At 69.9% G+C, this 922746-nt stretch carries 760 protein-coding genes, 6 tRNA genes and 6 pseudogenes (1 of these 772 running past the window's edge); 415 read left to right on the top strand and 357 right to left on the bottom strand.

Features of this window, described 5'->3' with window-relative positions; genetic code table 11:
* The 3 genes from IPK71_27730 to IPK71_27720 form a co-directional block, all read left to right on the top strand.
* Positions 1–860: the 3' portion of a helix-turn-helix domain-containing protein gene (locus tag IPK71_27730; protein ID MBK8217536.1), read on the top strand. The gene continues 124 nt to the left of window position 1, outside the view; 860 of the gene's 984 nt are visible here — the last part of the coding sequence; its start codon lies beyond the left edge, outside the window; its stop codon occupies positions 858–860.
* Between the two features lie 108 nt (positions 861–968).
* On the top strand, positions 969–2834 hold the full coding sequence (locus tag IPK71_27725) for a serine/threonine protein kinase (protein ID MBK8217535.1): 1866 nt from the start codon (positions 969–971) through the stop codon (positions 2832–2834).
* A complete protein-coding gene (locus tag IPK71_27720; protein MBK8217534.1) occupies positions 2779–3486 on the top strand; it encodes an FHA domain-containing protein in 708 nt (235 codons plus the stop codon). The genes IPK71_27725 and IPK71_27720 overlap by 56 nt, the downstream gene beginning before the upstream one ends.
* A 112-nt stretch (positions 3487–3598) precedes the next feature.
* On the opposite strand, the gene IPK71_27715 is transcribed toward IPK71_27720, so the two are convergent.
* The 3 genes from IPK71_27715 to IPK71_27705 form a co-directional block, all read right to left on the bottom strand.
* The gene (locus IPK71_27715) at positions 3599–3898 is read right to left on the bottom strand and encodes a hypothetical protein (GenBank protein ID MBK8217533.1); all 300 of its coding nucleotides are present in this window, start codon (positions 3896–3898) and stop codon (positions 3599–3601) included.
* A 145-nt stretch (positions 3899–4043) separates the two neighbouring features.
* The gene (locus IPK71_27710; GenBank protein MBK8217532.1) at positions 4044–4778 is read right to left on the bottom strand and encodes a DUF1851 domain-containing protein; all 735 of its coding nucleotides are present in this window, start codon (positions 4776–4778) and stop codon (positions 4044–4046) included.
* A 144-nt stretch (positions 4779–4922) separates the two neighbouring features.
* The gene (locus IPK71_27705; GenBank protein ID MBK8217531.1) at positions 4923–6233 is read right to left on the bottom strand and encodes a hypothetical protein; all 1311 of its coding nucleotides are present in this window, start codon (positions 6231–6233) and stop codon (positions 4923–4925) included.
* A 274-nt stretch (positions 6234–6507) separates the two neighbouring features.
* Here IPK71_27705 and IPK71_27700 point away from each other — a divergent pair, with 274 nt between their 5' ends.
* Positions 6508–7794 carry a CxxxxCH/CxxCH domain-containing protein gene (locus IPK71_27700; protein ID MBK8217530.1) on the top strand — a complete coding sequence of 429 codons (1287 nt, stop codon included), beginning with the start codon at positions 6508–6510 and terminating at the stop codon, positions 7792–7794.
* 44 nt (positions 7795–7838) lie between these two features.
* Positions 7839–8432 (top strand): hypothetical protein, encoded by a 594-nt coding sequence (locus IPK71_27695; GenBank protein ID MBK8217529.1) that lies wholly within the window; start codon positions 7839–7841, stop codon positions 8430–8432.
* Positions 8433–8439: 7 nt separating this feature from the next.
* Here IPK71_27695 and IPK71_27690 read toward each other — a convergent pair whose 3' ends face one another.
* Genes IPK71_27690 through IPK71_27680 form a run of 3 tightly spaced genes read right to left on the bottom strand, consistent with a single transcriptional unit; the run spans position 8440 to position 12529 of the window.
* Positions 8440–10254, bottom strand: coding sequence for a hypothetical protein (locus tag IPK71_27690; protein ID MBK8217528.1), 1815 nt, complete (start codon positions 10252–10254; stop codon positions 8440–8442).
* Entirely contained in the window at positions 10251–11315 is a 1065-nt protein-coding gene (locus IPK71_27685; GenBank protein MBK8217527.1) for a hypothetical protein, read from the bottom strand. Before IPK71_27685 ends, IPK71_27690 begins: the two co-directional genes overlap by 4 nt.
* Positions 11312–12529, bottom strand: a complete 1218-nt coding sequence (locus IPK71_27680; protein ID MBK8217526.1) for a hypothetical protein — start codon at positions 12527–12529, stop codon at positions 11312–11314. Before IPK71_27680 ends, IPK71_27685 begins: the two co-directional genes overlap by 4 nt.
* 129 nt (positions 12530–12658) lie before the next feature.
* On the opposite strand from IPK71_27680, the gene IPK71_27675 reads away from it, so the two are divergent.
* From IPK71_27675 to IPK71_27640, 8 genes are all read left to right on the top strand, one after another.
* The gene (locus IPK71_27675) at positions 12659–13234 is read left to right on the top strand and encodes a NapC/NirT family cytochrome c (protein MBK8217525.1); all 576 of its coding nucleotides are present in this window, start codon (positions 12659–12661) and stop codon (positions 13232–13234) included.
* Complete coding sequence (locus tag IPK71_27670) at positions 13231–13461, top strand: hypothetical protein (GenBank protein ID MBK8217524.1); 231 nt, start codon at positions 13231–13233, stop codon at positions 13459–13461. The genes IPK71_27675 and IPK71_27670 overlap by 4 nt, the downstream gene beginning before the upstream one ends.
* An 809-nt stretch (positions 13462–14270) precedes the next feature.
* A complete protein-coding gene (locus IPK71_27665) occupies positions 14271–15086 on the top strand; it encodes a hypothetical protein (GenBank protein ID MBK8217523.1) in 816 nt (271 codons plus the stop codon).
* A 535-nt stretch (positions 15087–15621) separates the two neighbouring features.
* The gene (locus IPK71_27660; protein MBK8217522.1) at positions 15622–17868 is read left to right on the top strand and encodes a hypothetical protein; all 2247 of its coding nucleotides are present in this window, start codon (positions 15622–15624) and stop codon (positions 17866–17868) included.
* A 44-nt stretch (positions 17869–17912) separates the two neighbouring features.
* On the top strand, positions 17913–18839 hold the full coding sequence (locus IPK71_27655) for a hypothetical protein (protein MBK8217521.1): 927 nt from the start codon (positions 17913–17915) through the stop codon (positions 18837–18839).
* A gap of 26 nt (positions 18840–18865) precedes the next feature.
* Positions 18866–19192: a hypothetical protein gene (locus IPK71_27650; GenBank protein ID MBK8217520.1), complete on the top strand. Its 327-nt coding sequence runs from the start codon at positions 18866–18868 to the stop codon at positions 19190–19192.
* The gene (locus tag IPK71_27645) at positions 19189–20556 is read left to right on the top strand and encodes a hypothetical protein (GenBank protein ID MBK8217519.1); all 1368 of its coding nucleotides are present in this window, start codon (positions 19189–19191) and stop codon (positions 20554–20556) included. Before IPK71_27650 ends, IPK71_27645 begins: the two co-directional genes overlap by 4 nt.
* On the top strand, positions 20553–21917 hold the full coding sequence (locus IPK71_27640) for a hypothetical protein (protein ID MBK8217518.1): 1365 nt from the start codon (positions 20553–20555) through the stop codon (positions 21915–21917). Before IPK71_27645 ends, IPK71_27640 begins: the two co-directional genes overlap by 4 nt.
* Before the next feature lie 349 nt (positions 21918–22266).
* Here IPK71_27640 and IPK71_27635 read toward each other — a convergent pair whose 3' ends face one another.
* From IPK71_27635 to IPK71_27625, 3 genes are all read right to left on the bottom strand, one after another.
* On the bottom strand, positions 22267–23928 hold the full coding sequence (locus tag IPK71_27635) for a hypothetical protein (protein MBK8217517.1): 1662 nt from the start codon (positions 23926–23928) through the stop codon (positions 22267–22269).
* Positions 23925–25556 carry a M4 family metallopeptidase gene (locus IPK71_27630; GenBank protein MBK8217516.1) on the bottom strand — a complete coding sequence of 544 codons (1632 nt, stop codon included), beginning with the start codon at positions 25554–25556 and terminating at the stop codon, positions 23925–23927. The genes IPK71_27635 and IPK71_27630 overlap by 4 nt, the downstream gene beginning before the upstream one ends.
* A 712-nt stretch (positions 25557–26268) precedes the next feature.
* Positions 26269–26793, bottom strand: coding sequence for a hypothetical protein (locus tag IPK71_27625; protein ID MBK8217515.1), 525 nt, complete (start codon positions 26791–26793; stop codon positions 26269–26271).
* A gap of 181 nt (positions 26794–26974) precedes the next feature.
* On the opposite strand from IPK71_27625, the gene IPK71_27620 reads away from it, so the two are divergent.
* Genes IPK71_27620 through IPK71_27595 form a run of 6 tightly spaced genes read left to right on the top strand, consistent with a single transcriptional unit; the run spans position 26975 to position 32824 of the window.
* A complete protein-coding gene (locus IPK71_27620; GenBank protein MBK8217514.1) occupies positions 26975–27673 on the top strand; it encodes an HTH domain-containing protein in 699 nt (232 codons plus the stop codon).
* Between the two features lie 60 nt (positions 27674–27733).
* Positions 27734–28423 (top strand): hypothetical protein, encoded by a 690-nt coding sequence (locus IPK71_27615; GenBank protein MBK8217513.1) that lies wholly within the window; start codon positions 27734–27736, stop codon positions 28421–28423.
* Complete coding sequence (locus IPK71_27610; GenBank protein ID MBK8217512.1) at positions 28424–29530, top strand: hypothetical protein; 1107 nt, start codon at positions 28424–28426, stop codon at positions 29528–29530.
* Positions 29527–30786 (top strand): glutathionylspermidine synthase family protein, encoded by a 1260-nt coding sequence (locus tag IPK71_27605; protein ID MBK8217511.1) that lies wholly within the window; start codon positions 29527–29529, stop codon positions 30784–30786. Before IPK71_27610 ends, IPK71_27605 begins: the two co-directional genes overlap by 4 nt.
* Positions 30783–31793, top strand: coding sequence for a hypothetical protein (locus tag IPK71_27600; protein MBK8217510.1), 1011 nt, complete (start codon positions 30783–30785; stop codon positions 31791–31793). The genes IPK71_27605 and IPK71_27600 overlap by 4 nt, the downstream gene beginning before the upstream one ends.
* A complete protein-coding gene (locus IPK71_27595) occupies positions 31790–32824 on the top strand; it encodes a hypothetical protein (protein ID MBK8217509.1) in 1035 nt (344 codons plus the stop codon). The genes IPK71_27600 and IPK71_27595 overlap by 4 nt, the downstream gene beginning before the upstream one ends.
* Here the strand turns inward: IPK71_27595 and IPK71_27590 are convergent.
* Positions 32724–34259: a proline--tRNA ligase gene (locus IPK71_27590; GenBank protein ID MBK8217508.1), complete on the bottom strand. Its 1536-nt coding sequence runs from the start codon at positions 34257–34259 to the stop codon at positions 32724–32726. The two genes, IPK71_27595 and IPK71_27590, sit on opposite strands and share 101 nt — an antisense overlap.
* 108 nt (positions 34260–34367) lie before the next feature.
* Between IPK71_27590 and IPK71_27585 the strand changes: the two genes are divergently transcribed.
* From IPK71_27585 to IPK71_27570, 4 genes are all read left to right on the top strand, one after another.
* Positions 34368–36134: a mechanosensitive ion channel gene (locus tag IPK71_27585; GenBank protein MBK8217507.1), complete on the top strand. Its 1767-nt coding sequence runs from the start codon at positions 34368–34370 to the stop codon at positions 36132–36134.
* 25 nt (positions 36135–36159) lie between these two features.
* A complete protein-coding gene (locus tag IPK71_27580; GenBank protein ID MBK8217506.1) occupies positions 36160–37353 on the top strand; it encodes a hypothetical protein in 1194 nt (397 codons plus the stop codon).
* Positions 37350–38711: a cation:proton antiporter gene (locus IPK71_27575; GenBank protein MBK8217505.1), complete on the top strand. Its 1362-nt coding sequence runs from the start codon at positions 37350–37352 to the stop codon at positions 38709–38711. The genes IPK71_27580 and IPK71_27575 overlap by 4 nt, the downstream gene beginning before the upstream one ends.
* 243 nt (positions 38712–38954) lie before the next feature.
* On the top strand, positions 38955–39323 hold the full coding sequence (locus IPK71_27570; protein ID MBK8217504.1) for an RNA-binding protein: 369 nt from the start codon (positions 38955–38957) through the stop codon (positions 39321–39323).
* A gap of 86 nt (positions 39324–39409) precedes the next feature.
* Here the strand turns inward: IPK71_27570 and IPK71_27565 are convergent, their stop codons facing one another.
* Together IPK71_27565 and IPK71_27560 are read right to left on the bottom strand one after the other, a co-directional pair.
* Positions 39410–39706 carry a hypothetical protein gene (locus tag IPK71_27565; GenBank protein ID MBK8217503.1) on the bottom strand — a complete coding sequence of 99 codons (297 nt, stop codon included), beginning with the start codon at positions 39704–39706 and terminating at the stop codon, positions 39410–39412.
* Positions 39703–40911: a hypothetical protein gene (locus IPK71_27560; GenBank protein ID MBK8217502.1), complete on the bottom strand. Its 1209-nt coding sequence runs from the start codon at positions 40909–40911 to the stop codon at positions 39703–39705. The genes IPK71_27565 and IPK71_27560 overlap by 4 nt, the downstream gene beginning before the upstream one ends.
* Positions 40912–41061: 150 nt before the next feature.
* Between IPK71_27560 and IPK71_27555 the strand changes: the two genes are divergently transcribed.
* From IPK71_27555 to IPK71_27535, 5 genes are all read left to right on the top strand, one after another.
* Positions 41062–42111, top strand: a complete 1050-nt coding sequence (locus IPK71_27555; GenBank protein ID MBK8217501.1) for an agmatinase family protein — start codon at positions 41062–41064, stop codon at positions 42109–42111.
* A 505-nt stretch (positions 42112–42616) separates the two neighbouring features.
* Positions 42617–44680 (top strand): M3 family metallopeptidase, encoded by a 2064-nt coding sequence (locus IPK71_27550; protein MBK8217500.1) that lies wholly within the window; start codon positions 42617–42619, stop codon positions 44678–44680.
* 135 nt (positions 44681–44815) lie between these two features.
* Positions 44816–45367 carry a hypothetical protein gene (locus tag IPK71_27545; GenBank protein MBK8217499.1) on the top strand — a complete coding sequence of 184 codons (552 nt, stop codon included), beginning with the start codon at positions 44816–44818 and terminating at the stop codon, positions 45365–45367.
* Between the two features lie 344 nt (positions 45368–45711).
* Positions 45712–46953 (top strand): right-handed parallel beta-helix repeat-containing protein, encoded by a 1242-nt coding sequence (locus IPK71_27540; GenBank protein ID MBK8217498.1) that lies wholly within the window; start codon positions 45712–45714, stop codon positions 46951–46953.
* A 418-nt stretch (positions 46954–47371) separates the two neighbouring features.
* Positions 47372–47848: a hypothetical protein gene (locus IPK71_27535; protein MBK8217497.1), complete on the top strand. Its 477-nt coding sequence runs from the start codon at positions 47372–47374 to the stop codon at positions 47846–47848.
* 92 nt (positions 47849–47940) lie between these two features.
* Here the strand turns inward: IPK71_27535 and IPK71_27530 are convergent, their stop codons facing one another.
* The gene (locus tag IPK71_27530; protein ID MBK8217496.1) at positions 47941–48150 is read right to left on the bottom strand and encodes a hypothetical protein; all 210 of its coding nucleotides are present in this window, start codon (positions 48148–48150) and stop codon (positions 47941–47943) included.
* 85 nt (positions 48151–48235) lie between these two features.
* Entirely contained in the window at positions 48236–48976 is a 741-nt protein-coding gene (locus tag IPK71_27525) for an AAA family ATPase (protein ID MBK8217495.1), read from the bottom strand.
* Positions 48977–49182: 206 nt separating this feature from the next.
* Between IPK71_27525 and IPK71_27520 the strand changes: the two genes are divergently transcribed.
* A complete protein-coding gene (locus IPK71_27520) occupies positions 49183–50211 on the top strand; it encodes a formamidopyrimidine-DNA glycosylase (protein MBK8217494.1) in 1029 nt (342 codons plus the stop codon).
* Here the strand turns inward: IPK71_27520 and IPK71_27515 are convergent.
* Both IPK71_27515 and IPK71_27510 read right to left on the bottom strand, forming a co-directional pair.
* On the bottom strand, positions 50147–50485 hold the full coding sequence (locus IPK71_27515; protein MBK8217493.1) for a hypothetical protein: 339 nt from the start codon (positions 50483–50485) through the stop codon (positions 50147–50149). The genes IPK71_27520 and IPK71_27515 overlap by 65 nt on opposite strands.
* Positions 50486–50507: 22 nt before the next feature.
* Positions 50508–51455, bottom strand: a complete 948-nt coding sequence (locus tag IPK71_27510; GenBank protein MBK8217492.1) for a hypothetical protein — start codon at positions 51453–51455, stop codon at positions 50508–50510.
* Positions 51456–51530: 75 nt separating this feature from the next.
* On the opposite strand from IPK71_27510, the gene IPK71_27505 reads away from it, so the two are divergent.
* From IPK71_27505 to IPK71_27450, 12 genes are all read left to right on the top strand, one after another.
* Positions 51531–52286 carry an EI24 domain-containing protein gene (locus IPK71_27505; protein ID MBK8217491.1) on the top strand — a complete coding sequence of 252 codons (756 nt, stop codon included), beginning with the start codon at positions 51531–51533 and terminating at the stop codon, positions 52284–52286.
* Positions 52286–52714 (top strand): aminoacyl-tRNA hydrolase, encoded by a 429-nt coding sequence (gene arfB / locus IPK71_27500; GenBank protein MBK8217490.1) that lies wholly within the window; start codon positions 52286–52288, stop codon positions 52712–52714. The genes IPK71_27505 and arfB overlap by 1 nt, the downstream gene beginning before the upstream one ends.
* Before the next feature lie 88 nt (positions 52715–52802).
* Positions 52803–53948: a trypsin-like peptidase domain-containing protein gene (locus tag IPK71_27495; protein ID MBK8217489.1), complete on the top strand. Its 1146-nt coding sequence runs from the start codon at positions 52803–52805 to the stop codon at positions 53946–53948.
* Complete coding sequence (locus tag IPK71_27490; GenBank protein ID MBK8217488.1) at positions 53945–54598, top strand: hypothetical protein; 654 nt, start codon at positions 53945–53947, stop codon at positions 54596–54598. Before IPK71_27495 ends, IPK71_27490 begins: the two co-directional genes overlap by 4 nt.
* A gap of 123 nt (positions 54599–54721) precedes the next feature.
* A complete protein-coding gene (locus IPK71_27485) occupies positions 54722–56758 on the top strand; it encodes a PD40 domain-containing protein (protein MBK8217487.1) in 2037 nt (678 codons plus the stop codon).
* Positions 56755–58404 carry a DUF885 family protein gene (locus IPK71_27480; protein MBK8217486.1) on the top strand — a complete coding sequence of 550 codons (1650 nt, stop codon included), beginning with the start codon at positions 56755–56757 and terminating at the stop codon, positions 58402–58404. Before IPK71_27485 ends, IPK71_27480 begins: the two co-directional genes overlap by 4 nt.
* Before the next feature lie 217 nt (positions 58405–58621).
* On the top strand, positions 58622–59830 hold the full coding sequence (sucC, locus tag IPK71_27475; GenBank protein ID MBK8217485.1) for an ADP-forming succinate--CoA ligase subunit beta: 1209 nt from the start codon (positions 58622–58624) through the stop codon (positions 59828–59830).
* On the top strand, positions 59827–60708 hold the full coding sequence (gene sucD / locus IPK71_27470) for a succinate--CoA ligase subunit alpha (GenBank protein ID MBK8217484.1): 882 nt from the start codon (positions 59827–59829) through the stop codon (positions 60706–60708). Before sucC ends, sucD begins: the two co-directional genes overlap by 4 nt.
* A 265-nt stretch (positions 60709–60973) precedes the next feature.
* Positions 60974–61321 carry a PilZ domain-containing protein gene (locus IPK71_27465; GenBank protein ID MBK8217483.1) on the top strand — a complete coding sequence of 116 codons (348 nt, stop codon included), beginning with the start codon at positions 60974–60976 and terminating at the stop codon, positions 61319–61321.
* A gap of 44 nt (positions 61322–61365) precedes the next feature.
* On the top strand, positions 61366–62241 hold the full coding sequence (locus IPK71_27460) for a hypothetical protein (protein ID MBK8217482.1): 876 nt from the start codon (positions 61366–61368) through the stop codon (positions 62239–62241).
* Positions 62238–62798, top strand: coding sequence for a helix-turn-helix domain-containing protein (locus IPK71_27455; protein MBK8217481.1), 561 nt, complete (start codon positions 62238–62240; stop codon positions 62796–62798). Before IPK71_27460 ends, IPK71_27455 begins: the two co-directional genes overlap by 4 nt.
* A gap of 144 nt (positions 62799–62942) precedes the next feature.
* Positions 62943–63797: a mechanosensitive ion channel family protein gene (locus tag IPK71_27450; GenBank protein MBK8217480.1), complete on the top strand. Its 855-nt coding sequence runs from the start codon at positions 62943–62945 to the stop codon at positions 63795–63797.
* 38 nt (positions 63798–63835) lie between these two features.
* On the opposite strand, the gene IPK71_27445 is transcribed toward IPK71_27450, so the two are convergent.
* The 5 genes from IPK71_27445 to IPK71_27425 all read right to left on the bottom strand — a co-directional run bounded on the left by IPK71_27445 (position 63836) and on the right by IPK71_27425 (position 67386).
* Positions 63836–64336 (bottom strand): hypothetical protein, encoded by a 501-nt coding sequence (locus IPK71_27445; protein MBK8217479.1) that lies wholly within the window; start codon positions 64334–64336, stop codon positions 63836–63838.
* 24 nt (positions 64337–64360) lie between these two features.
* Complete coding sequence (nusB, locus tag IPK71_27440; GenBank protein MBK8217478.1) at positions 64361–64789, bottom strand: transcription antitermination factor NusB; 429 nt, start codon at positions 64787–64789, stop codon at positions 64361–64363.
* A gap of 2 nt (positions 64790–64791) precedes the next feature.
* Positions 64792–65280: a 6,7-dimethyl-8-ribityllumazine synthase gene (locus tag IPK71_27435; GenBank protein MBK8217477.1), complete on the bottom strand. Its 489-nt coding sequence runs from the start codon at positions 65278–65280 to the stop codon at positions 64792–64794.
* Between the two features lie 38 nt (positions 65281–65318).
* Positions 65319–66482, bottom strand: a complete 1164-nt coding sequence (gene ribB, locus IPK71_27430) for a 3,4-dihydroxy-2-butanone-4-phosphate synthase (GenBank protein MBK8217476.1) — start codon at positions 66480–66482, stop codon at positions 65319–65321.
* Between the two features lie 250 nt (positions 66483–66732).
* Positions 66733–67386: a riboflavin synthase gene (locus IPK71_27425; GenBank protein MBK8217475.1), complete on the bottom strand. Its 654-nt coding sequence runs from the start codon at positions 67384–67386 to the stop codon at positions 66733–66735.
* An 88-nt stretch (positions 67387–67474) separates the two neighbouring features.
* Here IPK71_27425 and IPK71_27420 point away from each other — a divergent pair, with 88 nt between their 5' ends.
* Positions 67475–68764, top strand: coding sequence for a tetratricopeptide repeat protein (locus IPK71_27420; protein ID MBK8217474.1), 1290 nt, complete (start codon positions 67475–67477; stop codon positions 68762–68764).
* Positions 68765–68838: 74 nt separating this feature from the next.
* On the opposite strand, the gene IPK71_27415 is transcribed toward IPK71_27420, so the two are convergent.
* Together IPK71_27415 and hemB are read right to left on the bottom strand one after the other, a co-directional pair.
* On the bottom strand, positions 68839–70206 hold the full coding sequence (locus tag IPK71_27415; protein MBK8217473.1) for a pyridoxal-phosphate dependent enzyme: 1368 nt from the start codon (positions 70204–70206) through the stop codon (positions 68839–68841).
* Positions 70207–70248: 42 nt separating this feature from the next.
* Positions 70249–71238 (bottom strand): porphobilinogen synthase, encoded by a 990-nt coding sequence (gene hemB / locus IPK71_27410; GenBank protein MBK8217472.1) that lies wholly within the window; start codon positions 71236–71238, stop codon positions 70249–70251.
* Between the two features lie 112 nt (positions 71239–71350).
* Here hemB and IPK71_27405 point away from each other — a divergent pair, with 112 nt between their 5' ends.
* From IPK71_27405 to IPK71_27380, 6 genes are all read left to right on the top strand, one after another.
* Positions 71351–72349, top strand: coding sequence for a hypothetical protein (locus IPK71_27405; GenBank protein ID MBK8217471.1), 999 nt, complete (start codon positions 71351–71353; stop codon positions 72347–72349).
* Between the two features lie 96 nt (positions 72350–72445).
* Positions 72446–73432 (top strand): hypothetical protein, encoded by a 987-nt coding sequence (locus tag IPK71_27400; GenBank protein ID MBK8217470.1) that lies wholly within the window; start codon positions 72446–72448, stop codon positions 73430–73432.
* Complete coding sequence (locus tag IPK71_27395; GenBank protein ID MBK8217469.1) at positions 73429–74589, top strand: uroporphyrinogen-III synthase; 1161 nt, start codon at positions 73429–73431, stop codon at positions 74587–74589. Before IPK71_27400 ends, IPK71_27395 begins: the two co-directional genes overlap by 4 nt.
* Positions 74590–74768: 179 nt before the next feature.
* A complete protein-coding gene (locus tag IPK71_27390) occupies positions 74769–77774 on the top strand; it encodes a hypothetical protein (protein ID MBK8217468.1) in 3006 nt (1001 codons plus the stop codon).
* Positions 77775–77818: 44 nt separating this feature from the next.
* Positions 77819–79207, top strand: a complete 1389-nt coding sequence (locus IPK71_27385; protein ID MBK8217467.1) for a LamG domain-containing protein — start codon at positions 77819–77821, stop codon at positions 79205–79207.
* A 250-nt stretch (positions 79208–79457) separates the two neighbouring features.
* Positions 79458–80132 carry a hypothetical protein gene (locus tag IPK71_27380; GenBank protein MBK8217466.1) on the top strand — a complete coding sequence of 225 codons (675 nt, stop codon included), beginning with the start codon at positions 79458–79460 and terminating at the stop codon, positions 80130–80132.
* A 2-nt stretch (positions 80133–80134) separates the two neighbouring features.
* Here the strand turns inward: IPK71_27380 and IPK71_27375 are convergent, their stop codons facing one another.
* A complete protein-coding gene (locus IPK71_27375; GenBank protein ID MBK8217465.1) occupies positions 80135–81205 on the bottom strand; it encodes a hypothetical protein in 1071 nt (356 codons plus the stop codon).
* Positions 81206–81292: 87 nt separating this feature from the next.
* Here IPK71_27375 and IPK71_27370 point away from each other — a divergent pair, with 87 nt between their 5' ends.
* The 7 genes from IPK71_27370 to IPK71_27340 all read left to right on the top strand — a co-directional run bounded on the left by IPK71_27370 (position 81293) and on the right by IPK71_27340 (position 87589).
* Positions 81293–81595, top strand: coding sequence for a DUF333 domain-containing protein (locus IPK71_27370; protein ID MBK8217464.1), 303 nt, complete (start codon positions 81293–81295; stop codon positions 81593–81595).
* A 118-nt stretch (positions 81596–81713) separates the two neighbouring features.
* Positions 81714–83165, top strand: coding sequence for a DNA-3-methyladenine glycosylase 2 family protein (locus tag IPK71_27365; protein MBK8217463.1), 1452 nt, complete (start codon positions 81714–81716; stop codon positions 83163–83165).
* Between the two features lie 98 nt (positions 83166–83263).
* Positions 83264–83701 carry a methylated-DNA--[protein]-cysteine S-methyltransferase gene (locus IPK71_27360; protein ID MBK8217462.1) on the top strand — a complete coding sequence of 146 codons (438 nt, stop codon included), beginning with the start codon at positions 83264–83266 and terminating at the stop codon, positions 83699–83701.
* A gap of 140 nt (positions 83702–83841) precedes the next feature.
* A complete protein-coding gene (locus tag IPK71_27355; protein ID MBK8217461.1) occupies positions 83842–84801 on the top strand; it encodes a ChaN family lipoprotein in 960 nt (319 codons plus the stop codon).
* The gene (locus IPK71_27350; protein ID MBK8217460.1) at positions 84798–85826 is read left to right on the top strand and encodes an SMP-30/gluconolactonase/LRE family protein; all 1029 of its coding nucleotides are present in this window, start codon (positions 84798–84800) and stop codon (positions 85824–85826) included. The genes IPK71_27355 and IPK71_27350 overlap by 4 nt, the downstream gene beginning before the upstream one ends.
* A 268-nt stretch (positions 85827–86094) precedes the next feature.
* Positions 86095–87162 (top strand): branched-chain amino acid aminotransferase, encoded by a 1068-nt coding sequence (locus IPK71_27345; protein MBK8217459.1) that lies wholly within the window; start codon positions 86095–86097, stop codon positions 87160–87162.
* A 151-nt stretch (positions 87163–87313) separates the two neighbouring features.
* The gene (locus tag IPK71_27340; protein MBK8217458.1) at positions 87314–87589 is read left to right on the top strand and encodes a hypothetical protein; all 276 of its coding nucleotides are present in this window, start codon (positions 87314–87316) and stop codon (positions 87587–87589) included.
* A 13-nt stretch (positions 87590–87602) separates the two neighbouring features.
* Here IPK71_27340 and IPK71_27335 read toward each other — a convergent pair whose 3' ends face one another.
* From IPK71_27335 to IPK71_27325, 3 genes are read right to left on the bottom strand one after another with little or no spacing between them, the layout of a single operon-like run.
* Entirely contained in the window at positions 87603–88349 is a 747-nt protein-coding gene (locus IPK71_27335) for a GNAT family N-acetyltransferase (GenBank protein ID MBK8217457.1), read from the bottom strand.
* A 41-nt stretch (positions 88350–88390) separates the two neighbouring features.
* A complete protein-coding gene (locus IPK71_27330; protein ID MBK8217456.1) occupies positions 88391–88780 on the bottom strand; it encodes a DoxX family protein in 390 nt (129 codons plus the stop codon).
* The gene (locus tag IPK71_27325; protein ID MBK8217455.1) at positions 88777–89529 is read right to left on the bottom strand and encodes an SDR family NAD(P)-dependent oxidoreductase; all 753 of its coding nucleotides are present in this window, start codon (positions 89527–89529) and stop codon (positions 88777–88779) included. The genes IPK71_27330 and IPK71_27325 overlap by 4 nt, the downstream gene beginning before the upstream one ends.
* Before the next feature lie 191 nt (positions 89530–89720).
* Here IPK71_27325 and IPK71_27320 point away from each other — a divergent pair, with 191 nt between their 5' ends.
* The gene (locus IPK71_27320; protein ID MBK8217454.1) at positions 89721–90161 is read left to right on the top strand and encodes an RNA-binding protein; all 441 of its coding nucleotides are present in this window, start codon (positions 89721–89723) and stop codon (positions 90159–90161) included.
* A 75-nt stretch (positions 90162–90236) separates the two neighbouring features.
* Here IPK71_27320 and acs read toward each other — a convergent pair whose 3' ends face one another.
* Positions 90237–92216: an acetate--CoA ligase gene (gene acs / locus IPK71_27315; protein MBK8217453.1), complete on the bottom strand. Its 1980-nt coding sequence runs from the start codon at positions 92214–92216 to the stop codon at positions 90237–90239.
* 179 nt (positions 92217–92395) lie between these two features.
* On the opposite strand from acs, the gene IPK71_27310 reads away from it, so the two are divergent.
* Complete coding sequence (locus IPK71_27310; protein ID MBK8217452.1) at positions 92396–93370, top strand: LysR family transcriptional regulator; 975 nt, start codon at positions 92396–92398, stop codon at positions 93368–93370.
* A gap of 119 nt (positions 93371–93489) precedes the next feature.
* Positions 93490–94107, top strand: a complete 618-nt coding sequence (locus tag IPK71_27305) for an NADPH-dependent F420 reductase (GenBank protein ID MBK8217451.1) — start codon at positions 93490–93492, stop codon at positions 94105–94107.
* A 28-nt stretch (positions 94108–94135) separates the two neighbouring features.
* Here IPK71_27305 and IPK71_27300 read toward each other — a convergent pair whose 3' ends face one another.
* A complete protein-coding gene (locus IPK71_27300) occupies positions 94136–94624 on the bottom strand; it encodes a GNAT family N-acetyltransferase (GenBank protein ID MBK8217450.1) in 489 nt (162 codons plus the stop codon).
* Between the two features lie 10 nt (positions 94625–94634).
* Positions 94635–95537 (bottom strand): Ku protein, encoded by a 903-nt coding sequence (locus IPK71_27295; protein MBK8217449.1) that lies wholly within the window; start codon positions 95535–95537, stop codon positions 94635–94637.
* Positions 95538–95686: 149 nt separating this feature from the next.
* Here IPK71_27295 and IPK71_27290 point away from each other — a divergent pair, with 149 nt between their 5' ends.
* Positions 95687–97687, top strand: coding sequence for an FAD-dependent oxidoreductase (locus IPK71_27290; protein ID MBK8217448.1), 2001 nt, complete (start codon positions 95687–95689; stop codon positions 97685–97687).
* A gap of 41 nt (positions 97688–97728) precedes the next feature.
* On the opposite strand, the gene IPK71_27285 is transcribed toward IPK71_27290, so the two are convergent.
* The 5 genes from IPK71_27285 to IPK71_27265 form a co-directional block, all read right to left on the bottom strand.
* Positions 97729–99612, bottom strand: coding sequence for a serine/threonine protein kinase (locus IPK71_27285; GenBank protein MBK8217447.1), 1884 nt, complete (start codon positions 99610–99612; stop codon positions 97729–97731).
* A 41-nt stretch (positions 99613–99653) separates the two neighbouring features.
* A complete protein-coding gene (locus tag IPK71_27280) occupies positions 99654–100664 on the bottom strand; it encodes an amidohydrolase family protein (protein MBK8217446.1) in 1011 nt (336 codons plus the stop codon).
* An 8-nt stretch (positions 100665–100672) separates the two neighbouring features.
* The gene (locus IPK71_27275) at positions 100673–101770 is read right to left on the bottom strand and encodes a hypothetical protein (GenBank protein ID MBK8217445.1); all 1098 of its coding nucleotides are present in this window, start codon (positions 101768–101770) and stop codon (positions 100673–100675) included.
* A 15-nt stretch (positions 101771–101785) separates the two neighbouring features.
* Positions 101786–103450, bottom strand: a complete 1665-nt coding sequence (locus tag IPK71_27270; GenBank protein ID MBK8217444.1) for an alginate export family protein — start codon at positions 103448–103450, stop codon at positions 101786–101788.
* Between the two features lie 71 nt (positions 103451–103521).
* Positions 103522–103947, bottom strand: a complete 426-nt coding sequence (locus IPK71_27265; GenBank protein MBK8217443.1) for a (deoxy)nucleoside triphosphate pyrophosphohydrolase — start codon at positions 103945–103947, stop codon at positions 103522–103524.
* A 133-nt stretch (positions 103948–104080) separates the two neighbouring features.
* Between IPK71_27265 and IPK71_27260 the strand changes: the two genes are divergently transcribed.
* Entirely contained in the window at positions 104081–106738 is a 2658-nt protein-coding gene (locus IPK71_27260) for a HEAT repeat domain-containing protein (GenBank protein MBK8217442.1), read from the top strand.
* Positions 106739–106770: 32 nt separating this feature from the next.
* The gene (locus IPK71_27255; GenBank protein MBK8217441.1) at positions 106771–107373 is read left to right on the top strand and encodes a hypothetical protein; all 603 of its coding nucleotides are present in this window, start codon (positions 106771–106773) and stop codon (positions 107371–107373) included.
* Positions 107374–107674: 301 nt separating this feature from the next.
* Here the strand turns inward: IPK71_27255 and IPK71_27250 are convergent, their stop codons facing one another.
* From IPK71_27250 to IPK71_27240, 3 genes are all read right to left on the bottom strand, one after another.
* Positions 107675–109123, bottom strand: a complete 1449-nt coding sequence (locus IPK71_27250; protein ID MBK8217440.1) for a hypothetical protein — start codon at positions 109121–109123, stop codon at positions 107675–107677.
* A gap of 2 nt (positions 109124–109125) precedes the next feature.
* The gene (locus tag IPK71_27245; protein ID MBK8217439.1) at positions 109126–109995 is read right to left on the bottom strand and encodes a hypothetical protein; all 870 of its coding nucleotides are present in this window, start codon (positions 109993–109995) and stop codon (positions 109126–109128) included.
* 105 nt (positions 109996–110100) lie between these two features.
* Positions 110101–110955, bottom strand: coding sequence for a hypothetical protein (locus tag IPK71_27240; protein MBK8217438.1), 855 nt, complete (start codon positions 110953–110955; stop codon positions 110101–110103).
* A 188-nt stretch (positions 110956–111143) separates the two neighbouring features.
* On the opposite strand from IPK71_27240, the gene IPK71_27235 reads away from it, so the two are divergent.
* The 12 genes from IPK71_27235 (at position 111144) to IPK71_27180 (ending at position 123502) form a co-directional block, all read left to right on the top strand.
* Positions 111144–113438 (top strand): (Fe-S)-binding protein, encoded by a 2295-nt coding sequence (locus IPK71_27235; GenBank protein MBK8217437.1) that lies wholly within the window; start codon positions 111144–111146, stop codon positions 113436–113438.
* Positions 113439–113583: 145 nt separating this feature from the next.
* Positions 113584–114756, top strand: a complete 1173-nt coding sequence (locus IPK71_27230; protein MBK8217436.1) for a hypothetical protein — start codon at positions 113584–113586, stop codon at positions 114754–114756.
* Positions 114757–114847: 91 nt separating this feature from the next.
* Entirely contained in the window at positions 114848–115033 is a 186-nt protein-coding gene (gene yacG, locus IPK71_27225) for a DNA gyrase inhibitor YacG (GenBank protein MBK8217435.1), read from the top strand.
* On the top strand, positions 115030–115665 hold the full coding sequence (locus IPK71_27220; protein MBK8217434.1) for a hypothetical protein: 636 nt from the start codon (positions 115030–115032) through the stop codon (positions 115663–115665). The genes yacG and IPK71_27220 overlap by 4 nt, the downstream gene beginning before the upstream one ends.
* 102 nt (positions 115666–115767) lie before the next feature.
* Positions 115768–116676 carry a hypothetical protein gene (locus tag IPK71_27215; GenBank protein MBK8217433.1) on the top strand — a complete coding sequence of 303 codons (909 nt, stop codon included), beginning with the start codon at positions 115768–115770 and terminating at the stop codon, positions 116674–116676.
* Positions 116677–116741: 65 nt separating this feature from the next.
* Positions 116742–117932: a PrsW family intramembrane metalloprotease gene (locus IPK71_27210; protein ID MBK8217432.1), complete on the top strand. Its 1191-nt coding sequence runs from the start codon at positions 116742–116744 to the stop codon at positions 117930–117932.
* Between the two features lie 107 nt (positions 117933–118039).
* Positions 118040–118732: a TetR/AcrR family transcriptional regulator gene (locus IPK71_27205; protein MBK8217431.1), complete on the top strand. Its 693-nt coding sequence runs from the start codon at positions 118040–118042 to the stop codon at positions 118730–118732.
* Complete coding sequence (locus tag IPK71_27200; protein ID MBK8217430.1) at positions 118725–120011, top strand: TolC family protein; 1287 nt, start codon at positions 118725–118727, stop codon at positions 120009–120011. Before IPK71_27205 ends, IPK71_27200 begins: the two co-directional genes overlap by 8 nt.
* The gene (locus IPK71_27195) at positions 120008–121195 is read left to right on the top strand and encodes an FtsX-like permease family protein (protein ID MBK8217429.1); all 1188 of its coding nucleotides are present in this window, start codon (positions 120008–120010) and stop codon (positions 121193–121195) included. Before IPK71_27200 ends, IPK71_27195 begins: the two co-directional genes overlap by 4 nt.
* The gene (locus IPK71_27190) at positions 121192–121872 is read left to right on the top strand and encodes an ABC transporter ATP-binding protein (protein MBK8217428.1); all 681 of its coding nucleotides are present in this window, start codon (positions 121192–121194) and stop codon (positions 121870–121872) included. Before IPK71_27195 ends, IPK71_27190 begins: the two co-directional genes overlap by 4 nt.
* Entirely contained in the window at positions 121869–122960 is a 1092-nt protein-coding gene (locus tag IPK71_27185; protein MBK8217427.1) for an efflux RND transporter periplasmic adaptor subunit, read from the top strand. Before IPK71_27190 ends, IPK71_27185 begins: the two co-directional genes overlap by 4 nt.
* Positions 122957–123502: a hypothetical protein gene (locus IPK71_27180; GenBank protein ID MBK8217426.1), complete on the top strand. Its 546-nt coding sequence runs from the start codon at positions 122957–122959 to the stop codon at positions 123500–123502. Before IPK71_27185 ends, IPK71_27180 begins: the two co-directional genes overlap by 4 nt.
* A 9-nt stretch (positions 123503–123511) precedes the next feature.
* Here IPK71_27180 and IPK71_27175 read toward each other — a convergent pair whose 3' ends face one another.
* Positions 123512–125170 (bottom strand): L,D-transpeptidase, encoded by a 1659-nt coding sequence (locus IPK71_27175; GenBank protein MBK8217425.1) that lies wholly within the window; start codon positions 125168–125170, stop codon positions 123512–123514.
* Between the two features lie 135 nt (positions 125171–125305).
* Here IPK71_27175 and IPK71_27170 point away from each other — a divergent pair, with 135 nt between their 5' ends.
* A complete protein-coding gene (locus tag IPK71_27170) occupies positions 125306–125878 on the top strand; it encodes a hypothetical protein (GenBank protein MBK8217424.1) in 573 nt (190 codons plus the stop codon).
* A 71-nt stretch (positions 125879–125949) separates the two neighbouring features.
* Here the strand turns inward: IPK71_27170 and IPK71_27165 are convergent.
* Positions 125950–126026 (bottom strand) — tRNA-Glu (locus IPK71_27165).
* A gap of 81 nt (positions 126027–126107) precedes the next feature.
* Positions 126108–126377, bottom strand: a complete 270-nt coding sequence (rpsT, locus tag IPK71_27160; GenBank protein ID MBK8217423.1) for a 30S ribosomal protein S20 — start codon at positions 126375–126377, stop codon at positions 126108–126110.
* Positions 126378–126603: 226 nt separating this feature from the next.
* Between rpsT and ruvB the strand changes: the two genes are divergently transcribed.
* The 3 genes from ruvB (at position 126604) to IPK71_27145 (ending at position 131057) form a co-directional block, all read left to right on the top strand.
* Positions 126604–127692 carry a Holliday junction branch migration DNA helicase RuvB gene (gene ruvB, locus IPK71_27155; protein ID MBK8217422.1) on the top strand — a complete coding sequence of 363 codons (1089 nt, stop codon included), beginning with the start codon at positions 126604–126606 and terminating at the stop codon, positions 127690–127692.
* A gap of 81 nt (positions 127693–127773) precedes the next feature.
* Positions 127774–129765, top strand: coding sequence for a PAS domain S-box protein (locus IPK71_27150; protein ID MBK8217421.1), 1992 nt, complete (start codon positions 127774–127776; stop codon positions 129763–129765).
* Positions 129762–131057, top strand: a complete 1296-nt coding sequence (locus tag IPK71_27145) for a HAMP domain-containing histidine kinase (protein ID MBK8217420.1) — start codon at positions 129762–129764, stop codon at positions 131055–131057. The genes IPK71_27150 and IPK71_27145 overlap by 4 nt, the downstream gene beginning before the upstream one ends.
* Positions 131058–131099: 42 nt before the next feature.
* Here the strand turns inward: IPK71_27145 and IPK71_27140 are convergent, their stop codons facing one another.
* Positions 131100–133049 carry a hypothetical protein gene (locus tag IPK71_27140; GenBank protein MBK8217419.1) on the bottom strand — a complete coding sequence of 650 codons (1950 nt, stop codon included), beginning with the start codon at positions 133047–133049 and terminating at the stop codon, positions 131100–131102.
* Between the two features lie 144 nt (positions 133050–133193).
* On the opposite strand from IPK71_27140, the gene IPK71_27135 reads away from it, so the two are divergent.
* From IPK71_27135 to IPK71_27125, 3 genes are read left to right on the top strand one after another with little or no spacing between them, the layout of a single operon-like run.
* Positions 133194–133913, top strand: a complete 720-nt coding sequence (locus IPK71_27135) for a hypothetical protein (protein ID MBK8217418.1) — start codon at positions 133194–133196, stop codon at positions 133911–133913.
* 6 nt (positions 133914–133919) lie between these two features.
* The gene (locus IPK71_27130) at positions 133920–135740 is read left to right on the top strand and encodes a hypothetical protein (protein ID MBK8217417.1); all 1821 of its coding nucleotides are present in this window, start codon (positions 133920–133922) and stop codon (positions 135738–135740) included.
* Positions 135737–137374 carry an outer membrane protein transport protein gene (locus IPK71_27125; protein ID MBK8217416.1) on the top strand — a complete coding sequence of 546 codons (1638 nt, stop codon included), beginning with the start codon at positions 135737–135739 and terminating at the stop codon, positions 137372–137374. Before IPK71_27130 ends, IPK71_27125 begins: the two co-directional genes overlap by 4 nt.
* Before the next feature lie 82 nt (positions 137375–137456).
* On the opposite strand, the gene IPK71_27120 is transcribed toward IPK71_27125, so the two are convergent.
* Positions 137457–138065 (bottom strand): TetR/AcrR family transcriptional regulator, encoded by a 609-nt coding sequence (locus IPK71_27120; protein MBK8217415.1) that lies wholly within the window; start codon positions 138063–138065, stop codon positions 137457–137459.
* Between the two features lie 144 nt (positions 138066–138209).
* Between IPK71_27120 and IPK71_27115 the strand changes: the two genes are divergently transcribed.
* Entirely contained in the window at positions 138210–138983 is a 774-nt protein-coding gene (locus tag IPK71_27115; GenBank protein MBK8217414.1) for an MBL fold metallo-hydrolase, read from the top strand.
* Between the two features lie 94 nt (positions 138984–139077).
* Here the strand turns inward: IPK71_27115 and trxB are convergent, their stop codons facing one another.
* On the bottom strand, positions 139078–140034 hold the full coding sequence (trxB, locus tag IPK71_27110) for a thioredoxin-disulfide reductase (GenBank protein MBK8217413.1): 957 nt from the start codon (positions 140032–140034) through the stop codon (positions 139078–139080).
* A 213-nt stretch (positions 140035–140247) separates the two neighbouring features.
* Here trxB and IPK71_27105 point away from each other — a divergent pair, with 213 nt between their 5' ends.
* Both IPK71_27105 and IPK71_27100 read left to right on the top strand, forming a co-directional pair.
* Positions 140248–140730, top strand: coding sequence for a cyclic nucleotide-binding domain-containing protein (locus IPK71_27105; GenBank protein MBK8217412.1), 483 nt, complete (start codon positions 140248–140250; stop codon positions 140728–140730).
* Positions 140731–140774: 44 nt separating this feature from the next.
* On the top strand, positions 140775–141443 hold the full coding sequence (locus IPK71_27100) for a hypothetical protein (GenBank protein MBK8217411.1): 669 nt from the start codon (positions 140775–140777) through the stop codon (positions 141441–141443).
* Positions 141444–141525: 82 nt separating this feature from the next.
* Here the strand turns inward: IPK71_27100 and IPK71_27095 are convergent, their stop codons facing one another.
* The 5 genes from IPK71_27095 to IPK71_27075 all read right to left on the bottom strand — a co-directional run bounded on the left by IPK71_27095 (position 141526) and on the right by IPK71_27075 (position 146838).
* Positions 141526–143571 (bottom strand): hypothetical protein, encoded by a 2046-nt coding sequence (locus tag IPK71_27095; GenBank protein ID MBK8217410.1) that lies wholly within the window; start codon positions 143569–143571, stop codon positions 141526–141528.
* A gap of 87 nt (positions 143572–143658) precedes the next feature.
* A complete protein-coding gene (locus IPK71_27090) occupies positions 143659–144282 on the bottom strand; it encodes a sterol desaturase family protein (protein ID MBK8217409.1) in 624 nt (207 codons plus the stop codon).
* Positions 144283–144350: 68 nt separating this feature from the next.
* Positions 144351–144674 (bottom strand): hypothetical protein, encoded by a 324-nt coding sequence (locus tag IPK71_27085; GenBank protein ID MBK8217408.1) that lies wholly within the window; start codon positions 144672–144674, stop codon positions 144351–144353.
* On the bottom strand, positions 144671–145744 hold the full coding sequence (locus tag IPK71_27080) for a hypothetical protein (protein ID MBK8217407.1): 1074 nt from the start codon (positions 145742–145744) through the stop codon (positions 144671–144673). Before IPK71_27080 ends, IPK71_27085 begins: the two co-directional genes overlap by 4 nt.
* A 164-nt stretch (positions 145745–145908) precedes the next feature.
* Positions 145909–146838 (bottom strand): rhomboid family intramembrane serine protease, encoded by a 930-nt coding sequence (locus tag IPK71_27075; protein ID MBK8217406.1) that lies wholly within the window; start codon positions 146836–146838, stop codon positions 145909–145911.
* 126 nt (positions 146839–146964) lie between these two features.
* Here IPK71_27075 and IPK71_27070 point away from each other — a divergent pair, with 126 nt between their 5' ends.
* Positions 146965–149196 (top strand): sensor domain-containing diguanylate cyclase, encoded by a 2232-nt coding sequence (locus IPK71_27070; protein ID MBK8217405.1) that lies wholly within the window; start codon positions 146965–146967, stop codon positions 149194–149196.
* A 25-nt stretch (positions 149197–149221) separates the two neighbouring features.
* Here IPK71_27070 and IPK71_27065 read toward each other — a convergent pair whose 3' ends face one another.
* Positions 149222–149695, bottom strand: a complete 474-nt coding sequence (locus IPK71_27065; GenBank protein MBK8217404.1) for a hypothetical protein — start codon at positions 149693–149695, stop codon at positions 149222–149224.
* Positions 149696–149770: 75 nt separating this feature from the next.
* Here IPK71_27065 and IPK71_27060 point away from each other — a divergent pair, with 75 nt between their 5' ends.
* The gene (locus IPK71_27060) at positions 149771–150430 is read left to right on the top strand and encodes a hypothetical protein (GenBank protein ID MBK8217403.1); all 660 of its coding nucleotides are present in this window, start codon (positions 149771–149773) and stop codon (positions 150428–150430) included.
* A gap of 40 nt (positions 150431–150470) precedes the next feature.
* Here the strand turns inward: IPK71_27060 and IPK71_27055 are convergent, their stop codons facing one another.
* Positions 150471–151112, bottom strand: a complete 642-nt coding sequence (locus tag IPK71_27055; protein ID MBK8217402.1) for a DUF3105 domain-containing protein — start codon at positions 151110–151112, stop codon at positions 150471–150473.
* A gap of 116 nt (positions 151113–151228) precedes the next feature.
* Between IPK71_27055 and IPK71_27050 the strand changes: the two genes are divergently transcribed.
* Both IPK71_27050 and IPK71_27045 read left to right on the top strand, forming a co-directional pair.
* Positions 151229–152215: a YihY/virulence factor BrkB family protein gene (locus IPK71_27050; GenBank protein ID MBK8217401.1), complete on the top strand. Its 987-nt coding sequence runs from the start codon at positions 151229–151231 to the stop codon at positions 152213–152215.
* 236 nt (positions 152216–152451) lie between these two features.
* The gene (locus IPK71_27045) at positions 152452–153363 is read left to right on the top strand and encodes a trypsin-like serine protease (GenBank protein ID MBK8217400.1); all 912 of its coding nucleotides are present in this window, start codon (positions 152452–152454) and stop codon (positions 153361–153363) included.
* Between the two features lie 122 nt (positions 153364–153485).
* Here IPK71_27045 and IPK71_27040 read toward each other — a convergent pair whose 3' ends face one another.
* The 4 genes from IPK71_27040 to IPK71_27025 form a co-directional block, all read right to left on the bottom strand.
* Entirely contained in the window at positions 153486–154322 is an 837-nt protein-coding gene (locus IPK71_27040; protein MBK8217399.1) for a hypothetical protein, read from the bottom strand.
* Positions 154323–154339: 17 nt separating this feature from the next.
* The gene (locus IPK71_27035; protein ID MBK8217398.1) at positions 154340–155038 is read right to left on the bottom strand and encodes an outer membrane beta-barrel domain-containing protein; all 699 of its coding nucleotides are present in this window, start codon (positions 155036–155038) and stop codon (positions 154340–154342) included.
* Positions 155039–155566: 528 nt separating this feature from the next.
* Entirely contained in the window at positions 155567–156862 is a 1296-nt protein-coding gene (ftsY, locus tag IPK71_27030; GenBank protein MBK8217397.1) for a signal recognition particle-docking protein FtsY, read from the bottom strand.
* A 62-nt stretch (positions 156863–156924) separates the two neighbouring features.
* Positions 156925–158718 (bottom strand): hypothetical protein, encoded by a 1794-nt coding sequence (locus tag IPK71_27025; GenBank protein MBK8217396.1) that lies wholly within the window; start codon positions 158716–158718, stop codon positions 156925–156927.
* 251 nt (positions 158719–158969) lie between these two features.
* Between IPK71_27025 and IPK71_27020 the strand changes: the two genes are divergently transcribed.
* The 3 genes from IPK71_27020 to IPK71_27010 all read left to right on the top strand — a co-directional run bounded on the left by IPK71_27020 (position 158970) and on the right by IPK71_27010 (position 161097).
* On the top strand, positions 158970–159860 hold the full coding sequence (locus tag IPK71_27020; protein MBK8217395.1) for a HEAT repeat domain-containing protein: 891 nt from the start codon (positions 158970–158972) through the stop codon (positions 159858–159860).
* A gap of 74 nt (positions 159861–159934) precedes the next feature.
* The gene (locus tag IPK71_27015; protein MBK8217394.1) at positions 159935–160516 is read left to right on the top strand and encodes a hypothetical protein; all 582 of its coding nucleotides are present in this window, start codon (positions 159935–159937) and stop codon (positions 160514–160516) included.
* Positions 160517–160524: 8 nt separating this feature from the next.
* A complete protein-coding gene (locus tag IPK71_27010; GenBank protein MBK8217393.1) occupies positions 160525–161097 on the top strand; it encodes a metallophosphoesterase family protein in 573 nt (190 codons plus the stop codon).
* Positions 161098–161159: 62 nt separating this feature from the next.
* Here the strand turns inward: IPK71_27010 and IPK71_27005 are convergent, their stop codons facing one another.
* Entirely contained in the window at positions 161160–162476 is a 1317-nt protein-coding gene (locus IPK71_27005) for a hypothetical protein (GenBank protein ID MBK8217392.1), read from the bottom strand.
* Between the two features lie 114 nt (positions 162477–162590).
* Positions 162591–162899: a hypothetical protein gene (locus IPK71_27000; protein ID MBK8217391.1), complete on the bottom strand. Its 309-nt coding sequence runs from the start codon at positions 162897–162899 to the stop codon at positions 162591–162593.
* A 168-nt stretch (positions 162900–163067) separates the two neighbouring features.
* Here IPK71_27000 and IPK71_26995 point away from each other — a divergent pair, with 168 nt between their 5' ends.
* A complete protein-coding gene (locus tag IPK71_26995) occupies positions 163068–163775 on the top strand; it encodes a hypothetical protein (protein ID MBK8217390.1) in 708 nt (235 codons plus the stop codon).
* 8 nt (positions 163776–163783) lie between these two features.
* On the opposite strand, the gene IPK71_26990 is transcribed toward IPK71_26995, so the two are convergent.
* Positions 163784–164167 (bottom strand): YraN family protein, encoded by a 384-nt coding sequence (locus IPK71_26990; GenBank protein MBK8217389.1) that lies wholly within the window; start codon positions 164165–164167, stop codon positions 163784–163786.
* Positions 164164–164814, bottom strand: coding sequence for a hypothetical protein (locus IPK71_26985; protein MBK8217388.1), 651 nt, complete (start codon positions 164812–164814; stop codon positions 164164–164166). The genes IPK71_26990 and IPK71_26985 overlap by 4 nt, the downstream gene beginning before the upstream one ends.
* 534 nt (positions 164815–165348) lie before the next feature.
* Here IPK71_26985 and IPK71_26980 point away from each other — a divergent pair.
* The 9 genes and pseudogenes from IPK71_26980 to IPK71_26940 all read left to right on the top strand — a co-directional run bounded on the left by IPK71_26980 (position 165349) and on the right by IPK71_26940 (position 191243).
* A complete protein-coding gene (locus IPK71_26980) occupies positions 165349–167115 on the top strand; it encodes a hypothetical protein (GenBank protein ID MBK8217387.1) in 1767 nt (588 codons plus the stop codon).
* A gap of 5 nt (positions 167116–167120) precedes the next feature.
* On the top strand, positions 167121–170927 hold the full coding sequence (locus tag IPK71_26975; GenBank protein MBK8217386.1) for a tetratricopeptide repeat protein: 3807 nt from the start codon (positions 167121–167123) through the stop codon (positions 170925–170927).
* A gap of 14 nt (positions 170928–170941) precedes the next feature.
* Positions 170942–172414, top strand: coding sequence for a hypothetical protein (locus IPK71_26970; protein MBK8217385.1), 1473 nt, complete (start codon positions 170942–170944; stop codon positions 172412–172414).
* Positions 172415–172709: 295 nt separating this feature from the next.
* A complete protein-coding gene (locus tag IPK71_26965; GenBank protein MBK8217384.1) occupies positions 172710–173003 on the top strand; it encodes a hypothetical protein in 294 nt (97 codons plus the stop codon).
* A 99-nt stretch (positions 173004–173102) separates the two neighbouring features.
* Positions 173103–175153 (top strand): annotated as a pseudogene (locus IPK71_26960) (FHA domain-containing protein).
* 231 nt (positions 175154–175384) lie between these two features.
* On the top strand, positions 175385–176287 hold the full coding sequence (locus tag IPK71_26955; GenBank protein MBK8217383.1) for a tetratricopeptide repeat protein: 903 nt from the start codon (positions 175385–175387) through the stop codon (positions 176285–176287).
* A gap of 408 nt (positions 176288–176695) precedes the next feature.
* A complete protein-coding gene (locus IPK71_26950) occupies positions 176696–188254 on the top strand; it encodes a tetratricopeptide repeat protein (protein MBK8217382.1) in 11559 nt (3852 codons plus the stop codon).
* A 280-nt stretch (positions 188255–188534) separates the two neighbouring features.
* A complete protein-coding gene (locus IPK71_26945; protein ID MBK8217381.1) occupies positions 188535–189836 on the top strand; it encodes a sigma-54-dependent Fis family transcriptional regulator in 1302 nt (433 codons plus the stop codon).
* A gap of 60 nt (positions 189837–189896) precedes the next feature.
* Entirely contained in the window at positions 189897–191243 is a 1347-nt protein-coding gene (locus tag IPK71_26940) for a hypothetical protein (protein MBK8217380.1), read from the top strand.
* 75 nt (positions 191244–191318) lie between these two features.
* Here IPK71_26940 and IPK71_26935 read toward each other — a convergent pair whose 3' ends face one another.
* From IPK71_26935 to IPK71_26925, 3 genes are all read right to left on the bottom strand, one after another.
* On the bottom strand, positions 191319–192533 hold the full coding sequence (locus tag IPK71_26935; GenBank protein ID MBK8217379.1) for a hypothetical protein: 1215 nt from the start codon (positions 192531–192533) through the stop codon (positions 191319–191321).
* Positions 192534–192551: 18 nt separating this feature from the next.
* Positions 192552–193346 (bottom strand): hypothetical protein, encoded by a 795-nt coding sequence (locus tag IPK71_26930; protein MBK8217378.1) that lies wholly within the window; start codon positions 193344–193346, stop codon positions 192552–192554.
* 172 nt (positions 193347–193518) lie between these two features.
* Positions 193519–193911 (bottom strand): YbjN domain-containing protein, encoded by a 393-nt coding sequence (locus IPK71_26925; GenBank protein ID MBK8217377.1) that lies wholly within the window; start codon positions 193909–193911, stop codon positions 193519–193521.
* A gap of 279 nt (positions 193912–194190) precedes the next feature.
* Here IPK71_26925 and IPK71_26920 point away from each other — a divergent pair, with 279 nt between their 5' ends.
* The 7 genes from IPK71_26920 to IPK71_26890 all read left to right on the top strand — a co-directional run bounded on the left by IPK71_26920 (position 194191) and on the right by IPK71_26890 (position 199929).
* Positions 194191–195711: an N-acetylmuramoyl-L-alanine amidase gene (locus tag IPK71_26920; GenBank protein ID MBK8217376.1), complete on the top strand. Its 1521-nt coding sequence runs from the start codon at positions 194191–194193 to the stop codon at positions 195709–195711.
* Positions 195712–195918: 207 nt separating this feature from the next.
* Positions 195919–196071 (top strand): hypothetical protein, encoded by a 153-nt coding sequence (locus IPK71_26915; protein ID MBK8217375.1) that lies wholly within the window; start codon positions 195919–195921, stop codon positions 196069–196071.
* 136 nt (positions 196072–196207) lie between these two features.
* Positions 196208–196486 (top strand): hypothetical protein, encoded by a 279-nt coding sequence (locus IPK71_26910; GenBank protein MBK8217374.1) that lies wholly within the window; start codon positions 196208–196210, stop codon positions 196484–196486.
* Between the two features lie 186 nt (positions 196487–196672).
* On the top strand, positions 196673–197104 hold the full coding sequence (ndk, locus tag IPK71_26905) for a nucleoside-diphosphate kinase (protein ID MBK8217373.1): 432 nt from the start codon (positions 196673–196675) through the stop codon (positions 197102–197104).
* Positions 197105–197189: 85 nt separating this feature from the next.
* Positions 197190–197957, top strand: a complete 768-nt coding sequence (locus IPK71_26900; protein ID MBK8217372.1) for a hypothetical protein — start codon at positions 197190–197192, stop codon at positions 197955–197957.
* Positions 197958–197992: 35 nt separating this feature from the next.
* Positions 197993–198847, top strand: coding sequence for a 2,3,4,5-tetrahydropyridine-2,6-dicarboxylate N-succinyltransferase (locus IPK71_26895; GenBank protein MBK8217371.1), 855 nt, complete (start codon positions 197993–197995; stop codon positions 198845–198847).
* Entirely contained in the window at positions 198844–199929 is a 1086-nt protein-coding gene (locus IPK71_26890) for a succinyl-diaminopimelate desuccinylase (protein MBK8217370.1), read from the top strand. The genes IPK71_26895 and IPK71_26890 overlap by 4 nt, the downstream gene beginning before the upstream one ends.
* Before the next feature lie 66 nt (positions 199930–199995).
* Here IPK71_26890 and IPK71_26885 read toward each other — a convergent pair whose 3' ends face one another.
* From IPK71_26885 to IPK71_26865, 5 genes are read right to left on the bottom strand one after another with little or no spacing between them, the layout of a single operon-like run.
* On the bottom strand, positions 199996–201792 hold the full coding sequence (locus IPK71_26885; GenBank protein MBK8217369.1) for a transglutaminase domain-containing protein: 1797 nt from the start codon (positions 201790–201792) through the stop codon (positions 199996–199998).
* Complete coding sequence (locus IPK71_26880; GenBank protein ID MBK8217368.1) at positions 201789–203054, bottom strand: DUF58 domain-containing protein; 1266 nt, start codon at positions 203052–203054, stop codon at positions 201789–201791. The genes IPK71_26885 and IPK71_26880 overlap by 4 nt, the downstream gene beginning before the upstream one ends.
* On the bottom strand, positions 203051–203995 hold the full coding sequence (locus IPK71_26875; GenBank protein MBK8217367.1) for a MoxR family ATPase: 945 nt from the start codon (positions 203993–203995) through the stop codon (positions 203051–203053). Before IPK71_26875 ends, IPK71_26880 begins: the two co-directional genes overlap by 4 nt.
* A 56-nt stretch (positions 203996–204051) precedes the next feature.
* Positions 204052–204927 carry an endonuclease/exonuclease/phosphatase family protein gene (locus tag IPK71_26870; protein ID MBK8217366.1) on the bottom strand — a complete coding sequence of 292 codons (876 nt, stop codon included), beginning with the start codon at positions 204925–204927 and terminating at the stop codon, positions 204052–204054.
* Positions 204924–206093: an FHA domain-containing protein gene (locus IPK71_26865; protein MBK8217365.1), complete on the bottom strand. Its 1170-nt coding sequence runs from the start codon at positions 206091–206093 to the stop codon at positions 204924–204926. The genes IPK71_26870 and IPK71_26865 overlap by 4 nt, the downstream gene beginning before the upstream one ends.
* 163 nt (positions 206094–206256) lie before the next feature.
* Between IPK71_26865 and pilB the strand changes: the two genes are divergently transcribed.
* Positions 206257–207966: a type IV-A pilus assembly ATPase PilB gene (pilB, locus tag IPK71_26860; protein ID MBK8217364.1), complete on the top strand. Its 1710-nt coding sequence runs from the start codon at positions 206257–206259 to the stop codon at positions 207964–207966.
* 61 nt (positions 207967–208027) lie between these two features.
* A complete protein-coding gene (locus IPK71_26855) occupies positions 208028–209149 on the top strand; it encodes a type IV pilus twitching motility protein PilT (protein ID MBK8217363.1) in 1122 nt (373 codons plus the stop codon).
* A gap of 94 nt (positions 209150–209243) precedes the next feature.
* Here IPK71_26855 and IPK71_26850 read toward each other — a convergent pair whose 3' ends face one another.
* On the bottom strand, positions 209244–212072 hold the full coding sequence (locus IPK71_26850; protein ID MBK8217362.1) for a hypothetical protein: 2829 nt from the start codon (positions 212070–212072) through the stop codon (positions 209244–209246).
* Positions 212073–212254: 182 nt separating this feature from the next.
* Here IPK71_26850 and IPK71_26845 point away from each other — a divergent pair, with 182 nt between their 5' ends.
* Positions 212255–213754, top strand: a complete 1500-nt coding sequence (locus IPK71_26845; GenBank protein MBK8217361.1) for a hypothetical protein — start codon at positions 212255–212257, stop codon at positions 213752–213754.
* A gap of 66 nt (positions 213755–213820) precedes the next feature.
* Here IPK71_26845 and IPK71_26840 read toward each other — a convergent pair whose 3' ends face one another.
* The 12 genes from IPK71_26840 to IPK71_26785 all read right to left on the bottom strand — a co-directional run bounded on the left by IPK71_26840 (position 213821) and on the right by IPK71_26785 (position 225445).
* A complete protein-coding gene (locus IPK71_26840; protein ID MBK8217360.1) occupies positions 213821–214642 on the bottom strand; it encodes a hypothetical protein in 822 nt (273 codons plus the stop codon).
* Positions 214639–216570 carry a BatD family protein gene (locus IPK71_26835; protein MBK8217359.1) on the bottom strand — a complete coding sequence of 644 codons (1932 nt, stop codon included), beginning with the start codon at positions 216568–216570 and terminating at the stop codon, positions 214639–214641. Before IPK71_26835 ends, IPK71_26840 begins: the two co-directional genes overlap by 4 nt.
* Positions 216567–217577 (bottom strand): hypothetical protein, encoded by a 1011-nt coding sequence (locus IPK71_26830; GenBank protein MBK8217358.1) that lies wholly within the window; start codon positions 217575–217577, stop codon positions 216567–216569. Before IPK71_26830 ends, IPK71_26835 begins: the two co-directional genes overlap by 4 nt.
* Positions 217574–218686, bottom strand: coding sequence for a VWA domain-containing protein (locus tag IPK71_26825; protein MBK8217357.1), 1113 nt, complete (start codon positions 218684–218686; stop codon positions 217574–217576). The genes IPK71_26830 and IPK71_26825 overlap by 4 nt, the downstream gene beginning before the upstream one ends.
* 29 nt (positions 218687–218715) lie before the next feature.
* Complete coding sequence (locus IPK71_26820) at positions 218716–219867, bottom strand: VWA domain-containing protein (GenBank protein ID MBK8217356.1); 1152 nt, start codon at positions 219865–219867, stop codon at positions 218716–218718.
* The gene (locus IPK71_26815) at positions 219864–221177 is read right to left on the bottom strand and encodes a hypothetical protein (protein ID MBK8217355.1); all 1314 of its coding nucleotides are present in this window, start codon (positions 221175–221177) and stop codon (positions 219864–219866) included. Before IPK71_26815 ends, IPK71_26820 begins: the two co-directional genes overlap by 4 nt.
* Positions 221174–222112 carry a DUF58 domain-containing protein gene (locus IPK71_26810; GenBank protein MBK8217354.1) on the bottom strand — a complete coding sequence of 313 codons (939 nt, stop codon included), beginning with the start codon at positions 222110–222112 and terminating at the stop codon, positions 221174–221176. Before IPK71_26810 ends, IPK71_26815 begins: the two co-directional genes overlap by 4 nt.
* 22 nt (positions 222113–222134) lie before the next feature.
* Positions 222135–223118: a MoxR family ATPase gene (locus IPK71_26805; protein ID MBK8217353.1), complete on the bottom strand. Its 984-nt coding sequence runs from the start codon at positions 223116–223118 to the stop codon at positions 222135–222137.
* Between the two features lie 152 nt (positions 223119–223270).
* Positions 223271–223450, bottom strand: a complete 180-nt coding sequence (locus IPK71_26800; protein ID MBK8217352.1) for a hypothetical protein — start codon at positions 223448–223450, stop codon at positions 223271–223273.
* Position 223451: 1 nt separating this feature from the next.
* Positions 223452–223616 carry a hypothetical protein gene (locus IPK71_26795; protein MBK8217351.1) on the bottom strand — a complete coding sequence of 55 codons (165 nt, stop codon included), beginning with the start codon at positions 223614–223616 and terminating at the stop codon, positions 223452–223454.
* A 130-nt stretch (positions 223617–223746) separates the two neighbouring features.
* The gene (locus IPK71_26790) at positions 223747–224781 is read right to left on the bottom strand and encodes a zinc-binding dehydrogenase (protein MBK8217350.1); all 1035 of its coding nucleotides are present in this window, start codon (positions 224779–224781) and stop codon (positions 223747–223749) included.
* A gap of 55 nt (positions 224782–224836) precedes the next feature.
* Entirely contained in the window at positions 224837–225445 is a 609-nt protein-coding gene (locus IPK71_26785) for a hypothetical protein (protein MBK8217349.1), read from the bottom strand.
* A 98-nt stretch (positions 225446–225543) separates the two neighbouring features.
* Here IPK71_26785 and IPK71_26780 point away from each other — a divergent pair, with 98 nt between their 5' ends.
* On the top strand, positions 225544–227013 hold the full coding sequence (locus IPK71_26780) for an SUMF1/EgtB/PvdO family nonheme iron enzyme (GenBank protein ID MBK8217348.1): 1470 nt from the start codon (positions 225544–225546) through the stop codon (positions 227011–227013).
* Positions 227010–228332: a formylglycine-generating enzyme family protein gene (locus tag IPK71_26775; GenBank protein ID MBK8217347.1), complete on the top strand. Its 1323-nt coding sequence runs from the start codon at positions 227010–227012 to the stop codon at positions 228330–228332. The genes IPK71_26780 and IPK71_26775 overlap by 4 nt, the downstream gene beginning before the upstream one ends.
* A gap of 3 nt (positions 228333–228335) precedes the next feature.
* Here IPK71_26775 and IPK71_26770 read toward each other — a convergent pair whose 3' ends face one another.
* A complete protein-coding gene (locus IPK71_26770; GenBank protein ID MBK8217346.1) occupies positions 228336–229037 on the bottom strand; it encodes a hypothetical protein in 702 nt (233 codons plus the stop codon).
* Positions 229038–229071: 34 nt separating this feature from the next.
* Positions 229072–229647 carry a hypothetical protein gene (locus IPK71_26765; GenBank protein ID MBK8217345.1) on the bottom strand — a complete coding sequence of 192 codons (576 nt, stop codon included), beginning with the start codon at positions 229645–229647 and terminating at the stop codon, positions 229072–229074.
* Positions 229648–229892: 245 nt separating this feature from the next.
* Here IPK71_26765 and IPK71_26760 point away from each other — a divergent pair, with 245 nt between their 5' ends.
* Both IPK71_26760 and IPK71_26755 read left to right on the top strand, forming a co-directional pair.
* Positions 229893–230549, top strand: a complete 657-nt coding sequence (locus IPK71_26760) for a hypothetical protein (protein MBK8217344.1) — start codon at positions 229893–229895, stop codon at positions 230547–230549.
* Positions 230550–230586: 37 nt separating this feature from the next.
* Positions 230587–230922: a hypothetical protein gene (locus IPK71_26755; GenBank protein MBK8217343.1), complete on the top strand. Its 336-nt coding sequence runs from the start codon at positions 230587–230589 to the stop codon at positions 230920–230922.
* 10 nt (positions 230923–230932) lie between these two features.
* Here the strand turns inward: IPK71_26755 and IPK71_26750 are convergent, their stop codons facing one another.
* From IPK71_26750 to IPK71_26740, 3 genes are read right to left on the bottom strand one after another with little or no spacing between them, the layout of a single operon-like run.
* Positions 230933–231280 (bottom strand): hypothetical protein, encoded by a 348-nt coding sequence (locus IPK71_26750; protein ID MBK8217342.1) that lies wholly within the window; start codon positions 231278–231280, stop codon positions 230933–230935.
* A complete protein-coding gene (locus IPK71_26745) occupies positions 231277–231678 on the bottom strand; it encodes a hypothetical protein (GenBank protein MBK8217341.1) in 402 nt (133 codons plus the stop codon). Before IPK71_26745 ends, IPK71_26750 begins: the two co-directional genes overlap by 4 nt.
* The gene (locus IPK71_26740) at positions 231675–232631 is read right to left on the bottom strand and encodes a CAP domain-containing protein (protein ID MBK8217340.1); all 957 of its coding nucleotides are present in this window, start codon (positions 232629–232631) and stop codon (positions 231675–231677) included. The genes IPK71_26745 and IPK71_26740 overlap by 4 nt, the downstream gene beginning before the upstream one ends.
* Positions 232632–232792: 161 nt before the next feature.
* Between IPK71_26740 and IPK71_26735 the strand changes: the two genes are divergently transcribed.
* Positions 232793–233596 carry a hypothetical protein gene (locus IPK71_26735; GenBank protein MBK8217339.1) on the top strand — a complete coding sequence of 268 codons (804 nt, stop codon included), beginning with the start codon at positions 232793–232795 and terminating at the stop codon, positions 233594–233596.
* Positions 233597–234001: 405 nt separating this feature from the next.
* The gene (locus IPK71_26730) at positions 234002–236077 is read left to right on the top strand and encodes a hypothetical protein (protein MBK8217338.1); all 2076 of its coding nucleotides are present in this window, start codon (positions 234002–234004) and stop codon (positions 236075–236077) included.
* A gap of 9 nt (positions 236078–236086) precedes the next feature.
* On the opposite strand, the gene IPK71_26725 is transcribed toward IPK71_26730, so the two are convergent.
* Positions 236087–239947 (bottom strand): hypothetical protein, encoded by a 3861-nt coding sequence (locus tag IPK71_26725; GenBank protein ID MBK8217337.1) that lies wholly within the window; start codon positions 239945–239947, stop codon positions 236087–236089.
* 232 nt (positions 239948–240179) lie between these two features.
* Here IPK71_26725 and IPK71_26720 point away from each other — a divergent pair, with 232 nt between their 5' ends.
* Positions 240180–241868 (top strand): hypothetical protein, encoded by a 1689-nt coding sequence (locus IPK71_26720; GenBank protein MBK8217336.1) that lies wholly within the window; start codon positions 240180–240182, stop codon positions 241866–241868.
* 1266 nt (positions 241869–243134) lie between these two features.
* Here IPK71_26720 and IPK71_26715 read toward each other — a convergent pair.
* The 6 genes from IPK71_26715 to IPK71_26690 form a co-directional block, all read right to left on the bottom strand.
* Positions 243135–244592, bottom strand: coding sequence for a hypothetical protein (locus tag IPK71_26715; protein MBK8217335.1), 1458 nt, complete (start codon positions 244590–244592; stop codon positions 243135–243137).
* Positions 244593–244835: 243 nt separating this feature from the next.
* Positions 244836–245708 carry an SUMF1/EgtB/PvdO family nonheme iron enzyme gene (locus IPK71_26710; protein ID MBK8217334.1) on the bottom strand — a complete coding sequence of 291 codons (873 nt, stop codon included), beginning with the start codon at positions 245706–245708 and terminating at the stop codon, positions 244836–244838.
* 102 nt (positions 245709–245810) lie between these two features.
* A complete protein-coding gene (locus IPK71_26705; GenBank protein MBK8217333.1) occupies positions 245811–246479 on the bottom strand; it encodes a siderophore-interacting protein in 669 nt (222 codons plus the stop codon).
* A gap of 160 nt (positions 246480–246639) precedes the next feature.
* Positions 246640–247245 carry an SUMF1/EgtB/PvdO family nonheme iron enzyme gene (locus IPK71_26700; protein ID MBK8217332.1) on the bottom strand — a complete coding sequence of 202 codons (606 nt, stop codon included), beginning with the start codon at positions 247243–247245 and terminating at the stop codon, positions 246640–246642.
* A gap of 254 nt (positions 247246–247499) precedes the next feature.
* Entirely contained in the window at positions 247500–248066 is a 567-nt protein-coding gene (locus tag IPK71_26695) for a hypothetical protein (protein ID MBK8217331.1), read from the bottom strand.
* A complete protein-coding gene (locus IPK71_26690; GenBank protein MBK8217330.1) occupies positions 248063–252667 on the bottom strand; it encodes a DEAD/DEAH box helicase in 4605 nt (1534 codons plus the stop codon). The genes IPK71_26695 and IPK71_26690 overlap by 4 nt, the downstream gene beginning before the upstream one ends.
* 47 nt (positions 252668–252714) lie before the next feature.
* On the opposite strand from IPK71_26690, the gene IPK71_26685 reads away from it, so the two are divergent.
* Positions 252715–253428: a hypothetical protein gene (locus tag IPK71_26685; protein MBK8217329.1), complete on the top strand. Its 714-nt coding sequence runs from the start codon at positions 252715–252717 to the stop codon at positions 253426–253428.
* Positions 253429–253500: 72 nt separating this feature from the next.
* On the opposite strand, the gene IPK71_26680 is transcribed toward IPK71_26685, so the two are convergent.
* The 4 genes from IPK71_26680 to IPK71_26665 form a co-directional block, all read right to left on the bottom strand.
* The gene (locus tag IPK71_26680; protein ID MBK8217328.1) at positions 253501–255069 is read right to left on the bottom strand and encodes a hypothetical protein; all 1569 of its coding nucleotides are present in this window, start codon (positions 255067–255069) and stop codon (positions 253501–253503) included.
* A gap of 140 nt (positions 255070–255209) precedes the next feature.
* The gene (locus tag IPK71_26675) at positions 255210–257195 is read right to left on the bottom strand and encodes a hypothetical protein (protein MBK8217327.1); all 1986 of its coding nucleotides are present in this window, start codon (positions 257193–257195) and stop codon (positions 255210–255212) included.
* Between the two features lie 114 nt (positions 257196–257309).
* Entirely contained in the window at positions 257310–258059 is a 750-nt protein-coding gene (locus tag IPK71_26670; protein MBK8217326.1) for a murein L,D-transpeptidase catalytic domain family protein, read from the bottom strand.
* Between the two features lie 240 nt (positions 258060–258299).
* The gene (locus IPK71_26665) at positions 258300–258689 is read right to left on the bottom strand and encodes a hypothetical protein (protein MBK8217325.1); all 390 of its coding nucleotides are present in this window, start codon (positions 258687–258689) and stop codon (positions 258300–258302) included.
* A gap of 249 nt (positions 258690–258938) precedes the next feature.
* Between IPK71_26665 and IPK71_26660 the strand changes: the two genes are divergently transcribed.
* The gene (locus IPK71_26660; protein ID MBK8217324.1) at positions 258939–259580 is read left to right on the top strand and encodes a hypothetical protein; all 642 of its coding nucleotides are present in this window, start codon (positions 258939–258941) and stop codon (positions 259578–259580) included.
* On the opposite strand, the gene IPK71_26655 is transcribed toward IPK71_26660, so the two are convergent.
* The gene (locus tag IPK71_26655) at positions 259561–260067 is read right to left on the bottom strand and encodes a cupin domain-containing protein (protein ID MBK8217323.1); all 507 of its coding nucleotides are present in this window, start codon (positions 260065–260067) and stop codon (positions 259561–259563) included. The two genes, IPK71_26660 and IPK71_26655, sit on opposite strands and share 20 nt — an antisense overlap.
* Positions 260068–260173: 106 nt before the next feature.
* Between IPK71_26655 and IPK71_26650 the strand changes: the two genes are divergently transcribed.
* Complete coding sequence (locus IPK71_26650; protein ID MBK8217322.1) at positions 260174–261430, top strand: hypothetical protein; 1257 nt, start codon at positions 260174–260176, stop codon at positions 261428–261430.
* Between the two features lie 278 nt (positions 261431–261708).
* Positions 261709–262065: a hypothetical protein gene (locus IPK71_26645; GenBank protein ID MBK8217321.1), complete on the top strand. Its 357-nt coding sequence runs from the start codon at positions 261709–261711 to the stop codon at positions 262063–262065.
* A 5-nt stretch (positions 262066–262070) separates the two neighbouring features.
* Here the strand turns inward: IPK71_26645 and IPK71_26640 are convergent, their stop codons facing one another.
* The 3 genes from IPK71_26640 to IPK71_26630 all read right to left on the bottom strand — a co-directional run bounded on the left by IPK71_26640 (position 262071) and on the right by IPK71_26630 (position 266120).
* Positions 262071–263528 carry an MFS transporter gene (locus IPK71_26640; GenBank protein MBK8217320.1) on the bottom strand — a complete coding sequence of 486 codons (1458 nt, stop codon included), beginning with the start codon at positions 263526–263528 and terminating at the stop codon, positions 262071–262073.
* Positions 263529–263625: 97 nt separating this feature from the next.
* Complete coding sequence (locus tag IPK71_26635) at positions 263626–264579, bottom strand: hypothetical protein (GenBank protein ID MBK8217319.1); 954 nt, start codon at positions 264577–264579, stop codon at positions 263626–263628.
* Positions 264580–264602: 23 nt separating this feature from the next.
* On the bottom strand, positions 264603–266120 hold the full coding sequence (locus IPK71_26630; GenBank protein ID MBK8217318.1) for a peptide MFS transporter: 1518 nt from the start codon (positions 266118–266120) through the stop codon (positions 264603–264605).
* Positions 266121–266244: 124 nt separating this feature from the next.
* Here IPK71_26630 and IPK71_26625 point away from each other — a divergent pair, with 124 nt between their 5' ends.
* The 3 genes from IPK71_26625 to IPK71_26615 all read left to right on the top strand — a co-directional run bounded on the left by IPK71_26625 (position 266245) and on the right by IPK71_26615 (position 270055).
* Complete coding sequence (locus tag IPK71_26625; GenBank protein MBK8217317.1) at positions 266245–267351, top strand: radical SAM protein; 1107 nt, start codon at positions 266245–266247, stop codon at positions 267349–267351.
* Positions 267348–269582 carry a radical SAM protein gene (locus tag IPK71_26620; GenBank protein ID MBK8217316.1) on the top strand — a complete coding sequence of 745 codons (2235 nt, stop codon included), beginning with the start codon at positions 267348–267350 and terminating at the stop codon, positions 269580–269582. Before IPK71_26625 ends, IPK71_26620 begins: the two co-directional genes overlap by 4 nt.
* 71 nt (positions 269583–269653) lie before the next feature.
* Entirely contained in the window at positions 269654–270055 is a 402-nt protein-coding gene (locus tag IPK71_26615) for a hypothetical protein (GenBank protein ID MBK8217315.1), read from the top strand.
* Positions 270056–270074: 19 nt separating this feature from the next.
* On the opposite strand, the gene IPK71_26610 is transcribed toward IPK71_26615, so the two are convergent.
* From IPK71_26610 to IPK71_26585, 6 genes are all read right to left on the bottom strand, one after another.
* Positions 270075–270941: a hypothetical protein gene (locus IPK71_26610; protein MBK8217314.1), complete on the bottom strand. Its 867-nt coding sequence runs from the start codon at positions 270939–270941 to the stop codon at positions 270075–270077.
* The gene (locus tag IPK71_26605; protein ID MBK8217313.1) at positions 270938–271204 is read right to left on the bottom strand and encodes a hypothetical protein; all 267 of its coding nucleotides are present in this window, start codon (positions 271202–271204) and stop codon (positions 270938–270940) included. The genes IPK71_26610 and IPK71_26605 overlap by 4 nt, the downstream gene beginning before the upstream one ends.
* On the bottom strand, positions 271201–271560 hold the full coding sequence (locus tag IPK71_26600; protein MBK8217312.1) for a hypothetical protein: 360 nt from the start codon (positions 271558–271560) through the stop codon (positions 271201–271203). Before IPK71_26600 ends, IPK71_26605 begins: the two co-directional genes overlap by 4 nt.
* Position 271561: 1 nt before the next feature.
* Complete coding sequence (locus tag IPK71_26595; GenBank protein ID MBK8217311.1) at positions 271562–271909, bottom strand: hypothetical protein; 348 nt, start codon at positions 271907–271909, stop codon at positions 271562–271564.
* A 1-nt stretch (position 271910) separates the two neighbouring features.
* Positions 271911–272237, bottom strand: coding sequence for a hypothetical protein (locus IPK71_26590; protein MBK8217310.1), 327 nt, complete (start codon positions 272235–272237; stop codon positions 271911–271913).
* A gap of 70 nt (positions 272238–272307) precedes the next feature.
* Positions 272308–273105: an extensin family protein gene (locus tag IPK71_26585; GenBank protein ID MBK8217309.1), complete on the bottom strand. Its 798-nt coding sequence runs from the start codon at positions 273103–273105 to the stop codon at positions 272308–272310.
* 84 nt (positions 273106–273189) lie between these two features.
* Between IPK71_26585 and hrcA the strand changes: the two genes are divergently transcribed.
* Positions 273190–274266 (top strand): heat-inducible transcription repressor HrcA, encoded by a 1077-nt coding sequence (gene hrcA, locus IPK71_26580; GenBank protein MBK8217308.1) that lies wholly within the window; start codon positions 273190–273192, stop codon positions 274264–274266.
* Positions 274267–274320: 54 nt separating this feature from the next.
* On the top strand, positions 274321–275685 hold the full coding sequence (locus tag IPK71_26575) for a cyclic nucleotide-binding domain-containing protein (protein ID MBK8217307.1): 1365 nt from the start codon (positions 274321–274323) through the stop codon (positions 275683–275685).
* Here the strand turns inward: IPK71_26575 and IPK71_26570 are convergent.
* Complete coding sequence (locus tag IPK71_26570; protein ID MBK8217306.1) at positions 275595–276029, bottom strand: hypothetical protein; 435 nt, start codon at positions 276027–276029, stop codon at positions 275595–275597. The genes IPK71_26575 and IPK71_26570 overlap by 91 nt on opposite strands.
* 96 nt (positions 276030–276125) lie before the next feature.
* On the opposite strand from IPK71_26570, the gene IPK71_26565 reads away from it, so the two are divergent.
* Positions 276126–277058: a cation transporter gene (locus tag IPK71_26565; GenBank protein MBK8217305.1), complete on the top strand. Its 933-nt coding sequence runs from the start codon at positions 276126–276128 to the stop codon at positions 277056–277058.
* Between the two features lie 325 nt (positions 277059–277383).
* Here IPK71_26565 and IPK71_26560 read toward each other — a convergent pair whose 3' ends face one another.
* Positions 277384–278388, bottom strand: coding sequence for a hypothetical protein (locus tag IPK71_26560; GenBank protein MBK8217304.1), 1005 nt, complete (start codon positions 278386–278388; stop codon positions 277384–277386).
* 315 nt (positions 278389–278703) lie between these two features.
* Here IPK71_26560 and IPK71_26555 point away from each other — a divergent pair, with 315 nt between their 5' ends.
* The 4 genes from IPK71_26555 to lpxA are packed head-to-tail and all read left to right on the top strand — an operon-like array spanning position 278704 to position 281439.
* A complete protein-coding gene (locus IPK71_26555) occupies positions 278704–279282 on the top strand; it encodes an OmpH family outer membrane protein (protein ID MBK8217303.1) in 579 nt (192 codons plus the stop codon).
* Positions 279283–279293: 11 nt separating this feature from the next.
* Positions 279294–280181 (top strand): hypothetical protein, encoded by an 888-nt coding sequence (locus tag IPK71_26550; GenBank protein ID MBK8217302.1) that lies wholly within the window; start codon positions 279294–279296, stop codon positions 280179–280181.
* Positions 280178–280633: a 3-hydroxyacyl-ACP dehydratase FabZ gene (gene fabZ, locus IPK71_26545; protein MBK8217301.1), complete on the top strand. Its 456-nt coding sequence runs from the start codon at positions 280178–280180 to the stop codon at positions 280631–280633. The genes IPK71_26550 and fabZ overlap by 4 nt, the downstream gene beginning before the upstream one ends.
* Entirely contained in the window at positions 280630–281439 is an 810-nt protein-coding gene (gene lpxA / locus IPK71_26540; GenBank protein MBK8217300.1) for an acyl-ACP--UDP-N-acetylglucosamine O-acyltransferase, read from the top strand. Before fabZ ends, lpxA begins: the two co-directional genes overlap by 4 nt.
* A 31-nt stretch (positions 281440–281470) precedes the next feature.
* Here lpxA and IPK71_26535 read toward each other — a convergent pair whose 3' ends face one another.
* Both IPK71_26535 and IPK71_26530 read right to left on the bottom strand, forming a co-directional pair.
* Positions 281471–284053: a tetratricopeptide repeat protein gene (locus IPK71_26535; protein MBK8217299.1), complete on the bottom strand. Its 2583-nt coding sequence runs from the start codon at positions 284051–284053 to the stop codon at positions 281471–281473.
* A 75-nt stretch (positions 284054–284128) separates the two neighbouring features.
* On the bottom strand, positions 284129–284566 hold the full coding sequence (locus tag IPK71_26530; protein ID MBK8217298.1) for a CopD family protein: 438 nt from the start codon (positions 284564–284566) through the stop codon (positions 284129–284131).
* A gap of 151 nt (positions 284567–284717) precedes the next feature.
* Between IPK71_26530 and tldD the strand changes: the two genes are divergently transcribed.
* From tldD to IPK71_26515, 3 genes are all read left to right on the top strand, one after another.
* A complete protein-coding gene (gene tldD, locus IPK71_26525; GenBank protein MBK8217297.1) occupies positions 284718–286163 on the top strand; it encodes a metalloprotease TldD in 1446 nt (481 codons plus the stop codon).
* Between the two features lie 110 nt (positions 286164–286273).
* Positions 286274–287008: a response regulator transcription factor gene (locus IPK71_26520; GenBank protein ID MBK8217296.1), complete on the top strand. Its 735-nt coding sequence runs from the start codon at positions 286274–286276 to the stop codon at positions 287006–287008.
* Positions 287005–288051, top strand: coding sequence for a 4-hydroxythreonine-4-phosphate dehydrogenase PdxA (locus tag IPK71_26515; protein MBK8217295.1), 1047 nt, complete (start codon positions 287005–287007; stop codon positions 288049–288051). The genes IPK71_26520 and IPK71_26515 overlap by 4 nt, the downstream gene beginning before the upstream one ends.
* Before the next feature lie 48 nt (positions 288052–288099).
* Here IPK71_26515 and IPK71_26510 read toward each other — a convergent pair whose 3' ends face one another.
* The 3 genes from IPK71_26510 to IPK71_26500 all read right to left on the bottom strand — a co-directional run bounded on the left by IPK71_26510 (position 288100) and on the right by IPK71_26500 (position 289435).
* Entirely contained in the window at positions 288100–288321 is a 222-nt protein-coding gene (locus IPK71_26510) for a hypothetical protein (protein ID MBK8217294.1), read from the bottom strand.
* A 251-nt stretch (positions 288322–288572) separates the two neighbouring features.
* Positions 288573–289022, bottom strand: coding sequence for a D-tyrosyl-tRNA(Tyr) deacylase (locus tag IPK71_26505; protein ID MBK8217293.1), 450 nt, complete (start codon positions 289020–289022; stop codon positions 288573–288575).
* Positions 289019–289435 carry a hypothetical protein gene (locus IPK71_26500; protein MBK8217292.1) on the bottom strand — a complete coding sequence of 139 codons (417 nt, stop codon included), beginning with the start codon at positions 289433–289435 and terminating at the stop codon, positions 289019–289021. Before IPK71_26500 ends, IPK71_26505 begins: the two co-directional genes overlap by 4 nt.
* 148 nt (positions 289436–289583) lie before the next feature.
* Between IPK71_26500 and IPK71_26495 the strand changes: the two genes are divergently transcribed.
* A complete protein-coding gene (locus IPK71_26495) occupies positions 289584–290876 on the top strand; it encodes a DUF882 domain-containing protein (GenBank protein ID MBK8217291.1) in 1293 nt (430 codons plus the stop codon).
* 142 nt (positions 290877–291018) lie between these two features.
* Here IPK71_26495 and IPK71_26490 read toward each other — a convergent pair whose 3' ends face one another.
* Positions 291019–292083 (bottom strand): ThiF family adenylyltransferase, encoded by a 1065-nt coding sequence (locus IPK71_26490; GenBank protein MBK8217290.1) that lies wholly within the window; start codon positions 292081–292083, stop codon positions 291019–291021.
* Positions 292076–293317, bottom strand: a complete 1242-nt coding sequence (locus IPK71_26485) for a serine/threonine protein kinase (protein MBK8217289.1) — start codon at positions 293315–293317, stop codon at positions 292076–292078. Before IPK71_26485 ends, IPK71_26490 begins: the two co-directional genes overlap by 8 nt.
* A gap of 159 nt (positions 293318–293476) precedes the next feature.
* On the opposite strand from IPK71_26485, the gene IPK71_26480 reads away from it, so the two are divergent.
* From IPK71_26480 to IPK71_26470, 3 genes are all read left to right on the top strand, one after another.
* Positions 293477–294424: a hypothetical protein gene (locus IPK71_26480; protein ID MBK8217288.1), complete on the top strand. Its 948-nt coding sequence runs from the start codon at positions 293477–293479 to the stop codon at positions 294422–294424.
* A gap of 20 nt (positions 294425–294444) precedes the next feature.
* Positions 294445–295836, top strand: a complete 1392-nt coding sequence (gene radA / locus IPK71_26475) for a DNA repair protein RadA (GenBank protein ID MBK8217287.1) — start codon at positions 294445–294447, stop codon at positions 295834–295836.
* Positions 295837–295928: 92 nt separating this feature from the next.
* A complete protein-coding gene (locus tag IPK71_26470) occupies positions 295929–296480 on the top strand; it encodes a TlpA family protein disulfide reductase (GenBank protein MBK8217286.1) in 552 nt (183 codons plus the stop codon).
* 112 nt (positions 296481–296592) lie between these two features.
* Here IPK71_26470 and IPK71_26465 read toward each other — a convergent pair whose 3' ends face one another.
* Positions 296593–297381: an ATP-sensitive inward rectifier potassium channel 10 gene (locus IPK71_26465; GenBank protein MBK8217285.1), complete on the bottom strand. Its 789-nt coding sequence runs from the start codon at positions 297379–297381 to the stop codon at positions 296593–296595.
* Between the two features lie 315 nt (positions 297382–297696).
* Here IPK71_26465 and IPK71_26460 point away from each other — a divergent pair, with 315 nt between their 5' ends.
* Both IPK71_26460 and IPK71_26455 read left to right on the top strand, forming a co-directional pair.
* Positions 297697–298236: a histidine phosphatase family protein gene (locus tag IPK71_26460; protein MBK8217284.1), complete on the top strand. Its 540-nt coding sequence runs from the start codon at positions 297697–297699 to the stop codon at positions 298234–298236.
* A 167-nt stretch (positions 298237–298403) separates the two neighbouring features.
* Positions 298404–301130 (top strand): hypothetical protein, encoded by a 2727-nt coding sequence (locus IPK71_26455; GenBank protein ID MBK8217283.1) that lies wholly within the window; start codon positions 298404–298406, stop codon positions 301128–301130.
* 21 nt (positions 301131–301151) lie between these two features.
* Here IPK71_26455 and IPK71_26450 read toward each other — a convergent pair whose 3' ends face one another.
* Both IPK71_26450 and ade read right to left on the bottom strand, forming a co-directional pair.
* A complete protein-coding gene (locus tag IPK71_26450) occupies positions 301152–301547 on the bottom strand; it encodes a hypothetical protein (protein ID MBK8217282.1) in 396 nt (131 codons plus the stop codon).
* 135 nt (positions 301548–301682) lie between these two features.
* The gene (gene ade, locus IPK71_26445; GenBank protein ID MBK8217281.1) at positions 301683–303380 is read right to left on the bottom strand and encodes an adenine deaminase; all 1698 of its coding nucleotides are present in this window, start codon (positions 303378–303380) and stop codon (positions 301683–301685) included.
* 182 nt (positions 303381–303562) lie between these two features.
* Here ade and IPK71_26440 point away from each other — a divergent pair, with 182 nt between their 5' ends.
* Both IPK71_26440 and IPK71_26435 read left to right on the top strand, forming a co-directional pair.
* The gene (locus tag IPK71_26440; GenBank protein MBK8217280.1) at positions 303563–305017 is read left to right on the top strand and encodes a S1 family peptidase; all 1455 of its coding nucleotides are present in this window, start codon (positions 303563–303565) and stop codon (positions 305015–305017) included.
* Positions 305018–305080: 63 nt separating this feature from the next.
* The gene (locus IPK71_26435; protein ID MBK8217279.1) at positions 305081–306310 is read left to right on the top strand and encodes a 2-hydroxychromene-2-carboxylate isomerase; all 1230 of its coding nucleotides are present in this window, start codon (positions 305081–305083) and stop codon (positions 306308–306310) included.
* Between the two features lie 28 nt (positions 306311–306338).
* On the opposite strand, the gene IPK71_26430 is transcribed toward IPK71_26435, so the two are convergent.
* The 3 genes from IPK71_26430 to IPK71_26420 form a co-directional block, all read right to left on the bottom strand.
* A complete protein-coding gene (locus IPK71_26430) occupies positions 306339–306728 on the bottom strand; it encodes a PilZ domain-containing protein (GenBank protein MBK8217278.1) in 390 nt (129 codons plus the stop codon).
* 69 nt (positions 306729–306797) lie between these two features.
* Entirely contained in the window at positions 306798–309341 is a 2544-nt protein-coding gene (locus IPK71_26425) for a DUF3516 domain-containing protein (protein ID MBK8217277.1), read from the bottom strand.
* The gene (locus IPK71_26420; GenBank protein ID MBK8217276.1) at positions 309338–309733 is read right to left on the bottom strand and encodes a YkgJ family cysteine cluster protein; all 396 of its coding nucleotides are present in this window, start codon (positions 309731–309733) and stop codon (positions 309338–309340) included. Before IPK71_26420 ends, IPK71_26425 begins: the two co-directional genes overlap by 4 nt.
* A 159-nt stretch (positions 309734–309892) precedes the next feature.
* On the opposite strand from IPK71_26420, the gene IPK71_26415 reads away from it, so the two are divergent.
* From IPK71_26415 to IPK71_26400, 4 genes are all read left to right on the top strand, one after another.
* The gene (locus tag IPK71_26415; protein ID MBK8217275.1) at positions 309893–311413 is read left to right on the top strand and encodes a hypothetical protein; all 1521 of its coding nucleotides are present in this window, start codon (positions 309893–309895) and stop codon (positions 311411–311413) included.
* Between the two features lie 31 nt (positions 311414–311444).
* Entirely contained in the window at positions 311445–312734 is a 1290-nt protein-coding gene (locus IPK71_26410; protein ID MBK8217274.1) for an imelysin family protein, read from the top strand.
* Positions 312735–312810: 76 nt separating this feature from the next.
* Positions 312811–314193: an HTTM domain-containing protein gene (locus IPK71_26405; GenBank protein ID MBK8217273.1), complete on the top strand. Its 1383-nt coding sequence runs from the start codon at positions 312811–312813 to the stop codon at positions 314191–314193.
* Positions 314194–314569: 376 nt separating this feature from the next.
* Positions 314570–316600 (top strand): TonB-dependent receptor, encoded by a 2031-nt coding sequence (locus IPK71_26400; GenBank protein MBK8217272.1) that lies wholly within the window; start codon positions 314570–314572, stop codon positions 316598–316600.
* Positions 316601–316624: 24 nt separating this feature from the next.
* Here the strand turns inward: IPK71_26400 and IPK71_26395 are convergent, their stop codons facing one another.
* From IPK71_26395 to IPK71_26360, 8 genes are all read right to left on the bottom strand, one after another.
* The gene (locus IPK71_26395) at positions 316625–318445 is read right to left on the bottom strand and encodes a protein kinase (GenBank protein MBK8217271.1); all 1821 of its coding nucleotides are present in this window, start codon (positions 318443–318445) and stop codon (positions 316625–316627) included.
* A 166-nt stretch (positions 318446–318611) separates the two neighbouring features.
* Positions 318612–320114: a GMC family oxidoreductase N-terminal domain-containing protein gene (locus tag IPK71_26390; protein ID MBK8217270.1), complete on the bottom strand. Its 1503-nt coding sequence runs from the start codon at positions 320112–320114 to the stop codon at positions 318612–318614.
* Positions 320115–320142: 28 nt separating this feature from the next.
* Positions 320143–320796, bottom strand: a complete 654-nt coding sequence (gene msrA / locus IPK71_26385; GenBank protein MBK8217269.1) for a peptide-methionine (S)-S-oxide reductase MsrA — start codon at positions 320794–320796, stop codon at positions 320143–320145.
* A gap of 48 nt (positions 320797–320844) precedes the next feature.
* On the bottom strand, positions 320845–321483 hold the full coding sequence (locus tag IPK71_26380; GenBank protein ID MBK8217268.1) for a YdcF family protein: 639 nt from the start codon (positions 321481–321483) through the stop codon (positions 320845–320847).
* Between the two features lie 52 nt (positions 321484–321535).
* Entirely contained in the window at positions 321536–323656 is a 2121-nt protein-coding gene (locus tag IPK71_26375) for a FecR domain-containing protein (protein MBK8217267.1), read from the bottom strand.
* 14 nt (positions 323657–323670) lie between these two features.
* Positions 323671–325119: a protein kinase gene (locus IPK71_26370; protein ID MBK8217266.1), complete on the bottom strand. Its 1449-nt coding sequence runs from the start codon at positions 325117–325119 to the stop codon at positions 323671–323673.
* A gap of 13 nt (positions 325120–325132) precedes the next feature.
* Positions 325133–326941 carry a HAMP domain-containing protein gene (locus IPK71_26365; GenBank protein MBK8217265.1) on the bottom strand — a complete coding sequence of 603 codons (1809 nt, stop codon included), beginning with the start codon at positions 326939–326941 and terminating at the stop codon, positions 325133–325135.
* Positions 326942–326984: 43 nt separating this feature from the next.
* Positions 326985–328358 (bottom strand): sigma 54-dependent Fis family transcriptional regulator, encoded by a 1374-nt coding sequence (locus IPK71_26360; GenBank protein ID MBK8217264.1) that lies wholly within the window; start codon positions 328356–328358, stop codon positions 326985–326987.
* A gap of 379 nt (positions 328359–328737) precedes the next feature.
* Here IPK71_26360 and IPK71_26355 point away from each other — a divergent pair, with 379 nt between their 5' ends.
* Positions 328738–330714, top strand: a complete 1977-nt coding sequence (locus tag IPK71_26355) for an OmpA family protein (GenBank protein ID MBK8217263.1) — start codon at positions 328738–328740, stop codon at positions 330712–330714.
* 135 nt (positions 330715–330849) lie between these two features.
* Here the strand turns inward: IPK71_26355 and IPK71_26350 are convergent, their stop codons facing one another.
* Positions 330850–331668 (bottom strand): carotenoid biosynthesis protein, encoded by an 819-nt coding sequence (locus IPK71_26350; protein ID MBK8217262.1) that lies wholly within the window; start codon positions 331666–331668, stop codon positions 330850–330852.
* A gap of 106 nt (positions 331669–331774) precedes the next feature.
* Between IPK71_26350 and IPK71_26345 the strand changes: the two genes are divergently transcribed.
* Entirely contained in the window at positions 331775–332683 is a 909-nt protein-coding gene (locus IPK71_26345; protein MBK8217261.1) for a UbiA family prenyltransferase, read from the top strand.
* 19 nt (positions 332684–332702) lie between these two features.
* Here IPK71_26345 and IPK71_26340 read toward each other — a convergent pair whose 3' ends face one another.
* On the bottom strand, positions 332703–333776 hold the full coding sequence (locus IPK71_26340; GenBank protein ID MBK8217260.1) for an alpha/beta fold hydrolase: 1074 nt from the start codon (positions 333774–333776) through the stop codon (positions 332703–332705).
* Between the two features lie 203 nt (positions 333777–333979).
* On the opposite strand from IPK71_26340, the gene IPK71_26335 reads away from it, so the two are divergent.
* Positions 333980–334810 carry an RNA methyltransferase gene (locus IPK71_26335; protein ID MBK8217259.1) on the top strand — a complete coding sequence of 277 codons (831 nt, stop codon included), beginning with the start codon at positions 333980–333982 and terminating at the stop codon, positions 334808–334810.
* Here IPK71_26335 and IPK71_26330 read toward each other — a convergent pair.
* Both IPK71_26330 and IPK71_26325 read right to left on the bottom strand, forming a co-directional pair.
* A complete protein-coding gene (locus tag IPK71_26330) occupies positions 334807–335481 on the bottom strand; it encodes a hypothetical protein (GenBank protein MBK8217258.1) in 675 nt (224 codons plus the stop codon). The genes IPK71_26335 and IPK71_26330 overlap by 4 nt on opposite strands.
* 166 nt (positions 335482–335647) lie before the next feature.
* Complete coding sequence (locus tag IPK71_26325) at positions 335648–336952, bottom strand: VWA domain-containing protein (protein MBK8217257.1); 1305 nt, start codon at positions 336950–336952, stop codon at positions 335648–335650.
* Positions 336953–337108: 156 nt separating this feature from the next.
* On the opposite strand from IPK71_26325, the gene IPK71_26320 reads away from it, so the two are divergent.
* The 7 genes from IPK71_26320 (at position 337109) to IPK71_26290 (ending at position 343984) form a co-directional block, all read left to right on the top strand.
* Positions 337109–337807, top strand: a complete 699-nt coding sequence (locus tag IPK71_26320) for a dienelactone hydrolase family protein (protein MBK8217256.1) — start codon at positions 337109–337111, stop codon at positions 337805–337807.
* 70 nt (positions 337808–337877) lie between these two features.
* On the top strand, positions 337878–338765 hold the full coding sequence (locus IPK71_26315) for a YkgJ family cysteine cluster protein (protein ID MBK8217255.1): 888 nt from the start codon (positions 337878–337880) through the stop codon (positions 338763–338765).
* A gap of 6 nt (positions 338766–338771) precedes the next feature.
* The gene (locus IPK71_26310) at positions 338772–339470 is read left to right on the top strand and encodes a hypothetical protein (GenBank protein MBK8217254.1); all 699 of its coding nucleotides are present in this window, start codon (positions 338772–338774) and stop codon (positions 339468–339470) included.
* Positions 339467–340300, top strand: a complete 834-nt coding sequence (locus IPK71_26305) for an SDR family oxidoreductase (protein MBK8217253.1) — start codon at positions 339467–339469, stop codon at positions 340298–340300. Before IPK71_26310 ends, IPK71_26305 begins: the two co-directional genes overlap by 4 nt.
* Before the next feature lie 136 nt (positions 340301–340436).
* A complete protein-coding gene (locus IPK71_26300) occupies positions 340437–341402 on the top strand; it encodes a M50 family metallopeptidase (protein MBK8217252.1) in 966 nt (321 codons plus the stop codon).
* A gap of 144 nt (positions 341403–341546) precedes the next feature.
* Positions 341547–342155: a hypothetical protein gene (locus IPK71_26295; protein MBK8217251.1), complete on the top strand. Its 609-nt coding sequence runs from the start codon at positions 341547–341549 to the stop codon at positions 342153–342155.
* Between the two features lie 50 nt (positions 342156–342205).
* Positions 342206–343984 carry an AMP-binding protein gene (locus IPK71_26290; protein ID MBK8217250.1) on the top strand — a complete coding sequence of 593 codons (1779 nt, stop codon included), beginning with the start codon at positions 342206–342208 and terminating at the stop codon, positions 343982–343984.
* Positions 343985–344115: 131 nt separating this feature from the next.
* Here IPK71_26290 and IPK71_26285 read toward each other — a convergent pair whose 3' ends face one another.
* Complete coding sequence (locus IPK71_26285) at positions 344116–345123, bottom strand: hypothetical protein (GenBank protein MBK8217249.1); 1008 nt, start codon at positions 345121–345123, stop codon at positions 344116–344118.
* Positions 345124–345276: 153 nt separating this feature from the next.
* Positions 345277–345879 carry a TetR/AcrR family transcriptional regulator gene (locus IPK71_26280; protein MBK8217248.1) on the bottom strand — a complete coding sequence of 201 codons (603 nt, stop codon included), beginning with the start codon at positions 345877–345879 and terminating at the stop codon, positions 345277–345279.
* Positions 345880–346025: 146 nt separating this feature from the next.
* Here IPK71_26280 and IPK71_26275 point away from each other — a divergent pair, with 146 nt between their 5' ends.
* The 11 genes from IPK71_26275 (at position 346026) to IPK71_26225 (ending at position 366712) form a co-directional block, all read left to right on the top strand.
* Positions 346026–347486 (top strand): alkaline phosphatase family protein, encoded by a 1461-nt coding sequence (locus IPK71_26275; protein ID MBK8217247.1) that lies wholly within the window; start codon positions 346026–346028, stop codon positions 347484–347486.
* Positions 347487–347586: 100 nt separating this feature from the next.
* Positions 347587–348219, top strand: a complete 633-nt coding sequence (locus IPK71_26270) for a 1-acyl-sn-glycerol-3-phosphate acyltransferase (GenBank protein ID MBK8217246.1) — start codon at positions 347587–347589, stop codon at positions 348217–348219.
* A gap of 338 nt (positions 348220–348557) precedes the next feature.
* Entirely contained in the window at positions 348558–352232 is a 3675-nt protein-coding gene (locus IPK71_26265; protein ID MBK8217245.1) for a CoA activase, read from the top strand.
* Positions 352229–354184: a 2-hydroxyglutaryl-CoA dehydratase gene (locus IPK71_26260; GenBank protein ID MBK8217244.1), complete on the top strand. Its 1956-nt coding sequence runs from the start codon at positions 352229–352231 to the stop codon at positions 354182–354184. The genes IPK71_26265 and IPK71_26260 overlap by 4 nt, the downstream gene beginning before the upstream one ends.
* A gap of 168 nt (positions 354185–354352) precedes the next feature.
* Positions 354353–357151 carry a hypothetical protein gene (locus IPK71_26255; protein MBK8217243.1) on the top strand — a complete coding sequence of 933 codons (2799 nt, stop codon included), beginning with the start codon at positions 354353–354355 and terminating at the stop codon, positions 357149–357151.
* Positions 357152–357191: 40 nt separating this feature from the next.
* On the top strand, positions 357192–358892 hold the full coding sequence (locus IPK71_26250; protein MBK8217242.1) for a hypothetical protein: 1701 nt from the start codon (positions 357192–357194) through the stop codon (positions 358890–358892).
* Positions 358893–358923: 31 nt separating this feature from the next.
* The gene (uvrA, locus tag IPK71_26245) at positions 358924–361818 is read left to right on the top strand and encodes an excinuclease ABC subunit UvrA (protein ID MBK8217241.1); all 2895 of its coding nucleotides are present in this window, start codon (positions 358924–358926) and stop codon (positions 361816–361818) included.
* 59 nt (positions 361819–361877) lie between these two features.
* Positions 361878–362732 carry an Hsp33 family molecular chaperone HslO gene (locus IPK71_26240; GenBank protein ID MBK8217240.1) on the top strand — a complete coding sequence of 285 codons (855 nt, stop codon included), beginning with the start codon at positions 361878–361880 and terminating at the stop codon, positions 362730–362732.
* A gap of 58 nt (positions 362733–362790) precedes the next feature.
* Entirely contained in the window at positions 362791–363933 is a 1143-nt protein-coding gene (locus tag IPK71_26235) for an acyl-CoA dehydrogenase family protein (protein MBK8217239.1), read from the top strand.
* Positions 363930–365306: an HD domain-containing protein gene (locus IPK71_26230; protein MBK8217238.1), complete on the top strand. Its 1377-nt coding sequence runs from the start codon at positions 363930–363932 to the stop codon at positions 365304–365306. The genes IPK71_26235 and IPK71_26230 overlap by 4 nt, the downstream gene beginning before the upstream one ends.
* Positions 365306–366712, top strand: coding sequence for an alginate export family protein (locus IPK71_26225; GenBank protein ID MBK8217237.1), 1407 nt, complete (start codon positions 365306–365308; stop codon positions 366710–366712). The genes IPK71_26230 and IPK71_26225 overlap by 1 nt, the downstream gene beginning before the upstream one ends.
* A 57-nt stretch (positions 366713–366769) precedes the next feature.
* Here IPK71_26225 and IPK71_26220 read toward each other — a convergent pair whose 3' ends face one another.
* On the bottom strand, positions 366770–367414 hold the full coding sequence (locus IPK71_26220; protein ID MBK8217236.1) for a DUF882 domain-containing protein: 645 nt from the start codon (positions 367412–367414) through the stop codon (positions 366770–366772).
* Positions 367415–367498: 84 nt separating this feature from the next.
* On the opposite strand from IPK71_26220, the gene IPK71_26215 reads away from it, so the two are divergent.
* Both IPK71_26215 and IPK71_26210 read left to right on the top strand, forming a co-directional pair.
* Positions 367499–368080: a sigma-70 family RNA polymerase sigma factor gene (locus IPK71_26215; protein ID MBK8217235.1), complete on the top strand. Its 582-nt coding sequence runs from the start codon at positions 367499–367501 to the stop codon at positions 368078–368080.
* Between the two features lie 50 nt (positions 368081–368130).
* Positions 368131–369048 (top strand): alpha/beta hydrolase, encoded by a 918-nt coding sequence (locus IPK71_26210; protein ID MBK8217234.1) that lies wholly within the window; start codon positions 368131–368133, stop codon positions 369046–369048.
* A gap of 87 nt (positions 369049–369135) precedes the next feature.
* Here IPK71_26210 and IPK71_26205 read toward each other — a convergent pair whose 3' ends face one another.
* From IPK71_26205 to IPK71_26165, 9 genes are all read right to left on the bottom strand, one after another.
* Positions 369136–369876, bottom strand: a complete 741-nt coding sequence (locus tag IPK71_26205; GenBank protein ID MBK8217233.1) for a hypothetical protein — start codon at positions 369874–369876, stop codon at positions 369136–369138.
* Between the two features lie 148 nt (positions 369877–370024).
* A complete protein-coding gene (locus IPK71_26200) occupies positions 370025–370330 on the bottom strand; it encodes a (2Fe-2S)-binding protein (GenBank protein ID MBK8217232.1) in 306 nt (101 codons plus the stop codon).
* Between the two features lie 9 nt (positions 370331–370339).
* A complete protein-coding gene (locus tag IPK71_26195) occupies positions 370340–371650 on the bottom strand; it encodes a hypothetical protein (GenBank protein MBK8217231.1) in 1311 nt (436 codons plus the stop codon).
* Positions 371647–372327 carry a hypothetical protein gene (locus IPK71_26190; GenBank protein ID MBK8217230.1) on the bottom strand — a complete coding sequence of 227 codons (681 nt, stop codon included), beginning with the start codon at positions 372325–372327 and terminating at the stop codon, positions 371647–371649. The genes IPK71_26195 and IPK71_26190 overlap by 4 nt, the downstream gene beginning before the upstream one ends.
* A gap of 111 nt (positions 372328–372438) precedes the next feature.
* Complete coding sequence (locus tag IPK71_26185) at positions 372439–373143, bottom strand: outer membrane lipoprotein carrier protein LolA (protein MBK8217229.1); 705 nt, start codon at positions 373141–373143, stop codon at positions 372439–372441.
* Positions 373144–373276: 133 nt separating this feature from the next.
* A complete protein-coding gene (gene ruvC, locus IPK71_26180; GenBank protein ID MBK8217228.1) occupies positions 373277–373840 on the bottom strand; it encodes a crossover junction endodeoxyribonuclease RuvC in 564 nt (187 codons plus the stop codon).
* Positions 373837–374583, bottom strand: a complete 747-nt coding sequence (locus IPK71_26175; protein ID MBK8217227.1) for a YebC/PmpR family DNA-binding transcriptional regulator — start codon at positions 374581–374583, stop codon at positions 373837–373839. Before IPK71_26175 ends, ruvC begins: the two co-directional genes overlap by 4 nt.
* A 105-nt stretch (positions 374584–374688) precedes the next feature.
* On the bottom strand, positions 374689–378474 hold the full coding sequence (locus IPK71_26170; protein MBK8217226.1) for a hypothetical protein: 3786 nt from the start codon (positions 378472–378474) through the stop codon (positions 374689–374691).
* Positions 378471–382271, bottom strand: coding sequence for a hypothetical protein (locus IPK71_26165; GenBank protein MBK8217225.1), 3801 nt, complete (start codon positions 382269–382271; stop codon positions 378471–378473). Before IPK71_26165 ends, IPK71_26170 begins: the two co-directional genes overlap by 4 nt.
* Positions 382272–382535: 264 nt before the next feature.
* On the opposite strand from IPK71_26165, the gene IPK71_26160 reads away from it, so the two are divergent.
* Positions 382536–383903, top strand: a complete 1368-nt coding sequence (locus IPK71_26160) for a hypothetical protein (protein MBK8217224.1) — start codon at positions 382536–382538, stop codon at positions 383901–383903.
* A 76-nt stretch (positions 383904–383979) separates the two neighbouring features.
* Here the strand turns inward: IPK71_26160 and IPK71_26155 are convergent, their stop codons facing one another.
* Together IPK71_26155 and IPK71_26150 are read right to left on the bottom strand one after the other, a co-directional pair.
* Positions 383980–384960: a hypothetical protein gene (locus tag IPK71_26155; GenBank protein MBK8217223.1), complete on the bottom strand. Its 981-nt coding sequence runs from the start codon at positions 384958–384960 to the stop codon at positions 383980–383982.
* Positions 384957–386024 (bottom strand): hypothetical protein, encoded by a 1068-nt coding sequence (locus tag IPK71_26150; GenBank protein ID MBK8217222.1) that lies wholly within the window; start codon positions 386022–386024, stop codon positions 384957–384959. The genes IPK71_26155 and IPK71_26150 overlap by 4 nt, the downstream gene beginning before the upstream one ends.
* Positions 386025–386229: 205 nt before the next feature.
* On the opposite strand from IPK71_26150, the gene IPK71_26145 reads away from it, so the two are divergent.
* Entirely contained in the window at positions 386230–387609 is a 1380-nt protein-coding gene (locus tag IPK71_26145; protein MBK8217221.1) for a protein kinase, read from the top strand.
* Positions 387610–387723: 114 nt separating this feature from the next.
* Positions 387724–389007: an NADP-dependent isocitrate dehydrogenase gene (icd, locus tag IPK71_26140; GenBank protein ID MBK8217220.1), complete on the top strand. Its 1284-nt coding sequence runs from the start codon at positions 387724–387726 to the stop codon at positions 389005–389007.
* Positions 389008–389072: 65 nt separating this feature from the next.
* Here the strand turns inward: icd and IPK71_26135 are convergent, their stop codons facing one another.
* Together IPK71_26135 and IPK71_26130 are read right to left on the bottom strand one after the other, a co-directional pair.
* On the bottom strand, positions 389073–390020 hold the full coding sequence (locus tag IPK71_26135) for a beta-lactamase family protein (protein ID MBK8217219.1): 948 nt from the start codon (positions 390018–390020) through the stop codon (positions 389073–389075).
* Positions 390021–390435: 415 nt separating this feature from the next.
* Complete coding sequence (locus tag IPK71_26130) at positions 390436–391284, bottom strand: lamin tail domain-containing protein (protein ID MBK8217218.1); 849 nt, start codon at positions 391282–391284, stop codon at positions 390436–390438.
* Between the two features lie 184 nt (positions 391285–391468).
* Between IPK71_26130 and folB the strand changes: the two genes are divergently transcribed.
* A complete protein-coding gene (gene folB, locus IPK71_26125; GenBank protein ID MBK8217217.1) occupies positions 391469–391846 on the top strand; it encodes a dihydroneopterin aldolase in 378 nt (125 codons plus the stop codon).
* Between the two features lie 22 nt (positions 391847–391868).
* Here folB and IPK71_26120 read toward each other — a convergent pair whose 3' ends face one another.
* Entirely contained in the window at positions 391869–392363 is a 495-nt protein-coding gene (locus tag IPK71_26120; GenBank protein MBK8217216.1) for a hypothetical protein, read from the bottom strand.
* A 147-nt stretch (positions 392364–392510) separates the two neighbouring features.
* Here IPK71_26120 and IPK71_26115 point away from each other — a divergent pair, with 147 nt between their 5' ends.
* Positions 392511–394139 carry a long-chain fatty acid--CoA ligase gene (locus IPK71_26115; protein ID MBK8217215.1) on the top strand — a complete coding sequence of 543 codons (1629 nt, stop codon included), beginning with the start codon at positions 392511–392513 and terminating at the stop codon, positions 394137–394139.
* 11 nt (positions 394140–394150) lie between these two features.
* On the opposite strand, the gene IPK71_26110 is transcribed toward IPK71_26115, so the two are convergent.
* From IPK71_26110 to IPK71_26090, 5 genes are read right to left on the bottom strand one after another with little or no spacing between them, the layout of a single operon-like run.
* Entirely contained in the window at positions 394151–394696 is a 546-nt protein-coding gene (locus IPK71_26110) for a hypothetical protein (protein MBK8217214.1), read from the bottom strand.
* Positions 394693–395283: a hypothetical protein gene (locus IPK71_26105; protein MBK8217213.1), complete on the bottom strand. Its 591-nt coding sequence runs from the start codon at positions 395281–395283 to the stop codon at positions 394693–394695. The genes IPK71_26110 and IPK71_26105 overlap by 4 nt, the downstream gene beginning before the upstream one ends.
* On the bottom strand, positions 395283–396452 hold the full coding sequence (locus IPK71_26100) for a DUF3570 domain-containing protein (GenBank protein ID MBK8217212.1): 1170 nt from the start codon (positions 396450–396452) through the stop codon (positions 395283–395285). The genes IPK71_26105 and IPK71_26100 overlap by 1 nt, the downstream gene beginning before the upstream one ends.
* The gene (locus IPK71_26095) at positions 396443–396667 is read right to left on the bottom strand and encodes a DUF4266 domain-containing protein (GenBank protein ID MBK8217211.1); all 225 of its coding nucleotides are present in this window, start codon (positions 396665–396667) and stop codon (positions 396443–396445) included. Before IPK71_26095 ends, IPK71_26100 begins: the two co-directional genes overlap by 10 nt.
* Positions 396668–396699: 32 nt before the next feature.
* Positions 396700–397617 (bottom strand): hypothetical protein, encoded by a 918-nt coding sequence (locus tag IPK71_26090; protein MBK8217210.1) that lies wholly within the window; start codon positions 397615–397617, stop codon positions 396700–396702.
* A gap of 120 nt (positions 397618–397737) precedes the next feature.
* On the opposite strand from IPK71_26090, the gene IPK71_26085 reads away from it, so the two are divergent.
* The 4 genes from IPK71_26085 (at position 397738) to IPK71_26070 (ending at position 401143) form a co-directional block, all read left to right on the top strand.
* Positions 397738–398661 carry a hypothetical protein gene (locus IPK71_26085; protein ID MBK8217209.1) on the top strand — a complete coding sequence of 308 codons (924 nt, stop codon included), beginning with the start codon at positions 397738–397740 and terminating at the stop codon, positions 398659–398661.
* A 183-nt stretch (positions 398662–398844) separates the two neighbouring features.
* Positions 398845–399396 carry a sigma-70 family RNA polymerase sigma factor gene (locus IPK71_26080; protein ID MBK8217208.1) on the top strand — a complete coding sequence of 184 codons (552 nt, stop codon included), beginning with the start codon at positions 398845–398847 and terminating at the stop codon, positions 399394–399396.
* Positions 399393–400517, top strand: coding sequence for a FecR domain-containing protein (locus IPK71_26075; protein ID MBK8217207.1), 1125 nt, complete (start codon positions 399393–399395; stop codon positions 400515–400517). Before IPK71_26080 ends, IPK71_26075 begins: the two co-directional genes overlap by 4 nt.
* Positions 400514–401143 (top strand): hypothetical protein, encoded by a 630-nt coding sequence (locus IPK71_26070; GenBank protein MBK8217206.1) that lies wholly within the window; start codon positions 400514–400516, stop codon positions 401141–401143. The genes IPK71_26075 and IPK71_26070 overlap by 4 nt, the downstream gene beginning before the upstream one ends.
* A gap of 54 nt (positions 401144–401197) precedes the next feature.
* Here the strand turns inward: IPK71_26070 and IPK71_26065 are convergent, their stop codons facing one another.
* From IPK71_26065 to IPK71_26035, 7 genes are all read right to left on the bottom strand, one after another.
* Positions 401198–401869, bottom strand: a complete 672-nt coding sequence (locus tag IPK71_26065; GenBank protein MBK8217205.1) for a hypothetical protein — start codon at positions 401867–401869, stop codon at positions 401198–401200.
* A gap of 136 nt (positions 401870–402005) precedes the next feature.
* Positions 402006–402911: a hypothetical protein gene (locus IPK71_26060; protein MBK8217204.1), complete on the bottom strand. Its 906-nt coding sequence runs from the start codon at positions 402909–402911 to the stop codon at positions 402006–402008.
* 86 nt (positions 402912–402997) lie between these two features.
* A complete protein-coding gene (locus tag IPK71_26055; GenBank protein MBK8217203.1) occupies positions 402998–404803 on the bottom strand; it encodes an acyl-CoA dehydrogenase in 1806 nt (601 codons plus the stop codon).
* A 440-nt stretch (positions 404804–405243) separates the two neighbouring features.
* A complete protein-coding gene (locus tag IPK71_26050; protein MBK8217202.1) occupies positions 405244–408609 on the bottom strand; it encodes a glycosyltransferase family 39 protein in 3366 nt (1121 codons plus the stop codon).
* A 175-nt stretch (positions 408610–408784) separates the two neighbouring features.
* Entirely contained in the window at positions 408785–411592 is a 2808-nt protein-coding gene (locus IPK71_26045) for a valine--tRNA ligase (protein MBK8217201.1), read from the bottom strand.
* 64 nt (positions 411593–411656) lie between these two features.
* Complete coding sequence (locus IPK71_26040; GenBank protein MBK8217200.1) at positions 411657–412292, bottom strand: hypothetical protein; 636 nt, start codon at positions 412290–412292, stop codon at positions 411657–411659.
* Between the two features lie 5 nt (positions 412293–412297).
* Positions 412298–413215 carry a response regulator gene (locus tag IPK71_26035; GenBank protein ID MBK8217199.1) on the bottom strand — a complete coding sequence of 306 codons (918 nt, stop codon included), beginning with the start codon at positions 413213–413215 and terminating at the stop codon, positions 412298–412300.
* Positions 413216–413557: 342 nt separating this feature from the next.
* On the opposite strand from IPK71_26035, the gene IPK71_26030 reads away from it, so the two are divergent.
* Entirely contained in the window at positions 413558–414538 is a 981-nt protein-coding gene (locus tag IPK71_26030; GenBank protein ID MBK8217198.1) for an RluA family pseudouridine synthase, read from the top strand.
* 51 nt (positions 414539–414589) lie between these two features.
* Here the strand turns inward: IPK71_26030 and IPK71_26025 are convergent, their stop codons facing one another.
* The gene (locus tag IPK71_26025; protein ID MBK8217197.1) at positions 414590–415357 is read right to left on the bottom strand and encodes a hypothetical protein; all 768 of its coding nucleotides are present in this window, start codon (positions 415355–415357) and stop codon (positions 414590–414592) included.
* 75 nt (positions 415358–415432) lie between these two features.
* On the opposite strand from IPK71_26025, the gene IPK71_26020 reads away from it, so the two are divergent.
* Positions 415433–417178: a DEAD/DEAH box helicase gene (locus IPK71_26020; GenBank protein ID MBK8217196.1), complete on the top strand. Its 1746-nt coding sequence runs from the start codon at positions 415433–415435 to the stop codon at positions 417176–417178.
* A gap of 19 nt (positions 417179–417197) precedes the next feature.
* Here the strand turns inward: IPK71_26020 and ybaK are convergent, their stop codons facing one another.
* A complete protein-coding gene (ybaK, locus tag IPK71_26015; protein ID MBK8217195.1) occupies positions 417198–417695 on the bottom strand; it encodes a Cys-tRNA(Pro) deacylase in 498 nt (165 codons plus the stop codon).
* Positions 417696–417765: 70 nt separating this feature from the next.
* On the opposite strand from ybaK, the gene IPK71_26010 reads away from it, so the two are divergent.
* From IPK71_26010 to IPK71_26000, 3 genes are all read left to right on the top strand, one after another.
* Positions 417766–418572, top strand: a complete 807-nt coding sequence (locus IPK71_26010; GenBank protein MBK8217194.1) for a phenylalanine 4-monooxygenase — start codon at positions 417766–417768, stop codon at positions 418570–418572.
* 1130 nt (positions 418573–419702) lie between these two features.
* A complete protein-coding gene (locus IPK71_26005) occupies positions 419703–420881 on the top strand; it encodes a hypothetical protein (protein ID MBK8217193.1) in 1179 nt (392 codons plus the stop codon).
* A 172-nt stretch (positions 420882–421053) separates the two neighbouring features.
* Positions 421054–423120, top strand: coding sequence for a hypothetical protein (locus IPK71_26000; GenBank protein MBK8217192.1), 2067 nt, complete (start codon positions 421054–421056; stop codon positions 423118–423120).
* A gap of 49 nt (positions 423121–423169) precedes the next feature.
* Here IPK71_26000 and IPK71_25995 read toward each other — a convergent pair whose 3' ends face one another.
* Complete coding sequence (locus tag IPK71_25995; protein MBK8217191.1) at positions 423170–423547, bottom strand: RidA family protein; 378 nt, start codon at positions 423545–423547, stop codon at positions 423170–423172.
* Between the two features lie 107 nt (positions 423548–423654).
* Between IPK71_25995 and IPK71_25990 the strand changes: the two genes are divergently transcribed.
* From IPK71_25990 to IPK71_25980, 3 genes are all read left to right on the top strand, one after another.
* On the top strand, positions 423655–424014 hold the full coding sequence (locus tag IPK71_25990) for a DUF1304 domain-containing protein (GenBank protein MBK8217190.1): 360 nt from the start codon (positions 423655–423657) through the stop codon (positions 424012–424014).
* Positions 424015–424137: 123 nt separating this feature from the next.
* A tRNA-Gly gene (locus IPK71_25985) sits at positions 424138–424209 on the top strand.
* Between the two features lie 64 nt (positions 424210–424273).
* Positions 424274–425446: a metallophosphoesterase gene (locus tag IPK71_25980; protein MBK8217189.1), complete on the top strand. Its 1173-nt coding sequence runs from the start codon at positions 424274–424276 to the stop codon at positions 425444–425446.
* A gap of 20 nt (positions 425447–425466) precedes the next feature.
* Here IPK71_25980 and IPK71_25975 read toward each other — a convergent pair whose 3' ends face one another.
* The 6 genes from IPK71_25975 to IPK71_25950 form a co-directional block, all read right to left on the bottom strand.
* Complete coding sequence (locus tag IPK71_25975; GenBank protein ID MBK8217188.1) at positions 425467–426018, bottom strand: hypothetical protein; 552 nt, start codon at positions 426016–426018, stop codon at positions 425467–425469.
* A gap of 8 nt (positions 426019–426026) precedes the next feature.
* Positions 426027–427169, bottom strand: coding sequence for an acyl-CoA dehydrogenase family protein (locus IPK71_25970; GenBank protein MBK8217187.1), 1143 nt, complete (start codon positions 427167–427169; stop codon positions 426027–426029).
* 99 nt (positions 427170–427268) lie between these two features.
* Complete coding sequence (locus IPK71_25965; protein MBK8217186.1) at positions 427269–427409, bottom strand: hypothetical protein; 141 nt, start codon at positions 427407–427409, stop codon at positions 427269–427271.
* A 3-nt stretch (positions 427410–427412) separates the two neighbouring features.
* Positions 427413–427760, bottom strand: coding sequence for a CcmD family protein (locus tag IPK71_25960; protein MBK8217185.1), 348 nt, complete (start codon positions 427758–427760; stop codon positions 427413–427415).
* A gap of 1 nt (position 427761) precedes the next feature.
* Positions 427762–428514 (bottom strand): cytochrome c biogenesis protein CcsA, encoded by a 753-nt coding sequence (ccsA, locus tag IPK71_25955; GenBank protein MBK8217184.1) that lies wholly within the window; start codon positions 428512–428514, stop codon positions 427762–427764.
* Positions 428515–428563: 49 nt separating this feature from the next.
* Positions 428564–429235 (bottom strand): CPBP family intramembrane metalloprotease, encoded by a 672-nt coding sequence (locus tag IPK71_25950; GenBank protein ID MBK8217183.1) that lies wholly within the window; start codon positions 429233–429235, stop codon positions 428564–428566.
* A 250-nt stretch (positions 429236–429485) separates the two neighbouring features.
* Here IPK71_25950 and IPK71_25945 point away from each other — a divergent pair, with 250 nt between their 5' ends.
* From IPK71_25945 to IPK71_25930, 4 genes are all read left to right on the top strand, one after another.
* On the top strand, positions 429486–430979 hold the full coding sequence (locus IPK71_25945) for a response regulator (protein MBK8217182.1): 1494 nt from the start codon (positions 429486–429488) through the stop codon (positions 430977–430979).
* A gap of 42 nt (positions 430980–431021) precedes the next feature.
* Complete coding sequence (locus tag IPK71_25940; GenBank protein ID MBK8217181.1) at positions 431022–431324, top strand: hypothetical protein; 303 nt, start codon at positions 431022–431024, stop codon at positions 431322–431324.
* Between the two features lie 154 nt (positions 431325–431478).
* The gene (locus IPK71_25935) at positions 431479–432606 is read left to right on the top strand and encodes an IMP dehydrogenase (protein ID MBK8217180.1); all 1128 of its coding nucleotides are present in this window, start codon (positions 431479–431481) and stop codon (positions 432604–432606) included.
* A 124-nt stretch (positions 432607–432730) separates the two neighbouring features.
* Positions 432731–434251: a PQQ-binding-like beta-propeller repeat protein gene (locus IPK71_25930; GenBank protein ID MBK8217179.1), complete on the top strand. Its 1521-nt coding sequence runs from the start codon at positions 432731–432733 to the stop codon at positions 434249–434251.
* A 27-nt stretch (positions 434252–434278) separates the two neighbouring features.
* Here the strand turns inward: IPK71_25930 and lipB are convergent, their stop codons facing one another.
* Together lipB and IPK71_25920 are read right to left on the bottom strand one after the other, a co-directional pair.
* Positions 434279–435079, bottom strand: coding sequence for a lipoyl(octanoyl) transferase LipB (lipB, locus tag IPK71_25925; protein MBK8217178.1), 801 nt, complete (start codon positions 435077–435079; stop codon positions 434279–434281).
* An 87-nt stretch (positions 435080–435166) separates the two neighbouring features.
* A tRNA-Arg gene (locus tag IPK71_25920) sits at positions 435167–435239 on the bottom strand.
* 159 nt (positions 435240–435398) lie between these two features.
* Here IPK71_25920 and maiA point away from each other — a divergent pair.
* The 4 genes from maiA to IPK71_25900 all read left to right on the top strand — a co-directional run bounded on the left by maiA (position 435399) and on the right by IPK71_25900 (position 441546).
* Positions 435399–436052, top strand: coding sequence for a maleylacetoacetate isomerase (maiA, locus tag IPK71_25915; GenBank protein ID MBK8217177.1), 654 nt, complete (start codon positions 435399–435401; stop codon positions 436050–436052).
* A 9-nt stretch (positions 436053–436061) separates the two neighbouring features.
* On the top strand, positions 436062–438059 hold the full coding sequence (gene uvrC / locus IPK71_25910; GenBank protein ID MBK8217176.1) for an excinuclease ABC subunit UvrC: 1998 nt from the start codon (positions 436062–436064) through the stop codon (positions 438057–438059).
* A 256-nt stretch (positions 438060–438315) separates the two neighbouring features.
* Positions 438316–440661 carry a hypothetical protein gene (locus IPK71_25905; protein ID MBK8217175.1) on the top strand — a complete coding sequence of 782 codons (2346 nt, stop codon included), beginning with the start codon at positions 438316–438318 and terminating at the stop codon, positions 440659–440661.
* A gap of 213 nt (positions 440662–440874) precedes the next feature.
* Positions 440875–441546, top strand: a complete 672-nt coding sequence (locus IPK71_25900) for a response regulator transcription factor (protein MBK8217174.1) — start codon at positions 440875–440877, stop codon at positions 441544–441546.
* 22 nt (positions 441547–441568) lie between these two features.
* On the opposite strand, the gene IPK71_25895 is transcribed toward IPK71_25900, so the two are convergent.
* Entirely contained in the window at positions 441569–442702 is a 1134-nt protein-coding gene (locus IPK71_25895; protein ID MBK8217173.1) for a hypothetical protein, read from the bottom strand.
* Positions 442699–443316 (bottom strand): hypothetical protein, encoded by a 618-nt coding sequence (locus tag IPK71_25890; protein ID MBK8217172.1) that lies wholly within the window; start codon positions 443314–443316, stop codon positions 442699–442701. Before IPK71_25890 ends, IPK71_25895 begins: the two co-directional genes overlap by 4 nt.
* Positions 443317–443493: 177 nt before the next feature.
* Here IPK71_25890 and IPK71_25885 point away from each other — a divergent pair, with 177 nt between their 5' ends.
* The 9 genes from IPK71_25885 to IPK71_25845 all read left to right on the top strand — a co-directional run bounded on the left by IPK71_25885 (position 443494) and on the right by IPK71_25845 (position 456429).
* On the top strand, positions 443494–444813 hold the full coding sequence (locus IPK71_25885) for a serine/threonine protein kinase (protein MBK8217171.1): 1320 nt from the start codon (positions 443494–443496) through the stop codon (positions 444811–444813).
* 82 nt (positions 444814–444895) lie between these two features.
* Positions 444896–445342, top strand: coding sequence for a dCMP deaminase family protein (locus tag IPK71_25880; protein MBK8217170.1), 447 nt, complete (start codon positions 444896–444898; stop codon positions 445340–445342).
* On the top strand, positions 445339–446388 hold the full coding sequence (locus IPK71_25875) for a D-alanine--D-alanine ligase (GenBank protein ID MBK8217169.1): 1050 nt from the start codon (positions 445339–445341) through the stop codon (positions 446386–446388). Before IPK71_25880 ends, IPK71_25875 begins: the two co-directional genes overlap by 4 nt.
* 118 nt (positions 446389–446506) lie before the next feature.
* Positions 446507–447625, top strand: a complete 1119-nt coding sequence (locus IPK71_25870) for a hypothetical protein (GenBank protein MBK8217168.1) — start codon at positions 446507–446509, stop codon at positions 447623–447625.
* 58 nt (positions 447626–447683) lie between these two features.
* Positions 447684–449258, top strand: coding sequence for a protein kinase (locus tag IPK71_25865; protein MBK8217167.1), 1575 nt, complete (start codon positions 447684–447686; stop codon positions 449256–449258).
* Between the two features lie 41 nt (positions 449259–449299).
* A complete protein-coding gene (locus IPK71_25860) occupies positions 449300–452152 on the top strand; it encodes a DUF4175 domain-containing protein (GenBank protein MBK8217166.1) in 2853 nt (950 codons plus the stop codon).
* Positions 452149–453705 (top strand): hypothetical protein, encoded by a 1557-nt coding sequence (locus IPK71_25855; protein ID MBK8217165.1) that lies wholly within the window; start codon positions 452149–452151, stop codon positions 453703–453705. Before IPK71_25860 ends, IPK71_25855 begins: the two co-directional genes overlap by 4 nt.
* A gap of 106 nt (positions 453706–453811) precedes the next feature.
* Entirely contained in the window at positions 453812–454636 is an 825-nt protein-coding gene (gene psd / locus IPK71_25850; GenBank protein ID MBK8217164.1) for a phosphatidylserine decarboxylase, read from the top strand.
* Positions 454633–456429 (top strand): methyltransferase domain-containing protein, encoded by a 1797-nt coding sequence (locus IPK71_25845; protein ID MBK8217163.1) that lies wholly within the window; start codon positions 454633–454635, stop codon positions 456427–456429. The genes psd and IPK71_25845 overlap by 4 nt, the downstream gene beginning before the upstream one ends.
* A gap of 34 nt (positions 456430–456463) precedes the next feature.
* On the opposite strand, the gene IPK71_25840 is transcribed toward IPK71_25845, so the two are convergent.
* Positions 456464–457693 (bottom strand): hypothetical protein, encoded by a 1230-nt coding sequence (locus IPK71_25840; GenBank protein ID MBK8217162.1) that lies wholly within the window; start codon positions 457691–457693, stop codon positions 456464–456466.
* Here IPK71_25840 and IPK71_25835 point away from each other — a divergent pair.
* Positions 457677–458999 carry an exo-alpha-sialidase gene (locus tag IPK71_25835; protein ID MBK8217161.1) on the top strand — a complete coding sequence of 441 codons (1323 nt, stop codon included), beginning with the start codon at positions 457677–457679 and terminating at the stop codon, positions 458997–458999. The two genes, IPK71_25840 and IPK71_25835, sit on opposite strands and share 17 nt — an antisense overlap.
* Positions 459000–459173: 174 nt before the next feature.
* A complete protein-coding gene (locus tag IPK71_25830) occupies positions 459174–460052 on the top strand; it encodes a hypothetical protein (protein ID MBK8217160.1) in 879 nt (292 codons plus the stop codon).
* Positions 460053–460143: 91 nt separating this feature from the next.
* On the opposite strand, the gene IPK71_25825 is transcribed toward IPK71_25830, so the two are convergent.
* Both IPK71_25825 and IPK71_25820 read right to left on the bottom strand, forming a co-directional pair.
* Positions 460144–460506, bottom strand: coding sequence for a hypothetical protein (locus IPK71_25825; GenBank protein MBK8217159.1), 363 nt, complete (start codon positions 460504–460506; stop codon positions 460144–460146).
* A gap of 64 nt (positions 460507–460570) precedes the next feature.
* Positions 460571–462976 carry a hypothetical protein gene (locus IPK71_25820; GenBank protein ID MBK8217158.1) on the bottom strand — a complete coding sequence of 802 codons (2406 nt, stop codon included), beginning with the start codon at positions 462974–462976 and terminating at the stop codon, positions 460571–460573.
* A 171-nt stretch (positions 462977–463147) separates the two neighbouring features.
* Here IPK71_25820 and IPK71_25815 point away from each other — a divergent pair, with 171 nt between their 5' ends.
* Positions 463148–463672: a group 1 truncated hemoglobin gene (locus IPK71_25815; protein MBK8217157.1), complete on the top strand. Its 525-nt coding sequence runs from the start codon at positions 463148–463150 to the stop codon at positions 463670–463672.
* Positions 463673–463813: 141 nt separating this feature from the next.
* On the opposite strand, the gene IPK71_25810 is transcribed toward IPK71_25815, so the two are convergent.
* Complete coding sequence (locus IPK71_25810) at positions 463814–465133, bottom strand: adenosylhomocysteinase (GenBank protein ID MBK8217156.1); 1320 nt, start codon at positions 465131–465133, stop codon at positions 463814–463816.
* Positions 465130–466209: a metalloregulator ArsR/SmtB family transcription factor gene (locus tag IPK71_25805; GenBank protein MBK8217155.1), complete on the bottom strand. Its 1080-nt coding sequence runs from the start codon at positions 466207–466209 to the stop codon at positions 465130–465132. Before IPK71_25805 ends, IPK71_25810 begins: the two co-directional genes overlap by 4 nt.
* A gap of 143 nt (positions 466210–466352) precedes the next feature.
* On the opposite strand from IPK71_25805, the gene IPK71_25800 reads away from it, so the two are divergent.
* The 10 genes from IPK71_25800 (at position 466353) to IPK71_25755 (ending at position 482447) form a co-directional block, all read left to right on the top strand.
* Positions 466353–468311, top strand: a complete 1959-nt coding sequence (locus IPK71_25800) for a sulfatase-like hydrolase/transferase (protein ID MBK8217154.1) — start codon at positions 466353–466355, stop codon at positions 468309–468311.
* An 88-nt stretch (positions 468312–468399) separates the two neighbouring features.
* The gene (locus tag IPK71_25795; GenBank protein MBK8217153.1) at positions 468400–474561 is read left to right on the top strand and encodes a tetratricopeptide repeat protein; all 6162 of its coding nucleotides are present in this window, start codon (positions 468400–468402) and stop codon (positions 474559–474561) included.
* Positions 474562–474654: 93 nt separating this feature from the next.
* Complete coding sequence (locus IPK71_25790; GenBank protein ID MBK8217152.1) at positions 474655–474963, top strand: winged helix-turn-helix transcriptional regulator; 309 nt, start codon at positions 474655–474657, stop codon at positions 474961–474963.
* Entirely contained in the window at positions 474960–475610 is a 651-nt protein-coding gene (locus tag IPK71_25785) for an SdpI family protein (GenBank protein MBK8217151.1), read from the top strand. The genes IPK71_25790 and IPK71_25785 overlap by 4 nt, the downstream gene beginning before the upstream one ends.
* Before the next feature lie 132 nt (positions 475611–475742).
* On the top strand, positions 475743–478352 hold the full coding sequence (locus tag IPK71_25780) for a protein kinase (protein ID MBK8217150.1): 2610 nt from the start codon (positions 475743–475745) through the stop codon (positions 478350–478352).
* A gap of 114 nt (positions 478353–478466) precedes the next feature.
* A complete protein-coding gene (locus tag IPK71_25775) occupies positions 478467–478679 on the top strand; it encodes a hypothetical protein (GenBank protein MBK8217149.1) in 213 nt (70 codons plus the stop codon).
* 168 nt (positions 478680–478847) lie between these two features.
* Complete coding sequence (locus IPK71_25770; GenBank protein MBK8217148.1) at positions 478848–479465, top strand: RNA polymerase sigma factor; 618 nt, start codon at positions 478848–478850, stop codon at positions 479463–479465.
* Positions 479462–480625: a zf-HC2 domain-containing protein gene (locus IPK71_25765; GenBank protein MBK8217147.1), complete on the top strand. Its 1164-nt coding sequence runs from the start codon at positions 479462–479464 to the stop codon at positions 480623–480625. Before IPK71_25770 ends, IPK71_25765 begins: the two co-directional genes overlap by 4 nt.
* A 119-nt stretch (positions 480626–480744) precedes the next feature.
* Positions 480745–481839, top strand: coding sequence for a hypothetical protein (locus tag IPK71_25760; GenBank protein MBK8217146.1), 1095 nt, complete (start codon positions 480745–480747; stop codon positions 481837–481839).
* On the top strand, positions 481836–482447 hold the full coding sequence (locus IPK71_25755) for a hypothetical protein (protein MBK8217145.1): 612 nt from the start codon (positions 481836–481838) through the stop codon (positions 482445–482447). The genes IPK71_25760 and IPK71_25755 overlap by 4 nt, the downstream gene beginning before the upstream one ends.
* Positions 482448–482593: 146 nt before the next feature.
* Here the strand turns inward: IPK71_25755 and IPK71_25750 are convergent, their stop codons facing one another.
* The 4 genes from IPK71_25750 to ettA form a co-directional block, all read right to left on the bottom strand.
* Complete coding sequence (locus IPK71_25750; GenBank protein ID MBK8217144.1) at positions 482594–483409, bottom strand: hypothetical protein; 816 nt, start codon at positions 483407–483409, stop codon at positions 482594–482596.
* A gap of 158 nt (positions 483410–483567) precedes the next feature.
* A complete protein-coding gene (locus tag IPK71_25745) occupies positions 483568–485481 on the bottom strand; it encodes a hypothetical protein (protein MBK8217143.1) in 1914 nt (637 codons plus the stop codon).
* Positions 485478–486596, bottom strand: a complete 1119-nt coding sequence (serC, locus tag IPK71_25740) for a 3-phosphoserine/phosphohydroxythreonine transaminase (protein ID MBK8217142.1) — start codon at positions 486594–486596, stop codon at positions 485478–485480. The genes IPK71_25745 and serC overlap by 4 nt, the downstream gene beginning before the upstream one ends.
* Before the next feature lie 87 nt (positions 486597–486683).
* Positions 486684–488357, bottom strand: a complete 1674-nt coding sequence (gene ettA, locus IPK71_25735; GenBank protein ID MBK8217141.1) for an energy-dependent translational throttle protein EttA — start codon at positions 488355–488357, stop codon at positions 486684–486686.
* 287 nt (positions 488358–488644) lie between these two features.
* Between ettA and IPK71_25730 the strand changes: the two genes are divergently transcribed.
* Positions 488645–489790 (top strand): hypothetical protein, encoded by a 1146-nt coding sequence (locus IPK71_25730; GenBank protein MBK8217140.1) that lies wholly within the window; start codon positions 488645–488647, stop codon positions 489788–489790.
* Between the two features lie 124 nt (positions 489791–489914).
* A complete protein-coding gene (locus IPK71_25725) occupies positions 489915–490592 on the top strand; it encodes a dienelactone hydrolase family protein (GenBank protein MBK8217139.1) in 678 nt (225 codons plus the stop codon).
* 112 nt (positions 490593–490704) lie between these two features.
* Here IPK71_25725 and IPK71_25720 read toward each other — a convergent pair whose 3' ends face one another.
* From IPK71_25720 to IPK71_25685, 8 genes are all read right to left on the bottom strand, one after another.
* Entirely contained in the window at positions 490705–492105 is a 1401-nt protein-coding gene (locus IPK71_25720; protein ID MBK8217138.1) for a phosphoglucosamine mutase, read from the bottom strand.
* 115 nt (positions 492106–492220) lie between these two features.
* Positions 492221–492706: a YajQ family cyclic di-GMP-binding protein gene (locus IPK71_25715; protein ID MBK8217137.1), complete on the bottom strand. Its 486-nt coding sequence runs from the start codon at positions 492704–492706 to the stop codon at positions 492221–492223.
* A 56-nt stretch (positions 492707–492762) separates the two neighbouring features.
* Positions 492763–494001 carry a bifunctional folylpolyglutamate synthase/dihydrofolate synthase gene (locus IPK71_25710; protein MBK8217136.1) on the bottom strand — a complete coding sequence of 413 codons (1239 nt, stop codon included), beginning with the start codon at positions 493999–494001 and terminating at the stop codon, positions 492763–492765.
* A complete protein-coding gene (gene accD, locus IPK71_25705; GenBank protein ID MBK8217135.1) occupies positions 493985–494899 on the bottom strand; it encodes an acetyl-CoA carboxylase, carboxyltransferase subunit beta in 915 nt (304 codons plus the stop codon). Before accD ends, IPK71_25710 begins: the two co-directional genes overlap by 17 nt.
* Positions 494900–495082: 183 nt before the next feature.
* Complete coding sequence (locus IPK71_25700) at positions 495083–495574, bottom strand: GNAT family N-acetyltransferase (GenBank protein ID MBK8217134.1); 492 nt, start codon at positions 495572–495574, stop codon at positions 495083–495085.
* 68 nt (positions 495575–495642) lie between these two features.
* Positions 495643–496560 carry a VWA domain-containing protein gene (locus IPK71_25695; protein ID MBK8217133.1) on the bottom strand — a complete coding sequence of 306 codons (918 nt, stop codon included), beginning with the start codon at positions 496558–496560 and terminating at the stop codon, positions 495643–495645.
* Between the two features lie 201 nt (positions 496561–496761).
* Positions 496762–497427 carry a CoA transferase subunit B gene (locus tag IPK71_25690; protein ID MBK8217132.1) on the bottom strand — a complete coding sequence of 222 codons (666 nt, stop codon included), beginning with the start codon at positions 497425–497427 and terminating at the stop codon, positions 496762–496764.
* Complete coding sequence (locus IPK71_25685; protein ID MBK8217131.1) at positions 497424–498182, bottom strand: CoA transferase subunit A; 759 nt, start codon at positions 498180–498182, stop codon at positions 497424–497426. The genes IPK71_25690 and IPK71_25685 overlap by 4 nt, the downstream gene beginning before the upstream one ends.
* Positions 498183–498682: 500 nt before the next feature.
* Between IPK71_25685 and IPK71_25680 the strand changes: the two genes are divergently transcribed.
* On the top strand, positions 498683–499426 hold the full coding sequence (locus tag IPK71_25680; protein ID MBK8217130.1) for a penicillin-insensitive murein endopeptidase: 744 nt from the start codon (positions 498683–498685) through the stop codon (positions 499424–499426).
* A 74-nt stretch (positions 499427–499500) separates the two neighbouring features.
* Here the strand turns inward: IPK71_25680 and IPK71_25675 are convergent, their stop codons facing one another.
* Positions 499501–500094 carry a hypothetical protein gene (locus IPK71_25675; GenBank protein ID MBK8217129.1) on the bottom strand — a complete coding sequence of 198 codons (594 nt, stop codon included), beginning with the start codon at positions 500092–500094 and terminating at the stop codon, positions 499501–499503.
* A 74-nt stretch (positions 500095–500168) separates the two neighbouring features.
* Between IPK71_25675 and IPK71_25670 the strand changes: the two genes are divergently transcribed.
* Entirely contained in the window at positions 500169–502847 is a 2679-nt protein-coding gene (locus IPK71_25670) for a tetratricopeptide repeat protein (protein MBK8217128.1), read from the top strand.
* 69 nt (positions 502848–502916) lie between these two features.
* Here IPK71_25670 and IPK71_25665 read toward each other — a convergent pair whose 3' ends face one another.
* The gene (locus tag IPK71_25665) at positions 502917–506819 is read right to left on the bottom strand and encodes a protein kinase (GenBank protein MBK8217127.1); all 3903 of its coding nucleotides are present in this window, start codon (positions 506817–506819) and stop codon (positions 502917–502919) included.
* Positions 506820–506927: 108 nt separating this feature from the next.
* A complete protein-coding gene (locus IPK71_25660) occupies positions 506928–507446 on the bottom strand; it encodes a hypothetical protein (protein ID MBK8217126.1) in 519 nt (172 codons plus the stop codon).
* A gap of 122 nt (positions 507447–507568) precedes the next feature.
* On the opposite strand from IPK71_25660, the gene ggt reads away from it, so the two are divergent.
* Positions 507569–509338, top strand: coding sequence for a gamma-glutamyltransferase (gene ggt / locus IPK71_25655; protein ID MBK8217125.1), 1770 nt, complete (start codon positions 507569–507571; stop codon positions 509336–509338).
* Positions 509339–509372: 34 nt separating this feature from the next.
* Here ggt and pepQ read toward each other — a convergent pair whose 3' ends face one another.
* Positions 509373–510758: a Xaa-Pro dipeptidase gene (gene pepQ / locus IPK71_25650; protein MBK8217124.1), complete on the bottom strand. Its 1386-nt coding sequence runs from the start codon at positions 510756–510758 to the stop codon at positions 509373–509375.
* Between the two features lie 23 nt (positions 510759–510781).
* On the opposite strand from pepQ, the gene IPK71_25645 reads away from it, so the two are divergent.
* Positions 510782–511468: a hypothetical protein gene (locus tag IPK71_25645; protein ID MBK8217123.1), complete on the top strand. Its 687-nt coding sequence runs from the start codon at positions 510782–510784 to the stop codon at positions 511466–511468.
* A 13-nt stretch (positions 511469–511481) separates the two neighbouring features.
* On the opposite strand, the gene IPK71_25640 is transcribed toward IPK71_25645, so the two are convergent.
* Positions 511482–513110 carry a peptide chain release factor 3 gene (locus IPK71_25640; GenBank protein MBK8217122.1) on the bottom strand — a complete coding sequence of 543 codons (1629 nt, stop codon included), beginning with the start codon at positions 513108–513110 and terminating at the stop codon, positions 511482–511484.
* A gap of 257 nt (positions 513111–513367) precedes the next feature.
* Between IPK71_25640 and IPK71_25635 the strand changes: the two genes are divergently transcribed.
* Entirely contained in the window at positions 513368–514780 is a 1413-nt protein-coding gene (locus IPK71_25635; protein ID MBK8217121.1) for an ABC transporter substrate-binding protein, read from the top strand.
* Positions 514781–514895: 115 nt separating this feature from the next.
* Complete coding sequence (locus IPK71_25630) at positions 514896–515816, top strand: hypothetical protein (protein MBK8217120.1); 921 nt, start codon at positions 514896–514898, stop codon at positions 515814–515816.
* A 108-nt stretch (positions 515817–515924) separates the two neighbouring features.
* Here the strand turns inward: IPK71_25630 and IPK71_25625 are convergent, their stop codons facing one another.
* Entirely contained in the window at positions 515925–516455 is a 531-nt protein-coding gene (locus IPK71_25625; protein MBK8217119.1) for a hypothetical protein, read from the bottom strand.
* Positions 516456–516499: 44 nt separating this feature from the next.
* Positions 516500–518455, bottom strand: a complete 1956-nt coding sequence (locus IPK71_25620; GenBank protein ID MBK8217118.1) for a protein kinase — start codon at positions 518453–518455, stop codon at positions 516500–516502.
* A gap of 319 nt (positions 518456–518774) precedes the next feature.
* Between IPK71_25620 and IPK71_25615 the strand changes: the two genes are divergently transcribed.
* Entirely contained in the window at positions 518775–520334 is a 1560-nt protein-coding gene (locus IPK71_25615) for an aldehyde dehydrogenase family protein (protein MBK8217117.1), read from the top strand.
* Between the two features lie 38 nt (positions 520335–520372).
* Here IPK71_25615 and surE read toward each other — a convergent pair whose 3' ends face one another.
* Positions 520373–521134, bottom strand: coding sequence for a 5'/3'-nucleotidase SurE (gene surE, locus IPK71_25610; protein MBK8217116.1), 762 nt, complete (start codon positions 521132–521134; stop codon positions 520373–520375).
* Positions 521135–521265: 131 nt separating this feature from the next.
* Between surE and IPK71_25605 the strand changes: the two genes are divergently transcribed.
* The 3 genes from IPK71_25605 to IPK71_25595 all read left to right on the top strand — a co-directional run bounded on the left by IPK71_25605 (position 521266) and on the right by IPK71_25595 (position 525880).
* Positions 521266–523464: a S9 family peptidase gene (locus IPK71_25605; protein ID MBK8217115.1), complete on the top strand. Its 2199-nt coding sequence runs from the start codon at positions 521266–521268 to the stop codon at positions 523462–523464.
* Between the two features lie 150 nt (positions 523465–523614).
* Complete coding sequence (locus IPK71_25600) at positions 523615–523899, top strand: hypothetical protein (protein MBK8217114.1); 285 nt, start codon at positions 523615–523617, stop codon at positions 523897–523899.
* A gap of 124 nt (positions 523900–524023) precedes the next feature.
* The gene (locus IPK71_25595; protein MBK8217113.1) at positions 524024–525880 is read left to right on the top strand and encodes a DNA mismatch repair protein MutS; all 1857 of its coding nucleotides are present in this window, start codon (positions 524024–524026) and stop codon (positions 525878–525880) included.
* 15 nt (positions 525881–525895) lie between these two features.
* On the opposite strand, the gene IPK71_25590 is transcribed toward IPK71_25595, so the two are convergent.
* The 19 genes and pseudogenes from IPK71_25590 to IPK71_25500 form a co-directional block, all read right to left on the bottom strand.
* A complete protein-coding gene (locus IPK71_25590) occupies positions 525896–526894 on the bottom strand; it encodes a radical SAM protein (GenBank protein MBK8217112.1) in 999 nt (332 codons plus the stop codon).
* Positions 526895–526896: 2 nt separating this feature from the next.
* Entirely contained in the window at positions 526897–527145 is a 249-nt protein-coding gene (moaD, locus tag IPK71_25585; GenBank protein ID MBK8217111.1) for a molybdopterin converting factor subunit 1, read from the bottom strand.
* Positions 527142–527618: a molybdenum cofactor biosynthesis protein MoaB gene (locus tag IPK71_25580; protein ID MBK8217110.1), complete on the bottom strand. Its 477-nt coding sequence runs from the start codon at positions 527616–527618 to the stop codon at positions 527142–527144. Before IPK71_25580 ends, moaD begins: the two co-directional genes overlap by 4 nt.
* 90 nt (positions 527619–527708) lie before the next feature.
* A pseudogene (locus IPK71_25575) lies at positions 527709–528146 on the bottom strand (molybdenum cofactor biosynthesis protein MoaE).
* A complete protein-coding gene (gene moaC, locus IPK71_25570; GenBank protein MBK8217109.1) occupies positions 528143–528652 on the bottom strand; it encodes a cyclic pyranopterin monophosphate synthase MoaC in 510 nt (169 codons plus the stop codon). Before moaC ends, IPK71_25575 begins: the two are co-directional and overlap by 4 nt.
* A complete protein-coding gene (locus IPK71_25565) occupies positions 528649–529866 on the bottom strand; it encodes a molybdopterin molybdotransferase MoeA (protein MBK8217108.1) in 1218 nt (405 codons plus the stop codon). The genes moaC and IPK71_25565 overlap by 4 nt, the downstream gene beginning before the upstream one ends.
* Before the next feature lie 93 nt (positions 529867–529959).
* Positions 529960–530901 carry an EF-P lysine aminoacylase GenX gene (gene genX, locus IPK71_25560; protein ID MBK8217107.1) on the bottom strand — a complete coding sequence of 314 codons (942 nt, stop codon included), beginning with the start codon at positions 530899–530901 and terminating at the stop codon, positions 529960–529962.
* Positions 530898–531581, bottom strand: a complete 684-nt coding sequence (locus IPK71_25555; GenBank protein ID MBK8217106.1) for a TetR/AcrR family transcriptional regulator — start codon at positions 531579–531581, stop codon at positions 530898–530900. Before IPK71_25555 ends, genX begins: the two co-directional genes overlap by 4 nt.
* Positions 531582–531674: 93 nt before the next feature.
* The gene (locus tag IPK71_25550) at positions 531675–531938 is read right to left on the bottom strand and encodes a flagellar biosynthetic protein FliQ (protein ID MBK8217105.1); all 264 of its coding nucleotides are present in this window, start codon (positions 531936–531938) and stop codon (positions 531675–531677) included.
* Between the two features lie 4 nt (positions 531939–531942).
* Positions 531943–532389, bottom strand: a complete 447-nt coding sequence (locus tag IPK71_25545; protein ID MBK8217104.1) for a hypothetical protein — start codon at positions 532387–532389, stop codon at positions 531943–531945.
* A gap of 64 nt (positions 532390–532453) precedes the next feature.
* Positions 532454–533197 (bottom strand): CDP-diacylglycerol--glycerol-3-phosphate 3-phosphatidyltransferase, encoded by a 744-nt coding sequence (gene pgsA, locus IPK71_25540; protein MBK8217103.1) that lies wholly within the window; start codon positions 533195–533197, stop codon positions 532454–532456.
* Between the two features lie 159 nt (positions 533198–533356).
* Positions 533357–534967 (bottom strand): tetratricopeptide repeat protein, encoded by a 1611-nt coding sequence (locus IPK71_25535; GenBank protein MBK8217102.1) that lies wholly within the window; start codon positions 534965–534967, stop codon positions 533357–533359.
* Between the two features lie 65 nt (positions 534968–535032).
* Positions 535033–535839, bottom strand: coding sequence for a hypothetical protein (locus tag IPK71_25530; GenBank protein ID MBK8217101.1), 807 nt, complete (start codon positions 535837–535839; stop codon positions 535033–535035).
* A 4-nt stretch (positions 535840–535843) separates the two neighbouring features.
* The gene (locus tag IPK71_25525) at positions 535844–536035 is read right to left on the bottom strand and encodes a biotin/lipoyl-binding protein (GenBank protein ID MBK8217100.1); all 192 of its coding nucleotides are present in this window, start codon (positions 536033–536035) and stop codon (positions 535844–535846) included.
* 364 nt (positions 536036–536399) lie between these two features.
* Positions 536400–537224, bottom strand: coding sequence for a hypothetical protein (locus IPK71_25520; GenBank protein ID MBK8217099.1), 825 nt, complete (start codon positions 537222–537224; stop codon positions 536400–536402).
* Positions 537197–540661 (bottom strand): hypothetical protein, encoded by a 3465-nt coding sequence (locus IPK71_25515; protein ID MBK8217098.1) that lies wholly within the window; start codon positions 540659–540661, stop codon positions 537197–537199. Before IPK71_25515 ends, IPK71_25520 begins: the two co-directional genes overlap by 28 nt.
* Before the next feature lie 80 nt (positions 540662–540741).
* On the bottom strand, positions 540742–541164 hold the full coding sequence (locus IPK71_25510) for a hypothetical protein (GenBank protein MBK8217097.1): 423 nt from the start codon (positions 541162–541164) through the stop codon (positions 540742–540744).
* 11 nt (positions 541165–541175) lie between these two features.
* Positions 541176–542264 carry a peptide chain release factor 1 gene (gene prfA, locus IPK71_25505; GenBank protein ID MBK8217096.1) on the bottom strand — a complete coding sequence of 363 codons (1089 nt, stop codon included), beginning with the start codon at positions 542262–542264 and terminating at the stop codon, positions 541176–541178.
* A 33-nt stretch (positions 542265–542297) separates the two neighbouring features.
* The gene (locus IPK71_25500) at positions 542298–543491 is read right to left on the bottom strand and encodes a DUF1385 domain-containing protein (GenBank protein ID MBK8217095.1); all 1194 of its coding nucleotides are present in this window, start codon (positions 543489–543491) and stop codon (positions 542298–542300) included.
* Between the two features lie 208 nt (positions 543492–543699).
* Between IPK71_25500 and IPK71_25495 the strand changes: the two genes are divergently transcribed.
* The 8 genes from IPK71_25495 to lpdA all read left to right on the top strand — a co-directional run bounded on the left by IPK71_25495 (position 543700) and on the right by lpdA (position 551590).
* Positions 543700–544800: a HEAT repeat domain-containing protein gene (locus IPK71_25495; GenBank protein ID MBK8217094.1), complete on the top strand. Its 1101-nt coding sequence runs from the start codon at positions 543700–543702 to the stop codon at positions 544798–544800.
* A gap of 2 nt (positions 544801–544802) precedes the next feature.
* Positions 544803–545390: a DUF4149 domain-containing protein gene (locus IPK71_25490; protein MBK8217093.1), complete on the top strand. Its 588-nt coding sequence runs from the start codon at positions 544803–544805 to the stop codon at positions 545388–545390.
* A 445-nt stretch (positions 545391–545835) separates the two neighbouring features.
* Complete coding sequence (locus tag IPK71_25485; GenBank protein MBK8217092.1) at positions 545836–546573, top strand: hypothetical protein; 738 nt, start codon at positions 545836–545838, stop codon at positions 546571–546573.
* 159 nt (positions 546574–546732) lie between these two features.
* A complete protein-coding gene (locus IPK71_25480; GenBank protein ID MBK8217091.1) occupies positions 546733–546948 on the top strand; it encodes a hypothetical protein in 216 nt (71 codons plus the stop codon).
* 145 nt (positions 546949–547093) lie between these two features.
* Complete coding sequence (locus tag IPK71_25475; GenBank protein ID MBK8217090.1) at positions 547094–547825, top strand: hypothetical protein; 732 nt, start codon at positions 547094–547096, stop codon at positions 547823–547825.
* A 220-nt stretch (positions 547826–548045) separates the two neighbouring features.
* Positions 548046–548783: a hypothetical protein gene (locus IPK71_25470; GenBank protein MBK8217089.1), complete on the top strand. Its 738-nt coding sequence runs from the start codon at positions 548046–548048 to the stop codon at positions 548781–548783.
* 185 nt (positions 548784–548968) lie between these two features.
* Entirely contained in the window at positions 548969–550081 is a 1113-nt protein-coding gene (locus tag IPK71_25465; GenBank protein MBK8217088.1) for a thiamine pyrophosphate-dependent dehydrogenase E1 component subunit alpha, read from the top strand.
* A gap of 102 nt (positions 550082–550183) precedes the next feature.
* Positions 550184–551590, top strand: a complete 1407-nt coding sequence (gene lpdA, locus IPK71_25460; GenBank protein ID MBK8217087.1) for a dihydrolipoyl dehydrogenase — start codon at positions 550184–550186, stop codon at positions 551588–551590.
* A 91-nt stretch (positions 551591–551681) separates the two neighbouring features.
* On the opposite strand, the gene IPK71_25455 is transcribed toward lpdA, so the two are convergent.
* Positions 551682–551858, bottom strand: coding sequence for a hypothetical protein (locus tag IPK71_25455; GenBank protein ID MBK8217086.1), 177 nt, complete (start codon positions 551856–551858; stop codon positions 551682–551684).
* Between the two features lie 2 nt (positions 551859–551860).
* On the bottom strand, positions 551861–552328 hold the full coding sequence (locus IPK71_25450; GenBank protein ID MBK8217085.1) for a hypothetical protein: 468 nt from the start codon (positions 552326–552328) through the stop codon (positions 551861–551863).
* 206 nt (positions 552329–552534) lie between these two features.
* On the opposite strand from IPK71_25450, the gene IPK71_25445 reads away from it, so the two are divergent.
* Positions 552535–553236 carry a PspA/IM30 family protein gene (locus IPK71_25445; protein MBK8217084.1) on the top strand — a complete coding sequence of 234 codons (702 nt, stop codon included), beginning with the start codon at positions 552535–552537 and terminating at the stop codon, positions 553234–553236.
* Positions 553237–553310: 74 nt separating this feature from the next.
* Entirely contained in the window at positions 553311–555854 is a 2544-nt protein-coding gene (locus tag IPK71_25440) for a hypothetical protein (GenBank protein ID MBK8217083.1), read from the top strand.
* Here the strand turns inward: IPK71_25440 and IPK71_25435 are convergent.
* Positions 555838–556854 (bottom strand): EscU/YscU/HrcU family type III secretion system export apparatus switch protein, encoded by a 1017-nt coding sequence (locus IPK71_25435; GenBank protein ID MBK8217082.1) that lies wholly within the window; start codon positions 556852–556854, stop codon positions 555838–555840. The genes IPK71_25440 and IPK71_25435 overlap by 17 nt on opposite strands.
* The gene (gene obgE, locus IPK71_25430; GenBank protein MBK8217081.1) at positions 556851–557885 is read right to left on the bottom strand and encodes a GTPase ObgE; all 1035 of its coding nucleotides are present in this window, start codon (positions 557883–557885) and stop codon (positions 556851–556853) included. Before obgE ends, IPK71_25435 begins: the two co-directional genes overlap by 4 nt.
* Positions 557886–557999: 114 nt before the next feature.
* Between obgE and nikR the strand changes: the two genes are divergently transcribed.
* Both nikR and IPK71_25420 read left to right on the top strand, forming a co-directional pair.
* On the top strand, positions 558000–558668 hold the full coding sequence (gene nikR / locus IPK71_25425; GenBank protein MBK8217080.1) for a nickel-responsive transcriptional regulator NikR: 669 nt from the start codon (positions 558000–558002) through the stop codon (positions 558666–558668).
* Positions 558665–559492 carry an MBL fold metallo-hydrolase gene (locus IPK71_25420; protein ID MBK8217079.1) on the top strand — a complete coding sequence of 276 codons (828 nt, stop codon included), beginning with the start codon at positions 558665–558667 and terminating at the stop codon, positions 559490–559492. The genes nikR and IPK71_25420 overlap by 4 nt, the downstream gene beginning before the upstream one ends.
* A gap of 21 nt (positions 559493–559513) precedes the next feature.
* Here IPK71_25420 and IPK71_25415 read toward each other — a convergent pair whose 3' ends face one another.
* From IPK71_25415 to IPK71_25395, 5 genes are all read right to left on the bottom strand, one after another.
* Positions 559514–560464: a ribose-phosphate pyrophosphokinase gene (locus tag IPK71_25415; GenBank protein MBK8217078.1), complete on the bottom strand. Its 951-nt coding sequence runs from the start codon at positions 560462–560464 to the stop codon at positions 559514–559516.
* 88 nt (positions 560465–560552) lie between these two features.
* The gene (gene hemG / locus IPK71_25410) at positions 560553–562067 is read right to left on the bottom strand and encodes a protoporphyrinogen oxidase (GenBank protein MBK8217077.1); all 1515 of its coding nucleotides are present in this window, start codon (positions 562065–562067) and stop codon (positions 560553–560555) included.
* Complete coding sequence (gene hemH, locus IPK71_25405; GenBank protein ID MBK8217076.1) at positions 562064–563017, bottom strand: ferrochelatase; 954 nt, start codon at positions 563015–563017, stop codon at positions 562064–562066. Before hemH ends, hemG begins: the two co-directional genes overlap by 4 nt.
* 19 nt (positions 563018–563036) lie before the next feature.
* Entirely contained in the window at positions 563037–564059 is a 1023-nt protein-coding gene (hemE, locus tag IPK71_25400) for a uroporphyrinogen decarboxylase (GenBank protein ID MBK8217075.1), read from the bottom strand.
* Between the two features lie 67 nt (positions 564060–564126).
* Positions 564127–565731 carry a histone H1-like repetitive region-containing protein gene (locus IPK71_25395; GenBank protein MBK8217074.1) on the bottom strand — a complete coding sequence of 535 codons (1605 nt, stop codon included), beginning with the start codon at positions 565729–565731 and terminating at the stop codon, positions 564127–564129.
* Positions 565732–566057: 326 nt separating this feature from the next.
* On the opposite strand from IPK71_25395, the gene IPK71_25390 reads away from it, so the two are divergent.
* The 5 genes from IPK71_25390 to IPK71_25370 all read left to right on the top strand — a co-directional run bounded on the left by IPK71_25390 (position 566058) and on the right by IPK71_25370 (position 570426).
* Complete coding sequence (locus tag IPK71_25390; protein MBK8217073.1) at positions 566058–567035, top strand: matrixin family metalloprotease; 978 nt, start codon at positions 566058–566060, stop codon at positions 567033–567035.
* A 518-nt stretch (positions 567036–567553) separates the two neighbouring features.
* Positions 567554–568273 (top strand): hypothetical protein, encoded by a 720-nt coding sequence (locus tag IPK71_25385; protein ID MBK8217072.1) that lies wholly within the window; start codon positions 567554–567556, stop codon positions 568271–568273.
* Between the two features lie 5 nt (positions 568274–568278).
* Positions 568279–569082: a hypothetical protein gene (locus tag IPK71_25380; protein ID MBK8217071.1), complete on the top strand. Its 804-nt coding sequence runs from the start codon at positions 568279–568281 to the stop codon at positions 569080–569082.
* On the top strand, positions 569079–569930 hold the full coding sequence (locus IPK71_25375) for a hypothetical protein (protein ID MBK8217070.1): 852 nt from the start codon (positions 569079–569081) through the stop codon (positions 569928–569930). Before IPK71_25380 ends, IPK71_25375 begins: the two co-directional genes overlap by 4 nt.
* Positions 569931–569940: 10 nt before the next feature.
* A complete protein-coding gene (locus IPK71_25370) occupies positions 569941–570426 on the top strand; it encodes a FixH family protein (GenBank protein ID MBK8217069.1) in 486 nt (161 codons plus the stop codon).
* A gap of 22 nt (positions 570427–570448) precedes the next feature.
* Here IPK71_25370 and IPK71_25365 read toward each other — a convergent pair whose 3' ends face one another.
* Positions 570449–571852: a hypothetical protein gene (locus IPK71_25365; GenBank protein MBK8217068.1), complete on the bottom strand. Its 1404-nt coding sequence runs from the start codon at positions 571850–571852 to the stop codon at positions 570449–570451.
* A gap of 209 nt (positions 571853–572061) precedes the next feature.
* Here IPK71_25365 and IPK71_25360 point away from each other — a divergent pair, with 209 nt between their 5' ends.
* Positions 572062–572556: a periplasmic heavy metal sensor gene (locus tag IPK71_25360; protein MBK8217067.1), complete on the top strand. Its 495-nt coding sequence runs from the start codon at positions 572062–572064 to the stop codon at positions 572554–572556.
* A 204-nt stretch (positions 572557–572760) separates the two neighbouring features.
* The gene (locus IPK71_25355) at positions 572761–573501 is read left to right on the top strand and encodes an SH3 domain-containing protein (protein ID MBK8217066.1); all 741 of its coding nucleotides are present in this window, start codon (positions 572761–572763) and stop codon (positions 573499–573501) included.
* A gap of 781 nt (positions 573502–574282) precedes the next feature.
* Here IPK71_25355 and IPK71_25350 read toward each other — a convergent pair.
* Together IPK71_25350 and IPK71_25345 are read right to left on the bottom strand one after the other, a co-directional pair.
* Positions 574283–575488 (bottom strand): hypothetical protein, encoded by a 1206-nt coding sequence (locus IPK71_25350; GenBank protein ID MBK8217065.1) that lies wholly within the window; start codon positions 575486–575488, stop codon positions 574283–574285.
* Between the two features lie 73 nt (positions 575489–575561).
* The gene (locus IPK71_25345; protein MBK8217064.1) at positions 575562–576860 is read right to left on the bottom strand and encodes a 2-oxo acid dehydrogenase subunit E2; all 1299 of its coding nucleotides are present in this window, start codon (positions 576858–576860) and stop codon (positions 575562–575564) included.
* Between the two features lie 234 nt (positions 576861–577094).
* Here IPK71_25345 and IPK71_25340 point away from each other — a divergent pair, with 234 nt between their 5' ends.
* A complete protein-coding gene (locus tag IPK71_25340; GenBank protein MBK8217063.1) occupies positions 577095–578888 on the top strand; it encodes a hypothetical protein in 1794 nt (597 codons plus the stop codon).
* 17 nt (positions 578889–578905) lie between these two features.
* On the opposite strand, the gene IPK71_25335 is transcribed toward IPK71_25340, so the two are convergent.
* The 3 genes from IPK71_25335 to IPK71_25325 all read right to left on the bottom strand — a co-directional run bounded on the left by IPK71_25335 (position 578906) and on the right by IPK71_25325 (position 580863).
* Entirely contained in the window at positions 578906–579229 is a 324-nt protein-coding gene (locus tag IPK71_25335) for a hypothetical protein (GenBank protein ID MBK8217062.1), read from the bottom strand.
* 7 nt (positions 579230–579236) lie between these two features.
* Positions 579237–580430 carry a hypothetical protein gene (locus tag IPK71_25330; GenBank protein MBK8217061.1) on the bottom strand — a complete coding sequence of 398 codons (1194 nt, stop codon included), beginning with the start codon at positions 580428–580430 and terminating at the stop codon, positions 579237–579239.
* A gap of 88 nt (positions 580431–580518) precedes the next feature.
* Positions 580519–580863 carry a hypothetical protein gene (locus tag IPK71_25325; GenBank protein ID MBK8217060.1) on the bottom strand — a complete coding sequence of 115 codons (345 nt, stop codon included), beginning with the start codon at positions 580861–580863 and terminating at the stop codon, positions 580519–580521.
* 189 nt (positions 580864–581052) lie between these two features.
* Here IPK71_25325 and IPK71_25320 point away from each other — a divergent pair, with 189 nt between their 5' ends.
* Both IPK71_25320 and IPK71_25315 read left to right on the top strand, forming a co-directional pair.
* The gene (locus IPK71_25320; GenBank protein MBK8217059.1) at positions 581053–581610 is read left to right on the top strand and encodes an RNA polymerase sigma factor; all 558 of its coding nucleotides are present in this window, start codon (positions 581053–581055) and stop codon (positions 581608–581610) included.
* Positions 581607–581849, top strand: coding sequence for a hypothetical protein (locus IPK71_25315; GenBank protein ID MBK8217058.1), 243 nt, complete (start codon positions 581607–581609; stop codon positions 581847–581849). Before IPK71_25320 ends, IPK71_25315 begins: the two co-directional genes overlap by 4 nt.
* A gap of 4 nt (positions 581850–581853) precedes the next feature.
* Here the strand turns inward: IPK71_25315 and IPK71_25310 are convergent, their stop codons facing one another.
* The 5 genes from IPK71_25310 to IPK71_25290 form a co-directional block, all read right to left on the bottom strand.
* The gene (locus IPK71_25310; protein MBK8217057.1) at positions 581854–583116 is read right to left on the bottom strand and encodes a serine/threonine protein kinase; all 1263 of its coding nucleotides are present in this window, start codon (positions 583114–583116) and stop codon (positions 581854–581856) included.
* A 74-nt stretch (positions 583117–583190) separates the two neighbouring features.
* Positions 583191–584165, bottom strand: coding sequence for an NADPH:quinone oxidoreductase family protein (locus IPK71_25305; GenBank protein ID MBK8217056.1), 975 nt, complete (start codon positions 584163–584165; stop codon positions 583191–583193).
* A gap of 27 nt (positions 584166–584192) precedes the next feature.
* A complete protein-coding gene (locus IPK71_25300; protein ID MBK8217055.1) occupies positions 584193–585197 on the bottom strand; it encodes a hypothetical protein in 1005 nt (334 codons plus the stop codon).
* 6 nt (positions 585198–585203) lie between these two features.
* The gene (locus tag IPK71_25295; GenBank protein ID MBK8217054.1) at positions 585204–586133 is read right to left on the bottom strand and encodes an alpha/beta hydrolase; all 930 of its coding nucleotides are present in this window, start codon (positions 586131–586133) and stop codon (positions 585204–585206) included.
* A 2-nt stretch (positions 586134–586135) separates the two neighbouring features.
* On the bottom strand, positions 586136–586414 hold the full coding sequence (locus tag IPK71_25290) for a TIGR04563 family protein (protein MBK8217053.1): 279 nt from the start codon (positions 586412–586414) through the stop codon (positions 586136–586138).
* Between the two features lie 210 nt (positions 586415–586624).
* On the opposite strand from IPK71_25290, the gene IPK71_25285 reads away from it, so the two are divergent.
* Positions 586625–587998: a S41 family peptidase gene (locus tag IPK71_25285; protein MBK8217052.1), complete on the top strand. Its 1374-nt coding sequence runs from the start codon at positions 586625–586627 to the stop codon at positions 587996–587998.
* Positions 587999–588150: 152 nt separating this feature from the next.
* On the opposite strand, the gene IPK71_25280 is transcribed toward IPK71_25285, so the two are convergent.
* From IPK71_25280 to IPK71_25270, 3 genes are all read right to left on the bottom strand, one after another.
* Positions 588151–588555: a hypothetical protein gene (locus IPK71_25280; GenBank protein MBK8217051.1), complete on the bottom strand. Its 405-nt coding sequence runs from the start codon at positions 588553–588555 to the stop codon at positions 588151–588153.
* Between the two features lie 135 nt (positions 588556–588690).
* Complete coding sequence (locus IPK71_25275) at positions 588691–589038, bottom strand: hypothetical protein (GenBank protein ID MBK8217050.1); 348 nt, start codon at positions 589036–589038, stop codon at positions 588691–588693.
* 72 nt (positions 589039–589110) lie between these two features.
* Entirely contained in the window at positions 589111–589827 is a 717-nt protein-coding gene (locus tag IPK71_25270; protein MBK8217049.1) for a glycosyltransferase, read from the bottom strand.
* 111 nt (positions 589828–589938) lie between these two features.
* On the opposite strand from IPK71_25270, the gene IPK71_25265 reads away from it, so the two are divergent.
* The 3 genes from IPK71_25265 (at position 589939) to IPK71_25255 (ending at position 592316) form a co-directional block, all read left to right on the top strand.
* Positions 589939–591021 (top strand): hypothetical protein, encoded by a 1083-nt coding sequence (locus IPK71_25265; protein MBK8217048.1) that lies wholly within the window; start codon positions 589939–589941, stop codon positions 591019–591021.
* A gap of 98 nt (positions 591022–591119) precedes the next feature.
* A complete protein-coding gene (locus IPK71_25260) occupies positions 591120–591680 on the top strand; it encodes a hypothetical protein (protein MBK8217047.1) in 561 nt (186 codons plus the stop codon).
* 75 nt (positions 591681–591755) lie between these two features.
* Positions 591756–592316: a single-stranded DNA-binding protein gene (locus IPK71_25255; protein MBK8217046.1), complete on the top strand. Its 561-nt coding sequence runs from the start codon at positions 591756–591758 to the stop codon at positions 592314–592316.
* Positions 592317–592400: 84 nt separating this feature from the next.
* On the opposite strand, the gene IPK71_25250 is transcribed toward IPK71_25255, so the two are convergent.
* Positions 592401–593735: an aminotransferase class III-fold pyridoxal phosphate-dependent enzyme gene (locus tag IPK71_25250; protein ID MBK8217045.1), complete on the bottom strand. Its 1335-nt coding sequence runs from the start codon at positions 593733–593735 to the stop codon at positions 592401–592403.
* A gap of 131 nt (positions 593736–593866) precedes the next feature.
* Here IPK71_25250 and rpmE point away from each other — a divergent pair, with 131 nt between their 5' ends.
* Positions 593867–594079 (top strand): 50S ribosomal protein L31, encoded by a 213-nt coding sequence (rpmE, locus tag IPK71_25245; GenBank protein ID MBK8217044.1) that lies wholly within the window; start codon positions 593867–593869, stop codon positions 594077–594079.
* A gap of 85 nt (positions 594080–594164) precedes the next feature.
* Here the strand turns inward: rpmE and IPK71_25240 are convergent, their stop codons facing one another.
* From IPK71_25240 to IPK71_25230, 3 genes are all read right to left on the bottom strand, one after another.
* A complete protein-coding gene (locus IPK71_25240) occupies positions 594165–594866 on the bottom strand; it encodes a hypothetical protein (protein ID MBK8217043.1) in 702 nt (233 codons plus the stop codon).
* Position 594867: 1 nt separating this feature from the next.
* Positions 594868–596091 carry a D-3-phosphoglycerate dehydrogenase gene (locus tag IPK71_25235; protein MBK8217042.1) on the bottom strand — a complete coding sequence of 408 codons (1224 nt, stop codon included), beginning with the start codon at positions 596089–596091 and terminating at the stop codon, positions 594868–594870.
* 62 nt (positions 596092–596153) lie between these two features.
* Positions 596154–596651: a hypothetical protein gene (locus IPK71_25230; protein ID MBK8217041.1), complete on the bottom strand. Its 498-nt coding sequence runs from the start codon at positions 596649–596651 to the stop codon at positions 596154–596156.
* A gap of 190 nt (positions 596652–596841) precedes the next feature.
* Between IPK71_25230 and IPK71_25225 the strand changes: the two genes are divergently transcribed.
* From IPK71_25225 to IPK71_25150, 16 genes are all read left to right on the top strand, one after another.
* Entirely contained in the window at positions 596842–597570 is a 729-nt protein-coding gene (locus IPK71_25225) for a ubiquinone/menaquinone biosynthesis methyltransferase (GenBank protein ID MBK8217040.1), read from the top strand.
* Positions 597567–598154, top strand: coding sequence for a UbiX family flavin prenyltransferase (locus tag IPK71_25220; protein ID MBK8217039.1), 588 nt, complete (start codon positions 597567–597569; stop codon positions 598152–598154). Before IPK71_25225 ends, IPK71_25220 begins: the two co-directional genes overlap by 4 nt.
* Positions 598151–598735, top strand: coding sequence for a hypothetical protein (locus tag IPK71_25215; protein ID MBK8217038.1), 585 nt, complete (start codon positions 598151–598153; stop codon positions 598733–598735). The genes IPK71_25220 and IPK71_25215 overlap by 4 nt, the downstream gene beginning before the upstream one ends.
* Positions 598728–599876: an aminofutalosine synthase MqnE gene (mqnE, locus tag IPK71_25210; protein MBK8217037.1), complete on the top strand. Its 1149-nt coding sequence runs from the start codon at positions 598728–598730 to the stop codon at positions 599874–599876. The genes IPK71_25215 and mqnE overlap by 8 nt, the downstream gene beginning before the upstream one ends.
* Entirely contained in the window at positions 599873–601756 is a 1884-nt protein-coding gene (mqnC, locus tag IPK71_25205; protein ID MBK8217036.1) for a dehypoxanthine futalosine cyclase, read from the top strand. The genes mqnE and mqnC overlap by 4 nt, the downstream gene beginning before the upstream one ends.
* Positions 601753–602988 carry an amidohydrolase family protein gene (locus IPK71_25200; GenBank protein ID MBK8217035.1) on the top strand — a complete coding sequence of 412 codons (1236 nt, stop codon included), beginning with the start codon at positions 601753–601755 and terminating at the stop codon, positions 602986–602988. The genes mqnC and IPK71_25200 overlap by 4 nt, the downstream gene beginning before the upstream one ends.
* The gene (locus tag IPK71_25195; GenBank protein ID MBK8217034.1) at positions 602985–603875 is read left to right on the top strand and encodes a UbiA family prenyltransferase; all 891 of its coding nucleotides are present in this window, start codon (positions 602985–602987) and stop codon (positions 603873–603875) included. The genes IPK71_25200 and IPK71_25195 overlap by 4 nt, the downstream gene beginning before the upstream one ends.
* Before the next feature lie 62 nt (positions 603876–603937).
* The gene (locus tag IPK71_25190) at positions 603938–604447 is read left to right on the top strand and encodes a hypothetical protein (protein ID MBK8217033.1); all 510 of its coding nucleotides are present in this window, start codon (positions 603938–603940) and stop codon (positions 604445–604447) included.
* The gene (locus tag IPK71_25185; GenBank protein MBK8217032.1) at positions 604444–605715 is read left to right on the top strand and encodes a hypothetical protein; all 1272 of its coding nucleotides are present in this window, start codon (positions 604444–604446) and stop codon (positions 605713–605715) included. The genes IPK71_25190 and IPK71_25185 overlap by 4 nt, the downstream gene beginning before the upstream one ends.
* Before the next feature lie 52 nt (positions 605716–605767).
* The gene (locus tag IPK71_25180) at positions 605768–606499 is read left to right on the top strand and encodes a class I SAM-dependent methyltransferase (protein MBK8217031.1); all 732 of its coding nucleotides are present in this window, start codon (positions 605768–605770) and stop codon (positions 606497–606499) included.
* A gap of 95 nt (positions 606500–606594) precedes the next feature.
* A complete protein-coding gene (locus IPK71_25175) occupies positions 606595–609726 on the top strand; it encodes a PDZ domain-containing protein (protein ID MBK8217030.1) in 3132 nt (1043 codons plus the stop codon).
* An 85-nt stretch (positions 609727–609811) separates the two neighbouring features.
* Positions 609812–610591, top strand: a complete 780-nt coding sequence (locus tag IPK71_25170) for a pyridoxine 5'-phosphate synthase (protein ID MBK8217029.1) — start codon at positions 609812–609814, stop codon at positions 610589–610591.
* Positions 610592–610689: 98 nt separating this feature from the next.
* A complete protein-coding gene (locus IPK71_25165; protein MBK8217028.1) occupies positions 610690–611073 on the top strand; it encodes a holo-ACP synthase in 384 nt (127 codons plus the stop codon).
* A gap of 49 nt (positions 611074–611122) precedes the next feature.
* A complete protein-coding gene (locus IPK71_25160) occupies positions 611123–612664 on the top strand; it encodes an NAD(P)H-hydrate dehydratase (GenBank protein ID MBK8217027.1) in 1542 nt (513 codons plus the stop codon).
* A gap of 71 nt (positions 612665–612735) precedes the next feature.
* Positions 612736–613665, top strand: a complete 930-nt coding sequence (locus tag IPK71_25155) for a serine/threonine protein kinase (GenBank protein ID MBK8217026.1) — start codon at positions 612736–612738, stop codon at positions 613663–613665.
* A gap of 151 nt (positions 613666–613816) precedes the next feature.
* Entirely contained in the window at positions 613817–614371 is a 555-nt protein-coding gene (locus tag IPK71_25150; GenBank protein ID MBK8217025.1) for an RNA polymerase sigma factor, read from the top strand.
* Between the two features lies 1 nt (position 614372).
* Here the strand turns inward: IPK71_25150 and IPK71_25145 are convergent, their stop codons facing one another.
* The 7 genes from IPK71_25145 to IPK71_25115 form a co-directional block, all read right to left on the bottom strand.
* Complete coding sequence (locus IPK71_25145; GenBank protein MBK8217024.1) at positions 614373–614915, bottom strand: cob(I)yrinic acid a,c-diamide adenosyltransferase; 543 nt, start codon at positions 614913–614915, stop codon at positions 614373–614375.
* Complete coding sequence (locus IPK71_25140) at positions 614912–615463, bottom strand: CarD family transcriptional regulator (protein MBK8217023.1); 552 nt, start codon at positions 615461–615463, stop codon at positions 614912–614914. Before IPK71_25140 ends, IPK71_25145 begins: the two co-directional genes overlap by 4 nt.
* A 703-nt stretch (positions 615464–616166) precedes the next feature.
* Positions 616167–617219, bottom strand: a complete 1053-nt coding sequence (locus IPK71_25135) for a hypothetical protein (protein MBK8217022.1) — start codon at positions 617217–617219, stop codon at positions 616167–616169.
* Entirely contained in the window at positions 617201–618454 is a 1254-nt protein-coding gene (locus IPK71_25130; GenBank protein ID MBK8217021.1) for a tyrosine--tRNA ligase, read from the bottom strand. Before IPK71_25130 ends, IPK71_25135 begins: the two co-directional genes overlap by 19 nt.
* A gap of 152 nt (positions 618455–618606) precedes the next feature.
* The gene (locus tag IPK71_25125; GenBank protein ID MBK8217020.1) at positions 618607–618927 is read right to left on the bottom strand and encodes an integration host factor subunit beta; all 321 of its coding nucleotides are present in this window, start codon (positions 618925–618927) and stop codon (positions 618607–618609) included.
* A gap of 48 nt (positions 618928–618975) precedes the next feature.
* Complete coding sequence (locus tag IPK71_25120) at positions 618976–621045, bottom strand: hypothetical protein (protein MBK8217019.1); 2070 nt, start codon at positions 621043–621045, stop codon at positions 618976–618978.
* Position 621046: 1 nt separating this feature from the next.
* Positions 621047–621811, bottom strand: coding sequence for a TPM domain-containing protein (locus IPK71_25115; GenBank protein ID MBK8217018.1), 765 nt, complete (start codon positions 621809–621811; stop codon positions 621047–621049).
* 129 nt (positions 621812–621940) lie between these two features.
* On the opposite strand from IPK71_25115, the pseudogene uvrA (IPK71_25110) reads away from it, so the two are divergent.
* A pseudogene (gene uvrA, locus IPK71_25110) lies at positions 621941–627314 on the top strand (excinuclease ABC subunit UvrA).
* 8 nt (positions 627315–627322) lie between these two features.
* Here uvrA (IPK71_25110) and IPK71_25105 read toward each other — a convergent pair.
* The 3 genes from IPK71_25105 to IPK71_25095 all read right to left on the bottom strand — a co-directional run bounded on the left by IPK71_25105 (position 627323) and on the right by IPK71_25095 (position 629617).
* Positions 627323–628039, bottom strand: a complete 717-nt coding sequence (locus IPK71_25105) for a hypothetical protein (GenBank protein MBK8217017.1) — start codon at positions 628037–628039, stop codon at positions 627323–627325.
* 97 nt (positions 628040–628136) lie between these two features.
* The gene (locus tag IPK71_25100; GenBank protein ID MBK8217016.1) at positions 628137–628991 is read right to left on the bottom strand and encodes a hypothetical protein; all 855 of its coding nucleotides are present in this window, start codon (positions 628989–628991) and stop codon (positions 628137–628139) included.
* Positions 628988–629617, bottom strand: a complete 630-nt coding sequence (locus IPK71_25095; GenBank protein MBK8217015.1) for a sigma-70 family RNA polymerase sigma factor — start codon at positions 629615–629617, stop codon at positions 628988–628990. Before IPK71_25095 ends, IPK71_25100 begins: the two co-directional genes overlap by 4 nt.
* Before the next feature lie 117 nt (positions 629618–629734).
* Between IPK71_25095 and IPK71_25090 the strand changes: the two genes are divergently transcribed.
* Positions 629735–631129 (top strand): aldehyde dehydrogenase family protein, encoded by a 1395-nt coding sequence (locus tag IPK71_25090; protein ID MBK8217014.1) that lies wholly within the window; start codon positions 629735–629737, stop codon positions 631127–631129.
* Between the two features lie 108 nt (positions 631130–631237).
* On the top strand, positions 631238–632305 hold the full coding sequence (locus tag IPK71_25085) for a hypothetical protein (protein ID MBK8217013.1): 1068 nt from the start codon (positions 631238–631240) through the stop codon (positions 632303–632305).
* A gap of 16 nt (positions 632306–632321) precedes the next feature.
* Here the strand turns inward: IPK71_25085 and IPK71_25080 are convergent, their stop codons facing one another.
* Positions 632322–632975, bottom strand: a complete 654-nt coding sequence (locus tag IPK71_25080; GenBank protein MBK8217012.1) for a HAMP domain-containing histidine kinase — start codon at positions 632973–632975, stop codon at positions 632322–632324.
* Between the two features lie 148 nt (positions 632976–633123).
* On the opposite strand from IPK71_25080, the gene IPK71_25075 reads away from it, so the two are divergent.
* The 9 genes from IPK71_25075 to IPK71_25035 all read left to right on the top strand — a co-directional run bounded on the left by IPK71_25075 (position 633124) and on the right by IPK71_25035 (position 644052).
* Positions 633124–635709, top strand: a complete 2586-nt coding sequence (locus IPK71_25075) for a serine/threonine protein kinase (protein ID MBK8217011.1) — start codon at positions 633124–633126, stop codon at positions 635707–635709.
* A 263-nt stretch (positions 635710–635972) separates the two neighbouring features.
* Positions 635973–636449, top strand: a complete 477-nt coding sequence (locus IPK71_25070; GenBank protein ID MBK8217010.1) for a CPBP family intramembrane metalloprotease — start codon at positions 635973–635975, stop codon at positions 636447–636449.
* A 6-nt stretch (positions 636450–636455) separates the two neighbouring features.
* On the top strand, positions 636456–638648 hold the full coding sequence (locus tag IPK71_25065; GenBank protein MBK8217009.1) for a helicase: 2193 nt from the start codon (positions 636456–636458) through the stop codon (positions 638646–638648).
* A gap of 6 nt (positions 638649–638654) precedes the next feature.
* Positions 638655–639308: an HAD-IB family hydrolase gene (locus IPK71_25060; GenBank protein ID MBK8217008.1), complete on the top strand. Its 654-nt coding sequence runs from the start codon at positions 638655–638657 to the stop codon at positions 639306–639308.
* A 53-nt stretch (positions 639309–639361) separates the two neighbouring features.
* Entirely contained in the window at positions 639362–640219 is an 858-nt protein-coding gene (nadC, locus tag IPK71_25055) for a carboxylating nicotinate-nucleotide diphosphorylase (GenBank protein ID MBK8217007.1), read from the top strand.
* A complete protein-coding gene (locus IPK71_25050) occupies positions 640216–641031 on the top strand; it encodes a biotin--[acetyl-CoA-carboxylase] ligase (GenBank protein MBK8217006.1) in 816 nt (271 codons plus the stop codon). Before nadC ends, IPK71_25050 begins: the two co-directional genes overlap by 4 nt.
* A 569-nt stretch (positions 641032–641600) precedes the next feature.
* The gene (locus tag IPK71_25045) at positions 641601–642743 is read left to right on the top strand and encodes an arginase family protein (GenBank protein ID MBK8217005.1); all 1143 of its coding nucleotides are present in this window, start codon (positions 641601–641603) and stop codon (positions 642741–642743) included.
* Positions 642740–643252, top strand: a complete 513-nt coding sequence (locus IPK71_25040) for a hypothetical protein (protein ID MBK8217004.1) — start codon at positions 642740–642742, stop codon at positions 643250–643252. The genes IPK71_25045 and IPK71_25040 overlap by 4 nt, the downstream gene beginning before the upstream one ends.
* Complete coding sequence (locus tag IPK71_25035; protein ID MBK8217003.1) at positions 643249–644052, top strand: alpha/beta hydrolase; 804 nt, start codon at positions 643249–643251, stop codon at positions 644050–644052. Before IPK71_25040 ends, IPK71_25035 begins: the two co-directional genes overlap by 4 nt.
* Positions 644053–644064: 12 nt before the next feature.
* Here the strand turns inward: IPK71_25035 and IPK71_25030 are convergent, their stop codons facing one another.
* Positions 644065–644853 carry a fatty acid desaturase family protein gene (locus tag IPK71_25030; protein ID MBK8217002.1) on the bottom strand — a complete coding sequence of 263 codons (789 nt, stop codon included), beginning with the start codon at positions 644851–644853 and terminating at the stop codon, positions 644065–644067.
* Positions 644854–645103: 250 nt separating this feature from the next.
* On the opposite strand from IPK71_25030, the gene IPK71_25025 reads away from it, so the two are divergent.
* Positions 645104–646903, top strand: a complete 1800-nt coding sequence (locus IPK71_25025; GenBank protein ID MBK8217001.1) for a DUF885 domain-containing protein — start codon at positions 645104–645106, stop codon at positions 646901–646903.
* A 5-nt stretch (positions 646904–646908) separates the two neighbouring features.
* On the top strand, positions 646909–648534 hold the full coding sequence (locus IPK71_25020) for a hypothetical protein (GenBank protein MBK8217000.1): 1626 nt from the start codon (positions 646909–646911) through the stop codon (positions 648532–648534).
* Here the strand turns inward: IPK71_25020 and IPK71_25015 are convergent.
* A complete protein-coding gene (locus tag IPK71_25015; protein MBK8216999.1) occupies positions 648505–650565 on the bottom strand; it encodes a UvrD-helicase domain-containing protein in 2061 nt (686 codons plus the stop codon). The two genes, IPK71_25020 and IPK71_25015, sit on opposite strands and share 30 nt — an antisense overlap.
* A 64-nt stretch (positions 650566–650629) precedes the next feature.
* On the opposite strand from IPK71_25015, the gene IPK71_25010 reads away from it, so the two are divergent.
* The 7 genes and pseudogenes from IPK71_25010 (at position 650630) to IPK71_24980 (ending at position 661705) form a co-directional block, all read left to right on the top strand.
* Positions 650630–652663 carry a hypothetical protein gene (locus tag IPK71_25010; protein ID MBK8216998.1) on the top strand — a complete coding sequence of 678 codons (2034 nt, stop codon included), beginning with the start codon at positions 650630–650632 and terminating at the stop codon, positions 652661–652663.
* A 66-nt stretch (positions 652664–652729) separates the two neighbouring features.
* Positions 652730–654562, top strand: coding sequence for a hypothetical protein (locus IPK71_25005; protein ID MBK8216997.1), 1833 nt, complete (start codon positions 652730–652732; stop codon positions 654560–654562).
* A gap of 129 nt (positions 654563–654691) precedes the next feature.
* Positions 654692–656458: a hypothetical protein gene (locus IPK71_25000; GenBank protein ID MBK8216996.1), complete on the top strand. Its 1767-nt coding sequence runs from the start codon at positions 654692–654694 to the stop codon at positions 656456–656458.
* Positions 656459–656597: 139 nt separating this feature from the next.
* Positions 656598–657701 carry a molecular chaperone DnaJ gene (dnaJ, locus tag IPK71_24995; protein ID MBK8216995.1) on the top strand — a complete coding sequence of 368 codons (1104 nt, stop codon included), beginning with the start codon at positions 656598–656600 and terminating at the stop codon, positions 657699–657701.
* 10 nt (positions 657702–657711) lie between these two features.
* Positions 657712–659007 carry a FliI/YscN family ATPase gene (locus tag IPK71_24990; protein MBK8216994.1) on the top strand — a complete coding sequence of 432 codons (1296 nt, stop codon included), beginning with the start codon at positions 657712–657714 and terminating at the stop codon, positions 659005–659007.
* Between the two features lie 52 nt (positions 659008–659059).
* Positions 659060–661010 (top strand): annotated as a pseudogene (locus tag IPK71_24985) (ABC-F family ATP-binding cassette domain-containing protein).
* A 245-nt stretch (positions 661011–661255) separates the two neighbouring features.
* The gene (locus IPK71_24980) at positions 661256–661705 is read left to right on the top strand and encodes an NrdH-redoxin (protein ID MBK8216993.1); all 450 of its coding nucleotides are present in this window, start codon (positions 661256–661258) and stop codon (positions 661703–661705) included.
* A gap of 37 nt (positions 661706–661742) precedes the next feature.
* Here the strand turns inward: IPK71_24980 and IPK71_24975 are convergent, their stop codons facing one another.
* The 4 genes from IPK71_24975 to IPK71_24960 form a co-directional block, all read right to left on the bottom strand.
* A complete protein-coding gene (locus tag IPK71_24975) occupies positions 661743–663068 on the bottom strand; it encodes a CapA family protein (protein MBK8216992.1) in 1326 nt (441 codons plus the stop codon).
* A gap of 82 nt (positions 663069–663150) precedes the next feature.
* Complete coding sequence (locus tag IPK71_24970; protein ID MBK8216991.1) at positions 663151–663579, bottom strand: hypothetical protein; 429 nt, start codon at positions 663577–663579, stop codon at positions 663151–663153.
* 84 nt (positions 663580–663663) lie between these two features.
* Entirely contained in the window at positions 663664–664521 is an 858-nt protein-coding gene (rsmI, locus tag IPK71_24965; GenBank protein MBK8216990.1) for a 16S rRNA (cytidine(1402)-2'-O)-methyltransferase, read from the bottom strand.
* Positions 664521–665765, bottom strand: a complete 1245-nt coding sequence (locus tag IPK71_24960; GenBank protein MBK8216989.1) for an RNA polymerase factor sigma-32 — start codon at positions 665763–665765, stop codon at positions 664521–664523. The genes rsmI and IPK71_24960 overlap by 1 nt, the downstream gene beginning before the upstream one ends.
* A 238-nt stretch (positions 665766–666003) precedes the next feature.
* On the opposite strand from IPK71_24960, the gene IPK71_24955 reads away from it, so the two are divergent.
* The 5 genes from IPK71_24955 to IPK71_24935 all read left to right on the top strand — a co-directional run bounded on the left by IPK71_24955 (position 666004) and on the right by IPK71_24935 (position 673296).
* Positions 666004–667404 carry an acyl--CoA ligase gene (locus tag IPK71_24955; GenBank protein MBK8216988.1) on the top strand — a complete coding sequence of 467 codons (1401 nt, stop codon included), beginning with the start codon at positions 666004–666006 and terminating at the stop codon, positions 667402–667404.
* 31 nt (positions 667405–667435) lie between these two features.
* Positions 667436–668269, top strand: coding sequence for a sterol desaturase family protein (locus IPK71_24950; GenBank protein ID MBK8216987.1), 834 nt, complete (start codon positions 667436–667438; stop codon positions 668267–668269).
* Positions 668270–668335: 66 nt separating this feature from the next.
* Entirely contained in the window at positions 668336–669520 is a 1185-nt protein-coding gene (locus IPK71_24945) for a hypothetical protein (protein MBK8216986.1), read from the top strand.
* Between the two features lie 84 nt (positions 669521–669604).
* Positions 669605–671419: an ABC transporter ATP-binding protein gene (locus IPK71_24940; protein ID MBK8216985.1), complete on the top strand. Its 1815-nt coding sequence runs from the start codon at positions 669605–669607 to the stop codon at positions 671417–671419.
* Between the two features lie 107 nt (positions 671420–671526).
* Entirely contained in the window at positions 671527–673296 is a 1770-nt protein-coding gene (locus IPK71_24935) for an ABC transporter ATP-binding protein (protein ID MBK8216984.1), read from the top strand.
* 58 nt (positions 673297–673354) lie between these two features.
* Here IPK71_24935 and IPK71_24930 read toward each other — a convergent pair whose 3' ends face one another.
* Entirely contained in the window at positions 673355–674173 is an 819-nt protein-coding gene (locus IPK71_24930) for an ABC transporter permease (GenBank protein MBK8216983.1), read from the bottom strand.
* A gap of 74 nt (positions 674174–674247) precedes the next feature.
* Here IPK71_24930 and IPK71_24925 point away from each other — a divergent pair, with 74 nt between their 5' ends.
* The gene (locus IPK71_24925; GenBank protein ID MBK8216982.1) at positions 674248–675108 is read left to right on the top strand and encodes a hypothetical protein; all 861 of its coding nucleotides are present in this window, start codon (positions 674248–674250) and stop codon (positions 675106–675108) included.
* A gap of 15 nt (positions 675109–675123) precedes the next feature.
* Here the strand turns inward: IPK71_24925 and alr are convergent, their stop codons facing one another.
* A complete protein-coding gene (gene alr / locus IPK71_24920; GenBank protein ID MBK8216981.1) occupies positions 675124–676353 on the bottom strand; it encodes an alanine racemase in 1230 nt (409 codons plus the stop codon).
* 253 nt (positions 676354–676606) lie between these two features.
* On the opposite strand from alr, the gene nadA reads away from it, so the two are divergent.
* Positions 676607–677581 carry a quinolinate synthase NadA gene (gene nadA / locus IPK71_24915; protein ID MBK8216980.1) on the top strand — a complete coding sequence of 325 codons (975 nt, stop codon included), beginning with the start codon at positions 676607–676609 and terminating at the stop codon, positions 677579–677581.
* A gap of 18 nt (positions 677582–677599) precedes the next feature.
* On the opposite strand, the gene IPK71_24910 is transcribed toward nadA, so the two are convergent.
* Positions 677600–678052 carry a TIGR02266 family protein gene (locus tag IPK71_24910; GenBank protein ID MBK8216979.1) on the bottom strand — a complete coding sequence of 151 codons (453 nt, stop codon included), beginning with the start codon at positions 678050–678052 and terminating at the stop codon, positions 677600–677602.
* 85 nt (positions 678053–678137) lie between these two features.
* Between IPK71_24910 and IPK71_24905 the strand changes: the two genes are divergently transcribed.
* Entirely contained in the window at positions 678138–679817 is a 1680-nt protein-coding gene (locus tag IPK71_24905; GenBank protein MBK8216978.1) for an AMP-binding protein, read from the top strand.
* A 53-nt stretch (positions 679818–679870) separates the two neighbouring features.
* Here the strand turns inward: IPK71_24905 and pyk are convergent, their stop codons facing one another.
* Entirely contained in the window at positions 679871–681280 is a 1410-nt protein-coding gene (gene pyk / locus IPK71_24900; protein ID MBK8216977.1) for a pyruvate kinase, read from the bottom strand.
* 67 nt (positions 681281–681347) lie between these two features.
* Here pyk and lysA point away from each other — a divergent pair, with 67 nt between their 5' ends.
* On the top strand, positions 681348–682655 hold the full coding sequence (lysA, locus tag IPK71_24895; GenBank protein MBK8216976.1) for a diaminopimelate decarboxylase: 1308 nt from the start codon (positions 681348–681350) through the stop codon (positions 682653–682655).
* Between the two features lie 7 nt (positions 682656–682662).
* Here the strand turns inward: lysA and IPK71_24890 are convergent, their stop codons facing one another.
* Together IPK71_24890 and IPK71_24885 are read right to left on the bottom strand one after the other, a co-directional pair.
* Entirely contained in the window at positions 682663–684309 is a 1647-nt protein-coding gene (locus IPK71_24890) for an IgGFc-binding protein (protein MBK8216975.1), read from the bottom strand.
* A 160-nt stretch (positions 684310–684469) separates the two neighbouring features.
* Positions 684470–686584 (bottom strand): hypothetical protein, encoded by a 2115-nt coding sequence (locus IPK71_24885; protein MBK8216974.1) that lies wholly within the window; start codon positions 686582–686584, stop codon positions 684470–684472.
* Between the two features lie 113 nt (positions 686585–686697).
* Between IPK71_24885 and IPK71_24880 the strand changes: the two genes are divergently transcribed.
* Genes IPK71_24880 through IPK71_24865 form a run of 4 tightly spaced genes read left to right on the top strand, consistent with a single transcriptional unit; the run spans position 686698 to position 691221 of the window.
* On the top strand, positions 686698–688125 hold the full coding sequence (locus tag IPK71_24880) for a site-specific DNA-methyltransferase (GenBank protein MBK8216973.1): 1428 nt from the start codon (positions 686698–686700) through the stop codon (positions 688123–688125).
* Positions 688122–689432, top strand: a complete 1311-nt coding sequence (locus tag IPK71_24875; GenBank protein ID MBK8216972.1) for an HD domain-containing protein — start codon at positions 688122–688124, stop codon at positions 689430–689432. The genes IPK71_24880 and IPK71_24875 overlap by 4 nt, the downstream gene beginning before the upstream one ends.
* Positions 689429–690040 (top strand): hypothetical protein, encoded by a 612-nt coding sequence (locus IPK71_24870; GenBank protein ID MBK8216971.1) that lies wholly within the window; start codon positions 689429–689431, stop codon positions 690038–690040. The genes IPK71_24875 and IPK71_24870 overlap by 4 nt, the downstream gene beginning before the upstream one ends.
* Complete coding sequence (locus IPK71_24865; GenBank protein MBK8216970.1) at positions 690037–691221, top strand: glycerate kinase; 1185 nt, start codon at positions 690037–690039, stop codon at positions 691219–691221. Before IPK71_24870 ends, IPK71_24865 begins: the two co-directional genes overlap by 4 nt.
* On the opposite strand, the gene IPK71_24860 is transcribed toward IPK71_24865, so the two are convergent.
* From IPK71_24860 to IPK71_24835, 6 genes are all read right to left on the bottom strand, one after another.
* Positions 691190–691696: a two pore domain potassium channel family protein gene (locus tag IPK71_24860; protein ID MBK8216969.1), complete on the bottom strand. Its 507-nt coding sequence runs from the start codon at positions 691694–691696 to the stop codon at positions 691190–691192. The genes IPK71_24865 and IPK71_24860 overlap by 32 nt on opposite strands.
* A gap of 60 nt (positions 691697–691756) precedes the next feature.
* A complete protein-coding gene (locus IPK71_24855; GenBank protein MBK8216968.1) occupies positions 691757–693670 on the bottom strand; it encodes a hypothetical protein in 1914 nt (637 codons plus the stop codon).
* Positions 693671–693774: 104 nt separating this feature from the next.
* Positions 693775–694497 (bottom strand): DUF1449 family protein, encoded by a 723-nt coding sequence (locus tag IPK71_24850; GenBank protein ID MBK8216967.1) that lies wholly within the window; start codon positions 694495–694497, stop codon positions 693775–693777.
* A gap of 251 nt (positions 694498–694748) precedes the next feature.
* A complete protein-coding gene (locus tag IPK71_24845) occupies positions 694749–695357 on the bottom strand; it encodes a biopolymer transporter ExbD (GenBank protein MBK8216966.1) in 609 nt (202 codons plus the stop codon).
* Between the two features lie 12 nt (positions 695358–695369).
* On the bottom strand, positions 695370–695948 hold the full coding sequence (locus tag IPK71_24840; GenBank protein ID MBK8216965.1) for a biopolymer transporter ExbD: 579 nt from the start codon (positions 695946–695948) through the stop codon (positions 695370–695372).
* Positions 695949–695968: 20 nt separating this feature from the next.
* Positions 695969–696601 (bottom strand): MotA/TolQ/ExbB proton channel family protein, encoded by a 633-nt coding sequence (locus IPK71_24835; protein MBK8216964.1) that lies wholly within the window; start codon positions 696599–696601, stop codon positions 695969–695971.
* 860 nt (positions 696602–697461) lie between these two features.
* On the opposite strand from IPK71_24835, the gene IPK71_24830 reads away from it, so the two are divergent.
* The 4 genes from IPK71_24830 to IPK71_24815 all read left to right on the top strand — a co-directional run bounded on the left by IPK71_24830 (position 697462) and on the right by IPK71_24815 (position 700443).
* The gene (locus IPK71_24830; protein ID MBK8216963.1) at positions 697462–698106 is read left to right on the top strand and encodes a MotA/TolQ/ExbB proton channel family protein; all 645 of its coding nucleotides are present in this window, start codon (positions 697462–697464) and stop codon (positions 698104–698106) included.
* A gap of 123 nt (positions 698107–698229) precedes the next feature.
* Positions 698230–698799 (top strand): biopolymer transporter ExbD, encoded by a 570-nt coding sequence (locus IPK71_24825; protein MBK8216962.1) that lies wholly within the window; start codon positions 698230–698232, stop codon positions 698797–698799.
* A gap of 40 nt (positions 698800–698839) precedes the next feature.
* Positions 698840–699349, top strand: a complete 510-nt coding sequence (locus IPK71_24820; protein MBK8216961.1) for a biopolymer transporter ExbD — start codon at positions 698840–698842, stop codon at positions 699347–699349.
* A 146-nt stretch (positions 699350–699495) separates the two neighbouring features.
* On the top strand, positions 699496–700443 hold the full coding sequence (locus tag IPK71_24815; protein ID MBK8216960.1) for a hypothetical protein: 948 nt from the start codon (positions 699496–699498) through the stop codon (positions 700441–700443).
* A 111-nt stretch (positions 700444–700554) separates the two neighbouring features.
* Here IPK71_24815 and rodA read toward each other — a convergent pair whose 3' ends face one another.
* From rodA to IPK71_24765, 10 genes and pseudogenes are all read right to left on the bottom strand, one after another.
* Complete coding sequence (gene rodA, locus IPK71_24810) at positions 700555–701694, bottom strand: rod shape-determining protein RodA (GenBank protein ID MBK8216959.1); 1140 nt, start codon at positions 701692–701694, stop codon at positions 700555–700557.
* Entirely contained in the window at positions 701694–703865 is a 2172-nt protein-coding gene (mrdA, locus tag IPK71_24805; GenBank protein MBK8216958.1) for a penicillin-binding protein 2, read from the bottom strand. The genes rodA and mrdA overlap by 1 nt, the downstream gene beginning before the upstream one ends.
* On the bottom strand, positions 703862–704446 hold the full coding sequence (locus IPK71_24800) for a hypothetical protein (GenBank protein MBK8216957.1): 585 nt from the start codon (positions 704444–704446) through the stop codon (positions 703862–703864). The genes mrdA and IPK71_24800 overlap by 4 nt, the downstream gene beginning before the upstream one ends.
* A pseudogene (mreC, locus tag IPK71_24795) lies at positions 704443–705244 on the bottom strand (rod shape-determining protein MreC). Before mreC ends, IPK71_24800 begins: the two are co-directional and overlap by 4 nt.
* A 118-nt stretch (positions 705245–705362) precedes the next feature.
* Complete coding sequence (locus tag IPK71_24790) at positions 705363–706397, bottom strand: rod shape-determining protein (GenBank protein MBK8216956.1); 1035 nt, start codon at positions 706395–706397, stop codon at positions 705363–705365.
* A gap of 158 nt (positions 706398–706555) precedes the next feature.
* A complete protein-coding gene (gene rpmG / locus IPK71_24785; protein ID MBK8216955.1) occupies positions 706556–706717 on the bottom strand; it encodes a 50S ribosomal protein L33 in 162 nt (53 codons plus the stop codon).
* A gap of 274 nt (positions 706718–706991) precedes the next feature.
* Positions 706992–707858, bottom strand: a complete 867-nt coding sequence (locus tag IPK71_24780) for a hypothetical protein (protein MBK8216954.1) — start codon at positions 707856–707858, stop codon at positions 706992–706994.
* A 220-nt stretch (positions 707859–708078) separates the two neighbouring features.
* Positions 708079–709716 carry a HAMP domain-containing histidine kinase gene (locus IPK71_24775; protein MBK8216953.1) on the bottom strand — a complete coding sequence of 546 codons (1638 nt, stop codon included), beginning with the start codon at positions 709714–709716 and terminating at the stop codon, positions 708079–708081.
* A gap of 1 nt (position 709717) precedes the next feature.
* Positions 709718–711865 (bottom strand): hypothetical protein, encoded by a 2148-nt coding sequence (locus tag IPK71_24770; GenBank protein MBK8216952.1) that lies wholly within the window; start codon positions 711863–711865, stop codon positions 709718–709720.
* Positions 711866–712020: 155 nt separating this feature from the next.
* Positions 712021–713574, bottom strand: a complete 1554-nt coding sequence (locus IPK71_24765) for an ABC transporter permease (GenBank protein ID MBK8216951.1) — start codon at positions 713572–713574, stop codon at positions 712021–712023.
* A gap of 116 nt (positions 713575–713690) precedes the next feature.
* Here IPK71_24765 and IPK71_24760 point away from each other — a divergent pair, with 116 nt between their 5' ends.
* Positions 713691–715271, top strand: coding sequence for a serine/threonine protein kinase (locus IPK71_24760; GenBank protein MBK8216950.1), 1581 nt, complete (start codon positions 713691–713693; stop codon positions 715269–715271).
* Between the two features lie 22 nt (positions 715272–715293).
* Here IPK71_24760 and IPK71_24755 read toward each other — a convergent pair whose 3' ends face one another.
* Positions 715294–716301: a serine/threonine protein kinase gene (locus IPK71_24755; protein ID MBK8216949.1), complete on the bottom strand. Its 1008-nt coding sequence runs from the start codon at positions 716299–716301 to the stop codon at positions 715294–715296.
* Positions 716302–716523: 222 nt separating this feature from the next.
* On the opposite strand from IPK71_24755, the gene IPK71_24750 reads away from it, so the two are divergent.
* From IPK71_24750 to IPK71_24720, 7 genes are all read left to right on the top strand, one after another.
* Positions 716524–716928 (top strand): CesT family type III secretion system chaperone, encoded by a 405-nt coding sequence (locus IPK71_24750; GenBank protein ID MBK8216948.1) that lies wholly within the window; start codon positions 716524–716526, stop codon positions 716926–716928.
* A 107-nt stretch (positions 716929–717035) separates the two neighbouring features.
* The gene (locus IPK71_24745; GenBank protein ID MBK8216947.1) at positions 717036–717869 is read left to right on the top strand and encodes a PspA/IM30 family protein; all 834 of its coding nucleotides are present in this window, start codon (positions 717036–717038) and stop codon (positions 717867–717869) included.
* A 141-nt stretch (positions 717870–718010) separates the two neighbouring features.
* Positions 718011–718226, top strand: a complete 216-nt coding sequence (locus IPK71_24740) for a hypothetical protein (GenBank protein MBK8216946.1) — start codon at positions 718011–718013, stop codon at positions 718224–718226.
* Position 718227: 1 nt separating this feature from the next.
* Positions 718228–718770 (top strand): sigma-70 family RNA polymerase sigma factor, encoded by a 543-nt coding sequence (locus IPK71_24735; protein MBK8216945.1) that lies wholly within the window; start codon positions 718228–718230, stop codon positions 718768–718770.
* Positions 718760–719335 carry a hypothetical protein gene (locus IPK71_24730; GenBank protein MBK8216944.1) on the top strand — a complete coding sequence of 192 codons (576 nt, stop codon included), beginning with the start codon at positions 718760–718762 and terminating at the stop codon, positions 719333–719335. Before IPK71_24735 ends, IPK71_24730 begins: the two co-directional genes overlap by 11 nt.
* A 64-nt stretch (positions 719336–719399) precedes the next feature.
* Positions 719400–722198 carry a cation-transporting P-type ATPase gene (locus tag IPK71_24725; GenBank protein ID MBK8216943.1) on the top strand — a complete coding sequence of 933 codons (2799 nt, stop codon included), beginning with the start codon at positions 719400–719402 and terminating at the stop codon, positions 722196–722198.
* Positions 722199–722310: 112 nt separating this feature from the next.
* On the top strand, positions 722311–724353 hold the full coding sequence (locus IPK71_24720) for a hypothetical protein (GenBank protein MBK8216942.1): 2043 nt from the start codon (positions 722311–722313) through the stop codon (positions 724351–724353).
* Between the two features lie 52 nt (positions 724354–724405).
* On the opposite strand, the gene IPK71_24715 is transcribed toward IPK71_24720, so the two are convergent.
* Positions 724406–725116 carry a hypothetical protein gene (locus tag IPK71_24715; GenBank protein MBK8216941.1) on the bottom strand — a complete coding sequence of 237 codons (711 nt, stop codon included), beginning with the start codon at positions 725114–725116 and terminating at the stop codon, positions 724406–724408.
* Between the two features lie 248 nt (positions 725117–725364).
* Between IPK71_24715 and IPK71_24710 the strand changes: the two genes are divergently transcribed.
* The 3 genes from IPK71_24710 (at position 725365) to IPK71_24700 (ending at position 729654) form a co-directional block, all read left to right on the top strand.
* On the top strand, positions 725365–726684 hold the full coding sequence (locus tag IPK71_24710; GenBank protein MBK8216940.1) for a sigma 54-interacting transcriptional regulator: 1320 nt from the start codon (positions 725365–725367) through the stop codon (positions 726682–726684).
* Between the two features lie 106 nt (positions 726685–726790).
* Positions 726791–728623, top strand: a complete 1833-nt coding sequence (locus tag IPK71_24705; protein MBK8216939.1) for a serine/threonine protein kinase — start codon at positions 726791–726793, stop codon at positions 728621–728623.
* A gap of 143 nt (positions 728624–728766) precedes the next feature.
* Positions 728767–729654, top strand: a complete 888-nt coding sequence (locus IPK71_24700; GenBank protein ID MBK8216938.1) for a hypothetical protein — start codon at positions 728767–728769, stop codon at positions 729652–729654.
* Positions 729655–729694: 40 nt separating this feature from the next.
* Here IPK71_24700 and IPK71_24695 read toward each other — a convergent pair whose 3' ends face one another.
* Positions 729695–730843 (bottom strand): hypothetical protein, encoded by a 1149-nt coding sequence (locus IPK71_24695; GenBank protein MBK8216937.1) that lies wholly within the window; start codon positions 730841–730843, stop codon positions 729695–729697.
* Positions 730844–730932: 89 nt separating this feature from the next.
* Positions 730933–731862 (bottom strand): ABC transporter ATP-binding protein, encoded by a 930-nt coding sequence (locus tag IPK71_24690; GenBank protein MBK8216936.1) that lies wholly within the window; start codon positions 731860–731862, stop codon positions 730933–730935.
* A gap of 139 nt (positions 731863–732001) precedes the next feature.
* On the opposite strand from IPK71_24690, the gene IPK71_24685 reads away from it, so the two are divergent.
* The 8 genes from IPK71_24685 (at position 732002) to rbfA (ending at position 742843) form a co-directional block, all read left to right on the top strand.
* The gene (locus IPK71_24685) at positions 732002–733375 is read left to right on the top strand and encodes a sigma-54-dependent Fis family transcriptional regulator (GenBank protein ID MBK8216935.1); all 1374 of its coding nucleotides are present in this window, start codon (positions 732002–732004) and stop codon (positions 733373–733375) included.
* Between the two features lie 214 nt (positions 733376–733589).
* Positions 733590–735791 carry a carboxypeptidase regulatory-like domain-containing protein gene (locus IPK71_24680; GenBank protein ID MBK8216934.1) on the top strand — a complete coding sequence of 734 codons (2202 nt, stop codon included), beginning with the start codon at positions 733590–733592 and terminating at the stop codon, positions 735789–735791.
* A 309-nt stretch (positions 735792–736100) separates the two neighbouring features.
* On the top strand, positions 736101–736679 hold the full coding sequence (locus tag IPK71_24675; GenBank protein MBK8216933.1) for a ribosome maturation factor RimP: 579 nt from the start codon (positions 736101–736103) through the stop codon (positions 736677–736679).
* Between the two features lie 45 nt (positions 736680–736724).
* Positions 736725–738362, top strand: a complete 1638-nt coding sequence (gene nusA, locus IPK71_24670) for a transcription termination/antitermination protein NusA (GenBank protein ID MBK8216932.1) — start codon at positions 736725–736727, stop codon at positions 738360–738362.
* A gap of 31 nt (positions 738363–738393) precedes the next feature.
* Positions 738394–739038, top strand: coding sequence for a DUF448 domain-containing protein (locus IPK71_24665; protein MBK8216931.1), 645 nt, complete (start codon positions 738394–738396; stop codon positions 739036–739038).
* Complete coding sequence (gene infB / locus IPK71_24660) at positions 739035–741941, top strand: translation initiation factor IF-2 (GenBank protein MBK8216930.1); 2907 nt, start codon at positions 739035–739037, stop codon at positions 741939–741941. The genes IPK71_24665 and infB overlap by 4 nt, the downstream gene beginning before the upstream one ends.
* Positions 741942–742103: 162 nt before the next feature.
* Positions 742104–742427, top strand: a complete 324-nt coding sequence (locus tag IPK71_24655; GenBank protein MBK8216929.1) for a DUF503 domain-containing protein — start codon at positions 742104–742106, stop codon at positions 742425–742427.
* 44 nt (positions 742428–742471) lie between these two features.
* Positions 742472–742843, top strand: coding sequence for a 30S ribosome-binding factor RbfA (rbfA, locus tag IPK71_24650; protein MBK8216928.1), 372 nt, complete (start codon positions 742472–742474; stop codon positions 742841–742843).
* Positions 742844–742852: 9 nt separating this feature from the next.
* Here rbfA and IPK71_24645 read toward each other — a convergent pair whose 3' ends face one another.
* A complete protein-coding gene (locus IPK71_24645; protein ID MBK8216927.1) occupies positions 742853–743797 on the bottom strand; it encodes a methionyl-tRNA formyltransferase in 945 nt (314 codons plus the stop codon).
* A 72-nt stretch (positions 743798–743869) separates the two neighbouring features.
* Here IPK71_24645 and IPK71_24640 point away from each other — a divergent pair, with 72 nt between their 5' ends.
* The 3 genes from IPK71_24640 to IPK71_24630 are packed head-to-tail and all read left to right on the top strand — an operon-like array spanning position 743870 to position 745826.
* Entirely contained in the window at positions 743870–744487 is a 618-nt protein-coding gene (locus IPK71_24640; GenBank protein ID MBK8216926.1) for a TetR/AcrR family transcriptional regulator, read from the top strand.
* Complete coding sequence (locus IPK71_24635) at positions 744484–745437, top strand: alpha/beta fold hydrolase (protein ID MBK8216925.1); 954 nt, start codon at positions 744484–744486, stop codon at positions 745435–745437. Before IPK71_24640 ends, IPK71_24635 begins: the two co-directional genes overlap by 4 nt.
* Positions 745438–745490: 53 nt before the next feature.
* Entirely contained in the window at positions 745491–745826 is a 336-nt protein-coding gene (locus tag IPK71_24630) for a hypothetical protein (GenBank protein ID MBK8216924.1), read from the top strand.
* Between the two features lie 83 nt (positions 745827–745909).
* On the opposite strand, the gene def is transcribed toward IPK71_24630, so the two are convergent.
* The 16 genes and pseudogenes from def to IPK71_24550 all read right to left on the bottom strand — a co-directional run bounded on the left by def (position 745910) and on the right by IPK71_24550 (position 758691).
* Positions 745910–746410: a peptide deformylase gene (gene def, locus IPK71_24625; GenBank protein ID MBK8216923.1), complete on the bottom strand. Its 501-nt coding sequence runs from the start codon at positions 746408–746410 to the stop codon at positions 745910–745912.
* Positions 746411–746532: 122 nt separating this feature from the next.
* On the bottom strand, positions 746533–747615 hold the full coding sequence (gene ribD, locus IPK71_24620; protein MBK8216922.1) for a bifunctional diaminohydroxyphosphoribosylaminopyrimidine deaminase/5-amino-6-(5-phosphoribosylamino)uracil reductase RibD: 1083 nt from the start codon (positions 747613–747615) through the stop codon (positions 746533–746535).
* Between the two features lie 23 nt (positions 747616–747638).
* Positions 747639–748145 (bottom strand): transcriptional repressor NrdR, encoded by a 507-nt coding sequence (gene nrdR, locus IPK71_24615; GenBank protein MBK8216921.1) that lies wholly within the window; start codon positions 748143–748145, stop codon positions 747639–747641.
* 121 nt (positions 748146–748266) lie between these two features.
* The gene (rpiB, locus tag IPK71_24610; protein MBK8216920.1) at positions 748267–748722 is read right to left on the bottom strand and encodes a ribose 5-phosphate isomerase B; all 456 of its coding nucleotides are present in this window, start codon (positions 748720–748722) and stop codon (positions 748267–748269) included.
* Between the two features lie 3 nt (positions 748723–748725).
* On the bottom strand, positions 748726–749982 hold the full coding sequence (gene fabF, locus IPK71_24605) for a beta-ketoacyl-ACP synthase II (GenBank protein MBK8216919.1): 1257 nt from the start codon (positions 749980–749982) through the stop codon (positions 748726–748728).
* A 210-nt stretch (positions 749983–750192) separates the two neighbouring features.
* On the bottom strand, positions 750193–750435 hold the full coding sequence (gene acpP, locus IPK71_24600) for an acyl carrier protein (protein MBK8216918.1): 243 nt from the start codon (positions 750433–750435) through the stop codon (positions 750193–750195).
* Between the two features lie 345 nt (positions 750436–750780).
* Positions 750781–751527: a 3-oxoacyl-ACP reductase FabG gene (locus IPK71_24595; protein ID MBK8216917.1), complete on the bottom strand. Its 747-nt coding sequence runs from the start codon at positions 751525–751527 to the stop codon at positions 750781–750783.
* A gap of 27 nt (positions 751528–751554) precedes the next feature.
* Complete coding sequence (gene fabD / locus IPK71_24590; GenBank protein MBK8216916.1) at positions 751555–752496, bottom strand: ACP S-malonyltransferase; 942 nt, start codon at positions 752494–752496, stop codon at positions 751555–751557.
* A gap of 131 nt (positions 752497–752627) precedes the next feature.
* Positions 752628–752867, bottom strand: a complete 240-nt coding sequence (locus IPK71_24585; GenBank protein MBK8216915.1) for a hypothetical protein — start codon at positions 752865–752867, stop codon at positions 752628–752630.
* Positions 752864–753511, bottom strand: coding sequence for a hypothetical protein (locus tag IPK71_24580; GenBank protein MBK8216914.1), 648 nt, complete (start codon positions 753509–753511; stop codon positions 752864–752866). The genes IPK71_24585 and IPK71_24580 overlap by 4 nt, the downstream gene beginning before the upstream one ends.
* Before the next feature lie 82 nt (positions 753512–753593).
* Positions 753594–754601, bottom strand: coding sequence for a ketoacyl-ACP synthase III (locus IPK71_24575; GenBank protein ID MBK8216913.1), 1008 nt, complete (start codon positions 754599–754601; stop codon positions 753594–753596).
* A 188-nt stretch (positions 754602–754789) separates the two neighbouring features.
* On the bottom strand, positions 754790–754978 hold the full coding sequence (gene rpmF, locus IPK71_24570; GenBank protein MBK8216912.1) for a 50S ribosomal protein L32: 189 nt from the start codon (positions 754976–754978) through the stop codon (positions 754790–754792).
* A gap of 24 nt (positions 754979–755002) precedes the next feature.
* Positions 755003–755548: a DUF177 domain-containing protein gene (locus IPK71_24565; protein ID MBK8216911.1), complete on the bottom strand. Its 546-nt coding sequence runs from the start codon at positions 755546–755548 to the stop codon at positions 755003–755005.
* Positions 755549–755632: 84 nt separating this feature from the next.
* Entirely contained in the window at positions 755633–757084 is a 1452-nt protein-coding gene (locus IPK71_24560; protein ID MBK8216910.1) for a Crp/Fnr family transcriptional regulator, read from the bottom strand.
* Positions 757085–757197: 113 nt separating this feature from the next.
* Complete coding sequence (locus IPK71_24555; GenBank protein MBK8216909.1) at positions 757198–758097, bottom strand: M15 family metallopeptidase; 900 nt, start codon at positions 758095–758097, stop codon at positions 757198–757200.
* A gap of 58 nt (positions 758098–758155) precedes the next feature.
* Positions 758156–758691 (bottom strand): annotated as a pseudogene (locus IPK71_24550) (GNAT family N-acetyltransferase).
* Positions 758692–758955: 264 nt separating this feature from the next.
* Here IPK71_24550 and IPK71_24545 point away from each other — a divergent pair.
* Genes IPK71_24545 through IPK71_24530 form a run of 4 tightly spaced genes read left to right on the top strand, consistent with a single transcriptional unit; the run spans position 758956 to position 761505 of the window.
* Positions 758956–759474, top strand: a complete 519-nt coding sequence (locus IPK71_24545) for a MarR family transcriptional regulator (GenBank protein ID MBK8216908.1) — start codon at positions 758956–758958, stop codon at positions 759472–759474.
* Complete coding sequence (locus tag IPK71_24540; protein ID MBK8216907.1) at positions 759471–760388, top strand: 3-keto-5-aminohexanoate cleavage protein; 918 nt, start codon at positions 759471–759473, stop codon at positions 760386–760388. Before IPK71_24545 ends, IPK71_24540 begins: the two co-directional genes overlap by 4 nt.
* Positions 760385–761173 (top strand): enoyl-CoA hydratase/isomerase family protein, encoded by a 789-nt coding sequence (locus IPK71_24535; protein ID MBK8216906.1) that lies wholly within the window; start codon positions 760385–760387, stop codon positions 761171–761173. Before IPK71_24540 ends, IPK71_24535 begins: the two co-directional genes overlap by 4 nt.
* Positions 761174–761184: 11 nt before the next feature.
* Entirely contained in the window at positions 761185–761505 is a 321-nt protein-coding gene (locus tag IPK71_24530; GenBank protein ID MBK8216905.1) for a GIY-YIG nuclease family protein, read from the top strand.
* Here IPK71_24530 and IPK71_24525 read toward each other — a convergent pair.
* The 6 genes from IPK71_24525 to IPK71_24500 form a co-directional block, all read right to left on the bottom strand.
* Positions 761495–762637 carry a hypothetical protein gene (locus IPK71_24525; protein MBK8216904.1) on the bottom strand — a complete coding sequence of 381 codons (1143 nt, stop codon included), beginning with the start codon at positions 762635–762637 and terminating at the stop codon, positions 761495–761497. The genes IPK71_24530 and IPK71_24525 overlap by 11 nt on opposite strands.
* 131 nt (positions 762638–762768) lie before the next feature.
* A complete protein-coding gene (locus IPK71_24520) occupies positions 762769–764724 on the bottom strand; it encodes an IgGFc-binding protein (GenBank protein ID MBK8216903.1) in 1956 nt (651 codons plus the stop codon).
* A complete protein-coding gene (locus IPK71_24515; protein ID MBK8216902.1) occupies positions 764725–766842 on the bottom strand; it encodes an IPT/TIG domain-containing protein in 2118 nt (705 codons plus the stop codon).
* Between the two features lie 115 nt (positions 766843–766957).
* Positions 766958–768520 (bottom strand): restriction endonuclease, encoded by a 1563-nt coding sequence (locus IPK71_24510; GenBank protein MBK8216901.1) that lies wholly within the window; start codon positions 768518–768520, stop codon positions 766958–766960.
* Positions 768521–768816: 296 nt separating this feature from the next.
* The gene (locus IPK71_24505) at positions 768817–769971 is read right to left on the bottom strand and encodes a prohibitin family protein (GenBank protein MBK8216900.1); all 1155 of its coding nucleotides are present in this window, start codon (positions 769969–769971) and stop codon (positions 768817–768819) included.
* A gap of 115 nt (positions 769972–770086) precedes the next feature.
* Positions 770087–770773 carry a CPBP family intramembrane metalloprotease gene (locus IPK71_24500; GenBank protein MBK8216899.1) on the bottom strand — a complete coding sequence of 229 codons (687 nt, stop codon included), beginning with the start codon at positions 770771–770773 and terminating at the stop codon, positions 770087–770089.
* A gap of 161 nt (positions 770774–770934) precedes the next feature.
* Between IPK71_24500 and IPK71_24495 the strand changes: the two genes are divergently transcribed.
* The 6 genes from IPK71_24495 (at position 770935) to IPK71_24470 (ending at position 781093) form a co-directional block, all read left to right on the top strand.
* Positions 770935–773910, top strand: coding sequence for a bifunctional [glutamate--ammonia ligase]-adenylyl-L-tyrosine phosphorylase/[glutamate--ammonia-ligase] adenylyltransferase (locus tag IPK71_24495; protein MBK8216898.1), 2976 nt, complete (start codon positions 770935–770937; stop codon positions 773908–773910).
* A complete protein-coding gene (locus IPK71_24490; protein MBK8216897.1) occupies positions 773907–776855 on the top strand; it encodes a hypothetical protein in 2949 nt (982 codons plus the stop codon). The genes IPK71_24495 and IPK71_24490 overlap by 4 nt, the downstream gene beginning before the upstream one ends.
* 128 nt (positions 776856–776983) lie before the next feature.
* A complete protein-coding gene (locus tag IPK71_24485) occupies positions 776984–777673 on the top strand; it encodes an SDR family NAD(P)-dependent oxidoreductase (protein ID MBK8216896.1) in 690 nt (229 codons plus the stop codon).
* Between the two features lie 133 nt (positions 777674–777806).
* Positions 777807–780266, top strand: coding sequence for a VWA domain-containing protein (locus tag IPK71_24480; protein MBK8216895.1), 2460 nt, complete (start codon positions 777807–777809; stop codon positions 780264–780266).
* 18 nt (positions 780267–780284) lie between these two features.
* Complete coding sequence (locus IPK71_24475) at positions 780285–780860, top strand: sigma-70 family RNA polymerase sigma factor (GenBank protein ID MBK8216894.1); 576 nt, start codon at positions 780285–780287, stop codon at positions 780858–780860.
* Positions 780857–781093 carry a hypothetical protein gene (locus IPK71_24470; protein ID MBK8216893.1) on the top strand — a complete coding sequence of 79 codons (237 nt, stop codon included), beginning with the start codon at positions 780857–780859 and terminating at the stop codon, positions 781091–781093. Before IPK71_24475 ends, IPK71_24470 begins: the two co-directional genes overlap by 4 nt.
* Positions 781094–781228: 135 nt before the next feature.
* Here the strand turns inward: IPK71_24470 and IPK71_24465 are convergent, their stop codons facing one another.
* Positions 781229–781810, bottom strand: a complete 582-nt coding sequence (locus IPK71_24465) for a CD225/dispanin family protein (GenBank protein ID MBK8216892.1) — start codon at positions 781808–781810, stop codon at positions 781229–781231.
* Between the two features lie 88 nt (positions 781811–781898).
* Between IPK71_24465 and IPK71_24460 the strand changes: the two genes are divergently transcribed.
* Positions 781899–782333, top strand: a complete 435-nt coding sequence (locus IPK71_24460; protein MBK8216891.1) for a DUF2752 domain-containing protein — start codon at positions 781899–781901, stop codon at positions 782331–782333.
* A 199-nt stretch (positions 782334–782532) separates the two neighbouring features.
* Positions 782533–784293, top strand: coding sequence for a protein kinase (locus IPK71_24455; GenBank protein ID MBK8216890.1), 1761 nt, complete (start codon positions 782533–782535; stop codon positions 784291–784293).
* Between the two features lie 27 nt (positions 784294–784320).
* Here IPK71_24455 and IPK71_24450 read toward each other — a convergent pair whose 3' ends face one another.
* Both IPK71_24450 and IPK71_24445 read right to left on the bottom strand, forming a co-directional pair.
* On the bottom strand, positions 784321–784881 hold the full coding sequence (locus IPK71_24450) for a DnaJ domain-containing protein (protein MBK8216889.1): 561 nt from the start codon (positions 784879–784881) through the stop codon (positions 784321–784323).
* An 8-nt stretch (positions 784882–784889) separates the two neighbouring features.
* The gene (locus IPK71_24445; protein ID MBK8216888.1) at positions 784890–788105 is read right to left on the bottom strand and encodes an Hsp70 family protein; all 3216 of its coding nucleotides are present in this window, start codon (positions 788103–788105) and stop codon (positions 784890–784892) included.
* A gap of 340 nt (positions 788106–788445) precedes the next feature.
* Between IPK71_24445 and IPK71_24440 the strand changes: the two genes are divergently transcribed.
* Complete coding sequence (locus IPK71_24440; GenBank protein ID MBK8216887.1) at positions 788446–790176, top strand: hypothetical protein; 1731 nt, start codon at positions 788446–788448, stop codon at positions 790174–790176.
* 12 nt (positions 790177–790188) lie between these two features.
* Here IPK71_24440 and IPK71_24435 read toward each other — a convergent pair whose 3' ends face one another.
* From IPK71_24435 to IPK71_24415, 5 genes are read right to left on the bottom strand one after another with little or no spacing between them, the layout of a single operon-like run.
* A complete protein-coding gene (locus tag IPK71_24435; GenBank protein ID MBK8216886.1) occupies positions 790189–791262 on the bottom strand; it encodes a DUF2330 domain-containing protein in 1074 nt (357 codons plus the stop codon).
* Positions 791259–793445: a Zn-dependent oligopeptidase gene (locus tag IPK71_24430; protein ID MBK8216885.1), complete on the bottom strand. Its 2187-nt coding sequence runs from the start codon at positions 793443–793445 to the stop codon at positions 791259–791261. The genes IPK71_24435 and IPK71_24430 overlap by 4 nt, the downstream gene beginning before the upstream one ends.
* Positions 793446–793496: 51 nt before the next feature.
* A complete protein-coding gene (locus IPK71_24425) occupies positions 793497–793943 on the bottom strand; it encodes a hypothetical protein (protein ID MBK8216884.1) in 447 nt (148 codons plus the stop codon).
* A gap of 43 nt (positions 793944–793986) precedes the next feature.
* Complete coding sequence (locus IPK71_24420; protein MBK8216883.1) at positions 793987–797463, bottom strand: UvrD-helicase domain-containing protein; 3477 nt, start codon at positions 797461–797463, stop codon at positions 793987–793989.
* The gene (locus IPK71_24415; protein MBK8216882.1) at positions 797460–800744 is read right to left on the bottom strand and encodes a PD-(D/E)XK nuclease family protein; all 3285 of its coding nucleotides are present in this window, start codon (positions 800742–800744) and stop codon (positions 797460–797462) included. The genes IPK71_24420 and IPK71_24415 overlap by 4 nt, the downstream gene beginning before the upstream one ends.
* Before the next feature lie 364 nt (positions 800745–801108).
* On the opposite strand from IPK71_24415, the gene IPK71_24410 reads away from it, so the two are divergent.
* Positions 801109–801810 (top strand): class I SAM-dependent methyltransferase, encoded by a 702-nt coding sequence (locus IPK71_24410; protein ID MBK8216881.1) that lies wholly within the window; start codon positions 801109–801111, stop codon positions 801808–801810.
* A gap of 80 nt (positions 801811–801890) precedes the next feature.
* The gene (locus IPK71_24405) at positions 801891–803573 is read left to right on the top strand and encodes a protein kinase (GenBank protein ID MBK8216880.1); all 1683 of its coding nucleotides are present in this window, start codon (positions 801891–801893) and stop codon (positions 803571–803573) included.
* Positions 803574–803596: 23 nt separating this feature from the next.
* Here IPK71_24405 and IPK71_24400 read toward each other — a convergent pair whose 3' ends face one another.
* Positions 803597–804571: an aldo/keto reductase gene (locus tag IPK71_24400; protein MBK8216879.1), complete on the bottom strand. Its 975-nt coding sequence runs from the start codon at positions 804569–804571 to the stop codon at positions 803597–803599.
* Positions 804572–804651: 80 nt separating this feature from the next.
* Between IPK71_24400 and hrpA the strand changes: the two genes are divergently transcribed.
* The 3 genes from hrpA (at position 804652) to IPK71_24385 (ending at position 810323) form a co-directional block, all read left to right on the top strand.
* The gene (gene hrpA, locus IPK71_24395; GenBank protein ID MBK8216878.1) at positions 804652–808383 is read left to right on the top strand and encodes an ATP-dependent RNA helicase HrpA; all 3732 of its coding nucleotides are present in this window, start codon (positions 804652–804654) and stop codon (positions 808381–808383) included.
* 120 nt (positions 808384–808503) lie between these two features.
* Positions 808504–809571 carry a hypothetical protein gene (locus IPK71_24390; GenBank protein MBK8216877.1) on the top strand — a complete coding sequence of 356 codons (1068 nt, stop codon included), beginning with the start codon at positions 808504–808506 and terminating at the stop codon, positions 809569–809571.
* 581 nt (positions 809572–810152) lie between these two features.
* On the top strand, positions 810153–810323 hold the full coding sequence (locus tag IPK71_24385; protein ID MBK8216876.1) for a hypothetical protein: 171 nt from the start codon (positions 810153–810155) through the stop codon (positions 810321–810323).
* A 51-nt stretch (positions 810324–810374) separates the two neighbouring features.
* Here IPK71_24385 and IPK71_24380 read toward each other — a convergent pair whose 3' ends face one another.
* A complete protein-coding gene (locus IPK71_24380; GenBank protein ID MBK8216875.1) occupies positions 810375–811721 on the bottom strand; it encodes a hypothetical protein in 1347 nt (448 codons plus the stop codon).
* Between the two features lie 182 nt (positions 811722–811903).
* On the bottom strand, positions 811904–813580 hold the full coding sequence (locus IPK71_24375) for an AMP-binding protein (GenBank protein MBK8216874.1): 1677 nt from the start codon (positions 813578–813580) through the stop codon (positions 811904–811906).
* 247 nt (positions 813581–813827) lie between these two features.
* On the opposite strand from IPK71_24375, the gene IPK71_24370 reads away from it, so the two are divergent.
* A complete protein-coding gene (locus tag IPK71_24370; GenBank protein ID MBK8216873.1) occupies positions 813828–814757 on the top strand; it encodes an L-lactate dehydrogenase in 930 nt (309 codons plus the stop codon).
* Between the two features lie 19 nt (positions 814758–814776).
* Here IPK71_24370 and IPK71_24365 read toward each other — a convergent pair whose 3' ends face one another.
* The 4 genes from IPK71_24365 to IPK71_24350 all read right to left on the bottom strand — a co-directional run bounded on the left by IPK71_24365 (position 814777) and on the right by IPK71_24350 (position 819965).
* Positions 814777–815304, bottom strand: coding sequence for an adenylyl-sulfate kinase (locus IPK71_24365; GenBank protein MBK8216872.1), 528 nt, complete (start codon positions 815302–815304; stop codon positions 814777–814779).
* Positions 815301–816377 (bottom strand): aminoglycoside phosphotransferase family protein, encoded by a 1077-nt coding sequence (locus tag IPK71_24360; GenBank protein ID MBK8216871.1) that lies wholly within the window; start codon positions 816375–816377, stop codon positions 815301–815303. Before IPK71_24360 ends, IPK71_24365 begins: the two co-directional genes overlap by 4 nt.
* Positions 816367–816801 carry a CBS domain-containing protein gene (locus IPK71_24355; protein ID MBK8216870.1) on the bottom strand — a complete coding sequence of 145 codons (435 nt, stop codon included), beginning with the start codon at positions 816799–816801 and terminating at the stop codon, positions 816367–816369. Before IPK71_24355 ends, IPK71_24360 begins: the two co-directional genes overlap by 11 nt.
* Positions 816802–816974: 173 nt before the next feature.
* Positions 816975–819965, bottom strand: coding sequence for a radical SAM protein (locus IPK71_24350; protein ID MBK8216869.1), 2991 nt, complete (start codon positions 819963–819965; stop codon positions 816975–816977).
* A gap of 170 nt (positions 819966–820135) precedes the next feature.
* Here IPK71_24350 and IPK71_24345 point away from each other — a divergent pair, with 170 nt between their 5' ends.
* Together IPK71_24345 and IPK71_24340 are read left to right on the top strand one after the other, a co-directional pair.
* Entirely contained in the window at positions 820136–821221 is a 1086-nt protein-coding gene (locus IPK71_24345) for a hypothetical protein (protein MBK8216868.1), read from the top strand.
* 15 nt (positions 821222–821236) lie between these two features.
* On the top strand, positions 821237–822118 hold the full coding sequence (locus IPK71_24340; GenBank protein ID MBK8216867.1) for a PHP domain-containing protein: 882 nt from the start codon (positions 821237–821239) through the stop codon (positions 822116–822118).
* Here IPK71_24340 and IPK71_24335 read toward each other — a convergent pair whose 3' ends face one another.
* Positions 822119–822982 carry an NAD(P)-dependent oxidoreductase gene (locus tag IPK71_24335; GenBank protein MBK8216866.1) on the bottom strand — a complete coding sequence of 288 codons (864 nt, stop codon included), beginning with the start codon at positions 822980–822982 and terminating at the stop codon, positions 822119–822121.
* An 82-nt stretch (positions 822983–823064) separates the two neighbouring features.
* Here IPK71_24335 and IPK71_24330 point away from each other — a divergent pair, with 82 nt between their 5' ends.
* Complete coding sequence (locus IPK71_24330; protein MBK8216865.1) at positions 823065–823736, top strand: HAD hydrolase-like protein; 672 nt, start codon at positions 823065–823067, stop codon at positions 823734–823736.
* Between the two features lie 21 nt (positions 823737–823757).
* Here the strand turns inward: IPK71_24330 and IPK71_24325 are convergent, their stop codons facing one another.
* Positions 823758–824507, bottom strand: coding sequence for a hypothetical protein (locus IPK71_24325; protein ID MBK8216864.1), 750 nt, complete (start codon positions 824505–824507; stop codon positions 823758–823760).
* Between the two features lie 214 nt (positions 824508–824721).
* Here IPK71_24325 and IPK71_24320 point away from each other — a divergent pair, with 214 nt between their 5' ends.
* A complete protein-coding gene (locus IPK71_24320; protein ID MBK8216863.1) occupies positions 824722–825708 on the top strand; it encodes a hydroxyneurosporene methyltransferase in 987 nt (328 codons plus the stop codon).
* The gene (locus IPK71_24315; GenBank protein MBK8216862.1) at positions 825705–826586 is read left to right on the top strand and encodes a DUF2817 domain-containing protein; all 882 of its coding nucleotides are present in this window, start codon (positions 825705–825707) and stop codon (positions 826584–826586) included. Before IPK71_24320 ends, IPK71_24315 begins: the two co-directional genes overlap by 4 nt.
* A gap of 42 nt (positions 826587–826628) precedes the next feature.
* Here the strand turns inward: IPK71_24315 and IPK71_24310 are convergent, their stop codons facing one another.
* Positions 826629–827939 carry a zinc-ribbon domain-containing protein gene (locus tag IPK71_24310; protein ID MBK8216861.1) on the bottom strand — a complete coding sequence of 437 codons (1311 nt, stop codon included), beginning with the start codon at positions 827937–827939 and terminating at the stop codon, positions 826629–826631.
* 215 nt (positions 827940–828154) lie between these two features.
* Positions 828155–829216: a serine/threonine protein kinase gene (locus tag IPK71_24305; GenBank protein ID MBK8216860.1), complete on the bottom strand. Its 1062-nt coding sequence runs from the start codon at positions 829214–829216 to the stop codon at positions 828155–828157.
* A 133-nt stretch (positions 829217–829349) separates the two neighbouring features.
* On the opposite strand from IPK71_24305, the gene IPK71_24300 reads away from it, so the two are divergent.
* Entirely contained in the window at positions 829350–829592 is a 243-nt protein-coding gene (locus tag IPK71_24300; protein ID MBK8216859.1) for a peptidoglycan-binding protein, read from the top strand.
* Positions 829593–829636: 44 nt separating this feature from the next.
* On the opposite strand, the gene IPK71_24295 is transcribed toward IPK71_24300, so the two are convergent.
* Both IPK71_24295 and IPK71_24290 read right to left on the bottom strand, forming a co-directional pair.
* On the bottom strand, positions 829637–830455 hold the full coding sequence (locus tag IPK71_24295) for a nucleotidyltransferase family protein (protein ID MBK8216858.1): 819 nt from the start codon (positions 830453–830455) through the stop codon (positions 829637–829639).
* Positions 830452–832959 carry an O-antigen ligase family protein gene (locus tag IPK71_24290; protein MBK8216857.1) on the bottom strand — a complete coding sequence of 836 codons (2508 nt, stop codon included), beginning with the start codon at positions 832957–832959 and terminating at the stop codon, positions 830452–830454. The genes IPK71_24295 and IPK71_24290 overlap by 4 nt, the downstream gene beginning before the upstream one ends.
* A 278-nt stretch (positions 832960–833237) precedes the next feature.
* On the opposite strand from IPK71_24290, the gene IPK71_24285 reads away from it, so the two are divergent.
* The 10 genes from IPK71_24285 to IPK71_24240 all read left to right on the top strand — a co-directional run bounded on the left by IPK71_24285 (position 833238) and on the right by IPK71_24240 (position 850303).
* Positions 833238–835484 carry a polysaccharide biosynthesis tyrosine autokinase gene (locus tag IPK71_24285; protein ID MBK8216856.1) on the top strand — a complete coding sequence of 749 codons (2247 nt, stop codon included), beginning with the start codon at positions 833238–833240 and terminating at the stop codon, positions 835482–835484.
* A 226-nt stretch (positions 835485–835710) separates the two neighbouring features.
* Positions 835711–836676, top strand: a complete 966-nt coding sequence (locus IPK71_24280) for a GDP-mannose 4,6-dehydratase (GenBank protein MBK8216855.1) — start codon at positions 835711–835713, stop codon at positions 836674–836676.
* A 46-nt stretch (positions 836677–836722) separates the two neighbouring features.
* Entirely contained in the window at positions 836723–838510 is a 1788-nt protein-coding gene (locus IPK71_24275; GenBank protein MBK8216854.1) for a hypothetical protein, read from the top strand.
* Positions 838511–838636: 126 nt separating this feature from the next.
* A complete protein-coding gene (locus tag IPK71_24270; protein ID MBK8216853.1) occupies positions 838637–839731 on the top strand; it encodes a hypothetical protein in 1095 nt (364 codons plus the stop codon).
* Between the two features lie 250 nt (positions 839732–839981).
* Positions 839982–842027: a hypothetical protein gene (locus IPK71_24265; protein ID MBK8216852.1), complete on the top strand. Its 2046-nt coding sequence runs from the start codon at positions 839982–839984 to the stop codon at positions 842025–842027.
* A 64-nt stretch (positions 842028–842091) separates the two neighbouring features.
* Positions 842092–843141, top strand: coding sequence for a MoxR family ATPase (locus IPK71_24260; protein ID MBK8216851.1), 1050 nt, complete (start codon positions 842092–842094; stop codon positions 843139–843141).
* A gap of 127 nt (positions 843142–843268) precedes the next feature.
* Positions 843269–844066: a DUF58 domain-containing protein gene (locus IPK71_24255; GenBank protein MBK8216850.1), complete on the top strand. Its 798-nt coding sequence runs from the start codon at positions 843269–843271 to the stop codon at positions 844064–844066.
* Entirely contained in the window at positions 844063–845988 is a 1926-nt protein-coding gene (locus IPK71_24250; GenBank protein ID MBK8216849.1) for a VWA domain-containing protein, read from the top strand. The genes IPK71_24255 and IPK71_24250 overlap by 4 nt, the downstream gene beginning before the upstream one ends.
* Positions 845985–848804, top strand: a complete 2820-nt coding sequence (locus IPK71_24245; GenBank protein ID MBK8216848.1) for a VWA domain-containing protein — start codon at positions 845985–845987, stop codon at positions 848802–848804. The genes IPK71_24250 and IPK71_24245 overlap by 4 nt, the downstream gene beginning before the upstream one ends.
* A 158-nt stretch (positions 848805–848962) precedes the next feature.
* Positions 848963–850303 (top strand): glutamate--cysteine ligase, encoded by a 1341-nt coding sequence (locus IPK71_24240; protein ID MBK8216847.1) that lies wholly within the window; start codon positions 848963–848965, stop codon positions 850301–850303.
* A gap of 33 nt (positions 850304–850336) precedes the next feature.
* Here the strand turns inward: IPK71_24240 and IPK71_24235 are convergent, their stop codons facing one another.
* From IPK71_24235 to IPK71_24225, 3 genes are all read right to left on the bottom strand, one after another.
* Positions 850337–850951 (bottom strand): phosphoribosylanthranilate isomerase, encoded by a 615-nt coding sequence (locus tag IPK71_24235; protein MBK8216846.1) that lies wholly within the window; start codon positions 850949–850951, stop codon positions 850337–850339.
* The gene (locus IPK71_24230) at positions 850948–851352 is read right to left on the bottom strand and encodes a response regulator (protein MBK8216845.1); all 405 of its coding nucleotides are present in this window, start codon (positions 851350–851352) and stop codon (positions 850948–850950) included. Before IPK71_24230 ends, IPK71_24235 begins: the two co-directional genes overlap by 4 nt.
* A gap of 85 nt (positions 851353–851437) precedes the next feature.
* Positions 851438–852502 carry a type 2 isopentenyl-diphosphate Delta-isomerase gene (locus tag IPK71_24225; GenBank protein ID MBK8216844.1) on the bottom strand — a complete coding sequence of 355 codons (1065 nt, stop codon included), beginning with the start codon at positions 852500–852502 and terminating at the stop codon, positions 851438–851440.
* A gap of 372 nt (positions 852503–852874) precedes the next feature.
* Here IPK71_24225 and IPK71_24220 point away from each other — a divergent pair, with 372 nt between their 5' ends.
* The 12 genes from IPK71_24220 to recO all read left to right on the top strand — a co-directional run bounded on the left by IPK71_24220 (position 852875) and on the right by recO (position 863630).
* Positions 852875–853960, top strand: coding sequence for a polyprenyl synthetase family protein (locus tag IPK71_24220; GenBank protein MBK8216843.1), 1086 nt, complete (start codon positions 852875–852877; stop codon positions 853958–853960).
* Complete coding sequence (mvk, locus tag IPK71_24215) at positions 853957–854946, top strand: mevalonate kinase (GenBank protein MBK8216842.1); 990 nt, start codon at positions 853957–853959, stop codon at positions 854944–854946. The genes IPK71_24220 and mvk overlap by 4 nt, the downstream gene beginning before the upstream one ends.
* Positions 854943–855905 (top strand): diphosphomevalonate decarboxylase, encoded by a 963-nt coding sequence (gene mvaD, locus IPK71_24210; protein ID MBK8216841.1) that lies wholly within the window; start codon positions 854943–854945, stop codon positions 855903–855905. Before mvk ends, mvaD begins: the two co-directional genes overlap by 4 nt.
* The gene (locus IPK71_24205; protein ID MBK8216840.1) at positions 855902–856873 is read left to right on the top strand and encodes a hypothetical protein; all 972 of its coding nucleotides are present in this window, start codon (positions 855902–855904) and stop codon (positions 856871–856873) included. Before mvaD ends, IPK71_24205 begins: the two co-directional genes overlap by 4 nt.
* Complete coding sequence (locus IPK71_24200) at positions 856870–858180, top strand: hydroxymethylglutaryl-CoA reductase, degradative (protein ID MBK8216839.1); 1311 nt, start codon at positions 856870–856872, stop codon at positions 858178–858180. Before IPK71_24205 ends, IPK71_24200 begins: the two co-directional genes overlap by 4 nt.
* 55 nt (positions 858181–858235) lie before the next feature.
* Positions 858236–859315: a hybrid sensor histidine kinase/response regulator gene (locus tag IPK71_24195; protein MBK8216838.1), complete on the top strand. Its 1080-nt coding sequence runs from the start codon at positions 858236–858238 to the stop codon at positions 859313–859315.
* Between the two features lie 91 nt (positions 859316–859406).
* Positions 859407–859488, top strand: a tRNA-Leu gene (locus IPK71_24190).
* Positions 859489–859695: 207 nt separating this feature from the next.
* Positions 859696–860403 carry a class I SAM-dependent methyltransferase gene (locus tag IPK71_24185; protein ID MBK8216837.1) on the top strand — a complete coding sequence of 236 codons (708 nt, stop codon included), beginning with the start codon at positions 859696–859698 and terminating at the stop codon, positions 860401–860403.
* Positions 860404–860672: 269 nt separating this feature from the next.
* Positions 860673–861350: a Crp/Fnr family transcriptional regulator gene (locus IPK71_24180; protein MBK8216836.1), complete on the top strand. Its 678-nt coding sequence runs from the start codon at positions 860673–860675 to the stop codon at positions 861348–861350.
* Positions 861351–861575: 225 nt separating this feature from the next.
* Positions 861576–862415 carry a tetratricopeptide repeat protein gene (locus IPK71_24175; GenBank protein MBK8216835.1) on the top strand — a complete coding sequence of 280 codons (840 nt, stop codon included), beginning with the start codon at positions 861576–861578 and terminating at the stop codon, positions 862413–862415.
* Positions 862416–862417: 2 nt separating this feature from the next.
* Positions 862418–862873 carry a helix-turn-helix domain-containing protein gene (locus tag IPK71_24170; protein ID MBK8216834.1) on the top strand — a complete coding sequence of 152 codons (456 nt, stop codon included), beginning with the start codon at positions 862418–862420 and terminating at the stop codon, positions 862871–862873.
* Between the two features lie 7 nt (positions 862874–862880).
* Entirely contained in the window at positions 862881–863630 is a 750-nt protein-coding gene (gene recO / locus IPK71_24165; protein MBK8216833.1) for a DNA repair protein RecO, read from the top strand.
* 12 nt (positions 863631–863642) lie between these two features.
* Here the strand turns inward: recO and IPK71_24160 are convergent, their stop codons facing one another.
* Positions 863643–864221, bottom strand: coding sequence for a hypothetical protein (locus tag IPK71_24160; GenBank protein MBK8216832.1), 579 nt, complete (start codon positions 864219–864221; stop codon positions 863643–863645).
* 175 nt (positions 864222–864396) lie between these two features.
* Here IPK71_24160 and IPK71_24155 point away from each other — a divergent pair, with 175 nt between their 5' ends.
* From IPK71_24155 to IPK71_24110, 10 genes are all read left to right on the top strand, one after another.
* Complete coding sequence (locus IPK71_24155; GenBank protein ID MBK8216831.1) at positions 864397–865413, top strand: carbohydrate kinase; 1017 nt, start codon at positions 864397–864399, stop codon at positions 865411–865413.
* Positions 865410–865766: a DUF971 domain-containing protein gene (locus IPK71_24150; GenBank protein ID MBK8216830.1), complete on the top strand. Its 357-nt coding sequence runs from the start codon at positions 865410–865412 to the stop codon at positions 865764–865766. The genes IPK71_24155 and IPK71_24150 overlap by 4 nt, the downstream gene beginning before the upstream one ends.
* Positions 865763–867631: a murein biosynthesis integral membrane protein MurJ gene (gene murJ / locus IPK71_24145; GenBank protein MBK8216829.1), complete on the top strand. Its 1869-nt coding sequence runs from the start codon at positions 865763–865765 to the stop codon at positions 867629–867631. The genes IPK71_24150 and murJ overlap by 4 nt, the downstream gene beginning before the upstream one ends.
* A gap of 57 nt (positions 867632–867688) precedes the next feature.
* A complete protein-coding gene (gene ysxC, locus IPK71_24140; protein MBK8216828.1) occupies positions 867689–868324 on the top strand; it encodes a ribosome biogenesis GTP-binding protein YsxC in 636 nt (211 codons plus the stop codon).
* Positions 868321–869163, top strand: a complete 843-nt coding sequence (locus IPK71_24135) for a hypothetical protein (GenBank protein ID MBK8216827.1) — start codon at positions 868321–868323, stop codon at positions 869161–869163. The genes ysxC and IPK71_24135 overlap by 4 nt, the downstream gene beginning before the upstream one ends.
* A 252-nt stretch (positions 869164–869415) precedes the next feature.
* The gene (locus IPK71_24130; GenBank protein MBK8216826.1) at positions 869416–870849 is read left to right on the top strand and encodes an AgmX/PglI C-terminal domain-containing protein; all 1434 of its coding nucleotides are present in this window, start codon (positions 869416–869418) and stop codon (positions 870847–870849) included.
* A 332-nt stretch (positions 870850–871181) separates the two neighbouring features.
* Positions 871182–871763, top strand: coding sequence for a hypothetical protein (locus tag IPK71_24125; protein MBK8216825.1), 582 nt, complete (start codon positions 871182–871184; stop codon positions 871761–871763).
* 176 nt (positions 871764–871939) lie between these two features.
* Entirely contained in the window at positions 871940–873412 is a 1473-nt protein-coding gene (locus IPK71_24120; GenBank protein ID MBK8216824.1) for a hypothetical protein, read from the top strand.
* A 51-nt stretch (positions 873413–873463) separates the two neighbouring features.
* Positions 873464–874063: a polysaccharide export protein gene (locus tag IPK71_24115; GenBank protein ID MBK8216823.1), complete on the top strand. Its 600-nt coding sequence runs from the start codon at positions 873464–873466 to the stop codon at positions 874061–874063.
* 64 nt (positions 874064–874127) lie between these two features.
* Entirely contained in the window at positions 874128–875132 is a 1005-nt protein-coding gene (locus IPK71_24110; protein MBK8216822.1) for an asparaginase, read from the top strand.
* Positions 875133–875166: 34 nt separating this feature from the next.
* Here the strand turns inward: IPK71_24110 and IPK71_24105 are convergent, their stop codons facing one another.
* Positions 875167–876054 (bottom strand): hypothetical protein, encoded by an 888-nt coding sequence (locus IPK71_24105; protein MBK8216821.1) that lies wholly within the window; start codon positions 876052–876054, stop codon positions 875167–875169.
* Positions 876055–876376: 322 nt separating this feature from the next.
* On the bottom strand, positions 876377–876769 hold the full coding sequence (locus IPK71_24100; GenBank protein ID MBK8216820.1) for an NUDIX domain-containing protein: 393 nt from the start codon (positions 876767–876769) through the stop codon (positions 876377–876379).
* A gap of 47 nt (positions 876770–876816) precedes the next feature.
* Here IPK71_24100 and IPK71_24095 point away from each other — a divergent pair, with 47 nt between their 5' ends.
* Genes IPK71_24095 through IPK71_24085 form a run of 3 tightly spaced genes read left to right on the top strand, consistent with a single transcriptional unit; the run spans position 876817 to position 879322 of the window.
* Positions 876817–877983, top strand: a complete 1167-nt coding sequence (locus IPK71_24095) for a hypothetical protein (GenBank protein MBK8216819.1) — start codon at positions 876817–876819, stop codon at positions 877981–877983.
* Entirely contained in the window at positions 877980–878627 is a 648-nt protein-coding gene (thiE, locus tag IPK71_24090; protein ID MBK8216818.1) for a thiamine phosphate synthase, read from the top strand. The genes IPK71_24095 and thiE overlap by 4 nt, the downstream gene beginning before the upstream one ends.
* Positions 878624–879322, top strand: a complete 699-nt coding sequence (locus tag IPK71_24085) for a hypothetical protein (GenBank protein MBK8216817.1) — start codon at positions 878624–878626, stop codon at positions 879320–879322. The genes thiE and IPK71_24085 overlap by 4 nt, the downstream gene beginning before the upstream one ends.
* Positions 879323–879347: 25 nt before the next feature.
* Here the strand turns inward: IPK71_24085 and IPK71_24080 are convergent, their stop codons facing one another.
* The 3 genes from IPK71_24080 to IPK71_24070 form a co-directional block, all read right to left on the bottom strand.
* Positions 879348–880352: a DNA polymerase III subunit delta' gene (locus IPK71_24080; GenBank protein MBK8216816.1), complete on the bottom strand. Its 1005-nt coding sequence runs from the start codon at positions 880350–880352 to the stop codon at positions 879348–879350.
* 61 nt (positions 880353–880413) lie between these two features.
* On the bottom strand, positions 880414–881193 hold the full coding sequence (locus IPK71_24075; GenBank protein ID MBK8216815.1) for an enoyl-CoA hydratase/isomerase family protein: 780 nt from the start codon (positions 881191–881193) through the stop codon (positions 880414–880416).
* A gap of 12 nt (positions 881194–881205) precedes the next feature.
* Positions 881206–882087, bottom strand: coding sequence for a 3-hydroxybutyryl-CoA dehydrogenase (locus IPK71_24070; protein ID MBK8216814.1), 882 nt, complete (start codon positions 882085–882087; stop codon positions 881206–881208).
* A gap of 101 nt (positions 882088–882188) precedes the next feature.
* Here IPK71_24070 and IPK71_24065 point away from each other — a divergent pair, with 101 nt between their 5' ends.
* The 11 genes from IPK71_24065 (at position 882189) to IPK71_24015 (ending at position 893259) form a co-directional block, all read left to right on the top strand.
* A complete protein-coding gene (locus IPK71_24065) occupies positions 882189–883028 on the top strand; it encodes a tetratricopeptide repeat protein (protein MBK8216813.1) in 840 nt (279 codons plus the stop codon).
* Between the two features lie 59 nt (positions 883029–883087).
* Positions 883088–883330, top strand: a complete 243-nt coding sequence (locus tag IPK71_24060; protein MBK8216812.1) for a hypothetical protein — start codon at positions 883088–883090, stop codon at positions 883328–883330.
* Positions 883327–884409: an S-methyl-5-thioribose-1-phosphate isomerase gene (gene mtnA / locus IPK71_24055; GenBank protein ID MBK8216811.1), complete on the top strand. Its 1083-nt coding sequence runs from the start codon at positions 883327–883329 to the stop codon at positions 884407–884409. Before IPK71_24060 ends, mtnA begins: the two co-directional genes overlap by 4 nt.
* A gap of 72 nt (positions 884410–884481) precedes the next feature.
* Positions 884482–885390 (top strand): hypothetical protein, encoded by a 909-nt coding sequence (locus IPK71_24050; GenBank protein ID MBK8216810.1) that lies wholly within the window; start codon positions 884482–884484, stop codon positions 885388–885390.
* Between the two features lie 42 nt (positions 885391–885432).
* Positions 885433–886473, top strand: a complete 1041-nt coding sequence (gene lipA, locus IPK71_24045) for a lipoyl synthase (GenBank protein ID MBK8216809.1) — start codon at positions 885433–885435, stop codon at positions 886471–886473.
* 177 nt (positions 886474–886650) lie between these two features.
* The gene (locus IPK71_24040) at positions 886651–888381 is read left to right on the top strand and encodes a peptidase S8 (protein ID MBK8216808.1); all 1731 of its coding nucleotides are present in this window, start codon (positions 886651–886653) and stop codon (positions 888379–888381) included.
* A gap of 156 nt (positions 888382–888537) precedes the next feature.
* Positions 888538–889653 carry a DUF444 family protein gene (locus tag IPK71_24035; GenBank protein ID MBK8216807.1) on the top strand — a complete coding sequence of 372 codons (1116 nt, stop codon included), beginning with the start codon at positions 888538–888540 and terminating at the stop codon, positions 889651–889653.
* Positions 889654–889698: 45 nt separating this feature from the next.
* Complete coding sequence (locus IPK71_24030) at positions 889699–891264, top strand: SpoVR family protein (protein ID MBK8216806.1); 1566 nt, start codon at positions 889699–889701, stop codon at positions 891262–891264.
* A complete protein-coding gene (locus IPK71_24025; protein MBK8216805.1) occupies positions 891261–891698 on the top strand; it encodes a hypothetical protein in 438 nt (145 codons plus the stop codon). Before IPK71_24030 ends, IPK71_24025 begins: the two co-directional genes overlap by 4 nt.
* Complete coding sequence (locus IPK71_24020; protein ID MBK8216804.1) at positions 891695–892864, top strand: tetratricopeptide repeat protein; 1170 nt, start codon at positions 891695–891697, stop codon at positions 892862–892864. The genes IPK71_24025 and IPK71_24020 overlap by 4 nt, the downstream gene beginning before the upstream one ends.
* A 161-nt stretch (positions 892865–893025) precedes the next feature.
* Positions 893026–893259, top strand: a complete 234-nt coding sequence (locus tag IPK71_24015) for a cold shock domain-containing protein (protein ID MBK8216803.1) — start codon at positions 893026–893028, stop codon at positions 893257–893259.
* 76 nt (positions 893260–893335) lie between these two features.
* Here IPK71_24015 and IPK71_24010 read toward each other — a convergent pair whose 3' ends face one another.
* From IPK71_24010 to IPK71_23975, 8 genes are all read right to left on the bottom strand, one after another.
* Positions 893336–894250 (bottom strand): metallophosphoesterase, encoded by a 915-nt coding sequence (locus tag IPK71_24010; protein MBK8216802.1) that lies wholly within the window; start codon positions 894248–894250, stop codon positions 893336–893338.
* Between the two features lie 49 nt (positions 894251–894299).
* Entirely contained in the window at positions 894300–895241 is a 942-nt protein-coding gene (locus IPK71_24005; GenBank protein MBK8216801.1) for an SUMF1/EgtB/PvdO family nonheme iron enzyme, read from the bottom strand.
* 56 nt (positions 895242–895297) lie between these two features.
* On the bottom strand, positions 895298–896656 hold the full coding sequence (locus IPK71_24000) for a 2-oxo acid dehydrogenase subunit E2 (protein MBK8216800.1): 1359 nt from the start codon (positions 896654–896656) through the stop codon (positions 895298–895300).
* Between the two features lie 4 nt (positions 896657–896660).
* Positions 896661–897647 carry a pyruvate dehydrogenase complex E1 component subunit beta gene (locus tag IPK71_23995; GenBank protein ID MBK8216799.1) on the bottom strand — a complete coding sequence of 329 codons (987 nt, stop codon included), beginning with the start codon at positions 897645–897647 and terminating at the stop codon, positions 896661–896663.
* Between the two features lie 13 nt (positions 897648–897660).
* Complete coding sequence (pdhA, locus tag IPK71_23990) at positions 897661–898671, bottom strand: pyruvate dehydrogenase (acetyl-transferring) E1 component subunit alpha (GenBank protein MBK8216798.1); 1011 nt, start codon at positions 898669–898671, stop codon at positions 897661–897663.
* A 277-nt stretch (positions 898672–898948) separates the two neighbouring features.
* The gene (locus IPK71_23985; GenBank protein ID MBK8216797.1) at positions 898949–900088 is read right to left on the bottom strand and encodes a serine/threonine protein kinase; all 1140 of its coding nucleotides are present in this window, start codon (positions 900086–900088) and stop codon (positions 898949–898951) included.
* 4 nt (positions 900089–900092) lie between these two features.
* Positions 900093–901124 carry a dipeptide ABC transporter ATP-binding protein gene (locus IPK71_23980; protein MBK8216796.1) on the bottom strand — a complete coding sequence of 344 codons (1032 nt, stop codon included), beginning with the start codon at positions 901122–901124 and terminating at the stop codon, positions 900093–900095.
* Positions 901121–902179 carry an ABC transporter ATP-binding protein gene (locus IPK71_23975; protein MBK8216795.1) on the bottom strand — a complete coding sequence of 353 codons (1059 nt, stop codon included), beginning with the start codon at positions 902177–902179 and terminating at the stop codon, positions 901121–901123. Before IPK71_23975 ends, IPK71_23980 begins: the two co-directional genes overlap by 4 nt.
* 82 nt (positions 902180–902261) lie before the next feature.
* Between IPK71_23975 and IPK71_23970 the strand changes: the two genes are divergently transcribed.
* The 4 genes from IPK71_23970 to IPK71_23955 all read left to right on the top strand — a co-directional run bounded on the left by IPK71_23970 (position 902262) and on the right by IPK71_23955 (position 907533).
* Complete coding sequence (locus IPK71_23970; protein MBK8216794.1) at positions 902262–903008, top strand: hypothetical protein; 747 nt, start codon at positions 902262–902264, stop codon at positions 903006–903008.
* 364 nt (positions 903009–903372) lie between these two features.
* Positions 903373–903690 (top strand): hypothetical protein, encoded by a 318-nt coding sequence (locus IPK71_23965; GenBank protein ID MBK8216793.1) that lies wholly within the window; start codon positions 903373–903375, stop codon positions 903688–903690.
* Between the two features lie 96 nt (positions 903691–903786).
* Positions 903787–906075, top strand: coding sequence for a serine protein kinase PrkA (locus IPK71_23960; GenBank protein MBK8216792.1), 2289 nt, complete (start codon positions 903787–903789; stop codon positions 906073–906075).
* Positions 906076–906090: 15 nt separating this feature from the next.
* Positions 906091–907533 carry an MATE family efflux transporter gene (locus tag IPK71_23955; protein MBK8216791.1) on the top strand — a complete coding sequence of 481 codons (1443 nt, stop codon included), beginning with the start codon at positions 906091–906093 and terminating at the stop codon, positions 907531–907533.
* Here IPK71_23955 and IPK71_23950 read toward each other — a convergent pair.
* Positions 907435–907971: a hypothetical protein gene (locus IPK71_23950; GenBank protein MBK8216790.1), complete on the bottom strand. Its 537-nt coding sequence runs from the start codon at positions 907969–907971 to the stop codon at positions 907435–907437. The genes IPK71_23955 and IPK71_23950 overlap by 99 nt on opposite strands.
* A gap of 78 nt (positions 907972–908049) precedes the next feature.
* Here IPK71_23950 and IPK71_23945 point away from each other — a divergent pair, with 78 nt between their 5' ends.
* Together IPK71_23945 and IPK71_23940 are read left to right on the top strand one after the other, a co-directional pair.
* A complete protein-coding gene (locus IPK71_23945; GenBank protein ID MBK8216789.1) occupies positions 908050–908847 on the top strand; it encodes a TatD family hydrolase in 798 nt (265 codons plus the stop codon).
* Between the two features lie 33 nt (positions 908848–908880).
* On the top strand, positions 908881–910179 hold the full coding sequence (locus tag IPK71_23940; protein MBK8216788.1) for a TonB family protein: 1299 nt from the start codon (positions 908881–908883) through the stop codon (positions 910177–910179).
* Between the two features lie 44 nt (positions 910180–910223).
* On the opposite strand, the gene IPK71_23935 is transcribed toward IPK71_23940, so the two are convergent.
* From IPK71_23935 to IPK71_23925, 3 genes are all read right to left on the bottom strand, one after another.
* Positions 910224–910297 (bottom strand) — tRNA-Met (locus IPK71_23935).
* Between the two features lie 51 nt (positions 910298–910348).
* Positions 910349–914065, bottom strand: a complete 3717-nt coding sequence (locus IPK71_23930) for a S8 family serine peptidase (protein MBK8216787.1) — start codon at positions 914063–914065, stop codon at positions 910349–910351.
* 131 nt (positions 914066–914196) lie between these two features.
* The gene (locus IPK71_23925; GenBank protein ID MBK8216786.1) at positions 914197–914805 is read right to left on the bottom strand and encodes a response regulator; all 609 of its coding nucleotides are present in this window, start codon (positions 914803–914805) and stop codon (positions 914197–914199) included.
* Positions 914806–914904: 99 nt separating this feature from the next.
* On the opposite strand from IPK71_23925, the gene IPK71_23920 reads away from it, so the two are divergent.
* Both IPK71_23920 and IPK71_23915 read left to right on the top strand, forming a co-directional pair.
* Positions 914905–914981: transfer RNA gene (locus IPK71_23920), tRNA-Pro, on the top strand.
* 124 nt (positions 914982–915105) lie between these two features.
* The gene (locus tag IPK71_23915; protein ID MBK8216785.1) at positions 915106–915459 is read left to right on the top strand and encodes a cupredoxin domain-containing protein; all 354 of its coding nucleotides are present in this window, start codon (positions 915106–915108) and stop codon (positions 915457–915459) included.
* Between the two features lie 5 nt (positions 915460–915464).
* Here IPK71_23915 and bioA read toward each other — a convergent pair whose 3' ends face one another.
* From bioA to IPK71_23900, 3 genes are all read right to left on the bottom strand, one after another.
* Positions 915465–916787, bottom strand: coding sequence for an adenosylmethionine--8-amino-7-oxononanoate transaminase (gene bioA / locus IPK71_23910; GenBank protein ID MBK8216784.1), 1323 nt, complete (start codon positions 916785–916787; stop codon positions 915465–915467).
* Positions 916784–917728 carry a hypothetical protein gene (locus IPK71_23905; protein ID MBK8216783.1) on the bottom strand — a complete coding sequence of 315 codons (945 nt, stop codon included), beginning with the start codon at positions 917726–917728 and terminating at the stop codon, positions 916784–916786. The genes bioA and IPK71_23905 overlap by 4 nt, the downstream gene beginning before the upstream one ends.
* A gap of 64 nt (positions 917729–917792) precedes the next feature.
* Positions 917793–918830 carry a hypothetical protein gene (locus IPK71_23900; protein ID MBK8216782.1) on the bottom strand — a complete coding sequence of 346 codons (1038 nt, stop codon included), beginning with the start codon at positions 918828–918830 and terminating at the stop codon, positions 917793–917795.
* Between the two features lie 140 nt (positions 918831–918970).
* On the opposite strand from IPK71_23900, the gene IPK71_23895 reads away from it, so the two are divergent.
* The 5 genes from IPK71_23895 (at position 918971) to IPK71_23875 (ending at position 922746) form a co-directional block, all read left to right on the top strand.
* Positions 918971–919291, top strand: a complete 321-nt coding sequence (locus IPK71_23895) for a (2Fe-2S) ferredoxin domain-containing protein (protein ID MBK8216781.1) — start codon at positions 918971–918973, stop codon at positions 919289–919291.
* Positions 919288–919818: a hypothetical protein gene (locus tag IPK71_23890; protein MBK8216780.1), complete on the top strand. Its 531-nt coding sequence runs from the start codon at positions 919288–919290 to the stop codon at positions 919816–919818. The genes IPK71_23895 and IPK71_23890 overlap by 4 nt, the downstream gene beginning before the upstream one ends.
* Before the next feature lie 82 nt (positions 919819–919900).
* Entirely contained in the window at positions 919901–921298 is a 1398-nt protein-coding gene (locus IPK71_23885) for a sigma-54-dependent Fis family transcriptional regulator (protein ID MBK8216779.1), read from the top strand.
* Positions 921299–921532: 234 nt separating this feature from the next.
* Positions 921533–922492 (top strand): general secretion pathway protein GspC, encoded by a 960-nt coding sequence (locus IPK71_23880; GenBank protein ID MBK8216778.1) that lies wholly within the window; start codon positions 921533–921535, stop codon positions 922490–922492.
* A 14-nt stretch (positions 922493–922506) separates the two neighbouring features.
* Positions 922507–922746 (top strand): hypothetical protein, encoded by a 240-nt coding sequence (locus tag IPK71_23875; GenBank protein ID MBK8216777.1) that lies wholly within the window; start codon positions 922507–922509, stop codon positions 922744–922746.

The raw sequence follows: 922746 nt of genomic DNA, 5'->3' as shown, positions 1-922746 counted from the left end.
CGCTCACGCAGCGGGTCGTATCGATGGACGGCGCGAAGGTCGTCTCCGGGGCAGGCCGTCCCATCCCGGTCGACGGCGCCCTTCGTCTACGAGCGCTCGTTCGCGGGGACGTGCTGCTGGTTCCCGGGCTCTCCGCGGTGACGGAGGACGCCGTCCGGGCGCTCCTCGTGCGACCCGACGTGGCGCAGCTCGCCGCGGCGATCGCGCGGGCAAGAGAGAAGGGCGTGACGATCGCCGGCTCGTGCTCGGCCACCTTCGTGCTCGCGGCCTCGGGGGTGCTCGCGGGCCACGAGGCGACGACGACCTGGTGGCTTGCGCCCGTCTTTCGCCGGACCTTTCCGGACGTCGAGCTCACCAGCGATCGCATGGTCGTCGAGCGCGACGGGGTCTTCTCTGCGGGCTCGGCCTTCGCTCACGCGGACCTCGTGCTCGCCGTGCTCGGCAAGGTCGCGGGGCCGACGCTCGCGCACCTCGTGGCGAAGTACCTCGTGCTCGACGAGCGACCGTCGCAGGCCAAGTACATGATCGCCTCCCACCTTCGCACCGACGACCCGTCCGTGCGGGCGGTGGAGCGCTTCGTCGCCCAGAACCTCGCCCGGCGGATCTCCCTCGACGAGCTCGCCCGCGTCGCGAGGACGTCACCTCGGACGTTGGCGCGGAGGCTCCGGGAGGCCCTCGGGGCGACGCCGACCGAGCTCGTGCACCGCATGCGGGTCGCGAGAGCGAGGCACCTGCTCGAGACGACGCGTTGCTCCGTCGAGGAGGTGGCCGCGCAGGTCGGCTACGTCGAGCCGGCCGCATTTCGCCGCATCTACCGCCGCTACGTCGGGGAGACGCCGACGGCTTCGCGCGGCCCCTGACCTCCGTCCTCCCCTAGGGGATCGCGGCAGCCGCTCGCGCCCAGATTCGATCGCCGACGACGATGGTCATGAGCCTCTTTCCTCCCCGAGGCGGTATGCTGCGCGGCGATGCGGGCGACGGGGAGCGAGATCGGTCGGTACCGCGTCGAGGAGCTGCTCGGCCGAGGAGGCATGGGCGAGGTGTACCGCGCGTTCGACACGGTGCTGCGGCGCGACGTAGCCCTCAAGGTCTTGCGCGCCGACCTCCCCGACGCCGCCGCGAGGCTCCTCCGCGAAGCGCGCGCCGCGGCCGCCGCGAGCCATCCCGGCGCCGTGTCCATCTTCGACGTCGGCGAGGCGGAGGGCACGTCGTACATCGCGATGGAGCTCGTCGTCGGGCGCCCGCTGCGCGCTTACGTCGGAAAGGACGTCCCCCTCGAAAAGAAGCTCCGCTGGCTCGCCGACGTCGCGCGGGTGCTCGCGGCGGCGCACGAAAAAGGATTCGTCCACCGCGACGTGAAACCGGACAACGTCATGATCGGCCCCAACGACGCCGTGAAGGTGCTCGACTTCGGGATCGCCAAGCGCACCGGGCACCGGGAGGCGCCGAACGCCGGAGGCGACGACGCGGCGCCGCTCTCCTACCAGACCCAAGAGGGCAAGGTTACCGGCACCCCTCGCTACATGGCCCCCGAGCAGCTCCGAGGCGAGGCCCCGGACGGGCGCACCGATCAGTACGCGTGGGGCGCGATGGCCTACGAGCTCGTCGCGGGGGTGCACCCGCACGCGGGCTCGGGCCCTCCCGAGATGCTCAATCACCTCGACCCCGCGGTGCCGTTCGAGGTCGCGGCGGCCGTCGCTCGGGCCCTCGCGCCCGTGCCCGAGCTCCGCTTCCCCACGATGTCCGAGGCCGCGGTCGTCCTCGAGCGGGCCACGCAGCCGGACCGGTCGGAGGAGAGCCCCCGCCCTTCGCCGCGCACCTCCACCACGAAGGCCCTCGTCGACGGCACGACGACACGCGTGCTCGCCCGCCTCCGTGATCCGCTCGGGCCTTCGTGGTTTCGCAGCCAGCTCCCCGCGCTCCTGCTCGTCGCCGTCGTCGTAGGAGGTGCGATCATGATGTTCGGGACGATGGCGCTCGAGAGGTCGTGGCGGCCGCTCGCCTATGCCGGGTTCCTCACGTTCGTCGTGGCGCTCGTGGCGGTCTACCTGCGCCCGCTCGTGTCGCTCGGCCGCCGGGAGCTTGCGGCGGAGGTCACGTGCGAGCCCGGTCGGCTCACGGTGAGGCACGCGTCTCGCCTGAACCAAACCTTGCGGGGTGTCGTCGGGGCCTCCCTCGTCGAAGAAGAGCAGGGTACGAGCCTCCTCCTCACCCGGCGGCCAGGCGAGCCCTCCGTCGTGCTCAGGGTGCGCGACGCGTCGGAGGCGCGCGCGATGATGGCGGCGCTCGGCCTCGAAGGCAGCCTCACGGGCGAAGTGCGCTTTTCTCTGGGGCGGGGGCCCGTGCAGGTGCTCGGCATCGTGCTGGGGCTCATGTGGCGCGTCGTGTGGTTCTGCGTGCTCTTCTTCCCGAGGAGCTTCGGCGTCTCGCCGTCGGTGCTCGTGCTGGTCGGGGCGACGATATCGCTCGCCGCGATCGTCGTGCACTTCGTCGTGCCGAGCTCGGGCCCCTACCTCGCGGCGACCGCGGAGGGGGTGACGCTTCGAGGGCTCCGCGGACCGCCGACGTTCGTCGCGCGGGACGACATCGTGAGCATCGCGGCTGAGGGCTCGACGCTCCGCCTGCACGTTCGAGGCAGGCCCGAGCTGACCGTGGACGCGAGCCCGGGGCTCCTCTCGACGTCCGGTCTCTCCGCAGCCGAGGCCGCGACGCTCGCGCGCCACGTGGGGGCGCTCGCTTCGGTGACGCGAACGGACGCGGGAGCTATAGTGGCCACCGATGTCGTCGAAGTCGGAGACCGCACCGTGCGCGACGGAGACCCACGGACCGTCTAGCCACGTGCTCGTCGCGTTCGTCGACGGCGCGATGGTCCCCTACGTGCTCCCGAGCGCGGGCACGATCGTCGTCGGGAGGAGCTCGGCGTGTGAGCTCCCGATCGATCACCCGTCCGTGTCGCGCGAGCACTCCCGGATCACCATCGGGGATCGCATCAGCATCGAAGACCTCGGGAGCCGCAACGGCACCCGTGTCCGCGGCGTTCCGCTCGCGACCGGACGGCCCGTGACGCTCCACACGGGCGACGTGGTCGAGTGCGGAGACGCCACGCTGCTCCTCCGAAGGGGGACTCGCATCGCCGTCCCGAGCACCTCCGACGTGCCGCCTCCCGCGGCCTTCGTGATAGGTCCCGAGGGGCGGTCGCTCCGTGCGCCCGGGGCCGAGCCGGTCAACCTCGGTCGGCGTGGCGCTCTCCGCCGCGTCCTGCTCGCGCTCGCCGAGACGAAGCTCTCGTCCCCTGGCGCCGCGCTCTCGGTCGACACGCTGCTCGAGGCCGGATGGCCCGGCGAGAAGATGGGCTACGAGGCGGGAGTGGCCCGCGTGTACACGACCATCCAGCGCCTGCGCGGGCTCGGTCTCCAGCCGATCCTGCTCACACGCGACGACGGGTACCTCCTCGACGCCTCGGTCGACGTTCGCATCGAGGCCTGAGCCGGCCTCGAACGACACGGCCTTCCGTGCGCGAGGGGCACGACGAGCACGAGCCGAGACGCGCCCTCACGGACACACCTCGGCTCGATTGGCTAGGCGTTGCGCGCGACGCTCAGCGGCAGGCCGTCGTCTGGCTCATCAGAGGGCCGTCACCAACGCGGTACTTCCACGTCTTCGTGCCCTTGCCCCTCTCGCACATGAGCTTCTTCACGTCCGTTCGAAGCGCCGGACCGCACGTCGTGTAGTTGAACGAAGACCGGCTGCGCGGACACGCCTTCACGAGCACGACGGTGGTGCCATCGTTCTCGTAGGCCGTCACGGTCCCCTTCGTGCCAGGGGTCGGCGCCGAGTCGGCCGCGGCGGACACGGAGAAGAGCACGAGCGTGGCAAAGATCGAGGTGGCGAGCTTCATCGAGGGTTCCTCCAAGCGCGGGGGCTTCATCGTCCCGCGGAGGTGAGGATGGGGCTCGGGCGGGGAGGTCGCTACCAACGGTTCCTGACAGATGCTGACAGGAGAGGCCGTGGCCGCGTGGGCTCGCGCAGCATCGTCGCTCCGTTCAGGAGCCCTTCTCGGACGACCCCGAGGGCCCGTCCACTTCACGGAGGTCGACCATCGGGAGCGGCGCGCCGGCGGAGGCCTGGCGCTGCGCTTGTTCGATGACTTGGAGCGTGAAGGACACGTGCACGGCCATGGGCTGGATCGCGACGTTCTCCAGGGTGTCCGGGCCTCCCAAGATGACCGGCACGTTGGACGAGAAGCACTGCCACGGCGCGGGGGGGCCCAGGCTCTCGGCCGCCCAGTCGTGCTCGGGCATGCGCAGAAAGAAGCTCGCGATGGAGGGGTCGCCGGCGAGGCGGGCGAAGAAGTCGGGCCACGGTATCTTCGCCTCCTGGTACGTGTACCGCTCCACCCAGAGCACGCCGACACGGTCGAAGAGGACCGCGCCTTCGGTGTCCACGGGGACGCCGAACAGGTCGCCGAACGCGTTCGAGGCGAAGTAGAACGTGCCGTTGACCTTGCGCGGCTCGAAGCGCTGCCAATCGTTCCGGTCGTTCCACCCGGCGACGTCGGGGAGGCCGTGCTCCGGATCCCCATGAAGGGGGTGCAGCCGCAGCCTGCCGCCGAAGAAGGTCGCGCCGTCGGCCGTCGCATAGAGCGGGGCCAAGAGCTCGACGAGCGTCGGATGAACGCCGAGCGCCGCGAGGTCCCGTCGCACCTCGGTTTCGTGGGATTTCGGAGGCGCTGCGTCGAGCAGTGCCGTGATCTCGTCGAGCAGCCACGCGGAGCTCATGCCGTACTCCTCGCCTCTCCGTGCCACGCCGAACGCGAAACCGCCACGACCTGCATCGTAGCAGCTCGCGACGGTTCGAGGATGCGCGGAGAGGACGGCCCAGGGAGCCTTACGCGTCGAGGCGAGGCTCCCTGGTTCGGGCCGTCACATCGGGCGGCTGGGGAGCGACGTCGGGTTCGTGCCCTTGATCTGCCGGATCGAGTCCCACAGGAGCTGCTTCGTGTAGGTCGGGTTGTGGACGCCGAGGTCCTTGCTCCGCGCCACGATGAAGTAGTTGTAGAGTGCACCGGCCGTGGGCGCGTCGAGCACGAGGTTCGCGCCGCCCGGGCCGCTCTTCGGCCGCGCGAGGTCGAGGTGGAACTGCCCGTCGGCCTTCTCGTCGTCCTCGAGGGGCGCGTACGGGGAGACCTCGGTGCGGGTGAGGAGGCCCGCCGCGTCGAGCGCGGCCTGGAGCTCGAAGAGCGCGTTGCGCACGATCGTGCGGCCGCCCTGGATGTTGAAGTCGGTGCCGGTGTACTGCGTGTGGCACGTCTTGCAGAAGGTCACCGTGGGCTTCATCGTGTGGTCGGGCACGTTGGCGTTCTTCTCGACGGGCCGCATGTGGCACGAGACGCACGCGTTCGTGAGCGTGGCGTGGGCCGAGCTCGCGTACGTCTGCCCGGCGAAGTGGTAGCCACCCTTGCCCGAGAAGAGGTCGGTCTGCGTGGCCGCGTGCGGGCCCCAGCGGTAGCTCGAGAGCGCGTTCGACGCCGTGATGTAGGTCGCGATGTCCTTCCGCGATTTGTGGCAGAACACGCACGTGTTGCCGACGCGGTAGGAGAGCGCCGTGCCCACGGGGGCGCCGCCGTCCTCGGTCTTCTCGAGGTAGGCCGTGTCGTTCACGCCGCTCGGGACGCGCAGCGGCGCCTGCCCGGCCGTGTACTTGCCGGTGACGTGCGGGTCGGTGGCCGGGTTGAAGTCGTGGCACGTCGAGCAGTGGATGCGCCCGATGGCCGAGGCGCCGCCGTAGCCGATCTCGGTGACCGCGCCGCCCGCGCCGACGTAGTTGATGTGCCCCTTCGCGACGTTCGTCGCCGGGCCCGCGTCCGCCGCGCGGGTGTACTGGTCGGCGACGCGCTTCTCGAGGCCGTCGATCGCGTGGCAGTTGCCGCAGGAGCCGCCGCCGATCTCGTTGTTCTGCGGGTGCGAGTGGTTCGAGAAGCGCCACTGATCGACCACGCCGTTGAACGTGTGGCAGGGCGTCGTGCAGGCGCCCGAGAGGCCGCCCGTGCCCGCGTCGGGCAGGGGGCCAGGGATTCCTTGCTGTCCTTGCGGACCTTGGGCACCCTGCGGGCCCGAGGGCCCCGTGGCCCCCGGTTCGCCCGAGGCACCATCCTTGCCCGTGCACGCAACGAAGGCAGAGGCGATGAGCAAGGTGACAGCGGCGATCGCGAGAGTCGGACGAGCAACGATCATAAAGATTCCTCCGAGGGGTCGACGGGCCCTCTGCACGTCTGGGGCCAGCCTCGGGCTCCTCTTGGCGACCGCAGGAATCGCGGCCTCGGGCTGCGAAGAGACGCGCGACGATGCACCTTACGCACCCGTATATCGGGGCGCCGTCGAAGACCTCCTCCGTGCACGCTGTGCGCGCTGCCACGCAGGTTCTGCACCGGCCGCCGGCTACCGGGTCGATTCGTACGCGGGGGTGGTCGCATGTACGCAAGCGGGGGTCCCAGCCGCTTCGTCGGGGGTGACCTCTCCGCTCCTCGCGGTGCTCTCGCGCGAGAGCCACCGCGGGCTCCTCTCCCCCGAAGAAGAGGCCACCCTGCGCGACTGGCTCGCCTCGGGCGCCAAGAGCGTGCGCTCCGGGGTCCACGGCGACGCGTTCGTCGATCCCCGCTCGCCCGAGAGCCACGCCGTCTTCCTTCGCCAACGTGCCTACCGCCCCATGGTCGACACGCAAGACCCCGACGCGTGCGGCCGCTGCCACGAGGGCGCCCCCGCGAGGCCCACCGGGATCGCGTTCGCCGCGCCGGGCGCCACGCCGTGCAGCACCTGCCACGCGGGGCCCAACGGGCCGCTCGGGTGCGGCACGTGCCATGGAAGGGGCGAGCGCGCGTACCCCCCGCGCGACCCCTGCTTCTCGAAGGGCGGCGCCACGAACGACGTGCACCGCGCCCACGTCGAGCCCGGAGCGTCGTCGTCGAAGGGGATCGCGTGCGCGGCCTGCCACCCCACGCCCGTCCTCGGTGGCCCCGGCGGCGCGCACGTGAACCGCTTCGTCGACGTGGTGCTGCTCGAGGAGCTCTCGGGCCCCGGCGCGCGCTTCGACGTGGCCTCCAAGCGTTGCGCGGTCGCGTGTCACGCGCGCGGCGGCGCCCGGCCCGAGGTCGCGTGGACGTCGGCAGAGACGAAGCTCGGGTGCGGCGATTGCCACGGCGCTCCCCCCGTCAACCACTACCGCGGGCGGTGCACGGCGTGCCACGCCGAGGCCGACGCCACCGGCACGGCGATCACCAAGCCCACCCTCCACGTGAACGGTCGCGTCGACCTCGGCGACGGCAGCGGCGCGTGCGGCGCGTGTCACGGCAAGGGCGCGGATCCGTGGCCCACGACGGGCGCGCATGCTGCCCACGCTCGCCCCGGCTCGTCGCGCGCGGTCGCCTGCGAGACGTGCCACGAGGTGCCCGCCCAAGGCGCGAAGCACCCCGAGGCCGCGCTCGGCGCCGCGGTGCGCTTCTCGGGCCTCGCCACACGAGGCGGCCGGCGCCCCACCTATGACGCCGCGACCAAGACGTGCGTGGGCACCTATTGCCACGAAGGCGCCGGGGCGCGCGTGCCCGCGCCGACCTGGGCGATGGGCACGGCCGCGGCGTCGTGCGGCGGCTGCCATGGCGCACCGCCTCCCTTTCCTCACACGACGAGCACGGCCTGCGGAGCCTCGGGCTGCCACGCCGAGCTCGTGACTCCGACCGGAGAGCTCACCCCTTCCGGGCGCGCGGTCCACGGCGACGGAGCCCTCCAGACCTCTCCCTGACCTCTTGGCTTGACGCGCGCCGAGGCATCGCGAAAAGTTGAGTCATGCGTGCTGCTTATGGCTTCGGGTTGCTCGGCGCGGCCATCGTCGTCCCTTACCTCGCGTGCACCTCGTTCGGCGCGGACAGCGCGGACGGCGACGACGCGGCAGGCCCCGCCGCCTCCTCTACGTCGAGCGTCGTGCCCACGGCGACGGGCCTCGCTCCCTCCGCGACCGGCACGGGCTCGGTGCCACCGGGGCTGTCCGCCTCCACAACGCCTCCGACGCGTGATCCGTGCCTCGATCGCGACGCGGGGCCAGGCATTCCGCAGTGCAGCGACGCGGGCGCGCCGAGCTCGGTCGCGTGCGGGGCGCAGATCTGTCGCGACCTGACGCGTGTGTGTTGCGTCACGGGACCGGCGTCCCGAGACTGCCAAGATGGCTGCACGGGCGCGGAGACCATCGCGATGACGTGCGACGACCGCGACGACTGCCCCAGAGGCATGGTGTGCTGCGCCGATCCCCCCGCGGGGGCAGGCATCGTCGGGGCGTCGTCCTGCCAGGCCTTCTGCGACTCGGCGAGCCTCACCCTCTGCACGGACGCGAGCCAGTGCCGCAGTGGAATCTGCGAAGGCGTCGGCTACAAACGCTGCAAGTGAGGCCCGCCTACTTCCGGAACAGGTGACAGCCCTTGCACACCGAGGCGTCGGGCTGATGCCCTCGGCGGTTCTCGTGGCAGGTCGTCGTGCACGTGGCGCGGTCGGAGCGTGGGGCCTCGTGGGCCTTGTGGCACGCGCCGCACGAGACCGCGTGCTTCGGTGAGGCGTGGAGGCCGGGGAGGGCCTTCGGGTCGTGGCACGTCGTGCACGCTGGTGGCTTCTCGACGCCGTTCGGCCCGTGCGCTCTGTGGCAGCTCGCGCAGCCCTTGCCTCCACCGAGGCTCGCGGCCCCGTGAGGCGCGCTGGCCTTCCCGGCGTGGCACGTCGCGCAGCTCGCGGCGGGGCCCTTCGCCGCCTGCGCCGGCGTGACCTTCTCGAGCCCGCCCGAGTGGGCGTCGTGGCACGACGTGCACCCCGTGTGGCCGCGTGTGGTCGTGTTCGCCTCAGGGGTGTGGCAGCTCGTGCACGCGGGCTTCGGCGCCGGCGTGTGGGCGGGGCCGTGGCACGTGGCGCAGGCGTCGTGGCCCTTCCGCGCCTTGCCGGCCTCGGGGGCGTGGCACGTCGCGCAGGGCGCCTTCGCCGTCGTGAAGCCGTGCGGCGTGTGGCACTCGGCGCAGGTGGGCGCACCCGTGGGGAGCTTGTGGATCGTGGCGGCGTGGAAGGCCTTCTCGCTCGGCGCGCGCGTGTGGCAGCTCGAGCACGCCGCGGCCTTCTGGGCGACGTCCTTCGGGTGAGGCGCGTGGCAGCCGAGGCAGTCGGTGGCCTTGCCGGAGCGGTCTTTCCCCGGGGGATGGGCGGGGTGCACGCCGGCGTGGCATTTGGTGCAGACTGCATCTTTTTGCGCCGGCGCCGGGCCCTTGCGGTGGGGCTCGTGGCAGCTCGCGCAGTCGGCGTGGGCCTTCACGGTGGTGGACGCGAGCGCGCCGTGCCCCTCGTGGCAGCCGGCGCACGTGACCTTCTGGCCCTTGGCGGCGTGGGGGGCGTGGCACGTCGTGCACGAGGCGTGGCCCTGGCTCGGCGCGTGCCCCTTGTGGCAGCTCTCGCACGAGGGCGTCGCGGCGCGCGTGGCCGCGTGGGGGGCGTGGCACGTGGTGCAGCCTTCGTGGTTTCCGGCGGCCTTCTGCGCGTGGCACGCCGCGCACGACGCGAGCGCCGCGGCCTTCTGCGCGTGGGGACCGTGGCACGTCGCGCACATCGCGCCGTCGGGGCTCGGCACGACCGGTCGTGTCGCCGCGACGACGAGGCCCGCATCTCCCCCGTCTCCCGCATCGGCGCCTGCGCCCGCGTCGCTCGCGACGACGAGCTTCGAGCCGTGTTTGGCCGAGATCGCGTGGCACGAAGGGCACCCCGTCGGCGCCTTGGAGGGCTCGGGCCCGTGCAGCGCGTGGCAGCTCCGGCACTCGGTCGTGGCGGCCGCGTGCGTGACGAGGTGCGTGCCCTTCGGGCTCGTCGTACCCTTGCCGTGGCACGAGGTGCAGGCCTTGGCCGTCGACGTGGCCGCGAACGAGTGGCACGACGCGCACTCCACGCGTTCGCTGTGCCCGCCGTGCGACCGCGCGATCGTGGCCTCTTTGTGGCAGGTCGTGCACACGCTCGCTTCGGGCTTTTGGGTGAAGCCGGCCGTGTGGCACGTGTCGCATGCGACCTTGCCGCGGTCGATGTGCGCCGCGTGCATCGGCGAGCTGCGCGCCGCGTTCCACGGGGTGGGCACGAAGGCCGACGGCGCCGTCGGGGCGACCCGCGGGTTCTTGGAGAGGTACGCCACGATCCCGGCCACCACGATGGCGACGAGCAACACGGCGAGGGCGCGGTTCTTCGTCATCGCGCGTGGCAGCTCCGGCAAGGCATGTCCCTCTGAGGATCGAGCGCGCTCACGAACCCACGACCGTGAGGGTTCCCCCCCGGTCCGCCCACGCGGTGGCACCCGACGCACAGCGCCTCACCCGCGCCGCCGTGGCAGCTCGCGCACGAGCCCGGATCGAGCCTCGCCGCGCGCCCGTGCTCGCCGCCCTGGGAGCGCACCCAACCCGCCGGGTGAGGCGAGCGGAGCTGACCCGGCGCGCCCCCCGCGAGGCGCTTGTCGGTGTGGCAGTCGGCGCAGAAGCGCTCTTCGGCGTGGCAGCTCGTGCAGAGCCCCGGGTTCGCGCGTGCCTCGTCGGCGTGACGTTGCGCGAACCCCGCGCGATGCAGGCCGGTCATCGCGGGCTTGTCGAACCCGAAGCGCCACGGCAGCGCCGCGACCGACACGCCATGGCACGACGCGCAGAAGGGCTCCCCGTGGCAGGTCGCGCACAGATCCCGGGACGACGCCGCCCGCACGCCGTGCTCCCGCACGAAGTCGCCCTCGTGCACCACGTGGGACGAAGGCCGCACCGACTCGGCGGGCAAATCGTGGTGGCACCCGTCGCAGTCGCGCGCCTTCCACTGGTCCTCGTGCGCGTGGCACGTAAAACACTGGGCCATCTTCGGGCGGAGCTCGGGCTGCGTGCGGTCGCCGGCGCTCGCGTGGCACGGCACGCACTGCCCTCGCACCTTCGGCACGTGCGCCGCGTGCGAAAAGCGCAGGTGCTCCCGCGCGAGCGCGGCCGACTGCTTCGTGTGGTCTTGCCCGTGGCACGTCCCGCACGGCCGCTCGTCGTGCACGGTTTTGTGGCAGGACCGGCACGTCGCCGTGGTGGGCACGTGGAGGGGCCCGAGGTCGCCCGCTTTCTCGACGCCCGCGTGGCACGTGAGGCAGTCGACGCCGCGTTTGCCGTGCGCCCTGTGCTCGAAGGCGTGCTGAGGGCTCTTCGGGCGAATGCCGAGGATGCCCGCGCACGAGGCCGCGAGGAGCGAGATCGGGAGCGCCGCGAGGACGACGGCCCGGGAGAGGCGTGGGCTCATCTTCGCGCCTCCCCGCCGGCGAACGCGTACGAGAGGCGGGCCAACGCGGCCGTACGCGCGCGGTACTCGGGCCCGCTCGAGGTCTCGACGCCGAGACCCACGTCCCACCCGGGGCTTGGCCGGTAGCCTACGGCGAAGAGCACCCAGGGCCAAAGCTCGCCGCGCCCCTTCGGATCGTCCGGTCGCACGAGCTCCACCTCCGTGGCGACACGAAGCCGCGGCGACATGGGCACCGCGGCGAGCGCGCGCGCCCCCGTCCATCGTGCGTCGCCGAGCACGACGCGCCTCACCTCGAGCCCGATGGTGCCGGCGAAGTCGTCGTCGAGGGCGAGCGTCACGCGGCCCGTGCCTTGGCCTCCCACGTCGTCTCCTCGGACCTGCACCGTGCCCTGGCCGAGCACCTCGAGCCGCGGGAACATGCGGTACCGCACCGTGCTGCCCGAGCTCGTCGCCGCGAAATCCCCGAGGACCGAGAAGAGGGACGTGGCCGGCAAGAGCCGCCCCGGCGATCTGTGCGTCGTGAAGAGCTCGACCCGCAGGTCCGTGCGCTGCACGCTCGCCGACACGAGCACGTCGCTCGGACCGCGCCCGATCAGGTCGAACGCGCCGCGCGCCTGCGCCGTCAGCCAAGGGGAGGGCGTGAGCGCGAGGTCGGCCCCGAGCTCCTCGTCCGAGAGCGCCCCGTCGGTCGTGCGTCGGAGGTACGAGGCTCCCACGATCGTCGTGTCGCCGAAGGCCTGCCCGATGCGACCACCGGTCGCGAAGCCGACCTCGCGGTAGTCGAAGCCCCGCTGCACGGGCACCCCAGCGAAGGCCTCGATCGTCGTGCCGCCGAGCACCCGCGCGAGCCCGCGCGCCCCGTCGAGGTGGACAGGTCGCACCGCGCCCATCGTGACCACCATGCGCCCCACACGCGCCTCGGAGCCGGTCCGCTCGTGCCGCGCGCGCACCGAGACAGTCAGCACGTCTCCCGTGGGCGACAGCGCGTCGGCGCCGGCCGGGCCCCCCGAGATGCCGAGCCACGTCACGGCCTCGGCGTCGAGCCAGGGGCGCACCTTGTCGGACCCGGTGAGCTGGACGAGGCCCACGGGAGAGCGCGTCTGGGCGAGCGCGTCTGCGCGGAGGCGCAAGGCTTGCGCCCGCGCGCAGGGCGACAAGGCGACAAGCGCGCACACGATCCCGCTGGCCAAGACCTTGCTAGGGTAGCGGCTCAACGTGAATCCCTGCGAAAAACGGCTCGAAAGATGAGTGGTCACGACACGGGCGCGCTCGGGTGGGTAGCCGTCGGCTTCGCCGGGCTATCGGCGGCGATCCTCCTAGTGCATCTCGCGCGCCGAGGTCGCGTGGCCGACCCTGACGCCCCCATCGCACCTACCACGAAGCTCTGGCTCTTGCTCGGGCTCGGCGTGTTCCCCATCGCTTCCGCGGGCTCCGCCAACGTCGCAGGCTTCCAGGCCACGCAGAGCCGCGCCTTCTGCGGGTCGTGCCACGTCATGGAGCCGCACGCGAACGACTCGAACGATCCGAAGGGCACGTCGCTCTCGTCGCTCCACGCGAAGAACCCCTACTTCGGCGGCGACAACTGTTACACGTGCCACAAGGACTACGGCATGTACGGCTACGTGCTCACCAAGATGGGCGGCATGCGGCACGTGTACTTGTACCTCACCGAGTACCGCTCGATGCCCCTCGAGAAGGCCAAGCACGACATCCGCATCGTCTCGCCCGTCTCGAACCAGACCTGCGCGACGTGCCACACCATGCAGGCCCCCGCGTGGGCCAAGGTGCCCGATCACGCCTCCGCGCTCTCCAAGGTGAAAGACGGCACCATGGCGTGCACGAGCCCCGGCTGCCACGGCTTCGCGCACCCGGGCACCAAGCTCGGCAAAGAGCTCTTGCTCGACGGGGGTACGCCGTGAAGCTCCCCTCGAACCACGCGCTCCTCCGCGCGGCCTGCGTGCTCGGCCTCGTCGCGCTCCCGCTCATGGTCTGGTCGATCTTCGATCCCACGGTGTGGCCCGTGCTGATCGCGCTCTCCGTGGGGCAGGCGATAGGCACGCTGTCGTTCGTGTTGTTCCTCGTGGTGGTGGCGAGGGATTTGGCTCTTGCGAAGAAGCTGGGGAAAGAGGGCGAGGGCGGGAAGTAGAGCGCCGCCGGCACTTCACGAACGAGAGGGGAGAAGGAGCAGGGGTGCCCCCACCGCCCGAGAAGGAGAGAAGGTGCCCCCACCGCCGGGTGCTCGGCCTAACGGCCTGCGCGCCCGACACCTCCCCCAAACCTCGTTCTCGGCTTCGCGCTCCCGCGTCACGGCGCGCACACCCACCTGCGCGAAGCCTGCGAGCGAGGAGGGGGAGGTGAAGAGCCCGCGGAAAGACCGCAGGCGCGCAGGCCGGTAGGCCGAGCACCTGCGAGTGGGGGCACCTTTGCTCGATCTCGATCTCGCCCTCTCGAGCCCTTTGCAATCGGGGCCCGAGCCCCCAGGGAGGGCGACGAAGCCCTTTCGAAAGGGCACATCGACGCTCGGGAGGGTCGCGAAGCCCTTTGCAATCGGGGCTCGAGCCCTCAGGGAGGGCGACGAAGCCCTTTCGAAAGGGCACTTCGACGCTCGGGAGGGTCGCGAAGCCCTTTTCAATCGGGGCTCGAGACCCCAGGTAGGGCGACGAAGCCCTTTCGAAAGGGCTCGGGCACCCTCGGGAGGGTCGAAGTGCCCTTTCGAAAGGGCCTCGAGGCCCGACGCCGCGTCGCCAACCCGTCGCGATGTCTCCTCGTGCGCCACTCGGCGGGCGAGGAGCGCTTTGGCGAGGACCCGTTCGGTCCTCGGAGCACCACGTACGCCAATCGATCAAAAATTCGGAACTGCCGCTTGAGATCGCGGAGGGCGTGCATACGGTGGATGGGCTGTCGGGGGGCCGGCGCGGAGAGGCCGCGTTCTCGTCACCCCTGAAGGAGAGGGCAATGAACGAGAAGGCACCGTGGCTCGACATCATTCACCTGCCGCGTTTCACGGCGATGGCGCTCGTGACGAGCGTGCAGCGCATCGCGACCGCGGCGAAGTCGGTTGGCGAGCTGCCCAAGCCGATCGCACTTCGCCTCAAGATCCTTCGTGACGGCACGACCGAGGTCGAGCACGTGCTCGCCGAGCGCCGCCAGGTCGGCGAGGCCACCGGCGCAGAGCGCACCGAGGCCGACGTGAACGTCGACGAGGCGATTCGCGGGCTCGAGTCGTGGCTCTCCGCCATGAAGCGCATCCCCGGGAAAGCGGCCAAAGCGAGCGCGGCCTACGCGGCCTACTTCGGTGAGGGACTTACCTTCATTACGGTCGACTACGACACCGAATGGGCCGAGATCGCCACCCGCCTCAAGCACTCCGACGAATCCGGGCACTCGGCAGCGATCGAGGAGATGGGCGGCAAAGAGGTCTTGGACCACGTCCGCAAGATGCACAAGGAGTACGGCAAGGTCCTCGGCATCACCACGGTGCAGGCCGCGCCCGTCAAGAACCCGCTCACCGTGCCGCTCGCCAACGCGTTCGACGCGCTCCGCCGGTTCGTCGCGGTGGTCCTCGCCCACGGCGCCAACTCCGATATCGACCCGAGCGTCATCCCCGTCGTCACCGCGCTGCTCGAGCCGCTCGAGGCCCAGCGAGCGAAGAACGCCGGCAAACGCGGCCGCGACGAGGCCCCGGTCGAGGGAGAAGTCACTCCTGCCGATGGCGAGGAACCTACGGGCGACGAGGGCAAGAAGAAGCCCGGCCCGGGCGGCAGCGATTAGGCACGAGTGAACTGGGCATATCCGCGGGGCGGCGTCGTGAGACGCACGCCCCGCGTGGTTTTTGTGGGGTGGGACTACGCGGGGAAGAGAGGCACAGCGACGACTACGCCGCGCCGTGCGCGTGCCGTCTGTCGCGGACGTTTGAGCGGTTCTACGCCAAGGCAGCGATCTCCGATCGAGTCGTATGGATCCCGTCGCTCCGTCGATGTACCTTCGCTCGTGACGCGTTGGGAGCCGACCAGAGCTCGATGGGTGGCGGACACCCTCGAGAGCAGCACGGGCGCCACGCGTGTCGAGACCGACGCTGGCCCCGCGTACATGAAGTTGATGGGCAACCCCGAAGGACCGCAGGCCCTGTTCTGCGAGTATCTCGGAACGCGAGCCGGACGGGGATGACCTCAGGCCGGTAGGCCGAGCACCTGCGCGTCGGGGCACTTTTCCTGAGGTATCGCACCCGTCCCCGCCTGCATCGACCAGGTCGAGAAAATCGTCAACCGGTACGCAACGAACGCGGACGACCTGCCGACGAAGGCGCATGAACGTTCCACGCCTTCGCTGTTCGCGCCTCGCCCTCCTCCTCCCGCTCGTGCTCCTCGGCTGTTCGGGCGCGTCGGACCCGGCTCCCTTCCCGGAGTCGAGCGACCTGGAGCAACGCCTCGCCGCCGACCTCGGCTCGCCGGTCTTCCTCGATCTCGACGGTGAGCGCTCCTTCGTCGCGCCCAAGGCGCCGACGCGCGTCGTGGCCTCGCCTGACGAGAGCACCGTCGGGGACACCATCCGCGACTGGGTCCAGCTCTATTCTTCCTCCCTCGGAATCGCGGCGGATGCGATCTCCGTGGCCGGGCAAGTGCGCGTCCCCGGGGGTGGGTTCCACGTCGTGCTCGCGACCAACCTCCCCTCGAATGTGGCGTCCTCCGGCTACGGTGTCGACGTCATGCTCGACGCCGAAGGTCGCCTCGTCGGCTTGACCTCCTACGCGAACGCTTCGGCGAACCTCGTCCCGAAGGTGACTCCGGAAGCGGCGATTGCGACCGCCCTTCGCGCTGTCCCGCCGGCAGAGCCGTCCGACGTCACGGGTGACGAGGGGGTCGCTGTCACGAGCGGGGCTCCGGAGGCCCGGTTAGTCTACAGCGCAGACGGACCGGACGACGCGCGCCGCCTCCTGTACTCGGTGATCGTCGGGGACGATATCGTATGGGTCGACGCGCTGTCGGGAGAGGTCGTCGACGTTTTGCCGGCTCGCTCGCACCTCCAAGCCGAGTCGAACAGTTGGCGCTTCTACTCGCCCTTCCCCTACCCGGACGCGACGAAGTCCCGGCGGATCGACTACGAACAGACCGCGAGTGGGCCTTTGGTGCTCCATCGTGCCGCACAGGCCGCGACCTTCTGGTCGCCCGAAAAGTCCCGCATCGAGGTCGGCTACATGACGGGCTTCGTGCCACAGAAGACCAAGAGCACGACCGTCACGTACAAGCCTCTTGTCGCGGGGAAGCCCTCCGGCTTCGATCTCAAGACACAACCGTATGTCAGGGGAGGGAAGAGCCCTCTGATCCACGGAATCGGTGTCGACGCCATGGTCGAGGTGAGCCGGGCCGACGAGTTCTTCCAGCACCTCCTCCTCGCTAGCCCGGCGCGGCGGATGAAGGTCGTCAACGGGCTTCCTGTCATCACCAACGAGCCCATCCGGGTCGTGGTCCATGCAAACTACAAGGACTCGGACGACGAGACAGGCATCTTTTTCGACAACGCCTACCACCTGCCCGGGAGCACCTCCCTCTTCTTCGGTGACGGGAACGCAACGGTGAGCAACAATCCGAACGACGTCCGGCCCACCGTACTTTCGCTCGACGTCGTGGGTCATGAGATGACCCACATGTGGCTCGACACGCGGCGCTTCGACGTCGAAGCGAGCGCGATCGAAGAGGGTCTCGGCGACGTGGTCGGCCAGCTGCTCGAACACTCCGTCTTCCAGCCGCTCGGCGAGCCGACTCGGCCCGACCGCTTCGGTGAGAGCTCGTGGGTGGGGACCCATGGCGTGCGCAACCTCGCTCAACCGGAGGTCGGGCAGGCGAACCGTGTCAAGGGCGACGAGTCGCTTCAGGCCAACCACTGGACCCACCGATGGTGCATGCTCACCGATCGGCAAGGCAACGCCGTGCTCGACCGGCGAGGCCAACCCCAGTTCGACCCCGCGAAGGTCACAGTGAAGGTCGAGAAGGACCGGGCGAGGCGGGAGCGCTGCTTCTACGAGGCGGCGTCGGTCGTGGGGCACGCCTTCTATCTCATGACGTTCGGCGGCCAGAACGCGACCTCCAAGCTCGTTGTCCGAAACCCGATCGGGTGGGAGAAGGCGCAACCCTTGTGGCTGGCGATGCTCGTGAGGGCACCGATGGCGGGCGAGCTCCGCGCGCTCGTGCCCCCCACGTTCCTCGACCTCGCCGAGCGTCAGCTCGCGATGGCTCGCGCGGTCTCCCCCGACACGGCGAACGCCGTCGGCTGCGCGTGGGAGGCCGTCGGGGTGCTCCGCCCGGGCACGACCCAAGGCTTGACGGGCAAGGCCTGCACGCCGGCCGCTCCGATCTCGTGCGCGGGCCGGCGGGATGGCGTGTACTGCGACGAGCTTCTGCCGTTCGCTGCGGTAGAGTGCAAGGGCGGCGCGATTGCCGGGGCTCCTCCGCCGTGCCCCACGGGCAAGGTATGCCGCCCCCAGGGCGGATTCATCCACAACCCGGCGACCATGACCTCCGAGAAGGTGCTCACATGCTTTTCCCCAGCCGAATGAGCGGAGCGGACGGCGCCCCCGTCGTGGCGCGAAGGGGGGCGTTCGTGGGGCGTTTTCGCTCAGCGATCGCCGTGGCGCTCGTCGGCGCGTCCCTCGCGATATCGACAGTCGCGCACGGAGAGCCCGCCGACGAGGCGCCCAGGGCGCCGGTCGTGAAGGCGCGGTCGGTGCCGTCGTGCCCCGGCTACGGCATGGCCCATCTCCCTGCGCGGGAGCTCTTCGAACGAGCGGAGGGGCCCCGCCAGGCCGAGGCGATCGAGGCGGGCATCATGTTCCGGGAGCAAAGGCTCTTCATCGAACGCGAGAAGGCAGCGACGGAGCCTCCCCGGCCGGTGGGGCGGAACGCCGCCTTCGAGCGAGCGCTCCCGGGATTCTCGGTGGAGCTCGGGCCGTTGTCGCATGGGACGAAGGTCGGAGCCGGAGGCCGGGAGCCTGCGCGTATCGTCTCCGCGAGCGCGTCGCTGGCGGTCCCGCTGCCGTGGGGGCGCGACTTTCGGCTATTCGTCGACCGACATCGCGAGCTGTTCGGCATTCGGGCCGACCCGCGGGTGCGCGTGGTGGAGGCCGAGAACGGACGCATTCGGCTGAAGTACCCGAACGGCGCCATGTCGGACGGGAGGGTCGTGGCCTTCGACGAAGGGTATCTCGAAGGCTGCCATCTTCACGAAGAGCCCACGTTTTATTCCATACGGAACGACCTGCACGAGGACGAGCCGTACCTCTCGGCCGCCCCCGCGTTCTCTGCCGAAGAGGCCGTGCGCCGCTTTCAGGATATCGCCCCGTACGTCACGATCGATACGGAAGAGCCCGTTCGTCTCGTCATCGTCACCGGCCGCACGGGGGTCGCTCGGCTGGTGTGGCGTGTGGCCTACCACTACGACTGCTTGTGGTGGTACGCCGACGTGGTCGCCGGCGTGAAGACCTTTGCTTCCCACGCGGAGCTCGACGCGTTCTCGGGCTCGTTGCTGTGACCTCGCGGCCGGCCCGAAGCCAATCGATGACCCAAGAGACCGAATCCATGGGCGACTTTGCTTGGAACGCGGCCTCCGTACCCAGGCTCTTCCTGAGCCTCGACACGAGCGGCCACGTCCTCCTCACGACGAGCCGCGCGGGCACAAGCCGGGTGACTCGGCTTGAGGTAGTGGGCGGCGCGGTCGCGGCAACCGGGCACGCCACCCTCGAGCTCGAGGCGCACGAGGCTCCGGCCTCGGGCTTCGGCGAGATCGCGTTCGTGAAACGCAGCGCCGACGGCATGGTTCACGGGGTCCGTCGCCTCACGGCGCTGTCGGGCGGCACCGTGAGCCTCGGGAGCATGTTCCAATGAGGGGCCGCCGCGGGGGTGTGCTCCTCACCGCGACGGTGGTGACCGCCCTCGCGGCGCGAGGGTTCTGGGGGTGCGCGAGCGAAGCGCCCCCCGGGCCCGGGATCGCGACGGAAGGGGGCACGATCACGCCTGTCGACGCAGGGCGAGACACGTCGAAGCCCGTAGTGGAGGCCGCGCCACCCGAGCCCCAACCGCCCGAGGGCTGGGTGCCGTGGAACGACTTTTCGCCGACGTGCAGCCTGTACGTGCCGCCGAGGCGCGAGCTACTGCCTCCGCCGCTCGAGTGGGAGCCGTGCCTCGACTCTCCGGTCACGCAGAAGCTCGCCTGCCGGCGAATCAAAAAGAAATGGGAGGGCGGCTCGGGGCCAACTCAGGGCGAGTTCTTGAGCCCCGTGACGTCGGCGATGATTCGAGAGGACGGGAGCGTGCTCATCTCCACGACGCAGTACTGGGGGATGAGGCGCATGAACGTCTTCGCCGAGCTCGACGGGGCCGTCAAGGTGGCTGTCTACGAGCATCGCATCGACAACTGCCTGCTCTTTGCCGGCGCCGGCAGCGGTTCGCACTACATTTATCACGTGTTCGAGCCCGGTTCGGACGGGCGGATGAAAGGCGGGGTGTCCGCGATCGGCGGCAACATCGATGAGCTCCGACCTCGGGCACTCATTCGTACGCCTCCCGACGACGACTTTACGTCCCACCAGATCGTGGCCGGAAACGCAGGCTTCTTCGACTATCGCGGAGGTGTCACCCTCTACCGATGGGACGCGCCAACGAAGCCGGTTCCGATCGCGCCGGGCGGCGACAACTACCTCGTCCGTCCCTGGGGAGACATGGCGCACTGGTCCGTGGGCGAGTCGGTCGCCGACATGATCTGGACGCCGGAGGGCGGCGCCCAACCGTTCGTGACGTTCCCTGACCGAACGAAGGGCGCGGGGAGCCTCGGCACCGACGGGGTCCACTGGGTGTGGGTCGAAGGCGAGGGGCGCACCACGGTCACGTATCCCCGCGTCTCCCTGATGGTGGCGCCGTTCACGCGAAATCCCTCTGCACTGCAGAAGCGGAAGCTCCGCGGCGATCTGGATTCGCTTCCCTTCGGAACGGCGAAGTTCGTCGTGGGTCACGGGTTCGCGGCTCGCGGGATGGCCCGCAACGACGACGCCGGGGTCTACAAGATGGGGATCCTGGTCGCGCGCCTCTCCGACGGGGTGGCGTACTACCTTCCGTCCGACAGGGTAGAGCTCGGGTACGCCCTCGCCATGACGAAAGACGAGGTCATCGTGCGCGGTCGCGACAAAGACGGGACGAACGTCTTCCGCATCCGCCTCGACTCCCTCGGCGCCTTCGAGCTCCCCCCACCATGAGGCACCCCCGCTCGCGCCCCTTGCTCCTCACCGCGACGGTGGTGACCGCCCTCGCGGCGCGAGGGTTCTGGGGGTGCGCGAGCGAAGCGCCCCCCGGGCCCGGGATCGAGACGGAAGGGGGCACGATCACGCCTGTCGACGCAGGGCGAGACACGTCGAAGCCCGTGGTGGAGGCCGCGCCACCGGAGCCAGAACCGCCCGAGGGCTGGGTGCCGTGGAACGACTTTTCCCCGACGTGCAGCCTGTACGTGCCACCGAGGCGCGAGCTACTGCCTCCGCCGCTCGAGTGGGAGCCGTGCCTCGACTCGCCGGTTACGCAGAAGCTCGCCTGCCGGCGAATCAAGAAGAAGTGGGAGGGCGGCTCGGGGCCAACTCAGGGCGAGTTCTTGAGCCCCGTGACGTCGGCGATGATCCGTGAGAACGGGAGCGTGCTCATCTCCACGACCCAATATTGGGGGCGAAAACGAATGAACATCTTCGCCGAGCTCGACGGGGCCGTCAAGGTGGCTGTCTACGAGCATCGTACGGACAACTGCCTGCTCTTTGCCGGCGCGGGGAGCGGTTCGCACTACATCTACCAGGTCAGTGAACCGGGCCCGGACGGCAGACTGACGGGAGGGGTCTCGGCGATTGGAGGGAACATCGATGAGCTCCGGCCCAGATTCTTGATTCGCACGCCGCCCGACGAGCGCGTCCACACTCTGGAAGCTGGCAACGCCGGCTTCTTCGATGAAGGAGCGGGCGTCACCCTCTACCGATGGGACGCGCCAACGAAGCCGGTTCCGATCGCGCCGGGAGGTGACTACTACCTGGTCCAGCCCTGGGGAGACATGGCGCACTGGTCCGTGGGCGAGTCGGTCGCCGACATGATCTGGACGCCGGAGGGCGGCGCCCAACCGTTCGTGACGTTCCCTGACCGAACGAAGGGCGCGGGGAGCCTCGGGACGGACGGGGTCCACTGGGTGTGGGTCGAAGGCGAGGGGCGCACCACGGTCACGTATCCCCGCGTCTCCCTGATGGTGGCGCCGTTCACGCGAAATCCCTCTGCGCTGCAGAAGCGGAAGCTCCGCGGCGATCTGGATTCGCTTCCCTTCGGAACGGCGAAGTTCGTCGTGGGTCACGGGTTCGCGGCTCGCGGGATGGCCCGCAACGACGACGCCGGGGTCTACAAGATGGGGATCCTGGTCGCGCGCCTCTCCGACGGCGTGGCGTACTACCTGCCCTCCGAGCGCGTGAGCTTCGCCTATGCCCTCGCCATGACGAAAGACGAGGTCATCGTGCGCGGTCGCGACAAAGACGGGACGAACGTCTTCCGCATCCGCCTCGACTCCCTCGGAGCCTTCGAGCTCCCCCCACCATGAGGCACCCCCGCTCGCGCCCCTTGCTCCTCACCGCGACGGTGGTGACCGCCCTCGCGGCGCGAGGGTTCTGGGGGTGCGCGAGCGAAGCGCCCCCCGGGCCCGGGATCGAGACGGAAGGGGGCACGATCACGCCTGTCGACGCAGGGCGAGACACGTCGAAGCCGGTCGCGGAGGCCGCGCCACCCGAGCCCCAACCGCCCGAGGGCTGGGTGCCGCCCTCCCACTTCTTCTTCTTGATTCTTCGGCAGGCAGCTTTTGCGTTACCGGAGAGTCGAGGCACGGCTCCCACTCGAGCGGCGGGGGCAAGAGCTCGCGCCTCGGCGGAACGTACAGGCTGCACGCCCGCTCCTCACTTGGAGTCTCTGTCACTCCCCCGATCGCGTTCCGCGAACATCCCGTCCGCGACGTGAAGAAGCATCGCGAGGTCCGCATCGGTCTCGAACGAGAACCCGCCTCTCGCCGAGGCAAGAATGCGGTCCCTCGCGGCCTCGGTGCGCCGAACGGTGAGCTCATCGCCGACGGCCAGGCCCATCCGCCGTCGCTCCCCGAGGCGACGAAGAAGCGTGTGGATCCCACATGCCGCGCAGTCGAGCGGGGAGTCGTACGCGACGAACGGGACGAGGGCCTCGCGACGAACGGGGAGCGATCGGCCGACGACGTCGACGATCCCCACGCCGGAGAGCTTCTGTGCCCGTAGCGCCTCGGCGAGCCGCGCGCCGTCACCGGAGGCGACCGCATCCTCGAGCTCTCCTCGAACGCCGCGAAGGCGGCGAGCCGCGTCCGGCGAGAACGTCGCGCGGAGATCGATCGTACCGAGGTCGAACCCGCCGTCGAAAGGTCCCATGTCCAGCAGGGCTTGCCGCGCCTCGCCGTCGTGGAGCTCCCGGGCGTGGATGCGAGCTCGCTCGAGCTCGAACCCGATCCGCTGCCACCTCCCATTTTGCGGGTCGTTGGCGGCCGGGCCGAGTGCCGTCAGGCCTTGTTCGATCTCGCGGAGCGCTCCTTCATGGAGGCCAATGCTGGACAACCAACGCGCCCGGCTCCGATGCCCCCCTACTCTAATCCCGAAAGACGCGAGCACCGGGGCTCGCCATCCCTCGTCGTCGATGTCTTCGTCGATGGCGAAGAAGGGGTTGAACGGCGCCGGCCGATACGGGACGCCGTCCCCGCCCCATGCACGCCCCGATGTGCCGTGGGTATCCGTCGGGATCCCGTCGGAACGAGCCAACTGTTCTCGTAGCGCGGTGACCAACGGCGCCGTGGCGCGGCTCGGCGAGAGCCACTCCACGAGCAGATTGCACCGACCGTCGGTCGGGTTCCTCCGGAGCGTCGCGCCCGGGACACCCTCACGGACGTCGAGGGCGCTCGCGACGCAAGCGAAGCTCTCGTTGGAGGGATAGGCTTCTCGTCGCGCGGCTTCGCGAAGCAGGCGCGCGGCCTCCCCCGGCGCCCCGTACGCGATAGACGCCGTGAGCTCGGAGAGCGTGAGCCGTCCGTCAGGTCGGCTCTGGCGCTCCTCGCGAAACGACGCGAGCGCTCTCTCGAGAAAGCCTTCCTCGTAGAGAGCGCGGGCGGCGAGGGCGTGCGTGCCGCAGCGAAGTGCGATGCGCGCCGCGACCTCGGGCAGGTGGAGCCGAAGGGCATCGGTCGCGGACCGCTGGCAGTCGCCATAGAGATCGTCGAGCGCGACGACGAGCTCGGCGCGCTTCGGCGTGAGATCACTCAGGAGCTCGGCGCGCAGCTTGTTCGTCGCGCGGTCGCGGCTCGTTGGCTGGACCAACGCGAGCCCCATCGCCACCGAGTGCGAAGCGCGGAGGCGAGAAGCCCCTTCCCCCAGAAGCGACAAGGCCATGAAGGCCACCGCGGGGCTCACGACGGCTCGCTGCACGCGCTTCCCCAAGGAGCCGCGTCGCACGCTCGCGACGATGATCCCCACGAGCACCGCCACGAGCAGATACCCGAGGTAGAGGGACGGTGCATGGCGGATGAACGGCTCGGAGAGCATGGTCATCGGTCCTGAGGCTCGCTGAAGCACTTCACTTTGCTGCCCTCCATCACAGCCGGTGAGCTCGGGCTATCCGAGGTGCGGTGGCAGAAAGTTCCCGAGACGCACTGGGTGCCGTACGAGAGGGCGCCGTTCTTGCAGTGATAGGCATCGTAGGGCGCGTTGAGATCGGGGTTGCAGTAGGCGCCATCGGCCTTCCCTTTGCAAGTCTTGGTGACGGTGGTCGACGTCGGACAGGTCCACCCGATACCGTGCCATGCAACCTCGGTGTCGGGGATGACTCCCACGGCGTTCCAAGCGCAGACCACGGCTCTCTTCACCCACATCGGCTCGAGGTCGGTCGCGTAGGGGTGTTCGGCCCACTTTTTGATCTGTGTGGAGATCATTTTGTCAGCGAAGGCCTTCATCTCGACGTTCGACATCGTACCTGGCAACGTTTCCCAGAAGAGCCGAGTCGCTTTCGAGAGACCCACCTCGGCGAGCACACCCACGCCGCTATGCTCGTTGAACCCCCCCGTCACGAGCAGCGACCACGCGTTGCTCACGATGGTCGAGTTGTAGTGCACGTTCCCGCAGTCGTTCTTGCGACAAGTCCTCTTGTCACCCACCTGCAGCCACTCCGGCACGGTCGGCTTCCTCTGGGAGTAGTGGGCCGCGCCGCCGACATCTGCCCCGCGCGAAGGGTGGCGGAAGTCACGGAGCGGCCGACCATCGCCCCGGACGTCGTCCGCGAACTTGAAGAGGCTGTCGCCGTGTCCGAGCGTGAGGGCCTCGGCGTGCGCAGCGAAGATGTCCGACAGCGCCTCGTTGATCGCTCCGGCCTCGCCCTCGAAGGCAAGCGGCGTAACGGAGTGAACCACGCCGTGCGCGTATTCATGGGCCACGAAGTCGAGGCTCGTGCTCACCGGGTACCATGCGTAAGTCTTCTTGCCGGCGTATGCCTTGGGATCGAGCTGCTCGTACGTCTTCCCGATTCCTAGGAAAAGCTGGTCTTGTTTGACCTCGTTGTCTCCGACCCGAAAGAAGCCGTCGCCAGCCATCTGCCGATCGCCCAAGGTCGTCACGTTGACGGAGACCCGAACGACGTTCTCCGACCATCGGCGGTGGCCGAGCTGAGCTGCGAAATATTTGGATGCGGCGAGAATGTTGAATTGAGCGTCCACGGCGGCCCCTTTAGCGCCTCCGAGCGGTACTCCGGTATCGCACTCCATGGGCGTCGCATCGTCGGCGCTTGGGGTGCAATCGACGACCTTGCCGGTTGGTCCCGTGATCACGATATTGCCAGTAGGGCCGCTCGTCTCCATCGTGAGTGACGGAGTGACGTAGACGGTCTTGGCACCGGCCCGCTCGTATCGAAGATCGTCCTGGTCGTAGTAGTGGGCGGCGGAGAACGCCTTCGCCCCCGTCACGAGAGAGCGCACACGGAGAGTGGTCCCATCGTTCGCATCCACGTCGATCTGGACGGAATCGTCGGCGCTGGTGAGCCGGACGCGATAGGCGAGGCGCGGCTGGTCGAGCTTTCCAGGCATGACGACCCCCAAGACTGGCTCACCGGTAACACGGAAGCCTCCCGGCATCGCGCTCGTTGCCCGCTCTTTCACCTCGGCTCCCGAGAGCGCCGGTGTGGTCTTCATCCGCTCGAGGCCACGCGCGTGCGTCGTCGAGACGTACGCGAGCTTGCCGTCGAGGGTGACCGCCACGGAGAGGTCGCCGTCGAGCACCGGAATCTCCGTGCCCGGGACATGCTGAGCGAAGCGGTAGATCCCCACGGACTCATCGGAAGGTGGCGCGAGCACCTCGCCATCGCCAAACTCGCGCGAGAGGTCGGGGCCGACGCCGAGGTGCTGGTAGAACGGAGCGAGCAGAGCCAACGCTTCGTTCGGCGAACGTTCCAGGTGGGGGAGGACGGCCGTCCCTTCACCGGCGGAAAAGTAGAGGACGTCGGAACCAGCCTCGGCTCGGTCCGCCTTCCACCGTGCGCCGGTGAGCTGCTCGAGCGCTTGCCCGAACGTGGAGCCCTCCGTCGGCAGGGGCAGCGGTTCGTCCGCACCCCCCGAGCACGCGAGCACTAGAACCGAAGCACCGACCAACCCCAGGGCGACAGCAGAACGTTTCATCTCACAACCTCCGCCCCGTGTTCGGCGGGGGAAGGCGGTTTGTTGCGGACGATGACGAACTTTTTTCGATGGGACGGTTTTCGCGGTGTTTCTTGGGTGGGGTAGGCACTCTCGCGCACGACCGGCACATCGACGACGGTCGAGGACGGGCCGGAGATCCCCACGTTCGCCGCGCGCGTCCCACCCTCACGGGCGGGGCACCTGGCTCTGCCCACGACCCAGCCTACCCTCAAAACACCGAAGTGAACGAGTCGCGCCTCTGGCTCGGCGGCCAGGTCAAGGCGCGTACGGCCTTGTCGGCGCAGACGGCGAGCTTCGGCGCGAGCTTGGCCTCGGCACGAAGCGTCGCGGGAGGCACGCGCGTCGTCTTCGGGTGCTCGAAGGCGACGGTCACGGTCACCCCGATCGCACGCCCGTTCTGCACGGCCGTCTTGATGGTGACCTTGGCGTTCGAGGGCACGCGGCACCGGGCGAGGACGCCGTTCATCGGGCCCGTGAGCTGAGCGTCGGTGAGCTGGGTGCGCTCGTCGCGCGCGCCCGTCGGCTCGGGCTCACGGAGGGCCTCCTCGTAGCTCGCGGTCGAAGGGGGCGCGGGCGCTGCGGCCGGCGTGATAGGCACCTTCGACCAGTCCGTGGGAGGCGGCTCGACGTGGGGCGGGGGTGGGGGCGGCGCCTCGGGGGGCGGAGCAGGCGGCGCCCCACACGCCGCGCCGAGCGCGACGACGAGTCCTCCGAGGTGGCGCACATGCCGCACCCTGAGAACGTACACCGGGCGTTCGACGCCCTGCGAGGGCGAAGACGGCGTCCGTGCCACCTCGTGTTCGCGACGTCGCCGAGCACCCTCTGGCCACCTGTCGCGTTCTGCGCTTTTCTCCCCACGTGATGCCCCACATCTGCGACCGCGATCTGCCCGCTCTCCGGGAGCGCGAGGCCTCGTGAAGCGCACGGAGCGCCTCATCGCCCTCGGCGAGTACTTGCGGGGGCGGCGGACCGGCGTGACGGCCGAGGCCATGGCCGCGCACTTCGGCGTCACCGTGCGCACGATGTACCGCGATCTCGACGCGCTGCGGGCCGCCCACGTGCCCCTCCGCGCCGAGAGCGGGGTCGGGGGAGGGTACGCGCTCGAACGCGGGTACGTGATGCCGCCGCTCAATTTCTCGGTCGAGGAGGCCCTCGTGCTCGTCACGCTCGTCGACTGGGTGCGCGAGAGCCAAGCGCTCCCGTTCGGGGAGACGCTCGCTGGCGCGGCCCAGCGGGTGCGCGCGGCCCTCCCGCCCGCGACGCAGCGCTCCCTCCTCGCCCGGCAATCCATGCTGTCGTTCGTCGGCGCCCCAGCGCGAAGGGCCTCTCCCGCCGTCCGCCGCGCCGTCGAGTCGGCGTGGGTCGGAGAACGTGTGCTCTGCATCGATTACGACGGACGGAACGGCCGCTCGTCCCGCCGCATCGCGCTCCGAGGCGTCGTGTCCGATGGCCGCGAGGTGCGCCTCAACGCGACCGACCTCGACCTCGGCGAAGAGCGCCAGTTCCTCCTTCACCACATCGTGTCCGCGCACCTCGAAGAGGCCCCGCCGCCCGAGGTCACGCGGACGCCGAAGCCGCGCCCACGCCCCGCGCCGCGCCGCGGATCTCGCTGAGAGCCGGAGCGCCAGCCCTGCGCTTGCTCCCTCTCTCCAAGTATCTTACACGTTTGTAGGATGGGTTCGGGCACGTCACGATCGTTCGCTCTCGGCGCCCTCGTCGCCGGAGCGGTCGTGACGCTCTCGGCGAAGGCCGAGGCCGCCTCCAATTCGGGCGGCACCGGGGCCGAGATCCGCTTCGGGACCACGTTCTCCGTCACGCGCGCGACGCCGTCGCTCTCCCTCGTCGACCCCGTCGACCTCTCGTCGCGCACGATCGCGCGCGGCGACCTCGCCACCGCCGGTGGTTTTCGCTCGGTCGGCGCCTTCTCCGACTTCGCCTTCGTCGTGTGGCCGCGCCTCTCCATCCCGGTCATCGGCCTCGGGATCTCGCTCCCCGTCGGCGAGCACGCGCCCATCCGCTCGTCGGTCGACGGCTCCATCGCCGAGGTGCAGCCGTTCCGTATGTTCGCGGTCGACGTGCTCGGCCCGGGCATCGGCGTCCGCTCGATCGTACGGCGCTACTTCTTCGAGGCGCTCGTGCGCACGAGCCTCCTCTACATGGGCGGAAAGGCCCAGATCGCCGCGGGCTCCGAGCTCGTCGACGTGCCCGTGCACGGGGTCGCCCTCGGAGTGCGGGCGGAGCTTTCGGCCTGCCGAAGGCTCGATCCCGAGTCGCGCGTGTGCCTCACGCTCGCGCCGCGCCTCTTCGAGGTGGTCCCGGCGTCGGGCCTCTCCGTCGGTCTCTCTTGGACGTGGGGTAGATAGATGCAAACTGCACAATGGACCTCCGAACGACGTGCGGCGCGCCTCCTCTCGGGCGTCGCCATCGTGCTCGCGTCGCTCGCGCCGGGCTGCATGGAGCGAGGCGAAGAGCCCATCGACGCCGTCGGCCTCGCGTCCGGCACGCCGCTGCCGCGCCGCGAGGGCACCGTGCTCGTCGACGGCTGCTCCCTCGACCCGTGGCAAGACACGACCCTCGCGCTCCCCGCGACCCGCGTCGTGGTGAGCGAGGTGCTCTTTTTGTGCCTCGTCCCCCGCGACGACGGCACCCTCGGCCCGGCCGACGCCTTCGCCCGTGAGCGCCTCGCGTTCGCCGTGGGAGAGGTCAAGAAGCGCGGCTACCGGGCGTCGCTCGGCGTCGCCTTCACGGACGAGACCGGCACCCGGTACGACGGCGCGCGCATCGCCCGCCTCGTGTCGAGCCCCACGTTCCGCGAGGGCATGATCGCCTCCCTCGAAGAGGTCGCGAAGGGCGCCGACGCCGTCGATCTCGATCTCCAGAACGCGCCGACCTCGTCGCGCGCCGACGTGACCACCCTCGTGGCCGCCGTCTCGAAGAAGCTCCGCCCGTCGGGCAAAAAGCTCGGTGTCATGCTCCCTCCGTCCGTGTCCGACCCGAGCGATCTCCCCGGCGGCGAGGCCTTCGATCGCCGCGCGCTCGCTCCGTACGTCGACAGGTTCCGCGTGATGACGCTCGACTACTCCGAGTCGGGCGGGCCCACGATCGACACGGGCTGGGCGGTCGACGCCGTGCGCCTCGCGCGAACTTCCGGAGCCCCGTGTTTCGTGTCCGTGCCCCTCTACGGGGTCGACTTCGGGCCTCGCGGCGCACGTGGCATAAGCGTGCTCGAGGCGCGTGGGCTCGCGAGCACGTACGGGGCCTCGCCTCGGCGCTCCGCCACCACCACGCTCACGTTCTCCTACGTGTCGCAGGGCGAGGCGCACGAGGTCTGGTTCGACGACGCCGAGTCCACCGGGGCCATGCTCGGCGCGTTCGCCGGCGCGCTCCCGCCCGAGGTCGGCGTCCTCTACTACGGCTTCGGGGCCGAGGATCCGCGGCTCTTCGAGACCATCGCCGAGCGCACACGATGATCGCCGTCCGCGCGCTCCCCCTCTCCGATCCGCTCACGTCCCCGGAGCTTTGGCACGCGCTCCGGCACGAGCACTTCGTGTGGGACGCCTACGTCGCCGGCGAGCGCCGCGTCGATGTCCACCCGCTCGTGCTCTCGCCCGAAGCCCACGCCGACGCCCTCGCCGCCGTGCGCACGACCCTCTGCGCCCTCGCCCACACGAAGGCCCTCGCGTTCGGCTCCGACAGCGAGCTCGGCACCTACGGCCTCGCCCCGACGGCCGCGCGCCTCGCCCGCGCCTCCTACGCCGCCAACGACGCGACCTCGCTCTCTCGCATCGACCTCCTCCTCGGCGAGGACGGCCGCTTTCGACCCTGCGAAATCAACGCCGACTGCCCGGGGGGCCTCAACGAAGCCGACGGGCTCCCCGCGCTCCTCGGCCGCGCCGGCTTCCCCGGGTCCACGTTCGTCTCCCGCGTGGTCGACGCCCTCGCCGACAAGCTCGTCGCGCTCTCCGGCGGACGAGGCTCTCCGCGCGGCATGATCGCCCTCGCGCTCGCCACCGCGTACTCCGAAGACCTCCAGATCGCGGCCCTCGTCGAGCGCACCGTGCGCCAGAAGGGTGGCGTGTGCGAGCGTGTGTCGCCCACGCAGCTCGGCGTCCGAGAGGGCACGTGCTTCGTCGGGCAGCACCCGGTGAGCGTGCTCTACCGCTACTTCCCCACGGAGCACTTCGCCGAGCTCCCGGTGGCCGAGGCGCTCGCCTCGGTCGTTGCGCGAGGCGCCCTCCGCACGGTGTCGTCGTTCGCCGACATGGTCGCGCAGTCCAAGGTGTCGTTCGCGCGCATCCACGCTCACCTGAACGCGCTGCCTCCCGAGCTCGCGAAGGCCGTCGCCTCACGCATCCCGGAGACTCGCCTCGCGTCGCGCGCTCCCCACGTGGCGCACGAACGCTCCGGGTGGGTGGTGAAGCGCGCGCTCGGCCGCGTGGGCGACGAGGTCTTCGTAGGCCCGCTCGAGACCGACGAAGACTGGACCCGCCTCTGCCTCGGCGCGTCCGACGCCTCGGCCTCGGGCGATCCGTGGATCGTGCAACGGTTCGTCCCCCAACGGGCCATCCAGACCCCGTGGGGGCCCAGGTACTTGACGCTCGGCGCGTACACCATGGACAACGAAATGTTGGGTTATTTCGCGCGATTGTCTCCCATCGTGCACACCTCGCACGACGCCCTCGTGGTGCCCGTGGTCGTCCGCTCCGAGCGCGCGGGGCTCTCGTGAAGGCGCGCCTCACCCGTGGCCTCGTGCCCCTCGTCGCGCTCGCCACCGCGTGCCACCTCCGCCCGTTCACGCCGTCGGTCTCGGTGGCCTTCACGGCCCAAGAGGTCCCCCTCGCGAAGCGGATCCAGGTCCCCACGACGCGCGAGGTCGCGGCGCGCTGGGAGCTGTCCCCGCAAGATCCGTGGGTGCGCTACGAGAAGAGCACGTTGATCTCGTCCCTCGACGCCATGGGCGGCTCCGCCGAGCTCCCCGACGTGACCGAGCTCGACGTGGTCTACGACGCGACGCGCGCCGCGCAGCGCCTCGGTCAGGTGGGCCTGCCCTCGAACACGCTCTGGATCGTCGACATGCGCGGCGCCGCGTCGGTCGCCTTCGGCTCGGCTCTCCCGAGGTACACGAAGGCGCCCATCGCGCCCGTGCTCACGTTCGGCAATTGGCCCGCCGAGACCGGCCTCGTTCCCGCCGAAGAGACGCTCGCGGCCCTCGTCCTGTTCGGTCCCCCGAGCCCCCCTCGCGACACGCCCGGCGGTCATCCCGTCTTCCTGCTCGACTCGTGGCGCCTCGCCTACCGCGACGACGATCCGGGAGACGCCTACGACAACCGCTACATGATCCAGCCCCACGAGATGCCCAGCGCCGAGGTGCTGCGCGAGCGTGGCATCACCCGCGTCGTCTACTTGGTCGAGAGCTTCGACGACACCGAGGGCGAAGAAGACGATCTCCACCCCATCCTCCGCGCGTGGCAGGCGTCCGGCGTGGGCATCCACTTCGTCGATCTCCCCTGGCTCCTCGACCTCTCGCCGGACACCGATTGGGCGACGACACTGGTCTCGCTCCGTCACGTCGTCGAGTCGCGGGTGGTCCTCCAAGACGACCCGCACTTCTACGCCCGCGCGCGCGGCGGCTTCGGCTTCGCGTATGGGCACCCGATCTTGTTCCCCGGGGGCTTCTCGCGGGGCAGGGGAGGGTACGGCGGCTCGGGCCCCTCGGGAGGCTCGGGCGGGTGAGCCGCGCGTTCGCGTTCGCCCTCGGCGTCGCAGGCGCGCTCGTCGTGAGCCTCGCCTCGCGCGAAGCTCGTGCCGACAAGCCCTGGGCCCCGTGCAAAGGGTGCCTCGTCGTCGAGCCATCGTCCGACGCGGGCCCGGCGCCGCTGCTCGTCACGCTCCACGGCGACATCGATCACGCCGACACCACCGCCGCGCCTTGGATCCCTGCCATCCGCGCGCGCGGGTGGGCGCTCCTCGGCATCGAGTGCCCGGTCGCGGAGGGGTGCGACAAAGGCAGCTTCTGGCGTTGGAACGGCCCGGTCGACTGGCTCGTGCGTCAGATCGCAGCGGTGCGCGCGCGCTTCCCCGTCGATGGCGCGAGGGTCTACGTCTCCGGCTGGTCCGGCGGCGCCTCGTACCTCGGATGGCACGCCAAAGAGATCTCGCAGCACGTCGCCGGCATCGTCATCCATGGCGGCGGCGTGGCCCCTCCCCAGGGCACGTGCGCTCCCGTGACGCCGCCCGTCTACTTCCTCGTCGGCGACCAGAACCCGCTGCACGGCATGGCCAAGAGCCTCCGCACGTACTTCGAGGGCTGTGGCCACCTTGTCACGTGGGATCTCCTCCCACGCGCCGGGCATCTCCAAGAGCTCGCGGCCCTCGATCGTGCCCGCGCCGATCGCATCCTCGACGCCCTCGATCGCCGCGCCCCGCAGGCCCTCGAGGTCCCCGTCGACGCCGGCCGAACGTCGACCGAATCCGCCGTGGATGCGGGCACTTACGCCCCGGTGCCTTCGGTCGTGCGCGAGCCCTCGCCGGCCGTTCGCCCACCCGAGCCCAAGGTCGCGCCCTCGTCGCGCGGCTGCGCCACGAACGGCGAAGGCCACGAGACACCGTGGTCTCTCGTGGCCTTCTCGTGCGCGCTCGTCGCCGTGAGCCGTGGAAAGCGGCTCAGTAGCTCTTCGCCCACACCACGCGCTTCGCGCTCGGCTTCCCCGAGAACGGGCACGTGCCGGGCTCGCCGCCGTCGAGCGGGATGCAGCGCACTGTGACGCCGAGATCGTCCTTGATCTGCTTCTCGATGGCGACGTCGCCCGAGAAGTGCGTCATGGCGAACCCGCCGTGGATGGGCGTCGGGTCGTTCGGATCTTTCGTCTTCGGGGCGGCGAAGTACGCGTAAAACTCCTCTTTCGTGTCGATCTCGCGGGTGTGCTCGGCGCGGAACGCCTTGGCCCGCGCGAGCAGCGCGTCGTGGATCTCGTCGAGCAGGGCGCCCACGTTCGCCACCATCTCGCCGCGCCCGAGCGACACCTTGTCCTTCGTGCCTTTGTCGCGGCGCGCGAGGAAGACCGAGTCCTTCTCCATGTCCCGCGGCCCTACCTCGAGGCGCAAGGGCACGCCCTTCTTGACCCACTGCCACACCTTGTCGCCGCCGCGGAGATCGCGGTCGTCGAGCTCGACGCGCACGGGAGCCCCCATGTACGTCTGCGCGCGCAGCTCCTTCGCGAGGCTCTCGCAGTACGCGAGCACACGCTCGCGGTCCTCGGCCTTGTGCGTGACCGGCAAGATGACGACGTGCGAGGGCGCGAGCCTCGGCGGGCACACCATGCCGTCGTCGTCCGAGTGGGTCATGATCATGGCGCCGACGAGCCGCGTCGACACACCCCAGCTCGTGGTCCACGCGAGCTGCTGCGTGCCCTGCGCGTCCAAGAACTGGATGTTCGAGGCCTTGGCGAAGTTCTGACCGAGGAAGTGCGAGGTGCCCGCCTGGAGCGCCTTGCGGTCTTGCATCATGGCCTCGATGCAGAACGTCTGGAGCGCGCCGGGGAAGCGCTCGCCCGCCGTCTTCTCGCCGCGGATCACCGGGAGCGCCATGTAACGCTCGGCGAAATCGGCATACACATCGAGCATTTGCATCGTCTCGCGCACGGCGTCCTCGGACGTGGCGTGCGCCGTGTGCCCCTCTTGCCAGAGGAACTCGGCGGTCCGAAGGAAGAGGCGCGTGCGCATCTCCCACCGCACCACGTTCGCCCACTGGTTGATGAGCAGCGGGAGATCCCGGTAGCTCTGCACCCAGCGTGAGAACGTCTCTCCGATGATAGTCTCGGACGTGGGGCGAACGACGAGCGGCTCCTCGAGCTCACCCGCCGGCACGAGCTTCCCGTCCTTCGCCTCGAGCCTGTGGTGCGTCACGACGGCGCACTCTTTAGCGAAGCCCTCGACGTGCTCGGCCTCTTTCTCGAGGAACGAGAGCGGGATGAAGAGCGGGAAGTACGCGTTCTTGTGGCCGGTCTCTTTGAAGCGCCCGTCGAGCACGCGCTGGATGTTCTCCCAGAGCGCGTAGCCCCACGGCTTGATGACCATGCACCCACGGACGGGTGACGTCTCGGCGAGATCGGCGGCCTTCACCACCTGCAGGTACCACTCGGGGTAGTTCTCGGCGCGCGTGGGGGAAATGGCGGTCTTCGGCTGCTTGTCGTTCGACATTCTGGCTCGGTGCTACTCGAGTCGCCCGGCCTCGCCAAGTGCGAAAGCCCGGGCTCGGGCGCCGACGGGGTAGGGCGCGGGGCGGACGTCGTGTACCCTACGGGGGCCATGCGAACGCCTTGCGCACGGTGGGTTCGGGGCGTCCTCGCGGTCGCCGCGGTGGTCCTCTCGCTCTTCGTCCCGTTCTGGGCCGCCCTCGCGGCGCCCGGCGCGGCCGACGCAGGCCACGTCGCGGCCCCGTCGATCGACGCGCGCGCCGACGTCGAAGCCGCCGCTCCCTCCCACGACGCGGCGCCTGATGCGGCGACCGACACGCCCCTCGACGCCACCGCGGCCGAGGTCCCCGTGCCTACCGTCGAGGTGCGTCCGCCGCCCCCGCCCCCGCCCCCGCCGCCTCCGGTCGACGCCGAAGCGCCTCGTGACGCCCCCGCGGCCGCTTCGCCCTCGTCTACCGCCCCCGCCACCGCCACCGCCGAGAACCCCCCGGCCCAGGGCGCGTACGTGCGCCTGCGGGACAAAAAGCTCTTCGCCGTGCGCACGGGCCGCGGCGGAATCACGGCCGAGGATCGCGCGCGGAAGGCCAGCGCGGCCCTCGACGCGGCGTTCGAGAAGAACCTCGGAGGGGAGGTCACGGTCGACGAGAGCGAGCCTGGCGTCGCGGCCATCGTGCTCGACGGGACCCCCGTCATCCAGCTCACCCTCGACGACGCGCTCGCGGCGTCCGACACGTCGCTCTCCCTCCACGCCGCCTCCGTGGCGGAGACGGTGCGAACGGGCGTGCGCTCCGAGCGAACCCGGCACGACGTCGCCACCACGGTCTTCCATTGGTCGCTCGTGGTGCTGACGGGGCTCGTGGGCTTCTTGGTCCAACGCAGGCTGCGGCGGCTCCTGCGCGCCGGTCGGATCTGGCTCCGGCGTCACCCCGAGAAGGTGCGCGCGTTCCGGATCGGGCGCATCGACCTCGTGCGACCCACCGCGATCTTGGGCATCCTCCAGCTCTCGGCCGCGGCCCTCGATCGCGCCGTGCAGGCCACGGTGTTCTCCGTGTGGGTCGTGTTCTCGCTCTCCCTCTTCGAGCGTACGAAGCAGGCGAGCGCGACGCTCACGGGCTTCGTGGTGCTCCCACTGAAGGCGTTCGCGTCGCGGGTGGCCACGTCTCTCCCGAGCCTGGTCGCGGTGATCCTCGCGCTCGTCGCCACGTTCGTGGTGGTGCGGTTCGTGTCGCACGTCGAGCGCTCGGTCGAGCGAGGCGAGGCCGAATTGCCCGGTCTTTCCAAGGACTTGACCCGCCCGGTCCTCGTGCTCGTGCGGCTCTCGGTGGTGCTCTTCTCGCTCCTCGTGGGGGCGCCGGTCGTGCTCGGCTCCGACGACAGCGTGCTCTCTCGGTTGGGCCTCGCGCTCGTCGCGTCGCTCGCGCTCGCGTCGGCCCCGGTGCTCGCGTCGGCGGTGCTCGGGGTCGTCGCGCTCTTCGCGGGCAAGTACCACCCGGGCGAGTACGTCTCGTTCGACGGTCGCCAAGGCCGCGTCGTGCACGTTGGCTTGCTCGACCTCCGCCTGCGCGATGGGGAGGGCGCCGAGGTCCGCATCCCGCACCTCGTCGCGGCCGTCCGTGACGTGCGGGTGCTCGGTCCGTACAGGCTCGCCACGTTCGAGCTCGTGGTCGATCCGTCCTCGGATCTCGAGGAGGTGCGCCGCATCGTCGCCACGGCCGCCGAGAGCCGTCACGGCGCGCCGCGGGTGCGTCTCCTCGGGGTGCACGCGCGCGGCGCCCGGTTCGAGGTGGTGGCCCGCCGCGGCGACGACGAGAACGACGCGGCCACGGCGTGCGCCAAGGCCCTCCGCGACGCGGGCATCGCCCTCGGGCACGTCGCGTGATGCCCTGCCGAAGGAGCCGCGCGCGATGAGCGCCATCTCGGTCGTCATGGGGCTCTTGCTCCTCGCGTACCTCGAGAGCTTCGTGTTCGGTGGCAAGGGCGCGCTCGCCACGTCGTCGAACGTCGGGTGGATGGCGCTCGGCTTCGTGCTCGGGCCGTTCGCGCTCAACGTGGTGGGGGAGTCCCTCGTGGTCGCCGTGACGCCCATCACCACCATCGCGGCCGGATGGGTCGCGTTCGCCATCGGCGCGCGTGTCTTCGGCGCGAGCGGGCCTCGCGTCGGCTTCGCCGGTCACGCGGAGGTTCGTGGCCTCGGCTCCTCGGTCGTGGTCGCAGTCCTCGCCTTCGCCCTCGCGTGGGCCGTGTTCCCGTACCTCGCCGTGGGGCGCGTCCCCGAAGACCGCCACGTGCTCGCGCTCCTCGTCGCCGCGATCGCCTCCGGGGCCGACCGCGAGAGCGCCGCCGCCGGAAAGTCCCCACGGAGCTTCGTGACGCTCTCCCGCGTCGCGCGGGGCTCGGTCCTCGTGCCGGTCGCGCTCGCGTTCGCCGCGAGCGTCGCTCAAGGTGGCTCCCCACTCCGTTCGCTGCCCGTCCCGCTGGCGCTCGCGTTCGGCGGCGCGCTGGTCCTCGGCCCGCTCCTCGGAGGGCTCGGCGCGGTGCTCCTCGGCGAGGCGCCCGGTCCACGCGAGCTCTGGGGAACCCTCCTAGGGATCTCTGCGCTCGCCGTCGGGCTCTCGGATCGCTTCGGCGTGTCGGTCGTGGCGGTGCTCTTCGCGCTCGGGGCCACCCTCGCGACGGTCACGCGCCACCGCGAAGAGCTCGTGCGCGCCGTCGCCCCCACCGAGCGCGCCATGCTCCTCCCGCTCCTCGTCGTCATCGGGGTGCGCATCGACGTCTCCGAGGGCCTCGTGCTGGTCGGTCTCGCGGCCGGGCTCGGCGCCCTCCGGGTGGCCGCGCACGCCGGCCTCCTGTCGGGCCTCTGGGGGGCGAAAATGCGTTATGTTTCGGGGATTTCGTCCCTCTCGACCACCCCGCTCGTGGTGCTGATCGCGGCCGCCGCCGCCCCGGTCGCGACCGACGGACCTCGTAACGTCTTGCTGCCGTGTGCGTTCGTGCTCGCCGTGCTCGGAGAGGTCGCGTCGCCGCTCGCGCTCCGGGCCGTGCACAAGCTCGAGCCGGGCCTCGCCGCGCCCGTGCCCGACGAGGAGGTGCCGTCGTGAGCGCCCCTCGTCCCAAGGTCTCTCCGCGCCTCAGGTTCGCGCGCGCGGCGGGCCTCGTCCTCCTCTTCGGGCTCGCCTTCGTCGCCTCGCGCGCCGAGGGGGCAGGGAAGGGCGGCGAGGTGCTGCTCGCGCTCGGGCTCTTCGTGCTCGGGGGAACGCTCGCCGCCGAGCTGCTCGAGCCCTTGAAGGTCCCGCACCTCACGGGCTACCTCGCCGTCGGCGTGCTCGCGGGGCCGCACGTCCTTCGCCTCGTCGACCACGACACGGTCGAGGCGATGACCAAGCTGAACGCCCTCGCCCTGGCGCTCATCGCCTTCGCCGGCGGCGTCGAGCTGAAGCTCGATCTGCTGAAAAAAGGCCTGCGATCGCTCACCATCGTCACGCTCCTCCAGACGGGCATCGTCCTCTTCGGGATGGCCGGGGTCTTCGTGCTCGCGCGGCCGCTCATCCCCTTCGCGGCCGACATGCCCCCTGCGGCGCTGCTCGCCGTGGCGCTCCTTTGGGGCGTGCTCGCCATCACGCGGAGCCCCTCGGCTACCCTCGGTATCCTCTCGCAGACACGGGCCAAGGGGCCGCTCACGAGCTACACGCTCGCGTTCGTCATGACATCGGACGTGGTCGTCGTCGTCCTCTCGGCCCTCGTCATGACCCTCGCCAAATCGCTCACGTCCGAGGGCTCGGAGCTCACGCTCGCGGGGCTCCATCACCTCGGCTACGAGCTGCTCGGGTCGGTCGCGCTGGGAACGACCCTCGGCCTCGTCATGGTCCTATACCTCCGGTTCGTCGGCCAGAAGCTGCTCGTTGTGCTCGTGGCGCTCGGCTTCGGCTTCACCGAGATTCTCTCGTACCTCCGCCTCGAGCCGCTGCTCACCTTCTTGGTCGCCGGTTTCCTCGTGCAGAACCTCTCGTCGTACGGAGAGAAGCTCCTCCACGCGATCGAAGACATGGCGAGCGTGGTGTACGTGGTCTTCTTCGCGACCGCGGGCGCCCAGCTCGATCTGCCGCTCCTCCATCGCTACTGGGCCGTCGCGCTCCTGCTCTTCGGCTCTCGCTTCTTCCTCACCTGGGTGGCTTCCCGCCTCGCGAGCCGCCTCGCCGGTGATCCGCCAGCGGTTCGCACCTGGGGCTTCTCGGGGTTCTTGGCCCAGGCCGGGGTCACGTTCGCGGTGGCCGCAACGATCGAGCGAACCTTCCCCACGTTCGGCTCGGCCATGAGCTCTCTCGCCATCGCGACGGTCGCGATCGCGCAGGTCGCCGGCCCCGTGCTCTTCAAGATGGCCCTCGACGCCACGAAAGAGAGCGAGGCCTTCCGGACCGACCCGGGCCCGGCGTCGGCGTCAAGCCCGAAGTCTTCGTAAGGGGCGCACCCGTTGCGTGAAATTTCGCGGTTGGCGTGTGGTTTCGTTCCGAAAATCCGCTTGCACGGGCGCCTCGTAAGGTTAGACTAGCCAGCGTCACGGTCACGGTCGACGGCTCGCCTCTCGTCTTTCTCGGGTTGCGCGGATTCTCTTCGATACGGCGCGACACTCGGCCTCCGGTTCTCGGGGCCGAGGACTGAAACCCGCCCCCCAGGGGCAAGTAGAAAGAATCGAGACATCGCTATGGGCAACCGTCTTTACGTGGGGAACCTCTCCTTCAACTCCACGGCCGACAGCGTCCGCGCTGCTTTCTCCTCGTTCGGTGAGGTCACCGACGCCCACGTCGTGTCCGACCGCGAGACCGGCCGTTCGCGCGGCTTCGGCTTCGTGACGATGAGCACGCAGGCCGAGGCCCAGAAGGCCATTGCCGAGATGAACGGCGCCCTCCTCGATGGCCGCCCCCTCCGCGTCAACGAGGCCGAGGAGCGCCGCGGTGGTGGCGGCGGCGGTGGTGGTGGTGGCTTCGGCGGCGGTGGTGGCGGCGGTGGCCGTCGTGGCGGTGGCGGCGGTGGCCGTGACCGTGGCGGCGACCGCGGCGGCGATCGCTGGTGAGCCGACCGCTCCCCTAGGATTCCCCAAACCTACGACAGGCCCTGCTTCGTTCGCGAAGCGGGGCCTTCGTGCGTCTCGGCCCGCGTTCAGGGGTTTCGCGCGGGTGCCGAGCCCCCTCGAGCACGTCGCGCGCGCAGATCGTCCACCCACGCGAGCGCCGCGAGGCCGAGCCGCGCCGCGACCACGCCGGGTACGACGACGACCACGAGCACACGGAGCACCACCAGCGCGACGAGCCCGAGCAGCAACCCGAGGGGCACGTGATCGCCGGCGGCGAGCAGCGCATGCCCCACGCGCTCGTGGGCCGCGATGTGCGCCGCGCCCACGTAGGCCGTGACGAGGCCGAGCACCGAGAAGAGCTCCACGCGTCGGCTCGTCTTCATCGCGCACCTCCTTCGTCCGCGCTCGCGACCGTCGAGCCCCCGAAGCGGGCCGCCGTGAGCTCGGGAGCCACGGACTCGGGCGGTGGGGCCGTCAGCATCGCGAGCAGGATGGCGTCGCCGATCGGGCCTCCGGTCGTGTAGGTGCGTGTCCCGCTCGAGTCGACCGGCAACCCGAAGAGGTGCACGAGCGACACGAGCCCGCGGAACGTCTCGCGGTCCCCGTGCGCGCGCGCGGGCCCCACCGCGAAGCCGCTCGACGACACCCCGAGCCCGAAGAGCACGGGACCCGCGTCGATGTCGGGCGAGCCCGGGTGAGCCGCGGCGTGCTCCCGCATCGTGCCGAAGCCGGCGTATTCCTTGTAGAGTGCATTCTTCCCGGCCGTGTAGAGCGAGGCCGAGAGCTCGCGGTCCGCGAACGAGGTGAAGTACGCCGCGAGGAACGTCCCCGAGCCGCGGCCCACGTCGCGCGGGGCGCCGCTCGTGTCCACGATCTGAACGAGGAGGCCGTCGTCTTGGCGAACGAGGCGGTTCGTACGCTCACGGAACGCGAGGATCGTGGCTGCGTGCGGCGCGCCGGTCGCCCTCTGGTGAAGGCCCAGCGACCCGATCGCGCTCGCGTTGTCGACGGGGAACGTCGCGCTCGGGATAGTCTCGACGAAGCCTGGGGTCGCGCGGAAGCGCCGCTCGAGGGCCTCGCTCACCCGGTCGTTCAGGGCGGCGTAGCGGTTCCTCGGATCGAGCCGGCGCCTTAACCCCAAGACGAGGTTCAGATACCCGAGGTACGCCACGTGCCCGCGCGTGCCCGCGAGCGTCGCGTCGGCCAAAGGGTCCTCTCCCCAGGTGGTCGTGTCGTAGTCCTTCGCCTTCGCGCCCATCATCCCCTCGATGCAGCGATCCATGTCGGCCACGAGCTCGGGCTCCCGCTCGGGGTGGGCGAGGGCGAGCTGGCCGAACCCCATCCCGGCCATCATGTAGGTCCCGAAGAGCCACTCCGAGTCGAAGTGCGCCGAGCCCGTGCGGAACGGATGCGCGACGAGATCCTCCCCGGTCGTGTCCCGGAGGCCTCGCGCGAGCCGGTCCTGCACGGCGGTGTCTCCCTCGAAGTGTGCGTCGGCCTCCCACCCGGCGAGGCGGTGCGGAACGGTCATGACGGTCCCGGCGAAGAGGGGCAGGGCGACGAGGAGCTTTCGGAGGAACGGACCCATGAGAGGATCGTGCGCTTTTTCTCGGGGCTCGGCTCGCCCGCCACGGCCTCCGGCGGACCGCTCGCCCTCGGGGTGCGACCGCTCGTCTCGGGGGGCCCCGGATGACGTCTTCTCTTGTTCGCGCGGCACGTCCTTGCCACTGTGCGCGCCATGTCCTTCGACCCGAACGCGCCCGCGGCTCGTGACTCCGGCCTCTTCGGCCTCCCGTACACGCCCGCCGAGGCCAAGCTCTGGATCCTGCCCGTTCCTTGGGAGGCGACGACCTCGTACGGAGGCGGCACGTCCAAAGGCCCGGCCGCCATCCTCGAGGCGTCGAAGCAGGTCGACCTCTACGACCTCGACGTAGACCGCCCGTACCTCCCGGGCATCGTCATGCTCGAAGCCCCGACCGAGATCGCCATCTGGAACGAAGAGGGCAAAGCCTGCGCGAAGGCGATCATCGACAACGGCGGCGACGCGGGGGACGATCCCGAGCTCCTCGCTGCCCTCGCGCGTGTGAACGAGCTGTCGGTCAAGGTGAACCACGCCGTCTACGAGGCCTCGGCGAAGGTGCTCGCGGAGGGAAAAATCCTGGGTCTCGTCGGAGGTGACCACTCCGTCCCGCTCGGGGCCATCAAGGCCCTCGCCAAGGCCGGGCCGTCCTTCGGCGTGCTCCACGTCGACGCCCACTCCGACACCCGCGACGCGTACGAGGGGTTCGCCTACTCCCACGCCTCGATCATGCGGAACGTGCTCGAAGAGGTGCCCGAGGTCGAGAAGCTCGTGCAGATCGGCATCCGCGACATGTGCGAAGAAGAGGCCTTCTACTGCGAAACGAAGGGCGAACGAGTCCGCACCTTCACCGACCGCGCCGTGCAGCGCCGCAAGCTCCGCGGCGAGGCCTTCGCGCGCATCGCCGACGACGTGGTCGCTGCGCTCCCTTCGCGCGTCTGGATCTCGTTCGACGTGGACGGCCTCGATCCTCGCTACTGCCCTCACACGGGCACGCCCGTGCCCGGCGGCCTCGACCTCGCCGAGGTCGTCTACCTCATGGCCGAGGTCGTGCGTTCAGGCCGCACCATCGTCGGCTTCGATCTGAACGAGGTCGCTCCTGGGCCCGACGGCGACGAGTGGGACGCGAACGTGGGCGCGCGCCTCCTCTACAAGCTCGCGGGCTTCACGTTCGCGAGCCAGGGCCTCGCGAAGCTCTGCGAGGGGTAGAGGGCACCGGGGTGATGCGTCTGCCGTGCCCGTGCCGTGCCCTGCCCACGCCCAGGGTGCGGGGTCCGGATCGGACACCGGGCACCGGCCGAGAGGCGAGGGGAGAATCGGGGACGGCGTGCCGTGCTGCTGGCGTGGTGTCCGTTCGGACCTCCGGGCCACTGGGCCCGGACGCCGGGCACGGGCGAGAGGAGAGAGGAGAGGCGGGGACGAGCGGAGGCGGGAGGGACGCCGGGACGGAGCAGGGGGGCGAGAGGCGAGAGGAGAAACGGGGGACGGCGTTGTTGCGGCGGGTCCGTCGGACGCCGGGCACGGGCACGGGCACGGGCACGGGCACGGGCACGGGCGAGAGAAGAGGCGAGAGGAGAAACGGGGGACGGCGTTGTTGCGGTGGAGCCGTGGGACGCCGGGCACGGGCGAGAGAAGAGGCGAGAATCGGGAGATGGCCTTCTTGCGGGTCACGACGGCGCGGCGCCCCAAGCCATTTCTCGGGTATCGTGGGGCGATGACCCCGGCGAACCCGCTCCTCGCGATCTCGAAAAACCTCCCCTTCGACGCCGTGCGGCCCGAGCACGTCGGCCCCGCCGTCCAAGAGCTCATTCGAGGCTCGGCCGGGGCCCTCGACGCCATCGCCAAGGCCCACGCCGAGGGGCGGCTCTCCTACGAGACCACGATGGGCGCCCTCGACATGGCGACGAACGGCCTCGACTACGCCCTCGGGCTCGCGGGCCACCTCGAGGCCACGGTCGGTACGAAGGAGCTCCGTGAGGCCTACGCGGCCGTGCAAGGCGAGGTGAGCGAGCACTACAGCGGCATCGTCCTCTCCGAGCCGCTCTACGCCGCGCTCTCGGCCTACGCGGCCACGCCCGACGCCAAGGCGCTCACAGGGGGCCGCAAGCGCCTCCTCGAGAAGACCCTCGTCGATTTCGTGAAGAACGGCGTGAAGCTCGACGAGGCCGGAAAAAAGCGCCTCTCGCAGATCGATGTCCTCCTCGCCCAGAAGACGCTCACGTTCTCCCAAAATGTGGTCGACGCGACCACCTCGTTCACCCACCACGTCGAAGACGTCGCAGAGCTCGCGGGTGTGCCGGAGGGCGTCGTCGCGCACATGGCCGAAGCCGCGCGCGAGAAGGGCCTCACGGGCTACCTCGTCACGCTCCACGCCCCGGTCTACGTCCCCATCCTCACGTACGGCGAGAACCGCGCCCTCCGCGAGCGCCTCTACCGCGCGAACGTCACCCGCGCGCCCGAGAACCTCGAGCTTTGCCTCGAGATTTTGGCGCTCCGCCGCGAGAAGGCCACCCTGCTCGGCTTCCCCGATTTCGCCGAGCTCGTGCTCTCGGATCGCATGGCCAAGACGGGCGCGAAGGCCCAAGGCTTCGTCGACGATCTCCGCGCGCACCTCCTGCCCGCGTTCGCGCGCGAGAACGAGGAGCTCGAGGCCTTCGTCCGCGAGACGTTCGGCGAAGGCGCTCTCCCGCTCGCCCCGTGGGACGTCGCCTTCTATGCGGAGCGCCTCCGCAAGAAGCGCTACGACTTCGACGACGAGGCTCTCCGCCCGTACTTCCCGCTCGACCGCGTCATGGCGGGGCTCTTCGGGATCGTGACGGCGCTCTACGGCGTCACCATCGCCCCATGGACGAACGACGAGCCCGGCGGTGGGCCGCGCCCGTGGCACGCCGACGTGCTCTCGTACGTCGTCCGTGACGCCGACGGCACCCGCATCGGCGCGTTCTACGTGGACCTCTTCCCGCGCGCCGAGAAGCGCGACGGCGCGTGGATGGGAGGCATGCTCGACAGGCTCCCGGGCACGCCGCACGAGGGAGAGAACGTGGCCGTCATCGTCGGCAACATGACCCCACCCGGCCCCGGCAAGAAGGTGGCGCTCCTCACGCACCGCGAAGTGCAGACGGTCTTCCACGAGATGGGGCACCTCCTCCACCACGTGCTCTCCACCGTGAAGGAGCGTGGCCTCGCGGGCACGCGCGTGCTCGCCGACTTCGTCGAGCTCCCGAGCATGATCACCGAGAACTTCGCCTGGGAGAACGAGGGCCTCGCGCTCTTCGCGAAGCACGTCGACACCGGCGAGCGCATCCCCCAAGAGACGCTCGAGCGCATGCGCGCGGCCCGCACCTTCCGCGCCGCCAACATGCTCATGCGCCAGCTCGGCTTCTCCACGGTCGATCTCCGCATGCACCGCGAGGCGCTCCCCGCGACGCCCGAAGAGCTCCGTGTCTTCGCGCGGGCTGCGTTCGCGCCCTTCTCGCCCGTCGAGCTCCCCGCGGACTACGCCATGATCGCCTCGTTCTCGCACCTCTTCGGGAGCCCCTACGGGTACGCCGCGGGCTACTACTCGTACCAGTGGGCCGAGGTGCTCGACGCCGACGCGTTCTCGCGGTTCAAGGCGGCGGGCGTGCTCTCGCCCGAGGTGGGGCGCGCGTTCCGTGAGACCGTGCTCTCGCGCGGCGACGAGGCCCCCCCGGAGGAGCTCTACCGCGCGTTCCTCGGGCGCGAGCCGAAGGTCGACGCGCTGCTCGCGCGCATGGGCCTCCTCACCTCGACGACGTGAGCCAAGCTCCCGTAGGAACATAACTTTCCCGCGTCATTCGAAGAACGCACGCGCCGGAACTTCTCGGCGCGTCGGGCCACTCTCGGCCCGTGGGTCGACGCGCGTTGGGCGCGCACCCACGACGAGGAGGTCGCCATGGGAATGATCGATACGGGGTCGCGCGGGAAGCGTCGCAGCGTCGACTCGGAGCTCAACTTGGTGCCGATGATCGACCTCTTGGTCGTGACCATCGCGTTCCTGCTCCTCACGCAGACCCTCTCGAGCCTCGGTCGGCTCGACGCCACCTCGTCGACGTCCGGGCCCGTCGGCTGCGGCGAGCCCAGCACGGGTCGCAAGCTCGTCGTCGACGCGCGCCGCGAAGGGTCGTTCGTGCTCACGTGGAAAGAGGGCGAGAACGTGGTCCGCTCGCTCGAGGTGCCCAAACACCCCAAAGTGGCGCGGGACGGCGCGGGCACGAAGGTCGCCTACCCCGAGCTCGAGAAGGCCCTCGCCGACGAGCACAAAACGTTCGGCCTCCACAGAGACGCGCACGACCTCAAGACCGACCCGCTCGTCCTCCGCACCCCGAACGATCTGCCCTTCGCCTCCCTCGTCGGCATGCTCGACGCTTCGGCTTCCGTTCGCCGCGAGGGCACGAAGCTCGCCGCCGCACCGGCCGCGTTCAACGTCACGTTCGCGGTGGACTGAGCGCCCACGGATCGCGCGACGCACTCTCGTGGCATGACATCCGTGTCTCGTTGGCGTGCGGTGTGCCGCACACGCCGTGCGGGTACCACTGTGAATAACCAAGCGATATCGGATATTTGGCGAGCCGGTGGGGCATGGCACGGGCCCTGCTCAAGAGAGGAGGCGACCGTCCTCGCGGCGGTCTCTTCCTTCCTTCTCGCTAGCTTACCGTCGCTTGGCTTGGTCTCGTCGAAGCCGCCGCCCGCGCGCCCCGGAGCTCGTCCTCCACGGTCGCGCGGGCGCGTCTTTTTCCGGTCCGTCGATGCACGAGGGAAGAAAGGGGGCACGCGCTCGTACGAACGGGCATGCGACTTCCTCGGCTTCCTCGCAGCTCCTTCGCCGCCCTCGCGCTCGTCACGTCCCTCGGGGCGATCGGCGTCGCGTGCGCCACCTCGCCCACCGATCGTCCGGCCGTGGACGACACGCTCCCCGACGGCGCCCCCGCGACGCTGCCCGACGGCGCCCCCGCGACGTTGCCCGACGGCGCCCCCGCGACGCTCCCTGACGGCGCCCCCGCGACGCTCCCCGACGGCGCCCCCGTCCCGCTGCCCGACGCCTCGACCGACGGCGCGGTCCTCGCCGACGGCGCCGTGGTCCCGACGAACCGCGTCTCGTGCGGCGGCACGTTCTGCCGCGGCGACCAAGCGTGTGTCTCGGGTCGCTGCGAGTTTTCGTGCACCGGCACGCAGGTCCCTGGCGACTACGCGACCCTCGCCAACGCCGTGAGCGCGCTGAACCCTACGGGCGGCACGATCTGCCTCAAGGCCGGCACCTTCTCGGAGAGCGTGTCGATCTCGGGCACGGCGGGCAAGACGCTCACGATCGTCGGCCTCAACTCCGCCACGACGAAGGTAAACACGATCACGGTCGGCACGGGCTACGACAGCGTCACCATCCGTGGCATCGACACGAGCCTCCGCGCGAGTGGTCGGTCCAAGCTCGACGCTACCGCGATCGCCGGAGAAGTGTACGCGCAGTCGAACGGCCCGCAGGAGATCCGCATCGATGGCGCGAACCTCGGCGGCACCGCGGCTAGCCCCAAGAGCTACGGGCTCTACGTGTACCCCGGCTCGGGTGGAGGCGCGCCCAAGGTGACGCTGACCAACTCCTACATCCACGACACGAGCAACGGCGTCTACATCTACAACAACTATGGAAGCTCCGAGGTGAGCGTCGTCAACACGACCTTCGCCTCGAACGACATCGGGCTCAACTACGTGAGCGGCAGCTACCCGCTCACGCTCACCTACTCGAACAACATCTTCCTGAACCAGCGCACCTACGCCGTGAGCCTCGTGTCGACGGTGCAGAACCTCGTCCACGAGAACAACCTCCTCTTCGGCAACCAGAACAACTACTCGGGCACGGCCGCCGACGGCGCCGACTACCTCAAGGTCGACCCCATGCTCGACACCGGCGCGCCCCCCGAGCCGAGGCAGGGCTCCCCCGCCCGTCGCAGCTCGCTCGCGAGCCGAGCCCCCGCGGTCGACTTCTACGGCATCGCCCGTGGCGCCACGTCGGATCGCGGCTGCGTGCAGTCTCCCTGAGGGAGAGAGAGGGGTGCCCCCACCGCCGGGTGCTCGGCTCTTCACGAACGAGAGCGGAGAAAGGGGTGCCCCCACCGCCGGGTGCTCGGCCCTTCACGAACGAGAGCGGAGAAAGGGGTGCCCCCACCGCCGGGTGCTCGGCCTAACGGCCTGCGCGCCCGGCACCTCCCCCAAAATCCGTTCTCGGCTTTGCTTTCCTGCGCCCCGTCGCGTTCACTCGCTTGCGCAAAGCCTGCGAGCGGATAGGGGGAGGTGAAGAAGCCGCGGCGCGGCGTGGAGCCCCTCGCAAAAAAGCTTGCGGCGCGGCGCGTTCGAGCGAGGTCCGACAGGGCGCTACGGCGGACGAATGCTCGCCTCGCTCGGTCTCGCATTCGCTAGAGAACGCCGGTATGTTGGGGAGTGAAGGTCTCGGTCACCCGTGGACGCTATTATCTTCCTGGACATTGACGGTGTGCTGAACCGGTTGACGGACGCCCCCGCTCCAACCGCATCCTCGGAACTGTGGACACCGGAAGACATCGATCCCGTGGCCGTGCAGTCGTTGAATGGGCTTATCAGGCGCACTACGGCTCGCATCGTCATCTCGTCGTCGTGGCGGCTGCATCACTCCGTGCCCGAGCTCGTCTCTCTGCTCGATGGGCGAGGCCTTTCCGGCGAGATCGTAGGCGTGACTCCCAGAATGTCCGGCGAGCCTCGGGGCGTTGAAATCCGAACTTGGTTAGCGGCCAACGCACGCTCCGAAGCGGCCTTTGTGGTCCTCGACGATGAGGCGCCCTCTGCTGGTTTGCACAGCCACTGGGTCCGGACGGATCCCGCGGTCGGCCTTTCGGAAGACGACATCGACACGGCCGTCACGATCCTCTCCCTACCGAGCTCGCACCGAGCTGACCGCTGATCGCGCGCAGCCGAGCTCCGACAGGCGCTCCTTGGCCCGGGCTCCCCATTCTCCCCATACGAGGGGACCTTTTCGGCGGAGCGAAGCCAGGCTCAGTGCTGCGACTGGCATACGAAGCAGTCGCCCGTGGCGCACGGTTCCTTCGTGACGCAGGTGCCGAGCTTTCCGGGCGAGACCTCGCACGTCGCGCCGAACTTGGTGCACACCGCGCTCGGCGCGGGCTCGCTCCTCTTGTCCTTTTCCGCGGGCGGGCAGCCGAGAAGGAGCGACACCGCGGCGAGCGAGAGGAGGGAGCGTGCCATGTGCCGACCGTAGTCGAAATCGACGCGTCGTGTAGGGACGGGGCGACGGAACATGGTATTCGGCGCGCCCCCCGTTGCGATCCGTTCATTCGCCGTGGGAAAAGAGCCGCTCCAGGTACCGTTCCCGGTCTGCCAGGAAGGTCCGCGTGAGCGCCACATTTTCGACGTGGTCGTACGGCACCTCGGAGATGCCGCCTTCGTCCAAGCCGTAGATGATCGCGCCCGGGTACGAGAGCACGATCGGCGCGTGGGTCGCGATGATGAACTGCGAGCCCTCACGGAGGAGATCGCGCATGCGCACGAGCAGCGCGAGCTGGCGCGAGGCGGAGAGGGCGGCCTCCGGCTCGTCCAAGATGTAGAGCCCTTTGGGCCCGAAGCGGTGTTGGATCAACGCGAGGAACGACTCTCCGTGCGACTGCTCGTGGAGCGGAACGTCTCCGTACCCCTGCACCCCGAGCTCTTCGACCTGAGTCGCCACGTTGAAGAAGCTCTCTGCTCGGAGGAAGAACCCCACCTTCGGCTTCGCGATACGTGCGAGGCGAAGGCAGCGGTGAAGGGGAGACTCGCTCCGCCGCGTGGCAAATTGGAAGTTTGCCGTGCCGCCCTCCGCGTTGAACCCCGCCGCGACGGCGATCGCCTCGAGGATCGTCGATTTGCCCGAGCCGTTCTCGCCCACGAAGAACGTGACCGCCCCGAGCGCGAGCCCGTCGAGCGCCTTCACCGCCGGGATCGTGAAGGGGTATTCGTCCGGCCTCTCGATGCGCTCGCGCACGACGAGGACGTTCTTGATGAAGGGCGCTGGTCTGCGCGCAGGCAAGCTCGCCATCGGCCGAGCGTACGCGACCTCGAGCCCTCCGCACACGTGGAGACACGGACACGGGAGAGCGTCGCGCCGCGCTTGTGCGCGAGGTGCGCGCCGCTACGGGGACAACGCCGGCCAGGTTCGTCGCCCGGGCCCACGAGGCCTGCTGAGCCCGCGGCGTCACCCGCCCCAGCGGCCCGGCCCCACGCCATCCCCTATACTGCCCCCGCATGCCCGAGCTCCCCGACATCGAGCAATACCGCGAAGGCCTCGCGCGCCGCTTCACAGGCACCCCGCTCGAGGCCCTACGCCTCGCGAGCCCGTTCGTCCTCCGCACCTACTCCCCCAAGCCCGAAGCCCTCGTCGGCAAGAAGCTCCTCGGCGTCGAACGGCTCGGAAAGCGCCTCGTGCTCGCCTTCGAAGACGACCTCTTCCTCGTCGTCCACCTCATGATCGCCGGGCGCCTCCGGCTCCGCGAACATGGCGCCAAAGTTCCCGGAAAGATTGGTCTTTTGGCGATCGATTTCCCCTCTTCGACCCTCGTGCTCACCGAGGCGAGCACCCAGAAGCGCGCGAGTGTGCACGTGCTCTCGGGCCGTGAGGCGGTGCGCGTCATGGACCCCGGCGGGCTCGAGCCGCTCGTCATCGACCGCGACACGTTCGCGGCGAGGCTCGTCGAGGGCAACCACACGCTGAAGCGCGCGCTCACCGATCCGCGGCACTTCTCCGGCATCGGGAACGCGTACTCGGACGAGATCCTGTTCGAGGCGCGCCTCTCGCCCGTGAAGCTCGTCTCGCGCCTCACGCCGGACGAGATCACACGGCTCTACGAGGCCACCCAGAAGACGCTCTCCTCGTGGACCGAGCGCCTCGCGGCCGAGGCCGACGGCGCCTTCCCCGAGACGGTCACCGCCTTTCACCCCGGCATGGCCGTGCACGGAAAATACGGGCAGCCGTGCCCTCGCTGCCAAGGGCCCGTGCAGCGCATTCGGTACGCCAACAACGAGGCGAACTACTGCCCCGCCTGCCAAAACGAAGGGAAGCTCCTCGCCGATCGCGCCCTGTCGCGCCTGCTCGGTAAAGAGTGGCCGAAGACCCTCGAAGAGCTCGAGACCTACAAAGAAGCCCGGCGCGACGCCCCGAAGGAGGCCCCGAGCCCTGCGGCCCAAGTGGATGCTCCGGTTCCGCCCAAGGTCACGGGGGGCTCGCCGTCACGACGTCCGAGATCGTCTTCTTCTCGTCCGAAATCCGGATCTTGAGCGTGCCCACGGTGACGTCGGCGCCGTCGTTCCGGCACGCCATGTCCCGAACGACGCCCGGGTCCGCCTGGCAGGGTTTGCCGACCTCCGTGAGCGAAGCGCACGCCGGGCCCTTCTGCGTGAGCGCGTAGAGCCTGCGCGCGTGCCGCTTCTCCACGTCGGCGAGGGCGGGGCGCTTGCCGAGCACGTGGGCCGCGTACGCAAGGCCTGGGGTGCGCCCGGGGTGCCCGTCCGTGGCGACGTCGGCGGGGGCGCGCCCAAGCTCCTCCTTCACGGCCTTCTCGAGGGCCGCAGCGTCACAGAGAGGCTCTTTTTGCTCGGTGGTCTCGTTCGGGAGCACCGGGCCGCTCGGGCCGCAGCGCAGCGTCGACGCGCACGGATCCTCGCGCACGAGGGCATCGACCTTGGCGCAGTCGACGCCCCTCGCGGGCGATCGCGAGCAGCATGGCGTCGAGCAGAAGGCGCTTCTCCGGGTCGGGCTCGTCGAGCTTCCATGGCCGCGCGTCGAGGCCTTTGCACGCGAGCTTGCCCGCGCCCGCGTCCTTGCCGGCGAGGAACCTGAGGATGACGCTCGCCCCGTGGCTCCCCTCGGGCTCCTTCGCCCCGACGACCGGCGCGATCCGCTCGAAGAGGCGATCGGCAGGAACCCCCGCGAGATCGACCACCGCGATGGCGCGTGTCAGCACCTTCGGCGCGGTCTTTTTGGCGAGCAACGCGCCCTCGAGGCCCTTCCCGAGCTCGACGCGCTCGTCCGGCGAGAGGGTCGCGAGGCGTTTTTCCCAGGTCGGTCCCTCGTCCGAGGCGGCCCGCACGAGCACCTTGGCGAGCCCCGTCCGTCCCTTCGACGCACGCAGCGAGGCGAGGAGCGCGTCGCTCTCGGGCCCCTCGGCCACGAGCTTCCCGACGAGGCCCTCGAAGTCGAGCGCGGTCGCGAGCGCCGGGCCCTTGTGCACCTTGGGGCCGAGCCACACGAACGTGACCCACTTGCCGTCCACGGTCTTGAACGCGACCGAATCCGCGCCGTCCGTGTGCGAAAGCTCGATGCTCGTGCGCCCGGCCACCTCCTCCGGGGCGAGCCACGTGTCGGGCCACCCCGGGACCACGAGCTGCGCGCCGCCGTCCGCGCGGGGCACGAGCCGGGCCTCTCCGGCGCGCCCGAGCTCGGACTTTTGGCAACCCACGAGGGCCAACAACGTGCATGCTGCAAGGAACGGGGCGGTCGCTTCGGCGGGCTTTCGCGGCATGCGACGAGCCTACCCAAGGCCCGGCGTGCGAGAAGCCCTTTCGGACGCGCCGCCGTGTGGTTAACGTCGACCCGCATGGCGAGCGTGGCCATGAAAAAGCGTGGGCTCGGGGCCGCCTTCGGCGCCGGGGCGGTCTTCCGGGGCATCGGCTTCATCGCCGCTCGGCCGAGCCTGTGGGGCTACGCCATGGTCCCCATCGTGGTCTGCGCCGTGCTCGCCACCGCCCTCGGAGGGCTCGGCATCTGGGCGACCGGCGCCATGCTCGAGGGCCGCGGCTCGGGCGAGGGGCTCGAGGCGGTGGGGCTCGTCGTCGCCCGCGTGGTGCTCGGGCTCGTGGCGGTGCTCGTCGCGTTCGTCGTCGCGGCGGCCCTCGCGCAGCCCCTCTCCGGCCCCGCGCTCGACGCCCTCTCCCGCCGCCAAGAAAAAGAGCTCGGGGGCGAGCCTCGGGAGGGCCCCCCGTTCTTCGCGGGCCTCGCAGCGTCGCTCAAGGTCACGCTCTTCGGGCTCATGGTCGGCCTCCCCGCGCTCTTCTCGCTCGCGGCCCTCGGGTTCTTCGTCCCGCCGCTCGTCGTCGTCACCGTGCCGCTCAAGCTCGTCGTGGTCGGCCTGCTCGCGGCGTGGGATTTCCTCGACTATCCGCTCTCGCTCCGAGGCATGCGGACGCGCGCGCGTGTCGCCTTCTTCGTCGACCATTTCGGCGCCGTCCTCGGCTTCGGTCTCGCCGCGGCCCTCCTCCTGCTCGTCCCGGGGCTCGGGCTCGTGCTGCTCCCGGCCGGCGTCGTCGGCGGAACGAGGCTCGTCCTCGCCGCCGAGAGAGGCGAGGTGTCGTAGTGGCCAAAGACGATCTCCCCGTCTCGCCCACGCTCACCGCCTCGGGCGCCTGCATCACGTGGGCGTCCGCGCGCGCGTCGGGGCCGGGCGGCCAGAACGTGAACAAGGTCGAGACCAAGATCGACCTCCGGTACGCGTTCGAGTCCGATCCCGCCCTCGACGAAGAGGCCCGCGCCCGCCTCCGCGAGCGGCTCGCCACCAAAATCGACGCCGAAGGCCGCATCGCCGTCACGAGCCAAAAGACGCGTGATCGCGCCAAAAACCTCGCCGACGCCCGCGAAAAGCTCAGGCTCTGGCTCGCCGCGGCGCTCGCCCGCGAGGTCCCCCGGAAGCCCACGAAGCCCTCGCGCGGGGCCGTGCGGCGCCGCCTGTCCGACAAGGCCGCCGCGAGCCGCAAGAAGGCCACCCGCAGGAGCCCCGTCGAATGACACGGCGCTCGTCGCCCCAGGAATAGCCACCCCTCCCACCGGGTTCGCCCCCTGAAACGGCCCGTTTCTTGGTAAGAGGACACATACGATGAACCGCTCTTCGTTCGGTGCGCTCGTGGGCGCGCAGGCTCTCGCACTCGGCCTCTCTCTCGTGCTCGGCGCGTGTCGTGGCGGGCCGACGCCCACCCCCGACGCCGCGAAGACCCCCGTCGTCCAGCCCGCTCAGAGCGCGAGCGCCCAGCCGGTCACCCCCCTCTCTCCCGGGGCCCGCATCGAAGACGAACGCAACACCATCGCCGTCTTCAAGGACGCCTCCCCGTCGACCGTCTTCGTCACGCAAACCCGTACCGTGACTGATTTTTTGGGTGGCGAACAAGAGGTGCCGGCCGGCTCGGGCTCGGGCTTCGTGTGGGACGATCAGGGCCACGTCGTCACGAACTTCCACGTCGTCCAAGGGGCCGAGTCGCTCACCGTCACCTTCCAAGGCCAAGAGCGCTTCGACGCGAAGGTCGTCGGCGTCGAGCCCAAGAAAGACATCGCCGTCCTCAAGGTCCAAGCGCCCGCGAACCTGCTCCGCCCCGTGAAGGTGCAGGCCCACGCCGACCTCGAGGTGGGCCAAAAGACGATCGCCATCGGCAACCCGTTCGGGCTCGATCACACCCTCACCACCGGCATCGTGAGCGCCCTCGGCCGCCAGGTCCAAGGCATCGGCGGCGTCACCATCCGCGACATGATCCAGACGGACGCGGCCATCAACCCCGGCAACTCCGGCGGCCCCCTCCTCGACTCGCAGGGCCAGCTCATCGGCATGAACACGATGATCTTCTCGAAGTCGGGCTCCTCGGCCGGCATCGGGTTCGCCGTCCCGGTCCGCACCATCGCGCGCGTCGTGCCGCAGATCATCAAGAGCGGCAAGGCCGAGCAGCTCGGGCTCGGCATCGGCATCGACCCGGCGCAGCGCCTCGAGCGCCGCTTCGGCATCCACGGCGTGGTCGTCGTGAACGTGCCCGCGGGCTCGTCGGCCGAAAAAGCCGGCTTCCGGGGCCTCACGCGCACCGCCCGTGGCCTCGCCCTGGGCGACGTGATCGTGTCGGTCGGCGGCCAGAAGGTCGAGTCGTTCGACGATCTCTACAACGCCCTCGACACGAAGAAGGCGGGCGACAAAGTCGAGGTGGGCATCCTTCGGGACGAGAAGCCCATGTCCCTCAAGGCCGACGTGATCGTGCTCCCGTGAGGGCTCGCCACACCGCGCTCGCCGCTCTCTTCGGTCTCGGGCTCGCGGCCTGCGCGCGGGCCTGCGACGGCCCCGTCGAGCCGCCTCCTTCGGTCGACGCGTCGGGCGGCCCGAGCGCGCCTCTCCCCGCCCTCGAGAAGGACCCGCTCGACGCATCGAGCGAGGCCTCCGACAAAGCGCAGACCTCGTTCGACGACAGCCTGAAGAGCCTCTCTCTCCGCCGAGGCATCCGCCGCGACTGCGTCGAGCTCCGCCCCGCGCGCCCCGGCGACGACCCGAAAGACCCGAAGTTTCGCGCACCTAGCCAAATGTCGGAGAGCGTGGGGGTCGCGTCGATCACCCTGTTCCATCCGGCCTTCACGAAGGTGCATCCGGGCTTCGACCTCACGTCGCCGCGCCTGCTCTCCCCGAAGGAGCTCGAGGGCCTCGCGCACGAGCTCACCGAGATGGCCATGTCGCTCCTGTCGGCCACCGATCTCGCCGTGGCCAAAGCGCGGTGGGGGAAGCACTCGGCCTTCGTGCGCGAGCTCGAGAGCGACGGCGACTGGGCGAAGGCGCGGCCCATCCTCGCCGAGACCGCGCGCGCGCTCGGGGCCAAGGCGAAGGCCCACGCCGACGCCAAAGAAGGCCTCTGGGTGCTCGCGTTCTGAATCGGAGCGCGAGGGGCGTGACGCACGGTGGCGCGCAGCGCGCTTCGCGGTGAGCCTTCCGCGCGGTCTTGCCGTGGCGGCGGCTCGAGAGCGCGGACCGAGAAATGGGTTACGATCGAGCCCATGAACGCACTTCGCTTGCGCACGCTCTTCCTCCTCGCGGGCATCTCGACGGCGGCGATCTTGGGCTCGTCGGAGCTCGTCGCGTGCGGCTCGTCCGAGCCTCGTTCGGACTTCGACGCCGCGCCCGAGCCGAAGCCCACGGGAACGACGCCGCAAGACGCGACCCCGCCCGGGTTCTTCGACGCGGAGGTCCCCGGCGAGGTCAAGCTGAAGGAGCTCACGATCGTCCCGCAAGACGCCACCCTCGGCGTCGACGTCGGCCAGACGAACCCGACGCTCCCGTTCAAGGCGCAAGGGGTCACGGTCGACGGGAAGGTCGTCGACAAGGTCACGGGGGTGTGGTCGTTCTCTCGGTTCGACGTGGCAAGCTTCGTCGACGACGTGCTCACGCCCACGGGCTTCGTGGGCGGCACGGGCGAGGTCGTGGTGAAGGCCTTCGGTCTCACCGCGAAGACCAAGGCGACCGTGAGGCTCCGCATGAACGCCGGCGAGGTTCCCTCGGCCGTGCAGTCCGCCGCGTTCGCGACCGCGACCGACACGGACCCTTCGCTCACCGTGGTGTACCCGTACGCGGGCACGGTCTTCCCGCGCGGGCTCCCGGGCCCGCTCTTCCAGTGGACCGGCGGCGGCGCGAACGGCTTCTTCAAGATCCAGGCGAAGAGCGCCACGTTCGAGTACACGGCGTACGCCACCGTCGCGAGCGCGAACGGCGAGTACGCCTTCCCGAAGCTCCCGGTCGACGCGTGGGCCAAGCTCACCGACTCGACCGAGGGCGTGGTCGACGTCTCCGTGCAGCGCTTCGACGGCGGCAAGGCCTACCTCCCTCGCACGTTCCAGGTGCGCGTCGCCGGCGCGAACCTCAAGGGCACCGTGTATTATACACGTCTCGTCGATCAGGCCGGGGGCACCTTCCTCCGCCGCATCGAGCCCGGCGGCACTCCCTCGAACGCCACGCAGGTCGCCGGCGAGCAGTGCATCGCCTGTCACTCGGTGTCGAAAGACGGGAGCCGCATCGTCGGCAGCATCAACGGCGGCGCGAGCCCGTGGGCCGTCTGGGACGCACGCACCGGCGCGAAGCTCTACCAGAGCACGGCCGCGTCGGGCTTCCAGGCCATCTCTCCCGACGGCGCGTACGTGATCTGGCGCCACTGGAACAGCGACACGTTCGGCACCGACAGCCCCTCCGAGCTCCGCCTCTCGACGGCCACGAGCGACGCCGTGCTGGCCACGCTGAGCCTCCCGATCAACACGCCCGGAGGCCTGAGCCACCCGGTGTGGAGCCCTGACGGCACCACCATCGCGTACGGCGTGCGCACGGCCGGAAACGGGCTCTCCTACACCGCGGCGACGCTCTGGACGAGCAAGGTCTCGCTCGGGGCGACGCCCGGCTTCCGCGACACGAAGAAGATCATCGACGCGAACGCCACCTACCCGGTCGCGACCTACCCGACCTTCACCCCCGACTCGAAGTACCTCGCGTTCATGCGGGCCAACAAATCCCGCGGGTCCGACGCCGACTCGCGCGGCGAGCTCTGGATCGCGGGCGCCGACGGGGCAGGGCAGGTGCGGCTCGATCGCGCGAATGGCGCGGGCGCGCTCGCGACGACGGATCGCAACTGGGGCCCGAGCTTCCACCCCGTGGCCGCGGGCGGCTACTACTGGCTCGCGTTCTACGCCGAGCGCCCCTACGGCCACAAGTACACGGGCTCGAACCGCCAGATGTGGATCACCGCGGTCGATCTGAACCCCACGGCCTCGACCGACCCGAGCCACCCGGCGTTCTACATCGCCGGCCAAGAGACCGACGCGACCAACGAGCGCCCGCAGTTCTCGGTGCCTCCGTGCAAGCCGCTCGGCGACACGTGCGAGAACGGGTACGACTGCTGCGACGGGTTCTGCCGCGCCGGGGACGCAGGCGGCCTCGTCTGCCAGAAGCCCGCCGGGTGCGCGCGCACGGGCGAGCGCTGCGGGAGCAAAGCCGACTGCTGCGACCAAGCCGAGTGTGTCGGAGGGTTCTGCACCAACGTCCCGAAATGACGGAAGAATTCGGCGTCGAAGCGGTGCGTGAGCGGCTCTTTCGCGGGCACGTCGCGCACCACCCGGACGACGCGGCGTGGCTCGGCCTCGAGGTCTCTGCGTTCGCGGACGAGACCGAGCACGGCCTCGGCGACAGGCTCGCGTTCCATAGGGGCGTGGTCGAGTCCCTCGGTGGGTGCTCCGTCGGCACCCGCGACGACGACGACGCGCTCGACGTCTCGGCGATGCGCAGGCTCTCACGCTCGCTCGTGCGTGATCTCGAGGACGGCACGTACGCCGGGTCCCTCGAGCCGAGCGCCGGGCCTCACGCGCTCGTCGCCCATCTTCATCGGCACGCCGAGTCGCCCGACGACGTGGGTGCCCTCGAGCAGGTGCTCGCCAAAGTCCCCGACGCGTACGCGGCGCGCCTCTCGCGGCTCCGAGAGCGGGGCCGCGTCGGCCATGTGCAAGATGCACGGATCGTCGCCACCTTCTGCGACGAGGTGCTCCCGGGCGCGGCGCGCTATTTCGAGGCCCTCCGTGAGGAGGCGGGCGGGCCCCTCGCGAAGAGCGCCTCCGCCGTGGAGCTTGCCAAGCGCGCCTCCGAGGCGGCTCGGGAGCACGAGGCCTCTCTCCGGGCGCTTCGGGCCGAAGAGGGGCGCGGGCGCCTCGAGCGCGAGGCCTACGAGCGCCGCGTGCACGACCAGTGGGAGCGTGATCCCAAGTGGCTCGCGGACCTCGAGCGCGACGCGGGCGAAGAGCTCTCGGCGCTCGCGGATCGTTTCGTCTCTGCCGCCGCGCGGGTGTCGGCCGACGAAGGGGAGGGGGCCCCGCGCACGCTCGCCGAGGCCACGAAGGTCGCGCTCTCGTCGTGGTCCATGAAGCCCCGCGCGGCGAACGAGATCCTCCCGCTCTACGAACGCGCCACGGAGCGCGCGCGGGACCTCTGCCGCACGCGCCGCATCGTGCGTGAGCCCGAGGGATACGCGCTCTCCTTCCGCGAGCTCTTCCCCGGCCTCCTCCCGGGCGCGGGCATCACGAACCTGCCGGCGCCTCTCTTGCGGCGGGGCGCGAAGGGGCACGTGCTCGTGTCGCTCGATCCGGGGGCGCATTCGATCCCTGGCGCCGCGAACCTCGCCGTGCACGAGGGCTACCCCGGCCACTACCTCCAGAGCCTCGCCTGGCAGGAGGCCTTCGCCGACACTCGCGCGCCGCTCCGCTTTTTCCACACGTCCGACGACGTCGCCATGAAGAGCCGGTACTTCGGCGCCATGCTCGCGATCGAAGGGTTCGCCGTGCACGCGGAGGAGCGCATGCTCGACGAAGGGCTCTATACCCCGCGGGAGGCCCTGCTCGCGGTCGTCTCGAAGCTCATCCGCGCCGCTCGTGTGCTCGTGGATCTCCGTGTGCACGGCTCGCGCGCGAGCCTCGGCGCGATCGCGGCGGACTACGCGACGTGGACGGGCATGCCGCTCGGGTGGTGCGAGGGCCAGGTGCTCCGCTCGCTCCGCATCCCGCTCCAGGTCGTGAGCTACTTCGCGGGGGCGCGCGAGGTCGAGGCCCTGCGCCGCGAGACCATGGCCCGCGAGGGCGCCGCGTTCTCCAGCGAGGCCTTCTACGACCGCCTCTTCCGCCTCGGCCCGGTGAGCCCGCTGCCGCCCCGCTGACGTACCTCCGACCACAAGGTGAGGTCCCGTACCTACGACGCGAGTGACGCGTCGGGGTGCGCCTCTCGAACGGCTCGCGCGCGTCGAAAATGGCCGACACCGCCGCGCGGTCAGGGTATGACTTCGCCCCGAAGAACGCCCCGGACGACAGGTGGCCAGGCCGCCGGGAGTGAGGTGCCGTCCGCGTCGTGGACCGGCCTCTTCGAGGAGAGCAAAAGTGAAAATTCACGAGTACCAAGGCAAGCAGATCTTCGCGAAGTACGGCGTGCCGGTCCCGAAGGGGTACCCCGCCTTCACCGTCGACGAGGCCGAGGCCGCGGCGAAGAAGCTCATCGCCGAGACCGGCAACCAAGTCACGGTCGTCAAGGCCCAGATCCACGCGGGTGGCCGCGGCAAGGGCGGCGGCGTGAAGGTCGCGAAGGGCGGCGAGGCCGACGCGCGCAAGCTCGCCGAGCAGATCCTCGGCATGCAGCTCGTCACCATCCAGACGGGCCCCGAAGGCCAGAAGGTCCGCCGGCTCTACATCGAGCAGGGCCTCGACATCGCCAAGGAGTACTACCTCGGCGCCGTGCTCGACCGCGACAAGCGCCGCATCGCCTTCATGGCCTCCACGGAGGGCGGCGTCGAGATCGAGAAGGTCGCCCACGAGACGCCCGAGAAGATCCTCACGGTGCACGCCGATCCGGTCACCGGGCTCATGCCGTTCCAGGCGCGCCAAATCGCGTTCGGCCTCGGCCTCCAGAGCTACGGCAAAGAGACGATCGCCAAGTTCACCAAGGTGATGCTCGCCCTCTACGACATGTTCGTGAAGGAAGACTGCTCGCTCCTCGAGATCAACCCCCTCATCGTCACGAAGTCGGGCGACGTGGTCGCGCTCGACGCGAAGCTGAACTTCGACGATAACGGCGAGTTCCGGCACAAAAACTGGGCCGAGCTCCAAGACAAGGACGAAGAGGATCCGGTCGAGCTCGAGGCCAAAGAAGCGGGCCTCAACTACGTCGCGCTGGACGGCAACGTCGGCTGCCTCGTCAACGGCGCCGGCCTCGCCATGTCGACGATGGACATCATCAAAGTCTTCGGCGAGAAGCACGGCGTCGCCCCCGCGAACTTCCTCGACGTGGGCGGCGGCGCCAACCAAGAGCAGGTCACCAAGGCCTTCTCGATGATCCTGAAGAGCCCCAAGGTGAAGGCGATCTTCGTCAACATCTTCGGCGGCATCATGAAGTGCGACGTGATCGCGAACGGCGTCGTCGCGGCGGTGAAGGAAGTCGGCCTCAAGGTGCCGCTCGTCGTGCGCCTCGAGGGCACGAACGTCGAGCTCGGTCGCAAAATTTTGAGTGAGAGCGGGCTCGCCATCACGGCGGCCACCACCATGGCGGATGGCGCCGAGAAGGTCGTCGCTGCGGTGACGGGAGGTTCGAAATGAGCATTCTGGTCGGAAAAGACACGCGCCTTCTGGTGCAGGGCATCACCGGCGGCGCCGGCTCGTTCCACGCGAAGCAGTGCCTCGACTACGGCACCAACGTCGTCGCGGGCGTCACCCCCACGCGCGGCGGAGAGACGTTCGAGGGCAAGGTCCCCGTGTTCGACACGGTGGCCGAGGCCGTCGCGAAGACGAAGGCGAACGCCAGCGTCATCTTCGTGCCGCCCCCCGGCGCGGCCGACGCGATCCTCGAGGCGTTCGACGCGGGCCTCGAGCTCGTCGTCTGCATCACCGAGGGCATCCCGGCGATCGACATGCTCAAGGTCCGCCGCGTGCTCGAGGGCCTCACCGGCAAGACGCGTCTCATCGGGCCGAACTGCCCCGGCATCATCACCCCCGGCGCCTGCAAGATCGGCATCATGCCCGGCCACATCCACAAGGCCGGCAACATCGGCGTCGTGTCCAAGTCGGGCACGCTCACCTACGAAGCGGTCGGCCAGCTCACGGCCATGGGCGTCGGCCAGTCGACGTGCGTCGGCATCGGCGGCGACCCGGTCGCGGGCATGGACTTCATCGACGTCCTCGAGCTCTTCCAGAAAGACCCCGACACGCACGGCATCATCATGATTGGCGAGATCGGCGGCGGCGCGGAAGAGGCGGCGGCCGAGTACATCAAGAAGAACGTGACGAAGCCCGTCGCGGGCTTCATCGCCGGCACCACGGCCCCGCCCGGAAAGCGCATGGGTCACGCCGGCGCCATCATCTCGGGTGGCAAGGGCACGGCCGCGGCCAAGATCGCCGCCCTCGAGGACGCCGGCTGCAAGGTCGCGCCGAACCCGAGCGAGATGGCCTCGACGCTCATGGCGATGATGAAGAAGTAGCCTCGGGGGCGACATCCGGCACCTCTCGGCGCGCGGGCCACGTGGCTCGCGCGCCGTTCCTTTGTGGGGACGAAACGCGCGAGGGTGACCTCACGAGGGCACCCACCGTGACCTCTTTGCGTAGCGAGCTAACCCTATGAAAATGCGTTATTAACGCGCCTCGAACCTGTTCTTGCGCATGATGTGCGACAACATCGATGCGGAGTGGTGGTCGTACGATCCATCGAGAAATCCCGGTGGCCGCAGTCTTGCTTTACGGCCGCGTATGAACGCCGCCACCGTGCCCATGACACTCCCCGCGAACCGCCGCGCTCAGGTTCGCGCACCGCTCTCGGGCACGGTGACGCTCACGGCGCGTGGACGCATCGTGGACGCCGCCGCGCTCGATGTCTCCGCCGGCGGGCTCCGTGTGATCGCGCACCTCGGCCTCAAGCCGGGCGAGCGGGTCTCGAGCGTCTTCTTCGTCGACGGGGAGATCGTGTCGGCCGAGGGCCGCGTGCGATGGGCGGGGAGGACGAAGCTTGGGTTCGCCACCTTCGGGCTCCACTTCGACACGATCGATCACGAGGGGCACATGGCCCTCACCGAGTACTGCCGCCGCGCGATTTCCTGAGCCGGCGTTGAAGGTGCGGGGGGCGCGCTGGTAGGGTCCGAGCGATGCTCGACCTCAAGCTCGATCGCGCGCCCACCGAGCCACGCCCGGCCGCCACGCTGCTCCTCCTCCGCGACGGCGACGAAGGGCTCGAGATCTTCTGCGTGGTCAGGAACGCCGCGTCCAGGTTCCTGGGCGGCGCCGTGGTCTTCCCGGGGGGCAAGGTCGACGCAGGCGACGCGAGCCCCGAGCTCGTCTCGCACGCGCGCGGGTTGCCAGCGTCGCGCGACGGGTTCTCGACGAACGACGACGAGCTCCGCGCGTTCGCCGTGGCCGCCCTCCGCGAGAGCCTCGAGGAGGCCGCGCTGCTCCCGCTCTCCGAGGGAGCCCTCTCCGACGCCGAGCTCGGCGCCCTCCGCGAGCGGCTCGCCGCCGGAGCGTCGTTCGCGAGCCTCCTCGGCGAACGAGGGCTCGTCGTCGATCTGTCGTCCCTCCATCCGTTCGCGCGGTGGGTCACGCCCGAGGCCGAAGCCCGCCGCTACGACACGCGTTTTTTCCTCTGCCGCGCGCCCGAGGGGCAGACCGGCGCCCACGACGACGGGGAGACGACCGCGTCGTTCTGGGCCACTCCGGCCGCCGTGCTCGCGCGCTTCGATCGCGGCGAGATCGCGCTCGCTCCGCCGACCCACAGGTGCCTCGAGCTGCTCGCTCCCGTGGCGAACGTCGACGCCGCGCTCGCCGTCGCGGCCACCGTGGGCCTCCTCCCGATCTGCCCGCGCCTCGTCGAGGTCCCCCACGAAGGCGGGACGACCCTCGCGCTCGTGCTCCCGGGAGACGCCGAGCACACCGTGCCCGAGGCGCGTGTGCCGGGCGCCTCGCGGTACGTGCTCCGCGACGGTAAGTTCGTTCCCGAGGACGGCCCGAAGCCGAGCGCGACGTGAAACACGGCCGGCTCTACGCCGCGCCCGACGTCGCTCGCTTCTGCGGGGTCGATCTCACCACGGTGCACGCGTGGGTGAAGCGCGGCGCGATCGCCCACGAGCGCAGCCCAGGGGGCCAGCTCCGCTTTCGTCGCGTGTGCCTCGTCGCGTTCCTCGTGGAACGTAACTTCCCGATACCCAAGGCGATTTCGCGCGAGCTCCCGCTCGTCGGGGTCGTCGGTGCGCTGCCGTCCTCGGTCGTCGGCGCGCTCGCTCAGGTGGCCGACGTGTGGCACGAGCCTTCCCCGGTGCGCGCCCTCGTCGAGCTTCGTGAGCGCTCCCCCGACGTGCTCGTGCTCGGCACCACCCTCGGCTTCTCGCGTGTCGTGCTCGTGCGCGAGGTCTCGAGCGTCGACCCTCACCTCGTCGTCGCGTGCCTCGCCTCGTCGCCCGCCGAGGGGCTCGCCTTCCGTGACGCGGGCGCCAAGGTCGTCGGCCTCTCGGGCCTCGACGACACCTTCGTCGCGGCGATCGCGCAGGTGCTCGGCCGAGAGCTCGTGGCGCCGCCGAAGCGCTAGAGACGCGCCGAGACGGCGAGCTCGTGTGCCGGCACGGCACGAAGGCCGCGCCGCTTGCCCGGAGCCCACGTGATGCTCGTTCGACGGAGCGGCGCGCAGGATACCGTCGCGCCTGCGGGGTGGGCCCGCCAGGAGGATACTTACATGTCTTTTCACCTCGAACCGTCCGCGACGGAAGCGGCCACGAGCTTCATCGAGCTCGCGAAGACGAGCGCCTACGCCATCGGCATCAAGCTCGTCGGAGCCCTCGCCATGTGGGTCTTCGGCAGCTGGGCCGTAGGCTTGGTCGACAAGCTCCTCGGCCGGTCCATGAAGGCCCGCAAGATCGAGGAGACCATCATCCGCTACGTCACGGCCGCCGTGAGCGCCATGCTCAAGATCGCCCTCGCGGTCGGCGTGCTCGGCTACCTCGGGGTGCAGACGACGACGTTCGCCGCCCTGCTCGGCGCCGCGGGCGTGGCGATCGGCATGGCGTGGTCGGGCCTGCTCGCGCACTTCGCGGCGGGTGCGTTCCTCGTCGTGCTCCGGCCCTTCAAGGTCGGTGACTTCGTCGAGGCCGGGGGCGTCACGGGCACGATCGAAGAGGTTGGCCTCTTCGTCACCAAGATCAACACGCCCGACAACGTGCTCACCATGATCGGCAACTCGAAGGTGTTCTCGGACACCATCAAGAACTACTCGTCGAACCGGTTCCGTCGCGTCGATCTCACGGCGCAGCTCGACCACGGCGCCGACGTGCCTGCGGCCGTCGAGCTCTTGAAGGCCGCGATGGCCAAGATCCCGAACGTCGTCACCGACCCGAAACCCGACGTCGAGATCGTCACGTTCACGCTCGCGGGCCCCGTGCTCGCCGTGCGCCCGTACTGCCACACGGACCACTACTGGCAGGTCTACTTCGAGACGAACGCCGCCATCCGGAACGAGCTCGGCAAGGCCGGCTTCTCGGTCCCGAAGCAGCACCTCGCCGTCCTTGGGCCCGAGGGCAAGAAGGCCGCGTAACGAGACCCTTCACCTCGATTCGAGCGCGCGTGCCCAGGTCACATGACCCGGCGCGCGCGCTTCTTTTCTTCGTCGATCCGCGAGAGGAAGAGCCGCTTTCCCGGGTCGTCCTCGACGACGAGGAACGTGCAGCCGAGCCCCGCGTCGGCGACCTCGGCGAAAAAAAGGCGGGCCGCGGTGTCGGCGTCGACGAGCCCGCGCGCGCGCCCGGGCAGCTCGAGGAGCGCCCTCTTCGCGCCGAGGCCCGCGAGCGTCGTCACCATGCGGCGCACCGCGCGTGTCGTCGCGGCCTCGTCCATCTCACTTACGTTTCCCCACCCGAACACCACGAGCTTCTCGGCCATGAGCCGCGGCCGCGGCGGGAAGAGGAACGCCTCGTCCGCGCTGCCCACGAGCTCGCCTCGCCGCACGAAGCCCGAGAGGCGCCCGGCGAGCCGATAGTCGAGCACCGCCGCGAGCCCGCGCATGGGGCGATCGTCGACGAAGAGCCCGCACGCGACGACGTCGGCCTGGCTCTCGTCGATGGACGGGAGGCTCAACGAGGAGAAGGCGAGGTCCACCTCCTAGCGGCTCCGGTCCTCGTCTCTCCGGCCGACGTCGTCGGCGACGCGGTTCAAGACGCCGTTCACGAACGCGGGGGACTCCTCGGTGCCGTAGGCCTTCGCGAGCTCCACGGCCTCGTCGAGGATGACGGCGCGGGGCACGTCTTTCCGGGCGACGAGCTCCCACGCGCCGAGACGGAGGAGGTTCCGATCGACCCGCGACATGCGCTCGAGGCGCCAGTGCGTGGAGGCCTTTCGGAGCCTGTCGTCGATGGCGGAGAGGTCGTCGGTGACGCCGCGCACGATCGCGTCGGCGTACGAGCGTCCCTCGGGATCGCCCTCGAACTGGCGCCAAAAGAGGGTGATCGCCGTCTCGGCCGTGGCGTTCCCGACCTCGACCTGGAAGAGCATTTGGAGCGCGGCCTCGCGGCCCGTATGGCGTGCGCCCACGGTCAGAGACCGGCCTTGTCGAGGCTCTTGCCGAGCGCGACCATCTCGATCGCGCTCACCGCGGCCTCCCAGCCCTTGTTGCCGGCCTTGGTGCCCGCGCGCTCGACGGCCTGCTCGATGCTGTCGGTCGTGAGCACACCGAACGCCACGGGCACGCCCGTGTCCATGGCGACGTGCGCGACGCCCTTCGAGACCTCGGCGGCGACGTAGTCGAAGTGGGGCGTCGACCCGCGAATCACGGCGCCGAGCGCGACGATGGCGTCGACCTTCTTGCCGTTCGCGAGGCGGCGCACGGCGACGGGGATCTCCCACGCGCCAGGCACCTTCACGATGGTGATCTTGCTCGCGTCGCCCCCATGGCGGACGAACGCGTCGACCGCGCCGTCGACGAGGCGATCGACGATGAAATGATTGAAGCGGCTCGCCACGATGGCCACGGAGGACCCGGGCGGGACGACGAGGCCACCTTCGACGATGTTGGGCTGCGACATGGGAAAATCTCGGTGGTTTTGGGTTCGGTCAGGGAGGCTCAGGACCCGAGCGGGACGCTCTCTACGACCTCGAGGCCGTACCCGGCAAGGCCGGCGATCTTGCGGGGGTTGTTCGTGAGCAGGCGGAGCTTGGTCACGCCGAGGTCCGAGAGCACTTGAGCGCCGAGGCCGAACTCGCGGAGGGGGTTGTCTTGCGGGCCCTTCGGCGCCACGGGGCCGAGCTCGCGTGCCACCTCGCTCGCCGCGTGGGCCGCGAGCTCCGAGGCGAAATCGCCCCGCGGGGGCAGGTACACGACCACACCCGAGCCGGCCTCTTCGATCCGCGCGAGCGCCTGGCGGAGGTGCTTGCCGCCCTCGCGCGTCGACGACGAGAACACGTCGCCCACGGTGGAGCCCGCGTGCATGCGGCAGAGCACCGGCTCGCCGGCCTTGGGCTCGCCCTTCTTCAGCGCGAAGAACTGCCGGCCGTCGATGCGTGTGGAATACACATAGGCGTGCCAGTCGGTCCCGGTGGCGTCGAGCGTGATGCGGCGCTCGGCCACGCGCTCGACGAGGCGCTCGGTCTGCAGGCGGTACTGGATGAGGTCGGCCACCGTCACGATGCGGATGCCGTGCTTCTTGCCGAAGACCTCGAGGTCCGGCATGCGCGCCATCTCGCCGTCGTCCCTCATGATTTCGCAGATCACGCCGGCCGGCGTGAGCCCCGCGAGGCGGGCCAGATCGACCGAGCCCTCGGTCTGGCCGGTGCGGACGAGCACACCGCCGTTCCGCGCGCGGAGCGGGAAGACGTGGCCGGGCGTGACGAGATCCTCGGGGCGGCAGTCGGGGCTCGCGGCGAGGCGCGTCGTGTGGGCGCGGTCGGCGGCCGAGATGCCGGTGGTCACGCCGCGGCGCGCCTCGATGCTCACCGTGAACGCCGTGCCGAGGGTGGGCCCGCTGCGGTTCGGGGCCTTCATTTGCGGGAGCTGGAGCCTGTCGACCTGCTCCTCGGTGAGCGACACGCAGATGAGGCCGCGACCGTGCGTCGCCATGAAGTTGATGGCCTCGGGCGTGCAGAACTGGGCGGCCATCGTGAGATCGCCTTCGTTCTCGCGATCTTCGTCGTCGACCAGGATGACCATCTTGCCCGCGCGGACGTCCTCGATGGCGCCTTGGATGCGCGAGAGGAGGTCGGGGCTCATGCTGACGAGGGGTGGGCTCATGGGGATCTCGGGTGGAGGGGCGGGAGGGGGCTCCGCGCGCGAGCCTTCCCTACCACGACTGGAGCCCCGATCAGGTTGAAGGACCGAGGATTTCGTGGAGTTAGCAAGGTTCGCTAGGCGTGACGACGACGGACAGTCTTCTATCCCAGGAGGAGCACCGCCGCGGACCGCCGCTAAATTCGTGAAAGCCGACGGGATTCAACCTGTTCGGTGCTCCGGGGCCGTGTGCGCGGAAAGGCTCACGGCCGCCTCACATGTAGCCGGACCCGCGGAGCTTCTCGAGGAACGACGCGTCCGATGCCGCGGGCTTGGCCTCGGAGCCGCGATCGACGTCCAGAATGCGCGCCACGTAGCGGGCGAGCACGTCGACCTCGAGGTTCACGCGCTCGCCCTGGCGGAGCTCCCACGCGGTCGACTCGCGGGTGTGGGGGACGAGCATCACGTGGAACGTGCCGTCGTCGACGCCGTTGACGGTGAGGCTCACGCCGTTCACGCAGATGGAGCCCTTCTCGGCGATGTAGCGTCGGAGCTCGCTCGGGTACGCGAAGACCACCTTCGTCGCGTCTCCGTCGGGCGTCTGCGACACCACGTGCCCGACGCCGTCCACGTGGCCGCCGACGATGTGCCCGCCGAGCCGGCCTCCGAGCGGGAGCGCGCGCTCGAGGTTCACCCGCGCGCCCACGGCTTTGTCACCCAATGTGGTCTTCTGTAGGGTCTCCGACGAGGCCGACGCGACGAACGCCCCGCCCTCGAACGACTCGACCGTGAGGCAGACCCCGTCGGTCGCGATGGACTCGCCCACGACGTACGAGGCGAAGGGCGCGCGCACGACGAGGCGCGCCCCGCGGGCGACCTTGGTCCGAGAGACGAGCGTGCCTTCGGCCTCGACGAGCCCGGTGAACATCGCGCTGCATGTAGACCCGCCTGCCGCCCGCGTAAAGGGGGGCCGCGCGGGGCTTGCAGACGTGGGCGCTTCCGGGGAAAAGGAGGCCGTGAGCACGACCCTCCGAAACGCCCTCCCCATGGTCCTCGTCCTCGCCACCGTCGGGTGCGTGAAGACCAAGCCCGAGCCCACGGAGGACGCGGCGGCGGCGAAGCCCTCCGTCATCGAGGCGCCCAAGGCCACGACGCGCGACGCCTCGCCCGAAGGCGCGCTCTCCCTCGGCGGTCGCGACGCGGCGCTCCCCCCGCTCTCCACGAAGAGCAAGGTCGACATCTTGGCCGACCTCAAGGCCGGCCGCACCCTCGCACAAGCCGGCAAATGGGCCGAGGCGAAGGCCGCCTACGAGAAGGCGCTCGCGATCGATCCGGGCAACGCCACGGTGCTGAGCGAGCTGTCGTGGGCGTACGTGAACCTGTCGGAGTGGGACCGCGCCATCGAGACCGGCGAGCTCGCCCTCCGCGGCGCGTACGACGCGAAGACACGCGCCGCGATCCTCTACAACATCGGGCGCGGCTTCGAGGGCAAGGGCTCCCCCATGGAGGCGGCCGTCCGGTACCGCCAGTCGCTCGAGCGCCGCCCGAACGCGATCGTCCAGAAGCGCCTCGACGACATCTCGAAGAAGGTCAAAGACGACCTCGTGGTGAAAGCCGAGGCCAAGAACGCGCCGCCCGAGCCGCCGTGCAAGCGGCGCTTCACCGACGAGCTCGCCTTCTTCCAGTGCCTCGAGGGCGTGAGCGACGAGGCCTTCCTGAAGACGCCCCTCGTCCCCGGGAAGGAGCCGTCGAGCGGCCTCGTTCCCCCGTTCTCGATCGTCCGGTACGGCAACGAGGGGCCGGGCCTCTCGGTGTTCTTGCTCGTGCGCACCACGTCCGAGGGGGCGATGGAACCGGCCGCCGAGCTCGGGCGGGCGTGGAACCCCGGCGCGTTCGGAGTACATGAAGAATACACGTACACGAGCTCGAAGGAGACCGCGTACGGCAAGCGCAAGGTGGTCGAGGTGTACGGGCGCCACGCCCACGCGGACGCCGACTACGGGGGGCTCTCCCTCGCGACCGTCACCACCGAGACCGTGGTCGTGTGCGCCTACGAGGGCGACGAGCGCGCGAGGTGCACGCAGCCCCTCGTCGTCGGGGTGACCGAGACGCAGACCTACCCGCTCGACCCGAAGGGCCTATCGCCCGAGGACACGGCGCTCCTCAACGTGCTCCGGAAGGACAAACCTCCCGGGACCGTGTCGGCGCGCGCCGAGCTCTCGATCACGGCCGACCAGGCGACGATCTCCCGTACGACGGGCCCCGCCGAGCTCTTGACCAGCCTCGGGAAGTTCTCGCTCCGCTGACGTTCCTCGCGTTCGAAACGACGAGGGCCCCGACCGGCGCGCGGCGAGGCCCTCGGAGCACGGCGATGTGAGGCTCAGATCGCCGCGAGCACGTCGTAGCCCGTGAGGATGTACGTCTTGTCGGCCGGGAAGTCGCGCACGAGCACGGCCGGGCTCTCGGGGTGGATCATGCCGGCGAGCAGCTTGATCGGCGTCTCGATGTCGACGTAGCGGAAGGCCTTCTGCATGATCTTCCGCACCGGCTGGTGCCGGATGTCCGCGTCCGACACCATGCTCCCGTAGAGGTGCGCCTCGGACAGCGAGCCCACGATGCGCCCCGAGCGGAGCACGGGGATCTGCGAAAAGTCGTTCTTTCGCATCTGCTCGGCCGCGTGCTCCACGGTGTCGTTCTCTTCGACGCCCACGAGCTCGGTCACGGTCTTGTTCTTCACGAGCTCGCGCGCCGTCGGGCCGCCCACGTCGGCGTAGCCCATCTGGGCCATCCAGTCGGGGTTGAACATCTTGCCCACGTACCGCGTGCCGTGATCGTGGAAGACGACGACGACGGTCTCGCCCTTCTTGAACTGGTGCTTGAGCTGCTTCAGCCCGGCGATCGCCGAGCCGGCCGAGTTCCCCACCCAGATGCCCTCTTGTCGCACGATCTCGGCGGTCCAAATCGCCGCGTCGCGATCGGTCACCTTCTCGAACGCGTCGATGAGCGAGAAGTCGACGTTCCGGGGGAGGAAGTCTTCGCCGATGCCCTCTGTAACGTATGGATAAATTTCGTGTTTATCGAACACCCCGGTCTCTTTGTACTTCTTGAAGACCGAGCCGTACGTGTCGATGCCCCACACCTTCACGGAGGGCTTCTTCTCTTTCAAGAAGCGCGCGGTGCCGCACAGGGTGCCGCCCGTGCCCACGCCGACGACGAGGTGGTCGATCTTGCCCTCGGTCTGCTCCCAGAGCTCCGGCCCCGTGGTCTCGTAGTGGGCTTGGGCGTTCGAGGGGTTGTCGTACTGGTTCGCCTTCCAGGAGCGCGGCGTCTCTTTCTCGAGGCGCGAGCTCACCGAGTAGTACGACCGCGGATCCTCGGGATCGACGTCCGTGGGGCACACGATGACCTCGGCCCCGAACGCGCGGAGGGCGTCGACCTTCTCCTTGGACTGTTTGTCGGTCGTCGTGAAGATGCACTTGTAGCCCTTCACGATGGCCGCGAGCGCAAGTCCCATGCCCGTGTTGCCGCTCGTGCCCTCGATGATCGTGCCGCCCGGGAGCAGCAGTCCCGCCTTCTCGGCGTCCTCGACCATCTTGAGGGCCATGCGGTCCTTGATGCTGTTGCCGGGGTTGAAGGTCTCGACCTTCGCCCACACGGTCGCCTCGATGTCGGAGACGACGCGGTTCAGCCGGACGAGGGGCGTCTGTCCGATGGTCCCGAGGATGCTGTCGTGCACGTTTTTGGGCATGATGGCGCTACCTTATACGTTACGTTCGCGCGAGGCCGCGCGTCATTTCCCTTGGAGGATCTCGGCCGCGCGGAGGGCGTGGTACGTGAGGATGAAGTCGGCGCCGGCGCGCCGGATCGAGGTGAGCACCTCCATCGTGGCCCGGTCGAGGTCGATCATGCCGCGATCCGCCGCGGCGTGCAGCATCGAGTACTCGCCCGACACGTTGTACGCGGCGATGGGCAAGCTCGTGGACTTTCGCACGTCGCGGAGGACGTCGAGGTAGGGCAGGGCGGGCTTCACCATGAGCATGTCGGCGCCCTCTTCTTCGTCGAACGCGGCCTCCCGAAGGGCCTCGCGCGCGTTGCCGGGGTCCATCTGGTAGCCGGCCCTGTCGCCGAACTTCGGGGCGCAATCGGCCGCGTCTCGGAACGGTCCGTAGAACGCGCTCGCGTACTTCACCGAGTACGAGAGGATCGACACGCCCGAGAGCCCCTCGCCGTCGAGCGCCGCGCGAATCGCACCCACGCGGCCGTCCATCATGTCGCTCGGGGCCACCACGTCGGCCCCCGCTTTGGCGTGGATCACGGCCATTTTTGCCAGGATCTCGACGGTGGCGTCGTTGTCGACCTCTTTGCCGCGCACACCATCGCACAAGACGCCGCAGTGCCCGTGGTCGGTGTACTCGTCGACGCACACGTCGGTCATGACGACGAGCTCGGGGCACGCGTCTTTCATCTCGCGCACGGTGCGAGGCACGGGCCCGTCGGGGTCGAGGCCGGTGTGCCCTTTTGCGTCCTTCTTCTCGGGAAGCCCGAACAAAATGACCCCGGGAATGCCGCGCGCCACGAGGTCCTTCGCCCACGTCTTCGCGTGCGAGATCGGCAGCTGCGACACGCCCGGCATCGACGGGATGGGGCGCGGCTCCGTGAGGCCCGCGTGGAAGAACATCGGGTAGACGAGGTCGCCGGGGCTGAGGGTGGTCTCGCGCACGAGGGCGCGGAGCTCGGGGGTTCGGCGGAGCCTGCGGGGGCGGTGGACGGGGAAGGCCATGCCCGGAGACTTACCACCAGGGCACGATGACCGGAACGCCGACCGAACCGAGCCGATCGACCCGCTCGCGAAGGCCTTGTGAGCCAACGCGCGAAGGAGGACACTCTCGCCCATGAAGTCTCGCCGCGCGGTGACGGTCTCGGTCCTCTTGCTCGTGGCCGCGTGCGGCAGCCGAACGGGCCTCTTCGGAGACGAGAGCCAAGACCCGTCCCTCACGGACGCGTCCTCGCCGAGGCCCGACGGCCCGGTGCTCGTCGACGGGCAGATCCCCGATACGTCGCCGACCGTCGACCTCGACGCGCTCCCTCCGATCGACGCCACGCCGCCCGAGGACGTGAACCGCACCGATTGCCCCGACGCCGACGGGACCCTCGTCTACGTCGTCACCTCCGAGAACGAGCTCTACGCGTTCTACCCTCCCGACCTCGGCTTCCGTCGCATCGGCGCGCTCGCGTGCCCCGCCCCGGCGGGGACGAGCCCGTTCTCGATGGCGGTCGATCGGCAAGGCGCGGCATATGTACTCTACACGGATGGCGCGCTCTACCGCGTGAGCACCCTCACCGCCGCGTGTGTGCCCACCACCTACCGGCCGGGCCAGTCGAGCTTCACCACGTTCGGCATGGGCTTCGCGGCCGACTCGACCTCGCCCACGAACGACAGGCTCTTCGTCGCCGAGAGCGGCAGCTCGGGCTTCGGCGTGCCCCAGCCCTCCCGCGGCCTCGCCCGCATCGACACGACGACGTTCGGGCTCACCGTGATCGGGGCCTTCAACCCGAGCCTCCCTCGCGCCGAGCTCACCGGCACGGCCGACGGGCGACTCTTCGCCTATTGGCCTCGGGGTAGCTCGGCGAGCCCGGCCGGCTCGATCGCCGAGATCGACATCCGCACCGCGCAGGTGCGCGCCCGCACCGACGTGCCCGTCGGCACCGACTCGGACGCCTTCGCCTTCGCGTTCTACGGCGGCGATTTCTGGATGTTCAACTCGGGTCCTGGAGACCCTTCCACGGCGGTCTCTCGCTACCGCCTCGCCGACGGCACCACCACGACGCCCACATCCTTCGGCGGGCGCATCGTGGGGGCGGGGGTCTCGACCTGCGCCCCGGCGTTCTGACGGGCGCTCGAAGGAGCCGCGCTCCGTCAACTTTTGCACGGCAAAACAAGGCAGTTTCTGCTTGCTCTCGGCGGGCTTCGGGCGAACAGTGTCGCCATGCGAGCTCGCACGCACTCCCTTCGCTTCGGCGCGATCGTCGCCGCCCTCTTCGGCACGTTCGCGGGCCTCGCGGCGTGCGGTAGCCGCACGGGTCTCTTCGCCGACGAGTACGCCGACACCACGTCCGACGGGTCCACGCGCGATGGGTCCACGACCGACGCGCCCACCGACCGCGCCACCCAACCCGACGTCATCCCCCCGATCGACGCGCGCCCCACGCCGGACGTCGACCGCAACGACTGCCCCGACGCCGCCGCTACGCTCGTCTACGTCATCACGACCGACAACGAGCTCTTCTCGTTCTACCCACCCGACGCGAGCTTCCGGCTCATCGGGCGCATCGCGTGCCCCGCCCCGCAGGGGACGACGCCGTTCTCCATGGCGGTCGATCGCACGGGCGTCGCCCAGGTGCTCTTCAACGACGGGAACCTCTACCGCGTCTCCACGTTGACGGCGGCCTGCACGCAGACGACGTTCCGCCCGAATCAGCAAGGGTTCTCGACGTTTGGCATGGGGTACGCCACGAAGGAGCTCGGCCCCGACGAGACCCTCTTCGTCGCCGCCGACAACCGCTCGGCCATCACGCGCGGCCTCGCCTCGATCGACACCGTCGGCAACTACGCGCTCACGCCCATCGCGAACTTCAACCCGCCGATCGACCGCGCCGAGCTCACCGGCACGGGCGACGGTCGCCTCTACGGCTTCTACACGAAGGAGAACGCGGTCGGCTCCTTCATCGGCGAGATCGACAAGCAGTCGGCCCGCGTCGTCGGCGAGACGCAGCTCCGCGACGTCGACCAAGGCAGCGGCTGGGCCTTCGCGTACTGGGGCGGCGACTTCTACCTCTTCACCGACCCGGACGGGTCCCAGGCGTCGCGCGTCACGCGCTACCGACCGAGCGACAACTCCACCGCCGTCGTGGCGAACCTCGGCACGCTCGTCGTCGGCGCCGGCGTCTCCACCTGCGCTCCCAACGTCCCGTGACCGTGCGGCTCGTGGGGCTCGTGCCCGGCGCGAGCGATCTCGCCACGGGCCGCGCGTCGCGGGTGCTCGGGGCCGCCACGTCCGTCTTCGGGCCACGCGCCGCGCTCGACGCGGCACGGGCACACACGTCCGGTTCGCACCTCGTCGAGTCTCCGCCCACGCTCGACGTGGAGATCGACGCGCTCGTCTCGGCCTCTTCCACGCAGGCGAGGGTGTGCCGGGTCGTGCTCGGGGATCCCGTGTCCGACGCCGCCGACCTCGTGCGCGCGCTCGAGGTGCGTCGTGTCCCGATCGTCGTCGTCCCGGCGGTCTCGCTCGACGCGGCCACGAGAGCCGAAGCCACGAGCCGCGAGGCCCTCCCGCTCGCCGGGGTCCGGGTGCTCGTCACGCGCGCGGCGTCGCAGGGCGACAAGCTCGGCGATCTACTAAGGGACGCCGGGGCCTGTCCGGTCTCGTCGCCGCTCATCGCGATCGGCCCGAGCGACGATCCCGAGGGCCTCCGCGAGGCGGCGCGCTCGCTCGCACGCGGCGCCTACGCGGCCGTCCTCTACTCCAGTCAGAACGCGGTCCACGCCTTCCACGAGGCCCTCGCCCGGGAGAAGCTCGACGCCCGAGCGTACGGCGGCGCGAGGGTGATCGCCATCGGTCCGAGCACCGCAAAGAGTCTGCAAACGCATGGAATCGTTGCGGATTGTGTCGCGCGAGAGCACGTGGGAGAGGGGCTCGCGGCCGAGGCGCTGGCGGCGCTCGGTGAGGCTTCGGGCGCCCGCGCCGTCCTCTTTCCGCGGGCCAAGGTGGCGCGCGAGGTCGTGCCCGAGGCCCTCCGCGCGGCGGGCTACGAGGTGCACGTCGTCACGGCCTACGTCACCGAGAGGCCACACACCGACGACGTCGTAGGGCTCGTCGCCCGGCTCCGGCAGGGGGATTTCTACGCGGTGACCTTCACCTCGCCAAGCACGGTCGAGGCGCTCGTCGCGCTCTTCGGCGGGGCCGCGCCCGCCCTCCCGAGGCGCACGGCGGTGGTATGCATCGGAGACGTGACACGCGCGGCGTGCGAGACCGCGGGTCTTCGGGTCGACGCGACCGCGCGGCCCTCCACCGCCGAGGGCCTCGTCGAGGCGCTCACGCAGCTCTTCTCCGCGCGCGGCGCCTCGTGACGATTCGCAGGCGTTCGGGCCACGGAGTCGCGCCGCCGCGGCCTCGGGCCTTCGCGTGCCCGCTCGCGAAGGCCCGCTAGCATTTGACAATATGCGCCCCGCAAAGCGATGATCCGAACGAGGTTTACGCCATCTCCCGCCGGCGGTCCCCGTCGAGCCGGCTTCGTGGCCCCCGGCCCATGTCCCTGAGCTCTCTTCTCGTCCAGCGCGAGCTAGCCACCATCCGAGACGTCGAAGAGGCCCTCGCCCGCCAGGTGCTCTACGGTGGCGATCTCGCGACGAACTTGCTCGAGGTCGCGCGCCTCGACGAGCGCCCGCTCGGCGCCCTCCTGGCCGAGTCGTTCGGGTTGCCGGCCGCGGCGCCCTTCGAGCTCGCGGCCTCGTCGCCCGAGGCGCGCGCGTTCGTGCCGATCGACCTCGCGAACGAGCACGGCATCTTCCCTCTGGGGATCGAGGCCGGGGCGCTCGTCGTCGCCGCGAGCGCGCCTCTCGGTCCCGAGGTCGAACAAGACCTCGCGTTCGCCTCGTCGCGGCCCGTGGTCGTCCGGATCGCGCCCATCTTCCGCATCTACCAGGCGATCTCGCGCGACTACGGCACGCCGCTCCTTCGCCGTTACACGCGCCTCCTCGCGCGTCTCGGTGCGAGCGCCGACGCGTCGGGGGCCGTCCCGCGGGCCGCAGCGTCGGACCCGCTGCTCTCCGAACGTTCGCCTTCGATTCCGCCGTCGCCGGCCACGGTCGTCGAGCCCGCGGTGCTCCGCGCGTACGAACGGGCCTCGTCCGCGAGCCTCGAGCCGTCTCCGAGCCCCGCGCCCCCCGAGCCCTCCGACGACGCGGTCGACTCGGCGCCGCCCACGCGCCGCACGTCGTACGAAATGCCCGCCGCGCCCGAGGTCGAACCGAGCCCGGCGGCGCGTCAGGTCGAAGAGAGCCCGGCGGTGTCTCCACGCGAGGCCGAGGCCCCTCGGGTCGAAGCGGTCACCGTGGCCCCTCGGCAGCCGGAGCCCGTCCGCGAGCCTGCGCCCGTCCGCGAGCCTGCGCCCGTCCGCGAGCCTGCGCCCGTCCGCGAGCCTGCGCCCGAAAGAGCGCCCGAAGAGCTGCCCACGCTGGCCCCGTACGCGGACGCGTCCACGGCGACGTTCATCGAGCCGGGAGCCCGCGCCCACAAACGCCCAGGGCGCCGCCGCAAGGGGCCGCTCACCTTCGAGATCGCCAAGCGCGAGATGGACGAGGCGAGCGAGCGCGACACGATCCTCGATCTCTTCTTCGAATTCTCGCGCCAATTCTTCGAGTACGCGGCGTTCTTCATCGTCCACGGCGACGCGGCCGAGGGGCGCGACGCGGCCGGTCACGGCGCGCTCCGCGACGTCGTCGCGGGCATGAACGTCCCGCTCGACGGGCCTTCGGTGCTCGCGAGCGCCAAGGCCGCGCAGGTGCCGCTCTTCCTTCGACCCGACCCGTCCACGCTCGACGCCGTGCTCTTCCGCGATCTCGAGCGGCAGGGCCGTTCCACCGTCGGTCTCTTGCCGGTCGTCGTGCGTCGTCGTGTGGTCGCCGTGCTCGTCGGTGACGACGGCGACGCGGCGGTCGAGGCGGCGGCCGTGAAAGACGTCACGTCGTTCGCGGCGCTCGCTGGTGCGGCCTTCGAGCGCCTCATCGTCCGAAAGAAGCAGAGCGAGCGCGGCGAAAAAGCAGCTCCTGCCCAACGCCCCTCCGTTCGCCCGGACGCCTCGGCGCTCGGACGTGTGCTCGGTCTCGGTGCCGCGCCCACCGAAGCGCTCGCTCCGGTCGCGGCCGAGGCGGCCCCGGTCGCGGCCGAGGCGGCCCCGGTCGCGGCCGAGGCGGCCCCGGTCGCGGCCGAGGCGGCTCCGGTCGCGGCCGAGGCGGCTCCGGTCGCGGCCGAGGTGGCCCCGGTCGCGGCCGAGGCGGCCCCGGTCGCGGCCGAGGAGGCCCCGGTCGCGGCAGGGGCGGCCCCGGTCGCGGAGGAAACGCCCGAAGCCCCGGCCGGGTTCTCCCTCTCCGAACCTGCGGCCCCACCGCCCGGCGGCGAGCTCGTGGAACCGTTCGTTCCCACGCCGGCGCGTGTCCCCGAGGTCGAGTCCTTCGCCGGCCTGGTCGGCTCGGACCCGCACGACGACGAGCCGCCGCCGAGCTCGAAGCGTGTCGTCGAGGTGCCTCACCACGCCGCGCCGACGCCCACCCACGAGCTCGAGCCCGAGGCGTTGATCGATGCGATCGAGCCGCCGCAGAGCCTCTCGGTCCCCGCTCATCTCCCCCCGTCGCGGAGCGATCGCCCCAAGGTGCTCCCGAGCGTCATCGTCGACGTGGGCAACGAGTACATGGAGCTCGTCGACCGGGTGATTCGCTCGTCCGACGAGGCCTCCGAGACGCGCCTGCTCCATGCCGGGCAGCACGCGATGCCCGCGGTCCTCGCGCGCTTTCCGGGGCCCGTGCGCCTCGACGTGTCGGCGCTCCCCGAGGGGGCCCTTCCGCGCGCGGGCGAGTGTGGCCCGGTGCTCCGCCTCATCGCGCGGCAACGGCGCGTGGCCCTCCCGTTCGTCCTGACCCTCGTCGACGATCCCCACCCCGATCGGCGCTTCTGGGCCACGTACCTGCTGTCGGAGCTCCCCTACGTCGAGGCGATCGAGCCGGCCGTGCGCGCCCTCTTCGACGGCGAAGCCCGGGTGCGGCTCGCGGCCCGTACGGCCGTCCGTGTGCTCGGCGAGCTCTACCCGACCTACATGGTCGACGTGCTCGCCAAGGTCCTCCTCGAGCCACAGCAGGTGCTCGTTCGCCGGGTCATCGCGCTCCAGATGCTCGGCGAGGTCCGGGACGCCGCCGCCGTTCCGCACCTCTTGCCGCGCCTCGTCGACCCGCAGCCCGAGGTGTCCGCTGCGGCCCGCGCGAGCCTCGTCGTCGTGTCACGCCAAGACTTCGGCCTCCACCTCTCCCACTGGTCCGACTGGTTCGAGCAGAACAAGGGCAAACAACGCATCGAGTGGCTCATCGACGCCCTCGCCCACCCCGCCTCGGGCCTCCGCCTCGCCGCGCTCGAAGAGCTCGTGAAGCTCACACGCAACGCGTTCGGCTACCAAGACGACATGCCGAAGCGCGAGCGTGAGCGCGTGATGCAAAAGTTCCGCGACTGGTGGACGGTCGAAGGTCGGGCCCGTTACGGGCGCTGACGTCGAGGTTGCAAAGCGGACGAGGCCCTTGCACGCTGAAGAGCGTGAGGATCTCCCGGAGCGGTGCGGTGGCGGCGTGGCTCGGCCTCTCGGGCCTCGTCGCGTGCTCCGGCGCGTTCACGGGAGCGAGCGGGAACGACGCGGGAGGGACCGTGACCGAGCCCTCCGCCACGGCCGGGCCCGACGGCAGCGTGGGACCCGATGGTGCAAGCGGGCGCCTTCGGTTGGTGGACGACACCGCCGAGCACTTCCGTGGCGGAACGTTCGTCGACGCCGCGTACCTGGAGGGGCGCGTGCGCCTCGTCGATCGGACCCGCGGGCGCTTCGTCTCGCGCGTGCACGACGCGGGTCGCATCGTGCGCTTCGTGAGCCTCGGATTCGTCCCGGGGGCCGCGTACCGCAAGCACCTCCCGCGGGACGGCGGCCGAGAGACCGGGTACCCGAGGTTCGCTGCCGACATGACCGGCGCGGAGGTGGTGCTCGATTTCGACGGCGCCGTAGGCCAGTCCATCGCGGCGGGCGCGCGCCTCGCCGACGGCTCCGGGAAGGCTCACGTCGGCACCGCGAAGGGCTCGGGGGCCTCGTATGCGGCGGGGCCTTGGGGCAGCGCTCTCCGTGACGGCGGCTCGGCGTACGTGTCCGTGGCTGCGGGCTCGGGGGCGGCCTTGGATCTCGCCTCGGACGACGTGACCTGGGCGCTCTGGGTGAAGACCCAGCAGGCGTGCCCGGCGACGAACCCGCCCTCCGGAAACCGCGTCTACCTCGGCCTGGAAGAGGGGGGCGCCGATCGCACCCACCTGTGGTTGGGGTGCTCGGTCACCACGACGGCGACGTGCGCCGGGCCCGCGGGACGCCTCGGAGGCTCGTGGTGCGGAAAGCGCGAGGGGAACGACGACTGCGCGAACTACTGCGGGGCGGCCGCGATCAACGACGGGGCGTGGCATCACCTCGCGGTCGTCAAGCGCGGGCACGGGCAGGCTCGTCTCCGCACGTTCGTCGACGGCGTGCTCGACGGCCCCGAGGTCTCGGCGGCGTTCGTGGCGCCGTTCAGCGTGGCGGCTGGCTCGGAGCTCGCGGTGGGGGCCCTCTCGGGTGGCTCGTTCCAATCCGAGGGCGATTTCGACGAGGTCCTCGCGTTCCGTCGCGCCCTCGGCGACGACGAGATCCGCGGGATCTACACCCGCAGCGCGGTCGGCCTGTCTCTCCGCGTGCGCACCTGCGCCGACGCCGCGTGCTCCGGGGACCCGCCGTTCGTCGGTCCCGGGGGAGGGGCAGGCGCGTTCGTCGATCCCGACGGGGCCGCGGGGCCGCCGTCGTCGCTCGCCCTCACGCTGCCTCCCGCTCGGTACGTGCAGTACGAGGTCACGCTCGACGCCCTCACGACCCGCGTGAGCCCCGAGCTCTTCTCCGTCGTCATCGAGGCCGAGCCCTGAGGGCGGAAGACCTTAGGGCGGAAGAGAGGTGTGACCTCGGCGTCACGCTCGGTGTGCGCTCGTCGCGCCGCGGCCGAGGCGCGGGCGAGTGCGTCGAGCCTTATGCACCCGTTGGAAACCTTGACTTTTCTCGGTCGAAGCGAAAACTTCGAGGGTCCTCGCTTCGTACGATGCACCTCGGCGGCAGCTGGTACGGGGCCTGCAAAGTGAACTTCGTCTCGCTCCCACGAACCTCCGAGGTACCCCCCCGATGACGAGCTCGAAGCCAGGTCGTGTGCTGCTCCTCGCGCTCTCCCTCGCCGCCGTCTCCCTCCCGGCCGCGGCCCGCGCCGACGGCGCCTCCGAGGTCGCTCGGTTCGCGAGCGTCCGCACGATCAAGTCGAACGTCGTCCCTCCGGGGAAGGCCGAGCGCTACGGCCGCGCCGAGGTGCTCGTGGCCGCGCCCATCGAGGCGGTGCGGCACGAGGTGACCTCGTACAAGGGCTACGCCGAGCTCGCCCCGGACAAGTTCAATCGCTCCAAGATCATCGCGAAAGAGAACGGCGAGACCGACGTCTACATGCAGGTCCCCGTGCTCGGAGGCCTCGTCGTGCTCTGGCAGGTCATGCGCTTTTCTCCCGTGCAAGGTGTCGGCACGGGCGTCGAGCACCACGAGGGCCGCTACGTCCGCGGCAACCTGAAGAACGCGAGCGTGCTCTACACGCTCACGAAGGTGGACGACAAACGCACCATTTTGCGCATGGATTTGCTCGTGCTCCCGAACATGGCGGTGCCGCAAGCCGTGCTCGACGAAGAGCTCCGTGACGCCGCCGCGGTGGCGGCCGAGGGCATGCGCGACCGGGCCGAGCGCAAGTCACGCCCGTCGCCCGCCGAGATCGCTTCGGCCCAGCCCCAGGCCCCAGCCACCCCCTCCGCGCGCCCCTGACCTTACGGTACGGCGGCCTGCAGGCGGGCCCGCCAGTCGCTCGGGAGGTCGAGGAAGCCGTCGTTGTAGAGGCTGTCGTAGACGGCGTCGCAGATGACCTCGCACACGTCGCTGAAGATGAGCGGGTCGGCCACGAAGCGGATCGTCTCCGCGCGGAAGCTCCCCTTCGACTCGCGCACGCGCTTCAGCATCTCGTCCTCGGCGAAGGGGACGAGCCGCTGCAAGAAGCGCTTCTCGAAGGAGTGGCGAAACTTCGGGAACGACTCCGCTGGGATTTTGTAGCCCTCCCGCGGGCCCGTGTCGGCGAGCCGCGCCTCTTTGACGACCTCCCACGCGAGCTCGCCCACGACGGGCGGGAGCTCCTTCGTGAAGAACGTCGACAGCACCTCGTTCAAGAACCGAACGAGGATGTTGAGCTCGGGTGTCGTGCGCGCCAAAAAGCCGTTTCGGAGCTCGGTCACGTGCTCGAGCAGCTCGTCGCGAGCGCGTTTTTCGATGTCCTTCGAAGCATACTCGAACGCCGCGAGCTGCTTGAGCAGGCTCTCCTCGTTCTTCACGAAGAGCTGGTAGAGCGCCTGTTCCGCGAAGCGCATCGTCTTGGACTCACCCGAAGAGCCGCGGATCTTGTCATGGAGCTCGCTCTCGAAGAAGACGCGCGCGAACCGCTTCGCCACCTCGGCGAGCTTGCGCTCGAAGAGCGTCGCGAGCTTCTCGGGGCGAAAGAGGCGACCGAGCATCTCTTTCAGCGACTGAATGAGCTCGATCTCGAGCTGCGCGCGATCGGAGGGCCTCGCCTCGGACGCCGGGGCGCGCTGCGCCTTGAGCGACTGGAGCTCGCGGACCACCTGCGCCGTGATCGCGTCGAGCTCGGGGCTCGTCGCGAGATCGGCCTTGTAGTGCACGACCTTGGCCTCGAGCTGCTCGTCTCGAAGGGCGAGGGCGATGTCCGCGAGAGACATCTTCGCCTGGGTCGACATGAAGCCGTCCTCGGTGGGCACGGGCGCCGCGACCTGCGATTTTCGAGGCGCCGGCACGCCTTCGCCCATGGGACCGCCCTCCTTCGGATCCGTCATGCCCACATCATCGCTCATCCCCCCTGATCTGTCCACGAGGGCCCTGCGCCCTCGCGTGTCGCGCGGTCCATGGCGTAGGATCGGCGCATGAACCATCGTCACGCGCTTCGCTTCGCGCTCGCGGCCGCCACCCTCGTCGCCGCCTGCGGAGGGAGCACCACACCGCCCCCTCCGCCCCCCCAGGGTGGGCCCGGCCCGGCCGGTCCGGGTGGCCCGATGCCGAACATGGCGAACCCTGCGTCGAAGAACTGCGTGGCGAAGGGCGGGCGCCTCGAGATCCGCTCCGACGCCCAAGGCAACGAGAGCGGCGTGTGCGTCTTCCCCGACGGCTCGAGCTGCGACGAGTGGGCGTTCATGGACGGCAAGTGCCAGCCCGGAATGAGGCGTTGACGCGGGCGCGAGCGCCGCGGGCACCGGCCGCGCCCCCCACCTCGTGAGGTCGTCGAAGATGCCGGCGTGGCCGAAAACGGCGAGCGCCGCGCCACCGCGTGGGGCACTTCTCCCGGGTATGGGAACCAACGCATCGATGTACCGCGCCATCGTCGCGCGCGACCCGCGCTACGACGGGCTCTTCTTCTTCGGCGTGCGCACGACGGGGATCTACTGCCGCCCCGTGTGCTCTGCGCGGACGCCGAAGGAGAGCTCGTGCGAGCTCTTCGCGTCCGCGTCGTCGGCCGAGGACGCAGGGTACCGCGCCTGTTTCGTATGTCGTCCCGAGCTCGCTCCGCACGCGCGCCTCGGCGGAGCCGGGAGGGTCGTCGAAGAGGCCCTCGAGGCCATCGAGCGTGGGTCGCTCGACGAGGGCACGGTGGGCGCGCTCGCCGCACGCCTCGACGTGAGCGAGCGTACGCTTCGGCGGGCGTTCCTCTCGGAGCTCGGAGCGAGCCCGCACTCGGTCGCGGCGTCACGTCGCCTCGCGACGGCGAAGCGCCTCCTCCACGACACGGACCTGTCGATCGTGGAGATCGCGCTCGCCAGCGGCTACCGCAGCCTACGCCGCTTCAACGCTGCGTTCGTCGCTCGGTTCGCCAAGAGCCCGTCGGCGGTGCGCGCATCGCTCCGGTCACCGCGGCGACGTGCGCCGAGCGGGCCTTCGGCAGAGATCGAGGCCAAGCTCTTCGCGCGCCCGCCGTACCGGGGGCACGATCTCTTCCGCTACCTCGCCGCACGCGCGATCCCTTCCGTCGAACGTGGCGACGAGGCCTCGTACGCGAGGGCCGTGCGCTTCGGTGGCGCCGAAGGGGCGCTGCGGGCGAGGCTCGAGGGGGAGACGCGGATCGTGCTCTCGCTCGACGCGACGCTCGCGACGGCGCTCCCGGCTGTCGTGCGCGTGGCGCGGAGGGTGTTCGACACGGACGCGCGGCCCGACGTGATCGACGAGGTGCTCTCGACCGATCGGGCCTTCGAGGGGCTCGTCGCGGCCCGCCCAGGTCTCCGCGTGCCCGGGATTTTCGACCCGTTCGAGGCCGTGGTGCGCGCGATCGTCGGCCAACGGATCTCGGTGACCGCCGCGCGCACGTGCCTCACCCGCTTCGCCGAGGCCTTGGGAGCGCCGCTCGAGGCTCCCTCCCACGGCGTCGAGCGTCACTTCCCCGGAGCCGCCGACGTCGTCCGAGCAGGGCCCGAGGTCGTCGCTCGCGCAGGGCTCGGGCCGCAGAAGGCCTCGGCCATCGTCGAGGTCGCTCGACTCGCGGCGGAGGGGCTCTTCTCCTCGCCGCGCGACCGGGTGACGTCCGCCCTCGCCGACGTGCGTGGGATCGGCGGGTTCACGGTGGGGTACGCCGCCATGCGAGGTCTCTTCGATCCCGACGGCTTCCCTTCTGGGGACCTCGTGATCGCGCGGGTGCTCGGGGTCTCTCCCGCGCGGGCCGAAGCTCGCGTCGAGGCGCTCCGCCCGTACCGTGCGTACGCCGCGCTCCACGCGTACACGGCCTCGGCCGGTGGAAGGAGCCTCTCGTGAAGGAGCCGACCTCACCCCCGATCGCGATCGCCCGGATCGTGTCGCCGGTCGGCCCCCTCGAGGTGGCCGTACGCGTCGCGCGAGTCGTGTCTATCCGTATGGAAGAACAGGTTTTTTTGTCATCTTTGCCGCGCTCGGAGGGGGCCCTCTCGGGGGCCGACGGCGAGGTGCTCGGCGAGACCGTCCGTCAGCTCGAGGCCTACTTCGCGGGTCGGCTCACGCGGTTCGATCTGCCCCTCGCGCTGTCGGGGACGCCCCTCCAGGAGCGTGTGTGGCGCGCGCTCCTCACGATCCCCTACGGCGAGACGGTTGCGTACTCCGACGTGGCGCGGGACGTCTCGGCCGAACGCGCGGTCCGCGCGGTCGGTGGGGCCATCGGGAAGAACCCGGTCGGCATCGTGGTGCCGTGCCACAGGGTGGTCGGCAAGTCGGGCGCGATCACGGGGTACGCCGGTGGCGTCGCGAACAAGGTGTGGCTCCTCGCGCACGAGGCACGAACCCGGGGCGAAGGGCCGCTCTTCGCCCGGAGATCCTGACGCTTCGCGCCCTCGGCGCGCGCCCACGCGGCCTCGTCGGAGCGAGCTCGAGCGGAAGGACCCTTTTCGTGTGCGTCCCCATTCGCTAAACCGCGACACATGTTCACCGAGGCGCCCTCTCCCTCGCGCGGTCCTCAGGCATGACGTTGCGCCGCCGAAGCTTCGCCGCGGTCCTTGCCACTCTCGCGCTCACCTCGGGCTGTGCGCGGCCCGAGGCTCCCCCGAAGGAGGCCCCGCGCCCGCAGCCTGGTCACCCCCTCGAAGGGGCCATCTACGCGCGCGAGGGCCGAGAGAAGCTCGACGAGGCTCGCCTCTTCACGAGCCTCGCGAAGCACCCCTACGTGCTCGTCGGCGAGAAGCACGACAGCGCGGCGCATCACGCCTTCCAAGCTCGTGTCGTCGACGCGCTCGGGCGGAGCGCGCCTCGGCCCATCGTGATGGAGCATTTTCGGGCGAGCGCGCAGCCGAAGCTCGATGGCTTCTTCGGCGTCGGCCATCGCACGGCCGGGGAGCTCCCCACGGAGGTGGGGTGGGACACGGGCTGGGGGCCCTTCACGATGTACGCCCCGATCTTCGAGCGCGCGCTCGCGCGGACCATGCCCGTCGTGGCCGGGAGCTTCGACAAGATCGACGTGCGCGCGCTCATGGCCCACCCCGAGCTCGTGATCCCCGAGGAGGTGCGGCGCGAGCTCGGCACGGTCACCTTCGACGACGCCTCCGAGAAGGCGCTCTCGGACGAGCTCTTCGCCTCGCACTGCGGGCACCTCCCGAGCGAATACCTCGCCCCGATGGCGCGCATCCAGCACGCACGGGACGCGCTCTTCGCGGTGGCCATGAAGCGCGCGCCGTCCGCCGTGCTGCTCGCCGGGAAGGGGCACACGCGCGGCGACCGCGGTGTCCCTCGGTTCCTGCCGCCCGGCGGGTTCGTCTCGGTCGCGCTCGTCGAGGTCGAGCCGGGCCGCGTACGCCCCGCCGACTACGACGACCTCACCACCCACGACTACGTCGTGTTCACGCCGGCCGCACCCGCCGAAGAAGATCCGTGCGCGGCCTTCCGCTCTCCGAAACCCACACCTCCCGCATCGAAAGGCTCCCCATGACGTCGCGTGCTCTCTCCCTCGCCCTCGTGCTCTCCGCGGTGCCCACCGCGCTCGTTGCGTGCGCGGAGCCTCCGCCGCCCCCCGCGACGCCGCCGGTCGTCGAGACCCCGAAGCCCACGGAGCCGCCGCCTGCGCCGTCCGCGTCCGTCGCCCCGGACGCCTCGGCCTCGGCCGCCCCGGAGCCGAAGAAGCCGGAGGGCCCGCAGCCCGCGCCGGTATTGACCTACACCGGCGCCTTCGCCACCCCCGAGAGCGTCTACTGGGACGAGCCCAACGACCGCTATCTGGTCTCGAACATCCACGGCAAGCCGCTCGACGTCGACAACAACGGGTTCATCACCGAGCTCTCGCCGGACGGCACCGTCAAGACCGCGAAGCTCGTCGCCGGGGGCGCCAACAAGGTCACGCTCAACGCCCCGAAGGGCATGGCCATCGCGGGCGGGGTGCTCTACGTCGCCGACATCTCGGTCGTGCGCACGTTCGACGCGAAGACCCTCGCCCCGAAGGCCGACGTCGTGATCCCCGGCGCGACCTTCCTGAACGACGTCGCCGCCGGTCCCGACGGGAAAGTCTACGTCTCGGACTCGGGCCTCAAGCAGGGCGAGAAGGACTTCGAGCCCACCGGCACGGACGCCGTCTACGTGATCGAGAAGGGCAAGGCGAAGCCCGTCGCGAAGTCGACCGACCTCGGCAAGCCGAACGGTCTCCTCGTCGACGGCAAGACGCTCTACGTCGCCACGTTCGGCTCCGGCGAGCTCTACACGCTCGACGCGAAAGGGAAGAAGACCGACGCCGCGAAGCTCGGCAAAGGCGCGCTCGATGGCATCGTCCTCCTCGGCGACGGGAGCCTGCTCGTCTCGTCGTGGGGCGGCTCCGAGGTCCTTCGGGGCAAGGCGAAGGCGCCGTTCGCCTCGGTCGTCACGGGGGTCAAGGCGCCCGCGGACATCGGCTACGACAAGAAGCGCGGCCGCCTGCTCGTGCCCCGCTTCCTCGAGGACAAGGTCGAGGTCTTCGAGGTCAAGTAGCGCACCTGTCTCGTCGTCGAGGCGCGCCTCCTCGAAGGGGTGCGCCTCGGCCTTTTTTGCAGTGCAAAAGAGCGCGAAGTCTCGAGCGATTTCGCCTCGGAGAAACGTGGCCTCGTGCGCTGGCGCAGGGCGGCAAAAAAACGTTTCACGATCGACGCATTGCACGATTGCCTTCCGCGCCGTTCTGTCCAAGAAAGGGGGAGCCGTACCCACCCCATGTGCCCGCGCCGTGCGCGCGGAGCGCCCCGACGCCGCGAGAGTCCCCATGATGCACGAGCCCGCCCAGAAGACCTCCGCACCGCCCGTCGCGACCTCCACGCCCACGCAGCCGCTCGGCTTCGGGCGCGTGTTCGCCGACACCATGCTCTACGGCCGGTACCACGAAGGGCGTGGCTGGTACGAGCTCGGCTGCACCCCTCGTCAGAACCTCTCGCTCGATCCGGCGGCCGCCGTCCTCCACTACGGGCAGGCCCTCTTCGAGGGCTTGAAGGCGTTCCACGGGGCCGATGGCAAGGTCCGCATTTTCCGCCTCGACGCGCACCTCGCGCGCATGCAGGGCGGCGTCGATCGGCTCGCCATGCCGAAGCTCGATCTCCCGCGTGTCCGTGAGGGCATCCTCGAGCTCGTCACCAAGACGCGCTCGGCCATCCCGCGCGGCAAGAACGAGGCGATGTACATTCGCCCGCTCATCATCGCCGACGAAGGGTTCCTCGGCGTGCGCCCGGCCAAAGACTACATCTTCCTCGTGCTGCTCTCGCCCGTGGGCGACTACTACGAGGGCGGCATGCGGCCGCTCCGCATTTGGGTCGAGAAGGAGCACGTGCGCGCGGCCCCCGGAGGCCTCGGCGCCGTCAAGACGGCCGCGAACTACGCGGCGAGCCTCGCCGCCGCCCACCGCGCGAAGGAGAACGGGTACGACCAGGTCCTCTGGCTCGACGCGATCGAGCGCCGCTACCTCGAAGAGGTCGGCACCATGAACCTCTTCCTCCGCATCGGCGACGAGGTCGTCACCCCGCCGCTCGACGGCGGCACCATCCTCGCGGGCATCACGCGGCAGTCGTCGCTCACGCTCCTTCGCGAGTGGGGCGTGCGTGTCTCCGAGCGCCGCATCACGATGGACGAGGTCGCGTCGGCGGCCAAGCAGGGCGAGCTCAAGGAGGTCTTCGGCACGGGCACGGCCGCGGTCGTGTCCCCCGTGGGCGAGCTCATGTGGGGCTCCGATCGCATCGAGGTCGGCAAGGAGACCACCATCTCCGATCGCCTCCGCGCGGCCATCACCGGCGTGCAGTACGGCACCGGGCCCGACACCCACGGCTGGGCCACCGTCGTCGGCTGAGCCGCCCACGTCCTCGTCGAGCGCTCGCCCGGGAGACCGCGCGGGCGCTCCGCCTTTTTTTGCCAAGTATCCGATCTGACTGTAGATTTCGCGCTCGAGTGGAATCTGCATAGGGTGCCCAAGGCGTACCCCGCGTGGGTGTTCTTCCGGCATGCCCTACCGCTCGAAGCCCGTGCCGTACCTCGACCCGAAGGCCATCGAGGACGCGCGCGACATCGCCGAGGTGGCGCGCGCGGCCGACGAACGGCGAAGCGGCGCGGCCCTCGTGTCCCTCGGGGTCACGGGGCTCGCGATGGCCTTCGTCCTGGGTCTCGGCTCGCTCGCCAAACCCTACCCACGCATCGTCTGTCACCAGGTCGAGATCCGCTGGGAGAACGCGCCCGAGCTGCCCCCGAACCGCAGCACGTCGTGCCGCGAGGTCCCCTGAGCGCCGGCACCTCTCAGGTCGCGAGCGGTCCCCTGTAGTGCTCGATGCGGAGGTGAGGCGTGAGGCCCTCGCTCTCGAGCCACGCCTCGATCTGCGGCGCGTCCTCGACGACGAGGCCCATCTCGTCCGACGCCGTGACGGCCCGGCAGGCCTCGACGAGCGCGGCGGCGGTCTCGGCCGTGTCGGCTCGAAACGGGAAACACCCTGGAAATCCTCGGTCGAAACAGGCGACGCCCGCGGGCGCTCCGTCGCGCGTGGCGCCGAGCACGACGCGGTTCGGGAGGCCTCGTGCCATCGCGAGCTGACCTCCCGGCAACCCGAAGCGCGCCTCGAGCGCCGCGTCGAGCTCGGGGGCGAGCGGACAGGTCACGGTGCCTCGCGCGCTCGAGACGGGGAACGTCGAGAAGTGGAGTCGGAACGCGGCGGACGCGTAGGCTCTCGCGAGGCCTTCGCTCTCGTAGAGGCGGATCGCGCTCGTGTTGTCGGGTTTGACGTTGAGGCAGATCTCACGCGCGCCGGCCGCTCGCCCGAGCTCTTTCGTGTCACGAAAGAGCGCCCTCGCGGCTCCTTCGCGGCGCCGCTCCTTGGCCGTCGCCACGTGCCGCACGTAGAGCGTCTCGCCGATGAGCTGGTAGAAGAGGTATGCCGACACGCGGCCGTCGTGCTCGGCCACGCGCGTGGTCGCCATCATCTCGCCCACGAAGCGCGCCTCGGAGGGGGCGGGCTCGTTCGTCTCGAGCGCGAGGAAGAGCTCCGCCACGGCGGGATGGTCGCCTTCGCGAGCCGGGCGCGTGGGTGGGCTCATCGGGCGTGCTCCGGCCGGGTGTAGCGGTACGCCCAAGCCAAAAAGAGGAGCTGAAACGGGAGCCTGGCGTACGCCGCCCACGCGGGGACGTGGAAGTGCGCGGGGTCGAGCGCCATGCGCACGTTCGCGGGGAACACTGCGACGTAGAGCGCCATCAGCCCGAAGGCCGAGAGCCTCCGCGTCCGCTCGGGGAAGAGCCCGAGACCTCCGAGGATCTCGAACACGCCCGAGAGCCACACGAGCGGGACGTGGAGGCCCTCGGGGATGGCGCGAGGCATGAGCTCGACGAAGAACGCGGGGCTCGCGAAGTGGAGGACGCCCACCCCCACCATCAGACCCGACAGCAGGAAACGGAGGCCAGGCTCGAAGCGACGCGCGTCGCTCATCCGCGCTTCACCACGAAGGGGCCGAAGCCTTGGGCCACGGGCATCACCTCGAGCGCGTTCACGTTCACGTGCGCCGGGCGTGTCACGGCGAAGAGCACGAGGTCGGCGATGTCGGTGGCGGAGAGGGGCGTCATGCCCTCGTACACCTTGGCCGCCCGCGTGTCGTCGCCCGAGAAGCGCACCTTCGAGAACTCCGTCTCCACCATGCCGGGCTCGATCGACGTGACACGCACCCCGGTCCCGACGAGGTCGGCCTTCATGCCGAGCGTGAGCTGGTGGACGAACGCCTTCGTTGCAGCATACACATGCCCCGACGGGTAGGGGTACGTACCTGCGACGGAGCCTATGTGCACGACGTGCCCCGCGCCGCGCGCCACCATGCCCGGCAAGAACCTCCGCGCCACGTGCACGAGGCCCACGCAGTTCGTCTCGATCATGGTGGTCATGTCGTCGAGGCTGGCCTCGTGGAACGGCTCGAGCCCGAGGGCGAGCCCGGCCGACGACACGAGGACGTCGACGTGCGCGAGCCCCGCGGGGAGGGGGACCCCCGCGACGTCGGCGCGGTTCGTCACGTCGAGCACCATCGGGTGCGCGCGGTCACCGAGCGCCGCCGCGAGCGACCGGAGCCTGTCCTCCCGCCGGCCCGCGAGCACCACCGTCGCGCCCTCCGCGTGGAGGGCCCGTGCGCACGCCTCGCCGATGCCCGACGTGGCCCCCGTGACGAGCGCGACCTTGCCTTCTAGCTTCATGCCCCGGAGATACCGCGGCGCCCCCGTCGGAAACAGCCCCCATTCGACCCGACGTCGTCCGAATTGACGCACCGGGCCAGCGCCACTTCCTGCGGAAAGCTCGGCCGGTTCCTTGCGTGGGGTGTCTGCGCGCGCTAGCCCCAACGTCTGGCGCGCCGTCGTGGCGTGACCCCTCTCGGAGAGAACGCGGCATGAGCAACCGACTTTACGTGGGCAATCTTTCGTTTCACACGACCGGAGACGTGCTCCGGTCCGCGTTCGCCGAAGTGGGCGAGGTCACGGACGTGCATGTCGTGATGGACCGCGCGACGGGTCAATCCCGCGGGTTCGGGTTCGTCACCATGGCCGACGCGACCCTCGCGCAGGCCGCCATCCAGAAGCTGAACGGCGCCGTCCTCGAGGGTCGCCCCCTCCGCGTCAACGAGGCCGAGGAGCGCCAGGCTCGCGGCGGCGGCGGCGGCGGTCGTAGCTTCGGCGGCGGCGGTGGCGGCGGTGGGTACGGCGGCGGTGGTGGTGGTGGCTACGGCGGCGGTGGCGGCGGTGGTCGCGGCGGCTACGGCGGCGGTGGTGGTGGCGGCCGTGACCGTGGTGAGCGCGGCGGCGATCGCGGTGGCCGAGGCGGCCGCTACTGAGACCAGGGCATCTCTAAATGCGCGAAAAGGCCCCGAAATTCGGGGCCTTTCCTTTGTCCGTCGTAAGGTGAAGGATCAGGCTTCGTCGTTCGCGCGGAGCTTCGCGAGGACCGAGAGATCTTCGAGCGTCGACGTGTCGCCCTTCGTCTCGAGCGCACCCGAGGCGATCTCCTTGAGGAGCCGGCGCATGATCTTCCCGCTGCGTGTCTTCGGGAGAGCGTCGGCGAAGCGGACCTCGTCGGGGCGGGCGAACTTGCCGATCTCCTTGTCGATGTGCTCGGCGAGCTTGCCCTTCATGGCCTTGTCGGCCACCTGCCCGGTCTTGAGCGTCACGAACACGACGAGCGCTTGGCCCTTGAGCTCGTCGGGGCGGCCCACGGCGGCGGCCTCGGCGACCGCGGGGTGGCTCACGAGCGCGCTCTCGATCTCGGCGGTCCCGATGCGATGCCCGGCGACGTTGAGCACGTCGTCGACCCGGCCCGTGACCCAGAAATAACCGTCCCCGTCGCAGCGCGCGCCGTCGCCCGTGAAGTAGACACCGGGCATCTGCGACCAGTAGCTCTCCTTGAAGCGCGCGTCGTCGCCGTAGAGGGTGCGCGCCATCGACGGCCACGGCCTTCGCACGACGAGCTTCCCGCTCTCTCCGGCCGCGCACGGCTTTCCGTCGTCGTGCACGACCTGGATGTCGACCCCGAACATGGGCAGCCCTGTGGAGCCAGGCTTCGAGTAACACGCGCCCGGAAGCGTCGTGAGCATGATGCTGCCGGTCTCGGTCTGCCACCACGTGTCGACGATCGGGCAGCGACCTCCGCCGATCACGCGGTGGTACCACGTCCACGCCTCGGGGTTGATGGGCTCGCCCACCGAGCCGAGGAGCCGCAAGCTCGAGAGATCGTGCTTCTGCGGGTGCTCGTCGCCCCAGCGGATGAACGCGCGGATGGCCGTGGGCGCCGTGTAGAGGATGGTGACGCCGTGCTTCTCGATGATCCCCCAGAAGCGCGCCGGATCGGGGAAGTTCGGGGCGCCCTCGTACATGAGGCACGAGGCCCCGTTCGAGAGCGGCCCGTACACGATGTAGCTGTGCCCCGTGACCCAGCCCACGTCGGCCGTGCACCAGTAAAGGTCGGAGTCTTTCAGGTCGAAGACGTACTTGGCCGAGACGTGCGCGCCCGCGAGGTACCCGGCGCTCGTGTGGAGCACGCCCTTGGGTTTCCCCGTGGAGCCCGAGGTGTAGAGAACGAAGAGCGGGTGCTCGGCGTCGAAGGCGTCGGGCTTCTTGGCCTTCGCGAGGGCCTCGGGGCTCGGCGCGCGCGCGAGCAGCATGTCCCACTGGTGGTCGCGCCCGGGCTCGAGCGTGTAGGGCGCGAGCCGCTGGCCGATGCGCTCGTACACGATGACGTGCTCGACGCTCTTGGCCTCGGTGAGGGCCTTGTCGGCCATCTGCTTCAGGGGCACCACGTTGCCCCGGCGCCAGGCCCCGTCCTGGGTGACGAGCACCTTGGCCCCGAGATCGTTGATGCGGTCGCGGAGGGCCTCGGCCGAGAACCCGCCGAACACGACGCTGTGCGGAGCGCCGATCCGTGCGCACGCGAGCATGGCGATCGCGGCCTCGGGCACCATGCCCATGTAGATGGCGACGCGGTCCCCGGCCTTCACGCCGAGGTCGACGAGCGCCGCGGCGAAGCGCACGACCTCGCGGTGGAGCTCGAAGTAGGTGAGGGTGCGCGTGTCGCCCGGCTCCCCCTCGAACACGATCGCCGCGCGCTGCCGGGCCGCCGTCCCGAGGTGACGATCGAGGCAGCTCTCGCTCACGTTGAGCTTCGCGCCGACGAAGAACCTGGCGTTCGGGAGGTCCCACTCCGAGAAGGCCTTCCAGGTCTCGCGGAACACGAGATCTTGTGTCTCCTCGGCCCAGAACCGCGCCGGATCCTCGAGCGAGAGCGCGTGCTTCGAGACGTACTCGGCGTGGGACCCGACGCGCGCGCGCGCGACGAAGTCGTTCGATGGGACGAAGCGGCGGTCTTCTTTCGGTTGCGGCTCGGGCGTGTCGGACATGGGCTCTCCGTTCTCTTCCGTAGGGGCCCTAATGTACGGCGCGCGGGGCGCCCTTGGCCACGCCGAAACCGGGCCGTCGGTGCGCGCGCTCGCGCCCTCGTGCCGCACGGCGTCACCGGCGACGACCTCGAACGAAAGGTCACTCCCGTGAAACGATGGGTTCGCTATCCTTTCACGTCATGAAATCGTTCGACCTCGCGCTCCTGCCCGCGCTCGACGCGCTCCTCCAGGAGGCCAGCGTCACACGAGCGGCCCGCCGGTTGGGCCTCTCGACACCCGCCATGAGCCACACGCTCGCCCGTGTCCGGGACGAGCTCTCGGACCCGCTGCTCGTACGCTCGGGCCGCGGGATGGTGCTCACGCCCCGCGCCGAGGCGCTCCGTCCCGAGGTCCGCGCGCTGGTCGAGGCCGCGCGTCGCACCCTCGATGCCCCAAGATCGTTCGATCCCGCGACCGTCGATCGGGCGTTCGTCGTGGCCGCGTCCGACTACGTGCTCACCGTGCTCGGGCACGCCGTGGACCGCGAGCTCGGTCGTGTCGCACCTCGCCTCGTGCTCCGCTTCGTGCCCAACACCCGAGACGACGGCGCCCTCCTTCGGCTCGGGGACGCCGATCTCGCCGTCGGCATCTACGAGGATCTCCCGCCGGAGATGCGGAGCCGCGTCCTCTTGACCGACCGGTTCGTGTGTGTGGTCCGAGACGGGCACCCCAAGGTCCCGAAGCGCCTCACGTTGGACACCTACCTCGCCATCGACCAGGTCCAAGTCGCGCCGCGAGGGCGACCCGGGGGCCACGTCGACGACGTGCTCGCCGAGCGCGGGCTTACGCGTCGTGTCGTCCGCGCGGTCCCGTACTTCCACGCCGCCTTGGCGCTCGTCTCGGCGACGGACTATCTGCTGACCGTGCCCGAGCGCATGGCCACCGCCGCGGCTCCCGCGCTCGGGCTCCGTGTGCTCGAGCTCCCGATCCCGACGAAGCCCTACGCGCTCTCTCTCGTGTGGCACCCGAGGTACGACGCCGACCTCGCGCACAGGCTCGTCCGCGACGCCCTCGTCCGAGCGGCGGGCGAGCACGCCAAAGGTAGGCACGAGGAGGCCGAGACCCGCCTCCGTCCCCGGGGGCCCACTGGACCGCGCCCGCGCCGTCGATCGTAAGTATTTCGTTCTACGAAATAGGAAGTTTCAATGATTCGACTGGATGAAAGGTCTATCCTGCTCGATCCTCGTTCGACACGAACGCCCCGTGACGGGGCGCGGACGAAAGGACACGACCGATGCGACTCACGTTTCTCGGGGCAGGCAACGTCGGCGGTGCGCTCGCGCGGCGGCTCGCGGCCTTAGGGCACGAGGTCACCGTGGCGGAGAGCGCGCGACAGGATGGCAAGGGGGCGCGCTCGGGGCTCACGATGAAGCCGAAGCGCGAGGCCGTGAGGGACGCCGACGTGGTGTTCTTGGCGGTGCCCTTCCAGGCCGTCTCCGAGGTCCTCTCCGACGTGGCGGACGAGCTCGCGGGCAAGGTCCTCGTCGACTGCACGAACCCGGTGGGCCCGGGGCTCTCACACGGGCTTTCGAGCGCGCGCTCGGGCACGTCGGTCGTAGCCGAGCTCGTGCCGCGCGCCCACATCGTGAAGGCCTTCACCATCTACGGCTTCGAGAACCTCGAGGACCCGGTGTTCCCCGGAGGGGCGCGTCCGGCGATGTTCGTCGCGGGCGACGACGCGGGCGCGAAGTCCACGGTGGGCGGCCTCTGCGACGCGCTCGGGTTCGACCCGCTCGACGTCGGCGGCGCGGTGCAGGCCCTCCACCTCGAGCACATGACGCTCCTCTGGGTTCGCATGGTGAGGGCCGGGGGGCACTCTCCCCACCTCGCGTGGGCGGCCCTTCGCAAGTAGGCGGGCGGGCCTCGCTCGCGGGCCCTCGTCAGGCTCCGCGAGCGCTCGGCACGACGAGCCTGTAGGCGAGCTCTCCTCCGAAGGCGCCCGTCGTGTCGTGCACCCGCACGAAGCCATACGCTTCGTAGAGCCGGATCGCGCGCGTGAACACGGGGCGGGTCGTGAGCCAGAGCTCCCGCATGTCGAGCTCCCGCGCCACGTCGCACGTCGCCGCGAGGAGCGCGCGCCCCACGCCCCTCCCGCGCGCCTCCGGCCTCACGAAGAGGCTCGACACGAAGCCCTTGTCGTCCCACGGCTCGAGGGCCGAGACGCCCACGATCCGAGAAGGGTCCTCGAGCGCCTCGGCCACGAGATCTCGGAAGCGCCCGGGTCTCTCGCCGAAGCCGAAAATGCCGCGATCGCGCCCCTCGGGCTCGGGTGGGATGCCATGCTCGCGGAGGGCGGCGAACACGATCTCACGGCAGGCCTCTCCGTCACCCCTGCGGGCTTCGCGAACCCGGGGCGGGGGCGGCGTCAAGGTCCAGGCCTCAGCCCGCCGACTGTTTCTTCGACTTCGCGGTCTCGCCGTCCTCGCGCGGCGCGGCCTTCTTGGGGCCACCGCGCTGGGACTCGGGCACGTCGTCCTTCGCGAGCAGGCCCTCCGGAGGGGGCGCGGTCGACATGGTCGCAGCCACGCTACGCTTCAGCGCCTCGAGGAGATCGATGATCTGCGCCTTCGGGGCCTCTTCGGCCACGGTGACCTCGTTGCCCGCGATCTTCTGCTCCACGGCGGCGAGCACGCGCGCCGCGTACTCGTCGCGGAACCGGCTCGGCTCGAACCTGTCCTGCGCGAGCTGCTCGATGAGCTTGTCGGCGAGCTCGAGCTCGATGGGCTTGAAGTCGAACGAGCCCCCCGTCTCGACCTCGTCGAACGCGCGTACCTCGTCGGCGTAGTAGACCTCGTGCAGGACGAGCCCTTTTTTGTAGGGTCTCACGAGCACGAGGTTCTCTTTCCCGCGCTGCGAGAGCTTCCCGACCGCCATGCGCCCGGCCCGCTCGAGCGACTGGGAGAGGAGGGCGTACGCGCGATCGCCGCCCTTGTCGGGCCCGAGGTAGTAGGTCTTCTCGATCGACACGAAGTCCACCGTGTCGGAGGGGACGAACTCGAGCAGCTCGAGCTGGTTCGAGCGCTCGGCCTCGAGGGCCTTGATCTCCTCTTCGGTGAAGCGCACGTAGCTGTCCTTCGTGTGCTCGTAGCCCTTCACCATGTCTTTGCGATCGACGACCTCGTCGTCGATCGGGCAGAGGTACTGCTGCTTCATGCGGCTGCCGCATTTCGCGTGCAGCATGTTGAAGCTCACGCCCTTGGGCGACGCGGCCGTGTAGAGCTTGATGGGGATCGACACGAGGCCGAACGAGATGGTACCCGAGGCGATTGCGCGCGCTGCCATGACCCGATCGTAGTGAGCCCACGCCGCGCGTGTGAAATCCTCGGCGAAACCCTGTACGCGCGAGCACCCTCCCCGGAGGCTCGATCCCTTGCCCGCCCCGCGCTTCCGCGGTACCGAGCGGCATGCTCGACGCGCGTGGAACGCGGCCCATGCTCTGCCAGCTCGCGGGCGGAAAACGCGGTGACACGCGGGCCCGCCTCGACGATCCCGCGATGCTCTACGAGCTCAAGCTCGACGGGGTCCGCATCGTCGCCCACAAGGCCGGAGGAAAGGTAAAGCTCGTTTACCGGTCGTCTCGGGACGCGTCGAAGGTGTACCCCGAGATCGCCTCGGCCATCTCCGCGCTCCCTCACGACGACCTCGTGCTCGACGGTGAGATCGTGGCGCTCGGCCCCGATGGCCTCCCGAGCTTCGAGCTGCTCCAGCGGCGCATCGCCGCCGAGACGGGAGACGTGGCGCGCGCGATGCGCTCGTTGCCCGTGGCCTACCTCGTGTTCGACGCCCTCGCCGTGCACGGGCGAGACGTGCGCGGAGAAGCGCTCGAGCGGCGCAAGGCGTTCGTCACGGAGCTCTTGCCGTCGCGCGCGGTCGTCGCGCCCCACGACGGGTACGTGGGCCGAGGGGCCGAGCTCTACGCCATGTGCGAGGCGAAGGGGCTCGAGGGGGTCGTCGGCAAGCGGCTCGGGTCGCGCTACCGCCCGGGAGAACGCACGTCCGATTGGGTGAAGTGGAAGACCTACCTCGAGGACGACTTCGTCGTGGTCGGCTTCACCGAAGGCGAGGGGAGCCGCAAGGCGCTCGGAGCGCTCGACCTCGCGACCTACGAGGGCGGGCGGCTCGTCGTGCGCGGCAAGGTGGGCTCGGGGCTCGGAGACCGCGTGCTCACGGTGCTGTCGGCCGTCCTGCCGACGCTCTCCGTGGCCGAGCCCGCCGCGGAGGGGCCCGTGGGAAAAGGAGCCTCGGCGTTACGTCGCGCCTCACCTCGTCGTGAAGGTGCGCTACTTCGGGTACTCGAGCGACGGTCACCTCCGGGGGCCCGTCTTCTTGGGCATCCGCGACGACGTGGCGCCCACGTCGTGCGTCTCCGGACCTACGAGAGAGAGACCATGAAGATCATCGTCATCGGCGGGGGAATCATCGGCACGGCGGCGGCCCTTCGGCTCCGTGATCGAGGGGCGAACGTCACGGTGCTCGAGCGCGCGGTCATCGGAGCCGAGGCCTCCACGGTCGCGGCGGGCATCTTGGGCGGGCAGGTCGAGGCGCACGACGAGGCCCAGCTCCGCACGTTCGTCCGCGCGCGGGACGGCTACGCGTCCTTCGTGGCCGACCTCGAGCAGCGCACGGGCATCGCCGTGGGGCACAAGGTGTGCGGCATCGTGAAGCTCGTCGAGAACGAGGCGCGCGCCCGAAAAGACTGCGATCTGCACGCATCTCTCGGGCTCCGCGCCGAGCTCCTGCAGGGGCCCGAGGTGCGCGAGGTCGAGCCCTCCGTGGCCGAGGATCGTCGCCTCGCGCTCTATTTCCCGGACGACGCCCAGGTCGAGCCGGAGCGGCTCCTCCGCGCCCTGACCGTCGCCGCGCACGCCGCGGGCGTCACCCTCCGGACGGGGGCGCACGTGACGGGCCTCGTGGTCTCGGGCGGCGTGTGTCGCGGGGTCTCGGTGGGATCGGAGACCATCGGGGCCGACGCGGTGGTGCTCGCGGCCGGGAGCTGGGCCTCCCTCGTCCCCGGCGTTCCCTCGGAGACTCCGCGTGTCACGCCCGCGCGGGGTCAGATCGTCGCGCTCGAGCAGCGGCCCGCGCGCACGAAGCGGATCGTGTTCCACGAGGGCGGGTACGTGGTGCCGCGGGGCGACGGTCGTGTGCTCTGCGGCTCCACCGTGGAGCACGTCGGCTACGAGAAGGCCGTAACGGCGAAGGGCCTCGTCGACATCCTCTCGACGGCCTGCTCCGCGGTGCCTTCGCTCGCGTCCGCCACGCTCTCGGGCACGGCGTCGAACTTCCGTCCCCTCGTCCGTGACGCCGACGGGCCGCTCGTCGGCGCGTCGAACCTCGCGGGCCTCCACCTCGCCACGGGCCACTACCGCAACGGGATCCTCCTCGCGAACGAGACCGCGAGCGCGGTGGTCACGGCCGTGCTCGGGCACTGAAGCGGGGGAGCCTCTGGCCCTTCGATGCGCTCTCCGCCGCGTCAGTCGCCCTTCGTGCGGGCGTCGATCTCGGCGATCGCTTCGGGGAGCTTCTTGTCGCGGCGCAAGCAGCGGAAGCAGTCGCTCCCCTTGAAGAAGCCGCAGCCGCTCGTGTACGAGAGCGTGCGTAGCTGTGGGAGGATTCGGGCGTCTCCGTCGGTCTTCACACGATCGAGCAGGGCATACTTCGCCTGGCAGGTCTGCGCCTCGCGGAGCTCGAGCCACACACGCACCGCGGGAGAGGCTCCGTCCCGAGCGGGGGCACGCGAGAGGGCCTCGAGGCACTTGGCCTTGGCCTTCGAGGGCTTCGTGACGCAGGTGAGCAGGGCGTCCGCGCCGCCGGCTCCGGCTCCCTCGCAGACGGAGACGGCCTTCGCCACGTGCGCGGCGTCGCTGTCGAACGCCTCGGAGAGGAGCTCTCTCACGGTCGCATCGTCGAACGCCGCCCCGTCCGCCTTCGCGAGCTCTCCGGCCGTATCGAGTGCATCCTGCACGTTTCCGGCGACGCGGTGCGCGCGGATCTTCGCCTTGAGGAGGCGCGGGTCGTTCGGGAGATTCTGCAGCAGGGCGTCGAGCGCCTTCGGCCCCTCGGCCTCGGCCTGGGCGATGCGTTCGGGGGTCACCGCGTTCGCTCGGGCAGGGGTCCCGCCGTCGGCCTCGAGCTCCTCGCTCGACAGCGGGAGCGTGCCTCGATGCGGCCGCGTCGCCGCCACGACGAGGGCGACGAGCAAGATCCCCGTGACGAGCGGTGCCCCCACGAGGATGGAGAGCTTGGCCTCGCGGGGGAGGGCGCGTGCCCCGGGCGGTAGCCGCGCGTCGAGCGCGAGCAGGGTGGCCTTCGTGCGCTCGAGGAGCGCGCGGGGATCGAGCGCGCGCGTCGCCCCGCCGTGGGGCGCCTCGAGGGAGCCCGGGGCGATCGTCTTCGCGGACACGTCGTCGGGGTGAAACGCTTGGCTCGACATGGGAGCCACCACGGCCACGCTCGGTGGGGGCGTCGCTCCGCGTGCCGCCTGCTCGAGCGCCACGACCGCGTCGCGGACACTCGGGTACCGGTCCTCGGGCACCTTGGCGAGCATGCGGGCCACCACGGCCTCGACCTCCGGGGGCACGGCCACGTTCGGCGCGATGTCGGCCATCGCGGGCACGGGCGTGTTGAGGTGCGCGGCGAGGTACCCCATCACGGTCTCCGAATCGAACGGGCGCTTCCCGGTGAGGAGCTCGAAGAGGATGATGCCGAACGCGTAGAGATCGGCCCGTGCGTCGACGGGCTGGCCGAGCGCCTGTTCGGGCGACATGTACTCGGGCGTCCCGAAGATGGCGCCCGCGGCCGTGAGCGCGGCGCCCTCCGCTCCGCGCGTCGGGACCTTGGCGATGCCGAAATCCAGCACCTTCACGAGCTCGGGCTCCCCCTCGCGCGGCACGAGCATCACGTTCTCGGGCTTGAGGTCGCGGTGCACGATCCCCATGCCGTGGGCCTTCGTGAGCGCGGCCCCCATCTGGGTGGCGATCGCGACCACACGATCCAACGGGAGCGGGCCGGCCTCGACCACGTCGCGCAGGGCCTCCCCCTTGACGAGCTCGAGCACCAAGAAGAAGAGCCCGTCCTCGGTGGTGCCGAAGTCGCTCGCGGAGACCACGTTCGGGTGGTCGATGTGCGCCGCGGCGATGGCCTCGCGCTCGAAGCGGGCCACGATCTCCTTATTTTCTCGGGCCTCCGAGAGCAGCACCTTGAGCGCGACCTGCTTGCGCATGTGCACGTGCTCGGCCAGGTACACGGCCCCCATGGCGCCCTCGCCGAGGGGGCGCTCGATGCGGTAGCGCCCGCCGACGACCGAGCCCGGGGTGAGCGTGGTCAGGGTCGGGGGTTCGGCCGAAGGCTCGCTCACGGGCCATCATCGTACACGCCGACCGGCGCGAGCACACCCGTTCAGGCGATCCCGAGCAGCCTGGCCGCGTTGTCCCAGAAGATCTTGCGGCGGAGCTCGCGCCGCTCTTCCGTCACGATGAGCACCCGCGCGATCGGGAGCGCCGCCGAGTAGAACGGAAAGTCGGAGCCGAGGAGGATTTTGTCGGGGTTCCCGCGCTCGAGCAGCGTGCGAACACCCGCGAGCCCTTGGGAAGATATCTCCATGTAAACATTGGGATATTTTCGACAGAGCTCCATCGCCGCCTCGAGCTGCAGGGCGCCCGCGTGGCCGAGGATGAACGTCGTGTGCGGGTTCTCCGCGATGGGCTTCTCGTAGTGGCGCACCTGGGTGAGGTAGCGGCCCAAGACGGGCTCGATGCCCACGGGCCCGCAGTGCCACAGCACCGGGATCTTCGCGTCGGCGCAGAGCCTGTAGAGCTTCATGGCGCGAGGGTCGTCGGGGCGCACCATCTGGACGGCGGGGTGCACCTTCACGCCGCGGGCGCCGCGTCGCACTTGCTCGGCGAGCTTTCCTTCGACGTCGTGCGAGTAGGGGTGCACCGAGCCGAACGACAGCAGCGCGCCGCGGGTCTTGTCTTGGGCGTCGAGCGCGTAGGTCGCGTTGTGGCTCAGCACCGGGAAGTCGATGGGCAGGAGCACCGAATGGCTTATCCCGAGCTCCTCCATCTCACGCATCAGGTTCGGGATCGTGTGGGTGCGGCGCATGCCGGTCGGCCCGATCGAGCGCGCGGCGAGGTCGGTCTTGAGCTCGCGGAGGTGGTCCTTCGTGAAGTTCCGGTTCGAGTACGGCACGAGATCGACCGGGCAGCACGAGGGCAGGTAGTGCTCGGTGCGATCCCAGTGTTTGTCGAGGTCGACCTGCATCGGCCGCACGTACGCGAGGGCGATGTGCGTGTGCACGTCGAGGATCGGCCCGAGCCCCTTGTCCTTCAGGACGACGCGGTCCTCGAACGACGAAAACCACGGCAAACGCCCGAGATCGGCGAGGTTTCGAAAGTACGTCGGGTGCATCGGTGCCGTCACTGGTCGCGGGAGGGAGCGGCCGCCGGGGGCGGGGGGATGTCCTTCGGGGCCTCGCTCTCGGGCACGAGGCGAATGGAGGCCGTGCCCTTGCCCGACGCGAGGCGCGCGATGCCGAACACGATCTCCGAGCCCGTGACCGTGCCGGTCGAGCGCACGATGCCCTGCGCGTCTTTCTTGAACGAGGCCGTCAGGATGAGGCCATTGACCTGCACCTCGGGCTTCTGCACGACGAGGTTCGCGGGCGCGGTGACGAGGGCCGCGGTGTCCGCGTCTTGGTCCTCGATGCAGCCGTTGATGGTCACGGTGTAACCCGTGGGCGGCGTCACGTTCGGCACGAAATCCGAGTACTCCTCGACGTTCCCGGCCTTGAGCGAAGGCACGACGCAGTCCGGCGCGGGCTTCAGGCGGCACGCCTTCTCGGCCGCGCATTCGGTCGGGCACTTGAGGGCGGGGTTGCGGTCGGCGTTCGTGAACTGAGCCCGCACGTTGCCGTTCGTGGCGTCGATCTCCATGCGGCCCCAGAGCTGAATTTGCACCGGGACCGGCTGCTCGATGTCCAGCAGGGCGAAGTACGAGCCGTTCGGAACGACCTTGGTGCCCGAGGTGCCCGAGCACTTGAAGTCGTAGGAAAAGAGGATGCGCTTGCGGACCGTGGTGGCCACACCGTCCTTCGTGGCGAGGCCCGGCTCGACCACGATCGCGAGCTTCTGACCGACGGGGAACGGGGCCTTGGGGCGGATGACGAGCCGCGTGTCCTCGGGGTCGACGTCGGACTCGCCGCCGAGCGTCTCGAGCTCGGTGTACGAGAAGAGGGGCTTCAGCTCTTCGCTGGCCTCGCCTCGTTCGTCAGGGAGATTGCCCTCGAGATCGAGGTCGAGCGGGACGATCTTCACGTCGAGGGTGGCGCGGTTCACGGGCTTCGTGAACGAGAGCACGAGGGGGGCCTTCACGTCGGTGAGGACCCCGTCCTTCGCGCCGACGACGACCACCTCCGGGGGCGCGACGTACCGCTCGCACGCCGTGGATCCGGCGACAACGGCGACCACGGCGAAGGGGGCGGCGTACGCGAAGGCTCGAGGAAAGAGAATGCTCATGGGACGCTCGCTCGCTCAGAAGAAGAAGGTGGTTCGGCCCTGGAGCAGCACGCTGCGCGCCGCGAAGCCGTCGGCGTTCTTGAAGGCGTCGCCCGGGAAGAGCACGGCGCCCTCGAGGTCGAACGCGAAGTGATCGTACATGCGGTACTGCACGCGCGCGTCGAGCTCGGTGCCGTAGAACGTGCCGGGCTTGCCGCCGGCGAAGTTCTGGAGGTCGTCCGAGATGTCGACGCCGTCTCGCCGCTGCTGGGAAAAAATTGGGTCGATGACCTTCGCGGGGGCCCACGCCATGAGCACGCCGCCGCGGATCAGGAGGTTCTCGACGGGGCGTACGTCGACCTGGGGGAAGATGGCGAACGCGTTCGTGAACGCACCCTGGGTCGCGACCGACTCGACGGGGATCGTCGGCGCCTTGAGGCTCTTCAGGAGCTCGGTCGCGGCGGCCGCCACGCGGCCCGTCTGGTAGGCGAGCGCGTGTTTGAACATGAGCAGACCCACGTTCGAGTCCTGCGCGAACGTGAACTGCGTGAGCGGCGTGCCGACCTGCGGGTCCGAGTCGCCCGAGGCGTAGTCGCCCTCGAAATACAGGCTGAATTTCGGGCGATCGTAGCGCACGACGCCGCGGAACCCGAGCTGTCGGACGGCCTGGCTCTGCGCCGGATCGTTCGTGATGACACGCAGGGCCTCGGAGACCTCGCGCGTCTTGCCGACGATGGCCGTCGCGTCGAAGCCCGCGTAGAGATCGCGGTACCGCGCCGTGGCGCGCGCGCCGAACGCGTTGATGTGCGTGTCGTTGCGGATGTCCCACCGGTACGCGTGGAAGCCGCGGAGCTCCACGTCCTTGACCGAGCGGTTCACCTCGGGCGCGAGGTAGCGCACCGCCGTCACCCACTGGTGCACGTCGTCGTTCAGGATCTGCGGGGCGTCGCCTACGACGCGGTCGTACGCGAGGATGAGGAAGCCGCCGTTGGTCTCCGATTTGTCACGCTGGTCCTTCGGCTTGAACGCCTCGAGCGGCTTCGTCGCGAAGAGGATGCGGTCGACCGAGTTGCCCCGGTTCGCGAAGCCGAAGCGGTTGTGGCGGCCGTCGCCGTCGTTCAGCGCCACGGCCGCGCCCGCGGTCGTCGCCTGGCGGCCGATGCGGAAGAGGCCGATGGGCGTGACGACGTCGCCGTAGAGGCGGCGCAAGAAGAGCGTGTCGGCGGGGCACGTCGAGAAGGTGTAACTATTCGGATCGAAAGGGTTTCCGTTCCGTGTATTGCCCATGCAAAGGCGGGCCGCGTTCACGTTCTTCGAGTTGATGTTGGCGCCGCTCGACGACTCGGGGGCCCGGCCGAGATCGCCGTTGTCGCCCCAGAGCACGCCGTCGAGCGCGTCCATCGAGGTCGTGATCTTCACCTTGTCGAGGTAGTCGACCGTGCCGTCCAAGCGGAGGCGATGCTCGACCCACGAGGCGTACCTCGCGGTCTCGTCGGCGAGGGCGAGGGGCTGCACCGTGAGCAAGTTCGCGCGGTACTCGGCGCCGCCTCGGAACCCGAGATCGCCGAGCGCCATGCGCGTCTTGGGGCCGCTCGGGTCGGCGTCGGACCAGGGCTCGGGAGGGTTGGCGTAGGCGAGGGAGCTCCCGAGGAGAGAGGCCGCTCCGAGGGCGATGGACGAGAAGAAAGGGACGATCCGCACAGTTCGAGGTTTTCACGGATCTCGCGCGGTCGGGCGTCTCTTTTCCGTGTCCGAGCCTTTGCCTCCGTGCGTCAACCGCGAGCGGCGCGCGCGAGGCGGGCGCGGACCTTCACGAGCACGTCGAGGTCGGCGGGCGGGAACGCCCTCGGGTCGAGCTCGTCCGAGGTAGCCCAGCGAACGGCGGCCACGTCTTTCGCGGTGGGCTCGGGCGAATCGGGGGTGAGCCTCGCCTCGTAGAAGAGCAGGAGCACGGTGCGCGCCGCCTCGGCGTACGTGTGGAAGGTCACCTCGACGATGTCCCCGATCTCGGCGCGGACCCCCAGCTCCTCGTCGAGCTCGCGCACGAGCGCGGCCTTCGGATCTTCGCCGGGCTCGACCTTTCCCCCTGGAAATTCCCACGCGTCGGCCAGGTGGCTGCCCTTCTTGCGTTGGGACAAGAGGACGCGCCCGTCGCGGATCACGACGGCGGCGGACACGATCACGGGGGAGGCGGACACGGCCCGAGCGTACCCGCGCCGACGCGTCGCGCAATCCGCTCCGGGCACAAAAGGGCGACCTCGGCCGATCGCCCGTGGGACCTACGTTTTGTCCTGCGGGCCGCGCCGCATTCGGTCTACCCTTCGCCCCGCCATGAACCCCCACACGACGCCCGAGCCGCATCTCCCGCCCAAAGCGCCCCCGCCGCCCGTTCTCCGCGCGGCGAAGTGGCCGCCGGACGACGACGCGCTCCCCCCGGGCGCGCCTGGAGGCGGCTTCGGCGGCGGTGGCATGGGAGGCGGCGACGAGGGCGACTTCAAGAAGGGCGCCACGAAGCCGATCGCGATCGCCGTCGGTGCGCTGCTCGTGGTCGGCGCCGGCGCGGCGCTCTTCTTCGGCCTCCGCAGCGACGCGAACAAGGTCTCCGCCAAGGAGATCGCCGAGGACAAGAAGGCCATCGCGCTCCTCAGCAAGGAGGAGCAGCTCCCCAAGTGGCGCGCCTGGGCGGCCCGCGAAGACTCGGGGAAGATGCAAGAAGAGGCCTTCGCGCAGCTCGCGTGGGCCAAAGACACGGAGGGCCTCAAGCTCATCGTGAAGGGGCTCTCGTCGAACGATCACCGCGTCCGCGGCACGGCGGCCACGGCGCTGCTCGAGTACGGCTCGCCCGCGGCCGACATGGCCAAACCCGAGCTCCTGAAGGCGCTGAAGCAGGCCGACGCGAGCGACAAACCCCAGATTTGCTGGGCCCTCGCCACCCTGAAGGAGCCTTCGGCGTTCGACGAGGTGCTCGCCGAGTACCGCCTCGGTCACCTCGCCAAGGTCCAGAAGCTCGACCAAAACCCTGCGTTCGACCCCGAGGTGCTCTCCTCGATGGTGTCGCTCGACAAGCTCGCGGCCCTCTCGAAGGACCCGAGCGACAGCGTGCGCCAGCTCGTGGCCACGGTGCTCTCCCGCACGGGCGACCCCAAGTGGCAGTCCCAGCTCACCGAGCTCGTCGTCGACAAGAGCGTCGACGTGGCGCGCGAGGCGGCCGTCGGCCTCGGCAAGATCGCGAACGAGGCCTCGATGGGGCCGCTCCTCACCGCGCTCAAGAACGCCGACAAGGACTCGCGCCAGAAGTTCCTCGAGGCGCTGCGTGACGGCGTCGGCACGAAGGGCCTCGTGCTCGCGCTGAAGAGCGTCCAGAAGGACGAGGTCTTGGTCAAGGGCCAGGCCGACCGCGAGAAATTCCAGACGAAGCAGCTCTTCGACCTCATGCGCGAGCTCCAAGATCCGCGCGGCGGCGACGCGCTCGCCGAGTACCTGAAGAGCGAGCCGAAGCCTCACTGGAAGACCGAGGCGGCCCTCCGCATGGCCGAGATCGGCGACCTCCGCGCGGTGCCCACGCTCGCGTGGCGCATGAAACAAGACCCGCTGAAGCTCTACGACAAGGACAAGGACCCCGAGTACCGGATGGACGACAACGAGCGCGTCGTCACGGCCCGCATGCTCGCCGACCTCGCCGTCCTCTACCCCGAGAAGCGCGAAGAGATCCGCAAAGAGGCCTACGAGTCGGTCATGTTCTGGCTGACCGACAAGCCGCAGCCGCACGCGAACGGCCTCCGTTTCCTCGCCGCGGCGGACGCCAAAGAGGCGCTCCCCCAGATGCGCAAGTGGTCCGACCCGACGGTGCCGCTCCCGAAAGAGGGGCAGCAGCAGATGCCCGAGTCGTGGGCCACGGCGCAGAGCGCGCTCCGCTACTCCGGTTGGATGAAGGCCGACTGGGGCCTCCTCGAGAAGCAGTTCACGCGCCGCCCGAACAACACCGACGTCACGATGGAGGGGCTCCAGCAGGGTGGCCTCGCCGTCCTCGGCATGACGCTCCGCGCGCTCGGCGTGGGCGCGTCGCACGGCATGGCCCACTGGGGCGACCCGAAGGCGTACCCCATCCTCGTGAAGTACATCGAGGACAAGCAGAACAACGAGCAGGCGCGCATCGAGGCGTGTTTCTCGCTCGGCTGGACCTCGACCGACGAGCAGATGAAAGAGATCGTCGGAAAAGTGAAGCAGTTTAACGGGAACGACCCGAAAACTGCAGTGATTCGGGCATGTTACCTCGAGTCGCTCATCCGCCGCCCGGTGCCTTCGGCCACGGCGGGGCTCATGGATCTCATGAAGGGCGACGTCGACCTCGAGGTGCGCCACCAGGCCGCCCGCGCGATCGGCATGGGCGGCCTCACGCCGGCGATCACGCAGCAGCTCTTCGAGAAGCTCAAGGACCCGAACGTGCGCTCCGACGCCACGCTCGCCCTCATGCTCGGCGCCGACGCCGACACCGTGAAGCGCGCGATCGCGACCTACGACAGCGCGGATCCGGCGGCCATGGAGGAGCTCAAGGTCACCTACAACCAGACCTTCGGCTACTGGTCCGACCGCAACTACGACACCGGCGACGTGGCCCGCTGGATCGAGAACGCCAACGCCTGCGCCCGCGTGAAGGTGCGCGACGCCCTGCAAGACTGGCCGCGCCTCATCCTCGCGCGCGCCCTCCAGGGCATCGACTACGACTCGGGCCCCCACTCGCTCACGCGCGTCCAGCTCCGTGTGCGCCTCCTCAAAGACGCTCGCGGCGCCGACGAGAAGAAGCGCCTCGAGGCGATCGAGATCCTCAAGTTCATGAAGGAGAAGGGCGTGCTCATGGCGCTCAAGGGCGAGACCGGGCCGCACGCCGAGCTCGCGCGCAAGGCCTTCTTCGAGGTCATGAACCCCAAGATCGTCACCGACGCTCTCCCCGACGCCCGCAAGCCCGCGGGTGGTCACCTCGTCCCGTAGTGCGCGCTCCGTCCCGTACCCTGCACCGTGCCGTGGGCGCGTCCGTCGCGTGGGCCCTCGGCGCGGTCGTGTGGCTCTCGGCGTGTGGGCCCGCCGTCGCCCCCGTCGAGGCGCCTCCCACGGGCCCCAAGGTCGTCGCCATCTCGATGCTGTCGAAAGAGGGGATCCCCCTCGAGTCGGCGTGTGTGCCGGCGGGGCCCGAGCGCTGCTTCGACGCCATCGACGACAACTGCAACGGCGTCATCGACGAGGGCTGCGGCATCGGCACAGGGCTCTTGCAGTTCACCTTGGCCTGGGGCGACAGCCCCGCCGACGTCGACCTCGTGCTCGTCGAGCCCAAGGGGTCGAAGGTGTTCGAGGGCAACCGCTCGTCGCGCACGGGCTTTCGCCTCGACCGGGACTGCCCCGGCGAGGACGGGTGCCACGGCCAGAACATCGAGAACATCTTCTTCGAGGGCGGAGAGCCACCGAAGGGGAAATACTCGCTCGAGGTGAAGCTCTCGGAGCTCCGCGGCGCCGAGACCCCGGTCAAGGTGCGCCTCGGCGCGCGTGTCGGGAGCCAGGTCTTCGGCGCCCAAATCGAGCTGCTTCCCGGCTCGACGACCGAGAAGCGCACCTTCACGTTCGAGATCTGAGCGGCGAGGTCTCCGCGGCCCGTCGCGAAGCGCCGTCGAGGTCCGCCGTGCGTCTACTCGGCGTCACGATCGAGCGTCGGGGCGTGGGACGCGTCGTTCGTGCGTTCAGGGTGCGGGTGTTCTCTCCACCAAACGACGGCGCGCGGATCGATCGAGAACAAATGGGATCGCGTGCCGAGCGGGCCGCGAGGGGAAGCGAAGGGCGCTGAACGAGCCTGGAAACGGCCGTTTTCTCCGAGAACAACGGCGCCTCGGCGCGCTCGGGGACCGTGTGGGCCCTCGCGCGGGGCTGGACGTACGCTCAGAACCCGAGGCCCGCGTAGATGGAGCCTTCGAGCCGAGGGAAGGCCTGGAGCGATTCGCCCTGGGGCGCGAAGGGGAACACGGCCGCGAGCTCGGCGCCGAGGAACGACGTCCCCCCGATGGTGGTCCGGCCGTGCACGAAGAGCTCCGGTCCGGCGGTGGCTGCGCGGTAGCGCTCCTCGAGCGGGTAGCCCGTCTGAGCGAGGGCCGCGCCGTCTCTGCGTCGCACGGTCTGGAGGGTGAGCTCCACGGCGAGGCCCCCTCCGAACCCGATCGTCGGAGCGCCGAGGGCGACCCTCCTCTCGACGCGGCCCCTCACCCCGAAGAGAGTGAAGAGGTTCTCGTTCTCGGCGTTCGTGTTGCCGGCGAGGTGGGCCGTGCCCATGAACCCCGCCGCCCAGTCGGCGTGCGCGTAGGCGTACCGGAGAGAGGCGCCGTGCGCGAAGGACGCGTACCCGCCGAGGGCCCCGGAGTACGCGACCGCGACCTCGTGGTAGGGCTTGGCGAGCGAGCCCGCGTAGGCCTCGAGGTCCTCGGGGGGGATCGTGCGCCCCTCGGTCAGCGCGAGGTGGTGAAGCTCGGCGCCCGAGACGCGAAGGTCGACGCCGCGCGAACGGGCCGCTTCGCGTACATGTACGATGATGCGCCCCTTGGGCACACGGACACGTACCTCACGGTCGGACCGAGAAAAGGCGGTCGCGAAGGGCGCGCGCTCTCCGAAGCGAAAGAACCTGTACCGCCACGCCGGGCCCGCCTCCCGAGGCAGAGAGATCTCGGCGGAGTCGGGGTAGGAGGCGTCGTGACCGAGCACCACGCCGAGGAGGGGCGAGCTCCCGGCGCGGCTCGTGGCCTTGGGGGGCGTGCCTCGCGCGGCCAGCTCCGAGGTGAGGTAGGCGACGGTCTCGGCGGCGGTGACGTGGCGATCGTCGTCGACGTCGCCTGCTCCGCCCATCGCTTGGAGGAAGAGCGAGGCCGCGGAGCCTTCGCCGCAGGGCCCCTCGGCACGCACGGTGAGGTCGGCCCCCTCGGCGTCGACGGAGAGCTCCGGGGCCGACGCTCCGCACCGATCGACGAACGCGACGCGTGCGATCGCGGGGATGTCCGCGGGCGGTGAGGGAGCGCGCGTAGAAGTTTCGTGGGCCAGCACGACGGCGATGACGGTGAGCTCACGTGGGGGGATCCGCGTGACCGTCTCGCGGGCGCGGGCGAGGGCAGCCTCGTGCTCGTCGAGGTGGGCGAGCACGGCGCGCCCCTCGGGGATCCACCCGTGATCGACGAAGGCGTCGCGCACGGCGCGGGCCTCCGCGTCGCGGTCGGGGGCGGACAGGACCACGAGCACACGCTCTCGGCCTCGCGCGGGCGAGGGCGCCTCGGCGCGCGCGGAGGCTGGGGTCGACGCGAGGGCGGCGAAGAGGAGCGCGGCTTTGATGGCGGATCGGCGGCGCATCGTCAGGTGTCGCAGGGCCACGCGGTGGGGACAGGCTCGGTCGGAGAGAGGCGACGCTCGAGCGTCACGCAGACGTCGGTCGCCGCGGCGCAGAGCCCTTCGGCGAGGCACGTTCGAAAGGCGACGCTCCGGCCCCGGTCGGAGCAGGCGAGCCCCGGGGTCCCCTTCGGGGGGAAGATCCGCGCGAGATCGAACGGGACAGGCGCGGTCTCGGGCTCGGGGCTCTCCACGTGGGCCGTGCAGAGCCGCGACGGGAGGGCCGTGGGGGCTTCGACGACGAAGGCGTCGCTCGCGCCGAGCCAGGCGTCGCCGTCGCGCGTGAGCCTCACGAGGTTGAGGCCGGACCTGGGAGAGTGTCCGGCGCGATCGACGAGGATTCGAGCCTCGGCGCTGCTCGGGGTGCGCTCGAGCCACACGACCCCGAGCGTGGCGCTCGCGCCGACGATGCGGTCCCCTTGGGATCCCTCGAGGACGCCCGGGCGGAGGTCGAGCGCGCCGTTGTCGTTCCCATCTGTGTAAAGTACAACGAACCCGCGCGCGAACCGCAAGGGGGTCCCTTCGCTCGGGACGAGCACCGGAGCTGCGAAGGCTTGGTCGGGGGGCGGGCGGCGAACGTCGAACGTGAGGTCCTCGCCGAGATCGCCCATGGGGCTGTCCCCCGTCGGCGCGAAGGCCGCGGCGTCCCGTGTGCGCCACACGAGCGCCGCGCGCGGGCTCTTGGGCGGAGAGGCGGCGAGCGCCCGCGCGTCCACGCGGAACGAGACGAGGCGGGTGGGGGCGTCCACGTTGGCCGACATCTCGCCGCACGCGGCGACGAGAAGCCCGAGGGCGAGGCCCATCGGTCGATGGCGGGAGTGCGCGCGCCCGTTCACGAGCCCTTGATATCCGAAGGGCCGCCTTCCGCGCAGCGAAATACGATCCGAACGCGACCCTCGTGGTGGCGTCAGCGGTCTTGATCGAGGACGATGACCGGTGACTTAGCGCGACGCACACGCCCGCTTCGCACGCTCGACGGTGGCCGGATCGGGCTTCTGCACGACGTCGCCGGGGAGCACCTCGGTCACCGTGAACGTGCCGAGCTCGACGTCGTACACGGCCCGAGGCGCACCCTCGGGCGACTCGTCGAACAGCACCACCGTCGCGCGAGGCCTCTCCGGAGGCATGCTCACGACGGCCCCCGCGAGGCGTGGTGGTCGCGCGCCGACGATGGCCTTGGCGTCGTCGGTCGAGGTCGCCACGTCGAGGATGGCCTCGGGGCACGACCCGGGTCGCGCCGAGAGCGCCCGCGCGCGTGCGAAGGTCTCTCCGTAGGCGGACGAGTCCTCCGTGACGACGACGCACCGCGGAAGATCGTGGGCCTCGCACGGAACGCCGTCGCAGTCGCGCGCGCCTCGAAGGTCGCACGAGAGGCCCAAGGTCGTCGTCTCGGTGGTGATGCGGTTCATGGCGCGCTTGGTCGTCGCGAAGTGGGCCACCACGAGGCCGCGCTGCCGAAGGTCGAGCGTCGTGCCGGAGACCTCGCGACGCATCGAAGGCGAGCGCGTGGACTCGGCCTCGGCGAAGCGGAGCACCACCTCGCGGGTCAGGTCGAACCCTTGGAAGCGGACGCGCGAGGCGTAGAGGGCTTCTAGGCGCTTTTTGTCGCGCTCGTCGTGGGCCTCGCGCCACTCGGCCACGGCGGCCTTGGCGGCGTTCTCGAGCGCGCCGTCGGGCGGGGGAGGGGGAGCTGGGGCGTGGGGCAGGGGAGCCACACGCTGGGGGGGCAGGTCCTCGCAGCCCGAGAGCAGCACCGCTGCGGTGAGGCACGAAAAGAGGCGACCCGAGGCACCCATCGACCCACCTCTACCAGGGCTCCCGCGCCCGCGCGACCTCGACCTTTGCCGCAAAAAATCGCCGTCTCGGGCCCGGTCCGTGTTTGACGCGTTGGGCTACGTCCCTATATGGAAGAACGCGCCATGAACATGCAAGTGAGCCGCAGGCGAACGGCGTGCCGATTCCAACCGACCGATGGGAGGGCGCAATGAACCCCCCCGTCATGATCGCGCTCATCGCTCTCGCCCACGCCGTCTTCGCGTGGTCGGCGATCCGGCGCTGGCAGCTCCTCCAGATTGGCAAGGGCGAGAACCGCTTCGACAAGATCGAAGACCGCATTCTGGCCGTCTGGAACTACGCGTTCAAACAAGAGAAGATGGACTACTACCAGCCTGCGGGCTGGGCCCATAAGCTCATCTTCGCGGGGTTCATCACCCTCACGCTCCGCACCCTGGTGCTCTGGGGCCGAGGCATCTACCCGAGCTGGAACCTCTTCATCCTCGGGCCCTCGCAGCCCGTGGGCAAGGTCTACGAGTTCGCGAAGGACCTCGTCGCCATCCTCGTCGTGGTGGGTGTGTCGGTGTTCTTCTACTTCCGCGTCGTGCGGCCGCAGAAGCGCATGACCCTCAACAAGGAGGCGATCCTCATCTTGGTCATCATCTTCACGATGATGATCACCGACATGATGTACGACGGCGCCTCGATGGTGCTCGCGTACCGTCAGGCCGAGCTCTGCGCGCCCGACTCGGTGCTCGCCACGGTCGAGCAGTGCAAGAAGATCGCCACGATCACCGCGCCGTATCCCATGGGCACGGAGGCGCACGCGAGCTTCTCGTTCTTCCCGTCGCCCGCGGGCTCGGCGTTCGCCACGGCGTTCAAGGGCCTCCCGGCCGGCGCCCTCATTTTGCTCGCGCAGGTAGGCTTCTGGACGCACTCGTCGCTCGTCCTCATCTTCCTCAACCTGCTCCCGCACTCGAAGCACTTCCACGTCATCACGGCGATCCCGAACGTCTTCCTGAAGAGCATGGACCCGCCCGGTCGCTTGAAGCCCATGGCCGAGAGCACCGAGAAGCTCATGGAGAAGCTCGAGGCCGCCGCCGGCATGGACGACCCGCTCGCCGGCGAGATCGGCGTCGCGCGGATCGACCAGTTCTCCTGGAAGGCCGTGCTCGACTTCTACACCTGCACCGAATGTGGGCGTTGCTCCGACAACTGCCCGGCGCACCGAACGGGCAAGGTCCTCTCGCCGAAGCACCTCACGCTCGCGCTCCGCGATCACCTCTACGACAACGAGGCGATGTGGGCCGACAAGGAGATGCGCTGGGGAGGCGCCGATCCGAACCTCGCCGAGCTCGGCATCGAGGGCGACAAGAGCCCCGAGCAGCGCATGGAAGAGGTCGAGGGCTCGAAGCTCCCGAAGGCCTTCACCATCACCGACCTCGTGCCCAACATCGTCCACCCGGACGTGCTTTGGGCCTGCACGACCTGCCGCGCCTGCGAGGAGCAGTGCCCGGTCATGATCTCGTACGTCGACAAGATCGTCGACATGCGCCGAAACCTCGTGATGGTGAAGAACGAGTTCCCCCACGAGCTCGCGAAGCCCTTCCAGGCCATGGAGGTGAACGGCAACCCGTGGAACCTCTCGCGCATGGACCGCAGCGCGTGGTCCGACGGGCTCGACATCCCCATGATGAGCGACAAACCCGACGCCGAGGTCCTCTACTGGGTGGGCTGCGCGGCCAGCTACGACGACCGCGCGAAGAAGATCGCGCGCTCCACGGCGAAGCTGCTCAAGGCCGCTGGCGTCGACTTCGCCATCTTGGGCCAAGAAGAGACCTGCACGGGCGACCCCGCGCGCCGCGCCGGCAACGAGCTCCTCTTCGCGACGCTCGCCGAGACGAACGCCGCGGTGCTCAACACCTACAAAGAGCAGGGCGGCGCCAAGACCGTCATCACGGCGTGCCCGCACTGCTTCAACACGATCAAGAACGAGTACCCCGACTTCGGCGCGAAGGTCGACGTCGTCCACCACACCGACTTCCTCATGGGCCTCCTCGCCATGGGGAAGCTCAAGCCCACGAAGCCCGTGACCGGCAAGGTCGTCTTCCACGACAGCTGCTACCTCGGTCGCTACAACGGCGTGTACGAGTCGCCCCGCGAGATCCTCCGCAGCATCCCAGGGGTCGAGCTCGTCGAGCCGGAGTACTGGACCAAACAGCGCGGCCTCTGCTGCGGCGCTGGCGGCGCGCAGATGTGGATGGAGGAGCAGAACAAGACGCGCGTGAACGTGAAGCGCACGCTCCAGCTCGTCGACACCGGCGCGAAGACGATCGCGACGGGCTGCCCGTTCTGCATGACCATGCTGACCGACGGCCTCAAGAGCCAGAGCCTCGAGGAGAAGATCCAGCAGCTCGACGTGGCCGAGCTCCTCGAGCGCTCGTGCATCTCCGAGGAGCTCCCGAGCCCCGCCCCCGAGGAAGAGGCCGCGGCCGCCGAAGAGTAGGCGCAAGGGTCCTGGCTCGCAGGTAGGCGCACATCGCCCTCGGATGTGCGCCTTGCCTATTTTGTCGCCGATTCGTATGCGTCGTTGCCGAGTGCCCGCCGAGATGAAACGCTACCCGAAGATGTCGGTTTCGCCCGGAGGCGCCATGAATCACCGTCGCGTTCGCAGGATCGGTCTCACGTCCCTCTTCGTGGTCGCGCCTCTCGTGGCGTGCATGGCGGCCTGTGGGAGCAGCGACCCCGGCTCCGAGCCGTTCCCCACGGGCCCCGACCCTAGCGCGACGAACGGCAACGGGAACGGCAACGGAAACGGCAACGGCTCGTTCGGCAACAGCACGCTCGACGGCGGAAGCGACGGTCAAGGCGCGTGCGCCGCGTCGGTCGCCGAGGTCGCCAAGGCCAAGGTCGACATCGTCTTCGTCATCGACAACTCCGGGTCGATGGGCGAGGAGATGACCCAGATCAAGACGAACGTGAACTCGTTCGCGCAGAAGATCGGGCAGACGGGCCTCGACTACCGCGTCATCTTCATCGTGCGAAAGGCGTCGAGCCCCACCCAGACGGGCCTCGTCATCTGCGTGCCGCCGCCCCTTGGCGGGGCGAACTGCGCCGACAACCCGCCCCTCTTCTGGCACATCAACCAGGACGTCCAGAGCACGAACTCGCTCTCGCTGATCCTGTCCACGTACGACAGCACCAACGCGGCGCTCGCGTGGAACAAGCACCTACGCGCCGACTCGTACAAGGTGTTCGTCGAGGTGACCGACGACCAGTCGCAGATGACCTCGCAGGCCTTCGATCAGGCCCTCTTGGCGAAAGCGCCGGCGGGGATGTTCGGCACCGCGGCGGACCGGCGCTACATCTTCCACACCATCGCGGGGTGGACGCCAGGCACGGCCTTCGTGACGGGCGCGCGGTGCTCGACGTCCGAGAACAACGGCTCACGCTACCAAGAGCTCAGCCAGCTCACGAAGGGCATCATCGACTCGGTCTGCAAGACCGACTACTCGGGCGTGCTCGACAACATCGCCAAGGGCACGGCCGACCGCCTCGCGTGCGAGCTCACCGTACCGACGCAAGCCTCCGCCGATCCGACGAAGGTCGCCGTGCAGGTCACGTTCCCGAACACCCCGCCGGCCGCCCTCGTGCGCGTGACGGACGCCTCCAAGTGCGCGCAGAACCCCGACGCCTGGTACTACGACGACAACGCGGCCCCGAAGCGCATCCTCCTCTGCGCCGACTTCTGCACGCGGGTGAACGCGCAGCAGGGCACGAAGATCCAAGCCCTCGTGGGCTGCAAGGCCGACGATCCGCGCTGAGCGGATCGGCCGCCGCGAGCGCGTCGGGAAGGATGGACCTGCGCCATCACACGGCACCCACCTGGGCTATCCGCGTGGTACGCTCCGGCACGTGAGCACTTGCCCCATCTGCCACGAAAAGGCGGCCCCGCGCGCAGAGAACCGTTCGTTTCCGTTCTGCGGGGCGAGGTGCCAAGCGGTCGATCTCGGCCGCTGGCTCTCCGAAGACTACCGGATCCCCACCTCCGAGCTCCCCGACGACGAGCTCGCGGCGGCCGCGAAGGAGAGGCTCTCGTGAAGCGCGCCGTCGCCCTCGGCCTTTTGGGTGCACTATGCACGCTCGCGGGCTCGGCCTCCGCGCAGCTCGTCCCTCCGCCGCCGTTCGGAGCTCCGAGCGCGGCGCCGCCTGGATACCCGCAGGGCCCGCCCGGCGCTCCCGGCGGAGGACCGCAGAGCGGCACGGTCGCGCAGCTGAACCAAGCCGAAAACGAGGACAGCGGCCGTCGCCTCGAGCTCGTGTACGCCGCGGCCGACGTGGGCGGCGGATTCTTCGCGGGCGGTGGCTCCGGGACGGGGCTCTTCGGGTTCGGCGGGGCGGTCGGCGTGCGCCTCGTCAGCTTCACGCTCGGGGCGCGTGTGCGCGATCTTGTCGGGGCGACGAACTCGCTGCTCCTGAACGCCGAAGGTGCCTACCACCTCGTGCTCGGCTCGGCCGATCTCGTGCTCGGCGCGCACGGCGGCTACTTCACGGTCACGAACGCGGGGGGCGGTTCGGGGGGCAACGTCGGTCTCGACGTCGGTGTCGACTACTACCTCTCGTCGCTCTTCTCCGTGGGCGCCACGGCCTCGCCGGGCCTCTATTTCGGCGGGGGCGATCCTGTCTTCGGCCTCTTCGTAGGTCCGCGCGCGGGGCTTCATTTCGGCCTCTGACGGCGATCACGGTCGTTCGCATGTAGGGTGCCGTGTGTGTGCAGTATGCAGCCTTCGGACACTTGCATGAATGCGGGCCGCGAGGCGTGTATCGTAAAGACCATGACCTCCTTTGCTCTCGGGCGTCCTGCGCTCGTCGCGGCGGCCGTAGCTCTCGCCCTCGTCTCTTCGTCCGAGGTCGCCCGCGCGCAAAATGAGCCTGCGCCGCCCGCCGCTCCGGAGCCGACGCCTCCCGCGGCCCCTGCGTCCACGGCCCCTCTGTCCACGGCTCCTGCCCCCGCTGCCCCCGCGCCGTCGGCGGCGCCCGCTCTCCCGGACGAGCTCCGCCCGAAAGGCGACGGGGCCACACCGGGAGCACCTCCAGCCGAGGCCAAGGGCGAAGAAGAGGGCTCGCGCCTCACCGAGCTCCTCTGGCTGAACGGCGAGCTCGGCGGGAGCTACGCCAACATGACATCGTTCTCGGTCGAGAACCTCGGCATCACGAAGGACTCGGGCGGCGGTTTCATGGCCGGCATCGGCGCGGGCATCCGCATCGTGGTCGTGAGCCTCGGCGTCAAGCTGCGCTGGCACAAGCTCTCCACCTTCAACCTCGTGCAGGCGAACGGCGAGCTCCTCTTCAAGCTCCCCATCTCCAAGGTGGACGTCCTCATCGGAGGCCACGGCGGCTACTCGGGCGTCGGTTCGCTCAACGACCTCTTCGCGAGCAACGCGGCCCAGAACGCCACCACCGCCGCCGACCTCACGAGCAACGTGAGCGTCCGGGGCTGGAACGCGGGCATCGACCTCGGGTTCGACTACTTCATCACGAACTACTTTTCCCTCGGGCTCGGCCTCACCGGGGACTTCCTCTATCTCCAAAGGCCGAAGTCGGCTCCGCCGGAGGGCTTCTCGGATCTGCCCCCCGAGGTGCAGGCCGAGTACCTGAACAGCGACGTGGCCAAATACGACGGAAAATCCGCGGGTTTCGGGTTCGCGGGCGCGCTGCGCATCGGCCTCCACCTCGGCCCGTGACCGCGTGGGCGTGCTCCTTGCGTCCCGCATCGACCGCGCCGAGCTCGCTTTGCTAAGGTAGCGGCGTGGCGCACGTTTTGTGGTGGCTCTTGCCGGCGGTGATCCCGGCCCTGCTCTTGCTGGGCGTGGTGCACTTCTCCGACACGCGCCGCGAGCCCGTGCCGCTCGTGCTCACGACGTTCTTCCTCGGCGGGGCGTTCGGTGGGGTCGCGTTCTACCTGCAGCACCTCGCCACGAAGTGGACCGGCCTCGACGTGAACGCGCACGTCTCGGGAGACGCTGGCGCGCTCGTCTTCATCTTCGCGTTCGTGGCGCCGATCCGCGAGGCTGCCAAGACGGCGGCCATGTGGCCCGCGTTCCGCTCGAAGCACTTCGACGAGCCCTACGACGGCGTGGTGTACGCCGCGGCCTCCGCGCTCGGGTTCGCCGTGACCGAGAACGCGCGCATGCTGATGACCCACCCGCACGCTGCGGTATGGCTCGCCCGCGCCGCGCTCGCGCTCCCGGCGAACGTCTTCTTCGCGACGACCTGGGGCTACGCGCTCGGCCGCGCGAAACGTCGGCGCGATCCCGGGCCCATTTTCCCGGCCGCGTGGACGCTCGCCACCCTCGTGCACGGCCTCTACGCGCACCTCGTGTGGGGGCGCGGCCCGGGAGCGCTCGTCGGCACTCTGCCCCTCCTCCTCGCGATGGGCACGCTCGCCTTCTTCGCCGCGCGTGACCTCCGGATCCGAGGAGACGCGCAAGCCGCCTCGGCCGACGGCAACCGGCTCGAGCCCGTGTCGATCGAGCCGGCGAGCGGGCCTCCGACCCTCGGGCGTGTGCGAGACGCACTCCGGCGCGAGGGGCGGCCGATCATGGTGCGCTGGATCGTGGTCGGCGCGCTCGTCACCGTGGGCGCGATGATGCTCGGTCTCGCTGCGTCGATCGCCTTCGGGCACTGGGCCAAGGTCGACTTTTCCCTGGTCGACGAGCACGACGTCGCCACCACCGCGCCCGTGGCCCTCCTCGGGGCGGGCGTGCTCTCGGCGTTCCCCTTGAGCGGGTACCTCATCGCCAAGGCGTCGCAGCTCCCCACGCTGCTCGAGCCCGCCCTCGCGACGGCGCTCGCGATCGGGCTCGTCCTCGCGGTCCTCGGGTTCGCGGCGCCCATCTCGCTCCTCTTCGCGTTCGCCTTCTCGCCCATCGCGTGGGTGCTCGCGTGCGCGGGGGCGTGGGTCGGTCGGCCTCCCGAGCCGTCGCACGGACACGGCTGAGGTCGAAGGGCTCCTCGCCGAAGCACCGCACACGTGACCGTCGTGGGCCTCCGGCATCCCCACTTGACTCCATCGCGCGATGACCGTAAGTGAGTACTCACTCAATAATGGGTCGCCCAGCCACCATCAAAGACGAGGCCCTCCTCGACGCGGCCCGCGAGGTCTTCCTCGAGCGAGGCCTCGCCGCGACGACGAGCGAGGTCGCTCACCGCGCCGGGGTGTCCGAGGGAACGCTCTTCAAGAGATTCGGGACGAAGACCCGCCTCTTCGAGTGCGCGATGAGCGCCGAGACCGACACCTCGGGCCTCGTCGAGGGGGTGGCATACGGCGCTCGCGGGAAGCCCGTCGAGGTGCTCTTCGAGGAGCTCGGCCTCGCGCTCCTCGCGAAGTTCCAACGCATCGTCCCGGCCGTGCTCACCCACCTCGTCGGCACGCTCGCCAAGGGAAATCCAGAGCTCCCGAGCTTCGTGACCGACGTCCCCCCACCGCTCCGCATGCTCGTCGCGGTCGAGGGGTTGCTCACCGCCCTCCGGGACGACGGCCGCATCGCCGAGGTCGACGTCCAGGTCTTGGCGCGCATGATCGTCGGCTCGATCTGGCAGTTCGTCTTCCTCGATTTCGCCATGAAGCGCTTCTTCGGCGGACGCGGGGCTCACCCGATGACCCCGGAGGACTACGTCCGGGGCCACGTCCGCATCATGCTGGCCGGCGTTCGCCGCCGGCCGGGCCGGGCTGCCCCGGCTCGAAAGGGCGCCACGAAGGGCACCCCCAAGAAGGCAAAGCGAGGAATGAATGAGTGACCGATCACCATCACGTATGCCCATGGCCGCCCTGCTCGGGGCCGTCGCCCTGCTCGCGCCCCGGGTCGCGCTCGCGCTCGAGCCGCTCGAGCCGTTCGTCGCCTCGGCCGAGACGCACGCCTTCGATGCCCGTGAGGCCCGGGCCGTGCTCGCCCAGCGCGAGACCGAGGCCGACTCGGCCACGGTCAGGCTCGCGCCGACGTTGGGCGTGACGGGCGTCTACACACGGAACCAGTTCGAGGCGCGGGTGGGGGACAAGCTCATCGTCCCCGAAAATCAGCTCGATCTCTACCTCACGGCCAACATGACGCTCGTCGACGTGGGGCAGTGGGAGCGTATGGGGGCGACCAAACGCACGCGTGAGGCCGCCGAGTCGCGCGCGAAGGCCACGCGGCTCGAGGTCACGCGGCTCGTCGTGCGGGACTACTACCAGGTCGTGGCGGCCGAGGCGGTGCTGTCCGCGGCGAGGCGCACGCTGGCGACGGCCGAGAAGAACCTCGCCTTCGTGACCACCCGAAAGGACGCAGGCTTCGCCCAGGAGCTCGACCAGAAGCGCGCCGAGGCCGAGGTCGCCAAGGGGCGCCAGCTCGTCGCCGACGCGACCTACCAAGTGGCGGCGTCGCGCCGTGCCCTCGAGACCGACTCCGGCAAGAAGCCCGCCGAGGGCGCCCCGGCGCTCGACGCCGACCTCACGCCCGAGGCCCCGCTCGCCGACTGGGAGGCGCGGTCGGGCTCGTCTCATCCGAGCGTGCGGGCCGCACAAGACGAGGCACGCGCCGCCGAGCGGCAGGCGAGCGCCACGCGGGCCGCTCTCTTGCCCACCCTGTCGGTCGGCGCCCAGAACCGCTTCACGAACGCGACGGGCTTCCAAGATCGGTCGAGCGTGTACGCGCTTACGGCCACGGTTGCCCTCAAGTTCGACGCCACTCAGATCGTGAACGGCAACGCGCTCGGGGATGCCGCCGTCGCCGCGCGGATCCGTGAAGAGAAGGCCACCGCGCAGGCGCGCGATCGGGTCTTCCTCGCGTGGCACGCCGTCCGAGCCCAGATCGACAAGGCCCAGGCCGCTCGCGCGGGGCTCGCTGCGAACCAGCTCGCGGCGCGCATCGCCCGGCAACGCTACGAGGCCGGCACGGCCACCTTCCTCGACGTCGTCACGGCCGAACGCGACGCCTTCGCCGGCGAGGTGACCCGCATCCAGGCGGACGGCGATCTCCTCTTGGGGCGCGCAGAGCTGCGCATCGCCGCGGGCAGCTTCGGAAAGGCGGACCGACCGTGAGCGAAGGGCGAAAGATCGCGCGGCCCATCCGCGGACGCGCGGGCATCGTCACCCGCGTTCGCACCATGGCCCTCGCCGGGGTGCGCATGATGTTTCACGATCGCTTGAAAATGGCGGGCACCATGCTCGGTGTCGTCTTCGCGGTCGTGCTCTCGAACCAGCAGCTCGGGACGTTCTTGGGCCTGCTCTACAAGAACGTCATGCTCGTCCGGAACACCCCGGCCGACATCTGGATCCTGCCTCCGGGCGCCGAGACGACCCAAGGCGGAAAGGTCGTCCCCTACGCCGACATCCTGGCCGCCCGCACGGCGAAGGGCGTGGCCGCGGCCGAGCCGCTCGTGCTCCAGACCGTGCAAATTTCCCTGCCCGGTGGCGGTCAAGAGCCGCTCAACCTCGTCGGGGTGGCGGCGCCCTCGTACCTCGGCGGGCCCTGGAACATGGTGCAGGGGGACCCCAAGGTCCTCACGCGCCCCGACACGATGATCTTCGAGGACTCGGAGCGCGAGGTGTTAGGGGGCCTCAACGTCGGGAGCGTGCGTGAGGTGAATGGCAGGAAGGTCACAGTGGGCGGCTTCAGCTGGGGCCTCATCCCGTTCGGGCCGAGCTACTGCTTCGCCGACTACGAGCTCGCCCGTGAGCTCACGAAGCTCCCTCGCGATCGCGTGAATTTCGGGCTCGTCAAGCTCGAGCCCGGCGCCGATCCGAACGCCGTGAAGGCCGAGCTCAAGTCGCGCCTCCACGACTCGGACCTCATGACGCGGCCCGAGTTCGAGCGGGCCATCGTGAAGAACGTGCTCACGAAGACCCCCATCGGCATCACCTTCGGCACGAGCACCGTCTTCGGGCTCATCGTCGGCTTCGTGATCGTGTCGCTGTCGATGTTCAGCGCCGTCGTCGACAACATCCGCGAGTTCGGGACGCTCAAGGCCATCGGCGCCAAGATGACAGACCTCGCGATCTTGCTGTTCGTCCAGTCGCTCATCTACGGCGTGCTCGGCTCGATCATCGGGCTCTTCGCCGTCTCTCGCATCGCGGTCGGGGTGCGTTCGGCGAAGCTCGCGCTGAACCTCCCTCCGCAGCTCACGTTGGGCACGATCGTGGTCATGGTGCTCATGTGCGTGATGGCCTCGAGCCTCGCCCTCCTTCGGCTCCGCAAGGTGGAGCCCGCCATGGTGTTCCGATGACGTACGCGATCGAGTGCCGCAACGTGCAGAAGACGTACGGCTCGGGGCCTACGGCGTACCAGGCGCTGAAGGGCGTCGACTTCGTGGCCGAGCCCGGCGAGTTCGTCATGCTGTCCGGCCCGTCGGGTAGCGGGAAGACCACGCTGCTCTCCATCCTCGGCTGCGTGCTCACGGCGTCGAGCGGCACGGTGAAGCTCCTCGACGACGACATCTCGAAGACGAAGGAGAGCGCGCTGCCCGAGCTGCGGCTCTCGTACGTCGGGTTCGTGTTCCAATCCCACAACCTGCTCGCGTCTCTCACAGCTACCGAGAACGTGGTCATGTTGCTCCAGCTCCGCGGCTACTCGCACAGGGCCGCCGTGGCCGAGGCCCACAAGCTGCTCGGCGAGGTCGGCCTCGGCGAGAAGGTCGACTCGAAGCCGGGCGATCTCTCGGGCGGCCAACGCCAACGCGTGGCCATCGCCCGGGCCCTCGCGGGCTCGCCCCCCATCCTCCTCGCCGACGAGCCCACCGCGGCCCTCGACGCGCAGAACGGCCTCGCCATCACACAGACCTTGAAGGCGCTCGCGAAGGATCACGGCCACACCGTCGTGGTCGTCACGCACGACAACCGCATTTTTCATCTCGCCGATCGCATCGTTCACATCGAAGACGGCCTCATCGTGGAGAAGTCATGAAGCACCGTGTTTCCCCAGGTTCCGTCGTGTTCACGCTGTTTCTCCTCTTCGCCGCGGGCATGGTGACGAAGTCGGTGCTCGCCGGGCCTCAGACCGTGCCCGGCGAGAAAGAGCTCAAGAAGACCGAGCGCGAGGCGAAGCCCAAGGCGGGCACGGACGAGCGCACCCAGATCCCCGAGGGCAAGCTCGTCGCCGGCAACGGCATCATCGAGCCGGCCGACCGCGAGACCAAGCTCGCGAGCCACATCCCCGGCCGCATCAAGTCCGTGCTCGTCAAAGAAGGGGACGAGGTCGCCCCGGGCGCGCCCATCGCCGAGCTCGAGAACGACGCCGAGAAGGCCGCCCTCGACGCGTCCGAGGCCGACCTCGCCGTGCGCCGAGCCGAGCTCATGAGGACGACACGCGGGCTCCGAAAAGAAGATCGCGACGCCATCGTGGCCGACACCGACAGCGCGAAGGCGCGCGCGGAGCTCTCGCAAGGGGCGCTCCAGCGCGTCGAGGTCGCATCGAAGGGCGGCGCCGCCACCGCCGACGAGCTCGACCGCGCCCGCCGCCAAGCCGAGGCCGACAAGGGGCTCCTCGAGGCCGCCGAAGCCCGGCGCCGCGCGGCCCTCGCAGGGGCGCGCGCCGAGGACGTGTACGTCGCTCAATCGAACGTCCAGGCCGCCGTCGCGAGGAGGGATCAGGCCAGGTCGACCCTCGATCGCCTCACGATTCGTTCGCCCATCGCGGGCCGCGTGCTCCAGGTCAAGCTCCGCGCCGGCGAGTACTACAACCCCCAAGGCGGTGATCCGATCGCGATCGTGGGCGACACGAGCAAGCTCCGCGTCCGCATGGACCTCGACGAGCGGGATCTTGCCAAGGTGAAGGTCGGCGCGAAGGGGTTCGTCACGCTGAACGCCTATCCGGGCCGAAAATTCGCGGCGCGTGTCGTCGAGCTCGGGCGACGCATGGGCCGCAAGAACGTGCGCACGGACGACCCGACCGAGCGCATCGACACCAAGATCCTCGAGGTCCTGCTCGAGCTGGACGATCGCGACGGGCTCGTGCCCGGTCTCCGCGTCGTGAGCTACGTGGAAGAGGGATGAGCCGCCTCGGCGTCGCGGTCATCGTCGGCGTCCTCGTCTCGTGCACCTCGCCCCGTCCGGGAAGTGGAGGGCCCGCCCCGATCGGCTCGGCGGCTCCCGTGGCGAAGGCCGCGCCCGACGCCTCTCGAGGGCGCGATGCCTCCCGCAACTCGAACGGCACCCTCCGGGACTTCGGTCCCCTCCCGAAGGGTGTCCCGGGCAGGGTGGTCGTGTTTCGGTACGAGGACTTCGGGCCGGAATCGCTCGCCGCGCCGCTGCTCGGGGCCGAGTGTTATCCCTTCGGGGCCTGCTGCTGCTCCGAGCCCGACGATCGCTTCGACGTCCGCGTCGTCGTCTACACGGGGCCCGAGGGTGATCTCCGGGAAAGGTACCCCTCGGGGCCTACCCTGGGGGACTACCGATTCGTACCGCGGACCGCCGCGCTCGCGCACGTCGACGCCGCGCTGAAGGACCTCGAGGGTGCCGGCGCCGACGATGGGCTCACGGGGCTCGTGGCTCGCCTCCGCGCCACGCGGAAAACCCTCGTCGAGGGGCTTCGCTGACTGCCGCTTTCAGTTGTGGATCCACACCACGCTGCCCGTGAGCGCGACGGACGCCCCGTGCCACCCCTCGGGGACCTCGGGCTTGGTGAACCCGAAGAGCTTCGCCGCGTCCTTCGGGGCGAGGTTGATGCACCCGTGCGAGCGCGGAGTGCCGAACTGGTCGTGCCAGTAGGCCGCGTGGAGCGCGTATCCGTCTTTGAAGTATTGAATATAAGGCACGTCCCGGAGCTCGAACTCGGCCTCGGGTTGGCGGCTGTCCATCGTCGAGGCGACGTGCTTCGTATGCACTCGGAAAATGCCCTTCGGGGTCACGAAAGGGTTCTTCTCTTTGTCGTCGGACATGCCACCTGCGCCGGTCGACACGAGCGTGGCGTAGACGGGGGTGTCCCCTTCGACGGCGAGGAGCGTCTGTTTGGCGAGGTTGATCTCGATCCAGCGCTCGCCCTCTTTTCCCCATTTCGGCATCTTGCGAATGGGGTCGAGGCGGGCCGACTCTTTGGCATTCACGAGCGTCCCGTCTTTGAGCACGTGAAAGTGCTCTCCATTGACGATTCGCTGCTTTTTCTCGACCTCGAGGGCCTGGCGCCACGGGATCTCGGCGCCCGGCGCGAGGTGTTTTCCCTCGAGTGACCAGCGCTTCGCGCCCGGCTTGGTCACGAACACGATGGGGAGCTGGAGGGCGCCCTCACCCTTGCCGAGCTCGACCCCGTGGAACGCCGTGCCGCGCACGATCCGGACACGGTCGGCAGGCATCAGCAAGAGATCCGGCGTGAGGAGGTATCGGCGTTTGTCGTTCCGGAGGCTCGCGACGAACGAAATGCCCAGCCGACGCATCGGTCGCGCGGCGTCGAGGGGAATGCAGGTCGGTTGACCGGCCGGGCACGACGAGCCCGCGTCGGCGTCGGGTTTGTGCGAAAAGACGAGCCCCGACAGGTTCGGGACGTACTTCCCGTCCGAGAGAAAGTCGGGAGTCGGATCGTCCTTTCCGTCGGTGGCCCAGGCCGCGAGCACCCCGGGGGAGGGCTCGATGGGGAGCTTCTGGTCGGGGAGGGACGCGAGCTGCGGATACCCGCCCTCTTTGGCCTCGTCGGCCTCGGCCGCTTCGAGCGTGCGGAAGTGTTTGTCCCAGTCGGACTCGAGCGACTTCGCTTCGGCCTCGGTGGGGAAACGTGTGTAGAAGGGCGCGTGCGAGGTGCGCACCACGGCGTACCCGTACGGGAGGCCCGCGGTGAGCTCGGGCCTCCGTGACGAGGCCTTCACGATGGCGTCGTCGAGGTTGCCCGTCGCCTCGCGGCCGACGCACACGAAGCCGCGTGGCGTGATCGGGATCCATCCGCCCGCGCAGCCCTCCTTCGACGCGACCCCGCCGCGCGTGCCGACGATCGCGCCCGCGCGCAGGTACCCTATCTTCTTCGCGTTGGGGCTCGGGCTCTCGAAGACCCACGTCTCCATGGCGCGCGCGGCGATCTTGCCGCCCTCGGCCTTCGGCACCGTGGCCGGCTCGGACGGGCCCGCCGAAGGGTCGGTCGCGGCGGTCTCGAGCGCGAGGGGAGAGGCGTCGGCGCTGCTCGGCTTCGACCCGCACGCCGCGAGGAACGCGGACGCGGCGAGCACGGCGGTCGCGAGGAGAGGCGAGGCGAGGAGGGCGCGGGAGCGGATCGGGACCACGCCTCTTCGCTACCAAGAAGCGCCCGAAATCCAAAAAAACGCGCGTCTCCGCGTCCGTTCGAGTCGCGTGGGCGCCCGCGCTCGGGAGGGAGGGCCCGAGCCCGGCAGTTTACGGTGCGCGTGCTACGGTGCGGCGTGCGTCTCGTGCTCGAAGGCCTCACGGGGACCGGCAAATCGTCGACGATCGCCGCGCTCGGTCGGATCGGCCTCGCGCCCGCGTGTGTGGTGTCCGAGGAGGAGACGCTCGGAGACGCGATGGACGAGCTCCCGCCGGACGAGCGCGTCGGCCCCGCCTTTACCCGGAGGCTCGAGGCCGTGATCGCGCGCCTCGAGCGAGAGCGTCCTTCCACGTTCCTGCTCGAACGCGGGCACCTGTCGTACATGGCGCTCGTCCCGCGGTGGGAGCTCGTAGACGCCTTCGACGCGCGCCTTGGGGACCTCGGGGCGCGCCTCGCGTTGCTCGTGGTCCCCGTCGAGGCGCTCTCCGCGCGCTCGCTCCTCCGCGAGGAGTACGGGGGCGCGGACTTCCAGGCGTTCGCGGAGCGGTTCGGCTCGGTCACGGCGGCCTTGGAGGCGCTTCGTGTCTCGCAGGCCCGGCGCGTCGACGCCCTCACCCGGACGCGCCTCCCGCATCGGACGTTCGACACGTCGAGCAAGGACTGGGACCGCGTCGCCCGAGACGTCGCCGCGTGGGCCGCCTCGCCGTGAGGCCCGAGCTCTTGCGCACAAAGACGTACACGCCGCCCGCGCTCGAGAGAGCACGACCGGCGTGGTTTGGGTGGCGTCCCCAAGGGGATTCGAACCCCTGTCGGCGGCGTGAAAAGCCGCTGTCCTGGGCCAACTAGACGATGGGGACGGAGAGGCGCCTCACGACGCCTCTCGGGAGCCCACGAGACGAGCTCGCGCGCACCCTAAGCTTTTGGCAGCGCGAAGACGCTCAGGCCTTCGTGAGCGCGTGGACCTGCGCCGAGAGGCGCGAGATCGTACGCGAGGCAGCCTTGACGTGGACGGCGCCCTTCGAGGCGGCCTTGTCGAGCTGCACGATGGCGACCTTGAGCGCGGTCGACGCCTCACCGGCGTTCTTCTCTTCGATGGCGACGCGGACGCGCTTCACGAAGGTACGAACGGCGGACGACACGGCGCGGTTGCGCGCGGTGCGGGTGATGCGCTGGCGGTTGCGCTTCTCGGCGGACGGATGATTGGCCACGGGAATCCTCTTCGTTTGCCCGAATCTACCGGTTTTCTCGGCTCGGGGCGGCGCACTCTATGAAAACTGGCCCCGATGTCAAGGCCCACGCGAAAGGTTGGAGCCGGGGCGCCGCCGGCATCGCGTGGAGCGCTCTATAGCGACGTCGCTCGACGTTGTCACGCGCGCCCGAGAGCACGCTGCCCCAGGCTTACGCCGGCCGGCCCGGGCTGGTAGGGTCCGCGCGATGGCGGCGAAAAAGAAGCCTCGAGAGGCGGAGCCCGAAGAGCGCGAGTCCCGCGCCCTCGACGGGGGGCTCCAGGGCGACGACGTGCGCTACGACCGCGCGCTCCGCCCGAAGTCGTTCGCGGACTACGTCGGCCAAGAGAAGCACAAGGAGAACCTCCGGGTGTTCGTCGAGGCCGCGAAGCGCCGCGGGGAGCCGCTCGACCACCTCCTCCTCTCCGGGCCGCCCGGCCTCGGGAAGACCACGCTCGCGCAGATCCTGGCCGCCGAGATGGGCGTCACGCTGCACATGACGAACGGCCCGGTGGTGGAGCACAAAGGCGCGCTCGCGGGCCTCCTCACGAAGCTCGGTCCACGCGACATCCTCTTCATCGACGAGATCCACCGCCTGAACCCGGTGGTCGAAGAGAGCCTCTACCCCGCCCTCGAAGACTTCCAGATCGACGTGGTCACGGGGGAGGGCGCGTTTTCGTCGTCGATCCAGATCCCGGTCCATCCGTTCACGCTCGTCGGCGCGACGACCCGCACGGGCCTCCTCACCGGGCCGCTGCTCTCGCGCTTCGGCCACTCCGTTCGCCTCGATTTTTACCCTCCGGAGGACCTCGCGCGCATCGTGACGCGGAGCGCGGAGCTGCTCTCCGTACCGATCACGAAGGGGGCCGCGTACGCCGTCGCCGTGCGGTCGCGCGGGACGCCTCGTGTCGCGAACCGGCTCCTCCGCCGCGTGCGGGACTTCGCCGAGGTGCTCGGCACGGGCGTCGTCGACGAGCGCTCCGTGTCCGAGGCCTGCGCGCGGCTCGACGTCGACGACAAGGGCTTCGACGAGATGGACCGGCGCCTCCTCAAGGTGATCCTCGACGACTACGACGGCGGCCCCGTCGGCGTGGAGACCCTCGCCGCCGCCCTCGGCGAGCCCCGCGACACGATCGAGGACGTGTACGAGCCCTACCTCCTCCAACAGGGGTACCTCGGCCGAACCCCGCGAGGGCGCATCGCGACGAAGCGCGCCTACGAGCACTTCGGCCTCACGAAGCCGCAGGCGGCCGTCGCGCTCCAGGCCGGGCTCTTCACGGAGCGTGACGACGACTGAACGCCCACGCAGGGCGCGGGCTTTCGCTTTGCGGCGAAACCCTCGTCGTGTCTATACTTTGTGAATATGGCCTCCGGCCCCGTGCTCGTGGTCGACGACGACAACGTCAGCCGCCATGTCTTGGTTCAGGCGCTCACGCAGGCGGGCATCGCTGCGGTGGCGGTCGCGTCCGGCACCGAGGCGCTCCGGGAGATCGACCGGCACAAACCCGACGTGGTCTTGCTCGACCTCGTCATGCCCCCGCCCGACGGCTACCAGATCCTCCGCATCTTGCGCGCCCGCCAAGACACGAAGGACGTCCCGATCGTGGTGCTCACCGCCCTCGACGCGGACGACGAGATCGCGCGCGCCTTCGAGGCCGGCGCCGACGACTTCTTGCGCAAGCCCTTCAAGCCCGTCGAGCTCGTCTCGCGTGTTCGGGGGCAGGTGCGCCTCCGAGCCGCGAAGGACGAGCTGGCGCGCCGCGAAAAAGACGCCCTCGTCGTGACCGAGCTCACGCAGGCGCTCGCCTCGAACCTCGACTTCCGCGGCATCCTGTTCACGGTCGTGCAGCGCATCGCCGAGGTCGCCGAGGTCGACCGCGTCTCCATCGTGCTCGTGCGCGAGGGAAACGTGGGCTACGTCGTCGCCGCGTCGGACGACGAGCAGCTCCGCGATCTCCCCATCGATCTGGCTAAATATCCAGAAATACAAGAGGTTTTGACGTCGGGGGCCACGCTCGTCATCTCCGACTCGGCGACCCACCCTGTGCTCGAGATCTTTCGCAGCGAGGGGCACAAGCTCGCCTTCTCCTCGATCGCGATCTTGCCCATCCTCTACGAAGGTCGCGCGATGGGCGTGCTCTCGCTCAGGTCGAGGGAGCGCGACGCCTTCGGTGACCGGGCGCTCTCGCTCTGCCGCACGGTTTCGAGCGCCATGGCCATCGCCCTCCGCAACGCGCGCGTCCTCCAGACGCTCCGCGACCAGACGCAGCAGGTCACCGTCGCGCGTTTCGAGGCCGAGCGGCGCATGCGCACCCTCCAGAGGTACGCCGACTTCTTCGAGAGCTCGGGCGACGGCATCGTCGTGATCGATCTCGACGGCCACCTCCAGTTCTCGAACCCGCGCGCCCGCGACATCACGGGCTACGAGGAGGACGCGCTCCGCGGTCGGCGCCTCCAGGACCTCTTCGAGTGCCCCAGGATCGCGAACGAGCTCGGGAGCGGCTTCGCGAAGGGCGTGTTCCCGAAGGGCGTCGACGTGAGGGTGCGGCGCGCCGACGGCAAGATCGTCGTCCTCAACGTGAACTTCAGCTCGGTGCTCCGCGAGGACGGCATCGTGCTCTGCTCGTTCCGGGACGTGACCCGCGAGCGCGAGGTCGCCGCCGAGCTCGTCAAGACGAAGGACTTTCTCCAGCGTGTCATCGACTCGTCGGTCGACGGCATCATCACCGCGGATCTCCGCGGCAAGGTGATCCTCTTCAACAGCGCCGCCGAGCGCATCTACGGGCGCGGGGCCGCCGAGGTCGTCGGGGGCCGCGTGCACACGCTCTACCCGCAGGGCGGCGCGGCGCGCATCATGAAGATGATCCGCGCGGGGGGGGGCCGTGTGCAAGGCGTCCGCACCGAGATCGTCGACGGAGCCGGCGCGGTCATCCCGGTGCTCTTCTCCGGCGCGCTCATCTACGAGGGCGACACCCCGGTGGGCAGCGTGGGCATCTTCACCGACCTCCGCGAGAAGATGCAGATGGAGGCCCGCCTCCAAAAGGCCCAGGAGCAGATCCTCGCGCAAGAGCGCCAGGCCATCGTCGCCGAGCTCGCCGGCGCCGCGGCCCACGAGCTCAACCAACCGCTCACCGCGGTGCTGAACTACGCGCTCCTCCTTCGCCGCGTGCTCGAGCCCGGCACACCGGGAGGCCGAGCCGCCGAGGTCATCGCCTCGGAGACCGAGCGTATGGCCGAAATCGTTAGGAAAATCGGGAAGATAACCAAGTACGAGACCAAGAGCTACGTCGGCAAGCAGAACATCTTGGACCTCGATCGCGCGAGCGACAGCACCGCCCCCGCGCCTGCACCCGAGGGGAGCCGCTCGTGAGCGCCGGTCCGAAGCCCGTCGCCTCGGTGCCGCCGATGTCGCTCGTGCCCGAGTCGACCGAGGTGCGCGTGCCGCCGGGCGAGCCGCCGAGGTACCCGTCGTACCGCGTGGTGCTCCACGAGCCGGGCTCCGGCATGCAGCTCCGCGTGGCCGACGTGCCCGCGCGGTGGCTCGACAAGCTCTTCGTCGCCTCGTGCTCCATCCCGACGAACGACGGTGAGCACGCCGTGGTCGAGTGGGCGGTGCGCACCCTCGCAGAGATCTTCCCGGATCACGGCGTCGGGGCGTACGTCGTTCGGCCCGGTGAGGCCGCGCGCATCGTGCGGTACGTGCCCGCGGCGTGCACCTCTCTCCCGCTCGGCGATGGTCCGCCTCGCCTCTTCGCCGGGTTCTCCGCCGAGATCGTGGTCGAGGCCGGTGAAGGGATCTCGCTCCACCTGGGGCTCGCCGAGGGGGCGTTCGGTGGGGAGGCCTCGCCCGAGCACGACATGATGCGCCGCGCGGCCCTCGCCGTGGAGCGAGGTATCGAAAGCGCGCGCGCGCACGAACGCGAGAAGCTCGCCGCGCGCGAGGTGAGCGCCCTGTCGGCGCACCTCGTGCAGACCGAGAAGCTCGCGTCGCTCGGTCAGCTCGCCGCCGGCATCGTGCACGAGCTCAACAACCCCCTCACCTCGATCGTCGCCTACACCGACGTGCTCTTGCGTAAGCAGCTCGTCGTGGGCGGTGAGCCCGAGGACGTCGAGCGGCTCCGGCGTATCGGCGAGAGCGCGGCGCGTATGCTCCGGTTCACGCGCGATCTCATGGCGTACGCGCGCCCCGCCCGAGAGACCCACGTCGCCGTGTCTCTCCACGGTGTCGTCGATCAGGCCCTCGCGTTCTGCGAGCACGTCCTCGACGACTCGCACGGCCGCGTCGAGCGCCTCTTCGCGCCCGAGGGCATCTTCGTCCGAGGCCTGCCCGAGCAGCTCACGCAGGTCTTCGTGAACCTCGTCACGAACGCGTGCCACGCGCTTCCCTCCTCGAACGGCGTCTTGTGGGTCCGCACGCGCCGCATGAAGGACGACGGCGCGGCCGAGGTCATCGTCGAGGACAACGGCGCCGGGATCCCGGCCGAGCACGTCGCCCAAGTCTTCGCGCCGTTCTTCACCACCAAGGCCCCCGGCCGCGGCACGGGGCTCGGCCTGTCGATCGTGAAGAACATCCTCGAGAACCACGACGCTCACATTCGTGTCGAGCCGCGGCCGGGCGGGGGGACGCGGTTCGTGCTCCAGTTTCCGCTCGTCGACATGTGAGAGCCGGGCGCCCGGAATCGCGGCCGCTTCGGGCTCCCGGCTTCAGCGCTCTTCCGTGCTCGTCGAGGTGCCTCGGGTCGGGCTCCAGGTGAAGGTGTCGACGAGCTTGGGCGGCCCTTCGACGAGGGTGTCGTCTTTGCCGATGACGAACCCCTCGATGCGCCCGTCCGGGTGCACGCAGAGGCGCACGAAGTGTTTGAACCCCGGATGCCCGAGCACCGTGAAGGCCTGCTGGTGCTCGAGGCCGAGCAGGGCGAGCAGCATGAGGAACACGCCGAAGAGCAGCGTCCCGAGGGCGGCCGTGCCCAACGTGACGGCCGTTCCGACGGCCATGCCCGCCCCGAGCACGCGTGGCAAGAACGCTCGCAGCACGAAGGGGAGGAGGCCGATGGCCGCGCCGAACGGTGCGGAGAGCGCCGCGATCGGCCTTCGATGGAGCCCCGCGTGGGCGACGAAGTAGAGCCCGGTCGCCGCGCCCGCCGCCATGAGCCCCTGCGCCGCGAGGAGCGCGTCTCCCTGGTAGGTGCGCGCGACCCAGAGCCCGAGCGACCCCACGACCGCCATCGCGAGATGCACGCCCCACCCGCTCCTCCCGAGGAGGAGCTTCACCGGTGTCCCGAGCGCGAGCTCACGGCTGGTCCTCGCGTCGGGGTAGGCGGCGTCGGGGTCCCCCGAGGGGGCGCGGTTGATACGTGTACCATGCAAGAACGCCCCGCCGCCCCCGGCCACGATGTGGCAGGAGGGGCCCACGGTGCGCCGCTCGTAGTGGTGGAAGTCTCCGGAAATGAAAAAGATTTTGTCCTTCTTGAGGTCGAGTCTCACGGCCTCGAGGGCGGCGGCGCCGGGCTCGTTGCGCTCTCCGTAGGCGAGGGCCGGGTCGGCCGACAGCACGAGCACGGCGCGCTCGGGGTGCTCCTTGCGGTGGCGCTTGAAGAAGGCACGCTGGCGGAAGTCGAGCCGCGAGAGCTGGCGGTCGATGCCGAAGAGGTCGAGTCCCCGGGCGAGCGGGAGCGCGAAGTAGCTCGCCTCTTGGAGCGGCACGTAGCCGCGCAGCGCGAGGTGGCGGCGCTTCTTCGCCGTGCGCCCCGTGAAGACACGCCGAAACGTCTCGAGCGCGCCGAGGAAGAGCTGCATCAGCCCCGAGACCTCGTCGAGGTGGAGCTGGCGGGCGACGAGCCCGACCTTTCGCCCCCGAACCTTCCGCAGGCGCCTGTCGAGCCTGCTCCCTCGCGCCCGATCGTCGGCGATGAAGCGCTCGTTCACGCGCTTGCGGAAGAGCCGCCCGAAGCCGTCGAGGCCGTCGTACCAGTCGTGGTTGCCCGGGACCCCGAGGAGCAGACGCGCGCGCTGCGTGTCTCGTGCGGCGCGGAGGGCCTCGTTCCAAGGCAAGACGAGGCGCTCGTGGATCTCGTCGGCCGTGGCGACGGGGTAGGCGATGTCGCCTCCCATCATGAGGATCTCGCCGCGAGGCAAGACGCGCTCTCCTTCGCTCGCAGGCGCCGAGGGGCCCTCGTCGTTCGGCAGGAGGTACTCGCGCGCGAGCATGCGCCCCACGGCGCGGCTCACGTCGCGGTCGTCGCCCGTGTCGGCGGCGAAGTCGATCCAAAGCGGGCGCCCGAGGCACTCGACCAGGCTGCCCGCGCCTCGTGAGGCACGAGGAGCCCCGAGCTCCGACACGGCGGCCCGGAGGAGCTCCGCGGGCGGGTCGGGGCGCATCCAGTCGCGCGAGTCGACGCTCTCGGCCGCGATGAAGCGCGACACGAACCCGCGAAGGTGCCCGAAGAGGGACGTGACGCCGTACCAGCGAATCCCGAACGGGGGATGTGCTCCCTGTTTGAACGCGAGCGGCGCGATCCCTTCGCCGCGCCCCTCGAGGCGTGTCGGCGGGGTGGCAGGTCGAGGTGCCGGAGGGAGGCTCGGCGCGCCGCTCTCCGGCGAGCCTTCCCGAGGGAGGCCGTCGTCGTCCGGGGAATTCGGCGCGTCGAGGGGCACCCGAGAAGTTTACCGTGCGGCGAGAACCCGGGCCGTGTTCTTCGCTCGTTTTCCGAGGGGGCCGTACGGAAATCGTCGAACACCTTTTCCGCCGATCGGGTTACCCTCGTCGGGCCCGCGAGCCTTCGCTCGTCTGCACGATCCATGCGCCCTAGGAAACTCTCGCTCCTCCTCGCCGGTCTCGCCGTAGCCCTCGGGCTCTCCGGGATCGCGCATGCCGTGAACCCCAACATTCGAGGTCGCGTCTCGGGTCAGGACAAGCTCCTGCCCGACGTGTACGCCGAAGCCGCGAAGCCCAAAGCCAACCGGTGGACTTGGCGCGAGCCGTCGCCCGCGGTCGAGGCGCAGTTCCGCACGCTCTCGGCGAACCTCTCGCGCGACGTGTGCATCGCGGCCACGTCCGCCTCGACGGCCGGACCTCAAGAGCCGGTCCTCATGAAGATCACGGGTGGCCGCATCGTGCCCACCACGCTGGCGGTGTCCCCCAAGACGAAGCTCGTCTTGAAGAACCTCGATCCCTTCCCACACAAGGCCTATATCGTCGGAAATAAAGGCTTTTCTGCCGAGGTGATCCAGCCCAACGGCACCCGCGAGTGGACGGCCCCCGACGGCAACGGTCGCTACGAGCTCCGCGACGAGCTCTACCCGAGCGTGCGCACCTGGGTCGTCGTCGACCCTCAAGTTCTCCAGGTGGCCTACCCCGGCCGCGACGGCGCCTTCGCCTTCGCCCTGCCCGCGGGGGACTACGTCTTGAAGGCGTACTTCGGTGGCAAGCGCGTCGGCAAGTCGACGTCGGTCGTCGCGAAGGATCGCGGAACGTTCGAGCTCAAGGAGCCCCTGAACCTCGCCGAGGGAGGGGACTAGTCGGTCATGATGATTCTGTCGCGCATCTGGGTCCTCATTCTCTCGCTGCTCGTCGGCGCGTCGATCTACATCGTGTCGCTCGCGGTCGGTCAGTACAACCGCGCCAACACCAAGGGCATGGACGACGCCCTCCTCGGCGACGGTCAGGTCGTCAACTGGGCGCTCCAGATCGACTCGCGCCGCAGGCTCGACACGCTCATCTTGCTCAGCACCGACGCGGGCGTCGTGAAGTCTCTCAAGGCCTCGAACGGCAAGGAGATCACGCCGGCCTCGAAGGACGAGGCGAAGAAGGCGCTCTCCTCGTACAACGAGAAGCTCCCGCCCGAGTACAAGAACGACGTGCTCTTCGCCGTCGATCGCGACGGTCGCGTCGTCGCGCAGCTCGGGTACGATGCCATCGCGGCCTTCCCGGAGTTCGAGCTCGGCGGATACCCAGCCGTGTTCGACGCGCTCCACGGCTTCTTGCGTGACGACAACTGGGTGCTCGGGGGCAAGCTCGCCCGCGTGGTGACCCGCCCCGTCGAGGCCGAGCTCGGTCAGCCGCCCCTCGGCGCCGTCGTCGGCCTCCGCTGGGTCGACTCGGGCTTCGCCAAGGAGATGGCGTCCCGCACGCGCACGAACGTCGCGTTCTTCGTCGCCGGCTCCAAGGTGGCGCAGGCCGCCCAAGAGGGCTTCGAGGACACCATCTTCGAGCGCCTCACGGCCGACGATCTCAAGGTCGAGGCCCAAGACAAGGTCTTCAGCGAGGTGCACGCCCTCGGAGACGGCAAGAGCGGCCTCATCGTGGGGCGCATCCCGGGAGACGCCTGGGAGCTCGGCGGCACGTTCGCCGTCGTGCGCTCGCGCACCTCGATCGCCGGTCCCATGAGCTTCATCTCGGGCGCCGACGACAAGGACAAGGCCAACGTGAAGACCTGGCTCGTCGTGCTCACGATCGTCGTGGGCGCGGGGCTCGGGTTCCTCTTCTCGTTCCTCGAGCACTCGATGCCCCTCAAGGAGGTGCGCGCGCAGGCCGCTCGCCTCAAGAAGGGCGAGATCGATTACTTGCAGCTTCCACGCTTCCGCGGCGAGTACCGCGCGTTCGCGCAGGACATCAACTCGGGCATCGAGCGGGTGGTCGAGAAGGGTGGCGGAGCTGCCCGTAAGCCCGCGGATCTCGAGTCGATTTTGGGTCCCGTTCCGGCCCAGCCCAACATGAGCGCCTTCTCGTTCCCGCTCTCGGGACCGACCGTCGCTCCGGGGACGCAAGCGCCCGTCATCCCGCCGGCCGCCCCGAGCGCGCCCAAGCCGTTCGTGCCGCCGGCCTCGGCACCTCAGGTCGCGGCTCCTCCGGCCCCGGTGGCTCCTCCGGCCCCGCTCTCCGCGCCGAAGCCCCTCGCGGCTCCGGCACCCCCGAGCGCCCCGAAGCCGCTCGGCGCCCCGGCCCCGCTCGCTCCCCCGCCAGCCCCCGCCGCCCCGCCGCCGCCCCGTGCGTCGACGGGCAGCGTGCCGGGCCTCGGCGCCTCGGGGGCGTTCGGCGCCATCGCGAGCATCGAAGACGACGAGCCCGAGGACGAGCGCACCATGATCGCCAAGCCGAGCGAGGACGCGATCGCCGCGACCGCGTCCGACGAGGCCTCCGACTGGCTCGGCGTCTACGAGGACTACGTCAAGACCAAGAAGCAGTGCGGAGAGTCGGTCGACGGCCTCACCTTCGAGAAATTCCAGGTGACGCTGAAGAAGAACCGCGACGCCCTCATGTCGCGCCACGGCGTGAAGCGCGTGAAGTTCTCGGTGTACGTCAAAGAAGGCAAGGCCTCGCTCAAGGCCACCCCGGTGCGCGAGTGAGCTTCGGCCGGCTCGCGAGGGCCTCGCGCCCGACCGGGCACCTCGTCGGCCTCGTGGTCATGGGCGCCCTCGTCGCCTCGCGCGAGGCACGGGCGTCGAACGTGACCGAGTTTCCGGACAACGGCTCCGAGCAGCTCGGTCGCGGGGGCGCGTGGATCGCGCGCGCGAGCGATCCTCTGGCCACCTTCTTCAACCCGGCGGGCCTCGCCGGCCAAGACTCGCGCGTGACGGTTCAGGCGAACCTGAGCGTGCACCATACATGCTTTACGCGCGTGAAGGCCGCGGGAGACACGTCGACCGAGCCTCTGGCCGACGCGTCGGGCCATTTCCCCCGCGTCTGCAACGACGTCGAGCTCACCCCGAACCCGCAGATCGCCGGCACGCTTCGCATCACGGAGCGCCTCGGCCTCGGTCTCGCGCTCCTCGGCCCGAGCGCGTCGGCGTCGTCGACGTGGCCCGATTTCGTGAACGGCCAAGCCTCGCCGAACCGCTTCCTCTTGGCCCGCCGGCACGGCGCCCTCGTCTTCCCGAGCCTCGGCGTGGGCTTCGAGGTCGTCCCGGGCCTCCGGATCGGCGCGGCCTTCCAGTGGGGCATCGCCGATCTCAAGCTCGCGAGCGCCACCGTCGCGCTCAACGCCGACGGAGGAAACCCGACGGGCGACGTGCGGGCGAACCTCCAAGTGAAAGACTACTTCGTGCCCGGCTTCACCGCGGGCGCGATCTACTCGGCGCACGAGCGGCTCGACGTCGCCGTGTGGGGCCGCGTGAGCGACGCCGTGCGCGCCCGCGGCGACGTGGGCACGGCCGCGAACTACTACACGCCCGCGAACGCCAAGGGCGACGCGAGCCGTGTCATCTACGGCGACACCATCTTCGAGGACTGCGGCACCGGCCAACCCATCACCGACTGCAAGTCGGGAGGGAACGCGACCTTCAAGCTCGCGATCCCCGCCGAGGCCAAGCTCGGTGTGCGCTACCACGTGCCGCGCCCCGGAGGGCCTGCGAGGCCCGGTCACCGCGATCCCATCGCCGACGACGTGTTCGACGTGGAGGCGAACCTCACCTGGGCGAACAACAGCGCCATCGACTCGATCGAGGTGCGCTTCCCGGGCGATGGTCAGGGCAACGGCATCTTGCCGGTGTCGGGCATCCCGGGCGGCACCCTGCCCGAGAACGCCGATCAGCGGCGCGCCTACAAGGACGTGGTCGGTCTCCGAATCGGCGGTGATTTCAACGTCTTGCGCGACAGGCTCGCCCTCCGCGGGGGTGGCTTCTTCGAGTCGAGCGCGGCGAGCCCGCAGTTCCAGAACATCGACTTCGCCTCGGGGAGCCGCGTCGGCCTCGCGCTCGGGGCGACGGTGCGCATCCGCACCGGCAAAGAGCCGAGCTCGGGCGCGCTCGATCTGATGGTGGGCTTCATGCATGCCTTCGTGGCCGATCTGTCGAACGCCGATCCGAAGGCCGCGGGGCTCCCGGCGCTCGCGGGCACGCAGTGCAACCCGTCGTCGAACAACCAGCTCGGGGCGACGTGCGCCGACGGGGCGCCCAAGTACCGCACGAACTACCCCGTGAACCTCGGCACGATCACGAACGCGATCAACGCGCTCAACGTGGGCGTCGCGTACCGCTTCTAGACGGTCACCGTCCGAGCCAGGTCGCGCGCCCGTCTCGAGCATCGAAGGTGAGGCGGGCCCTCGCCCGGGCTTCGCGGGCCGCTCAGCGAGGCTTTCGAGGGAGGACACCCTCGAGGATCCCTCGCGCGACGATCGGCATGCCGTCCGCGGCGGAGGTGAGGTCGAAGGGCCCTTCGAGCTGCCGCTCGAGCGCGAGCGCCGTGTACCCGTGGATCGTGGACCACGCGACGAGCGCGGCGCGCTGCCGTTCGGCGGCTCCGCCAAGGCCGTCGAACGTGCCGAGGAGCACGTCGAGGGAGCGCCTCGCGGCCTCGTCGAGCCCGGGGTGGGCGTCGAACGGCTTGAGGTCGTGGCTCCACATCAACCGGAACATGCCGGGCTCGTCGAAGGCGAAGGCGAGGTAGGCGCGGCCCATCGCCACGAGGCGCTCCTCGGCGCCCGTGGCCGTGGTCGTGGCAGCGGCGAGACGCTCTGCGAAGGACTCGAAGCCGAGCCGCGCGACCTCGGCCAGCAGGGCGACCTTGTTCGGAAAGTGGCGATACGCGGCGGCGTGCGACACCCCGACGCGGGCCGACAGCTCGCGCAGCGTCGGCATGTCGCCCTCGCGCAAGGACTCGCACGCGCGCCGGACGAGCTCCGCGCGGAGATCGCCGTGGTGGTACGGCGGACGCGCCTTCGGGGGCCTGGCCATGCCGCTCGTATACCTCGAGCGCGGCCCGCTCGGCCCTGGATTTCCCGAGGCTCCCCTCGGACGCACCGTCACCTGGGGCCCATGCGGCGCAGCTTTACCGGGGCGATGTTGCCACTGGTTACTTCAAATGTTACCGTTGGTCACATGAGCGACCTACGCGCCTCGTCCTTCGCCCCATTCGTCCTCTCGGCCCTCCTCCTCGCGGGGTGCGCGACCTCCCGTACGACGACCCGCGTCGGGGGAGTGGAGGTCGTGACGTTCCGCCGCGCCTACACGAACGCGCACGTCGTGCGGGCCGACGGGGCGGCCTTCTTGGTCGACACCGGGCTCGCCGAAGAGGCGGCCTCGCTCGACGCCGATCTCCGCGACGCGGGCGTCGACCCTCGCGCGCTCGGGGCCATCGTCCTCACGCACGGGCACGCCGATCACGCGGGCGGCGCACCCTACTTTCGCGCGCGCTACGGCACCCCGATCGTGGCCGGCGAGGGGGATCGCGCGCTGCTCTCCGAAGGAAAGAACGACGCCCTCTGCCCGACGAGCGGCGGCGCTCGCGACGACCTCGCGAAACATCAGGCTGCCCGCTACGCGCCCTTCGCGGCCGACGTGTGGATCACGGCGCCGCGCCCGCTCGAGGGCCTCACCGGCGTTCATGGAGAGGTTCGGCCGCTCTCGCGTCACACCGCAGGCTCGCTCGTCGTCGTCGTGGGAGATGCCGTGCTCGTCGGCGATCTCTTCCGGGGCTCGGTGCTCGGTTCGTCCGCCGAGACCCACTACTACCAGTGCGATCCTGCCGGGGCGGCGCGTGACGCCGTCGCTCTCGCACGGGGCGCACACGAAGGCGCGACCTTCTTCGTCGGCCATTTCGGCCCCGTGCCTCGCGCGAGCGTGCTCGAGCGCCTCGCCCTCGGCCGTCCGTGAGCGCTCGCAAAACACGAAGGCCCCACGACGTCGTCGTGAGGCCCTCGTCGGCTGCGCCCTTCGGCCCGACCGCGATCGGGACGAGCGCGTCTCGTCAGTGGGTGCCGTTGATGGCGAGCCAGCGCTCCGCCTCGAGCGCGGCCATGCAGCCCGAGCCCGCGGCCGTGACGGCCTGGCGGTAGACGAAGTCCTGCACGTCGCCCGCGGCGAACACGCCGGGCACGTTGGTCTGCGCGGTGCCCGGCTTGGTCTTCAGGTAGCCGTTGTCGTGGAGCTCGAGGAAGTCCTTGAAGAGATCGGTGTTCGGCGTGTGACCGATGGCGACGAAGTACCCCGTGACGTCGAGGGTCTTCTTGTCGCCCGTCTTCGAGTTGCGGAGGCGGATGCCCGTGACCTCGCCCTTGGACACGTCGAGGATCTCGTCGACCTCGCTGTTGTAGTGGATGACGATCTTCGGGTTCTTGAGCACGCGGTCCTGCATCGCCTTGCTCGCGCGGAACTCCTCGCGGCGGTGGATGAGGTGCACCGTCTTGCAGATGCCCGAGAGGTACATGGCCTCTTCCATCGCCGTGTCGCCGCCGCCGACCACGGCGACGTCCTGGTTGCGGAAGAAGGCGCCGTCGCACACGGCGCACGCGGACACGCCGCGCCCCTTGAGCGCGTGCTCGCTCTCGATGCCGAGCCATTTGGCCTGGGCGCCGGTCGCGATGATGATCGTCTCGGCCGAGTACTCGACGTTGTCGTCGCCCGCCCACACTCGGAACGGGCGCTTCGAGAAGTCGACCTTGTTGACGTCTTCCGTGCGGATCTCGGCGCCCTGGTGGACCGACTGATCGCGGAACGCCTTCATGAGGTCGGGCCCGGTGATCTTCTCGGGGAAGCCCGGGTAGTTCTCGACGTCGTTCGTGATCATGAGCTGGCCGCCGGGGATGCCGCCGCGGACGAGGCCCTCGAACATGAGCGGCTTCAGGTTGGCGCGTGACGCGTAGATGGCCGCCGTGTGGCCCGCAGGGCCCGAACCGATGATGATGACTTTCCGGGTTTCGCTCATGGGCGAGAACTCTACGCCGACTCCCTCGGGCACGCGCGCCGAATCGTGCGACGCCAAAGCGGCCGTTCCTACCTCTCACGACACCCGCCCCGAAGGCCGTGAAGGCCACGAAGACCGCGGAGGCCCGCGCCGCCCCCGAATGTTCCCGAGGTCCATCGGCCCGGGCTTCGGAATGTGGACTCTCGGCCTAGAAAAACGCTACCGTGCGAGGCCGTGAGCGAAAAGACCTCCACGGCCCTCCGCGAAGAGCAGCTCGCGCGTGTCCCGTTCTTCGACGGGCTCACCGGCGAGGCCCTCGCGCTCATCGCCGAGGTCACCCGAGAAGAGGCTCACCCGCTCGGCGCGCGCATCTTCCAGTACGGCGATCCGGGCGACCGCCTCTACATCATCCTCGACGGCAAGGTGCGCATCTCGCGCAACGTGGCCGGCATGGGCGAAGAGGCGCTCGCCGTGCTCGGGCCGGGTGAGGTCTTCGGCGAGATGGCCTTGCTCGACGAGTCCACCCGCTCGGCCGACGCGCTCGCTCACGAGCGGTGCCGCTTGCTCGTCATCTCGAAGGACGACTTCGACGACCTCCTCTTCCTCCACAAGGACCTCGCCTACGAGGTGCTGTGGAGCTCGGTGCGCATGCTCACGAGCCGCCTCCGCGAGACGAACGACAAGCTCACGTTCCTCTCTACCTCGGGCAAATTTTAGAGCAAACTCAAGCCCTTACACTCTTGTCGAAAGCTCCACGTCTCATGAAATCTCGCACCATGTCCGCGCTGTTCGTGCTCTCGCTCGCCGCGTCGTTCGTGGCCGCCGCGTGCGACGGCAACGTCCCGCCCCCGGCCACGCCGCCCGTGCCTTCGGCCTCCGCCGTGCCCTCCGCGTCGGCCGTCCCGGCCCCGTCGGCCTCGGCCTCCGCAGCCCCCTCGGCCTCCGCGTCGGCCGCGCCCGCGAAGGCGCCCGTCGTGATGAAGCCCACCATGGCCACCCAAATGACGGCCGACCTCGCGGCCATCGGCCTCGATCCGAAGAAGCTCCCGCCCATCGAGAAGCTCGAGCCCGAGAAGCTCCGCAAGGTCATGAAGACCTTCAACAAGGCCCTCGGCGTGCAGTGCAACGGCTGCCACAACGCCGACGATTTCAAGGCGCCCACGCCCCACAAGAAGATCGCCGCGCGCATGTGGAACGAGTTCACGCGCGGCCTCGCCATGGCCGACGGCGCGCCCATCTACTGCGACTCGTGCCACCAAGGCCGCATGGAGACGCTCGACAAGAGCGACAAGAAGGCGCTCGCGGGCTGGATGCAGAAGGAGCTCGTCGACAAGGTGAAGCGCACCGACAAGAAGGAGCACGGCTGCGAGACGTGCCACGGCGATCCCTTCGAGGGCGCGTTCCTCGACAAGGTGTGGGCGAAGAAGTAACGCGCGCCGCACCCGATGCACGAAGGCCTCGGAACCCACGAAGGGCTCCGAGGCCTCCTTCATTTCGGGGCTACGCCCCGGCTCAAGGGGGAGAGACCTTGCCCCTCGGGTCGTCTGCCAAGTTGCGGAGAAACTTGACGATTTGGCTCTTCGCCTCGGGCACGTCGTACGCCACGAAGTGGCCGTCGGAGCCCGGCTTCGGCGCGTACTGCGCGAGCACGCCCGAGGCCTTGCCGCCCGCGAGGTTCCCCACGAGGCCATCGGCGGGCACGGTGACGTCGCCGAGGCCGGCGAACTTCGCCTCACGGATCGGCCAGAGGCCCGGCGCCTGCCGCGGGAGCCCGAGCGCCACGGCGCCGACCTCGATGCCGTGCGGTGGAGCGTAGCTGTCGCCCACGCCGTCGGCCCCGATGCCCTCGGTCTCGAAGATGCTCTTCGGTGCGAAGCCCTCGCGCGGCCGCTGGATGATGCGCCCCATGTAGTGGATGGGATCGGTCGTATCGACCATGGCCTGCGCCAGGTTGACGACGGGGTGGAAGAGATCGAGCTCCTTGCCCTCTTCGGGATCGGTGAGCGAGAGCAGCACACGCAGCGCGCCGGCCACGCTCGGCTTGGGCTCGGTCTTCTCGAGGAGCGCGATCGTGATGAGGCTGCCCGTGCCCGAGAGCACACCCCCGCGCGACGACGGGTCGGCCGCGAGGTAGAGCGGCCCGTTGAGCCCGCCCTGCGAGTGCCCGTAGAACGTCACGCGTTTTCCGTCGAGCTTCACGTCTTTGCCGGAGCGCGCGACCGCCGCGGGGACGACGAGCCCGGTCTCGGTGAAGAGCCGCGCCTCTTGGGCCACGTCGACCGCCGACTGGCGCCCGTTCGTGCGGGCCGCGGTGGGGTTATTCAAGTTGAAGAAGAGGAGCTGCGTGTTCCCCTCCTTGTTCGGATCGCTGTCGGGAGGCGCGCCGGGGCGCGTCCCGTGGAAGATCTGATCCGTGCCCACCGTCGCGAGGCACGCCTCGGCGAGCGCGGGCCCCACGCTCTTCGACATGATGCTGCGGTAGTCGCCGCCGGTGCCGTGGGCGTAGATCACGACCGGGTAGCCTGCCTCGGGCTCGGGGCATTTTTGGGCGTTCGGGATCACGATCGCGAAGCGCACGTCGAACGTGCCTTGGAGCACGGGCACGCCCTTGTCGTCGAACGTGAAGGCCCCGCCTTGCTGCGCGAAGGGCACCGTGCCCGCCTGGTAGCTCGGCGTGGGTCCGTACATGCCCTCGTACACGTCGTACGAGGCGGCCTGATCCTTCGCGACGATGTCGCGCGCTACGGGGGCCTTCACCTGGGATTTCATGGCGTCGACGACGCGAAAGAGCTCGTCGGTCGGATCGTTCGTGGTGAAAACCGTGAGGTGGGCGACGTCTCCTTTGGGGATGCCCGCGGCCGCGAGCTCGGTCACCGCATCGCCGTAGGCCGCGCGCACCTTCTCGGTCTTCGAGGTGGGCGGCGTCTCTCCGAGCACCTCGGCGAGATCGGACGAGGGCTCGAACGCGCGCCCGTCGGTGCTCCTGAGGGCGCGAGTCACGACGAGGGCGTAGCGTGTGCTCGGGAGGAGCGGCGCGCCGGGCATGGGCAGCACCGCGAGCGTATCTTTCGGGATGTACACGCCCTTCGCCGCGCGGAACGACGTCTCGATCGGGCGCCGTTTGCCGCGCTCGGGCGATTTCGGGTCGATGTCGACGAGCTGCACCGAGGACGATGGGCTCTTCGCCGCGCCGGGATCGGCCGGGAGCGACGCGGGATCGACGTCGGCCGAGAAGCGCAGGTGGATCGCCGCGGCGGGCGAGAACCCACGAAGGAGCCCCTTCGTCGCCTTCACGTAGTCGGCGATGAGGCGCGACTCGAACGGGGAGTAGAAGCCCTCGTAGACGGCGTGCCCGGTCTCGTCGCGCCGCAGATCGCTCGGGAACGGGTGATCGAAGTAGGCCTCACCCGAGAGCTCGGAGAGCGCCGCCGGCGCGACGAAGATGCTGGCTGGCGGGGGGCTCGAGGCCTCCGCGGACGACGAGCACGCCGCCGAGAGCCCCGACGCGAGGGCCGCACCGGCGAAAAGGAAGAGGGGAACCGTGAACCTGCGAGGCATGCGCGAAGGATACACGGTGCGTGGCCGAAGTCCCGCGCCCCCCCGACGTCTCGACGCCGCCCGAGCCGGGCGGGCACGAGAGAAGGCTCAGGCGGCGCCGACGGTCGGCTGGGCTCTCGTCGTGACCTTCGGACCGACGAGGGTGTAGTCGTCCGCGTACGCAGGGAGGATCTCCCCATCGGCCCCGGTCATCCAGGCGGGGGCGGCGCCGCGCGGCATGCGCAGCACGTCGACCTTGGAGTACGTGCCGAAGACCGCGTCCCACACCGGGGTGGTGACGCCGTGGTTCTCCTTGGGTGTCTTGTGGTGGTGGAGGAGGTGGTGCTTGCGGACGAACGCCGCGTACGCGCTCTTCGGGGCGTGGGTGTGGATGCGCCGGTGCACGATCTCGTAGCCGAGGTACGTCGACGCGAGGCCCGTCGCGAAGGCGAGCGCCCTCCGCGGCCCGAAGATGGGCGTGAGGCAGACGAAGCCCGCGCCCACGGTGAGCGCCGCGGCCGCCGCCTTCTGGGAGCTCGGCGCGAAGTAGCTCGGGTCGGCGTGGTGCGCGAGGTGCTCCGAGTTGAACGCGTACGCGAGCCCCTCGAGCGAGAGCATGCCCCGCCACGTGCTGGGCTTCTTCCTCCGCGGACCGTGCCCCACGAACCTGTGAATGGCGTACTCACTTGCCGACCAGGCCAGCGCACCCAATGAGAAAAATGCGAGCGACATAGGAACCTCCGCAGCTCCAGGCTGTGAAGGTAATGTGAATGACGTTCACTCTTTCGTCAAGGCCGCGGTCACCGAATGATCTCGACCGCGGGTTTGGGCTCGTTCGGAGGGCCGGAGGGGCCGTCGTGGGTGATCCAGTACGCCGTGAGGGAGGCGAGGAGGAGCGCCGCGAAGACGAAGAGCGGCACGGTGGCCGAGTCGGGGCGTGTGCGGGAGGCGAGGTCTCGGGCGGCGTCCCGGAGGACCGGATCCGGCGACTCCGCGAGGGCGCGGGCCCCGTCGTTCACCCGCGCGTAGTCCCCCGCTTCGAACGCCGCGACGAGCCGGAGGAGCTCGGGGTCGTCAGGGTAGCCCTCGGCGAAGGGCGGACGCTCGGGGTGGCTCGCGCTCACGAGGCGCTCCTCGGGCGGCGCACGATCGTGCCCGACGAGAGGCCCCCGAACGTGACCGTGGGCGTGAGGAACGGGGCCGTGACGTGCGCCGTGACCTCGCTCGACGAGAGCATCTGGACGAAGCCGGGGGCGCGCGCGACACGAGACGCGATCGTCTTCTCGAGCATCATCGACGTGTACTGCCGCGCATAGAGCTCGGGGGTGTTCGTGTTCATGACGACGTCGAGCTCTTGGGCCTTCGCCGTCGCCGCGATGCCGGGAATCCGGCTCTCGAGCGGTGACCAGCTGTCGGCCGCGGTGCCGTTCTCGCTCGAGCCCCACACGCCCGACTCCGTGCAGACGAAGAGCGTTTGGTTCCCCACGGTGTGGCCCGGCGTCCGGAGGAGCATGACCCCGTCGCCGAGGGCGAGATCGTTCTCGGTGAGGCACACGTTGCCCATGCGCACGTTCGCGCGCCCTTCGGCCACGAACCACGCGCGTTGCACGGGGTGGAGATCGTCCCACGTGTCCCACTCGGCCTTCGGGGCGAGGAGCACCGCGTTCGGGAAGCGAGGCTCACGGCCGCCGTTCGTGCCGAGGAGGCCACGCAGATCTTGGGTGTGGAAGTGGTCGAAGGCGACGTAGTCGACGTCCTCGGGGTGGAGGCCCAGGCCCGCGAGCTGGGTCTCGAGCGAATCGTAGGCGCGCGCCATGAGCGAGGCGACCTTCGGCCCCACCTCGGCCGTGAGCCGCGCGAAGAAGGGCGTCGCGCGGGCCGCCTCGATGTCGGACGGGTTGAAGAGGAGCGTCTTCGGGGTCCCGCCCTGGAGAAACTGCACGACGAGGCACCTGTGCGTAAGCGTCACGAACGGCGCGGGCGAGATGGCGGCGGCGTTGAAGGCGTACCGCGTGGGGTAGGGGAGCGTCGTCAGCGGGAGCGATCGCACCGCGAGCGCCCGAGGCCCCTTGGCGAACCGCTCGGCGAGCTTCGCGCCTGCCTCGACGGTCTTTCGGAGCTGCGCGGCCGCCACGGGCTCGTCGTAGGCCTCGTCGAGCACGTGCAGAATGCATTCTTCGGGGAGCGTCGCCATGCGGTCTACCCTAGCAGCCTGTCGGTGTTTCGGACCGACGACGCTTTGGAGCTCTTGGCGAGGGACGGGAGAAAATCAACGGGCTTCCCATACGGAACCTCGCTTCGTCGATCCCGAACTGTCTCCTCGCCCGCCGACGGCGTGTACCGCCCGGGCTTCGCGCCTCATTCGGCGCCACATCGGCGGCGGATGCGGGTCGCCACGTCGACCGCCACGGGGTCGCGCCGCCCGAGCCGTAGGGCACGATCGGCGGCCTCGACGGCCACGTCGCAGCGGTTCGTCGCGAGCGCTTGTTCGGCGACGCGCAAGCGCTCGTCGATGCCGAGGAAGAGGTACCGGTCCGTGAGATCGCGGTAGGCCACCGCCCCGGCCGTCCCGACGAGCGCGAGCACGCAGGCGCCTACGACGAGGCTCACGCGTTTTTCGTCGTGCGTGACACCGCGCCGCCACGACGCGGCGAGCAAGGCGCCGGCGACCGCGCCCCCGCCATGGGCCCAGTTGTCGAACCGCGCCACGAAGCCGAGCAGCATCGTGGCCGCGAGCCACTTCGCCATGGCGGTCGTGACGGGCCCTTTGGGGCCCTGCGTGCGGTACCCGAGGACGGCCGCGGCGCCGATGATGCCGCAGATGGCCCCCGAGGCGCCCGCGCTGAGGCGCTCGGTCGCGGTCCACCCGACGAGCGCGCTCGTGGCGCTCGCGACGATGCCCGAGCCCAAGACGAGGGGAAAGTAGCGAGCCTTCCCGACGCTGCGCTCGACGAAGGGTCCGACCGAGCGGAGGGCGATCATGTTGAAGGTGAGGTGGATCACGTCGAAGTGGAGGAACACCGACGCGAGCAGCGACTCGAGGCGCCGGTCGCCCACCGTGAGCGAGGCGAGGTTCGCCCCGAAGAGCAGCATCGTGTCCTGCGGGATCTGGAGGATCGCGCGCGGCGAGAACGAAAAGAGCACACACGCGGCGTAGACCCCGACCGAGAGCAGCACGAGCCCCCGCGTGACGGTCGCCTCCTCGAGGTCCTTCGGGCCGAGGAGCACCTCGCGCAAACGTTCGGCGAACGTCTCGCGCTGGTCTTCCGGATCGCTCGCCTCGGTCACGGGCGCAATCTAAATCAGGGAGCGAAAAGCTCGATCGAAATCGGCGGCCCATGTCCCCTTGCGCAAGATCGGCATCGCCGGAAATTGGGCCACCTCTCGCGGGCTCTGATACCGACGACGAGCCCCATGGAACCGCTGGTCCTGGCCGTCCTCGCCCTTCGCCGCATCGCAAGAAAGGGGATCGCCTTGGGCGCCATAGGTGGGCTCTCCGCCTACCTCTGCACCCCTCCCACCACGCGCAGCACCGTCAGCGACGCCGTGGTCGCCCTCGTGTTCGCCCTCTTCGTGGCGCGCGCAGCGAGGGCGCGTGTGCGCGTGACCGGAGAGGCGCCGTTCGCGGTCGACTTCGAGCTCGGAGCGCTGTCGTCGGCGTTCGTGCTGGCCGCGGTCGTGCGGCTCGACGGCTCGCTCGACGGCCGCCTGTCGCCGGCCATCTACGTGCTCGTGGCGTTCGTCGCGGCGCTCGCGCGGCCGGGTGCGGCCGGGTGCACTCTGCTCTTCGCGCTCCTCTTCGAGGCGTTCGTGCGCCGCGTCGTGCTCGACGCTCCGCTCGCCCCGCTCGGCGCGCGCGCCGCGTTCGGGGCCGCGTTCACCGCGCTCAACGTCGCGTTCCTCCGTGCCGAGGTGGCCCGGGTGAGGGCGCTCTCCCGCGCCAGGCTCGACGACGAGCTCGTGAAGCTCAAGGAAGACGCGCGGAGCTACCGCTTGCTCGGGGCCGGCGAAGGCCAAGAGAAACACTCGGAGGACCGGCTCGCCCGCTCGAGCGTCGAAGAGATCCACCAGTCGGTCCACTACGCCCTCGAGCTCCTCCGTCGCACCCTCGATCTCCACACGGCGGTGCTCCTTTGGAAGAACGACGCCGGCACGCACCTCCGGATCAGCGAGCTCTCGTCCGCCTCCGACGACGTGCACGACGCGCCCTTCTCGGTCGGTGACGGCGTGCTCGGCGCCGCGGTGGCGAAGCGCGAGCGGGTCACGCTCGAGAATCTGCGCCCCACGTTCAAGGTGCCCTACTACGCGGGGCCCTGCCCGGTGCGTGTTTTGTGCGCGCTCCCCGTGATCGAGGAGGCCGCCATCGACGAGGGGCGGGCCCAGGGGAAGCGGCCCGCCGCGAAGGAGCCGCTCCGTGACGCGCAGTCGCAGCTTCGAGGGCTGCTCGTCATCGACCGCAAGGACAACAAGCCCTTCTCGCCCCAAGAGCAGGAGCTCGCCGCGCAGGCCGCCCGCTATTGCCTCCGCGCCATCCAGAACGAGCGCGTCTTCCTGCAGCTCGAGCGTGCCAAGGTGGAGCAGGGCAAGCTCTATCGCGCGGCCCAGGCGCTCGGCGCGGCGCTCAGCGAGAAGGACGTCGTCAACGCCGGGGTGCGCGCGGCGCGCGAGATCGCGAGCTTCGATTTGGCCGCCGTCACCGTCTGGGACGAGGGCGCGCGAACGCACGAAATCGTCGCGGCCGAGTGCGACGACGGCTCCATCGACGGCTTCGTCGGGTCGCGTTTTTCGCACAACACCGGGCTCGTCTCGATGGTCGTGCAGAACAAGTTCCCCTTGCCGTACAAGGGCGAGTACGACCCGCAGCACCAGGTCGTGCTCGGCAAGCGTTTCTCGTGGCCCAAGCTCCCGAGCCTGCTCGTCCTGCCGCTCGTCCTCCACGATCGCCCGCTCGGCACGCTCATCCTCGGCGCGCGCCGAAAACACGCCTTCGGAGACTCGGTGCGACCCACGCTCGAGGTGCTCGCGAGCCACCTCGCCGTGTCGCTCTCGAACGCGCGCATGGTCGCGAAGCTCGAGACCATGGCGACGACCGACGGCTTGACCGGGCTCCTCAACAAACGCGCCATGCTCGAGGCCGCCGAGTCCAAGATCGCGGCGGCGGCGCGGTTCGGCCGCAAGCTCTCCGTGCTCGTGACCGACATCGACTTCTTCAAGAAGGTCAACGACACCTACGGCCACGACGTCGGCGACGTCGTCATCAAGGGGCTCGGCGAGATCCTGAAGCGGCAGAAGCGATCGACCGACGTGGTGGCGCGCTTCGGCGGCGAAGAGTTCGTGGTCCTCTGCGAGCAGACCGACGAGGCGGGCGCGATGTTGCTCGGCGAGCGCATCCGCGAGGAGCTCGAGAAGACCACGTTCCAAAGCGAAAATGGCCCGCTCAAGGTCACCTGCTCGATCGGCATGGCCACGTTCCCCGAGGGCGGAAGCAGCTGGGAGACGCTCTTCAAGGCCGCCGACGAGGCCCTCTACGTCTCGAAGCGGAGCGGTCGGAACCGGTGCACGGCGTCGGCGCCTCGCCCGAGCGAAGTGCGCATGCTGAGGCCGGCCGAAGAGCCCGCGAAGCCGAAGGTGCGCGCGCGCCGGTGAGCTCGCGGCCGTCGCGCGCGGCGGCTCAGGAGCCCTTGTCTTTTCGAGGGTAGAGCGCGCAGCGCCCCTCGAGGCACCCGCAGGTGTTCGCGTCGACCGTCTCGCACTTCAGGATGGCGGTGCACGACACGCCCGGGGGCAGCGCCTGGGCCTTCGATCGGGCCACGCACGCCTCCGCGTGGCAGGGCGTCGCGGGGGCGCAGTCGGCGTCGGTCGTGCACGCGTCCTCGGAGATCACGGGCTTGCAGAGCGAGCACCCGCAGAGCGGCGCCGGGACGCGCGTGAGCTTCGGTGGCGGGGACTTTCCCGTCGGATCGTCGGGAGGCCCCGCGTCTCCGAGGGCGGCGCCGACGTTCGCCGAGCTCCCCTCCGACGGGGTGGGGGCGGCGACGTGGGACGGACCGCCGCAGGCCGAGGCCGCCGTGCCGACACATGCCAAAAAAGACAGTGTAATCAGGTATTTGTGGCGGTGTGTGCGGCGCGTGGGCGTGAGGGCCATCCCCCAACCCTTACCGAGAACGTGGGGCTTGGCCATGCGCTTTACATGGCGAACGGGCACACCCATCATGGGGGCATGAGCGACGGGAAGAAGAAGGACATGCTCTCCGAGGTGACCGAGGGGCTCGGGTCGCTCTTGAAGCGCGCGAAGGCCGCGGCCGATGCGGTCCCCACGCAGAAGATCGAGGAGGTCGTGCTCTCGTCGGCGCACAAGGTGTCCGAGGCCGCGAAGCACGCGTCCGAGAAGGTGCCCCTCGCGGCCATCGAGAGCGCGGTCGTGACGTCGGCGAAGGCCGTCGGCTCGGCGGCCAAGTCGGCCGCGGCGATGGTGCCGACCGAGAAAATCGAGGGGGTCGTAGCGTCGGGCGCGCGCGAGGTGGGCCGCGCCTTCGAGAACGTCGCCACGACCCTCCAGCGCGAGGTGCTCGGCTCCACTCCGGACATCACCAACGAAGAGCTCCGCGCCGACGCGCCGCCCGCCGAAGCGAAGACGAGCGAGGCCCCTCCGCCGGCCGAAGCGAAGGCGAGCGAAGCCCCTCCGCCGGCCGAGGCGAAGGCGAGCGAAGCCCCTCCACCCGCCGAGGCGAAGGCGAGCGAGGCCGTCGCGGCGCAGACGTCGGCATCGGCCGCGCCCGCGCCCTCCGTGCCCACGCCCGAGGCACCTTCGGAGACCGGCGTGAGGGTCGACGTGTCGGCGAGCACGCCCGGGCCCGACAACCCTCACGAGGGGCTCTGACGCTCGGTGTGGCCGCTCGCGCTCCGAGCCTCGGCGCGGCTCAGAGCATCGGCTGGCCGCTCGCGCAGGTCGACTCCGGGCCGAGCCCGTAGTTGTCGCGGAGGAACGCGCCGAGCGACTTCGGGTCGAGGCACTCGGCGCGGTACGTGAAGCCCCAGCCCGCGGCGGCGATGGGGACGTCGAGCAACGGATCGGGCGTGAGCACGGCTCGAACACGCGTGCCCTGGCCGTCGCAGAGGGGATCGTTCGGGAGCGTGGCGATGGCTGCGCGCAGCCCCGCGAGGATCGCCGCGCAGTCGCCCGCGCCCTTCGCCTGGCAGTTGTAGGACACCACCACGGCGCCGTGCTCGAGGTCGTGCACCGTGTAGCGCCGGTCGACGGGCTTCTCGAACTCTTGGAAGGCCGCCCAAATGGGGTAGTGCGGCCCGCTCGCGGGCGGGTTCGAGTTGTAGGTGACAGGGGTGTCGATCGCGACGTGAGGGCTGTCGAGGAGCGGCGGCGAGTCGATCACGATCGGGCACGCCGCCTCGACGATGATCGGCTTCGCGAGGCGGGGGCGCCCGGCCGCGGCGTCTCCCGAGCCTTGGGCAGGATCGTCGCTCATGCCGTCCGAGCAGGCCGACGAGGCCAACGCCGACATGGGCAAGAGAGCGCAGAAAAACAGGGCGAGGGGCTTCATCACGCCGAGAGAGTGACACAAATTCGTGCCCCTCGGGAGCCGCCCGGTGCGGCCCGAGCCTGGGCCCCGGTGAGGTCGCGCTTGCTGCGCCCGCACGCTCGGGGTAGCCGTGCGGGCGAATGGGCGCGTCGGCGGAAGGCGAAGGGGCGAAGGTCGCGGCGAGGGAGCCCGGCTCGGAGGCTCCGCTCATGGTGACCAAGCTGTCGCCGCCGCTCGACGCTACGGCCCCGCTGTGGGCGCGCCTCGCGCGTGTGCTGCGGCGCCTCGTCGAGGGGCTCTACCACCACGACGGGCTCTCGGCGGCTCCGGCGATGGCGTTCCACTTCTTCCTGAGCCTCTTCCCTCTGCTCGTCGTGGTGGGCTGGATCGTGGGGAAAATCGCGCGCTCGCGAGGCGTCGAGGTGCTCGTCGACGCGGCCTTCGCGGCGGCCCCGCAGGCCTTCGCCACGATCGGCAAGAGGGAGCTCGAGCGCCTCGCCGCCACGGATCTCTCCGCGGCGCCCCTCGCGCTCGTCGGGTTCATGTGGCTCGCGTCGTCGGGCGTGCACGGCATGATGGACGCGTTCGAGCGCGCGCTCGCCGTGCCGAAGCGCCGCCCCTACTGGAAAAAGCGGGCGATCGCGATCACGTTCGTGCTCGCGGGCCTCGTGGCCTTGGCCTTCGTCGCGTTCGCGTCGGTGGGGCTCGAGTCGGTCGCGGCGGCCATTCCGCCGAGCGCTCCGCTCGTGTCCCAAGGGCCTGCGGGCTCGTCGTTGGTCGAGGCCGCGCGTGACGTCGGCGAGCGCGTTCGCCTCTCGTTCGACCACGTGCTCGCGCTCTCGTGTTTCTTCGGGCTCGCCGTGTCGGGCGTCGCGGTCTTCTATCGGTTCGCCGTCGAGACGAGCAGCGTGCGTCGTAGGGTGTGGCCCGGCGCGACGCTCGCCATCGTGCTCTGGCTCGTGATCTCGTGGGCCTTCGGGGCGTACGTGAGCTCCCTCGGGCAGTACACGCTCTACTACGGCAGCCTCGCGGCCGTCGCGGTCGTGCTCGTGTGGCTATGGCTCACGAGCCTCGCGCTGCTCGTCGGCGCCGAGCTCAACGCGCAGCTCGAAGGCACCCGCATCTGACCGCGTGCGGGCTCGAAGTGTAGCACCGCGCGGTCGCGCGCGCCCGGCTCCGACGAGTGCATGATGCATGCTTTTGCGGAGTGGCGCGCGGCCCAATAGCGCACGCAAAAAACCGGGCAAGCGAAAGCATCTCGTATGCATCTTTCGCGTGAATGACCCTTCCCAAGAGGCCGAACGCACGTATTGCTTAAGAATGGCCCTCCCTCTCGGGATGGCTCGGAAAGTCGAGAGAACCCATGTCGATGAAGTTCGGGTCGGCACGGTCGGGTCCTTCCGGGGGAACGGGGCTCAGGCTCGTTTCGGTGGTGGTCGCGGGAATGTCGGTGGTCTCCGCAGGGTGTGGTCGAGCGAGCGCCAAGGAGCCCGCGCCGGCGTACGTCCTCACCGATGCGCAGCGTGGCGTCGTCGCCGTGGCCACCGCGGCCGACGACACGGGCGAGCACGTCACGCTCTGCTCCGGGGCGCTCGTCGCTCCGAACCTCGTGCTGACGGCGCGTCACTGCGTCTCGCGCGCGCTCACGGCCACCCCTTCGTGCGACGCGGACGGGCGATCGCACAACGGCGTGCATCTCTCGGCCGACGTCGATCCGAGCCGCATCTCGGTCTACGTCGGCTCGCAAGTTCGGCCCGAGTCGGACGCGCCGGTGGCCCGCGCCGAGCGCACCCTTCATCCGAAGGGGCAGGTCCTCTGCGACGCCGACGTCGCGTTCCTCGTGCTCGACAGGCCCGTGCCCGCGAAGATCCTCCCGATGCGCCTGCATAGCCCCGTCGAGCCCGGAGACCGTGTGGTCCCCGTGGGCTTCGGCGGTGGCCCCGCGAACATCGTGGGCCTCAAGGTCGCTCGGAACGACAGCACGGTGCTCACCATCGGCCCCGCGGCGAACTCGCGAACGGGTGCCGTCCTCGGGCCTCGTGAGTTCGAGGTCGACCAAGCCACCTGCCGCGGCGACTCGGGAGGCCCCGCGATCGACGCGGCCACGGGCGAGGTCGTCGGCGTCGTGTCCCGGGGCGGGAGCTGCTCCGCCTCGGGGAACCATGTCTACACGCGGGTCGATGCCTACGCGCGCCTCGCCGCGCAGGCGTTCGTGACCGCCCAGCGAGTCGCCTCCGAGAACCTCGCTCGACGGGACGTGGACGAGGAGCGCTAGCCGCGGCAGCGCTCGCGTGTAGCTCCGGGTAAGGCCCCGGAACCTTTGAGAAATCGCTGAGAAACACGAAGGCCCGCGACCCTCGAAGGGGCGCGGGCCTCGTGAGACACCGAAGGCGTCGACTACTCGCTGAGCTTGGGCTTGGCGGGGAGGCCGAAGCCCACGGACAGCGACATCATCTGGTTGAACTTGAACGTCTGGTCTTCGGCGTTCACGTTCTGGTCCGGGAACTTGCCGTCGTTGCCGCCGCCGCGCTGATCGAGACCGGCGCGGTTCCACGAGAACGGGAACGCGCGGTACTCGAGGCCGAAGTTCACGAGGCTGCTCGTGTAGAACTTGAAGCCGAGGCCGAAGTTCGGTGAGATCGCCACGCGCGAGGCCATGGCCTTGTCGGCGGTCGTGCACGCGCCGCCGGTGCAGTCGGCGCGCTCGTCGAGGCCGTGGAAGCCGAGGCCGAGGTGGAGGTAGAGGTCCGTGTCGACGAAGAGCTTGCCGAGGATGGCGAGCTTGCCGCGGAACGGCGCGACCTGAACCTGCGGGACCACCATCCAGGTGAGCTTCGACACCTGGGCGCCGAAGTCACGACCGACGTTGACCGCCGTGCGCGTGTTGCGCGGCGAGGCCTCGTTGACCTGGTCGCTGAGGGAGGTGAGGGGAGCGATGGCGCCGAACCCACCCCACACGCCGACGCCGAGCCAGTCGAGCGGGTTGTAGGTGGCGGAGCCGCCGATCACCATCGTGCGCCGGTACTCGTCGAGCAGGGTGAACGAGAACGACGGAGCGATCTCGAAGCGACCCTCGCGCTGGAGGCGGAGCTTGCGGACGGGCGGTGCTCCTGCGAGCGGGCCCGTGATCTGGATTTCTTCGGCCTGGGCCGAGCGAGACGCGCCGAGGAGGCCGAGGGCCAGCACACCGGCGACGACGAGACGACCCGCGCTACGGAAGTTATGCCGCTTCATGACAGTCTTCTCCGCGCTCATCGGGGCAACCGGTACTCGAAGCCGAAGGGCAAGAACACGCTCACCCCGAGCTGGGCCTGGATGTGGTTCGTGAGCGGCTTGTCACCGAGCCAGTTCGCTTCGTTCGTCTGCTCGGCCTGGGTGCGGGGAACGTTGATGTTCTCGAGCTGCTCGATGTAGATGTGATCGCGGAGCTCGAGGGTCGCGGCGAACCACTTGTTGAACGCGATTCGCAGACCGAGGCCGACGTTGAAGTCGATCTTGGGCGAGAAGCTGAACTTGCGGTTGTCCGGGTCGATGACGGGGATCGGGCGGGTCGACAACGCGCCGACGCCGCCGAGGGCGTAGACGTCGTAGTTGAAGATGAACGCGTTGAAGCCCGAGAACTTGCCGTAGATCGGCACGTACGTGAACTGGGCCGCCGCGCTCCACTGGTACTCGGTGAGAGGCACGGCGACGCGGGTCGCGCGACGGTTCTGGAAGTTGAAGTCCGAGTCGACGTTCAGGCCGGCGAAGAGGTTGCCGTTGATGCCGATCGCGAGCACGTTCGTGAGCCAGTAGTTCACCGTGAGGCCGAACGCCGGGTGGCTGACGAACTGATCGTTGAGGGTGAACGCACCGTACGGGTTGAGCTCGAAGCGGCCCTTCTTGAGGGCGAACTCCTGCTCGACCGCGTACACCTCGGCGTTCACCTTCTTCTCGGAGAGCGACTTGATGTCGGACTGCTTGGGGCAGGCCGACGGGTCGATCTCACAGATGCCGCCGCCGCCCGCCGCCGGGTCCGTTCCAGCCGGAGCCGCGGGCTCGGCCGGTTTCGGCTCCTTGGGGGCGTTCGGGTCGTCGACCTCGATGGTGTCCGTTCCGGCCGGAGCGGCCGGAGCGGCCGCGCCCGCAGCTGCGCCGGCAGCTGGAGGTGCGGGTGGCTTCTTGCCTTTTTGGGCATTCGCCACGAGTGGAGTGGCAAAGAGCGCCACCGCGAGAAGGCAACCCGCCACGCGGCGATTGCGTTTCATCTGCCCTCGACCACCCCGGTGGCTAGCACCGCCGGAAGTCGGCAGGGAAATCCCAGCCTGCTTCATCGCAACCCCTTCTGCCGCTTTACCCTTCACGGTGCGTAACTAGTTAGAACAATTGGGGATTCAGGCGTACAGCGAAAGTGCGCGGGACTATACCATGCGCTATTTCGCCCAATCAACGAATAATCCATCAAGCTTCGAGAAGACCCATTTCGGGGCTGGTTTTCATCACGCGTCGGCCTCGGCTTCTTGCCCGAAGAGCGCCTCGACGAAGTCGCCGGCGTGGAACTCGCGGAGGTCCTCGGCGCGCTCTCCGAGGCCCACGTACCGGACCGGCACCTTGAGCTCGTCGCAGATGCCGAGCACGATGCCACCCTTCGCCGTGCCATCGAGCTTGGTGAGCACGATGCCGGTGAGATCGACGGCCTCTTTGAAGAGCTGCGCCTGGGTGAGGGCGTTCTGGCCGGTGGTCGCGTCGAGGACCAGGAACGTCTCGTGGGGGGCCCCGTCCATGGCCTTCGCGATGGTCTTTCGGACCTTCTTGATCTCGTCCATGAGCGGCGCCTTCGTGTGGAGGCGTCCCGCCGTGTCGACGAGGAGCACGTCGACCCCGGCCTCCTTGGCCTTGGTGGTCGCGTCGAACGCGACCGCGCCCGGGTCGGCGCCCTCTTTGCCGCGGATGACGTCCGCGCCGACGCGCTTGCCCCAGACCTCGAGCTGCTGGACGGCCGCGGCGCGGAACGTGTCGCCCGCCGCGAGCATCACCTTGCGCCCGTCGGCGTTCCACTTGGTCGCGAGCTTGCCGATCGTGGTCGTCTTGCCGACCCCGTTCACGCCGACCATGAGGAGGACGAGCGGGCGGCCTGCCGGCGGTTTCTCCGCGGGCGCGGAGAGAATACGGAGGGCCTCGGCGCGGAGCGCTCCCCACACGGCGCTGGCGTCGTCGAGCTCTTTTCGCTCGAGCTTCTCGCGGAGCCGCTCGAGGATCGCTTGCGTGGTCTTCACGCCGACGTCGCTCGAGATCATGACCTCTTCCATCTGTTCGAGGATGGCGGGATCGATCTCTTTTTTGCCGGTGAAGAGGGCCGTGAGGCGGGCGATGAAGCCCTTGCGTGATGCGGTGAGGCCTTTTCGAAGGCCTTCGACGTCGCGCTTGGACGTGGGCGGGGCGACCGCCTTGGCCTCTTCGGCCGGCGCCTCGTCGATGGCGATGTCCTCGTCGCGGGCCTTGGCCTTCGCCTGCGGGGCCTCCAGTGCGGTCTGGGCGAGCTCGCGCTTTCCCTCGGGGGCCTTGGGCGGCTCGGCCTTCGCGGGCTCGGGCTTGGGCTCGGCCTTTTTGGGCGTGGGCTCGGGCTCGGCCTTCTTCGCGGCGGGCTCGGCCTTCTTGGGCTCGGGCTTCTTGGGCTCGGGCTTCTCGTCCTCGGGCGCGGGAAGCTCGGGCGCCTTCTTCTTGTTGAGCGCGAAAAATGCGGCGATCGCGACGACGATCAGGACGATGACGGCGATTACGACAGGATTATCCATCGCGCTCCTTGGGCTTCACGACGAAGCCGGGCACCCCTTATAGAAACCCCGCACCTTGTACGTCAACCGAGCTTCGGGGCCCGCGGCGCTTCTCCTCGCCGATCGGGGTTTTGTGGGCCCCCGGCGAGGGGTCTAGCCCCCTCGTGCTCCGGCGCGAGGGCGTCCACCTCGAGCTCGACCCGCTCGTCGACGTCTCCCCCGCCGAACGCGGCCCGCTCGACGGCGGCGGCCCAGCCCGCCACTTGGCCGTCCTTCGCGGCCCTCCGGACGTGGCCCGGCGTGGGCTCGGGTCGCGCGTCGTAGGGGGAGCCCATGCGGCGAGCCCACGCGACGAGGCGCTCGAGGAGCTTCCGTTTCCGAGTGACGAGCGCGACGCGGAGCTCACCCGCTGCGGGCAGGCGCGTGGTGAGGCGGGCGTGGAAGGGCCCCTCGGCGGAGAGCGTGTCCTCCGAGGCTCGCTCGCGGAGCTCGAAGGTGAACCTCCCGGCGTCGTCGGTGACGACGCTGATGCGCGTCTCTTCGGCTTGGAACGAGCGGCGGGAGACCCACACACGAACGTTCGGGAGGCCGACGCCGTCGTGAGCGTCCTCGACGCGCCCTTCGTACGTCGTCCGGCTCTCCGAGGACGCCGCGCGCACGACCTCGACCGACGGCCGTTCGGTCGGCACGCCAGTCGACTCTTTTGCCGCGCGATTCTCGCGCGCCGGGGCCGCGCGACGTCGCCCGAGCACGAGCCACGCGACCACGGCCGCACCCGCGAGGAGGAACGGCGCGCGCGACAGGGGGCTCGGTCCACGGAGCGGGATCTCGACGAGCGTCTCGGGGGAGGGCTCGAAGTAGGGCGAGCGTGGCAGGTAGCGCAGCCGAAGCTCGGCGCGCTTGCCCCCTCCGCCGAACGTCGCGAGGAGGTGCGCGTGACCGGCCTCGACGTTCGCCGCGCCTACGACCCGGTCCCCGACCCGCGCTTCGACCGCGCCCTCCGGCACGGGTCCCGCGACCGTGTCGACCTCGACGTCGAGCGGGATGCCCTCCTCCGGATCGAAGCTGCCGTCCCCGTCGAAGCCTCGTGTGGCGAGCCTCACCCTCGCGTGCACCTCGATCGGGAAGGACTGCCGTGCGGGGCTCGTGTCGCTGTCGCCTCCGAAGGCGAGCACGAGCTCCGAGGCGCGAGGTGCCCCGAAGCGCTTCGTGTCGACGTCGAACGTCGCGCGTCCCCTCGCGTCCGTCGTCGCCGTGGCGAGCGCCGTCTTCTCGTCTCCCGCCAGAAGGAGCGACACGCCGATCCCCGACGCGGCCTGGGTGGTGCCGTTCTCTTGGTTCTCCGCGAGCATCGAGAAGCGCGCCGGCGTGCGATCGAGGGAGACGACGCGAGGCTTCGGCTCGAGCGCGAGGTAGAGGGGTCGCCGCCCGAGATCGAACGGAAGCGAGAGCTCGGCGGCGTCCAAGAACCCGGCGCCCTTCCACGCGAGCTTGGCGACGAAGCGCTCCTTCGGCAGCGTGACACGGACGCAGAACCTTCCGCCCGGATCGGTCTGCACGGTGAGGCCACGTCCGCTCACCGTGAGCGCTCCGAGGCCACAGCTCTTCGCGTCGGCGAGCGAGAGGTCGACGTCGGCGGCGCCGGTCGTGGCTCCGGTCTCGATGCGAAGAGAGATCGCCTCGCGTCCGAGCGCGTCGCCGACGTCGTCGCGGAGGGCCCCCTGGAGGACGAGCGCGCCCTCGTCGCGGGTAGCACGCGCCTCGAAGCCGCCCTGCCCACGCACCGACAGTGGCTCGCCGAACGCGGTCGAGGGCGTGGCGAGGGCGAAGGCGAGGGTTACAAGCGCCGACCATGGCGCCGCGCGCCCTACACTCACGCCTAGAAATGCCGAGGGTTCACGGACACTTCGCGCGCCGACTGAACAAGGTGCTCCGTCGGCCGTCCAATCGAGCTGCGCATGATGCACGCGTCGCCCCCCCCGAGCCTTGCCACCGACGTCGCCTGCGGCGGCCGGGTGAGCGCGGGGACGCGCCGGGATCTTCGGAGGAACGCGCATGGTGACCCTACGATCTTTGCCGCTCTGGCCCCTGTCCAGGGGAAAGCGTTCGGTGTAGCGTGAAACCATCCATGGTGAGCGGGGCTTGGCAGCGTAGTTCGCGCACGACGCGATGGTCCTCCGTCGTCGCAGGCGCGGCGCTCTTCGCGGTCGTCCTCTCGGGCGCTCCGGCGATGGCACAGACCGCACCCCGGGTCGGAGACCTTCTCCCCAAGCTCGCCGCCGCGTCCGACTCGCGCGTCCGTGCGGCCACCGTCCTCCAGCTCGGCGCCACGAACGACGATGCCGCGGTCGACCCGCTCTGCAAAGAGCTCTCCGATGGGGCCGAGGTCGTTCGAATCGCGGCGGCCTCGGCGCTCCGGCGCCTCGGGCGCGCCTCGGCGGTCGGTTGCCTCAAGTCGCGCCTCGGGGTCGAGTCCTCCGATGCGGCGAAGCTCCAAATGTCACGCGCCGTCCAGGCGCTCGAAGCAGCCCCGTCGGCTCCCGCGTCGGGTGGCGGATCGAGCGGCGGGGGAGGGTCGTACGAGCCGCCCCAGCACGCCAACGCCAAGTACTACGTCGCGTTGTCGTCGGTCTCGAGCGCGGGCGACCGCCCGCAGGCCGAGGTCGAGGCGGTGGTCCTCAAGGCCGTTCGTGCCAAGCTCGAGGCCAACTCCGACATCCAGCTCGCCCCGATGAAGGAGAGCTCGGACGCCGCGAAGAAGGCCATCTCCCAGCGAAAAGCGAAGGGGTTCTACCTCTCGATCTCGGTCGAGAAGCCCGACTACTCCGGCGGAAACCTCCGGGTGAAGGTGAACATCGCCATCTCGTCGTACCCGGCGAAGTCGCTCATCGCCCCGAGCTCCAAGTCGGCCACCATGGCCGGCGTCGCGCCCGGCAGCCGCTCCTCCGAGGACCAGCTCCTCGAAGCGGTGGCCTCGGCCGCAGCCAAGCAGTTCGCCGACAACGCGCACGCCATGTGAGCCGCGGCGTCGGCCGCACCTCGTCGGAACGGAAGGGGCTTCCGCCCGGGGCGATCTCCGGGCGACGATGGCCCATGCGCCCTACGTCCGCCTCCCCCATCGCCGCGCTCGCCGCGTCGGCGTGCCTCCTCATGGCCTGCTCGGCGCCCGCCCCGCGCCCGAGCACCGTGACCCTCGGCCCACCACCCCCACAAGGGCAGGGGCCGTACGGGGCGCCACCGCCGGGCGGCGTGGCGTCTCCCCCGGGGCAAGCGGTCGATCCTACGGCCGTCGACCCGTCGGCCACGCGGCTCCTCGACGCGTTCCTGTCGGCTCTCCAGGGCCAACGCGACGAAGAGGCCGCGGCCCGCGCCGTGCTGCCGTTCGTGCACAAGAGCATGCTCGGGCCGAGCGGTGGCCTCAGCGACGACGTACGCCGCTTCTCCTTCAAGAAGGCCTTCGGCGCCGCGCCTCTCTACGCCGTCCCGGTCGTCGTCACGCGCGTGCGCCCGTCGAGCACGACGGCGATCGGCTTCGGCCCGACCGGAGAGCGCGGTCGGAGCGTCGACTATTTCGTCGCGAAGCGACCCGGGCAGGTGGGCATGCCCGCGCCGGTGACCGTTTTTTTCCCCGAATCGGGCGCCCCTCCCTCGATCGCTTACGTAGGCAGCCTTTGAAGCGGTTCGTGCGTCACACGGTGGCGCTCCCCGAGGACCGTCCGCTCACCGTCGCCGTCGTGGCGGACACCCACTCGCGACCACATCCTTCCCTCGGCGAGCGCCTCGCGGCCCTCGCGCCCGATCTCGTGCTCCACGCCGGCGACATCGGCGACCTCGAGGTGCTCACGGCGCTCGAGCGTCAGGCCCCGCGTGTCGTGGCGGTGCGTGGCAACATCGACACCGGCGCCGCGTACCTCCCCGACGTCGCCGTCGTCACGTTCGCGGGGGCCCAGGGCAAGCTCGTCGTGCTCATGACACACGTCGCCGTCTACGGGCCCAAGCTGCGCGCCGACGTGAAGCGGCTCGCGGCGCGCGAGGACGCCGATCTCGTCGTGTGCGGTCACTCGCACGTGCCCTTCGTCGCGCGGGAAGGGGCGCTCACCGTGCTGAACCCGGGCTCGGTCGGTCCGAGGCGGTTTCGCCTACCGATCGTGATGGCGGTCGTCGTCGTCGGCCGAGAAGGCGTCCGCGTGAGCCACCTCGACGTGGAGACGGGAGAGCCCTTCGCGCCCCCGCCCGCGGTTTCGCGCGCGATCTGAGCGCTCGGGGCTCCCGCGAGCGCCTGGGATAGGAGAGAGGCCGACGACGACTCGTGATCGGCTCAGGGGCGCGAGGCCACGGCCGCCACCTTGTTGGTCGCGCCCGTGGTGCCGACGGCCTCCTCGTTCCCCCACGTGGTGCCACGGAGGTGGACGAGCCGAACCTGCCCTGCCGTGGTCACGAAGACCGCCGCGGCGTCGTCCCCGCATACGCCCGAGGTGACACGTGGCACGGACGCGAGCGCCGACGCCGAGAGCTGCGTCGGGGCCGCGAACGTGGGTGGGCTCTGCGAGAGGTCGACGAGGCTCGCGTACCCGAGCCCGTTTTGACCTCGGAAGACGAGCACGGCGCGGTTCGCTCCGGCCTTCGCGAGGAACACCTCGTCGTCGCTCGTCGTGCCGGCGGCGACGGGCCCGTTCGCCGTCGTGACCTTGGTCGTCGCGTTCCGGGTCGACTGGGTGAGGAGGCGTGTCGTGCGATCGATGTGCACCGCGAGGAGATCGTTCGTCGCGCCCCCCGTGGCGAGGAGAGCCGGAGCCCCTCCGCACCGCGAGACTCCACCGCCGCCCGCCGTCGCGCACACGTTCGTCCCCGCGACGGCAGCGGCCGCGCCCCACGTGGCGCCCGTGCGCGATTGCACGTAGAGGGCGCCCTGCGAGTCGCCGCCGAACGCCACGACCAGGTCGGCGCCGACGAGGGCCGCCGACAGAGGCTCGGGCCCGAAGCTCGTGGGGGTGCCGACCGCGGCGGCCGCGCCGAACGCCGCGCCACTCCATGCAGTATGCATGTACTGGTACGCGGTGTCTTGGAAGACGAGGTGCATGTCCGCGCCGCTCGCGGCGAGCGTCGGGGTTCCGCGGGTGCTCGACGTCCCGAGGCGGCTCGCCGCCCCGAAGGTCGCGCCTTGCGCCGTCACGATCTTGAGCGCGTCTCCCGTGCTGCGGAAGGCGGCCGTGAAGCCCGCTCCGAAGGGCACGATCGCGGGACCGGAGAGCACGGCGTCTCCCGCAAGGTTCTGCGTGGCCCACGACGCACCGGTCTTGAGAGAGCCCTTCGCGGACGTGTCGTCGCCCGAGAGGACCGCGTACACGCCGGTGCACGTGGCGCCGTCGGGGAGCGACGTGTCGGGCGCTTCCGAGTCGACGGGCGGCACGCTCGAATCGCCGGGGCTCGCGCCGTCGAGCTCGGGCGCGGCGCCGTCCTCGGGGGTGATCGTCCCGCTGTCCTTGCGCCCCGAGTCGGAGAAGTCTTCGCCGAAGTCCTTCTTCTCGACTCCCTCGGCGCACGCCGCAGCGAAGGACGCACCTGCGGCGAGCGTGACGACGAGCGAGGCCAGAGGACGAAGGCGGAGCGAGGGCGGGAGAGGCGCGTTCGACACGCCCCCATTGTTACCAAAAGCCGTCCGCGATGCCGCTCGGATGTCGCATGACGCGACCTGCGCGGTAGCAAATGAGGATGACGCGATGCGTGAGTGCGCCCAGCAGGGCGGCGGTCAATGCGATTCGACGACCGACCAGACGTCGTCGAGGCCGAGCTCGCCGCGCGCGTGCGCCGTCAGCTTGAGATCGGCGATGGTCGCCGCTTTCCCGTTGACCGTGACGCGTGTCTTCTTCGGGTCGAGCTTGCCGTTCACCGCCGACTGCATCGACGCGATGGTCATCTGACCCTTGTCGACCGTGGTGATGATGCCGTGGACGTGACGCGAGGTCGACGAGGGCTCCTCGGCGTGGAGCGAGCGCTCGCCCGGCGCCGCGAACGCGAGGGCCGTGACGACGAGCGAGAACGTCAATAGGTGCTTCATGATGCGTCCTCTTCGAGTGGCGCGCCCGAGCGAAGGGCGTGTCGGCCGCGCGATACCCTCGCCCTCGCCCGGCGTCCAGGACAAAACACACGCTCCCCGAGAGCCGGCAGCGCCTGCCACCTCGGGAAAACTGGCCAAGGTCGGTCAGGCCGGGCACCATACGCTCCTATGAGCAACGCCGAGGCCGCCGCCGCACCGCGCCCCAAGTACAAGCGCAGCGTCAAGAACTACATCGTCGACTCGCGTTTCCAGCTCAAATACACGAGCTTCATCGTGATCGTCGCCGTCGCCATCGCGGCGCCGCTCGGCGTCTTCTTGTTCCGGACGAGCGAGAAGGTCGTGGCCGAGAGCCAGAAGGTCGTCGAAGAGAGCAAGAAGGTGAGCGAGGTCGTGTCGCTCCAAATCTCGAAGGACCCGGTCTACGGCTCGGATCCGGAGCTCGCCAAGGCCTTCGGGGCGGAGTCTTCGTCGGCCGCCGACAAGGTGAAGGCCCAGCAAGAGGCCCTCGTCGCCGAGCAGAGGACCATGATGCGCGCCCTCGTCGGCGCGCTCGGGCTCATGGTGGTGCTCATCGGCCTCCTCGGTATCTACTTCACGCACAAGGTCGCCGGGCCGATCTACAAGATGAAGATGCTGCTCCGCCAAGTGGGCGAGGGGAAGCTCACTTTCTATGGGAAGCTCCGCAAAGGCGACGAACTGCAAGACTTCTTCGAGACCTTCGCGACGATGGTCGAGCGGATCAAGGAGCGCCAGAAGCGCGAGGTCGACGAGCTCGAGTCGGCGATCGAAGCCGCTCGTGCGTCGGGCGCGAGCGAAGAGGCCATCGCCAAGATCGGTCACGTCCGCGACGAGATGAAGCGCGCCCTCGAAGCCTGACCCGATTTTCAGGGCTCGGGGTCGTCCGTGATGGCCCCGCGAAAGTGCTCGACGGCGGTGCTCGCGCCGTCGACGTGCACGACGACGACGTCGATGCGGACGCGGGTGATGCCCTCGAGCGAAAACGGCGCCTCGACGAGCAGCCTGCGCGCTGCGGACAGGAGGCGCGCTCGTTTGGTGGGGCCGACGCTGGCGAGCGCCCCGACGAGCGCCCCCTTCTTTCGCGAACGAACTTCGACGATCGCGAGCGTGCCTGTGCCGTCCCGCGCAACGATGTCGAGCTCGAGTGGCCCGAGCCGAAGGTTGCGCGCCAAAATGGAGAAGCCGCGGGCGACGAGGTAGTCGCACGCGGCTTCTTCGGCGACCCGCCCGAGGGCAGGCCTTCGCCTCACTTGGAGGCGGCGGGCGCGGCGGCTTTGGCAGGCTCGCCCGCGCAGGTCGTGCGGCTGCCGCCGGCCTTGTCGCAGTCGCCCTGGCAGTCGACGCCCGGATCGTACTTGGTGTTCTGCTTGATGCAGTAGCCGCCCGTGAGGCCCTCGTTGCCTTGGCCGGTCGGGTCGACGAGCTGCTCGCAGGCGAACCCGTCGGGGCAGGTGCAGTAGTTGGCGCCGTCGTCCGTCTGGCCTTGCGAGTTCGCGCAGCGGCACGAGCAGTACACGGTCGCGTCGGCTTTGCGGTTCAAGCACTGCGGCTCGACGGCTGCGCCTTCGGGGGCGCCGGGCACGCCGGTCACCTTGCCGTCGACCGTGCCGGGGAGCACGCAGGGGTCCGAAGAGCGACCACCGCCGGCGGCCGTCTGCCCGTAGGGACAGGAGACGCGACCGCGGAAGTGATTCACCAGGCAGACGCGCGTCTGGCACTGGAAGCTCTTGGACTCGACGTTCACTTCCTTCTGGCTGAAGCCGAGGAACTGCTCGTTGTACTCCTGCTCCGGGATGCAGGGATCACCGACGCCCGAAGCCGAGCAACCCGTGCCCGCGAAGAAAACGGAACCCGTACCAACGAGCAAGACCGTGAGGAGGAGGCGGGAGCGAGTCATGCGGAGGGCTCTCCAAATTCGAGAATCGTGGGCGATTTCCGGGGATCTTGGCCCCTTTCGGGGCCTAGGGCGAACGCGCGACGACATGCGTATGCCCAGAGGCCGGCGACCGTACCTCCCTCGCCCAAAATTCGTCAAGGACGATCGAGCCCTTTCGCCAGGGACCGACAGGGAGTACCCGAGGCTTGGGGACGGCGCGCAGGGCCCATTCGAAAAACGTGAGGCACACGGCCGCGCGTCCTCGGCCGGCGCGACCCAAGCCGAGGACCACGAGGGGCGTCCGAGGGCTCCGGGGCCGTTGCCCCTTGACAAGCGCGAGAGAGCCTTTCTACCATGCCGCCCTCGGAGAGAGTATCCACTTAAATTCGTTCAGCTTTTTGGCGCGGGGCACCTCGAGGCTCGGATGAGCACGCGGGCCAACGCTTCGACTCTCCTCAGGAAGTTCGTCGTCGACCTCACCCATGACCACTTCCGCCTGCTTGCCAAGCCCCATTTCGTGACACCGGCCCCCGGACCCCGCGAGGAACCCCTCTCATGCGTATATCCCTGGCGCGCAAACTCCTTCTGACCGCCGTCCCCGTGCTTTCGCTGGCTCTCGTCTCGCCGCACGCCTCGTACGCGCAGAAGGGCGGCGGCAAGAAGCCCGCGGCCACCGCGAAGCCGAAGGGCGGAGCCGCCAAGCCCGGAGCCGGCGCGGCCGCCGGGGCCGACATCGAGCTCGACGAGCCGGCGCAACCCGCGGCGAAGCCGGCCGACAACAGCCCCCCTCCCACGGCCGGCCAGATGACCGAGCCCGCGGCGCAGGCGAAGCGCCTGTTCGACAGCGAGAAGTGGCTCGACGCGTCGCTCGGGCTCTACCGCGTCTACAAGGGCGAGACCCAGGACGACGAGGGCAACAAGCAGCTCGCGCAGTACCACCTCGCGATCGCGCTCTACCGCCTGAAGTTCTACCAGGCCGCGTACGGCATCTTCTCCGAGATCGCCGACAAGCCGAACCACCTCAAGTTCAACGAGACGCTCCTCTGGCTCTCGAAGCTCGCGACCGACCTGCCCGAGCCGGCCGACATCGTCGAGCGCGTGGGCAAGTACAACGACGCGCAGATCGAGAAGTTCAACAACAACAACCAGCGCGACCTGTACTGGCAGCTCAACTACCTGCTCGGCCGGTACAAGTACCGCAACCGTCAGTACGAAGATGCGCTCCGCCTCTTCACGAAGGTCTCGCGCGAGTCGAAGTACTACGTCCGCGCGCAGTTCTTCAGCGGCATCTCGAACGTGCAGCTCCGCAAGTCGGTGCCCGCGGTCCAGTCGTTCCAGCGCATCGTCGGCGCGATCGACGAGGGCGTCGAGGGCGTGGACGACGACGCCCGTATGCGCGACCTCGCGTACCTCTCGATGGCGCGCACGTACTACTCGGCCTCGGTCCGCCTCGACGAGCAGGGCTCGCCGACGATCGACTCGACCAAGCTGTCGGCCGCCGTCAAGTACTGGAACAAGGTCGACGTCGGCTCCGAGTACTGGCTCGACTCGCTCTTCGAGGAGTCGTGGGCCTACTTCATGGCCGGTGACTACGCGCACGCCCTCGGGAACATCCACACGCTGCAGGCGCCCTACTTCCCGAACTCGTACTACCCCGAGGCCGAGGTCTTGCGCTCGGTCATCTACTTCGCGAACTGCCAGTACGACGACGCCGAGGTCATCGTCGCGAAGCTCCAGACGAAGTACCAGCCCCTCTACGACGAGCTCGCCAAAGTTCTCGCTCGATTCAAGGGCGACGGCCAAGAAGAAGCCTTCTACAAGTTTCTCAAGGACGTGCGCGACGGCAAGGCCGACCTCCCGCCGCGCATCAAGACCGTCGTGGAGAACGCTCTCTCCGACCGTCAGCTCCTCCGTCACCTCCAGTACGTCCAGCTCCTCGACGACGAGGCGAACCGCTTCAAGAAGGCCCCCGGGAGCTTCCGCGACTCGCCCCTCGGCAACGACACGAAAGACGCCCTCCAGCTCGCGCGCGACATCGCCGTGCGCAACGCGGGCACCCTCGCGAAGGAGCGCTACCAGCGCAACCTCGACGAGCTCAACGAGCACCTCCGCGACAGCGCGAAGATCCTCATCGACATCACGTCGGCGAAACGAAACCAGCTCGACCAAGCCATCGCGGGCAGCCAGGTCACCGCGAAGGAGTCGGAGCGAAACATCGTGAAGGCGGACGACGAGCACGTCATTTGGCCGTTCGACGGCGAGTACTGGCGTGACGAGCTCGGCTTCTACCGACAGACCATCACCTCGAAGTGCGGCAGGTAAACCCAATGATTCGCAAGTCCATCATTCCCGCGTTCGGGCTCGTGCTGTCGGCGACGGCGCTCTCGTCGGTCGCTGCGGCCGATGGGGCCGCGTCGTCCTCGGCGAGCGGCGGCGTCTGCATCGAAGAGAAGGCGAAGAAAGAGCTCAACGCCTGCGCCGTCGCGGGGCCGAAAGAGTTCGCGGCCCACGGCAAGCAGACGCAAGCCAACTTCCGCGGCGTCGCCCCGATCGGCGACCCGAAGAAGAAGGACAACAAGCCCCCGTCCCCGGTCGTCAACGACGCCCCCCGTGACGAGCGCAAGAGCAAGCTCCAAGCGCGCCAGCGCGCCCTCCTCTTCACCGAGATCCAGGGCATCGAGCGGCTCTTCCAGAACACGCCGCGCAACGCCGCCGACCGCGTGACCCTCGCGCGTCGCCTCGCCGAGGCGTACGTGGAGCTCGAGGCCGCCGCGTTCCGCGACAAGACCAACGCGGAGATGGAGCGCGACAACCTGAAGAAGGCGAACCCGCAAGGGGCCGGCCAGAAGCAGGCGCTCGCGAACCAGGCCGATCAGGTCATGAAGTCGGCGCGAAACCAGGCGATCCGTTACTACACGCTCGTCAAGACCGACTACCCCGACTACGCGCAGCTCGACGAGGTCCTCTACTACCTCGCGTACGAGCACGAACAGGCGAACGACTACAAAACCGCCCGCACGGTCTACCTCGAGCTGAAGGACAAGCGCCCGAACTCGAAGTACATCCCGAACGTGTACCTCGCCTTCGGCGAGCTCTTCTTCAACGAGGCGCAGGGCGACCCGTCGAAGTGGGACCTCGCGGGCCAGGCGTACGAGAGCGTCATCAAGTACCCGGCGCCGGGCAACAAGGTGTTCGGCTACGCCTGGTACAAGCTCGGCTACGTCGCGTGGAACAAGGGCGAGTTCGAGAAGGCGCTGAACGCCTTCAAGAAGACCATCGACTTCGGGAAGAACTTCTCGCAGCTCCCGGGCGCGAGCAAGCTCGCCGACAGCGCCCGCAAGGACATCATCCCCGTCTACGCGCTCAAGGGCGACCCGACGCAGGCGTACAACTTCTTCCACAACATCTCGGGTGACACCGACGGTAACGAGAAGACGTTCAAGATGATGGACGATCTGGGTAACAACTACCTGGACACCGGCCACTATCCCGAGGGTATCGCGCTCTACAAGGACCTCATGAACCGCGACAAGAGCGGTGACAAGTCCTGCGTGTACCAGTCGCACATCACCGAAGCGACCATGGCGATGAAGTCCTCCAACAAGGAGGCCATCAAGAACGAGGTCGACCAGCAGGTGAAGCTCTACAAAGACTTCGCCTCCGGTGGGCACAGCGCCGAGGCGAAGCAGGAGTGCGCGAACCACACCGCGCAGATCGTCGCCGAGACGGCGATGGCCTGGCACCTCGAGGCGGCGGGCTCCGGCGGGCAGCGCGGCACGAACGACCCGAAGACCTTGTCGCTCGCGGCGTACCTCTACAAGCGCGTCGTCGACACCTTCGACGCGAAGCAGTTCTCGACGTTCACCTTCCCCCGCATCGTGAAGGACGACTGGCCCACGTTGTACAAGATCAAGTACAACATGGCGGATCTCCTCTACTATCAGGAGAAGTGGGCCGAGTGCGGCCCGGCGTTCGACTCGGTCGTCGCCGAGGACCCGACGGGCAAAGACGCCCCCGAGGCCGCGTACGCTTCGGTGCTCTGCTACCAGAAGATGTACGACGCGTCGCACCCCAAGGCGGAGGCGCGCAAGGGCATCGGCCAGCTCCCGGGCAAGAACAAGTCCGAGGAGGAGAAGCGCAAGAAGGAAGAAGAAGCCGCCGCCCTCAAGCCGAAGGAGTTCACCGAGCAGCAGAAGGGCATGGTGCAGGCGTTCAACCGCTACATCTGCTACATCAAGCCGCCGGCGACCGACAACGCGGGCCAGGAGCAGCTCGTCGAGGTCAAGTACGCCCGCGCGCGTACCTACTTCGAGGCGAAGCACTGGGAAGAGGCCGCGACGGCGTTCCGCGACATCGCGATGAACAACGCGGATCGTGACGTGGGCATCTACGCCGCGCAGCTCTACCTCGAGAGCGTCAACGTGCTCGGCACGCAGTCGTCCCGCCCGTCCTGCTACGACGACATGGCGGTCGACGTGCCGAAGTTCCTCGAGCTCTACTGCACCGGCGACAAGGCCGCGAAGAACGCCGAGCAGTGCACGAACCTCAACAAGGTTCAGGTCGACATCCTCCGCCTCAAGGCGCAGAAGCTCGTCGAGATCGCCGACAAGAACGGCGGCGCCGGCGCGCTCCAGCAGTACGAGACCGCGGGCAACACGTACTTCGAGATGTTCCGCAAGTACTGCCAGGAGCCCGTCCAGGCCGGGCAGCAGCCCCAGGCGGATCGCTGCGACGAGATCGCGTACAACGCGGCTCGTTCGTTCCAGGCGGCACGCCTGATCGCCAAGGCGATCGCGGCGCGTCAGTCGCTCCTCGCGTTCGACGCGAAGACCAACGGCAAGTCGCCCCTGGCCAAGAAGGCCACGTACGAGATCGGCGGCAACTACCAGGCGATCGCGGTGTACGAGCTCGCGGCCGACTGGTTCGAGAAGTTCGTCGACGCGGACCCGCGCGCGGAGAAGGCCGACACGGCCCTCGCCGACGCGGTGCTCCTCCGCCTCGGTCTCGGCCAAGAGGACAAGGCCATCGAGGACGCCCGCAAGTTCCAGAAGAACTACGGCGCCTCCAAGCCCGCGCAGACCGCGGCCATCGCGTTCGCGATCGGCGCTCACTACGTCGAGAAGGCCGAAGGCCTGCGCCCCGGCGCCAAGGCCGGCGAGTGCATCAACGCCGAAGAGTGCATGGCCTGGGAGAAGGCTCGCGCCTCGCTCCAGGGGTCCATGGGCGTCATCGACAAGGCCGCTCCGGACATCCAGGTCCAGGCGCACGGCGCGCTCGCGCGCACCTATGCGCACCTCAAGAACGGCGGCAAGCTCTCGAAGACCGAGTACGGCAAGGTCCGCTCGCTCTGGTCGAACCCCGCCGACGCCGAAGCCAAGATCCGCGCCGCCTACGGCAGCGAGGACGCGGCCCAGCAGGACAAGCGCCTGGCCAAGGCGCTCAACGCCGTCGGTGAGGCCTTCTTCATGGCCGCCGAGGACGAGCGCATCGCGGTCGTCGAGCCCGTCCGGTTCCCCGAGTACAAGGGCTCCGGCACGAAGGAAGACGTCGTCAAGCACATCCAGACCAAGGTCAAGGAGTGGTACACGAAGAAGAAGGAGTCGATCACCAAGGTCGAGCCGGCTTACGTCAAGATCCTCGACCTCAAGCCCGTGCCGCCGCCGAAGTGGGTCATCGCCGCCGGTTCGCGCTCGGGTCTCATGTGGGGCAACTTCGTCGACGACTTCCGTCGTGCGCCGATCCCCAAGGCCTGGAAGACGGATCCCGAGATCCGCGGCACGTACTACGACGCCCTCGACGCGGCGAGCGAGCCCTTCAAGGTGGGCAACGCGAAGCCGGCGCTCAAGAAGTGCCTCGATCTCTCGGTGAAGTACCAGTACTTCGACAACTACTCGCGTGACTGCGAGGTCTGGCTCGCGAAGAACTACAAGGCCGAGTACCACGTCGTCGACGAGCTCCGTGGCGCGCCCACGCTCTCGAACAGCGGCCTCGACGAGAAGAACCCGCCCATCCTCGTGGGTGGCCAGGCTTGGCGCCCGCCGAGCGCGGCCCCGACGGAGAAGGCCGGCGCCGAGCAGCCCGCTGCGAAGCCCGGAGACACCAAGAAGCCCGCCCCCGCCGGCAAGAAGAAGTGAGAAGGAGCGTCGTGATGAAATCCAAGATTGGCATTCTCTCGGCGGGCCTCATGATGCTCTCCCTCGCGTGCGGCGGGGGAGGGGTCGAGGTCAACACGGGCGGGAAGAAGGAGCCCAAGGTTCCGGGCAAGCCCACCACTTCGACGGGTGAGACCGTCAGCGACACGGCGCAGGCGAAGTTCAACGCCGCCGTCGAGTCGATGGTCGCGCACGACAAGGCGGCCGACTGGAACGACGCGGCCTGCAAAGAGGTCGCTCAGCGCTTCGAGGAGGCCGCGGCCGAGCAGAAGAGCAAGAAGTTCCCCGAGGCCACCTACAACGCGGGGCTCGCCCTGCAGCGGTGCGGCAACGACAAGGAGGCGCGCGCTCGCTTCACGAAGGCGCTCGCCGACGACGCGAACTTCCACTACGCGAAGGTCCAGCTCGCCCTCTACGACTACAAGGGCAACAGCAACGAGGACGCGGCGATCTCGACGTTGCAGCAAGCCGTTCTCGACGCGAAGTTCCAGAACGTCCCCGCGCTCGTCAACCTGGCCATGTTCCAGATGCAGCGCGACTCCGCCACCGGCGGACAGGGCTGCGCCGACGACATGGACTGCGCCAAGAAGAACCTGCAGCGCGCGCTCGCCATCGACGACGCGTACATGCCGGCCTTCAATCAGCTCGCGCTCTACTACTTCCAGCAGGCGAAGAAGCGCGCGGGTGCGATCAAGTCGTCCCAGAAGGGCTCGAAGGGGCGCCAGATGGCGACGAACGCCGCGATCGCCAAGCGCGCCGACGTGCAGCAGCTCGAGCTCGCGGCCCTCGTGTGCTCGCAAGCCATCCGCAAGAACGCGGCCTACGCGCCGATTCACAACACGGCTGGCCTCATCCAGAACGAGCTCGGCCAGGTGAACGGCGCGGTGGCGGCGTTCTCGACGGCCGCGAAGCTCGACCCGAAGTTCTTCGAGGCGCAGATGAACTACGCGGCGGTCAACCTCTCGTTCCGCGGGTTCGAGCAGGCGGCCGGCGCGTACAAGAAGGCCCTCGAGATGCGCCCGAACGACTACGACGCGCACCTCGGCCTCGCGCTCGCGCTCCGCGGCCCGATCCAGGCCACCGACGCGAACTACGAGCAGGAGGTCGCGGCCGTCCAAGCCGAGCTCGACGCGTGCAAGAAGCTCGACCCGAACCGACCGGACGCCTTCTACAACGAGGGCATCCTCGTGCAGGAGTTCAAGGCCAAGGCGGGCGCCGGGAAAGACGCCACGAAGGCCGCGCTGAACCAGGCGAAGGGCATCTTCCAGACCTTCATCGACAAGGCCCAGGGGAAGAACGAGTACGACGGTGCCGTGAAGCGCTCGAAGGAGCGCATGCAGGACATCGCGGACACCATCCAATTCCTCGACCTCGACGCGAACGAGCAGAAGGCCCAGGGCGCGCCCGGCGGGCCGGCTCCCTCGTCCGATGCCCCCGCCGAGGGCGAGAAACCGGCCGAAAAGAAGTGAGCGTCGGCCTCCTTGGGCTCCACGAGAGAAAAAAACGCTCTCGTGGGAACCTTGGGGGAGGGGGGCTGTCTAGAGCCCCGAGACGCTCGCTGCGTGCCCTGGAGGGCCCGGAAACGGGCCCCTCGGGGCACAATCATCATACGGTAGTGAATGGCCCGGCAGGTTGCGGGTAGGCTGGAATTTTACCAAGCCTTCGAAAAGCCAAGGAAAATCGTCCCTCGGACGTATATTTCCCGGGCGGAAGCTCCGAAGGATTGGTAAACGGTGCGACGGAAGAGTCGGAAGGAGAACGATCATGGCGAAGCGTCTCTTCGTGGGGATTTTGGGTCTGGGTATCCTGCTCGTCAGCTCGACGGCGCTCGCGCAGCAGCCGGCGGCTGGTGCGGCTCCTGCGGCTGGTGGTGCGCCGGCAGCCAAAGGCGGCGGTGACGGGTACGGGTACGAGTTCTCCGACGACCCGCTGAGCGCGGGTGGCTTCGGTCCGAACGACGCGACGATTCGCGTTCGTCCCGGCCCGGTGCGTACCACGCTCATCCGCCCGCGAACGTCGTTCGTGCCCGAGATGTTGAAGTCCGTCGAGAACCTCTGACGGACGAAAATTCGCCATAGTCGTTTCCCTCGCTCGCCGAGGGTTTGAAGCTGCGACAGCGTCGCAGCGGCCGTCGACAAAGACGGCGAAAGGTCCGAGATGGAAGGCAAGGGCAAGGTCGCGCTCACGTTCGCGCTCTACCAAGGGGATCAACTCCTTCGTCGAGACACGATCGCTCAAGACATCGTGAAGGTCGGCAAGGATCCGCGGAGCCACCTCCGCGTCGACGACGAGCTCGCCTCGCGCATGCACGCCGTCATCGAGGTCGCCTCCGAAGGCGACATCACCCTCATCGATCTCGGCAACGAGCCGGGCACGATGGTGAACGGCCAGCGCGTCAACAAGTGCAAGGTTCGTCCGGGCGACCAGATCCAGGTCGGCTCCACGACGATCGTGCTCGAGAGCGCCGAGCCCGCGTCGGCCTCGGCCCCCGTGTCCGCGCCTCCTCCCGCGGCTTCCGCTCCGACCGCGGCGGAGATCTCGGTCCCCGCCCCGGCGGCGAACCCCTTCGCCGTCCCCGCCGCCAACCCGTTCGCTGCCGCGGCTCCCGCGAATCCGTTCGCCGCCGCGGCTGCGGTGAACCCCTTCGTCGCGTCGGCCACCGACCAGCTCGCGGCTTCGGCTCCGGCCGAGCTCGACCCGAACGCCCCGACCACCTACAAGCTCGTGAAGAGCGGCCCCGACGTGAACCCGGACGAGGTCGAGGTGCCCCACCTCGCGGCCGTCGAGGTCATGGTCATGTGGGACACCAACGTGCTCCACGTCTCGCATCTCTCGCCTCCGCGCTCCTTCTTCGTGGGCGAAGAGACGCAGAACAAGATGGGCTGCGACTTCTTCGTCCCGAGCGAGGCGCTCGGCACGACCCGCGCCCCGGTGGTTGTCTCGCGCGGTGGTGGCACGTCGCTCGTGATCTTCCCCCGAGCGACCGGCGCCCTCGAGGTTCCCGGTCAGGGCAAGACGTCCTTCTCGGACCTCATCGCCAGCGGTCGCGCTCGTCCGTCGAGTGAGCTCTCTGGCGCTCACGAGATCGACATCCCCGCGAACGGCAAGGCCCGCATGGAGCTCGAGGGTGGCCTCGTGTTCCAGGTGGCCGCGGTCAACGCGGGCAAGCGGCCCGTCGGCGGTGTCTTCTCGAACGCCGACCCCGCTGCCTTCCTCTTCGTCGGTCTCTCGTCGCTCCTCCACATCGGCATCGTCGCGTCGCTCGCGTTCTTCATGCCGAAGATGAACCTCGACGACAGCGAGGCGATCGACCGCGACCAGATCCTCCTGATGCAGAAGATGCTCAACGCGGCCGCGGAGCGTGAGCAAGAGGAGAAGCCCACCGAGCAGGTGGCCGAGAACAGCGCCGACAACAAAGAGGGCGGCACCGGCACTCGCGCCAAGGGCGAAGAGGGCTCGATGGGCAACCCAAACACCAAAGAGACGGGCCACCGTTTCGGCGTGCAGGGGCCGGCCGACAACGCCGATCCGCACATCGCTCGCCAAGCCGCGATGAAAGAGGCCGCCGAGTTCGGCATGATCGGCCTCCTCAACGTCGGCGCGGGCGGCGACCCGAACGCTCCCACGGCGCCCTGGGGCCGTGAGGAATCGAGCGGCAACGACCCCATGAGCGCCCGCGGCAACATGTGGGGCGACGCATCGGCGACTCGTTCGGCGCGGGCGGCCTCGGCCTCTCCGGCGTCGGCGAAGGTGGCGGCGGTCGCGGCGAGGGCATCGGCCTCGGCAACATCGGCACCATCGGTCACGGCGCCGGTACGGGCAACGGCCAAGGCTTCGGCAACGGCCACGGTCGTCTCGGTGGCGCGCACGCGACCAAGTCGCCGCAGCTTCGCCAAGGCGCCACGACCGTCAACGGTCGCCTCCCGCCCGAGGTCATCCAGCGTATCGTCCGCCAGAACTTCGGTCGCTTCCGCCTCTGCTACGAGAACGGCCTCCGAACGAACCCGACGCTCTCGGGACGTGTCTCGGTCAAGTTCGTCATCGACCGCTCCGGCTCGGTGTCGACTGCCCAGGACGGCGGCTCGGATCTCCCGGACAAGGGCGTCGTCTCTTGCGTGGTTCGCGGGTTCGGCAACCTGTCGTTCCCGCAGCCCGAGGGCGGCATCGTCACGGTCGTCTACCCGATCTCGTTCAGCCCCGGCGACTGACCTTCGCCGTCCCCACGAAACGCTCGGCGCCCTCGGCTCCGGGCGTTTCGTCTTTTGTGCTCCGGTGACACGAGCGGGGAAGCGCAGCTCGGGTCGTGAGCGCCTCGTAGCGGCCCGACGGACGGCCGTGAGGAGCGACGTTCTCCTTGGCGCGAAGGGTGACGTATTTCGCTTAGCACGCGAGCCGTTCTCGCTTATGCTCCCGCGCCCATGAAGATGCTCGCGAAGGTCGTGGTCCTCTCCTTGTCGGCTTCGGCGCTCCTCGGCGGTTTGGGCTGCAGCCGCAACAACATCGAGGCCGTGAACCTCGCCAACGAAGGCGACAAGTCGAAGTCGGTCAACGTCGACGAGGCGATCTCGAAGTACGAGCAAGCCGTCAACCTCGACCCGACCAACCACCGCATCCTCTGGAAGCTCGCGCTCGCGTACACCAAGAAGGAAGAGTGGGCGAAGGTCGCTTCGACCTGCAAGAAGGCCCAGGCCGTGGCGCCGACCTTCGCGAACTACTTCTTCCAGAACGGGCTCGCGAACGCCCGTATGGCCGTCAAAGGCCCCGCGAGCTGGGCGGAGGCGAAGGAGCCGCTCGAGCAGGCCATCGCCAAGGATCCGAACCTCGCCGACGCGCACTTCGAGCTCGCCGAGGTCCTCTTGCACCTCGACGACGAGCAGGGCGCGCTCCGCTCGTACACGAAGGCGATCGAGACGAAGCCCGACGAGCTCTCGTTCTATGTCCCGCTCGCGGATCTCTACATCCGCCTTGGCTACCTCGATCAGGCCGAGCAGGTCGTGAAAGAGGGCCTCTCCTTCGCGAAGGACGGCGACAAGTTCCTCTTCGGGCTGCACAGCCTCGCGGGCCAAATCAAAGAGACCAAGGGCGACATCGCCGGGTCGGTCACCGAGTACGAGGCCGCCAAGAAGGCGTGCGGTCAGTGCAACCAGGCGGGCGAGCAGATCGCGTTCTTCAACCTCGGTGCGGCCTACGCGAGCGTGAACCCGCCGCGAAAGAGCGAGGCGATCCAGCAGCTCCAGTCGTTCAACAAAATCGTCTGCAAGGGCGCAGCCGCTCAGCGCTACGCCGACCAGTGCGCGCAGAGCCAGCAGCTCGCGACGAAGCTCGGCGGCCAGCTCCAGTAGGCCAGCGACACGCTCGCGACGAACGAGGCGCCTCACCTCCGGGTGGTGGCGCCTCTGCCTTTTCTAGAGGCCTTGAGAGCCTCGCAGGGGCGCGCGAGGCCGGGCTCGCGGGCCCGCGATTAGGCCACGGCTCACGCCGCATGAGAAGTGAGAATGCGTGCTCGATCACCGGTGCGTGTGTGCGCAGGTGCGCACGCAAGGGGAGGTCACTCGAGCGGCCATCACCCGCGAAAAAAAACCAAGCCCGGCGCGAGTATGCCCACCCGACGGAACGCAGCCTCTGGTAGCGTGGGAACGCAAATTTCACCTGCCCGGTGATGGGAGTGAGCAGCGCGGGCACTCCCGCCTTCATTCGGGCGTCGACGAGCACATGAGTGCTTGTCCGGAATCGTGGGACCGAGGGAGTCAATGGACCTTCAGGAGCGTCTTTCGCATCTCGAGAACGTTCGGGACTGGCAAGGGCTCGTCGAGGAGCTCGAGAAGAGCGCGGCGGCCGGCACGAACGAGGAAAAGGCTCGCATTCACCTGCGGCTGGGGCAGATCCTCGAGGGCAAGTTCCTCGCGGGCGTGAAGGCGCTCAAGCACTTCCAGGACGCGTACAAGCTGAATCCCGCTGCCGGTGAGAGCTTGGCGCGTGCCCGTTCCATCTACTGGGACCTCGGCAAGCTCAACATGGTCCAGAAGCTCCTGGAGCTGGAGCTGAAGTCGCAGAAAGAGGGCCCCGTGGCCGCGGCGCTGCTCCTCGAGCTCGGCGACGTGCTGTGCGACGTCGGCGACTACGATCGCGCGACCTCGACGTACGCGAAGGCCGTTCAACTCGGCGATTCGACGGGGCAGGGCAGCGCCTGTCTCGAGGACGTGCAGGTCGAGAGCGGATCGTGGCAAGCGCACGTCGCGCAGCTCGTTCGCGGCTCTCTCGAAGCGCAGGGCGCGGCGCGTGGTCGCTTGCTCCTCCGCGCCGCGCGCATCGCGAAGCGCTTCGCTCCCGAAGAGGTCGAAGGGCTCCTTCAGCGGGCCTACGCCGCGGACCCCGAGTCGAAGCAGATCGCCGCGCTCTTCGAGGGTGCGCTCGTCGACGCCGGACGCCTCGAGGATCTCGATCGCGTGCAGCACACGGTGGTCGCGCAGCACCCGGACCGCAGCGCGAAGGGCGCCGCGGCGCTCGCGTTCGGCATCCGCTGGGTGTCGCGCCACCAGAACCTCGAGCTCGGCGCGCCGTGGCTCGAAGAGGCCGTCAAGCTCGACGCGCGCCACGAAGGGGCGTTCCAGTTTCTGCGTGATCTGCACGGGAAGAAGTCGGGCGAGTGGGAGCGTGTCCTCGGCCTCGCCGAAGAGGCGTCCACGCAGCCCGTCGATGCCGACACGATCGCGTTCTTGCTCGCGCAGGCGGGCACGATCGCGTGGCGGAGCCTCGGCAACCTCATTCGGGCGAAGGTGAGCTTCGAGCGGCTCAAGTCGATCGTGCCCGACCACCCGACCCTGCTCGCGTTCGAGGCTCAGATCGGCGAGGCCGTCAACGCGAGCGTTCCGCCGCCCGCGGTCGAGCCCGTGGCCGTGGTCGCTCCGTCGGTTCGACCCGCCGCGGTCGAAGCCGAGACGCCTGTCTCGGTGCAGTCGGGCACCGCGACGGCTCCGCCGCCCGCCCCCGAGCCGACCCCGTCGGTTCCGCCGGTCGTGGAAGCCGCGCCCGTGGTCGAGGCCGAGCCGGTGGTGGAAGCCGCGCCCGTCGTCGTCCCGGTGGCGGAGGCCGCGCCCGTCGTGGAGGCCGCGCCCGTCGTGGAGGCCGCGCCTGTCGTGGAGGCCGCGCCTGTCGTGGCGGCCGCGCCTGTCGTGGAGGCCGCGCCCGCGCCCGTGGCTGCGCCCGCTGCCCCCGTGGCTGCGGCTGCGGCTGCGGCTCCCGCGCAGGACGGTCCCGCCGACGAGGCGAAGATCGCCGAGCTCCGCGCGACCGCGGAGAAACAAGAAGCGGCCAAGCGGTACAACGAGTACGTCCGCACGCTTCTCCTGCTCGCCGCGGCGGTGCCCGACACCTTCGAGAAGGTCGAGCTCTACATGAAGGCGGCCGAGCTCTACACGGGCAAGTTCGCCAACCAGGCCGAGGCCGTGAAGGCGTACGAGGCCGTGATCGCCATCGACCCGGAGAACCCGACGGCGACCGACTACCTCAAGCAGATGTACGAGAAGCGGCGTGACTGGGAGAAGCTCCTGGTCCTGCAGCGCCGCGACGCCGAGCGTACCTACGGCCCGGAGCGCGCGGCTCGCTTCCTCGAGATCGCGAAGCTCGCGACCGAGCGCGTGAAGAAGCCCGAGGTCTGCATCGACCTTTGGAACGAGGTGCTCGCGAGCGACGAGTCGAACGCCGAAGCGCTCGGCGCCTTGGCGGGCCTCTACGAGCGCGCGAAGGACTACGACAAGCTCGTGACCGTGCTCGAGCGCCAGGCCGAGGTCACGTACGACAACGCTGCGCGCATCCAGATCCTGACGAAGCTCGGCACGTTCTACGGCGATCGCCTGAACAACGACGAGGGCGCCGTCAACGCCTGGCGCCAGCTCCTCACCCTCGACCCGAACGATCGCAAGGCTCAAGAGGCACTGAAGAAGAAGTACCTCGCCCTCGGCCGTTGGGACGACCTCGAGGTCTTCTACGCCGAGAGCGGGAAGTGGGACGAGTTCATCCGCGTGCTCGAGCAGCAAGAGGCGAAGGAGACGGTCCCCGAAGCCAAGACGGGGCTGCTCTTCAAGATCGCGGAGCTCTGGGCCGACAAGAAGCAGAAGAACGATCGCGCTGCGAAGGCCTACGAGAAGGTCCTCGAGCTCGATGCCACGAACCTGCGCGCCGCCGAGGCGCTCATCCCGATCTACTCGGCCGCGAACAACTCGAAGAGCCTCGCGAACGCCATCGAGGTGAAGCTCTCGCACGAAGAGGACGACCTCGAGAAGGTGCGTCTCCTTCGCGAGGTCGCGGCCCTCTACGAGTCGAAGGTGAAGGATCCGCAGCGCGCCTTCGAGCGCTACCTCGCGGCCTTCGAGATCGTCCCCCACGAGGAGCAGGCCACGGCCGACGTCGAGCGCTCGGCGAAGGCGACGAACGGCTGGGAGAAGGTCATCGCCGCGTACGGCGCGGCCGTGCAGAAGGCCGATGACTCGGCCGATCGCGACCTCGCGATCGCCCTCCGGCTGAAGCTCGGACGGGTGCACGTCGAAGAGCGCAAGGACGTCGAGCCCGCGCTCGCGGCCTACCGCGCGGTGCACGAGGCCGACAGCGAGAACCAGGACGCCCTGGCGGCGCTCGAACGCCTCTACCGCGACACGTCCAAATTCTCGGAATTGCTCGGTATTTACGAGAAGAAGCGTGAGCTCGCGGCCTCCTCCGACGAGAAGAAGGCGATAAGCTACGAGATCGCGAAGCTCTACGAGACCGAGCTGCGCGACGTCGACCGCGCGATCGACACGTACGACGCGGTCCTCGAGGACGAGCCTACCGACGCGCGTGCGCTGGCGGCGCTCGACGTTCTCTACGGGCAGCTCGAACGTTGGGCTCCGTACGCGGACGTGCTCCGTCGCCGTATCGAGCTCGACTTGCCCGAGAGCGAGCTCGTCGACCTCAAGTACCGCCTCGGACAAGCGCTCGAGCTCCATCTCGGCGACGCCGTGGCGGCGCTCGAGAACTACCGCGAGATCTTGTTCCTGCAGCCGACCCACGACGGCGCGCGGCTCGCGCTCGAGAATCTGCTCAAGAACGAGAGCCTCCGCGGGGAGGCCGCCGCGATCCTCGAGGCGATCTACGAGGAGCGCTCGGACTGGCCGAAGCTCATCTTCGCGCTCGAGATCTTGAGCGAAGCCGACGCCGACTCCGACAAGAAGGTGCAGCTCTATCGCAAGATCGCGCGCATCTCCTCGGAGTCTCTCGGGGACGCGACCCGCGCGTTCGACGCCCTCGCGCTCGCGGTGAAAGAGCAGCCCCACCAGCCCGAGACCCGCACGGAGCTCGAGGCGATCGTGGCGACGTCCAATGCGTGGAAGCGCCTCACCGATCTCTACGGTGAGGTGGCCGACTCGCTCACGGACGCTCTGCTCGCGCGCGAGTTCTGGATGCGTCAGGCGAAGGTGTTCGACGAGCAGCTCAAGGAGGTCGACGCTTCGGCGGCCGCCTACGGCAAGGTGCTCGCGGCCGATCCGGCCGACGGCGAGGCGCTCTCCGAGCTCGAGCAGCTCTTCGTGCGCACGTCGCGTTGGACCGACCTCATCGGTGTGATCGAACGTCGCATCGAGCAGACCACCGACTCGGAGCTCCGCGAGACGCTCTACGGGCAGATGGCCGCGACCTTCGACGAGAAGCTCGGTCGTCCGGAGGACGCCGTCGCCTCGTGGCGAAAGGTGCTCGAGATCGACTCGGCGAGCACGGCGGCGCTCGGCGCGCTCGACGCGCTGTTCACACGTCAAAAGATGTGGAGCGAGCTCGCCGACAACCTCGAGGCGCAGCTCGTGCTCGCGCAGGACGACGCGCAGCAGATCTCGCTCATGTTGCGACTAGCGTCGCTCCGCGAGCGTGAGATGGCGCAGATCGACGTCGCGATCGAAGGGTATCGCGCCGTGCTCGAGCGCGAGATCGGAAACCAAGAGGCCCTCACGGCGCTCGAGCGCCTCGGCAAGGATCCGGCGTACGAGCTCACCATCGCCGACCTCTTGGAGCCGCTCTACCGCCAGACCGGCGACCACGCGAAGCTCATCGGCGCGCACGAGGTCCAGGTTCGTCGGAGCGACGACTCCTCTCGTCGGGTCGAGCTCTTGCACCAAATCGCCCAGCTCTTCGAGGACGCCGCCGGCGATCTCGACTCGGCGTTCAACACCCTCGCCCGGGCCCTCGGCGAGGATCCCGCGAACGAACGCACCCAGCAGCAGATCGATCGCGTCGCTCGCACCACCGCGCGCTTCGCCGACCTCGCGAACGTCTACGAGCACCAGTCGTCCGAGACGGACGATCCGGCGCTGTCGAGCGCGCTCCTCACCATGAGCGCCCGCGTTCACGAGCAAGACCTCGGCGCCGTCGACACCGCGATCGCGCACTACCGTCGCGTGCTCACGATCGACGTCCTGAACCTGAACGCGGTCGAGTCGCTCGAGCGCCTCTTCCGGCAGACGGAGCGCTACTCCGAGCTCTCGAAGACCCTCCAGCGTAAGGCCGACATCGTCGAAGAGCCGCAGGACAAGAAGGACGCGCTCTACCAGGCCGCGGCCATCGAGGAGGACGTCCTCGAGAAGCCCGAAGAGGCCATTGCAGTCTACAACAAGGTGCTCGAGCTCGACGGCGACGATCTCCGCGCGCTCGACGCCCTCATCAAGCGGTACCTCGGCCTCTCGCGCTGGGTCGACCTCTTGGCCGTCTACGCACGCAAGGCCGACCTCATCGTCGACCCCGACGAGAAGAAGCGGATCTTCTACCAGGTCGGGGCGGTCTACGAGCGCGAGCTCGGCGACGTGCCGCGCGCGATCGACACGTACCAGAAGATCCTCGAGCTCGATCCCGACGATCTCCAGGCGCTCTCGCGGCTCGACGTGCTCTACGAGCAGGCGCAGAACTGGCCCGAGCTCTTGAGCGTGCTCACGCGCGAGAGCGAGATGTGCACGGATCCCGCCGAGTCGGTCGGGTTCCAGTACCGGATCGCGGAGCTCTACGAGAAGCGGCTCGAGGACGTGTCGCGGGCGATCGAGCTCTACCGCGACATCCTCGGGCAGCAGCCCGATCACGAGCCGACCCTCGCGGCCCTCGAAGGCCTCAAGGGCGGTGACAAGGATCCGCTCGGTGCCGCCGCCGTGCTCGAGCCCGTCTACGAGGCAGGGAGCCAGTGGCGCGCGCTCGTGTCGGTCCACGAGGTGCAAGTCGCCCACGGGACCGATCCGTTCCTCAAGGTCGACCTCCTCCACCGGATCGCGCGCCTCTACGAGGACGCGCTCGAAGAGCCGAAGAACGCGTTCGACACGTTCGCGCGTGCGCTCGCGTTCGACAACGGCAACGAGCAGACCCTCCAGAACCTCGAGCGCCTCGCGATGGCGCTCGGCCTCTACGCGAACGTCGCGGCCCTCTACGACGCCGAGCTCGACAAGCTCGACGAGAACCCGGACCGGTTCGTCGAGCTCGGACTCCGGACCGCCCAGATCTTCGAGCTGTCCCTGGAGGACACGACGAGCGCCATCGTGCGCTACCGTCGCGTGCTCGACGTTCAGCCCGACAACCAGGTCGCGCTCCAATCCCTCGACCGCCTCTTCGTCCAAACCGAGCGCTGGAGCGACCTCGCGGCCATCCTGGCCCGTGAGGCCGACATCGCGGCTTCGGCGGACGAGATCCTCGACTTCAAGTACCGCTTGGGCCAGGTCTACGAGCACAAGCTCGCCAACCTGGATCTCGCGATCGCTTCGTACCGCGAGGTGATCACCTCCTCGCCCGAGCACGCGCCGACGCTCGCCGCCCTCGAGGGGCTGTTCGCGCAGAACATGAAGCAGGCGGAAGTGGCCGAGATCCTCGAGCCGCTCTACCGCAACGCGAGCGAGTGGGAGAAGCTCGTCGCGGTGCACGAGGCCCAGCTCACCCACATCCCCGCGGACCCGGTCGACGGCCGCGCGGGTGGCCAGGAGGAGCGGCTCGCCGCGTACTACCGCATCGCCGAGCTCTACGAGGAGAAGCTCCTCGATCCCGTCCAGACGATGTCCGTCTACGTGCGGGCCCTCAAGGAATACCCGCTCGACGAGCGCGCGGGCGAAGAGGCCCCGCGTGTCGCGTCCGGGATCGACGGCGGCTGGGAGCAACTCGCCAACGCGTACGCCGACGTGCTCGGCCTCCACGCCGAGGACAAGGAAGTCCAGCGCGTGCTCGGCAAGCGGCTCGCCAAGACCTTCGAAGAGGAGCTCGGCGACGTGCAGAAGGCCGAAGAGACGTACAAGTACGTCCGCACGGTCGACCCGCTCGAGGCCGAGACGCTCGCGAACCTCGATCGCATCTACCTCTCGCTCCAGCAGTGGGCCGAGCTGGCCGAGGTGCTCGAGGCGAGGGTGCAGGTCCCCGCGGAGGCCCCCGAGCTCGTCGAGCTGTGGGCACGTCTCGGCGAGGCCTACGAGGTCGAGCTCCAGGATTTGCCAAATGCTACGCGGGCTTACCGTATGATCTTCGACGGTCTCGACCGCACCCACGAAGGTGCGATCGCGGCCCTCGGCCGGATCTACGAGTCCCAAGGCGCGTGGAAGGAGCTCAACACGGTCTACGAGCGTGAGCTCGAGAACGCCGCGGGCGACGCCGCCGAGGCCGACATCCGCGCGAAGCTCGCTCACCTCGCGGCCGAGCGCTTGAACGACCCGATCCGCGCGATCGACACGTGGAAGCTCGTGCTCGATCTCCGCGGCGAGGACCCCGAGGCGCTGGCGGCCTTGGCCCAGCTCTACGAGGGTCAGCAGGCGTGGCGCGAGCTCGTCGACGTGCTCGAGCGTCAGCACGACATCGCCCAGGCCGACGACGACCGCGTGAACATCCTCACGCGCCGCGCGCGCGTCTTCACCGAGCGTCTGTCGCGTGACGACCTCGCGCTCACCGATTGGAACCGCGTCCTCGACACGGACTACGCGAACCTCGCGGCCCTCCGCGCGATCGCCGACATCCGTCGCCGTCAGGACGACCCGCAAGAGCTCGTCACCGCGCTTCATCAGCAGGTCGATCGCGCGGCCTCGATGCTCGACGAGAACGAGCTCAAGGAGCTGTTCCGCGAGCTCGGGCGCACGTACGGCGACCGTCTCCAGCAGCCGTACGACGCGGCCGACGCCTGGCGAAAGCTGCTCGACGTCGCCCCCGACCTCGAGGCGCTCGACGCGCTCGAGGCCATCTACCGGAGCCAAGAGCAGCCCGTCGACGTCATCGACGTCAAGATGCGCCGCGCCGACGCCCTCACGGACACGGCCGCGCGCATCGAGGAGCTCCGTGGTGTGGCGGCCCTCTGGCGCGACACCGTCGAGGAGCCCGACAAGGCGACTCTCGCGTGGCAGAAGGTGCTGGAGCTCGACGCGGCCCACGACGAGGCCTTCTTCGAGCTCGAGAAGCTGCACACGGCCGCGGCTCGCTGGGAGGCGCTCATCGAGCTCTACCTCGCGCGCCGCGAGACCCGCGAGGACATCCCCGAGCGCTCGGACCTCCTCCGCCGCGTGGCGAAGGTGTGCGAAGAGAAGGTCGAGGACAAGAGCGCCGCGCTCGACGCGCTCGTCACGGCGTTCGAGGAAGACTTCCACGACCGTGACACGTCGAAGTACCTCGAGCGAATGGCCCAGGCGACGGGCCGTTGGGGCGAGGTGATCCAGCGCGCGAACGAGCTGCTCCAGCAGCAGACCGAGGCCGCGCAGAAGGTCCGCCTCTGCCTCCACCTCGCGAAATGGTACGGCGACGACCTCGGCCACCCCGAGTACGCGCAGCCTTACTACGCGCAGATCGTCCAGCTCGACCCGAACAACGTCGGCGCGCTCCGCCAGATGGCGCAGCTCTACCGAAAGAACGCGAACTGGCAGCAGCTCGGCGCGACGCTCACGCGCGCGCTCGACGTCGCCGTGAGCGACACCGACCGCAAGGAGATCCTCACCGAGCTCGGTGAGCTCCTCGACGTGCAGATGGGGCAGACCGACCAGGCGGTCGGGTACTTCACCCGCGCGCTCGACGTGGACGGCCACTTCGTCCCGGCGATCGAGAACCTCGAGCGCATCTACGCCTCGCGAGCGCAGAACCGCGAGCTCGTCGAGGTCCTCCATCGCAAGGTGGGAGCGCTCACGGCGCCCGAGGGCATCGCGCAGACCAAGCTCCGCATCGGCGCGCTCTACGAGGCGATGCCGAACGAGCTCCCTCGCGCGGCGCAGACCTACCGAGAGGTGCTCGACATCGATCCCGTCAGCCTCCCGGCGATGCGGGGTCTCGAGCGCGTCTACGAGGCCCTGGAGCAGTGGGCCGAGCTCGTGAAGATCCTCGAGGCCGCGCTCGACGTGGTCGCGACGGAGCGCGAGCGCATCGACCTCTTGCTCAAGATCGCGCGTCTCCAGGAGGACCAGTTCCTCAAGGCCGACGTCGCCGCGACCCGCCTCGAGCAGGCCGTCGAGATCGACCCGAACCAGGAAGAAGCGTACGTCGGCCTCGCCCGGTGCTACCGCAAGCTCCGGCTCTGGAACGAGCTCATCACCACCTACGATCGCCACATCGCGGCGACCATCGATCGTCGTACCAAGGTCGACCTGTACGGCGCTATCGCACAGGTCTACGCGGACGAAATCCAGGACTCGGAGCGCGCGATCGACGCGTACCGCAACATCGTCGACATCGAGGAGACGAACGTCCCGGCGCTCGAGGCGCTCTCGAAGCTCTACGAGAAGACCGGCGACATCAACTCCGCGATCGACTCGATGACCCGAGTCGCCGAGCTCACGCCGGACGCGAAGCAGCGGGTCGAGGCGTTCTTCCGCATCGGCAAGGCGCTCGACGAGAAGGTCGGCGATCGCATCGGGGCCCAAGACCGGTACGAGATGGCGCTCGACCTCGACCCGTCGCACATCCCGTCGCTCCAGGCGCTCCGCCAGATCGCGATGGACAACGCCGACTACGACAAGGCGGCGAGGTACATCGACCAAGAACAGAGCTACACCGCGGTGCCGCGTCAGCGCGCGCGCATCCTCGTCGAGCTCGGTCGTCTCCGCGAGGAGATGCTCGGGGACCACGAGTCGGCGGTGCTCGCGTGGGAGTCGGCGAACGAAGCCGATCCCGACAACGAAGAAGCGGCGCTCCCGCTCGCGCACGAGTACGTAGCGCGCGAGAACTGGCCCAAGGCGGAGCCGCTCCTCGAGATGCTCACGCGCAAGGCTGGCAAGCGTGATCGCTCCGAGCAGCACGATCTCTGGAACAAGCTCGGTCAGACCCAAGCCGCGCTCGGCAAGGACGATCGCGCGTTCAAGGCCTACTCGGCCGCGCAGCAGCTCGATCTCACCGACCAGGTGACGATCCGCGGCCTCGCGGAGGTCTGCTTCCGGTTGAAGGATTGGGCCGGCGCGCTCAACAACTTCCAGAAGGTCCTCACCTCGCTCGGCGAGGACGAGACCGAGGCGCGCGCCGACGTCTACTTCAAGCTCGGGCGAATCAAGCGCGAGCAGGGGCAGGCGAAGCAGGCCATCAACAACTTCGAGAAGGCGCTCGGGGTCGATCCGGGGCACCGCCCCACGCTCGACGCGCTCATCGAGGTGTACGCCGAGATCAAGGACTGGAAGCAGGTCGTCCTCTACCGGCGCCAGATCCTCGACAACGTGATGGACGGCGACGAGCGCTTCAAGATGCTGCTCGAGATCGCGGACATCTGGAACGACAACGACAAGGCCCCGCTGAAGGCCATCGAGGCCCTCGAAGAGGCGAAGGACATCAAGCCGGAGGACAGGCCGCTCCTCCACAAGATGCTCGCGCTCTACGAGCAGACCGGGAACTGGGCGCGCATGATCGACACCGTGCAGGCGATCGCCGACATGGAAAAAGATCCCATGCGCAAGTCGAAGTTCATGTTCACGATGGCGCAGCTTTACCGCGACAAAGAGGGCGACCTCGAGCGCGCGGTGGAGCTCTTCAACGAGGCCTTGGACCTCAACCCGAAGGACCTCCAGGCCTTCGACCGCATCAACAAAATCCTCACCGGTCAGCAGGACTGGAAGGGCCTCGAGCGGGCGTTCCGCAAGATGCTCCGCCGCCTCTCGACCGCGAACATCTCGGATCCCGATCTCGAGTACACGCTCTGGCACTCGCTCGGTCTCATCTACCGCGACCGCCAGCGGGAGTGGGCGAACGCGATCGAGGCCTTCAAGATGGCCACGCGGTTCAAGCCCGACGAGGCCCTCGAGCGCCAGATCTTGGCCGAGCTCTACGAGAACACCGACAACATCGAGGCGGCGATCGGCGAGCACTTGCTCGTGCTCCAGAAGGAGCCGCTCCGCGTCGACCCGTACCGGAGCCTCTACAAGCTCTCGCTCAAGATGCACGACTACGATCGCGCGTGGTGCATGTGCGCGGCCCTGTCGTTCCTCCACAAGGCCGACGAAGAAGAGCAGCGATTCTTCGAGGACTACCGCCCGCGCGGCATGATCCAAGTGAAGAGCCGGCTCGACAACGAGCAGTGGGTGAAGAACCTCTTCCACAAGGACGACAACATCTTCATCGGGAAGATCTTCGAGTTCGTCACGCCCGCGGCCATCCTCGCGAAGACCACCGCGCTCGCTCAGGCGAAGCAGGCTCCGCAGCTTCCGAAGCAGTTCAAACAAGACCCTGCCACCTCGACCGTCACCTTCGCGAAGACGTTCGGCTGGGCGGCTCAGGTCCTCGGTATTCCGCTGCCCGAGCTCTACCTCCGCAACGACGTGCCCGGCGCTCTCGTGACCGTGCCTTCGCGCCCGGTGGCGAGCGTCGCGGGGAACACGGTGCTCACGGGGTTCACGCCCCAGGAGCTCACGTTCATCGTCGGCAAGCACCTCGCGTACTACCGGTCGGAGCACTACATCAAGACGCTCTTCCCGACGCTCGACGAGCTCAAGGTCATCTTGTTCTCGGCGATCAAGATGGTGATGCCCGACTTCGCCGTCCCCGACAACATGGCCCAGGCCGTGAACACGACGGCGACGACGTTCATGAAGTACATGCAGCCCGTCGAGCGCGACTCGCTTCGCCTCGTCGTCAACCGCTTCGTCGAGGACGGCGCTCGCGCCGATCTGAAGCGCTGGATGCAGGCGACCGAGATCACGGCCGCGCGCGCAGGCCTCCTCTTGTGCGCCGATCTCGACATCGCGAAGAAGATCATCAGCGCGGAGCAGCAGCTCCCGGGTGACCTTCCCCCTCAGGAGAAGATGAAGGAGCTCCTCGTCTTCTCGGTGAGCGAGCAGTACCTCGCCCTCAGGAAGACGCTCGGCATCGCCGTCGGCTGAGCCGGTCCTTCCCACTCGCGCGGGCCTGGTGCGGTTCTTCCGCCCCGGGCCCGAGCCTTTTCGAGGCTCGGAATCGTTCCGGAATTCCGTCCGGAGCTGCGCCCACGCGCAGGGATGGACGTGTGCCTCGGATGGAAGATTGTTCAGTTGTTCCGAATAGATACGGGCGAAAGAATCGTCCTGCCTCCCGCCGTTTTTCGGAAACACGGCCACCGTGCCTGCCGATGGACGCGCACGAGCCGGGGCCTCATGAACCTCCCCGCGCTCCACGGAGGACGTCATGGATCGAACGGAACGGAACGCCGAGAGCGAGCGCACGAGCGACGCGACCATCGAGATACCCCTCATGCCGGGCGCGCGGACCTTCACCCTCGAGGTGTTCGAAGGCGACACGAGCCGACTGCACACGATCGACGAGGTGCCGAAGGTGTTCGGCAGCTCCCGCTCGGCGGAGGTGAGGCTCTCGGACAGGACGGTGAGCGGTACGCACTGCGCCCTCTCGGTGGACGGTGACAGGCTGCTGGTCCGTGACTTGGGCTCGACGAACGGCACGTTCGTCGGGTGTGCACGCGTCGAGCAGGCGTGGGCTTCGGCAGGCGCCACCATCACGATCGGCGAGACTCAGATCGTGGTGCACGCCTACGCCGAGGAGCACCAGCGCGCGAGCATGTGGGCGAAGGAAGCGCCCCTCGAGGGGATCGCGGGTGGCTCGCTCGCGATGCGGAAGCTCGCGGCGCGTGTGCGTCGGCTCTCGAACATGGCCGCACCGGTGCTCATCTTGGGGGAGACCGGGACGGGCAAGGAGCTCGTGGCCCGCGCGCTCCACGACGCGGGGAGGCGAGCGGAGGGCCCGTTCGTCCCGGTGAACGTCGCCGCGCTCCCTCGCGATCTCGTCGAGAGCTTGCTCTTCGGCCACGAGCGGGGGGCCTTCACCGGTGCCGTGCACAAGCAATACGGAGCCTTCGGCGACGCCGAGCAAGGGACGCTCTTTCTCGACGAGATAGGAGAGCTCCCCCTGGACGCGCAGCCCAAGCTGCTCCGCGCCCTCGACGGGTACGCGATCAAGCGCGTGGGTGAGCGAGGCGCGGGCGAGCGCGCCGACGTCCGGGTCATCGCGGCCACGCACAAGTCGCTCGCGAGCGACGTTGCGGAGTCACGCTTTCGTCGAGACCTCTACCACCGCCTCGAGGCGTTCGTGATCGAGATCCCACCGCTCCGGGAGAGGCCCGGTGACATCGCGGCGATCGCTCGCCGTCTGCTCTTCTTGCACGCGGACGAGCTCGGGGAACGCAGCCTCACGCCAGGGGCTCTCGCGCGCCTCTCGGCCCACGACTGGCCGGGAAACGTGAGAGAGCTGCGCAACGTGCTCCTCCGTACGACGGAGGTCGCGGAGGACCCGAGGCTCATCACCGAGGCGTGCATCTCGAGCGTCCTCCGCACGAAGACGCCATCGGGGCCGCCGCCCGAGATCACGAAGGACTATGCGGGTTCGCTCCTGAAGAAGGCGCGGGGAAACGTCGCGGCCGCGGCGCGCGCAGCAGGGCTGCCGAGGACGTCGTTTCGGAAGCTCGTGGGCCGTTGAGGGGCGCGTCCGTTCGTCGGGGAGGTGACGGCGCCTCGTGGGCCGCGGTAGGGTGGGCGCGTGACGACGCTCGACCTTCCCCGCACCTCCCCGCGGTCTACCGCGTGGAGGGCCCTTCCGGCCCTCGCCTTCGGGATGCTTGCGTCTTGCACGTGCTCGCGCGGGGCGCCCTCGTCCCTCGACGCCGCGGCGCCCGTCGCGGTCGACGCGGGGGACGGCGCTGTGTCCGCGCTCGAGATGCCGAAGCTCTCGATGCCGATCGGCGCGACCCTCGTGCCAGGAGGTGGAGTGGTCGTGGCGGGGCTCTCCGTTCCGGAGAAGGTCGTCCGTGTGGCTCGTGTGTCGCGGAGCGGAGTGGTCGAGCGTCGCGCCGACGTCCTCGCCGGTGCGGAGTGGGCGCACGACGCCGAGGTCTCGCCGCACGCCGTCGGGAGCGCCGTCGCGCTCGTCTACCGCGGAAAGCTCGAGGGGCAGCTCCAGCGCGTCGTGGTGCGCCTCGACGACACCCTCTCGGCCGGGCCGCGTCGCGCGTTCGGGACGACGACCTGCGCGACGCGGGACGCTGTCTACTGGCTCGAGAAGAAGGGCGTGAAGGCGGAGCTCGCGGCCGGACCGAGAGACCTCGAGCTCCCCGGGATGGAGGGCGATCTCGGCCTCTTCTGCGACGAATCGCGCGCCTTCGTGACCGGCGACGCCGAGGGCGTGCTGTCGGCCGTCGCGCTGTCGGCCGAGGGCGCGAAGACGGTCTTGCCGATCGTCGGCGACAAGGACTTCGCCGACGAAGAGCGCGAACACGCCTTCTTCGCGACGGCGTCGGGGCTGGCTGTCCTTCGGATTGGAGCCGAGGGCGCGCTCGCGACCAAGTCGCCCCTCGAACCGAAGCGCGAGGCCGGGCTCAAGCTCGACGACGAAGAGGATCTCGTCCTGGCAGACGCCGACGACACGACCCTCTACCTTGCCACCACGCGCGAGCACGAAGGCTGCGCCGCGGGGGAGGACGCCTCCGCGCTCCCGACGCTCCGCGCGTCTCGCTTCTCGACGAGCGTTCACCTGGTGCGCCTCGACCTCGCCACGGGGAAGGCTACACGTGAAGACCTCGGGCTCGCGGCGTGCGGTCACCAAGTCAGCACGTTCTTCTTCGGGAAGAGCGGCGAGCGCAGGGTGCTCTCGTGGACCGAGCGAGCTCCCGGGTCGGGGAAGACGAAGGCGCCGATCGACGCGCTCGCGGTGCGTGTGCTCGGGAAGGGCTTGGCGACCGTGTCTCAGAAGATCCCGCTCCACGCCGACGGGCTCGTGGATGCCGGATGCGACGCCGACGGGTGCGTGGCCGTGTGGCTCGAGCGCCCCGAGGCGCAAGACGATCGCCAGCCCGAGCTGCCACGGATTCTCCGATTTCCTCAGCCGTGACGGGAGTTTACGTGTGAAGGCGGGGAGCGCTTTCGAGCGACCCCGCCGCGTGACCGTGGAAAGAAGGGCGCGCCTTCAGAACGGCTGCGTGAGCACGAGGCCGCCACCCTGAGGCGTGACCATGGGGACGAGCTGGGCGTCGTTGCGGAGGCGGAAGACGTTGCCCGCGGTGGGCGCCGCATCGCGCTTCGGGCTGAACAGGTACCACGCGCCCGCGCCCACGAACCCGACCACCATGACGACGACGGAGACGTTGGCGAGCGTCGCGTTCGTGTCGACGGCGTCGTTGTTCTCGGTGAGGGCCGAGCAGGCCTTCTTGAAGTCGGCCGGTGGATTCGTGCAGATCCCCTGCGTCGACACGCCGCGCTTCGCCGCCGCGTCGCGGATCTCGGCGGTGACTTGGTCGGCGGAGCTCTGCGCGGAGCCCTTCGCGGCCGCGAAGACGATCGTGCCGGCGAGGCCGAGCACACCCACGCCGGCGCCGACGAACACGGGCACCATCGTCTTCGGGGGCGAGAACAGCCCCGGCTTCTTGTCGTGGGGCGGCTCGACCGGTGGCGGCTCGGCCGGCGGCTCGGCCTTCGGAGGCTCGGCGGGGCTCTCGGCTTTCGGAGGGTCGGTCTTGGGAGGGACGGGCGCGGGGACCGGCACGGGCGTAGGAGCCGCCGAGGCCTGGGGCCCGAGCTTCACCGAGGTCTTCTGGCCGGCGGCGACGGTGACGGTCACGGTCTCCATGGTGCCGTCGGGTGCGCGCCCCTTCAGCGTCGTCGTCCCGGCGTCGACGTCGAGCGGCTCGGCGAGCGGGGTCGTCCCGAGGCGCACGTCGCCGCTCGGCCCCGCCACGAGGATCTCCGTGCCGCTCGGAGCGGTGACCTCGACGCGTCCACCTTTCGCCCGCGCCTCGGCGAGGCCCTTCTCGGCGTCCGCGCGCTGCGCCGGCGTCGCCTGAGTGGCTTCGCGAAGGAACTGGGAGAAATACCGCGCAGCCTCACCCGGATGGCCCGCACGCACGCAGCTCTGCGCGAGGTTCAGCAGCACCGCCGGGTGCTTCTTGAGGGCGTAGGCCTCCATGAAAGAGAGCCGGGCGTTTTCCCACTGACCCTTGTCGAAGGCCTCGACGCCCTCTTGAAAGCGCGCGCGCGCCCTCTTCGTGAGCGCGTCGTCTTGTGCGGTGCCTTGCGCGAACGCCGGCGCTCCGACCAGCGTGGGCGCGAGCGACACGAGGACGGCCAAGGAGACGGCGCGGACGAAGGGGGACCGGGGCTTCCCGGAGGTGGGCTCTTTGCTCATCGAGCCCCGAGGATACTCTCAGAACGGCGCGTCGCGCACGATTCCTCCAGGCTTTCCGGCGGGCTTCGGCGCGGGGGCGGGGGCCGCGGGGGGCGGAGGCTTGGGAGCGGCGACCGCGCCCTTCGGGGCCTCGGGCTTCGGCGCGGCGGTGGGGGCCTTCGGGCTCTCGGGCTTCGCCGCGGCCGTCTCGGTGGGTTTCGCGGCGGCCTTCGCCGGGGGCTCGCTCGGAGCTTCGTTCGCCGGCGGAGGCGGAGGAATGTCGGCCGTGGGCACCTTGGGGGGGGCGGCGCTCGCGCTCGGCGCGGTCTTCACGGGCTCGGAAGAGCTCATGGCGAAGCCAACGCCCGCGAGGATCGCCACGACGGCAGCCACTCCGATACCCACGAAGAGGGTCGTGTTCTTCTTCGGCGCGGGGAGGTCGTCCTCCGGGAGGACGATGTCGGCCGCGTTCACCGGCTTGTAGACGGCGGTCTTGGCGACGTCGGACTCGGAGACCGGGGCCGGAGGGAGCTTCGGCGCCGACACGGGCAGATCGAAGGCCGGGAGCGGCGCCGACGAGGCGGGCTTGGCCGGCGCATCGGCCATGACGACCGTCTGCGCGAGGGCGGGCTTCGTCTCGGCTTCGGACTTCGTCTCGGCCTTGGGCGCCTCGTTCACGGCGACCGCGGCCGCACCGAGCGGGAGCGTCTGGGCGAGGGCCGGCGACGACACGGAAGGCTCGTCGAGCTCCCACGATGGGCGGAATGCCGCGGCGAAACGCTCGGCGTCTTCGGGGGAGAGCTCGGTCGTCGAAGGGTTCGTCTGCGTCATCATCGAGCCGTCGGACCTTTCCTGCGTGCGCGCACTCGGTGCGCGCCACTACGAGCCTTGAGCCTAGCACGGCGTGATTCGCGCCCAAAGGCAGGGCGTTTTGCCGTGAAACCTACATGCGGCCAGGTTGTGCGCCGGCGTAGTCTTGGATGCGGAAGCGCGGAAGCTCGGAAGGTCAGCCGCCGAACTCTTTGCGGAGCAAGTCGTCCCAGTCGTCGGCGACCTTGCCCACCGTCTCGAGCAGGTCCTCGAACTCTTCGTAGTCGAGGCCCGAGATGCGCCGTACCGCGCGGAGGTAGACCTCGTCCTTCTGGGCGTCGATCGCGAAGGCCGCGTCGCTCGTGGCGAGGAACGAGAGCTCGAGCAGGCGCCGATAGAAAGCCTCGCGCCCCTGCGAAACTACCGGTATCACGGGGGCGAGGAAGAGAAGCACGCCGTGGTCGTCGAGAACGTTCACCCCGACGCTTGCCGAGCCTCGACGGAGCTGGGTGTACCCGGTCTCGTCGAGCGGGGCGAGCGTGATGCCCTCGTGCTTCTCGACGAAGCGATCGATGTAGGCGTTGACCATCGTGCGGCCGTCGCGGAAGGTTTGGCCCGTGAGGCGGTCGGCGTAGGTAGGCGCGCGGCTCGGCGGGGCGTCGTCGGCAGGTTTCACCATGTCCTCCAAGACGCTATCAGACCTCGTCTCCGGCGAGCCGGGAAGGGCGTAACGCTCCGCCTCGCACGTTTTTTCGAGCGCGGGGCCCTGGTCGTCTCCGTCCTGCTCCTCCTCGTCATCGCAGCGTGCGGGGGGAGCTCGGTGCCCGACGCCTCCGTGGCCGACTCCGAGGGCGCGCGGGCCGAGGCGATGCTCGCGCGCGACGTGCTTCCCGAGCGCGCGGAGGTCCTCTCCGTCGCGCAGGGCGTCGAGGCCGCCGCGCTCCGCGAAGGGGCGGGTGCGAGGGCCGTCGCGCTGCACGTGCTGGCGGCGAGCTTGTTCGAGCGGCTCTACCGCATCGACAAACGCTCCGAGGACGGGAACGAGGGGGTGTCCGCGCTCAAGGCGGCGAGCCGCGACATGGCGATCGAGGGGGCCTGCGCGGCGGCCGTGCGAGGGGCGAGGCTCGCCGGGGACATCGCGCACGACGCCGCCGTCACGTACGCCGAGCTCTATCGGGCCTCGAGGAGGGCCCCCGGGGTCGACGGAGGCGCCGCGGCCTCGCCGTGCATGGCCTCGATCGACGCGGCGATGCGCGCGGTCGCGGCGTTTCGTCCTCCCGCCGAGGTGCTCGAAGCGATCGATCAGGGGCTCCTCGGCGAAGGGGCCCTCGCGAGCGCGCTCGCCGACGCGGGGGGCCTCACGCGAGTGCGCGTCGCTCCCCGAGTGCAGCGCATCGAGCAGTGGGCGTCCGACGAGGGCGCGCGGGTCGTCGTGCACCTCGACAAACCGGCTCGATTTCGCGTCGGAGACGAGGCCGTCCCTGGCAAAGGCGCGCGCACGTTCGTCGAGCTCGACGGCGTGGAGCTCCCCTTCGGTGCGCGCGACGTGAAGCTCGGCGGCATCGCGACGATGCTCCACGCCGAGCCTTCGGTCACGGGATCCCGCGTTTTGCTCGATCTCGCCGGGCCGTGTTACCGAAAGGTGTTCCACCTCGTCGAGCCGTACCGCGTCGTCATCGACATCGCCAAACACCCGCCGGGCACCGATCCGAGGAGCTCGCGCAAGGTCTCGCGGATCGTGCTCGACCCGGGCCATGGGGGCAACGATCCCGGTGCCTCCGGGCCGAACGGCACGAAAGAGAAGGACGTGACGCTCGACATCGCGCACAAGGTCGCGCCCGTGCTCGCCAAGCAGGGGCTCGCCGTCATGCTCACCCGCGACGACGATCGCTACGTCACCCTCGAAGAGCGCACGGCCCGCGCGAACGCGTTCGGGGCCGATCTCTTCGTCTCGATCCACTGCAACGCGGCCGAGAACCGCGCCCGCCGCGGCATCGAGACCTACGTGCTCGACACGGACGCGTCCGAGATGGCGAGCCGGCTCGCGGCCCGCGAGAACGCGACGAGCCAAGCGGCCACCGCCGAGCTCGGCGCGATCCTCGCGAACATGCGCCTCGCCGATCAGGCCACGCGCTCGAAGCACTTCGCGGCCTTGCTCCAGCGCGCGGCGTTCGCGTCATTGCGTGGAAAGTACACGGATCTGGTGGACGGCGGGGTGCACGTGGCGGGCTTCTACGTGCTCGTGGGGGCGCGTATGCCCGGGGTGCTCTTCGAGACGAGCTACGTGTCGAACCCGACCGAAGAGGCGCGGCTCGCGACGGACGACTACCGCGCGCGGCTCGCCGACGCCATCGTGAACGCCGTGACGGCCTACCGCGAAGGCCGCTGAAGAGCTGTCCACGAAACGAAGCTCCGCCTACGCGTGGCGGAGCCGCGAGCTCTCGGACGGCGCCCACCGAAAAAGAGAGACCCCCGCAAGAAACCAGGCAACACCGCGCCCCCCTCGGCCGACGTCGGGTCACGGAGGCGAACGATGCGTGGGTCCAAGCTCAAATGGCGGCGAAGGGTGGTCTTGGTGTGGCGGCGCGGGCTGGGCATGGCCCTCCTCGCCGTGCCTCTCGCGCTCCCCTTCGCCGCGCGGTCTGCGGCGGTCGGCCGGATTCCTGCCCTCGAGCCGCTCGGGGTCGAGGCAGGGCGCTCGGCGGGGGCGGCCGTCGCCGCGGTCTTCCGGCGTCGCGCCGAGCCTTGAGGAAATCGACACGGGCGCTTCGGGCCTCTGACGATTCCTCGCACGTGGCGACAAGCCTCGGGTGGGACCGACTCGCCCAGGGGCACGCGTGCCTCCGAGCGAGACCGCAAATGAAGCTTAGAAAAGGACGATTCTCATGAAGCTCACCGTGTGGACTGGCGTCGTTTTCGTGGTGGTCGCTTGCCTCTCGGGCTGCTCGAGCGACTCGAGCGACAAGGGAACGGGAGGCAGCACCTCCGGAGGGACGACCTCGGGCGGCGACTCTTCGGGCGGCGGTTCGTCGTCGACGTCGACGCAGGTTTGCTGCATCAATAAGCGCTTTTACAAGTGCGCGACCGCGGCCGACTGCGAGAAGAACCTCGAGGCCGACGTCTGCCCGGCAGATTCGAGCCAGGATTCGAAGTGCGCCAACTGACCGCGCCCCTCGAGCGCGGCTGACGCACGTCGGGTCGGCCGAGGCTCGCGCTCTCTCCTCCGGCGCACCTCGGTCGGCCCGGTCGGGCCCCGATGCTTGCACTTTCCCTACGGCTCTCCTATAGGGGCCGCGACCACATTTTCGCGGCGAAAATCAACAGTTGCCGCCACTTTCAGGAGAGCAGTCATGGCCGTCGAACGCACCCTTTGCATCATCAAGCCGGACGCCGTCGAGAAGAAGAAGGCGGGCGCCATCCTCGCCCACCTCGAGGACAAGGGCTTCACCCTCCTCGCCATCAAGAAGACGCACCTCTCGCGCGCCGCGGCCGAGGGCTTCTACGCCGTCCACAAGGCCCGCCCGTTCTTCGGCGAGCTGTGCGACTTCATGACCCGCTCGTCGGTCGTGATCGCCGTCCTCGAGAAGGACAACGCCGTCGCCGACTACCGCGCGACCATGGGCGCGACCGACCCGGCCAAGGCCGAGGCGGGCACGATCCGCAAGCTCTACGCCGCGAGCATCGGCGAGAACGCGGTCCACGGCTCGGACTCGCTCGACAACGCCAAGATCGAGATCGCCTACTTCTTCCCCGCCTCCGAGGTCGCGCCGGTCGCCGGCTGACCTACGTCGCCCTACGAATCTGCGAGAGGCCGTGTCGCGTGGGCTCCACGAGGCGCGGCCTCCGTGCTTTCATGTCGAGCACGGCATGAGCGAACGGGAGTCGGACGTCTACGGCACCATCGGGCCGAGCTCCGCGCGGGATGCGCTCGTCGCGCTGCGCAACATCGAGCACTTGGTCCGCAGCCCTCGGGTCGATCATCGTGTCGTCGAGGAGCTCTTGCCCGAGCTGCTCTCCGGCCTCGACGCGCTCGACACGTTCTTCCAGTGCGGCGGTGGGGAGTGCCCTGGGGAGCAGGTCGGGGCGCTCGCGTCGGCCTCGGTGGGGGCCACGCGGGTCGCCATTTTGGGCTTTTCGGGCCCGAAGAGGGTGAACGCGCGCCTCGCCCTCGAGCGCGCTTTGCGCCAAGAGGTGCGTGTCCTGGAGGGATGTGTGGAGGTGTGCGACTTGTGTCGGCGCGCCTCGGAGGGGCAGAGCACCGAGCTCACCCTCCGCGACGTGCTCGGCCTCGTGCTCCGGCCGGGGCGAGGCGAGGGGCACCTCTTCGTCGCGATCCAAGACGACCCTCTCCCGTTCGTATGCGACACGACGGTCGCGGCCTGGCTCGTTCGGGTGCTGCTCCAACGCGCGCCGCCCGGGTCGCAGGTCGTGGCCGCGCTCGGCGACCGAGGCCCGGAGCTCGTCGTGAGCCGCGCGGACGACCCGCCCCGAGGAGAGTCGATGGTGCCGAGGGTACCGGGCCCCCACGTGGCGCTCGCGGTCGCGGCGCGCCTGGCCGAGCGGATGGGCTGCGAGCTCCGTGACGGAGAGCGCTCGTCCCTGCGTTTCCCGAGCTCGGACGGGCCTCGAATCTGATCCCGCGGGGCGCGCGTGCGGCTATGGTCTCGCGCATGGAACCCGCTCACGACTACGCCGGTCGCGCCGAGACACTCCGAGGCCTCGTCGAGGCCGCCTTCGACGATCGCTCGCTCCTCTCCGACCCGACGCACGTGTCGGCCGTCAACGAAGCCGTGGCCGGGCTCGACGCCGGCGCCTACCGCGTGGCCGAGCCGGGCCCCGTCGACGGGGGCGACTGGGTGGTGAACGCCTGGTTGAAGAAGGCCATCTTGCTCTTCTTCGCCGTTCGAAAGATGGAGCGGCTCGAGGTGGGGCCCTTCGAGTTCCACGACAAAATCCCCCTCAAGAGGCACCTCGATCGCGCGAACGTGCGCGTCGTGCCGCCGGGCGTCGTGCGGTACGGCGCGTTCTGCGAGCCGGGCACCATCGTCATGCCGGGCTACGTGAACATCGGGGCGCGTGTGGGCGCGGGCACCATGGTCGACACGTGGGCCACGGTCGGCTCCTGCGCGCAGATCGGGCGCGACGTGCACCTCTCGGGAGGCGTGGGCATCGGCGGTGTGCTCGAGCCCCCGGGGGCCACTCCCGTCGTCGTCGAGGACGGTGCCTTCATCGGCTCGCGCGTCGTCGTGGTCGAAGGGGTGCGCGTCGGCAAAGAGGCGGTCATCGGCACGGGCGTCGTGCTCACCTCGTCGACCGTCATCGTCGACGTGTCGGGGAGCGAGCCCAAAGAGTACCGAGGGGTCGTCCCTGCGCGCGCGGTGGTCATTCCGGGCGTGCGCACGAAGCGTTTTCCCGCGGGAGAGTATGGGGTGCCGTGCGCGCTCGTCATCGGTCACCGCAAGGAGAGCACCGACAAGAAGACGAGCCTGAACCAGGCGCTGCGCGACTTCGCGGTGCCCGTATGAGCGCCGAGGTCCCGCTCGAGCAGGCGCTCGACGACGCGCTCTTTTGGCTCGTCTCGCACGACTCGCCCATCGGCGAGGAGAAGGCCCTCTGCGACGCGCTCGTCGCGAGGCTCGAGAAGCTCCCGCTCGCGGGGCCCATTCGCCGCGTCCGAGACTCGATCGTCGTCCCGCTCGTGGCGAAGGGCTCGCGGCCCCACGTCGCGCTGTGTGGGCACACCGACACCGTGCGCACGGAGAACGGCCCCGCGCGCCGCGAGCCGGGGCGGATCTTCGGCGCCGGCGTGAGCGACATGAAGAGCGGGCTCGCCGTGATGCTCGTGCTCGCCGAGCGCGCCCTCTCGCGCCTCGATGTCGACGTCACCCTCGTCTTCTACGCGCGTGAAGAGGGGCCGTACGCGGAGAACGAGCTCGGGCCCGTGCTCGAGGCCGACGCCGTGCTCCGAGGGGTCGATCTCGCCGTGTGCCTCGAGCCGTCGGACAACCGGATGCAGCTCGGGTGCAACGGGTCCATTCACGCCACGGTCACCTTCGAGGGGAAGACCGGCCACTCGTCGCGTCCGTGGGAGGGCGAGAGCGCGATCTCGAAGGCCGCCCCGTTCCTGATGGAGCTCGCCGCGCTCGCCCCCCGCGAGTCGCACATCGACGGCCTCGTCTACCGCACGGTGACGACGGTGACCCAAGCGCGGGACGGCGGGCGCGGGCGCAACGTCGTGCCCGACAAGCTCGTCTTGAACGTGAACCACAGGTTCTCGCCGGAGCACTCGCCCGAGCAGGGCAAGCAGCACGTCCTCGATCTCGTGAAGGGGCGCGCGAACGTCGAATGGCTCGACGTGAGCCCCGGAGCGCTGCCGAGCGCGTCGCACCCGCTCGTCAAGAAGCTCGTCGCGTGCGGCGTGCGCACCGTCGAGCCGAAGCAGGCCTGGACCGACGTGGCGCGGTTCTCGGCGCTCGGCATCCCCGCGATCAACTTCGGACCCGGCGAGAACGCCCAAGCGCACCAGAAGAACGAGTCGTGCGCGACCTCCCTCGTGCACGAGGGGTACCGCATCTTCGAGCGTTGGCTCTGCTCTTCGGTCGAGTGAGAGCGCTGGCCTTTTGTGGCTTGAAAAACGAATAAGTTTCAAGAGGTTAGGTGGGCCGCGCTTCGCTCAGGCGGGGCCGAGCTTCTTTCGCTCGGCGATGACGCGGTCCACGCTCTCCGCGAGGGCCTCGGCGGTGCCTTCGTGCCCGTAGAGGAAGTGAGCGGCCGACCGCACGGCGCGGGCCGCGGCGATCTCGCCACGGTCTTCGAGGCTCGAAGCGAACACGAAGAGCCCCTCGTGGGGTGGGCGCACGAAACCCGCCTCGGCCAGGTGTGCTTCGAGCCGCGAGAGCTCGGGGCTCGCCTCGTGCGTCGCGACGCGTGAGCGCGCCTCGGCGCGGCGTTGAAGGAGCGCGCGGACGAACACGAAGGCCGCACCGAGCGCCGTCACGAGCACGATGACGACGAGGGTCCTCGGATCGGAGATGGCGTCGAGCGCGCGCTCCCACAGAGGCGCTTTGCGGCTGAAGGCCGAGGCGGGAGTCGGGTCCCATACGTGCCATGCACCACCGTGGTACGCCTCGACCCAGGCGTGGGCGTGGCGCTCGCGCACGACGTACGTGTTCCCTTCGGGGCCGGGCTCGACCACGCGGTACCCTCCGACGACACGCGCCGGAATCCCGACCGAACGGGCGAGCAGCGCGAACGCCGTCGCGAAGAGCTCGCAGTGGCCGGCTTTGTGGACGAAGAGGAAGTCCATGAGCGCGGAGCCGTCGAAGGGCTCCCGCGTGAGGCTGTATTTGTAGTCGCGGAGGAGGTGCTCCTCCAGGGCGAGGAGCTTGTCGTTGTCCGTGGGGGCGCCGGCGGTCCAGGCGAGGGCGAGGGCGCGCACGCGCTCGGGAGAAGCTCGGTCCGTGCGAAGGTCGCGGGCTTGCGGGGGCGCCACGGTGGCCTTCTCGGGCACCATCTCCCACGTGGTGCGGAGCGGCCCCTTCGCGATGCTTCCGTCCCGCGTGGTCGCGTTGACCACGGCGTAGTCGAGCGGCGCGAAATAGACGTGGCTCGGGTGCACGGCCTCGACGGTCACCTTCGCACCTCGCTCGCTCGCGCCTCCTCGTGGCGCGTCGATCGACGTCATGCCGTGCCAGCGACGCCCGTCGAAGAGGTCGTAGACCTTGCCCCTCAGATGGTCGACGCTCGTGCCCGACACTTTGAGCACGACGCGCTCGGACTCCAAGATCGACCTCGCGCTCGCGTCGCCGTCCTCGAGCACCATGTCCTCCTCGAACGACGAGCGCGGCCTTTCCCAGACGAGCTTGGCGAGGCGGGTCGCGTAGCGGTACGTAAAGATGGGCAGGGCGCGGCCCATGGCGAGGCCTCCGGCGCTCGCGAGGACGAGAAAGAGCGCCGCCATGCGGAGCGAGCGCATACGGGCCGCGGTGTGGGCCTCCGTGGCCTTCGGCGCCGCCTCGCCGCGCTCGCGGAAGTACGTCGCGAGGACCAAGAGCGCGGTCGCCAGGGGTCCGTAGGGCAAGAACCGCTGCGGAGGTGCCCCTGTCGCCGTGGCGGCGACCAGCACGAGGCCGAGGTCGGCGGCCGTACGCGCGAAGGAGGGCACGAAGAGGGAGCGGGCCGCGACGAACACGGCCGAGATGCCCGCGATGGTGGTCGCGAAGCCGCCGCGTGGCTCGGGGCCGAACCGAAGCGTGGCCACGACGACGGCGGCGAGCGCCGCGTAGATCCCGAGCTCGATCGCGCGCGCGACGCTCCTCTTCTCGACGACGAGGTGGAGGGCGACGAGAGGGACGAGCGACACGAGGGCCCGCGGATCTCCGAACGCGACGAACCCGATGGCCGCGATGGCGGGGCCGAGCCGCGCCATGTCGAGCCGACTCAGCGCTCGGGTCGGCGCTCGGGCGATCACAGCGCGAGCCCTCCCGAGGCGACCTCGCTCGGTCGCACGAAGCGGACGTACGCGGGCAGCGTCGCGGGGCGCCGATCGCCGACGAGGGCGACGCGAGGTACGGCGCCGTGGACCGAAAATTTGCGCATGAGGGCGGCGCGGTCCTCGTCCCACTTGGTGGTCACGAGTACTACCCCCGACACCCCTCGCAGGTGGGGCATCACGCGGGCTTCGAGCCGCGCACGATCGAAGACCTTCGAGGGCTCGGCCACGGCGAGGGCGTCGAGCACCGTGAAGCGCCCCTCTCGTCCGCGGCCGATGTCGAACGGGTGGACGGCGTCGCCCACGACGACGAGGCGGAGCGCGAGCCCCGACGCGAGGCACGTCTCGGAGACCCCCGCCGCGACGGACATGGCGGCCTCGAAGGCGTCACCTTCCTCACCGTGGGTGTCGACCACGACGACGGCCCGTGCCTCTTCCGGATCGTCGTACTCGCGAACGTGGGGGATCCCCGTGCGTGCCCACGCGCGAGCGCACAGGTCGCGCACGCGGTCGCCCTCGCGGTACTCCCGCACGCCGGCGAGATCGCGGCTGCCCCCACGGCGAAAGCCCGCCTCGCGCGCGGTGCCGTCGGCGATCCCGGGGAGGTCGAGGCTCGTCAACCGCGCGGGTTTGGGCACGATGGTGACCCGGAAGGCCTCGGTCTCGAGGGACGGCCCGGTCACGAGGTCGAATGGCATCCGCTTCGCGACGGCGAACGCGCCGAGGTGGAGATCGGCGCGCCGGGAGAAGCGGACGACCGTGTCGGACACGACCCCTTTCTCGGTGCGATCCTCGCGGAGAGCCTCGGGTTTGTTCTCGTAGCGCGCGAACCAGGGGAGGAAGGGCCCGCGGACCGTGAGGGTGTCGGGAGGCTCTTCCGTGTCGACGACGACGCGCACGGTGAGGGCCTCTCCGACCGTCGCACGGGAGGGCGACACCAACGACACGCGCGACGGCCGTGAGCCGCGATCGAGGCGGAAGCGACGACGCATCCCGACCGAGACCGAGAAGAGCGAGATCGTGAGCCCGAAGAAGAACGGCACACGCGACGCGGGGAGCGCGATCGCGATGGCGCCCACGAGGCTCGCGATCACGAGCACGACCTGCCCCTTCGGCGTCAGCGAGAACGCGAGGTCGACGAGGCGCCGCACGCTCTCGGACGTGGGCTTCCGGTTTCGCCTCCGTGCGGCCGTCGGGACCGGGATGAGGACGTGGTTCAGCCGCTCCCAGTCGAGCTTCATACGGGGACGGGCTCGTCCCGGACGATGGACCTCACCACGGCGTCGCCGCGCCGACCCGCGTATTTGGCCTCGGGGCCGAGCACGAGCCTGTGAGCGAGCACCGGCACGGCGAGGGCGGCGACGTCGTCCGGCGCGACGAAGCTCCGACCGTCGACGAGGGCCTTCGCCTGGCTCGCGCGAAAGAGCCCGAGCGCGCCACGCGGGCTCACGCCGAGCTCGACGTCCGGGTGCGAGCGGGTCTTCTGGACGAGCGTCACGAGGTAGTCGAGCACACGATCGTCGAAGCGTACGTCTCGCGCGCGTTCTTGCAGCGCCACGAGCTCTCCCTCGGCGAAGAGCGGCGAGAGCGCGTCGAGGGGATCGTCGTTCTTGCGGGCCACGAGGAGCGCTCGTGTCTCTTCGGCGCTCGGGTAGCCGATGGAGAGTCGCATGAGGAAACGGTCGAGCTGGGCCTCCGGCAAGGGGTAGGTGCCGTGGTGGTCGCTCGGGTTCTGCGTGGCGAGCACGAGGAACGGAGGTGGGAGCGGGTGGGTCTCTCCGTCGACCGTGACGTGCCCCTCGCTCATCGCCTCGAGCAGCGCGGACTGCGTGCGAGGAGAGGCACGGTTGATCTCGTCGGCGAGCAGGACGTGCGTGAAGATGGGGCCCTTCCGAAACGCGAACGTGCCGCGCTCCGGGTCGAGCACGAGCGAGCCCAAGATGTCCTGGGGGAGGAGATCGGGTGTAAACTGCACGCGTGCGAACCCGACCCCGAGGGTGCGCGCGAACGCTTTGGCGAGCGTCGTCTTGCCGACGCCCGGGACGTCCTCGAGGAGCACGTGGCCCCCGGCGAGCGCGGCGACGAGCACGTGATCGACCACGTCCCCTTTTCCGCGCAAGACGCCTGCGATGCGCTTTCGGAGCTCGGCGATAGCTTCGTGGGATCCGTTCACGTCGCTCATCTTCTCACGTGGGGTTGGAACGTGCGTCGCTCATCGGTATTCCGCGGGTGCGACGCTCATCGCTCGCGGAGCTCGACCCGAAGCGCGTAGTGGTCCGAAGCGTGGATCGCCCCGTGTGCTCCGCGGGCGGGCAAGACGTCGTCGAGGAACCTCTCGCGCTCGAGCACGTCCAGCGTGCGCCCGCGGTCGCGGATCAAGACGTAGTCGATGCGCTGGTCGGCCGCGTCGGGCTCGTACTTTCCGGCGAGGCCGTTGCCCGTCGGGTGGAAGGTGATGGGGTCGTCGTCGCGGAAGACGTCGGTGAAACCCGAGAAGACGTCTTCGAGGGTGCGGTACTCGCGATCACGGACCGTGACCCTCCCGTCGACGTTGAAGTCTCCTGCCACCACGAGGGGGCGATCGTCGGAGCCGACCTCGTCGGCGAAGGCGCGGAGCTCGCCGAGGTGCCTCGCGCGGACGGCGGCGGCGAGGTCGGTGTACCCCGACTGCATGTGGGTCGTCACGACGTCGAGCTCGCTTCCGGAGGGGAGCGCGATCCGGGCGTACGCCATGCCCTTTCGTGCGAAGCGCTCCGACCCGGCGTGCGGCCGCGAGAACGACGCGAAGCGGGACGCGACCACGCGGTATCGGGACGCGATCCCGAGCCCGCTGCCCGCGATCGTGAGAGGGAGGAACGTCCACCGGTTCTCGGCCAAGAGGCGGTTCGGCAAGTGAGCGGGCTTGTGGAACGCGTGCACGGCGTCCTCGAGCCAGAGCTCTTGGGCGCACAAAATGTCGACGCGCGTGAGCTCTTCGTGGAGATCGGGGTGCTCGAAGCGGTGTGCCGCCGCCGCCCCACGCCCTCTCAGCACCGACACGAGGCCCTGCGCCGCGCCGAAGCAGTTCCACGTGCAGAGAGAGAACCTCTCCGGCGGCCGAGCGCCTTCGGTCATCCGAGCACCTTGAGCACGGGGGAGCCTCCGCGCTCGGTCGTGACGACGTCTCCGACGAGGAGCGTCGTGCCATCGCCGAGGGCGACGTCTCCGAGGTAGGCTGCGGGCGATCTCCCTCGGAGCTCGATCATGCCGTCGGCCGCTTCGGCGAGCGCCCAGTCCCCGATGCCGAGCGGGAACGGGCCGAAGGCCGTCGTGACACGCTGCCCTCCGACCTCGATCTCGAGCACCCCGGGGAGCGTGTGGCTCGGGGCGAGCACGAGCGGGACCTCTTTGCCGATGGTGAGCTCGAGGCCCTCCCCCACGGGGAGCTCCCCTCGGACGGGCAACCCACGGAGCTGCGTGCCGTTTCGGCTCCCGAGATCGCGCACCGTCGCCACGCCTCCGACGCGCGCGATGCCCACGTGGCGCCGGCTCACGGCGTTCGAGGGCACGAGCAGCGTTCCCTCGCTCCGACCTATGACTACCTCGTGGGAGAAGGTGATCGCGAGGCGAGAGCCCTTCAGCGCGACGGGGACGACGGGGCCCTTGGCCAGGCGGGCGCGCAGGCTGGCGATGCGTTCGCGCGACGCCGGATCGTCCGGGGCCTCCTGCGCGAGGGTGGCGAGGAGCTCGAGGGCCTCCCGTCGCCGCCCGCTCGTCAGCAAGAGATCGACCTCGGCCTGGCGATCCCGCCGTTTTCGCTCGCCGCGCTCCTTGTGTTGCTCGGACGCGAGCAGGTACTCGAGGCGGTCGACGTCACCTGCGGCGGTGAGCGCGCGGGCCTCTCCGTCGAGATCCCCGAGCTTCCGGTAGGCGTCGGCCGCGGCCTCGTTCTCCCCGATCGCCTCGAGCTCGAGCGCGGCGTCGGTCGTGTCGCGGCGGTGCACCGCGGAGAGGGCGACGTCGCCCGACAGGGCGAGCACGAGGAGCGCGCGCTTCTTTCGGGCAAGTTTGTTCTCTTCCGTGCCTTCGGGAGCCGTGCGCGCGGCCAGGGTGTAGTGCTGGAGCCGGGCGCGGTGGTCGGGCTCGGCGTCCCCCCGGAGGACCATGACGCGGGCCGCCTCGGCCGGCCTATCGGCCTCGACGAAGAGCTCGACGGCCCGCGCGAGCTCGCCGCGAAGCTCCGCCTTCCGCGCTCTCTCGGCGTCGCGACCCTTTCCGAACAGGCGATCGAAGACTCCCACCGGCAAGAGAGCGTACCAAAGGTTCGCTGCGATTTGGTCGTGTCGGTTTCGATTTGCTCGGTATCATCGAAGGACATCGGGCGAACGCCGGCATTCGTGGAGCTCCGGGCACGGCACCCGGGCCCACGGTCCCGCGCGAGCGCCGAGATCCTCGAGAGGACGCATGGCGAACCAGAACCGACTCGGCGAGCTGCTCGTACGCGAGAAGCTCATCTCTCTCTCTCAGCTCCGTCAGGCCCAGGAGGAGCAATCGCGCACCGGGCAGAACCTGAACGCGGCCCTCGCCAAGCTCGGGTTCGTCAGCGACCAGGACATCACGAACTTCCTGTCGCAGCAGTACCGCGTCCCGACGATCCAGCTCGACGAGTACGAGATCGACGCGGACATCTTGAAGCTCGTGCAGCGCGAGCAGTGCGAGCGCCACAAGGTGATCCCCGTCTCGCGCGCGGGAAGCTCGCTCATCGTCGCGATGGCCGATCCGACGAACCTGCACGCCATCGACGATCTCAAGTTCCTGACGGGCTACAACATCGAGCCGGTCATCGCGTCCGAGAACGCGATCCTCGCGGCCATCGAGCGCAACTACAGCGTCGGCCCCTCGTACGACGAGGTCATGGCCGGCTTCGACGAGTCGGAGATCGAGTTCACGGGCGAAGAAGAGGAGATGAACGTCCTCGAGCTCGAGAAGGCGAGCGCCGACGCGCCGGTCATCCGGCTCGTGAACATGATCCTCTTGAACGCCATCAAGAAGGGCGCGAGCGACATCCACATCGAGCCCTACGAGAAGTCGTTGCGCGTCCGGTACCGTGTCGACGGGGTGCTCGTCGAAGAGATGAACCCGCCGGTGAAGCTCAAGAACGCGATCTCGAGCCGCGTGAAGATCATGAGCCAGCTCGACATCGCCGAGCGGCGCCTCCCGCAGGACGGCCGCATCAAGCTCAAGCTCGGCAAGGGCCGCGAGATGGACTTCCGCGTGAGCGTGCTCCCCACGCTCTGGGGCGAGAAGACCGTCATGCGTCTCCTCGACAAGGGAAACCTCCAGCTCGACATGACGAAGCTCGGCTTCGAGCAGAAGGCCCTCGACGACTTCCTCTGGGCCATCCATCAGCCGTGGGGCATGGTGCTCGTCACGGGGCCCACGGGCTCCGGCAAGACCACGACGCTCTATTCGGCGCTCTCCGACCTCAACAAGGTCGGCACCAACATCAGCACCGCCGAGGACCCGGTCGAGTACAACCTGCACGGCATCAACCAGGTGCAGATGCACGACGAGATCGGCCTGAACTTCGCGATGGCCCTCCGCGCATTCCTCCGCCAGGACCCGGACGTCCTCATGGTCGGCGAGATCCGTGACTTCGAGACCGCCGAAATCGCGGTCAAGGCGGCGCTCACGGGCCACATGGTGCTCTCGACGCTCCACACGAACGACGCGCCCGCCACCATCTCGCGCCTCCTCAACATGGGCGTCGAGCCGTTCCTCATCACGGCGTCGGTCAACCTCGTGCTCGCCCAGCGCCTCGCCCGCAAGATCTGTGTGGACTGCAAGCAACAGATCATGGTCGACGACGCCGTGCTGCGGGACATCGGCTTCAACGCCGAGCAGATCGCGCGCTGCCAGGGCCGCCTCTGGAAGGGCGCGGGTTGCCGCACGTGCAACGGCTCGGGGTACAAGGGGCGCGTCGCGCTCTACGAGGTCATGCGCTTCACCGAGAACCTAAAGGAGATGGTCCTCCAGGGCTCGTCGACCGCCGAGCTCAAGATGGGCGCGATCAAGGGGGGCATGACCACGCTGCGCATGTCGGGCATCAACAAGGCCCTCGACGGGGTCACGACCACGGAGGAGATCCTCCGCGTGACCATGTCCGACGGCTGATCTCCAGTCCCGCTCTCCCGTCTCCTTCCACGCTCCCCATGCACGATCGAGGTTTCACCCGATGACGCAACCAAACCCGGCCGACCTCAAGGTCAACCTCCACCAGCTCCTCAAGGCGATGGTGGAGAAGGGCGCGAGCGACATGCACATCACCGTCGGTACGGCGCCGCTGCTCCGTATCGACGGCGAGGTCATCCCGCTGAAGCTCCCGCCGCTCACCGCTCCCGAGACGAAGACCCTCTGCTACTCGGTCATGAACGAAGAGCAGAAGATCCATTTCGAGAAGGAGAACGAGCTCGATCTCAGCTTCACGGTGAAGGGACTGTCGCGGTTTCGCGCGAACTTCTTCGTGCAGCGGGGGGCCGTGGCCGGGGCTATCCGAACGATTCCATTCAAGATTTTGAGCTTCGAAGAGCTCGGCTTGCCGCCGATCATCGGCGAGCTCACGAAGCGCCCGAACGGCCTCATCCTGGTGACGGGGCCCACGGGCTCGGGCAAGACGACCACGCTCGCGTCGATCATCGACAAGATCAACTCCGAGCAACGGCTCCACATCCTCACCATCGAGGATCCCATCGAGTACCTGCACGGGCACAAGCTCTCGGTCGTGAACCAGCGCGAGGTCGGTCAAGACACCGCGAGCTTCTCGGGGGCGCTCAGGTACGTGCTCCGCCAAGATCCGGACGTCGTGCTCCTCGGCGAGCTCCGCGACCTCGAGACGATCGAGGCGGCGCTCACGATCAGCGAGACGGGTCACCTCGTCTTCGCCACCCTCCACACGAACAGCGCCATCTCGACGATCAACCGCATCATCGACGTCTTCCCGCCGCACCAGCAGGACCAGGTGCGCTCGAAGCTCTCGTTCGTGCTCCAGGCGGTCGTCTCGCAGCAGCTCTTGCCTCGCGCGGGTGCGCCCGGGCGATGCATGGCCCTCGAGGTGCTCGTCCCCAACCCGGCGATCCGGAACCTCATTCGAGAGTCCAAGATCCAGCAGATTTACGGCCAGATGCAGCTCGGCCAAGACAAGTTCGGCATGCAGACGCTGAACCAGTCGCTCTTCAACCTGCTCGTGCGGAGATACATTTCGCTCGAGGAGGCCATGAGCCGCTCGCTCGAGCCCGACGAGCTCCGGATGATGATCGAGCAGCGCCAGGCGAGGCCACAGCAGCCTCCGCAGCGCTAAGGAAACGCTCCGCCTCGGGCGCTGGGGTTTCTTCCGAAGGAACCCCGGGCCCGAGGTGGCCTCGACACCGTCGATCGCCCGCTGCGCGCGAAGCTCAGGGGCTCCGCGTCTTGATGGGCGGGAGGCCGACGTTCTCGGAGGCGTTCGCGACATCGGGGTTCGTGAAGCCGGCCTTCGCGAGCGCCTTGATGTACTTGAACCCCGCGTTGTGGTCCTTGAGCTTGCCGTAGGTGGCCCCGGCCAAGAGGCGCATCGGCAGGGGGGCCAGATCGGGCGGGGGATCTTCGGTCGCGAGCTTCGCGCGGGCCGCCTCGACTCGCCCCGAGGAGGCGAGGGCGTACGCGCTCGCCCATTTCGTCTGTTTGCCGAGGACGGACGAGTACTGCGCGAGCATGGGCTCGACCGCTTTGTAGTCCTTCTTTTCGACGAGCAGAAAGACGCGTTCGATCACGCTGCGCGCCGTGATGGAGCCTGTCAGCGCGAGCTTGCTCCACTTCTCGGCTTCGTCGAGCTTGCCGCGATACCGCGCGTGCCGCGCGAGGCGGATGGCGTGGTGCGGGCGGTTGTCGTTCTCTCCCCAAGCTGCGGCGATCTTGTCGGAGACCGCGAGGTCGCCCACGTCGAGGGCCGAGTCCATGGCGAGCACGTCGGCCCAGGGGGCGTCGACCACGAACATCTGGGAGAGCTTGTCGGCCGAGGGCTGCTCGGTGCCGAGGAGGAGCGCTGGGGCCGAGAGGATGGGGCGCGTGAAGGGGAGCTGCTTGGCCTCGGGCGTGAGGCCCTCGAGGGCCCGGCCGAGCCCGTCCGCGTCGAGCCGCTCGTAAGCGACGGCCGCCCGCACGAGCGCGACGTCGGCCGAACGCGGGTCGAGCTCGTCGGTGGCTTTTTGGGCCTCGTCGAGGCGGTATCCGAGCAATGCGACCCGCGCCGCCAATGTGCGCGCGGGTGGGTAAACAGCGGAGAACGACACGGCGAGCAGAGCGGCTTTGCGCGCGGCGGCCTCGTCGCCCGTCTCGAGAGCGATCGCCCCGAGCCACGACGCGACCCCGGGCCCATCGGCCACTTGCAGACCGCGCGAGAGCTCCGCTTTGGCTTTGTCGGGCGTGTGGTTCGACAGCGCCTCGAGCGCGTTCAGCGCGAAGGGCACGAACTTGAGACCGAGGGGGAGCTCGGCTGCACGGTCGTGGGTCTCCTTGACCTCTTTGGGGACAGCCGGATCCCGGAGCGGGTTTCGCGCCCACGCGAGGGCGACGAGCGCGCTCGCCTCGACGCGCTGCGGGTACTTCGATTGAAAGAGCTTCGCGAGCTCCATCGCCTTCGACGGATCGCCGTCGATAGCGACGTACCGAGCCAGCAAGACCTCGGCGAGGACGAGGCTCGGGTCGAGGCGGGTGGCCGCGATGTACCGCTCGATGGCGCGGCCGTCTCCGGCGCGCTCGAGGGCGGCTCCGGACAGGAGCTGGTAGTGGGCGTCTTTCCCGGCGACGGCGTCCCACTTGGGCATGACCGCCGCGGCGCCGACCGTGTCGGACTGGAAGAGGAACGAGGCCACGTAGGCGAAGGCGATGTCGCTCTCGGGGACGCCGACCTCTTTGGCGCGCGCGATGGGCCCCTCGAACGCGATGTTCTCACCGCCTCGGAGGAGCCCGACCATCGCGCGCTCGCGGAGCCAGGTGAGCGCCGCGTGGGGCGAGCGCGACTCGAGCTCGAAGACCTCGCCGATGGTCTTCTCGGAGGGCTCGAGCACCCGCGGGTCGGACGAACGAAGGTCGGCGTCCACCTTGGCCAGCATGGCCTCGGCGCGGGCGTGGTCCTTCGCGCGGCGGTCGCGGACGTAGAAGAAGACACCGGAGCCCGCGCCCACGAGCAGGACGATGAGCGTGACGACGAACGCGTAGCTCTTCTTGCGCGGCGGCGCCGCGTTCGCCCTCGCCCAGTCGAGCGGCGACCTTTGCGCAGCTTCGGGCTCGAAGACCCCGGCGATCGCGAGCGCGTCGAGCACGTCCCGCGCCTCGGGGATGCGCCCAGGCTGCGAGCCGCGGTAGGCCGCGTCGCCGAGGGGCTGCGCGGGCATCGGAGGCGGCGGGCGCTGGGGAACGGGCGGAGGTGGTCCCGGCGGACGCGACGACGCGGGAGGTGGCGCGGGCGGGCGCGCGCTCGGCTTCGGTGCGACCGGGAACGCGAGCGGCACGGTGCCCGGAATCTCCGGGAAGGGCCGGGACGCCGGAGAAACCGCGTGCGCGGGCACCGGGTTCGTCCCCGGCCCGATCTCGCGGGTGGCGGCGTCGGGGAAGTCGTTCGAGCTCCGCGGGCGCGCGGCGGCGGTCACGTCCGGGAGGGACGCGCTCCTCGCCACCATGGCCTCGATCGCCGGGCGAATGTCGTCCTTGGCGCTCTTGACGTGCGTGTCGATGTCTTCGTCGACCGCCGGGGCCCCGCGCCGATCGTCGCGTTTCGCCTCTTGGACCGGGAACTTGGCGTTGACGTCGTCGGCGACCACACGCGCGCCCTCGTGCACCTGCACGGTGCGGTATTCGCGCGCGCGGTCGAGCCATCGCCGCATCTCGGGGTCGGCGTCGACCCGCGCGCCCCGCTCGAAGACCTTCTCGGCGCGCTCGGCGTCGCCTCGGCGGAGGAGGACCTCACCGAGCAAGCGGTAGACGAGGCCGCTCTTCGGCGCGAGCTTTCCTGCCGTCACGAGGAGCTGCTGCGCGTCGGGGAAGAGGCCGTGCGCGACACACATGCGGGCCGCCGCGGTGAGCACGCTCACGTCGCCCGCGAGGTTCTTTTGGACGTGGTCGGAGACCGCGCGCACCATCTCGGGCCGACCCGACGAACGCAGGGCGTCGGACAGCGCGAGGGTGTTCGCCGCGTCGGGGCGGGCTCGCCAGCGGGCGATGAGCGGGTCAGGGGACTGCGCCATCCGAGGACTCGGAGGGTATGGGATTTCGGCGTGAGGCGAAAGGTTTCTCGCTCCGCCCCGCGCGAGCCGGCGTTCGCGAACCCCCGCCGAGAGAGCCCTTGAGCCTTGGCCGACACCTCTGCGATGCTCTCGCCTCGCGCACCGGCCACCTAGGTCAGGGCGGCGCGAACGAGGGAGAGTCCATGTCGGAAGCCAACGTCACGTTCGAGCACCAGGCCGGGTTCGAGGCGGGGGAAGTGTCTGGAAACGTGCGCCTCGGGAAGCTCGAGGCCATGTACGAAGAGCTCTTCGCCGAGGTCATCGAGGACGGGGTCATCACCGTCGAGGAGCGCAAGCAGCTCGACAAGATGGCCGACAGCCTCGGCCTCGATCGCATGCGCCTTCGAAAGCTCGAGACCGCCCTCCAGGCCGCCTACGAGTCGCGTAACCGTGTCGTCATTCAGGACATGTCCGACGGGGAGCCGGGGCCGCAGAGCATCCAGCCCCTCGTCCCCGCGACCGACCCTCGCACCCAGGCCCTCGAGCGCCGGATCAAGGCCCTCGAGGCCCGCATCAAGGATCTCGAGGTCGAGCTCGAGGACGCCCGCTCCCATATCGCGGTCGACATCGACCTCTCCGACGTCGCGCCCCCGGCGGCCGCTCGCCCCGACCTTCCCGAAGAGGACCCGGCCGACCTCGCGCGTCGCGTGAGGCACGACCCTCGCGACGAGGACAGCCTTCACGCGCTCTACCGCCTCTACGACAAGCGCGGCGAGAGAGACTCGCGGTATCTCGTCGCGCAGGTGCTCACCTACCTCGGCTCCGCGAACGAGGCTCAGCGGGCCGTCTACGAAGAGCACAAGACCGTCGGACTCATTCGCCCGAAGGCCGCGCTCACGCGTGAGGCGTGGACCCGCCTCCTCTTCCACCCCGAAGAAGAGGCGCTCGTCGGCGAGATCTTCTCGGTGGTCGTGTCGGCGGTGCTCGTCGGGCGCATCTCGGCGCTCCGCCGGGACAAGCAGCTCGTGAAGCTCGAGGCGGACAAAAAGCAGGATCCCGAGTCGTCGACCATCCAGGCCGTCCGGTGCTTCCACTGGGCCGCGGCCATCTTGGGCATGCGCGCGCCGGGGCTCTACCTCGCGCCCGACTACGCCGGCGCCGTCGAGATGGTGCCGAACGTCCCGCCGGCCTCGCGCCTCGGAAAGCTCGCGCTCTCGGGCCGGTCCGCGGCCGAGCTCGCGTTCCTCGCGGGGCGTCACCTCGGGCACTACCGCGAAGAGCACTTCGTGAAGCTGCTCGTGCCCGACGCGCGTGGCCTCGAGGAGATCTTCCTCGCTGCGCTCTCGATCGGCAACCCGGGCCTCCCGCTGTCGGGGCACGTGAAGGAGCTCGTCGTACCGATCGCGAAGGCCATCGAGCCCATCCTCGAGCCGCCGCAGATCGACCACCTGAGAGGGCAGTTCTTGCGGTTCGTCGAGGAGGGGGGCCGGGTGAACCTGTCGCGCTGGGCCACGAGCGTCGACCGTACCTGCGCGCGCGCGGGCCTCTTGCTCTCGGGCGATCTCGTGGCGGCCGAGAACGTGCTCGCCCTCGAGACGAAAGACCGCGCTCAGATTGACGAAAAAATGAACGATCTCCTGAGCTTCTTGCTCTCGGAGCGCGCGACCAAGCTGCGCAAACAGCTCGGCATCGCCCTCGCCTGAGGAGAGGGGGCGCGGCGCACGAGGCGGTCCCTTCGCGGCCGCCCGAGTGGCGCGCCCTCGTCAGCGTCAGCGTCGACGGACGATCTCGCCCACCGCGTCCTTCGGGAGGGTGCCCTGCGTCGCTCCGCGCCGAAACACGACGAAGCCCTCGGCGTCACCAAGGATGCGGAGCTTGGCGCCCTCCGGCAAGGTCTCGGCTCCGCTTCGTACGATGTGCGACTCGTCGAAGGGGCGCACGCCCGCGCGGACCACGATGCCCTCGCGCAGCTCGCGTCGTTCGGCGCGCGCCGCGAGGCCGAGCGTCGTCGCCGAGAGGCACACGGGGAGGGCCGCGAAGCCGAGCGCGATCGAGAGCTGGCTCGACTCCCCTCGAGCCTTCGCGCGCCGCCCCACCACGAGCCCGATCGAAAACGCCACCGAGGCCGCGAGCGCGAGCACGAGCCACGCCGACTCGGGCAAGAGGTGCACGACGCTGCGACCGAGCGACATGCCCTCTTCGACGTCCGGGGGCTCGCCTCCGCGCGAACGACGTTTGGCCGACTCGGAGCGGAGGGCCGTGATGGCCGCGTCGCAGGCGGTGCGCACGTCGTCGCGGGTGCTGAGGCCCTTCGCCTCCTCGAAGCCGAGGACGGCCCGCCCGAGGTCCCCGTCGGTCGCCGGCCCCTTCTTGACGCGCAGCGCGTAGGCGAGGCCACGATCGAACGAGATCGCCGCGTCGAGGTGCCCCAGGTCGGCGAGCGACTCGAGCTCCGCGATGGCCTCGGTCGCACGCTCCGCGCGGAGGTGCTCTTCGGCCCTCGCGAGCCCGTCTTCGGGCTCTCCGGCACGCGCGGGTCCGGCCGCGAGAGTGAGCGCGAGCGCGAGCCCCATCACGACCGCGCGCTTCACGAGGCCTCCTTCGGCGCGGTCTTCTTCCGTCGTGCCTTCGCAACGAGCGCGACGCATCGCTCGAGCTCCGCCGTCGCGTCGGCCTCGGTCGGGGGCTCGGGTGCGTACCTTCGCTCCTCGGCGCGGGCGAACGCCTCGAGCCACGCGTCCACCTCGGATCGGTCGAGCCCGGCCTCGAGGAGCCGCTCGCGTCTCTCGGCGGCCGTCACGCCGCGAAGTCCGACACCGAGCTTCACGAGCGCGCCTTGCTCGAGCACCGTGAGGGCGAATCGAATGGCGTCGTTCGTCTTCCCCTCGCGAAGCGCGCTCTTCGCGGCCTCGATGCGCCTCGAGAGCTCGGTCTCGGGGGACGCAGCGCGCGCCGCGCGGGCCTCGGTGAAGCGCTCCTTGGCTCGACCCGCGAGCGTCGTCACGACGAAGCCGAGCGGACCGAGGAACACGAGGAGCCAAGCCTCCCGTCGATCCGAGAACGGCCGCGCCGACGCCGCCGAGCCCTCGAGCGCACCTCGCGGCGGTGGGAGGTTCGGGAGGATCTCTTCCGCGACCTCCTTCGGCTCGGCCTTCCCATCCGGAGTGACCGTCACGAAGCCGAGGTCCGCGCGCGCCGAGCCGTATTTTCCGAGGCGCGCCGAATAGTAAGGAAAACTAACGGTTCCAAGCGAGAAGGCCCCGGGTTCCTTCACGCGGACGACGTACCGGAACGAGCGGTATCCGCCGTACCGGTCGTCGCTGCTCGGGCCGAGCTTGTCGTGCACCTCGGGCTCGAGCCACTCGACGCCCTTCACCGTCGGCAGGGGGAGCTTGTTCGGGAAGTTGCCGTGCCCCTCGAGCGTGAGCGTCACGGCCACGGCTCCCCCACGCACGACCTCGCGCGGCGCGACCTCGGCGCGGAGAGAGAAGTCGCCCACGTCGCCGAGCGCCGTCCCCGCGATCGCCCCGCTTCGCGGCGGCTCGGTCACGTCGACCTGGAGATCCTCCGACTCTCGCACCGAGTCGGGGCTCGTGCGCTGACCTGCGCTGCGGAAGAGGCGCATGCTCATCACGCCGATGGGTAGCTTGCCCGCCTTCAGAGGGAAGAGCGCGACCTTGCGGACGAGCTTCACCTCGAAGAGCTGATCACCGACCTTCGCGAGGCCTACGTGGCGGGCTTCGTTGTCGGACTCGAGCAGCGACTTCTTGAGGAAGGCCGCGGCGGGCGCCTCGTGGACGTCCCCTATCTGCGGCTCGCGTGTGCTCGCTTCGACGTAGAGGTACACCGTGTGGGTCACCTGCTCGCCCACGACGGCCCGGGTCTTGTCGACCGTGGCGTGGAGAAAACCGAGCCTGCCGCGCGCCTTGGGCAGCGCGAGCTTCGGGTCGACGGAGGGCTCGGGCTCGGCGCTCGGCTCGTTCAGGAAATCGAAGGGGTTCGTGTGCGCGCCGTTCGGCCCGAAGAGCCCTCCGAACGGGTCCTGTGGTGCGGCTTGTTTCGGCCCTTGCCCACGGGGGACGACCCGCACGTCGACCCTCGCCGAGCGTACCTGCCGCCCTCCGAACGTCACCGTGCACGGCCCGAGCGTCGTCGTGCCCGTCTTCTCGGCGAGCAGCGTGAAGGTGGCCGAGAGGCCCGTTTTGTCCGTCCGCACGCCGTTCACGATCGAGACCATGCGCGTCGGCATCACGCTGCGGCCGATGATGCGGAACCCCGGCGTCGGCCCGGGATCCACGTTGCCCACGTCGCCCGACGTGGTGCTCCCCTCGAGCCGGAGCGAGACGGTCTGTCCCACCTCGACGACGTTCGTGTCGACCCTCGCGTGGAGCTCGTCCGCGTGCGCCCGACGGGCCGAGAGGAGCGTCAACGCGAGCGCCACGATCGCCCCTACGACATGGAAGAGACCCCGGGGCGGCGCGACGTGAGCCCAGCGCGCGACGACGAGACCGAACGTCACTTGTCCTCCGAGCCGCGCACCGTCCCCCGGTGTTTCTGCCGCTTGGCGGCCTCGCGCTGGACGGTCGGGGCGTTCTCGAGCTGGTCGAGCAAGCGCTCGTCTTGGCTGCGCTCGGAAGGGGGAGGAGGTGCGCCTCCGTCGTCTTGGGGCTTCGGCGGAGGGGGAGGCGATTCCGCGTCCTTGCCCGCGTCCTTGCCGTCGCCCGAGTCTTTTCCGGCGTCGTTCGAGTCGTTTTTTCCCGAGTCGCCGCCGCCATCGCCGCCGCCGTCGTTTTTTCCCGAGTCGCCGCCGCCGTCGCCGCCTCCGTCGCCGCCCGAGTCGCTGCCGGAGTCGTCGCCCGCGTCCTTCTTGTCCTCGATGCGGCGGAGCGCGACCGCGCGGTTCCAGGCCGCGTCGAGCCCGACGGGATCTCCGTACCTCACGCCTGCCTTGCCATCGATGCCCGCCTCCGGGATGCCGGGCCCGAGCACGAGGGCCTTGTCGTAGGCGGCGACGGCCTCCTTGTACTTGGCGTCCAAGAAGAGCAGGTTCCCCTCGAGGTACCGCGCGCGCGCACGGAGCTCGACGGCCTGGGTCGGGTCGTCGGCCACGGCCCTCGCGATCCGGAGCGCGCACTCGATGTGGCTCGCCCGTTGCCCGTCATTTCCGGGCGCCTGCGTCTCGGGCTTCTTCTGCTCCTCGTCCCCGAAGCGCGCGCCGTAGGCCTCGCCGACACGAAAGAGCGCGATGCCGAGGTCGAAGGCGGCGACGGGCTTCTCTCCGAGCGACTTCGGCGTGCCGATGTTGCTCTCGGCGCACGCCCCGGTCGACAAGTAGCCTTCGAGGAGGTCCGCGGCCGGCTGCGCGCCCGCTTCGGCGTCGAGCTCGGCGAGCGCCCGGTTCACGACGGGCGACTCGCGCTCGAACGGACGCGACGGGTCCCAGCCGCACGCCGCCTGGGCACCGAAGGTCACGGCAGCGATCCAAAAACCGAGCAGTATTCGGGTCTTACGCGGCCCTGAGCTCACGCGGGCCTCCTCTCACGGTCATCGTCCGCGGCGGCGCGCGCGCGCTTTCGCCCTCGGGGTTTGTGCGCGACCGCGCGAACGGGGAGCGGGACGAGCGGCACCTTCGCGGGCGCGTCGGGGAGCAGGGCCTCGATCGCGAGCAGCACGAGGGCGAGCCCGAGTGGCCACGCGTACTCCTCCGCGAACACGGTCTCGACGCGCTCCGAGAGCTCTTGGCTCATGAGGCGGCGGAGATCTCTCGCCTCGTCCTCGATGCCCGTCTCCCCCTTGCCGGGCGTCACCAGGCGGCCCTTGGTGATCTCGGCGATCTTCGAGAGCTGGGTCTCGGCCTCGGGCGTGAGCTGGGTCAAGAGTGGCTTGCCGTCGTCGCCTTGCCGGATCCCCACGACCCGGCCGTCGGGGCCCACCTCGGGGATGGGCTCGGGGGCACGAGAGCCGATCTGGATCACGTCGACGCGGGTGCCCTCTTGCGCCATCGCCTCGGCCACGCGCGTCGGATCCCCCTCGGTGTCCTCGCCGTCGGTGACGAGCACCACGATGCGCACGTGCTCTTTCGACTTCGGATCGCGGGCGAGCAGATCCCTCGCACGCTCGAGGGCGCGGGCCGTGGCGGTGCCGCCGACGGGCATGTCGTTCGGCTCGAGCCCCTGGAAAAATTGGGCGATCGCCGCGCCGTCGCTCGTCATCGGGAAGCTCATGGGCTCGCCCGCGAAGGCCACGGCGCCGAAGCGTGCTCCGCGGAGGTCGCGGACGAGCCGGGCGACCTCGGCCTTCGCGCGCGCCGTGCGGCTCGGGACCACGTCCCGCGCGTACATGCTCTTCGAGTAGTCGAGCACGACGACCACGTCGAGGTTCGTGGCCGGGACGTGCTTCACCCCGCGCCCGAAGCGAGGGCGGGCGAGCGCAAAGAGCGCCGACACGATCCCGAGGACGAGCAGCACGCCCTTCACGGTCCTTCGGGAGTCGGCGTCGAACGAGCGGAGCTTGCGCACGAGCGAGGGCTCTCCGAACCGAGCGACGTCCTTGTGGCGCAGCACCGTGGCGCGCACGAGCGCGACGGTGAGGCTCGCGACGAGCAGCACACCGAGCGCCGCGAACAGGGTGTAGATGCTCGGGCCGAAGAAGTCGTAGGCGAACTTCACGGGAACCTCCGCACGAGCCAGATTCGGAGCAGGGCCTCGAGCACGACGAGCAGCACGGCCGGCAGGAGCACGAGCGGGAAGAGGTCCTCCATGGTGGCCGCGGCCGCCTCGAAGCGCGTCTTCTCGAGGGTGTCGAGGATCGTGTGCATGCTCACCGCGAGGCTCTTCTTGTCGGTCGCGACGTACGACTCGCCGCCCGTGTCCTTCGCGATCTTGCGGAGCAGCGCGGGGTTCACGGGGAAGTGAGTCCGGACGAAATGCGGCTGTCCGAAGAGGTCGACGCCGTCTTGCACGTCGACCTCGTCCCCGTCGCCGATCTGCACCGTGTACACCTTCACGCCCTGCGATTGCGCGAGGTGCGCCGCGTACTCGGGCGCGACGGAGCCGGCGTTCGAGTCGCCGTCGGTGAGGAGGATGATGGCCTTCGAGCGCGCCGTCGATCGGCGGAGCCGCGCGACCGCCGTGCCCACCGCGTCCCCGATGGCGGTGCCGTTGCCGTCGATGAGATCGAGCTCCATCTTCGACACGAGGCCCGCGAGCAGCGTCTTGTCGAGCGTGGGCGGGGAGAGAATGTACGCGCTCCTCCCGAACACGACGACGCCGATGCGGTCGGTCTTACGGCGCGAGACGAAGTCCAAGATGACGTCCTTCGCCGTCTCGAGGCGGGTCTGCCGCTTGGGGACGGGGCGGTCGGTCGTCGTGTCGGGGACGTTGTTCGCCTCGCCCTGATCCATGAGCGCCCGCATCGAGCCGGAGAGGTCGAGCACGAGCACGATGTCGATGCCGCTCTCTTCGGCGTTCTCGCCGCGGAGCACGTTCTGCGGACGCATGAGCGCGACGATGCCGAGGAGGAGCGCCGCGCCCCGCACGATGCCAGGCAGATCGCGGAACGCCGCGCGGCGGCCCCGAGGTCCGGTCGCGAGCGCGGCGACGGTGGGCACGTGGAGCCGCGGCGTGCGTGCGTCGGCGCCCACCGTCGTCATGTAGACGACGAACGGCACCCCCAAGGCGAGGAGCCCGAGCCACGGGTGCTCCCACACCACGGACAGCCACGCGCGGCCTCGCATCGCGAGGGGAGCCGCGAGGGCGAGCCCCGTGACGAGCAGCGTGGCGACCATCACGAGGGCCGTGCGACGTAGGCGGCTCATCGCGGGGGCTCCTCGTCGGGGGGCGTGGCGCTGGGCTCGTCCGTGGTCGCGGCGCGTGGCTCGTCGGAGGTCGCGCTCGCACGAGGGGCGTCAGCGGGCTCTTCTCCCACGGCATCGCGGGGCGGGTCGTCGGCCTCGGCGCCGCCAGCGAGAGCCGCTCTTTCGGGTCTCGAGCCTGGTCTCGGCATCGTGCGCTTCACGTGCGCTTCGGCCGTGTCGAGGAAGCCGAGGCACGTCGGGCCGTCGGGCACGAACTTGGCGAACTTCACCAGGTCACACTCTCGCAACACCCCGAGAACCTTTGCTTTTTCGGCGTCCGGCAGGCCGCTGCGGCCGAGCTCTCGGGCGATCTCGTCGGTCGTACGCTCGAGACCGTCGAAGCCGAGGGTCTTGCCCACGTACTCGCGTAGCGCGTCGCTCACGCGGTCGCAGTGCTCGTCGGCGCGGCCCTCGTCGAGGTACCCGGCTCTCCGAACGGCACCGAGCTTCTCGAGCGCGACCTCCCATGCCGGGCGCGGTGGCGGTGGCGGCGGCACCGGCTTCGGGCGTTTCCTCCAGACGTGGAGCGCCCAACCGAAGATCGCCCCCAGCACGGCAGCGAGCGCGAGCACGATCGCGGCGATCTTCGCCTCGCGCCACTCTTCGCGTTGGGGCCGCGGCGGAGGGTTCGGTCGAGGCTCGGGGTCGGGGACCTCCGAGATGGGATCGTCGACCGTGATGGTGTGGAGGTGCGTGCAGACGGTCGACACCTCGCCGTTCGCGCGCGCGACCGCGACGGGGAGGGGAGGGAGCGTGAGCACGCTCCGACCGGGTTTCTCCGGCAAGAGCAGCACGGGCATCTCGAGCGCGGTCGTCACGATCTCCGGGTGGTCCTTGTCCTCCGGGAGCACGGTGACGGTGGTCGCGCCGGTGCCGCCGTCTTGCTCCGGGAACGCGAAGCCAGCCTTCTGGAGCTCCTTCTCGGCGTCGCTCCCGCGCTGGATCGCCATGCCCGTGGGGAGCACGTGCTCGCCCTTCCCATGACGGATCGTGAGGGTGAGCGTCGCGACCCACCCGGAGACGCCGTGGCGGGGAAAGTCCTCGGAGACGACGGGCCGTGCCGCCCCCTTCGCGAGGCTCGGGACACACCCGTGGATGCTCTCGGGCACACCGGCGTCGGCGGCCTGCGCGAGCGTCGAGGGGACCGCGGCGTCGACGAGCGCGCCGGCGTCGGTCGGGCCCGCGTCCGCCGCGAGGGACGTCAGAGAAAAGAACGAGGCGGCCCCCGCGACCGCGACCGCCACCACCACCGAAGAGCCTACGCGCCTCATCGGCTCATCCTCCGCGCCCTTCGCGCGAAGAGGTCGCGCAGGGGGCGCACGAACGAGCCGCCCGTGTCGATCTCGACCGCGTCGAGGCCGAGCTTGCGGAAGAGCGCCGTGCGCGAGGCGCGGAGGGCCTGGCCGGCTTTCTTGTAGTACGCACGCACCTCGGGAGCGCTCGTGTCGACGAGCACGGACTCTCCCGTCTCGAGGTCTTGGAAGGTCGCGAGCCCCACGTCCGGGAGCTCCTCGTCGCGTGCGTCTCGGAGCACGACGGGGACCACGTCGTGTTTGGCGGCGGCGAGGGCGAGCGCGCGCTCGTACCCTTCGGCCAAGAAATCGCTCACCACGAACGCGATGCTGCGCCTGCGGGACACGAGCGTGAGCCCCTCGAGGAGGCCCTTGAGGTCGGTGGCGGCGCCGAGCTCGGGCTTCTTCTTCTTCCCCTTCGTCTCGTCGCGCTTCGCGGGCTCGCGGAGGGTGGGGGAGAACCCCAAGATCTCGCGGACGACGCGCATGACGTGTTTTTCGCCCTTCTTCGGGGGCACGACGCGCTCGAGCCGGTTCGTCCCGAGGACGAGGCCGACGCGGTCGTTGTTCCGGATCGCGCTGAACGCGAGCAGCGCCGCGACCTCGGAGGCCACATGGGATTTCTCCGCCCGCCGCGTGCCGAAGCGCTGGCTCTCCGAGAGGTCGACCGCGATCATGACGGTCATCTCGCGCTCTTCGACGAAGACCTTCACGAAGGCCTCGTTCATGCGCGCCGACACGTTCCAGTCGATCGTGCGGACGTCGTCCCCCGCTTGGTAGGGGCGCACCTCGCGGAAGGCGAGGCCCTGTCCTTTGAAGCTCGAGGCGTAGGTGCCCGAGAGCTGCTCGTTGGCGAGTCGCGCCGTCTGGATCTCGATGGTGCGTAGCGCGGCGAGCAGCTCTTTCGGGATCATGGGGACGTGCTCGTTCGGGAGCTCACGGGACCTCGACGGCCTCGAACACGCGGCGCACGACCTGCTCGGACGTGACCTCTTCGGCGTCGGCCTCGTACGTCAGGACGACGCGGTGCCGGAGCACGTCGGGCCCGACGGCCTTCACGTCCTCGGGGGTCACGTAGCCGCGGTGACGGAGGAACGCGTGCGCGCGAGCCGCCATGTTGAGCGCGATCGAGGCGCGTGGCGAGGCGCCGTAGTCGATGAGGGGCGCGAGGTCCTTCAGGCCGTACTTCTTGGGCTCGCGCGTCGCGAAGACCACGTCCACGATGTAGTCTTTGACCTTCTCGTCGACGTAGACTTGGCGCACCACGTTGCGCGCGTCGAGGAGCTCGTCCGTGGTGACCACGGGCTCGGCCTTGGGCGGCTCGCTGAGCGTCATGCGGTCCATGATCTTGCGCTCGTCGTCCCTCGAGGGGTAGCCGACCTTCACCATGAGCATGAAGCGGTCGACCTGCGCCTCGGGCAGCGGGTAGGTGCCCTCTTGCTCGATGGGGTTCTGCGTCGCCATGACGATGAACGGCTTCGGGAGCGGGTAGCTCGTGTCGCCGATGGTGACCTGCCGCTCCTGCATGGCCTCGAGCAAGGCGCTCTGCACCTTCGCGGGCGCGCGGTTGATCTCGTCGGCGAGGACGAGGTTCGCGAAGATCGGCCCGAGCTTGCTCGAGAAGTCGCCCTTCTGCTGGTTGTAGACCACGGTGCCGATCACGTCGGCCGGGAGGAGGTCGGGCGTGAACTGGATGCGGGCGAACTTCGCCGAGATGACGTCGCAGAGCGTGCGCACCGTGAGCGTCTTGGCGAGCCCCGGCACACCCTCGAGCAGCACGTGCCCCCCGGTGAGCAGGCCGATGAGGATCCTCTCGACCATGTAGCTCTGGCCGACGATGACCTTGCCGACCTCGGCGTTCAGCTTTTCGACGAAGGCGCTCTCTTTGGCGACGAGCTCGTTCAGTACACGGACATCCATTGGTTTTTGCCCACTATCACACGCGTGCGCGCCCGCGTAGACCGAGGACGGAACCGGACCATTCCCGGGCTCGAGCACATTTCGTCACGGACCCTTTCGAAACGAACGAGCCCTCGCGGCGGAGGGCTCGACGGGGACAGGAAGGTGAGCGGTCAGCCCTCGGGTGGGGGCGTGGGGGCGGCCTTGAGCATCGTGTAGACGCCCCGGCCGATGTAGTACACGCCCACGACCATGGCGCCGTACCAGACGGTGCGCTCGGAGGCCATCGTGATGCCGATGCCCGCGGCGAGCAGCGCGACGCCGACCAGGATATGCCCGACCCCCGGCTTCACGTCAGCCCCGGGCCCGCTGCGAGATCGAGATCCCGCCGTGCGAGCCGATGGCGGCTCCGAGGGCGATGAGCGCCCAGAACACGTTCCGGTCGGTGAGCTTGAGGGCGAGCACGCCCGCCAAGATCGAGAAGATTCCCAGGAAGAGGAAGACGGTTCCGCGCTGCATGGCCCTATGGCTCGTAGCAGAATCCCGGCCTGGCTCACAAGGACCGGGCGCGTTTTTCGACACGCCGAGCCTCGAGCTCGGCCGGGCAGCCCGTGGGCGTAAGTACCCGAAAGGAATGCCGGATCGCCGACTAGTCGACCGAGAGCACCACCTTGCCGAAGGCTTTTCGCTCTTCGAGCACACGGTGCGCCTCGGGGGCGTCCCAGAGGGGCATCACCCGGTCGACCACCGGGCGGAGGCGCCCCTGACCGACGAGCTCGAGCACGTCGAAGAGGTCTTTGCGCCGCCCCATGGTGGAGCCGAGCAGCTCGACCTGGCGAAAGAAGATCTGGCGGAGGTCGATCTTGGGGAAGAAGCCCGCGGTCGCGCCGCAGGTGACGACTTTGCCGCCCCAGGCCGTGACGAGCACGCTCTTCTCGAGCACCTCGCCGCCCACGTGCTCGATGACCACGTCGACCCCGCGACGTTTCGTGAGCTCGCGGACGCGGAGCACCATGTCCTCCTTGGAGGTGTCGATGACCACGTCGGCGCCGAGGGCCTTCGCGCGATCGACCTTCTCGGGGGACGAGGTGACCGCGATGACCGTGGCGCCCATCACCTTCGCGATCTGGATGGCCGCCGACGAGACGCCGCTGCCGGCGGCCTGCACGAGGACCGTGTGCCCCGGGCGCACGTCCCCTTTGCGCGTGACCATCTGCCACGCCGTGAGAAAACAGAGCGGGATGGCGGCCGCGTCCTCCCACGTGAGCGGCTCGGGGAAGGGGAGGAGGTTGCGATCGGGCACGACCACGTGGCGCGAGTAGGCGCCCTGCGTGCTCTCCCCGAGGATTTTGTACTCGCGGCAGAGGTTGTCGTCGCCGTCGGCGCACTTCGCGCACACGCCGCACGAGATGCCCGGCGCGAGCACGACCTTCTGGCCCACGCGGCCCTTCGCCCCGGGCCCGAGCTCGACCACCTCCCCGGACACGTCGGCGCCGAGGCGGTGCGGGAACTGGTATTTCAGGTGCGGGAGGCCCTTGCGGGTCCACACGTCGAGGTGGTTCAGCGCCACGGCGCGCACCCGCACGAGCACCTCACCCGGGCCCGGGGGGCCAAGCTCGATCTCGCGCCTCACGATCACCTCGGGCAGCCCCACGGCCTCGATCACCATCGCCTCGGTCTTCATTCGGAGCGACGGTACAAGGACGGCAAGGCGCCCGCAACGCGCGCGGGCCCTCGTGTCAGGCGAGGAGCTCTTCGGGGCGCAGAGCGCCGTCGGGGGCGATGACGGCGTGCGAGAGGGCGAGCGTCTCGAGGAGGACGGCGCGGTAGACGAGGTGCACGTCGTCCACGTCGACCTCGCCGCCTTCGAGGCCCGAGACCCCGTTCGCGCCGAGGCCCGCGTCGAGCGCGGCGTCGACGTGCTCGTGCAAAAACGCCAAGATCGCGGGCTGCTCGATGGCCATCACGTCGTCGAGCTCGAGCGGCTCCTCCGTGTGCGTGGACCGGAGCTCTTCTTCGAGGGCGAGGGCGGCCTCGGCGGCCTTCAGGGCGTCCTCGGTGACGGGGGCGAGCTTGCCGCGGAAGGCGCGATCGAACGCGAGCCAGACACCGACCGACAGGAAATACCCGAGGGCGAGGGCCGTCTCGTCGAGCGGGCGCGAGAGCACCTTGTGGATGTGCGCGGCGACCGCCGGCTGCGTCTCTTCGAACTTCTCGAACCACGTCTCGATCTCGTGGTCGGCCTCGTCTCCCTCGGCGCCGAGCGCGTTCTCGACGGCGTCGAGCACGGCGCGGCTCACCACCGCGTACGGCGGCACGGGACGGATGGCGGCACCTCGCACCCACATACGAAAAGCCTACCATAGCGCCCTCGGGACGAAACCTCGGTGTCACACGGCTCGCCGCGCCTCTTCGTTGGGGCCTCCTCATGGTATTCCACGCAGGCATGCGGACGCGGACTCGCCGGCTCGGCCGTCATGCCCGGGTGGGGGGCGCGCTCCCGCTCCTCGGGCTCGTGGTCTCGCTCGCGTGCGGTCCTCGCACCCTCCCGCCGCTCGGGGAGGCGCTCGTCGTGGTCGACACCGACGGGGCCGTGCCCCGGGTGGTCTCGCGCCTCCGGATCGACACGTACGCGGCCGACGGGGCGTGGCTCGACGCGCGGGAGACAGCCCTCCCCGACGTCCGCGACTGGCCGGCCAGCTTCTCGGTCCAGGCGAAGGACGACACCCGCGTCCGCGAGGTGCTCGTGCGCGTCCGCGGGTTCGGCGAGCGCACCCGGACCTACCGCGGGGCGGCGCGGCTCGTCCTCGGCGGGGTCGACACGACGCCACCTCAGGAGCCCGAGCCGTCGCTCGCGATCGATCGTCTCGTGCGGCTGCGTCTCGTGCCGGGGGAGCGCGGGCGCGCGGTCGTCGTGCTGCGTTCGGCCTGCGCGGGTGTGCCCTCGGAGCTCGGCGAGGGTGGGGCGAAAGGGCGCACGTGCGTCGTCCCGAGCGGCTCCGAGGACGGGCGCATGGAGGACGTCGGAGCCCTCGCCCTCGAGCCCACGATGGACGTCCCCCGGGAGAGCCTCGTGGGCACGGCGGCGCGCACCCCCTGCCCGGCTCCGTCCGACGCGTCCCGCGTGTGCCTCGAGGGGTCGTCGTTCGTGCTCGGGCGCGACGAGGTGGCCGTGGTCCCCGATCCGCGCCTCCCGCTCTCGCCCGAGCGTGTCGTGCGTGTCACGAGCTTCGTCATGGACCGCGACGAGGTCACCGTCGCGCGCTACCGGGAGGCCCTCGCCCGTGGCTTCGTCGCCCCCGAGCCCGTCGGCGCCACGGAGGGCCCGCTCGGGGACACGGCGGCCACGACGTGCTCGTTCTCCACGGCGCCCCTCGGGCGCGAGTCGTTCGGGTTGAGCTGCGTGCCCTGGGCCACCGCGCGCGCGTTTTGCCGTGACGCGGGCGGGGATCTGCCGACCGAAGCCGAGTGGGAGTACGCGGCCACGTCCGCGAATCGCCCAGGAAAAGTCGAGTTTCCGTGGGGCGACGACACGCCCACCTGCGCCGACGCGATCTACGGGAGGCTGCCCCTCGCCGGCTTCCCCGGGGCCTGCGAGGCGACCTCGGGGCGCGGCCCACGGCCCGTCGACGATGGCGGTGCGGGCTCGAGAGATCTCACCCCGGGAGGCGTGCGCGGCCTCGCCGGAGGCCTCGGCGAGTGGACCCGGGACGCCCCGTCTCGGTACGACGGGCCGTGCTGGTCCGGGGCGCGTGCGGCCGATCCGTCGTGCGAAGGCGACGCGACCTCGCCGCACGTGGTGCGCGGCGGGGCGTGGGCCGGGACGCCGATCTCGCTCCGCGGAACGGGGCGCCTCGAGGGCACGCAGCCGAGCGCGTTCGTCGGGTTTCGGTGCGTCTACCGGGGCCCACGATGACGGCGCGCGCGTCCCTCGTGCCGCTCCTCGTGGGCGCGCTGCTCGGCCTCTCGGTGCCCGCGTGCGACCGCGTCGCCGAGCCTACGGGGCAGGTGCTGCTCTACGTCACGACCGACGCCCCCATGGGCCCTCCCGACGGCCTCTTCGATCGCCTGATCGTCGAGGTGATCCCGCCCGGAGAACGGGCCCCGTGCGAAGGCTGCACGCGGAGCTTCGCGGTCGACGATGCACGCATGTCCGAAGGGCGCGCGTCGTTCGGGGTGGCCGTGCGGCCGGGGGCCTCGGGCTACCGCGCGCGTGTGCGTCTCTACCGGGGCGGCGGCAGCGCGAGCCTCACGCCCCGCGTCGCGTCCACGCTCGAGGCGACCGTTTCGCTCCCGTCGGTCGGCGCGACGGGCATCGTCGAGGCCACGTGCCTGCTCGGCCTCGCGACCCTGGGGAAGCCGCAAGGCTCCGTCGATGCCCCGGTCGCCTCGCAGCCCGGCGCGCCGGCCCCCGGTGTCGTGGGCTCGGTGCTCCGCGGGAGGCCCACGGCCTGCGCCGGTGAGCCCGGGGAAGGTGAGGTGTGTGTGCCCGGAGGCGCCTCGTGGATGGGCAGCCCACGGCTCGACGTGCTCGACGCGCGCGAGGCCGACGGACGGGACGAGCGTGTCGTGCTCGTGAGCCCCTTCTTCATGGATCGCGCCGAGGTCACCGTCGCCGAGCTCCGCGCCGCGAAGGTGGCCCGCGTGCTCGACGATCCCTTCGAGGGGGACCAAGGTCGGCCCGAGTGCCTCTACCGCGCCGCGCCCTCGGAGAACGACGGCCTCCCGGTGAACTGCCTCTCGTGGCAGCGCGCCGACGCCTACTGCAAGAAGGTCGGCAAGCGGCTCCCCACCGAGGCCGAGTACGAGCGCGTCGCGGGCGCCCTCGTGAGCCGAGCGTACGTGTGGGGCGACGGTCTCCCCGCGTGCGACGAGGCCGTGCACGCGGCCGCCGCCCCGTGCCTCGCGCCTCGTGGCCCGAGGGCCGCGGGCTCGGGCTCACGCGACCGCCTCGTGCTCTCCGGGCGCACGATCGTCGACCTCGCGGGCAACCTCCGCGAGTTCACCCAAGACGAGTTCCAGAGGGGAAACGAAGCGTGCTGGGGCCCCGGGCTCTTCGTCGACCCGGTGTGCGAGGCGGGCCCCACCGAGGAGCTCGTCCCCCGCACCGTGCGCGGCGGCTCGTACCGCGACGAGGCCACGCTGCTCCGCTCGGCCCAGCGGTCGTTCGTCGAGAACGAGCGGTTCGCCGTGAGCGAGCTCATCGGCTTCCGCTGCGCCCGCTCGGCGAAGTAGCGGTCAATCCCCGCCGGCGTCGCTCGCGGGTCTCCCGCAGAAGAGCCTCACCGTGGCGACGAACGACTGGCACGTGCCCGTCGAGGTGAAGGCCTCGCTCATGAGCGCCGCGGGGCACGAGGCGCGCATCGTCTTCAGGTAGCCGGCGCACGCCCCGTCGACCGCGGTGAGCGCGTCGGCGCAGACGTCTTGGGATTTGCGGGTGGTGCAGCCCGCGCAGCCGACGATGAGGCACGTCGACAGCTCGTCGGTCGCGCGGCCGCACGTCTCGTTCGCGCCGAGCCGCACGACGCAGCCGCCCACGTTGCCGACGTAGCCCGCGTGCCCGGGTAGGATCGCGCGCCACGCGGGATCGTCGAGCGCGCCGATGGCGCAGGCCGCGCACGTCGGCCCGAGCGCGCTGGCCATGTCGGCCGGAGTGAGCCCCTTCTTCGCCGCGACGGCCGCGGCGAGGGCCGCGAGATCGCCCTCGGAGCACGCGGAGGGGTCGGCCGCGACGGGGGGCTTCCAAGGGTAGCTCGCGGGCGTGGGCCCCGGGCAGAGAGAGCCCGCCTCGGCGGCGTCGACCGGCTCGGGGAGGGGGGCGTCGACCGTCGCCGCGTCGCCTTCGGGAGGTGCGGCGACACCGGTCGTGGAGCACGCGTTGGCGGCGCCGAGGAGCACGACGGCCGCGAGCCCCACCGTGACGAGACGAGCACCCTTCATGCGCCCAGCGTAGCGCGCGGGCGCGTCGCACGTCTCAGTCTTCTCCGGGGACACCCGGCACGTTCGGCACGTTCGGCGTGCTCCCGCTCGGCGAGGGCGTGGCCGGCGTGGTCGGGGTCGTGCTCGCGCCGGCGCCGTCGACCGAGCAGCCTCCGTTGAGCGGCGTGCAGCTCGACTCGCACGTGGGCGCGCCGTTGCACGTGGTCTGGCAGCCCGTCGTGCAGCCCGTGGTCTTGCACGACTGCGCGCCGCTGCACGTGTGTTGGCACTTGTTGCCCGAGCACGCGACCGAGCTCTGCCCCGTGCCGCTCGAGCTGAGCGAGCAGCCGCCGCCCGGGCAGTCGAGGGTCACCGACGTGGCGTTCGTCGACGACACCGAGCAGCCGCCACCCGGACACGAGAACGAGCAGTTTCCTCCGGTGCACGCGAACGAGCACTGCTTGCCGTCGCCCCCGCAGGTCTTCGCGCAGTCGGCGCACGAGCAGGCGGCCCCGGCCACGCACTCGGTGTCGACGGTGGAGGAGCACGCGAACGCGAGGGCCGAGGCGAGGCCCACTCCGAGGACCACGGCGGCGCGCGAGGCGTGGCGGGAGATCGTGGCGAAGGACATGGCGAGAGACATAGGGAAGTTCCTTTCGAGGCCGCGTGAGGCGGCGACCGAAGGGAAGAGCACCGTCGATGCCAGCGTGCCCTCGCTGCGCCGCGCGAGAAATTCCAGGGCTCCCGAGGGCCGAGGTGCGTCGCCGTCGTCGCGGGGCGTGTGCCCTCGCCGTCGAGCGTGCGTCGAGCGTGTCGCACCCCCGACCGGTCCCACACGATCCACCCTTTGGAACACCCGTTGCTTAGCCGCACGGCATGAACGACACGGAACGAGAGGGCGCCGAAAACGCGGAAGCTGCGGCCTTCGCCTCGGGGCACGAGGACACGAACGGTCCTCGTGGGACGGAACCGATCCTGCGCGAGCGATCCATCGAAGCCTTGTGGGTGCCCGAGGTCGACACGACCGAACCGGCCTTCGCCGAGACCTGGCCGGCGACGCCGGTCGCCATCGCCGCGCGCCCACCGCAGGACGACGAACCTGCGGGGCACGAGGGCGCGGACGGGGAAGAGCCGCTCCCGCTCGTGCACCCGCGCGCCACCGTCGCAGGGGCGAGGTTCGTCCGCTCGCGCACGCGGGCCTACGCGCGCACGTTGCCGTTCTTGGCGCCCGTCTCGAACCCGAGGACCCCCGCGCCCGCGCACGTGGCCCCGGAGCCCGACACGATCGACCTCGAGCCGCGCCGCACGCCCTCGGGGAGGCCGGTCCCCATGCCGGCCGAAGCGCTCGCGGAGAGCCTCTACGTGCCCGAGAGCGCGCCCCCGCCGCCCATGCCGGAAGGTGAAGGGATGGCTCTCCACTCGCGCTCCCGCCCGAAACGGATCCTGCCCGCCGGGGTCGACTACCGCGTCGTCGCGGTGCTCTTCTTCGTCGCGTCGCTCGCGGCGGTCGCGCTCGCGCGTTGGCTCGACTGAGATCGCTCACGACGGGCGGTTCGCGTACGCTCCACGTATGACCCCGCCCGCCGCCGTGCCCTTGCCGTTCGTCGCGCCCGTCCCTCGAGGGAACGCGGTCACCCTCGTCGGCTTTCGTCGCACCCCCGACGGCGAGGGCGAGGCGCTCGTGGTCGTCGATCGAAGCTTCGGGATCGTGTACGCCGACGCGAGCCTCTCGGGGGCGCTCGGCGCGAGCGCGACGGCCATCGACGACCCCATCGGGGCGGTGACGCGCTTCTCGTGGGCCGTCACGAGGCAGGTCACGGGCGTCTCGGCCGGCGCGCTCGTGACGTACATGCCCGCCCGCACGGTGCTCTTCATGAGCGCCGACGCGTCTCCCTACCGGGGCTGACGCGCGCGGCTCAGATCGAGCTGTCGAACGGCATGCAGGTCCCCATGTCGACCGTCTGGAGGAAGCCCTCGCTGCACCCCGCGGCGTGCTTCGCCTTGCAGCCCGCGCGGCACGCCTGGTTCTTCTCGTAGGGGTCCGTGGGGCACTTCTCCATGCACGCGACCGTGCGCTTGCAGATGCCGAGCGCCGAGTCCTTGGCCTTGCAGCCGTAGTTCCGGGCGACCTCGGCCTCGTAGGCGGCGAGCTCCTTCACGCACACCCCGGTGCACGCGTCGCGCGCGCCGAGGCACGCCGAGAGGCACGTGCCCGCCGTCGTCGCGCACGCCCGCGCGCACGCCTCCCCCGAGCACGCCTTCACGCACCCGCCGAGCGGCGCCCGGCACGCCGCGGCGCACGTGTCGCAGCCGCGCGAGCGCGGCACCCCCAGTCGAACGAGGCGGACCCCGGCACACAGGACTGCTGGGGCAGCTCGAAGCTGCACGAGCGGGGGTCCTTCGTGTCCTCCGGCAGCGCCGCGTTCTTCAGGAGCGCCTCGACCGCCGCGGGCTCCTGCCACGACGCGACGACCTTGCTCACGCCGCCGTCGGCCACCGGGGTAGCGCTCCTCGCGGCCGGGGCGGGCTCCTTCGTGACCGGACCACCTCGCGGCGCCTCGGTGCACGCGCCCGCCCCGAGGACGACGAGCGCGAACGCGGACGCGACGAGGCCGCGGCCATGGCGCCGGCGTGGGAGGTGTCGACGGGGGTCAGGGCTCAAGGCGTCGGGTCCACGTCTTTGGCGAACCACACCGCCGCGTGGCTGTCGATGATGCCGGCGCCCATGGCCTTCCACGTGGTCGACTGCCACGTGTTGCGGTTCAAGATGACGTCGTGGTGGAGGCTGCTCGACTTCCACAGGTCGAGGGCCTTCTTCGCGTCGAGCACGAACCCCGAGACGACCCCCGGCTCGCCGATGGCGATCTCGAACCCGGCCGACGTGTAGTGCGAAAGCTCCGCCGGCTTCTTCCACATGCACGAGGCCTGCGCGTGGTCGGGCGTGTAGCAGCAGCCCGTCCAGCTCCCCGCGTTCGTCCAGCTATGGGCGTTGCAGCCGCTCCGCTTCGGCGAGCCCGCGAGGTCCCGCACGTGCACCTCGGCCACGTACGTGAGCGCGCGTGTCACCGGCACCGGCGGCAGGCCGTTCTGCTGACGGTAGGCGTTGATCGTGTTCGCGAGCTCCATCGCGCGCGCCCCGATCGACGGCAGGCTCGACCCGGGCGCGGGCGGCGTGCTCGGCGCGGGAGGTGTGCTCGGCGCCGACCCCGGGAGCCCCGGCCACCCCGGCGGGAGCTGCCACCCGGGCGGGAGCTGGAGCGGAGGAGCCCCGGGCGACAGCAGCCCCCCGAGCAGCGTCGTCAGCGGATCCGAGGGCGCGGTGGTCGCCGTGGGCGCGGGCTGAGGCGCCGTGGGCTGGGCCGTCGGCTGCGGCCCGGGCTGCTGGGGATAGGGCTGTTGGGGATATCCCTGTTGAGGATACGGCTGCTGCGGATATCCCTGTTGGGGATAGGGCTGTTGGGGATACCCCTGCGGGGGATACGGCTGCTGGGGATACGGCTGCGGCTGGGGCTGCTGCGTCCTCGGGGGGAGGCACGCGACGACTGTGAGGCCGAGGGCGAGCGCGGCGAGACCTACGGACAGCACGCGCCGGCGCGAGGAGAGGGAGGGGGCCATGGGAGACGAGGATAGTCGACCTCGGCCGAAGTCACACCCGCTTGCCGCACACGCACCCTCGCCGAGCACCGTTCGCGTCCGCTCCGAGTGGGCTCTTGCTCCCCGCGCGGCTCTCCTCGTACGCTCCCGGCTCCACCGCGACATTCCGCGAGGAGGGGAAGATGGCAGCGAAGAAGAAGCCCGCGACCGCGGCGCCGAAGAAGGCGTCCGTGAAGAAGAAGACGACCTCTGGCAAGGCCTCGACGAGGAGGCCCGCGACCTCCGGGCACGTGCTCTCGGCGAGCGACGTGAGCGTGCTCGAGGCGCTCCCGTCCGCGTACGACGCCGGGCCCACCGAGCGCCTCGCCGACGTGCTCCAGAACGCCCGCAACGCCCACGCGGCCTTCACGGCCTACGCGAAGCCGCTCGTCGCGGGCTCCAAGCTCACGGCGTCCACCGGGAAGGACCTCGCCGCGGCCATGGCGCGCTTCGAGGCCGCCGAGCGCGCGTGGAACGGCGTGCGTTCGTCGGCCCCGTCCGTGGTCGAGGCGCGCAAGGAGGGGGAAGAGCTCAAGGCGAAGATGCTCTCGGCGCTCCGCTACTTCCTCGGCGACGACAAGGCCGTGATGTCCCGGTGCGACAAGATCGTCGAGGGCACGGGCGACGTCGACCTCGCCGACGACCTCGTGAAGCTCGTCGATCTGTGCGCCGAGCACGCCTCGACCCTGGCGAAGGCCAAGATCCCGAAGGGCGCCGCGGACCGCGCGGCCACGATCGCCGACGCCCTCACGGGCGGGGCGACGAAGCGCCGTGGCACCCCGGAGGAGATCGCCGCCCAGCGCCTACGCAACCGCGCCTGCAACGCGATGTCGGCCCACGTCGACGCCATCTTCGAGGCGGGCCGCTACGTGTTCCAGAACGACCCCAAGGTGCTCAAGCTGTTCCGCCGTGTCACGCGCCCTGCCCGGCGCCGGCGCGGCCTCTGACGGCACCACGCGATCTCGGGTGCGGCCCACGAGGTCGCGCCCGGCCGCCGCGCCCACGCCTCGTCTCGCGAATTATCCCTTCCGGGAGAACAAAGTGGCGTTCGTACATGGGAGTATCCCTTCCGGGAGAACAAAGTGGCGTTCGTACATGGGAGTATCCCTTCCGGGAGAACAAAGTGGCGTTCGTACATGGGAGTATCCCTTCCGGGAGAACAATAGGCCGCTCGTGCCCGTACGAACGGCCCACGAAGCCTCCCGGGCGGTGACGCTCTCGGTACGAGCGCGTCCCCTCGACGCACGAGCGGTCGTGTCGGTCGCGAGGAGGCTCCACCGGAGACGATGAGCGCGGCGCGTGACGCACGAGAAGGCGTCGCGCGCGCGCCGCATGCGACTACCATCGCCGCCATGGGGTCCTTCTTCGGCAACGTGCAGGTGCGGGGCAACACGTGGCTCATGACCGCGGTCGTGAACGCCATCCGAAAGGGCGCGGAGGGCGCCGACGAGGTCACCGATCCGGCGCTCGCGGATCGCACCGTGCTCGTCTTGCCCCCGGACGCGGGCGGGTTCATCACGGTCTACGACGAGGCGGGCGAAGGCGCGGGCGGGCTCGACGACCTCGCGGCGAAGGTCTCGCGCGCCGCGCGGGGTCACGCGTTCTCGGTGCTCGTGCACGACAGCGACGTGCTCCGGCTCGGCCTCTTCCGCTCGGGCGAGCGGCGCGACACGTTCGACTCGTACCCCGACTACTTCGGCGACGGCGAGACCACGAAGAAGAAGCCCAAGCCCGGCGCGCCTCGAAAGGACGCGGGGGATCCGCGCGCGTGGGAGCCCCTGCTCGCGCCCGGCCACACCCAGGACGACCTCCGGGCCGCCTTCGCCGCGGAGGATCTCTTCGCCGAGTCGACGCTCCGGAAGATCGCCGAGCAGCTCGGGTGCGATCCGGCGCGCGTGAGCACGGGCTATCGCTACGTGACGACGGGCGGCGCCGCGCTCCCCGAGGGCACGGTGACGCTGCGGTTCCGCGCGAAGGAGCGCCCGGCCTACGAGGCCACGAGCGAGGGCCCCCCGAAGCTCGAGGTGCACATGCCCTACGGAGAGGCGCGGCAGGCGCTCGCCGTGGGGGACGAGCTCCGCCTCCCGTTCGCGGCGAAGAACGTCGGCGGGGCCTCGCGCGGGCTCACTGTCACGGTGTGGGGCGATGGGCTCACGAAGGAGCTCGTCGCTGTCGAGCGCTTCGAGGTGCTGCTCGGCAACGTGCTCGCGGGGGCCAAACATACGACGCACGTGCCCGAGGCGCGTGTCTCGGAGGCGGGCGAGCGCCTGCTGGTGGTCGACCTCCCCGACGCCGAGCTCACGGCCGGCACCGCGATGCCCGTCTTCTCGCCGGGGGTCGACGTGCGCCGCGCGATGGACGCGTGGCAGCGCGCGATGGTGCACGTGAACGTGGTGGGCAAGGTCGTGGCGCCGGGCGAGGGCTCGCTCCTCTGCGCGCTCGTCCCCCGCGAGAACCGCGACGAGGGCGCCTGGGCGGGCACGTACATGCTCGCGCTCGACCCGCCCTTCGCGAAGCCTCTCCGCGCGGCGCTCGAGGCGGACATGCCCGGCGGCATCTCGCACCTCCTCCGGCCCCTCGCGGGCACACGCTACCTCACGGCGCTCGTCGCGATCGACGCGCCGCGCGCCGAGGCCGCCTCGTTCGCGCGCGAGGCCCTCACGCTCCTCCGTGACACGCTCGGCGATGGAGGCGGTGAGGTCTCGACCGCGATCTATCGGAAGGATCCGGGCGCGCGGCCGAAGAGCGGGAAGGGCAAGGCCAAGTCTCTCCTCTTCGGGAAGCGGCTCGAGGGCCTCGTCGACGCGATGGTGAACGAGTCCCAGGTCGACGTCACGGTGTACGACGGGCCCGCGTTCGATCCGGAGACCGGGCCGCGCCCCGCGGTCTTCGGGCTCACGTTCGGCACCACGGTGCTCCCCGATCGCGAGGAGGCGCGGGTGCCGACGCTCTCTCTCTGGTTCGACACGGAGGCCGCGTCGGTGCCGCGCGCGCATCGGGAGAAGGTCGTCGAGGAGCTCCGCGCCGGGCTCGTCGCGATCGTCGATCGGGCCATGGCCCAGAAGGGGGTGCAGGCGTCCGTCTTTCGTGTGGGCGCGCCCTCGTCGATGGGGGCGACCGCGTACGAGACCGCGTGCCGTCAGCCGCACGCCGTGGGGACGCAGCGCGCCTTCGTCACGCGGTACCTGCGCGTCCCCGGGGACGACACCACGTGGCTCGGGCCGACGCTCGTGGCCGCCCTCGGCGAAGCGGGGAGAGGGGCGCTCGCGCGCCTCGGAGACGTCGGGCCCTGCGGGGGCGGGCTGCGTGTCACGCTGCGCGATCGGGCGCGCTTCGCGGAGCTCGAGCAGGCGCTCGCGCCGCTCTTGCCGACGTACGAAGAGGCCCACGCCCTCGCGCGCACCCTCCTCCGCGGAGAGAGCGCGTAGCTCCTGCGGTCACGCCGAGATCGAGAGGAACCGCGGGCGCGTCGCCGAGGGCCTCGAGGCCTCGTGTGCCCCGAGCCCGAGGGCGCGCCGGAGCTCGCCGTGCTCGCGCGACACGGCGAAGAGGAAGAGGGCCGCGCGGCGCTCGTGGGGAGGGGCGTCCCCCGGGCGCTGCGCGAGGCCCCCGAGCGCCTTGTGGGCGAGCCTCACGTCCTGCACGAGCAGGAGCCCGGCGCGGTCGCACGTGCGGGTGGCCGCGCGCACGAACCCGCGGAGATCGAGGGTGCCGCCGGCGCGCTGGGTGGCCTCGGCGGCCTCGCGGAGGGCGCGGCGCTCGGCGTCGGTCGGCGTGAGGTGCGACGGGTGGCCGAGGCCGATGCGGAGCCCCTCGGCGACGAGCGCGCGGAGATCGGCCTCGGGGAAGCGCGTGGCCTCCGCGAGCCGCGGCCTCGCCCCCGCGACGAGGCCTCCCAGCAAGAACGGGAGCTCGGCCCGTACGAAGCGCGCCGCGGTGGCGTCGACCACGAGCGCGCCCGCGCGGTCCCACGTGAACGGCGCGCCTCGCCCCTTGGCGAAGGTGAGCTCGGGGGCGGGAGAGGCGAGGATCTCGGACGCGTCGGCGAGGGCGCTCGCGAGCTCGTGGTCGCCTAGGCTCGGCGCGCGCGTGTGCCCACGCTTCGCGGAGCCCCGCGCGACGACCGCGCTCATGGTGCGGAGGAGGACGACGAGCGAAGGCTCGAGCGCGCCTTCGCCGAGGTGCGAGGCCCACGCGGCGTCCGACAGCGCGCCCGGGATCTCCTCGAGGGGGACGGGGGCCGACGTCGCGAGGAGCGCCGCCTCGGCTGCCGTGAGCGCGCGCAGGCACGCCGTGATCTGGGTCGCCGTCCGGGCCTCGTCGAGCCGGCCTTGGCGCTCGCGCACGGCGGCGAGGCGCGTCGAGGTCGCGGGGTCGAGCGGATCCCGCGCGAGATCCTCGATCAAGAGGTCCGCGGCGCGATCGAGCTCGTCGCGCTGGACGAGGAGCAGCACGCCGCGCTTCTGGAGGCCGGCCTCGTCGGGGGAGAGGCGCCGCGCGGCGTCGAGGGCCCGCTTCGCGCGGTCCACGTCCCCGAGGCGGCTCGCGTAGACGTGGGAGAGGCGCTCGAAGAGGTGGGCCGTGAGCGTGGCGTCGCCGCCGTCCTTCACGCGGGCGATCATGCGGAGGTAGGCGCGCTCGAGGCCGCGAAAATCTCCCGACGTGTCGTGGACGCGGGTGAGGGCGGCGAAGTCGTCGAGGCGCGTCGGGTCCGCGTCGAGGGCGGCCTCGTACGCGGCGGCCGCGGCGCGTGGGTCGTCGAGGTGCTTCGCGAGGATGCCTGCGCGCACGGAGAGGTAACGGGCCTTCGCCTCGGGACGAGGGGTGCGCGTGGCGATGGCCTCGAGCACCGCGGCGAGGCGCCCGTGGTCGCCCGTCTCGCCGTGGAGCCGCATGGCCACGTGCCACTGCGCGACGTCGTCGGGCTCGAGGGCGCACGCGGCGTCGGCGAGCCGCGCGGCCGTGGCTTTGTCCCCGAGGCCCTCCTCGGCGAGGCGCACGGCGGCGACGAGCACCTGGAAACGCGCCTTGGTGCACGAGGTCGCCGAGGCGAGCGCCACTCGGGCCTCGAGGGCGCGACGCAGGTTCCCTTGGGCCTCGTACGCGTCGCCTGCGAGGGCGAGGGCCGCGCGCCTTCGGGGGGCGAGCGCGTCTCCGCCTTCGGGGCCCGTGAGGCCCGAGACCACGCGGAGCACGGCGTCGGGCTCGCCGCGGCGGGCGAGGGACTCGGCGAGGCGGACGCGGTCGTCGGAGGAGAGCTCGGCGCACCGGGCGACGAGCCCGAAGGCGAGCGGGAACGAGCGGGGCTCGGCGTCGAGGGCGGGCGCGCCGACGAGGGAGACGAGCGCGGCGAGCGGGGCGTGCGGCTCGCGGGCCTCGGAGGTGACCAAGGCGGCGAGGGCGAGGGCACGTTTGGGCTCTCCCACGGCGAGGGCCGCGGCCACGGCCACACGAACGAGCTCGCCGGCCACGGCGAAGCGCGCCTCGCGGAGGGCGAGGGGAGCGAGCCTCTCGCAGGCCTCGAGGGTGTCGGAGCTGCGCCCTTCGGCGACGAGGTGCCGGAGGGCCGCGGCCGCCGCGCGTTCGTTCGAGGGATCGGCGTCGTACGCCTCGAGCACCGCGGCGCGCGCGCCGGCCTCGTCGCCCTCCGCGTCGAGCGCCTTCCCGAGAGCGAGGGCGAGCCGCGCGCGTGTGCGAGGCGCGAGGTCCCGAGGGGCCGCGTCGAGGGCGCGGCGTAGGGTGACCTTCGACGCGAGCACGGCACGGAACGCGGGATCGGAGGCGAGCTCGGACCGGCCGAGCGTGTACGATGGCGAGGCCACGAGGGCCGACGCCAGGTGCGCAGCGCGCTTCTCGCCCGGGGGCGTCGACGCGGCGAGGGCGAGCCACTCGCGCGCCTTCGCGTCGGCGTCGCCGTGGAGCGGGATGAGCCTCGCGCGGTGCTCGCGTGCCCGACGTGTGTCCCCCGCGCGCTCCGCGGCGCGCACGGCCCGCGCGCAGAGCTCCGCGCTCTCGGGGGTGGCCGCGAGGGCGTGCTCCAAGAGGTCGACGGCGCGCGCCGGCTCTCCCTCGGCCTCGAGCACGTCGGCGGCGCGCGCGAGCACCCGGGCGCGCTCCGCGGGGGAGGCGAGCCCGCGCGCGTAGGTGCAGGAGACCGCGACGAACCGCGCCGGATCGCGGAGCTTCGTGTGGCAGAAGAGGAGCCCCTCGAACGCCGCGGCCGACCTCGGGGCGAGCTCGAGCGCCTCGCGGTAGAGCGCGACGGCGTCGGCGTAGCGCCCCTCGCTCCGGGCGAGCACGTCGGCGTGCCTCGTCTTCGCGCGGGCGCGCTCGTCGCCCGAGGTGAGCGCCGCGAGGGTCTCGAGCGCCCGCTTCTGCTCTTCGAACCGACCGAGCGCCCGCGCGGCGGCCTCGAACGACCAGAGGAGCGAGGTGTCCTCGGGGGTGAGGGCGAGGGCCGCCTCGAAGCGGGCGAAGGCCTCGTCGGCGCTCGCGGCCGCGTCGCCGAGCCGAGCTAGGACGTGGGCGCGCAAGGTTCGGGACGTCGCGCGCTCCAAGGCACGCACGAGCCACACGACGTGCGCCCGCGGCTCGGCCCCGGGGAGCCGCATCGCGGCGTCGGCCTCTCCGAGCAACACCACTGGGTGCGACGCGTCGAGCTTCGCGAGCTCGAGGCGGTAGGTCGCGGCGAGATCCGGCGCGCCGAGGAGCCCCTCGAGCCAGGTCGCGGCGTGCGCGAGCAGGGCGATCCGCTTCGCGACCGGGGCCGAGGCGAGCGCCGCGACCACGGCGCGGACGAGCTCCTCGGCGCGCCCTAGCTTCCGCGCGAGGCGCTCGGCCTGCTCGGCCACGTCGGAGTCCTCCGGCGCGCCCGCGAGCGCCTCGAGCAGGCCGTCGAGCGCCTGCCCCGGGTCGTCGAGCTCGTCCTCGAGGACGCCCGCCACACGCAGGAGGAGCCGCGCCCGGAGGGGCGGAGACGTGGTCGCGTCGAGGGCCTCGAGCAGGCACGCCAGGGCACCTTCGGGATCCCCGGCGTCGAGCCTCTCCCGCTCCTCGGGGCTCGCGTCGGCGCGCCACGCCGCGGCTCGGGGCTCCGGCACGGCCCTCGGCGCCGCGAGGCTGGGGCCGGCGAACGAAAGATCCATGGTCGCGTAGCTCGGGCGCTCGATCGCCGCGAGGCGGAGCTTCCGGAGCACGCTCGGATCGATTTCGCTCGTGGGGCTCGGGTCGTCGAGGACACACTCGATCTCGAGCGAGACGACCTCGACCTCTTCTTCACCGGCGTGGCTCGGGCACATGCCGTCCTCTCAGCAAGCTCCGGGCCCACGCCTCGCGGCGCAGGCGCCTCGGCCACGGTGCCCCTCGCGTCGGAGCACGGCGAGGCCCCGTCGGGTCCTCGGTCGCGCCGCCGCGATCCACCCGCCCACGGAGCGGGCTCGGTCGCGCTCGAAAATGTGCATGGTGCCTGCAATCGTCGCGTGGGAGCGGAAGGCACGCTCGTTGCTGCGGGGACGACGAACGGAGGCCGCCGTGCTCGAACGCCACGACTTCTTCTCTCTCGAGCGACCCATCCAAGACCGGCTCGTCGCCGTGCTTCGTCGTGAAGCGCGCCCGGCGTTGCTCGCGAAAGAGGCGCTCCCGGAGCGCGGTCCGCTCGTGCTCGCGGTCCTCGCGGCGCTCACGGTGGCCGTGTGCGCGGTGGGCCTCGCAGGCCTCGGGGATCCGTCGTCGCCGCTCTTTCGTCACTCTCCCGCCGCGCTCGTTCTCTATGCGGCGTGGCTCACGGGCGTCGGGGCGTCGGTCGTCGTCCTCGGCAGGAGCGCGCGCCGGAGGAAGGCCATGCCGCTCCCGGTGGGGCGTTACCTGCTCGCGTCGGGGGTGCTCGAGGTGCGCGCCTCCGGGCTCACGTGGGCGCGGCTCGTGTCGGCCGAGGTGGTGGGCGACACGGTGGTGGGCCGCGCCGGGGATCGTGGCTTCACGTTCCGTCTCGCCGCGAGCGAGCGCGACGCGGTCGCTCGGGAGCTCGCCGAGGTCGCCTCGGGTGGGCCCTCGTCGGCCGAGGCGAGCCCGTTCGAGCTGCCGAGGTTCGGCTGTCCGGTCGCCCCGCTCGCCCCGCGCAGGTTCGAGCTCTCGCCGTTCGAACGGTTCCCCGTCCCGCTCACGCTCGTGTGGGCGCTCCCGCTCGCGGGGCTCCTCTTCGTAGGGCGCGAGGTCGCGACCGACGCGCGTGCCTTCCACGCGGCGCGCACCCGCGACGACGTCGGCACGTACGAGGCCTACCTCCGCCGCGGAAAGAGCCACGTCGCCGAGGTCCGCGACACGCACCTGCCGCGCGCCGCCCTCCGCGACGCGAAGGCCGAGGGCACCGTCGAGGCGATCACCCGCTTTCGGAAGGCCTACCCCGTGACGAACATCGAGCCCGAGGTCGCGGCGGCGCGCCGCGCGGCCGTCCTCGAGGAGCTCGCGCGGGCCGTGAAGAAGGGAGACCTTGCGTCGCTCCGCGCCCACGCCGCGGCGTACCCGACCGAAGCGAAGGCCGAGCGCGACGAGGCCATCGCGAAGCACGTCGCGGCCGAGCGCGAGCGCGCCCTCCATAGGCTCGGCGGGCGCGATCCGCTCGGCCTCCGCGCGGCCATCGCGGGCCTCCACGCCCCGTCGGCCGAGCCCACGGTCGTGGTGCTCGAGGCCGTGTCGGAGGTGGGCCCGGGCCTCGCGCAGGCCGAGCGCGCCGTCCAGCGGACCATCACCTTCAACGGCAAGCGCACGCTCCCGAGCGCCCTCCTCACCCAGGCAGACCTCACCGCGCGCGCCACGGCCTCGTCCCTCGCCGTCCGCGCCGCGCTCGCCCCGCTCCTCGAGACCGACGCCGTGGTCGTCGCCGACGCGCGCCCCTCCGGCGCGAAGGAGAAGGTCGCGCGCCTCGTGGTGGTGCGGCGGGTCGACTGGTCGGGGCGCGTGTTCACGAGCTTGAAGCCGCGGGTGTCGGTGGCCGGCCTCAACGTCGCGTACGACGTGTCCCTCGTGCTCCCCTCGGGCGCGCGCCCCGTCGTGTGGCGGACGCACGTCTCGACCGGCGTGCACGCCGCCCAGATCAAGCGCGATCCCACGGGCGCCCTCGAGGAGCGCCTCACCCGCGAAATGGAGGACGAGGCCGACCGCGTGCTCGTCGAGCGCCTCGAGCGTGCCCTCGCCAAGAAGGTGGTGCAGGCGTCGCGCTGACACGGCCGCCCCGAGCGTGTGTGCCAGCGCGTGGCACACGCAGTCGACCCCGGGGCCCTGGCGTGCGCAAGTGCTGGATAGGATTCCCGGATTCGACGGCGATAGCCCCGGGCATGGCTTCTGCAAAAGCCTGCCTCATGGCTTCTCGACTTCCTCTCCTCCGCTCGGCGCATCTCTTCCTCTTCCCCATGGCCGTGGCCGCGGCCGCGGTCACGAGCCTCGCTTCGGAGGCCCGCGCCGACGCCGAGGTCGCGCCGTACGAGCCCGCGTCGTCGGAGCCGGTCGTGGCGCTCAGCGTCCACCCGACCCGCAGCGGCGAGTTCGCCGTGTTCATGCGGGGCGCGAGGGGCACGGCGTTCGTCGCGGTGCGCGGGGGCGTCGGCGTCGAGCTCCAGCCTACGGCCATCGGCTCGTCGACGGTCGGCCTCGCCACGGCGCCCACGCGGGATCGCGGGGACGCGCACGTCGCGCTCCTTGGCAACGGAGGGGAGCTCCGGTCGTTCGTGGCCGACCTCTCGGGCGGCGCGTTCCGCGAGGCCGAGGGCACCTCCCGCACCGCGGGCTACGCGACGGCCCAGCGCCTCTCGATGGGCTTCACGGACCGCCCCGTCATCGGCGTCTCCACGTCGACGAGCCTCCAGCTCGGGGACGTGTTCGGCCCGGCCGTGACCGTGGAGCCTCCCGGGGTCGCGGGGCCGCCCGTGGTCGCTTCGGCGGCTGGCGAGGCCTTCGTCCTCACGCCGGTCGCCGCCGGAATGACCATCCAACACGTCGCGGCCGACGGGCGGAGCGTCGAAGCGGCGACGCGCGCCTCCTCTTCGGGGGGCGTGCCTTCGGAGGTCGGCCTCGTCCCGCTCGGGAAGGGGGCGCTCGCCGTCATGTGGCCGGCGAGCCGAACCACCGCGACGACCACGGTCGTCCCGCTCACGCTCTCGGCGTCGGTCACGCTCGTCCCTGGCACGGCCTCGCGGTCGCTCTCGGGCGTGGTGGGCCTCGTCGCCGATCCCGAGGCCCCGCTCGGCGCCGACGCGAAGATCCTCCGGATCGAGGGCGGGCGGCTCACCGAGTCTTCCTGGAACGCCGAGGCCAAGGCCTCGGGGCCCGAGGCGACGAACACGGTGGCCTCGTCCACCGACACCGTCAGCGCGGTCGAGGGCGCGTGCGACGCGAAGGGGTGCCTCTACGCGTTCGCCGACGGGCTCGGTGTACGCACGATCTACTCGCCCCGCGCCGGCGCATCGAACGAGGCGCGCATCTCGCTCCCCGTCACCGGCGGGAGGACGAGCGGCACCTCGACCATGTACGACTCCGGGTGCTCCCAGGCGCCCGGCAGCCCGGCGGGCTCGAAGCTCGCGGCGCTCGCTGTGCTCGGGCTCGCGCTCGGAGTGGCGCGTCGTCGTCGCCCCGCCGCGGGGTGATCTCCGAGGTCGCGCGCGCGCGTGTCACCAGACGATCGCCTCGAGGAGCCGCTGGAGCTTCTCGGCGTGGCGAGGGCACGCCGCCCGCACCCACGAGACGCGGCCCTCGAGGTGCGCGCGGAAGTCGGGGTGACCGTCGCGGTTCTGGGACGTGGGCCCCTTCGTCACGCAGTTCGTGAGGATCGCCTCGAGGCGCTCGCGCTCGGCTCGTGGCACCGCGGCCTGCGTGTTCACCACGAGCCCGCAGACGACCTGGCGATCTCCGCGTCGGCGGACGGACGACTTCGCGACGTTCGGCTCGAAGCCCTCGTCCCGGACGATGTCCAGCATCGCGCGGAGGGCGAGGGCGCGCGCCCGATCGAGGTCGCGACCGCCCGAGAGCACGAGGTCGTCGGCGTACCGCCCGTAGACACCGCCGAGCGAGCGCGCGAGGGCGCTCAGGCGTACGTCGAGCCCGTACGCGACGAGGTTCGCGAGCGAAGGCGACGTCGGGGCGCCTTGCGCGAGGTGAGGCACGCGGAGCACGACCCGTCGCCCCCCACGGGAGCCCCACGAGGTGCGCCTCGGGCGTCGCCACCGTGGTGAGCGCGGTGAGCGTGCGCCGCACCTCGTCGGGGTAGCCCATGGCGCGGAACACACCTCCGACGCGCGCCGCGGTCACGTGGCTGAAGAAGTCCCGGAGATCGGCGCGGATGACCACGGCCTTGCCGACGTGGGACAGCGCGTGGTCCAAGGCCGACATGCGCCTCACGAACCCGTGGGCCGCGGGGTGCGCCGGCACGTCGACGAGGATCCGATCGAGCACCCGCCGTTGAAGCTCCCGTAGCCGCGGCTTCGGGATCTCGAGCACCCGCAAGGTCCCGTCGCGCTTCGGGATACATCGCACGTGGTGATGGCGGAGGTGCTCCTCCCGCGCCACGCGCGCGAGCCCACGGCGATCCGCGAGCGCGTCGAGCGTGTCCGGGGTCGTGCCCAGGAGGTCGGCGAGCGCCCCCACGGTCGTCGCCTCGGGTACACGCACGTGGGAGGGGCCCATGGCGGGCTCGTCCACGACGAGCGCACGGAGCCTCGCTTGCGGGAACCGTCGCCACACCGGGTGACGCACGAGCACGTCGGCGAGCGCGTCCCTCGCGTGCCGTGGGGCGCGCACGAACGCGTCACGCGCCACCCTCGCGATGGCCCTGTGGCGGCCCTCGACCCGAGGGTGACCGAGCATGTGCGCGACGCGGGCGGCCATGGCGTGAGGCTCCCACTCTCCCCCGAGGAGGGCGCTCGCGACGAGGCGCGCCATCGGAGGAGGCCTCATGGTTCGGCGTCCTGCGAGGAGCGTGCGGCGGCGAGGCCCGACGAATCCCGTCGTACCGCGGGAAACCTCGACGTAGGTCGAGCGCACCCGCGGCGACGCCACGCACGATCCCGAGTCGTACCCCGGGGTAACCCCGGAGAGGTGAGGGGTCTCACCGGCTCGAGCCTTCGCCGCCGCACGCCTTCAAGGTACGGCGTAGCCTTCGTACCCGTCGACGGAAAAATGAGCGCGACTATCCCGTGGTCATGGCGGGGGCCCTACCTCGCGGCAGCAGCGGGTGCCGGTCTCTTGGCCCCCGTACTCGGGCCCGTGACCGACCTGGAACTGGCGGCAAGCGTGCCGGCTCGGGATCCAATACGAGCCCTTCAGCACCTGCTTCCACCCGTACTTCCCCGCCCCGTCGGCGCGGACCCACTCCTCCACGTTGCCCGCCATGTCGACGACCCCGAACGGGCTCGTGCACGCGGGGCTCGCGCCGACGGCCTTCCGGTGGTCGGCGAGCTTCCCCTGTTTGTCGCGGAGGCCCTCGAACGTGTCGACGTTGCACGCCTTCGAGTCGCGCTCGTACCCGTACGGGTAGGGGAGCATGGCCTCGCCCTCGCATGCGAACTGCCACTCGCTCTCGGTGCACACGCGGGCGCCCGCCTTCGCGCAGAGCCCCCTCGCGGCGTCGAACGAGACGAAGTGCGCCGGGAGCTCCGAGCTCGCCTCTCTCCGCTCGGTGCGATCGATGCAGTAGCGCATGGCGACACGCGCTCCTTTGCACACGGACGGCCCGTACTTCTTGCACCGGAAGTGCGCGTACTTCGTGCCCGGAGGATCCATCCACTGCTCGCACGGCTGCTCGACCTCGGGGCAGTAACTGCCCGACACGAGCACCATCCCGTCGGGGCATGCGTCTGTCGCGGGAGAGGATCCTGTCTCGGGCAGCGGCTTCGCGGCGACGGGGGAGGCGGCCTCTGCGAGGTCATGCGCCTCCCGGCTGGCGTGCGTGAGCTCGGTCCGCCCAAGAGACGCGGGCGTGTCTCGCGCCGAGCAAGCCACGCCGAGCGTGGCCACGACGAAGAGGGGCACGAGCGGGCGGAGCTGCGCGAGTTGGCGCCGAGAGGCCGACATGCGGACGGCTCAAAGCACGGATTTCTTCGGGCGGAAACCCACGCGGCCGTTCCGTCGGTGCCTTCGCTACGCTCCCTTTCGGGTGCGCGGCTCCGCCTCACGTCAGTCGAGGCCCTGTCGGCCGGGGACCCAGTACGTCTTGGTCCGCACGTCGGCGAGGCCTCTCTCTTTCAGCGCGGCGCGCAGACGGAGGATGAGCTCGGAGCCGCCCGTAAGCGCGATCGCCGCCGAAGGTGCCTCCTCGCGCGCTCGGACGATGGCGTCGACGAGGCCGGCCGTGTCGCCTCGCGCGAGGACCGAGGCCGACCCGAGGCCGACCCGCGCCGCCGCCGCACGCACGTCGGTGACCTCGCTCGCCTCGAGCACGGCGGTGACTCGTCCCGCGCGCGCGGCCTCGAAGCTCGCGGCCACGGCGACGCTCGTCTCGTCGCCGACGACGATCGCGCGCCCTTCGGGAAGCACGAGGGAGCGTTGCGGCCCCACGAAGCGGAGCTCGTCGCCCTCTTTCACGCTCGCGGCCCAGCGCCCGCCGGGGCCAGGGGCGTGCCTCCACCCGAGCAGCACGATTCCCTCGGATGTGGCGATTGGCGTGTAGGTGCGCATGTCGTCGCCCGGGAGGAGGAGCTGGAGCTTCGTGCCCGGCTCGGCCCGCTCGACCTCGCCGCGCAGCACGACGCGGGAGAATCCTCCCACCTCCTCGACCCCGACGACCTGCGCGCGCCGTAAAAAAGCGCCACCGAGGAGGCGCACGAGCGTGCCTTTCGCGGACATCAACGGCACCGAGCGAAGAACGTTTTGGCCATGCAGGTCATTGGCAAAACCCTAGTTCCGCGGTCGAGGCGTGTCCATCACGCGGCGAGGTCGTCGCCCGTAAAGATAGCTAGGGACGACGAATCGAAATAGGGAATCTGGCCCTCGTCGGCGCTCACGGTCAGGGGCGGCGCGGACCGCAGCAGCGATACCCCACTTGCGAGCCCGAGTACTCGGGGCCATGCTCGGCGGTCGTCGCGCGGCACCGGTTGCGCCCTGGCAGCCACCATCCCCCATGGAGGACCGAGCGCTGCGGCCCCTTCGTGCGGTGCACCCACTCGTCCACGTTCCCCGTCATGTGATGCACACCGAAGGGGCTCGTGCAGCGCGGAAACTCGGTCACCTTGGCGCGGAGGTCGCGGAGCTTTCCGTCCTTCCCGCCGAGGTTCCGCTGATCGATGTTGCAGGCCGAGCTGTCTCGCGAGAGGCCATACGGGTAGGGCAGCATGGCCTCTCCCTCGCACGCGAACACCCACTCGGGCTCGGTGCACAGCGAGAGCCCGCGCGCCTCGCAAGCCTTCGTCGCGGCGACGAACGACACGTTCACGACGGGAAGCAAGGTGTCCGCGTCGTGGGCCTCTTCGCGGTCGATGCAGAAGTCGAGAGGCCTGCGTGTCCCCTTGCATCGGGTCGGCGCGAACTCGGCGCACCGGAGGTTCTGGTAGGGCGGCGGATCGAGCCACCGCTTGCACGACTCTTCCACCTCGTCGCACGCGTCGCCGCGCACGTGAACCATCCCGTCCGGGCACGGAGGTGGTCCTCTCGGCGGCCCCGCGTCTTCCGTCGAGGCCGGAGCTCCCGGCGCAGCCGAAGGGGGCGTGCTCGGGCTCGGGGCGGTGAGAGGAACGATCGATGCGACGACGAGACCCAGAAGTGCGCGAGGCTTGTGGAGGACCACGACTGCTCCCTCCTTGGGGCACGGATGCGCCCACCCTCACAGCGTGAGTCGCATCCGCGCCCGCGACAAGGCGGCGCGCGCGTTCAAGGGTCGGGCCTGGACGCCTCGGCGGAGAGCGACCTGTCGACCCGCTCCATCGCCCTCGAGAACCACGCCTCGAGGCTCCCACGGAACGGCCACATGAAGCCGTAGTCCGGACCCGTAAATCGCTGAAATATATGTTCTTTTAGCCCGAGAGCGGCGTCCCGTCCGTACACCTCGGCGGTGGCGAGCAGGGTCTCTTCGTAGGCCTCTTGTTCGATGCGCGCGCGCCCGTAGGCGAGCCCGAGCGGAAAGTACGGCACGAGGTAGACGAACGCCATCCAGAGGTCGCCCATGCGGCGCCGCTGCCGGAGGTGCACCCGCTCGTGACGCAGGAGCACGTACCTGTCGAGGTCCGGCATGGCGTTCCACGTGTCGGGCACCCAGAGCGTGCCGAAGAGGACCGTGTGGTACCGCGTGAGGTACGTCCTCATGCCGCCGAGGGTGACGACACGCAAGAACACGTCGATCGCCTTCTGGAGGCCGCTCGTCCTCTTGGAGAGGATGCGGAACGTCGGGAACTCCTCGAGGATCTCCTTCACGAGCGCGTCGCTTCGAGGGTGTGTCACGGTCGCACCTCGGGCATGTCGGCGCGCCCGCGCCCGTCGTGGGCGAGCACGAGCGCGTCGCCGCGTCTCTGGAAGCCGTGCTGCTCGAAGGTGGACCGCTCGGGGTGGGACGTGGCGTCGAGCCCGTCGATCGTCCGGAGAGAGAACGCGCGCATCCCTCGGCCCGAGAGCGCGGCGAGCACGCGGGAGAGGGCGCGCGCGGCCAGATCGGCGGCGAGGCGACCGTCTCCTCCGTGGGCGCCCGGAAACGTGACGAGCCCGTCCCCGCCGCGAGAGACCCACGCCGCGAGCACTCCGTCGACGAGCGCGGCGTGCGCCCCCGCCGAGCGTGTGGGGTGCGCGGACGGGCGCGTCTCCGGGAAGGGGAGGGCGGCTCCATAAGCGAACGCCGGATCGACGGCCGAGACCCAGTGGAGCGCGTCACCGTCGCTCTCACGGGCCGCGCGCAGGCGGTCGTCCGCGCCCGGGAGCGCGAACTGCGTGGTCCCCCGGCCTTCGACGAAATAGCCTCTCCGGCACATCCCTCGGTCCTCGAGGGCCGAGAGGACGTCGTAGAGGGCCGAAAATCCCCCGGCGACGCCCTCGTACCCGAGCGCCTCGCGGAGCAGCACGCCGTGACGCTCGAGCAGGCGCTTCGTCAGGGCCGTCCTCCGCTCGGTGGGGGTCGCCGCGAGCTCGCGTGGGCGCACCGAGAAGCGGCCCTCCGTGCCCGGGAGCACGGCCCGCCGAGCCGTCCGCGCGAGGGGCCTCGAAGGCCGTGTCTTCCGGCGATCGGAGTGGGTGGCGGCGAACGCGCTCCGCAGCGGCTCGAGGGTGTCGTTCGTGAGGTGACCGGCCCACACGAGCTCGTGGAGAGCGGCGGCGAGGTCGTTCGGGAAGCCTCCCATCGCGCGCGAGACGTCGTGAAAGAAGAGCGCCCCTCGGGCCTCGAAGAGGGCGAGGACCTTCTCCGCGAGCTCGGAGAGGGGCACGTCGGTCGGCCGCCTGCCCAGCGTATCGGCGTTCTCGCCGAGGGTGAGCGCGATCCTCCCGTCGTTCGTGCCGAGCGCCTCGATGCCCTCCCATCGCACCTCCCCCGAGGCGAGGAGCGCGTCGAGATCCCACGGCCGGTAGCCGGGCACACGCGCGGGGAGCACGTCGGCTTCGAGGACCGACAGGGGCAGCGGGCACGCCTCGAGCCTCTCGATGGCCTCGAGCAGGCGGTCCGGATCGGCCGAGCTTCGCTCTCGCTCCTTCGGCGCCTCGTGCACCGTGGCGACGCCATGCCACGCCAGGGAGAAGCGCGCGAACACGGCGGCCTCCACGGGCGCGACCTCGTGCCTCAGCGCGAAGAGCGTCCGCCTCCGCAGCGCCTTCAAGATCTCGCGGTCGGCGTACTCGGGGGAGCCATCTCCCTCGGGCAAAAAGGCTCCCCGAGCGACCCGACCGTCGCGCACGAGCGGCTCGAACGCTTGGACCACCGCGTCGATCGAGAGGCCGTACCGCGCTCCGATGGTGCGCGCCGAGAAGGGCGCGTGGGTGCGGGCGTACCGCGCGAAGAGGCTCACCCGCGGATCGCTCGACTTCTCGAGGAAGACGAGCGGGATCCCGTGAGGGAGGACGACCCCGAGCCCGTCGCGGTAGCGTGACGCGTCCTCGACCGCGACGAGGCGGAGCTCCTCGGCGATACGCACCTCGGTGGCTCGTTTGTCGCGCAAGAGCTCGGCGATGGCCTCTTCGGCGCCTTCACGGGTCGTGAACCGCGCGCGCACCTCGTGCCGGGACAGGTCGCCGACGTAGAGCAACAGATCGTGGAGCGCGTCGGCCGATCCGAGGGGGAAGGCCCGCCGCTGGAGCTCGTCCTCGAGCGCGTCGGAGAGCTTCGGATCGAGGAGCTTGCGCATCTCCCCTTCACCGAGCAGCGCTCGGAGCTCGTCGGGATCGACCAGCAGGGCTTGCGCGCGCCTCTCGGCCAAGGGCGCGTCTCCGTCGTAGAGGAAGTTTCCCACGAACGAGAAGAGCAGGCTCTTCGCGAACGTCGACGGGACCTTCGTGTCCACCACGCGCACGGCGATCTTGCGCGCCTTGATGGCCTCGAGGACGGACACGAGGCCGGGCATGTCGAACGCGTCGGCGAGGCACTCGCGGTGCACCTCGAGCATGAGCGGGAACTCGGGGAAGCGTGACGCTACCGCCATGAGATCACTGGCTTTTTTGCGCAGGGCCCATAGCGGGGTGCGTTTGCCCGGGGTGCGCTTCGGCAAGAGCAGCGCGCGCCCGGCGGCCTCACGGAACCGCGCCGCGAAGAGCGCCGTGTGCCCCACCTCCCGAGTCACGAGGTCGACGACCGCGACAGGATCGTGGAGGAGCGTGTCGAGCGCGGGAGGAGCGTCGCCCTCGGGGACCCGGAGCGTGATCCCGTCGTCCGTGTAGACGGCCTCGACGTCCCCATCGCGCACGGCGGAGATGGCCGCGCGGATGGCGATCGACCAAGGCGCGTGCACGCGGGCCCCGAACGGCGACAGGATGCAGATGCGGTGATCTCCGAGCTCGTCCTGGAAACGCTCGACGACGATGGTCTTGTCCGTGGGGACGTGGCCCGCCTCGCGTAGACCCTGGTGCACGTACTCGGCGAGCACGCGCGCTCCTTCGGGCTCGATGCCGAGCGTCGTTTCCAAGAAGGCGCGCGCGTCGTCCTCGTCGCGGGAGGCGAGCTCCCGGGTGAGCCCGCCGATCCGTGTGCCGAAGGTCATCGCGCGCCCGAGCTTGTCGCCGTGCCAGAACGGGGGTCGACCCTCGGTGCCCGGCGCGGGCACCACGAGCACGCGGTCCTTCGAGATGTCGGTCACCTTCCACGACGAGGCGCCGAGGAAGAACGTGTCTCCCTCGCGCAGCTCGAACACCATCTCTTCGTCGAGCTCGCCGACCCGGCGGCTCTTCGGGCCCGCGCCCTCTTCCCCCCCTCGGTCGAGGAACACCCCGTAGAGGCCCCGCTCGGGGATCGTCCCAGCGTTGAGCACGGCGAGCTTCTTCGCGAAGGGCCGGGGCCGGAGGAGCCCCGTGCGCCTGTCCCAGGTGAGCCTCGGGCGGAGCTCCGAGAAGTCGGCCGAGGGATACCTGCCGGACAGCATGTCGAGCACGCCGTCGAAGGCGGTCCGCGGCAACTCCCCGAAGGCTGCCGCGCGGCGCACGAGCGAAAACAGCGTGTCGACGTGGACGGGCTCGGGCGCCTCGATGTCGGCGATCGACAGGCCGGTCGCGACGATGGCGACGATCTGCTGCGCGAGCACGTCGAGCGGGTTCTTCGGCGCGCGTGTGGGCTCGATATCCCCCTCTTCGATCGCCCGTTTGGCGGCGACCGCGGCCAAGAGGTCCGCCTTGTGCTTCGGCAAGAGCAGGCCCTCGGAGACCGCGCCGACCGAGTGCCCCGCGCGCCCGATGCGCTGGATGCCCGACGCTACCGAAGGCGGGGACTCGATCTGCACGACCTGATCCACGGCGCCCATGTCGATGCCGAGCTCCAGCGACGACGTGGCGACGATCGCCCGCAGCTCTCCCCGTTTGAGCTTGTCCTCGATCTCCTCGCGGGCGTCGTGGGCGAGAGAGCCGTGATGCGCGAGCGCGAGCGGGGGCCTCACCTCTCCCTCTGCGAGCGGTCTCGTCTCGGCGTCGAGGTCGTTCAGGGCCGACGCGAGGCGCTCCGCGAGGCGCCGGCTGTTCACGAAGATCATGGTCGACCGCTTCGCCATCAGCGTCTCGTAGAGGCGCGCGTGGAGCTTCGGCCACGCCGACATCGCGCGTCGCTCGTCCGGGTCGAGCGCACCTTCACCTACGAAGGCGCCTTCGGGCACGCCCACGACCACGCGGTATCGTTTGTCGCTCGGGGCGGCCTCGATGGCGACCTCGCGGGGGGCGTCTCCGTGCCGCCCGCCGAGCACCTCCGCGACGAGCTCGAGCGGCTTCTGCGTGGCCGAGAGGCCGATGCGGAGGAGCTTCGGGCACATGGGGCGCGCCGCCTCGCGCAAGGCCTCGAGCCGTTCGAGCGACAGGAAGAAGTGGGCCCCGCGTTTCTCGCCGGCGAGCTGGTGGATCTCGTCCACGATGACGGTGTCGATCGAGGCGAGCACCTTCCGCGCGCGCCCGGAGAGCATCAAGTAGAGCGACTCGGGCGTCGTCACCAAGATGTCCGGCGGGCTCTTGATGTGGGCCGCGCGCTCCTTCGTCGAGGTGTCGCCGGTGCGCACGCCCACCGTGACGGGTCGTACGCGCTCTCCGTCGTGCGAGGCGAGCGCGTCGATGCCGGCGAGAGGCGCCCTCAGGTTTCTCTCCACGTCGACGGCCAGCGCCTTGAGCGGCGACACGTAGAGGACCCGGAGCGCCTCGCTCGGCGAGCTCGGGGCGGGACCGAACGACAGGCGATCGATCGCATAGAGAAAGGCCGCGAGCGTCTTGCCCGAGCCCGTAGGGGCCGAGAGGAGCACGGAGCGTCCGTGGGCGATGTGGTCCCACGCGAGGGCTTGCGCGCGCGTCGGCTCGCCGAGCGAGCCACGGAACCATCGCCGAGTCGCCCCCGAGAAGGGCGCGAGCGGATCGGTGACCGCCTGAGTTTTTCCCTTCGGCACGCCGAGAGGATGGCGGAGGTCGGCGCACCCTGCTAGCGAAACCCGCCATGAAGCTCGTGCGTCGAGGGGTCGCGGTCGTTTGGCTCGGGCTCGTGTGGGCGTGTGGCACGGCGAGTCCCTCGGCGCCTCCTTCGGGTTCTCCGGAGGTCGACGCCTCGCCGGTCGACGACGCGAGCCCTCCGCTCGACGCGAGCCCTCCGCTCGACGCGAGCGACGCCTCGATCGACAAGGGCGCCCGTTGCGCGAGCGCCTTCGGGAACGCGCTGCCGAGAGGTTTCGTTCGGGTCGACGGTACGGTGCTCGCCATCGTCGAGCCCCGGCACACCACGTGCGCGCTCCCGAACGACGATCACGTGGTCCTCCAGGTGCGCATGCAGGGGGCCGTGTACCGTATGGTCGTCAACGTCCAGTCCGACCGCGCCGGGCAGGATCCGCGGGTCTTCTTCCTCACGAAGAACGTCTCGCTCCCAGGGCCGCCGTGGCAAGAGGGCGCCCACGCGGGGCTCACGCTCGACTACACGAAGGACCTCGGCGTCCAGGCCAAAGACTTCACCCCGTACACGATGAACGAGCTCTCGGCGAAGGTGTCCGACCTCATCCCGCTCGACGGCAAGGTGAGTGTCTTCGCCGACGGCTCGGGCGGAGCGTCCACGCACCTCGTGCACCGCAACGACGGCACGAAAGACGGCGCGATCGTGATCGACGCCGACGGCCCGCGCCCCACGGCGCTCCTCTTCCGGTTTTCGAACCAAGACTTCTGACGGGCCCACCGTCGCCCGGGCGGGCGAAACGGCGGGACAAAATCTGTATTGAATTCAAAGGCTTAGAACGAGCTACAGGAGCTCGCCGCATGCCGTGTCGGGCACCTTCGGCTCGCGGACGAACGTGGTCGCGCGGGCGGCCTGCCGGTTCGGGCGAACGGTCGACGTGCGCGTCGTGCCGGCGCTCTCGAGCACGAGGCGGTACGTCTCGCCGGCTCGCGACGCTTCGACCAACACGTCTCCCTCGCGCGCGCCACCCATGAAGGCTGCCCCACCGGGCTCGAGGCCCACGAGGCGCCGATCGGGTGCATCCAGCGTGGCGTCGAGATCGAACCCGAGCCGCTCGCGAAAGACCGCGCCGGCGGACTTGCGGAAGCAGGGGCCGAGGGCGTCGTCCGGCACGGGAGGCTCCTTCCCGAGCGCGACGACGTCGAAGCGCGTCTCTCGGCCGAGGGCTCGTCCGAGGAGCGCCTGCCACTCGGTCTCGGTGACGAAGCGCGCCTTTTTTCCATCGATCGCCGCGGTCACGAGGGGTCGAAGCTCGTCGTCGAAGGTCTTCCCCGGGTGCGCGCGGCGGTAGGCGCCGTAGACCGCGAACGCATGGAGGGCTCCTCGGGTCGCGAGCTCGGCGCGGGCATCGGGGGAGCTCGCCCTCGCGGCGAGGAGCTCCGTGTGGCGACGGTCCTTGAGGGGGGAGAGCGCGTGCGCGGCGTAGAGACCACCGAGCCACGTCGCGACGTCGCGTGGTGCCACGAGGCCGAGGCGCGAGAGCAGCCGGACCGCCGTGAAGCGCGCGAGCCCTTCGTCGAACCACGTGCCATCGGCGCCGTCGTCGCTCCGCACGGCGAGCCGACCTCCGAGCCACGGGCGCTGGAGGGCGAGCGCGATTCGCGTGCGAAGGGCGAACCCCCACGGCTCGCTCGGGCCGAGGTGGACGAGCGTCGCCCCCGGGAGCTCGAGGAGCGCGACGTGGCCCTCGGGCCTCGCGCTCGAGACGAAGGCGAGCGCGTGCCCCTCGGCACCCCCGCCCTTCCAGGTCTCGCGGAGCGCGGTTCGAACCTGGGCGATCTCGGCGGCCGCAGGGCGCGGGTCGAACGCCGTGTACCCGAGCCACGCCACCTCGTCGCGATCGCCGGCGTCCCGGAACGTAGCGGTCCCGAGCGACCCCGCGACGAACATGCCGTAGGCGAGGGCCTCGAAGGTCGTGGTCCGCGTCCTCGTGCGGCCCACCCCCAAGGTCGTGAGGGCTCCCTCTGCGGCGATGCGTGACCCGTCGACCACGAGGGAAATCTCTCGCGGGGTGTCGTGAGGCCGCGACGGCACGGGCGTGCACGACCGGAGGAGCCCCCTCGCGCGATCCTCCGCGACCACGAGCTCGGCGAGAGGACCTCGTGGGTCGGACGACGCGCGCACGCGGAACGAGAGCTCGAGCCGCCCACGCGCGGGCCGGCCGAGCCGAACGGTGGAGGTCTGATTCGCGGTCTCCGGCGAGACCGAGGCGGCGAGAGGCCCGCCATCGTCCCGAGCCGAGAGGCCGTCGATGTCCCGGTGGGCGCGCGCGATCGAGAAGGTCTGCGCGCCGTCGAGGGCACATGCGAGGCGGACCGACAGGTGGGCGTCCGGCTCGGGAACGAGGGCCAACGTGCAGGACGTGTCCTGCGTTCGAGGCTCTGGCGCGGGCCGTGTGCACGGCGGGACCTCGCGCGCGACGGGGGCCGGAGGGGCGCACGCGCTCGATGCGCAAATGGTCGAAACAATTGCGAAAAGTGTAGTTCTTTGGATCATGGCCTGGAGATCCACACGTGGTACGTCCTCCCCTCGCGCCGAGCGGCGAGGGTGACGCGGTCTCCCTCGTGCACTTCGACGGAGCACGCCGCGTACGTGAACCCCACGGCAGGCTCGGCGGTCGCTCGGCACTCCCCGCGCCCCACGCGCACGTCGACGTCGAGCCCGCCCTCGTCGCCGCGCAACGTGACCCGCGCAGGCCCGGACACCCCACGTGGCACGAAAGACACTTCGCGCCCACCCTGGACGATCCTCCCGCCGTCGAAGGTGCGTCGCCCTCCGACATCGAAGACACGCGCGGTCGTGTACCCGCCGTTCGGGACAGGGAGGACCGTGTCGTGCGCACGCTCGCTCTCGACGTCCGCGAGGTCGAGGGAGTCCATGACGTTCACGACGTCGCTCGGGGGAACGCCGAGGTCGCGCGCCTCTCCGCCTCCGAGCGCGGAGAAGTCGGCCTCGTAGAGCACCTTGGTGGGGCCGCCGCAGATCACGTTGTCCTCGATCGTGATCTCACGCACCTTGCGGCCGAAGGTTCCCGTGATCGTGGGAAACCAGTTCGGATAGAGGGCGAAGTGCGTGGGCCGCTCACCCTCGGGGATGCGCTCCAAGAGCTCGAGGGTCGCGGCCTCGCCGTGCACCGCGGCCTGCACGAACGGGTAGCGGCGGTAGCCTCCGAGGCCGAGCGCGTCCACACACGTGCGCTTCGAGAAGAACGGGATCGCGCCTGCGTCTCCGACGAGCACGATGGCGTCCCGCGGGAGGATGGCCGAGACGAGCCTGCCCATCGTGACCTGCTGCTCGTGCACGTTCTTCGACGCGCGGCGAAAGTACGAGCGTGCCTCGTCGGTCCGGGCGAAGACGAGGGCGAAGAGACCCGCGAACGAAACGAGGGCGATCGTGCTTCTCCTCGGGGACGAACGCCCCGCGAGGCCGAGGCACGCCCCCAAGACGAGGAGCGCGACCGCCGGTGCGTAGTACCGAAAGCCTTGGTACCGCGCCGCTCCGTTCGTCGACACGAGCAGCGCGAAGGCACACGCGCCCGTGAGGCACGCGAGGACGGGGTGCCTCGTGCGTTCTCGCGTGAGCCCGAGGCCGGTGAGCGCTGCGAGCCCGAGGAGGGCGGGCCCACCCATGTCCTTCGCGAGCACGCGCCACACGAAGCCGAAGAGGTTCAAGACGAGCTCCTTCGCTCGCGCCACGTCGTCGAGGAAGGGGTTCGAGCCGAGGAGCTTCAGCCGCGCGCCCGCGGAGGCGAAATCTCCCGTGAACGCATAGTTCAGGCCGAGCACGAGCCCGGTCGCGAGGGCGCCAGGGAGTGCCGCTCGGGCGAGCATAGGGAGCCACGGGCGGGAGCGTGCGCCCCGGGCCGCGACGAGCGCGAAGGGCGCGACCACCACCACGGCCTCCGGGCGGAGCAGCACCATCGCCGCACCCCAGAGGCCCGCGCGCATCGCGGCCCGCTTCCTCCCCCGAGGTCGTGCCCGCGCGCGCTCCACCCACACGAGCGCGCTCGTCGAGGCTGCGAAGAACGCCGCGGCCTCCATCCCCGAGAAGAACGTGAAGGCCACCGTCCCGACCGCCGACGCGAGGGCGACGATCAACGTCCCGGCGACGACCGAGTAGGCCTCGCGCGGGCTCCCGAAGAGCTCGGCGACCCGTCGCGCGGAGAGCCCGAGCGCGCCGATCGCCACGGCGAACGCGAACGCCACCACGCTCTCGTCGTCGAGCCCGAGGAAGAACGCCGGCGCGAGCAACACCGGGTAGAGCGGCGCGGTCTCCCCGGAGCTGTACCCTTGCCCCCCGACCCACGAGAACGGATGGCCGTGCGCGAGCGCCCGCGCGAAGCTCGCATGGATGTAGACGTCGTCGAGAGGGGCGGGGAAGGCGCCGCACGCGATCCATGCAGGATGCACGAACCAAAGCCCGAGGGCACCGAGCACGACGAACGGAAGCGCGGCGAGCGCCCACGAACGGAGCTTCACGTGCCGACCTCGAGGCGCGACGAGGCCCCCGTACCGCGTACGCGGCAGGAGGCCTCGGGGCATGTCTCGTCGTCGCGCACGCCCTCCGTCTACCAGAGGTCGGGCCCGTTTTCGTCAGCGGTTCGGGAGATCCGCGTAGAGGAGGCTCCCGCCCTTCACCTGGTTGATGATCGCGGTCCGCTCGTTCATCGGGATCGCCGGGCACCCCCACGAGCGCCCCTGGAGCGACTTGCCGTCGACGACGTAGCTCGCGCCGTGCATGACCACGGCCCGCTTGCGGACCTGGGAGTTCGTGGCCGAGAGGCCGTCGAGGCGGAGGGAGTAGCCCCACTTCCCCTCGTAGGTCTCCGCCGTCACGTAGTACCCGAGCGAAGATTGGAGCGACCCTTCCACGTTCGAGAAGCGCCGCGGGGTGCCGTCGTTCTCGGGATCGCTGCCCGAGCCGTGCGCGACCACGTGGCGTTCGACGCGCCCGGTCTCCATGTCGACGATGTACATGCGCCGCTTCGACGAGTGCTGAGAGAAGTCGATGATGGTGATGACGTCTTTGACCTTCAGGCGCGACTTGTTGAAGTCGTAGTACTGGAGGGCGTTCTCGAGCAGCACCCGCGGCACCTCGCGGTTCGGGTCGATGCTGCCGTAGCGCGCGAGCACCGCCGCCTTCTCGGCCGCAGAGAACTGAGGCTCCTTGAAGCCCTGGCGGTTCGCGTCGCCGAGGCGAAGCGCCTCTTCGCTCACCTGCTCGCCACCTTCGCCGTCGGCCTCTTCGGCCGCGTCGTCTTCGGGGCCGACTTCGGCGCTGCACGCGGTGGCGGCGAGGGCGAGGGCGAGGGCGAGGGCACGGAGGGGAGCGCGAAGGAGCATGCCCCACCTTTTGCAGCCCGTGTGCCAAGGCACTTCGGGGCAGACGGCGCACCGCGCCATGGGCGATGCCTCGTGAAATGTGCGGGATGTACGCCAGGATCTCTGGGTTCCTCGGGATCCAGCGACACTGGATCACCCGGGCTCGGATCGGTCAACCGGCGCGCCGAAACGGCAAAATGACGAAGCCCCCCGCGGGGTTCCGCGAGGGGCTCGAGGCCAGGGTCGGTGGGCCGATGAGCTTCAGCCCACGTAGCTCTTCACCTGCGCGTCGGTGAGGACGCGCAGCGACTTGAAGTTCATGTGGACCGAGGCCGCCGCGTAGACGAGGCCGAAGAGGAGCTTGAACGACCAGGCGTTGATGAAGGCGCGGCCGATGCCATAGGCGCCGTACGACCAGGCGACGAGCCCGAGCGCGGACACGACGATGAGGAAGAGCCTCGTGATGCTCCCCTTCGCGAGCAGGCGCCGGCCGAAGAAGTACGTCAAGAAGAGCGAGAGCAGGGTGGAGCCCATCGCGCCCAACGCCGAGAAGAGCCCGAAGCCCCCTTGAAGGAACGAGAACAGCCCGCCGAAGAGGGCGAAGCCGTACCAACTGTTCGTGAGGTTCTCGATCTTCTCGCGTGCGCTCATAGTCGGCTCCTTCGGGGTTCTTCGCTGGTCATACGCGGAGGGCGCGCAAAAGTTTCCCCCTCCCGAACCGCGATGTCGAGCGGGCAGACGGTGCGCCCCGAGCGATATTCAGGGTGGGTCATTAAGTCTATGAAATGATATGCGTATTCGTTTTCTTCGGGGGAGAGCTCGCCTCGGGCGGCGCGCCGCGCTCGGGTGACGTCCGTCATGGGGGTGCACCCGCGGCCCGAGGTTTGGCATCGTTCCGTCGTGGGTCTCGAGGTCTTGGCTCTGCTCGTGATGACGATCGCGCTCCCGTTCGTGGCCGTGGGGTTCGCCGTACACTACCGGGCCCGGGGTCTCGAGAAGGCGCGATTCGAGTCGGTGTGGGAGAGCTTCTCGCGCGCGCGCGGCTACAGGTTCGTGCCGGCGTCGGGCGAGTGGCCGAACGTCACCTCGGCGCGGGTCGAGTGGGAGGAGCCCTCGGGGGCGAAGATGCGCCTCGAGGCCGTGCTTCGTGAGGGCGCTCTGTCGACGCGGCTCACGGCGCGACCTTCGGCGCTCCTCCTCGGGCGGGCGCTCGTCTCCACACGCGAGGGGCGGCGGGCCATGCCAAGGTGCACGACGGGCGACGCCGCGTTCGACGCCGTCTTCGTGACGAGCGAGCGCCCCGCGGGGTTCGTGAGCCGTGTGCTCTCGGCCGACGTGAGGCGCGCGCTCCTCGCCTTTCGCATGGGGAAATACCTAGCGCTTCGTTACCGGCGCGGTGACCTGTCGCTCGTGTGGGACGACGGCGAAGAGAACCCCGCGCGGCTCGACGAGGCGCGCGCGCTGCTCTCGACGTGCACGGCCGCGGTCGAAGAGGCGTTCGTCGTGCCTTCGGTCCGGCACCTCAAGGCGAGCTCCGAGTGAGCCGCGTGACGACGGCCTCGTGCTCCGGGTACAGCGCGAGCAGCTCGTGTCGGCTCGGCATGCGGAAGTCGGCGAAATCGAACCCCGGGGCCACCGTGCAGCCCACGAGCGCGTGAGGGACCCCGGGCTCCACGTGCGAGCCGAAGACACGCCCTCGTGGCACCCACGCGAAGGGCCGCTCCCCGCGGGCGTAGTCCTTCCCGAGCACGAAGTCCTCGCGCGCTCCGTGCTCGTCCAGGGTGACGATCCGGAGGGCTCCTCCGTCGTAGTGGTGCCAGAGCTCGTCGCTCTCGATCGTGTGGAGCGCCGAGAACGTGCCCTCGGTGAGCAAGAAGTAGATCGACGTGCCGAAGACCCGATCCCCGGCGAAACGGCCCGGCAATGCTCCGCGCGCGAGGGTCTCTTCGGAGCGGTAGGTCTCTCGGAAGTAGCCGCCCTCGGGGTGGGGCGCGAGGTCGAGGAGGTGGGCGAGCTCGATGGCGTTCATGGGCCCGAGTCTACCGTCGCACGAGAGGGCAGGGCATCTCTTGCCTCTTTACTCGGGGCGCGTGGGCTCGGACACTTGGGGCGTGGAACCCGCGAATACGCCTCGGATGGGCACCCCTCGTCGCGCCGGTACGGGCGCACCGTTTCTCGTCGAGCTCGTCGATCGGCAGTTCTCGTTCCTCTCGACGCGTGACGCCGACCGTTACCTGATGACCGTGTCGCGGGTGCTCACGCTCCTTCGGCGAGAGCCCATGCTCGCGGCGATCCTGGACGACTTCGACGCCGAGGTGCGCGCCGCGGTGGCCGACTACCACGCCCACGAGCGTCACATGATGGACGAGCTCCTCGCGCTCTTCCGCGCCGTGCGTCCGGCACTGCTCGAGGCCGCCTCGGCAGGGATCGAAGGCTTCGATCCCGCGCAGCTCGCGGCCTACGAAGGCACCCTCGTCCCGGTCGAGCACCTCGACTACCCCCCGAACGAAGAGCCGAAGTGGGATAGAGCCGCCTCGCGCCATCGTGTCTCGAAGGTCCGCTTCTGGGTGAGCTCGGCCCGCGACCGGATCGCCGAGCCGGGGCGCGTCGCGCTCCTCGCGGCCGAGCAGCGGCTCGACGCGCTCCGCGAGCTCCACGAAGAGGCGTTCCGCACGTACCGCACCCTCGGGGTGACGCTCCCGGGTGTGGCGCTCGGCAGGCTCGACTGGGCCGTCTCGTGCCTCGCGCCGTCGCGCTCCTCCGATGGCGCGGAGCGAGGCCTCGCGCGCGAACGCGAGGACATCGCCGAGATGCTCCACGAGCCCACGAAGCGACGCATGCTGACCCACGCCCCCGGCTCCGAGACGTTGGTGCAGGCCCGCCGCGACGCCGAGCTCCTCCACGAAGAGATCGTGCTCGCCCTCGAGCGGGGCCTCTGGCTCCACGGGGCGCTCCGCCGATTCGTCGATAAAGCAAAGCGATTTCATGGGGATACGATCGATGCTCTCGCGGCCCCTCGCGGCGCCAAGCGGGCCCTCGTCGCGTTCGCGTCGGCCCTCGCCGAGCACCTCTTCGACACCGGCATCCCCACGGTGCACCTCGCGGCGCGGGCCGCGCCCGGCGACACCTTGGTCCAGGTCGTCTACCTCGCCAAGCCCACCGAGAGGTCCGTCGCCACCGAGATCGCTCGCGGGCTCGCGGCGTTGGCTGCGCTCGGCGGCCTCGGTGTCACCCAAGGGGTGCTGCTCGTCGTGCACGGTGGCACGCGTGCGCTCGAGCTCCCACGCGAGGCACGTGGGGGTGGCGCGGTCCTCGCGCTCGGCGCGGTCGGGGCACGTGTGCGCGCGGAGGCTCCGAAGATCGTCGTGTCGTTCGAGGGAGGTGTCGCGTGAGGGCGTGGTCACGGGCGTTGGTCGCCGCGCTCGGTGCGGTCGCGGTCGTCTCGTGCGCGCCTGCTGCTCCGCCGCGGAGCGCCGAGGTCTCGAAGCCCGAGGCCAACGCGCACGTGCCGCACGCGGACGCGTCCCGTCATCATCATGGGCACGGGCACCCCGGCCACGGTCACGAGAGCGCCCCGGGCCAAGGGGCATCGCAGGGCGACGACGAGATCCTCCGGGCGGTGGCCCAGGCCCACGGCGGCGCAGGTCCGTGGGCGGTGCTCGGTTACCGAATGGGCGCCTTCGCCCTGAAAAAACTAGGCCTCGAGCGTGGCTCGTTCGACCTCGAGGTGCGTCACGAGAGCCCGGCCGAGGTCCAGTTCACCTGCGTGGCCGACGGGACCCAGGCCTCCACGGGAGCGAGCCTCGGGCGCCTCACGCTCACCCACGTGGCCGTGCCTCGGGATCGCATGCGCACCTCGTACCGAAAGAAGAGCACGGGCGAGACGGTCGCCCTCCGGCCCTCTCCCGGGTTCGTCGCGCGGTTCGAGAACGTCCCGCGCGAGCGGCTCGGAGAGGCGGGGCGCGAAGTGCTCGGGCTCTCGGACGACGAGCTCTTCGAGGTCGTCCCCGCGGGGCCAGCGAGGTAGCGGTCTCAGCCGGCGCCGTGATCGAGCTCGGGGGGCGTGTCGCCGTCGCGCTTCGCCCGTGGCACCACGCTCGGGAAGAGTAGGCCTGCCGCGAGGGCGACCGCGCCGAGCACGAGCACGATCACGAAGGCCCGGACCGTGCCGTGGAAGAGGTCGGTCGCGAGCGTCGCGAGCACGTCGGGCGCGAGACCCTTGCCGTGCTCGGGGCCGAGCAGCACGTCGAGCAGCTCGGGGGAGGCGTGCTCCGCGACCGCCGAAGCGACGACCGCGCCCATCGCGCCGACCGTGAGGGCTCCGCCCACCGACCGGAAGAACATGTTGCTCGCGGTGGCCACGCCGCGCTCGTTCCACTCGGCGCTCTCCTGCACGGCGATGATCGTCGCGACGCTCGAGAGGCCGCTGCCCGCGCCCAGCAGTCCCATGCACGCGCCGCACACCACGATGCCCGAGCGCGCGCGGAGCGCGAAGAAGAGCCCCACACACGCCACCATCACGAGCCCGAGGCCTCCCCGCACGAACGGGCGGTACCCGTGTTTCGGCAGGGCGCGCCCCGCGAGCGTCGAGGCGACGGGCCAGGCGACGAGCAGCGGCGCGAGCAGGAGCCCGGCGCGTGTCGGGGTCTCTCCGAGCACCGCCTGGGCATAGAGGGGGAGGTAGGTGATCGTGCCACCCATCAGGGCTCCGATCGTCGCCGACGAGAGGCTCGAGACCACGATCACGCGTCGTCGGAAGAGGCTCGGCGGGAGCACGGGGTCGGCCGCGCGTGTCTCCACGTAGACGAACGCCGCGAGGAGAAGCACGCCCACGGGGAGGGTCACCTCCGGGCGTGTGTGGCTCGCGCCGGCGAGCAGGCTCGTGACGGCGGCGGCCAAGAGCAGGCTCCCGAGCGCGTCGAAGCGCACCTTCTTTCGAGCCACGTCCTCTCGGAACGCGACCGCGAGCAGCCCGAACGAAAAGAGCGCGAAGGGGACGTTCACGAAGAAGACCCACCTCCACGAGAGCGCGTGCACGAGGAACCCTCCGAGGAGCGGGCCCGACGTGCCGGCGAACGCCCAGATCGCGCCGAAGAGGCCCTGCACCTTCGCGCGCTCCTCGGGCCTGTAGAGGTCTCCGACGATGGTGAGCGCGACGGGCTGGATGCCGCCTGCCCCCACGCCCTGCACCGCTCGGAAGACGACGAGCGCGAGCATCGAGCGCGCGAGGCCGCTCGCGACGCTCCCGACGAGGAACACGAAGAGCGCCGAGAGGAGCACCGGTTTTCTGCCGTAGAGATCGGCCACCTTGCCGTAGAGCGGCATGGTGAGCGTCGAGGCGAGCATGTAGATCGCACCGACCCACCCGTAGAGCGAGAGCCCGTGGAGCTCGGCGACGATGCTCGGCATCGCGGTCGCGACCACGGTGGCCTCCATGGCCGCGAGGAACATCGAGAGCAAGATCGCGGTCAGGGTGAGGCTTCGGCTCATCGTCGGGCCGTGACCCAGTAGCACGCAGAGGCCGTCGACCGGGAGCACGACGCCGACGCGTGAGGTCGCCTACGTTCGTTTCGAGCTCATGCGCGGCTCACGAGCGCTTGAAGAACGTCCACGACGCCTCGGCCGCGCGATCCCACACCCAGTGCCCGAGGCCGTCGACCTTGCAGAAGACGACCGGCTTCTCCTTGGGGCAGCTGCGGTAGGCGTGGCACTCGGCGTAGGCGGTGGTCTCCATCGCGCTCGTGTCGCAACCGTTCACGTACGCCCAGTACTGCGCCGAGAACACGCCGCTCTCGAGGCCTACGCCGAAGTCGTGCGTGCCGTGGAGGGCCATGGTCGCGACGGGCACCTGCCCCTCGCACTTGGTGAACCCGTTCGCGTGTTTCTCGGCGCGTCCGTGCGGCGCGCCCCCCGCGCTCGACGCGATCGCGCGGAAAAAGCCGGGCACCTCGCAGGCCACGAGGTTGATGAAGAAGCCCCCGCTCGAGTACCCGCTGCCGAAGACGCGCGTCGTGTCGATCGGCATCTTCTTGGCGAGGTCCGCGACGATGGCCTCGACGAAATGGATGTCGGTGTTGTCCCGTCGGCCCTCGTGGAGCTCCCAGCTCGCGTCACGCCCGTTCGGGTAAGCCACGATGGCCCCGTCACCGCTCGCCGTCTCGAACGGGAAGCCGTCGTGGAACGAGCGGTCGGAGCCCCCGTCGCCGTGGAAGACGAGCACGAGCGGGAGCGGCCCGGGCTTCGGCGTGTGCGGCACGAGCAGCACGTACCGGCGCGAGAGGCCGTCGACCGTGAGCTCCTCGTGGGTCTCGCGCACCGTGCCCGGCAGGTGAGTGTAGGTGACCGTCGGCAGCACCGGCTCGCCCTCGTGCGGCACGACGACCGGGTCCTTGTGCCGCAAGGAGTAGAGCAGCGTCGGGCCGAGCCTCCGCGCCGCGAGCCCGGCCACGCCCACGAGCGCGAGCAGCAAGAGCCCGAGGCGCGCCCTCGAAGGTTTGTCGTCGTCGTCGGTCGGCGGTTCGGTCGGCGGTTCGGTCGCCATGGCGTCGTCTCGACTGGCCTAGCTCACGCGTTCGTGCCCAGGATCTTGCGGAGCGGTTTGTTGAACGCCCACATGGCCAAGGCCGTGTTCACGCCGATGGCCACCATGATCCAGAAGAAGCGCTCGTGGTGGCCGTCCTTGTAGAATACGCCGAGCACGCCGGACGCAAAACCGCCGAGGAAGCTCGAGACGAACCACACGCCCATCATGAGCGACACGAGGCGCTTCGGCGACGCCTTGGTCACGAGGGACAGGCCGATGGGGGACAGGTAGAGCTCGCCCACCGTGATGACGAGCGTGGCGAAGAACGGCCAGAAGAGGGAGCCCTTGCCGTTCTCCCCGATCACCCTCACGCCCACCGCCATGACCACGAACGACAGGCCCAAGATGAGCGAGCCGATGGCCATCTTCGACACGGTGCTCGGCTCTTTCCCGCGCTTCTGCTGGTAGGTCCAGAGGCCGTTCACCGCCGGCGTGAGCACCATGATCATGAACGGGTTGAACGACTGGAACCACGCGGTCGGGATCTGGAAGCCGGCGATCGTCGGCCAGATGGTGTTCTTGTCCGCCCACGTCTGCATCGTGTTGCCCTGCTGCTCGTACACGGCCCAGAAGGGCACGTTCAGCGCGCAGAGGCCGACGAGCGCCGCGATGACGAGCTTCTCGTCGCGGGTGAGGCCCTTCTTCGCCGGCGTGGCGGCGGCCTCCTTGGGGCCCTCTTCGGCGGCCGCGCCCTTCGTGAGCATCATGTTGTCTTTGGCGAGGTACTTCTGGCCGGCGACGTACCCCACGAGGCCGAGCAAGAGGCCGACCCCCGCCGCCCAGAAGCCGTACTTCCACCCGTAGACCGCCGCGAGCGTGCCGCACACGAGGTTGCAGATGAACGAGCCCACGTTGATGCCCACGTAGAAGATCGAGTAGGCGCGGTCGCGGCGCGGGTCGCCCTCGCGGTAGAGGTTGCCGACCTGGGTCGAGATGTTCGGCTTGAAGGCCCCGTTGCCGACGATGAGCACGAGCAGCGCCACGAAGAAGAGGTGCGTCGAGCCCATCAAGAACTCGCCGAGCGCCATGAGCAGCGCCCCCACCATGACGATCTTGCGTTGCCCGAAGTACTTGTCGGCCAGGTAGCCGCCGAAGACGGGTGTAAGATACACAAGCCCGTTGTAGAGGCCGTACACGAGCGACGCCTGCCCCTGGAGGGCCATGTGCGGGTCGATCGCGAGGAAGATCTTCTGCAGCGTGGGCCACCCCAGGACGGCCGACGGATCGCCGTGCACGACGGGGCTCGCTGCGCCCTCGGGGGCGTCCTCGGCGATGTAGAGGATCTGCCTCGACTCGACGAAGAGGAAGTAGAGCATGTAGCCCTTGAGGAGCCCGCGCATGCCGTAGAACGAGAACCGCTCCCACATCTCGGTGAAGAAGAGGACGAAGAGCCCCGGCGGGTGCCCGAAGAGCTTCTCGAACCGGGTCACGGGGACGGGCGGCTCGCCCTCGGTTCCGGGCGTGTTCTCGCCTAGGGGCTCGCTCTCGGGCGTCGTCATCGCGCGAGGCCTAACACGACTCGGTCGTCGGCGGCACGCCGGAACGGGACGTTTCGACGCTCTCGGGCATGACGCGCGGCCCTTCCTTGACCGAGCGCATGGGGTGGGAAATGCTTCGAGCACCATGCGGCCCAAGCGGCACTCCCTCGCCATCGAGCTCACCGGCTACTGCAACCAGAAGTGCGGCTACTGCTACAACGACTGGAGGGGCGACAAAAAGGAGGCCCAGGCCCTCTCGACCGAGCGCCTCCTCGAGCTCGTCGACCGCGCCGCGACCGAGGTCGAGTGGGATCACGTGACCCTCACGGGCGGTGAGCCCTTCGCGCGGGCCGACCTCTTCCAGGTGCTCGAACGCCTCGAGAGCCACGGCCTCCGGGCCATCCTCATCTCGAACGGCGGGATCGTCACCGAGGCCCACGCGGAGCGCCTCGCCCCCTTCAAGCCTCATTTTGTGCAGATTACACTGAACGGGCCGGACGCCGCGCTCCACGAAGCGCACGTGGGGCCGGGCCACTTCGAGCCCACCCTCGCGGGGATCCGTGCCCTCGTCGGCAAGGGCGTCAAGGTCTCCGGGTGCGTGGTGGTGACACGCAAAAATGCGAACAAGATCAAAGAGATCCTCGAGCTTTTTGCCAGCCTCGGGGTGCGTGACATCGCGCTCTCGCGGTACTCGCCGGCGGGCTACGCCTCCGAGCAGATCGCCGAGCTCTTGCCCTCGCGGAGCGACGTGCTCACGGCCCTCGCGCAGGCAGAGCCCTTCGCGCGCGATCGCGGCATGACGGTGCAGGTGACCATGCCGGTGCCGCCGTGCGTGGTCGACACGAAAGACTTCCCTCACGTGCGCTTCTCGTCGTGCCCGATCGGCACCGAGGCCCAGGAGTTCGCGCTCGGCACCGACGGGAAGCTCCGAAACTGCACCCTCCACACCGACGTGGTCGGCCACACCGACAGGGGCGAGAGCTTCGCCGCCTCGGTCACCTCGGAGATCGTGGCCCGCTACCGCGACGTCGTGCCCGAGTTCTGCGCCCCGTGCCCCATGAAGGCGAGCTGCATCGGCGGCTGCGGCGCCGCGTCGGAGAGCGTCTTCACGGCGCGCGGTCTCGACCCGTTCGTCGCGCAGCACGTGGACGACGCCTTCTCCGCCGAGCTCAAGGCGGCGCGAGCCAAGAGCGAGCCCTTCGTGCCTCTCGGCCGGCTCGTCCGTCGCAAGACGGCGAACGCGCCCGCATGAGCACATGCCCGAAGGTCCTCCTCGTGTGGCCGGGGTCGGAGGGCGCGGCCGCGGGCAACTTCGGTGTGCCGCAGCTCGTGGGCCTCGCCGGTTACCTCCGCGCGCGCGCTGGGGCCGACGTCACCGTGTGCGATCTCGCGTGCGAGCGAGCGTTCGGCAAGGTCGACCTGGCGAAGCTCTTCGCGGGGCCCGACGGCCGCGGCTACGACGTCATCGGCTTCTCGGTCTATTCGTCGTTCGACTACCTCCTCGTGTCGGCCCTCGCCGAGATCGCCCGCGCGGCGCACCCTCGTGCGCTCCTCGTGGGCGGCGGGTACCACGTGAGCGCGCGCCCACGCGACATCGTCTACGACGGGTCCCCCTTCGACGTGGCCGTGGTGGGCGAGGGCGAAAAGCCCATGGCCAAGGTGGTCGACTCGGTCCGCGGCGGCGCGCCGATCCGCGGGGAAATCCTGGGCCCCGACCCTATCACCCGCCTCGACGACCTCCCCGAGACCGACTACGGCTTCCTCTCCCGCTACCGCCCGATCGCGCGCAAGGTCGCGAGCCAGGTCGAGGTGTACCTCTCGCGCGGGTGCCCGTTCGACTGTGCATTCTGCATGGAAAAAGCCAAGCGCGAGGTGAGCTGGCGCGGCTACTCGGTCGATCGTGCGATCGACGAGCTAAAGAAGCTGCATGCCTTCCTCGGCCTCTCGGGCTGGACGGTGTACTTCGCCGACGCGCTCTTCGGCATGCCCAAGGCGTGGCGGAGGGAGTTTCTCTCGAGGCTCTCCGAGCTCGGGCTCCCGTCCGACAAAAACTGGCTCCTCATCCGCGTCGACATGGTCGACGACGAGGACCTCCGCCTCTTTCGGTCCGCGAACTGCGCGCCGGGCTTCGGGCTCGAGTCGGGGGATCCCGAGATGCTCGCCACCATTCGTAAGGCCGGCCGCCTCCACGACTACCTCGATCGCATGCTCGAGGTCGGGCGCCGCGCCCACGAGCTCGGGGTCCCGTGGGGCGCCAACGTGATCGTCGGCCACCCCGGCGAGACCGAGGCCTCGATGCGCGCCTCGGCGGCCTACATGAAGCGGCTCTTCCTCGAGCCCGAGGCCACGACGGGCTTCCTCTCGATCGACCCGTTCCGGTTCTACCCGGGCTCTCCGATCGACGACGAGCTCGACGAGTACGGGCGCCGCTTCGGCACGAAGGTGCACAGGCCCGAGTGGTGGAAGGACGGCGATCAGGCGTTCCTCTCCGAGTGGGTCGACCCGTCGCGCGAGCTCACGTACTCCCGCCGCGACGCCCTCATGAAGGAGCTCTTCGAGCCCATTTTGCGGGAGCTCCCGTCGCGTTTCGCGTACGCGGGGCCTTCCCGCCCGTACTTCTTGCGCGCGCTCGAGGGCCAGCTCGAGCAGCTCTCGGATCGCTCGCGGCTCTACTTTCGCGAGCGGTACTACGCGTGGTCCAAGTACACCGGGAAGACCACGCGCGCGCGCGACGAGCTCGCGAAAGACGCCGAGGTCGCGTCCCTCCTCGCCGCCCTCCGGGCTCGGAACGTCGCGGCGATGGCGCGTACCTCCGGTGACCTCGCGCCTTCGCTCCTCGAGGCCCTCGTCGAGGTCCCGCGGGAGCGTTTCGTCCCGCCCGACGAGCTCCTCGCGAGCACCAAAGACGTGGCCGTGCGCCTCGATCGCGAAGGCCTCTCGAGCGTGAGCGCGTTCCACGCCTACGCGACGACCTTCACGGCCGCGGGCATTCGTGAAGGCATGCGGGTCCTCGACCTTGGCGCAGGCACGGGCTACGGCACCGCGCTCCTCGCGCGCCTCGTCGGGGATAGGGGCTTCGTGCGCGGCGTCGAGCTCGATCCGGCGCTCGTCGCGGTCGGCCAACGCCTTTTGCAAACCTATGAAAATGCGGAGCTTTTGGCCGCGAGTGCGTTCTCCCCCGAGGTCTGGGAGGGCCCCCCTTGGGATGCGGTCGTCGTCGGTTTTGCCGTAGGCGAGATCCCGAAGCTCTTCCTCGAGCGGCTCGGTCACGCGGTGCTCGTCCTGCCCATCACGCGCGCGGGCGGAGACGGCGCCCAGGTGCTCGAGCGGGTCCGGCTGGACGAAGACGGCGCCATCGTGCGGGAGGCCGTAGCCGACGTGCTCTACGTGCCGGCGCGCACCCACGTGGTCGCCGCGGAGCCCGCGCGCCGGGCCCCGGTCGAGGCGGCCCCGCGGGGCAAGGTGCGGCTCAAGGTCGTGTGAGGCCGCGTGTGAATGATCGGCGTGTCGGCGCGTCTTACGCTCCCGTGAGGTTCGCCCCCTTCGCCTTCGTCGTGGTCTTCGTGTCCGCCCTCGCCTCCGCCGCGCTCGCCGAGCCGATCGAGAGCGCGAGCCGGTCGACGCTCGGGTACGTGACGTCGGAGGGGCGTGTGGAGAGCGCGAGCCGATCGACGCTCGGGTACGTGACGTCCGAGGGCCGCGTCGAGAACGCGAGCCGATCGACGCTCGGGTACGTGACGTCGGAGGGGCGTGTGGAGAGCGCGAGCCGATCGACGCTCGGGTACATCCTGCCGGACGGCCGGGTCGAGAACGCGAGCCGATCGACGTTGGGCTACATCCTGCCGGACGGCCGGGTCGAGAGCGCGAGCCGGTCGACGATCGGGTACGCGCGCGGGGTCCGTCGCGAGTGGGTCGCCATCGTCTACTTCTTCGGCTTCTTCGGGCTCGTGCGCTGACGAGCGCACAGGTTTGGCCTCACGGCGCGCGCGTCAGCTCCTCGACCACGGCGCGCTCGATCTCGTCCACGGTGCCTCGTGGGACGAGCGCGCGGAGATCGAGCCGCCTTATCCGTCGCGCGAAGACGGGCTCGAAGCGCGTGCCCTGGACGAGGTGCCCGATGGCGTCGATCGCGGCGCGCTCGGCCTCGGCGTACGGCGCGTTCGCGGCGAGCACGGCCACCTCGTGGAGCGCGAGGAGCGCCGCCTCGTCGGGGTCAGGAAAAGTCTGCGAAAATCCAACGAATACGATGGTTTGCGAAAGCCGAAAGACGCGCCCCGAGGGCCCGAGGAGCGCCGTCGCGACCACGCTCGCGCGTCCGAGCCCGGGGAACGTCGCCTCGAGCTCGGCGAGGGTGCTCGCGAGCCGCGACAGCGACGGGGCGTCGGCCTGCACCGTCGGCAAGAGGTCGGTCACGAAGGTGTCGTGGGCGAGCGCCATGTCGCAGAGCAAGAGCTCGGAGAGCCTCGTGTCGGCCCGGCGCATGCGACCGTGCACCACCGCGTCCGTGCCGGAGACCTCGCCGAGCGCGTCGAACGGCCGTTTGGCCGCCTCGACGAGCCACGGGCGGGCGGACTCGGGTGCGGCGAGCACGGGGAGCCACTGCGCGTTGAGGAGCCCCGTCGACGACAGCGCGAGCAAGGCGTCGCGGTCGTCCTCGAAAGGGGCACGGGCCGAGGAGCCTCGGCCGATCCCGACGTGCGCGAGGCTCGCCGCCCGCGTCTCGGTGCTCGATCCATGGGCTATCGGCACGGCGCCGAGCGCGAAGAACGTGAGCTCCTCACGCACCGTCGCGGACCTGAGCCCGCACGCGCGTCGCCATTCGGTGCTCTCCGCCTCGGTCATCGGGGGCGCCGAAAGGCGATGTACCCGGCGGCACCGGCGAGCACGAAGAGCAGGCTCAAGGAGACGGCGGTCCAGAGGCCGCGCCGAACGGGCCGCGGCTCGAGCGGGGGCGCGACGGACAGGCAGGGGAGGGGCGAGGGCTCGCCTTTTCCGCCTCGCAGGAGCACGGGGCGGCTCGCCGTCGCGTCGCGCAGCGCGGTCTCCACGAGCTCCGAGCGCCGTTCGGCGACGGCGCGGTCATCAGGGGCGTCGTCGTCGATCACTCGTCGCGGCCGGAGTCGGGCAGCGGAGGCACGAGGCACGGCTGCGGCGTCGCGTCGCTCTTGGCGTCGAGCGTGGCGTCGCCCTCGGGCTCGGCGTCACGTGCGATGCTGAGGCACGCCTGGGGGCGGGCGTCGGTCGCGTCACTCCCCCCGTCGCTGATCGTCGCCGCGTCACGCACGTCGGGGTCGGAGGGCGACAGGCACGCTGCGCAGTTGACGAACGCCGCACCCGTGAGGCTCACGACGGCGGCGGCCACGAAGCGGCTTCGTCGCGCGAGGATGGCCTGCCGATCGTCGTCCACGGGCACGCCGTCGGGCGTGGGCGCGCGACCTTCGGGGGTGTCGTCTTTGGTCATGTCACCCTCCATCGCCCGCGTCGGGGGCGATCTTCAAGCACGGCATGGGCTCGGCGTCGCTCGCGTCGCCCGCGTCGCCCGCGTCGTCGATCGGCTTGATCGACAAACATGGCACCGGGGGTGCGTCGGCGGTCGCGTCGGCCGGCCGATCCCCGTCGGTCGCCGCGTCTTGTTCGGGCGCGATCATCGAGAGGCACGCCTCGGCGGACGCGCAGGCCGCCGCGAGCGCTGCGCCCGTGAGCCCCGTGAGGGCCGCGGCGACGAAGCGCCCTCGTCGCGCCACGATCGCGCGGGTGTCCTCGTCGGACTCGGGCTCGTGCGGCGATTTCGGGGCCTTCGGTTCGCTCATGTCAGTCTCGACCGGCGTCGGGGGGGAGGGGGCTCAGGCAGGGTTGAGGCGTCGCGTCGGAGCCCGTGTCGGATCCCGTGTCGCGTCCGGCATCTTCCGGGGGGACGACCGGGCTCAAACACGGTTGGGGCGTCGCGTCGGCGGCCGCGTCGGCCGTCCCGGCGTCTCCCTTGGGGGTATCGATCGCGTCGGAGCACGCGACCGCGGCCGCGCCCGCGAGGCCAAGGAGCGCCGCGCCGATGAACCGCTTGCGTCGCGCCAGGATCGCCTGGCGATCGAGCTCGTCCTCCGTCGGGCCCTCGGGGGAGCGCCCCTTCTCGTCCGTCATGGGGCGTAGAATGGCAGAGCCAGCGCCTCCGCGCAAACGGCCGTTCGGCCCTCGGGCCCGCGCGCGATGGTCAGTGGACGATGTACCACTTCACACCCGAGGTGACCTCGAGGTGGAAGTGGTTCCGGTGCGGCCAGTTGTAGTTGGGGGTGAGTATGACGTTGAAGAGGTGCCCCTGGGCGGAATCGCACGCGAGGCTGCGGAGCGACAGCGCCTCGGGGGTCTGTGGGCTCGGGCCGGTGCCCGGGCCGCAGGTGCGGGCCCCGATCCACTCGTGAAAGCCCTTCTCGACGTCGAGGACGGTGCCGTCCTTCTTGATGAACTTTCCTGCGTCGAGAGCCAGGGCCCCGCCATGGCGCGAGCCAATCTTTCCAGGGACCCAGCTCTTCGCCGAGGGCGGCCGGTAGGCCGAGTAGTGAACCACCTCGACGATGTCCTGTTTCGCGAGGAGCTTCGCGAAGTCGTCGAGCGCGAGCACGAGGCGACAATCGAAGATCTCGTAGGGCGACGTCGCCCGCTGCCGCTCCGGCACTTGAGAACGAAAGGTGACTCCCGACACCGGGCCCTTGAGGCGCACGGGCGCGAGCACCCCTCGGGCCTCGACCCGCACGAACGGGACGTGGCGCCGGCGGAGCTCGGCCTCGCACGCGACTTGGCCCAGCGAAGCGTACCTCACGGCGGGGGTGGACTGCGCGTTCGGGGGGATCTCCGGAGGATCCGAGCCTTGAGGTTGCGGTGCCTCGTGCTCGTCGGCGCTCGGGGGCTCCTCTCCGGGCAGGCTCGCCTGGGCAGGAGGCGAGAGGAGCGCGGCCGCCGACGCGAGGGCGGCCACGGCGAGGGCGCTCTTCGTGGGACGCTGGGCTCGCATGACGCCCGAACCATAGCCCTCCATGGGGGCGCGCGCCACCCGGGGCAAATCCCGTGGATTTTGCTATTCTCCGAGCTGTCCCCCATGTCCGAGCTTAGCCTTCGAGCGCGCCAAATCCTCTACGCCGCCGTGACCGAGTTCGTCGCCACGGGCGAGCCCGTCGGTTCCCGCACGCTCTCGAAGCGGGGCATCGAGCTGTCGCCGGCGAGCATCCGCAACGTGCTCTCCGACCTCGAGGAGGCCGGGTTCCTGCACCAGCCGCACACGAGCGCCGGGCGCGTCCCGACCGACAAGGCCTTCCGCTTCTTCATCGACGCGCTGATGGAGGTGCAGAAGCTCTCCAAAGACGAGGACCACCGGATCCGCTCGCGCCTGCTCGAGCTCGCCCCGAACCAGAGCGTGCTCCGCGAGACCGGCAAGCTCCTCTCGGAGCTCACGGGCACCGCCGCGGTCGTCGTCGCCCCACGCTCCGAGACGCTCACGTTGAAGCACCTCCGGTTCATCCGCACGCTTCCCGGCGAGCTGCTCGCGGTCCTCGTCATGTCGAACGGCGAGGTGCAAAACCGCTTCCTCAAGGCCACCGTCGACGAAGACACCCTCATCAAAATCCACAATCTTCTCGATGATGTAGGCGAGGGGCGTACCCTCGGGGAGCTGTCCGAGCTCTTCGCGCGGCGCCTCGCGACCGAGCGCGTTCAGCACGACGCCATCCGAAAACAAGCGTTCGAGCTCGGTGGCGCCGCCGTGGCCAACGTCGGGAGCGAGCGCGAGGTGGAGGTCGTGATCGAAGGGCGGGCGAAGCTGCTCGAGCACATCGACTTCTCCGACGCGTCGGGCATGAAGGGAGTGGTGTCGGCCCTCGACGAGACCGAGCGCCTCGTTCACCTCCTCGACGCGACGCAGGCGGCCGAAGGCGCCACCGTGGTGGTCGGGCGAGAGGCCGGAGAGCTCGGTGGCGGCCAGCTCGCCATCGTGCGCGCGGCGTACTCGAGCGGGAACAAAAGCGCAGGGAGCGTGGCGGTCATCGGCCCGACGCGCATGGACTATCCCAAGGTTTTGCCGCTGGTCGAAGCGACGGCGAGCGCCATGACGGCGTTCATGGGGCGGAGCGGTCCTGTGCCGCACCCGGCCGGGGGCTCCGACGACGACGACGACGGCTGACGCCCCGGCAACTTGCACCGGGCTTTGCCGGTTCGTGTAGGATGACGCCCCACCATGCGAACCTCTCCCCCGGACCTTCCCGGCGCCGCCAACAGCGACTCGCCGCTGGATCGTGCCTTGGCGCTGCTCCTCGCGGGGGAGCGCGAAGCGGCCCTCAGGTGGAGCGCGGCGGTCGTCAAACAAGACGCGTCGGTGCCGAGCGCCCTTATCCTCACGTGCCGCCTCTTGGCGGACTCGGGCCGCACCGAGGCGGCGATCGAGGGCTTCGAGCTCGCCATCAAGCGCGCGATCGACTCGGGCAACCTCCCGCTCGCCGTGGCCGCCGTCGGAGATCTCCGCACGCTCGGCGCCGACGTGACCAAGATGCTCGACGAGATCGCGGCTGCGTTCTGCTTCGGCTCGCCGCGCCTCGCGGACTCGGCCGCGCCTCCGCCGCCGCCGCTCCCCAGCAACACCGAGTTCCAGCCGCTGAGCTCGTTCCTCACGGGCCCCGCGCTGCTGTCGAAGGTGACCGAGATCGTTCACGACGCGAGCACGGAGTACGAGTCGCTCGCCGACTCGGAGCCGCCGCTGCTCTCGCCGCTCCCGCTCTTCAGCTCGCTCGAAAAGGAGGGCCTCCGGGCGCTCATCGAGTGCTTCGAGATGTTCACCGTGCCCGCGGGCAAGGAGGTCATCCGCGAAGGCGAAGAGGGCGCCGAGGCTTACATCGTCGCACGTGGCGAGCTCGAGGTCCGTCGCCACGGCACGGTCGACGAGGGGGACGACGTGACCCTCGCTCGGCTCACGAACGGCGCGCTCTTCGGAGAAATGGCCCTTTTGTCGCGTGCGCCACGCGCGGCCAGCGTGGTCGCGTGCCGCCCGTCGATCTTGCTCATGGCCCGCCGCGACGCGCTCGAGGCCGTCGCCGAGAAGCGCGCGGAGGTCGGCATCGAGCTCGCCGCGCACTGCCGCCGCCGCATGGTCGCGAACCTCGTACGCACCTCCCAGGTGCTCCTCGCGGTCGACCCTGCCGACAGGCCGTCGCTCGTCGAGCGCTTCGAGACGCGGGTCTTCGAGAAGGGCGACAAGCTCATCGAGGAGGGGAAACCCACGAGCGGGCTCCACCTCATCGCCTCCGGAGAGGTCGCCGTCATCGGGCACGAAGAGGGCGGCGAGCCGTTCGTCATCAAGACTCTCGGCGCCGGAGACGTGGTCGGGGAGGTCGCGCTGGTCTTCCGGCGGGACGCGAACGCCGACGTCGTCGCCGTGCACCCGACGGTCACCCTCCACCTGCCGCGCGAAGAGTTCGTGAGCCTCATCCGCGAGCACCCCGCCATCCTGCACGGGCTCTACATCCTCGCCGTCGAACGCGACGACGAGACGTCCAGCGTGCTCGCCACCTCGACCCTCAGCGTCTCGGACGAAGACTTCCTGCTCTGAGCTTCCGAGGAGGGCCTCGCGTCCGATTCGTCGGTCGCGCCACGCGTCACCCTTTGCAACCTCGTCGCAAAAAGGGTAGGTGGCGTCCCGTGGCGGACAGCACGAGCACGAAGTCCTCGCATGGCGAGCCCTCGCACGGCCCGGGCTGCGACCACGGCCACGCGGGTCATGACCACGGCCACGCGGGTCATGATCACGGCCACGCGGGTCATGACCACGGCCACGCGGGTCATGACCACGGCCACGCGGGTCATGACCACGGCCACGCGGGTCATGACCACGGCCACGCGGGTCATGACCACGGCCACGCGAATCATGACCACGGCCACGCGGGTCACGATCACGGCCCGACCCACCTCGAGCACGGGCCCCTGCCGACCGACGGCCACACCCACGAGCCGGTCGACGCCCGCGGTTATTCGGCCGCCGAGGCGAAGCAGGTGCGGCGCCTCAAGTGGGTGCTCGGCACCGTCTCGACCTTCTTCGTGTGGGAGCTCGTCGGGGCCCGCCTCGCGAAGAGCGCGGTCCTCGAGGCGGACGCCCTCCACCTCCTGATGGACGTCTTCGCGCTCGGCATGAGCCTCTTCGCCATGCGCCTCGCGACGCGCCCGCCTACCTCGCGGTTCACCTTCGGTCTCCGGCGTGCCGAGCCCCTCGCGGCGCTGCTCAACGCGGGGCTCATCCTGCTCGCCACGGTCGAGATCGTGCACGAGAGCATCGGGCACCTTCGCGGAGAGGAGGACCCGAAGGGCAGCATCATGCTCGTCGTGGCGGTCATGGCGCTCTTCGTGAACGGGGTGAGCGCGTGGCTCCTACACGGCGCCATGGGGCACGCGCACCACGGTCACGATCATGGTCACGACCACGATCACCACGACCACGACCACGGCCACGACCACGGGAAAGGCAAACGCGCGCGCGCCGCCCACGCGAAGGGGCACCAGCTCAACCTGCGCGGGGCCTGGCTCCACCTCATGGGAGACATCCTCGGCTCCGTGGCAGCGCTCTTCGCGGCGCTCGTCGTGAAGCTCGGCGGTCCGTCCTGGGTCGACCCCCTCGCGAGCTTCCTCGTCGTCCTCATTTTGGTGGTCGGGGCGGTCCGCCTGATTCGCGATGCGCTCTTCGTGCTGCTCGAGTCCGTGCCGAAGCACCTGCCGGTGGACGAGCTCCGCGCGGCCCTACTCGAAGTCGAAAATGTGAAGAGTGTCGAAGACTTGCACGTGTGGACACTCGGCGCCGGGCAAGACGCCGTGATGGCCCGCGTGATCACCCACGAGGCCGACGCGCACGCCGGCAAGCGGGCGTCCGACCACCTCCGCGACACCTTCGATCTCGCGTGGGTCGCGGTGCAAGCCGACCCGCCGCGCGCCTGACGGGGGCCGTGCCCGCGGGGTGGTTGGCGTGTCCCGTCTTGCCGCGTGCCCGACGTCTGCGGGGTGGTTGGCGTGTCCCGTCTTGCCGCGTGCCCGTGCCCGTGCCCGTGCCCGTGCCCGACGTCTGCGGGACGACGCGGGATGCGTGGCGCTCCGCGGGGTAGATCACGAGCGACGAGGATGAACTAGCCGCCCTATGTCGGGCACGGGCACGGGCACGTGTACGGGCGAGACGAGAGGGGAGCCCAGCGTGAGGTGCACGTCAGGAGCGACGAGGGTGACCCTTTTCGGGCACGGGCACGTGTACGGGCGAGAACGCCCCGCGTCAGCGGCACTGGTTGTCGACGCAGATCTTGCCCTGGCCGCACTGGGCGCTGTCGCGGCACTCGGGGTTCGCCTCTTGCTGCGTGCGGCACACCTTGTCGGCGGCGCAGTACCCGATGCGCGAGTCGATCGTGCGGCAGGTCTGGTCGTCTTGGCAGGTGTACTTGCAGAAGCCATCGCGGCACACACGCGGGTTCGCGCCGCCCTGGCATTGCGCGTCGCTCGTGCAGTTCGGCTTGGGGCGGGTGTCGACCGCGCAAGCGCCCTGGTTGCAGTACTTTCCGTCGCCGCACTGGGCGTCTTGGGTGCACTGCGGGGCGCACGCGCCACCGACGCAGAGCGAGCCTTGGGGGCAGGGCACCTCGGCCGAGCACGCGGGGCCGCCCGTGCCCGAGGGCCGGCACGCGCCGCGATCGCAGGTGAACCCGGCGCCGCACGCGCGCTGGGCGTCGCACTCGGCGAGGCACTGGCCGTCGGCGCACACTTGGTTCGCGCCGCACTCGCTCGAGAACGTGCAGGTGGCCGACTTTGGCGTGCAGGAGCCCGCGATGCAGACCTCGCTGCCGGAGCAGTCGGTCGCCGTCGCGCAAGGGCAGGGGCCGTTCGTGCCGCCGCAGGCCTTGCAGAGGCCGGACACGCACGCGGCGGTGCCGGCGCAGTCGGTCTTGTCGAGACACTCTTGCGTCTTCGGGGGAGTCTGGGTGGTGGGGGCGACGCACACACCGGTCTTGCACACCTCACCGCGGGGGCAGGCGGCGTCGGTCGTGCACTTTTGGGCGCACCCCACGGTGGTGCAGACGGCGTCGGGGCCGCAGGCGGTGGCGTTTCGACACGCCGGCTTCGACGGGGTGGGCACGGTGGCGCAGCCGAAGCCGTCGCACGTGTAGCAGCCGTTTTGGTCGCAGTAGTAGCTCGTCCCCGTGTCGGTCCCGCAGCCGCTGGAGAACACGACGGCCCCGCCGAGACCGAAGAGGGAGAGGAACGCAAGCTTGCCGAACGACGTCATGTGGAGCCTCCGAAAGGCACAACGAGGCGTGCTCGCCCCGGGAAACGGTACGTCCATGTACAACTCTCGTGCCAGCCCAAAGGAGCGCGCGGACGCCTCGGATCCTGACGGATCTCCGGTCGATTTGCACGTCCCGCCCCTGCACCTCGCGCCGCAGTGAACGGCGGTTAACGCCGGCGAGGCCATTCGATCCGGTCCGGGAAGGCTCCGTCTTGGGCTGGGGTTCACCCGAGTGAGGGCGAGCCCCTCGACTTGACCTTACCGAGCGGGCGGAGTAGTCCCGGTCGCGTTTTCCTCAGGAAAAGGACGTTGTTCATGGCCACCTCTCCCCGGTTCCGTTTCTTCGTGCGTGGCCTCTCCGCGCTCGCCGTCTCGTTCGCCCTCGCGTCGTCGCCCAAGGTGGCGCACGCCGAGGGGTCGTCGTCGCGCATCGGCGTGGTCGACGTCCAACGCGCGGTCGCGCAGACCGAGGACGGGCTCCGCGCGCAAGCCACGCTGAAGAAGCTCTTCGAGTCGCGCCAGCAGCAGCTCGACGCGAAGCAGAAGGACCTCCAGCGCCAAAAAGAAGAGATCGACAAGCAGTCGCGCGTGCTCTCGAAAGAGGCCCTGCAGAAGCGGGTCGACGAGTGGCAAAAGCAGATGATCGACCTTCAGCAGATCTTCCTCGAGTACAATAAAGAGCTCGAAAAGAAGCAGAAGGAGCTCACCGAGCCCGTGATCGAGAAGGTCATGGCCATCATCAAGCGCCTCGCCACCTCCGAGAACATCGACATCGTGATCGACAAGAACACGACCGCCTACGTCCGCTCGGATCTCGACCTCACCGACCGCGCCATCCAGGCCTACAACAGCGGTGGTGGCGGCGCGGGCCCGGCGGCTCCGCCCAAGAAGTAGCCCCGCGGCGGATGCCCTCCCGCATCCACATCGAAGAAGCGCCCCTCGTAGGTCTCTCTGGCCAACACGGGGGGCGTCTCGTTTTCGGCGCCGAGGCTCGCCACGTGCGGGGGCTCTCGTCGATCCACGAGCCGCGCGAGGGCACGCTCGTCCCGGTGACCCGCGCGGAGTACGTGCCGCGTGTCGACGACGTGCTGTCCTCGGGAGCTTCGGTGATCGTGTCGGAGGCGCTCGCGGCTCGGCTCGAGGGTCGGCCTGTCTGGGTGCATCCGGAGCCTCTGGCCGTCGTCGCGAGGTTGCTCGCGGCGGCCACTTCCGAGGACGTGTCGGGGCCGAGAGGCGAAGGGTGTGTCGTCGACCCCACCGCGATCGTGCACCCGCGGGTGCGGCTCGGGAAGCGGGTGCGGATCGGCGCGTACGCCGTGCTCGGAGCCCCAGGGTTCGGGTTCGTCGCCGGAGAACGCGGCCTCGAGCACCTGCCCCAGCTCGGCGGGGTGGTCGTGGAGGACGACGTGTGGATCGCGTCCCACGTGACGATCGACGCCGGCACGCTCGGGCCCACGCACGTCGGCGCGGGCACCAAGATCGACGCGCACGTTCACGTGGGGCACAACGTGCGCATCGGTCGATCGTGTGTGCTCTGCGCTCAGGTGGGGCTCGCCGGCTCGGTCGAGCTCGGGGACGGGGTCGTGCTCGGAGGCCAGGTCGGCGTGGCCGATCACGTGCGCATCGGGGCCATGGCCAAGGTCGCGGCGAAGAGCGGGGTCACCTCCCATGTACCCGCGGGGGCCGTCGTGGCAGGATACCCGGCCGTCCCGCGCGTGACGTGGCTCCGAGGTCTCGCGGCATCGTACCGTTCGGCCACGGGCCACACGTCGCGGTCGAGGAGCCGCACGTGACTTCGCCAGCCCCCAAGGATCTCAGCCACCTCTTGCGTGTCCTGCCACACAAGTGGCCGTTTTTGCTCGTGGATCGGGTGACCGAAGTCGTCCCGGGGGAGGTCGTGCGGGGCCACAAGTGCGTCGCCATGAACGAGCCTTGGTTCCTCGGTCACTTCCCGGAAAATCCCATCATGCCGGGCGTCTTGGTCATCGAGTCGTTCGCCCAGATAGGCGGGGTGCTCGCGTTCGCGACCGAGCCGTTCGATCTCTCGACGAAGCTCATGGTGTTCCTCGGCGTCGACCGCGCGAAGTTCCGCAAGCCGATCGTGCCCGGCGATCGGGTCGACCTCGAGGTTCGGGTCCTCTTCCGCCGCGAAGGCGTCTGGAAGATGAAGGGGCTCGCCACCGTCGACGGGGTGCCCGTGGCCGAGGCCGAGATCATGACCGGCATCGTCGAAAGGGCAGGATGAAGAAGAGCAGGCCGCGCCTCCGCGAGCTGTCCTCGGGCGAAGCGACCGTCCACGCGACGGCCGTCGTCGATCCGCGGGCTCACCTCGAGGCGGGGGTCGAGATCGGCCCCTATTGCGTGGTGGGCCCCGAGGTGCACGTCGGGGCGGGCACCGTGCTCGTGTCGCACGTGGTCGTCCACGGCAAGACGCGCCTCGGTCGTGGCGTGTCCGTGCACCCGTTCGCGAGCGTCGGTGGGCCTCCTCAGGTGCGTCCGCGCGGCGGCGGGGAAGGCGAGCTCGCCGAGGGCACGCTCGTCGTCGGCGACGGGGTCGTCGTGAGGGAGAACGTGACCCTCCACGTCGGGACGGGCGGCGGCGAGACGCACGTCGGGGAGGGCTCGCTCCTCATGGCCTCTTCGCACGTCGGTCACGACGCGCGTGTCGGGAGGCACGTGGTCGTCGCGAACGGCGTGCAGCTCGCAGGCCACGTCACGATCGAGGATCACGTCACCTTTGGTGGCCTCGCGGGGGTCGCGCAGCACGTGCGTGTCGGGGAGAGCGCGTTCGTGGCGGCCGGCGCGATGTGCGAGGTTGACGTGCCGCCGTTCGTCATCGTCCAGGGCGACAGGGCTCGCGTGCGCGCGCTCAACAAGGTGGGTTTGCGGAGGCGAGGCGTCTCGGACACGAGCCTCGAGGCCCTCGAGCGTGTCTTCCGTGCGCTCTTCGTCCGCGCCGACGGAACCCGCAAGGCGCGGCTCGAGGCGTTGGCGCCCGAGGCCGACCCGCTCGCGCGTGCCCTCGTGGCGTGGGTCACAGCGCGAACGTGACGTTGCGTAAGTGCCCGACAACGCTGGTGATTTAGCTGGCGCGGCCGGGCGCTTTTTGCGAGAGGCGCGCGACCCGCTCGCCCACGTCGCGGAAGCGCGGATCCTTGCGGACGACCTTCTGGAAGTACGCGAGCGCCTCACGAGGCATCTTCTTGGCCTCGTACGCGTTCCCGAGCTCGTAGAGGAGCGTGAGCTCTTGGGCGGGCTCTTTGACCGGAGCGTTCAGGCCGCGCAGGAAGGCTTCGATCGCCTCGCCGACGTTGCCCCGTTCGAGCTCCAGCGTGCCGATCATGCTCTGGCACACGCACTCCATCTCTTGGTCGCGCGCGGCCACGTCGAACTCGCGGATCGCGTCGTCGATGAGGCCCATCTCCTTATAGGCGATGGCGAGGTCGTAGTGGGTGTGCGAGTCGTCCTGCGAGATCTCCTTCTCGACGCCCTCTTTGAACTTCTGGAAGACCTCTTCGACGTCGACCTGCTCGTCGCCGCTGGAGAAGCCTCCGGCCGCCGTGACAGGGGCCTCGTGGTAGAGGTCGAGGGACTCGGCGATGTCGAACGAGCGGTCGTCGGTCGGGCGTTCGCGGGCGCCGCTCGCCGATTGCTGCGAGTACTCGAGCTCGGCGAGGCGCTCGCGGAGGAGCGGGTGGTTCGGGTAACGATCGAGCTGCCCGACGAGGATGTTGTACGCGTCGTCGAAGAGCCCGCGCGACGCGAAGAACTCGGACTCCTCGAGCGCGTCCTCGAGCTCCATGCCGCGCGGCGCTTCGGACCCTCCCGCACGTTTGGCGTAGGCTTCGCCTTGGGCCTCGTGGTTGTCGAGGGAGAACGACGGGAGCGGCGCGGCCTCGCCTCGAACGACGACCTGGTTGCCGTCGCCGTACTGGCTGGACACGTCCTCGGGGCCCATCTCCTCGAGATCGTACGAGGGGAGCCGGTTCGCGTCGTCGTAGGCTTCGGCGCCCGTCGCCTCGTCTTGGGGAAGCTCGGTGTTCTCGTCGACCACCTCGTAGCCGAGCTCGCGGAGAAGCTCGATCGCCCGGGGATTTTGCGGGTCGTAGGCGAGCACGTCTTGGAGCGTGCGCGCGGCCGAGTCGCCGTCGAGCGCGTCGACGAAGAGGCTCGCGAGCGAGAGCATGGCCGCCACGGCCTCCTCGATGCGGCCTTCTTCGAGGAAGATGTCGCGCATGGCCTCGTAGGCCTCGCCCGAGCGCGGATCGAGCTCGAGCGCGCGTTCGATGGCCCCGAGCGCCTTGTCGTAGAGACGGACACGGCGGAACGCCGCGGCGTTCTCGAGCAGCGTAGGGACGTCTTCGGTGGGGCCCGTCTCGGCCTCGGGGGCGTTCGCCGCCTCGGGCTCGGCCTCCGCCATGCCGTCGGCGTCTTCGTAGAGCTCGTCGGCGTCCTCGTAGAGCTCCTCGTTGGCCTCGGTCTCTTGCGGCGGGGGAGGAGGGGGCGGTGGAGGAGGCGGCGCCTCGGGACCACGCATCGGCCACGATTGACCCGAGGCCATCGCCGTCTGCGCGAAGGGGGAGCCCGCCGCCGTCTGCGGTCGCATCGGGGGAGGCGCAGGAGGAGCCGGGGGAGCCACCGGCGCGCCATAACCCTGCGGAGGGCCTTGAGGGACGTACCCCGGCCCCGTCTGCGGTTGGGGGGGAGGTGGGGTGGGGTAGGCGGCCATGCGCTCGGGCATGGCTTGGCCCGCGAGCCGCTGGACCACCTCGTCGTGGGGGGCGATCTGAAGGAGGCGCGTCGCGTACTCGCGGAAGAGATCCGTGCGCCCCGTGTCGCGGGCGACCCTCGCCATCTCTTTTTGGACCTCGACCGACTTGGCGGCCTGGCCGATCACCGTGAACGCGCGAGACAAAAGCCCGAGCGTGTCGAGGTCGCGCGGGTCGGCCTGGAAACACACCTGGAGCTTCGCGAGCGCGAGCATGCCGTCCTGCGGCTGCCCTCGTTGGAGGTAGAGCTCCGCGCACTGCCGCGCCTGCTCGAGGTCCCCGCGGTGGTGCAGGAGCCGCTCGAGCACCTTGATGGCGTCGTCCCGCCGGCCGATCTGAACGAGCAGCGAGGCCGCCGTGCGGAAGGAGCCCACCGCGCCGTCGACGTCCCTCGTGCGGGAGAAGGCCTCGGCCAAGCGGAGGTGAGGCAGGGGGTTCGTCGGGTCGAGCTGGACGATCTTTTGGCAGACCGCGATGGCTTCGTCGTCGCGCTGTTGGCGTTGGAACCGGGTCGCGACCTCGTCCAAGGCGGCGAGGGCGTCGCTCACGAGGCCGAGCTGCTCGTAGAGCTCCGCGAGCTTCGGGGTGATGTGCCCGTACCGCTCGTCGAGGGTCGGCGCGTGCTTCGCGATGAGCTCGCGGATCTGCTTGTAGACTGCAATCGCCTTGAGGGCGAAGCCCTGCTGCGCATAGAGGCGCCCGACGCCCTCGTACGTGGAGATGGCGTCCGGGTACGTCCCCATTTTGGTCTGGAGATCGCCGATCTTCAGCAGGGTCCGAGCGTCGTTCGGATCCGCTTGGACGAGCTTTTGATACTCGAGGACCGCCTTGTCGTACTTCTTCTTCTCGACGTACTTCTGGGCAGCTTGGAGCACCTTCTCGCGGTCAATGGCCACGGGGGGACGTTCTCCTTGGGGGCGAAGGCACGAGGGCGGCTCGGGGGGGGCAGGGGGCCGTGAGGCGGGGTAGGGTCAAGGTACGAGGCTCGACTTCATCACGGCGAAGACCACGGTCAGGAACGTGGCAGCGAGAAGGGCACCCGTGAGAATAGCGCTGCTTTCGAGGCCTTGACTACTCCCACCGTCGGCCTTTTTTGCCTTGGCGCCCACCACGTGGTGCAGGCCGATGACCACGAGGGCGAAGAACAGCTTTCCGTGGAACCAATGCTGGGAAAAATAGCCCTTCGGGGACTCGAGGAGGCGCGCGACCCCCAGGAGGAAGCTCGCCGCGAAGGCCGGCGCCGCCGCCCGTTGGTACAGGAGCCGATACGCGGCCTGGCCCAAAGTCTTCCTTTCGGTCTCCCCGAGGGACGGGTCCGCGGCGCGCCTCACGAGCCACCCGACCGAGGCGATGGCCCCGATCCAGACGACGTTCGCCATCACGTGTGTCGCGACGAGGAGGCCCCACATGCGGAAGGGCACTCTAGTGCGCCCCCCCCCGATCGCGAACAATATTCGTCGGTTCTTTGGGCAACGCCTGGGTCCCGCGAGAGCGGGCGAACGGTGCCGTCCTGCGATTCGATGGCTTCCTAACGCGTCCGGGACCGCCTACCGTGTCGTCATGGCGACCGAATCCACCCTGTACAAAGCGCCCTTCTTCGCCGGCGGTCCGAACGCCGTCGACGCCACCATCGCCGAGAAGCTCCTCGCCGTCGCGCTCGCCAAAGGCGCCGACTACGCCGACCTCTTCTTCGAGTACCGGGCTGCCGGTGGCCTCGTGTACGACGAGGGCATCTTGAAGAGCGCCTCGCGTGGGGTCTCCATGGGCCTCGGCGTGCGCGCGCAGAAGGGCGACGCGACGGGCTACGCCTACGTCGAGAAGCTCGACTGGGACTCGATGAAACGCGCGGCCGAGACCGCCGCCCAGATCGCCACCGAGGGTGGGGCCAAAGTGCCCGTAAAGGCTTCGGAAATTGCGCTCCCACACAGGTACGAGCTCGCGCAGGTCACCCTCGACGTGGCCGGCACCGAGAAGCGCGCGCTGCTCGAGCGGGCTGCCGCGCGGGCCCACGCGTTCGACTCCAAGATCGTCAAGGTCGAAGCGAGCTTCGCCGAGGAGCTCCGCGAGATCCTCGTGGTCACCTCCGATGGCCGCATGGCACGCGACACGCAGCCGCTCATGCGGTTCGGCATTCGTGTGATCGCCGAGCGCGACGGCAAGCGCCAGGAGGGCTCGTCCGGCGGCGGTGGGCGCACGACGCTCGGCTACTTCGACGGCAAATCGCCCGAGTGGCACGCCGAGGAGGCCGCGCGGCTCGCCCTGCGCATGCTCGACGCCGAAGAGGCCCCGGCCGGCCAGTTCGAGGTCGTGCTCGCCCCGGGCGACAGCGGCATCTTGCTCCACGAGGCCGTGGGGCACGGGCTCGAGGCCGACTTCAACCGCAAGGGCACGAGCAACTACTCAGGTCAGATCGGCAACATGGTCGCGAGCGAGCTCTGCACCGTGATCGACGACGCGACGCTCCTCCAGTCGCGCGGGTCGATCAACGTCGACGACGAAGGCTACGAGCCGACCTCTTCGGTGCTCATCGAGAACGGCAAGCTCGTCGGCTACATGCACGATCGCCACTCGGCGGCCCATTTCGGCCGCGCGCCCAGCGGGAACGGACGTCGCGAGAGCTTCGCCAGCGTCCCCTTGCCGCGCATGACGAACACGATCCTCACGGCAGGCCCCCACGACCCCGAAGAGATCCTCCGATCGGTCAAGAAGGGCATCTACGCGAAGCGCTTCGGCGGCGGACAGGTCGACATCGCGAACGGCGACTTCGTGTTCTCGCTCACGGAGAGCTACCTCGTCGAAGACGGGAAAATCACCGCGCCGCTCAAGGGCGTGAACCTCATCGGCAACGGGCCCGAGGCGATGCGCAAGGTCACCATGCTCGGCAGCGACGTGCAGATCTCCGACGGCATCTGGACGTGCGGAAAAGACGGCCAGAGCGTGCCCGTCGGCGTCGGTTGCCCCACCATGAAGATCGCGTCGATCACGGTCGGTGGCACGAAGGTCTGACGGCCGTTGCGCAGCCTCCCTCCGCTCTTCTTCGGGGCCATCGCGCCCGTCGCTCGTTTCCGTGACGCCCGGACGGGCGCCTCGGGACCCGCGCTCGAACGGAGCGCGCCATGACGGGAGAGCGTCGCCCTCAGGGCACGCCCATCGTCGTCGTGGTCGGCGACAAACCGCGCCTCTGGGACGAGGGCAACGCGGCACCGGTGCTTCATCAGCTCGGCGCCGAGGTGCGTGTGCTCGACTTCTGGGACGAGCCCTCGCAGGTGCTCGCGGGGGAGGCCGAGGGCGTCAAGCTCACGGTGCGGGCCCTCGTCGTCGAAGGGGGCGGTCGGCCCGATCTCGCGGTCGCCGCGCTGCGCTCGTTCCGCAAAGATCCCCTCTTCGCCGCCGCGCCGTCCCTCCTCGCCGTCCCCGAGCGGCAGGTCACGTCGGTGCCGCTCCAATCGGGGTTCGACGACTTTATCGTGCTGCCCTATTTCCCGGCGGAGCTCTACGCGCGTATTCGCCGCCTCGAGTGGCAAAAGAGCGAATTTCTCACCGAGGAGCGCGTCAAGGTCGGGGGCATCGTGCTCGACCGCGCGGCGCGGGAGGTCTCGGTCGACGGCCAGCGCGTCTCTCTCACCGCCAAGGAATTTTCGCTGCTCGCCTTCCTGGCGCAACACCGCGGGCGTGTGTTCGCGCGGCAGGCCCTGCTCTCGCGCGTGTGGGGGCCGCGCTACGAGGGGGGGGCGCGCACGGTCGACATCCACGTGCGGAGGCTCCGCGCGAAGCTCGGGGATGCGCTCCCCCTCGAGACCCGCCGAGGCTCGGGGTACGTGCTCCGTGGGCCCGGGGACGAGCGCACATGACGATCGACCTCGTGGTCAGCACGGGCTCCCCCGCGGGCGTCGGGCCCGAGGTGTCTCTCGTCGCAGCGACCAAGGTCCCGCGCGGCGTGAGGCTCCTCCTCCTCGGAGACATCGACGTGCTCCGCGAGCGCGCCGTGGCCGTGGGCCTCGACGCGCGCGCCATCGCGTCCGTGCGGTCGGCGGAGGAGGCCTTCGGTCGAACCCGCGAGCCCGGCCGCGTTGCGGTGCTCTCTCCGCACGGGAAGCTGCGTAAGTCTTCGAGACGACCTGGGTTTCCGTCGCCCGAAGGGGGGGCTGCGGCGCTCGGTTTCATCGACGAGGGGCTCGATCTCGTCGTCGCGGGGCGTGCCGCGGCGCTCGTGACGGGCCCGGTCTCGAAGGCCGAGATCGTGTCGTCGGGTGTGCCGGGCTCCGCCCTCTTCCTCGGGCACACCGAGCACCTCATGCGGAGGCTCGGGCGCCCGAGCGTGACGATGGCCTTCTGGTCGCGCACGTTCACGACGTCGCTCGTCACGACGCACCTCGCGCTCTCCGACGTGCCCGCCGCGATCACCAAACCCGCGGTCGTGCGCGCCATCGTCGACACCGCGGAGTTCCTCGCGAGCGTGCGCCCCCGTGGCGCGCGGCCCGTGCGTTTGGTCGTGTCCGGGGTGAACCCCCACGCTGGCGAAGACGGCCTCCTCGGCACCGAAGAGCTCCGCGTCGTCGGTCCTGCGATCGCGACGGCGCGCGCGCGGCTCGCTCGTGCGGGGGTCCCGGTCGACGTCTCGGGCCCGGTCCCCGCCGAGTCGGCGCTCCGGCTGGCGAGCGAAGGCCACTACGACGGGGTCGTCGCCATGTTCCACGACCAGGCTACGATCGCCATGAAGCTCACGGGGTTCGGCGAAGCCGTGAACGTGTCGCTCGGGCTCCCCGTCGTGCGCACGAGCGTCGACCACGGCACCGCCTTCGACCGCGCAGGCAGGGGGACGGCCGACGCACGCGGCATGCTGGAGGCCGTTCGGCTCGCGGCGCGGATGGTTCGTGGCCGCACGCCTCGCTGATTCGCGCACCCGCCCTCGACGGATCGAGGGCGCACCGTCGCTCTCGGCTCAGGGGCGCACGATTTTGAACGCGAGCCACACGAGCACGACGACACACACGATGGCGACGCTCGCGGTGAGCTGCCACGGCGCTTTCTTCGGCGGCTCGCTCTTCGTGGCCATGAGCATGTGGGTGGCCGCGATCACGATGCCGTCGAGCTTCTTTTTGGCGCGCTCCTCACGACCCGCCACGTCTTTCTGGGAACGGTAGCGGCCCGCGAGCTCGGGCAAGAGCTCCGAGCGAATGGCATGCTCGAGGATCGCGACGTGGGGTTTGGTCGTCGTCCCACGCTTCGTCGACCCTGCGCCAGAGGGCCTCGAAGAGAGCGTCCGGCGTCGCTTCGCCCGCGGCGTTCGCGGAGGCAGCATCGGCCGACGGGGAGGGGTCCTTCGCCACGGCGGGCTCGGCCGCGGTCGCCTCGCTCGTCTCGTCGGCCGGTGCCTCGGTGTCGTTCGTCTCGGAGGGAGCGTCGCTCACGGCGTCATTCTCCACGTTTCGGGCTCTCGAGCCAAATCGTGACGGGCCCCTCGTTCGCCTGCGTGATCGACATCTCGGCCTGGAACCTGCCGGTGCCCACGGTCACCCGGGCGCGGGCCTTCTCGCAGAAGGTCTCGTAGAGGGTCTTCGCCTCCACCGGGCCCATCGCCGACTCGAAGCTCGGCCGTCGCCCCTTGCGGACGTCGCCGAACAAGGTGAACTGGCTCACGACGAGCAGCGCCCCGCCCACGTCGAGCACCGAGAGGTCCATTTTCCCGGCGTCGTTCTCGAAGATGCGGAGGTTCAGGATCTTCTCGAGCATCCAGTCGGCGTCCACGTCCGTGTCGCCTTTGCCGCACCCGAGGTACACGACGAGCCCGCGCCCGATCTCTCCCGTGGTCTCTCCGGCGACGGTCACCTTGCCCGAAGACACCCTCTGGACGACCGCCCTCACTTCCGCCCCAGCGCCTTCTCGAGCTCCTTCACCTTCGCGAAGTACGTCGAGCGATCGTAGGGCTCGTTCAAGATGTGGAAGTCCTTCCGCGTGAGGCCCACGCAGCCATAGCAGTAGGTGCACGACGAGCAGTCGAACGACCGCACGAGGTACGCGGACGCGCGGCACCGCTCGCTGCCGTGGCAGTGGGTGCATCCGTGGAGATCGCGGCTCGTCGTGCAGTGCGAGCACTCGGTGCACCCGTGACAGTCGTCGCAGTAGTTCGAGCGCACCGTCTTCGTGCAGCGTGTACAGAAGGTGCAGTCGACGCAGCCCTCGCAGCTCTCGCAGCCGATGCAGCCGGCGTTTCGCGTGGTCTTGTGGTGGGCGGAGAGGAGCTCTCGGAGGCGCGCGTCGAAGGTGGTCTTGTCCATCGGTGAGGCTCCGTTCTTCGCCCCTCTCGCGCGGCGGGAGAAGGCCTTTCGAAAATCGACGCGGCTATTTTGGGTCGAGGTGAGGGGATGTGGGACAACTCACGACACGCGCACCATTCGATGTGCGCCTCCCCACTGGAGGGTGATCATGAAGCGTCTCGCCTCACTCGTAGCGCTCGCGCTCCTCGTCCCGCTGTCGGCGAGCGCCGCGGAGCAGAGCGGCAAAAAGCCCGCGAACAAGACGGAAAAGCCCGCCGCTGCCGCTCCCGCGCAGAAGCACGCGAAGGGCCCCGGCAAGAAGAACGACAAGAAGGTCCTGAAGGCCGACAAGGGCCACGAGCACGACGCGCACGCGAAGGGCTCGGCGAAGCACGACGACTTCTCCCACCACGAGCCCCAAGTCACGCACGGCGTGCTCGTGTCGAAGGTCTCGGCGCGCCACCAGGAGCACGCCGGTCGGGGAAAGAAGGAGCTCCCGCTCCTCCCCGCTTCGATGATCGAGAAGGCCGAGAAGCCCTCCGAGAAGGCGGAGCCCGAGGCGTCGAAGAAGGCCACCCACGACGCCCCCAAGAAGGCCGAGCACAAAGCCGAGAAGGCCGAGCACAAGGCCGACAAGGTCGAGCACAAGGCCGACAAACACGACGCGGCCCCGAAGAAGAAGGGCCACGGCGACAAGGTCGAGCCGAAGGCCGACAAGAAGGACGGCCGCCGCGCCGAGGCCCCGAAGGCTCCTTGTTTCCACGACGCCGTCGAGCTCGTTCGCGGCGCCGAGGTCGACAAATTCGCGCTCCAACGCTGCGAAGGGGGCCTCGCCCCTTTTGCCTTGGAGCGGCTCAGCGTGGTCTTGCGGCCCTCTCAGGTCGCCCGACCCCTGCTTGACCTGACGTCGAGCAAAAACGCCGAGTCGCTCTCCAAAGCGAAGACCCAGAAGCCCAACGAGAAGAAGGACGACGTCCTCCCGTCGACCGTCAAGCGCGTCGATCCCGGCCTCGTCGAGCGCCTCGATCTCATCGCGACCCACTTCAAGAAGGCCGGGCGCACGGTGCGCGTGAACGTCGTGTCGGGGTACCGCCCCAACTCGACGGGCAGCCTCCACTCGCACGGCCGCGCGATGGACGTCCGCCTCGAGGGCGTCGACAACGAGGAGCTCGTCGCCTTCTGCAAGAGCATCCCCGACACGGGCTGCGGCTACTACCCGAACTCGTCGTTCGTCCACGTGGACGTGCGCGATCCCGGGGCCGGCCACGTCTCGTGGATCGACGCGAGCGGCCCGGGCGAGGCGCCCAAGTACGTGACCGAGTGGCCGCCCCGCGCGGCGAAGGCGGACGCGCCGTCGTTCGCGGCGCCCGACGCCGAGCCGTCCGAGCCCGAGGCCAACGCCGAGCACGGCCCGACCGCGCCGACGAAGCCGCAAGAGATGATCGACGGCGTCAAGGACTGAGCGCGAGCGGCTGCCGCGAGCGCCCTGGGTAGGAAGAGGCGGACGACGATCCGTCGGTCGCCTCTGACGCCCCGCCACTGCTTCCTTACTCTTTGAAAATACGAGATTCGTGAAGAAGGCGAGGACGGGTTCCTCGCCTTTTTCATGCCCTGGCACAAGCCGGGCACGACGTGTCGCGCTCGAGGCGCAAGGTCAGAAACCGCGCCGAGCGCGCGTCGAAGGTGAGCAGCCGCCCTGCGAGAGGCTCCCCGATCCCGAGCAGCACCTTGAGGACCTCGCTCGCTTGGAGCAATCCGACGATGCCCGGCACCACCCCGAGCACCCCCTCTTCGGAGCACGAACGCGAGAGCCCCGGCGCCGGGGGCTCCGGGTGGAGACACGCGTAGCAGGGGGTCCCCGGGAGGTGCGTCATGACCTGACCCTCGAACCGGGACACGGCGCCGAGCACGGCGGGGATCCGATGCGCGAGCGCGGCGCGATTCACGGCCGAACGAGCGCCGAAGGAGTCGGTCGCGTCGACGACGACGTCGTGGCCTGCGAGGAGGTGGGCCGTGTCGTCTCCGAAGCGGGCGACGTGACCTGCGACGTGGACGTGAGGATGGAGCCGCGCGAGCGCCGCGCCCGCCGCCGAGACCTTCGGTGTGCCGACGTCGCCGGGGCCGTAGAGGATCTGGCGGTGGAGGTTCTCGATCGCCACCGTGTCGAAGTCGATGACCGTGAGGTGCCCGACGCCGGCGGCTGCGAGGTAAAGGAGCACGGGGCAGCCGAGCCCGCCGGCGCCGACGACGGCCACACGCGCACGCGCGAGCTTCGCTTGTCCGTGGGGGCCGACCTCGGGGAGACGCATCTGGCGGTCGAAGGCGCGCGCGTCGAGCCCGTCGAGCGCCGCGTCGCGCGCCACGGGGTGCCCCTCCGCCTCCCACGTCGCCATGCCGCCGCGGAGGACCCTGATGGAGGCGTAAAGCGACGAATCTATTGTTGATTGTGCCCTCTTGGCCCGCTCCCCCCGCGCGCACACGAGCACGACGTGCGCGCCGTCCGGGAGGCGACGCACGAGGTCGTCGAGGCCGGCCGAGAGCGGCGAGACCCACGCGCTCGCGATCGTCCCCGTCGCGACCTCGTGCGGCTCTCGGACGTCGACGACGATCGGTCGGTCGCCCTCGCCGCCGAGCCAGGCCGCGAGCTCCTCTGCCGTGATCTCAGACACGGAGCTCGACGCGAAGACGTGTGTAGAGTGCACGTGCGTCGGCGGGACGCTCCCGATCGGGGCCCGTGCACACCGACGCGAGGGGTCGGAACGCGCTCGTCTCGGGTGACGGACCGAGCGCCTCGAGCACGTCCTCGAGCATGCGGCCGAGGCCGTACACGTCGTCGCGTGGGTCGCTCGCGCGGCCGGCGAGGCGCTCCGGAGAGACGTACCCGAGGCTGCCCGCTGGGCTCGGCTCGCCCACGCGTCGAGCGATGCCGAAGTCCGTGAGGAGCGGGGTGGCCTCGTCGTGCAAGAGGACGTTCGCCGGCTTGACGTCGTGATGCACCCAGCCGGCGGCGTGGACCCTCGCGAGGGTGGCCGTGAGAGGGAAGAGCCACCGCGCGACGGGGGCGAGGACTCGCGCGTCACGCGCGCGGACGTGCTCGCGGAACGAGCCGAGCCGCGCCCACGAGAGGGCGAGCCACCCGTGCTCCGGGTCGACGTCGTAGACACGCACGATGCCCGGCCCGGCGAGCGCGACGGCCACGCGGGCCTCGTGACGGAGCTGCGGCTCGTCGCGCTCGGGGTGGTGGTAGACCTTGAGCGCGACACGTCGCTCGAGCTCGCGATCGACTGCCTCGTAGACGGCTCCGGCACCTCCACGGGCGAGCTCGCGAAGGAGCTCGAAGGGCGCGTCCGACTCGCGCGCGACCATCGTCGCCCCGGCGCTCACGGGCCTCTGCGGGCCCGAGAGGCCGAGCAGCGCGCGGAAGCGGGCGTGACGCTCCTTCGCGCCGGGATGGTCGAGGTCCTTCAGGAGCACACGTTCGACGCACGCGAGCGCGGTCGGTACGTCGCCCGCCTCGGCGGACAGATCCGCGCGAAGGAGGAGCCCCGATGGGTGGAGCACGGGCCCGAGGACTCCGAGTGCGAGGGCACGTTCGCCGCGGTCGACGAGCATCGCGGCAGCCGTGAGCGCCACGGTGTCGGGTAAGGTGCGACCTCGCGCCGACGCAAAGAGGACGTCGAGCGCGCGCCCTTCGAGGGGCGACGATCGAAGGCTCCCGAGCAGCGCGAGCACCTCGTTCTCCGACGGGCCACCCTCGAGACCGACCTTGGAGAGGCGCGCGAGCTCGGGGGGGAGCGCCTCGGGGGCCGTGTCGGTGAAGCGTGGCGCGGCTTCGCGGGCCGAGGTGTCGGGTGTGGCCCGTGGCGGCTCGGGAACGCGGCGGAATCGGTCGAAGAGCCCCACTCCCTCATGGTGCCCGTTCCCCCACGCGACGACAAGCGCCGACGGCTCGATCCGACAATGGGTTCGCGGGGTTCCGCGCCGCCCTTCCCACGCCTTCGTAAGCTCGGCCGAATCGCCCGAGACAGCCCGGGGGAAACATGAGAAAAGCGTCGTTGCCGCATGAAACGCCCCTTCGCCCTCCTCGCGCTGATCTCCCTCTCTCTCGTCTCGGTCGTCCACTGCAAGAAGAAGCAGCCGGTCGAAGATGCCGGGTCCGAGCCCACGGCGGAGCCTTCGTCCACCGAAGCGCCCCCGAGCGAGCCGCCGCCCTCCAAGCCCGCGCCGCTCGCGTCGAACGCCGACGACATCGCCCGCTTCGGCGAAGAGACGAAGCTCGCCGACGTGCAGGCGACGGTGACCGCCGTGTCGCTCGTGGCGCGCGAATCGCCCCCGAACGGGCCGCAGGTCGCGGTGCTCCCCAAGGGCACGGTGGTGACACAAATCGCGCAGCGTGAGCACTACGTCCTCGCGACGTTCGCGAACCCCAAGAACGCGAGCGAGACGCTCATGGGCTGGATGTTCGCGCCCTCCCTCGGTGGCGCGGCGGTCCCCACGACCGTCGTCAAGACGGACGGCGGCGTGGTCGTCAAGGCCGACGCGGGCGCCCCCAAGCCCCCGACGTCGTGCGCCGCGGGTCTCACGCTCGTCATGGTCGACGAGCCCACGTGCGCCAAGATCTGCGCCGAGGACAAGGAGTGCCCGACCGGCCAGGCCTGCAAAGGCTCGGCGAACAAAATCGTGAACGGCAAGGCGGGTGACGGGGTCACCACGTGCGTGCCCTTCCACCCGCACCCCGCCGACGCCGGTGCCCCCACGACCACCAAAGACGCGTCCGCGCCTCCCGCCATCGTCGACGCCGGCGCGGCGCCGATCCCCACCCTCCCCGAGGTGCCCGCCATCGGCGGAAAGTGCGCCCCCACGTACGTCTTCGTCGCCAAGAGCGGGCGCTGCCACAAAGACTGCAGCAGCGGTCCTGGTGCGTGCACGGGGAGCGCGCGCTGCACGAAGCACTGCGGCACGCCGGGCCCGGTGTGCACCCTCGCCGCCACGACCTGCCCGCCTCCCTGATCGAGCGCGCGAGCTCAGGTTTGGCCAAGGTCACGACCCAGTACGTCTGCCAGGCGTGTGGCGCCACGAGCCCGAGGTGGCTCGGGCGCTGCACGACCTGCCAGGAGTGGAACTCGCTCGTCGAGGAGCGGTCCCACGCGTCCTCGTCGCGGGCGTCCGCCACCAAGCCCTCGGGGGCGAGCCGGGCCGTCCCGATAGGTCACGTCGCGGCCGACGCGCACGAGCGTGTCGAGACGGGCATCGGCGAGCTCGATCGTGTGCTCGGAGGTGGGCTCGTCCGCGGCAGCGTCGTGCTGCTCGGTGGCGATCCTGGCGTCGGAAAATCGACGCTCCTCCTGCAGGCGCTCGCGGGTCTGTCCGCCCGCGGGGTCAAGACGCTCTACGTCTCGGGAGAGGAGAGCGCGGGGCAGACGGCGTCACGCGCGAAGCGCCTCGGCGCGGGAGGCGAGACGCTCTTCGTCCTCGCCGAGAACGAGCTCGAGGCCGTGCTCGCGGCGACGAGCGACGTTCGCCCGGAGGCCATGGTGGTCGACAGCGTCCAGACCATCCGCTCGAGCGCGCTCGAGAGCGCCGCGGGCACCGTGAGCCAGCTCCGCGAGGTCGCGAGCCGCGTCGTCGAGGTGTGCAAGCGCGAGAACGTGGCGTGTTTCCTCGTGGGCCACGTCACGAAAGATGGCTCCATCGCAGGGCCGAAGGTGCTCGAGCACCTCGTCGACACGGTGCTCGAGTTCGAAGGTGAGCGCGGTCACGCGTTCCGCTCCCTGCGCGCACGGAAGAACCGCTTCGGCAGCGCCACCGAGGTCGGCGTCTTCGAGATGACCGCGGAGGGCATGGCGTGCGTCGAGAACCCGAGCGCGCTCTTCTTGGCCGAACGGCAGGCCCACGCCTCCGGGAGCGTCATCTGCGCGACGTGCGAAGGCTCGCGCCCGATGCTCGTCGAGATCCAGGCGCTCGTGTCTCCCTTCTCGCACGGGGCCCCGCGTCGCACGGTCGTCGGCGTCGACGGCGCGCGCCTCGCGATGATCCTCGCAGTGCTCGAGCGAAAGGCGGGGCTCGCGCTCTCGGGGTGCGACGTGTTCGTGAGCGTCGCGGGGGGAGCTCGCATCGACGAACCGGCGGCAGACCTGGCCGTCGCCTTGGCGCTCGCGTCGAGCCTCCGCGACAGGCCGCTCCCCGAGAACCTCGTGGCCTTCGGTGAGCTCGGGCTCTCGGGCGAGGTGAGGAGCGTGCCGCGCGCGGCCGAGCGGATCGCCGAGGCCGAAGGCATGGGGTTCCTGCGCGCGGTGGTCCCGAACGCCCAAGCCAAGGGCGCGGGCAAGGACCCGAAAGACTCTCGAAAACGTAAGGCCCAGCCGAGCGCCGTGACGATCGGCGTGCGCACGATCGACGAGGCTCTCGCCGTGCTCTCGTGACTCGGAGCGTTCCCTACATTTGGCTACCACGCGGCGTCGCGTGCCACGATCGGCAGATCCCAAAAACGCCCCGTGTGGTAAATCTCGGAGCCATGACATTCACGGGCTCCAAGTTTCTCTCGACCAAGTTTCTGACGACCGGCATTCTCGCCGCCGGCCTCGCTCTCGGTGCGTGCGGCGAGGGCTCCGGTGCGGCGACCCCCGAGGGCGGTGGCAAGCACCCGCTCGTCGGCAACCCCGCTCCCTCGTTCGAGGTCGACTCGCTCAACGGCCAAGGGAAGGTGTCGTTCGACAAGTGGAAGGGCAAGGTCGTCTACGTCGACTTCTGGGCCACCTGGTGCGAGCCCTGCAAGAAGTCCTTCCCCAAGATCCAAGAGCTCTACACGAAGTACAAGGGCCAGGTCGAAGTGGTCGGCATCTCGGAAGACGACGAGAGCTCCGGCATCAAGGAGTTCGGCGAGCAGTTCGGCGCCAAGTTCCCCCTCGGGTGGGACAAGGGCAAAGAGATCGCCGGCAAGTGGCAGCCGAAGAGCATGCCCGCCTCGTTCGTCGTCGACAAGCAGGGCGTCGTTCGCTTCGTGCACCTCGGCTACCACGACGGCGAAGAGGCCGAGATCGAGAAGGAGATCAAGAGCCTCCTCTGAGGAACGGCTCCGAGTCTCTCGAAGGGCACGCCGGCAACCACCGGGGTGCCCTTCGTGCGTCCGGGCCTCGCGCTTCGATTCGACCGCGCCGCGCGGCGCAACGCGGCGATCGTCACGCGTCCCGAGGCGGTTCCTCCGCGCTCACGACCTCGTGGAAGTGGGTGTAGTCGAGCACGCGCGTGCCGTCGGCCTCGGTCGTGATCACGTCGGCGAACTTCTTCGCGACGACCACGTCGGCGATCGAGTACCTGTATCGTGCATGTATCGTCTGGCCGATCGTGTCGTCGAGGCCGCTCATGCCGAGGAGGATCTCGGCCTCGCGCTCCTTGAGGTCATCGAGGGCTCGTTGGCCGAAGAAGGGGCTCTTCTCGTCGATGCGGTGCATCGCCGTCCACGAGAGCGAGAAGAGGCCCGTCTGTGGCCTCACGAGCGGGACGTCGATCTGGCGCCGCATGAACTCGCCCTCGGCCGTGCGCTCGTTCACGAGCAGCGTGACGCGGAGCTGGGCCTCGACGACGGTGTTGTGGCGAGAGTTCGCGAGCCGGAACATGACGTGGGGTACGCCGTCCCGCTGGGCGATCACGACCTTCTCGGAGAAGATGACCTTGGCGGTCGGCCGCGCGAACTTGGCGAACGTGAGGCCGGTGACCATGGCGGTCGCGAAGATCCCGACGATGGCCTCGAACGTGACGAGCACGTGGCCGTAGCGCGTGGCTGGCGCGAAGGTCCCGTAGCCGATCGTGGCCATCGTCTGGACGCTGAAATAGAACGCGGCCTCGAAGTCGTGCACCCCCGAGATGCACTGCGGATCGACGCGATACGCCGCTGCGAAGACGAGGTTCACGGCCACGTAGAGCACGAACACGAGCCCGAAGAACGCCGTCCAAGGGACGGTGAGCACGAAGTGGTAGATGTCCTTGTGGGGGGCGAAGGGGCGTCCCCGTACCCGCAGCGAGAAGACGCGCTGCTGGGCGTTCTCTACGAGCTTGATCGTTCGGTCGGCCATCGGCGGATCGAGAGCCTAAATCAGCGGGCGTGAGCCTCGATCAAAATCGGCGAGCCGAGCTCGGCCTCGGGAGGAGGCCCCCGGCGATCCTCACGGCGGGCGAGGCGGCTCGGGGCGCGAGGTGGTCGTCTGGCCGTCACCCGGGGCGAGCCCGTCGCGCGGCTCGCAAAAAGCACTTGCGCGAGGGGCCGGTTGAGCGAGCATGTCGCCATGGGAACGCGCTCCGTCGTCCTCGTTCGGCACGGCGAGTACCGAATGGACGATGGCGCCGACCCCAGGCTCACGCGCCGCGGGCGCCGGCAAGCCCAACTGTCGGGCGCGGCGCTCGCGCACGAGGGCTTCGACCGCGTAGTCACGAGCCCGCTCGTCCGCGCCCGCGAGACGTGCGCCACCATGCTCGAAGGGTGGAAGCGGGAAGCGGAGGTGTCGGACCTCTTGGCCGAAGGTGTCCCCACGCCCGTCGCCTCGCTCGGCGTATCGGGGCCCAAGGCGGCGATCGATCGCGCTCGCTTCGACGAGGCGTTCGACGTGTTCTTCGGGCCCGCACGAGGCGACGAGCGAGACCTGCTCGTCTGCCACGGCAATCTCATCCGCTACCTCGTGACGCGCGCGCTCGGGGTCTCCCCACGGACGTGGACCCGCCTCAACTCGAACCACTGCGGAATCACGCGAGTTCTCGTCCGTGACGCACGCATTCGTGTCGTCTCGTACAACGAGACGGGCCACCTCGCGCCCGACTGCATCACCTGAGATGCCGCCGAGGCATACGTGCATATGTACCTACATTCGCCACGGGTCGCGCACAAAAGTGACGCGCCTCGTTGACCGGCGCCGAGCTTTTCACGACCATCCTTGGTGCGACGCGGGCGGGGGCCAGCGGTTCGTCGCACGGCTCGGCCTACGGATCTGCGACGACGATGGGTGCACTCTCAACCGATCGACCCGAAGCTCACTCGCTCGAAGCGCGCCTCGCCTTCGCGGGGAAGGCGCTCGCCGCGCGCGTGGTCTCCGAGAGCCCCCACACGTTCCTCGAGCGGTTCGTGCGCGAGCCGTCGCCGCACGCGGTTCGGTTCGTGTCCGACTTCGGCCGCGCGTACGGGTTCGGTCCGCCACGTGATCTGGTCGGGTTCTCTTCGCTCGCGGCGCTCCGGCCCGTCGTCGGAGACTTCGAGCTTTCGCGCAGCAACGTGGCTCTCGGCGAGGACTCGTTCGTCTCGATCGTTCGTGAAGGGGGCGCCTCGGCGTTGCTCGGTCTCCTCATCGGCGCGCTCCCGATCGCCCGGACCGACACGGGCGACACGTACTACGTCACGCTCTACGAGGGGCTCGACGAGCCTCGCCCCACGACCCCGAGGCGCGTGAGCCGCGACGCGGTCTTCGCGTACTCGTGGGTGAAACGCGCGCTCGTCGGGCCGCTCACTCGGGATCTTTCGTCGTTCGCGTTCGCTGCGGCGCTCGCCGACGCTCGAAAGACGGGCGAGCTCGACGACACGCGCTTCCTCGCGTCGGCGGAGCTCGTTCGGCCCCACGTCGCGAGGCGGTCGCCCTTCTTGGACATCGAGAAGGTGACGCGCAAAGGCCTGTCTCCGTACGTTCCTCCGCGCGCGTCCGCCCACCAGTGGTTCTCGCGCGCGCTCTGGATTTTCGGCCTCTTCGCCGACGATGGCACCTTCGATCTCGACGACGTTCGTCGCGCGTTCACGCCCAGGCTCAACCCTCCGCTCACGAAGGCCGTGTGGGAGCGCTACCTGCGGGCGATGCCCACCTGCGTGCCGACCGCCCTCTACGTTCTGTTTCGGACCTACCTCCTCGACGACGAGGCCCGCCTCTCCGAGGCCATCGCGCTCGCGAAGTCGAGCCCGGCGCGCATCGTCGTCGACGCCGCATCGTTCTTCGACGACGCCGCGCGCGGAAAGCGCGACTCGCTCGGAGTCGGGAGGAGCGTCGTCCGCGCCAAGGCCGACGTCGCCGCGCTCGGACTCTCCGCGCCACCCTCGTCACGGTTGGGTCGGAGCCGGGTCCAACCCCCGGCTTCCGATCGCGAGGTCCCGAGCTCGTCGCCCTCGTCGCTCCGCTCGACATACAAGCTGCGCACGCTCGAGGACCTCGAGGCCCTCGCGTGGGAGAAGCTCGACGACACGGCCACCCACGACGCGATCCGCTCCACCCTCTCCGAGCGGCCCGAGGTCGAGTGTGCCCTCCGCATCGTCGAGTACGTCGACACCGACGGCCACATGCACGATAACCTCGTGCTCCAGAGCGAGAAGGACGAGGCGCTCCTCGCGCTCCGCCAACACGGGCACCCGATCCTCGTTCCGCTCCTCGTCGGCCGCGCTCTGCGCGAGGATCTTCGGGCGATCGAGATGCTCGGGGCCCTCGGCTCCACACGCGCCACGCGGCACCTCGTGGGTCTGCTCGATCGCCCGCCCCAGCGCTACCGCCACCTCGAGACGAGCGTGGTCGGCGCTCTGCGCGCCCTCGGGGCCCGCGAGGTCGCCCCTCGCCTCGTCGAGCTGCTCGCTGCGAACCCGCTCCGCGACTGGAAAGAGGGGCTCGAGCGTGGCCCGCTCGTGCGTGAGCTCGTGCAAACGCTCGGAGCGCTCGAGGCCCCGTGCGCCGGGCCGGCCCTCCACGAGCTCGTCTCCTCTCGCAGCCTCGAGGTGCGGCCCTTGGTCCCCGCGTGCGCCGAGGCCTTGGGCCGCCTCGAGTACGCGCCCGCGGCGGAGCGCCTGCGCGAGCTCACGCGCCTCTCTGCGACCCTCCGCGACGGGGTGCCGACCGAGCTCGTCTGGGCGCTCGGTCAGCTCGGTTTCCGTTCGGCCGAAGAGCGTCGCGCCTCGCTCGATCTCTGCGGTGGCATCGAGCTCGTCGATCGCGCCGCCGAGGTCGTCCGGCTCGCTGCCCGCCGAAAGCTCGGCGACGACATCGAAGGCTTCGAGGACGCTCTCGAGCGCGCGCTCTGGGAGCCGGGATTCAAGCGTGACGAGACGTCGCGCCGCCGCACATGGGCGTTCCGCTCGTTCACCGAGGTCGGCGGGGTCGAGTTCGACCGGGACGCTGTCCGATACTTCACTACACTCGACGACCACGCCGTCCGCGAGGCCGCGACGTCCGCGTTCCGAGCTCAAGGTCACCGGGTGCCTCGCGTGCGCGCGTATTACCGCTTCGTGCTCCCCGACATCGAGCGACGTGGCCTCGACGCCTTGCACCAAGCCCTCCACGATCCGAAGGGGGTGTTCCGCTACAACGTCGCGCTGCGCCTCTCCGCGATAGGTCACCCGTCGTCGGTCGAGCCGCTCGTCCGTAGCTTGCGCCGCATCTTCGACGAGCCCCTCTCGTCCACGTTCGAGTACGACGACGCCCCGCACAACCTCGTCTGGACGTGCAAGGCGCTGAAACGCATGCAGAGTGCACGGGGAAACCTCGCCCTCATCGAGGGGCTCCGCTCGACCGACCCTCACGTCCGCGCGGTCATCGCCGACGATCCCCCGGAGGACGCGCGGGTCGTGCCGGAGCTCGTGAGGCTCCTCTCCGATCCGCGTTCGTTCGTGCGCACGCGCGCCGAGAGGGCGCTCCGAGCCTACCGCGATCACCCGGAGCTCGGGCGGCTCGTGCCGGCACCGTCGGCGCTCGCGCACGACTGACGCGCCTCGCGCCCGCGCGGCTCAGGTCGCCGGCGGAGGGGGCGGCGTCACGGTGGGGCGCTCGTCGGGGCCCTTCGTGCCGGGAATGCGCGCGCCGTCGACGTCGATGAGGCCCACGGCGCGAAGCAACGCGCACGCCTGCTTGACGTCCCCGACACCGAGGCCGGAGAGCTCGGCGATCGCGTCCAGGCTCGCTCGGCCATCGATGTGGAAGAAGATGAACGCCTCGCGCACCCCGATCGCGGCGTCCTTCGGGTGCCGCTCGATCGGCCGGGGAACGGCGTCTCCGGGCAACACGAGGAGGTCGTCGGGGCCGACCGTGGGGCGCGACGTGGGCCGGCTCGACGGGGGCCGCGAGATCGCGCGCTCCTCGCCCTCCGTCGCCTCCGAGGCGGCTTCCACGTCAAGGTCGTTCACGCCTTTCACGCCCTCCGTCGGCACGACATACCGCGTCGAGCACGGAAGGCCAATGCCGAACGTCCGTCGGTCGACGTTGGTTGTAAGTCGGACGTTTGTGAGGTTGAGCGATCGGTGTGCGTCGGGCTGCGCCGATCACGCCGCGCGGACGGGGATGAGCTGGAAGGCGTCGACGTCCATGAGCCCGTGGTCGGTGAGCTTGAGCGAAGGGATGACGGGGAGGCTCAAGAAGGCGAGCTGGAGGAAGGGCTCGGGGAGCGCGCACCCTACCGAGCGGCTCGCGGCATGGAGGTCGACGAGCGCGGCCTCGAGCTCCTTCGGCGACTTGGTCGACATGAGCCCACCCTCCGGGAGCGCGAGCATCGCCCGCACCTCTCCGCCCTTGACCACGACGAACCCACCCCCGGCCGCGGCGAGCGCCGCGAGCGCGACCTTCATGTCCTGGGTGTCGGTCCCGACCACGACGAGGTTGTGGCTGTCGTGCCCGACGCTCGACGCGATCGCGCCGGAGAAGTGGTCTCCGAACCCGCGCACGTACCCGTTGGAAGGCTTCCTGCCGTGGCCGTGGCGTTCGAGCACGGAGAGCCGGGCCACGCCCAAGGCGTCGGAGCTCTCGACGCTGCGGTCCGTGAGAATGCGCCCCTCGCGGACGCCGATGACGTGGACACGGCCCGAGGGACCTTCGAGGTCGATCGCCTCGGGGATCGTGCAGCGGACCGTGTTGCCGGTGGCCTCGCGAGAGGCGGCCACCGTGCTCGCCACGATCTCCTCCGCCGGCCGGCCAGCCTTGTACACGCGAGAGATCGCGCACGAGGCCACGTCGCCGAGGACGACGAGGTCGGCCACGTACCCTGGCGCGATGGCGCCGATGCGGTGGAGCCCGTGCGACGCGAGCCCGTAGTGCATCGCCACCCCGTAGCTCGCGGCTCGAAAGACGACCTCGGGCGGTACGCCGCGCCGGATCGCCGTACGCACCAGGTGGTCGACGTGGCCCTCGCGCGCGATGTCGAGGGGGTTTCGGTCGTCGGTGCAGAAGCCCACGCTCGTCGACGAGGCCATGTCCAAGATGGGCAAGAGCGCGTCGAGGTCCTTCGCGACGCTGCCTTCGCGGATCCACACGGCGATGCCCTTCGAGAGCTTCTCGCGTGCCTCGGCGAGCTCCGAGCTCTCGTGGCAGCTCGTGATGCCGGCCGCGGCGTACGCGGAGAGCCCCTGACCTCGGAGGAGCGGGCAGTGCCCGTCGATGGGGCGACCTTCGAAGGCCTCGAGCTTCTCCATCATGTCGGGGAGGCCGAGCAGCACCCCGGGGACGTTCATGACCTCGGCGAGCCCGAGCGCGTTCGGGTGCGAGGCGAGGGACGACAGATCGGTCGCGCCGAGCGCGCCTCCGCCGTTCGTCTCGAAGGTGGTCGCGGGCACGCACGAGCTCAGCATGACCTTGAGCGACAGCCCGAGCGTCTCGCTCGCCTCGAGGAAATAGCGGATGCCCCGCGTCCCGAGCACGTTGGCGAGCTCGTGCGGATCGCACACGGCCGTGGTCGTGCCGCGTGGGAGCACACACGCCTGGAAGTTCTCGGGGGTCATGAGCGAGCTCTCGAGGTGGACGTGGGCGTCCACGAACCCGGGCACCACGGCCTGGCCCGCGAGGTCGACACGTTCCTTGGCAGGCAGCGCCGCGTCGGGCCCCGTCCCCACGACGACGCCTCCAAGCACGGCGACGTTACCCTCTCGGAATTGGCCCGTGAACACGTCGAGCCAGCGGGCGTTCTCGAGGACGAGGTCGCAAGGGATCTTCCCTTGGGCGGCGAGGATGCGATCTCTGCGGGGTGGCATAGGCTCGATTATGTCCCCACCCGACCGCGCCGGCGGACATTTGGCGCGCCCGAGCGCCTCCGCTTGGGTCGAAAATGTCCTTTCTGCCTGAAAAATACGAAATTTCTGCCGACGTCAGAAGATCCGAGCCCGAACCTCCGTACAATGAAGGCGCAATCCCGCGCCTTCCCGTGAGGTTCCCCTTGGCTCTTCGCTCGCTCGTGTCCGCCTCCTCCATCGTGACGGCTTCGCTCTTCGGCCTCGGCCTCGCCTCCGTGGGTTGCTCGGGCTCGCCGCTCGACCCTCCGGTGGGCACCGCGGAGGGCGCGGTGATCGGTGGGGCTGCCGACACGACCCACGAGGCCGTGGTGGCGATCATCTCCCAGCGCGGCAACGAGGCGGGGGCGTGCTCGGGCACGATCGTGAAGAAGCAGGGGAGGGTGGCGTGGGTGCTCACGGCGGCCCACTGCGTCGACATTCCGCCGACCATCGTCTTCATGGGGCCGAACTACGACAGCCCCGACGCGAAGCGCTTCGAGGTCCTCGATTACACGGCGCACCCTAGCTACAACGGCCAAACGGGGAACCCGGCCGACGTGGCCGTCGTGCGTGTCCTCGGGGCGAACGATCGCACCCCCGTCATCCCCATCACGGACAGCCCCGACGGGCTCGCCGTCGGCAACCGCCTCACGAGCGTCGGGTACGGCCGAACGACCCCGTCCGGAGCCTCCGGGGGCGACAACACGATCCGCAAGGTCATCCAGATGTCGGTCACGGAGCTGTCGACCACGCACGTCGGCTACCGGTACACGAACGGGAACATCTGCCAGGGCGACAGCGGCGGACCTGCGCTCCGGGGCACGGGGTCGGCCGAGCGTGTCGTCGCGGTGCACTCCTACGTCGTGGGTGACTGTCGGTTCGAGGCGTACAGCGCGCGCCTCACCAACGCGTCGAACTACCAGTACGTCCAGCGCGAGCTCGCCAAGGCCGTCCCCGCGGACACGTGCGACATCTGCACGCGCGCCGAGAACTCGGGCGACAACACCTGCGCGGCGAAACAGTCGGCGTGCTTCGCCGACAAGGACTGCGCGGCGCTCGCCGAGTGCCGAAACAAGTGCGGCACCACGGCGTGTACACAAGCCTGCGACGACAAGAACCCGCGAGGCCTCTCCAAGCTCAACGCGGCGATTTACTGCTCGTGCGACGAGTCGACCTGTGGCGCGCTCTGCACCGGCGAGTGCCGGCTCGCTCCCAAGTGCGGCATCGCGCTCGGCGCCGAGGCCTGCGCCAAGTGCACGACGGGGAGCTGCTGCGACGCGGTCTCGGCCTGCGCGGCCGACGCCGACTGCTTCGTGTGCCTCCGCGCGGGGGCGAACGCCGACGCGAGCTGCGCGACGAACAAGCTCCGAAAGGCCGTGGCCGACTGCGCCGCGACGAAATGCAAAGCGGAGTGCGCGTCCGACCCGATCGGTCAGGGCGGAGAGCCCGCGCCCACCCCGGGTGAGCCGGGAGCTCCGGGCGGGGCCAGCACCGTGACGACCACCACGACGGGCTGCAGCACCTCGGCCGCGCCGGGCGGTGGGGTCGGCGGGCTCGGCCTCGCGTTCGGCGCCGTCGCCATGGGGCTCGCCGCGCGCCGTCGTCGTCGCCTCGGCTGAAATCGCGCTTCGTGCGCGACGGGTGGGCTCGGCCGTCGTTCGTCGGTCTATGCTCACCCGCGCATGACGCCCATCGAGAAAACCCGAACGCTGCCCGCGAAGAGCCTCGAGCTCTTCTTCGACTACTCCTGCCCGTACGCGTACATCGCGACCCACACGGCGAAGCCGGTCGCGGAGCGTATGGGGGTCCCGCTCGATCTCCGCCCCTTCTTGCTCGGTGGGGTGTTCCAGGCGCGCGGGGTCCCGCAGAACCTCATGGGCGCGCTCGGCCCTGCCAAGGCGGCGCACAACCTCGAGGACATGGCCCGTTGGGCCGCCCACCACGGCCTCCCGCTCACCGTGCCGGCCGAGCACCCTCGAAAGACCGTGGCCGCGCTGCGGGCGACGCTCGCTTGCGGCACCGATCCGAAGGTCGTCGCGGGGTTCTTCCGCGCGTACTGGGTCGAGAACGTCGATCCGAGCGCGCGTGACACCATCGCCCGCGTCGTCCGCGAGGCGGGCCACGACGCCGACGCGGTGCTCGCGCGGATCGAGTCCCAAGAGATCAAAGACGCCCTCCGCGTCGCCACCGACGATGCCGTGTCGCGCGGCGTCTTCGGGGCGCCGACGTTCTTCGTCGACGGTACGCACCTCTACTGGGGACAAGATCGCCTGCACTTCGTCGAGGGCGTGGCGCGCGCCGAGCGGCCTACGACCGACCTCGGCAAGGGCCGCGTGGTCGAGGCGTATTGGGACTACTCGTCGCCCTTCGCGTACCTTGGCATGGCCGAGGTCGAGCGTGTCGCCGCGCGCACGGGGGCCACCGTGGTGAGCCGACCGATGCTCCTTGGTGGTGTGTTCAAGGCCGTCGGGCAAGCGAACGTTCCGCTCGCGACGTTCTCCCCCGAGCGGCAGGCGCACACCATGGCCGATCTCGAGCGCTGGGCCGCGTACCTCGGCGTGCCGTACCGCTTCCCGACGCGCTTCCCCATGAGCACGGTCAAGGCCCTCCGCGCCACGTCGCTCGTGCCCGAGGAACGTCGTCGTGCCTTCCGCGAGGCGGTCTTCCGTGCCTACTGGGCCGACGACCGGGACATCTCCGACGACGCGGTGCTCGCCGATCTCCTCGGCCCCGACAGCGGCGTGCTCGCCGAGGTGTCGCAGCCCGAGGTGAAGGCCGCGCTCGTGGCGGCCACGGAAGAGGCCGTCTCTCGGGGCGTCTTCGGGGCGCCCACGTTCATCGTCGACGGCGAGCTCTTCTGGGGCCAAGACAGGCTCGAGCTCGTCGAGGAGCGCCTCGTTCGAGCTCGGTAGAGTGTCATAGCCGTATGAAAATAAAGGGCTATCCGGCGCGCCGCAGCGGGGGCAAGCGGCGCGTCTCCGGGCTCGCCATGCTCACGTAGAGCGCGCGCAGCGTCTCGGGATCCACGTCGTGGAACGAGAGCCCGAGGCAGAGCCCGTCGGAGTCGGCGCGCCTCCGCCCGTGCACGACGCGGGTCACCGTGGCCAGCACGTCGGCCCAGTGCTCTCGGTTCGACGGCCGGAGCGACAAGATCACCTCTTCGCCCGTGAGCACCGGCCTGTCCGCGCGCACCATGGCGCCGAACGGCGAGAGGTCGAGCGTCAGGGACGAGACGACCCGAAAGTCGCGCTCGCGGACCACCTCGCCGTAGGGGATGTGGACGCGGCGGCGGTATCCACGGCGGCGCGGGGGATGCACGATCTTGGTCATCGTCGGCTCCTTTCGAGTTCGCGACGAAGCTTAAGAAGGCGCGGCGCGCGCGGGCAAATTGCCGGCTCTTCAGGCGGACGAGATCGTGTCGACCCGTAGCACCACGTGCCCCTCGGCGCGGGAGCCCTCGAGGTCGACCTTGCCTCGCACGACGTACCCGGTCGGCCCCTCGTCGCCGACGAGCCCCTGCTCGAAGTCCCAGGTGTCCTCGCGCTTGTGCAAGACGAGGTGCTTCGGGCTGCGCGCCTCCGCGTCCTCTCGGATGGTGCCGAAGAGCTCGCGCACCTCGGCGACCGTCCGGTCGAGCGTGGGCTCGTCGAGGTCGGCGTTCCGCGCGAGGTCCTTCGCGGTCGCGAGGTCGTACCTCGCGAGGGCGCGCACGATCGCGAACGTCGCGTTGCGCACGAGGGCCGTGAACCCCGCGACGTCGCGCGTGATGTCGACGGGCCCCTCGTGGGCGCGTGAGGCGGCCTCGAGGGCGTTCTCGTCGCGGCGGGCGAGCGCCTCGAAGTATGCGGGATCACGCATCTTTTCCCACTCGTCGATCAGGCTCGAGTCGGCCTGGCGCACCATGCCGCCCACGTAGGCGATGGCGTCGAGAATGGCCTCCGTCTTCAGGTTCTCGGGCACGGACTGGACGAGCGTCTTGTACACCTCGGAGAGGTACCGAAGCAGGAGCCCCTCGGCGCGCTCGAGCCCGTACTCCTTCACGTACTCGTTGAACGAGAGCACCTGCTCGATCATGTCGCGCGCGATCGATTTGGGCTTCACGTTGAGGCCCTCGACCCACGGATGCAGGGCGCGGAACGCGTTGAAGGTCGCGTAAGAGACCTCACGCAGGGGCACCTCGAGCTCGACCTTCTCGAGCTCCTCGATGCGCTCCTCGAACGGGACGCCCGCCATCTTCATCTCGGCCATCTTCTTCTCTTTGGCCTTGTCGAGCTGCCGCATGACGATGAGGTCCGGCGTCTCGCAGATGGACTCGACGAGCGTGACCACGTCGAGCGCGTACGTCGGGCTGTCCTCGGGGAGACGAGGCAGCGTCTCGAGGAGGTAGAGCGCGAGCGGTTGGTTCAGGGCGAAGTCGAGCTGGAGATCCTCGGCGAGCCTCGGCACGCTCCCGCCGCCCGGGAGCGGCTCCCGCACGAGCACTTGGGCGTCGAGCAGCGACGTGTAGAGCGCGGCGGCGTGGCGGCCGATGCGCCGCTTCTCGGGGAGGCGCTCGTGCGACCTTCGGACGAGCCGGGCCATGGCCATGCACCCGCCGCCCTCGCGGGTGAGCACGTCGAGGAGCATGCCGTGGCTCACGGCGAAGCGAGACACGAGGGGCTCCGGGGTGCCAGCGACGAGCCTCTCGAACGTATTCTTGTCCCAGTGGACGAAGCCCTTCTCGGGCGGCTTTCGGCGCACGAGCTTCCGGAGCTTCTTCGGATCACCCGCGGCCTTCGCCTCCATGCGAAGGTTCTCGATGACGTGCTCGGGCGCCTGCGCCACGACGAGCCCCTCGGTGTCGAACCCGCGCCGCCCGGCGCGCCCGGCGATTTGTTTGAAGTCGCGCACCGTCAAAATGGCCGTCTTTTCGCCGTCGAACTTGCAGAGCTTCGTGAAGACCACGGTGCGAATGGGCACGTTCACGCCGACGCCGAGCGTGTCCGTTCCCGAGATGATCTTGAGCAGGCCGCGCTGGGCGAGCTTCTCGACGAGCAGGCGGTACTTCGGGAGGAGCCCCGCATGGTGGAGGCCCACGCCGTGGCGGACGAACCGCTGCACGTCTTTCCCGAAGGGGCTGTCGAAGCGCGTCCCGAGCGAGGCCTCGGCGATCTTCTTTTTCTCTTCTTTCGTGCAGAAATCGACGCTCATCAGGTTCTGCGCCTCTTCCGCCGCGCCTCGCTGCGTGAAGCTCACGAGGTAGATGGGCGCTTTGTCGGCGTCGACGAGCTTCTGGAGCGTCTCGTGGAGGGGCGTGTCGCGGTACTCGAAGTGGAGCGGCACGGGGCGCTCGTCGGAGCGCACGGTCACGCATTTTTCGCCCGTGCGGTACTCGAGGTCCTTCTCGAAGAAGCTCGTGTCGCCGAGCGTGGCCGACATGAGCAAAAACCGCACGTGCCGGAGCTCGAGCAGCGGGACCTGCCACGCGACGCCGCGCTCCTTGTCGGAGTAGTAGTGGAACTCGTCCATCACGACGTGGCCGAGGTCGGCGTTCTCGCCCTCGCGGAGGGCCATGCTCGCCAGGATCTCGGCGGTCGCGCAGAGGATCGGCGCGTCCGGGTTGATCGTCGCGTCGCCGGTGAGGAGCCCCACGTTGTCTTTCCCGAAGTCGCGGGAGAGGGCGAAGAACTTCTCGTTCGCGAGGGCCTTGATCGGCGCCGTGTAGATCGACCGCTCGCCGCGCGCGAGCGACAAAAAGTGGGCGAAGAGCGCCACGAGGCTCTTGCCCGAGCCTGTCGGTGTCGCGAGGATCACGTGCCGGTCCGAGAGCAGCTCCAAGATGGCCTCTTCTTGGGCCGGATAGAGCGTGAGCCCCGTCGACGCGACGTACCCGACGAACGCGTCGAGCACGTCGTCGGTGGTCTTTCCGGCCGCGAGGTCCGGGACGAGATCGAAGAGGGTCATACGGAGGCGTCCTTTCGGTTCATTCGGAGCGAGACGAGCCGCGCGGCGGCCTCGCGGGGGCGGGCGCCCTTGGTCGCGAGCTCGCCCTCGCACGCGGGGGAGCCACGGAGAAGCTCTCGGCACGTCGCGGGGCGTACGTCGTAGACCGAGCACACGAAGCGCGGTCCTTCACGGTCCACCTCGACGCGAAGCGCGGCGCAGTGGCCGTCCTCGATGCGGAGGTAGGCACGCACGCCATCGAACGTGACGAGCGTGTCGGCGTGGTCGCCGAGGCGCGCGTGGTCCGCGCCCGTCACGGGGACGTACGTCGGGAGGGTCGAGAAGCAGCACGCCCCGCACCTGAGGCAAGGCTCGCCACCGTCCTCGATCGGGACAGGCGGGGTCGAATCCACGCGACGTGCTCTATCACCTTCTCTCGATGGCGGGCCTCGTCCTTGAAAACGCAAGTAATCTCAATGGTTTGACGAAATTGATGAAAACGACTTTCACTTAGCCTTTCGATAGGCTACATCCCATGAAGCTCGCTCGACCCACCCCTGCTTCGAGGCTTCATGCGCAAGGTCACTCTTCTCTTCGGCTCCGCCCTCGTCCTCGTCACGTTCGCCGCCGGCGCCCTCTCGGCGTGTGGCAGCGACGACCCTGCCGCCACCCCGGACGGCGGCACCACGCCCTCGTCCACGACGACCACGACCACCCAGCCGACTGGCACGACACCCGCACCCGACGCCGCCACGCCCGACGCCGCCACTCCCGACGCGGCCGACGCGAGCGCTCCGTCGGCGCCCATCGTGGCCGAGTCCGCCCAGCGCCTCCCGGGCGCGCTGAACCCGTACGGGCTCGCGTTCGGCTCCGACGGGCACCTCTACGTCTCGGGTGCGACCCTTGTCGGCGGGGATCGCCAGCTCGCCGTGTGGCGCCTCGACAAGGCGACGAACAAGCTCGACACGACCTTCGGCACGAACGGCGTCGTCACCGTCCCGATCAACGGCGACGAGACCTCGTACGGCCTCGTCGAGCTCAAGGACGGGAGCTTCGTCGTGCACGCCGTGTCGAACAACAAAGTGTGGCTCGCGAAGCTCGTGAAGACGGGCGCGGCGTTCGCCTTCGACACGCCGAAGGCCCTCGTGTTCGGCTGGCAAGACGCCGAATTTCCCGAGTGGCCCGTCGCCGGCGCGACGCCCGCGTACACCTCATGGGGCCTCGCGCTCGACAAATCGCAGGCCAACATCGAGAAGATCGTCGTCTTCGCCGCTGGCGCGCCGCCCAAGGTCGCCGCCGGCAACACGCAACGCACGGAGGCCGACCGGTGGATCGCCCGTGTGCTCGCGACCGACTTCACGAACGACCCTGGGTTCAACACCGGGAAGCCCTTCTGGGCCGACGGTGACGGAAAGAACCTCGCCGACGACGCGCGTCGAGGGCTCGTCGAGGCGGACGGCTCCATCGTGAGCGCGGGCTACGCGAACTTCACGACGGCCGGCGGCGTCAGCGTCGTGCTGCTCCGCCTCAAGCCCGACGGTACGCCCGACACGACCTTTGGCTTCGGCAGCACCTCGCCCGGGCAGACCAAGTTCAACCCCTTCGCGAGCGTGCAAGGCGCCTCCGAGGCGTACGCCGTCGTGAAGCAGTCGAACGGCCGCTACGTGACGACCGGCTACGGAAAGTCGGCGTTCGACACGGCCACCGTGGCCAACGACCTGCTCACGTTCGGCGTCAAACCCGACGGCCTCGATCCGACGTACGGCCGCCTCGGCGCGTGGGCCGTCCAGAGCGAGACGAGCGGCGCCGCTGGCCTCGGCGCGCAGCCCTACCGCGACAACGGCCGCGATCTGGCCGTCCTCCCGGACGACCGCACGGTCCAGGTGGGCTGCTATGACGATCAGGCCGCCGTCGTCGTGTTCGACAAGAACGGCAAGCTCGACAAGTCCTTTGCCGGGACCGGGATTCTTCAGTATCCCCACGCCGCCCCGTTCTTCAAAGTGGCGGTCTCCCCCGACGGCAAGCGCGTCGCGGCGAGCTCGCAGAGCGTCACGGATGCGTCGCTCGTCGTCACGCTCAAGGTAGGCAACTGACTCACATGGGCGCCGCGGGGCAGGAAAGACCATGAAGCTTCAGAGGTTTTCTCGCTCGTTCCTCGCCCTCGGCGGCGCCGTGCTCCCCGCGGTCCTCGCGTTCGCGTGCCACACCACGGAGGAGCCGCGCCCCGGCGTCGCCAAGAAGGGCACGGCGTCCACGGCGGACCCTTTGCCCCCACCGTTCGACGCGGGGGTCGTGCCCGACGCGGCGGGCCTGCCCGAGGGGCCCTACGCGTGCGGCGCGCCGCCCGTCTCCACGGCACCCTTCACCAAGGCGGCGCTGCTCGGCGCGACGGCCGACTGCGCGGCGTACCACCTGTGCCGCTTCGCGAACGCGGCGCACGTCCTCCGCACGACGGTCGACGCCGAGGCCAAAGACGGCACGAAGGAGTCGCGTGCGCTCGCGCAGCTCGCGTGGCAACGCGCGATGGACGAGTGGTCTCACTCTGCGCTCTTCCAGTTCGGCCCCGTGGCCGACAAGGCGACCGACAAGTACCACGGCCGAAGCCTCCGAACGCTCGTGCACGCGTGGCCGGACACGAGCCGGTGCCAGGTCGAGACCCAGGTCGTGCTGAAGGGCTACCAAGGCGGTTTCGACCTTGTTTTCCCGAGCTCGCGTGGGCTCTTCGCGCTCGAGTACCTGCTCTATTACCCCGGCACCGACACGGCGTGCTCGGCCTCGTCGCAGGCTGGCGGCGCGTGGGCTTCGCTCGTCGGCGACGCGCAGACCAAGGCGAAGCGCGACTACGCCGTGGCGGCCGCCGGGGACCTCGTCGCCCAGGCCGACACCCTCCGCAAAGTGTGGGCCCCCGACGGCGAGAACTTCAAGGCGAAGCTCCTCGCGTTCGACGGGTACGGAAACGAACAAGAGGCGCTCAACGTCGTCGCGTGGTCGATGTTCTACGTCGAGCAAGAGGTGAAGGACCTCAAGCTCGGGAGCTACGCCGGTTTCCAGACGGCCCCGCCCAACCCCGAGACGGCCTTCGCACGCGTCGACATCGAGAACATTCGCACGAACCTCCGCGCGTTCCGCGAGCTTTACGCCGGTTGCGGCGCCGCGGGGGAGGGCCTCGGCTTCGACGATTGGCTCGTCGCGAGCGGCAACGGCGCGCTCGCCAAAGAGCTCCTCGATCTCTACACGCAGGCGCAGGCGGCGGCCGACGCGTTCCCGCCGTTCTACCAAGCGAGCCCGCAGCAGTTCGCGGACCTCTACCTCAAGATCCGACCGCTCGCGAACCTCCTCAAAACCCAGCTCTTCGGCTCGGGCAGCCCCCTCAACCTCAAGCTCCCAGCGAGCGCCGCCAGTGACACCGATTGACGTCTCCTCGGCCGAGCTCCCCTCGAGGTCTCCGGCGATCGGCCCGACCGCGTGGCTCGCTCGGTTCGAGCGCCTCATGCTCGCGCCCGTCGACGGCGCGTGGCTCGCGGTCTACCGCATCGCGTTCGGTCTCGCGCTCGGCGTGTCGATGCAGCGCTTCCTCGCGTACGGCTGGGTCGACACGCTGCTCGTGTCCCCGCGGTACAAGTTCCACTACTGGGGATTTTCGTGGGTCCCGTGCCTCGCGCGCGGCGAGATGCACGCCCTCTTCTGGGCGCTGTTCGCCCTCGGCCTGTGCGTTGCTGCCGGCTTCCTCTTTCGTGTGACGGCGCCGCTCTTCGCGCTCGGCCTCACGTACATCCAGCTCGTCGACGTCTCGACGTACCTGAACCACTACTACCTCGCCGGTCTGCTCGCGTGGCTCTTCGCCCTGTCGCCCGCCGCGCGCGTGTGGTCGGTCGACGCGTGGCTCGCGCGTAAAGTGCCGTTTCTACGTAGGTTTTCGCCCGAGGGGCCGCACGTCGCGTTTGCGTGGCACGCGCTCTTCCGTTGCCAGATCGGCCTCGTGTACGTGTTCGCGTCGCTCGCCAAGGCGCAGAGCGACTGGCTCGTTCACGGACAGCCGCTCGGCATGTGGCTCGGCGCGAGCACGAGCCTCCCCGTCGTCGGCAAGCTCTTCACGCTCCCTCACGTGCCGCTCGTCATGAGCTGGTGTGGCTTCCTCTTCGACGCCACCATCGTGCTCTGGCTGTCCATGGCGCGGACGCGCAAGCTCGCCTACCTCGTGGTCATCGGGTTCCACGTGATGACCCGCGCCCTCTTCGACATCGGCATGTTCCCGATCATCATGACGTGCTCGGCCCTCGTGTTCTTCCCGGCGAGCTGGCCTCGTGACGTGGCCGATCGCGTGCGCACGTGGCTCGGGAGGGTGGCGCCGCTTCGCCCGGAGGTCCCGTCCGGCGCGCCTCGAACGAGCACCTTCCGGCGCATCGCGCTCGGCCTCGGCGTGCTCTACGTCGTCTTCCAGGTGACCATGCCGCTCCGCACCTTCCTCTACGGAGGCAACGTGCTCTGGCACGAGCAGGGCATGCGCTATTCATGGCGCGTGATGGTCCGCGCGAAGGGCGGCGCGACCACCTTCTTCGTGAAGGAGAAGGCCACGGGGAAGGTGTGGCTCGTGAGCCCTCGCCAGTACCTCACCGCCTACCAAGAGAACGAGATGTCCGGTCAGCCCGATCTGATCCTAGAGCTCGCGCACACGATCGGCGAAGACTACGCCGCGCGCTTCGGACCGGTCGAGGTCCGCGCCGAGTCTACGGTGTCGCTCAACGGGCGTCGTGGCGCGCCCCTCGTCGATCCCGACGTCGATCTCCTCACCGTGCACGACGGCATCGCGCCCGCCTCGTGGATCCTCCCGAGCCCCGGCGGGGCCCCACCTCCGACACGTCCGGTCCTCTGAGCCGCCCCTGATGAGAACTCTGCTCTCCCGCCGTACCGGCCTTCGCCCCGCGCTCGTCGCCACCTTCGTCGTCGCAGGCCTCGTTCGAGGCGCCGACGCACACGCCCAGGGCGCAGGCGAGCCACCCCCGAGCGACGCGCCGCCCGCCGCGCCCCCCGCGTCGACCGACGCCAACCCTCCCGCGCCGCCCCCTCCGAGCGACACGAGCGCACCCGCTGCGCCCGCGGAGGCCCCGCAGCAGTCCCCCGCGCCCGCGCCCGCGGAGGCGCCTCCCGCCGCTCCGGCGCCCGCCGAGCCGAAGCCCAAGCGCCCCGCCATCGAGGACGTGGTCATCTCCGGGAACCCGCTCGCGAGGAGCGCCGGCTCCGTCCAGGTGATGCGCAAGCAGCAGCTCGAGCGCTTCTCGTACGACGATCCCACGAGCGTCTTGATGCAGGTGCCCGGCGTCTACATGCGCGGCGAGGACGGCGTCGGCCTCCGGCCCAACATCGGCATCCGCGGAGGCAACCCGGACCGAAGCAAGAAGCTCACGCTCATGGAGGACGGCGTCCTCTTCGGGCCCGCGCCGTACTCTGCGCCAGCGGCGTACTATTTTCCCCTCATGGCGCGCATGACGCAAGTCCGCGTCGTCAAAGGGCCTTCGGCGATCGCGTACGGCCCGCAGACCGTCGGCGGGGCCATCGATCTGCTCACGCGCCAAATCCCGCTCAAGACCTCGGCGATGGTCGATCTCGCGCTCGGCGAGTACGGCTACGGCAAGGCCCACGCGTTCGTCGGCACGACGATGGGCCAGTGGGGCTTCCTCGTCGAGGGCGTGCGTCTCCAGAACACGGGCTTCGCGAACCTCCCGAGCGGCGCGGACACGGGCTCCACGCGCAACGACTGGATGGTGAAGGCGAGCTACGTCGTCGATCCGAACGCCGCGACGAAGCACCGCTTCCTCATGAAGCTCTCGTACGGCGACGAGACCTCGAACGAGACGTACCTCGGCCAGAGCGACGCCGACTTCCGCGTGGACCCGTACCGCAGGTACGCGGCGAGCCAGCTCGACCAGATGAAGAACCACAGGACCGGCGTCGTGCTCACGCACACGATGGAAGGTCCCGAGACGGCGTACACCCTCAAGACCACGCTCTACCGGTTCGACTACACGCGCACCTGGAACAAGCTCAATCGGCTCGGGCGCGCCTCCGCGTCGGACGTGCTCGCGTCGCCGAACGACCCGGCGAACGCAGGGTATTTCGCGGTGCTCCGGGGGGACATCGACTCGAGCGGCACCGGCGCCGACACGCTCTACGTCGGGCCGAACAAACGTTGGTTCGTGAGCCAGGGCATCCAGAGCGTGCTCACGACGGAGGCCAAGACCGGCCCCATCGCGCACGCCATCGAAGCGGGAGCGCGCCTCCACTACGACGACATCCACCGCGTGCACACGGAGCAGGGTTACCTGATGCAAAGTGGCGTGCTCGTGCCGGCGGGGGAGGCCGAGCTCACGACCACACGGAACTTCGCGCAGACGCACGCGCTCGCGCTCCACGTGTCGGACGCCATGACCTACCGTGGGCTCACGGTCACGCCCGGGCTCCGCGCCGAGTTCATCGCGTCGCGCGCCGAGGACTACCTCTCGAACGTGTCGCAGAACGGCTTCACGGGCGCGTTCTTGCCGGGCGTCGGGGCCTACTACGCGCTCACGAAGGAGCTCGGCGTGCTCGGCGGCGCGTACCGAGGCTTCAGCCCGCCGCCGCCGGGCAGCTCGCGCGAGGTGCGCCCCGAGTACAGCGTCAACTACGAGGCCGGGGCCCGCTACACGCGCGGCCGAGCGCGCGCCGAGGTCGTCGGATTCTTTAACGATTACCAGAATTTGACCAACATCTGCACCCAGTCCGGGGGCTGCGTCGACGCGAACCTCGACCGCCAGTTCGACGCGGGCACCGCGCGCGTCTACGGGCTCGAGACGTCGGCCGGCGTCGAGCTCCCCGCGGGGCCGGTGAAGGTCCCGGCGACCACCGCGTACACGCTCACGTACGGCGAGTTCCAGAGCGACTTCACCTCGCAAGATCCCATTTACGGGACGGTGCGCGCGGGCGACAAGATCCCCTACATCCCGCGGCATCAGTTCAACCTCGCGCTCGGCATCGAGCACAGGCTCGCCGGCGTCAACACGTCGGTGAACTACGTCGCCAAGATGCGCGAGGTCGCCGGGAGCGCCCCCATCGACGAGACCATCGCGACCGACGAGCAAGTCTGGATGGACGTGGGCGGCTACTTCCAGCCGCTCAAGTGGCTCAAAATCTACGCGAACGTGAGGAACCTCACGGGCGCGGAGAACATCGTCGGAAGGCGCCCCTACGGCGCTCGCGTGAACGCGCCGCGCTGGGTGCAGGTGGGCGTGAAGGCCACGTTCTAAGGTCCGCTGCCGCGTGCGCGAGCCTCAGCCCGGCATGGCCGCGAGGGCCGCGCGCAGCTCCTGACGGAAGACCCGCGCGTCGGCTTGGCGATCGTTGCGCTCGCGCGCGAGCCCCTTCATGATCACGGCCTCGAGCGCCGCGTCGATCGAAGGCAGGTGCTTCCGGATCGGGACGGGCACGTCCATGAGCTTCTTCGCGAAGAGCTGCGTGAGGCCCACGGCGTCGTGCGGGAGCTCGCCCGAGAGCGCCTCGTAGAGCATCGTCGCCAGCGCGTAGAGATCGGAGCGCGCGTCGAGCTTCTCGCCGACGATCTGCTCGGGCGACATGTACGCCGGCGAGCCGCAGAGCGTGCCGCCCATCGTGATGTCGGTGTTCTCGGGGTCCGGGTCCCGCAGCTTGGCGAGCCCGAAGTCGCATACCTTCACGAGATCACAAGGTTTTCCGTCTTCGTCGCGGTGGGGGACGAGCACCACGTTCTCGGGCTTCACGTCTCTGTGGATGACGCCCTCGTCGTGCGCGAACGCGAGCGCGCTGCACGTCTGGATGCCGATCTCGATGACCTTCTTCGGCGCGAGCTTCTGGCCGTTCTCGCCGAGGAGCACCTCGAGGCTCTTGCCGACGAGCAGCTCCATGACGAGGTAGAGGAGGCCGTCGGGCTCTTGCCCGAAGTCGATGACGCGCGCGATGTTCTGGTGCTCGAGCTTGCTCAGCGTGTGCGCCTCGGCCTTGAACCGCTTCACGAACTGGATGAAGCCGGCGTTCTCTTGGTGGAGGACCTTCACGGCGACGGGGCGCTTGAGGCTCGAGTGCTGCGCCCGGAAGACCTCGGCCGTGGCACCTCGCCCGATCGAGCTCTCGATCTTGTATTTGCCTGCGATCGTGCGCCCGAGCACACGATGACCGCCGTGGCTCGTGGCGGGCTGCGGGCTCGCCTTCGGGGGCTCGTTCGGCGCCGCGGGCTCGGGGCGAAGGGCGGCGCTTCCCCCTCGCGACGGGCCGGTCTTCGCGGGCTCGGGGGCCTTCGCCTCGGGCCGAGGGTCGCGCCGGAGCTTTTCGGTCGGAGGCTCGGCGGTCCTGCGCGCGTCGGGGGGCTCCTCGCGCGGGATGGGGACGAGACGTGGGCGCTGCGGCGCGGGCTCCGGCGCCCTCGGCGGGGACACGCGCGCCGGAGCGGGCGCAGGCATGGGGACCATGATGGTCCGCTCGACCGTGGAGCTCGGCGGCATCATCGTGTCCGCGAGAGAGTCCGTCTCGGGGCCGACGGCCAGCACGAGGAGCGGCGAGTACGTCGGCTCCTTCGGGGGTGCGGCGGCGGGAGCCGGTGCCTTCGCCGCGGGCGCCGCAGGGGCTTGCATGAGGGTCGGCGCGTCGTCCTCGTCGTACGCGTCGGCGTCCGCGTCGTCGACCTCGACCTCGACCTCGACCTCGATGCCCGCGCTCGAAGGCGGCGTGGACTTCTCGCTCTCGACGGGCAAAGGCTCGGCCCGGGTCTGCGCGTCCTCGATGAACGGGATGCGTGACTCGAGCGTCGAGCCCTGCGGGGGTTTTCGAGGCGGGCGCGCGTGCTCGAGCTGCTCCACGAGCGCGAGGAGAGACGCCATCTGCCCGCGGTCGGCGACCGCGAGCGTGAGCGGTTGCCCCTCCGGTGCTGCGGGGCCGGCCGTCTCGGCGAAGAGCCGCACGCTTCGCCCGTCGCCGAGCTTCACGTCGAGCCAGTGCGGTCCCGGTCGCCCTGCCGCCTGCGTGAGCTGGACGAAGGCCCTCTCTTGGCGGAGCGCGAGCGCGATGAGGCGCGCGGCTTCGCCGTCGTCGGAGACCTTCGCGACGAGCACGGGGTAGCTCACGAGCACGCTCCTCGTGGGTGCGCGACCACAGCGAGGCCCGTCGCCCACGTTGCTCGGTTCGGTCGAAAGCCGACTGCCGTTCGGATCGGTGCCATGAGAGAGCCCAGCTTCGTTAGACTACACGCTTCGGTCCGGCCGAGAACCCCGCCATCGCTCCGTTCGGCATTCAGTGGCCCAAGGCGCCTTGGGCCGCCCATTCGCCGAAACGTTCGCCGATCATCAATGTGGGGAGATTGGTGTTCACGGAGGGAATCGTCGGCATGATGCTGGCGTCGGCCACCGTGAGGCCCGAAATGCCCGAAAATCGCCCCCGCGAGTCGACGGCCGCGTCGGGGCTGCCCTCCGGGCCCATCGGCACGGTCCCGGACGGGTGGTACCCCGAGTCGTTGAGTCGCTCGACGTAGCGGTCGAGCTCGGCGTCGCTCGCGAGCACCTTGGGGCGCGGCCAGAGCGGCGTCGCAAGCTTCCGCATGGCCGGCGTCGCGGCGAGGTCTCGCAGGAGCTTCGCGCACTGCACCGCCTTCTTCCGATCTCCGGGATGCTGGAGCAGGTTCGAGGTGATGACCGGCGCTACCTCGGGCCGCGCGCTCGTGAACCGAATCGTCCCGTGGCCCTCGGGCTTCCCGATGTGAGCCATGAGGGTGACGACGGGCACGTGCACGAAGGGCGTCGGCATGCCCGAGCCCCCTTGGAGCTGGAGGTCGCCGGGCCGGAGGCTCCCCTCGCTCGTCACCCTCAGCATCACCTGGATGATGGGATCGTCCTTGCTCACGAAGCGCGACGTGGGCCAGAAAAAAAGAGCGATTCCGGGATGATCCAAGAGGCGCCGGGCCACGGCGGGGACGTGCGCGAGGGGCTCGACACCGATCGCGCGGACGTCGTCCTCGTGGCCGATGCCCGAGCGGAGCAAGATGCCGGGGGTGCTCACCGCGCCTCCCGAGAGGACCACGTGATCGGCGTGGAGGTCGTGCACGCGCCCGTGCGTCGACACCTCGACCCCGCGCGCGCGCTTCCCGTCGAAGAGCACGCGGCGCACCGTGGTGCTCGGCACGATGCGCAGGTTCGAGCGCGCGCGGACCTCGGGGGTGAGGTAGGCCTCGGCCACGCTGATCCGCCGCCCCTCGATTTTGTTCATGGGCTGCGGCCCCACGCCGAGCGGCTCCGGGGCGTTGTGATCGTCGCACCGGGCGTGGCCGAGGTGGGTGGCGGCCTCGATGAGGGCCACGTTCCAAGGCAAGAGCTCGCGCTCGGGGTGGCGGCGGATGGGCAGGGGCCCCGAGCTTCCGTGGTAGGGCCGAGCGCCGAAGTCGAGGTCGTTCTCCATGCGCAAGAACGCCGGGAGGCACGCCTCGTACGACCAGTCGCGGAGGCCGAGCTCGGCCCACTCGTCGTACTCCCAGGCCTGCCCGCGCAGCGCGATGCACGTGTTCACCGCGGAGCTCCCGCCGACGACCTTTCCTCGCGGGTAGAGGAAGGGGAGGGAATGCGGGTTCGGTTTGTGGCGGAAGCCCCAGTCGTGCTTGCGCATCGAGTTGGTCTTGCCGTTGGCGAGATCGTCGGGGAGCCCACCGACGTAGTCGGGCCCGGCCTCGACGAGCACCACCTCGAGCTTCGGATTTTCGCTCGCGCGCGCCGCGATCACCGCGCCCGACGTGCCCGCCCCGACCACGAGGAGCCTCACGGGCGAACCTCGTGGATCACGCCGAGACGCCCGTTCCGATGGGGCAAGAGACGCCCGTCCCGCCGAGCCCGCAGTACCCGCCCGGGTTCTTGGCGAGGTACTGCTGGTGGTAGTCTTCGGCGTAGTAAAACGGTGGAGCGTCGACGATCTCGGTCGTGATGGGGCCGAGGCCGGCTCGGGTGAGGGCCTCCTGGTAGGCGTCGCGCGAGACCTCGGCCTCGCGGCGCTGCCCTTCGGAGACCACGTAGATCCCCGAGCGGTATTGGGTCCCGACGTCGTTCCCTTGGCGCATGCCCTGGGTCGGGTCGTGGCCCTCCCAGAACGCCGCGAGCAGGGCCGAATACGGGATCGACTTCGGGTCGAACACGACCTTCACGACCTCGTTGTGGCCGGTGAGACCGCTGCACACCTCGCGGTACGTCGGGTTCTTGGTGAAGCCTCCCGCGTACCCGACCATGGTCGCGTAGACGCCGTCGAGCTTCCAAAAGAGCTTCTCGGCGCCCCAGAAACAGCCGAGCCCGAAGACGGCCTCCTCGAGGCCCGCCGGGAAGGGCGGCACGATGCGGTTTCCCGAGACGAAGTGGAGCTCGGGCACGGGCATCGGCGTGTCGGTCCCGACGATGGCCTCTTCGCGCGTGGGCATGCGCGGCGCACGACCGAAAAATCCCATGCCGAGACTATCGGACACACGCCGCGTTCGGGCAAGCGCGACCGTGGCTCACGGGCCCTCGGGCACCTGCCTCGCGCGCTTCACGTCGACGAACGCGCGCACCCTCGAGGCGACCTCGCGCACCTCGTAGTAGGCGCCCTTCCTGTACCTTCGAGCGTCGGCGACGACCCCCTGCGACTCGAGCCCCAAGGCGTGGGCCAAGTAGAGCGCTCGCGGCAGGTGAAAGGCCTGGGTCACCACGACCACGCGGTTCATGCGGTAGGTGCCCTTGGCCCGCGCCATCGAGCTGTACGTGTCGAGCCCGCGCCCGTCTTGGACGAGCGCGTCCTTCGGCACTCCGTGCAAAACGAGCCACGCGGCCATCGCCCCGGGCTCGTCGTACCCGGGCTCCGCGTGATCGCCCGTGAGGAGCACGGTCCGCGCGACGCCGCGGCGGTAGAGCCGGAGGGCCGCCTCGAGTCGATCGCGGAGCACGTCGCTCGGGCGGCCGTCGGGGAAGACCTTGGCGCCGAGCACGAGGATCGCGTCGGCGTGACGGACGTCGTCCTCGGGCGTGATGCGCGTGACCCCGTCGCGGTAGACGAACGCGCTCGGCACGGCCGTCCCGAGGGTGAGCGTGGTGAGGAGCGCTCCGATCGCGAGCCGGATCCGCTTCGATCTCGAGAGGTTCGCGAGGCGTGCCACCACGGTCCACATGGTATCGCGTGGTGGGGCGAGGTGCGAGCGAGGGGGAGCCCTCTCAGAAGGCGAGGCGGTACCCCAGATCGAACGACGCCCCGGTGAGGGGCTCGGACGACGTGTCCGAGGCCACGGCGGCCATGCCGCGGAGCGAGCCCTCGAGGTACGCGAAGCCGGGGCCGGCCGCGGCTTGGCCGCCCAGGGTGAGCCGGCCTCCGAGGGCGGTCCCGGTCGCCGTCGTTCGGAGGAGCCCCTTCGCGAACGACGCTCGTTGGAGAGCAAGCTCGGGCGCGGCCGCGACGTAGGGGGAGAGCGTGCGGCTCGGGAAGAGGCGCAGCGCCACCGGGAAACCGAGGACGACGTTGGTGTGCGACGAGACGTCCCCCGGGGGCGCGCCGTCGAAGCTCGGCGCGTCGATCGGGGCCGCGTCGAAGCGCGCGATCGTCACGCTCGGACCGAGCGCCACTCCGAACGTCCGGGAGAGGGGCGTGCGGTAGGCCGTCGCGAGCGTGAGCTGTCGGCCTCCGTGGCCCGAGAAGAGCTCCCCGAGGCCGAAGCCCGCGCCGATCTCGAAGCCCCGGGGGCGGATGCCGTCGTCGTCGCGGCGTGGGGCGCGGGGCACCGCTTCGGCCTCGCGGGTCGGGGAGGCGTGGAGCACCGGCGACTCGGTGACCCTCGTGCCCTTCTGCACGCGGAGCACGAACGGGCGCGCGGTGCTCGGGTACGCGAGGTGCACGACGAGGCGCGTGCCTTCGCGATCGACCCGCGTGACGGTCACGCCGTTCGTCGCGGTCACCTCGACCCCTTCGGCAGAGGCAGGTGCACCCGACGGCTCGGCGAGGTCGATCGTGACGCGCCCTTCCCCGTCGCGCCCGCCTCGTTCGGCCGCGCCCACGCGGCGCGCGAGGGGCTTCGTCACGGCGGGGAGCGTGAGCGTCCCCGGGGACTTCGCGACCTCGGCGCCGCGCGCCTTCGGGTCGCGCGCGTCGAGCTGGCACACGACGCCGTGAGGGCGCGTCCCGTCGACCTCGGTCGTGCCGGCGGAGCCGTCGATCGTGCAGACCACGTCGGAGGGGGTGACCGCGAGCCGCGCGAGCCCGGGGGTCGTCTCCGAGAGCGCGACGCTCGCGACCACCACCTTGGCGATGGGCCCCACGGGGCTCTCGAACTTGTCGTCGTCGATCGACGATACCCTAAGAAAATAGGCTCCGACGGGCAGGTTCTGCGCGTCGAGCTCGGTCACCTTGGAGGGGACCACCGTGTCGCTCACGAGGTCGTCCATGGACGGATCTCGCGCGACGCGGACGCGGAACGAGGCGGCCTTGGGCTTGCCCGCGAGCCCCGAGTCCGCGTACCGCGCGACGACGCGCGCCTTGCCCGCCGCGTCGGCGAAGACGACCTCGGGGGGCGCCGAGGCCCACACCGGAGCGGCGGGGAGGGGGCGCGGGGGCGTGGGTGGCTTGCCGCTCTCGGCCTTCGAGCCGAACCCCTTCGCCACGGTGACCGTCGACAAGGCCGCCGCGAACGCCGCGCTCCCACCGTGGACGGCGAGGCGCGTGGTCTTCTGCGCGTCGACGCCCACCACGGCGTCTCCGCTCGACATCGTGACCTTCGCCCCACCGCCGGTCTCGACCGTGAGGGGGCGTTTGCCCGAGAGCTCGCCGAGGCGTGCCTGGAGCGCACCCGAGACCAGCGTCGCGTCGGCCGGTTGTTTCTTCGCGGCGCCCTGCACGTCTCCCAAGATGATGACGAGGCTCTCCTCGCCGATGCGAATCTGGGTCTCGTCGCGGAACGTGACGTTCGCGGACGACGCGTTCGCCGTGCTCACGCGGTTCGTCCGAAAGAGAGGATCGTTGAGCTCGGCCGACTTGGTCGCCGCGGCCTGAACGGTCACCTTGTTGCGCACGAAGGTGACGCGTGCGTCGGGCGAGGTGCCGAGCTGGCTCTTCGGCGGCAGGTGGAGCACGGTGCCGGGCTTGAGCACGTGGGGGACCGGGCCCATCCACGGGTTCGCCTCGTGAATGAGCTCGACGGCGCGCCGGTCCCCGTAGGCCTTCATGGCGACGCTCACGCAGTCGTCGCCGGCTTTCGTGGTGTAGTCGCTGTTCGCCGACTGCGCGAAGGCGCTCGACGGGGCCAGAGCGACGAGGGCAAGGAGGAGGGCGGAGTTAAGGATTCTCATGTGTTTCTCATGGGTTAGCGGCCTCGCCGGACGAGCCGCCTGACCTTCTTCACGATCTCGTCGTCCGTCGCCGAAGAGAGCGCGACGTCGCTCGCCCCCGCGCGGACCAGGGTCGCCGTTTCGGCGGCGCTCGCCGCGTCGACGGCGAGCACGGGCACGCGCGCGAACGCGCCTCCACGGGTCGAGGCGATCTTGGACTCGGCCGAGGCGTCGTGGCTGCTCGCCACGACGAGGGCCTTCGCGGACGCGGCGGAGCCGTCGGCGGGGGCGCCCTCCGACGCGTGGATCTCGGCACGGAGGCCGTGCACCGCGAGCGCCGTGCGCAGCGCGGACGCCCGGGCCGCGTCGGCCCAGACGACCACGGTCTCGGAGGAGGTCGCGGTCACGCCGTCGCCCGAGGACTCCGCGGCACGCGTGACGCCGGTGATGGCGCGATCGCTGCGCGAGAGCGCCGCGTTCCGTGTTCGCTCTTCGGCGGCGCGGTCCTCGAACGAGGCGACGTCGGTGCCCTTGGCGATCGCGGCGAGCTCTTCTCGAAAGGCGCGCGCCGAGGGGCGATCTTCGGGGCGCTTGGCCAACGTTCGCCGCACGAGCGCCTCGAGGCCGCGCGAGACGTCGGGCTTCGTCCCGGTCTCTCTCATCGACGGAGCCTCGACGAACATGTGCTGCACCATGAGCCCCGTCACCTCGACGGCGTCGAACGGCAGGCTGCCCGTGAGCGCCTCGAACAGCATGACCCCGGCCGAGTACACGTCCGAAGGCGCGGAGACCTCGGCGCCCTTGCACTGCTCCGGAGACATGTACTGGGGCGTGCCGCGGATCGTGCCGGTCTCGGTCAACCGCTGCCCGGCGCTGCCTCCGTCGTCGAGGTAGGCGATCCCGAAATCGAGAACCTTGACGCGGTCTTGGCGGTCCTTCCCGGTCACGAGCATCACGTTCTCGGGCTTGAGATCGCGGTGCACGATGCCCTCGTCGTGGGCGGCCTCGAGCACGGCGAGCAGCTCGTCGAACACTCCGAACGTGCGGAGGCGCCCGAGCACCTGACCCTTCTCGCCGACGAGGTCGGAGAGGGGCGTGCCGTTCACGAGCTCCATGACCATGAAGAGGTCGCCGGAGTCCTCGCCGAAATCGAGGACGCTGACGATGCCGGGGTGACGGAGCTTCGCGAGGATGACGGCCTCGCGGCGGAACCGGGCGCGAAACTCGGGCTTCGCGGTCCACTCGGCCTTCAAGAACTTCACGGCGACGGCCTCACCGAGCGTGGTGTGCGTGCCCCGGTAGACGACGCCCATGCCACCCTCGCCGAGCACGGCGTCGAGGCGGTACCTCCCGGCCACGACGTGCCCTAGGCGAGGGTCGGGGAGCTCGTGCCCGCAGATCGCGCACTTGCGCGGGTCTTCGAGCGGCGTGCCGCAGGAGGGGCAGGGCGGGCCTTCGTGGCCCATCGACGACGGGAAGCTCAACGCGGACCTCGGTTCAGGTGAGGAGCTCGAACAGCTCGACGGGCTCGCGTTTTCCGCGGAGCGGGTGGGGGCCGAGGGCGCGCAGCTCGTAGGTGTCGCCCGCGGCCTTGGCGACGTCGCCGGTGACGAGCGTCTGGCCTGCCTGCGCGACGCTCTCGAGCCTGGCGGCCGTGTTCACGGTGTCGCCGATCGCCGTGAACTCCATGCGGGTCTCGCTGCCGAGGTTCCCCACGAGCGCCTCGCCCGACGACACCCCGATGCCGAGCTTCACGTCGAACTCGAAGCGCTTCTTCCACTCGGCGGCCTGGGTCTCGACGAACCTGTGCATGTCCTCGGCCGCGGCGAGGGCACGTGCGGCGTGGGTCGCGCGGGCGGGGTCGCCCTCGGCCTCGGTCGCGCCGAATACGGCCATGATGCAGTCGCCCATGAACTTGTCGACCATGCCGCCGTGCCGGAACACGACCTCGGTCAAGATCGAGAACACCTCGTTCAGGAAGCCCACCACGGCCTCGGGCGAAGAGCGCTCCGCGAACGACGTGAACGACGCGATGTCGGCGAAGAGCACGGTGACGGGGCGCCGCTCCCCTCCGAGGCCGAGCGTGCGCGTGCCCTCGGCGATCGAGCGCGCGATCTCGGACGGGAGGTACCGCGAGAGCTGCGCCTCGGTCTCTCGCTTCTTGGCGAGCTCCCTCTCTCCGTCCTCGATCGAGGTCGCCATCTCTCCGAGCGCGCCCGCGAGCTCCTCGAGCTCGTCGCCCGTGTGTACGTCGGCCCGCGCCGAAAACTCCCTCTGCCCGTAGCGGCGCGCGAGCCTCACGAGCGCCTCGATGGGCCGCGTCGAGCGCGCCGCGAGCCATCCACCCGCGAGCACGGCGACGATGGCCACCGCGAGCACGGCGAGCACGAAGGCGCGCTGGGTGGCGCGGAGCGCGGCCAGGACCTCGCTCTCCGGGCGCTGCACGACGACGAGCCACCGGTGCCGACCGAGGGTCGAGTACGCCCCGCGCATCGCGTCCCCGTTCGGTGCGGCGTACGCTCCCGTGACTCCCTGGAAGGGGACGTCCCACGGGATGGTCGTCGGGTCGAGGTGCGAGAACATGTACTTTCCCCGCAAATCGTCGCCCACCTTGACCCACGCGTTCTCCGGAGCGGCGATCACCGTGAGCTTCTCGTCGAGGAGAAACACGGCGTTGGGGCTTCCGAGCCGCTCGCTCGAGACGGTCCCCACGAGCTCGGAGAGCGCCCCACGAGAGACGAACGCGCGCACGAAGCCGGTATGCTGACCGCCCGGGGCGACGAGGGGCACCGTGTACGAGAGCTCGTCCTTTCCGTCCCGCGGCCGCTCCACGGTCCACACCCCGCCCGCCCGGGTGGCGCTCTCGGCCAGCGCGTCGGTGAGCTTGTCGCGGGGCACGTCGGGCGTGGCTCCGCCCTTCGGCGTTCGCACGATCGCGTCGATGTAGGCGCCTGTCTTGTCGTACACGACGATGTACGCCAGGTGTTCGGTCGCGATGGCCTCGCTCCGCGCGAGCGCGACGAGGTTGTCTCCCGCTTCGCGATCGCGCTCCGACTGGAGCGACGCACCGACGAGGAGGTGGCCCGTGCGCGTCGCGGCGTCCGCCACGTGGCTCACCGTGACCGCGACGGACTTGGTCACCTGGGTGGCCACCGCGCCCTGCAGGGCGTTCTCCGACTCCATGAGGCCGTCGCGTTGGAGGCGCAGCGTGACCGGGCCGAGGGCCACGAGCGGAGCCAGCGCCACGCCCAAGAGGACGAGCGACCACTTCGTTCGAAGCGATAGCCCCCGCGCCGGTTTCGTCATGGCCTGCCCCAAAGCAGATATCGTGCCGACACGGCGCCTCGCTTCAATCTCGTAGGCCGCGGCTCTCGCGCAGGCCGTACCGCTGCACGAGGCGGTGGAGGTTCATTCGGTCCATTTTTGCCTTCCTTGCCGCGCGGCTCACGTTCCCCTGGGCCCAGTCGAGCAGGGCGGTGAGGTACGCGACCTCGAACTCGGCGAGCACCCGCTCCTTCGCGTCCCGGAACGACAAGCTGAGGTCGGGATGCCGCATGTCGGAACGAGAAGTCTCGGAGGGCTCCTCGCCGGACGCGCGCGCCGCGACCGGCACCTCGGTGCTCTGGAGTACGATGGTGCGCTCGACGTAGTTGCGCAGCTCGCGCACGTTGCCGGGCCACGGGTGGGCCGAGAGGTTCTCCAAGAGATCCCTCGTGAAAAGATGCGAGTGCTTCGTCGCGTCGAGGGCGTCGAGGAAGACGTTTACGAGCAGCTCGATGTCCTCGGGCCGCTCGCGCAGCGGAGGGATGCGCAGGGTGACCACCGAGAGGCGGAAGAAGAGGTCCTCGCGGAAGCGCCCTTGGTTCACCTCACGCTCGAGCTGTCGGTTCGTCGCCGCGACGACGCGGACGTCGATCTTCCGCGTCTGGGTCTCGCCGAGCCGCCGCACCTCGCGAGCCTCGAGCGCCCGGAGGAGCTTCGGCTGCATCTCGAGGGGGAGCTCGCCGATCTCGTCCAGGAACACCGTGCCGCCCTGCGCGGCCTCGAACGCGCCCATGCGGTCGCGGTCGGCGCCGGTGAAGGCGCCGCGTACGTGACCGAAGAGCTCCGACTCGATGAGGTTCGGCGAAATCGCGCCGCAGTCGACGACGACGAACGGCTTCCTCGCGCGGCTCGAGCGCTTCACGATCTCGGTCGCCACGAGCTCTTTGCCGGTGCCGCTCTCCCCCTCGATGAGCACGTTCGTGTCGTGGGCAGCTACGCGCTCGAGCATCGCGAAGAGCTTCTGCATCGCAAGCGAGCGCCCGTAGAGCTCACCGAACGTCGGCTGATCGAGCACCTCGACCTGAGCGAGGCTCGCCACCTCGGTCACGCGCACGCGGGAGTCGCCCAGGTCGAACACGGCTTCGGGGGAGGGGAGCTCGGCGTCGTGGAAGCGCACCCCTTGGATGGAGGTCCCGTTGGTCGAGCCGGTGTCGCGGACGCGCCACGCGTTCTTCTCTTTCAGGAGATGAAAGTGGAAGCGTGACACCGAAGGATCGGCGAGCACGAGGTCGTTGCTGGGGTGCGACCCGATCCTCACGCGCTCGCCGTCGACCGTCACGGAGCGCGCCTCGGGGCGGCCTGCCTCACGCTCGACCGTGAGCCGGAGACGCGGAGCGGCGACCGACTTCGCGAACTTGAGCTCGGTGGCGATCTCGGTGGCGAGCTTCGGGGCGGACATGCCGAAATAGAGTAGTCCAGTGTATTCCGTTGCGTGTCGGAATCCGCGGATGGGCGCGACAATATTGCGCGAACGGCATGTGCGACGGGGTGCGCGAGGTCGCGACACCTCAATGCGATGCGCAACGCATGCGTCGATCGCGCAGGTGAGGTCCGCGCGCCTCGGACGATCGGCGGTCCCTCCGTCGCGGAGAATTTGCGGGGCGCGGCGAGCCGTAGCGTCGCGCCCGTGCCCGATCGGCATTCGTACCGAGGGAGGGCGCCGCGCGGCACGGAAGCGGCATGGACTTCGCCCGGATCGCCAACGTAATCTGACCTTCGCCGTGCGCGGCCCCTCCTTGGGCTGCCCGGCTCCTTCGTTCGCCAGGAGCATCCGTTCAATGAGAGCCCGCAGTCTGCTCACAGCTTCCCTTGCCACCCTCGCCCTCACGACCCTCGCCGAGCACGCTCGGGCGCAAGCGGCGGCCCCGCAGGGCTTCGCCGTCAGCCGGTTCGAGCCCTCGGAGCGCGGCAGCGAGTGGTTCGCGCAAGACTCGATGGACTACCGCGGCAAGGTGCGGCCCTCGATCGGGCTCGTCGGCGAGTACGTGTATAGGCCACTCGTCATCTATCGCGAGGACGGCTCCATCCAGAACTCGGTCGTCCGTAACCAGCTGCTCGCGCACCTCGGCGCCAGCGTCGTGCTCTTCGAGCGGCTTCGCCTCGGCGTGAACCTCCCCATCGCCCTCTACAACGACGGCCGCAACGGCCCGTACAAGGGCGTGGGCTACGTGGCCCCGCAGAACGAGCAGGGCATCGGCGACCTGCGTTTCGCCCTGGATTTGCGCCTCTTCGGCGAGTCCGACGGGGCCATCCGCCTCGGCATCGGCTCGCGCTTCTGGCTCCCGACTGGCAGCCAGTCCGACTACCTCGGGGACGGCTCGGCTCGTATCGCGCCCCACATCAACGTGGCAGGTGACATCGGCTCGGCGTCGAGCGCGTTTGCGTACTCGGCCCGTCTCGGCACCAACATCCGCCTCCGCGATCAGCCCTTCGCCGACGCCGCGGTCGGCAGCGAGATGTTCCTCGGTCTCGCCGCCGGCGCCCACGTGCTCGACCGCAAGCTCATGATCGGCCCCGAGCTCAACATGTGGACGACGCTCGGCTCGAACCCCGACGGCACCGCCTCGGCGTTCGGGCGCAAGAGCACGCCCGTCGAGATCCTCGGCGGGGTCCACTACACGGCCGGCCCCGTGCGCTTCGGTGGAGGCATCGGCACGGGCCTCACCCGCGGCTTCGGCTCGCCTCAGGCGCGTGTCCTCCTGAACGTGGAGTACCAGCCCGAGGTCCAGGTCAACGGCGACCGCGACGGCGACGGCATCCTCGACAAGGACGACGCGTGCCCCGACGTGAAGGGCGTGCGCAGCGACGATCCCTCGCAGAACGGCTGCCCCCCGGCGGCTCCCAAAGACACGGACGGCGACGGCATCCTCGATCAAGACGACGCGTGCGTCGACGTGCCCGGCATCAAGACCGACGACCCGAAGACGAACGGCTGCCCGTCGGACAAGGACAAGGACGGCATCTGGGACAAGGACGACGCCTGCATCGACGTGCCCGGCGTCCGTCAGCAGGATCCGGCCAAGAACGGCTGCCCGGCCGACAGCGACGGGGACGGCATCGTCGACGCCGACGACGCGTGCCCCGACAAGCCCGGCATCAAGACGGGCGACGCGGCGACGAACGGCTGCCCGGATCCGGATCGCGACAAGGACGGGGTCAAGAACGACGTCGACGCGTGCCCGGACGAGCCCGGCAAGGCCGACCCCGACCCGAAGAAGAACGGCTGCCCCAAGGCGTTCGTCCAGGCGGGCGTCATCAAGATCCTCGACCAGGTCAAGTTCAAGACGGCGAGCGCCCAAATCCTGCCCGGCAAGGACAGCGAAGAGGTCCTCCAGGCCGTGCTCAAGGTGCTGAACGACCACGCGGACATCAAGCACATCAACGTCGAAGGTCACACCGACAACAAGGGCGTGCCGGCGGCGAACAAGAAGCTCAGCGCCGACCGCGCGGCGTCGGTCGTGAAGTGGCTCGTCGCGCACGGCATCGACAAGGCGCGCCTCTCGAGCGCCGGCTACGGCCAGGAGAAGCCGGTCGACTCGAACGAGACCGAGCAGGGGCGCCAAAACAACCGACGCGTGGAATTCCACATCACGGACGAGAAGCCCGCGGACTCGAAGCCCGAGCCCGCGAAGCCTGCCGCGAGCGCGCCCGCGAAGCCCGCGGCTCCCGCGAAGCCTGCGGTGCCTGCGAAGCCCGCGGCTCCTGCGAAGCCCGCGGCTCCCGCGAAGCCCGCGACCCCCGCGCCCAAGAAGTAGGCGCCAAGGTCCCGCGGTCCTGATCGTCGATCGGGACCGTGGGGGCATGTGTGTGCGGAGACGGGGTGCCCGGCTGGGGGTACCCCGTTTCGGTTTTGTGCGCCGCTTCCTCGAAATGCCTTGAGTATCCGCTATTTACGCGCCGAGGCCCCGGGGCCCCGCGCGCAGCGTGCGCAGGCTCTGGGCGACCAGGACGAGGTGCGGGAGCGTGAAGGCGGAGGCGTAGAGCACGAGCGGGAGGCTCGGGCTCCGCGCGAGCAACACGACGAAGAGGGAGGTCGCGAGGGCGCGGGCCACGAGGTCGCCAGGGCCGAGCGTCGCCCGGGTGCGCACGACGACCTGGGCGTACGCGAGCGCCGCCGGGACGACGAGGCCGAGGCTCACGTGGAAGGCGAGCTCGAAGCGAAGGACGTAGCGGAGGAGGCCCCAGTGCGCGGCGAGCAGCAGCGCGTGGGTGGCGAGGGCAGCGAGCGGTGGCGCGAGCAGACGGCGTGCGCCTCGGAGCGACTCGAGCGCGACGACGATCGCGCCCGCGTAGAAGCCCCAGCCCAGGATCCCGATGACCGGGACATGGAAGATGCCGGAGTGTGACCAGTGCCAGAGCCCCGCGTGCACGGCGATGGGCTCGATGAGCGCCGCGTCGAACACCACGATCCCCATGACCATGGCGCCGAGCCTGAGGGCCGACGCTCGCGGCGCGATGGCCTTCGCGATCTTGGTCGCCGAGAGCACGACCGCGGGCCAAATGAGGAGCACGACGAGCGGCACACGATCGAGGAAGACGTGCCAGCCCGGAGAATAGGCGTAGTACTCGTAGAGGCGGATGCACGAGTCCTCGCCGAGGAACGCGCCCAACGCGACGAGGCCCGCGTCCCTCAAGGTCGCGCGGCGATCCCCGTCCACGGCGACGAACACCGCGAGCACGACGAGTGAAAAGAGCTCGACGAAGAGCATCGTGCCAGCCATATCGCGGACGGCCGTGCGGGTCGAGGCAACGCGAGCGTCTCGAAAGGGGAGGGCCCGTGCCGCCCCGCGGGCGTCGTGGTAGACGCCGCCTCGCATGAACGAGGCCCTCTCCGCCCTGCGGTTCCACATCGTCGCCATCGCGGCCGCGGCGGCGCTCGTGTTCGGCGCGCTCTTCCGCGAGCACCTCTTCGTCGGCGTTTCGCTCGTTTGCGCCCTCGACTGGTGCCTCGTGAACCTCCTGAACCGTGCGACGGACGTCGAGGAGGACAGGCTCAATGGCATCGTGGCGACCGAGCTCGTGGCCAAGCACGCCACCTTCATCGTCCGCGCGAGCCTCGTCGTGCTCGTCGCGTCGCTCGTGCTCGGGTTCGTCGTCACGACACCCGCGCTCGCCGCTCTCCGGGTGCTCTTCCACGCGCTCGGGCTCGGGTACAGCTTTCGGTACGTGCCGGCGTTCGGCCGCATGCGGGGCCGCGTGGGGGGCCGATTCGTCCGCTTCAAGGACCTCTACGCCCTGAAAAATGGCGTCTCCGCGTTCATGTTCGTGCTCTCGGTCGGGTTCTATCCTCTCCTCGCCGAGGGGCCTCCGCGGGTCATGAGCGGCGCGGCCATCGCCGTGCTCATGGTCTTCTTCTTTCTCTTCGAGCAGAGCTTCGAGGTCCTCTACGATCTACGCGACGTCGAGGGCGACACCGCGGTCTCCGTGCCTACCTACCCCGTCGTACATGGGGTCGACGCGGCCGGTCGCATCGTCGTCGCGTTGTGTCTCGTGCCGATCGTGATCCTCGTGGCCGGGAAAATCACGCGCGTCCTCACGTTCCGCGAGCTGCTCATGGCGGCGGCCCCGATCGCGATGCTCGTCTTCGTGCGCGCGCGTGGCCCATCGAAGGTGAGCCGCGCCGACTGCATCGGTGTCACCTACGCGGGCGCAGCGCTGCTCGTCATCTACCTCGTCGGCACGACGCTCTGGGCTCGCGCCGGTCTCCCGCGCGACCTCTTCTGAGGCCTCGAGGCTTTCGCGCTCAGAAGCCGCGCTGACGGATGCGCCGGACGACCTGGCGATAGAACGCCTTGTGGTCGAACGTCTGCAGGTTCTGGCCGTCGATGTTGAGCTGCCCCACCTCTTTCAGGTGATCGGCGGGGATGCACTGCATGAACGTGCCCCACTTCGCGCTCTCGACCGTGACGAGCCCGTCGTTCACCTTGACCGGGATCCCCTGCTCCAAGATCACGGCGCTCGGCAAGAGGAACGCCTGCGCCGAGTCGAGCTTGGTCGGCTCGTTGGGGTAGATGCCTCCGTCGCACACGCCGAGCCCGGTGCGCAGGTTCGATCGCCCCGCGTAGCTCTCGTAGACGACGCCGGCGTCGTCGCGGTACTTCGGGTTGAAGGTCTCGCGCATGTACTTCTCGCTGATGCCGACGAGCTGCGCGCGGAGGTTCGGGTCGTTCTGGAGATCGTAGGCCGTGCGCTGGAGCACCCTGAGGATCGTGCGCGTCGCGTTGTCGAACGTCTCGGGAGAGACGCTGGCGATGCGGAGCACGATGTCGGCGATGAAGCTCCCGCGATGCGGGGTCGAGATGGTCGTGACCGACGCGATTTTGTCGCCGTAGCCGAGGCCCTCGGGGCTCGCCAGGACCCGCGCGTCGAGGCCCCCTTGGCTGTGCCCCACGAGCGCCACCTTCGCCTTGCCCGTGCGGGCCAAGATGGCGTCGATCTGCGATGCGGCCTCGCGCGCGCGCACCTCGCTCGTCTGGTAGGGCGACACCTCGGTGACGTACACCTCGGTCTCGCCCATCTTGGCGAGGTCGTCCTTGATGCCTGCCCAGTACTCGACGCCGATGGGGCCGACGTTGAGCTCCTGGAAGCCAGCCATGCCGTGCATGAGCACGATCGGGTAGGGGGCTCCGAGCTTGGGTTGCGACGACGTGGGCCCGGAGGGATCGGGCGAATCGACGGAGGGGGGCGCGGGCGCGGGTCGTACCGTCGCGGAGGCCTGGGGCGGCACGGCGTCGGGCGTACCCTCGGGCGGCGTCTCCGAGCCGCAGCCGACGAGCACACAAAGACCAAGGATTTTTCCGAGCCCCGAGAGTCGCATCGCGCAGAGGTCCCCTTCGTGCGGCTTCGGTATACGAGCGCACCTCCGGGACGGTCAACGCGACGCGCAGCGATAGGTACGACCTGGTAGGTGGCATGCGACATGAGGCGACATCCGCTCACGCTGCATCACCGCCCAAGACCGCTGGGTTTTGCCTGACTCCTTGATTCCACGCGCTCGGCGTGACCAAAACCGAGGCCCTCATGCCCACGTTCGCCACCCTCACGTCCGCGTCCGACCCCCGGTTCGAGCCCTTTCGAGACCTCCGCGACCGTGACGCGCGGGGGCGCGACGGTGAGTTCATCGTCGAGGGCGAGGTCGTCTTGCGCGCCGCGCTCGCGGCGAGGCCCGAGCTCGTGAGGGTGGTGCTCTTGCTCGACAAGCGACGCGAGAAGCTCGCCGACGCCCTCGCGCTCCTCCCCGAGACGACGCCGGTCTTGCTCGCCGACGAGGCCACCATGAGCGAGGTCGTGGGTTTCCCGATCCACCGCGGCATCCTCGCGCTCGCCCGGCGCCCGGCGCCCGTGACGGCCCGGGATCTGCTCGGGAGCGTGGGGCCTCGCGCGGTCGTCGTGGGGATCTCCGGGGTGACGAACCACGACAACGTCGGGGGCATCTTTCGAAGCGCCGCGGCGTTCGGCGCGAGCGCCGTCGTGCTCGACCGGGCGTCGTGCGATCCCCTCTACCGCAAGGCGCTGCGGGTCTCGGTGGGCGCGTCCTGCCGCGTGCCGTTCGCGTTCGTGGACAGCGAAGCCGAGCTCGTCGACGCCCTCGTCGACGCAGGCTTCACGCCGTACGCGCTCTCGCCGCGTGGCGCCGAAGACCTCCGGGACGTACGCATCGACGCGCTCCCGGAGCGGGTTGCCCTCGTGTGCGGAGCCGAAGGCCCCGGCCTCTCCGACGTCACGCTCGAGAGGGTGCGTGGCCTTCGCATGACCATGGCCGAAGGCTGGGATTCGCTCAACGTGTCCGTGGCCGCGGGCATCGCCCTCCACGCGATGTCGCGCGCGCCCCTCCGCTCACGAACGACCTAGAAATTGTAGGTCATCGTGTAGCGCTGGCACACGTTCTGGGTCGGCTTCACGCGGAAGTACACGTCGGACGCCTCGTCGATCGTGCCCGTGCAGTTCCAGTCGACCTTGATCTCGCTGGGGGTGCCCGCGCAGCAGCCGTGGAGGCCGATGTCCGAGTCTTTCTTGACGCCCCCGCCGCACGACTTCACGTCGGTCGTGGATCCGTTCGATTTGCACTGGATGAAGACGCAGAACTCGAGCGCCTGGCCGTCGAGCTTGAAGACCCCGTCCTGGCGGCAGAGCGTCTTGTCGGCGAGGGTGACGCGGTACATGTCGGTGTCGGCGATGCCTCGCACGACGCCGTTCACCGTGGCCTTGTTCTTGTCGCAGTCGTCGGTGTTGGCGAGCGCGCGCGCGGTCGGCTCGGTCCCGCCGGGGTCGTTCGCGTCGATGCAGCCCGAGAGGTCGTTGCCTCCGTCGGGTTGGGGACCGACACCCGAGTCCTCGTCGAGCCCTCCCTCGAACGCAGGAGGCAGGGGCGTGGCCGAGTCGCGCGTGGTGCTCGCGTCGCGCCCGGTCTCGGTCACGTCGCCCGCGTCGGGTGTATCGCCGTTGCTCGTGCCACATGCCGAGAGCGAGACCGCGACGGCCACGAACGCACACGCCACGCACCCGAAGGACAGTCGTTTCATGAGGCCTCTTGTTCTCTCGGGCGTAGCCCAACTGGCAAGGAAGACGTTCAGCGATTCAGTTTTTACGAAAAGCTCCGGCCCCGCAACGCGAAAGCCCATGACGGAGAGCGTCAACCACCACGTGGGCGAACGTGAGTGACGCGCTGCTCCTCGGCGAGCGCCTCGCCTACTTGGTCACGATCGTCTTGCAGCCGATGACGACGCGGATCTTGCTGTCGGGGTCGGCTTTCATGTCGGCGCACGCTTGCCCGTTCAGGATGACCTTCGTCGGGTTTTGCGGGTCGTCGTACGACCAGCCGTTCTGCGGGTTCTGCGGGATGGGCGCCTCTTTGCCCTGGCCGTTCGTGTAGAGCACGTTGACCTTGGTCGGGTCGATGGCGCCCGCGCCCTGGGGCTTCTCGAGGGTGAACTCGCACGAGGCGACCTTCTCGCGGATCTGGTTGATCGCCGCGAGGAAGTCGTCGCGGATCTGCGCGGCCGTCTTGGCTCCGGGCGTGACCTGGAAGTGGCAGGGCTTGCCGGTGGTGTTCGTGTCCGACCAGGCGGGGTTGCATCCTGGCTCCGGGGCCCCGCCGGCCTGGGCGGCCTGACCGAGGAAGACCTCGTCGTACTGGTCGACGCGCGCCGTGGGGTTGCCCACGCCGACGACGAACACCGTCGCTCCCGGGGTGCCGTTCTTGGCCTCGTTGATCGCCGCGATCACGTCGGCGTTCGCCTGGGGCTGCGTGAGGTTCGCGGCGTTGGGCACGCCGTCCGTCATCATCACCATCACGTACTTCCCGCCCGGGAGCACGGGCGCTTGCGGCACGTACGACGTCAAGATGGGGCGCTGGCCACGCACGGCCGCCGCGAGCGGGGTGCCCTGCGCCGGATACACGGGCGGGCTGAGGCGGCCCTTCAGCGCCGTCGCCTGCGTCGCGTCGACGAAGCCGATGGCCACGTCGGTCTGGGCGCTCGGCTTCGCGGTGTTGCTCGAGAAGAGATACATGCCGACCGCGAGGCTCGGATCGGGGCGCGCCGCGAGACCGTCGAAGAAGGCCTTGAGCGCGCCGCGCACCGCGATCCACTTCTTTCCCGAGGACTGCGTCGCTTGGTTTGTCAGGTCTTGCCGGGGCGTCGTGGTCTCGGGATCGATCTCCCGCTCTCCGGCGACGTACGCGGTGCCGTCGAAGCCGTCCATGCTGCCCGAGCCGTCGATGACGAGCATCATGTAGACAGGGGTGCGCTTCGCTTCGGCGGTGGCGTTCGCGCAGCCGCCGTCGAGGTCGAACGGGTTCGTTCCGCCGTCGCCTCCGGTGCCCGAGTCGCCGAAGTCGCCCGGGGGCGGGAAGGTGACCGTGCCCGCGTCGAAGCCCGCGTCGAACGCGCTGAGCGGCTCGGACGAGCCACACGCGGGAGCGAGGAACGCCGTGAAGGCGGTGAAAGAAAGAGCGAGGGAAAGGGCAGCCGTCGGCCGAGGACGAATCGCCATGATGGAGAGTTTCGTACCACGCGCGTTCGTGCCGTACCCCTGGAAAAATATGCTGGATCCGCCATGGACCACGCCACGGCGCGAGCGACCAAGCACGCGGCGAGCGCGAGTCTCGACGAGGTCTCGCCGGGGCTTCGAGTGTGGCATCGTCGCGCCATGGCCACCCTCGACGCACGCGACGTGCGCACCCCCTCGGGACCCATCCCCACGAGGGTCTACCTCTCGGACCACGGCGGCGGAGCCACGCTCGTGCTCGCTCCCGGCGCCGGCGCGTCCCAGGCCCATCCGTTCCTCGTCGCGGTGAGCTCGGCCGTGGCCGACGCCGGCGTGCACGTGGTCACCTTCGACTTCGCATACATGGCTGCGGGCAAGAAGCTCCCCGATCGCATGCCCGCGCTCCTCACCACGTACACGGCCGTGCTCGAGGACGTGCGCGAGCGCATGGGCGGCGCGGTCTCGGTCGGTGGAAAGTCGATGGGCGCGCGTGTCGCGGCGCTCGTGCGGGCCGCCGAGCCGGAGCTCGTCGCGTACGTGGCGCTCGGGTACCCGCTCTGTCCGCCCGGGCGCCCTGCCGAGCGCGCTCCCCGCGAGGCCGTGCTCGCGAAGGTGCCGGGGCCAGCGCTCGTCGTCCAGGGCGAGCGCGACGCGTTCGGGGGCAGCGACGTCATCGCCGAGGTGCTCCGCGGGCTCGATCCCGAAGGCTCGCGGTGGTCGCTCGAGGCCGTGCCCGGCGCGGATCATGGGTTCGCGACACCGAAACGCGGGCGGGCCGCGGACGCCGAGCCGGTCGAGCTTCGGATCGGGCGCCATGTGGCGGCGTTCGTTCGCCGGGTGTCCGGCGTGGATGGTGTCTAGAAGTGTATGAAATGAAAGCCTTTTGTGCGCTCTTGCCCGCCTCTTTCACGTTCCCACGTAGGATTCGACCATGACCGAGCGCCAGGTGTCCTTCGACACCCAAGACCCTTTCGTTCGACCGCTCGTCGAGGGCTCGGCTCGTGCCGCGCTCGAGCTGTTCGACGAGCACCCCGGCCCCGCCGGTGTCACCCAGGTCGTGTCCGAGCTCCACGCGTTCGCGGGAGAGATGGCCCGCACGCTCACGTCGCAGGTCGAGGCCGTCCGGAGGCTCCCCATCGCGTGCACGAGCGGCTGCTCGTATTGCTGCCGGGGCACTCCGGTGCTCGTGTCCGCGCCCGAGGCGATCCACCTCGCCGAGCACCTCCGTGCCACACGCACGCCCGACGAGCTCGCCGAGGTCGTCGCCCGCGTCGAGGCCACCTTCGCCCGCGTGAAGGACCTCGACATCGACGCGCGCGCCGAAGAAAAGGTGCCGTGCCCTCTCCTCGACGAGGCCACCGGCGCGTGCACCGTCTACGAAGCCCGCCCCGTGGCGTGCCGCGCCTACAACTCGTGCGACGCGGCCCGCTGCGCCGAGGCGCACGACGCGGGCCTCGCGAGCCCCGTGCTCCCCTCGAACCCTATCCTGTTCCAAGCCACGCACGCCGCCGGCTTCGGGCTCATGCTCGCCTCGCGCCTGCGGGACCGCGAGACCGGGCCGTACGAGCTCGTGAATGCGCTGCGGACCGCCCTCGCCGAACCCGGGGCCGCGGCGGCGTGGCTCGAGGGCCGCCCGGTCTTCTCCCACACGCGCCTCAGCGACGAGGGCGCCATCGCGTACGGCGACTTGATCGATCGCCTCGCCGACGACTTCCGCGGGGGCCGCATGCGCGACACCGAGAAGGCCGCGATCCGTGTCGATCCCGACGCCAAGCGCCGCGACCGCAACCGCCGCAAGGCCCTCTCCAAGAAGCGCTGAGGCCACGTGCGCCCCGTCGACCGCTCACGGTTCCTCGAGCTCACGCGCGCCCTCGTCGCGAAGAGCCGCGTTACGGCCACGGCCACGGCCGCGACCGTCGTCGTCGCCGCGTGCGGCCCCGGTGGTGCCGTCGATGGCGCGCCCGTCGCGATCCCGAAGCAGCCTCTCGCCCCGTCGCGCGCGGTGCCCAAGGTCGCGAGGGCCGCGTCGTCGGGCCTTCCCCGCGGTGAGGTTCCTCCCGCGCCCACCGACGAGGGCGACGACGAGCCCGACGACGACATGCCCGACACGTGCGGCGAGGTCGACACCCGCAACGTCGCTCGGCCGCAGGGCGCCTGCAACGACGCGACCCCCGTCGCGGTCGTGTGCAGCGGATGCGCCAAGGTAGGGTTCGGTGCGACCAAGTGCGCCTCGCTCTCCAAGGCCCTCAAGCCCAAAGTCGCCAAGGCTGCCGCCGACTGCATCGCCCGGCTGCCCCCGTCGTGCGATCCGTGCGCCATCTACGCCTGTGGAGACCGAGCCATGAAAGCCTCGTGCCCCGACCCTTCGGCCGACGCCGAGTGCCGCGCGCTCCAACGCTCGTGCCCTTCGCTCTCCCTCGACGTGTGCTCGAGGTACGTCTCGGCGCTCGTGCCCGCAGCACGCGCGCGCTTCAAGACGTGCATGACGGGTTGCAGCCTCTACTCCTGCGCGGAGGGCCTATGAGCCGCCCCCCGATCGACGGCGCCACCGTTCTCCTCACGGGTGCGTCGTCGGGCATCGGCCTCGAGCTCGCGAAGCTCTTCGCCGCGCGCGCCAAGGTGCTCGTCCTCGTGGCGCGCCGGAAGGACCGCCTCGCCGCGCTGAAGGCCGAGCTCGAAGGCGCGCACCCCTCGCTCGTCGTCCGCGTGGAGCCGTGTGATCTCGGTGTGCCCGACGAGGCGACCGCGCTGGTCGCGCGCCTCGAGCAGGACGGCGTCCACACCGACGTGCTCGTGAACAACGCCGGGATCGGCGTGATGGGCATGTTCGACAAAGCGGACCTCGGGCGGCTCCGCGCGATGATCGATCTCAACGTGACGAGCCTGGTCGCGCTGACCCACGCGTGCGTGCGTGGCATGGTCGAGCGCGGTCGTGGGGGCATCCTCAACGTGAGCTCGGGGGCGGGCCTCACCTTGATGCCGGGCTTCGCGGCCTACGTCGGCTCGAAACATTTCGTCACGGGTTTCTCCGAGGCCCTGCGGTGCGATCTCTCGGGCACCGGTGTGACCGTGACGCAGGTGTGCCCAGGCCCGGTCGCCACCGAGTTCGAAGAGACCGCAGGCAATTTCACGGGCATGAAGGTGCCGGGCTTCATCGAGATCTCGGCGGCCCACTGCGCGCGGTCCGCGTTCTCGGGCTTCGCGCGCGGTCGGGCCATCGTGCTGCCCGGCTTCGTCATGAGCGTGCTCCTCTCGCTCTCGGCGTGGACGCCGCGCTGGCTCGTGCGCGCGTACACGGCGTTCGGCGCGCGCCTCCTCCGGGAGAAAGAGGTCGCGAAGCGCGCTTCGCCCTGAGCGCGAGCGGAAGCCGCGACGCCCTGGGAGGGAGAGAGCCTGGGACGGGGCGTCGGGCTCCGAGGGAGGCTCGTTTCTTTCGCGTTCGTCAGGCCCGTGCCTTTACTTCTCGCCCCCGCACGCCCACATTGGCACCGTGCTCACGTTCCGCTTCGGCAAAATCCCCGTCCAGGTGCACGGCTCGTTCTTCTTGACGATGCTGCTCTTCAGCGCCGGAAACCTGCGAAATCCCGGCCTCGTCGTCGGTTGGATCGTCGCGGCGTTCGTCGGTGTGCTGATGCACGAGCTCGGCCACGCGTACGCAGGGCGCCTCTTCGGCCTCTCTCCGGCGATCCAGCTCCACGGCATGGGCGGGTTGACGACGTGGATCGCCGGCAAACGGATCTCTCCGGCCAAACAAATCGTGGTGAGCCTCGCGGGCCCCCTCGTGGGCATCGCGGTCGGCCTCCCGCTCCTTCTCCTCGCTCCCAAGCTCTCCCTCAGCCCCATGCAGGCCGCCCTGCTCGACGGGGTCATCTTCGTGAACCTCGGGTGGGGCATCTTGAACCTCCTCCCGATCCTCCCGCTCGACGGCGGCAACATCATGGCGTCGCTCTTCGTCATCGTGTCGCCCAAGAGAGGCGAGGCGGCGGCGCGCTTCGTCTCGATCGGCGTCGGTGTCGCCGTGGGCGCGTTCGCGCTCTACTCCGGGGTCCTCTTCGGAGGGATCCTCGCCCTCCTCTACGCCGTCCGCAATTTCCAGGCGCTCCGGGCCGGCCGAAAGGCCGAGGTCGACGAGGTCCCGCTCGCGGCCGCCATGGCCGAGGCCTACGCGGCGCTCGAGCGCCAAGACGGCGCGACCGCCATCCGCATCGCGGAGCCGATCCTCCTCCAGACCTCGTCGGACGAGCTCAAGGTCACGGCCATCCGCGTCCTCGCCTACGCCCGTATGCTCGAGGGGCAGTGGGGCCACGTCATGGCGATCCTCGAGCGGTTCTCGCCCGTCATCGGGGCCGAGGACCTCGGCAAGTTCGAACGCACGGCCGAAGAGCTCGGCCGAGCCGAGGACGCCCGCCGCATCCGGCAGCTCCGTTTGGTCGAAGAGGGCGGAGTGCCGGCCTGAGCGCTCGCGGGCGGCGCAGCGGTCGTTCCGTTAGTACTGGAATTTCGCAACCCCGCGAAGGAAAAGGGGAAGCAAGGCGTGCACGCCCGAAGGATTGAGGAAGAATCTTAGGGCGACCCCGTATACGTCCGAGGAACGCGCCTCATGACCTCCCGCACCTCACGCCCCGAAGATCTCCTCGTGCCGAGCGCGGCCTCGTCGCGTGAGCTCGGCGAGGAGGAGTCGGGTGTTCGTGCGAGGAGCGCCGAGAGCCGCGCCGCCGAGAGCCGTGCGCTCGCCGCGCAGCTCGAACGCGAGACCCGCGCGCTCGTGCAGGGGCTCGAAGGGGTGCGGTTCGCGTTCAACGGGCGCTCGGGTGCCGCCGTGCGTGCCCTGAAGGGCCGCGCGCAAGCTCTCGCGCACGTCCGCGACGGCCTCCTCCAAGTCCTCGGCGCGTCGGCGTCGGCTCCTCGGCTCTTCCGGGACGGGAGCGCGTTCGTCGACTACCTGCGAGGGGTCGTAGCCTGGGCGCACGCCACGCTCGAGGCCATCGGCGAGAACGCGCGCGCGCTCGGTCCCGGGGTCACCCACGAGCTCCCGAAGGACCTCACGCTGCGCGTGGAGCTGGCGAAGGGCCTCCACTTCGACGACCTCGTCGCCGAGGTCGAGGACGAGCTTCGCCGCGCCGGCCAGTACGATCCCGAGATTGACGCGGTGCGTTCGGCCATGGCGCGCCTCGTCGCGGTCGCGCGTGCGCTCGAAGCGTACACCTGAGGCCGGCATTTCGGCTTGTCGTGCCGAGCCGCTCCCATAGGCTGTCGGGCATGGTCAAAAAGCGTGTGTTCGAGGTGCTCGCCGAGACGGTCAAGCGGCATGGGGCGCGTACCGCCCTCAAGGTCAAACGTGGCGGCGCGTGGCGCGCGACGAGCTGGGAAGGGTACCTCGCGAACGTGCGACGCGCGGCGCGTGCGCTCATGGCCCTCGGCCTCGAGAAGGGCGAGTCGGTCGTGCTCATCGGCTTCAACTCACCCGAGTGGGTCACGGCGAACGTCGGCGCCATCTTCGCCGGGGGCGTGCCCGCGGGCATCTACACGACGAACAGCCCGGCTCAGTGCCGGTACATCGCGGCCCACTCCGGGGCGCGGGTCGCCTTCACCGAGAACGACGCGCAGTCGAAGAAGTTCCTCGAGGTGCGCTCCGAGCTGCCGAAGCTCGTGGCCATCGTGCAGATGAACGAGCCGCCCACCTCCGAGGGCGTGCTCTCGTGGGACGAGTTCCTCGCCAAGGGCGACACGGTGACCGACGCCGCGCTCTCCGCTCGCATGGAGGAGCAGTCTCCCGACGACGTCTGCACGCTCATCTACACCTCGGGCACCACGGGCGACCCGAAGGCCGTCATGCTGTCGCACGACAACTGCACGTGGACCGCGAACACCCTCGTCGAGACGCTTCGGTTCGGCTCGGACGACGTGAGCCTCAGCTACCTCCCGCTGAGCCACGTGGCCGAGCAGATGCTGACGGTGCACGGGCCGATGCGCATGGGCTCGACCGTGTACTTCGGCGAGAGCCTCGAGGCCCTCGGCGAGAACCTGAAGGAGGTCCGCCCCACGTTCTTCCTCGGGGTGCCCCGGGTCTGGGAGAAGATGCAAGCCAAGATGGTCGCCGCCGGCGCGAACGCCCCGCCCGCGCGGAAGAAGCTCGCCGCGTGGGCGCGCGGGATCGGTCTCGCGTCCGGGTACGCCGATCAACGCGGCGAGAAGCGCCCCTTCTGGTACCCGGTCGCGAAGAAGCTCGTGTTCGACACGGTGCGGGAGCGCCTCGGCATGGACCGACTCCGCGTGGCCGTCACGGGGGCCGCGCCGATCTCGAAGGACACGCTCGAGTTCTTCTTGAGCCTCGGCATCCCTCTGCTCGAGGTGTACGGCATGAGCGAGTGCACGGGGCCCGCGTCGTTCTCGGCGCCCGACGCGTACCGCACCGGCAAGGCGGGCCGCGTGGTGCCCGGCACCGAGCTCAAGATCGCCGCCGACGGCGAGATTTGTTACCGGGGTCGGCACGTGTTCAAGGGCTACCTCCACGACGCGGAGGCGACCGCGAACGCCATCGACGCCGACGGGTGGCTCCACTCGGGGGACATCGGCACGGTCGACCGCGAGGGGTACGTGCAGATCACGGACCGCAAGAAGGATCTGCTCATCACCGCGGGCGGAGAGAACATCGCCCCGCAGGTCATCGAGGGGGCGCTCAAGGCGCTCCCCGTCGTGGGTCAGGCCGTGGTGATCGGCGACCGCCAGAAGTTCCTCGCGGCGCTCGTCACGCTCGATCCCGAGCGCATCGCGCGCGAGTGCGAAGAGTGCGGGAGCTCCGCGCGCGACGTGCCCACGGCGGCCAAGGACCCGGTGTTCTTCGCGCACCTCGAGCGCCAGATCGCGACGGTGAACGCTTCCCTCGCGCGCGTCCAAACCATCAAGAAATTCGCCATCTTACCGCACGACTTCTCGATCGAGGGCGGCGAGCTCACGCCCACGATGAAGATCAAACGCAAGGTCGTGAACGAGAAGTACAAAGGCGAGATCGAGGCGCTCTACGCCGGCGCCGACTGAGCGCGAGCGCCTCGGGTAGGAAGAGGTCCGGCGACCTTTGGTCTTTGGGCCTCGCGCGTGTTTCGCTTCGAAAACGGTGCGCCCCACGGAGGTCTCCTCCGCGGGGCGTCGTCGTTCGTAGGAGGTGGCTCTCAGCGCGCGCAGGGCTCGGTGTAGCGGCCCACCCACACGCCCTTCGCGTCGGTCTTGTCGTAGCCGTCGCTGTAGAAGCCCCGGAGGCCGCCGCCCTCGTTGGTCTGGCGATTTCCCCACGCGCCCTGGAGCGCGCCGTCCCCGTAGGTGCCCCCGAAGAGGCCGCGGTGGGCGCCCTCGTTGGCGATGAACTTACCGAAGAAGACATTCTTGTCCTTGGCCTTCGCGTAGCCCCAGATGCCCTTCGCGCGCCCGATGCGCTGGCCCGAGTCGTCGAGGACGGAGGCCTTCAGCTTGCCTACGCCGGGCGCGAGCTTCGACCAGTGGCCGAGCACGAAGCCGTTCGTACACCCGGGCGCGTCCGGGTAGCCGATCCACGCGAGCCCGTTGCGCCCGTCGCCGAGCGGCGCCACACCGCCAGCGTCCCGCGCGAGCGTCGAGAGATCGATGTCCGTCGTGAGCGCGTTCGTGCGCACGTGCAGCGTCATGGCGTTCTGCGGCACGGCGATGCGGAGCAAGAGCCCATCGACCGCGGGGTACGTGCGCGACGTGAAGGACACGACCTTCGGATCGGTGCGGGTCGCGACCGCGTCTTTGTCGTCGAACTTGAGCGTCCGCGAGACACCGACGACGCCGGCGTCCACCGACACCGTGCCCGACCAATCGATCTTCTGCGGGATGGTCTGCGCCTCGGCCGCGTCTTGGGCCTTCGGGAGGTGCCCCCAGACGAGCATGAGCCGGAACGTGCGCGCGGCCGCAGGAGGCGCCGGGAGCGCACCCGCGGGGTCGGCGAAGCGCTCTTCGAAGTCCGCGAGGCCCGACACGTCGGGATCGGCGAAATCGGGGGCCTCGTCGCCCGTGCCGAGGCCACCGTCCCGCGCGAGGGCCGCTTGGATCTCGGCGACCTCGTCCTGATCGGGCTCCGGGGGCGTCGTCTCGGAGGTGCAGCCGGCGAGACCGGTAGCCGAGACGGTGACGAGCGCAGCGACGATGGCGAGACGGTTCATGAGGGCTCCTTCCGAGGGGACGAGGCGGGAAGTGCGAGCGCCGTGCCATCCAAAAAGAGGCAAAAGAACGGCAAATATCGTCCTCGACGCGCCCGCGGAGGGCCCGGGTGCGCGTCCACCCGAACCTCGCCACGTCCACCCCTTCGAGGGCGGTCACCCGTCGACGCGAAGGACCCCGCGGCACAAAAACGCGTACATCTCGTCGACGATGCGGGCCTCGGGGAAGTCGAGCCCTCGCATGACCACCTGGTAAAAGAGCTCTTTCATGGCGCCGAGCGTGAGCACCGCGTAGATGCGCACGTCGCCCGGCGCGACGACGCCGAGGGCCTGCCCGTCGCGGTAGGCCTCTTCGAGGATGGTCGCGAGGGCCTCGTAGAAGCGGAGGAGCTTCTTGTCGAGGTCGGGGTCGAGGCCGACCGCGTCCGAGAGCAGGATCTTGGTCGTCGCGCGGTCCTCGAGCAGGGTCGCGACGATGCCGCGGATGTTCTCCGTGACCTGGAAGGCGACGCTGTTCTGGGCGTGGTCCGGGTCGACGCGGACGAACGCGCGCCCGAGCCTCGCGAAGGCCCCGTCCACGATCTCCTCGAAGACGGCGCGCTTGTCCTCGAAGTAGAGGTAGAACGTGCCGCGCGCGATGCCCGCCGCCGCGACGATGTCGTCGATCTTGGCCGCGTGGTAGCCGCGCTTCGCGAACACGTCGCGCGCGTGCGTCAGGATTTGAGCCCTGCGCTCGGCCTTGTCCATCGGATGAGCCACGCGGCCCTCATACCTGGTCCGAGCGCGGTTGTCTCTCGTCGATGCGGGCCTTGGCGCCAAGGTACGACCTCGTGGGATAGGTCGGCGAGGCGCATCGCGTGCCCTATCGTGCTTGCGCGGCCGGCAAAGCAGTGGATAGTGGCCCCATGCGCGCTCTCTCCCGCCGTCGTGTGCTCCTCGGAATGGGTGGTCTCCTCGCCGCGGCCTGCGGCTCTGCACCCGAGACCGTGCCCGAGCCCACGCCGCCGGCACCCACGCCGACGCCCACGACGACGACGCCCCCGCAGCCCGCCGACGCCGGCCCGGCCGACGCGTCCAAGCCCGACGCGAAGGAGCCGCAGATCTCGCCCGAGGAGCTGCTCTCGACGGTCGACGCGATCGTCGTGCTCATGATGGAGAACCGGAGCTTCGATCACTTCCTCGGTGCCCTCAAGAGCGACGCCACCTACGTGAACAAGGCGACGGTCGAGGGCCTCTCGGGGACCGAGTCGAACGCGACGGCGAGCGGCGTGAACGTGCCCGTCTTCAAGATGGACAACTTCACCCCCGAGGATCCGCCCCACAGCTTCGAGGCGGTCCACGCGCAGTGGAACAACGGCAAAAACGACGGCTTCGTGAAGGAGCACGCGGGACGGAGCGAGCGTGAGGTCATGGGCTTCCACGACCGCTCCCAGATCCCGTTCTACTACTGGCTCGCCGACAACTTCACCGTCTGCGACAACTGGTTCGCCTCGGTGCTCGGCCCCACCTGGCCGAACCGCTACTACCTCCACGCGGCGACGAGCGACGGCAAGAAGGGCAACACGCCCTTCGTCACCGGCGGCCCCGACACGATCTGGGAGAAGCTCCGCTCCGCCGGGAAGTCGTACAAGAACTACACGGCGAGCGTCGTCGCTTGGTACACGGGCGGCTTCGTCGGGAAGCTTTTGTCGCTGAATCCCGTGAAGCAAATGTCGGAGTTTTTCGCCGACTGCCGCAACGGGACCTTGCCGAACTTCAGCATCATCGACCCCGACTTCACCTCGAACGACGATCACCCGTCGCACGACATTCGGCAGGGGCAGGCGTTCGTCGCCAGCGTGTACAAGGCGCTCGCCGAGAGCCCGCAGTGGAAGCGCGTCCTCTTCGTCATCACGTACGACGAGCATGGCGGCTTCTTCGATCACGTCCCGCCGCCGAAGACGGTCGACCAGCTCGCCGAGTTCCAGCAGCTCGGCATTCGTGTGCCCGCGTTCGTCATCGGCCCCACGGTGCGCCGCGGCCACGTCGAGAAGGGCGTGCTCGAGCACGTGTCGGTGCTCTCCACCGTGAAGACGCGCTTCGGGGTGACGCCGCTGAACCAGCGCATGGCCCAGACGCGCGACCTCTCGTCGTGCATCGACCCGGCGTTCTACAAGAACCCGCAGCCGCCGCCCCCGAACCCGCCCAAGGTGACCGTCGGGCGCGTGCCGACGGGCATCGGGGTGTCGAGCCAGCCGGACCTCGAGCGCATGGTGGCCGACGGGACCATCCCGGACTGGGCCATCGTGGATCGCCGCTCCGCGAAGGTGCGCTACCAGGCCTTCCTCGACGAGGCGGTCCGCGTCGGCGCGGTGCGCGTCGAGTAGTCGCGAAGCCGAGGCGGATCGCTCCGAGCGGCGCACGGGCGCGTCGCGTATGACCGAGGCATGACAGTCCCGGCGACGTGTGCGGCTCAGAATGCACCGTATGACGGTGCGTCGTGGAGTGGGGTATTGGCTCGGTCGTGCGTGGCTCGCGGCGTTCGGATGGAAGGTCGAAGGCGGCCCTCCCGCGGTGAAGAAGGCCGTGGTCGTGGCCGCCCCGCACACCTCCGCGTGGGACTTTCCGTTCACCCTGGCGACGGGCGCCGTGCTCGGCCTCGAGATGTCGTGGCTCGGCAAAGAGAGCCTCTTCCGCGGGCGGCTGCGCGGCGCGGTGATGCGCTGGCTCGGAGGCATTCCGGTCGATCGCGCGAAGCGGTCCGACGTGGTCGGGCACGTGGTCGACCTCATGAACGAGCGTGAGTCGCTCCACCTCGTCTTGGCGCCCGAGGGCACCCGCGGCAAAGCCGATCGCTGGAAGACCGGTTTTTACCACATGGCCCAAGGCGCCGACGTGCCCATCGTGCTCGGCTACCTCGACTACGCGCGGAAGCGCGCCGGCCTCGGGGAGCTCTTCTTCCCCACGGGCGACATCCACAGCGACATGCGCAAGATCCGTGCATTCTACAAGAACGTGACGCCCAAGCACCCCGAGCTCGTGGGCGACGTGTCCCTCGGCACCGAGCCCACGTTGGGCCCTGGCCTCTTCGGTCAGAGCCCGCGGTGGGGCACCGCGTAGGCGGCGTCACGTCCACTCTCTCGAAGCGCGGTCCGGCTCGGGTCGGTGCCGCGCTTCGTCGTTTTTGCGCCTTCCGGCCACCGTGGTCCGCCTGCGCCACGCACGGGTGGCGCGCTCCCGCCCGAGCCGAACGCACGGGCTGCGTGTCACATCACGCGTCATTCGACGCCGGTCGACCTTACGTGCCCTCAAGAAACCTTTTCCCCTCGAGATTTCCAGGCTATCCCTTGGGCGACTGACACGTCAGTCTAGTGGCGTCGGCCACGAACTGACACGTCAGTCTAGTGCTTGGAAGAACCGCACGGCCTCGTCGGTCGTAGCGCGTGGAGGAAGAACGCATGGGCACGAGCACCGGGAAAACTCTCGCGATCGGCATGGACGTGGGCTCGACGACGGTGAAGGCCGTGGTCGTCAACCCGGCGAACCGCGAGATCCTCTGGAGCGACTACCAGCGGCACCACACGAAGCAGCCCGAGTACGTGCTCTCGATGCTCGAAGAGATCCTCCGCGCGTTCCCGAACCACCCCATCGACGGGTGGAAGATGTTCCTGACGGGGTCGGGCGCGGCGCCGCTGTGCGAGCCCACGGGCGGCAAGTTCGTCCAAGAGGTGAACGCGGTCACTCTCGCCGTGGAGCACCTCCACCCGGACGTGGGCTCCGTGATCGAGCTCGGCGGCCAAGACGCCAAGATCATCATGTTCAAGACCGACGAGTCGACCGGCGAGAAGACGGCGACGGCGTCGATGAACGACAAGTGTGCGTCCGGTACGGGCGCGACGATCGACAAGTGTTTCATCAAGGTGAACGCGCCGCCCGAGCTCGTCACGACGCTCCGCTTCGACGACTCGAAGCTCCATCATGTGGCGGCCAAGTGCGGCGTCTTCGCCGAGACCGACATCGTCAACCTGATCAAGAGCGGCATCCCCTCGACCGAGGTCCTCTGCTCGCTCGCCGACGCGATCGTCATGCAGAACCTCTCGGTGCTCACGCGCGGCGGCACCCTGAAGCCTCGCGTCCTGCTCCTGGGTGGTCCGAACACCTACCTCCCGTTCCTCCAAGACTGCTGGCGCCTCCGCATCCCGCAGGTGTGGGACGAGCGCGGGTTCGAGTACCCGAAGGACGTGCCCGTCGAGGAGCTCATCTTCGTGCCTCAGAACGCGCAGTACTACGCGGCGTTCGGCGCGGTGATGTACGGCCTGCACGAGGCCGATCACGTGGGTGTGCTGCGCGGGCTCGAGGGCCTCTCGCAGTACATCACCACGGGCCGAAAGGCGCGCCTCGGCGAGAGCGCCGGCCCCCCGCTCTCCAAGACCGAGGCCGAGCTCCGCGAGTTCCGTGAGCTCTACAAGATCCCGAAGTTCGAGGGCGCGACGTTCTCGCCCGGTCAGACGGTGGAGGCCGTGATCGGCCTCGATGGCGGCTCGACCTCGTCGAAGGCCGTCCTCGTCGACTACGAGTCGGGCAAGATCTTGGCGAAGGGGTACCAGCTCTCGAAGGGCAACCCCATCCAAGACACGAAGGAGCTGCTCGCTCAGCTCAAGAAGTACGTGACCGACCAGGGCGCGACGCTCTCGGTGAAGGGCTTCGGCGCGACCGGCTACGCGGCCGACGTGCTCGAGGAGTGCGTGAAGAGCGACGTGAACGTGGTCGAGACCGTCGCCCACATGATGAGCGCCGTGCACTTCTTCGGCGACGTGGACGTCATCTGCGACATCGGCGGACAGGACATCAAAGTCCTCTTCATGAAGAACGGGGACATCTCGAACTTCCGCCTGTCGAACAGCTGCTCGGCCGGCAATGGCATGTTGCTCCAGGCGACCGCAGACTCCTTCGGCGTCAAGGTGACCGAGTTCGCCGACGTGGCCTTCCAGGCCGAGCTCGCGCCGAAGTTCAGCTACGGCTGCGCCGTCTTCCTCGACACCGATCGCGTGAACTTCCAAAAAGAGGGCTTCTCCAAAGAAGAGATGCTCGCGGGGCTCGCTCAGGTCCTCCCGAAGAACGTCTGGCAGTACGTCGTCCAGATCCCGCGCCTCGCCGCGCTCGGGACGAAATACGTGCTCCAGGGTGGCACGCAGTACAACCTCGCGGCGGTCAAGGCCCAGGTCGACTACATCAAAGAGCGTGTGCCCAGCGCCGAGGTGTTCGTGCACCCGCACACGGGCGAGGCCGGCGCGATCGGCGCCGCGATGGAGACCTTGCGTGTCGTGAAACGTAAGGGGAAAAGCTCGTTCATCGGTTTGGACGAGGCCATCGAGCTCGACTACACGACCAAGAACGACGAAGAGACCGTCTGCCACTTCTGCCCGAACGAGTGCAAACGAACCTTCATCGACACGAAGACGCCGGACGGGCGCACGAGCCGCTACATCGCCGGGTTCTCGTGCGAGAAGGGCACCGTCGAGTCCAAAGAAGCGATGCTCTCGCTCGTGGCCGAGCGCAAGAAGATCGCCCAAGAGTTCCCGAACCTCGTCGACTACGAGGCGAAGCGGGCCTTCATGCACTTCTACAACCCGGCGCCGATGCCGGAAGAGGGCTCGCCCATCAAGGACATCGAGGTCCGCAATGGCCTCTTGGGTCAGCGCCGCGTCGAGGTGACCCGCCCGTTCCGGCGCTCGAGCAAAGAGGCGTGGGCCGCGCGCCGAAAGATCCGAATCGGTATTCCGCGCGTTCTCAACGTGTACTCGGTCGCGCCGTTCTTGCGCACGTACTTCGAGGCGCTCGGCATCCCGAAGCAGAACGTCGTCTTCTCGGACGAGACCACCGAGGAGCTCTGGGTCGAGGGCGGCAAGTACGGCAGCATCGACCCCTGTTACCCCTCCAAGGTGTCGCAGGCGCACATCCACAACCTGCTCTTCCACCACCACACCGAGAAGAAGAAGCTCTCCTACGTCTTTTTCCCGATCCTCACGCACGTGTCGAACTTCGTCGCCGACACGATGGACAACGCGTGCTGTCCGATCGTGGCCGGCGCGCCCGACGTGATGAAGGCCGCCTTCACGAAGGAGGTCGACTTCTTCGCGACACGCGGCATCGAGTACCTCGATCCGGCGCTGTCGTTCGAGGAGCCGAACCTCATGGCGCGCCGCCTCTTCGAGACGTTCGAGAAGCGGCTCGGCATCACCGAGGACGAGAGTGACCACGCCGCGCGCGAGGCGTGGAAGGCGCTCACCATCTTCGAGAACGACGTGCAGGACAAGGGGCGCGCCATCCTCGAGACCGTCGAGGCCGAGGACCGCGTCGCGATCCTCATGATCGGCCGCCCGTACCACTCGGACCCCGGGCTGAACCACGGCATCCCCGACGAGTTCCAGGTGCTCGGTTACCCGGTCCTGTCCATTCGCTCGATTCCTAAGACACGTGAGTATCTCGACCGGTTCTACGCGGAGGACCTCGCGGCGGGCACGATCTCGACGCCGCTCGAGCTGAACCACGTGTGGCCCGAGAACTACTCGGTGAACAGCGCTCAGAAGGTGTGGGCCGCGAGCTTCGCCGCCCACCACCCGAACGTCGTCGTGCTCGACCTCTCGAGCTTCAAGTGCGGCCACGACGCGCCCACCTACGCGCTCATCGACGACATCATCGGCACGAGCAAGACGCCCTACGCGGCCCTGCACGACATCGACGCGAACAAACCGAGCGGCAGCATCAAGATCCGCGTGAAGACCTACGCGCACGCCCTGAAGCTCCACGAGGAGCGCCTCCAGGACGCGGGGAATCGGCGGCGCGAGCTCGAGCACCGGCTCGACGAGAAGCGGCTCGAGCTCTTGGAGCTCAAGGCGAAGCAGCTCGCGGACCGACAGATCAAGGACGAGGCCTTCCTCGCTCAGCTCGAGAGCATCCGCGAGCGCGTGCGCGCCTACGAGGCCCCGAAGCGCGCCCCCGAGCCCGAGGAGGGTGTCATCCGCCTCGGAAAGAAGACGAAGGACGGCATCGTCCGGGTCGGCGGCCCCAAGGCCGAGAAGGTGGAGAAGCGGCCGAAACCGCACGAGGCGACGGCCGACGCCGAAGAGTGATTTCCAAGGTCGGCGCCACGGGCGGCGCCGAGCCCGAGCTTTACCCGACGAACGGGATCTCTTGCGACGACAACGGGAGAATCGACATGGGTCAACACGTGACGGACACGGCAGCGACGAAGAAGCGGCTCAAGGTGGCGGGACAGGACCTCGACATCGAGGCCGAGCTCGCGCGCTTCGAGGCCGAAGAGCGCAAGCGCCTCGGCTTGGACGAGTCGGTGCAGCACTGGGTCGAGGACATGGCGAACCTCACGTTCACCAAGTCGGAGAAGGCGGAGATCACCCTCCTCATCGGCGGGCTCACCCTCGCGCACGACTACCTCGTCGAGGGGGCCTTCAAGGGCATCGGCTACAACGTCCAGATGTTGAACGTGCCCGACCAGTCGGCCTTCCAAATGGGGAAAGAGTTCGGCAATCGTGGCCAGTGCAACCCCACGTACTTCACCGTCGGTAACCTCGTTCAACACCTGGTTACGCTGCGTGACAAACACGGCCTGACCTCCGAGGAAATCGTCAAGAAGTTCGTGTTCCTCACGGCCGGCGCATGCGGCCCGTGCCGCTTCGGGATGTACGTCACCGAGTACCGCAAGGCGCTCCGTGACGCCGGCTTCGACGGCTTCCGCGTGGTGCTCTTCCAGCAGACCGGCGGCCTCAAGCAGGCGACGGGCGAGGCCTCGGGCCTCGAGCTGACTCCGAAGTTCTTCTGGGCCCTCGTGAAGGCCCTCTTCACGGGCGACGTGGTGAACGCCATCGGCTACCGCCTCCGCCCGTACGAGGTGAACGCGGGCGACACGGACCGCGCGCTCGAAGAGTGCAAGAAGATCCTCTACGAAGCCCTCGAGCACAGGACGCCCATTTTGACGGCCGTGTGGCGGTGCAAGCCGATCCTCGCCGCCGTGAAGGTGAAGCGCACCATGCCGAAGCCGAAGGTGTCGATCATCGGCGAGTTCTGGGCCATGACCACCGAGGGTGACGGCAACTACCAGCTCCAGCGCTTCCTCGAGCAAGAGGGGGCCGAGGCCGACATCCAGCTCGTCGCCGCGTGGATCCTTTATACGATCTGGGAAGCTCGTCACGACACCGCGGACCGCAAGGATCTCCGCGGCATGGACCACTCGAAGTACGGCCTCGGCGGTCTCGACGGGTTCGGCATCGGGCAGAAGCTCCTCCTGCTCAGCGTGGCCGACAAGGCCGTCCGCGTGCTCTTCCAGACCTTCGCGCACACGATGGGCCTCTACGGGTACAAGCTGCCCGACATGGACCTCATCGCCGACGTGGCGCACGAGCACTACAACAACGATCTCCGCGGCGGCGAGGGCCACATGGAGGTCGGCAAGCTCATCTTGAACGTCACGCAGAAGAAGGCCCACATGACCCTCAGCGTGAAGCCCTTCGGCTGCATGCCGAGCGCCGGCGTGTCCGACGGCGTGCAGTCGGCCATCACGGAGCGCTACCCCGGGAGCATCTACTGCCCGGTCGAGACGTCTGGCGACGGGCGCGTGAACTTCTACTCGCGCGTGCAGATGTACCTCTTCAAGGCGAAGCAGGCCGCCCAGGCCGAGTACGAGCGCGCGCTCGAAGAGAACGGCGTGTCTCTCGAAGAGGTCGAGGCGTTCCTCGAGGCGAACCCGCGCTTCGCGAACGCGCTCCACAAGGCCCCCCACGTGTACGCCGGCAACGCCGCCGATCTCGTCGCCGAGGTGGCCCCGTACATCACGAAGACCCGCGCCGAGCGCCTCCGGGCGCGTGCCTCCTCGTTCGCGTCGGCCACGGTCTCGTTCGCCCGGACTGCGCCCGGTGCCTTGGCGAAGATGATTCGCTCGGCCGTCGCCGAGGCGCCCGAGACGGCCCGCAAGCTCAAAGAGGACGTGGTGCTGCTCTCCGAGATCCGCGCCGCGAAGAAGGCCAAACGAGCCCCCGAGCCCACGCTCGACGCCGCCGCCGAAGAGTGACGAACGGGGCCCGTGCCCCTGCGGCAACCCCCATGTAGGCGAAACGCACCTTGGTCGTCCAAGGTGCGTTTTTCTTTGGTGCCGCACGGGCAACACCCGTCGCCCGTCGTTCCAGCGCGAGGCCCCGATGGCTTATCGTTCGTTCATCGCCGCTTCAGGAGGATCTTCATGTCGACCGTTCGCTCCGTCTTCGTCCATCGTCGTGCTGCCCGCGGCTCGGCGCTCGTGCTCGCACTCCTCGCCGCCGCCTCGCTCTCCGGGGTCGCCTGCTCGCGCTCCCCGGGGGCGACCGGGCAGGCCACGAAGACCGAGCCGAAGACCGCCGCCGAGGCCCCTCGTCCGTTCGGAGGTCTCCCCGTCGCCTTCGAGCGCAACGTCGGCCAAACCGATCCCGACGTCGCGTTCTTGTCGCGCGGGGGAAGCTCCACGGTCTTCCTCACGAACGACGCGAGCGCCGTGTTCGTGATGACCGAGGCCCCGAAGCGCGCCTCGTCGTCGAGCGCCAAGGCCAAGGCCAAGACCAAGGTCGAGTCCTCCCCGAAGCGCGCGGCGGATTCGGTGGTCCGCATGAAGCTCCTCGGCGCGTCTCCGGCGGTGTCCGTCGTCGGGGACGACGAGCTCCCGGGCCGCGCGAACTACCTCGTGGGCGCCGCGCCCTCCCACAAAAAAGACGTACCCCGGTACCAGCGTGTTCGTGCGGCAGACGCCTACCCGGGCATCGACGCCGTCTACTACGGCGGAAAGGACCACGCGCTCGAGTACGACTTCGTCGTTCGCCCCGGAGCGGACCCGAAGGTCGTCACCCTCGGCTTCGAAGGCGCGACCCGTGTCGTGCGTCGCGCGGGTGGTGATCTCGAGGTCGGCGTGGGCGGGGAGAGCCTCGTGCTGAAGGCCCCCGTGGCGTACCAAGTCGTCGACGGGGCCCGCCGTGAGGTCGCCGCGTCGTACGTGGTCTCGGGGTCGACGGTTCGGTTCTCGCTCGGCGACTACGACGCGACCAAGACGCTCGTGATCGACCCGCTCGTCCAGTTCTCGTCGTACCTCGGTGGGGCAGGAGCCGAGCGCATCACGTGCCTCGCGCGGGACTCCGCAGGGAACTTCTATCTCTCGGGATCCACCACGTCGGCGAACTTCCCGAAGAACGGGAACCTTCCGGGGCAAGACACGCTCCGCGGTGGGCGCGACGCGTTCGTCACGAAGCTGAACCCGACGGCCTCGCAGGTCCTCTACTCGACCTACCTCGGCGGCTCGGGCGACGAGCTCATGACCGACGCGTTCCTCGGCTTCGAGACGGGCTCCATGCGCACGTGCGCGGTCGATGCGCAGGGTCGGGCCTACGTCTCCACGACCACGACCTCCGCCGACTTTCCGACCACCGCAGGGGCCTTCGACACGACCCTCGGCGGCGCCCTCGACTCGACGCTCAGCCGCCTCAACGCGGCGGGCAACGCCCTCGAGTACTCGACCTTCGTCGGAGGCTCGTCGAGCGAGTACTGGGCGATGATCGCCATCGAGCCCACGGGGCACGCGTGGATCGTGGGTCACACGGCGTCGGCCGATTTCCCGGTGAAGAGCGCCATTCAAGCCACGAAGGCGAACCCGGGGAACCCCGACGACGCGGATCTGTTCATCGCGCGAATCGTGCCCGACGGGTCGAACACGACCTTCGGCACCTACCTCGGCGGCAGCTCCGGCGAGTACCCGTTCGATCTCGCGCTCGACGCGAACCAGAACCCGGTCATCACTGGCGCGACCTCGTCGACGAACTTCCCCACCACGGCCGGGGTCCTCCAGCCCGCCTACGGTGGCGGCGCCACGGCGGGGCTCCCCCACGGCGACGCGTTCGTCACCAAGCTGAACGCACAAGGCGGGACGGCCACCCTCGGCTTCTCGACGTACGTCGGTGGGAGCGAGAACGACATGGGCCAGTCGGTCGCGGTCGGCGCCGATGGGAGCATCTACGTGGGCGGTGTCACGACCTCCACGAACTTCCCCGGGCAGGTGAGCCGACCGGGCACGACGCCTGCGTTCGACGGGTTCGTGATCAAGCTCAACGCGACGGGCACGCAGCGTGTGTTCTCGCGGCTCTTCGGCGAGGACGGCCTCGACGGCGTCTACGACGTCGCGGTGAACGCCGCGGGCAACATGTTCGTCGCGGGAACGGGCACGCTCGGGTCGACGACGGTGAACGGCTGCGGCCGCCCCGGCGACAAGGGCCTGCTCGGGATGCTCAAGACCGACGGGAGCGGCTGGGAGTACTTGACGCCCTTCGGCGAGGTAAATTCTCAGATCCTCGTCGACGCGAACGACACGGCATACGTCGCCGGTTGGGGTGCGTCGGGCTCGATCCCGCAGATCGGCACCGTGGCCCAGCCCACGTATGGCGGCGGCACGAGCGACGCCTACCTCATGAAGCTCGACAAGCTCCCGAACTCCACGGCGACGGGCTGCGGACCGTGCACCGGCGACTTCGGCGGGGCGGGGCCACGTGCGTGTCCGCAGACGTCTCCGAAGTGCCTGGCTTCGGGCGAGTGCGTCGCGACGGGCGCGTGCAACACCGACACGGACTGCGGTGGTACGACGAGTGGTCGTGTGTGCGACGCCAAGGTCTGCAAAGACGGATGCCGCGGCACGGGCGGCAACGGGTGCCCGTCGGGCAAGGTGTGCAGCTCCACGTCGAACGCCGTGGGCACGTGCCAGAACCCCCCTCCGGACGCGGGCCCCGACGCGGCGCCCGACGCGGCCGTTCCTCCGGTCGACGCGGCCGTTCCTCCGGTCGACGCGGCCGTTCCTCCGGTCGACGCGGCTGCTCCCGTGGATCTCCGCAACGACAATGGTTCGCTCGAAGGCGGTGGTGTGAGCTGCTCGGCGAGCCAGGCCGGTGGCGAGGGCGCGTCGGGGGCCTTCGCGGCGCTCGGTCTCGTGGGCCTCGCGCTCGTCGCCCGCGTTCGCCGCCGCGCGAAGTAGCCATGGTAGGCGCGGGGCGGGTGTTTGCTACGCTCGTCCCGTGTACCGCTCCTTAGGGAAGCTCGGCTCGTTCGGGGTGCCATCCGGTCCGTACACCGGGGCACCCCGTCGTTTCATTTGGAGGAAGCTCCCGGTCGAGGTGCAGAAGCGGCTCGCGCGCTCGCTCGATGGCCGCGGTCGCCCAGCGCCCATCGCGATCGACGTGCGGCGCCCTTCGCGGCTCTACCGCGCGCTCGTGCTCGGCTCCGTCGCGGGGACGCTGGGCCTCGCGGCGCTCGTCGTGGGCTCGTGGTCGCACGTTCAACCTCGCGAGACCATGTTCCTCTACGCGCTCGTCGCGCTCCCGCTCGCGCTCCTGGCGGCCGCGGTCGGTCATCGGTGGCTCGTGCGTGGCGGTGCTCCCCTCGATCCCGGGAAGGTGCTGCTTCCGCTCGATCTCCTCGTGTTCGACGGGCGCGTGCTCACGCTCACGCCGCTCGGCTCCGTCCGTGACGTGGGCGTCGTCGGCGACGGGCCGTCGCTTCGGCTCGTCCTCTCCTTCGAGGCGGGCGACGAGGTCGCGTTCCCGATGCCCAGCACGACGCACGCCGAGCGCACGTACGACGCGCTCGTCGAGGCCCAGAGGACCCTCGAAGAGCTCTCGTACGGGGACGACCTCGCGCGTGCTCTCGATCGTGATCCGTTCTTCTCGGCGCGCAGCACGGAAGCGCTCTCGCGTGCCGAGGTGGCGGCCGAGCCGGCGAAGGTCCCCGGGGTGGGCTGGGCCTTCGCGCTCGCGGCGCTCCTCGCGCTCTTGTTCGGTCGCGGCGCCCACTCGGCGACGAACGAGCTCTCGGATCGTATCCGGTTCAAGCACGCGCTCGTCGCGGACACGGACGAGGCGATGCGTGCGTATTTGGCGGCAGGGGGCCTCCGGCGGCGGGAGGCCGAGCTCTATCTCGGTGGCCGGGCGATGGAACGCCGAAAGTCCGCGGTCCTCGACGCGACGAAGGAGCGCATCGCGCGAAATGAGGCGCTGCTCGTCGCCACGGTGGGCGCGCCCATCCACGACCCTCCGGGGTTCGTGAAGCCCCGCGACGCCGCCGAGTGGAACGCGGCGCACGCCGAGTGCCTCCGCGCCATCACGGCACGTGCGCCCACGTCCAGGAAGGCGCTCCCGTTGCTCACGGCGCTGGTCGACGAGGCGAGGCGTGGTGTCGGCGGTCCCGCCCATCTGGGCGTCCATTTCGAGCGCGCGACGACGGGCATGGCCGTATCGCCGGCGCTGCGAGGGAGCCTCGAGGCGCGCGAACGCGAGACGGCGCGGGCGCTCGCCGTGATCTTCTCCGAGGTGTGCCCGCGGTCGGTGCTCGACGTCCGGCACGTGGCCGAGAAGCTCGCCGACGGGAGCCCCGGGATCCGCGTTCGGTACGCGCTCGACAAGCCGGCCACGCGGACGGCCTCGGGGCAGGTCGTGACGCTCGCGGAGATCCGCTTCGACGTGACCCTCGAGGTGTGGCCGAAAAAACCTACGGGCTTCTCGCTCACCATGCCCGCGCCCGTCGAGGCCCGCACCGCCACCCGGACACCATCGGTCTTTCGCATCGACGATCGCGCGCCGCTCGACGTTCGCCTCCTCGACGCGTTCACCGCGCGCGCCTTCGACCGCCTCTACGACGAGCTCTACGGCCTCTTTTTCGAGGGGAACGTGAAGGTGCCGCTCCCGGGGTTCGCCGAGGTCGAGCGCATTTTCATGCGGTGACGGCCTCGCGCCGACGTGCTACCACCTGCACATGCGTTCATCTCGCGCCTCGGCGCCCGATCTCGACGTCCTCGTCGTCGAGGGGGCACGTCAGCACAACCTCGACGTCCCCCGTCTCGTCATCCCGAAGCGCGCGCTCGTGGTGTTCTCCGGGCCGAGCGGCTCCGGCAAGTCGAGCCTCGCGTTCGACACGATCTACGCCGAGGGCCAGCGCCGCTACGTGGAGACGTTGTCGCCGTACGCGCGGCAGTTCCTTGGCCAAATGGACCGCCCCGACGTGGACCGCATCCGCGGGCTATCGCCGACGATCGCCATCGAGCAGAAGAGCGGAAGCCACAACCCGAGGTCGACCGTCGGCACCATCACCGAGGTGTACGACTACCTTCGTTTGCTCTACGCCCGCGCGGGCACGCAGCGCTGCACGACGTGTGGCAAGGAGGTGCGCGCGCGCTCGGCCGACGAGGTCACGCGCGAGGCCTCGAGCACGCTCGAGGGCAGAAAGGTCACCGTGCGCGCGAGGCTCGTCGAGCACAGAAAGGGCGAGCACAAGGACGTCTTCGAGGATCTCCAGAAGCGCGGTTTTCTCCGTGTGATCGTCGGGGGTGAGCCGAAACGGTTGGACGGGCCGCACCCGGTCCTCAAGAAGAACGAGAAGCACACGATCGATCTCGTCGTGGATCGTGTCACGGTCGACGCGTCGAACCGCGCGCGGCTCGCGGAGGCGCTCGAGGTCGGCCTTCGGGAGGGCAAGGGGGAGGTGCTCGTCGCGGTCGACGGAGAGCCCGAGCCTCGGCGCTTCTCGGCGCACAGGGCGTGCTGCGGCACGAGCTACCCGGAGCTTTCCCCGCAGGCGTTTTCGTTCAACGGGCCCCTCGGCATGTGCCCGGCGTGCGCGGGGCTCGGCGTGCGCCTCGAGGTCGATCCGGGCCTCGTCGTCCCGAACGCGGAGCTCTCCCTCGCCGGCGGCGCGATCGTCCCGTGGGCCTCCGCCATGAGCCGCAAGGACGGGTGGGTGTATCGCATCATCGAAGCCGCCACGAAGGCGGCCAAGGTGTCCCACGACACGCCGTGGAAGAAGATCTCCGCCGCCCAGAAGCGCATCCTGCTCTACGGGATCGACGGCCAGAAGCTCGCCGTCACGTGGGGCAAAGAAGGGAGCGGCAGCCACGGGACCTTCGGCGTGCGCTTCGAGGGCGTGGTGCGTCACCTCGAGCGGCTCTTCCACGAGACGAAGAGCGAGTCGCAGCGGGAGCACTACCGCAAGTTCTTTCGCGAGCGCGCCTGCCAAGCGTGCGAGGGAAAACGACTCCGGCCCGAGAGCCTCGCCGTCGAGCTCGGAGGCACGTCGATCGCCGATCTGTGCCGCATGCCCGTCCGCGACGCCGCGACCTTCGTGTCGGAGCTCGTGCTCGACGCACGCAAGAAGAAGGTCGCCGAGGCCGCGCTCGTGGAGGTGCGGAGCCGGCTCGGGTTCCTGTTGGACGTGGGGCTCGACTACGTCTCCCTCGAGCGAAAGGGGCCCACGCTCTCGGGCGGAGAGGCGCAGCGCATTCGGCTCGCGAGCCAGCTCGGGAGCGAGCTCTCGGGGGTCATGTACGTGCTCGACGAGCCCAGCATCGGCCTCCACCCGCGCGACAACGAGCGCCTCGTGAAGACGCTCCATAGGTTGCGCGATCTCGGAAACAGCGTGCTCGTCGTCGAGCACGACGAGGACACCGTGCGCGCGGCCGATCACGTGGTCGACTTCGGCCCGGGTGCGGGGCACCTCGGGGGCCGTGTCGTCGCCGAGGGGACGGCCGCCGAGCTCGAGAAGAACCCCGAGAGCCTCACCGGCGCGTATCTCTCGGGCCGCAAGCGCATCCCGTTGCCCGAAGCGCGCAGGTCGTGGGAGGCCGCCCTCGTCGTGCGGGGCGCGCGCGAAAACAACCTGAAGGACGTCACGGTGCGTTTTCCGCTCGGCGTGCTCACGTGCGTCACCGGCGTGAGCGGCGCGGGCAAGAGCTCGCTCGTGGGGCAAATCCTACTCCCGGCGCTCTCGCGCGCCCTCCATGGCTCCGACGTTTCGGTCGGGGACCACGACGGCATCGACGGGCTCGAGCACGTCGAGCGGGTCGTCGCGATCGACCAGCAGCCCATCGGGCGCACGCCGCGGTCGAACCCGAGCACCTACACCAAGGCGTTCGATCATATCCGCGAGATCTTCGCTCAGCTCCCGGACGCCCGCGCCCGAGGGTACGACGCGGGGAGGTTCTCGTTCAACGTCAAAGGGGGGCGCTGCGAGGCGTGCCAAGGCGACGGCGCCGTGAAGGTCGAGATGCACTTCCTCTCGGACGTGTACGTGCCGTGCGAGGTCTGCCGAGGGCTCCGCTACTCCGAGGCCACACTCGATGTAAAGTACAGGGGGAAGAGCATCGCCGACGTCCTCCGCACCTCGGTCGACGACGCCATCGAGCTCTTCTCTGCGTTCCCGGCCCTCGTCCGCGTGCTTCGGACGCTCTCCGAGGTGGGCCTCGGGTACATGCTCCTCGGCCAGCCCGCCCCTACGCTCTCGGGCGGCGAGGCCCAGCGCGTCAAGCTCTCGCGCGAGCTCGGAAAGTCGCAGGCCCAGCGGAGCCTCTACGTCCTCGACGAGCCCACGACGGGCCTCCACCCGGACGACGTCCGCAAGCTCCTCGCCGTGCTCCTCCGCCTCGTCGAGCGCGGCGCCACCGTGATCGTCATCGAGCACAACCTCGACGTCGTGAAGTGCGCCGACTGGGTCGTCGACCTCGGGCCCGAAGGGGGCGCCGGGGGCGGTCAGCTCCTCGCCGAAGGGACGCCCGAGGCCATCGCGGCCGTCGCGGGGTCGTCGACCGGGCGCTTCTTGAAGGGTACGCTCGCGAAGGCAGCGGTGTCTCCTAAAGCAACGAAACTAAAGAAAAATTGACGGTCGGCTCTCAGCTCGATCTGTTGGGTCGCCGCCTTGGCTGCTAGGCTCGAACGTCCATGGACTCCTCCGACACCGTGCTCCGGGCCATCACAGACGACGGGAGCTTCCGCGTCATCGCGCTCGAGACGACGAGCACCGTCCGCGACGCGCTCGCGGCCCAGAAGCCAGCGTCCGCGCTCCGGCGAACGTTCGCCGATTTTCTCACGGGCGCCATCCTGGTGCGCGAGAGCATGTCCCCCGAGCTGCGTGTACAATGCATCCTCCAGGGCGACGACGGCCGCTCCCGCCTCGTCGCGGACGCCCACCCCGACGGCACGACGCGCGGGCTCGTGCAGCTCGCGCAGGGAGCCCAGGGGTTCTCGGTGAACGAGAAGGGCGTGATGCAGGTGGCGCGGACCCTCAACAACGGCGCGCTCCATCAAGGGGTCGTCAGCGTGGCGGGCCACGGCGGGATCGCCGGCGCGTTCATGGCCTACATGCAGGACTCGGAGCAGATCACGACCATGATCGCCGTGGGCACGCACATGGTCGACGGCGAGGTCGCCGCGGCGGGCGGGTACCTCGTGCAAATCCTCCCCGATTTCGCCGAAGGGCCGCTCATGGTCATGACCGAGCGCCTCAAAGACTTCCAGGACATCGTGCCGCTGCTCGCGCGTGGCGCCGCGTCGCCGGAGGCGCTGCTCTCGGAGACGCTCTACGGCATGGCGTACACGCGCGTGGGCGAGCGCAGGATCGCGTTCGGGTGCAACTGCAGCTCCACGCGCCTCGCGGCGAGCCTCGCGACTTTGCCGAAGTCGGACATCGAGTCGCTGCTCGCGGACAGGCGCATGCTCGAGATCGAGTGCGAGTTCTGCCGAAAGGAGTACTCGTTCGCGCCCGAGCAGCTCCGCGGGCTCCTCGACTCGAACTGACGCTCGCGCCCGCGAATTTGGCGCGCGAGGGCCGAGATCTTCCGTACGATGTCGGCACATGTACCTCTTCGAGAACGACGAGCATCGAGAGCTCCGGAAGAACGTGCGCCGCTTCGCGGAGACCCACGTTCGCCCCCATGCCACGGCGTGGGAGGAGGCGGAGGAGTTCCCCAAGGAGCTCTACGGCGAGGCCGCACGCGCCGGGGTGCTCGGGATCGGCTACGGCGAGGACGTCGGCGGCACCGGCGGCGACGTGACCCACACGCTCGTGGCCCAAGAGGAGCTCGTGCTCGGTGGCCACTCGGTCGGAACGGTGGTCGGGCTCGGCAGCCACGGCATCGCGCTCCCGCCCATCGTGAAGCTCGGGACCGCCGCGCAGCGCGAAAAATTCGTGAGGCCCGTGCTCGCCGGAGCGAAGATCTCGGCGCTCGGAATCACGGAGCCCGGCGGCGGAAGCGACGTCGCGAGCCTCCGCACGACGGCCGTCCGCAAGGGGGACCACTACGTCGTGAACGGCTCGAAGACGTTCATCACCTCGGGCTGCCGGGCCGACTTCGTCACCACGGCCGTGCGCACCGGCGGCCCGGGCCACGGCGGCGTCTCGCTCCTGGTCATCGAGCGCGGCACACAAGGCTTCACCGTGGGGAAGAAGCTCAAGAAGACGGGGTGGTGGGCGTCCGACACCGCCGAGCTCGCCTTCGAGGATTGTCTCGTTCCGGTGGAGAACCTCGTCGGCGAAGAGAACATGGGCTTTTACGCCATCATGATGAACTTCGCGAGCGAGCGTATTTTCCTCGCCGGGCAGTGCGTCGCCATCGCCGAGCTCGCCTACCGCGAGTCGATCGCCTACGCCCGAGACCGAAAGGCCTTCGGCAAAGCGATCATGGGGTTCCAGGTCACGCGCCACAAGCTCGCCGACATGGCGAGCCGCATCGCGGCCGCGCGCGCGCTCACCGCCGAGGTGACGATGCGCTACGCCCGCGGCGAGGACGTGACCTCCCTCGCCGCGAAGGCCAAGAACGTCGCCACCGACACGTGCAGCTTCGTGTGCGATCACGCAGTGCAAATCCACGGCGGCGCAGGGTACGTCCGCGAGGTGCTCGTCGAGCGCCTCTATCGGGACGCGAGGCTCTACCCCATCGGCGGCGGGACGCGCGAAATCATGAATGAAATCATATCGAAAACCGAAGGCTACGGATGAGCGAAGAGCTGCTCTCCAAGGTTCCCCCGCACGTCTTCCGCATCCGTGACGTGCTCGCGCGCGCGGGGAAGCGGGCGTGGGTCGTGGGTGGGTGCGTGCGCGATCTGCTCCGAGGCAAGACCCCGTCGGATTGGGACGTGTGCACGGACGCCCTGCCCGACGAGCTCATGAAGCTCTTCCCGCGGGCCATCCCGACCGGGATCGCGCACGGGACCGTCACGGTGGTGCTCGACCGCCAGCACTACGAGGTGACCACGCTCCGCGGCGAAGGCGCCTACACCGACGGCCGCCGGCCCGACTCCGTGCACTTCGTGAGCGACATCGAGCACGATCTCGCGCGCCGTGATTTCACGGTCAACGCGGTCGCCATCGCGTCCGACACGGGCGCCGTCATCGATCCGTTCGGTGGCCAGAACGACCTCGCGCGGCGCGTGATTCGCGCCGTCGGAAAGGCCGAAGAGCGCTTCTCGGAGGATGGCCTGCGGGTCCTCCGCGCCGCACGCTTCTGCGCGACGCTCGGCTTCGAGCTCGATCCGGCGACGCGGGCCGCGATCGCCCCTACGTTGGACACCTACAAAAAGGTGAGCCCCGAGCGCATCCGCGACGAGTGGATGAAGACGATGAAGGCGGAGAAGCCCAGCGTCGCCTTCGAGGTGATGCGCGACACGGGCATTTTGGCCGTGACGTGCCCCGAGCTGCTCGAGGGCGTCGGCATGAGCCAGAACAAGTACCACGGGTACGACGTGTGGCAGCACTCGCTCGCCTGCATGGACGCGTGCCCGGGCGACGCCATCTTGCGCCTCTCGGGGCTCTTCCACGACGTGGGCAAGCCGAAGACGCGCGCCTTCAGCGAGAAGACGAACGACTACACGTTCTACGATCACGATCGGATCGGCGCGGAGATCGTCGCGCCCATCTGCACGCGCCTTCGGTTCTCGAACGACGAGCGCGAGCGCATCACGCACCTCGTTCGCCACCACCTCTTCCACTACGACGGCTGGTCCGACTCCGCGGTGCGGCGCTGGGTTCGGCGCGTCGGCAAGGATCGCATCGAGGATCTCTTCGCGTTGAACGAGGCCGACACCCGCGCGAAGGGACTCGGAACGGAGCCGACGTTCGAGGCGCTCTTCGCCCTCAGGGCCCACGTGGCGAAGATCTTGGCCGAGGGGGCGGCGCTCAGCACGAAGGACCTCGCGGTCGACGGGCACGCCCTCATGAACGAAGCGGGCATCGCGCGTGGGCCAGGGCTCGGGAAGGTGCTCGCCGCCTTGCTCGAGGACGTCACGAACGACCCTTCGCTCAACACGAGGGAGCGGCTCCTCGCGCGCGCCAAAGAGCTCGTCGCGTCCGGGGCGATCCCGGAGAAGGCGTGATGTCGCCGCGTCTTTCGTTCGTCGCGGCGGTCGTCACGCTGCTCGCGGTCGGCCACGAAGCGCGCGCCGAGGGGCCCGAGCCGCCCGCGAGCCTCCGCGTGGGCGACGCCCTGGTCGTGCCCGAGATCGACGTGCGGGTGCGCGGGGAGCTCCGCGCCTTCCGCCCCGATTTCGAGATGGTGCCGCCCCCGGACGTGCACTGGACGCTGCTCCCGCGCGTGCGCCTCGGCGTGGCGGTCGAGCGCGACGCGCTGCGGGCCAAGGTGACCGTGCAAGATGCACGTATCTTCGGCAATGGCCTCGCGTCTCCCACGGCGGGCGAGCCGGCGCCGTTCGGCCCGTACGAGGCGTTCCTCGAGGCGCGCACGTCCTCGGCGAGGCCGTCTTTCGTGCGCCTCGGTCGGCAGGCGGTCGAGTGGGGCGAGGGGCGGCTGCTCGGGGTGGCCGATTTCTCGCCTCGCGGGCGCTCCCTCGACGCCCTCCGCGCGCGGCTCACGCTGGGGGATCTCGAGCTCGAGGCCCTCGCCGCCCTGCTCGTCGTGCCCGAGACAGTACGGATGGACGCGGTCGACGTCTCGTACGCGGGCTCGCAGCTCGCGGGAGTGCGTGCGGGATACATGTTTCATCGGCTCCTCGGTGTGGAGCTCTTCGGTTTTGCGCGGTTCTCCGATCTCCGTCGCCGGGATGTGTACGGTTTGCCCACGAGCCTCGCGGAACGCGCCCGGGCCGACAGCGGGCTTTGGACCTCGTCCCTCCGTGTCGCGGGCCACGACGATGCCTGGTCGTACGGTTTCGAGGGGGCCGTGCAAGGTGGGAAGAGCGCCGGCTCGAACCTGCTCGCCGAGGCCGTCGTGGGCCACGTCGAGCGAAAGATCCGGCAGATCGTGTGGGCGCCATCGCTCGGGATCTCGGCGGCCTACGCCTCGGGGGGGCGAAACGAAGACGGGACCCAGCGCACCTTCGATCCGCTCCTCCCGGACACGCAGCGCTGGCACGGGAGGTTCGACCTGTTCGGCCTCTCGAACATCATCGACTTCGGTGGGAGCCTCGAGCTCACACCGGCCACGGACTTCAAGGCGCAGCTCGGATACCGTTACGCGCGCCTCGCTGCGGCACCGTCGGAGTGGATCGACGCCTACGGCGAGCCGGTCAGGGCGGTGACGCGACGCGGGCTCGTCCCCCTCGGCCACGAGGCTTCCGTCGGGCTGTCGTACGAGCCGCTGCCTGGCCTCACGTTCTCGGCGGCCTACGCCGCGCTCTTCGTCCTCTCCGCCGCGCGGGGGAGCTTCCGACCGCGGTCCTTCTACTCCGATTCCGACGTCAGGGCAGTCGCGACGGATACGCCGCCGGACCCCTGGGAACTGTCGCACTACGCGTTCGTCGAGACTCGGCTGAAGCTCCCCTGAGCGAGCGCGACGAGGGTGGCCACGTCCGACGGCCGGGGCGTGTCCGCACTCCGTTCCTCATCCGCTCCATCGGCGGTTCGCGCCGACGTCGGCGTGCACGAACCAGTCGCTCCCGAGCGTGTACACACCGACGCCCCCCTCCCAGCCGCTGCCGCGGATCTCGTGCTCGAGCGCGCGAGGGTCGATGCCCTTCGTCTCTCCTCGTGGAACGACACGAAAGTCGATCGCTTGTCCTAGCGTGTGTTGGCTGTGCGACGCCACGTGACGTCCTTTTTTTCTTCGCGATTCGTTGAGCTTCTCGCTCCTGTACCCGCTCACGAGCTCGAAGCGCGCGTGCGGGTGAGCCGCCGCGAGGGTGCGGAGGAGCCCGAGGAGACGCGGATCGAGCGCGTGAGAAGAGCCGGTCACGTTGTCGGTCAAAAACGCCGAGAAGCGCGCGTCGTCGGGCAGGCGAGTCCCGAGGGGAAGGTGCTCGTTCGTGTGGGTGTGGACGAGCGTCCCGAGGAGCGTGTCGGGGAGCAGTCCGTCGTTCGCCGTCGGCGGATCCTCGAGCCCCTTGGCCTTCGTGAGGGCCCCGGAGGCCGCTCGGGGACCGCCGGGATCGCTCGTGGTCGGCGACGCGACGGAGAGCGAAGCTGTCGCAGCCGCCACCACCACGGAAGCGCGAACGAGCCATCTCGGGGCTGAGCCGTCGTGCGCCATCGAGGGCACGATAGCTCGACCGAGCGTCGATCACGGACGTCTTTTCTTGACGCCGGCCTCGCGGGTTGGAAGCCTTCGTGCGGTATGCGTGAGGACGACGACGCGGAGCTCGTGGAGCGGATCGGTGGGGGAGATCCTGGCGCCGTCGCCACCCTCTACGACCGTCATGCCGCGGTTCTCTTCCCTATCGCGCTCCGCATCCTCCGCGATCGAGCCGAGGCCGAGGACGTGCTCCACGACGCCTTCGTGACCCTCCACGAGCGCTCGGGGCAATACCAGCGCGACAAGGGCTCGGTCATCGCGTGGCTCGTCACCCTCGTGCGAAACGCGTCGATCGATCGTGCGCGTCGCCGCGAGCGGAGGAGCGCGATCACCCACGAGGTCGTCGCGTTCGAGCCCCCCGTACCCACCACGACGCCCGAGGAGCAGGTCTCGGCCCAGTCCGATCGTCAGAGGGTGCTGCGCGCGCTCGCTCGGCTCCCACAGGCCCAGCTCGACACGCTCACGCTCGCGTTCTACACGGGCCTCAGCTACCCCGAGATCGCGGAGCGCGAGGGGGTGCCGCTCGGGACCATCAAGTCGCGCGCGGCCCGCGCCCTCGCCGCGTTGCGCGCCGAGCTCGAGCGAGAAGGCCTCGACATGAGCGCGTTCGACCGGGCAAAATAGCCCCGCCGCGGTGCTCACGGGCCGGTACGAGCCGGACGTGCCCACGGAGCGTGACCTCTCGGCCCGGCGCGGGCCCGGAGCGCACGCCGTCCGCCCGCCTCACGGCGGAGATAGAGAAGGCGATGGGAGCTCAGTCGTTCGAGGAGGGAATGGTCAAGGGGCGTGAGGGCGGGAGGCCGTCGCTCTACTTTCGCGCGCGCATCCCCGAGGGAAAAAAGGCCGTGCTCGGCCTCCTTCACGGGTACGCCGATCACGCCACGCGCTACGACCACGTCGTGAACGAGCTCTACGACGCGGGCATCGGGGTCGTCGCCCTCGACCTGCGCGGTCACGGAAAATCCGAGGGAGAGCGCGGATACTGCGACGTCTTCGACGACTTCCTCGACGACTCCGCCGAGCTCACGAAGCTCGTCGACGCGCGCGCCGGTGGCAAAAAGACGTTCCTCTTCGGCCACTCGTTCGGAGGGCTCGTGGCGACCGCGACCATGCTCCGCGCGCCAGGGACGTACGCAGGTCTCCTCCTCTCCGGCCCGTTCTTCGGCCTCGCCCTCCAGGTGCCGGCGGTGAAGGTCTTTGCGGGCAGGATCGCCTCGCGCGTCTTGCCGAAGCTCGGCCTCCCGAGCGGCCTCGTGGGCCGGGATCTCACCCACGACGAGGCGCGCGCGGCCGCGTACGACGCCGACCCGCTCGTGTTCAAGCAGGCGAAGGCCCGTTGGTTCACCGAAGCGCAAAAAGCCCAAGAGGACGTGCTCGCCCGCGCCGGCACGCTCTCGGTCCCGCTCTACGAGATGTTCGGCATGAGCGACAAGGTCGCGAGCCCGGCCGCGGGCAAACGGTTCTTCGACGCCGCCGGCCACGAGGACAAAACCTGGGCGCCCCAAGAGGGGCTCTTCCACGAGATCCTGAACGAGCCCTCGTACCGGGATCTGTGCGCCGGGATGGCCGCGTGGATCTCCGCGCGTACCTGAGCCCAAAATGGCGGAAGGCCTCGAATTCCTGAATGATTTTCAGGGCTTCGAGGCCTGCCTTCGTGCGCGGCGACTAGCGCCGACCGGTCACTTGCAGTAGCCGAGGTCGCGGCTGTTCGTGGTGAACGCCGTGCACTTCTTGCCACCGGTGCAGTCCGCGTCCTTCGTGCAGACCTGGAGCTCGCCGCTCGCGCAGTCGGTCCGGCAGACGGTGCCGCCGATGTAGAAGCCGCGCTGGAACTCCGGCGGGCAGAGCTTGCCGTTGACCTTCTCGGTGTCGACGGCGGGCGGGCCGGCGTCCGTGCCGGGGATGCAGCACTTCTGGCCGCCACCGCACGTATCGGGCGAGCCGCACTCCCAACGGACAGGCGGCGTCATGGTGCCGCCGCCGCAGGTGTCCGCCTTGGCGGCCGTGCAGAACGAGGGGTCGAAGCTGCCTCCGCCCTTGGACTGACCGGAGCAGCAGGTCTGCTGGCCACCGCAATAGCGCTTGTCGGTCGCGCTGCCGGTGCCGCCGTCGGCGAAGGGGCAGAAGAAGTTCGGCGACGCGTCGGCGCCCGCGTCGGGCGGGAGGGGCGAACGGAGCCGGGGCGCGAAGCCGCAGTCGGGGGCCGCGCCGCCGTCCGGGTCGGGGGTGCTCCCGTCGGTCGGGGTGCTGCCCGTCGTCGTCGGGTTGGGCTTCGTGTCGGTCCGGCCCGCCTCGGGGCTCGGCGGGGCGACGTCGTCGTCTCCGTTCGACGTGCTGCATGCGACCGCCACGAGCGACGTCACGCCGATGAGACTCACGCCCCCGAGAACCCACGCGAGCTTACGAACCTTCAAATCCATGATGCGCTCCTCCTAAGGAATGACTCTTCACTACTAGCACGGCCTTCGCCCGTAGCACGGCCTTCCGAACGGCCTTCCGAACCGCGCTTCCGAACGCGCAGGGCCTTGCCGATACGGATGGCCGCGCCGCCCGGGGCGGTGAGCGGGCTCACTCGTCGACGGCTTGAACCCGCACCGTGCCCCCGCCGGACTTCAGCTTGGCGCAGCAGGCGAGGCGGTGCTTCGGCGGCGCCTGACCGAACGCGTCGAGCACGTCGAGCTCCTCGTCCTCGGGCGTGTCGAGGTTCTCGCCCCCTTCGAGGATCTCCACACGGCAGGTGCCACAGCACGCGCTGCGGCACGAGAAGGGAACCGGCGCGGCGTGGTCGTCGCACATGTCCTGGATCGAGCCACCCTCGGGGGCCGATACGGTAAGGACGGGCTTGCCTTTTTTCTCGAAGACGACGGTGGGCATGGGGCGGCCTTATAGCGTCGCCTTGGCACCCTTGGAAGCCCCGCGAGGCCGGAAGGCACGACGCACGAGCAAGAGGGCGTGCTCGCGCCTTGGCTCGTCGCGGAACGCGCCCTGGGTCGGCCCGTGAAAATGGGGGCGGACCTGCGACGCACGCGCGTGGGGCACGAGCCTGCCCTCCGCCTCGCAGGCGTCGGCGACGAGCTCGTCGGCCCGGAGCGCGACCCGGCCGATGGCCGAGTCGGCCATGAGGAGCACGACGTTTCCACCGGGGCGTACGACCCTCGCCATGGCGTCGAGCATGGCCGTGAGCTCGGCGAGCCACGCGCGGCGCGCTTCTTCGGGAGAGCGCTCCGCGTAGGCGCGCCGCGAGCCGAGCTCGTCGCGGAAGAACCTCGGGCTCGACAGGCCGAGCCAACGCGCGCGCACCTCGTGGTGCTCCGCGTAGTCGTACGTCGCGACGTAGGGCGGCGAGGTCACGACACCGTCGATCGAGGCGTCGGCGATGGTCTCGAGCCGGGTGGCGTCGTCGAGGACGATCCGGGAGCGAGGCCTCCGTTCGGGGCATCGGGCCGCGAACGCGTCGAGGCGGGCGAGCAGCTCCTCCGTCTTCCGGACGAACAGCTTGGCGGTGTAACCTGCCGCAAGCCTTCGTGTTTCCGTCATTCGTGAGGTGTCGCCCCGCTGTCGGCTGACCTTCACGAGCAGGCTCGAGAGCACGAGCTCGAGCAGGCCCCTCGCGGCGGGGTCGGCGTCGGCGATGCCGGAGCGGAGCGAGTCGAGCTCGAGGAGCACGTGCGGATCGAAGAGGTCCGTGTCCTCGCGGGGGTACCTTCGTGTGGCTCCTGCTTTCGCCTTGCGTCGTGTGTCGGCGAGCGCCCGGATCTTCTGGGCCTCGCCGTGGATCCGCTGGGCGTCCTCGGGCGAGACGCGCATGAGCTTCGCCTTGGCGAGCTTCACGGCGAGGGGGTTCAGGTCGGTGCCCGTGGCCTGACGGCCCGAAGCGACGGCCTCGACCGGCACGGTGCCGGAGCCGCAGAACGGGTCGAGGACATGGCCTCCCTCGGGGACGAACGCCCGCACGAGGCGCGACGCCGTCGTGGGGTGCATACGTGCAGGATACACGTGAAAGCCGTGAACGTCGGCGCGCTCGGGCTCGTCGTCGGTCTCTCCCGCGGGGGCCACGTCGAGCGCTTCGGCGAGCGCCTCCGAGGAGGCCACGTGCCCTCCGCGCGTGACCTCTCCGCCGACGTGCGTGAGCGAGCGTCGCGCGCGTGCCGCCTCGGTCTCGGGTGGCGGAGCGTTGGGGGGCGCGCCGCTCACGGGAGGGCCTTCTTCTTCTTTTCGGCAGCCGCGAGGCGCTCGTCGAAGTCCTCGAGATCGCTCTTGGGCTCTTCGCCGACGCGGTAGCGGACGTCGCCCTGGTCGTCGACCTCGATGCGCGTCGGGTTCTCGGCCGCGAGCAGCGTGAGCTCACCTTCGGCCTGCGCCTCGTCGACGCCGAGCATGGTCGCGATCTCCTTGGCCGAGGCCGCCCCTCCGCGGGCGTAGTCTTGGACGGCGAGCGAGTAGGCGAGATCGAGCGACGCGTTCGACTTCGTGGCGCGGCGAGAGCGTTCGCGTAGGAGCAGCCCGAACACGGCCCACGCGAGCACGAGCGTGAGCGCCTTCGCGAGCGTGACAGCCGACATGAGCGCGAGCACCGTCGACAGCGCGAAGAGCACACCCGCTACGGGCACGAACGACGAGCGCGGCAGCGGTTTGGCCTCGCGGAGCGCGACCCGCGAGGCTTCGAGCTTCTGCGGGTCTTGGATCGGCACGGGCAGCTTCGGCCCCTTGCATGCGGCGCATACCCAGCGGAGCGTCGGGTGCGGCTCGACGCGCGTGAGCCCGCGGCAATGGGGGCACACGTGCCCTTCTCCTTGAACGGCGCCACACCCGGGGCACGAGCCGGGGATCGTTCGGGCAGCGCCGCAAGCGGGGCAGGGGGGGACCTTCACACCGCCTTCATAGCGTTACGGCGCCCTTCGGGCTACGGGCGAAACGCGAAGAGCGTGACGCGGGAGCCGGAAGGGCGCGGGGGAGTGCCTGGAGATTCGGGGGTGCGCCGCTCAGGGGCGGACGACGGTGGTGCCGGCCGGCGGCTCGAAGACGAACGTGCTCGCGGGCACCGTCGTGTTGACCTGGACCTGCGAGAACACGAAGCTGTTGCGGTTTCCTTGCGCGTCGAGGATGAGCACGCGCCGAATCTGGGCGGTCTGCGTGTCGACGTAGAAGAGGACCTTGGTGTACGCCGGGGTCGGCGTCTTGGGGGTGCCCACGAGGACGTGCCCACCCTCGAACTTCATCTGCGAGCCCTCGAAGGCCTCGAAGTTGAAGGCGTTGCCGAGCTTGCCCGTGCCGAGCAAAAACGAGAGGGCCGCCGGGTACTGTGCGCCGCTCTGGGCGCCGTTCACCTGCTGCTCGAACATCTGTTTGTTGGCGGCCTCGTAGACGCGCACCGTGGAGCCGTTCGAGACGACGCGGTTGTCGGCGGGGGTCGTGTAGACCCAGGCCATCTTGCCGGGCTTCTGGAAGTAGACCGTCCCGTTCGACTGGCGCTTCGTGTTGTACGCCTTCACCGTGAACTCTTGGTCGAAGCGCGCGGTGAACGTGGCCGACTTGTCGTAGAAGGCCTGCACTCGCGTCACGAGGTCGTTCGTGGCGTTGGCCGCGAGGGGGGTCGGCTCCGCGGCTTCGGCCACGGACGAGTGCGCGGCGGCGAAGGGGAGGGCGAGCGCGGCGGTGAGGACGAGTGCGGCGAGGCGTCGGGTCATCGTGATCTCCGAAGGACGTACCAAAGAACGGTAGGGACGAAACGGAAGAGGCGAAGGGAGCTTACGGAGGGCCTTTTCGCTTTTCGGAACCTTGCAAGCTCGTAGCATTGGACGGCCCGATCCCGGAAACGCTTCATGCCTTTGGTGTAAATGCCCGTAAAGGCGAAGCTTTTTTGATGGCGGCGGGGGCCTTGGGCGCCGCCCACGGTGCCCTCTGGAGGTGCGTGATGGCGATGGCGAGGGCGTCCGCGGCGTCGGCCTGGGGGACCTCGCCGAGGCCCAGGAGGACCTTCACCATTTGCGCGACCTGGTTCTTGTCGGCGCGGCCTCCGCCCGCCACGGTGCGCTTCACCCGCGCCGGAGGGTACTCGGCGGCGTCGAGGCCCGCCCTCGAGACGACGAGCAGGCCCACCCCTCGTGCGTGACCGAGCTTGGCGGCGGCGGACGCGTCCTTCGCAAAGAAGAGCGACTCGATGCTCGCCATGCCCGGCGCGTGCTCCTCGACCACGGCCACGAGACCCGCCTCGATGAGGACGAGGCGCTCTCCGAGCGGGAGGCTCTCTTTCGGGGAGACGATGCCGTGCGCGACGTGCACGAGGCGCGCGCCCACCCGCTCGACGATCCCCCAGCCGAAATGGCGCGTGCCCGGATCGAGTCCGAGCACGCGGGTCGTACGGGGAGCGCCGTTCGCGCTCACGAGAGCTTCTGGAGCTCCTCTTCGGACACGTCGAAGTCGGCGAACACGTTCTGCACGTCGTCGTGGTCGTCGAGCGCGTCGACCAGGTTGAGCGCGACCTCCGCGTCGCGTCCCGCGAGCGGCTTCTTCGCCTTGGGGAGGTACGCCATCGACGACGACTTGGCCTTGATGCCGCCCGCCTCGAGGGCCTCGCCCACGACGTGCAGCACGTCGGTCGCCATCGTGAGGTGCCACTCCTCGCCCTCGTCGGAGTAGTCGTCGGCGCCGGCACCGACGGCGACTTCCATGAGCTTGTCCTCCGTTGCGGCGCCCTTCTCGAGCGTGATGACGCCCTTGCGATCGAACGCCCACGCCGCGGCCCCGGCGCCGCCGAGCACGCCGTTGTTCTTCTCGAAGATCTTGCGGAGCTCCGCGACCGTGCGGTTGCGGTTGTCGGTCATGCCCTCGACGAGGAAGAGCGTGCCGCCCGGGCCGGTGCCCTCGTAGAGCACCTCTTCGTAGGCCGCGCCCTCGATCTCACCCGTGCCGCGCTTCACGGCGCGTGTGATCGTGTCGTTCGGCATCGACTGGCCCTTCGCGTCGGCGATGGCCTTGCGGAGGCGCGGGTTCCCGGACGGATCCCCGCCGCCCATGCGCGCGGCGACCGTGAGCTCTTTGATGAGCTTCGTGAAGAGCTTGCCTCGCTTGGCGTCCGCGGCGCCTTTGCGGTGCTTGATGGTGGCCCATTTCGAATGGCCGCTCATGCGAATCCTCGTTCTGCCGGGGTGGGGAGTGCCGAAGGGGCTCCTGAAGGGAGGCCCCGATCGTTCGGTCTGATACTCCAAAGGCCCGGGCACGTCACGCGCCGACTACTTCTTGTCGGGGGCCTTCCTCGGATCGACGCGGAGGCTCGCGAGGAAGCCGTCGTCGGTCTTGCGCGCGTCCTGGGCGAAGGTGGCGTAGCGCTCCTTCGACAGGGTGCCCGTCGGCAGGTTGAGGGTGAAATCCTCTTCGATCACCGCGCCGTCGACGCGCATGAGACGCTGCGCGTCGAGCTCGGGGGAGCGGATCTCGAAGGGTCCCGGCTGGCGGACGATCTTGGCACCCTTCGGGAGCTCGACCCTACGCCTCACGTGGAATTGCACGGCGCGATCGACCGCGAACGCGCCCTGCCGGCCGCTCTGCGACGTGTAGAGGTTCCCGAGCGTGGCGACGTAGGGCCTCGGGTAGACGATGTGGACCGGCTCGAGCCCGGGCAAGACCCACGTCCCCTGGGCCTCCGTCTGCGCGTAGCTGCCCACGCTGATCTCGGCCCGAACGGCGACCTCCCAGCTCCCCTCGCGGGACGACAGCTCCACCTTGTCGACGCTCGCGAACGGCACCCACGCGAGGGCGATGCCTTGGAGGGCCCGTTGACGATCGGCGCCGACCACCCGCACGAAGGCCTCGGCGAGCTGCTGCGCGGACCGCCCGCGAACCAAGACCGTGAGGCTCCCCTTGGCGTTGCCGCTCTCGTCGATGGTGAGGCGAAGGTCGACCTCGTCGCGCTCGGCGCCCGCTTCCTGCTTCGGGAGAGGGACGATCGCGCCGGAGGGCAAGAGCGCGCTCCTCCCGCGGAGCTCGGGCGACACCTTCCCAGCGGGGAGGGGAGGACCTTGCACGTCGGCGTCGACGATTACGTCCTCTTTCTGGGTGCTCCCGTTCGGGTTCTTCGTGGTGAGGTGCACCCACGCGAGCGGGTGGGTGAAGCGACCGAGATGGGGCGGGTACGCCGGATCGGACGAGAATGGGAAGTCCTCGGCGACGATGATCTCCGCGGGGATCCCGAGCTCGCGTAGCGCCCGCACCACGAGCCACGTTCGGCTCCCTTCATGGCGCGTGAGCATGGTCCGCGCCGTCTGTGACGCGAACGACTCGGTGCGGCCGAGCTCGTAGTCGCTCAACGTGGGCGCCGAGGCGACCTTGAGCGCCTGCCCGGACGCGGCGACGAGCGCATCGACGAGCGCGCGGCCCTCGAGCCGTTTTCCGTCCTTCGTCGAGGCCTCGGCGATCCACGCGGAGACCTCGGGCGAGCCGCGGTCGTCGAGCGAGGCCACCGTCTCCGCGAGGCTCTCCCCGAGGTCGGACCAACGCGCCGAGGACAAGCTGAAGTTGCACGAGCGGTCCATCTTGGGCGTCCCGTCCTCGAAGCGGCGGCCAAGGTGATTCGTAAGTGAATACGAGAGGATACGGGTGCCGCTCTCGGTCCGCTCGGTGGCCTTTCCGAGGAGCGGATGGGCGAAGGTCGCGAAGGGCTTCCCTGTCGGCAAGCGGATTTCGAGCGTCGCCTTGGCCACGCCCGTGCGCTCGGGGAGGAGGTCGGTCGTGTCGAACGCGACGTCGCCGCGGTCGTTGGGGAGGGCGACGCCCGTGTAGATCGCCTCGACGTAGTCTCCCGCCTCGAGCTGCGAGAGATCGGCGTGGGCTTGGGAGGCGCGCGGTGTCTGGTCGGGCGTGAGGATGCGCCCGTCCTTCTTGAAGATGCGCCGGCGCAAGGTGCGGGTCGTCGCGCGCCCTCCGAGCGACGGTGCCGCGGCTTGCGCGTGGGACTCGACGTCGGCCGTCCCCGTGAGCCTGCGCACGTCGAAGAGGACGTAGGTCGTGACACCCTCGGCCGAGACGGAGTAGCGCTCCTCGTGGACGAGCACGGCCGTGCCCGCCGTGGGGAGGGCCTGCTCCTTGCGGTCGGCCTCCGTGACCTTCTCGGCGATCCCGTCGAACGCGGAGAGGGCGCTCGCCCCTTTCGCGGACAAGACTCCTGGCAACGAAGCGGGAGCGTCGCTCGCGCGGAGCGCCCGCGCCCAGACATCGGCGAGGCTCGCGTCGGGGCTCGTGGCGTGCAGGAACGCGACCGTTTTTTCGCCTTCGGGGAGCGCGTCGTAGAGGCGCTTCGCCATGGCCTTGTCGCCGCGGTACATCGCGTCGCGGAGCGAGCCGCTCAAGAAGTACCGCGGGGCGCCGAAGAGCCCGCGGAGGCGTGTGAGCTCCGCTTCGGCCCCTTGGGTGTCGGCGGCGAGGCGCTTCTCGACGTAGCAGCGGAGGCTCGTGGCGTCGCGGTTTGGACCACGCTGGCATTCGAACGCGAGCGATTCGGGCCCCCGTCGCTGCGTCGTCTCGCGGTCGATGCTCTCGAAGAGCACCGAGCCTCCGAGCTTCGTTCGGAGCGCTTCGCGTGCCTTTTTCGCGCGATCGTGGAGGTCGGCGTTGCCCGCCTCGAGGGCCTCGAACGCAAGGACCATGTCGCCCGCGCCGCCCTTCACGCCGGCGGCTCGTTTCTCGATCTCCTTGAGGGCCACGATGCGAGCCTCACCCTCGGCGCGGCGTTGGCCCGCGAGCGAGGCGAGCTCGACGACGGCCTCCCACGCGCCCGGTGCTTTCTCGAGGGCGCGCTCGTAGGCGACCCTCGCGCGCTCGGACACGTGGACGGGCTCGAGGTCGGTCATGTTGCGCACGGCTCGCGCATAGGCGAGCGCGAGGGCCGGATCTCCCGGGGCACGCGCCGAAGCCGCCGCGAGCCGGGTCTCCGCGTCGCGGTCGAGTCGCGCCGCGAGCTCCGCGAGACCGAGCACGAGGTCCTCTCCGTCCCGGGTCTTCGACGCGGCGCCCTTGGTCGGCCACGTCACGCGCGCGACTTGGACGGCGTTGGAGGTCGCGAAATCACCGGCCTTCGGGGCCGTCGTGACGAGCGGCGCGCCCGTCGGAGAGAACGCGTGGATGGCGAGTGCGTCCTGCGAGCCGCTCTGCCCGACGCGCGCCACGACCCGCAGCTTGCCCTTCGGCGCGGCGATCTCGGCGAAGTGGAGGGACTCTCCGCCGCCCGTCGCGAGGGGGCGTGTGAGCACGGGGACCCCACCGGCGCGCAGGTGCATCGGGCTCCGCGTCGCCACCATGAGCGCGACGCGCCCCTGAGCGGGCACCTCCACGTCGACCACGACCTCGCGTGTGCCCGGCTGCGCCGAGACCGCGCCGAGCTCGATACGGCACCCGCTCGCCGCGACGATCTCGGGGGCGGTGGGTCGCCCGAAGGGCCCCGGCGCCGTCGTCTGGGGCGGGACGAGGGCGTCGAAGCGCTCGAGCGCCGTGGGCTTCTCGAGCTCGGAGAGGCGCGTCGCGCGGATGGGCCCGAGCACGGTAGCCGCCGTGGCACACCCGCTGTCGCGGCGGACCACCGCAGCACCTTCCGCGTTCCCGCGCACCTCCGCGAGCGTCGTACGAGCGCGCGCGACGAGGCCGGGGACGAACGTACCCTTCGCCTTCTTCGCGATCGCGCCGAGGCGCGCGTCGGTCTTGGGCGCGCCGACGCGGAACGCGAGCGCGCTACGCGCCCCGGAGTACGCGGAGACGTTCCGATAGACGAGGGCGTCGAGCGCGGCGAGGGCCACGGGCAGCTGGAAGGGATCCCCGTCGGCTTCGGCGACACGCTCGAGGGCGTCCAGCCAGGCCGCCTCGGCCTGAGCAGGATCTTCCGTGATTTCAACGCGATACGCTCGTTCGGCGGCCGCGTAGAGCGTCGGGTCGGTCGTGGGGGTCGTGGGTTTGGGATCTCCGCACGCGACGAGCCCGAGGGGCGCGGCGAGGGCGAGCACGAGGGAGAGGCGTGGGCGTCGCGCGTTCACTTCTCACCTCGCTCGATGCGCACCGACTTGTGCATGAGCGCGTCCACCCGTTGGATGAACGCTCGGAACGCCGGGTACTTCTCCGTCGGGATGACGTGCTGGTCGAGGACGACGTTGCGCTTCACCAGGAGCACCCGAGGGTTCTTCGGATCCTTCGTGAACGAGAGCTCGGCGTGCCCGAGCTCTCCGCCGGTCTCTTTGCCGCCCGGCGGGGGCTCGGCGAAATGCATGTTCGGGGGGGCGATGAGCTTCACGACGCGGGTCTGGTGGTTCGGAGCCATGTGCGGCGGGAGGACCATGGGGAGGGTTCGAGTGACGAGCGGCGCGAGCTGCGCGGCGAGCGGGATGCTCTGAGACAGCGGGATGACGAGGTCGGCCTGCTCGCGCCGCGCGAACGCGAGCGATTTGGCCTTGTACGAGACCTTGGCCTCGCCGTTCGGGAGGTCGCCCTTGAAGTCGATGTTCTTGTCGACCTCGACCTGCGCGACCCACGGGCCCACGAGGTTGTCTTCCACGTACTGGGCGCGTGCGTCTTTTTGGGTGAGGTTCGTGCGGAGCCAGAAACCACCGTCGCCCCGGTGGCGCTCGGCGCCCTCGAGCTCGGCGCTCCCGTCGGCGCCGATCGTGATCGTCCATTCGACCTCGGAGCCGTGATCGTCGGGAGAGCTCGACGGAAGCACCACGGGGCCCGTTCCCGCGTCCAGCCGGAGCGCCGTCGCGCGGGCGTCCATCGAAGGAAGAGGCCCCATCCTCGACTCGGGGCTCGTAGCGTCGAGGTAGGTGCCGCCGTTCGGGCCGGGCATGAAGGCGATGCCGTGGTCGAACATCGGGACCGCCGCGTTCTTCGCCGAGAGCACCGAGGGCATGCCCGTGAGGCGCGTCTGTACGAGCACCTCTTGCGCCTCGACGCCGATCACCCGAAGGAGCGTGATGAGCAAGATGGCCTTGTCGTCGCAGTCGCCCTCGCGGCGGGCGAGGAGCTGCTGCGGGCGGTTCGGGAGCCACCACTCACCGCTCACGTAGTTCACGTAGCGGATGTCGTCGGCGACGAAGTCGAAGAGCGCCCGGATCTTCTCGTCCTTGGTCTTCTTGTTCTTCGTGAGCTCGAGCGCGAGGCGTTTGACCTCTTCGTCGGGCTCGGTGAACCCTCGGACGGCCTCCTTGTACCACTTACGGAAGTCGTCCCAGGTGCGGAAGGTCGAGCCCACGATGAGCGGGAGCACCTCGCTCATGGCGGGCGAGAGCGGCTCGTCGGCCACGATCATGGGCTTTTGCCACACGAGCCGCACGACGTGGCGGTTGCCCTCGTCGCGCTCTTCGCGTTGCATGTCACCGGGCCGCAGGACGTCGAGGTGGATGGGCGTGTCCTTCGGCGAGTCGACGACGACCTCGTTGTAGAGGAGCGGATGCGTCGAGGGCGCGCCTGCGTAGTCGAGGAAGTAGTATGGCGCGTCGCCGCGGCCGCCTACGGGGCCGGACGTCCACGTGCGCACGGCCACTTCGACCGTGTCGCCGGGGTAGAGATCGGGCCAGCGGATGCGCGGGCGCGCCCCCTCGTTGTGCTCCTCGGCTGGGAGCGACACGCTGCCGTCCTTGCGGTGCACGCGCGCGCGCAATATCTCGACGAGGTCCCCCTCTTGCGGAATGTCTTCGAAGAGCTCGTCCTGCGTGCGCGGTGCTACCACGATCTCGCGCGCGTAGTGGATGAGCTGAGAGACGCGGCGGTCTTGGTGCATCACGACGGCGCGTAGCCAGTGGAGCTCGCGGTCGGCCACGTCGGGCGTGACGCCCTTCCTGCGGGCGAGGAAGACCGCGTCCTTCACGAGGTGCTTCTCGTCCTCGCGGCCCTTTTGCGCCTCGGCCTTGGCGCGCAGCTCGAGCTCGGCGCGCAGCCGCGCTTCGCCGGGAGAGAGGGCGCGCGCGCGGGCGAGGAGCTTCGCCATGTCGGCGTCGTTCCCTTTCCCTGTGAGGGCGAGGGCCTGCGCGAGGCCGAGGTACACCTCGGAGCGGTTCGGGGCGTACTCGAGGCACTCTTTGTAGGCGGCGAGGGCCTCGTCTCCGTAGCCCGCGCGGAGGAGCTCGGCCGCCACCTCGATCACCTGGTCGTCGTCGGTGGCGCCGCCTTCGATGGCGGCCCGAGCGGCCCGCAATAGCTCGGGTTTTCCCTTGTGGATGGCGACGTGGACCGTGTCGCTGCCGCGGTCGCCGCGGCGCTCGAGCTCGGCACGTGCTTGCATGTAGAGTGCACGGTTCGACGAGAGCGAGAGCTCGGTGAGGCGCCTCAAGAGCAGGTCGGGCACGCCCTTCGGGTTCTTCTGGAACCTGTCGGCCATGGCGCGGAGGGCTTCGGCCGCGAGGGCCTCGGTGCCGAGCGCGCGCCTCGCCTCGGCGCGGAGCAGGAGGGCCTCGTCGTCCGGGTCGGCGTCGAGCTTCATCCCCTTGACCAGCGCGTTGGCCCAGTCGGCGTGGCCGTTCTTGATGCGCTCGGCGAGCAGCCGTCGCTCGACGAAGCCGAGAGTCTCTTCGTCGTTCGCGGAGACGGCCTTGCGCCGGGCGTCCTCGAGCCAGCCGCTGCGGTTGGCGCCGAACGGCGAGACCCAGGCCGCGAGGCCGAGCGCATCGGGGGAGACGGCGCGCCGCACGAAGGTGTCGAGCAACCCCGGGACCCGCGGGCTCTTCTTGTCGTCGGCGCCGCCGAGGGTCCCGAGCACCACGGCGGAGAGGATCGCGTCGTCGGCCGACTTCGCCGTGACCTTCATCGCCCGCGTGAGCGCGGTCTCCTCGCGGCGGAGCACGAGCTTCTTCGCCGCCTCGGGCACGCCGGACAGATCTTGGCTGTGCGGGAGGGCGACCGGCTCGCCAGCCTCGTCGGTCAGGCGAAGCCGCACGCGGCCGTCGTCGTCGAGGGCGCCGGAGCACACCTTCGCGGCGACGAGGTGCGGGCCCTTCGTGGCGTCGACGCGCGCGGCGACACGATCGAAGAGCGCGGTCTCGTGCACGTCGTCGGCGCGGGCCACGTCCTGACCGTCGAAGGTGACGCGCACCTGACCGGTCGAGGCCGCGCGCACGACGAGCGGGCGATCCTTGTCGACGAAGACCTTCGTCGCGACGTAGGAGCAGCTCTCTCTCCGCGGGCTCACGTAGAGGTCGAGCGGCACACCCCGGGCGTCGGCGTGTGTCCGGCGGACGGGGCGCAGGGAGACGTCGTAGACGCCCCAGGAGTAGCTGCCCTTCGGATAGCCGAAATCCTTATCCTTTTCGGGGCCTTCCTTGGTGTCGAGCCCGCCGCCGGTGTCGCGGAAGGGGCCGACCACGACGACGTCGGTCAAGAGGCCGAGCGCGTGGGCTTTGGGGTACGCGGCGTCGGTCCCTTCTTCGGCCGAGAGGCGTCGCGCCGCGAGCGCGGCTTCGTACTTCACCTCGACGTTCGACGATCCCCTGTAGACCTCGGCGAGCGCCCGCTCCGACGTTCCGCTCGTGCTCGTCTCGGAGAGGTGCTCGAGGGTCGCCAAGGCGGCGAGCGCTTCGGCTTCGTTGCCCGCGAGGGCGCGCGCCTTTTGCCCGGCGACCATCGCGTCGGGGGCGCGCGCCGTCAGGCGGACCCCCGAGGTGGCCGCGAGGCTTGGTTTGGTGGGCGCTGCCGTGATGACCTTCGGTGGCTTCGCGGCGGCGGGGCCCGCGCCGATGGGCGGCTTCGGCTTCGCGGTCTGACCGGGGGCAGGCTTCTGCGCGTGGGTCGGCGAGATGGCGGCGAAGAGGCCCAGGCTGAGGGTGAGCGCGAAGAGCTGTCGGCGCATGTCGTTCCGGGATTCGGGTGGGGGTCGTGCCGCGGCACGGCAAGGGCGTGCGGGCGCACGCGGCCTCGACTCTATCTGCAAAACTCGCGCGGCACATACCGAAGCGCGCCGGCCGGCGGTCGGGAGGCGGAGGGCGCGGCAGGCCAGGGAGGAAGGCCAGGGAGGACGGCGGGGGAAGGCCGGGGAGGGACGAGAGGGGGGCGCGCACGTGGCTCCGGCGTGCGAGCGGCGTGGAAATTCGTGCTATCCTGGCCCTCTCCGCCGATGCTCCGAAAGCCGAACAGCCAGGCGCCGTTGCCCGCCTTCCCGACGGAAGACGACGACGGCGCGAGCACGGGCGAGTACCGGGCCGTCGTGCACGGACCCGCGCCGTCCGGGCTGCCGCGGTTCCCGAGCCTCCCGGACGTGCCCGCGGGAGCGTCGGGCCTGCCGCGGTTCCCGAGCCTCCCGGACGATGGCCGCGCCAAGCTGCCGCGCTTCACGAGCCTCCCCGACGACGTCGCCAAGACCCTCGAAAAACAGCCCGTCACCGCCCAGTCGGCGCATCGCATCTTGTCGCAGCTCGATCGCTCGAAGGTGCGCCCCGACGCGACCGGTGAGGTCGACATCTCGGACGTGCTCGAAGAGGTCTACGCCGAGCCTCCGCCACGCTCGACACGGGCGCCCGCATCGTCCGAGCCTCCGCCCCGTCCCGCCCCACCGCCACCTCCATCGTTCACGGGCACGGATTTCCCGGCGCCCGCGCCGCGCGCGTCCGCGCAGGCTCCCTCGAGCCCACCGCCCGTCGCGCTCGCCGCGCCAGCTCCGCCGCCATCGCCCGTGGGCCCCTCACCCGAGGCGATGCCGGTGTACGCCGTCGCGCCCTACGCGGCCCATCCGGCCTACGCGGCGACGGTCCCTGCAGGGTACGTGCTCGTGCCGCAATCGGCCGTGATGGGGCACGCTTTCCCCGGCGTGGCCGCGCCTCCGCACGCGCAGGCACCCCACGCGCTCGGGCCCATCGATCCGAGCGCTCCCCTGTCGAGCGACGCGGCGCTCGTGCAGCCGCTCGCCGTCGCGCCGCCGCCGTCCCCGAGTCTGCTCCCGAAGGTGCTCGCCGGTGCCGTGATCCTCGGGGTCTCGGCGCTCGCGGGAGGTGCGGCCTCGTACTACCTCGCGCCGGATCGGCCCGCCGAGACCACTCCCGCGGCCCAGGTGCCCGTCGCCGTCGCTCCGGCTTCTGTCTCGGTCGCGGCCCCGGTGTCCGCCGCTCCCGTCCAGGCTCCTTCGGCGTCCGTCGCTCCGAGCGTGAGTGTCATGGTCCCTCTCGGCACCGGCTGGCCCCTCGCCCCCGCGACCGTGCCGCCCGGTGCAGCGTCGGCCGCACCTCTTGGCTCGGCGTCCGTCGTCGTTCCCGTGCCCGCCCCCCCGCCTTCGGCTTCGAGCGATCCGACCCTGGCCGCCGGCATGGGACGCCTCGCGTTCGCTCCGGCCCGCCAGTGGCACCGCGTGTGGGTCGACGGCGTCGTGCTCGGCGAGTCGTCCCCGACGCCTCTTGTCGTGAAATGTGGGAAACGCAACGTCCGAGTTGGCTCCCAAGGCATGGGGCAAACGGTGGACGTCCCTTGCGGCGGCGAGGCGCTCGTTCGCTGACGGCGCGCGCACGTTGCGCTGCAGGGAGCCTGACGCACGATTCGTCGTCGGCCTCTCCTCGCCTCGCGCGCGCCCGTTACTGGTTCGCCTTGTAGATGGCGTAAAGGAAGGCGCGCGCGATCTTGGTCGCCGCGGTCTGAAGGCACAAGTGGCCTTGACCGTCGCCGTCGCGCCCGGGGTTCTGGTTGCTCGTGCAGCCCTGGGCGTTGTTGACCCGGTACACCTCGCACACCCGCCACACGCCGCCGACCTGGCATCGCGAGCCATCGGGCGCCGTGCTCTCGAGATCCTCGAGATCGAAGATGACGTCGTTCGGGAACGTCTGGAGCATCCACTCGCGCATCTGGAGCTTCGGCCCGTTCTCGCTCACGTCGTGCACGAGCGGGGGCGTGGCGTGGAGCACCTTGATGCCCGCCGCCTTCAGCTCGTTCACAGCGGCGAGGTACACGTTCTTGAGGTTCGGGAGCGCCGCGGTGTTGATGTCGGCGTAACCGAACTCGAGGTTCGTGACCTTGAGGGTAGTGCGGTTGGCGAGCGAGGCCGCGCGCCAGTCGGCGACCTTGCCGGGGCCGTTCCCGTTGGGGCTCGACGTGAGGCCGCCGTTGAGGCCGGGGCCCGTGATGGTGCCGCTCCCTTGGTAGTACTCGAACTTGAAGACCTCGCTCCCGGCCGCGCCCCCTGCCGCGTACGGGGCGTTTGCGCCGTCCTCGAGGTCACCGCCGACCGACTGGTGCAAGAAGACCGACTTGAAGCCCTTCACCTGGTTTCGCTGGGCCGTCGTGAGCGCGAGCCACGCGGCGATGCCGCCCTGACCCACGGTGTTGGGCGTGCCGGGAGAGCCGCCGTCGGTGGGGGGGCTGCTCCCGTCGTCTGGCGGGACGGCGCCGTCGGGGAGCGTCGTGCCGGTGGGGAGCGGGGCGCCGTCGGGCGCCGTGGACGTCGTCGTGGTTCCGGTGGGCGTCGTGCCGCCCGTGCCCGGGTCCGAGCTGCACGCGAGGGCGAGCGCCGGCGACACGGCGAGGGCGGCGAGCGGGACGAGGCGGCGAAGGTTCGTCATTTTCCGGCCTGGTAGATCGCGTAGAGGAAGCCCTTCGAGATGCGGCGCGCCTGCGTCGTGCAGAGGTGCCCTTGGCCCGAGGCCGCGTCGACGCCCTGCGAGACGCTCGGGCAGCCCGAGGTGGAGCGCACCGAGTTGCAGATCTCCCACGAGCCGCCGCGCGTGCAGCGCGACCCGTTGTTCGGGTCGATGCTCTCGACGTCCGTCAGGTCGAAGATGACGTCGTTCGGGAAGGTCGCGAGCATCCACGTGCGCATTTGCTCCTTGGGAGCGTTGTCGCCGGGGAGGTTGTAGACGAGGGGCGGCGTGACGTGGAGCACGCGGATGCCAGCGGCCTTGATGGCCGTGACCGCCTGCTGGTAGCTCGTCTGCACGGCGGTGAGGTTCCCGAGGATGTCGGCGTAGCCGAACTTCATGATGGCGACCTTGAGCCGCGTCGAGCCGTTCCGGGTCGAGAAGTTTCGCCACTCGGTGACCTTGCCGGGGCCGTTCCCGTTGCCCGTCGAGAAGAGCCCGCCGTGGATGCCCGACTTCGTGAGGGTGGACCCCGAGGTCATGAACTCGACCGACACCCCGTTGCCCTCGATGCCGTCCTCCATGTCTTGGCCGACGGACTGGTGGAGGAACGCACTGGCGAACTGGTTCACGCGCGCCTTCTCGGCGGCTGGGAGGGCGTCCCAGGCCGCGATGCCGCCGAGGGAGACCACGCCCGGCGTCCCGGGGTTGCCGGCGTCGACCGGGGGAGGCGTGGCCGAGTCGCGGCCGGCGTCGACCGGGGGAGGCGTGGCCGAGTCGCGGCCGGCGTCGACCGGGGGAGGCTGCGCGTCGAAGCCCGGGAGCACGGCCCCATCGGGCATCGTCGCATCGAAGACCGGGTTCGGCGCGCCGTCGGCGAGGGTGGGAGGCACCTTGGACGGATCGAAGCTCGGGTTCGGCGCGCCGTCGGGGAGCGTCGGCTCGGTCGTGTTTTCGGGCTCGATCGTGCCGACGGTGGCGGCGTTCCCGCACGCCACCGCGAACGCTACCCCTAGGGCCAAGCCAAACACGGCGCGGTGCTTCGTCATCTTGGGCTCTTCCATCGAAAAAAGGCAGTATGCAGGGATTGCCCCCGGCGGCAACCCACGTCTGCCAAAGGCGTACGTTGGCGGTGGGTGTGCGCTTCCCTTGGACGGATCGCTTCGAGATTCGTTCCACGAAGCCCAAAGACCCTCGGAGCTTGCCGTTTCGGTTGGCGGGCGCGGCGACTCTTCGGATAAAACCGAGTCCTCCGTGCCCCTCGCAGAAGGCCAGACGTTCGCTCGTTACCTGGTCGACCGGGAGCTCGGTCACGGCGGGATGGGGCGCGTGTACCTCGCGACCGATACGGTGCTCGGCCGCAAGGTCGCGCTGAAGGCCCTCCTCCCGGAGCGTATGGACGGCGAGGGGCCGGCGCGCTTCGCTCGGGAGGCGAGCCTCGGCGCCATGGTGAGCCACCCGAACGTGGTCGCCGTCTACGACTACGGCGAGGCCGAGGGGCGCGCGTACATCGCGATGGAGTACGTCGAGGGCGACACGCTCTCCGCGTACCTCGGGAGCCCGAGCGTCCCGCTCGGGAAGCGCCTGGCCTGGCTGCTCGACGTCGGCCGCGCGCTCGCCGAGGCACACGATCACGGCCTCGTCCACCGCGACATCAAGCCCTCGAACGTGATGGTGACCCGCGCAGGGCTCGTGAAGGTGCTCGACTTCGGCCTCGCGAAGCGCACACGCACCGAGGCTCCCGGCGCGTTCCGCACGCTCGAGGGGCAGGCGCTCGGCACCCCGCGTTACATGGCGCCCGAGCAGATCGCCGGGCTCGCCGTCACCCCTCGCACCGATCAGTACGCGCTCGGCGTCATGGCGTTCGAGCTCCTCACGGGGCAGCACCCCTCGGGCCCCACGGGTCGCGACGACCCTCCGAAGCTCCTCACCGAGATCGATCGCTCTCTCCCGTTCCGGCTCGCCGTGTTGGTCTCGCGCATGCTCGCGAAGCGCGCCGAAGACCGCTATCCGTCGATGCACGACGTGAACGCCGAGCTCGAGCGTGTCCTCGCCGAGGTGTCACCGGAGAGCCTCGCGACCGAGACGAAGCCCCCGGCCGACGAAGCCACGCTGGGGCTTGGGGCCGCCGCGGATCGCGCTACCCTGCCCGAGCCCCCCGAGACCGCGCGTGCCGGAGCGGAAGCCCCCGGCCCTGGTGCCACGTTCCCTCTCGTCCCGTCCGACGTCGCGACCGCTCGAGCCCCCATGCACGCCCCCCCACCCGACGACCCGAGAGGCCGCGTTCCGGCCGGGAAGACCCTCCCCTCCGCGGGGTCCGATCCTCCCCCCGCCGAGGCGCGCCCTGCCGACGGGACGTTGCGGTCCGCCGACGATCCTTCGGGCCGTCCCCTCGGGCTCGTCGTGGCCGAGGCCGCGAGCCGCGCCGAGGCGGCCGCGCGTGTGCCGAAGCCCCCTCCTTCGCAGGCCGTGGTCCTCGTCGAGCCCGCGCGCGTCTCGGGGTGGTCGAAGTCGATGTGGATCACGGTGATCGTGGTCGGGCTCGTGGGGGTCGTCGCGGGGGCGCTGCTCACGGGGTGGCTCTTGTCGACCTCTGCGGCCACGACCGTCCCCACCACGACGCCACCGGACTGACTCCCGACCGCACGAAAAACGCACCCGATGACGCTTCGCGCAAGGTCGTGACCCTTGGCGAGGGCGAGCGGGCGTGGTAGCCGGTGTACCCTCAATTTCCTGGAGGATTTCGACATGACCGCCACGAACGGACAGCCCATCACGATGGGCGCTGGCATGAAGCTCAACGTCCCCGACAACCCCATCGTTCCGTTCATCGAGGGCGACGGCACGGGCCGTGACATCTGGCGCGCGAGCGTCCGCGTCTTCGACGCCGCCGTCGAGAAGGCGTACGGCGGCAAGAAGAAGATCGCCTGGCACGAGGTGTACGCCGGCGAGAAGGCGTTCCAGAAGTTCCAGAACTGGCTCCCGGACCAGACGATCGAGGACTTCAAGAAGTACCTCGTCGGCATCAAGGGCCCGCTCACCACGCCCATCGGCGGCGGCATCCGCTCGCTCAACGTGGCCCTCCGCCAGCTCCTCGACCTCTACGTGTGCCTCCGGCCCGTGCGCTGGTTCGAAGGCGTGCCGAGCCCCGTGAAGAAGCCGGGCGACGTCGACATGGTGATCTTCCGCGAGAACTGCGAGGACATCTACGCGGGCATCGAGTTCGAGGCGAAGAGCCCCGAGGTGCAGAAGGTCCTCGGCTTCATCGAGAAAGAATTCCCCAAGGAGTTCAAGAAGATCCGCTTCCCCGGCTCGTCGGGTATCGGCCTCAAGCCGGTCTCGACCGAGGGCACCGAGCGCCTCGTCCGCGCCGCGATCCAGTACGCGGTCGATGCGAAGCGCAAGAGCGTCACCTTCGTCCACAAGGGCAACATCATGAAGTTCACCGAAGGTGCCTTCATGAAGTGGGGCTACGCCCTCGCCGAGAAGGAGTTCGGCGACAAGGTCTACACCTGGGCCACCTGGGAGAAGACCAAGGAGGAGAAGGGCGAGGAGGCCGCGAACGCCGAGCAGAAGGCCGCGCTCGCCGCCGGCAAGATCCTCATCAAGGACGCGATCGCCGACATCACCCTTCAGCAGGTCCTCACCCGCGCGAAGGAGTTCGACGTCATCGCCACGTTGAACCTCAACGGCGACTACCTCTCGGACGCCCTCGCCGCGCAGGTCGGTGGCATCGGCATCGCGCCCGGCGGCAACATCAACTACGTCACCGGTCACGCGATCTTCGAGGCGACGCACGGCACGGCGCCCAAGTACGCCGACCTCGACAAGGTGAACCCGGGCTCGGTCGTCCTCTCGGGCGAGATGATGCTCCGCCACATGGGCTGGATCGAGGCCGCCGACCTCATCATCAAGGGCATGGACGGCGCGATCGGGTCGAAGAAGGTCACGTACGACTTCGCCCGCATGATGGACGGCGCGACGGAGCTCAAGTGCTCCGAGTTCGCCGACAACATCATCGCGCACATGTGAGCGCTCGGGCCTCGAAGGCCCGCGGCTCGCGACGAGGCCCTCTCGGTTCGCCGAGGGGGCTTCGGCTATTTGGGAGGCTCGGGCTCCTTCGCGGTGGCTGCGCGCGCGGCGGCGAGCACGAGGCCCTCGGGGTCCGCGCCGTCTTGGTTCACCACGGCGACCACGGTGACGTCGGCCTCGACGAAGTGCACGGCCTGGAGGTGCGTGCCGGCGACGTCCCCCGCGTGGCTGCGCGCCTCGCCGAGGCCGCCCGAAGCCTCGCCGCGCGACACGAACACGCCGAGCCCGTACGCGACGTCGGGCTCGGTGGGCACCGTCGCGAGCCACTCCTTCGTGAGCGCGCTCGGGACGACGGCGCCCTTGCCGTACTTGCGTGTCCACGCGACGAGGTCGGGCATCGTGGTGACGAGGTGCCCGGCCGCGTAGAGCCAGCTCGGGTGATGGGCGTGCCCACGCGGCTCTCCTCGCGCGTCGAAGCCAGGAAAGAAGCCAGGCGAATGAGGCTCGTCGGGCCGCTCGGCGTGCGTCTCGTGGAGACCCTCGGGGCCGAGCAGCTCGCGCGCGACGAGGGTGTCGAGGGGCTCCTTTCGTACGGCCTCGAGCACCTGACCGAGCGCGACGTAGTTCGTGTTCGCGTACCGGAACGGCGCGCCCATGCGGGCGTCGGGCGTGTGAACGAGCGCCCTCGCGAGGAGGGCCGCGGGGGCCTTGGGCTCCGGTGTGCGGCGCTGCCACGCGCGAAACTCGGGATCCTCTTCGTACGGAAAGAGCCCGCTCGTGTGGCGCAAGAGGTCACGCACGGTGGTGTGGCGGAGGTAGCCCAGGTTCGGCACCTTCTCGCCGAGGGGGCCATCGAGCGTGAGGGAGCCGCGCTCGACCTCGCGAAGCACGAGCGTCGCGACGAACGTCTTCGTGACGCTCGCCATGCGGAACGGGCGGCGTGGATCGCCCGAGCCGTGGGCGCCCGAGAGCGCGAAATAGGCTGGCGGGCACGACGCCGTCGCGACGCCCACGAGAGCCTCGGGGCTGCCTCGTGGCACGGCGCGAAGGGCCGCCTCGATGCGCGACGCCCGGGCAGCGCACGCGACCGTGGCGGGGGCAGGGTCGCCACCCGCCGGGCCACGTGTCTCGCGCGAGCACCCGACGAGGAGGGCGAGCGCGAGAGCTGCGAAGCCGAGCGCCGAGCGCCGAGCCGGATGTGCAAATCGCGCGCGTGGTCGCCGCAAATGACGCAAAACGGTGAGGGCCCGGATCGCACCGAATGGCGAAAAAAAAGGCCGATCGTGAGGGCTCGGTGCTCCGACTTCAGGCGCCTGAAGTTGCAACTTCAGGCGCCTGAAGTCCATGTCGAGGGGGGGCGATCGGCCTTCGGACACTCCCTCAACGTACGCGTCCGATCCCCCTCACGCCACACGGGCGGGCGGAGGTTCAGAGGCAGCTCGAGGCGCGGCCCGGGGTGGCGAGCAGGGCGCCGAGCTGCCCCGTCGACGCGCAGAAGTGAGCCGACTGCGCGACGGACGGCGCCATCCCGGGCCGGAGCTCGAGCGACTGCCCCTCGGTGGTCGAGATCGAGAACGTCCCGTACGGCACCTTGACGAGCTCGGTCGTTCCACGGGCGATCGCGATGGCTCCCGTCGCGCCGTTCGCGAGGATGACGCCCGCCCCCGACGCCTGACCCGCTCCGTACTCGTACACGATCACGGCGTCGGTGATGCCCTGCGCGCGGGCCGAAGCGCGGCTCCTCGCGAGCACCACGTACGCCCCAGGGGCGACGACCACGTCGTCCGTGATGGTGTGGGTGCGGCCCGCGCCGTCGCGGAGCGTGAGCCCACGGAGCGATCGCGGTCCCGGGGCGACGCACGTCACCTCGATCCACTCGTCGTTCGGCTCGGAGCCCGCGGGATCGAACATGACCTCGGTGACGAGGACCTCTCCGGGCCCGGCCTGGGTCGTGGCGCCGCCGGTCGACGTGTCGGGCGAGGTCGATGCATCTTGCACCGTTCCGGCGTCGGGCGCGATCGGGCCCGCGTCGGGGGCAGCGGGCTTCGGAGGCGTCGCGGCGTCGCTCGCCGCGCTCGCGTCGCGGGGGGCGCCTGCCTCGGGGGTGGTCTGCGGGGCGGAAGGGGACGCGCTCGGGGCCTCGGGCAGGGCGCGGCTCGAGGCGAGGCTCGGGGGATCGTCGTCGTCGACGGCGACGCCGGTCGCGCATGCCGTGACGAGGGCCAGAGAGACGAGGGCCAAGGGGGCGAAGAAGCTCGAGGGGAGGGCGACGCGCATGGGCGCCCTTCTTCGTCCTCGGGTGCGTCACCGAGGATGAGGTCGCGTGACGATTGCGCGACACCGAGCGGATCGGCGACGCGAAAAAAGGTATGGTGCGCCGGCCATGGCGGCTCGAACGAAGAAGCCCACGAAGAAGCCCGCGGCCCCCCGGGCCGAGAAGCTCGCCCCCCCGCGCCCTCACGTGAGCCACGCGGTCACCGAGTACCGCCTCCGCCTCGACGGGATCCGGTTTCGAGGGCACCACGGCGTGTCCGACTCGGAGCAGGCCCTCCCGCAAGATTTCTTGGTCTCGCTCGAGGCGCACCTCCCGCTCGGGGTGCTCCCCACGGGGGACGCGATCGCCGACGTCTTCAACTACGACAGGCTCGCCTCGCTCGTCGTCGAAGAGGGCACGAGCCGCAGGTGCCGGCTCCTCGAGACGCTCGCGCAGAGGGTCATCTCGCGCGTGCTCACCGACACGCCGGCCACGCGCGTGTCGGTCGCGGTGACCAAGTCGCGCCCGCCCACCCGGAGCAGTGTCGACACCGTGACCGTCGAGCTCCGCGCCACGCGAGGGTGACCCTCGGGCCCGTGCGCCCGGCTCAGCCCCCCACGACGAGGTCGGGGTGCGCCTCGGCGTAGGCGCGGAAGGCGTCGATCGGCATGGTCGCGATCGCGTTCGGCAGCGCCGCCTTCGGGAGGAGCAGCCCGCCCACGTAGCGGAGCGTGCCATCCTCCCAGGCGAAGCGCGAGAGCTCCGCGAACCCACGGTCTTTGCCCTTCTCGAACACCTTGGCGACGAAGAGCGCCTCCGTGTCGGTCGAGGCGAGCACGTCGACGCCCATGTACTTGAGGCCCTTGCCCGCCGTCGAAAGCTCGCGGACCCGCCGAGGCACGTCGTCGCCGTCGGCGTGGTCCTCGTGGTCCGACGAGAGCGTCGCGTGGAGGAACTCCCCGAGGCCCAGCGCGAAGGCGGAGTAGCGCGCCCGCACGAGCTCGCGAGGGGCGGCGGGGGGCTTCGTCCCGTCGTGGGCGGGGAGGCAACAGTCCGCGTACGAGGCCGAGGAGCGGCACGGGCAGGGGTCTTTGGGGCGCACGCCCCTCAGCGTATCCGAGATCGCCGCCGTGACGCACGACGCCATACGAATCGGGCGAGGTTCGGGGTTGAAACCGATGGGCTTCGTTCGGCACTCTTCCTCCCGCGCAGCGCTCGCGTCGGGCGAGGCCGCGATCCGAGGTACGCCATGCTCAGCACGATGATGGACACGCCCCTCTCGCTCGCCACGCTGTTCCGCCACGCCGAGCGTGTGCACGGAGGGGCGACGATCACGACGGCCACCGAGAAGGGCGTTCGCAAGGCCACGCTCCGTGAGTGCGCCAAGCGCGCCATGCGCCTCGCCCACGCCCTCCGCGGCCTCGGCATCACGGGTGACCAGCGCGTCGGCACGTTCATGTGGAACAACCAAGAGCACTTCGAGGCCTACATGGCCGTGCCCGCGATGGGGGCCGTGCTCCACACGCTCAACATCCGACTCCCGCCGGCCGAGGTCGTGTTCATCGCCAACGCCGCCGAGGACCGCATCGTGCTCGTCGACGCGTCGCTCGTGCCTCTCTTCGCGACCATTCTCCCCGGCTGCACCACGATCGAGCACGTCGTGGTCGTGGGCGAGGCCGACGTGACCGCCCTCGCCGCCACCGGCCGCAAGGTGCACGACTACGAGGCCCTCCTCGCCGCCGCGAGCGATTCCCCCTTCGATTTCCCGGTCGTCGACGAGCGCCTCGCGGCCGCGATCGCCTTCACGAGCGGGACCACGGGTTCTCCGAAAGGTGTAGTCTACAGTCATCGTTCGGCGATGCTCCACTCGATGCAGCTATGCCTGGGCGACTCGACCGGCGTGTCGTCGGGCGATCGGGTGCTCGCGGTGGTGCCGATGTTCCACGTGTGCGCGTGGGGCCTGCCGTGGGCGTGCATGCTCGTCGGGGCGGACTTGATCCTCACCGATCGTTTCCTCCAGCCCGACGCGGTGGCGAGGCTCATTGCGAGCGAGCGGCCCACCTTCGGCGGCGCGGTGCCCACGATTTGGACGGGCCTCCTCCAGTACGTCGACAAGGTGCCGACCGACCTCTCCTCGTTCCGCATGGTGCTCGTCGGCGGCTCGGCGTGCCCGCCCGCGCTCATGAAGGCCTTCGAGGAGCGCCACAAGATGCGCATCGTGCACGCGTGGGGCATGACCGAGACGAGCCCGCTCGGCTCCGTCGCCGTCGTGAAAGATGGCCTCGACGAGGAGACCGCCTGGAAGCTGCGCATCACGCAGGGCAGGCTCTCGCCGTTCGTCGAGGCGAAGCTCCTCGGTCCCGACGGAAACGAGGTCCCCTGGGACGGCGCGACCTCCGGCGAGCTCTGCGTGCGCGGCCCGTGGGTGACGGGCTCGTACTACCCCGAGAACGACCCCGAGAAGTTCGTGGACGGATGGCTGCGCACCGGCGACGTGGGCACCCTCACCCCCGACGGGTACCTCACCCTGACCGACCGCGCGAAGGATGTCATCAAGTCGGGAGGGGAGTGGATCTCCTCGGTGTTGCTCGAGAATCTCCTCATGGCGCACCCCACCGTCCTCGAGGCGTGCGTGGTCGGTGTGCCCGACGACAAATGGGGCGAGCGCCCGCTCGCGTGTGTCGTGCCGAAGCCCGACCAGCAGGTCTCGTTCGCCCAGCTCCGCGCGTTCCTCGGCGAGAAGGTCGCCAAGTGGCAGCTCCCCGAGCGCTGGTCGCAGATCGCGAGCGTGCCGAAGACGAGCGTCGGCAAGTTCGACAAGAAGGTGCTGCGCGCGGACTACGCCGCGAACAAGCTCGAGGTGACGATCGTCGACTGATGCGTGGCTCTTCAGTCGCGGCCGGCGTCTGTCGTTGGCGAGGCCGTTGGCTCGGAGGCCAGAGCGTCCGTGCAGGCCGCCGTATCGGTCGCACCCGAGGTCCACGACAGCAAACACCGGTCGGCCGCGTCGCCCGGGGCGATGCGACGGTCCCCTTTGTGCGCCTCCTCGCCGCGTGCCTTGCGCACCAACGTGAGCCTCTCGGCCCCGGCGCCTCTGGCCGCCGCCACCTCGCGCATCGTCTCGGGCTCGACGCCGATCGTGCTGCCGTAGTTCGCGGCGACCTCGGCGTCGGTGGCCTCTGTGTCTTCGGGCGTAGCCGTGGGCTCGAGCCGCCCGGCGCCGGGGCCGACGAGCCGGTAGTTTCGGTACCTCGAGCCGTGGCAGTCGAGCGAGCCGCAGCGCACGACGAGCATGTTGCTCACGGGTCGGAAGGTGGCGAGGTCGAGGGTCGTGGCGTTCGTACGGCCTTGCTCGGGCGTGCTGCACGCGACGAGCACACCGAGGGCACCGAGCGCGAGCGCCACGACTGCGGAGGTGCGTCGATGTCGTTTCATGGTGTCCCGCCTTCCGTCGCGGACCCGTCCGTCTCCGCTCCGGCATCGGTCGCGGGGGGCGTGGGCTTCGCGGACTCTCCGATGTAGACCGCGGGAACGAGGTTCTTCGTGCCGACTTGTCCGCGGTGGCAGTCGGCGCAGCTCCCGCGTCGCCCGATGCGGGTCTTCATCGTCTCCTTCCCGGCGCCTCGTGTCAGGGTGACGTACACGGGGTAGACCGGCGTGTAGCGCCCCTCCTGAACGTAGAAGTTGCCGACGGAGTTCGTCTCGGTCGTGTAGGTCGCGCCCTTCGCGTCGACGAGCGAAACCGTGACGCCCGAAGCGCCCCGCGAGGTGTCGGGGACCCCTTGGCCTTTCGTCTCGTACACCGTGCCGGCGAGCTCGAAATCGGGCTCTCCGGGGCCGTCGCCGCCGTGGCAGGTGAGGCAGGGTTGACCGGGCCTGTGCGTCGGGCCGCGACGCACGCCGGGCGCCTCGTCACCGAGGGCCGTGACGGCGTCCGAGTGGACCGGGTTCATGCAGGATGCAAGGGCCGCCAGCGGCAAGGCCGCGGCGAGGAGCGAGGTTCGGAGCGTGTGTCGGAGCATCAAAACACGGCCTCCAGTCCGAGGGCCGAGAACACCGTGAGGCGGTTCGTCACGTAGATCGCGTCGAAGAAGGACGTCGTGTACCCGTCGACGTTGAAGGTGAGGGCGAGCTTGTTCGCGTCGGCCACGGGTCCCAGGTGGAGGCGCATGCCGAGGCCCCCGCCGGCCGTGAGGAGCGCGCCGAGCTCGCGATCTCCGGTGCGGAGGGCCGGAATGTCGCCCGGGCCGCTCGCCGTGTAGGCCCGCTCCCAGAACGAGACGGCCTTCTGCACGTGGAAGCGCCCGTGAGGCCCGATCTCGAGGCGTGAGCCCACGTCGAAAAAGACGCGCACGTCCGTGGTGCTCGCGAGGAGGGCCCACGAGTCGGCGTAGAGGCGCTCTTCGGCGCGGAGCGTGCCGAACCCGCCGTGCGTGGCGATGCGCCCGGTGAGCGCGTACCTCTCGCGGGCGAGCGGGAGCTGCTCGAGCGGTCGCGCCGCGATGCGCGCGTTCGCGACGAAATCGGGCGACGCCCCGGCGGGCACGGTGGCGGCGACGCCGGGCGCGAACATGGGCACGTAGCGGTAGGGCTTCGACTGGTCACCGCGCTCGAGGATGACGTCCGCCGAGAGGCTCGCGAGGGTCGACTTGGTGACGATCCGCGTGAGGCCGAACGAGAGGCTGTGCGTGTCGAGCGTCCGCGAAAAGACCGAGAACGGCGTGCCCGTGCGCCCGATGACGTCGTGCCCGAGGTAGTACCCGGCGACGAGGGTCATGTGCTTCTCGTCGACGTCGAGCGTGACTCGCCCGCCTCCCGTGAGCGACAGGTAGTCGTCCGTGTGCGAGACGTTGAACGAGCCCTGCGCGCCGAAGTCTCCGGGTTTGTACCCGGCCGAGAGGCCTCCGGCTTTCCGGACCTCCATCCAACGCGGAGAGGCGGTGGACACGATGTCTGGCGAGGCGGCCGACACGACGTCGACGAGCGCGTTGCCGGCCACGTTCCACCCCGAGGTGGGGCTCTCCACCGAGGCCGACACGGCGGGCGTGAGCACGCTCACCGCGACGCTGTCCTGGTAGGCCGAGACCTCCGACTTGATCCTCGTCGTGGTGGTCCCTTCGGCGCGCGCGTTCGTCGTGATCGTGAGGAGAGCCGCCGAGACGAGCCCGAGCGCGACGTGCTTCAGTTGCATCCGCATCCGCCGCCGCCCGCCGTCCCGCCGCCGGTCGCGCCCTCGTGCACGTCGTAGACGTGCTCTTCTCCGGGCCCCGAGAGGCTCCCGGGGCTCATGGTCGGGCGCGCGAGGACACCCCGCTCGTACGGCGCGACCCTGGTGCAACCTGCTGAAAATACGAAGAAAAGTGCCGCGGCGGCGAAGAGGCCGCGGGCCCGGACGGAAGACGGCATGACGTTCCTGTGGGCGTCGAGGGAAAAACGGATCACTGCGGGAGGACGATTCGCCCCGGTGCGCTCGCCGAGCCCTCGGCGGACGCTCCGTTCTGCGTGTGGCACGTGTTGCAGTCGCCCCCCGCGAGCGCCGAGGTCAATGCGCCCTTCATGGCCCGCTCTTTCCCGTTCTGCACGACCTTCACGAAGAACGAGCCGGTCAGCCTGGCCTTGTAGCTGAAGTTGCCGGCGGCGTTCACCGGCACGTCCGCGAGCACCTTGCCCGCCGCGTCGGTCGCGACCACGCGGGCCCCGGCCGTCGTGCCGTCCACGCCGTTGCAGCGATCGGGCTCGTGGGGTGTCGGATAGACCGTGCCCGCGAACGCGAAGATGTCTCCCTCTCCCTCTTTTCGATGGCATGCGTTGCAGCTCTCGCCCGGGTACATGAGCGGCCTCTGCAGCTTCGAGGTGCGGTCGGTCACGTTCGACATGCCGCCCGTGCAGGTCGGAGGTTGATCCCAGAAGGGATCGGGCTTCGCCTCGATGGCGCCGCAGGACCCCGCGGGCATGCCCTTCTTCACCCAGCTCTCGACCGTGGCGACCGTGTCGGCCGTGAGGAGGCCCGACTCCGGCATGGGCTTCACCGTGTCCTTCATGCGCAACACCACGAGGTCGCCGACCTTCTGCGCGGGATTTTGCGGGTCGGGCTTCGTGAAGTCCTCCAGGGTGACGAGCGGGAGCTTCGCGCCGCGTTTGGGCGACGCCCCGTGGCAGCTCGTGCACGAGGCGGCCATGATCTCGGCTACGCCGCAGGGCAGGTTGCTTGGCCCGGAGGGTGCGGCCGCAGGTCCGGTTCCGTTCCCGCTGCCCCCGGGATCGTAGGCGAGCGAGGGGTTCGACGAGCACGCCGCAGCGACGAGGGCCGTGCCGACGACGAACGTGAGCGAAAAGAGCGAGAGGTGCGCGCGCATGAGTGGCCTATCTGAAGGAATCGTGAGGACCGGACGAATCGCCTTGGATGACGCGGCGTCCGATGCTGAAGTGCCCGGTCGGAAAGGCGACCAGGCAGAGAATCGTCACCGCCCGCACGAATGGAACCCGCCGCCGTCGTCGTCGTCTCTCCCGCGGATGCGTCGCGTCCCGAGACGCTCGCGCTCGTGCGCGCGGCCGAAGAGTCGACGCGCCCCCGCACGATCGAGCTGCGTGTCACCTCGTCGGCCGACTTCGGCGAAGCCGCGCGCCCGGTCTTCGTCGTGCGTTGGTCGGACGACACACGGCGGGCCCACCTTCGTGTCCACGTCGCGCCGAAGTCCCCCTGGGTCGAGCGCGACCTCGGCTTCGACGAGCGCGACGCCCCCGAGGAGCGTGGTCGTGCCGTGGGGCTCGCCGTCGCGGCGATGCTCCCGGACGCCGACGACGCGCCTCCCGCCGCGCCGCCCGTGGTCCCTCGCGAGGAGGTGCGCCCCGTCGCTCCGCCTGCGCCCGCGCCTGCGCCTGCGCCCGCGTCTCGCCATTTCGATCTCGCGCTGCGCGGTCACGCCGCGTTCGGGGTCGGCGGAGAAGGAGGAGGGGTCGGTGGGCGCCTCGAGGGGCATGTCCTCGTGGGCCCGCGCCTCGGGATTTTCGGCGCCTTCGGGGCTCGGGTCGGCGACGCGACGTACGCCGAGGGCCGCGCGAGCCACCTCGTCGCGACCGCCGGTCTGTCGTTTCGTGCGCCGCTCGGCCGCCGCGTCGAGCTTGGAGGCTCGCTGGGCGCTGGCCTCGTGAGAGACGAGGTCCGGCATTTCTCGGCCGACGGGGACGATCCTCAGCCCGTCTCCGAGTCTCGCGTGCTGCCGGCAGGCTCCCTCGGTGCGAGGGGGTCGTACTTCATCTCCGAGACCGCGGCCCTCGAGGTCGGCCTCGGCGCCGACGTGGCGTTCGGGACCACCGACGTGGTCGTGGAAGGCACCGTGCGGGGCACGCTCGTCCCGGTGCGCCTCTCGGTGGAGCCAGGGGTCCGTGTTCGATTTTGACCTCTTCGTTGCCTGGTCCCTGGCGCCCCTCGGTACTCTCGAGGGAGGAGCCGAGCTTTGACCTCTCCCCTTCGACGTCCCGGGAGGGCGAGCAACCTGAGGCTCGTCGAGCCGGACCGTGACGCCCACCATGCCTCGCCAAGACGCACACCTCTGCTCGACGACAGCGAGATCCTCTCGGCGATGCGCCGTGGCGACACGAGCGCTGCGGCCGCGCTCCACGACCGAGTTCGCCCGACGGTCGATCGCACGGTACGAAGGCTCCTCGGCGCCCACGACCCCGACCGCGACGACGTCGCCCAGCTCGCCATGATCGAGCTCGTCACCACGATCGACCGCTACCGCGGGGAGTGCTCCCTCGACTCGTGGACGTCCACGATCACCGCGCGCCTCGTGTTCAAGGCGATCCGCCGTCGGCGCGTCGAGCGGAAGTACTTCGCGTTCGACGACGACCCCGGGGAAGAGGCCCCTTCGCCCTCGCGGCCGGCCCACGATCTCGGCGCGAGGGATCTCCTCCGTCGTGTCGCGGAGCTCCTCTCCCCGGTCGAGGACGTGAAGGTGTGGACGTTCCTCCTGCACGACGCGTGGGGGTACGATCTCCGCGAGGTCGCGCAGATCACCGACGTCACCGTCGCCGCCGCGCAGTCGCGGCTCGTGCGAGGGCGCGCCGAGGTGAACGCGCGCATCGCCGCCTCTCCCGAGCTCTCCTCGGCCCTCGCGAAGGTGCTCTCATGAGCGATAACTACGCGAAAAATCTCGCAGATCTCGTGGCGTCACGCGTCGCCCGGGTCGACGCGGCGGCCGCCTCGGGGCCCTCCGACGCCGAGCGCGGTGCCGCCATCGACGCCCTCTCCGTGGCCCTCGCTGGCCGCCGTCGGGCGCGTCTCCGTGGTCGGGTCGCGCGAGGGCTCGGGGTCTTCGCCGCGGCCGCCGTCCTCGTCCTCGTGGGCTCGGCGCTCGTCTCCCGTCCGCACGCCTCGACGCTCGTCCTCCGGGGGCACCCGACCGAGGGCACGCAGGCGACCCTGTCCGACGGGACGAAGGTCCCGCTCGTCGATGGCGTCCCTGTCTTGGAGGGCTCGCGCATCGACGCCACGTACGGCCGCGTCGACCTCTCGTTCGCGACCGGCACCGAGCTCTCCCTCGAGAGCCACGGCGAGGTCTCGGTGGTCGGCGCAGGGAAGACGCAGGCCTTTCGCCTCGATCGCGGGCGCTTGTCCGCGCACGTCGCCAAGCTCGGTGAGGGCGAGCGCTTCGTCGTGCGCACCGGCGACACCGAGGTCGAGGTCCGCGGCACGCGCTTCGTCGTCGAGCTCGGACCCAAGCTCGCCTGCGCAGGCGGGACCGAGACGCGCGTCACCGTCTCGGAGGGCGTGGTCGTCGTGAGGTCGCAGGGCACGGAGGCTCGTGTCCAGGCGGGTGAGTCGTGGCCCGCGTGCACCGACCCCGCGCCCCCGGCGCCCCCGCCCGTCGTGCGCTCCGCGAGCGCTGCGCCGTCGTCGTCGCCGTCGTCCTCACCGTCGTCGTCTCCTCACGCGCCGGAGGCGAAGGTCGTGGCCTCGGCCGCCAGAGAGCCCGCGGAGGCTCCGCCGAGCTCGCTCGCCGAAGAGAACGCGCTCTTCCAGGCGGGCCTCGCCCAGAAGCGCGCGGGCGACGCCCCGTCGGCGATCGCGACCTTCGAGACCCTCGTCCGAAAGCACCCGAAGAGCCCGCTCGCCGAGAGCGCGCACGTCGAGCGCATGCGCCTGCTCGCGAACCACCGCGATCCCCGCGCGCGCGCCGCCGCCAAGGAGTACCTCGCCCGGTACCCCAAGGGCTACGCGCGCGGCGAGGCGATGGATCTCGTCGGCCCATGAGGCGCTTCGGCGCGAGCCTCGCCGTGGTCGTGGTCGGCATCGGGGCCTGCCGCGGCGAGCTCCGCTTCGACGATCACGTGCTCGACGCGGGCGCCGCTGGCGACGCGTTGGCGGAGAGCGCGGTCCCCTCGGGACCGTGCACCAAAGACGGCGACTGCGGGCTCGCGACGCTCCACTGCGACGTCGACGAGGGGCGCTGCGTCGCGTGCACGAGCCACACGCACTGTGGAGGGCCGACCCCGCGCTGCGATCCTGCGCTGCACCGATGCGTCGGGTGCACGTCGAGCGACGACTGCACCTCTCCGGCCTCCTGCGATCCCGTGACCCGGCAGTGCCTCGTCGCGTGCCGCGAAGAGGACGATCTTTGCCCGAACGGCCTCCGCTGCAACGAACGCATCCGGCGCTGCGCGGCGTGCGCGGAGAGGTCGCACTGCGAGGCGCTCGGGCCGAGCTTCACGTGCGACGTGCTCACGGGCCGGTGCATCTCGTGCCGGACCGACGCCTCCTGCCCACAGGGCCGCTGCGATACGTTCCTCGGCCGCTGCGTCGGCTGCCTCACCGCCGCCGATTGCCCCGCGAGCGCGCCGCTCTGCGACATCGCCGCGGGGCGCTGCATCCCTCGCTAAAGTTCCGAAACTACGGCAAAAACGGCCGCGTTGTGCGCGGCCGTCGGGGCACCCTCAAGGGACGTGGACGGCGCCGACCGAGGCGTTGCCGTGGCACGCCGACGACGAGCAGTCGCCCATCGAGAGCATCGTCACCATGGGCCGCACGTTCGTTCCGTCGCGCGCGCCGACCTGGAGCGGGAAGGTGAGCCCCTGCGCCTGGTTCGGCGTCAGGTAGAAGTTGCCGTCGGCGTCCGAGTACGTCGAGACGGCCTTACCCGTGGCGTCGCGGAAGCGAATCTCGACGCGCGCGGCGGGCGTGGTGCCCGCGGCCTCGGTGAACACGGTGCCGCCGGCGAACCAGCGCGGCGCGTTGCCTCCTTGGCGGTGGCACGTGAGGCACGCGAGCTTGGCCGGGTTGCCGCCGTTGCCGTGGTCGTTCTTGCGCGCGTTCTGGCCGAGGGTCGCCACGTAGGCGGGCGCGCCCGTGAAGGCGTTCACCGCCGGCGGCGTGGACGAGTCGCCACCCGGGCCTCCGTCGGTGGGCGTGCTGCCGCTCGGGGTCGGCGTCGGTACGGACCCGTCCGGCGCGCTCGACGACGGCGAGCCCGTGGTGGTGCCGGTCGTGGTCGGCTTCGGAGAGGGGACGAGCGGCGCGATGTCGTTGTCGGACCCGCACCCCACACCCACACCGACACCGAGCACGGCGACGGCGACCAACACCACAGAGCTTCGTGCGCGACCCATGAGCACCTCCTCTCGAAAGGTGCCCCGACCCTCGGCGAGCGAGGCAGAAAAGTGACGTCACCCCCGAAAAAATCGCGCGAAATTCGGCCCAGCGCGGACGATTCCGCCCCCACCGAAGCCCGCGGCCCTCGCGACGTCACTTGGCGTCGGCGCTCCCGTCCTTCGGTGCTCCCGCGTCGCGCACGATCGGCACGCCCGCCTCGGCGTGGGCTTCGCCGAGGCGCAAGAACACGTCGGAGGCGACCGTGGACGTGTCGCGGCGCAAGCCGATGCGCTGCGTGGCCGGCTCGATGACGGCGAGGTCCTTCGTGATGCGGTCGCGCGCCTCGGGAGACGCATGCTCGAGCCCTTGCCGCAGCGTGCGCTCGGTCTCGCGCCACAGGGCCATCGCCCCCTCGGCCGCGCGGAACGTTCCCGAGCCGTAACGCCCGCCGGGTCCGTCGCGGAGCGAGAGGTGCTTCTGCACGCACGTCGAGTGCTCGGCCCGGAGCTCCGGCGCGAGCTTCGAGTTGTCTTTCCCGCTCCCGAGCAGCTCGTAGGTGGGGCACGCTCCGGGAATGCGCGCCGCGACGCGCCTCATCATGGTCTTCGCGACGGCCTCGTCCTCGGTCTTCTGCCCGACGATCGCGGCCTCCTTCGCCATGCCGCTCGCCACCGCCATGCGCAGCGCGTCGACGCCCGCGCCCTTTCCGTTCTTCAGCAGATCGAGCCACGCGTCGTAGCGAGGCACGGCGTAACCCTGACCGTCCCGCGCGACGAGCACGGCCACGGCGGCGCTGCTCGCTTGGTCGGCGGGCTGGGCGTGGAAGCCCGACTTCGACCCGAGCGCGTTCGCCAGGTTCGCGAGGCACGCGGCCTCGGCCCCCTTCTCGGCGTCGACCGCGCCGCAGCTCGGGAGGTCGCGGGATGCCTCCGCGAGGGCGTCGACCCCGCCTCGGGCAGCCTCCTCCAACTTTAAGATTTTGCTCATCTTTCCGCCGCAGCCGCCCACGAGCAGGGCGACGACGAGGGAGGTCGTGAGGGCTTCTTTTCGCGTGCGCACGGGGCGTAGCCTACCCCGAAATGCGAAACGCGGGCCCCTTCGAGGAGCCCGCGTTCCACCTGAGGCCGCGTGCGCGACCTGGTAGGTCACACCGTCGCGAAGGCCGCGTCCGAGATCTCGGTCGGCGACTTGTCTTCCATGGCCAAGAGCTCGGCCTTGAAGGCGACACCCGGCAAGGTGTTGCGCGCGAAGAAGATCGCCGACTGCACCTTGCCCGCGTAAAACGCCGTGTCGGGGTGCTGCGGGTCGACCTTCTTAAGCGCCTCTTCGGCGATGACGGCCTGCTCGAGCAGGAGCCAGCCCACCGTGAGCTCGCTCATCATCTCGAGGAAGCGGTTCGCCGAGAGCGGCACCATCGCCACGTTGCCCGACTGGAACCACATGAGCAGGCGCATCGCCGAGCCCGAGAGGGCCTCCGCCGCCGACCCGAGGCGCTTCACTTCGGCGCCGAGCGTGGGGTGCGAGGCGTTCGCCGTGACGAACTTCTGCACGTCGCCCATGAACGCCTGGAAGTTGGCGCCGCCGGCCTGCCCGAGCTTGCGGCCCACGAGGTCCATCGACTGGATGTGGTTCGTGCCCTCGTAGATGCTGAAAATCTTCGCGTCGCGGCAGTACTGCTCGACGGGGTAGTCGCGCGTGTAGCCGGCGCCGCCGTAGGTCTGGATGGCGGTCTCGCAGACGCGGAAGCCCTGGTCGGAGCCGTACGCCTTCATGAGCGGCACGAGCAGGTCGACCTGGCCCTGGTGGTAGGCGGCCTTCGCGTCGTCGTTGCCCTTGTAGAAGGTCACCTGGTCTTGGTGCTGCGTGAGCTTGAGGGCGAGCGCGCGGAGACCTTCGACCTTGCCCTTCATGTCGAGCAGCATGCGGCGCACGTCGGCGTGCTCGATGATCGACACGCGGGGCGCCGTGGGGTCCTTCCAGTGGGTCATGCTGGCGCCCTGCTTGCGGTCCTTCGCGTACTCGAGGGCGTTCAGGTAGGCGGCCGAGGCCACCGAGAGGCCCTGCACACCGACCGAGATGCGCGCCGCGTTCATCATGATGAACATCTGCGGCATGCCCTGGTTGATCTTCGTCTCGCCGCCGACGGGCCAGCCGATGCAGGCGTCGTTGTCGCCGAAGTTCAAGATGCACGTGGCCGAGCCGTTGATGCCCATCTTGTGCTCGAGCGCCGCGACCTGAACGTCGTTCTCTTTGCCGAGCACGCCGTTCTCGTCGTGACGGACGCGGGGCACGATGAAGAGCGTGAGGCCCTTCGTGCCGGCCGGGGCGCCGTCGACGCGCGCGAGCACGAGGTGGATGACGTTCTCGGCGAGGTCGTGATCGCCGCCCGAGATGTAGATCTTCGTGCCCTTGATGTTGTAGCTGCCGTCGGCGTTCTTCGAGGCGGTCGTCTTCGCGGAGCCCACGTCGCTGCCGGCGTGCGGCTCGGTGAGGCACATCGTGCCGCCCCAGGTGCCGCCGAACATGCGAGGCACGTAGGTCTTCTTCTGCTCGTCGGTGCCGAAGTGCGCGATGACCTCGGCCGCGCCGAACGCGAGGCCCGGGTACATGTTGAACGCCGCGTTGGCGCCGGAGAGGAGCTCCTCGAGGAGGATCTGGACGCTGAACGGAGAGCCCGCGCCGCCGAACTCGGGCGAGATGCTCATGGTCTTCCAGCCGGCCGCGTAGAGCTTGTCCCAGGCCTCTTTGAAGCCCTTGGGCGTGATCACGCGGCCGTCGACGATCTTGCAGCCTTCCATGTCGCCGACGACGTTGAGCGGTCCGAGGACCTCGCGCACGAAGCGGTAGCCCTCGGTCACGGAGGTGCGGACCTCTTCCTCGCCCCAGGCCTCGAACGGGCCTTTGCCGAGGAGCTCCCCGAGCTTGAACTGCTCGAAGAACAAGAAAAACATGTCACGGAGGTCGGCCTTGTAGCGGTTGATGGCTTGAACGGGCTTCGACACGGCGGCTCCTTCGGTTCGGCAGGGAGGGCGGGAAAAACGAGCGCGAGCACTTCGCGGTCTCGTGACGCCTTCGGGGGATGTGAGGCGCGCGCGACGAACGCGAGGCGCAGACACGAGGAGATTCTTGGACCTTTGGTCAGGTGCGTCAAGAATGAATGGGCGTTCATTCGGCGATTTTTCGGCGCACCTTTCGCGCACAAAATGCCTTGGATGCCGCGGCTCGCGCGCGCGACGCAGCTGCGCGGCGGACGGCGTTGACGCGCCTCTGTGATGAGGTGCGTCGATGAGTCCGTGGCCCGACACGACGAGGCCCGACCCGCGCGCGGATCGGGCCCGGATGGCCTACGCGGAGGTCCGAGGCCGACGCCGAATCGTCGACCTCGCAGCCGCTAGTACTCGGCGCGGACGAGGATGAACTTGTTGCACACGTTCTTGTCCGTGACCTCGGTGTACTTCGTGGCGCCCGCTTCGCTGCGGAGCCCGCCGACGCGCCCGTGCTCGGTGACGAAGAACATGACCTTCACGCCCTTGTCGCGCTGCTCTTTGATCCACTTCGTGAACGGCGCGCCCGACGACACGAACGCAGGCACGCGGTTGCCGGTGTAGAAGTTCTCGCCCTTCCAGTTCATCTGGTAGGCGACGAGAGGCTCGGCGTCGCTCTGGCGGCCGCGGTAGTAGGCCTCCATGACCTCGTGCTGGCCCCAGTGCGGCGCGGTCTTCACCATGTAGACGTCCTTGCCCCAGAGGGCGAAGACGAAGCCGAGCGCGGCGAACATGGCCACGGCGTGCCCGCGCAGGCGCTTCGCGGCGAAGAGCAGCGACACGACGATGGCGACGATCGAGAACGCCTTCAGCGCGGCGCCGAAGTCGAGGTTGTCGGGCCAGGCGCGGCGGTAGTTGTACGTGAAGAGCTGGAGGAGGCGGATCGCGCCGGGCTGATCCGAGCCCGGGGGCTTCGTCGCGAGATCGCGGCCGACGAGCACGAGGAGCATGGCCCCCGCGACCGCCGCGCCGCCGAGCATGAGCGTCTCGTGGGTGCGGCCCTCGTCGTCCGGTGCGCCGGAGGTCTGGGCGAGGCCACCGCGGTACGGCGTGCTCTCGACGCGTTTCACCTCGGGGAGGGGAGCGCTCGTCGTCTCGGGCTCTCCGCCGAGGAGCTTCACCGTCGCCGCGAGCACGCCGATGCCGGCGAGCACGAGGCCCGCGCCCAAGGCGAAGGACGGGTCCGCGAGCTCGGTCTGCTGCGCGCCGAGCTTCGTGCCGAAGAACGAGCCCGGGAAGAGCCTCGAGAGGCCGAGCACGACGAGCCCCATGCCCACGATCATGCCCGCGCCGTAGGGGATGACGCGCCCCTTGCCGGCCGAGCCCGCGCCCTCGAGCGCGTCGTCGAGGACGACCCCCACCATCATCGCCGCCGGCGGGACGGCCGGGAAAATGTAGTGGTGGAACTTCGTGCCCATGAAGGTGAAGAGCGCGAACGCAATGAGGAACCACATGACGAGGAAGATCGCCGCGTCGCCCTTCTGCTTCTCTTCGGCCTTCGCCGGGTCGAGCACGCCTTCACCTTCGCGGGCGTGCGTGAGCGCGAAGCCGAGGAGGAGGCGAGGGCTCCACGCGTCGGGTTTGCGCATCCAGTACGTGAGGCCGAGCGGCACGAGGCCCGTCCACGGGAAGAGCGCGTAGCCGAGCTGCCAGAGGTAGAACCTCACCGACGTGTCGTCGCCCTCGTTCGTGTCGTGCACGTGCGAAAACGCGCGGTTGAACATGTCGTGGAAAAAGAGGCGATCGGTGAACGGCGAGCCGTGCCGGATGTACATCGCCACGAACCACGGCGCCGCCACGACCGCGACCACGAGGAGGCCGCTCCAGATCTCGACCTTGAGGAGCTCTTGCCACTTTTTGTTGGTGGCGATGTAGAGCGCCGCGCACGCCCCGGGCAGCACGATGCCCGCCGGGCCCTTGCCCATGGTCGCGACCGCGGCGAAGAACCAAGCGCCGATGTAGTAGAGCCTGCGCACGCGGCGCTCTCCCCAGTTCACGTAGAGGAGACCGCCGAGCAAAAACGCCCAGAAGAGGCCCTGCACGCTCGGCTCGATCGCGCCGAAGAAGCGCGCGGCCATTTGGCCCGGGGTCGTCGGCGCGACGGCGACGCCACGGGGGATCGAGGCGGGGAGGGCGGCGTGGCACGCCTCGTTCCCGGGCAGACCGCAGTTGCCCGCGGAGCCGCTCTTGAACTCGTCGAGGTGGAACCGGAAGCCCTTCGGGCCCGACCCGTAGAGCACGAGCTCGACGTTGCGCGTGAGCAGGTACACGATCTGCGGGAGCGCGCAGACGAGGATCGCGCCGAAGGCGAGGTGGTAGCCGGAGAGGCGGAATTTACGGCCGAACGCGGTCACCTCGTAGAGCGCGACCTTCTCTTCGTCCTTCGCGCTGGCGGCGAGCAGCACCATGCCCATGGCCGCCGTCATCGACGAGACGAACGGCATGTCGGCCATGGTCTGGTGCGCGAGGAAGAACCAGTCGGGCATGGTCGCGAGCACGAACGCGCCGAGCATGCCCGCGCGCCGCCCGAAGACCTTCGCGACGCCCTTGTAGATGACGTACTGGGCCAAGATCGTCATGAGCACGTTCGGCGTGCGCACGACCCACTCGGGCCGCCCTATGCCGTTCATCAGCATCTGATCGGGCTGAAAATGCGTGCCGAGGCTGCCCATCGCGAGCGCCTGGACCCAGAAGTTCAAGATGGGCTTCGACCAGAACCAGCCGTCTTGCGCCCACCAGAGCGAGATCCAGTCGTCCCGCGCGAGGATCTCGCGGGCCACCTCGCCGTAGTGCGTCTCCCACGGATCCCAGAGCGAGAACACGCCCATCGCGGGGAAATAAAGGACGCCGCCGATGAGCAGCACCCAGAAGCCGTGGCGCCGGAGGAGCGGGCGCTCTTCTCCGAGCTCGTCTTTGGCGAGCGGCCCGAGCGCGACGCCGAGGCGGAACACCGAGGCGACGAACGCGACGAAGAGCACCGTCACGACGAGACCCCACGCCCACGGCATGCCGAAGAGGTTCGACTGCGCCGCCGAGATCGCGGCCGCGAAGCCCACGAACGAGCCCACGACGAGGCCGAGCGAGGGGAGCACCTTCTCGAAGGTCGTGCGCTGCGCGACGCGGCCCTCTCCGTCGCTGCCGGGGGCGAGGCCGTCGTCGAACGAGCCAATGAACCCGAGGATGCCGAGCGCGGCGACGATCGCGAAGAAGACCCCGAGCGGCACGCCGAAGCGCCACTGCGCGTTCTTCGCCATCAAGAAGAAGAGGCCCAAGAAGCCCGAGATCGCCATCGCGAGCGAGCGCTTGTCGAGCGGGTTGCCCTTCGGTCCGTCGGCCTTCTTGTCGCTGTCGGCCTTCTTGTCGCCGTCGGCCTTCTTGTCGCCGTCGGCCTTCTTGTCGCTCGTGGGCTTCTCGTCGCCGTCTACGCCCTTGGCCTCGGCAGCATCGCTCTCTTCGCCCGTGGTCTCCCCTTTGGCTTCGGCCTCGGGGGCGTCGGACTTCGTGCCCTCACGGCCGTCGTCCTCGGAGCTCTCGCCCTCGGTGCGGTCGCTCGCGCGAGCTTCGGCGTCGGGGCTCTCTTTCGCGCCCTCGCCCTTGCTCTCGTCGGCGGGGGAGGCGTCGGCCTTGGCGGCGTCGGACGGCGAAGCCTCACGCTCGGCGTTGGCGGTGTCGTCGGTGGGCCCGGGCGTCGTGTCGTTGTCGGCGTCGCTCATGGTTTCGCGTCTTCGGCAGAAAGAAGCGAGGCGCGCCCGAGCGCTGGGACCCCGCAAAGGAGCCTCGCACTTAGCAAGTTTGGGCCCGAGGGGCCACAAGCACGCGCGGGGCGCTCGTGGCCCCGTCGGGCCCAAAAAAGTGTCATGGTTCTATGTAGTTACGGGTGCTTTTCCGTCAGTCGAGCTCTTCGGCCAGGGCGCGGGCCTCCGAAAGGCGCTCGCGGGCGTCCTCGAGGGCCTTCTTCTGGGCGTGGGCCTCTTCGACCACCTCTTTGGGCGCGCGGTCGGCGAAGCCCTTGGAGCCGAGCTTCTTGGCGATGGCGGCGAGGTCCTTCTCGATGCGCTTCTGCTCGCGGAGGATGCGCTCCTTCTCCTTCGCCTGGGTCACGTGGCCGGAGAGATCGACCAGGACCTCGACGGTGCCGAGCTCGTGGGGGACGATGCTCACCATGGTGCCCTTGGGGCGCGAGCCTCCCGGGGGCTCGATCGCGGGGGGCGCGGACTTGTCGGTCTTCACGAGCACGCGGATCGCGTCGAGGCGCTCGGTGAAGAGCGCGCGGAGCTCGGCCGAGGGCGTGCGGAGCCCGAGCTTCACCTCGGCGGCCGGGTGAACCTCGTGCTCGCTGCGGATCGTGCGCGCCGCGACGATGACGGCCTGGAGCACGTCCATTTGCTTCTCGATCGCCCCGTCGACGTGGGCGTCTTTCCCGGCGCGCGGGTACGCCGCGAGCGCGATCGATTTCGTCGCGCGCGTGATCGGCAGGCGCTGCCAGAGCTCCTCGGTCACGTACGGCATCATCGGGTGGAGGAGGCGCAGCGATGCCTCGAGCACCGTGAGCAGCGTGCGCTTCGTCGCGAGCTTCTCGCCGGGGCCCGCGGCGCGGAGGCCCGGCTTCACGATCTCGAGGTACCAGTCGCAGAAGTCGTACCAGAAGAAGCGGTAGAGCTCGTTCGTCGCCTCGTCGATGCGGAAGGCGTCGATGCCGGCGTGCGCGATCTCGGCGGCGCGCGCGAGCTTCGAGAGGATCCAGCGATCGAAGAACGACGGCTCCTCGTCGACCTTCGTGTCGGCCGAGAACCCCTCGCCCAAGAGCTCCAGCGAGAGGCGCGTCGCGTTCCAGACCTTGTTGACGAAGTGGCGGTAGCCCTCGATGCGCTTCGGCGCGAGGGCGATGCGCTTGTTGCTCGGGGGGAACGTCGTGAGCGTGAAGCGGAGGGCGTCGGCGCCGTACGCGGGGAAGCCCGACTCCATCGTGGCCGACGACGGGTACGCCTTCTTGAACTTCGTGAGGGCCTCGTCCTTCGGCGCGCCGGGGAGCGTCTTCGCCATGACCTCGTCGAACGTGGCGCCGTTCACGAGGTCGAGCGGGTCGATGACGTTGCCCTTCACCTTGCTCATCTTGTCGCCGGTCTCGTCGACGATGAGCCCGTGGAGGAGCACGCGCTTGAAGGGCGGCTGCCCCATGAAGTGGATCCCGAACATCATCATGCGGGCCACCCAGAAGAAGAGGATGTCGTAGCCCGTCTCGAGATCACTCGCAGGGTAGAACTTCTTGAGAAGATTGGTGTTTTCGGGCCAGCCAAGCGTGGCGAAGGGCCAGAGCGCGCTCGAGAACCAGGTGTCGAGCACGTCGGGATCTTGGGTCCACCCTTCGCCGCACTCGGCGGGCTTCTCGCGCGCGACGCGGATCTCGCCGTTCGGCCCGTGCCAGGCGGGGATCTGATGGCCCCACCAGAGCTGACGCGAGATGCACCAGTCCTGGATGTTCTCGAGGAAGTGGTCGTAGGTCTTCTGCCACTCCTCGGGCACGATCTTGGTCTCGCCCGAGCGCACGGCGGCGAGCGCCTTCTCGGCCATGCCCTCCATCTTCACGAACCACTGCGTGGAGAGCATGGGCTCCACCGTCGTGCCGGAGCGCTGGCTCTTCGGGATCGTGAGCCTGTGTTGTTTGGCGCCGCGCGTGAGCCCCTTCTCTTCGAGGGCCTTCTTCACGGCGGTGCGCGCGCGCTCCCGCGGGAGGCCGGCGAACGGGCCCGCGGCCTCGTTCATCGTGCCGTCGAGGTGGAGGATGTTGATCTCCTCGAGCCCGTGGCGCTTGCCCGTGGCGAAGTCGTTGAAGTCGTGCGCGGGCGTGACCTTCACCGCGCCCGTGCCGAACTTCATGTCGACCAGGATCGAGTCGGTCACGATGGGGACCTTGCGGTCCACGAACGGGTGCACGAGCTTCTTGCCGTGGAGGTGCGTGTAGCGCGGATCGTCGGGGTGCACGGCCACCGCGGTGTCGCCGAGCATCGTCTCGGGGCGCGTCGTCGCTACGACGATCTCGGCGTCTTCTCCGTCGACTTTGTAGGCGAACTCGAAGAGCTCACCGTTGTTCTCCTCGTGGTCGACCTCGAGATCCGAGAGCGACGTCTGGAGGACCGGGTCCCAGTTGATGAGGCGCGTCGCGCGGTAGATGAGCCCCTCTTCGTAGAGGCGCACGAAGGCCTCGCGCACCGCCACGTTCTGGTCGGGGTCCATCGTGAACTTGGAGCGCTTCCAGTCGGCCGAGGCCCCGAGCACACGCTGCTGCTCCGCGATGCGCCCGCCGCTCTCGGCCTTCCACGCCCAAATGCGCTTTTCGAACTCTTCGCGGCCGAGGTCGAAGCGCGTCTTGCCCTCGCGCGCGATCTGGCGCTCGACCACGGTCTGCGTGGCGATGCCGGCGTGGTCGATGCCGGGCTGGTAGAGCACGTTGTAGCCGTCCATGCGCTTCTTGCGCACGAGCACGTCCTCGAGGGTCGTCATGAGCGCGTGCCCCATGTGGAGCGAGCCCGTCACGTTGGGCGGGGGCATCGGGACGCAGTACACGGGGCGCGCGTCGGCCGGGTCGTCCGAGGCGTGGAAGACCCCGGATTCATTCCAGAATTTGAACCAGCGGGCTTCCACCTCGCGGGGTTCGTAGCCCTTCGTCAGGTCCGGCGTGGCGCTCTCGTCGCTCATGACGCGCGGTATACCACGACGCGTCGACGGAGGGGCCGAAGGAGCGTCTCCTCGAAGGCTCCGCTCAGTACCACTCCCCGCCTAGGCCGAGGAGGAACAGCGTCCGCGTGATGCCGACCTCGGTCTCGGTCCCGCTCGCGAAGGTGCGCGCCTTCACGAACGTGGGCTGCACGTGGAACACGAACGAGAGGCCCGAGCGCCGCCCTGGGCGACGGGCATCGGCGCCGAACATGAAGGCGAGGCGCGCGTTCAAGCTCGGGAAAATGCCGGACTCGGCGTCGCGTTGGGCGCCCCGGAGCGTGAACGAGGGGCCGAAGCCGAGCTCGACGGTGTCGCCGAGCACGAGGGCCCCCATGGCCGCGTGGCTCATGAGGCCGCCCGCGTCCCCGGTGCCAAAGAAGAGGCCCCCGAGCGCCTGGTAGTGCAGGCCGAACGTCGATCCGAGCTGCGCGCCCACGCGGATCGCCACGGTGTGCGCCGCGGCCCGGCCGATCATGGCCCCACCGGCGGCGTCGAACCCGAAACGAACCCGGAGGCGCTCGGCGTCGTACGTCGGCTCGGGAGGCGCGGGCTCCTCGGTCGGCTTCGTAGGCTCGGCGGCCGAGGCCGCTCGGCCATAGAGACCCACGGCGACGAAGGCCCCGCAAACGACGAAGCGCCTGACCCTCGCGGGCCACGCGCCTCGCACCTTCCCCCCCATGCCCCTCATTTCGTGAGGCGGGCGATTTCTTCTTTGATCAGCGTCTCGGCGAGCTGCGGAACGACCTCCCACACCACGCGCTCGATCACGTCGCGCGAGAGCGCGAGCACCGCGTCGGCCTGCGCCGGGGTGAGCCCGAGGCCGTCGAGCTTGGGAGCGAGCTTGTCCGAAACGGCGGCTGCGACCGCCGCCTGAGGCGCGGGCGCCGGTGCGGCGGCCTCGACCTTGGCCGGAGCGGGGGCCGGGGCTTCGACCTTGGCTGGAGCGGGGGCGGGTGCGGGGGCCTCGACCTTGGCGGGGGCCGGAGCGGGGGCCGGAGCGGCCGCGCGGGGGACGGGAGCCGCCGAGGAGCCGGGCGCGTTCGGGACTTGGTCGCCGAAGATGAGCGTCGCGTTCTTGCGCACCTCGCCGCCGAGCGACGGTTGCGTGGCCTTGCTGACACCGGGGGCGGTCGTGGGAATCTGCGGCATGACGGGCCGCGCGGCGGGCGCAGCGGCGGCGGGCGCGGGCGCGGCGGGGGCCGGAGCGGGGGCGGGCGCGGGCGCAGCGGCCTGAGGAGCCGACTCGCGCGTGGCGATCGCCTTCTTCACCTTCTCGATGAGCTGCTGCGTGTCGAACGGCTTGTCGGCGAAGTCGTCGGCGCCGGCGTCACGCCCGCGGTTCTGATCGTAGGGATTGTAGCGGCTCGCGAGCAGCACGATGGCGGCGCGCGGGTTCTTCTTCCGAAGCTCGCGGGCGACCTCGTAGCCGTCCTCGTTCCCGAGCACCGTGTCGACCACGATGGCGCTCGGGCTCTCTCCGACCTTCGCCGCGGCCTGGCCGCTCTCCGCGAGGAGGACCTTGAAGTCTTCCCCGGTGAACGTGATCTCGAGCACCTTGCGCATGGTGGCGCTGTCGTCGACGGCAAGCAGAGTCTTGGGCACGGGCAGGCTCCTCGGAATCGTGAGGCGGGGCGGCGGTGCTCTCGGGGCGAGCCACGCGAAAAAACGAGCTTTCGGGGGGAAAGCAGCCCGATTCTCTCGACCTGGGGCCTAAGGTGTCAAGCTTGCTGCCTCTCTCCGCGACGAATGTTGCCCGAAGGTGCGGGCCACGCGCGGCGAAAGCCGGTTTTCTACCGCGGGCGGAGCGGCTCGGGTGGGGGCGAGCGCTCGTTTCGGCATGACCGATGGTTTCTTCTTGACGGCGAGGAATCGTGCTCGACCCGGAAGCCCGTGGGCGCGTCGTTCTGACGTGTGTTCTCGACGGCGAGCCCCTATGGTCCGCCCGTGACCACCGCACAGCCTACGCGCACCGTCCCCGAAGAGCTGTCGGGCACCCCGCTCGACGGCGCCGTGAAGGCGCTCTTCGAGCTCACGTGGGGAAAGGCCCGAAAAGCGGTCGAGACCGGCAAGATCTCGGTCGACGGGGCCGTCGAGACCGATGGTCTCCGGCGCGTCCGAAAGGGCGCCGTGCTCACGATGAACGAGCGCGCGCCCAAGCCGAGGCCCGCGGAGATCCCGGAGGGCACCCTCGTGCACGTCGACGCCCACGTCGTCGTGGTCGACAAACCCGCGGGCATGAGCACCGTCCCGTACGACGACACCGAGACCGGCACGCTCGACGAGAAGGTCCGCGCGTACCTCTCGCGCGTCTCGCGTGGCTCCGGCAACGTGCGCCCCTCGCTCGGCGTCGTGCACAGGATCGACAAGGAGACGAGCGGCCTCGTCGTCTTCACGCGCACGTGGCTCGCCAAAGAGGCGCTCTCGTCGCAGTTCCGAGCGCACACGACCACCCGCAGGTACTTCGCGATCGTGCACGGCGAGGCCCACACGAAGACGATCGTGAGCCACCTCGTCGCCGACCGCGGTGACGGCGTGCGCGGGAGCGTCGAGCGGCGAAAGGGCGGCGCGCGCGGGGGCAAGCCCGGGAGCGAAGGGCAGCGCAGCGTGACGCACGTCGAGGTCGTCGAGCGGCTCGAAGGCGCGACCCTCGTGGCGTGCCGGCTCGAGACGGGCCGCACCCACCAGATCCGCGTGCACCTCTCGGAGGACGGGCACCCGCTCGTGGGGGAGAAGGTCTACATCCGCGGCTACCGAGGCGAAGAGATCCCCGCGGAGCGGGCCATGCTGCACGCCGCGCTGCTCGGCTTCGTGCACCCGAAGGACGAGGTCCCCGTGGTCTTCACGAGGCCCTGGCCCATCGACTTCGAGCGCACACTCCGCCGCCTCGGGGGGAAGAGCCGCTTCGAGGACGTGATCGACGCGTGAGCGCACGCTCCGCGACGAGCTCGTTTGTGGCTTGAAGAACGAGACGATTGCCTAAAGCGCCGAGGCCTTCCGTCCGGCGACGAGCCCCTCGGCGAGGCCGAAGGTGAGCCCCGCGAGCTTCGGGTCGGCCGGTCCGTCCTTGGCGGCCAGGGCGAGATCGAACACGAGGCCAAACGTCACGGACTCGTCCGCCCCGAGCACCGCGACCTTCGTGTCGCACGCCGACGCCTGCTTGCGGAGGCCCTCCGAGCCGAGGGTGAGGTCGGGGCCCGCCATGCCCTTCGCGAACCTGCGCGCCGTGGTGCCGCCGAGCGTCCAGACGTTGATGGCCACGTCCTTGCCGATGGCCGCGACCGCCACGCACGGAGCGCTCACGCCGAACGTCACGGGGATCTCGGACATCTTTCCGTCGCGGGTCTGCGCCTTGAGCACGAGCCCCTTCGCCTTCTGGTCTTTCAGGGCGGCTGCGACGAGCGTGACCTTCGGCGCCTTCGCCGCGCGCATCACGACGAGCGTCACCGTCTCGCCGGCGATTTTGGGCTTCCCGGCGAGCGCGAGCGCGAGGCGCCCCTTCGCGTCGGGCCCCTCGAAGGGCACCTTGTCGGCGTTCACCGTGAGCGCGGCGTCGTCCATCGAGAGGGTCGTGGCCGTGGGCTCCGGGGGCTCGGCCGACGGGGCCGCGGACGGGGCCGCCGACGCCGTCGCCGAGGGCGCTCCCTTGTCCTTCTCTTTCGCGCCGTCCTTCGGTTTGTCGTCGCACGCGGCGAGCGAGAGCATGTGGGCGGAGAGGGCGAGGGCCAAGGCGATGCGGCGCTGCATGCGCGCACCCTAACCGAACGTGGGCCGACGAGGTATGCCCTCGTCGCTCGGGGCGATCCACGGTATGGGGCCGCGATGGCCCTCGTCCGACCGAAGCGCACCGTGGGTGTCCCGAAGAAGCCTGCGGCTCGACCCGCGGGGCCGAGCCCGACGGGGACCGCGCGGAGGGTGCCCGAGGCCAAGGCGCGCGTCTTCGCGCTCGACGTCCCTTTCGCCATGCGAGGCGTCGCGAGCGCGTGCGGGGCCACGTGGGATCGCGACCACGGCGTGTTCGTCTACCGCGGCGAGCCGCTGCCGGCGGGGCTCGCGCCCTTCGCCCCGCTCGCGTACTCGTGGGAGGCCGCGGTGCAGCGCGTGCTCGACCGCGACGCGGGCCTCGACGTGCCCCGCGCCCGCCGCGGCGGGGAGGGGAGCCTCGTCCCGCGCCCGCATCAGGCGGAGGCCATCCGGCTCGTCGTCGCCTCGGCGCAGGCCGGGCGCCCCGGATTTCTCTTGGCCGACGACGTCGGGCTCGGCAAGACCATCTCGGCGTGGGCCTCGGTGCAGAAGGTGCTCGGCGACAGGCCCGCGGCGCGCGTCCTCGTCGTTTCGCCGCTCGCGGTCCTCGCGCATTGGCGCCGCACGATCGAGGCCATGGGCGACGGCGGGAGCGACGTGGTCGTCATGAACTACGAGCGCCTGGGGAAGCTCTTCGAGGTCGCGCCCGAGGTCCGCAAAACCATCAAGAGCAAGAAGGGCCTCGCGCGGAAGGGAGAGGCCCCCGCGTTCGACGTGATCGTGTGGGACGAGAGCCACAAGTGCAAAAACCCCTCGTCGGCGCGCTCCAAGCTCGCGGCCAAGCTCACCGAAGCGGCGGGCTTCTGCCTGTGGCTCTCGGCGACCGCGGGCCAGAACCCGCTCGAGCTCTCGTACCTCGCGAAGCTGCTCGCCGCCGTGCTCGGCAAAAAAGCCAAAGACCTGAAAGATTTCGAGGCCTTCTGTCAGTCCGAGGGGCTCGGGCTCTCGCGCGGCGCGTACGGAAAGTGGGAGTGGCGCGGCGGGCCCTCCGACGTGGCGAAGGTGCGCGCCATGCTCTTCGAGCCTCACTCCAAGGGGTCGCCGCCGGCCGGCCTTCGACGTCGCCCCGAGGACGTCGCCGGGTGGCCCGCGATCCAGCGCATCCTGGCCCCGATCGAGCTCGACCCCGAAGCGCGTGTACTCTACATGGAAGCGTGGACGGCCTTCCGAAAGGAGCTCTCGCTCGCGCCGCAGGGACGTGACCCGAAGTCGGGGCTCGCGGCGGTCCTCCGCTTTCGGCAGAAGGGCTCTCTCGTCCGCGTCCCGGGCACCGCCGAGCTCGTGCGCGAGCTGCTCGAGAGCGGCCACAAGGTCGCCGTGTCCGTCGCGTTCGTCGAGACGCTCGAGCGCCTCCGCGAGGAGCTCTCGGAGGTTCGGGTCGCCGTGATCCACGGCGCGATGAGCGCGGGCGAGCGCGAGGCCGAGCGCCTCGCCTTCCAGCGTGAAGAGCGTGACGTCGTGCTCTTCACGGTCGAAGAGGGGATCTCGCTCCATCAAGGCGAGCACGGCGGGAGCCCGCGCAGCTCGGTCGTGCACGATCTCCGCTGGTCGGCCATCCAGATGGCGCAGATCGAAGGGCGATGCCACCGCGACGGCAAGTTCGCGCAGGTCTACTGGGCGTACGCCGACGGGACGATCGAGGAGCGCATCGCGAAGGTGGTCGTGCGTCGGCTCCTCTCGATGAAGGAGATGATCGGCGACGACACCGAGACCGTGAAGGAGATCGAGGCGCTGCTCGTCGGCCCGGGGGAGGGCGAGGAGTAACGGCCGCTCGGTCGCGCGCTCACCCCTCCGGCGCCGCTTCGTCGCGCGTCGCGATCGGCGCCACCTTGGCCTTGGTGGCCGCGACGTAGGCCTTCGGGCTCACGAAGATCTGCGTCCCTCGCACACCCGCCGACACGCTCACGACCTCGTGCGCGAGCGCCGACGCGTCGACGACGACGGGGAAGGCCTTCTTCGCGCCGAGCACCGTGACGCCCCCGCGCACGTACCCCGTGAGCGGCTCGACCTCCTTCAACGGCACCGGAGCGACCTTCTTGTCGCCGATGGCCTTCGCGCATGCCTTGAGGTCGAGCGACGTTCCCGCCGGCACGACGGCGAAATGCGGGCCGAGGCGCTCGCCGCGGACGAGCAAGGTCTTCAGCACTTGGGCCTCCGGGAGGCCGACCTTCTTCGCGACCGTCTCGGCCGAAAGATCGTCGAGGTCCACCGTGTATCCGCGGAGCTCGTACGGGACCTTGAGGCGATCGAGGATGCGGGCGGCGTTGGTCTTCTCGGGCACGGCACGACCGCAGTAACGGAAGCCGCGAAATCCGACAAGGAGCGGGCGCGCCAGTGATAAGGAGCGCGCCGTGCCTACCCTCGTCGAGCTCGACCGCGATCACCCTGGCTTCCGCGACCCGGACTACCGCGCGCGCCGCAACGCTATCGCGGCGTTGGCCCTCGCCTACCGCTCTGGCGAGCCGCTGCCCGCGATCGCGTACGAGCCCCACGAGACGTACGTCTGGTCGACGGCGCTCGCGCACCTCTCGCCGCTCCACACGCGGCGCGCATGCCCCGAGTACCTCGAAGGGGTGCCCAAGCTCGGCCTCCGCGAGGGGCACGTCCCTTCGTTCGACGAGGTCAACACGCGCCTCGGGGCGCACACGGGCTTCCGCCTCGAGCCTGTCGCGGGGCTCGTCACCCCGCGCGCCTTCATGGAGCGCCTCGCCGACGGCGTCTTCCTCGCCACGCAGTACATGCGTCACGCCTCGGCGCCGCTCTACACCCCCGAGCCGGACGTCGTGCACGAGATCGTGGGCCACGGTCCGCTCCTCGCCGACCCTCGGTTCGCACGCCTGAACCGCCTCTTCGGAGAGGCGACGCGCCGCACGGGCGACGACGGGATAGACGCGCTCATTCGCCTCTACTGGTACGTCCTCGAGTTCGGTGTCTACCGGGCCGAAGATGGCCTCCGGGTGGTCGGGGCCGGCCTCTTGTCGTCGTTCGGCGAGCTCGGGCGCTTCGAGGAGAAGGCCGAGCTCCGCGACTTCGACGTGGAGCGGGTCGCCGCGACCTCGTTCGATCCGACCGACTACCAAGGCGTCTTGTTCGTCGCGAGCTCGAAGGAGCGCCTCCTCGCGGACGTCGAGACCTACGTCTCCGCGTCGCGCGCCTGAGCGGGTCGCGCGGGGCGGGCAGGCCCTCATGCCCCTCACCGCGGAGCGCGCTTCCGCGGGGCGTGCTCCGCGCGAAAACCACGCAAAAACCCACGAGAAGCTCGCGCACAACGACGCGCACAACTACACGTGGGGTTGAGTAGGAAGAGCGCGCCATCCGGCGTCTCGGCAAGCGCTGCGTTTTAGCGTTGTGAACGAGGCGGCTCATGGCACGATGGCAAAATGAGGAAAGCCCGGCCCGCCGTCTCGATTTCTTCGGTTCGTTCTCCGGCTCGACGAGGGCTCGGGCTCTTGCTCGGTGCGCTCGCGATCACCGCGCCGCTCGTCGCGTGCAGCTCCACTCCCGACGAGGTCGACCCCACGCCGACCCCTTCGGCGACCACCACGGGGACCACGCCTCCTGCCTCGTGCGGCGCCCAGGGCCCGTCCAAATGCGCGCTCGGCGCCACCTGCCAGACGGCGGCCGACTGCGAGAGCACGAGCTGCCAGGGCGGAAAGTGCGTCGCGAGCTCGTGCACGAACGGGCAACAGGACGGCACCGAGACCGGGGTCGACTGCGGGGGCACGTGCTCGAAGAAGTGCGACGGCGAGCCGTGCACGAAGGGCGAAGACTGCAAGAGCACGACGTGCAGCCCTCAAGGGACGTGCGCCCCGGCGGGCTCGAAGACGTGCGGTGTCGGTCTGCCGGTGACGTGCAAGAACGGCGAGCCCTGCGGCCAAGACAAGGACTGCGAGACGGACTACTGCCGCGCGCTCGCGTGTGCTGCGCCCCCTCCCACGGTGCACCAGGACGGGCGCCGCAACGCCGGCGAGACGGGGGTCGACTGCGGCGGCACGGCCAAGCCCGACAAGCTCTGCGGAGCGGGCGAAAAATGCGTCGACGGAACCGACTGCCTCTCGACCTGCACGAACGGAAAGTGCGACGCCCCGAGCCCGACCGACGCGAAGAAGAACAACGGCGAGACCGACGTCGACTGCGGCGGGCCGAACGCCCCGAAGTGCGCGGTGGGCAAGGCGTGCGTCGCGAACGGCGACTGCGGCCTCGACCAGTGTGACGCGAACAAGTGCGCGACGCCCACGGCGACCGACGACAAAAGAACGGCGGCGAGACCGACGTCGACTGCGGCGGAATGGGCACGTCGTTCGGCGGCGTCACGGTCCCACCCGCGCCGAAATGCGAGGCCGGGAAGACCTGCGGCGTCGACGGCGACTGCTCGAGCGGCGCTTGCGCGTTCAACAAGAAGTGCGTCGAGGGGCCGAGCTGCCGCAACCTGAACGGCGGCTACACGTGCGGCGCCAAAGAGGTCGGTCAGGCGGGCGTCGCGCACGAGAGCTGCTGCAAGACGCTCCCCGTGCCCGGCCTCACGATGATGCACGACGGCGTGCAGAAGCAGGTCTACGTCGACAAGTACGAGATCACCGCGGGCCGTATCCGCGAGTGGATCGCCGACATGCGCCGGATGTACGCCGGTGCGCCCAACATCAAGGCGTGGATCGACGCCAAGGTCGCGGCCGACGCGCTCGTCGCCAGCCAGATCACCGAGGCGAACCGCGTCTACCTGCCCATGCAGGACAACAACCAGATCACCTACATCGCTCCGGGCAACATCGACATCGGCCTGAACAGCCAGATCGGCCCGACGTCGTACTACCGCGGCTGGAGCACGGGCGGCACGAGCGGGTGTTACCTCGGCGCCGGCGGCTACGGGCACCGCACCTACTGGTTCGACGCGGCCCTCTCGGCGTCGTTCAACGAGGTCCCGCGCCCGCAGAGCCAGCAAGCGATCCTCGATCAGAAATCGATGAACTGCATGACCCCGGTCATGTTCGCGGCCTTCTGCGCGTGGGACGGCGGCTACCTCATCTCGCAGCAGGCGATCGCGGCGGCCTATGGCCCCGACGCGTGGCCGTGGGGCCCGTCGCCGTCGGCCGCCGAGGACCGTCAGACCATCCTCCCGATGTATGCAAACTACAACCCCGGCACGTCGGGCTTCAACGCCACGAAGACCCCGACGTATCTCTTCCCGGTGGTCAACTACGACACGTTCGCGAACGACCTCTCGCCGGTCATCGCGGCCCCGGGGCGCTTCCAGACGGACATCAGCCAGGTGAAGCCCATCGCGGGCTCCGACGAGTCGTGGATGGATCTCGGCGGCAACATGATCGAGTGGTCCAACAACAACGGGACGTTCCACGGCTGGACCGGCGCGTCGTTCGAGGGCCACATCTACCCGCGCGGCTGGACCGGGACGGTCGTGCCCGTCGACAAGTACGGCAAGGGCGGCGGGCGCTGCATGCGCCTCCGCTGAGCCTCTCGAGGGCAAAGCGAAACGGCCGGCACGCGGTGGGGCGTGACCGGCCGTTTTTTTGGCGCGCGCCATGTAACGAAGAGTGAGAGAAATCGTGGGACGCCCCCTTTTTTTTGCGCTGAAAATGCCCGCGGTACCATGAGACGCTTTTCGGTTGGGAGGCTCGATCGTCATGGCGCTTTCGCGGGTGCGTCGGTCGTTCGTGGGGAGTGCTCGGCGGGTGTTGCTTGCCGTCACGGCGGGGCTCGCGGTCGTGGCCTGCGGTGGTGTCCCCGAAGAGCCAACGCCAAAGGCCGCTCCGCCCGAGGCGCCTCGGGTCGCGCCCGTGAGCGGTGGTGCGTGCGGGAGCTCGGGAACACGCTGCTCCCTCGGAGCTCCGTGCCGGAGCGCCGCCGACTGCGAGAGCCTGCTCTGCCGCGGAGGGGTCTGCCGCGCGAGCGCGTGCGACGACGGGCAGCAAGGCGGGGACGAGACGGGCGTCGACTGCGGCGGGGCGTGCCCCACACGATGTGACGGCGAGCCCTGCACGCGTGGCGCGGACTGCCAGAGCGCGCTCTGCGGCGCGGCGGGCACGTGCCTGCCACGAGGAACGAAGACGTGCGGCGTCGGCACGCCGAGGACGTGCGCCGAAGGCGAGACCTGCGCGAACGATCGCGACTGCGGGACCGACTACTGTCGTGCGTTCGTGTGCAAAACGCCGCCGGCCTCGGCCCACGTCGACGGGCGTAGGAACGCCGGCGAGACGGGCGTCGACTGCGGCGGCTCCGCGGCTCCCGAACGCCAGTGTGGATCGGGGCAGAAGTGCCTCTCGTCGGACGATTGCCTCTCGACGTGCACGACCGGGCGATGCGACGCACCCGGTCCCAGCGACGGAAAACGGAACGCGGACGAGACCGACGTCGACTGTGGCGGCGCGACCGCGCCTGGGTGCGAGGTCGGGCTCCGCTGCACGAGCGGCGCGGACTGTGGGCTCGGGCTCTGCGACGCCGGGCTCTGCGGCGTGCCCACGGCGACGGACGGCAAGAAGAACGGCGCGGAGACGGACGTCGACTGCGGGGGAGAGACGCTCTCGTTCGGGGCCGTCGTCGTGCCCCCGGCGCCTCGGTGCGAGCTCGGCGCCGGCTGTGCCGTCGACGCCGACTGTGCGAGCGCCGTGTGCGCGAACGACAAGCGCTGCGTCGAGGCGCCGAGCTGCCGAGATCTCCACGGCGGTCGAACCTGCGGCTCGGGTGAGCTCGGGGACCCGCTCGCCTCGCACGAGAGCTGCTGCAAGACCCTCCCCGTGCCCGGGCTTACCCTCGAGCACGGTGGTGTCGTCAAGCAGGTCTATGTCGACAAGTACGAGATCACGGCCGGCCGTGTGCGCGCATGGGTGGAGGGCATTCGAGGCGCCTACGGTGGTGTGCCCAACGTGAAGGCGTGGATCATGGCGCGCGCGGCGGTGGACCCGCTGGTCGCGGCCCAGATCAAATGGACGAACTACGAGCTCCTCCCCGATCGGGATCGCGGCCAGATCGTCTACGTCCCGCCAGGCAACACCGACATGGGGCTCGATAGCCAGCTCGGCCCTACCTCGTACGTGCGCGGGTGGAGCACGACCGGGACGAGCGGCTGCGCGCACGTCGCCGGTGGTTACGGGCACCGCACCTACTACACCGACGCAGCCTTCGCCGCGTCGTTCAACGAGGTCCCACGGGATCCCACGATGAAGGACGTGCTCGACGAGAAGTCGATGAACTGCATGACCCCGATCATGTTCGCCGCCTTCTGCGCGTGGGACGGCGGCTACCTCGTCTCCCAAGAGGCGATCGCCGCCGCGTACGGGCCGCACAGGTGGCCGTGGGGAGCCGCGCCAGCCACCGTGGACGAGCGGATCGCGGAGCTCCACTTCTATACGAACTTCAACAACGGGACCTCGGGCTTCGGCGCGACCAAGGCGCCCACCTACCTCTTCCCCGTGCGCGACTACGCGACCTTCGCGAACGATCTCTCGCCCGTCATCGCGGCGCCGGGGCGCTTCGCGACGGACAAGAGCCTGGTTCGGCCGTTCGCTGGCTCGGACGAGTCGTGGATGGACCTCGGAGGGAACATGCTGGAGTGGTCGACCACCGCCGGCGAGTACTTCGGCTGGACCGGCAGCTCGTTCGAGGGGCACTACCAGTCGCGGAACTGGACGAACCCGGTCGTTCACATCGACAAGTACGGGAAGGCCGGCGCGCGTTGCATGCGCCTCCGTTGAGCTCGGCGCCGGGCTCGTGGTGCGACACGAGCCCGCGGACGAGACGGCCTCAGGGGCGCACGGCGATCGCGTCGATCTCGACCCGCGCCCCGCGAGGGAGCGCCGAGACCTGCACCGTGGCGCGCGCGGGCGCCACACCCGGAAAGCGCTTGGCGTAGGCGGCGTTCACCTCTTGGAAGTGACCGAGATCAATCAGATAAATGGTGGTCTTGGCGACGTGCTCGAACCCGAGCCCCGCGGCCTCGAGCACCGCGCGCAGGTTGTCGAGCACACGATCGGTCTCCTCGGTGATCGTGCCGGTCACGAGGGCGCCCGTCGTCGGGTCGAGGGGGATCTGGCCGCTCAAGAACACGAGGTTGTCGAAGCGGACGGCTTGCGAGTACGGGCCGATGGCGACGGGGGCGTGGGCGGAGACGATGGCTTCCATGAACGTCCTTTCGGTTTCGGCCGCGATGCTGTCCCGTCTGCCGCTCCGATTCAAGCGCCGGCGAATGGCGCTTGCGAACGACCGTGTCGCCGGGAGACGCTCCTCGCATGCTCCTCGCCGCTCACGTGCTCGTAGGCCTCGTCGCGCTCCTCCACGCGTACTTCCTCGTCCTCGAGATGTTCCTTTGGACGACGCCGTTCGGCCAGAAGACCTTCAAGCGCACGAAGGCCCAGCAAGAAGAGACGGCCGTGCTCGCCAAGAACCAGGGCCTTTACAACGGCTTCCTCTCGGCTGGTCTTGTCTGGAGCTTCGTGGCCGCGCCCGCGCTCGCCCAGCCCCTCCGGTACTTCTTCCTCGGCTGCGTCGTCGTAGCGGGCGTCTACGGCGCCATCACGGTGGACAAGAAGATCTTCGCCATCCAGGCGGCGCCCGCGCTGCTCGCGCTCTTGCTGGTCGCGCTGTCGTGAGCGCTCGTAGAGGCCGAACCGAATCCGGGAAAACGTCCCCGATTCGGGATCGAACGCGGGGCCTGTCGATTTCTGTTTGACAGTCGAAGCCGACCCCGGTAGGAAGTGCGTGTCTTCGACGTTGCGGGAATAACTCAGTGGTAGAGTGCCACCTTGCCAAGGTGGACGTCGAGGGTTCGAATCCCTTTTCCCGCTCCGAAATGCCTCATGGTCGGCGCGCCGTCTCGGGACGAGCGCGCCGTTTCTTTTTGGGCCCCCGATGCGCCGAACGCTCGTCGTCGCCGATGTCCATCTGACGAGACACACGCCGCTCGACGTGTCGCGCGATCTCGCGTCGTTCGTCGACGCCCACAGGGGAGCGCTGCTCTTCGTCGCGGGAGATCTGTTCGATCGCTCGGCCGAAGGGGAGCCGCTCCCGTCGTTCGACGAGGTGCTCGCGATTCACGGAGGTCTGCGCCAGGCGCTCGGCGCGCACCTCGACGCGGGCGGTGAGCTCCGGCTCGCGGCGGGCAACCACGACTCGGAGGTGGCGGCGCCGGGGTTCGTCGGCGAATTCGCAGACGCGATCGGCGTGACCTCGGCGTCGCGCGCGCGCATCACGGCGACGCCCTGGTTTTTTCGCGAGGGCGGCCTGCACGTCGAGCACGGGCACCTCTTCGACCCCGACAACGCGCCGGCGCATCCGCTCGTCCAGGGCGCGCCGAGCCTCGGGGTGCGCTTCGTCCACGACTTCATCGCCCCCACCGGCGCCTACGCTTATCTGAACCGCAACGCGAAGCTCCCTCTCGAGCTCTTCGTCGAGGCGTTCACCCGCTACGGGCTTCGGGGGCCGTACGTCGTGGCGACGTTCTTCCGCGCGGCGTTCGCGGCTCTTGCGGCCTCGGGCTCCCGCTACGATCTCGATGGAGAGCGCGCCGAAGGAGACGCGCTCCTCGAGGCCTTCGCCGTCTCGGCCGGCGTCTCCCCGAGCGACGTCCGCGCCGTGCTGTCGGAGGCCGATCCTCCTACGCTCTCGGACACCCGCAAGACCTTCGGGCGCCTCTACCTCGACAGGGTCGCGTCGACGCTCTCTCTCCTGGGCTCGCTCGGCCTCGCCGGGGCGGGCAAGGCCAAAGCGGCGCTCGTGCTCGGCGCGGTCGGCGCGGGCTCGATGCTCGCGAGCTGGGCCACGTCGTACGACCGGTACGCGGGCAAGGTCGTCGCGCGCCTCGCCGAAGGCGCCGAGCTCATCGCGCGCCACACCTCGGCCGATCTCGTCGTCTTCGGGCACGCGCATCACGCGGAGGTTCGTGGCTCCTACGCGAACCCCGGGAGCTTCGCCTTCTCGGAGGGTGACGGGCGCACCTTCCTCGAGCTCGACACACGCGGAGGCCGCCCGCGGGCCGAGCTTCGCTCCATGCCCAAGGGCGGCATGCCTCTCCGAACGCGTTGAATCGACTCGCGAAAACGGAGCTACCGCACCTTCTCCCACACGGCCTCGACGGCGAAGCCACGCCTCGACCCCTTGCCCGGCGGGTACGCGAGGGCGCGGGCCGGCGCGAGCAGACAGAGGAGCGCCGCGCCCGCCACGTCGCTTCCAGGGGAGAGCTTCGCGTCGGTCGCCGTCACGTGCCCTCGTTCGTCCAAGAGGACGACGAGGCGCCCCGCGCCAGGCGTGAGCGCGCCCTCGGTCTCGAGCTTCTGCGCGCACGCCTCGAAGCGATCGGCGAGCCGCTCGACCACCTCGTTGGCGTCGTGGGGATCGATCTCGCGGGCCTCGGCGAGCCCGATCGCCACGCGCTCTCTCCGTGCAACATGCACGTACCCGTCGAGCGCGGGCTTCGTGCTCGCGCCGGCGTCCGCGACCGCTGGCTCCTGTCCGCCGGGGCCGCGGGCGCTCGTCGAGGGCCGAGGGAGGGCGCTCGGCGGCACGTCGATCGACGGCTCGCAGCCGACCGCGAAGGCCACGAAGGCCCCCGCGGCGATCGCCACGAGGGCCTCCGGGGAGGGCCGAGAGAGGCGCAAAACGCGCCTCAGCCCGCGAGCAGGGTCTTTGCGATGACCATGCGCTGGATCTGGCTCGTGCCCTCGTAGATCTGGAGGATCTTGGCGTCGCGCATGAGCTTCTCGACCGGGTACTCCTTGGTGTAGCCGTTGCCGCCGAAGATCTGCACGGCGTCGATCGCCGTGGCCATGGCCGCGTCGCCGCCGAAGGCCTTCGAGCACGACGAGGTGAGCGGAGACACGCGCTTCTTGTCGAGCGCCCACGCGGCCTTGCGCACGAGGAGCTGCGTCGCCTCGATGCGGATCGCCATCTCGGCGAGCATGAACTGGATGGCCTGATGCTGCGCGATGGGCACGCCGAACGTCTTGCGCTCCTTCGCGTAGGCCACGCACTCGTCGAGGCAGCGGCGCATGAGGCCGACGGCGCTCGCGCCGATGTCGGGGCGGGTCGTGTTGAAGGTCTCCATGGCGAGCTTGAAGCCCTGGCCGGGGAGGGCGAGCATCTGCGACTTGTGCACCTTCACGTCCGTGAGGCTGAGGGTGCACGTGTCGCTCGCGCGCTGCCCGAGCTTGTCCTCGTGTTTGCCGACCTCGAAGCCGGGCGTGTCGCGGTCGATGATGAAGGCCGCGATGCCCTTGTGCTTCATGGCCGGATCTTGCGTCGCGAACACGACGAAGAAGCGCGCGTACATCGCGTTCGTGATCCACGCCTTCTGCCCGTTCAGCACGAAGTCGTCGCCGTGCTGCGCGTACCGGCACTGGAGGCCGGCCACGTCGCTGCCGGCGTTGGGCTCGCTCGTCGCGTAGCTCGCGCGGATGGGCTCGGCGGTGAGCATGCCGAGGTACTTCTTCTTCTGCTCTTCGCTGCCGCCGAGGATCACGGGCGTCGCCGCGAGCGTGTTCGCCGTGATGGCGGTCTGGATGCCGGTGCAGCCGTAGGCGAGCTCCTCGGTGAGCATCGTGTGCTCGAGCTCGCCCGCGCCGAGGCCGCCGTAGGCCTCGGGCACCGTCGCGTTCACGAGCCCCGCTTCCCACGCGCCCTCGAAGACGCCGGCCGGGAACTCGGCCTTTTTGTCGGCCTCTGCGGCGACGGGGATGATGCGCTCCTTCGCGAAGCGGCGCGCGGTGTCGATGAGGGCCTTTTGCTCGTCGGTCAGCTCGAAGTCGATCATGGCGCACGACGATAGCGAATCTTTTCGCGCGCGCGGAGTCCCTTCGTCGTCACGTTTCGAGAAGCGCGCGAGCCCGGCCCTTCACCCCGGCGGTCTCGCTTACTCGCGGGCGCGGCGCTTCTTCTTGTCGAGGTCGGCGCGCGCGGAGCGGGTGCCCATGACGAAGCCGATCACGATGCCGATCATCAGCACGCCCGGAATGAAGATGAAGTGCTCGGGCCCCGGGGTACCGATCCCCATGGCTCAGGCTTCCTTGGCGGCGAGGCCAGCCGCGGCGCTCTCCGTGCCTTTGTTCGCGCTCGCGCTCGCGTTCGCGTCGAGGCGCTCGGCCGCCCGATCGACCACCTTCTCGAGCTCGTCGAGGCGGGCGTGGAGCTGCGCCTGCTTGCGCCATTGCATGAGCAAAAAACCAAGCAAAAACAACCATATAGCCGCGTAGGCCTCGACGAGCAGGACCGAGCCGGAGTGTTGCTCTCCGCCCTCGACCGCCTGGAAGGTGGTGGCGCGATCCGAGGGGGCCTGGCTCTTCGCGGCGGGGGCGCTCGGCGGGAGGGAGGAAGGGGGAGGGCCGGGGGGCAGGTCGATGCGCATGTCAGGCTTCCGTGCGGTCGTCGAGACCGAGGTCGATGGCGTCTTCTTCGAGGCGGGCGAGGCGGCTCTCGGCGACGGCGACGCGGACGCGGGCCCAGAGCAAGGTGAGCGAGAGGAACGTGAAGCCGATCATGCCGAGCCAGAAGGCGAGCTTCATGTCGGGGTGCTGGAGCCCTCCGCCTTGGCTCGTGACCACGGTCGGGTGCTGGCCTCCCCACTTCTGGACGCTGAAGTGGATGATGGGCAGGTTCGCGGCGCCGAGGATGCCGAGCGCGGCGGCGAATTTGCGCTCGCCGGGCCCATCGCCCGCGAACGCGCGCAGGACGAGGTAGGCCACGTAGATGAGGAAGCTCAGCATGGCCGTCGTCAGGCGAGGGTCCCACGTCCAGTAGAAGCCCCACGCCTTGGCCGCCCAGAGCGGCCCGGTGACGAGCACGCACAAGCCGAAGACGACGCTCACCTCGGCCCCGGCGCGCGCCCACGCGTCGGCCTTGTCGGAGGGCTTCATGAGGTACGCCACCGAGCCGGCGAAACACGCCGTGGCGCCGAGGTACATGCTGTAGGCCGAGGGCACGTGGAAGTAGAAAATCTTCTGCACGATGCCCATCGTCTTCTCGGTGGGGGCCCGCAAGAACGCGACGTGGATCGTGCCGAGCACGAGCAGCGCGGAGATCGCGAGCAGCGCCGGGAAGAGGAGGCCCATGTCCGCGCGGCCTGCCTTCGCGGGCGGCGTGGGAGCGTTCTCGGAAGCCATGGGCGGCACTCTATCACGCGGGTCGTGGCGCGGGCGATCGCCGTGCGGCTCAGGCGCGCAGGAGCCCGCCGAGCTTGCGCCCCTTGGGGGACGGGTCGGTGTCGCGCAGGTGGACGAGGTTCGCGGCGTTGATCGCGACGTGGGCGAGGATCGGCCCCGCGAGGCTGCCCGTGAGCACGAAGAGGCCCCCGAACGCGAGCCCCATCACGGCCGCCCAAATGGCCCACACGAAGCGCGCGCGACCGGGGGCCTGATGGAGCGCGCCGAAGACGAGGCTCGAGAGGCCGAGGCCGACCGCGGGCACGAGCAACCCCCGAAAGAAGAGCTCCTCGCCGAGGCCGCTCGCTAGCGCCATGGCGACGAGCTGAGCGGTCGGGACGTCCTTCACGGCGGGGCGGAGCGTCTCGTGGAGGGCGCGGGCCCAGGCCCACGTTCGCACGAGCACACGCGACGCCGCGATCGTCCCCACGGCGAGCAGCGCCCCTAGGCCGAGCGACGTGGCCACGAGCGCGAAGGACCCGAGCGGCAGCGTCGGCGTCGTGATGAAGGGGCTCTTGCCCACGTACGCCCCGACGCCGAGAGAGAAGGCCGCGAGGCTCACGTAGGCGACCCCGACGAGCCGCGCGCGTTTCGCGGTGGACGATACGTCGCGTGGCCCTCGAGGCGCGAGCTCTACGCCGAGCCCGCGCCGTTCGGCCGTTCTCGAGCCCGGACCACGCATGCCCTCGGTCTCGCACGCCCATGGCACGTCCGCAAGTCGCGCGGGGCGGGCCCCCCCCGGCTCCCCCGCTGATCGTGCGCAAGTGTTTGATAAGTAATATGAATTTTGAGCCGTCGACCGGCCCGCGGCGTTCGTTCCAGGAGCGTGTGGCGCTCAAGGTGGGTCGCCGGTGACCGAAAACGCGTGTATGGTCTCGTACGGTCGGCTTTCCGATGGTCGCCCTCCCGAAAAGCGCCGCGCGCGCCTCGTCATGACCCAAATCCTCCTCGACCGCCCGCGGCTCCTCATCGTCGACGACGAAAAGTACATCCGCGACATCTTGGCCGACTTCCTCGGGATGGAAGGCTACCAGGTGCGGACCGCGGCCGATGGCGCGGCGGCTCTCACCGAGCTCCAGCAGGCCCACTACGACCTCATCATCAGCGACCTGAAGATGCCGCGTATGGGGGGCATCGAGCTGCTCGAGGCCGTGGGCACCGCCGCCCCGAACGCGCTCACGGTCATCATGACCGGCTTCGGGACCGTCGAGACCGCGATCGACGCCATGAAACGCGGCGCGTACGACTACATCCTGAAGCCCTTCAAGGTCGAAGAGGTCATCCACGTCGTCCAGCGGGGCCTCGAGAAGCAGCGCCTCGCCGCCGAGAACATGCGCCTCCGCGAGGCGCTCTCCCTCTACAAGGTGAGCGAGGCCATCAGCGCGAGCCTCTCGCTCGAGCAGGTGCTCGCCACGGTCGGAGACACCGCGCTGACCGAGCTCGACGCGGACAGCGTCTCGACCTGGCTCGACGACGGCGAAGGTGGCTTCTTCGAGCGTCAGCGCCTCTACGCCGCGCACCTCTCGGCCGAGACCCACGCCCGCATGGGCACCTTCGAGCCCGAGGCCTTCGCCGAGCACTTCTCGAAGGACACGATGCTGCTCGACCAGGGCACCATCGCGCACCGCTTCTTCAAGCGCGCCCCCGAGGAGCCCGCGTCGTCGATCCTCGCCGTCCCGCTCCGCATCAAGCAGCGGCTCATCGGCTGGGTGTGCCTCACGTCGTTCACGCGCACGCGCCGGTTCGACGAGGGCCAGCGGAAGCTCTTGTCGATCGTGGCGGCGCGCGCCGCAGCCGCCGTCGAAAATGCCCGTCTTTACGAAGACTTGCGGGCGACCTTCCAGCAGACCATCCAGGGCCTCGCCAAGGCGATCGACAAGATGGACCGCTACACGGCGGGCCACTCGGACCGGGTCGCGCTCTACAGCATGGTGCTCGCGAAGCGCCTGCAGATGGGCGTCGATCAGGTCGAGATCGTGCGGCAGAGCGCGCTCATGCACGACATCGGCAAGATCGGCTGCGTGATGAACCTCAACAAACCGGGGAAGCTCACGCAGGACGAGTACGAGATGTTCAAGAAACATCCGGGCTACGGGAAAGACATCCTCGAGCCCATCAAGTTCTTGAACCCGCTCATCCCGGGCGTTCACCTGCACCACGAGCGCTGGGACGGGCGCGGCTACCCGCTCGGCTTGAAGGGCCAAGACGTTCCCCTCATCGCGCGCATCGTCGCCGTGGCCGACACCTACGACGCCATGACGAGCGACCGCGCCTACCGCCGCGCGCTCCCGCACGAGGTCGCGCTGAACGAGATCGACCGCTGCTCCGGCACGCAGTTCGATCCCGAGGTGACCGACGCCTGGAACGAGGGCATCGAGGAGTTCCGCGAAGAGATGCGCGCGAAGGGCGAAGAGGTCCCCGAGTAGCGCGCGGTTGCAGAGGGCCGCGGAGACGCGGTACCACGGCCCATGCTCCAGGGCGCCCTCATCGGTCTCATCGTGGCCCTCGCGATGTTCTTCTGGCAGAAGCGCCAGGCCAAGCTCGGGACGGGCCTCGCCGGGGCCATCGAGGGCGCGCTCGTGCCCGGCGAGCCGCTCACGCTCGGCGAGATCGCGAGCCGCGTGGGGAAGGCGTCGTTCTTGGGGCGCGGTGAGGTCGCTCAGTCGCTGAACGCCCTCCACGCCGTCGGGAAGGTGCGGATCCACCCCGCGCCCGAAGGCACCCCGCAGCTCCAGAAGGTCGATCACATTCGTTACGAGCGCATCGCGTAGGGCCGCGCGCCGGGCGTGCGTCGGGCTCGCGTCGGAGTGCGCGAACGCGCGGGCGGCCACGCTCCGGCCCGTGCTCTGTGACAACCACGTGAAAATCCGAGGGGGAGGCGCCGCGCCCGTCGCGCTCGCCGCCGATTCGTGGAAGAGGACGCCCATGTTGGACGACGTTCTCCGCGAGTGCCTCACGTTCGACGACGTGCTCCTGGTCCCCGGCTACAGCGACGTGCTCCCGAAAGAGGTCGACACCCGCTCGTGGATGACCAAACGGGTCTCGCTCGCGGTCCCCATCGTCAGCGCGGCGATGGACTCGGTGACCGAGTCGCGGATGGCGATCGCCATGGCGCGCGAAGGTGGCATCGGCGTCATCCACAAGAACCTGTCGCCCGAGGATCAGGCCGCCGAGGTCGCGAGGGTCAAGAACGAGGATGCCGCGGCCTACCCGGCGTTCGCCACGAGAGACGCGGCGGGCCGTCTGCGTGTTGCGGCGGCGGTGGGGCCCGGCCCGGATCGCGACGCCCGCTGCGAGGCGCTCGTGGCGGCCGGCGTCGACGTGCTCGTGGTCGACACGGCGCACGGACACTCGCGTGGCGTGCTCGACGCGGTCACCTTCGTGAAGAAGCGCTTCCCGAGCGTCGACGTGATCGGCGGGAACATCGCCACGGCCGAGGCCACACGCGCGCTCGCCGAGGCGGGCGCGGACGCGGTGAAGGTCGGCATCGGGCCCGGAAGCATCTGCACGACCCGCGTCGTCGCCGGGGTGGGCGTGCCCCAGGTGTCGGCCATCGCCGATTGTTACAAAGAGGCAGAACGACACGGTATTTTCGTCGTCGCCGACGGGGGCATCAAGCTCTCGGGGGACGTGACCAAGGCCCTCGCGGCCGGCGCGCGCACGGTGATGATCGGCTCGCTCCTCGCGGGCACGGACGAGGCGCCGGGGGAGGTCGTGCTGCTCTCGGGGCACGCGTTCAAGAGCTACCGCGGCATGGGCTCGCTCGGCGCCATGCAGCGCGGCAGCAAGGATCGGTATGGACAGACCGGCACCGCCGACGAGAAGCTCGTCCCCGAGGGCATCGAGGGTCGTGTTCCCTACCGCGGGCACATCCAAGCGATCGTGCACCAGCTCGTGGGCGGCGTGCGCAGCGGCATGGGCTACGTGGGCGCGCGCACGGTCGACGAGCTCCGCGAGAAGAGCCGCTTCGTCCGTATGACCAACGCCGGCCTCCGCGAGAGCCACGTCCACGACGTGACGCTCACCGTCGAGGCGCCGAACTACCGCGGCTGACGCGTCTCCGCGGCCTCTCGAGCTTCGCGCACGATTTCCAGGTCTTTCCCGGCGCAGACCGGGGACGGACGCGCCCCCGCGAAGGCGTGGGCGGGCTCGGAGAATCCGGTTATCCTCGCCGGCCATGAGCGCCACGTCGTTCCCTTGCACCCACTGCGGCGCCCGCCTCGACGGCGTGCCCGGCCAGTCGATGTCGTGCCCGTACTGCCAGGCGCGGGTGCTCGTGCCGGACATGCGCGTCGTGAACCAGCTCGCCGATCAGTTCGTCGCGGGGCTGCCTCCCCAGGCGCGTACGCCTCAGGCGCGCGCCGCGGCCGTGGCGCAAATTCTGGCGTCGGCGGGCGGAGCTGTGGCCGCGGGCGGAGGCGCGTCCGGGTACTCCGACGAAGGCGACGACGAGCCCGGCGAGCAGGTGGGGTTCGCGCTCGATCCGCAGGTCGGCCCGATCGTCTTGCGGGTGAGCGCGCCCGTCGGTCAGCCGCCCGTGCTGCAAGGCTACGAGCTCCAGAACAAACGTGTGCTCTGGGAGGCGTTCAAGGGGCAGTCGTGGCTGTCGAACGTCGAGGCCTCGTCGTTCCGCGTGCACGGGCGCACGGTCTACCTCGCGAACCGCAGGAACCTCGTCGCCCTCGATCTGCTCTCCGGCCAGCAAAAATGGGGCGCGCAGCTCCCCGACGAGATCGCCCGCGTGCGCGGCCGCGGCGAAGAGCCGAGGCTCGTCGTGGAGGACGCCTTCCCGCCCGGGCAGCCCGGCGTCGTGGTCGTCAAGACCGACGATCACGTGCTCTCCGCGTTCGATCGCGACTCGGGTCGCCCGGTGCACCAGCGCACCTTCGGCAAAGACGCCTCCGACTTCACCGTGCAGCCCGTACCGAACGGCCAAGTGGTCGTCGTCACCTACGGCTTTCCGTACAACAAATGCGACGGCTTGAACCCCGCCTACCCGCAGCCGCTCTTCCACAACGGTGAGGGGGCCGACGGCGACTGGTCCACGGATCTCGGCGCCTGCACGCTCTTCGGGCGCACCGTGGTCACCCGCGTCGAGAGCTTCGGCCCCGAGGCCGACATGGACGGCGTGCTCTGCTTCGACGGCGTCACCGGTCAGCGGCACTTCTTCGTGCAAGCCGAGGACCTCGACGAGGACGTCCTCCCGGCCATGGCGGGCACGCGCGTCTTCTTCTCGCAGAACGACGGCGAGTCCATGTGGATCGGCCCCGAGGGGCGCGTGTTCCCGTCGCCCGCGCAGGGGTTCCGCATCAAGGCGTGGAAGGCCTGCGGTCCTTCGCTCTTCGTCCTGCTGGTCAAGTCGCGCGGCACCGAGGTGCGTCGCGTCGTCGGGCTCGACCCGATGTCACTCGCCATGAAGTTCGACTGCGGCATGATCGGCACCGAGCCCTCCGAGCTCGGGCCCGAGACCTTCCAGACCGACGGCCAAACGGTCGTCTACGTGACCTGCCCGAACGACGACGAGGGCGAGTGCGAGCTCGTCGCCGTCGACGCGCACACGGGCTCACGCATTTGGGCGAAGCCCATCGGGACCTACCTCTCCCACACGGTGAGCCACAACCACGTCATGGTTCGAAGTTATGGAAAGGTAAGGCTGATTTCGCTCCGGCAGGGCCAAGAGATCGCCGCCTACCCGTGAACCAAAGGGACGGCGAGGCGCGCGCGCTCAGCCGTTCGTCTGGGGCTCGGGCCGCGCCATCATGCGCTCGAGGAACGCGCGTGTGTCGCCTTCGCTCGCGAGGTGCGTCGCGACGCCGAACACGTCGCCGAAGTGTCGGACGGCTCCGCTTTTGGCGAGCTCCTCGACGCTCCCGTGAGCGACGCCGAGCTTCGCGAGCGAGGCCACGGCGTGCTGCGAGATGCCACACGGGACGATGTGCCCGAAGTGCGTGAGATCGGTGCTCACGTTGAACGCGAACCCGTGCATGGTGACCCAGCGCGAGAGCCTCACGCCGATCGCGCCGATCTTGCCGAGGCGCGCGTGCGGGCCGCGATCGAAGAGGGTGTCCTCGGCGCGGGCTTGATCGAACGTGGTCGGGTGATCCTCGAAGACCCAGGTGCCCACGAAGCCCTGGACGTACCCCGCCGCGATGCCGTGGTCGGACGCGAGCCGGATCATCACCTCCGCGAGGTCGCGCACGTACCTGCGCACGTCGCAGCGATCCGGGCGGAGGTCGACGATGGGGTAGGCCACGAGCTGGCCGTGGCCGTGGTAGGTCACGTCGCCGCCGCGGCCCGTCTCGGCGTAGTCGATGCCGAGCCGCGCGCGCGCCGCCTCGTCGACGAGCACGTTCGCCTCTTTGGCGCCGCGGCCCATCGTGATCACCGGGTCGTGCTCGAGGAGGAGCACGGTGTCGCCGATGGCGCCCTCGAGCCGGGCCTCGAGCACGCGTTTTTGCAGGTCGAGCGTCGCGGCGTAGGGGCGCCGGCCGAGCCAGTGAAAAGTAAACGACGAGTCCATGGGCATCTCCCGAGGCCGCTCGCGCACGCTCGTCGCCGCACGAGTCGGCCACACGAGAGGGGCCGAGGCACGGCTCACCTCGGTTCCAGTGGGCGCCCCCGACAAGGATCGAACTTGTGACCTTCGGTTTAGGAAACCGCTGCTCTATCCACTGAGCTACGGGGGCTTCGCGGGCGCGGAAAATCATGTAGACCGAGCGCCGCCCGCGCTCAAGCCCGGGAACGAAAAAAACGCGACGGCGCGCGGGAGGGGCTTCTCGGCGCGCGCTCCGTGTCCCACCATGCGGCCCGAGCCACACCCTCCGCTCGAGCCCCTCCGAGGACCCATGACCGCATCGATCGTGCTTCATTCGTACTGGCGTTCGTCGTGCTCGTACCGCGTCCGCCTCGGCCTGGGCGCGAAGGGGCTCGCGCACGACACGGTCACCGTGAACCTCCTCCAGGGCGAGCAGAATGGCGCCGAGTACCGCGCCATCTCGCCGACGGGCTACGTACCGACCCTCACGATCGACGGCCAGACCTTCGTCGAGTCGATGGCCATCCTCGAGCTCCTCGAGGAGCTCTACCCGAGCCCCGCGCTCTTGCCGGATACCCCCGAGCTCCGCGCTCACGTCCGTGGGCTGTGTCAGATCGTCGCGGCCGGAATCCAGCCCCTCCAGAACCTCAACGTCGTGCGAAAAGCGGCGCCGGACGCGGCCGGCCAGAAGGCTTGGATGCAGCACTTCATCGGCAAAGGGCTCGCCGCGTTCGAGGCGCGCTTGGCGTCGCTCGAGGCGCGAGGTGTGGCCCCGGGTCCCTTCGTGCTCGGTCCCTCCTTCGGGATGGCCGACTGCGTGCTCGTTCCCCAGGTGTACGCGGCCCTCCGCAACGACGTCGACCTCACGCCGATGCCGCGCATCCGCCGCGCGATCGAGGCCTCGAAGGACCTCCCGTTCGTGAAGGCCGCCCACCCGGACGCCCAGCCCGACGCCGTCAAGTAGGCCCCCGCCATGATCCCCGCCCTCGTCCAAGAGAAGCTCGACGCGCTCCCGCAGGTGAGCGGCGTCTACCTCTTCAAAGACAAGGCCGGGAAGGTCGTCTACGTCGGCAAAGCGAAGAGCCTAAGGTCCCGAGTTCGTTCGTATTTTCAAGAATCTACCGGAGACACTCGCTACTTCGTCCCGCTCCTCCATCGCACGGTGGGGGACCTCGACACGGTCGTCACGCAGACCGAAAAAGAAGCCGCGATCCTCGAGAACCTGCTCATCAAGCAGCACCGCCCGAGGTTCAACGTCAAGCTCCGGGACGACAAGGAGTACCCGTCGCTCAAGCTCGACCCGCGCGCCGAGTGGCCGAGGCTGCTCGTCGTGCGCACCCCCGCGAACGACGGCGCACGGTACTTCGGGCCTTACCACTCGGCCACGGCCGCGCGCCGCACCCTCGGCCTCGTGAACAAACACTTCCAGCTCCGGACCTGCACGGACACCGAGCTCCGCTCGCGCCGGCGACCGTGCCTACAGCACCAGATCAAGCGCTGCCCGGCCCCGTGTGTCTACGAGGTCGATACGGGGTTCTACGCCGAGCAGGTGCGCGCGGTGGCCCTCTTCCTCGAGGGGCGCCACGACGAGCTCACGCGCGAGCTCGACGCGCGCATGCGGCAGGCCGCGAAGGACATGCGCTTCGAGCTCGCGGCGGTCTACCGCGATCAGCTCCACGCCATCGAGAAGGTGCGCGAGGGACAGCGGGTCGTCACGGTGGAGACGGGCTCGCGGGACGTGCTCGGGCTCTACCGGGAGGGCGATCTCGCCGAGGTCGCGCTGCTCAAGATCCGCGACGGGAAGCTCTCCGACGTGGCCACGTTCGGCCTGAAGGGCGTCGAGATGCCCGACGAAGAGGTGGTCGCGGCCTTCCTGTCTCAACACTACGGTCGGGGCACGGACGCGGCCGCCGAGCTCTTCGCGGTGCCCGACGAGATCCTCGTGGGGTGCCTGCCCGATGGCGCGGCCGGCGTCGAGGAGTGGCTCGGGGAGCGGGCCAAGAAGGTCGTCCGCCTCGTGCGGCCGCAGCGCGGACCCAAGGTCGCCCTGCTCGAGATGGCGCAGGAGAACGCGAAGCACGCCTTCCACGAGAAGAAGCGGGCGTCCGACGACGTCCTCGAGCGCCTCGCGCAGATGCAAGCGAAGCTCCGTCTGCCCACGATCCCTCGGCGCATCGAGTGCTGCGACATCTCGCACCTCGGCGGCGGCGATACGGTCGGCGCGGTCGTCGCCATGAAAGACGGCGCGCCCGACAAGGCCCGCTACCGCACCTACCACGTGCGCACCGTCGGCAAAGAGGCCGATCCCGCGGGCACTCCCTCCGTCGGAGACGACTACGGCGCCATGTACGAGGTCCTCGCGCGCCGCTTCCGTCGTGGGCTCGTCGCGAGGGGAGAGGCGGAGGGCAGCCAAGACGGAACCGAAGACACGTCCGATCGGCCCGAGTGGGACCTCCCGGATCTCTTCGTCGTCGACGGTGGGCGTGGGCAGCTCGCCGTGGCGCTCGCCGCCTCGCGCGATCTCGGTCTCCACGATCTCCCGATCGTGGCGCTCGCCAAGGAGAAAGAGAACGTGATGGGCGAGACGCTCGTGGATCGCGTTTACCTCCCCGGGCAGAAGAACCCCATCGCCCTCCGCTCGCACTCGGCGTCGCTCTTCTTTCTGGCGCGTCTCCGGGACGAGGCGCACCGTTTCTCGAACCGCGGGCGCGAGAAGCTCGGCACCTCGCGCCGGATGCGCTCGACGCTCGACGACGTCAAAGGCCTCGGTCCGGTCACCAAAGCCGCACTCCTTCGCTCCCTCGGCTCCCTCGCCGCCGTCCGCGCGGCGACCGACGACGCCCTCCTCGCCGTGCCCGGGGTCAACCGTCGCCACGTGGCGGCCCTGCGGGACCACTTCGGGAGCGAGCCAACGCCGTTAGCGGACATGCCAACTCAGTTGGCACATGACGTCTCCAGTCCCGAAGAATAGGGCTCCAACCCGGCGTCTTGGATCTGGCGCGGTTCATGCTTCGGCTCTGCGGTGGGCGAAGCCGTCCCGACCTTCTCGACGCTCCCGGCGCGAGGCGGTCCCCGGAATTTCGGGCGGCCTCTTCCCTCGTTGACAGGGCTTTTCCGGTTCCGTTAAGGTTCCCGAGATTTTTCCGCGAGATTCAGCGGATTTCGGCCCCCCGGCCGAGGCTCGCACGAAGGTTTCACGCTGGATTCGAGAGGCGAAGGAGCATCCGATGGGTTTGATCAAGCGGGTCGGCAAGCTGGTGATGGTCGGAGGGGTAGTGACCCTCGGCGTCGGGTGTCTCTCTCGTCCGGTCTCCAAGCAGGAGCCGACGACGAAGGTGAGCTTCACGACGACCGTCAAGCAGGCCGCGGTCGACAAGATCGACCTCCTCCTCGGCATCGACAACTCGCGCTCCATGGGCGACAAGCAGGCCATTTTGGCCGAGGCCGTCCCCGACCTCATCAACAGCCTCGTCACGCCGAACTGCGTCGACGACAACGGCAAACCCACGGGTGAGCGCGCCGACCCGGCGGCCCAAGAGGGCCAGGAGTGCAAGTCCGGCAAGGCCGAGTTCAAGCCCATCGTCGACATCCACGTCGGCATCGTGACGTCGGCCATGGGTGGCTTCGGGTCCGACTCGTGCCCCAAAGACGCGACGAACCCGACCGACGCGACGCTCAACTCGCACAACAACGACCGCGGTCAGCTCATCAACCGCTCCGGCGCCAAGGAGACGGCGATCGCGAACGCGCAGCCGTCGAACTTCCTCTCGTGGTTCCCGGCCGTCAAGCGCAACGAGTCCAAGAAGGCCTCCGAAGGCGCGACCCCGTACACCGCGGTGAACGACTTCAACCAGGCGTTCTCCGGCCTCGTCGGCGGCGTGAAGGAGTACGGCTGCGGCCTCGAGGCGCAGCTCGAGAGCTGGTACCACTTCCTCATCCAGCCCGACCCCTACGCCGACGTCGTCCGCGAAGGAAACGTCGCCAAGTACCAGGGCATCGACACCACGATCCTCAAGCAGCGCGCCGACTTCCTCCGGCCCGACTCGCTCGTCGCCGTGGTCCTCCTCACGGACGAGGACGACTCCTCGGTCGACCCGCTCGCCCTCGGCGGGCAGGGCTGGGCCTTCATGAACGCGACGTTCCCGGCCTCGGCCGGCGTGGCGGGCGCTCAGCGTGACCCGAGCCGCGGCGGCTCGACCGCCCCCAAGGGCACCACCGCCTGCGACTCCGACCCGGGCAGCGAAGCCTGCACCTCGTGCGGGTTCAAGAACGACCCGCGCGTTCAGAACGACGCCCGCTGCAAGGAGAACGACGGCTTCTACGGCAAAGCGGAAGACGACATGAACGTTCGCTTCCACAAGATGAAGAAGCGCTTCGGTGTCGATCCGCAGTACCCGATCAAGCGCTACGTCGACGGCCTCACCAAGTCGCAGGTGCCCGACCGCAAGTCCGAGCACGACGCGAACGGCAACTACATCGGCCAGGCCAAGTGCCGTAACCCGCTCTTCGCGAAGAACCTCCCCCAGACCGCGCCCGACGAGAACGACCCGGCGCTCTGCAACCTGGAGCGCGGCCCCCGGTCGCCCGACCTCGTCTTCTTCGCCGTCGTCGGCGGCGTTCCGCAGGACCTCCTCCACTTCGACCCGAACGACGCCGAGAAGAGCAAGATCACCAGCGAAGACTGGGTCAAGATCATCGGCAAAGACCCGGACAACTACAACCTCGAGGGCATCGACGCCCGCATGGACCAGTCCGTGGTCGCTCGCCCCGGTCGCCCGGCGCCGAGCAACACGCCCGGCAACAACGAGGAGGGTGGTCAGCTCCGTGACTGGGACACGAAGGGCCAAGACCTCCAGTACGCCTGCACGTTCCCGCTCAACACGCCGGTGACCTGCGGCGCGGCGAACCGCGAGACGTGCGACTGCGACGGCACCAAGAACCCGCCGCTCTGCTCGGCGGCCACCACCCAGTCGCGCGCGAAGGCCTACCCGACCACGCGCGAGTTCCGCGTCGTCAACGCGCTGAAGGACCAGGGCATCATCAGCTCGCTCTGCCCGATCACCTACAAGCCGACCGATAAAGACGTGAACGGCGCGCCGAACCCGCTGTTCGGCTACCGCCCCGCCGTCAAGGCGATCGTCGACCGCCTCAAGAACGCGCTCGCGAACCAGTGCCTCCCGCAGAAGCTCACGCGCGACGACAAGGGCGAGGTCGCGTGCCTCATCCTCGAGACGCTGCCCAACCCGGGCGACAAGTGCGAGACGTACGGCCTCAAGGCTCCCGCGCCGGAGATCCTCGAGAAGTTCCGCGAGAAGCAGAAGGAGCAGAAGGCCGACACGAACCTGACCGTCTGCCAGATCCCGCAGATCGTCACGCAGCCCGGCCAGACCTGCCAGAACAACGCGACCGACGCTGGCTGGTGCTACGTCGAGAACACCGCGACCGCCAAGGTCATCGGTACCTGCTCGCAGGCGATCCAGTTCTCCACGAAGGGCCAGCCCCCGCCCGGCGCGCTCACCGACCTGCAGTGCATCCAGCAGTTCGGCGGAGAAGCGACCGACGGCGGTAAGTGACGGGCCCTCGAGCCTGACGGCGTGCGGCGTGCGACTCTCGGGTCGCACGCCGTTCGTCATTTGGGGGAGCGGGTGTCGGACGTGCGCGTGCCGCCGAGGGCCCAAACGAGGGCGTTTCCCGCGGCAAAAGGGGAGAAGTGCCCTATTCTGCCTCGCGTGAACGAGCCTCCCAAGAAGACCATTCTGGTGATCGAGGACGAGCCTCACATCGTCATGGGCCTCCGCGACGCGCTCGAGTTCGAGGGGTTTCGGGTCCTCTCTTCGGGCAAGGGGAGGGAGGGAGTCCAGCTCGCCAGCACGCAGGCACCGGACGCGGTCATCCTCGATCTCATGCTGCCCGACATGAACGGGTACGCGGTCTGCGAGGAGATCCGCAAGCGGAGCCCCTTTTTGCCGATCGTGATGCTCACGGCGCGCTCCCAAGAGACCGACAAGATTCGCGGGCTCGACGCCGGCGCGGACGACTACGTCACGAAGCCCTTCAGCGTGAACGAGCTCATCGCGAGGATCCGCGCCATTTTTCGCCGCGCAGCGCGCCCGGCGCTCGCGACCGACGTCCTCGAGATCGGAGACGCGAAGGTGAACCTCGGCGCGCATACGCTCCGAGCCTTCGGCGAAGAGCACCAGCTGTCGTTCTACGAGGTCGAGCTCTTGCGGCTCTTGAGCGAGCGCGTCGGGCAGGCGGTGAGCCGAGACGAGATCCTCCAGCGCATCTGGGGCCTCGAGGCCACCTCGACCAACCGCACGGTCGACAACTTCATCGTCAAGCTTCGCAAGAAGATCGAGCGCACCCCCGAGAAGCCTGCGCACATCCTCACGGTGTACGGGTTCGGGTACAAGCTCGTGCTGGGCGCGGCCGGCTCATCCCCTGCCTTGGGGGGATAGATTGTCGAAATGATCCGGCTACTTATCGAGTGACGAAGACGACGTCGACGCGAGCGTTCTTCGCGCGTCGGGCCGTGTCGTTGGAGGCCACGATCGCGATGCGTGCGCCCGCGGACTCTCCGCGAAGGTGAGCCTTGGGGACCCCGGCGCGTTCGAGCGCCGCGAGCGCCGCCTCGACCTTGCGCCCGCTGGTGCTCGCGCCGGAAGGGTCGGCCTCGTGCACGACGACCTGCACGAGCACCTGCGGATGGGCGCGCGCGACCCGTGCGGCCGCGGCGAGGGACGCGGACGCGGCCTCGGTCAGGTCGGTCCCTCGGAAAGCGTCGTGGAGGGTCAGCACGACGCCGCGCTCGTCCCGTGTCGGTGACGGGCCCGGAGGGGCCTTCTGGGCGGCCTCGGCCGATAGCTCGGAGAAGAGCACGTCCGGATCCTCGGCCTTGTCGCGGCTGGCCGTGCGCGCCGCCGAGAGCGCGGCGAGGCATTTGACGCGGGCGATCGCGGCGACGTCGATCGGCTCCTTGGGACGGTCGGTGGACCGTGGTTTTCCGGCGATCGCGGACTCCGCGTCGGCGAGGGCGGCGTCGGCGTCGGCGAGCGCCTTGGCTTGCGGCGCGATGAGGCGCGCGGCGCCACAAAGGAGGGCGGCCTCGGCCGTGAGCGTGGTCGCCGCACGGAGCCGGGCGACGGCGCGACCCGAGTCCGTCTTTCCGCTCTCGGCGGGGAGGGCCGCCTCCCGCGCGACATGGAGCTTCTTTTCGAGGGTGTCGACCTCGGCGTCGACTCGCGCCCGCTCGTGGCCGAGGGCACGCAGCGCGGCCTCGTGTTTTCGTGCCGTGTCGGTCGCGTCGGTCTCTTCTCTCGTGGCCCGCGCGAGGCGCGCCGCGGCGTAGGCGCGTTGAATGGCGGCGATCGCGCGCTGGGCGCGGAGACTGGCCGTGACCTCGTCGCCCTCGGCGACGGCCTTCCGGGCCGCCGCGAGCTCGACGTTGGCCTCTTGCACGAACGTGGGAGCGAGCGATCGGGCCGCTTCCGCCTGGGGCGACGCGACCACGCCCTCGGCGGTGGCCACGTCGGGGACGTGCATGGTGGATGCGCCACCGCACGCCGAGAGCGTCAGCGCGGTCACGAGCGCGAACGTCGTGCGGACGCGGCTCATCGGGCCCCTCCCTTGCTCGGCGCGGCCTTGGGCGCGGCCTTGGGCTCGGGAGATTTGGGCTTCGGTGGGCCCTTCGGCGCCCCCTTGGGCTCTGGCACGTCGCCCGGAATGGCGGTCTTCGTGTCTTCTTTGGCGACGGAGCTCGTTCGGTCGGGGCTCCGCTTGCTCTCGTTCTCGAGCGCTTCGAGCTGGGCGCGGAGGCGGCCTGCCTGGCCGAGGCCCTCTTCGAGCTGGGCGCGCTCGCGATCGACCTGCGCTCCGGCGTCGCTCGCGTTCGCGCGGGTCGAGCTCGCCCGTGCCTCGGCGTCGGCCGCGCGGATCACGTCTCGGGCGACCTCGGCCCACGTCCGCGCGAGCCCGTCGCACAAACGAGCCCGAGGCTCGTCGCGCACCTCGCGCAGCCTCTTGGCGCGCTCGGCGGCTTCCTTCGAGCGCGAAATGGGCTCGCGGGCGATGCTCTTGCGAGGGCTCGCCTCGACCTCACGGAGGGCGGTCTCGGTGAGGGCGCGGTCGTCGTCTTCGGCGTGGGCGAACGCGCCGACCGACGTGACGGCCGCGGTGAGGGCCGCGACGACCCAGGGGCGAAAGGTGCGTGCGCGTGCGACAAAACGCATGCGAAAGCCGTACTTCTCCGCGCCGAGCGCCGTCAAGCGCCGTGTCGAAGCCGCGTCGAAAACGGACGCTCCCGGCCCGCCGAAGGTGGGGAAGCGCGCCCCCACGTGGGCACCGGAGGCCGGCCGCGCGGCCGGGATCCCTTGACCCTCTCGGTGGCTCGGCCGGATACTCGCCCCATGACCGACCGCGACGGCCCCAAGGCGCAGGCGCGGTCGTCGCCCGAAGGCGCGGGGCCCGAGGCCACGACCCCCGCGTTCGTCGCTTTCGGAAAATACCAGCTCTTTGCTTCGCTCGGGCGGGGCGGGATGGCCGACGTGTACCTCGCCGTGGCGCGCGGCCCCCTCGGCTTCCGCAAGCTCGCCGTCGTGAAGCAGGTCCGCGCCCAGCACGCGGCGAACCCCCAGTTCGTCGAGCTCTTCCTCGACGAGGCCCGCCTCTCGGCGCGCCTGAACCATCCGAACATCGTGCACACGTACGAGGTCGGCGAGCACGATGGCGCGTACTTCATCGCCATGGAGTACCTCGCCGGGGTCTCGCTCGATCGCGTGCTCCGGCGCGTTCGGAGGTCGCGACGCCCCCTCGACGAGGGCTTCTGTCTGCGCGTCGTCACCGATGCCCTCTCCGGCCTCGAGCACGCCCACACGCTCCGTGACTACGACGGGAGCCCCCTCGGTATCGTGCATCGCGACGTGAGCCCCCACAACGTGCTCGTCACCTACGATGGCCGCACGAAGCTCTGCGATTTCGGCCTCGCGAAGGCCAAACACGCTCAGTCCGTGACCGAGGTCGGGGTGCTGAAGGGCAAGGTCGCCTACATGTCCCCCGAACAGGCTACCTCGGGGCAAGTCGACGCGCGGAGCGACGTCTTCGCCATGGGGCTCGTCCTGTGGGAGCTCTTGGTCGGAGAGCCGCTGCTCTCGGCGTCGAGCGCAGGGCACACGCTCGAGAAGCTCGTGAGCGGGCCCATCCCTCGGGTCTCCACGCGCCGTCCGGTCGATTCGGCGCTCGACGGGCTCGTCGCGCGGGCGCTCGAGCGGAGGCCGGAGGATCGCTTCGCCTCCGCCGGCGAGATGCGTGACGCGCTCGAGGGCATCCTGCTCCGGCGCCCGTACCGCCACACGGACGTGGCCCGTGTCCTCGCGGAAGGCTTCCGCGACGCCCGCGAGCAGGTCGAGCAAAAAATCTCGGCCCACATGGGCATGATCGAAGCGGCGGCCGAGGGCAGCGAGCGTCGGGTCAAGGCCAAGGACACCGCGCTCCCCCCCACGACGCAGCTCAGCCGGCTCAGCGAGAGCCTGTCCGGGGTGAGCACCGTCAGCTCCATCGCCTCGATCCCACGAGGCCCCGTCGAGAGCGTGCCTCTTCGGGCGCCTCCGCGGAGCAGCGTGCTCCCTTGGGTCCTCGGGCTCGTGCTGCTCGGCGTCGTCGCCGTCACGGCGGTCGTGGTTGCGCTCGTCCCGTCGACGTCGGCTCCGCCGGGAGCGCGCGTCCCCTGACGTCCCCTCGCGGGTCGTGGTCGCTCCGGGCGCGGGCCGCGGCGTGCTTGCGTTCGCATGCGCCAGGCTTTAATGGGCCGTCGTGGCCGACCATCCCCGCGCATCCTGGGACGAGTACTTCATGAACATCGCGCACGAGGTCGCGACCCGCGCCACGTGCGACCGCAAGCACGTCGGTGCGGTGATCGTGCGCGAGCGCAGCATCCTGGCGACGGGCTACAACGGCTCGCTCCGAGGCCTCGCCCACTGCGACGACGAGGGACACCTCATGGAGGACGGGCACTGCGTGCGGACCGTCCACGCCGAGGCGAACGCCATCGTCCAGGCCGCGCGAAACGGCGTGCGGATCGAGGGCTCCACCATCTACGTGACGGCCTCTCCCTGCTGGGGCTGCTTCCGTCTCATCGTGAACGCGGGCATCGTGCGTATCGTGTTCGGCGAGTTCTACCGCGACCCGAAGATCTTCGAGTTTTCGCAGAAGCTCGGCCTCGAGCTCGTCGACCTCTCGTCGGCCGGGGGGCGCCCGTGAGCGCGCGCGAGGCGCTGCGCGTCGCCGTCGTGTCGGGGGGGCCTTCGAGCGAAGCCAACGTGAGCCGGGCCTCGGCCGCGACGATCGAGGCGGCCCTCCGCGCGAGCGGTCACGCCGTGACCCCGATCGAGCTCGACGCTCGAACGGCCGAAGGGCTCCGCGAGGGGGCCTTCGACGTCGTCTTCCCCATCACCCACGGGGCGTTCGGCGAGGACGGGTGCCTCCAAGGTGTCATGGAAGTGTGTGGTGTCCCCTACGTGGGCGCGAACGTGCTCGCCAGCGCCCTCGCGATGAGCAAACCCATGGCCAAGCTCGCGTTCGCGGCGGCCGGGCTCCCTCTCGCGCGTGGGCTCGTCGTCCGTCGTGAGGACGGACCGGCGGCGCTCGTCGCCGAGAGGGCGCTCCGCGAGGTCGGCTCGCGCCTCGTGGTGAAGCCCGCCGCCAACGGCTCGGCCATCGGCGTCGCCCGCATCGACGAGGGCGGCACGGTCGCCGACGTGGCGCGCGCCATCGAAGGTGCGCTCGCGGTCGACAGCGCTGCCCTCGTGGAGCATTTCGCGAAGGGGCGCGAGGTGACGTGCGGCGTGCTCGACCTCCATCCGGACGTGCGTCGCCTCGCGAAGGTCGGCCCGATCGCCGACGCCGACGGGCCGTTCGCCTTTCCGCCGACCGAGATCGTGGCTCCAGGTGACGCCTTCTACACGTACGAGGCCCGGTACGCTCCAGGGCGCAGCCACCACGTGTGCCCCGCCGCGCTGCCGCCGCACGTGCTCGAGAGCGTCCGGGACGTCGCGCGCCGCGCCCACCTGGCGCTCGGTGTGCGGGATCTCTGCCGGGTCGATTTCGTCGTCGGCGACGTCGCGGCTCCGGACGCCATCACGCTCCTCGAGGTCAACACGCTGCCGGGCTTCACGGCGACGAGCCTCTTCCCCGAAGCTGCGGGGGTGGCCGGGCTCTCCCTTCCTACACTCTGCGACCTTCTCGTGCGAAGTGCGCACGCTCGCGGTCCGACGCCCCGAAACGACGCGCGCGCCCTCCCGACCTGAGGGCCGCGGCGCCGCCGCATTCGGCGCTGGGTCGGCCTTCCCCGGGCCTTTACACGGGGAGGGCGACGACTCACACTTGATCGAACCGCGCGTCTTTTGCGCGCGTGGTCGGAGCCCGATGCCCCGCGACTCGCTCTTCGGAGAATCCATCGTCTGGTCCGGTCGGCCGACCGGGCGCAGCTCTCCGCGGGGCTCACGCCTCGTCGCGATCGGTTTTGCGCTCGCGTCGGTCATGTCGGTGGGGTTCGCTGCGGTCGCGCAGCTCGGGCTCCACGCGAGCGCCGGAGGTACGATCGCGTTCGCCGCGTGGTGCGCGACCCTCGCGCTCGCGGCGTGGCAGGGGCCTCGCATCTACCGGCAGAAGCTCGAGTACCTCGTCACCGACGGGCACGTGATCGTGCGGCGCGGAGCGTTCCGCCGCACCATCGACCGCCACGGTATCAGCTACGCCGTCATCCGTTGGAGCCCCGAAGCCCCTGGCACCGGAGACCTCGTGCTGGTGCGGGCCGTCCCGACCGGCGCGCTTCGACGAACCCTCACACTGACCCTCGTCGACGTCGACAGCCCCGACAAGCTCTGGGCCCGCATCCGCGGCGTCGCCGTGGCCACCCCCTTGGGTGACGGAGAGCGCCCGCTCGCGCAGCGGCTCGAAGAGGGCGAGCGTGTGCTGTGGTCGGGCACACCCGTCGCATCGACGTGGACCGCGCGGCGAGGGGTGTCGGCGGCGATCGCGTTCGTCCTCGCGCTCGTGGCCGCGCGCGCCATCTCCGGCTCCGTGCCCGCGGTGCTCAAGGTCTTGAAGCTCCACGCGCTGGCTCCCGCCGTGCTCGTCTTGCTCGTCGTCTCGGTGGCCATCGGGGCGCTCCTCACGGTCGGCATGGCGCTCGTGGTCGCCTACGGCGCTTGGATCGAGCCCGCGAGGCTCGCGAGGGCGACCCGGTATTTCGTGACGAACCGGCGGGTGCTCATTCGCCGCGGGAACGAGGAGCTGTCCTTGGATCGTAGGTGCATCGCCTACGTCATCACCGCGCCGGCGCGCCGCCACGACGATCTCTTCCTCGTCCTCGATGGCCCTCGCGCGCGAGCGCTCGCCGCGAGCGGCGCGTTCGGCGAGGGCCAAGCCACGGGGGAGCTCACCCCGGTGTTCAGCCAAATCGAGGACGCCGAAACGGCGTTCTCCGTGCTCCAGCGGAAGGGCACCCCCTCGCTCCCGCCCCCCATGAGCGACGCCGCCTAAGAGGCAAGCCCGAGGCGAGGCTTGTGGTATGCACGGAGCCGTGCTCGGCCCAGGAAGCGTGCTCTCATCGAAGTACAAGCTCGTTCGCCTGCTCGGCGAAGGGGGGATGGGAGCCGTCTTCGAGGCGACGCACCTCGTGCTCGGCACACGCGTCGCGGTCAAGGTGCTTCACGCCGACCTCGCGCGACGCCCGGGGCTCATCGACCGGTTCCTCCAAGAGGCCATGGTCGCCGCCCGCATCCGCAGCGAGAACGTCGTCCACGTGATGGACGTCGAGCGCAGCCCCGAGGGGGTCGCGTTCATGGTCATGGAGCTGCTCGAAGGCGAGCCGCTCGCGTCGGTGCTCGACAGGTCGCGTCGGCTCGACGAGCCCGTTGCGTGCGAGTACGCGAGGCAGATTTTGTCGGCTCTCGAGGCGGCCCACGCGCTCGGCGTGGTGCACCGCGACCTCAAGCCCGAGAACGTGTTCGTCACGTACGTCGGCCATCGGCCCGTGCTGAAGCTCATCGACTTCGGCATCGCCAAGCTCCGCCGGGACGAGGTCGGCGCGAAGAACCTCACCGTCGCGGGGGTCCTCATGGGTACGGCCGAGTACATGGCGCCCGAGCAGGCGTATTCGGCCGACACCGTCGACGTACGCGCCGACGTGTACGCCGTCGGGGTCATGCTCTACGAGATGCTCGCGGGGTCTCGGCCCGTCGCGGGAGACGACGGGCGCATCGTCGCGCTCAAGGTCGAGCGTGGCGAGGTGGTGCCCCTCGTGCACGCGCTCCCGTCCGTGCGGCCCGAGCTCGCCGGGCTCGTGCACCGCGCGATGGCCTTCCGCCGTGAGCTCCGCTTCGCGACCGCGACCGAGATGCGAATCGCGCTCGAGAACGCGCGTGACGGGCGCGCCTCGGCGATCGCGAAAGACCGCGTCGCCGAGATCTCCAAGGTGTCGACGGGCACCATGATGGGCGCCCCCATCGAGGCCGTGCTCGCGGCCCATCCGAAGACGGGTGAGCTCGCGGCGAGCCGTCCGCCTCGGGCCGAGGTCGGCACCGTCATGGGGGAGGTCTCCGCCCCGGTCCATGCCCCGAGCCCAGCTCATACGGCGCTCCCGGCTGCGTCGCCTGCCGCGTATGCCGCCCCGCCCGCTCCCTACGCGCCGCCGCCCGCTCCGAGCTCGCCCCCTCGAAAATCTCCTCCCTACCGGCTCCTCGGCGCCGTCCTCGCCGGGGCCCTCGTCCTCGGCGCCGGCATCGCCGCGGCGGTCGTGCTGAGTGACAACGGCACGCCGACCGTCTCCGTGCCCGTGGCGCCGCTCCCCACACTCAGCCCTACACCTACCCCTACGGACCCTCACCCCGCGACCGTGTCGCCGCCCCCTCCGCTCTCGCCCCAGGTGCCCACGCTGCTCGCCCCGCAGCCGCAGACCCCGACGCCGCGCCCGAGCGGGGCCCCCTCCACCGTCCCCACCCCCAGCGACGCCGGGACCACCCCGCCCCCCATGCCTTCGATCGTCTTCCCGCCGATGCCGTCGGTCATGCCGAGCTTCCCCATTCCGCAGGGCTGGCCGAGCGTGCCGGTCATCCCCGGGTTTCCCGTGCCGCCGTCCCCCGTCGCGCCCGGCACGCCCTCGGCGGGGTACTGATGCGCCTCGATCGCGCGCCCGGCGAGGGGTAACGTTCCGTCGTGGCCGGTCTCCCGCAAGCCCTCGCGCGGCACGTCGCGCGCTACCGCGAAGCGCTCAGCGTACCGGTGATGCGCCTCACTCTGGCGCTCGGGGCCCTCGTCCTCGTGAACGCGCTCCTGCTCGCCCGGGTCGGCACGTTGCCCGCGCGGCTCGGCGCCGTGGCGTTGCTCGTCGCCGGAGTGGGTGCGGCGATCGGGCGCCACCTGGTCGCGAAGGCGCGGTTCCGCGATCCTCGTCGTGTCCTCCGGGACGTGCTCGGGAAGGCCGCGCCCGCCGCGTCCGAGCGTGTGCTCCGGTCCCTCTCGTTGCTCGAGAGGGACGAGCCGGGCACGTCGCGGGCGCTCGCCGAGCTGCACGTCGCGCGCTCGCTCGCCGCGATCCCGGACACCGACGTCCTCGGGTATGCGCGTCGCAAGGGAAACCACCTGACGATCGCGGCCGTCGTCGCGGGCTTCCTCGCGACAGGCTCGTGCGGGACCAACCCCTTCGGTGTCATCGAGGGCGCGAACGTGCTCGCCGCGCGCGATGGGCTCGCCCCCGTGGGGTTCGTGTGGCTCGCCGAGGCCGAGCTCGAGTCGCGCCCCCCGGACTACCTCCACAAGGAGCCTCACCGGGACGCCCTCGGCGAGGAGCTCGAGCTCCATCGCGGCACCTTGGTGACGGTGCGTGGGCGCCCCGTGCACGCCGGGCGGAGGCTCGTCTTGACGGACGGGAGGGCCGAGGTTCCCTTCGTGGACGACGGCTCGGGCAACGTCGTCGCGCGGTACCCCCTCGCGGAGTCGGTCGAGCTCCGTGTCGCCGCGCGCTTCGGCGACGTGCTCGTCGAGGAGCCTCGAAAGAACGCCGTGACCTCGATCCCCGATCTGCCTCCGACCGTGGTCCTGGCGGGCGCTCCGCGGAGAATCTCCCTCACTCAGGACGCGGATTCTCAAGAGATTTCGATACGTTACAAAGCCGAGGACGACCACGGCCTGAGGGAGGTCCATCTCGTCCTCCGGGCGGGGGTACGCGAAGAGCGGCGTGTGCTCTCGCGCCTCGACGGAGAGACCCGCACCGACGCCGGAGGGTACGTTTTGCGGCCGCACGACGCCTTCCTCAAGCGGAGCCACGTGCCCGTCGAGGTGAAGGTCGCCGCGAAGGACAACGACCCGGTGACCGGGCCCAAATGGGGCGAGAGCGAGGCGTTCACGATCGTTCCGCCCGAGGTGGGGGAGCCCGAGGAGCTAAGGCTCGCGGCGCTCCGCGCGATGAGAAAGGCGTACGTCGAGGCCCTCGCCTACCGACTCTCGCACGGAGACAAAGGGCAGGAGCCGTTCGTCGCGAGCGACGCGCGTGAGCTCTCCTCCACGGCGAAGGCGCAGGTCTCCTCGCTCACGGAGAGCTTCGCGGGGCTCCGCGTGCCGAGCCGCTCCGAGGTGCGCGTCCGTGTGCAGCTCCGGAAGCTCGCCGAGGCCGAAGCGAAGGAGCTCGCGCGCCCCACCGTGGAGTCGCGTCGCGCCGCGATCGTCGCGAACGAGCGCGTGGTCTTGGTGGTCGACGCGGTGCTCCGCGGTCTCGCCGTGCGCGACGCGAAATCGGTGGCCCGCGAGCTCGCCGATGGAGCCGACGATCTGGCCCTCGGGGCGCTCAAGGCCCGCCAACCGAACGAGGGCGCCTCGGGCACGACCCGCATGGACGCCGCGACCTTGGTCGTCCGGGCGGGGGGCAAACACCTCGCGACGCTCGGCGCGCTCGGCGCCGATCTCGGCGAGATCGTCGAGTGCGCGCTCCTCCGCGTGGATCGTGCGCGTGCGGCCCAAGATCTCGTCCACGCCGAGCTCGCCGCGAAGGATCTCGCGGTCCGGTTGAGGAGCCCCGACCCGTCCTTCGGATCGCGCGGCGGCTCGGGCGGGGGAGCGTCCTCGAGCGGAGAGGGCGGTGGCGGCGAGGACGAGGGCAGCGCGGGCACCGACGCCGAGCAGGCGTTCGACGAGGCCGCCCACGATCTCGAGTCGCTCGCCTCGGACCACGCCGAGTCGATGGGCAAGGTCGATCAAGCGCTCGCCAAGGGTGCGAGCGACGACGACAAGAAGGCCCTCGCCGAGGAGGCCAAGAAACACGCGCAGGCCATCCGCAACGCCGTGACGGGCATGCCCTCGACCGGCGCCGGCAGCGACTCGTGGACGAGCAAGGGCGCGGCCGCGCGAGAGCTCGCGGAGCAGATGGCTCGCTCGCTCGAGGAGGGCAACGCCGCCGACGCCGTGGCCAGCGGAAAAAACGCGCAGGGCGCCCTCGAGGAGGCCCGCAAGCTCGCGATGCGCGGCTTCGGCCGCTCGCGCACCGCCGAGGACATGGTCGACGACGCGCAGAAGAAGCTCGCCCCCGAGGTGAAGTGGGCCGAAGAGAAGCTCGCGCAGCTCAAAAAGAAGGCCGCCGAGCGCGCGCGTGGCGACCTGGCCAAGCAGGGCGGCGAAGAAGAGCGCCTCGCCGACAAGGCGCAGGACGTTGCGAAGAAGGGCAAGGGGGCGCTGCCCGACTCCGCCCTCGACGAGCTTTCGAAGGCCGAGCACGCCGCGCGGGAGGCCGCCGCGGCGCTCAAACAAGGGGACGCCGAGCGTGGACAAGCGGCCCAGAGGGACGCCCAGCAGCGCCTCGAGGCCGCGAAGCGCGCGCTCGGCTCGCAGGACGAAGACTCGGGCAAAGGGGAAGGGCGGGGCCAGAAGCCCGCCGACGACCCCATGCCGATCCCCAAGGCCGACGCCCATAAAGGCCCGGAAGAATTCAGGAAACGTGTGCTCCGGGGCCTCGGTCAGCCCGGGGCGGGAAGGCAGAAAGAAGCCGTGCAACGTTACGCCGAGGGGCTCCTCCGATGACGCTCGCCCAGCGCGCCTTCGTGCTCGCCCTGTCGATCTTCGTGGTCGTCGCCATCGTGTCGACCAAGGGGATGCGCGCGGAGGCGCAAGAGAGCGTCGAGAAGGCCAAGCGGGCGTACGAGCTCACGACGCGGCTCGACCTCGACTACGCGAAGCGCGAGCTCGAAGGGGCCGATCCGGATCGGCCCGAGGTCTCCGTCACCAAGGGGAGGCTCGCGATCTACACCGGGGAGTGCGACGAGGCCGTGGCGCTCCTCGGCCGCCGCGAGCTCTCCGCGGACGACGACGCGAGGCAGCTCGCCGACGTGGCGCGAGGGTGTGCCCGCGTCACGGCCGCCGTGATCACGAAGACCGACGAGGCCCGCGCGATCGAGGTCAAATTCCAGGACGAGCACGACGTGGCGTTGTTCCCGCTCCTCGTCGAGACGATCGTCCTGGCCCGCGCGAAGCTCACCGAGGATCTCGGGGTCGACTGGCCCAAGCCGACGCGGTTCATCGTCGTCCGTGATCACCTCTCGCTCTCGGCGATGACCGGCCTGCCGTACGAGTCGGCTCGAACGACGGGGACCGTGGCCGTCGCCAAGTGGGGGAAGGTCACGCTGCTCTCGCCGCGCGCGTCGCGGCACGGGTACACCTGGCGCGATACGGTGACCCACGAGCTCACGCACCTCGCGATCACGCGCGCGTCGGCCGACCGGGCCCCTCTCTGGCTGCAAGAGGGCCTCGCGAAGCGGGAAGAGATCCGCTGGAGGCCGCCGTCGCCCTTCGACGACCGCCCGTCGCCCGAGGCGCTCGTGCAACGTGGCATCGAACGAAAGCTCGATCTCCCGCTCGACAAGCTCGGGCCGAGCATCGCCATGCTCCCGAGCGCCGACGCGGCGATGGTCGCGTTCGCCGAGGTCACGAGCTTCGTCCGGTATTTTGCCGACAAGGCCGGCCCGGCGGCTCTCCCCAAGCTGCTCGAGGCGATGAAGAACGGGCTCCCGGTCGACGCGGCCCTCAAGGCCGTGAGCGGCAAGGACCTCCCCGCGTGGGACGTCGAGTGGCGCGCGTTCCTCGCGAAGCGGCCGAAAGATGCCGCAGCCGCGGGGCCCATGGTCCTCGGCCACCCGCCGAAGGGGCTCGGAGACGCCCGCGAACGTGTGCGGCTCGCCGAGCTCTTGCTCGCCCAAGGTCACCCGGCCGAGGCGGCCCGCGAGCTCTCCCAGGTCTCCGAGGCGCTCGCGGACGACCCGGGCATCCGCGCCCTCCGCGGCAAGGCCCTCGAGGGCTCGAACCGGGCCGCCGAAGCCTATCCCCTGGTCGCCGAGCCCAAGGACGTGACCACGAGCCACGCGCCGTGGTGGGCCCTCCGCGGTCGGGTGCTCGCCGGGCGAGGCGATGGCGCTGGGGCAGCCGCGGCCTTCGTCGACGGCCTCGGAGAGGACCCGCTCGACCCCGAGGTCGCCTGCCGCACCCCCGAAACCGACCCCCGGAAGGCCGCCCCAGGGGGCCCCGAGGCCATTCTCTGCGAGGCGGCGCGGGCGAAGGTCACTCCGTACACGTTGGATTGACCCGGAACGAACGCGAAGGTTAGGATCACGGACCCTCGCCGCGACGCCATGAAGGCGTCGGGGGTCGTCACGAAACGGTTCCGAAAATCCCGGTGAAGCGCCCCCGATGAAGTCGCTCACGTACGCGTCCGCCCAGCTCCTTCGTGTGCTCCCGCGCGAACGGATCACACGAATCATGGGAGATCTCGCGGACGTTCGCTGGCCGCGCCCGCTCGAAAAGGCCGTCTTGGGCGCGTATTGCCGCGCGTACGACGTCGCCCTCGACGAGTGCGAGTCCCCCGAGCGTTGGTCGAGCTTCGACCATTTCTTCACAAGGCGCCTCCGCGAAGGCGCTCGCCCGCTCGCGTCGTCCACGTGGATTTCGCCGTCCGACGGTCGCCTCGAGTCCCCCGGGGAGGTCACGGCCGACTCGCTCTACATGGTCAAGGGCCGCCCGTACCGTGTCGAAGAGCTCGTCGGCGACGCGGCGGAGGCCAAGCGGTATGTGGGTGGCGGTGGGTGTGTCGTCTACCTCTCGCCGCGCGACTACCACCGGGTGCATTCCCCGGCGGCCGGCAAGCTCGTGTGCGTGCGCTCCATGCCCGGCGACTACTACCCGGTGAACTCCATCGGCCTCGACCACGTGCCGAACCTCTTCGTGCGAAACCGTCGCGTCGCGCTCGCGATCGACACGGAGGCTCACGGGCGGGTCACCGTCGTCATGGTGGCGGCGATGGTGGTGGGGCGCATCACGGTCACGGGGATCGACGAGCGTGACGTCCCCTACGGCACGTTCGACGTCTCCGTCGACCTCGCGCGAGGCGCCGAGCTCGGCATGTTCCACCTCGGGTCCACGGCCGTCGTGTTCTTCGAGAAAAAGGGGTTCTCCCGCTTCGTCGCCAAGGAAGGGCCCGTCCTCATGGGGCAGGCTCTCGCCGAGGGGAGCGCATGACCGTGAACGACCCGTCCGACCGTCCGGGATCACGCCCGGATGCGGAGCTCGAGCCTCCGGTGCGGGAAAAACCGCGCCTCGAGCCGCTCGACGATCTCGTCTTGGACGACGAAGCCGGCGACGCGACGGTCGAGGTCGAGGCCGCCGACATCCCCCCGATTCGAATGAAAGAGCCCTCGCGTCCATCCAAGAAGGAGCGCGTGAGGCCCAAGATCACACTACGAATCCCCGACGACGAGGTCGTTCGGCCCGAGCCGAAGCCCGAGCGCATCACGCGACCGGATCTGTCCGACGGCACCGATGTCCTCGTCGAGACCGACCTCGACGAGCCGTTCGGGGGCACCCACACGCGCACGAGCCCGGCGCCGCCCGGGGTCGACTCGGACGAGGAGATCGAGGTCGCGATCCCGTCGACCCCCGCGGTGACGACGCTCGCCCTCGACAGCGTTCCGCCCGACGAGCCTCGCGAGTTCGAAACGTTGCACGAAGGGCCCTTCGCGCCCGACGCCGAAGAGGACAGCTGGACCCCGTGGCAGCCGACCGCGATCGACAAGCTCGAGTCCGAGGCGCTCCGGGCCGAAGCCGTGCCCGCCGTGCCCGCGGAGATCGCGACGTTGCCCGAGGCCGAGCTCGAGGAGCTCGACGTGCTCGCCCCGACGGACGAGGCCGACATCCCGGTCGACGTGCCGGAGATCGCGGTCGACTCCGACGATCGCGGCCCTCAGTCGAACCCCCCCGAGATCGATCTCGAGGACATGGTCGTGGTCGAGCCCGCGGTCGTCCCGCCCGTTCGGCCGCGCGCGCCCAGCGTGCCCACGGGGCTCCCTCCGATGCGCCCGGCGTACGTCACGCCGACGTCGATCGGCATGGAGTCGATCCCGCCGGACTCCTCGGCGACCCGCGACGCCCCACCGACGATCCCCCAAGCGCCTCCGCCCGTGCACTCGGCCCCGCAGCTCCATCAGGTGCTCGCCGAAGGTGGACCGAGGGTGGGCTCCGCCCCTCCGAGCGCGCCGCCCCTTTCCGAGGTCAAGGGCGACAAAAAGCGCATCAAGCCGTGGTGGGAGGAGCTCTTCAACGACGACTACCTCCGCACGGTCGGCAACATCGGCGACGACGAAATCGCGGCCGAAGCGAGCTTCATCGAGGACAGCCTCGGCGTGGCGAAGGGCGCAACGGTGCTCGATCTCGCGTGCGGGACCGGGCGGCACGCCATCGAGCTCGGCAAACGAGGCTACCAGGTCGTCGGGTTCGACCTCTCCCTGGCGATGCTCGCGCGCGCCTCCGAAGAGGCCCAAGACCGCGGTCAGAAGATCAATTTCGTGCAGGGCGACATGCGCGAGATGACCTTCGAGGACGCGTTCGACGGCGTCTACTGTTGGCAGACGAGCTTCGGGTTCTTCGAAGAAGAGAAGAACGCCGCGGTGATCGGTCGGGTGCACAAGGCGCTCCGCAAGGGCGGGCAGTTCTTGCTCGACGTCGTGAACCGCGATTTCGTGGCCCGCGAGGCCCCGTCGCTCGTGTGGTTCGAGGGCGACGGCTGCATCTGCATGGACGAGATGCAGATGGACTTCATCACGTCGCGCATCCGCATCAAGCGCACCATGATGATCGACGACGGGCGCTCGAAGGAGATCGAGTACTCGGTGCGCGCCTACTCGCTCCACGAGCTCGGCAAGATGCTCCACGACGCGGGCTTCCGCGTGGCCGAGGTCACGGGCAAGATCCAGACGCCGGGCGTCTTCTTCGGATGCGAGTCTCCGAGGATCGTGATCTTGGCCGAGAAGCGCTGAAACGTTCGCCGAAAAAGCGTGAAGTTACGATGGGTTAATCGCCGAACGCGAGGCCGTCCGGGTAGACCCCGACGGTCCACCGTCGGCGCGTGACGAGCGAGGTCGGGTCGACCTCGAGCACGGTTCCGGGACCCTTGTGGTCCCCCTCGCACACGACGAAGACGCGCCCCTGCGAGACGCCGAACGCGTGGGGAGCGCGGCACTCGTCGGGAGGCTTCACGACCTGCGTCACGATCTTGCCGGTCGCGAGATCGACGCGCACGAGGCTGTCGGGCGCCTGGAGCGGCACGTAGGCGGTGTGGGCGTCGACCACGGCGGGCATGAAGGCCTTGGCGCCGAGCACGACGGTGCGCTCCCCGCGGAAGGCCTTCGCCCCGACGTCGAAGATGCGGAGGTCGTTCGACTCGATGTCGGCGACCACGGCCTCGTTCCCGCCGGGCACGAGGGTCACGGAGTATGGGCCGTAGCGCGGCACCCCGGGAACGCCCTGCGCGTTGCCGAGCGGGTAGCGGGCGACCGGTAGCTGCGGCTTCGTCAGATCGACCACGACGATCTCGTCGGAGCCGTAACACGCGACGATCGCGCGTGTGTCGTCCTCGGAGATGGCCGTCCCGTGGGGGGCCACGCAGACGGGCCGCTCGCCCACCTTGGCGAAAGAGCGTGTATCCCACACTTGGATCTTCGCGAACATCGTGGAGGGGCTCGCGTTGCCCTGCGCGGCCACGGTCATCGCCCGCTTCATGTCGTAGTGGGTCACGACGGCGCGCGTGCCATCGTGGGTCGTGACGACGTCCCCGGGGTTCTCGTCCACGTCGCGCGTGGCGAGGACCGCGAGCGTCCCTGGGTCGACCTTGGCGAGCGCGCCCGGTTGCGAGGACGCGCCGTGGCCTCCATGAGGGTCTTTCTTTTTGGCGGAGAGGCCCTCGGGCGGGAAGGCGAGCGCGACGAAGAGGCTCTCTCCGCCTTTCGTGCGCGCCACATGGTGGGGCGCCTCGCGGGCGTCTGGGTCGTAGTCGACCGAGACCGTGGTCACCGTGTCGCCGTCGCGGTCGATGGCGCTGAGCGAGTCGGAGCCGTTGTTCGTGACGTAGATGACCCGCGCCGTGGGCGTGGGCACGCGCGCCCCGGCGGTCGTGTGCCCCGAGGCCTCCGTGGGCGCGGGCTTCGCCTTCTTGCAGCCCGCGGCGCTGGAGGCGAGCGCGAGCGACACGAGCCCCCCGAGGGCCGTTCCGAGGTAAGAAAGGGGCGTGCGCGTCCTCTTCATGCTCGCTCTCGTCTTCGCCCTGGGAAGCTACACGATGCGGCCCGCGTTCGCGAACGGCCGCTTTCCGCTGGCGCAGCAGGCCATCGTGATCCCCGAGAGCGGTGGCAAGGGCATCTTGCTGCGGAGCACGTTCGGCCTGCTCGTGTCCCACGACGGTGGCAAGTCGTTCTCGTGGGTCTGCGAAGAGACGTTCGGGTACTCGGGTGCGTGGGATCCTCCGATCGCCTACGGGCACGACGGCACGCTCTACGTGGGGCTCGCCGACGGGCTCGCGACGACGCGGGATTTTTGCGCGGTCTCGCGTGTCCCCGAGCTCGCCGGGGAGACGGTGAAGGACCTCTCGGTCGACGCGGCGGGCACCGTGCTCGTCGTCACGACCTCGCCGGGCAAACCGAGCGCCCTCTTTCGGAAGCGGAAGGGCAAGCCGTTCGAGCGGGTGGGGCGGGGGCTCGAGGGCGCCTACCTCGTGACCGTCGACGCCGCACCCTCGCGCCCCCAGCGCATCTACGTGACCGGTCAGCCGCTCGGCACGCTCAAGGGGCGGTACTACCGCTCGGACGACGGAGGCCTCACGTTCACGGAGCTCGAGCAGGTGCGCAGCCACGATGGCGCGTTCTTCTTGGTCGGCGTCGATCCGAAGGATCCGGCGCGCCTCGTGTCGCGGTTCCTCCACTTCGAAGGCAGCGAGCTGCAGCTCTCGGAGGACGGCGGGAAGACCTCGAAGGTGGTCGTCTCGATCCCGAGCGCGATGTACGGCGCGGCGATCTCTCCGGATGGCTCGAAGGTGTTCGTGGGCTCGGGGCTCCCGGCCGACGGGGTGCACGTGTCGACCGACAGGGGGCGCACCTTCGCACGTGTGGCCAACGTCGGCGTCCAGTGCCTGCTCGCGACGGAGACCGCCCTCTTTCAATGCGCGAACCCCCTCGAGCTCGGAGGTCCCGCGTTCGGACGCAGCGACGACGACGGCAAGACGTTCCGCTCCCTCGCGTCGTTCGCCGACGTCGTGGGCCCGGTCGTTTGCCCGTCGTCGACGTGCACGAAGCCGTTCGCCGACCTCTCGGCCACGCTCGCACCTTGGCGTGACGGAGGCGCGCCCATGCCTCCCGTCGATGGCGCATCCAAGGACGCGGACGCGGGCTCCCCCGACGCAAGCGCTCCGAAGGTCACGGAGGCGCCGCGACGTGGGTGTGGATGTGCGCAAGCGAGCGATCGAGGGAGCACCGATTGGGGGGCGCTGCCCCTCTTGGTGTGGGGATTTTTCCTGCTCCAGTCCCGGACGCGTGCGCGGTGGGCGGGGATCCGCTGATCCAGTGTGCCGGTCCATCGGAACCCACCCTTCCGCCGCGTGCGGCGAAAATTTCGCGTTCGAAGCCGTCGAAGAGGGCGTATCGGCGCCAAAATCGAGTCTTGTGGGACCATGTCCGCGAATGTGGGCCTGGGATTCCGCGGGGTTGGCGCCCTCCTTGCAGACGTTCAGGTCATGCGCAAGACGTTCGCCGTTGCCCTCCTCGGTGGTGCTCTCCTCCTCGCGTGCGGTGACGCCGGTCAGAACACGTCCGGCTACTACCGCGGTCCCACGGGTGGCGATCCGTCGGCCCCGTCCGACCCGGCCAACCCGTCCAGCCCGTCGAACCCCAGCAATCCGGGGACGAACCCCGGGACGCCTGGCACGCCCGGGACGCCGGGAACTCCCGCGCCCACGGGCAACGCCAAGCTCGACATCAACCTCGACAACGCCGCTCCCCCCGTGGACCTCGGCAACGAGGTGAAGGTCACCGTCAACATCGCTCCGAAAGAGGGCTTGACCGGCAAGGTCGACCTCACGGTCACCGGCATGCCCGCGGGCGTCACGGCGACGTTCGACAAGACCAGCGTCGACATCGTCGGCACCGCGTCGTCGTCGGCCATCCTGACGATCAAGGCCAACACGGACGTCGTCCCCGGCGCCGTCGCGCTGACGGTCACCGCGAAGCCCGCTTCGGGCGACCAGAAGACCCAGCCCATCAACCTCGACGTCAAGCCGACCTACACCCTGAAGATCCCCGTCAACGCGGGTGCGCTCACCGGCATGGCGGCGAGCACGGCGTTCGCCCCGGCGGACATCAAGGTCAAGCTCGGCGGCAAGAAGATCGCCGTGCGGGTCCAGAACAACGACTCCGCCACGCACATCATCCACTCGGGCAACACCGGCGGCTTCAACCACGGCAACACCGGCACCCCCATCGCGGCCAACGGTGGCTTCGAGGGCAACGTGCAGGGCACGAACGCGCCTCGCGAGATCAACGCGGCGGGCACGTACGGGTTCTACCTCCACGACATCAACGCTCAGGGGCCGAACGGGCGCATCGTCGCCGAGTGACGCTCGGGCCCCGCGGCCCTCGTGAGAAAAAGGGCGCTCTCCTCGCGAGGGCGCCCTTTCTTTCTTCTCGGACGGCCTCTGCCGCCTCGCCTCACAGGAGGTCGGCGTTCATGAGCACGTCGATCGCGTACGGGGTCATGTCGGCCCCACCGAGCGAGAGCACGGCCACCGCGATCGCGCGGCGTGAGGCGTCGCTCGGGACGTAGAGCGTCGCCCAGCGTGCGCCCTCGCCGCGGCCCCAGGCGCGGCCCGTCTCGACGTGCATGTGCCTCCGTGATTCGGCGATCGCGACGGTGGTGCGCCGTGGGCCGAGCAGGGCGATCGCCCGTGACGCGAAGCGGACCCTGTCGAAGCGCTCGTTCGATCGCTCGTGCGCGAAGATGCGGGGGTCGTGCTCACGCGTGGTCTCTTCGAGGGCGGAGCTGTCTCGTCGGCGCGCGTCCCCAAGGCTCATGGGGTCACGATAGCCTCGCTTCGGCCAGCGTCGAGGGGTGCGCGAGCTTTCGTCGCTCCGGCCGTCACCCGCGGGAGAGCTTCGACTCGAGCTCGAGGTAGTACGCCACCAGGTCGCGCTCCTTGTGGCCCTTCGCGATGAGTCGGGACACCCGCCCGAACGGCCACACCCGCGTCTGCGGCGGGATCATCATCTCCCAGTAGCCGAGCTCGTCTCCCGAGATGTCGACCCACTCGGCGCGGAGGTTCCGCGCGAGGATCTCGCTCAGGAAGGCCCCGTGGAGCTGGACGTCGCGCGCGGCCTCGGGGCTCTCCACGCGGCGCTTCGCGTAGCGCTCGAAGAGGTACGCCTGCATGTGCTCGATCCCGGAGAGATCCGCGCGCAGCTCGACGCCTCGGGCCATACGGTAGGCGGCTCCGAGCTCGCGCGCCATCCACGTGAACTGGATCCGCGCCTCGAGCACCGACCCCGGGATCTCGTCGGTCGCGGGCGTGGGCATGAGGCCCGGGGGGAACGAAAGCGTCTCGGCGGCCTCGGGGCCGTCGAGTGCTTTCTTGGGGAATATCGGGGCTTTACCGAACCCTACCGGGGGCGGGCCCTCGCCGAGCGGCGGCCGTGTGGCGCCGCGCATGAACTGCCCCGAGAACGTGGGCGTGGGCATCTCGCGGAGGGCCGGAGGCACCGAGGGCCGCGAGCGAGGCTCGTCGTCCGGGGGGCCGGGGAACGACGACGGGAACGGCACCTGGATGGGCGGGGGCGTCGGATCGTTCTGTGCGGGGAGTGGGCGCACCGTGGGGGGCCGATCGGCCGGTGTAGGATGCAACGATCCCATCCCCGAGCTCGTCGGTCGGCGCGGCGGTGGAGGCACCGACGCGGGTCTCTCGACCTCGAGCTCGTCGGCGAAGAGATCGCGGGGGCGCGGCGCGCCGACACGGGTCGGAGTGGCGTTCCGACCGGGACGCGAGGACGTGGGGCCCACCATGCGGGTCGGCGTGGCGCTGCGCGGCGGGCGCGATTGGGCCGGCGGCACCATGCGCGTCGGTGTGGCGCTCCGAGCCGGAGGTGGGCGCGACGCGGCGTTCGAGGTGGGCGCCACCATGCGTGTCGGTGTGGCCGAACGAGGACCGCTCGACGGGGGCGCGTGCCTCGTCGGTGTGAGGCTCCGTGGTGGAGGTGGCGACGTGGCGGACGTGCGAGGCGCCTCGGACGTGGCCTCGAGCTCGGGGGGCGTGTAGCTCGGCGTGAGCGGGGGAGGGCGCGTGCGCTGGATGGTGAAATCGGCGTCGGTGCGGCCCTCCGAGAAGTAGGGGGGCTCGTCGTCGTCGGGGGTGCTCGAGGGGGGCAGCGACAACGTGAGACCCGCGGTGCTCGGGCTCGGCAGGGCGCGCGCCTCTCGCACGATGGCCGCGGCGCGCTCGCGGAGCACCTCGTCGGTCCCCTTGGCGTCGAGCACGTCCTTCGCGTAAGCGAGCGCCCGTCGCCCGTCGGCCGCCGCGAGCCAGGCCTCGCCCGCGAGGAGACCGAGCTCGACGAACGAGCTCATGGAGAGGGCCATCGCGGAGATGCGCTGCGCGAGGATCGTGGGTGGCTCGAGCTTCGCGAGCAGGTCGTGGCGCGCGCGGAGGTAGGCCGTGGCCGGCGTGCGCCCGGACATGCGCTCGATGGCGTCGATGAGGGGCCACGCGGCGCCGAGGTTGCCGCGGTCGAGGAGCAGCTCGACCTCCCACAGCTCCTGGCGCGACAGCGGGCCCTTGCTGGGGACGTCGCGCGTCTCGAGCGCGCGAATGAAGGTCGACAGCTTCGCCCCGACCGGGAGCCGCGGCGCGAGCAGCTCCTCGATGCGCGCCCGATCGAGCGGCTCGCCTCGCGCGCCTCGGCCTCCTCCGCGGTTCGCGAGGTCCTCGAGGGCGGCCGGGAGCCCCTCGAGACCGTCGAGCGTGAGGCGATGGAAGGTGCGCTCGCCGGTCTTGAAATGCTCCGTGATTTCCGATGTTTCCAGCTCGCAAGGGGTCTCGTCGGCGTGCCCGGCCAAGGCGAGCGCGAGGGAGAGCGCTTGGAAGGCGTACGCCGCGCTCGGGCGCCCCACGTCGACCGCGAGCGAGGCGAGGTCGAGGAAGGTTCCCTCGTACGTCGACGTCTCGCGGTCGAAGCGCGTCGACTCGAAGAGCCACCGCGGCTCGAGCAGCTCCACGAGCTTGCGAACGCCGCCGCCGCGCGCGTAGGCCGTGGTGAGGGTCGGCCGCATGATCTCGGCGAGGGTCTCGGCGAGCTCGGGAGTGGCGCCGAGCAGTCCGAGGCGCTTGCGGGCTTCGCCCACCGTGGTCGCGTACCCGAGCTCGTAGGGCCTCCCGAGCGCGTTTTTTCCGAGCAGGATGTCCTGAGAGTCGAACAGGGCGTACTCGACCTTGAGGGGGCCGCCGTCTGCCTGCACGAGCACGTGCCCGTCTACTTTCAGCCGTGAGCTCGCCACGATGCGCGGAGGGTACGCGAGCGCTGCCGGGCGGTCGAGTGTCGCGAAGGCAGGGCCCGGTCGAAGCTCGTGCGTGCTCGGGACCGGCGTCGAGCTCGGCCGAGCCGCCGTTCGCCCAAGATCTTGCGGCGGAGGCCCTTCGCCGAATAAAGTCGCTTCCCGGAGAGCTCAATGAACATTCGCACCTTGGCGTTCCTTTCGATTTCCGGCCTGACGGTCCTTGGCATCGCGTGCGGCGGCAAGACGCCCCCCAAAGAGCCCCCGGTGGTCGAGGCGGTGGCGGACGCGGCCCCCCCCGAGCCCGTCGACGCGGCCCCCGCGCCGAAGCCCCTCGTCGAACGACTCGGCGGAAAAGACGCGCTGAAGGCCGTCTTCGAGACGTTCGGCAAGAACGTCCAAGGCGACAAGAAGGTGAGCAAGATCTTCGGCAAGACGCTCAAGGTCGATCAGTTCCGGGACATGCTCTTCGAGCACGTCTGCGAGAAGGCCGGCGGCGAGTGCAAGTACTCGGGGAAGCCCTGGAAAGAGGCCTTCAAGGGGCTCAAGGTCACCGAGGCGCAGTGGGAGGCGTTCGTCGAGAGCCTGAAGGCCGCCATGGAGGAGAAGAAGGTCGGCGAGGCCGAGTCGGCCGACGTCATCTCCACGATCGCCGAGCTCAAAGAAGAGATCGTCGACCCCGCGACCAAGAAGAAGTGACACGGGCGCGGCGGGGAGCGAGCCTCGTCGCGTGACCCACGAAAAAACGCGGGACGGCCCAGGGGCCTCCCGCGTTTTCTCATGCCGCGTTCGAAGGAACGAGGGGCCCGGAACGCGTCGGCGCTCCGGGCCCGCCGGACCTCAGTAGCGGTAGTGGTCGGGCTTGAAGGGGCCCTCGGCGCCGACGCCGAGGTAGTCCGACTGCTCCTTGGTGAGCGTCGTCAGCTTCACGCCGAGCTTGCCGAGGTGGAGCGAGGCGACCTTCTCGTCGAGCTTCTTCGGGAGGGTGTAGACCTTGCCCGTCTCGTAGGCCTTCGCGTTCTGCCAGAGCTCGAGCTGCGCGAGCGTCTGGTTCGAGAACGACGACGACATGACGAACGAGGGGTGACCCGTCGCGCAGCCGAGGTTCACGAGGCGGCCGCGGGCGAGGAGCGTGATGCGCTTGCCATCGGGGAAGACGAACTGGTCGACCTGCGGCTTGACGTTGATCTCCTTGATCTCCGGGTTCTTTTCGAGCCAGGAGACGTCGATCTCGGTGTCGAAGTGGCCGATGTTGCACACGATGGCCTGGTCCTTCATCGCGCGGAGGTGCTCCGAGCGGATGACGGCGTTGCAGCCCGTGGCGGTGACGAAGATGTCGGCGATGGGGGCCGCGTCTTCCATCGTGACGACCTGGTAGCCTTCCATGGCGGCCTGGAGGGCGCAGATCGGGTCGATCTCGGTGACCATGACGCGGGCGCCGAGCGCGCGGAGCGCCTGGGCCGAGCCCTTGCCCACGTCGCCGTAGCCCGCGACGACCGCGGTCTTGCCGGCGAACATGACGCCCGTGGCGCGCTTCAGGCCGTCGCCGAGCGACTCGCGGCAACCGTAGAGGTTGTCGAACTTCGACTTCGTGACCGAGTCGTTGACGTTGATGGCGGGCACCTTGAGCGTGCCGGCCTTCGACATCTCGTAGAGGCGGTGGACGCCCGTCGTGGTCTCCTCGGAGAGGCCGCGGATGGGGTCCTCGCCCGTGAAGAGCTGCGGGTGCTTCTGGTGGATCCAGACGGTGAGGTCACCGCCGTCGTCGAGGATGAGGTTCGGGCCCTTGCCGCCCTTGAAGGCGTAGATCTGCGCCTCGAGGCACTCCTCGTACTCCTTCTCGGTCATGCCCTTCCACGCGAAGACGGGCACGCCCGTCGCCGCGATGGCGGCCGCGGCCTGGTCGACCGTCGAGAAGATGTTGCACGAGGTCCAGGTGACCTCGGCGCCGAGCGCCGTGAGCGTCTCGATGAGGACGGCCGTCTGGGTCGTCATGTGGAGGCAGCCGGCGACGCGGGCGCCCTTGAGCGGCTGGCTCGGGCCGTACTCCTTGCGGATGGCCATGAGGCCCGGCATCTCGCTCTCGGCGATCTCGATCTCCTTGCGGCCCCACTCGGCGAGAGAGATGTCCTTGACCTTGTAGTTCTTCGACGTGCTCATGACGGTCTCCTTGTTCGATGCGTTCGCCCCTCGGGGGCAGAAGTTTCGGGGAGCTCTCGCGTGAGAGCGCCCGGTTTTTCGGCCGGTCCGCGGCGGGCGACGAGCACCTGCCACGTAAGATGAGAGTCTTTCCCGCGCCCACGGAACGGGGCGGGGACCTTGGCGACCTTGGCGCCGACGAGGCCGGCGCGTGTCGCGAAGTCGACGAGCTCGCGAGGCTCGAACCCGAGCCACACGTCGGCCTCGGCGCGCATGGCTTCGTCGTCGTGGGCGACGTAGTCGAGCACCAGCAAGGCGCCGCCGGGCCCGTCGTGCGTCGGAGCCCGGCAAAAGCGCGAGAGCTTCTCGATCATCTCGGCGGGCTTCGGGGCGTGATGGAGAATGCGGGCGGCGAAGACCACGTCGGCCTTTTCGCCCACACGGCTCGTGACGGCCGGGTCGTCGACCTCGCCCGCGTAGAGCTCGACGTTCGCGTATCCGCGCGCCGCCACACGTTTTCCGGCGACCTCGAGGCGCGCCTGGGACCTGTCGATGGCGACCACCGTGTCGAACGCCGGCGCGAGCACGTCGAGCAGCGCGCCGTCGCCCGTGCCCACGTCGACCGCGAGCGCGCGCGAAGGCAGGAGCGCCGAGAGCGTCGCCACGTACGCTTGCACGGCGTCTCCGGGGCCCGGAGCGATGTCGGCATTCACGGGCCGGGCAAAGAACTCACGCCCGGACGCCTCGCGCTCGCGCACCACGTCGGTCACGCGGGCGAGGCTCCCGTCGGCCCGGACGAGCTCTTTGCCGCTCTCGAGAGCATCGGCCACGACACGATCGCTCGACGCCTCACGCGCGAGACGGACGAACGCCCTCGTGCCCTCGCGTCGGATCGTCACGAGGCCGACGGCCTTCAGCGGGGCCGTGTGGCGCGACACGTTCGGCTGGCTCTCCCCGAGGAGGTCGGCAAGCTCGCCGATCGCGAGCTCCTCCTCGGCGGCGAGCGCCAAGAGGCGGAGGCGCACGGGCTCGGACAGCACGCGATAGAGCTCCCACCGGGGGGAAGCGCCGAACGCTGGGCTCGTGTCCAAGGCCATGAGGAGTCTATATACGATGATGCGAATGAATGCAAGGAGTGGCGGGACGGCGAAAATTCCCCCGACGAAGCCGTCACGCGATGCGTCGTGCCTTTCGGGCGCCGCTTGAGATTCGCGCGCGCCCCGGTATAAGCCCGTCCGCCATGCCGCACACCGAGAACCCGGCCGAAGCCGACGCGGACAAGGGGCCGGCCTCGCGGGCGAAGGTCGCCTCGGGGCTGTTCGCTCCTCTGTCGCGCATCCCGAAGAAGCGCGCGGTCGTCGTGCGGCGCTGGGCCTCGCGTGCGCTCCTGGTCATGCCGACCGTGCTCATCGTCGCCGCGGACATCGCGCACCGGCACCAGCGCCTCACCCACTTCGACTCGCGCGAGAAGGCCTTCTATCTCATCAGCGTGCTCGCGAGCCTATGGCTCTGGGGAGGGCTCTTGGCGGCCGCCTCGCGCCATCGAGGCACGTCGCGGCACTTCGCGCGGGTGCTCGCGCTCGTCGCCGGGGTGCTCGCCTTCGGGGCTCAGATTTACCTGTTCGACAGGTACATGGCGTACATGAACCACAGGGCCGTCCTCGTGGGCACGCAGATGATGCCCAGCATCGGTCAGCAGCTCTGGTTCGACAGGTACGCCTTCGCGAGGGCCCTCCTCCCGCCGATCGTCCTCTCCCTCGCCATCCCTTACGTCGCGCGGAAGCTCGCCCCGACGCCGAAGGCCGTGGGCCGCTCCGCCCTGGATTTCGCCTGCGTCGCGCTGCTCGTCGTGATGTTCGTCGACCCGGAGCGCGGCGGTGAGCAGGGCGCCACTCCCGACACGCTCTACGTGTCCGCCATGGGCCAGCTCGCGCGCGCCCGGTGGGACCACAACGAGACGGTCGACCGGGTGCACCCCGGGCCACGCACGCCCATTCCGCTGCCCGAGCTCCACGCGAACCCGCGCGCGAAGCGGAACGTGCTCTTCATCATCACGGAGTCGGTGCGCTCGCACAGCGTGTGCGTCGAGCCTCGCGACGACTGCAAGCTCACGCCGTTCTCGAACGCGGCGGTCCCCGACAGGCTGCCTTTCACGCAGCTCCGCGCCCTCGACTCGACGACCGCGATCTCGCTCGCCATCATGTGGAGCGGCCTCTCGCCGGCCGAGTCCCGCAAGGATCTCCACTCGGCGCCGCTCCTCTGGGAGTACTTGTCCGCCGCCCACCTGCACGGCACGTATTTCACGTCGCAGAACCTGCTCTTCGGAAACTCGGGCACGTGGCTCGAGGGATTGCCCATCGACCGGCGCGTGAGCGCGACCGAGATCGACCCGCAGTCGACCTACGAGACCGGCGCCGACGACGGCATCCTCGTCGATCACGTGATCTCGCACCTCGACGGCCTCGGCGAGCCGCGCGTCGACGTGGTGCACCTCTCGAACACCCACTTCCCGTACAAGGTCGACCCTCGGTACTCGCCGTTCCAGCCGCAAGAAGAGGCCACCGGGCCCGGCTACGAGACGCAGATCCTGAACCGGTACCAAGACTCGATCTACCTCCAGGACATGGCGGTCGGTCGGTTCCTCACCGCCTTCAAGAAGCGCCCCGACGCGGCCCACACCGTGATCGTGTTCGTCTCCGACCACGGGGAGCAGATGCGCGAGCACGGCGCCGTCGGGCACACGGGCACGCTGTACGACGCGGAGATCCGCATCCCGCTTTGGATCGACGCGCCTCCCGGCACGCTCACCGAGGACGAGAGGAAGACGCTCGTCGCGCTCCGTCACGCCCCGCTGCTCTCGATCGACATCTTCCCCACGATCTTGGATCTCGTCGGCCTCTGGGAGGCGCCGGAGCTCGCTCCGTTCCGCGCGCGCATGCCGGGGCGCAGCCTCCTCTCGGGGGGGACTCCGCTCGAAACTCCAACGATTCTCACGAATTGCAGCGAGCTCTGGGCCTGCGCATTCAAGAACTGGGGCGCGATCCGCGGGACCCGGAAGCTCATCGCGCACCAGGGGGACAACCACTGGAACTGCTTCGACGTGGCCAAGGACCCGGAGGAGAAGACCGACCTCGGCATCGACGCCTGCCGCGATCTGCTCCCGCTCGCCGAAGGAAACGGGCGCGGTCGGCCCTTCTGAGCCGAGCGCGCCACGCGTCCGTCCGTCCGCGCGGGAGAGGGGGCTTTTTGGCCCACATCCGGGGGAGACTCTGCGATGCTCGCCCGGCATGGCCGAAGCCCCGAAGCCTCCCTCGTCCGTCACCGATCTCGATGCCATCGACGTCGAGTTCGACGACCCGCTGAGCGTCGACAAGCTGCTCGAGATCACGGGTGAGAACTGGTCGATCGACGCGCAGGTCGAGTCGCTCAAGGAGGCGACCAAGTCGCCCGAGCCGAAGGGCATCGCCCCGCTCGCCCCGCAGGTCCGGCCCCCGCTCCCGACGGACCTCGATCCGAAGAAGTCGATTCCGCCGAAGGCCGTCTCGATGCCTCCGCCCCTGCCGAGCGCTCCCCCTCCGGCGCCGTCGGGGCCTCAAGGCGCCGCGCCCCCGCTGCCTGCTGCCGCGGGCTCGAAGCCGAGCGCCGCCGCGAAGCCCCCTGCTCCTCCGCCGAAGCCGAGCGTCGCGCCGCCGCCGCTGCCGCCGCTCGCACAGGCCGACGCGACCGGGAGCCACGCGCGCCCGAAGCCGAGCGTCGCGCCGCCACCGCCGCCGCTGCCACCGTCGGCCGAAGGGACGGGGAGCCACGCGAAGCCGAGCGTCGCGCCGCGCCTGCCGCCGTCGGCCGAAGGGACGGGGAGCCACGCGAAGCCGAGCGTCGCGCCGCCGCCGCTGCCGCCCGCCGGAGAAAAGCCGAAGATCCGGCCGGCACCACCGCCCCCGCCGCCCGAGCCGAGAGAGCGCCTCTCGCGGGATGACGAGGCGACGACGCTGCCGATCGAGGGTCGCGTGGAGGCACTGGCTCCGCAGGTCACGCACGAGCCCCCGAAGCCCGACGCGCGGACGTCGGTCGTCGTGCCTCCGCCGCTGCCGCGTGCCGAAAAAAACCGGTCGATCCCTCCGGACGGCAAGATCGCCCCGGTCGGCGACGACGCGCGACCGAAGGTGCCGCCCCCGGCGCCGCCCGTGTCCGCGCCCGCGAAGCGCGAAGAGCCGGCGCGCGCCCGTGGGCTCGCCGAGCATGCCCAAGTGTTGATCCAACTGCTCGAGGCGCGCTCGAAGGCGCTCGAGGGCACCCAGGACACCGTAGGCCTCGCGCGCACCCTGCTCGAGCTCTCGATCGCGGAAGAGACCCTTGGTGACGAGGGCCGCGCGAGCGCACACGCCGAGGCCGCGCTCCGTGTCGACCCGAAGAACACGACGGCCCACGGCATCCTGCGTCGTCGTTCGTTCGGCAAAGCGAGCCTCGGGACGATGCTCGAGCACCTCGCGGAGGAGATCGCGGGCGCGACCATGGAGGCCGCGAGCGTGGAGCTCTTGGCGGAGCGCGCGCGTCTCCTGTCCGCCCGAGGCGATCGGCCGGGGGAGGCGATCGCGGCCTGGGAGCACGTCCTGACCCGAGCGCCGGTCCACGCGGGCGCGCTCCGTGGGCTCGAGGGTGCGCTCTGGGAGCAGACCGTCGAGAACGAGAGCGTCGAGGCCTTCGAGGCGCTGGTGTCGCACCTCGGGGATCTCGCCGACGCGTACGCGTCGCAGCCCGAGCTCTCGGCGTGGCTCCTCGTCGAGAGCGGCCTCGTGCTCGAGCGTCGCCTCGGGCGGCCTCGGGCGGCTCGCAGCGCCTTCGAACGGGCGCTCGCCCTCGATCCCCAGATTGGAGCCGTGCGTAGCGCGCTCGTCCGCCACGTGACGGCCACCGGAGACTTCGCCACGCTCGCGGCGCTGCTCGAAGAAGAGGCCGGGCTCGAGACCGACCCTGTCCGTGCCTCGCGCCTCGACCTCGACGCGGCCTGCATTTGCCGCGACAGGCTCGCGGACGACGGTCGCGCCATGTTCCTCCTCGAGCGCGCCGCGTCCCGCGTGCCCACGAGCGAACCTGTCGATCGCCGCGTGCTCGACGACCTCTGCGACCTCTACGAAGAGCATGGTCAGCTCGCCGACGCAGTCCGCATCCGCGGGGCGCGCCTTCGGTTCGTCACCGAGCCGTCGGTCATCGTGCACGAACGCCGACACATGGTAGAAGTGCGCGAAAAGCTTTCGGATTTTGGTGGTGCGATCGACGATCTGCGCTCGGCGCTCGAGATCGACTCCGACGACGCACGGCTCGTGGACATGCACGATCGGCTCCTCCACGTCGTCGGCCGTCACGACGAGCGTGTCTCCCTCTGGCTAAGGCGCGCGGCCGAGGCCCTCGACGCGCCGAAGCGCGCTCGCGCCCTCGTGCGTGCGGCGGGCGTGCTCGAGAAGAACCTCGGTCGGCCCGACGAGGCGCGCCTCCACCTCAAGGCGGCGTGGGTCGCGAGCCCGGGAGACGCCGAGACCCTCGACGCGCTCTCCCGCCTCATGTCGCCGACCAAGGTCGAGCCGACGACCGGTGAGGTGCGAAAGCTCGTCGAGCTCTATGCGCAAGCCGCCGATGGCGCGAAAGATCCCGGGCGGAGGATCGCGTTCCTCGAGAAGGGGGCGCTCCTCTGGGAGGAGCTCTTGGGCGAGCCGTCGCGCGCCGCGAAGCTCTACGAGGACATCCTCGATCTCGAGCCCGACCGGCGCGGCGCGGTGCTCGGTCTGCTGCGTACGGCGGCCCGCGTGGGAGACGACCGTGGTCTTTCGCGTGCGCTCCTCTCCGAGGCCAAGCGGGCGACCCCCCCGAGCGAGGCGCTCGCTCTCCGTTCGCGTGCGGCAGAGGCGCTCTCGCGGGTCGATCCGGCGCGCGCCATCGCCATCGTCGACGAGGTGCTCTCCGACGACGGCACCTTCCCCGCCGCGCGCGCCCTCGAGACCCGTCTCCACGAAGAGGCGGGGCGATGGGAGCGCGTGGCCGAGTCGCTCCGGGCACGTATCGCGAGCGCAGGATCGGTCGAAGAGAAGGTCGGGCTGTGGCTGTGCCTCGCGCGTGTATGCGACGTGCGTCTCGGGCAGACGCAAGACGCGCTCCTCGCGCTCGAGTCCGCCAAGAAGATCGACCCTGTCCACCCCGTGCCACCGGTCGAGATCGCACGGATGCTCCGAAAGGTGGGCGATTTCGAGGGGTTGCGTGGGTCGCTCGAGCGCCTCGGGGACGAGTCGATCGCGAAGGACGAGCGGTCGCGGTTCTTCGTGCGCGCCGCCGAGCTCGACGAGCTGCGTCTCGGAAACGACGCTTCGGCCGCGAAGCTCTACGCGCGCGCGCTCGCGGAGACGCCCGAGGATCCCCACGTCGCCGAGCGCCTCGAGCGTGTGCTCACCCGCCGCGCTCTCGCCATGGCGCCGACGCGCGTCCACGGCGACGTGAGCGTACACGTCGAGGGGCTCCTTCCCATCGCCGACCTCCTCGAGGCGCGGCTCCGGATCGCTTCGACCCGGGAGGAGGAGCTCTCGCTCTCGTTCGATCTCGCTCAGCTGCTCGTCGACTGCGGCAAGGACGCCGGGCGCTCGAGCCGGCTCCTCGAAGGGGTGCTCGAGGCCATCCCGAGCCACGTGCCGTCCCTCCGCCTTCTCGAGGTCTCGGCGCGGCGCCAGGGGTCGTTCACCGGGCTCGCGCGTGTGCTCGGGCAAGAGGGCTCCGCGTTCACCGACGTCCGCGCACGCGCCGGGGCTCTCTGGAACCTCGCCTGGCTCGAGGAATGGCGCCTGCCGGTCTCGGCGTCCGACGGGACGGCCACGTACGCGAAGCTGCTCGACCTCGATCCCACGGATCCAGGCGCCCTCGAGGCGACGGTGCGCCGCGAGCTCGCGAACGCGCGCCGAGGAGATCCGAAGGCGCGACGCGCGGTGCACGGTGCCCTCCGTGCGATGTGCGCGCTCGTCGCCGAGGACGGGCCGCTGCTCGCCCTGCTCCTACGCCTCGGCCTCATGGTGGAGGCGCACGCCCTCGAGACGGGCGAGACCGATCTCTTCCGGAGCGCCATGGAGCGGTTCCGTGCGGCGCTCGAGACCGACCCGCAGAGCGTCACGGCCGCGACGGCGCTCTCTCGGCTCGCGACGCGCCTCGGGGACGCGGCAGGCGCGCTGGCGGCGTCGATCTCGCTCTCCGAGCTCGCCTCCAAGCCCGACGTGCGCGCGCGCTACCTCGTGGATGCGGCCGAGATCCTGCTCGCGGTCGACCCGGACGAGAGCGAGCGTACCCGCGAGCGGATCGGGCCTCCGGAGGGTCGCTCCGAGCGTGCGTGCGCGCACCTCGAGGCCGCGATCGCCGCCGACCCGAACGCGCGCGCGGCGGCCGTACGTCTCGCTCACGTTCGCCGGGAGCGTGGGGAGTCCGAGCGCCTCGTGGAGGTCTTCTTCACGGCCCTCTCGCGCGCCAAAGACCCCGACGCGATCGTGCTCTTGGGCACCGAGATCGCCAAGGTCGCGCGGGACGATCTCAAGGAGCTCACGCTCGCGATCGACGCCATGCGAAAGGTGCGAGAGGCAGCCCCGGGCTCGATCCCGTCGCTCCTCATGCTCGCCGAGCTCTGCATCGCGCAGCGCGCGTGGCCGGAGGCGGTCGAGGCGCTCGAGGACGTGGTGGCGCGGGGCAAGGAGCCGGGCCCGCGGCTCACCGCGCTCTTCGCGCTGGCGAGCGTCTTCGAGAAGGTGCTGTCGCGCCCGGAGGACGCAGAGGCCACGCTGCGCCGCGCGCTCGAGATCGACCCCGTGAACCTGCGCGCCCTGCGCGCGCTCATCCATCGCCTCGTGGCCAAGCAGGGGGAACGGGCTCCCGGGGGCGAAGCCTCGCAGAAGCTGCCGATCCGGCTCGAGATCGCGGGGCTCCTCGAGCGGCTCGCCGAGGTCGAGCCCGACTTCGCCACGAAGACCGAGATCTTCCTCCAGCTCGCGGAGGTGCGCGCGAGCGTGAAGGACGGGCGGGCCACCGAGAAGGCGATCATCGACGCCCTCGCCCACACCCCCGCACATCCGCGCGCCGAAGAGCGCTTCGAGCGGCTCTACCGCGGACCCGACGGCAAGGTCGACGCCGTGGCCTACGCGAGAGGCCTCGCGGCGCTCGTGGGACGTGGCCAGTCGCTCTCGCGCTCGGACGCGACCTGGTACTTCCGGCTCGGGCGGGTCGAGGTGCGCGAGCTCGCGCGCCTCAAGGACGGTACGGCGCATTTGCGCCAAGCGCTCAAGCTGGCGCCCGACCTCCACGACGCCCGTGTCGAGCTCGCCCAGGGCCTCGCCAGGCTCGGCGCCCACGACGAGGCCGTCGCGGCGGTGATGGCGCTCCTGGTCCCGAGCGCGCGCCCTCTCGTCGCCGCCACCGACGCGAGCGTCGCCCTCGAGGTCCTCGAGCGCTCCCTCGGGGCCGACCGCCGGCCCGAGGAGGCGATCGTCGTCAGCGAGATCCGCGCGATCATGGGCGATCTCGACGAAGGACGGAACGCGTGGCTCCGCGCGAGGCGGCTCGGCCCGATGTCGCAGCACCACATGGCGCTCGACCGCGCGACGCTCTTCTCCCACGTGGTGCCGGAAGAGGGCCGCCACCCGATCTTCGAGGTCGCGGCGGCCGTAGCGGGGCTCGAGGCGAAGACCGTGCGCGGCGACCTCGCCGAGCTCGGGCTCCAGAGCAAGGACAAGCTCGGAAAGCGGAGCGGGCACCCCCTCCGTGCGCTGCTCGACAGGCTCGCGCGTGCGCTCGGTCTAGGTGACGTCGAGCTCGCGATCTCCCCACAGACGGCGCGCGTCCGCGTCATCGTCCAAGACGTCCCGTGGGTCGTCGTCCCTCACTCGTTCGCCGAGCTCCCCGAGCCCACGCAGCTCGCGGGTCTCGGCCGCGCGCTCGCGCGGATCGCCATGTGCGTCCCGTGGATCGAGGAGCTGCCCGCGCCCCACGTCGAGGCCTACCTCGTCGCGTGCGCGCGCCAGGCGATGCCCGCCTACGGTCGCGACGAGCTCGACGTGCTCCAGCAGAAGCTGTGCCTCCAGTACGAGCCGCTCGTCGCCAAGGAGATCGGCCGAAAGCAGAAGCAGGCCCTCGAACGTGTCGTCCCGGCGCTCTCTCTCGCGACCGGGCGCCCCGCGGCGGTCGACGTGCTCGTCGGGGCGATCGCGCGCGCCGAGCTCCGGACGGCCTACGTCCTCACGGGCGATGCGCTCGCCACCATCGACGAGCTTCGCGCCGTCGACGGAGCGCTCCATGCGGCGACCGAGAAGCCGGGGCGGCGCGCGGTCGAGGCCGTGCTCGCGCACCCCTTCGCGGGGGACGTCGTTCGGTTCGCGCTCGGGAGCGAGTCGGTGGCCCTTCGTCGCCGCGTCGGCTCGACCTGGGCGAGCTGACGGGACGCCCGCGACCTCGACGGCGCGCGGGACGAATCGGACGGAGGGGGCTTGCTATTGTTCGAAGGGTGTCTAAATAGATGCCCATCGAATATGTCTCACCGCGCTCTCTTCGATGCCCTCGCCGACGACACACGTCGCGCGCTCCTTCGTGCCCTCCGTGACGGCTCGAAGACCGCCGGCGAGCTCGCCGAGCCCTTCGATCTCACGAAACCCACGCTGTCGCATCACCTCAAGGTGCTCCGCGAGGCGGGGCTCGTGCGCTCGGAGAAACGCGGCACCACGGTCGTGTACACGCTCGCGGCGAACGTCCTCGAGGAGGTCGCCGCCGAGCTCATGTCGCTCGCGCGCCTCGGCTCCTCCGGGGCTCGCCCCGTCACGAAGAAAGGAACGTCGTCATGAGCCTCTCCAAGAAGCTGCGTATCGTCGATTCGGCGGCCCTCGCGCTCGTCGCGGGGACGCTCGGGGTGAGCGCTCTCGTCTATCCGAGGCTCCCCGCCCGGGTAGCCACCCACTTCGACGCGCACGGCGTGGCCGACGGGTTCTCCCCGAAGGTCGTCGGTGCGTTCCTGCTCCCCGTCATCGCGGCGGCCGTGTGGGGCTTCGTGCGGTTCTACCCTCGGCTCCTTCGGGGTGACGCGCGCGCGCGCGCCCTCGCGTCGCCGCTCGCCGAGGTCGCCCTGATGGTCGTCGCGTTCTTCGTCGCGCTCCACGTCGTGGTGCTCGACGTGGCGCTCTCGGGGGCGAGCTCGGGTGGGCGTGGGCTCGCGCTCGTGCTCGCGCTCTTCTCCGTCGCTCTCGGGCTCGTCATGCCGAAGCTTCGCCGCAACGGCGTCGCAGGGATCAGGACGTCGGCGACGCTCGCCTCGGACGAGACCTGGGCGAGGACACACAGGTTCGGAGGTGCGGTCCTCGTCGTCGGGGGAGTCGTAGGTCTCTTCGGGGCCGCGCGCGGCCTCGTGGTGGTGCCCGTCGTGGCCCTCGTCCTCGCGTCCCTCGCCGCGGTGGTCTACTCCTACGTGATTCGTCCGAAGGCGTCGCGCCCGTGACGTGAGCCGCGGCGCACACGCCGGGCGAGGCTCCCGAACCTCGCCCGGCCCCGCGGGCGCCGACCAAAACGCGCGCTGGACGACTCTCGTCCCGCGCGTCGGCGATTTGGACTACCATGCCCGCGGGGCACCATGGCGACGCTGCGCGCGGGCGACAAAATAGGGAAATACGAGCTCCTTCATCCGGTGGGTGAGGGTGGGATGGGCGAGGTCTGGGTCGGGCGCCTCCGCTCGATCGGGGGCTTCGAGTCGTACGTCGCCATCAAGGTGATCCACGGGCGGTTCGCGCTCGACAAACGCTTCCGCGACATGTTCCTCGACGAGGCGCGCGTATCGGCGGTCATCTCGCACCCCAACGTGGTCGCCACGTACGACCTCGCGGTCGAGGGCGAGATGCTCTACCAGGTGCTCGAGTACGTCGACGGTGACTCGCTCGCGGGCATCCAGGCCGCCATGGAGGAGCGGCAAGAGAAGATGCCGCTGCCGGTCGCGCTCCGCATCGGCGCCGACGTGTGCGCCGGCCTGCACGCGGCCCACGAGCTTACGTTTCCCGATGGTCGCCAGGCGAACATCGTCCACCGCGACGTGTCTCCGCAGAACGTCCTGCTCGGCGTGAACGGGGCCGTGAAGCTCATCGACTTCGGCGTCGCGCTGATGCAAGACCGTCTCGCTCAAGACTCGCAGGGGACCCTCAAAGGGAAGCTCCGGTACATGCCACCGGAGCAGGCGAGGGGAGAGAAGGTCGACCGTCGCGCCGACGTGTACGCCGTGGGCGCCGTGCTCTACGAGATGATCTCGGGCCGCCTCCCGTTCGACGACCGCACCGAAGCGCTCTATTTCCGCTCTCTCATCCAGGGCGATCCCCCCGCGCCCCTACCCGACGACGTGCCGACCGACGTTCGCGAGGTCGTGCTCCGCGCCATGGCTCCCTCGGCCTCCGATCGCTTCGCTACGGCGGCGGAGCTCGGCGAGGCGCTGTCCGACGCGTCGCGAAAAAAGCCGGCCAACGTCGCGAATTTCGTCGAGATTCACCTGTCGCCCCGCGCGCACGAGCGGCGCAAAGTGGTCCGCAGCCACGCGACCAAGGTTCGGGACGAGCCGAACCTCGACGCCGATACGTCCGTCTCGTCGACGCCGGGAGCGCAGGGCACCTCCTCGAGCACCGGCCCCTCGGCGGCCCAGGCCGCGGCGCCCACCGAGCGTGTCGTCGTGACCCCCGCGAGCACCGGGCGTATGGCCAAGGCGGGCACCCGCACGGACGTCTTCGGCGATACCGTCCCACCGCCCGCGGAGCCAGGGAGCCTGGAGATGCCGGAGGTTCCGTCGTTGGCTCTCGATTTGGACATGGGCCGACCGAACGCGCCCGCGCCCGCACCCCGGACGGCGATGGTCGCTCGCCCCCCTGCAGAGCCGCAGCCGAGCAAGGTCACGACGATGCTCGAGCCCGCGCCTCGGCGTGTGCAAGCCGTCACGGGGACCCACTCGCGCGGCCTCGAAGCGTCGCGCCCGGAGCTTCGTGACCCGGCCTCGGAGAAGTCGGGGCGGGCCGTCCGCAACGCGCTCGGGTTCGTCGTGGGGATCGCGGTGCTCGGGGTGGCGCTCGTCCTCGCCTTGCCGACGCTCGCCAAGAGGAAGGTCGTGCGGGCCGCGGCAGAGCGTGGGATCGCGCTCGAGGTGGGGCACGTCTCGGTGGGCTTCTCGGGGATCGAGCTGTCCGAGGTCTCGGCCACGGGGCCAGGGCTGCCCCTCAAGTCGGCCACCGTCACGAGCCTGCGCCTCCTTCGAGACGGCAAGGTCAAGATCCAAGGGGTCGACGCGAAGCTCGAGGGGCCCGCTGCCGAGCTCCCCGCGGCGCTCGCCAAGGTCGCGGCCGGCAAAGACGAGGTCGAGCTCGACGTGAACGACGCGAAGGTGAGCTGGGGCGGGCTCTTCGGCGCCGGCAGCGCGCTCGACGCCCGTGACGTGAGGTTCGGGTTCGTGCGCGACGAGGGCGACGAAGAGCCCCACGGCGTCACGGCCTACTCGCCCGAGGTCACGCTCACGACGGTGTACGGCAAGGCTGGCCCCTTCACGGTGAACGTCGACGAGAGCGACGGGAAGCGGCGCGCGCGTGTCGTCTTCGAGGCCGGAAAGTCCGAGGGGCCGAACGCGTTCGTCGTGCTTGGCGGCGCGACCGCACCGACGCACTACACGGTGAGGATCCCGAAGACGAAGCTCTCCGCGTTGCATGTTCCGCCCGCTTACCTCGGGCTCCGCGCGGGCGAGGACCCGGAGCTCGAGGTGACCGGCTCGGTGCAGGTCGAGCCCGAAGGCCGCATGAAGGGCGACGTGAAAGCGACCGTGTTCGGGATCTCCGTGGCCGAGAGCCGAACGAAGACACCCCTCGACCTCGAGCTCGCCGTGCGCGCCGATCCGAAGAAGCCCATCGAGATCACGAAGGGGGTCGCGTCGTACGGTCCCCTCACGGCCGACTTCGGCGGGACGATCGAGCGCGAGCCCATCGGTGGAGAGATCCGCTTCGTCTCGAAGGCGCTCCCGTGCTCGTACTTCGCCGGCGCCGAGGCGAAGAAGGCGCTCGGTGTGGCGGGCCCCCTGGCCCTCGAGCTCTTCGGCAAGGCGCTCAGGGTCACGGGCGTCGTGAACGTGCGAGGGTCGTACACGTTCTCGCTGGAGAAGCTCGGCGAGGCGAAGCTTCGGCTCGACGTCCGCGACACGTGCGGCGTCACCCTCTTCGGCAACTGACCTCGGACCGCTTTCGGGGCGCACCCTCACGAAATCCTTCGTGCGTCGGGGCGATCTTTCGCTAAAAGGCGGTCTCGTCGACCGGCGCTATCGCCAAAGCCAACGGAGTTTCCCATGCGTGGTTTCTTGAGCCCTGCTCTTCGTAAGACCCAGACCGAGCCGCAGATCCGCTTCTCGGGCCTCGCTCGCGGCCGCCGCGTGAAGCTCGCGGCCTCGGCGAAGACCACCCTCGTGAAGGCCGATCAGTGGGCCCGCGGGGAAGAGGTCGACACCCAGGTGGCCGAAGCGCTGCTCACCGCGCTCTCGTCGCTCAAGGCCAAAAAGTAGATAAGTTTCTGGCACTTAGGTGCCCTTGTCACCCTCCTGGCTCGCCCTGTCTCTTCGGAGCCGGCGGGCCAGAGGTGCGATAGTGTCCTACTTATTGTGGCGAGATGTTCCGGTCGCGTGATCCGCTTTCCTGAGGGACGATACGGATCGGAGCAGATGTCGCGCCCCATGCCCGCCACCGAGCCGTCTCGTGAGACACAAGCCCCGGTCTCGGCCACGATGCTGCTCGCGCGCGACGCGGCACGAGGGGACACCGCGGCGACGGCCCAGCTCCTCCGCGCCGTGGCGCCGCTCGTGAACCGGGTCGTTCGTGCGATGCTCGGCGGTGGCCACCCGGACGTGCCCGACGTGGTGCAACAGTCGTTGATCGGGCTCGTGCGAGCGCTGCCGGCGTTCCGCGGGGAGTGTGCGCCCGAGGGGTACGCGCAGACGATCGCCATGCGCACGGCGCTGCTCGCGCGGAAGCGCTGGCGCCTCGATCGCCTCCGCCGCGACGACGACGCCGAGACCGAGGTCACGGTCGATCCGAAGGCCTCGCCCGAGGACACGGCCCTCTCCGAGCGCCGGCGCACGCTCCTCCGAGAGCTCATGCTCGAGATCCCCGAGGAGCAGGCCGAGGCGCTCGGTCTCCGGATCATGCTCGGTTGGTCGCTCGAAGAGGTGGCTCAGGCCGCGGGGGCGCCGCTCAACACGATTCGGAGCCGGCTGCGCCTCGCGAAAGAGGCCCTCCGCAAGCGCATCGAGGCCGCCCCCGAAGTCTACGCCGCGTTGGAGGTGGGAGAATGAGCCCCTCCGAAATGACCCGCAAGCTCGCGCAGCTCCACCCCGAGGACCTCATCGACAAGGAGGCCCGCGGAGACATCACCGAGGACGAGCTCGTCCGCCTCGAGGCCCACGTCGCGATCTGTTCGGCGTGCCGAGCCGAGCGCCTGATGCGGGCCGATTTCGAGGACGAGGGCGGAGATCGCATCTCGTTCACGAACCTCGTCGAGGGGGCGCTCGGCGCCTTGGCCGCTCCGCCCGTGGACGGGACGAAGGCGCCCGAGCCCGCCGACGTCAAGCAAGAGCCGCCGGGCTCGCCCGAGCTCGCCCCACCGAAGCGTCGCACCGCGGTCGTGGTGGCTCCGCGGCCCTGGAAGCGCGTGGCGATCCTCCTGGCCGCGGCGTTCGTGCTCTTCGCGACGGTGGCTTATGCCTCGGAAGGCGGGAGAGCCCTCGCGCGCAAAGTGTCGTCGATGCTGGGCGCCGAGAGCGAGACGCGTGAGAAGGTCCCGTCTCCGGTCACGCCCGCGAGCCTCCCCGCCGTGGCACCCGCCGCGCTCCCGTCGAAGACGGAGCTGCCCACCGCGGTGGATTCCCCGACCGAGCCCTCGGTCGCCTCGCCTCCCGTCCCGCCGGCACCGATCGTCGCGCGCGCCGTCGTCGAGCCGGGGAAGGTCTCGCATATGGCTCCGTCGGAGCACGCGGCCTCGACGGGGATCGAGCGGCCTTCGATGCTCCCGTCGTCGTCCGCCGGCGACGTCACGCCGCTTGCGGTGCCCCCGCCTTCTCCCCCCGCCGAGCCCGAGATCGACGCCGCGACCGCCTTCGGTCACGCGAACGCCCTTCGTCACCGCGGGGATCGCCAAGGGGCGCTCGCCGCGTACGGGGACCTCGTCGCGCGGTTCCCCAAGAGCCGCGAGGCCGCCACCGCGCAGGCTCTCCGTGGGCGCATTCTCCTCGAGGAACGTGAGGCCGTCCGTGCGCTCTCCGCGTTCGACGCCTACCTCGCGACCGGTCGCGGCGAGCTCCGCGAAGAGGCGATGGCCGGCCGGGCGCGTGCCTACGCGATGCTCGGCCGGGCCGATGGCGAGCGCGCCGCTTGGGAAGCGCTCCTCTCCGCGTATCCCCACGGCCCTTCTTCCGAGCACGCGCGGCTTCGTGTGGGCGCCTTGTCCGGGCGGTAAGCACGAGCGGCTTCCGCGAGCGCCTTGTGTGGGGATGGGGCGGACGTCGGCCTCTGACCATGACCGCAGCTTTTCGGCCCGCGCGCGGGTAGGTTGATGTACGAGGTCGTCCTGTGGCTTTGGCTCGCACCCCCCGCATCGTCGTCGCCGTGGTCAGCGGCCTCGTGGTCCTCGCGGGCGCGCTCTCGGCGCCTCGTGCCTTCGCCGACGAGGCCACGCCTGCCGCCCCAGTTTGTGTCGTCGAGCTCTTCGCCGACGCCTCGACCCCGACCGAGTCGCGGGAGGCCGTCGTGCGAGCCATCGCACGAGCTGGGTGCCGCGACGAAGAGGTCCGCGCGGCGCCCCTCGAAGGCGCGCGCGTTGCCCGCGTGAGCCTGCGTGCGACGCCCGCGGTCATCGAGATCGACCTCTTGTTCGCGAGCGGACGACGAAGCGCGAGGAGCGTCCCGCGGGCCGTGGCCCGGACGGTCGAGGGCGAGGAGGTGGCGCTCGTGGTCGAGTCGGCGCTCGAGAGCGAGCGCGATGCCCTCCGTGAGGGTAGGCCACCCGAGCCTCCACCTCCGCCGAAGGCGCCCGCGCCCACGCCCGAGGCGCCGAAGGCCCCGGTGGCGGCCACCGACGGAAAGGGCCGCGGCGCGCTCTACGCGAGCGTTCACGGAGGCTTCGGTGGGTTCGCGTCGCAGGCCGGTCCCGTCGGTCGTGTGGGCGGTGGCCTCGGGGTCGCGTCGACGTCGCGATTTCGACCGTCGCTCGCTTTGTCGGGCGCCGCGACGCTCCCGTTCGAGTCGGGCCGGAGGGTCGCCGAGGCCGACGTCGCCGCCGTGAACCTGAGGCTCACACCCGCCGCCGAGTGGCTCGAGCTCGGAGGTTTCTCGCTCGGGACGAGCCTCGGCCTCGGCCTCGACGTCGTCTCGGTGTCGGCCCGCTCCGACGCCGCGGGGGCGGTGCTCTCGCCGGTCGTCGTGCGCGTGGATCCTATCGTATCTCCTGGGGTTTTCGGTCGTGTTGGGCTGGTTCGCAACGTGACGCTCGTGGCCTCGTTCGCGGTCGACGTGGCGCCTGCGAGCCGTACCTATTTCGCGGAGGCGGGCCGTGTCCGAGAGACGATGCTCGAGCCGTGGCGCGTGCGTCCGATGGGCACGCTCGGGGTCGAAGTGGCGCTCTTCGGCGACGACCGTGCCGGCCGCCCTGGGGCGAACGGAGGGGCTCGATGAGATTTCGTAGGCGGCTCGCGTTCGTCGTGCTGGCGGCAGGCGTCTTCGCGCACCCGGGGTGCACCACCGAGGACATCCTGCTCGTCACTCTGCCCGACGGGGGGCTCTCGGTCGACGCGGACATCGAGCCTCGCGAGGAGGGCACACGCTGTGAGCGCGACACCGACTGCCCGAGCGACGCGTTCTGTGCGCGGCGTTCGTGTGCGGGGCGAGATGGCCGTTGCGAGCGACGGCCCACCTTTTGCGACGGCACCCCCGCGCCCGTGTGTGGATGCGACGGCGTCACCTATTGGAACGATTGCCTTCGAAAGGCACGAGGCCACACCTCCGCGATCCCCGGCGAGTGCGCGCTCGGCTCGGCGAAAGGGTGCGATCGTGGGACGAAGTGTGCTCCTGGGGCGGTGTGCACGCGCATCGTTCCGGCCCCGGAGGCCTGCGCTCCCGACGTGCCGGGGGTCTGCTGGGTCGTCCCTGCGGCGTGCCCCCCGGCGAGCGGCGTCGACCGGTTCGTCGCGTGCGGCCCGCCGGGTGGCGAGCCCCCGTGTGTCGATCTCTGCCAGGCGGCGCGGTCCGGAGTGCCGCACGCGCGTGCGACCACCTGCCCCTGACCGTTCCGGCGCACCGCACCCGTGCCGAACGCTTCACGACCCAAAACGACGAGCGGCCGCACGGTGAGTCGTGCGGCCGCCTTGGGGTAGGAAAGGGTGGGAGCCCCGTCGCGGGCTCCCGTGCTCGTGTCGAACGGGCTCTCGGCTCAGCTCCCGCTGGGCGCCGCGGGCGGCGGCTCGATCCCTTCGGCGCACCGTGCGACCACGTCGGCCGGCGCGTCCGCGCCGAGGGCGTTGCAGCGCTCCTGGAACGCCGCCTCGAAGGCCGCACGGACGCACGCGCGCTCGGTCGTCTTGCACGCTTCGCGGTCGGCGCTCGTGTCGGCGAGGCAAGACCGGGCGGCGTCGTGGCAGGCGCGCAGCGCGGCCGGCGGAGGAAGCGGCGCGCGTCCGCATGCCGGCGGCCGGGGCGGTCGCCCGTCGGGGCCCCCATCGCAGTCGCGCGGAGGCACGCTGCCGGAGGGAGGCGGCGGGGGCGCGCCGACGCTGCCCGAAGGCGGAGGCGGAGGCGGAGGCCGATCGCCGAACGAGCCGCTCGGCGCGGGGCCCGCGCTGCCGGGAGGCGGAGGCGGAGGCTCGAGCCCTCCGCTGCCGGAGGGGGCACCTTCGGGGTGAGGATGACCACCGTGACCGCCCTTGCCGTCACGACCGCCGCATCGAGGGGGAGGCGGTGCGTCGTCGGGGAGGCAAGCGTCGAGCGTGGCCTTGCACGCGACGAGGTCGGCGCCGGCGGCCGTCTTGCAGGCCTCGAACGCGGTGAAGCACGCGTCGATCTCCGTTTTGTTCGCGGCGAAGCTCTCTTGCGCCACGGTGAGCGCTTGCGCGTCGTCCGAGGTCGATGCGGTCGCCGTCGAGTCGGCCGTCACACCCGCTGTCGGCGAGGCGCAGGCGACGACCCAGAGCGCCGGCGCAGCGGCGATGGCAAACGAGAGACGGCGAAGCGTCGATGAAGCCTTGAGCATGGTTCTCTCCTCCGAGGCCGCGGGACGGGCACTCCGTCCGACCTCGAAGAAGTACGTGCGAGGGTCCGTGAGAACCGATCACGCCCTCGGACGAATCATCGATATTTTTTTTTTCGTCGCCAGAGACGGCGGTCGAGGCAGCGAGCCATGGCTCCGCGTCAGCGGGGCGGCCGCTTGCGATCGCGGAACCAAGCGCGCGAGCTCTCCATCTTCGCGCGTTGCTCGGCGGGCGCGTGGGCGCGGCACGTCGACATCTCGTCGGACCCTGCCTTTGCGCCCCATCGGAGCTCCACGCAGTCGTTCGGATTGTAGGTCATCTCGAAGGCCTCGGCGCGGGAGACCACCTCGGCGAGGGTGAGCTCGAATGGCGAGCCGTCCGTGCGTGTATATTGCACCTTTTTCGCTCCGAGCTCGGCGGCGAGCTGGGCCTCGAGCGCGGCCTTCACCTCGTCGGGCTTGCCGTGCGCAGCGTAGCGGTCGAGGCGGCGCGCCACGCGAGCCGGGAAACCACGCGCGACGTCGATGGCGATGAGGAGCCGGAGATCGCGCGACGGGGTCGAGAAGTCTTCCCAAGGGCCTTGGGTCTCGAAGATCTGCGCGCCCTCGGGCATGGGCGCCGGCGGGCCCTTCTTCTCGAGGAATTTGCGCCCATTTTCGATCGACGTGACACGCGTGCGGACCTGCTCGTCGAGCGCCGTCACGACCTCCCGGAGCGCGACGGCGGGGTCGCGGGGCGTCGGGGAGAGGACGTCGTCCATCGTGTCGTAGAAGGCCTCGAGGTCGAGCTGGGACTGCACGGTCCCGTACGACCACGAGGGGGTCTTCGCGAGCTCCTTGTCGGGCACACGCTGGTAGCTTCCGCCTCGGTAGACGAGCGGACGAAACCGCTTGAACCCCGGGCCACCGAGCGCCGGGTCCTTCGCGAACAGGAAATTTCCTCGCCAGAACCGCTTGCGAGCGACGGTGCCGTCGGGCTGCCCGTCCACCGCGTAGAGCACACCGCCACGGTCTCGGTTCTCGCGGAGCCGCTTCGCGACGACGAGGACGTGACCGTACGGATCGGCGTAGACCGTCCCCGGACGCAGCGCGTCCCACGTGAGATCGACCGGGTAGTAGTCGCTCTCGTCCTCGGTGAAGGGCGCGCGCGCGGAGCCCGAGTGCACTCGGTCGGCGAGCGTTCCGCGGACGAAGAGGCCGAACGCGTCGGCGGCGAAGGGCTTCGGCCGCGCGGGTGGGTCGGCGTGGGTCACGAGCCCTTTGCAGTCGGGCGGAGCGCCTCCTCCTCCGCGCGAGCACTCGGCCATGCCGAAGGGGAGCCCGAGCTTCCAGGCGAAGGTGGCGCGGAGCACGTAGGGCAGATCCGCGCAGTCGGGCCGAATCACCTGGGCGTGGTCCGTGTCCTCTCCGAGGCCGAGGTGGTCGAAGAGGAAGTTCTTCTTCGGGTCACGAAGCACCTCGTGCAGCGCGGAGAAGCTCGGGTTTTCGCCCTCTTTCGCGTCGAAGAGCGCTTCGATCCATGCGGAATACAAGTTTTCGGTGACGCTGTCCCAGGCGCGTGACGACGACCAGAGCGCCGTCTCGGAGGTGCGCGCCCAGGGCGGGGGGCGGCGATGAGGCGCGACGGTCACCGACAGCTCCTTGTGGGCGGGCGTGCCCTCGCAGCCGCTCTCGTCGAACGTGACGTCGAGCTTCTCGCCGCCCGCTTCGAGCTCGGCCACGAAGAAATACGGCGGCCCGCCACGCACGTCGCTCGCCTCGGAGGTCGGGCCGGAGCGCGCGGAGAGCGTCCCCTGGAGCTTCGCCTCGGAGACCGCGACGACCCGCGCGGGCTTGCCTCGGACGGGGGTCGCGGGAGACACGAAGAGCGTCACCGCGGTGTCGCCCGCGCATGCATGTTTGGGGACCGCGGAGTCTCGCTCGGGCGACGCGTCGACGATCGGGGCGGTCGCCTCGGCCGTCAGCCCACCGTCGTCCGGAGGCGCGGGGACGTGCGATTTCGGCGTGCAGGCGAGCGCGGCGAGCGCGAAGGACGCGACGAGGCCGGCCGACGACGCGCGCCCCCGAGCCCTCATCCCGCGGTCCTCGCGTGCTCGCGCATGAGATCGGCGAGGGCCTTCACCCACTCCGGTCGCACGGCGTTGTAGAGCGACGCGCGCAGCCCCCCGACCGAGCGGTGACCCTTGAGGCCGATCATCCCGGCGGCCTCGGTCGCCGCGAGGAAGCGGGCCTCGGCCTCGGGGGTGGCGAGGCGGAACACCACGTTCATGATGGACCGGCTCTCGCGCTCGACGGGGCAGGTGTAGAAGCCCCCCGAGGCGTCGATCGCGTCGTACACGAGCCGCGCCTTCTCGCGGTTCTCGCGCTCGATCGCGGCGACTCCGCCCTTCTTCTCGAGCCACTCGAGCACGTTGCGCACGAGGTAGATCGCGAACGTGGGCGGCGTGTTGTAGAGCGAGCCGTTCTTCGCGTGGGTCGCGTAGCGAAAGATGCTGGGGATGTCGTCGCGGGAGCTCGCGAGGAGCGCGTCGTCGACGACGACCACGACCACCCCGGACGGACCGATGTTCTTCTGCGCGCCCGCGTAGATCATCGCGAAGCGGGCAGGGTCGATCTCTCGGCCCAAGAAGTCGCTCGACATGTCGCAGACGTGAGGCGCCCCAGGCTCCGGGAACGGCAGGGCGCTCGAGAGCCCCGCCTGCGAGCCGTGGATCGTCTCGTTGCTGGTGGTGTGCACGTAGCACGCGTTTGCGTCGAACGAGAGCTCGCGAGGGTGGGGCATTCGCCTACCTTCGCGCATCCCCTCCCACGGTACGGCGCGCACCGTCGCGCCGATCGAACGCGCCACCGACTCGGCCTCCGAGAGCGCCTTTTCGCCCCACGCTCCCGCGGTGACGTAGTCGGCCGACTGGCCCGGCCTCAGGAAATTCATCGCCAACGTGGCGAAGACTTGGGTCGCGCCTCCCTGAAGGAACAGCACGGTCTTCTTCGCGTCGGGGCCGAGGCCGAGGAGCCTCCGGACGAGCGCGAGCGCCTCCTCGTGGACGCGCTCGTAGGCCTTCCCGCGATGGCTCTGCTCCATCACGCTCATGCCCGTCCCGTTCCACTCGAGGAGCTCCTCGCGTGCGCGCAGGAGCGCCTCTTCCGGAAGTGCGGCCGGACCCGCGCTGAAGTTCATCGCTCTCGTCATGACGTGCTTCCTCTTGCGTACGCTTCCGTCGCTCGGGTGATTCCCGCGGGGCTCGTCGCGGCCCCGCGGGGCTCTCGGCCGCGGTGCTCAGGCCCGGAGCTTGCGATACTTGATGCGCGTCGGTTGGTCGGCGTCGACCCCGAGGCGCTTTTTGCGATCTTCCTCGTACATGCGGTAGTTCCCCTCGAACCACTCCACGTGGCTGTCGCCCTCGAAGGCGAGGATGTGGGTCGCGATGCGGTCGAGGAACCACCGGTCGTGGCTGATGACCACGGCGCACCCGGGGAACTCGACGAGGGCCTCTTCGAGCGCGCGCAGCGTGTCCACGTCGAGGTCGTTCGTGGGCTCGTCGAGGAGGAGGAGGTTTCCGCCCTCTTTGAGGAGCTTCGCGAGGTGGACGCGGTTGCGCTCTCCGCCGGAGAGAGTGCCCACCTTCTTCTGCTGCTCGGAGCCCTTGAAGCCGAACCACGCGCAGTAGGCGCGCGAGGCGACCTCCCGTTTGCCGAGGGCGAGCTTCTCTTCGCCACCCGAGATCTCTTGCCAGACCGAGGCGTCGCCCGAGAGCGCGTCGCGGCTCTGATCGACGTACGCGATCTTCACCGTTTCGCCGACGCGGAGGGTGCCCCCGTCGGGCTTCTCTTCGCCCATGAGCATGCGGAAGAGCGTGGTCTTTCCGGCGCCGTTCGGGCCGATGACGCCGACGATTCCGCTCCGCGGGAGGCGGAAGGAGAGCTCGTCGAAGAGGAGCCTCTCGCCGAAGCCCTTCACGAGCTTGTCGGCCTCGATGACCACGTCGCCGAGGCGAGGTCCCGGCGGAATGCTGATCTCGGCCGGATCGCCCGCCCCGGCCTTGTTGGCCTTGGCGAGCAGATCCTCGTACGCCCCGAGGCGCGCCTTGCTCTTCGCCTGGCGAGCCCGCGGGCTCTGGCGCACCCACTCGAGCTCTTGTTTGAGCTTTCGTTGGCGCGCGCTCTCTTGTTTCTCCTCTTGGGCGAGGCGCGCGCTCTTCTGCTCGAGCCAGCCCGAGTAGTTGCCCTTGAACGGGTAGCCGCGGCCGCGGTCGAGCTCGAGGATCCACTCGGCGACGTCGTCGAGGAAGTAGCGGTCGTGCGTCACCGCGACCACGGTGCCCGTGTACTCCTTCAAGAAGCGCTCGAGCCACGCGACGCTCTCGGCGTCGAGGTGGTTCGTGGGCTCGTCGAGGAGGAGCATGTCGGGCTTCGCGAGGAGGATCCGCGCGAGCGCGACGCGGCGCTTCTCGCCGCCCGAGAGGTGGGCGATCTCGGCTTCGGCCGGCGGGCAGCGGAGGGCGTCCATGGCGACGTCGACGCGTTGATCGACGCTCCACGCGTCGCAGGCGTCGAGCTTGTCCTGGAGGTCGGCCTGCTTCGCGAGGGTCTTCTCCATGGTGTCGTCGTCCATGGGCTCGCCGAGGCTCGCGCTCACCGCCTCGAACTCCGTGATGAGCGCGCGGACCTCGGCCACGGCCCCTTCGACCGCCTCGCGCACGGTCTTGGCGTCGCCCAAGTCGGGCTCTTGCGCGAAGTACCCGATGCGCACCCCAGGGTGGGCCTTGGCCTCGCCGTAGATGTCGCGATCGACCCCGGCCATGATGCGAAGGAGGCTGGATTTTCCCGACCCGTTCGAGCCGATGACGCCGATCTTCGCGCCCGGGAAGAACGCGAGCGTGATGTTCTCGAGGACCTTCTTGTCCGGCGGGTGGACCTTGGTCACCTCGCGCATCGTGAAGATGTAATCCATGCCGCCGGTCTACCACTCCTCGGTCCCATTTTCTTCGCCCCGTTTCGCGCCGTGGAATCGCGCGACCCGAGCCCCTCCGGGGTGGTCCGTCGGCGCAGGTCGCGCTCGGGGGCCGTGGAATCCGCTGCTTCGTCGGGGCGGTAGAGCGCACCGTGCGCGACATGTGCGCGCGATGTGCGCGACATGTGCGCGCACATGGCCGCCCCGGCCCGGGCGCCCCGAAAAAAGGGGTTTCCGCGGCCGCCGAAGTTCCCGTACCGTGGGCGGGAATTGCCTGAGAGGGATCCATGAAGACACGCCTCGTGCTTTGTATCGCCGTGATGACCGCGCTCGCCCTCGGCGGGTGCAAGAAGAAGAACAAGGACGGCGACGCCGATGGTGGCGCGGCCTCGGGTGGGGACTCCGTCAAGACCGAGTTCGAGCTGAAGCAGAACCCGCAGGTCATGGAGCATCTCAAGAAGATCTCCGAGGGTTGCACCGTCTCGATCGACTCGGCGTCGGTCTACTCCTGCAAGAACAAGGAAGACTCGGCCCTCAGCGACTTCATCCGCCAGTCGCGCCCGAAGGACCTCTTCGAGACCTACGCGTCGCTCCTCACGAGCACCGACGCGAAAATGCGCGCGGTCGCGATCGCCGAGGCGAACTACACGTTCTCGTCGCTCGACAAGGACCTGCGAAAGGCCAACGCCACGAAGCCCGTCGCGACCGCGTTCCTCGACGCCCTCGCCAAAGACGACGGCTCGGCCGCGCGCATCGCGCCGCCCGCCGTGGACCTCGGCTTCATCGCCGGCATGAAGGACCGCGTGATCAAGGTCACCGACGGCGTCAACACGAACGCCAGGAACGCCGCGTACCGCACGTTCATGGAGTACGGCCGCCTCGACGCCTTCCCCAAGATCCAAGAGGTCGCGAAGCAGAAGGACTTCGCGCTCGCCGCGCTCGCCGCGCCTCGCAACATGTACGACTGGACGGAGGCCGAGAAGGCGCAGATCTGCCCGTGGGCGAAGGGCTACCTCGCCGACGCGACCAACGCGAACGCCGCCGAGGCCGCGTACACCGTCATCAAGTGCAAGGGCGAGTACATCGACGCGCTCCAGGACGAGGGCGACAAGCGGGTCAAGAACAAGCAGTTCGAGAACCCCTTCGCGATGACCTTCCGCGAGATCTGCTTCGAGTTCATCGGCGGCATCAGCGGGCAGGCAGGCAAAAACCCGCAGTGCGCCCGCAACTACGCATTCCTCGAGAAGGTCGCGAACGACGAGTCGGTCAAGCCGGAGGTGCGCGGAATGTCCCTCTGGAATATCTACTACCAGAAGCGCGACAAGGACACGCTCGCCCTCATGCGCAAGTACGAGAAGCACAAGGTGCCCGAGATCTCGAAGCGCGCCAAAGAGGCGATCGAGTCGCTCACGACGACCTACAAGCTCAAGTGACGTTCGTTTGAGCTTGTGTGAGGGCTGCCCCGAAGGGGGTGGCCCTCGTCTCTTTTTGTCGACCGCCCGCCCGAAGGCGCCCTCGTCCCTTTCCACCGCGGGGCCCGTTTGAGATAGTCGGCCCATGCCGAAGACGATCACGCTGAAGCGGGGCGAGAATCAGGACTTTTCCGGGGTTTTGGCCGAGCCGGGCGGAGACGGCAAGGCGGGGGCCGTGCTGCTCTTTCACGAGTGGTGGGGCCTCAATGCGCACGTCACGAGCCTCGCCGAGCGGCTCGCCGAGGCGGGCTTCCTCGCGCTCGCGCTCGACATGTACGACGGCAAGGTGACGACGGACGGCGAAGAGGCCGGCCGGCTCATGACGGCGCTCGACACGCTCGACGTGATGGACCGCGCGAAGGTCGGTCTGCGCGCGCTCGTGGAGCATCCGCGGTCGAACGGGAAGGTCGGCGCGACGGGCTTATGCCTCGGCGGGGCCATGGCGTTCGCGGCGGCGTGCCACGTCCCGGGTTTGTCGGCCGTGGTCCCGTTCTACGGCGTGCCCGCGCCAGAGAAGGTCGACTACGGCTTGGTGACGGCGCCCATCCTGGCGCATTTCGCCAAGAACGACGCGTGGGCGAAGGCCGAGAAGGCCGAGGCGATCGCCGCGATCGTCAACGGGAACGGGGGCTCGATGACCGTGCACGTCTACGACGCGGGTCACGCGTTCGTGAACGACACGCGTCCCGAGGCGTACGACGCGAAGAACGCCGCGCTCGCGTGGTCTCGCACGGTCTCGTTCTTCCGCGCGCACCTCGCCTGAACTTTGCCAGGGCGCGCCGGGGTACACGACCCACGGGGCCGGCGCGCCCGCATGCCTTCGCAGGCCGACGGCGAAACCTGCGTCCGCTGCCTTCCTGCCCCACGCCTCTCGCTCAGCCTGCGTCCTTCTTCGCGGCCGCGGCGAGATCCTTGGCCCACGTGCGGAGCTTCGCTTCGTTCGGCCCCTCGAGCATGATGCGGAGCTTCGGCTCGGTGCCGCTCCACCGCACGAGCACCCGGCCGTCGGCGCCGAGCGCGTCTTTGACCTTGGCCGTCGCCGAGGCGAGCTGGCGCATGTCCTCGAGGGCTTTGCGAGAGGAAAGTGTAACGTTTTCGAGTACTTGCGGCACGCGGTCCATGGCGTTTTTTGCCAGCTCCGACACGGGCTTCCCGCTCCGCACCGCGATCGCGAGCACTTGGAGCGCGGCCACGATGCCGTCTCCGGTGGAGGCGTGGTCGAGGAAAATGAGGTGCCCGGACTGCTCCCCGCCGACGTTGTAGCCACCCTCGCGCATCGCCTCGACGACGTACCTGTCACCGACCTGCGTCCGTACGAGCTTGCCGCCGCGCCGTTCGAGGGCCCGCTCGAGGCCGAGGTTCGACATGACCGTGGCGACCAAGGTGTTCTTCTTGAGCGCGCCCTCGTCGAGCATCTTATGGGCGCACATCGCCATGACCACGTCGCCGTCGACGATTTGGCCCTTCTCGTCGACCACGATGAGGCGATCGGCGTCGCCGTCGAGCGCGATGCCCATGTGGGCGCCCTTCTTGACGACCTCGGCGCGCACGTTGTCGGGGTGGAGCGCGCCCGCGTTCAAGTTGATGTTCACGCCGTTCGGCTTCACGCCGATCGCGGTGACCGTGGCCCCGAGCTCCGAGAACACGAGCGGGGCGACCCTGTAGGCCGCGCCGTGCGCCGCGTCGACGACGACACGCACGCCGTCGAGCGAGATGTCTTGTGGGAACGTGGCCTTCGCGAACACGACGTAGCGCCCGCGGGAGTCTTCGAGCTTCTCGGCGCGGCCCACTCCGGGGCCCGTCGGGCGCCGCCCGAGCAGGCTGTCGTCGTCGAGGAGTCGCTCGAGCTCGAGCTCGGTCTCGTCGGGGAGCTTGAAGCCGTCGTCGCCGAAGACCTTGATGCCGTTGTCCGCGTAGGGGTTGTGGCTGGCGCTGATGACGATGCCCGCGTCGGCGCGCATGCTCCTCGTGAGCTGCGCCACGGCCGGGGTGGGGATGGGCCCGCAGAGGATGACTCGCCCTCCCATGCTGCAGATGCCGGCGGCGATGGCCTGCTCGATCATGTAGCCCGAGAGGCGCGTGTCTTTCCCGATGAGGATGCGCGGCGTGTGCGGCTTGCCGCGGCCCGCGACGAACGTGATCGCGCGGCCGAGCTGGAGGGCGAGCTCCGGCGTGATGTTCCCCTGGTTCGCAAGCCCTCGGATACCGTCCGTGCCGAAGTACTTCCGCTCCACGGTGGCCGTCGCCTTCGCTGCTTTACCCTTCGCGCTCGCCATCTGCGTTCTCCTGTCGTGTCCGTGGCGCGACTCTCCGCGCGGTTCCGACGAAAGCTCGACGATACGCGAACTCTCGTGGAAGTTCGCGGGCGAAACGGGCCCGCCGCCGTGCCGCTCACTCGCGAAAGTTCGTGAACTGGAGCTCGATGCCGTGGTCGCCTTCACGGAGGAGCGCGATGGCCTTCTGCAGGTCGTCCCGGTTCTTTCCGGTGACGCGGAGCTGCGCGTCCTGGATCTGCGCCTGGACCTTCAGCTTGCTCTCTTTGATGGCCGCGACGAGCTTCTTGGCCGGCTCGGTCTCGATCCCCTCTTTGACCTTCACGAGGATCTTCGCGCCGCCCTTGCCCGTAGGGGTCGGGTCGGTGAACTCGAAGAACTTGAGGCTCACCTTTCGTTTGATGAGCTTCTCCTTCAGCACCACCTCGGCGGCCTTCACGCGATCGTCGCTCGACGATTGCAGCAAGATGCCGTCCTTGTTCTTCTCGACGGTGGTGCTCGTGTCCTTGAAGTCGAAGCGCTGCGACAGCTCCTTCTGGGCTTGATTCAGCGCGTTGTCGATCTCGTGCCACGCGACCTTGGAGACGACGTCGAAGCTCGGCATGTTCCCTTTCTCCGCGCCGCAGCATACTTCGGTCGCGCGGCTTCGTGGAGGTCGCTTCAGAGCGCTACGGGCGGATCGGTCGGCTCACCGAGGAGGAGCGCTCGCGCCTCGCCCACGAGGTAGACCGACCCGCACACGACCACGAGCCCACCTTTCCCCACGCGGGCGCGTGCTGCGCGCAAGGCTTCGGAAAGGCTTGGCATTTCGTGACCTTGAGCCACCTTCGAGAGGGCGCTCGGGGGGGCGGCGGCGCGGCCCTTGGGCTCGACGTAGAAGCGCGCGTCGGCGACCGCGATGCGGGCCACCACGGGGAGGGTCAAGGCGAAGTGTTTGTCGGCGAGCGAGCCGAACACGAGCGCCACGGGGGAGGGCTCGCCACCCGGGCGCGGTTCGGCGGCGAGCGAGGCGACCAAGGCGAGGGCGCCGTCCTCGTTGTGGGCCGCGTCGAGGAGCACGTCCCCTTCGGGGGTGGTGAGCCGCTCGAACCGGCCGGGCCACCGCGCCTCGCGGAGGCCTCGTTCGACGTGGGCGTCGAGACCGAGGGCTCGGCACGCGAGCCATGCGACCTCTGCGTTGTCGGCTTGGTACGCGCCCGGGAGATGGGGGAGGGCGGGGATCGTCTCGCGAGCCACGTCGTCGAGGAACTGCACGGATGCCCCGAGGGGCTCGGCGACGCCGGCGATCGCCTCGCGCACGTCGGGGGGGACACGCCCGACCAAAAGCGGGCACCCGGGCTTCGCGATGGCGGCCTTTTCGCGGGCGATCTCGGGCAGTGTGTGGCCGAGCCTGTCCTCGTGGTCGAGGGCGATGCGCGTGATGACCGAGGCCCGCGAGCGCGCGATCACGTTGGTGGCGTCGAGCCTCCCGCCGAGGCCGACCTCGAGCACCGCGAGCTCGACGCGGGCGTCGCGGAAGGCGAAGAACGCGGCGAGGGTAGCGGTCTCGAAGAACGAGAGATCGTGACCCACGTCGAGCGCGCGCTCGAGCACGGCCACGAGGTCCGCGTCGGAGATGGGCTCCCCGTCGATCCGGATGCGTTCGGCGAAGCGCGCCAGGTGCGGGGAAGTGTAGAGGCCCGTCCGCCTCCCCGAAGCGCGCGCGACCGACGCGATCATCGCCGAGACGGAGCCTTTCCCGTTCGTACCTGCAACATGCACGCAATCGAACGCGGACTCGGGATTTCCCGCGCGTTCGCAGGCCGCGCGCATGGCCTCGAGGCCGAGCCGCATGCCGAGCGGGACACGTGCGTAGAGCCGCTCGAGCGAGCGGGCGAGCCTTTTAGCGGTGGCGTCCATCGAGCTTGCGTTGGCTCTTGCGAGGGGGCGGCACGGCGGCCTCGACCCGCGGCGGGACCTTCGGGCCGAGGTGCGAGAGGATCATCCCGATCTCGGCCTTCATGGAGAGGCGACCCGTGATGCGGTCGACCATGCCGTGGTCGAGCAGGAACTCGGCCGTCTGGAAGCCTTCGGGGAGCTTCTGCCGGATCGTGTTCTCGATGACGCGCGGCCCCGCGAAGCCGATGAGCGCGCCGGGCTCGGCGATGTTCACGTCGCCCAAGAAGGCGAAGCTCGCCGCGACGCCGCCGGTCGTCGGGTGGAGGAGCACGGAGACGAACGGGATGCCCTTGTCGCGGAGGCGCTCGCGTGCGGCCACGGTCTTCGCCATTTGCATGAGGCTCAAGATACCCTCTTGCATGCGCGCGCCGCCCGAGGCTTGGAGCAGCACCACCGGGAGCTTCTCGTCGGCCGCGCGCTCGAAGAGACGCGCGATCTTCTCGCCGACGACCGAGCCCATGCTCCCGCCCATGAACGCGAACACGAAGGCCCCGTACGCGACCGGCCGCCCGTCCATGTGGCCGAGCCCCGTCTCGATGCCCTCTTTTGCCTGCGTGGACCGCTGAGACGCGGCGACGCGCTCGGGGTAGGGCTTGCCGTCCGAGAAGGTCAGGGGGTCGGTCGGGTGGAGGCTCGCGTCCCACGCTTCGAGGCGCCCGTCGTCGAGGAGGAGCTCACGGAAGCCACGCGCCGAGAGCTTGTGGTGCTTTCCGCAGAGGGGGCACACTTCGAAGTTCTCGACGAACCGCTCGGCCGCCAAGGTCTCGCCGCAGCCGTCGCACTTGCGGAATACACCTTTGCCGAAGCTCTGTTTTTCGCTCGCATCGAGGCCGCTCGCGGCCCTCTTGGACCAAGACATCGCCGAGGTCCTAGCACGGCGCCCCGGAGGGGGAAACGCGAAGGATCCGACGCGCCGCGGCTAGCAGCCTGTTGATTTTCGGACGACCCTTGGAAGTCCCCGACGGGGGACCGAGGTCGTTCGACGTCCCGCCCCCCCCCCCTGGACCAGTCCCCAAGGGGACGGGGAGAAGTCAACGGGCTGCTACCCGTTCGTACCCCTCGCGGCGAGCGCGCCGAGCCTCTCTCCGTCGACGCGAACCGGGACCCAGGTCCGCTGAATTTCGGCGCCGAGCTTCTCGTAGAAGGCGATGGCATCCGCGTTCCAGTCGAGCACCTGCCACTCGAGGCGCTTGCACCCGAGCCGTAGGGCCTCGCGCCCGAGCTCGATCATGAGCGCCGTCCCGATGCCGCGGCCCCTCGCGTGGTCGCGCACGAAGAGGTCCTCGAGGTGGAGGGTGGGGCTGCCCGTCCAGGTCGAGTACTTCATGAAGGTGAACGCCATGCCGAGCGCACCGGCGCCGTCCTCGGCGAGGAGCACACGGAAGAGCGGGCGCTCCCCGAACCCGTCGCGCAAGAAGTCGTCGCGTGTGGCGGTCGCGCTCTCGGGCTCCCTCTCGAACGCCGCGAGCTCGCGCACGAGGGCTACGATCGTGTCGACGTCGTCCCGGGTGGCCGGGCGAATGCGGTAGGTCATGGTGGTGCTCGAAACGAAGAAGGGGCCGAGGCGAAAGGCCTCGACCCCTGCCCGTGGCGCTCGCTCCCCTACTTGGTGGCGGGGGGGAAGTTCCGGCAGGCCGCGTCGAACGTGGCCAGCGCCTGGGAGAGGCCCTTCGTGAGATCGCCCTCGCAGATCGACGAGAAGACGCCGTTGCGGCCGGCCTTCGAGATGAAGTCCTTGAGGCGAACGGCCTCACCCGCGTTGCCCAACCCCGCGGAGCTACAGACTTTTTCGCCCGCGATGACCGCGCCGGCCCAGCGCGCGCGCTGCTCTTTGAGGTTGTCGAAGTGCGAGAGGTACCCGTCGATCGTGGCGCCTCGCATCTGGTTCTCGAGGCCGCCCTCGTCCTCGTCGGTGATGATGACGAAGCCGTAGAGGGCGTCTTTCCGGACGAAGCCCGCGTTCGTGCTGTTCGTCGCGGAGAGCTTGAGCGCCTCGAGGCCGCGCTCGATGTTGGAGCCGTTGATGCCGAACGAAGCGCGCGTGGTGAAGACGGTCGCGAGGTTCGCGTCGGTGCGCTCGAGCCACGCGCGCGACACGCCGCCGCCCGAGGCGAACGCGCCCTTGAGGCCGGTGTCGACGTCGGTGCTGGTGACGGCGAGGCGGTAGTCGAGGTTCGCCCCGCTCTTCGTTTTGTAGGCGTTGAGCACGTCGACGAACTTGGGGAAGTTCTTCTTGAGGTTGTCTTGCTCTTGGGCCATCGAGCCGGAGTTGTCGACGACGAACACGATGTCCATCTGTCGGCACTCGTTCGACTCGGCCGCGTCGCCGCCGCCGCCGTCGCCGTTGCCGAAGCCGAAGCCACCCTGCCCGTTGCCGTTGTCGGGGAAGTTGCCGTTGCCCTGGCCGTTGCCGCCGTCGGCGAACTCGGCGCCGGGGTCGCTGTCGCCGCAGCCGGTCGCGAGCACGGAGAGGCCAGTCAAGGTGGAGACCGCGAGGAGAGCGAGGGTACCGAATCGCATAGGGTGAGAGTAGCACCCACGATCGCCCTCGGCTCGCAGAAAATCGCAAGAAATCCCGAGAAATGTGGGGGTTATTCGATCCGGTCCATGCAGGATCCACACGACCGGGCCGCGCCCCCGAAGGCGCGAGAATTCCAAAAAGAAATCGCGGCCCGAGGCGACGACGTGCCCCAGGCCGCGATCGGTCCTCGAAAGGGTGGGTCAGCTCACGTCCATCGTGGCCAGGTCGGGGTGGACGCGGAGGGTCGGCTCGGTGCGCTCTTGCACCTCTTTGGCCGAGAACCCCGGTGCGACCTCGCGCAGGACGAGGCCCTCGGGCGTGACGTCGATCGTCGCGAGCTCGGTGATGATGCGGTGAACGACGCGACGGCCCGTGAGCGGGAGGTTGCACTCGCGGAGGATCTTGGGCGCGCCGTCCTTCGCGGCGTGCTCCATGACCACGACCACGCGCTTCGCCGACGCGACGAGGTCCATGGCGCCGCCCATGCCCTTCACCATCTTGCCCGGGATCATCCAGTTCGCGAGATCGCCCTTCTCGGAGACCTGCATGGCGCCGAGGATCGCGAGGTCGATGTGCCCGCCGCGGATCATCTCGAAGCTTTCGGCGCTCGAGAAGATGGCCGCGCCCTTCTGCATGGTCACGGTCTCTTTGCCCGCGTTGATGAGGTCGGCGTCGACCTCGGCTTCCTTCGGGTAGGGGCCGATTCCGAGCAGGCCGTTCTCGCTCTGGAGCACGACCTCGATGCCCTTCGGGATGTAGTTGGCGACGAGCGTGGGGATGCCGATGCCGAGGTTCACGTAGTAGCCGTCGCGCAGCTCTTTGGCGGCGCGCTTCGCAAGATCCGTCCGCGAGAGTCCTTGGCTCATGTCGACACCGTCCTTCGCTCGATGCGCTTTTCGTACGATTCCCCCTTGAAGACGTGGGTCACGTAGATTCCGGGGGTGTGGATGTGGCTCGGGTCGAGCGCGCCGACCTCGACGATCTCCTCGACCTCCGCGATCGTGACCTTGGCCGCCGTCGCCATCATCGGGTTGAAGTTCATCGCGGTGTGCCGGTAGACGAGGTTGCCGTAGCGGTCGCCCTTCCACGCCTTGATGATGGCGACGTCGCCCCGGATCGCCGGCTCGAGCACGTGGAGCTTGCCGTCGAACTCGCGGGTCTCTTTCTTGTCGCTGTATTTCACGACCTTGCCGCCCTCGCCGTACTTGAGCGGGAGGCCCCCGTCGCTCACCGCGGTGCCCGCGCCGGTGGGCGTGAAGAACGCGGGGATGCCCGCGCCGCCCGCGCGGATGCGCTCGGCGAGGGTGCCCTGTGGCGTGAGCTCGACCTCGAGCTCGCCCGAGAGGTACTGCCTCTCGAACTCCTTGTTCTCACCCACGTAGCTCGAGATCATCTTCACGATCTGCTTGTTGCGGAGCAGAATGCCGAGGCCGAAGTCGTCGACGCCGCAGTTGTTCGATACGACGGTGAGCCCCGTCGGGCCGAGCTCGCGGATCGCGCGAATGGCGTTCTCGGGGATTCCACAGAGACCGAACCCTCCCGCGAGCAAGGTGATCCCGCTCGGGATCCCTTTGCACGCGTCGAGGGCGGATTTCATGACCTTGTCCAACGTTGCCTCCATGTGGGCGGGGCGGCGTCGCCCGGCGCGCGATGGTTCGTGGGAAGCCTCCCCGAACGCGCGAACGTTATTCGATTTCGGCGGCCCGTCGGGACGATTTCGAGCCGGGAAGTTGGCCTCGTCGCGGGGAGCGTGGTGCCCTCCACCTGCCGTGCCGAAACCTCCCCGACACCTGCCGCCCGCTCTCTCCGCGATCCTCGTTGCGCTCCTCGCCGTGGCGGCCCCCGAAGCGGCGCGCGCGGCGGGCAAGCCGGCCCCGAAGCACGCAAAAAGCGCGTCGGCGCACGGAGGAGGGGCGCCTCGCGCGGCCCGCGAGCCCGTCGGGAAGAGCGTGGGCTCTCCCACCGAGGGCAAGCTCGTCGACGGCGTGCGCCTCGAAGAAGGCCCGGCCATTCGGGTCGTCCCGGTCTACGCGGGCGGCGACGTGCGCTACGGGACACGCCCCCTCGTGCACCTCCTCGAACGCGCTGCGGCCCGCGTTCGGCAAAAATTTCCCGGATTCGGTGCTCTCCGTCGGTCACCTCTCGAAGCGTGGTGGCGGCGAGCTCGACCATCATGCGTCGCACGAGAGCGGCCGGGACGCCGACGTCGGGTTCTACGTGTCGGGCGCGGGCGGCAAGGCGCTCTACGCGCCTCACTTCGTCGCCTTCACGGGCGACGCCCACGCGAAGACGTGGCCCGGGGCGCGCTTCGACGACGCGAAGAACTGGGCGTTCGTCGAGGCCCTCCTCACCGATCCCGAGGCGCACGTCACGCACGTGTTCGTGGCGCAGCCGCTGAAGGACCGCCTCATGGCCTACGCGACCAAGATGCAGGTCCGCGAGGCGCTCCGCACCCGCGCGGCCGAGACGCTCATGCAGCCGAAGGGCGCGCTCCCGCACGACGATCACTTTCACGTGAGGATCTCGTGCCCGCGCTCGCGTCAAGGCGAGGGCTGCATCGAGAACCCCGAGCGCAAGGTCGCGCGGACGGCGCGTGGGCACGGGCACGTCGCCTCGCGAGGTCACGCCCCGTCGTCGGGTCCGAGCGCACGCCCGACCCCTGCCCCCTCCCCACGCACACCGAAGCCCGTTGCGCCGTCGAAGCCCGTGGAGCCCGCGCGTGAGCAGGCGAAGAGCGAGCCCCACGCGAAGAGAGCGACGCCCGAGGAGCACCATGACGTGCCGAAGCTCGGTCCCGTCGTGCCTGGGCTCGACTCGGTCGTCATCCCCGCGCCGATGGACGACGTCGACGGCCTCCACGACTGAGACCTTCGGGCCGCGAAGCCTTGGTCCAAGGCTTTGATCTTATTGTGTAAATCGTCACGCTGAGGGGGCTTGGCTCAGCGGCACGACCACACGAGGCGCCCGGGAGAGGGGGGCGGGGCGCTCCCGTCGGCGACGGGCGTGGGAGCTGCGTCTTGCGGCGGCGTGGTCGCGTCGGTCGGCCCGGCGTCCGTCGCCTCCGCGTCGGCCGTGGACGCGTCCGCCTCCGCGTCGAGGGTGGAGGCGTCGGTCGCGGACGCGTCCTGTGGGGAGGCCGCGTCGGGCGAGGTGGCTGCGTCCACGGGGGGGATGACGTCCACTCGCACGCACGTGCACACGGCGGCGAGACCGCACACGTCCTCGACCTTGATGTCGCGCCGCACGAAGTTCGCGACACACCCCTCGCCGAACGCGCGATCGGTCGGTAGGCGCTTCTGGAACGAATCGGCCGAGTCGGCGGAGCCCGTGCACCCGACCTGCCCCGCGGGGAGGGGGTTGCAGAAAAGGACCGGATCGTTCGAGCACTCGAACGCCGGGCGTGCGTCACCAGCGTCCTTCACGTCTCCCGTGCTGCAGCCGGAGGCCGCGCTGCCGAGGACGGCCGCCGTGGCCCCGAGGAAAGCGAGGCGCGCGACGAGCTTCGAGAGCCGAGGATCGTGAAAGAAAGGCATGACCTCATCATACACGCGAAACCTGGCGCTTGGCCAAAGCCACTTCGGCGGGATCTTGGTATGCTCCGCGAAAAATGAGCCTATCTCGAGGGGGCGGCCCCGACCGCCGAAGCACGCTCGTGGGCCGTCAGGTCGAGCTTCGTGAGCTCGACGCGGCGCTCTCTGCCGTGCGCGACAAACGCGAAAAACGGGTCTTTTCGATCGTGGGAGCGCCGGGCGTCGGCAAGACCCGGCTCGTCCGAGACTTCCTCGCGCGCCCCTCGAAAGAGGGCACGTTGCCCCGCGTCTTCCGCGGAGCGGCGGGCGAGGGGGGCGCGGCGTTCGGCATCTTCGCGAAGGTGCTGCGGTCGCGCTTCGGGATCGTCGAGGGGCTCGGGATCGAGGAGGCGAAGGGGCGCGTGCGCGACGAAGTGAGCCGCGTGCTCGCCGATCGCAAGGTGAACGACGTGTGCGTCTTCTTGGGGGACCTCCTCGAGCTGCGCTTCGAGACATCGCCTCTGCTCGAGGCCGTGCGCGGAGACTCGGCGCAGATGGGGCTCCTGCGGCGCGCGGTGCTGAAGCGCTTCCTCGAGCTCGACGCCAAGAGGGACGGCGAAGGCGCAGGCCCGATCGTGCTCGTCTTCGACGATCTCCACCTCGCCGACGGGGACTCGCTCGATCTTCTCTCCTACCTCGTCGACTCGATCGACGCGCCGCTCCTCGTCGTGTGCATCGCGCGGCCCGAGCTCTTCGCCCGAAGGGACGACTTTCGAGGTCTCGCGAAGGGCAAGCACACGCTCGTCGAGCTCGCCCCCCTCTCGGAGGCTCACGCGGCCGCCGTCATGTCCGATCTGCTCGCGCCCTGCGGAGACGACGAGGCCGTCGAGGATCTCGTCGACGCGGCTGCCACGCTCGCCGCCGGAAACCCAGCGTTGCTCGAGCAAATGGTCCGTATTTTCAAGGACATAGGGGTGCTCGAGGCGCAGGACGCGTTCGCCGAGGAAGAGACGTGGACCATCCACGCCGAGAAGCTCGCCGACGTGCGCCTGCCGCTCACGATCGAAGACGCGATCGCGGCCCGCATCGCCTCGCTCTCGCCGCGCGAGCGTACGCTGCTCGAGCAGGCCGCGACCATGGGCGGCGTCTTCTGGGTAGGAGGGCTCCTCGCGATCGCCCGCACGAACGAGACCGCTCCCGAGCTCTGGGGGGCCTCGCCGCCGAACGACGCCGCGGAGATCGAACGCGCGCTCGCCGGACTGCGTGAGCGGGACTACGTCTTGCGCCTCCCCGACAGCACCTTCTCGGACGACGAGGAGCTCGTGTTCAAGCACAACCTCGAGCGCGAGGCGCTCCTCCGCCTGATGCCGAAGGCCGAGGCGAAGCGCTCGCACCGCGCCCTGGCGGATTGGCTCTCGTGCAAGGAGTCGGTGCGTTCGCACGAGGAGTACATGAGCATGCTCGCGCGGCACCAAGAGCTCGGCGGGCTCTCCGATCGCGCGGCGCTCACCTACATCGCCGCCGCCGACATCGCCCGCGACAGGTACGCGAACACCAAAGCGGCCGAGCTCTACGAGAAGGGGCTCGCGCTCGTCGACGCGGGCGCCGAGATCGACGTCGAGGCCCACTTGTCGGCGCTCCATCACTTCGGCGACGTGCTCCAGGTGCTCGGCCGCAACGACGACGCGCGCGGGGCGTTCCGCGCCATGCTCGTGCGCGCCTACCGCCTCGACCTGAAGGCCAAGGGAGGCGCGGCCCACGCGCGCATCGGTCGCCTCTACCGCGACACGGGTCGCCTCGACGACGCGGGAAAGCACCTCGACGTGGCGCTCGCGCTCTTCGAGGCCGCTCGGGACGAGCGCGGTGTGGCGAGCACGGTCGACGACATGGGCAAGCTCTCGTGGCTTCGGGGCGACTACGCGGCCGCGCTCGAGTCGACCAAGAAGGCGCTCGCCGCGCGCCGGCGCCTGGGCGACCGAAGGAGCATCGCGCTCAGCTTGAACAACCTCGGCCTCGTCTACCAAGACTCGGGCAAGTTCAACTTGGCCCTCGACTCGTTCGAGCAGGCGCTCCGGATTCGGCGTGAGATCGGGGATCTCGTGGGCGTCACCATCACGCTCAACAACCTCGGTACGGTGGCTCAAGATCAGCGCGACGACGCGCGCGCGCAGGCGCTCTTCCAAGAGGCCTACGAGGTGGCCAAAGAGACGGGGGACCGGCACCGCATCGCGCTCGTCCTCACGAACCTGGGGGAGACCGAGACGCGCCTCGGAGCGCCCGACCGCGCCATCCGATTCCTCAAAGAAGCCGAAGAGATATGCGACGAGCTCGGCGACAAGCTCGGCCTCGCCGAGGCGGTCCGAGGGCTCGGTAAGGCGTACCTCGCGCAACGCGAGTACACGAAGGCACGCGAGTCCATCGCCAAGGCCATCGACCTCTTCCGCGAGGTGCAGAGCCGCGTGCAGCTCGGGGTCGCGCTGCGCTCCCTGGGAGAGGTCCTGTCGGCGGCCTCGGCCGGGGGCGAGGAGCTCGTGCAAGCGCGCGGGCACCTGCTCCAGTCCATCTGGATCTTCGAAGAGGCAGGCAACGACGTCGAGCTCGCGCGGAGCTTGCGGGTCTACGCCGATCTGCTCCGAGCGTCGCCCGAGTACGCGACGGACGCCGAGACGCGCAAAGAAGAAGAGGACGTGCGCGAGAGGGCGGACGGGCTCTTCGCCAAACAGATGGCGCAGAGCGAAGGGCGCGTGCCCACCTCGCCCCCGCCGCCGGCGCGCTGAGCGCGAGCCGCTGCCGCGAGCGCGTTGGTTAGGAAAGGGCCGTACGAATCGTCGTCGGCCTCGGAGCGCTCACTCTCCCCAGGCGGCGGCGAGGGCGACCGTGCGGTCGTTCTCGTCCACACGCTCGACGAAGCTCGCCCGCCACTCGGCCTGACCTATCAGCTCCGCGCGCACGAAGAGGCGGGTGCGCGCGGCGACGATGGCCCGCCGCGCCCTCGCGAGCTCCCCCGACGCGTGGAGGACCTCCGCGTACGTGAGGCGCACGAAGCTCTCGCCGGCCTCGATGCCTCCCAGGCCATCGAGCTCGAGCATCGCCTCGTCGATGGGCTCGCGGGCGTCGTCGACCTCGTCGCCCTCGAGGAGCGCCTTTGCGAGCACGGCCTGGGCATAGATGGTCACGTGGGGGGATGTGTGTCCCACCGCGAGCGCACGCCGGGCCTCGTCGGCGGCGAACGTGGCTCGGCCGGCGCCGAGAGCGATGCGAGCGGCCCACACGCGAGCCACGCCCTCCATGTACCGGTCCCCCTGAAGGACGAAGGCGCGCACGGCGGACGCAGCCTCGGCATAGGCCTCGTCGTGCCTGCGCGCGCTCGCGAGCACCTGCCCGAGCACGTGCCTCGCGGCGGCGCTCACGGCCGCGAGCCCGAGCCTCTCGGCGGTCGAGAGGGCTTGATCGACGAGGCGCCGTGCGTCGTCCCAAGCGCCGAGCTCGGCGCACGCGAGGGCGGAGTCGACGAGGGCCTTGGCGGCGCCGCGGGTGTTGCCGGCCTCTTCGTAACGGGACACCGTGGCGTCGTAGAGGGAGAGGGCGAGCGCGGAATCTCCGTGCACGAGGGCGCGGTACGCGCGTGTGGCGTGCACCGTCCCCGCGGCGTTCGGGTCGGCCTGCGTGAGCTCGTGGACCGCCTCGTCGACGTATGCGAGGAGCCCGTCCGCCGAGCGAAAATCGCCGGTGCGGAGGAGCGCCACCGTGGCACGGCAGAGCGCCACGAGGTGGGGGACGGCCGAGACTCCCTTCTGGCTCCGCTGCGAGAGCAGCGACACGAGCTCCCGAAGGCGGGGCTCGTCGCCGAGCGCCGAGGCGGCTTCGACGGCTTCGGCGAGGGCTCGAAAGTGCCGTGACGAGGCCCTCCCGAGCAGCGCCATGGCCTCGCGCGCGTGTCTCTCGGCTTCGGCGTACTCGCCTCGCCAGCGTCGCGCCTCGGCCTTTCGAAGCAAGAGGCGCCCGCGAACCTCGCCGTCGGCGCCGCACGCGATTCCTCGATCGGCGTAGTGGATCACGGCCTCGAGGTCGTTGCCTTCGAGGGCCTGGGCGGCCGCTCTCCGCCAGAAGACGACCGCGTCCTTCGGCGCGCCGCCCTCCTCGAAGTGGGTCGCGAGCGTGACGGGATCTCCCTCGCCCATGCCTCGGAGCCACTCCGCGGCGCGACCGTGGGCCGACCTCCGGTCCTTGTCGGTCAGCGTCCCGTAGGCCGCCTCGGCGAGCAAGGCGTGGCGGAAGGACCACTCTTGCTCTCCCCGAAAACGGCTGCCCTCGTGCCGCATCACGATCTCGCGGACGGCGAGCTCGTCGAGCCACGGCATCACCTCGGACACGTGCGTCTCGCTCTCGAAGAGCGCCGCCACGCCGCTCGTCCAGAACGACTTCCCGAAGACGCTCGCGGCGCGGAGCACTCTGCGCGCCTCGGTCTCGAGCGCCTCGATCCTCCCTTGGGCCATGGCGAGTACGGTCGCGGGCATGCGATCGCCGTGCCCCTCTGCCACGCTTCGAATGAGCTCCTCGAGGTAAAACGCGTTGCCGCCGGCCGTCGCGACGATGCGCGCGATCGTGGCGTCGTCGGCGTCGTCGCCGAGGACCTGACGCACGAGGCGCTCGCTCGCCTTCCGCGAAAGCTCGGTGAGCGCGACCACCTTGGGGCGATGCTCGGCCCAGAGGCTCCCGAAGGTGGCGTCGAGCTCGGGTCGCCCGAGGGCGAGCACGAAGATGGGACGACCCTCGCCGCGGAGGCAGTTCCCGACCAGGTTGACGCTCGGCAGGTCGCCCCAGTGGAGATCCTCCAGGACCATCACGACCGGCGTGTGCCGCGCGACGTAGCCCAAGAAGTCGTCGAACGCCCGAGTGACCTGATCGCCCATGAGCTGCGCGTCGCCTCGGGCCGCGCGGAGCTGGACGTCGCGATCGTCGGGGCCGGTCGCGCCGATGAGCTCGGCCAAGAACTGCGCGATACGATGCACCTCGGAGGGGGGGACGTGACGCGAGACGCGCGCGCGAATCTTCTCTTTCTGCACGCTCGGGGGCTCCCCGTCGAGGACCCCGGCCGCGCCTCGAATCATCTGCGCGATCATCCCGAAGGAGCTCCGCGCGCGGAGCGGATCTCCCGCAGAGACCCACACCTCCACACCTGCGCTCCGGTTCTTGATGGCGCGGATCGTCTCGTGCCGGACGCGCGATTTTCCCACGCCCGGCGCGCCCTTGACGACGACGGCGCGGGCCACCTCGTCGGCCACGCACTCGGCGAATACGCCCTCGATCTCGACGAGCTCGCGCTCGCGGCTGACACACGGCGTAGGTTTGCCGAGCAGCATGCGCGCCGCGTCGGGGGCGCTGCGCTCACCCACGAGCTGGAGGCCCGAGGCCTCCCTCCGCACCATGAAGCGGCCGTCGAGGAGGCCCGCCGTGGCCTCGTCGACCCGAACGGGTTGAGCCGCGCTCTGCGGGGGTAGCTCGTCCGAGAGGGTCGGGCGCAGCATCTCGGTCGCGCGATCGACCGCGTCGCCCATCGGCGTTCCGCCCTCGAGCATGGCTCTGCCCGTGACGAGGACCATGGGGAGCCGCGGGGCTTGGAGGCGCATGGCGAACGCGCAGCGCGCCGCACGGAAGGCCTGGTCGGTCGCGCTCGCCCGGCCGGAGAACGTGGCCACGATGAGCCCCGTCGGGAGCGTCTCGAGCTGCGCACCGAACGGGGCCACGGCGAGGCGCAGGCGACGCCCTATCGACTTGAAGCCCTGCCACTGCCCGTCGGCGATGGTCGGCTCCTCGTCAGCACCACCGGGCGCGGCGACCGCGACGAGGCTCACGAGGCGCTGCTCCCCGTGCATGAGGGCCTCGATCTTCGAGGTGACCCCGACGATGCTGTGGCCAGGCTCCACCGTGCCGATCGCCGAGAGCTCCGCGGCCACCACACCTCCGTCCGCGGGGCGATCGTCGGGGGACTGGGCCAACATGCGCGCGAGGAGCTCGTCGAGCTCCTCCGGGACGTCGCTTCGGCGATCGCGCACGCGAGGGGCCTTTTGGTAAAGGAGCTTTCCGAGCACGGCGATGGGATCGTCGGCGTCGAAAGGCGGCGACCCCGTGAGGCACTTGAAGAGGAGCGCGCCCAAGGCGAACACGTCGGTGCGCGCGTCCATCTTTCCGACACCGCGCGCTTGCTCGGGAGCCATGTAGCCGAGGGTCCCGAGCACGGCGCCGACCTGGGTGATCGACGACACGCCCGCTTGGCCTTTGGCGATGCCGAAGTCGATGACGATGACGTCGTCGAGGCTCTTTCCGCGGAGGAGGATGTTCGCCGGTTTGATGTCGCGGTGCACGACGCCGCGGGTGTGGGCGTACCCCAAGGTCTCGGCGACGCGCTTCACGAGATCGATGCTCTCGCGCATCGTCAGCCCCACCCGGGTGAGGCGCTGCGAGAGCGTCTCTCCCTCGACCCACTCCATGGCGAGGTACGACGCTCCCGTGCCGAGATCTCCGTGAGCCACGTGCCTCACGATGCCCGGGTGCGAGAGCTCGGCGAGGAGCTCGGCCTCGCGCTCGAGCCGCTCGGCTTGGTCGTCCGCGACCTCGCCGTAGAGGATCTTCAGGGCGATGGCGGCGCCGTCGGTGAGGTCGGTCGCGCGGTAAATCTTGGCCGTCCCGCCGACGCTCGCGCGGTGCTCGATACGAAAGCGCTCATCGACGACGAAGCCGGGATCCACGGTGCATTCGAGAGCGTAGCGGGGAAGCTCGGCCGACGGGAAGGGAGAAGACACCGGCGACCCCGGCGCATCCTCCTCCTCGCGGCCCGTGAGAGGCCTCTCGGCCCCTCAGCGAAGGGCCGCGCGCGCCTTCGCGGACGCTCGAAGATCGCGAGACCAAGGCACGCGGGCCGCTTCGTCGTCGTCGTAGGCGAAGCCATAGAGCTTCTTCGGGCCACGGGCATTGCCCTCGAGCGTGAGGCACAGGTCGAACGGCGGACGCTCGTCGCACGCGCGGACCACGTACGTGACGGAAGAGCGCTTCTTGTCGTGCAAAAATGTGAGATCGAGCTCGGTCGCCTTCCGTTCGAACTCGAAGATCTCGAACGACGATTTGTACGCCGAGCCGGACTCGAAGAGCCCGATGCCGCCGCCGAAGAAGAGCCCGATCGTGACCTCGTCCGTGCGCTTCTCGGGGAGCTTGTCGAACCAAAGGCGGTTCAAGAGATCACGCGGTGCGGCCGCGGCCTCGGTCGCGACGTCGGTCCGCGAGGGCGACGGGGGCGCGGGCGAGCACCGCGAAAGGACGGCCCCCGCGGAGAGGGCGAGCGCGGCGACGACGGCGAGCTTCGTTCGATGGTCGGACATGGCGAGAGGAGGGTAGCGCCTCGCCGGCCGCGCGCCGCAAGAGATGTTTATGTGTTGGATATCGTTGTGGTTTACGGGGGTGTTCCTTTCGCGCACGGAGCGCTTCGGTGTAGCCTCCTCCAATGACGATCCGTGCATCTCGCTTCGGCGTCGGACCGTGGCTCGTTTCGCTCGCTCTCGGGTTCTCCGCGTGCCACGACGGGGCTCCTCGAAGCGTGCCCACCCCGGTCGCGCCTCCCGCGAGCGTCGCGCCGACTTCGGCCACGCCCCCCTCGGAGGTTGCCCGATCGGCGCGGGGGATGGTCGTGTCCGACGAGGCCCGCGCGACCGCCGTGGGGCGCGACGTGCTCGCGCGCGGAGGAAACGCGGCGGACGCGGCGGTGGCCTTGGCGTTCGCGCTCGCGGTCACGTTCCCGACGGCAGGGAACATCGGGGGCGGAGGGTTCGCGGTCGCGAGCGTCGGAGGCAAGGCGCACGCGCTCGACTTCCGTGAGACGGCCCCGGGGCGCGCGACCCGCGACATGTACAAGGGCAAGGACGGAAAGCCGACGGAGGACGCGCAGCTCGGGATTCGATCCGCGGGCGTGCCGGGCGCGGTCGCGGGTCTCTACGAGCTCTTCGTGAAGCTCGGGTCGGGCACGATCCCGTTTCGCGAGATCGTCGCGCCGGCCGTGGCCCTCGCGCGGGACGGCTTCGTCGTCGATCGCGCCTTCCTCGAGACGCTCGAACGGGGAGGGGACCGCCTCCGTACGCATCCGGCGTCTTCGGCCCTGTATTTCCCAGGTGGAAAGCCCCCCGAGCTCGGGTCGACGTTCCGGAACGTGCGCCTCGCCGAGACGCTCGAGCGCATCGGCCGCGAGGGCCCCAGGGGCTTCTACGAGGGCGAGACGGCGCGCGCGATCGCCGAGCAGATGAAGGCCGAAGGCGGGCTCGTCACGCTCGACGATCTCTCCGGGTACCGCGCCAAGTGGCGCACGCCCATCGAGACGCGCTACCGCGGCCGGACCGTCGTGACGATGCCGCCTCCCTCGTCCGGGGGCGTGACGCTCGCGATGATGACCCACATCCTCGAGTCCTACGATCTCGGAAAGCTCGGGTACGGTGCGGCCGAGACGACCGGGCTCGTCGCCGAGGCGATGCGCCGCGCGTTCGCCGCGCGGAACGCGAAGCTCGGGGATCCCGACTTCGTCAAGATCGACACCACGACCTTGCTCTCGGACGCGTGGGCGAGCGAGCAACGAAAGACCATCACGCTCGGCCGCGCGACACCCTCGAGCGCGATCCCTTCGGGGCCTTCGGAGCCCAGCGCGCCGCACACGACTCACTTCTCCGTGGTCGACGCTCGGGGCGATGCGGTGTCGCTCACGACGACCATCAACTTCTGGTTCGGCTCGGGCGTCACGGTCGAGAAGGCCGGGTTCCTCCTGAACGACGAGATGGACGACTTCGCCGCGGTGCCCGGCGCCCCGAACGGCTTCGGGCTCGTGCAGGGCGAGCTCAACGCGATCGCTCCTGGAAAACGCATGCTCTCGTCGATGACACCGACGATCGTGCGTGACGCCGACGGCCGCATCGAGCTCGTCCTCGGCGCGGCGGGCGGGCCCACGATCATCACCGCGGTGCTCCAAGAGCTCGTGGACGTCGTCGACCACGGGCGCACCATCGTGGACGCGGTGGCGGCGCCGCGGATCCACATGCAGCACCTCCCCGATCGCGTGGACCACGAGCCGCGGTCGTTCGACGCGTCGACGCGAGAGCGCCTGCTCGGGATGGGGTACGTGCTCGGCGAGAGGCCGCGTATCGCCGACGCTCCGGCGATCGGTCGCTTGGGGGGAGTGTGGGTCGGTGTGGCAGAGCCGCGCCGTCTCGGCGGGGCCGCGGCGGGGCCTTGACGTCGTCTCGGCGGGGTCGCGGCGTGCCGCGCCGTCAGGCCGTGACGCCGGCGCCGCCCGTGGGGAGGAACGGACGGGTGAGGTTCTCGACCGCGCCCTCGGCCCCGACGACGAGGTCGTCCTCGATGCGGACACCGCCGAACACCGAGAGCGCGTCGACGAGGGAGAAGTCGATGCTCGCGGCGCTGGGGGAGGCGCGCAGCTCGTCGAGCTTCTGGTCGATGAAGTAGAGGCCGGGCTCGATGGTGAAGGCCTGCCCCTCGGCGATGATCGACGTGTTGCGGAGGAAGGGGTTGTCTCCTCGTGGCCGCTCGAGAGCGCACCCGACGTCGTGGGTCTGGAGCCCGAGCGAGTGGCCGAGCCCGTGCGGATAGAAGAGACGCGAGATGCCCTCGTCGACGATCGCGTCGGCCGAGAGCCGCACGAGCTTCGTGTCGGCCAAGACCTGCGCGACGAGCCGGTGGGACATGTCGTGGAGCTCCTCGTAGCGGAGACCTTCCTTCGCGGCGGCGCAGAGCTCGAGCTGGAGCTTCTCGAAGCCTTCGACGATGCCTCGGAACGTCGACGCGGCGGCGCCGGTGCCCTTCACCCACGTGCGCGTGATGTCGGAGCAGTAGCCCTGGAAGGTAGCGCCCGCGTCGAGCAGCAGCGACTCTTCGCGCAGGCCCTCGCGCGCGTACCCGATGTGGTGCAAGATCGCGCCGTTTTGCCCCTTGGCGACGATGTTTTTGTACGGCGTCTCGGCGTCGTCCTGGAGGGTCGCGCGGAGAAACTCGAGGTGGAGGTCGAGCTCGGAGGCGTCTCCCGAGGCGAACGCGCGGCGTACGGCCTCGTGCCCGAGCGCGGCGAGCCGATTCGCCTCGGCCAGGCAGACGCGCTCGTAGGGAGACTTCGTCACGCGGAGGGCGTCGAGCGCGGCGAGGAGGTGCGGGTCGTTCACACGCTCGGGCGAGATGCCCCATTCGAGCGCGGCTTCGGCGTCCTCGCCCACGAACCCCACGGTCCCGCCGGGGAGGAGCTCGCGCCCGGTCGCGTAGAGCGCGGGGCGTTCGACGCGGAAGGCTCCGAGGAACCCGAGCGAGACGGGGGGGCGAGGGCGCTCCCAAAAATCGCGTGCGCTCGGCCACACGAGCATGGGCGCTTTGCCCGGGGCGGCGACGATGGCCGCGTCGTGCTCGGCGAGCGGTGCCCAGTGCTGAAAGTGCGGTGTGGGGCGGAGGCCGAAGTATTGGTCGTCGAAGCGGGAGCGCTTCTTCGGGCGCCCCGCGTGCACGACGATGGCGTCGAGGCCGTGTGCCTCGGCGACACGACCGTAGGCATCGGCGAGGGCGGCGACGTGGGCCGCGTGGAGGGCGGTGAGGGCATCCCAGCCACCCCGGGGGGCGAGGACGTCGGAGGCGGAGGCGGTCGGCGAGATCACACCGCCATGCTACCACGAGGGCCGTGTTGGTCGTTTGCCCCGCTTGCCGAGAGGCTCAGGATGCCCCGCCCGCCGGGGTGGAGCTCGACGTCTCGTGCTCGGTGTGCGGCGAGCGCCTCCCTCGGACGCCCGAGGCGACCCCGCGGGGGCTCTCGGTCCAGGTGAGAGACGGGCTCTCGCGCGAGGGTCGAGCCCAGACGGTCCTCGTGCTCCCTCCGTCGCGGGAGGTTGCGGTGTTTCAGCTCGTCGTGGGGTCAGCGTGGACGCTCGGCCTGCTCTGCCTCGCGTACGCCGCGGCGGGCAGCGCGGTCGGTGCGTTTGCGCTCTTTCCGCTCCTGCTCGCGGCGCTCGGGCTCGGCTTCGGTGGACCGCTGGTCGCGCGTGGCGCTCGTGGCCTCGTGAACGCCCCCCGCGTGGTCGTCACGCGAGACACCCTCGTCGTCACCGAGGGCCCGCTCCTCCCTCGTGGGGCGCCCGAGCGCATGCTCCTCTCGGACGTCGTGGGCACCGCGGTCGAGCGTGACGCGCTCGTCCGATTCGTCCCCTGCATCGTCCTCCGCGACGGTCGCACGGTCGCGATCCCGCGCACGTTCGAGCGAAAGGCGAACGCCGTGTGGGTCTGCGAGCGGGTCGACGCCCTCGTCGCCGAGGCGCGGACGGCGTCCCCCTACCGCGGCGCGCTGCCCGCCGCGGGAGAGGAGAAAGAGTAATGGATTCGAACGATTAGCGTTTGCCGTGTTGCCGGCGGCCTGGCTGGGCGGCCGCGATGAACGTGAGCCCTTGGAGCTTCTCCTGGGTGCGGTGCATCACCCACTCGGTGTCGAAGAGCAAGATGGGGCGCCGCTCCACGTCGTAGACGCAAGCGATGGAGCCGCGTCGAACGACCTCTTCGGGCGAGAGCCTGTGCGTCTCGCTCTCCTCCACCCATCGCGCGTAGTTGTAGGGCATGCGCTCGAAGATGGCGGCGACGCCGTACTCCGACTTCAGGCGGTACTGGACGACGTCGAACTGCAGCGGGCCCACGGTGCCGAGGATGGGCTCGGGGTCGTTCTCGTCGCGGTCGAAGAGGAGCAGCACGGCGCCCTCGTCGGAGAGCTCCTCGAGGCCCTTCTTGAGCTGCTTGCGCTTCATGGGGTCGGCCGAGCGCACGCGCACGAAGTGCTCGGGGGAGAAGCGCGGGATGCCGTCGAACTCGACGTCCGGTCCCGTGGTCAGCGCGTCGCCGATCCGGAGGACCCCCGGATCCCACACGCCGACGATGTCTCCCGAGTAGGCCTCGTCGACCGTGACCCGCTCTTGCGCGAGGAAGTTCAGCGAGCGCGAGAGCGTGAGCTTCTTCTTGCTGCGCACGTGGCGCACGTCCATGCCCCGCACGAACTTGCCCGAGCAGATGCGGACGAACGCGATGCGGTCGCGGTGCTGCGGATCCATGTTCGCCTGGATCTTGAACACGAAGCCCGTGAAGAACTCGGCGTCGGCCGGGATCTCTTGCCCGCTCGCGACGCGGGTGCGCGGCGACGGGCAGAGGCCCATGAACCGCGCGAGGAACGGCTCGACACCGAAGTTGTTCATCGCGCTCCCGAAGAACACGGGCGTCACCTTGCCGGAGAGGAAGGCCTCGGTCTCGAACGCGTTGCCAGCGGCGTCGAGCAGCTCGAGCTCGTCGCGGAGGTTTCCGAGGCGCTCTTCGCCGATCTCGTCCGCGAGGGCCGGATCGGTGAGGCTGCCGACCTCCATGGCGGCCTTGTGGCCGATGTTCTCGCCCTCTTCGAACCGGTAAAACGCCTTCTTCTCGCGATCGAACACGCCGCGGAACGACGGCCCCATGCCCACGGGCCAGGTCATCGGCGTGCAGGGGATCCCGAGCACCTGCTCGATCTCGTCGAGCAGGTCGAGCGGGGCCTTGCCCGGGCGGTCGACCTTGTTGATGAAGGTCACGATCGGGATGCCGCGCATGCGACACACCTCGAAGAGCTTGATCGTCTGCGGCTCGACGCCCTTCACGCAGTCGATCAGCATCACCGCGCAGTCGGCCGCGGCGAGCGTGCGGTACGTGTCCTCGCTGAAGTCGTTGTGGCCGGGCGTGTCGAGCAGGTTGAAGTGGCAACCGGCGTAGTCGAACTGGAGCACGCTCGTGCTGATCGAGATCCCACGCTCTTTCTCGAGGGCCATCCAGTCGCTCGTCGCGTGGCGAGCGGCCCGGCGCGACTTCACGCTCCCGGCGAGGTGGATCGCTCCGCCGTAGAGGAGGAGCTTCTCGGTGAGTGTGGTCTTGCCGGCGTCGGGGTGCGAAATGATCGCGAAGGTGCGGCGCTTCGCGATGTGGGATCGGAGGAGGGCGATGTCGGACATGGTGGCCTCGGGCCGCGCGCGAGTCTCACGGACCCTCGCGCGGTGTCAACGAAGAACGGAGGCTCCTTCCCTTCGGGAGAGGGGTCGCGGCGTGCGGAGCGGCGCACGTTGCCACACGCCTCGCACGAAAATTCGCCTCGGCGAAGAAGTGCCTCCCGGACATCCTGCGGCGTTGACTCCCCGAATTTCTAGTTGATAGCCTTCTTGGTGGGAGTCTTTCGTCGCAGTGGTGAAAGCTTAACGGGAGGGAGAGACCTATGCGGAGCTCACTCGTAGTGTGCGGTGTCTTGGCGGCGTGTGGAATCGCCGCGTTTGCGGCCTGTTCGTCGGACGGTGGCGGAGGGACGCCGACGGTCGATAGCGGGCCGCCTCCGAGCGACGGCGGTTCGGGGACCATCGTCATCGGCGTGAACCTGGCGCTCACCGGGAGCCTCGCGGCGTTCGGTCAGGCCGAGCAGTCCGCCACGCGTGTGGCGGAGCAGCAAATCAACGCGCTCGGTGGCGTGCTCGACAAGCAGGTCAAATTCGAGATCTTGGACGACGCGACCGACACGCCGACGACCAAGAAGAACTTCGAGAACTTCTTCGGGCGCAAGCTGCCGGTGGTGCTCGGTCCGACGGGGAGCGGCCAGGCGAGCGAGGGGCAGAACCAAGCGAAGGCCGCCTTCTTCCCCCTCATCTCGCCGTCGGCGAGCACGCCCATCACCACGTCGGCCGAGCCGGCCCTCGAACGTTACTTCTTCCGCACGGCGCCGTCGCACGGCCTCCAAGCCAAGGCGATCGCCATTCGCCTCTTCCGTGGCCTCGGTCCGAAGCCCGCGGGTGACGCTGGCGCCGGGGATGGGGGCACGGGCACCGGCACGGGCACGTGCCGCAAGATCGCGATCGTCAACCAGGACGACGCGTACGGAAACCCGATCGCGCAGGGCATCACCGACACCATGAAGGGTCTCGGCGGTGAGGTCGTCGCGACCGTCAAGGTCCCCGCGACGCTGGCGGCCAGCTACGACACCGAAGCGGCGCAGATCGTCGCCGCGAAGCCCGACTGCCAGGTGGTCGTCACGTTCCCGGCGGTGGGCGCGACCTACATGCGCGCCTTCAAGAAGGCGACAGCCGCGGACACGTCGCGCGATTGGAGCTCCTTCTTGTCGCTCGGGTCGAACGGCATGAAGAGCGAAGATACGCTCGTCAAAGGCCGTGAGAACGCCGCCGACCCCAACTCGCCGAACTCGGTCGAAGGCATGTACGTCATGAACTTCGACCTCTCGCCGAAGACGCCGCAAGCGAACGAGTTCAAGAACTTGTTCGACAGCGCCACGGGCTCGGACAAGACGAAGGATCTCCCGGGCTACTCGGCGAACCAGTTCGATGCGGCGGTCCTCGCGGTGCTTGCGATTCAGCGTGCAGGAACCACGACCGACGGGAAGAAGATCCGCGACGCGCTGTTCGAGGTGTCTAGGCCGCCGGGCACCGCGTTCTCGCCAGCCAAGCTGGCCGACGCCCTCATCGCGCTCCGCAACGGACAAGACATCGACTACGACGGCGCCTCCGGCCCCGTGAACTTCGACGACTTCGGTGAGGTGCTCGCGAACTTCGTCGTCCAGAAGGTCGAGGGCGCCAAGTTCGTCGACGTCAAGGAAGCCGGGCTCACCCCCGACGACCTGAAGTAAGCGGCCCTCGATTTTCGCCCACCTCGGGCGAGAGTCGTGAAAGCCTGACACCCGTGCCGCGCCACGCGGGGGAGCCGTTCTCCCGCGTGGGCGCCGAACGTGAGGTTCGTTGAACATGAAGCTCGTAGGATCGCCGTGGGGTGCGCTGTCGCGCGCCGTCGTTGTGTCGTTGGTGCTCGCGGCCGGAGCGTCACTCGCGTCGAACGCGAGCGCCGCCGATGCCACGATCGAGCCAGATTTGGCGGCCGCCGAGGCGGCGTACGGTCAGCTCAACTACGAAGACGCTGCGCGACGCGCCGATCTCGTCACGAAGAAGCGGGGCCTCTCGCACGAGCAGCTCGTGCGCGTGTACCGGGTGCTCTCGCTCTCCCGCGCGGCCATCGGGGACGACGAGCACGCGCGCGAGAGCTTCGTCCTTTTGCTCACGTACGACCCCGATCACAAGGTCGACAAGAACCTCGGTCCGAAGGTCCAGCAGCCGTACCTCGAGGCGAAGGGATACTGGCGGCAGCAGCTCGCGCGACCCGGTGTCGAGGCCCAGGTCTCGAGCCTTCGTCAGGGCACCATGGCCACCCTCCGCGTCACCACGCGCGACCCGAGCAAGGTGGTGAAGCAGGTCGTCGTGGGGCACAGGTTCGGCGGCCAGGGCAAGTACGACACGGCGAACGTGGCCGTCGGCGACCAGTCGGTGAACATCCCCGTCCCGGCGAGCGAGACGCGGCTCGACTACTACGTGCAGGCCACCGACGCGAACGACAATGTCGTGTTCGAGGCTGGGAGCCCCGCGTCTCCGAAGACCTCTCTCGTCGAAGTGAAGTCGGTCGCCGGGCCCGCTCCGATCACCAACGAGAAGGAGTCCGGGAGCATCTTCGCGAGCCCGCTCTTCTGGATCGCCACGGGCGCCGTGCTCGCGGGGGGCGCCGTCGGCACCTACTTCCTCGCCACCTCGGGGAAGGGCACACGCGAAGAGCAGCTCCCTCCGACGGCATCGTCGCTCAGCCCCATCCTCTTCTGCGGCGCCGATCGCTGCCGCTGAGGCCTCTCTTCCAAATGCTCGAAAGGACCGAGGAATCTCCCCGGTCCTTTCTGCTTTTGTCGGTTCGACGGCTCGGACGCCGTGGTGCCTCGGCGTAGCTGCCTCGGCTCAGTTGCAGGTGCCCTTGCACTTGTCGCCGAGCGTGCCGCACGAGGTCGTCGGGATCGAGACGGTCTCGTTGATTTGCGTGACACGGATGTCGACGACCGTGTCGGCCGAGGTGATCTCCGCGGCGGCGCACCCGGCGAGGAGGTCCGCGCCTCCGCGCTTCAGCACGGCCAAAAACGTCCGTTTGCCGTAGGTGATCTCCGGCAGCGCGCCGGCTTTCCCTTGGGTGTCGTTCAAGACGTCGCAAACGGGGACGACGGCGGTCTGCGCGAGCAGGACGGGCGCCGCAGGAAGATCGGCGCGACTCTTCTGCTTCTGCACGAGCGTGAGACAGTCGGTCCCGTCCTTCGTGGCGTCGAAGACCGAGACCTGGAGCGTCTCGGAGGCCACGGCGATCGGGACCGAGGCGAAGCTCAGTTGGTAGCGTGCCTTGGTCGGACCCGACGGGACCTGGACGACCTCTTCCTCGCCGCAGGCCGCGAGCACGATGACGAGCGGCAGACAACGCGCCGCAAAGCTCCCCACGTTCATGTTCCGAAGATACCCGTCTTTTCCGGTCGAAAGAAGAGTGTTCGCTACTTGAGCTCCAGCGTGCGGCTTACCGACTCGCCCGGCTTGATCGTCACCGTGAAGGTGGAGTGCACGTTCTCCTCGGGGTTGTCGAGGGAGAGCGTGTGGGTGCCCGGGGGTAGCGCCACCTTGTAGAGCGGCGTCGTGCCGATCACGCGCCCACCCTCGGAGACCCTCGTCCACGGGAACGTGTTGAAGGAGAGGTACCCTTTGTCTCCCGACGCAGCCGTGGCGCTCGGAGCCGCCGTGGCCGACGGCTGCGGTGCGGCGGTGACCGGAGGCGTCGGGCCGCCGCCGTGCTTCACCGGAGCGTACGCAGGGACCGCGGGGCCCTTCGCCGTGGTCGATGGACCCAGGGCCGCGGTCTGAGGAGGCGCGCCGCTCGGCGCCGGAGCGCTGTCCACCTTGAGCGTGACCGACTCCTTCGCCCCGTCTTTGACGTCGATCGTGACGGTCTCGGCCGCGTACCCGTCGCGTCGGAGCGTGAGCGCTTGTTTTCCGAGCGGCAGGTCGAGGTGCGCGGGCGTGTGGCCGACCACTTGCCCTTCGCGCTCGATCGTCGCCCCGGAGGGGGTGCTCTCGATGGCCACCTTCGCGGTGGTCGCCGCGGGCTGCGCTACGTCGGGCTTCTTGCTCGAGAGCACGTAGACGATGCCCCCGATGAGGCCGAAGGCTGCGAGCGCGACGAAGACCCAAGGCAGCTTGCTCTTCGGCTGCGGGTAGGCGGACGACGTGAAGGGCGTCGCGCCGGACGGGCGTGTCGACGCGGAGGCCGTCGGTGACTCCGTGGCGATCTTCACGGAGACGCCTTGGGATCCCGAGCCGCTGCTCGCCCCCGGGTCGCTCGTGTCGGCCGAGAGGTTCGCGAGGTGCGGGTACTCGCCCGTGGCGGGCGTCAGTGTGAGGGAGGGGAGGCTGCCCGTGGTGAGCAAGGGCGCCGCGTGGCTCTCGCCCGTGACAGGCTTCGCTGCCTGGAGCCCGGTCACACACTCCTTGATCCGCTCGGCGACGTTGTCCTTCGTCTCCTGGAACATCGTCGACACGACCTTGCCGATCGCCGTGTCCCGCAGGCCCTCGCCCTTCGCGCGCACGTACTCCTCGAGCGCTTCGCGGAACTCGTCGGCGGTCTGGTAGCGGAGCTCCTTGTCCTTCTCGAGGGCCTTCATGACGATGGCCTCGAGCGCCGGGTCAATGTCCGGCCGCGCCTCGGACAGCTTGGGGATCGCGTCGTTCAAGATGCGATGCAGCACCGTGACGGCCTCGCCGCGAAACACGCCCTTGCCGGCGAGGACCTCCCAGAGCGTGAGGCCCATCGCGAAGATGTCGGAGCGCCGATCGGCGTTGCCCCGCACCTGCTCGGGCGACATGTAGTTCACCTTGCCCTTCAGGATGCCGGTCGCGGTGCTCGTGGTGTTGACCGAGGCCTTGGCGATCCCGAAGTCGACGAGCTTGGTCTCGCCCGAGTACGTGACGAAGATGTTGTGGGGCGAGAGGTCGCGGTGGACGATGTCGAGGGGCTTTCCGTCGAAGTCCTTCTGCTCGTGCGCGTGGTGCAGACCAGCGAGCGCCTCGGCGAACACGTGGCACCACATGGCCGGCGTGAACGACTCCTGGGCTTTCGCGTTCTTCAGGATGCGGTTCAAGGGCTGCCCCTCGAGGTACTCCATCGCGATGAAGTAGGAGCCGTCCTGTTCCCCCACCTCGTACGTGTTCACGATGTTCGGGTGGTGGAGCCGCGCGGCGAGGCGAGCCTCGTCGAGGAACATGCTCACCATCGACGTGTCCTCGGCCAGGCTCGGGCGCAGGCGCTTCAACACGACGAGCTTGTTGAACCCCGCCATGCCTCGCGAGAGCGCGAGGAACACCTCGGCCATGCCGCCGCTGCCGAGCTTCGCGAAGAGCTCGTATTTGCCGAACGTCGCCGATGCTGCCCGGCGAACGGGCTCCCCACTTCCGGTCATTCCTCAACGGTAGCGGACCTGGAAACGACCGGTCAATCAAAGCCGCGCCGCGGCCACGCCCTCTTTCGCGCTTAAAAAGCAGCCAACCCGCCGTGCGCAGCCGGGACCGAATCGGTCCTGGAAGGAGACAGAGGTCACGCGCCTCCGGTGCGTCCGAGCGACCCGCGGCGCCTGTTCTTTGTCTTCGATATCGCGGGGTTCGTGCCTCGTCGCGTCCGCGCGCGGATGCATCGGCGCGCGAGGCCCAGGCTATACGTAAAGGTATAATTGTGAGGATTTCTGCGCGCGCGACGGGGCCGAGTTCTGGTAGACCCGCCTCGTGAGCCAAGCCGAACTTTTTCCCACGACGAGCCCCGCCGACGGATCCTCGCTCGACGACGTGTCCGCGTCGTCCCCGGACGACGTCGAGAAGGCGCTCGCGAAGGCGAGGGAGGCCCAAGAGGCCTGGGGCGCGCTCGACGTCGAAGAGCGCACGAAGGCCCTCGCGCCCCTCGCCAAGCGAATCCTCGAGTCCGCCGAGGAGACCGCGAAGCTCGTGCGCCTCGAGACGGGCAAGCCCGAGGTGGAGGCCCTCCTCGGCGAGGTGCTCGCTTCGGCCGACGTCGCCACGCACTGGGGGCAGGCCGCGGCCGACCTCTTCGAGCCCGAGGAGATCGAGCTCGATCCGATCGCCTACCCGAAAAAGTACGGCTTCATCCACAGGGTCGCGCGCGGCGTCGTCGCCGTCGTCATGCCGTGGAATTTCCCGTTCGCGCTGCCCCTTCGCGCGATCGTGCCGGCGCTCCTCGCGGGCAACGCGGTCGTCTTCAAGCCGAGCGAGGTCACGCCGCGCACCGGCGCCCTCATCCAAAAGCTCCTGAAGGGGCTCGTCCCCGAAGGGGTCTTCCAGGTCGTCCAGGGCGGGCGTGAGCTCGGCGCCGCGCTCGTCGCGGGAGGCGTCGACGCCGTGGTCTTCACGGGGAGCCCGCAGGCCGGCCGAAAGGTCGCGGCCGTCTGCGCCGAGAAGCTCGTGCCCTGCGCGCTCGAGCTCGGTGGAAAAGATGCGGCCATCGTTCTCGAGGACGCCGAGCTCGAGCGCGCGGCGAACGGCCTCTTGTGGGCGGCCATGATGAACGGCGGGCAGAACTGCGGCGCGGTCGAGCGTGTGTACGTGGTGGAGAAGGTCGCCGAAGCCCTCAAGACCAAGATCGTCGCGGCGGCGAAGGGTCTCGAAGAAGGTCGCGACTACGGGCCCCTCACGACCGACGCGCAGCGCGCCGTCGTGCGTCGTCACCTCGAGGACGCAAAAGAGAAGGGCGCCAAGCTCCTGTCCGGCTCGTTCGACGTGAGCGACGAGAGGGCCCAGTCCGGCGCGGCCCCGTGTGTGAAGCCGACGGTGCTCGAGGTCGACACCGACGACATGCTCCTCATGCGCGACGAGACGTTCGGTCCCGTGCTCCCGATCCGCGTCGTGAAGGACGAGGCCGAGGCCCTCAAGCTCGCGAACGCCTCGAAATACGGGCTCACCGCGAGCGTGTGGACGAAAGACTCCGAACGCGGCGAGGCCCTCGCGAAGAAGCTCCGCGCGGGCGTCGTGACCGTGAACGCCCACGGGTTCTCGGGGGCGATCCCCGCGGCGCCGTGGACGGGCGTGGGCGAGTCCGGCTTCGGCGTGACGGGATCGCACTTCGCGCTCGACATCTGCTCGCGTCCGAAGCTCGTCCTCGTCGACGAGAACCGCGCGAAACGTGAGCTCTACTGGTACCCGTACACGCCCGTGCTCCGCGCGGTCGCCATGGCCCTCGTGCTCGCGCGCGGTGGCGCCACGTCGATCGGCGCGCGTATCGGGGCCATTTTCACGCTGCTCTCGGCCCTCCCCAAGCGCCTCTTCGGCGGCTGATTCGCCCGGCCGGCGTAGAACGCCGGCGCGGTGAGCCGTCAGGGGTGGGTCTTCGCCACGATGCCCTCGACGAAGCCCGTGTCGGGCGCCGAGGTGAGGTCGAGTAGGAGAGACGTCAGCGTGACGGCGCCCGCGTCGTAGGCCTCGGTGTCGCTGCCGGGGTCCGGGTCGTGGCGCACGCCGGGGCCACCGAGCCAGAAGTAGTCGCGCCCGCGAGGGTCCTGGCGAATGTCGACGAGCTCGTCGTAGATGCGGGCGCCGAGGCGCGCGACCCGGATGTCTCCGTTCCAGACCTCGGGGGCGTTCAGGGACAGGAGCGGGGCCCGCCCCGACGGTGTGGTCACGCCGACAAGGGCGAGGGCGAGGCGCGCCGAGAGGTCCGCGATGCGGGGGATGTCGGCGAGCACGTGGGCGCTCGTGGCGAATGCCGGGATGCCTCGGAGAGCTCCCTCGCGCGCCGCGGCGACGGTGCCCGAATAGAACACGTCTTGCCCGAGGTTCAGGCCACGGTTGATGCCCGACACGACGAGGTCGGGCCTCCGCGGAAGAAACCGCGTCCCCGCATGGAGGGCGATGTAGACGCAGTCGGCGGGGGTGCCGTCGAGCGAGTGGACGCCGTCCGCGTGATGGCGCGCCCGGAGCGGCCGATGAAGGCTCAAGGAGTGGCTCGTGGCGCTCTGCTCGGTGGCGGGCGCGACCGTGACCACGTCGGCTCCGTGGGCGACGAGCGCGTCGCGCATGGCGTGGAGGGCCTTCGATTCGTAGCCGTCGTCGTTCGAGAGGAGCACGAGGGGGCGCATGGCGCGGACCGTAGGCCGAGCGCGCCCGATTCGCAACACGCCTTCGCCCCGCTTCGAGCACGTGAAGCGCGGCCGTGAGGCGCGTGCGCTCCCACGTGACAGACGTGAAAAAACGGGCATTCTTCGCGCCCATGAACCGACGGTCCTTGGCCAAGCTCGCCGCCCTCGCGCTCCCCCTGCTCGCGTGCGAGGGCGCTCACAAACCTCTCGTGGTGGCGCCTCCCACGACCGCCAAGGTGGACGAGTCGCTCCCCCTCGCGTCGCGGTCGCCCGAGCTCTTCTCCGGCAGCGCGGTCTTCTCGGGCGCGGGCCGAGCAGGCCTCGACCGGTTCGATCCCTTCGCGGAGCTCGAGGACGCGGAGAGCGAGGCCACGAAGAAGCGCACCGCGGAAGAGAACGCCCGCACGCGTGCTTACCTCGACAAGGTCCCCGGGCGCGACGCTTTCCGTAACGATATCCAGAAGTTCCTTCAGGTAGGTACGCTGTCGGCCCCGGCCGTGCGCAAGGCCCCGTCGGGCAAGCTCCGGTACTTCCACACGAAGCGCGAGGGCGCTCAGAACCAATCCACGCTGTACGTGCGCGACGGGCGTGACGGCAAAGACCGCGTGCTCATCGACGTCTCGGCGCTCGCGCAAGACGGCACCGTCGCGCTCGACTGGTGGTACCCCTCGCGGGACGGTCGGCTCGTCGCGTGGGGTCGCAGCGAGAACGGTAGCGAAGAGAGCGTGCTCCACGTGCGCGACGTCGACACGGGCAAGGATCTGCCGCTCGCGATCGACCGCACGCGCCACGCCTCGGTCGCGTGGAAGCCCGACGGCTCCGGCTTCTACTACTCGCGCTACCCCGAGAAGGGCACCGTGCCCGCGGGCGACGAGAAATACGGTTCGAAGATCTACTTCCACGCGATGGGCGCCGATCCGAAGGACGACACCCTCGTCTTCGGGGAGGGCCGCGACAAGCTCGACGTCCCGCAGGTGAGCATCAGCTCCGATGGCAAGTGGCTCGTCTTCCACGTGCACATGGGGTGGGACAAAAACGAGCTCTTCGTGCGCTCGGCCACGCAGCCGAACGCGAAGACGATCCCGGTGGCCGTCGGAAAGCGCGCGCGTTTTTCGGCCATCGCACGCCCCGAGGGGCTCTTCGTGCAGACGAACGACGGCGCGCCGACCTACGCGCTCTACCAGGTCTCGTACGCCGACCTCGCCGCCGGCAAAGGGCGAGAGTCGTGGAAGACCGTGATCCCCGAGGCGCGAGAGACCCTCGAGGACGTCGTCGTCACCAAGAAAGAAATCGTCGTCACGTACCTGAAGGACGCCGAGACCGAGGTCGTCCGCTTCGGTCGCGACGGCGCGCGAAAAGGCGAGGTCGCGCTCCCCCCTGCGACGACGGCGTCCCTCGCCGTGGGCCTCGACGGCGAGGAGATCTTCGTTCGACACGACAGCTACGCCAGGCCTCCGAAGGTCGAGGTGCTCGGGGACTCCGCGCTCGCCCCGTGGGATCGCGTGGGAGCCGGCTTCTCGGCCGACGACGTCGAGGTCGTGCGCCTCTTCGCCACCTCGAAGGACGGCACGAAGATTCCGCTCTTCGTCGTCTCCAAGGGGCCGCTCAAGCACGACGCGAAGGCCCCGACGGTGCTCTACGGGTACGGGGGCTTCAACGTGAACCAGACCCCGCAGTACAGCGCGCGTGTGATGAGCGTGCTCTCGCGTGGTGGGGTGTGGGCGCACGCCATCTTGCGCGGCGGGGGAGAGTACGGCGAGGCGTGGCACGCCGCCGGGATGCTCGACAAGAAGCAGAACGTCTTCGACGACTACTACGCGTGCGCCGAGAAGCTCGTCGCCGAGAAGATCACCTCGAGGGAGTCGCTCGGCGCGATGGGCGGCTCGAACGGCGGCCTGCTCGTGGCCGTCGCGATCACGCAGCGGCCCGAGCTCTTTCGCGCGGGGCTCTCGCTCGTGCCCCTCACCGACATGCTCCGCTTCCACAAATTCCGCATCGGCAAGCTCTGGATCCCCGAGTACGGCGATCCCGACGAGCCCAAGGCGCGCGCCGTCCTCGAGTCGTACTCGCCGTACCATCACGTGAAGGCGGGCACGCGGTACCCCTCGGTGCTCTTCACGACCGCCGAGAGCGACTCGCGTGTCGACCCGATGCACGCGCGCAAGATGGCCGCGCGCCTCCGTGCGGCCCAAGCGGACGCGACCCGACCGGTCCTGCTTCGTGTCGAGACGAAGGCGGGCCACGGCGCCGGAAAACCCGTGGGCAAGCTCGCCGACGAGATGGCCGACGAGCTCTCGTTCCTCCTGAACGAGCTCGGGACGGCCCCCTGAACAGCCGCGCTTTCCCTACCTGCACGCGCGGCGGGAGCTGACCCGGTGCGCAGTGGTTCGGTGTCGAAAATAGTGATTCATATCGTGTAATTACGAAAAATCGACGCAGGGTTTTGGACAGGTGTTCAGGGGTGAACGTAAGGTCTCCCCATGGTCGACACCCAAATCCTCCGCGCCATCGCCCGCCTCTCCCGCACCTCCTCTCCCGCGACCTTCGACGCGATCGAGCTCCGGGTCGCCGCCGAGCCCGCCGAGCTTCGGGCCGCCATCGCCAGGCTCTCTCGTGGTGGTCTCGTCACGCGTCGCGCCGAGGAGGTGCGCCTCACCATGTTCGGGCTCGCCGTCGCCGTGGCCAGCGCCGCCGACAGGGCCCGCAAAGCCCCGCGGACCGGCCAGCGCCGCTCCTCGTCGTCGAAGCGTCTCCGCGCGGCATGAGGGGCTCGCCCCCGAGGCGAAGGGGGCTGCCGCGAGCCGGATCGCGGCGATCGAAAGGATCGCGCCGCCGGTCGACGTCGCCGCCTCCCCGCGCGAACCTCGGTTTTTTGCTAGGGTCCGAGCGATGGATGAACCCGAGGGCCCGAGCTCGCTCTACGAAGCGCGAAAGGCCGAACGTGCTCGAACGGCGGCGCAGCTCGGCTCCCGCGCGAATCTCGTGTCCACGGCGCGCGTCGTGACCTTCCTCGGGGCCGTGGTCGGCGTCGGCCTCATCGTCGGGGGCAAGCTCCCGAGCCTCGCGTGGGTGGGGCCGCTCGGCTTCCTCGCCGGGTTCTTCGTGCTCGTCGTCTCGCACGCTCGGATCCTCGAGGCGCTCGAGCGTGCCGAGGCGGCCGTGCGCTACTTCGAGGGCGGGCTCGCGCGCCTCGCGGGGGACTGGAAACGCGACACCGGCGCCGGAGAGCGCTTCTCGAAAGAGGCCGCCGAGCACCCGTACGCGGACGACCTCGATCTCTTCGGTCGGGGCTCTCTCTTCCAGCTCGTCGATCGCACGGCGACCCGAAAGGGCGAGGCGCTCCTCGCGTCGTGGCTCCTCGGCGCGCTCGACGACGAGCTCCCGGCGCGCACGCGCGAGCGCCAAGAGGCGATCCGCGAGCTCTCTCGGCTCCACGACCTCCGCGAGAAGCTCGCCGTGTCGGGGGCCATGCTCGGGGACGACAAACCCGATCCTTCCCCCTTCGGCGCGTGGGCGGCCGAGATCCACAAGAACGACGCGGGGCCCGGCCTCCGCGCCGCGGCGTTCCTCGTGCCACTCGCCACCCTCACGTTGCTCGTGCTCGGGCAGCTCCATGTCGTGCCGATGGGCGTCTTCGCGGTGCCCCTCGTCGTGGGCCTCGTGCTCACGCGGAGCTTCCGTTCCCGGGCCGACAAGGCCCTCGCCGCGGCTTCGTCCAAGGAGAGCGCGCTCGGTCGGTACGGCGAGATGCTCTCGCGCATCGAGGGGGCGTCGTTCTCGTCGAAAGCGCTCGTCGCGCTGCGCGCGGTGCTCGTGTCCGAGGGCGGCGTGAGCGCCACCACCGAAATGAAGCGCCTCGGTCGCATCGTCGGCTTCGTCGACGCGCGCGAGAACGAGTTTTTTCGGATCTTCGTCTCGCCCGTCCTCCTATGGGACGTGCACTGCGCCATCGCGCTCGAGGCGTGGCGTGCCCGCGTGGGGGCCTCCGCGCCCTCGTGGTTCTCGGCGCTCTCCGAGATGGAAGCGTCCGCGAGCCTCGCGACGTTCGCGTTCGAGAACCCCGGGTTCGCATACCCCGAGCTCGCCGAGGAGCCCGTCTTCGAGGCGAAGAAGCTCGGTCATCCGCTCCTCGCTCCGGGGAAGCGTGTCGGCAACGACGTGTCTCTCTCCGGTCGTGGCGCCTCCCTCGTCGTGACCGGGTCCAACATGTCCGGGAAATCGACGCTCCTCCGCGCCCTCGGCACGAACGCCGTCCTCGCCCGGACCGGGGCGCCCGTGTGCGCCGAGCGCCTCGTCATCGGTCGCTTCGTGGTCGCGACGAGCATGCGCGTCCGTGACTCGCTCGACGAGGGGGTGTCGCGCTTCTACGCCGAGCTGAAGAAGCTCAAGATCGTGCTCGACCTGGCGCGACGGACGAAGGGCTCGGAGGTCTGCGCGTTCTTCTTGCTCGACGAGATCCTGCACGGGACCAACACCCGTGAGCGCCTCATCGGCGCGCGCGCCCTCGTGAACGAGCTCGTCGCGTGCGGGGCTTCGGGGGCCGTCTCCACCCACGATCTCGCGCTCGGCGACCTCGAGCAGGAGCACGCGGGCAAGGTCAGGAACGTGCACTTCGAAGAGCAGGTCGACGGCGAGACGATGACGTTCGACTACGCTCTCCGGCAGGGGGTCGTGCAGAGCTCGAACGCCCTGCGCCTCATGCGGATCGTCGGGCTCGACGTGATCGTCCCCGACGACCGCCCCTGAATCCTCGATCGAGCCTCAACCGCCGATCTTGCGGATCGAGACCTCGCGCGCCGAGGGCTCGGTGCACCCGCGGAAGGTCTCGCCGTCGGGCTTCATTTCCCAGGCTTCGGTGAGGCGACGCCGTACCGCCTCGACATCGCCGCGCGCGGCCTCGTCGGCGGCCGAGACCCCTTCGTTCTTGGCGAGACAGGGCCGAAGTGTGCCGTCGGCCGCGACCCTTAGCCGGTCGCACCCGTCGCAGTAGGTGTCGGTCGTGCCGGTGATGAAGCCCACGCGCTGCGGCCCGAAGGCTTTGCGCGCGCGGACGTAGCGCGCGGGGCCGCGGTCCAAATCGCGCTCCGGGCGGTCGTCCTCCAGCAAGTGGGCGAGGCGAGCGCGTTGCTCCGCGTACGAGACCACCTTGTGCGAGAGGTTCGCACCTTCGCCGATCGCCATCACCTCGAGGAACCGAGGCGTTATCCCGCGCGCCCACGCGAAACGCGTGAGGCTCTCGAGCTCGTCGTCGTTCTCGCCGCGGACCACCACCACGTTGAGCTTCTTCTCGGCGAAGGGGAGGGCGACCATCGCCTCGATGCCGGCGAGCACCGTGGCGAGCTTGCCTCCGCGCGTGATGCGCTCGAACCGTGTCTCGTCGAGCGTGTCGAGCGATACGTTGAGCCGTTGGAGACCGGCCTCGAGGAGCGGCTCGGCGAGCCTCGAGAGGCGCGTCGCGTTCGTGGTGAGGGCGACGTCCTCGAAGCCGACGTCCCGAATGGCGCGAACCGCATCGACGACGAGGGGAGAGAGGAGCGGCTCGCCGCCCGTGATGCGCACCCTCCGCACGCCCCCGGCGTGGAGGCCGCGCAAGAGCGCCGTGAACGCGGCGAGGTCCAAGGTCTCTTCGAAGTAGCCGTCGCGTTTGTCGGGCCGGCAGTAGACGCACGCCAAATCGCATCGGTCCGTGAGCGAGAGGCGCACCGAGCGTGGGTCGGCGCGGTTCGCCTTCGGGGCGTCGAGGACGGGGAGCGCGCGCACCTTCATCCTCCGGACACGGGAGGGACGAGGGCGATGACGTCTCCTTCGTGGAGGGCCTCGTCCGGCTTGGCGAAGCGCTCGTTCTTCGCGATGCGGACCGAGCCCATACGCCCGCGGAGCTCGGGGTACTCGGCCTCGAGCGTGACGACGAGGTCGGCGACGGTGGGCGCACCGCCGGGCACGTCCAGGCTCGCCTCGGAGGTGCCGGCCAGATCGCGGGTGACGGCGAAGAAGAGGACGGACACCTTCATGGGACCTCCGCGTGAGGTTGCCCCGCGAGCACCTCGTGCGCGTGAGGGAGCAGATCGCACACGAGGCGCGCCCCGAGCGCCGCGGCCCGAGGGCTGCCCGGGACGGCGAAAATGAGAGTCTTTCCGCGGACTCCCGCCGTGGCGCGTGAGAGGAGCGCCCGCGGTCCGATCGCGTCCCACGAGATGCGGCGGAAGGCCTCGCCGAACCCGTCGAGGGGGCGATCGACGAAGGCGGTGAGGGTCTCGACCGTGACGTCCCGCGGCGCGATGCCCGTGCCTCCCGTCAAGACGACGGCGTCGTGGCCTTCGTCGACGAGGAGACCGAGCGCCTCGCGGATGCGGTCGGGATCGTCGGTCACGAGGCGGTGGGGCGTGAGGGAGAACGCCCCGAGACCCGCGCGCAGCGCCGCCCCCGATCGATCGTTGCCCTCGTGCCGCGTGTCGCTCACCGTCACCGTCGCGACCCGAAGCACGGTGCCGCTCGCGCTCGCGTGGGCATGGGAGTCTTGCGCGTGACCGTGGTGAGCGTGGTGGCCGTGAGCATGGTGAGCGTGGGCGTGGTCGCCGTGGCCCCCGGGGGCGCAACGCGCGTCGACCCAGCCGACCCAGGCGGTGCCGTCGGGGCCGTGCTCACGCTTCCAAATGGGGACGTCGGCCTTGATGCGATCGATGGCCTCGCGGCACGCCCAGAACGCGTCGGGCCTGTGCTTCGAGCTCGCCGCGCACACGACCGCGAGATCGCCCACGCCGAGCTCTCCGGTCCGATGCGCGACGGCGACGCGCACGCCCGGGCGCTCGGCCTCGATGGCCTCGGCGATGCGTCGCATCTCCGAGAGTGCCATGGGCTCGTAGGCGGAGTACTCGAGGAGCGTCACGTCGCGCCCTTCGTTCTCGTCACGCACGAGCCCCAGAAAAAGCGCCACCGCTCCGGCGCCCGCGTGCGCGACCTCCGCGCGGACGGCATCCACGGACAGCGGTTCGGCCGAGAGGAAGACCTTCATCGTGTGCCCTTTCGCGGTGCGCCCTTTTTCGTGCTCGCAGCGCGCGTGAAGACGCCGCTCTTGCCGCCCTCTTTGTGGAGCAGCGCGACCTCGAACGTCATGCCGCGGTCCTTGGCCTTGAGCATGTCGTAGAGGCAAAGGGCCGCGGCGCTCGCGGCGGTGAGGGCCTCCATCTCGACGCCCGTCTTCCCCTCGCACCGCACGCGCGTCGTGATGGTCGCCGAGGCCCTCCCTACCTCGACCTCGACCTCGACCTTGGACAGCGCGATGGGGTGGCACAAGGGTACGATAGTGCTCGTGTTTTTTGCTCCCATGATGCCCGCGAGGCGCACGGCCGCGAGCACGTCGCCCTTCGGCGTTTTGCCGTCACGGAGGAGCCTCGCCGTCGAGGCTTCCATGGTGACTACGGCGCGCGCCATGGCGAGGCGCGAGGTGACCTCCTTGTCGCCGACGTCGACCATGCGCATCGCGCCGCGTTCGTCGACGTGGGTGAGCTTCTCGGTCATAGACAGAGCTCCTCGAAGGGGTAGGTCTCGACGACGGCGCCTTCGTCGAGGCCGCGGCTCTCGCGGGGCACGACCACGAGCGCGTTGGCCACGCTCATGCCGATTCCGGCGCCGCTCGCTTGGTGTTTCACGGCTCGCGCGACGCGCTTCGTGCCTTCGGTCTCGACGCGTGCACGCACGAGCTCCATGCGTCCGGGCTCGTGGGCGAGCGCGTGCCCGAGAACGGCGGGCCGAGGGAGGGGCCGAGGCGCGAAGTCCCCCGCGAGCGCGCGCACGAGCGGGACGCCGAAGAGCCCGAACGTGACCATCGCCGAGGCTGGATTTCCAGGCAATCCGAGCACGATGGCGGCCCCACGCGAGCCGACCGCGAGGGGCTTTCCTGGCTTGATGGCGACGCGCCAGAAATCGAGCGTGACACCCGCGTCGGCGAGCGCGCCCTTGATGACGTCGTGGTCGCCCACGCTCACTCCGCCGATCGTGATCACGAGGTCGGCCGACGCGAGCGCCTCGTCGAGGGCCTTCGCGACGACGGCGCGATCGTCGGGCAAGGTCGCGCCTCGTGTGACCACCGCGCCCGCGCGCCGCGCCATGGTCGCGATCGCGATCCCGTTGCTCTCGGGGAGGGTCCCCGCGGGGCCTTCGCTCCCTGGGCTGCGGAGCTCGTCGCCGTTCGTGAGCACGGTGACCCGAGGGCGGCGCGCCACCGTGACCGCGCCGACGTCGCAGGTCGCCGCGAGGGCGAGATCGGCGGGGCCGAGCCTCGAGCCTCGCCGGAGCGCGACGTCCCCTACGCGAAGATCGCTCGCGCGGTAGCGTACGGCCGTGCCGACGGCGGGGCGCTCGGAGAACGATGCGCGCCCGGAGCTCACGGTCACGTTCTCTTGCATGACCACGGCGTCGGCGCCCTCCGGGAGCCTCGCGCCCGTGAAGATGCGCATCGTCGTCCCTCGGGCGAGCGGCGGCACGGGGTGACCCGCGCGGCTCTCGCCGTGGACCTCGAGCGACGCGCCGCCTTGAGCGATCGTCTCGGCGAGCACGGCATACCCGTCCATGGTCGAGTGATCGAACGCCGGGGTGTCGACACGCGCGGTCACGTCCTCGGCGAGGACTCTGCCGTCGGCGTCGTCGAGGGGGATGCGCTCGGCGGTCGGGCCCGTGCGCGTGGCTAGCGCGAGGAGGCGCTCCGTGGCGTCTTCGAAGGACAAAAGGGACATACGACGGCCGAGACCCTAGCACGACGCCGGCGCTCGTGAGGTGGCCGGGGCGAGCTCATCAAGACGTGCTCGCGCTCGGGAACGTGTCGACGTTCAGAGGTCGTCGTGGGGGAACGCGAGCACGTCCGCGATGGCCGTGCTCCCGTTCGCGAGGGCCGCGAGGCGGTCGAGGCCTATCGCGTTGCCCGAGCACGGCGGGAGCCCTCGAGCGAGCGCCTCGAGAAACCGCTCGTCGATCGGGTAGAGCGGGAGGCCGAGGGCCGCGCGCTGCTCGAGGTCCTTCTCGAAGCGAGCGCGTTGTTCGCCTTCGCACGTGAGCTCGCCGAACCCGTTGCACAGCTCGACCCCGGCGACGTAGAGCTCGTATCGCTCCGCAAGTGCAGGATTGTGCTCGGTTTTTCGAGCGAGTGAGGCTTGCGTCGCAGGGTAGTGCGTGAGGAACACGGCGTCGTCTCGTAGGGCGAGGCGGGGCTCCACGCGCTCGACGAGCAGCCGGTAGAACGTGTCCTCGTCGTTCGTCGCGAGCTCGAGCATCGCCTCTTCGTCGACGTCCGCGTACGTCGCGAAGGCCTCGGCCACGGTCATCCGCGCGAACGGCGGGCGCGTCGTGATGCGTCGCGCTCCGAGCCGCACCTCGCCTCCGGTCACCTTCGCGACGAGCTGCTCCGTGTCGCGCATGGTGTCGGCCATGGCGCCGGGGGCCCGATAAAATTCGAGGATCGTGAACTCGGGGTTGTGCCGTTCGCCTTGCTCGTCACGGCGGTACGCCCGCGTCACCTGGTAGAGGCGTGAGCTCGGCTCTCCGCGCGAGGCGCGCTCGGAGAGGAGTCGCTTCATCTGGTACTCGGGCGACGTGTGCAGGTACCGGTTCTTCGACGAGGTCGCGACCTCGAAGGCCGCGAGGTGCACGTCGAGCCCGGGCGAGGGCACGAGGCACGGCGTCTCGACCTCGAGGTACCCGCGCGAATCGAAGAACGCGCGCACGTCGGCGAGCACCCGCGCGCGCGCCTCGAGGCGGCCGTGACGCGCGCTCACGCCTCGAGGCCCCTCAAGATGATGTCGGCGAGCTGACGTGCGGCGCGGCCGAGCGCTCCTTGCTCCGCGCGGCCGAGCGCCCAGGTGAGCGCGATGCCATCGAGCGCGCCGAAGGTCGCCCTCGCGACGAGGCCCGGCGACACGTCCGAGCGAAACACACCTTCGGCCTGCCCCTCGGCCACCACCTTCGCGATCGCGTCGAGGTAAGCCATGAACCGAGGCGCGGCGAACTCCTTCATGAGCTTCGTCGACTGGCGCAAGATGACCGTGATCACCTCGGCGAGATCACGCTCGTCCTCGAGCAAGCCGAGCTGGAGCTCGATCACGGCGCGCAGCCGCTCACGCGCGTCCTTGCGGAGCGGGAGCTCTCGTTTCATGAACGCGAGCAGCTTCTCGACCCGGTCCTCGAAGAGCGACACGAGCAGCTCGTCCTTCGAGCGGAAATAGAGGTAGATCGTGCCGTCGGCGACACCGGCGGCCTTGGCCACCTCGCTGACGCGCGTCGCGTAGAAGCCGTTCTTGGCGAAGACCCGCACCGCCGCCGCGAGGATGCGCTCGCGTTTGTCCCCGCTCCTTCGGGGGCGCTCGGCCTCCTCTTTCGGGGGCGCCTTCGGGGCGCGAGCCTTCGGCTTCGGGGTGGCCCTGGCGCGCTTTCGCGTGGTGAATGACGATTCAGTCACTTCGTCGTGGGTACCAAAGCTCCGCCCGGGGGTCAACGCGCCCGGGGCGTCGGCCTCTTTGCTACCCAAGGCGCTTCGGGCAGCCGCGCGGCCTCAGCGGTGGGCGATGAGCCCGAGCACGTGGCTCGCGAACGAGGCGATCTCGTGGCCCATCCACGGCCCGACCATGACGAGCACGGCCCCGGCCGCGAAGAGGCGCGCCGCGTGCGGCACCGAGGCGTCTTGAATCTGGGTCGAGCCTTGGATCGCGCCCACGACCACGCCTACGGCCGCCACCGCCGCGAGGACCGGCGCGACCACGAGGAGCGCGAGGAGGAGCGCCGTGCGCGCCTCGCCGACGAGGGCATCGGCTGGCATGGGCTCAGTCGGTCGCGGCGTCGGCGGAGCCGTCGTTGCCTGGGCCCGCGTCGCCGCCGTCGGCCGGCGGGGAGCTCGAGTCGGTCCCACCGTCGCCGCCGTCGGTCGCGGGGGCATCGGTCGCCGCGTCGCCCGCGTCGCTCGGCGAAGGAGGGATGCTCGCGTCGCTCGAAGGGCTCTGGCACGCCGGCACGGTCGCCTGGGCGGGGTTCTGGGGGCAGCAGAGGTCGTCTTGTGCCCCGTTCAGGAGCGACTTTTGTTTGCAGACGAGCGGCGATTGGCAATCGTCGCTTCCGCCGTTCTCGCCGAGCGTGCTGCACCGCTGGCCTTCGGACTGGTTCGAGCAGGCTCCCTCGGCCACGGCGACGAGCGCGGCGAGGCCGAGGCCCACGAAGGCGAAGAGCGCCCGCACGCGCGAGGAGGCGAGCTTTCCCGACAAGGAAGCGTTCATGGCGCGGACCTTCGCATAGGAGCCGAAGGCTTGGCAAGGCGTGATGCCACGGCCTCCCTGGGCGTCAGCTGGGCTCGTCCGGGAGCACCGACGACGAGTCGTGGGACTCGTCGGGGCCTACCGCCAGCCCCTCGGCCGCCTCTCTCCGCCGCTTCTTGCGCTTCTCTTCCTTGGCTTCGACGGCCGCGCCGAAGAGCCTCACGTAGTCGATGGCGCTCGCGACCGAGAACACGAGCGACAGATAGACGAGGGCGCGGCCCACCTTGGCGAGATCGACGACGCCGAGGTCGACGAGCCCGAGGTAGTTCAGGCGGTACGGAAAGCCGACGAGAATGGCAATGATTCCGACCATTTGCAGCGCTGTTTTGGTTTTTCCCTCGCTGCCGGCGGAGATGACCACGCCTTCGCTCGCGGCCACGGACCGAAGGCCCGTGATGGTGATCTCGCGGCCGAGGATCAGCACGACCACCCACGCCGGGATGCGACCCAGCGGCACGAGCCACACGAGCGAGGCCATCACGATGAGCTTGTCGGCCAGCGGGTCCATGAACTTGCCGAGCACGCTCACGATGCCCATTTTTCGGGCGAGGTAGCCGTCGAGCGCGTCGGTGAGGGCGGCGAACGTGAAGACGAGCGCCGAGAAGAAGCACCCCCGCGGCGTGTTCGACTGGAGGAACCAGAGGCACAGCGGGATCATGAGGATGCGCGCGAACGTGATGAGGTTCGGCAGGTTCAGAGCGTCCTCGGCGAGCGAGCTCCTCCTCCGGCGCGGGGTCGTCTCGACGTGGGAGCTATCGGCGCGTGCCATGTGGATCTCCGTGCACGGCGGACGGCGAAGCGCCTCGGACCGTTCGGCGAGCGAGCGCATCGGCTCCTTCGCGTGGGGCGGACCCTAGAGCAGCACGAGAGACGGGGCAAGCGCGGCTCGAAGGCTCGTCTCGGCAGGGCGTTCGGCGCGGCATGAGCGTCACAGGCCCGAGACCAGCACGCTGCCCGAGCCCGTGAGCCGCAAAAGACCGTGGTGGGCGCCCGGCGCGTCGGCGGGGAGCACCGGGGCCACGTCGAGGTGCCCGAGCCAACCCACCACCACCTCTCGCCGGGCGACGACGGGGCGGTCGTGGGCGACCTCGATCGTGGCGATGGGGCTCTGCGCCTCGATGACGAGCGCCCCCGCTCCCGAGAACCGAACCGTGCGCAGCTCGGCGGAGGGCAAGACCAGCTTGTCGTTCTCGTACACGAGCCCGAGCTCGAACCCGAGCACGCGGTCCTCACGAAGCGTGCAAGGTACACCTTCGAGCACGAAGCTCGAGAGGACGTGGCCGGGCTTCGGACCGACGATGACCTGCCCGTCGCCGGCGAGCTCGACGAGGGGGCTCCCGAGGCCGCCGAACGTCTCCCCGACGGAGGCGCCGTCGCGTTTTCGTTCGAGAATTTTCGAGTCGAGCGCCCCGGTCATCGTCCTTATCGCCTCGAGGCGCGTGGCGAACGGCCGCGTGCGTGTCGGTCGCGCGATGACCGAGCCGTTGCCGTGCAAGGACACCGCGCCCTCGTCGCGCGGCACGAGCTGCGCGGCCTTCGCGAACTGCGACGCCGAGGGCGGAGGAAACACGCTCGCGGGGGCACGCACGCTCGGCGGCACCGCGGCATGGGCGACCTCGGCGGGGCGTGACGTCCAGGTGATCGACGGCTCGGACACGGGGACGGGCACACGCGACGGGGGCGCGACCAAGAACGTGTCGATGTGGGTGCCTGGTGGTGGAGGTGCGACGACCAGGGTCTGGCGCCTCCGGACGGGCTCGGCGAGAGACACGGGAGAGGCCATCGACGCGACCCCGCCGGGCGGACCATCGCGGGTGCTCGGAGGATGCCCTCCGAGCTCGATCGCGCGCCAATCTTCGACCTCGCGGCTGCTCGCGTGGGGCTCGGCGAGGGCGAAGTCGAGCTGTCCCGCGTCGAGCTCTTCGTAGGCCTCCTTGGCGAAGGCGCGCACGTCACGCGCGGGCTCGGACCCGAGGTTCGGCCGAAGGGCATCGGGCTTCGCGGCGGCGCGCTCCATCATGCGACGGGCGAGGTGGGCGTGACCGCTCTTCTCGAACGCCTGCTGCGCGCGGGCGTAGTCGCCGAGCCGCTCCAAAGCGAGCCCCAGGTAGCCCCACGCGCGAGGGTGGTCGGCATGGGCCGCGACCAGCGCCTCGAGCTCGTCGCGCGCGCGCTCGGGCTGACCGGTCTTCAGGTAACAGAGCGAGAGGTTCAGGTGGAGGGCCGGATCGTGCGGGCTCTTCTGGCGGAGGTGCTCGTAGATGGCGATCGCGCGGGGGTAGATGCCGATGCGGAAGTAGACGAAGGCGAGGAGGTCCTGGCCCTTCTCGTCGCCGGGTTTCCGCATGAGGGCTTGTTCGAGCTCCTCTTTGGCCTCGAGCTCGCGCCCGTCTTGGAGGAGCTCGCTCCCGCGGAAGAGATGGAAGAGGAAGTCCTCGTCGTTCCCGTCCCGGGGCATCTCGCCCTCGGCGTAGGGGCGCGGAGCCTGGTGCGGCTCGCGTCGTCGCCCATCGGCGGTCGCGTCTCGGGAGGACCCCATCGGATGGTCGAAAGCTTAGCCGCAATCCGGTCGTCGCGACGAGAAACCGCCACGGGGCCGACGTGTCACGCGCGCGCGGCGGCGCGCGAGGCGCGGAGGGAGGCTGCGGCGGCCACGAGCGCGCACGCGAGCACGAGCCACGACGCGCCACCGGAGAAGGCGCCCGCGCCGAGGCCGCCCATGAACGAGGCGCTCCCGGCGAGCTCGAAGAGGCCACCCCGAAAGACGGCGCGCGTCCCGAAGAGCCACCCGGCGTGGGCTCCGATGGCCGTGTACGCGGCGCGATCGCGGAGCCACAGGCACGCGGTGATGCCGCCCAACGTGCCGAGCACCGCCGCCTCGAGCACCGTGGCGCCGGGTTGACCGAACGCGAACGCGGCCTCGGCCGCCCCACACGCGACCACACGCAGCGCCGTCGACGCGATGCGCGAGGTGAGCTTGAGCACGAGGCCACGGAAGAAGAGCTCGTGCGCGACCGCGGTGGCCCCCGCGGAGACGAGCCCCGTCCCGAGCGTGGCGAGCACGAGGCCTCCGGGCTCGAAGTGAGCGCGGCCGAGCACGAAGGCCGCGAGGGCCGCGAGCACCGCCGCCGAGAGCCCCATGCCGACCCCTCGCAGCACGTTCTTCGTGCTCGAAGGCGCGGCCTCCTCGGGATCGTCGGCCCACGCGACGCCGAGCCGCGAGAGCCCGATCTCGGCGATGATGGCCTTCGCGACGACCGCGACGAGCCCGTACGCCGACAGGATGCCCCCCGCGAAGAGGGACGCGGCGAAGAAGAAGAGCCCTCCTGCGCCGATCTTGGCGACCCCCGACGCCGTCGTCGGATCGAGCGGCCGGTCGGCCGGGGGGGGCGAGGGGCTGCGTTCAGTCACTCGCTTACTCGAGCGTGACGAGCTTGGCGTTGGCCTCGACGGTGGCGCCCTCGGCGACGTGCACCTCGGCCACGGTGGCCGTGTCCTTCGCCTTCACTTCGTTTTCCATCTTCATGGCCTCGAGCACGAGCAGGGCCTGCCCACGCTCGACGGTGTCGCCGGGCTTGACCATGACGCGCACCACGCGGCCGGGCATGGGCGCGCGCACGCCCTTGTCGTTGCCGCCCTTCTTGGACGACTTGGCGGCTTCGGCGGCGCGCTGGCGTTCGCTCTCGACGCGCACGTACGAGCGATGCCCGCTCGCGATGGCCCCGAGCTCGGGGGGAGAGCCCTCGCACGTGAGGTCGACGACGCGGCCGTCGACGCGGATCGAGAGCACGTTGTCGAGCTTCACCACGTCGACGTCGACCTTTTGGCCTTCGAGGAGGACCTCGAGCGAGCCGTTCGGGAGCTCGCGCACGTCGACCGTTCGGGTGGCGTCGGGGGCCGCAGGATCGAGGGAGACGTAGTACCGCATCGCTTTCGACGGGTTTTAGCCGCTCACCGCCCGAAAGTCATCGTCATACCTCGAAGGCGACCTCGTAGGGGCGGGGAGCCCCGCGGGGGTCGGAGCGGAAGTGCGCGTGCCCCGTGCGGCCCACGTCGAGGGAGAGCACCACAGTGTCCCCGGCCGCGCCCGGGTCGAGCAGCGTCTCGGCGAGCACGCGTCGGAGGCAGTTCGGCCCGGGGGGAACGAGCCCGTCGAGCCCCGCGATCCTCGCATGGAGGGCGCGCCTCTCGCCCTCGGATCGACGACGCCCCCCGCGCCCGATGTCCCTCGCCAACCGGAAGGCCCGCGCGGGTCTCGCGCGGCGGAGCGCCTCGGCGAGCCCGAGCGCGAGCAGCACCTCGGCGATCGAGGCGTGAGGCTCCGGGAGCTCGACCGCCTTCGCGCTCCTCGTCAGCACGAGCCGGCCCGACGCCTCGACCGTCAAGGCGAGGCCCGCGCGCGCCGCCTCGTCTTCGAGCTCGGTGAGTGTAAAATACACGTGCCTCGCCTCGCCTCCGTAGAAGCGTGTCCCCGGCGGTGGCAGCCACCCGTCCTTCACGAGCCGCCGCGGGACGTCCAAAAGGAGCCTCCCGAGCGCAGGCGCGCCCTCGGCCACCTGGAGGTCGAGCGAGAGGGACCCCGTGTCTCCGAGCGACGCCGCGAGCTCCGCGAGCAGCGCGACGCGCTCGTGCTCGTGGAGCCTCGCCTCGAGCACTCCTTCTCGGAGCGCCGCGTTCGGGAAGGGGCTCGCGAGCGGGGCTCCTCGGCTCGCGCGCGCGGGCGGGCGGGCGAGGCCGAGCTCGAGGGCCGCTCGCGCCACGAACGCGGCTATTTCGTCGCTCGAAGGAAGTCGCACGACTCGTCGGCGAGGCAGCCGTGGGTCTTCGGGTGGCTGAGCGGATAGAGGTCGCGCGCGCCCGTCGCGAGGTAGCGCACGAGCATGCCCGTCGCGTGCGTGGCGTGGTCGAACGCGCGGCACGGATCGCCGTTCGTCCACACGTGGTAGCCCGTCGGATCGCCGTAGATCGTCATCACGGAGAGGAGCGGTGTGCTCGCCGTGTAGGCGCCGTCGGTGCCGGTCGCGGGCGAGCCGAGGAGCCTCGGTGCCCACGCCGCCCCGAGCGAAGGCGTGTCGGTCGCGAGGCGGGTCGCGTCCCGCGCGAGGCGCAGAGGCGAGAGTGTCCTCGGGGCGTCTTGCAGATCCCGCCCCTCGGAGAGCCAGTCGGCGTCGACGAGCGCCCTCGCGCACTGGCTCGCCTTGGTGGGGGCGCCGCAGAGCGCCGAGGTCTTTCGGTTCGTCGTGCACGTCGGGCCGGCCTTCGTGCGGCCGAGCCGCGACACGCCCTCCATGACCCACGCTTCGCGGAGCACCGTGTCGGGGGTTTTGTTTCCGAGCTCCGCGTACAAGGTGCGAGGTGTCGCGTACTCGGCGTACTCGGGCCGCAGATCGGCGGCCTCGGGGGTCATGAAGGGCAGGGCACCCGAGGCGCGCGCGAACGCGTAGCCCGTCGCGGCGGGGACGAGCGGGTCGCCCACCGTGTTCATCTCGGCGACGCCTCGCGGGGGGATGCGCGCCCCCGTCGGGTCGAGCCGCGGAACACGCGCATAGAGCGGCGCGTAGCTCACGGGATCCCCCGGATCGAGCGCGGCCTGCGTGAGGGCCAAGAGCCTCCTCGCCTCCTTCGAGCCGCGCCGGAGGCCGAGCCCCTCTTGTGGCGCCACGAGGTCCGTGCCGACGGGGAAGAACGTCCCTCGGAACTGCTGGCATCCGGTGCCCTCGGGCAGCTCGGCGCGCGCCACGGCCGCCTCGCACGTCTTGCTCTCGTCGCCCACTTGGCGGGGCTTTTTGCGTGGCTTCTCCCACGTGGTGATGCGTCTCCCAGGGATCGCGTCGGGCCGGAGCGCGCACGTCCCGTAGCTCGTCACGGCGTCCGCGCCACCGGCCGTGTAGACCTGGATGTCGAGGCGATCGCCTACGTTCGTGGGCAGCGGGGTTCGGAACCTCCCGGCCCCGTCGACGCGCGCGCAGCGGACCTCTTTCGTGGAGACGTTCGTCACGACGACCGTGCTCTTCTCGGGGAGCTCGGCCTCGGAGAGGCACGCGATCTCGAGCTCGCGCGTCGTGATGAGATCGTTCACGAGGATGCGCACGGAGCGCTCGGCCTCCGAGCAGGACGTGTCGTCCTTGCGGTCTTTTCCCGGGAGCGCGAGCACGATCGGGCCGAGCACCTGCTGGAGGACCGGGTCGGGCGTGAGCGTCGAGCGTGTGGCCACGTCGACGAGCCCGCCGCCTCCGCTGATGGACGCCGTGGCCGAGATCTCGTGGTCCACGGCGCCGTGCACCATCGCCAAGATGCCGCCGAACGAGTTGCCCGCCGTGGTGAGGGGCGCGCTGCCGCCCACGTCGGGGGTGCCGTCGCCGTCGAAGTCTCCCGCGAGGTTCGGTCTCCCGTCGCCGTCGAAGTCTTGGTCCGAGAGGTTCTTCCCGTCGAAGCTCCTGAGGAGGCGGGTCGTCTGCACGAGGTCGACGACCGACTGCCGGATGTTGTCGCGCGAGTGGAAGATGTGCGCGCTCCAGATGTACCCGCCCGAGTCGCGCGTGCCGTCCTCGTCAAGGTCGTGGGCGCGCCCCGAGGCGACGCCGTTCACCCACGGCACGATGCACTGCTCGCGGAAGATCGCCTCGGCGAGCTGCTCCTGCCCCGGCGTGAGCACGAGGCCGTGCCCCGGCATGTCGATGCCGATCATGGCGAGGCCCTGCTTCGCGAACGAGCCCGCGCGGAGGAGGATCTCGGCGCCGTTCAGGGTCGTCCCGTGCGACCAGGTCGTCACCGGGAAGGGCTGGGCGCGCCCCGGCTTCGCCTTCGGGACCGACAGCCAGAAGTGCACGGTGTCGCGCCGGACGCGACCCTTGCCCGTCGTGTAGTCGAGCTCGAAGCGACCGTCGGGGTCCTCCCGTGCCGGGTCTTCACCGAGAAAATAGGGCGACTCGAACGTCCCCAGCACGAAGTGATCGACCTCTTTCAGGCTCTCGAGGAGGAGGTCGGCCTCGGGCCCGGAGAGCCCGAAGAACTCGTCGATGAACTGGCGGAACTGAGGGAGGAGGGCGTCGAGCTTGGCGATGTACGGCCTCTTGAGGGCGCCTTGGCACGAGGGCGACTTGCGCGCGAGGTCGCGGGTCTCGTCGGTCTGCTCCCGCGCGAGGCCCGCCGCCTCGAACGCGCGCGCCTTCACGGGGAAGTCGTTCGCGAGGTAGGCGAACGGCCCACGGCCATGGAGACCGTCCCGAAGGAGGCGAAGATCCTCGGTCTGGGGGCCGGTCGTGAACGTCCACGCGAAGGCGACGTGCTCGAAGCCCGTTCCGGCCAAATCACCATAGTAATTCGCACGTTGCGGATCACCCAGGGCCGCGCCGACCTTGGCCACGGAGCCGCGCTGGGCCACGTGGTGCACGGCCTCGAACGGCGAGCGCACGGGCCTCTTCTGCGTGTCGCGGAGGCGATCGGTGAGCACGACCGCGTACTCGTGCTTCTCGCGGAGAGGCACCACGGGCCGCAAGATGAGCGTGTCGGTCTCGCGCTCGTAGAAGGTGAGAAGCTCGTCGATCGTCCGGGTTTTGTCGGTGGTCGTGCGCTTCTGGGGCCAGGTGTTCGGGTGGTCGACGATGCCGTCGAAGTCCGTATCGAGCGCCGGATCGTACTGCCCGGGGAGGAGGCCTGCGCCCTCCTCGCGGGTCTCGAAGAGGAGCGCGCTCTCCGACCGGTGAGGGTCGTTCGGCCAGTAGAGATCGGGGTTGACGATCGTCGCCGGGAAGAGGCCGTTGCCCGTCTCGATCGGCACGGGGAGCCCGGTCTCGAGGTCGATCACGTAGAACGGATCGTTCGTCGGATCGAAGTCGTCGCCGACGGTGCGGGCGACGACGTCGTCGAGGTCGATCGCCGGCAGGCGCGCGTCGATGCCCGGGGGCTTCTCGAACGAGACCGAAATCGGCGCGAACGTGCCCCATCCCTCGAGCGAGCCGAACCCTCGCCGAGAGAGGGACTCGAACGTCGTCGGGGCGACGAGGCTCACGTTGATGCGGCGGCCGGTGCGGCTCGTCGGATCGGCGAACGTCGCGGTGTCGTTCGGGATGGGGATGTCGGGCAAGGGGCGCTTCGTGAGATCGAAGACGACCTTGGGCCCGTCCCCCGCGGGGGTCTTTCGGAGGCCGTCGGGGATGGTGTCCATCGCGCAGCCGGGCGCGAGCGTCGCCACCGAGAGCATGGTGACGAGGGCGAGGATCGAAGCGCGCATCGCAGGGCAGCGTAATGGATGGCGTGCGAAGCGCGAACGCCTTTCGGGCCTGGTCGCCCCGAGCGCGGCGCATGGCCGCCTCAGCGCGCCGGGGAGAGCCTCGCCAACGTGGCCTCGACGAGCGCACTGTCGGTCTCGGGGGTCGTGCCGAGGGTGAGCGCGGGCGGCAGCGTGACCCCGACTTTTCGGGCGAGGTAGCGGACGCACGCGAGCTCGGCCGACGACAGCCTCGCCGTCCGCTCGAACGCGAGGGCGGCGACCCGGTACGAGACCTCGAGCGCCCCTTCGTCGTCGCCCGACGCCCTCTCGACACGCACGTCGACGGCGACGGCGAGGTGCCTCACGATGCCACGCACGAGGGCCGCCCGCCTCCGCGCCGCACGCGCTTCGGGCCGCTGATGCAGGGAAAAGTGGCGGTTTCGTGAGTAGACGCCGGGCGCCACCGCCATCGCGACCGTGAGGGTCTCGGCGACGAGCGCGGCCTCCGGCATGGTGGGTCCCAAGACGCCCGCTCCTACGCGCCCGCCGCGGAGGGCCCGTCGCCCTGGGCCTCGAGCATGGCCGCCTGACGGTGCGTGCGGAGCGCCGTCACGAGCTCCTCGAGCTCACCCATCATCACGCGATCGAGCTTGTGGAGGGTGAGCTGGATGCGGTGGTCGCTTACGCGGTTCTGTGGGAAATTGTAGGTGCGAATCTTCTGGCTGCGTTCGCCGGTGCCGACCATGCCACGTCGCTCGGCGCTCACCGCGGCGTCGCGCTTCTCGCGCTCGATGTCGAGGAGTCGGCTCTTCAGCACCTTGAGGGCGCGTGCCTTGTTCTTGAGCTGCGAGCGCTCGTCCTGGCATTTGACGATGAGGCCCGACGGCTTGTGGAGGATCTGCACGGCGCTGTTGGTCGTGTTGACGCCCTGCCCACCGGGGCCACCGCTCGCGGCGATGCTGATCTCGAGGTCCTTGTCGTCGATCTGCACCTCGACGTCGTCGGCCTCGGGGAGCACCGCGACCGTGGCGGTCGACGTGTGGATGCGGCCCTGGGTCTCGGTCGCGGGCACACGCTGGACGCGGTGCACTCCGCCCTCGAAGCGCATGTCCGAGTACACGTCCTTGCCGGAGAGCATGAAGATGCACTCCTTGTAGCCGCCCGTGCTGCTCTCCGAGAGCGAGATGACCTCCATTTGCCACCCGCGCGTCTCGGCGTAGCGGGCGTACATGCGGAAGAGGTCCGCGGCGAAGAGGGCTGCTTCTTCGCCGCCCTCGCCGGAGCGAATCTCGACGATAGTGTTCTTCTTGTCGTCCGGATCCTGCGGCAGGAGGAGCACCTCGAGCTCGCGCTCGAGGGCCTTCTCTTCGGCCTCGAGCTCCGGGATCTCGAGCTCGGCGAGCTCACGCAAATCGGGGTCCGCGAGGGCCTCGCGATCCTCGACGAGCTTCCGCTTCACCTCTTGATAGCGGCCGAACGCGAGCGCGATCGGCTCGAGGTCGGCGCGCTCTCGGTTGAGCTTCGCGAGGCGCGTACGGTCGGCGAGCACGTCCGGCTGGCAGAGGAGCTCGTCCATGTCGCGGTAGCGCCGCGTGAGATCGGCCAATTTGTCGAGGGGGAGCATGACGGAGGCCGTGCGCTTAGCAGAGAACGCCGCTCAGGACGCGGGGTTTCGCAAGTGGTCCTGGGCGTAGAACTCTTCGTACGTCGCGAAGCGCACGTCGTCCGTCGTGGCCGGCGTCTCGCCCTTCTCGCGGAAGAGGGTCGCCTTGAGCGAGGCCAGCGCGATCTCGAGCTGGGCGTCGTCGGGCTCGATGGTGGTGATGCGCTGGACGAGGAAGCCCGGCACGAGCACGACGCGGAGCGGGCCCGTCGTGAAGTACCGCGCGAACACCCGCTGCATCTCGAAGGTCAGCGCCGCGAGCACGGGGACGAACGGCAATTTCACGAGGAAGAACAAGATGTTGTCGGCGATGGCGCTTCCCGTGTGGATCTTGGGCACGAACGAGCCGACGGCCGTGAAGACGATGACCGACACGATCGCCACCATCACGAGGAAGGTCGTGCCGCAGCGCGGGTGGAGCGTCGTCTTTTTGCGAGCGTTCTCGACGGTGAGATCCTCGCCGGCCTCGTAGGTGCTGATCGTCTTGTGCTCGGCCCCGTGGTACTGGAAGACGCGGCGAATGTCGGGGACGCGCCGAATGAGCAGCATGTAGCCGATCACGATCGTGAGCTTCATGACGCCGGTGATCGCCTGGAACTTGGGCGACGTGACCTCGAGGTCGAGGTGGAGGCCCTTGTTGAGCAGCGCGGCGACGAGCTGCGGGAGCGCGACCATGAAGAGCACCATCACGGCCAACATGAGGCCCGGGCCGCTCTTCTTCCCGGATCCGGTCTCGGCTTCGGGGGCAGGGGCCGGGGCAGGGTCGGCCTCCGGGTCGTTCGTCGCGAGGAAAAAGAGCGTGGCCCCGAGCGCCGTGAGCACCTGCGTGACCTTGGCGGCGGCCTTCGATGCGGCCGATTTTTCGGCGTTCTCGGCGTCGATCATGTCGGCTTCGGCGGCCTCGGCCGAGAAGCGGAGGGCCTCGCCGCCGAGCCGGAGGGACTCGACGAGCGACGCCACACCACGGACGAGCGGCAGACGGGCGACGCCGTTCTTCGGATCGGGGACGGCGCGCTCGCGCACGTGCAGGCTCCCGTCGCGTCGCCGCACCACGATCGCGAACGAGTGGGGCGCGCGCATCATGACGCCCTCGAGCACGGCTTGGCCGCCGATGTACGGGCGCGCGGGGGATCCGGACGGAGCGGTGACGGGAGAGCCGGAAGGCGAAGGTGTCGTCGAGGTCGGCATGAGCCCTCCCACTATATGTCGCAACAGGGGCGGCACGCGAACGCTTGGCGGCGCGCACGTCGCCATCGACGAACGGCGAACGCCCCACGCGCCCGCCTCCGTCGAGCCCCGGAGACGCCCCGACCCGAGTCTCTGTGGTTGCGCTTAAGTGGCTGGAAGTATGTGACATTTGTCCCTTCTTGCGGGTGGGCGAGAGCGTGCTCGGGCGGTGGACAAGGGCCCCGCTTCGCGCTACCGGGGCGAGATGCTCGGCCTCCGGCCCCTCCCTCGAACGCTCGAGGCCTGCCTACGCGACATCGTGAGCCCCCGCATGGAGGCCCGCGCCGAGGCGAGCGAAGAGCTCGGCCGTCACCTCTCGGGGGGCGTCGACGAGGCCGTCCGCGCTCGAGGTGTCGCGGCGCTCGAGAAGGCCCTCGGCGACACGCACCCCGCGGTACGGTCGCGCGCGGCCACGGCGCTCGCCGACGCGCAGGCGGTCACGGCGCTCCCGAAGCTGCTCGTCGCGGTCGAGGACGACGACGCGTTCGTTCGCCAAATGGCCCTCTCCGCCCTCGGAGAGCTCGGCGACCGCCGCGCCGCGGCCAAGCTCGAGAGGGCGCTCTCCGACACGCGCCCCGAGGTGCGGTACCAGGCCGTCATCGCGCTCGTTCGTGTCGCTCCCGAAGAGGCGGCTCGCGCGATCACTCGCGCCCTCGGCGACGACGATCCGGCGGTGCGGCACATCGCCCTCCGCCTCGCCGAGGACGACATCGAGCGCGGCCGAGAGCCGTCTCCCGAGCACCTCCGCGCGGCCGAGCGACTCCTCACCGACGAGCACCCCGACGTCTCGGTCGCCGCGGCCATCCTGCTCGCGCGCGCGCGCGGCGCATCGCTCCCCGAGAAGGCCCGCGCCGTGCTGATCGCCGTCGTTCGAGGCGACCTCCGTGGAAAGGTGGGCACCGAAGAGGAGCAGGGCGCCATCGAGGCCTGCGGCGAGGCCGCGCTCCGTGAGGCCATCCCCGCCCTCGAGACACGCGCGTACGGCCTCATGCGCCTCGTCCGCCAGACCTCCGAGGCCCACGCGAAGAGCGCGCTCGCCGCGCTCGGTCACGCACGCGCCACGTCCGACCTCCTCGCCGAGCTCGGCGCGTCGTCCCCCGAGGCCCGCGCGCGCGCCATCGTGGCCGTCGGTCGCGCGCGCCTCGAAGCGGCGAGAGGCAGGCTCACGGCCCTCGCGAACGAGCCGGCGACGCGCGATCTCGCCGAAGAGGCCCTGGCTCGGCTCGCCGACCGAGCGCGCCCCGAAGGTTCGTCCGAAGGGAAGGCGTAGGCGTGCGGGTCCTTCGGCTCCTCCTCACGGTCGAGGCCGTCGCGGTCGCCATCTGGCTCGGCGGCGTGGTCGTCGTGTCGGCCGTCGTCGCCCCGGCGGTCTTCGGCATGGTGCCCGCGCCCGCCTCGGCGGACGCCATGGTGGTCGTCTTCGAGCGCACCTCGCGCATCGCCATGACGGCGTCGGTCCTCGCCCTCTTGTGCGAGGTCGCGGCGTCGCGGCTCCGGCCCCAGGTTGGGCTCCACGATCTGGCCCGGGCGTCCGTGCTCGCGCTCATGGCGGCCTTTGCGATCGCCGAGGGTGCCGTCTTCACGCCCCGCATCGCCGACCTGCACCGGCAAGGCGCCATCCGCGGGGACGGCCCCCTTGGTGAACGTATGGAGAGCGCCCACACGGGCGCCGAGATCGCCGAAAAGGCGCAGTTTGCCCTAGGGATCGTCTTCTTCGGGCTCCTCGTCGCGCCCGCCCCGCCGCCGCCATCGCCCGCGGGCGCTCCGGTCGCGCCCGGCCCCGAGCCTGAAGGTCCGCCGCCCGAAGAGGACCCCTCGACCGAGCCGCCGCAGGGGGAGCCGCCGTCGACGGGTACCTGAGCGGGTTGGCACGGATCCCGCTTATAGAACCCCTCGAGGCGCCGCTCTCCAGGGGCCTCACCGCGATGCCCGGGTCCTCGGGGCGGCGCGGTCGGCGACCGAGGACGAATTCTCGCAGAAAACGGAGGCGATCGGGAGTTGACGGTACGGCGTTAGGAAACTGTCGCCCTGCCAACGACGCCATACCCGACCGCACCATGCAGGAGACGCCTCGCGTCAAGGGCATGCGGAGTTGACGAAGACGATTTCGACGAGTAGAACGCCGCCCGCCAGGAACCGTGAAGGGTTTCACGAGCTCAACGTCGAACGCCCCAGGCCCAGTCCCGGGGAAACCGTTCGGCCGGGGTTCTTGTTCCAGGTACTCCGGTTTTTCCGGTTGGGCGTTCGAGGAATGGGGAATGGCTTGCGGGTCACTCCCGCGAAGGCAGTAGGTAGGAGGCATAGAATGTTCAAGAAGATCATTGGGCTCGTGGGACTCGCGGGCATCGTTGCGGTGGGCGCGGGCGTGGGCTGTACGGTCACGACGACCGAAGTGACGAGCGACGGCGGCGGCACGTCGACGGAGGCTTCGTCCACGGCGACGACGCCGAAGCCGGACGGCGGCAACAAGGATGCGGCCCCGGCCACGTGCTACGACGAGGAGGCGGCTCTCGCCCTCCAGGGTGTCGCGCCGACGAAGGGCAGCGGCAAGTGCGGCGCCGGCAAGATCGCCGAGTTCAAGGCCGCGTGCCTCGGCGCCGGCTCGAACTGCCAGGCGTTCATCGACGCGAACAAGGACTGCTCGCGCTGCATCATCGGCGGCCTCCAGGGTGACGACCCCAAGACCACGCCGATCGGCGCGCTCATCCCGGTCTCGGAAGACAGCGTGTCGCCGAACACGGCGGCGTGCGCGGCGATCGTCATCGGCAAGCCCGAGTGCGCGGTCAAGCTCGCCGGCCAGGTCACCTGCGTGGCTTCGGCCTGCTCGACCTGCGAGGACGAGGCTTCGGACACCGAGTGCTCGAACACGGCCGCGGCCGGCATCTGCAAGAGCACGGTCGACGAGGCCTGCAACAAGGCCGTCAACGACGCGGCGTCGCAGTGGCAGGCCACCTGCCGTGGCGCGAACTTCGACGAGGGCTACGCCAAGGTCGCGGAGTTCTTCTGCGGCGGCGGCGGCGGCACGGACGCCGGCACCGACTGATCGAAGCCAAGGCCCAAGCCTCGCTTGGCCCTGCTAGGTCGCGGGCGCACCTCCCTCGGGGCGTGCGCCCGCTCCCTTTTTTGTCCCTTCTTGTCGCGCGTCCCTGCGCGACCCGGAATGTTTTCGAGTCGGCCCCGTTCCGCTATGAAAGGAAACGCCATGACCCTCCTCGTCCGCGCGATGCTCGTCGGCTCGTTCGTCTCCGTGCTCTCGGGCTGCAGCTCGTGCTCCAAAGAAGAGGCCCCGAAGCCCTCCGAGCCCGCGCCATCGGCCGAGCCGTCGAGTGTGTCTCTCGTCGGGCCGAAGATGAAGGCCCCCGCACTGAAGGGCGTGATGGCTGGGCACGACGGCGGCGCCATGAAATCGGGAAACTGAGGCCGTTCACGCTCCGCAAGGGCCGCTAAGCGATTGGCGGTCCTGTTCTTGCTTTGGTGGTTCCTCGTGGTCGTGCAGGGCACGACGAAGCCGGAAGGAGCACCCCACGACGGGGTGCTGGGCCGACCGGCGAGGAGGATCTGCCATGATGAAGAAGACTCTCGGGATCGCCGCGCTCCTCGGGGCGACGGCGTTGGGTATCGGTGTAGGTTGCACGGTCGCGCCCGCGGACCCTGCGGACGCCTCGGCGCCGGAGACGGGCCCCACGTCGACGGGCTCGGTCATCCGTGACTCGGGGTCCGACGTGAAAGCGCCGGCGACGTGCTACGACGAGGAGGCGGCGCTCGCCCTCCAAGGCGTGGCTCCGACGAAGGGCAGCGGCAAGTGCGGCGCGGGCAAGATCGCCGAGTTCAAGGCGGCGTGCCTCGGCGCCGGCTCGAACTGCCAGGCGTTCATCGACGCGAACAAGGACTGCTCGCGCTGCATCATCGGCGGACTCCAGGGCGACGACCCCAAGACCACGCCGATCGGCGCGCTCATCCCAGTCTCGGAGGACAGCGTGTCGCCGAACACGGCGGCATGCGCGGCGATCGTGATCGGCAAGCCCGAGTGCGCGGTGAAGCTCGCCGGCCAGGTGACGTGCGTGGCTTCGGCCTGCGCGACCTGCGAGGACGAGGCTTCGGACACCGACTGCTCGAACAAGGCGGCGGCGGGCATCTGCAAGAGCACGGTCGACGAGGCCTGCAACAAGGCCGTCAACGACGCGGCGTCGCAGTGGCAGGCCACCTGTCGTGGCGCGAACTTCGACGAGGGCTACGCCAAGGTCGCGGAGTTCTTCTGCGGCGCGGGCGGCGGCAGCGACGCGGGCACCGACTGACGCGAGCACGTCACCAGCGTCGTGCGAGGCGGGCACGCTCTTCGGGGCGTGCCCGTCGCCTCGTGCGCCGTCTGACACCCCGATCCCGTACCGAGGTCCCCGAACCTCGCCGCACGGAGCCGTTCTTGCTTGCGCTTTTTTCCCGACGTGACATGTCACGGCGCTTCGAGTGTGCGCACGACCGAGTGGCCGTGGCCGATTGGACGAAGAAGGAGTCGATATGAAGAAGGCACTTGGGATCGTCGCCCTCATGGGCATCGTGGGCATGGGATTCGGGATCGGCTGCACGGTCGAGAACGTCACCGCCGACGGCGGCACCGACGCTGCCACGGCCGACGCCACCGCTACCGCCACGGGCGACGCCGCCAAGCCCCGCACCGACGGCGGCGGCCCGGCGAGCTGCTACGACGAAGAAGGCGCGCTCGCGCTCTCCGGTGTGGCCCCCACGCGCGCCCCGGGCAAGTGCTCCGACGCGCTCATCACCGAGTTCGACCAGAAGTGCCTCGGCTCCGCGGCGAACGGCTGCGAGGCCTTCATCGACGCCAACAAAGACTGCTCGCGCTGCCTCATCGGCGCGCTCCAGGGCGACGACGAGAAGACCGTGCCCGTGCCCGCGCTGCTCTCGATCAGCGACGACGCCGTGGTCCCGAACACCGCCTCGTGCGCGGCGCTCGTCATCGGTCGCCCCGACTGCGCGCTGAAGCTCGCCATCCAGGAGACCTGCCTCGTGTCGGCCTGCGCCGTCTGCGAGGACGACGCGACCGACACCGCCTGCCGCAAAGAGGCCGAGGCCGGCATCTGCAAGACCGTGGTCGACGCGGCGTGCACGCAGGCCATCGAGTCGCGCGCGGCCGAGTGGCAAGCGCTCTGCTCGGGCGCCGACTTCGACGCCGTGTACCCGAAGGTCGCGCGTGTCATGTGCGGCGGCTCGCCCACCGACGCGGGCGGCGGCGGCTGATCGTCCCTCACGCTCGACGCACCGAGGCGCAGCTCCTTCGAGCGGCGCCTCGTTTTCTTTGTTTTTCCTTAATGATATCAGTGGATTGGGTCGGTGTGTCGGTGCCTGTCGGCGTCCGCGTGTGACGCGCCATGGCGGCGTCTTTCGGTCGCGCGGAACGCTCAAGGTTTGGTAAGCCGGAGCCTATGAGCGACGACGTGGCGAAGGACCTCGGCCTCACCCGTGTGCTGAACGACGACGGCACGGCCGACCCCGGGGCGGCGCCCATCTCGGCGGACGTGCTCCTGCGCGGCTACCGCGAGATGCGCCGGCTCCGCCTCATCGACGCGAAGATGATCCTCCTGCAGCGCCAGGGGCGCGTGGGCTTCTACGGCGCGTGCACGGGGCAAGAGGCCGTGCCCATCGCCGCGGGGCTCGTGCTCGCCGAGAGCGACTGGGTGTTCCCCGCGCTCCGCGAGCAGAGCGTGATGCTCGTGCGCGGCTTTCCGCTCACGCAGTTCATCGCGCAGGTCTTCGGCAACTCGGGCGACGTCCAGAAGGGGCGCCAGATGCCGAGCCACCACTCCGGGCGGAGCGTGAACCAGGTCTCGTGGTCGTCGTGCATCGGCCCTCAGGTGCCGCAGGCCGTGGGGACGGCGTGGGCCATGAAGCTCCGGAACGAGGCGAACAAGGCCGTCTCCATGGGCTTCCTCGGGGACGGCGCGACGAGCCAGCCCGACTTCCACAACGCGATGACGTTCGCGGGCCTCTACCGCGTGCCGGCGGTGATCGTGTGCCAGAATAACCACTGGTCGATCAGCGTGCCGACCCACAAACAGACCGCCGCGAAGACGATCGCTATCAAGGGGCGCGCGTACGGTGTGCCCTCGGTGCGTGTCGACGGGAACGATCTGCTCGCGATGGTGAACGTGCTCGGCGAGGCCGTGGCGCGCGCGCGTCGCGGCGAGGGCCCGACGTTCGTCGAGGCGCTCACGTACCGCATCGGCGCGCACTCCACGAGCGACGACCCCACGCGCTACCGCGACGAAGCCGAGGTCGAGGCGTGGCGAAAGAAGGACCCGCTCGACCGCCTGCGCAAGCACCTCGTCGTGCTCGGGCTCGTCGACGACGCGAGCGACGCGGCCCTCGAGGCCGAGCTCACCGCGCAGATCAACGCGGCCGTGAAGGAGGTCGAAGAGCTGCCGCCACCCGACCGAGAGACGCTCTTCGACGACGTCTACGCGGACCTCCCGTGGCACCTCCGGGAGCAGAAGGCCGAGCTCATGGCCTCGCCGAAGGCCCCCGCGCACGGTGGATGACGCGGCCGCCGAAACGTTGGTATGACCGTGCGGCCATCGTCCGGTCGAGCCTCGTCGGGCTCGCCGGTTGGCCCTAAGAACGCGACAAGAGGCTTGGAAATCATGGCGAAGAAAGAAGTCGATGCGGTGGTGATTGGTGGTGGCCCGGGCGGCTACGTCTGCGCCATTCGCCTGGGGCAGCTCAAGCAGAAGGTCATCTGCGTCGAGAAAGAAGAGGTCGGCGGCGTGTGCCTGAACTGGGGCTGCGTGCCCTCGAAGGCGCTCATCTCGGCCAGCCACACGTACGAAAAAGCCAAAGAATCCGCGCATATGGGCATCGCGATCGACGGCATCCGCCTCGACGTCGACAAGATGCAGGACTGGAAGGGCGGCATCGTCAAGAAGCTCACCGGCGGCATCCGGGGCCTCTTCCGCGGCAACGGCGTCGAGCTCGTGATGGGCACGGCCAAGGTGAAGAGCCCGACCACCGTCGAGGTGACCCTGCCCGACGGCACCGTCGACACGATCGTCGCGAAGCACATCGTGATCGCGACGGGCTCGTCGACCATCGAGATCCCCACCTTCAAGTTCGACGGCAAGAAGATCATCGGCGCGCGAGAGGCCGTGAGCCTCCGCGAGGTGCCGAAGCGCCTGCTCGTCATCGGCGGAGGGGTCATCGGCCTCGAGCTCGGCAGCGTCTACCAGAAGCTCGGCTCCGAGCTCACCGTGGTCGAGGCGACGCCCGCGCTGCTCCCTGGCGTCGACCCGGACGTGGTCCAGGTCGTCGAGAAGAAGCTCGTCAAACACGGCGCCAAGATCATGAAGAGCACGAAGGCGCTCGGCTACACGACCAACGCCGACGGCTCGCTCACCGTGAACGTCGACGTGGGCGGCAAGACCGAGTCCGTCGTGACCGACGTGGTCCTCGTCGCCGTGGGCATGCGCCCGAACGGCGCGGGCCTCGGCCTCGAGGAGATCGGCGTCAAGGTGGAGCGCGGCTTCGTCCCGTCCGACAAGGTCGGTCGCACCAATGTGCCCAGCATCTTTGCCATCGGCGACGTGTCGGGTGTCCCGATGCTCGCGCACAAGGCGAGCAAAGAGGGCGAGGTCGCCGCCGAGGTGATCGCGGGCCACAAGGCCGAGAAAGACTGGGTCGGCATCCCCGGCGCCATCTTCACCGACCCCGAGGTCGCCACCGTGGGCCTCACCGAGACGCAGGCCAAAGAGAAGGGCCTCAACGTGCGCATCGGGAAATTCCCCTTCGCCGCGCTCGGTCGCGCCATGGCCGTGAACGAGACCGAGGGCTTCTTCAAGGTCGTCTCCGACGCCGAGTCCCACAAGGTGCTCGGGGTGCACATCGTCGGCCCCTCGGCGACGGATCTCATCAGCGAAGGCGCGCTCGCCCTCGAGATGCACGCCTTCCTCGAGGACATCGGGCTCACCATCCACCCGCACCCGACGCTCGGCGAAGGCCTCATGGAAGCGAGCATGGCGGGCCTCGGTCACGCGATCCACGTCCTGAACCGCTGACACTCCCCACCATCGAAAGACGAAGGCCCCGGCGCTGTGCGCTCGGGGCCTTTTCGTGGGCGCTCGTCCCGCCGTGCGGGTAGGGAAACGGCTACCTACGGCCCTTGAAGCCCATCATGCCTTGCACGACGGACTCGCTCGCTTCGGCGATCTCGCTCTGCTCTCGCGCGCGATCGGCGCAGTCCTCGCAGAGCTTCTTGGTCTTGCCGTCGACCTTGACGGACACGAGGCTGTCGGCCTCCTCGCCGCACGCCTTGCAGACCGCCACGGTCAGCCCTCCTTCGAGGGGACGGGATCCATGGTGCTCGGAATGTCGGGCAAGGTCTCGCTCGGAGCGCGCATGCCCTGATCCCAACCCTGCACGATGGTCTCGAGAGAGTCTTTGACGAACTGATCGAAGTCGACGGGCCGCCGCTGCGCGGTGACGAGCGTGCGAAGGTCGGCGTCGAACGAGAACGTCGTGTCTTTGGCGCCGGGGACGAACGCGACGATCGCGAGCGCTTGACGGTCGAGACGGAACCTCAAGACGGACTCTCCGATGCGCAGCCAGACGTCGTCCCCCGTGACGCTGCCGGCGAGCGGGAGCGCGTGGGCCCGGCCGAGCTCGAGCACGTAGGTGACCTCGCTCCGCGCGCGACCGAACGCGATCTCGAGCGTGGTGCGAGCGTCGAGGGCGAGGGAGGGGGTGCCTTTGTCGCCGAGGAGCTTCGTGGCAAGGCGCTTTCGCCAATCGTCCATGGGGGGTTCCGCCGGTGTGAGGGGGCCACCTGGCCCGTGCCTTGGCCGAAGCATAGCAGCCCTTCGAGTGCCAACCGGTCACAAACGCGATCCCGAGGCGCTACAGGCCCCTTGGGGAAAGGGCCCGTCTTGCCGTAGCATCACGGTAGGCGCCGTGGCTTCGCCCCGCGAGGCTGCCGTCTCGACGCATCGAAAGGACCTCCGGCATGGGCATCTTCGACCGCATGGGCAAAGTCATCTCGAGCAACATGAACTCGTTGCTCGACAAGGCCGAGGACGACGAGAAGCTGCTCGAGCTCAACCTGGAGGACATGGCCGAGCAGCTGAAGCGCGGTCGCCAGGACGTCGTGAGCGCCGTGGCCGCCGAGAAGCAGCTCCGCAAGAAGTACGACGACCTCACCGCCGAGGTCGAGAAGTGGGACAAACGCGCGGAGCTCGCCATGAAGGGCGACGACGAGGCGCTCGCGCGCGAGGCGCTCAAGCAGAAGAAGCGCGTCACCGCCGAGGCCGAGACGGTCGATCGCGCTCGTGTCGAGCAACGCGACACGGCGCTCAAGATGAAGGCGGAGCTCGAGCGCATGGAAAAGAAGCTCGAAGAGCTCAAGCTGCGCAAAGGCTCCATCGCCGGAAAAGCGAAGCAGGCCCGCTCCGAGGAGCTCGGGGCGCGCGGTGGGTCGAGCGCCTTCCAGAGCTTCCGCGAGCTCGAGGACCGCATCGACGACCGCGCCGCTCAAGGCAGCGCGATGGCCGAGGTCGAAGAGGCGCTCGGGACCGGTCAGAAAGACGATCTCGAGGCCAAATTCCGGGACCTCGAGTACTCGCTCGACAAGGGCGGGAGCAAAGAGAAGGGCGGCGATCCCGAGCTCGACGCGGAGATCGCGGCCCTGAAGAAGCGCGTGAGGGTGTGAGGACCGCGATGCCGGTTCGCGAAGCCCCCGAGACCTCCCGTTGAGCCCGATGTCCTGCACGTGGTGGAGGCCCCGTGGCCGATAAGCTCGTTCTTTGTTGTCGGCTCCCCGGGGCCGGGATGCCTGCGCGCGGGCGCGGGTACCTCGAGCGCGCGCGTGCCATCATCGTGCGCGCCGAAGCGAGAGGAGCGTCTCTCGTCGCGTGGGGGAACGCGCGCCTCTACTTCGCGTTCGATCCGCTCTCGATCGACGACGTCGTGGCGCTCGTCACGAAGCCGGGCGAAGAGGGGCGCCCCGGCGAGGAGCGGTTCGCGTTCGGTGTGGCGCAGGGCTCCCTCGAGCTGCTCGAGTCCGACGGGTCTCGCGCCGATCTCTCGTGGGGGCACGCGCTCGTCGCGGCCGGCGCGTTGGCGATGGCGGCACGCCCGGGGCAGGTGCTCTTCGCGGATCGGGTGAAGGCCGTGCGCTCCGGAGACCTCGTGCTCCGCGGTGGGCGCTACGCCGAAGAGGCGGGCCTGCGGATCCGGGGCCTCTTGCTCGACGAACGCCAGCCGTGGAAGCGCGACGCGATCACCTCGCTGTCGAGGCTCGTCGAGCCTGCGCTCGAGGGCGCCGAGGGCGACTCGAACCTCGTCGTAAAACCGGGTGGTTACGCGATCTTGCATGCGGCTCGGGGGCTCGGTGGGTCGCGCCGGCTCCGCGAGCTCGGGTCGCTCTATGGTGGGCGCGCGCTCGTCGTGCGGCCCTCGGGTGGAGGCAACGAGCCCCTCGGGGCGCTTCGCCGCGCCGTGGCCCTCGAGGTCGCGCGGGACCTGCCTCCGGCGCTCGCCGCGCACGCTTCGGCGCTCGAGTCGCTCCTCTCGGCCGAGCCTCTCTCTCTGGAGGTCGCGCAAGACCTGGTGGTGGCGCTGCTCGCCCCGCGCGCGGGTGGTGATGCTCCCGGAGTCGTCCTCGTCGACGACGCGGAGCTCGTCGATCGCGAGACCCTCGAGGTGCTCGGGGGAGCCGTTCGTGCCGGGCCACTCCCCGCGGTCCTGCGGATGCAGCCCGGAGCCGATGCGCCTTCGGCCTTCGCCAAGGGGCCACCCTCGGCGACGACCACTCTCGCCAAGCTCGCGCCCGAGGCGAGCCTCGCGCTCGCTCGTGGGTTCACGGCCGGCATGCTCGACGACGAAGGTGCCCGCTTGTGGTCGCGCCTCGGCGACGGCACGCCGCTCGGTGTGCTCGAGGCGCTGAGCCACGGCCTCCACAGCACCGAGCTCGCGTGGATCGGCGAGCACGCGTTCCCGCGCCGGAAGGTCTCGGGGCGGGGAAAACCACGTCCCGCGGGCCACTTCGTCACGCTGCGGGCGCACCAGGTCAGCCCCGCGGCGCGCGCTTTGCTCGCGACGGTCGCGCTCCTCGGCGGCGAAGCCAAGGTCGAGACGCTCTCTCGGGTCCTCTCCGCGGCCGAACAGCCGGGCGCCGTAGAGCCGCTCGCGCAGGAGCTCGGCCGCTCGCGCTGGCTCGTCGTCCCCGAGCCCGGGTGGGTCGCGCTCCCGAGCCGCACGCACGTCGAATCGCTCGTGTCGATCTTGGAGCCTCCCGTGCTCGCTCAGCTGCGGCGCGCGCTCGGCGCGGTGCTCGAGTCGGAGCCCGGGTTCACGAAGCTCGAGGCGCTCCCTCACGCGCTCGCCGAGGGGGACCTCGAGCGCGCGCGTCGCGTCGTCGTGTCGGTCGGGCTCGCGCTACGGCAGGCCAAGCTGACCGCGTGCGAGGCACGTCTGCGTTCGCTCGTCGGCCTCCCCGATGCCGACCCGAAAGAGTCGACGGACGAGCACACCCAGCCCGGAGCACGAGGGAGCACCGCCTCGAAGCCACCACCCGCTCCGGCCGTCGCGGCCCGTCCCGACGCGCGCCCCGAGCCCGATCCCGTCGAGCCCGCCCCGGAGAGCGAGCCCACGTTCGTGCTGAAGGCCCGTGTGGGCTCGGGAGAGCTCCCGGCCAGCGAAGGAAAGGCTCCCACGCAGCAGAACCCGCCGTCGTTCGCCAAGAGCGACGCGCCGCCGGACTCGGAGCCTCCGACCATCGCCGAGAACGTGCCCCAAATCGGTAACCTCGCGCATCTGCAGAAGAAAGCGGTGGGCGCGGCATCGGAGGTGCCTGCTCGAGCGGCGCCAGCGCCGGCGCCGGTGCCGGCCCCCGTGTCGTTGGCGGATCGGATGAAGGCCGCGATCCTCTCGTCGAACCATGACGAGCTCGAGAGGCTGCTCTCGGCCGGCCACGACGGCGGTCACGACGTGTTCGCCGAGCGCGTCCGTGCATTGTCTCGGCTGAAGCGCGGAGAGATCGGCGACGCCTTGCGTGTCCTTCGTCGTGTTCGGCACCCGCCCGACGCGAGCCCCTCCGCGCGCTGCCAATCGGCTCTGGCCCTCGGCATCGCCTACGCGGCGGCGGCACGGTACGAAGAGTCGCTGCTCGAGGGGCTCACGGCTCTCGCGCGTGCCCGTGAGGGCGCCGACCCTCGGGGCGTGCACGCGAGCCTCGCGTTCCTCGCGCGCCTCTACCACGCGATGGCGCGGCCCGAAGAGGCGTCACGGCTCCGTGAGGCTGCCACGGACATCACGATCGCGCAGTGACGGCGGCCCTCGTCGCGAAGAGCTCGGCGAGCGGATCGTAGAGCCCCTCGCCCACGAGCTCGCCATGCGAGAGCCTCGACAGCGCGACGGTGAGGGCCTCGTCGGTGGCGACACGAAGGCCGACCGCCAGGGCTTCGGCGACGAGCGTCTCGGCCCCGCGGCCGACGGCCTTCCGCACGAGCCGCGGCGCCGGATCGAGCTCGGGTGTCCACGAGACGACGATGGCCGTGGCCCCATGGCTGATGCACGCCGAGGTCTCGGCGGGGAGGCCCGAGAGGGGAATCTTCGAGAAGATCTGCTCGGCGACCCGCCTTCGCGCCGCCTTCACCTCGGGGTCACCCTCACCCGCACGACGCTCGTCGTCGACCTCGCGCGGGGTCATGCGGAGGCGGGCGCGATGGGCCTTGTGCGCGACGAAGGTGCTGCCCACGGCGGAGACGAGCACCGCGAGCGAGACCCACGCGAGAGGCCTCGTCGCGAGCGCCTCGAGCCGCGTCAGGTCGCCGTGGAGTGAGGGGGTGGAAACGTGCGCGGCCGGGAGCGCCAGAGCACGGAGCAGGCCGAGCGCGAGCGCGACCGCGACGGTTGCGGCGACGGCGCCGCGCGCGACACGGCCCCCGAGTCCCGCTGTTCCACCGCCACCCCGAGGGCCGGAGAAGAGCCGCGCCGGGGCGAACCCGAACTTGGTCTCGACGAGCGTTGCCAAGGCTGCCACGAGGGCCGCGACGAGGACGAAGGGCCCGACGAGGGCCATGGTTTGCGCGAACGCGAGCATCGCCTCCCGACCGGAGACGGCGGGGGCCTCGAGCTTGGCGACGTCGATGGCGGCCCCGATCCGGGCGCGGGCCTCGCTCACGATCGCGGCGGCGAGGGGAGGGACGAGGGCGAGCCCGACGAGCCATGCGAGCGCCGAGCCGATGGCCCCCGAGGCCCCGAAATCGCCTTCCCTCCGCGCCCGCTCGAGGCGCCTCGGGGTGGGCTCGAGCGAGCCCTCGCTCATGCCTTCTTGGCGGCGAGGGCGGCCTCGCGTCGACCTTCGAGGACGAGCTCGTAGAGGCGTTGCACGAGCTCCTTCATGCCCTCGTGGGTGGCCGCCGACACGAGGTGGAGCTTGATCTTCTTCTTGGCGAAGCGCGCACGAAGCTCGGGGTAGGCCTCTTTCACTTCGGGGAGGTCGGCCTTCGCGAGCGCCACGATCGTGGGGCGCTTGGCCAGCTCCGGATCGAACGTCCGGAGCTCCTTCTTGAGCGCGTCGTAGTCGGCGACCGGATCACGGCCCTCGCCAGGATCGAGCGTCACGAGGTGGAGGAGCGCGCGCGTGCGCTCGACGTGCTTCAAGAAGCGGTGGCCGAGGCCCGCGCCCTCGGCCGCGCCCGGGATGAGGCCGGGGATGTCGGCGATGACGAAAGAGGCCTCGTCGTCGATGCGCACGACGCCGAGGTGAGGGACGAGCGTCGTGAAGGGGTAGTCGGCCACCTTGGGGCGCGCGCGAGAGACGGCGCGCACGAACGTGGATTTCCCGACGTTCGGGAACCCGAGGAGCCCGACGTCGGCCAGCACCTTGAGCTCGAGCCGAAAGGCGCGTTCTTCTCCCGGCTCGCCCGGCTCGGCGCGACGCGGGGCGCGATCCTGCGCGGTCGCGAAGTGGATGTTCCCGCGCCCTCCGCGCCCGCCTTTGGCGACGACCGTGTCGACCTCGCCCTCGGTGAGATCGAAGAGGAGCTCGCCCGTGTCGGCGTCGAACACCTGCGTTCCGACGGGGACGCGGCAGACGAGGTCCTCGGCGCCGCGGCCGTAGCAGTCGGAGCCGTGGCCGTTCTCTCCGTCCTTCGCCCGCAGCGAGTGGGCGTAGGTGAGGTCGAGCAGCGTGGAGAGGCCCGAGTCGGTCCGGAAGACGACGTCGCCACCGCGCCCGCCGTCGCCCCCGGCGGGGCCCCCGAACGGGACGTACTTTTCCCTCCGGAACGCGATGGCGCCGTTGCCGCCTCGCCCCGCGTGGACCTTCACTTCGCAAACGTCGACGAACTTCACGAAACGCCTTACTTTCGGCGGGTTTGGCCGCACCCGTGGCCACGGGTGCGCTCCGCGTGGCCGTTTCTTACTGCGAAGGTGGCCCGGCTTTCCAGCTAAGATGCGGCCCACGCGATGAAAGACGTGCTCGTCCGGTTCGGGGTCGCCATGGAAAACACGCTCCTCACCGAGCTCGACGCCCTCGTCGAGGCCCGAGGGACGACCCGCTCCGAGATCCTGAGGGATCTCGTGCGCGCCGAGGTGTCGAAGCAGAAGGTGCGCAAGGGCGAGCCGTGCGTCGCGGCGCTCACGCTCGTCTACGACCATCACGTGCGCGACCTCACGGAGAAGCTCACCGAGGTTCAGCACGGCCTCGGGGACGCGGTGCGTTCCACCATGCACGTCCACCTCGACGACGACCACTGCCTCGAGGTCATCGTCATGCGCGGGGCCGCCGACGTCGTGAAGGGCGCGGCCCACAAGATGCTCGCGACGCGCGGGGTGAAACAAGGCGGGCTCGAGATGGTGACCGACGTCGCGCGGAAAGGCACCGGGCACGCTCACGTGCACGAGCACGACGGCCATACGCACGCGCACGCCCACGATCACCCCCACGACCACCCTCACGATCACGCGCATTCGCACGCGCACGATCACGCGCACGGGGAGGGCTCGGTGGCCGCGGTCGCTCGACGTCCCAAGTCGTCCGCGGCGCGCGACACGCCTCCGAAACGCGGAGGGAAAGGGAGCGCCGGGCCGAGCGGTCACGCAGGTGGGCCACGTCCCTCGAAGAGGCGCGCATGACCACCATTCACCACCTCGACTGCGGCACCATGTGTCCCTTCGCGGGGGGCGCGTTCGGAGGGGCTCTCGCGCCCGAGCGGCTCGTCGCGCACTGCCTGCTCGTCGAGCGTGCCGATGGCCTCGTCCTCGTCGACACGGGCTTCGGCACGGAAGACATCGAGCGCCCCCGAGAGCGGCTCGGGTCCCTTTTCCTCGGCTTGACCCGCCCACGGCTCGCGCGCGAAGAGACCGCGCTCGCCCACGTCGAACGGCTCGGATTCGACCGGAGGGACGTGCGCGACATCGTCGTCACGCACCTCGACCTCGATCACGCCGGCGGGCTCTCGGACTTTCCCGACGCGACCGTCCACGTCTACGAGCCCGAGCACCACGCGGCGATGGACGGGCCCACGTTGGCAGAGCGACGACGCTACCGCGCGCTCCAGCTCTCCCACGGGCCGAAGTGGCGGCGTTATTCGCTCGAGGGGGACACGTGGCGTGGCCTCGGCGCCGTGCGTGCGCTCTCCGACGACGTCCTGCTCGTGCCCACGGTCGGCCACTCCCGCGGGCACGTCGCCGTCGCCGTTCGGGACGGGGAGGGCTACCTCCTCCACGCTGGGGACGCCTACTTCCACCACGAAGAGATGGCCGCGTCCCCGAGGTGCCCTGCGGGTCTCCGCGCGTTTCAGTCGCTCGTCGCGTTCGACGATCGGCTGCGCGTCCAAAACCAAGCGGTCCTGCGCGACATCGCCCGGGATCACGCGGACGTGCGCGTGTTCTCGGCGCACTCCGAGCACGAGCTCCTCGCCCTACGCCGAGAGCGAGCGGCGCGCGAGGCGGCCTGAAATGCCTTAGCTTCTAGCTACTTACAGCCGTGGGGCCGCGATCGAGCGGGGCACGCCCGACCGCATCAGGGCGCTCGACATGAGCTCGGCCACCGACCACACGTCTTCTTTCGGGAGCTTCTGGCTGCCGGGGTGCGAGTCGGTGCCGCGGATCGACGCGAACACGCCCGACGCCCGCAGCTTCTCGAGAGACTCACCGGGGAGCACGAGGTGGCTCGCGACCGCGTGCACGCGCGCAGCGCCCGCTTGGAGGTAGGCGCGACCGGCCTGGATGAGCGACGAGCCGGTTCGGATCATGTCGTCGTACACGACGACGTCCTTGCCGCGGACATCCGCGTTGATCCCCGTGACCGCGAGCGCACCCGATGACGAGTCGCGGGTCTTGTAGACGAAGGCCGGCTCCACATCGAGCGTGCGCGCGAGGCTCTGCACCCACTTCGCGCGCCCTGCGTCGGTGGCGCCGAGCACGAACGGGGTCGAGCCCATGGTGCGCCGCACGAGCTCGGTGACGATCGGAGCGCCGTAGAGGTGATGGGTGACGTGCTCGTCTTGGAAGTAGAACTCGATGCCGTCCGTGTGGAGGTCGAAGAGGTAGACGCGCGAGCCGCCCTCGCACCCGGGGATCGACGACACGAGCCGCGCGCGGGTCTTGGCCGTGACGACCTCGCCGGGGTACACGGCGCGCTCCATGGTGCCGTAGCCGAAGTACGGCATCACGATGTCGAGCGAGCGCGCCCCGGCCCGCGAGATGGCGCAGCCGAGGTCGTAGATCTCGAGCCAATCGAGATCGCTCGGGGTACCACCGAGCAGCACCACGTCGCGCCCCCAGGCGTCCGAGAGCAAACGAAGGTAGCGTTCGCCGTCGGGGAAGGTCTTTCGCTCGATGGCGCCCAGCTCGAAGTGCCCTTCGGCGAGGAACGCGGGCTCGAGGTACTTGTACGAGGCGATCGTATAGAGGAGCTTCTTGGCCATAGGTCCTTCGGGGCGTGAAAGAGGCGTGCGCGACGACCCGGCATCGTCGCTCGTTTCGTCGGCCTCGGGAAGGCGCGTTCGTGCGAGGTCAGCTCGCGCGGCCGACCGAGCCCGGCGGGAGCACCGAGGCTCGCGTGGCGAGGGCGTCGTCGGTGGGGCGATGGGACGCGTCCAGCGGCGCGCGGGAGGCTCGGATCGTGGCCGCCACCTCGCGTGCTTGGCGGATGCACTCCGGGATCCCGATGCCGTCGTACCCGTTGCCGGCGACGTAGAGCCCGGGAAAGCTCGCGAGGTGCTTTCGGAGCTCCGCCATCCGCGCGAGGTGACCGACGCGCGGCTGAGGGCTCGCCTTGTTGTATCTAAATGTGCGGAAAAACAGAGGTTTTCCAGAAATCTTGAGGAACGCGCCCAGCTCGGCTTCGGCGAGGCGAGCGAGCTCGTCGTCGGGCATCGTGAGGAGATCTTCGCGCCCATCGCCGCCGAAAAACACACGGAGGAGCGCTTGTCCGCCGGGGACGCGGTTTTCCCACTTCGATCCGATCCACGTGCTCGCGAGCGCCGCGCGCCCCGACGATCGCGGGACGATGTACCCCGACGCATCGAGCGGGTGGTCGATGTCTTTGCGCTTGTACGCGAGGAACACGGTGGCGGTGGACGAGTAGTCGAAGCCGTCGAACGCCGGGCCGAACGCGGGATCGAGCGGCTCCAGCAGGGGCTTCGTGGCGTGCGCCGGGCCCGTGAGCACGACGTGGTCCGCGAAGATCCGAGGCCGACCTCGGACGAAGACACGGAACCGTCCGCGCGGATCTCCGGGCTCGGTCGCGGTGATGGCGAGCGCCTTCGTGTCGGTGAGGATTTCGGACGAGATGCGGTGCGCGAGGTTCACCACGAGATCGCCCATGCCACGCTTCAGCGACAGGAACGCCGAGCCTCCGCCCGACTTCGACGCCGACGCCGCGCGCCGCGCGGCCATCTGCTTGCGCATGGCCACGATGAGAGAGCCATGCTCGCGCTCCGCGGCGACGAGCTGAGGGAACGCCGCGCGGATCGAGATCGCGTCGGCCTCTCCCGCGAAGATGCCTCCGAGGAGGGGGCCCGCGAGGCGATCGGCTAGCTGGTCGCCGAAACGCCGCTGGAGAAAGCTCGACACCGTCTCGTCGTCGCGATCGCCGTGGAAGATGCGGCGGGGCACGACGAGCTCGAGGCCCATGCGGAGCTTCGCGTCCCACGTGAAGAGCTCGGACTCCACGATCGGGCGCACCTCCGTGGGCACGCCGAGCATCACGCCCTCGGGCATCGGGTGGAGACGCCCCTCGTGCGCGATGTAAACCTTGCGGTTCTCGGGGATGGTGGCGATGAGCTCGTCGCCGAGGCCGAGCTCCTTCGCGAGGGCGGTCGCGTAGGGCTTCGTCGCGACCCACGAGTCGGGGCCACCGTCGATGGTGAAGCCCTGATGCGTCTGCGTGACGATGTTCCCGCCGAGCCTCGACGAGGCCTCGAGCACCACGACGTCGACGTCGTCCCCCGCTTTTTCGAGAGCATAGGCCGTCGTAAGGCCGGTGATGCCTCCCCCCACGACGACCACTCGCTCTTTTCGTTTCATGCAGGTCCGGGGGCTTGGTCGGTGGAGGTGCGTGGGAGAGCGAGGTAGGGCGAGATCACGGCGACCAGCGCGTCGATGAACGTGTCGTCGGCGTTGAGCGAGGCCGTCCGCGAGAGCACGAGCCCGAGCTCTTCGGCCCACGCGCGCGCTTCGATATCCAGATCGTAGAGGATCTCCACGTGGTCGGCCAAAAAGCCGATCGGGGCGATCACGACCCGCTTCGCCCCGCGGGCCTTCTCGTGCTCGAGCGCCTTCCGCAGGTCCGGACCCATCCACTCGACCGGACGCCCGCCCGGACCCTGGCTCATGCCCTGACTCTGGAAGCACACCGAGGTCATCCCGGGACGTACACGGACGGCGGCGTCGACGAGCTCGACCGAGGCCCTGAACTCGGCCTCGTACGGATCGCCGGCGCGCACCACGGCGACGGGGAGGCTGTGCGCGGTGAACACGACCGAGGTCGTGGCGAGCTCGTCGGCGGGGATCTCGCGGAGCGCGCGCTCGACGCGGTCGGCGAACACGCGGACCAAGCGCGGCTCGCGCCCGTAGTTCGCCGGCCCGACGACCGGCGTCTCGGGCCTCGAGGACTCCCGCACGGCCGCGCGCACAGCGTCGACGTAGAGCGGCGCCGAGTGCTGCGCCAGCGGGACCACGACGAGCTCGTCGACCCCGAGGGCAAAGAGCTCGTCGATGGCCTGACGAGGGTAGGGCGCGAAGAGGCGCCCGCAGGCCCGGGCGGGGAGCGCGGTCGCGACGGCGAGCTTCTCCGCGACCGCGCGCGTCGTGTCGTTGAGAGGCGATTTCCCGCCGATCGCACGGTACCGGCGGGTCACCTCGTCGACGAGCTCTTGGGGGGGAGCGTGGCCCCTCCGGATGTTCGTCAAGAACGCGGGGATGTCGTCGAGCGAGTCGACCGTGCCGTGAGCGATGACGACGAGACCTTGGGGCATGACGTTCCTTTCGCGCGGTTCAGCGCGCGGACGTTCGATGCACGAAGTCGACGACGGCTTTCACGGTGTCGACCGGCGTCCCCGGCAAGATGCCGTGACCGAGGTTGAAGATGTGCCCCGGCCTGCCCGCAGCGGCCTCGAGGACACGCGCGGCGTGTTTCTCGGCGACCTCGCGCGGCGCGAAGAGCACCGTCGGGTCGAGGTTCCCTTGGACGCCCCGGTCGTGGCCGATGCGCTCCCAGCCCTCGGCGAAGGGCGTTCGCCAGTCGAGCCCGAGCACCGTGCCGCCCGCCCGCCGCTGGAGGTCGAGCAGGTGGTAGGTCCCCGTGCCGAAGTGGATCACCGGAACTCCCAACGATTCCACGTCTTTGAGGATGTGCGACACGTGGGGAAGGATGTGCTCCTCGTAGTCGGCGCGGGAGAGCTGGCCGACCCACGAGTCGAAGAGCTGGATGGCGTCGGCGCCGGCGGCGACCTGCGCGCGGAGGAAGCGGCGAACGACCTCGGAGAGCTTGCCCATGAGGGTCTTGAAGGTCTCGGGCTCGGCGTACATGAGCGTCTTCGTCTTGGCGAAGTGCGCGCTCTTTCCGCCCTCGATGAGGTAGCTCGCGAGGGTGAAGGGCGCTCCGGCGAACCCGATGAGGGGCACCTTCAGCTCTTTCTTGAGCATGCGAATGGCGTCGAGAACGTAGCCGAGGCCCTCGTCCGGCTCGATGACCCGCAGCGCGTCGACGTCGGCCTTCGTGTGCACCGGCTTGTGCACGACCGGGCCCTCGCCCTTCGCGAAGTCGAACGGCGCTCCCATGGGCTCGAGCGGGAGCAAGATGTCGGCGAAGAGGATCGCCGCGTCCATGCCGTGCACCATCGGCTGAAGCGTGACCTGGGTCGCGAGCTCCGGGTTTTTGCACAGCTCGAGCATCGAGTGCTTCTCGCGGAGCGCGCGGTACTCCGGCATGTACCGACCCGCCTGGCGCATCATCCACACGGGGGTTCGTTCGGTCGGCTCGCGCCTGCACGCACGGAGAAAGAGGTCTTGTTTCATCGCGGGGAGCCTATCAGCCCGCACGCGCGGGCTTCAACGTGGTGCGCGGAGGCGCGAGGGGAGGGGCCTACTTCGTGAGGAAGTAGGCGGCGAACGCGATCACGGCGACCGCCACGATGGCCGCGATGGGCCACGGGAAAGGGGTCTCGGGCTTCGCGAGCGCCTTGGGCTCGGCCGACTTGCTCGCGCCGTCGTTCGAGCGGGGGGCGACGGGGGCGGCCTCGACGACGTTCGGTTTGGGCTTCGGTGTGGCCTTCGTGGGAGCCGCCTTGCTCGGCGCGGCCTTGACCACCTCGGAAGCCGCCTTCGGGGCCTCGGCTTTGGGCTTGGGCTCGGGCTCGGCGCGGTGGGCAGGGCGCCCTTTTTTCTTCTTTTGGGCCGCGGAGACGGCCTCGGCCTTGGCCTTTTGCTTGTCGCGTTTGGCCTCGGCCTTGCGCTTGTTCCGCTCTTTTTTGGCGTCCTTGCGGCCGTCGTCGACGGTGGGGCTCGTGACCACGGTCGTCGCTGCCTTCTTGGCCGCGATCTCGAGGGCGAGGTTTCTCGACGTCGCGTCGGGGGAGCGCGACTCGGGCGCCGCCGCGGCGGCATGGCCCTTCGCCTCGGCGTCCGCGCGCTTGGCCTTCTCCGCAGCCTTCCTGTCGGCCGCAGCCTTCCTGTCCGCGGCGGCTTTTTCGGCGGCGGCCTTTTCGGCAGCGGCCTTGTCGGCAGCGGCCTTGTCGGCAGCGGCCTTTTCGGCAGCGGCCTTTTCGGCGGCGGCCTTTTCGGCGGCGGCCTTTTCGGCAGCGGCCTTGTCGGCAGCGGCTTTTTCGGCGGCGGCTTTTTCAGCAGCGGCTTTTTCGGCAGCGGCCTTTTCAGCGGCGGCTTTTTCAGCGGCGGCTTTTTCGGCAGCGGCCTTGTCGGCGGCGGCTTTTTCGGCAGCGGCCTTGTCAGCGGCAGCCTTTTCAGCGGCGGCTTTTTCGGCGGCGGCCTTTTCGGCAGCGGCCTTTTCGGCAGCGGCCTTTTCGGCGGCGGCTTTTTCAGCAGCTTCTGCCGCGGTTTTTTCGGCGGCTGCTTTTTCGGCGGCGGCCTTGTCAGCGGCAGCCTTTTCAGCAGCGGCCTTTTCAGCAGCGGCCTTTTCGGCGGCGGCTTTTTCAGCAGCTTCTGCCGCGGCTTTTTCGGCGGCGGCTTTTTCAGCGGCGGCCTTTTCAGCGGCAGCCTTTTCAGCAGCTTCCGCAGCAGCCTTTTCAGCGGCGGCCTTGTCGGCGGCGGCCTTGTCGGCAGCTTCCGCAGCGGCCTTGTCAGCGGCGGCCTTGTCAGCGGCAGCCTTGTCGGCGGCAGCCTTGTCGGCGGCGGCCTTGTCGGCGGCGGCCTTGTCGGCGGCGGCCTTTTCAGCGGCAGCCTTTTCTGCAGCTTCTGCCGCGGCTTTTTCAGCGGCGGCCTTTTCAGCAGCTTCCGCGGCGGCCTTGTCGGCAGCGGCTTTTTCAGCGGCAGCCTTTTCAGCAGCTTCCGCGGCGGCCTTGTCGGCAGCGGCCTTGTCGGCGGCGGCCTTTTCGGCAGCCGCTTTTTCGGCAGCAGCCATCGCGGCGGCCGCCTCGTTCACGTCCGGGGTCGAGCCCCAGCCCGACTCGAGCGTCTCGAGCGCGATCGCCGAGGAGCCCTCGGGCTTCGGCACAGTCGTCGAGATGCGAGGCATCTCGAACTCCCACCCGTCCTCGAGATCCTCGAGGTCTTCCTCTTTTTCAGGCTCGCTCACGGCGCCGTGCTAGTCGCGGACGACCGAGCGCGCAAGGCCGAGTTGGGGCGGGACGCCCGGAGCGCGCCTTGGCTCGCGGTGGCGCCACACTTTCCGTGAGACGTAACTTTGTTTCGTGATTTCGGCAGGTTGGCGCCGTAGAGAGCGTCTCGTGGGGCGCTTCGCCCCGCGGCCGCGCCCCGGGATTCGTAGGAGCGGACCCACGTCCGGAGCTCGCCAATCTCCGTGCGAAGTGGCGGCCCTTCGCGTACATTCGAGGGGCCCGAATGCTTCGTTCGTCGTCGGCTTCGCTTGCCAGGCTCTCTTGGTACACCCCCCTTCGGTCGAGGTGGGGCGCCTTCGCGTTCGTGGCCTGTGCGCTCGTCGCGCAAGCGTCGCCCGCGGAGGCCTTCTGCCGCAACACGACCTGCAAGGACACCGACAAGAAGACCTGCCTCAAGGACGACAAGGGCTGCACGACCGAAGGAAACGCCCTCTTCTGGCCGACCTCCTGCATCGAGTTCCACATGAACGAGCAGGGGACCCAGTTTCTCGACCTTCGTGAGACTCGCACGGCGATCATGAAGGCCTTTCGCTCGTGGAGCGCGGTCGACTGTGGCGGCGGCAAGCAGGCGAGCATGACCTTCGTCGCCAAAGAAGACGTGGCCTGCAAGAAGGCCGAGTACAACCGCGACGGCAAGAACGTGAACGTGGTGCTCTTCCAGGACAGTGACTGGAAGTACCGCGGCATCGACGGAACCCTCGCGAAGACGAGCACCACCTTCGACACCGACACCGGCGAGATTTTCGACGCCGACATCGAGGTCAACACGGCCTTCAACAAGGTCACGGTGACCGACACCGCCGGTCAGATTCAATACGATCTCCAGGCGATCCTGGCGCACGAGGTGGGTCACTTCCTCGGCATCGGCCACTCCGAGAACGAGCGCGCGACCATGTACGCCCGCTACGTACCCGGGACGACCGAGATCCGTCAGCTCAATCAAGACGACAAGGACGCCGTGTGCGCGGCCTACCCACCGAACAACGGCGTCGCCTGCAACCAGGAGCCGCGCGGAGGCTACAGCGCCACCTGCGACGGCACCCCCGCAGCCGACCCCGAGACGAGCTGCGCGGCCGCCGGGGACCCTGCGCGCGGGAGCTCGGACCCTCGATGGGCGCTCGCCCTTGCAGGCTCGATGGTCGTGATCTCCCTTGGACGCCGGGGCCTTGGGCGTCGTCTTACTTCGGAGCGCGCTTCATGAAACCGAATGTCTTGTTCGCCCTTGGATTCGCGGCCCTCGTGACGGGCGTGTCGGTGCTCGGAGGGGGCTGCTCGAGCACCACCGAGACCCCTGACGGCGGCACGGGCAAGAAGGTCTGCACTCCGGGCTCGTACGTGTTCTGCCGCTGCGCCAGCGGAGAAGACGCGACGAAGCTCTGCAACGAGGACGGCGAGACCTTCGGCCCGTGCGAGCTCGGCGAGAACCGCCCCTGCACCGAGACTCCGGACCCGAACACCGGCGATGCGGCCGTCCCCCAGCCCGGCGACGCGGCGATCCCTCCGACCCCCGCGTCCGAGGCGTGCGACGGTCAGAACATCGCCCTGAACCCGAGCCAAGAGATCACCGTCAACTCGGACACGAAGCCCGCCAAAGACGACGCCAAGGGGCAGAACGCGTGCGCCGGCGGTGCAGGCGCGCCCGATCACGTCTACGCGCTCACCGTTCCGGCCACGGGCAGGCTCACCGCGACGATCGTGCCCGACAAGGCGTTCGCGCCCATGGCGTACATTCGGGCCACCTGCTCCGACGAAGCGAGCCAGTCCTCGTGCGTGGCGGGTCTCGGGCCCGGCCAGCAGGCCGTCGTGAACGCCAACGTCATCAAGGGCAAGGTCTACTACCTCGTGGTCGACGGGGCGGCCGGCCCGAACCAAGCCGGTCCCTACTCGCTCAAGCTGAAGCTCGCTCCCGGCTTCTTCTGCGGCGACGGCGACGTGAACGACGGCGAGGCGTGCGACGACGTCAACAAGACCGCCGACGACGGCTGCTCGAACGACTGCCGCAGCTTCGCGGGCAACCCGGACTCGGGCAAGTCGTGCCCCGGCCAGCCCGTGCACCTCTGGGGCGGCACGACGACCGTGAGCGGCGCCGGCACGAACGATGGCTTCCCGAGCACGTGGACAGGGCCGGGAAACGACTGCTCCGCCGTAAGCTCCGTCAATGTGGCGGGTGACCACATCTACGCCGTGACCGTGCACAAGACGGGCACGCTGACGGTGTCGACGACGGGTGCAAACTACAACGTGATCCTCAGCGCGCGTACCTCGTGCATGGACGCGGCGACGCAGGGCACGGGCATGTGCGCCAACAACGCGGGCGCCTCGGCGCCGTTCGACGAGACCATGTCGTTCGCGGTCGTGAGCGGGCGTACCTACTACGTGGGCGTCTCCGGCGGTGTCGGCGCCAAAGGCAACTACACCCTCAACTTCCGCCTCCCGTGAGCGCCATGACCCTCCGAACGAAGATCGTGGCCGCGCTCGCGACCCTCGGCGCCCTCGCCGTCGCGTGCAGCTCCGACCCGGCGACCACGCCCAAGAACGACTGCAAGCCCGGCGACGCGTACTACTGCCGCTGCTCCGATCGCGAAGAGGGCACGCGCGTCTGCAACGACGACGGCAAGACGTACGGCCCTTGCGAGCCGTGTTTTCCCATCGATCCGCCCCTCCCGGAGGAGGACGCGAGCTTCCCCGACGAGGACGTCTTCGTCCCGGGCGACGCGGGTGACGGCGGCGACGCGGGCCCATGCCCCAACGGGAAGGTCGACCCCGGCGAAGAGTGCGACGATGGCAACCGCACCGCGAACGACGGGTGCAGCGCGACGTGCACGGTGCAGGTCGGAGCGGCCTCCGGAGACAAGTGCCCGGGTGTGGCGGTCCATGTCTGGGACAAGACCGTCACGGTCGCGACCACCACCGTCGGCGCGATCGACGACTACTCGGCGTCCCCCGACTGCATGGGCGCGAACGGCTTCGGCTCGCCCGACCGGGTGTTCGCGGTGACCGCCCACAAGACCGGCATGATGCGCGTCGCCACGAGCGCGGCGAGCTTCCCGCACATGATCTACCGGGCCGACACGTGCGCCCCCGCGGGCCGCACGTTCACCCACGCCGCGTGCTCCAACGTCGCCGGCAACGCCGCCGAGTCCCTCCAGTTCGCGGCCACGGACGGCACCACCTACTACGTCGTGGTCGACGGCGGCGCCACCGGGCAACAGCAGGGCACGTTCACCATCACGTTCTCCATCCCGTGAAGGGCTCGAGCGTCGCGCTCCTCCTCTCGTTCTCGCTCACGTTCTCGCTCGGTCCGCGCGTCGCGGGGGCGCGTACGGAGGTCGAGTTCGCGTTCGGGGGCGGCACGTACGTGAAGCCTCGTGAGGCGGCTCGTGCGGGGCTCGTGGTCGTGCCCGACGCGGTCTCGCCAGGGGCGCGCGCGCCGCTCGTCGTGTTCCTTCACGGGTTGAACCAAGACGGGCCGCTCCACAAGTGGATGGGCGCCAAGGGGAACCCCGACGTCTCCGCGATGCTCTCGCGCCTGCAAGCCGAAGGCAGGGCGGCCCCGTTTCTCGTCGCCGCACCGAGCCAGACGGTGGACGCGTCCAAGCCGTGGGGCATGTGGGCAAGCTTCGATCTGTCCGATTTCGTTCAGAAAACCGAGGCTGCGCTCGGCTCGCTTGCGTCCGTCGATCGGAGCCACGTGGTGGTCCTCGCGCACTCGGGAGGCGGGTGCAACGTGCACGGGAGCGCCCTCTTGGCGGCGAGCGCAAAGGCCCCGGCCCCTTACGCGGTGGTGCTCGCGGACACGTGCTTCGACCGAGGGGTCGCCGAGACGCTGCTCTTGGCCGCGCCCTCGACACGCGTACACACGTTCTACCAAACGGCCTCGTGGGAGCGTGACTTCGAGCCGTTCCGTACGCTCTTCATGGGCACACGCGATCGCGGTCCGCGGGAGCGTTCGATGACGCACGTGCCGCTCACGGGGTACGGTTCCCACGATCGGATCCTCGCTGTCGTGGTCGATCGCGCCATCCCGGTGCTCCTCCCGAAGGTCACGGAGCCCTCGGGCGCTCGCCCGGTTGCGGGCTCGGCGGCTGCGCCGTAGCGTAGGTTTCATGCCTTGGGTCGACACGAAGCGCTTCGTCGCCGTAGGGGTGCTCGTCACGGGGCCGCTCCTTGGGTGCTCGAGCGAGCCTCACGACGCCTCGCACGACGCCTCGGCTCCGACGGGATGCGCCGCCGAGCCCCGCGCCGACGCCTTCGCGCTCGGTCTCGCCAAGACGCTCCCGAACGGTTCCGTCGTGCGCCTCGTCGCGGCGACGCCCACGCCCCCCGCCAAAGGCGACAACACGTGGACCGTGGAGATCGTCGACGCGGCCGGCAAGCCCGTCTCGGGAGCTACCGTCGCGGTCGTCCCCTTCATGCCCGACCATGGGCACGGGACGGCTGTGGCCCCCACCGTGACGCCCGAAGCAGCCCCTGGTAAGTACCTGATCTCGAAGATGAATCTGCCGATGGCAGGCTACTGGGACATCACCCTCTCGGTGACGGTCTCGGGCGCGAAGGGCGAGGTTCGGTTCGGGATCTGCATCGACGGCTGAGGCGCGCTCTCCGCGGAGGGCGTCACTTTCCGACGCACCCGAGGCCGAGGTCCGAGGTCCATCGCTTGGCCGCGCTCGTGACTTCGAGTGTGGGGACGCGCGAGGCCACGTCGGCGGCGAGGTCGCCGGACCGGACGAGCTCGTTCAAGGTGTCGACGTCGATCGCGCGCACGAAGACGCGGAACGAGACCTCGCTGGGCAAGCCCGGGACCTCGTAGGTGTGGGTGAGAGAGTGCACGTAGCGAGGGTCGCTCGGATCGTTCGTGACGGCCGGCGGCAGCGTCACGCCCGCCTTCGTTTCGGCGTCCCAGAGGAACGTCACCGGGCGACCTCGACCCTCCGCGAGGCTGCTCCCGAGCACGAGCATGCGCGGATCGGTGCGCTTCGCCTCGAAGACCGAGGTCCCCTGGGGGACCTGTCCGCTCACGAGGAGCTCCTTCGTGCCGTCCTTGGCGCGGAGCTCGACCCACACGCGGCGATCGTGGGTCGCGCCGCTCGGAAAATCGTGCCCGGAGAACGCGTTGTCCAGCGTGACGTCCACCGCGACCCCCGACGGTGAAGGGCGCACACACAGGCGCGACAAGAGCGTCGCCGAGAGCGCGGCCTCGACGCGGCGACGTTGCTCTTCGGCGTGCGGAAAAGGGGTGAGGGCGAGATCGATGCCCGGCATCGCGTGATCGTGCACGCGGCGCTCGGGCACGTCGTTCGTGCTGGCGGCCTTCCCGAGCGTGCCCTCCATGTGGCATTTCCCGCAGCCGAGCTGGGCCGGGCCGGGCTTCGCGTACACGGAGCCTTGCCACTCCGCGAACGTGCGCTCGAGGTGGAGCCCCGAAGGAGTCACCACGTCGTGGCACGCACCGCAGGCCGCCGAGGCCTCCGCGCTTTCGCGGTCGTGGAGCTCCGAGTACGAGGCGCCGTGGGGCACCGCGCCTCGGGGATCGCGGATCCCTCCGCGCATCACCCCGTCGTTCGCCGTACGGACTTGGGCGCCGTGGCTCCCTTCGACGGCGTCGAGGGTGTGGCAAAAGATGCAAGTTACACCTTTGTCACGACGGGCGAGGGTCGAGACGTCCTCGCCGCCGGTGAGGAGGCCGCGGCGAACGGCCATGGGGGCATGGCATCTCGTGCACGTGTCCGGCGGCAGGTCGGGGCGCTCGCGCCGCATGCGACGGTTCATCGCGAGGAAGACGGGATCGTCCGCGGCGTACGCGTGCATGCTGCCCTCCCACGCGCGCACGTGGCCTTCGTGGCAGCTACGGCACGTCTCCGGGTCGCGCAGCGCTTCGTCGTCGAGCTGGGGCGTGGCGGTCGTCGTCGAGCCACACGACACGACCCCCACCACGGAGGCGGCGCACACGATCGCGACGGCGAGCGCGCGCGCGAGGTGCGAGTTTTGGCCGCAGGATGCGGACGAGGCCCGGAGCACGTCTCTCTTATGCCGCGCAGGCCGCGAGAAGTCACGCGGTAGCGCCGCCTAGGCTCGGGCGGTTTACAGGTCTTTACCGCGGAAAAAGCGGCATTTCGCGCGCCCGGTCGCACACTCGTCGAACCCTCGGTGCCCACCTCGCGCCTCGCGGAACGAGCGCGCGTCGCCCAAGGGCACGCCGTCCCCTTCATGAACCCAGGAGCTTGCCCATGTGTGTTTCGACCGTCCTCACCGTCCTCGCCGCGCTCGTCGCAACCCGCATCGTCGCTCGCCTCGTGATGCGACGTTGCCATGGGGGCGGAGGTCGCTTCGGCTTCGGCCGGAGCCGCAAGATGCGTTGGCTCTTCCGTTTCCTCGACACGACCCCCGGTCAAGAGAAGGTCATTCGTAGCGCGCTCGAGGAGGCCTTCGGGCAGGCGTGGAGCGCGCGGAACGAGGCCCGCGAGCAGCGAGGCAACCTCGCCGAAGCGTTCCGCTCCGAGGCGCTCGACGGCGCGTCGTTCACCGCCGCTCGTGAGGGCGCGCGGGCCGCGTTCGAGCGCGCCGAGGGGGCCTTCGTCGAGGCCATGCGCAAGGTCCACGATGTGCTCGATCCGATGCAGCGTGAGCGCCTCGCTCGCCTCCTCGACAGCCGGTTCGGGCGCGGTCCCCTCGGTGGCGCCGGGGGCTTCGGTCCGTACCGCGGAGGCCCTGTCTCGCTCTGAGCGGAGCCATGTCTCGTGGAACCCTACGACGCGGCGCGTTCGGATCGGACGCGCCGCGTCGTCCTACGATCCCACGGATCCAAGACCATCGGCCGCTGGATCTCCTTCCCCCCGGGTGGGTGAACGTAGGGCGTAAGTACCCAGGTTCTTTCGGTGATTTCCCCTCTTCTCGCCTGGCACTGAACGCGCATACGCTGTTCGACGATGCCCTCTCTCTCCTCGCTCCGCTCGTTCGCGTTCGGGTCCTTCGTCGTGGGTCTCGTGTCGCTCTCCGCGCTCTCGGGGTGCGCTGCCGAGACCGAGACGGCCGACGAGGGCGTGGCCGGCGAGACCGAAGAGGCCATCACGGGCACCGTGAGCGCCGGCGCCACCTTGGTCGCGACACGCGCCGTGAACTTTCGCGCCACCGCGAGCACCAGCGGCCGGATCATCACCACCATCCCCGATGGCGGTCGCGTGACGGCGGTGGGGGGCTCGTCGGTGTCCGGCTTTTACAAGGTCACCTACGACGGCCAGACCGGGTACGCGTGGGGTGCGTACCTCGAGCGCGAGAACGCAGGCTCCGGCTCGACGACCCGCACGGTCACGCTCCTCTGGCAGGGAAACTGGAGCTTCCTCACCCAGTGCGACAGGTGGTCGCAAGGACGGGTCACGTTCGCCTGCCAGGACTTCCGCAACATGCCCCGCGACTTCGTCGACAACGACTACTGGCTCGCGGCGCCAGGCTCGCTCCAGGGCTCGTCGAACCGCCTCTGCGGGCGGCGCGTGCAGGTGTGCAAAGGCACGACGTGCCGCACCGCCACGGTCGTGGAGCGCTCCGTCGAGGACGCGTCGACCACCTGGGAGGGCTCGACGCGCCTCATCGAGGACCTCGGCGGCGACTCGGGCTTCTCGAGCTGCACGCGCTCGTGGGGCACCGTCACCGGCGTCACGCTCCGCTACTGAGCCGGGGAAGGTCGGCTCGCAGGAGCGCTGTTCCCTCGGCCGATAGTGACCCGTTCTTGGTAGCGTGAGGCCATGGCGAGGCTCGAGCGTGCACGCGACGAAGCCCTCCGCGCGACGACCCCGTTCCGCGCGGGAGTGCGCGTCTTCTTTTCGCGTGACGGGCGGTTCCAGTCGGGCGCCATCGCGTTCTACGCGCTCCTCTCCGCCGTGCCGCTCTCGTACCTCACGCTCGTCGTGGCCACGCTCTTCGTGTCCCGCGACGACGCGCACGCGGCCTTCGCGAGCGAGCTCGGGAGGTGGACGGGACCTAAGCTCGCCGAAGCGCTCTTTCGCTGGTCCGAGCAAGCGCGCGAGAGCCGGTCGATGAGCGTGCTCAGCCTCGTCGTGCTGCTCTACTCGGCGACACGGCTCTTCGCCGCCCTCGAGCGTGGCATCAACACGATGTGGGAGATCGACGCACCGTCCGAGGCGAAGGGCACTCTGGGCGAACGTGTGCTCCGCCAGGCCCGCACCCGAGGCCTCGCGTTCGTCGTCGTCACGCTGCTCGGCGTCGTGCTCGCGGCCGTGGTCGGGTTTCGCGCGGCGATTTCGGCGGCCGAGCGCGCGGGCGCGAAGCTCGCGGAGATCTCGCAGGTGGCGTCGTGGCTCGGGAGCCTGGCCGTCGCGACGCTGCTCTTCTTCCTTCTCTACAGCGTGCTCCCGCGGGTGCGCGCGCGGGCCAAGGAGACTCTGGGAGGAGCGTTCGTGTCGGCGTTGCTCTTCCTCGGCGGTGCCCACGTCGTCACGTCGTACGTGGCGCACAAGGGAGACGTGGGCCTCGGCGAGACGTTGCTCGTGCTTCTCTGGCTACGTTACGCCGCTCAGGTCTTCTTGCTGGGCGCGGCGGTCGTCGGGGTGGCGCTCCGCGCACGTGGGGCCCTTCCCACGCGCACCCCTCCCGTCGCGGAGCCGTGACGACGAGGGGCGGACGCTCAGGCGTGCGCTTCGGGGACGAGCAGCCGGATCGCGCGGGGCTCGACCTCGACCCGCGCCGATGGTGAAGGATCGGCCTCCTCACCGTCGATCTGAGCGAGGGGAAGCACCGGCGCGCGAAACGTGAACGTGATGCGGCGCCCTCGGAGCACCTCGGCGCGGGAGTTGCCGAGGGGATCGCGGAGCGGGTCGGGGAGGGGTTCCCTTCGTGATCGATGATGGCTTTCGCGATCCAATCGGCCTGATCCCGGAAGGGGACGATCTCGACGAGGCCGTCGTCCGCTCGTGACGTACGGTCCGGGATCCAGGCCCCGGCGTAGATCCGCGTGTTTTTCACGATGAGATCGGTGAGGTCCGAGAGCTCATGAACGACTCCGTCGACGTCGACCGTGGCGTCGAAGGTGTGGTCGCGGACGAACGTGTCGACGAAGACACGCGCGAACGCGCCGGCGTAGACGAGCTGGTCGCGGTAGAGGGCCCTAAGCGGCCCCAGCTTCTCGACGACGGCGCGATCGACGTTGCGCTCGAGCAGCACGCGCGCCGAGAGCCCCCAGCCGGCCGAGTCGAAGAAGGTGCAACGACCGAGCTCCTCGCCGTGCGCGCCCACCCGCGTGAGGTGTACGGCGTCGAGCCGCGTCTCGTGCCCGTCGGCGATGACCGCGACGTTCCGTTCGAGCGCGTCGTCGCCCGAGGCGAGACCGAAGCTCCTCCCCTGATCGTTGGCCGTGCCCGTGGGGAGCATGCCCATCGCGACGGCGTTCGCGTGGCCCGAGGCCAAGAGCGCGCAACCGACCTCACGGAAGGTCCCGTCGCCGCCCATGGCGATCACCACGTCGGGCGGGCTCGCGACGAGGGCGTCGCGGAGGGCCCCGATGGTGGCCCCGTCGGGCAACGTCGCGAACGTGGTGCAGGCGAGGCCTCGTGCGTCGAGCAGCTCGGCGGCGCGCGTGATGCGCCGCGCGTTCTGGCCGCTTTGGGCCGTCGGATTCCCGACGAGAAGTGCAGTAGATCTCATGGGTTACGCTCCAGAAACGGCACGAGGCACCTTCGGGGGAAGGCGCCTCGCGTTCGGCACCACGGCCGCGACCTCAGACGTCGAACTCGCCCTTCTCGAGCAGCTCGGTGACGCGCCACAAGAACGCGTTCGCGGCCACGCCGTCGACGATGCGGTGATCGTACGACAGCGCGAGGAACATCACGGGGTGGATGACCATGTGGTCCTCGCCGTCGGGGCCCTCGACGACGACCACGCGCTTCTGGATCTCGCCCATGCGCAGGATGCCGACGTTCGGTTGGCTGATGACGGCACCGCCGAAGAGGTTGCCCTTGAGGCCAGGGTTCGTGACCGAGAACGTCGCGCCGGAGAGATCGTCGGCCGTGATTTTGCCGGTCTTGGCGCGCTTCGCGAGCTCGTCGACCGAGCGCACGATGCCGCGGACCCCGAGCTCGTCGGCGCGGCGGACCACCGGGACCACGAGGCCGTCCGGGGAGTCGACCGCGACGCCGAGGTTCACGTCCTTGAAGACGACGAAGGCATCGTCGAGGACACGCGCGTTGAGGCTCGGGTTCTCGCGGAGCGCGCGCGCCGTGGCGGCGACGACGAAGGCGAGCATCGTGAGCGACGCTCCCTCTTTTTTGTAGCGATCCTTGTTGGCCTCGCGAAGCTTCGACGTCTTGTGGAGGTCGACCTCGGCCACCGTGACCACGTGGGGCGAGGTGGCCTTCGAGTACGTCATGTGGTCGGCGGTGATGCGCCGACGCCGGGTGAACGGTACGACCTTGTCGCCGTCGACCGGGCGGTACGGGGGGACCTTGAAGGCGCCGAACCCGACCCCGGGGATGGGCGGAACGAAGCCTCCACCCTGGTTCACGAGCTGCGCGACCTGCTGGGCACGCGGGGCGGGAGCCGGGGCGACGGGCGCGGGAGCCGCGGGCGCTTGGGGCGCGGGCGCCTGAGCCGCGCGGAGCACGTCGGCGCGTGAGATGCGGCCGAACTCTCCGGAGCCCTGGACCTGCGAGAGGTCGACGTCGTTGGCGAGGGCCGCCTGCCTGCCGCTCGGTGTCGCGAGCGGGGCCGAGGCCGAAGCGGCCTGCGGAGCCGCCTGGGGCGCGGCCTTCGGAGCCTCGGGGGACGACGTCGGCGTGGTGACGCCTTCCTCGATCTGGCACACGGCGACCTTGAGCACGGGCACGACGTCACCCTCTTTGACGAGGATGGCCTTGATGAGGCCGCTCGCCGGCGCCGGGATCTCCTGGTCGGCTTTGTCCGTCGCGACCTCGAAGATGGGTTGGTCTTTTTTGACCACGTCGCCCTCGCGAACGAGCCATTTCGTGATGGTCCCTTCGGACACGCTCTCGCCGAGCTGGGGGACGGTGACGTCGATGATCATCCGGCAGTTCCTCGCCTAAGTGTGGGGGAGAGCCATTTCTATCGAGATGAGCCTCGGATCGCAACGGCCGGGATCGGTCGCCGTCGGCTCGGTCGTCGTGGGGAGAGAAGATCCGCTATCTTGCGAGAAAATTTCGCGAATCGGCGTGTGGGATGCCTCCGCGAGCGAGCGCGACGACCCGCCTGCGAGAGCGGTTGACCGCGGCGGCGTTCACCCCTACGGCCGAGCTTCATGGGCAACTCGGAGGGGCTTTGGGAACGAGCACGCGCGGCCCTCGCGCATCCGCGTCTCGCGCCCGCGATCCTGATCGTCGCGCTGCTCGTCCACGCGCCGTCGCTCGGCTCGGGGTACGTCGTCGACGATCACACGCACCGGTTCTTCGCGCGTGGAAACACCATCCCCGGCGGCCCGCGCGGGGTGTGGGACACTTACCGCTTCGCCGACGGTGGCGAGGGCGTGCGACGCGCGATCTCCGAAGGGCTCCACCCGTGGTGGACCTCCCCGACGTTGAAGCTCGCCTTCCTGCGGCCGGTCGCGTCCCTGCTCAGGTACGCCGAGGAGCTACTTTTCGGCGAGCACCCTGCGCTCGTCCACCTCGTCTCGATCGCGCTCTTCGCGGGGACGTGCGCGCTCCTCGTGGGCGCCCTGCGTCGGTGGATCGGGGGCGCGGCGGCGGGGCTCGCGGCGCTGCTCTTCGCGCTCGACGACGCTCACGCGACGACCGTGTCGTGGATCGCGGCGCGTCACTCCTTGCTCGCGGCCTTCGGTGGGGTGCTCGCGCTCTTCCTCGTGCTCCGCGCGCGTGATCGCGGAAAGGTCTCGGTGGGAGCGGGCGCGGCGCTGCTCTTCGCGCTCCTCTCGAGCGAGGCGGCGCTCGGCGCGCTCCCGATGCTCGCGGTCGTCTTCCTCGTCGAGGATCGTCGCCCTGCGCGGGCACGCGCGATCGCGGCCGCGCCGCTCGTCGCCGCCGTCGCCGTGTGGCTCGGCCTCTACGTGGCGCTCGGCTGCGGGGCCTCGTCGTCGGCGTACTACGTGGATCCCGTCCGCTCACCGTCGGCCTTTCTCCGCGTCGCCGTCGTGAGGTTGCCCTCCCTTGCGGCCGCTCAGCTCTTCTTCCCGCCGGCCGAGGTCGGGTCGATGCAGCCCGCGCTCGCGCCCGCGACCGCTCTCCTCGGCGTGGGGGCGCTCGTCGTCCTCGCCGTCCTTTGCTTCCGCTCGTCCGAGCGTCGGCGTGCGATCGCGCTCTACACCTCGTTCGTGCTCTCCCTGGTGCCGGCCTGCGGCACCAACAGCGACGACCGGCTCCTCATGGTCGCCGGCGTCCCCGCGTTCGCGCTCCTCGGCGTGCTCGGGCGAGGGGCCTACGGGGCCCTCCGCGACGTGGGCCGGTCGCGCGTGGCGGCGTGGGCCTTCTTCGTGGGTCTCGGGCTCGTGCACGTCGTCGCGGCGCTCCTCCTCGTCGTGCCACGATCGCTCGCGTTCTCTTCCATGATGGCTCGCTTCGTGGATCGTGGGGCCGAGACGCTCTTCGCGTTCGAGAGACCCGAGGACCACGACGTCTTGCTCGTCACGAGCCCCGACGGCCTCTTGCCCACCAGCATGTTCGTCTCGCGCCGCAACGCCGGGCTCCCCGTCGCGCGGTCGACGCGCATCCTCGCGCCCTCGCCTCGAGGTGTCGTCACCGTGCGCCGGCTCGACGATCGCACGATCCGCGTCGAGGCCTCCGAGGGCATGATGCATGACCCGTTCGTGGGCGCCGTGCGCGACACACCTTTCCGCGAGGGAGACGTGATCTCCGCCGGCGCGATCGTGGTGCGTATCGCCCGGACGAGCCCCGCGGAGGGCCTCGTCGCGATCGACGTCACGCACGAACGCTCGCTCGACGCCACGGACATCGTCCCCGTTACGTGGACGCGCGAAGGGCCCGGAGGGCGCCCCGGGTACGTGCGCTTCACGCTCCCCCGCGTCGGAGAGACGGCGTCGCTCGAGCCGGTCGACTTCACCGAGACCCTCACGGGGAAGTGATCCGGCGATCCCTCCGCTCAGTTGAGCCGGGGCTCGGCGATGGTGAAGTACCTGGACACACAGGTCCCGCACCTCGCGCAGTCGACCTTCGCCACGCGGAGCCGCCGCCCGCCGATCGTCTCGGCGGTGTGGTCGAGCACCCGCACGCTGCCTCCGCACGCCGGGCACGGCATGGCGCGCGCCGTCGGCTCCACGAGAGAGGCCGTGGACACTTCGATGGGGCGCTCCGCCGACCCGCCGGGCTCTAGCCGCGAGAGGGTCATCCGCGCCTCGAGGACCTTCTTCTCGGTGCGGTCGGCCTCTCGGCGTAACGTCCTGGAACGTTTGGGCTTTTTGGTCACGTTGGTCTCAGAGCTGCACGATGACGATGCGCCTGTCCTCGCGGAAGCTCACGGCGCCGGTCTCGCCGCTGCAGCCCCAGCAGGTGGTCCACTGGAGCTCGCGGCGCTTCGACGGGTTGTACGCGAGGGCGACGGGGGCGACGTCGCCGAGCATCACGAAGTAGCTCGCGGTTTTGTATTTCCCCGAGGGCAGCGGGAAGAGCGCGAGCACGAACGACGCCGTCTTGCTGCGCCCGGTGACCACGAGCACCTCGACGCCCGGGTCGGGGCTCCAGAGGATCGGCTGCGTGACGAAGGTGAGCCCCTCGCGTGGCGCTTGGGTCCTCCCGGTGACGGCGTTGGCGTCCGCCGGGTCGAAGAGGCGCACGTCGGCGCCGAGCTTCGCGAGCTCCGGCGCGTCGGCGACCATCTGCGCGAGCTCGGCCTTGTCGAGCTTGGTCTTGCGGAAGGGCTCGAGGTCGGCCGTCTTGGGGCGCTCGCCTCCCTTGCAGCAGCGAAACCCGAGATCGGTGGAGGTGCCCTGGGCGCGCCCTCGGCGTGCGCACCGATGCACGCCGGCGCCCGGCTCCTTCGCGCCGCCCCCGCGGACGGGCAAGCCCTGACCTGCCTCGGCCTTTCCGTCGACCCACTCGCGGAGGGCGCCCATCGCGCGGACGCCGAACCCCGAGCTGCACGAGCTCGGATCCGTATCGCAGACCGGATCCCACGCCGCACCGGTGGCGTACGTGTCGGCGTCCGGTCCTTTGCAAGCGCGCTCCCACTCGAGCTCCGTGCAGAGCCGCGCGCCCTTGTCTTGGCAGGCCTTCTGCGCGTCGTCGCGGGAGAGCTGCGTGGCGAACGGCTTCGACGGATCGTTGGGGTAGGGGAGGGCGTCGATCGTGAAGGCTCCGAGCGGGAACGGCGAGAGCCCCGCCGGCGCCCCGGGATCGCGGCCTTCGTCGCTCGGGAGTGTGCCCGAGAGCAGCACGCCCGCGGGCACGTCGACCGTCTTCCCGGCCTCGGCGGGGCTCCGGGGGCGGAGCTTCTCGGGCACCTTCGTGGCCGCGGCCGCGATGAGCGCACCGGCCGACTCGGACGACGTCGAGCGGGACTCGCCGGCGGTGGCGTCGGCCTCGAGGCGTGGCTCCACGGGAGTGGCCGCATCGGGCTCTGCGGCCTTGTCCTTTTTGCACGAGACGGCGACGCAGGCGATCGACGCCACGGCGAACCATGCAAACGCGCGAGACCCGAAGACAGGCACGGACCCCGTCTACCGTGAAGCTCGGGCCGTTGGAAGCCCGCTCGCACGGTCACCGGGGCGGCGCGAGCCTCCGACGAGCGATCGCCCCGAAGAGGGCCGCGAGGGACACGAGCGAGAACCCGAGAATGGCCGGGCTCATCGACTCCGACAGGCCCTCGAGCAACATGGCCGTCGGCGTACCTGGCGTCTTGGAGACCGCGAGGAAGGTCGTTCCGAGGTCCGCGGCGGTGGCGGAGAGCACGCTCGCGACGGTGGCGACGCACATGCCGTCCACGTAACGAATCGTCCGTGCGTCGGGCCGGGCCGCGGCGTACGCGGCAGAGACGAGCGCGAGCACCCCGAAGAGGAGCACGAAGAGGACGGGGGTCCCGCCATTTCGGATGAGGGTGAGCACGGGGGGCCTTTCGATTCGATCCGAGCGCCTACCTCGGACATTCGGGAGTAACCTACGAGGCGGGTCGGCGTGACCGAGAAATCGCCCCGGGGAGCGCGATTTCGGCGCCCCACGAAAACGTCAGGTCACGGCCGGGTCGCTCGTGGGTTCTTCGGGAGGCGGATGGATCGCGGAGAAGAAGCGCGTCTCGTGAGCGGCTTGAGGGGAGGCGACCGGCGCGCCTTCTCCGAGGTGTTCTCGCGCCTCTACCCTCGCATCTACTCGTTCGTCCTCCGGCTCTCGCGGCGCGCGGACGTCGCCGAGGACCTCGCCCAAGAGACGTTCGTGCGCCTCGCCCGGTCGGCCCCTCGGCTCACGGAGGACACCCGCCTCGTCCCGTACTTGTTCACCGTGGCGCGGAACCTCCATCGCAACCATAGGCGCTGGGAAATGCTCGATATTTCAAGGGTTTTTGCCTTCGGTGGAGAGGCTGACGACGTCGTCCGGGCGCACGACGCCCAGCCCGACACGACCCGGCGTCTTCGGGAGGTCGAGGCGGCGCTCGGGGGGCTCTCGGTGGCGAACCGCGAGGTGCTGCTCCTCGTCGCTCTCGAGGGCCTCTCGAGCGAGGAGGCGGCGTCCGTGCTCGGCATCGCGCCGGACGCGCTTCGAAAGAGGCTCTCCCGCGCGCGGCAGGCCCTCGACGAGAGCCTCCAGAAGCGCGAAAATCATCCTCGCGCGAGCGCCCCCGGGAGGCGGCCCACATGACCCACGACGACGTTCACGAAGAGGTCCCGAGGCTGCCCGACTTGCCCGCCGACCCGCGCGCGGAGCAGGCGGCGCGAAACGAGGCGCTCGCGACGTTCGAGGTCGCGCATGGCCGCGGCGTGCTCGGCGGGGTCGGGCTCACGCGCCTCGCGCGCGCCGGCGTCTCCGTCGGGCTCGTTGCGCTCACCGTGGTGTATCTCGACTGGGCCATGACGGTGGCCACCTCGCTCTCACGCTGACGCTTCAGGGCTTCGCGAAGAGGAGCACCCCGAGCGCGATCAGCGCGGCGAGAAGCGAGAGCGGCGCTGCGGCGAAGATGGCCAGGGCCGTCTTGGGGTAGCGCTCCATGAACCGAAAAAACTCCGTGCTGAGCCTCTTCGAGAACGTGACCGGGCACTCGACGCGGAAGTCGCCCGAGCGAATGGCGGAGAGCGTCGTGAGCACCTCGGTTGCCGACGGGTAGCGGCGCGTGGGCGATGGATCGAGCCCGTGCCGAAGGAAGTGGCGGATCTCGGCGGGCACGACCGGGTGCCCTTCGCGGAGGTAGGCCGGGTCGTGGATGGGCGGCGCAGGTTTGGCCACGATCTCGGCGAGCGCGCCTTCGACCGTCTCGGCCTTCACGTAGGGCTCAAGGGTCAAGAGCTCGTAGAGCGTGACGAACGCGGCGTAGAGGTCGGTCGCCGGGCCGATCGCGGAGACGTCCCCGCGGGCCTGCTCGGGAGCCATGTACCCGGGCGTCCCGAGGACTTGGCCGTGCGCGGTCGCGCGGCGCCCCGACGCGGACCCCGCTTCGGTCCCGCCTCGGGGATCGTCGTTCTCCGAAGCGCCGAGGCGCGCGATGCCCCAGTCGAGGAGGACGACCTCGCCGTAAGGCCCGACCATGATGTTCGCCGGTTTCACGTCCCGATGCACGACGTCCCGCGCGTGGGCGTGGCCGAGCGCGTCGACGACGCCGGCGAAGACGTCGAGCCGCTTCGACAGCGAAAACTCCGCGACCGTCGCCGGGTCCCCGCGCCGAAGATCCTCGATGACGGCGTCGAGAGGACGCCCCTCGACGAGCGGCATGGTGAAAAAGAGGCGGCCGTCGTCGCTCACGTCCACGTCGTGGATGGCCACGATGTTCGGGTGCTGAAGCTTGCCGAGCGTGTGGACCTCGTCGACGAAGCGAGCCACGAGCGCCTCGCTCACCGCCCGGCCGTGCATGCGCTTCAGGGCGACGCTGCGGCCGATGTCGTTGTCGAACGCGCGGGTCACTTCGCCCATGCCGCCCTCGCCGACGACGGCTTCGATGCGGTACCTCGCCTCGGCGCGGGGCACGAGCCGAACGCCGGCCTCGTCGCGATCGACCCGAGGGACGACCGTGGTTCGCGCGCGCCCCTCGAGGCGCGGAGCCGCATCGCCGCCGTCGTGCGCCAAGGTGTCGGACGTCGCGAAGCCGTCGGCCAGGGTTTGGGCCGTGGCGAGCGTCGCGTCGGCTTCGGTGGTCGGTTCGAAGGGAAGGGTCATGGGGGTCGCCGCCTCTCGGGCTCGGACAGGGTGGCTTGGGGCGCTCGACGCGCTACGCCGCACGCGGCGCCGCGTTACGGCACGAGCACGACTTTCCCACGGACCGCTCGGGCCTCCATCGCGCGGAGCGCCGCTCCGGCCTGGTCGAACGGAAACACGGAGTCGACGTGGGGAGATAGCTTCCCTTCTCCTACCCAAGCCATGACCTTCTCGGCGTGCGCCCGGTTCCGTTCGGGCTCGCGCATCGCGAACATCCCCCAGAAGACACCGACGATTTGGCAGCCCTTCAGGAGCGCGAGGTTCAGCGGGATCTTCGGGATGTCTCCGGCCGCGAACCCGACGACGAGGTGGCGTCCCTCCCACGCGATCGCGCGGAGGGCGGCCTCCGAGTAGGCGCCTCCCACGGCGTCGTACACGACGTCGACGCCACGACCGGAGGTGAGGGCCTTCGCGCGCTCCTTCAGGTCCTCCCGGGTGTAGACGATGCCCTCGTCCGCGCCTCGCGCCCTGCAAAATGCGACCTTCTCGTCGGTCGACGCGGCCGCGAGGACCCTCGCCCCGAGGAGCTTGCCGAGCTGGATGGCGGCGACGCCGACGCCCCCCGCCGCGCCGAGCACGAGCATCGTCTCCCCGGCTCTTAGCTTCGCGCGATCCTCGAGCGCATGGAGCGTCGTCACGTAGGTGAGCAGCGTCGCCGCCGCCGTTTCGAAGGGGATTTCGGCCGGGATCGCGACGCAGGCGGCCTCGGGCAAGACCACCCGTTCGGCGAACGCTCCGTGCAAGAGCGTGCCCGCCACGCGATCGCCTTTCGCGAAACGCGTCACACCCGCGCCGACCTCGGCCACGACGCCGGCGAGCTCCCCTCCGGGGACGAACGGTGGCGTCGGTTTGAACTGGTACTTCCCGTACGAGAGGAGCACGTCCGGGAAGTTGAGCCCCGCCGCGCGTACGTCCACGGCGACTTCGCCCGGGCCCGGGCTCGGCGCAGGGAGCTCACCGACCGTGAGGGCGTCGGGGCCGGTGAGGGTCGAGCAGAGCACGGCGCGCATCGCGCGATTCTACCCTTCTACCGCGCCTCAAGGAAGGTCGAGCGCACCGTCCCCGCGCGCCTTCGCGACGTACGCGCGGGTGTCGCGCAGCCGGGCGGCGAGGCCCACGAGTGCCTTGTCGGACAGGAGCGGTCTCCCCCGGTGGTCGTGGCCCATGACCGCCGCGAGGGACGTCTCGTCGAGGGCGTCGAGCGCCGCGACGAAGCTCGCCGAGAAGCGCTTCGTGCCATGGAGAAGCCTCGTGTTTCGGGCGAGGCCGTCGGGCGGCGGGGCCTCGTAGAAGGCACCGTCGTTGTCCACGAACAGCAGCCGACCCGTTCGAGGGTCTCGGCCGACGTTGGCTCCGCTCATGCGGTCCCAGTTGCCCGTGAGACTGTCGAACACGAGGAGCGTCGACATGTCGGCGAGGAAGGGCGTGTCGTCGGCGTTGCCGGCGTCACGGGAGCCCTCGAGCCCCCGCTTCCACCGTGAAAGGAGCGGCTCGCGCTCGATCTCGGGAAACGTAAGATCATGAATCCATGGAAGAATTGCGCCTGGGACCCGCCCGTCGGGGTCGGCCACCAGCTCGGCCTCGAGCAGCTCACGGGTCGCGCCGCTCGTGAGGCGGAGCAGTTCGTCTCGCCCGAAGCACCGGACCCCCGCCTCGGGCACCGCGTCGAGCCCGAGCGCGAGCGCGAGCCTGCGCGCCGCCACCTCACCCCGAAACCGGTTCTTCCCGCGTCGTGTGTTGGGCTTCCAGGCCGCCTCGAGCCCTCCCTCGAGGCGCACCTTGAGCACGACCGAGGTGTGGCCGATCGCCTTGCCGCCGAGGAGCTTCGCGTCGAGGAAGGCAGGACGAACGTCGGGAGGTCTTGCGGGCCTGGCGACGGCGACGTCGACGGTCTGCGCGTCGGCAATCTCCGCAGCGACGTCGCGGACGACGTCCTTCACGGCCCCGTCGCTCGAGGGCTCGTCACGAGGCGCCGTGCCACGTGAGCACGCCGAGGCGAGGCCGACCAGGGTCGCCAGGAGGAGCGCTCGCGCCGCGCTCACGGCGGGTCAGAGCCCGAGCCCCGAGAGGAACTCGCGGACGTGACCGAGGACCACGTCGGGCTGCTCGATCGGCGCCGCGTGCGAGCCGGAGGGGAGCACCACGAGCTTCGCCTTGGGCATCCGCCGCGCCATGTGCTCGGAGAGCCAAGCGGGCGTGAAGGTGTCTTTCTCTCCGGCGACCACCAGGACCGGCACGTCGATCTCCGGGAGGTAGTCTTCCGACGTGTGCTCGCCGGCTCCCTTCAACATGCGCAAGAAGAGCGGAAAATCGACGTGAGTCATGTGCTGCAAGTAGGGCAGCATGTCCTCGTCGCGGATCTTCGCCGCGTCGACGTCGCCCGCCTTGCGCGCCATCTTCATCGCCATGTCGGCGGGGATGCGCGACCACAACGCGCGCACGATGTCGGGCTGTTTCGCGGCGATCTCGGTGAGCTTGGGGAGGAGCACGTCGAGGATGGGCACACCCCGGAACGACGACGTGACCTTGCCGAAGCTCCCGCAAAAGAGCACGAGCCCACGGACCCGGTCGGGTCTCTGGTGGTAGCCCTCGAGCGCGACCTGCACGCCCATCGAGTGGCCGAAGAGCACCCGATCGGCGTCGCCCGTCTCTCGTGCGACCTCGTGCAGGTCGACCGCGAGGGACGCGATGTCGACCTTGCTCTCGTCCGACGGGCGAGCGCTCCGTCCGTGCCCGGGGTAGTGCCAGTGCGTGACCGGGAGCAGGCCCCCGAGCTCGTCCCACAGGTACTTCCAGATGAACCCGTCACACAAGATGCCATCCGAGAGGACGGCATGGACGGGCCCTGGCGTTCGGCTCGAGTGCCTATAAAAGAGCCGCGTCCCGTCCGGCGCCGTTGCGAACCCGCGCCGCTCACCGGAGGGCGCGAGCGACCTCGGCCCCCCCGCGGCCTCGGCCTCGCGATCGGCTTCGGTCATGATCAACCGTCGTCGTCGTCGTCGCCGTCGACTTCGTTCACGCTCGGGAGCTTCTTGATCTCGAGCCGCGAGATCTTCCAGGCGCGCTGGACGACCCACGAGAGCGAGCGGTCGAGGCGAGCGGCCTCTTCCTTGATTTCGGTGAGCATCGACTCGGGGAAGTAGAGGCTCTGCTTCCGCTTGTCGGTCTTCGAGTCGGTGGTGCGAAGGTTCGGGATCGAGTCCTTGTCTCCAGACGCCAAGGGAGCCTCCTCTGTTCGATGCGTAGCGCGTTGAGCCATGTGCGCAGGGGGCGTGGGAATGCACGCATTCACGCACCTCTGCGACAGAAGAAGCCTATCAGCGCCCATGTGCCCCCTGCTACGACAATCGTGCCGAAGTCAGCCGAAGTACGTGATTTTTTCGTGGGCGACCCGGTTCGCTGGTCGCCGGAGGTGCGCCGGCGTGAAGGGGGCCGTTGGTCGCCGGGGTTTCGGGTAGGCTTCTGCGCCATGACCCACGAGCTTGCGGCGGTGCGGACGAGTCGACTTTCGGCCCGATGGTTCGGCCTCGCGACCGGCGCGGCAGGGTTCGGCCTCGGTCTCGTCGTCGCGGGCTCACGCGCCGACGCGACTCCGGCCGAGGCGAGCCCGTACGCGGTGACCGGGGAGCTCGCTCGGGTGCTCGTCGTCGCCGAGCAGAGCTACGTCGACCCCGTCGATCGGGACAAGGCCCTCCGAGGAGCCATCACCGGGATGGTGGGCTCGCTCGATCCGCACTCGCACTACCTCTCTCCGAAGGACTACAAGGAGTTCCAGAACGACACCAAGGGGCGCTTCGGGGGGATTGGCATCGAGGTCGATGCGCGCGGAGACGAGATCAAGGTGCTCTCTCCGATCGAAGGCGCGCCCGCCGCTCGCGCGGGGATCAAGCCGGGTGACGTGGTGGTCGCCGTCGACGGGGAGAGCGTGCGCGACTCGGGGGTCGAGAAGGTGATCAAGAAGCTCCGCGGCGCCGCGGGCACGAAGGTCAAGCTCTCGGTTCGGCGCGAAGGGACGCGAGGGATCCTCACGTTCGATCTCACGCGGGAGGACATCCACGTGCCCTCGGTGTCGTCGAAGCGCCTCGACGGAAACGTGGGGTACATCCGCCTCAAGCAGTTCCAGGACAAGAGCCACGAGGAGATGCTCACGGCCGCCGCGAAGCTCCGCAAAGAGGGCACGCTCGCGGGGGTCCTGCTCGATCTCCGCAACAACCCCGGTGGCCTCGTCGACGAAGCCTCCGAGATCGCCGACGAGTTCCTCGAGGGAGGGACGATCTACACGATGCGCCGCCGCGGTCAGACGATCGAAGAGGAGCGCGCCAAGGCCGGAGGTGCCTTCACCCAGATCCCGGTCGTCGTGCTCGTCAACGAGTGGAGCGCGAGCGCCTCCGAGCTGCTTACGGGAGCGCTCCAAGACCACAAACGCGCGATGGTGGTCGGCGCGGCGACGTTCGGAAAAGGCAGCGTCCAGACCATCCTTTCTTTGCCGAGCGGCGCGGGCCTCAAGCTCACGATCGCCCGCTATTTCACGCCCAGCGGTCACGCCATCCAGGCCGACGGCATCCACCCGGACGTGCTGCTCGAGACCTCCACCCGCCTCGCCGCCGACGGGGGCGCGCCCGTCGTCCGCGAGCGCGATCTCGAAAACCACCTTGCCCCCGAAGGGCCGCAAGGGGGCGCCCCGCCCGAGCCTCGTTCTCGCGATGCCGGCGCGCCCGGCACACCCGCGCCGACCTCGGAGTCGCTCACGGTCGCCGACGTGCCCGCCGATCCGACGACCTCGAAGGATCTCGTGCTGCGGACGGGCTACCAGCTCCTTCGCTCCAAGATCGAAGGCCGCTGACGAGCTGTCCGAGAATCGAAGCTCCGGCGACGCGCACGGAGGACGGCGCGGAAAGGGGGGACCCGCTCGTGGCCCCCGCACCCGGTATCCGACCCGAGCGCGTCACCCCCTCGGACGCGCTCGTGGTCCGCTACGGATCGCGAAAAACCTAACTATTCCACGCCTTTGCAGTACTTGACGATCTCGGTCTGGATCTCGGTCTCTTCCTTCGAGGCCTTGGAGGTCTCGCGGAGGAAGCCCTCGAAGTCGATCGTCTTGGCGCCCATCTTGTCGTAGGCATCGCCGATCGCCTTGAGGTTGTCGGCGTAGTCGTCCTTGAGCTCGTTGAGCTTCTTGTCCTTGATTTGCTCTTCACGGAGGAGCTTCGCCTCCTTCTTGAGCTTCGCGCCGATGTCGGAGAGCTTCGAGTCTTTGTCGGAGCGGACCTTGGCCACCTGCGTGTGCGCTTCGGTGACCTCGATGAGCAGGTGCCCACATGCCTCTTTTTTGGCGTTCTTGCAGCCTGACACCAGCGCCATCACGCAGAGCCCCATCGCGCACATCGTCCACGTTCGCATCGCAACCCCTCTCTCTTCCCGTTCCCGTCTCGTGTCGGCGCACGGATTGCGCCGCGCCACCCACGGGCGCAAGTCCCGAGACTACAGGCCCCCGAGGCGACGTGTCCCGCCGAAGGGACCAACCTTTCGACACGTTCAGCTTCGGAGGGTCATCGCCGCGTGCACGAGCGGCATGAGCAGCACGAAGGTCACCGCGACGAGGGCGAAGCTTACCCACGTCCACTCCGCAGGGGCGCCGATGCGCGCGAGCGACGCGAGCATGATGACGATGCCCAGGATCGCGTTCCCACGCGTGGGGCTGCGCCACAAGGTGAGGCTCGCGACCACGCCGAAGAAGGCCGACACGACGGCCGTGAGGCTCTTCCACCCCACGGCTCCCGGAGCCTTGAACCAAACGGCCAACGCGACGAAGGTCGCCGCGCTCCAGATGAGGAGAGAGATCGCGGCTCCCGTGACTGCTTTGCTCGCCGATTCGTCTTCCACGTGCCGTCCGGCCAACTGAGTGAAGCCCCGAGCTGGTCCCCTCCGAGGGTACCGGAAAACGGAGCGAAAGGGTCAACCTCGAACGCGAATCGCGTAGGTCAGCTTCGCGACGCTCTTCAGGACGTTCGGCACGCGCTTCCAAAGGTTGATGGAAGGGGGCCGCTTCTCTTTGACCTTGACGGGGATCTCGCGGGTCCGGACGCCGCCGCGGTCGGCGCGGATGACGAACTCGCTCGCGAACACGTCTTTCTCGACGAGGCACGCGCTGACGACGTCGAGCAGGGCCGACCTGCGGAAGGCCTTGAGGCCGTGCGTGTCCGTGCCCCTGAAGCCGAGCAAGATCCGGAGCATGCTCGAGTACGCGATGCTCGCCACGTGGCGGAACACCGGGCGCTCGTCCTCGGCGCCGGAGGCGAGCTTCGAACCGATGACGAGGTCGGCTTCGCCCGTCTCGAGGATCTCGACGGCGCGCCGGTGGAAATCGGTGTCGCAGAGGTCGATCTCCTCGCAGACCACGAACTCGCCGCGCGAGAGCAAGATGCCCTCTTTCAGCGCGCGACCGTAGTTGGGCTCGCCCATCGAGATGATCTTCACCTCACCGGGCAGCTCGGTGGCGAGCTCTTCGCCGATCCGTACGGTGCCGTCCTTCGAGCCGTTCTCGGCGAGGATGATTTCGTACGTCCACCCGAACGGCGCGAGGCGCTCGCGCAGCTCCGAGACGGCCTGACGCAAGATGCGCTCTTCGTTGTAGACGGGAATGACGATCGAAATCCGCGGGGGGGTGCTCATCCTCGGTGGGCCGGTTCCTAGCAGAGGCGCGAAGGCCCCGGAAGCCCGAAACCCGCCCCGGGTGCGAAGCGGCACTTTGCCGGGGCGCGCCCCCGAACTAAGGTGCCCGCCATGCGGAAGCTCTTCCCCTTGGTCGTCGTCATGCTCGCCACCGCCGCCTGCAAGGACGATCCTCCCCCGGCACCTCCGAAGACCGAGGCCAAGAAGCCCACGCCCGTCCCGAGCGACTTCGTGGTCAACGACTTCTTCACCGACGACACGAAGGTGAAGGGCGTCGCAGGCGACGGCGGGGTGGCCATGGGCGATCTCAAGACCGACGGCGGCTCCGGGGCTCCCGGGGCGTCCCAGGCGCCCGCGGGGGACGGGCGCGCCGCGAAGCTCGTGGACGCGGGGCAAGAGCCGAAGGTGGCGCGGAGGTATGCGTTCGCCGCCGGGAAGGCCGAGAGCCGCGTCGGGCAGGTGCGTGTCGCCATGACGGTCGAGGTGCCGGGCGCGCCCCCGCAGCAGCAGGCCCAGCCGGCCGTCGAGGTCACGGTCAAGCTCACGCCGAAGGGGCCCCAGAAGGGCGCCTTTCCGATCGACGTGAAGATCGACAAGCTCGGGCTCGCCGAGGGCCAAGGGCTCGACGCCAAGTCGGCCGCCGAGGCTCAAAAACAGCTCGCGCCGTTCCTCGGGCTCACGGCCAAGGTCGACGTGAGCGCGCGTGGGGTCGTGGGCGAGATGGCCTTCTCGGGCGACGAAAAGATGCAGAAGCAAGGCGCCGCCGAGATCCTCGAGCTGCTCCAGCAGACGCTCGAGTTCATCGCCGTGCCGTTCCCGGAGGAGCCCATCGGCGTGGGCGCCAAGTGGGACGTGGAGAGCGTGTCGACCTCGCAGGGGAGCAAGGTCACGACGGTCACCCACTTCCTCATGAAGGATTGGGCGGGAGACGCCGGCACCCTCACCGCCGAGGTCGTGCGGTCGTCTCCGAAGGCCCCTCTCCGTGATCCGCGCATGCCAGGCGCGCAGCTCGAGGTGAACGGAAAGGGCACCTACACCTTCCAGGTGAAGCTCGATCGGCCGACGGTCAAGGTGTCGGGGGAGAGCACCACGCTCGCCAAGATCGAGGTGCCGAAGGGCGAGAAGGGCGGCGCGCCGCAGACGATCGTGCAGACCGTGAAGACCCGCCACTCGCTCGAGGCCCCCGCGAAGTAGGTCGCACGCCGCTCGAATCGACGGTCTCGCGAGGTCCTCACCTCGGCGTCGCGCGGTGGTCACGCCGCCGCGCGACAAACCTCCCCGCGGAGGATGCCATGATGCGAGCGACGGCGATTCGGCTCGAGAGCGACGTGCACCACGACCTTGCCCCGGCGGAGTGTCCGGGGGCCGCCCTCGCGCGGTTCGTCGAGCGGTACGACTGTTGCGCAAGTTCTGGAAAGTATGGAGCTTTTCAGGTTGGTTCGGGGCGGCTCTTTGCGCTCCCTGGGGACCGTGACGTGCGGGTGGGCGCCCGCGCGCAGGTGCCCGTGTGGGACACCTTGTCGCCGGTGCGTCACCCCGACACACGCAGCCGGGGCGAGGCCATGCGCGCGCTCGCGCCGCTCGTGACGAGCCTCGGGGTGGCGGTCTCGTCGGACCTCGGCGCGTGCACGGCGGGCATCGAGCTCGTGTCGCTCCTCGTCGACGTCCTCTACGACGGCGCGTCGGGGCGGCTCGTCCCGGAGCCACGGTTTCTCTTCGTGGGGCAGGCGCCCCTCCCGGGCGGGCAGGGCGCGCGTGGTCATCTCGTGGTCCTCGACCCGCTCGGCGATCGTGACGAGCCGCGCGGCTCGGCGAAAGTGGCGTGGCTCCAGGGCTCTCGCCGCATGCCTTGACGAAGGGCCCGTTACCCGCGAAAAGACGGAGGCGACGCGGGCCCCGTTCGGTCCGCGCGCGAGAAGGAGCGCGCGATGGCGGAAGGCTTGAACAAGGTGATGCTGCTCGGCAATTTGGGTGCGGACCCCGAGCTGCGAATGACGGCAGGGGGCCAAGCGATCCTCAAGCTTCGCCTCGCGACGACCGAGTCGTACCTCGACAAAAGCAACACACGCCAAGAGCGCACCGAGTGGCACTCGGTCACCGTGTGGGGCAAACGCGGCGAGGCGCTCGCGAAGATCCTCGCGAAGGGCTCGAACATCTTCATCGAGGGCTCGCTCCGCACCTCGAGCTACGAAAACGGCGGCGAGGAGCGCTACCGCACCGAGATCGTGGCGAACAACATCCTCCTCACGGGGGGTGGGCGCGGTCGCGGCGGCGAGGCAGGGCGCTCCGGTGACGACTTCGGCGGGCCTCCTCCCGAGCGCCGCGGCGGTGGCGGTGGCGGCTACGGGGGTGGTGGTGGTGGCGGTGGCGGCTACGGGGGCGGCGGCGGTGGCGGCGGTGGTGGCGGTCGCGCTCCCCAGCGCGAGGCCCCGGCGGCCCCCCAAGACGACTACGGCGATTTCGGCGGCGACGACGACATCCCGTTCTGAGCCCTTCGTGTCGTCGTAGGTCGACATGCAAACGAGGCGTCCCGGGTTTCCGAGACGCCTCGTTCGTTTTTCGGTCGTGCGGCCTCAGAGCGCCTTTTGCAGCTCTCCGATGGACTCGTCGAGGGCCACGAGGGCGCGGTCGAGATCGGCCTTCGCGACGTTGAGCGGGGGCGCCACCATCGTGCAGTTGAACTTGCCGAACGTGTAGACCCCGCGCTTGCGGAGCTCCGCGTAGAGCGTCTTCATGACGCCGAGGCCGCCCTCGCCGTGCCACGCCACGAGGGGCTCCTTGCCCTTCTTGCTCTTGACGAATTCGAGGGCGAAAAATGCACCGATTCCGCGGGCTTCGCCCACGATGTCGTATTTTTCGACGATGGGCGCGAGCCCGTCCTTGATCCAGGTCTCGATCTCGCGGCCGCGCTCGAAGAGCCCCTCTTCTTTGTAGGCGCGCACCGCGGCGAGCCCCGCCGCGACGCACATCGGGTGGCCCGAGTAGGTGTGCCCCGAGGGGAGCGCCTTCGTGTCGAAGGTCTTGGCGAGCGACTCGCGGACCATGAGCCCCCCGAGGGGCACGTACGCGCTCGAGACGCCCTTCGCGAACGTCATCATGTCGGGCACGACGCCGAAACGCGTGGCGCCGAAGGCCGAGCCCGTGCGGCCGAAGCCGGTCATGACCTCGTCGAGCACGAGCAAGATGCCGTGCTTTTCGGTGAGGGCGCGGAGGGCCGCGAGGTAGCCCTCGGGGTACACGATGACCCCGTTCGACCCGACGACGCTCTCGACGAAGATCGCGGCGACGCGCTTCGGATCTTCGTGCATGAGCACGCGCTCGAGATGCTCGATGGCGCGCTCGGTCTCCTGCGCGGGCGACTCCGAGTAGAACGGGCTCCGGTAGGGGTAGGGCGCGAAGAAGCGCGAAATGCCAGGGAAACCGGGCTCGCCGCCCCAGCGCCGGTCCTCGCCCGTGAGCGTGATGGCCGTCCCCGTGGAGCCGTGGAACGAGCGGTAGGCCGAGAGCACCTTGCGGCGCCCGGTGAGGTGCTGCGCGATGCGGAGCGCGTCGTCGTTGGCCTCGGCGCCGGCCGTGGTGAAGAACGTGCGGCACCCTTCGCCGGACGCGGCCCACGGCGAGATGCTCGAGAGCTCTTCGGCGAGCTCGGCGCGCTTCGCGTTGAAGAGCGACGGCGCCGCGTACCCGAGCTCGGCGGCCTGCTCCTGGATGGCCTTCACGACCTTGGGGTGGCCATGGCCGAGGTTCACGGCGATGAGGCCGGACCCGAGATCGAAGTACGACTTTCCGTCTTCGTCGAAGATGAACGAGCCTTCGCCGCGTGTGATGACGGGCGCGACGAGCCCGCCTTGGGGCAGCCAGGGCGAGAGGACGAACTTGGCGTGTTTTTCTTGGGTAGGGGAGGGCATGAGGGCCCCCAACGGTGCTCCCGGACGCGGCTCCTGGCAACCCGGAAATCGTGGGAAGCCTTGCGTCATCGCGGCGTTCGGCCTATATCCCGCCGGCCCTCCTATCCCTCGGAGGGCCGAGAAGGAGTCCCATGAAAGAAGGCATCCACCCCGAGTACCCCGCGGCGAACGTCACGTGCGCCTGCGGAAACACCTTCGTGACGCGCTCCACCCGCGGCGACCTCCAGGTCGACGTGTGCGGTGCGTGCCACCCGTTCTACACGGGCACGCAGAAGCTCATCGACACGGCCGGCCGCGTCGACCGCTTCCGCAAGCGCTACGAGAAGAAGCCCGCGAAGGCCTGATTTCTCGGCTCCCGAGCCATCCACGGCGCCCGCAGCTCTCGAGCCGCGGGCGTTCGTGCTTTTCGAGCGCGAGCTCGCGCCAAGGTCACCGGAGCTTCGTCACGTACCAAGCGCCGCGGAAGGCCGTCATCTCGGCGATGACGAAGCGCTTGGGCTTGTCGTCGATCGTGAACGTGAGCTTCGAGCCTCGCACGCGCCACACGGGCCGCTTGAGATCGTGCGCACGTGGCTGCACGTGGGTGAGCGCGTGCCCGAGCTCGAACGACACGAAACGCGCGCGCTCCATGGACTTCTGGCTCTTATGCAAGCGCTGGATATCTTTTAGGAAATAGGGCTTCACCTTCGTGTCCCACAGCTTGCCCGGGTCGTGGGCGTCGTGGGCCCTCACCCACGCGTCGCGCGGGTAGAGGAGGTCGGGCGCGAGCGCCGGATCGCCGGCCGCGATCGCCTCGAGGAGGTGCCGCATACGGAGCTCGAGCTCGTCACTCGCGGCGGGGAACGCGTCGTCCTCGACGCCCGCATCCCACTCTCGCCGCGGCTTCGGTCCCGCTTCGGCGTCGGACGCGTCCGTGAGAGGGGGAGTCGCGTCCCCGCCGTCGAGCCCGGCCTCGAGCACGGCCGCGTCGTACGACACGATCGGGACCGGCGTGCACGACGGCGCGAGGACGAGCGCGGCGATCATCCCGGCCCCGGAGAACGTGAGCGCACCCCGGCCGACGCGGCCCCACGCCCGCGCGGACCTCGGAGCCTCCTCGCGCCCACGCGCCCGGTTCCGGGGCGCCGTCATGTCATGCCAGGTTGGGAAGCGTCACGAGATCGAGGTGGAGGATCTCTTCGAACGCGCGGATCTCGGTGAGGCAGACCTCGCTCGGGCGCGAGAGGAGCCGGAGCTTGGTCGACGACGCGTCGCCGCCCTCGAACACGGTGTTCGTGACCTCTTCGATGTTGATGCCGTGGCGCTTGATCACGGAGAGCACGTTCGCCAGCGTCCCCACGCGGTCGAGCATCCGGATGACGAGCTGGAACCGCGCGGCGCGCACGTTCGACACGTTCAGGCAGTTCGGCACGGTGCCGTCGACCAAGAACGAGCGGATGACGCGCACCGTCTCGGTGGCGATGGCGAGCTGCGCCTGATCGGTCGACGCGGCGATGTGGGGCGTCCCGTAGACGAAGCCGCCGGTCGCCGAGGGCACGACGTCGAAGAGGTCGGTCGTGTACTCGCGCTGGCCCTTGGGCTCGTCCGGGTACACGTCGACCGCCGCGCGGAGACCGCGCGTCCTCACGGCCTCTTTGAGGGCGGCGTAGTCGACGAGGTCGGCGCGCGCCACGTTCACGAGCATGGCCCGCTTCGGCAAGAGGTCGAGGACGCGCTTGTCGACGAGCTGGCGGGTGCGGTCGTTGACGGGGAGGTGGAGGGTGAGGATGTGGCTCTTGCTCGCGAGCTCTTCGATCGTCTTCGCGTGACCGACGCCCATCTCGGCGGCGCGCTGGGCCGAGAGGCCACGGCTCCACGCGACCGGGTGGAGGCCGAAGGCCTTGGCGCGGACCGCGACCTCTTGGCCGATGGCTCCGAACCCTGCGATACCAATGGTCTTTCCGGAGAGGCCCTCGGCCTTGCCGTACTCGCCACGCTCCCACTTTTTGGCGCGGAGGGAGGCGACCGCGTCCGGGATGCGGCGGTCGAGGTTCACGAGCTGCCCCATGACGAGCTCGGCGACCGCGCCGGCGTTCTTGCCCGGGCAGTTCGCGACGTAAACGCCCCCTTTGCTCGCGGCCTTCACGTCGACGGTGCTGGCCTCGGCCCCGGCGCGGACGATGAGGTTCAGCTGGCGAGCCCCCTCGATCGCCTTGGCGGTGACCTCTTTCGAGCGGACGACCAGGATGCCCACGTTCTGGAGCTGGGTCTCGAGGCTCTCTTTGGTGAGCTCGGGCTCGTAGACGACCTCGATGGGGAGGGTTCGGAGCTCTTCGACGGCGCGGGGGTGGAGCTTGTCGGCGATGAGAAGACGCATGGAATGGCCGCGAGCATACCCCAAAACCGGGCTCCCGGGGCATCGGGCACGCGGGCCTTCGGTCAGACCTCGAGCGGGACCGCGCCCGAGCGTGTGCGGAGGGCGATGCCGTCCCCCGATTCGACCAAGAAGGGGCCGAGCTGGGCTTGGGCGTGCCGGGAGAACTTGGCCTCGAAGAAGCCAGGCTTTTTGCCGGATTTCACGCGCACGTAGAGGCTGTCGCCGGGGCCCGTCCGGAGGCCTCCTTCGAGCGGCTCGTGGGTGCCGTCGCTGAGGACGAGGAGGGGATAGCCCTCGCCGTCGTCTCCGACGGCCTGCACCGTGTAAGGCGCATCTTCGACGGTGAAGTAGGTCCAGTCGTACCCGTTGTCGAGGATGAAGCGGCCGTCGTCGGGGTGGCGGGAAATCCAGCCGTGCATGGCCTCCCCCATGCGGGGGTGCTCGACGAGCTCCCCGTCGTGGAAAAAGCGGCCGTCCTTGGCGAGCACGATGGTGCTCTCGCGCGAGCGCCCCGGGGGAGGGGGCCGGCGGTAGAAGTCTTCGTCGGGGGAAGGGGCCATGTCGCCTCACGATGTACGCACGAAACGCGTCGTGGTTCCCCGATTCGTCGCGCGGGGGCGGGCCTTCGTTCAAGCGCTTGACGCCCGTCGTTGGGCCTCCTACATGCTTCAAAAGAATTTGAAACATCAGAAGGGAGAAGGCCGCTCGCGTCGTCTCCCGGAGAGCGCCGAGGCGTCCATGTCGAGCTCGATGCAGCAATCACCCATCGCGGAGGTCGGCCGTCGCGAGGGCCGGGAGTCGGAGCACGCGACCGAGGTGCGGTCGATGTTCGACCGGATCGCGCCCACGTACGACACGTTGAACCGGCTCTTGTCCTTCGGGATCGACCAGCGCTGGAGGCACGCCGCCGTTCGTGAGCTCCGGGGCGCGGCTCCCGGGCCGGTGCTCGACCTCTGCTCGGGCACCATGGACTTCGTGCCGCTCCTCGCGAAGGCCTTCCCGGGCGAGCGCGTGGTCGCCTCGGATTTTTCGGCCGAGATGCTCGAGCGCGGCAAACACAAGGCCCCCTCGGCCGAGCGCGTGGTCGCCGACGCCATGCACCTGCCGTTCGAGGACGCGTCCTTCGGCGCCGTCGTCTGCGGCTTCGGGGTGCGGAACCTCTCGGACCCGGCGCGCGGCGCAAAAGAAGCCTTTCGTGTGCTCCGACCGGGCGGGCGGCTCGTCGTGCTCGAGTTCTTCCGGCCGACGGGCCTCGCGACGCGCGCCTTCCACAAGGCCTACGGCGACGTCGTCCTCCCAGCGCTCGGTGGGCTCGTCTCCGGCGACCGCGCGGCCTACGGGTACCTCTCGAAGAGCATGAAGGCCTTCCACTCGCGCGAGGGCTACGAGGCGCTGCTCGTCGACGCAGGCTTCCGAGGCGTGCGCGGGCGCGATCTCACCCTCGGGGTCGCCTCGATCGTGGTGGGAGACAAACCATGACCGTCCGAAAAATCGTCCTCGGCATCACGGGCGCGAGCGGCGCCCCCTACGCGAAGCGCCTCGCGCAGGTGCTCCGCGAGCGGGTGCGCACGGGCGAGCTCGAGGTGGGCGTTTGCCTCTCGAGCACCGCCTCCGAGGTGTGGTCCCTCGAGTGCGGCGGAGACATCCGGGAGGAGCTCGGGCTCCCCGTGTATGGTGCACGTGATTACCGCGCGCCCTTCGCGAGCGGGAGCGCGGGGTGGCACGCGATGGCCGTCGTGCCCGCGAGCATGGGCACGGTGTCCCGCATCGCCCACGGTACGAGCGACACGCTGCTCACCCGGGCCGCCGACGTGATGCTCAAGGAGCGCCGCACCCTCGTGCTCGTCCCCCGAGAGACCCCTCTCTCGACCCTCCACCTCGAGAACCTCACCACCGTCTCGCGCCACGGCGCCCTCGTGCTCCCCGCCATGCCCTCCTTCTACGGAAAGACCACGACCCTCGAGCAAGCCATCGACACGGTCGTCGGCCGTGTGCTCGATCACCTCGGAATTACTCATGATTTGCTTCATCGGTGGGGCGCGCCGAAGGAGGTGGTCTCGTGAGCCCGCTCGTCCAGAAGGCCCTCGCCGCCGCCGGTCTCTCGGAGATCGCGCGCGCGCGCCTCGCCGGGGAGCCTTTGCCCAAGGGCTCGCGTGAGCGCCTCGAGAAGGCCGACCTCCTCGCGCTGGGAGCGCTCGCCGACGCCGTCCGCGCGCGTGTGGCGGGCGATCTCGTGCGTATCTCGATCCGTGACGGCAAGGCGCCGTACGAGGTGGCGTGGATCGCGCGCGGCGACACGTCGAGCGAGGGCGCCGGCTTGGGCCTCCTCCGCAAGGTGGCCGTGGAGCGCGTGCTCTCGCCGGACGGCGTGCGCGTGGGCGTGAGCTACACGGAGATCGGGATCGAGCTCGCGCAGGTCGCGCTCGGGTTCGGCGCGAGCGAGCTCCGCGGGGTGCTCGCCAACAAGCGCGGTCTCCCCATCGCCGACGACGCCACGAAGAAGGTGAAGGGACAGGGGCAGGTGAGCGCGCAGCTCCTTCAACGCAAGGAGCTGTCCGAGGTGCTCGCCTACGTCGGGCGCCGCGCCGTGTTCGCGGAGGGTGACACCCCCGCCGAGATTTCCGGAGGAGAGACCCATGCTTGAGCGCATTCGTGAGAAGGTCCGTGCAAAAGAACGGCTGACGGAGGCCGAGGGGCTCGAGCTCTTCACCTGCCCCGACATCTTGGGGATCGCGGCGCTCGCGAACGAGGTCCGCGAGGCGCGGCACGGCGACGCGACCTACTTCAACAAGAACCTCCGCGTCGAGGTCACGAACGTGTGCATGGCCTCGTGCCTGTTCTGCTCGTTCGCGAAGCTCGAGGCGCACATGCCGGGCGCGCACACGATGACGCTCGAGGAGGCGTGGAGCAAGCTCGAGGCCCGCATGGACGACCCTCCGAGCGAGGTGCACGTCGTGAACGGCCTCCACCCGGGGCTCCCGTTCTCGTACTACGAGGACCTCTTGAAGGGATTTCGGCGCATCAAGCCCGACATCCACCTGAAGTGCTTCACCGGCGTCGAGATCCAGTTCTTCGCCGTGCATTACGGGATGACCGTGCAGGAGGTGCTCGAGCGGCTGCGCGCGGCCGGGCTCGACAGCCTCCCGGGCGGCGGCGCGGAGATCTTCCACCCCGAGGTGCGCTCGCGCATCAGCGCCGACAAGGCCACCGCGGACGAGTGGCTCGAGGTCCACCGCGTGGCCCACCGCATGGGCATGCGCTCCAACGCGACCATGCTCTACGGTCACATCGAGACGTTCGAGCACCGCGTCGATCACCTCGCGCGGCTCCGCGCCCTGCAAGACGAGACGGGCGGCTTTCAGGCCTTCATCCCGCTCGCCTTTCACCCCGACGGCAACGGCATGAAGAACCTCCCGGCGCCCACGGCCATGGACGACCTCCGCACGGTGGCCGTCTCGCGGCTCTTCCTCGACAACTTCGACCACGTGAAGGCCTACTGGGTCAGCATGACCCCCAAGATCGCGCAGGTCGCGCTCTCGTTCGGGGCCGACGACATCGACGGGACGATCGTCCACGAGACCATCTACAAGGCCGCCGGCTCCCGCTCTCCCGACGGGCTCTCCGAGGCCGATCTCGTGCGCCTCATCCGCGAGGCAGGCCGACGACCCATCGAGCGCGACACGCTCTACAGGATCGTTCGTGAGCACGAAAAGAGCGCCCTCCCCGAGGCGGCGCTCAAGGTGCGTGAGCGCAAGGCCGGGCGTCACCTGACGGTGGTCGCATGAAGAAGCTCGGCGCCGTCGAGTACTTGAACGCGCGCCCCCTGTGGGACGCGTTCGCCCCCGGAAATCCGCGGGAGGGGGCCTTCGAGCTCTCCCTCTCGCTCCCGTCGGAGGTGGCGCGAAAGCTCGCCGAGGACGAGGTCGCGGCCGCCCTCATGCCCGTCGCCGCGGCGGCCTCGTTCGGCGGGCTCGAGCTGTCGTCGAGCGCGTGCATCGGCACGTTCGGCCCGGTGCGCAGCGTGCTCCTCGTGTCGGAGGCCCCGCTGTCCGAGGTCGGCGAGGTCGCGCTCGACCTCTCGTCGCGCACGAGCGTCGTCCTGGCTCGCCTCCTCCTCAAGAAGCGCAAAGTGTCTCCGCGGTTCTTCGGCGCGTCGTCGGCCGAGGCCATCGCGAAGGTCGGCGGGAAGACGGCGGCCGTCGTGATTGGCGATCCGGCGCTCGCGCTCGAGGGCAGGTTCCCGCACGTGCTCGACCTCGGCGAGGCCTGGCGCGAGGACACGGGGCTCCCCTTCGTCTTCGCCGGGTGGTTCTCGCGCCCGGGCGCGCTCACGTCCGACGACGTGGCCGAGCTCGAGGCGGCGAGGGCCTGGGGCCTGTCCGAGCGCCGCCGGCTCGCCGCGCAACACGCCGAAAAGACAGGGCTATCCGAGGGTGCGTTGGTGTCGTACCTCGAAGAGAGCCTGCGCTACGACCTCGACGACCAGGCCGTGCGAGGGCTCGAGCGTTTCCTCGACGAGGCCGCGAGCGAGGGGCTCCTCCCGCGCACGCGGTTCTCGATCGTGAACCCGACCGAGACGCGCCGCGTGGCCCGCCCGTCGCTCGACACCGTGCTCGCGCGCGCCGAGGCCGGAGAGCGCCTCTCCGGCGAAGAGGGCCTCCGCTTGCTCGAAGAGGCCTCGCTCTTCGATCTCGGTCTCCTCGCGCGCGGCGCGCGCATGCGCAAGAACCCGGCCGAGGTCGTCACGTACATCGTCGACCGCAACGTGAACTACACGAACGTGTGCACGACGAGCTGCCGATTCTGTGCATTCTACAGGAAGCCCGGGCACCCCGAGGCGTACGTGCTCACCCGGGAGCAGCTCGGCCAGAAGCTCCAAGAAGTGAAAGACAAGGGTGGCGTCCAGATCCTCCTCCAGGGAGGCCTGAACCCCGACCTCCGCATCGGGTGGTACGAGGACCTCTTCCGCTGGATGAAGTCCGAGTACGGCCTCGGCCTCCACGCGCTCTCGCCCGAGGAGATCCTCCACATCGCGCAGCTCGAGGGCCTCACGGTGCAGCGGGTGCTCGAGCGCCTGCACGCGGCGGGCCTCGACTCGGTGCCGGGCGGCGGGGCCGAGATCCTGGTCGACAGGGTGCGTCGGCGTATCGCCAAGACGAAGTGCACGAGCGAGGAGTGGCTCTCCGTCATGCGCACCGCGCACGCCATGGGCCTCCGCTCGAGCGCCACGATGATGTACGGCACCATCGACACGGCGCGCGAGCGCATCTTGCACCTCCTCAAGATCCGCGATCTCCAGGACGAGACCGGGGGATTTACGGCCTTCTTCTGCTGGGACTACCAGTTCGAAGAGGGCACCCACATCCTCCCGGGCGAGCACGGCACGCTCCTCTACTTGCGTCAGCAGGCGGTGGCGCGGCTCATGCTCGACAACGTCGACCACGTCGGCGCCTCGTGGGTCACCCAAGGGCCCGAGGTCGGCCAGGTGGCGCTCCTCTTCGGGGCCGACGATTTCGGCAGCGTCATGTTCGAGGAGAACGTCGTGTCGAGCGCGGGGACCACGTTCCGCATGGACGCGACCGGCATGGAGGCCCGCATCCGCGCCGCCGGCTACAAGGCCACGCGGCGCAACGTCCGCTACGACTGGCTCACGGACCCGTCATGAACGCGCGCGTCGTCCACGCGAGCGGTCTCGTCGTGGGCGACGGGCCGTCGCTCCGTGACGGGGCCGTCGTGCTCGACGACGCGGGCACGGTGGTCGACGTGGGACGTGCGTCGGACGTGCTCCCGAGGAGCACCGGCGCCGAGATCACGAAGCTCGAGGGCGTCGTGTTCCCGGGCCTCGTGAACGCTCACACGCACCTCGAGCTCTCGGCGCTCGCAGGCTCGGTGCCCGAGGGGCTCGGCTTCGCCGGCTGGGCCACGGCCATGCTCTCGGCGCGCCGCGCGACCCCCGAGGACGCCATGCTCCGGGCGACACGCGAGGCCGTGGAGACGCTCGTGCGCCTCGCGACGGTCGCGGTCGGAGAGGTCACGAACGGCCTCTCGTCCGCGGGCCCGCTCGTCGCGGCGGGCCTCTCGGGCGCGGTTTTTCACGAGGTCTTCGGGGCCGTGCGCGACGTGGCGCTCGCGAAGGTCGAGGCCCTCGAAGGCGCAGCGCGCGCAGCGGGGCTCCTCGACGGAGGCTCGCTCGTCTGGTCGCCGTCCGCCCACACGTTGCACACGACCCACCCCGACGCCGTGCGGCGGCTCGTCGCGCTCGCGAGGGCTCGTGGGGCGCGCACCTCCCTCCACCTCGCCGAGCACGCGGCCGAGCGTCAGGTGCTCACCGAGGGCCGCGGCCCGATGCTCGACTTCTTCCGCGGGCTCGGCGTGCCCGAGGGGGCGTTCGCGTGGCCGGGGCTCGGGCCCGTGGCGTACGCTCGGTCCCTCCTAGGGCTCCGGCCCGACGTCCTCCTCGTGCACCTCACCGACGCGACCCCCGAGGAGCTCGATCGCGTCGCCGACGACGGCGCCAAGGTCGCCCTCTGCCCGCGCTCGAACCTGTTCATCGAGGGGCGTCTGCCGGATGTGAAGTGTATGATATCACGTGGTATTTTGCCTGCGCTCGGGACCGATTCGCTCGCGTCGAGCCCCTCGCTCGACGTGCTCGAGGAGGCCGCCGCGCTCGCCGAGGCCTTCGCCCTCCCGGCCGACCTCGTGGTCGCGATGGCGACCCACCATGGGGCGCTCGCCTTGGGGCTCCCGGCTCACGGGAGGCTCGCGCGGGGGGCGCGCCCGGGCGTCTTCGGCGTCATGACGGAGGTCCGTGGGAGCGCGTCCGAGGCGCTCCTCCACGCGCGCACGCTGCCGCGCAAGCGGCTCGATTCTCGCAACGAAGGTCGGGGTGAACGATGAGTCAGGGTGTGTTGTCGAAGCTCCGCGCGTACGCCGATCTCGTGGCGTTCTCCCACACGGTCTTCGCGTTGCCGTTCGCCGCGACGGCCACCGTGCTCGCGCACCGAGAGCCGCACGTGCCGCTGACGCCGGCGCGCGTGGGGGCGATGCTCGTGTGCATGGTCGCGGCGCGGACGAGCGCCATGGCCTTCAACCGCTACGTCGACCGGGACGTCGACGAGAAGAACCCGCGCACGAAGGAGCGGCCGATCCAAGCCGGTCGCGTGGCCGCCCGTGAGGCGCTCGCGCTCACCGTGGCCTCGGGCCTCGTCTTCTTGCTGTCCGCGGCGACACTCGGCGTGTGGCCGGCCGTGCTCTCCGTGCCCGTGCTGCTCGTGCTGCTCGGGTACTCCCTCGCGAAGCGGTTCACGTGGGCGGCGCACGCGTGGCTCGGGCTCGCCCTCTCGCTCGCCCCGGGCGGGGCGTGGATCGCCATGGGCGCGAAGCCCGGCCTCGGCATCGTCCTCGTGATGCTGGGCGTGGTCACGTGGCTCTTCGGTTTCGACGTCCTCTATTCGCTGCAGGACGAGAAGTTCGACCGCGAGAACGGCCTCCACTCCGTGCCGGCGCGCTTCGGCACGCAGGGGGCGCTCCGCATGTCGGCGGCGTCGCACGTGGTGACGGTGCTCGCGCTCGCGTCGGCCGGGGTCGTCCTCCATAGGGGGCCGGCGTATTTCGTGGGCACGCTCGTGTTCGCGGGCATCCTCGTCGTCGAGCATCGCCTCGTCCGCGGCGGGAGCCTCGAGAAGATCGACAAAGCGTTCTTCGACTGCAACGCCCTCGTGAGCCTCGGCTTCTTCGTGGCGACGCTCGTCGACGCGTGGCTCCTCTCGCGCGGCGGATCGTAACGTCCTTGCCGGCGGCGAAGGCCGCCCCACACTCCCTCGAAGACTTGCGATAGAAAGATCCCGTGGGCGACGAGGTACGGCACATCAAGGTGAGCGCGTCCGAGAAGCGCGGCGAGCGGGCGCTCGGCTTCGTGGCCGTGGGCGTGCTCACCGTGCTCATCGTGGCCCTCTGGGTGGTCAAGGCACGCAAGCACGACCCTCGGGACACTCAGCTCCTCACGCCTCCCGCGCCCACGGCCAGCGCAGGGCCCCTCGCCGACGTCTCGGTCACGTCGACGGCCGCGCTCTCGCCGGCCCGGATCGCGGAGATCTCTGCGGCGCTCGCCCCGGGGGCCGAGAAGGCTTGCGTGTGCATGGCCGGGGTGTACGGGACCATCTACGTGGAGGTCGTCTTCACGGCCGACGGAAACGTGAAAGATGCACGCTTTTCGCCGCGGAACACGCTCCCGGTCGAGTCGCTCTTCGCGGGCTCGTGTGTGCTCCCGAGCTTTCGTGACGCGTCGGTCGCGAAGGGCTCGGGCGAGCTCCACGTCGATTTCGCCGTGAAGAACACGCCTGGGAAGCGGCCATGAGGGGACCCGTCGTGGCGCTCACCGTCGCGGCCATGGCCTTCGGGGTGGCGTGCCGGGAGAAGAAGCCGCCCCCCGTCGACAGCGGCGCGAAGGACGTTTCGGCTCCCGAGCCGAGCGCGCCCCCCACGGCCTCCGCATCGTCGGCGCCGGACGCCGCCGTCCCCCGTGACGCCTCCATCGGCGATGCGCACGTCACTGCCGCGCCCACCCTCGGAGACGCGGGGCCCTCCGCCTGCAAGCTCGTCTACGGGCCTCAAGAGCAACCTTTTCGCGGCACGGCGTTCCTCGCGGCCTCGGGCAACCGGCTCGAAGTGGTCGCGAACGACTCCGGGCGCACCCGTGGCTTCGGGGTCCCCGTCCCGCCGACCCTCGCGCCGGTCGCGCCGACGCGTGTCCTCTCGTTCGAGCCCATGAGCTACCCGCCGTGCGAGCCCGCGGGTCGCTTCGTGTACTGCCCGGGCCGCGGGGGAGTCATTCGGCGCATCGACGGCATGCGCGAGCGCGAGGTCGGGAAGGGGCGCCCGGCCACGCGCATCGCCGCCGCGCCCATCGGAGGGGACGGGCACTCCGTCGTCGCCTACCTCGCCGAGCGCTCGACGACCGAGGGCACGATGCTGCAGGCGTTCGTCATCCTCGACGAGGGCGAGCCCGTGCGCCTCTCGGACGACGGCAGCGGCGCGACGCAGCTCGCGCTCGTACCCGCGGGCGACAAGGTCGTGGCCCTCTACCTCGACGCCCGCACGGCCATGACGCCGATGCACGCACGTGAGCTAACTCTCGGAAAAGACGGAAAAATCGAGCTCGGGAACGACGCCGTTCTCACCGTCGGCGGCCCGGCGGAGCGGGGCGTGACGCTCGCGTCGGGAAGGCTCAGGGGCGCGACGTTCGCGCTCGTCCCGATGCCCCAGGACGTGAGCTCGTTCGGCATGACGACGCTGCTCGTCCCGTCGCCACCCAAGGACGACGTGCCCGTGAAGGTCTCGGCCTACCCGAACGGGCTCGACCCTGCGCCGCTCGCCGCGACACGCTCCGAGACGCTCGATCGCATGTATGTTGCACGCGTCGTCCCCGAGTCCTCCGAGCGTGACGCCCCGCGGGCCCTCGAGCTCGGGCACCTCGTGGCCGACGGCTCCTTCACGTCGCACGGCCTCGTCGCCCGGGGCGCGCGCATCACGGACGTCGCCATCGCGGTCGACGCGGCGAAGGCGGTCTGGATCCTCTACGGCGACGCGGCCCACACCTGGCTCACCCGGTTCGCCTGCCCCTGATGCGGCGTTTTCGGCTTCTCACCGGCCGAAAGGCGAGTAAAAGCCCAAGGCCATGAGCCGAGGCCTCGAAGAGACGCGCGCCTACTACGACGAGTTCTCCAAGCGCTACGAGGACAAGCGGCGCCCGAACGACGCCGACGGCTACCACGCCCTGATCGACGACCTCGAGATCCAGATCTGCGAGCGCTACGGTCAGGGGAAGGACGTGCTCGAGGTCGGCTGCGGCACGGGCCTCATCCTCGAGCGCATCCGCCGCTTCGCGAAGAGCGCCAAGGGGATCGACCTGTCGCCGGGCATGCTGGCGCTCGCGAAGGAGCGTGGCCTCGACGTGTGCGAGGGCTCGGCCACCAAGCTGCCGTTCGCCGACGAGTCGTTCGATCTCACGTGCTCGTTCAAGGTGCTCGCTCACGTGCCGGACATCGGCAAGGCCCTCGCCGAGATGGCCCGTGTCACGCGCAAGGGAGGCATCGTCCTCGCCGAGCTCTATAACCCCCTCTCGTTCCGTGCGCTCGCGAAGGTGCTCGGCCCGGCCGGCAAGATCAGCGACACCACGCGCGAGAGCGCGGTCTACACCCGGTTCGACGCGCCCTGGAACATCGGCAAGATCTTGCCGCCTGGCACCCGCCTCGAGACGGCGCGCGGCGTGCGCATCGTCACTCCGGCCGCCGCGTTCATGCGCGTGCCGCTCTTGAAAGACGTGCTCCGCCGGGCCGAGCTCGCCCTCTGCGACGGCCCCGCCTCCGTGTTCGGCGGGTTCTACGTCGCGGTCATCCGAAAGGGCTGACCTTCGGGGCGCCTTCGCCTTCGTTCGGGCCGCGCCGGGCCGGCCCGATACCCGCGATAGTGTTCTTCCGGGGCCGTGCGTATACTTCGCGGGGTATGGTCACCTGGCCCAAGGTCGTGAAGGGTTCCGCGCTTTTCGGCGCGTTCGGTCTCGCAACGGTGCTCGCCCTTCGCCTCCACGGCGGAGGCTTGTGGCACGGGCTCGCCCCTGCCAGCGCCGCGAGCACGAGCCACACCGCGCAGAACTACGACCTCACCCAGCTCAAGGTGGTGAACGAGGTCCTGAAGACGGTGCGCGACCGCTACGTCGACCCGAAGCGCGCGAAGCCGAAGGACATGCTCCTCTCGGCGCTGAACTACGTACAGCGCGACGTCGCCCAGGTCATCGTGCTCTACGAGGACGGCGCACCCACCGTGAAAGTGCGCGTAGACACTCAGGAAAAGGAGTTCCGGGTCGACAACGTCCAGGGCCCGTGGGACGTGTCCTCCCACCTCCGGGACGTGTTCGCGTTCGTGCAGGACGGGCTCCGCGGCACCGAGGTCGACCTCCGTGAGGTCGAGTACGCGGCGTGCAACGGCATGCTCCACACGCTCGATCCCCACTCGGTGCTGCTCTCGCCCGAGGCGTACAAGGAGATGAACCTGTCGACGAGCGGCCAGTTCGGCGGCCTCGGCATCGTCATCTCGATCCGCGACCAACAGCTCACCGTCATGAACCCGATGCCGGGCACGCCCGCCGGCCGAGCGGGCATCAAGCGGCACGACCGCATCGTGAAGATCGGCAACGAGTCGACCCTCAACATGGGCCTGAACGAGGCCGTGCAACACCTCCGCGGCGCGCCCGGCTCGAAGGTCTCCGTGTGGGTGCATCGAGACGGGCCCGACGGGTGGGCCGGCGCGCGCGAGTACGTGCTCACTCGCGAGACGATCAAGGTCGCCAGCGTCGAGTCCCACGCGCTCGACGGCGGCATCGGCTACGTGCGCCTCAAGCAGTTCCAGGCGAACACCTCGGCCGACCTCGACAAGGCCCTCGCCGAGCTCCGAAAGGGCGGCGAGCTCAAGGGCCTCGTGCTCGATCTGCGCGGAAATCCAGGCGGATTGCTCGACCAAGCCGCGCGCGTCGTCGACAAGTTCATCGCGCAGGGCCCGATCGTCGCGACGGTCGGAAACTCCGCCGAGGACCGCGAGGAGAAGGTCGCCCACCCCGACGGCACCGAGCCGAACTACCCGATCGCCATCTTGGTGAGCGGCTCTTCGGCGAGCGCGAGCGAGATCGTCGCCGGCGCCATGAAGAACCACGATCGCGCGGTCATCGTCGGCGAGACGACCTTCGGCAAGGGCAGCGTCCAGCTCGTCTTCCCCGATCTGCCCGACAAGGCCGCGCTCAAGCTCACGATCGCGCAGTACCTCACCGAGCCGGGCGACATCTCCATCCAGGGCACGGGTATCACCCCCGACATCGAGCTCGACCCGATGACCGCGGACCTGCTCGAGATGGACCTCACGGTCGACTCGGGAGGCACGAAGGAGCGTGACCTCGCGCGGAGCCTCTCGAGCTCGCGCACGCGGGAGGGGCAGAAGCCCTCGGAGGTGCTCCGGTACAACTTGCCGCAGAAGGAGCGGCAGGACCTCCGCGATCGCGGCGGCGACCCGGACGACGCGTTCGCCGTCGATTTTCCCATCCGCTTCGCGCGGGACGTCGTGGCGCACATGCCCACGGGCAAGCGCCCCGAGCAGGTGAGGGCCGTGAAGGGGTTCGTCGCCGAGGCGCGCGCCGCCGAGATCGCCCGCGTGGCGCAAGATCTCCAAGCGCTCGGGATCGACTGGTCCGACGCCCCCGCCACGGTGCCTCAAGGTGCGCCCCCCGAGAAGGGCGCCCTCGAGGTGAAGCTCGAGACCGACAGGCCCGGGAACGAAGGGGTCGCCGGCGAGCCCCTCCACGTGAAGCTCACCGTCACGAACAAGGGCAAGGAGCCGCTCTATCGCCTCGGCGCGATGACGAAGAGCGACAACCCCATGTTCGACAACAAAGAGCTCGTCATCGGGAAGCTCGAGCCGGGAAAGAGCCGGACGGTCACGGCGCCGCTCGGGTGGTGCGAGATCGAGGGGCGCAAGATCGGCAGCACGGCGCCTCTCCCGAAGGACGCTCCGCGGTCGTGCCGCATCCCGAGGGACGCGCTCGCGCGCAACGACGGTATCACCGTGAAGTTCGACGAAGCCCGCGGTCGGGCCCCGGCGCCGGCCGAGCTCCGCGTGGGGATCAAGGCCCTCGACCGCCCCGTGTTCGCGTACTCGTACCAGGTCGTCGACAACAAAAAAGGTAATGGTGACGGCAGGTTGCAAAAGGGTGAGGAGGTGACGATGTACGTCACGGTCACCAACGTCGGCCGTGGTCGTGCGTACGACGCTCAGGCGAACCTCCGGAACCTGAGCGGCGACGGCGTGCTCCTCCGCGAGGGCCGCTACGACCTCTCGAACCTGAAGCCGGGCGAGACCAAGAAGATGGCGTTCTCGTTCGAGGTGCGCCAAGAGCTCGCCGACCCCGAGGCGAAGGTCGAGCTGTCCGTGTCCGACCGCGATCTCCGCGAGACGACGGTCGAGAAGATCCGCATCCCCGTCGGCCCTGCGCTCACGGTCGCTGCGGCGCAGGGGTCGCTCAAGGCGAAGGCCCAAGGGGTGGCGCTGCTCGAGGCGCCCGACGCGGCCGCGCGTGTCGTGGGGAAGCTGCCCGCAGGGGCCGTCGCGCAGGTCACCGGCTCGTACGGTGACTACCGGCGCGTCGCGCTCGGCGAGGGGCGCTACGCCTTCGTACGCGCGAGCGAAGCCGACGATGGCGGCGTCGCGCCGAAGGAGCTCGCCTTCGAGGACGTGCTCACGCGGTTTCCGCCCTCCATCGAGGTCGGGGCCCAGGTCCACGTGACGCGCGACGCGCGCATCTCGCTCAAGGCCACGGCGACCGACGCGGACCGACTGCTCGACGCCTACGTCTTGGTCGGCCAGAAGAAGGTCTTCTACCGCTCGAATCGCAACGGCCCGGATCCGAAGAAGCTCGTGTTCGACGCGGACGTGCCGCTCCGGCCGGGCGTGAACTTCGTCACGATCGTGGCCCGCGAGAGCCCCGATTCGGTCGGCCGAAAGACGTTCGTCGTCCGTCGCGACGGCCCGAACGGGGAGCTCCTCCCGACGCCCAAGACCGAAGAGGACGGCGCCGGCGGCGACGACGACTGACGCTCCGTGTGACGCACGCGCGCGTCCCACCCCGGTCGGGGCCGTGGGCGCGCGCGGCTTTACTTTTGGGTCTCGGGCCATCACCATGCCGCGCGTGCAGCTCCCGTCGAACGAATCGAGCCTCCCGAAGGTCGTCCGAATCCACGTCAACATCGACCACGTCGCCACCCTCCGGAACGCACGAGGGACGACGTACCCGGATCCCGTTCTCGCGGCACGGCACTGCCTCGACGCCGGAGCCCACGGCATCACCGCGCACCTCCGCGAGGACCGACGCCACATCCGCGACGAGGACGTCGAGCGCCTCCGGAGCGAGCTCCGCACGACGCTGAACCTCGAGATGGCCGCGACCGACGAGATGCTCGCGATCGCGCTGCGCATTCGGCCCGACGTCGTGACCCTCGTCCCGGAGCGGCGCGAAGAGCGCACCACGGAAGGTGGCCTCGACGTCGTAGGACAAAAAGAGCGCCTCCGGGCCATGTGCGCGACCCTCGACGATGCCTCCATCAAGACGAGCCTCTTCGTCGCGCCGGACCTCGCGCAGATCGACGCCTCCGCCGCGCTCGGCGTGGCCCAGGTCGAGCTTCATACGGGCGACTACGCGCACGCCGTCACGGCCGAGGAGCGCGCCCGAACCCTCGGCGCCTTGGAGGGCGCGGCCAGGGCCGCCGCCGCGGCTCGCCTCGAGGTGGCCGCCGGCCATGGGCTCACGGTCGCGAACGTCGTCGAGCTCATGCGTATTTCGGCGATCGAGGAGCTCAACGTCGGCCACGCCGTCGTCGCCGACGCGATCTTTTCGGGTATGGGAGCCGCGGTGGCCGCGCTGCGTGGGGCCGTCGAGCGTGGGGTACGAGCCCGCGCTTGAGGGGGCGCGTGTGACACCTCCGCGACCGTCGCGTGGCGATCGTGCGACATGGCCGAGCGCGCGCTCCCATGGCGCCGACGCTTGGTAAGGTGCGCTTCATGATCGTCGGCCTCGGCATCGACCTCTGCTCGATCGAACGCATGAAGCGCGCTTTGGAGCGCCACGGAGACCGGTTCTTTTCACGTATTTGCTGCCCCGAGGAGCGGGCGGAGCTCGAAGGTCGCGACCGCGCGTTCGCGCTGGCCGGGCGGTTCGCTGCGAAGGAAGCGTTCGCCAAGGCGCTCGGCGGGGCGACGGGCGTGTCGTGGCACGACTGCCGCGTTCGCCGCGCCAAGTCGGGGCGCCCCGGGCTCGAGCTCGTGGGCACGGCGCTCGACGCCGCCCGCGCGGCGGGGGCCGAGAAGTGGCACGTGAGCCTCTCGCACGACGGCGGTGTCGCGGTCGCGGTGGTCGTGCTCGAGAGCGCGTCGGCGGCAGGCTGACCGCGTCCGCGGCGTTGCGCTCGGACGAAGGGTTTGAGACGATCGGTCGGTGGAGCCCGTCTACACCCCCGAGGCGATGCGAGCGTTCGACGAGTACGCGACCGCCCGGGGAACGCCGTCGATCGTGCTCATGGAGAACGCGGGGCGAGGGGCCACCGAGGTGCTCGTTCGCGAGCTGCTCGCCGGACAACCTTCGGGCAAGCGTGTCGTGCTCGTCGCCGGTCGTGGAAACAACGGGGGGGACGCGTTCGTCGTCGCGCGCCGCCTGCTCGTGCTCGGCGCCATTCCCGAGGTTTTTTGCCGTATCCCCATCTCGGGGCTCCGCGGGGACGCGCTCACCAACGCCGAGGCCTTCGCGGGGCTCGGCGGAGCTCTGACGACGCTCGACGCCGAGGGGCTCCCGCGGCTCTCGCAGGCCGTGGCGAGCGCGTCCGCCGTGGTCGATGGTCTCTTCGGCACGGGCCTCTCGCGCGACGTCGAAGGGGTCGATCGGGATGTCATCGAGTGCCTCCTCGTCGCACGGGACAAGCTGCTCGCGCTCGATCTCCCCTCGGGCCTCTGCGCGCGGACGGGGCGCACATGGGGCGTGTGTGTGCGTGCACGTCATACGGTGACGTTCGTCGCCGAGAAGCTCGGCCTGGTCACCGCCGAGGGGCGCGACGCGGCCGGACGGGTGCATGTGGTCGACATCGGTGTACCGACCGACCCGAAGGGGCTCCCCCGCGAGGCCCGGCCGTGCGCGATGCGCGTGGTTCCGTCCGACGTGGCGCTCCCGGCTCGGAGGCACGCGACCCACAAGTTCCGGGAGGGGCACGTGGCGGTGGTCGCGGGGAGCCCCGGAAAGACGGGGGCGGCGCTGCTCGCGGCTCATGGTGCGGCGCGGGCAGGGGCCGGCGCAGTGACCGTCGCCTCGTTCGCCGACACCGTCCCCTCCCTCGACGCGCGTGTGCTCGAAGCGATGACGTTCGTGGTCGAGCCCGTGGAGTCGCGCGTCGCGGAGCTCCTGCGTGGCAAGTCCGCCGTGGTGCTTGGCCCGGGCCTCGGTCGTGACGCTCGTGCGCGGGCCGTGGTCGAGCGTGTGCTCGCGCTCGCCGAGGTGCCGGTCGTCCTCGACGCGGATGGTCTCGCGCCGTTCGAGGGGAGGCTCGATGGCCTCCGCGCGCGTCGGGCCCCTACGTTCCTCCTGCCTCACGAAGGCGAGCTCGGTCGCCTGCTCGGGATCTCCTCCGAGGCCGTCGTCGCCGACAGGTTCACGAGGGTGCGCGAAGCGGCGCTGGCTTCGGGGGCGATCGTGGCGCTGAAAGGGGCGTGCACCTTCATCGCGGGCGCGGGCGCGGATCGGGCGTCGGTGGAGGTCTCGCTCGTCGACGCCGGGCACGCAGCGCTCGCCACGGCGGGGTCGGGCGACGTGCTCGCGGGGATCGTCGCGGCGTTCGCGTGCGTGCTTGCGCCGCGGCGCGCCGTCGAGGCCGGGGCGCTGGTGCACGGTCTCGCGGGGGCCGAGTGGGCGAAGGCGAACGGCGATCGCGGTCTCCTCGCCCACGAAATCGGCGATCGGGTGCCCGAGATCGTGCGGGGGCTCGTTCGCTGAGGGTCCCCCTGGTCGGCCGCCTTTCCACGCGATATCCTAGGAGGCTTGAACGAGGAGCGCCCGAGGGTCCCATGAACAAGCCGAGCACCGACAAGCGTATCGGAGCGAGCGTCGGGCGCTACACCATCCACGGCGTCATCGGGACGGGCGGCATGGCCAACGTGTACGCCGCGACCGACGACACGGGTGGCTGGTGCGCCGTCAAGATCCTGCATCGGGCCCTCGCGACGGACGAAGTGGCCGTGGCCCGCTTCTTCGAAGAGGCGTACCTCGTGAACCGGGTCAAACACCCCGGCGTGTGCCGCATCGTCGACGACGGCGTCACCGCGGACCGCTGCCCGTTCTTGGTGATGGACCTCCTGAACGGCGAGACGCTCGAGTCGCGCATCGAGGGGGACGTGAAGCTCCCCGTGGTCGAGGTGCTCGACATCGGCATCGACGTGGCCGACACGCTCACCGCGGTCCACGAAGCCGGCATCATTCATCGGGACCTCAAGCCGGCGAACCTCTTTCTGACCTTCTCGGGGGACGTCAAGCTGCTCGATTTCGGCGTCGGCAAGGGCAAAGCGCTGGCCGGAAAGACGGTCGAGGGCATGCTGCTCGGCACGCCGTCCTACATGTCCCCCGAGCAAGCGGTCGGCTCAGGGACCGACAAGGTGGACGCGCGCTCCGACGTCTACTCGCTCGGCGCCGTCCTCTTTCGGCTGATCTCCGGCGAGACCGTGCACGTCGCCGACGACTCGTACCGGCGCTGGTTCGCCGCCGCGACCGAGCACGCGCGCTCCCTCGTCGAGGCGGCTCCGTCGACCCATCCTTCCGTGGTGGCCGTCGTCGACATGGCGCTCATGTTCGAGAAAGAAGAGCGGTGGCCGTCGGCTTCTGCGCTCCTCTCGGCCCTCCGGGACGCCAAACGCGCCGTGGTCGCGAGCTCGGCGGCCCCGGGCGTGGCCCCGATGGGCTCGTTCATCTCGATGCTCAACGACCTGAAGGACCCCGACTGACCGAGGGCGGGCGAGGGCGTGTGGGCGCCCACACGCGTGTGTCCGACGGGACGCGTCTGTCGGTCGAAGATCCTAAAAAGGTCAATAATTACATGGCATTCGGGCTTGGTACGCGGCGTGGATAGAGCTTCTCTCGAAGGAGCGTCCCACCATGTCTCGAGCCGCCTCGTCGTCCGTGCCTGTCGTCGCCCACACCCGTGAGGAGCTCCGTGAGGCTCTCCATCGGCTCGTGCCCGAGCTTCGCGGGCGTGCCCTGCGCTTGGCCAAGTCGAGCTCGGTGGCCGACGATCTCGTGCAGGACGCGCTCGTTCGGGCGCTCACGTTCGAGTCGCAGTACCGCCTCGGGACGAACCTGCGTGCCTGGGCGTACCAAATCCTCTTCAGCGTGTTCGTCACGCGCTACCGCCGCCTTCGACGGGAGAAGAACGCGCTCAAGGTGCTCGCCTCCGACCTCGACGCGTGGACCCACAACGACGCATTCGCCGCGAGCGCGACGGCCGTGAGCCTCACGCGGCGCACGTCGGAGCGGCTCTCCTCGCTCCCGGCGACGTTTCGTCAGGTGATCGAGACGGTGGACCTCGGTGACTCGACCTACCGCGAGGCGGCTGTCGAGCTCGGGCTCCCGCTCGGCACGGTGATGAGCCGGCTCCACCGGGGCAGGCGTATGCTGGCCGACGCGATGACGGAGCCCCAGGTCGCGGCGTGAGCTACGACCGCGGAGCCCAGGGCACGTCGGCGACGCCGAGGCGGACGTTCTCGGCCCGCGCGAGCGAAAAGAGCAGGTCGGAGAGGCGGTTCAGGTAGACCACGAGCTCGGCCCGCACGTCCCCGGAGCCGAGCACCTCGCGCTCGGCCCTTCGGCACACGGTGCGCGCGAGGTGGAGGGCGGCGGCCTGGCTCGAGCCGCCCGGGAGCACGAACGCCGTGAGCGCGGGCAAGGTGCCTTCGGACACGTCGATCGCGGCCTCGAGCCGCGCCGCGTCCGACGCGTCGAGCAAGCGCATCTTCATCTTGTCTTCTTTGCCTGGCACGCAGGCGAGCTCGGCTCCGAGCACGAAGAGATCGCTCTGCACGGACGCGAGGAGGGTATCGGTAGCCTCGGCGAGCGTCGTCGTGCGGGCGACACCAAGGCACGCGTTGAGCTCGTCGACGGTGCCGTATGCGTTGACACGGGCCGACGCCTTCGGGATACGGCCGCCGCCGAAGAGCCCCGTCGTGCCGTCGTCGCCGGTCTTCGTGTAGAGCTTCACGCCTTGAACATCTCCGAGACCTCGGCCAAGAGGTCGGCCTCGGTGATCTTCTTGGCGGCGGCGAGCTCTTTCATCAGGAGGCTCTTCGCTTGGTCGAGCAGGCGACGTTCCCCGAAGCTCAGATCCTTGTCGAACTTGAGCCGGAACATGTCGCGGAGCACCTTGGCGACCTCGTGAGGCGAGCCGCTCTTCATCATCTCGGTGTAGGCGCGGAAACGCCGGCTCCAAGGCTGAAGATCCACGGCTACCTCTTTGGCGCGCAGCGTGTCGAGCACGGCGTTCGCGTCCTTCTCGCTCATGACGGCGCGAAGACCGCTCGAGGTGGCGCTCGCCTTCGGCACCATCACGCGCATGCCCTTGTCGAGGATGCGCAGGATGTAGAAATCGCCGGAGACTCCGCCGACCTCGCGGTGCTCGATCGAGGAGACCTCACCGAGCCCGTGCAGCGGGTGGACGGCCTTGTCGCCGACGGAGAGGTTCAGCGGCTCGGTCGAACGAGGGAACGGCTGGATGTTGACGATGGGCTGGTAGCCCTTCGCGGGAGGCATGGGCGGCCGAACCGGCGGCGGAGACGGCGCCGGCGGGGGCTGCGACGCGATGCGCGGCAAGGGGGGCGGGGGGCGCGTCCGGTAGGTGCCGAGGTCGGGCTCGGTGTACTTCGGCGGCGGCGGCGCGGGCTTCGCGGCCTTGCTGACGTCCCTGGAGGAGGCGGCGGCTTTGCTGACGTCCCTGGAGGAGGCGGCGGCCTTGCTGACGTCCCTGGAGGAGGCGGCGGCCTTGCTGACGTCCCTGGAGGAGGCGGCGGCCTTGGCGACGTCCTTGGAGGAGGCGGCAGCGAGGCTCACGTCTCTCGACGAGGGTTTCGCCTTCGACTCGCGGGACGGCGGGACGACCTTCGGCGCCTCTTTGACCGCGGGCTTGGCCGCGTCTTTCGTGGGCTTCTTCGCCTCGGGTTTCTTCGCCGGCGCTGCCTTCGTGGCCTTCTTCGTGGCCTCGGCCTTCTCGGGCGCGCGCGCCGGCTTCTTCGCCGCGGCCTTGGTGGCGTCGGACGGCTTCTTGGAGCTCGCCTTCGCCTTCGCAGGTTTGGCGGGGCGGGCGGAGGGGGCTGCTTTTTTCGTCTGGGCCATCAGGGTTGAGAGGCCGGGGGCTACCACACCATGCAACCCGGAGTCAAGGGGGATGGGTAGATTGCATGTATTGTAAAATCGCGAAATGATTCGGTTTTTGTGGAAAACGTAGCGCCGCCCTCGGTCATCGCAGGCTGCCGACGATTTCGTCGATTTCGGCGTCGAGCACGGCGTGGAGCCCCTTCGCCGCGCGGTCGGTGTCGAACGTGGCGACGACCGAGAGGCCGCCCGGGACCGGGTCGACACGCGGCGCTTCGAGGGGCTCGTGGAGGCCGAGCATCCGGCCGAAGGGATTCTTGGCGAGGAGGACGTCGAGCGTGGCGCCGAGCCTGCGCGCCGCGTCTTCTTGGGCGTGCCCGTACTCGCCCAGCACGACCGCCGTGACGACGAGCCCCCCCTTCGCCGCGGGGTGGCGGGTCGTCCTCGCCCCGACCGCGACGCCCGTGGCCGCTCGGAGTAGGCCCCCGAGCGCGGCGGACCACTCTCCTTCGAAGGGTCCCGACGCGAAGAATCGCGCGACCGACCCCTCACCCAAGAGGCCCACGGCGCGCGCGAGCGGCTCGGCGCGGAGGGCTGGCTTCGCCTTTTTTAGCTTTCCCTCGGCATAGGCGGCCGCGACCCGGAGCGGACCGAAGCGCCCTTCTTCGAGCGCGAACGCCTCGCGCCCGAAGGTGCACATCTGAACGCGCTCCTTCGCTCCGTCGCCGAAGAGCCGGACCACGGGCGGAGAGGCCACGTCGATGGCGCGGCCGTCGATGCGCGTCGCTCTCCGCGTGAACGCTCGCTCGAGCGCCGCAGGATCGATCGTGCCGCGCCCGAGGGTGAGCGTCGCGTCGGGGTAGCGCGCGATCACGAGCTCCGCGAGCGACCGGGGATCGACGCCGCCGTTCTCCGCCGCGAACCTCCGGAAACGTTCGTCGGAGACGACCCTATGGACGCCAGCGAGCAGCGTGTCGTCGGCGAACGCCACCTTCGGCGAGAGCTCCAGCATCCACACGAGCGACGGGGCCTTCACGAGGTCGGCGAGCGGCTCGAGGTGGAGCGGCATGGGGGCAGCCGACGGCGCGGCGGGCTTGGGGGGTAGCCCGCCGCACGCCGCGAGGAGCGGCAGCGCGAGGAGGGCTCTTCGCGGAAGGCGGCCCTCGTCGCGGGGAGGGCTCACGCGACGGTGACCCACGCGAACCGCCGGTTCTTCGAGCCCACGCGGAGGAGGTAACGTTTGCCCTTCTCGAGCTGGAGCTGCCCGTCGGTGACGCGCGCCTTGTCGAGCTCGACGCCGCCTTGCTCGACGAGGCGCTTGCCTTCGCCGCTCGACTTCACGAGCCCCGCGAGCGCGAGCGCCTTCGCGATCCAGAGCGTCGCGCCTTCGACCGCGAAGGTGTGCTCTTGCACGTCGTCCGGCACGGCGTCCGCCGAGTAGATCTTCTTGAACTCGGCCTCGGCCTTCGTGGCCGCGTCCGCGTCGAAGAGCCTCGTGATGGCCTCGCGCGCGAAGAGCGCCTTGACCTCTTGGGGGCTCGTCGTGCCGGCCTTGCGGGCCTCGCGGAGCTCGGCGATCTCCGCGTTCGTTCGCGCCGACAGGAGCTCGAAGTAACGGAAGATCACGTCGTCGTCGATCTGCATCACCTTGCGGAAGAACGTGAGCGGCTCTTCTTGGAGGCCGATGTAGTTCCCCGCGCTCTTCGACATCTTCTTCCCGACCACGCGCCCGCCTTCGACCTTCGCGTCGGTTCCCTCGAGGAGGGGCGTCGTCATGACGATCTGCGCGCGCTTGCCGTAGCGAGGCATGATGTCTCGGCCCACGAGCAGGTTGAAGAGCTGGTCGGTGCCGCCGATCTCGACGTCGCACTCGAGGGCGACCGAGTCGTACCCTTGGAGCAGCGGGTAGAGAAACTCGTGCTGATAGATGGGGCGCTCTTCGGCGAACCGCTTGGCGAAGTCGTTTCGCTCGAGCATGCGCGACACCGTGGTCTTCGCCATGAGCTCGACGAGGTCGGTCGCGCGGAGGGCGTCGAGCCACTCGGAGTTGCGGCGCACGACCGTCTTCTGCCGGTCGAGGATTCGGAATGCCTGCTCCGTGTACGTCTCGGCGGCGAGGTCGACCTCGGCCCGGGTGAGGCGTGGGCGCAGATCGTTCTGGCCCGTCGGATCGCCGACCATCGCCGTGAAGTCGCCCACCAGCAGCACGACCTCGTGGCCGAGCTGCTGGAACTGACGCATCTTTTCCATGACCACCGCGTGCCCGAGGTGGAGGTCGGGGCGTGTCGGGTCGAAACCTACCTTGACACGCAGCGGGCGGCCCGAGCTTCGGGACTCTTCGAGGCGCTCTTCCAGCTCTTTGGCGACGTGCAGATCGACGATGCCCCGCGTGAGGAGGGCGAGCTGTTCGGCGACGGGGGCGAAACTCGGCATGACGCGACTCTATAGCTCACGCCGGGCGGCGGCGGGGAGCACCCACACGCGCCGTGGCCCGGAAAACGACGCCGCCACGCGCACGGAGAGGCCGACGACCCACGGTCGCCAGCCTCTTTCCTCACCAAGGCGGTCGCGGCAGCCGCTCGCGCTCAGTCGTCGTCGCCGTCGTCGCCGCCGGTGATGGCGAGGTGGCGGCTGCCGTTGACGATCTCTTTGAGATCCTTGCCGACCTTGAAGAACGGGAGGCGCTTCGGGGGGACCGGGACGGGCTCGCCGGTGCGCGGGTTCCGGCCCGAGTAGGCCTTGTACGGGCGCACGGTGAAGCTCCCGAATCCTCGGATCTCGATCCCTTCGCCCTTCTGCAGCGCTTCGGTCATCGAGTCGAACACGCAGTTGACGACGAGCTCGGCCCGCGCCTTGGTCAGGTCGCTTCGCGTCGCGAGTGCGTCGATCAGCTCACTCTTGGTCATCTCGAGGTCCCTCCGAATGCCAAGCTAAGCCTAGGCGACCTTCGTTCGTCAAGGGCTCGATGTTCCTAGGCTTTCGATGGGGCAGGGGGCGACCGTCAGCCGGTCGAGCTCGAGCGGGCCCCCCGACGTGCGAAGGGTGAGCCTCGTCTCGCCGCGCCGGACGCTCACGCGGAGCGGGGGGAGGTCCTCGAGCTCGCCCTTGCCGCGGACGTCGGCCACGGCGCCCGCGATCGCGACGCTCCCCTTCGTCTCGGCCGCGGCCCGCACCCTCGCGACCACGTCGATGCACGCGTCCTTGGGCCAAGGAACGGCGATGTCGGCCGTCGCTTCGGCGGTCGTCGGCACGAGCGAGAGCACACGCCCACCCGAGGTGTCGGGCGTCGAGTGGATCGGGATCGCGTAGCCGCCGGACTGAGCGAGGGGAGGCCAGTCGGCCTCGGCCTCGAAACGGAGCGCTGGGCCCGGCTCGGCGGGGGCCCAGGGCGCGACGAGGGGCAGCTCGGGACCTTGCCGGTAGCGGTAGGTCGGCGGTCGCCCGAGGCCGTCGAAGAGGAGCCAGTCGTGATCGTCTCCGCGGAGCCTCGCGATGCGGACGTCGGCCGAAGGCTCGTGACCGAGAGAGAAGCCGTGGTCCGTGTCGACGAACACGAGGCCGAGGTCGACGTGGGCCTCCGCCAGCGCGTCGGGAAGGAAGAACGGCGCGCCACCCTCGCGATCGCGGAGGGCGCGATGATCGTGGCTCACGTGGAACGCGACGCCGAGGGCCGCCGACACGAAGAGGAGCGCGAGCCCCCGCGCCGTCGCATCGATCTCGGACGCTCGCGGCGCCGCCGAGGCCAAGGCCAGCACGACGAGCGTGTGCTCGAGCGGGAGGACGTCGGCGAAGAAGCGCGCCCCACCGCCCGGGTAGTTCCCATCGAAATAGAAGGGCGCGTACGCGAGGATTTGAAGCGCTATCGCGAGCCCGAGGGCGCGCACGCTCCGCGAGGTGCGATGCCGCGCGATGCCGACGAGGACGAGGACGACGCCGACCTCGAGGTTCGTCGCGTCGGTGAGGTGCATCTTCAAGCGGCGCCCCGTCGTCCCGAGCGCCGCGACGAGATCGTAGCCGCGTGGGAGCGCGTGCCGCACGAAGTCGCCGTGCTCGAAGAGGCACCCGACGTCCCGACCGAAGCCGTACCGAAAGCACCCTGGCGGCCCGTCGCTCACGGCGTAGTAGACGAGCTGAGGTGAGCCGAGCGCGCTGCCCGTGAGGGAGCGCTGCCACGCCGCGAGGAGCACGAGCCCGGGGAGCGCGCCCACGGGGATCCACACGAGCGCTCGAGCGCGTCGATCGAAAAGGAGAGAGGCGACCGTCGCCGCGAACGGCAGGGCCGACACCGGGCGTGTCGCGGCGAGACCTCCGAGGCAGAGCCCGACGACGAGCGCATCGAGGCGGGTCGGCTCCTTTCGTGCGCGGATCGCCGAGCCCAGTCCAACGGCCACGTAGAGCGCGCACACACCGTGCGACATCGTATCTGCCGTGTGGTAGCGGAGCACCGCGCAGACGACCGAGAGGAGCCCCGCCGCCCGCGCGACGAGCTCGGCGTGCGCGCCTTCGAGCCCTGCGTCATCCGCGACGAGCCGCACGAGCCTGACCGTCGCGAGGGCCAAGAGCGCCGCGAGGACCGGGCCGAGCGCGAGGGGAGCGCCGAGCCGTACGGCGACGGCGAGCAGCGCGGGGTACCCCGGTGGGAAGAGCCCCGCGATGCGGTTCTGCTCCGCGTCGTAGAGCAGGAATCGACCGCGTGTGCTGGCGCTCGGGAAGCCCGCGTCGGCCCAGAACGAGCCTTGGGCGAAGCTCCGCGCTTCGAAAAAGTAGGTCGTCGCGTCGACGATCCGGGGACCGCCCCGGAGGATGAACGCCACGTACGCGAGGGACCCGAGCGCGGCCGACGTCGCGAGGAGCCACCCGAACGCACGCGGCTCCCGCCCCACGAGCGCCGCCGTCGCACGCACACGCGCAGGGCCAAGGGCGACGAAGGGCAGGACACCTATCCCCAGCGCGAGGCCCAACGCACCCATTCCGTCCGCGGGGATGCCCCACCGCCCGATGACGTCGACGAGCGCGACCGTCACTTCAGTAGTCGTCGCTGGAGCCGCCGCCGCCCGAGCTCCCCCCGCCGCCTCGGTAGCTCGATCCCCCGCCGCCGCCGCCCCCGCCGAAGGCCCCGAGGATGTCGAGGATGAAGCCGAAGATCCGCAAGAACGCGAAGAGACCGGTGCGGAACGTGCGCGACACGATCGCGAGGAAGACGATCACGACGAGCACCGCCACGATGCCGCCCAGGACGATCCTGTCGTCGAGCTTCGGCTTCTTCGCGGCGGGCTTCTGGGGGGCTTCTTTGGCGAGCTCGGCGAGGATCGCGTCCGTGCCGCGATCCAGGGCGCCGTAGGTATCTCCGCTGGCGAGGCCGGGGCCGATGATCTCGCGGTTGATGCGGCTCACGGCGAGGTCGGGGAGGGCTCCCCCGACCCCCTTGCCGGTCTCGATGCGGATCTTGCGATCGTGCGGCGCGACGACGAGGAGGACCCCGTCGTCTTTGCCTTTCTCCCCTACGCCCCACGTGTTGAACGTGTCGTACGCGACGTCCTCGATGGGCGTGCCCTCGAGCGGCCCTGCGACGAGCACGACGACCGCGTAACCGCGCGTTTTTCGGGCCTGATCGAGCTTGCGGTCGAGGCTCGCGCGCTCGGCGCCCGACAGGAGCCCAGGCACATCGACCACGTGCCCGACGAGGGGTGGGGGCGTGTACGCGGCGAGCGCCGGAAAGACCCACAGGAGCGTGAGGAAGAGCGATGCGAGGAAGGCCCGTGCCTTCCGGCCGAGACGAGCGGATGTCACTCCGTGCACGTACCAAGCCCCCGTGGTTTCGTCCATTCGCACACACGGAGCTCTGCCGAGTTTGTCTCGAGAGGCACGCCGGCCATTTTCCTTGCGAGGAAGGTGCCGCTTCCGGCATCCCCTCTCGCGATGCTCCCCATCGTCCTCCGCGGCGCGAAGACCCACAACCTCCGGGGCGTCGACCTCGACCTCGCGCCCGGCACGCTCGTCGCGCTGACGGGACCGAGCGGCGCGGGAAAATCGTCGCTCGCCATCGATACGCTCTACGCCGAGGGGCAACGTCGCTTCGTCGAGAGCTTCAGCCCTTACGCGCGCCAGTTCTTGGAGCGCCTCGAGCGAGCGCCCTTCGACTCGCTGGAGCCGGTGGCCGCAGGGGTCGCCGTCGACCGTCGCGCCCCCGTCAAGTCGAGCCGCTCCACGCTCGCGACGCTGGCCGACCTCGAGGCGTACGTGGCCGCGCTCTTCGGAGCGTCGGCCGTACCGTTTTGCCCCGACCACGGCGTCGCGGCGGTGCACGCGCGCGCGACCTCGGCGGCCGAGGCCCTCGCCGCGCAAAATGAAGGTGCGCGCGCCGTCGTCAGCTATCCCGTCCGGGTCTCCGATACGGAAGCGTTCCTTACGCTTCGTGAGTCGCTCGTAAAGAAGGGCTATCGTAGGCTCTCCGTCGCCGGCGTGCTCCGCGACATCGACGAGGTTCGCCCGAGCGAGGCCACCGCGAAGGACGTGAGGGTCGGCGTGGTGGTCGACCGGCTCGTGCTCGGTCCCCGCGACGTCCGAAGGTTGCAGCAGGCGCTCGAGGCGGCGTGGGGCGAGGGCTCAGGCACGGCCGAGGTCGTGGCCGAGCTTCCCTCGCCGGGGGACGGCCCGCGCACGCGGACGCTCGTCGTCGGGCGCGGCCTCGTGTGCCCCGTGTGCGCGAAAGGATTCGAGCCGCCACGTCCCGCCCTCTTCTCGTACAATTCGCCGCTCGGAGCCTGCCCGACCTGCAAGGGCTTCGGTCGCACGATCGCCGTGGACTGGGACAAGGTCTTCCCGGATCCGGAAAAATCCCTCGCGAAGGGCGCGGTGAAGGCGTGGTCGGGCAAGAGCGCCGACTGGGAGCGGCGCGAGATGCTTGCGTTCTGCAAGCGTCGGAAGATCCCCACCGACGTCCCCTTCCGCGAGCTCACCGACGCGCAGCGCGAGCTCATCGTCGAGGGCGAGGGCCACTGGGACGACGGCAAGTTCCCCGGGGTGCGACGGTGGTTCTCGTGGCTCGAGACGAAGACGTACAAGATGCACGTGCGCGTCTTCCTCGCGCGGTACCGGGACTACGTCCCTTGCCGCGACTGTGGCGGCGCGCGCCTCTCGGCGAAGGCGCTCTCGTACCGCGTCGCGGGGCTCTCGCTCGCCGATCTCCATGCGCTCACGGTCTCCCGCGCCCACGAGGTGCTCTCGGCCTTCGACCCGGACGATCCGCAGGGAAAGCGGGTACGAGGAGAGCTCCTCGCGCGCCTCGGCTACCTCCGCGACGTCGGCCTCGGGTACCTCTCGCTCGACCGCCAAGCGCGCACGCTCTCGGGGGGCGAGGCGCAGCGCGCGGGGCTCACGACGGCCCTCGGGGCGTCCCTCACGGGCGCGCTCTTCGTGCTCGACGAGCCCACCGTAGGCCTCCACCCGACCGACGTGCCTCGCCTCGCGAAGGCGATGCGTTGCCTCGCCGATGCAGGAAACACGGTGCTCTTCGTCGAGCACGATCGGACGACCGTGGAGGCGGCCGATCGCGTCGTCGAGCTCGGCCCGGGGGCGGGGCGCGAGGGAGGTGTGGTGCTCTTCGACGGGACCCCGGGTGAGCTCGCGCGTCGCCGTGATCTCCCGACCGCTCGCGCGTGGTCGTCGCGTCCTCTGCCCCGCGTGACGCCACGCCCCCGTGGTGAGCTGCGGGTCGTCGGCGCTCGAGGAAACAACCTGCGTGACGTGACGTGCGTGGTGCCGGTGGGGCAGCTCGTGGCCCTGACCGGCCCGAGTGGCTCGGGCAAGTCCACGCTCGCGGAGGACGTCATCTACCGCGCCGTCGCGCGCGCGCTCGGGGACACGAGCGTCCCTCGGCCCCTCGCGCACACGAAGCTCGAGGGGGCCTCGAGCTTCGAGCGGGTCGTGCTCGTCGATCAGTCTCCTCTTGGGCGCACCGCGCGCGGGAACGCCGCGACCTACACGAAGGCCTGGGATCGTGTGCGCGCCCGCTTCGCCGCGCTCCCCGACGCGAAGCGCCTCGGGCTCGCCGAGGCCCACTTCTCGTTCAACGTGGCTGGCGGGGCGCTGCGAGGCGTGCTCGGGCGAGGGCTTCGAGACGGTCGAGATGCAATTTCTGTCCGACGTCTCGCTGCTTTGTCCGGTGTGCCGCGGCAAGCGGTTCCGTCCCGAGGTGCTCGACGTACGGCTCGACGGGAGATCGGTCGCCGACGTGCTCGAGATGTCCGTCGCCGAGGCGCGGGCGTTCTTGGATCGACCCGGCGATCGGGACTACGTGCTCGCGCGCGCGCTCGACCCGCTCGTCGAGGTCGGCCTCGGCTACGTTCCGCTCGGCCAGCCGCTCTCGACGCTGTCGGGCGGGGAAGCGCAGCGCCTCAAGCTCGCCCGTGCGCTGTCCGGTCCGCAGAAGGGCACCCTCTACGTCGTCGACGAGCCCTCCGCGGGCCTCCACGGCGAGGACGTGGCCAAGGTGCTCGCGGCGCTGCGCGGCCTCGTCGAGCGGGGCGCGACCGTGCTCGTCGTCGAGCACGACCTCGATCTCGTGCGCGGGTGCGACCACGTGATCGACCTCGGGCCCGACGGTGGGCCCGATGGAGGCCTCGTCGTCGCCGAGGGGAGCCCCGCCGCGATCGCCGAGACCGACACGCGCACGGGCCAGGCCTTGCGTATGTCCAAGTCTACGATTGTAAAAGAGAAAGTGGCTCGCGGTAAGCGCCCCGAGCTCCCTCGCGGGCCCCTCTCCATCGACGTGTCGGGGGCGCGCGAGCACACCCTCAAGGACGTCTCGTGCCGCATCCCGCACGGCGCGCTCACGGTCGTCACGGGCCCCAGCGGCTCCGGCAAGTCGTCGCTCGCGTTCGACGTGGTGTTCGCCGAGGGGCAGCGCCGCTTCATGGAGACGCTCACCCCGTACGCGCGCCAGTTCCTCCCGACCCTCCCGCGGGCCGACGTCGACGCGGTCGTGGGTGTGCCTCCGTCTATCGCCCTCGAGCAGCGCACGAGCCGAGGAGGCGTAAGCTCCACGGTCGCCACCGTCACGGAGATCGCTCACTACCTGCGCCTCTTGTACGCGAAGGTGGGGGACGTCCACTGCCCGAGCTGCGGCGCGCGGGTCGAGGTGCGGTCGGCCGACGAGCTCTTCGCTCAGGTGTCCTCCGATCCTCGCGCGGAGCTCACGGTCTACGCGCCCGCCGTCACGGCGCGCAAGGGCCTCCACCGCGAGGTGTTCGTGCACGCGGCGCGCGCGGGCGTGTCTGCGGCCCGCGTGGACGGCGCGATCGTGCCGGTCGATCCTCCTCCCGCGCTCGACAAGGCCAAGGAGCACTCGGTCGATCTCATCGTGCATTTCGGCGCGGGGAAGGCGCTCGCTCGCGCGTCGTTCGACACCTACCTCACCCTGGGACGGGGCGCGCTCAAGGTCGCCGAGGGCAAGCCGTCCGGGAAGGCGAGGCCCGGGGAGTCGTTCCTCTCGACCACCCGCGCCTGCGGTGCGTGCGGGGAGGGCGTCCCGGAGCTCGACCCACGTTGGTTCTCGTTCAACACGGCGCAGGGGCGCTGCGAGTCGTGCGAGGGCACCGGCGTCGAGGGAGGTCCCGTCGCCGTCGATGCAGGGAAAACGAAGCCGTGCCGTGCCTGCGAGGGCTCCCGCCTCTCGAAGGTCCCTCGGGGCGTCCGCCTCTTCGGCGAGACGTATGCGGCCCTCACGTCACGGAGCATCTCGAGCGTGCGGCGCATCGTGGATGGCGCGCGCTTCGAGGGCCGGAGCCACGCGCTCGCCCACGCCGTGGTCGCCGAGCTCTCACGCCGCCTCGCGTTCGCCGACGAGGTCGGCCTCGGCTACCTCGCGCTCGACCGGCCCGCCCCGACGCTCTCGGGCGGCGAGATGCAGCGGCTCCGGCTCTCGGCGCAGCTCGGCGCGGGGCTCACCGGAGCGCTCTACGTGCTCGACGAGCCCACCATTGGCCTTCACCCCCGCGACACGCATCGGCTGCTCGAGAACCTGCGACGTCTCGTCGCGACGGGGTCGACGGTGCTCGTGGTGGAGCACGACGAGGCCGTCATCCGGGCCGCCGATCACGTCGTCGACATGGGCCCCGAAGGGGGAGCAGGCGGGGGCCGCATCATGGCCGAAGGCCCCGCGAAGAAGGTCCTCTCGTCGCGCACCTCGCCCACGGCGCGCGCCCTCGCGGCGGGCGTCGTCGCGACCCGGCCCGAGAGGCCGAAGCCCACGGCCTTCGTCACGCTCGTCGGCGCCCGCGCGCACAACTTGAAGGACGTCCGCTTCCGCGTCCCGGTCGGGCGGCTCACGGTCGTGTCGGGGGTGAGCGGGTCGGGCAAGTCGACGCTCGTGTCACGGGTCTTTTTCCCTGCCGTCCGTAAGGCGCTCGGCCTCGTCGCGGAGCCCGCGCTCGCCTTCTCGAAGCTCTCGGGGGCCGATGCGCTGAGCCGCGCGGTCGCCGTCGATCAGGCGCCGATCGGGCGCACGCCGCGCTCGGTCCCCGCGACGTTCCTCGGTGTGTGGGACGATGTGCGCAAGCTGTTCGCGTCGCTCCCGGACGCCAAGACACGCGGGTTCTCGGCCGGGCGCTTTTCGTTCAACAGCGCGTCCTCGGGGCGGTGCCCCGCGTGCGAAGGCCAAGGTGTCATCGTGCACGAGATGTCGTTTTTGCCCGACATCGCAAGCCCCTGCGAGGCGTGCTTCGGCCTCCGGTTCGAGCCCTCGACGCTCGACGTCCGGTACCGCGGTCTCTCGATCGGGGAGGTGCTGCGCCTCCCGGCCCACGAGGCCGCCCAGGTGTTCGCGCCGTTCCCCAAGATCGCGCGCCCTCTCGCCACGCTCGACGAGCTCGGGCTCGGGTACCTCACGATCGGCCAGGGCTCGAACACGCTCTCGGGGGGCGAGGCGCAGCGGCTCAAGCTCGCGGCCGAGCTCACGGCCGGCGCGAGCCACGCGCCCACCCTCTACGTGCTCGACGAGCCAACGACGGGCCTCCACGTGGCCGACGTCGCGAAGCTGCTCGCGACGTTCGAGAAGCTCGTCGCGCGCGGCGACACGCTCGTGGTCATCGAGCACCACCCGGACGTCATCCGCGCCGCCGATTGGGTCGCCGAGCTCGGCCCCGAGGCGGGTGAGCACGGGGGCACCCTCGTGTTCGAGGGCACCCCGCAAGATCTCGCGCGGGCCGACACCGCGACCGGTCTCGTGCTGCGAAAAGAAGAAGAGGGGCGCGAGGGCCGGGGCGCCAAGAAGGCCCGCCGCGCCCCCGCGTGAGGTGGACGTCAGCGAGCGTCGGGCGAGCCCGCGTCGATCGCGGGGCACTCGCGGAACGTCCATCCGCACGTCCCTGCCTTGTTGCGGGAGCAGAGCGCGCCGCCCTTGCTCCCGTCCGGGCAGACGACGCTCGGTGCACCCGGAGCGGGCCCCGTGCACTCGGCGGCCTGGCAGGCGTCACCGGGGCAGGCGAAGCTGTAGCCGCAGGTGCCGTTCGCTTGCAGATTGCACGTGTATCCGACGGCCGTCCCGTCGGGGCACTCCTTCGCGATGGTCGGTACGCCGCCGTTGCCACACGCGCCCGGAGCGCGGCAGTTCGGCGCCTCCCCGGGGCAGGCGGGGAAGTCGTAGCCGCACGTCCCGTCGGCGCGGTAGAGACACTCGCGGCCGAAGCTCGTCCCGTCGGGGCACTGGCGGGCGTCCTCCTGGACGGGGCCCGTGCACGTGCCGCACTTCGAGCCCGGCGAGCCGGCGGGGGTGTCCCCGGGGCACGCGGGGAACTCGTAGCCGCACGTGCCGTCTCCGTTGGAGAGGCAATCGCGCCCGATGGCGGTCCCGTCGGCGCATTGTTTGGCGTCCGCGGGCGCGCCGCCCGTGCACGTCGTGCATTTTTCACCTTTCTGGAGCTGGCCGTTGTTCTGGCCGAGCGACACGGCGCCGCCGCAGGCCACGAGCATTCCGAAGGTGAGGATCATCGAAGCGAAGGTCGAAGCTTTCATGGTCATGTCTCCCGTTCGTTAGGTGATGGTGGCGAGGCGGGGCCACGATCATGAATTCGTACGCGGGGGTGACGAATCTCGCCGGCGCGGGAGACCCTCGCGCTCAGAGCCCGAGGAGAGTCCGGAGGCGCTTCGCGTGGGGGCCGTTGGGCTCGCGCGCGAGCAGCCTCTCACCCCTCGCGCGCGCCTCGTCGCCTCGCCCCGCCTTGACGAGCGCCTCGACGCGGAGCACGTCGGCCTCGGCGCCGAGGAGCCCGCGCGGAAACTCGCGATCGTGCTTGTCGAGCGATACGAGCGCGCCCGACGCGTCCCCCCGCGCGAGCTTGGCGCGGGCCTCGTCGAGGCACCGCACCTCGTCGTGGAGCGGATCCGGCGACACGGGCTTCACTCCGGCCGTGGGCTTCTTCGGAGGAGTGTCATCCGTGCTCGGCAGAGACGGCGCGGGCGAGACCGCGACCTCGAACGGTGGCTCGGTGGGCGGGTTTTCAGGCGCACGAGCGCCGCTCGGAGCAGGGATCGCTGCGTTCGGCGTCGTGGGGGCGGCGCTCGCGGTGATCGTCGCGGGGGCGGCTTTCGGGCTCTCGAGCTTCGCCGCGGGGCGCGTGGCGATCGTGACGCCACCCACGAGGGCCGCGGAGAGCACGAGGGCAAAGCCCACCTTCGCCGCGAGCACGCTCGCCGAGCCCGCGGCCACGCCTGCGCCGAGCCCCGTCCCCGCGGCGGTGCCCGTGGCCGCAGCGGCTCCTGCGATGGCCCCACCTGCCATGGCTCCCTTCGCGGCCGTCCCTCCGGCTGCCGTCGTGGCCACGGTCGACGTGGCGCCCAGGACGGCCCCGGCCACGCCGAGCCGCCGCGCCGTGCGCTCGAACGACGTGGCCGACGGGCCGTCGTCGGCCGCCGCGCCGAGCAAGAGCGCCCCGGGGCCGCCTCGTTCTCGAAGTCGTGTGGGCTCGCTCACGGTCTCGCTCCTTTTGGAAAGAGGCGCGACACTTTCGCCTCGAACGCCTCTCGACCACGCCGCAGGCGGGAAGCCACCGTGCCTGCCGGGATGCCCAACAGCTCCGCGATGTCTTTCGTCTCGAGCTCCTCGATCTCGTAGAGCACGAACACGGCGCGCACGTCGTCGTCGAGGGAGTCGAGCACGGCGTCGAGCAGAGCCCTCGCGCGACCCCGATCGAGCAGCTCGTCCGGGCGTGACGCGATGGCCTCCATCTCGGGTGGCGTCGAGACCCCCACCTCGTGCCGCATCACCGCCGACCGCCGCATCTGCGACGCCACACGGAGGGCCGTGCCGAAGAGGTAGGACCGTTCGCTGCCCTCACGAATCGCCGCGAGCTTCTGGGACGCTACGACGAAGACCTCTTGCGCCGCGTCGTCCACGCGCGACTCCGGCACGCCGAAGCGCCGAAGCTGACGCCAAATGAAGGCATAGTTTTCCTGCAGCATGGCGCGGAGGCGCGCATCTTCGGGGGAGGTCCGGGGTCGTTCGTGAGAGCTCGGGGGCGTGCTCGGGCGCGGCGCGGCGCTCTGGCCCTCGGGGGCCTCGCTCGCGTGTCGCTCGGAGGTCGACAGTTCCAGGCTCACTTCCAGCGATGGTCGCACGGTGCACCAACGATCACCGAATCGGTTCCGGCCTCGTCGAATTGTCGCACATGGGCCTACAGTGGCTGTCGGGACCGAGGCTGCTATCGTCCCGCCCCCATGGCCAGCGACTCTACCCTCCGCGTCGACAACCCCTACACCCTCGACGTCGCCTGCGAGGTCCCCTACGCCGACGCCGCCCGCGTCGACGCCGTGCTCGACGGCGCGCGCGCCGCGGCGAGAGAGCTCCGAGCGACCCAGGTCGCCGAGCGACGAGCCCTGTGCGAGCGCGCCTGCGCCGCGTTCGAGGCCGACAAAGAGGCCATCGCGAAGGACATCACCCGCACGATGGGCAAGCCCCTCGGTCAGGCCCGCGGTGAGGTCGATGGCATGCTCGGGCGCGCTCGCCACATGATGGCCATCGCCGAGGAGCACCTCGCCGACGTCTCGCTCCCGCCGAAGGAGAACTTCGTCCGGCGCATCCGCAAGGAGCCGCTCGGCGTCGTGCTCGATCTCCCCGCGTGGAACTATCCGCTCCTTACGGCGGTGAACGCGGTCTTCCCGGCGGTGCTCGCGGGCAACGCCGTCGTCGTGCGCCACTCGCCCCGCACGCCGCTCACGGGGCACGCGTTCGCGCGCGCATTCGAGAAGGCGGGAGCGCCGAAGGGCCTCGTCGCGTCCCTCGACCTCACGCACGAGGCCACCGAGCGCCTCGTCGGCGACGCACGGATCGATCACGTGCTCTTCACCGGCTCGGTGTTCGGCGGGCATCGCATCCAGAAGGCTGCGGCCGACAGGTTCCTCCACGTGGGGCTCGAGCTCGGGGGCAACGACCCGGCGTACGTCGCCCCCGACGTCGACGTGGCGAAGGTCGCGGAGCAGATCGTCGATGGGGCCATCTACAACGCTGGCCAGAGCTGCTGCGCCGTCGAGCGGGTGTACGTGCACGAAAAGGTCTACGACGCGTTCGTCGCCGCGTGCGAGCCCCTCGTCCGGGCTTACGTGCTCGGGGATCCCGAGGACGCGGCCACCACGCTCGGCCCGATCGCGCAGCCCTGGCACCCGGCCGAGCTCACCGCGTTCGTCGAGGACGCGAAGCGCCGCGGCGCGAAGCTCGTGCACGGCGGGAAGGCCACGTCGATCGCGGGGAAGGGCAGGTTCTTCGAGGCGACCTTACTCGCCGACGTGCCGTTCGACGCCGAGGTCTTCCACAAGGAGTCGTTCGGTCCGCTCCTCCCGATCGCGAAGGTCGCCTCCGACGACGAGGCCATCGCGCGCATGAACGACTCGACCCTCGGGCTCACCGCCAGCGTCTGGACCCAGGATCTCGAGCGCGCCGAGCGGTTCGTCCGCGAGGTCGAGGCCGGCACCGTCTACATGAACCGGTGCGACGCACTCGACCCGGCGCTGCCGTGGTCGGGGGTGAAGGACTCGGGCCGAGGGCTCACGCTGAGTCAGCTCGCGTTCGACACGCTCACGCGCCCGAAGGCCGTGCACCTCCGCCTCACGCTTTGACGCGGTGCTCCTACGTGGTCCTACCTCGTAGGCGTGGGTAAGAGCGATCATGCCCTAGCTTAGCGGGTTGTCAGGGTTTTTCGGCGAAGGTCCGCTAAGCTCCGCGCCGTGCGAAAAGGCTCCTCCTGCGTCGTCGGTGCTCTCGGTCTCGCCCTCTTCGTCGTCGCCTGCAGCGACGCAGGCGTCGACGGCTCGGGGGAAGGTGCCCTCCCCGAAGAGAGCCCCTCCGAGACCTCGGGCACCACGCAAGCTGGGCGGCCGTCGCCTGCGCCTTCGGGGCCCGCGTCCCCCTCGACCCCTTCGGGGGAGGGCACCGACGCGGGCGGCGCCGACGCCTCCACGGACGATCCTGGCGATGATGCGGGCACGACGCCCGACGCGGGCGGTGGTGGCGGTGGTGGCGGTGGTGGCATCGACGCGGGGGGTGGTGGCGGTGGCGGCGGCGGAACGCCCGACGCGGGTGGCGGCACGGCGACCGGGCCTGGGCCGCGCCCCACGCGAACGTGCTCGTACACGGCCGACTCCGCGGGCTTCTTCCAGCTCACGACGCGTACGGGCGGCTACGCGTACTGGGTGCGCCTCCCCACGGGCTACAACGCCGCGAACGCCTACCCGATGGTGATCGGCGCGCACGGGTGCGGCGACACGGCGAAGAACTTCGCCACCTGGGCCATGGCACCCGCGGCTTCGCGCGCCACGCAGTCGTACATCGCCGTGTCGGTCGGCGCCGGTCGTGATGGGCAGTGCTGGACCGCCGCGCAAGACGAAGCCAAGGTCTTGGCCGTCCTCGACGACGTCCGCACGTGCTTCTACGCCCACCAGAAGAAGATCACGATGGCCGGGTACTCTTCCGGCGGCATCCTCGCCTACACGACGGCCCTGAAGAACGCGAAGCGCTTCGCGGGGCTCCTCATCGAGAACTCGAGCCTCCAGTCGGCTTTCGGGAGCGGAACGGACGCGGCCCTCGCGGCGGCCGGATGGAAGCTCAACGTCGCGATCACGGCGCGCACCGGGGACACGAGCTTCGCCATCGCGAACGTCCGGACCGACCGCACCAAGCTCCAGAACGCGCGTTTCCCCGTGCAGTACCGCGAGCTTGCCGGTGGCCACGACGGCTCGAGCGACGACTGGGCGGGCTTCCTCTTGCCGAAGATCGGCGCCTTCGTCGCGCCGTGACACGGGCTCGGGCGCCTCAGCGACGCCCGACGTCGAAGCGAAAGTGGGCGCACTCGGGGGCCGTCGTGAGGAGCCTCACGTCGCCGCCGTGAGCGCGCGCGATCCTCGCCGCCATCGCGAGGCCGAGCCCCGTACCTCCCGCGCGGCCGGTGACGTGAGGCTCGAAGATCTTGCCCGCGAGCTCGGTCGGCACACCGGGGCCGTCGTCCGTCACGTCCACGACGAGCCGGTCGCCCTCGACGGCCGCGCGGAGGGTCACCGTGGGGGCCTTCGTCGCCACGGCGATCGCGTTGTCGACGAGGGCCGCCAAGGCCCGAGCGAACAGCCTCGGGTGCAGGGGGAAGCGTAGGTCCGTCGCACATTGGAGGTCGACGTGGGCAGCGCGCTCACCTGCCGCATCGCGAGCGGCCTCGAGCACGGCGTGCACCGGGAGCTCTTCACGCCCGAGCGCTTCTCCACGCGCGAGGTCGAGCATGTCGTCGACGAGGCGCTGCGCGCCGGCCGTGGCCCGCGCGATGCGGTCGAGCTGGGCCGGCACCTTCTCGGGGGACGCCTTCGCGACGAACGTGCTGGCCGCGATGGCCATGAGGGCGTTTCTGAGCTCGTGGGCCGTTTCGGCCGCGATTTCGCCGAGGAGGCGCAGGCGTTCGTCGTCGTCGGGGGGGCTCACGAGGACCTCTTCCTTCCACGACGGCCGGCGCTCGGCAACGCCTGACCCTCGCTCGGTGCGGATTGGGCGAATCGGGCGTTCTTCTTTCAGGCAAAACCGCGTATCGTTCCGGCTCACCTGCGGCGCCCACGCACGGCAGGCCTCTCCTATGTCCGAGCCTTTGGAGTCCAAGATCCCCGACGGTACGTTGCTTCTCGGCAAGTACCGGGTGCTGCGTGAGGTCGGGCGTGGTGGCATGGCCGCGGTCTACGAGGCCGAGCAGCTCTCGCTCGGCAAGAAGGTGGCGCTCAAGGTGCTCGCCGCCGAGCTCGCCGCGTCGAACGTCGTGATCGAGCGCTTCTTCCGCGAGGCGCGGGCCGCCGCGAGCGTGAAGAGCCCGCACATCGTCGACGTATACGACTCGGGTCGCCTCGAGGACGGGCGCCCGTTCATCGCGATGGAGATGCTCGAGGGCGAGTCTCTCTACGACCGCATGGCCCGCGTGCGCATCATCGACGTCGAGACCACGACGCGCGTCATCATGCACTGCGCGAAGGGGCTCTCGAAGGCTCACGCCGCGGGCATCGTGCACCGCGATCTCAAGCCGGAGAACATCTTCCTCACCAAGGGTGAAGATGGCGAAGAGCTCGTAAAGATTCTCGATTTCGGCCTCGCCAAGTTCTACGCGCCGGTGAACCCCGACGAGAAGACGAAGCGCCTCACGCGCGAAGGCGCCGTGTTCGGGACGCCCGCGTACATGTCGCCCGAGCAGGTGAAGGGGCAGGGGAACGTCGACCACCGGTCCGATCTCTGGGCGCTCGGCTGCATGGCGTACGAGTGCCTCCTCGGGCGCCCGGTCTGGAACATGGACCAGGGCGTCGCGATGACCTTCGCGTCGATCGCGACGGGCACGATTCCGACGCCGTCCCGCATCCGCACGGATCTCCCGCTCGCCTTCGACGAGTGGTTCAAGAAGTGCCTCGAGCGTGATCCGGCGAACCGCTACCAGACGGCGAAGGAGCTCGCCGAGGCGCTCACGCGCGTGTTCGAGGAGAACCCGAGCCTCTCGTCGCTCTCGTCGCTCTCGTCGACCGCGCGCCTCCCGGACGACATGGGCGAGGAGCCTTCGCCCTCGTCGCCGCGCACCCGGAGCGGTCTCCCACTCGATCCGCTCCGCGACGTGTCGGTGCCCGACGGGCCGCCGCCGCAGAGCGCCGACGTGCTCGCCGCGGTGAACTCGCCGCCTGCGCCGGCCGAGGAGAAGGGCACGTCCGTCGCGCGCCTCGCGTTCTCCGGGGCGCTCGTGGTCGCGTCCGTGTCGTTCGCGGCGTTCGTGTGGGCGCGGTACCTGAAGCCCCTCGTCGTCGTGCCGACGGTCATGTCGACCGCCACGACCCAAGTCGCGGGGCCCGACGCCGGCGAGCTGCCCCCCGCCGACGAGCCCTCGTGGGCCGTGCACGTGCGCGAGGGCCAGAAGATCCTCGCCACGGGGGATTTCGCTGCCGCGCAAAAGAAGTTCAAAGAGGCCCTCGACACGACGACGAGCGTTCCCGCGACGCGTGGCTTCGTCGAGCAGACCAAGGTGGCCCCCGTCGGCCCCTGCAAGCTCCTCGGTCTCGGACGGCCCCGCACCGGCCTCGGCGGCAGCCAAGGTCGCCCGACGATCGCCGCGCAGGGCAAAGGGGCGCTCGTCGTCTGGACCGACGATCACGAGCAAGCGGGCAGGGACCACGCCTACTCGGTGTCGGTCGACGCGTCCGGTCGCACGACGAGCCCCGTCCGCGATCTCACCCCCGAAGCGGCGAGCGTCATGCGCCCGACGCTCACCTCGGCCGACGACAAATACGTCCTCCTCTATTGGGACCAGAAGGGCCACGCGGCCGGCGTTCGTGTGCGGAAGCTCGACGTCGAAGGTCGCATCGCCGGTCCCTCGGTGTTGGTCGGCGCCGGCCGGCCCGGGCTCTTTTGGCCCGCGATCGAGCGCGCGCCCATGGGCTACTTCGTGGCCTGGCAAGACGATCGCGATCACGAGGGCGAAGACCTCTTCGTGCGGCGGCTCTCTCCCGAGCTCGACACGCTGAGCCCCGAGACGCGCATCACCGACTACGTCGCACCGCCGAAATCCAAGGCGAGCGCCGCCGTGCGGTACCCGGCCGTCGCCGTCGGGGCAAACTCGCTCTTCGTGGCCTACCGCCTCGATCGGGACACGAAGCACCTCATCTACCGCGTGCGCCTCCCGCTCGACGGCCCCGAGCTCGCGAAGGGCCTCGAAGAGCGAAAAGAGGGCTCGAAAGACCCGAGGGTCGATCGTGAGCTCGGAAACCCCCAGCTCATGAACGAGGATCGCGCTGCGGCCGACGTGCCCAGCATGGCCTGTGGGAGCGAAGGGTGTTTCGTTGCGTGGCACGGCGAGAACGGCAGCGCGTCCATCGCCCGCCTCGACATCGAGAAGGGCTCCCTCATGTGGCGAAAGCAGTTCGCCCCGAAGGGCGGTCGCCCGACCCTCTTCGCCTCCAAGGCAGGAGAGGTGTACGTCGCCTACTACGAGGCCGGTCGCGTGCGGGTCGCGCAGGTCACGCGCGACGGCGCGGGCCCCTTCACGGCCTTCGGGCACGTCGCGGGGGATCATCCCCGTCCGTCGATCGCGCAGGGCTCCGAGAAGGGTGAGCTCTGGGTCGCCTGGGAGGACGCCGAGCCCGTCGGCGGCACGTCGTTCTCGAAAGAGTCGTACGTCGCTCGCCTCCAGTGCCCATGACCTTGGGCCCGGAGGGGCGTTCGCCGTGGCTCGGACCGAGCGTGCCGGCGGCGCTCGAGGCGCTCGCGGTCACCGCCGGGACGACCGCGCTCGTGACGCTGGCGGCGCGTTTCGTCCCCGAGCGATTCGCGGCCACGTCGGTCGGGTTCGTGTTCTTGCTCGCGACGTGGCTCTTCGTTTGGAGGCGGGACGACGCCACCGTCGAAGCCTCGGGGCTCGCCCTGGGAGGCCTCGTGCTGCCGGGGCCCCTGCCCGTCCGCCGTATGGCAAAAAGTGTCGTTGTTTCGATGGGTTGGGCTCTTCTGGCGGCGCTGGTCGTGTTCGTCCCGTTTGCCCTCGGGTGGCGTCGTGTGTGGCACGTCACGTCGGTATTTCGGTTCCCGTTCACCCCGGCCGCGTTCGCCAACGAGGCGTTCGGGCAGCTCGTCATCATCGCGCTCCCCGAAGAGGCCTTCTACCGCGGCTACCTTCAGTCGCGCCTCGACCTCGCCTTCGGTCCGAAGCTGCGCGCGCGCGTGCTCGGCGCGGACGTGGGCCTCTCGATCGTCGTGACCAGCCTGCTCTTCGCGCTGGGGCACGTGGCCACGATCCCGTCGCCCGCGCGGCTCGCCGTCTTCTTTCCGTCGCTCCTCTTCGGCCTCCTTCGCGCGCGCACCCGAGGCGTCGGGGCCGGCATCGTATTTCACGCGATGTGCAACCTGCTCTCGGAGATCCTCGGCAAGGGCTACGGTCTCTACTGAGCCGCCATGGAGCGAAGCACGGTCACGGCGTTCCTCGGGCCGACGAACACGGGCAAGACCCACAGGGCCGTCTTGCGGATGCTCGAGCACGACACGGGCGCCATCGGTCTGCCTCTCCGTCTCCTCGCGCGTGAGGTCTACGACAAGGTGCGCGAGAAGGTGGGCGCGGAGCGGGTCGCGCTCGTCACGGGGGAGGAGCGCCGCGTGCCTCGTGCGCCCTCGTACTGGATCTCGACGACCGAGGCGATGGACACGGAGCGCCCGGTCGACTTCGTCGCGGTCGACGAGGTGCAGCTCATGGAGGACCGGGAGCGCGGGCACGTCTTCACCGACCGTGTGCTCCACGCGCGTGGCCGAAGAGAGACGATCTTCCTCGGCTCGCTCGCGGCGCGCGAGGTGCTGCTCGGGCTCGTGCCGCACGCGGTGCTCGAGCACGCCCCGCGCCTCTCGCGGCTCTCCCACGCCGGCGCGCTCTCCCTGAAGAAGCTGCCGCCGCGGAGCGCCGTCGTGGCGTTCTCGATGGCCGAGGTGATCGAGCTCGCCGAGCGCGCGAAGGTGCGCGGGGGCGCGGCCGTGGTGCTCGGTGCGCTCTCTCCTCGGGCGCGGAACGCTCAAGTGGCGATGTTCCAGGCCGGCGAGGTCGACACGCTCGTTGCGACCGACGCGATCGGCATGGGCCTCAACCTCGACTGCCGGCACGTGGCGTTCGCCAAGCTCCGTAAGTTCGACGGGCGCGAGGTGCGCGAGCTCGAGGTGTCCGAAGCCAGCCAAATCGCCGGCCGCGCCGGCCGCTACGTCACCGACGGGACGTTCGGCACGCTCGCGCCGCTCTCTCTCCCGACGGGGCTCGTGCGCTCCGTCGAGCAGCACCTCGTGCCCTCGATTCGCCGCGCGAGGTTCCGCGCGCGCCCCTCGTTCGACTCGCTCGACGCCCTCGTCGCGTCCCTCGCCGAGCGGGGGCGCTCCTCGTGGCTCGTGCAAGCCCCGAGCGAAATCGACGACCTCCGCACCTTGGTGTCGCTCGCCGCGCGGCCCGAGGTCCGCCGTCGTGTGACCTCCGCGGACGACGTGCGCCTTTTGTGGGAGATGTGCTCCATCCCCGACTACAGGAAGCTGCTCTTCGAGTCGCACGCGGCCTTCGTGCTCGATCTCTTCGTCGAGGTCCGGGATCGTGGCCCGGTGTCGCGCGCGTTCCTCGCGTCGCGCTTCGCCGGGGTGGACGACACGACGGGGGACGTCGACACCTTGCTCGCGCGCATCGCCCATGTGCGCCTCCTGTCGTACGTGGCTCAGAAGCAAAGCTTCGTGGCGGAGCCCGCCGAGATCGCGGCGCAGGCCGCCGAGTGGGAAGATCGGCTGAGTGACGCGCTCCACGCCGCCCTCGTCGCGCGCTTCGTCACGACGGGCAAGCGCCGCGTCGTGCCGATGACCCGCGCGCCGTCGAGGGGGGGGCGCGAGCGTGTCCCCGAGCCTCCGCCGAGCCACACGGGCCCCTTCGCCGCCTTGGCCGAGCTCCGCGTCGGGCCCGCGCGACAGGCGCCGACGATCGAGCGTTCGATCGTGCATGCGATCGACGAGGCCTCCTTCGACGACTTCGAGCTCGGGCCCATGGGCGAGGTGACCCTCCACGGGGAAGAGGTGCTGCGCCTCGTGCGGGGGCGAACCCTCGCAGAGCCTGCGTTCAAGCTCACCTTGGCCCGTGATCTCCGCGGGGGAGAGCGCCTCGTCGTCGAACGCCGCGCGAGGGCTCTCGTCGCCGATCTCGCGTCGTACTTCGTGCGTGACCTCCTGCCACTCCCCGAGGGAGCGAGCGCCGCGCTTCGAGGCATCGTCTTTCGCCTCCGCGAGGGGCTCGGGGCCTTCGTGCGCGCGGAGGCCAAGGCCGAGCTCGCCGCCCTCTCTCCTGCCTGCCGCGCGCACCTCGCGCGGGCGAACGTGGTCACGCGCTTCGGCACCGTCATGGCGCGCACCGCTCCCGAAGATCGAAGGGTTCGCGCGGCTCTCCTGCACGTGGCCACGGGCGAGCGTTTGGCCGAGCCCGAGGTCGCGTGCGCGCCTCGCAGGGCCTTCCCGAAGGGGATCTCGCCGCTCCTCTTCGGATACTACCAGGCGAACGGCGTGTGGGTTCGTGGCGACCTTTCGCCGCCCCCCACGAGCCCCGCCGAGAGGCTCGGCCGCCGCGCCGATGGTGCTAAGTAGAGCCCCATGCCGCGCGCTGCCCTCTTCGACATGGACCGCACCCTCGTTCGCATCGAGACCGCAAGCCTCTACGTGCGGTACCAGCGCGAGATCGGCGAGGCCACCTTCGCCGACGTCGCGCGGGTCGTGTACTGGATGCTCCAGTACACCGCCGGCATCATCGACGCCCCCGGAGTGGCCAAGCGCGCCCTCCGCGCCATCGAGGGCGTGCCCGAGGTCGTGCTCTCCGCCCGATGTGACGACTGGTTCCGCACCCACGTCGAGAAGCACGTGTGCGACGAGGGACGCCGCGCTGTCGAAGCGCACCGGCAAAAAGGCGAGGTGCTGGCCGTCGTCACCGGCGCTTCCGAGTACGCCACGCGTCCGCTCGGGCGCCTCCTCGGCATCCCACACCTCCTCACGAGCGAGCTCGAGGTCGGGAGCGACGGGCGGTTCACGGGCCGCTTCGTCGACCCTCTTTGTTACGCCGAGGGCAAGATCACCAAAGCCGAGAAGCTCGCGAAAGAGCTCGGGTTTTCGCTGGACGACGCGACCTTCTATTCCGATTCGTACACCGACCTCCCGCTGCTCGAGCGCGTCGCCGTGCCGGTCTGCGTGAACCCCGATCCTCGCCTCCGGCGGGTGGCGGCGAAGCGGGGCTGGCGCGTCGAGAGCTGGTGAGCGGCGCGGGCGTGGGAGGGGAGGGCGCCGCCCTTTCGTGGTAAGGGCAGGCCATGCGCCTCTCGCCCATCTCGCTCGTCGACCCGATCATCGATCGTGCCTTCGCGGAGGACCTCTCGGGCTCCGACGTCACGACCCACGCGTGCATCCCCGAGGAGACCTTGGCCGTCGCGCGCGCCGTGGCTCGCAAGCCCGTGGTCGTCTCGGGGGTCGACGTCGCCGCGCGGGTCTTCGAGAAGCTCGATCCGACGCTCACGTTCGAGCGCCACGTGGAGGACGGCACCCTCGTCCCCGCGAAGACGGCGCTCTTCACGGTGCGCGGCTCGGCCCAGTCCATTTTGATGGCCGAGCGCACCGCGCTGAACCTCATTCAGCGCATGATCGGCACGGCGACGCTCACGCGCGCCTACGTGGACGCCGTGCCGAAGGGCCGCGCGTGCCGCATCACCGACACCCGCAAGACGACCCCGGGCCTCCGGCTCCTCGAGCGGTACGCGGTGCGCTGCGGCGGGGGCAAGAACCACCGCGACGATCTCGGCTCGGCCATCCTCATCAAGGACAACCACATCGTCGCCTCGGGGGGCGTCAAAGAGGCGATCTCCCGCGCGCGCGCCAACGCGTCGCACACCTGCACGATCGAGTGCGAGGTCGACAAGCTCGCGCAGCTCGAGCTCGCCCTCGAGGCGGGCGTCGACATCGTGCTCCTCGACAACATGGACGACGCCACCGTCGCGAAGGCCGTGGCGCGCGTGCGCGAGGTCTCTCCGCGTACGCTCGTCGAGGCCTCCGGCGGGATCACGCTCCCGCGTATCACGGCGCTCGCCGAGCTCGGGGTCGACGCCATCAGCGTGGGCGCCCTCACGCACTCCGCGCCCGCGGCCGACATCGGGCTCGATTTCGATCCGGCATGACGCTCCCTCCCGACCTGGAGGACGTGCCCGCGCGTGTGCGGGCGCTCGGCCTCGCCCTTGGGCACCCGCTCGTCTTTCACGCCGAGACCGCCTCCACGAACGACCTCGCGAAAGAAGCGGGTAAGAGCGGCGCACCTCACGGGACGACGTTCGTCGCGGACGCGCAGACCCACGGGCGTGGACGGCAGGGGAGGGCGTGGGTGGCGGCTCCCGGTGAAGCCCTGCTCGTGTCGGTGCTCTTTCGCACCGAGTGCCCGCTCGCGCGCCTCCCGCAGCTCTCGCTCGCCGTGGGCCTCGCCGTGAGAGACGCCGTGGCGGAGGCCCTCGGAGACGACACGCGCGCGCTCGTGAAATGGCCGAACGACGTCTGGGCGCGGGGCCCGGGGGGCGAGCCTTTGCGCAAGGTGGCCGGCGTGCTGGTCGAGTCGACCCTGCTCGGTGGGCGTGTCGAGTCCCTCGTGGTCGGCGTGGGCATCAACGTCGCGACGCGGGAATTTCCCGAAGAGCTACGCGACCGTGCGACGAGCCTGGCGCTCCTCGGCGCGCCTCACGTGACTCGTGGCGACGTGCTCGTCGCGCTCGTCCGTGGCCTCGCCCATGACGTGCCTCGCGCGGCGGCCCACGGGCTCGGCCCGCTCCACGAGAGGCTCGCGCGCGCGTGCGCCCTCACGGGCTCGTGGCTCGAGACGGGAGACGTCGCGGGGCGGTGCGAGGGCATCGATCGCGACGGGAGGCTCCTCGTGCGGGGGGGCGACGGCACCCTCGCGCGGCTCGTGTCGGGCGAGGTTCATGTGGGGGCCCTGCCGCGGTAGGGGGATCCGCCAGGTGCGCAAAAGGGGACGCGGCGAATGAGAGATGGGCGAGGTTTTTCGGGGGAGCCGGCCTCGAGCCCGGGCAGGTCGAAGTGAAGCGCCTCCGCCTCGCCGTGGCGTTCGTGGGCTCGGCGCTGCTGGTCGCCGCCTGCTCGGCGTCATCTCCCCCCGTCGATGCGTCGGGTGAAGCGGGTGCTTCGTGTCGCAACCTTCCCCCGCCAAGGGACGGCTCTCGTCGACGGGTCGACGAGCTCCCCAGCGGGGCGTGCTCGTCCCGAGAGTCGTGTCTCGTCGACGCGTATCGAGCTTGCCCGTGCTCCGAAATCGGGCCGTACGACGGCTACTCGTGCGAGTGCGACGGCTCCCGCTGGTCGTGCACGCTGACGTCGAGGGCCGCGTCGATTTGCTCTCCCTGCGCAGATGGGGCTTCGGACGCCGGCGACGCCGATTGACGTCGTCGCGCCCTGCAAGGTCGCTCGCAGGTCCATTCGGCTTCGAGTGGCATCGGGAGGGACCCGGAGGAGGGGGTGAGCCCCGCGTCTTCGCCTCCCCGTGGTACCGTCTCGCGCGTGGACCCGCACGACGAGCTCGCGACTCTCCTTCGGCCCGCAGGCGGCGGGCTCCACCTCGTCTCGACCGGCAAGAAGGAGCAGCTCGCCCTCCAAGAGCGGCTCTACGGCGCGACCGGCGAGCGGGAGGTGCGCGCCGCCTTCGAGCGCACGCTCCGTGACGTGGGCTCGGCCAAGGCCTTCGTGCTCGGCATCCCGTCCGACGTGGGCGCGGGCTTCCGGCGCGGCGCGAACCTCGGGCCTCAGGCCATCCGTGAGGGCCTCCTCGCGAGCCTCGGCGCCGATGGGGAGGGGAGGGGGGCGCGTGAGCGGCTCGCCGAGCGCGGCGTCGTCGACGTGGGCGACGTGTTCGTCGTGCCGCAGCTCCTCTCGGACGACATGCTCTCCGAGGCCCAGCTCGAGCGCTCGCGCAAGGCCCTCTACCCCGACGTGCCCGCGCACGTGCGCGCGTGTTTGCCCGTGTCCCCGCTCTCTATCGCCGCGCGCGCCATGGAGCTCCTCGTCGCGCTCGCGCCCGAGGCGGCCCCCATCGCGCTCGGAGGCGATCACTCGACGGCATACCCCGTGGCCCGCGAGCTCCTCCGCGCGCGCGAGGCGAGGGGCGAGCGCCTCGCCGTGGTGCAGTCCGACGCGCACACCGATCTCCTCGACACACGCCTCGGCATCGAGCACTGCTTCGCCACCTGGTCGTTCCACATCAACGAGGCCCTCGGTCGCGACGGCCGCCTCGTGCAGGTCGGCATCCGCGCTTCGGGCCGCGACAAGGCCCACTGGGAGTCCACGCTCGGTGTGAAGCAGCTCTGGGCCGACGAGGTGAACCGCGACGAAGCGGCCGCGCTCGAGGCCATCGTGTCGCACCTCGAACGACTCGGGACCACGTGTGTGTACTTCTCGAACGACATCGACGGCACCGATGCGGCGTTCGCCAGCGCCACGGGCACCCCCGAGCCGTTCGGCCTTCGTCCCGATTTTCTCGTTGCGCTGATCCGTGAACTGGGGGGAAAGTTCTCCCTCGTGGGGGGGGACGTCATGGAGGTCGCCCCACCCCTCGGGGAGGACGCCTCCGCGCGCAAGACCACGGTGGACCTCGCGGTCCGCTACCTGCGCGAGACCCTCGAAGCCGTCCTCGGAGCCCCGCTTTGACCACCTCCTCTCTTCGCTTCACGTCCGCCGCGTCCATCCTGCTCGGCGCGGTCGTCGCGCTCGGCGCGTGCAAGAAGGACGAGCCGAGCGGCGGCGCGACGCCCCCCACCGCGACGAAGGCCAAGGGCCCCACCGTCAAGACGGCCCACTTCTCGCTCGAGCTCGGCCCGAACGGCACCTGCGCGGCCGGCGCCGAGTGCGAGGCCCGCATCGAGCTCGTCGCCCTCGACGGCTACCACGTGAACAAAGAGTACCCTTACAAGTTCACCGCCCAGCCCTCGAAGGAGGTCGAGTACCTCGGCAAAGATCCGGCGGGCACCACCGTCTTCACCAAGACCGCAGGCGACTACGCCGCGGCAGGCGAAGAGCGCGCCCTCATGACCGTGCGCTTCCGCCCCAAGTCCGCCGGAAAGGTCGACGTCGAGGGCACGTACCGCTTCTCCGTGTGCTCGGCGCAGAACTGCCAAATCGAGACGGCCGAGCTCTCGGCCAAGCTCGACGTCAAGTGACCGTCGTCCTCCTGCACTCGACGGGCACCGGGCCCGCCATGTGGGACCGCATCGCCAAGGAGCTCTCGGCCCACGGCCACACGCCCCTCGCGCTGCCCAACGTCGGCTATGCGCCCGCCTCGGCGCTCGGGCGTGGCGCAGTGTGCCGCGTCGAGGACCAGCTCGCGCACCTCGTCCCGCGCCTGCCGGACGGGCCTTTTCACCTCGTCGCGCACTCGCTCGGTGCTTTCCTCGCGCTGAAGCTCCTCCTCGCGACCCAAGAGCGCCCGGAGCTCGCCTACGTTCGCTCGCGCGTGCGCTCGTTGTGGATGTGGGAGCCCGTGCTCTTCGGTGCGCTCTCGGCCGCCGTGCCCGAGGACGATCCCTACCGCGTCGCCGATCCGCTCGCGGCCTCCTCGTGGCTCGTCACCGACGAGGCCCGCGCCGGCACCGACGTCTGGCTCGCCCCCTTCGTCGACTATTGGAATGGCCCGGGGGCCTTCGCCAAGCTCCCGGAGGCGGCAAAAGACCCGATGCGTGCCCTCGGCTGGACCATGTTCCAAGAGGTGCGCGCCACGGCCCTCGACACGACGCCGTTCGCCGCCTACCGCCTCGACATGCCCACGACGCTCGCGTACGGCGCGCGCTCACCCGCCGCGGCCCGCGCCATGGTCGATCACCTTCGCGAGGGAAGGGAGAGCCTCGTGGTCGAGGCGCACGAGGGCCTCTCCCACATGGCGCCGCTCACCCGCCCGAAAGACGTCGCGGCCTCCATCACCGCGCACCTCGCCCGCGCCGAAGCTCCGGCTCCGCCCCGCTGAAGTCGCCGACGACTAGGGATTTCGTGTGCTCACGGCCTCGCTCTTCGGGGGCGGGGCCTCGTTCTTCGCTGCGATGGCGAGGGCTTCTTTTTCGCCGATGTCGTCGACGCGCGGGATGGCGCCGGTGAGCGCGGTGATGATGCGCTCGAGCGTCGAGAAGAAGCGGATCGCGCGGAGCGGGCCGTTCATCCAGCCCATCGTGATGCAGTAGTTCTTGTCGTACGGCGCCGCGTGGTGGATGGCGTGGTGCTCGGGCGTCAAGATGAGGTGCATGCGCTGGAGGAAGCGCACGACCGGGCTCGGCTCGTCCTGGTGCGACCACTTGTGGATCTGGCTCGTCATGGCGACGAACACGGCCATGGCGCAGAGGCACATGCCGACGAACGTGCGCGTGGACGAGGCCCCCTCGGCTCCGAGCGTGAGCACTCCGGCGGTGGAGACCACCGCGCTGAGCCCGATGTTGTGGCCGTTCGTCTCGATGAAATCGTGGCGGGTGATGGCCTTCTCGTCGACGTGGTGCTCGCGGAACGTACGGATCGCGAGGCGCCCCAGGACGGGCGTGTCGAGGCTGCCCCAGCTGTCGAACGCCCAGTGCGCGAAGCCGGAGACGAAGTCGGCCGCCAAAATCCCGAGCAGGAGCGCGAGCGGCACCCAGAAGCCCGAGATGTGAGGGCTCTTCGCCAGGCGAACGACGAGCCAGCCGAAGAGCACGACCGCGACACACGAGACCCCGATTTCGTAGGCCCTGTGGCTTTGGGTGTACCCGGCGAGCTCGGCGCGGTCTTTGGTTTCTTTCGCCATACGAGACCTTCTTCGATGAGACTTCTCCATGAAGGAGAACGGGGAAAGCCGCGGAGGGCAAGCCCGTTTTCGCCGCGGGTCAGCCTCGAAACGTCAGCGGCGCCTCGAGCGACGGCGGGAACCGTACGCACGTGCGCCCTCCCTACGTTTGGCGCCGAACGACGGATCGTCGCGCGTCGTTTGCGCGTCGGGTCGGCACGAGGGCCCGCGCTCGTGCGCGTCGCCCGGTTTCCCTGGTATGACGTCGCCCATGGCTCGATTGCCGTGTCGTCTCGGGGTCCTCGCGCTCGCCCTCGTCGCCTGCGCGGAGCCTCCGCCCGTGGCCCCCAAGTCCTCGAAACCACTCGATGTTTCGCAGATCCCGTCGGCCCCCGCGCCCTCCTCCGTGGCCGATGCCGCGGCCCCCCCTCGCGCCGACCTCGCCGACGACAAGGTCGCGCCGCTGGTCGACGCCTACCTTGCGCTGCTCGAGCGCATCTCGCCCGAAGCGGCCACGCCCCTCGGCCTCCACGGCCACGACGCGGAGATCGACACCCGCGATCGCGCAAGGTTCGAGGCCGAGCTCGCCGAGGAGCGCGCCTTGCTCGCCAAGGTCGACGCCGCGTTTCCGGAAGGCGTTTCGCTGTCTCCCGCCGCTCGCACCGACGTCGCGCTCCTCCGCGGGGTGCTCCGCACCGATCTTCTCCGGGCCGAGCGTGATCCGCTCGCGACCTCTCCGCAGCTCTACACGTCCACCATGGGCGCCATCTTCTCGATGACCGCGCGGCCCTACGCGCCTGCGCCCGAGCGCGCCAAGCTCGTGCTCGCCCGCATGGAGAAGATCCCGGCCGAGGTCGCGCGCGCCCGAACGAACCTCGTGCCCGCGCGTGTGCCCCGTGTGTGGGCCGAGGTCGGGGCGGAGCGCGCGACGAGCGCCAAGGCCTTTTTCTCGGGCCAAAAGGCCTTCTTGACCACGGCGCTCCCCTCCGAAGCGGCGCGCATCCAGAAGACCACGGCCGACGTCGTCGCGGCCTACGACGGGTACGCGACCTTCCTGAAGAAGACGGTGATCCCCGCGGCCAAGGGCGATTTCGCCGCCGGAAAGCCGCACTTTTCGGCGCTCCTCCGCGAGGGGTACTTCGTCTCCGAGAGCCCGGAGGCCCTCGAGGCCATGGGGCAGAAGGTCTTCGCCGACACCGTCGCCGAGATGGATCGCGTCGCCAAGACGATCGACCCGAAGGCGAAAGGGTTCCCCGAGGTCGTCGCCAAGGTGAAGGGGAACCACCCGAAACGAGACGACCTCCTCGCCGAGTACCGCCGTGAGGTCGCGCGCGCCCGGGCCTTCCTCGTGAAGCACGACGTCGTGCCGTTCCCCGAGGGCGACGATCTCGCCGTCGTCGACACGCCCGAGTTCATGCGCAGTACGGTCACCGCGGCCTACGATCAGCCTCCGCCGTTCGACCCGGTGACGCGCGGGTTCTTCTTCGTGACGCCCGTCGATCCGAAGCTCTCGGCGAAGAAACAAGAAGAGATGCTGCGCGAGAACGACCACGGCGACATCGTCGACACCGCCGTGCACGAGGCCTACCCGGGCCACCACCTCCAGCTCTCGTTCGCGGCCAAGAACCCCTCCAAGATCCGCAAGGCCTACGACGCCGCGATCTTCAGCGAGGGCTGGGCGCTCTACTCGGAGGAGCTCATGGCGGAGCTCGGGTACTACACGCCCGAAGAGCGCCTCATGCAGCTCGAGTGGACGCTCGTCCGGGCGGCGCGCATCGTGCTCGACGTGGGCCTCCACACGAAGGGCATGTCGTTCGACGAGGCCGTGCGCTTCTTGACCGACAAGGTGCACCTCGAGCACGAGCTCGCCGTGAGCGAGGTGAAGCGGTACACGATGACGCCCACGCAGCCGCTCGCGTACCTCACCGGGAGGCAGGCCATCTTCGGCCTCCGCGAGCGGTACAAGTCTCGAGAAAAAGAGAAGTTTTCGCTGAAACGCTTCCATGCCGAGCTGCTCACCCGCGGCACGATCCCGCCCGGCCTGCTCGCGCGCGAGCTCTTCGCGGAGTGAAGACCATGCGCGTCTCGCGATCGTTCGTCCCCACCCGCAAGGAGCCTCAGAAGGACGCTCGCACCCGCGGCCTCGAGGCCCTCGTCCGAGCCGGGTACCTACGGAGGACCACGAAGGGCACCACGGTGCTCCTCCCGCTCGGCGCGCGCGCGCTCGGTAAGCTCGAGGCGCGGGTCGTGGGTGCGCTCGAACGGAGCGCCGCGCTCCCCATCGCGCTCCCCGACACGCTCGGCGTGGACGAGGCCGAGGCCGCGCTCCTCGACGTCGCGCGGTCCGAGCTCCGAGGGTACTCCGAGCTGCCGCGTGTGTGGGTCCAAGCGGTCTCGCGGGAGCTCGAGGCGCCGCGCTCGCCGTTCGGGCTCGTCGGCGGAGGCCCGGAGCGTGTCGTCGAGGCCTTCGTCGTCGCGGCCTCCGAGGGCGACGTGCGCGAGCGCCTCGACGCGCTCGCCGAGTCTTTCCTCGCAGTGCTCTCCCCCACGAGCCTCGGCGCGGCGAAGGTCCTCGCGTCGCCCTCGGGCTCCTCGCTCGCCGTGCATGCGCACGTCGCAGGCCTCGGCGACGAGACGACCCTCCACTGCCGAAGCTGCGATGCACGGTTCACCGAGGACGCGGCGCCCAAGGTCGCCGAGCCCGACGCCCCCGGAGCCGAGCCGTACCACGCGGTCGACACGCCGGGTCGGTCGACGGTGGACGATGTCGCCCTGTTCCTCGGGGTCGCCCCGAAGGACGTTCTGAAATCGATGGTGGTGCGCGCGCGTAGCGAGCTCGTGCTCGCGGTCGTGCGTGGGGATCACGCGGTGAGCGAGACACGCCTCGCGCGCGCCCTCGGCGTCCCGACGGTCACCCTCGCGACGCCCGACGAGGTCATGCGCGCCACGGGCGCGAAGGTCGGCTTCGCGGGCCCTGTCGGCTTCCAGGGCCGCGTCTTGCTCGACCCGAGCGCGGCGAGCGACGTGCCGCGTGTCGTCGGGGCCAACGCGGCAGACACGCACCTCCGTGGTGTCCGCCCCGGGCGCGATTTTGCTCACGAAATCAAGGAGATCCGCGCGTTCGGAGGGGGCGCGCCGTGCCCGCTTTGCGGGGCCCCTCTCTCCGCCGAGAGGGCCGCCGCGATCGCGCGCTTCGACGTCCTCGGGCAAGGCCCCGCGGCCCGTGAGGGCGCCCTCTTCGCGACACGCTCGGGCGAGAAGATCCCCTTTTCGACCGGTCGCGCCACGCTGCGTGTCTCGCGCGCGCTCGGCCTGGTCGCCGAGGCCCACTCCGACGCCGCGGGCCTCTGCCTCCCGCCCGCGCTCGCCCCGTTCGACGTGCACGTGGTCTCGCTCGGGACGGCCCCCGAGCTCGTCGGCGCCGCCGAGGCCATCGTCGCGGACCTCGAGAGCAGAGGGCTCGACGTCCTCTGGGACGACCGCGACGATCGCCCCGGGCCGAAGCTCGCCATGGCGGAGCTCGTGGGTTGCCCGGTGCGGCTCACCCTCGGCGCGCGCGGGCTCGCCGAAGGTGTGGTCGAGGTGGTGCGCCGCGGTGCGCTCGGCGAGACGTTCCGTGTGCCTCTCGGCGACGTGGGGAGCTTCGTCGACCGCGCGCTCGCGGGCGACGGGTCAGCCGAGCCCCTCGAGCATCGCGAGTAGGTTCTCGGCCTGCTCGCCCATCTTGGCGGTCTCGAGCGCCGGGTCTCCCTTGATGTCGAAGATCTCGAGCAGCTCCTCGGGGATGTCGGCGAGGAAGCGGCTCGGCGGCCTCGGCCCGGGTTTCCCGCGCATCATCCGGTTTTTGCACTTCGACATGACGAGCTTCTCGCGCGCACGCGTGATGCCCACGTAGAAGAGGCGGCGCTCCTCTTCGATGTCCTGCGACATCGCGTCGGTCGCCTTGGTGTCGAGGGTGCGGTTGTGCGGCAAGAAGCCCTCTTCGACGCCAAGCAAGAACACGTAGTCGAACTCGAGGCCCTTCGAGCCGTGCAGCGTCGACAGCGTGACCCTGTCGGTCGTGTCCTCTTGCTCCTCGGAGAGGTTCAGGGTGAGCGCCTGCAGGAACCCCATGAGCTCGCGCTCGGCCGTCTCGTCGTTGCCCTTCTCGCGCACGCGGGTCTCGCGCTTCGAGAGCGTGTTGAGGAGCGCCTCGAGGTTGCCCTTCCTCCGCGCGGCGATCTGGGGCGACCCGGAGCTCTCGTTCAAGTCCGCGTAAATGCCTACTTTTTCGCAGAGCTCACGCCCGGCGACGCTCGCGGGAGCGCGGTCGATGACGAGGCGTTTGCGCAGATCGCCGATGGCGCGCTCGAGCGACTTGCACCCCGCGCGCGCGGCCGTGGGGATGTCGTCGAGCGAGTCCACGCGCTCGATCGTTTGCCACAAGGTCCAGCCCTTCGCGAGGGCGTGTGTGCCGAGGCGCTCGACGCTGGTGTCGCCGATACCGCGCGGCGGGTAGTTCAAGATGCGCCGGAGGCTGATCTCGTCGGAGCGGTTCAGCGTCACCTTCAGGTACGCGAGCAGATCTTTGACCTCTTTGCGCTCGAAGAACTGCTGGCCGCCAACCATCCGGTAAGGCACGCCGCGCTCGCGCAGCGTCTCTTCGATGAGCTTGGCCTGGCCGTTCGACCGGTAGAGCACCGCCATGTCTCGCGGTCGGACGCCCTCGTCGCGGAAGAGGCGGGCGATCTCCTTGCCGACCCACGCGGCCTCGGCCTCGGGCGAAAGGGCGGTGCCGAGCCCCACCTTCGGGCCGCCCTCTTTCTCGGTGAACAGCACCTTGCGGTGCTTCGCGTCGACGCGCTTCGCGATGACGGCGTTGGCCACGGCGAGCACGGGCGCGCGCGAGCGGTAGTTTTGCTCGAGCTTGACGACGACCGCGCCGGGGAACTGCTCCTCGAACTCGAGGATGTTGCGCGCGTCGGCGCCGCGCCACGCGTAGATCGACTGATCGTCGTCGCCGACGACGCAGATGTTCTTGTGCTCGCCCGCGAGGAGCCGCAAGAGCGCGAACTGGGCGCTGTTCGTGTCCTGGTACTCGTCGACCAGGAGGTAGCGGTACTGCGCGCGGTAGCGCTCGAGCATCTCGGGCTTGTCGCGCAGCATGCGGGCCACTTCGCAGACGAGGTCGTCGAAGTCGAACGCCTTCATGCTGCGGAGGAGCGACTGGTAGCGCGGGTAGACGACCCTCGTAATCTCGTCGTACTCGTCGCCCTCGCGCTCGCCGAGCTCCTCGGGGCCGATGAACGCGTTCTTCGCGTTCGAGATACGCGCCAAAATGGCCGACGCGTCGTACGCCTTTCCGCGGGCCGTGCGGGCCAAGATATCCTTCACGGCCGAGACGCAGTCGCCCTGGTCGAAGATCGTGAACGTGCCGCCGATGCTCTTCCGCTCGCGCGAGAGCACCGAGAGCCCGAACGAGTGGAAGGTCGACACCATGAGGCCCTTGGCGGCTCCGGCGTTGCCCCGCTCCTTGACCACGTGCTCCACGCGCTCGGCCATCTCGGTGGCGGCCTTGTTCGTGAAGGTAAGCGCCACGATCGCCGACGAAGGCACCCCGCGCTCGAGCATGCGCGCCATGCGCTGCGTGATGACGCGCGTCTTTCCCGAGCCGGCCCCCGCGAGCACGAGAATGGGGCCGTTCATGTGCTCGACCGCCCGAGCCTGCGCGGGGTTCAGCTTGGGACCGCTCATATTCGCCCCTTCCTTAATCACGGTCGGGGTTCGCGCGAAAGACGGAACGGGTACTATCCGGGCGATGCCGAAGCCGACCCTGCCCGCGAAGCCCGTTGCTGCTCTCTTGAAGATCGCCCCGTTCGCCTCGTTCGTCGTGCTCGGGCTCGGGTGCGGGCCGAAGGAGCCGCCGAAGGTGCCCGAGGTGGCGAAGCCGAAGCCGCTCGAGGTCGCGCCCGAGCCCCCCGTGGATCTCGCGGCGCTGCCCGAGCCGAAGAACGTCGTCGCCGTGGGTCGGGTCGCGCGCCCCGAAGAGGCCTCGAAGCTCTTCGCGACGTGGTCGGGCTTCCCGGTGCCGTCGGCGGGAGAGGCCGTGCGCGCCGCCCTCGGCGAAGAGCTCGGCGAGGTGCTCGATCTCCGCGGTCCGGTCGACATGGTCGCCTCGTTCGAGGGAGGAGTGAAGAACCCGGACGTGGCCTTCGTGGTCTCGGTGCCCGTCGTGTCTCTCGAGGACGCCCGCGAGCGCCTCAAGGCCCACACGCTCGTCCCGATCGGCAACGGCATGCTGCGCGTCGAGGGTCTCGCCGAGCCCACCAAGAAAAAGCGCCCTCGCCCCGAAGCGCCGGACGACACCGATGGCTCCCCGGATCCGTCGGACGACGACGTGCTCGAGAACAAGGCCAAAAAGAAGGTGTGTGTGCTCGGGCCTTCGGCGGGCTCGGTGCGCGCGCGGCTCGTGTGCGGCTCGGCCTCGGGCATCGAAGCGCTCGCGCCGTACGCGCTCCGAACCCTCTCGCGCGCCGCGGTCGAACCGAACGATCCGGACGTGCACCTCGAGGTGCGCTCGGCGCCCATGCGCTCGGCCGTCGAAGGCATGCGGCGCATGCTGCCCGCGCTCGTGGGCGGGTTCATGGACGCGAAGACCGGCGTCACGAGCGCCACCCGCGATCTCGTCGAGGCCGCGGTCGGGGACTTGGCCGACTTCGCCGTCGACTCCGACACGATGACCGCCGACATGACCGGTCGGCCCGAGGGTCTAACAGCCCGTTTTCGCTATGGTTTCCGCTCGAGGGAGGCCACGCTCACGAAGGTCGTCGTCCCTACGTCGGGGGGCGCGAGCCCACCGCCCGCCGCGCTCCTCGCGATGCCGGGCGACGTCGATGTCGGAGGGTGGTCGTCGGGCGTCGAAGCGGGCCTTTTGGATCGCCCGCACAAGCTCCTCGGGGCGTTCATGGAGGAGGCCTTGGAGGGCATGCTCCCTCCGCCGGAGCGGAGGCCGTTCGTGGATCTCGTGACGCTGCGGACCTTGCCCGTGATCGAGGCGGGGTGGTCGTTCGGGCACGGGGTCGACGCCGACGCTCTCGCGGCGCGCCTCGCGGCCAAGCGGGAAGCCGAGTCCGCCGGCAAGCCCGGTGTCGCCCGAGACAAGCTCGTGATGGAACGGAAGAAGGCGGTCGGGGAGCAGGTCGTGGGGTACACCCTCGTGCGCGTCGCGAAGCCGTACGGCGACATGAGCCAGCTCACCAAAGACTGGGTCTCGGCGATCTCGCGGCTCGCGCGCGCTGCCAAAAAGAAGGACGCCCCCGTCCTCAAGATCGCCCCGACCGCGCCCGCGCTCGGCCTCCCCGCGAAGACCACGCACGTCGAGCTGTCGGTGAAACGCAGCCCTCGCCTCGACGAAAAAGGGAAGCCCACGTTCACCCCATCGCCGGTCGTGTGCCACGTGTTCGTGACCCCCGGGGAAGGAGCCGACGCCGACGCGTCCTGGATCGGCGTGGGCTGCGATCCGAAGCTCGTCGCGCAGAGGCTCGGGGCCACGCGCAAAGGCACGGTCGACCCGCAGAGGCCGAGCCTCGGCGCCCGCCCCGAGTCCGAGAAGCTACGTGAGTCGAGGTCGCGGTCGGGCATGTTCGTGACCCCCCGCGCGCTCGCCCTCGGAAAGGTCGTCGACAGCCACGAAGGCGCCCTCGGCACGCTCGGCAAGGGAGCCTTCGCGACGGCCCTCGTCACGACGGCCATCGAGCCCGCATCGTCCACGTCCCCAGGGGGCGCCGCCGTGACCACCTTGGTCCTCCCGAAGGCGGCCATGGGCACCGCCACGAGCGTCCTCGTCCACTGACCGACACGGGTCGGTTGATGTCGCGAAGTTGCCCACATGTAGGATAGGCCTGTATCCGAGGAGGTGATGCACCTCCGGCGTCTCGCGCTCGCCTCTGCCGCGGCCCTGTCCCTCTTCGGGGCGGCCACCTCGTCTCACGCTGGCTCGGGCTGGCAGGAGTGGCACCAGACCGGCAACGACGTCTTCGTGACCGTCGACAAGGTGGGCTCGGCGCACGTCGAGCACCACGTGCGGTACCGCGTCGTCGCCGGCAAGATGCAGAGCTTCGACCTCACAGGCGTGGACCTCGCGGCCGCCATCGCTCCGGAGGTCTCGGTCGTGACCGAAGACGGCACCAAGCTCGGCGCGCACGCCGAGGGCATCTCGGCGAAGGCCGCGAAGGACGTCCCCGAGGTCGACCCGACGTCGCAGGTGGTCCGGGTCACCGTCGACGATCCGAAGGGGCTGAAGCGGGGAACGTACGCCTTCGTCGTGGCCTACGACGTCGACGGCTGGAAGACGAAGCACCTCTCGAAGGACGGCTCGATGGTGCGTGTCACCTTCAAACAGCCTCCGTCGCCCGAGGGACGGGACGGCGCGCGCGCCGTGTTTCGCTTGCCCCAGGGCCCGACCGAGCCGCGCATCGCCGTGAGCGACGACGGCTCCGGCGAAGGCGAGGGGACCGCGCTCGTCACGCTGCGCCGGAAGCCCGAGGGCGACGAGATCGAGCTCGTCCGCGCGCACGTCTCTCGGGGCGAGGTCGTCACCTGGGCCGTCCGCGCCGACGCCAAAGCGTTCGCCGGCGAGCCCTCGGCGAACCTCCCGCCTTCGGGAGCCTCGCGTTCGACGAGCACGATCCCCGATCGTCGACGCGCGGCGGGCCTCGTCCTCGTGGCGCTCGTGGTCGCGCTCGGTCTCGGCGCCCTCGCCGGTCGAAAGGCTCGCGCGTTCCGGGTCGAGGTCCTCCGGCTCGGCGCGACGCCTCGTCCGCTGCTTCCACTCCCCGGGTGGGCACGTCCGCCCGTCGTCGCCGTCTCGTTCGGCGCGGGGCTCGCCGTCGCCGCGCTCCACAGCCCGCTCGGAGGCGCATTCCTCCTGATCCTCTGCATGCTTACGCTGGTCGAGCTGCGGCCCACGCGAAAGGCGCTCCGCGTTCGTGGCCCCGGCGAGTGGCGCCCTCTCCCGCGCAAGATCGTCGACGCCACCCGCCGTGAGCGGCTCCTGCCCTGGCTCGACGCGACGCACCCCCGCGGGGCGCTCACCCTTGGTCTCCTCGTGCTCGCCTTCGCGCTCGCCGGCCGGGCCGCGGAGCGCCTCTACCCGGGCATCTCGGTGCTCGCGCCGCTCTCGACCGTCGCGCTCTTTCCCTTGTTCTTCTCGGGGCTCTCGGCGCAGCTCCCTTCGGCCACGCTCGGTCGCGCCCTCGACGTGCTCGGCCCGCTCGCGCGCCGCGTCGAGTCCACGAAGAAGCTCGTCACGCGCCTCTACGGACGCCTCCCGCAGGGAGAGGCCCGGTGGGACGAGGCGCGTCTCCGCACGCTCCCCCGAGACGCCGTGCCGGGCATCCGTTCTCTCGAGGTGGGTGTCGCCGAGCAGCGCACCTTGACCGGGTTCCTCCCGAGCCCCGAGGTCCTCGTGCGCGTCTTCGATGGGAGCTCCGCCCACCTCCGCCTCGAGTCGACGCGCGACGAGTCGCTCGCCCAGCGCGCGGCCCTGCCCGGGCGCGAGGCCGACGAGAAGGTGCTCCGCTTCACGGCTCCGAGCGGCGACGTGCGAGACGTCGAGGCCTTGCTCCTGACCCTCGTCGACGAGCTGAAAGAGCGCAGGACGGGCCGCACCCGCGCGAAGCGCCCGACGGGGCCCGAGCGCCGGGCCGCGCGGAAAAACGTGCGCGAAACGGCCGAGCCGCTCTCGGTCTGACGCTCGGTGCCCGGGTTTTCTGGGCCCACCCCGACCGATTCCCGGGTTTTTCCGAGCGAAGCCCACGTTCCCGCACGAAAACTTGTTCGCGAAACGCGACCGGCACAGTAGCTTACCGAACCGCACGCCATGCTCGAGAGCCCGAAGAGCCACCGCATTCCCACCCCCGCCCTGCCCGCCGAGACGGCCGGCTCGGACCAAGCCCTCGCCGTCTACGCGGAGGCCGCGCTCTCCGTGCGGGGGCGCCGAGGCCTCGTCATCGGTCCGGCCGATGGAGGAATGGCGGAGCGCCTGCTCGCGATGGGCGCGCGCTCGATCCACGTGTTCGACCCGGTCGCGTCGCGCGCCGAGGCCGTCGCGAGGGTGGCCACCGCGCGGGGGCTCGTCGTGCGTGCCCTCGACGAGCGCGCCCTCGACTTCCGAGACGAAGCCTTCGAGTTCGGCCTCGTGAACGAGCTCGCCGATGTCCCGAACGTGTCGTACGTGCTCACGCAGGTGCGGCGGATCCTCGACCGGTCGGGCGCCCTCTTGGTGCGTACGAAGCGCGGGCCGGGGGGCGTCGAGTACGCCGACCTCTTCGACCTGATTTCGCTCGAGTTTCCATATGTTGCGATGATCGGTGAGCTCCCGTTCGGGGGCGTCGCGTTCGCGGAGCTCGGGGGCGAGTCGCCCGAGGTGGCCGTCGACACGCAGCTCGCCGACGAGCCCGATCCGCGCGCGTTCCTGGCCCTCGGCTCCTACGAGCCGCGGCTCGTCGAGGGGTACGCCATCGTCCAGCTCCCGTCGGCGCTCGCCCTCGGGCCGTCACCCGACCTCGCCGAAGCGGAGGCGCGAGAGCTCGAGGACGCCGAGGCGTTCGCCCGCCTCACCGGGGAGATCTACGCGCTCCGGGAGCAGCTCGATCGCGAAGGCGAGAAGGGCATGCGCCTCGCGATGGACCTCGAGAAGGCCGAGCACGCCCTCGCCGCGGCGAAGCGCGCCGCCGAGTCCCGCGTCGCCGAGGCGATGCAGGCGAGCCAAGAGGCGTCCGTCGCGCTCCAGCAGCGCCTCGCAGCCGATCTCGACGAGAAAATGCAGGCGGCGCAGCAGGACCTCGCGGCCCGCCTCGCCGAGGCCGAGGCCCAGCTCCACACGCAGGACGCCCAGGTCGTTCGCCTCTCGCAGGACCTCATCGACGCAAAAAAGCGCCTCGAGGTGCCCACGGTCGACGCCAAGATCGCCGACGAGCTCACGGCGCGTGTCACCCAGGCGGAGCGCAGGTTCTCGGCCGTCGAAGCCGAGCTCGGGCAGCTCTCGGCGGAGCACGTCGCCGAGGTGTCGAGCCTCGAGGCCCAGCTCCTCGACCGCGCGCGCATGCTGAAAGCCCAAGACGCGGAGCTCGTACGTCGGGCGGCGATGATCGAGGACCTTCTCTCGGCGCTCGAAGAGGCTCACGCGGGGGCTGCCCTCCACTTGCCCGAGCGGCCCTCCCACGACGACGCGCGCCTCGTCGAGATGCGTCGGCGCCTCGACGATCTCGCCCTCGAGGTCGCCCGTCGCGAGGGGGAGCTCGAGGCGCGGGCCTGGCGCATCAAGGAGCTCGAGAACGAGCGCGATCTCTCGTCGGCCGAGGCCAAAAACGCCCGCGCGCGCGAGGACGAGCGTCGGGCCGAGCTCGAGCGTTTGACGTCGGAGCTCGAACGCGCCCGAAGCGAAGCCGAGGCCGCGAAGGCCGCGAAGCCGGAGCCCGAGCGGCGGTCGCAGCCCGCCCTCCCCGAGACATCGAAGCTCGAAGAGGAGCTTTTTGCGCTGCGGCAGGCGCTCGTCCAAGAGCACGATGCCCGGCGCGAGGTGATGGAGACCCTCCGCCGCAAGGAAGAGCGCATCCTCGAGCTCGAGAACGACCGCCGCCCTTGAGCGGGTCTACTTCTCGCCATCGTGGTTGACACCCCGGGCGAGGGCTTTATCTTGCGCGAAATAATCGGAAAGCCTCAGGCTTCCGCCCTACCGCGGCGTGCGGGGCAAAGGCCCCCTCGTCGGCTCGCTGCGAGCCCCCATGTCCGAGAAGCGTGACTACTACGAAGTGCTCGGCTGCGCGAAAGGCGCCAGCGCCGACGAGCTGCGCAAGGCCTACCGAAAAGAGGCCATGAAGCACCACCCCGACCGGAACCCGGGAAACCCCGAGGCCGAGGCTCGCTTCAAAGAAGTGAACGAGGCCTACCAGGTCCTCTCGGACGACCAAAAGCGTCAGGCCTACGACCAGTTCGGCCACGCGGGGCTCGAGGGCGGCGGGTACGACCCGGGCATGAGCGACATGTTCTCGCACATGCAGGATCTCTTCAGCGAGATGTTCTCCGGGGGAGGGTTCGGGTTCGGCGGCGGGCGAGGTCGCTCGCGGGGGCCGGCGCGCGGAGACGACCTTCGCGTCCAGCAGCGCATCACGCTCTCCGAGGCCGTCCACGGCTGCAAACGCGACGTCCAGCTCCGCACCCCGGCCTCCTGCGGAGACTGCGGCGGGAGCGGCGCCCGCGCGGGCACCAAACCCGACGTGTGCGGGCACTGCCGCGGCACGGGTCAGGTCTCGAACGCCCGCGGCTTCGTCATGTTCACGGCCCCGTGTCCGCGCTGCAACGGCGCGGGCCAACAGATCCGGAACCCGTGCGGGAGCTGCCGAGGCCGTGGGGTCGTCGAGCGCGCGCGAAAGGTGTGTGTGCAGTTCCCGGCAGGGATCGACGCGGGCCAACGGCTCCGTGTCCCCGGGCAGGGCATGCCTGGCCCTCCGAACGGCCAAGCGGGCGATCTCTACGTCGAGGTCGACGTCGAAGAAGATCCGAGGTTCGAGCGCGACGGCGCCGATCTCGTGACGAAGGTGCACGTGGGCCTCACCCAGGCAGCGCTCGGCGCGACGGTCGAGGTCGAGAACGTGGCCGAGCCGGGGGCCGAGGTGTCGCCGAAGGTCCCCCTCGAGGTGCCTCCGGGGACGCAGCCGGGCTCGGTTATCACCTTGAAAGGACACGGGATTCCTCGGCTCGACGGGCGCGGGCGCGGGTCGCTCGTGGTGGTCGTCCAGGTCGACGTTCCCACGGCCCTCTCCCCGCGCGCGAAGGAGCTGCTCGAGCAACTCGGCGCCGAGCTCTCGGCCGCGCCCGCGGCGCCCTGAGCGTCCGCGGATGGACCTCGAAGCTCTCAAGGCCAAGCTCTCGGCGACGCGAGCGGTCGACGTGCGCGGGAAGGTCCTCTCGGTGACGGGCCTCGCCGTGCGGTTCGCGCTTCCAGGGGCTCGAGTCGGTGACGTCGTGACGATCCGTCGGCGCGGTGAGCCGCTCGCGTGCGAGGTCGTGGGGTTCTCGCAGGGCGAGGCGGTGGGCATGCCGCTCGGTGCGCTCGAGGGGGTCGGCCCCGACGACGCGGTCGAGCCCCTCGCGTCGGGCTTCTTCGTGCCGGTTTCCGACGCGCTCTTGGGGCGTGTCCTCGACGGGCTCGGGCGCCCGATCGACGCTGGCCCGAGCCTCGAAGGGGGCCGCCCGGTGCCGACCACGCGGGCCGCGCCTCGTGCCCTCGAGCGCCGGCCCATTCGCGACGTGCTCCCGACCGGCGTGCGCGTCGTCGACGCGCTCCTCACGCTCGGCGAGGGCCAACGCATCGGGGTCTTCGCGGGGTCGGGCGTCGGAAAAACGTCCCTCCTGTCGGCCATGGCGCGGGGAACGCGGGCCGACGTGGTCGTCGTCGCGCTCGTCGGCGAGCGTGGGCGCGAGGTGCTCGAGCTCCTCGAGACGCTGGGAGACGAGGCTCGCAAGAAGACCATCGTCGTCGCCGCCACGAGCGACGTGCCGGCCCTCGAGCGCCTCCGTGCGGCCGAGGTCGCCACCGCGTACGCCGAGCATTTCCGCGACGAGGGCAAGCGCGTCTTGCTCGTGGTCGACTCGGTCACGCGGTACGCACGCGCCGCGCGCGAGGTCGGTCTCGCGGCCGGCGAGCCCCCGGCACGACGTGGTTATCCGCCGAGCGTGTTCGCACTTCTCCCGAAGCTCCTCGAGCGCGCGGGGCAGGGCTCCACGGGCAGCATCACCGGCGTCTACACCGTGCTCGTCGAGGGCGGCGACATGGAGGAGCCCGTCGCCGACGAGGTCCGTGGCATCCTCGACGGCCACATCGTGCTCGACCGACGGATCGCCGAGCGCGGCCGCTTCCCCGCGGTCGACGTGCCCGCGTCGCTCTCGCGGCTCCACGGCCAGCTCGTCTCGAAGGAGCACAAGCGCCTCGCCACCCGGCTCCGCACCCTCGTCGCCGTGTACGAGTCGAAGCGCGAGCTCGTGACGCTCGGAGCGTACACGCGCGGCGCCGACAAGACCCTCGACGACGCGCTCTCTCGTCTCTCCGCGATCGAGCGCCTCCTCGCGCAGGCGCCTCACGAGACGACCTCGTTCGAGGACACCCTCGAGCGCCTCGAGGACGTCGTCGGCTGAGCGACGCGCCTCCGCCCTCCGGTGGGCGTTGTGTGCTAAGCGCGGCCCGGTCATGACGGTGCTCCAGGTCGGGAACGTTCGGTTCGGCTACGCAGGAAAGACCCTCTTCGACGGGGTGACGTTCACGATCTCCGCGGGCGATCGCGCCGCCCTCGTGGCCCCCAACGGCGCAGGAAAGTCGACGCTCCTCCGCATCGTCGCCGGCGAGATCGAGCCCGACGCGGGTACGGCCATCGTGCGAAAGGGCGTCACGATGGGCTACTACCGTCAGTCGCACGAGGTCTCCGCCTCGGGCGACGTGCTCTCGGCGTTCCTCTCGGGCTACGCCGACGTGCTCGAGAAGCGCGAGGCGCTCCACGTAGCTCAGCTCGAAGCGGCGAGCGGGTCCCACGCGGCGCTCGAGGCGCTCTCGCGGGCCGAGGACGCCTACCACCTCGTACGGGGTGACGCGCTCGAACGAGAAGTGTCTATCCTCGCAGAAAAACTAGGTTTTTCGGGGAAGGATCTCGAGCGCCCGGTGGCCTCGCTCTCGGGCGGCGAGCGGGGCCGCCTCACGTTGGGCACCATCCTCGCAAAGAAGCCCGAGCTCCTCTTGCTCGACGAGCCGACGAACCACCTCGACCTCGACACGATCGCGTGGCTCGAGTCGTATCTGCTCGCGTACCGCGGCGCGCTCGTCGTCGTCTCGCACGATCGCGCCTTCCTCGACAACGTCTCGAACCAGACGCTTCGAGCTCGGCACGCGTGGCCTCCGCGTGTACCCGATGCGCTACTCCGCGTACGCCGAAGCCCGCAAGGACGACCTCGCCCGCGAGCAAGCCGTGCTCGAGCGGCAACAGGCCTTCATCGAGAAGACCGAGGACTTCATTCGCAAGAACATCGCCGGGCAGAAGACGAAGCAGGCCCAGAGCCGCCGGAAGATGCTCGACAAGCTCGAGCGCGTCTCGGGCCCGGAGGACGTGTGGAACGTGGCCGACCGCATCGCGTTCCGGTTCGCGCCCGCGGCTCGCTCGGGCGACATCGTGCTCGATGCGAAGGGCCTCGGGGCCTCGCGCGGCGGCAGGCCGCTCTTCTCGGACGTCTCCCTGCTCGTGCGGCGCGGCGAGCGCATCGGCGTGGTCGGTCCGAACGGGGCAGGGAAGTCGACCTTGCTCAAGTTGCTCGCCGGTCGTGGTGCACCCGACGATCGCGGCGAGGTGAAGCGCGGCACGAACCTCCAAGAGGGCTACTTCGACCAGCACCTCGGCGAGGTGGACACGTCGCTCACGGCGGTCGAGGAGGTGCGCCGCGTTCGGGGAGATTTCACGGTCGAGGCGGCCCGGCAGTACCTCGCGCGTTTTCGTTTCTGGGGCGACGATCCGCTGCGCAGCGTGGGCGGGTTCTCCGGCGGAGAGCGGTCCCGTCTCGCGCTCGCGAAGCTCCTGCTCGAGCCGAGGAACCTGCTCTTCCTCGACGAGCCCACGAACCACCTCGACATTCCGGCGGCGGAGATCCTCGAAGAGGCGCTCGCGGGCTTCGAGGGTACGGTCGTGCTCGTCTCCCACGATCGTCGCTTCCTCGAGAACGTCACGACCCGGATCGTCGCCGTGCGGGACGGCCACGTCGACGTGTTCCCAGGCACCTTCAAGGAGTACGCGACGCACACCGCCGCGCGCGCGCGGGCCGAAGAAGAGCCTCGCGAGGCTCCTTCCAAGAAGGCCGCGCCGCCGAAGAAGGTGGAGGCCCCCACGAAGGCCCCGACACCCGCCGAGAAAAACCCCGGTTTCGAGGCGCAGAAGCAGGCCTCGCGCGACCGCGAGAAGAAGAAGCGGCGCGTGAAGGAGCTCGAAGATCTCATCGCGGGAGGCGAAAAGAAGCTCGAGGAGCTCCGCGCCGTCCTCCGTGAGGACCCCGGCGGCGACTGGGCCAAGCTTGCGGAGCGGGCCAACGAGGAGCAAGCTTTGGCCCGACGGATCGAGCAGATGATGAACGAGTGGACCCGCCTCTCGGAGGGCGAAACATGAAGATGCGCATCGTGCGGAGCGTCGCGTTCGTCATCGCGGCGGCCCTCTCTGTCGGCTCGATCGGCTCGCTCCCCGCGTGCTCGAAGGGCGAGGCGAAGGCATCCCCCGAGCCCGCGGCGAAGCTCCCCATCGTCCGCGACGAGGCCGCGGGTCAGATCTTCACCTACATCGACGACAAGGGCGCCTTCTTGGTCGAGTCGACGCCGTCGAAGATCCCCGAGGCGAGCCGCGAGCACGTGCGCGTGATGGACGCGTCGACCGAGCCGCCCGACGGGCAGGTGTTCCTGGTCGATCTCCGCACGAAGCGCGCCGATGGCACGTACGCCGTGACGCTCGCGGCGCGCTCCGCGTTCGACGCCGTGGCCGAGGGGCGACGCCGTGCCCTCGCCGTCGCCGCGGCCCCCTCGGGCTCTCCTGGAGGGGGTGACAAGGTCGTCCCCGCGAAGGTCGCGGTCGTCGTCTACGGGGCTTCGTGGTGCGGCGCCTGCCAAAAGACCCGCGCCTACCTCAAACAGAAGAACGTCCCGTTCGTCGACAAGGACATCGACGAAGACTCGAGCGCCGCCCGCGAAATGCGCGCCAAGCTCGCGAAGGCGGGCCTGCGCTCCCAAGGCATCCCCGTCATCGACGTCGGGGGGAAGCTCATGGTCGGCTTCGATCCGGGCGCCATCGATCGCGCGCTCGCGGGCGGGTAGGCGCAGGCCGGGCCAAAGGGGCCGGCTCGTCGGCCGGTCAGCGCTTCTTGCCGCCTCGCGCGGTGCGCTTCACGGGCTCGCTCGCGTGGGGCGTTGTGCAGGCCGTGTCGGACGGCGCGGCGTCATGGCGATCACGCCAGCACGCGGACCCGAAGATGGCGTTCGGCCCGTCGGGGTCGGCCGCGAAGCGCGCGAGGAGATCCCGGTCGTCGCGCCCGAGCACCCTCGCGACGATCGTCGATTTCCCCTTGGTCTCCGTGGGTTTGCGCTCGTTCCAGATCACGTGGTAGCCGAACCCCGACACCTTGGGTTTGCCCTCGGTGAACGTGAACGCGAGGTCGGCGACGAGGCCCACGCGCGTCCACGCGTTCGCGGACACCTGCCGCCGATCCGACACGACGACGGGCTTCGGAGCGCGCCACGCGTACCCTTGGTTCGACACCAGGTTCCCGAGAGAAGGAAAGACAGGGACGACGCGACCGTCCCGCGTGCGCGCGGCCTTCGGCAACGAGGGCACGTGCGGGTGATGCATCACCACGGCGTCGGCGCCCGCGTCGGCGAGCCGCTCTCCCAGCGCGAAGACGCTCGGGGGCTGATCCTTGTATTCTTCACCGATATGGACGACGGCGATTACGGCATCGCAGCCATGGGTCTTCCCCTCGGCGATCGCCTTGGCGACGCGCGCCTCGGCCGTCGGGCTCTCGGGGGCGAAGGCGAGGCTCTTGTCGCACGCCATCGGATCGCCGTTGGTCAGCGTGCTCCACCCCACCGCGCATACGGTGTGCCCGCCGCGGGAGGCGATGGGCTCGGCCTTCCACGGATCCTCGCCGGCGCCGAAGTGACGCAGGCCCGCCTCCTTCGCCGACGCGAGGGTCGCGAAGAGCCCCTGGCGCCCGAGGTCGCACGCGTGGTTGTTCGCGAGGCCGATCGCCGAGACGTGGCTCGCCGAGAGCTCCTTCGCCCACGAGGCCGGCGCCGCGTAGAGGAGGTCGCTCCGTTTTCCGCCCGGCGCGTCTCCGGTCGACGACTCGTGGTTCACGAGCACCGCATCGGCCGCACCGAAGAGCGTGTCGAGCGGGCCGAGCGCGGCGCGCAGCGCACCTTCTTCGATGAGCACGGGCCGGTGCGCGATGACGTCGCCCGCGACGAGGACCCGGAGCGGGCCTTCGTTCGCGGTCGGCGCGGGAGCCTGGGGAGCGGCGGCTTGGGCAGGAGCGGGAGGCGCTTCGGTCACGAGCGTCGACGGAGGCCGGGCCGAGGGCTCCGTACGCTTCTCCGGCTCGTGCGAGCCCGCGCGCCCGCACCCGAAGGCGCCGAGGAGCACGACGAAGGGAAAGACGTTGCCCGAGCGCGTGGAGAGCATGCCGATGGCGTGGCACGGCCGCGGCGAGTTGGCCCACTTTCGTGCGGTCGTGCTTCATGAAGCGCTTCGCGAAGCGCGGGTTTCAGCTCACGAAGAGGCGCACCACACGTGGCCTCGAGAGGCAGAGCAGGCCGAGCCCCCCGAGGACGAGCCCCGCGATCGGTACCAGGAGGACCAGCGCGCACGCGAGCCTCGCCCGGGCGAGCCCCTCACCCTGCCAGATCCGCTGACCTAGGTGGGTCGAGGCATGCGCGAGCAGCATGGCGACGGTGGCCGCGAGCAGCCCCACGAGCGGAGCCCACCCACAAGGCTCGGTCGAGCCGCCGAGCCAGCGAACCAGACCCGAGGTGACCGACAGCGCCCCGAGCCAGACCCCCGAGACGAGCCAGAGCGCCCCCATCGCATGGAAGCCACCTCCGAGCCAACCGAGCATGGCGCCCGCGGCGGGATCACGAGGCGCCTCTTCTCGAGGGGGGCCGTGCTCGGCGGCCGGCGCGCGGTACGGGTGCATAGAGTGCCTTTAGACTGCCAGAGCACCCTTTCGCGTCAACGCGGCGCTCGGAATCTCGGTTCCGGGGCTCGCCCGTCCTTCACTTCAGCGGCGTCGGTCCGATTTGGCCTTGACTACACGCTCGTACATTTCGCGCTTGGGCCGACCGCTGGCGGCCGCGAGGATCTCCGAGAGGGCCTTCGGGTGCACACCTTCGTCGAGCCCTCGCGTGATGCGGGCGTCGATGGCCGCGTCGTCCATGGTGTGCTCGCGCTCGCCGGGATCGTGGGCGCCGAGCACGACGACGATCTCGCCTCGGTACTCGCGTGGGCTCGAGGCGAGCTCGGCCAGGGTGCCGCGCACGATCTCTTCGTGCAGCTTCGTGAGCTCCCGGCACACGGCGCACGCGCGCTCGGGGAAGAGGTCGGCGAGCTCCCGGAGCGTGTCCTGGATGCGATGGGGAGACTCGAAGAACACGACGGGCTCGGCCGTGTCGGCGATGCGCCGGAGGTCGTCGCGTCGACAGGCCCCGTCACGCGAGAGGAACCCCACGAATCGGAAGCCTCGGTCGTCGGAGAGGCCGCTGCCGACGAGCGCCGCGAGCACCGCGCTCGGGCCCGGCAGAGGGACCACTGTGAGGCCCCTCGCGACGGTCCGCGCGACGAGCACGCTCCCCGGATCGCTCACGGCTGGCGTGCCCGCGTCGGTCGCGAAGGCCACGTCGTGCCCCTCGGCGAGCAAATCCACGATGGCGTCGACGTCGCCCGCGGAGGCATGCGCGTCGACGCGGTGGAGGGATTTTCCCGAGATCCCGAGGTGCGTGAGGAGCTGCCGTGTGCGTCGCGTGTCCTCCGCGGCCACGTGCTCGACCCGCGCGAGCACCTCGCCGGCGCGGCGCGAGAGGTCGCCGAGGTTCCCTATGGGGGTCGCGACCACGTAGAGGGTGCCAGGGGTGTTCGCCATCAGTCGACGAGCGTGGCCTCGCCCATCTCGCTCTTCAGGTAGTCGCGGAGGCGCTGGAGGAGCCGCTGCTCGAGCTGCCGCACGCGCTCGCGGGAGATCTTGAAGTTGTCGCCGAGCTCTTGGAGCGTCTTCGGGTCGTCCGAGACGAGGCGCTGATCGAAGATGGCGAGATCCTTCTCTTTGCCCTCGAGCGTCTTTCGAAACTCTTTGAGCTTGTCCTTCAGCATCGACTGGATCTCTTCGTCGGCCATCATGGCCTCGGGCCCGATGCCCGCGCTCGGCATCATGTCGACCTTCGCGATCGAGCGGCCGTCGGCGTCCCCCACCGGGGCGTCGAGAGATTTTTCGTTCGAGCCGAGGCGCACGTCCATCTCGGCGACGTCGCTCTCGGGCACGTTCAAGCTCTTCGCGATCTCGGCGTGCGAGGGCTCGATGCCCATCGCCTCGAGCTCGGCGCGCTTCTTCCTCAAGTTGAAGAAGAGCTTGCGCTGCGCCTGCGTGGTGCCGAGCTTCACGAGGCGCCAGTTGTTCAAGATGAAGCGCAGGATGTACGCGCGGATCCACCACGCGGCGTACGACGAGAGCTTCACGCCGCGGTACGGATCGTAGCGCTTGACCGCCTGCATGAGGCCGATGTTGCCCTCCTGCACGAGGTCCATGATGTTCTTGTAGGCGCGGCGGTACTCGTAGGCGATCTTGACGACGAGGCGCAGGTTGGCCGTGACGAGGCGCGCCGCGATCGCCGGATCTTGGGTCTTCGTGAAGGCGACCGCGAGCTCTTGGGTCTGCTCGGGTGTGAGCAACGGGTGGCGCTGCACCTCGCGGAGGTACGCGGCCATCGGGTCGAGGCGCGCGAGCGACGTGGGCTCGGCCGAGACGGGCACCTCTTCGCGGAGCTCGGCGTCGGTCTCTTCGAACGCGTCCTCTTGTTCCTCTTCGGGGGCGAGCTCGGCCTCCACGACGTCCGTCGTGAGATCGCCCTCCTCGGCGGCCTCGCCCTCGTCCCCGTGGTCGTCGGAGGCGTCGCGGCCCTCGCCCTCGTCGAGCGACCCTTCCGTGGCGTGAAGGTCGGCGTCGCCCGAGGACCTCGGGGTCTCGGAGGTGGCTTTGGCGGCGCGGCCGCGCGGCTTTGCGGGGGTGTCGGTCTTCTTGCGGGGCACGCGTTCCTCTTGAGACCCGCTGTCTAGCACAAGTCCCGACGGGTTTTTCGGGCCGGCCCGGCGTGTTAGCTCGCTCGGAGCCACAGCGTCGCGGCGACACCCAGGAGCGACAGGCCCAACAGCAACGCGACGAGCACGTCGCGCGCATCGTCGGCGCCCGGGGAGAGGGGCCCTCGCTGAAGGAGCGGAGTGGTCATGCACCTGAACCTAGGAACGGCAACGCGATGCGTCAACCCGGTGCGTTATTGGTGTAGGATGGTTGCCTACATCGGGTGGCTCGGTCGTCGTCGCCAGGGCGCGCGATGCTGAGTAGCATCGCCGCATGCTCTACTCCCTCGTAGCGCGCCGCGACGACCGTCCGGCGATCGTCCGCGCGAACGGCGCCAAGGTCACCTATGCCGAGCTGCACGAGCGGTGCGGGCGCCTCGCGGACGAGCTCACTCGGCGTGGCGCGGGCCCGGGCAAGGCCGTCGGAGTGGCCGCCAAGGATCCCACGGAGTACCTCCTCTTGGCGCTCGCGGCGTGGCGCGCGGGTGCGATCGTCGTACCGCTCGACGCGCGCGCCGGAGACGCGCTGCCGCTCCAGGGGGCACGCCGCGTGGGGGTCACGACGCTCGCCGTCGGTGTCGACGAGACCGGGGCTCCACGGGAGCTCCCGACCGAAGTCCCAGCCCGCACCTTCGACCCGCGGCTCGGGCTCGTGCTCTTCACGTCGGGCTCGTCGGCTCAGCCGAAGGGCGTGCTCCTCCTCGCGTCGGGGATCGCGCACAACGTCGAGGCCATCAACGCCTACCTCCCCATCGCGCGCTTCTCGACGACGGGCATCGTGCTGCCCCTCTCGTACAGCTACGGCCTCGTCGGGCAGGCGCTCACGACGCTCGCGGTCGGCGGAACGCTGGTCATCCTGTCGGACGTCATGTACCCGGCGAAGCTCGTCGAGGCGATGGTCGAGCACGGCGTCGACGGCCTCTCGAGCGTGCCTCCGTCCCTCCGCCTCATCGCGAAGTCGGCCATCGCCGCGGCGCGCGCTCCCAAGCTCGGCTACGTCGCGTCCGCGGGCGCCTCGCAAGACGGACTCACGCGGGATCTCGTCAAACAAGCGTTCCCCGACGCGATCCGCTTCAACCAGTACGGCCTCACCGAGGCCTCCCCGCGTGTCACCGCCGTGTCCGACGCGGAGCCTGCGTACGCCGAGGGCTCCGCGGGCAGGGCCATCGCGGGCGTCGAGGTGTTCGCCGTCGACGAGGCCGGAAATCGCCTCGGCCCAGGGGCGCACGGTGAGATCGCGGTGCGTGGCCCCTCGGTCATGCTCGGCTACATGGACGACCCGGAGGCGACCGCCAAGGTGCTCTCCGACGGGACGCTCCGGAGCGGAGACGCCGGGTACGTCGACGAACGTGGGTTCGTATTCGTCGAAGGTCGAAAAGACGGTGTCGTGAAGTGTGGGGGAGAACGCGTTTCGGTCGAAGAAGTCGCGGCGTACATGCGCACCGCCGAGGGGGTGCGAGACGCGGCCGTCATCGCGGTCCCTCACGACGATCTCGGAAACGCGCTCTGGGCGTTCGTGGAGGCCGACGAGTCCGCGATTCCGGCCCTCCGCGCTCTGTCGCGCGAGAAGCTGCCGCCCGCGAAGCGCCCGCTCAAGTTCGTGACGCTGGCCGAGCTCCCGCGGACGTCGAACGGCAAGGTCGCGATCGGCGAGCTCAAGAAGCTCGCGAGGTGAGCTCCGTGGCCACGTGGGCTACCGTTCGAGCGTGAGCCCCACGGAGCGCGTCACTCTCGCCGTGTTGGTCGTCGCCGCGGCCCTCCCGGTGCTCGTCGCCGCGGCGCTCTCGCCGAGCGTCCGCGCGTTCTTTCGCGGGCGCGGCTCGATCCGTCAGACGCTGTCGAACGTCGGGGTCGGGCTCGTCTTCCTCGCGTCGCAGGTCGTGCTCCGTGGCGCGCTCGTCGGGGTCTTCGCCTTCGCGGCGCGGCTCGTCCCCTGGAAGCTCGACGATTCACCCTGGGCGTTCGTGCTCGCGTTCGTCGCGATCGATTTCGTCTACTACGTGCAGCATCGTGTGGAGCACGCCGTGCCCGTGCTCTGGGCCATCCACGCGGTGCACCACCAATCGCGCGACTATAACCTCTCCGTTTCTTTCCGCGTCGGCGCGCTCGCCTCCGTGGCGACCGCCTTTTTCCATGCGTCCCTCGCGCCGCTCGGCGTCTCCACGCGCCTCTACGCGGCCGTCTCTACCGCCCACGCCGTCCTCCTCTTCGGCCTCCACGCGCGCACGCTCTTTGCCCTCGGTCCGGGACGGGTCTTCAACGCCCCCGTCTTCCACCGCGTGCATCACGGCGCCGAGTCCGCCTACGTCGACAAGAACTTCGGGGGCGTCCTCCTCGTGTTCGATCGCCTCTTCGGGACGTTCGCGCCGTACACGGCAGAGCCGACCTTCGGGGTCGTCGGCGAGGAGTCCCCCGTGCTCCCCCTCGAGGCGAACGTCGCCCCGTGGCGGGCGCTCTTTCGGGTCGTCGGGCGCGAGCGTACGCTTCGTGGCAAAGTCCGCGCGTTGTTCGTCCGCGCGCGCGCGGCCGAGGGCGATTGACTCGGGGGGCATCTGCCGTATCTTCGAGGCCCGTATCGGCCTCATTCTGCTCGGAACCTTCCGTCCATGAAATCGCCTGCCGTCCCTCGGAGCGCGCCGCTCCGCCTCTCGGACGAGGACTTCGTCGCCACCCTCCCGCAGTCCCCCGCGCGGGCCCGAAAGTCCATCGAGGGGAGGCTCTTCTCGTGGGGCGCGCAGGTCGCTTCGCGCCTCTCGGAGCGGATCGGCGCGGTCGAGGTGCACGCCGTCCGCGACCCCGAAGGCGACGGCTCGGGGGTCGTGTTCGTGCGCGAGCGGTTCGCGCGGAAGACGCTCGAAGAGCTCGCCGAGGGGACCCGCACGCTCCGGCCACGGATGGGCGAGGCCCCGTACCTGCCGCACCTGCACGTCGCGCTCGTCGTGTACTTCGAGGCCATCGAGCTGCGCGTCGAGGTGTTCGCGCGTGCGTGGGTCGACCTCGAGAACCTGCGGGCCCGGCTCGCCGATCCGACGGCGCTGCTCGAGCTGACCTCGGCCTTGGAGCTCTTGCCCGAAGCGTTCGAGATCTCCGCGCCGGGGATGCCCGCCGTGCCTGCCCACCGCGCGACGGCCGAGGATCTCCGCGCGTTGTGCGAGCGGGCGAGGGTCGAGCAGTCGGCGTTTCGGATTCGCTTCCGCATCGCCAAGGCCGACGTGGTCTCGTTCAAGGACGACATCGGCGAGGCCCTCGAGGACGCCGTCACCGCCATTTCGTCGGTGGGAAAGCTCGTCGCTTGGGCCGACGACAACGACGTGCTCGGGCTCCTCGCGCGGTTCGAGGCCCGTCGCGAGCGCCACGCGAAGGACGAGCCCGAGGACGACACCTCTCCCGTTCCGAGCGAAAGGCCCGCGCGCCGGCCTCCACGCGACGACGAGCCCCGCACACGACGAGAGCGCCCCTCGCTCGTGCCGAAGGCCTCGGCCGCCGAGCCGGAGCGTGTCTACTCCGCGCCGCCGGCGCGCATCGAGAGGCGCATCCCTCGTCGCCCGCCGCGGATGCTCGACACGGATCCGACGGCGCCCGTCGAGCGAGGGGCCCGCGTGCACGTGCTCTCGGGCCCGTTCTCGGGGCGCGAAGGGCACGTGGTCGACCTGTCGGCGACGGGCGAGGCGAAGGTGTCGATGGGCCTCCTCGTGACGCGTGTGCCGGTGAGCGAGCTCGTCGTGTGCGCGCCGAAAGGGAAACGACGCACCACGCTCCCGTCCTCCCACCGGAAGCTCGGGCCTCGCTGAAATCGCCGTGTTTACGGATCCTTACGCGATCATCGTACGTTTTTTTCGAGCGCGCGACCTAGGCGTTGGCTAATAGCCGGGTACGTGTCCGACCCACCGGCCAACGCCATCGCCCCGACGAAATTCCCGCGCACCCTCCGCGGGCAGCTCGTGGGGAAGACCTCGGCCTATCTGGCCGGTGGGGCGATGCTCGCGATCTTCCAGCTCGCGATGAACCGGATCGACTGGCTGTCGAAGACGGCGATCGATCGCATCTTCGGCGAGGGCTCGTCGTTCCCGTGGGCGGCGTGCGTGACCATGTTCGGGCTCGCGGTGGTCGCCCTCGTCACGCGCATCTCGAGCCGGTACTACATCTTCAACGCCGGGAGGGACGTCGAGTACGAGCTCCGCGCCGAGCTGCTCGAGCACCTCCACACCCTCGGCGCCGCGTTCTACCGCAAGCTCTCGGCCGGCGAGATCATGAGCCGAAGCTCGGGGGATCTCCTCCAGGTGAGGCTCCTCTTCGGCTTCGGGATCTTGAACCTCGTCAACGTCGTCTTCGCGTTCGCGAGCGCCCTGCAGGTGATGATCAGCATCTCGGGCAAGCTCACCCTGGTCTCGTTCGTCATGCTCCCCGTGATCGTGCTCATGGGGCGGAGCGTGAGCCGCCAGCTCTACACCCGCACGAAGGCGAACCAAGACACGCTCGGTCGCCTCTCGGAGGTCCTGCAAAATAACCTAGCGGGCGTGCGCGTCGTGCGGAGCTTCGCGCTCGAGCGCCGTGAGGGCCGCCGATTCCACGAGGCGAACCAGGCGTATCTCGAGGCGAGCCTCGGCCTCGCGCGGCTGCGCGGCCTCATGGGGCCGTCCATCGGCGCCGCCGCGTCGCTCGGTCTGCTCGCGTTCTTCTGGTACGGGGCGAAGCTCCTCCTCGCCGGGGAGCTCTCGAAGGGATCCTTCTTCGCGTTCTGGCTCGCGTTCGGGCGCATGACCTGGCCCATGATCGCGGTCGGCTTCTCGGTGGCCATCATCCAGCGCGGCCGCGCGGGCTTCGCGCGCCTCGAGGAGATCTTCCGCGAGCGCCCCGAGATCGTCTCCGGCGAGGCGAAGCCCCCGTCGTCGCCCGAGGGGCGGCTCGACGTCCGAGGCCTCTCGTTCTCCTACGGCGAGGGGAAGACCCATGTCCTCGACGACGTCTCGTTCGCGCTCGAGGCCGGAAAATCGCTGGCGGTGATGGGCCGCACGGGGGCGGGCAAATCGACCCTCGCCATGCTCCTCGCGCGGCTCCTGCCGACGCCCGCCGGGGCCGTGTCGTTCGACGGGGTCGACGTGTGCGACCTCCCGCTCCCGTACCTCCGTCAGAGCGTCGGGTACGCCCAACAAGACGCGTTTTTGTTCTCGAGCACCGTGAGCGACAACATCGGCTTCTCCCTCCCCGAGACCGAGTCCGACGCGGCCCGTGACGCCATCGTGGCGGCGGCCCGCGACGCCGAGGTCCACAACGAGGCCACGGGCCTCCCGGACGGCTACGACACCGTGGTCGGCGAGCGCGGCGTGCAGCTCTCGGGCGGCCAGAAACAACGCATCGCCCTCGCGCGTGCCTTCGCCCGCACCCCGCGGATCCTCGTGCTCGACGACCCGCTCTCGGCCGTCGACGCGAAGACGGAGGCCGCGATCCTCGACACGATCTCGCGGCACGCCGAAAAATGCACCCTCGTGCTCGTCACGCATCGCGTGGCGGCGGCCGCCCGATGCGACCACGTCCTCGTGCTCGACGAGGGCCGCGTGCTCGAGCGTGGCACCCACGACGAGCTCGTCGCCGCGGGGGGCCTCTACGCGGCCTTCGCCGAGGAGCAGTCGGCCGAGCGGGCGCTCCTCGACATCGACCTCGACGAGCCTTCGGGCGGAGGTGCCTCGTGACCACGCGCGCACCGAAAAAGGCCATCGGTAAGCCGAGACGGTCGAAGAAAACGTCGGACGCTTATCACGAGGAAGAGAAGGTCGCGGTCACGGTCGACGCGACCTTGATGAAGAAGCTCTGGCCCTTCGTCCGGCCGCACGCGCGCCTCCTCGTCGTGTCGCTCGTGCTCCTCTTCGTGCTCGCGGCGGCGCAGCTCGTTCGTCCGCTGCTCATGGGCCGGGTGGTGGCTCACGCGGGCGCCGGCGACGCAGGTTCGCTCCTCCGCGACGGCGTCCTCTTGGCGCTCTTCGTCGTCGGGGCGCAGGTGCTCTCGTTCCTTCAGACGTACGTCATGCAGGTCGCCGGCGCACGCGCCATGGCGGACCTCCGCGCCGAGGTCTTCGCGTTCTTCCAACGCCTGTCGCTCCGTTACTTCGACAAGACCCCGGTGGGCAGGCTCGTCACGCGCGCCACGTCCGACGTCGACGCCCTCGGCGAGCTCTTCGCGTCCGGAGTCCTCAACGCCATCGGAGACCTCCTCGGGCTCGTGGGCATCGTCGTCATGATGCTCTCGCTCCACGTGAAGCTCTCGCTCATCGCGTTCGCCGCGCTGCCGTTCGTGGGGTTTCTCGTCGGGTTCGTGCGAAAGAGGAGCCGAGACGCGTTCCGCGAGATCCGCACGAAGACCGCGAGGCTCAACGCGTTCTTGAACGAGCAGGTGGCCGGCATCGCCGTGGTGCAGGCCTACGCCCGCGAAGAGAAGATGCAGCGCGAGTTCGACGTCATCAACGAGTCGTACCGGGACGAGAACAAGCGCTCCATCTTCTACGAGGCCATCCTCGACGCGGCGATCGAGATGGTGAGCACCGTGTGCGTGGCGAGCGTGCTCTTCTGGGCGGGCTTCTCGAAGGTGGGCGATCCCACCATCACGTTCCCCCTCGTGGTCACCTTCACGCAGTACATCCGCCAGTTCTTCGAGCCGGTGAGCCTGCTCGCCCAGCGGTACACCATCCTCCAGAGCGCGATGAGCGGCGCCGAGCGCATCTTCGAGCTCTTCGACGAGAAGGACGTCGAGGCCGACGCGGGCCTTCGCTCGAAGCCCATCGAGCCCGCGGAGGGGGTGCCGGCGCTGGAGCTCGATCACGTCACGTTCGGCTACAAGCCGGGTGTGACGGTGCTTCATGACGTCTGCCTCTCCGTCGCCCGCGGCGAGAAGATCGCGCTCGTCGGCGCGACGGGCGCCGGAAAGTCGACCGTGGCGAGCCTCGCCTTGCGCCTCTACGACGCGACCGAGGGCGCCGTACGGGTCTTCGGAGAGGACGTGAAGGGCGCCGATCGGGTCGCGATGCGCGAGCTCTTCGCCGTGGTCCCGCAAGACGTGTTCCTGTTCGCGGGCACGGTGCTCGCGAACGTCGGCATCTCCGACGACCAACCCGACCGCGGCCGCGCCGAGGCGGCCCTCCGCAAGATCGGCGCCCTCGAGCTCTTCGAGCGCCGTGGTGGGCTCGACGCCCGCGTCGACGAACGTGGCCAGAACTTCAGCGCCGGTGAGCGACAGCTCGTGGCCTTCGCGCGCGCCCTCTACCGCGACACGCCGATCGTCGTCCTCGACGAGGCGACGGCCAGCATCGACTCGAACACCGAGAAGAAGATGCAGGCGGCCCTCGACGCCGTCATGAAGGACCGCACCGCGATCGTCATCGCGCACCGGCTCTCCACGATCCGCGCGGTCGATCGCATCGTCGTGTTCCACAAGGGCCGTATCGTCGAGGTGGGCACGCACGACGAGCTCCTCCGGAAGGGCGGCGTCTACGCGAAGCTCCACCGGCTGCAGTTCGCACGCGAGCGCGCGGCGACCGTCGGGCGCGCGTCGGAGCCTCCGCGCGCCGCTGGGTGAGCAGAAAGGCTTGTGGTTTCGATGGTTTGCAGATCGTTGCCGAGTCCGCTCGGGGCGCTCAGATGTCCGTCATGATGGTCGTCGCGACGTAGTCGAACGCGAAGATGGCGACGATGCTCGACACGACGGCCTTCGCCGTGGCCTCTCCGACCCCGCGCGCCCCGCCCGTCGCGAAGAACCCCTTGTTGCAGCAGATCGTGCTCACGACCACGCCGAACAGCATGCTCTTCACGAGGAGCATCCGGATGTCCGCGAACTGCACGAAGGTGCGGATGCGCTCGAAGAAGATCCCCGGATCGATCGACTGCCACACGACCGCGACGAGGTACGCGCCCGCCATGCCGGAGATGGCGAAGAAGAGCCCGAGCAGGGGGAGCACGAGCGTGGTCGCCACGATGCGGGGCATGACCAGGTATTGAATGGGGCTCACGCCCATGGTGGTGATGGCGTCGATCTGCTCGGTGACGCGCATGTTGCCGAGCTCGCTCGCCATCGTGCTGCCCGCGCGGGCCGTGACCACGACGGCCGCGAGGACCGGCGCGAGCTCCCTCGCGAGGGCGAGGGCCACCACGCCGCCCACCATGCCCTCGGCCGAGAACTGACGGAAGCCCACGATGACGCTGACGGTGAACGCCATCCCGGTGAAGAGGCCGACGAGCCCCGCGATGAACATGGACCCTGCGCCGATGAACTCGATCGCGCCGAGGATTTGCGTGAAACGGAACGGGCGCCGCAAGAGCCACGTGAGCGCACGAAACCCCAAGGTGGCCGTCCCGCCGATGTCGTCGAGGAAGGCGAGGGGAGGGGCCGTGACGAAATCCCAGACGCGCTCGAACCGGTTCGGACCGGCGCTCTTGCTCGGGGTCTCGTCACTCACGCCCCGACCATAGCGCAGCTCGACCGGGGAAAAAGGCCAAAGGTTTTCCCGGGGTCTCCCGTATGGTGCCCTCCATGTCGGAGGTCCTTCGGGGCGGAGGTGTGTCGGGTGTCGTCGTCGTGCTGGTCGCGGCGTTCGCGCTCGTCTTCGGCGTGTCGTCGGTCGTGCTCGCCGTCCGTGGTCGGGACCTCCGTCGCGCGAGCCTGCTCGCGGGCCTCGCCCTGTTCCTCTCGGGAGCCTCGGGCCTCGTGGGGTTCGGCGCAACGCTGGCGGGTCTCGCGCGCACCAAGGCGGTCGTCGCGGCCTCGGGCCTCTCCAAGACGGACGCGGCACGTCTCTCGCGCGGAGGTGCCGTCGAGGCTCGCGCGTCGTCGCGGCGCGGCCTCGCGTTCTCGGTCGTGCCGTTCCTCGTCGGCGCCGTCGGCGCATCGATCGCGCTCTTCTCCGCAGGAAAAGGCGGAAAACCCAGGGAGGGCAGCGCCTCGTCCGAAGGCGGGGACAGCCCTTCGCCGCACGTCGCCCCTGTCTTGGGGGGCGCGGCCGCGGCGGTCACGGGGCTCTTGGCGTCCGGTGGGCTCTCGGTCGCGGCCGTCGGGGGGGCCGACTACGAGCCGGCCATCTGGGCGCTCATGGCCCGTACCGACGCCGTGCTGAACGCCGGACCGGGCAACATCAAGGAGGCGTGCGCGGGGCTCGAGTCCGCGCTCGGGGGCGATGTGCCCGGTCGTTCGTGTGGCGCGCGCATCGACCTCGACCTCTCGGCCGTCGGGGATCTCCCGGCCGCCGCCGAAGCGTGTGTCACCGCACGAACGGCCGAGATGGCCGCGGCCGGCGGGGGCAAGCTCCGTGACGGCGCCGCGGCCTTGCGCTGCTCGGCGACGTACTCGCAGCTCACGCCCCGCGCACACGCCGACGCCGAGAAGAAGCTCGAGTGAGGGGGACGAGCGGGCTCAAGGCTCGCGGTAAAACCTCGGAACCCTTCGGGAAATCGACGTGAGAACCTCCCACGGGATCGTCCCCTGGTGCGCGGCCACCTCGTCGGCCCCGATGGCGTCGCGGCCGAGCGGTCCCTCTTGGGCGCCGAACACGACCACCTCGTCGCGAGGCTGGGCCCCGGGGATGTCGGTCACGTCGATCATGGTCATGTCCATGGAGACGGCGCCGACGATCGGGGCCCGTTTGCCGCGGACCAGCACGTGCCCCACGTTGGTGAGCCTTCGCGAGAGGCCGTCGGCGTACCCCATCGGGATCGTGGCGATGCGGGACGCGCGCGCCGTTCGGAAGAGCGCGCCGTAGCCCACGGGTTTTCCCGGCGCGAGCTCACGGATCGACACGACCTCGGTGCGCACGCGAATCACGGGGCGGAGCTCGTTCGAGAGCGGCGCGCCTTCGCCCTCGGCGCGGGGCGACACTCCGAAGATGGCGATCCCGGGCCGCACGGCGTCGAGGCTCGACTCGCCGCGGAGGAGCGCCGCGCTGTTCGCGGCGTGACGAACCTCGGGACGGACGCCGAGCTTGGCGAGGTGGGCCGAGGCCTCGTCGAAGATGCGGAGCTGCTCGTCGGTCTCTTCGGTGGTGCGGGCGTCGGCGCACGCGAGGTGGGTCATGAGCCCGGCGACGCGCACCTCCGGGTAGTCGAGCAGGGTCTCCGCGAGGAGGGGCAGCTCCTCCGGGAAGATGCCCAAGCGGGCCATCCCCGTGTCGATCTTGACGTGGACCGGGGTGGGAGACGTGGCGCCACGTGCTCGTGCCGCGCGCGCGAAGGCCTCGATTTGCCCGAGATCGTGGACGACCGGCACGAGCCCTCGCGCGAGGACCTCGTCGTGGGCGGTCCCGTAGTGACCGCTCATCACCAAGATGGGCGCCGTGATGCCCGCGTCCCGGAGCTCAAGCGCCTCTTCGAAGAGGGCAACGCAGAAGCCGTCCGCTCCGGCGCGCTCCAAGGTCCGCGCCACCGCGGGCGCGCCGTGACCGTAGGCGTCGGCCTTGAGGACGGGCCACACCTTCGCGTTCTTGGCGGCGCGGCGAACGACGCGGAGGTTGTGCCGGAGCGCATCGAGGAACACCTCCGCGCGCGTGGGGCGGACGGCGTCGGCGGGGGCGGCGCGGCGAGGCCGGAGGACGCGGGGCTCGCTCGGGCGGTCTTGGGGAGCGCGGTGGTCGGACACGTTGGACGCCATGGACATGGTGCGGAATCCTCGTCGGCTTGGAAGGTCGGGCTCGAGAGCACGAACGCCGCGTGCGGAGCGGACGATTCCGACATTCGCACGATGGCCGAGAAGGCTCGAAATTTACTGGCGAAACGTGTCCTACATCGGCACCTGGAAAACGCAAGGGGCGAGGCCCTCGACGCCCCTTCGTGGGCGTGGCGGAGCGCCGCCGGGGAGGCGAAGGCCCTTTACGAGGCATGGCACACGCTCCTACGTTTCGCGCATGACGACGCGCCTCCCGATCGCCGGACGTGACACCTCGAAGGCCGTAGATCCCAGCCTCGACCTCGAGGCCGAGATCGCGCGCTTGAAGCGCGAGCGGAACGCCGTCGTGCTCGCCCACTACTACCAAGACTCGGACATCCAAGACGTGGCCGACTTCCTCGGCGACTCGCTCCAGCTCGCGCAGGCCGCCTCGAAGACCCAGGCCGACGTCATCTGCTTCGCGGGTGTGCACTTCATGGCCGAGACCGCGAAGATCCTGAACCCCGAAAAGATCGTCGTCCTCCCGGATCTCGAGGCCGGCTGCTCGCTCGCCGAGGGCTGCCCCGCCGACAAGTTCGCCGCGTGGAAGGCGAGCCACCCCGGCGCGCTCGCGGTGAGCTACATCAACTGCTCGGCCGAGGTGAAGGCCCTCTCGGACTACATCGTCACCTCCTCGAACGCCGAGAAGATCGTGCGGAGCCTCCCCGCCGACGCGACCGTCCTCTTCGGACCCGACCGGAACCTCGGCGCGTGGCTCAACGGCCGCGTGGGCCGCGAGATGAAGCTCTGGCAGGGTAGCTGTATCGTGCACGAGACGTTCAGCGAGCGGAAGCTCCTCGGCCTCAAGGAGCGCCACCCGGGGGCCCTCGTGCTGGCGCACCCCGAGTGCGAGGACGCGGTCCTCCGGCACGCCGACTACATCGGCTCGACCACGGGCATCCTCAACTTCGCGAAGACGGCGCCCGCCAAGGAGATCATCGTCGCGACCGAGCCGGGCATCCTCCACCAGATGGAGAAGGCCTGCCCCGACAAGACGTTCATCCCCGCGCCCCCCGAGGCGAGCTGCGCGTGCAACGAGTGCCCGCACATGAAGAAAAATACCCTCGAGAAGGTCTACCTCGCGCTCCGCGACCTCGAGCCGCGCCTCGAGATGCGCCAAGACCTCCTCGAGAAGGCCCGCCTCCCGATCGACCGCATGCTCGCCCTCAGCTGACGCTGCCCGGGCCGAAGCCTACGGCGCGGGCTTCCGCGCGAGCAGGCGCTCCGAGATGGCGTCGCCGAGAGAGCCTCGCATGAGCTTCTCCACGAGCTCGGCGAAGCTCGCCTCGGCCTCTGCGGAGGGGAAGAGGAAGCCGATGCCCATCCCCGCCGGCTTGTCGTCCGTAGCCTCTTCGGGTGAGACGACCCACCGGACGACGCCCGCGAGCCGGATGCTCCCGTCGCCGAGCTCGGGGGAAGGCACCGGGATCCCGAGCTCGAACACGAACTCGGTCCCGACGGCGAGCGGCCGATCGGTGCGGATGAACGTGCCTCCGCGCGAGATGTTCTTCGTGTAGTCCGCGAAGAACGAGTTCAGCCGTTTGTAGTCGACGCGAAGCGCGATGGGGCCGCGTTCGGCAATCCGCCTATCGTCGCCCGCCTCGTCGGCACTGGGGGCGTCGCCGTTGGGAGGGGAGGGCTCCATCGCGACCTCCGAGCATACCTCGGGATCGCCCCCGGTCGGCAGATCCGAAAGGGCCGCGGCGTGGAAAGTTGGGTAGCATCTCGGCATGACGCCAGGTTTCTTGAGAGGTCTCGCGGAGCGTGTGAGTGAGGTCCCGAGCCGCGCTTCGCTCGTCGCCAAGATGGCCCTCGAGACCGGCCTCGTGTGGAATCTGTCGAACCTAGGGCTGCTCGAGGGGGCCCGCGCCCTCTCGGGAGCCGCGCAAAACCCGGCGCTCATCTACCGGGTGCACGGCAAGAACTTCCCCGACAAGCTCGCCGTCGTGCAGCGCGACGTGGCCTGGTCGTTCCGCGAGCTCGACGAGCGCATCGATCGTGTCGCGAACGGCCTCCGTCGACGAGGCCTCCGTCGCGGAGAGAGCGTCCTCGTCGCGCTCCGAAACCGCCCCGAGATGATCCTCGTGTCGATGGCGTGCGCGCGTATGGGCGCGTCGGCCGTCGCCGTGTCGTGGCGGTCGCGGCCGGACGAGCTCTCGTACCTCGTGAGCCACTCCGGCGCGAAGGCCATCGTCACCGAGTCCGACCTCGTCCCCGTGGTCGAAGAGGCCAAGCGGTCGTTCGCGGATCCTCGCGTCGCGGAGCGCGTCTTCGCGACGGGCGCGAGGGCCTCGGGGGCCGCGCCGTTCGACGATCTCTACGGCCCATCGACGCGCTACGTGGCCGAGTCGGGGGCCGACGACGACGCGGCGGTCGTCGTGTACACATCGGGGACCACGGGCAAGCCGAAGGGCGCCGTCCGCAAATTCCCGAAGGACACGCTGCCCGCGGCCGTTCGCTTCCTCCTCGAGACGCCGCTTCGGTTCGACGACGTGCACCTCGTGTCGTGCCCGATGTACCACTCGACGGCGTTCGCGTTCATGACCTTCTCCCATATCGTCGGGGCGACGGCCGTGATCCTCGACGAGTGGAAGCCGGAGACCTTCCTCGCGGCCGTCGAGCGGCACGGCGGAACGACCACGGCGGTCGTGCCCACCATGCTCCATCGCATCCTCGCGCTCCCGGAGCGCGTGCGGCGCGGCTACGACACACGCTCGCTCCGGGCCGTGTTCTCGGGAGGGGCACCGCTCTCGGGGGCCCTCGCGAACGACTTCATGGATGCGTACGGCGACGTGCTCTTCAACTTCTACGGCGCCACCGAGACCGGCCTCGTCACGTTCGCGAAGCCTCGGGATCTCCGCGAGGCGCCGGGCACCATCGGCCCCGCGCTCCCCGGGTGCGACGTGCGCCTCCTCGACGACGCGGGCCGCGACGTCGACAAGGGGGCCGTGGGAGAGCTCTTCGTCAAGAACGACCTCCTCGTCTCCGGCTACCACAAGGACGCGGAAGCTACCGAAAAGAGTAAACATTCCGGATACTTCTCGGTGGGCGATCTGGCCCGTCGCGATCCTTCGGGGCGCTATTTCATCGAAGGCCGCAAGCGCGACATGGTCATCTCGGGTGGCGTGAACGTGTACCCCGTCGAGATCGAAGGCGTGCTCGAAGGTCACCCCGAGGTGGCCGAGGCCGCCGTGGTCGGAGTGCCCGACGCGGAGTGGGGAGAGCGTGTTCGCGCCTTCGTCGTCCGGAACGAGGGAGCGTCGCTCGACGAGCCCACGCTGAAGTCTTGGCTCAAGACGAAGCTCGCCGGTCCGAAGCTCCCGCGCGAGATCGTCTTCCTCGACGCCCTCCCGCGGAACCCGACCGGCAAAGTGGTGAAGGGCGAGCTCCTCCTCTACACGCCGTCGTGACGCGAGGCTCGAGGCCCACGGCCCCGAGCCTCGATCGACGCGCGGTGCGCCCTTCAGCCGAGCACGTGGACTCGGATCGAGTTCGTGCTCCCGGAGACGCCGATCGGCGCCCCGAACACGATGACCACCCGCTCCCCCGGCGACGCGAGGCCCGACGCGAGCAGATCGCCCGTGCACCAGTCGACGAGCTTGTCCGTGTCGTGGAGCGGCGGGGCCTTGCGCGGGATGACGCCCCAGAAGAGCGCCATGCGGCGGCGCGTGCGCTCGTTCGGCGAGAACGCCACGATGGGGACGTTGGGCCGCGCGAGGCTCACGTTGAGCGCCGACGAGCCGGTCTCCGTGAAGGCGACGAGGAAGCTCGCGCCGATCTCCTTCGCCGTGTTGACGGCGCCGCGCGCGACCGCCTCGGGCACGCTCGTGGCGCGTGAGGTGTAGGGCAAATACTCGAAGAACGGCGACGACTCGGCCTCGGTCGCGAGGCGGCTCATCATGGCCGCGGCGAGCGTCGGGTGATCGCCCGTCGCGGTCTCTCCCGAGAGCATGATCGCGTCGGTCCCGGCGAAGACCGCGTTGGCCACGTCGCTCGCCTCGGCGCGCGTCGGGCGCGTCGCCTTGGTCATCGACTGGAGCATCTCGGTCGCTACGATGACCGGCTTTCGCACGCGCCGCGCCACCATCAGGATCTGGCGCTGGATGACCGGGACGCGCTCCGGTGGGAACTCGACGCCGAGGTCGCCGCGCGCGACCATCACGCCGTCCGACGCGGCGATGACGCTCTCGAGGTTCTCGACGGCGTCGGGCGTCTCGATCTTGGCGATGATGGGCGTGGGCTTGTTGTACGCGGCGCAGATCTCGCGAACGAGCTTGAGATCGTCGGCCCGTCGCACGAACGAGAGGGCGACGTAGTCGACGTTGTTCGAAAGGCCGAAGTCGAGGTCTTCCTTGTCTTTCTCGGTCAGGGCCGAGAGCCGCATCGTCTTGCTCGGCAGGTGCACGCCGATGTGGTTGCGCATGCCGCCGCCCTGCTCGACGAGCACGCGCACCTTCTCGCCCTCGATCGCGCGCACGTGCAGCACGATCCTCCCGTCGTCGAAGAGGATCTTGTCGTTCACGCGGACGTCGGCCGCGAGGCCCTCGTAGTTGATCGGGATGACCCGCTCGTCGGCCGAGTAGTCCCCCTCGACGAGCGTGGCATCGGCCCCCGTCGGCAGCGAGAACGACGACGCGAGCTTTCCCGTGCGGATCTTCGGGCCGCAGAGATCCTGGAGCGCGGCGACGGCTTTTCGCTCGAGCTCCGCGGCCTCGCGCAGCCTCTCGAGCCGCGCCTTGTGCTCCTCGTGCGTTCCGTGAGAAAAGTTGAACCGCGCCACGTCCATGCCGGACTTGATGAGCGATCGCAGTCCGTCGACCGTGTCGCAGGCGGGGCCCAAGGTGCAGAGAAGCTTCGCGCGTCGGATGACCATGGGCGAACAATGACACCTCTGGTCGGCGTGACGGATCGTTTTTTTCGATTCGTGCTATGAACGCACCGTGTCAACACGGCGCGACGCGAAGGGCGACTTGTGGTTGGGTGGCGTTCGTCTCGCAGACGTTGCCCGTTCGTCACGTCACGCGACACCCACGTACGTCTACGACCTCGACGCGATGGACGACGAGGCGCGGCGCCTGTCGGCCGCGTTCGACGGTCACCCGAGCCTCGTCTGTTATGCGGTGAAAGCGAACAGCGCGGCTCCGATCGTGAGGAGCTTCGCGCGGCTCGGGCTCGGCGCCGACGTCGTGAGCGGCGGCGAGGTGCTCTTCGCCGTGGGCGCGGGCATCTCCCCGGACGCGATCGTCATGAGCGGCGTCGCCAAGTCCGACGAGGAGCTCGACATCGCGCTCTCCCAGGGAAAAAACGGCATCTTGGCCGTGCAGGTCGAGAGCGCCGAAGAGGTGTCGCGGGTCGAGGCGCGCGCGCGCGCGGCCGGGCGTGTGGCGCGTGTTTCCTTGCGCATCAACCCCGGCCTCGACCCGAGCGAGATCGACACCCACGCCAACATCGCCACCGGGCACGACGAGGCAAAGTTCGGCGTCCCTCTTCCGCGCGTCCCCGACGCCCTCGCCCGCATCGCCGAGAGCCCGCACCTCGCGCTCACGGGGCTCACGTGCCACGTCGGCTCGCAGTTCACGACGATCGACGCCTACGACGGCGGCGCGAAGGTGCTCTTCGACCTCACGCGCGCGACCCTCGCACGTGGCGTGGCCCTCGAGTACGTCGACACGGGCGGCGGCTTCGGGATCGACTACGGCAAGGGGTGCCCGCTCACGCCCGCCGATTTCGTTCGGCACGTTCGTAAGTTGTCGAAAGAATACGGTATTTCTGGTCTCCGGCACCTCGTCGAGCCGGGGCGCTCGCTCGTCGGCGCGCATGGGGTCTTGCTCGCGCGGGTTCTCCAACACAAGTCCGACCGCCCCGCCGGCGAGACGGGGCCCGAGAGGCGCTGGCTCATGATCGACGCGGGCATGAACGACCTCATGCGCCCGGCGCTCTACCAATCGAACCATCGGGTCGTCCCGCTCGAGGTGCCTTCCGAGGTCGAGTCACTCCCCGTTCGTGTGGTCGGGCCCGTGTGCGAGAGCTCGGACGACTTCGGCGTGCACGACCTTCCGCGCGGCCTCGAGGGGTACGTCGCGCTGCTCGACGCGGGGGCGTACGGGTTCAGCATGGCGAGCCGCTACAACGGTCGCGCGCTTCCTGCCGAGGTGTTCGTGCGAGCCTCGGGCATCGTCGCCGAGTCGCTCCGGGCGAACGTCGCTGCGTGGGCCGAAGAGCGTCTCTCCGTGCACGAGCGCGGCTGACGGCGCGTCATTTCGGGAGCGCCGGCGGCGGCGAGATGAGCCTGAGGTCGAGCCCGCCCGGGTACGCGTAGCTCGTGTAGCCCCCGTAGCCGAGCACCTGCACGCCCACCGGTTTGTCGGCAGCGAGCGTGTGCGAGCCGCCCTTGCCGGGGCCGAGCGCGACGCGGAAGGTGCCGAGCCCCGCCGCGATCGGTTCGAAGGGCGCCGAGACCGGGACACCGTCGAGCACGGGCCGCGCGTCCTCGGGACCGACGACGACCGCGTAGCTCGTGTCGTAGTCGTCGGGTGCCAAGAAGAGGTACGTGCGCCGAAACTGCTCGATCGCAGCGAACGACGTCTGCGACGGATCACCGCGGGGATCCTCGTCGGTCGGATCGTACATCGTCGCGCCGACGAGGAAGCTCGAGACACCGATCTCGGCCGTCGCCTCGACGACGAAGTCCTCCGAGACGAGCCCGGAGCACTCGGCAACCTCTCCCGCGCCGAGCGTATCGGGGCACCCCGCGGGCTTCTTCGGCGCGTACACGAGGCGCGTGCCGTCGCGGTTTCCGTAGAGGCGGACCACATGGAGCCCTCTCCCTCCCTTGGGGCGCGAAGGTGTCGTCACGACGTAGCGTCGCCCGAGGGCCTCGGCAGGGAGCACCGTCTCTTCGACGTGGTCGCACGCTGCCTGGTCCTTGGGGACGTTCACGCAAGGAATTCCCGTGATGACCTCGACCGGGTGCGAGGACGCGACGAGCGAGCCCGAGAGATCGTAGCGCTCGCCTTTCGGGGTCACGAGCTCGGCGACGTCGCCCTTTTTAAGGCGGAACGTGACGGTCTCGCCCGGCCCCTTCGCCGGAGTGTCGGCCCCGGCGAGCACGTGCGCCTTGCCGGCGAGGTGAACCGTCACGTCGGTGTCGTCGAAGGCCGCGGTCACGCTGAGCGTGGCGCCCATGATGTGCGGGTCCGGGAGCGGAGCGCCGGTGCTCCAGCCCGGCATGCCGGTGACGCGGTAGCTCGTGGTCCAGGCCGTCGTCGGCAAGAGGAGCGAGGCGTCGTTCGAGCGGCTGAAGCACGAGAGGCGGTTCGGGCACGACGCCCAGCTCTTGCCGGGGGGGCCGCCCTGGCCTCGGTACTCGAGCGCGTTGAACTGGTAGACCACGACGGGCACGCTCGACACGAGGTGGAAGGCGCCCTTCCGCGCCACGACCGACGCCGTCATGGCGACCGCGCTCCCGAACGCGTCCGCGTCGGGTCCCTTGAGCGCAGGCACCCACGGCAAGTAGATCTTGCGAAGCTCCCCCGGCGCGAGGACGGCGAGCACGTTGGTCGCGGAGGGCCCCTCGACGCGCACTTCGGCCGCCGTCTTCCCGATGTTCGAGACGACCACGGCGTAGTCGAAGACCGACCAGACGTTGTTGGCCGTGACCGTCGGGTAGTAGTCGCACCCGACGTACGACCGCGTGAGCGTGGCCTCTTCGCACGTCTCGGGATCCCGGCCGAGGCTCGCGTCGGGGGGCGCGCCGGCCTCGTCGAACGCGAGCGTCGGGCTCGCGCCCTCGACCGCAGCGTCGTCCTCCACGACGACACGTGCCCTCGATCCGCACGCGGCGATCACGGGGAGGAGCACGAGGGGCAGCACGACGGCGAGTCGGGGCGTACGTACGGTCATACGCTCGCCTTCTGCGAGGTGCGTGCCATCGCACACGGTAGGTGCCACACCCCCTTGCGGTACCCGCGGAGGGGGTGATCTGGATCCCGTCGGCTTCGGTGCGTCTGGATCCGCCGTGGCAGCCCGCGGCATGATCGAAACGGTCACCCTGCGACGAGGATCAGCTCTCGCGTTTGCGTGGAGGTGGCGTGGCCGCACGGGGCGGCGGGGTCACGCGTGCGAGGTCGCTGCGCGACGATCGCGTGACCTGCGACTTGGGCGCGACGGGAGGGGGAGGCACGGTTCGCGCGCGGACCACGGCCCCTTCGGACACGATCTCGACGCCGACCGTTCGGCAACGGCGCGCGAGCCGGTCCGTGTCCACGCCCGGCTGCACGAGGAGCCCACCTTGGGGCGACGGATCGACGAAGAGCTCCTGCGTGGACTTGGAGCCACGAAGGAGCTCGCGGATGTTGGCGTCCTCGACCCACAAAAAGCCGCTCGCCGCCGAGAACGTGCCGCGCCCGAGCACGACGCTCGCCTGCTCGAGGGTGCGCGAGAGGGACTCGGGGAGCGGAGCCACGGCCTCGATTCGCTGGCGGAGCACGTCGGCCTCGAAGCCCGCCGAGAGGGCCCTCGCGAGGGTCTGAGGGGCCACGAGGAGGTCGAGCTCCGCGCCGATACGCCCCACCTCGACGAACGCAGCGATCCCGAGCACGGCGGCGACCTTGGCGCTCGGCCCGACCCGCAGCACGTGTGTGTCGAGGAACTTCGATTTCTCTTCGTCCTGGGGCGCGTCGCGTCGCGACACGATCGCGCGACCCCGGGGCGTGAGGCGCAGCGACACATGGTCGTCGTCGTCGCCGAGGTCGACGATCCCCAACGCCGGGAGGCTCTCTTTGAGGATCCGCGCCGCCACGTCGGCGGGCGCGGGGGCCTCGACGCCGACGCGGTCGGCCCACCGCCGAAAGAGCCGCGTGAGGCCTGGAATGCGATGATCGGAGCCGACGAACCCGACGAGCGCGCTCACCGGGAGCCAGTCCTCACCGAGCTCGCGGAGGGCCTCGAGCACGAGCTCGCGCACGACACCCACGGGGCTCCCGTCGCGGGCGTCGAGGCCGATGCGCAGCACCTCGGACTCGGGGCGGGCCTCGTCCCACGCGCCGCCGCGCAGCCACGTCTCGAAGAGCGCCCTCGAGAGATCGCTCATGGTGTGGGAGCCCGGAGGCCCCGAGTGGCTGAGCGCGCCCGCGTCCCAAAGGCCAATCGCGCGGGAGAGCGCGACGAGCATCGCGACGTGCGACGCGTCCCGTCCGAAGCGCGTGGAGAGCTTCTGGACGAGCGACTTGGGCGTGCCGATCGTCGGGCGCACCTCGGTCCCCGGCTCGCGTGCGGCGAGGGCGAGCCCCATGGCGAGGGGGCCCGGGTCCTGCGTGAATCGAGCGCGCCTCGGCGCGTGATCGCCATCGACGACGAAGCTCTTCACGTCGCGTCGACGTTTCTCACGCTCTTCGTGCGACGCGGCCCCTACGATGCGCGCGACCTCGGTCGGTACGACGTGCCGGTTCGGGTGGATCGGGATGAGGAATCCGCGGCGCTCGAGGGAGAACCCGACGCCTCGGCGCGTTTGGGTGGGGCCCTGCGCCGTACGCAGGCGGAGCGGCTCCCGCTCGAGCTCCAAGAGCTCGTCGGTCTCGACCTCGCCACCCTCGGCGACCACGCCCTCGAGGACCCGTCGTTCGGTCGGGGCGAGCTTGTCGATCTCCTCGGCCAGGCGCGCATCGGCTCCGAGCACCTCCCACGCGGCCTCGAGCGAGAGCGCGATCGGCGGCGTCGCGGGGCGCCCGAGGTAGTGTGCGGCGATCGTGCTCGCGCTCTCGAACGGGGCCTGGGCGAGGAGCGCGCGCAGACCTCGAGGGTCCTCGCCCTCCCACGACCGAATCTGCACGAGGTACGCGATCGGCAAGATGAGCTCGATCGCGCCGCGTTTTCCACGAGCGAACACGATGCCTCGTGCCGAGAGGGGCTCGAGCGAGCCGGGCACGGCCGTCACCCCGAGCACGCCGTTGGCTTCCGCGACGCGGTGGAGAAGCTCGACGCTCGGCGCAGGGAGCCGGCTCGGATCGCGGAGGTCCGGCAACTGGACGAGCGCACGCGCCACCTGCGCGGGCACGTCGAGGCGCTTCGCGGGATCGATGCGGATCCCGAGGCGCGCGATGAGCGCATCGAGCTCGGCCTTGGGCAGCGCGCCGAGGACGTCGGTCAGGCGGAGCGGGGAGGCGTTCTTCGGGTGCACAGACAGAAAAGCCTAGCCTCAGTCCACGGAAACCCCACGGAAAATCGCGACCTACGGGGGATCGGGGCCCGATTCTCGTTCGGGTACCCGTGAAAGTCCGGTAGCCTCGCGCCGTGCCGTCCGCACCCCGGTCGAAGCCATCGGCGAAGGGACAGTCCGCCCGCCACGAGGCCCCCTCGAAGAGCGCCGTGCGCCTCGTGTGGCCGTCGCGTGACCGCGCGCCCCTCGCGGCTCCGACAGGGGAGCTTCGGGTGGTCGAGGCCTGCGACGCGCCACGGGCGCGCCTCGTTCGTGGCGACGCGCTCGACCTCGTGGCCGCGCTGCGGCGAGAGGGGACCGCCGGGAAGGTCGACCTCGTGTACATCGATCCGCCGTTTTTCTCCGACGCCGACTACGTGCACGAGGCGCGGCTGGACGGACGCGCCGACGGGCGGATCTCGAGAACCCACGCCTACGGCGACCGCTGGGCTCGAAAAGAGGGCGGCCTCGAGAGCTACCTCGACATGCTCGCGCCGCGGCTCGAGGCCCTGGCTTCGGTGCTCGCGCCTCGGGGCACGCTGTGGGTCCACCTCGATTGGCGCGCGGCGTACCTCGTCCGCGTCCTCCTCGACGAGATCTTCGGCAAGGACGGCTTTCTCAACGAGATCGTGTGGCGGCGGGCTCCGAACCTCGGTCGCCAAGCCGCGAGCGGTCAGTTCGGCCGAACCTTGGACACCTTGGTGGTCTATGGCGGCAAAGGTGCGACACTTACCCCTCCGACGCGGCCCGAGCTCGTCCCCCGTAGCGCCGTCCGAATCGACGACGAGGGCCGCCCCTTCACGACGGCGCCTCGGGGCGACTACACCGACGCCTCCGTGGAGCGCCTCGCGGCCGAAGGGCGAATCTTGCGCACGGCGACCGGCAAGGTCTACGTGAAGTACTTCCTCACGCCCGGGCCCGACGGCGAGCACTACCGCGAACGTCGGGTCGACGCCCTCTGGACGGACGTGCCTCCCTTGCGGCACGCCTCGCCCTCCGAGCGCACCGGCTACCCGACGCAAAAGCCGCTCGCGCTGCTCGACCGCGTGGTGCGCGCCGGCTCCCCCGAGGGAGGGCTCGTCGTCGACGCGTTCTCCGGGAGCGGGACCACCGCGGAAGCCGCCGTGCGCGCGGGGCGTCGCGCCGTGGTGTCCGACCCGAGCCCCGTGGCGATCGCCACTGCGTGGGCCCGCCTCGCGCGCGCGGGCATCACGACGGAGCTGTCCGAAGCGACGGGCTCTCCGGAGGTCCCGAGTCTCTCCGTGGAGGCCTCGGCCGAGCGGCGCGGGGCCTCCGTCGTGGTGACGCTCGACTCGCCAACCGATCCGCTCTCCTGGGCCATCGACGCCACGGGCGACGCGGGGGGAGCCTTCCGAGCGTCGTGGTCGAGCGTGAGATCTCTCGGCAAGCGCCCCGAGAAGGTCGCGCGGACGGCCACGCTCGACGGCGCGCCGAAGAGGCTCGTCGTGCGTGTCTACGCGGACGACGGCGCCGTCGGCCAATGCGAGGTCCTCTGCCCATGATTCTCCGAGATCCCGTGCACGGCCTCGTGGCCTTCGAGTCGGACGAGGAGCGCATCGTCGAGCGGCTCATGGATACGGCCGAGGTCCAGCGTCTGCGACGTATTCGGCAGCTCGGCGTCGCCTCGATGGCGTTCCCCGGGGGCGAGCACACGCGCTTCGCCCACGCCGTCGGTACCGCGTTCGTGATGAAGCAGCTGCTCGCGCGCCTCCGCCACATCCACGAAGAGCTCCCGTACTGGCAGCGCATCACGAGTGATCTCGGGCGCGACGCGCTGGCGGCGGCGATGCTCCACGACCTCGGGCACGGCCCGCTCTCGCACCTCTTCGAGGACGCGATCCCGGGTACGGCGCACCACGAAGAGTGGACCGAGCGCATCCTGCTCTCTCCGGACACCGACGTGCACAAGGTCCTCTCCGCGGAGGACGCGGGGATGCCCGCGCGTGTGGCTGCGCTCGTGCGTGGCGAACATCCACTCCCGTACCTCGCGAAGGCCGTGAGCGGCACGCTCGACGTCGACCGCTGCGACTACCTCCTCCGCGACGCGCACTCCACCGGGGTTCGCTACGGCATCTACGATCTCGACTGGCTCTTCCGGAGCCTCCGCTTCGCGATCGAACGCGACGAGAACGGCAACGTCGCCCAGGGGGCACCGCGGCTCGCGATCGACGGCGCGAAAGGTCTCCCCGCGATCGAGGCCTTCATCCTCGCGCGGCTCTTCATGTTCCAGCAGGTCTACCTGCACAAGGCCACACGCGCGGCCGAGTGGATGATCCGCACCATCCTCGCGCGCGCGAGCGGCCTCATCGCCGACGGCGCGCGGCTCGAGGGATCTCCTCGCGCGGTCGTGCTCTCGGCCAACGGTGCACCCCCCGAGCTCGGCGACTATCTCGCGCTCGACGACACCGTGCTGTGGGTCGCCCTCGCTTCGTGGGAGAAGGCGAACGACGCGCCCCTCGCCGAGCTTTGCCGTCGTGTCCGCACGCGCAAGCTGCACAAGACGATCGAGCTCTTCGGGGAGCAGGCCCTGCCCGGTGCGCGTGAGGACGCGCTCGAGGTCGCGCGTGAGGTCGCGGTGCGGCACGGCTTGGACCCGCACGCGTTCGTCGGGCTCGACGTGGCCGAGGTCACCCCGTTCGGGGCCGACGCCGACCCGCTCACCGTGGTGTTCGCGAAGGGGCCGCCCCGCCCGCTCTCGGAGGTGTCGTTTCTGCTCGGCCGCCTCGCCGGCCAGGTGCTCTCGCGCGTGCGTCTCGTCCTCGCTCCGGAGCTTCGGGACGACGTGGTCGCGGCATTGGGGTTGTCATGAAAGCTCCTACCGTGGGGCTCTCCGCGGGGCTCGTGGCGCTCGCTGCGCTCGTGCCCGTCGATGCGTGGGGGGCCGGCGACACGACCTACGGCCGCGTAGAGGGCGCGCTCGAGCTCGCTCCGGGCCTCGGGGCGACGCTCGCGTCGTACGGCGCCCGACCGACCCTCGAGCTGCGTGGCCGGTACTTGTCGATGGCCGGCGTGTTCGTCACGTACGAAGAAGGCTTCGGGACGCGTGTCGATCCACGACGTCTCTTGGCGACGGGCATCGAGGTTCGCCCGCTATTTTTCGCGCGCTGGCTCAAGGACAAAGAGGTGGGGAGCGCGTTCGTGGATCTCGCGATCGACTCGTTCGCGCTCGAGCTCGGCGCCTTCTTCGCCCAACCTCCCGGGCGCGGGCTCGGCGAGCGCATGGGGCTCCAGGCGAGCCTCGGCATCGAGCTGCCTCTCTTCGGGAAGGCCGAGGGGCTCTTCTTGACCGCGCACGGGGGCGGGCGCTTCTCCGACAGGCTCGCCGCCGAGGATCCGTCGACGCGCGCCGAGCGCGCTGCCTTCGTGACGTTCGGCCTTGCCTGGCACGAGACGATCGAGGTGGGGCTCACCCCATGAACGCGGCTCTCGAGGCGGTCGAGCGCGCCCTCGCGCACCTCGAACCGTCTCGTCTCGTCCGCCGGGCGATGGTGAGCCTCCCGTTCGCGGGCCCCTTCGCATTGGTCGCGTTCGGGAAGGCCGCCGCGGCCATGACCGAGGGCGTGCTCGCGTCGCGCCCCGACGCGCTTGCTCGAGGGCTCGTCGTGATCCCCGAGGGCTCGCTCGCGCCGCACCGGCACCGCGCCGTGACGGTCGTCGAGGCGCCTCATCCGTTGCCCGACGCGCGCAGCGTGCGTGCGGCGCATCGCGCGGCGAATATCATGGCGTCGAGGTTGCCCGTGCTCGCGCTCGTATCGGGTGGGGCATCGTCGCTCGTGGCCTGGCCCGTCGAAGGCCTCACGCTCGCGCAGAAGCGAGCCATCGTCGCCGACCTTCTCGCGAGCGGCGCCCCCATCCAGGACGTGAACCTCGTGCGGAGGCACCTCTCGCGGGTGAAGGGGGGTGGGCTGCTCCGGTTCGCGGGGTCACGCCCCGTGTGCTCGCTGATCGTGTCCGACGTCGTCTCCGGGCGCCCCGAGGACATCGGTTCGGGCCCGACGGTCCCGTCGACCGGGGGCCTCCGCGAGGCGCGCGCCGTGGCTCGGCGCTGGCTCGGCGATCGCGCAGAGCGCCTCCCTCTCCATGCGTGTTCAAGACGCACCGCGGGCGCTTCGTTCGTCGAGTTGGCCTCGCCGGAGCGCCTCGCGCGTCGTGTCACGGTGGAGCTGAGATCGCATGGGCTCGCGGCTTCCGTCGGGCGCCTCGGGGCGTCGGCTCTGGAGGTGGTCGTGCGGGAGCTCCTCGCAGAGTCACGCCGTCTTGCGCCGCGTTCGGCCAGGGTCTTCGCCGTCGAGACGACGCTCGCCGTCCCGAAGGTGAGGGCCGGACGCGGCGGGAGGGCCTCCCACCTCGCGCTCCGGCTCGCGGGAGAGCTCCCTCCCGCGGTGAGCGCGCTCGTCGTCGCGACCGACGGGGTCGACGGCCGAAGTGGGCACGCCGGTGGTCTCGTCGATCGCGACACGTTCCGTGGCCGCAGCGGAGAGCTCGAGGCCGCGCTCCGCACGTTCGATAGCGGCGCGCTCCTGCGAGAACGCGGCGCTCACGTCGAGCTCCCGCGCGGTCACAACCTCACGGATCTCGTCGTCCTGTCCCGGGCGTGAGACCGCCCTCGGGGCTCGTTCCGAGGGCCCTCGTGAGGGCGTCGAGGCGCGACACGAGAGCTCGGAGGTCTCCGCGGAGAGCCCGGGCCTCGTCCTCGTCGCGAGCGTCCTTGCCCGGTTCCTCGAGCGCGCGCGCCGACAGCGCCGGACCGACCGTCATGAGGAGCGACGCGATGGCCTTTCCGCCGGTCGTCCTCGCGAAGATGTCGGAGTACCCGACCGAGAGGCTCGTCGACACGAACACGAGCGCGTCGGAGAGCCGTCTCACCTTCGGGTTCTTGCCGCGCTCGGCGAGGTAGAACGCGAGGGTCGCGGCGGCGACCGTCGAGGCGAGCGTTCCCATCGGGTCGGCGGACGCGGCCGCGCGGAGGGCCGACGAGGGCGACGAGCGCGAGGTAGGCGGTGGGCCCGAGCCCCGGACGAGCTCCGCGAGAATCCGCGCGACGAGGGGGGAAGGACGATCCGGTGGGTGCATGATAACTCCGTAAAATCATACGGTTAGAGTGCGTATGGCGAGTGGGGGGCTCGCCGCGGTTCACGCCGCGCGCTTCGGCGACGGCTCGGGCGCGACGGCGGCAGGGCCGTCCTTGGGTGCCGCGTCCTCGTCGACCTCGGCCAAGGTCTCGCCGAGCAGCGCGCGCGCCTTCGACTCGAGCGCCTTCGTGTCGACGTCGGCGAACCCGAGCAGCTCCTTCATGAGCGGGTAGGCCGCGCCGGCGTCGAGCAGCGTGCGGACGACGGGAGACATCGCGCCCATGGGCCCCATCCCTTGGCTCGCCCCTCCGCCGGTGGTGTGCAGCACCTTGATCTCCTTGATGGAGTGCGCGGGCGCAATGAGCTCTCGGGCCACCTCGGGGAGGGTGTCGATCGCGTGCTTGGCGACGTCCTGGAGGACGAGCTTCATGCTGCGGACGTTCTCGGCCTCGACCATCTTGCGCCGGGCGGTCGCCTCGGCCTCGCCCTTGGTCGCGATGGCGTTCGCCAAGAGGCTCATGGCCTCCGACTCCTTCTCCGCGGTGACCACGCGGGACTCGGCCTCCGTCCTGGCGCGTGAGGCCGCGGCCTCGGCTTGGATCTTCGCCATGCGCGCCTCGGCCTCGCTCTCCGCGAGGCGCACCGCGGCCTCGGCCTGAGCCGCGATGACCGCGACCTCTCGCTCGCGCTCGGCCTTGGCGACCACCTCGACCGTCGTGATCTCTTGGCGAGCCTTCTCTTCCTCGGCGAGCGCGAGCGCGCGGGAGGCTGCCGCGCGGGCCTGCTCCTCTTGGCTCTTCGTCACCGCGATGACCTTCTCGATGCCCGCGACCTCCATGGCCTGCTCCTTCTGGACGAGCGCCGCACCCACGGCCCGCTCCTTGTCGATGGCGGCCGCTTCGATGACCTTCTGACGATCGATCTCCGCCGTCTCGAGGGCCTTGCGCTTCTCGATCTCGGCCGCCTCGATCTCCCGCTGCTTCTTCACCTCGGCGAACATCTGGGCCTTCTCCGCGGCGATGAGGGCCTCGCGCTCGGCGCGCTGTTTCTCGGCCATCGCGATGGCGATCGCCTGCTCTTGTTGGATGCGCGCGGTCTCGACGGCGCGCTGCTTCTCGTACGCCGCGAGCTCGGAGGCCTGCTGCTGCACGAACACCGCCTTCTGCATCTCGGCCTGCTGGGCCGCGGCGTACTCCTCGACGCGCCGGGCTTGGTCGGCCTCGGCCTGCTTCTGCGCTTGTTCGAGCTCGAGCTGACGCATCCGTGCGGTCACGTTCTGCGCGTGGATCTGGTTCTCCTTCTCGCGCTGGATCTGGTTCGTCTTCTCGCGGTTCGTCTGCACGCTCTCGGTGATCGCGCGGAGGCCCTCGGCGTCGAACACGTCGTCGTCGTCGAGATCACGCACCTGCACCATCGAGAGCGACGTGATCGACACGTTCTCCAAGGTGAGCCCGTTCTTCTTCAGCTCTTCGGCGAGCGCCGCCTGGATGTGCTCGGCAAACTCCTTCCGTTTGCCGTGGAGCGACATGAACGTCTGGTTCGCGGCCACGCTCCGGAGCGCGTCGGTCAGCTTGCCCTCGATGAGCTCACCGATCGCGTGCTCGTCGAGGTTTCGCTCCCCGAAAGAGCGCGCCGCGGCGAGCACGTCCTCGGCCATCGGCTCGACCTTGATGTAGAGCTCCGTGGTCACGTTCGCCTTGATCTTGTCGGCCGTGACGAGCGCGTTCTTGCCGCTGCGCTCGACGGACAGCTTCACGCTCCGGAGCGAGACGCGCAGGAGCTGGTGCAGGATCGGGTAGACGAGGATGCCCCCTCCGATGACGACCTTGTTTCCTCCCGACCCCGTGCGGACGAGCGCCTCGTCCGCGCCGCAGCGCCGGTAGAAGCGCGAGAGCACGAGGGTCGTAGCGACGAGGACGAAGACGCCCGCGAAGACGCTCCCTCCGATGACGATGAGGTTCTCGATCGACGGCATGTGACATATCTCCTTGATGACGTTACGAAAAATGGTGCCCTGAGCCTCGCGTTCGAGCGAACGGGGCAGGGGAACGGGCGTGAGGACGCGCGCGCGTCGCAGGGCTACGGGAGCGCGCTCGGGTCGTCGTCGAGCGGCGTGACCAGGGGCCGCTGCGTGCCTTGCGCGAGCCCCACCACGACGACCTTCTCGCCCTCCCGGGCGATCCGCGAGCCCTCGTCGAGCGCGCACACGAGGCGGACGTCGTGACCGTTCTTCTCGCGGAAGCGAACCTCGCCGAAGTCGGCCGTGACGGTCGTCGAGATGACCGTGCCGACGTGGCCGACGAGCTCGTCCCGTGAGCTCGCGAGGGTCGCGTCCGCCGCGAGCACGGGCCCCACGAAGCGCGCGAGCAGCGCGACGACGACGAAGGCCGCCAGGAGCGCCACCGGCACCGAGACCAAAAGCGAGCGCAACGGGAGCGCCCCCTCGTGCAGGTACCGCGTATTGACCGCGACGCCCGTCACTCCGAACACGATCGCGAACGACTGCCAGAGCAGCGACGTCGGGAGCCTCCCGAAGCCGAATGCCCCGAGCACCTGCGAGGCCGTGCCCCGAGCTCCGTCGTCGTCCGCGTCGTCCGCGTCGTCCGTGTCGTCTCCATCGCCGTCGCCGTCGCCGTCCCCATCGGCGTCGCCGTCGTGCCCCTCTGCTTCGTCACCCGCGTGGTCTCCGGCGAGGAGCGAGAGCGCGCCACTCCACGAGAGCACGGCGAACACGAGCGCGATGCCGAACGCGATGCCGAAGGGCGCGTTCCCCCACGCGGACAAAAATGCCCCGAGAGTCATCTCTTTCTCCACGGCGCGCACGCTGGCTCGCTTCGCGCCCCACGTGGGGTCGCGGTGACATCGCGGCTCGCTCGTGCCCCCAACGGTGCGAACGAACGTGCGCATGACAAGATCGTCGCGGCCGATTTCACCTCCGATTTTCCGAGGCGACACATGGCGCTTCAAGCGCCACAAGCGCAACGTCCCCACAAAAAACCGAAGCGCCCGGCCTCGACGAGAGGGGGCGCTTCGGGGGAGGGAGGAGCCGAGGGCTACTTCTTCGGGGACTGCATGACCATCAGGTGGAACTTGGCGAACTCGCTCTGCCCGAGGGTGAAGAGCACCTCGACGAGCAAGCGGTACGGGGTGTCCTTGTCGACGATCAGGATCGCCTCGCTCGCGTTCGCGTCCTTGCCGGTCGCGAGGCGAATTTGGCGGTCGCGCTCGCGCCATTGCTGGAGCTGCGCGGCGAGAGGCTGGATGAAGAGATCGTTCGGTCCCGACCGCTTGTACTTCGCCTCGACGCCGTGGGTCGCGTCGGCGGGCACCTTGCAGACCTCGGTGTCGTCCACCACGATGCTCGACTTCGACACGAGCACCGCGAGGCCCTCTTGCGAGGCCTCCGTCGTGAGCAAGCTGTTCGGCATCGTGAGGTCTTGCGACTTCGGGAGCGACGCCGACTGAGCGCTCATGCTCTTCAACAAGAACACGAGGATGATGGTCATCATGTCCAGCATCGCCGTGATGTTGAGGAAGTTTATCTCCGGCTCGACCGCGCGGCGTTTGATCTCCTTGCGGAGCTCACGCTTGTACGTGGCCATGCTGGCGGGCTTGGCGGGCTTCTTCGGCGGTGCGCCGGTGGGGGGAGCTTGATTCGTCATCGTGGGCTCTCCTCAGCGCGCCAGACCGAAGTTGACCTCGGGGAAGAGGCGCCTCGGCTTTTGAGGGTCGTTCGGGTTCGGCACCTCGCGGAGGTGGTCGATGGCACCGATGACGAGCTGGTAGGGGATGTTCGGGTTCGCGCTGACCGTGACCTGCTCTTCGTTCTCGAAGTCGGGCGAGGCGGACTTCAGCTTGGCCGCGCAGTCGCGGAGGCCTTCGAAGTCGTAGTCGTTGCCCTTCTTCGGGATGGCGATGCCTGGGCCCGTGTCGGCGCACCCGGGCGCGACGTTTCCGCCGCTCGCCTTGATGCTAAAGCCCTCGTTGACGATGATGACCGTGAGGCTCAAGGTCTTCGTCGTGGGGGCCCGCGCGCCGGCACCCCCCGCGCGGGGCGGGTAGGTGTCGATCGTCGCGGTGAACGTCACGCTCACCGTCGCGAGCACGAACATGAGGACGTTCGTGACGATGTCGAGGAACGGGACGATGTTGAGCTCGCCGCCCTCTTCGTCCGGGGCGAGCTCTTTCGGCTGAGACAAGCGGCGAATCTTCGCGCGCTGGCTCGCCGATAGCTTTTCGGTCTCCTCCGCCATGATGAGGCTTTCGTCCCCGCTCAGTAGTTGCCGGAGCGGGTTTGGATCGTGAGGAGGTTGAACACGCGCTCCTGGGTGGCGTCGAGGTCGTGCTGGATGTTCTTCGCGCGCTGGTGAAGGATGAGGTGCGCGATCATGCACGATACCGCGATGCCGAGACCCATGGCCGTGTTGTACATGGCTTCGGCGATGCCGTTCGCGAGGACGCGCTGGCGGTCGGCCGCGGAGAGGTTCGGGTCCGAGACGGCGCCGAACGTGTGGATGAGGCCGACGACGGTGCCGAGGAGGCCGATGAGGGTCGCGATGTTCGCGAGCGACCAGAGCGAGCCGATGCGCTTCTCGACGGCGGGCTTGAGCTCGCCGATCTTTTCGCTCATGGCGGCGTCGATCTCGTCGGGGCCCTTGCTCGCGTTCGTGAGGCCGGCCTTCACGAGCTGGAGCGTGGGAAAGTCGCCCGCGTCGCAGAGCTTGATCGCGCGATCGATGTTGCCCGCCGTGACGAGCTTCTTGATCTGCGCGAAGAACTCCTTCGAGTTCACGCGGTACTTGCCGAGCTGGAAGACCGCTCGCTCGATGACGACCGCAAGCACGATCGCGCTGACGACGAGGTTGAACGAAAGGAAGATGGGGTTCTCTTTGAACGCCTCCATCAAGCCGCCGCTGCCGCCACCGCCTGCCGCAGCCTTACCTTCACTCAGAAGCGCAACGAACATCCCCGATGCTCCTTTCTAAACCTTACTCGGCGTCGTGCTCGACTCGAGAGCTACCGACCTTCGCGAACCCCACGAACGTATACGAGAACCGCTCGGCGCGATCATGAAAGCGAACGACCCCGAACGCGGGTCGATTCGTCGGTACGGCCAAGTCACGCCCAATCGATTTCGGACGATACAAGCCCCCGATCCGCGAAGTCAATGTGTTCGGTCGCGGAGGCGCCGTCTGCCCCTCCCTTAAGAGAGAGGAGTGGGGGAGGGCGCGAAGGAGGCTGCCCACGATGGGAGCGCGGACGCGCCTCGCCGCGGGCCACGACCTCCGCGGACGCTCGCGCGCGTCGTTCGAGGCACGCGGCGCCGTCGTCGACACGCGGTGGAGGAGATCGAGGACGCCGGGCCGTTCCTCGAGGCACCACCGGGGCCGAACCGGCGCGCGCGCTCCGCGAGCCCCAGATCGCGAGATTTCAGAGTGGTTTCGGGGAGCTGGCCGCGGTTCGTGGGAGGGTGGCGCGGATGGAATTTTCCGACCCTCCTCGAAGATCGTATGTGCCCGATATTTTTCCCAAAGTCCTGTTGACGGGAGGCGTCCTACCGGCAATTCTGCGCGCCCGCGGGGTCACGTGGGCCTCTCCGAAAAAGAGGTGCTTGCGTCGTCTCGTCCCGTTCAGATAACGTCCGCGCGCCGGACGCTACGAGACACGGGTCTCATGGTTGTCACGCAGTGAACGCGCGCCGCGGCTCGATGGCCGAGGCAAACGAAACGAAAGCGGCAGAGTCGCCGCCCGGAGTGGAGGATTCAGATGGCTGGCTTGTGGAAGCACTTTCAAGAGGGCGGGAAGATGATGTGGGTCATCCTCTTCTGGTCCATGGTCACGATCGGCATCATCATCGAGCGCGCCATCTATCTCTACGGCTCCTCGATCAACAAAGACGTGTTCCTCGCCACGATGCAGAAGTGCATCCTCGCGGGTGACGTCGCGAAGGCCGTCAAGATGTGCTCGGCCGCCAACGCGCCCCTCGCGCGTATCGTCCAGGCCGGCCTCGTGAAGGTGAACCGCCCCGACGAAGAGGTCCAGGCCGCGATGGACGAGGCCGCTCTCCGCGAGGTCCCCAAGATCGCGAAGCGCACCGGCTACCTCGCCCTCATGGCGAACCTCTCGATGCTCTCGGGCCTCCTCGGCACGGTGCTCGGTCTCATCGAAAGCTTCGGCGCCGTCGGCGGCGAGAGCGTCGACCCCAGCCAGAAGGCGCGTATCCTCGCCGAAGGCATCTCCGAGGCCATGAACTGCACCGCGTTCGGCCTCATCGTCGCCATCATGGGCCTCATCGGCTTCGCCATCCTCAACGGCAAGACGCAGCAGCTCGAGGACGACGTCAACGAGGCGAGCGTCCAGGTGCTCAACCTCGTCGTGACGAACCGCCAAAAGGTGAACCTCACGGCGTGAGGTCACGCGGAGCGAGGCGCGTGTCGTGCCTCGCTCCGAACGAATGAGCCAAGCCATCGAAGGGAGGACCACGGCGGGTCCGTGGTCCTCTCCTCACCAAACTAGATTCGTTGGAGCAGCAACATGGGTGGCGTAGACGTCGGCGGAGGAGGCGGAGGTCGCAGGCAGACCGACTCGGAGATCAACATGATCCCGTTCATCGATTTGCTCATGGTGACCATCTCGTTCCTGTTGATCACGGCGGTGTGGTCGCAGATGGCGCGCCTCAATGCGGACGCGCAGGTACCCGGGCCCCCTAGGCCCGACGAGCAAGTCAACGTCGAGCCCGAGAAGCAGCTCCACGTCGAAATGAAGGACCCGAACGTCTTCAAGCTCGTGTGGAAGCAGGGCGGAACGGTCATCAACACGACCGACGTCCAGCGCAAGGACAACCTCGTCAAAGAGGGCAACACGAAGGTCATCCGCTTCCCCGAGCTCGCCCAGAAGATCGAGCAGGAGTGGAAGTCGACGGGGTCGCACCGCGAAGGCTCGGACAAGAAGTTCGACCAGGCCGTGCTCCACTGCGACAACGATACGCCCTACGTCTACATCGTCGGGGTGATCGACGCGATCTACAAGGCGAAGCGCGACTACACGGTCGGCGGCAAAGCCGAGAAGGTCCCCGCGTTCAACGTCACGTTCGCGGTGAACTGAGGAGGATGCCATGACGATTCATCAACCTGGCCGCCGCCTCATGCACTTCGTCCCGCTCAAGTTCGTCCAGCACAAGGTGACGGGCGGCGGGCGACGAGCGGTCGGTGCGGCGCTCTCGCTCACGAGCATGATCGACTTCCTCGTCGTGACCGTCGTCTTCCTCCTCATGACGTTCAGCGCGTCGGGAGAGATGACGGTCGCCAAGGGCGTCACGCTCCCCAAGGCCGAGAACACCCTCGACATGATCGACGCCCCGATGGTGGGCATCGCGGGGAGCCAGATCCTCGTCGACGGCAACCTCGCCGGCAACACGCGCGCGATCGAAGACTCGAAGCGCCTCCAGCGCATCGACGAGCTCTTCAACGTGCTCAAGGGCAAGCGCGAGCTCTGGAAGCAGCTCCACCCGGGCAAGGAATTCCCGGGCGTGGTCGTCCTCCAGGTCGACCAAGACGTGCCGGCCATCGTCGTGAAGAGCGTGTTCCAGACGGCTGCGTTCGCGGGCTACCCGAACGTCTCCTTCATGGTGAACATGATCCCGAAGCAGAAGTGACGCGGCGCTTCGGCGCAAGCGACAGGCAGCCGCTCGGGATCCCCGGCGGCTGTTTCTCTTTCGGGGGTCCGTGCGTGTAGACTGCATGTGTCGTGAATCGAGATCCGGGCGGGAACCTTCTTCACGCCGGAGCCGACGGAGCTTCTATGGAACGAGGGCTGAAATCGGTCGCGGTGCTCCGCGAAGAGCGAAAGGCGAGCAAGTTCGGGAAGCCGACGACCGGCTTCTTCGGGCTCGTGGGCGTAGGCCTCTTGGTGACCCTCGGGGTCGCGTATTTCGCGTCGAACCGCGAGCTCGAGGCGGCCCGCGGAGACCTCCTGAAGAAGCAGCGCGCGGCGGGAGAGACAGTGGGCAAGGAGTGGGCCCCCCTCCGCGACAGCCTCGAGGCCGTGGCGCTCGCCGAGGCGAAGTCGCCGAGCTTCGACGACCTGGTCAAGCCCGAGGTTGCGACCTGGGATTTTCGTGCGCTTCCGGGTATTTACCTAAGGGTTCGTCAGGCCGAGGCGACCACGGTCGAGGCGCTCCGCGCGGCGGCGGCGACCTCGCAGCGCGACGGGTTCTGCGCCTGCCTCATGAAGGGGCAAGCCGCCCCCGAGGGCGACGCGGGGGTGGCCGACGAGCGGCCGTGGAACCTCCACCGGGCCTACGCGGCCACGCGCGTGCTCGAGCCTTCGTGGGTCGACGAGGTGAAGTCGGCCGAGAACGACACCCGGCTCCGCGTCTTCGCGCAGCAGTACGAGAAGGCCCAGGTGGGTGCGCTCCCTGTCGCCATCGAGATCGTCAAGCGCGCCCAGTTTTTCATGCTCGTCTTGGACGAGGACACGGACGAGGCCAAAGCCGAGGCCGACGGCGGTGTCCCCACGAGCGAGCAGCTTCAGGCGATGGGGCACCCGGCGCGTGTCGTGGTCGTGAACCTGAAAACGAAGGACGTCGTGGTGCGCCTCCGCCGCACCGCCGGAGGCCAGTTCTTCATGGCCGGCGAGCATCACGCGGCCGATGCCGAGACGATGGCAGCGATGCGCCGGCAAGTGAACAACTGCGCCCTCGCGCAAGCGGTCACCGCCGAGCTCACGAAGGTCGCGGCTCCGAAGTAGCCACGGCAGAGCCCTCCGCTCGCAGGAAGACCACGTCGGCCCGCTCGGCCCTCGCGACCGGTCGAGGGGCCCTGAAGGAGCCCTCGCGCGCGGCACGCCGCGACGCCCGGGTCAGCCGAGGCCGCTCGTCGGTGCGTTGCGGCGCATGGATACGTTCATGAGGAGCCCGATGGACATCATGATCGTGAGCACCGACGAGCCGCCCGCCGAGAAGAGCGGGAGCGTGACGCCCACGACCGGCAAGAGGCCGGTGACCATGCCGAGGTTGAAGATCGCGTGCCAGAAGATGATCGAGCCGCAGCCGATCGCGAGCACGGCGCCGAAGCGATCCTTGGCGGACGCGGCGACGCGGATCGCCCAGAGGACCAAGAACGCGTAGAGGAAGACGAGCACGAACCCTCCCATGAAGCCCCAGTCCTCGGCGTACACCGCGAACGGGAAGTCGGAGTGTTGGTCGGGCAAGAAGTGGAACTGGTTCTGCGTGCCCTTCATGAACCCCTGGCCGGTGACGCCGCCGGCGCCGATCGCCACGCGCGCGTGGTGCGCGTGCCAGCCCGAGCCGAGGAGGTTCTCCTCGGGGTTCAAGAAGGTCGTGATGCGCTTCTTTTGGTAGTCCTTCATGCCGTACGTCCACAACAGCGGGAGGGCGACGCCTCCGCCGACGACGAGGCTGACGAGGCTCTTCCACTTGATGCGCGTGAGGAGCGCGATCGTGGCGAACGTGAGGCCGTGGATGAGGGCCGTCCCGAGGTCGGGTTGTTTGAGGACGAGCAGCGTCGGGACCGCCGCGATGAGCGCAGGCACCACGAGATCCGAGAGGGTGCGGCCCTCGCTCTTCGGGTCGTCGTGGAGGTACTTGGCCAGCGCGATGACAAGACAAAGCTTAGTAAATTCGCTTGGTTGGAAGCTAAAGCTGCCGATGTTGATCCAGCGCGAGCTCCCGCGAATGTCCTTGCCGAGGATGAAGACCAAGATGAGCGACACGATGCCGATGGCGTAGACGACGTACCCGAGCCGCTCGAAGTGCCGGTAGTCGATGGCGGCGATCACCGTGGCGAAGATGCCCCCGAGCACGAGCCAGTAGATCTGCTGGATGTAGATGTCCGACAGGGCGGCGCGGGCGGCGCTCGTGGCCGAGTAGAGGTTGATGACCCCGACCACCGCGAGCATCGAGCTCACGAGGAAGAGGGTCCAGTCGAAGTGCTCGCGCGCGCGCACGACGCCGCGGTTTCCGAGGCCGAACTCGCGCATCAGGGCATGTCCTCGTCTTGGCCGCCGCCAGGGGGAATGGCCGTCGGCACGACGGGCACGGGAGGGGCAGTAGGGCCGTTCGGGTCGCGGGTGTCGAGGGGCGCCCCTGGGGGCGGAGCTTGGCCGGGCGCCCCGCCGCCGTGGGGAGCGGGGGGCTTCGGGCGCTGGGCGTCGCGCATGGGCGGTGGGGTGCGTCCGGCGCGGGTGGCCTGGAGGCGCGTGTACTCGCGCACCACTTGGATGGCGATCGGCGCGGCGATCGTGGGCCCGGAGCCGCCGTGCTCGGCGAGCACCACGACCGCGACCTCGGGCGATTTGTACGGGGCGAACGACGCGAACCAGGCGTGGTCTTTGGCGAGGAACCAGGCGGTCTTGGCGCTGTCTTTTCCGGTAGCGACGTAGCCGGTCTGGGCCGTGCCGGTCTTGCCCGCGATGTCGAGCGCCGGGTCGCGGACGGGGTACGCCGTGCCGTGCTCTTCGTTCACGACCGCGAAGAGGGCCTCGGTGATGCGCTGGAGGTTCTGCGGCTCGACACGCGCGCGCTGGCGCACGCGAGGAGGGAAATCTTGGAGAACGGCGCCGTCGGACGCCTCGATCGCGCGCACCGCCTGCGGCATGTACACCGTGCCCCCGTTGCCGATGGCCGCGTACGCGAGCGCGAGCTGAAGCGGCGTCACGGTGGTCGCGCCCTGTCCGATCGCCGAGTTGAGAGTGAAGCCGATGCGGAACTGACCCTTGTACCGGAGGGCGTACCACGAGCGGGTAGGCACGCGCCCCTGCGCCTCGGGGTTGATCCCGAGGCCCGTCTTCTGCCCGAGGCCGAACTCGGCGGCGACCTTGGCGAGCCTGTCGATGCCGACCGTCTCGCCGAGCCTATAGAAGTAGATATTGCACGACTGGGCGATCGCGCTCCGCATGTTGACGCGACCGTGCACGTGCGAGCAGCGGAACACGCGTCGGCCGTAATAGAGGTATCCGTCGCAGCGCTCGCTCTCGAGCGGGTTCACCATCTTGCCTTCGAGCGCGGCCAGCGCCGAGAAGGGCTTGAACGTGGACCCCGGTTGGAACGCGCCGGTCATGGTCTTGTCGAGCATGGGGCGGAGCGCGTCGGCGTAGAGCTTGTTGAAGGTCTCGCGCACCTTCTCGCGGCCCGCGCCGCCCGAGAGGTCGTTCGGGTCGAAGTCGGGCTTGGAGTAGAGCGCGAGGAGGCGTCCTGTGCGGACGTCGACCACGACGACCGCGCCCGAGACCTGCGACCGCATGGCCTTCTCGATGCCCTCCATGAGCTCCATGTCGACGGTGAGCCGAAGATCGCGGCCCGGGATGGGCTCTTGCCTCCGTGGCTCGTCGAGCAGGCGGTCGGCCTCGGGCCCGGTGTGGTAGCGGCCGCGGGCGTCGACGACCCGCTTCTCCCAGCCTCGTTGCCCTCGCAGGTAGGCCTCCCACGCGCGCTCGATGCCCGTCGCGCCGAGGGTGTCGCCGGGGGCGTAGCCGAGCGGGTTGACCTTGGCCCGCTCCTCCGGGGTCATGGTCTTGTAGTTCTCGGGTCGAAACTTGGAGAGCGTCTCGGCGTCGACCTGGGCGACGTAGCCGAGCATGTGCGAGCCGAGGGCCTTGAACGGGTAGAGCCGAACGGGCGCGCTCACGACCTCGCTCCCGACGAGCTCCCACGCGTGCTGCTTCAGCTCGGCGACGATGTCGCGGGGCACGTCCTCCCGAACCAAAATGCTGTGCCAACACGGGGACTTATCCTCGTCCGTCACACACGCGTCGCGGATCTTCGCCGTGAGGCGCGCGCGCTCGTCGGGGTTCAAGCGCAGGGTGTCGGCGATCTGCGGGAACGAGTCGCGTTCGTCGACCGGCGCCCACTTCCGCGGGGGCCGAGCGCTCGGCATCACGCGCCCGGGCACGATGTAGACGTTGAACGCCGGGCGGCTCGAGGCGAGCACGCGGCCGTACGCGTCGCGGATGACCCCGCGCGTGGTCGACAGCGTGACACGCCGGATCACGTTCTCGTGCGCGACCTGGGCGTACTCCTTCCCCGAGACCACCTGGAGCTGGAACAGGCGCACGACGACGGCCCCGAACGCCAAAAAAGCGAAGAGCGCCATCCACTGGTAGCGCTTCCGGAACTCGCCGACGTCCGACCTCGGGACGAGCCTGTCGCTCATGGCGGCGCCCCCGCGTCCCGCAAGGCTCCCTGCGTGGCGAGGTGGATGCGCTGCGCGAGCTTGAACACGAGCGGCGCCGTCATGCTCGTGGCGATCACGTGCGGGAACGCCATCGGCGCGATCATGCGCGGCATCCACCCGTCGCGTTCTTTCCAGAAGATCGCGATGAGGATGACGACCATCACGCTGTGCACGAGCGAGAACACGAGGGCGAGCACGACCTGCATCCACCGCGTCTGCGCCGCGAAACGAACGCCCGCCGCGCGCGCGAGCACGAACGTCGCCACGTAAGTGAACGTGTAGAGCCCCACCGGGGCGATGCCCACGAGGTCGGTGAAGTACCCGAGCACGAACGCGACCGAGGCCCCGCGCACGAGCGAGTACTCGTGCACGCCCATGTAGACGACGAGCGGGAGCACGAGCTGAGGCAAGAACCCCGGGACGTGGATCTCGTGGCTCGACAGGTGGAGCGCGACGAGCAAGGACGAGAGCAAGCGCTCGGCGAGCACGACCGCGCGGAAGAGGTTCGATTGGAGCAGGAGCAGCGCGAGACCTGCCCCGAAAAAGGCAGTAAATCTCATGGCTTAGGTTTCGGCTTTTCTTTCGGGTCCTTGGCGTCGCCCTTGTCGTCGTCCGCGGGGGGGCTGACGAGGATGAGCACCGCGTCGAGGCGCGAGAAGCTCACCGTGGGCTGGGCCTCGACCTCTTGGTCGCGGCCGGTCTCGCGCTTCGTGACCTTCGTGACCTTGGCGACCGGGAGCCCTTTCGGGAACCACTTGCCCTTGCCGCTCGTCACGAGGAGGTCCCCGACCTCGACGTCGTCGGCCGAGTCCACGTGCTCGACCTTGCAGAAGTACCGCGAGGGATCTCCCGTGCCTCGGACGTAGCCGCGCGCCTTCGTGCGCTCGTTCATCACGTCGAGCCCGAAGCCCGCGTCGGCCGCGAGCTGCACGTCGACGGCGTCGCCCGCGACGCGGAGCACGGCGCCGACCACGCCGTCGGGGGCGACGACGGGCATGTGGGGACGGACGTTCCGCGAGCCGCGATCGAGCACCACGCGGGTCACGCGGAAGAAGGCGTTGAAGTCCTTGGCGACGACCTGGGCGCTCACCAAGTCTCCGGGGATCCTCGCGGAGCTGGAGGAGGCGGCGGAGCTCTTGGTTCTCGACCTGCGTCTGCTCGAGCCTGTGGATGGTCTCGCGGAGGCGCGCGTTCTCGTAGGCGAGCCGCTCGTTGTCGGTCTTCACGTCGACGAGGTAGATGTAGCTGTCCCACACGTTCGAGACGCCGCGAGCCAAGCTCGAGGCCCCGAACTCGACGGGCGCGCTCACCCGAAGAATCGCGCGGTCGAGCGCGTTGAGGCTCTCCGGCTTCTTCATGTTGGTGCGCAAGAAGAAGAACGGCACCGCGAGGAGCAAGATGACGATGCCCACGTCGCGGTAACGCTTGAAGGACGACACGGAGGGGCCCCGGGTGACGACGGCGGAGGGGTGCCCCTCAGCCGATGGTCACCTCTTTCAAGAGCTCCATGTGATCGAGCGTCTTTCCGCTGCCGAGCACGACCGCGCTGATCGGATCGTCGCTCACCATCACGGGCAGGCCCGTCTCTTCACGGAGGAGCACGTCGAGGTTGGCGAGCAGAGCCCCGCCACCGGTCAGCACGATCCCCTTGTCGACGATGTCGGCGGCGAGCTCGGGGGGAGTCTTCTCGAGGGCGAGCAGCACGGCCTCGACGATCGCGTTCGTAGGCTCGGCGAGCGCTTCGCGGATCTCGTCGGAGTTCACGACGACCGTCTTGGGGACACCGGCGACGAGGTCGCGGCCCTTCACCTCGGTGGTCTGCTGGACCTCGAGTGGGTACGCGTTTCCGACCTGCATCTTGATGCGCTCGGCCGTCTGCTCGCCGATGGCGAGGTTGTATTTGCGCTTCAAGTACGCGCTGATGGCCTCGTCCATCTTGTCGCCGCCGACGCGGACGCTCTGCGAGTACACGATGCCCGCGAGCGAGATCACGGCGACCTCGGTGGTGCCGCCGCCGATGTCGACGACCATGTTGCCCGACGGCTCGGTGATGGGCAGCCCGGCGCCGATCGCGGCCGCCATGGGCTCCTCGATGAGGTACACCTCGCGCGCTCCGGCGCTCTCGGCGCTCTCCTTCACCGCGCGCTTCTCGACCTCGGTGATGCCGAAGGGGACGCAGATGATGATGCGGGGCTTCACGAGCGTGCGGCGGTTGTGGGCGCGCGCGATGAAATACCGAAGCATCGCCTCGGTGATCTCGAAGTCGGCGATGACACCGTCGCGGAGGGGGCGGACGGCGCGGATGTTCCCGGGCGTGCGCCCGAGCATCTCTTTGGCCTCGCGGCCGACCGCGAGGACTTTGTTCCCGCCGCGGCTATCGCGTTGAACGGCGACGACGGAAGGCTCGCAAGAGACGATGCCCTTGCCCTTCACGTAGATGAGCGTGTTCGCCGTTCCGAGATCGATCGCCAGGTCGTTCGAGAACAGGCCGTGGAGCCAGTCGAAGATCATGCGCGGTCCGTTCTCCTCTCGGGGCTAGGCGCTCGCGTGCCCGCCGGTTGGGGGTGAATGAGGCCGCGGCGAAGGCACCATGCCGACGCGCGACGGAGGCCGGAGGAGGGCACGCGGGGGCGGACGAACCGCCCCGGACGAGCCTTCCCGAGCGAGCCTCAGCCCTTCGAGATCTTGCCTTCTTTGTGCGGGTGGTGAGCCCGGCACGCAGGGCAGAACTTCTTGATCTCGAACTTCTCGGACATGGTCCGCTTGTTCTTCGTGGTCGTGTAGTTCGCGCGGCTGCAGTTGCCGCAGGTCATCTTGATGAGGTCACGCATGGCCTGTCCTTGATCGCATTCTTCGGTGGAGCTCTCGCAGGAGGCAAGTGGCGCCTGCCTGAGGAAACCCGAGAGAAGGGCGGGTGAATTATCGTGCGGGGGTCATGGAGTCAAGGGCTGGCGAACCGCCCCGGCAATTCGTGGGATTTGTACGGTGTCGTGAACCCACGCATCTTTCGCTACAAAAGGCGGAACGCGCCGGATATCGGCGCGTTCGCGGGGGGCCAGCTTGGCACGCGTCGAAGAGCGCCGTGCCAATGCGGGCTTGGTCAGATCACTCGTCGTCCCAATCGTCGGCCTTGGGCTCGTCACGCTCGCGTCGCGGGCGCCGCCCCTCTTCGCCGCCGCCGCCGCCGCCTTTGCGCCGACGATCGTCGAACGTCTTCCGTTGGGGAGGCGGGGGACCGCCACCACCGTAGCCGCCGCCGCCGCCGCCGCCGCTGAAGCCGCCGCCACCGCCGCCGCCGAAGCCGCCGCCACCGCCGCCACCGAAGCCGCCGCCACCCCCACCACCATAGCCGCCACCACCACCGCCGAAGCCGCCGCCTTCACGCGCGGGCCGCTCGCCCTTGGGGTGGGCCAGGTTGACCTTGAGCGGGCGACCGCGGAGGTTCGCGGTGCGGAGGGCCTCGGCGGCCGTCTTGGCCGCGTCGGAGCTCGACATGGTGACGAAGCCGAATCCACGCTTGCGGCCGTCCGGGTCCATGGGCAAGTGGACGCGAACCACCGAGCCGCCCTCGCCGGCCACGCCGTTGATGAGGACCTCGACCTCCTGCTGGGTGCAGTCGTAGGGGAGGTTGCCGACGTAGAGCGTGCGATCGGGCGCGCCCGCTCCACCGCCGGCGCCACCACCACCGGGGCCGCCAGGGCCGGCGCCGAACGAGCGCTCCCGCGGAGGACCACCTTCGCGCGGGCCTCCTGGACCGCCGTCGCGGCGAGGGGGCTCCTGTTGGAATGGTCGTACCGAAATCGACTTGCCCGCCTGGAGCGAGCCGTCGAGCGCCTCGCGGGCCGCTTGGGCCTCGGCGGGCGAGGAGAGAGTGACGAATCCAAACCCGCGAGGTCTTCCGGTCTCGCGATCTTTGGGGAGGCTGATATTGACGACGGTGCCGCCGGTGGCCTCGAAAAGTTGCTTCAGCACGTCTTCGGATACGCTGTCGGGAAGGCCCGCTACAAAGAGCTTCGCCTCCTCGTTCCCATTCGTCGCCATGAAAAAACCCTAGCCTCTTCCGTTCTCCCGAGGGTGCTCGGTGCCAAAGGACACAAGTCGGCCGTCGCCGGGTGCCCGTTGGTCATTGATATCCTGCTCTCGTGCGAGGTCAACGCGAAATCTACCCAGGGAACCACAGTTCTCGTCGGCGTCAGGCCCCGTCCGCCCGCCGCGAAGGCAGCACGAAATGGAACGTGGCCCCTCTCCCGGCCTCGCTCTCCACCCAGGTCCGGCCTCCGTGCGCCTCGACGATGGCCCGCACGAGCGAGAGCCCGATGCCGCTGCCTCGCACGGGGCTCCGACCGTCCTTCGGTTGCGCCGTGGCGCCGCGCACGAACCTCTCGAAAATGCGCTCCTTCTCGGCGTCGGGGATGCCAGGGCCCTCGTCGCGCACGGCGACCACGACCTCCTTTTCCCCACGTTTGCGCACCTCGACGAAGATGGTCTTCCCGCCCTGCGCGTACTTCAGCGCGTTGTCGAGGAGGTTGATGACCACGAGCTCGATCGCCCTTCCGTCGAGCCGAACGACGGGCAGGGTCTCGTCCTCCTCGAAGCGGAGCTCGACCCCCTCGCGCTCGGCGCGGTACCGGTACACTCCCACGGCGCGCCGCACGACCTCGGCGAGATCCCCGTCGACGAAGTCGTAGCTCGCGTGGCCACGCTCGACCTTGGCGAAGTCGAGCACGTTCTCGATGAGGCTCGTGAGGCGCTCGCTCTCCCTCACGATGATCTCGAGGTACTCCGCGCGCTTCTCGTCGCTCGCGACCCTCCCCGACTGGAGCATCTCGGCGAACATGCGCACGAGCGCGAGGGGGGTCTTCAGCTCGTGGCTCACGTTCGCGACGAACTCGCTCTTCAAGGCCGACGCACGGCGCTCGGTCTCCGCCGCGAAGAGGATGGTGAGCACCCCCGCGACGAGCACGACGAACGAGAGCCCCACCGTCGCGATCTCGAGCAGGCGCCGTTGTTTGACGTTCTCCGTGAGCGCGTCCTCGCCCACGGGAGAGACCTGCACGCGCCAGTTGTAGAGCGTGGTCGGGAAGCGCACCGCGACGGTGAACTCGCCGCTGCGGAGCGGTGGGCCGAAGACGATACGCCCCTCTTCGTCGACCACGTTCGCGCGGTTGATCCCGGCCTGTGGGATGCCGAGCCCGACGGGCACGAGCTTGTCGCCGTAGAGCGTCGGGAGCGTCTCTTTGACGATGCGCCCGATGTCGTGCCACGCGCAGACCGTGAAGGTCTTTCCTCCGCTGCTCCTCCGCCAATACGAGACGAGGTAGCTCTCCGCGCCGTAGGTCCTGTGCAGGTGCCGGAGCTGCTCCGGGGCCTCCTGCGAGCTCGGCATGTCGTCGAGGAGCCGCTCGGTGAGGAGCCTTCGGAAGGCCTCTTCCTCGGCGAACGGGCCACGCGCGCGCGATGCGAAGCCCACGACCGTCCGCGTCTCGTCGAGCACGAGGATCGCGCGTACGCTCGGCGTCTCGCGTTGCGCGGTCGGGAGCCACGTGTCGTTGAGCTCGTCGACGCGCGCCGGATCGGCGATGGCCACGATCACGTTGTCTTGATCGATGATCTGGCGGTCGAGGCGCGTCGCCTTCTCGTTCGCGAGCGCGAGCGTCGCCTCGAGGACGGACTGCTTGCGCAAGGTCTCGAGCTGGAGCGTCGTGCGAAACGTGAAGTACGCGAGCACTCCGACCGCGACGATGACGGCGGGCAAGAGGACGTAACGAACGAGCTTCGCGCGGGTGCTCCGCGGCTCGGAGCTGTCCGATACCGACCTACGTCTCCACACCTTACCGGCCGGCGCGACCGTGGTCGAACACGAGGCCTCGTGACGACAAAAACTCGGCGAACTGCTCGGCGATGTAGGTCATCGCGTTGGCCTCGTCCTGCGTGTAGGGCGCGCCGTCGTTCGGGTTCACCATCTCGAGGATGGCGAGGGTTCGACCCGCGACGAGGACCGGCGCGACGACGAGGCTCTTCGCTCCGCCGATGGTCGTGTAGCGCGCGGTCATCGCGTCCTCGCTTCCGCGGACCATGGCCTTCCGCGCCTTGACCGCGGCGGACAGGATCGGCTCGGCCTCGAGGTGCCGCTTGCCGACGAGATCATCGGTCGCCTCACCTTTGGCGCGCACGAGGCAGAACTCCCGCTTCTCGAGGTCGAAGAAGTGCGCGAAGCACGCGCGCGACGGGATGACCTCTTGCGCGAGCTGGAGGCAGAAGTCGGCCCCTTCGATCGCGTCGCGGAGGAAGTGAAGGTCGTGCATCGCCTCGAAGAGCGAGGTGATGAGCTCGTCTCCCGAGACGCGGGTTCCGACCTTGGCGATCGGGATGCGCGCCGACGACGCGGTCCTGCCGGGGGGCGGGGTGAAGTCGGGGGCCTTCTCGACGCCGAGCACGGCCGGTGGGGGAATGGCCGGGCTCGCGGCTCCGAGCGGCAAGGTCGCTGCGAGAGGAGGGGTGCTCCGGGTGGTCGCGGGTGCGGGCTCGGGTGCGGGAGGCGGGACACTCTTGGCGACGGCGACGGCGGGCGCCGGTTCGACCGCCGCGGGCGGGGGCACGCTCTTCACGACGGCGGGTGCCGGTTCGACCGCTGCGGGCGGGGGCACGCTCTTCACGACGGCCACGGCCGGAGCAGGCGGGGGCACGCTCTTCGCGACCTGGGGCGCAGGCACGTTCGGAGCGGGCGGGGGCACGCTCTTCGTGACCTGGGGCGCAGGCACGTTCGGAGCGGGCGGGGGCACGCTCTTCGTGACCGCCGGGGACGACGGGAGCGCGCTCGGCGGGACGAACGCGGGAGTCTCGGTCGTCTTGGCGAGCTGCGCGGGCTCGGCGCGGGTCGTGTCGGGGGCGAGCTCGGGCCGGACCGCCCGGACGTCGTCGAGGGTGGTGCGTGGCTCGAGGAGCGTGGCCTTCGGGGGCACCGAGGCCGGCTTCAGCGAAGGGACGGGCGCCGTGGCGACGGGCCGAGAGCCGGGCGGGATGCTCGCCTTGCGAGGGAACGACACGACGGGCTCGCCGCGCCAATCCTTCCAGACGAGCGTCGCGAGCGGGGGACGCGGAGGTTTCCCCACATAGGCCTCGTCGAACGCCGCGAGCTGCACGAGCTTGCCCGAGGGCGCGCTCGCGAGGGACGCTTGGACGAGCTCGAGCTGGCCCAGGAGCACGCCCACGGCGACCCCCTCGACCGTGTCTTTCGGGACGATGAAGACGTACTCGCGGTAGCTGAGCGGAGACGCCGCCGTAGGGCTCTCGGAGCGCTGCGACAGCACCGTGAACGCGGGGAGGCCGGGCAGCGGCGCACCGACCGGAGGCGGAGCGACCACCGTCGGCGCCGGCTCGGTCATCGGTTGGTAGGGCTCGGCGGACGGGGCGGGTGGGGCAGCCGCGGCAGGGCGCGGCGCGGACGCGTCGGCCTTTTCGGCCTTGCCATTCGTCGTCGAGGGCTCGGTCTTCGGGACCTCGGGGCGTGGGGCTGCGGCCGCTGCCGCTGCCGCTGCCGCGGGCCTCGGCGGTGCGGCCTTCGGCTTCGACTCCGGCGACGCGGGGGCCGCGGCCGGTTTCGCGTCTTTTTTAGGGTCTTTTGCGTCCTTCGCGAGCGAGGCGCCGCTCGGCGCGGCCTTGGGCGGCTCGGGTTTGGACGCGGCGGGCTTCGGGGCTTCGGGTTTGACGGAGGTCTTGGCGGAGCCTCCTGCCGTCATGTCGATGTCGGAGAGCTTCGTGCCCTCGGACGCTCGTTTGACGACGAAGCGCATGCGCGCGACCGGGTCGACGGCGCGGTAGCCTTCCTCGAGGAGCTCGATGGAGAAGCCGCTCATCGCGCTCGTCTCGCCGCGGTGCGCGCGCACGATCTGCAGCGCGCGCTGCCACGAGTCCGCTTCGACGCAGAACGTCTCCCGATCCTCTTTCCCGATCGCCGAGACCTCGACGAGCCATCGCATGGGCAGGTAAACCTCGCTCGCAGAAAAACCGTGTTCTTTGCGACCTTAGCGCCGTTTTCCGTCGGCCCGCGCACGTTTTTTTCCGAGGCCCGTCGGGCCCACGGTCACCCGTTCGCTGCGAGCGGAAAAATCCCGCGCGGAGCTACTCGGAGCGCCTACTCGGCGCGGAGCCCGTCCGCTGGCCTCACACGCGCCGCGTGGAGGGCCGGGACGATCGTGGCGCCGCTGCAAATCGCGATCGCGATGGCTCCCGTCACCAAGAACTCGGTGGGGCGGATGAGCACGGGGAGGTGCGTGATGAAGTACACCTTCGGGTCGAGCGGGAACGGATACGCGGCGATGGCGCGGCAGCACAAATAGCCCACCACGAGGCCGAGCCCCGTGCCCACGACGCCGATGATCGTGCCCTGGTAGAGGAAGATGCGCATGATCGCCGCGTCGGTCGCGCCGAGGGCCTTGAGCACCGCGATTTCTCGCTTCTTGTCGAGCACCACCATGATGAGCACGGCCACCACGGTGAACGCGGCGACGAGCACGATGAGCGCGAGCATGAAGCTCATGCCGATCTGCTGGATGAGGAGCGCCGTGAAGAGCCCGTGGTTGAGCTCCCGCCAGTCCATCGTGTGGTAGACGCCGTTGGCGAGCCGCTTGTCGATCTCCTTGGCGATCGCGCCCGAGTCGTCGATGTCGTCGATGGTCATCTCGACGCCGGTCACGCTGTCGCCTTGGTCGTAGAAGGCCTGCGCCTCGTAGAGGTCGGTGTAGACGAGCTTCGAGTCGTACTGGTCGAACCCCGCCTCGAAGACCGCAATAACGCGAAATTGCTTCGCTATCGGGGGGCGTGAGCCGCTCGCGCCGAGCGAGATGCCGATCGTGGGGGAGGTGATCTGGAGGCAGTCCCCGATCTCGACCGCGAGCTGCTTGGAGAGCGTCTTGCCGATGATGACGCCGGGCAGCTTCTTGATTTGCTCGGGGCTCTTGCACGGGTCGGGGTCGATCGTGTCGGGCAGGACGTCGTCGTCCGTCGGGAGCTTGCTCGCGTAGCCTCCGTCGGGGGTCACGTCGCCCGCGAGGGCGGGGCCCTTGGGAGCCTCGGCGGCGGGGGCGCCCGCGTCGGTGATCAGGGCCTCCGCGGGGGCCGTCGCCGCCTTGTCGGGGGCCGTCACGTCCCGCAAAAGACCGTGCTTCTCGTCCTTCGTGCCTGCCCCGGCGTCGCCTGCGGCAGGGGGGCTCGAGGGGAAGGGATCGAACGGGTCTACCCTACGCTCCGGGGGCTTCGCGCCCTCGCGGCGCAGGCCGTCCATGGAGCCTTGGACGATGTGCCGAGGGAGGTCGAGGACCTTCGGCATGAGCGCCGGGTCGACCCCTTTCAGCAGCACGCCGGTCGCCGTGCGCCCGCCGTGGGTGACCATCATCGGGTTGATGATGAACGGCGCGACGCCACGTACCCCGGGTACCTCGGCGACTTTCTTCATGATTTCGGGGTACTCGCGAAAGTCGACCGAGTATTTCAGCACGAGCACGTGCGCGTTGACCCCGAGCACCTTGTCGCGGAATTGCTTGTGGAAGCCCCCGGTGACGCTCATCACGGTCGCGAGCGCGCCTACGCCCAGGGTCACGCCGAGGATGGCGAGGACCGTGGCGAACAGGATGAAGGAGCGCCTCGTCGAGACGAGGTAACGCAACGCGATCTTGGCCGGATACCCCATGCGGGGCGGGGAATTACCACGGAACGGGTCGGGCGCACGCAGAGTTCCCGAGCGGCCGAAAAAGGCATGAGGGAAGCCTTGGACGAAGCCGAGCCTTTGGGTACCCTTCTGGCTCGATGCCACCCGACCCGCGAACCTTGGCCCATCGGCCGCCGGCCGAGATGTCGGGAGGGTTTCCGAAGGCCGACGCCTACGTGGGCACGGTGATCGACTCGCGCTACGTGCTCGAGCGCCCGCTCGGGGAAGGCGGGATGGGCATCGTCTACGTCGGCCGCCACGTGAGCCTCGACAAACGCGTCGCCGTGAAGGTCCTGAAGCGCGAGCTCGCCGAAGAGCGCGAGATGGTCGATCGGTTCTTCAACGAGGCGCGCGCCGCTTCGTCGATCGGCTCTCCGCACATCGTCGACGTGGCCGATTTCGGCATGCTCGCCGACGGTGCGGCCTATTTCGTCATGGAGCTCTTGGACGGCCGGAGCCTCGGCGAGCTCCTCGACGCCGAGAAGGTGCTCCCCGAAGCCAAGGCGATCGACGTCGCGCGGCAGATCGCGAACGGGCTCGGGGCGGCGCACGCCGCGGGCATCGTTCACCGCGATCTCAAGCCTGACAACGTCATGCTCGTCTCGCGTGGCGCCCAACGAGACTTCGTGAAGATCCTCGACTTCGGCATCGCCAAGGTCTCGACCGCCGCGACGCGCCTCACGCGTACAGGGAGCGTCTTCGGCACGCCGCACTACATGTCGCCCGAGCAGGCCGCGGGGCTCAGCGTCGACAACCGCTGCGACATCTACGCCCTCGGCGTCATTCTCTACGAGATGACGTGCGGCAAGGTGCCGTTCGACGCCGACACGTACATGGGCATCCTTACCCAGCACATGTACAAGGCGCCCGCCCCTCCGCGCACCCTGCCCCTGCCTCGCCCGGTCAGCCCTGGGCTCGAGGCTATCATCATGAAATCGTTGTCGAAACGCCCGGCCGAACGCTACGCGAGCATGGAGGCCCTCGTGGCCGACCTCGACGTGCTCTCGTCCGGGGCCACGCCGGCGGCGGTGGGAGAGCTGCTCGCGCGGTCGGGCAGCCACAGTGTCCCCGGGGACTACTTTCACGATCGTGGTGGAGGTGCGGTCTCGGCATCGACGCAGATGTCGCTGGCGGGCGTATCTCGGCCGGGCAGCTCGCGCGTGGGACTCGCCGTGGGCGCGGTGGTGGGGCTCGTGGCCGCGGTCGCGCTCCTGGGGTTCGCGATGCGTACGTCCGCGCCCGCGCCCACGGCCGCGGGGCCGAGCCCGTCGGTCGTCCAGCTCAAGGTCGAGCCCGTGGCGAGCGTCGTGCCCCCGGCAGTGGCGGCCACGAAGACCGTCGCGGTGGTGGTCACGCCGCAGAACGCCACGGTCACCGTCGGTGGGGTCGATGTGCCCGTCGAGAAGGGCGGTATCGCCAAGGTCGAGGTGGGACGCGAGCCGATCGCGGTCGTCGTGTCGAAGCCGGGCTACACGTCCGTGTCGTTCCAGGTGGGCCCCACGTCGGCCCCGTTCGAGCGCGTCGACCTGTCGCCGGTCGCAAAGTCGGCCGTGGGGCCCGTCCCCGTGAAACCCGGCCCCGCCGTGACGGTCGTGCCTCCTCCTTCGCGCCCCGCGCACTGTTCCAAGGTCGGGAGCACCGCCGACGACCGGGTCGCGTACCCGGAGTGCTTCCGCTGACCCGCTCGAGGCGCTGCGCCGACTACCTTCGGAACGGAAGATCGTAGTCGTCGGCGAACGTGCCCTGCGTCGCGTCGCCTCGGTCGTCGTGGTGCTCGTCCGGCGGCGCGCGTCGGCGAACGTCCTCTACCGCGTCGGCGACCCTCCGCCAGGCGACGAGCGTCTCCTCGGCCGTTCGAAACCGGTTCTCGCGGTCCCTCGCCATGAGCTTCCCTAGGAAACGCTCGATGCCCTGGGGCCACTCGTCGCCGGTCGTCTGGGTGAGCGTGGGCGGGTCGCGATCGAGCTTGAGCGCGATGAGGGTGAGCGCGTTCGTGCCCTCGAAGGGGAGGCGGCCCGTGAGCGCGCGGAACGCGACGGCGCCGAGGGCGTAGAGGTCGGCGCGCTCGTCGACGCGGGCCGAGCCGCGCACCTGCTCGGGGGCCATGTAGGCAAAGCTCCCGAGGGTGGCGTCGAAGGCGGTGAGGGAGGGCTCGTTCTTGCGGTCGGCCTGGGACCTCACCTTCGACACGCCGAAATCGAGGATGCGCGTGCGCTCTTCGTGGGCGCCTTCGGACACCTCTTGCTGCGTGAGCTTGCGCTTCTCGATGAAGAGGTTCGCGGGCTTGATGTCTCGGTGGATGACATGCGCCGCGTGGGCGGCCATGAGGCCCTGGAGCGAGTCGTCGACGATGGGCGCGACCTCTCCGAAGGCGAGGTATTGCTCGCGACGGAGGCGCTCGTCGAGCCCTTCGCCCACGAGCCTCTCGAAGGCGATCCAGAGCCTCCCGTTCGGCTCTTTGCCCGACCCGAGCACGGCGGCGACATAGTCCGAGTGGATGGCTCGAGCGATCTCGGCCTCGCGGTTGAACCGCGCCACGAGGTCGGGGTCTTGGGCGGCGCGATCGTGGAGCACCTTGATGGCGACCTTCTCGCCGCGGCGACCTTCGCCCGCGTACACCTCTCCCATGCCGCCCTGGCCCAAAAGGCGGCGGATGCGGAACTTCCCGCCGAGGATGGTCCCCGATGGGATCCTGGAGTCCGCGCCCATGCGACCCTCACGGTAGCACGAATCCCGCCGTCCAACGCGAATCGGCGTCGTGATGCAGTGCGCCGCGCCGCGGGCCGGGTGTGGGCAGGGGCCAGGGCGAGGGCCGTCGGCGAGGAAACCGCCACCTGGTGCTTGCCGCTTCCGGTAGAGTGGCAACGTTCGAGCGGGCCTCCGCGAGGGAGAGGTCGTTACCGCCATTCGGAAAGGACGAGGCACGGGGCCATGCGTACGGAGAAAGACGTCGAGGCGTACCTCACGAAGATGAACCGGCGGTATTCGCCGCTCGACAAACACGGCACCTACGTGCTGCGCGCCGCGAGCGACTCGATGCCGCCCATCGCCCTCCACGTCGAGCCGCCGCTCGTCGTGACCCGCGTCAACGTGGGGCAGGCGCCGAAAGAGGACACGGCCGCGTTCTACAAGACGCTCCTCTCGCTCAACGCGAGCACGCTCGTCCACACGAGCTTCGGAATCGAGGACGACAACATCGTGCTCACGAGCGCGCTCGAGCTCGAGAACCTCGACTACAACGAGCTCGAGGCCCTGCTCGACGAGATCGACGTCACGCTGGCCGAAGAGGTGCCGAGCCTCGCCGCGCTGGCCGAGAAATCGAAGCCGGCGAGCTGACGCCCATGCGAAGGGCCGCCCCGCGGTCCTCGTTCGATCGGCGCCTGGCGCCGAGAGCCCCACGGAACCCCGAAGAACCCGAAGACAAGGCCGCGAGAGCACGAACTATGGGAATTTTTAGCCGTCTGGCGCAGCTCATTAAGTCGAATCTCAACGATCTGATCAGCAAATCCGAGGACCCGGAGAAGATGCTGAACCAGATCGTTTTGGACATGAACAACCAGCTCGTCGAGGCGAAGAAGCAGGTCGCCGCGTCGATCGCGGACGAGAAGCGCCTCGCGAAGCAGTACGAACAAGAGGCCGCGAACGCCGCCGAGTGGGAGCGCCGCGCGATGATGGCCCTGCGCGCCGGGAACGAGGAGCTCGCCAAAGAGGCTCTCTCCCGCAAAAAAGAGCACGATCAGCTCGCGCAGACCTTCAACGACCAGTGGTCGAAACAGAAGGCGTCCGTCGATCAGCTGAAGCGCGCCCTCCGCATGCTGAACGACAAGATCGAGGAAGCGAAGCGCAAGAAGAACGTGCTCGTCGCGCGGAAGAAGCGCGCCGAGGCCCAGAAGGCGATCCAGGAGACCATGCACGGCCTCAAGGATCAGAGCGCCTTCGAGACGTTCGATCGCATGTCGGCCAAGATCGACCAGCTCGAGGCCGAGGCCGAGGCCGGCGCGGAGCTCCAAGAGGAGTACACGGGCGACAGCTTGGCGCACAAATTCCAGAGCCTCGAGCGCGACGCGGGCGCCGAGGACGAGCTCGCGGCGCTCAAGCGCAAGATGGGCCTCGCGCCCGCCGAGGCGCCTCAGGCTCCGCAAGAGTCGGTGCAGGCGCGCGTGCAGGCTCCCGCGGCGCCTCCGTCGGTGTCGGCCTCCAAGGAAGAGGACGAGCTCGCCGCGGCGCTCGAAGAGATGGAGGCCGAGGCCACGGGGCAGGCGCGAAAGGCGCGCTGACCGAGGCTCGACCCGGCCGGGCTCCCGGCGCGTCTGGCAGGCCGAGGGCTCGCCGGGCGCGCCCGTGGGGCCTTCGGGAAATCGACCGGGTGGGGTGTCACGCCTCGCCGGCCGAGGGCTAGCATCCGAAAGGAGCAAGCCATGATTTCGTTCGTCCGTCACCACGCGCGCCGCATCACCTTCGCCGCGGCGCTCGCCACCGTCGCCCTCGCGGCCGGTTTTGCCGCGTCCCAAAAGCTATCTTCGGACTGCTGCCACCCGGGTGCCGCCTGCTGCCACCCGGGCGCGGCCTGCTGCAAGGCGGGGCACGCCAAGAGCGCCGCGGCCCACGCCGAGCCGCGCGGCCCTCAAGGCTGAGATGGCCCGAGCGCACGAAGAAGAGGAGCTCGACACGCTCATGGCGCGGCTCGCTACGGGCGATCGCGCGGCGTTCGATCCTCTCTTTCGTGCGCTCCACCCCCGCGCCGTGAGGTTCGCGCGGGCGCGGGTCGCCCCGTCCGTCGCCGAGGACGCCGCGCAGAGCGCGCTCTTGAAGGTGTTCGCGCGGGCGAGCGAGTTTTCCCCGGGGCGCCCCGTGCTGCCCTGGTTCTATGCCGTGTGCACCAACGAGATTCGCGGGGAGGCGCGGAGGTCCCGCTCGTCGCGGAGCGCGGACGAACGAGAGGCCCACGGGGTGCCGTCGGGCGACGCATCGGCCGAAGAGGCGCTGCTCCGCGCAGAGCTCGAAGCGGCCCTCGCCGTCGCCGTCGAGGAGCTCGATGGCCCGTCGGCCGAGGCGATCCACGCCGCGCTCGGCCGCGTCGACCGGCCGGCCGTGCCGGACGCGACGTTCCGCAAGCGACTATCCCGCGCGTACGAGAGGCTTCGCGCGGCGTTTCGAGGAGGCGAGCTTGAGCACTGAGGATCTCTCCGACCTGCGCACTCGGGCCCTGCGAGCGTACGAGCGCGGGCGCCTGTGGACGTCGCTCGTTCGGGCCGCCGTGGTCGTGCTCGCGACCGGCGCGCTCTCGTGGTTCGTGCGAGGCCACGAGTCTCTCTTGGCGCTCCCGCTCGTCTTCGTCATCGTGGTCGGGGGCGAGTGGATGGGGAACCTCGTGGGGCAGGGGATGCGGCGCGGCGCGGCCCTCGGCCTCGTATCCTGGCTGGTCCCCATGTCGGTCCTGCGCCCGTGCTGCGCCACCATGGACGCCGCGGCGCGCGGCGGCACGTGTTGCACCATGCCTTCGTGCTGCGTGGCGACCGGCGCCGTGCTGGGGCTCGTGCTCGCCTTCTTCGCGCCTCGCGCCAACGACACGAAAAACTACATGTGGGGCTCTGTAGGCTTGGCCGCCGGGGCGCTCGGGGTCACGGCGCTTCGATGCACGGGGCTCTTCGCGGGGGAGGCACTCGGCCTGCTCGGCGGTATCACGCTCGCGACTCTTGCGGTCTCGTTCGCGCGCCTCGTGTGGCTTCGCCGCGTGGCGTGAGGCCTCGGCGTCGTGCGTCGGGGCGGTACCTCTTCCGCCCGATTTCGAGCATGATGCGACCGCGGTGAGCCAAGGCGAATCGAAGCGACCCTCGTCGAGCGGCGACGAACCCTTTCACACGGGGTCGGTCGACGCGCTCCTCGATCGGCTCGGCGTCGCTGCGGCGTCGGGCCTCTCGTCCGAAGAGGCTCGTCGGAGGCTCGCCGAAGGGGGGCCGAACGAGCTCCCCGAGCCGCCCTCTCCGAGCGCGGTGCGGCGCTTCTTCGCGCAGTTCGCGAACCCCATCGTCGGCACGTTGCTCGTCGCCGGCGTGGTCGCCGTTCTGAATGGGGCGAACGCGCGCGAGGCGGGCGCGGTCGAGCGATGGGGCGACGCCTTCGCCATCGTGCTCATCGTCGGGTTGAACGCCGTCCTCGGCTTCGTCCAAGAGCGGCGCGCCGAGGCCGCGCTCGAGGCGCTCAAGAAGATGCAGTCCCCGTCCGCGCGGGTCGTGCGCGACGGAGACACCCGTGGGATCGAGGCGCGCGAGGTCGTCGTCGGTGACGTGCTCGAGCTCGAGGCCGGCGATGCCGTGCCCGCCGACGCGCGGCTCGTCCTGGCCGTGGACCTGTCGGTCGAGGAGGCCTCGCTCACGGGCGAGTCCGTCCCCGCCGCGAAAGACGCGCGCGCGACGCTCGAGGCCGACGCGCCGCTCGGGGATCGGTCGACGATGCTCTTCGTGGGCACGTCGGTCGTGCGGGGGCGCGCGCGTGCCGTCGTCGTGGCGACCGGAGTCGGGACCGAGCTCGGCAAGCTGTCGCGCCTCATGAGCTCTCCCGCCGAGTCGCGGACGCCGCTCGAGGTGCGCCTCGAGGCCTTCGGCAAGCGCATCTTGTGGGCGTGCATCGTGCTCTCGGTGGCCATCTTCGCGTTCGGTCTCTACCTCGCCAAGGAGACGTGGCAAGAGGTGCTGCTCGGCGCAGTGAGCCTCGCGGTCGCGGCGATTCCTGAAGGGTTACCAGCGATTACGACCATCACTTTGGCCCTCGGCATGCAGCGCATGGCCAAACGTGGTGCCATCGTCCGCAAGCTCGCGGCGGTCGAGACCCTCGGGAGCGCGACGGTGATCTGCACCGACAAGACGGGCACGCTCACCCAGAACGAAATGACCGTTCGTGTCGTCCACTGCGGTGGAAGGACGTACGACGTGTCGGGGGTGGGGTACTCGGCGAAAGGCGATCTCGTCGACGCGGAAGGTGCCGTCGCCGATCTCGACTTTCCGCCGCTCAGGAACCTTCTCGCGAGCGTCGTCCTCGCCAACACGGCCAAGCTCGAGACCGCGGAAGGCGAGCAGGTGCGCGTCGTGGGGGACCCGACCGAGGGTGCGCTGCTCACCCTCGCCGCGAAGGCCGGCGCGCCGCGGGAGTCCGTGCTCCCGGGGCACCCGATCGTCCGCGAGATCCCCTTCGACAGCGATCGCAAACGCATGACCGTCGTCACGCTCGACGCCCGCGGGCGTGAGGTCGTGCACACGAAGGGGAGCTGCGACGTCCTCCTGCCCCTCTGCGTGGCGGTCGAGACCGAGCGCGGCGTCGTGCCGCTCGGCGACGAAGGTCGCGCGGAGCTCCAGGCGCTCGCCGATCGCATGAGCGAGAAGGCCCTCCGCGTGCTCGCCGTGGCGCGTCGTGAGCGAGCGAGGGGCTCCGACGACGACGGCGCTCCTTCGGACGTGGAGCAGAGGCTCACCTTCGTCGGTCTCGTGGGCATGATCGATCCTCCGAGGGAGGGCGTTCGCGAGGCCGTGCGCGCCTGCGCCGAGGCCGAGGTGCGCGCGGTGATGATCACCGGGGACCACAAGCTCACCGCGATGGCGATCGCGCGAGAGCTCGGCCTCTGGGACGCGAAGGCGCGCGCGCTCACGGGCGCCGAGGTCGAGGTCTTGAGCGACGCCGCCCTCGCCGAGGCGGTCGACGACGTTCGTGTGTTCGCCCGTGTCACGGCCGAGCAGAAGCTCCGCATCGTGCGCGCGTTCAAGGCGCGGGGTCATGTCGTCGCCATGACCGGGGACGGCGTCAACGACGCCCCCGCGCTCCGCGAGGCGCACATCGGGATCGCAATGGGCCGAAACGGCACGGACGTAGCCCGCGCCGCCGCCGACATGGTCCTCGCCGACGACAACTTCGCGACGATCGTCGAGGCCGTGCGAGAGGGGCGCGCGATCTGGCGCAACATCCAGAAGTTCATCTTCTTCCTCCTCTCGTCGAACGCGGGCCTCGTCGTCACGGTGTTCGCGAGCTCCCTCGGGCCTCACCTCCCGCCGCTCCGTCCCCTCATGATCCTCTGGATCAACTTGGTCACGAACGGTCTCCCTGCGCTCGCCCTCGGCGTCGATCCTCCCGACGCGACCCAGATGATGGAGCCTCCGCGCAAGCCCGAGTCCGGGCTGCTCGGTCGGCGCGAGTACGTGGGCATCGCGACGGTGGGGCTCGTGATGGGGGGCCTCGGTCTCGCCTGCTACTTCGTGCCTTGGGCCTTGCCCGAGGGCACCTCGCGCCTCGCGTACGGTCGGGCGATGGCGTTCTCCGTGCTCGCGCTCTCCCCGCTCGTGCACGCGTTCTCGTGCCGCTCTCCGACCCGGTCGATTGCCGTGCTACGCCCGCTCGTCCCGAAGGCGCTGCTCGGAGCCGTCGTCCTGTCGGCCGCCATCCATCTCGTCGCCGTCCTCGTGCCCACGCTGAACGAGGTCTTCCACACCTACCCGCTCTCGCCGGCGCACTGGGGCATCCTCGCGGCGTTCGCCGTCGTCATCGTGCCGGTCATGGAGGTGCTGAAGGTCGTCTCGCGCGCGCTCACCGCCCGTCGAGGGCGCGGCCATGGATTCTAAGTATTCGATGGTCATAGGTTTTTGTGGCTCTTGAGGGACGAGCGGGGTGGGGCTGCCGGGCCACGCGGATGGGGTTTGGGCGAACGCTCGAGGCTGCTAGCCTCGCTGGGCCATGAAGGTCCTCCGGATAGCCCTCGCCGTCACCGTCACGTCCGTCGCCGCCTGCGGTCAGCCGTCGCCGAAGTCGCCGGACGGCGCCTCTCGAAAGGTGTCCGACGAAGAGTCGATAGGCGCGTTGGCGGCCGCGCAGGGGGGGCTCACCGCGCTCGGCGGCGGGGCGAACGCGAACCCGAGCGGCTACGAGACCGCCCTCTCCGGGCCGCTCCGTGCCGAGCTCCTCGAGAAGGACACCCCGGTGAAGCTCGATGGCGTGCTGAAAGAGTGGCCCGCGCGCACCCCGGCCAAGATCGCCCGAGGCAAGACGGACGGCCTCGCGTTCGCCGCGGGCCTCCAGTACGACGAGACCAAGATCTACCTCGCCGGCGAGATCGAGGACGCGAAGTACGTGCGCACGGCGCGGTTCGCCGAGGGCGAGGATCACGTGTCGTTCGCCCTCGCGTTCCCCGCGCAGGGCGGCAAGTACCAGGTGTACGAGATCGGTGTTTTCCCGGGCAAGTCGGGCGAGACGGCAGGGAGCGTCCGGTTCCTCTCCGGCCCCGCGAAGGGGCGCGAGGTGCCGTCGTCCAAGGTGGTCGAGGCCCCGAACGGCAAGGTGGGGCTCACGTTCGAGGCCGTGCTGCCCTGGTCCACGTTCGCCGAGGCTCGCACCCTGCGCGTCGGGCTGCGCGCGGCCGTGCGTTACCACGACGGTGACGGCAAGGCCGAGGCGGGCGTGCTCGCCACGAGCGCGGGTGGGGAGGGGGCCGCGAACGAGCTCGCGCCGCTCCCGACGGCCGCCGAACGCGCCGTGGTCGAGGGGCTCCTCGAGCCCAAGGGCATGGCCCAAGCCGTGCCGCGCATCGAGCTCTTCGCCGACGTCACGGGCGACGCCATGAAGGAGCGCATCAGCGTCTTCGATAAGTACTTCACGGTGTGTGGGCCTGGTTACCGCGGAGGGAAGCAGTTCTTCTACCGCGAGCTCTCGTACGACCTCTCGCGCGTCGAGGCCCGCGACGTGACCGGCAAGGGCAAGGAGGCGCTCCTCGTGAGAAAGCGGATCGTGCATCAGGGCACGGCGCACGAGGCGTTCGAGGTGTGGACGTTCGCGAAGGACGAGCCCGAGACCGCGTTCTCGCACGTAGTGGCGGTCACCGCGGGCGCGAAGAAGGTGACGAACGCGCTGCGCGTGTCGCCGGGCGAGATCGAGGTCACCGTGGAGCCGGCCGTCGGCTGGGACGCGACCTCCTACCGTGAGCCGGGGCTCGCCGAGACCGAGGCGCTCCTGATGCCCTGGGGCGCGGTCAAGTCGGTGACTTACAAATTCGATGGGGCTCGCTTCGCGAAGTCCGGGGAGGTCGCGCAGGCGGGACAGAAGCCCGAGGGGCCCGCGTCGAAGCCCGTGGCGGAGCTGCCGCGCGACGTCCCCACCCCCGAGGTCGGCAAGGGCGGAGACCTCTCGGCGCGCGTCTACGACCAGTACCTCGCCGACCAGAAGGTCGCCGCCGGCACGAAGCCCAAGGTCGATCTCAAGGTGCAGGTGAACGGCGACGCGAGGCCCGAGCGCGTCGTGGTGATCGGCAAGGATCTCGTGGTGCTCGGGCCCGGCTACAAGGGAGGCTCGCAGTACGCGTTCGCCCGCCTCTCCGACTTCGCCACGCCCGACGACATCACGGAGGTCACGGCGCGCGACATCACGGGCGATGGCCTCGCCGAGATCGTGGTGCGCGGCAAGGTGAAGCTGTCTCCGACGGTCGACAGTGAGGTGATGCTCGTCTACGGGGCTGCGGGCGACCGGGTCGTGCGCCTCCTCGCCATCGAGACGGCGCGCGAGGTCGCGGGCGGGCGGATCCAGGGGCTCGTCCAGTTCGTCCCGAGCAAGACGCGGGGCTTCGAGATCGACGTCCGCCCGGGCATGGCCCGCGGCCTCACCGAGAAGAGCTGCCCGTTCTCCGAGGGAGAGGTCACTGCGCAAGGGGTGCCCGTGCTCCTCCCGTGGGGCAAGACGAAGGCGGTGCGCATGGTGTGGAACGGCACCGCCTTCACGAAGCAGGAGTAGAGGCGCCCCTGCACGCGAGGCTCGGAGCCGTGCAGAAGCCGTGGGAGGACGGTCAGTTGCGCTTCGGGGTGGCGGCGCACGCCCCCCCGGGGCCGAGCTCGTCGCACTGCTCGGGGACGGAGAGGGCCTCGAGGAGGCGGCGGCTCCGGCAGTTGAGCGTGTCTCCCGTCATGGGGCCCGCGAGGCCTTCTCCGGCCTCGGCGCCTTGCTCGATGTATTTGAGGTTGGTGCACGCCGACACACACGACGGCACGGTCTCCCAGGCGGTTCGCGTGCACACCCCGAGCGCGATCGCGCAGAAGGCGTCGCACCGTTCACCACATACGCCTCCACCGAACGGACCGGCCACGGCGCAGTAGCCTGCGGGGTCGGTGCGCGCCACGTTTCCGGCGTACGAGGTTCGGCACGCGACGCTGTTCCCGCTTCGCTCTCCCGTGGTCCCTCGGGGCAGCGTGTCGCAGACCGCGAGGCACTGCTCGACGCTCGTGTACTGCGCGTAGGGACCCGTGCAGGAGTCGGTCACCTTCGTGCAGTAGGCGAGGCAGTCGGCCCCGCTGGGCGCGCCGTCGATGGGAGGGGGTGGGACGTTCGGGCGGTCGTCGGCCGTGACGCTGCCGTCGGGCACCTGCCCCCCGCCGTTCGAATCACGGGGATCGGGGGTGGGGTTCCGTGCGTCGGCGCACGCGGCGGCCACGAGGGCCGAAGCGAGCGTGAGGCCCACGCACGAGCGGACACGAAGCGAAGGAAAGCGAAAAAAAGCCACGAGACTCTCCTATCGTACGGGAGCGGATGACCGAGCGCCACGACCCTTCGCGCAGGGCCGCACGATTCGTCCATGTTCTACGGGGGCCTCGAGTCGCGACGATGGTCGACCGCGCGCCGCGTCGCCGCGCGCCGCGGGAAATTCCTCGGTCCGCGGCTTGCCGATTCGGCCGCCCGGCACGGAACGCCCCCTCGCCGGAAAAACCCTGTTGCTCCGCCGAAGGGAATCCGTGTTAAAAACGGAAAACCGTGGAAAACACCATCGTCGCCAAGGGGCGCCTGGAAGTCCGGGGCGGCACACTGACGGTCAAGAAGGGCGTAGGCAACAAGCCTCACCTCGAAATCGGGCCGGAAATTACCGTGATCGGCCGCAACGAGGCGTGTGATCTCGTGCTCGACGACAAGCGCGTCAGCGCCGTGCACGTCGAGCTCGTGGCCACCGAGCGAGGGGTCCGCGTGCGCGACCTCGGCTCGCGGAACGGCACGTTCCTCGGGGATACGCGCATCGGCGAGGTCTACCTCCTCAAGCCGACGCTCTTCACCGTGGGTGAGTCGCTCCTCGAGTTCTCCCCGACGGGCCCCGAGACGGTCGACATCCCCGACGTCGCCGGCTTCGGTCCGCTCGTCGGCTCGAGCGCCGGGATGCGCGCCGTGTTCGAGCGTTGCCGCAAGGCCGCTCCCACCGAGCTCACCGTGCTCATCCTGGGCGAGACGGGCTGTGGCAAGGAGCTCGTCGCCCAGGCGATCCACCAGGCCTCGAACCGCGCGAACAAACCCTTCGTGGTCGTCGACTGCGGCGCCATCCCGCCGTCTCTCGCCGAGTCGGCCCTGTTCGGCCACGAGCGCGGCAGCTTCACTGGCGCGGTCGACAAACGCGTGTCTCCGTTCGTCGAGGCCGACGGCGGCACCATCTTCCTCGACGAGCTCGGCGAGCTCCCGGTCGACGTGCAGCCGAAGCTCCTCCGCGCGCTCGCCGAGCAGCGCATCAAGAGCGTCGGCTCGAACAACTACCGCCCCGTGAACGTCCGGGTCATCGCCGCGACCCGCCGAGATCTCGTGCGCGAGGTCAACGCCGGCACGTTCCGGAGCGACTTGTACTTCCGTGTCGCGCAGCTCCGCGTCGAGCTGCCGCCGCTCCGCGAGCGCCTCGAGGACATCCCGGCCCTCGTCCGCAAGATGATGACCGACATCGGCGACAAGGACGCGTACGGGCGCATCACCAGCGACTCGCTCGAGCGCCTCATGCGCCACGACTGGCCGGGCAACGTCCGCGAGCTCCGCAACGTCGTGTCCGTCGCGCTCGCGTTCGGTCGTGAAGGGCCGCTCGACCTCGCCCAGCACCTCGCGCCGCTCGTCGCCTCGAGCGACTCGACGCCCACCCGGGGGCGCACCTTCCAAGACGCGAAACGCGACGTGCTCGCCCGCTTCGAGCGCGAGTACTTCACGGCGCTCTACGCCGAGTGCAGCGGCAACGTGAGCGAGATCGGCCGCAGGGCCGCGATGGAGCGAGCGCACGTGCGCGGCTACCTCCGCCGTCACGGCATCGGCGACCCCAAAGCCAACGGCTGATTCCTAAGCAAAATCGGCAGGTTGGCCGGGGTCTTCGTGGCGCCCGCGGGCGCGGCTCGACCGCGTCGACGCCCGGGCCCAAAAGGAGCTACGCTCGGGATCTCCGATGGTGGCGAAGACGAGCCCGGTTCCTCGCGCTCCGCGGCTCCCCTCCCTCTCGAAGTACGAGGTGCTGGGGGAGCTCGGACACGGCGGCATGGCCACGGTTTACCGTGCCCACGATCGGCGCCTCGGGCGTGACGTCGCGGTCAAGCTCCTCCACGCCCACCTCCGCGACTCGTCCGAGGTCGCGGCGCGGTTCTCGACGGAGGCGCGCGCCGTCGCGAAGCTCCGCCACCCGAACATCGTCGAGGTCTACGACGTCTCCGGCGACGACGACGACGAGCAGTTCCTCGTGGTCGAGCTCGTACGGGGCCCGAGCCTGCGCAGGCTGCTCGCCGACCGGGGGGCGCTCCCGCCCGAGGTGGGCGTCGCCATCGTGCTCGACGTGCTCGCGGCGCTCGCGAGCGCTCACGACTCGGGCGTGGTTCACCGCGACGTGAAGCCCGAGAACGTCCTCATCGAGCACCGCCCAGCGCCGCGCGAGGGCGCGGGCTCGGAGCGTGACTCGGGAGATCTCTCGGGGGGGCGGGTACGTGTAAAGCTCACCGACTTCGGGATCGCGAAGCTGCTCGACGCGCAGGGGGTCACCTCGACCGGCCAGGTGCTCGGGAGCCCGGCGCACATGGCGCCCGAGCAGATCGAGGGGGTCGAGGTCGACGAGCGCGCCGACGTGTTCGGCGCCGGCGTGCTGCTCTACGAGTGCATCGTGGGGCACTTGCCGTTCGAGGGGCAGAACCCCGCTCAGGTGCTCCGACGGGTGCTCGAGGGGATCTACGGCGCGGCCGAGCAAGAGCGCCCCGTGGTCGGGGCCGTGCTCTCGCGCATCTGCGATCGGGCGCTCGCGAGGGAGCCCGAAGGGCGATACGCGAGCGTGCGGGCCATGCACGAGGTGCTGTCGGCGGAGCTCGAGCGCCTCGGGATCACCGACCCGCGCGCCGAGGTCGAAGCGTACCTCGACGACCCCGAAGGGTACGAGGTCGCCCACGCCTCACGCATGGTCGAGCGGCTCCGCGCCCTGGGAGACGCCGCGCGTGCCCGCGGAGATGCCCTGGCTTCGGCGGCCGACTACAACCGCGCGCTCGCCTTCGCGCCGCACGACGCGAAGCTCCTGCGGCTCGTCACGGGGCTCCGGCGTTCGGGGGAGCGTAGGGCGCTCGCCCTGCGGATCCTCCCGATGGTGCTCGTGAGTGTGTGTGTGTGTGGTGCGTCGTTCGGGCTCACGCGGGCGCTTCGCGCTCGACGTACGGAGGTCCCGGTGGTGCCCACCACGGCCTCCGTGGCGCCGAGCATCGTCGCCGAGGTCCCCAGTGCTCCGCCCGTTCGTGAGGTCGCTTCGGTGACGCGCCCCCCCGCGCGTCCGACCGTCGTTCTCCCGAAGCCCTCGGCGGCCCCGAAGGTGCGGCAGCTCGGCTTCGCGAGCGTGGTCCCGGCGCAGGGGGTGCTCGTGTCGATCGACGGGACGCCCGCCGGGGACGTGTCGACCGATCGGCAGATCCCGATCGACGACAAGCCCCACGAGCTCGTCTTCTCGTGCCGCTCGAACCTCTGCGTTCCGGACAAGCGCGTCGTTTCCGGCGGCGATGTCCCGGTCCGCCTCGAGGTGGCCCTACGCATCCGAGACGCGCAGGTCCTCGTCGAAGGCAGGCCCGACCACTCGTACGGCATCGACAAGCGCCCCGGCACCATCTTTCGGGCCGGCTCCACGGTCAACGTGCCGATGCCCATCGGCGGCCCCGGCTTCGAGGATGCGTACGTCGTCGAGCTCGAGAGCCAGCGCAAGGTGAGGGTACAGCTGAAAGGCGGCTCCCTCGCCCGCGCCGTCTTTCCCGCCGAGTGACGGTCGGGGCCCGTGCCCTCCACTTCGGCGGTCCCGGTGGGGCGAAACGTGCGATTCTCTTCGCCATCGTGACCTCGGGGAAACGACTCTCGAGCCTCGTGCGAAGAGGCGGCCTTGCAGGTGCCCTTGCGCTCGTCGTCGTCATGACCTGCGCCCGGGCGATGGCCGACGTGCAGTCCGAGCTCGAGAAGGGGAGGGCCGCCTACGTCGCAAAAAACTACGCCGAGGCCGAGCCCCACTTCCGTCGGGCCCTCGAGGCCCCCGAGGGGCGCGACACTGCGCAGACCTCCCTCGCGCGCATGTACCTCGGGGCCATCGCGGTCGCCGAAAAACGCCGCGACGACGCCTCGAAGGCGTTCGAAACGCTCCTCCTCGACGACCAGCTCTACGAGCCCGACCCGCTCACGTTCCCGACCGACGTCATCAACCTCTTCATCGACACACGCGCCCAGCTGCGCGCCAAGCTGAACGCCGCGGCCGCCGAGCGCGCCAAAGTCGAGGCCGAGCGCAAGGCTCGTGAGGAGGCCGATCGCCGGGCGCGGGAGGCGTGGTTGCTGAAGGTCCAGGAGCTCGCGACCGAGGAGCGCACGACGGTGCGAAATTCGCGGTTTTTGGCCCTCGTGCCCATGGGGGTGGGGCAGTTCCAGAACGGTCAAGGGGCGCTCGGTACGGCGTTCCTCGCGCTCGAGGGCACGCTGGTCCTCGGCACCATGGTGACGCTGCCCGTCTACCTCTCGGCGCAGGCGAGCGCGGCCGACGAGTTCGCGCGAGGTGACCCGGACCGTGTGGCGCAGGCCTACAAAGATCGCGCTCGCGCGATCCGGGCGGTGAACCTCTCGCTCGCCGGTGGGCTCGTGCTCACGGCGCTCGTGGGCATCGCGCAGGCCGAGTGGGCCTACGTTCCGGAGCGCGTCGAGGTGAAACGAAGACCGCTCCCGCCCGTCCCGACGGGACCGAAGAGCGCGTCCTTCTCGCCGACGTTCCACCCCGTCGAGGGGGGGGCGGCCTTCGGCCTCGTCGGGCGCTTCTGAACGCGCTGGCTTTGGTGTGTAACGTGTCGAAACGATTGAATTATTGTGTGGGGCAAGTCGCCACCCACGACTCCCCACACGGCTTCAGCGGGCGTCCGTTGTCGATGACGGCTCCGAGCAGCGCCGGGGTCGACGTGAACCGAACGGAGAACGACGCCGCGTCGCACGGGGTGTCGCGGCCGTCGAGCGTCGGATCGGTGGCCAGGTCGAGGGCCTGGCAGAAGCGGTCGCGTACGTTCTTGAAGACGGCGTCCTCTCCGCACAGATAGGAAGACGGCGCGATGGGGTTCGGCACGCTCTCGAGCGAGGTGAGCATCTCGCGCGCGTTCGTCCGGCCCGAGATCGTGCCGCGGTCGCACTCGAACGTGTCGCCGCTCTTCACGATGTGGGCGAGCAGCGTTCCCCCGATGATGGGCACGGTGTACGGCCCGACGCGGATGCTGTTCGAGAGGGTCGCGACCACGGTGAAGTCTCGGACGTAGGCTCGGGTGTCGACGATGTTCGGGAGGTACGGCGTGCCCCCGAGCAGCGACTTGGCGTCGACCGTCCAGCGGTCGTTTCCGTCGAACTGAGGCGTGGTGCGCCCCGCGTCGGCGCCGGCGTCGCCCGAGACGTCGAGGCCGAAGCTGTTGAACACGGCGACCTCGACCTCGTCGTCGTTCGCGAGGCCGTTGTAGTTCTTGATGCGCACGGTCAGGCCGTACTGCCCCCGCGCGATGCGGGCGGAGACCGAGTTGTCCTTGCCGAGCACGGACACGAGCGAAATGAAGAACGCTCCCGCGGAGTTGTCGACGCCGGACGGAAAGTCGCACACGCCCGCGCCGAGCAAGGGCTTGCACGAGCGTGTCCCGGGGCACGTGCAGGTCGAGTCGAGATCGAGGCCCTCTCCGGTGGGCTTCTGAGGATCGTCCACCGCACCGAACTCGAACGTCCGGATGGCGTTGATCACGACGAGATCGCCGCCGAGGGGGCCTGTCGGGCGCGTGGGGGGGCGCGCGCTCGTGCACGTGGTGCTCGCGTCGGGCGCGTCGGGCAGGTCGGCGTCGGCGAGCCTCGCGTCGTTCTCGGCGGTGGCGTCCTGGGGCGCGGCGTCTCCCCCCGAGTACCCGTCGAGCGGGTTCAGGAGCGAGCACGCGCCGGCGAGACCGAGACCGGCGAGGCCGACGAGAGTCCGAGGGAGGGCGCGCATCGATCTCCCATCGTACGGTGAAGGGCGGCGCGGCGAAAGGCTCTCTCCGAGCTCAGCCGGCGTCCGTGGTCTCGCAGTCTCGCAGTCTCCTACAGCGCCCTCCGCACGAAGATGTCCTCGAGGGTCTCGCGCTTCGGGACGACGCTCTCGACCCGCGCCCCCGCGTCGAGGGCGGCCTTCAGCACACCCCGGACCTTCTCGTCGCCGTCGGCCTCGAGGGCCCACGATTTTCCGAGGGATCGAGGCGAAAACCCTTGCTCCTTGAGCGCGTCGAGGAGGGCGTCGCTCGCGTCCCCGAGGGTGACCTCCGAGACGTGCCCACCCTGGCCGACGAGCTCGCTCATCGTGCCCGACACGATGACCTCTCCCTTCTTGAGGATGGTCACCCTGTCGCAGAGCATCTCGACGTCGCTGAGGATGTGGCTCGAGAAGATGACCGTCCGACCGTTCCTCTGCTCGTCGACGATGAGGTCGCGGACCTCCTTGCGCCCCACCGGGTCCAGGCCGCTCATGGGCTCGTCGAGGAGGAGCATCTCGGGGTCGTGCACGAGGGCGGCCGCGAAGCCCACGCGTTGGAGCATGCCCTTCGAGAGCGCGCGGACCGGCCGGTCGATCGCGTAGAGCACCCCGACGCGATCGAGCACCTCGGGCACCCGCGTCGCGAGGACCTTGCCGGGGACGTCGTTCAGGCGGCCGGCGAGGGTGACGAACTCACGAGGCGTCAAGTACGGGTAAACATAAGGGTTTTCGGGGAGGAAACCCACGCGCCCCATCGCCTCGGGCGACGGGACGGGGAGCCCCAGCAGCGAGGCCTTCCCTCCCGTCGGGTGGATGAGGCCCGTGAGCATCTTGATGGTCGTCGTTTTGCCGGCGCCGTTCGGGCCGAGAAAGCCGAAGATTTCGCCTCGACGCACCTCGAAAGAGACCTTTCGAACCGCGTGAACCTCTTTGCCGGAGAACGGCTTCTTGAACGTCTTCGAGAGCTCGACGACCGAGAGAACGACGGGGCTTTGGCTCATCGTGCGGACCCGAGCTTACGGCAAGGGAGACCGTTTCTCGAAGGGCTTCGTTCGGTGCGCCGTGCCTCGCGAAAATCTCGCGCGTGCGCGAGGGGTGCTCGCCTCTGTGAAAGGCACGAGACCGTGCTATGGGGGCGCCATGGCGAGCCGTGGGCGGATCCTCATCGTGGACGACGAAGCGAATGCAAGGGCGGCGCTCAGCGAGATCCTTCACGACGAGGGGTACGTGACCGAGACCGCGGCCGACGGGTTCAAGGCCCTCGGCAAGCTCGAGGACTTCCAGCCCGACGTGATCCTGACCGATCTGAAGATGCCCGGCCTCGATGGCCTCGCCTTCATGGAAAAGGCACGCGCCGCGTCGCCGCTCACGGTGTTCGTGGTCATGACCGCGTTCGGCACCATCTCGAGCGCCGTGTCCGCCATCAAGCTCGGCGCCGAAAACTACCTGACGAAGCCGCTCGACTACGAGGCCCTCTCCGCCGTGGTCGAGCGCGCCATGGAGAAGGCGCGGCTCCTCGAGGAGACGTCGCGTCTCCGGGATCGCCTCCGCGAGCGCAACGCCTTCGGGCACATCGTCTCCGCCGACCCGAAGACCCAGGCCGTGCTCGATCTGGTCTCCCAGGTCGGCCCCAGCAAGGCGAGCGTGCTCATCACCGGCGAGAGCGGCACCGGCAAGGAGCTCATCGCCGAGGCCGTCTGCGCCGCGAGCCCGCGGGCGGACAAGCCTTTCGTCCGTCTCCACTGCGCGGCCCTCTCGGAGTCGCTGCTCGAGAGCGAGCTGTTCGGCCACGAGCGCGGCGCGTTCACGGGCGCGTTCGGGCGGCGCGAAGGGCGCTTCAAACAAGCCGACGGCGGCACGCTCTTCCTCGACGAGATCGGCGAGATCTCGCCGAGCACCCAGGTGAAGCTCTTGCGCGTGCTGCAAGAGAAGTCGTTCGAGCGCGTCGGCGGCAACGAGACCTTGAAGGTCGACGTGCGCGTCATCGCCGCCACGAACCGCGATCTCTTGGCCGCCTCGAAGGCCGGCACGTTCCGCGAGGACCTCTTCTACCGGCTCAACGTCATCGCCATCGACCTGCCGCCCCTCCGGTCGCGCCCCGCCGACATCCCCGCGCTCGCGAGCTTCTTTCTCGGCAAGTACGCGCGCGAGAACGGCCGCCCCATCGACGGCTTCTCGGACGAGGCCCGCGAGATCCTCGTGAAGTACGAGTGGCCCGGGAACGTGCGGGAGCTCGAGAACGCGGTCGAGCGCGCCGTCGTCCTGTGCGATGGCCCGCGCATCGAGAAGCGTCACCTGCCGGTGCAGATCGTCCCCCGCGAGGTCCGCGGCGGTCCGCCCGAGATCCCCGGCTCCACGATCGCCGACCTCGAGCGCTACGCCATCTTGCAGACGCTCGAAGCGTGTGGCGGGTCTACCTCCAAGGCCGCGCTGGTGCTGGGGATTTCGCCGCGCAAGATCCAGTACAAGCTGCACGAGTACTCGGGCGGCCCGGCGCCCTCGTCGCGCAGCTGACCCACGACGCGTCGGGCGGCCCGGCGCCGGGCGCGAAGGGGAAAGGGGTGGGGTGGTCCTTTCACTTTCCCCCTGGCAGAGGTCCCGTGTAGGCTTCGCCCCGCTCGGAGGGGCACGCGACCCCTCGCGCTCGCTCGACCGAACGACCGAAAACTTTTCCGTTTTTTGCTTACGGAGACGGTGCGAAGCCACCGTGGAAACGATGAAGGGACGAATGAAGACCAAAGCCTTCTGGGTTCTCTCGATCCTCTCGGCCCAGGCGGCCTTCGTCGGGACGGCGGCGGCCCAGCCCGCGGGCATCTCGCTCGGCGGCGGCGCGTCGGCGGGTCCGTCAGGGGTCTCGGGTGGCGCGTCGGGCGAAGCGAACGGCGGTCCCGCGGGCGCTCCCAAGCCCGACGACGAGTGGGCCGATCGCGATCGGAAGCTCGGCGAGTCGCCCACGCTCGTCGGCGGCGTCGGTCTCCTCCACATGCCCTTCGCGCAGGGTGGGGCCCCCGGCCAGTTCCGCGTCGCCTTCACGGCCGAGACGTTCTCGGCGGACTTCCTGTGCACGTCCGAGCAGACGTGCCGAAACCCCCGGGGCGGCGCGCGCCTCTCTTCGGCGGGCCTCACGCACATCGGCGGCACGCTCGCCCTCGACGTGCAGATCTTGAAGTGGCTCGAGGCCTACGGCTCGACCGGCGGGTACGCGAACTCGAGCGACCAGAACCGGCCGTCCCTCATCCAGGTGCTCGGGGACTCGCAGCTCGGCTTGAAGGCCCACATGCCGGTCAATAAGTTCCTTCACGTCGGCTTCGCGCCGGAGCTCTGGCTCGTGAACGGGACGGGCTCGGTGGGGCTCCTCGGCGGGGGCACGAGCGCCAAGTTCCGCGGTCTCGCGACGGCCGACCTCCGCGATCTCAAGAAGCCGCTCCCGGTGCGTGTCGGTACGACGCTCACCTACTCGATCGACAACACCGGCGAGACGCTCGGCGACATCGAGGCGACGCGCCGAGAGCCGGTGACGCGCATCGAGCGCTTCGGCCTCCGCGTGAACCGCGTCGATCACTTCGACATCAACATCGGCGCCGAGGCGTTCGTCCTCAAAGAGAAGCTCCGCCCGTTCATCGAGTACGGCATCCAGATCCCGATCAACCGCCAGGGCTACGCGTGCCGGCTCAATAACCCGAGCGCCGACAAGTGCCTCGCGAACGACCCGGTCGCGCCGAGCAAGCTCACCCTCGGTGCGCGCGCGATGCCCTGGAAGAACGGCTTCGCCCTCACGGCGGCGTTCGACATCGGCGTGACCGGCACCTCGAATTTCATCGAGGAGATGTCGCCGGTGGCCCCGTGGACGTTCTACCTCGGCGCCGGCTGGGCCTTCGACACGAAGGATCGCCCCCCGGTCGAGACGGTTCGTCTGGTGGAAAAGCCCGTCGAGGTGAAGGCCAAGGGCGCGCTCGTCTCGGGGCTCGTGCACGAGGCCGACAAGACCGAAGGCATCGCGAACGCCATCGTCGCGTGGGACGAGCACCCTCAATGGACCTCGCTCGCGACCGGCGCCGACGGCCGCTTCACCACCCACGAGCTCGAGCCCGGCACCTACACGTTCTCGGTCAAGGCCGAGGGGTACAAACCAGGGAGCTGCAAGGTCACCTTGCCGGCGGGCGCGGCTCCGGCGGCGGCCCCGATCCAGGTCGATTGCCCCGTGCAGGCCTTGCCTCGTGTCGGCGCGGTCGTCGGCCGCGTCAAGGACGAGAGCGGCGCGGTGCGTGGCGCGGTCGTCAAGCTCGTGGACGCGCAGAAGCGCACCTTCTCGGGCAACGGCGACGACGCGGGCGCCTTCCGCTTCAGTGAGGTCGGGCCCGGCACGGCGCAGGTCACCGTCGACGCCGAGGGCTACCTCTCGTACGTGGGCACGGTCGACGTGAAGGCGAGGCAGGACAACCCCGCCGACATCGTGATGCAGAAGCGCCCCAAGAACGCCCTCGTTCAGGTCGGCAAGAACGAAATCACGATCAAGAACCAGATCCAGTTCGCGCTCGACTCGGCGCAGATCCTCCCCGCGTCGACGGCCCTCCTCACCGAGATCGCCGACGTGTTCTTGCACAACCCGCAGATCAAGCGCGTCGAGATCCAGGGCCACACGGACAACTCCGGCACGGCCGACCACAACAAGCAGCTCAGCGAGGATCGCGCGAACGCGGTCGTCGCGTGGCTCACCTCGCACGGCGTCGACGGTGGCCGGCTCGTGGCCCGTGGGTACGGGCAGTCGAAGCCCCTCGTGCCGAACGTGACGGCGGCGAACCGCGCGCGCAATCGCCGCGTCCAGTTCATCATCGTCGATCAAGACGCGGCGGCGCCGGCTCCGGCGAAGGGCGACAAGCCCGCGGCGAAGGGCGACAAGCCCGCGGCGAAGAAGCCCGACATCAAATAGCCACCGACGCGATCGGTCTCCACGCAAAGGGCTCGTGTTCCGCCGGGGACGCGGGCCCTTTCTGCTTCGCCTCGGCGCGCTCCGTGGGGGAAGGGGACCGCTCGACGCCCGTTCACGCCTGCCTCCCGTTCACCTTCGAGCCCCACGAGCGAAATAAGTGTCCGAAATGTCCCGAGAATTTGGGTGCATGTTGCCCCGGAAGAAGCTCGGGCTTGCAGGTTCGAAGTTCCGGCGCTAGAAGTCGACTCCCATTTGGTGGCTGTTCCGAGCGGACCCCAATTCCGGGCCCGCCTTTTTTTTGTCTCGCGCATGACCCTCGCCGAAAAGACCACGAAACCTGCCTCCTCGCTGCCCGACCTCGCCCCCGTGCGTGCGCGCATCGAGCCGCTCGCGGCCGCGAACGGCGCGGAGCTCGTGGCGATCGAGTGGACGACCGAGGGGCGAGGCTTCGTCTTGAGGGTGTCGGTCGACAAGGCCGGCAGCGCGGCGAAAAAAGCCCAGACGGAAGAGTCGGCGGTCGATCTCGAGGTGTGCGCCACCTTGTCGCGCGAGATCTCGCGCTCGTTCGACGAAAACGATCCGTTCCCCACCCACGCGAGGTACGCGCTCGAGGTCGGCTCCCCCGGCGTCGAGCGCGTGCTCCGAACCGAGGCCGACTACGACCGCTTCGCCGGCAAGAAGGCGAAGGTTCGTCTCACGAGCGCGATCGGCGGCCAAAAAGTGCTCGAAGGCACGATCGTTGGCCTCACGGGCGGCGTCGTCACCTTCGACCTCGGGGGCTCCACCGTCCCCGTTCCCTTCGCGCAGATCGCCTCGGGCCGCCTCGTCTTCGAGATGACCCAGGGCCAAAAGAATCGCCCGAACCCCGGCAAAAAGACCCGAAAGTAACCGCTCCGCCCTTCGTGCGCGCGAGCGCCTACCCAGGAACTGACCATGGCGACGACCCAACAGCAGAACAACACCGGCGAGCCCAACCTGCTCCAAGCGATCGACATGGTCGCGCGCGACAAGGGCATCGACAAAGCGCGCCTCGTGAAGACGGTCGAAGAGGCCATCTTGAAGGCCGCCCAGAGCGTGTTCGGTCCGACCCGCGAGCTCGAGGCGCGCTTCAACGAAGAGACCGGCCAGGTCGATCTCTTCCAGTACATGACCGTGGTCGACGATCCGTCGGACGACGAGCGCGAGATCGCCCTCGAGGACGCGCAGGCCGCCGGCCTCGACGCGGAGCTCGGCGAAGAGCTCGGCTTCCAGATCTTCTGGCACCCGTCGGACGCGAAGAAGGCCGCCCAGCAAGACAAGGACTTCGGCGACATCCTCATGGTGAAGCAGGCGCGCTCCACCTTCGGGCGCATCGCCGCGCAAACCGCGAAGCAGGTGCTCATCCAGCGCGTCCGCGACGAAGAGCGCGACCTCATCTACAACGAGTTCAAGGACAAGAAGGGCGAGCTCATCAAGGGCGTCGTCCGCCGCTTCGAGAAGGGGCAGAACCTCATCGTCGACCTCGGTCGCACGGAGGGCATCCTCCCGTTCCGCGAGCAGACGCCCCGCGAGTCGTACCGCCCGGGTGATCGCATCGTCGCCCTCCTCAAGGACATCGACCGCGAAGCGCGCGGCCCGCAGATCATCCTGTCGCGCGCCGACGCGAAGCTCGTCGAGAAGCTCTTCGAGTCGGAAGTTCCCGAAATCTATGAGGGAATCGTTCGTGTAGTGGCGTGTGCGCGCGAGGCTGGGGCCCGCTCGAAGATCGCCGTCGCGAGCCGCGACTCGGACGTCGATCCGGTGGGCGCGTGCGTGGGCATGAAGGGCTCGCGCGTGCAGGCCGTCGTGCAAGAGCTCCGCGGCGAGAAGATCGACATCGTGCCCTACGACCGCGACCCCGCGCGCTTCGTGTGCGCCGCCATCCAGCCCGCCGAGGTGCTCAAGGTCATCGTGGACGAGGCCGACAAGCGCATGGAGCTCGTCGTCCCCGACGAGAAGCTCTCGCTCGCGATCGGCCGCAAAGGTCAGAACGTGCGCCTCGCCGCGCAGCTCACGGCCTGGAAGCTCGACATCATCAGCGACTCCAAGTTCAAGCAGATGGAAGAAGAGGCGATCGCCGCTCTCCAGAGGCTCGACGGGGTCGGCGACGCGGTGGCCCGCAACATGTACCGCCAGGGCTTCCGCGCCCTCGAAGAGATCGTCGAGGCGTCCGACGAGGAGCTCACGGCGATCCCGGGCATCGGCACGAAAGAGGCCGCCGAGGCGATCCGTACGTCGGCCGAGAAGACGATGGAGCGCCTCCGCCAAGAGCGCATCAGCGCGGTCGCTTCGCGCACCGAGCCGCTCACCGAGCGCGATCGCCTGCTCTTCCTCCACGGCGTCGGCGAGCGCACCGTGACCCTCCTCGAAGAGGCGGGTTACCGGAGCATCGAGGACGTGCTCCGCGAGGACGAGGACAAGCTCGCCATCAAGACGGGCCTCGGAATCAAGAAGGCCCGAGCGCTCAAGCTCGGGGCCGAGTCGTTCCTCGCGAACGAGTGGCACGAGATCTCGCAGGCGCTGAAGGCGGCGCTCGCGCAACACCAAGGATGAGGAAGACACGTTGGGTGCCCCGAAACGAGACATGAACCCGTCCGAACGCCCGGAGCTCCCCGGGCCCGTGCGCACGTGCGCGGGCTGCGGTCAGGAGTCCCCGAAGGGCTCGGGCGAGCTCGTGCGCCTGGTTCGGGGCCCCGAGGTCGCGGGCCGCACCGAGGTCGCGTTCGACCTGTCGGGCACCACCTTCGGCCGCGGTGCCTACGTGCACCCCTCGCTGGGGTGCCTCGAGAGGGCCGCGAAATCGGGCTTCTCCAAGGCCTTCAAGACGAAGGTCACGACCGACGTTGCTTCGTTGTCACGCGCCTTCCAAGAGGCTGCCACGCGAAGGGTGGAAGGGCTTCTCGTCTCGGCGAAGCGACTCCGTGCCGTCGCGCTCGGGACGGACGCCACCTTCGCAGCCCTCCGGGACGGCGCCCCGTGCGTGGTGGTGGCGACGGATGCAAAAAGCGTGGTAGAGCGGCGCGAGCTTGCGGACGCGATTACGAGAGGTTTGGCGGTGAGCTTCGGGACGAAGGGCACGATGGGTGCGCTTTTCGATCGTGACGAGGTGGCGCTCTTGGCCATCCTTCACGTCGGTCTGGCGGACGAGATCAAACGGACGTGCAGAGCCGCGACGGCGATGACCGGTTCGGGGAGCAAAGCAGTATGGGTGTCGTCGGAGGGTCGATGAGTAAGGTGCGGGTTTACGAAGTCGCGAAGCAGCTGAACCTCGACCCCAAAGTGGCCGTGTCGCTGCTCCAGTCGCTCGGCGTGTCGGACGTGCGCAATCACATGAGCTCGGTGGACGTCGACACGGTGGAACGTGTCAAACGTCACCTCGAGAAGCAGAAGACGCACAACATGGTGGAGGAGCGCATCCGTCCCACCGTGGTGAAGCGTCGCGCGGTGGCGAAGTCCCCCGACGCGCCTCCGAGCGGGCCCTTGCCGCCGGCTCCTCTGTCTTCCCCCGAAGTGAACGACGTCGCGTCCCGCCGGGATCTCGCGGCGCTCGCGGGCGACGACGGTCCCGAGCCGCCGCAGGTCATCTTCGAGGCGCCCCCCGCGAAGGCGAGCGCGCCGGCGTTGCCGATCGAGCGGAAGAGCACGCGCGAGCTGCTCGTCGAAGCGCCCGAGCGGAAGAGCACACGAAAGCTGCCCGAGGAGCGCAAGAGCGCTGCCAAGCTCGAGGCGCCGAAGAGCAGCCGCAAGCTGCCCGTGTCGGAGCCCGCGCTGCCGGTCGAAGAGCCCGTCGAGGTGAAGGCCCCGACGCCGCCCCCCGCTGCCCCCTCGGTGCGCGAGGTCGTCGCGGTCGCGCCGCCGGTCGAGGTGGAGCCCCCTCCGCCGCCGCCCGTCGAGCCGCCTCCTCCGGCTCCCCCCGTCGTCGCGGCTCCGGTCGAGGCCGCGCCCGAGGTGGTCGCCGCCCCGGTCGTCGCCGAGCCCGCCAAGGTCGAGATGCCCAAGCCCACACCCGCGCCCGTCGCGCCGTCGGAGCCGCCTCCGCCTCCGCCGCGTGTCAGCTCGCCTCCCAAGACGGGCATCGAGGTCTGGGCGGGTCGTCCGGGCGTGCCGATGCCCACGCCCGCCGGCGTCTCGCGCACCGGCATCGGCGGCGGCTCGGTCGGCACCATGGCCCGCAGGAGCGAGTTCAACCCGCGCGCCTCGGGCCCCACGGGCGGCATGCCGCAGCGTGGTGGTCTCCGCGGTGGTCCGCAGATGGGGCGCGGCGGTCCGATGGGCCGCGGCTTCCCGGGCGGAAAACGCGGCTTCGGCCCGCAAGTCCCCGGCCGCAAGCCGGCCGTCTCCACCCAGGAGATGAGCGCTCACAAGAAGGTCATTCGTATCGAGGAGAACATCACTCTCCAGAACATGGCCCAGAAGATGAGCCTCAAGGCCACCGAGCTCCTCGCGAAGCTCTGGTCGATGGGCATGCAGAACGTCCACATCAACACCACCCTCGACGCCGACACCGCGAAGATCCTCGCGTCGGAGTTCGCGTGGGAGGTCGAGGACGTCGCCGTCAGCGAGGACGACAGCATCGCCGCCGCGCGTGGCGAGGAGAAGGCCGAGGGCCAGATCGACGAGGACCTCGAGCCGCGGCCCCCGGTCGTCACGGTCATGGGCCACGTCGACCACGGAAAGACCAGTCTTCTCGATAAGATCCGCAAGGCGAACGTGGCCGGCGGCGAGGCGGGTGGTATCACGCAGCACATCGGCGCCTACAAGGTGCAGACGGCCAACGGGACCATCGTCTTCCTCGACACCCCGGGCCACGAGGCCTTCACGCAGATGCGCGCCCGCGGCGCCGGCGTGACCGACATCGTCGTCCTCGTGGTCGCGGCCGACGACGGCGTGATGCCTCAGACGAAAGAGGCCATCAACCACGCGAAGGCGGCGAAGGTGCCGATCATCGTCGCAGTCAACAAGATCGACAAGCCCGGCGCCGACCCGGAGCGCGTGAAGCGCGAGCTGTCCGACCTCGGCCTCATCCCCGAGGATTGGGGCGGCGACACCCTCTTCGCGCACGTCTCGGCCCTCACCGGCGCGGGCGTGAAAGAGCTGCTCGACACGCTCGCCCTCCAGGCCGAGGTGCTCGACCTCAAGGCCAACCCGAAGAAGCCGGCGAGCGGCACGGTCATCGAGGCCCTGCTCGATCGCGGCCGCGGCCCCGTGGCGCGTATCCTCGTCCAAGAGGGCACGCTCAAGGTCGGCGACTTCATCCTCGCGGGCGCCGGCTTCGGCAAGGTGCGCGCGATGACGAACGAGCACGGAAAGCCCGTGCACAACGCCGGTCCGTCGACCCCGGTCGAGATCCTCGGCCTCTCCGACGTCCCCGGCGCGGGCGACCCCGTCCACGCCGTCAAGGACGCGAAGAAGGCACAAGAGATCGCCGAGAGCCGCAAGGGCAAGATGGCGAAGAGCCTCATCCCGGCCTCGGCCAAGGTGTCGCTCGAGGAGCTCTCGCGGAGCCTCAAGGACTCCGACCTCCAAGAGCTCCGCATCATCATCAAGGGCGACGTGCAGGGCTCGGTCGAGGCCGTGGCCGACGCCTTCGCCAAGCTGTCGACCGAGCGGGTGAAGCTCAGCATCATCCACGCGGGCGTCGGCGCCATCACCGAAGGCGACGTGAACCTCGCCATCGCGGCCAAGGCGATCGTCATCGGCTTCAACGTACGCCCCGCCGGCAAGGCTCAGGCCCACGCCGACGAGAACAAGATCGAGATTCGCCTCTACTCGATCATCTACCAAGCGGTCGACGACGTGAAGAGCGCCATGGAAGGCCTCCTCCCGGCGATCATGGTCGAGAAGGCCGTCGGCAAGGCCGAGGTCCGCGCCGTCTTCAAGATTCGCGGGGTCATCGTGGCCGGCTCGTACGTCATCGATCGCCAGATCAAGCGCAACGCCATGGCGCGCCTCGTCCGCGGCGGCGAGCGGATCTGGGAGGGCAAGATCGCGGCGCTCAAACGCTTCAAGGAGGACGTCAAGGACGTCGCCGAGGGCTTCGAGTGCGGCATCAGCCTCGACGGCGTGAGCGACATCAAGGAGCTCGACATCATCGAGTGCTACGAGATCGAAGAAGTGAAGCAGAAGCTCTGATCCTCGGATCCGAGCTTCACCTGGGGTCGGCGGTCATGGTCTCTTTCGGGAGGCGGGCCGCCGTTTCCTATTTTGTTCGGTCTTTTCGATAGGATACGGGAGTCTTGACCGGTGGTGCGGGCCGCGCGACGAAGGGATGCGTGGGGCTGGTAAGGTGAGCGCATGCACGTCGGTGTCTCGCGGCTCACGTTCCACGTGCCGCACGCGCGGTCTCTCAAAGAAAAGAGGAGCGTCGTGCGAAAGCTCCGTGAGCGCATCCGCGCGCGCTTCGAGGTGTCGGTCGCCGAGGTCGACGCCCAAGACCTCCACCAACGCGTGGTGCTCGGCGTCGCGGTGGTGTCGGCCGATCACGACGTGTGCGAGCGCGTGCTCGGCGAGGTCGCGCGGTTCGCCGAGCTCGACGAAGTGGCCCAGCTCGTCGGCCGCGCGACCGAGCTCGTGCCGTTCGGGGACGACCTCTACGAGGACGACCCGCTCGGGCGATGAACGTTCGGCGTGGGCCCGGGGCAGGGAAGTGCTAAGGAGCGCGCATGGCCGGTGAAGTGAAGCGTGCGTCGCGTGTGGCCGAGGGTATCCGCGAGGAGCTGTCGCTCCTCTTGACCACGCGTGTGCGTGATCCACGCCTCTCCGGTGTGCTCGTCTCGCGGGTCGCCCTCACGGACGACCTCCGGAGCGCGCGTGTGTATTTTCGCCTCCTCGAGGGTGGCGACGGCGATCGCATCGAGGCCGCGAAGACGGGCCTCTCCAAAGCCGCAGGGCTCCTCCGCAAAGAGCTCGGCGCGAAGCTGAAGCTGCGGGTCGTCCCGGAGCTCCGTTTCACGTACGACGAGGGCCAAGAGGCACGCGACCGCATCGACGCGCTGCTCGAAGAGGTCCGCCGCGAGCGTAAGCCCGGCGAGTGACGAGCGCCGTCAGGCGGGCTCGCCGAGCCGGGTGCCCTCGCGCACGCCGCGGCCGCTCTGCCACTCGGCGCCACGTACCGGTTTTTTCCCTTCGAGCTGAACCCGCAAGAGCTCGATGGTGCCTTCGCCGCACGCGACGAGGACGCCCGACTTGTCGGCCACGATGACCTCGCCCGGAAGAGCCCCGGCTTTGCGTGCGTCGCTCATGCGCGTCTCGAGCACCTTGACGACCTTGCCGTCGGCGTAGGTGAACGCGCCGGGCCAAGGGGCCATGCCACGAACGTGGTTGTGGACCGCGAGCGCGGGCTTCGTGAAGTCGACGAGGCCGTCGCGCTTCGTGAGGAGGGGCGCGGCGCTGGCGCGCGCGTGGTCCTGCGGCTCGGGCACGTAGCCGCCCGCGACGACCTTCGGGAGGCCCTTGCGCACGGCGAGCGCCCCGAGGGCCGAGAGACGCTCCGAGAGCTCTCCCGCGGTCTCGTCGGGGCCGATGGGCGTGACGAGCTTTTCGAGCATGTCGCCCGTGTCCATGCCCTCGTCCATGTTCATCAGCGTGATGCCCGTCTCGGCCTCGCCGTTCACGACCGCCCACGTGATCGGGGCCGCCCCGCGGTACTTCGGGAGCAAGGACGCGTGCACGTTCACGCAGCCCTTCTTCGGGGTGCGCAGCACGTCACCGGGCAGGATTCTGCCGTACGCCACGACCAGCGCCACGTCGACGTCGCGCTCGGCGAGCCACGCCCGAAGCTCGCCGTTCCTCACCTTCGTCGGCTGGTACACCTCGAGCCCCAGAGCGAGCGCGCGCTCCTTCACGGGAGGCGCCGCGAGCACGTGCCCGCGCCCCTGAGGTTTGTCGGGCTGGCAGACCACCCCTTGAACCTCGGAGATCTCGGAGAGGGCCTCGAGGCACGGCACCGCGAACGCGGGTGTACCGAAGAACACCGAACGAAACGACATGCGGCCATACTACTCGAATAATGCGAGGCCGACCGGAGTTGACGAATCGCACACTCGTGCTAAATCGACGGTATGGCCTCCGCCAAGGGCGACTCGACGCACCGTGAGATCCTCCGAGAAGCGCTCGCGCTCGCGAGCGAGGTGGGGCTCGGCGCGATCTCGCTCGGCGCGCTGGCCGAGCGCGTGGGGATGTCGAAGAGCGGCCTCTTCGCGCACGTCGCGTCCCGCGAGAACCTCGAGGTCCTCGTCCTCGAAGAGGCGGTCTCGCGCTTCACGGATCTCGTCGTCGCCCCCGCGCTCAAGAAGCCGCGCGGCGAGCCACGGCTCCGGGCCCTCTTCGATCGCTGGCTCGCGTGGGGGAAGGCCGATTTCATGCCTGGCGGCTGCATCTTCTTCGCCGCCGCGGCCGAGCTCGACGACAAGCCCGGCCCCGCCAGGGATCGCTTGGTCGCCTCTCAACGGGACTGGCTCGAGGCGCTCGCCACCGCCACCAAGGTCTCCATCGCCGAGGGCCACTTCCTGAGCGACGTCGATCCCTATCAGGTCGCCCACGAGATCGCCCTGGGTTACGGCCATCACGCGCTCTCCCGCCTCTTCGTCGACCCGAGGACGGAGGCCCGCACGCGCCTCGCGTTCGAGCGGCTCGTCACGCACGCCCACGCCCCATCGCCGAAAGGATCGCCCCCATGACGCCCTCGTTGCGCCCGAAAAATAGCACGAACGTTCGTACGAAAACCTGGGGCCTCCGGTTGCTCCGCGCGGGGATCCGTGTCGCCTCGCGCGCGGCGACGCCGCTCGGTACCCGGGTGGCGCTCGAGCTCTTCCTGCGCCCTCGCAGGTTCCCGCGCCCGGCGTGGGAGTCGAGGCTCCTCGCCCACGCGGACGTGCGCACGGTTCCGTGGCACGGCCGCGCGATGCCGGTGTGGTCGTGGGGGGAGGGGCCGCAGGTGTTGCTCGTGCACGGCTGGGAGGGGAGGGGCTCGCAGCTCGGCGCGTTCGTGGAGCCGCTCGTCGAGGCTGGATTTCGCGTGGTGACGTTCGATGCGCCCGGTCACGGAGACGGGCCCGGCGCGCGGTCGTCCATCCCCGAGGTGGCGGACGCGATCCTCACCGTGCGCGACGCCGTGGGCTCCCTCCACGCCGCGGTCGCGCACTCGATGGGCGCCGTCGGGCTCTTGCTCGCGCAAGCGAGGCGCCCTGGTCTCGCGACGCGGCAGGTGGCGATCGCGGCGCCGACCCACCTCGGCGCGGCGTTCGACACGTTCGCCGAGGCCCTCGATTTGCCATCGAACGTTCGTGCGGCTTTGCCCCACGCGGTCGAGGACAGGTTCGCCCTCCGCCTCGAGGAGCTCGAGCTCCGGACGCTCGCGGCGCGGGTCTCGTCGCCGACGATGGTCGTGCACGATCGGGACGACCGGGACGTGCCCTTCGCGAGCGGCGAGCGCCTGTCGCGTGCGTTCGACGGGGCCCGCCTGCTCGCGACGACGGGCCTCGGCCACAGGAGAGTCCTGCGTTCGCCGGAGGTCATCGACGCGGTGAGGGTCTTCGTCGAAGAAGGTGCCGGTCCGCTGTCTCCGGGGCGCCCCCTCGCCGATGGTCTCTTTCGCGATCTCCGGGACCGCGAGTCGCGCTTCGCGTGACCGCCGACGGGGAGGGTCGTCCGCCTCCGCCAGGTTTGCTATGGATCGCAGCCATGGTGCGTAGGACCTTCGGCAGCTCCGTCGTCACGACGCTCGTCGCGTTCGTCGCGCTCGTCTCGGCGCTCGGGTGCGGAGGGCGCGCGAGCAAACAAGAGTGCGAGCAGATGCTCGACAAATACCTCGACATGGTGATGGCCGAGGAGCCCGAGCTCGACAAGCTCCCCCCCGATCAGAAGAAGGTCGCGCGCGACATGAAGCGCGCCGTCCGCAAGGCCGAGCCCTCGTACCAGAAGGTATTTTCGCAGTGCGAGGCCGAGATCACGAAGAAGGAGTACCGCTGCGCGATGGCGGCGCCGAACCCCAACGTGTGGGAGTCCTGCATCGACTGACGGTCACGCGGCGCGGTCGGAGCGGAGGCTGACGACGGATCGAGGTGGTCCTCCCGCCTACGGCGCTCGCGGCGGACGCGCGCTCAGCGCTCGGCGCGCTTCAGCATCTTGCGGTGGAGGAGGCGCTTCTTGAGCGGCCCGAGACGGTCGATCATGAGCACCCCTTGGAGGTGATCGTACTCGTGCTGGATCGCGATGGCGAGGAGGCCCTCGGCCTCGATCTCGAACGGTTTCCCGTCCCGGTCGAGCGCGCGCACCTTGATGCGCTCGGCCCGCTGGATGCCCTCTTGGGCTCCGGGGAAGCTGAGGCACCCCTCCTCGAACGTGGTCTCGCCGTCTTTCTCGACGATCTCCGGGTTGATGAAGACCCGGAGGTCGCTCGCCTCGTCCTCGCTGGCGGTGTCGACCAGAAAGAGCTGCAGCGCCTCGCCGACCTGCGTGGCCGCGAGCCCGACTCCGGGCGCCGCGTACATGGTCTCGGCCATGTCGTCGATGAGCGCACGAATCTCGGGGGTGATCGTCTCGATCTTCTTGCCGGGCTCGCGAAGGCGCTCGTCGGGATAGTGCAAAATGGTGAGAATCATGGGTCTTTCGAGGGGAGGCGCTCGATCGTTTGCCGCCGCGCCACCCGGTTTTTGCCATACCGCGAGGCGCGCGGCAAAGGCAACCCCGACAGGGAGGGCACGCTCGCTCACGAGGCTCCGGCTCAGGTCTCTTCGGCGAACGCGATGACCCCGTGCACGTAGGCGTCGTCGCCGCAGCACTCCCAGACGGGGCTCGTGATGCGAGGAGCTTCGATGGGGGTCTCGGGGCCCTTCCAATCGACCGCGCCGGGGCGCCCTCGTGGGCCGAAGAGGGACGGCGCGACGAACGCGTGGAGCTCGTCGGCGAGGCGGCCCGCGAGGAAGCTCCCGGCGAGCTCGGCGCCGCCTTCGACCATGAGGGTGACGACGCCGCGCTCCCCGAGGAGGCGCAGGCAGGCCTCGACGTCGAGGCGCCCCTCGGTCGACTCCGGCGCGCGCAGGACGACCGCACCTTCGGCGACGAGGAGAGCCTCGGCCTTGGGGGAGGCTTCGTGCGAGCAGAGCAAAACGAGCGGGATCTCGCGCGCGGAGGCGACGAGCTGGCCGTCGAGCGGGAGCCGCAGGTTCGTGTCGAAGACGACGCGCACCGGGCTCGAGCCGGAGCTGTCTCGGACGGTGAGGCGGGGGTCGTCGGCGACGGCGGTGCCGATCCCCACCGCGACGGCGTCGTTGGCCGAGCGGAGCGCGTGGACCTTCGCGCGGGCCTCGGGCCCCGTGACCCACTTGCTGGCCCCGCTCCGGGTCGCGATGCGCCCGTCGAGGGTGAGCGCGAGCTTGAGAGAGACGTACGGAAGGCCCGTCGTGACGTGCTTGCGAAAGGGAGCGACGAGGGCGCGCGCCGCGTCCTCGAGCACGGGGCCATCGACGCGAATGCCCGCCTTTCGCAGCGCTTCGAGGCCGCCACCTCGGACGTGAGGGTTCGGATCGAGGGCGCCGTACACGACCCGCGCGACACCGGCGCGTACGAGGGCCTCGGTGCAGGGGGGCGTCTTTCCGTGGTGGTTGCACGGCTCGAGCGTCACGTAGGCCGTGGCGCCGCGCGCGCCCTCGCCGGCCAGGGCGAGCGCGGCGACCTCGGCGTGTGCCTCTCCGGCGCGCGCGTGGTGCGCTTTGGCGACGAGCTTGCCGTCTTTCACGATCACACAACCGACGTGGGGGTTCGGCGAAGGCCGGCCCGAGCGCCCCTCGGCGAGCGCGAGCCCCATCCACTGTGCGTCCGATGTCTCCGTCACCGTGAGCCCTCCGGTTGGGCGGTGCGCGCCGAAACGACTGCGGCCGCGCGTGTGTCCGACGCGAGCGTCTCGAGCTCCGCGCGGAACTCGTCGATGTCGCGGAACTCTCTGTAAACACTTGCGAATCGGACGTAGGCGATCGTGTCTGCGGCGCGCAGCCGTCGCATGACCGCTTCGCCGAGCACGCGCGAAGGGACCTCTTTTTCACCCGAGTCGACGAGCTCGCGCTCGACCCCGTCGACCATGGCCTCGAGGCTCTCGAGCGGCACCGGGCGCTTCTCGCACGCGCGCCGAAGGCCGCCGAGCAGCTTCTGACGATCGAAGGCCTCGCGGCGGCCGTCCTTCTTGACCACGAGCGGGATCACGTCCTCGACGCGCTCGTAGGTCGTGAACCTGCGCGCGCAGGCTTCGCACTCGCGCCGACGACGGATCACGTCTCCCTGGGCCGAGGCGCGTGTGTCCGTCACTTTGCTCTCGGCGTTCGCGCAGAATGGGCACTTCACGACGAGGGGTCCTCGGCCTTCGCGGCCACGCTACGGTGCATCACGGCGGTCCCGTCGACGTATCACGAACGCGAGAATTTCGCATCGTGCGGCGAGGAACCACACGGGACTACATCGTCGTTCACGACGGCTCGAGCTTGGCGACACGGCGCACGTGGCGTGGGTCGGTAGACGGCTCGGAGCCGAGCCAGGCGTCGACGATGTCCATCGCGAGGCTCGGGCCCACCACGCGCTCGCCGAGGGCGAGCACGTTCGACGCGTTGTGGGAGCGGCTCATGCGCGCCGTGAAGGTGTCGGAGCAGTTGACCGCGCGCACGCCCGGGTGGCGGTTCGCGGCGATCGCCATGCCGACGCCCGTGCCGCACACGAGGATCGCGCGCGAGAACGTGCCGGCGACGATGCCCTTCGCGGCTTCGTGGCCGTAGTCCGGGTAGTCGACCGAGGCTTCGTCGTTCGTCCCGAGGTCGACGACGGTGTACCCGCGCGCGACGAGCTCGCCCTTGATGAGGTTCTTCAGGCGGAACCCGCCGTGGTCGGCGCCGAGCGCGAGGGTCTCGGAGAGTTTTTTGTCGGTCATGGCTCAGCCCTCGTACCGGGAAAGGAGCAGCGAGCAGTTCGTCCCGCCGAAGCCGAAGGAGTTGTTGAGCGCGTGACGAATGCGCCGCTCACGGGCCGTGTTGGCCACGTAGTCGAGCTTGCACTCGGGATCCTGGTTCGCGAGGTTGATGGTCGGGGGCACCCGGCCGGTCGCGATGGCGAGCGCGCAGATGGCGCTCTCGACCGCCCCGGCGGCGCCGAGGAGGTGGCCGATCATCGATTTCGTGGAGCTCACCCAGAGGTGCTTGTCGGTCGCGTGCGCGCCGAAGGCCGTCGAGATCGCCTGCGACTCGGCCACGTCGCCGATCGGCGTCGAGGTGCCGTGGGCGTTCACGTAGTCGACGTCGGTCGGGGCGACGCCCGCGTCCTCGAGGGCCATGCGCATGGAGCGCACGGCGCCGGCGCCGCCCGGGGCGATGGCCGTGAGGTGGTGGGCGTCGCTCGTGGCCCCGTAGCCCGCGACCTCGCCGTAGATCTTGGCGCCGCGCTTCTTGGCGCGCTCGAGGTTCTCGAGGACGAGGATGCCCGCGCCTTCGCCGCAGAGGAAGCCGTCGCGGTCCTTGTCGAACGGGCGGCTCGCGCCCATGGGATCGTCGTTGCGTCGCGAGAGGGCGAACATGGCCTCGAAGCCGCCGATGCCGACCGGCGTCACGGTGGCCTCGGCGCCGCCCACGACCATCACGGGGGCGCGGCCGCGGCGGATCCACTCCGTGGCCTCGCCGATCGCGTGCGCGCCGCTCGAGCAGGCGCTCGTCGTCGCCATGCTCGGGCCGCGGAGGCCGTGTTGCATGGTGATGTGGCCCGCGGCGAGGTTCGCGATGATGCCGGGGATGCTGTACGGGCTGATGCGCCCCGGCCCCTTTTCGAGGACGGTTTGTTTAGCCTTTTCGAGGGTTTGCAGGCCGCCGAGGCCCACGCCGACGAAGCAACCGGCCCGGTCGTGCTCTTCCTCGGTGAGGTCGAGGCTCGCGTCGTCGAGGGCGAGCTTGGCGGCGCCGAGCGCGAACTCGATGAACCGGTCCATCTCCTTCAGCTTCTTCTTCTCGATGAAGCCGGCTGCCACCGGATCCCAGCCCTTCACCTCGGCGGCGATCTTCACGCGGAACTTCTCGGTGTCGAACTGGGTGATGGGTCCCGCTCCGCTCTCGCCGTCGAGGAGCGCTCTCCACGAGGCCTCCGTGCCGATGCCGACGGGGGTGACGAGGCCGAGGCCAGTGATGACGACGCGGTGGTTGCTCATAGAAGGCTCCGACGGTTGGGGCGGGCGCAAAAGGGCATAGGGAAGGCAGGAAGGTTCGGTGCCCCTGCCGGGAGCAGGGGCGCGAAATGGACGAAGGACGCACGCGGATACGACTCCGATCGTGCGCCCTCGGGCTTCGCCGTCCGTCGCGTGGGGCACCCCGGGGCACCGCCGAGGAGGTGCCCTCTTCGCGCACCCCGCGCGCCGGCGTCACTTCTTGGTGTGGGTCTCGATGTAGTCGATCGCGTCCTGGACGGTGCGGATCTTCTCCGTGTGCTCGTCCGGGATGTCGATCTCGAAGGCTTCCTCGAACGCGAGCACGAGCTCCACGAGGCCGAGCGAATCCGCGCCGAGATCTTCGATGAACGTCGATTCGGGCTTGATGTCCTTGTCGTCGACGTCGAGCTGCTCTTTGATGATGCGCTTGACTTCGCTGGGAATGTCCTGAGCCATTTCGTGCCCTCGGGGTGACGATCTCTAGTTGGGAAAGGCCCCTCGCAGTTTCGAGGGCGCGCTTGCACGTATGTCCCCGACCGGGGACGAGGCGCGTTCTACCTCAAATTGGCGCGCTGGGAAGCCTCGTTTTTCTTCGAGACGTGCCGTCACCTCCGCTACGCGGATCGTCGGGCCGCGTCACGCGCGCTCGTTCGGACAAACGCGACCCCGCGTAGCCGCCCCGACACGCGTCGCGCAGCGGATTATGCAGGGGAACGAGCGCTCTCCGCCGCGCAGGCGCGAAAGAAAAGGGCCCGGGCGGCGTGCGCCTCGGGCCCCTCGCCATCCTCGGGGAGGCTTTCGTCAGACGTACATTCCGCCGTTCACGCGGAGCACCTGGCCGGTCACGTACGCGGCCTCGTCGCTCGCGAGGTAGACGCACGCGGCGGCGATGTCCTTCGCGGCGCCGATGCGGCCGAGCGGGATGGCCTTCAGGATTTGCTCCTTCATGCCGTCCTGCATGCCGTGGGTCATGTCCGTCTCGATGAAGCCCGGCGTCACGGCGTTCACGGTGATCTGACGCGAGGCGAACTCGCGCGCGACCGACTTGGTGATGCCGAGGAGGGCCGCCTTCGTGGCGGCGTAGGCCGTCTGACCGACGTTCCCCATCTCGCCGATGACGCTCGAGATGAAGACGATGCGGCCCGTCTTGGCGCGCATCATGACCTTCGTCGACGCCTTCGCGCACGCGAGCGCGCCCTTCACGTTGATGGCGAGCTGCCGGTCGATGTCCTCTTCTTTGAGGCGGAGCAGGAGGCCGTCGATCGCGATGCCGGCGTTGGCGATCACGATGTCGAGGCGACCGTGCTTCTTCGCGATCTCCTCGATGGCCTTCTCGGTGGCCGCCATGTCGCCCACGTCGAACGCCGCGATCTCGGCCTTGCCGCCCTTCGCGACGATCCCCTCGGCGACCTCCTTCGCAGCGGCTTCGCCCTTCACGTAGTTCACCACGACGAGCGCGCCCTGGGCCGCGAGGGCCTCCGCGCACGCGCGCCCGATGCCGCGCGACCCACCCGTGACGATCGCAACCTTGCCGTCGAGTCGAAACATGATTCTTTTCCTTGGGTTAGAAGATATTCAGCCGAGGAACGCGCCCACGGCGTCGAGCGACTCGGGGTCGCCCACGGAGAGGACCTTGATGTCCTTGGCGATGCGCTTCACGAGCCCGGCGAGGACCTTGCCCGGCCCGAGCTCGAGGGCGTGCGTGACCCCCTCGTCGCGCATCCGGAGGATGGCCTGCTCCCAGCGCACCGCGCCGTCGACCTGGCGCACGAGGAGGCCCTTCACGCGCGACGGATCGACGTTGGGCTCGGCGTCGACGTTGGCGACGACGGGGAAGGCGAGATCTCCGATTCGGATCCCCGCGAGCTCGGCCTCGACCGCGCGGGCCGCGGGCGCCATCAGGGCGCAGTGAAAGGGCGCGCTCACCTTCAGCGGGATCGCTTTGCCCTTCTGCGCGGAGGCGAGCTCTTGCGCGGCCGCGACGGCCTTCTGTGCGCCGGCGATGACGATCTGCCCGGGCGCGTTGAAGTTCGCGCACGAGACGACCTCGCCCGTGGCCTTCGCGGCCTCGACGCAGATGGCCTCGAGCGCCGGGCCCTCGAGGCCCATGATCGCGGCCATGGCGCCCTCGCCCTCACGGACGGCCTCCTGCATCGCGCGCCCTCGGGCACGCACGAGGCGCACCGCGTCCTCGAACGCGAGTGCCCCGGACGCGACGAGCGCCGAGTACTCCCCGAGCGAGTGGCCCGCCGCGAACGACGGCGCGGGGAGCTGCGGGTAGCGCTCTTTCACGGCCTCGAGCACGGCGATGCTCGTCGTGACGATCGCAGGCTGGGCGTTTGCCGTGCGCGTGAGCTCGGCCTCGGGGCCCTCGAAGACGAGCTTCGACAGGGGCTCACCGAGCGCCGCGTCGGCCCGCTCGAACGCCGCCCGCGCGGCCGTCGACGCGGAGAAGAGCTTGTGCCCCATGCCCACGCTTTGCGCCCCTTGACCGGGGAAGAGCCATGCAACCTTCACGTGACGCGCGCCTCCTCGCGGGCTCCTTGCCCGCCGCGGCGCAACCTAGGAGATGCGCAAGCCGGGAGCAATCGCCACGTGCCGCCGCGCTCTCGCCGCGCCCCGACGGTAGCGAGCGTAGTCGCCGCGTCTCAGCCCGTGGCGGCGTCTACCGGAGGCGTGGACGGCGTCGGCGTCGGGGTGGGTGTCGGCGTTGGGGTGGGTGTCGGTGTCGGCGTCGGCGTGGGGGTGTCGTTGTCTTCTTTTTTTACGGGGGAGTTTCGCCCGCCGCTCTTGTAGTCGCCCCCGGAGTCGAAGACACACGCCGTGCCCATCGCGGCGACCGCCACGAGCGCTACGAGACCCGCCACACGCTTGGCTGACACGTTCATCGGCACACCCATTTCGCGCCGGCCTCGCCGGAGCAGCTGCACGTCCCGGCGTTGGTCGGGGGGAGGTTCGCGTTCGGAATGCCGAGGCCGCCGCGCGGGCACTGGCGGTTCGCCTCGTAGTAGCCGCCACACGTCGCCCCGTCTTCGATGAAGCGTGGCGGGCAGGGCGCGAAGAGCACGTTGAAGGGCAGGGTCTCTTTGAGCTCGCCTTCGACGTAGATCTCGCAGCGGAACCGCCCGGCGGGGAAGGGCTTCGCCTCGTTGCTGCCCTCGGCCTGGCCCGTGCCGGCGTCGCGCCCTGCGGGCTTCAGCTCGAGGACCTTCTCTCCGGGGCCGGAGAAGTCGGCGTAGACGAGCACGGCGTTCACGTTCTGCGCGGTCTGCGTCTTGAAGTCGAGGACCTGCTCTTGGCGGATGAGCACCTCGGTCGTGAGTGGCCTGCGGTCGGAGCCGCGGATGTCGGCCGTGCACACGATGTTGCGCATGTCCGTGTAGAACTCGCTCTGCCGGCGCTGCCCGTCGATCGACATGTAGGCGTCGAAGACACCCGCGGTGGGGAACGGGCAGGCGGCGAGCGAGGTCACGAGGCCGGCGCCGACCGCGACGAGGCCGACCGCCACGGCGCCGATACGAACGATGTTCATCCCGGTCAGGATACCCGAAAACGGGGGGCCGAGAACCTCGGAAAATCGGGGAGGGGAGCCCTGCGGAAATGGCGCGTCGCCGTCACACGCGAACGACGGCGCCGCCCCAGGACACCCCGGCCCCGAGGGCGCACATGACCACCGTGTCGCCTTCCTTGACCTTGCCGGAACGGAGGCTCTCGTCGAGCAAGATCGGGATGCTCGCGCTCGACGTGTTCCCGACGCGCTCGAGGTTCACCAAGATCTTCTCCTTGGGCACTCCGAGCCGCGTGGTCGCCTGGTCGATGATGCGGAGGTTCGCCTGGTGGGGGCACACCCAGTCGACCTCGTCCGGGGTCATCCCGGCCTGATCGACCGCGGCTTTGCTTGCAGAGTACAGGTTTTTGATGGCGACCTTGAAGATGTCTTGGCCGCGCATGTGGACCTTGTGCATCTTGGTGGCGAGCACGTCGGCCGAGGGCGGGTTGCGGCTCCCGCCGCCCGGGATCCAGAGGGACGGAGCCATCTCGCCGTCGGTGTGGATGCGCGTCGCGAGGACCCCGCGAGGCTTGCCGTTGGCGGCGAGCTTCCCGTCGGCCGGGCCCATGACGACCGCGCCGGCGCCGTCGCCGAAGAGCACGCACGTCGTGCGGTCCTCCCAGTCGATGACACGCGAGAGGAGCTCGACCCCGATGACCAGGACGTGCTTCACGGTGCCCGTGCGGAGGAGCCCGTCGGCCAGCGTGAGCCCGAAGAGGAAGCCCGCGCACGCCGCGGAGATGTCGAACGCGGGGCAGTGCCCGGCGCCGATCTTTTGCTGCACGAACACCGCCGTGGCGGGCATGGGCATGTCGGGCGTCACGGTGCCGACGATGATCATGTCGATGTCTTTGGCCGTGAGGCCAGCCGCCGCGATGGCGCTCTTCGCGGCCTCGGCCGCCATGTCGCTCGTCACCATGCCCGGGTCGGCGATGCGGCGCTCGCGAATGCCCGTCCGCTCCATGATCCATTCGTTCGACGTCTCGACCATCTTCTCGAGGTCGTGGTTCGTCCGGATGGTCGGCGGCAAGAAGTGGCCCGTTCCGAGAATGCGTGAGGCTGGCGGAATCATGGGAGTCTCCCTGCAACGAGCGCGCGAGTTAATTAACTAATAAATCAATTCGGGAGCCAAAAAAAACCGCGGGCGAGCTTCGTGGGCTCGCCCGAGGTGGTTTCTGTCCGTCTTGGCCTCGTCTCCCCTCGAGCGCGCTTATGGGCACGGACGAGGCCGGTCGGACGAGGCCGCCGACGAGACAGGCGTCAGCTCGCTTTGTCGGTCTTCTTGACCTGACGACCTGCGTAGAAACCGCAGGCGCCACACGCGCGGTGCGGCACCGAGGGCTCCCCGCAGTTGGCGCAGGCGCCGAGCTGCACGGGAACCACTTTGTCGTGGTTGGCGCGGCGCATGTTGCGCTTGGATCGGCTGGTTCGCCTCTTGGGAACGGCCACGGCGGTGCTCCTTGTCGGGTCTCTTCAGGACTTTTCGGGGGTCTTCCAACGCAGTAGCGGAAGAAGACGGGGATCAACGTTGGTCGAGGCGGAAGCCTCCGCGCCCGAACCGGGAGGTGGGCTCATACCCTCGCACGCTTCGGAACACAAGGGGAACATCGGAGTTTCGAGCAAGATCTCGTCGCGGACGAAATCGTCGAGGACGACCGTGTCTCCGTCGTAGGGCATGGAGTCGGGGTCCTCGCTCGCCACGACCTCTTCGTCGTCGCCCCGTACGGTCACGCTCTCGGTCGGTACAAAAAGGACCGAAAAGTCTTGTGAAATCGAGACCTTCGAGGGGGCGGTGCAGCGCGCACAGGGGACCTGGATTTCGGCCTCGAGGCGCCCGTGGGCCACGACGTCACGGCCGCTCATCGACAGGCGGACCTCGATGCGACCCTCCTTCTCGGTGGGGGAGGCGTCGCACCCTTCGAGGGCGCCGAGCAGCCACGCGGGTCGCACCGGGAAGGTGTACGACTTGCCGCCGGCATCGAGGGAAGAGACGGATACGGAGAACTCGGGCGTGGTCATCGCGAAGGGTTAGGGGCTTTACGCCTCGCTCGCGCGTCGTGCAAGCGTCCCGTCGCGCCTCGTTCGGGCACCCGAGCCTCGTGGTCAGCCGAGCCGCTCGAGCACCGCCACCACGTGCTCGGGGCTGCGCTCGCACAGCTTCTGGAGGCGCGTGCCCTCGAAGAAGGCCACGGTGGAGCCGGCCTTGGCGACGGCCGACACGCTCGGCGCGATGGCGTGGATGGTGTCGCGTACGCCGTAGAACCCGTCGGCCTCGACGGCGCCGAGCGGCTCCCCGCTCTCCGACACGAGCGTGAGGCTGCCCCGCGCGACGAGGCACGCGACCGTGGGCACGGCGTTCGCGGGCAGCACCACGGTGTCGTCGACGAACGTCTCGAGGCGCTGGAGGCACGAGAGGATCTCGTCGCGCACGCGCACGTCGAGCTGGCTCATGGTCTCGTGCATCGAGAAGAACGAGTCGATCCGGTGGAGCTCTTTCGTCTCGGCGAGGCGCTGCGCGAGCGAAGGATCGGCCTCCGCGAGCTTCCTCACGATCTCGGCCGGGCACACGAGGACCTCGGCGACGCGCTCGGCCTTGAGGGTGGCCGTGCAGCGCGCGTCCCCGTCGCCGAGGACGGACGACTCGCCGAGGAGCCACCCGGGAAAGCAGCACCGCACGAGCCACGAGCCGCCCTCGGGTCGCTCGAGCCACACGCCGAGGAGGCCGCTCTTCACGACGAAGACGAAACGCGAGGGCTCTCCCTCGGTGACGAGCGTCTCGCCGGGGGCGAGCGTGCGCGTGGTCATGTGCTGCTCGAGCTCTTGGCGGAGCTCGGGGGCGAGGCCAGCGAAGGTGCGTGAGTCGTACACGGACGCGATGGGGCGAAGGCGCGCGCGGCTCTGCTCGAGCAGCGCGTGCACCTTGGAGCTGCCGTAGCCGTCGCGGCCGTAGAGCTCGAGCGCCATGGCGGCGGCCTTCTCGAGGGCGTCGAGATCGAAGCGGTCCGCGAACTCGCGCGAGGCGGCCTCGAGGTAGCCCCCAGCGAGGTCTTTCTCGCCGAGCTTCTGCTCGACCTCGGCCATCGTGAAGAGCACCTTGCCGCGCTGCGAGTGGTCGGCGAGGAGCCTCGGGAGGAGCTCCCGCGCCTCGGCGAGCGACGCCGCGTCACCGCGGGTGATGGCGGCGCGGACGCGGCTCGAGACCGGCACCTCCTCGCTCAGCGTGCCGAGGCCGAACGACATGGGGCCCGCGTCGTCTTGCTCGGTGCCGAAGTCCGCGAGCTCGTCGATCACGACGCCCTTCGTCTTGGGCAGGAGGTGACGCTCGACGGCGGCGACCAGGTGGTCGGCCGACAGCAGCGGGCTCGGCGTACCCTCTTCGTCCATACGGAGGTCGGCCACGTGCACGTCGCCCTTCGAGGTCGGCATCACGACCGACACGAGCCACCCCTCGCCGGCCACCCTCCGCACGCGGCGCACGTCGCGCACGTCGAGCAAGGCCCCGAAGCGGGAGCGCAGGTCCGAGAGCGCGGCTTGCCATACTTCCTCGCGTGTCACGGATCGAACGTAAGGGGAGCGCGACCCTCGGACCAGTTTTTCGACCAAGACGAAGCGACCCGCGGCCTACGTGCGTCGGGCGCAGGCGCTGTGTAAGTGTTTGAAATTATGAGCTATTTCGAGCCTGCGTCGCCCTGTGGGGGGCCACCGTCGGGTGAACTGGTGCTCGGCTTCGGCGCCTCGGGCGAGGGGGAGGCGGGGGCCTGGCGGTCGAGGATCTTCTCGGGATCGCCGAGGAACTCGAAGTGCATCGTGTCTTGGAGCACGTCGTGTCCGAGCCAGTAGAAGCCGAAGCGCTCGAAGATGGCGACCCAGCTCTTGGGCATGGCCATGCGCTCGTAGATGCTCGAGACGCGACGCTGGCAGAGCGGGTGCTCGGTCCACGGGGGGACGCAGCCGCAGCACGTGTTGCGGTCGGGCTCGATGTCGATGGCGATGCCGTAGACGTGGTTCGAGATCTCGCTCCCGCGGTAGGTGTTCGCGAAGCGGATGCCCCCGATCGAGTGCGGGTGGTACTCGTCCTTCGCGGGGGTCGCGTTGAGGGCGGCCTCGACGCAGCGGAGCGCGAGGCCCACCTTCTGGTTCACCGTGACCGTCATGCCCATGAACTTCACGGGCTCGGCGTAGAAGCGCGGCGGGTGGGTGTTGTCGCGCGGGCTGCCGTAGCCCGGGAAATATCCGTACTTTTCCGTGCGGTAGCGGATCGCCTCGGCGAGGGCCTTGTTCGAGTCGGTGCCCTTCTTGAACCAGTTGCCGCGGACGAGGAACGGCTGCGCGGCTTGTTCGCGGCACCGCACGAGCGCCCCGTCGACGGAGATCGAGACGGGCGGGAGGGCCTTCGGGCTCTCTTCGGCGGGAGGGTCGGGGGCGAGCACGGGGCGCGGCTTGGGCGCGGCGGAGCTCGCGGCTTTGGCGGCGTCGCCGGCCTCGGCCTCGCGGCTCGAGAGACCTACCGTGCCGAGGGCGATCGCGGCGACGGTGCCGGCGGTGAAGAGGGCGCCTTTCGTTCTCACGAGACCCGAGATAGCTCGGTTTCGCGAGAACGCAAAGCCGACGGCCGAGCTTCGTGGGTCACGCGCGGTCGCGCGCGAAGCGGAGCACCTCGCCGAGGAACGGGTGGTCGTCGAGCCCGACGTTCGTGAACCCGGCCTTCTCGAGCACACGCACCGAGGCCGAGTGCCACGGCGGGGTCGTCGCCTCGATGCGGCGCACCTCGGGCTGGGCGAGCGCCCACTCCACCTGGCACGTCGTCGCTTCCGTAGCGTAGCCCATGCCTTGCGACGACTCTTCCACGCCGTAGCCGATCTCGATGACCCCGCCGTCCCGCGGGGATCCGTGGAATACGACGCTCCCGACGAGCCTCGGGGGCCCGTGCTCCGCGCGCGTGAGGACGAGCCGATCGCCCCAGAGCCGATGCTCGGGATCCCTGCGAATGGCCTCGATCGACGCGCTGAACGCCCGCTCGACCAACGCCCGCCCAGGCCAGGCCGGGGGAGCTCGGCGCCCACGATGCGGCGCACGTCGTCGCGTCGCTCGGACAGCACCGCCTCGACGAGGTCGACGGTGATCGGGCGGAGCTCGAGGCGTTTCGTGAAGAGGGTCGTCATCGCTCTCCCGAGGGGAGTGGCCTCGCGCGCGGCGAGGGCCGAGGTGGTTTGGGGACGCCGGCGGGGAGGGCGTGGGCGGTCTGCGATGCCCGAGACGAGCTCCCCTTGGGGTCGAGCCTAACGGACTCGCCCCCGACCGGCGTGGTTGACGCCAAGCCGTTCGTGAGTAAAAGTTTCGCACACGAAGGAATTGTCCCACAACCCCCGAGCTCGCCGATCGCGGCGGCCCGGGGGCCCGGCTCGTGAAAACCCCGAGGAGCGTGCGTGGTGTCAGAGCTCGAGCCGAGCGTCAAAGACGACGTCAAGCAGATCATCGAGACGATTATCTACCTCTACACGGAGGGCCGGAGGATCACGAAGGAGCTCGCGCGGAGGGCGCAGCTCACGGGCCCTCAGCTCACGGTGGTGAAGATCCTCGAGCAGATCGGCGACCTCTCGCTCTCGGAGCTCTCGGAGCGCATCCGCGCCCAAAACAGCACCGTCACGGGCATCATCGATCGCATGGAGCGCGAGGGCCTCGTGGTGCGCGAGCGCTCGAAAGAGGACCGCCGCGTCGTCATCATCCGCCTGACGCCCAAGGGCGCGCAGCTCGCCGAGGACATCCCGGTGGAGCCGATGCGGGTTTTTCAGACGGCCCTCTCGAGCCTCACGAAGGACGAGATGCGCGAGCTTCTCAGGATTTTGCTCAAGGTATCGAAGCGCGTGAAGACGCTCGTTCGCCGGGCCGGTGGTGAGGCCCCGGGGGAGCGCGTGAAAGACTCTGCAGGAGACCCGAAACCATGACCGACTTCGTCCGTGATCCCGATCTCTGCGTCATCACGTGCGCCGTGACGGGCGTGCTCGCGAACCGCAAACAGTGCCCCGGCATCCCGTACACGCCGAGCGAGATCGCCGACGAGGCGAAGCGCGCGTACGACGCGGGCGCGAGCGTCGTCCACATCCACGCCCGCACCGACGAGGGACAGCCCACCTTCAGCCCGAAGGTGTTCGCCGAGATCAAGGCGGAGATCGAGGCCAGGTGCCCGATTTTGTTGAATTTCTCGACGGGGACGATCCTCGAGGACGTGACCGAGCAGTGCACGTACCTGACCGAGTCGCGGCCCCACATCGGGGCCCTCAACATGGGCACGATGAACTACGCGAAGTACTCCGAGAACCGGAAAAACTTCGTCTTCGACATGGTGTTCCCCAACACCTACGAGAAGATCATCAAGCTGCTGAAGGCCATGAACGCGGCGGGGGTGAAGCCCGAGCTCGAGTGCTTCGACGCGGGGCACACCGCGGGCATCTGGCCGCTGCTCGACATGGGCCTCTTGAAGGAGCCGCTCCAGTTCTCGTTCATCACGAACGTGCTCGGCGGCATCCCGCCCATGATCGAGAGCCTCCAGCTCCAGACGAAGATCATGCCGAAGGGCTCCGAGTGGGAGGTCATCGGGATCTCCAAGTCGGGCTGGCGCATGATCGGCTCGGCGCTCGTGCTCGGCGGGAACATCCGCGCGGGGCTCGAGGACAACCTCTACCTACCGAACGGCGAGATGGCCCGCTCGAACGGTGACCTCATCGAGGTGGCGGCGCGTATGGCCCGCGACGTCGGGCGCAAGGTAGCGACGGTGGACGAGGCGAAGAAGATCCTGCGGCTCGCCGAGTACGCGCCCACGCCCGAGGCCCCGAAGCCCCAGCCGACGGCGCAGGCATGAGCCTCCCCGAGCGCGCATACGGGAAGATCAAGGTCGTCTCGTCGGGCGGCGTCACCACGATCGCGCTCGCCTACCCGGAGCGTCGGAACGCGATCGGTCCCCAGATGACGAACGAGCTCCTCTGGGCCCTCGGCGACGCGTCTGCCGACCCTGAGACGCGCGTCGTCGTGCTCACGGGCGAAGGCAAGGCGTTCTGCGCCGGCGGCGATTTCGCCGCGATCACGGCGGGCGAGGGGAGCGCGCTGCCCCACAAGGGCGACTACTCCGATCTCTTGCTCGCCATGATGCGGTCCGAGGTGCCCATCGTGGCGCGCGTGAACGGGCACGCCATGGGCGGCGGGCTCGGGCTCGTCGCCGCGTCCACCTTCGCGGTCGCCGCCGAGGGGGCGAGCCTCGGAACGCCGGAGGTCGACGTCGGCCTCTTCCCCATGATGATCATGGCGGTCTTGGCCAAACACGTGCCGCGTCGTCTGCTCCTCGAGATGATGCTCTTCGGCGAGAAGCTGTCCTCTACCGATGCGCTCGCGCGTGGCCTCGTGAACCGCGTGGTCGCCGAGGACAAGCTCGACGCGACGGTGGCCGAGATCACGGAGAAGCTCCTCGGCAAGAGCCCGGCGACGCTCCGCTTGGGGCTCCGGGCGTTCGCGGCGCAAGACGAGATGGAGCTCGAGCGCGCGCTCCCGTTCCTGCGGGACAAGCTCGCCGAGTGCCTCTCGACCGACGACGCGAGGGAGGGGCTGATGGCGTTCCTCGAGAAGCGAAAGCCGGTGTGGACGGGAAAGTGAGCCGTGCCGCGGTGGCGCCGGAGCCTGCGCCGGATGCGTGGAGCTTCTACGTCGTCCGGTGCGGGGACGGCTCGCTCTACGCGGGCATCGCCAAGGACGCGCGCGCACGGTTCCGAGCCCACGCGGAGGGGAAGGGTGCAAAGTACACGCGTGGGCGCGGGCCCCTCGAGCTCCTTCGTGTCGTCGTCTGCGGTGCGAAGGGCGACGCGCTCGCGGTCGAGGCTCGGTTCAAGCGACGGTCGCGCGCCGAGAAGCTGCGGCTGGTCGGTCGCAAGGCCCGCCTCGCCGCGTTCGCCCGCCGTGTGGTCGACGCGCGCGCGCTCACTCGATGAGCGGGCGGAGCTCTTGGGCGGGCGGGGCCGAGCCCGCGCGCATGCGAAGGAGCGTCGGTGACGAGGCCACGACGACCCCGGAGTAGAGCCCCGGGTACGGCGCCGTGACCGTCGTTTTTCGTGTGTCGATTCGGGAGCTTAGCGTGTAGACACCGCGCTCGTCGAAGGTGCCCGCGGGGCAGAAGCGGCCGATCACCACCGAGAGGCTCGACGTGCGCCCGGCGCCGACGACCGGCACGAGATCCCGGCCGAGCGAGGTCAAGCCCGGCACGCTGCACGTCGACCTCTGGCCCGAGGGGGAGGTCACGTCGACGACGAGCGCGGTCGTGCGGAACGCGAGCGGGACGCCGCGCGACGACTCGTTCTTCAAGGTGACCGTGAGGCCCGCGGAGAGCTCGTCGTTCGTGTCGATGCGCGGCGTCGCGCCGAGCGTGAGACGCGGGGGCGCCGGTGCCGGGGTATCGTCGGCGCGTGGGGGCTCGGGAGGGGCGCTCGTGCTCGGGGCGGCGGGCGATGTCTCGAGCGACGTGTGCGCGCCCAGGTCTCGCTCGGCCATGCGGACCTCCTTGGCGTTCGCGAGCGTGGGCTTGGGCTCGGCGTCGGTCGGGTCGAGGGGCCCCACGGCGAAGGGCGCCTCGAGACCTTTGCCCTCGAAGCCATAGGCCGCGGAGATGCGCGTCGCCGCCGCGAGCGCGCGGGTCGCCTCGGCGGAGAAACAGAGCGCGCGGAGGTCGAAACGTTGGACGTAGGTCTTTCCTGGCCCGAGCAGCTTGGCGTCCCCGTCGCCCTTCGGCCGATCCTGAGCAGGGATGGCGCACTCGACGGACGTCGGCGGCTTCTTGCCGCGCGGGAGCGGCCCTTCGGGCTTGGGCGCGGGCACCGTGATGCGGAGGAGCCTCACGTCGGTCACGACCCGGAGCGGCGCCTCGCCGGTGTTCTTGAGGCGCATCGTCGCGAGGGTGCCCTGCGCGGGAATCTCCACGTCGAGTGTGACCTTCGGGGCGGGGAGGGTCGGGGCCTCGGGCTTCTTCGGTTGCGGGGTCGCCTTCGCGGGGGGAACGGCGAGCGCGGCGCGAGGGCAGAAGGCGAGCGCCCAGAGGCCGAGGAGCGAGGCGAAGCGAAGAGGGCGCATGCCGGAGAGGTAGCAAGCGCACCTTCGGCCGGCAATCGCCGCGCGCCGGCCGGTCGCAAACGCGCGCGTGCGCCCAACGGAGAGCCCTTCCATCCGCGAGAAGACAAGAATAAAGTTCTTTGTGCTTTATCTCAGCGGACGTTGATCTCGGAGAGGTCGGTCCCGCCGGCGTAGGCGTAGCTCACGAACGAATCGAACCCGTACACGAGCACGCCGACCGGGTAGTCGGCTTGGACGCGGTGGACTCCGTCGTTCTGGCGACCCGGCTTCACGTTGTCCGGCGGACGCGCCACGGGGTCGATCGTGGGGAACGAGAGCTGGCAGCGGTAGACGAGGTAGGCCGAGCTCTCGCGGCTCTTGCCGTCGGTCCCGGCGACCTCGCACGTGGCGGCGCTGACAGGAGAGCCATCGAGGAAGACCTGCGCCTCGCGCGGCGCCGAGATCACGAGGAAGTCGAACGCGTACTTGTCCGGCGTGAGCAAGACGTAGTCGGAGCGCCACTGCTCGATGGGCGGAAGGAACGTGAGGCTCGGATCTCCGCCGGGGAGGCCCCGCGGAATGCCGGCGCCGTCTTGGCTCACCTGGACGTCCGCCACGACGACCGGCGCGTCCGCGTCGAGGGTGGCGTCGCGCGTGGTCGCGATGGTGACGTTCGCGCCGACCCCGTCGAGGACGACCTCGGCGAAAGGAGGGGGCAGGGAGGTCCTTACGGTGGTCTTCCCGGGGTTCACGGCCACGACGCGGTAGTACTCGGGCTCGTCGAAGGGCCCCACGGCTCCCCCCGCCGCGGCGACCGCGCGCGAGCGGTTCGGCACGCGGCCGAGCACGTAGCGTTTGCCGACCGCGCGGGTGGGCACGGCCTGCTCCTCGAGGTGATCCGCGCAGCACTGACGCTCGGCCAGCGTGCTGAAGAACGGCGCGTCGGACGCCTCGCTCCCCGGGAACGCGACGACGGGCTTGTCGGCGGTGACGATGGTGCCCGTGAAGTCGGCGTTGAAGTCTCCGGTCTCGAGGTTCAAGACCTCGAAGGGCTGGAGCGTGACCTCGATCGTTCCGCCCTTCGGCGTGCCCTGCGGGAGGAACGAAGGCCCACCCGACACGATGCGCGCCGTGGTCCTCACGGTGACCCGCGTGTCGGGCCTCGTGCCCACGATGGCGAGGAACGCGCGGAGGTCCGTGCCGAAGTTCTGCGCGGGATCCTCGCTCCTCGCGATGGTCTGGGGCCACCCGGCGATCACGTAGCCCCCCTGGCTCGAGCCCGTGAGCGCCGGGACGGGCAAGAGCTGCGACGCGTCGTTCGAGAACACGTTGGCGTTCTCGAGAGGGTTGAACTGGTAGGCCACGATGGGCACGTCGCTCGTGACGCGGTACGCGCCGCGCGAGAGGGCCGTGCCCGGACCCGTGTCGAACGTGCCTTCGGCCGAGCCGTCGACCTCTTTCGGCCCGAGCTTGAGCACCTCGAGGTTCCGCGGCGACACGACCGCCTCGGCGACCACGCGGGTGCGCGCCGGTTCGCCAGGCTTGGCCAGGTCCTCCTCGACGACGATCTTCGCCGGGAGATCGGGCTGAGGATTGGAGACGACGACCGCGAACTGCTGCGCGGCGGCGCTGCCCGAGCTCGTCACGGCGTTGTCGAGATCGACTGCCCAGTACTCGCAGCCGACGTTGGAGCGGTTCGTCTCGGCGAGCGTGCAGAGGTTCACGCACGCCCCGCCGCGGCAGGCGATCTTCTTGGAGGCGTCGCACGTTTCGCCGCGGGCCTCACCGGCGCCGTCGACGTTGCACGTGAGCACCGTGGCCCCGTCGCAGCGGGTCGTCCCCGGCTCGCAGGCCGCGCATCGACCGAGCCGATTCGAGCACACGAGGGCTCGTGCGCCGCAATCGTCGAGTGGGGCGAACGCCGCCCCCGTGCAGCGCTCGAGCACCTTGCCCTGGCAGGCCAACGCGCCCTCCGTGCACGCCGGGCGCGCGTCGGGCACGTCCCGGTACGAAGGGTCGAACTGGCACGCCGAGGCGACCACGACGGCGACCCCGATGGCGGCGGCTCGAGAGAACGGGCGCGCCCGTCGCGTGGGCTCGCGCCCCACTCAGAACACCCCGGCGAGGCTGTCGACCGCCGACGCCGACCACGACCCGCTGCCGAGCTGCCCGAAGCGGAGCCTCCCGTAGTCGAACGCCTCGATCCGGGCGACCGAGACCGTCGACACGATCGGGCCACGTACGAGGCCGAGCATGTCGGGCCCGGGGAGCGCGGAGAGGTCGGGGATCGCGGCGTCGCGGACGTTGCCCGGGAGGACGATCGTCCAGCCCACGAGACCGCCCCGCGACAGAACCGAGACCTTGACCAAGTCGGCCGTGGTCGACTCGGGTATCATGTTGAATTTTATGCGTTTTCCGTCCCATGCGCCGGCGGCGGGGGCCACCATTTGGGGCACGGGCAGAAACCCTCCGAGGGCGATCTGTTGGCCGTTCGTCCGCACGCGCGACACCGCGCTCAGCGGGAGCTCTGCGCGAGGCCCGCTGACGGCGCGCGCCGAGATCACGTACGACTCGGTGGCGGCGGCGGCGTCGAGGGAGGGGAGCCCGATGTACGTGATGGGTGCCGTGACCGGGAGCAGCGTCGTCCGTTCCCCGAGGGGGAGGGTCGCGAAGCCCGTGCCGAGCGAGAGCGCGACCTGCGTGACGAGCCGGTCGGGCGAGCGTGGCGCCGGGGGTGGCGTGGTTGCGCTGACGGCGAGCGGTGCGTCGGCGATGACGTTCATGAAAATGTCGGCGCCGACGACCTTCTGCCTCGCGCCGAGCCCGACGCCTCGCACGAAGCCGAGCACGTAGGGCACGAACCGCGGGGGAGACTCGCTGCGGTCCTCGAGGCCTGCCACGGCGTAGAGCGTGTGGTTGCCCGGCGCGCCGACCACGTTGAAGAGGTAGCCCGCGCTGCCCGGAGAGTCGGGGGTGACCGCCGTTACCGCCTCGGGGAGGACGAAGCGCTCTCCCGGAGAGGCCTGCGAAAAGAAGACGTAGGCGGCCTGGCGCTCCGTGGGCCGCTTCGGCGCGGGGACACCCGACCACCCGGCGCGGCGGAACTCGACGCCGCCGGGGAACACGAGCTCCCCTTCGATGATGCCACCGAACCGCCCTCCGCCCCCGCCGATCGAGGGAGGGTCCCCTTCGGCGCACGAGAGGTCCATGACCGGGTCGAGGTACACCGTGACCGTATCGACGGGCACGTCGACGAACGTCATGGGCTGGTGGCACTTCGCGGCGACGCTGACCGTGAGCTTGCTCGTGAAGGAGGGATCCGAGAGCTCCACGGCGCCGGACTGCGAGACCTTGGCGATCTTCGCGGTCGCGAGATCTCCCCCCACGACGACCGTCCCGCCCGCGAGCGGTTTGCCGGTGAAGGAATCGAACGCGAGCACCTTGATGCGTCCCGCGAGCGCTCCTCCCGAGAGCCCGCCGCGGTATCCGTCGGCCGCGTCGCTGTAGGTGTAAGCTTCACGCACCTGGATGCGGTCGACCCCGGTCGTCACGACGACGTCCTTCGCGCCGGCCGAGTGCTCGGGGGTGGTGCACGCGAGGTGGGTCGTGTCCTTCACCGACACGTCCGTGCAAGGGCGCCCGCCGATCGCGACGGTGGTCGCTGCGACGAACGCCGTGCCGCTGCCTTCGACCTCGATGCGCGTGCCACCGCTCGTGGCGCCGGAGTCGGGGCGGAGCACGACGGCGTCGTAGGTGAAGCCGGCCGGAAGGGCCCGCTCTTCGGCTGTTTTCGTATTCTTTACGCGTACTTCCGCGGGGCCGGGTTTGCCGGGGGGGACCTCGATCGCGATGCGTGTCACGTTCGACGCGAACACGGCTTCCCTCGGTACCTCGACGCCGCCGACGAACACGCGCATGTCGCTCGAGAAGCCCCGCCCCGACACGAGCGCGCGCGTCTTGCCGGAGAAGGGACCGTGTGCCGGGAGGAGGCCATCGAGCGCGAACGGATCCCCGAGGTCGACGTCTGCGCGCGGGCCGAGCGTCGACCCGTCGCCGAGCGACAACCCGCCGGCGTCCGCCTCGTCCCCCGCGGGCACGGCGTTGCCGCCCGGGAGGCACGCGGCCATCGCGGTGGCGACACCCGCGACGAGCACGAGCGCGACGGCGCCTCGCTTCGACCACCGAGCGCCGCGGCTCCGAGACGGACCACGTGAGACGTTCGCCATGGGCGAAGACTAGCCGCTCCATGCCCAGGGTCGAGCCGAAAGGCGCGGCCGAGCTACCACGTCGCGCGGCCGTTGGCGGCGTACGCGACGTGGTGGCGGGTGGATGGCTGCGCTCTCAGCCTCGGAGCGTGTCGAACAGCTCGAGGTCGGGGATCGCCGTCGTGAGGCGCGTCTTCACGACGCCGACGTCGTTGTCCTCGAGCAAGCGCACGAGGGCGGTGCCGTCGAACAAGGCGACGGGCGCGGCGTTCGGCGCGGACGCCTCCTCGCGTGCCCCGGAGAGCACCTGCCCCGTCGTGACGAGCCAGCCTGCCTGCGCGGGCCCGTAGTGATGGAGCGCCCCGCGGAGGTCGCTCACGCGCTCGCGCCCGATCTCGCGGCCGTCGCGTCGCACGACGATCGCCGTGCGGATCTCGTCGCTCCCGTTCTTGTGGGTGGCCGCGAAGTGCGACTCACCGCCGGGCGACCCGGCCCGGCGCACGGCGCGGAGGCTCGCCATTCCCGCACGCTCGAGCCCGAGGAGCACGAGCTCCATGAACGCGTGGCCGGGCAGCTCTTGGAGCTTTCGCAGCATGGCGCGGCGGGAAGCTTCGCGGTACCTCTCCACGGCGGCGATGGCGTCCTGCTCGAGGCGCACGAGCTCGGGGCTCATGTGCCAGTCGGTGAGGGCGAGGCGGAAGCCTGGCGAGAACCGGAACCTCGGGCGCTGCCCCTGCGCCTGGCGGCGGAGGTTGTCGGCGCGGAGGGCGGCCATGAGCTGGGACTGCGCGAGCTGAGGATCGCCCGAGAGGCGCCCGCGCCGCATGAGCGCGTCGGTCACCGTGCGCTGCGGCACCGGCCCTTGGTTGCGATCGAACCCGCCCATCGCGAGGAGCGCCGCGTCGGCGAGCTCGCGCCCGAGCAGCTCGTCCCCTTCGGCGACCGGCGGGGCTTCGATCCCGTTCGGGGCGCCGCCCGCCATGATCTGGTGGCGCTCGCGGACCTGCGGGCGCGGGGCCGGCGCGAGAGGATCGCGGGCGGGGGGTGCGTCCTCGCCTTCGACCGTGAACCCCGGCTCGGCGCGCTCACCGGAGCCCGGCTCGCCCGGAGCGCCTTCGGCTCCCTCGCGCCCTCCGCGACCGCGGCGGCGGCGGCGACGACGGCGACGGCCACCATCGGCGGCGTCCCCTTGCGGGAGCGCGGCGTTGCTGCTCGGCGGGGCGGCCAAGATGGGTTGATCGTCGTCGTCCTCGTCGTCGAAGAGCTCGGCGCCGCTCGCCGCGAGGTTGCGGCGGAGCTCGTCCTCGCCCGACACGAGCACTTCGTCCTCGTCTCCTTCGGACGGGGCGGCGGCCAAGCGCGTGGCGGCTTCGACCTCGAGCGCGTTGACCTCGGCGGCCTCCTCGATGCCCTCGCCAGCGGCCTCGGCGATCTCGGTCTCGGTGGGCTCGCCCTTCTTGCCCTTCTTCTTCTCGTTCCAGTCGCGCAAGGCGAACACGCCCGGCTTCACCCGGACGATGGGGTTCGTCTTGTCTTCTTTTTTAAGCAGCGCCGCGAGTCGGGCGCCCATGGTCACCTCGGGGCTCTTGCCGACGTGCGACAAGAGGTTCTTCTCGACGGCCAGCTCGGTGATTTCCTTGTAGTGGAGGGGCTTGCCGGCGATGCGCAAGACCTCGGCCGCGGCTTCGGTAAACGTCATGGGATCTGTTCGTCCTCTTCGCTGATATCGCGCGCTCTTGCGCGGTGTGTGGGCGGGGCTCCCGCGTCGTCGTCGGGGGGCCGGGGCCGGGCTCGCCAATCGTGCCTACGGACTCCGGTCTCGCTGCGCCGGGACCAAGATCCGCGGCGACGGCGGGTTTCGCAAAAAGGCCGAGGCCGATGGGCCCGACAACCTTTCCCGACCCCTCCCCCTTACTCCTCCGCCGTTCGCTCGTCAAATGGCATCGCCCCCGCCGCGAGAGCACGGCGAGGGCGATCTCGTACCCGAGCCCCGCTTCAGGGGGCGATCGGCGCGCCTTTGGGTGGCGGGGCCGGTTGGGGCTGGGCCGGTTGGGGCTGGGCCGGGGCTTCGGCGGGCTTCGCCGCAGGTTGCGCCGGGGCAGGCTGCCCCTGGGAGAGCGAGCCCTGCGTTTGGCCCGGCCCTCGCTCCTCGAGGAGCTCCTTCAGCCTCTTCTGGCGCGCGTTCTCGTCGAGGCCACCTCCGAGCTTGGTCGCGTCGATCGTGAGCATCGGGAGTTGGCCGTTGCCGCCCGCGGTGTAGACCGGGAGCTGCCCGTTCCAGCGCTCGAGGCTGCGGTATTGGAGCACCGTCGGCGACACGCTGAGCCGGATGATCTCGTTCGCTTTGGCCTCGGAGCGGGCGCGGATGAGCAGCGCGTCCGCTTCGCCTTGGGCCTTCTGGCGCATCGCCTCGGCGGCGCCGGTCGCTTGCGTGACGGCCTGGTCGGCCTCGGCGCGCACCTGACGCACGCGGTTCTCGCTCTGGATGGCGTTCTGCGTGGCCTCCATCGCGCGGTTGATCGCCTGGGCGACGTTCTCCGGCAGGCGGAGCGCCCCGTTGATGGTGAGCTGGTCGATGACGATGCCGTCTTTCCCGAGGTTCGCCGCGACGCGCCGCTGCACCTCGGCGAGCATCTTCGACTTGCCCGAGCCGTAGATCTCCTGGACCGGCATGGTGGACGCGACCTCGTTGAAGGCCTCGCGGATGACGTTGCGCACGTACCCGTTGGCGAGCGCCATCATGTCGTTCTGGCGGAAGCGCCCGTAGAGCTTCGGGGCGAGCGTCGGGTCGATGTGGAACGAGAGGCCGATGTCGCCGTTCACGTTGACGCCCTCGGAGGACGAGAACGTGATGCTGTCGTCGTGCGGAGAGCCCTCGTTGTGGCTCGCAGTCCACACGATGTTCTGCACGCTGGTCGGGAAGAGCACGATCTGCTCGAACATCGGGTTATAGACGACCCAGCCCGTCTTCAGCTCCATGTCCTGCACGCCGCGATCGTTGCCGGCGAGCTTGACGCGAATGCCGACGTGCCCTGCGTCGATCCGCTTGGTCATGCCGCAGCCCGCGAAGGCCGTGACGACGAGGACTATCAAAAACACCACCACGCGGCGGAGGCCTGGACCTGCCTCGCCGATCTCGATTTTTGCCATGAATGACCCTCGCCGCGAACCTAACCCCGTCCCTGGGCGGCGTCGACGGCCCGGCGTCCGATTCCGGGGCGTGCGCGACCGATTTCCGCGAACGGGTCCCTTCGGCCGGCGCCGCTCAGACCGAAGGACCCCACATGCGGAACATCATCACGACGCTCCACAAGAAGAGGCCGTGCGAGAAGATCCCGGGCGTGAGCCGGCCGAGCTTTCGGTTCAGGAAGCTCCAAAGGAGCCCGCACGCGAGGGCCGCGAGCGGCAAGAGCGGGTTCGGTCCGGCCGCCGGATCGCGTAGCGCGAACGCCGCGGGGACGTGCGCGACGGCGTAGAGCACGGGGGCGTAGAGCCAGGCCCGGCTCGAGCCGACCTTCTCCTCGAGGAGCGAGACAACGAGGCCTCGCCAGACGATCTCCTCGCAGGCGGCCATGAGCACGAGGCCCACCACCACGAACGCGACGTGCTTGCGGAGGTCGGCGGGGTCGCCCGTCTGCAGGTAGATGCGCGCGAGCCACGCTGTGCGGGGCGAGCCTTGGGGGAGGAACACCCGGACGAACGCCCACGTGGCCGCGAAGAGCGCGCCGGCCGTGACGAACCCGAGCGAAAAATCGCCGCCTCGCACGCCGAACCAGTGCTTGAGCACGCCGTCGCGACGCGCCCGCACGAGCGCGAACGCGGCGAGCGCGACGTTCGGGAGACCGATGACGAGGTAGAGGCTCGGGCTGCCGGCGCGCTCCGGGAGGAACCCGAAGTACGAGGCCACGCCGACCACGAGGACGACGACCGCGAGGATGGCGGGCTGGACCATGGGCGGTCCGTCTAGGCCAGGGGCGCGGATTCGGCAATCGCGACGCGCGATCGGGCGAAAATGCCCGGAGCCTCGGCCCCTCCGACGGGCACCCCGTGATCCCACGCGGAAGGGGTCACGAGGGGCGCGGGACCTCGGGCCGTGCGTGTAAGCTCGTCGGCATGGGTTTCCCTCGTTCCCCCCTCGTCGACGTGCTCGAGACGTCGGGTGAGCTCGCCGCGGCGAAGGCTCGCATGGCGGCGCGGCTCGCCGAGAGCGGGAGCCCCGCCGGGGACGACGTGGTCACGCTGGGCGCGCTCGTGTCGTGCGCCTACCCCGCGATCGGCAGGGCCATCGATGCCCGCCCGGAGGACCTCGTCCACGTGGCCCGCTCGGGCCTGCGGGCACGTCGAAATGCGAATGTTTACAGGAGGTTATCTGCGGAATTGTGCCCCGACCTCGGAGACGCCGAGGGGGTTCGCCGTGGCCTCCGTATCCTCGCGCGTCGGGAGAAGCTCCGGATCGCCGCGAGGGAGCTCTTCCCGACCTACGGAGACGTCGACGTCTCGGCGAGGGAGCTGTCGGATCTCGCCGACGAGGTCGTCCGGGTCGCCTGGCTCGAAGCGACGACCTGGGCCCGTTCGCGCTTCGGCGAGCCCGTGACGCGGGACGGCACCCCCTGCGGGTACGTGGTGCTCGGGATGGGAAAGCTCGGGGGCCGTGAGCTCAACGCGGGGAGCGACGTCGACCTCCTCCCGTTCTACGAGACCGACGACGGCGAGCTCGTGAAAGACGGCCGGGCGACCGACGTGTCGCTCCACGAGTACTTCGCGCGGGTGACCCAGAGGCTCACGTCGACGCTCGACGACGCTACCTCCGACGGGATCGTCTGGAGGGTCGACCTGCGGCTCCGCCCCGAGGGATCGCGCGGTCCGCTCGTGAACGCGCTCGCTGCCGCCGAGCGCTACTACGAGAGCTGGGGCCGCACCTGGGAGCGCGCGGCTCTCCTTCGTGCGCGCCCCGTCGCGGGAGATCTCGCCTTCGGGGAGCGTGTCCTCGAGGCGCTCGCGCCGTTCGTGTGGCGGCGCGTGGTCAAACCCGAGATCGCGGCCGAGATGGCCGAGCTCGTCGTGCGCTCCCGCGCCGAGCTCTCGGAGGACCCCGAGCGGTGCCTCAAACACGGGGAGGGGGGTATCCGCGAGGCGGAGTTCTTCGTGCAGTCGCTCCAGCTCGTGTGGGGCGGGAAGGACGCTCAGCTCCGCGCGCGCGGCACCCTCGACGCCCTCTTGCGGCTGCGATCGCGCGGGCTCGTGACCGAACGGGAGGCGCGCGACACACGTGACGGGTACCTCGCGCTCCGTCGAATCGAGCATCGGGTCCAGAACGCGACGGGGCTCCACACCCACACGCTCCCTCGCGGAGCCGTGCTCTCGGCCATCGCGTCGAGCCTCGGGTTCGCGTCGGCAGAGGCGTTCGAGGCCGACGTGCGTCGTACACGGGTGCGGGTGCACGAGCTCTTCGAGTCCACCCTCGTGCCCGCCAAAGGCCAGCGCGCCTCCGAGGCGATCGTGCGTGTCTTCATCGCCCTCGAGAGCGGGGAGGAGGACAAGGTGCGGGAGGTCCTCCCGAGCGCGTTCGGGCTCGCCCCCGATCTCCCCCGGCACCTCTTGGCGCTCGCCAAACGACCCGACGACATCCTCGGGACGAAGACCCGAGACGCCTTCCCTGCCGTGCCTCACGAGACCCTGCGCCTCTTGGCCGAGGCGGCCGATCCCGAACAAGCGTCTCGCTTGTTATGTGCGTTCTTTTCTAGGCTTAGGACGCCAAGCGCTTACGTGCGTGTGCTCGCGGAGGACCTCCGCGTGCTCTCGCGTCTCGTCGGCCTCTTCGGCGCGAGCGAGTTCCTCGGGGGGGCCCTCATCGCGAGGCCCGAGCTCGTGGATCGTCTCCTCTTCGCGCGCGGCGCTCCCACCCCGGAGACGGCGCGGCACGCCGTGGCCGAGGAGCTCTCGACGGCGAGCGGCGGTGACGACGACGACGCGGAGGTGTTCGTCGGCGCGCTTCGACGTGCGAAGGCCCGCGTGACGATGGAGGTCGGGCTCGCCGAGCTCTCGGGGGAGCTCTCTGCTCGCGATGCCCAGCGAGTGCTCTCGGCGCTCGCGGAAGAGACCCTGGAGCGTGCGCTCGGCCGCGCGCTCGCCGAGCGGGGCCTCGGCGGGGGCCTCGTGGTCGTGGGCATGGGGAAGCTCGGCGGCCGCGAGATCGGCTACGGCTCCGACCTCGACATCTTCTTCGTGTACCGCGACACCGGAGACGACGACCTCGCCGAGCGGTACGTGCGAACCGCGCAGCGTGTGCTCCGCCTCGTCAGTGTCCCGCACGGGGACGGCCCGGGGTACGAGCTCGACACGCGCCTCCGTCCCTCGGGAAATCAGGGCCTCTTGGTCGTCTCGGTGGACGCCTTCCGCCGCTACCACGGCGAGCGCGAGGGGAGGGACCCCGAGGCCGCCGACTGGGAGCGCCAGGCCCTCCTCCGCGCGCGCATCGTCGCTGGAGACGCGGCGCTCGGCGTGGAGGTCACCGAGATCGCCGAGCGCGCCGCGTACGATCGAGGCGCCCCTCCTGCGGCCGGGATGCACGCGCTGCGCATGCGTATGGAGCGCGAGATCGGGCGCGAGCGCCGCGGAGAGAGCGAGCCCCACGAGCGCCTCGACCTCAAGGTCGGCTACGGTGGAATCGTCGACGTGGAGTTCGCCGTTCAGTTCCTCCAGATGCAACACGGCGGAGAGCGCTCGCTGCGGACCCCGGACACGGAGGCCGCGATCGCCGCGCTCGAGGCGCGTGGCCTCCTCGACGCCCACGACGCTACGGTGCTGCTCGATGGCTACCGTGCGCTCCGCGGCATCGAACAGGCGCTGCGCGTCTCGACCGGTACGGGGACGTCCGTCCTCGAGGCCGGCAAGGCCAAGGTGGCGCTCCTCGCACGTCGCCTCGGCATGCGGGACGGTCCTGGCGGTTCGGCCGCGCAGGCGCTGTTCGCTCACGTACACTCGGTGAACCGAGACGTACGCTCGGTGTATCTCTCCGTGCTCGGTCAGGCCCCGCCCGCCTCCGTCACGGATCTCGGTGCGACCCCCTCCAAGCGGAGTGTTTCGTGAAACGTCGAACGCCCCATCTCCTCTCTCCGCTCGTGCCGCTCGTGCTCGCCGCCGCGGCGTTCGCTGCCTGCGGGCCGCGCGAGCGCCCGGTCCACGTCGCCCACCCGGCGTCTCCGGTCGAAGACGCCCAAGCCCCCGCGGCCGTCGAAGAGCCCTCGTCCTACGTGCTCTCGGCGTGGGGGGGCGCCTCCCGTGGCGACTCGGTGCCGCTCGGGAAATCCGAGACAGGCCTCCTCGTCGACGGGGTGCGTGTCGTCACCGACGGGGTGCGCATGCGGTCGGCCAGCGAGGTCGCGACGACGGCGCTCTCGTCCGTCGTGGAGGTCCCCGCGAGGCTCGGCGGAGGGTTTCTGTTCTTCAACGACACGGCCATCTACCACGCCGATTCGTTCGACGGAAAACTCAAAGGTTTGGCATACTTCCCGGACGCTCACGTGCACGCCGTGGACTTCGGCTTCGACCGCGCCCTCGTGCGGAGCAACGACGGCCAGCGCTGGGCCATCCGCCTCACCGACGGGGCGAGGGTCGGGCTCGAGCCGCCTGGGCTCTCGGAGCTCGCGGCGCGCGACGACGGCCTCGGGCTCGTCCTCACCGACACGGGCCGCCTCCTCGCCACACGAGACGCAGGCAAGACCTACCGGGACGTGACGAACCAGCTCCGAGGCGCGCCTGGCTCGATCGAAGCGCGCCCCGACGCCATCTACGTCACGAGCCAAGAGGACGCGTACGCCCGCCTCGAGCCCGACGGGCGGCTAGGCCGCGTCGACGCGGTGCCGGCCGAGCCCGTGAAGGAGCGTGATCCCAGGTGGCGTCAGGGCGAGGCCCCGGCGCGTGTCGCCATGCGCACCGGCGTGCCCGCCGAGGAAGAGGGCATCGCCGTCTTCGTCGCGAACGGCGACGTCTTTCGTGTCTCGCTTCGGCGTGGCGAGATCGTGTCCGTCCAGACGGGGAAGGTCCCGCTCGACGCGATGTGCGAGGGCGTGCGTACACCCGACGACGCGCTCTTCCTGTGCACCCGGCACGGTCAGACGTCCGAGCGCTTCGTCGTGTCGGGCACCCTCTACGGGAAGACCCCGCAGATCGAACAATCCTTCCCGTTCGTGGCTCCGTTCTCCGCCGGCGACGACGGCGCCTTGGCGTTCGCCGGTCCTTGCTCGGGGCCGCAACGGGACGGGGTCGCGTGCGTGCGGACGGCGCAGGGCTCGTGGGTCGAGCGCGCGCCGTCGACCGACGCCGGCAGCCCGGTCGCGCTCGGCTACGTGGTGCCGAGGTCCGACGGCGGCGCGGTGTCGCTCCAACTCCAGACCAAGCCGTACTCGATCACGGACCTCGCGACGGGCGACGTAAGGACGTTCACCGACGCCGAGCTGACGACCTCCGTCGGTCGTTATAAGTCTATGATGTACATGGGAAAATCGGGGGGATCGGTGCTCCGCGAGTGGACGTTCCAGCCCGATGGCTCCCTGCGCGGTTGGAGCGGTGGCCGCTCGATCACGATCACCCCGGGGGGGCCGGTCGTCTCGACGACCTTCGTCGGTGACAACGCCACGTACGGGACGTCGGGGCCCCGCGCGCTCGGCATGAGCCCCGAGGGTCGCCTCTTCCAGACGGTCGATCGCGGGCTCACGTGGACCGAGGTGGCGGGCCCCCCGTCGCAGTCGGTCGGCCCGGGGAGCAAACGAAGCTACGGGAGCATCCAGTGTGGAGCCGTGGGGTGCAGCCTCGGCCCGTGGCTCCGTGTCGGGTTCGCGGCCGAGCCCCCGAAGCCTCCCTTGAAGAAGGTCGAGGTGCCCCCGCCTCACGAGACGAAGCCGTTCGCCGAAGGGCGCGTCCTCGTCTGCGAGAGCTCTGGGCAGCTCCGAGGAAAGAGCGCGGCGCAGAACGATAGGTCGCCGGGCCTCGGGGCGACCTACCTCCCGAACGGCGTCGACGAGACCCACTACCCGCGCGGCTCGATTCACCCCGTGAACGGCGGCGACGGCGGCGACGAGGGCGAGCCCGGCAAACGCGCGATGTCCTTCGTCGCGCCGAACCTCACGCCGTCGACGTATCGGAGCACCTTCCACTACATCCTCCCTTTCGATCCCCAGGCGACCGTGCGCACCGGCACGCTCGTGGCGTCCGAAGTGGCCCAGTCGATCCACGGCGGGCCGCTCACCCTGGACGATCTCCTCTCGGACGCGACCTTCTCGCGGGCCGTGCCGATCACACCGCAGGATCCGGCGGCGCCGGGCGGCCTCCTCTTCGCGACCGACAGGCTCCTCGTCGCGTTTCGGGGCGGAGCGGCGAGGGTCGGCGTGCTCCCCGAAGAGGCGATCCTTAGCGCCGTCTCGGCCGTCGACCTGCCCGGAGACGAGCTCGGCGTGCTCGTGAGCAACGGCTCGCAGAGCGTCGTATTTCGGCTTCAGAAGGGCGGCGCGCTCACGCAGGTCCTCGAGTGGAAGGGCTCTCCCGACTCCGAGCGTTACCCCTCGAACCCCGATGCGCTCGCGGTCGGGCCGCGCGGTGAGCTCGGCGTGGTGCGCCTCGCGAGCGGCAACGAGCCCGCCTCGGCAGGAGATCCGGCGAGGCTCCTCCTCGCGAAAGGCAAAGAGCTCAGGCTCGCGGCGTGGTCGACGTTGGTGATGGCCGACGACCCGGCGTGCAAGGCGGATCCGTCCGGGTACCGAGCGACCGTCCAAGTGACGGGCGAGTGGCTCAAGCCCGAGAACGCACAAGACAAGCCCGAAGGCGCGGCGCCGCTCTTCGCCCGGGTGCGCTGGAGCGAGGCGCGTGTCTGCCTCGAGGGGGTCGAGCAGAAGGCCAAGGGCTTCGACGCGGAGCCCGGGCGCAAGCTCGAACGATGGACCGTCATGAAGGTGCTCCCCAAGCTCGAGGCCGGACGCGTGGTCGTCGGGACCGGCTTCGAGTACCGGCTGCCCGCGAGGTGCACGCTCAAGAACTGAGCCGCGAGGCGTGGGCGCGGGCCTGGGGAGGGCCGCGCGCTCCCCCTTCGAGCCTTGGGATAGGGCGGGGCGAGGCTTTCCTGCGTTCTCGCTCGCGGCCCCGGTCTCTCGCGGTTTACCCTCGTCGCATGAACGTCATCGTGACAGGTGCGGCGGGTGCGCTGGGGCGAGCGATCGTGGCGCGACTCTCTGCCGATGGGGCGAACGTGGGGCTCGTGGACCGTCCGAGCGCCGCGCTCGAGCAGCTCGCCGCGGAGGTCCGGGGGACGGCCCTCGGGGTCGAGGTCTTCTCGCGAGAGAGCCTCTCCGAGGCGGTGAGCCGCTTCGAGCACGCGGCCTCGGGGCCGGTAGACGCCGCCGCGCTGGTCGCCGGAGGCTGGGGAGGCGGCGCGCCGATCCACGAGAGCGACGCGGGGCTCGACGCGATGCTCGACGCGAACACGAGGACGGTGCACGCGTCGCTCGCCGCCTTCTTGCCGGGCATGGTGTCGCGGCGCCGCGGGAGCATCGTCGTCATCGGCTCACGCAACGTCGAGCGACCATGGCTCGGCGCGAGCGCGGCGGCGTACACGGCGAGCAAGGCCGCGGCGGTGGCGCTCGCGCGGGCCGTCGCCGAAGAGGTGAAGGAGTCCCACGTGCGCGTCAACGCGGTCTTGGTGAGCACCATGGACACCCCCGCGAACCGCGCGGCGATGCCGACCGCGGACGTTTCGCGGTGGGTCGCCACGTCGTCGGTCGCCGACGTCGTCGCGTTCCTCCTCGGAGAGGGCTCGAGGGACGTCTCGGGGGCCGAGATCCCGGTCTACGGGCGGGCATAACCAGAGCGATAACGGCGGTTTACGAGAAATCGACGAAATCGACCGGGCCGATGTCACCAAGGCGTACGTCGGCTGCGTTGCCTCGGTGAAGCGCGCGGGGAAGAGGTCCTCGCCGCACCCCAAGGAGCCGACCATGACCCGCCCCGCGATGCCCTTCACGCAGCCCTCCCCATCGACCGCTTCGCCTCTCTCGGCCCCGACCGGAGCGCTCGTGTTGCGCGACACGCGCATCGTCGCCGAGGCGTGCGGAGGGATCGTGCGCACGGTCCTCGAGCAGCGCTTCGAGAACCCGAACGACGCGCCCCTTCACGTCACCTACAGCCTCCCGCTCCCGCTCGACGCGGCCGTCGTGGCCTTCAGCTTCGTGCTCGGGGATCGAACCATCACCTCCGAGATCGATCGCCGCGATCGCGCTCGCGAGCGGTTCGAGGACGCCGTCGCTTCGGGCCACTCGGCGGCGCTGCTCGAGGAAGAGCGCTCGACCGTCTTCACGCAGGAGATCGGGAACGTGCCGCCGCGGGCCGAGGTCGTGGCGCGGATCACGCTGGATGCCCTGCTCACCTACGCGCACGAGCCCAGCCGGGGCGTCTGGGAGGCACGGTTTCCGACCACGCTCGCGCCCCGGTACCTCGGCGAATCGGGGCGTGTCGTCGACGCGTCGAAGGTCACGTTCGACGTCCGTGAGCACATGCCCCTCGGGCCCCGCGTGACGTTGTCGCTCGTGGTGCGAGACGCCCTCGCCGCGGGGCGGTCCCCCGAGTCGCCTTCGCACCCCATCCAGTGTGCGAAGGACGGCGCCGCGACCGTCGTGACGTTCGGTGGAGAGGGGCACATGCCGCTCGATCGCGACGTGGTCGTTCGGTGGGACGGTGCGCGCGCGGAGAGCTCGGGCGCGGCGCACGTACACGTCGACCGCGACGAGGACGCCGTGTACGCGCTCGTGACGGTCGTGCCCCCCGCGGGGCGCCAAGTGCGCGCAGTTCCAAGGGATTTGACGGTGTTGCTCGACACGAGCGGGTCGATGGGCGGGGAGCCGCTCGCCCAGGCGAAGCGCGTCGCGTTGGCGCTCGTCGCTTCTCTCGACGAAAACGACACCGTCCACCTCGTCGAGTTCTCGTCTCGGCCTCGGGCGTTTCGGGAAGGGCCGTCGTTCGCCACCCCCGAGACGAAGCGCGCGGCGTCGGCATGGCTCGCGTCGCTCGTGGCTTCGGGGGGTACCGAGATGCGCGACGGCATCGAGCGCGCCCTCTCCGACGTGCGGCCCGGGCGTGCGGCCCAGGTCGTCCTCGTGACCGACGGGCTCATCGGGTTCGAGCAAGAGATCGTCACGGCGATCCTGCGCCAAAACGTGTATGGTGCACGCGTCCACACGGTCGGGGTCGGGTCGGCGGTGAACCGGTCCTTGCTGGGCCCTGCAGCGCGCGCGGGGAGGGGCATCGAGATCGTGTGTGGGCTCGGGGAGGACACGGAGCCCCTCGTCGCGAGGCTGCTCGCCCGCACCGACGCGCCGGTCGTGACAGGGTTGACCCTCGTGGATGCGCGCACGGGCGCGGCCGTCGCGCTCGCGGCTCGGCGTGTCCCCGACCTCCACGCCGGTGCACCGTGCCTCGTCCCGATGCGGCTCTCGAGGGAGACCGCGGCGGTCCGCATCGAGGGAGTCTCTGCCGACGGACCGTTCGTCCACGAGGTCCCCATTCGTCCCGACGGGGTCGAGCGACCGTACGTTCGGTCTCTCTTCGGCCGCGAGGCGGTGAGCGACGTCGACATGCGGATGGCCGCGGGTGAGCTCCGCGGCGAGGGGGACGCCGAAATCGAGCGGCTCGGGCTCGCGTACGCCATCGTCACGCGCAAGACGTCGTTCGTGGCGGTCTCGCACGAGCGCACCGTGGACCCGACGCTGCCGACGCGCCGAGAGGTCGTCCCTCACGCGCTCCCGTACGGCATGTCGGCGGAGGGGGTGGGGCTGCGCGCGGCGTCGAGCGTGATGCCGGTGGCGGCTCGATCGGTCGCGTTCGCGCCGAGCCAAGCCATCCCGATGCCGATGGGGATGCCGATGCCCGCGCCCATGGCACCTTCGGGGGCGCCTCCTGCGTCGCGCGGAGGCGGCGGTGGCGAGCGTCGGAAAGAGTCCAAGTCCGAGGAGGCGCGCGACACGTTCGTGGCGCCCAAGAAGAAGGCGGCCCCGCCGCCGAAGCCTTCGCTCCTCGAGCGTGTCGCGAGGGCGGTCCTCGGGAACGCCGACGAGGGCGGTGGCTCGGGTGCCGACGATCACGACGAGGAGAGCGCGGCGCCATCGCCCTCGCCGAGGCTCGTCGTGGGGCGGCTCGTGCGATCGACCGAGGGTGTCTTGGTGGTCGAGATCACGCTGTCGGACGAGCTCACGTTCCACCACGACACGCTCCGTCTCATCATGGCGACGGGGGAGGGGCGGCCGGCTCGGATCGACGCGGCGCGGTCGACGGCGCCGGGCTCGTACGGAGCGGGGGCGGTGCTTCGCCTCGTCGTGCTTCACGGCGAAGGGCGCCTGGAGGCCTTCGCGGTCACGGGGCTCGAGATGGCAGGCGCGTTCCCCTTCCGGGTGGCGCTCGGCTGAACGGACGAAGGAGGGCTCGTGGACACGGATGTGTATCTTGCACGCATTGCGGCCGGGGACGACACGGCGTTCGCCGCGTGGCTCGGCGCCGTGGAGCCCGAGGTGCGGGCTTCGCTTCGAGGGTTCGCGCGCGTCGTGGACACCGAGGCCGTGCTCCAGGAGGCCTTCCTTCGTGTGTGGCAGGCCGCCCCGAGGGTCGTCCCCGACGGGCGGCCGAGCTCGCTCATGCGCTTCGCCGTGACGACGGCACGCAACACGGCGATCTCGGAGCTTCGCAGGCGGAGGGTGACCGTGGCGGACGAAGCCGCGCTCGAGTCGGCGGCGGTGGAGCTCCCGCAGGGCGGCGCGCGCGACGACCTCCTCCGTGAGGCCCTCCGTCTCTGCCTCGAGCTCCTGCCCGCGAAGCCGCGGGAGGTTGTCTTGGCGAGGCTCGAGGGCTCGGGCTCTGCGACCGACGCGTCGCTAGCCGTGCGCCTCGGCATGCGGACGAACACGTTCTTGCAGAACGTCACCCGGGCGAAACGTGCCCTGGTCGGGTGCCTCGAGGAGCGAGGTGTTCGCGTCTCTGGTCGGCTCGAAGGAGGTGCGCGGTGAGCCCCGACGAGCGCGACACGTTGATCGCCGAGCTGTGCTCCGCGACGCGCGAGACCCGCGCGACGGGCGAGATCGTGTGGTCGAAGGCCTTCTACGATCTCGACGCGGACGATCGCGCAACGGCCTTCGAGGAGTCCCTCGTCGAACGTCGGCTCGAGGCCGCGCTCTCCCCCGACGGGACGAGCGGCACGGCCCGCGCCGTGCTCGCCAAGATCCGAGGTGTGCGCCCGTGAGGGCCACCCTCACGGACGCATAACTGTCCGACTTGAAAGGGGAATGTCGCGTGTGGGCGCGCACGCGTGGCGACAAAAAGGAGACTGCCCGGCCTCCTCGCGGTGACCGGGCAGCGTCCTAGGACGAAGGTCGTGTCAGGAGTTCGCGGCGACGTTGATGATGCCCCAGACGACGTCGAGCAGGAGGCCGAGGCCGATGCCCACGGCGCCGAGGATCGTCGCGGTCTTGGCCTTGCTCCGCGCGCCCTCGATGTCGCCCATGTTCTTGGCGTTGCCGGCCTGGACGGCGAGCACGATCCCGACGACACCCAGGATGAAGCTGATGCCGCAGCAGAGGCACGAGATGACGCCGAGGATGATCGGGAGCGTCGTGTTCACGTCGCCTCCGGCGCCCGGCATCATGGGGCCGCCGGGGGGCGGGAAGCCTCCACCGGGGGGACCGAAGCCGGGCGGAGGTGCGCCGTAACCACCGGGGGGCGGTCCACCGAAGCCGCCGGGGGGCGCACCACCGGGGGGAGGCCCACCGTAGCCACCGGGGGGCGGACCACCGAAGCCGGGCGGGCCACCACCGCCGGGGGGGCCGCCGTAGCCGCCGGGGGGGGCGCCGCCGGGGGGCGGGCCACCGTAACCGCCGCCAGGAGGCATGCCGCCCGGAGGCCCGTACCCGCCCGCGGCGTGGACAGTCGAATTTGCGGTCGTGGGATCGGTCACCATCATGGGCGTCTGCTCTCCTCGCGAAGTCGTGTGCATGTCGAAGGGAGCGAGTCCCCGCGATTTCTACCGAAGGATTGCATAAAGTTCGGGGATGCCCAAGGGAAACGAGCACGCGCCGGTTTCGACCGTGCCCCTCGCGAAACGCGCGCGCGCGACGCTCCTCGTCGGTTCGGCCATCGTCGCCTACGCGCTCGTCGTCGGGAGCGGCGTCGTGAGGTGCCCGCTCGCGGCTATGTTCCACGTGCCGTGCCCGACGTGTGGCGCGACCCGGTCCACGCTCGCGCTGCTCTCCCTCGACTTTTCGGGGGCGATGTTGAACCCCGTGGCACCGCCGCTCGTGGTGCTGCTCGGCGTGCTCTCGGCGCGCCTCGTCTTCGTCGCCGCCCGGGACGGGCACACCCGCCGCTTCGACGAGGCGCCCGCGATCCGCGGCGTGGTGAAGGCGATCTTCGGCCTCCTCCTCGTGGCGATCGCCCTGTGGATCGTGCGGTTCTTCGGCGTCCTCGGCGGGCCGGTTCCCGTGTAGACGCGCGAGCGAGGTCCTCTCCTTCGTGGGCGGAGGTCTCGCGCGCGCTTAAGCGAACGACGTAGGTCGGCTCCTTCGTGGGCGGAGGTCTCGCGCGCGCAGGAAGATTCACGTGCGCGCGAACTCCTTGGTAGCCTCGAGAACGTCGCGGGGTGCCCGCCGCTCCGTCTCGGGGTGGTCATCGCCCGCGCCTCCTCCGATGAAAATCTGCCCCCGTTGCTCCGAGCTCTTCCCCGACGACGCGGGCTTCTGCCCGTACGACGGCGTCTCGCTCGAGCGAAGCAACGACAAGTACCTCGGCAAGACGATCGCCTCGCGGTACCGGCTCATCAAGCGCTTGGGGCTCGGCGGCATGTCGAGCGTCTACCTCGCCCGGCACATCATCATCGACCGCCTGAGCGCCCTCAAGATCCTCCGAAAGGAGCTCGGCTTGAACCCCTCCCACCGCGAGCGCTTCTTGCGGGAGGCCCGGGCCGTGAACCGCATCAACCACCGGAACATCGTCGAGATCAGCGATGTCGGCGAGGCGGACGGGGTGGCGTACCTCGTCATGGAGTACGTGGAAGGCGAGTCGCTCCACGCGCACGTCCAGCGTGGGCGCCTCGACTGGCAGCGGGCCGCTCGCATCGGGATCCAGGTCGCGAGCGCCCTCGCGCGCGCTCACCAGATGGGCATCGTTCACCGCGATCTCAAGCCCGAGAACGTGCTCATCGTCCGTGACGATGCCGGCCGCGACATCGTCAAGCTGACGGATTTCGGCATCGCGAAGATCATGGACATGCCGAGCCTGACGTTCTCCGAGCAGCTCTTCGGCACGCCGGGGTACATCGCCCCGGAGTACGTCGAGGGCATCCCGGCCGACGAGCGCGCCGACATCTACTCGCTCGGAGTGGTCATCTACGAAATGGTGACGGGCACCCTCCCGTACGAGTGGCAAGGCCAGGCCGATCTCCTCCTGAAGCCGATCACCCACGCCCCCATTCCTCCCGTGCAGCGCGGCGTGCACCTGCCCGCAGGGCTCGAGGCGCTCATCCTCTCCATGTTGGCGCGGAGGGCCGAAGATCGCCCGCAAGACGCGTTCGCCGTGCACGACGGGCTCATCGACGTCCTGCGGAGGTCGGGGGGAATCTCGTCGACGTCTCTCCCGGCCATCGCGGTCACCTCGAGCCCGCACCCGTACCACCCCCCTCAAGAGACGGTCGTCGCGAGCCTCGCCCCGGGTTCGAGCGCAGAGGTCACGGCCATCCGAGGGTTCTCTCCGGCGGGGCCCGGGTCGGAGGGGCCACCCTCGACGAACGACGAGCCCGCGCGTGCGCTCCGCGCGAACGAGAGCGCTCACGGGTTGGCCGTGCTCCCTCACCTCGGCACCCCGGAGATGGCGACCAAGTGGCGCACGGCGCTCGCGGAGCTCGAGGCGAGGATCGGCGACGCCCGCCGGCGTGGTGGGGCGTACGGGGAGAACGCGGCGCGCGCAGCGGACCTCGCGGCGATGGCCGGAGAGATGATCCCGCGGGTCGAGCGCTCGGCGCGTGCGGTGGCGGAGCTCCAGTCGCGTGTCGATCGAGTCGAGGCGCGCGGTCGCGAGTTCCGGGCGAACCTCGGGCACGCCATCGACGTGCTCCTTCGCGACAGGTCGCGTGAACGCGCCCACCTCGAGGCCGTGCGTACGCGGCGCGTCGCCGTGGACGGAGGGGAGGGGCCCGAGAGCGCGCGCACGTCGGACGGGCGAGTGTGGGAGGCCTCCGCGCTCCACTCGGAAGAGGCTCGGATGTCCGTCGTCGTCGCCGACCTCGGCTATCAAATCGAGGCCCTCAAGGGCCAGCTCGACGCCAAGAACGATGAGCTCGAGCGCGAGCTCACCGAGGTGTCGGGGGCGCTCGAGGGCTCGGTGGCGGCGCTGCGCCGCATGTCGAGCGAGCTCGCTCGGACCATCCGCGAGGGGATCGCGCTCGTCGACTAAAAGCCCAATGAAAACAAGGGCTTATGTCTACTTTTTCCAGTTCGACTTTTCGTCGGCCGCTTGTTTCTTCGCGTTCTCGTCGAGCTCTTTCGCGAAGGCCTCGAGCCTCACGTTCCCGCGTTCCATGTGGAGCGCCATCGTGAGCTGGAGCTTCGCTTGTTTGAAGTCGCCCTTCTTCGCGAGCTCCTCGGCCCGCAAGACGAAGGGGCGCGCGCCCGGGGAGCGCACCGTGTCGAGGAGCCTCGCGGGGGCAGGGGCGATGCTGTTGGTCGTGACCGTGCGCGTCGCGACGGCCGCGCGAGCGCTGCCCTGGTCCGTGACGAGGGTCAGCGCCTGATCGTACTGCGCCCGCAGACCCGGCTCCGAGAGCACCCTGAACGCCTCGGCGCCTCGCTTGAAGATCGTCTCGACCGCGCCTTGTTCGTTCGGCGGCCGTGCGCGGTGGGCGTCGGGGTGGAACGTCTCGGCGAAGGCGTGGAAGGCGCGCCGAAGGTCGTCGTGCGTGGCCGACTTCGGTACTCCGAGGAGGTCGTAATACGAGAGCTTGTCGAGGACGGCGAGCCATCCGGAAAGAGCCTGGGCATCCATCGTCGTCGTCACACCCGGAGGCCCGGCGAGGGCTCGCCCATACGCTGGATCATGTCGACGACGGACTCTTCGTCCGCGACGCCGAGCAACCGGAGCGTCGCGCGTGCCTCGTGCCCGGTCTGGCTGTCGGCCGCGCGGACCTTGAGGGTGCCGTCGGCGTCGAGCTCGAACGTCACGGCCACGGTGACCTCCCCGCGCCCCGCGGGGCGAAGGCCGGAGAGCTCGACCTCACCGAGGTACGTGTTCTGAGCGAAAACGGAGCTCTCGCCCTGGGCGACGCGCACACGGACGGACGTTTGATGGTCGCGCCCCGTCGAGAATTTTCGGGTTCGCTCGCAAGGGATCTTGGCGTTTCGAGGGATGACGGTGTCGCAGAACCCACCCGCGGTCTCGACGACGAGCGCGCGCGGGGTGACGTCGACGAGGACGGGGGGCGCCATGCTCGGCGCCGGCATGCCGCCGTAGGGAGACATCCCCGGCATCATTCCCGGGGCACCCATGGGTTGACCCATCATCGGGCCCTGCGGCATGCCCTGCATCATGTGGGGCTGCATGCCCTGCATGGTGGGCTGCGGCATGCCCTGCATGGTGGGCTGCGGCATGCCCTGCATCATGGGCGGCGGGGCCGAGCCGAAACCCGGCATGGGCGCCGTCACATGGGGCTGGGCGTGGATCTGTGCATGTTGCACGGGATAATCGGGCGTGATCGCGGGGAAGCCGCCCGACTGAGCCGGGAATCCGCCGCTGCCCGCCGCCGCGGGGTACGCTCCCGAGGCGCCCGCGAAGGCGCTCGCGCCACCGCCCGCCCCGACCCCCACCCCGGGAGGCGCTGGCGCAGGAACGGGAGGGGGAGACGAACGGAAGGCCTCGGGCGGGACGTTCTGGGCGGGGAGATTCCGCGTCATCCGTGGACCTTGAGGGGGCCCGGGAGGGAGCGGCGGTGGCGAGGACGGGAAGGCCTCGGGGCCAGGGGCCATCGGGGCAGGGCGCGACGTCGGAATGACGGCTTGGGGCGGGGCGAGGGGCTGGGTCGTCGCCTGCTGCGCGCGCTGACCGAGGAGAGGATCCGTGCGCTTCGGCGAGCCGCCCATCGGGTCGGTCGACTTCAGCGGGTTCGGTCGAGCGCCGGTGCCCGGCACCCCGGGGGGGCCTCCCTTCGCCGCGAAGCCTCCGTACGGATCGGTCGTCTTGCGGGGATCGGCGGGCTCCGCGCGCGGATCGTTCCGAGCGGCGAGCGGAGCCGTCTTGGCCGCCGAGGGTTTCTTCGAGGGGACGGCGGGGCTCGGGGCAGGGCGCGGTGTGAACTCGGCCATCGGGCCGAAGGGAATTTCGGGGATGCTGGGAGGCGGCGCGCCCTTCATGGCGAGCACGGGCGCCGGCTGCTGGTTCGTGTCCATCTCCTCCGAGCTCGGCCCGACGCCCGTGAGAGAAGGAGAGGAGATGCCCGAGCTCGAGATCAGGCTGAGGTCGCGAATCTCGCCGAACGTTCCGCCGGGGACGGCCGCGGTATCCCCGAGGTCGTCGAAGCTCGGCACACGGGCCATTCCCTGGCCGCTGATCGAGCTCACGAGCGAGGGCGGCTCGTCGAGCGTGCCGAACTCGCCGGTCTGCGCCGCGAGAGGGGGGCTCGATCCCGTGAGCGTCGCGCTGTCCTCTTCGTCGTCGGCCGTGACCCACCCAGCCTCCGAGTCCTCGATCTCGTCGAGGCGCGGGCGCGAGCCCTTGACCGCCTCGTAGAACTCGGAGTGAGGAGGGACGGGCGCACCCGAGAACGAGGGGATGCTGGGCTCGTCGTCGCGCCGTGGGTCGTGGATGGCGCCGGAGACGCTCCCGAAGCGGTTGGCGTCGTGTGTCACCCCGGTGGAGGTGGTATCGCCGAGTGGCGGAGGCGCCGAGCGAGACGCGTACGGAGGATTCGACTCGCGCTGCCCGAGGGGCGGGGGCGCGGAGCCGGTCGCGTAGGGAGGCGCCGACGCCGTCGAAGGCGGCTTCACCTGCGTGAACTCTTCGTCCTGGAGGCCGCGGAGCGTGTGCGGGTTCGCGGAGGGGACCGGGGGAGGCGCCGGGATGGGCCGCTTGCCGGCTCCGTCCGTCAACGCCGAGGCTTGGATTGCCGCACCCATCGCGACGACCTCGTCCGGGTTGATGCGGTCCATCGGCGGCGCCCCGAAGAAGGCCTCGACCCTCCGACGCACGAGGGGAATGCGCGAGCTCCCGCCGACGAGCACCACCTTGTCGAACGAGGTCGGGGTGAGGCGGGCGAGCGCGAGCGCGTCCTGGGTGACGCGGAACGTACGATCGACGAGCGGTTGGATGAGCTGGTCGAGCTCGCCGCGGGTCATCGCGAAGGTGAGCGCGAGCGCCGCGCCCCCGACTCCGTAGCCGAGGTCGTTGATCTTGACCTGGGCCTGGTCGCGCGTGGAAAGGTGGATCTTCAGCTCTTCGGCCGCGGCGCGGAGGCGCTCCCACGTGCCCGGATCGGCCTTCGCGTCGATGCGGTGCTGCTTGAGCAAGCGCTCGGCCATGCGCTCCGCGATCGCGGCGTCCACGTCGTCGCCGCCGAGGAAGGTGTCGCCCGCGGTCGCGAGCACCTCGAAGACGTTGTTGTTGAGATCGAGCAGGGTGCAGTCGAACGTGCCACCGCCGAAGTCGTAGACGGCGATTCGCTCGCTGCCCACGCGCCCGAGCCCATAGGCGAGCGCGGCGGCCGTCGGCTCGTTCAGGATGCGCAGCACCTCGAGGCCCGAGACGCGGCCGGCGACCTTGGTGGACGCTCGCTGAAGCTCGTTGAAGTGCGCAGGCACCGTGATGACCGCCCGCATGACCGGCTCGCCGAGCGCCGTCTCCGCGATCTGTTTGGCGCGCTTCAGCACGAACGCGCTGATCTCGGGCAGGGTGTAGTCTTTTCCTCGCGCGTGCACGAGCGGGCCTTGGGCGGGCCCCTCGCGGAGCTCGTAGGGCACACGAGAGCGCGCCTGGACGATCTCGGGGCTGTTCCACGAGCGCCCGAGGAGCCGCTTGTGGCTCGCGACCGTGTTGCGCGGGTCCATCGCGCGCCGAGCCTTGGCCGGATTGCCGACGAGGACCTCGCCGTTCGGATGAAACGAGACGACCGAGGGCAGGAGCCGCTGGCCGGACTCGTCACCGAGGACGTTGACGCGGCCGGACCGCATGGATGCCACGACCGTGTTGGTCGTCCCGAGATCGATGCCTACGACGCTCACCGCTCTCTTCTAGCCCCCCCCCAACGCAGGGTAAAGGAAAGGTCGGACGTTCGGCTTCATTCCGCGACTTGGGCCGGGCGGCGCGCGGTCACACCCACATCGGCGCCACCGTCGGGCCGCCAAGCGGGTCGGCGCTCCCACGGCCTTTTCGCCGGTGGGTCACGGCGGCTGGCCCGCGCAGGACGGGGCGAGCCAGAGGTGGAGCCGGTGGGGCGGCCGCTCGCCGATCCTCGACCGAAAGGCCCCTTGGCGGCCGCTGATTTAGACGACGAATAGGTGACCGCCGCCTCCGATGTCCGTAGGCTTCGGGTTCGGGCGCCGGTGCGTCCGGCCACGACCGATGCGAACTGTCTCGTTCTACTCGCTCTCCCGCGTACTCCAAGACAGGCTCACGGGCTCGATCTCCGAAGGGTTCGTGCCGGTACCTCTCGCGCGGAGCCCGGGCGGGCCCAAGAAGGACACCTTGTGGCTCGGCGTCATGGGTGGCGCGATCGTGCTGCTCCTCGGCCTCTTCTTCGTCGGGTTCGGCAGCCTCGGCTCTTCCCTCTCCCAGCACGGCGTCGTGGCCCTCTGCCTCTACGTCGCGCTCATCGCGCTCGCGGTGTTGGCGTTCATCGCCTCGAGGCGGCACGTCACCGAGGTCAAGTGCTTCCCGCTGCCCCGCGGGGTCTACCTCTTCCCGGCGTGCATCGTCGACGCGACGAGCGCCGAGCTGCGCATCGTCCCCACGGCCGAGGCGATCCTTTCCGGGGCGGGTCCCCGGGTGACCCTGACCGCCGCAGGAAAGAGCTACACGTTCGAGGCGGCTGCCGGGGAGGACCTCGCCCGGCTCGTTGCCGAAGGTGTGCAGAATGCACGCGTCGCGCTCGCCGAGAACGATTCGGCCAAGCTCGCGCAGCTCGACCCCATGCACGAGCCGCGGTTCTCGAGCCCCGTAGGCCCGCGCGCTCCCTACGCCGAGGTGCTCCCGGCTTGGCAGAAGCTCGGCTGGGCCGTCGCGCTCGGGGTCGGCCTCGTCTTCGGCGTGACCACGTACTTCATGCGAAACGCGACCAGCGAAGGCCTCCTCTACTCCCGGGCCAAGGCCGCGGGGACCGAGGCCGCGTACCGGTCGTACCTCCTCCAGGGAAAGACCCACGCTCGTGAGGTCTCGCGCGTGCTCTTGCCGCGCGCGGCCCTGCGGACCGCCTCCGCCGCGGGGACGGTCGAGGCCATCGTTGCCTTCAAGGCGGCCTACCCCGACACGGACATCACGGACGAGGTCGACGCGGCCCTCCACTCCGCGATGCTCGCCGAGCTCGAGCGAGCGAAGGCCAAGGGGACGCTCGGCGCGCTCCAGGGGTTCGCCACCTCGTATCCCCAGCACGGCCTCCAGAAGGAGCTCGCGGCCGCCGTGCACGCGGTCTACGAGAAAGAGCTCGCGAGGGTCCTCGCCAACGTGCCCGAGGCTTCGCGCGGGGAGATGTCGCCCGTCCTGACCCAGCTCTTCGCGGCCCTCGAAAAGGGGGGACCGTCGCTCGAGGTGCGGTTCCGCCGGCGACCGGGGCCAAAGCTCGCCTCGGCCGACAAGGCCATCATGAAGACCATTACCTACAATGGTCCCGTGTCGCTCATATCGAAGTACTTCGATGGGCCGCACCACAAAGCCCGCGAAGAGATGCTCACGAAGGCCGTAGGGGAGAAGCTCGCCGAGGGCTTCGACAAGGAGCTCGTCCACGTGGTGCAGAGCGCGGCGGAGCCCGACGCGGGAAAGGCCGAAGATCCGTTCCCGAAGGTCACGGCGCCGACCCTCTTCCTCGTACACGGGGCCGACTGGTCGGGGCACACCTACACGAGCCGAAAGCCTCGGGTCACGATCGTGGGGCTGAACTTCGGCTTCGATGCCGTCCTCGTGCTCCCGCAAGACCGCCGCACGTTCAAGACCAAGCACGACGTCTGGAAGGGCGTGACCGTGCCCCAGCTCCGCGAGACAGGGGACGGCCCCCTCGAAGAGCGCGTCTACGGCCAGATGGCCGACTCGGCGTACGACGGGTTCGCGAAGAAGGTCGTGGGCGCGTTCACGAAGAACTGATCCCGGCGTACCTCAGCGCCCTCGGTCGCGCCGCTTGCGGATCGTCCTCGCGACGAGCGCGAGCCCGCCGCCGACGACGAGCACGACGTCGATCGGTACGGGCACCTTGTCCCCGATCACGATCTCCATCGGCGGCGGGACGAGGTCGGCGCTCGTATCGGCGCGGTGAAAGTAGACCTCGTCGGTCCCTGGGCGTGGCGAGGCGCGGTCGACGAACGCCGTCAGCACGCGCCCCTTCGTCGGCGTCGGCGCGCCCGAGACATCGGCGTCGAGACGTTTGGCGAACGTCGTCGCCCCGGCCCACGTCGCGCTCGCGCCCAGCGTACCTTTCACTCTCTCTCCGCCGATGTAGTACACCGCGAGAGATCGAGTCGTCCCCGCCGTGCCCGCCCGCGCGCTCGCCGGCTCGCGGTACGGGTAGAAGGGCGCCTCCGTTCGAAAGGCGATGTCGACGAGCCCGGAGCCGACCCGCCGTGGCGCCGACGGTGCGGGGGCGGCGCCCTTCGGCGCGATTCGCAGGGCGACGAAGAGCCACTTTTTCTCGACGTACGGGGCGACCCACTCGGCGGTCTCGGGGGAGCTCGCGTAGCCGTGGCTCGAGAGCCACTCGGACAGGGCGGTCGGGCTCGTGGCCTCGAGGATGGCGGCGTCGTACCCCGCGACCGTCAGCTGGTCGAGGACCGTGACGGGCGCCGGCGCCGACACGACCGCCGAGCGCATCGCGAACGTCATGAGGAAGAGCGGTGTCGGATCGACGCCGGAGATCCTGTGGGAGTACACGATGGGGGGGCGCGTGAGCTCCTCGAGGCGCTGGAACACGGAAGGGTCGGCCTCGGAGAGCGTGGGCCTCGACGGCACCGGCACCACGAAGCCGAAGTCGGTCGTGTCGGTTTCGAACGAGGCACGCCTCACGAAGTGCTCGGTCTTCGTCGCCTCGTCGTACGTGATGAGGGCGGCTTCGTCGGCGACACGCACGAAGTGGTTCGGTGGCGGAGCGGGCATGCAGGCCCGCGCGTCGGTCGAGCGGAGCGCGGTCAACGAGGCCGCGACCGCGATGCCCACCCTCGCGAGGCGGCGGAGGCTCATCGTGAGCCCTTGGCCACGGGTGCGCTCCCGCCGACGAGGAAGGCCTTGTAGGCGGCGTCGCTGCGGGGGCGCCCGAGGAAGTCTCGGACGAGCTCGTCGGCGTCGGCGCTCCCGCCCCGCTCGAGCACCCTCGCTCGGTAGTCGGCGGCGGTCTTCGGGTCGAGCAGCCCCGCGGCGGAGAAGCGCGTGAAGAGGTCGCGCGCGATCGAGAGAGCCCATTGGTACCCGTAGTACCCGGCGTCGTACCCGACGAGGTGACCGAACGTGCCCTGGAAGTGCGTGCCCTCGACGTACTTGAACGGGGTGTACTTGGCTTGGACCTCGGCGAGGACCGGCGTCGTCTCGAAGGGCGGTTTTCGCGTGTGGTACGTCTGGTCCAGCGCGGCGAGGAAGAGCTGACGCTGCGTCGCGAGCGCGCGTCCGAACCCGCGAGCGCGCAGCATTTTTTCGTGGAGCGCGGCGGGCAAGGGCGCGTCCGTCTTGTAGTGACGCGCGAAGAGCGCGAGCGTCGATTTGTCCCACGCCCACTCCTCCAGCATCTGCGAAGGCGCCTCGACGAAATCGCGCGCGACGCTCGTGCCCGAGAAGGTCACCGTTTCGGTGCGGCTCAGCAGGTGGTGGAGGACGTGCCCGAACTCGTGGAAGAACGTGGTCGCGTCCTGATGGCTCATCAACGCGGGGGCCTCGCCGCCCGGCCGAGGGAAGTTGCACTCGATGGCCGCGATCGGGAGGAGCCTCTTGCCATCGCTCATCTTCTTCGTGTCCCGGATGGAGAACACGGCGGCGTGTTTGTACTTGCCGGGCCTCGGGTAGAGGTCGAAGTAGAAGCGGCCGAGGAGCCTACCCTCGCCATCGAGCACGTCCATCGGCTCGACGTCGGCGTGCCACTTCGGGACGCTCGCCGCCCGGAACGTGATGCCGAAGATCTTGCTCGTGATTGCGAGGAGACCGGCCTTGACCTTCGAGACCTCGAAGTACTCGCTCACTTCTTTCGAATCGAGCCCGTACTTCGCTTTTCTCACGCGATCCTCGAGGTAGGTGCGATCCGAGGCGAAGATGGGATCGTCCTTCTTTCCTCCGAGCTTCGCGTGCATCGCTCGAAGCTCCGCCATCTCTTCGTCGCCCTTCTTGGCGATGTGCGTGCGGAGCCCCTCGAGGAACCCGGCGACCTCCTTGGGGGACTGCGCCATGCGGGGCTCGAGCACGTAGTCGGCCCAGGTCGCGTACCCGAGGAGCTTCGCCTTCTCGTCGCGCGCGACGAGGAGCTTCTCGAGGAGCGCGACGTTCTTGTCGGCGGCGCGGTTGTCGAACCGCTTGTAGAGCTCGAGGGCGAACGCGCGGTTCTTCGCGTACTGGAGCACCGGGAAGTAGTCCGGGTAGTCGGTGCTGATCGTGATCGTGCCATCGGGGCCCGGCTTGTGGGCGTCGAGGTAGCTCTGAGGGAGCCCCTCGAGGTCCTTCGGGGTCGCGGGGAGGGTCGCCGTGGAGGCCGCGATGTTGTTCTCGAACTCTTGCCCGAGGCGCGTGATTTCGCCGTTCAGCTCTCGCAGGCGGGTCTGCGCCTTCGCGTCGAGCTCGAGCCCGTTTCGCCGGTAGTCGCGGCGGAGGTGCGTGAGCATGCGCTGAAGCTCGGGAGACGCGAGCTTCACGTCTCCCTTCGTGACGCGGCCCGCGAATCGTGCGACGACGTCGGCCACGACCTTGTCGAGGTAGAACGAGGTCTCGAAGCTGCCCGCGAGCGGCTCGCACTCTTCGGCGACCTTGCGGGCCGCGGCATCGGGGTGCGCGACGGCCATGAGCGCGCTGAAGTCTCCCGCGTTCTTGGTCGCGAGGCGCGCGTCGTCGATGGCCCCGAGCACGGACTCGGTGGTGAGCGCGCCGTCGGGCGCCGCCGCGAGCTTTCGAACCTCCGCGAGCTTGGCCTCCGCGGTCGCGAGCGACCCATGGCACAGGGCGCGGAGCTTGTCCGCGCCGTCGAAGAACTCGGTGGGATCGACGTCGAGGGCGAGCGGCGTGGGCGGCGGCGGAGGGCTCGGCGCGGTCGTGGGCGCAGGCCGGGCCGGCGCGGTCGCGCTCGGCTTCGCTGCGACAGGACCCTCGATGTGAGGAGATGAAGGTGCGCACGCCCCGAGAGTCAAGAGCAACGGGGCGAAGACGAAGAGACTGGGGGGGCGGGCGCGCATGGGGCGCAGCATGCCCGAAATGGCCGGTGACGCGCGCCGAAAAGCGGACGCTCAGCCGTCCGACGGGGCGTCCGCGGCGGAGTCCGTCGTGCTGTCGGGCCCGGTGTCGACGTTGGCGTCCGTCGAGGCATCCGGGGCGGTGGCGCCGTCTTCCTGGGGGCCCGCCTCGGGGGGAGGCCGGGTTCCGCACAGGAGCGTCGGGACGTTCTTGGGGGGCACCCACGCTTCGCACCCGTCGGCGAGCTTTTGCAGCACCCACCCGTCGGCGCTCGGGTCGGGGACGATGCCGTCGAAGCCCACGACACAGGTGTCGTTCGGAGAGGTCTTCTTGCCGTAGCGGAGCACGGTGCAGCCCGACTTCACCGTCGGGCAACAGCCGGGATCGGAGCCCTCGGGCGAGCCTGCGTCGGTGGTGACGTCGCCGTCGGTGCACGCCTCGGCGGCGAGGCCGAAGATCCCGAGAGAGAGTGTGACGAGAAGCAAAGCGCGAGCGTTCATCGCGTTCATGGTCGTCCTGTACGAGGGAGTACGCAAGCCCGGCTCATACCACGAGCACCACACCACGGACCTCGCGGCCCGTCGCGTCTCGGATGGCTGCCCCGTAGAGCGCTACTTGCGCCTCGTAGGAGGCGAGCCGCGGGGTCACGTCGAGGTCCGTCTTGTAGTCGACGACCACGTAGGTGCCGTCCTCGTCCAGAAAGACGAGATCGACCACCCCCTCGAGGAGCGACCCGTCCGCGCGCGTCTGCGTGACCGTGACCTCGCGTCTCACGTCGCCCGAGCGGAGGGCCCTACGAAACACGTCGTGGCCGAGCGCCGTGCGGGCGGTCTCGATGGCAGCGTCGACCTCGTCGACCGTCGCGCCGAGACCGCGCGCAAAGGAGCGCGCGAGCAGCGGGAGGGATTCGTCGTCGTACGTCTCCCCGAGCGGAACCTCGGCGAGCAGGGCGTGCACGAGCACTCCGAACCGCTTCCCGTGAGGGCGGGCGATGCGCGAGCGAGGTACCTCGGCGACCTCCACGGGGACCTCCGAAGGGGACGAGGCGAGCTGCTCCTTGAGCTCGGTCGGAGTGACGACCCTGACGCTCGGGCGCGCCCCGTCGCGGCGCGTCTTCTCTCGGCGCGCCACCCACGCCTCGTGTCGGGCTCGGCTCTCGTCGGACAGGCCGCGCTCGTCGGCCGCGAGGAGCTTCTGTTGGCGGAGCCCGGCCTCGTCGTCCTTTCCGAGCTCGAGGGCGTGCGGATCGAAGACCAGCACCGTGTGCGATCCGGCCTTGGGCGTGTGCCAGCCGGGACGCACCGTGGAGACGACCCTCGCCTTCTCGGGGCGATGGACGACGCTGTCGCTCCCGAAGGGCACGGGGGTAGGCCGATCGAGCGGGCTCCCGGGCCTCGCGGGGTGAAGAGCCGGCCAAAGGGGGGAGAGCCAGCTCTCGTCGAGGGGCCCGTCGCCGACGATCGGGACGACCAACATGTCCTTGGCGCGCGTGGTCGCGACGTAGAGCAGACGCAGCGCTTCTTCCGCATCGTGGCGCAGGATGCGGTCTCGCTCGCGCGAAAGCTCGAGGGGGCTCGCGCCGCAGAGCGGGGCCGCGAAGAGCCCCTTTTCCCCGTCGACGAGCCGTGACGGCTCGCTGTGGGTCGCGCGGGCGGTGGGATCTACGAGGACGACCACGGGAAATTCGAGCCCCTTCGCGCGGTGGACGGTCATCATCCGCACTCCGGAGGCGTCCTCTTCGACGACCATGGCCTCCGAGACCTGCCCTCGGTCGGCGTCGCGTTCGAGCTTGTCCACGAAGGCGCGGAACGAGTGGACGCCCGCCGCGTGGGTCGCCCGCCGCGCGAGATCGAGCATCCGAAGGACGTTGGCGAGCGCTTGCTCTCCGGTGGGCCAGATGGCGAATCCCGCGTGCGCGCGCGTCCGCTCGAGCAGCTCGGCGAGCGTGTCGGCGAAGGGGCGACGGTTCCTGGTTCGATGGAGGTCGCGGAGCACCGCGAGGGCCTCGGCCACGGGTTGGGCGTGCTCGTCGAGCGCCGTGACCGACCCGACCTTTCGTGAGTCGAGGGTGCGGGCCGCGGAGCGGTACCCGAAGATCGCCGAGTCCGTCAGGGCGAACAAGGGCCCGCGCAGCGTCGCGTAGGTCGCCATCTCGTCGAACGGAAACTCGATGCAATTCGCGGCGTTACGGAGCGCCAGGACCTCCTCACGTTCGAAGAAGCCGCGCCCTCCGACGAGCACGTGGGGGACGCGCCTCGCTTCGAGCGCCCGCACGTAGGGTCGCGTCGTGTCGCCGCCGAACGACGAGAACCGCTTGAAGAGCAGACACACGTGGTCGGGCCGTATCGGCACGCGCGGGCCCTTGCCCTCCCGCCGCTCCGCCTCGGTCGCCGGGACGGTATAGCCGCTCGTCGTTACCAGCCACGAAACGAACGCACCGACGGCGTCGGGCAGCGAATCTTCGACCGCGTAGCTCGTCACCTTGCCGATCTTGTCCGAGTACGGCTTGGGGACCGGCAGCGCGACGACGCTCGGCTCGCTCGTCGTGTCGTTTCGGTAAGGGGCCAGCGGCACGTACTCGGCTTGAGAGCCGTCGACCGTCGCGCGCATGGCGGGAGCGAAGGCGGCGTTCACCACGCTCTGGATGTCGCACGTCGCGCGGAAGCTCGTGGTCAAGTGGACGACCTTCGCGCCCTCGGCGACGAGCGCGCGCTTTTCGGCTTCGTAGAAGGCGACGTCGGCCCGGCGGAACCGGTAGATGCTCTGCTTCGGATCTCCCACGAAAAAGAGCTTGCCGGGCACGACCTTCGCGCCCTCGTCGTCGCCCGGCGCGCGCCCCAGGGTGCGCAGAATCTCGGCCTGGAGGGGATCCGTGTCTTGGAACTCATCGACGAGGACGTGGGTGTAGCGCGCGCGGAGGTCCCGTCGGACGTCCTCGCGCCGGCGAAGGAGCTCCCGGGTCTTCGTGAGGAGGTCCAAAAAGTCGAGCTTGCCCGCCTCGCGCTTCCGGCTCTCGTAGGCGTCGACGAGCGGGCGTAGCTCTTCGCGGAGGAGCGCGGCGAGGTCGGCGTCCGCGTCGACGAGGTACGCGTCGAGCTTCGCCTTCACCGCCGTGCGCCGCGCGATGACGTCCTCGCGGGTGAGCCCGGAGGCCTTCTCGAAGAGCCTCCCGAAGCCTTTCCACCCCCAGAGCCGCTCTCGCGAGAGCGCACGCAGCTCGGCCTCCAGCCCGTCGAGATCCCGCTCACCCCCGCGGGTCGCTTCCTTTCGGTCGACGTCGGCGACGAATCTCCGAATGGCGTCGAGCGAGAGGTACACCCACGCCGCGTCGTTGGGATCCGAGCGTTTGTCGTCGGCGCGGAGAGCGAGCGCGCCGAGCTCACGAAGGTCCGCGAGCAGCGCAGCGACACGACCGTCGCGGTCGAGGGTGGGGCGCGTCCACGGGGCGTCGAAGTCGCGCTGGTCGACCAGGCGGTAGCCGGCATCGAAGAGCGCCTCGCGCGGGCCCTCGTCCCGGGAGCGTCGCCGGAGCACGCGATGGACGCCAGGGAAGCTCTCCTTCGGCTCGGCGAGGACGCCCTGGAACCACGTATCGAAGGACTCCCCGTAGAGCCGGCGCGCCTCGCCCTCGTCGCACACGACGAAGAGCGGGTCGATGCCCGCCTCGATGGGGCGCTCGCGGAGGATCTCGGCGCAGAACGAGTGGATGGTGCCGATGTGGGCCACCTCGAGCTCGCGGATCGCCAGGTCGAGCCGCCGGCGGATCGGATCGGCCTCGTCGTGCCGTGCGCGAGCCCGCTCGATCGCCGTGCGCAGCCGGAGCTTCATCTCCCCCGCGGCCTTCTCGGTGAAGGTGACGGCGACGAGGGTGGAGAGCTTGGCCCGGCCCGATTCGACGAGAGCGACGACGCGGCGTACGAGCTCGGTCGTCTTGCCGGAGCCAGCGGCGGCCTCGACCACGAGCGTCGTGTCGAGCTCGTTTCGGATCGCTTCCCGCGCGGACGTGTCGGCGAGCGTCATGCGAGCCCCCTCACTTTGGCGAGGAGCGGCAAGGCGCGGGCGTCTCGTTTGGTGCGCACTCGGATCTCCTCGTAGGGGCCGCACACGGGGCGATAGTCACAGTACTTGCACGCGTCCTTCGCGGGCGCGGCGGGGAGCAGACCGCGGCCGAGCGCGTCGTCCACGGCGGAGACGACCGTCGTCACCGCATCACGCGTAACGGCGTCGAGCGGCACATCGACGGCCGTGTAATCGCCCGTGGAGGTGCAGTAGTAGAGCCGCCCGCCGACGACGGGCCGGCCGGGGAGCAAGCTCTCGACGGCCAACGCATAGAGCGCGGGTTGGAGGATGGTCCCACCTTTGACTACGTCTCCGTCGGAGGCGCGGACCTTGCCCGTCTTGTGGTCCGTCGCTCGAAGCGCGCCGTCGCTTCGCCTTGTCTCGACGAGGTCGATCGAGCCGCGCACCCGAAGCCCACACGCGAGCGCGACCGGCTCTTTGACGCTCGCCGCGTCGCGCCCCTCGTCGTGCTCGACGAGCCCGAACGACAGCTCGAAGTGGGTGGGGGACCACACGGAGTCCATCGCCGTGCGACGCAGCCACTCTCGGAGGTCGGCCCGCACCTCGGAGAGGCCGTCCTCCCACACGCGCGGGATCGCCGGGCAGAGCGTGTCCTCGTGGCGCTTCGCCACCTCGTCGAGGCACGCCTCGAGCAGCTCGCCCGCGCGGGGGAGGCGGTCCTCGTCGAGCGGCAAGAGGCCCGCGTCACGGAGCCGCGTGAGGACCGTATATTGGGTCTCGTGGACGAGGGTGCCCCGTTGGAGCGGGTCGAGCTCCTCGAGGGGCGAGGGCTCCTCGCGCGGCGATAGCTTGAGCAGCGCCGACAGATAGAAGCGGTACGGGCACGCGGCGTAGTGTTGGAGAGCCGTCGGTGAAAAGCTCCGTCGCGCGAGCCCGTGCTCGGCGAGGGCCGCGGCCGCCAGGGTCCCCGAGGGGACGTCCACGAGCCCGTCCTGTTCCACCATCTTGCCTCGACGCCACCGGTACGCGCGCGCGTAGAGGGCGCGCCGCAGGTGGGGGTTCGCGCCGAGCAGAAAACGCGCCGCGCCTACGTGTTTGTCCTCGTCCTCGTGGACGAGGGCCGCGAGCACGGAGAGATCGTGCTCGGCGTCGTCGATGGCGTCCTCGCGCGACTCCGGCGCGGGCCAACCGAGCCGCGCCGAGGACGCGTTGGCGGCGACGCGGCGGAGGGTCTCGTGGGACGGCACGTGACCTTTGGCCACCCGGAGCACCTCGAGACCATAGAAGGACGGTGTCCGGGGGCGACCGGCGTCCGTGTCCACGCGTGGGTAGGAGTAGGACACCATCTCCTCCGCAGCGCCGGTGGCGAGGCGAAGCATGAGGCGCTCGTCGTCGGAGCGATCGTCGTTCGTGGCGAGGTAGGGCGACACGGCCCTTCGGGCCTCGTCGAGGAAGAGCGGATCTTCGAGGACCTTCTTCGGGAACGACTTCTCGACGAGGCCCGGGACGAACACCGTGTCGAAGGAGAGCCCCCGGGCGTCCTCGATCGCGCCGACGAACACCCGCCCGAGCTGCCTCCCTCGTTCGGGCTCGCGCACGTCGGAGAGGCGGGGCTCGAGGAGAGTGCGGACTTCCGAGAGCGAGACCAGGTCCTCGGCGTCGAGGGGATGGAGCTCGGAGAGCACGGCGATCGCGCGGTCGGGGCGACGGAGCGCCCGAGTCGCGAGCGAACCGATGCGCTCGATGAACGCGTGGAACGTCCCGGGTTGCCGAAGGGCGTCGAGGTCGCGCAGGAGGGGGAGGGCGAAGGCCCCGAGGCTCGTCGCGGCCTCGATGTCGCGGAGCGCGCCCTCGGCCCGTGGATCCCCCTCGGCAGTGTAAGATGCATGCTTCTGGCGAAGGCTCGTGACGAAGCCCGCGAGACGGCGCTCCCAGCGCTCGAGACCGCCGATCACCGCGGCTTCGACGAGCACGCGCTCCCAAAGGTACGGGGCGCGGATCGTGCCGCCCTCCCAGTCGGAAACGTCCTCGCCCTCGCCTTCGGGTTCGACCTCCGCGCCGCGTAGGTCACGCTCGGCGAGGAGCTCGGTGACCTCGTCGTCGGCGGGGACGAAGGTGCCCGCGCGCGCGGGTGGGGGCGCGTCGTCGACCCGTCTCGGTACCTCGCCGAGCGAGAGGTACTCGGCGAACCTCCGCGCCGAGAGGCCCTCCGCCGCGCAGTCGAGAAGGGCGAGCAGCGCGCGGCCCGACGGGCATGGTCGCCGTAGCCCACGTGCGAAGTAGGCGGGCAGGCTCGCGCGCCGGAGCGCCTCGACGACGTGGGGGAGGTAGGTCTCCGGGCTGCGCAGCACGATCGCCATGCGATCGAAGGGGACGCCCGCTCGCGCCCTCGACTCGATTTGGCGTGCGATTTCCACGCACTCGCGGCTCTCGCCCGGCGCCGAGCCGAGCCTCACCCGGCCTTCGAGGTCGAGCGGCTCGGCCGGGACGTCGTCCGCGAGGAGGTAGGTTGCGAGGCGCCCGAGCGGTCCGCGAGCCGGTCGCGTCTCGAGGGCTTCGGCGCGTTCGAGCGCGCGCCCCACCACGGCCATCGTGCGGCGATCACCTGCCGGAATCGTCACCGTGAGAGGCCCGCTCGCCGCCAACGCACGAAAGAGGCGCTCCTCCGCGCGCGTCACGAGCGGTACGTCGACGAGGACGGTCGCCGGGCGCGGGGTGCCGGTTTGCGAGCCGTGGAGCGTCGAGATCGCGGCGTCGATGGCGGTGCGGGTGTCGGCGAGGCCGAGCTCGAGCAGCGACGCTTCGTAGGCCGCGAGCAGCCTCGCGAGCGTCGGTCCGCGCGGAGCTTTGGCGAGCTGGGCGTCCGCGGCGTCGACGTCGGCGAGACGCAGGTCGGACAATGTGCGAAGGAGGGCGCGCGGGAGCCCCGGGAAATCGACGACGGTCACGAGGTCTCCGAGGTCGCCTCGGAGCGATCGCGCGAGCCGTGCGCACACCGCCTCGAGGGTGAGCGTCGATGCCCGGACGAGCCGCTTCCGAGCGAGCGGGAGGCGAGAGAGCTCGGCGACGAACGCGGGCCAAGTCGTCCTCACGACCCCGAACGTCGCCGAGAGCGCGGACGCGTGCCCCCTCGCTGCTGCGTTGGACCCGAGGAGACCGTGACCGACGATGGTGGCGCGCGCGTCTTTCGGAGCGGAAACAAGCCGGTCGCGGACGAAGTCGAGCCGGTCGCGCGCCGAAGGGGAGACGAGGACCTCGGGGGCAGGGTGGGGCGCGGTCACGCGGCGAGGTTAGGCCGAACTCGAGCCGCATGGGCGCCCAACGTGGACGGATCGGAGAGACGAAGCTTTCGTGTCGCGTGGCCGGCATCCCACCGTGTAGGCTCTCGAGGCCATGGCCTTTCCCCTCCCGAAATGGGCCGTTCGCGCGGCCGTCGCTCAGGTGCTCTCCCGCGTTCCGGGCGGCCCCGAGGTGCGCTACGTCCTCCAGCGGTACGTCACCCGCTCGCTCCCGTTTCCGGACGAGGAGCTGCTCGGACGCTTCCAAATCGGGGCCGAGCACCTCCGCGCGATCCGTCGGCACGAGCCATCGCTCGACCTTGGGCGCGCCCACTTCTTCGAGTTCGGCGCCGGGTGGGATCTCGGCATGGGTCTCTTTCTCCGCGCAGCGGGCGTGGGGCGCCAGACGCTGCTCGACCTGAACCGCTTCGTCCGGCCCGAGCTCGTGCACCACGCGCTCACCCGGCTCCGGAGCTTCGTGGCGAGCCCTCCGCCCGACTTTCAGGTCGATGGCCTCGACCTCGGCCGCCTGCCGGCCTCGTTTCAGGTCGGGGAGGCCGAGGTGGACGGCGCCCTTCGTGAGCTCGGCATCGACTACCGCGCCCCCGCGGACGCGCGCCGGACCGGGCTCACGTCCGGAGAGGTCGACTGCGTGACGTCGAGCCTCACGTTGGAGCACATCCCGCTCCCGGAGATTCGCGCCATCTTCGCCGAGCTCTTCCGCGTCCTCCGTCCGGGTGGGCTCTTCGCATCGAAGGTCGACATGAGCGACCACTTCAGCCACTCCGACCCGTCGATCTCCCCGTGGCACTTCCTGCGGTTCGACGAGCGCACGTGGGGGCTCGTGAACGCCGACATGCTCTACCAGAACCGGCTCCGAGCGTCCGCGTACCTCGACGCGGCCCGCGAGGCCGGGTTCGAGCTCGTCGAAGTCGACAGGCGTTACCCACGCGGCTGCGACCCCGATACGGTCGAGCTCCCCGAGGTTCACCCGTCGTACACCTCGTACCTCGATCGACGGGATCTCCTTTCGCACAAGCTCTATTTCGTTGCGAGGAAGCCCGGGTAAAATACACTCGTCGAGAGTGTCGAGGCGAAGCCATTCACGTCGAGGAACCCGAGGGCGCTCGTCGCTCTCCGGTGGGGCGCATGCCTAAGCCGACGCGGTTCGTGCCGGGGACCGTCGTCGGAGAGTGTGTTCTCGTGCGCCGCATCGCCGACGGAGGCATGGGCGAGGTCCACGAGGCGACGTCGCCGTGGGGGCACGTCGCCGTGAAGCTCGTCACGTGGGGCGGAATGCGGGGCACGGAGGCGCTCGCGAGGTTTCTCCGCGAAGGCGCGTTGCTCCGGGAGCTCTCTCACCCCGGCATCGTCAAGGTCCTCGCTCACGGCGTCGACGGGCGCACGAAGATCCCGTTCCTCGTGCTCGAGCTGCTGGAAGGCGACGATCTCGACGTCGTCGTCGGCCGTCGTGGTCCGCTCTCTCCCGAGCTCGTGGCGAGCCTCGGCGTCGAGGTGTCCCTGGCGCTGGAGCACGCGCACGAGCGCGGGGTCGTTCATCGCGACGTGAAGCCGGCCAACGTGATCGTCCCGCGCGACCCTTCGCGGGGTCGGGCCATTTTGTGCGACTTCGGGCTGTCGAAGCGCGTCGGCGCGGAGGGCTCGATCACCGGGACGGGCGCGCTGCTCGGCACGCCGTATTTCATGGCCCCGGAGCAGGTCCTCGACTCCAAACACGCCGACGTGCGATCGGACGTCTTCTCCCTGGCGATGACGCTCTACTTCGCCGTGACCGGAAAGAACCCCTTCGAGAGCCTCGAGGGCCCGGAGCTCGTGCGCGCCGTTTGCTCGCATCCCGTCCCCGACGTCCGCACCTATCGACGTGACGTGCCGGAGGCCCTCGCGGTGGCGCTCGCGTTCGCCCTCCATCGCGACGCGCGGGCGCGTGCGACTCTCGAGGAGCTCCGGAGCGCGCTCCTCGAGATCGCCGAAGGCACGACCGGTGTACCCTCGGCGCCCGGGTCACGCGCGGCGCGCGTGGGGCCGACGTCGCGCCCCCGGGGGCTCGCCGAGCTCGACACCCTCGAGCTCCAGAAGGGCTCGTACTCCGTCATGCGGTCCCTGGGGCCGAACCTGGTCGAGGCGGTGAACGACGAGGGGCAGGTCGTCCGCATCGAGCGGCTCGGCCCTCTCGTTGAACGCCAAAAAGATGAATTGTTTCGCGAGCTCGAGCTCCTCGTCGGGAACGCGAACGACGCGCTCGTCGCCCTCGTGGACCACGGCGAGGCCGCGGGTGAGCACTACGTGGTGTCCGAATCGCTCGAGGACCCCGAGCTCGCGACCTACGTCGACACCCGCGGGCCGTTCACGATGGATCGCGGCCTACGGGCCGTGTCCCGCTTCGTCCGTGGATACGGGAAGGTCTCTTCCGCGGGGTTCGTGCACGGGGCTATCGGGCCATCGACCCTCTCGCTCCGGGCGACGAACACGAAGCGCATCCTCGTCCTGTCCGACATCGGCATCGCCCGGCGCATCCGCGCTCTCGGCGCGGCCAGCACGGCGAAGCGCGCCGAAGACCCGCGGGTGGACGTGCTCGGTGTCGTCGCGGCGCTCCACTTCGCGGTCGTGGGCCAGCTGCCGTTCGGGGCCCAGGGGGTGGTCGCCGACGGCGGCGCGGCTCGCCCGCTCGCCGTGACCTTCGTGGCCCCCGAGCCCGCCGTCTTGCGAGCGCTCGAGGCGCTCGTCAGGAGGGCGATCCAAGGCGAAATTCCTTCGTTCGAGGCGCTCGGGCACGAGCTTCGGGCCCTCGCCGGCGATCCCCCGACGGGGTAGCGACGCGGGCCCCCGAGCTCGATTCAGCCGAGATCGCCGCGGAGGGTCGCGCGGTCGATCGCGGCGAGCACGTCGGGGCCGAGCTTTGGAGCGACGGCGAGGGCGCCGAGGTTCTCGGTGAGCTGCGAGACCCGGCTCGCGCCGAGGATGACCGTGCTCACGTTCGGGTTCTTCAGACAGAACGCGATGGCGAGCTGCGACAGCGTGCACCCGAGGTCCTTCGCGATGGGCGCGAGCGCTTCGACGGCGGCGAGCTTCTTCGTGTCGGTCACGCTCGCCTCGAGCCAGCCGTAGCCCTTCAGGGCGGCGCGGCTGTCGCTCGGAATTCCGGACTGGTATTTTCCCGTGAGGAGGCCCGAGGCGAGCGGGCTCCACGTGGTCGTCCCGAGGCCTACCTCGGCGTAGAGGGGCGCGTACTCGGCCTCGACGCGGCGGCGCGCGAAGAGGTTGTACTCGGGCTGCTCCATGACGGGCATGTGGAGGTTCCGCCGGTCGGCGATGCGGTAGGCCTCGCGAATGTCCTCGGCGGACCACTCCGAGGTCCCCCAGTAGAGCGCCTTTCCGGAGGCCACGATGTCGTGCATCGCGCGCACCGTCTCCTCGAGCGGCGTGTCCTTGTCGGGCCTGTGGCAAAAAACGAGGTCGACGTAGTCGAGCCCGAACCGCGCGAGCGAGCCGTCGATCGCCTGCATCAGGTACTTGCGGTTCAAGGTGTTCTTCTCGTTCGGCCCTTCGTGGAGGCCCCAGTAGAACTTCGTCGAGACGAGGTAGCTCGCGCGTCGGAGGCCGAGCTTCCGGAGCGCCGCGCCCATGACCTCCTCGGACTTGCCCGACGAGTACACCTCGGCGTTGTCGAAGAAGTTCACGCCCGCGTCGTACGCGGCCTTCATGTGCTCCGCGGCCGCGTCGACGTCGATTTGCCGCCCGTACGTGACCCACGAGCCGAACGAGAGCTCGCTCACCTTCACACCCGCGCGCCCGAGGCGCCTGTAGCCCATGGTCGTCATGCGACCCAGGCTACACGCGGGGAGGCGCGCGTGCACACGACAAGCTCGGTCGCCTCTGCTATGGGACGGCGATGGTCGAGCCTCGCGCGGGATCGCCTGCCGAAGGTACGGTCGAGTTTCCCGAACACCTCCCCATCACGGCCAAGGTGCCCGACATCGCCCGCGCGATCGCCGACCACCCCGTCGTCGTCGTCGCCGGCGCGACAGGCTCGGGGAAGACCACGCAGCTGCCCAAGATCGCGCTCGCCATGGGGCGTGGGCTCGAGAAGGTCATCGGCGTCACGCAGCCGAGGCGCATCGCCGCGACGAGTGTCTCGGCGCGCATCGCCGAGGAGCTCGGGACCGAGGTCGGAAAAGATGTGGGATACAAGGTTCGCTTCGACGACAAGACGTCGCCCGCGACGTACGTCAAGGTGATGACCGACGGCATTCTCCTCGCAGAAATCCAAGGAGATCCGCTGCTCTCGGCGTACGACACCCTCGTGATCGACGAGGCCCACGAGCGGAGCCTCACGATCGACTTCTTACTCGGGTACCTGCGGCGCATCTTGCCGCAGCGCCCCGACCTCAAGGTCGTCGTGAGCTCCGCCACCCTCGAGACCGAGCGCTTCTCGCAGTTCTTCGGGGGCGCCCCGGTGATCGAGGTCGAGGGGCGGACGTTCCCCGTGACCGTCCTCTACGAGCCTCGTGACGAGGACCTCGATCTAGGCGAGGCGGTCGCCAAGGCCGTGCACGACGTGGCGGCGCTCGACTCGGACGGCGACATCTTGGCGTTCCTCCCGGGGGAGCGTGAGATCCACGAGGCCGCACGCGCGCTCGAGACCGACTACGCCGTTCGGCACGCCGTGGTGCAGCCGCTCTACGCCCGGCTCACGGCGGCCGAGCAGGCGCGGGTCTTCGCTCCCGTGCGCGGTCGCCGGATCGTGCTCGCTACGAACGTCGCGGAGACGTCGCTCACGCTGCCCGGCATCGTCTTCGTGGTCGATCCGGGGCTCGCGAGGCTCTCGCGCTACGACGCCCGCTCGGGCACGACTCGCCTTCAAATCGAGGGCATCTCGCAGGCGAGCGCCGAGCAGCGCAAGGGGCGCTCGGGGCGCGTGCGCGAGGGCGTCTGCGTGCGTCTCTTCGACGAGCAGAGCTTCTCGTCGCGCCCGGCCTTCACCGATCCCGAGATCAAACGCACCGGCCTCGCGGGCGTCATCCTGCGCATGAAGGCCCTCGGCCTCGGCGAGCCGGAGGAGTTTCCGTTCCTCGACGCGCCCGATCGCGGGGCGTGGGCCGAGGGCTACCGGGTCCTCGAGGAGCTCGGGGCCATCGGGCCGGGGAGGGAGCTCCTCCCGCTCGGCAAGACGCTCGCGCGTTTCCCGGTCGACCCGAGGATCGCGCGCATGATCGTGGCCGGCAACGAGCTCGGGTGCCTCCGCGAGGTGCTGGTCGTGGCCGCTGGCCTCAGCGTCCCCGACGTGCGCGACAGGCCACGCGAACAGGCCGGAAAGGCCGACGAAGCCCACAAAAAGCTGCGTGATGAGAGGTCCGACTTCGTAACCCTCTTACGTACGTGGGACTACCTCCGCGCCGCGGCCGAGAAGGGCGGCATCGGGCTCCGTCGTGCGTGCCGCGAAGGCTTCCTGTCGTACATGCGCGTGCGCGAGTGGAGGGAGGTGTGGCGACAGCTCTCCGACACGGTGGACGAGCTCGGCCTCACGCGCGACACGAAGGACCGCGGACGTCCGGCGGCCACCCGCTCGAAAGAGACGTCCGGCGACACCGACGCGCTCCACCGCGCCCTCCTCACGGGGCTCCTCTCGCGTGTCGGGGAGTACCACCCGGAGCCCCGCACCTACGTCGGCGCGAAGCAGACCCGCTTCCTCCTTCACCCGAGCTCCGGTGTGGCGAAGCGCACCCCCGCGTGGGTGATGGCGTTCGAGCTCGTCGAGACCTCGCAGCTCTTCGCGCGCATGGTCGCTCGCATCGAGCCCGACTGGATCCTCGAGGCCGGCGCCCACCTCGTCCGCCGAAGCTACGCCGACCCGCATTTTTCGCCTCGATCGGGCAAGGTCGTCGTCCGAGAGCGCGCCACGCTCTACGGGCTCGTCGTCGCCAAGGACAGGCTCGTCGACTACGCGCGCATCGAGCCCGCGAAGGCCCGAGAGATCTTCATCGAGCACGCCCTCGTCCGCGGCGAGCTCGAATCACGCGGCGCGTTCGTCGCCAAGAACGCGGCCGTCCGCGAGGCGGTGGCCACCCTCCGCGCGAAGGCCCGCGCGAGCGACATGATCGCGGACGACGACGCGCTCTTCGCCTTCTTCGACCGGCGGATCCCGGCGAACGTGACGTGCGCCGTGTCGTTCGAGGTCTACCGGAAGGAGGCCGAGGCTCGTTCGAAAGACGCCCTCGCGCTGACCCTCGCGGACGTGCTCGTCGGCGAGGCCGCCATCGATCCTCACCTATACCCGGACGCGGTCGAGATCCACGGCGCGAAGGTCCCTCTCTCGTACGTCTTCGACCCGCACGAGGACGCGGACGGCATCACGGCCCAGATCCCCGAGAGCCTCGTGCCGCAGCTAAGGCCCGGGGAGCTCGACTTCACCGTACCCGGCTGGCAAAAGGAGCAGTTTTTCCACCTCTTCCACGGTCTCCCCAAGGCCATCAAAGGAAAGCTCGGATCCATCCCCGAGCTCGCTGCCGAGTGCGCGGCGCTCGTCGTCCCGTTTCGAGGCGAGCTCGTCCCGCGGCTCGTCGAGGTCGTCGAGGCGCGGACGGGCGTCTCGGTGCCCGAGTCTGCGTTTCGGCCCGAGGAGGTGCCTCACTACCTCCGGCTCACGTGCCGAATCGTCGCGGACGACGGCAAGATCGTGTGCACCGAACGGTTCTCGCGTGAGCGGTTCGAGGCGTGGTCGGCGCGAGCACGAGCATCGCGGCGCGACCAGGACGAAGCCCGCTTCGGCAAGAAGGGCTCGACGTCGTGGGACTTCGGCGACGTCCCCGAGGTCGTGAGCCGGCGCGCGGCGGGCACCACAGTGAAGGCGTATCCCGTCCTCGTCGATCGCGGCGCATCGGTCGATCTCGCGCTGGCGTCGTCGGAGGACGAGGCCCGAACGACGAGCCGCATCGGGGTGCGTCGCCTCGTCGCGCTCGCCACGAAAGGGCAGCTCGCGACGGTCCTCGCGAGGTTCCCGCGTTGGCCCGAGCCGGGGCTCCCGTCGCGCGCGCACGCGGAAGCGTTTCGGGAGCACGTGACCGCGCGTGTCCTCGATCACGCCTTCGAGCTCGACGGCGAAGTGGCGCTCCCACGCACGGCGAAGGCCTTCGATGCGCTGCTCGCTCGAGGGAAAGTACGGCTCGAGGCCTCCGCGCGGGACGTCGGAGCCGTGTACGGAGCGGCCGCGAAGGAGCTCGAGAAGACCTCGCTCGCGATGCGGAGCGCCGAAAAACACCCGAGCGCGACGTTGTGCCTCCGCGACCTCCGCGGCCAGGTCGCGAGGCTCGCCTCTCTCGAGCTCGTCTCTCGCGCGACGCTCGTGGACCTCGGTCACTACCCGCGCTACCTCCGCGCGGCGCAGGCGCGCCTCGGTCGTGCGATCGCCGACCCACGAAAGGACCTCGCCAAAGGTGAGCCCCTCGTCGCGGTCGAGCGTGCGCTCTCGGACCCCCGCGCGCTCGCCCGTCGCCCGGCCGAGTACGCTGCCGTCGCGCTCGACGTCGAAGAGCTACGTGTAGCCCTCTTCGCGCCGGAGCTCCGGCCCTCCCGCCCGGTCTCCCCGGGGGAGCTGACGAGGCGCGCGGCTGCTCTGCTCGCCTGACCCGGCCACCACGAAAAGCGCCGCATTCTCGAGCAGATGCCACCTGCCTGAACGGGGGTAGGTATCTATCGATCCATGTAGGCCTTGACCGCACACCGTGGGTGAGGCAAAGCACCGCGCATGAAGCCCTTCGCACGCTCCTTCGCCCTCGCGACCTCTCTCGTCGGAAGCGCCCTCCTGCTCGCCGCCTGTGCGGCCGACACGGGCGCCGAGGACAAGGCCGACGTCTCCTCCGAGTCCGAGTCCGCGCTCACCTGGGTCATCCGAAACCTCGGCGAGATCCCCGCGTCCGGAGAAGTGCGCACGACCCGGTACACGAACCCGCCCAAGTACTCGGCTTACACCTTCAACGCGAACGGCGGGGAAGAGGTCGACGTGTGGGTGAAGGGGCAGGGCCGCCAAGACGCGGTCGCCTGGATCCTCGACGCGAACGGGCGCATGCTCGCCTACAACGACGACGCCGCCGAGGGCGGGCTCGGCTCGCACATCACGACGAAGCTCCCCGCGCGCATCGGCACGAAAGCGAAGCTCCGCGTCGTGTTCCGCGAGTACACGCTCTCCCCGGCGACGTTCTCCGTCTCCGTCCGCGTGAAGCCGGGCATGTTCGCCTGCACGACCGACGAAGACTGCGTGAAGGTCTCGCGCGGTGGCTGCTGCACCGGGTGGCAGGGGATCGCCGTGAACGCGTCGCGGGCCGAGGACTACGCGGCGCAGAACGCCTGCAAGCCTCCGTACCCGGCGTGCGCGCCCCCCCCGCGGGACCTCGTCGACGCCGACGCGCGCAAGGTCGCCAAGTGCCGCGCGAACGCCTGCGTGCTCGAGGAGCCCGCGACCTGCCAGTACGGCGGCTCCACGTACTCCGTGGGCGACACGTTCCCCTCGACGGATGGCTGCAACACCTGCTTCTGCGGCGAGAACGGCGGCGTCGGCTGCACCAAGCGCGCCTGCGTGCCCACGTGCGACCCCACGAAGGAGCCGAACCGCAAGTACGTGGGCAAGAGCCCCGAGCAGTGCATGGTCATCAAGTACGCGTGCGAGCCCGGCACCACGGGCTTCTCCAACAGCTGCGGCTGCGGCTGCGAGCAGCCTGCCGACTGCCCCGCCTTCATCAACTGCATGCCTGGCCCCGGGGTTCCGAGCTGCGAGCCTGCGCGTCTCCGCTGCCCGTACACGCCCGTCGCTTACTGAGCTCGATCGACAGACTGGCAAGGCCGTCGGCCCTCGGATGACAAAACGTCCGAAGGTCGATGGCCTTCCGCCATTTTCGCCCCGAAAGGGCGCTGGCACGCCGATGGCAAGCGTCGGGGGCCATGCGCCTCTCGGCTCTCGACCTCGCGGACACGCTCTTTCATCGGCTCGCGTGGGCGAGTGTCGGCGCGCTCGCCTGCGTCGCGCTTCGCCCTGCTGTGAGGGCACCGTGCGCGTGTTCGTGCGCGCACGCGACGCCCCTGTCGGTCCCGCCGCCAACGCCGCCCCACGCAGCGCCCCTATCGACGGCGCCCAGCGTCTCGCATCTGGCGGATGCTGGGCCGAGCTCGGCACGCGGGCGGACCTTCACCGCTCGCGACGTCGACGCGTGCGCGTTGGCGGAACGCATGGGATCTTACGTCGCCCCGTGGGGCGTCGCGTACGTGGCGTGGCTCGCGACGCCGACGATGGAGCGACTCGCCCTCGAGACTGCGTCGCCGGCGGGCGTTCGCGTGGCTCCACATCGGCCTCGTGGGGAGTCGGTTGGCTTCGGATTGCGAGCGGGAGATTGGGTGGTCGCGGTGGACGGAGAAGGAGCGTACGCCTCGTCTCCGAACGCGCTCACGACGAAGCTCGTCTCGGGTGGCGACTCGGCGCTCCTCGTGGGGAGAGGTGAGCGCCTCGTCGTGGCCCTCGTCCGCTCGTGCCCTTCGCCCATCTCCCCGGCGCACGACCTCCCATCGACACGATGAGCCGACGAGGCGGAGCTCCGCGCTCGTCGGCCATCGCAGCGTCGCGAAGCCTCAAGGCTTCTGGCAGAAGTTCGGGCCGCCCGGCTGGAAACGCGCCGAGTCGAAACAACCCCAGCCCGGAGGGCAGATGCTCTGGTCGGTCTTGCATCCGGTCCGCGTGCAGAAGCCCGTGGCCGCACCCGGCATCTTCGCGCAGTAGGAGGCAGGAGCGCTGCAGCCGCTGTCGTCGGAGCACGTCGCTCCGAAGCCTGCGCCTGCGTCGCCCGAGGGCGCCGGAGCCGTGGCGGGCGAGACCGGATTTCCGAACGAAAACGAACAGTTGGTGAGCGGAAGGCCCACGTCCTTGAGCACGTAGAGGACGTACGACGTTCCCTTCACGAGCTCCGGTGCGCGCCCCGTGCCGGGGATGTCTTGGAAGGAGCCCGCGGGCGTCTTGCCGTAGCCGAGGCCGCTCGCCAACGCGTCGGCGCTCGCGAGGACGTCCAGCTTCCACAAGGTCCCCGCGGGACGATCGAGGTTCGGCGGGACACCGGGGTTCTTCGAGCCCGCCTCGAGCACGTACACGTAGCGCGCGCTCCCTCCGTTCCAGAGGACGCGGCCGTCCGGGGCGACTCCCTCTCCGGCGCCGCAGGTGGTGGGGGGCTTGATGGCGTTTTCGTAGATGGGCCCGCCGAACGGCGCCACGGCGCGCGCCTTCTCCTCCGAGAGGCCACGACGCGTGAGCTCGGCGCCGAGGAAGCGCTTCATGCGCGCGGTGTCGGTCGTCGGGATGCCGGTCGCCGTTCGGTCGAATCCGTGGTTCTTGTCCGCCGGATACGCGCCGAGCACGGACGAATCGGCGTACCCCGCGAAGAGGGCGAGGCCGTTGTCCGACAAGGTATCGAGCCAAATGGGGCCCTTCGAGATGTCCCACTGCGACGCGCCCCGCGGCGTGACCGTCGCGTCGTGGCAGCACACGCACCCGCTCGCGGCGATCTGCGACTTCGCCCACGCGAGCTCGGTCATGAACGCGGCGTCCGAGAGCCGAGGATCGCTCGCGGAGCTCTCCTTCGCGGGGCTCGCGGGGTAGTAGGGGCGTTGGGTCCTCACGACGTCGCACGACGCGTAGCCGGCGAACGAGCGCCCGCTCTCCGTCGCGCCGGCGATCGACACGTTCGCGCACACCTTGCCGTCCGGTCGAGTGGCCGACTCGCCCGCGACGGGCTCACGGCAGGCCTCGAAGGGCGGGATGAACACTCCGGGCTTCGCGTCCTCGACACGGGTCACGGGTTTCACGTCGGAGCGGAGCACGGGGGCCTCGTCCGTCGAGGTCGTGCCTCCCGTCGTGTCGGTAGACGCGCACGCGAAGAGGGAAGCCGTGAAGATCGAGGACGTGAGGACGAGGAGAGAAGCTTTCATGGATGGGCTGGTCGAGTAGATGCTCCCGACCTGCCCGCGTTGCGCGCCTCGAGCTCTTGGGCGCGCTTTCTTAGGGCGCCGCCGCGTGTGAGAGACGGCATGGGACGGCGAACGTGCGAAAGGCGGACGACGATCGCCGTCCGCCTCTCTCTACCCAAGGTCGCCCGCCGCTCGCGCGGAGCTCAGGCCCAGACGACCTTCTTGCCCGCGCCGTACCACGCGTCGAGCTTGCTCTCCACGTCGGCCTCGATGCGCGCGCGCTTCAGCTTCATGGTCGGCGTGAGCGTGCCCGTCTCGATCGCCCAAGGCTCGGGCATCACGACGAACATCTGGAGCTGCTCGTACGTCGACAGCGACTTGTTCGTCTCGTCGAGCCACTTCTCGAGGTCGACCTCGATCTGCGAGCGGAACGCCGGATCCTTGGCCTTCGGGCGGACGTCCTCGGCGAGGACGAGCATGGCGAAGGCCGCGGGCTGACCGACGCCCGAGACACACGAGAGCTCGACGAGCGGGTGCTCGTTGATGCGGTTCTCGATGGGCGCAGGTGCCACGTACTTTCCCTTGGCCGTCTTGAAGAGCTCCTTCACGCGGCCGGTCAGCTTGAGGAGGCCATCGGGTCGGCGCTCCCCCTTGTCGCCCGTGCGGAAGTAGCCGTCCTCCGTGAAGCACTCGGCGTCGAGATCCTTCCGCTTGTAGTATCCCACCATCTGACCGGGCGATTTGATGAGCACTTCGCCTTCGTCGCTGATCTTCACCTCCACCTCGGGGTAGGGCGCGCCGACGTAGCCGGGGGCGTTCTTCTCCTCGCTCGAGAGGTGCGAGTACGCGAAGTCCTCGCTCATGGCGTACCCCTCGAGCAGGTTCAGGCCGAGCTTGCGGTACCAAGCGATGAGGTCGGCGGGGATGGGCGCCGAGCCGCTCCCCGCGAGGCGCACGTGGTCGAGCCCGAGGCCCGAGAGCACCTTCTTCTTCACGATGCCGCTGACGATGGGCACCTTCAGCAGGAAATCGAGCTTCTTCGGGGGCATCTTCGCGAACACGCCCTGCTGGAACTTGAGCCAGAGGCGAGGCACCGAGATGAACAGGGTGGGGCGGGCCCGCTTGAGGTCCGCCACGAACGTGTCGAGCGAGTCGGCGAAGAAGATGTGGGCGCCCGCGACGAGCGACGTGCACTCGATGTAGGCGCGCTCGAAGACATGGGCGAGCGGGAGGTACGAGAGGGCTCGTTCTTCGCGGTCCATCCCGATGCGCCGGATGATGCCGCACGTGGCGCGCGTGATGGGGCCGAACGCGTGCATGACCCCCTTCGGCTGCCCCGTGGAGCCGGAGGTGTAGATGAGCATCGCCAGATCGTCGGGCTTCCGCGCCGGCTTGCCCTCGATGGGCTCGGTGCGCGCGACGATCGCGTCCCAGGTCTCGAGCGAGGTCTTCGGGGCGAGCGGGAACGCGATGCGCACGACCCCCTCCGGGACACCCGGCTCCTGCTTCGGCCAGGAGTCGAGCTTGCCGACGAAGAGGACCTTGGCCTCGCTGTGCTCGAGCACGAACCTGACGGTCTCGGCGCTCTCGGTGGGGAAAATGGCTACGGTCGTGAAGCCGCCCATCCAAATGGCGAGCTCCGCCATGAAGAAGTGCGCGCAGTTCTTCGAGAGGAGCGCGACGCGATCGCCGGGCGAGAGGCCGAGGGAGCGGAGGTGGGTGGCCATCCGTCGGGCCTCGCCCATCACCTCTTTCCAGGTGTAGTCGCGGGTCGCTCCGTCGCCGATCGGCTGCGTGAGGAATACGCGATCGGCCAGGGTTTTCTCGTTCTCGTAGACGTAGTCAAGGATCAGCTTCTCGGTCGCGGTGTCGGCGCTCATCTCGTCCCTCGTTGGCCTTCAAGGCCGGGGAGCCTCGCCCCCGACCCGGCACGCTCTCCCCGAGCGGCGCTTGATGATCGCAGGTAGAAACGCTCCGCTCCAGCACGAACGTGCAAAGGGCTTACCTTTCTTGGTGAACCGCGAGCGGCGCCTCGGAGGCGTGACACGGCGCACGAAATGGGCGAGCGTAGGCGCCTGTCCGCCGGCGCGAGCTCGGGCCCGGCCCCGGCAAGACGAGGAGCCGCGCATGAAAAAGACCCACGTGAGCATCGTCGGCGCGGGAGCCGTCGGTGTCGCCGTCGCCACTTCGATCTTGCACGGGCGCCTCGCGTCGCGTGTGTCGCTCTACGACCTCGACGGCGACAAGGCGCACGGCGAAGCGCTGGATCTCGGCCACGGCGCGCCCCTGCTCGGCGGGCCCGAGGTCGACGGTGGATCCATGGATAGTGCATCTTTCGGCGACGTGTGCGTCGTGACGGCCGGCGCCAAGCAGCGACCCGGTGAGGATCGTCTCTCGCTCCTCGCCAGGAACGAACGCGCGATGTCCGCGATCGCCGAGGCCTTCGCGCGTCGGGGGATGCCCCGCCTCGTCGTCATGGTGACGAACCCCGTCGACGTGATGACCGAAGCGATGCGGCGGCGGCTCGAGCCGCGGGGCGTCGTCGTCATGGGCTCCGGCACGCTCCTCGACACACTCCGGTTACGGCACGCGCTCTCGCGGAGGCTCGGGATCTCGGCCGAGAGCATCCACGCTCACGTGGTGGGTGAGCACGGGGACACGGCGGTCTGTCTGCTCGACAGCGCTCGTGTCGGCGGATACCCCCTGGCCGACGTGTTCGCGGGCCGCGGGCTCGCGTTCGACGAGGCGTTTCGCGCGGCCATCGCCGAAGAGGTGCGCGGGGCCGCGTACCGCATCATCGAGCGAAAGGGCGCGACGAGCCACGCGATCGGTGTCGCCGTCGCGCGGATCGTGCGGGCCGTCACTCACGACGAGCGTGTGGTCCTGCCCGTGAGCGCTCCGTTCGAGCCCTTCGCCTCGGCCGCCGTGCCTTGTGTGATCGGGGCGCAGGGGGCCGAGGTCCTCCCGATGGGGGCGCTCTCGGTTCGTGAGCGTGCCGAGCTCGACGTCTCCCTCGGGGTGCTCAGGGCGCGATGCGCCGAGCTCGGGCGCGGTTGACCCCGCCGAGGCTCGAGGGTCAGCCGGCGTGGAGCTTCTCTCGATGCCGAAGCCATTCCACGACCCGTCGTGCCGCGAGCTCGGGCGGCTCGTTCGCCGTGTCGACGACGAGGTCGGCGTCGTCGGGCCTCTCGAAGGGCACGCCGACCCCAGGCAGAGTCGCGGAGAGCCCTTCGCGTGCGCGACGGTAGAGGCCCTTCGGATCGCGCGCCTCGCACGTGGCGAGCGGCGCGTCGGCCAAGACGAGGGTGTGGCCGCCCGTGATGCGCATCGCCTCCGCGCGCAGGCTCTCGTCGTTGGCCGTGGCGGCGACGACGGGGCGGGTGCCGGCGACGTCGAGCCGGTGCGCCATGTAGGCGATCGTGCGATAGACGAGGCGCCGCTCCTCGGGCGTGTAGGTCGCCTCCGGGGTGATCACCGCCCGCACCTCGTCCGAGTCGACGAGCGTCGCGCGCTCGCCGAGGCGCGTGAGCTCCGCCACGATCGCGCGGGCGAGGGTCGTCTTCCCCGACGCTGGGCGTCCCGTGATCCAGACGACGCGGCTCATACGACGAAGTAGCTCTCGAGCGTGTCGAGGTCGAGCGCGTCCATCTCGAGGACCGCCTCGGCGAGCTCGACGAGACGCTCCCGGACGCCGACGGGCAGCTTCGGATACCACGCGGGGGACGCGACCACGAGCGCGCGGTAGGCAAAATACGGCTGCGCGACGGAGAGCACCTCGTGATCGCGTGTCCGCGAGAGCCAATGCCCGAAGAAGGTGCGAAAGAGCTCACGAAATGCCGGTGCCGCGCCCGCGCCCGCGCGTAGCGCGAAGAAGATGTAGTTGATCGCCATCGCGGTGAGATCGTCGGCGGGCTCTCCGTAGGCGCCTCGGCTGCGATCGAGCACCACCACGCCGAGCGCGTCGCCTCGGCCCGACATAAGGACGTTCCAAGGGTGAAAGTCGCCGTGGACGCGCGCGAGGCGCCAAGGGAACGCCTTCAGCCTGTGCCTGTGGTCGAGCACCCGATGCTCGATGCGGCGGAGCCTCGCGCCCGCGGGGACGTCCCCCCCTCGGTCGTCGTAGCTGTCGACGATGCCCGCGACGCACTCGTCGTGACCTTGGAGCACGCGGAGCTTTCGGAGCCAGGTGGCATCGTCGCGCCGCTTCTCGGCGTGCGCGTCGGCCAGGATGTCGGCGAGCGCTCTCGCGCGGGCGAGGTCGTCTTCCGTCGCCGTGAGGTCCCGCCCGACGCGCTCGAGATCGTGGAAGTAGGGGGTGCCCTCGACGAACTCGGTGACGAAGTAGAAGTCGTCGGCGTCGCCCATCGACCGAAGCTCGCCATTTTTCGCGACGCTGCCCACGTCGACGGCGCGCGCGTGGCGAGGGAACGTGCCGAACGTCGCGTAGGGGAGAAACGCGGCGTACGCGCGGTCGGCGAGGTCGTCGTGCCCGAAGCCCGCGTTCTTCCGCGTCGTATGGAGGACGACGTCCGGCGCGCCCTCGAGACGAACCCGGAGCACGCTCGCGTACGCGAGCCCCTTGTCCCCGAGGTCGCCGTCGATGGGCTCGACCGCGCGCACCTTCGCCCGGAAGCGCTCTTCGGCCCATCGCGTGATGGCCTCCCGCTCAAGGGCCAAGGCGCACGAGCTCCGTGGTCGAGTCGCCCCCGCCGGCGGCGACGGCCTTGAGGACGTCCATCGCCGTGACGATCCCGACGAGCCCACCACCCTCGGTGACCACGAGCACCCGGTGGATGTCCTCGCGGACCATGAGGCGAACCGCGGCGAGGGCCGGGTCGTCCGGACGGACCGCGTAGAGCACGCGGGTCATCGCCGAGGCCACGTCGGCCGAGGGGGAGTCGTGACGAGGATCGCACACGTCGGAGGTCGACAGCACACCCACGACGCGCCCCGACGCCGAGATGACGGCGAAGGCGCTCACCCGTTCGTCGGCGAGCGCGCGCTTCGCGTCGGCGATCGAGGCGTCGGCGGGGATGGTGCGGACGGGGCTCGACATGAGGTCCCTCACGCGCACGAGGTGTTCTGTGGCGATGGTGAGCACGGACGGAGGCTAGCAAACGACGTGCCCTTCGAGCGGGGCCGTCGATGCGCGAGGACGGGAGGGTAAGGGCGCAACCCGTGCGCGTCCGACGCGAATCACGCGCTTCGGAGGCGGACGACAAACCGTGGGTCAGCCTCTTCCCACCCCGAGGCGCTCTCGGTAGCCGCGCGCGCTCACCTCGCGGGGCGTTCGCACGCGCGAGGTCCGCGGCCGCACGGTCGGATGGCGACGACCCGCTCGCGATGCTCTCGCGCCACGGGCGAGCTCCAGAGGCTCGCGATCGACGCGGGCCCGACACGCCCCAGCACGGGGCCGAAGAAGTCCCCGAGGCGCACCTGACCGTCGGGCTCGACACACGCGATCTCCCACGCGGCCCTGCATGGGTGAAAGTCCTCGAAACGATTCGCGAAAGCGTCGTCTCCAAGGAAGCGCGCTTGGGCGTCGGTGGCCGTGCACGGAAAGACGGGGGAGGGATCTGTGTGATCGACCACGGTGAGCCCGAGGCGCGCACCCACGGCCCGGGCCTCGTTCACGTATCGGGCCGCATCGGCGGGGGCGAGCAGGGAGCGTCGGGCCCGCGAGGAGACCGGGACGAGCTCCTCGAGCTTGACCCAGTCGACGCCGAGGCGGGCGGCGAGCTCGACGACGGAAGACAGGCGCGTGACGTTCTCGGCCATGACGACGACCGAGAGCCCGATGCGGAGGTCGAGGCCGAGGTCGCGCCGAGCCTCGACGACCTCGCGCACGTTCCCGACGATGGTCTCGAAGCGCGCTCCGACGCGGATGGCGTCGTTCGTGAGGGCGTCGTGCCCATCGAGCGAAATCGACACGCTGTTCACCCCGAGCGACGCGAGCCCCGTCGCCCGTTTCGCGTCGAGGAGCATCCCGTTCGTAAGGAGGTGTGCGGTGTAGGGTAGCCCCGCCTTCGCCTCCCGGATCGCCTCGAGCACCCGTGTCGTCATGGGCGACGTGAGCGACTCCCCGCCGTGGACGAATCCGAAGTAGGTCGCGTAGGAGAGATCCTCGGCGAGGCCGTCGATGGTCGCCTGAGACAGCTCGCGAAACGTCCGTTCGCGCGTCCTGCGAGGGGCGTCGGTGATGCAGTGGACACACGCGAGGTTGCACGCCTCGGTCACGGCGAAGTCGATGCGCGTGGGGCGCGAGAGCGGCTCGGCGCGGCCGTGTGCCATGTCTTCGGACACGAGCGCGAGGTTGCGGAGCACCTCGGCCGTGGTGCGGCCCTCGGGTGGTGTTCCTCCCGAGAGGATCGCCGCCGAGCGACCCGGAAGCTCCACCACCTTTCCTCGGAGGGTCGCGCCGCCGATGGCGAGGGCGAGCGTCGGCTCGGGCCGGGTGGGGTCGTCGACCTCGACCTCCCTCGCCTCGCGCGACGTCGAGAGCACGAGGAAGACGACGTCTCCCTCGAAGCGACGCCGCGCGACGACGAGATCGTCCCCCACGTGGAGCCACTCGATGGGGCCGCAGCGGAGCGCAGGGTGGCTCCGCCGCAGCGCCGTGATGTCTCGGACGACCGCGCGGAGCGCCTCGTCGCGCAGCCGCCTGTCGAACACCATGGGCATCCGATCGGGCCAGACGTCCTCGGCGTCCCGGGCCGCCTCTCGCGCCGCGAGCCCGATCTCTTCGCCGTAGAGCAGCATCGGTGCGCCCGGCAAGAAGACGGTGAAGAGCCACGCGAGCGCGAAGCGGTCCCCAGGTGCATCGACGGCGACGCTCGCGAAGCGCGCGTGGTCGTGCGTGGAGAGGAAGCGCACGGTGCTCGTGCTCTCGTCGACCCCACGGAGCAGGTCTCCTTCGAGCACTGTCCGCACGAGATCCCCGAGGGAGGCCTGGTCGGTTGCGAAGGTCGCGCGCGCGGCTTCGAAGTACGAGAAGTCGGTCGACGCGTCGAGGAAGGACGCATACCGCCACGCGTGTCGGGGTACCACCTCGCCATACACGATGCCCGCGGGCCGCTCGGCGAGGAAGGCCTCACGGAGCGCCGTCGCGGTCTCCTCGGGGAGCTCGGCGACCATGTCGAGCCGGAGGCCATCGAAGCCGAGACGTCCGAGCCAGCGCGCGGTGGCCTCCGCGAGCGCGACCACCTCGGGGTGACGTTGATCGACGAGCGGCGCCCGCTCACGTGTGCCGTAGTGGAGGAGCGTGCCCTCCTTGGAGAACAGGAACATGTCCGCGTGAGGTGAGGCTCGCCCGAGCGCGAGCACGTCCTTCGCCGGCGGAAACTCGGCTCCTGCGTGCGAGAACGACACGTCGGCGAAGACCTTCATCCCTCGGGCGTGAGCTTCGTCGAGGAGGCGCACGAGGGAGGCTTCCCCGCCGATGTCCTCGCACACCGCGAGTGGATCGACGAAATCGTACCGGTGTGCGCTCTCGGCGACGTGGACCGGCGTAAGGACGAGGGTGTCGATCCCGACCTCGGCGAGCTCGTCGAGCGAGCGCGTGATCCCGTCGAGGTGCCCGCCGAGCGGGCGCGAGGTCGAGTGGTACGAAGGCTCGAGGTCGACGTCCCGGCCACGGAAACGATCGACGAAGACAGTGCAGAGGACGTGGTCGGCGATGCTCTTCGTTCCTCGGGCTCGGCCATGCGAGACGAGGACACGGGTCGAGAGGTGGTCCTCCGAACGAACCTCGAGCCGAACGCGCGAGGCGGCGCCGCGGAGGACCGCGTGGAAGTAGGCGAGATCCCCGTGATCGAACGCGTGCTCGAGCACGACGCTCTCGGCGTCCTCGTCCTCGCGCGACACGAGCGCGCGCACCTCGCGCGAGGCTCCGAGCGCGCCCATGCGAACCCCGACGAAGAGCCGCAGGCCGTGTCGGGTCGGCACGACATGGGGCGGCGCCGGCGCGAGCACGAACGGCTCGTCCGTGCCTCCGAGCACGATGAGCCCGTTCTCGTGCCCCTCCCGGGTCGTCACCCGCCGCACGGCCGACGGATCGACGACGTGCCGCCCGTCGACGAGGAGCTTGTAGGCGTAGATCCCGGTCGGGAGGTCGAGCTCACGCGCGAAAGAGCCGCCGGCCCGCGGCTCGAGCGCGAGCCCGTTGCGCCAATCGGTCGTCTCTCCCACGACGACGACCTCCCGCGGGTGCGAGCCGATGGCTGGCTGGAACCTGACCGTGACTTTGTGGAGCACGCGCCCGCTCATCCCGAAGACCCTACCCGCGCTCCGACCGAGGGTTCGCCCTGAAGCTGCGTCATGTGGACGAAGGTAACCTTTCGCCTTGCACGGACCCACCCTGGGAGCTAGTAACGCACACGTGAGTTGCGGTTGCCACCCTGGCGCCGCTCGAAACACGAAAACCGAAGGAATTGACCATGGTTCGCATCCACGTTCGTCCGATGGCCCGGGGCCTCGCCGTAGCAACCGCTTCTCTCGGAGCCCTCGCCCAGGTCGGGTGCGCGGCCGAGGTCGACGGTATCGATCTCGGCGACTCCGAGGATGCGCTCACGTCGGCCGCCGGCACGGGCGTCGTGCGCCTCCAGGGGTTCTCCTTCGGGTACGAGTCGACGAGCCGCGGCGACGAGCTCGTGCGCACCGGTGAACGCCTCCAGGCGGAGCTCTCCTTCGACGAGCTCGTGTACGTGTTCGACTACGCGGACCGCGAAGGCCTCACGCCGTCGAACGTCAAGGTGACTGCCAAGGTCGAGTGGCTCGAGGCCTCGGGTGCCGTGCGCTCGAGGGCGAGCTTCCCCGTCTCGTGGGGCACCACGGGCACCGCGCGGGTCGGCTCGACGCGCTCCTTCACCGTGCCCAAGAAGGCCGCGGCGTTCTCGATCGACTTCCAGGTGACGTCCGGCGGCAAGACGTTCCTCGTCGGCGACCGCATCCAGGTGCCGCGCACGTTCCCGATCTTCGGCTACGACCTCCCGAACAAGGTCGCGCTCTTCGACAACGGCCCCGCAGGAGAGCCCCGCACGCGCATCGTCGAGGGCGGCGGCCTCGTGATGGGCAAGTCGGTCACGGTCTCCATGGTCGACTGGCGCGCCGACGCGATCGTCGATCGCTCGAGGCTCGACGCTCGCTACGGTCGTCGCCAGTCGGCGGGGCGCTTCGGTCCGGTCGTGGTCGATGCCATCGCCCCGATCGAGTACGAGGTCGACGCCGTGTACACCGTCGACGGGATCACCTGGTCGTCGCTGCGGCTCGCGGCCACTCCCAACGCGCGTGTCCTCCAGACCCAGCGCGACCCTCGCCGCGTCGCGTACGAAGGCGCCATCGCGCTCCTTCCGAGCTCGCCCGAGCTGCGTATCGCCTTCCACGTCCGCGCGTTCCTCGTGGTCCCGTCGTTCGGATCCGAGGTGTTCGACGCCCGGTACGCCCCGGGCTCCCGCGTGCTGCTCGCCGACCGCTGGGACAACGCCGGTGGCCCCGACCACAGGTTGCCCACGTCGCGCCGCTGAGCGACACTCGGTCCCATGTTCGTCGCGACGGATCTCCACGGCCACACCCACTTCTCGGACGGTCGGGCGACCCCCGAAGAGTACGTCGAGCTCCGTCGCCAGCTCGGGATGAAGGCCATCGCGATCTGCGATCACGACGTCCTCGGGGCCGTTCGGCGCGGCGCCGAGGCCGCAGCCCGCGCCAACATGCTCTTTCTGCCGGCCATGGAGGTCACCTCGTTCCTCCACTTCGGCACCGAGCGCGCCGAGCAGTTCCACGTGCTCGCGTACTTTCCGGCAAGCTACCTCGACGGATACCGGCTCGAGCAGACCGCCCTCTACCGTCGCGGCATGCTCGTGCAGGAGCGCTGGAAGGAGCTCGTGCTCGAGTGGCTCTCCGAGCAAGAAGAGAGCGATCGCGAGGCCCTCGACGGCGCCGCGGAGGGGGCGAGCCTCGAGAAGCTCCCCGCGCCGCTCTTCCCCGCGCTTCAGTCGATGATCCTTCGTATTGTCGAGCGTCGTCGTCCGCTCTTCGAGAGCTTCCGGGACCGCCACGTGTCGTTCTGGGAAGGGGAGAGGAACCGCGATCTCTTCGCGTGGAGCCCCGAGGAGGCCATCGAGACCATCCGCGGCGACGGCGCGCTCGACATCGTCGCTCACCCGGCGCGCTACCGCGACAAGGCACGCACCGAGGCCGTCCTCGAGCACGCGAACGGCCTCGAGGTGTACACCTCGAGGCACAAGGCCGAGGTCGCGGCGAGGTTTCGCGAGCTCGCCGACACGAAGAAGAAGCTTTGGACCGCGTCGTCGGACGACCACCAGAACGCGCCCTACGCTCGCCCCCCGAGCGGGACGCCCGTGCGCACGCTCGAACGCATGTGCCACCGGGCGATGCCCGTCGAGTGGATCTTGTCGTAACTACTTAGAAAAGTGCTCGGGGAGGGCGTCCTTCGCGAGCACGCCGAAATCGCTCTCCGCGAAGCCCTCGCCGATGAGCGCGTCCATCCGCGTAGCGATGCCGCCGAGAGCCGCGACGGGGCGAGCGCCCGCAGCTTCGAGCATCAGCCGAACGTCCTTGCGCGCCATGGCGAGCTCGAAGCTCGGCGTGAAGTCGCCCTCCGCCATCTTCGCTCCGCGTCCCGAGATCAAGGCCGCGAACGGGAACGTCGCGACGAACGCCTGTACCTCCGAGGGTGGGACTCCGGCGCCCGCGGCGACCGTCATGGCGTCGGCGAGCGCCGCGGCCATGCCGATGATCATCGTGTTGCCGACGAGCTTGAGGGTCGCCGGGCGCGTCACGTCCTCGCCGAGCACGATGAGCTCCCCGGTCATGGTGCGGAGCTCCGGCGCGAGCGCCGCGACGAGCGCCGAGGGGCCCGCGCAGAGCATCCGCCCCGTGGCGGCCCGCGCGTTGGCCGGGCTCATGAACACCGGGCAGGCGAGGAACCCGATGCCCTTGGTGGCGAGCCTCGCGGCGCGCGCGCGTGCACCCTCGGGAGACACCGTGGTGTGGCAGACCACGGGCACCCCGGGGCCGAGGCACGGAACGATTCGGTCGAGCACCGCGTCCACGGCGGCGTCGTCCGAGAGGCAGAGGTGGACGCGCTCGACGCCCGCGACGGCCTCTTCGAGGCTCGAAGCGACGCGCGCACCGAGGGCCTCGAGGGCCTTCGCCTTCGCGACCGTCCGGTTCCAGACCGTCACGCCCAGGCCGCGCGCGAGCGCAGCCTCGACGAAGCCCGCGCCCAAGAGACCTGCGCCGATCCACGCGATGTGAGCCATGCGCCCACGGTTCCGCGCCTTCGCCCCTTCGTCAAGTACGACAGGAGTGACTTCGCACGGCGAGTCGGGATATCCGGCTCGTATGAGCCTCGGCCTGCGCGCCCTCCTCCTCGACCTCGACGGGACGCTCGTCGACTCGCGTCGGGACATCGCCCGCGCCTGCAACGCGGCGCTCGTAGCCGTGGGGCGACCCGAGCTCGACGAAGCGCGGGTCGTCTCGTTCGTCGGTGACGGCGCGCGCCTCCTGCTCGCACGCGCGCTCGAGGTCGACGCAAGTGCCGCGGTCGTCGACGACGCGCTCGGGCCCTTCCTCGAGAGCTACCTCGCGCACCCCGTCGAGCACACGGTCCTGCTGCCCGGCGTCCGAGAGACGCTCGGCCACCTCGTCGAGCGCGGAGTCCTGCTCGCCCTCGCGACGAACAAGCCCCGCCCCGTGGCCCTCGCGGTCCTCGATGGGCTCGGAATTCTTCCATGGTTTCCATCGGTTGCAGCCGGCGGTGACGTCCCCCGGCTGAAGCCCGACCCCGCCGTGCTCGAACGCGCCTACGCCGGGCTCGGGAGCTCCCGCCCGCCGCGATCCGCCGTCGGCATGGTGGGCGACAGCCCGGTCGACGTCGTGGCGGGCCGGGCGTTCGGCGCCACGACGATCGCCGTGCTCGGTCCGTTCGTGCCGGAGCACGTGCTGCGTGCGTCCGGCCCCGACCATCTCCTCGAGCGCTTCGCCGATCTCGAGGCGCTCGTCGTCGCGCGCTGACCATCCACGAGGCGCTCGCGCTCAGCCTCCGTCGGTCGCGGCGTCCGCGGCGTCGGGGACGGCCGCGTCGACCACCGCGGCGGAGTCGGGGGCGGCCGAGTCGGGCACCACGGCGGCGTCGACGGTCGCGTCGGAGGTCGTCCCCGCGTCGGTCGCGGCCGGGAGCGGCGCCGGGAGGGCGGGGGAGGCGCACTGGCTCTCGGGGACCTTGTCGTAAGCGACGCCCTCCGCGCAGCGCGCCGTGATGGCCGTGCACGGCTCGGCCTCGTAGTCCTCGTCGTCACATCGTGTCTTGGCGTCGGCGCACGTGGCGATGAACGCGTCGTGGAGGGCTCGCTTGACGCACTCGGCGGCCGTCGCTCCGCAGCCCGAAGGGTCTTGGGTGCTCGTGATGCACGTGGCGCGCGCCGACGCGCAGGTGGCGAGCGCCGAGGTCGCGCCCACCGAGTCACCGCCGCGATCGCGGCGCTCCACGTTTCCGCCGCGGTCGTCGTCGCGCCCGCCGCGGTCGCCTCCGCCGCTCGCCTCGGCCGGAAACGCGGGGAGGCAGGCCACGTAGGCATCACGGCACACGCTCGCGTCCCGCGAAGCGCGGCAGGTGTCGTAGCTCGTACGACATGTCTCCGTGTCGGCACGGAAGAGCTTCGCGTCGCACTGGGCCTTGGACAGCGCCGTCGCGACGCGGGTGCCCGGCACCTCGCTGTCGCCCGAGCAAGCGAAGGTGACGAGGACGAGGGAGACGGCCGAAAAAATTCCGATGGTGGTTCGCATGAAAGCTCCGGTTTCCCCCCGGGAAGTGACTCACACCGGTTCGTGGGGGGAGCGGGCGAAAGGGATCACGGTCGGCTCGATTTTCTTCGGCGCGTGCGCCGGGTCTCCCTCGCGTCCCTCGCAGGATGGACCTTGTCGGGCGACCGCGGGTCCTCGACCATGAACTCCTGGGGGTGCTGTCTCGGCACCCATCAACGACCAGGAGTGACGTGGCATGACTCACCCGATCCAACGAATCATCGAAATCGCCGGGGGATACGCCCTCCCGCGCTGCATGCACGTCGTCGCCGATCTCGGCGTCGCCGACCACGTCGACGAGAGCCCTCGGACGGCGGCCGAGCTCGCAGCGGCCGTGGGCGCCGACGCCGATGCGCTCGGTCGGGTGATGCAGCTCCTCGCCGCGCACGGGATCTTCGAGGCTCGTGCGGGTGGCTTCGCGCACTCCGAGGTGTCGCGCTTCCTGCGCACGGATCACCCGGCCTCGATGCGCGCGTTCGCGCGGATGTTCGGGCTCCCCGTCAACTGGCAGGGTTACGGCGCGCTCTCCCACACCGTGGCGACCGGGCGCCCCGCGTCGGAGACCGTCTTCGAAGGCGGGTACTGGGCCTACTTCGCGAAGCACCCCGAGGCGAGCGCGGTCTTCAACGCGGCGATGGTCGGCAAGGCGCAGGGCGAGATCGGCGCCGTCCTCGCGACCTACGATTTCGCATCGGCGAAGCGCATCGCGGACATCGGCGGAGGAAAGGGCCAGCTCCTCGGCGCCATCCTCGGCGCTTCCCCCGGCGCCGAGGGGGTGCTCTTCGACCTCCCGCACGTCGTCGACGAGTCACGGGCCCTCGCGACGGATCGCCTCTCGCTCGTCCCCGGCGACTTCTTCCGGGACGCGCTCCCGTCCTGCGACCTCTACCTGCTCATGGACATCCTCCACGACTGGCCCGACGCGGAGTGCGAGAGCATCCTCAAGGCCGTGCGGAAGGCCGCGCCGAGCGGCGCGAAGCTTCTCGTTATCGAGCTCGTGGTCCCTGACGATCCTGGCCCGGCGTGGGCGAAGACGCTCGACATCCACATGCTGACGTTGCTCGGGGGGCGCCAACGGAGGACGTCGGAGTACGTCGCGCTCTTCGAGCGCACGGGCTTCACGCTCGGGCGTCAGCTCGTGAGCCCCGCGGGCACGTCGATCCTGGAGGCTTTGCCGGCGTGAAGGTCCCGACGGTCGACGAGGTGAGGACCTTCGCCCGCTACCACCTGTGGCGGCGGGCGTTCGACCACCCGGCGCGAGACCCCGCGCTCGACGTCGTGGAGCTGCCCTACGCGCCGGACGAGCTCGAAGCGACGCTGCGCGAGTCCGCTCGTGGCCTCGACGTCGACGTCGTCGAGCGCATTCCCTTCCGAGGCCGTGTGCACGAGGTGCTCTCGGTGGGGCTCGGGCCTCGGTCCGCGCGCGAGCGTGTGCTCGTGCTCGCCGGCGTACACGGGAACGAGCACGCGGGGGTCTTGGCGTGCCCCGAGATCGTGCGGCGCCTCCGCGAGACCGAGCTCCGCGACGTGCACGTACAAATCCTCCTCCCCGTGAACCCCGTGGGCGCGGTCGAGCGCTCCCGGTTTAATGGCGAAGGTTATGATATCAATAGGGATTTTGTTCGCTTTGCGACGCCGGAGGCGCGCCTCGTCCGGCGCGTGATCGAAGCGCTTCGCCCGACGTTCATCGTGTCGCTTCACGAGGGCCCGCAAGACGCGACGTTCTTCTTCGCGAACCCGGAGGTCGGTGAGGGACGCTCTGCCCGCCTCGCGCGTCGCCTCTCTGCCGCCGGGACGAAGCTCGCCACGCGAGACTACTTCGGGCGGGTGCTCTCTCCTCCGGGGGTCGCGGGGCCGAGCCTCACCACGCGCGCGCTCACCTTCGCCTGGGCGACCCTCCTCGGCATGCAAGCGACCCAAGGGTACGCCTCTCGCCTCGGGATCCCCGAGCTTACCCTCGAGAGCTCGTGGCGATCGCGAGATCGAGCGGCTCGCCTCGCGGCGCACGTCGCGATGGTGCTCGCCGTGGTCGACGAAGTCTCGGCGCCGCGCGCGACGTGACGCTCCGAGCGCGCGGGCGTCACGTCACGTCGTGCAGCGGGCTCAGAGCGTGAAGCTCTTGCCGACCTTGACCGGGCTCCCGGAGAACGCAGGCACGTGGGCGCCGCGGTACTTGCCCGCGATGCAACCGCCGACCGGCGTTCCGGGGAACGGACCCCCGTCGATGATCGCCGACTGCACGCTCCCGCTCGGGTCGAACGTTACGGTCACGTGGCCGGAGCCGGTGGGCCCGTCGGGCTTCTTGCAGCTCGCGATGTTGATGCCGCCGAGCGAGATACCTGCGGCGGCGCGGTCGAACGAGCCACCCCCGCCGGTCTCGGCAGGCTTGGTCGGCGCGGTCGTCGGTTGCCCCGCCTTCTTGCGGAGCTCTTCTTCGAGGGAGAGGGGCTTCGTCACCGTCGGCGTCACCGCGGCGACCGGCTGCGTGGTGGGCTCGGTCTTGGCCGAGGCCTTCGGGGCGGCCGCGACCGCGCCGTGACCCGAGCTCGGGATCGACGTGGGTAGCTCGCCCGGCGGTTTGGCCGTCGTCGTCTCGGTGGGTTGAGGGGTGGTCTGCGCCACCTTGGGGGTATCGGCGCTGGTCTGCGGAGTGGGCGACGCCGACGTGGTCGTCACCGGGTCGGGTCGGGTCGCGTCGCCGCTCGGCCGCGTGGCGACCACGGCGATGACGATGACGACACCCAAGAACACCGCGCTGCCGATGATGGCGAAGATGATGCCGCGGTTGCTCTTCTCTTTCGGCGCCTCGCTCGGCGTGGTCTCGACGACGGGAGCCGCCGCGAGGTTCGGTGCCGTGAGCGAAGGCCCGAACGCGCCTCCGCCTCCGAGGCTCAGGATGTCGTCGACCGCCGCGGACGGTTTGTCGTCCGATTTTTTGCCGGCGAGCGCGCGGATGTCGATGAGGCCCGATCCGTCGCCCGACGCCGTGGTCTTCGACTCCTCGGCGGCCTTCGCGGGGGCTGCGTCGCCCTCTTTCGTGAGCGACTTCAGCGAGAAGAGCACGCTCGACTCGTTGCGGCCGCCGGTGAGCTTGGCCTCGGTCTTCCCGCCGTCGCCTTCGCTTCCAGCGCTGGCTGCGTCTCCGAAGAGGTCTTTGCTCTTGTCGCGACCGCCTTCGCGAAGCGCGGCGCGCGGCTCGGACTCCTCGGACGAAGCCGCCTCGGTGACGTCGCTCCCCGAGAGGGCGGGGGCGTCGTCGGGGAGGGACTTTCGCTCCGTCGTCGTGGTCCCGTCTTTTCCGTTGACGACCATCGTAGCGCCGCACTTCTTGCAGCGAATCTTGACGACGGTGCCGGCGACCTTTTCGTCGGCGACGCTGAAGTTGGACTGGCACTCCTGGCAGGTAATCTTCATTCCTCGAACCGTGGCTCCGTGGGCGCGTTCTCGTGGCGAGTGAAGGCTCGCTTCTTCACAGTACACCGCTTTTTCCTGACCATTGGGCGCCTTTGAAACGGGGCCGTCGTTTCTTTCGACAAGTTCCGAGCGACGGGCGGCGCGAGGGTAGGACCGTGTAGGCGGCGCCGAAACGTCGTCCGCCCTTTTCGTCCCGAGTCGGACGCGGCAGCCGCTCAGCGCGCGGCGAGCACCGCGTGGAGGGCGCCCAGCGCGAGCGCCCCGGTCACGACGCCGATCGCGATCTCCCGACCGATTCCCCTTGATTTCGATGGCATCGGGCCCAGGCGGGTCGCGTTCGGGCTCGAGCGCATACGGAGGACCGTGTCCTTGCGGCTCTCGAAGGCGCGGTCTTGGGTGGTGCGGGCTCGTGCGAGCTCTCCGAGCGCGTCACAGAACCTCGCCGCGTCCGGGCGCGCCGTCGGATCCTTGTCGAGCGCGCTCATCACGAGGTCGCACACGGCTCGAGGCACCCAGGGCGCGACCGTCGAGAGGTGCCCGGGCTGCTCGTGGAGATGCGCCGCCACCATGCCCTCATCGCTGTGCGCGCGATGCTCGAACGGCGACGCACCGGCGAGCATCTCGTAGAGCACGAGCCCTGCGGCGTAGATGTCCGTCTTCGACGTGGCGCGCTTCGCCTCGAGCTGCTCCGGCGCGGCGTAGCGAATCGTGCCGGAGAAGTGCCCCGTGCCCTTGTCGTCCAGGAACGCGACGACCCCGAAGTCGATGAGCTTTACGACCGGGGCGCCGTGTTTCGGCGTGTGGAGGAAGATGTTCTCGGGCTTCACGTCCCGATGCACGACCGCGACCTCGTGGGTGTGGGCGCAGTGGAGAGCGAGCAAGAGCTGACGCGCGATCTCGTAGGCGACGTCCGGAGGAAGGAGGCCCTTCTCGTCGAGCACGTCCCGGAGGTTCTGCCCGACGAGCAGCTCCATCACGTAGAAGGGGACGCCGTCGTCGCCGCGGTCGAAGTCGTATACCCGCACGATGTTCGGGTGCTCGAGCTGGGCGAGCACGCTCACCTCGTCGAGGAACATCTTCACGAAGGCGTCGTGCTGCGCGAGCTCCGGGTTCATGCGCTTCATGACGCCCTGGATTTTGGGCGGCTTGACGACCTGGTAGACGATCCCCATGCCGCCCTCGCCGAGCTTGCGCACGAGCTCGTACTTCGTCCCGAAGAGGCGCGCGCCGCTGCGGGGAGCGGCGGCCTCGGAGACGGAGCCAGGCGACGAGTTCACTCGGAGAGCTTACAGGAAAGTCCGGCGGGTGACACGAGGCTCGTCCGTGAAGCCCGACTTGCCTTCGCGCCTCGACCATTTCCTTCCGGGAAGAGCCAGGTAGAGTCTCGGCGTCACGAAAGGAGCTCTGCCTATGTCTACGGTTCACGAGTCGGAGAAGTTCGGAACGATCAACCTCGACGACCTCTCCGGGGTCCAAACGGCCCTCGCGTTGCTCGACTGCGATCCCGGTGAGATCGACGGCATCGACGGCCCGAAGACCCGCGCGGCCGCGAAGCAGTTCCAGGAGAACGCCGGGCTCGACGCCGACGGCATCGTGGGGCCGAAGACGCGCGAAGCTCTCAAGAACGCGCTCGACCAGCTCGCGTCGGTCTGATCCGAGCGCCCCTCGACCGACCCGCGAACGTGCGGCCCGCACCGTCAACGGCGAGCGCGGGCCGCGCCGTTCCGCCGGAGCTCGAACACGAGGGCGTGCGCGAGGGCAGGGGCCCAGTCCCGGGCGTCGTCCGACGCGGCCCTGCACAAGAGCCTGTAGACGACCCCCTCCGGGGCGCGGGAGAGCACGCCTTCGGCGGCGACGAAGGCCTTACGTGCTTCCTGGCGGAGGGCGTCGCGCACCTCTGCCCACATAGGTGACCTCTCGGCGAGGTGCGCGGCGACGACATACACGAGCGTGGCGGCGCGAGCACGGCGCGTGGCCGCGAGGAACCGCGCGGGGTCGAAGTCGCCCGCGAGCACGATTCTCCTGGCGTCCTCGACGGCACGCGCGCTCGCGCGGTCGACCTTGTCCTTGAAGACGTTGACCGCGAGCACGAGGGCGTGGTGCTCCGTGGAAGGCACGGGCACCGAGAACCCCATCGGGTGACGGACCTCGTGCGCCCCCTCGAGGAGCGTCTCGACCGAGAGGCGCGTGAGAAAGGGCGCACCGACGTGGCACTCGACGTCGATCGCGATCCCCCCGAGCTCGATCGCGAGCTTCTCGTACACGTCGTCACGCTCGAGCACGCGGAGGCCTCGCGCACGCACGGCCCGCTCGACGGTGCGAAGGTCCCGCGGCCGCACCCGCACGTCGACGTCCGTCAGGGTGCGCTCGGCGACGTCGTCGTAGAGGAGGAAGCCCGTCACGGCGCCTTTCACGACCACCACGTCGACGCGCGCGTCCTTGCACAGGTCGAGGAACGTGCGGAGCGAGCGCGCGGCGGTCATCTGGGCGACCCACGCGTCGCGCCGGTCGCTCAAGGGGCCCCGCCGCCGACACCGGGAGCGAAGCGCAGCCGCGCGAGGTTGTCCTTCTCCTCGGCCACGCGCTTCGCGTACTCCGGCACCTCCGGGTGGAGCTCCGAGAGCCGCGTGTAGGCGTGGAGGGTCTCGGCGTGGAGCTCGAGCTCGCTGGCGAGCCGCGCGTACTCGAGCAAGAGGTCGTCGTTGTCGGGGGCGCGGTCGACGGCCTTTCGGTAGAACGCGACGGCGCGGCGAGGCTTACCGCGCTCCACGAGCGTCCGCGCCGCGAAGGCGAACTGCTCCACGCACTCGCCCGGGGACACACAGCCCGCGTTCGCCACGCGGTCGATCGTCGCGTCGATCTCGCTCGTTTGGCCCGTCGCGTCCATGAGCTGGACGAGACGCATGAGGCAATCGGTGCGATCGTCGACCCTCGCCGAGGCCTCCTCGAGATCGTGGATCGCGTCCTTGGGAGAGCCCGCGGCAGCGCGGATTTCGGCCGCGATCGCGTACCCTTCGCACGTGTTCGGAGAGAGGTCGCGGAGCCGCGCGGCGAGCTCTTGCCCTCGCGCCTCGCACGCGCGCCGATCATGGCACCAGGGCGCGTCTTGCCGGAGGTCGAGGAGCACGTCGTGCGCGAGCCTCGTCAACGCCCCCTCCGAGCGCGGCGCGCGCCGCAAGAGCTCCTCGTCGAGCATCACTCGCGTCGCCGGGAGCCGATCCCCGAGCTTGCGCGCCAAGAACTCGAGGGCGTTCGGACCCTGCGAGTTGTCGGGCACGAGCTCCATCGCCTCGTCGAAGTCCGACACGAGGCGCGGGGCCTCGTTCTCGAATCCTTCGGCGAACTGCTGGGCCATCGCCAGCCTGTACTCGAGCCTCGCTTGAGAGGGGATCGATCGGTAGAAGGTGCGCGCCAGCACGAGGTGCACGGGGCCGTACGTCGGGCTCCGCTCGAGCGCGCGGGCGGCGAAAGGCAAGATGGGGCCGTCTCGGAGCGCCTGCCCCCGCAGCGCCGCGACATAGGGAAAATAGGGCTCTCCAGGGTGCCGGAGGGAGGCCGCGCGGAGCCTCGCGTCGAACGCGGCGCGAGGCACGCCCTTGTCGAGGGCCGCGTGCCGGAGCGCGTCCTGGTCGGCGTAGAGCTCTCCCTTCGCGCCGGAGAGCGCCATGACCATCGCTACGCCCACGAGCGCGAGCACCACCGCGGCGAACGGTCGCGAGGCCCTCGCCCACGCGGGGCGTCGTGTTCGTGAGGCCGGGTCGGCCGAGCCGCCCGTCACGATCGCGGCGCAGACGGACGCGAGCACCATGGCGCCGGGCAGCTCGGTCGAGAAGTCGACGAGGTTGTGCACGGCGAGCCCGATGAGCGCGGCGTACGCGCCGAGCGGCGGCTTCGCCCGTGAGAGGACCTCCTTCGGGGCGAGCGCGCGCGCGAGCAGCACGAAGGCGAGGATCGCGGCCGGGACGCCCCACTCTGTCGACCACTGGGCCACCACGTTCTCGGGGTGCGTGACGGTCACGAACCCCTCGCCCGTGCGGTATGCCGGGAACACCGACTCGAACGCCCCGCGCCCGACGCCGAAGACGAAGTGAGGTGGAACGATTCGAAAGGATTGGCGAATCGTCTCGAGCTTCGACACGTCGCGGCTCCCGAGCTCGACCCTCGCCTGCTCGGAGCTCGCGACCACGAGCAGGCCCACGCCGACCGCCATCGCCGCGAACACGAGCACCGGCGCGGCCCGGAGCCCGGCGCGTTGGCCTCGACGGAGCCGGTGATGGAGCACGCCGACGACCAGGGCCGAGAGCAACGTCGAGGCGACCCCCGCGCGCGACCCGACGTAGAGCTCCATCCCGAGCAGAAAGAGCACCACGCCGAGCACGACCAGGCGTTCCCTCGAGGACCGCGCGCCCGCGAGCACCCCGAGCCCGGTCGCGAGCCCGAGGTTCAAATAGCCGGACAGGTGGTTCGCGTTCAGGATGGGCGCGATGTGCGTGCCGAACTCGCTCTTCGGGCGGTAGAGGCCGAGCACCTGCTCCGCGCCCACGACCGGGTGGAGGATCGTCGCCGCCGCCATGAAGAGCGCGGCTCCGACCACGATCCGCTCGAGCAGCTCCGTTCCTCCTTGGGCGTGGGTCATCCGGTGCGCCGTCGCGAACACCATGAGGTAGGTGAGGCCACGCAGGACCTCGACGCGCGTGGCCGTGGGGTCGAGGCTCAGGGTGACGAGGGAGGGGCCCCCTTCGCCGAACCCTCGGAGGCATCGATCCCAAACGTCGGCGGTGGCCGGCGCGAGGGAAGCGACGATCCCGCGCGGGAGCGGGAGGGTCGTCGCCCACGTGAAGGCGACCAGGCCCGCGCCGAGCGCGACGATCGCCGTGGCGCTCGGCTTGGGGAGGAACGGACGAGCGCCCGGCGCGAGGAACGCGAAGCCCATGGCGAGCCCCGAGAACGCCGACACGAACGCGAGGGCCTGCGTATGCACGCCACCGATGGCGACGCCCGCGGTGAGCACGCCCAGCACGAGGAATCCTCGGGCGAGCAAGCTCGGCAAAGTGCGTTCGTGTCGTCCGCTCGGATCCATGGCTCGGGCGCGTGGCGTCGTGGGGCGTGGCGTCGTGAGAGGTGCGTGGAGGGGGCGGCAGATTCGAGCGGGAGCCTCTCCAGTGCAAGCCGTTTGGGCTAGCCACGGTGTGTGGGAGAATGTAAGACGCGTACGCTCGGCGAATGCGAGCCTCGAGGCCGGCAACACAGCTGGCGCCAGGGCACGGATCGGTTAAAGAGAGGCCCGGTTCTCAAGCGATGTCCACCGAAAGCTTCGATACGGAAGAGGGGCGGCCCAAGCCACGCGTGCAAGACGCGACGGCCGCGGCCATGCGTGTCCTTCGCGCGGTCCTCAAGGCGTGGCCCATTCTCATCGCCACGGCCCTGCTCGGGGCCGGCATCGCGATGGTCTACTCGAAGAGCCAAGCGCCCGTGTACGAGGCCGTCGCGTCGATCGAGTTCGACCCGGACGTCGTGCGCCCCCTCGCGGACAAGGCCGACCCGATGCGCGTCTTCGGCGCGTTCGTCGACAACCACGAGTACTACAACACGCAGAATCTCATCATGGGGAGCGACAAGGTCCTCTCCATGGTCGTCCGCGATTTGAACCTCACGCAGGACCGTGAGTTCCTCGGGCGCACCCCCGACAAGCCGGTCGCCACGGAGGACGCCGTCCTCATGCTGCGCGCGCGGCTCAAGATCGATCCGCTCATCGGCAGCCGCCTCGTCGCGATCCGCATCCAGGACACGAACCCTCGCATGGCGCGCAAGCTCGCCGAGGGGGTGGCCCGCGCCTACATTCGGCAGAACCTCGAGAAGACGTCGGTCGCGACGGCCGAGGCCGTGGTGTGGCTCGGCGGTCAGCTCGAGCACTTCAAGGTCGAGCTCGAGCAGAACGAGAACCAGCTCCACGAGTTCAAGAAGCAAAATCAGCTGCCGTCCTCCACGATCGAGGAGGTCAGCAAGATGATCCGCGTGGAGATGCAGGACTACGACCAGGCTCTCACGCGCACCCGCACGCGGCGGCAGGAGCTGTCGGCCCGCGTCTCCGAGCTGCGTAAGGTCACACCCGACAACCCCGATCAGGTGCCGGCCTCGGAGCTGCTGTCGAACGCGTACCTCACGCAGCTCCGCGCCGCCTATCAAGCGGCCGTCCGCGAGCGCCGCGAGCTCACCGTGCAAGGGCCCGAGGGCAAGGGCGAGAACCACCCGCAGGTGAAGCGCGCCGACGAGAAGATCTCGCAGGCGCGTCGCGATTTGCTCGAGGAAATCAAGAACATCCAGGGCGCCATCGAGCGCGATCTCGCCATCGTGCAGCGCCAAGAGGCGGGCGAGTCCGGCCTGTACGAAGAGACGCGCAAGAAGGCGGTCGAGCTCAACCTGAAGGAGCTCGAGTACCGCCGCATCGACCGCACCCGGCAAGAGAACGAGAAGCTCTACACCGTCCTGCTCGAGCAAATGAAGCAGGCCGACCTCATGCGAATGATGAACATCAACAATGTTCGCATGGTCGACCCGCCGCAGGAGCCTCAGGCCCCGATTCGCCCGAACGTGCCCGCGAACGTGGCCGGTGGCGCCGTCGCGGGGCTCTTGCTCGCGCTCCTCGTCGTGGTCGTGCGTGAGCGCCTCGACAACTCGGTCAAGACGTCCGACGACGTCGAGCACGAGCTCAACACCACGTTCCTCGGTCTCTTGCCGACGCTCGACGCCGGAGAAGAGAAGAAGGTCCGCCGCGCCGGGGCCGATCGTCCGCCCGAGCTCGTCGTGCACCACGAGCCGCTCTCGGGCATCGCCGAGGCCGCCCGTACGCTCCGCACGAACCTCCTCTTCATGAACCCCGACCACCCGTACCGCATGCTGCTCGTGACGAGCGCGGCGCCGGCCGAGGGGAAGACCACCGTCGCGTGCAGCATCGCGATCGCCCTCGCGCAGGGCGGTCAGCGCGTCTGCATCATGGACTGCGACCTCCGAAGGCCGCGCCTCCACCGCATCTTCGATCGCTCCGGCGACGCGGGCCTCACGAACGCCCTGGTCGGCGAGGCGACCATCGACGAGATCGCGCTCCCGACCGAGGTGCCGAACCTCTACTGCATCCCGGCCGGCCCCATCCCGCCGAACCCGGCGGACATGTTCCACTCGGAGAAGTTCAAGCAGCTCCTCGCCGAGCTCGGGGAGCGCTTCGACCGCGTCATCCTCGACAGCCCGCCGCTCGCCGCGGTGACTGACTCCGCCATCATCGCCAAGCTGGTCGACGGCGCGGTGTTCGTCGTCCGTGCCTTCAAGACGTCGATGGGCATCAGCAAGCAGGGCCTCCGCGCCCTCACCGACGTCGACGCCCCCATCGTCGGCTGCGTCCTCAACGCCGTCGACTACCGAAAGGCGTCCAGCTACTACTACCAGTACTATTCGTACAAACGTGAGGGATATCGGCCACTTCCGGGTTCCGTGAGCGAGCCCGAAGGCGGCGCCTCCACGCGGCCTCCCGCCGCCCCGCCACCGAACTGAGCCAGGTCGCAACGCACTCTCGTGCGTTCCCGCGCGACCTCCCCCGAGCGCCCTCGTACCTCCCATGAGCTCCGAGGGCGTTCGTGTGTGAGGCGCCGTCGGGGTGGGGCCGTGCGCAGTTGGGCAAGCTCACGAAACACCCTGGAAAAATTGCCGTGAGGCCCGTGTGCGCTCCGTCGTGAATATGCTAGAGCACGCCCGCAACGTAAGTCGGGAGAAGATTGCGATGAAGTTCTTGATCACGGGTGGGGCGGGGTTCGTGGGGTCGCACTTGGCCGAGGAGCTCCTGCAGCAGGGGCACAAGGTGGCCATCATCGACGACCTCTCCACGGGGTCGATCGAGAACATCCAACACCTCAAATCGAGCTCCAATTTCTCGTACGTGATCGACTCGGTCACGAACGTGGGCCTCTCGGCCGAGCTCGTCGACGGCGCGGACCGCATCTACCACTTGGCCGCGGCCGTGGGCGTGAAGCTCATCGTCGAGAGCCCGGTGCGCACCATCGAGACGAACATCCGCGGAACCGAGATCATCCTCGAGCTCGCGGCCAAGAAGAAGAAGCCCACGTTCGTCGCGTCGACGAGCGAGGTCTACGGCAAGAGCACCACGTTCCCCTTCCGCGAGGACGACGACCTCGTGATGGGCGCCACCACCAAGGGCCGCTGGAGCTACGCGTGCTCCAAGGCGATCGACGAGTTCTTGGCGCTCGCCTACTTCCGCGAGAAGGGCCTCCCGACGGTGGTCGGCCGCCTCTTCAACACGGTCGGTCCCCGCCAGACGGGCCAGTACGGCATGGTCGTCCCGACGTTCGTCCAGCAGGGCCTCGCGGGCAAGCCGATCACCGTCTACGGCGACGGGCAGCAGCGCCGCTGCTTCGGGCACGTCAAAGACGTGGTCCGCGCGCTCGCCGGCCTCATGCAGACCGACACCACCTGGGGCAACGTCTACAACCTCGGAAACCCCGAGGAAATCAGCATCTTGGACCTCGCGCGCAAGGTGCGCGAGCTCACCGGCAGCAAGAGCGAGATCGTCCACATGTCGTACGACCAGGCCTACGAGGTCGGGTTCGAGGACATGACTCGCCGTGTCCCGGGCATCGAGAAGGTCGGCGACGCGATCGGCTGGAAGCCGCAGTACGACCTCAACAAAATTCTCGCCGACGTGATCGCGTTCCACCAAGCACGGAGCTGAAGCGGCGCGCGCCACGTACGAACCTCGAACGATCGAAGAGGGAAGCATGCTCACGGTCCTCGCGGCACTCGGAATCACCTTCGCCCTGTCTCTCGTGATGACCCCCGTCGTTCGTGCGGTCGCACGAAAGACGGGGTTCGTGGCGAAGCCGAGGGCCGACCGTTGGCACTCGAAGCCGACCGCGCTCATGGGCGGCGTCGGCATCTACCTCTCCTTCATCGTGTGCTTCGTGGTGCTCTACTCGCGGGGCATCATCCCGCGCGGCGCGCTGCTCGTCATCGGCGCCTCGTCGATGGCCGTCTTGGGCTTCGTCGACGACATCGTGCAGCTCCGCCCCTACGCGAAGCTCGTCGCGCAGATCGTCGCCGCGATCGTGCTCACCGCCTTCGGGGCGACCCTCCAGTGGACGCCCTGGGCCCCGATCAACCAGGCCATCACGGTGGTGTGGCTCGTCGGCGTCACGAACGCGATGAACCTCCTCGACAACATCGACGGCCTCTCGTCGGGCATCGGGGTCATCGCGGCGCTCTTCATGGCGTACTTCTTCTACGCGTCGGGCCACGTCGGTGACGCGGTCATGCTCGCCACGTTCGCGGGGGCGCTCCTCGGGTTCCTCGTCTACAACTTCAACCCGGCCTCCATCTTCATGGGGGACTCGGGCAGCCTCTTCATCGGCTATTTCCTCGGCGGCGCGGCGCTCTACCACCCCGCGGGAACCGGGCAAAATCGGCTCTTTTCGATGCTCGCGGCGCCGGTGCTCATCCTGGCCATCCCGATCCTCGACACGACGCTCGTCACCATCACCCGGAAGCTCCACGGTCGCCCCATCTCGCAGGGCGGGCGGGACCACACCTCGCACCGGCTCGTCGCCCTCGGCCTCTCCGAGCGCGGCGCCACGGTGACGCTCTACCTCATGGCCGTCGTCGCCGGGCTCATCGGCGTGGTCGCGTGGAAGGCCCCCGTGGCCGTCTCGGCCGGGATCGTGCCCCTCTTCCTCATCGCGACCCTCTTCGTCACGTCGTACCTCGGTCGCGTGAAGGTGTACGCCCCGGTGACGAACGAAGCCGCGGTCGAGGGGCGCGCCGTCGTCCCCACGATGGTCAACTTCAACTACAAGCGCCGCATCGTCGAGGTCATGCTCGACTTCGCCATCATCGTGCTCGCGGCGTACTCGGCGTTCCTCCTCCGCTTCGACGGCCAGCTCCCCGAGCCCGAGTGGACCCAGTTCCGCAAGGCGATGCCGATCGTCGTTTCGGTGCAGATTACAGCCTTCCTCGCGATGCGCATGTACGGCGGCGCGTGGCGCTACACGAGCCTCGCCGACGTTCGACGCATGTTCGCCTCCTGTTTCGTCGGCATGCTGGGGACCGTGGCGGCCATCGCGCTCGCGTTCGGCGGCCTCGAGGGGTTCTCGCGTGGCGCCTTCGTCGTCCAGGGGCTCCTCCTCTTCCTCGGCGTCGGGTCGACGCGGGTCGCGTTCCGCATCATGAGGGACTACTTCGTGAGCCGCCGCGACCAACAGAAGAAGACCCGCGTCCTCATCTACGGAGCGGGAGACGCGGGGGAGCTCTTGCTGCGCGAGCTCCGCAACAACGACGCGCTCGGTCTGCACCCCGTAGGCTTCGTCGACGACGACCCCCGCAAGGTCGGGGACGTCATCCACGGGCTCCAGGTCTTCAGCTCGCAGGGTATGGACAAGGTCGTCCGCGATCTCGCGATCCGAGAGGTGCTCCTGTCGACGGCCCGGGTCGAAGAAGAGCGCTTCGCGACGGTCGACAGGCTTTGCGCCGACATGGAAGTGAAGCTCCGGCGGGCCCGCTTCGAGCTCCACTGAGGGCGAATCTCCCGCGGCGTCCGTCGATGGCGTGCGTGGGGCTCGACGGACGCCGTGGCATTTGGCACCCTCTCTCGTGAGGGAAGAAATCCTCTCGTGCGGACGTTCGTCCGAGAGGGGCTCGCCATGACACCGATCGACGTCGACCTCTTGGTGTCTCCGGGGCACGCGGGTTTCCTCGCGAGCCCGGTGCTCGTCGTCGTCTTGGGCCTGCTCGTGCCCGGCCTCGGGCTCGTGGTCTCGGCCGGGCGCGCCCTTCAGGCGATCGCCTGGAAGCGCCGGGCCCAGCGGGCGGGGGAGCTGGAGGTCGGCTCCCTCGAAGCGGGCCCAGCCGTGATCGCGGGGGAGGTCTCGGTCGACGACACCGACGCCCCCCAGCCGGGTGTGGCCGTGCGGCTCACCATTCGGCAGGTCGTGTCGGGGGCGGAGGCGCGAGAGGTCTCGAGGCGGCTCGACGCGGGGCCGTTCTACGTGACCACCCGCGGAGGCGACGTGGTGCGCGTCGAGCCCGGCGCTGCGCCCGTCCTCGCGACGGGGCTCTCCACGCTGCCGGGGGGGCCCGAGCGGTTCCGCGTCGCCTCTCTCTCCGCGGGCGAGCACGCGATCTGCGCGGGTGAGCTTTTGCGAGGGTTCAATCCGCGGGCGGCTCAGGGCTACCGTGCGTCCGAGGGAGGGTGGGTCCTTCGGCCGCCGAAGGGTGCGAGGATGTGGGTCTCCGGGGCTCGGCTCGGCGAGGTCTTCGCCTCGCGCGCCACCGTCGAGCTCGTTCGGGCCGCCGTCTTTGCGTTCGGGCTCGTGCTCGCTCAGCTACTCTTCGCGCCCTTCTACCGCATGGCCCTTTGGGGAGAGCCGGCGACGTGCACCCTGGAGCGCACAGTGTCGTACAACGAAGGTCCCGAGCGTCGAATCACGGCGTACGGCTCGTGCGACGACGGCTCCACGCTCTCGGTCGAGGTCCGACCCCGTCTCGAGGAGCTCGTCGCGAGCCACGACACGGTCCGGGTCGTTCGGCTCCGGGCCCAAGGGCCGATTTGGGCGGGCGCGCCGAGGGTCTCGCTCGGGCCGACCCCCAGCGTCTCGTGGGTGCGCGTGGCGGCGCTCCTCGGCAGCCTCGGCATCGCGTGGGCGCTCGTGTACGCCTTCGTCGGCCGCGTCGGCCGGGCGCACTACGAGCGAAAACGGCTCGACGAGCGCATCGGCGTGCTCGAGCCCGGCTCGTGAGGTCGAATCGAAGGCGCGGCTCGTGCGTTCGAGCCCTCGCGCGACCACCCTCGTTCTCGCGGTCGCCCTTTGATAGCCTTTCCTCGACCCGAAAGGATCGCATGCGCTTAGCCCCGAAGAAACCCGATCGAGCGTGGCCCAAGGCGGAACTTTCTCGCGCATCGAACGTCGGAGCCTCGGGTGTCACGAACGCGAGCCCACGGGCGACGTCCCCGTGTCGCACGATCGCGCCCTCGCTCGGAGCCCGCGGATGACGAACCCCGAAAAATCTCTCCTCTCGCTGCGCGCCCCGGTCGCCCGCGCCGAGCGTCGCATGCGGCTCGGTCGTGCCCTCGCGTCGTTCGTGACCACGCTCGCCGTAGCGCTCGGCGCCGCCATCGTCGCCCTCGCCCTTCGCAAAGCCGGGGTGCTCCCCGAGAAGGCGACGCGGATCGCGCTCGGCCTGCTCGCCGCTTCGCCGTTCGTCGTGGCCCTCGTGTTCGCCCTGCGCAAGCTCCCGCCTCGCGCGGGGGCGGTCGCGCTCGACAAACACCACGCCCTCTCGGATCGCATCGCGAGCGCGCTCTCGTTCGCCGAGCTGCCCGCCGCCGAGCGCACCGCCTTCATGGACGCGGCGATCGACGACGCGCTCGACCACGCGGCCAAGGTCGAGCCCGCGCGCGCCGTGCCCATTCCCTTCCCGCACGAGGCCTACGTCGCCTCGGGGCTCGCGGTCTTGCTCGTCCTCGTGGCGCTCTTCGAGGTCCGAAAGCACGAGCCGGCGCGCCTCGCCGAGACGATCGACGCCGTCGACGTGACGGCCGACGACATCGACGCGATGAAGGAGTTCCTGAAGGACCTCCAGGCGAAGCAGCAGACCGACGAGGCCAAGGCCGCGACCCAAGAGTTCAACCAGCTCATCGAGGACCTCGCCGCCAAGCGCCTCGATCGCACCGAGGCGTTCCGTCGAATGGAGGCCCTAGAGAACAAGCTCCTCGAGGGCTCCGAGGCCGACAAGAAGGCCCTCGAGGCCGCGCTCCAGAAGATCGGCGAAGAGATGAAGAAGGCGGAGCTCACGAAGCCCGCTGGAGAGGCGCTCGAGCAGAAGAACCTCGTCGACGCCGAAAAAGCCCTGAAGGACCTCGCGAAGAAGCTCCGGGAGCAAGGCGGCAAGGTCGACAAAGCCCAGCTCGAGAAGATGCGCGAGGCGCTGAAGGCCGCCTCTCAAGACCAGAAAAAGCGCGCCGAGTCGCTGCAGCAGCGCCGCGACGAGCTCGAAAAATCGCTCCTCCAGCAGAAGCAGAAGATGGGGGACGCGGGGGCGAACGAGCAGGAAAAATCCCTCCTCCAGAAGAAGGAGCGCGAGCTCGAGCGCCTCGATCGCGAGAAGGAGCAGCAGACGGCGCAGCAGCGGCAGCTCGACAGGCTCGATCGTGAGCTCCAGCAGGCCGCCGAGGACCTCATGAAGGACCTCAACTTGTCGGCGAACGATCTCGACAGCGCCGCCGAGGACATCAACCGGATGGCCCGCGAGCAGATGAGCCAGCAGGAGAAAGAGCAGCTCAAACAGAAGCTCGAGGAGCTCCGCCAAATGCTCCGTCAGCAGGGGCAGGGTGGCCAAGGCCAGATGCAGCGCCTCCGCGTCTTCCAGCAGCGCGCGCAAGGCCAAGGGCAACCTGGCCAAGGAGGCCAGCAAGGCCAAGGTCAGCAAGGTCAGGGGCAGCAAGGCCAAGGTCAGCAGGGCCAGGGCGGTCAACAAGGCCAAGGCGGGCAGCAGGGGCAAGGCCAGCAAGGCCAAGGTGGTCAGCAAGGCCAGGGCGGTCAGCAAGGCCAGGGTGGCCAACAAGGCCAAGGTGGCCAAGGCCAGGGCGGTCAGGGCGGTCAAGGTGGGGAGACTTGGATCCTCGGGCCGAACGGCGAGAAGCTCCTGCTCCTCACCAAGAGTCAGGGCGGGCAGGGCCAGGGCGGCCAAGGCCAGGGCCAGGGCGGCCAGGGTGGTCAGGGCGGCCAACAGGGGCAGGGCTGGGGCACGGGCTCCGGCGGCCCCGTCCAAGGCGCGGCCACGAACCCCAAGGTCGGCACGCAAGACACGCAGGTCGCGGGGCAAGACACGGGGCAGGGCGGGAGCCGCAGCGAGGTGATCTTGGGCGCGGCCGAGCGTGGCTTCGCGTCGCGCGGCTACAAAAACGTGTACCGCGAGTACAACACCGTGGCCGAAGAGGCCCTCGAGAAAGACGAGATCCCTGGGGGCTACCGCTTCTACGTGCGGCGATACTTCCAGCTCATTCGCCCGCGCGAGGCGCAAGACAAGCCGTGAACGAGGCCCACGCTGGCGAGACGACCGGGCGCAGGGTGAAGACAAGACACGTCAGGAGAGTGCGATGAGCGACACCGAGAACGCGGGCGAAGTCAAGGCTGAGGTTGCCAGGTTTCGCAAAGATATCGATGACTTGCGTGCCGAGATCGGGAAGACGATCATCGGCAACAAAGAGGTCGTCGACGGCGTGCTCACCTGCCTCCTCGCGGGAGGGCACGCGCTCCTCGAGGGTGTGCCCGGGCTCGGTAAGACCATGCTCGTTCGCGCGCTCTCCGAGGTCATGAGCCTCTCGTTCTCGCGCGTGCAGTTCACCCCCGATCTCATGCCCGCCGACATCCTCGGCACCACCGTCATCGACGAGACGCAGGGCGGCGGGAAGGTGTTCGAGTTCCGCAAGGGCCCGGTCTTCGCGAACATCCTCCTCGCGGACGAGATCAACCGCGCGACGCCCAAGACGCAGTCTGCGCTCCTCGAGGCGATGGCCGAGCATCGTGTATCCGTCGGTCGGCAGACCCACGTGCTCGAGCAGCCGTTCGTGGTGCTCGCGACGCAGAACCCGCTCGAGATGGAGGGGACGTACCCGCTCCCCGAGGCCCAGCTCGACCGCTTCCTCTTCAAGCTCCACGTCCCGTTCCCCGATCGCGACGAGCTCCACGGCATCTTGGATCTCACGACGGGCACCGGCAGCGAGAAGGGGAAGCCCGTCATCGATCGACCGCGCATCCTCGAGATGCAGAACCTCGTCCGGCGTGTGCCCGTCGCGCGCCACGTGCAGGACTACGCCATCCGTGTGATCCAAGCCACGCACCCCGGCGGCCCCGACGTGCCCGATCTCGGCAAGCGCTTCGTGCGCTTCGGGGCCTCGCCGCGCGGCGCGCAGTCGCTCTTGCTCGCGGCCAAGATCCGCGCGCTCTTCGAGGGCCGGTTCGCGGCCAGCAACGACGACGTGCGCGCCCAGGCGCTCCCGGCGCTCCGCCACCGCGTGCTCTTGAACTTCGAGGGCGAGGCGGAGGGCATCAAGACCGACGAGGTCATCGCGGCGATCCTGAAGAGCGTCCCCGAGACGAAGGCCGGCCTCCGCGACAAGAACGGGGAGCAGCTTGGGGCTTCTTGACCGCGTCTTCGGCCGAAAAGAGTCGAGCGCCGCCCGCGGCAAGGGCGACGACGAGCTCTTCGACGACGAGTTCCAGCGCAAGCTCGACTACCTCGCGCTCGTGAGCCGCAAGGTGTTCGCGGGCCGCATGCGCGCCGAGCGACGCACGAAGAAGAGCGGCTCGGGCGTCGAGTTCGCCGACCACCGCGACTACCAACCCGGCGACGACTTTCGCTACCTCGACTGGAACGTCTACCAAAAGTTCGGCAGGCTCCTCGTCCGCCTCTACGAAGAAGAAGAAGACCTCGCGATCTACTTCATCGTCGACCAGAGCCGCAGCATGGCCTTCGGGGACGGCGAGAAGCTCCGCTACGCGAAGCGCGTGGCCGCCGCGCTCGCGTACGTGGGCCTCGCGAACCTCGATCGGGTGAGCATCGTCGCCACCGCCGACAACGTGACCGAGCGTATGCAAGAGACGCGCGGAAAGGCACGTATCTTCAAGGTTTTTCGCTTCTTGACCGAGCTCCGCGCCGAGGGCACGACGGACCTCGGCGACGCCATGAAGACCTTCGTCGCGCAGAACAAGCGCCGCGGGCTCGCCGTGCTCATCAGCGACCTCTACGATCCGTCGGGCTTCGAGCGCGGCATCAACGTGCTCCGGTACAACAAGTTCGATCCCTTCGTCGTCCACGTGACCGACCCGTCCGAGGCCAAGCCGAAGCTCGCCGGCGACGTGCTGCTCTACGACTGCGAGACCGGGGACGAGCGCGAGGTCACCGTGACGGCCGCCGTGCTCCAGCGCTTCGAGAAGGTCTACGGCGAGTACCTCCACGAGATCGAGCGGTTCTGCTCCACGCGTCAGGTGCCGTACATCCGCGCCGAGGTGAGCGTGCCGTTCGACGAGCTCGTGCTCCGCGTCTTCCGTAGGGGAGGGTTCCTCCGGTGATCTTCGCAGGTCTGCCGCTCGCGCAGTGGCTCGGCATCCTCGGGGGCGCCGCGGCGTTCGCGACGGCGCTCTACATCTTGAAGCTCCGGCGTCGCGCCGTGGCCGTGCCGTTCTCGAAGCTGTGGGAGCGCATCCTCCGCGACAAAGAGGCGACGAGCCTCTTCTCGAAGCTGAAGCGGCTCTTGTCCTTGCTCCTCCAGATCGCGCTGCTCGCGCTCCTGGCGGTGTCGCTCGGTGACCCGCGCGCGGCGGCCACGCTGATCAAGGGGCGGAGCCTCGTCGTGCTGGTCGACGCGAGCGCCTCCATGAAAGCGACGGACGTCTCCCCGAACCGCCTCGGCGTCGCGAAGGACGAGGTCAAGAAGCTCATTCGAGGGCTCGGCGGCTCCGACCGCATGCTCATCGCCCAGATGGACGCCTCCATCACGCCCACCGGGCCCATGAGCGGGGACACGTCCGACCTCGAGCGCGACCTCGACGCCATCCGCGCGACCGACGCTCGCGCCGACTTTCCCCGCGCCCTCCGCTTCGCGACCGATGCCCTGCGCGGCGTCGAGAACGGCGAGATCGTCGTCGTGTCCGACGGCTCGCTCGGGCCCGCCCAAGACTCGACCGGCCCCGTACGGCTCGGCGACGTGAAGCTCTCGTACATCCCCGTCGGCAAGGGCTCGCGGAACGTGGCCGTCACGGCGTTCTCGGTGCGCAGGTACCCGCTCGACAAGAGCCGCTACGAGGTGATGCTCGAGGTGACGAACACCGGCCCCGAGCCCGAAGAGATCGAGATGAAGCTCTTCGGCGACGGGCAGCTCGTCGACATCACGAAGCTGCGGCTCAAGCCGGGCGAGCGTTTGCCGAGGTTCTATCCGAACCTGTCGGGGGCGAGCCGCACCCTCGAGGCGCGCATCGCGCCGATCGGACAATCGAAGGACGAGCTCCCCGCCGACGACCGCGCGTACGCGCTCCTGCCCGAGCGGCGAAGGGCGAAAATCCTCGTGGTTACGGGGGGTAACACGTACCTCGAGGCCGCGCTCCTGCTCGACGAGTACCTCGACGTCACGCTGATGAGCCCGAAGGACTACCTCACCAAGGGGGACGGGGCGAAGGCCGAGGTCATCGTGTTCGACGGCGTCACGCCCATGTCGCCGCCGCGCGCGAACGCGATCTACCTCGACCCGCGAGGGCCGGGATCTCCGGTCAAGGTCGACGCCGAGATCAAGAGCCCGGGCTTCGACAAAATCGAGCGAAAGCACCCGATCGTTCGGTGGACGGCCCTCGACGACGTGAACATCGCGCGCGGCCACAAGCTCGTCCCCGAGCCGAGCGACAAGGTCATCGGCGCGAGCGACCAGGGCCCGATCCTCGTCACGGGCGCGCGCGGAGGCTTCCGCTTCGTGGCGCTCGGGTTCGACGTCCGCGAGAGCGATCTGCCGCTGCGGGTGGCGTGGCCGCTCCTGCTTTTGAACAGCATCAACTTCTTCCTCGAGGAGACGGCCGGATACATCTCGAGCTTCCGCACGGGCGACGTGTTCCGCGTCCCGCTCGTGACCGAGGCGCCGCGCGCCGAGCTGACGCTCCCGTCCGACGACGGCAAGCCCGGGAAGAAGGAGCTCGTCCCCGTGTTCGAGGGCCGCGCCGTGTATCTCGGCCAAAACGCTGGCATTTACGACCTCCTAGCGTCCGACGCGAAGCCCGGGGCCGACGGGGCCGCGGCCGGCAAAACGGCCTTCGCCGCGAACTTGCTCGACCGTGAGGAGAGTACGCTCACCGCGGTGCCCGAGCTCGTCGTCGACGGGAAGAAGGCCACGGCGGTCGAGGGCTTCACCGTCGGCGTGAGGCGCGAGATCTGGATCTACCTGCTCATCGCCGCCGTGATCCTCACGGCCATCGAGTGGGCCACGTACCACCGCAGGGTGACCGTATGAGCGCCCGCTCCGACAAGCTCAAGAAGGCCGCGTGGGCGGGCTTCGTCCTCTCGCTCCTCGTCGCGTTGGTCGTCCTGTACGAGCGCTTCGTGCTCTCGCGTGGGCCCACGCTGACGTGGTCGCGGGCCGGCGTCGACTACGAGCTGCTCTCGCCGAAGATGCTCGGGCTCGCCCTCCTCGCGCCCTACTTCATGTGGGTCGTGGGGAAGAGCCTCGCGGATCTGCCGATGGTGCAGCGCGTGCTCTCGGTGCTGCTCCGCGTCGCGTTCGTCGCGCTCCTGGCGCTCGGCCTCTCGCGGCTCGCGCGCACGGCGACGACCCAGAAGATCTGCACGGTCTACCTCGTGGACGTCTCCGAGTCGGTCCCCGACGCGGCCCTCGAGGACGCGCGCGCCGAGATAGACAAGGGCATCAAGGCGAAGGGCAAAGACGACCTCGTGCGCGTCGTCACCTTCGCGAAGCGCCCTCGCGTCGTCCCGCTCGACGAAGCCACGCCCTCCGCCCCGAAGATCGAACGCCACGAGGCCGCGGCCACGGGCGATCCGAAGAAGGACAAGGACCGCAAAGGCCTCGGCGCGGCCAGCGATCTCGCGAGCGCCCTCCAGCTCGCGTACGGCCTCTACCCGGCAGGCATGCTCCGTCGCGCCGTGCTCTTGTCGGACGGCGTCCAGACCGACGGGGACGTGCTCGCCGAGGCGAACCGGGCCCACGACTTCGGCGTGAAGCTCTATACGATCCCGTATAGTCGTCCGGTCCCGGGCGAAGTGGCCCTCCGCGAGCTGCGCGTACCCGACAAGGTGCGCGTCGGCGAGCCGTTCAACCTCCACGCGGCCATCTTCTCGAGCCGCGCGCAGAAGGTGAAGGCGGTGCTCAAGCAGGGCGAGGCGATCAACGGCCTCGACGGCGTGCGCACGGTAGACCTCCTTCAAGGCGAGAACGACGTCACGTTCAAGAGCGTGGTGCGCGTCGCCGGCGAGGTCACCTACCAGCTCGAGCTGTCGGAGATGGCCGAGGACCGGTTCAAGGAGAACAACGGGGTCTCGGTCGCGGTCGCCGTGCCTGGTCGCCCCTCGGTCCTCTACGTCGAGGGGAACCCCTCGCGCGCGAGCTACCTCTCGAGCGCCCTCTCGGCGCAAGAGCTCGACGTCGAGGTGCGCGGTCCACGTGAGATGCCCTCGAGCATCCGCGAGCTCGAGCGCTTCGACTTCGTCATCCTGTCGGACGCTCCGGCCGAGGCCGTGAGCATGACCCAACAAGACGCCATCGAGAGCTACGTCCGCGACCTCGGCGGAGGTTTCCTCTTCGCCGGCGGCGAGAGCGGGTACGGCCTCGGCGGCTGGTACCACACGACGATCGAGCGGGTCTTGCCGGTGCGCATGGACGCCGAGAAGCGCCGCGACGAGCCCCAGGTCGCCATGTCGCTCGTCATCGATCGCTCCGGCTCGATGAGCGGCATGCCGCTCGAGATGGCGAAGGCGGCCGCGAAGGCTACGGCGGACACGCTCTCGGGCGACGACCTCATCGAGGTCATCGCGTTCGACTCGTCTCCCACCCGCGTCGTGCGCATGACACCCGCCAAGCACCGCGCGCGTATCCAGGGCGACATCGCCCGGATCCAGCCCGGCGGCGGCACCGAGATCTTCAGCGCGCTCGACGCCGCGTACCAGTCGCTCAGCGTGACGCGCGCGCGGAAAAAGCACGTCATTCTCCTCACGGACGGACAGGCCCCGCAGAACGGCATTCGTGATCTCGTGCAGGCCATGGCGGCCGAGGGCATGACGGTCACGAGCATCGGGCTCGGCTCGGGGGTCGACGAAGGCCTCTTGCGGATGATCTCCGACCTCGGAGGAGGCCGCTTCTACAAGGTCCTCGACGCCCAGCAGCTCCCCCGTGTGTTTACGCGCGAGACCGAGATGGTCTCGCGATCCGCGGCCGTCGAAGAGTACTTCCAGCCGAAGGTCGTCACCTCGGCCGACTTCATGCGCGGCATCGACCTCGGCTCGGCCCCGTTCCTCCACGGCTACGTGGCGACCAAGATGAAGCCCCCGCCCGCGCAGGAGCTGCTCCAGTCCGAGGTGGGAGAGCCCATCTTGGCCCGCTGGCACGCCGGCCTCGGGTGGGCGCTCGCGTGGACGAGCGACGTGAAGAACCTCTGGGCCGTGGAGTGGCTCAAGTGGCCCGGCTACGGCCAGTTCTGGGGTCAGCTCGTTCGCGAGCACATGCGCCAGAAGAAGCGCCAACAGCTCGACATGAAGGCGGAGATCGACCCGGCGACCGGGCACGTGCGCGCCCACATCGACGCCATCGGCGGCGACGATCGCTTCCAGAACGGGCTCGACGCGAAGCTCACCGTGGTGGGGCCTCAGCCTTCGGGCGAGAAAAAGACCCTCCCGATGAAACAGACGGCCCCTGGGCGCTACGAATCGGATTTCCCGATCGAGCGTTTCGGCTCGTTCCTCTTGCACGCGTCGCTCGAGCGCGACGTCGAGGACGGGAAGGGCGGAGTCAAGTCGGTGCAGGTCGCCGAGAGCTTCGGCCACGTCACGAACCCCTACCCGCGTGAGTATCTCGCCCTCGCGCCGGACACGGTCACGCTTCGTCGCGCGGCCGAGGTCACGGGCGGAGCGCTCTCGCCCGAGCCCAAGGTGGTGTTCGACCCGGCCGGCGAGACGATCCGCTACCACCAAGATCTCTGGCCTCGCTTCATCGTGGCGGCGATCGTGGTCTACCTGCTCGACCTGCTCGTGCGTCGTGTCCGCTTCTTCGACCGCAAGGTCACGGCGCGCGCGCCCATCCCGAAGAGCGCGCGCACCTGACGGCGGGCAAGAGGCGGTCCTAGCTCGGCCTTACATGCTCTCCTTACGCGCCCGAAACCGGATGCGAGCGTGTGGCCCTTCTGATAAGGAAGTGTCTCGCGCAGGTCCGCGCGACGTGATGGAGAACGACCTTGGCCGACGCGACCGACGACCGCCCGATCACCAGCGCTTCCGATCTGCTCGAGCCGTTCGTCGCGGCGGAGAAGCCGAAGAGCGCGTTCCTCTGCGGGGCCGAGGCCGAAAAGCCGGGTGTTTTCGATGACTTGAGCACGGTGCCGTACGACGGGCCGCGCGGCGGTGTCGCGTCCATCCTTCACGATCTCGCGTCCAAAGGGTGGCACGAGGAGCGCGAGTACGAGGGCGGCCCGCTCCTCGCCCTCACGAAAGACGGCGCCTCGATCACGCTCGAGCCCGGCAGCCAGCTCGAGCTGTCCGGCGCCCCGCTCCCGTCGGCGCACGCCATCGCTCACGAGCTCCGCGCGCACCTCGCCGACATCGCTCCCGTGTCCGAGAAGCTCGGCATCACGTGGCTCGGGCTCGGGTTCCAGCCGTTCGCAAAGCGTGCAGACTACACCTTCGTCCCGAAGCTCCGGTATGGCGTCATGCGGGAGTACCTCCCGAAGCGGGGGGGCCACGCCCTCGACATGATGTTGCGCACGTCGACGGTCCAAGCCAACTACGACTACGCGTCGGAAGAGGACGCGATGCGGAAGCTCCGGGTCGGCCTCGCGCTCGCGCCCGTCACCGCCGCGATGTTCGCGAACAGCCCCTTCTACGAGGGCGCGCCCTTCGGGGGAAAGAGCTTCCGCGCGAAGGTGTGGCTCGACGTCGATCCCGATCGGAGCGGCCTCGTGCCGAACGTCTGGAAAGAGGGCGCCGGCTACCGCGACTACGTCGAGTGGGCGCTCGACGTGCCCATGTTCATGTTCAAGCGGGACGGCAAGCGCATCGAGAACACGGGGCAGACCTTCCGGTCGTTCATGACCGACGGGTTCGAGGGCCACAAGGCCACCATGGGCGACTACACGACCCACTTGAACACGCTCTTCCCCGAGGTGCGCCTCAAGCGGACGCTCGAGATCCGCTCGGCCGACGCGCAGTCGGAGCTCATGTCGCCGGCCCTCGCGGCGCTCTACATCGGCCTCTACTACGACGAGACCGCGCTCGCCGCGGCGTGGGACTTGGTGCGCGATCACACCCTCGAGGAGGCGACCCGTGTCCGCGCCGACGTCTGGCGGCTCGGCCTCGACGCGCCGTTCCGTGGAGGCACGTTGCGCCGCTTGGCCGAGGACGTGGTCGCGATCGCCAAAGGCGGCCTCTCGCGGCGTGCGGTCGTCGTCGGAGGCGTGGACGAGACCGCCGTGCTCCGCCCGCTCGAGGAGCTCGTCTCCCGGGGCGAGTCCCCGGCCGACGTCCTGCTCGCGGGGCTTCCGGAGGGCGACGAGGCGCGTCGTCGCGAGATCGTGCGTCGCACCGCCTTCTCGCTGCGCGGCGCGTGACGCTTTCGTTCGTGGCGGTTCGAGGCCGCCCGCTCAGGCCCGCGTCGCGCGGACGAACGCAGCGATTTTGTCGGCGTCTTTGACTCCAGGAGAGCGCTCGACGCCGCTCGCGACGTCCACGCAATAGGGGGACACACGGACGATGGCCTCGTGGACGTTCTCGGCGGTGAGCCCTCCAGCCAGCGTGAGCTTCCTCGACCGCGCGAGGCCCGCGACGAGCGAGAGGTCGACGCGCTGGCCCGTGCCCCCGAGCATGCCTTCGACCTTCGCGTCGACGAGCAGGTACTCGCCAGGGTAGCTCGCGGCCCGCTCGACGTCGTCCAACGTCCCGATACGAAAGGCTTTGTACGCGTGTGGGAGGAGCGCCGACACGACCTCCTTCGGCTCGTCACCGTGGAGCTGCAGGCACCCGAGCGGGACCGCGTCCCGAAGCCCGCGCGCCTCGTCGGCCGAGAGGTCGCGCACCACACCGACCACGAGCGCACGATCGCCGACGTGGGCCGCGATCGCCCGCGCCACCTCGAAGGAGACGCACCGCGGGCTCTCGGGGATGAAGTTCAGCCCGATCGACGCGACCCCGAGCGACAGGCACACGTCGGCGTCCTCGACGCGCGTGATTCCGCAGACCTTGACGTACGGCGCGCTCACGGAGCTTCGGGAGGCGCGTGGGGGCGGAGGCCGAGGAGGCGCTCGGCGAGGGCGATCACGGCCGGGGCTTGGATCGGCTTCACGACGTAGGCGTTGGCCCCGAGATCGAGGGCGCGCTTGCGATCGGCCTCGGCGCCTTCGGTCGTGATGATCACGATCGGGACGTCCTTGTGGGTCGCGTCCGAGCGGATGCGATGCACGAGCTTGAGCCCGTCCATGATGGGCATGTTCACGTCCGTGAGGACGAGGTCGAAGCGCAAGGTGGCGAGCTTTCGCAGAGCGTCGACGCCATCGACGGCTTCGACGATCTGGAGCCCTCGCACGCGCGAGAGCGCAAAAATGAGGAGCTGCCGCATCATCGGAGAGTCTTCGACGACAAGGCAGCGCAAGGGGTCGCTCATCGGGCGCGCGAAATAATCGACAAGTTTTCGCGAAGATACAAGCCCCGTGGCGCATCGCGCCGCGCTTCCCGTTCGTGCCTCTTCGTCACGTGTCGGCCGACTCGGCCCAGGTTCGCAGCTCTCCGGTCAGCACACGTCGCGCGCGTCGGAGGTCGCCGAGCGTGCGGCTCCCGGTGAGCAGCATCACGGCGCGTAGCTCTCGTTCGATGCCCTCGAGGGCGGAGATCGCCCCGGCGCGACCGCCCTCCCGGAGGGCGACGAGCACCGGGCGCGCGATCCCGGCGGCCGTCGCCCCGAGCGCCACGGCCTTGGCCACGTCCATCCCCGTCTTGACTCCGCCGGTCGCGATCACGGTCTCGAAACCGAGCGGTGCGACCTCGAGCACGCTCGCTGCCGTCGGGATGCCCCAATCCCAGAGCGCGTCTCCGAGCTTCCTCGACGGCTCGTCGTTGGCCGAGGCTGCGCGTTTGGTCTCGACGGCCACCCACGACGTACCCCCCGCGCCCGACACGTCGACATGCCTCACCCCCGACGCGCGGAGGCGACGCCCGAGGCCGCGTGAGATGCCCGACCCCGTCTCTTTGGCGATGACGGGGAAGGGGAGCGCTTGCACGAGCGCACGGAGGGTCGCGGCGCCGTCGCGGAAATCGCGGTCGCCGTCGGGTTGCACGAGCTCCATGGCAGGGTTCATGTGCACGCAGAGCGCGTCGGCGCCGACGTCGGCCACGAGCTTTTCGAGCGCTTCGGGGCCCGCCTCGCGGGCCTGCACGATGCCCACGTTCCCGAGGAGGAGCACGTTCTTGGCGACGTCCCGGACGGCGAACGACCCGCGCGTCTCGGGCCGCTTCATCATGGCGCGCTGGCTCCCGAGGCCGAAGCCGTAGCCGCGCTCCTCGGCGATCGAGGACAGCTCGCGGTTGATGCGCCCGGCCTCGTCGGTCCCCCCGGTCATGGCGGCGATCACGATGGGCGCCGAGAGCCTCTTTCCGAACAACGTGAGGCTCGGATCGACCTCGTCGACGTGGAGGTCGGGCATGCCGTCGTGGACGAGGCGGACCTGCTCGAACAGCGTGGTCTTCGCGCGAAAGCCGACGTCCTCGGTCGCGCAGAGCTCGATGTGGTCCTGTTTCCTCCGTCCGATGTCGCTCATGAGGTCGTGCCTTAGCAGTGTGCGGGGGGGTTCTCCCACCCACTGTCCGCGGCGTGGGGAGGTTCGATGCGTCCCGTTCGATGCCGTCCGGGGGCCGCGGGCGCGGGGCCCGTCTCGCCGCACCGCGTCTCGGGTTCAGCCCCGAAGGTCGCTTCGTATCCTCTCAAATTTTCAAAATATTTTGAAGGTGCCCGAAATCGTTGAACAAACGTCTTCCCCATGGCGATTGACACGCCGACCGCTCGCCCCTAGTTTCCGGCCGAGGTCATGGGGCAATCGACCGCCTACGAAAAGCAGCGTGGCTCACACGGGGGAACCGTGACTGGATGCGAAGGTACGACCCGTCTCGTTTTGGGACATCGAAAGGGCCCGATGGGACCTGACAGCCGCACGAACCCCCGCTCCGCCTACGCCGCTTATGCCTCTGCCGTTCGTCCACGCGTCGAGAGCGCGGTCGCCGAATCCCTCGGAGCCGGTCTTGCGCGCGAGCGGTCCCTCGGCACCGACGTGGCGGCCGTGGCCGACGCCCTCCACTCCCTCGGGACGCGCGGCGGAAAGCGGATGCGCGCCGTGCTCGTCGCCCTCGGGTACGACGGAGTCGGAGGAGAGCGGGGCCTCGATGCCGTCCTCGGCGCGGCGCTGGCGATGGAGCTCGTGCAGGTCTACCTGCTCGCCCACGACGACTGGATGGACGGCGACCTCGTTCGGCGTGGCGGGCCGAGCGTCCACAAGATGCTCCAGGACGCCTTCGGCTCCGCGACCCTCGGGGACGTGACCGGCATCCTCGCGGGGGACTTCGCGAGCGCCCTCGCGCAAGAGGCGTTCTTCACGGTCGACGTGCCGGCCGAGCACAAGCTCCGCGCGGCTCGCCGCTTCGCGCACATGCAGCACGAGGTCGTGCTCGGCCAAATCATGGACGTTTGTGCCGATCGCCGCCCGCTCGAGGCCCTCGTGCTCGCGGACGTCGAGGCCATGCACGCGAAAAAGACCGGGGCCTACACGGTCGGAGGGCCGCTCGCGGTGGGGGCCCTGCTCGGGGGCGCCGACGACGCCCGAGAACGCGCGATCGATGCCTTCGCCACGCCGTTGGGGGTGGCCTTTCAGCTCCGCGACGACGTGCTCGGGACCTTCGGAGACACGGCGACCACGGGCAAGCCCCGCTTCGGGGATCTCCGTCAGGGCAAGCGGACCTCGCTCGTCGCCGCGTTCGTTTCGGCTCGCGGGGCGAAGGGCGTCGAGGCGCTCCGCCCGGTCCTCGGAAATGCCTCGGCGTCCGACGCGGCCTGCGAGGCCCTGGCGAGCGAGATGCACGAGAGCGGCGCTCGGGCGCGGATCGAGGCGCGCGTCTCGGAGCTGCTCTCGGAGGCCCGCGCGCGCCTCGACGCCCTTTCCTTCACGCCTTCTGCCGCGCTCGTGCTCGAGGGAGCGATCGACGCGCTCGGGGAGCGTTCGTCGTGAGGTCGGCCGAAGCACGAAGCAGCGCCGGCACCGCGTGCGGGAAGGTCATCTTGCTCGGCGAGCACGCCGTCGTGCACGGCGTCCCTGCCATCGCCGTGGGCATCGACCGCGGCGCGAAGGCGCGCGCGTTCGCGAAGGGGCAAGGGCCCTCGGAGCTCCACGTCCAGAGCTGGAACGTCGACGTGCGTGAGGGAGACACGACCTCGATGCTCGGGCGGGCGTTCACGGCGATCGTCGAAGCGACCCGGACGCACCTCGAGGGCGAGGGGATCCCCTTCGAGCCGTGCCTCGTCGAGGCCTCGGCCGACCTCCCTCCCGGGGGAGGTCTCGGGTGCTCCGCCGCCACGGGGGTCGCCGTCGCGCGCGCCCTCGATCCCTCCGCGGCCCCGTCGGTCGTGGCCGCGCGTGCCATGGAGTGGGAGCGCGTATTTCACGGAAATCCTTCGGGAATCGACGCTGCGGTGGCCGCTCGAGGGGGCTCCGTGCTCTTCGAGCGGGGGGCGCCGATCGTTCAGCTCCGTGTGCGCTCGGAGCTCACGCTCGTGATCGGGAGCTCGGGCATGGCGTCGAGCACCAAGTCCATGGTCGACCTCGTGGCGAAGAAGCTCTCCACTCAACCCGACGTGACGCGGGGCATCTTCGAGCGTATCCGCGTGCTCGTGCGCGACGCACGCACCGCGATCGAGGCGGGCGACGTCGCGACCTTGGGCCGGCTGCTCGTCGAGAACCAGGCCTGCCTCGCCGAGCTGTCCCTCTCGACCCCGGAGATCGACGCCCTCTGCCGGATCGCGGCGGATCGTGGCGCGCTCGGAGCGAAGCTCACGGGAGCGGGAGGGGGAGGGAGCGTCGTGGCCCTCGTCGACTCGACCGAGGTAGGCGAGCGCGTGCTCGCGGGGTGGCGAGCGGCAGGGTTCGACGGCTTCTCGGCGCGTGTGCGCGCCCCGAGCGACACGCCCACGCGCTGCCGCGAAGAGGTCTCGTTATGAGCGCCGTCACCGTCGTCGCGCACCCCAACATCGCCCTGTCGAAATATTGGGGCAAGCTCGAACGCCCTGGGAATTTCCCTGCCGTACCGAGCCTGTCGGTCACGCTCGAGGGCATGTGCACCCGCACCCGCGTCCGGTTCCATGGCGAGCCCGGGGCCGACGAGGTCCTGCTCGGGGGCGCGCCGATGGTCGCGGGGCTCGAGAAGGTGACGCGGCTCCTCGCCACGGTGCGCGCCGCGTCTCCGGGGCTCGGGCGGGCCATCGTCGAGACGTCGAACGACTTTCCTACGGGCTCGGGGCTCGCGTCGAGCGCGTCGGGGTTCGCTGCGCTGGCGCTCGCGGCCGTGCGCGCCGCCAAGCTCGACTGGGACGTCACCCGCGTGAGCGGTCTCGCTCGTGCGGCGTCCGCGAGCGCGGCACGGAGCCTCTTCGGGGGCTTCGTCGAGCTGCCCCTCGAGGCCGAAGGGGCGCTCCCTTTCGCGCCGGCCTCGACCCTCCCGCTCACGGTCCTCGTGTGCGTGGCGACGGAGTCGGCGAAGAAGGTCGCGTCGACCGACGGAATGGGCAGGACGTCCCGCGAGAGCCCGTACTACCCGGCGTGGCTCGCGCACGCGAAGGTGAGCCACGCGGAGCTCGGCGCGGCCCTCCTTCGCGGGGATTTCACGCGGGTGGGGGAGCTCGCCGAACGGAGCGCCCTCGCGATGCACGCGTCCGCGCTCGCGGCCGGTGTGGTGTACGTGAAGGGGGTCACCCTCGACGCGCTCGAGGCCGTGTGGGCCCTCCGCGCGCGCGGCGTCGAGGCGTACGCCACGATGGACGCGGGCCCCCACGTGAAGGTCCTCGTTCGCCCCACCGACGCCGACCGTGTGCGCGGCTTCATGGCCGAGGTCCCCGGCGTGCTCCGCGTCCTCACGACACACCCCGGTGAGGGCGCGCGCGTGGTCGAGGAGGCCGAATGAGCCGAACCGCGCGTGCACCGGGCAAGGTGGTGCTCACGGGGGCCTACGCCGTGCTCCACGGCGCGCCCGCGCTCGTCGCCGCGGTCTCCCGAGGCGCCGTCGCGAACGGGGCTCGCTCGGCGGCCCCGTCCCGCGAGGTCGAAGCCGCCCTCGGCCCGGGCATGGCACCCTCCGTGGACGTGCACGAGCTCTTCGAGGGGGACCGCAAGCTCGGGCTCGGGGCGAGCGCCGCGGCCCTCGTGGCGACGCTCGGCGTGCTCGCGCTCGAGCGGGGCGAAGATGTCTCTCAACTGTCTGTAAAGAAAGAGATTTTTGACATAGCTCGCGCGGCGCACGCGCGGGCCCAGGGGGGCGGGAGCGGCGTCGACGTGGCCGCGTCCGTGTTCGGCGGAACCCTCGCGTACACCCTGGCCGAAGGCGGCCCTGCGATCGTCCCGGTCGACCTCCCCGGCGTCTCGGTGGTCGTGTACGCCTCGGGGACCTTCGCCCGCACGACCGAGCTCCGTGGTCGGGTCGACGCCTTCGGCGCCCGTTCACCCGGCGTGCACGCGCGCCTCCTCGCGTCCCTCGGTGAGGCCTCGGAGAGGGCCTACGCCGCGTGCCGCGCCGTCGACAGGAGCGCCTTCCTCGAGGCCGCGCGCGCCTTCGCGGAGGTGCTCGGTGAGCTCGGCGAGGCCTCCTCGGCCCCTATCTTCGGCCCGCACGAGACCGCGCTTCGCCGGCTCGCGGGCGACCAAGGCCACGCGTTTTTCCCCTCGGGAGCGGGTGGAGGCGACGTCTCGGTGCTGCTCGCCCCGGAGGGCGTCGACACCGCCGCCTTCGACGCGGAAGCCGACGCCCGCGGTCTCACCCGGCTCGCCGTCTCCATCGACCCTCACGGCGTTCGCGCCGTCTCCCCATCGACCGACTCCCGCATCGACTTTTCGAGCGACCTCCCACGACCTTCGACCGAATGGCCTTCCCCATGAGCAAAACCTCGCAGCTTCCCGGTTTCTACAAGGTCGACGTCGCGGAGCGCCGCGCCCTCGTGTGCGACGCGACGGGCGTCGAGCCGATCGAGATCGAGCGCGCGCTCGACGGGGGAGGCTTGGACGCCGACACGGCCGACAAGTTCGTCGAGAACGTGCTCGGCACCTACGCGCTCCCCTACGGCGTGGCCCTCAACGTTAGGGTCAACGGTCGCGATCGTGTGGTGCCCATGGTCGTCGAGGAGCCGAGCGTCGTCGCCGCGGCCTCGAACGCCTCCAAGATGATCCGCGCGGGCGGGGGCTTCGTGGCCGAGGTGGACGAGCCCCTCATGATAAGCCAGGTCCAAATCTACGACGTGGCCGACCGCGAGCGCGCCAAGGTGCGCATCGAGGCCGAGCGCGAGGACCTGCTCGCCCGTGCCGATCGCGCGGTGCCCGGGCTCGTGGTGCGCGGCGGGGGCGCGCGGGACCTCGAGGTCCGCTTCCTCGGCACCGAAGAAGACCGGATGATCGTCGTGCACGTCCTCGTCGACTGCCGCGACGCCATGGGCGCGAACCTCATCAACAGCGTGGCCGAGGGCATCGCCGACCGCGTCGCCGAGCTCGCCTCCGGTCGTGTAGGTCTGCGGATCCTCTCGAATTTGTGCGATCGCCGCAGGGTCCGCGTCACGTGCCGGGTCCCCGCGCACGTGCTCGCGACCGAGACCATGAACGGCGACGACGTGATCGCGGGGATCGTCAACGCCTCGCGCTTCGCCGAGCTCGATCCGTACCGCGCGGCCACCCACAACAAGGGCATCATGAACGGCATCGACGCCGTGGTGCTCGCGACGGGCAACGACTGGCGCGCCGTCGAGGCGGGAGCGCACGCGTACGCCGCGCGCACCGGCACGTACGGTCCGCTCGCCGTGTGGCGCAAGGTGGGAGACGTGCTCCAAGGCTCGCTCGAGCTCCCGCTGTCCCTCGGGACGGTCGGCGGCACCCTGCGCGTTCACCCGGGCGCGAGGCTCTCGCTTCGGGTCGCCGGGATCGAGTCGGCGCAAGATCTCGCCATGGCGGCTGCGGCCGTAGGCCTCGCCTCCAACCTCGCCGCGCTCAGGGCGCTCGCCACGGACGGCATCCAGCGAGGGCACATGGCGCTCCACGCGCGCGCGGTCGCCGTCGCGGCGGGAGCCACGGGTGACCTCGTCGAGCGCGTCGCGCACATGATCGTCGAGGCGCGCGACATCACGGTCGAGGCCGCACGGCGCGCCCTGTCCGTGGTCGGAAACCAGGCCGACAGCGCCGTATCGCTCGACGACGCCTGAGCCTCTGCCCGCGGAAACGCTCGCCTCGCGGGTCTGTCTCGGGTACGGTCGGGGCGTGTCGGACGGCAAGGTGGCGAGCGGCGGCGAAGGGCCCGCGAAGGCGGCCTCCTCCGACCTGAGCGGGGCCCTCCATGACGTGTCCAACGCGCTGACCGTGGTCCTCGGTTGGGTCGCCGAGGCGCGTGACAGCGGCGCCACGGCCGAAGAGCGCGCCGCGGCGCTCCGCATGATCGAAGATCACGCGCGTCGCGCGAAGGCCCTCGCGCGGGGCGCCCTCGGGGCGGGCTCCGAGCCTGCCATGGACGAGCGCTCCATCGATCTCGTCGTCGACGAGACCCTCTCCGGTATGGGGCCCGTGGCACGCGAGCGCGCTATCCTCCTCGTCGTCGAGGGCAGCGCGGACCTCGCCGTCGTCCGCGACGCTGCGGAGCTCGGCCACATCCTCACGAACCTCCTCCTCAACGCCGTGGCCCACTCGCCCGAGGGCGCGCACGTGGTCGTGCGCCTCGAGCCACGCGGAGGCGGAGAGGTGACGATCGACGTCTCCGACGAAGGGCCGGGCGTCCCGGAGCCTCTCGCGGCGCGAATTTTCGAGGGGCACTCGACGCGTGCGGGGGGGGCCGGCGTCGGTCTCTCCCATTCTCGTGCGGTCGCCGAGCGGCGAGGGGGCTCGCTCGTCCTCGTCCGGCGACCCGGGCCTGGCGCGCTCTTTCGCCTCACGTGGCCGAGGGTGGACAGCGCGCCTCGGCCGAGCGGGACGCGAGGCGGGGTCTCGCTCGCGGGTCGGAGCGTGCTCCTCGTCGAGGACGACCGCGACGTCGTGGCCTTGCTCGAGGCGGCGCTCGAGGCCCGCGGGGCGCGTGTTCGGAGGGTGGGCGCCCTCGCCGAGCTCGAGCCCGCCTTGACCATCCCGTACGACGGCGCGGTCGTCGATCTCTCCCCGCTCGCGGACGACCTCGGCGGGGCCCTCGGGCGCATCGCGCGTGCTCTGCCCGCCGGGGCCCCGCTCGTCGTGGCCACGGGAAACGTCGATGGGCTCCCGGCCGACGTCGCCCACCAAGGTCCGATCGTGCAGGTGGTCCGGAAGCCCTTCGAGCTCGTCGACGTGCTCGCTGCCCTCGCCAAACTGGCCTGATTTCGCTGCAAAACCAGGGTGTTGCGCTTTTTTGTTCAAAAGGCGTTGACGGTGACCGGCCTTTTTGAGAAAAGGCTGCCCATCGCAGCCCGCGAAGGTGGCGGAATTGGCAGACGCACTAGCTTGAGGTGCTAGCGGGTAACACCGTAGGGGTTCAAGTCCCCTCCTTCGCACGACGACACACCGAGAAGGCCGCTCTCCCCGAGGAGGCGGCCTTCGCTCTTTTCGGCCTCGGAGAGGATTGCGCTCGCCCGGCCATCTGGTAACCCCTCGCGCACGCGGCACGCCCGCGCCTGCCCTCTCGCCCCCGAGGCCCCGTGTCGCACGATCCCGCTTCCTCGAACGATGCCCCGCCGCCCTCGTCGCGCGCGGCCCGTCTCATGCGCGCCATCTCGATCGCGTCGCAGCCCCCGCCGCCGCCCCCGTTCTACGCGCCCGCCGAGGTGTTCGGGAGCGAGGCGGTCTCGAACATCGCGCGGCTCTTGCCGCCGGTCGAGCGCGCCTATGCCAACATTCGCTTCTCGATCCTTCGGCCGAAGCTCCTCAGCGTCATGGATCTCCTGCTCCCCGAGGAGGGGCGTATCCTCGACATCGGGTGCGGATTCGGCTTGTTTTCCGCGTACTTCGGCCAGACCCAACCGGGGCGTCGCATCCTCGGCCTCGACCCGGACGCCCGCCGGATCGACATGGCCCGCCACGTGGCGCAGGGCCTCGGCCTCGACGCCGAGTTCGTCTGCGGAGACGCCCGTCGCGTCGAGCTCGAGGGGGAGTTCCAGGCGGCCTACGTGCTCGACGTGATGCACCACATTCCCTACGACGATCAGCGCGAGCTGCTCGCCTCGCTCCGCGACCGCCTTGCGCCGCGCGGAGTGCTCGTCGTGAAGGACATCACCACCGTGCCCCGCTTCGGGCTCAAGTTCACCGAGCTGCTCGACCGCGTCATGGTCGGGTGGGACGAGCCCCTCGCGTACCGCCACCACGCCGAGTGGGGCGAGATGCTGAGCTCCCTCGGGTTCCGCGTCCGCATGGTCCGCGTCCCCGACGTGCTCCCGTATCCTCACGTGGTCATCGCCGCCACCAAGGTCTGAGTCGCTTTTTTCCTCAAAATCGACGGTCGCGATCCTCGAGCAGGCGAACACGGGGCGTTTTGGGCCGGGACCCAAAACCCGGGGGGGCCCGAAGCGGGCTTTGCCCGTGGGGCGGAGGACGGCGTCCTCCGATGACGAGGCAGGCGAAATCAGCGGTCTTGCTCGAGGATCATGACCGCTGATTCGGACGTGCCCCCATTCGGAACTGCTTGCCGCGGGCCCGGTCCTCTTCGTAGGCTTCTCGCGCGGCCGTGCTCGGTCGACGATCCATGACTCGCGCCCTCCAAGACACCGTCGTCGACGCCCCGGACCTCGAGATGATGGCCCGGCTCGGGCCTCGGCTCGGGCGTTCGTTCTCCGCGGGAGAGGTCCTCTTTCGCGAGGGCGAGCGGTCCGACGAAGCGTTCCTCATCCAGGCCGGGCGCGTGCGGGTCGTGAAGCGGGTGCGCCAGACCGAGCGCAGCCTGAACATCGCGCGCGTGGGCGAGCTCATCGGCGAGAGCGCCCTCGTCGACGGAGCGCCACGCACCCAGACCGCCATCGCCGTCTCGGATGGCGCCGCGCTCGTGTTCGACCGGGCCTCCTTCAAACAAGCCGTGGCCGAGTTTCCGCTCCTTGGTGCCCGGATCTGCGAGCAGATGATCTCGCGGGTCCGCGACGCCGAGGATCAAATCGAAGTGATGATGCTCCGCGATGCCCAGTCGAAGATCGTGAGCGCCCTCATCAAGCTCACCCGCGGTCAAGACGCCTCCGCCTTGCTCGAGCTGTCGCCGGTCGAGCTCTCGGCCCGCGTCGGCGTCGACGTCGACACCGTGAAGCGCACGGTGCTCCGCCTCCGCGAGCAGCAGTACCTTCGGATCGTCGGCGAGAAGGTCGAGATCCTCGATCTCGACGCCCTGAAGCGCCTCTACACGCTGCTCGGCTCGAAAGAAGAGCTCCGCGGCTGAGCGCGCCGGCGTCCGCGGACCCTACACAATCGAGGGTTGACGCGGAGAGCCGAGGCAGGTACGTCCATGCCGCCCGCATGGGCTTCGAAAATGTCGAGTTTTTGGCGACGTTTTTCGGGAAGCCGACAGGCTCCTTGCTTACAAGTGCCCGAAATCGCTACGTATCTTGACTTTCGCCGTCTCCTCCGAAGGGGCGCCCTCGCGCCTCCGGCTCGCGTCGAAGCCATGCCCAAAACCCTCGTGAACCCTCGAAGCTCCTCCCTCCGCGCGTCCCTCGCGCTGGGTGCCGTGGTGCTGTCGTTCGGGTGCGCGAGCCGCGGGGCGAGCGCTCCCGGGGCGCAGAGCGAGGAGCGCCAGAGCGACGCCGAGTACGACGTGGCCCGCGATTTCTTCGGCAAACACCAGTACCGCGCGGCGCTCGACCACGCCCGCAAGGCCGTCGAGCTCAACGAAGAGAACGCCCGCGCCGCGTACCTCACCGCGGTCATCTACCTCGCGTTCTGCTCCGAAAACGACCGATCCCCCGACTGCAAGCTCGGCGAGGCCGAGGTGTTCGCCCGAAAGGCCGTCAAGTCCGACGACCGCTTCCGCGACGCCAAGAACCTCCTCGGCAACGTGCTCATCCTCGAGAAGAAGTACCCCGCCGCTATCGAGGTGCTCGAGCCGCTCACGAAAGATCCGGGCTACATCGAGAGCCACCTCGCGTGGGGAAACCTCGGCTGGGCCCAAATGGAGGCCGGCCAGGTCGACGCCGCCATCGCCTCGTTGAAGAACGCGGTCACCCAGCCCCGGTTCTGCGTCGGCCACTACCGCCTCGGCCGCGCGTACGAAAAGAAGAACGACCTTCCCCAGGCCGAGACGTCGTACTCGAACGCGCTCGCCGTCGAGAGCGCCGATTGCCAAGGCCTCCAAGACGCGTGGGACGCCCGCGGCCGCGTGCGCCTGCGGCTCGGTCGAGGTGCCGAGGCCAAAGCCGACTTCGAGAAGTGCCGTGAGCTGTCGCCCAAGACACCCACGGGCGCCCTCTGCGCCAAGGCTCTCGCGAGCCTCGGAGGTGGAACCTGATCATGGAGATCCCTTTGAACGAAAGCGTCGGGACGTTCCTCAAGCGGAGCCGAGAGACTCGGCTCATGAGCCTCGCCGAGGTGTCGCGGGTCACGCGAATCCCGCTGCACACGCTCGAGGCGATCGAGTGCGATCGCTTCGACGACCTCCCGGGTGAGGTGTTCGTCCGTGGGTTCTTGAAGTCGTACGCGAAGGCGGTCGGCATCGGCCCGCAAGACGCGGTGGCGCGGTACACGGCGAGCCGCCGCGTGCACATGGTCACGCCGCTCCCCGTCGCTTCTCCGGTCCAAGCCACGAGCGAGGGGCAGGGGCGCAGGTTCGGTGTCGCGATCGCGTTCGTGCTGCTCCTCATTCTCTTCACGCTCGCCCTCTCGATCGTGCTGAAGCCCCGCGGTCGCGACATGCCCCCCGAGCTCTCGTCGGCTCCGGCGCTCGTCGCGCCCCACGCCCTCGGGTGACTCCCTCGTGACGGTCGGGCGCGCGAAAGCGTCGCTCGAGAGCGCGGCGATCTTGCTCCGCTCGATCCCCTACGGCGAGTCGGATCGGGTCGTTCAGCTGTTGACTGAAAATTACGGCCGAATCTCGGCGATGGTGCGCGGAGGCGCGCGCTCCCGGAAACGTGCCCCCGGGGCCTTCGAGCCCTTTCACACCGTTCGCGTCCGCATGTCCGACCACGGCGGTGAGCTCGCGCGTGTCGACGAGGCCGAGCTCGTGGTCGTCCGAGGTCGTCTGGTCACGTCCCTCGAGGCCATGGACGCCGCAGGGAAGGTCCTCCGGTGGGTGCGCGTCGTCTGCGTCCCGCGCACGCCGGAGCCTCGCGCGTGGGCGCTCACGACCCACGTGCTCGACACCCTCGAGGGGGATCCTTCGGTCGACGAGGCCGTGCTGCGTGCGCGCCTCGTCTGGGCGGGCCTCGGGCTGCTCGAGATCGCGGGGGTCGGGCTCGTCCTCGAGGGATGCGCGGTGTGCGGCGCCGAGTGCCCGCCGAACCGCTCGGCCCTCGTCGACGTCGCGCGCGGCGGTGTCGTCTGTCGGGCCTGTGGTGGTGGGCCTCTGCGCATCGACGCCGCGACGCGTACGGCGGCGGTCGCGCTGGCGGCGCCCTCGGACCTCGCGCTCGTCGTGCCGCCTCTCGGGCGCATCTTGACCGACCTCGAGCGGCTCGTCGCGTCGGCGATGAGCCGCCACGAGCTCGACGCGCGTCCTCGGTCGTGATCGGTCTCGAGCCTATCGGCCCGCGTCGCGCTCGTCGGCGGGGACCCAGCCGTTTTTCCTGAGGAATACACGCACCCGGGAGAGCGCCTCGGCCGCGTAGAGGTGAGAGATGTACGTCTCCCCGAGGGGGTGGGACGTCCCATGCTCTGTGACGAACCCGAGCCGCGCGGTGTCGATCTCGGGGCCCTCTCGGGCCTCTTCGAACCGCACGGCGGGGATCGCGCTCGCGCCCTCGAGCATGTGGGTGACCGTCTTGGTCTCGAGGGCGACGTCGAGCAGCTCCGTCAGCGCGGCGACGTGACGCAGCGAACCCTCGCGGTCTCCGACGAGGACGTCGCCCCCGCGCACATGGAGCCAGCGGACGTCGTCGCGAGCGAGGTGGCGACCGAGCGCGTAACACCCGAGGCCGCTCGCGACGAGGCCGACGAGGCCCGCGGTGGGTGATGCCGCGCCGGCGAGCACCGCCGCGACGACCGGCGGCACCGCGAAGAGCTGCATCCCGATCATGCTCGCGCGTCGAGATCGCGCGCCATCGGCCAGGCGAACCTCGAGCACGGCCTCGGTGTCTCGTTTCGCGGGCACGCGGTACACGCCTTCACCGTAGCCGAATCCCCCGCCTGCGTCGGTCCGGCATCGAACGGGCGTCGACCGCTCCGATTTCCAGCCGTGCCCGCGGGGGCAAAAACCTCCGGGATTTGGGCGCCGCCCCAGAACGACCGAGGTTCCTGTTCGAGAATCGTGACCGTCGGTCTAGACATCCCGAGCCATGCCCCCTCGCGCACCCCGACCACGCCGTCCGGCCTACGAGGTCTCGTGTTTCGGAGAGGTCCTCTGGGACATCTTCGAGCTCGACGCCCCGGGGCGCGCGGCCGGGGCGCGCTTCGTCCGAGAGATCGGGGGTGCGCCTGCGAACGTCGCGACGGTGCTCGGCCGCCTCGGTGTTCGGGTGCGCCTCGCGGGCGCCGTCGGCCGGGACCGCTTCGGTCAGGATCTCAAGGCTGCGATCGCCGCCGAAGGGGTCGACGTCGACACCCTGCTCGAGCTCCCGAACCGAACCGGGCTCGCGTTCGTCCGCCGTGACGCGTCCGGGGAGCCGAGCTTCCTCTTCTACCGCCACGACACGGCCGACGTAGCCCTCCGCAAGACCGACGTGGTGCCCGCCATGGCGGACGCGTCGTTCGTCTTGGTCGGTACGAGCACCCTCATGCGCCCGGGCCTCCGCGCGGCGACCATGGCGCTCGTCGCGGCCTCGAGGCGGGCCGAAGCCGGCCTCTTCGTCGACCTCAACGTGCGCGCTCACATGTGGGGGGACCTCGCAGAAATGCGACGTCGCGTCGGCGCGCTCGTCGCCCACGCCGCGATTGTCAAGGCCTCGGCAGGCGACCTCGTGGCGCTCGGGGGCTCGCTCCGAAGAGGCGAGGCGTGGCTCACGGCGAACGCACCCCGCGCCGTGCAGGTGCACACGCGCGGCGGGAGCGTGGCCTGGGTGCGCGGGCCGTTCGGCACGATCGAGGTCGCGGTCCCGAGGCCCGACGCCCCTTGCGTCGACGCGACGGGCGCGGGCGACGCGTTCGTCGCGGGCGTGCTCGCGTGGCTCGTCGCGAGCGGCGCCGTGCCCTCGTCGCCGGCCTTCGCGGACCCGGACACCTGGCGAGGAGCCTTGACCCTCGGCCATCGCCTGGGGGAAAAGGCCATCGCCAGGCCCGGCGCAGTGAAGGGCGTCACGGGGCTCGGCAAGCTCGTCCACGGCCTCAACGCTCGCCGTCGCGGAGAATCTCGATGAAAGACGCTCGAACCAAGGCCCGCGCGATCCGATCCCCGCGTGGCGCGCGCACGACCGAGATCGACTGGGCCGACGGGCACAAGGGCATCTACCCGCACCGCGTGCTCCGCGGGTTTTGCCCGTGCGCTGGCTGCCAAGGGCACTCGGGCTCGATCGCGTTCCTCCCGCCCTCGGACCTTCAGCTCGAGCTCGAGGACATCGAGCCGGTCGGGAACTACGCGGTGTGCCTCCGCTGGTTCGACGGCCACGCGAGCGGGCTCTACTCCTACACCTACCTCCGCGCGCTCTGCCATTGCCCCGAGTGCCGGCCCGAGGGCGAGCCCTCCGAAGGCGAGGAGATGCCGCGCCTGTGAGCGACCCCGAGGACACCTCTGCGGTCGACGAGCCGACGGCGAAGGCGCCCCCGGTCGACGAAGCGCCGAGCGCGGACCACGCGTCGAGCGACGCCGAAGGGCCGAGCGCGGACCACGCGTCGAGCGACGCCGAGGCTCCCGCCGGCGACGCGTCGGTCAGGGCCGAGGAGGTCCGGGCCTCGGCCGACGCGCCTGCCGAGCTCGCTGCATCCGCGTCTCTCGAGGAGGGCGAGGGCCACGTCGAGCCACAAGCCTCCGAGACGGCGGCCGCCCGAGGCGACAAAGAGCGCGGAAAGCTCGCGCGCCGTGCGGGCATCGTGGGCGCGGGGACGCTGGCCTCGCGCCTCCTCGGGCTCGGGCGTGACATGGCCCTCGCGGCGGTCTTCACCCGCGCCGAGACCGACGCCTTTTTTACGGCGTTTCGTATCCCGAACGCGCTCCGGCAGCTCCTCGGTGAGGGCGCGGTCTCGAGCGCCGTCGTGCCCGTCCTCGCCAAGAAGATCGAGACCGAGGGCCAAGACGCCGGGAAGGACTTCTTCGCCAAGGCGCGCGGCGTGTCCCTCCTCGCGCTCTTCGTCACCACGGTGCTGGGGGTGCTCTTCGCCGAGCCCCTCACGGAGCTCTTCGCCGCCGGCTACCACGCGGAGCCGGGACAGTTCGAGCGCACGGTCTCCCTCACTCGTACGGTATTTCCCTACATCTTCTTCATGGGCTCGGCGGCGCTCGGTGTGGCCGCGCTCAACGCCAACAAGCGCTTCGCGGTCGGGGCGTTCGCACCCGGGCTGCTCAACGTCGCGTTCCTCGTGGCCGCGTTCGGGCTACCGTCCCTCTTCAAGAGCCTCGGGATCGACGGCGCGCAGGTCATCGTGGCAGGCGCGCTCCTCGGCGGTGTGCTCCAGAGCATCGCCCAGTGGCCCGCGCTCCGCGCCATCGGCTACGCCGGGCGCCCCAAGGTCGACTTCGCGGATCCGGCCGTGCGCGAGATGCTCCGGCGCATGGGTCCCATGGCCTTCGGGCTCGGGGTCTACTACGTCGACATGATCCTCTCGACGCGCTTCCTCTCGGAGCTCGGCCCGGGCGCGCAGAGCTACTTCATGTGGGCGAGCCGCCTCTGCGACTTCCCTCAGGGCATCTTCGTCTTGGCGCTGTCGACCGCCTCGCTCCCGTCGCTCGCCGTCTTCGCCGCGCGCGGGGAGATGGGCGAGCTCGAGAAGACCTACGCCCACGGCATGAAGCTCTCGCTGTTCGTGGCGATCCCCTCGTCGGTCGCGCTCGTCGCGCTCGGTGAGCCCCTCGTAACCTTGCTCTTCCGCCGCGGGCACTTCCAAGAAGAGGCCGTGCGCGAGACGGCACGCGCGCTCGCGTGGCAGGGCGGGGCCGTGTGGACCGTCGCGGCCGTGCGTCAGCTCGTTCCCGTGTTCCACGCGCTCGGCGACACACGCACTCCAGTGCTCGTGAGCGCGCTCGATCTCGTCGCCTTCATCGTGCTCGCCGTGGTCTTGAAGGGGCCGCTCGGGCACGTCGGGGTGAGCGTGGCCGTCGCGGGCTCGAGCTTCGTCCAGATGGCGCTCTTGGCCTTCTTTTTGCGCCGAAAGCTCTCGGACACCCGCGTCGGCGAGATCTCTCGCTCCGTCGGGAGGACCGTCGTGGCGTCGCTCGTCGGAGGCGTCGGAGGGAAGGGCGCGGCCGATCTCGTCGCGGCGTCGTTCGGCGGTCCGGGGGTGCTCGCCGGGCTCGTGCCTGGCCTCGTCGGGGGCATTGTCTTCGCCGCGCTCTTCGTCGTGGCCTCGTACGGCGTCGGTTCGAGAGAGCTCGAGGGGCTCACCCGCGGGCTTCGTCGGCGCTTCGGTCGCGCGGCCGCGTAGCCGGGGTCGCGCCCGAGTTGGCTTGGAATTCGCGAGGTTTCGTGTAGAAGTCGGCCCATGGCGAAGGTGACGAAGGAGACGCGTGTCGTCGCGGCAGAGTTCGCCGCGGGCGCAACGAGCGTCGCGGGCCTCCCCCCGCCGGCCCTCGCCGAGGTCGCGTTCGCGGGGCGCTCGAACGTGGGAAAGTCGTCCCTCATGAACGCGCTGCTCGGGCGCCGGAACCTCGTTCGTACGAGCAACACCCCGGGCTGCACACGGCAGATCAACGTGTTCACGGCCAGCCTCGACGACGGCCTCTCGCTCCACGTGGTCGACCTCCCGGGCTACGGGTACGCGAAGGTCTCCAAGTCGGAGGCACGATCGTGGGGCCCCATGCTTGAGGGGTACCTCAAGCGCCGCTCTACGTTGCGTGCAGTCTGCATCTTGGTGGACATCCGCCGCGGGCTCGAGCAGGAGGAGCGCGACCTGCTCGCGTTCCTCGCGTCCCCACCCGAGGTGGACCGAGCGTGCCCGACCCAGGTCGTCGTGTGCGCCACGAAGCTCGACAAAATCCCTCTCTCGCAGCACAAAACCGCGCTCGCCGAGCTCTCGCGAGACGCGGGCGTGCCCGTGGTGGGGACGAGCGCCGAGACCCTGGCCGGGCGTGAGGCTCTCTGGTCACGGCTCCGGCGGGCGATCGCGGGGGAAGCATGAGCGCGTCGTCGCGTCGCATCGGGCCGGTCGTGCTGGTCCTCGGCCTGCTTGCCGCAGGGTGCCCCAAGCCCCCCGTCGAGGCCGTGCCCGAGCACTGGTGCCCCGAGGGCTTCGAGCCAGGCCAGGGGGACGTCTGCTTCGCGATGCCCATGGAGCGTGGCCCCGGCACGGCCATCGTCGTGTACCTGCACGGCGAGCTCGAAGGTCACGGTCGGCCCGAGGAGTGGGCCGCGGCGCGCAGCGCGACCGTCCACGGGTTCGCGGTCGTGCTCCCGCGCGGTCGACGAGGCCTGTGCGACTGGAAGCCCGAGCTCAAGAACCATTTCTGCTGGCCCCAAGACGCCGCCGACACCACCGAGATGCGCAACGTCACGGCCGAGTGGGACCACACGGTCTGGCAGGTGAACGAGCTGCTCGAGGAAGGTCCTCATCCCAGGTTCGTCCTCGGGTACTCGAACGGCGCCGCGTTCGCGCATCACCTCGCCCGCACGGGCGCGTTCAAGGCCGACGGGTACGCCCTCATCTCGGGGGGCGCGCCGATCACCGAGGCCTCGTCGGCCGAGGCTCACCCTCCGATCCTGCTCTTGGGCCACGAGAACGACGCGGGCCAGGTGAGCAAGTCCAAGGAGCTCCACGAGTCCTTGAACCGCGAGAAGTGGCCGAACCAGAGCTGCACCCGCCCGGGCGAGCACGGCCTCGCGGGCGACGACGTCGACGCGGCCTTGCGCTTCTTCCGCCACGAGCCCGTCGCGACCAAAGGTGGGTTCGTGTGCGATGGAACGTTGCCAGCGCCACCGGCAGAGCCCCGCCCGCCCGAGAAGCCGAAGAAAAAGAAGTGACCTCGGCGCGCCGCGGCGCGCTTCATGAAGTGCTTCGAGAGGAGCCAACCCGCGCCCGAAGCGCCATCGAGCGCCGCGGTCCCGCGCGAAAGTTCTTCTCGGAGAACATTCGTCCTGTAGACTGACGATGTCCCGGAACTTTCTCGTCTGAGGCTTGTCCGTAGGCCGACCTACCCGACGAAGACAGAATCCCGGCTCTTCGGCACTCGTCAGCGTCCTCGACCGATCGAAAGGCACCACATGTCTCAGGGAATGCAGCCCGGCCAGACCCCTTCGATGCGCCCCGGCCAGATGACCGCCGTCATGCGCGCCATGTCGGTCCAGACCGGGCCGAAGGTTCTGCGCATCGGCCTCGTCCAGAACGGTCGTGTCCTCGAGGAGCGCATCATCAAGCAGCGCACCACGGTCACGGTCGGCTCGAACGAGAAGTCGATGTTCGTGATCCCGGCCCCGTCACTGCCCCCGACGTTCAAGCTCTTCGAGCTCGTGGGCCCCGACTACTACCTCAACTTCCTCGACGGCATGGGCGGTCGCGTCGCCCTCACGAGCGGAATCACCGACCTCGCCGCGCTGCGAGGCCAGGCCAAGAAGGTCGGCAACGCCTACCAAATCAAGCTCACCGACGACGCACGTGGCAAGGTCGTCGTCGGCGACACGACGTTCCTCTTCCAGTTCGTCGCACCCCCTCCGGTCCAGCCTCGGCCGCAGCTCCCGCTCTCGGTCAAGGGTGGCGTCGCGAACCAGATCGACTGGACGCTGACCATCATCGCCGCGTTCAGCTTCATGCTGCACTTCGGCTTCGTCGGCGCCATGTACTCCGACTGGATGGACCCTCCCGTTCAAGAGGGCGTCTCGGTCGCCGGCCTCGTCGACATGATGAAGAACATCCCGACGCCGCCTCCCACGGAGACGGCGCCGGTCGATACGGCCACGCCCACCGCGACGGCGGCGGCCACGGCAGCCGCGCAGCCCAAACCGGCTGGCGGTGGCGGTGGCGGAACCCACGCGGCGAGCGGTGGTGGCGGCAAGAGCGGAGCCGTGAGCGACGCGAAAGCCGCGGCGCTGACCCAGCAAGCGGAGGCGATGCAGATGCAACTCCTCGCGGCCCTCGGCGGCGGCTCGTCGGTCTCGGGCGCGCTCGGGCGCAACGGCGAGATTCCCCCGGTCGACCTCAGCGCGGCGGCGGCGAGCGGCGCGGGTGTCAGCGGCACGGGCGGCGACCTCCGCACGGGTAGCGGTGGCGGTCCGGTGCAGGGTGGGGGAGGCAAAGGTGGCGGCCTCAGCGGCATCGGCGGTGGCACCCAGGGCAGCGGCACCGGCGCAGGCGCCGGCCAAGAGACGAAGACCGCCGGCCCCACGGGCGTCGCGCAGGTCGGTGGTGCGAGCGCGACCGTCCCCGTGTCGGACGCCGATCGCGTCATCGCTGGCCTCCGTCCTCGGTTCCGCGCCTGCTACCAGCAAGGCCTGAACAGCGACCCGTCGATGTCCGGCAAGGTCGTCATCACCGCCAAGGTCGGCCCGAACGGTGAGGTGAGCTCGGCGGACGTGTCCTCGAACACGGGGCTCTCGGCGGGTGTCGCCCAGTGCATCGCGCGCGCCGTTCGCAACGCGCAGTTCAGCGCTCCGGGCGGCAGCGGATCGACCCTCTCGATCCCGGTCACGTTCGTGCAGCAAGGCGCCAAGTAAGGCGTTCGGTCCGAGCTCCAAGGAGCGCGACGAAGAGAGAGGTGGCCAAGAGCCGCCTCTCTTTTTTTCGCCACTCCTGAACGTCCGGACGGAACGCCGCATCCGAATCACGCAAGAGCCCGAACGCCCCGACCTTCGGTTCCAAGGTGCGATTTTTGGGGCTCGGCACCCTTCGAGAGGGTGAAGAAGGCGAAAAAAGCTCCGAGTATCGGACGGTTAGCTAAAAAGTGCGGGTTTGGGCGGAAGCGCAAGAGGTTCGTTGACACACTTCCGAATCCCAAGCTAACTTCGGAAGTGACAACGCGGGTTCGCCCGCAACTTAGGAGACGGGGATGCGTCTACTGTCGACTCTCAGGTGGGGTGTGGCTCTCGGTGTGGTGGCGTACTTCGCGGCGGCGGCTCCGGCCATCGCTCAAGGGGGCGCTGCGCCCGCGCCGGATGCGCAAGTCGGCTTCCAGAAGAAGACGCAGCTCACGCCCGACGAGCAGCTCACCGAGGCGCAACGCCGGGTGGCTCGTATGACGTCGCAATCGACGGCCATCCGCAAGCAGCTCCAGACGGCTCGCCAAGCTCGCGATGTCGTGAAGACCCTCTGCCTCAACGACAAGCTCTCCCAGAGCGACGTCGCCACGCGCGCCGCCACGGAGCGCGTCGCTTCGCTGAAGTCCGCCGTGAACCGCAACGACGCCGACGCGGCCAACCACGAGTACACCGTGCTCGCCGTCTTGGCCCAGCGGTCGGAGCAGATCGGGTCCGAGGCGAACCAGTGCGCGGGCGAAGAGTCGGCGTTCGTGGGCGACACGCAGGTGAAGACCACCATCGACCCGAACGTCGCGCCGGAAGAGGCGAACTTCCCGACGTTCCCGGGCTTTCCGGTGACTCCGCCGCCACCCTGCGTGAGCTGCGTCCGCTGAAAAAGAGTGTCAGGGCCGGGCTTTGGGGCCTGGCTCTTTCCGTAAGAGGGGCCTGCGTGCCGCGTGACAGGCGCTGTCACGACGGGGACGCGAATATCTAACGAAAATGAGGGGGAGCAGTTGGGCCCACTCGTGTTAAGGACGGGCCCGGCGAGCGGGCTCACCGCGAATCGAACATGAGCGACAACCGAATTTCGCGCGGGCCGAAGCTCGCCAAACACCTCCGAGGCATAGCTCTCGCGGCGATCCCTTTTGCCGCCATGACGTTCGTGTCGAAGGAAGCTCACGCTCAGGCGTGGCTCCGCGACCGCACGTACCAGGAGGGCATCGGTATTCGTGTCGGCGACGTCGAGCTCCACCCTGGCGTCGGCGCCGAGGTCGGTATCGACTCGAACTGGTTCGTGCGCTCGCACACCGAAGGGCCGAACATCATCAACGGGCCCCCGACGAGCCCCGTGCGCGAAGCGGGCGTCATCCGCATCACGCCGTCGTTCAGCTTCGGCAGCCTCACGGACCAGCGCACGGGCGGCGAGAAGCCGGCGTTCACGTACCGCGGCGGCATCGCGGGTAGCTACCGTGAGTTCATCGGCACCGAGGTCAACGACCAGCGGAACATGAACGTCCACGCCACGTTCCGGGGAGACATCCTCCCGGGGCGTCCCTTCGGCGTCGGTTTCTTCGCGGGCTACCAGCGCTTCATTCAGCCGTCCGCCATCCCCGGCGTCGACGTCTCCTTCAACCGCAGCGACGTGAACGCGGGCGCCGAGGTCATCGCCATCCCTGGTGGTGGCAACCTCGACATGCACCTGCAGTATCAGTTCTACGGCGCGTTCTACGAGAACACGCAGGGCGCCGCCTTCACGAACCTCACGCACGAGATCTCGCTCCGGAACCGCTGGCGTTTCCGCCCGAAGACCTCGGTCTTCACCGAGACGGGGCTCAGCTTCGTCACGTACCCGAACTCGGGTCGTTCGGTGCTCGCGCTCAACGACGCGATCCCGGTTCGTACGCGCGTCGGTATGAACGGCCTGCTCACGCCCCGCCTCTCGGTGCTCGGCGCCATCGGCTACTCGGCTACGTTCCTCGCCGATGCCCCGGCCAGCGCGCAGCAGTTCGACAGCATCAACGCGCAGGCCGAAGCGACCGTGTACCTCACGGGAACGGCCGCCCCTACGAACGACCCGTCGGCGACGACCGCCATCTCGACCCTCACGGTCGGCTACTCACGCGACGTGCTCGTCGGCTCGGCGCAGTCGTTCCAGAACCGCCCGACGTACATCTTCGGCGGTGGTCAAAACACGACGATCGGCTCGTTCACGGGCCTCGACAAAATCTACGGTCGACTGAGCTACATGTTCGCGGGGCGCGCGGTCATCTCGCTCGACGGCTACCTTGATATCCTCTCGCTCCCCGCCGTCCTCGACGCCGCGGGCACTCCGGCCCCTGGCACCGCCGGCGGGTTCACGAACTACCGCCCGGGCGCGCAGCTCTTCGGCGAGTACCGCTTCGCCGACTCGTTCGGCATCAACGCCACGCTCGACTACGCGCAGCAAATCAGCGACGTGCAGGTGCCGATCGGTGGCGGCCAGGTGTTCGATCTGAACAACCGGCGCTTCCAAGGCATGCTCGGCTTCCGCTGGTTCATGTGATCCTGCCCGGGCCGTGAATGCGGCCCATGCAAAACGCCCCGTAGCACGCGCATGAATCGCCTGTTCTTCCCGAGGCTCGTCCTGGCCATGGCGCTGGGGCTCACCGCGTGCGGGTCGTATCCGCCCCTCCCCACGAACCTCCCCCGCGCGCTGCCGAGCACCACCGTCGGTCCGGGCGACGTGTTCGAGGTGCACGTGATGGGGGAGCCGAACCTACCGAAAGAGTATCGGGTGAACCCCGATGGCTCGATCGACTTTCCGTACGTCGCTCGCCTCGTCGTGCAGAACCTCGAGCCTCAGGACATCTCGTCGCTCATCCGGCGAAAGCTGCAAGAGGGTAAGATCCTCAACGATCCGCAGGTTTCGGTCTCGGTCAAGCAGTACAACTCGAAGAAGATCGCGGTGATCGGGCAGGTGACCAAACCTGGGAGTGTCCCCTACACGGACTCGCTCCGGCTGGTCGACGCTCTTTCCCAGGCGGGGTGGTTCACGCCCCTCGCGGCGAGCAATCACATCCTCCTCACGCGCCTCACGAAGGACGGGGGCAGCGTCACCGTGGAGCTCTCCGTCGACGCCATCACCGACGGAAAACGGCCCGACATCCCCCTCCAGGCCGGAGACACCATCAAGGTCCCGGAGAAGGTCTTCTAGCGCCCGCTTTGCGAGCGGGCCCACCCCGAGGCGATCGAATGCGGTCCGTTGTCCGGTGCGCGACGTGAAGAAGGTCCTCGTGCTGCTCACGGGGGGCACGCTGCTCATGTCGTCGAGCCACGACGGGCGGTACTCGCTCGAGCAAGCGTTCGCGCGCGATCTCGTGGCCGAGGTGCCCGCGCTCGCACGTATCGCGGAGCTCGACGCGAGGCTCGTGTTCGCGATGGACTCGGCGAACATGCAGCCAGGCGACTGGCAGGTGCTCGCGCGAGAGGTGCACGCGGCGGTCGCATCGGGCTCCTACGATGGGGTCGTCGTCGTTCACGGGACGGACACGATGGCGTACTCGGCGAGCGCGCTCGCCCTCATGCTCGGGCCGCTCCCGTGCCCCGTGGTCTTCACGGGGGCGCAGCGTCCGCTCGCCGAGGCGCGCTCCGATGCCGCGCAGAACCTGGTCGACGCGGCGATCGTGGCCTCGCTGGCCGTACCCGAGGTCGTCGTCGCGTTCGGGTCGAGGGGCCTCCGCGGTTGCCGTGCGACCAAACGCGACGCGTGGGACTACGACGCCTTCGATTCTCCGAACGAAGCCCCCCTCGTGAAGCTCGGCATCGGGGTCGAGGTGGCCTCGCACGTTCGCGCCGCGGGGCCGCTCATGCCTCTCGACGATCGCCTTGAGCCGTCCGTGCTCGCGGTGCGTGTCTTTCCGGGGCTCGACCCGCGGCTCGTGACGGGCGCCGTCCGCGCGGGAGTACGCGGCCTGGTGCTCGAAGCGTACGGGACGGGGACCCTCCCCTGCGCCGACGGGAGCCTCATCCCTGCCATCCGAGAGGCGACCTCGCGCGACGTCCCGGTCGTCGTCGTGTCCCAGTGCCTCCGCGGGCACGTCGACCTCACGCGGTACGAGGGGGCCGTGCGTACGGCCGAGGCCGGGGCCATGTCGGGCTTCGACATGACCGTCGAGGCCGCCATCGCGAAGCTCATGATCGGTCTCGGCCGCTTCGGCACGGGCCCTGCGCTCCGCGCGTACTTCGCCGAGTCGGTCGTCGGAGAGCTGCGCGGCGAATCCTGACGCGTCGCCCGGAACGCCACTCTCGGACGGACCTTCAGCGGCAGTCGACGAGCTCGGGAGGCATGCCCGGAGGGTTCGGCTGCGTGAAGATGCCGCCGGGGAGGGGCGGGTTCCAGACGACCTCGTCGTAGCGGAAGAGCACGTCGGCCTTGGACGGCGGCACCTCGAGGTGGATCGTCCGCGGAAGCTCGGCGGTGCAGACCGGGCCGGACGGGGCGATGTTCTCGCCCGGGAGGCCGTCGGGGTCTTCCCAAGCCTTGGCCATCGGGGCGGGCGCGTGGTCGTCGAGCTCGGCGCGGAAGACCGTGCCGTCGTACTGATCGACGCGGACCCCGAGGAGGCGGAGCCGCTGGGCGCTCCACGGCTTGGCGAGATCGGCGGGGTGCACGCCGATCGTGATCTCTTCGCGGGCGCTCCGCGTCCCTTGTATCGACACGACGTAGTGCCCCGAGGAGCTCCACGCGATCGTGGCCGCCCCGGCCGGGTGGGTGAGCTCTGGGGGCAGACCGCGGAGGAGGCCGATGAGCACGTGGCCCGGGAGGGGTACCCCCGTGAGCCGCGCGATGTTGCAGGGCGCCGCGGGGCCGTGGAGGAAGCGCTTCTCGCGCATGTCGTAGAGGGAGAACTGCTTGCCGTCGCTCGCCAGGGTGGCGAGCGTGGCGCCGAAGGGGCTCACGGCGTCCATCCGAAGGCTCTCGGGGGCGACGGCGTACAGCATCAGCTCGCCACGCACGCGCCCTTCCTTGCCGAAGTGATCGATCGCGGCCTTGGCGCGGACGCCGCTTCCGCAGGCCTGGGTCTCGGCGAGCCGCCTTATCGCGGCGTCGCCGGTGGGGATCGGAGACGCCGGGGCGGCGACCGAGAAGAGCCCGCAGCCTGGGAGCACGAGCAGCCCGAGCAGGGCGAGCGCAGGGCGAATCATGAGGCCCTCTATAGCAGCGCCCGCGTCGTCCTGGGCATCACGCTGACGTGCCGCTCGGAGGCGGTCGTTCGTGCGCGCGCCACCGGCCATGACGCACCCGTGTCCGGAAATCGGACAACCAAAAGGTCTGAGTTGTCAACGGATGGTGACACGGGTGGCATCCGAAACGGGGAAAACCACCCCCATCCGAGTGGCACCCCGAGTGCATTGATGGAACGCGTGTTTAACGAATTTGACGCAAGGAGTCTGACCATGGCGACGCAAGGCGGCGGCTCGTTCTGAGCCGGTAGACGAGAGGGTTCGGCCGGCTCCTCGCGGGAGATCACCGGCGTCTTCGCCACACCGACGCGACGAGCTCGGTGAGGCCAGGTGTGGTGGGGAGCTCCGCGAGGGCTTCGATGGGAACGAAGCGGGCGACGTCGGCGTCGCTGCCAGCGCGCGGCTCGGCTCGGCCTACGTGGCCGAAGAGCACGAGGACGCGGTACTCGCCGGCGAGCGTGGTGGCCAAAGGTTCGAGGGGCGGGGCCAGGATCCCCGTCTCTTCCCGGAGCTCGCGCGCGGCGCCGACCTCGGGAGCTTCGCCGTCGGCGAGGCGACCTCCGGGGAGCGAATAGGCCCCCGCGTACGGGGCCCGGGTGCGCCTCACGACGAGCACGTGACCGTCCTCTCGCAGGATCAGGCACGAGACGGCGGACGAGGGGCGGGCGCTCTCCATGCTCGTGCGAGTATGCCGTCGTGTCGCTCGCCGTGGTAGGAGGCGCCATGGCCTTCTTGTCGCTCGTCCGGCCGCTCGAAGAGAGCCACGCCGACGTCCTTCGAGCCCTCGCGAAGCGGCACGGTTTCCCGAGCGTCGACGAGCCCGGCAAGCTCGGTCCTGCCGTGTCGGTGCTGTCGGCCCTCTACAATGGCCTCTCCGGGGGCGCCGTCGCGCTCGACGCTCGGGCTCACCTCGGCGCGCGGCTCGGGTTCTCTTTCCCGCGTGACGTGCCGAAGGGCGCCGCGGCGGTGCGCGAGCTCGTAGGCACGGGGCTCCTCGCCCTGCGCGGCGAGAAGCTCCGCGTGCTCGACGTGGGCTCCGGCCTCGGCGCGATGTCGTTCGGCGTTCTGCGCGCCCTCGAAGCGGCGGGCCAAACGGGCGAGATCGACGCGACCTTCGTCGACGCCGACGCGCGAGCGCTCTCCCTCGCCAGGGAGCTCGCCGGGGCGACCACCGATGGCGCCGTGCGGCTCAACGTAACCACGCGCGCGGAGCCTCTGGGCGCGAAGCTCCCGCCCGGTCCGTTCGACCTCGTGATCGCGGGGCAGGTGCTCTCGGAGCTCGACGAGCACGCCGCTCCGGAGGGCCGGGTGACGCTGCATGCTGCGCTGGTCGAGCGGCTCCTCGGTCACGTCTCACCGACGGGAGCGCTCGTCTTGGTGGAGCCCGCCCTCCGGGATCGCGCCCGTCACCTCCACGCCGTGCGCGACGCCGTCGTCGCCCAAGGGCGGACGCCGTTCGCGCCGTGTCTCCACTCCGCGGCGTGCCCGGCGCGTCTCCGCGACGACGACTGGTGCCACGAGGATCTCCCTGTCGATCTGCCGCCGTGGCTCGTCCCGGTCGCGCGCGCGGCGGGCCTCCGCCACGAGGGCCTCTCGCTCGCGTACCTCGTGCTCCGTCCCGATGGGAGGTCCCTCGCGACCCTCATGCCCTCCGTTCGCCTGAGGGCCGTGTCGTCGCTCCTCCGCTCGAAGGGAAAGGAAGAGATCTTCGCCTGTGGCACGTTCGACGGCGAGCCCGCGAAGCGCCGGCTGAGGCGGCTCGACCGGCACGCATCCGAGGCCAATGCCGCGTGGAGCTCGCTCGCGCGGGGCGATCTGTTCGATGCCGGGCCGCTCGACGGCGAGCGACTCTCCGAGGCGGCCCACGTGCGCATCGTCGAGGCGCCGTGAAGCGGGGCCTCTACGCCATCGTGGACGAGTCCACCTGCCGCGCTCGCGGCATCGCCCCATGCGACGTGGCCAGGGCCGCCCTCGACGAGGGCGCCTCGGCGATCCAGCTCCGCGCCAAGGCGCAGGATGGCGCGGCGATGCTGGCCCTTTCCCAAGAAATCCAATCGCTTTCGAGGGGTTACGGCGTTCCGTTCTTCGTGAACGACAGGCTCGACGTCGCCGCGCTCGTCGGCGCGGGGCTGCACGTCGGACAGTCCGATTTGCCGGTCGCGTCGGCGCGTCGCCTCGTGCCGGCGATCGCGGTCGGCGTGAGCACCCACACCCCCGACGAGCTCGCGTCGGCCCTCGCGAACGCCCCCACGTACGTCGCGTACGGACCGGTCTTCCCGACGTCGTCCAAGGCGAACCCGGATCCCGTCGTCGGCCTCGACGCCCTCGGCCGGACGGTCGAGGGGGCCGGAGCGATCCCTGTGGTCGCGATCGGGGGCATCTCGGTCGAGCGAGCCAGGGAGGTCTTCGCGCGCGGCGCAACCCTCGTCGCCGTGATCGCGGGCCTCTTCCCGAGCGGCGCTCACGAGCGACCCACCATTTCCAGCGTGGCCGAGCGCGCGCGCGCGTATCATCGTGCTTCGAGGCTCCTATGATCGTCACGTTCGTCGTCTCGACCACGCTCGTCCTCGGCGGTATGGCGCTCGGCCGCATGATCGCGCGGAGCCTCGTGCCTCGCCGCGACGGTGATCCGGCGGACGAGAAGGACGAAGCCAAGACGGGCGCCGAGAAGAAAGGGGCGGAGACGAAGGATGCCCCGCGCGCCGCGCCCCCCGCGAGCGCACCGTCGGCAGCGGCATCCGAAGGTGATGCTCTCGACGGCTTCCCGTGCCAGCTCGGTGACGTCCTGACTCGCCCGGGCGGAGACGAGGCGTGGCTCGCGGGCGGCGTCGTCTTCTCCGAGGACGTCCCCGTGGCGGTGTTGTTCATCGCCCCCGACGCCGGCCACGATCGCGCCATCTACGTTCGGCGCGAGCCCGAAGCCGCCTTTCTGTGGATGAAACCGGTCGAGGAGCGCTCGTTCGTCGCGGCTCAAGAGCCCCCGTCGGCGATCGAGCACGAAGGGGTCCGCTTCGAGCGGCGCCGCCGGCTCCCGCTCCGCGCGAAGCGCATCGGCACCGGCGCGCCCGACCTCGGCGACGAGGTCCTCCTCGCGGAGTACGTCTCGCCCGGAACCGAGCGCATGATCGTGGTGCATCACGGGGGCCGCGCCCGAGCGTTTCACGGAGACCGGCTCGAGCCCGGCATGGTCGACGTGCTCCCGTCGGGGCGGACTACGTTGGACGCGTAGCGCGGCTCCGGCCTCCGCGCCTCGCTTAGGCGCTCGTCGCACGTAGGCCGAGCACGAGGCCTTCGACGACGAGCTGCGGAGAGCCGTTCGCGGCGAGCTTCCGAATGGCGGCCTCGACGAGCGAGAACGAGCGCGCGTCCCGCTCGGCCTCCGCGAGCTCTCCGCGGAGCGCGAGGTCGCGGGCGGTCTCCGCGAACGAGCGCGAGAGACCGGCGAGCAGCGCGGGGAGCTCGGATTTCCCCTTTTTTCCCTCCTCGGCGAGCGCGTAGCCGAGCCCCGCGTCCTTCGCGTCTTGCGCCTCCCTCATGCGAGAGACGAAGGCCTCGATCTCGGTGTGGGCCTCGGCGTCGGTGAGCTCGAGCGCCGTGGCGATGCTCCCCCCGGCGACCAGCGCGACACGCTTGGCGGTCGCGGCGTCCACGCCACGGCGACCGAGCACCGCCTCGACGTCGGCCGTAGGCAGGGGCCCGAAGCGGAGCGCCAAGGTGCGTGAGCGAATGGTCGACAGCAGCGCCGCTTTGCGCGCCGTCATGAGCACGAAATGGGTGCGCGAGAGCGGCTCCTCGAGCGTCTTCAGGAGAGCGTTCGCGGCCGAGGTCGAGAGCTCGTCCGCGCGCCGCACCACGAAGACCTTCGCCCGCCCCTCGTGGGGCGGAAACGCCGCGCGAGCGAGCACGAGGGTGCGCACCTGGTCGATCGAAATCTCTTTTGATTCCGGAGATTTGCGGCCGATTTGGGCGGGCTCGTAGAGGCCCCGCTCGAGCACGACGACGTCGGGATGCACGGGCAACCCCGCCTCGCCCCGCGGCACCGCTCGCTCGCACGCGCTGCACGCCCCGCACGCGTCGCCCGAAGGTCTCGGGCTCGAGCATACGAGGGCTTGGGCGAGCCCGAACGCGCACGTCTCCTTGCCCACCCCGTGCGGCCCCTCGAAGAGGTACGCGTGGTGGGTCTTTCCGAGCGCGAGCCCGCGGCGCAGTGTCGCCAGAGCGACGGGCTGGCCGAGGACGGTGTCGAGGATCGCTGCCATGGCTTTTCGAAAGGTACGACGAAGGGCGCGACGAGCGAAGGAGCGCGGCGCGCCCCATCGTTCACGCCCCGGTGAAGGTCGCCTTGCGCTTCTCGAGGAACGCCTTCATGCCTTCCCGTTGATCGAGCGAGCCGAAGAGCGCCGAGAACGCTTGCGCCTCGAGCTCGTTCGCGACGGCGAGGGGCACGTCCTCTCCGCGGTACACGAGCCGCTTGGCTTGCGCGATCGCGAGCGGGCCCTTCGCCTCGATCTTCTTCGCCACGTCACGCACCTTCGCGAGCAGCTCGCCCGCGGGCACGACGGCGTTGACGAGACCGATGCGGAGCGCCTCGTTCGCGTCGAGGGTGTCTCCTGTGTAGACGAGCTCGCGCGCGCGGCCGATGCCGACGCGCCTCGTGAGGCGCTGGGTGCCGCCGAAACCAGGGATGACCCCGAGGTTCACCTCGGGCTGACCGAACTTGGCTTTCTCGCTCGCGTAGACGAAGTCGCATGCGAGGGCGAGCTCGCACCCTCCGCCGAGGGCGAAGCCGTTCACGGCCGCGATCACCGGAAAATGAGCCCGTTCGAGGCGCTCGCCCACCGAGTGACCCAGATCGGCGAAGGCCTTGGCGGCCGTGGTGCTCATCTCGGACATGGCGGCGATGTCTGCGCCCGCGACGAAGGCCTTCTCGCCCGCGCCGGTGAGGACGACCACTCGCACGGACATGTCGGCGTCGAGCTCGGCGATCGCGTCGTGGAGGGCGCGCACGAGGGCCTCGTTCAACGCGTTGAGCTTCTCGGGTCGGTTCATGGTGAGCACGACGGTGCCGCCGTCGCGCTCGCGGAGAAGAATGTCGCTCATCGTGATGCTCCCTTAGACCGCGCGGCCCGACTTCTGGCCTTTTTCGTCGTACACGTAGAACCCCTTGCCCGCCTTTTTGCCGAGCCAGCCCGCCGCGACGAGGTTGCGAAGCAGGGTGGGCGCGCGGTACTTCGAGTCGCCGAGATCGCGATGGAGCACGTCGGCGATGGCGAGCACCGTGTCGAGCCCGATGAGGTCCGAGAGCTCGAGCGGGCCCATCGGGTGGTTCAGGCCGAGCTTCACGCCCTTGTCGATGTCCTCCGGGGTACCGACGCCCTCTTGGAGGGTGAAACAAGCCTCGACCAGCATGGGGATCAAGATGCGGTTCACGAGGAAGCCGGGGGCGTCTTGGCTCACCGTGCACGTCTTGCCCATCTTCTCGGCGGACGCCTTCACGGCGGCGAGCGTGTCCTCCGAGGTCTGAACCGCGAGAACGATCTCGACGAGCTTCATGAGGGGAGGGGGGTTCATGAAATGCATGCCCACGACGAGCTCGGGGCGCTTGGTCTGGCCCGCGAGCTTCGTGAGCGAGATGCTCGACGTGTTGCTCGCGAGGATGGCGCCCGGCTTCATCGCGTCGTCGCAGGCCTTCATGAGCTTGATTTTGAGGTCGACGTTCTCGGTGGCCGCCTCGACCACGAGCTCGCAGCCGCCGAAGCCTTGAGGGCCGTCGACGGGGGTGATGCGCCCGACGATGCCGTCGGCGACCTCTTTCGTGAGCTTCCCTTTTTCGACCTGCTTGCCGAGGATGCTCGCGATTTTGGCCTTTCCCTTCTCGGCGAGGGCGAGGCTCGCGTCGGCGAGCACCACGTCGTAGCCAGCGGTCGCCGCCACCTGCGCGATGCCCCCGCCCATCTGTCCTGCTCCCAGCACGCCGATCGTTCGAATCTCCATCATGTCTCCTCGCGCCTCGTGCCTCGCGATCGCCGCGAGGCCGGCGCTGGACATAGCAAAGATCCGCCGCGTCTTCTGCGTTCGGTGTAGATCGCCGGGCGGTGTCCTCGAAGGTGGTCTCGAGCCTCGTGTTGGTCGTGTCGATGGCGGTCACCGGGCTCGCGTGCGTCCCGCGTGGGGTCCTGGGCGAGGCCGAGGCCGCCGTGCGCCGCGACGACTATCCGAAGGCCGCCGCGCTCCTCGAGACCCACCTTCACACACATCCGGAGGACGTGCCCGCCCGGGCCCTCCTCGTGAGGGTCCTCGCGCTCTCGTCGCGGCTCGATCTCGCGCGGCGCGAATGCGAGATCTTGGCGCGCTACCTCCCGCCCGGGAGCCCACGGCCCGCGATCGAGCTCGGTCACGCGTACGAGCTGTCTCACGACTACGAACGCGCGCTCGCCTCGTACGACGATGCGGCCCGCATGGCGCCCGCTTTGCCCGATGGTCCGCGGATAGGTGGGCTCAGGGCGGCGCGCTGGGGCGAGGCCGAAATGGCCGTCCCTAGGCTCGAGGAGGCCGTGCGACGCGGCGCGAACGACGCCGAGACGCTCCACGCTCTCGGCCTCGCGCGCATGCACCTCGGGCGGCTCGACGAGGCGGAGAGCGCCTACCGCACGGCCACGCGCCTCCACCCCGACGCGACCGACGCCTGGCTCGGGCTCGCCACCGTCGCGCTCGTGAGAAAGGACCACGCGGCGGCCCTGGTCGCGTACGAACGGTTGGTCGCTCTTCGTCCGACGTCCCCCGACGCCTCGCTCGGGCGGGCCTATGCGTTGGCACGCCTCGGACGCACCGCCGAGGCGCGCCGTGAGCTCGACCGCGCCGAGAAGCTCGGTGCCAAACCTGCGAACCTGGCGAAGCAGCGGGCGTGGCTCGATTCGTCCGAGGCGAGCCGGTGAGACGCACCCGCGCGAGAGAACGCGGGAACGTGGGAGGACGATTTGATATCGTCGCGTCGATGTCCTCGCTGCCTCCGGACCTCGCCACAGCCCTCGACGACGTCGAGCGTTCCCTGAAAAACCCTGGTGTCGCGGGCGATCTGGCCTCGGGCGGCGTCAACGTGTCGCTCGCTCTCGTCGCCCTGCACGGGCTCCGCGCGTACGTCTCGGGTCGCTCGGCCGAGGCCGCCGAGGACCTCGCGACGGCCGCCGAAGAGATCACGACGCGCCACCGCCGCGCGAGCACGGAGAAGCCCTCGTGAGCGATCTCGACTCCTGGGACTCGCCGAGCTACGCGGCCGTCTCTTTCCCCTCCGGCGGGCGCGTCGCGAAGGTGCTCGATCAGCTGCGATTGCCGTGGTCCGAGACGTACGTCACCGTTGGCTCGTGGCAGGAGATGGCCGACGCGATCGCCACCATGAAGGTGCGCGGGGCGCCCGCGATCGGCGTCGCCGCGGCCTACGGCATGGTGCTCGCTGCCATCGCCTCGACCGCCCCGGCCGACGGTTTCCTCTCGGCCATGCGCCTCGCCGGCGAGGGGCTCGTCCGCACGCGCCCGACCGCGGTGAACCTCGCGTGGGCCGTGGAGGTCATGCTCCGTCACGCCGAGCGCGTCGCCTCCGAGGAGCCCTCGCGGAGAGCCTCGTCGTGCCTCGAGCGCGCCCGCGCGATCCACTCGGAGGACATCGCGGCGTGCAAGGCCATGGGGGCGGCCGCCGTCGCGCTCTTCCCCGACGAGGGCACGGTCCTCACGCATTGCAACGCGGGGGCCCTCGCGACCGGCGGGTACGGCACCGCGCTCGGGCTCCTTCGCGCGGCACGAGAGCACGGAAAGAAGCTCAAGGTGCTCGCCTCCGAGACACGTCCCTTCCTCCAGGGCGCGCGCCTCACCGCCTGGGAGCTCCATCGGGACGGCTTCGACGTCTCGCTCGTGACCGACAACATGGTCGGATACCTCTTGGCTCGGGGCGACGTGTCTCGGATCGTCGTGGGCGCCGATCGGGTGGCCCGGAACGGCGACGTCGCGAACAAAATCGGCACGTACGGCCTCGCGTGCCTCGCCCACATGCACGGCGTCCCGCTCATCGTGGCCGCCCCGACCAGCACGGTCGATCTGGCGACACCTACAGGTGCACACATTCCGATCGAGCAACGCAACCCGCGCGAGGTCCTCGAGCTCTCCCTGCCCGGAGGGGCGGTCGCGATCGCTCCCGATGGGGTGTCCGCCTTGAACCCCTCGTTCGACGTGACGCCGGCGGCATACGTGTCGGCGCTCGTGACCGAGCGGGGGGTGGTCTCGCCCGTCGACGAAGCGAGCGTCGTTCGCCTCATGGCGAGGTAGCCGCGCAGGACGTGCGCGAATGGGGGAGCCGCCCGGGGGGACACGCGGTATGCTGACCCCATCGGAGGGCCCATGAAGGTTCGCCTGCTTTTTCTTGCGGTGCTCGTAGGGGCTTGTTCGTCCACACCCCAGGTCGATCCGGGAGACCTCGACGGGGGCGCCGCTTCCGAAGGCGGGCTCCTCCCCGGCGAAGGTGGCCTCGTGGGGGACGGAGGCGTTCCGCCCGCGACCGGGTGCGACGAGTCGACGCGGCTCGTGCACGTGGTCACCGAGGAGCGCGGCTTCTACCGGTTCAAACCCGACACCGCGACCCTCGAGCTCGTCGGGTTCCTCACCTGCGAGAAGAGCGGCGCGATGCCGACGTCGATGGCGATCGACCGCGCCGGCACAGCCTGGGTGCTCTACAGCGACGAGACCTTGTGGAAGGTCGACATCCACGACGCCTCCTGCAAGCCGACCAACTACGTCACGGGGCAGGGGAACTTCGTGAAGTTCGGCATGGGCTTCTCGACGAACAGCAACGGCGGCTCGACCGAGGCGCTCTTCTTGAGCGATCACTTCGGAAAGGGCCTCGCCTCGCTCGATCCTCGCACGCTCGTCGTCAAACCCGTGGGCCCGTACACGGGCGACCTTCGCGGCACCACGAGCGAGCTCACCGGAACCGGCGATGGCAAGCTCTACGGCTTCTTCGTCACGAGCCCGGCCAAGATCGCCGAAATCTCCAAGGGAACCGCGGAGATCCAGAACGCGAAAGAGCTCACCGGGGTCTACCCCGGGAACGCGTGGGCCTTCGCGTTTTGGGGAGGGGACTTTTTCCTCTTCACCAACGCAAGCGGCCCCATCCCGCGTACCGAAGGTGGCAGCGACATCACCCGCTACCGCCCTCAGGACGGCTCGATCGTGAAGCTCAAGGAGAAGATCGGGGTGAAGGTCGTCGGCGCCGGCGTGTCCACGTGCGCGCCGGTGGCCGCGCCCAAGTGACCGGGCTTGCATCGGGCGGAGCCTGACGCTAACGACGCCTCCGTGAGCAACGCACCGCGCTTCGCGCCCAAGCCCGCATGGTTGAAGGTTCGTGCCCCCGGGGGCGAGACCTACGGGAACCTCAAACAGACCTTCCGCGAGCTCGACCTCCACACCGTCTGCGAAGAGGCGCGCTGCCCGAACGTGGGCGAGTGCTGGTCCGAGGGCACGGCGACCGTCATGTTGCTCGGGGACGTGTGCACGCGCGGCTGCCGGTTCTGCGCCGTCACGACGGGAGACCCGCGCGGCGCGGTGGACGTCCGCGAGCCCGAGCACGTGGCGCGGGCCATCTCGAAGCTCGGGCTGCAATACGTGGTGCTCACGATGGTCGACCGCGACGACCTGCTCGACGGTGGCGCGTCGCACGTCGGCCGCACCGTGTCGCGGCTCCGTGAGCTCCGCCCCGACCTCCTCGTCGAGACGCTCCTCGGCGATTTCGGCGGCAACACGGACTACGTCGACGTCACCGTGGACGCCCACCCGCACGTGTGGGCCCACAACGTCGAGGTCGTGCGCCGCCTCCAGCGCACCGTGCGCGACGTTCGCTGCGGGTACGACAAATCGCTCGCCGTCCTCAAGCGCGCGAAGGATCGCAAGCCCGAGATCCTCACGAAGAGCTCCATCATGGTCGGCATCGGCGAGACCGACGACGAGGTGCTCGAGACCATGGCCGACCTGCGCGCCGCGGGCGTCGACATCGTCACGCTCGGGCAGTACCTGCGCCCTACGCCCAAACACCTCGGAGTCGACCGCTTCGTCACCCCCGAGACCTTCGAGCGCTTCGCCGACGAGGGGCGCAGGCTCGGCTTCACGTACGCGGCGAGCGGGCCGCTCGTGCGGAGCAGCTACAAGGCCGCCGAGGTCTTCGTGCGAGGCATCCTTCGCCCGAACGATCCCGAGGCCGCCGAGGCCCTCTTGAAAGAGCGCCTCGCGGTGGCCCAGTCCGCCGCCGAGGCCGCCGGGGGGGCACCGCGCACCGTGAGCGAGCTCGCCGCGCGCACCGCGTCCGATTTGCTGCCGGTGTCGTCGCTCGTGCGACGCTGACGGCCCTGCGCCCAGAATCGGCCCGATTTCCGAGGTTTTTTGACCTTCGACCGGTATTCGCGCGCGCCCGCGGGAGAGGTGGGTGCATGTGCGCGTAGCACACGGCTTTACTCGTGCGCAGAATGGGAAATCATTCGTGGGCGTCGAACGTACTCGGTCGAAGAGAAACGGAGCACCATGCACAAGCTGAGGATCTTGCCCGTCGCCCTGTTGGCGTCCGCGGCGTTGACGGTTTCCACGGCCCACGCCGAGCCGGCGCCCACGTTCACGCCGCTCGACCTCGACGGCCTCTCCACCGACGCCATCGCGGTCGACGTCAAAGACGGCCTCGGTGACGCGGACATCGCGGAGCTCGGGCGCGAGTACGGCATCGACCTCCACGACAACAGCCCCGCCATCAAGGACGACGCGAACATCGCCGTCGCGCACGTGGGCCACGGTCGCGCCGCCGAGCTCCTCGCCCGTCTCCGGAAGGACGCCCGCGTCGAGGTGGCCGAGCCGCTCGGCGAGATGCAGGCGACGTTCACCCCCAACGATCCGAAGTTCGGCGACCAGTGGCACATGTCGAGGGTCGGCGCCGAGCGCGCGTGGGAGGTCTCCTGCGGCTCCGGGGTCACGGTCGCGGTCATCGACACCGGCGTCGCCTGCTACGACGAGGCTGGCTTCACGAAGGGCACCGACCTCGCCGGCACCCGCTGCGTGCCCGGGTACAACTACGTCGAGAAGAACGAGCGCGCCGCCGACGACCACGGCCACGGCACGCACGTGGCCGGCACTATCGCCCAGACCACCAACAACGGTCTCGGCGTCGCTGGCCTCGCGTACTGCGCGCGCATCATGCCCGTGAAGGTGCTCTCCGCGGGTGGCTTCGGGACGACGGCCGACGTGGCCGAGGGCATTCGCTTCGCCGCCGATCACGGCGCTCAAGTCCTGAACCTGTCGCTCGGCGGTCCGATCAAGAGCAAGATCCTCGAGGACGCGGTGAACCACGCCCGCGCGAAGGGGGCGCTCGTGGTCGCCGCTGCGGGCAACTCCGGCAAATCCGTGGGTTATCCGGCCGCGTACCCGGGCGTGCTCGCGGTGAGCGCCACCGACCGCAACGACAAGATCGCGTGGTTCTCGTCGCGCGGGTCCGAGGTGGGCATCGGCGCTCCGGGGGTCGCCGTCACGCAGCAGACCGTGTGCAACAAGGGCAAGGACAAGTGCGAGGTGCTCGGTGTCTTCAACGGCACGAGCATGGCCTCGCCGCACGTCGCGGGGGCCGCGGCCATGGTCGTCGCGACCGGCGTCACCGACCCGGACGCGGTGCGATCGACACTCGAGCGAACGGCCGTCCCGAAGGACGACCCGAAGCTCTTCGGCGCGGGCATCCTCGACGCGGCGAAGGCCACGATGAGCGCGGCCTTCCTCCAACACCTCCTTCCGCGCCTCATGGTGGTGGCCGTGCTGCTCGGGCTCCTCTCGCGCCGCCTCAAGAAGACGGGCGGGGCCCTCGTGACGTCCCCGGGTGCGTGGCTCGGCATCCTCGTCGGTGGCTTCGGCCTCTTCCCGGTGGCGGGGCTCCTTGGCCTCCTCTCGAGGCTCGGGCCGATGCGCCCGGTCGCCGAGGCGCTCCTCACGCACCCGCTCGGCGAGTGGGACATGGCGGTCGACGTCGGGCTCCATAAGTACATGGCCCTCGCGAACGCGCTCCCCGTGCTCGCGGCCTTTGGCCTCTTCTTCGGCGTGAAGACGCTCCGCCCCACGATCGGTGGCTTCGCGCTCGGCACGGCGGCGTTCCTCACCCAGGTGGCCATCTCGGGTGACCAGTTCTTCGTCCTCGGCAACGTGCCGCTCCGCATCTTCGCCGTCGCGAACGCGGCGATCTGCGTGTGGCTCGCACGCGTCGCGCTCGACGAAAAGGCCTGATCGCAGGGGCCTGCCTCCCTCGACGCGCCGCGCACCCTCGGGTGCCGCGGCGCGTTTCGTTTCGAGCGCTCGGCTTCACAAGAAAGAGCGGCGCGCGAAAAAGTCCGGTACGCTTTCGTCATGGGTGGCGTGTGCCGCCCGAGCCCCAGGTCGCGAATGTCCCTCAAGATCGATCAGGATCACTCCCGGTTTCGCAACATCGTCCGCGGGAAGATCCGCGACAACCTGAAGCGCTACATCTCGCAGGGCGAGCTCATCGGCCGGAAGGGCAAAGACCTCGTCTCGATCCCGATCCCGCAGATCGACATCCCTCGCTTTCGCTACGGCGACAAACAGCAGGGGGGCGCCGGCCAGGGCGAAGGGGACCCTGGCGATCCGATGGGCGGCGGGGACGACGGCGACCAGGCGGGAGAGGGCAAGAAGGCCGGAAAAGACGCGGGGGAGCACAGCCTCGAGGTGGACGTGTCGCTCGAGGAGCTCGCGACGATCCTCGGCGAAGAGCTCGCGCTCCCGGACATCCAGAACAAGGGCAAGTCGAAGATCATCGACGCGAAGGACCGGTACACCGGTGTACGACGTGTAGGTCCCGAGTCCCTCCGGCACTTTCGGCGCACGTACCGCGAGGCCCTGAAGCGCCAGATCTCGATGGGCAGCTACGTGCCCGAGCGGCCGCTCGTCGTGCCCATCCCCGACGACAAACGTTACCGGAGCTGGAAGACCGAGGCGGAGCCCGTCGCCAACGCCGTCATCATCTACATGATGGACGTGTCCGGCAGCATGGGCGACGAGCAGAAGGAGATCGTGCGCATCGAGAGCTTCTGGATCGATACGTGGCTCCAGCGGCAATACAAAGGCCTCGAGAGCCGGTTCATCATCCACGACGCCACGGCGCGCGAGGTCGACCGCGACACGTTCTTCCACACGAAGGAGAGCGGCGGCACCATGATCTCGAGCGCGTACAAGCTCTGCGCGCAGCTCATCGACGATCACTACCCGCCGGAGGAGTGGAACATCTACCCGTTCCATTTCTCGGACGGCGACAACTGGTCGATGGACGACACGCTCTCCTGCATGGACATCCTTCGGCAGAAGATCCTGCCTCGGGCGAACATGTTCGCGTACGGCCAGGTCGAGAGCCCCTACGGCTCGGGCCAGTTCGTGAAAGACCTGCGAGAGCACCTCGGCAAGGACGAGCGCGTGGTCACGAGCGAGATCCGGGATCGTGACGCGATCATGCAGAGCATCAAGGACTTTCTCGGCAAGGGAAAGTGACCGGCTTCGGCGCACATCGCCGAAAAAAACGGGTACGCTCGGGGCATGAGCGAGTTCGCGCTGAAGACCGCGCTTCCCCAGTATTTGCGCAGCGAACAAGAGCGAATCGAGAAGATCGCGTCGGCCGCGGGGCTCGACTTCTTCCCGACCGTGTTCGAGATCCTCACCTACGACCAGATGAACGAGATCGCGGCGTACGGGGGCTTCCCGAACCGCTACCCGCACTGGCGCTGGGGCATGGACTACGAGCAGCTCGCGAAGAGCTACGAGTACGGCCTCTCGAAGATCTACGAGATGGTCATCAACAACAACCCCTCGTACGCCTACCTGCTCGAGGGTAACTCGCTCACCGACCAGAAGCTCGTCATGGCGCACGTCTACGCCCACGTCGACTTCTTCAAGAACAACTTCTGCTTCCGCTCGACCGATCTCGACACCGGTGGTCGCACGGCGAACCCGGCGGTGCGCCCCGAGACCTACGATCCGAACCGGCGCTGGATCGACAAGATGGCGAACCACGGGGCGCGCGTGAGGCGGCACGTCGCGAGGCACGGCATCAACAAGGTCGAAGAGTTCATCGATCAGTGCCTCTCGCTCGAGAACCTCATCGACCCGTTCGCGGCCTTCTCCGGTAGGGACACCCCCCCCAAGGACGACGAGGACGACGACGTCGCCGAGGAGGTGCCGCGGCTCAAGTCGAAGGACTACATGGAGTCGTTCATCAACCCGACCGAGTACCTCGAGGAGCAGAAGCAGAAGCGCGCTGCCGCCAAGGAGCGAGCGAAGCGCATGCCGGAGAAACCCCAGCGCGACGTGCTCGGCTTCCTCCTCGAGCACGCGCCGCTCGAGCGCTGGGAGCGCGACGTGCTCGAGGTCATTCGTGAAGAGGCGCTCTACTTCGTGCCTCAAATGCAGACCAAGATCATGAACGAGGGCTGGGCCACGTACTGGCACTCCAAGCTCATGACCGAGAAGATCCTCGATGCCTCCGAGATCATCGACTACGCCGACAACGCGGCGGGCGTGCTCGCGACGAGCGGCGGGCGGCTCAACCCGTACAAGCTCGGCGTCGAGCTCTATCGGAACATCGAGGAGCGCTGGGACAAGGGCCAGTTCGGCAAAGAGTGGGAGGAGTGCGACGATCTCGCCGAGAAGAAGAACTGGAACATGCGGCTCGGCCTCGGCAAAAAGAAGCTCTTCGAGGTGCGCGCGCTCTACAGCGACGTGACCTTCATCGACGAGTTCTTGACGCCCGACTTCGTGCGGGAACAGAAGCTCTTTTCGTTCGGCTGGTCGAACCGGAACGACCGCTACGAGATCGAGTCGCGCGAGTTCCGTGCGGTGAAGGACAAGCTCCTCTTCCAGCTCACGAATGCGGGCAACCCGTTCATCTACGTCGAGGACGCGAACCACGACAACCGCGGTGAGCTCTTGCTCCGCCACGACCACCAGGGCATGGAGCTCCGCGCCGACTACGCGAAGGAAGTGTTGAAGAGCCTGCACCGCGTCTGGAAGCGCCCGGTCCTCATCCAAACCTTGGGCGACGGGAAGGACGTCCACCTTCGGTTCGATGGGCGCGAGCACTCGTCGAAGGCGATCGCGAAGTCATGAGCACGTTCGTGAAGGACCCCTCGCACTGGCTCTTTCGCTTCTCGCCGGAGGAGTGGGTGTTCGCAGGGCTGGGCGAGGCCGAGCGGGCCGCGGAGGCGTACGCCCGAGGGGATGGCCGCGGAGGGCTCGCGCAAGCGCGGCGTGGGGCGGGGATGGCCCTCAATGCCCTCGTGATCCTCGAGCCCGAAAAGGCCTCGGCGTACGGCCGCACCTACATGGAGCATCTTTCTGCACTCCGAGCCGACGGGGCCGCACCCGAGGCCGTGAGGGCCGCTGCGGCGGCGTTGATCGACGCTCCGTCCCCCGGGCAAACGCTCATCGTCCTCCGCGTGAAGGCCTCCCCCGAGCGCCTCGTCGAGGCCGCAAAGGACGTCGTCGCGCATGCGTATGCGCGTGTGGTGCGTGAGAAGGCCGCCGCGGAGAAGGCCTCGTGAGCCGCGTCGCTGCTCTCGGCGTCGGTGCCGTGCTCGTGGCCCTCGTGGCGTGCGACGAGACGCCGCCTCCGAGGGCCCCCGTGCCACCTCCGACCGCAGAGCCGGTCGCGCCGCCCGTCTCGCCCGTGGTCCCTCCCGTGGCCGATGCCGGTCCCGACGCCGCTCCGGTCCCGGCTCCGAAGGCCGAGGTCTACCCCGCGCCCAAGCCGACGACGATCCCCTTGTCTCGCACGGGGGTCGCCGCGCTGGACGCGAAGCTCGCCGAAGGCGACGTGGCGTTCGCGAAGGAAGACTACGCGACGGCCGCCCAGCGGTACTCCGAGGCGGCGCGTGCGTTTCCGCGCCGTGTCGCACCTCTCGTGGGGCTCGCGCGGTGCGACGTAGCCAAGCTCACGCCGAACCTCGATTTCGCGGCGGCGAAGGGCAACGCGAAGGTACGTCAGGCGCTCGCGACGCTCGAGCGTATGGCCAAAGCCGAGCCCGACTACGCCCCCGCATCCGCCGAGGTAGGGCGCACGCTCCTCCTGCTCGGGAGCGCTCCGGAGGCCGTCGAACCGCTGCGGCGGGCCGTGCAGTCGCTCTCCGGGGAGCCCGAGGTCCACTCGGCGCTCGGCGTCGCGCTCTTGGCGTCGGGGAAGGGCGAAGAGGCCGTCGCGTCCCTCCGGCGCGCCGTCGAGCTCGATCCGGGGAGCGCGCCGCGGAGGGGCAACCTCGGCACCGTGCTCTTCATGCGAGGGCGGGTCGAGGACGCCGTCAAGGAATACCAGGCGGCCGTCGCCATCGAGCCGAACGACGCCCACGGGCGCTCGGATCTCGGGACCGCGCTGCTCGCCAAGAACGACTTCCCGGGCGCGATGCGCGAGCTCGAGAAAGCTGTCGCGCTCGATCCGACGCGAGCGACCTACCGCTCGAATCTGGGGTATGCGCTCCAGCTCGAGGGGAAGCTCGCTGACGCGGAGAAGAGCTACCGCGAAGCCATTCGGCTCGACGACAAGCTGGCGAGCGCGTGGATAAACCTCGCCACCGTGCTCGCGAAGGATCCGAAGCGGCGAAAGGAGGCGCGCTCCGCGCTCGAGAAGGCTCGCGCGCTCGATCCCCAAGACCCTCGCGTGACCGCCAACCTCGAGGAGCTCGACGCGCTCGAGAAGGGCGTAAAAATGCCCTGATTTGCGCCGAAATTCGGCGTTTTCGGGCGGCGCCTTGCGTGGAATCTACACGGTGTTCGTGGTTGACCGGCGTGTCCATGGGCGCCTACGGTGCGGCTTCGGCGGGGAGAGTGTTCGACTCTCCGCCGCGCGTGCAAAGTACAGCGCTGTGGAGGCTTTCGATGGCAGTTGGTCGCGTGAAGTGGTTCAACGACGAGAAGGGCTGGGGCTTCATCAAACAAGATGAAGGTCCCGACGTCTTCGTCCACTACTCACAAATCCACGGTGACGGCCGCCGTCGCCTCTTCGAGGACGAGCTCGTCGAGTTCGAGATCAAAGAGGGGCCGAAGGGCCTCCAGGCCGTCAACGTGATGCGCCAAGACGGCGTGGTCGAGGCGCCCCAGGCCACCGCCTGAGACGTTCTGTCGCTCACGACACGGGCTCCCTCCATGCGGACGGGAGCCCGTCGCCTTTGTGGGCGGCGATGTCGCCTTACCAGATGGTCTCCGGGACGGCCCGCTCGGTGAAGCCCGAGGTCGCCTCGTCGAGGACGAAGGCGGTCGTGGTCACGAGCTTCCCGGCGTCGTCGAACGTGTAGAGGTTGTAGCCCGCCATCCGATCCATGTCGTGGTGATGGAGCGACGCGCTCGTGGCTCCGATGACCGTGAGGCCGCCGTGACCCCTGCGCTTGCGCACGACGCGCCGGTGGAGGTGCCCGTGGAGCACGACGGCAGGGTGCGACTCGGCGAGGTCGCGCTCGAGCCCGTCGCCGTCGTGGAGGCCCTCGACGAGCGCCTTCACCCGGGAGCTCGGGGGATAGGTAGGGTGATGTACGAGGACCACCGGGGTTCGCGTGCGCACTTCGGGGTGCAGCAAGATCGCGCGGAGGGCGCGCCGTTGGGCATCTCCGAGGACACCGGCCGCGACGAACGGCGGGCGCGGTACCGCGCTCGAGAGGCCGATGATGGCGAGAGGCCCCCTTAGGCGCACGAAGGGGAACATGCCGCCGGCGAGGGGGAGCGCGAACTCGGGGAGGTCGCTCGAGGTGTGCGCCCCGAAAATGTTCAGGAACGGGCGCAGGCGCTCTTCGAGCACGTAGGTGTCGTGGTTTCCGGGGACGATGCTGACGGCGTCGGCGGGGAGCGACAGCTCGGACGCGAGCAGCTTCGCGCACGCGCGAAACTCGGGCTCGAGCGCGAGGTTCGTGAGATCCCCCGTGACGACGACGTGATCGGGGCGGAGATCGCTTATCGCGCGGAGGACCTTGGCGGCGATCTCCGGCTTGTGGATCGCCTTACGTTTGAAGCGAATGTTCGCGTATCCGAGGAGGCGCTTGTTCGCGTACGCGAGCTTCGGCACACCTCCGAGGTCGAGGACGTGGAGGTCGGAAACGTGAGCGATCTTCACGGCTCCGACCATACTCGACTTCGCCGGGTGGCGGCTCGTGAAACGCGCCTCAGCGCGCCGGCGTGTAGGCGCAACGGAAGCCTACGTCGGGCGCCGGGAGCACGATGGCGGGCTCCCTCGCGGCGCCCCGGAGCATGGGCGGAGGATCGCGGTACGAGCCGCCTCGCACCACGTGGAAGCTCCCCGTCGCGGGCCCCTTCGGATCGATCTCTCGTTTTCCGGAGTAGCCGAAGCCGTCGCCGTCGATCGCGAAGAAGTCGGACGCGAGCTCCGCCACGTTCCCGGCGAGATCGAGGACCCCTTGAGGCGTCGCGCCGTCCGGGAACGACCCCACCTCGGCGAGCCCCACGAAGCCATCGCGCCCGCTCGTGCGATCCGGGGCGAGCGCCCCGTGGTTGGCGAGGTGCGGGTTCCACGTTCGGCCCCACGGATACCGCCGTCCTTCCGGGCCTCGCGCCGCGAGCTCGAGCTCGGCCTCGGTCGGGAGCCTGCCGCCGACGAACGCGCAGTAGGCGCGCGCCCCTTCGAAGGTGACGTGGGTGACGGGGAGGCGAGGCCTCGCGAAACGAAGGTCGGTGCGCGCGAAGGTGGGCGCGGGACAGACCCCGGCGGCGACGCAGCGGTCGAAGGCCTCGACGGTGACCTCCGTGCGATCGAGGTCGTACGGCGAGAGCTCCACCTCGTGGATGTGCCCCTCGAAGCGGAGCATGAACTCCCTCGCGGGGCACTCGTCGCGCAGCATCTCCGCCTCGCATGCGTTCTTCGCGAGCTGCATCTCGAGCGGGGTCGAGCCCATGTTGAACACCCCGCCCGGGATGCGCACGCGCGAGCTCTTGGGGACGTTGAGCACCACGACGTCGCGCGCGGGAGCGGACCCTCGCCCGGCCTCGGGGAGGTCCCTCGGCCAAACGAGCGAGGCATGGGCCGCCGGCGAGAGCGCCAACGTGAGGGCGCAGGCGGCGACCGCCCACGGATGCGAACGCACCGGCATGCGAAGAGCGTAGCAAAGGCGCCTCCCCGAAGGAACGCGCCCCGCTCCGCGCCTCCTCAGCCGGCCAGCACGAGCATCGGGTTCTCGAGGAGCTGACGAAGCTCCGCGAGGAACGCCGCGCCGACGGCTCCGTCGATGACGCGGTGGTCGCACGAGAGCGTCATGCCGAGGCGCTTGCCGGGCGCGAGCGCGCCGTTCTTGACGACCGCCTCGTCACGAACGCGGCCGACCGCCAAGATCGCGCCCTCCGGCGGGTTGATGACCGCCGAGAACGTGTCGATGCCGAACATCCCGAGGTTCGAGATCGAGAACGTCCCGTCGCTCATTTCTTCCGGGCGCAGCTTCTTGGACCGTGCCTTGCGTGCAAGTTCTCGAATCTCTTGGGAAATGGCGAGCACGCTCAGCCGATCGGCGTTGCGCACGACCGGCGTCACGAGGCCGTCGGGCACGGCGACCGCGACGGATACGTCGACGCGCTGATGGAGGAGGATCGCGTCGTCCGAGAACTGGGCGTTGCACTCGGGCACCTTCACGAGGGCGAGCGCGACGGCCTTCACGATGAAGTCGTTGACGCTCACCTTCGCGGGAGCCTCCGCGTCGGCGCCCTTGGGCGCGCTCTTCGCGAGCCTTGCGTTCACCTCTTCGCGGAGCGTGACGAGCGCCTCGGCGTCGACGTCGATCGTCAGGTAGAAGTGCGGGACGTTGCGCTTCGACTCGACGAGCCTCCGGGCGATCGTCTTGCGCATCGGAGAGAGCGCCTTGGACTCGGGGGCCACGAGCGCGTCGGCCTTGGCGACCGCGACGGGGGCCGGGGCCAACGCGGCCGTCTTCGGGGCGGCGTCGAGGTCCTCCGGGAGGACACGCCCGTTTTTTCCGGTCCCGCGGGTCTTCTCGAGGTCGATGCCGCGATCCCGCGCGAGCTTCCTCACGTAGGGCGAGGCGAGGGGATCGCCGGCCTGGGCAGGCTCGTCGTCGGCGTCGTACTCGGTGCGATCGAGGAGCGAGCCCTTTCGAACGAACGGCACCTCGGGGGATGCTTCGACGGCCTTCGGGGCAGTCTTCTCGGGCCCCACCGCCGCGGGCGCCGTGGCAGGTGCAGGGGCGGGCGCCGTGGCAGGTGCAGGGGCGGGCGCCTGGGCGCTCCCCACGCTCGCCTTGAGCGCCGACACGTCCTCGCCGGCGTTCCCGACGATCGCCACGGCTTGGCCGAGCTTCACCTGCGTCCCGGCGGGAACCAGGATCTCGAGCAACGTGCCGCGGTCGAACGCACGAAACTCCATGGTCGCCTTGTCGGTCTCGACCTCGGCGAGGAGGTCGTCGACCTCGATGGAGTCGCCGGCCTTCTTGTGCCAGGCCGACAGGACACCCTCCTCCATCGTGGGGGAGAGCTTGGGCATATCGAGGATCTTCGCCATGATTTCAGCCTCTCCCGCGCGTGACGGCGCGCTTCACGGTGGAGACGATGCGCTCTTTCTGCGGCATCACCTCTTGCTCGAGCTTCGCGTTGTACGGCATGGGCACGTCGAGTGTGGTTACACGTAGGATGGGGGCGTCGAGCCAGTCGAACGCGAGGCGCTGCACACGATCGGAGACCTCCGCGCCGACGCCACCGTAGGGCCAGCCCTCGTGCACGACCACGCAGCGGTGCGTCTTGCGGACCGAGCGCACCACCGTGGCCTCGTCGAGCGGGCGCAGCGAGCGAAGGTCGACGACCTCGCACGAGATGCCCTCTTTTTCGAGCAGCTCGGCGGCCTCGAGCGACACGTGGGTCATGCGCGAGTAGGTCACGATCGTGCAGTCTTTGCCCTCGCGCACCACGTTCGCCTTGCCGATCTCCATGGCGTCGAGGCCGTCCGGGACGTCTCCCTTCACGGAGTAGAGCGTCTCGGATTCCATGAAGAGCACGGGGTTGTCGTCACGGATGGCGGCCTTCATGAGGCCCTTCGCGTCGGCGGGGAACGCGGGCGCCACGACCTTCAATCCGGGGACGTGCGCGTAGAAGTGCTCCATCGCGTGCGAGTGCTGGCTCCCGACCTGCTTCGCGCTCGCGTTCGGCCCGCGGAACACGATCGGGCAGTTGAACTGGCCACCCGACATCTGGCGGACCTTGGCCGCGCTGTTCAGGATCTGATCGAACGCGACGGCCGAGAAATTCCACGTCATGAACTCGATGATCGGACGGAGCCCGACCATCGCGGCGCCGACGCCGATGCCGGCGAACCCTGCCTCGGCGATGGGCGTGTCGATGACGCGCCTCTCTCCGAACTTCTCGAGCATCCCCTCCGACACTTTGTAGGCGCCCTGGTAGTGGCCGACCTCTTCGCCCATGAGAAAGACGCGGTCGTCGCGCTCCATCTCCTCGATCATCGCTTCGCGTAGGGCCTCGCGGTACCTCAAGCTTCGCATAGGTCAGGTCCTCTCAGGCGGCGAACGGGCCGTCGTAGGTGGTGGGCTCGAGCACGCTAGCGTCGGGCTCGGGGCTCTCTTCGGCGAACTTCACCGCGTCCTTCACCTCGGTCTCGACCTCGGCGTCGATCGCGGAGACGCGCTCCTCGCCGATCATGGTGAGGAGGTCGCGGCGAGCGAGCAGGATGGGATCGCGGCGCTTGTGCTCCTCGACCTCGCTCGACGTGCGGTACTTCGCGGGGTCGCTCATGCTGTGCCCGCGGAACCTGTAGGTGCGCACCTCGATCACGGTGGGCTGCGACTCTTCGCGCGCGCGCTTCACCGCCGCGGCGATGCGGTGCTCGACGAGGCTCACGTCGTCGGCGAAGAAGCGGTCCCGCTCGACGCCGTAGCCGAGCGCCTTCAGCGACGTGTCCTCGACCGACATGCTGCGCGAGAGCGGCGTGCCCATCGAGTACTCGTTGTTCTCGCAGATGAACACGATCGGGAGCTTCCACAGCGCCGCGAGCGAGACGCCCTCGTGGAAGCCGCCGATGGAGACCGCACCCTCGCCGTAGAAGCAGAGGGTCACGCGCCCGTCGCCGCGGTACTTCGACGCGAACGCCGCGCCGGCCGCGAGCGGGATGTGCGCCCCGACGATGCCGTAGCCGCCGAGCATGTTGTTGGCCGCGTCGAACATGTGCATCGAGCCGCCGAGGCCCTTCGAGCATCCGGTCTTTTTGCCGTAGAGCTCGGCCATCATGGCCTTCGCGCTCATGCCCTTCGCGATCGCCATGCCGTGATCGCGGTAGGTCGTGACGACGTAGTCCTCCGGGCGGAGGGCCGCGCACGCGCCGACCGCGACGGCCTCTTGCCCGATATAGAGGTGCAAAAATCCGCCGATCTTCCCCTGCGCGTACGCGCGCGCGGCCTCTTCTTCGAGCCGGCGAATGAGGAACATTTGCCGATAGAGCTCGGCGAGGTGCTCCGGCGAAGGAGGCGGGACCACCGTGTTCGGGGGCGGGATGGAGGGCGATTCGCTCATGTCGGCGGGGCTCCTTGAAGGGCGTAACTCATTTCAGAGGTACGCGCGTTCCCATAGCTCAATTCCCATGGAAGATTCAAACGTGTACCGATGACGCTTCGCGACACGGGTCCACCCGCCGTCGGTGCGGCGTGGCGGCGATCGCGAGGCCGGCAACGCGGACGGCATCGGGACGAGAGCCTCGTTCCTAGCAGGCCCCCATGGGCCCTTCGCTAGCAAAATGTCACGAAAAACACCGCCACGGTGCGTCGTAACGAAGGCTGAGGTCGCGTGCGCGTCAGGGAGATTCGGGGCCGCCGTCGGGCTCGGACGCGGGCGCCTGGGGAGGGGGCGTGGCGTCGGCGCCCTTGGGCTCTTGGGGCTTCGGTGGGGGTTTGACCGCGTGAGGCTTCGGCTTGGGCAATGGCTTGGTCGGGGGCTCGTCGGAAGCGGGCGGACCGGGGGTTTTTTGGCCCGTCGCGCGCGTGAGCACGATGGCGGCGAGGCCCATCACGATCACGAGCCCGAGGAGGACGGAGAGAGAGCGCCCGGGCCGCGCCTCGCGCCTCGCGGACGGGACCGTGGGTGCGATCGCGCTCGACCCGAGGGCCGCCTCGAGCGCGTCGGCGAGCTCCGTGCACGAGCCGAAACGCGCCGCCGGATCCTTCGCCATGCCTCGCCGGAGCACGGCCGTCGCCTGGTTGGCGGCTTCGCGTGGGAGATCATGTCGGGTGACCTCGGCGGGGGTGCTCTGGCCGATCTGCGCGGCCACGCTGATGAGATCGTCGCCCGGGAACGCGCGCTCGCCGGTGAGGGCCTCGTACACGGTCGCGGCGAGCGAGAACTGATCGGCCTTCGGCGACGGGCTCGGGTCCTTCCCTCGGAGCACCTCGGGGGCGGCGTACGCCGGCGTGCCGACGACGCCCATGCCCGTCCGTGTGACGCTCGCGTCGGGCACACGGGCGATGCCGAAGTCGCCGATCTTCGCGCCGAAAGGAGCGAGGAAGACGTTCTCGGGTTTGACGTCGCGATGCAGGACGCCCGCGTCGTGGGCCGCGTCGAGCGCGCTGCCGAGCTCCTTCGCGAGCCGCACGACGTCGGGCAACGTGAGCGGACCCTTCTCGAGGCGCGCGCGCAGGGACGGCCCGTCGACGTGCTCGAAGACGAGGTAGAGGCCGACCTCGGGGTCGTCGCCCATGTCGTGCAGCACGACGACGTTCGGGTGCGTGACGAGGGCCGCCGCGCGCGCTTCGATGCGGAGCCGCGCGTCGAGGTGGGCGCGCGCCTCGGCGCCGAGCCCGAGGTCGTCGCGGAGCACCTTGATGGCCACCTTACGCCCGAGCACGCCGTCGGTGGCCAGGAACACCCGCCCCATGCCTCCCTCGCCGAGGATCCGCAGGTCCGAATAGCGCCCGAGCGAGCGACCCTCGAGGCTCACGCGCTCAGCCGTCCGTGTGGGGGTTCCAGCAGGCGACCCGGTGGCCCGAGCCGAGCACGGCCTCGGCGAACGGCGGCGCCTCTTTTTTGCAGGCCGAGACCGCGCGAGGGCACCGCGGATGGAACGCGCACCCGTCGGGAGGATCGATGGGGGACGGCACGTCTCCCTCGAGCAACACGCGGAGCCGCTTGCGGTCCGGGTCGGGCACGGGGGACGAGCCGAGCAGCGCGCGCGTGTACGGGTGCAGCGGACCGCCGTAGAGCTTCTCGACCGGCGCCTGCTCCACGATGTGCCCGAGGTACATCACGCACACCCGATGGCTGATGTGCTCGACGACCTTGAGGTCGTGAGAGATGAACAAGAAGGCGACGCCGAGCTCGTCTTGCAAGTCCAAGAGAAGATTGACGATTTGCGCCTGGATGGACACGTCGAGCGCGCTGATGGGCTCGTCGCACACGATGAACTCGGGCTGCACGGCGAGCGCGCGCGCGATGCCGACCCGCTGGCGTTGCCCTCCCGAGAACTCGTGCGGGTAGCGCCCCATGTGCTCGGGCCGCAATCCGACCTTCTTCAGGAGGTCGGCCACCATCGTCTCTTCGTCGCTTCGGGTCGCCGCGAGGCCGTGGATCCGTATGGCCTCCGCCACGATCTCGCGGACGGTCATGCGCGGGTTCAGGCTGGAGTATGGGTCTTGAAAGATGATTTGCATCTTTCGCCGGAGCGGCCGGAGCGCGGACTGCGAGAGGGTCGCGATGTCGCGGCCGTCGTAGATGATGCGGCCGTACGACGGGTCGACGAGGCGAAGCAGGAGGCGCCCGAGCGTGCTCTTTCCGCACCCGCTCTCGCCCACGAGCCCCAAGGTCTCGCCTCGGCGGACGCGGATGCTCACGTCGTCGACGGCGCGGAGCACTCGCTCGCCGCGCGAGAAGAGCCCTCCACCCACGGGGTAGTACTTCGACAGGTGCTCGGTCGCCACGAGCGTGCGGCGCTTCTCGTCGGCCTTGTCGGCGGTTTGGTGGGTTGAAGGTTGGCTCATGGCGTGGCGTCGGTCGCGAAGCGAGAGGGCACGGGGAGCTCGGACGCTCGAAAACAGCGCGAAAATCGCCCCGCGCGCCCGGGGAACGCGCCCTCCTCGGGGGAGCCCTCGAGCGCGCGGAGCTCGGGCTCCTCTTTTCGGCACGCGTCGACGACGAGCGGACAGCGATCGGCGAAGCGGCACCCGGAGGGCAGCTTGGAGAGATCGGGGACGAGGCCCTCGATCGTTCGCAGGCGGGCGCGCCGAGCGGGCCGCGGGCCGTCGACGTGCGTCGGCAACGACTCGAGCAGCCCGAGCGTGTACGGGTGCTTCGGCGAGCGAAAGAGGTCGCGGACCGGGGCGCTCTCGACGACCCGCCCGCCGTACATGACGACGACGTGGTGAGTGTACTCTGCAACTACACCGAGGTCGTGCGTGATGAGCACGATGCTCATGCCGAGCTTCCCTTGGAGGTCCTTCAAGAGCTCGAGGATCTGCGCCTGGATCGTGACGTCGAGGGCCGTGGTCGGCTCGTCGGCCAGGAGGAGCTTCGGCTCGCACGCGAGCGCCATCGCGATCATGACGCGCTGGCGCATGCCGCCGGAGAGCTGGTGTGGGTACGCGTCGACGTTCTCTTCGGGCGAGTGGATCCCGACGAGGCGGAGCATGTCGATCGCGCGCTCCCGGGCCTTTCGCTTCGGCACGTCTTGGTGGAGCACGATCGCCTCGACGATCTGATCCCCGACCGTGTAGACGGGGTTCAGGCTCGTCATGGGCTCCTGGAAGATCATCGAAATGTCGTTCCCGCGCACCTCGCGCATAGCGCGCTCGTCGAGGGTCGTGAGATCCTTCCCGAAGAGCTCCACGGAGCCCCGCGCGATCTTCCCGATGCCCTCCGGGAGGAGGCGGAGGATCGAGAGGGCGGTGACGCTCTTGCCGCAGCCGCTCTCGCCCACGATGCCGAGGGTCTTGCCCTTCGGGACGTGAAAGGAGACGTCGTCGATGGCGCGGAGGGTGCCCTCGTCCGTTTCGAAGGTGGTGGTGAGGCCGCGGACGTCGAGCATGAACGGCGCCATCATAGGCCGACTCGCCGTCGTCCGGGGAACGCTTCCGCGGCTTTTTTCGGAGCGCTCCGGCCTTCGGGCGTATGATCGGGGCGTGTCCCTGCACGCCCATGCCTCGCTCCCTCTCTCCGAGAAGCCGGCCCCCATCTCGATCTCGTTCGGCGCGGCGCTCGTCGCCATCGCGGCGCTCACGTCGTCGTGCGCGCCCCGCGAGCGCATGTGCGCCGTCGACGACCCGTGCTCACCGGGCCTCGCCTGTGTGACGGGGCGCTGCGTCCCTCCCAAAGGGGCCGTGCGGCTCTTCGAGGTCGACGACGCCGGCGCGCCCGTCGTGAAGCGTAGGGTCTACGCCGCGAGCGACGTCGCGTGGGTCGGGGGAGCTTCGGCCGACCTCCCTCCAGGGGCCCTCCCCGAGACGGTCGGGTTCGGCGCGAGGGGTGGCGGGACGCTCCTCCTCCGCTTCGAAGGTGTGGTGCCTCCGTCGGATCTCGTCGAGGCCTACGTTGTGCTCCGGCGCGCCCAAGGCACGGACGCACCGGCAGCCCCGGTCCTCCTCGAGGCGAGGCGGATCGAGGAGCCATGGGACTCACGCACGCTCGTCGCGTCGCGTGCGCCTCGGCTCGGAGACGTGCTCACGCCGACGACCCGCGCGCTCCCCGTCTCGGGCGACGTGGTGCGGATCGACGTGCGCGAGATCGTGGCCGCGCTCGGAAAGAAGCGCGTCAACGACCATGGCATCGGCATCGTCGCGGAGGTCCGCGATGGCACTCCGCTCTACGTCGCCCTCGTGCCCGCGCGAGGGGCGCAGAAGGGCCCCGAGCTCGAGATCTACGCGCGCTGACACGCGATACAGGGCCGCGCGCCGTCAAGGGGGTGGGGGGAAAACTTCCCACCCCGGGGAACGAAGGATCCACAAATTCCCCTACGATTCCGCAAAGTTCCGTGTGTAGTTGTCTCTCCTACCAAAACGCGATCGAATCGTCCTGACCCTGAATAGCCCTCGGAAGCCTCCGTCTGACCCCATGCGTCCGAGTGGCGCGCCTTAGGTGCAAAGCTTGCCGGAGCTGCTGGCCGGTATCCCACGCGGCTCCGTCCGCACCTTTCGAGCTCGTCACCGACGAGCTTGGCCCTTGACCCCGCTCCCCCTTCGAGGGGACGCTAATCGAACGACAAAGCTTCCTCTGAGAGGCGAAGGAGAGAGAACGATGCGACTTCCGAAGATCCTTGGCGCGGCGTGTGCGATTTCCGGTCTCCTCGTCGCGTTCGGCGCGAGCGCGGGCGGAGAGAACTACTCGGTCGCGGCCGGCGGCGGCAAAGTCACGGTGACCCCCAAGGGCGCGTGGCACATCAACAAGGACTTCCCCTGGAAGCTCAAGTGCGGCGGCACCACGCTCGACAAGTCGAAGTTCTCCCTCTCGGAGACGTCGGCCTCGGTGTCGGGTGGCTCGGGCGCGTGCGAGCTCAAGGGCGCCCTCTGCTCGGGCGACAAGTGCGAGCCGTTCTCGGCGAACGTCAGCCTCTGATCGTCCCGCGCCGTTCGGCGTCACGAAGGCATCGCATGCTCGGCATGCGGTGCTTTCGTGCTTTGTGAGCCCGGGTCGCTACCGTACCTTTCTCGCATGACGAACGACGATCGTGGGCCGGGCGCCGCCGAGCTCGCGAAGGTTGCCGAGAGTGTCAAGCGTCGCTACGACGAGGGCCGCTGGGTGCTCTCGTTCGACGAGTACCTCGAGCTCTTCGCCGAGGACCCGGTGCGCCACGCGCGCGACGCGAGCCGGTACGTGCGCGACGTCTTCGACCACTACGGGACGACGACCGTGCGCCACCCGTGGGGGGAGCACACCCGGTACAACTTGTTCGACCTGCCGTTCGAGGACGCCGGCGGCGCAGGGCACGCCGACTCGATCGCGGCTCGCCGCGCGGGGCTCGTAGGGCAGGAGCCCGTTCAAGAAGAGATGTACCGCGCGCTCTCGAATTTCGCGCGGGAGGGCCGGCCGAATCGGCTCGTGCTTCTCCACGGGCCGAACGGCTCGGCGAAGAGCACCCTCACGGGGTGCATCTTGCGTGCGCTCGAGCACTACTCGACCCTCCCCGAAGGGGCGCTCTACACGTACAGCTGGGTGTTCCCCTCGTCGAAGACCACCCGCCAGACCCTCGGGTTCGGCGGAGGCCGAGACGACGGCCCGCGGCCGCAGGTGAAGAGCTACGCCCACCTCGCCGACGACGAGCTCGACGCCAAGTTGCTCGTCGAGGTGCGGGATCATCCGCTCTTCCTCGTGCCGATCGAGGAGCGGCGCGCGCTCGTGACGAGGCTCACCGAGAAGGCCTACCCGAGTGGCATTCCGGAGCCCTTCGCCGACTGGTTCTCGCGCGGTCGGCTCTGCCACAAGAGCCAGCAGATCTTCGACGCGCTGCTCGCGAGCTACAAGGGCTCCTACCGCGACGTGCTGAAGCACGTCCGCGTCGAGCGCTACTTCATCTCGCACAGGTACCGCACGGGCGCCGTGACGATCGGCCCTCAGATGAGCGTCGACGCGGCCGAGCGCCAGGTCACCGCGGACCGGTCGCTCTCGGCGCTGCCGGCGTCGCTCCAGGCGCTGTCGCTCTACGAAGCGAAGGGCGAGCTCGTCGAAGCGGCGGGCGGCGTGCTCGAGTTCTCGGACCTGCTGAAGCGCCCGCTGGACACCTTCAAGTACCTGCAACTCAGCGTAGAGACTCAGGAAGTTAGCCTCACGCAGCAGAACGTCCAGCTCAACTGCGTCATGCTCGGGAGCGCGAACGAGCTCCACCTCGACGCCTTCCGCGAGCACCCGGAGTTCCCGAGCTTCCGCGGTCGGCTCGAGCTCGTGCGCACGCCTTACCTGCGGAGCCACGTCCACGAGAAGGCCATCTACGACACGCACGTCGCTCCCCAAGTGCAAAAACACGTCGCGCCCCACGCGACGGCCATGGCCGCCGAGTTCGCCGTGCTCACCCGCATGAAGAAGGCCGATCCCGAGAACCTCCCGAAGGCGCTCGGAGCCGCGGCGCTCGGCCTCTCGGCGGTCGAGAAGATGGACCTCTACGCGACCGGGAAGGTCCCGCAGCGCCTCGACGACGACACCGCCAAGGTGCTCCGTCAGGGCGTGCGCGCCCTCTTCGACGAGAGCGCCGATTCGGTCGCGTACGAGGGGCGGGTCGGGGCGAGCCCGCGCGAGATGCGTGTGCTCTTGCTCGACGCCGCGCAGTCGCAGGCGCACGCGTGCCTCTCCCCTTTGGCCGTTCTGAAGGAGCTCGAGGCCTTGTGCGCCCGCAAGGAAGAGTTCGAGTGGCTCGCGCTCGACGCGAAGGAGGGGGGCTACCACGACGTGAAGCTCTTCTTGGCCGAGCTCCGTGAGCGCCTCTCGTCGGCGTGGGAGCACGAGATGTACGCGGCGAGCGGCGTCGTCGAGGAGGGCCGTTACGAGGAGCTCTTCGAGCGGTACGTGCAGCACGTGAGCGTGTGGGTGAAGCGCGAGCGCATCCGGAACAAGGTGACCGGTGAGCTCGAGGAGCCCGACGAGAACATGATGCGCGAGGTCGAGAAGCTGCTCGATCTCAAGGGGGACGCGGCCGAGGCTCGGCGCGGCGTCATCGGGGCGATCGCGGCCTGGGCCATCGATCACCCCGGAGAGAAGATCGATCCCAAGGTGGTCTTCCCGGGCAGCATCGCGCGCATGCGCGACGCGGTCTTCGCCGGCAAGCGCGGGGTCATCGTGAAGCTCGTCCGCGACATCACGACGTTCGTCCGCGACGGTGGGAGCGGCCTCGACGACGCGCGGCGCGCCGAGGTGCGGGGTGTCCTCGATCGCCTCGCGTCCATGTTCGGTTACTGCGACGCGTGCGCGGCCGACGCGGCGGCATCGTTGGCGGCCACGCGCTTCGCCTGATCGGTCTCGAGCCCCTTGAGCACCGACGCCCTCGCGCGTGACGTGCGCCGCATCGCCTGGCCGGCGATCGTGAGCTCGCTCCTCCAGACCCTCGTCTTCGTGGTCGATCGCGTGATGCTCGGGCATCACGGGGCCGCTTCGCTCGCGGGGATGCAGATCGCAGGACCCCTCGAGTGGTCGATCTTCAGCGTCGTGTCGGCGTTCGAGGTGGGCGCGCTCGCTCGCGTGGGCCTCCATGTGGGGGCGGGTAGGAAGAAAGAAGCGCGGAGGGTCACCGTGGTCTCGCTCGCCCTCGCGCTCGTGTCGGGGGTCGCCCTCGCCCTCGCGACGCCGCTCGTGCTCCGCGCGGTCTCCGCGACGGCGCCGCTCTCGTCGCCCGAGGCGGTGCGCGAGGCGACCCGCTACCTCGGCGTGATGCTGCCGGCGTCGCCCGTCGTGTTCGTCTCCACCGCGGCCATCGCCGTGTTTCAAGGCCGAGGCGACACGCGCACGCCGCTCGTCGTGGGCGGCCTCGTGAACGTGCTCCACGTCGCCCAGAACCGCGTGCTCGTCCTCGGAGCGCTCGGGGTCCCTGCGCTCGGGGCGCTCGGGGCGGGGCTCAGCACGGCGCTCTCGTTCACGCTCCAGTCGGCCGTGCTGCTCGTGCTCCTGCGACGAAAGCTCCGCGAGGACGACCCCGACGCGTCGCTCTTCGAGGGGCTGCGCGGCGAGGTGCGGCCCCTCGTGCGCGTCGGGGCTCCGGCCTTCGGGGAGCGCGTCGTCTACCACGTCGGTTACCTCGGGTACGCGGGCATGGTGGCCCTGCTGGGCGACACCGCGATGGCCGCGAACCAGGCGCTCATCAGCGTCGAGTCCGTGTGTTTCCTCTCGGCAGACGGGTTCGGGATCGCGGCCGCCGCGCTCGTCGCTCAGCGCCTCGGGCGAGGCGAGCCGGAGGAGGGGGCTCGCGCCGCGCGCATCGCCACGACCTACGCGGTGCTCACCCTCACGGGGCTCGGTGCGCTCTCGTTCCTCGCGCGTGGGCTCGTGCTCCCCGCGTTCTGCGACGATCCGAAGGTGCTCGCGGCGGGCCTCGCGACGATGCCGGTGCTCGTGCTCGCCCAGCCGTTCATGGCGGTCGGCGTGGTGCGCGCTCAGGCCCTACGAGGGGCGGGGGCTACCGGGAAGGCGCTCGGCGTGAGCCTCGTGGGAGCGCTCTTCGTGCGGCTCGTCGGGACCTGGGTGTTCGCCTACGCGCTCGGCCTCGGGCTCGTCGGAATATGGCTCGGCTCCACGCTCGATTGGATCGTGCGGACGGCGCTCTTCGCGTTCGTGCGCCTCCCGCGTGCGAAGGCAAAAAAGTCATTAGGTTCCGATGGTTTAGGCGCTTCGACTGGCGAGGAGCGCCTCGAGCCTGGCTCTCCCGCTCCGCACGCCGAAGAGCGCGCTCCCGTCGATCGCGAGGGCCGGGCCGAGTGACGTCCCCGAGAGGATGCAGGTGACGAGCAGCGCCGGGATCGCGAGGCCTTCGGTCTCGTGGACGACGAAGAGGCGCGGGCAACGCGCCGCGAGCGTCGCGAGACCGCCGCCGTGGCCGCCCTCGAGGGACCTCTCGATGGCGAAGGCGCGTTCGTGATCCTCCGCGCTCGCGGGGCGCACCTCGACGGGCACGGTGCCGGAGACCTCGGCGCGGTGCACCATCACGAAGGTGAGATCGTGCGTGGGAGCCACGCCCACCTTCTCGACCGAGAACCCGAGCTTCGTGTCGAAGAAGCGCGAGGCATAGGCGCGCAGCGTCGGCAGATCGAACGGGAGCGGCTTCTCCTGACCGAAGACCCAATAGCCTCGCTCGGGGCTCGGGACGTAGGCTCCCGCGGCGAGGTGCCCCGTTGCGTCGAGCAGCGCGTTCGTCGTCACGCGCCGAGCGTAGAGCGAGAGGGGCCCTCTCGTCTCGTGCGATGGCCCGGGGCGCTCGGGTTTGGTATCTGAGGCGCCATGTCCCGTCGTCTCGTCGACACGCACTGCCACCTCGACCCTCAGTACCTGCCCGGGGGGCCGGGCGACGTCCTCGCGCGGGCCGACGCGGCGGGGGTGGGTGGTTTCGTCACCATCGGTGTCGGTCGGGACACCCGCGCGGCGATCGACGCCGTCGCGCTCGCCGAGTCGAGGCCCGCGACGATCGCCGCGACCGTCGGGGTCCACCCTCACGACGCCGCCGGGTGCGACGACGCGACGTTCGACGTGATCTCCGAGCTGGCGCGGCGCGAGGTCGTGGTGGCCGTGGGAGAGATCGGCCTCGACTACCACTACGACCACTCGCCCCGCGCCACGCAGCGCGAGGTCTTCGCGCGGTTCGTGGGGCTCGCCCGCGCGCTTCGCAAGCCCATCGTCGTGCACACCCGGGAGGCCGCCGCCGATACCCTCGACGTGCTCGAGGCCGAGGGCGCGAGCGACGTGGGCGGCATCATCCACTGCTTCAGCGAGGACCGCGCCTTCGCCGCGAGGGCCCTCGACATGGGGTTCTATCTGTCGTTCTCGGGCATCGTGACGTTCAAGTCGGCGACGAGCGTGCACGACGTCGGCGCTTGGGCGCCCCGCGATCGCATCCTGGTCGAGACGGACGCTCCTTACCTGGCTCCGATCCCGTTTCGCGGAAAACCGTGTGAGCCCGCGCACTTACCCCACACGGCTCGTCGCCTCGCCGAGCTGCGAAAGGTCGCCCCCGAGGACGTGGCCGAAGCCACCACCCGAAACGCGGAGGCCGTGTTTCGCCGAGTGTTCGCCGAGGCATAGCGGCGCGCCCAAAGCTTGTTACGCTTTCGAAACGTGGAAGCCGTTCGTCGAGCGCGGGGCATCGGAGGTGTGAGCCTCGTCGTGTCGCTCGTGGCCCACGCGGGAGCTCTCGCGCTCCTCTCGTGGGTGGCGTTCGTGAGCCTCTCGAAGCGCGACGCGGAGCTGCGTGCCGCCCGCGGGCGCGAGATCGAGGTCGGGACGCTCGAGCTCCCGCTCGTCGGGGAGGGGATGATCTCCTCGGACGAGAAGCCCGACCCGCGGGGCGAGCCCCCTCGGCCGTCGGGAGGCGTCACGACCGCGCGGGTCGACGATGGCCGCAAAGGGCACGGGGGCGAGGTCCAGGGCGCCCGCGCGACGAACCTCGCCGACCGTGACGAGAAGCTCTCCTTCGCCGTCGCCAACCCGAGCCACCTCGGCGCCGATCAGGTGCCGCGGATCGACGCGAGCCAGTCGCGGCGGAGCCTCGAGGACCGCCGATCGTCGCGCGAGCCGATGGAGCTCACGTTCCTCTCGCAAGGCCAGCTCGCGCGTCTGGAGCGGCGCGCGCCGTCCCCCACGGATCCGAGCCGTGGCGCTCGAGCCGACGTGGCCCTCGCGAACGTGGTCGGCGGTCACCTCGGGTCGTCCACGCTCGGCGACGAGCTCCGAGGCGACGTCGGCGCGTCGCGCGAGGGTGGGCGCACGGCGAGCCCCGGGCGCGGCGTGGCCGATGGGCGCGAGGGCCAAGATCACCGCGCGGCGGCCGCCGTGGCGCACGCTCGCCCCGACGTCGCCGAGCAGAAGCCGAGCGTGCAGGCGAGCGAACGAGGGCGACCCACGGACGACGTCGACGCCGATCAGAACGTGTCGACCCTCGTGCGCTCCCTCGTTCATGCGAGCGCGCAGGGAGGCCGCGGAGGCGAGGGGCAGGGCGGGAGCGCAGGTCCTGGCGATCCGGGGGCGGGAGGCACACGAGGGCAAGGCTCGACGTCGGCGCCGCTCGGGCTCGGCGACGGAGGCCCGGTCGACTTCAACACGCGCGATCCGCGGCTATTTCCCTACTTTCGCCAGATCCACGCGAAGGTCGACCCGCTGTGGGCCAACGCCTTCCCGAAGAGCGCCCTCTACGATCTCAAGCAGGGCACCGTGATCCTCGAGTTTACGGTGAACGCGGACGGGAGCGTGGTCGTCTCGTGGCCTCCGGCGAGGCCGAGCGGCATCGACGAGTTCGATAGGAACTGCGCCGACGCGATCCGCAGGGCGGCTCCGTTCGGGCCCATCCCGAAGGAGCTCGGCGTCACGCGGCTCCGCATCCGCGCGCCGTTCGAGGCCAAGAACCCTATCGTCAAGTGACGTTCGGGCCGAAATGATGACCGCCCTCACGAGGAGGGCGGTTGTGCCGGAGGAGGGAGTCGAACCCCCGACCTAGCGCGTATGAAACGCCCGCTCTAACCAACTGAGCTACCCCGGCGTGGGTGTTTCTCCTTTTCCACGAAGTGGGTCACCCTGTAAAGCCCCTTCGTCAGCTCGCGCGTCGGCGTCGCCGGATGAGGGCGAGGCCCACGGCGCCGAGGGAGGCCCCGAAGAGGGCGCGGGACACCGGAGACGTGGGCTCGCCCGCCGTCGAGCACGCGCAGCCTCCGCCCGCCGTGAGGATGTCGTCGCCCGGGTCTTGGGGCGGAACGCACGCAGCCGCCTCGAGGGGCCGAGCGGCGCGCTTCGTCACGCCCTGCTCGAGCGGCGTGGCGATGTTGCCGGTGTTCGCGTTGTCGTGGTGGAACGACTCCCACTGCACGACGCCGTCGGTCTTGCCCGGCGTCTTCCAGGCGAAAAGGTAGCCATTTCGAGTACCTACGACCACATCGAGGTTGCGGTCCCCGTCGACGTCGCCGACCGCGGGCGCGGCCGCGATCCAGCCCCCGGTGTGCTTCGGCCAGCCTTGGGCCTCGCGCCCGCACGCGTCGACGGCGTGGAGCATGTAGACGCCCGTGCCCGTGATCACCTCGGGGTAGTCGTCGCCGTTGACGTCGGCTACCGCGTGGTTCGTGAGGAAGCTGAAGTCCTCGATGACGAACGGCATGCCGGGCAGCATGTCGCCCGTCTTCCCGCTCCACGCGGCCAAGAGGTGCTGGGCCTGCTTGGGCGCGACGCTGCCACCCGAGAGCGCGCCGGCGAGGCTGAGCGAAGCGCCCGAGGCGATCACGTCGGGGACGCCGTCTTGGTCGAGGTCGCCGATCGAGGGCTGGCTGAAGAGCGGGAACATGGTGTCGGGGCGCATCGCTTTGCTGTGCTCGCCGAACACGGAGGTCGGCGCGAGCCCACGCCGCTCGGAGCCGTCCTCGTTGCGGACGACGGGGAGGCGCGCGGGAGGCTCTCCGAAGGCGGTCTGAGGCCCCGGATCGGCGGGGAGCACGAGCGGAGAGGCCCCGTTGCCTTGGAAGAGGGCCTCGGCGCGCCCGTCGCCGTCGAAGTCACCGACCGCGGGCGAGCTCGTGACTCCCTCGGCGACCAGCGGGAAGAGGTGGAACGACGTCATCACGGCCGGCCAGTTCGTGAGGTACGGGCCGCCCGGCGCGCGCGTGCCGAGGCCGTTCACCGCGAAGATGGGGCCCGCGTTGCCGCCGCCGCCGATCTCTTCGTTCGAGCCGGTGAAGATCTCGGGGATGCCATCGCCGGTCACGTCCGCGACCGCCGGGGTCGTGAAGATGCGGTTTTTCCGGGCGGCGAGGGGATGGTGCACCTCGACCGGGAAGCCGTCGAGCGGGCTCCCGTCGACCTTGAAGACGTGGACCTTCCCGTCGAAGGCGGCCTGGACGATCTCTTTTTTGCCGTCCTTGTTCATGTCGACGACGACCGGTGAGGCGTAGAGCCCGCGCGCGAGCCCGTTCCGGACGTCCATGCACGGCTCTGGAGCCTTCACGGCCGGGTCGAGGGGGCACGACGGTACGAGCGGCATGCGCTTCGGCCAGCCCGGGAGGTCTTTGCCGCGGCTGTCGATCACGTAGAGCGTGCCCGGGTACGAGACGAAGACGATCTCCTGCTTTCCGTCGCCGTCGAGGTCGGCGATGGCGGGAGCCGACATGATGGCCTCGTGGATGTTCGACGGCACGATGCCCGACGTCTGCGACTGGGCGTACGCGGGCGCCGTGAGGTAGCTCGGCACGGCCGGATCGCCCGGATCTTGGGCGAGCCCATCGACCACCCGGGTGCGGTACGGGAAGCCGCTCGCCTCGACCGGAGCGCCCGTGCGCATCGAGAGCACGTGGACGAGGCCGTCGGACCCGAGCTGAACGATGTCGCGGAGGCCGTCGCCGTCGATGTCGGCGAGCTTCGGGCTCGCCTCGAGGGAAGTGCCCAAGTACAGCGGAAAACCAGGGAGAAGGTCCTTGTCGCCGCCGTTCTTTTCGTTGGTGATGGTGATGGCGCGCCGAGCCTCGCCGGGCACGTCGTAGCCGGGGTAATGCGCGATGGCGCGCACGCGGATCGTGATGGTGCGGTCGTTCTCGCCCCGCGGGGAGTCCGCGTCACGCGGGTGGGTCGTGTCGATCTGGGAGGGGTCGAGCGCCGCGAGCGGGGCGTCGGCCGTGCCCCCGGAGACGGTCGCGCCGGGCACGTTGGTCTTCTCGGCGACGAGCGGCTTGAAGAGCGTGTCGTCGGGCTCGACGCCGGGAGCCCACTCGACGCGGTAGTCGTACGATGTGGCGCGCCTCGCCGACACGCGGCCCGCGATCGCGACCTGGCCGGGCCCGCGCCCCGCGACGAGCGGCGTGAACCACTCGGGCGAGGTGATGTCGACCTCGGGCGGGATCCGAAGCTCGTCGATGGCCTTCATCATGCGCTCGGCGTTCGCGCGCCCGTAGCCGAAGCGCTGGTCCCACCCGGGCTTCGAGAAATAGAGGCGGCCGGACAGCTCGGGATCGGGGCTCCGCGACTCTTCGACGTCGATGTCGTCGGCCTGCATCCGGAAGATCTGGATCGCCTCCTCGGCCGTGAGCTCGATGCCCTTCTGCGCGGCCATCGAGTAGAGGAGCCCGGCGATCCCGGCAGCGCGCCCCGTGGCCTCGCTCGAGCATCGGGTCCCGCTCACGCTCATCGAGAGGTGAGCGCCGTAGTTCGAGCAGGTGTCGTAGTTGAGGAACGTGCTCGACGCGTTCGGGTTGGGGCCGTTGTAGCGAACGGTGTGCACCGTGAGGGTGTGGTTCGCGACGCCCGGCATGTTGTGGTGGCGCGAGTTCTCGTCGGCCATGCTCGCCACGACCACGGCGCCTTTGGTGTAGGCGTAGTCGATCGCGGCCTTCGCGAAGGGCGTCTGGTTGATGGTGCCGAGCGCCTCCTGAACGACCTTCACGCCGAGGTCGGCCGCGTACACCGTGGCCTGCGCAAAGTCGTCGACGTCGGTGATGAAGCTGTCGCCGACGCGGAGCGGGACGAACGTGCACCCGGGGCACACGCCGATCTCGTCGATGCCGTTGTTGCCCTCGGCGGCCGCGTCCCGAGCCTCGCCCGTGCCGTGGCCGTACCGCGTGTCGTCGTAGGGGTTGTTGTCGTCCTTGAAGAAGTCCCACCCTGCGATGTCGTCTTTGTAGCCGTTCGCGTCGTCGTCGACGCCGTCGGAGAAGAGCTCGATGAGGTCTCCGGGATCGAGCACGCAGTTGCGGTTCTGATCGCCCTTTTTGCGGTCGGCCCCGAGCTTCGTGCGGTCTCCGTCGGTGAAGCACTTCTCCCCGGGGACGTCGGGGCTCATGCGGGGGTCGTTCGCGTAGTCGGCGATCGTGAAGAGCCCGTCGCCGTTGCAGTCGTAGCCGGCGAGCGGGCCCTGGCCGCCGCACACCCCGCCGCTCTCGGTCTTCGGCCGCTTCTCGCCGCGGAGCTCGCCTTGGTTCAGGGCGACCTTGTTCACGAGGTCGCGGCTCTCCCAGTGGATGCCCGAGTCCAGCACGGCGATGCGTACGTCGGGGCGGCCCACGGTGAAGGTCCACGCCTTGTCGATGCTCATGCCCGAGGCGCCGAGCTTCTTGTCGGCCGACAGGTAGGGCGGCGTCCCGGGCTGCTGCTCGGGGAGGAACGAGGCGTAGTTCCATCGCGCCGCGTAGTCGTTCGGCCAGTTGGTCTTGTCGCGCATGTCGGCGCCGCGCGCCGGGGGCCACGCCGCACGCGCGTCGTGAGCTCCGATGGTCGTCGCCGAGGCGACGGCGCAGGCGGTGAGGGTAAAGGCACAGAGGGCGCGGCGCGAGAGCATGGCGCGACGCTACCACGCGGAGCGCGTTCGGCACGCGGCCGGGCGCGCCGAGACGTCGTCGCGACGCTCGCGCGAGCGTCGGCCTAAGTGCCCAATACTGCTATGCTTTTTGGTGTCGTTTCGGCAGATCTTCAGAAGTCGCCGAAGAGATCCTGGATGCGGGACTCCAGGGCGAGCGCGATTTTGTAGAGCGACGAGATCGAGGCCGACGACTCGGCGCGCTCGATCTGGGAGAGGAGCGAGACGCTCAGGTTCGTGCGGCGCGCCATCTGCTTCAGCGTGAGATCCTTGTCCTTGCGGAGCTGGCGGATCGTGTCGCCGATCACGCGGTGGAGCTGCTCTTCGGGGCTCCGCGCGAGGCCCTTCTTGCGCATGATGCGCCCGAGCACCTCGCGGAACTCGTCCGGTACGATGGGCTTCTTGAGGTAGTCGACGGCGTCGAGCTTCATCGAGGCCACGGCGGTCTCGAGGTTCGGGTACCCGGTGAAGATCACGACGGCTACGTCGCTGTCGACCTTCCGGATGCGCTTCAGCGTCTCGATGCCGTCCATCTTGGGCATCATGAGATCGAGGATGACGAGGTGGAACCCGCCCGTCCGAACGAGCTCCTCGACCGACGTCGGGTCGCTCGTGGTGGTGACCGCGAACCCGTCCTTCTCGAGGAGGGTCTGCATGTAGTCGCAGATGGCGCGGTCGTCGTCGACGATGAGGATCTTCACGGCCGGCATCTCGGGCTGCATGCGCTACCTCCGAGGAGTCTTCTACATCATTTTTTCGAGAGCCCTTCGCGAAAGGCGTTGACGAACGCCTCGCGAAAAGGAATAAAGCGGGCCGTCACACGGGGCGTAGCGCAGCCTGGTAGCGCACTCGGTTCGGGATCGAGGAGTCGGAGGTTCAAATCCTCTCGCCCCGACCACAATCCCGATCTCCTCTCGCAGGAGCTCGTTATCGGAAGGCCTAGCTCTCGTCGAGCTGGGCCTTTCGGCTTTTTGTCCGCCCGATCTCCCGGCGCGGCGAAGGTGAGGGTATCCTCGTCCCTCATGCGAATGGCTCTCCTCGCCGTGATCTCGCTCGTCGCTGGCACCTCCGCGCTCGTGGGCTGCAAGGGCTCCGAGCCCGTCGCCCCCAAGAACGGAACCGTCGCCATCACGGCCGACGGCACCGGATTTTCTCCGAGCTCGGTCGAGGCGAAGCGCGGCGAGAAGCTCGAGCTAGTCTTCACCCGCACGAGCGACGACACCTGCGCGACCGAGGTCGTGTTCCCCGAGCTGTCGATCAAGAAAGACCTCCCGCTCAAGACGGCGGTGTCGATCGTCGTCCCCACGGGGGAGGCCCGCACGCTGACGTTTCAGTGCGGGATGGGCATGTACAAGAGCAAGGTGCTCGTAAAGTAGCGACCTTACTTTGGATTTTGGCGTGTGACGGCCTCGATCGACTCGAGCATGATGGCGAGCAGGCGGTCGAGGTCCCGGTCGGGGATGGTGAGCGGCGGGCAGAGGTACACCGTGTTGCCGAGCGGCCGGAGGTACGCCCCGCGCGCTCGCGCCTCGCGGTACACGCGCCAGCCGAGGGCGCCGAGGTAGTCCGAGGCCTCGCCCTCGAAGGGAGACGCGTGTCCGGCGAGGTCGACCGCGCCCATCATGCCGAGCGCGCGCGGCGAGCCCACGAGAGGCAGCTTCGCCGCCTCGTGCATGGCCTTCGCGACGACCTTCGACTTCGCCGCGACCTGACCGAGTACGTCCTCGTCGCGGTAGATGGCGAGCACCTCGCGAGCGAGCGCGGCCCCGAGCGGGTTCCCGGCGAAGGTGTGGCCGTAGAGCAGCGCGTGCTCCTTCGGTCCGCGGAAGGTGTCGTAGAGCGCCTCGGTGGCGAGCGTCGCTCCCATGGGGAGCACCTGGGCGAAGGCCTTCCCGAGGCACATCAGATCGGGCGTGATGCCCGCGTGCGCGGAGGCCCACATCGGCCCCGTGCGGCCGTACCCCGTGAAGACCTCGTCGCACACGAGCAGGACGTCGAGCTCGCGGGTGAGCGTGCGCAAGTGGGAGAGGAGCTCCGGCGCATAGAGGCGCATGCCCTCGGCCCCCTGGAGCACCGGCTCGACGAAGACGGCTGCGATCGTGTCGGCGTTGTCGCGGAGGACTCGCTCGATCGCGGCGAAGGCCTCGGGCGTCGCGCCGGGAGCCGCGTGAAAACACTCGAACAAAACCCCGGCGAACGGCCTTCGGAAGATGTCGACCCCGCCGAGGCTCGCGGCCCCGATCGTGTCTCCGTGGTACGCGCCGTCGAGCGAGAGGAAGCGCCGCTTCGCGGGGAGCCCGCGCTGAAGGAAGGACTGCACGGCGATCTTCACCGCGACCTCGATCGCGCCGGAGCCGTTGTCCGTGTAAAATACACGTGATAGGCCCGCGGGCGCGAGGGCGACGAGCTCCTCGGCCAAGAGGGCGGCCGGCTCGTGCGTGATGCCCGCGAAGGCGACGTGGTCGAAGGCGCGAGCTTGGGCCGCGAGGGCCTCGCGGAGGCGGGGGTGACCGTGTCCGAGGGTCTTCGTCCACCACGAGGCGTTGCCGTCGAGGAGGTGGGAGCCGTCCGCGTCGACGAGCCAAGAGCCGTGGGCGGCCGTGACCACGATCGGGTCTTCGTTCTCCCAGAGGTCCGCGGCGGTGTAGGGGTGCCAGACGTGCGCGCGGTCGGCGCGGACGACGTGCGATCGCGAGGCCTTCATTTCCTTCGGAGATCCTCGGACGATGGCGCCGAGTCCATGAGCGAGTCCATGAGGGGGCGGAGGCGCTCGGCGGCGTCCGTCGTGTCGTGCGGGAAAAAGAGGGTCACCGTGGTGCCCTCGCCCGACTTGGAGGAGAGGTCGAGCGCCCCGCCGTGGGCCATGACGATGCGCTCGACGATGACGAGCCCGAGGCCCGTGCCGGTCTGGCGCGTCGTGAAGAACGGATCTTTGGCGCGGTCGCGGACGCCCGTGTCCATGCCGTCGCCCGTATCGACCACGTCGATGGTGGTGCCGACGACGCCCCCGCGCATCTCGCGCTTCGTGCGGATGACGACGCGCCCCGAGTAGTGCATCGCTTGGAGCGCGTTGTCGACGAGGTTGTCGAACACCATACGGAGGAGGTCGGGATCTCCGTGCACGACGTCTCCGGGGGCGGTCTCGAGCACGACGTCGGAGGTGAGCGAGTCGGCGAGGCGCGCCCGCACACGATCGAGCACCTCCTCGAGGTGGATGGGGACGCGCGTCACGCGCAAGGGCCGCGCGTAGTGGAGGAGGTCGCGTACGAGGTGATCGAGGCGCGTGGTCTCCTCGCGGAGGATGCCGAGGAGGGTTTGTCTATCTTCTTGAGATATTTCGCTTTTCTCGAGATTGGCGACGGCGTTCGAGATGATGGCGAGGGGGTTTCGTACCTCGTGGGCGACCATGGCGGCGAGCTCGCCGACCGCGGCGAGCTGGGCGCTCCGCGCGACCTTGGCCTCGGCCGTGGAGAGGGCGAAGCTCGCGCGCTCGAGCTCGTCGCTCGCGTGGGCGAGCTCACGGTTCCGGTCGACGAGATCCTTGCGCTGGGTCTCGAGCTCGACGACGAGCCGCCGGTGCCGCACGAGCAGGCTCGCGGCGACCGCACACAAGACCAGCGTGACGAAGAGCACGGCCCACTGCATGATGACGTCTCGGCGAGGCTACACGGACGTGGGCACCTCGCCCACGTCCGTACGCATCACGCGCCTACTTCTTCGGCGCGGCGGCGGGCTTGGCCGGAGCGGGCTTGGCCGGAGCGGGAGGCGCGGCCTTGGGCGCGGCGGGCTTCACGGGCGCGGCGCCGGCGTCGGCGTCTTTCGAGGGATCGTGGCCGCCGTGGGCGGCGACCGGGTCGGACGGCGCGTCGTGGTCGACGCCGATCGTGCGCGTGGTGGTGTTCCAGAGGCCCGGGAGGACCTTGTCGTCGGCCCCGCGGAGCTCGAGCTTGACCTCGTAGGTGCCGTTGCGGAGCCCGTCGAGGTAGAGCGGGGCGCCGAATTTCTCGACGCGCGCGGTGAGCTCTCCCTCGATGCCGGGGCCCTTCACGATGGCCGTCACGTGCTCTTTGCCTTCGGCGAGCGTGACGTTCGCCACCTGGAAGTCGACGAGGACGTGGTTGGCGGCGTCGCCCTTGTAGTCCCCCTTCGGGCGGCTGTAGACGAGCATGGGCTTCTTGACGTCGACCTTGGCCTCGCCCTTCTTGCCGACGAAGAACGGGAGCACGACGAGCGCGTCCTTCGTCTTGACCGACTCGTGGTTCGCGCGGCTCGGGAAGGCGACGAGCACGTGCTGGCCCTCTTCGAGCGTGCCGCCCGAGAGGTCGGAGAGCTTCACGCCGGCCTTCGTGTCGTAGATGGCCTTGTAGGGTTTGTTGTCGAGGATGAGGTGGACGTGCTGGCTGCCCGTGGCCGTCTGCCAGTTCTTGACGTCGAGCTTCACGGCGAAGTCGCCCGCCTTGTCGGCCGGCACGACCTCGTCCTTCTTCGGGGCGGTGATCTTGACGGTGGGGAGGGGCGCCGCCGGGTCCGGGCTCGCTTGCCCGGCCGCGAGGGTGACGGGCGGGAGGGCCGGGGGCGGGGGGGCGGCGTCGGCCGTCGAGGACGGCGGAGGGGTGACCGTCGGGAGCTCCGGCGGGGGAGGCGGGGGAGGCGGGGGAGGCGGGAGGTTGTCGTTTCCTCCGCCGCACGCGAAGAGGACGGACGCAACGAGGGTAGGAGCGAGTGCGAGAATGGCGGCGCGTTTCATCTGGGGACCTTTCGTCGTCGGACGGTTCGGGCGCGGCCTTGTGCGCGCCGGCCCTCGACGCCTCGTGCGGGTTACACCAATCCGCCCACCGCGAAAAGCGGCGCTTGACGAGGGGCGGTGATCGGGCCGACTGTCGACGCGTGCCCCACCGAAAGCGCTACCTCTTCGTCTGCACGAACCGTCGTGAGGACGGCCACCCCAAAGGCTCGTGCGCTGCCTCGGGCAGCGAGGAAATCTTGAAGCTCCTCAAGGCCGGGCTCCTGAAAGAGGGCGTCGCGGCGGAGGCTCGCGCGTGCGGTTCGACGTGCCTCGACCTCTGCGAGATCGGCGCCGTCGTCGTCCAGGAGCCGGAGCACGTGAGCTACGGCCACGTCACGGCGGGCGACGTCCCCGAGATCGTGGCCGCCGTCGCGCGGGGGGACGTGGTCTCTCGCCTCGTGGTCGCGCCGAAGGACCCGTGATGCTCGACCTCGCGCGCGTCCCCCGCCCGCTCTTGGGCGTGAGGCTCGCCCTCGATCTCCGGGGCAGCTTCCACCTCTTCGACGCCCCGCTCGTGGATCGCGCCGTGGACGCCCACCTCGCGTTCTCGTTCGACGGGGTCACGTCCTCCGTTCTCCGTCGCGAGGGCCGAGTCACCGGTCGCATCGAGGCCGAAGGGCTCGCCGTCGGGCGCCGCGTCGAAGGTGGCGTCACCTACCGGGAGGCCGGCGAAATGCAGGCGATCGTAACGATCTCGTTCGCGAGCGACGCGCCGGGCCTCCCCGGGGAAGAGCTCACGCTGCGAGGCTTCGTCGAGGTCCTGCCCGTGGCGCCGCTCGCTTCGGCGACCACGATGCCCTTTAGCTTGTATTCTGCACGCGACGTCGAGATCGGGCGCGGCGTCCTCCGGTTCGACCTGCGCGGAGATCTCCTCTCGGCGCTCGCGTCGGTGCGCCCGAGCCTCGGGTTCGGCTCGCGTCGAAAAATCGACGGGGGCGAGGGAAGATGAGCCGGGGCTCACCGCTTCTGGCCCTGCCGGGCTCGGCCTCGCGACGCGGTCGAGCGCGTCGCCCCTCGGCGTCAGGACGACCATGACCGATCACGATCCCACCCCGCCCGCGACGAACGGTCCTCCCCCCGGTGACGGGGCGACGATCCTGGTGGTCGACGACGAACGCTCCAACGTCGAGTCGCTCGAGAAGATCTTCCAACGCGAGAACATGCGCGTCCTCACGGCGTTCGACGCGAAGGAGGGGCTCGAGGTCCTGCGGCAGCACAAGGTGCACGTGGTGCTGACGGATCTCATGATGCCGGGCACGACGGGCCTCGAGCTGCTCCGCGCGGTGAAGCAGGTCAGCCCCGAGGTCGAGGTGGTGCTCATGACCGCGTACGGCTCGGTCGAGGCCGCCGTGTCGGCCATGCGCGAGGGCGCGTACGACTTCGTCGAGAAGCCCCTGCGCCGCCTCTCGATCGTGAAGAGCGTGCGCAAGGCCGTGGAGCGTGGCCGCCTCGTCGCCGAGAACCAGTCCTTGAAACAGGAAATTCGCCTCCTCTCCAAGCGCGAAATCGTGGGGAACTCTCCGGGGTTACGCCGCGTGGTGGAGGTGTGCGCTCAGGCCGCGCCGAGCCTCGCGACGGTGCTCGTCCTGGGGGAGAGCGGCACGGGCAAGGAGCTGCTCGCTCGCACCATCCACGACCGATCGGCTCGCGCGCGGGGCCCGTTCGTCGCGGTGAACTGCGCCGCGATCCCCGAGACCATCCTCGAGAGCGAGCTCTTCGGCCACGAACGAGGCGCCTTCACGGGGGCCGTTGGCCGAAAGGACGGGCGCTTCGCCCGCGCGGCCGGGGGCACGCTCTTCCTCGACGAGATCGGCGAGCTCTCGCCGCACGTGCAGGTGAAGCTGCTGCGTGTGCTCCAAGAGGGCGAGTACGAGCCGCTCGGCGGCGAGCCGACGCGCGCCGACGTGCGTGTGGTAGCGGCGACCAACCGGGATCTGCTCGCGGAGGTCCACGCGGGGAGGTTCCGGGAAGACCTCTATTACCGTCTGAACGTCATCTCGGTGACGGCGCCGCCGCTCCGCGCGCGTCGCGACGACATCCCGCTCCTCGTCGACCACTTCTTGCTCGTTTATTGCGCGAAGAACGGAAAATCCAAGATCGTTCCGACGCGCGAGGCCATCGACCGCTTGCTCGAGTATCCGTGGCCCGGGAACGTGCGCGAGCTCGAGAACGTGATCGAGCGCGCGGTCGTCCTGTCGCGGTCGTCGACCCTCACCGAGGCGGATTTGCCCGAGGCCCTCGTCGCACCGCGTGAGCCGACCTCGCACGCGCTCGAGTTCCCGATCGGCACGCCCCTCGCCGAGATCGAGGCCCGCGTCATCCGCGAGACGCTCCGCCACACGAAGGGCGACAAGTCCGTGGCCGCGCAGCTCCTCGGCATCTCGACGCGCACCATCTACCGGAAGATCGACGGCGTCATCGACGAGTAGCTTCGTGCCGCTCGCGCCTCGCGCCGCTCGACCCTCGTGCGTCGAGCGTTGGCCCTGCCGGTGGCATCTCCCCGAAGGTGGGCCGTTTCGTCGACGTTTGACAACTTGTCACGCGAGGCCGGATGCCGCGCCGGCCCCGCGTCAAGGTGGCGAGAGCGGCGCCGGAGATGCCAGCAGAAGGCCAGAAAAACGCTGTTTCTTTCGTGGCATACCTCCTGCTAGACGGAACCTCACATGGCCGTCGATCAGCTGATCAAGAAGAACTTCTGGGCGGTGCTGCTCGTGCCCATCGGGGCGCTCGCGTTCGTCTCGGCGAAGACGGTGACGGCGGTCGCCGGCGCGCTCTTCCTCTCGCCCGACGAGAAGCAGCTGACCACTCCGCCCCTGGTCTCGAAGACGGCGCCGCTCCCGTCGTCGACGTCGCGGACGACCTCGGCCGACGTCATCCTCTCGCGGAACCCGTTCGACCACGTCACGGGCGCGCTCAACGCGCCTCCGCCCGTCGAGGCGCAGCCCGCGGCGGCCCTCGACACGAGCGACCCGATGAACGCTCCGCGGTGCGACGGCGTGAAGGTGCTCGTCATCACCGCCTCGTCGGATCCGGACTGGTCGTTCGCGGCGATGACCTCGGGGACCGATCCGAAGAGCCAGCTCCGCCGCCGTGGCGGGGAGATCGCCGGCAAGACGGTCCATTTCATCGGCTGGGATCGCGTGTGGCTCCAGACCGGCTCGACGCTCTGCCAGATCGGTCTCTTCCAGGGCGGGCCGGAGGCGCCTAAGCCCGTCGCCGCGCAACCGTCGACCCCTGCGCCCACGACAGGCGGGCCGTCCGGAGTCGACCCGGCCATCAAGAACGGCATCGTGCGCGTGAGCGCCACCGAGTTCAACGTCGACCGAGGTGTGGTCGACAAGATCCTCGAGAACCAAGCCGACCTCATGCGCCAAGCGCGCATCGTGCCCGAGCAAGAGAACGGCAAGGTGGTGGGCATCCGCCTCTTCGGCGTGCGCCCCGACACGCTGCTCGGCACCCTCGGCATGGAGAACGGCGACCGTCTCCAGTCGATCAACGGCTTCGACATCGCGAGCCCCGAGAAAGCGCTCGAGGCCTACGCGCGGCTCCGCACCGCCGACAAGCTCAACATCTCGCTGAACCGGCGCGGCCAGGCGATGAACCTCGACTACAACATCAAGTGAACGGAGATTTTGCAATGGAATCAGGTACTTCTCTCCGTTCGGCCACCTTCCGTATGGTCGGCCTCGTCCTGGGCGGCACGCTCGGCTTCGTCGGTCTCTTGTGCGGCGTGATGCTCGTGGTCTCGCTCGCCGTCGGCGGGTCGAGCTCGTCTCCGACGCTCACCACGACCTCCCCCACGCTCGGGCCGTCGGACGCTCCTCCGGCCGCGCCCTCCACCGCGCCGCGCGCCAAGAAGCCCGGCTCCTCCATCTGA

The organism is Myxococcales bacterium (assembly GCA_016712525.1).
Lineage (GTDB): Bacteria > Myxococcota_A > Polyangia > Polyangiales > Polyangiaceae > JAAFHV01.
The sequence above is the reverse complement of the archived record's forward strand: the minus strand, read 5'-3'. Positions and strand labels throughout refer to the sequence as shown.

Excerpts from the sequence above, each read along its gene's own strand:
- IPK71_26435 (MBK8217279.1), top strand. The coding sequence starts at position 305,081 with ATGACGCCCATCGAGAAAACCCGAACGCTGCCCGCGAAGAGCCTCGAG.
- IPK71_24695 (MBK8216937.1), bottom strand. The coding sequence starts at position 730,843 with ATGCGCGCCCTCCCTCGGACTCTCGTCGGCCTCGCCGGTCTCGGTCTC.
- pgsA (MBK8217103.1), bottom strand. The coding sequence starts at position 533,197 with ATGGCACGCGCCGATAGCTCCCACGTCGAGACGACCCCGCGCCGGAGG.
- IPK71_26730 (MBK8217338.1), top strand. The coding sequence starts at position 234,002 with ATGGGGTCCTTCTTCGGCAACGTGCAGGTGCGGGGCAACACGTGGCTC.
- IPK71_25255 (MBK8217046.1), top strand. The coding sequence starts at position 591,756 with ATGGCGGAAGGCTTGAACAAGGTGATGCTGCTCGGCAATTTGGGTGCG.
- IPK71_23915 (MBK8216785.1), top strand. The coding sequence starts at position 915,106 with ATGCGAATGGCTCTCCTCGCCGTGATCTCGCTCGTCGCTGGCACCTCC.
- IPK71_26850 (MBK8217362.1), bottom strand. The coding sequence starts at position 212,072 with ATGGCGCAGTCCCCTGACCCGCTCATCGCCCGCTGGCGAGCCCGCCCC.
- IPK71_27080 (MBK8217407.1), bottom strand. The coding sequence starts at position 145,744 with ATGGCGACGCTCCCCGAAGAATGCATTCTGCACGTGCTCGACGAGGCC.
- IPK71_26350 (MBK8217262.1), bottom strand. The coding sequence starts at position 331,668 with ATGCTCTTCGTCGAGCTCTTTTCACTCGTCGTGCTCGCGGTGTTCGTC.
- dnaJ (MBK8216995.1), top strand. The coding sequence starts at position 656,598 with ATGTCCGAGAAGCGTGACTACTACGAAGTGCTCGGCTGCGCGAAAGGC.
- IPK71_24925 (MBK8216982.1), top strand. The coding sequence starts at position 674,248 with ATGTCGGAGGTCCTTCGGGGCGGAGGTGTGTCGGGTGTCGTCGTCGTG.
- IPK71_25170 (MBK8217029.1), top strand. The coding sequence starts at position 609,812 with ATGCCGCGCGTGCAGCTCCCGTCGAACGAATCGAGCCTCCCGAAGGTC.
- IPK71_27685 (MBK8217527.1), bottom strand. The coding sequence starts at position 11,315 with ATGAGCCCACGCCTCTCCCGGGCCGTCGTCCTCGCGGCGCTCCCGATC.
- rodA (MBK8216959.1), bottom strand. The coding sequence starts at position 701,694 with ATGCGCGAGTTCGGCCTCGGAAACCGCGGCGTCGTGCGCGCGCGCGAG.
- IPK71_27135 (MBK8217418.1), top strand. The coding sequence starts at position 133,194 with ATGCGCCCTAGGAAACTCTCGCTCCTCCTCGCCGGTCTCGCCGTAGCC.
- IPK71_25220 (MBK8217039.1), top strand. The coding sequence starts at position 597,567 with ATGACCGTCCGAAAAATCGTCCTCGGCATCACGGGCGCGAGCGGCGCC.
- IPK71_25270 (MBK8217049.1), bottom strand. The coding sequence starts at position 589,827 with ATGAGCACCCCCCCGCGGATTTCGATCGTCATTCCCGTCTACAACGAA.
- mvaD (MBK8216841.1), top strand. The coding sequence starts at position 854,943 with ATGAGCGCCGTCACCGTCGTCGCGCACCCCAACATCGCCCTGTCGAAA.
- IPK71_26375 (MBK8217267.1), bottom strand. The coding sequence starts at position 323,656 with ATGAGAATCCTTAACTCCGCCCTCCTCCTTGCCCTCGTCGCTCTGGCC.
- IPK71_27450 (MBK8217480.1), top strand. The coding sequence starts at position 62,943 with ATGTCTTTTCACCTCGAACCGTCCGCGACGGAAGCGGCCACGAGCTTC.
- IPK71_24845 (MBK8216966.1), bottom strand. The coding sequence starts at position 695,357 with ATGACGAATCAAGCTCCCCCCACCGGCGCACCGCCGAAGAAGCCCGCC.
- IPK71_26090 (MBK8217210.1), bottom strand. The coding sequence starts at position 397,617 with ATGCGCGCGCACCTCTCGCTCTTTTCGCTCACGTTCGTCGTCGGCACG.
- IPK71_26460 (MBK8217284.1), top strand. The coding sequence starts at position 297,697 with ATGGGAACGCGCTCCGTCGTCCTCGTTCGGCACGGCGAGTACCGAATG.
- ruvB (MBK8217422.1), top strand. The coding sequence starts at position 126,604 with ATGGCGGCGAAAAAGAAGCCTCGAGAGGCGGAGCCCGAAGAGCGCGAG.
- IPK71_24280 (MBK8216855.1), top strand. The coding sequence starts at position 835,711 with ATGAAGTTCTTGATCACGGGTGGGGCGGGGTTCGTGGGGTCGCACTTG.
- IPK71_27345 (MBK8217459.1), top strand. The coding sequence starts at position 86,095 with ATGCACGAGCCCGCCCAGAAGACCTCCGCACCGCCCGTCGCGACCTCC.
- IPK71_27560 (MBK8217502.1), bottom strand. The coding sequence starts at position 40,911 with ATGGGTCCGTTCCTCCGAAAGCTCCTCGTCGCCCTGCCCCTCTTCGCC.
- IPK71_26975 (MBK8217386.1), top strand. The coding sequence starts at position 167,121 with ATGATTCGCAAGTCCATCATTCCCGCGTTCGGGCTCGTGCTGTCGGCG.
- IPK71_26650 (MBK8217322.1), top strand. The coding sequence starts at position 260,174 with ATGGGCACCCCTCGTCGCGCCGGTACGGGCGCACCGTTTCTCGTCGAG.
- lpxA (MBK8217300.1), top strand. The coding sequence starts at position 280,630 with ATGAAGAAGAGCAGGCCGCGCCTCCGCGAGCTGTCCTCGGGCGAAGCG.
- IPK71_25060 (MBK8217008.1), top strand. The coding sequence starts at position 638,655 with ATGCCGCGCGCTGCCCTCTTCGACATGGACCGCACCCTCGTTCGCATC.
- IPK71_27250 (MBK8217440.1), bottom strand. The coding sequence starts at position 109,123 with ATGCGCCGCCGATCCGCCATCAAAGCCGCGCTCCTCTTCGCCGCCCTC.
- IPK71_25025 (MBK8217001.1), top strand. The coding sequence starts at position 645,104 with ATGGCTCGATTGCCGTGTCGTCTCGGGGTCCTCGCGCTCGCCCTCGTC.
- IPK71_27200 (MBK8217430.1), top strand. The coding sequence starts at position 118,725 with ATGAGTGACCGATCACCATCACGTATGCCCATGGCCGCCCTGCTCGGG.
- IPK71_26345 (MBK8217261.1), top strand. The coding sequence starts at position 331,775 with ATGAACGAGGCCCTCTCCGCCCTGCGGTTCCACATCGTCGCCATCGCG.
- IPK71_24200 (MBK8216839.1), top strand. The coding sequence starts at position 856,870 with ATGAGCAAAACCTCGCAGCTTCCCGGTTTCTACAAGGTCGACGTCGCG.
- IPK71_27065 (MBK8217404.1), bottom strand. The coding sequence starts at position 149,695 with ATGGCCCTCACGCCCACGCGCCGCACACACCGCCACAAATACCTGATT.
- IPK71_26655 (MBK8217323.1), bottom strand. The coding sequence starts at position 260,067 with ATGAACGCCATCGAGCTCGCCCACCTCCTCGACCTCGCGCCCCACCCC.
- IPK71_27325 (MBK8217455.1), bottom strand. The coding sequence starts at position 89,529 with ATGAAGCTAGAAGGCAAGGTCGCGCTCGTCACGGGGGCCACGTCGGGC.
- IPK71_25005 (MBK8216997.1), top strand. The coding sequence starts at position 652,730 with ATGCACCTCCGGCGTCTCGCGCTCGCCTCTGCCGCGGCCCTGTCCCTC.
- IPK71_25780 (MBK8217150.1), top strand. The coding sequence starts at position 475,743 with ATGGCGACGCTGCGCGCGGGCGACAAAATAGGGAAATACGAGCTCCTT.
- IPK71_24630 (MBK8216924.1), top strand. The coding sequence starts at position 745,491 with ATGGTGCGTAGGACCTTCGGCAGCTCCGTCGTCACGACGCTCGTCGCG.
- IPK71_27660 (MBK8217522.1), top strand. The coding sequence starts at position 15,622 with ATGAACGTTCCACGCCTTCGCTGTTCGCGCCTCGCCCTCCTCCTCCCG.
- IPK71_24735 (MBK8216945.1), top strand. The coding sequence starts at position 718,228 with ATGGCCCGAGCGCACGAAGAAGAGGAGCTCGACACGCTCATGGCGCGG.
- IPK71_25890 (MBK8217172.1), bottom strand. The coding sequence starts at position 443,316 with ATGCGTTTTGTCGCACGCGCACGCACCTTTCGCCCCTGGGTCGTCGCG.
- IPK71_24410 (MBK8216881.1), top strand. The coding sequence starts at position 801,109 with ATGGGTCTCTTTCTCCGCGCAGCGGGCGTGGGGCGCCAGACGCTGCTC.
- IPK71_24955 (MBK8216988.1), top strand. The coding sequence starts at position 666,004 with ATGCTCTACTCCCTCGTAGCGCGCCGCGACGACCGTCCGGCGATCGTC.
- IPK71_24370 (MBK8216873.1), top strand. The coding sequence starts at position 813,828 with ATGAAAAAGACCCACGTGAGCATCGTCGGCGCGGGAGCCGTCGGTGTC.
- uvrA (MBK8217241.1), top strand. The coding sequence starts at position 358,924 with ATGCGTTCATCTCGCGCCTCGGCGCCCGATCTCGACGTCCTCGTCGTC.
- IPK71_26585 (MBK8217309.1), bottom strand. The coding sequence starts at position 273,105 with ATGCGAGCCCAGCGTCCCACGAAGAGCGCCCTCGCCGTGGCCGCCCTC.
- rpmG (MBK8216955.1), bottom strand. The coding sequence starts at position 706,717 with ATGCGTGACCTCATCAAGATGACCTGCGGCAACTGCAGCCGCGCGAAC.
- lipB (MBK8217178.1), bottom strand. The coding sequence starts at position 435,079 with ATGCCCATGGACTCGTCGTTTACTTTTCACTGGCTCGGCCGGCGCCCC.
- hrpA (MBK8216878.1), top strand. The coding sequence starts at position 804,652 with ATGGTCGAGCCTCGCGCGGGATCGCCTGCCGAAGGTACGGTCGAGTTT.
- IPK71_25990 (MBK8217190.1), top strand. The coding sequence starts at position 423,655 with ATGCTCCTCGCCGCTCACGTGCTCGTAGGCCTCGTCGCGCTCCTCCAC.
- IPK71_27630 (MBK8217516.1), bottom strand. The coding sequence starts at position 25,556 with ATGAAGACCACACCGGCGCTCTCGGGAGCCGAGGTGAAAGAGCGGGCA.
- IPK71_24150 (MBK8216830.1), top strand. The coding sequence starts at position 865,410 with ATGAAAGACGCTCGAACCAAGGCCCGCGCGATCCGATCCCCGCGTGGC.
- IPK71_27405 (MBK8217471.1), top strand. The coding sequence starts at position 71,351 with ATGAAGTCTCGCCGCGCGGTGACGGTCTCGGTCCTCTTGCTCGTGGCC.
- IPK71_26220 (MBK8217236.1), bottom strand. The coding sequence starts at position 367,414 with ATGGCGCACGACGGCTCAGCCCCGAGATGGCTCGTTCGCGCTTCCGTG.
- IPK71_27505 (MBK8217491.1), top strand. The coding sequence starts at position 51,531 with ATGGCGAGCGTGGCCATGAAAAAGCGTGGGCTCGGGGCCGCCTTCGGC.
- IPK71_27240 (MBK8217438.1), bottom strand. The coding sequence starts at position 110,955 with ATGGGTGCCTCGGGTCGCCTCTTTTCGTGCCTCACCGCAGCGGTGCTG.
- IPK71_24990 (MBK8216994.1), top strand. The coding sequence starts at position 657,712 with ATGGACCTCGAAGCTCTCAAGGCCAAGCTCTCGGCGACGCGAGCGGTC.
- IPK71_26560 (MBK8217304.1), bottom strand. The coding sequence starts at position 278,388 with ATGACGTCGTTCGGCAAGCTTGCGTTCCTCTCCCTCTTCGGTCTCGGC.
- IPK71_27380 (MBK8217466.1), top strand. The coding sequence starts at position 79,458 with ATGACGAGCTCGAAGCCAGGTCGTGTGCTGCTCCTCGCGCTCTCCCTC.
- IPK71_24970 (MBK8216991.1), bottom strand. The coding sequence starts at position 663,579 with ATGCACCCGTACCGCGCGCCGGCCGCCGAGCACGGCCCCCCTCGAGAA.
- IPK71_25515 (MBK8217098.1), bottom strand. The coding sequence starts at position 540,661 with ATGCGCGCTTCGATCCTCGCCCTCGTCACCATGCTCTCGGTGGCGACG.
- IPK71_24750 (MBK8216948.1), top strand. The coding sequence starts at position 716,524 with ATGCGTACGGAGAAAGACGTCGAGGCGTACCTCACGAAGATGAACCGG.
- IPK71_24285 (MBK8216856.1), top strand. The coding sequence starts at position 833,238 with ATGTCCACCGAAAGCTTCGATACGGAAGAGGGGCGGCCCAAGCCACGC.
- hemB (MBK8217472.1), bottom strand. The coding sequence starts at position 71,238 with ATGGCCTTCCCCGTCCACCGCCCCCGCAGGCTCCGCCGAACCCCCGAG.
- IPK71_26240 (MBK8217240.1), top strand. The coding sequence starts at position 361,878 with ATGGACTCCTCCGACACCGTGCTCCGGGCCATCACAGACGACGGGAGC.
- IPK71_26055 (MBK8217203.1), bottom strand. The coding sequence starts at position 404,803 with ATGTTTTTCTTGTTCTTCGAGCAGTTCAAGCTCGGGGAGCTCCTCGGC.
- IPK71_24825 (MBK8216962.1), top strand. The coding sequence starts at position 698,230 with ATGGGTGGCGTAGACGTCGGCGGAGGAGGCGGAGGTCGCAGGCAGACC.
- IPK71_25855 (MBK8217165.1), top strand. The coding sequence starts at position 452,149 with ATGACGCTCGCCCAGCGCGCCTTCGTGCTCGCCCTGTCGATCTTCGTG.
- mrdA (MBK8216958.1), bottom strand. The coding sequence starts at position 703,865 with ATGAGCGACAGGCTCGTCCCGAGGTCGGACGTCGGCGAGTTCCGGAAG.
- IPK71_24690 (MBK8216936.1), bottom strand. The coding sequence starts at position 731,862 with ATGAGCCAAAGCCCCGTCGTTCTCTCGGTCGTCGAGCTCTCGAAGACG.
- ribB (MBK8217476.1), bottom strand. The coding sequence starts at position 66,482 with ATGAGCCCACCCCTCGTCAGCATGAGCCCCGACCTCCTCTCGCGCATC.
- IPK71_25795 (MBK8217153.1), top strand. The coding sequence starts at position 468,400 with ATGGCCGAAGCCCCGAAGCCTCCCTCGTCCGTCACCGATCTCGATGCC.
- IPK71_27610 (MBK8217512.1), top strand. The coding sequence starts at position 28,424 with ATGCAAACTGCACAATGGACCTCCGAACGACGTGCGGCGCGCCTCCTC.
- nikR (MBK8217080.1), top strand. The coding sequence starts at position 558,000 with ATGAAAGACGTGCTCGTCCGGTTCGGGGTCGCCATGGAAAACACGCTC.
- IPK71_25535 (MBK8217102.1), bottom strand. The coding sequence starts at position 534,967 with ATGGGGTCCTCCCGAGACGCGACCGCCGATGGGCGACGACGCGAGCCG.
- IPK71_24540 (MBK8216907.1), top strand. The coding sequence starts at position 759,471 with ATGACCGACTTCGTCCGTGATCCCGATCTCTGCGTCATCACGTGCGCC.
- IPK71_27590 (MBK8217508.1), bottom strand. The coding sequence starts at position 34,259 with ATGTCGAACGACAAGCAGCCGAAGACCGCCATTTCCCCCACGCGCGCC.
- IPK71_24310 (MBK8216861.1), bottom strand. The coding sequence starts at position 827,939 with ATGAAGATTACCTGCCAGGAGTGCCAGTCCAACTTCAGCGTCGCCGAC.
- IPK71_26290 (MBK8217250.1), top strand. The coding sequence starts at position 342,206 with ATGGTCAAAAAGCGTGTGTTCGAGGTGCTCGCCGAGACGGTCAAGCGG.
- IPK71_25980 (MBK8217189.1), top strand. The coding sequence starts at position 424,274 with ATGCGCCGAACGCTCGTCGTCGCCGATGTCCATCTGACGAGACACACG.
- IPK71_24030 (MBK8216806.1), top strand. The coding sequence starts at position 889,699 with ATGAGCGAGTTCGCGCTGAAGACCGCGCTTCCCCAGTATTTGCGCAGC.
- IPK71_25225 (MBK8217040.1), top strand. The coding sequence starts at position 596,842 with ATGCAGCAATCACCCATCGCGGAGGTCGGCCGTCGCGAGGGCCGGGAG.
- IPK71_25640 (MBK8217122.1), bottom strand. The coding sequence starts at position 513,110 with ATGTCCGACATCGCCCTCCTCCGATCCCACATCGCGAAGCGCCGCACC.
- IPK71_25830 (MBK8217160.1), top strand. The coding sequence starts at position 459,174 with ATGCGCAAGACGTTCGCCGTTGCCCTCCTCGGTGGTGCTCTCCTCCTC.
- IPK71_23960 (MBK8216792.1), top strand. The coding sequence starts at position 903,787 with ATGACGAACGACGATCGTGGGCCGGGCGCCGCCGAGCTCGCGAAGGTT.
- IPK71_26870 (MBK8217366.1), bottom strand. The coding sequence starts at position 204,927 with ATGACCGAAGGCGCTCGGCCGCCGGAGAGGTTCTCTCTCTGCACGTGG.
- IPK71_26500 (MBK8217292.1), bottom strand. The coding sequence starts at position 289,435 with ATGGACAAGACCACCTTCGACGCGCGCCTCCGAGAGCTCCTCTCCGCC.
- IPK71_24230 (MBK8216845.1), bottom strand. The coding sequence starts at position 851,352 with ATGAGCGACCCCTTGCGCTGCCTTGTCGTCGAAGACTCTCCGATGATG.
- IPK71_25895 (MBK8217173.1), bottom strand. The coding sequence starts at position 442,702 with ATGAGCCGCGTCCGCACGACGTTCGCGCTCGTGACCGCGCTGACGCTC.
- IPK71_25265 (MBK8217048.1), top strand. The coding sequence starts at position 589,939 with ATGCGGAAGCTCTTCCCCTTGGTCGTCGTCATGCTCGCCACCGCCGCC.
- IPK71_24430 (MBK8216885.1), bottom strand. The coding sequence starts at position 793,445 with ATGCGCGCCCGCCCCCCCAGTCTCTTCGTCTTCGCCCCGTTGCTCTTG.
- IPK71_24135 (MBK8216827.1), top strand. The coding sequence starts at position 868,321 with ATGAGCGCGTCGTCGCGTCGCATCGGGCCGGTCGTGCTGGTCCTCGGC.
- IPK71_26340 (MBK8217260.1), bottom strand. The coding sequence starts at position 333,776 with ATGCGACTCTCGGGGCTCGGAAAAATCCTTGGTCTTTGTGTGCTCGTC.
- IPK71_24170 (MBK8216834.1), top strand. The coding sequence starts at position 862,418 with ATGGAGATCCCTTTGAACGAAAGCGTCGGGACGTTCCTCAAGCGGAGC.
- IPK71_25500 (MBK8217095.1), bottom strand. The coding sequence starts at position 543,491 with ATGCCGACCTCGACGACACCTTCGCCTTCCGGCTCTCCCGTCACCGCT.
- IPK71_23905 (MBK8216783.1), bottom strand. The coding sequence starts at position 917,728 with ATGCAGTGGGCCGTGCTCTTCGTCACGCTGGTCTTGTGTGCGGTCGCC.
- IPK71_25180 (MBK8217031.1), top strand. The coding sequence starts at position 605,768 with ATGAGCCGAGGCCTCGAAGAGACGCGCGCCTACTACGACGAGTTCTCC.
- rpmE (MBK8217044.1), top strand. The coding sequence starts at position 593,867 with ATGAAAGAAGGCATCCACCCCGAGTACCCCGCGGCGAACGTCACGTGC.
- IPK71_27340 (MBK8217458.1), top strand. The coding sequence starts at position 87,314 with ATGCCCTACCGCTCGAAGCCCGTGCCGTACCTCGACCCGAAGGCCATC.
- IPK71_24975 (MBK8216992.1), bottom strand. The coding sequence starts at position 663,068 with ATGCTCTCCACGCGCTCGGGCAACGTCTTTCCCTTCGTCGTGCTCCTC.
- IPK71_25395 (MBK8217074.1), bottom strand. The coding sequence starts at position 565,731 with ATGCCTCGCATCTCGACGACTGTGCCGAAGCCCGAGGGCTCCTCGGCG.
- IPK71_24505 (MBK8216900.1), bottom strand. The coding sequence starts at position 769,971 with ATGGCAAAAATCGAGATCGGCGAGGCAGGTCCAGGCCTCCGCCGCGTG.
- IPK71_24070 (MBK8216814.1), bottom strand. The coding sequence starts at position 882,087 with ATGGAGATTCGAACGATCGGCGTGCTGGGAGCAGGACAGATGGGCGGG.
- IPK71_27425 (MBK8217475.1), bottom strand. The coding sequence starts at position 67,386 with ATGTTCACCGGGCTCGTCGAGGCCGAAGGCACGCTCGTCTCTCGGACC.
- IPK71_25710 (MBK8217136.1), bottom strand. The coding sequence starts at position 494,001 with ATGGACGCCACCGCTAAAAGGCTCGCCCGCTCGCTCGAGCGGCTCTAC.
- IPK71_25105 (MBK8217017.1), bottom strand. The coding sequence starts at position 628,039 with ATGACCATGAAAGCTTCGACCTTCGCTTCGATGATCCTCACCTTCGGA.
- IPK71_23925 (MBK8216786.1), bottom strand. The coding sequence starts at position 914,805 with ATGCAGCCCGAGATGCCGGCCGTGAAGATCCTCATCGTCGACGACGAC.
- IPK71_26995 (MBK8217390.1), top strand. The coding sequence starts at position 163,068 with ATGAGCAACGCCGAGGCCGCCGCCGCACCGCGCCCCAAGTACAAGCGC.
- IPK71_24255 (MBK8216850.1), top strand. The coding sequence starts at position 843,269 with ATGCGCGCCGAGCGACGCACGAAGAAGAGCGGCTCGGGCGTCGAGTTC.
- IPK71_27000 (MBK8217391.1), bottom strand. The coding sequence starts at position 162,899 with ATGAAGCACCTATTGACGTTCTCGCTCGTCGTCACGGCCCTCGCGTTC.
- IPK71_25000 (MBK8216996.1), top strand. The coding sequence starts at position 654,692 with ATGCTCGAGAGCCCGAAGAGCCACCGCATTCCCACCCCCGCCCTGCCC.
- IPK71_24365 (MBK8216872.1), bottom strand. The coding sequence starts at position 815,304 with ATGAGCCGCGTCGTCTGGATCACGGGACGCCCAGCGTCGGGGAAGACG.
- rpiB (MBK8216920.1), bottom strand. The coding sequence starts at position 748,722 with ATGACCGACAAAAAACTCTCCGAGACCCTCGCGCTCGGCGCCGACCAC.
- IPK71_26945 (MBK8217381.1), top strand. The coding sequence starts at position 188,535 with ATGGATCGAACGGAACGGAACGCCGAGAGCGAGCGCACGAGCGACGCG.
- IPK71_26085 (MBK8217209.1), top strand. The coding sequence starts at position 397,738 with ATGGAACCCGCCGCCGTCGTCGTCGTCTCTCCCGCGGATGCGTCGCGT.
- IPK71_24180 (MBK8216836.1), top strand. The coding sequence starts at position 860,673 with ATGACTCGCGCCCTCCAAGACACCGTCGTCGACGCCCCGGACCTCGAG.
- IPK71_25845 (MBK8217163.1), top strand. The coding sequence starts at position 454,633 with ATGACCGTGAACGACCCGTCCGACCGTCCGGGATCACGCCCGGATGCG.
- IPK71_24980 (MBK8216993.1), top strand. The coding sequence starts at position 661,256 with ATGGACGCGTCGACCGAGCCGCCCGACGGGCAGGTGTTCCTGGTCGAT.
- IPK71_24400 (MBK8216879.1), bottom strand. The coding sequence starts at position 804,571 with ATGGGCTACAGGCGCCTCGGGCGCGCGGGTGTGAAGGTGAGCGAGCTC.
- IPK71_27635 (MBK8217517.1), bottom strand. The coding sequence starts at position 23,928 with ATGACCATGCTCTCCGAGCCGTTCATCCGCCATGCACCGTCCCTCTAC.
- trxB (MBK8217413.1), bottom strand. The coding sequence starts at position 140,034 with ATGAGCGAAACCCGGAAAGTCATCATCATCGGTTCGGGCCCTGCGGGC.
- IPK71_24565 (MBK8216911.1), bottom strand. The coding sequence starts at position 755,548 with ATGACCACGCCCGAGTTCTCCGTATCCGTCTCTTCCCTCGATGCCGGC.
- IPK71_26875 (MBK8217367.1), bottom strand. The coding sequence starts at position 203,995 with ATGAGCGACGTGAACGGATCCCACGAAGCTATCGCCGAGCTCCGAAAG.
- IPK71_26935 (MBK8217379.1), bottom strand. The coding sequence starts at position 192,533 with ATGAGCAAAGAGCCCACCTCCGGGAAGCCCCGGTCCCCCTTCGTCCGC.
- IPK71_26620 (MBK8217316.1), top strand. The coding sequence starts at position 267,348 with ATGAGCACATGCCCGAAGGTCCTCCTCGTGTGGCCGGGGTCGGAGGGC.
- IPK71_24080 (MBK8216816.1), bottom strand. The coding sequence starts at position 880,352 with ATGGCAGCGATCCTCGACACCGTCCTCGGCCAGCCCGTCGCTCTGGCG.
- IPK71_26320 (MBK8217256.1), top strand. The coding sequence starts at position 337,109 with ATGGCCACCCTCGACGCACGCGACGTGCGCACCCCCTCGGGACCCATC.
- IPK71_25995 (MBK8217191.1), bottom strand. The coding sequence starts at position 423,547 with ATGGAAGCCATCGTCTCCGCCCACGCCCCCGTCGCCATCGGCCCGTAC.
- IPK71_26000 (MBK8217192.1), top strand. The coding sequence starts at position 421,054 with ATGGCGCTTTCGCGGGTGCGTCGGTCGTTCGTGGGGAGTGCTCGGCGG.
- IPK71_25770 (MBK8217148.1), top strand. The coding sequence starts at position 478,848 with ATGCCCGCCACCGAGCCGTCTCGTGAGACACAAGCCCCGGTCTCGGCC.
- IPK71_27525 (MBK8217495.1), bottom strand. The coding sequence starts at position 48,976 with ATGGCGAGCTTGCCTGCGCGCAGACCAGCGCCCTTCATCAAGAACGTC.
- IPK71_26610 (MBK8217314.1), bottom strand. The coding sequence starts at position 270,941 with ATGACCGAGGCGGAGAGCACCGAATGGCGACGCGCGTGCGGGCTCAGG.
- IPK71_26930 (MBK8217378.1), bottom strand. The coding sequence starts at position 193,346 with ATGATGACGCAGACGAACCCTTCGACGACCGAGCTCTCCCCCGAAGAC.
- IPK71_26130 (MBK8217218.1), bottom strand. The coding sequence starts at position 391,284 with ATGCGCGTCGCCCTCCCCTCGAGCTTCTTCGCCCCCTTGGCCCTCGTC.
- ccsA (MBK8217184.1), bottom strand. The coding sequence starts at position 428,514 with ATGGCTTCCGAGAACGCTCCCACGCCGCCCGCGAAGGCAGGCCGCGCG.
- IPK71_26710 (MBK8217334.1), bottom strand. The coding sequence starts at position 245,708 with ATGTCGGCCTCTCGGCGCCAACTCGCGCAGCTCCGCCCGCTCGTGCCC.
- IPK71_26400 (MBK8217272.1), top strand. The coding sequence starts at position 314,570 with ATGCGCAAGCAGCAGCTCGAGCGCTTCTCGTACGACGATCCCACGAGC.
- IPK71_25950 (MBK8217183.1), bottom strand. The coding sequence starts at position 429,235 with ATGCGTGGTCCGGGCTCGAGAACGGCCGAACGGCGCGGGCTCGGCGTA.
- IPK71_24100 (MBK8216820.1), bottom strand. The coding sequence starts at position 876,769 with ATGGAGAGCGCCCGCCCCTCGTCCGCCGTCTCGTGCCTGATCCTGCGA.
- IPK71_27275 (MBK8217445.1), bottom strand. The coding sequence starts at position 101,770 with ATGAGCATTCTCTTTCCTCGAGCCTTCGCGTACGCCGCCCCCTTCGCC.
- IPK71_25885 (MBK8217171.1), top strand. The coding sequence starts at position 443,494 with ATGACCGACCGCGACGGCCCCAAGGCGCAGGCGCGGTCGTCGCCCGAA.
- IPK71_24345 (MBK8216868.1), top strand. The coding sequence starts at position 820,136 with ATGGTTCGCATCCACGTTCGTCCGATGGCCCGGGGCCTCGCCGTAGCA.
- bioA (MBK8216784.1), bottom strand. The coding sequence starts at position 916,787 with ATGAAGGCCTCGCGATCGCACGTCGTCCGCGCCGACCGCGCGCACGTC.
- IPK71_27585 (MBK8217507.1), top strand. The coding sequence starts at position 34,368 with ATGCGAACGCCTTGCGCACGGTGGGTTCGGGGCGTCCTCGCGGTCGCC.
- IPK71_26765 (MBK8217345.1), bottom strand. The coding sequence starts at position 229,647 with ATGTCCTTCGCCACGATCTCCCGCCACGCCTCGCGCGCCGCCGTGGTC.
- IPK71_25385 (MBK8217072.1), top strand. The coding sequence starts at position 567,554 with ATGGCGTACATTCGGGCCACCTGCTCCGACGAAGCGAGCCAGTCCTCG.
- IPK71_25550 (MBK8217105.1), bottom strand. The coding sequence starts at position 531,938 with ATGCCAGCCGATGCCCTCGTCGGCGAGGCGCGCACGGCGCTCCTCCTC.
- IPK71_26295 (MBK8217251.1), top strand. The coding sequence starts at position 341,547 with ATGACCTCCCGCACCTCACGCCCCGAAGATCTCCTCGTGCCGAGCGCG.
- IPK71_27100 (MBK8217411.1), top strand. The coding sequence starts at position 140,775 with ATGAAATCTCGCACCATGTCCGCGCTGTTCGTGCTCTCGCTCGCCGCG.
- IPK71_27310 (MBK8217452.1), top strand. The coding sequence starts at position 92,396 with ATGAAATCGTTCGACCTCGCGCTCCTGCCCGCGCTCGACGCGCTCCTC.
- IPK71_24685 (MBK8216935.1), top strand. The coding sequence starts at position 732,002 with ATGGCGAGCCGTGGGCGGATCCTCATCGTGGACGACGAAGCGAATGCA.
- IPK71_24425 (MBK8216884.1), bottom strand. The coding sequence starts at position 793,943 with ATGAACGCTCGCGCTTTGCTTCTCGTCACACTCTCTCTCGGGATCTTC.
- acs (MBK8217453.1), bottom strand. The coding sequence starts at position 92,216 with ATGTCCGACACGCCCGAGCCGCAACCGAAAGAAGACCGCCGCTTCGTC.
- IPK71_26020 (MBK8217196.1), top strand. The coding sequence starts at position 415,433 with ATGGCCCTCGTCCGACCGAAGCGCACCGTGGGTGTCCCGAAGAAGCCT.
- IPK71_26915 (MBK8217375.1), top strand. The coding sequence starts at position 195,919 with ATGGCCCTCCTCGCCGTGCCTCTCGCGCTCCCCTTCGCCGCGCGGTCT.
- rbfA (MBK8216928.1), top strand. The coding sequence starts at position 742,472 with ATGGCCGGTGAAGTGAAGCGTGCGTCGCGTGTGGCCGAGGGTATCCGC.
- IPK71_27280 (MBK8217446.1), bottom strand. The coding sequence starts at position 100,664 with ATGCACCCGACGTACTTTCGAAACCTCGCCGATCTCGGGCGTTTGCCG.
- IPK71_26770 (MBK8217346.1), bottom strand. The coding sequence starts at position 229,037 with ATGAAGGGTGCTCGTCTCGTCACGGTGGGGCTCGCGGCCGTCGTGCTC.
- IPK71_27645 (MBK8217519.1), top strand. The coding sequence starts at position 19,189 with ATGAGGGGCCGCCGCGGGGGTGTGCTCCTCACCGCGACGGTGGTGACC.
- IPK71_27705 (MBK8217531.1), bottom strand. The coding sequence starts at position 6,233 with ATGATCGTTGCTCGTCCGACTCTCGCGATCGCCGCTGTCACCTTGCTC.
- IPK71_24075 (MBK8216815.1), bottom strand. The coding sequence starts at position 881,193 with ATGAGCGACATTCTTCTCCGCGAGCGCGACGGCGGCACCGTCGTGCTC.
- IPK71_25725 (MBK8217139.1), top strand. The coding sequence starts at position 489,915 with ATGCCGAAGACGATCACGCTGAAGCGGGGCGAGAATCAGGACTTTTCC.
- IPK71_24460 (MBK8216891.1), top strand. The coding sequence starts at position 781,899 with ATGCCCAAGGGAAACGAGCACGCGCCGGTTTCGACCGTGCCCCTCGCG.
- def (MBK8216923.1), bottom strand. The coding sequence starts at position 746,410 with ATGATTCTCACCATTTTGCACTATCCCGACGAGCGCCTTCGCGAGCCC.
- IPK71_24440 (MBK8216887.1), top strand. The coding sequence starts at position 788,446 with ATGCGAACTGTCTCGTTCTACTCGCTCTCCCGCGTACTCCAAGACAGG.
- IPK71_24890 (MBK8216975.1), bottom strand. The coding sequence starts at position 684,309 with ATGACCGTACGTACGCCCCGACTCGCCGTCGTGCTGCCCCTCGTGCTC.
- IPK71_25415 (MBK8217078.1), bottom strand. The coding sequence starts at position 560,464 with ATGGCCAAGAAGCTCCTCTATACGATCGCCTCGTACAAGTACCTCGAG.
- IPK71_25370 (MBK8217069.1), top strand. The coding sequence starts at position 569,941 with ATGCCTTGGGTCGACACGAAGCGCTTCGTCGCCGTAGGGGTGCTCGTC.
- IPK71_24420 (MBK8216883.1), bottom strand. The coding sequence starts at position 797,463 with ATGACGCTCGCCGACACGTCCGCGCGGGAAGCGATCCGAAACGAGCTC.
- accD (MBK8217135.1), bottom strand. The coding sequence starts at position 494,899 with ATGTCTTGGTCCAAGAGGGCCGCGAGCGGCCTCGATGCGAGCGAAAAA.
- IPK71_27615 (MBK8217513.1), top strand. The coding sequence starts at position 27,734 with ATGGGTTCGGGCACGTCACGATCGTTCGCTCTCGGCGCCCTCGTCGCC.
- serC (MBK8217142.1), bottom strand. The coding sequence starts at position 486,596 with ATGACGAGAGCGATGAACTTCAGCGCGGGTCCGGCCGCACTTCCGGAA.
- IPK71_26215 (MBK8217235.1), top strand. The coding sequence starts at position 367,499 with ATGCGTGAGGACGACGACGCGGAGCTCGTGGAGCGGATCGGTGGGGGA.
- IPK71_25605 (MBK8217115.1), top strand. The coding sequence starts at position 521,266 with ATGAACCGACGGTCCTTGGCCAAGCTCGCCGCCCTCGCGCTCCCCCTG.
- IPK71_26110 (MBK8217214.1), bottom strand. The coding sequence starts at position 394,696 with ATGAAACGACATCGACGCACCTCCGCAGTCGTGGCGCTCGCGCTCGGT.
- IPK71_25310 (MBK8217057.1), bottom strand. The coding sequence starts at position 583,116 with ATGACCCTTCCCTTCGAACCGACCACCGAAGCCGACGCGACGCTCGCC.
- IPK71_23995 (MBK8216799.1), bottom strand. The coding sequence starts at position 897,647 with ATGCGAAGCTTGAGGTACCGCGAGGCCCTACGCGAAGCGATGATCGAG.
- IPK71_24865 (MBK8216970.1), top strand. The coding sequence starts at position 690,037 with ATGAACGCGGCTCTCGAGGCGGTCGAGCGCGCCCTCGCGCACCTCGAA.
- IPK71_24830 (MBK8216963.1), top strand. The coding sequence starts at position 697,462 with ATGGCTGGCTTGTGGAAGCACTTTCAAGAGGGCGGGAAGATGATGTGG.
- IPK71_26920 (MBK8217376.1), top strand. The coding sequence starts at position 194,191 with ATGCTCGCGCGCGACGTGCTTCCCGAGCGCGCGGAGGTCCTCTCCGTC.
- IPK71_26740 (MBK8217340.1), bottom strand. The coding sequence starts at position 232,631 with ATGGCCCCCTCCCTCTCCTCGCGCCGGCGCGTGCTGTCCGTAGGTCTC.
- IPK71_23880 (MBK8216778.1), top strand. The coding sequence starts at position 921,533 with ATGGCCGTCGATCAGCTGATCAAGAAGAACTTCTGGGCGGTGCTGCTC.
- IPK71_27020 (MBK8217395.1), top strand. The coding sequence starts at position 158,970 with ATGGTGAGCGGGGCTTGGCAGCGTAGTTCGCGCACGACGCGATGGTCC.
- IPK71_25675 (MBK8217129.1), bottom strand. The coding sequence starts at position 500,094 with ATGCCTTTCTTTCACGATCCTCGGCTCTCGAAGCTCGTCGCGCGCCTC.
- IPK71_26355 (MBK8217263.1), top strand. The coding sequence starts at position 328,738 with ATGAGAGCCCGCAGTCTGCTCACAGCTTCCCTTGCCACCCTCGCCCTC.
- IPK71_24390 (MBK8216877.1), top strand. The coding sequence starts at position 808,504 with ATGAAGCCCTTCGCACGCTCCTTCGCCCTCGCGACCTCTCTCGTCGGA.
- IPK71_24585 (MBK8216915.1), bottom strand. The coding sequence starts at position 752,867 with ATGAACGTGTCAGCCAAGCGTGTGGCGGGTCTCGTAGCGCTCGTGGCG.
- IPK71_24115 (MBK8216823.1), top strand. The coding sequence starts at position 873,464 with ATGAATCGCCTGTTCTTCCCGAGGCTCGTCCTGGCCATGGCGCTGGGG.
- IPK71_27665 (MBK8217523.1), top strand. The coding sequence starts at position 14,271 with ATGAACGAGAAGGCACCGTGGCTCGACATCATTCACCTGCCGCGTTTC.
- IPK71_27460 (MBK8217482.1), top strand. The coding sequence starts at position 61,366 with ATGCTCGACCTCAAGCTCGATCGCGCGCCCACCGAGCCACGCCCGGCC.
- IPK71_27370 (MBK8217464.1), top strand. The coding sequence starts at position 81,293 with ATGAACCATCGTCACGCGCTTCGCTTCGCGCTCGCGGCCGCCACCCTC.
- IPK71_25775 (MBK8217149.1), top strand. The coding sequence starts at position 478,467 with ATGCGTGGTTTCTTGAGCCCTGCTCTTCGTAAGACCCAGACCGAGCCG.
- IPK71_26795 (MBK8217351.1), bottom strand. The coding sequence starts at position 223,616 with ATGCAGCGCGGAACCGTCTTCCTCTTCCTGGGAATCTTCTCGATCTTG.
- IPK71_24510 (MBK8216901.1), bottom strand. The coding sequence starts at position 768,520 with ATGACGTTTACCGAAGCCGCGGCCGAGGTCTTGCGCATCGCCGGCAAG.
- IPK71_24175 (MBK8216835.1), top strand. The coding sequence starts at position 861,576 with ATGCCCAAAACCCTCGTGAACCCTCGAAGCTCCTCCCTCCGCGCGTCC.
- IPK71_24765 (MBK8216951.1), bottom strand. The coding sequence starts at position 713,574 with ATGGGGTATCCGGCCAAGATCGCGTTGCGTTACCTCGTCTCGACGAGG.
- IPK71_27530 (MBK8217496.1), bottom strand. The coding sequence starts at position 48,150 with ATGGCACGCTCCCTCCTCTCGCTCGCCGCGGTGTCGCTCCTTCTCGGC.
- IPK71_25745 (MBK8217143.1), bottom strand. The coding sequence starts at position 485,481 with ATGAGGGCTCGGGGGCGCGCGTCGTCGGCCGGCCTCGTCGCGTCCTTC.
- IPK71_27130 (MBK8217417.1), top strand. The coding sequence starts at position 133,920 with ATGATGATTCTGTCGCGCATCTGGGTCCTCATTCTCTCGCTGCTCGTC.
- IPK71_27720 (MBK8217534.1), top strand. The coding sequence starts at position 2,779 with ATGTCGTCGAAGTCGGAGACCGCACCGTGCGCGACGGAGACCCACGGA.
- IPK71_23965 (MBK8216793.1), top strand. The coding sequence starts at position 903,373 with ATGCGACTTCCGAAGATCCTTGGCGCGGCGTGTGCGATTTCCGGTCTC.
- IPK71_25685 (MBK8217131.1), bottom strand. The coding sequence starts at position 498,182 with ATGGAGGCAACGTTGGACAAGGTCATGAAATCCGCCCTCGACGCGTGC.
- IPK71_26895 (MBK8217371.1), top strand. The coding sequence starts at position 197,993 with ATGGAACCCGCTCACGACTACGCCGGTCGCGCCGAGACACTCCGAGGC.
- nadC (MBK8217007.1), top strand. The coding sequence starts at position 639,362 with ATGCGCCTCTCGCCCATCTCGCTCGTCGACCCGATCATCGATCGTGCC.
- IPK71_26965 (MBK8217384.1), top strand. The coding sequence starts at position 172,710 with ATGGCGAAGCGTCTCTTCGTGGGGATTTTGGGTCTGGGTATCCTGCTC.
- IPK71_24850 (MBK8216967.1), bottom strand. The coding sequence starts at position 694,497 with ATGACTCTCGGGGCATTTTTGTCCGCGTGGGGGAACGCGCCCTTCGGC.
- IPK71_26225 (MBK8217237.1), top strand. The coding sequence starts at position 365,306 with ATGTCGCCGCGTCTTTCGTTCGTCGCGGCGGTCGTCACGCTGCTCGCG.
- IPK71_24790 (MBK8216956.1), bottom strand. The coding sequence starts at position 706,397 with ATGATCTTCGACTGGCTCCACGGCCTGTTCTCGAACGACCTGGCGATC.
- IPK71_25250 (MBK8217045.1), bottom strand. The coding sequence starts at position 593,735 with ATGCCCTCCCCTACCCAAGAAAAACACGCCAAGTTCGTCCTCTCGCCC.
- IPK71_26285 (MBK8217249.1), bottom strand. The coding sequence starts at position 345,123 with ATGAACCGTCTCGCCATCGTCGCTGCGCTCGTCACCGTCTCGGCTACC.
- IPK71_24320 (MBK8216863.1), top strand. The coding sequence starts at position 824,722 with ATGACTCACCCGATCCAACGAATCATCGAAATCGCCGGGGGATACGCC.
- IPK71_27545 (MBK8217499.1), top strand. The coding sequence starts at position 44,816 with ATGGGAATGATCGATACGGGGTCGCGCGGGAAGCGTCGCAGCGTCGAC.
- IPK71_25785 (MBK8217151.1), top strand. The coding sequence starts at position 474,960 with ATGAGCCTCTCCAAGAAGCTGCGTATCGTCGATTCGGCGGCCCTCGCG.
- IPK71_26685 (MBK8217329.1), top strand. The coding sequence starts at position 252,715 with ATGAAGCTCGTGCGTCGAGGGGTCGCGGTCGTTTGGCTCGGGCTCGTG.
- nusA (MBK8216932.1), top strand. The coding sequence starts at position 736,725 with ATGGCGACGACCCAACAGCAGAACAACACCGGCGAGCCCAACCTGCTC.
- IPK71_24720 (MBK8216942.1), top strand. The coding sequence starts at position 722,311 with ATGAAGGTCCTCCGGATAGCCCTCGCCGTCACCGTCACGTCCGTCGCC.
- IPK71_25350 (MBK8217065.1), bottom strand. The coding sequence starts at position 575,488 with ATGAGATCTACTGCACTTCTCGTCGGGAATCCGACGGCCCAAAGCGGC.
- IPK71_26095 (MBK8217211.1), bottom strand. The coding sequence starts at position 396,667 with ATGCCGTCTTCCGTCCGGGCCCGCGGCCTCTTCGCCGCCGCGGCACTT.
- IPK71_26080 (MBK8217208.1), top strand. The coding sequence starts at position 398,845 with ATGCGCCGTGGCGACACGAGCGCTGCGGCCGCGCTCCACGACCGAGTT.
- IPK71_26495 (MBK8217291.1), top strand. The coding sequence starts at position 289,584 with ATGAAGCGTCTCGCCTCACTCGTAGCGCTCGCGCTCCTCGTCCCGCTG.
- IPK71_25015 (MBK8216999.1), bottom strand. The coding sequence starts at position 650,565 with ATGAGCGGTCCCAAGCTGAACCCCGCGCAGGCTCGGGCGGTCGAGCAC.
- IPK71_24245 (MBK8216848.1), top strand. The coding sequence starts at position 845,985 with ATGAGCGCCCGCTCCGACAAGCTCAAGAAGGCCGCGTGGGCGGGCTTC.
- IPK71_26410 (MBK8217274.1), top strand. The coding sequence starts at position 311,445 with ATGAAGCTTCAGAGGTTTTCTCGCTCGTTCCTCGCCCTCGGCGGCGCC.
- IPK71_24645 (MBK8216927.1), bottom strand. The coding sequence starts at position 743,797 with ATGTCGTTTCGTTCGGTGTTCTTCGGTACACCCGCGTTCGCGGTGCCG.
- IPK71_27350 (MBK8217460.1), top strand. The coding sequence starts at position 84,798 with ATGACGTCGCGTGCTCTCTCCCTCGCCCTCGTGCTCTCCGCGGTGCCC.
- msrA (MBK8217269.1), bottom strand. The coding sequence starts at position 320,796 with ATGGGATTTTTCGGTCGTGCGCCGCGCATGCCCACGCGCGAAGAGGCC.
- IPK71_24455 (MBK8216890.1), top strand. The coding sequence starts at position 782,533 with ATGAAAATCTGCCCCCGTTGCTCCGAGCTCTTCCCCGACGACGCGGGC.
- IPK71_25175 (MBK8217030.1), top strand. The coding sequence starts at position 606,595 with ATGGTCACCTGGCCCAAGGTCGTGAAGGGTTCCGCGCTTTTCGGCGCG.
- IPK71_24380 (MBK8216875.1), bottom strand. The coding sequence starts at position 811,721 with ATGAAAGCTTCTCTCCTCGTCCTCACGTCCTCGATCTTCACGGCTTCC.
- mqnE (MBK8217037.1), top strand. The coding sequence starts at position 598,728 with ATGCTTGAGCGCATTCGTGAGAAGGTCCGTGCAAAAGAACGGCTGACG.
- IPK71_25930 (MBK8217179.1), top strand. The coding sequence starts at position 432,731 with ATGAGCGCCACGTCGTTCCCTTGCACCCACTGCGGCGCCCGCCTCGAC.
- IPK71_24265 (MBK8216852.1), top strand. The coding sequence starts at position 839,982 with ATGACGAACCCCGAAAAATCTCTCCTCTCGCTGCGCGCCCCGGTCGCC.
- moaD (MBK8217111.1), bottom strand. The coding sequence starts at position 527,145 with ATGAAGGTGTCCGTCCTCTTCTTCGCCGTCACCCGCGATCTGGCCGGC.
- IPK71_27070 (MBK8217405.1), top strand. The coding sequence starts at position 146,965 with ATGGAACCGCTGGTCCTGGCCGTCCTCGCCCTTCGCCGCATCGCAAGA.
- IPK71_24350 (MBK8216869.1), bottom strand. The coding sequence starts at position 819,965 with ATGAGCGGGCGCGTGCTCCACAAAGTCACGGTCAGGTTCCAGCCAGCC.
- IPK71_23945 (MBK8216789.1), top strand. The coding sequence starts at position 908,050 with ATGTCCCGTCGTCTCGTCGACACGCACTGCCACCTCGACCCTCAGTAC.
- IPK71_26070 (MBK8217206.1), top strand. The coding sequence starts at position 400,514 with ATGAGGCGCTTCGGCGCGAGCCTCGCCGTGGTCGTGGTCGGCATCGGG.
- IPK71_24025 (MBK8216805.1), top strand. The coding sequence starts at position 891,261 with ATGAGCACGTTCGTGAAGGACCCCTCGCACTGGCTCTTTCGCTTCTCG.
- IPK71_25150 (MBK8217025.1), top strand. The coding sequence starts at position 613,817 with ATGTCTCGAGCCGCCTCGTCGTCCGTGCCTGTCGTCGCCCACACCCGT.
- IPK71_26045 (MBK8217201.1), bottom strand. The coding sequence starts at position 411,592 with ATGAGCGACGAGAGCGCCACGCCGGACCTGACGAAGGGCTACGAACCC.
- IPK71_25905 (MBK8217175.1), top strand. The coding sequence starts at position 438,316 with ATGGGTTTGATCAAGCGGGTCGGCAAGCTGGTGATGGTCGGAGGGGTA.
- IPK71_23885 (MBK8216779.1), top strand. The coding sequence starts at position 919,901 with ATGACCGATCACGATCCCACCCCGCCCGCGACGAACGGTCCTCCCCCC.
- IPK71_26715 (MBK8217335.1), bottom strand. The coding sequence starts at position 244,592 with ATGAGGCCTCCTCCGATGGCGCGCCTCGTCGCGAGCGCCCTCCTCGGG.
- IPK71_27360 (MBK8217462.1), top strand. The coding sequence starts at position 83,264 with ATGGAAGAACAGGTTTTTTTGTCATCTTTGCCGCGCTCGGAGGGGGCC.
- pdhA (MBK8216798.1), bottom strand. The coding sequence starts at position 898,671 with ATGAGCGAATCGCCCTCCATCCCGCCCCCGAACACGGTGGTCCCGCCT.
- IPK71_24855 (MBK8216968.1), bottom strand. The coding sequence starts at position 693,670 with ATGCCGTCGATCGAGAACCTCATCGTCATCGGAGGGAGCGTCTTCGCG.
- IPK71_24745 (MBK8216947.1), top strand. The coding sequence starts at position 717,036 with ATGGGAATTTTTAGCCGTCTGGCGCAGCTCATTAAGTCGAATCTCAAC.
- IPK71_25195 (MBK8217034.1), top strand. The coding sequence starts at position 602,985 with ATGAGTCAGGGTGTGTTGTCGAAGCTCCGCGCGTACGCCGATCTCGTG.
- IPK71_24340 (MBK8216867.1), top strand. The coding sequence starts at position 821,237 with ATGTTCGTCGCGACGGATCTCCACGGCCACACCCACTTCTCGGACGGT.
- IPK71_26530 (MBK8217298.1), bottom strand. The coding sequence starts at position 284,566 with ATGTGGGGCCTCCTCGTCGCGACACACGTGATGGCGAACGTCGTCTGG.
- IPK71_27365 (MBK8217463.1), top strand. The coding sequence starts at position 81,714 with ATGGGAACCAACGCATCGATGTACCGCGCCATCGTCGCGCGCGACCCG.
- IPK71_25355 (MBK8217066.1), top strand. The coding sequence starts at position 572,761 with ATGCCCTCTCTCTCCTCGCTCCGCTCGTTCGCGTTCGGGTCCTTCGTC.
- IPK71_25065 (MBK8217009.1), top strand. The coding sequence starts at position 636,456 with ATGGAGCGAAGCACGGTCACGGCGTTCCTCGGGCCGACGAACACGGGC.
- IPK71_25960 (MBK8217185.1), bottom strand. The coding sequence starts at position 427,760 with ATGCGCATCGACCTGCCCCCCGGCCCTCCCCCTTCCTCCCTCCCGCCG.
- IPK71_25660 (MBK8217126.1), bottom strand. The coding sequence starts at position 507,446 with ATGTCCGACCATCGAACGAAGCTCGCCGTCGTCGCCGCGCTCGCCCTC.
- rsmI (MBK8216990.1), bottom strand. The coding sequence starts at position 664,521 with ATGGCGAACACCCCTGGCACCCTCTACGTGGTCGCGACCCCCATAGGG.
- IPK71_27355 (MBK8217461.1), top strand. The coding sequence starts at position 83,842 with ATGACGTTGCGCCGCCGAAGCTTCGCCGCGGTCCTTGCCACTCTCGCG.
- IPK71_25750 (MBK8217144.1), bottom strand. The coding sequence starts at position 483,409 with ATGCTCAAGGCTTCATCGACGCTTCGCCGTCTCTCGTTTGCCATCGCC.
- IPK71_25305 (MBK8217056.1), bottom strand. The coding sequence starts at position 584,165 with ATGCGCGCCGTGCTCTGCTCGACCCTCACCGGCCCCGACGCCCTCACG.
- IPK71_25075 (MBK8217011.1), top strand. The coding sequence starts at position 633,124 with ATGTCCGAGCCTTTGGAGTCCAAGATCCCCGACGGTACGTTGCTTCTC.
- IPK71_24740 (MBK8216946.1), top strand. The coding sequence starts at position 718,011 with ATGATTTCGTTCGTCCGTCACCACGCGCGCCGCATCACCTTCGCCGCG.
- IPK71_26425 (MBK8217277.1), bottom strand. The coding sequence starts at position 309,341 with ATGACCCTCTTCGATCTCGTCCCGGACCTCGCGGCCGGAAAGACCACC.
- IPK71_25445 (MBK8217084.1), top strand. The coding sequence starts at position 552,535 with ATGGGCATCTTCGACCGCATGGGCAAAGTCATCTCGAGCAACATGAAC.
- mqnC (MBK8217036.1), top strand. The coding sequence starts at position 599,873 with ATGAAGAAGCTCGGCGCCGTCGAGTACTTGAACGCGCGCCCCCTGTGG.
- IPK71_24770 (MBK8216952.1), bottom strand. The coding sequence starts at position 711,865 with ATGCGATGGCTCGTCGAGGTCTCGGCGATCGGGAAAGAGGATCGGGAG.
- surE (MBK8217116.1), bottom strand. The coding sequence starts at position 521,134 with ATGCGCCCCCTCGTGCTCCTCTCGAACGACGACGGCTACGAATCGAAG.
- lpdA (MBK8217087.1), top strand. The coding sequence starts at position 550,184 with ATGGCGAAGAAAGAAGTCGATGCGGTGGTGATTGGTGGTGGCCCGGGC.
- IPK71_25630 (MBK8217120.1), top strand. The coding sequence starts at position 514,896 with ATGAAGCTCGTAGGATCGCCGTGGGGTGCGCTGTCGCGCGCCGTCGTT.
- IPK71_24205 (MBK8216840.1), top strand. The coding sequence starts at position 855,902 with ATGAGCCGAACCGCGCGTGCACCGGGCAAGGTGGTGCTCACGGGGGCC.
- IPK71_26595 (MBK8217311.1), bottom strand. The coding sequence starts at position 271,909 with ATGAGCGAACCGAAGGCCCCGAAATCGCCGCACGAGCCCGAGTCCGAC.
- hemE (MBK8217075.1), bottom strand. The coding sequence starts at position 564,059 with ATGAAACAAGACCTCTTTCTCCGTGCGTGCAGGCGCGAGCCGACCGAA.
- IPK71_25315 (MBK8217058.1), top strand. The coding sequence starts at position 581,607 with ATGACCCACGACGACGTTCACGAAGAGGTCCCGAGGCTGCCCGACTTG.
- IPK71_24485 (MBK8216896.1), top strand. The coding sequence starts at position 776,984 with ATGAACGTCATCGTGACAGGTGCGGCGGGTGCGCTGGGGCGAGCGATC.
- IPK71_23980 (MBK8216796.1), bottom strand. The coding sequence starts at position 901,124 with ATGAGCCAACCTTCAACCCACCAAACCGCCGACAAGGCCGACGAGAAG.
- IPK71_26520 (MBK8217296.1), top strand. The coding sequence starts at position 286,274 with ATGACGGGAGAGCGTCGCCCTCAGGGCACGCCCATCGTCGTCGTGGTC.
- IPK71_23900 (MBK8216782.1), bottom strand. The coding sequence starts at position 918,830 with ATGAAACGCGCCGCCATTCTCGCACTCGCTCCTACCCTCGTTGCGTCC.
- IPK71_27715 (MBK8217533.1), bottom strand. The coding sequence starts at position 3,898 with ATGAAGCTCGCCACCTCGATCTTTGCCACGCTCGTGCTCTTCTCCGTG.
- IPK71_24105 (MBK8216821.1), bottom strand. The coding sequence starts at position 876,054 with ATGATTCGCCCTGCGCTCGCCCTGCTCGGGCTGCTCGTGCTCCCAGGC.
- IPK71_27510 (MBK8217492.1), bottom strand. The coding sequence starts at position 51,455 with ATGCCGCGAAAGCCCGCCGAAGCGACCGCCCCGTTCCTTGCAGCATGC.
- IPK71_25720 (MBK8217138.1), bottom strand. The coding sequence starts at position 492,105 with ATGGCGAGCGCGAAGGGTAAAGCAGCGAAGGCGACGGCCACCGTGGAG.
- IPK71_25070 (MBK8217010.1), top strand. The coding sequence starts at position 635,973 with ATGGCAAAAAGTGTCGTTGTTTCGATGGGTTGGGCTCTTCTGGCGGCG.
- IPK71_26755 (MBK8217343.1), top strand. The coding sequence starts at position 230,587 with ATGACCCCGCCCGCCGCCGTGCCCTTGCCGTTCGTCGCGCCCGTCCCT.
- ggt (MBK8217125.1), top strand. The coding sequence starts at position 507,569 with ATGACGATCCGTGCATCTCGCTTCGGCGTCGGACCGTGGCTCGTTTCG.
- IPK71_24815 (MBK8216960.1), top strand. The coding sequence starts at position 699,496 with ATGGAACGAGGGCTGAAATCGGTCGCGGTGCTCCGCGAAGAGCGAAAG.
- IPK71_26155 (MBK8217223.1), bottom strand. The coding sequence starts at position 384,960 with ATGACGAACCTTCGCCGCCTCGTCCCGCTCGCCGCCCTCGCCGTGTCG.
- IPK71_25800 (MBK8217154.1), top strand. The coding sequence starts at position 466,353 with ATGCCGCACACCGAGAACCCGGCCGAAGCCGACGCGGACAAGGGGCCG.
- IPK71_25690 (MBK8217132.1), bottom strand. The coding sequence starts at position 497,427 with ATGAGCCAAGGACTCTCGCGGACGGATCTTGCGAAGCGCGCCGCCAAA.
- IPK71_27520 (MBK8217494.1), top strand. The coding sequence starts at position 49,183 with ATGCCCGAGCTCCCCGACATCGAGCAATACCGCGAAGGCCTCGCGCGC.
- IPK71_24300 (MBK8216859.1), top strand. The coding sequence starts at position 829,350 with ATGTCTACGGTTCACGAGTCGGAGAAGTTCGGAACGATCAACCTCGAC.
- IPK71_27190 (MBK8217428.1), top strand. The coding sequence starts at position 121,192 with ATGACGTACGCGATCGAGTGCCGCAACGTGCAGAAGACGTACGGCTCG.
- IPK71_26200 (MBK8217232.1), bottom strand. The coding sequence starts at position 370,330 with ATGCCCACCGTCGTCTTCGAGAAAAAAGGCAAGCCCGTCCTTACCGTA.
- IPK71_25825 (MBK8217159.1), bottom strand. The coding sequence starts at position 460,506 with ATGAGCCTTGGGGACGCGCGCCGACGAGACAGCTCCGCCCTCGAAGAG.
- IPK71_24050 (MBK8216810.1), top strand. The coding sequence starts at position 884,482 with ATGAAGGTTCGCCTGCTTTTTCTTGCGGTGCTCGTAGGGGCTTGTTCG.
- IPK71_25635 (MBK8217121.1), top strand. The coding sequence starts at position 513,368 with ATGCGGAGCTCACTCGTAGTGTGCGGTGTCTTGGCGGCGTGTGGAATC.
- IPK71_26805 (MBK8217353.1), bottom strand. The coding sequence starts at position 223,118 with ATGGATGTCCGTGTACTGAACGAGCTCGTCGCCAAAGAGAGCGCCTTC.
- IPK71_26160 (MBK8217224.1), top strand. The coding sequence starts at position 382,536 with ATGCTCCGAAAGCCGAACAGCCAGGCGCCGTTGCCCGCCTTCCCGACG.
- IPK71_27090 (MBK8217409.1), bottom strand. The coding sequence starts at position 144,282 with ATGTCGCTCGCATTTTTCTCATTGGGTGCGCTGGCCTGGTCGGCAAGT.
- IPK71_24500 (MBK8216899.1), bottom strand. The coding sequence starts at position 770,773 with ATGGTCCAGCCCGCCATCCTCGCGGTCGTCGTCCTCGTGGTCGGCGTG.
- IPK71_23930 (MBK8216787.1), bottom strand. The coding sequence starts at position 914,065 with ATGCTCTCGCGCCGCGCCCTCTGTGCCTTTACCCTCACCGCCTGCGCC.
- IPK71_25790 (MBK8217152.1), top strand. The coding sequence starts at position 474,655 with ATGTCTCACCGCGCTCTCTTCGATGCCCTCGCCGACGACACACGTCGC.
- IPK71_24000 (MBK8216800.1), bottom strand. The coding sequence starts at position 896,656 with ATGGCGAAGATCCTCGATATGCCCAAGCTCTCCCCCACGATGGAGGAG.
- IPK71_24535 (MBK8216906.1), top strand. The coding sequence starts at position 760,385 with ATGAGCCTCCCCGAGCGCGCATACGGGAAGATCAAGGTCGTCTCGTCG.
- IPK71_26455 (MBK8217283.1), top strand. The coding sequence starts at position 298,404 with ATGGGTGCACTCTCAACCGATCGACCCGAAGCTCACTCGCTCGAAGCG.
- IPK71_25185 (MBK8217032.1), top strand. The coding sequence starts at position 604,444 with ATGAGGGGACCCGTCGTGGCGCTCACCGTCGCGGCCATGGCCTTCGGG.
- IPK71_24125 (MBK8216825.1), top strand. The coding sequence starts at position 871,182 with ATGCGTCTACTGTCGACTCTCAGGTGGGGTGTGGCTCTCGGTGTGGTG.
- IPK71_26970 (MBK8217385.1), top strand. The coding sequence starts at position 170,942 with ATGAAATCCAAGATTGGCATTCTCTCGGCGGGCCTCATGATGCTCTCC.
- sucD (MBK8217484.1), top strand. The coding sequence starts at position 59,827 with ATGAGCATTCTGGTCGGAAAAGACACGCGCCTTCTGGTGCAGGGCATC.
- IPK71_27185 (MBK8217427.1), top strand. The coding sequence starts at position 121,869 with ATGAAGCACCGTGTTTCCCCAGGTTCCGTCGTGTTCACGCTGTTTCTC.
- IPK71_26790 (MBK8217350.1), bottom strand. The coding sequence starts at position 224,781 with ATGAAGACCGAGGCGATGGTGATCGAGGCCGTGGGGCTGCCCGAGGTG.
- IPK71_24130 (MBK8216826.1), top strand. The coding sequence starts at position 869,416 with ATGCAGCCCGGCCAGACCCCTTCGATGCGCCCCGGCCAGATGACCGCC.
- IPK71_24860 (MBK8216969.1), bottom strand. The coding sequence starts at position 691,696 with ATGCACCCACCGGATCGTCCTTCCCCCCTCGTCGCGCGGATTCTCGCG.
- IPK71_26335 (MBK8217259.1), top strand. The coding sequence starts at position 333,980 with ATGCCCACGTTCGCCACCCTCACGTCCGCGTCCGACCCCCGGTTCGAG.
- ettA (MBK8217141.1), bottom strand. The coding sequence starts at position 488,357 with ATGGATTACATCTTCACGATGCGCGAGGTGACCAAGGTCCACCCGCCG.
- IPK71_26235 (MBK8217239.1), top strand. The coding sequence starts at position 362,791 with ATGTACCTCTTCGAGAACGACGAGCATCGAGAGCTCCGGAAGAACGTG.
- IPK71_26305 (MBK8217253.1), top strand. The coding sequence starts at position 339,467 with ATGAGCCGCCCCCCGATCGACGGCGCCACCGTTCTCCTCACGGGTGCG.
- IPK71_27605 (MBK8217511.1), top strand. The coding sequence starts at position 29,527 with ATGATCGCCGTCCGCGCGCTCCCCCTCTCCGATCCGCTCACGTCCCCG.
- IPK71_26625 (MBK8217317.1), top strand. The coding sequence starts at position 266,245 with ATGCGGCCCAAGCGGCACTCCCTCGCCATCGAGCTCACCGGCTACTGC.
- IPK71_26065 (MBK8217205.1), bottom strand. The coding sequence starts at position 401,869 with ATGGGTCGCGCACGAAGCTCTGTGGTGTTGGTCGCCGTCGCCGTGCTC.
- IPK71_25940 (MBK8217181.1), top strand. The coding sequence starts at position 431,022 with ATGCTCCAGGGCGCCCTCATCGGTCTCATCGTGGCCCTCGCGATGTTC.
- pilB (MBK8217364.1), top strand. The coding sequence starts at position 206,257 with ATGGCGAACCAGAACCGACTCGGCGAGCTGCTCGTACGCGAGAAGCTC.
- IPK71_26185 (MBK8217229.1), bottom strand. The coding sequence starts at position 373,143 with ATGACCCGACGCCTCGCCGCACTCGTCCTCACCGCCGCGCTCGCCCTC.
- IPK71_26645 (MBK8217321.1), top strand. The coding sequence starts at position 261,709 with ATGGGCGCCTTCGCCCTGAAAAAACTAGGCCTCGAGCGTGGCTCGTTC.
- IPK71_26900 (MBK8217372.1), top strand. The coding sequence starts at position 197,190 with ATGAGCGAACGGGAGTCGGACGTCTACGGCACCATCGGGCCGAGCTCC.
- IPK71_25230 (MBK8217041.1), bottom strand. The coding sequence starts at position 596,651 with ATGGCCCCTTCCCCCGACGAAGACTTCTACCGCCGGCCCCCTCCCCCG.
- IPK71_24275 (MBK8216854.1), top strand. The coding sequence starts at position 836,723 with ATGCTCACGGTCCTCGCGGCACTCGGAATCACCTTCGCCCTGTCTCTC.
- IPK71_26815 (MBK8217355.1), bottom strand. The coding sequence starts at position 221,177 with ATGAGGCGCGTAGGCTCTTCGGTGGTGGTGGCGGTCGCGGTCGCGGGG.
- IPK71_24910 (MBK8216979.1), bottom strand. The coding sequence starts at position 678,052 with ATGGAGCCCTCCCCTCCCAACGGCGACGCCCCCAGTGCCGACGAGGCG.
- IPK71_25235 (MBK8217042.1), bottom strand. The coding sequence starts at position 596,091 with ATGCGTCTTCTCATCGCCGACAAGCTCCACCCCCGCGCCGTCGAAGAG.
- IPK71_25670 (MBK8217128.1), top strand. The coding sequence starts at position 500,169 with ATGAGCCTATCTCGAGGGGGCGGCCCCGACCGCCGAAGCACGCTCGTG.
- IPK71_25140 (MBK8217023.1), bottom strand. The coding sequence starts at position 615,463 with ATGCCTCCCGCGAAGGGCTACCAGCCCATCGTCAACATCCAGCCGTTC.
- IPK71_24945 (MBK8216986.1), top strand. The coding sequence starts at position 668,336 with ATGAAATCGCCTGCCGTCCCTCGGAGCGCGCCGCTCCGCCTCTCGGAC.
- IPK71_27045 (MBK8217400.1), top strand. The coding sequence starts at position 152,452 with ATGTCGATGAAGTTCGGGTCGGCACGGTCGGGTCCTTCCGGGGGAACG.
- IPK71_24755 (MBK8216949.1), bottom strand. The coding sequence starts at position 716,301 with ATGGGCGCGGACTCCAGGATCCCATCGGGGACCATCCTCGGCGGGAAG.
- IPK71_24220 (MBK8216843.1), top strand. The coding sequence starts at position 852,875 with ATGGGACCTGACAGCCGCACGAACCCCCGCTCCGCCTACGCCGCTTAT.
- IPK71_27540 (MBK8217498.1), top strand. The coding sequence starts at position 45,712 with ATGCGACTTCCTCGGCTTCCTCGCAGCTCCTTCGCCGCCCTCGCGCTC.
- IPK71_26635 (MBK8217319.1), bottom strand. The coding sequence starts at position 264,579 with ATGGCGACCGAACCGCCGACCGAACCGCCGACCGACGACGACGACAAA.
- IPK71_25360 (MBK8217067.1), top strand. The coding sequence starts at position 572,062 with ATGTGTGTTTCGACCGTCCTCACCGTCCTCGCCGCGCTCGTCGCAACC.
- IPK71_26415 (MBK8217275.1), top strand. The coding sequence starts at position 309,893 with ATGCGCAAGGTCACTCTTCTCTTCGGCTCCGCCCTCGTCCTCGTCACG.
- IPK71_26665 (MBK8217325.1), bottom strand. The coding sequence starts at position 258,689 with ATGAGCGCACGCGAGAAGATCGAGAACCTCACGAACAGTTGGTACGGC.
- IPK71_25020 (MBK8217000.1), top strand. The coding sequence starts at position 646,909 with ATGCGCGTCTCGCGATCGTTCGTCCCCACCCGCAAGGAGCCTCAGAAG.
- IPK71_24095 (MBK8216819.1), top strand. The coding sequence starts at position 876,817 with ATGGCCTTCTTGTCGCTCGTCCGGCCGCTCGAAGAGAGCCACGCCGAC.
- IPK71_25810 (MBK8217156.1), bottom strand. The coding sequence starts at position 465,133 with ATGAGCACGTCGAAGAACTACAAGGTCAAGGACATCTCTCTCGCCGAG.
- IPK71_25545 (MBK8217104.1), bottom strand. The coding sequence starts at position 532,389 with ATGAACGCTTCCTTGTCGGGAAAGCTCGCCTCCTCGCGCGTGCGGGCG.
- IPK71_27555 (MBK8217501.1), top strand. The coding sequence starts at position 41,062 with ATGTCCTTCGACCCGAACGCGCCCGCGGCTCGTGACTCCGGCCTCTTC.
- IPK71_27690 (MBK8217528.1), bottom strand. The coding sequence starts at position 10,254 with ATGACGAAGAACCGCGCCCTCGCCGTGTTGCTCGTCGCCATCGTGGTG.
- IPK71_25470 (MBK8217089.1), top strand. The coding sequence starts at position 548,046 with ATGAAGAAGGCACTTGGGATCGTCGCCCTCATGGGCATCGTGGGCATG.
- IPK71_26050 (MBK8217202.1), bottom strand. The coding sequence starts at position 408,609 with ATGAGCGACGCCGACAACGACACGACGCCCGGGCCCACCGACGACACC.
- IPK71_25870 (MBK8217168.1), top strand. The coding sequence starts at position 446,507 with ATGCCCCGCGACTCGCTCTTCGGAGAATCCATCGTCTGGTCCGGTCGG.
- IPK71_25805 (MBK8217155.1), bottom strand. The coding sequence starts at position 466,209 with ATGGCCTTGGACACGAGCCCAGCGTTCGGCGCTTCCCCCCGGTGGGAG.
- IPK71_24450 (MBK8216889.1), bottom strand. The coding sequence starts at position 784,881 with ATGGATGCCCAGGCTCTTTCCGGATGGCTCGCCGTCCTCGACAAGCTC.
- IPK71_26315 (MBK8217255.1), top strand. The coding sequence starts at position 337,878 with ATGACCGAGCGCCAGGTGTCCTTCGACACCCAAGACCCTTTCGTTCGA.
- maiA (MBK8217177.1), top strand. The coding sequence starts at position 435,399 with ATGACCGCATCGATCGTGCTTCATTCGTACTGGCGTTCGTCGTGCTCG.
- IPK71_24840 (MBK8216965.1), bottom strand. The coding sequence starts at position 695,948 with ATGGCGGAGGAGACCGAAAAGCTATCGGCGAGCCAGCGCGCGAAGATT.
- IPK71_27120 (MBK8217415.1), bottom strand. The coding sequence starts at position 138,065 with ATGGCCAGGCCCCCGAAGGCGCGTCCGCCGTACCACCACGGCGATCTC.
- IPK71_23875 (MBK8216777.1), top strand. The coding sequence starts at position 922,507 with ATGGAATCAGGTACTTCTCTCCGTTCGGCCACCTTCCGTATGGTCGGC.
- IPK71_25945 (MBK8217182.1), top strand. The coding sequence starts at position 429,486 with ATGACCCAAATCCTCCTCGACCGCCCGCGGCTCCTCATCGTCGACGAC.
- IPK71_25475 (MBK8217090.1), top strand. The coding sequence starts at position 547,094 with ATGATGAAGAAGACTCTCGGGATCGCCGCGCTCCTCGGGGCGACGGCG.
- IPK71_24465 (MBK8216892.1), bottom strand. The coding sequence starts at position 781,810 with ATGATGGTGACCGATCCCACGACCGCAAATTCGACTGTCCACGCCGCG.
- IPK71_25280 (MBK8217051.1), bottom strand. The coding sequence starts at position 588,555 with ATGCGAACGTGGACGATGTGCGCGATGGGGCTCTGCGTGATGGCGCTG.
- hrcA (MBK8217308.1), top strand. The coding sequence starts at position 273,190 with ATGTCCGAGCTTAGCCTTCGAGCGCGCCAAATCCTCTACGCCGCCGTG.
- IPK71_25380 (MBK8217071.1), top strand. The coding sequence starts at position 568,279 with ATGACCCTCCGAACGAAGATCGTGGCCGCGCTCGCGACCCTCGGCGCC.
- IPK71_27050 (MBK8217401.1), top strand. The coding sequence starts at position 151,229 with ATGGGCGCGTCGGCGGAAGGCGAAGGGGCGAAGGTCGCGGCGAGGGAG.
- IPK71_26855 (MBK8217363.1), top strand. The coding sequence starts at position 208,028 with ATGACGCAACCAAACCCGGCCGACCTCAAGGTCAACCTCCACCAGCTC.
- IPK71_24515 (MBK8216902.1), bottom strand. The coding sequence starts at position 766,842 with ATGGCGAACGTCTCACGTGGTCCGTCTCGGAGCCGCGGCGCTCGGTGG.
- IPK71_26360 (MBK8217264.1), bottom strand. The coding sequence starts at position 328,358 with ATGTCCGCCCCGAAGCTCGCCACCGAGATCGCCACCGAGCTCAAGTTC.
- IPK71_24655 (MBK8216929.1), top strand. The coding sequence starts at position 742,104 with ATGCACGTCGGTGTCTCGCGGCTCACGTTCCACGTGCCGCACGCGCGG.
- IPK71_27095 (MBK8217410.1), bottom strand. The coding sequence starts at position 143,571 with ATGCCTCGCAGGTTCACGGTTCCCCTCTTCCTTTTCGCCGGTGCGGCC.
- IPK71_24335 (MBK8216866.1), bottom strand. The coding sequence starts at position 822,982 with ATGGCTCACATCGCGTGGATCGGCGCAGGTCTCTTGGGCGCGGGCTTC.
- IPK71_25485 (MBK8217092.1), top strand. The coding sequence starts at position 545,836 with ATGTTCAAGAAGATCATTGGGCTCGTGGGACTCGCGGGCATCGTTGCG.
- IPK71_26785 (MBK8217349.1), bottom strand. The coding sequence starts at position 225,445 with ATGTGGGTGCGAGGTGCCGCCATCCGTCCCGTGCCGCCGTACGCGGTG.
- IPK71_26980 (MBK8217387.1), top strand. The coding sequence starts at position 165,349 with ATGCGTATATCCCTGGCGCGCAAACTCCTTCTGACCGCCGTCCCCGTG.
- IPK71_26780 (MBK8217348.1), top strand. The coding sequence starts at position 225,544 with ATGCGGACGCGGACTCGCCGGCTCGGCCGTCATGCCCGGGTGGGGGGC.
- IPK71_24035 (MBK8216807.1), top strand. The coding sequence starts at position 888,538 with ATGTCCCTCAAGATCGATCAGGATCACTCCCGGTTTCGCAACATCGTC.
- IPK71_26670 (MBK8217326.1), bottom strand. The coding sequence starts at position 258,059 with ATGCTCCTTCGCGCTCCCCTCCGTGCCCTCGCCCTCGCCCTCGCCCTC.
- IPK71_25390 (MBK8217073.1), top strand. The coding sequence starts at position 566,058 with ATGCTTCGTTCGTCGTCGGCTTCGCTTGCCAGGCTCTCTTGGTACACC.
- hemH (MBK8217076.1), bottom strand. The coding sequence starts at position 563,017 with ATGCCCCAAGGTCTCGTCGTCATCGCTCACGGCACGGTCGACTCGCTC.
- IPK71_26165 (MBK8217225.1), bottom strand. The coding sequence starts at position 382,271 with ATGCGCCGACAGCTCTTCGCGCTCACCCTCAGCCTGGGCCTCTTCGCC.
- IPK71_26150 (MBK8217222.1), bottom strand. The coding sequence starts at position 386,024 with ATGACGAAGCACCGCGCCGTGTTTGGCTTGGCCCTAGGGGTAGCGTTC.
- IPK71_25700 (MBK8217134.1), bottom strand. The coding sequence starts at position 495,574 with ATGACCTACCGCATTCGCCCGGCCACCCGGGACGACGTCGACACGATC.
- IPK71_26255 (MBK8217243.1), top strand. The coding sequence starts at position 354,353 with ATGTCGACCGTTCGCTCCGTCTTCGTCCATCGTCGTGCTGCCCGCGGC.
- IPK71_25050 (MBK8217006.1), top strand. The coding sequence starts at position 640,216 with ATGACGCTCCCTCCCGACCTGGAGGACGTGCCCGCGCGTGTGCGGGCG.
- IPK71_26480 (MBK8217288.1), top strand. The coding sequence starts at position 293,477 with ATGAAACGCCCCTTCGCCCTCCTCGCGCTGATCTCCCTCTCTCTCGTC.
- IPK71_27415 (MBK8217473.1), bottom strand. The coding sequence starts at position 70,206 with ATGCCCAAAAACGTGCACGACAGCATCCTCGGGACCATCGGACAGACG.
- IPK71_24435 (MBK8216886.1), bottom strand. The coding sequence starts at position 791,262 with ATGAGCCTCCGCCGCCTCGCGAGGGTGGGCATCGCGGTCGCGGCCTCG.
- IPK71_25155 (MBK8217026.1), top strand. The coding sequence starts at position 612,736 with ATGAACAAGCCGAGCACCGACAAGCGTATCGGAGCGAGCGTCGGGCGC.
- tldD (MBK8217297.1), top strand. The coding sequence starts at position 284,718 with ATGGCGACCGAATCCACCCTGTACAAAGCGCCCTTCTTCGCCGGCGGT.
- IPK71_25030 (MBK8217002.1), bottom strand. The coding sequence starts at position 644,853 with ATGGCGAAAGAAACCAAAGACCGCGCCGAGCTCGCCGGGTACACCCAA.
- IPK71_24225 (MBK8216844.1), bottom strand. The coding sequence starts at position 852,502 with ATGAGCGACATCGGACGGAGGAAACAGGACCACATCGAGCTCTGCGCG.
- IPK71_24270 (MBK8216853.1), top strand. The coding sequence starts at position 838,637 with ATGACACCGATCGACGTCGACCTCTTGGTGTCTCCGGGGCACGCGGGT.
- IPK71_26430 (MBK8217278.1), bottom strand. The coding sequence starts at position 306,728 with ATGACCAAGATCGTGCATCCCCCGCGCCGCCGTGGATACCGCCGCCGC.
- IPK71_27330 (MBK8217456.1), bottom strand. The coding sequence starts at position 88,780 with ATGAGCGACGCGCGTCGCTTCGAGCCTGGCCTCCGTTTCCTGCTGTCG.
- IPK71_25815 (MBK8217157.1), top strand. The coding sequence starts at position 463,148 with ATGAACATTCGCACCTTGGCGTTCCTTTCGATTTCCGGCCTGACGGTC.
- IPK71_25840 (MBK8217162.1), bottom strand. The coding sequence starts at position 457,693 with ATGAAGAGGACGCGCACGCCCCTTTCTTACCTCGGAACGGCCCTCGGG.
- fabF (MBK8216919.1), bottom strand. The coding sequence starts at position 749,982 with ATGAGCAACCACCGCGTCGTCATCACTGGCCTCGGCCTCGTCACCCCC.
- IPK71_24015 (MBK8216803.1), top strand. The coding sequence starts at position 893,026 with ATGGCAGTTGGTCGCGTGAAGTGGTTCAACGACGAGAAGGGCTGGGGC.
- IPK71_26845 (MBK8217361.1), top strand. The coding sequence starts at position 212,255 with ATGTCGGAAGCCAACGTCACGTTCGAGCACCAGGCCGGGTTCGAGGCG.
- ftsY (MBK8217397.1), bottom strand. The coding sequence starts at position 156,862 with ATGGATAATCCTGTCGTAATCGCCGTCATCGTCCTGATCGTCGTCGCG.
- IPK71_26470 (MBK8217286.1), top strand. The coding sequence starts at position 295,929 with ATGACATTCACGGGCTCCAAGTTTCTCTCGACCAAGTTTCTGACGACC.
- IPK71_25295 (MBK8217054.1), bottom strand. The coding sequence starts at position 586,133 with ATGACCGAAGCCGATCGCGAGGCCGAGGCCGCGGGGGGGCCGAGGTCG.
- IPK71_24325 (MBK8216864.1), bottom strand. The coding sequence starts at position 824,507 with ATGCGAACCACCATCGGAATTTTTTCGGCCGTCTCCCTCGTCCTCGTC.
- IPK71_25285 (MBK8217052.1), top strand. The coding sequence starts at position 586,625 with ATGACCCACGAGCTTGCGGCGGTGCGGACGAGTCGACTTTCGGCCCGA.
- IPK71_25695 (MBK8217133.1), bottom strand. The coding sequence starts at position 496,560 with ATGCGATTCGGTACCCTCGCTCTCCTCGCGGTCTCCACCTTGACTGGC.
- IPK71_25435 (MBK8217082.1), bottom strand. The coding sequence starts at position 556,854 with ATGAGCGAGGGCTCGCTCGAGCCCACCCCGAGGCGCCTCGAGCGGGCG.
- IPK71_27640 (MBK8217518.1), top strand. The coding sequence starts at position 20,553 with ATGAGGCACCCCCGCTCGCGCCCCTTGCTCCTCACCGCGACGGTGGTG.
- IPK71_26950 (MBK8217382.1), top strand. The coding sequence starts at position 176,696 with ATGGACCTTCAGGAGCGTCTTTCGCATCTCGAGAACGTTCGGGACTGG.
- ysxC (MBK8216828.1), top strand. The coding sequence starts at position 867,689 with ATGGCGAAGGTGACGAAGGAGACGCGTGTCGTCGCGGCAGAGTTCGCC.
- IPK71_26760 (MBK8217344.1), top strand. The coding sequence starts at position 229,893 with ATGAACGACACGGAACGAGAGGGCGCCGAAAACGCGGAAGCTGCGGCC.
- psd (MBK8217164.1), top strand. The coding sequence starts at position 453,812 with ATGAAGTCGCTCACGTACGCGTCCGCCCAGCTCCTTCGTGTGCTCCCG.
- IPK71_23975 (MBK8216795.1), bottom strand. The coding sequence starts at position 902,179 with ATGGCGCCGTTCATGCTCGACGTCCGCGGCCTCACCACCACCTTCGAA.
- IPK71_25290 (MBK8217053.1), bottom strand. The coding sequence starts at position 586,414 with ATGGCTCAACGCGCTACGCATCGAACAGAGGAGGCTCCCTTGGCGTCT.
- IPK71_25130 (MBK8217021.1), bottom strand. The coding sequence starts at position 618,454 with ATGCCGAGTTTCGCCCCCGTCGCCGAACAGCTCGCCCTCCTCACGCGG.
- IPK71_25525 (MBK8217100.1), bottom strand. The coding sequence starts at position 536,035 with ATGCCCGGCCGCGTGGTGCGCGTCATGGTCAAGCCCGGCGACACCGTC.
- IPK71_26040 (MBK8217200.1), bottom strand. The coding sequence starts at position 412,292 with ATGGGGGGGAAGGTGCGAGGCGCGTGGCCCGCGAGGGTCAGGCGCTTC.
- IPK71_26275 (MBK8217247.1), top strand. The coding sequence starts at position 346,026 with ATGCGCGCTCTCTCCCGCCGTCGTGTGCTCCTCGGAATGGGTGGTCTC.
- IPK71_26600 (MBK8217312.1), bottom strand. The coding sequence starts at position 271,560 with ATGACCAAAGACGACACCCCCGAAGGTCGCGCGCCCACGCCCGACGGC.
- pyk (MBK8216977.1), bottom strand. The coding sequence starts at position 681,280 with ATGGTCATCCGACGCGCGAAGCTTCTCTGCACCTTGGGCCCCGCCTGC.
- IPK71_26985 (MBK8217388.1), bottom strand. The coding sequence starts at position 164,814 with ATGACTCGCTCCCGCCTCCTCCTCACGGTCTTGCTCGTTGGTACGGGT.
- IPK71_24040 (MBK8216808.1), top strand. The coding sequence starts at position 886,651 with ATGCACAAGCTGAGGATCTTGCCCGTCGCCCTGTTGGCGTCCGCGGCG.
- IPK71_25970 (MBK8217187.1), bottom strand. The coding sequence starts at position 427,169 with ATGATCGACTTCGAGCTGACCGACGAGCAAAAGGCCCTCATCGACACC.
- IPK71_26725 (MBK8217337.1), bottom strand. The coding sequence starts at position 239,947 with ATGTGCCCGAGCCACGCCGGTGAAGAAGAGGTCGAGGTCGTCTCGCTC.
- IPK71_26115 (MBK8217215.1), top strand. The coding sequence starts at position 392,511 with ATGCTCAGCACGATGATGGACACGCCCCTCTCGCTCGCCACGCTGTTC.
- IPK71_26005 (MBK8217193.1), top strand. The coding sequence starts at position 419,703 with ATGGGCACGTCGTTCGGCGGCGTCACGGTCCCACCCGCGCCGAAATGC.
- hemG (MBK8217077.1), bottom strand. The coding sequence starts at position 562,067 with ATGAAACGAAAAGAGCGAGTGGTCGTCGTGGGGGGAGGCATCACCGGC.
- IPK71_25935 (MBK8217180.1), top strand. The coding sequence starts at position 431,479 with ATGTTGGACGACGTTCTCCGCGAGTGCCTCACGTTCGACGACGTGCTC.
- IPK71_27550 (MBK8217500.1), top strand. The coding sequence starts at position 42,617 with ATGACCCCGGCGAACCCGCTCCTCGCGATCTCGAAAAACCTCCCCTTC.
- IPK71_24705 (MBK8216939.1), top strand. The coding sequence starts at position 726,791 with ATGGTGGCGAAGACGAGCCCGGTTCCTCGCGCTCCGCGGCTCCCCTCC.
- IPK71_27485 (MBK8217487.1), top strand. The coding sequence starts at position 54,722 with ATGAACGCACTTCGCTTGCGCACGCTCTTCCTCCTCGCGGGCATCTCG.
- IPK71_26325 (MBK8217257.1), bottom strand. The coding sequence starts at position 336,952 with ATGGCGATTCGTCCTCGGCCGACGGCTGCCCTTTCCCTCGCTCTTTCT.
- IPK71_27295 (MBK8217449.1), bottom strand. The coding sequence starts at position 95,537 with ATGGCAGCGCGCGCAATCGCCTCGGGTACCATCTCGTTCGGCCTCGTG.
- IPK71_26640 (MBK8217320.1), bottom strand. The coding sequence starts at position 263,528 with ATGAGCCGAAGCCTCACCCTGACCGCGATCTTGCTCTCGATGTTCCTC.
- IPK71_25755 (MBK8217145.1), top strand. The coding sequence starts at position 481,836 with ATGAGATTTCGTAGGCGGCTCGCGTTCGTCGTGCTGGCGGCAGGCGTC.
- IPK71_24060 (MBK8216812.1), top strand. The coding sequence starts at position 883,088 with ATGTCCTCGCTGCCTCCGGACCTCGCCACAGCCCTCGACGACGTCGAG.
- IPK71_24405 (MBK8216880.1), top strand. The coding sequence starts at position 801,891 with ATGCCTAAGCCGACGCGGTTCGTGCCGGGGACCGTCGTCGGAGAGTGT.
- IPK71_27565 (MBK8217503.1), bottom strand. The coding sequence starts at position 39,706 with ATGAAGACGAGCCGACGCGTGGAGCTCTTCTCGGTGCTCGGCCTCGTC.
- IPK71_27060 (MBK8217403.1), top strand. The coding sequence starts at position 149,771 with ATGAGCGACGGGAAGAAGAAGGACATGCTCTCCGAGGTGACCGAGGGG.
- IPK71_24185 (MBK8216837.1), top strand. The coding sequence starts at position 859,696 with ATGCGCGCCATCTCGATCGCGTCGCAGCCCCCGCCGCCGCCCCCGTTC.
- IPK71_27260 (MBK8217442.1), top strand. The coding sequence starts at position 104,081 with ATGAACCCCCACACGACGCCCGAGCCGCATCTCCCGCCCAAAGCGCCC.
- IPK71_27230 (MBK8217436.1), top strand. The coding sequence starts at position 113,584 with ATGAATCACCGTCGCGTTCGCAGGATCGGTCTCACGTCCCTCTTCGTG.
- IPK71_24595 (MBK8216917.1), bottom strand. The coding sequence starts at position 751,527 with ATGTTTCGACTCGACGGCAAGGTTGCGATCGTCACGGGTGGGTCGCGC.
- IPK71_25465 (MBK8217088.1), top strand. The coding sequence starts at position 548,969 with ATGAGCGACGACGTGGCGAAGGACCTCGGCCTCACCCGTGTGCTGAAC.
- IPK71_27375 (MBK8217465.1), bottom strand. The coding sequence starts at position 81,205 with ATGACGGATCCGAAGGAGGGCGGTCCCATGGGCGAAGGCGTGCCGGCG.
- IPK71_26820 (MBK8217356.1), bottom strand. The coding sequence starts at position 219,867 with ATGAGCCGCCTACGTCGCACGGCCCTCGTGATGGTCGCCACGCTGCTC.
- icd (MBK8217220.1), top strand. The coding sequence starts at position 387,724 with ATGACCGCCACGAACGGACAGCCCATCACGATGGGCGCTGGCATGAAG.
- ade (MBK8217281.1), bottom strand. The coding sequence starts at position 303,380 with ATGCCACCCCGCAGAGATCGCATCCTCGCCGCCCAAGGGAAGATCCCT.
- IPK71_25620 (MBK8217118.1), bottom strand. The coding sequence starts at position 518,455 with ATGACCGGAAGTGGGGAGCCCGTTCGCCGGGCAGCATCGGCGACGTTC.
- nadA (MBK8216980.1), top strand. The coding sequence starts at position 676,607 with ATGACGACGCGCCTCCCGATCGCCGGACGTGACACCTCGAAGGCCGTA.
- IPK71_24935 (MBK8216984.1), top strand. The coding sequence starts at position 671,527 with ATGAAGAAGCTCTGGCCCTTCGTCCGGCCGCACGCGCGCCTCCTCGTC.
- IPK71_27580 (MBK8217506.1), top strand. The coding sequence starts at position 36,160 with ATGAGCGCCATCTCGGTCGTCATGGGGCTCTTGCTCCTCGCGTACCTC.
- IPK71_25480 (MBK8217091.1), top strand. The coding sequence starts at position 546,733 with ATGACCCTCCTCGTCCGCGCGATGCTCGTCGGCTCGTTCGTCTCCGTG.
- IPK71_27205 (MBK8217431.1), top strand. The coding sequence starts at position 118,040 with ATGGGTCGCCCAGCCACCATCAAAGACGAGGCCCTCCTCGACGCGGCC.
- IPK71_26880 (MBK8217368.1), bottom strand. The coding sequence starts at position 203,054 with ATGAAGCTCGACTGGGAGCGGCTGAACCACGTCCTCATCCCGGTCCCG.
- IPK71_27480 (MBK8217486.1), top strand. The coding sequence starts at position 56,755 with ATGACGGAAGAATTCGGCGTCGAAGCGGTGCGTGAGCGGCTCTTTCGC.
- IPK71_24480 (MBK8216895.1), top strand. The coding sequence starts at position 777,807 with ATGACCCGCCCCGCGATGCCCTTCACGCAGCCCTCCCCATCGACCGCT.
- IPK71_24495 (MBK8216898.1), top strand. The coding sequence starts at position 770,935 with ATGGGTTTCCCTCGTTCCCCCCTCGTCGACGTGCTCGAGACGTCGGGT.
- IPK71_27495 (MBK8217489.1), top strand. The coding sequence starts at position 52,803 with ATGAACCGCTCTTCGTTCGGTGCGCTCGTGGGCGCGCAGGCTCTCGCA.
- IPK71_26075 (MBK8217207.1), top strand. The coding sequence starts at position 399,393 with ATGAGCGATAACTACGCGAAAAATCTCGCAGATCTCGTGGCGTCACGC.
- moaC (MBK8217109.1), bottom strand. The coding sequence starts at position 528,652 with ATGACCGAGAAGCTCACCCACGTCGACGAACGCGGCGCGATGCGCATG.
- IPK71_24870 (MBK8216971.1), top strand. The coding sequence starts at position 689,429 with ATGAAAGCTCCTACCGTGGGGCTCTCCGCGGGGCTCGTGGCGCTCGCT.
- IPK71_26925 (MBK8217377.1), bottom strand. The coding sequence starts at position 193,911 with ATGGTCAACGCCTACATCGATCGCTTCGTCGAGAAGCACGAGGGCATC.
- IPK71_25565 (MBK8217108.1), bottom strand. The coding sequence starts at position 529,866 with ATGTCCCTTTTGTCCTTCGAAGACGCCACGGAGCGCCTCCTCGCGCTA.
- IPK71_26515 (MBK8217295.1), top strand. The coding sequence starts at position 287,005 with ATGACGATCGACCTCGTGGTCAGCACGGGCTCCCCCGCGGGCGTCGGG.
- IPK71_24635 (MBK8216925.1), top strand. The coding sequence starts at position 744,484 with ATGACGCCCTCGTTGCGCCCGAAAAATAGCACGAACGTTCGTACGAAA.
- IPK71_25595 (MBK8217113.1), top strand. The coding sequence starts at position 524,024 with ATGGATGAACCCGAGGGCCCGAGCTCGCTCTACGAAGCGCGAAAGGCC.
- IPK71_25260 (MBK8217047.1), top strand. The coding sequence starts at position 591,120 with ATGATGCGAGCGACGGCGATTCGGCTCGAGAGCGACGTGCACCACGAC.
- IPK71_25200 (MBK8217035.1), top strand. The coding sequence starts at position 601,753 with ATGAACGCGCGCGTCGTCCACGCGAGCGGTCTCGTCGTGGGCGACGGG.
- IPK71_25340 (MBK8217063.1), top strand. The coding sequence starts at position 577,095 with ATGGGCAACTCGGAGGGGCTTTGGGAACGAGCACGCGCGGCCCTCGCG.
- IPK71_24580 (MBK8216914.1), bottom strand. The coding sequence starts at position 753,511 with ATGAACATCGTTCGTATCGGCGCCGTGGCGGTCGGCCTCGTCGCGGTC.
- IPK71_26100 (MBK8217212.1), bottom strand. The coding sequence starts at position 396,452 with ATGCAACTGAAGCACGTCGCGCTCGGGCTCGTCTCGGCGGCTCTCCTC.
- prfA (MBK8217096.1), bottom strand. The coding sequence starts at position 542,264 with ATGCTCCCCCTCGACAAATTGGCCGATCTCACGCGGCGCTACCGCGAC.
- IPK71_27650 (MBK8217520.1), top strand. The coding sequence starts at position 18,866 with ATGACCCAAGAGACCGAATCCATGGGCGACTTTGCTTGGAACGCGGCC.
- uvrC (MBK8217176.1), top strand. The coding sequence starts at position 436,062 with ATGATCCCCGCCCTCGTCCAAGAGAAGCTCGACGCGCTCCCGCAGGTG.
- IPK71_27695 (MBK8217529.1), top strand. The coding sequence starts at position 7,839 with ATGCGTGCTGCTTATGGCTTCGGGTTGCTCGGCGCGGCCATCGTCGTC.
- IPK71_24525 (MBK8216904.1), bottom strand. The coding sequence starts at position 762,637 with ATGCGCCCTCTTCGCTTCGCCTCGCTCCTCGGCCTCTGGGCGCTCGCC.
- IPK71_26405 (MBK8217273.1), top strand. The coding sequence starts at position 312,811 with ATGCTCGCGCCCGTCGACGGCGCGTGGCTCGCGGTCTACCGCATCGCG.
- IPK71_27290 (MBK8217448.1), top strand. The coding sequence starts at position 95,687 with ATGCTCTGCCAGCTCGCGGGCGGAAAACGCGGTGACACGCGGGCCCGC.
- IPK71_27570 (MBK8217504.1), top strand. The coding sequence starts at position 38,955 with ATGGGCAACCGTCTTTACGTGGGGAACCTCTCCTTCAACTCCACGGCC.
- IPK71_26810 (MBK8217354.1), bottom strand. The coding sequence starts at position 222,112 with ATGATCCCGAAAGAGCTGCTCGCCGCGCTACGCACCATCGAGATCCAG.
- IPK71_27015 (MBK8217394.1), top strand. The coding sequence starts at position 159,935 with ATGCGCCCTACGTCCGCCTCCCCCATCGCCGCGCTCGCCGCGTCGGCG.
- IPK71_27305 (MBK8217451.1), top strand. The coding sequence starts at position 93,490 with ATGCGACTCACGTTTCTCGGGGCAGGCAACGTCGGCGGTGCGCTCGCG.
- IPK71_25165 (MBK8217028.1), top strand. The coding sequence starts at position 610,690 with ATGATCGTCGGCCTCGGCATCGACCTCTGCTCGATCGAACGCATGAAG.
- IPK71_24820 (MBK8216961.1), top strand. The coding sequence starts at position 698,840 with ATGCACTTCGTCCCGCTCAAGTTCGTCCAGCACAAGGTGACGGGCGGC.
- IPK71_25715 (MBK8217137.1), bottom strand. The coding sequence starts at position 492,706 with ATGCCGAGCTTCGACGTCGTCTCCAAGGTCGCGTGGCACGAGATCGAC.
- IPK71_27180 (MBK8217426.1), top strand. The coding sequence starts at position 122,957 with ATGAGCCGCCTCGGCGTCGCGGTCATCGTCGGCGTCCTCGTCTCGTGC.
- IPK71_24155 (MBK8216831.1), top strand. The coding sequence starts at position 864,397 with ATGCCCCCTCGCGCACCCCGACCACGCCGTCCGGCCTACGAGGTCTCG.
- IPK71_26025 (MBK8217197.1), bottom strand. The coding sequence starts at position 415,357 with ATGCAGCGCCGCATCGCCTTGGCCCTCGCCCTCTCCGCCCACATGCTC.
- infB (MBK8216930.1), top strand. The coding sequence starts at position 739,035 with ATGAGTAAGGTGCGGGTTTACGAAGTCGCGAAGCAGCTGAACCTCGAC.
- IPK71_26910 (MBK8217374.1), top strand. The coding sequence starts at position 196,208 with ATGAAGCTCACCGTGTGGACTGGCGTCGTTTTCGTGGTGGTCGCTTGC.
- IPK71_26775 (MBK8217347.1), top strand. The coding sequence starts at position 227,010 with ATGACGGCGCGCGCGTCCCTCGTGCCGCTCCTCGTGGGCGCGCTGCTC.
- IPK71_26735 (MBK8217339.1), top strand. The coding sequence starts at position 232,793 with ATGGCAGCGAAGAAGAAGCCCGCGACCGCGGCGCCGAAGAAGGCGTCC.
- IPK71_25730 (MBK8217140.1), top strand. The coding sequence starts at position 488,645 with ATGAAGACACGCCTCGTGCTTTGTATCGCCGTGATGACCGCGCTCGCC.
- IPK71_24680 (MBK8216934.1), top strand. The coding sequence starts at position 733,590 with ATGAAGACCAAAGCCTTCTGGGTTCTCTCGATCCTCTCGGCCCAGGCG.
- ndk (MBK8217373.1), top strand. The coding sequence starts at position 196,673 with ATGGCCGTCGAACGCACCCTTTGCATCATCAAGCCGGACGCCGTCGAG.
- IPK71_25420 (MBK8217079.1), top strand. The coding sequence starts at position 558,665 with ATGACCACCATTCACCACCTCGACTGCGGCACCATGTGTCCCTTCGCG.
- IPK71_24665 (MBK8216931.1), top strand. The coding sequence starts at position 738,394 with ATGAACCCGTCCGAACGCCCGGAGCTCCCCGGGCCCGTGCGCACGTGC.
- IPK71_25090 (MBK8217014.1), top strand. The coding sequence starts at position 629,735 with ATGGCCAGCGACTCTACCCTCCGCGTCGACAACCCCTACACCCTCGAC.
- IPK71_27390 (MBK8217468.1), top strand. The coding sequence starts at position 74,769 with ATGTCCCTGAGCTCTCTTCTCGTCCAGCGCGAGCTAGCCACCATCCGA.
- IPK71_26590 (MBK8217310.1), bottom strand. The coding sequence starts at position 272,237 with ATGACGGACGAGAAGGGGCGCTCCCCCGAGGGCCCGACGGAGGACGAG.
- IPK71_25900 (MBK8217174.1), top strand. The coding sequence starts at position 440,875 with ATGGGCCTCCGCGACGCGCTCGAGTTCGAGGGGTTTCGGGTCCTCTCT.
- IPK71_27320 (MBK8217454.1), top strand. The coding sequence starts at position 89,721 with ATGAGCAACCGACTTTACGTGGGCAATCTTTCGTTTCACACGACCGGA.
- IPK71_26270 (MBK8217246.1), top strand. The coding sequence starts at position 347,587 with ATGACGGTGCGTCGTGGAGTGGGGTATTGGCTCGGTCGTGCGTGGCTC.
- IPK71_25600 (MBK8217114.1), top strand. The coding sequence starts at position 523,615 with ATGGTCGACACCCAAATCCTCCGCGCCATCGCCCGCCTCTCCCGCACC.
- IPK71_24330 (MBK8216865.1), top strand. The coding sequence starts at position 823,065 with ATGAGCCTCGGCCTGCGCGCCCTCCTCCTCGACCTCGACGGGACGCTC.
- IPK71_26205 (MBK8217233.1), bottom strand. The coding sequence starts at position 369,876 with ATGGATTTGAAGGTTCGTAAGCTCGCGTGGGTTCTCGGGGGCGTGAGT.
- IPK71_25625 (MBK8217119.1), bottom strand. The coding sequence starts at position 516,455 with ATGAACGTGGGGAGCTTTGCGGCGCGTTGTCTGCCGCTCGTCATCGTG.
- IPK71_27115 (MBK8217414.1), top strand. The coding sequence starts at position 138,210 with ATGAGCGACCTACGCGCCTCGTCCTTCGCCCCATTCGTCCTCTCGGCC.
- IPK71_26175 (MBK8217227.1), bottom strand. The coding sequence starts at position 374,583 with ATGAGCGGCCATTCGAAATGGGCCACCATCAAGCACCGCAAAGGCGCC.
- IPK71_25010 (MBK8216998.1), top strand. The coding sequence starts at position 650,630 with ATGCCGAAGCCGACCCTGCCCGCGAAGCCCGTTGCTGCTCTCTTGAAG.
- IPK71_27040 (MBK8217399.1), bottom strand. The coding sequence starts at position 154,322 with ATGAAGCGGCATAACTTCCGTAGCGCGGGTCGTCTCGTCGTCGCCGGT.
- IPK71_27710 (MBK8217532.1), bottom strand. The coding sequence starts at position 4,778 with ATGAGCTCCGCGTGGCTGCTCGACGAGATCACGGCACTGCTCGACGCA.
- IPK71_24760 (MBK8216950.1), top strand. The coding sequence starts at position 713,691 with ATGCCACCCGACCCGCGAACCTTGGCCCATCGGCCGCCGGCCGAGATG.
- IPK71_26890 (MBK8217370.1), top strand. The coding sequence starts at position 198,844 with ATGAGCGCCGAGGTCCCGCTCGAGCAGGCGCTCGACGACGCGCTCTTT.
- IPK71_25450 (MBK8217085.1), bottom strand. The coding sequence starts at position 552,328 with ATGGACGATTGGCGAAAGCGCCTTGCCACGAAGCTCCTCGGCGACAAA.
- IPK71_25965 (MBK8217186.1), bottom strand. The coding sequence starts at position 427,409 with ATGGGGATCGGTACCCCGGGGCCCGAGCACTTCATCTTCATTCCGGGC.
- IPK71_25240 (MBK8217043.1), bottom strand. The coding sequence starts at position 594,866 with ATGACGGCGCCCCGGAACCGGGCGCGTGGGCGCGAGGAGGCTCCGAGG.
- IPK71_24005 (MBK8216801.1), bottom strand. The coding sequence starts at position 895,241 with ATGCCGGTGCGTTCGCATCCGTGGGCGGTCGCCGCCTGCGCCCTCACG.
- IPK71_24575 (MBK8216913.1), bottom strand. The coding sequence starts at position 754,601 with ATGATTCCGCCAGCCTCACGCATTCTCGGAACGGGCCACTTCTTGCCG.
- IPK71_26105 (MBK8217213.1), bottom strand. The coding sequence starts at position 395,283 with ATGCTCCGACACACGCTCCGAACCTCGCTCCTCGCCGCGGCCTTGCCG.
- IPK71_25125 (MBK8217020.1), bottom strand. The coding sequence starts at position 618,927 with ATGACCAAGAGTGAGCTGATCGACGCACTCGCGACGCGAAGCGACCTG.
- IPK71_26330 (MBK8217258.1), bottom strand. The coding sequence starts at position 335,481 with ATGAAACGACTGTCCTTCGGGTGCGTGGCGTGTGCGTTCGTGGCCGTC.
- IPK71_26265 (MBK8217245.1), top strand. The coding sequence starts at position 348,558 with ATGGGCACGAGCACCGGGAAAACTCTCGCGATCGGCATGGACGTGGGC.
- IPK71_26230 (MBK8217238.1), top strand. The coding sequence starts at position 363,930 with ATGAGCGAAGAGCTGCTCTCCAAGGTTCCCCCGCACGTCTTCCGCATC.
- IPK71_24260 (MBK8216851.1), top strand. The coding sequence starts at position 842,092 with ATGAGCGACACCGAGAACGCGGGCGAAGTCAAGGCTGAGGTTGCCAGG.
- acpP (MBK8216918.1), bottom strand. The coding sequence starts at position 750,435 with ATGGCTCAGGACATTCCCAGCGAAGTCAAGCGCATCATCAAAGAGCAG.
- alr (MBK8216981.1), bottom strand. The coding sequence starts at position 676,353 with ATGGCGTCCAACGTGTCCGACCACCGCGCTCCCCAAGACCGCCCGAGC.
- IPK71_24875 (MBK8216972.1), top strand. The coding sequence starts at position 688,122 with ATGATTCTCCGAGATCCCGTGCACGGCCTCGTGGCCTTCGAGTCGGAC.
- IPK71_24120 (MBK8216824.1), top strand. The coding sequence starts at position 871,940 with ATGAGCGACAACCGAATTTCGCGCGGGCCGAAGCTCGCCAAACACCTC.
- IPK71_24700 (MBK8216938.1), top strand. The coding sequence starts at position 728,767 with ATGACCTGCGCCCGGGCGATGGCCGACGTGCAGTCCGAGCTCGAGAAG.
- IPK71_24085 (MBK8216817.1), top strand. The coding sequence starts at position 878,624 with ATGATCGTCACGTTCGTCGTCTCGACCACGCTCGTCCTCGGCGGTATG.
- IPK71_25765 (MBK8217147.1), top strand. The coding sequence starts at position 479,462 with ATGAGCCCCTCCGAAATGACCCGCAAGCTCGCGCAGCTCCACCCCGAG.
- IPK71_24375 (MBK8216874.1), bottom strand. The coding sequence starts at position 813,580 with ATGAGCGCCGACACCGCGACCGAGAAGCTGATCCTTGACTACGTCTAC.
- IPK71_26705 (MBK8217333.1), bottom strand. The coding sequence starts at position 246,479 with ATGTCCGCGAAAGGCACGCTCGTGCGCCTCCTCGGTGGCGCTTTTTTA.
- ribD (MBK8216922.1), bottom strand. The coding sequence starts at position 747,615 with ATGGGGCTCGCGCTCGCCGAGGGGCGCTCGGGCCGGCCTTCGCCGAAC.
- IPK71_27215 (MBK8217433.1), top strand. The coding sequence starts at position 115,768 with ATGACCTCCTTTGCTCTCGGGCGTCCTGCGCTCGTCGCGGCGGCCGTA.
- IPK71_26550 (MBK8217302.1), top strand. The coding sequence starts at position 279,294 with ATGCCCTCCCGCATCCACATCGAAGAAGCGCCCCTCGTAGGTCTCTCT.
- IPK71_27235 (MBK8217437.1), top strand. The coding sequence starts at position 111,144 with ATGAACCCCCCCGTCATGATCGCGCTCATCGCTCTCGCCCACGCCGTC.
- IPK71_24675 (MBK8216933.1), top strand. The coding sequence starts at position 736,101 with ATGACCCTCGCCGAAAAGACCACGAAACCTGCCTCCTCGCTGCCCGAC.
- IPK71_24905 (MBK8216978.1), top strand. The coding sequence starts at position 678,138 with ATGACGCCAGGTTTCTTGAGAGGTCTCGCGGAGCGTGTGAGTGAGGTC.
- IPK71_24800 (MBK8216957.1), bottom strand. The coding sequence starts at position 704,446 with ATGAGATTTACTGCCTTTTTCGGGGCAGGTCTCGCGCTGCTCCTGCTC.
- IPK71_26365 (MBK8217265.1), bottom strand. The coding sequence starts at position 326,941 with ATGACGAAACCGGCGCGGGGGCTATCGCTTCGAACGAAGTGGTCGCTC.
- IPK71_26555 (MBK8217303.1), top strand. The coding sequence starts at position 278,704 with ATGGCCACCTCTCCCCGGTTCCGTTTCTTCGTGCGTGGCCTCTCCGCG.
- IPK71_27435 (MBK8217477.1), bottom strand. The coding sequence starts at position 65,280 with ATGTCGCAGCCCAACATCGTCGAAGGTGGCCTCGTCGTCCCGCCCGGG.
- IPK71_27465 (MBK8217483.1), top strand. The coding sequence starts at position 60,974 with ATGAACGCCGCCACCGTGCCCATGACACTCCCCGCGAACCGCCGCGCT.
- IPK71_26575 (MBK8217307.1), top strand. The coding sequence starts at position 274,321 with ATGCGAACCTCTCCCCCGGACCTTCCCGGCGCCGCCAACAGCGACTCG.
- IPK71_24640 (MBK8216926.1), top strand. The coding sequence starts at position 743,870 with ATGGCCTCCGCCAAGGGCGACTCGACGCACCGTGAGATCCTCCGAGAA.
- IPK71_27725 (MBK8217535.1), top strand. The coding sequence starts at position 969 with ATGCGGGCGACGGGGAGCGAGATCGGTCGGTACCGCGTCGAGGAGCTG.
- IPK71_27400 (MBK8217470.1), top strand. The coding sequence starts at position 72,446 with ATGCGAGCTCGCACGCACTCCCTTCGCTTCGGCGCGATCGTCGCCGCC.
- IPK71_26630 (MBK8217318.1), bottom strand. The coding sequence starts at position 266,120 with ATGACGACGCCCGAGAGCGAGCCCCTAGGCGAGAACACGCCCGGAACC.